This window comes from Pseudomonas sp. Mn2068, from assembly GCF_049319725.1.
GTDB lineage: Bacteria > Pseudomonadota > Gammaproteobacteria > Pseudomonadales > Pseudomonadaceae > Aquipseudomonas > Aquipseudomonas gingeri.
Window position 1 is genome coordinate 333765 of the sequence record NZ_JBMOUG010000001.1, and the last position, 735688, is coordinate 1069452.

597 protein-coding genes, 8 pseudogenes and 3 riboswitches (1 of these 608 running past the window's edge) are annotated in these 735688 nt (G+C 63.6%); of the genes and pseudogenes, 325 read left to right on the top strand and 280 right to left on the bottom strand.

From position 1 onward, the window contains the following. The 4 genes in view from ACL9RJ_RS01610 to yghU are tightly spaced (at most 18 nt apart) and all read left to right on the top strand, a layout consistent with a single transcriptional unit that may run on beyond the window. On the top strand, window positions 1–775 hold the 3' end of the coding sequence (locus ACL9RJ_RS01610; RefSeq protein WP_177108240.1) for an efflux RND transporter permease subunit. The gene continues 2414 nt to the left of window position 1, outside the view; only the last 775 of its 3189 coding nucleotides appear in the window; its start codon lies beyond the left edge, outside the window; it ends in the stop codon at window positions 773–775. 1 nt (window position 776) lies between these two features. After that, the gene (locus ACL9RJ_RS01615) at window positions 777–1964 is read left to right on the top strand and encodes an efflux RND transporter periplasmic adaptor subunit (protein ID WP_177082695.1); all 1188 of its coding nucleotides are present in this window, start codon (window positions 777–779) and stop codon (window positions 1962–1964) included. Further along, window positions 1957–3444 carry an efflux transporter outer membrane subunit gene (locus ACL9RJ_RS01620; protein ID WP_422764788.1) on the top strand — a complete coding sequence of 496 codons (1488 nt, stop codon included), beginning with the start codon at window positions 1957–1959 and terminating at the stop codon, window positions 3442–3444. The genes ACL9RJ_RS01615 and ACL9RJ_RS01620 overlap by 8 nt, the downstream gene beginning before the upstream one ends. Before the next feature lie 18 nt (window positions 3445–3462). Then, on the top strand, window positions 3463–4341 hold the full coding sequence (gene yghU / locus ACL9RJ_RS01625; protein WP_017128519.1) for a glutathione-dependent disulfide-bond oxidoreductase: 879 nt from the start codon (window positions 3463–3465) through the stop codon (window positions 4339–4341). Window positions 4342–4405: 64 nt separating this feature from the next. On the opposite strand, the gene ACL9RJ_RS01630 is transcribed toward yghU, so the two are convergent. The 3 genes from ACL9RJ_RS01630 to ACL9RJ_RS01640 all read right to left on the bottom strand — a co-directional run bounded on the left by ACL9RJ_RS01630 (window position 4406) and on the right by ACL9RJ_RS01640 (window position 6369). Then, window positions 4406–4771 carry a hypothetical protein gene (locus tag ACL9RJ_RS01630; RefSeq protein WP_177082693.1) on the bottom strand — a complete coding sequence of 122 codons (366 nt, stop codon included), beginning with the start codon at window positions 4769–4771 and terminating at the stop codon, window positions 4406–4408. Between the two features lie 160 nt (window positions 4772–4931). Further along, on the bottom strand, window positions 4932–5489 hold the full coding sequence (locus tag ACL9RJ_RS01635) for a hypothetical protein (RefSeq protein WP_177082691.1): 558 nt from the start codon (window positions 5487–5489) through the stop codon (window positions 4932–4934). 316 nt (window positions 5490–5805) lie between these two features. After that, window positions 5806–6369, bottom strand: coding sequence for a TetR/AcrR family transcriptional regulator (locus ACL9RJ_RS01640; protein ID WP_177117940.1), 564 nt, complete (start codon window positions 6367–6369; stop codon window positions 5806–5808). Window positions 6370–6467: 98 nt separating this feature from the next. On the opposite strand from ACL9RJ_RS01640, the gene ACL9RJ_RS01645 reads away from it, so the two are divergent. Next, complete coding sequence (locus tag ACL9RJ_RS01645) at window positions 6468–7112, top strand: glutathione S-transferase family protein (RefSeq protein WP_422764789.1); 645 nt, start codon at window positions 6468–6470, stop codon at window positions 7110–7112. Window positions 7113–7133: 21 nt separating this feature from the next. On the opposite strand, the gene ACL9RJ_RS01650 is transcribed toward ACL9RJ_RS01645, so the two are convergent. Beyond that, a complete protein-coding gene (locus ACL9RJ_RS01650; RefSeq protein WP_083875452.1) occupies window positions 7134–8012 on the bottom strand; it encodes an AraC family transcriptional regulator in 879 nt (292 codons plus the stop codon). Between the two features lie 221 nt (window positions 8013–8233). Here ACL9RJ_RS01650 and ACL9RJ_RS01655 point away from each other — a divergent pair, with 221 nt between their 5' ends. The 5 genes from ACL9RJ_RS01655 to fhuB are packed head-to-tail and all read left to right on the top strand — an operon-like array spanning window position 8234 to window position 15729. Next, on the top strand, window positions 8234–10252 hold the full coding sequence (locus ACL9RJ_RS01655) for a TonB-dependent siderophore receptor (RefSeq protein WP_017128513.1): 2019 nt from the start codon (window positions 8234–8236) through the stop codon (window positions 10250–10252). Between the two features lie 6 nt (window positions 10253–10258). Continuing rightward, on the top strand, window positions 10259–11965 hold the full coding sequence (locus ACL9RJ_RS01660; protein WP_083875451.1) for a cyclic peptide export ABC transporter: 1707 nt from the start codon (window positions 10259–10261) through the stop codon (window positions 11963–11965). Between the two features lie 56 nt (window positions 11966–12021). Continuing rightward, on the top strand, window positions 12022–12789 hold the full coding sequence (locus tag ACL9RJ_RS01665; RefSeq protein ID WP_042936582.1) for an ATP-binding cassette domain-containing protein: 768 nt from the start codon (window positions 12022–12024) through the stop codon (window positions 12787–12789). Continuing rightward, window positions 12786–13733 carry an ABC transporter substrate-binding protein gene (locus ACL9RJ_RS01670; RefSeq protein WP_017128510.1) on the top strand — a complete coding sequence of 316 codons (948 nt, stop codon included), beginning with the start codon at window positions 12786–12788 and terminating at the stop codon, window positions 13731–13733. Before ACL9RJ_RS01665 ends, ACL9RJ_RS01670 begins: the two co-directional genes overlap by 4 nt. Then, window positions 13726–15729, top strand: a complete 2004-nt coding sequence (gene fhuB / locus ACL9RJ_RS01675; RefSeq protein ID WP_422764790.1) for a Fe(3+)-hydroxamate ABC transporter permease FhuB — start codon at window positions 13726–13728, stop codon at window positions 15727–15729. Before ACL9RJ_RS01670 ends, fhuB begins: the two co-directional genes overlap by 8 nt. Before the next feature lie 3 nt (window positions 15730–15732). Here fhuB and ACL9RJ_RS01680 read toward each other — a convergent pair whose 3' ends face one another. Continuing rightward, a complete protein-coding gene (locus ACL9RJ_RS01680) occupies window positions 15733–16716 on the bottom strand; it encodes a DNA-binding protein (RefSeq protein ID WP_103032496.1) in 984 nt (327 codons plus the stop codon). A gap of 178 nt (window positions 16717–16894) precedes the next feature. Between ACL9RJ_RS01680 and ACL9RJ_RS01685 the strand changes: the two genes are divergently transcribed. The 3 genes from ACL9RJ_RS01685 to ahpF all read left to right on the top strand — a co-directional run bounded on the left by ACL9RJ_RS01685 (window position 16895) and on the right by ahpF (window position 20226). Beyond that, entirely contained in the window at window positions 16895–17839 is a 945-nt protein-coding gene (locus ACL9RJ_RS01685) for a site-specific integrase (protein WP_177082682.1), read from the top strand. 132 nt (window positions 17840–17971) lie between these two features. Then, window positions 17972–18535 carry an alkyl hydroperoxide reductase subunit C gene (gene ahpC / locus ACL9RJ_RS01690; protein WP_017128507.1) on the top strand — a complete coding sequence of 188 codons (564 nt, stop codon included), beginning with the start codon at window positions 17972–17974 and terminating at the stop codon, window positions 18533–18535. 125 nt (window positions 18536–18660) lie between these two features. After that, window positions 18661–20226: an alkyl hydroperoxide reductase subunit F gene (ahpF, locus tag ACL9RJ_RS01695; RefSeq protein WP_177117938.1), complete on the top strand. Its 1566-nt coding sequence runs from the start codon at window positions 18661–18663 to the stop codon at window positions 20224–20226. Between the two features lie 185 nt (window positions 20227–20411). Here ahpF and gloA read toward each other — a convergent pair whose 3' ends face one another. The 4 genes from gloA to ACL9RJ_RS01715 form a co-directional block, all read right to left on the bottom strand. After that, window positions 20412–20942 (bottom strand): lactoylglutathione lyase, encoded by a 531-nt coding sequence (gloA, locus tag ACL9RJ_RS01700; protein ID WP_017128505.1) that lies wholly within the window; start codon window positions 20940–20942, stop codon window positions 20412–20414. Window positions 20943–21594: 652 nt separating this feature from the next. Then, the gene (locus tag ACL9RJ_RS01705; RefSeq protein WP_017128504.1) at window positions 21595–21954 is read right to left on the bottom strand and encodes a histone-like nucleoid-structuring protein, MvaT/MvaU family; all 360 of its coding nucleotides are present in this window, start codon (window positions 21952–21954) and stop codon (window positions 21595–21597) included. A 257-nt stretch (window positions 21955–22211) separates the two neighbouring features. Continuing rightward, window positions 22212–23756: an EAL domain-containing protein gene (locus ACL9RJ_RS01710; protein ID WP_422764791.1), complete on the bottom strand. Its 1545-nt coding sequence runs from the start codon at window positions 23754–23756 to the stop codon at window positions 22212–22214. Between the two features lie 66 nt (window positions 23757–23822). Next, the gene (locus ACL9RJ_RS01715) at window positions 23823–24695 is read right to left on the bottom strand and encodes a LysR family transcriptional regulator (protein ID WP_177082676.1); all 873 of its coding nucleotides are present in this window, start codon (window positions 24693–24695) and stop codon (window positions 23823–23825) included. 88 nt (window positions 24696–24783) lie between these two features. Here ACL9RJ_RS01715 and ACL9RJ_RS01720 point away from each other — a divergent pair, with 88 nt between their 5' ends. Both ACL9RJ_RS01720 and hppD read left to right on the top strand, forming a co-directional pair. Beyond that, entirely contained in the window at window positions 24784–25722 is a 939-nt protein-coding gene (locus ACL9RJ_RS01720) for a DMT family transporter (protein ID WP_177082674.1), read from the top strand. Between the two features lie 211 nt (window positions 25723–25933). Next, window positions 25934–27010, top strand: coding sequence for a 4-hydroxyphenylpyruvate dioxygenase (gene hppD / locus ACL9RJ_RS01725; RefSeq protein ID WP_212809387.1), 1077 nt, complete (start codon window positions 25934–25936; stop codon window positions 27008–27010). Between the two features lie 147 nt (window positions 27011–27157). Here the strand turns inward: hppD and ACL9RJ_RS01730 are convergent, their stop codons facing one another. Beyond that, window positions 27158–27799 (bottom strand): DUF1345 domain-containing protein, encoded by a 642-nt coding sequence (locus tag ACL9RJ_RS01730; protein WP_177131449.1) that lies wholly within the window; start codon window positions 27797–27799, stop codon window positions 27158–27160. Window positions 27800–28165: 366 nt separating this feature from the next. Between ACL9RJ_RS01730 and ACL9RJ_RS01735 the strand changes: the two genes are divergently transcribed. From ACL9RJ_RS01735 to ACL9RJ_RS01835, 21 genes are all read left to right on the top strand, one after another. Then, a complete protein-coding gene (locus tag ACL9RJ_RS01735; RefSeq protein WP_422764792.1) occupies window positions 28166–29299 on the top strand; it encodes a substrate-binding domain-containing protein in 1134 nt (377 codons plus the stop codon). 265 nt (window positions 29300–29564) lie between these two features. Then, entirely contained in the window at window positions 29565–42041 is a 12477-nt protein-coding gene (locus ACL9RJ_RS01740; protein WP_422764793.1) for a filamentous haemagglutinin family protein, read from the top strand. A gap of 199 nt (window positions 42042–42240) precedes the next feature. Next, window positions 42241–42843, top strand: coding sequence for a transposase (locus tag ACL9RJ_RS01745; protein ID WP_017128496.1), 603 nt, complete (start codon window positions 42241–42243; stop codon window positions 42841–42843). 74 nt (window positions 42844–42917) lie between these two features. Next, window positions 42918–44528, top strand: coding sequence for a ShlB/FhaC/HecB family hemolysin secretion/activation protein (locus ACL9RJ_RS01750; RefSeq protein ID WP_422764794.1), 1611 nt, complete (start codon window positions 42918–42920; stop codon window positions 44526–44528). A gap of 23 nt (window positions 44529–44551) precedes the next feature. Beyond that, window positions 44552–46396: a DUF2341 domain-containing protein gene (locus ACL9RJ_RS01755; RefSeq protein ID WP_422764795.1), complete on the top strand. Its 1845-nt coding sequence runs from the start codon at window positions 44552–44554 to the stop codon at window positions 46394–46396. Window positions 46397–46407: 11 nt separating this feature from the next. Then, a complete protein-coding gene (locus ACL9RJ_RS01760) occupies window positions 46408–46833 on the top strand; it encodes an ExbD/TolR family protein (RefSeq protein ID WP_017128493.1) in 426 nt (141 codons plus the stop codon). A 2-nt stretch (window positions 46834–46835) separates the two neighbouring features. After that, window positions 46836–47543, top strand: a complete 708-nt coding sequence (locus ACL9RJ_RS01765) for an energy transducer TonB (RefSeq protein ID WP_422764796.1) — start codon at window positions 46836–46838, stop codon at window positions 47541–47543. A 40-nt stretch (window positions 47544–47583) separates the two neighbouring features. Further along, a complete protein-coding gene (locus ACL9RJ_RS01770; protein WP_017128491.1) occupies window positions 47584–49308 on the top strand; it encodes a putative porin in 1725 nt (574 codons plus the stop codon). A 16-nt stretch (window positions 49309–49324) separates the two neighbouring features. Beyond that, entirely contained in the window at window positions 49325–49972 is a 648-nt protein-coding gene (locus tag ACL9RJ_RS01775; RefSeq protein WP_017128490.1) for a hypothetical protein, read from the top strand. Window positions 49973–49992: 20 nt separating this feature from the next. Then, window positions 49993–50481, top strand: a complete 489-nt coding sequence (locus ACL9RJ_RS01780) for a YbjN domain-containing protein (RefSeq protein ID WP_042936570.1) — start codon at window positions 49993–49995, stop codon at window positions 50479–50481. Next, window positions 50478–51431 carry a peptidylprolyl isomerase gene (locus ACL9RJ_RS01785; RefSeq protein ID WP_422764797.1) on the top strand — a complete coding sequence of 318 codons (954 nt, stop codon included), beginning with the start codon at window positions 50478–50480 and terminating at the stop codon, window positions 51429–51431. Before ACL9RJ_RS01780 ends, ACL9RJ_RS01785 begins: the two co-directional genes overlap by 4 nt. A 57-nt stretch (window positions 51432–51488) precedes the next feature. Continuing rightward, on the top strand, window positions 51489–52466 hold the full coding sequence (locus tag ACL9RJ_RS01790; RefSeq protein WP_042936567.1) for a LysR family transcriptional regulator: 978 nt from the start codon (window positions 51489–51491) through the stop codon (window positions 52464–52466). Window positions 52467–52901: 435 nt separating this feature from the next. After that, window positions 52902–53834, top strand: coding sequence for an NAD-dependent epimerase/dehydratase family protein (locus ACL9RJ_RS01795; RefSeq protein WP_042936480.1), 933 nt, complete (start codon window positions 52902–52904; stop codon window positions 53832–53834). Window positions 53835–53914: 80 nt separating this feature from the next. Beyond that, complete coding sequence (locus ACL9RJ_RS01800; RefSeq protein WP_178990779.1) at window positions 53915–56734, top strand: bifunctional glycoside hydrolase 114/ polysaccharide deacetylase family protein; 2820 nt, start codon at window positions 53915–53917, stop codon at window positions 56732–56734. Then, complete coding sequence (locus tag ACL9RJ_RS01805; protein WP_422764798.1) at window positions 56712–60302, top strand: tetratricopeptide repeat protein; 3591 nt, start codon at window positions 56712–56714, stop codon at window positions 60300–60302. The genes ACL9RJ_RS01800 and ACL9RJ_RS01805 overlap by 23 nt, the downstream gene beginning before the upstream one ends. A 28-nt stretch (window positions 60303–60330) precedes the next feature. Then, window positions 60331–60852: a penicillin-binding protein activator LpoB gene (locus tag ACL9RJ_RS01810; protein WP_177082660.1), complete on the top strand. Its 522-nt coding sequence runs from the start codon at window positions 60331–60333 to the stop codon at window positions 60850–60852. A gap of 5 nt (window positions 60853–60857) precedes the next feature. Beyond that, window positions 60858–62228 carry a PelD GGDEF domain-containing protein gene (locus ACL9RJ_RS01815; protein WP_103032588.1) on the top strand — a complete coding sequence of 457 codons (1371 nt, stop codon included), beginning with the start codon at window positions 60858–60860 and terminating at the stop codon, window positions 62226–62228. After that, on the top strand, window positions 62206–63195 hold the full coding sequence (locus ACL9RJ_RS01820) for a HEAT repeat domain-containing protein (RefSeq protein ID WP_017128483.1): 990 nt from the start codon (window positions 62206–62208) through the stop codon (window positions 63193–63195). Before ACL9RJ_RS01815 ends, ACL9RJ_RS01820 begins: the two co-directional genes overlap by 23 nt. Then, window positions 63192–64724: a GT4 family glycosyltransferase PelF gene (gene pelF, locus ACL9RJ_RS01825; RefSeq protein ID WP_177109726.1), complete on the top strand. Its 1533-nt coding sequence runs from the start codon at window positions 63192–63194 to the stop codon at window positions 64722–64724. Before ACL9RJ_RS01820 ends, pelF begins: the two co-directional genes overlap by 4 nt. After that, complete coding sequence (gene pelG / locus ACL9RJ_RS01830; protein WP_017128481.1) at window positions 64725–66095, top strand: exopolysaccharide Pel transporter PelG; 1371 nt, start codon at window positions 64725–64727, stop codon at window positions 66093–66095. It begins immediately after the preceding gene. Window positions 66096–66272: 177 nt separating this feature from the next. Further along, the gene (locus ACL9RJ_RS01835; RefSeq protein ID WP_177109725.1) at window positions 66273–66791 is read left to right on the top strand and encodes a GNAT family N-acetyltransferase; all 519 of its coding nucleotides are present in this window, start codon (window positions 66273–66275) and stop codon (window positions 66789–66791) included. A 260-nt stretch (window positions 66792–67051) separates the two neighbouring features. Here ACL9RJ_RS01835 and ACL9RJ_RS01840 read toward each other — a convergent pair whose 3' ends face one another. Genes ACL9RJ_RS01840 through ACL9RJ_RS01850 form a run of 3 tightly spaced genes read right to left on the bottom strand, consistent with a single transcriptional unit; the run spans window position 67052 to window position 71032 of the window. Continuing rightward, window positions 67052–68473, bottom strand: coding sequence for an efflux transporter outer membrane subunit (locus ACL9RJ_RS01840; protein WP_212809363.1), 1422 nt, complete (start codon window positions 68471–68473; stop codon window positions 67052–67054). A 1-nt stretch (window position 68474) separates the two neighbouring features. Then, the gene (locus ACL9RJ_RS01845; protein WP_042936476.1) at window positions 68475–69503 is read right to left on the bottom strand and encodes an HlyD family secretion protein; all 1029 of its coding nucleotides are present in this window, start codon (window positions 69501–69503) and stop codon (window positions 68475–68477) included. Beyond that, window positions 69500–71032 carry an MFS transporter gene (locus ACL9RJ_RS01850; RefSeq protein ID WP_177107502.1) on the bottom strand — a complete coding sequence of 511 codons (1533 nt, stop codon included), beginning with the start codon at window positions 71030–71032 and terminating at the stop codon, window positions 69500–69502. Before ACL9RJ_RS01850 ends, ACL9RJ_RS01845 begins: the two co-directional genes overlap by 4 nt. A 96-nt stretch (window positions 71033–71128) precedes the next feature. Here ACL9RJ_RS01850 and ACL9RJ_RS01855 point away from each other — a divergent pair, with 96 nt between their 5' ends. Beyond that, window positions 71129–71887: an IclR family transcriptional regulator gene (locus ACL9RJ_RS01855; protein WP_017128475.1), complete on the top strand. Its 759-nt coding sequence runs from the start codon at window positions 71129–71131 to the stop codon at window positions 71885–71887. Window positions 71888–71980: 93 nt separating this feature from the next. Here ACL9RJ_RS01855 and ACL9RJ_RS01860 read toward each other — a convergent pair whose 3' ends face one another. Further along, entirely contained in the window at window positions 71981–72247 is a 267-nt protein-coding gene (locus tag ACL9RJ_RS01860) for a DUF2790 domain-containing protein (protein ID WP_017128474.1), read from the bottom strand. Window positions 72248–73090: 843 nt separating this feature from the next. On the opposite strand from ACL9RJ_RS01860, the gene ACL9RJ_RS01865 reads away from it, so the two are divergent. The 8 genes from ACL9RJ_RS01865 to ACL9RJ_RS01900 all read left to right on the top strand — a co-directional run bounded on the left by ACL9RJ_RS01865 (window position 73091) and on the right by ACL9RJ_RS01900 (window position 79666). Further along, on the top strand, window positions 73091–73939 hold the full coding sequence (locus ACL9RJ_RS01865) for a transporter substrate-binding domain-containing protein (protein WP_017128473.1): 849 nt from the start codon (window positions 73091–73093) through the stop codon (window positions 73937–73939). A gap of 53 nt (window positions 73940–73992) precedes the next feature. Next, window positions 73993–74655 carry an amino acid ABC transporter permease gene (locus ACL9RJ_RS01870; protein WP_177082649.1) on the top strand — a complete coding sequence of 221 codons (663 nt, stop codon included), beginning with the start codon at window positions 73993–73995 and terminating at the stop codon, window positions 74653–74655. 9 nt (window positions 74656–74664) lie between these two features. After that, window positions 74665–75327, top strand: coding sequence for an amino acid ABC transporter permease (locus ACL9RJ_RS01875; RefSeq protein ID WP_017128471.1), 663 nt, complete (start codon window positions 74665–74667; stop codon window positions 75325–75327). Continuing rightward, complete coding sequence (locus ACL9RJ_RS01880; protein ID WP_017128470.1) at window positions 75324–76115, top strand: amino acid ABC transporter ATP-binding protein; 792 nt, start codon at window positions 75324–75326, stop codon at window positions 76113–76115. The genes ACL9RJ_RS01875 and ACL9RJ_RS01880 overlap by 4 nt, the downstream gene beginning before the upstream one ends. Window positions 76116–76136: 21 nt before the next feature. Further along, the gene (locus ACL9RJ_RS01885) at window positions 76137–76523 is read left to right on the top strand and encodes a RidA family protein (RefSeq protein ID WP_017128469.1); all 387 of its coding nucleotides are present in this window, start codon (window positions 76137–76139) and stop codon (window positions 76521–76523) included. A gap of 87 nt (window positions 76524–76610) precedes the next feature. Next, complete coding sequence (locus ACL9RJ_RS01890; protein WP_422764799.1) at window positions 76611–77375, top strand: IclR family transcriptional regulator; 765 nt, start codon at window positions 76611–76613, stop codon at window positions 77373–77375. A gap of 35 nt (window positions 77376–77410) precedes the next feature. Continuing rightward, window positions 77411–78628, top strand: a complete 1218-nt coding sequence (locus ACL9RJ_RS01895) for an amino acid deaminase (RefSeq protein ID WP_422764800.1) — start codon at window positions 77411–77413, stop codon at window positions 78626–78628. A 111-nt stretch (window positions 78629–78739) separates the two neighbouring features. Continuing rightward, complete coding sequence (locus ACL9RJ_RS01900; protein WP_177118289.1) at window positions 78740–79666, top strand: sugar kinase; 927 nt, start codon at window positions 78740–78742, stop codon at window positions 79664–79666. Between the two features lie 119 nt (window positions 79667–79785). On the opposite strand, the gene ACL9RJ_RS01905 is transcribed toward ACL9RJ_RS01900, so the two are convergent. Continuing rightward, a complete protein-coding gene (locus tag ACL9RJ_RS01905) occupies window positions 79786–80061 on the bottom strand; it encodes a peptidylprolyl isomerase (RefSeq protein WP_007932676.1) in 276 nt (91 codons plus the stop codon). A 58-nt stretch (window positions 80062–80119) separates the two neighbouring features. Further along, complete coding sequence (locus ACL9RJ_RS01910; protein ID WP_422764801.1) at window positions 80120–82654, bottom strand: PAS domain-containing protein; 2535 nt, start codon at window positions 82652–82654, stop codon at window positions 80120–80122. A 135-nt stretch (window positions 82655–82789) separates the two neighbouring features. Here ACL9RJ_RS01910 and ACL9RJ_RS01915 point away from each other — a divergent pair, with 135 nt between their 5' ends. Further along, on the top strand, window positions 82790–83959 hold the full coding sequence (locus tag ACL9RJ_RS01915; protein WP_042936475.1) for a PilT/PilU family type 4a pilus ATPase: 1170 nt from the start codon (window positions 82790–82792) through the stop codon (window positions 83957–83959). Between the two features lie 30 nt (window positions 83960–83989). Here the strand turns inward: ACL9RJ_RS01915 and ACL9RJ_RS01920 are convergent, their stop codons facing one another. From ACL9RJ_RS01920 to ACL9RJ_RS01965, 10 genes are all read right to left on the bottom strand, one after another. Continuing rightward, a complete protein-coding gene (locus ACL9RJ_RS01920) occupies window positions 83990–85225 on the bottom strand; it encodes a hypothetical protein (protein WP_422764802.1) in 1236 nt (411 codons plus the stop codon). A gap of 162 nt (window positions 85226–85387) precedes the next feature. Further along, window positions 85388–85825 carry an SRPBCC family protein gene (locus ACL9RJ_RS01925; RefSeq protein ID WP_177082643.1) on the bottom strand — a complete coding sequence of 146 codons (438 nt, stop codon included), beginning with the start codon at window positions 85823–85825 and terminating at the stop codon, window positions 85388–85390. Window positions 85826–85934: 109 nt separating this feature from the next. After that, entirely contained in the window at window positions 85935–86873 is a 939-nt protein-coding gene (locus tag ACL9RJ_RS01930; RefSeq protein WP_422764803.1) for a carbohydrate kinase family protein, read from the bottom strand. A 6-nt stretch (window positions 86874–86879) separates the two neighbouring features. Further along, complete coding sequence (gene xylB, locus ACL9RJ_RS01935; protein WP_422764804.1) at window positions 86880–88370, bottom strand: xylulokinase; 1491 nt, start codon at window positions 88368–88370, stop codon at window positions 86880–86882. A gap of 30 nt (window positions 88371–88400) precedes the next feature. Further along, window positions 88401–89882 carry a mannitol dehydrogenase family protein gene (locus ACL9RJ_RS01940; RefSeq protein ID WP_103032590.1) on the bottom strand — a complete coding sequence of 494 codons (1482 nt, stop codon included), beginning with the start codon at window positions 89880–89882 and terminating at the stop codon, window positions 88401–88403. Window positions 89883–89901: 19 nt separating this feature from the next. Then, window positions 89902–91005 (bottom strand): ABC transporter ATP-binding protein, encoded by a 1104-nt coding sequence (locus ACL9RJ_RS01945; protein ID WP_017128458.1) that lies wholly within the window; start codon window positions 91003–91005, stop codon window positions 89902–89904. A gap of 132 nt (window positions 91006–91137) precedes the next feature. Then, window positions 91138–91974, bottom strand: coding sequence for a carbohydrate ABC transporter permease (locus ACL9RJ_RS01950; protein ID WP_017128457.1), 837 nt, complete (start codon window positions 91972–91974; stop codon window positions 91138–91140). 10 nt (window positions 91975–91984) lie between these two features. Further along, window positions 91985–92911 (bottom strand): carbohydrate ABC transporter permease, encoded by a 927-nt coding sequence (locus ACL9RJ_RS01955; protein ID WP_042936471.1) that lies wholly within the window; start codon window positions 92909–92911, stop codon window positions 91985–91987. A gap of 155 nt (window positions 92912–93066) precedes the next feature. Beyond that, window positions 93067–94377 (bottom strand): ABC transporter substrate-binding protein, encoded by a 1311-nt coding sequence (locus tag ACL9RJ_RS01960; protein ID WP_177118284.1) that lies wholly within the window; start codon window positions 94375–94377, stop codon window positions 93067–93069. Between the two features lie 323 nt (window positions 94378–94700). Beyond that, complete coding sequence (locus ACL9RJ_RS01965; protein ID WP_177056823.1) at window positions 94701–95606, bottom strand: AraC family transcriptional regulator; 906 nt, start codon at window positions 95604–95606, stop codon at window positions 94701–94703. Window positions 95607–95738: 132 nt separating this feature from the next. On the opposite strand from ACL9RJ_RS01965, the gene cobF reads away from it, so the two are divergent. Next, entirely contained in the window at window positions 95739–96497 is a 759-nt protein-coding gene (gene cobF / locus ACL9RJ_RS01970; RefSeq protein WP_017128452.1) for a precorrin-6A synthase (deacetylating), read from the top strand. Window positions 96498–96624: 127 nt separating this feature from the next. Beyond that, window positions 96625–98940, top strand: a complete 2316-nt coding sequence (locus tag ACL9RJ_RS01975) for a glycoside hydrolase (protein ID WP_178991712.1) — start codon at window positions 96625–96627, stop codon at window positions 98938–98940. A gap of 15 nt (window positions 98941–98955) precedes the next feature. Here the strand turns inward: ACL9RJ_RS01975 and ACL9RJ_RS01980 are convergent, their stop codons facing one another. Further along, the gene (locus tag ACL9RJ_RS01980; RefSeq protein ID WP_177146628.1) at window positions 98956–100245 is read right to left on the bottom strand and encodes a glycosyltransferase; all 1290 of its coding nucleotides are present in this window, start codon (window positions 100243–100245) and stop codon (window positions 98956–98958) included. Between the two features lie 90 nt (window positions 100246–100335). Then, window positions 100336–100541: riboswitch (cobalamin riboswitch) on the top strand. A 249-nt stretch (window positions 100542–100790) separates the two neighbouring features. Between ACL9RJ_RS01980 and cobW the strand changes: the two genes are divergently transcribed. From cobW to ACL9RJ_RS02000, 4 genes are read left to right on the top strand one after another with little or no spacing between them, the layout of a single operon-like run. Further along, a complete protein-coding gene (gene cobW, locus ACL9RJ_RS01985) occupies window positions 100791–101858 on the top strand; it encodes a cobalamin biosynthesis protein CobW (protein ID WP_422764805.1) in 1068 nt (355 codons plus the stop codon). A gap of 4 nt (window positions 101859–101862) precedes the next feature. After that, window positions 101863–105636 (top strand): cobaltochelatase subunit CobN, encoded by a 3774-nt coding sequence (gene cobN / locus ACL9RJ_RS01990; RefSeq protein ID WP_422764806.1) that lies wholly within the window; start codon window positions 101863–101865, stop codon window positions 105634–105636. Between the two features lie 12 nt (window positions 105637–105648). Further along, the gene (locus tag ACL9RJ_RS01995; RefSeq protein WP_177131395.1) at window positions 105649–106650 is read left to right on the top strand and encodes an ATP-binding protein; all 1002 of its coding nucleotides are present in this window, start codon (window positions 105649–105651) and stop codon (window positions 106648–106650) included. Next, the gene (locus tag ACL9RJ_RS02000; protein ID WP_422764807.1) at window positions 106575–107324 is read left to right on the top strand and encodes a vWA domain-containing protein; all 750 of its coding nucleotides are present in this window, start codon (window positions 106575–106577) and stop codon (window positions 107322–107324) included. Before ACL9RJ_RS01995 ends, ACL9RJ_RS02000 begins: the two co-directional genes overlap by 76 nt. Before the next feature lie 34 nt (window positions 107325–107358). Here ACL9RJ_RS02000 and nirD read toward each other — a convergent pair whose 3' ends face one another. The 12 genes from nirD to argH form a co-directional block, all read right to left on the bottom strand. Then, on the bottom strand, window positions 107359–107733 hold the full coding sequence (gene nirD / locus ACL9RJ_RS02005; protein WP_017128445.1) for a nitrite reductase small subunit NirD: 375 nt from the start codon (window positions 107731–107733) through the stop codon (window positions 107359–107361). After that, entirely contained in the window at window positions 107733–110291 is a 2559-nt protein-coding gene (nirB, locus tag ACL9RJ_RS02010; protein WP_178992297.1) for a nitrite reductase large subunit NirB, read from the bottom strand. Before nirB ends, nirD begins: the two co-directional genes overlap by 1 nt. 379 nt (window positions 110292–110670) lie before the next feature. After that, window positions 110671–114723, bottom strand: coding sequence for a molybdopterin-dependent oxidoreductase (locus ACL9RJ_RS02015; RefSeq protein WP_422764808.1), 4053 nt, complete (start codon window positions 114721–114723; stop codon window positions 110671–110673). Window positions 114724–115038: 315 nt separating this feature from the next. Beyond that, window positions 115039–115758 carry an HPP family protein gene (locus tag ACL9RJ_RS02020; protein WP_177082615.1) on the bottom strand — a complete coding sequence of 240 codons (720 nt, stop codon included), beginning with the start codon at window positions 115756–115758 and terminating at the stop codon, window positions 115039–115041. Between the two features lie 157 nt (window positions 115759–115915). After that, window positions 115916–117088 (bottom strand): MFS transporter, encoded by a 1173-nt coding sequence (locus tag ACL9RJ_RS02025; protein WP_212809339.1) that lies wholly within the window; start codon window positions 117086–117088, stop codon window positions 115916–115918. 143 nt (window positions 117089–117231) lie between these two features. Further along, the gene (locus tag ACL9RJ_RS02030) at window positions 117232–118587 is read right to left on the bottom strand and encodes an MmgE/PrpD family protein (RefSeq protein ID WP_017128441.1); all 1356 of its coding nucleotides are present in this window, start codon (window positions 118585–118587) and stop codon (window positions 117232–117234) included. Next, complete coding sequence (locus ACL9RJ_RS02035; protein ID WP_422764809.1) at window positions 118580–119518, bottom strand: polysaccharide deacetylase family protein; 939 nt, start codon at window positions 119516–119518, stop codon at window positions 118580–118582. The genes ACL9RJ_RS02030 and ACL9RJ_RS02035 overlap by 8 nt, the downstream gene beginning before the upstream one ends. Continuing rightward, window positions 119511–120353, bottom strand: coding sequence for a polysaccharide deacetylase family protein (locus tag ACL9RJ_RS02040; protein WP_017128439.1), 843 nt, complete (start codon window positions 120351–120353; stop codon window positions 119511–119513). Before ACL9RJ_RS02040 ends, ACL9RJ_RS02035 begins: the two co-directional genes overlap by 8 nt. Window positions 120354–120382: 29 nt before the next feature. Beyond that, the gene (locus tag ACL9RJ_RS02045) at window positions 120383–121201 is read right to left on the bottom strand and encodes an ABC transporter substrate-binding protein (protein WP_422764810.1); all 819 of its coding nucleotides are present in this window, start codon (window positions 121199–121201) and stop codon (window positions 120383–120385) included. 38 nt (window positions 121202–121239) lie between these two features. Beyond that, entirely contained in the window at window positions 121240–122004 is a 765-nt protein-coding gene (locus tag ACL9RJ_RS02050; protein ID WP_017128437.1) for an amino acid ABC transporter ATP-binding protein, read from the bottom strand. Between the two features lie 20 nt (window positions 122005–122024). Beyond that, entirely contained in the window at window positions 122025–122903 is an 879-nt protein-coding gene (locus ACL9RJ_RS02055; RefSeq protein ID WP_017128436.1) for an amino acid ABC transporter permease, read from the bottom strand. 148 nt (window positions 122904–123051) lie between these two features. Continuing rightward, a complete protein-coding gene (gene argH / locus ACL9RJ_RS02060) occupies window positions 123052–124479 on the bottom strand; it encodes an argininosuccinate lyase (protein ID WP_017128435.1) in 1428 nt (475 codons plus the stop codon). Window positions 124480–124774: 295 nt separating this feature from the next. Here argH and ACL9RJ_RS02065 point away from each other — a divergent pair, with 295 nt between their 5' ends. Then, on the top strand, window positions 124775–125740 hold the full coding sequence (locus ACL9RJ_RS02065; RefSeq protein WP_042936453.1) for a LysR family transcriptional regulator: 966 nt from the start codon (window positions 124775–124777) through the stop codon (window positions 125738–125740). Here ACL9RJ_RS02065 and ACL9RJ_RS02070 read toward each other — a convergent pair. Together ACL9RJ_RS02070 and ACL9RJ_RS02075 are read right to left on the bottom strand one after the other, a co-directional pair. Beyond that, window positions 125645–126019, bottom strand: a complete 375-nt coding sequence (locus ACL9RJ_RS02070; RefSeq protein WP_422764811.1) for a hypothetical protein — start codon at window positions 126017–126019, stop codon at window positions 125645–125647. The genes ACL9RJ_RS02065 and ACL9RJ_RS02070 overlap by 96 nt on opposite strands. A gap of 425 nt (window positions 126020–126444) precedes the next feature. Then, a complete protein-coding gene (locus ACL9RJ_RS02075; RefSeq protein ID WP_017128432.1) occupies window positions 126445–127359 on the bottom strand; it encodes a MurR/RpiR family transcriptional regulator in 915 nt (304 codons plus the stop codon). A 312-nt stretch (window positions 127360–127671) separates the two neighbouring features. On the opposite strand from ACL9RJ_RS02075, the gene ACL9RJ_RS02080 reads away from it, so the two are divergent. From ACL9RJ_RS02080 to ACL9RJ_RS02110, 7 genes are all read left to right on the top strand, one after another. Continuing rightward, complete coding sequence (locus ACL9RJ_RS02080; RefSeq protein WP_177082607.1) at window positions 127672–129612, top strand: bifunctional 5-dehydro-2-deoxygluconokinase/5-dehydro-2-deoxyphosphogluconate aldolase; 1941 nt, start codon at window positions 127672–127674, stop codon at window positions 129610–129612. Window positions 129613–129793: 181 nt separating this feature from the next. Beyond that, window positions 129794–130687, top strand: a complete 894-nt coding sequence (gene iolE / locus ACL9RJ_RS02085; RefSeq protein ID WP_017128430.1) for a myo-inosose-2 dehydratase — start codon at window positions 129794–129796, stop codon at window positions 130685–130687. Next, the gene (iolB, locus tag ACL9RJ_RS02090; protein ID WP_177119498.1) at window positions 130684–131493 is read left to right on the top strand and encodes a 5-deoxy-glucuronate isomerase; all 810 of its coding nucleotides are present in this window, start codon (window positions 130684–130686) and stop codon (window positions 131491–131493) included. The genes iolE and iolB overlap by 4 nt, the downstream gene beginning before the upstream one ends. Before the next feature lie 35 nt (window positions 131494–131528). Beyond that, the gene (locus tag ACL9RJ_RS02095) at window positions 131529–132353 is read left to right on the top strand and encodes a TIM barrel protein (RefSeq protein WP_177119499.1); all 825 of its coding nucleotides are present in this window, start codon (window positions 131529–131531) and stop codon (window positions 132351–132353) included. Next, on the top strand, window positions 132350–134287 hold the full coding sequence (iolD, locus tag ACL9RJ_RS02100; RefSeq protein WP_422764812.1) for a 3D-(3,5/4)-trihydroxycyclohexane-1,2-dione acylhydrolase (decyclizing): 1938 nt from the start codon (window positions 132350–132352) through the stop codon (window positions 134285–134287). Before ACL9RJ_RS02095 ends, iolD begins: the two co-directional genes overlap by 4 nt. Window positions 134288–134326: 39 nt before the next feature. Further along, a complete protein-coding gene (locus tag ACL9RJ_RS02105; protein ID WP_177082599.1) occupies window positions 134327–135340 on the top strand; it encodes a Gfo/Idh/MocA family protein in 1014 nt (337 codons plus the stop codon). A 163-nt stretch (window positions 135341–135503) separates the two neighbouring features. Beyond that, complete coding sequence (locus ACL9RJ_RS02110) at window positions 135504–136526, top strand: Gfo/Idh/MocA family protein (RefSeq protein ID WP_103032892.1); 1023 nt, start codon at window positions 135504–135506, stop codon at window positions 136524–136526. 129 nt (window positions 136527–136655) lie between these two features. Here ACL9RJ_RS02110 and ACL9RJ_RS02115 read toward each other — a convergent pair whose 3' ends face one another. The 4 genes from ACL9RJ_RS02115 to ACL9RJ_RS02130 are packed head-to-tail and all read right to left on the bottom strand — an operon-like array spanning window position 136656 to window position 141309. Then, window positions 136656–137936, bottom strand: coding sequence for an efflux RND transporter periplasmic adaptor subunit (locus ACL9RJ_RS02115; RefSeq protein WP_422764813.1), 1281 nt, complete (start codon window positions 137934–137936; stop codon window positions 136656–136658). Continuing rightward, the gene (locus ACL9RJ_RS02120; protein WP_177119501.1) at window positions 137926–139416 is read right to left on the bottom strand and encodes a TolC family protein; all 1491 of its coding nucleotides are present in this window, start codon (window positions 139414–139416) and stop codon (window positions 137926–137928) included. Before ACL9RJ_RS02120 ends, ACL9RJ_RS02115 begins: the two co-directional genes overlap by 11 nt. Further along, window positions 139409–140608, bottom strand: a complete 1200-nt coding sequence (locus ACL9RJ_RS02125; RefSeq protein WP_422764814.1) for an ABC transporter permease — start codon at window positions 140606–140608, stop codon at window positions 139409–139411. The genes ACL9RJ_RS02120 and ACL9RJ_RS02125 overlap by 8 nt, the downstream gene beginning before the upstream one ends. Continuing rightward, window positions 140605–141309, bottom strand: a complete 705-nt coding sequence (locus tag ACL9RJ_RS02130) for an ABC transporter ATP-binding protein (protein WP_103032893.1) — start codon at window positions 141307–141309, stop codon at window positions 140605–140607. Before ACL9RJ_RS02130 ends, ACL9RJ_RS02125 begins: the two co-directional genes overlap by 4 nt. A gap of 384 nt (window positions 141310–141693) precedes the next feature. Here ACL9RJ_RS02130 and ACL9RJ_RS02135 point away from each other — a divergent pair, with 384 nt between their 5' ends. The 8 genes from ACL9RJ_RS02135 to ACL9RJ_RS02170 all read left to right on the top strand — a co-directional run bounded on the left by ACL9RJ_RS02135 (window position 141694) and on the right by ACL9RJ_RS02170 (window position 148782). Beyond that, window positions 141694–142446: a TetR/AcrR family transcriptional regulator gene (locus ACL9RJ_RS02135; RefSeq protein ID WP_177109245.1), complete on the top strand. Its 753-nt coding sequence runs from the start codon at window positions 141694–141696 to the stop codon at window positions 142444–142446. Between the two features lie 427 nt (window positions 142447–142873). Then, window positions 142874–143035 (top strand): hypothetical protein, encoded by a 162-nt coding sequence (locus tag ACL9RJ_RS02140; protein WP_017128419.1) that lies wholly within the window; start codon window positions 142874–142876, stop codon window positions 143033–143035. Window positions 143036–143233: 198 nt separating this feature from the next. Continuing rightward, window positions 143234–144190, top strand: coding sequence for a SctD/MshK family protein (locus ACL9RJ_RS02145; protein WP_422764815.1), 957 nt, complete (start codon window positions 143234–143236; stop codon window positions 144188–144190). A 28-nt stretch (window positions 144191–144218) separates the two neighbouring features. After that, complete coding sequence (locus ACL9RJ_RS02150; RefSeq protein ID WP_177109728.1) at window positions 144219–144578, top strand: hypothetical protein; 360 nt, start codon at window positions 144219–144221, stop codon at window positions 144576–144578. Continuing rightward, window positions 144575–144910 carry a tetratricopeptide repeat protein gene (locus ACL9RJ_RS02155; protein WP_017128417.1) on the top strand — a complete coding sequence of 112 codons (336 nt, stop codon included), beginning with the start codon at window positions 144575–144577 and terminating at the stop codon, window positions 144908–144910. Before ACL9RJ_RS02150 ends, ACL9RJ_RS02155 begins: the two co-directional genes overlap by 4 nt. Continuing rightward, window positions 144907–147048, top strand: a complete 2142-nt coding sequence (gene sctV, locus ACL9RJ_RS02160; RefSeq protein ID WP_422764816.1) for a type III secretion system export apparatus subunit SctV — start codon at window positions 144907–144909, stop codon at window positions 147046–147048. The genes ACL9RJ_RS02155 and sctV overlap by 4 nt, the downstream gene beginning before the upstream one ends. Then, entirely contained in the window at window positions 147045–148352 is a 1308-nt protein-coding gene (locus ACL9RJ_RS02165) for a type II and III secretion system protein family protein (RefSeq protein WP_103032895.1), read from the top strand. Before sctV ends, ACL9RJ_RS02165 begins: the two co-directional genes overlap by 4 nt. A 16-nt stretch (window positions 148353–148368) precedes the next feature. Beyond that, window positions 148369–148782 carry a hypothetical protein gene (locus ACL9RJ_RS02170; RefSeq protein ID WP_017128415.1) on the top strand — a complete coding sequence of 138 codons (414 nt, stop codon included), beginning with the start codon at window positions 148369–148371 and terminating at the stop codon, window positions 148780–148782. A 26-nt stretch (window positions 148783–148808) separates the two neighbouring features. Here the strand turns inward: ACL9RJ_RS02170 and ACL9RJ_RS02175 are convergent, their stop codons facing one another. Continuing rightward, a complete protein-coding gene (locus tag ACL9RJ_RS02175; RefSeq protein WP_103032917.1) occupies window positions 148809–149600 on the bottom strand; it encodes a tetratricopeptide repeat protein in 792 nt (263 codons plus the stop codon). Window positions 149601–149742: 142 nt separating this feature from the next. On the opposite strand from ACL9RJ_RS02175, the gene ACL9RJ_RS02180 reads away from it, so the two are divergent. The 13 genes from ACL9RJ_RS02180 to ACL9RJ_RS02240 are packed head-to-tail and all read left to right on the top strand — an operon-like array spanning window position 149743 to window position 158751. Continuing rightward, window positions 149743–150324, top strand: coding sequence for a hypothetical protein (locus tag ACL9RJ_RS02180; RefSeq protein ID WP_017128414.1), 582 nt, complete (start codon window positions 149743–149745; stop codon window positions 150322–150324). Window positions 150325–150373: 49 nt separating this feature from the next. Next, on the top strand, window positions 150374–150595 hold the full coding sequence (locus tag ACL9RJ_RS02185) for a hypothetical protein (RefSeq protein WP_017128413.1): 222 nt from the start codon (window positions 150374–150376) through the stop codon (window positions 150593–150595). Between the two features lie 37 nt (window positions 150596–150632). Further along, the gene (locus ACL9RJ_RS02190; RefSeq protein ID WP_103032918.1) at window positions 150633–151097 is read left to right on the top strand and encodes a hypothetical protein; all 465 of its coding nucleotides are present in this window, start codon (window positions 150633–150635) and stop codon (window positions 151095–151097) included. Window positions 151098–151101: 4 nt separating this feature from the next. Beyond that, entirely contained in the window at window positions 151102–151884 is a 783-nt protein-coding gene (gene sctJ, locus ACL9RJ_RS02195) for a type III secretion system inner membrane ring lipoprotein SctJ (RefSeq protein ID WP_042936424.1), read from the top strand. Further along, on the top strand, window positions 151881–152525 hold the full coding sequence (locus ACL9RJ_RS02200) for a type III secretion protein (RefSeq protein WP_422764817.1): 645 nt from the start codon (window positions 151881–151883) through the stop codon (window positions 152523–152525). The genes sctJ and ACL9RJ_RS02200 overlap by 4 nt, the downstream gene beginning before the upstream one ends. After that, window positions 152518–153111 carry a FliH/SctL family protein gene (locus tag ACL9RJ_RS02205; RefSeq protein ID WP_017128410.1) on the top strand — a complete coding sequence of 198 codons (594 nt, stop codon included), beginning with the start codon at window positions 152518–152520 and terminating at the stop codon, window positions 153109–153111. Before ACL9RJ_RS02200 ends, ACL9RJ_RS02205 begins: the two co-directional genes overlap by 8 nt. Further along, entirely contained in the window at window positions 153108–154445 is a 1338-nt protein-coding gene (locus tag ACL9RJ_RS02210) for a FliI/YscN family ATPase (RefSeq protein WP_177119508.1), read from the top strand. The genes ACL9RJ_RS02205 and ACL9RJ_RS02210 overlap by 4 nt, the downstream gene beginning before the upstream one ends. Then, a complete protein-coding gene (gene sctO / locus ACL9RJ_RS02215; RefSeq protein WP_422764818.1) occupies window positions 154442–154912 on the top strand; it encodes a type III secretion system stalk subunit SctO in 471 nt (156 codons plus the stop codon). Before ACL9RJ_RS02210 ends, sctO begins: the two co-directional genes overlap by 4 nt. Then, on the top strand, window positions 154909–155961 hold the full coding sequence (sctQ, locus tag ACL9RJ_RS02220) for a type III secretion system cytoplasmic ring protein SctQ (protein WP_017128408.1): 1053 nt from the start codon (window positions 154909–154911) through the stop codon (window positions 155959–155961). Before sctO ends, sctQ begins: the two co-directional genes overlap by 4 nt. Continuing rightward, complete coding sequence (sctR, locus tag ACL9RJ_RS02225) at window positions 155958–156614, top strand: type III secretion system export apparatus subunit SctR (RefSeq protein ID WP_017128407.1); 657 nt, start codon at window positions 155958–155960, stop codon at window positions 156612–156614. Before sctQ ends, sctR begins: the two co-directional genes overlap by 4 nt. Window positions 156615–156617: 3 nt before the next feature. After that, window positions 156618–156887, top strand: coding sequence for a type III secretion system export apparatus subunit SctS (sctS, locus tag ACL9RJ_RS02230; RefSeq protein ID WP_017128406.1), 270 nt, complete (start codon window positions 156618–156620; stop codon window positions 156885–156887). A gap of 5 nt (window positions 156888–156892) precedes the next feature. Further along, window positions 156893–157708 (top strand): type III secretion system export apparatus subunit SctT, encoded by an 816-nt coding sequence (gene sctT / locus ACL9RJ_RS02235; protein WP_017128405.1) that lies wholly within the window; start codon window positions 156893–156895, stop codon window positions 157706–157708. After that, on the top strand, window positions 157705–158751 hold the full coding sequence (locus ACL9RJ_RS02240; protein WP_017128404.1) for an EscU/YscU/HrcU family type III secretion system export apparatus switch protein: 1047 nt from the start codon (window positions 157705–157707) through the stop codon (window positions 158749–158751). The genes sctT and ACL9RJ_RS02240 overlap by 4 nt, the downstream gene beginning before the upstream one ends. A 272-nt stretch (window positions 158752–159023) precedes the next feature. Here the strand turns inward: ACL9RJ_RS02240 and ACL9RJ_RS02245 are convergent, their stop codons facing one another. Together ACL9RJ_RS02245 and ACL9RJ_RS02250 are read right to left on the bottom strand one after the other, a co-directional pair. After that, a complete protein-coding gene (locus tag ACL9RJ_RS02245; RefSeq protein WP_422764819.1) occupies window positions 159024–162590 on the bottom strand; it encodes a hypothetical protein in 3567 nt (1188 codons plus the stop codon). 357 nt (window positions 162591–162947) lie between these two features. After that, window positions 162948–165740, bottom strand: a complete 2793-nt coding sequence (locus ACL9RJ_RS02250) for an ATP-binding protein (RefSeq protein ID WP_422764820.1) — start codon at window positions 165738–165740, stop codon at window positions 162948–162950. Here ACL9RJ_RS02250 and ACL9RJ_RS02255 point away from each other — a divergent pair. Then, a complete protein-coding gene (locus ACL9RJ_RS02255) occupies window positions 165739–165888 on the top strand; it encodes a hypothetical protein (RefSeq protein WP_158683262.1) in 150 nt (49 codons plus the stop codon). The genes ACL9RJ_RS02250 and ACL9RJ_RS02255 overlap by 2 nt on opposite strands. A 702-nt stretch (window positions 165889–166590) precedes the next feature. Here the strand turns inward: ACL9RJ_RS02255 and ACL9RJ_RS02260 are convergent. Then, the gene (locus ACL9RJ_RS02260; RefSeq protein WP_017128402.1) at window positions 166591–167562 is read right to left on the bottom strand and encodes an alpha/beta hydrolase; all 972 of its coding nucleotides are present in this window, start codon (window positions 167560–167562) and stop codon (window positions 166591–166593) included. Window positions 167563–167887: 325 nt separating this feature from the next. Further along, a complete protein-coding gene (locus tag ACL9RJ_RS02265; protein WP_422764935.1) occupies window positions 167888–169672 on the bottom strand; it encodes a M24 family metallopeptidase in 1785 nt (594 codons plus the stop codon). On the opposite strand from ACL9RJ_RS02265, the gene ACL9RJ_RS02270 reads away from it, so the two are divergent. Then, entirely contained in the window at window positions 169673–171160 is a 1488-nt protein-coding gene (locus ACL9RJ_RS02270) for a PLP-dependent aminotransferase family protein (RefSeq protein WP_178992362.1), read from the top strand. 61 nt (window positions 171161–171221) lie between these two features. On the opposite strand, the gene ACL9RJ_RS02275 is transcribed toward ACL9RJ_RS02270, so the two are convergent. After that, the gene (locus ACL9RJ_RS02275; protein ID WP_103032922.1) at window positions 171222–171524 is read right to left on the bottom strand and encodes a DUF2388 domain-containing protein; all 303 of its coding nucleotides are present in this window, start codon (window positions 171522–171524) and stop codon (window positions 171222–171224) included. Window positions 171525–171616: 92 nt separating this feature from the next. Continuing rightward, entirely contained in the window at window positions 171617–172231 is a 615-nt protein-coding gene (locus ACL9RJ_RS02280; protein ID WP_017128398.1) for a TetR/AcrR family transcriptional regulator, read from the bottom strand. 143 nt (window positions 172232–172374) lie between these two features. On the opposite strand from ACL9RJ_RS02280, the gene ACL9RJ_RS02285 reads away from it, so the two are divergent. From ACL9RJ_RS02285 to ACL9RJ_RS02310, 6 genes are all read left to right on the top strand, one after another. Beyond that, entirely contained in the window at window positions 172375–172815 is a 441-nt protein-coding gene (locus ACL9RJ_RS02285; protein WP_017128397.1) for a hotdog fold domain-containing protein, read from the top strand. 103 nt (window positions 172816–172918) lie between these two features. Continuing rightward, complete coding sequence (locus ACL9RJ_RS02290; RefSeq protein WP_177108902.1) at window positions 172919–173338, top strand: DUF2946 domain-containing protein; 420 nt, start codon at window positions 172919–172921, stop codon at window positions 173336–173338. Between the two features lie 119 nt (window positions 173339–173457). Then, window positions 173458–174063, top strand: coding sequence for an SCO family protein (locus ACL9RJ_RS02295; RefSeq protein ID WP_042936414.1), 606 nt, complete (start codon window positions 173458–173460; stop codon window positions 174061–174063). A gap of 29 nt (window positions 174064–174092) precedes the next feature. Next, window positions 174093–174557, top strand: a complete 465-nt coding sequence (locus ACL9RJ_RS02300) for a copper chaperone PCu(A)C (protein ID WP_042936412.1) — start codon at window positions 174093–174095, stop codon at window positions 174555–174557. A gap of 273 nt (window positions 174558–174830) precedes the next feature. Further along, window positions 174831–175031: a YbdD/YjiX family protein gene (locus tag ACL9RJ_RS02305; RefSeq protein WP_017128393.1), complete on the top strand. Its 201-nt coding sequence runs from the start codon at window positions 174831–174833 to the stop codon at window positions 175029–175031. 28 nt (window positions 175032–175059) lie between these two features. After that, window positions 175060–175578 carry a cytochrome P460 family protein gene (locus ACL9RJ_RS02310; RefSeq protein WP_422764821.1) on the top strand — a complete coding sequence of 173 codons (519 nt, stop codon included), beginning with the start codon at window positions 175060–175062 and terminating at the stop codon, window positions 175576–175578. Window positions 175579–176027: 449 nt separating this feature from the next. Here ACL9RJ_RS02310 and ACL9RJ_RS02315 read toward each other — a convergent pair whose 3' ends face one another. Further along, a complete protein-coding gene (locus ACL9RJ_RS02315; protein WP_422764822.1) occupies window positions 176028–176300 on the bottom strand; it encodes a hypothetical protein in 273 nt (90 codons plus the stop codon). On the opposite strand from ACL9RJ_RS02315, the gene ACL9RJ_RS02320 reads away from it, so the two are divergent. The 13 genes and pseudogenes from ACL9RJ_RS02320 (at window position 176299) to ACL9RJ_RS02380 (ending at window position 216367) form a co-directional block, all read left to right on the top strand. Next, entirely contained in the window at window positions 176299–177843 is a 1545-nt protein-coding gene (locus tag ACL9RJ_RS02320; protein WP_042936410.1) for a sugar ABC transporter ATP-binding protein, read from the top strand. The two genes, ACL9RJ_RS02315 and ACL9RJ_RS02320, sit on opposite strands and share 2 nt — an antisense overlap. Before the next feature lie 55 nt (window positions 177844–177898). Continuing rightward, window positions 177899–178885, top strand: a complete 987-nt coding sequence (locus ACL9RJ_RS02325; protein ID WP_017128390.1) for an ABC transporter permease subunit — start codon at window positions 177899–177901, stop codon at window positions 178883–178885. A 57-nt stretch (window positions 178886–178942) separates the two neighbouring features. Beyond that, a complete protein-coding gene (locus ACL9RJ_RS02330) occupies window positions 178943–179884 on the top strand; it encodes an ABC transporter substrate-binding protein (RefSeq protein WP_422764823.1) in 942 nt (313 codons plus the stop codon). Between the two features lie 26 nt (window positions 179885–179910). After that, the gene (locus ACL9RJ_RS02335; protein WP_212811158.1) at window positions 179911–180909 is read left to right on the top strand and encodes a LacI family DNA-binding transcriptional regulator; all 999 of its coding nucleotides are present in this window, start codon (window positions 179911–179913) and stop codon (window positions 180907–180909) included. Window positions 180910–180937: 28 nt separating this feature from the next. Further along, window positions 180938–182428, top strand: a complete 1491-nt coding sequence (xylB, locus tag ACL9RJ_RS02340) for a xylulokinase (RefSeq protein WP_212811157.1) — start codon at window positions 180938–180940, stop codon at window positions 182426–182428. 195 nt (window positions 182429–182623) lie between these two features. Next, window positions 182624–185779, top strand: a pseudogene (locus tag ACL9RJ_RS02345) (amino acid adenylation domain-containing protein); the annotation flags it as partial. 132 nt (window positions 185780–185911) lie between these two features. After that, window positions 185912–187327 (top strand): annotated as a pseudogene (locus ACL9RJ_RS02350) (amino acid adenylation domain-containing protein); the annotation flags it as partial. Between the two features lie 87 nt (window positions 187328–187414). After that, the gene (locus tag ACL9RJ_RS02355) at window positions 187415–190936 is read left to right on the top strand and encodes an amino acid adenylation domain-containing protein (RefSeq protein WP_422764936.1); all 3522 of its coding nucleotides are present in this window, start codon (window positions 187415–187417) and stop codon (window positions 190934–190936) included. Between the two features lie 193 nt (window positions 190937–191129). Further along, complete coding sequence (locus ACL9RJ_RS02360; RefSeq protein ID WP_422764937.1) at window positions 191130–201497, top strand: amino acid adenylation domain-containing protein; 10368 nt, start codon at window positions 191130–191132, stop codon at window positions 201495–201497. Next, window positions 201494–205654 carry an amino acid adenylation domain-containing protein gene (locus ACL9RJ_RS02365; RefSeq protein WP_422764824.1) on the top strand — a complete coding sequence of 1387 codons (4161 nt, stop codon included), beginning with the start codon at window positions 201494–201496 and terminating at the stop codon, window positions 205652–205654. The genes ACL9RJ_RS02360 and ACL9RJ_RS02365 overlap by 4 nt, the downstream gene beginning before the upstream one ends. Continuing rightward, window positions 205654–214812 carry an amino acid adenylation domain-containing protein gene (locus ACL9RJ_RS02370; RefSeq protein ID WP_422764825.1) on the top strand — a complete coding sequence of 3053 codons (9159 nt, stop codon included), beginning with the start codon at window positions 205654–205656 and terminating at the stop codon, window positions 214810–214812. The genes ACL9RJ_RS02365 and ACL9RJ_RS02370 overlap by 1 nt, the downstream gene beginning before the upstream one ends. Then, entirely contained in the window at window positions 214802–215482 is a 681-nt protein-coding gene (locus ACL9RJ_RS02375) for a hypothetical protein (RefSeq protein WP_017128384.1), read from the top strand. The genes ACL9RJ_RS02370 and ACL9RJ_RS02375 overlap by 11 nt, the downstream gene beginning before the upstream one ends. A gap of 15 nt (window positions 215483–215497) precedes the next feature. Then, entirely contained in the window at window positions 215498–216367 is an 870-nt protein-coding gene (locus ACL9RJ_RS02380) for a TauD/TfdA dioxygenase family protein (protein ID WP_103032855.1), read from the top strand. 140 nt (window positions 216368–216507) lie between these two features. On the opposite strand, the gene ACL9RJ_RS02385 is transcribed toward ACL9RJ_RS02380, so the two are convergent. The 6 genes from ACL9RJ_RS02385 to ACL9RJ_RS02410 all read right to left on the bottom strand — a co-directional run bounded on the left by ACL9RJ_RS02385 (window position 216508) and on the right by ACL9RJ_RS02410 (window position 223014). After that, entirely contained in the window at window positions 216508–217200 is a 693-nt protein-coding gene (locus ACL9RJ_RS02385; RefSeq protein ID WP_017128383.1) for a hypothetical protein, read from the bottom strand. Beyond that, on the bottom strand, window positions 217145–218209 hold the full coding sequence (locus ACL9RJ_RS02390; RefSeq protein WP_017128382.1) for a GSCFA domain-containing protein: 1065 nt from the start codon (window positions 218207–218209) through the stop codon (window positions 217145–217147). The genes ACL9RJ_RS02385 and ACL9RJ_RS02390 overlap by 56 nt, the downstream gene beginning before the upstream one ends. Further along, entirely contained in the window at window positions 218206–218922 is a 717-nt protein-coding gene (locus ACL9RJ_RS02395; RefSeq protein WP_017128381.1) for a 4'-phosphopantetheinyl transferase family protein, read from the bottom strand. The genes ACL9RJ_RS02390 and ACL9RJ_RS02395 overlap by 4 nt, the downstream gene beginning before the upstream one ends. After that, window positions 218919–220175 (bottom strand): MFS transporter, encoded by a 1257-nt coding sequence (locus tag ACL9RJ_RS02400; RefSeq protein WP_017128380.1) that lies wholly within the window; start codon window positions 220173–220175, stop codon window positions 218919–218921. Before ACL9RJ_RS02400 ends, ACL9RJ_RS02395 begins: the two co-directional genes overlap by 4 nt. A gap of 161 nt (window positions 220176–220336) precedes the next feature. Next, window positions 220337–222328, bottom strand: a complete 1992-nt coding sequence (locus tag ACL9RJ_RS02405; RefSeq protein ID WP_103032854.1) for a peptidase U32 family protein — start codon at window positions 222326–222328, stop codon at window positions 220337–220339. A 305-nt stretch (window positions 222329–222633) separates the two neighbouring features. Continuing rightward, complete coding sequence (locus tag ACL9RJ_RS02410; RefSeq protein WP_103032853.1) at window positions 222634–223014, bottom strand: RidA family protein; 381 nt, start codon at window positions 223012–223014, stop codon at window positions 222634–222636. Window positions 223015–223184: 170 nt separating this feature from the next. On the opposite strand from ACL9RJ_RS02410, the gene ACL9RJ_RS02415 reads away from it, so the two are divergent. The 3 genes from ACL9RJ_RS02415 to ACL9RJ_RS02425 are packed head-to-tail and all read left to right on the top strand — an operon-like array spanning window position 223185 to window position 226440. Then, window positions 223185–223706 (top strand): winged helix-turn-helix transcriptional regulator, encoded by a 522-nt coding sequence (locus tag ACL9RJ_RS02415; RefSeq protein WP_042936397.1) that lies wholly within the window; start codon window positions 223185–223187, stop codon window positions 223704–223706. A 23-nt stretch (window positions 223707–223729) separates the two neighbouring features. Continuing rightward, the gene (locus tag ACL9RJ_RS02420; RefSeq protein ID WP_177118688.1) at window positions 223730–224878 is read left to right on the top strand and encodes an HlyD family secretion protein; all 1149 of its coding nucleotides are present in this window, start codon (window positions 223730–223732) and stop codon (window positions 224876–224878) included. Beyond that, window positions 224875–226440, top strand: a complete 1566-nt coding sequence (locus ACL9RJ_RS02425) for a DHA2 family efflux MFS transporter permease subunit (RefSeq protein WP_422764826.1) — start codon at window positions 224875–224877, stop codon at window positions 226438–226440. Before ACL9RJ_RS02420 ends, ACL9RJ_RS02425 begins: the two co-directional genes overlap by 4 nt. 25 nt (window positions 226441–226465) lie before the next feature. On the opposite strand, the gene ACL9RJ_RS02430 is transcribed toward ACL9RJ_RS02425, so the two are convergent. Then, the gene (locus ACL9RJ_RS02430; protein ID WP_422764827.1) at window positions 226466–227086 is read right to left on the bottom strand and encodes a class I SAM-dependent methyltransferase; all 621 of its coding nucleotides are present in this window, start codon (window positions 227084–227086) and stop codon (window positions 226466–226468) included. 687 nt (window positions 227087–227773) lie between these two features. Here ACL9RJ_RS02430 and ACL9RJ_RS02435 point away from each other — a divergent pair. The 7 genes from ACL9RJ_RS02435 (at window position 227774) to ACL9RJ_RS02465 (ending at window position 236478) form a co-directional block, all read left to right on the top strand. Next, window positions 227774–230362, top strand: coding sequence for a glycosyltransferase (locus tag ACL9RJ_RS02435; protein WP_256347586.1), 2589 nt, complete (start codon window positions 227774–227776; stop codon window positions 230360–230362). Then, window positions 230362–231801, top strand: a complete 1440-nt coding sequence (locus ACL9RJ_RS02440) for a radical SAM protein (protein WP_177107506.1) — start codon at window positions 230362–230364, stop codon at window positions 231799–231801. Before ACL9RJ_RS02435 ends, ACL9RJ_RS02440 begins: the two co-directional genes overlap by 1 nt. A gap of 12 nt (window positions 231802–231813) precedes the next feature. Next, window positions 231814–232620, top strand: a complete 807-nt coding sequence (locus tag ACL9RJ_RS02445; protein WP_177107507.1) for a hypothetical protein — start codon at window positions 231814–231816, stop codon at window positions 232618–232620. 7 nt (window positions 232621–232627) lie between these two features. Next, window positions 232628–233791: an MFS transporter gene (locus tag ACL9RJ_RS02450; RefSeq protein WP_422764828.1), complete on the top strand. Its 1164-nt coding sequence runs from the start codon at window positions 232628–232630 to the stop codon at window positions 233789–233791. Window positions 233792–233863: 72 nt separating this feature from the next. Then, on the top strand, window positions 233864–234661 hold the full coding sequence (locus tag ACL9RJ_RS02455) for a hypothetical protein (RefSeq protein WP_103032850.1): 798 nt from the start codon (window positions 233864–233866) through the stop codon (window positions 234659–234661). A gap of 80 nt (window positions 234662–234741) precedes the next feature. Then, on the top strand, window positions 234742–235647 hold the full coding sequence (locus ACL9RJ_RS02460; RefSeq protein WP_042936529.1) for a LysR family transcriptional regulator: 906 nt from the start codon (window positions 234742–234744) through the stop codon (window positions 235645–235647). A 120-nt stretch (window positions 235648–235767) separates the two neighbouring features. Then, entirely contained in the window at window positions 235768–236478 is a 711-nt protein-coding gene (locus ACL9RJ_RS02465; RefSeq protein WP_177065544.1) for a type 1 glutamine amidotransferase domain-containing protein, read from the top strand. A gap of 7 nt (window positions 236479–236485) precedes the next feature. Here the strand turns inward: ACL9RJ_RS02465 and ACL9RJ_RS02470 are convergent, their stop codons facing one another. After that, window positions 236486–237352 (bottom strand): AraC family transcriptional regulator, encoded by an 867-nt coding sequence (locus ACL9RJ_RS02470; protein WP_177065542.1) that lies wholly within the window; start codon window positions 237350–237352, stop codon window positions 236486–236488. A 153-nt stretch (window positions 237353–237505) separates the two neighbouring features. Between ACL9RJ_RS02470 and ACL9RJ_RS02475 the strand changes: the two genes are divergently transcribed. Beyond that, entirely contained in the window at window positions 237506–238237 is a 732-nt protein-coding gene (locus ACL9RJ_RS02475) for a cysteine hydrolase family protein (RefSeq protein ID WP_422764829.1), read from the top strand. A gap of 36 nt (window positions 238238–238273) precedes the next feature. Here the strand turns inward: ACL9RJ_RS02475 and ACL9RJ_RS02480 are convergent, their stop codons facing one another. Then, complete coding sequence (locus tag ACL9RJ_RS02480) at window positions 238274–238507, bottom strand: hypothetical protein (RefSeq protein WP_146049187.1); 234 nt, start codon at window positions 238505–238507, stop codon at window positions 238274–238276. Window positions 238508–238706: 199 nt separating this feature from the next. On the opposite strand from ACL9RJ_RS02480, the gene ACL9RJ_RS02485 reads away from it, so the two are divergent. Then, complete coding sequence (locus ACL9RJ_RS02485; RefSeq protein ID WP_178989844.1) at window positions 238707–239561, top strand: alpha/beta fold hydrolase; 855 nt, start codon at window positions 238707–238709, stop codon at window positions 239559–239561. Between the two features lie 53 nt (window positions 239562–239614). On the opposite strand, the gene ACL9RJ_RS02490 is transcribed toward ACL9RJ_RS02485, so the two are convergent. From ACL9RJ_RS02490 to ACL9RJ_RS02500, 3 genes are all read right to left on the bottom strand, one after another. Further along, a complete protein-coding gene (locus ACL9RJ_RS02490) occupies window positions 239615–239824 on the bottom strand; it encodes a hypothetical protein (protein ID WP_017128363.1) in 210 nt (69 codons plus the stop codon). A gap of 97 nt (window positions 239825–239921) precedes the next feature. After that, window positions 239922–240557 (bottom strand): TetR/AcrR family transcriptional regulator, encoded by a 636-nt coding sequence (locus ACL9RJ_RS02495; protein ID WP_017128362.1) that lies wholly within the window; start codon window positions 240555–240557, stop codon window positions 239922–239924. Window positions 240558–240627: 70 nt separating this feature from the next. Further along, on the bottom strand, window positions 240628–241491 hold the full coding sequence (locus ACL9RJ_RS02500; RefSeq protein WP_422764830.1) for an NmrA family NAD(P)-binding protein: 864 nt from the start codon (window positions 241489–241491) through the stop codon (window positions 240628–240630). Window positions 241492–241715: 224 nt separating this feature from the next. Between ACL9RJ_RS02500 and ACL9RJ_RS02505 the strand changes: the two genes are divergently transcribed. Continuing rightward, on the top strand, window positions 241716–242300 hold the full coding sequence (locus ACL9RJ_RS02505) for a TetR/AcrR family transcriptional regulator (RefSeq protein WP_017128360.1): 585 nt from the start codon (window positions 241716–241718) through the stop codon (window positions 242298–242300). A gap of 250 nt (window positions 242301–242550) precedes the next feature. After that, the gene (locus ACL9RJ_RS02510) at window positions 242551–243054 is read left to right on the top strand and encodes a hypothetical protein (protein ID WP_177107511.1); all 504 of its coding nucleotides are present in this window, start codon (window positions 242551–242553) and stop codon (window positions 243052–243054) included. A gap of 465 nt (window positions 243055–243519) precedes the next feature. Here ACL9RJ_RS02510 and ACL9RJ_RS02515 read toward each other — a convergent pair whose 3' ends face one another. Together ACL9RJ_RS02515 and ACL9RJ_RS02520 are read right to left on the bottom strand one after the other, a co-directional pair. Next, window positions 243520–245058 (bottom strand): cryptochrome/photolyase family protein, encoded by a 1539-nt coding sequence (locus ACL9RJ_RS02515; RefSeq protein ID WP_422764831.1) that lies wholly within the window; start codon window positions 245056–245058, stop codon window positions 243520–243522. Between the two features lie 125 nt (window positions 245059–245183). Further along, window positions 245184–245615 (bottom strand): nuclear transport factor 2 family protein, encoded by a 432-nt coding sequence (locus ACL9RJ_RS02520; RefSeq protein WP_017128358.1) that lies wholly within the window; start codon window positions 245613–245615, stop codon window positions 245184–245186. Between the two features lie 287 nt (window positions 245616–245902). Between ACL9RJ_RS02520 and ACL9RJ_RS02525 the strand changes: the two genes are divergently transcribed. Then, window positions 245903–247306: an MFS transporter gene (locus tag ACL9RJ_RS02525; RefSeq protein ID WP_422764832.1), complete on the top strand. Its 1404-nt coding sequence runs from the start codon at window positions 245903–245905 to the stop codon at window positions 247304–247306. A 204-nt stretch (window positions 247307–247510) separates the two neighbouring features. Beyond that, window positions 247511–248824, top strand: a complete 1314-nt coding sequence (locus ACL9RJ_RS02530) for a diguanylate cyclase domain-containing protein (RefSeq protein WP_422764938.1) — start codon at window positions 247511–247513, stop codon at window positions 248822–248824. A 72-nt stretch (window positions 248825–248896) separates the two neighbouring features. Here the strand turns inward: ACL9RJ_RS02530 and ACL9RJ_RS02535 are convergent, their stop codons facing one another. Continuing rightward, entirely contained in the window at window positions 248897–249658 is a 762-nt protein-coding gene (locus ACL9RJ_RS02535; RefSeq protein WP_422764833.1) for a hypothetical protein, read from the bottom strand. A gap of 747 nt (window positions 249659–250405) precedes the next feature. On the opposite strand from ACL9RJ_RS02535, the pseudogene ACL9RJ_RS02540 reads away from it, so the two are divergent. Beyond that, window positions 250406–250528, top strand: a pseudogene (locus ACL9RJ_RS02540) (IS3 family transposase); the annotation flags it as partial. On the opposite strand, the pseudogene ACL9RJ_RS02545 reads toward ACL9RJ_RS02540, so the two are convergent. Beyond that, window positions 250529–251408 (bottom strand): annotated as a pseudogene (locus ACL9RJ_RS02545) (IS3 family transposase); the annotation flags it as partial. Beyond that, window positions 251380–251997: an AAA family ATPase gene (locus ACL9RJ_RS02550; protein ID WP_422764834.1), complete on the bottom strand. Its 618-nt coding sequence runs from the start codon at window positions 251995–251997 to the stop codon at window positions 251380–251382. The gene ACL9RJ_RS02550 and the pseudogene ACL9RJ_RS02545, both read right to left, overlap by 29 nt. A gap of 280 nt (window positions 251998–252277) precedes the next feature. On the opposite strand from ACL9RJ_RS02550, the gene ACL9RJ_RS02555 reads away from it, so the two are divergent. Then, window positions 252278–256072 (top strand): hypothetical protein, encoded by a 3795-nt coding sequence (locus tag ACL9RJ_RS02555; protein ID WP_422764835.1) that lies wholly within the window; start codon window positions 252278–252280, stop codon window positions 256070–256072. Between the two features lie 461 nt (window positions 256073–256533). Then, a complete protein-coding gene (locus ACL9RJ_RS02560; protein WP_422764836.1) occupies window positions 256534–257436 on the top strand; it encodes a hypothetical protein in 903 nt (300 codons plus the stop codon). A gap of 997 nt (window positions 257437–258433) precedes the next feature. On the opposite strand, the gene ACL9RJ_RS02565 is transcribed toward ACL9RJ_RS02560, so the two are convergent. Together ACL9RJ_RS02565 and ACL9RJ_RS02570 are read right to left on the bottom strand one after the other, a co-directional pair. Continuing rightward, on the bottom strand, window positions 258434–259579 hold the full coding sequence (locus ACL9RJ_RS02565; protein WP_177118672.1) for a hypothetical protein: 1146 nt from the start codon (window positions 259577–259579) through the stop codon (window positions 258434–258436). Window positions 259580–259787: 208 nt separating this feature from the next. Then, window positions 259788–260324: a dihydrofolate reductase family protein gene (locus tag ACL9RJ_RS02570; protein WP_017126451.1), complete on the bottom strand. Its 537-nt coding sequence runs from the start codon at window positions 260322–260324 to the stop codon at window positions 259788–259790. Between the two features lie 351 nt (window positions 260325–260675). On the opposite strand from ACL9RJ_RS02570, the gene ACL9RJ_RS02575 reads away from it, so the two are divergent. The 4 genes from ACL9RJ_RS02575 (at window position 260676) to ACL9RJ_RS02590 (ending at window position 264464) form a co-directional block, all read left to right on the top strand. Beyond that, window positions 260676–260930, top strand: a complete 255-nt coding sequence (locus ACL9RJ_RS02575; protein WP_017126450.1) for a DUF2790 domain-containing protein — start codon at window positions 260676–260678, stop codon at window positions 260928–260930. 137 nt (window positions 260931–261067) lie between these two features. Continuing rightward, window positions 261068–261739 (top strand): heavy metal response regulator transcription factor, encoded by a 672-nt coding sequence (locus ACL9RJ_RS02580; RefSeq protein WP_017126449.1) that lies wholly within the window; start codon window positions 261068–261070, stop codon window positions 261737–261739. Then, window positions 261736–263124 carry a heavy metal sensor histidine kinase gene (locus tag ACL9RJ_RS02585; protein WP_017126448.1) on the top strand — a complete coding sequence of 463 codons (1389 nt, stop codon included), beginning with the start codon at window positions 261736–261738 and terminating at the stop codon, window positions 263122–263124. Before ACL9RJ_RS02580 ends, ACL9RJ_RS02585 begins: the two co-directional genes overlap by 4 nt. Window positions 263125–263216: 92 nt before the next feature. After that, window positions 263217–264464 carry an MFS transporter gene (locus tag ACL9RJ_RS02590; RefSeq protein WP_422764837.1) on the top strand — a complete coding sequence of 416 codons (1248 nt, stop codon included), beginning with the start codon at window positions 263217–263219 and terminating at the stop codon, window positions 264462–264464. On the opposite strand, the gene ACL9RJ_RS02595 is transcribed toward ACL9RJ_RS02590, so the two are convergent. Next, window positions 264445–265368, bottom strand: coding sequence for a LysR family transcriptional regulator (locus tag ACL9RJ_RS02595; RefSeq protein WP_042935410.1), 924 nt, complete (start codon window positions 265366–265368; stop codon window positions 264445–264447). The genes ACL9RJ_RS02590 and ACL9RJ_RS02595 overlap by 20 nt on opposite strands. A 146-nt stretch (window positions 265369–265514) precedes the next feature. On the opposite strand from ACL9RJ_RS02595, the gene ACL9RJ_RS02600 reads away from it, so the two are divergent. Together ACL9RJ_RS02600 and ACL9RJ_RS02605 are read left to right on the top strand one after the other, a co-directional pair. Then, window positions 265515–266774: an MFS transporter gene (locus tag ACL9RJ_RS02600; RefSeq protein WP_245223005.1), complete on the top strand. Its 1260-nt coding sequence runs from the start codon at window positions 265515–265517 to the stop codon at window positions 266772–266774. A 9-nt stretch (window positions 266775–266783) separates the two neighbouring features. Continuing rightward, the gene (locus ACL9RJ_RS02605) at window positions 266784–267731 is read left to right on the top strand and encodes a carbon-nitrogen hydrolase family protein (protein WP_017126444.1); all 948 of its coding nucleotides are present in this window, start codon (window positions 266784–266786) and stop codon (window positions 267729–267731) included. A 95-nt stretch (window positions 267732–267826) separates the two neighbouring features. On the opposite strand, the gene ACL9RJ_RS02610 is transcribed toward ACL9RJ_RS02605, so the two are convergent. Both ACL9RJ_RS02610 and ACL9RJ_RS02615 read right to left on the bottom strand, forming a co-directional pair. Beyond that, entirely contained in the window at window positions 267827–268027 is a 201-nt protein-coding gene (locus tag ACL9RJ_RS02610; protein WP_103032847.1) for a YbdD/YjiX family protein, read from the bottom strand. A gap of 27 nt (window positions 268028–268054) precedes the next feature. Then, the gene (locus tag ACL9RJ_RS02615; RefSeq protein WP_422764838.1) at window positions 268055–270115 is read right to left on the bottom strand and encodes a carbon starvation CstA family protein; all 2061 of its coding nucleotides are present in this window, start codon (window positions 270113–270115) and stop codon (window positions 268055–268057) included. A 165-nt stretch (window positions 270116–270280) separates the two neighbouring features. Here ACL9RJ_RS02615 and ACL9RJ_RS02620 point away from each other — a divergent pair, with 165 nt between their 5' ends. Both ACL9RJ_RS02620 and ACL9RJ_RS02625 read left to right on the top strand, forming a co-directional pair. Beyond that, window positions 270281–271645, top strand: coding sequence for a cache domain-containing protein (locus ACL9RJ_RS02620; protein ID WP_017124156.1), 1365 nt, complete (start codon window positions 270281–270283; stop codon window positions 271643–271645). A gap of 31 nt (window positions 271646–271676) precedes the next feature. After that, window positions 271677–272303: a response regulator gene (locus ACL9RJ_RS02625; protein WP_017124155.1), complete on the top strand. Its 627-nt coding sequence runs from the start codon at window positions 271677–271679 to the stop codon at window positions 272301–272303. 24 nt (window positions 272304–272327) lie between these two features. Here ACL9RJ_RS02625 and ACL9RJ_RS02630 read toward each other — a convergent pair whose 3' ends face one another. Next, window positions 272328–272669 (bottom strand): hypothetical protein, encoded by a 342-nt coding sequence (locus ACL9RJ_RS02630; RefSeq protein WP_017124154.1) that lies wholly within the window; start codon window positions 272667–272669, stop codon window positions 272328–272330. Window positions 272670–272902: 233 nt separating this feature from the next. On the opposite strand from ACL9RJ_RS02630, the gene ACL9RJ_RS02635 reads away from it, so the two are divergent. After that, on the top strand, window positions 272903–273529 hold the full coding sequence (locus ACL9RJ_RS02635; RefSeq protein WP_177118670.1) for a TetR/AcrR family transcriptional regulator: 627 nt from the start codon (window positions 272903–272905) through the stop codon (window positions 273527–273529). 6 nt (window positions 273530–273535) lie between these two features. Here ACL9RJ_RS02635 and ACL9RJ_RS02640 read toward each other — a convergent pair whose 3' ends face one another. The 11 genes from ACL9RJ_RS02640 to ACL9RJ_RS02690 all read right to left on the bottom strand — a co-directional run bounded on the left by ACL9RJ_RS02640 (window position 273536) and on the right by ACL9RJ_RS02690 (window position 289885). Then, a complete protein-coding gene (locus ACL9RJ_RS02640) occupies window positions 273536–275161 on the bottom strand; it encodes a (2,3-dihydroxybenzoyl)adenylate synthase (RefSeq protein ID WP_177118669.1) in 1626 nt (541 codons plus the stop codon). A 33-nt stretch (window positions 275162–275194) separates the two neighbouring features. Further along, on the bottom strand, window positions 275195–276613 hold the full coding sequence (locus ACL9RJ_RS02645) for an isochorismate synthase (RefSeq protein WP_422764839.1): 1419 nt from the start codon (window positions 276611–276613) through the stop codon (window positions 275195–275197). Next, window positions 276610–276933: an isochorismate lyase gene (locus tag ACL9RJ_RS02650; RefSeq protein WP_103032844.1), complete on the bottom strand. Its 324-nt coding sequence runs from the start codon at window positions 276931–276933 to the stop codon at window positions 276610–276612. Before ACL9RJ_RS02650 ends, ACL9RJ_RS02645 begins: the two co-directional genes overlap by 4 nt. Before the next feature lie 43 nt (window positions 276934–276976). Continuing rightward, complete coding sequence (locus ACL9RJ_RS02655; protein ID WP_177118666.1) at window positions 276977–277717, bottom strand: thioesterase II family protein; 741 nt, start codon at window positions 277715–277717, stop codon at window positions 276977–276979. 14 nt (window positions 277718–277731) lie between these two features. After that, window positions 277732–283068, bottom strand: a complete 5337-nt coding sequence (locus ACL9RJ_RS02660; protein ID WP_422764840.1) for an amino acid adenylation domain-containing protein — start codon at window positions 283066–283068, stop codon at window positions 277732–277734. A gap of 47 nt (window positions 283069–283115) precedes the next feature. Continuing rightward, window positions 283116–284348: an MFS transporter gene (locus ACL9RJ_RS02665; protein ID WP_422764841.1), complete on the bottom strand. Its 1233-nt coding sequence runs from the start codon at window positions 284346–284348 to the stop codon at window positions 283116–283118. An 11-nt stretch (window positions 284349–284359) separates the two neighbouring features. Continuing rightward, complete coding sequence (locus ACL9RJ_RS02670; protein WP_422764842.1) at window positions 284360–286531, bottom strand: TonB-dependent receptor; 2172 nt, start codon at window positions 286529–286531, stop codon at window positions 284360–284362. A gap of 189 nt (window positions 286532–286720) precedes the next feature. Then, complete coding sequence (locus ACL9RJ_RS02675; protein WP_246356447.1) at window positions 286721–287956, bottom strand: chloride channel protein; 1236 nt, start codon at window positions 287954–287956, stop codon at window positions 286721–286723. Window positions 287957–288238: 282 nt separating this feature from the next. Beyond that, a complete protein-coding gene (gene sodC / locus ACL9RJ_RS02680; protein WP_042934540.1) occupies window positions 288239–288760 on the bottom strand; it encodes a superoxide dismutase family protein in 522 nt (173 codons plus the stop codon). 238 nt (window positions 288761–288998) lie between these two features. Continuing rightward, window positions 288999–289448, bottom strand: coding sequence for a DMT family transporter (locus tag ACL9RJ_RS02685; protein WP_042934545.1), 450 nt, complete (start codon window positions 289446–289448; stop codon window positions 288999–289001). Between the two features lie 2 nt (window positions 289449–289450). After that, a complete protein-coding gene (locus ACL9RJ_RS02690) occupies window positions 289451–289885 on the bottom strand; it encodes a DMT family transporter (RefSeq protein ID WP_042934538.1) in 435 nt (144 codons plus the stop codon). Between the two features lie 142 nt (window positions 289886–290027). Here ACL9RJ_RS02690 and ACL9RJ_RS02695 point away from each other — a divergent pair, with 142 nt between their 5' ends. Beyond that, on the top strand, window positions 290028–290987 hold the full coding sequence (locus ACL9RJ_RS02695; RefSeq protein WP_017124141.1) for a LysR family transcriptional regulator: 960 nt from the start codon (window positions 290028–290030) through the stop codon (window positions 290985–290987). Here ACL9RJ_RS02695 and ACL9RJ_RS02700 read toward each other — a convergent pair. The 12 genes from ACL9RJ_RS02700 to ACL9RJ_RS02755 all read right to left on the bottom strand — a co-directional run bounded on the left by ACL9RJ_RS02700 (window position 290984) and on the right by ACL9RJ_RS02755 (window position 308646). Further along, window positions 290984–291223: a DUF1652 domain-containing protein gene (locus tag ACL9RJ_RS02700; protein WP_017124140.1), complete on the bottom strand. Its 240-nt coding sequence runs from the start codon at window positions 291221–291223 to the stop codon at window positions 290984–290986. The genes ACL9RJ_RS02695 and ACL9RJ_RS02700 overlap by 4 nt on opposite strands. A 144-nt stretch (window positions 291224–291367) precedes the next feature. Then, window positions 291368–292852 carry a helix-turn-helix transcriptional regulator gene (locus ACL9RJ_RS02705; RefSeq protein WP_178990683.1) on the bottom strand — a complete coding sequence of 495 codons (1485 nt, stop codon included), beginning with the start codon at window positions 292850–292852 and terminating at the stop codon, window positions 291368–291370. 240 nt (window positions 292853–293092) lie between these two features. Continuing rightward, entirely contained in the window at window positions 293093–293815 is a 723-nt protein-coding gene (locus ACL9RJ_RS02710; protein WP_422764843.1) for an alpha/beta hydrolase, read from the bottom strand. Between the two features lie 65 nt (window positions 293816–293880). Beyond that, window positions 293881–294828, bottom strand: a complete 948-nt coding sequence (locus ACL9RJ_RS02715) for a site-specific integrase (RefSeq protein WP_422764844.1) — start codon at window positions 294826–294828, stop codon at window positions 293881–293883. A gap of 164 nt (window positions 294829–294992) precedes the next feature. Continuing rightward, the gene (locus ACL9RJ_RS02720; protein ID WP_422764845.1) at window positions 294993–295976 is read right to left on the bottom strand and encodes a purine-nucleoside phosphorylase; all 984 of its coding nucleotides are present in this window, start codon (window positions 295974–295976) and stop codon (window positions 294993–294995) included. Between the two features lie 207 nt (window positions 295977–296183). After that, the gene (locus ACL9RJ_RS02725; RefSeq protein WP_017127230.1) at window positions 296184–296414 is read right to left on the bottom strand and encodes a DUF465 domain-containing protein; all 231 of its coding nucleotides are present in this window, start codon (window positions 296412–296414) and stop codon (window positions 296184–296186) included. A 73-nt stretch (window positions 296415–296487) separates the two neighbouring features. Next, window positions 296488–298635, bottom strand: coding sequence for a hypothetical protein (locus ACL9RJ_RS02730; protein ID WP_422764846.1), 2148 nt, complete (start codon window positions 298633–298635; stop codon window positions 296488–296490). Further along, window positions 298622–299824 carry a DUF3142 domain-containing protein gene (locus ACL9RJ_RS02735; protein WP_422764847.1) on the bottom strand — a complete coding sequence of 401 codons (1203 nt, stop codon included), beginning with the start codon at window positions 299822–299824 and terminating at the stop codon, window positions 298622–298624. The genes ACL9RJ_RS02730 and ACL9RJ_RS02735 overlap by 14 nt, the downstream gene beginning before the upstream one ends. Window positions 299825–299898: 74 nt before the next feature. Then, window positions 299899–301329 carry an efflux transporter outer membrane subunit gene (locus tag ACL9RJ_RS02740; protein WP_422764848.1) on the bottom strand — a complete coding sequence of 477 codons (1431 nt, stop codon included), beginning with the start codon at window positions 301327–301329 and terminating at the stop codon, window positions 299899–299901. Between the two features lie 3 nt (window positions 301330–301332). Further along, the gene (locus tag ACL9RJ_RS02745) at window positions 301333–304443 is read right to left on the bottom strand and encodes an efflux RND transporter permease subunit (RefSeq protein WP_422764849.1); all 3111 of its coding nucleotides are present in this window, start codon (window positions 304441–304443) and stop codon (window positions 301333–301335) included. Between the two features lie 5 nt (window positions 304444–304448). Beyond that, window positions 304449–307514 carry an efflux RND transporter permease subunit gene (locus tag ACL9RJ_RS02750; protein WP_177118657.1) on the bottom strand — a complete coding sequence of 1022 codons (3066 nt, stop codon included), beginning with the start codon at window positions 307512–307514 and terminating at the stop codon, window positions 304449–304451. Between the two features lie 10 nt (window positions 307515–307524). Continuing rightward, window positions 307525–308646 (bottom strand): efflux RND transporter periplasmic adaptor subunit, encoded by a 1122-nt coding sequence (locus tag ACL9RJ_RS02755; RefSeq protein WP_422764850.1) that lies wholly within the window; start codon window positions 308644–308646, stop codon window positions 307525–307527. A gap of 88 nt (window positions 308647–308734) precedes the next feature. Here ACL9RJ_RS02755 and ACL9RJ_RS02760 point away from each other — a divergent pair, with 88 nt between their 5' ends. The 8 genes from ACL9RJ_RS02760 (at window position 308735) to ispC (ending at window position 316936) form a co-directional block, all read left to right on the top strand. After that, on the top strand, window positions 308735–308863 hold the full coding sequence (locus tag ACL9RJ_RS02760; RefSeq protein WP_256260468.1) for a hypothetical protein: 129 nt from the start codon (window positions 308735–308737) through the stop codon (window positions 308861–308863). Between the two features lie 88 nt (window positions 308864–308951). After that, the gene (idi, locus tag ACL9RJ_RS02765; protein ID WP_177118656.1) at window positions 308952–309518 is read left to right on the top strand and encodes an isopentenyl-diphosphate Delta-isomerase; all 567 of its coding nucleotides are present in this window, start codon (window positions 308952–308954) and stop codon (window positions 309516–309518) included. 106 nt (window positions 309519–309624) lie between these two features. Next, window positions 309625–311544, top strand: coding sequence for a 1-deoxy-D-xylulose-5-phosphate synthase (dxs, locus tag ACL9RJ_RS02770; RefSeq protein ID WP_178991880.1), 1920 nt, complete (start codon window positions 309625–309627; stop codon window positions 311542–311544). Next, complete coding sequence (ispH, locus tag ACL9RJ_RS02775) at window positions 311541–312473, top strand: 4-hydroxy-3-methylbut-2-enyl diphosphate reductase (RefSeq protein WP_178991882.1); 933 nt, start codon at window positions 311541–311543, stop codon at window positions 312471–312473. The genes dxs and ispH overlap by 4 nt, the downstream gene beginning before the upstream one ends. Before the next feature lie 23 nt (window positions 312474–312496). Beyond that, window positions 312497–313483, top strand: a complete 987-nt coding sequence (locus ACL9RJ_RS02780; protein WP_422764851.1) for a terpene synthase family protein — start codon at window positions 312497–312499, stop codon at window positions 313481–313483. Beyond that, the gene (gene ispG, locus ACL9RJ_RS02785) at window positions 313483–314766 is read left to right on the top strand and encodes a flavodoxin-dependent (E)-4-hydroxy-3-methylbut-2-enyl-diphosphate synthase (protein ID WP_422764852.1); all 1284 of its coding nucleotides are present in this window, start codon (window positions 313483–313485) and stop codon (window positions 314764–314766) included. Before ACL9RJ_RS02780 ends, ispG begins: the two co-directional genes overlap by 1 nt. A 26-nt stretch (window positions 314767–314792) precedes the next feature. Further along, window positions 314793–315761, top strand: a complete 969-nt coding sequence (locus ACL9RJ_RS02790; protein WP_422764853.1) for a terpene synthase family protein — start codon at window positions 314793–314795, stop codon at window positions 315759–315761. Continuing rightward, on the top strand, window positions 315758–316936 hold the full coding sequence (ispC, locus tag ACL9RJ_RS02795) for a 1-deoxy-D-xylulose-5-phosphate reductoisomerase (protein ID WP_422764939.1): 1179 nt from the start codon (window positions 315758–315760) through the stop codon (window positions 316934–316936). The genes ACL9RJ_RS02790 and ispC overlap by 4 nt, the downstream gene beginning before the upstream one ends. On the opposite strand, the gene ACL9RJ_RS02800 is transcribed toward ispC, so the two are convergent. The 5 genes from ACL9RJ_RS02800 to ACL9RJ_RS02820 all read right to left on the bottom strand — a co-directional run bounded on the left by ACL9RJ_RS02800 (window position 316913) and on the right by ACL9RJ_RS02820 (window position 325507). After that, complete coding sequence (locus ACL9RJ_RS02800; protein WP_017127244.1) at window positions 316913–319162, bottom strand: ATP-dependent DNA helicase; 2250 nt, start codon at window positions 319160–319162, stop codon at window positions 316913–316915. The two genes, ispC and ACL9RJ_RS02800, sit on opposite strands and share 24 nt — an antisense overlap. Continuing rightward, on the bottom strand, window positions 319159–320811 hold the full coding sequence (locus ACL9RJ_RS02805) for a VRR-NUC domain-containing protein (protein WP_422764854.1): 1653 nt from the start codon (window positions 320809–320811) through the stop codon (window positions 319159–319161). Before ACL9RJ_RS02805 ends, ACL9RJ_RS02800 begins: the two co-directional genes overlap by 4 nt. A gap of 105 nt (window positions 320812–320916) precedes the next feature. Continuing rightward, window positions 320917–322383 carry a PLP-dependent aminotransferase family protein gene (locus tag ACL9RJ_RS02810; protein ID WP_422764855.1) on the bottom strand — a complete coding sequence of 489 codons (1467 nt, stop codon included), beginning with the start codon at window positions 322381–322383 and terminating at the stop codon, window positions 320917–320919. Between the two features lie 11 nt (window positions 322384–322394). Then, window positions 322395–323885 (bottom strand): hypothetical protein, encoded by a 1491-nt coding sequence (locus ACL9RJ_RS02815; protein WP_422764856.1) that lies wholly within the window; start codon window positions 323883–323885, stop codon window positions 322395–322397. A gap of 599 nt (window positions 323886–324484) precedes the next feature. Then, complete coding sequence (locus ACL9RJ_RS02820; RefSeq protein WP_017127248.1) at window positions 324485–325507, bottom strand: zinc-dependent alcohol dehydrogenase family protein; 1023 nt, start codon at window positions 325505–325507, stop codon at window positions 324485–324487. Between the two features lie 312 nt (window positions 325508–325819). On the opposite strand from ACL9RJ_RS02820, the gene ACL9RJ_RS02825 reads away from it, so the two are divergent. Next, window positions 325820–326734 carry a LysR family transcriptional regulator gene (locus tag ACL9RJ_RS02825; protein WP_017127249.1) on the top strand — a complete coding sequence of 305 codons (915 nt, stop codon included), beginning with the start codon at window positions 325820–325822 and terminating at the stop codon, window positions 326732–326734. A 34-nt stretch (window positions 326735–326768) separates the two neighbouring features. Beyond that, window positions 326769–327392, top strand: coding sequence for an HAD family hydrolase (locus ACL9RJ_RS02830; RefSeq protein ID WP_177117874.1), 624 nt, complete (start codon window positions 326769–326771; stop codon window positions 327390–327392). A 9-nt stretch (window positions 327393–327401) separates the two neighbouring features. Here ACL9RJ_RS02830 and gltS read toward each other — a convergent pair whose 3' ends face one another. Next, window positions 327402–328619 carry a sodium/glutamate symporter gene (gene gltS / locus ACL9RJ_RS02835; RefSeq protein ID WP_177117875.1) on the bottom strand — a complete coding sequence of 406 codons (1218 nt, stop codon included), beginning with the start codon at window positions 328617–328619 and terminating at the stop codon, window positions 327402–327404. Window positions 328620–329022: 403 nt separating this feature from the next. Between gltS and mexE the strand changes: the two genes are divergently transcribed. The 10 genes from mexE (at window position 329023) to ACL9RJ_RS02885 (ending at window position 344550) form a co-directional block, all read left to right on the top strand. Further along, window positions 329023–330279: a multidrug efflux RND transporter periplasmic adaptor subunit MexE gene (mexE, locus tag ACL9RJ_RS02840; RefSeq protein ID WP_177082375.1), complete on the top strand. Its 1257-nt coding sequence runs from the start codon at window positions 329023–329025 to the stop codon at window positions 330277–330279. A gap of 12 nt (window positions 330280–330291) precedes the next feature. Next, window positions 330292–333471: an efflux RND transporter permease subunit gene (locus ACL9RJ_RS02845; RefSeq protein WP_177082373.1), complete on the top strand. Its 3180-nt coding sequence runs from the start codon at window positions 330292–330294 to the stop codon at window positions 333469–333471. After that, a complete protein-coding gene (locus tag ACL9RJ_RS02850; protein WP_103032951.1) occupies window positions 333468–334892 on the top strand; it encodes an efflux transporter outer membrane subunit in 1425 nt (474 codons plus the stop codon). Before ACL9RJ_RS02845 ends, ACL9RJ_RS02850 begins: the two co-directional genes overlap by 4 nt. Before the next feature lie 237 nt (window positions 334893–335129). Beyond that, window positions 335130–336398, top strand: coding sequence for an HAF family protein (locus ACL9RJ_RS02855; protein ID WP_422764857.1), 1269 nt, complete (start codon window positions 335130–335132; stop codon window positions 336396–336398). 59 nt (window positions 336399–336457) lie between these two features. Continuing rightward, on the top strand, window positions 336458–336826 hold the full coding sequence (locus ACL9RJ_RS02860; protein ID WP_146049211.1) for a hypothetical protein: 369 nt from the start codon (window positions 336458–336460) through the stop codon (window positions 336824–336826). A gap of 186 nt (window positions 336827–337012) precedes the next feature. Then, a complete protein-coding gene (locus ACL9RJ_RS02865; RefSeq protein ID WP_178990148.1) occupies window positions 337013–339118 on the top strand; it encodes an EAL domain-containing protein in 2106 nt (701 codons plus the stop codon). A gap of 115 nt (window positions 339119–339233) precedes the next feature. Beyond that, the gene (locus tag ACL9RJ_RS02870) at window positions 339234–340133 is read left to right on the top strand and encodes a bestrophin family protein (protein WP_422764858.1); all 900 of its coding nucleotides are present in this window, start codon (window positions 339234–339236) and stop codon (window positions 340131–340133) included. A gap of 76 nt (window positions 340134–340209) precedes the next feature. After that, entirely contained in the window at window positions 340210–341265 is a 1056-nt protein-coding gene (locus ACL9RJ_RS02875) for a tetratricopeptide repeat protein (RefSeq protein ID WP_422764859.1), read from the top strand. A gap of 112 nt (window positions 341266–341377) precedes the next feature. Next, window positions 341378–342880 carry an ATPase domain-containing protein gene (locus ACL9RJ_RS02880; RefSeq protein ID WP_017127259.1) on the top strand — a complete coding sequence of 501 codons (1503 nt, stop codon included), beginning with the start codon at window positions 341378–341380 and terminating at the stop codon, window positions 342878–342880. After that, the gene (locus tag ACL9RJ_RS02885; protein WP_103032952.1) at window positions 342877–344550 is read left to right on the top strand and encodes an ATP-binding protein; all 1674 of its coding nucleotides are present in this window, start codon (window positions 342877–342879) and stop codon (window positions 344548–344550) included. Before ACL9RJ_RS02880 ends, ACL9RJ_RS02885 begins: the two co-directional genes overlap by 4 nt. A gap of 21 nt (window positions 344551–344571) precedes the next feature. Here ACL9RJ_RS02885 and ACL9RJ_RS02890 read toward each other — a convergent pair whose 3' ends face one another. The 5 genes from ACL9RJ_RS02890 to ACL9RJ_RS02910 all read right to left on the bottom strand — a co-directional run bounded on the left by ACL9RJ_RS02890 (window position 344572) and on the right by ACL9RJ_RS02910 (window position 351110). Then, complete coding sequence (locus ACL9RJ_RS02890) at window positions 344572–344949, bottom strand: response regulator (RefSeq protein WP_017127260.1); 378 nt, start codon at window positions 344947–344949, stop codon at window positions 344572–344574. A gap of 65 nt (window positions 344950–345014) precedes the next feature. Then, complete coding sequence (locus ACL9RJ_RS02895) at window positions 345015–346208, bottom strand: hybrid sensor histidine kinase/response regulator (RefSeq protein WP_422764860.1); 1194 nt, start codon at window positions 346206–346208, stop codon at window positions 345015–345017. Beyond that, a complete protein-coding gene (locus ACL9RJ_RS02900) occupies window positions 346202–346807 on the bottom strand; it encodes a chemotaxis protein CheB (RefSeq protein ID WP_017127262.1) in 606 nt (201 codons plus the stop codon). Before ACL9RJ_RS02900 ends, ACL9RJ_RS02895 begins: the two co-directional genes overlap by 7 nt. Further along, the gene (locus ACL9RJ_RS02905) at window positions 346804–347619 is read right to left on the bottom strand and encodes a CheR family methyltransferase (RefSeq protein ID WP_017127263.1); all 816 of its coding nucleotides are present in this window, start codon (window positions 347617–347619) and stop codon (window positions 346804–346806) included. Before ACL9RJ_RS02905 ends, ACL9RJ_RS02900 begins: the two co-directional genes overlap by 4 nt. Further along, window positions 347619–351110, bottom strand: coding sequence for a response regulator (locus tag ACL9RJ_RS02910; RefSeq protein WP_422764861.1), 3492 nt, complete (start codon window positions 351108–351110; stop codon window positions 347619–347621). The genes ACL9RJ_RS02905 and ACL9RJ_RS02910 overlap by 1 nt, the downstream gene beginning before the upstream one ends. A gap of 257 nt (window positions 351111–351367) precedes the next feature. Here ACL9RJ_RS02910 and ACL9RJ_RS02915 point away from each other — a divergent pair, with 257 nt between their 5' ends. The 6 genes from ACL9RJ_RS02915 to ACL9RJ_RS02940 all read left to right on the top strand — a co-directional run bounded on the left by ACL9RJ_RS02915 (window position 351368) and on the right by ACL9RJ_RS02940 (window position 354781). Then, complete coding sequence (locus tag ACL9RJ_RS02915) at window positions 351368–351727, top strand: response regulator (protein ID WP_017127265.1); 360 nt, start codon at window positions 351368–351370, stop codon at window positions 351725–351727. A 127-nt stretch (window positions 351728–351854) separates the two neighbouring features. Next, window positions 351855–352077, top strand: a riboswitch (cobalamin riboswitch). Between the two features lie 98 nt (window positions 352078–352175). After that, the gene (locus ACL9RJ_RS02920; RefSeq protein WP_017127266.1) at window positions 352176–352361 is read left to right on the top strand and encodes a CbtB domain-containing protein; all 186 of its coding nucleotides are present in this window, start codon (window positions 352176–352178) and stop codon (window positions 352359–352361) included. 40 nt (window positions 352362–352401) lie between these two features. Further along, window positions 352402–353103: a CbtA family protein gene (locus ACL9RJ_RS02925; protein WP_017127267.1), complete on the top strand. Its 702-nt coding sequence runs from the start codon at window positions 352402–352404 to the stop codon at window positions 353101–353103. Beyond that, the gene (locus tag ACL9RJ_RS02930) at window positions 353100–353525 is read left to right on the top strand and encodes a cobalamin biosynthesis protein (RefSeq protein ID WP_017127268.1); all 426 of its coding nucleotides are present in this window, start codon (window positions 353100–353102) and stop codon (window positions 353523–353525) included. Before ACL9RJ_RS02925 ends, ACL9RJ_RS02930 begins: the two co-directional genes overlap by 4 nt. Window positions 353526–353588: 63 nt before the next feature. Then, window positions 353589–354335 (top strand): precorrin-4 C(11)-methyltransferase, encoded by a 747-nt coding sequence (gene cobM, locus ACL9RJ_RS02935; RefSeq protein WP_017127269.1) that lies wholly within the window; start codon window positions 353589–353591, stop codon window positions 354333–354335. Window positions 354336–354352: 17 nt separating this feature from the next. Beyond that, a complete protein-coding gene (locus ACL9RJ_RS02940) occupies window positions 354353–354781 on the top strand; it encodes an NUDIX hydrolase (protein ID WP_177107863.1) in 429 nt (142 codons plus the stop codon). A 211-nt stretch (window positions 354782–354992) separates the two neighbouring features. Here the strand turns inward: ACL9RJ_RS02940 and nfuA are convergent, their stop codons facing one another. Continuing rightward, a complete protein-coding gene (gene nfuA / locus ACL9RJ_RS02945) occupies window positions 354993–355577 on the bottom strand; it encodes a Fe-S biogenesis protein NfuA (RefSeq protein ID WP_017127271.1) in 585 nt (194 codons plus the stop codon). Between the two features lie 133 nt (window positions 355578–355710). Next, complete coding sequence (locus tag ACL9RJ_RS02950) at window positions 355711–358002, bottom strand: fatty acid cis/trans isomerase (RefSeq protein ID WP_422764862.1); 2292 nt, start codon at window positions 358000–358002, stop codon at window positions 355711–355713. A 152-nt stretch (window positions 358003–358154) separates the two neighbouring features. Between ACL9RJ_RS02950 and metH the strand changes: the two genes are divergently transcribed. After that, window positions 358155–361865, top strand: a complete 3711-nt coding sequence (gene metH, locus ACL9RJ_RS02955; protein ID WP_422764863.1) for a methionine synthase — start codon at window positions 358155–358157, stop codon at window positions 361863–361865. Between the two features lie 53 nt (window positions 361866–361918). Further along, entirely contained in the window at window positions 361919–362137 is a 219-nt protein-coding gene (locus ACL9RJ_RS02960; RefSeq protein WP_017127274.1) for a DUF2970 domain-containing protein, read from the top strand. 48 nt (window positions 362138–362185) lie between these two features. On the opposite strand, the gene ACL9RJ_RS02965 is transcribed toward ACL9RJ_RS02960, so the two are convergent. Beyond that, window positions 362186–363259, bottom strand: coding sequence for an ABC transporter substrate-binding protein (locus ACL9RJ_RS02965; RefSeq protein WP_017127275.1), 1074 nt, complete (start codon window positions 363257–363259; stop codon window positions 362186–362188). Between the two features lie 680 nt (window positions 363260–363939). Between ACL9RJ_RS02965 and ACL9RJ_RS02970 the strand changes: the two genes are divergently transcribed. Next, window positions 363940–365598, top strand: coding sequence for a nitrite/sulfite reductase (locus tag ACL9RJ_RS02970; protein ID WP_177117885.1), 1659 nt, complete (start codon window positions 363940–363942; stop codon window positions 365596–365598). Next, the gene (locus ACL9RJ_RS02975; RefSeq protein ID WP_017127278.1) at window positions 365582–366076 is read left to right on the top strand and encodes a DUF934 domain-containing protein; all 495 of its coding nucleotides are present in this window, start codon (window positions 365582–365584) and stop codon (window positions 366074–366076) included. The genes ACL9RJ_RS02970 and ACL9RJ_RS02975 overlap by 17 nt, the downstream gene beginning before the upstream one ends. A gap of 42 nt (window positions 366077–366118) precedes the next feature. On the opposite strand, the gene ACL9RJ_RS02980 is transcribed toward ACL9RJ_RS02975, so the two are convergent. Both ACL9RJ_RS02980 and sohB read right to left on the bottom strand, forming a co-directional pair. Further along, window positions 366119–370969 carry an NEL-type E3 ubiquitin ligase domain-containing protein gene (locus ACL9RJ_RS02980; RefSeq protein ID WP_422764864.1) on the bottom strand — a complete coding sequence of 1617 codons (4851 nt, stop codon included), beginning with the start codon at window positions 370967–370969 and terminating at the stop codon, window positions 366119–366121. A 124-nt stretch (window positions 370970–371093) separates the two neighbouring features. Beyond that, window positions 371094–372116, bottom strand: a complete 1023-nt coding sequence (gene sohB / locus ACL9RJ_RS02985) for a protease SohB (protein WP_017127280.1) — start codon at window positions 372114–372116, stop codon at window positions 371094–371096. Between the two features lie 206 nt (window positions 372117–372322). Here sohB and ACL9RJ_RS02990 point away from each other — a divergent pair, with 206 nt between their 5' ends. Next, a complete protein-coding gene (locus ACL9RJ_RS02990) occupies window positions 372323–373033 on the top strand; it encodes a histidine phosphatase family protein (protein ID WP_017127281.1) in 711 nt (236 codons plus the stop codon). A gap of 57 nt (window positions 373034–373090) precedes the next feature. Continuing rightward, window positions 373091–373405 (top strand): SCP2 sterol-binding domain-containing protein, encoded by a 315-nt coding sequence (locus tag ACL9RJ_RS02995; RefSeq protein ID WP_019409572.1) that lies wholly within the window; start codon window positions 373091–373093, stop codon window positions 373403–373405. Between the two features lie 121 nt (window positions 373406–373526). Here ACL9RJ_RS02995 and ACL9RJ_RS03000 read toward each other — a convergent pair whose 3' ends face one another. From ACL9RJ_RS03000 to ACL9RJ_RS03025, 6 genes are read right to left on the bottom strand one after another with little or no spacing between them, the layout of a single operon-like run. Next, on the bottom strand, window positions 373527–375062 hold the full coding sequence (locus tag ACL9RJ_RS03000) for an ABC transporter substrate-binding protein (RefSeq protein ID WP_422764865.1): 1536 nt from the start codon (window positions 375060–375062) through the stop codon (window positions 373527–373529). Beyond that, the gene (locus tag ACL9RJ_RS03005; RefSeq protein ID WP_422764866.1) at window positions 375059–376072 is read right to left on the bottom strand and encodes an ABC transporter ATP-binding protein; all 1014 of its coding nucleotides are present in this window, start codon (window positions 376070–376072) and stop codon (window positions 375059–375061) included. Before ACL9RJ_RS03005 ends, ACL9RJ_RS03000 begins: the two co-directional genes overlap by 4 nt. Next, on the bottom strand, window positions 376069–377073 hold the full coding sequence (locus ACL9RJ_RS03010) for an ABC transporter ATP-binding protein (protein WP_422764867.1): 1005 nt from the start codon (window positions 377071–377073) through the stop codon (window positions 376069–376071). Before ACL9RJ_RS03010 ends, ACL9RJ_RS03005 begins: the two co-directional genes overlap by 4 nt. Next, window positions 377070–377927, bottom strand: a complete 858-nt coding sequence (locus ACL9RJ_RS03015) for an ABC transporter permease (protein WP_017127286.1) — start codon at window positions 377925–377927, stop codon at window positions 377070–377072. Before ACL9RJ_RS03015 ends, ACL9RJ_RS03010 begins: the two co-directional genes overlap by 4 nt. Beyond that, window positions 377924–378871, bottom strand: a complete 948-nt coding sequence (locus ACL9RJ_RS03020) for an ABC transporter permease (protein WP_017127287.1) — start codon at window positions 378869–378871, stop codon at window positions 377924–377926. The genes ACL9RJ_RS03015 and ACL9RJ_RS03020 overlap by 4 nt, the downstream gene beginning before the upstream one ends. Then, window positions 378868–379761, bottom strand: a complete 894-nt coding sequence (locus ACL9RJ_RS03025; protein WP_017127288.1) for a proline iminopeptidase-family hydrolase — start codon at window positions 379759–379761, stop codon at window positions 378868–378870. Before ACL9RJ_RS03025 ends, ACL9RJ_RS03020 begins: the two co-directional genes overlap by 4 nt. 170 nt (window positions 379762–379931) lie before the next feature. Between ACL9RJ_RS03025 and ACL9RJ_RS03030 the strand changes: the two genes are divergently transcribed. The 7 genes from ACL9RJ_RS03030 to ACL9RJ_RS03060 all read left to right on the top strand — a co-directional run bounded on the left by ACL9RJ_RS03030 (window position 379932) and on the right by ACL9RJ_RS03060 (window position 387787). Further along, complete coding sequence (locus tag ACL9RJ_RS03030; RefSeq protein ID WP_017127289.1) at window positions 379932–380696, top strand: LuxR family transcriptional regulator; 765 nt, start codon at window positions 379932–379934, stop codon at window positions 380694–380696. 90 nt (window positions 380697–380786) lie between these two features. Further along, window positions 380787–381686: a proline iminopeptidase-family hydrolase gene (locus tag ACL9RJ_RS03035; RefSeq protein WP_017127290.1), complete on the top strand. Its 900-nt coding sequence runs from the start codon at window positions 380787–380789 to the stop codon at window positions 381684–381686. 212 nt (window positions 381687–381898) lie between these two features. Next, window positions 381899–382966 (top strand): phosphotransferase family protein, encoded by a 1068-nt coding sequence (locus ACL9RJ_RS03040; RefSeq protein WP_017127291.1) that lies wholly within the window; start codon window positions 381899–381901, stop codon window positions 382964–382966. A gap of 25 nt (window positions 382967–382991) precedes the next feature. After that, entirely contained in the window at window positions 382992–383759 is a 768-nt protein-coding gene (locus tag ACL9RJ_RS03045; RefSeq protein WP_017127292.1) for an SDR family oxidoreductase, read from the top strand. A gap of 184 nt (window positions 383760–383943) precedes the next feature. Beyond that, window positions 383944–385059 carry a Gfo/Idh/MocA family protein gene (locus tag ACL9RJ_RS03050; protein WP_177082328.1) on the top strand — a complete coding sequence of 372 codons (1116 nt, stop codon included), beginning with the start codon at window positions 383944–383946 and terminating at the stop codon, window positions 385057–385059. Window positions 385060–385172: 113 nt separating this feature from the next. Then, a complete protein-coding gene (locus tag ACL9RJ_RS03055) occupies window positions 385173–385559 on the top strand; it encodes a DUF2946 domain-containing protein (RefSeq protein ID WP_177107268.1) in 387 nt (128 codons plus the stop codon). Window positions 385560–385654: 95 nt separating this feature from the next. Then, on the top strand, window positions 385655–387787 hold the full coding sequence (locus tag ACL9RJ_RS03060; RefSeq protein WP_422764868.1) for a TonB-dependent receptor: 2133 nt from the start codon (window positions 385655–385657) through the stop codon (window positions 387785–387787). Window positions 387788–387881: 94 nt separating this feature from the next. On the opposite strand, the gene ACL9RJ_RS03065 is transcribed toward ACL9RJ_RS03060, so the two are convergent. After that, complete coding sequence (locus ACL9RJ_RS03065; RefSeq protein WP_177131142.1) at window positions 387882–388898, bottom strand: ABC transporter substrate-binding protein; 1017 nt, start codon at window positions 388896–388898, stop codon at window positions 387882–387884. Window positions 388899–389064: 166 nt separating this feature from the next. After that, window positions 389065–389511 carry a hypothetical protein gene (locus ACL9RJ_RS03070; RefSeq protein ID WP_042935967.1) on the bottom strand — a complete coding sequence of 149 codons (447 nt, stop codon included), beginning with the start codon at window positions 389509–389511 and terminating at the stop codon, window positions 389065–389067. A 629-nt stretch (window positions 389512–390140) separates the two neighbouring features. On the opposite strand from ACL9RJ_RS03070, the gene ACL9RJ_RS03075 reads away from it, so the two are divergent. Both ACL9RJ_RS03075 and ACL9RJ_RS03080 read left to right on the top strand, forming a co-directional pair. Continuing rightward, complete coding sequence (locus tag ACL9RJ_RS03075; protein ID WP_422764869.1) at window positions 390141–390371, top strand: hypothetical protein; 231 nt, start codon at window positions 390141–390143, stop codon at window positions 390369–390371. Window positions 390372–390450: 79 nt separating this feature from the next. Further along, complete coding sequence (locus tag ACL9RJ_RS03080) at window positions 390451–390864, top strand: hypothetical protein (RefSeq protein WP_017127299.1); 414 nt, start codon at window positions 390451–390453, stop codon at window positions 390862–390864. A gap of 66 nt (window positions 390865–390930) precedes the next feature. Here ACL9RJ_RS03080 and ACL9RJ_RS03085 read toward each other — a convergent pair whose 3' ends face one another. The 16 genes from ACL9RJ_RS03085 to ACL9RJ_RS03160 form a co-directional block, all read right to left on the bottom strand. Further along, the gene (locus tag ACL9RJ_RS03085; protein ID WP_177107271.1) at window positions 390931–392556 is read right to left on the bottom strand and encodes a methyl-accepting chemotaxis protein; all 1626 of its coding nucleotides are present in this window, start codon (window positions 392554–392556) and stop codon (window positions 390931–390933) included. 189 nt (window positions 392557–392745) lie between these two features. Next, on the bottom strand, window positions 392746–393150 hold the full coding sequence (locus tag ACL9RJ_RS03090; protein WP_017127301.1) for a TraR/DksA family transcriptional regulator: 405 nt from the start codon (window positions 393148–393150) through the stop codon (window positions 392746–392748). A 443-nt stretch (window positions 393151–393593) separates the two neighbouring features. Then, window positions 393594–394631, bottom strand: coding sequence for an ABC transporter permease (locus tag ACL9RJ_RS03095; protein ID WP_017127302.1), 1038 nt, complete (start codon window positions 394629–394631; stop codon window positions 393594–393596). 60 nt (window positions 394632–394691) lie between these two features. Beyond that, window positions 394692–396263 carry a sugar ABC transporter ATP-binding protein gene (locus ACL9RJ_RS03100; RefSeq protein WP_017127303.1) on the bottom strand — a complete coding sequence of 524 codons (1572 nt, stop codon included), beginning with the start codon at window positions 396261–396263 and terminating at the stop codon, window positions 394692–394694. A gap of 75 nt (window positions 396264–396338) precedes the next feature. Then, entirely contained in the window at window positions 396339–397277 is a 939-nt protein-coding gene (locus ACL9RJ_RS03105) for a sugar ABC transporter substrate-binding protein (protein WP_422764870.1), read from the bottom strand. Window positions 397278–397347: 70 nt separating this feature from the next. Continuing rightward, window positions 397348–397530 carry a hypothetical protein gene (locus tag ACL9RJ_RS03110; protein ID WP_017127305.1) on the bottom strand — a complete coding sequence of 61 codons (183 nt, stop codon included), beginning with the start codon at window positions 397528–397530 and terminating at the stop codon, window positions 397348–397350. Window positions 397531–397757: 227 nt separating this feature from the next. Next, window positions 397758–399464 (bottom strand): AMP-binding protein, encoded by a 1707-nt coding sequence (locus ACL9RJ_RS03115; RefSeq protein WP_177082312.1) that lies wholly within the window; start codon window positions 399462–399464, stop codon window positions 397758–397760. 23 nt (window positions 399465–399487) lie between these two features. Then, window positions 399488–400786, bottom strand: coding sequence for an acetyl-CoA C-acetyltransferase (locus ACL9RJ_RS03120; RefSeq protein WP_177131134.1), 1299 nt, complete (start codon window positions 400784–400786; stop codon window positions 399488–399490). Next, the gene (locus ACL9RJ_RS03125; RefSeq protein ID WP_422764872.1) at window positions 400783–401691 is read right to left on the bottom strand and encodes a MaoC family dehydratase; all 909 of its coding nucleotides are present in this window, start codon (window positions 401689–401691) and stop codon (window positions 400783–400785) included. Before ACL9RJ_RS03125 ends, ACL9RJ_RS03120 begins: the two co-directional genes overlap by 4 nt. 3 nt (window positions 401692–401694) lie before the next feature. Beyond that, complete coding sequence (locus tag ACL9RJ_RS03130; RefSeq protein WP_017127309.1) at window positions 401695–403047, bottom strand: 3-oxoacyl-ACP reductase; 1353 nt, start codon at window positions 403045–403047, stop codon at window positions 401695–401697. 30 nt (window positions 403048–403077) lie between these two features. Beyond that, window positions 403078–405627: an acyl-CoA dehydrogenase gene (locus ACL9RJ_RS03135; protein WP_422764873.1), complete on the bottom strand. Its 2550-nt coding sequence runs from the start codon at window positions 405625–405627 to the stop codon at window positions 403078–403080. 317 nt (window positions 405628–405944) lie between these two features. Next, entirely contained in the window at window positions 405945–407402 is a 1458-nt protein-coding gene (locus ACL9RJ_RS03140; RefSeq protein WP_017127311.1) for an outer membrane protein transport protein, read from the bottom strand. A 122-nt stretch (window positions 407403–407524) separates the two neighbouring features. Beyond that, window positions 407525–408049: an alkane oxidation protein activator PraB gene (praB, locus tag ACL9RJ_RS03145; RefSeq protein ID WP_017127312.1), complete on the bottom strand. Its 525-nt coding sequence runs from the start codon at window positions 408047–408049 to the stop codon at window positions 407525–407527. A 143-nt stretch (window positions 408050–408192) separates the two neighbouring features. Further along, window positions 408193–408684, bottom strand: a complete 492-nt coding sequence (gene praA, locus ACL9RJ_RS03150) for an alkane oxidation protein activator PraA (protein ID WP_017127313.1) — start codon at window positions 408682–408684, stop codon at window positions 408193–408195. A gap of 147 nt (window positions 408685–408831) precedes the next feature. After that, entirely contained in the window at window positions 408832–410109 is a 1278-nt protein-coding gene (locus ACL9RJ_RS03155) for an alkane 1-monooxygenase (protein WP_422764874.1), read from the bottom strand. A 274-nt stretch (window positions 410110–410383) separates the two neighbouring features. Continuing rightward, window positions 410384–411376 (bottom strand): alpha/beta fold hydrolase, encoded by a 993-nt coding sequence (locus ACL9RJ_RS03160; RefSeq protein ID WP_422764875.1) that lies wholly within the window; start codon window positions 411374–411376, stop codon window positions 410384–410386. Window positions 411377–411634: 258 nt separating this feature from the next. Here ACL9RJ_RS03160 and ACL9RJ_RS03165 point away from each other — a divergent pair, with 258 nt between their 5' ends. Genes ACL9RJ_RS03165 through ACL9RJ_RS03175 form a run of 3 tightly spaced genes read left to right on the top strand, consistent with a single transcriptional unit; the run spans window position 411635 to window position 414960 of the window. After that, on the top strand, window positions 411635–413197 hold the full coding sequence (locus ACL9RJ_RS03165; protein ID WP_422764876.1) for a flavin-containing monooxygenase: 1563 nt from the start codon (window positions 411635–411637) through the stop codon (window positions 413195–413197). Continuing rightward, the gene (locus ACL9RJ_RS03170; RefSeq protein ID WP_422764877.1) at window positions 413194–414096 is read left to right on the top strand and encodes an SDR family NAD(P)-dependent oxidoreductase; all 903 of its coding nucleotides are present in this window, start codon (window positions 413194–413196) and stop codon (window positions 414094–414096) included. Before ACL9RJ_RS03165 ends, ACL9RJ_RS03170 begins: the two co-directional genes overlap by 4 nt. A gap of 33 nt (window positions 414097–414129) precedes the next feature. After that, window positions 414130–414960 carry a metal-dependent hydrolase gene (locus ACL9RJ_RS03175; protein ID WP_017127319.1) on the top strand — a complete coding sequence of 277 codons (831 nt, stop codon included), beginning with the start codon at window positions 414130–414132 and terminating at the stop codon, window positions 414958–414960. A 22-nt stretch (window positions 414961–414982) separates the two neighbouring features. On the opposite strand, the gene ACL9RJ_RS03180 is transcribed toward ACL9RJ_RS03175, so the two are convergent. Together ACL9RJ_RS03180 and ACL9RJ_RS03185 are read right to left on the bottom strand one after the other, a co-directional pair. Continuing rightward, complete coding sequence (locus ACL9RJ_RS03180; protein ID WP_103032701.1) at window positions 414983–416134, bottom strand: HlyD family secretion protein; 1152 nt, start codon at window positions 416132–416134, stop codon at window positions 414983–414985. Then, window positions 416131–417795: an MFS transporter gene (locus ACL9RJ_RS03185; protein WP_042935970.1), complete on the bottom strand. Its 1665-nt coding sequence runs from the start codon at window positions 417793–417795 to the stop codon at window positions 416131–416133. The genes ACL9RJ_RS03180 and ACL9RJ_RS03185 overlap by 4 nt, the downstream gene beginning before the upstream one ends. A gap of 344 nt (window positions 417796–418139) precedes the next feature. Here ACL9RJ_RS03185 and arnC point away from each other — a divergent pair, with 344 nt between their 5' ends. The 8 genes from arnC (at window position 418140) to ACL9RJ_RS03225 (ending at window position 427570) form a co-directional block, all read left to right on the top strand. Further along, a complete protein-coding gene (gene arnC, locus ACL9RJ_RS03190; RefSeq protein WP_103032700.1) occupies window positions 418140–419153 on the top strand; it encodes an undecaprenyl-phosphate 4-deoxy-4-formamido-L-arabinose transferase in 1014 nt (337 codons plus the stop codon). Then, entirely contained in the window at window positions 419150–421141 is a 1992-nt protein-coding gene (arnA, locus tag ACL9RJ_RS03195; protein ID WP_017127321.1) for a bifunctional UDP-4-amino-4-deoxy-L-arabinose formyltransferase/UDP-glucuronic acid oxidase ArnA, read from the top strand. Before arnC ends, arnA begins: the two co-directional genes overlap by 4 nt. After that, entirely contained in the window at window positions 421141–422025 is an 885-nt protein-coding gene (gene arnD / locus ACL9RJ_RS03200) for a 4-deoxy-4-formamido-L-arabinose-phosphoundecaprenol deformylase (RefSeq protein WP_017127322.1), read from the top strand. The genes arnA and arnD overlap by 1 nt, the downstream gene beginning before the upstream one ends. Next, window positions 422022–423671: a lipid IV(A) 4-amino-4-deoxy-L-arabinosyltransferase gene (gene arnT, locus ACL9RJ_RS03205; RefSeq protein ID WP_103032699.1), complete on the top strand. Its 1650-nt coding sequence runs from the start codon at window positions 422022–422024 to the stop codon at window positions 423669–423671. The genes arnD and arnT overlap by 4 nt, the downstream gene beginning before the upstream one ends. Then, on the top strand, window positions 423668–424012 hold the full coding sequence (gene arnE, locus ACL9RJ_RS03210; protein WP_017127325.1) for a 4-amino-4-deoxy-L-arabinose-phosphoundecaprenol flippase subunit ArnE: 345 nt from the start codon (window positions 423668–423670) through the stop codon (window positions 424010–424012). Before arnT ends, arnE begins: the two co-directional genes overlap by 4 nt. Continuing rightward, on the top strand, window positions 424009–424416 hold the full coding sequence (gene arnF, locus ACL9RJ_RS03215) for a 4-amino-4-deoxy-L-arabinose-phosphoundecaprenol flippase subunit ArnF (RefSeq protein ID WP_017127326.1): 408 nt from the start codon (window positions 424009–424011) through the stop codon (window positions 424414–424416). Before arnE ends, arnF begins: the two co-directional genes overlap by 4 nt. After that, window positions 424413–425774, top strand: coding sequence for a UDP-glucose dehydrogenase family protein (locus ACL9RJ_RS03220; RefSeq protein WP_103032698.1), 1362 nt, complete (start codon window positions 424413–424415; stop codon window positions 425772–425774). The genes arnF and ACL9RJ_RS03220 overlap by 4 nt, the downstream gene beginning before the upstream one ends. A gap of 194 nt (window positions 425775–425968) precedes the next feature. Beyond that, a complete protein-coding gene (locus ACL9RJ_RS03225; RefSeq protein WP_017127327.1) occupies window positions 425969–427570 on the top strand; it encodes an ArnT family glycosyltransferase in 1602 nt (533 codons plus the stop codon). Between the two features lie 189 nt (window positions 427571–427759). On the opposite strand, the gene ACL9RJ_RS03230 is transcribed toward ACL9RJ_RS03225, so the two are convergent. From ACL9RJ_RS03230 to ACL9RJ_RS03270, 9 genes are all read right to left on the bottom strand, one after another. After that, window positions 427760–429598, bottom strand: coding sequence for a polyurethanase A (locus ACL9RJ_RS03230; RefSeq protein WP_017127328.1), 1839 nt, complete (start codon window positions 429596–429598; stop codon window positions 427760–427762). Between the two features lie 101 nt (window positions 429599–429699). Beyond that, window positions 429700–431241, bottom strand: a complete 1542-nt coding sequence (locus ACL9RJ_RS03235; RefSeq protein WP_178990178.1) for a M10 family metallopeptidase C-terminal domain-containing protein — start codon at window positions 431239–431241, stop codon at window positions 429700–429702. 107 nt (window positions 431242–431348) lie between these two features. Next, complete coding sequence (locus ACL9RJ_RS03240; protein WP_017127330.1) at window positions 431349–432704, bottom strand: TolC family outer membrane protein; 1356 nt, start codon at window positions 432702–432704, stop codon at window positions 431349–431351. A gap of 1 nt (window position 432705) precedes the next feature. Continuing rightward, complete coding sequence (locus tag ACL9RJ_RS03245) at window positions 432706–434034, bottom strand: HlyD family type I secretion periplasmic adaptor subunit (protein ID WP_177131111.1); 1329 nt, start codon at window positions 434032–434034, stop codon at window positions 432706–432708. Next, complete coding sequence (locus ACL9RJ_RS03250; protein ID WP_017127332.1) at window positions 434031–435839, bottom strand: type I secretion system permease/ATPase; 1809 nt, start codon at window positions 435837–435839, stop codon at window positions 434031–434033. Before ACL9RJ_RS03250 ends, ACL9RJ_RS03245 begins: the two co-directional genes overlap by 4 nt. A gap of 359 nt (window positions 435840–436198) precedes the next feature. Then, window positions 436199–436510, bottom strand: coding sequence for a protease inhibitor Inh/omp19 family protein (locus tag ACL9RJ_RS03255; RefSeq protein ID WP_103032697.1), 312 nt, complete (start codon window positions 436508–436510; stop codon window positions 436199–436201). A gap of 134 nt (window positions 436511–436644) precedes the next feature. After that, entirely contained in the window at window positions 436645–438093 is a 1449-nt protein-coding gene (locus ACL9RJ_RS03260) for a serralysin family metalloprotease (protein WP_017127334.1), read from the bottom strand. A 319-nt stretch (window positions 438094–438412) separates the two neighbouring features. Then, window positions 438413–439507 (bottom strand): P1 family peptidase, encoded by a 1095-nt coding sequence (locus ACL9RJ_RS03265; protein ID WP_422764878.1) that lies wholly within the window; start codon window positions 439505–439507, stop codon window positions 438413–438415. A gap of 96 nt (window positions 439508–439603) precedes the next feature. After that, window positions 439604–441055 carry a serralysin family metalloprotease gene (locus ACL9RJ_RS03270; RefSeq protein ID WP_212811094.1) on the bottom strand — a complete coding sequence of 484 codons (1452 nt, stop codon included), beginning with the start codon at window positions 441053–441055 and terminating at the stop codon, window positions 439604–439606. A 218-nt stretch (window positions 441056–441273) separates the two neighbouring features. Between ACL9RJ_RS03270 and ACL9RJ_RS03275 the strand changes: the two genes are divergently transcribed. The 4 genes from ACL9RJ_RS03275 (at window position 441274) to ACL9RJ_RS03290 (ending at window position 444970) form a co-directional block, all read left to right on the top strand. Continuing rightward, window positions 441274–442122 carry an AraC family transcriptional regulator gene (locus ACL9RJ_RS03275; RefSeq protein WP_177082279.1) on the top strand — a complete coding sequence of 283 codons (849 nt, stop codon included), beginning with the start codon at window positions 441274–441276 and terminating at the stop codon, window positions 442120–442122. Window positions 442123–442173: 51 nt separating this feature from the next. Further along, window positions 442174–442785, top strand: coding sequence for a LysE family translocator (locus ACL9RJ_RS03280; protein WP_017127337.1), 612 nt, complete (start codon window positions 442174–442176; stop codon window positions 442783–442785). A 148-nt stretch (window positions 442786–442933) separates the two neighbouring features. Continuing rightward, window positions 442934–443875 (top strand): choline ABC transporter substrate-binding protein, encoded by a 942-nt coding sequence (locus ACL9RJ_RS03285; RefSeq protein WP_017127338.1) that lies wholly within the window; start codon window positions 442934–442936, stop codon window positions 443873–443875. Between the two features lie 165 nt (window positions 443876–444040). After that, window positions 444041–444970 (top strand): alpha/beta hydrolase, encoded by a 930-nt coding sequence (locus tag ACL9RJ_RS03290; protein ID WP_422764879.1) that lies wholly within the window; start codon window positions 444041–444043, stop codon window positions 444968–444970. Between the two features lie 108 nt (window positions 444971–445078). Here ACL9RJ_RS03290 and ACL9RJ_RS03295 read toward each other — a convergent pair whose 3' ends face one another. The 6 genes and pseudogenes from ACL9RJ_RS03295 to ACL9RJ_RS03320 all read right to left on the bottom strand — a co-directional run bounded on the left by ACL9RJ_RS03295 (window position 445079) and on the right by ACL9RJ_RS03320 (window position 450867). After that, window positions 445079–445942 carry a methyl-accepting chemotaxis protein gene (locus tag ACL9RJ_RS03295; RefSeq protein ID WP_420902255.1) on the bottom strand — a complete coding sequence of 288 codons (864 nt, stop codon included), beginning with the start codon at window positions 445940–445942 and terminating at the stop codon, window positions 445079–445081. Further along, a pseudogene (locus ACL9RJ_RS03300) lies at window positions 445937–446749 on the bottom strand (MCP four helix bundle domain-containing protein); the annotation flags it as partial. The gene ACL9RJ_RS03295 and the pseudogene ACL9RJ_RS03300, both read right to left, overlap by 6 nt. Window positions 446750–447078: 329 nt before the next feature. Further along, a complete protein-coding gene (locus ACL9RJ_RS03305) occupies window positions 447079–448158 on the bottom strand; it encodes a polyamine ABC transporter substrate-binding protein (protein WP_017127341.1) in 1080 nt (359 codons plus the stop codon). 52 nt (window positions 448159–448210) lie between these two features. Next, on the bottom strand, window positions 448211–448552 hold the full coding sequence (locus ACL9RJ_RS03310; protein WP_017127342.1) for a cupin domain-containing protein: 342 nt from the start codon (window positions 448550–448552) through the stop codon (window positions 448211–448213). A 43-nt stretch (window positions 448553–448595) separates the two neighbouring features. Beyond that, the gene (locus ACL9RJ_RS03315) at window positions 448596–450002 is read right to left on the bottom strand and encodes an NAD(P)/FAD-dependent oxidoreductase (RefSeq protein WP_042935851.1); all 1407 of its coding nucleotides are present in this window, start codon (window positions 450000–450002) and stop codon (window positions 448596–448598) included. A gap of 49 nt (window positions 450003–450051) precedes the next feature. Further along, window positions 450052–450867, bottom strand: coding sequence for a helix-turn-helix domain-containing protein (locus tag ACL9RJ_RS03320; RefSeq protein WP_422764880.1), 816 nt, complete (start codon window positions 450865–450867; stop codon window positions 450052–450054). Window positions 450868–451039: 172 nt separating this feature from the next. Here ACL9RJ_RS03320 and ACL9RJ_RS03325 point away from each other — a divergent pair, with 172 nt between their 5' ends. After that, entirely contained in the window at window positions 451040–451330 is a 291-nt protein-coding gene (locus ACL9RJ_RS03325) for a DUF1652 domain-containing protein (protein WP_017127345.1), read from the top strand. 63 nt (window positions 451331–451393) lie between these two features. On the opposite strand, the gene ACL9RJ_RS03330 is transcribed toward ACL9RJ_RS03325, so the two are convergent. Beyond that, window positions 451394–453859, bottom strand: a complete 2466-nt coding sequence (locus ACL9RJ_RS03330) for a UvrD-helicase domain-containing protein (protein WP_422764881.1) — start codon at window positions 453857–453859, stop codon at window positions 451394–451396. Window positions 453860–454139: 280 nt separating this feature from the next. Here ACL9RJ_RS03330 and ACL9RJ_RS03335 point away from each other — a divergent pair, with 280 nt between their 5' ends. Then, on the top strand, window positions 454140–454838 hold the full coding sequence (locus ACL9RJ_RS03335) for a pirin family protein (RefSeq protein ID WP_103032695.1): 699 nt from the start codon (window positions 454140–454142) through the stop codon (window positions 454836–454838). A gap of 176 nt (window positions 454839–455014) precedes the next feature. On the opposite strand, the gene pgm is transcribed toward ACL9RJ_RS03335, so the two are convergent. Next, window positions 455015–456661, bottom strand: a complete 1647-nt coding sequence (gene pgm / locus ACL9RJ_RS03340; RefSeq protein WP_103032694.1) for a phosphoglucomutase (alpha-D-glucose-1,6-bisphosphate-dependent) — start codon at window positions 456659–456661, stop codon at window positions 455015–455017. 168 nt (window positions 456662–456829) lie between these two features. After that, a complete protein-coding gene (locus ACL9RJ_RS03345; RefSeq protein ID WP_017127350.1) occupies window positions 456830–457099 on the bottom strand; it encodes a DUF1652 domain-containing protein in 270 nt (89 codons plus the stop codon). A gap of 432 nt (window positions 457100–457531) precedes the next feature. Between ACL9RJ_RS03345 and eco the strand changes: the two genes are divergently transcribed. Next, window positions 457532–458014 carry a serine protease inhibitor ecotin gene (eco, locus tag ACL9RJ_RS03350; protein WP_017127351.1) on the top strand — a complete coding sequence of 161 codons (483 nt, stop codon included), beginning with the start codon at window positions 457532–457534 and terminating at the stop codon, window positions 458012–458014. Window positions 458015–458032: 18 nt separating this feature from the next. Continuing rightward, the gene (locus ACL9RJ_RS03355) at window positions 458033–458338 is read left to right on the top strand and encodes an NIPSNAP family protein (RefSeq protein WP_017127352.1); all 306 of its coding nucleotides are present in this window, start codon (window positions 458033–458035) and stop codon (window positions 458336–458338) included. A 10-nt stretch (window positions 458339–458348) separates the two neighbouring features. Here ACL9RJ_RS03355 and ilvA read toward each other — a convergent pair whose 3' ends face one another. Continuing rightward, window positions 458349–459404 (bottom strand): threonine ammonia-lyase, biosynthetic, encoded by a 1056-nt coding sequence (gene ilvA, locus ACL9RJ_RS03360; RefSeq protein ID WP_083875392.1) that lies wholly within the window; start codon window positions 459402–459404, stop codon window positions 458349–458351. Between the two features lie 260 nt (window positions 459405–459664). Between ilvA and ACL9RJ_RS03365 the strand changes: the two genes are divergently transcribed. Then, the gene (locus ACL9RJ_RS03365; protein WP_017127354.1) at window positions 459665–459865 is read left to right on the top strand and encodes a ParD-like family protein; all 201 of its coding nucleotides are present in this window, start codon (window positions 459665–459667) and stop codon (window positions 459863–459865) included. Then, window positions 459865–460644, top strand: coding sequence for a type I methionyl aminopeptidase (gene map, locus ACL9RJ_RS03370; protein ID WP_017127355.1), 780 nt, complete (start codon window positions 459865–459867; stop codon window positions 460642–460644). The genes ACL9RJ_RS03365 and map overlap by 1 nt, the downstream gene beginning before the upstream one ends. A 105-nt stretch (window positions 460645–460749) precedes the next feature. Here the strand turns inward: map and ACL9RJ_RS03375 are convergent, their stop codons facing one another. Together ACL9RJ_RS03375 and ACL9RJ_RS03380 are read right to left on the bottom strand one after the other, a co-directional pair. Next, a complete protein-coding gene (locus ACL9RJ_RS03375; RefSeq protein WP_017127356.1) occupies window positions 460750–461691 on the bottom strand; it encodes a magnesium transporter CorA family protein in 942 nt (313 codons plus the stop codon). 12 nt (window positions 461692–461703) lie between these two features. Further along, entirely contained in the window at window positions 461704–463290 is a 1587-nt protein-coding gene (locus ACL9RJ_RS03380) for a RimK family protein (protein ID WP_244861868.1), read from the bottom strand. 89 nt (window positions 463291–463379) lie between these two features. On the opposite strand from ACL9RJ_RS03380, the gene ACL9RJ_RS03385 reads away from it, so the two are divergent. Then, the gene (locus ACL9RJ_RS03385) at window positions 463380–464486 is read left to right on the top strand and encodes a GNAT family N-acetyltransferase/peptidase C39 family protein (protein WP_103032570.1); all 1107 of its coding nucleotides are present in this window, start codon (window positions 463380–463382) and stop codon (window positions 464484–464486) included. On the opposite strand, the gene ACL9RJ_RS03390 is transcribed toward ACL9RJ_RS03385, so the two are convergent. Together ACL9RJ_RS03390 and ACL9RJ_RS03395 are read right to left on the bottom strand one after the other, a co-directional pair. Beyond that, a complete protein-coding gene (locus ACL9RJ_RS03390; protein WP_370591013.1) occupies window positions 464465–465571 on the bottom strand; it encodes a PQQ-dependent sugar dehydrogenase in 1107 nt (368 codons plus the stop codon). The two genes, ACL9RJ_RS03385 and ACL9RJ_RS03390, sit on opposite strands and share 22 nt — an antisense overlap. Window positions 465572–465663: 92 nt before the next feature. After that, window positions 465664–466020 carry a hypothetical protein gene (locus tag ACL9RJ_RS03395; protein WP_017127359.1) on the bottom strand — a complete coding sequence of 119 codons (357 nt, stop codon included), beginning with the start codon at window positions 466018–466020 and terminating at the stop codon, window positions 465664–465666. A 354-nt stretch (window positions 466021–466374) separates the two neighbouring features. On the opposite strand from ACL9RJ_RS03395, the gene ACL9RJ_RS03400 reads away from it, so the two are divergent. Next, entirely contained in the window at window positions 466375–468795 is a 2421-nt protein-coding gene (locus ACL9RJ_RS03400) for an autotransporter outer membrane beta-barrel domain-containing protein (protein WP_422764882.1), read from the top strand. 84 nt (window positions 468796–468879) lie between these two features. On the opposite strand, the gene ACL9RJ_RS03405 is transcribed toward ACL9RJ_RS03400, so the two are convergent. Further along, window positions 468880–469065: a hypothetical protein gene (locus ACL9RJ_RS03405; RefSeq protein ID WP_017127361.1), complete on the bottom strand. Its 186-nt coding sequence runs from the start codon at window positions 469063–469065 to the stop codon at window positions 468880–468882. Window positions 469066–469466: 401 nt separating this feature from the next. Here ACL9RJ_RS03405 and ACL9RJ_RS03410 point away from each other — a divergent pair, with 401 nt between their 5' ends. Further along, window positions 469467–471056 carry an ABC-F family ATPase gene (locus tag ACL9RJ_RS03410; protein WP_083875394.1) on the top strand — a complete coding sequence of 530 codons (1590 nt, stop codon included), beginning with the start codon at window positions 469467–469469 and terminating at the stop codon, window positions 471054–471056. Between the two features lie 213 nt (window positions 471057–471269). Further along, on the top strand, window positions 471270–472463 hold the full coding sequence (locus ACL9RJ_RS03415; RefSeq protein ID WP_017127363.1) for an MFS transporter: 1194 nt from the start codon (window positions 471270–471272) through the stop codon (window positions 472461–472463). A 1-nt stretch (window position 472464) separates the two neighbouring features. On the opposite strand, the gene ACL9RJ_RS03420 is transcribed toward ACL9RJ_RS03415, so the two are convergent. Together ACL9RJ_RS03420 and ACL9RJ_RS03425 are read right to left on the bottom strand one after the other, a co-directional pair. Beyond that, window positions 472465–473496, bottom strand: a complete 1032-nt coding sequence (locus ACL9RJ_RS03420; RefSeq protein WP_103032569.1) for an alpha/beta hydrolase family protein — start codon at window positions 473494–473496, stop codon at window positions 472465–472467. Window positions 473497–473752: 256 nt separating this feature from the next. Beyond that, window positions 473753–474364 (bottom strand): FMN-dependent NADH-azoreductase, encoded by a 612-nt coding sequence (locus ACL9RJ_RS03425; RefSeq protein WP_017127365.1) that lies wholly within the window; start codon window positions 474362–474364, stop codon window positions 473753–473755. Window positions 474365–474493: 129 nt separating this feature from the next. Between ACL9RJ_RS03425 and ACL9RJ_RS03430 the strand changes: the two genes are divergently transcribed. After that, window positions 474494–475402: a LysR substrate-binding domain-containing protein gene (locus ACL9RJ_RS03430; RefSeq protein ID WP_017127366.1), complete on the top strand. Its 909-nt coding sequence runs from the start codon at window positions 474494–474496 to the stop codon at window positions 475400–475402. A gap of 11 nt (window positions 475403–475413) precedes the next feature. Next, entirely contained in the window at window positions 475414–475758 is a 345-nt protein-coding gene (locus ACL9RJ_RS03435) for an MmcQ/YjbR family DNA-binding protein (protein WP_177082247.1), read from the top strand. 8 nt (window positions 475759–475766) lie between these two features. Here the strand turns inward: ACL9RJ_RS03435 and ACL9RJ_RS03440 are convergent, their stop codons facing one another. Further along, entirely contained in the window at window positions 475767–476201 is a 435-nt protein-coding gene (locus ACL9RJ_RS03440) for a DUF1294 domain-containing protein (RefSeq protein WP_178991744.1), read from the bottom strand. Then, a complete protein-coding gene (locus ACL9RJ_RS03445; RefSeq protein WP_042935980.1) occupies window positions 476198–477025 on the bottom strand; it encodes an undecaprenyl-diphosphate phosphatase in 828 nt (275 codons plus the stop codon). The genes ACL9RJ_RS03440 and ACL9RJ_RS03445 overlap by 4 nt, the downstream gene beginning before the upstream one ends. Window positions 477026–477317: 292 nt before the next feature. On the opposite strand from ACL9RJ_RS03445, the gene ACL9RJ_RS03450 reads away from it, so the two are divergent. From ACL9RJ_RS03450 to ACL9RJ_RS03490, 9 genes are all read left to right on the top strand, one after another. After that, on the top strand, window positions 477318–478952 hold the full coding sequence (locus ACL9RJ_RS03450; protein WP_017127370.1) for a methyl-accepting chemotaxis protein: 1635 nt from the start codon (window positions 477318–477320) through the stop codon (window positions 478950–478952). Window positions 478953–479106: 154 nt separating this feature from the next. After that, window positions 479107–479670 (top strand): nicotinamide riboside transporter PnuC, encoded by a 564-nt coding sequence (gene pnuC, locus ACL9RJ_RS03455; protein WP_017127371.1) that lies wholly within the window; start codon window positions 479107–479109, stop codon window positions 479668–479670. Continuing rightward, window positions 479667–480215, top strand: a complete 549-nt coding sequence (locus ACL9RJ_RS03460; RefSeq protein WP_177083177.1) for an AAA family ATPase — start codon at window positions 479667–479669, stop codon at window positions 480213–480215. The genes pnuC and ACL9RJ_RS03460 overlap by 4 nt, the downstream gene beginning before the upstream one ends. 327 nt (window positions 480216–480542) lie before the next feature. Beyond that, window positions 480543–480989 (top strand): hypothetical protein, encoded by a 447-nt coding sequence (locus ACL9RJ_RS03465; protein WP_422764884.1) that lies wholly within the window; start codon window positions 480543–480545, stop codon window positions 480987–480989. Between the two features lies 1 nt (window position 480990). Further along, window positions 480991–481566, top strand: a complete 576-nt coding sequence (locus ACL9RJ_RS03470) for a hypothetical protein (protein WP_042935866.1) — start codon at window positions 480991–480993, stop codon at window positions 481564–481566. A gap of 61 nt (window positions 481567–481627) precedes the next feature. Next, the gene (locus ACL9RJ_RS03475; RefSeq protein WP_103032568.1) at window positions 481628–482632 is read left to right on the top strand and encodes a heme utilization protein; all 1005 of its coding nucleotides are present in this window, start codon (window positions 481628–481630) and stop codon (window positions 482630–482632) included. 64 nt (window positions 482633–482696) lie between these two features. Then, complete coding sequence (locus tag ACL9RJ_RS03480; RefSeq protein WP_042935873.1) at window positions 482697–483377, top strand: C39 family peptidase; 681 nt, start codon at window positions 482697–482699, stop codon at window positions 483375–483377. 42 nt (window positions 483378–483419) lie between these two features. Beyond that, window positions 483420–484169, top strand: coding sequence for a hypothetical protein (locus tag ACL9RJ_RS03485; protein ID WP_042935875.1), 750 nt, complete (start codon window positions 483420–483422; stop codon window positions 484167–484169). A 49-nt stretch (window positions 484170–484218) separates the two neighbouring features. Further along, window positions 484219–485511: a hypothetical protein gene (locus tag ACL9RJ_RS03490; RefSeq protein WP_422764885.1), complete on the top strand. Its 1293-nt coding sequence runs from the start codon at window positions 484219–484221 to the stop codon at window positions 485509–485511. 61 nt (window positions 485512–485572) lie between these two features. Here ACL9RJ_RS03490 and ACL9RJ_RS03495 read toward each other — a convergent pair whose 3' ends face one another. Continuing rightward, a complete protein-coding gene (locus ACL9RJ_RS03495; protein ID WP_422764887.1) occupies window positions 485573–486898 on the bottom strand; it encodes a sigma 54-interacting transcriptional regulator in 1326 nt (441 codons plus the stop codon). A 335-nt stretch (window positions 486899–487233) separates the two neighbouring features. Between ACL9RJ_RS03495 and ACL9RJ_RS03500 the strand changes: the two genes are divergently transcribed. Continuing rightward, window positions 487234–487497 (top strand): hypothetical protein, encoded by a 264-nt coding sequence (locus tag ACL9RJ_RS03500; RefSeq protein ID WP_017127380.1) that lies wholly within the window; start codon window positions 487234–487236, stop codon window positions 487495–487497. Between the two features lie 65 nt (window positions 487498–487562). On the opposite strand, the gene ACL9RJ_RS03505 is transcribed toward ACL9RJ_RS03500, so the two are convergent. The 6 genes from ACL9RJ_RS03505 to tpx (ACL9RJ_RS03530) all read right to left on the bottom strand — a co-directional run bounded on the left by ACL9RJ_RS03505 (window position 487563) and on the right by tpx (ACL9RJ_RS03530) (window position 497926). Next, window positions 487563–489056, bottom strand: coding sequence for an efflux transporter outer membrane subunit (locus ACL9RJ_RS03505; RefSeq protein ID WP_017127381.1), 1494 nt, complete (start codon window positions 489054–489056; stop codon window positions 487563–487565). After that, a complete protein-coding gene (locus ACL9RJ_RS03510) occupies window positions 489053–492160 on the bottom strand; it encodes an efflux RND transporter permease subunit (RefSeq protein WP_177082223.1) in 3108 nt (1035 codons plus the stop codon). Before ACL9RJ_RS03510 ends, ACL9RJ_RS03505 begins: the two co-directional genes overlap by 4 nt. Further along, a complete protein-coding gene (locus ACL9RJ_RS03515) occupies window positions 492157–495258 on the bottom strand; it encodes an MdtB/MuxB family multidrug efflux RND transporter permease subunit (protein WP_422764889.1) in 3102 nt (1033 codons plus the stop codon). Before ACL9RJ_RS03515 ends, ACL9RJ_RS03510 begins: the two co-directional genes overlap by 4 nt. Then, window positions 495255–496559, bottom strand: a complete 1305-nt coding sequence (locus tag ACL9RJ_RS03520) for an MdtA/MuxA family multidrug efflux RND transporter periplasmic adaptor subunit (RefSeq protein WP_422764890.1) — start codon at window positions 496557–496559, stop codon at window positions 495255–495257. The genes ACL9RJ_RS03515 and ACL9RJ_RS03520 overlap by 4 nt, the downstream gene beginning before the upstream one ends. A 176-nt stretch (window positions 496560–496735) precedes the next feature. Then, window positions 496736–497236 (bottom strand): thiol peroxidase, encoded by a 501-nt coding sequence (gene tpx / locus ACL9RJ_RS03525; RefSeq protein WP_422764892.1) that lies wholly within the window; start codon window positions 497234–497236, stop codon window positions 496736–496738. A 189-nt stretch (window positions 497237–497425) separates the two neighbouring features. After that, window positions 497426–497926, bottom strand: coding sequence for a thiol peroxidase (gene tpx, locus ACL9RJ_RS03530; RefSeq protein ID WP_177082219.1), 501 nt, complete (start codon window positions 497924–497926; stop codon window positions 497426–497428). Between tpx (ACL9RJ_RS03530) and ACL9RJ_RS03535 the strand changes: the two genes are divergently transcribed. Next, window positions 497918–498193 (top strand): hypothetical protein, encoded by a 276-nt coding sequence (locus ACL9RJ_RS03535; protein WP_212811082.1) that lies wholly within the window; start codon window positions 497918–497920, stop codon window positions 498191–498193. The genes tpx (ACL9RJ_RS03530) and ACL9RJ_RS03535 overlap by 9 nt on opposite strands. Before the next feature lie 102 nt (window positions 498194–498295). After that, entirely contained in the window at window positions 498296–499723 is a 1428-nt protein-coding gene (ccoN, locus tag ACL9RJ_RS03540) for a cytochrome-c oxidase, cbb3-type subunit I (protein WP_212811081.1), read from the top strand. Between the two features lie 50 nt (window positions 499724–499773). On the opposite strand, the gene ACL9RJ_RS03545 is transcribed toward ccoN, so the two are convergent. After that, entirely contained in the window at window positions 499774–500268 is a 495-nt protein-coding gene (locus ACL9RJ_RS03545; protein WP_422764894.1) for a hypothetical protein, read from the bottom strand. Window positions 500269–500341: 73 nt separating this feature from the next. Then, a complete protein-coding gene (locus tag ACL9RJ_RS03550) occupies window positions 500342–501142 on the bottom strand; it encodes a helix-turn-helix domain-containing protein (RefSeq protein ID WP_017127387.1) in 801 nt (266 codons plus the stop codon). A gap of 90 nt (window positions 501143–501232) precedes the next feature. On the opposite strand from ACL9RJ_RS03550, the gene ACL9RJ_RS03555 reads away from it, so the two are divergent. From ACL9RJ_RS03555 to efeO (ACL9RJ_RS03575), 5 genes are all read left to right on the top strand, one after another. Then, window positions 501233–501925: an aspartate/glutamate racemase family protein gene (locus ACL9RJ_RS03555; RefSeq protein ID WP_177083175.1), complete on the top strand. Its 693-nt coding sequence runs from the start codon at window positions 501233–501235 to the stop codon at window positions 501923–501925. Between the two features lie 322 nt (window positions 501926–502247). Further along, on the top strand, window positions 502248–503090 hold the full coding sequence (gene efeU, locus ACL9RJ_RS03560) for an iron uptake transporter permease EfeU (protein ID WP_017127389.1): 843 nt from the start codon (window positions 502248–502250) through the stop codon (window positions 503088–503090). Between the two features lie 8 nt (window positions 503091–503098). After that, window positions 503099–504292, top strand: coding sequence for an iron uptake system protein EfeO (gene efeO, locus ACL9RJ_RS03565; protein ID WP_017127390.1), 1194 nt, complete (start codon window positions 503099–503101; stop codon window positions 504290–504292). Window positions 504293–504310: 18 nt separating this feature from the next. Next, window positions 504311–505651, top strand: coding sequence for an iron uptake transporter deferrochelatase/peroxidase subunit (gene efeB, locus ACL9RJ_RS03570; protein ID WP_017127391.1), 1341 nt, complete (start codon window positions 504311–504313; stop codon window positions 505649–505651). Between the two features lie 23 nt (window positions 505652–505674). Next, window positions 505675–506499, top strand: coding sequence for an iron uptake system protein EfeO (efeO, locus tag ACL9RJ_RS03575; protein WP_017127392.1), 825 nt, complete (start codon window positions 505675–505677; stop codon window positions 506497–506499). A gap of 124 nt (window positions 506500–506623) precedes the next feature. Here the strand turns inward: efeO (ACL9RJ_RS03575) and pssA are convergent, their stop codons facing one another. Beyond that, window positions 506624–507967, bottom strand: a complete 1344-nt coding sequence (gene pssA, locus ACL9RJ_RS03580) for a CDP-diacylglycerol--serine O-phosphatidyltransferase (protein ID WP_017127393.1) — start codon at window positions 507965–507967, stop codon at window positions 506624–506626. A gap of 221 nt (window positions 507968–508188) precedes the next feature. Between pssA and ACL9RJ_RS03585 the strand changes: the two genes are divergently transcribed. The 8 genes from ACL9RJ_RS03585 (at window position 508189) to pncA (ending at window position 514663) form a co-directional block, all read left to right on the top strand. Continuing rightward, the gene (locus ACL9RJ_RS03585) at window positions 508189–509826 is read left to right on the top strand and encodes a methyl-accepting chemotaxis protein (protein ID WP_103032566.1); all 1638 of its coding nucleotides are present in this window, start codon (window positions 508189–508191) and stop codon (window positions 509824–509826) included. A 103-nt stretch (window positions 509827–509929) separates the two neighbouring features. After that, complete coding sequence (locus ACL9RJ_RS03590; RefSeq protein ID WP_017127395.1) at window positions 509930–510493, top strand: TetR/AcrR family transcriptional regulator; 564 nt, start codon at window positions 509930–509932, stop codon at window positions 510491–510493. A 118-nt stretch (window positions 510494–510611) separates the two neighbouring features. Continuing rightward, window positions 510612–511091, top strand: coding sequence for a DUF1348 family protein (locus ACL9RJ_RS03595; protein WP_042935887.1), 480 nt, complete (start codon window positions 510612–510614; stop codon window positions 511089–511091). Between the two features lie 195 nt (window positions 511092–511286). Further along, a complete protein-coding gene (locus ACL9RJ_RS03600) occupies window positions 511287–511859 on the top strand; it encodes a cytochrome b (protein WP_177131066.1) in 573 nt (190 codons plus the stop codon). A 69-nt stretch (window positions 511860–511928) separates the two neighbouring features. After that, entirely contained in the window at window positions 511929–512471 is a 543-nt protein-coding gene (locus tag ACL9RJ_RS03605; protein ID WP_017127398.1) for a tetratricopeptide repeat protein, read from the top strand. Between the two features lie 54 nt (window positions 512472–512525). Next, a complete protein-coding gene (locus ACL9RJ_RS03610) occupies window positions 512526–513023 on the top strand; it encodes an RNA polymerase sigma factor (protein ID WP_017127399.1) in 498 nt (165 codons plus the stop codon). Then, window positions 513020–513805 (top strand): anti-sigma factor family protein, encoded by a 786-nt coding sequence (locus ACL9RJ_RS03615; RefSeq protein WP_177109025.1) that lies wholly within the window; start codon window positions 513020–513022, stop codon window positions 513803–513805. The genes ACL9RJ_RS03610 and ACL9RJ_RS03615 overlap by 4 nt, the downstream gene beginning before the upstream one ends. A gap of 189 nt (window positions 513806–513994) precedes the next feature. Then, window positions 513995–514663 carry a bifunctional nicotinamidase/pyrazinamidase gene (pncA, locus tag ACL9RJ_RS03620; RefSeq protein ID WP_177109024.1) on the top strand — a complete coding sequence of 223 codons (669 nt, stop codon included), beginning with the start codon at window positions 513995–513997 and terminating at the stop codon, window positions 514661–514663. Here pncA and ACL9RJ_RS03625 read toward each other — a convergent pair. The 3 genes from ACL9RJ_RS03625 to ACL9RJ_RS03635 form a co-directional block, all read right to left on the bottom strand. Further along, the gene (locus ACL9RJ_RS03625; RefSeq protein ID WP_422764895.1) at window positions 514620–516329 is read right to left on the bottom strand and encodes a SulP family inorganic anion transporter; all 1710 of its coding nucleotides are present in this window, start codon (window positions 516327–516329) and stop codon (window positions 514620–514622) included. The two genes, pncA and ACL9RJ_RS03625, sit on opposite strands and share 44 nt — an antisense overlap. Window positions 516330–516468: 139 nt before the next feature. Beyond that, complete coding sequence (locus ACL9RJ_RS03630) at window positions 516469–517608, bottom strand: glycerate kinase (RefSeq protein WP_103032565.1); 1140 nt, start codon at window positions 517606–517608, stop codon at window positions 516469–516471. Between the two features lie 99 nt (window positions 517609–517707). After that, on the bottom strand, window positions 517708–518817 hold the full coding sequence (locus tag ACL9RJ_RS03635; protein WP_017127405.1) for a sugar diacid recognition domain-containing protein: 1110 nt from the start codon (window positions 518815–518817) through the stop codon (window positions 517708–517710). A 158-nt stretch (window positions 518818–518975) separates the two neighbouring features. Between ACL9RJ_RS03635 and ACL9RJ_RS03640 the strand changes: the two genes are divergently transcribed. Both ACL9RJ_RS03640 and ACL9RJ_RS03645 read left to right on the top strand, forming a co-directional pair. Further along, entirely contained in the window at window positions 518976–520289 is a 1314-nt protein-coding gene (locus ACL9RJ_RS03640) for an MFS transporter (RefSeq protein ID WP_017127406.1), read from the top strand. A 152-nt stretch (window positions 520290–520441) separates the two neighbouring features. After that, complete coding sequence (locus ACL9RJ_RS03645) at window positions 520442–521455, top strand: aldo/keto reductase (protein WP_422764896.1); 1014 nt, start codon at window positions 520442–520444, stop codon at window positions 521453–521455. Between the two features lie 18 nt (window positions 521456–521473). On the opposite strand, the gene ACL9RJ_RS03650 is transcribed toward ACL9RJ_RS03645, so the two are convergent. Continuing rightward, the gene (locus ACL9RJ_RS03650) at window positions 521474–522991 is read right to left on the bottom strand and encodes a CoA-acylating methylmalonate-semialdehyde dehydrogenase (RefSeq protein ID WP_017127408.1); all 1518 of its coding nucleotides are present in this window, start codon (window positions 522989–522991) and stop codon (window positions 521474–521476) included. A gap of 159 nt (window positions 522992–523150) precedes the next feature. Then, the gene (locus tag ACL9RJ_RS03655; protein ID WP_422764897.1) at window positions 523151–523825 is read right to left on the bottom strand and encodes an MOSC domain-containing protein; all 675 of its coding nucleotides are present in this window, start codon (window positions 523823–523825) and stop codon (window positions 523151–523153) included. A 114-nt stretch (window positions 523826–523939) separates the two neighbouring features. On the opposite strand from ACL9RJ_RS03655, the gene ACL9RJ_RS03660 reads away from it, so the two are divergent. After that, window positions 523940–524827 (top strand): LysR family transcriptional regulator, encoded by an 888-nt coding sequence (locus ACL9RJ_RS03660; protein ID WP_042935891.1) that lies wholly within the window; start codon window positions 523940–523942, stop codon window positions 524825–524827. On the opposite strand, the gene ACL9RJ_RS03665 is transcribed toward ACL9RJ_RS03660, so the two are convergent. From ACL9RJ_RS03665 to ACL9RJ_RS03680, 4 genes are all read right to left on the bottom strand, one after another. Beyond that, window positions 524805–525782, bottom strand: a complete 978-nt coding sequence (locus ACL9RJ_RS03665; protein WP_422764898.1) for an NAD(P)H-dependent flavin oxidoreductase — start codon at window positions 525780–525782, stop codon at window positions 524805–524807. The genes ACL9RJ_RS03660 and ACL9RJ_RS03665 overlap by 23 nt on opposite strands. Before the next feature lie 3 nt (window positions 525783–525785). Next, window positions 525786–526340, bottom strand: a complete 555-nt coding sequence (locus tag ACL9RJ_RS03670) for a cytochrome b (RefSeq protein WP_177082201.1) — start codon at window positions 526338–526340, stop codon at window positions 525786–525788. A gap of 77 nt (window positions 526341–526417) precedes the next feature. Further along, entirely contained in the window at window positions 526418–528088 is a 1671-nt protein-coding gene (gene actP / locus ACL9RJ_RS03675; protein WP_177118969.1) for a cation/acetate symporter ActP, read from the bottom strand. Continuing rightward, window positions 528085–528495 (bottom strand): DUF485 domain-containing protein, encoded by a 411-nt coding sequence (locus ACL9RJ_RS03680; RefSeq protein WP_017127414.1) that lies wholly within the window; start codon window positions 528493–528495, stop codon window positions 528085–528087. Before ACL9RJ_RS03680 ends, actP begins: the two co-directional genes overlap by 4 nt. A 212-nt stretch (window positions 528496–528707) precedes the next feature. On the opposite strand from ACL9RJ_RS03680, the gene ACL9RJ_RS03685 reads away from it, so the two are divergent. After that, entirely contained in the window at window positions 528708–529736 is a 1029-nt protein-coding gene (locus tag ACL9RJ_RS03685) for a D-cysteine desulfhydrase family protein (protein WP_422764899.1), read from the top strand. A 131-nt stretch (window positions 529737–529867) separates the two neighbouring features. Beyond that, entirely contained in the window at window positions 529868–530422 is a 555-nt protein-coding gene (locus tag ACL9RJ_RS03690) for a UPF0149 family protein (protein WP_017127415.1), read from the top strand. A gap of 54 nt (window positions 530423–530476) precedes the next feature. Here the strand turns inward: ACL9RJ_RS03690 and ACL9RJ_RS03695 are convergent, their stop codons facing one another. Then, complete coding sequence (locus tag ACL9RJ_RS03695; protein ID WP_017127416.1) at window positions 530477–530659, bottom strand: DUF1289 domain-containing protein; 183 nt, start codon at window positions 530657–530659, stop codon at window positions 530477–530479. 3 nt (window positions 530660–530662) lie between these two features. After that, window positions 530663–530794 (bottom strand): hypothetical protein, encoded by a 132-nt coding sequence (locus tag ACL9RJ_RS03700; RefSeq protein ID WP_017127417.1) that lies wholly within the window; start codon window positions 530792–530794, stop codon window positions 530663–530665. A gap of 247 nt (window positions 530795–531041) precedes the next feature. On the opposite strand from ACL9RJ_RS03700, the gene pstS reads away from it, so the two are divergent. The 5 genes from pstS to yghX all read left to right on the top strand — a co-directional run bounded on the left by pstS (window position 531042) and on the right by yghX (window position 536181). Beyond that, window positions 531042–532061, top strand: coding sequence for a phosphate ABC transporter substrate-binding protein PstS (pstS, locus tag ACL9RJ_RS03705; protein ID WP_103032562.1), 1020 nt, complete (start codon window positions 531042–531044; stop codon window positions 532059–532061). 178 nt (window positions 532062–532239) lie between these two features. After that, window positions 532240–533127: a phosphate ABC transporter permease subunit PstC gene (gene pstC, locus ACL9RJ_RS03710; protein ID WP_370591028.1), complete on the top strand. Its 888-nt coding sequence runs from the start codon at window positions 532240–532242 to the stop codon at window positions 533125–533127. After that, window positions 533124–533996, top strand: a complete 873-nt coding sequence (gene pstA, locus ACL9RJ_RS03715) for a phosphate ABC transporter permease PstA (protein ID WP_017127420.1) — start codon at window positions 533124–533126, stop codon at window positions 533994–533996. The genes pstC and pstA overlap by 4 nt, the downstream gene beginning before the upstream one ends. Next, window positions 533996–534775, top strand: coding sequence for a phosphate ABC transporter ATP-binding protein PstB (gene pstB / locus ACL9RJ_RS03720; protein WP_017127421.1), 780 nt, complete (start codon window positions 533996–533998; stop codon window positions 534773–534775). The genes pstA and pstB overlap by 1 nt, the downstream gene beginning before the upstream one ends. A gap of 518 nt (window positions 534776–535293) precedes the next feature. Further along, window positions 535294–536181, top strand: a complete 888-nt coding sequence (yghX, locus tag ACL9RJ_RS03725) for a YghX family hydrolase (protein WP_103032561.1) — start codon at window positions 535294–535296, stop codon at window positions 536179–536181. 31 nt (window positions 536182–536212) lie between these two features. Here yghX and ACL9RJ_RS03730 read toward each other — a convergent pair whose 3' ends face one another. The 3 genes and pseudogenes from ACL9RJ_RS03730 to ACL9RJ_RS03740 all read right to left on the bottom strand — a co-directional run bounded on the left by ACL9RJ_RS03730 (window position 536213) and on the right by ACL9RJ_RS03740 (window position 538578). Then, the gene (locus tag ACL9RJ_RS03730; RefSeq protein ID WP_420902256.1) at window positions 536213–537076 is read right to left on the bottom strand and encodes a methyl-accepting chemotaxis protein; all 864 of its coding nucleotides are present in this window, start codon (window positions 537074–537076) and stop codon (window positions 536213–536215) included. After that, window positions 537071–537826 (bottom strand): annotated as a pseudogene (locus ACL9RJ_RS03735) (HAMP domain-containing protein); the annotation flags it as partial. The pseudogene ACL9RJ_RS03735 and the gene ACL9RJ_RS03730, both read right to left, overlap by 6 nt. Before the next feature lie 131 nt (window positions 537827–537957). After that, on the bottom strand, window positions 537958–538578 hold the full coding sequence (locus tag ACL9RJ_RS03740) for a cell wall hydrolase (protein ID WP_422764900.1): 621 nt from the start codon (window positions 538576–538578) through the stop codon (window positions 537958–537960). Between the two features lie 193 nt (window positions 538579–538771). On the opposite strand from ACL9RJ_RS03740, the pseudogene ACL9RJ_RS03745 reads away from it, so the two are divergent. Beyond that, a pseudogene (locus ACL9RJ_RS03745) lies at window positions 538772–539646 on the top strand (CAP domain-containing protein). 9 nt (window positions 539647–539655) lie between these two features. Here the strand turns inward: ACL9RJ_RS03745 and ACL9RJ_RS03750 are convergent. Then, window positions 539656–540336: a GNAT family N-acetyltransferase gene (locus ACL9RJ_RS03750; protein WP_017127425.1), complete on the bottom strand. Its 681-nt coding sequence runs from the start codon at window positions 540334–540336 to the stop codon at window positions 539656–539658. A 235-nt stretch (window positions 540337–540571) separates the two neighbouring features. Here ACL9RJ_RS03750 and ACL9RJ_RS03755 point away from each other — a divergent pair, with 235 nt between their 5' ends. From ACL9RJ_RS03755 to ACL9RJ_RS03775, 5 genes are all read left to right on the top strand, one after another. Further along, a complete protein-coding gene (locus tag ACL9RJ_RS03755; protein WP_103032560.1) occupies window positions 540572–541621 on the top strand; it encodes a hypothetical protein in 1050 nt (349 codons plus the stop codon). 85 nt (window positions 541622–541706) lie between these two features. Continuing rightward, window positions 541707–544739, top strand: coding sequence for a ShlB/FhaC/HecB family hemolysin secretion/activation protein (locus tag ACL9RJ_RS03760; protein WP_422764901.1), 3033 nt, complete (start codon window positions 541707–541709; stop codon window positions 544737–544739). A gap of 10 nt (window positions 544740–544749) precedes the next feature. Further along, complete coding sequence (locus ACL9RJ_RS03765) at window positions 544750–548643, top strand: beta strand repeat-containing protein (protein ID WP_422764902.1); 3894 nt, start codon at window positions 544750–544752, stop codon at window positions 548641–548643. Beyond that, the gene (locus ACL9RJ_RS03770; protein ID WP_017127429.1) at window positions 548630–550153 is read left to right on the top strand and encodes an argininosuccinate lyase; all 1524 of its coding nucleotides are present in this window, start codon (window positions 548630–548632) and stop codon (window positions 550151–550153) included. The genes ACL9RJ_RS03765 and ACL9RJ_RS03770 overlap by 14 nt, the downstream gene beginning before the upstream one ends. A 267-nt stretch (window positions 550154–550420) precedes the next feature. Beyond that, a complete protein-coding gene (locus tag ACL9RJ_RS03775) occupies window positions 550421–552268 on the top strand; it encodes a peptide transporter (protein ID WP_177118960.1) in 1848 nt (615 codons plus the stop codon). On the opposite strand, the gene ACL9RJ_RS03780 is transcribed toward ACL9RJ_RS03775, so the two are convergent. Further along, entirely contained in the window at window positions 552228–553577 is a 1350-nt protein-coding gene (locus tag ACL9RJ_RS03780) for a cation:dicarboxylate symporter family transporter (RefSeq protein WP_244861866.1), read from the bottom strand. The two genes, ACL9RJ_RS03775 and ACL9RJ_RS03780, sit on opposite strands and share 41 nt — an antisense overlap. Before the next feature lie 98 nt (window positions 553578–553675). On the opposite strand from ACL9RJ_RS03780, the gene ACL9RJ_RS03785 reads away from it, so the two are divergent. Then, the gene (locus tag ACL9RJ_RS03785; RefSeq protein ID WP_177118959.1) at window positions 553676–554644 is read left to right on the top strand and encodes a LysR family transcriptional regulator; all 969 of its coding nucleotides are present in this window, start codon (window positions 553676–553678) and stop codon (window positions 554642–554644) included. Window positions 554645–554650: 6 nt separating this feature from the next. Here ACL9RJ_RS03785 and ACL9RJ_RS03790 read toward each other — a convergent pair whose 3' ends face one another. The 4 genes from ACL9RJ_RS03790 to ACL9RJ_RS03805 are packed head-to-tail and all read right to left on the bottom strand — an operon-like array spanning window position 554651 to window position 559678. Further along, on the bottom strand, window positions 554651–557020 hold the full coding sequence (locus ACL9RJ_RS03790; protein WP_212811067.1) for a hypothetical protein: 2370 nt from the start codon (window positions 557018–557020) through the stop codon (window positions 554651–554653). Window positions 557021–557071: 51 nt separating this feature from the next. After that, entirely contained in the window at window positions 557072–557821 is a 750-nt protein-coding gene (locus ACL9RJ_RS03795; RefSeq protein WP_212811066.1) for an ABC transporter permease, read from the bottom strand. Between the two features lie 7 nt (window positions 557822–557828). Further along, window positions 557829–558830: an ABC transporter substrate-binding protein gene (locus ACL9RJ_RS03800; RefSeq protein WP_017127433.1), complete on the bottom strand. Its 1002-nt coding sequence runs from the start codon at window positions 558828–558830 to the stop codon at window positions 557829–557831. After that, on the bottom strand, window positions 558827–559678 hold the full coding sequence (locus ACL9RJ_RS03805; RefSeq protein ID WP_017127434.1) for an ABC transporter ATP-binding protein: 852 nt from the start codon (window positions 559676–559678) through the stop codon (window positions 558827–558829). Before ACL9RJ_RS03805 ends, ACL9RJ_RS03800 begins: the two co-directional genes overlap by 4 nt. 135 nt (window positions 559679–559813) lie before the next feature. On the opposite strand from ACL9RJ_RS03805, the gene ACL9RJ_RS03810 reads away from it, so the two are divergent. The 3 genes from ACL9RJ_RS03810 to ACL9RJ_RS03820 all read left to right on the top strand — a co-directional run bounded on the left by ACL9RJ_RS03810 (window position 559814) and on the right by ACL9RJ_RS03820 (window position 561520). Then, window positions 559814–560557, top strand: coding sequence for a UTRA domain-containing protein (locus ACL9RJ_RS03810; RefSeq protein WP_177082184.1), 744 nt, complete (start codon window positions 559814–559816; stop codon window positions 560555–560557). Window positions 560558–560714: 157 nt separating this feature from the next. Further along, the gene (locus ACL9RJ_RS03815; RefSeq protein WP_177082183.1) at window positions 560715–560876 is read left to right on the top strand and encodes a hypothetical protein; all 162 of its coding nucleotides are present in this window, start codon (window positions 560715–560717) and stop codon (window positions 560874–560876) included. A gap of 53 nt (window positions 560877–560929) precedes the next feature. Then, entirely contained in the window at window positions 560930–561520 is a 591-nt protein-coding gene (locus ACL9RJ_RS03820; RefSeq protein WP_167331648.1) for a helix-turn-helix domain-containing protein, read from the top strand. A gap of 69 nt (window positions 561521–561589) precedes the next feature. Here the strand turns inward: ACL9RJ_RS03820 and ACL9RJ_RS03825 are convergent, their stop codons facing one another. The 5 genes from ACL9RJ_RS03825 to ACL9RJ_RS03845 form a co-directional block, all read right to left on the bottom strand. After that, complete coding sequence (locus tag ACL9RJ_RS03825) at window positions 561590–562096, bottom strand: hypothetical protein (RefSeq protein ID WP_083875397.1); 507 nt, start codon at window positions 562094–562096, stop codon at window positions 561590–561592. A 285-nt stretch (window positions 562097–562381) separates the two neighbouring features. Beyond that, a complete protein-coding gene (locus ACL9RJ_RS03830; RefSeq protein WP_177082182.1) occupies window positions 562382–563053 on the bottom strand; it encodes a methionine ABC transporter permease in 672 nt (223 codons plus the stop codon). Continuing rightward, window positions 563050–563829 carry a methionine ABC transporter ATP-binding protein gene (locus ACL9RJ_RS03835; RefSeq protein WP_017127438.1) on the bottom strand — a complete coding sequence of 260 codons (780 nt, stop codon included), beginning with the start codon at window positions 563827–563829 and terminating at the stop codon, window positions 563050–563052. The genes ACL9RJ_RS03830 and ACL9RJ_RS03835 overlap by 4 nt, the downstream gene beginning before the upstream one ends. Beyond that, window positions 563826–564641 (bottom strand): MetQ/NlpA family ABC transporter substrate-binding protein, encoded by an 816-nt coding sequence (locus tag ACL9RJ_RS03840; RefSeq protein ID WP_017127439.1) that lies wholly within the window; start codon window positions 564639–564641, stop codon window positions 563826–563828. Before ACL9RJ_RS03840 ends, ACL9RJ_RS03835 begins: the two co-directional genes overlap by 4 nt. Before the next feature lie 28 nt (window positions 564642–564669). Next, complete coding sequence (locus ACL9RJ_RS03845) at window positions 564670–565722, bottom strand: isopenicillin N synthase family dioxygenase (RefSeq protein WP_017127440.1); 1053 nt, start codon at window positions 565720–565722, stop codon at window positions 564670–564672. A 357-nt stretch (window positions 565723–566079) separates the two neighbouring features. On the opposite strand from ACL9RJ_RS03845, the gene ACL9RJ_RS03850 reads away from it, so the two are divergent. The 3 genes from ACL9RJ_RS03850 (at window position 566080) to ACL9RJ_RS03860 (ending at window position 568384) form a co-directional block, all read left to right on the top strand. Next, complete coding sequence (locus ACL9RJ_RS03850) at window positions 566080–566886, top strand: ABC transporter substrate-binding protein (RefSeq protein ID WP_017127441.1); 807 nt, start codon at window positions 566080–566082, stop codon at window positions 566884–566886. Window positions 566887–566965: 79 nt separating this feature from the next. Further along, the gene (locus ACL9RJ_RS03855; protein ID WP_017127442.1) at window positions 566966–567694 is read left to right on the top strand and encodes an amino acid ABC transporter permease; all 729 of its coding nucleotides are present in this window, start codon (window positions 566966–566968) and stop codon (window positions 567692–567694) included. 3 nt (window positions 567695–567697) lie between these two features. Continuing rightward, the gene (locus tag ACL9RJ_RS03860; RefSeq protein WP_017127443.1) at window positions 567698–568384 is read left to right on the top strand and encodes an amino acid ABC transporter permease; all 687 of its coding nucleotides are present in this window, start codon (window positions 567698–567700) and stop codon (window positions 568382–568384) included. Window positions 568385–568417: 33 nt separating this feature from the next. On the opposite strand, the gene ACL9RJ_RS03865 is transcribed toward ACL9RJ_RS03860, so the two are convergent. After that, window positions 568418–568639 (bottom strand): hypothetical protein, encoded by a 222-nt coding sequence (locus tag ACL9RJ_RS03865; RefSeq protein ID WP_017127444.1) that lies wholly within the window; start codon window positions 568637–568639, stop codon window positions 568418–568420. A gap of 24 nt (window positions 568640–568663) precedes the next feature. After that, complete coding sequence (locus ACL9RJ_RS03870) at window positions 568664–569611, bottom strand: LysR family transcriptional regulator (protein ID WP_017127445.1); 948 nt, start codon at window positions 569609–569611, stop codon at window positions 568664–568666. 141 nt (window positions 569612–569752) lie between these two features. Between ACL9RJ_RS03870 and ACL9RJ_RS03875 the strand changes: the two genes are divergently transcribed. After that, entirely contained in the window at window positions 569753–570187 is a 435-nt protein-coding gene (locus tag ACL9RJ_RS03875; protein WP_212811063.1) for a GFA family protein, read from the top strand. Window positions 570188–570297: 110 nt separating this feature from the next. Here the strand turns inward: ACL9RJ_RS03875 and ACL9RJ_RS03880 are convergent, their stop codons facing one another. From ACL9RJ_RS03880 to ACL9RJ_RS03890, 3 genes are read right to left on the bottom strand one after another with little or no spacing between them, the layout of a single operon-like run. Beyond that, on the bottom strand, window positions 570298–571722 hold the full coding sequence (locus ACL9RJ_RS03880; protein WP_017127447.1) for an efflux transporter outer membrane subunit: 1425 nt from the start codon (window positions 571720–571722) through the stop codon (window positions 570298–570300). Then, window positions 571719–573305, bottom strand: a complete 1587-nt coding sequence (locus ACL9RJ_RS03885; RefSeq protein WP_422764903.1) for an MDR family MFS transporter — start codon at window positions 573303–573305, stop codon at window positions 571719–571721. Before ACL9RJ_RS03885 ends, ACL9RJ_RS03880 begins: the two co-directional genes overlap by 4 nt. Continuing rightward, window positions 573298–574404: an HlyD family secretion protein gene (locus tag ACL9RJ_RS03890; protein ID WP_177107743.1), complete on the bottom strand. Its 1107-nt coding sequence runs from the start codon at window positions 574402–574404 to the stop codon at window positions 573298–573300. Before ACL9RJ_RS03890 ends, ACL9RJ_RS03885 begins: the two co-directional genes overlap by 8 nt. Before the next feature lie 99 nt (window positions 574405–574503). Between ACL9RJ_RS03890 and ACL9RJ_RS03895 the strand changes: the two genes are divergently transcribed. Continuing rightward, the gene (locus ACL9RJ_RS03895) at window positions 574504–575211 is read left to right on the top strand and encodes a CerR family C-terminal domain-containing protein (RefSeq protein WP_017127449.1); all 708 of its coding nucleotides are present in this window, start codon (window positions 574504–574506) and stop codon (window positions 575209–575211) included. A gap of 38 nt (window positions 575212–575249) precedes the next feature. Here ACL9RJ_RS03895 and ACL9RJ_RS03900 read toward each other — a convergent pair whose 3' ends face one another. After that, window positions 575250–575606 carry a DUF1937 family protein gene (locus tag ACL9RJ_RS03900; RefSeq protein ID WP_017127450.1) on the bottom strand — a complete coding sequence of 119 codons (357 nt, stop codon included), beginning with the start codon at window positions 575604–575606 and terminating at the stop codon, window positions 575250–575252. Between the two features lie 327 nt (window positions 575607–575933). On the opposite strand from ACL9RJ_RS03900, the gene ACL9RJ_RS03905 reads away from it, so the two are divergent. Beyond that, window positions 575934–576716, top strand: a complete 783-nt coding sequence (locus ACL9RJ_RS03905) for a DeoR/GlpR family DNA-binding transcription regulator (protein WP_017127451.1) — start codon at window positions 575934–575936, stop codon at window positions 576714–576716. Between the two features lie 179 nt (window positions 576717–576895). Here the strand turns inward: ACL9RJ_RS03905 and ACL9RJ_RS03910 are convergent, their stop codons facing one another. The 4 genes from ACL9RJ_RS03910 to ACL9RJ_RS03925 all read right to left on the bottom strand — a co-directional run bounded on the left by ACL9RJ_RS03910 (window position 576896) and on the right by ACL9RJ_RS03925 (window position 582700). Continuing rightward, window positions 576896–578371, bottom strand: a complete 1476-nt coding sequence (locus tag ACL9RJ_RS03910) for an amino acid permease (RefSeq protein WP_042935913.1) — start codon at window positions 578369–578371, stop codon at window positions 576896–576898. A 250-nt stretch (window positions 578372–578621) separates the two neighbouring features. Further along, window positions 578622–580037, bottom strand: coding sequence for a glycerol kinase (locus tag ACL9RJ_RS03915; protein WP_085983791.1), 1416 nt, complete (start codon window positions 580035–580037; stop codon window positions 578622–578624). A 25-nt stretch (window positions 580038–580062) separates the two neighbouring features. Next, window positions 580063–581301 (bottom strand): NAD(P)/FAD-dependent oxidoreductase, encoded by a 1239-nt coding sequence (locus ACL9RJ_RS03920; protein ID WP_017127454.1) that lies wholly within the window; start codon window positions 581299–581301, stop codon window positions 580063–580065. Beyond that, on the bottom strand, window positions 581291–582700 hold the full coding sequence (locus ACL9RJ_RS03925; protein ID WP_017127455.1) for an NAD(P)/FAD-dependent oxidoreductase: 1410 nt from the start codon (window positions 582698–582700) through the stop codon (window positions 581291–581293). Before ACL9RJ_RS03925 ends, ACL9RJ_RS03920 begins: the two co-directional genes overlap by 11 nt. 619 nt (window positions 582701–583319) lie before the next feature. Between ACL9RJ_RS03925 and ACL9RJ_RS03930 the strand changes: the two genes are divergently transcribed. From ACL9RJ_RS03930 to ACL9RJ_RS03945, 4 genes are all read left to right on the top strand, one after another. Next, a complete protein-coding gene (locus ACL9RJ_RS03930) occupies window positions 583320–584222 on the top strand; it encodes an arginase family protein (RefSeq protein ID WP_017127456.1) in 903 nt (300 codons plus the stop codon). Window positions 584223–584279: 57 nt separating this feature from the next. Next, complete coding sequence (locus ACL9RJ_RS03935; RefSeq protein WP_422764904.1) at window positions 584280–585101, top strand: AraC family ligand binding domain-containing protein; 822 nt, start codon at window positions 584280–584282, stop codon at window positions 585099–585101. 135 nt (window positions 585102–585236) lie between these two features. Beyond that, complete coding sequence (locus ACL9RJ_RS03940) at window positions 585237–586412, top strand: cystathionine beta-lyase (RefSeq protein WP_422764905.1); 1176 nt, start codon at window positions 585237–585239, stop codon at window positions 586410–586412. A 97-nt stretch (window positions 586413–586509) separates the two neighbouring features. Then, a complete protein-coding gene (locus ACL9RJ_RS03945; RefSeq protein WP_103032553.1) occupies window positions 586510–587538 on the top strand; it encodes an amino acid ABC transporter substrate-binding protein in 1029 nt (342 codons plus the stop codon). Window positions 587539–587570: 32 nt separating this feature from the next. Here the strand turns inward: ACL9RJ_RS03945 and ACL9RJ_RS03950 are convergent, their stop codons facing one another. Continuing rightward, window positions 587571–588494, bottom strand: a complete 924-nt coding sequence (locus ACL9RJ_RS03950; protein ID WP_422764906.1) for a hypothetical protein — start codon at window positions 588492–588494, stop codon at window positions 587571–587573. Window positions 588495–588739: 245 nt separating this feature from the next. Between ACL9RJ_RS03950 and ACL9RJ_RS03955 the strand changes: the two genes are divergently transcribed. Beyond that, complete coding sequence (locus ACL9RJ_RS03955; protein ID WP_422764907.1) at window positions 588740–589483, top strand: SDR family oxidoreductase; 744 nt, start codon at window positions 588740–588742, stop codon at window positions 589481–589483. Window positions 589484–589502: 19 nt separating this feature from the next. Here ACL9RJ_RS03955 and gcvA read toward each other — a convergent pair whose 3' ends face one another. After that, window positions 589503–590426: a transcriptional regulator GcvA gene (gcvA, locus tag ACL9RJ_RS03960; protein ID WP_422764908.1), complete on the bottom strand. Its 924-nt coding sequence runs from the start codon at window positions 590424–590426 to the stop codon at window positions 589503–589505. A 155-nt stretch (window positions 590427–590581) separates the two neighbouring features. Here gcvA and ACL9RJ_RS03965 point away from each other — a divergent pair, with 155 nt between their 5' ends. From ACL9RJ_RS03965 to ACL9RJ_RS03975, 3 genes are all read left to right on the top strand, one after another. Then, window positions 590582–591355 (top strand): SDR family NAD(P)-dependent oxidoreductase, encoded by a 774-nt coding sequence (locus tag ACL9RJ_RS03965; protein ID WP_177082161.1) that lies wholly within the window; start codon window positions 590582–590584, stop codon window positions 591353–591355. Between the two features lie 42 nt (window positions 591356–591397). Further along, a complete protein-coding gene (locus ACL9RJ_RS03970; RefSeq protein WP_177107734.1) occupies window positions 591398–591739 on the top strand; it encodes a carboxymuconolactone decarboxylase family protein in 342 nt (113 codons plus the stop codon). Window positions 591740–592022: 283 nt separating this feature from the next. Next, entirely contained in the window at window positions 592023–593021 is a 999-nt protein-coding gene (locus tag ACL9RJ_RS03975; RefSeq protein WP_017127464.1) for a bile acid:sodium symporter family protein, read from the top strand. 58 nt (window positions 593022–593079) lie between these two features. Here ACL9RJ_RS03975 and ACL9RJ_RS03980 read toward each other — a convergent pair whose 3' ends face one another. The 8 genes from ACL9RJ_RS03980 to ACL9RJ_RS04015 form a co-directional block, all read right to left on the bottom strand. Then, window positions 593080–594147 (bottom strand): NAD(P)-dependent alcohol dehydrogenase, encoded by a 1068-nt coding sequence (locus ACL9RJ_RS03980; protein WP_422764909.1) that lies wholly within the window; start codon window positions 594145–594147, stop codon window positions 593080–593082. A 176-nt stretch (window positions 594148–594323) separates the two neighbouring features. Beyond that, entirely contained in the window at window positions 594324–595109 is a 786-nt protein-coding gene (locus tag ACL9RJ_RS03985) for a cyclase family protein (RefSeq protein ID WP_177107732.1), read from the bottom strand. Then, window positions 595106–596104: a fumarylacetoacetate hydrolase family protein gene (locus ACL9RJ_RS03990; RefSeq protein ID WP_212811060.1), complete on the bottom strand. Its 999-nt coding sequence runs from the start codon at window positions 596102–596104 to the stop codon at window positions 595106–595108. Before ACL9RJ_RS03990 ends, ACL9RJ_RS03985 begins: the two co-directional genes overlap by 4 nt. A 76-nt stretch (window positions 596105–596180) precedes the next feature. After that, window positions 596181–597416, bottom strand: coding sequence for an MFS transporter (locus ACL9RJ_RS03995; RefSeq protein WP_422764910.1), 1236 nt, complete (start codon window positions 597414–597416; stop codon window positions 596181–596183). Continuing rightward, the gene (locus tag ACL9RJ_RS04000; protein WP_422764911.1) at window positions 597413–599833 is read right to left on the bottom strand and encodes an efflux RND transporter permease subunit; all 2421 of its coding nucleotides are present in this window, start codon (window positions 599831–599833) and stop codon (window positions 597413–597415) included. The genes ACL9RJ_RS03995 and ACL9RJ_RS04000 overlap by 4 nt, the downstream gene beginning before the upstream one ends. Then, a complete protein-coding gene (locus tag ACL9RJ_RS04005; RefSeq protein WP_422764912.1) occupies window positions 599830–600897 on the bottom strand; it encodes a WD40/YVTN/BNR-like repeat-containing protein in 1068 nt (355 codons plus the stop codon). The genes ACL9RJ_RS04000 and ACL9RJ_RS04005 overlap by 4 nt, the downstream gene beginning before the upstream one ends. After that, complete coding sequence (locus ACL9RJ_RS04010; protein ID WP_422764913.1) at window positions 600897–602255, bottom strand: DUF1329 domain-containing protein; 1359 nt, start codon at window positions 602253–602255, stop codon at window positions 600897–600899. Before ACL9RJ_RS04010 ends, ACL9RJ_RS04005 begins: the two co-directional genes overlap by 1 nt. 39 nt (window positions 602256–602294) lie before the next feature. Continuing rightward, window positions 602295–603971 (bottom strand): DUF1302 domain-containing protein, encoded by a 1677-nt coding sequence (locus tag ACL9RJ_RS04015; RefSeq protein WP_017127473.1) that lies wholly within the window; start codon window positions 603969–603971, stop codon window positions 602295–602297. Window positions 603972–604142: 171 nt separating this feature from the next. Here ACL9RJ_RS04015 and ACL9RJ_RS04020 point away from each other — a divergent pair, with 171 nt between their 5' ends. Then, a complete protein-coding gene (locus ACL9RJ_RS04020) occupies window positions 604143–605090 on the top strand; it encodes a LysR family transcriptional regulator (RefSeq protein ID WP_017127474.1) in 948 nt (315 codons plus the stop codon). 132 nt (window positions 605091–605222) lie between these two features. Here the strand turns inward: ACL9RJ_RS04020 and ACL9RJ_RS04025 are convergent, their stop codons facing one another. From ACL9RJ_RS04025 to ACL9RJ_RS04035, 3 genes are all read right to left on the bottom strand, one after another. Further along, a complete protein-coding gene (locus tag ACL9RJ_RS04025; protein WP_017127475.1) occupies window positions 605223–605996 on the bottom strand; it encodes an SDR family NAD(P)-dependent oxidoreductase in 774 nt (257 codons plus the stop codon). Between the two features lie 135 nt (window positions 605997–606131). Continuing rightward, a complete protein-coding gene (locus ACL9RJ_RS04030; RefSeq protein ID WP_042935927.1) occupies window positions 606132–606995 on the bottom strand; it encodes an NAD(P)-dependent oxidoreductase in 864 nt (287 codons plus the stop codon). Continuing rightward, a complete protein-coding gene (locus tag ACL9RJ_RS04035; RefSeq protein WP_017127477.1) occupies window positions 606995–607693 on the bottom strand; it encodes a GntR family transcriptional regulator in 699 nt (232 codons plus the stop codon). Before ACL9RJ_RS04035 ends, ACL9RJ_RS04030 begins: the two co-directional genes overlap by 1 nt. A gap of 121 nt (window positions 607694–607814) precedes the next feature. On the opposite strand from ACL9RJ_RS04035, the gene ACL9RJ_RS04040 reads away from it, so the two are divergent. Then, window positions 607815–608657 carry a fumarylacetoacetate hydrolase family protein gene (locus ACL9RJ_RS04040; RefSeq protein ID WP_017127478.1) on the top strand — a complete coding sequence of 281 codons (843 nt, stop codon included), beginning with the start codon at window positions 607815–607817 and terminating at the stop codon, window positions 608655–608657. Window positions 608658–608851: 194 nt separating this feature from the next. On the opposite strand, the gene ACL9RJ_RS04045 is transcribed toward ACL9RJ_RS04040, so the two are convergent. After that, window positions 608852–609586, bottom strand: coding sequence for a CPBP family intramembrane glutamic endopeptidase (locus tag ACL9RJ_RS04045; protein WP_017127479.1), 735 nt, complete (start codon window positions 609584–609586; stop codon window positions 608852–608854). Window positions 609587–609746: 160 nt separating this feature from the next. Between ACL9RJ_RS04045 and ACL9RJ_RS04050 the strand changes: the two genes are divergently transcribed. Further along, complete coding sequence (locus ACL9RJ_RS04050) at window positions 609747–610712, top strand: bifunctional helix-turn-helix transcriptional regulator/GNAT family N-acetyltransferase (protein WP_103032914.1); 966 nt, start codon at window positions 609747–609749, stop codon at window positions 610710–610712. Window positions 610713–610790: 78 nt separating this feature from the next. Continuing rightward, window positions 610791–611969, top strand: coding sequence for a GGDEF domain-containing protein (locus ACL9RJ_RS04055; protein WP_177082152.1), 1179 nt, complete (start codon window positions 610791–610793; stop codon window positions 611967–611969). Between the two features lie 51 nt (window positions 611970–612020). Here the strand turns inward: ACL9RJ_RS04055 and ACL9RJ_RS04060 are convergent, their stop codons facing one another. Further along, the gene (locus ACL9RJ_RS04060; protein ID WP_017127483.1) at window positions 612021–612908 is read right to left on the bottom strand and encodes an SDR family oxidoreductase; all 888 of its coding nucleotides are present in this window, start codon (window positions 612906–612908) and stop codon (window positions 612021–612023) included. A gap of 98 nt (window positions 612909–613006) precedes the next feature. Between ACL9RJ_RS04060 and ACL9RJ_RS04065 the strand changes: the two genes are divergently transcribed. The 6 genes from ACL9RJ_RS04065 to ACL9RJ_RS04090 all read left to right on the top strand — a co-directional run bounded on the left by ACL9RJ_RS04065 (window position 613007) and on the right by ACL9RJ_RS04090 (window position 619139). Further along, entirely contained in the window at window positions 613007–613843 is an 837-nt protein-coding gene (locus ACL9RJ_RS04065; protein ID WP_177082151.1) for a helix-turn-helix transcriptional regulator, read from the top strand. Between the two features lie 166 nt (window positions 613844–614009). Further along, window positions 614010–615386, top strand: coding sequence for a pyridoxal-phosphate dependent enzyme (locus ACL9RJ_RS04070; RefSeq protein WP_017127485.1), 1377 nt, complete (start codon window positions 614010–614012; stop codon window positions 615384–615386). Then, window positions 615383–616561, top strand: a complete 1179-nt coding sequence (locus ACL9RJ_RS04075; protein ID WP_017127486.1) for a cystathionine gamma-synthase — start codon at window positions 615383–615385, stop codon at window positions 616559–616561. The genes ACL9RJ_RS04070 and ACL9RJ_RS04075 overlap by 4 nt, the downstream gene beginning before the upstream one ends. A 104-nt stretch (window positions 616562–616665) precedes the next feature. After that, entirely contained in the window at window positions 616666–617145 is a 480-nt protein-coding gene (locus ACL9RJ_RS04080) for a VOC family protein (protein WP_178990278.1), read from the top strand. Between the two features lie 150 nt (window positions 617146–617295). After that, window positions 617296–617841, top strand: a complete 546-nt coding sequence (locus ACL9RJ_RS04085; RefSeq protein ID WP_177130961.1) for an NADAR family protein — start codon at window positions 617296–617298, stop codon at window positions 617839–617841. 230 nt (window positions 617842–618071) lie between these two features. After that, on the top strand, window positions 618072–619139 hold the full coding sequence (locus ACL9RJ_RS04090; RefSeq protein ID WP_422764915.1) for an alpha/beta fold hydrolase: 1068 nt from the start codon (window positions 618072–618074) through the stop codon (window positions 619137–619139). Between the two features lie 27 nt (window positions 619140–619166). Here ACL9RJ_RS04090 and mobH read toward each other — a convergent pair whose 3' ends face one another. Together mobH and ACL9RJ_RS04100 are read right to left on the bottom strand one after the other, a co-directional pair. Then, window positions 619167–620447, bottom strand: a complete 1281-nt coding sequence (gene mobH, locus ACL9RJ_RS04095; RefSeq protein WP_422764916.1) for a MobH family relaxase — start codon at window positions 620445–620447, stop codon at window positions 619167–619169. A gap of 135 nt (window positions 620448–620582) precedes the next feature. Continuing rightward, on the bottom strand, window positions 620583–622538 hold the full coding sequence (locus tag ACL9RJ_RS04100; protein WP_017127491.1) for a hybrid sensor histidine kinase/response regulator: 1956 nt from the start codon (window positions 622536–622538) through the stop codon (window positions 620583–620585). A gap of 201 nt (window positions 622539–622739) precedes the next feature. Between ACL9RJ_RS04100 and ACL9RJ_RS04105 the strand changes: the two genes are divergently transcribed. From ACL9RJ_RS04105 to ACL9RJ_RS04180, 16 genes are all read left to right on the top strand, one after another. Continuing rightward, window positions 622740–623291 carry a hypothetical protein gene (locus tag ACL9RJ_RS04105; RefSeq protein WP_042935932.1) on the top strand — a complete coding sequence of 184 codons (552 nt, stop codon included), beginning with the start codon at window positions 622740–622742 and terminating at the stop codon, window positions 623289–623291. Continuing rightward, the gene (locus ACL9RJ_RS04110) at window positions 623291–623983 is read left to right on the top strand and encodes a hypothetical protein (RefSeq protein WP_017127493.1); all 693 of its coding nucleotides are present in this window, start codon (window positions 623291–623293) and stop codon (window positions 623981–623983) included. Before ACL9RJ_RS04105 ends, ACL9RJ_RS04110 begins: the two co-directional genes overlap by 1 nt. Window positions 623984–623993: 10 nt before the next feature. After that, entirely contained in the window at window positions 623994–624722 is a 729-nt protein-coding gene (locus tag ACL9RJ_RS04115; protein WP_017127494.1) for a TIGR03759 family integrating conjugative element protein, read from the top strand. After that, window positions 624707–625282 (top strand): lytic transglycosylase, encoded by a 576-nt coding sequence (locus ACL9RJ_RS04120; protein ID WP_083875399.1) that lies wholly within the window; start codon window positions 624707–624709, stop codon window positions 625280–625282. Before ACL9RJ_RS04115 ends, ACL9RJ_RS04120 begins: the two co-directional genes overlap by 16 nt. Further along, window positions 625279–625794, top strand: coding sequence for an integrating conjugative element protein (locus tag ACL9RJ_RS04125; RefSeq protein WP_017127496.1), 516 nt, complete (start codon window positions 625279–625281; stop codon window positions 625792–625794). The genes ACL9RJ_RS04120 and ACL9RJ_RS04125 overlap by 4 nt, the downstream gene beginning before the upstream one ends. 2 nt (window positions 625795–625796) lie before the next feature. After that, window positions 625797–627944: a type IV conjugative transfer system coupling protein TraD gene (gene traD, locus ACL9RJ_RS04130; protein WP_017127497.1), complete on the top strand. Its 2148-nt coding sequence runs from the start codon at window positions 625797–625799 to the stop codon at window positions 627942–627944. A gap of 13 nt (window positions 627945–627957) precedes the next feature. Then, window positions 627958–628707, top strand: coding sequence for a TIGR03747 family integrating conjugative element membrane protein (locus tag ACL9RJ_RS04135; RefSeq protein ID WP_103032863.1), 750 nt, complete (start codon window positions 627958–627960; stop codon window positions 628705–628707). Between the two features lie 103 nt (window positions 628708–628810). Beyond that, window positions 628811–629140, top strand: a complete 330-nt coding sequence (locus tag ACL9RJ_RS04140) for an RAQPRD family integrative conjugative element protein (protein WP_017127499.1) — start codon at window positions 628811–628813, stop codon at window positions 629138–629140. Further along, on the top strand, window positions 629137–629376 hold the full coding sequence (locus ACL9RJ_RS04145; protein ID WP_042935940.1) for a TIGR03758 family integrating conjugative element protein: 240 nt from the start codon (window positions 629137–629139) through the stop codon (window positions 629374–629376). Before ACL9RJ_RS04140 ends, ACL9RJ_RS04145 begins: the two co-directional genes overlap by 4 nt. 38 nt (window positions 629377–629414) lie before the next feature. After that, entirely contained in the window at window positions 629415–629777 is a 363-nt protein-coding gene (locus ACL9RJ_RS04150; protein WP_017127501.1) for a TIGR03745 family integrating conjugative element membrane protein, read from the top strand. Between the two features lie 13 nt (window positions 629778–629790). Beyond that, on the top strand, window positions 629791–630195 hold the full coding sequence (locus ACL9RJ_RS04155) for a TIGR03750 family conjugal transfer protein (protein WP_017127502.1): 405 nt from the start codon (window positions 629791–629793) through the stop codon (window positions 630193–630195). Continuing rightward, window positions 630192–630866 carry a PFL_4703 family integrating conjugative element protein gene (locus ACL9RJ_RS04160; protein ID WP_017127503.1) on the top strand — a complete coding sequence of 225 codons (675 nt, stop codon included), beginning with the start codon at window positions 630192–630194 and terminating at the stop codon, window positions 630864–630866. Before ACL9RJ_RS04155 ends, ACL9RJ_RS04160 begins: the two co-directional genes overlap by 4 nt. After that, a complete protein-coding gene (locus ACL9RJ_RS04165) occupies window positions 630866–631771 on the top strand; it encodes a TIGR03749 family integrating conjugative element protein (protein ID WP_218176142.1) in 906 nt (301 codons plus the stop codon). Before ACL9RJ_RS04160 ends, ACL9RJ_RS04165 begins: the two co-directional genes overlap by 1 nt. Then, window positions 631761–633218, top strand: a complete 1458-nt coding sequence (locus ACL9RJ_RS04170; RefSeq protein WP_042936013.1) for a TIGR03752 family integrating conjugative element protein — start codon at window positions 631761–631763, stop codon at window positions 633216–633218. Before ACL9RJ_RS04165 ends, ACL9RJ_RS04170 begins: the two co-directional genes overlap by 11 nt. Next, on the top strand, window positions 633199–633618 hold the full coding sequence (locus ACL9RJ_RS04175) for a TIGR03751 family conjugal transfer lipoprotein (protein WP_017127506.1): 420 nt from the start codon (window positions 633199–633201) through the stop codon (window positions 633616–633618). The genes ACL9RJ_RS04170 and ACL9RJ_RS04175 overlap by 20 nt, the downstream gene beginning before the upstream one ends. After that, window positions 633618–636365 carry a conjugative transfer ATPase gene (locus ACL9RJ_RS04180; RefSeq protein ID WP_103032862.1) on the top strand — a complete coding sequence of 916 codons (2748 nt, stop codon included), beginning with the start codon at window positions 633618–633620 and terminating at the stop codon, window positions 636363–636365. Before ACL9RJ_RS04175 ends, ACL9RJ_RS04180 begins: the two co-directional genes overlap by 1 nt. A 15-nt stretch (window positions 636366–636380) precedes the next feature. Here ACL9RJ_RS04180 and ACL9RJ_RS04185 read toward each other — a convergent pair whose 3' ends face one another. Both ACL9RJ_RS04185 and ACL9RJ_RS04190 read right to left on the bottom strand, forming a co-directional pair. Then, window positions 636381–637700, bottom strand: a complete 1320-nt coding sequence (locus tag ACL9RJ_RS04185; protein ID WP_422764917.1) for a HAMP domain-containing sensor histidine kinase — start codon at window positions 637698–637700, stop codon at window positions 636381–636383. After that, the gene (locus tag ACL9RJ_RS04190; RefSeq protein WP_042935946.1) at window positions 637697–638407 is read right to left on the bottom strand and encodes a response regulator; all 711 of its coding nucleotides are present in this window, start codon (window positions 638405–638407) and stop codon (window positions 637697–637699) included. Before ACL9RJ_RS04190 ends, ACL9RJ_RS04185 begins: the two co-directional genes overlap by 4 nt. Before the next feature lie 169 nt (window positions 638408–638576). On the opposite strand from ACL9RJ_RS04190, the gene ACL9RJ_RS04195 reads away from it, so the two are divergent. The 8 genes from ACL9RJ_RS04195 (at window position 638577) to atzF (ending at window position 649335) form a co-directional block, all read left to right on the top strand. Then, window positions 638577–639359 (top strand): MlaA family lipoprotein, encoded by a 783-nt coding sequence (locus tag ACL9RJ_RS04195; protein WP_017127509.1) that lies wholly within the window; start codon window positions 638577–638579, stop codon window positions 639357–639359. A 227-nt stretch (window positions 639360–639586) separates the two neighbouring features. Continuing rightward, window positions 639587–639689: riboswitch (guanidine-I (ykkC/yxkD leader) on the top strand. Window positions 639690–639754: 65 nt separating this feature from the next. Next, on the top strand, window positions 639755–640822 hold the full coding sequence (locus ACL9RJ_RS04200; RefSeq protein ID WP_017127510.1) for a putative urea ABC transporter substrate-binding protein: 1068 nt from the start codon (window positions 639755–639757) through the stop codon (window positions 640820–640822). A 14-nt stretch (window positions 640823–640836) separates the two neighbouring features. Then, window positions 640837–641652, top strand: coding sequence for an ABC transporter permease (locus ACL9RJ_RS04205; RefSeq protein ID WP_017127511.1), 816 nt, complete (start codon window positions 640837–640839; stop codon window positions 641650–641652). Next, entirely contained in the window at window positions 641649–642437 is a 789-nt protein-coding gene (locus ACL9RJ_RS04210) for an ABC transporter ATP-binding protein (RefSeq protein ID WP_017127512.1), read from the top strand. The genes ACL9RJ_RS04205 and ACL9RJ_RS04210 overlap by 4 nt, the downstream gene beginning before the upstream one ends. Next, window positions 642430–643143, top strand: a complete 714-nt coding sequence (locus tag ACL9RJ_RS04215; protein WP_017127513.1) for an urea amidolyase associated protein UAAP1 — start codon at window positions 642430–642432, stop codon at window positions 643141–643143. Before ACL9RJ_RS04210 ends, ACL9RJ_RS04215 begins: the two co-directional genes overlap by 8 nt. A 10-nt stretch (window positions 643144–643153) precedes the next feature. Continuing rightward, the gene (locus ACL9RJ_RS04220; protein WP_017127514.1) at window positions 643154–643780 is read left to right on the top strand and encodes an urea amidolyase associated protein UAAP2; all 627 of its coding nucleotides are present in this window, start codon (window positions 643154–643156) and stop codon (window positions 643778–643780) included. A gap of 183 nt (window positions 643781–643963) precedes the next feature. Further along, complete coding sequence (uca, locus tag ACL9RJ_RS04225) at window positions 643964–647575, top strand: urea carboxylase (protein ID WP_103032861.1); 3612 nt, start codon at window positions 643964–643966, stop codon at window positions 647573–647575. Then, entirely contained in the window at window positions 647572–649335 is a 1764-nt protein-coding gene (atzF, locus tag ACL9RJ_RS04230; protein ID WP_422764918.1) for an allophanate hydrolase, read from the top strand. Before uca ends, atzF begins: the two co-directional genes overlap by 4 nt. Before the next feature lie 56 nt (window positions 649336–649391). Here atzF and ACL9RJ_RS04235 read toward each other — a convergent pair whose 3' ends face one another. Beyond that, complete coding sequence (locus ACL9RJ_RS04235) at window positions 649392–649676, bottom strand: hypothetical protein (protein ID WP_085983787.1); 285 nt, start codon at window positions 649674–649676, stop codon at window positions 649392–649394. Between ACL9RJ_RS04235 and ACL9RJ_RS04240 the strand changes: the two genes are divergently transcribed. Next, entirely contained in the window at window positions 649675–650856 is a 1182-nt protein-coding gene (locus ACL9RJ_RS04240; protein ID WP_177119048.1) for an alpha/beta hydrolase, read from the top strand. The genes ACL9RJ_RS04235 and ACL9RJ_RS04240 overlap by 2 nt on opposite strands. Before the next feature lie 75 nt (window positions 650857–650931). Here ACL9RJ_RS04240 and ACL9RJ_RS04245 read toward each other — a convergent pair whose 3' ends face one another. The 9 genes from ACL9RJ_RS04245 to ACL9RJ_RS04285 all read right to left on the bottom strand — a co-directional run bounded on the left by ACL9RJ_RS04245 (window position 650932) and on the right by ACL9RJ_RS04285 (window position 661555). Continuing rightward, window positions 650932–652446 (bottom strand): aldehyde dehydrogenase (NADP(+)), encoded by a 1515-nt coding sequence (locus tag ACL9RJ_RS04245; RefSeq protein WP_017127520.1) that lies wholly within the window; start codon window positions 652444–652446, stop codon window positions 650932–650934. A 25-nt stretch (window positions 652447–652471) separates the two neighbouring features. After that, window positions 652472–653470 (bottom strand): ABC transporter permease, encoded by a 999-nt coding sequence (locus ACL9RJ_RS04250; RefSeq protein WP_017127521.1) that lies wholly within the window; start codon window positions 653468–653470, stop codon window positions 652472–652474. A 26-nt stretch (window positions 653471–653496) separates the two neighbouring features. Next, the gene (locus ACL9RJ_RS04255; RefSeq protein ID WP_042935951.1) at window positions 653497–655020 is read right to left on the bottom strand and encodes a sugar ABC transporter ATP-binding protein; all 1524 of its coding nucleotides are present in this window, start codon (window positions 655018–655020) and stop codon (window positions 653497–653499) included. A gap of 73 nt (window positions 655021–655093) precedes the next feature. Further along, window positions 655094–656182 carry a sugar ABC transporter substrate-binding protein gene (locus ACL9RJ_RS04260; protein ID WP_042935953.1) on the bottom strand — a complete coding sequence of 363 codons (1089 nt, stop codon included), beginning with the start codon at window positions 656180–656182 and terminating at the stop codon, window positions 655094–655096. A gap of 84 nt (window positions 656183–656266) precedes the next feature. Then, window positions 656267–656977, bottom strand: coding sequence for a ribose 5-phosphate isomerase A (gene rpiA / locus ACL9RJ_RS04265; protein WP_017127524.1), 711 nt, complete (start codon window positions 656975–656977; stop codon window positions 656267–656269). Between the two features lie 41 nt (window positions 656978–657018). Next, entirely contained in the window at window positions 657019–657858 is an 840-nt protein-coding gene (locus ACL9RJ_RS04270) for a MurR/RpiR family transcriptional regulator (protein WP_017127525.1), read from the bottom strand. Beyond that, complete coding sequence (locus ACL9RJ_RS04275; RefSeq protein ID WP_017127526.1) at window positions 657855–658529, bottom strand: HAD family hydrolase; 675 nt, start codon at window positions 658527–658529, stop codon at window positions 657855–657857. Before ACL9RJ_RS04275 ends, ACL9RJ_RS04270 begins: the two co-directional genes overlap by 4 nt. A 23-nt stretch (window positions 658530–658552) precedes the next feature. Further along, window positions 658553–660067, bottom strand: a complete 1515-nt coding sequence (gene xylB / locus ACL9RJ_RS04280; RefSeq protein ID WP_017127527.1) for a xylulokinase — start codon at window positions 660065–660067, stop codon at window positions 658553–658555. 3 nt (window positions 660068–660070) lie between these two features. Next, window positions 660071–661555, bottom strand: a complete 1485-nt coding sequence (locus ACL9RJ_RS04285) for an aldehyde dehydrogenase family protein (RefSeq protein WP_017127528.1) — start codon at window positions 661553–661555, stop codon at window positions 660071–660073. 286 nt (window positions 661556–661841) lie between these two features. On the opposite strand from ACL9RJ_RS04285, the gene ACL9RJ_RS04290 reads away from it, so the two are divergent. From ACL9RJ_RS04290 to ACL9RJ_RS04305, 4 genes are read left to right on the top strand one after another with little or no spacing between them, the layout of a single operon-like run. Next, the gene (locus ACL9RJ_RS04290) at window positions 661842–662984 is read left to right on the top strand and encodes a fumarylacetoacetate hydrolase family protein (protein WP_017127529.1); all 1143 of its coding nucleotides are present in this window, start codon (window positions 661842–661844) and stop codon (window positions 662982–662984) included. Beyond that, the gene (locus tag ACL9RJ_RS04295) at window positions 662981–663946 is read left to right on the top strand and encodes a C-terminal binding protein (protein ID WP_085983789.1); all 966 of its coding nucleotides are present in this window, start codon (window positions 662981–662983) and stop codon (window positions 663944–663946) included. Before ACL9RJ_RS04290 ends, ACL9RJ_RS04295 begins: the two co-directional genes overlap by 4 nt. Before the next feature lie 23 nt (window positions 663947–663969). Further along, a complete protein-coding gene (locus tag ACL9RJ_RS04300; protein ID WP_017127531.1) occupies window positions 663970–664731 on the top strand; it encodes an SDR family NAD(P)-dependent oxidoreductase in 762 nt (253 codons plus the stop codon). Window positions 664732–664740: 9 nt separating this feature from the next. Next, window positions 664741–665775 (top strand): NAD(P)-dependent alcohol dehydrogenase, encoded by a 1035-nt coding sequence (locus ACL9RJ_RS04305; RefSeq protein ID WP_017127532.1) that lies wholly within the window; start codon window positions 664741–664743, stop codon window positions 665773–665775. 117 nt (window positions 665776–665892) lie between these two features. Here ACL9RJ_RS04305 and ACL9RJ_RS04310 read toward each other — a convergent pair whose 3' ends face one another. From ACL9RJ_RS04310 to ACL9RJ_RS04320, 3 genes and pseudogenes are all read right to left on the bottom strand, one after another. After that, window positions 665893–666177: a hypothetical protein gene (locus ACL9RJ_RS04310; RefSeq protein ID WP_146049235.1), complete on the bottom strand. Its 285-nt coding sequence runs from the start codon at window positions 666175–666177 to the stop codon at window positions 665893–665895. A gap of 7 nt (window positions 666178–666184) precedes the next feature. Beyond that, window positions 666185–666319, bottom strand: a pseudogene (locus ACL9RJ_RS04315) (RES domain-containing protein); the annotation flags it as partial. Between the two features lie 49 nt (window positions 666320–666368). Further along, complete coding sequence (locus ACL9RJ_RS04320; protein ID WP_017127533.1) at window positions 666369–667292, bottom strand: LysR family transcriptional regulator; 924 nt, start codon at window positions 667290–667292, stop codon at window positions 666369–666371. A gap of 128 nt (window positions 667293–667420) precedes the next feature. On the opposite strand from ACL9RJ_RS04320, the gene ACL9RJ_RS04325 reads away from it, so the two are divergent. Beyond that, the gene (locus ACL9RJ_RS04325) at window positions 667421–668170 is read left to right on the top strand and encodes a creatininase family protein (RefSeq protein ID WP_017127534.1); all 750 of its coding nucleotides are present in this window, start codon (window positions 667421–667423) and stop codon (window positions 668168–668170) included. A gap of 79 nt (window positions 668171–668249) precedes the next feature. Here the strand turns inward: ACL9RJ_RS04325 and mdeB are convergent, their stop codons facing one another. After that, window positions 668250–670946, bottom strand: coding sequence for an alpha-ketoglutarate dehydrogenase (mdeB, locus tag ACL9RJ_RS04330; RefSeq protein WP_103033050.1), 2697 nt, complete (start codon window positions 670944–670946; stop codon window positions 668250–668252). 117 nt (window positions 670947–671063) lie between these two features. Between mdeB and ACL9RJ_RS04335 the strand changes: the two genes are divergently transcribed. The 4 genes from ACL9RJ_RS04335 to ACL9RJ_RS04350 all read left to right on the top strand — a co-directional run bounded on the left by ACL9RJ_RS04335 (window position 671064) and on the right by ACL9RJ_RS04350 (window position 674459). Then, complete coding sequence (locus tag ACL9RJ_RS04335; protein ID WP_370591011.1) at window positions 671064–671537, top strand: Lrp/AsnC family transcriptional regulator; 474 nt, start codon at window positions 671064–671066, stop codon at window positions 671535–671537. A gap of 147 nt (window positions 671538–671684) precedes the next feature. Beyond that, the gene (locus ACL9RJ_RS04340) at window positions 671685–672089 is read left to right on the top strand and encodes a TIGR03757 family integrating conjugative element protein (protein WP_103033049.1); all 405 of its coding nucleotides are present in this window, start codon (window positions 671685–671687) and stop codon (window positions 672087–672089) included. Next, window positions 672086–673033, top strand: coding sequence for a TIGR03756 family integrating conjugative element protein (locus ACL9RJ_RS04345; protein WP_042935956.1), 948 nt, complete (start codon window positions 672086–672088; stop codon window positions 673031–673033). Before ACL9RJ_RS04340 ends, ACL9RJ_RS04345 begins: the two co-directional genes overlap by 4 nt. Before the next feature lie 25 nt (window positions 673034–673058). Continuing rightward, window positions 673059–674459, top strand: coding sequence for an integrating conjugative element protein (locus tag ACL9RJ_RS04350; protein ID WP_422764919.1), 1401 nt, complete (start codon window positions 673059–673061; stop codon window positions 674457–674459). Window positions 674460–674512: 53 nt separating this feature from the next. Here the strand turns inward: ACL9RJ_RS04350 and ACL9RJ_RS04355 are convergent, their stop codons facing one another. The 4 genes from ACL9RJ_RS04355 to ACL9RJ_RS04370 all read right to left on the bottom strand — a co-directional run bounded on the left by ACL9RJ_RS04355 (window position 674513) and on the right by ACL9RJ_RS04370 (window position 676609). After that, window positions 674513–675064, bottom strand: a complete 552-nt coding sequence (locus ACL9RJ_RS04355) for an STY4526/YPO1902 family pathogenicity island replication protein (protein ID WP_052328584.1) — start codon at window positions 675062–675064, stop codon at window positions 674513–674515. 63 nt (window positions 675065–675127) lie between these two features. Next, the gene (locus tag ACL9RJ_RS04360) at window positions 675128–675319 is read right to left on the bottom strand and encodes a hypothetical protein (protein ID WP_017127542.1); all 192 of its coding nucleotides are present in this window, start codon (window positions 675317–675319) and stop codon (window positions 675128–675130) included. A 307-nt stretch (window positions 675320–675626) separates the two neighbouring features. Beyond that, window positions 675627–676181, bottom strand: a complete 555-nt coding sequence (locus tag ACL9RJ_RS04365; RefSeq protein WP_017127543.1) for a DUF4123 domain-containing protein — start codon at window positions 676179–676181, stop codon at window positions 675627–675629. Then, entirely contained in the window at window positions 676178–676609 is a 432-nt protein-coding gene (locus tag ACL9RJ_RS04370) for a hypothetical protein (protein WP_146049234.1), read from the bottom strand. The genes ACL9RJ_RS04365 and ACL9RJ_RS04370 overlap by 4 nt, the downstream gene beginning before the upstream one ends. Before the next feature lie 526 nt (window positions 676610–677135). Here ACL9RJ_RS04370 and ACL9RJ_RS04375 point away from each other — a divergent pair. From ACL9RJ_RS04375 to ACL9RJ_RS04390, 4 genes are all read left to right on the top strand, one after another. Continuing rightward, window positions 677136–678530, top strand: coding sequence for an MFS transporter (locus ACL9RJ_RS04375; RefSeq protein WP_042935957.1), 1395 nt, complete (start codon window positions 677136–677138; stop codon window positions 678528–678530). Window positions 678531–678744: 214 nt separating this feature from the next. Next, window positions 678745–680076, top strand: coding sequence for an OprD family outer membrane porin (locus ACL9RJ_RS04380; RefSeq protein WP_017127546.1), 1332 nt, complete (start codon window positions 678745–678747; stop codon window positions 680074–680076). A 255-nt stretch (window positions 680077–680331) separates the two neighbouring features. Continuing rightward, complete coding sequence (locus ACL9RJ_RS04385; protein ID WP_017127547.1) at window positions 680332–681360, top strand: LacI family DNA-binding transcriptional regulator; 1029 nt, start codon at window positions 680332–680334, stop codon at window positions 681358–681360. A gap of 15 nt (window positions 681361–681375) precedes the next feature. Further along, window positions 681376–682383: a nucleoside hydrolase gene (locus tag ACL9RJ_RS04390; RefSeq protein ID WP_017127548.1), complete on the top strand. Its 1008-nt coding sequence runs from the start codon at window positions 681376–681378 to the stop codon at window positions 682381–682383. Between the two features lie 7 nt (window positions 682384–682390). Here the strand turns inward: ACL9RJ_RS04390 and ACL9RJ_RS04395 are convergent, their stop codons facing one another. After that, window positions 682391–683305, bottom strand: a complete 915-nt coding sequence (locus tag ACL9RJ_RS04395; RefSeq protein WP_017127549.1) for a LysR substrate-binding domain-containing protein — start codon at window positions 683303–683305, stop codon at window positions 682391–682393. A 228-nt stretch (window positions 683306–683533) separates the two neighbouring features. Between ACL9RJ_RS04395 and ACL9RJ_RS04400 the strand changes: the two genes are divergently transcribed. Beyond that, window positions 683534–684280 (top strand): SDR family oxidoreductase, encoded by a 747-nt coding sequence (locus ACL9RJ_RS04400; protein WP_017127550.1) that lies wholly within the window; start codon window positions 683534–683536, stop codon window positions 684278–684280. Here ACL9RJ_RS04400 and ACL9RJ_RS04405 read toward each other — a convergent pair. Next, the gene (locus ACL9RJ_RS04405; RefSeq protein ID WP_177116389.1) at window positions 684269–685132 is read right to left on the bottom strand and encodes an SDR family NAD(P)-dependent oxidoreductase; all 864 of its coding nucleotides are present in this window, start codon (window positions 685130–685132) and stop codon (window positions 684269–684271) included. The two genes, ACL9RJ_RS04400 and ACL9RJ_RS04405, sit on opposite strands and share 12 nt — an antisense overlap. After that, a complete protein-coding gene (locus tag ACL9RJ_RS04410; RefSeq protein WP_017127552.1) occupies window positions 685129–685833 on the bottom strand; it encodes a pirin family protein in 705 nt (234 codons plus the stop codon). The genes ACL9RJ_RS04405 and ACL9RJ_RS04410 overlap by 4 nt, the downstream gene beginning before the upstream one ends. Window positions 685834–685980: 147 nt before the next feature. Between ACL9RJ_RS04410 and ACL9RJ_RS04415 the strand changes: the two genes are divergently transcribed. Further along, entirely contained in the window at window positions 685981–686901 is a 921-nt protein-coding gene (locus ACL9RJ_RS04415; RefSeq protein ID WP_177082112.1) for a LysR substrate-binding domain-containing protein, read from the top strand. Here the strand turns inward: ACL9RJ_RS04415 and ACL9RJ_RS04420 are convergent. The 5 genes from ACL9RJ_RS04420 to ACL9RJ_RS04440 form a co-directional block, all read right to left on the bottom strand. Further along, window positions 686883–687668: a sulfite exporter TauE/SafE family protein gene (locus ACL9RJ_RS04420; protein ID WP_422764920.1), complete on the bottom strand. Its 786-nt coding sequence runs from the start codon at window positions 687666–687668 to the stop codon at window positions 686883–686885. The genes ACL9RJ_RS04415 and ACL9RJ_RS04420 overlap by 19 nt on opposite strands. Window positions 687669–687924: 256 nt before the next feature. After that, complete coding sequence (locus ACL9RJ_RS04425) at window positions 687925–688320, bottom strand: GFA family protein (protein WP_042935958.1); 396 nt, start codon at window positions 688318–688320, stop codon at window positions 687925–687927. Between the two features lie 66 nt (window positions 688321–688386). Further along, on the bottom strand, window positions 688387–689157 hold the full coding sequence (locus ACL9RJ_RS04430; protein ID WP_017127556.1) for a class I SAM-dependent methyltransferase: 771 nt from the start codon (window positions 689155–689157) through the stop codon (window positions 688387–688389). Between the two features lie 68 nt (window positions 689158–689225). Then, window positions 689226–689798 carry a DUF4174 domain-containing protein gene (locus ACL9RJ_RS04435; RefSeq protein ID WP_103032987.1) on the bottom strand — a complete coding sequence of 191 codons (573 nt, stop codon included), beginning with the start codon at window positions 689796–689798 and terminating at the stop codon, window positions 689226–689228. 69 nt (window positions 689799–689867) lie between these two features. Beyond that, complete coding sequence (locus ACL9RJ_RS04440) at window positions 689868–690770, bottom strand: LysR family transcriptional regulator (RefSeq protein ID WP_042936020.1); 903 nt, start codon at window positions 690768–690770, stop codon at window positions 689868–689870. Window positions 690771–690912: 142 nt separating this feature from the next. Between ACL9RJ_RS04440 and ACL9RJ_RS04445 the strand changes: the two genes are divergently transcribed. The 4 genes from ACL9RJ_RS04445 (at window position 690913) to ACL9RJ_RS04460 (ending at window position 694341) form a co-directional block, all read left to right on the top strand. After that, window positions 690913–691611 carry a CoA transferase subunit A gene (locus tag ACL9RJ_RS04445; protein ID WP_017127559.1) on the top strand — a complete coding sequence of 233 codons (699 nt, stop codon included), beginning with the start codon at window positions 690913–690915 and terminating at the stop codon, window positions 691609–691611. Between the two features lie 33 nt (window positions 691612–691644). Beyond that, window positions 691645–692304 (top strand): CoA transferase subunit B, encoded by a 660-nt coding sequence (locus tag ACL9RJ_RS04450; RefSeq protein WP_422764921.1) that lies wholly within the window; start codon window positions 691645–691647, stop codon window positions 692302–692304. A gap of 14 nt (window positions 692305–692318) precedes the next feature. Further along, on the top strand, window positions 692319–693497 hold the full coding sequence (locus tag ACL9RJ_RS04455; RefSeq protein WP_103032986.1) for an acetyl-CoA C-acetyltransferase: 1179 nt from the start codon (window positions 692319–692321) through the stop codon (window positions 693495–693497). 85 nt (window positions 693498–693582) lie between these two features. Further along, complete coding sequence (locus ACL9RJ_RS04460) at window positions 693583–694341, top strand: DJ-1/PfpI family protein (protein WP_422764922.1); 759 nt, start codon at window positions 693583–693585, stop codon at window positions 694339–694341. Here the strand turns inward: ACL9RJ_RS04460 and ACL9RJ_RS04465 are convergent. The 4 genes from ACL9RJ_RS04465 to ACL9RJ_RS04480 are packed head-to-tail and all read right to left on the bottom strand — an operon-like array spanning window position 694338 to window position 698833. Further along, window positions 694338–695312 carry an ABC transporter permease gene (locus ACL9RJ_RS04465; protein ID WP_177119229.1) on the bottom strand — a complete coding sequence of 325 codons (975 nt, stop codon included), beginning with the start codon at window positions 695310–695312 and terminating at the stop codon, window positions 694338–694340. The genes ACL9RJ_RS04460 and ACL9RJ_RS04465 overlap by 4 nt on opposite strands. Further along, window positions 695309–696316, bottom strand: coding sequence for an ABC transporter permease (locus tag ACL9RJ_RS04470; protein ID WP_177082109.1), 1008 nt, complete (start codon window positions 696314–696316; stop codon window positions 695309–695311). The genes ACL9RJ_RS04465 and ACL9RJ_RS04470 overlap by 4 nt, the downstream gene beginning before the upstream one ends. After that, the gene (locus ACL9RJ_RS04475; RefSeq protein ID WP_422764923.1) at window positions 696303–697847 is read right to left on the bottom strand and encodes a sugar ABC transporter ATP-binding protein; all 1545 of its coding nucleotides are present in this window, start codon (window positions 697845–697847) and stop codon (window positions 696303–696305) included. Before ACL9RJ_RS04475 ends, ACL9RJ_RS04470 begins: the two co-directional genes overlap by 14 nt. Further along, the gene (locus tag ACL9RJ_RS04480; protein WP_422764924.1) at window positions 697847–698833 is read right to left on the bottom strand and encodes a sugar ABC transporter substrate-binding protein; all 987 of its coding nucleotides are present in this window, start codon (window positions 698831–698833) and stop codon (window positions 697847–697849) included. The genes ACL9RJ_RS04475 and ACL9RJ_RS04480 overlap by 1 nt, the downstream gene beginning before the upstream one ends. Window positions 698834–699200: 367 nt before the next feature. On the opposite strand from ACL9RJ_RS04480, the gene ACL9RJ_RS04485 reads away from it, so the two are divergent. Next, entirely contained in the window at window positions 699201–699407 is a 207-nt protein-coding gene (locus ACL9RJ_RS04485) for a hypothetical protein (RefSeq protein ID WP_177119227.1), read from the top strand. A 7-nt stretch (window positions 699408–699414) separates the two neighbouring features. On the opposite strand, the gene ACL9RJ_RS04490 is transcribed toward ACL9RJ_RS04485, so the two are convergent. Genes ACL9RJ_RS04490 through ACL9RJ_RS04500 form a run of 3 tightly spaced genes read right to left on the bottom strand, consistent with a single transcriptional unit; the run spans window position 699415 to window position 701336 of the window. Beyond that, entirely contained in the window at window positions 699415–699837 is a 423-nt protein-coding gene (locus ACL9RJ_RS04490; protein WP_017127566.1) for a VOC family protein, read from the bottom strand. A 29-nt stretch (window positions 699838–699866) separates the two neighbouring features. Further along, the gene (locus ACL9RJ_RS04495; protein WP_017127567.1) at window positions 699867–700265 is read right to left on the bottom strand and encodes a carboxymuconolactone decarboxylase family protein; all 399 of its coding nucleotides are present in this window, start codon (window positions 700263–700265) and stop codon (window positions 699867–699869) included. A gap of 42 nt (window positions 700266–700307) precedes the next feature. Further along, entirely contained in the window at window positions 700308–701336 is a 1029-nt protein-coding gene (locus ACL9RJ_RS04500) for an AraC family transcriptional regulator (protein WP_422764925.1), read from the bottom strand. A 211-nt stretch (window positions 701337–701547) separates the two neighbouring features. Between ACL9RJ_RS04500 and ACL9RJ_RS04505 the strand changes: the two genes are divergently transcribed. The 3 genes from ACL9RJ_RS04505 to ACL9RJ_RS04515 are packed head-to-tail and all read left to right on the top strand — an operon-like array spanning window position 701548 to window position 704245. Beyond that, the gene (locus ACL9RJ_RS04505; RefSeq protein ID WP_177146717.1) at window positions 701548–702729 is read left to right on the top strand and encodes an acetyl-CoA C-acyltransferase family protein; all 1182 of its coding nucleotides are present in this window, start codon (window positions 701548–701550) and stop codon (window positions 702727–702729) included. A 12-nt stretch (window positions 702730–702741) separates the two neighbouring features. After that, window positions 702742–703596: a 3-hydroxybutyryl-CoA dehydrogenase gene (locus ACL9RJ_RS04510; RefSeq protein WP_422764927.1), complete on the top strand. Its 855-nt coding sequence runs from the start codon at window positions 702742–702744 to the stop codon at window positions 703594–703596. 7 nt (window positions 703597–703603) lie between these two features. Beyond that, window positions 703604–704245, top strand: coding sequence for a TetR/AcrR family transcriptional regulator (locus ACL9RJ_RS04515; protein ID WP_017127571.1), 642 nt, complete (start codon window positions 703604–703606; stop codon window positions 704243–704245). An 81-nt stretch (window positions 704246–704326) separates the two neighbouring features. On the opposite strand, the gene ACL9RJ_RS04520 is transcribed toward ACL9RJ_RS04515, so the two are convergent. Further along, window positions 704327–704677, bottom strand: a complete 351-nt coding sequence (locus tag ACL9RJ_RS04520) for a hypothetical protein (RefSeq protein ID WP_177082102.1) — start codon at window positions 704675–704677, stop codon at window positions 704327–704329. Window positions 704678–704941: 264 nt separating this feature from the next. Between ACL9RJ_RS04520 and ACL9RJ_RS04525 the strand changes: the two genes are divergently transcribed. Further along, entirely contained in the window at window positions 704942–706048 is a 1107-nt protein-coding gene (locus ACL9RJ_RS04525) for an enoyl-CoA hydratase/isomerase family protein (RefSeq protein WP_177082101.1), read from the top strand. Between the two features lie 3 nt (window positions 706049–706051). Then, the gene (locus tag ACL9RJ_RS04530; protein WP_177082100.1) at window positions 706052–707203 is read left to right on the top strand and encodes an acyl-CoA dehydrogenase family protein; all 1152 of its coding nucleotides are present in this window, start codon (window positions 706052–706054) and stop codon (window positions 707201–707203) included. 271 nt (window positions 707204–707474) lie between these two features. Here ACL9RJ_RS04530 and ACL9RJ_RS04535 read toward each other — a convergent pair whose 3' ends face one another. The 6 genes from ACL9RJ_RS04535 to ACL9RJ_RS04560 all read right to left on the bottom strand — a co-directional run bounded on the left by ACL9RJ_RS04535 (window position 707475) and on the right by ACL9RJ_RS04560 (window position 714381). Continuing rightward, on the bottom strand, window positions 707475–708248 hold the full coding sequence (locus tag ACL9RJ_RS04535; protein WP_017129723.1) for an enoyl-CoA hydratase: 774 nt from the start codon (window positions 708246–708248) through the stop codon (window positions 707475–707477). Window positions 708249–708263: 15 nt separating this feature from the next. Then, a complete protein-coding gene (locus tag ACL9RJ_RS04540) occupies window positions 708264–709391 on the bottom strand; it encodes an acyl-CoA dehydrogenase (RefSeq protein ID WP_178991502.1) in 1128 nt (375 codons plus the stop codon). 8 nt (window positions 709392–709399) lie between these two features. Then, window positions 709400–710590, bottom strand: a complete 1191-nt coding sequence (locus ACL9RJ_RS04545; protein ID WP_422764928.1) for an acetyl-CoA C-acyltransferase — start codon at window positions 710588–710590, stop codon at window positions 709400–709402. An 11-nt stretch (window positions 710591–710601) separates the two neighbouring features. Then, a complete protein-coding gene (locus ACL9RJ_RS04550; RefSeq protein ID WP_103032982.1) occupies window positions 710602–711369 on the bottom strand; it encodes an SDR family NAD(P)-dependent oxidoreductase in 768 nt (255 codons plus the stop codon). Between the two features lie 180 nt (window positions 711370–711549). Next, the gene (locus tag ACL9RJ_RS04555) at window positions 711550–713196 is read right to left on the bottom strand and encodes an AMP-binding protein (RefSeq protein ID WP_017129727.1); all 1647 of its coding nucleotides are present in this window, start codon (window positions 713194–713196) and stop codon (window positions 711550–711552) included. A gap of 168 nt (window positions 713197–713364) precedes the next feature. Next, complete coding sequence (locus tag ACL9RJ_RS04560) at window positions 713365–714381, bottom strand: AraC family transcriptional regulator (protein ID WP_422764929.1); 1017 nt, start codon at window positions 714379–714381, stop codon at window positions 713365–713367. A 236-nt stretch (window positions 714382–714617) separates the two neighbouring features. Here ACL9RJ_RS04560 and ACL9RJ_RS04565 point away from each other — a divergent pair, with 236 nt between their 5' ends. The 7 genes from ACL9RJ_RS04565 to ACL9RJ_RS04595 all read left to right on the top strand — a co-directional run bounded on the left by ACL9RJ_RS04565 (window position 714618) and on the right by ACL9RJ_RS04595 (window position 722812). Further along, window positions 714618–716255, top strand: a complete 1638-nt coding sequence (locus ACL9RJ_RS04565) for a J domain-containing protein (protein ID WP_422764930.1) — start codon at window positions 714618–714620, stop codon at window positions 716253–716255. Beyond that, the gene (locus ACL9RJ_RS04570) at window positions 716255–717211 is read left to right on the top strand and encodes a DUF3829 domain-containing protein (RefSeq protein ID WP_017129730.1); all 957 of its coding nucleotides are present in this window, start codon (window positions 716255–716257) and stop codon (window positions 717209–717211) included. The genes ACL9RJ_RS04565 and ACL9RJ_RS04570 overlap by 1 nt, the downstream gene beginning before the upstream one ends. Window positions 717212–717340: 129 nt before the next feature. After that, window positions 717341–717805 (top strand): VOC family protein, encoded by a 465-nt coding sequence (locus ACL9RJ_RS04575; protein ID WP_017129731.1) that lies wholly within the window; start codon window positions 717341–717343, stop codon window positions 717803–717805. A gap of 121 nt (window positions 717806–717926) precedes the next feature. Next, window positions 717927–718802, top strand: a complete 876-nt coding sequence (locus tag ACL9RJ_RS04580) for an alpha/beta fold hydrolase (RefSeq protein ID WP_017129732.1) — start codon at window positions 717927–717929, stop codon at window positions 718800–718802. A 113-nt stretch (window positions 718803–718915) separates the two neighbouring features. Next, a complete protein-coding gene (dctA, locus tag ACL9RJ_RS04585; RefSeq protein WP_017129733.1) occupies window positions 718916–720226 on the top strand; it encodes a C4-dicarboxylate transporter DctA in 1311 nt (436 codons plus the stop codon). A 190-nt stretch (window positions 720227–720416) separates the two neighbouring features. Beyond that, window positions 720417–721346 carry a LysR substrate-binding domain-containing protein gene (locus tag ACL9RJ_RS04590; RefSeq protein ID WP_017129734.1) on the top strand — a complete coding sequence of 310 codons (930 nt, stop codon included), beginning with the start codon at window positions 720417–720419 and terminating at the stop codon, window positions 721344–721346. Between the two features lie 269 nt (window positions 721347–721615). Continuing rightward, the gene (locus tag ACL9RJ_RS04595) at window positions 721616–722812 is read left to right on the top strand and encodes a DUF2599 domain-containing protein (protein WP_017129736.1); all 1197 of its coding nucleotides are present in this window, start codon (window positions 721616–721618) and stop codon (window positions 722810–722812) included. Between the two features lie 171 nt (window positions 722813–722983). Here ACL9RJ_RS04595 and leuD read toward each other — a convergent pair whose 3' ends face one another. From leuD to ACL9RJ_RS04630, 7 genes are all read right to left on the bottom strand, one after another. Further along, complete coding sequence (gene leuD / locus ACL9RJ_RS04600) at window positions 722984–723598, bottom strand: 3-isopropylmalate dehydratase small subunit (RefSeq protein WP_017129737.1); 615 nt, start codon at window positions 723596–723598, stop codon at window positions 722984–722986. Beyond that, a complete protein-coding gene (gene leuC / locus ACL9RJ_RS04605) occupies window positions 723595–725016 on the bottom strand; it encodes a 3-isopropylmalate dehydratase large subunit (protein ID WP_422764931.1) in 1422 nt (473 codons plus the stop codon). Before leuC ends, leuD begins: the two co-directional genes overlap by 4 nt. A gap of 202 nt (window positions 725017–725218) precedes the next feature. Then, window positions 725219–725878 (bottom strand): DUF799 domain-containing protein, encoded by a 660-nt coding sequence (locus ACL9RJ_RS04610; RefSeq protein WP_017129738.1) that lies wholly within the window; start codon window positions 725876–725878, stop codon window positions 725219–725221. Further along, window positions 725875–726225 carry a DUF4810 domain-containing protein gene (locus ACL9RJ_RS04615; RefSeq protein WP_245223117.1) on the bottom strand — a complete coding sequence of 117 codons (351 nt, stop codon included), beginning with the start codon at window positions 726223–726225 and terminating at the stop codon, window positions 725875–725877. Before ACL9RJ_RS04615 ends, ACL9RJ_RS04610 begins: the two co-directional genes overlap by 4 nt. 51 nt (window positions 726226–726276) lie before the next feature. Next, the gene (locus tag ACL9RJ_RS04620) at window positions 726277–726942 is read right to left on the bottom strand and encodes a CsgG/HfaB family protein (RefSeq protein ID WP_042937266.1); all 666 of its coding nucleotides are present in this window, start codon (window positions 726940–726942) and stop codon (window positions 726277–726279) included. A gap of 335 nt (window positions 726943–727277) precedes the next feature. Further along, on the bottom strand, window positions 727278–728045 hold the full coding sequence (locus ACL9RJ_RS04625; protein ID WP_017129741.1) for a hypothetical protein: 768 nt from the start codon (window positions 728043–728045) through the stop codon (window positions 727278–727280). Then, the coding region (locus tag ACL9RJ_RS04630; protein WP_422764932.1) for a hemagglutinin repeat-containing protein at window positions 728042–735688 on the bottom strand (7647 nt) is incomplete at its 5' end. The genes ACL9RJ_RS04625 and ACL9RJ_RS04630, both read right to left, overlap by 4 nt.

Here is a 735688-nt window from a genome sequence, read left to right on the forward strand (position 1 = left end):
CAGCGCCGGCGCGGCGTCCGACCAGACGCTGGGCGCCCTGGCGTCGATCCAGCGCAGTCATGGCAACTCGGTGGTGACCCAGTCGGATATCCAGCCGGTCGTGGAGATCCTCACGTCGATCCAGGGCCGTGACCTCGGTGGGGTGGCCGCCGATATCCAGAAGATCCTCGCGGCGCATGCCGGCGATGTTCCAACCGGTTCCAAGGTGCAGTTGCAGGGACAGGTGCAGACCATGAACGCGGCCTTCGGCGGGCTGCTGTTCGGCCTGCTGGGCGCCGTGGTGCTGATCTACCTGCTGATCGTGGTCAACTTCCAGTCCTGGAGCGACCCGTTCGTGATCATCACCGCGTTGCCGGCGGCCCTGGCCGGGATTGTCTGGATGCTGTTCATCACCCATACGCCCTTGTCGGTGCCGGCCTTGACCGGGGCGATCATGTGCATGGGGGTAGCCACCGCCAACGCGATCCTGGTGGTGAGCTTCTGCCGCGAGCGCCTGGCGGTCCACGGCGATCCGGTGAAGGCCGCCCTGGAGGCCGGCTTTACCCGCCTGCGGCCGGTGATGATGACCGCCATCTCGATGATCATCGGCATGGCGCCCATGGCCCTGAGCCTGGGCGAGGGCGGTGAACAGAACGCCCCCTTGGGCCGCGCGGTGATCGGCGGCCTGGGTTTCGCCACCATTGCCACATTGTTCCTGGTTCCACTGATTTTCAGTCTTGTGCACGGGCGTCGCCAGCACGCCACGCTTGCGACCACCGTCACTCAAGGGGTTTGACATGTCCATCGACACCATCGTATCCAACCAGGGCCCGCGTCGGCGCTCGTCCCGTGGCCTGGTTGCACTCCTGCTGGGGCTGGCCTTGCTGGTCGCCATCGTGGGCTTCGGCATCGCGGTGCGCGCCACCGAATCCCGCGACCTGAAGACCTGGACCAACACCCAGGCGCTGCCCAGCGTCAATCTGGTGACTCCGGGCGTGCAGCCCCAGGGACCGGTGCTGAACCTGCCGGGGCGACTGGAGGCCTATTCGCGGGCCTCGATCTTTGCCCGGGTCAACGGGTACCTGAAGTCCTGGAAAGTGGACATCGGCAGCCACGTCAAGTCCGGGCAACTGCTGGCCGAGATCGACACCCCTGAACTCGACCAGCAATTGCTGCAGGCCCGCGCCGACCTGGCTTCGGCCCAGGCCAATGCCACCCTGGCCGAAACCACGGCCAAGCGCTGGCAGGCGATGCTGGCTTCCGACTCGGTGTCGCGCCAGGATGTCGATGAGCGCACCAGTGACCTGACGGCCAAGCTGGCGAAGGTCAAGGCGGCCCAGGCCAATGTCGATCAACTGGTCGCGACCAGGGGCTTCCAGCGCCTGACCGCGCCGTTCGAGGGGGTGGTCACGGCACGCTCCACCGACGTCGGCGCCCTGATCAGCGCCGGCGGCAGTGCCGGGCGCGAGCTGTTCGCGGTATCGGATGTCAGCCGCCTGCGGGTTTATGTGCAGGTACCGCAGACCTTCTCGCCACAGATCCGCGTCGGTACCACGGCCCGGCTCACGGTGCCCGAGTACCGCCAGGAGGCGTTTACCGCCAAGGTGATCGCCACCGCCGACGCGGTGACGGCGGCGTCCGGCAGTACCCTGGTGCAACTGTTGGTGGACAACCCGGGCGGTCGCCTGCTGCCGGGTGGTTATACCAGCGTGCAGTTCGACCTGCCGGTGCAGGCCGATGTGCTGCGCCTGCCGGCCAGCGCCCTGGTGTTCGACGACCACGGCATGCGCGTGGCGACCCTGGATGCGAACAACCATGTGCTGTTCAAGACCGTCAGCATCGCCCGTGACTTTGGCGACACGGTGGAGATCGGCAGCGGCCTGGTGGCCAGTGACCGGGTGATCGATACGCCGCCCGATGGCCTGGCCGACAACGATGCGGTGCAAGTGGCCTACAACCCGTCGGAGGTCAAACCCCATGGCTAAGTCCCGTGTGCTGTGGTCATCGAGCCTGTGGCTGCTGGCGAGTCTCGGCCTGGGCGCCTGCTCGCTGGCGCCGGAGTTGAAAGTGCCCGCCACTCCGGTGCCCGGACAGTTTCACGATCAGGCGCCCTGGACGCTGGCGACGCCCGACGACCAGGCCAGTCGTGAAGACTGGTGGCGGATCTACAAGGATCCGCAACTGGATGCGATGCAGCAACAACTGCTGAAGAACAACCCCGACCTGAGCGCTGCGCTGGCCCACTACCTCCAGGCCCAGGCGTTTGTCGCCCAGGCCCGCTCCGGACTGTTTCCGACCATCGAGGGCATTGGCAGTGGCCAGCGCCTGCGGCAGTCGGACACGCGGCCGTTGCGTTCGAGCACCTCGCCGGACGTCTACAACTCCGCGACCCTGGGTATCGAGGTGGATTATGAGGTCGATCTCTGGGGCCGCGTGCGCGACACGGTCGCCGCCGGCAACAGCGAGGCGCTGGCCGCCAAGGCCGACCTGGCTTCGGTGCGCCTGAGCCTGCAGGCCCAGTTGGCGGACAGCTGTATCCGCCTGCGCGGGCTCGACTGGCAGGACCAGTTGCTGCATGAAACCAGCGACGCCTATGCCAAGGCCTTGAGCCTGACCGAAGGCCTGCACGGCGGCGGTATCGTCTCCGGCCTGGACGTGGCGAGGGCGCGTACCCAGTTGTCGACGGTGAAGTCGCAGTTGACCCAGAACCTCGCCCAGCGGGCACTGATCGAACATGCCATCGCCGCGATGCTCGGTGAGTCGGCGTCGACCTACGCCATTGCCCCGAGCACCGCGCCTATCGCCCTGCCTGGCATACCGACGGGCGTGCCCTCGACACTGTTGCAGCGCCGCCCGGATATCGCCGCCGCCGAACGCCGGATCGCCGCGGCCAACGCACGGATCGGCGTGGCCCGCGCGGCCTGGTTCCCGGCCATTACCCTGAGTGCCCAAGGCGGCTACCAGAGCGACGAGTTCGCGCGCCTGCTGACCGCGCCGAACCTGTTCTGGGCCATCGGCCCCTCGCTGGTGACGACCCTGTTCGACGGCGGTGCGCGCCAGGCCCAGGTGGATATCGCCAGGGCGGCCACCGACGAGGCCGCCGCCAAGTATCGTGGGGTGGTGCTCGGCGCGTTCGAGCAGGTCGAGAACAATCTCTCGTTGATCGCCGGCCTGGGTAGCGCGCTGGACGACCAGCGCGACGCCGCCGCGGCCGCGCAGTACGCCCAGGACCTGTCCCTGGCACGCTATCGCCAGGGCGCTGTCGGATACCTTGACGTTGTCACCGCACAAGTCGCTTCGCTGCAGGCACAACGTTCGGTGCTCGAGTTGCAGACCCAGCAGTTGAGTGCCAACGTGGGCCTGATCAAGGCGCTGGGCGGCGGTTGGAACATCGCCCGGTTGAACGGTACAGCCGATGTCGCCGCCAATCGGGCCAGCGCAGTCGATACCGCAGTCATCCATTGAAACCAAGGAGTATTGAGCATGACCCACTCATCGGATTACCAGCCACCCAAGGTCTGGACCTGGATTACGGAGAACGGCGGGAAGTTTGCCAATATCAACCGGCCCATCGCCGGGGCAACCCATGACAAGGAGTTGCCGATCGGACGTCATCCGTTGCAACTGTATTCCCTGGCAACGCCCAACGGCCAGAAGATCACCATTCTGCTGGAGGAGCTCCTGGCCCTTGGTCACCAGGGCGCGGAATACGATGCCTGGTTGATCCGTATCGGCGACGGTGATCAGTTCGGCAGCGGTTTCGTGGACGTCAATCCGAACTCCAAGATTCCTGCGCTGATGGACCACAGCGGGCCGAAGCCGATCCGGATCTTCGAGTCGGGGGCGATTCTGCAATACCTGGCCGAGAAATTCGGCGCGTTCCTGCCGACCGAGCCCGCTGCACGCGCCGAATGCCTGTCCTGGCTGTTCTGGCAGATGGGCAGCGCGCCTTATCTGGGCGGGGGCTTCGGGCATTTCTACGCCTATGCGCCGACAAAGATCGAGTACGCGATCGACCGCTTTGCCATGGAAACCAAACGCCAGCTCGATGTGCTCGACAAGCGCCTGGCCGTCAGCGAATACATTGCCGGCGACGAGTACACCATCGCCGACATGGCGATCTGGCCCTGGTACGGTGGCCTGGCGAAGGGGCGGCTCTATGAGGCGGCGGAGTTCCTGTCGGTGCAGGATTACCGGCATGTCCAGCGTTGGGCCGATGCCATCGACGCACGTCCCGCGGTGCAGCGCGGACGGATGGTCAACCGCGTGTCCGGGGAGCCTTCCAGCCAATTGCGTGAGCGTCATGACGCCAGCGATTTCGCGACGCGCACTGAAGACAAGCTGGCTGCCGTGAGTCAGTGACACGATAGGGCGATAAAGAAAACCCCTTGCTCGCCCGGACAGGCGAGCAAGGGGTCGAGCAGCCTCAGTGAAGCTGGGGTATGGGGGTATCAGCGACCAGCGCCTCACGCCTGAGCATGATTTTCAGCGCTATCGGTGTCTCTTCGTCGTGGACGACGAGTAACCGCAGATCCAGCCAGGTGACACCCGACTGGCATGTCCAGGGGGCAAAGTAGTCAAGACTGAAGTCAAAGTACGGGGGTACCTCGACCCAGGTCTTGAACACGATTGCGCTGTAAGCCGCGTGCAGCACCGAACTCAGGCGAAAGCCATGTTTGGCGATGCTCGGCTGTCGATCAATGTCTACAGCTTCACTCCAGACATCGGCAGTGATAACAATCGGCAACTTGAGCAGTTCCAGTTGCTGTTGGGTACAAGCACTTGGTTTCATGGTTCTCTCCTGCAAGATGGAGCGCGGAGAGACACCGCACCCATACGGGGAGTGTTCCCCGCGCGGGTTGAAACGGTTTTGTAGCGAAACGCCTATCCTGTCCGGGCCCTACGGACTGCCGATCGATTGAAGCCGGTCGGCAGGCCAGCGGGGCTTCGGGTCAGAACATGTATTGAGCAAGGATGTGGTCGAAGCCGATCTTGAGGAGCGGAAAGAGCACACTTGCGACAACGATTCCCAGTTGCCAATAGACGAATCTGTTTTTCGACTTCAAGTCCTTGATGGAGGACTCGAGCAACGTGCTTTTTTCGTCGGTCAGGCTCTCCTGTTTCTTCATGGCGGCATGCAGGCTGTTGCCTTTTTTATCGATTGCGGAAAACACCTCGTCGCTCTGTTTTTCCACCAGCAACCGAAGGTCTTCGACCTGGTGGGTGATAGCGCGATTCAAGATGGCTATCTGCTCACTTTGCCGTTCGAGCAGGTTATGGAGTTGTGCGGTCTGTTCTTCGAACTGACTTCGAACCCCCCTGATCGAACCGCGCATCTCGCCGGCCACGTCCGAGATGGATTTTTTCAACTGGTTTTCGGTTCGCGCCAGATCGGGTTTCAGGGCAAGAATCTGCACGTCTTCCCGACAAGCCTCGGTAACGGCCCTGGCTTTCTCCGGTGGAACCCTGAGGGCTATCAGCGCGTCGTACAGCGACATTTTCAGGCTCATGGTGTCTCCTCGATCAAATGATTGACGGAGACACCCCCTGACGGCTGGTCTCCGTCAGGGTTGGCGTGGTGCATTCGGTCGGCGAGGGCGTCGACGACTGTTCGCGCTTGCGAATGCTGGGCGAACTTCGGGCGATCAATGCGCAATAAGCGCACCGTGGCCTTGAAGATCGCGACCACTTGGGCTGGTGCTGTCGATGACAGCTGACCAGATCAGATCATCCCTCCAGAGCAGCTGGACCGGCTAGTCAGCCACTTCCTTTCCTGGCATGGGAAAAGGCGTTCGGGGGCCTTTGCGTTCGATCAGGGCCTGTTTCTCAGGGAATCAGGCCGGCCATCCGATACGAGCCGATCAGCTGGTCATAGATCGCGATGTCGTTGCGTCCCCTCGACACCAGTTGTGCCCCCTGGATCGCGGCAAAGATCGACAGCGCCTGCTGCCTGAGGGCTTCGGGTTGCGCATCCGCGTGTTTCAGGGCCAGCACCCGGGCCAGCCAGGCGATGTTGGCGTCCGTGAAGGCCTTCACTTCGACCTGCACTTCCGGCGGCAGGTCGTGGTGTTCGGCGGCCAGGATGCCGCACAGGCACATGCGGTTGCCGTTCTCCAGGGCGGCACGAAACACCGCCGTGTAGTTCTTCAGGACCGAGGAGGGATCCTGGGACGCCGCCAGGAACTGTTCGAAAAAGCCCAGGGCGTCTTCGGTATAACGCCGGGCCAGTGCGGCGCCCAGGTCGCCCTTGGTGGGGAAGTGGTAGTGGATGCTGGCACTCTTGATGCCGACGTCCTTGGCCAGTTCGCGAAAGCTCAAGGCGTTGTAGCCGCGGGCCTGTACCACCGCGCGCGCAGCTTGCAGGATGGTTTGTCGGGTGTCTGTGCTCATGAAAATTTTGCCTACCTATCGATAGATATACGTTGACAAGGGTATGCCGTTGCTCTCATTGTCTACCTTCCGATAGGTAGATGGCAATGGAGTCAAGAATGAAGATTTACGATATGCCCGGTTTTCCCAGCCCGTTGCGTGTTCGTGTGGCCCTGGCCGAGAAAGGCCTGGCCTCGCGGGTCGAGTTCATCCGCGTCGACGTGCCGGCCGCCGAGCACAAGCAGAAGGCCTTCCTGGAGAAGAACCCCACCGGCACGGTGCCGGTACTGGAGCTGGATGACGGCACCTGCCTGGCCGAATGCACGGCCATTACCGAGTACCTCGACAACCTCGACGGCAAGCCCACGCTCACCGGCACGACGCCGAAGGAGAAGGGCGTGATCCACATGATGCAGAAGCGTGCCGACGACCAGTTGATCGACGCCATCGGTATCTACTTTCACCACGCCACCGAGGGGCTCGGGCCGCAGTTGAAACCCTACAAGAGCCCCGAGTGGCAGGAGCGGGCGGTCTGGGGAGAAAGGAATCGCGAGAAGGCACTCAACGGCATGCGCTATTTCGACCAGGTCCTGCAGACCCGGCCGTACGTGGCTGGCGATCAATTCTCGATGGCGGATATCACCGTCTGGGCGGGCCTGGTCTTTGCCGGTTTTGCCCAGATTGCGATCCCGGAGGAATGCACGGCGCTGGCGGCCTGGAACGCCAGGGTCAGTGAGCGTCCCAGCGTGAAAAACCCGGCCTGATCGCGTCTGCGGTAAAGACGTTTACCCGGCACCGAGCAACTCGGTGCCGGTTTCGGCGCTGGACAGTCCCTGTCCGCCAGCCAGCACCCGCTCGACATACTGCGCCGGTGTGCTTCCGAGCAAACTGCGGAACATGTAGATAAAGGCACTCGAACTGCGATAACCCAGGGCCTGGGCCACTTCGTTGATCGACACGCCTTCCACCAGCCGGCAGATCGCCTCGTCGACCCGCACCTGCAAGCGCCAGTGGTGAAAGGTCACGCCGGTTTCTTCCTTCATCCGCCGCGCCAGGGTTCGTGAACTGGCACCGATGCGCTCACCCCATTCTTCCAGGGTGTCGTTGTTGTCCGGACTTTGCAGGATGGCATCGCAGACCCGCCGCAACCGGCGATCCAGCGGCATCGGCAGGTTGTTGTTCTGTCGAGAGGCCTGGCCCAGCAGATGAATCAGCAATCCTGAAGCCTGTTGGCGGGGTTGTTCGGCCAGGATCGGGTTGTCGTTGAGCATCAGGATCAGTTCGCGCATCAACGGCGTCATGGTCAGCACACAGCATTCATCCCAGCGCCACGGCACTGCGTGGGGTTCCAGATACACCGAGCGCATCGAGATTTCCCCAACCATCCGTACTTCATGGGTCACCCCCGCCGGTATCCACAGCGCCCGCATGGGGGCCAGGGTCCAGGCCCCGGTTTCGGTGGTCACCCGCATCAGTCCCCGTGGCGAATACATCAGTTGGATCCGGGCGTGGGAGTGGGGCTGCTGCCTGGCCCCCGAGGCATAGTCATAGGCCCTGACCACCAGCGGCGGGGCATCCTCGGGAAATTCTCGGTAGGGGGTAATGGCTGCTTTTGGGGCGGGATGGTCGTGAGCGGCAGAAAAGCGCCAATTCTGTCCTTTCATCGATACAAGTTGTCCTGAAGCCAAGTAAACAGACTGGCAAAATTAATGCAAACCAATCGCATTTACAACCATCAGAGCCATTGATTCTCATGAGCAGAAGTATGATTGAACGCTTTGCACACGTTCCCTCGCCTTGCCGGCTGACGTTTAACCACCTTCTGTTTGCTCCCCTGGCGCTGGCTGCGGCAGTGGCGCAGGCTCAATCGTCTTCGGAGACGGTCTTGCCGCAAACCCAGATCGTCGGTGACCAGATTACACAGAATGCCGCCGTGACTGAAGGCACCGACAGCTACAAAGCGTCCCTGGTGACGGTTGGCAAGGTGCCGGTACAGCCCAAGGACCTGCCGGGTTCGGTCTCGGTGATCACCCGCCAGCGCATGGACGACCAGGCTATGACCACGGTGGACGACGCCCTGCGCAATACACCGGGAATCACTGCCGTGACCTATGGTGACGGCACGAGCTATTTCCAATCCCGCGGCTATGCCGCCGAGGTGCAGTTCGATGGTCTGCCGGCCAACAACGGCCTGCAGTATCTGCCACAGTTCGACCTCGCGATGTACGACCGGGTCGAGGTCCTGCGCGGTCCCGCCGGGCTTCTGCAAGGCTTCGGGAACCCGGGTGGCACGGTCAACCTGGTGCGCAAGCGTCCCCAGGATGTGTTCGGCCTGACTGGCGCGGTATCGGCCGGTTCCTGGGATACCTACCGGACCGAATGGGATGTCACCGGCCCGCTGACCGACAGCGGCAACATCAAGGGGCGCCTGGGTTTCAGCGGGCGGGATGAACGGGGCTTTCAGGATGACGGCAAGACCGGCCAGGGTCTGATCTACGGCTCGCTGGCCTTTGACCTGGATCCGGACACCGAGCTGACGGTCGGCATGGCCCAGCAGAAAATCAACCTGAATGGCGTGGACTACGGCTTGTCGACGTTCACCAACGGCCGCTTTGTCGATTCGAAACGTTCGGGTTTCTACGGCACCGACTGGAGTTATGCCGACACCGACATGACCGAAATCTATGCCGATCTGGTGCATCGCTTCGGCAACGGCTGGCAGAACCGCACGGCGATCAACTACCGGACTTCGGAGGTGAGTTCCAAGTACGGCTACATCGATGGCCAGGTCAATCCCGATCGTTCGGCCGACTACTGGTTGCAGCGTCAGCAGGACCGTTATCGCTGGGTTGGCGTCGACTCCTATGTCAACGGGCCATTCGAGCTGTTCGGTCGCACCCATGAACTGATGCTCGGGGTCAATTATGCCCAGAGTCACCAGCACAGCCTGTCGGGCGGCACCAGTGGCGGGGTGGTCGACATCGACAACATCAATGTGCCCAACACTGATATTCCCTACAGCTTTGGTACCACCTCCGACACCAGCCAGTATGGCGTCTATGGACAGGTCACCTTCAAGCCGGTGGACGACTTGTCGCTGATCCTCGGCGGCCGCCAGAACCACTATGAAAGCTCGCGGCAGAACCTGCTACCTTCGAACGGAGCGACGGTCAACGATCCTGACCAGAACAAGTTCACCCCCTATGCCGGGGTGGTCTACGGCGTGAATTCCTGGCTGTCGGCGTACGCCAGCTACTCGGACATCTTCACTCCGTCGCAGGCCTTCCAGACCACCGCCAGCGGCAGCGTGCTCAAGCCGCGCACCGGTCATCAGGCCGAAGTCGGGCTCAAGGGCGATTTCCTCGATGGCCGCCTCGACGCCTCGCTGGCCGTGTTCCAGATCGACGACCAGAACCGTCCGGTGGCCGACGACGCCAACCCCGGTCGTTGGCTGGCCCAGGGCAAGGCCCGCAGCAGCGGCTTCGAGGCGCAAGTCACCGGCAAGATCCTGCCGAACTGGGATGTACAGGCCGGCTATACCTACCTGCAGACCAAGCTGCTGGGATCGGCAGCCAGCGATGGCAGCATCCAGGACCCGGAAGAACCCAAGCACATGCTCAAGCTCTGGAACACCTATCACTTCGAGGGTGACGCCCTGAACAACTGGCGTGTCGGCGGCGGCGTTCGTGCCCAGAGCCGTACCACCCGCAATGAAGTCAGCTACCAGGGCGGTTACGCGGTGGTGGATGGCCTGATCGGCTACAAGATCGACGAGCATCTGGACCTGGCCCTCAACATGAACAACCTGCTGGACCGTACCTACTATGCGCGGGTGCCTTCAAGCTACTACGGGCTGTATGGCGATCCACGCAACGCGACGCTGACCTTGCGAGTGAAGTACTGATCACCGATGACTTCGACCAGACAAACCAACCCCTCGATTCCTGGCCAGGACACCCGGCCAGGAGATTCCAGCACGCCCTTCGCGCTGTTGCTGGGCATGCTCCACGGCGCACGCAGTTGGCTTGTGCTGGCGGCCGTGGCGAGCTTGCTCAGCGGTTTCGGCAGCGCTGCCATGGTAGCGTTGATCAACCAGGCACTGTCGGTCGAGGGCGATGAGCTGGGTGCCCTCGGCCTGCGCTTCATGCTGCTGGGGATCGGCGTGCTGCTGCTGCGCCTGTTGTCGCAGACCCTGTTCCTGTACCTCGGGCAACGGGCCAAGGCCAGCGTGCGCTTGCGCACCATCGGGCATATCGCCAACGCCTCCTATGCCCACCTGGAGCGCTATGGCGGCGGGCGGCCCCTGGCGATCCTGACCGGAGACCTGGATACGCTGGTGGTACTGTTCATTAATCTGCCGACCATCATGATGCAGAGCACGGTGATCATCGGCTGCCTGACCTACCTGGGCTGGCTGTCCTGGCAGATCCTGCTGTTCGCGCTGGTGGCCATCGCCATCGGCGCGGTGGGTTTCCTGTTGGTCAACAGCCGGGCCTTGGAGCATCTGCGCGGTTCGCGGCAGCGCGAGGACGATCTGATCCAGCAATTTCGCGCCCTGTTCGACGGTGCCAAGGAACTCAAGCTGCACCGCTCCCGCCGTCGCACCTTTATCGACGACACGCTGGCGCCGCATATCGAGTCGGTGCGGGTGCAACGTACCCTGGGCTATGTGCTGTTCAGCGCCGCGTCGAGCTGGGGCAACCTGGTCCTGTTCGCCTTTGTCGGCCTGACGCTGTTCGTGCTGTCACGCACCTATGACGTCGACCATCAGGTGATGTCCGGCTACGCGATGATCTTCCTCTACATGATCCTGCCGATCGAGGGCCTGCTGGCGGCCCTGCCGACCCTGGGCTCGGCGCGCATCGCCCTGGAGCGGATCGCCCGCCTGGAGGCGCAACTGCCGGCCGAGATCGCGGGCGAGCAGGGGGAGGACAGCGGCTTTCGGTCCATCGAGTTGCGTGGTCTGAGCCACCGTTACTTTCGAGAGAAGGAAAACAGCTACTTCATGCTCGGTCCCATCGATCTGCGGTTCTCGCCGGGGGAAATCACCTACCTGATCGGAGGTAACGGCAGCGGCAAGACCACCCTGGCCAAGCTGCTGGTGGGCCTGTATGAAGGCGAGGGCGGTAGCGTGCTGCTGGACGGTGAACCGGTTGAGGCGGCGACGCGCGATGCCTACCGACAGCGCTTTTCCACGGTATTCAGCGATTTCTTCCTGTTCGATACCCTGTTGGGGGTGATGCCACCCCATCTGGAGCCCCAGGCCCGGACGCTGCTCAAGGCGCTGCAACTGGAGCACAAGGTGAGCATCGAGGACGGTGCCTTTACCACCCTCAATCTGTCCCAGGGCCAGCGCAAGCGCCTGGCCTTGCTGGTGGCGTTGCTCGAAGACCGAGCCTTCTACGTCTTCGACGAATGGGCGGCCGACCAGGATCCGGCCTTCAAGGAGGTGTTCTACAAGAGCCTGCTGCCGGACCTGAAGGCCCGTGGCAAGGCGGTGTTGGTGATCACCCACGATGATCGTTATTTCTCCCTGGCCGACCGCTGCATCAAGCTCGACACCGGCCAGATCGTTGCCGATGTGCCGGGTGCCGTCAGTGCAGAGGAGCTTCGATGAGTATGCTTGAGTCCAATCCCATCGTCGGGGCCTGCGGGTCGCTCCAGGAGCCCGATCTGTTCCGCCTGGATGGCGTCAGTGTGAAGGTGGGGGCCCGGACCCTGTTGCAGCCCATGGACCTGCGCCTCGGGGAAGGCCGTATCTATGGCCTGATCGGTCATAACGGCTCCGGCAAGTCGACCTTGCTCAAGTTGCTGGCCCGCCAGCAGTCGGCCAGTACCGGTTCGTTGCAACTGGGCGACAAACCGCTGCATGGCTGGTCGTCACGAGCCTTTGCCCGGCAGATCGGCTATCTGCCCCAGCAGCCGCCCGAAGTCGATGGGCTGCTGGTGCGGGAACTGGTGGCGTTGGGGCGGCATCCCTGGCATGGCGCCCTCGGCCGGTTTGGCGCCGAGGATCGGGACCAGGTCGAGCAGGCGATGCTCGCCACCGATGTCGCGCAATATGCCGAGCGTCCCGTCGACAGCCTCTCCGGTGGCGAACGCCAGCGGGCGTGGATTGCCATGCTGGTGGCGCAGAACTGTCGCTGCATGCTGCTCGACGAGCCGACCTCGGCCCTCGATATCGGCCATCAACTGGCGGTGCTCGAACTGCTCCGCAATCTCTGCGGGCAGCGCGGCATGGGCGCGGTGATCATCCTGCACGACGTCAACATGGCCGCACGTTTCTGTGATGAGGTCATCGCCCTGCGTGAAGGTTGTCTGCAATTGCAGATCCAGGCGCGTGAGATGCTCCAGGAGGCGCATCTCGAGCGCGTCTACGGCGTGCCGATGGGGGTGGTGGCCGATCCAGCCAGCGGGCGCCTGATAGGTTTTGCGCGATGAGTGCGCGGCTCAGTCGTCGGCGCATCCTGCAGTGGCTGGCCGGCGCGCCTCCGGCACTGTGGATGAGTCGTTCGTGGACTTCACCATCGACCTTCACGCCTTCAAGGATCATTCCGCTGAGCTGGGAACTGAGCGAAACGTTGCTGGCGCTGGGGCATGCTCCCGTCGCCTTGCCGCTGCCCGACTGGTACACCCGGACCATCGTCGAGCCGCCGTTACCCGCCGGGGTGATCGATATCGGCCTGCTATACCAGCCCAACTTCGAGCTGCTCCAGCAACTGCGGCCCGACCTGCTGATCCTGACACCCGGGCATATCGGCTTGAAACCGATGCTCGAGCGCCTGGCGCCGACGGTCACGTTGGGCGGCTACATGAGCGCCCCGCAACCTTATCCGGCCTTGCAGCAGGAGACTCGGCAGATGGCCCGGGTGCTCGATTGCCCGGTGCGCGCCGAGGCCCTGCTTGCCGAGACCGAGGAGGTCTTCGCAGCGGTGCGTCAGCTCCTAGCCGAGCAGCCTGGCATTAACGCACGGCCGACCCTCGTGGCCGATGCGGTGGATGAGTATCACCTGCGGGTGTACGGCGCCGGCAGTCTGTTCGATGCGGTACTGGCGAGGATTGGCGTAAGCAATGCGGCCCATCCCGTCGATGCCGCGCCAGGTGGCTGGGTCAGCAATTCGGCGGGATATGCCCTGGTGCCCCTGCAACGTCTTGCCGGTGTTCCCGAGGCCAACCTGCTGCTGGTCGGGCCGGTGGCGCCAAACGTACAGGCGGCTCTGCGACGTAGCCCGGTCTGGCAAGCCATGCCTTGTGTTCGCGAGGGTCGTGTGGCGCGCCTGCCAGTGATCGCACCCTATGGCGGCCTGACGTCGCTGCAACGCTTCGCCCGTGCGGTGGAGGCGGCCCTGTCTCGAACGGCCCATCAGGAGCCTGCCAGTGTCTAGTGTTCGTCTACTTTTCGTCCCTCGAGGCTGCCTGTTGCTGGTGGTCGGCCTGTTGGCGGTGGCGGCGATCCTGGCTGTCCTGCAAGCGCAGGCGATGCTGGGGGGCCGGCCGTGGTTGCCGGCGTTGCTGAGCCCGAACCCTGCTGATCTGTCCCAGGTGTTGCTGCATGAGTCGCTGTTGCCCCGTGTGGCAATGGCGCTGCTGTGTGGCGCCGCACTGGGCCTGGCCGGCACGCTGATCCAGCAGGTGCTGCGCAACCCGCTGGCCGAGCCGATGACCTTGGGCATCTTCCCTGGAGCCTATCTGGCCTTGACGCTCTACACCCTCTATGCGCCCGAGAGCTGGGCCGCTGGCCGCGAGCTGGTGGCCCTCGGTGGTGGCGCCCTGGCGGTGCTGGTGGTGTTGGCGCTGGCCTGGCCTCAGCGATTGTCGCCGATGGCGGTGATTCTGTCGGGAATGGTGGTCAATCTCTACTGCGGGGCGGTCAGCCTGGCGATCGCGCTGGTGCACTTCGATTTTCTGCTCGGGCTGCAGATCTGGGGTGGTGGTGCGCTGGAGCAGGCCGGCTGGCAGCCCAGCCGGCACCTGGCGAGCGGCGTGTTGGCTTGCGCGTGGGCGGTGTGGAGCATACGGCGCCCGCTGGCGCTGCTCGACAGCGGGGAAAGCACCGCCCGCAGCCTCGGCGCGAAGGTCGAGCGGACACGACTGATCGCACTGCTGGTGGCGGTGGTCCTGACGGCCCTGGTGGTGGCCCAGGTGGGGGTGATCGGTTTTCTCGGCCTGGCGGCCCCGGCCCTGGCGCGCCTGCTCGGTGCACGCACCCTGTACCAGCGCCTGTGGTGGTCGAGTGCTATTGGCGCGGCTATCTTGTGGGCCACCGACCAGATTGTCCTGCTGCTGTCGACCGCAGACTCGCTCTCGGCCCACCTGATTCCGACCGGCACCGTTACCTCGTTACTGGGCGTGCCACTGCTGCTTGTCATGCTGCCTCGCTTGCGTAGCGGTGGGGCCGCTCACTGGAAACCGGGCTGGCCGACTGGTAGGGGGCTGACGCGGGGGCGCTGCTGGGGCCTGGTGACGCTGTTGCTGGCCGGCCTGTTTCTGTCGTTTGCCGTGTCCCAGGGGCTGGATGGCTGGCATCTCGCAGGCCCGACCCAGGTGCAGGCGCTGCTGTTCTGGCAGTTGCCCCATAGCGTGATCGCAGCCGCGTCCGGGGGGCTGTTGGCGTTGGCCGGCACCTTGCTGCAACGGGCCACGGCCAACCCGATGGCCAGTCCCGATCTGCTCGGGGTCAGCTCCGGCGGAGCCTTGGGGATAGTCGTGGTGGTCTTCATGGTGAGCCAGCCGTCACCGGCCATTCTTTTCGGCGCGTGCCTGGCGGGCTCGCTGCTCGCCCTGGGTGGGTTGCTCTGGCTGGGACGTGGTGCCTTTACTCCACAACGCCTGTTGCTGATCGGTGTCGCGGTGAGTGCCTGGTTCCAGGCGATGGTCAGTGCCACCCTGGCCAGCGGCGATCCTCGTGCGGCCTTGATGCTGCAACTGGTGACGGGTTCGATCTACTACATTCCCTCGGCCCTGGCCTGGGCCGCCGCCATGCTGTTGCTGCTCGGCCTATGCCTGGCGCCGCTGTTCTCGCGCTGGCTCAAGGCGTTTTCGCTGGGAGAGGGCGCGGCAGCGAGTGTCGGCGTGCCGGTGAGCCGTGCGCGTCTGCTGATCCTGCTGTTCGCCGGGGTATTGACCACCATGGCGACCCTGCTGGTCGGACCACTGTCCTTTATCGGCCTGCTGGCCCCGCATATCGCACGGCTGGTCGGCGCTCGTCAGCCGTTGCAACAACTATGGGTGGCAGCGGCATCTGGCGTGATCCTGATGATCGTCGCGGAATGGCTGGGCAGGCAGCTGATCTTCCCCCAGCAAATGCCTGCCGGGCTGACAGCCACTCTGTTGGGTGGGCCGTACCTGGTGCTGCTGATGCTCTATCGGCGCAAGGCCTGACGCTCAGGACTGCGCAGGCAGGGCGGCTCGGGCCTGGTCGAGTGCCGCCTCGACCTCCAGGAGCTTGAGTTCCAGCGCCTTGCTGGCCGTGCGCTGTGCATCGCTCGTCTGCTGAAGCGCGTCCGTGGCCTGTTGCGCCACCCGCAGACGCTCCTGGAGGAGGGTGCGTTCGCTTTCCAGCTGGATCGCACGATCCAGTAGCTGTTCCTCGCGGCTGGCAGCTTTGTGCAGTTGTTCCTGCGACTGCTTCACTTCTTTCATCAGCCCACGGCTTTCCGCCAGCAGACGCTCGTTGTCGCGGTGCAACTGGGTGATTTCATCCTGGCGTACCAGTGCGCTCTGCTGGGCCTGACGCAATTCCATCTGTACCTGTTGCAACTGACCTTCATGGCGACGCTGCTCCTGCTCGCGCTGCTCCCTGGCGGCACTGCGGAAGTGTTCCAGGGCGTCACGGGCATGCTGGTGCTTGTCTTCCAGCGAGCGGATCTGTTCTTCCTTGTCCTTGAGACGCAGCTCGTTGTCGCTGAGGGCCTGGCTCAGGCCGGCATTGCGGGTCTGTTCGGTCTGCAGCATGGAGCGGGTGGTCAGCAGGTCCTGGGATTCCTGCTCCAGGGCCGCCGCCTGGACCTCGAACTGCTGCTGCAACTGCTCCAGCTTCTGTGTCGCCTCCGCCTGTCGCACCTGCCATTGGGCCTGCTGTTCCTGCCACTGCGCCTCGGCCCGTTCCAGCGGTTCCCGGGCCTGTTCCTGCAGGCGCTGGGCGAGGCGGGAGACCAGCGCGGCGAGCTCTTCCTCGAGATCTTCCTGGGGCACCGCCAGGCGCTGGTCGCTTTCGGCCAGCTCCTTCAGATAGCGATGGATGGTGGTTTTCGAGCCCGTATTACCCATTTCGATACGTACCGCATCGATGCTGGGGTTTTCGCCACGGGCGAGGATCGCCAATCGTGCGGTTTGCACCACCGCCTTGTTCACGCCGCCGCGAGCCATGTCTTCTCCTACGATTTCGTACTGTGGTATGTAGCCTGTATTTACATAGCATATCACTAAAAGCAGATAAGCCAATATCGAAGGTTTTTGACATGGGATATACTGGTATTACCCCTTGTGAGAAGCGGTTTTCAGTTTTTCCCCTGCTTTTTGCGTACACCTGTCGGGATATCTGCCCATGAGCGAGCTGGATCGCTATCTGCACGCCGCCACGCGGGACAACACCCGCCGCAGCTACCGGGCGGCCATCGAGCACTTCGAAGTGAGCTGGGGCGGGTTCCTGCCGGCCACCGGCGACAGTGTGGCGCGCTACCTGGTGGCCCACGCCGGGTTGCTTTCGATCAATACCCTCAAGTTGCGCCTTTCGGCCCTGGCCCAATGGCATGACAGCCAGGGTTTTGCCGACCCGACCAAGGCGCCGGTGGTACGCAAGGTGTTCAAGGGCATTCGTGCGCTGCATCCGGTGCAGGAAAAACAGGCCGCCCCCTTGCAGTTGCAACATCTGGAGCAGGTGATCGCTTCACTGGAGGGCGAGGCCCAGGCCGCGCTGGCGCAACAGGATCGGCCACGCCTGCTGCGCGCGCGGCGTGATGCGGCACTGATCCTGCTGGGCTTCTGGCGTGGTTTTCGCAGCGATGAGCTGTGCCGGCTGGAGATCGAGCACGTGCTGGCGCAGTCGGGTACCGGGATTACCCTGTACCTGCCACGCAGCAAGAGCGACCGGGACAACCTCGGACGTACCTACCAGACCCCGGCGCTGCAGCGGCTTTGCCCGGTGCAGGCGTATATCGAGTGGATCAACTGCGCGGCGCTGGTCCGTGGCCCGGTGTTTCGTGGCATTGATCGCTGGGGCAACCTGGGCGAGGAGGGCCTGCACGCCAATAGCGTCATTCCTTTATTGCGCCAGGCGCTGGAGCGCGCGGGTATCGCTGCCGAGCACTACACCAGCCATTCCCTGCGTCGGGGCTTCGCCACCTGGGCTCATCGCAGTGGCTGGGACCTCAAGTCGCTGATGAGTTATGTCGGCTGGAAAGACCTGAAATCCGCCATGCGCTACGTCGAGGCCAGCCCGTTTGCCGGCATGGGCCTGCTCGATGAAAAGCCGGTCCGGCAGGGATCATAAGATTTCTTCTATTAATACAGTGGGCTTATAGCGAAAACCAATCGCGAGCATCAGCTTTGCCAATGAGCCAGAACGCAAAAGAATGGCTAGGATTCTCCCATCAACTTCTTAACCCCTGACGGAGAGTCAACGATGCCTATCATCAACAGCCAAGTTAAACCGTTCAAAGCAACCGCTTACAAAAACGGCAATTTCGTCGAAGTGTCGGACGCTGACCTGAAAGGCAAATGGTCGGTAGTGTTCTTCTACCCAGCCGACTTCACCTTCGTCTGCCCTACCGAACTGGAAGACCTGGCTGACAACTACGATGCGTTCCAGAAACTGGGCGTGGAAATCTACAGCGTGTCGACCGACACCCACTTTGCCCACGCTGCCTGGCACAACACTTCGCCAGCCATCGGCAAGATCCAGTACACCATGATCGGCGACCCGACCCTGACCATCTCTCGCAACTTCGACGTGCTGATCGAAGAAGCTGGCCTGGCCGACCGTGGCACCTTCGTGATCAACCCTGAAGGCCAGATCAAGATCGTTGAACTCAACGATGGCGGCGTAGGCCGTGACGCTTCCGAGCTGCTGCGCAAGATCAAGGCCGCTCAGTACGTTGCTGCCCACCCGGGCGAAGTCTGCCCAGCCAAGTGGCAGGAAGGCGAGGCCACCCTGGCTCCGTCCCTGGACCTGGTCGGCAAAATTTAAGCCTGTGAGTCAGCCAAGGGCGGTCATCCGCACTTCATAAGTCAGCCGCACCGCCCAATAACGCCCGGGTGGTAATCACCTGGGCGTTGTTATTTCTACCGTATTGAAAAAGGGAAATCGCCCGCATGTTGGACGCCAATCTTAAAGCCCAGTTGAAGTCGTACCTGGAACGGGTTACGCAACCGATCGAGATCGTCGCCTCCCTCGATGACGGCGCGAAATCTCAGGAAATGCTCGCGCTGCTCAAAGACGTCGCCAGTCTTTCCACTCAGATCACCTTGCTGGACAACGGCACCGATGCGCGCAAGCCATCGTTCTCGTTGAATCGCCCGGGAGCCGATATCAGCCTGCGTTTCGCCGGCATCCCGATGGGCCATGAATTCACTTCGCTGGTGCTGGCCCTGCTGCAAGTCGGCGGCCACCCATCGAAGGCCAGTGTCGAAGTGGTCGAACAGATCCGCTCGCTCAAGGGCGAGTTCAACTTCGAGACTTATTTCTCGCTGTCCTGCCAGAACTGCCCGGACGTGGTCCAGGCGCTGAACCTGATGGCGGTACTGAACCCGAACATCCGTCACGTCGCCATCGACGGCGCGCTGTTCCAGGACGAAGTCAACGATCGCAAGATCATGGCCGTACCGAGTATCTACCTCAACGGCGTGAACTTCGGCCAGGGCCGCATGGGCCTCGAGGAAATCCTCGGCAAGCTCGACACCGGCGCCATCGAGAAACAGGCGGAAAAACTCAACGCCAAGGACGCCTTTGACGTCTTGGTGGTCGGTGGTGGCCCGGCGGGTGCCGCGGCAGCGATCTATGCCGCCCGCAAAGGCATCCGTACCGGTGTCGCGGCCGAGCGTTTTGGTGGCCAGGTATTGGACACCATGGCCATCGAGAACTTCATCTCGGTCCAGGAAACCGAAGGGCCGAAGCTGGCCAGCGCCCTGGAAGAGCACGTCCGCCAGTACGACGTCGACATCATGAACCTGCAGCGTGCCAGTGCCCTGGTGCCGGCGAAGAATGCCGGCGAGCTGCACGAGGTGCGCTTCGAAAGCGGTGCCAGCCTCAAGGCCAGGACCGTGATCCTCGCCACCGGTGCCCGCTGGCGTGAAATGGGCGTGCCGGGTGAGCAGGAATACAAGGCCAAGGGCGTGTGCTTCTGCCCACACTGTGATGGCCCGCTGTTCAAGGGCAAGCGTGTCGCGGTGATCGGTGGCGGCAACTCCGGTGTCGAGGCGGCCATCGACCTGGCCGGTATCGTCAGCCACGTGACCCTGCTGGAGTTCGACAGCAAGCTGCGCGCCGATGCCGTTCTGCAACGCAAGCTGTACAGCCTGCCGAACGTCAACGTCATCACCAGTGCGCTGACCAGTGAAGTCAAGGGCGATGGTCAGAAGGTCACCGGCCTGGTCTACAAGGACCGCGATTCGGGCGAGTTCAACACCATCGACCTGGAAGGCATCTTCGTGCAGATCGGTCTGCTGCCGAACACCGACTGGCTCAAGGGCAGTGTCGAGTTGTCGCCACGGGGCGAGATCATTGTCGATGCACGCGGTGAAACCTCGCTGCCGGGTATCTTCGCTGCCGGTGACGTCACCACGGTGCCGTACAAGCAGATCGTGATCGCGGTAGGAGAGGGCGCCAAGGCTTCGCTGAGTGCCTTCGATCACCTGATCCGCACCTCCGCTCCAGCTTGATTCATCAGACTTGATCGTTCCCACGCTCTGCGTGGGAATGCCTTCCTGGACGCTCTGCGTCCGCTCTTGTGACGCAGAGCGTCACGGGCTGCATTCCCACGGGGACCGTGGGAACGATCATCAGATCATCAAAAAAGCCCCATGGATCGACGATCCATGGGGCTTTTGCGTTTCAGGAGCGAGAATCAGGCGTCTTGCAGCGGCGCCGGCTGGATGATCTCGACCCAGTAGGCATCCGGATCCTTCACGAAGGCCAGGCTTTTCATGCGGCCGTCGCTCAGGCGTTTCTGGAATTCCACGCCCAGGGTTTCGAAGCGCTCGCAGGCGGCACGGATATCCGGCACCGAGATGCAGATATGGCCGAAGCCCCGTGGATCGGTATTGCCGTTGTGGTAGGCAAAATCAGGGTCATTCTCGGTGCCGTGGTTGTGGGTCAGTTCCAGGATGCCGGGAATCGACTTCATCCATTGCGTGCGCTGCGCCGCATCGGCCGGGATCTGCGACTTGTCCACCAGGGCAAGGAAATACAGGCTGAACTCGGCTTCCGGGAAATCACGTTTCTCCACCAGGGAAAAACCCAGTACGCGGGTGTAGAAGTCCAGGGACTTGGTAGCGTCCTTGACGCGCAGCATGGTGTGGTTGAACACGAAGCCCTGGGTGGCGGTGTCGGGTTGGGCGGTAACGCCGGGGAAGGTGTTCAGGTCGTGCAGGCTCATAGGCCCTCCGCGAAGGTGATGAAGGCGGTCGATCGATGAGGCGCCAGCACAGGCTGGCCGGTCTCTGACCTTGTGGGACACAGGATGATACGGAAAGTGCGATCGCGCTCCAAATCCTGTGGCTCGATTCTAGGCATTCGGGCCGGCGCAGAGGCAATAGCGGGGTACTTCAGAGGGGGGTAATGAGTTATATGAAGTGCGGGCAGATAAACATCGAGGCATAAAGAAGCCCGCCGAAGCGGGCATTGGGGCGCTAATCCTTTAGCAGCCTTCATCCTGTAAGAGTCGATGTGAAAAAAACGTGAAGGCTTCGAACGGGTATCTTTTATCCGACCGGCGTCGTGGCTGGCGGTGAAGGACGGATCTGTGCGGGATTTTTTACAGCGTCTGCTTCGAATGGAAATAACTGACAGCGTGCAAGGAATATGCGGTACTTAATGGCCAGTTGTCATTAGTTACGCGGGAGATGAAAGTAGCAACACGATGGAACTCCGTCGGACGCAACCTGTCCTTGCGCATGTTTACGGTGATGTTGGCGCGGGACACACTTTGAAAGAGTCGCGCGAAGGTATGGCTTGTTAATCCTGTTTCGTTTTGTTCGTCCATAAAAAAACCCTGCGTTTGCAGGGTTTTTAGTGGAGAGGGAAAGAAGTTAACCGCGCAGCCAGGAGTCCACGGTGGCGGCACCGTATTGTTCTTTCCAGGCTTTGAGCCCACGGTGATTACCGCCCTTGGTTTCGATCAGTTCTCCCGTATGAGGGTTCTGATAGACCTTGACCACGCGAGCACGGCGCTGCTTGGGCGCATGGGCGGCCTTGGCGCTGGAGGCCTGTGGGTCGAGGATGGCGTTGACCTCCCGCAGGCTCTTGCCGTAGGTCTTCATCAGGTCTTTGAGTTTTTTCTCGAACTCGATTTCCTTCTTGAGCCCGGCATCGTTTTTCAGGGCTTCCAGCTGAGCGAGTTGTTCTTGAAGGGCTTTTTCTGCGGCGCGAAATTCAGCGAGTCTGGACAAGATTTTTACTCCAATAGTCTATTCGGTTGCCATGAACCTATAACAAAGAGACAAGCCGTCGCTTACAGTCGATCCCACCAGACACTGTCCACAGTGCCCTGAATACGCTGGGTCATTATGTATAAACCCGAGGCTTTCCCGTCAATTTACTGCTGGCAGGAAAAAGTGTAGTAGTTATCGGCTCAGGAGTAAATCATAGAGCGAAAGTAGTACCGCGAAAGTACTGGAGTTACCGTCGCGGTGTTTTGCATGGCCGACTAATCGGCGCGTTGCTGCTTGAGACTGTTGAGAAAGTCGGCGGCCGGCAACGGTTTTCCAAACAGATAGCCCTGCAGGAAGTCGACCCCGCGCGAAGCCAGGTAATCACGTTGCTCCACGGTTTCCACGCCTTCGGCAACGATGCCCAGTTCGAGCTTGCCGCTCAACTCGATAATACTGTCCAGAATATGCCGCGACAGTGCGTCGTGGCCGATCATGGCGACGAAACTCTGGTCGATCTTCAGGTAGTCGACATTGAACTTGCGCAGATAATTCAGGCTGGAGTGCCCGGTGCCGAAGTCATCGATGGCGACCATCACGCCCAACCCGCGCAACTGTTCGAACAGTTGGTGGGTAATGGCGCTGGGTTCGATCAACTCCCGTTCGGTCAGTTCCAGCACCAGCCTGACCTGCCCCGGAGCGAAGGCGGAGAGAAACTGCCGGCAGTCCTCCACCAGTTCCAGGTCATGGCAATGGCTGGCGGTGATGTTCACGCCGACGTGAAAGCCGGGCTCGAAGGTGTCCGAGTGCGGGGCGAGGAGGGCCGCGGTCTGTTGCAGCAGCGAACGGGTCATGGGTACGATCAGGCCGGTATGCTCGGCGAAGGGAATGAACAGATCCGGGCGCACCAGGCCTTCGCGGGGATGATTCCAGCGCATCAACACTTCCAGGCCTGACCATTTCAAGCTGTCGCTGTGCACCACGGGCTGGAAATACGGAATGAACTCCCGGGCTTCGAGTGCCCGCTGCAACTCATGACTCGGCGCGCCGGAGCGTTTCTGCAGCCAGCGTGTGGTGAGACCGGCCAAGACGCCGAATACCAGGAGCAGGGCCAGCAGTTCCGGATATTCCTTGCCGACGTAGCGCCAGGTTTCTCCCTCGGGAAAGCCCGCGCTGACGCTGAACGGAAAGCGCGTGGAGCGCAGGGTGGTAGGGGCAACGGCGAAGGAGGGCGCCTTGCCGGCGAGTACCTGGCCCTGGCCGGAGGTCCAGACATTGCCGACCTGCAGGACCAGGCCGGCCTCGCGGCCGATCAGGCGCAACAGATTGCCCAGGTGGTAACCGTCGATACTGACCATCGCCGCACCGTTGCCTTGCTGCAGGCGAAGGACCAGCAGCGACGACTTGGGCGTGACCGGATTGCCATCCATCAACCAGAGCCGGCCACCGACATAATCGCTCGGATTGACCACCTCCTGGTAAGGGCCGAACAACGAGGTGCAATACAGGTTGTTGTCCCAGGCCAGGTTGGCGGCACGCACGAACGGGCGGCGGGTCACCTGCTCGCGCAGGGCCAGCTCGACCTCGGCGCAGGGCCGCCCCGCCAGCGGCACGATGGCGTGGGCCGACAGCTCGGCATTGTCGAGCATCAGTTCGAACTGTTTCAGGGCTTCGTCGGCGGTTTCCCGGCTATGGGCGTTCAAGGCCCGGTCGGCCTGCCAGTGAAGGATGGCGATGCCCGAGAGGATGGGCAGCAGGCCGATCAACAGGCTCAGCCCGTAACGGGCAGACCAGGAGCGAGAACCCTTGACGGTCAGTGGCATTCGGGAAACCTGTGTGGGCAGGGAGCGGTAGACGGATGATAGTTGGCGGTTGTGGCGTGCGTATGCTCAGCGGTAATCGAAACCGGTCGCCAGATCGATGAATGCCTGGGTCGCGGGCGAAACCTCGCGGCGGTCGAGCACGGCGATACCGATTTTGCGCTTGACCGGCGGTGACAACGGTCGGCTGATATAGCCCGGGGCCGGGTGCTCGGGCAACGATTGTTCGGCGATGACCGTCAGGCCCTCGCCGCGGGCCACGGTCGCCAGGATGCTGAGCAACTGCGCGGTGCGGTAACGCACATCCGGCACCAGGCGCTGGGCCGCGAACAACCTGGAGACCAGTTCACCGGAGCCGGCACCGGTGAGAATGAAGGGTTCCCCGCAGAGATCCTGCAACTCGACCGACGCCTTCTGGCCGAGCGGATGGCCTGTCGGCAGCAGCGCGACCATCTGGTCTTCCACCAGGGCGAAGGTATCGAAGCGTTCCTCGGGCAGGACCACGAAACCGATATCGATGCGTCGATCCTCCAGCCACTCCAGCACTTGCCGGTCCGGCCCCTCGTCGACATGCACCTGGATCCCCGGGTGCTCGCGCCGGTAGCGTTCGAGGAGCGCCGGCAGCAGCTTGCTGGAGGCGGTCGGGCCAAAGGAACCGATGCGCAGGGTGCCGCTTTTCATGCCGCGGGCATCGGCGGCTTCCTGTTTCAGGGTGTCGGCCAGGCCCAGCATGGCGCGGGCCCGTTGCAGCAGGCGGGCGCCGATATCGGTCAGTTCGACCTTGTGCTGATGGCGGCGGATCAGTTCCACCCCCAATTCCTGCTCCAACCCCTTGATCGCGTGGGATACCGCGGACTGGCTGATCCCCAGCCGCTGGGCCGCGGTGGTGAAGCCTTGCAGCTCGGCGACCAGGGAAAACACTTCCAGTTGGGTCAGTGTCATGAGTGTTTACTCATTTTACGATGATCGAGGATAAATAAAATAATAGGCGCAGGTTAGCAACAGGTCGGGCCAACGCCCAGGAGAAAACATGCATACCCAGGCACCTGCCTTCAGCCCCAGTCATGATCTGTGGGTGTATTTCAAGCTCGCCGGGGTCTCGATGATCTGGGGCGGGACTTTTGTCGCCGGGCGTTTCCTTTCCGCCGATATCGCGCCGTTGCTGCTGGCGAGCCTGCGCTTCCTGCTGGCCAGCCTGATCCTGCTGGTGTTTATCGCGGTGGCCCGGATTCCGCTGGTGCTGCCCGACAGAAAGCAGTTCGCCCAACTGGCGGTGCTGGGCCTGTTCGGTATCTTTCTCTACAACCTGTGCTTCTTCTACGGCCTGCACTACATCAATGCCTCGCGGGCATCGCTGATCGTGGTGTTGAACCCGGCGGTGTTCGGGCTGGCCTCGTGGCTGTTCTTCAAGGAGCGCCTGGGCCCCCTGAAAATCCTCGGCATCCTGGTCTGCATGGGCGGAGCGGGGCTGGTGATCGTCAGCGGCAACCGCAACCTGTTCGAAGGCGCGAGCCAGGCCTGGATCGGCGACCTGCTGATCTTCGGTTGCGTGCTGTCCTGGGCGGTCTACTCGCTGTTTTCGCGCCACCTGACGCGGGCCCTCGGACCGCTGACCACCGTGACGTATTCGATCTGGCTCGGCACGGCGATGCTCTGGCTGGCGACCTGGCTGCGCGGGGAGGCGAGCCTTGACGTGATCGACGCCTTGACTGCGCCCCAACTGCTGAGCCTGGTCTACCTCGGCGGCCTGGGTTCGGCCCTGGCCTATATCTGGTATTACGACGGTATCCAGCGTATTGGCGCGACACGCGCCGGTGTATTCATTGGCCTCAATCCGCTGACTGCGGTGATCTGCGGCGCACTCTTGCTGGGGGAGCAGTTGACGTCGATCATGTGCCTGGGCGGTGTGCTGATCATGGCCGGTATCTACCTGTGCAACCGGCCGGCGCGGCTGTTGCCCAAACGGTAATGCAAAAGGGATACGGACAAAATGGTTTACGCCATGTAGAATCAATTTACGCCTATAAGAATAAAGTCTCATGAAGCTACTTGGGTTCCAACTGATCTACGGCGACTTTCTTGCCCGCAGCGTGCGGGGAATTTCCTGTGCGCCACCCGCCAGCGTCCGCATCGACAGCAACTAACCGACCGTTACTTGATTGATATGATGAGGCGCCACCATGGCAGATATCTTCGAAAACCCAATGGGCCTGATGGGCTTTGAATTCATCGAATTCGCATCGCCGACCCCGAACACCCTGGAGCCGATCTTCGAGATCATGGGCTTCACCAAGGTCGCGACCCACCGTTCCAAGAACGTGCACCTGTACCGTCAGGGCGCGATCAACCTGATCCTCAACAACGAACCCCACAGCGTGGCCTCGTACTTCGCAGCCGAGCACGGCCCGTCGGTCTGCGGCATGGCTTTCCGTGTGCAGAACGCCCAGAAAGCCTATGCCCGTGCCCTGGAGCTGGGTGCCCAGCCGATCCATATCGCCACCGGTCCGATGGAACTGAACCTGCCGGCGATCAAGGGTATCGGCGGCGCGCCGCTGTACCTGATCGACCGTTATGGCGAAGGCAGCTCGATCTATGACATCGACTTCGTCTACCTCGAGGGCGTCGACCGTCACCCACAGGGCGCGGGCCTGAAGATCATCGACCACCTGACCCACAACGTCTATCGCGGGCGCATGGCCTACTGGGCGAAGTTCTACGAGACGCTGTTCAACTTCCGCGAGATCCGCTACTTCGACATCAAGGGCGAATACACCGGCCTGACCTCCAAGGCCATGACCGCCCCGGACGGCATGATCCGTATCCCGCTGAACGAGGAATCGTCCAAGGGCGCCGGGCAGATCGAAGAGTTCCTGATGCAGTTCAACGGCGAGGGCATCCAGCACGTGGCGTTCCTCACCGACGACCTGGTCAAGACCTGGGACCAGTTGAAGAAGATCGGCATGCGCTTCATGACTGCGCCGCCCGACACCTACTACGAGATGCTCGAAGGCCGTCTGCCCAACCATGGCGAGCCGGTCGGGGAACTGCAATCGCGCGGTATCCTGCTCGACGGCTCCTCGCAAGAGGGCGACAAGCGACTGCTGCTGCAGATCTTCTCGGAAACCCTGATGGGCCCGGTGTTCTTCGAGTTCATCCAGCGCAAGGGCGACGATGGCTTCGGCGAAGGCAACTTCAAGGCGCTGTTCGAGTCCATCGAGCGTGACCAGGTCCGTCGTGGCGTGCTCGCGACCGAGTGACGTCCGACACGATCCCTGTGGGAGTCGGGCTTGCCCGCGAAGCTTTTAGCGCCTTCAAGGCCCTCTTCGCGGGCAAGCCCGCTCCCACACAAGCCAGGCCCACACACCCGCGCTTTCGCCGGGTCTTGCCGGGTCTTGCAAGCGTTTTCAGCCAAACAACCCCGCCGCGATATTGATCGAAAACCCCAGGATCGCCGTGTTGAACAGGAAACCGATCAGCGACTGCGCCAGCACCACCTTGCGCAACGCCTTGGTCGCGACCCCGACATCCGACGTCTGCACCGCCACGCTGATGGTGAACGAGAAGTACAGGAAGTCCCAGTAGTCCGGATGCTGCTCGCCATCGGCAAAGCGCAGCGGTGGGTCCTTCTCCTCGGACAGATAAAACTGCCGCGCATAGTGCACGCTGAAAATCACCCCGATCAGCAACCATGAACCCAGTACCGTCAATCCGGTAAAGGCGTAGCGCAGGGCCCTGGCATGGCTGTCCAGATCCTTGCTGCCGGCCAGCTCGAAAGTGATCGCCGCCAGGCTGGCAATCGCCGCGATGGACACCATCAACAGCACCAGGCCGGCATTTTCATCCTCGCGTTCGACAAAGCGCTGCACATCCTCGGGCCTGGCCATCACCGTCAACCACATCATCAGTGCCAGGTAAGCCCAGACGCCGGCATTCCAGCCGACCAGGATCTTGTTCAGCAGCGGACTGACCGGGGCGAGTACACCCACGGCGAGGCCGAGGAGGGCGGCGATGGTCAGGCGCGGATGGGTGCGGGCTAAATGGGGCATAAAGGCTCGTGTTCGAAAAATATTCATGCACCTTAGCATGTGGCCCCGGCAGAACTCGGGTTCCTCGTTCTGTCATATCCGCTCAAGGGCCGCCCGTGTCTTGCCGCCTGTAGCGACGGGCTCTTTGCCACTCCCGTAAAACCCCCGCCATTACGGGGTGAAAGTGCTGCGAACACCCGAGAATTTATTTGAAAATCAATGAGATTCACCCGAGGTTTTTTCCCTGATCTGTCACCGGAAATTGAGAACTTCTGTCCCATGGCCTCAGCCCACAAGTCGTCTGGAACCAAGGCGACGCATCGAGTGCCATGGCGTCACGAACGAGCAAACAACTCAACGTACGAACACGACGAAAGGAGATTCTTCATGTTTAAGCGCACTCTGATGGCCGCCTCCCTGGCTGTTGCTGCACTGGCTTCGGCCCAATCGATGGCCGCCGTAGTGGGTGGCGGCGCCACTCTGCCAGAAGGCCTGTACAACGACTCGGCATTCCGTCCTTCGACCTTCGACGTTTACGTCGGTGTGGGTAGCGGCGCGGGCAAGACGGCCTTCCTGAAAAACGACGCCACTCAATTCGGCAAGGCCGCTGGCGTGCCAGTCAGCTACGCCGGTAGCGACTCGATCCTCAGCAGCGGTACTTCCACCGCCGAGCTCGAAACCTACAACACCGCTCACAACACCGCTGGTCTTCCTAACGCCGCCAACTGGGGTCCGCTGATCCAGATTCCATCGGTGGGCACTTCGGTCACCATCCCTTACAACAAGTCGGGTATCACCAACCTTGACCTGACCAGCGCCCAACTGTGCCAGGCTTTCTCCGGCCAGGCCGCTACCTGGGGTGCTCTGCTCGGCACTACCGACACCATGCCAATCGTCGTGGTCTACCGTTCCGGTAGCAGCGGTACTTCCGAAGTACTGTCGCGTCACCTGAACAGCCAGTGCCCAACCCTGTTCACCACCAGCAGCACCTTCACTACCGCTCAGACTGGCGCAGAACCAGCCAACTGGATCGCGGTAGCGACCAGCGGCGACATGGCATCCACCGTAGCCGCCACTCCAGGCGCCATCGGTTATGTCGGTCCGGACAGCGTCGACGCCACCAACAATGCCGTGGTCGCCAAGGTCAACGGCCTGCTGCCAACCGTTGGCAACGTCACCACTGCCCTGAGCGCCATCGCTCCTCCTACCGGTACTGCCCGCAACAACCCTGCCAACTGGGCGCCTGTGTTGGCTAACCCGGCCACTGGCTACAGCCTGGTTGCCTACACCTTCCTGGATATCGGTCAGTGCTACCGTGATGCTGCGGTCACCACTTCGGTGCGTGATTTCATGACCAAGCACTACGGCGCGATCTCGAACAACGACTCGATCATCACCGCCCACAAGTTCATTCCATTGAGCGGTACCTGGAAATCCGCAATTCGCGGTGCCTTCCTGACTTCCAACAGCCTGGCAGTCGGCGACACCAGCGTCTGCAACGGCATCGGCCGTCCGCTGTAACCTTCGGGTTTCATCGGTTTTCACCCGGAACCGGCGGTAGCCCAAGGCTATCGCCGGTTCTTCCATCAGGGGTGTTTTCATTTCCGGACCGGAGCCTGTCAGTGCCGGTCAATCGATCTGGCCCCGCCATTCACGTTTTCGTGAACTTTCCATGACAAGCGTTCGGTCCCGCCCCTCGCCAACCGCCTTCTTCTTATTAGCCGTCCCTGCGTCCCGGGTGCCGGTGTTCAGCAATTTCCGTGCAACAGGAAAAGGAACAGTCGTGATGCGTCTCCTCAAAAACCAATCCGAAGCGTTTTCCGGCAACACGGGCACCGGTCCCTGGCACCTCAAGCCGCTGGCCCAGGCCATTGCGCTGCTGCTGGTCGCCGGTGGCGCCCAGGCGCAGCCGCTGGCATTCAGTTCGAATTGGTTCGCGGCCAAGGGCGCGGCCCAGGCCTCGGGCGCGGCGCGGCCCGGGGTGACGCCAGGCTCGCCACCGCCGCTGGCGCAACAGCAACGGGCCAACCAGGTCCTGCAACGCTCCCTGAGCAACCTCAACAACACCGTGGCGGCCATCGCCGCCCAGCAGGCGGCGCAGGCTGCCGGCCGCTCGGCCGCGCTGATCGCGCCGCAGACCATCCACAACGGCCTGGGCGGCAATGGCCTGAACTTCGTGATCGGGCCGGACGGCAAGCCGCTGTTCGTCAACGCCGAAGCACCGGTGCAGACCGATAGCAACGGCAAGACCAATGTGTCGATCAAGCAGACCGCCGACAAGGCAATCCTCAACTGGGAAACCTTCAACATCGGTCGCGATACCACCCTGGAATTCCAGCAGAACGCCGATTGGGCGGTGCTGAACAAGGTCAACAACGCCACTGCGCCGAGCCAGATCCAGGGCCAGATCAAGGGCGCCGGCACCGTGATGGTACTCAACCAGAATGGCGTCATCTTCAGTGGCAGCAGCCAGGTCAACGTGCGCAACCTGGTGGTGGCGGCCACCACCATGAAGGACGAGGATTTCCGCGACCATGGCCTGTACAACGGCACCCAGCCGGTATTCACCGGCGCCGCGGGCAAGGTCGAGGTGCAAAGCGGGGCTCGGATCGAAACCCATGCCCCGGCATCCTCCACGGCAGGTGGCGGCTATGTGTTGTTGCTGGGTTCGGAAGTCGAGAACGCCGGCACCATCAGCACGCAGAAGGGCCAGACACTGATGGCCGCCGGCGACAGCTTCGTGATCCGCAAGGGCTATTCCACCGACGGCAATCCCAACTCGACCACCCGTGGCAACGAGGTCAGCGTTATCCGCGACAACGCCAGCGCCGCCGGCAAGGTCACCAACAGCGGCATCGTCATGGCTGCCACCGGCGATATCACCCTGGCCGGTCACGAAGTCATGCAGAACGGCGTGCTGCTCGCCAGTACCTCGGTCGACACCCGTGGCACCCTGCACCTCAATGCCACCGGCAACGGCGCCAGCGTGGTCCTCGGTGAGGGCAGCACCAGCGCGATCCTGATCGATAACAGCAGCGCCCTGAACAGCCAGCTCTCCGGACAGACCGGACCGATCACCAACGCTACCGACAACATCGTCGGCGCCGGCAACGACCGTCGGGCACTGTCACGGGTCGAGGTCAACAGCGACGGTACCGTCGATTTTCGCAATGGCTCCATCACCCTCGCCACCGGCGGCCAGGTGATGGTCAATGCCGGCCAGCGCAGCCTCGTGCGCGACGGCGCGACCATCGATGTGTCGGGGGCTGTCGGCGTGCAGGTGGCGATGGAAGCCAACAGCATCAAGGTCAATATCCAGGGTAACGAACAGCGTGATGCCGCGGTCAACCGTGATGGTGGCAAGCTCAACAGCACGGATGTCTGGGTCGATGTCCGCGACCTGGTGTTTGTCCCGGCGGGCACCAACGGCTACCCCACCGACCGCTGGTACACCGCCGGTGGCCTGCTGGAAGTCAGTGGTTACCTCGGCACCCAGGCCCACAGCATCGGCGAGTGGATGGCCCAGGGTGGCGTGGTCAACTTCACCGGCAACGATGTGGTGACCCAGGCCGGCTCGCAGATCAACGTGTCGGGTGGCACCCTGGATGTGCAGGGCGGAATGATCAAGCAAAGCTGGCTCAAGGGCGCCAACGGTCGCCTGTACGAAATCTCCAGCGCCCCCGGCGATATCCTCTACACCGGCATCTACAAGGGGTATGAGTCCACCAGTACCCGCTGGGGCCAGACCGAATACTTCTACAACCCGTTGCTGGCACCTCGCGAGCGTTATGAAAGCGGCTATGTCGTCGGTCGCGATGCCGGCAGCCTGGTGATCGGCACCCGCAATGCGGTGCTCGAGGGCAATGTCGTCGGCGACACCTTCCAGGGCGATCGCCAGACCCGCGCGCCCCAGGCCGGCCTGGATGGCTACAACCAGTCGCAAAAGGCCGCGGCACGCGGCGCGCAGCTGGTCGTCGGCAACTACGTGCCGTATTACGTCAAGTCCAGCGGACTGCTGCAATACGCATTGGGCGCCGATGCCAACACCCTGAAGAATGTGGTGCTGAACCAGAGCAGCGAGCAGATCGCCGCCGGACTGGACCTGAACACCGCCTTGCCCACGGATCGCCAGGGCACGCTGATGCTCAATACCGACCGCCTCAATGGCTTCAACCTGGGCGCCCTGAAGGTCGCGGCCACCGGCAATATCACCGTCGACAGCGCGGTGCAGGTCGGCAATGGCGGGAACATCACCCTGTTCGGTCCTCAGGTCGACGTGAACGCCAACCTCACCGCACGCGCGGGAACCATTCAGGTCGGCAACGTGCTGCAGCAGTTCGGCAGCAACGGGCTGGCTGACAGCACGCTCGGCGGCGCGGGCCGGGTAACGGTAGGGCAGGGAGTGAAACTCGATGCCCGTGGCCTGTGGACCAACCAGATGCTGGAGACCGGCAATAACAGCGGCCTGGCCTATCTGAACGGCGGCACCATCTCGCTGCGTAGCAGCGGTGACCTGACCCTCGGCACTGACAGCGTGGTCGATGTCTCTTCAGGTGGCGCCCTGTTGTTCAAGAACCGGCAGCAGGGCGGCAAGGGCGGTGACGTGACCTTGGCGGCCAATGCCAATGTCTCCACCGGCACCGGCAAGCTGACCCTGGGCGGCGAGATTCGCGGCCAGGGTGTGAACGGTGGCGGGACCCTGTCGATGCAGGCCGGCAAGGTCCTGATCAGTGACTCGGCGACCGGCGCCCCCGCCGATACCCTGCTGCTCAATGGCGGGTTCTTCAACAAGGGCTTCTCCGCCTATGACATCAAGGGTAACCAGGGCTTGATCGTTGCCGATGGCACCCAGGTCGATGTCAGCATGCCGGTGTACCGTTTTGGCGAGCAGGCGCTGGTGACGCCTGGCGGCGGGGATCCGTCCGCGGCGCTGGAAACCTGGACGCCGCCGGTCTATCAGGAAGATGCGATCAAGGGTGTGCTGACCCAGCGCAAGGGGGCCAGCCTGAGCCTGCAAGCCGGTACGTTCCAATCCACCGCGGCGGATATGGCCACGGTCGAGGCCGTGATCGGCAAGGGCGCGGTAATCAATGTCGATCCCGGCCAATCCATTGCCGTGCGCAGCATCGGCCAGTTGACGGTGGACGGCCGGCTCAATGCCTGGGGCGGGAACATCACCCTGGGGCAGGTGGCGCAATCCGGCACGACGACGGAAGTCCCCAATGCCGCCGGCCATGGTCGCTCGATCTGGATCGGCGAACAGGCCGTGCTGGATGTGGCGGCCCGCGCAGTCACCGCCGTCGACGTGAGGGGCAACCGCTACGGGCAGGTACGTCGTGGCGGCAGTATCGTGATCGGAGGTGAAATCGATCATGCAACGGGCCAGGCCAGTGCCGCCGATCTGTTCGTGGTTATCCGCGAAGGCGCGACCCTCGATGCCTCGGGGGCACAGGCCACGCTGGATATTCCGGGGCAGGGCGCCATTCAGGTCGCCAGCGATGGCGGCAGCATCTCCATCGCTTCGCGTAACGGTGTCTATCTGGACGGTGACATGTTTGCCCGGGCAGGGGGTGTAGGGGCCGCGGGCGGCAGTCTCGCCGTGGCGCTGGAGTCGAACAGTTACCTGTTGCCAGCGGCGGATCGGGTCCTGCAATTACGTGAACTGATCATCAGCCAGCATCGCGATGCCAGCCTGTTGCCGCTCGGCAGCGATGCGGGCTCGGTCGCCGACAGCCTGGCGTACGGTCATGGCCGGCTGGCGGCCGATCAGGTCCGCGATGGCGGTTTTGGCAACCTGGCCTTGCTCAGCAACGGCGTGCTTAGCTTTGACGGTGATGTGAACCTGGCCTTGAACCAGAGCCTGTCGCTGTATTCCGGCGCCCTGGGCCTGGCCGAATCCTCGGCGGCGAATGCGCGGATCCAGCTGTCCGCGGCCTATGTCCGCCTGGCCGGGTTGGCGCCCATGGGCAAAGATTTCCATACCTCGCCAACCTTGCGTACTGGTACTTCCACGCAAGCCACCCAGGGCGTATTCGAGGTACAAAGCCAACTGCTGGATGTCCGCGATCAGGTTCGCTTCGGCGCCCGGGGCACCATTGCTCAACAGGCAGGCAGCCTGACCCTGGACCGCCGTGGCTTCGAGCAGGTGAACCTGCGCAGCGAAGGCGATATGCGCTTGCTCGCCAGCACCGGCACCATCCCGACGACCTCCCTGATCACCCCCGCGGCGCTCGGTCTGATCGCTGCGCAGATTTACCCGGATACCAATGCCCAGGCGCTGATTTCCGCCAGGCGCGTGGATATCGGGCGTACCACGGCGACCACGCCACGCGTACCTTATTCGGCATTCGGCCGCTTGAACGTCGAGGCGGACCTGATCAACCAGGGCGGTGTCCTGCGGGCGCCACTGGGGTCGCTGATTCTCGGCCGCAGCGACGCCGGTCCGGGTAATCCTGCCGCCACGGCTGAGGTCAACCTGTTGTCCGGCAGCCTGACCTCGGTCAGCGGCAAGGGCCTGATCATGCCCTATGGCGGTACGGTCGACGGTATCACCTACCTGTACAACGGTGTGCCCCTGGACAAGTCGCTGTTGAGCAATGAAGACGGCAAGGTCCCGCGCGGTATCGAAATGCGCGGCCAATCGGTGGCGGTGGACGAGGGCGCGGTGGTCGATGTCTCCGGCGGCGGCGACCTCACCGGTGCCGGCTTTATCTCCGGGCGCGGCGGTTCCACCGATGCGCGTTTCAACCCGCTGGTGCAGTTCAATGCCGATGGCAGTTTCACCTTGCCGGGCCTATCGACCAATCCGATCTATGCAATTATCCCCGGAGTCCAGGCCGGCTATGCCCCTGGCGGCTCATCGGACCCGGTAGTGGGCCGGCAGATCACCATTGGCGCTGGCGTGCCCGGCCTGCCGGCGGGTATCTACACCTTGCTGCCGTCGTCCTATGCGCTGTTGCCGGGAGCATTCCGGGTCGAGATCAATGGCCTCTCCGGGCAGGGCGGTGCCTTGGGCGCGCAGGCCATGCGCAATGGCTCCTGGTCGACCTCCGGGTCGCTGTCCATCGCCGGCACCGGTATTCGCGACAGCCTCTCCAGCCAGGTGATCGTGACTTCCGCCGATGTGCTGCGACGCTATTCCCAGTACAACGAAACCAGCCTCAGCAGTTTTATCCTGGCCGATGCCGCCAAGCTTGGCGTGCCACCGATTCTGATGGCCCGCGACGCCAAGGCCTTCGACCTCAAGTTGGACCTCAATACTACCGGGCGTCCCAGCTTCAGTTTCTCCGGCCAGTTGCTGGCCGAGCGGGGCGCCGGAGGCAATGGCAGCACGACTGCGATCACGACAACCCAGGGTGGAATCGAGGTGGTGGCCAAAGGCACGGCTGCAACACCGGGGTTCGTTGGCGTTACGCTGGAAGATGCCGACCTGAATGCCATTGGCTCCAAAAGCCTGGCACTGGGCGGGGCGGCGACGGCTGTGTATGGACAGGGTGGCAACTACCTGACCTTCAAGAACGGCAGTAACGTGACTTTACGCAGCGGTGCGGGGCTGGTCGGGCCTGAAGTTTTCCTGCTGGGTAATGTCCTGGTAGAACAGGGAGCCAGCATCAGCACCCTGGGCCAAGGGGCGGCTGCCCGTCAGGGCGCGGGCTACATCTATGCGCCCGGGACCGTCAGCGTGTTGGCCGTATCGAATGATCGTCTGAATGTGCTCGCTCCTGAAGCCGGGGGCAGTGGCAGTATTCGTGTCGGCGGCTGCGACACCACGTGCACCGGCACTACCAGCCTGTATTCCGAAGGCACCATCGTCATGGCGACCAACAACACCTTCGCCCTGGACGAGTCCGTGCGCTACGGAACCCGCCACCTGACCCTGGCGGTGGGCGCGATCAATGCCGGCAGTGCCCAGTCACTGGCCGACATGGCCGCCAACAACGCCTTGCCCAGCGGCCTGACGCTTAACCAGAGCGTGCTCGACCGCCTGTTGCGTGGAGATACCAGCACCGGCGCCCCGGCCCTGGAAACCCTGGAACTGAGTGCCCGCGATGCCTTCAACTTCTACGGCGACGTGGTCCTCGACACCTACGACAGTGTGACCGGCCAATCGCGGCTCAAGGAGCTGGTGCTGACCACGCCGGCCATCTATGGCGCCGGCACCAGTGCCAACAACGCGACCATCCGCACCGCCGACCTGATCTGGAACGGTGCCCAGGGCAAGCCCGGCACGGTGGTCAACGGCGGCGCGGGGACCGGCAGCGGCAATCTGAATATCCAGGCCGAACGCATCGAGTTCGGCTATGGGCCCAACACCCAGCCCGGCACGCTGCCGTCCTACGATCGCCTGGCCCTGGGCTTCGCCAATGTCAACCTGAGTGCCAGCGACCGCATCACCGCCAACCACAAGGGCAGCCTGGCGGTGTACCAGAGCCAGGGCGCCTATGTGGAGGGCAAGGGCTACAGCTACAGCGGCGGCAACCTGAATATGCTGACGCCGCTGCTGACCGGCGAGGCTGGCTCGGTCAACAAGATCACCGCCGGCGGAGCGATCCGGATGTCGGCGCCGGCGGGCTCGACTCCTGGCGATGCCACCCTGGGCTCGGGGACCCTTGGCGCCGAGCTGGCGTTGTCGGGCAAGAGCATCGTGCTCGACACCCGGATCGCCTTGCCCAGCGGCAAGCTGACCCTCGACGCCGAGGGCGACCTGACCCTCACTGACGCGGCGCGGATCGATATGTCCGGGCGCAAGGTCAGCCTCAACGATGTCGACAAGTACAGCTGGGGGGGTGACGCGACCCTGCAAAGCCGTACCGGCAGCATCCGCCAGGCCGCGGGTTCGGTGATCGACCTGCGGGCCGTCAACAACCAGGCCGGCACGCTCAAGGTCGTGGCACTGGATCCTTCGGCCGGCCTGGTGGACCTGCAGGGGCAGATCCTCGGCAGCAGCAGCGGCTACTACGACGCTGGCGGCACCCTGGTGCCTTACAAGTCCGGTGGCGTGGATATCCGCGCCCAGCGCCTGGGCCTCACCGGCACCCTGGACAGCCAGTTCGCCGCCCTAAACCAGCGTCTCAACGACGGCCAGGTGTTCGGCTCGCGCAGCTTCCAGCTCAAGCAGGGCGACCTGAATATCGGCAGCGATATCAAGGCAGGAGATGTCAACGTCTCCGTCGATAACGGCCGCCTCACCGTCAGCGGTACCATCGACGCCAGCGGCGAGCGGGTGGGCAGCATCCGCCTGGCCGGCAAGAATGGCCTGACCCTGGATGGCAACGCGGTGCTCGACGCCCATGGCAGCGTGCTGCGGGTGGACAGTTACGGCAAGATCATCGATTCGCCCAACCGTGCCATTGTCGAGCTGAGCTCCGGCGACGGCACCCTGACCCTCGCCAGTGGGGCGCGCATCGACCTGCGTCACGGCACCGCGGCCAAGCCGGGGCAGGGCGATGGCCAGGCCCGTGGCACCCTGGAACTCAATGCGCCGCGTATCGGCAGCGATGGCCGACCGACCTCGGCCGATGGCAGTCAGGGCCAGGATGCGGCGACCCATGGCGATATCGCCATCGACGCCCGCACCGGGCTGATCATCCAGGGCGCCAAGTCCATCGCCCTCAATGCGGTCCAGCGCTACACCGATGCGAAGGATGGCGTCGATCCGGCGGTCAGCGGTCGTCCTTATCAATACATCGATCAGGACTACCTGGACCAGAAAGACAAGGAGAGCGCCAAGTTCATCGAAAACGCCGTGCACAACAACACCTTGCTCGACGACAAACTGGCGGGCCTGCACAACGCGACCTATGACGATGTCTTCCACCTGCGTCCGGGTGTCGAGGTCGTCGCCAAGGGCGACCTGGTGGTCCAGGGCGACCTCGACCTGTCCGGCTACCGCTACGCCAGCCTGCGCGCCGGTGAAGCAGGAGCACTGGTCATGCGGGCCGGTGGCGACCTGGATATCTACGGCAGCATCAACGACGGCTTTGCCCCACCGCCGAAAACCCAGGACGACACTGGCTGGCTGTTGACCGAAGGCAAGCAGATGTTCGGCGGCGATGTGGTCCTGCCCAAGGGCGGTATCGTGTTGCAGCAGGACACGGCATTCCCGGCGGGCAAGGTGCTCAACTACGACCTGCCGATCCAGGCGCTGACCGTCGCGGCCGGTACCGTGCTGCCGGCCACGGGGACCCTGAGAGCCGACATCAGTCTGCCTGCGGGCACCGTGCTGTCAGGGGCGATCTACAACGCCAACGGCACCCTGGCTTATGCCGCAGGTACACTGCTCGATCAGCCCCTGGTGGTGGTGGCGGGCATGAAACTGGGAGCGGGTACCCGGCTGGCCGGCAATACCGCGCTCGACGCCATGACCTGGCCGGCCGGTGTGCCGCTGCCAAGCCGGCCGCAGGCCTCGATCAACGACAACAACCCCAATGTCGTCCTGCTGGCGGGCTCGATCACCCTGCTCAAGGGCTCGGTGATTCCGTCCATGACCGATCTCAAGCTGGGTGGGAAGTCGATTGACCTGCGTGACGGCGCCCAGGGCAGCAACTGGGCGGTGGCGCAGATGTTGCCGGAAGGTTCGCAGTCCTGGTCGATTCGTCTGGTGGCGGGTGCCGATACCGCAGCGGCGGATACACGATTGACCGATCCGTATGCCGAGCACGGGACTATCCGGCTGGCCGACACCCACTATGGCATGACCGCCGTTCCTGCCGCAGGCGCATTGGTCTGGACCAAGGAAGGCTCGCTGGATATCTACGGTGACGAGAGCATGGTCGGCAAGCCGATCGATTTTGATCTCATCGGTTGGCCGACCATGTGTCAGGACTCGCCGAGTTTTTGTGCCGTCCCCCCGCCTGTCTATCTCTGGACCAGGGAAGGTTCGCTGGATATCTATGGCGACGAAAGCATGGTGGGCCAACCGATCGATTTCGCGCTCATTGGTTGGCCAACCATGTGCGAGGACTCACCGGGCTTCTGTAAGGCGCAGGCATCCGACTATACCCTTGAGCCGAGCAAGGCGAACTTCAGTGTCCTGCGCACTGGCACCGGGGATCTGGAGTTGCTGAGCGCGGGCAACCTGAATATGAACTCTCTGTATGGTGTCTACACGGCGGGCTCATCGACGCCTGTCAGTGCCGAGTTCAATCGACCCAGGGGACGCAATGGCACTCTTCTACCCGACCAGTTGGGCGGTTACGAGTCACTGGTCGACGGCGGTACGGGCAGTCTCTATCGGGCCTGGTATCCAGACCACGGCGGCAATCTGCTGCTGAGTGTGGGGGGGAATCTGACAGGTGATGCCCTGGCCATGCGGGAGAAACAAAGCGGTGATCCCGCACAATTACCGAGCGCGTCGCTGGGTAACTGGCTCTGGCGCCAGGGCAGTGGCACTCCCCTGGCCGGGGGGGACAATATCCCGACGGCCTGGTGGATCAACTTCGGTACCTACACCAGTCTCAACTCGGGCAGTGCGCTGACCGGCTTTACCGGCTTCGGCACGCTCGGCGGTGGTAATGTCGATGTTCGTGTAGGAGGGGACGCCGGCACCCTGGTGCAAATGGGTGACTCCGTTTCCGGTAACCAGAGTGCCGCGCTTCGCAGCCAGGGGTTGATACTGGCCGTTGGGAGTACGGGGCGTGTGGGTGCCAATGGCCAGCTTATGCTGACCGGAGGCGGGGATTTGAATCTCCAGGTCGGTGGTGGTGTGAACCCGACCCTGGCCGCCCGGAACCCGCTGGACAAGAACGGCAATCCCCTGGCGCCGATCCATGACTTGCAGGGGGCCTTGATCAACCTGCGTGGCAACCTTCAGGTACAAGCCGGTGCGCTGGGTGGAATTGATCTGCACTATGGGGCTGTGTCTGTCGATCACGACAAGACCGACACCCGCTCCTTTGATCCTTACACGGCCTCTCTGGCCAGTTCCACCGGCGGTCTGGTGCTGATTCCCGGCGACGCCACGATCAGTCTTTCGACGCGTGGCGATCTGGTCGTGGGCGGCGCCACTGATCCGGGCCGAGTATCACTGCCAAACAGTGTTGCGCTCGACCTGAATCCCGCTGCTGCTACCCCCAATCCATTTTCGGGCATGGGCTACAGCTGGTTCTCGCTCTGGACCGATCACACGGCCATTGACCTGTTCTCGGCAGGTGGCAACCTCACGCCCAGTACCCAACTGGGGGAGATCAAGACCTCCGGCACGGCTGCGCTTGAAGGACGCAACAGCTCAGCCACCGACGGTCGCTTTGTCTATCCCTCGATCCTGCGTGCGGTGGCAGCCAACGGTAGTTTCTACTACGGCCCGTCGGCGCTCTACAGCGCGAGCAACCTGGCGAACGCCAACAATTACTCACTGCTGCTGGCACCATCGGCCAATGGGCAGCTCGAATTCCTCGCGGCTGATTCGTTGTACGGTGGCGGATATGCGATCAACCAGTCCGGTGCGGCAGCCAGCGCCATCGCCACGCCGTTCAAGCCGGCTTTCATTGCTTATGACGCCGGCGGCAACAAGGTGATCGATAATCAGGGCGGCACCGCTATTGTCGCAGATCCCTTGGCCGTGGGTGGGCGCTACCCGTTGTTCGCCTTCGGCGCGGATACCGCCTCGACCCGCAGCAATGTCCTGCCTGCACGGTTCTATGCCCGGGACGGCGATATCGTCGGCTTGCGCACCGGTGAAATCCTTTCCTTCGCCAATGGCAGCACCTGGTACGAAAGCGCGGGTCCGGTACGGATCATGGCCGGGCGCGATATCGTCAGCAGCGGGAAGGCTGCTGGCGGTTCGAGCATACCGACCGATCAGGGACTGGCGGCCGGGGAGACCAGCGGCAACCTGTTCGCCCACAACGACCCGACCGATATCTCCGTGATCCAGGCGGGTCGCGACCTGCTGTACAGCGCATTCAACGTCGCCGGCCCCGGCACCCTGGAGGTCACTGCCGGGCGCAATATCCTGATGGAGGACAAGGTCAGCATCACCAGCCTGGGCGCCGTGGTACCCGGCGATTCACGACCCGGGGCGGACATCGTGCTGCAGGCCGGTGCGGGCAGCAACGGGGCGGACTATGCGCGTTTCATCGCGGCCTACCTGGATCCGGCCAACCTCGCTCAGCCGGGCGAATCCTTGTCCGGTCAGGGAGCCAAGGTGGCCAAGACCTATGAAGCGCAACTGGTTGCCTGGCTGGCCGGGCGCTATGGCTTCAGCGGTGATGTCGGCCAGGCCCGGGCCTACTACGCGGCCCTGGCACCGGAGCAGCAGCGGGTGTTTGCCCGCGAGGTGTATTTCGCTGAGCTCAAGGCCGGCGGCCGCGAATACAACCAGGTCGGCGGGCCGCGTGAGGGCAGTTACCTGCGCGGCCGCGAAGCGATTGCCGCGCTGTTCCCGGAAACCGATGTGGCCGGCAACCCGATTGGTTACCAGGGCGATATCACGCTGTTCGGTGGCTCCGGAGTACACACCAACTTCGGTGGTTCGATCCAGATGCTGACGCCGGGCGGAAAGCAGGTGTTCGGTATCGAGGGGGCCGCGCCACCGTCCACGGCGGGGGTCATCACCCAGGGTTCGGGGGATATCCAGCTGTATTCCCAGGGCAGCATCCTGCTCGGCCAGAGCAGGATCATGACTACCTTCGGCGGTTCGATCATGGGCTGGTCGGCGCAGGGCGATATCAACGCCGGGCGCGGCTCCAAGACCACCGTGGTGTACACGCCGCCCAAGCGCGTCTATGACGACTGGGGCAATGTCAGCCTGTCCCCGGCGGTGCCGAGTACCGGTGCCGGTATCGCCACCCTGAACCCGATTCCTGAAGTGAAGCCAGGCGATATCGACCTGATCGCACCGCTGGGCACCATCGATGCGGGCGAGGCGGGGATCCGGGTTTCGGGCAACGTCAACATCGCCGCCCTGCATGTGGTGAACGCGGCGAACATCCAGGTCCAGGGTAAATCCTCGGGCGTGCCGGTGGTGGCGTCGGTCAATACCGGGGCGATCACCTCGGCCAGCGCGGCGGCAAGCTCGGCGACCCAGGCGGCGGACGACGTGGCGCGGCAGCAGCAGGCCAATGCCCGGCAGAACCAGCCTTCGGTATTCACCGTGCAGGTATTGAGCTTCGGCCAGGAACGCCTGGAACCTTCACGCGAGGGTGCCAGCCGCTCGCCGGCCTACAACCCCGACAGCCCCGTGCAAGTGCTGGGCGCCGGTCCCCTGGACGAGCAGGCGCGCCAGCGTCTGACCGCAGAGGAACGGGGCAACCTGACCTTGTAATCACCTGGTGTTTCACCCCAGGGGCGGCCGTGATGGCCGCCCTTTTTTTTGCCCGGCAGCCCGTCGTGGAATGAAGCTTTTATGACAAAAGTTCGGTAGCACAAGGCCAGCCCCGTCATGGATATGTGAAGTGTGCAAGGTGCCGCAAGGCAACGATTCCTGAGGATGACGGGAAGGCGGGGAGATCGAGGTGGGGACTATGGAACGTTACTCGAAAGTGGGCATGCAGGAGCTGGATCAGCGTTTGTCGAAGATCGTCGAAGCGGCGCGCAAGAAGCCGGTATCGGTCTACCGCTACGGTGCGCCATGGGTCTGGATCGTCTCGCAGGAGGACTGGCAGGGCGCCTTGAAGGAGGTCTCCAGCTACATCCCGCCGGGACATTCGCTGGTGCTGCTGCGCCCGCAGATCGATGACCTGCTGGACGACCACCGTGAGGTCCTGCTGGCGCTCAATGCCGACTCCAGGATGCTTATCGCGCCGCAGACGGTCATGCACATCCTCTTGCTGCAACTGCTGTATTCGGTGCCCAGCGAGCAGCAGTTGTACGAACAGCTCAATTACAACCTGCTGTTCCGCTGGTTCGTCGGCCTGGACCTGAACCAGAAGGTCTGGAACTTCAACATCCTCAGCAAGGACATCGCCACGCTGCTGGACAACCCGCAGGCGGTGACGCTGATCCAGAAAATCATCGGCGAGGTGTTCTGTGGCGCGTTGCTGCAGATGCCGGAGTTCTCCCTGAACTTTGCCCTGTTGCACACCTGGCTGGCCAGGCACGCGGTCACGGCGCTGTCGAGCAATTGATCGAACAAGCGACGGGAAACACCGTCGCGACGGTTTCGAGTTGATTCGAGACCTTTCTGAATTTAGGGGGCGGTGTGAAGCATCTGTTCTTCAAAGAGGCGCGAGCGATAAACGCCGGGCGCTGGCTGCCGGTGTGCGCGGGATTGGCCCTGGCACTGCTGGGACGGCCATTGCTGGCCGAGGAAGCCGCCGCGCGCCTGGTGGATGTCAACGAATACGTCGTGCGTGGCAATACCGTGCTCGATGCCCGGGATATCGAGGAAGCGGTGTACCCGTTTCTCGGCCCGCAGAAGGCACTGAGCGATATCGAAGGCGCGCGGGATGCCCTGCAGAAAATCTATCAGGCCAAGGGCTATCAGTCGGTCTTCGTCGAATTGCCCGAGCAGAAGGTCGAGGAAGGCATCGTCTTCCTGCAGGTCAGCGAGACCAAGGTCGGACGGGTGCGCGTGGTCGGCGCCAGGCACTATTCCCCGGTCGAGATCCGCGATGACGTGCCGGCCCTGAAGGAGGGCGAGGTGCCCAATTTCGCCAACGTCCAGGGCGAGCTGGCGGCGTTGAACAAGACCGCGGGACGGCAGGTCATGCCCCTGGTTCGCGAGGGCCAGCGGCCGGGCACCATGGACGTCGACCTGCAAGTGGAAGACAAGAACCCCTGGCACGCCAGCGTGGGCCTGAACAACGACTACAGCGCCGACACCAAGGAGCTGCGGGCGGTCACTTCGCTGGGCTACGACAATCTCTGGCAACTGGGCCACAGTGTCTCCCTGACCTATTTCACCGCACCGGAAGACCAGGACAACGCCAAGGTCTGGTCAGGGTCCTATACCGCGCCGCTCAGTGATCGCTGGTCGGTGCAGCTCTCCGGCTACCAGTCCGACAGCAACGTCGCGACCATCGGAGGCAGCAACGTCCTCGGCAAGGGCCACTCCTACGGGATTTCCGGGATCTACAGCCTGCCGGCAGCGGACGCCTGGGCCAACTCGTTTTCCCTGGGCGTGGACTTCAAGGACTTCGAGGAGCAACTCAAGTTCGGTGGCAGCAGCGACACCGTGCCGCTCAAGTATGCCCCGATCACCCTGGGCTACAACGGCTATCGCTATACCGAGAGTTCCCAGTTGGGCCTGGGCCTGAGCCTGGTGGCCGGTACCCGGGCGTTCTTCGGCTATGGCAGCGACGGTCAGGAATTCGGCCGCAAACGCTACAAGGCCAGCCCCAGTTTCACCGTGCTCAAGGGCGACCTGAATTACACCTGGAACTTCCTCGGCGACTGGCAGAGCGCTTCGAAAGCCTCGTTCCAACTGACCTCCAGCCCGCTGGTTTCCAACGAGCAGATGTCCGCCGGCGGTGCCACCTCGGTACGCGGTTACCTGGCCGCCGAGCGCATCGGTGACGAAGGCTACCTGCTTTCCCAGGAGCTGCGCACCCCCTCGCTGGCCAAGTTCCTCGGCAGTTATGTCCAGGAGTGGCGCTTCTATGTCTTCGCCGAAGGCGCCCAGCTGTACCTGCGTGAACCGCTGATCGAACAGGAGTCGGACTACAGCCTCGCCAGCGTTGGCCTGGGCACCCGCGCCAGCCTGGTCGACTGGCTGTCCGGCAGCCTCGACTGGGGCTACCCGCTGCTGGACGGACCGAACACCAAGAAACAGGACCCACGTTTGCACTTCAGCCTGCAAGCCACTTTCTGAACCCATAAAAAGGAGCATTTTTCATGCAGCGCCTGATGACTTTCCTGTTGATCTGCCTGGGCTTCGTGCTCCCGGCCACCGCCCAGGCCTGGTGGCAGGATGACTGGCACTACCGCAAGCAGATCACCGTCGACACCACGCCCCAGGGCGCGGCCATCAACGATGCCCTGGGCCGCACCAGCCTGCTGGTGCGCCTGCACACCGGTAACTTTACCTTCGACGGTGTCAAGGAAGACGGTTCGGACCTGCGGTTTGTCGCTGCCGACGACAAGACCGTGCTCAATTACCAGATCGAAAGCTTCGATCCGCTGATGGGCATGGCGCTGATCTGGGTCGATGTCCCGAAGATCGACGGCGGCCAGCGCCAGGATATCTGGATGTACTACGGTAACCAGAAGGCCCCGGCCACCAGCAACGGGCAACTGGCGTTCGAGTCGAACTACACCGCCGTCTACCACTTCGACGGTGCGGTCGCCACGCCGCCCAGGGACGCCACGGCGTTTTCCAACAATGCCCAGAACGCCACCGGCAGCCGTATCGACGGCGTGATCGGCGCGGCGTTGCAGTTCGGCGGCCAGCCGCTGATGCTGCCGGCCAGTCCGTCGCTGCAATATGCCGCGGGCGGGGCCTTCACCCTGAGTGCCTGGGTTCGCCTGGACCAGGCTTCGGGTGAGCAATTGCTGATGGCTCGTCGCGAAGGCGCTCACGCCTTCCTGCTCGGCACCAGCCAGGGCACGCCGTTCGTGGAGGTCAACGGCCAGCGCGCGGTATCGACCCAGGCGCTGAATCCGGGGCAGTGGCAACACCTGGCACTGACCGCTCAAGGCAGCAAGGTCTCGCTGTTCGTCAACGGTCGCGAAACCGCGACCCTGGCCCAGGAAGTGCCGGCCTTCAACTCGCTGATCGCCATCGGTGGCGACGTTCCGCCGGTGGCGGCCGCCGACCCGGCGGCACCGGCTTCGAGCGCTTTCCAGGCCTTCAACGGCGCTATCGACGAGCTGCGCCTGTCCAAGGTCGTGCGTCCCGCCGCCGCGCTGCTGGCCGATGCCTCGGCTCAGGGCGCCGAATCGAAACTGGTGGCCTACGGCGCCGACGAAGAGCAGTCGGGCTTCGGCTTCGGCAGCCTCGGCTTCCTGCTCAAGGCGGTGCCGGTGGACGCCTGGGTGATCATCGCCGTACTGGTGCTGATGATGATCCAGTCGTGGTTCATCATGATCCGCAAGAACCGCGCCCTGGGTCGTGTCAGCCGGGCCAACGAAGCGTTTCGCGAGCAGTTCGGGCAGATCGGCACGCGCCTGGAGATGTTCGCCGACGACCAGGACCTGGCCCGGCGCCTGGAGCACTCGTCGCTGTGGCGCCTGTACCTGGTGGCGGTCAAGGAAATCCGCACCCGTCGCGCCCAGGGCGCCGATACCTCGTCGGTCTCGGCGGCCACCATCGAGGCCATCCGCTGCTCGATGGACGGCGTGCGCACCCGGGAAAACCAGCAACTGAGCTCGAAACTCTCGACCCTGTCCAACGCCATCGCCGGCGGTCCGTACATCGGCCTGCTGGGGACCGTGCTGGGGATCATGGTGGTGTTCCTCGGCACGGCCATGGCCGGTGACGTGAACATCAATGCCATTGCCCCGGGCATGGCGGCAGCCTTGCTGGCCACGGCCATGGGCCTGTTCGTCGCGATCCCGGCGCTGTTTGGCTACAACCGCCTGATCACCCGCAACAAGGAAGTCAGTGCCGACATGCGCGTGTTCGTCGATGAGTTCATCACGCGCCTGGCGGAAATGCATGGCGAGGGCCAGTCCCACGACAACGCTCGCGGGCGCGCCGCGCATGCCGATCATCACGTCGCCGACATGTTGTCGATCTGAGGGGAACTGCCATGGCTTCCGTAAACACCTCCCATGACGACGATGACGATGCCGCCGTCGACAGCATCAACATCACACCCCTGGTGGACGTGCTGATGGTGGTACTGGTGATGTTCATCCTCACCGCCACGGCCCAGGTCTCGGGGATCCAGATCCACCTGCCCAAGGCCAGTGCCTCGGTGTCGTTGTCCGAGGCCAAGACCAAGGCCATCTCGGTCAACGATGGCGGCCAGGTGTTCCTCGACGCCTACCCGGTGACGTTGCCGGAGCTGGAGGAGCGCCTGCGCATCGAGAAGGCGCAGAGCCCGGACTTCCCGATCATCGTGCGTGGCGACGCCACGGTGCAGTACCAGAAAGTGATCGAAGTGCTCGACCTGCTGCGACGCCTGGAGCTGTCCCAGGTCGGGCTGGTCACCGGCAAACCGAACCAGGGCTGACCATGACCGCCAAATTACCGATCAGCCCCGATCCCGTGAAGAAGTCGCCCTTGCGCCTGGTGAAGTGGGGCGCCGGGTTGCTGCTGGGTGCCGTCGCCGCGTGGTTCCTGTGGCAGTGGGCCCACGACATGAGCGGGGTCCGTCGCGAAGCGCCGAAGGTGCCGATGATCATCCCGTTGCCGCCTCCGCCACCACCGCCGCCTCCCGAGCCGGAAAAGCCCAAGGAGCCCGAGACGCCGGTGGAAGAGAAGGTCCCCGAGCCGACACCCGAGCCTGAAGAGGTCAAGCCCCAGGAGGAAGCTCCGCCATCGCCGGTGGACGACCTGGCGAACCCGATGCAGATCGACGGCGATGCCCAGGCCGGCGGCGACGCTTTCAACATCGGCGCGGGCAAGGGCGGTGGCATGGCGGGCGCGGGCGGTGGGCGGCTGGGCAACGGCACCTACAGCCAGTTCCTGGCGTACACCTTCCAGCGCGTGCTCAAGGAGAACCCGGAACTGCGCAACCTGGCGTTTTCGCTGCAGACCGATGTCTGGCTCAGCGCCGCCGGAGATATCACCCGGGTCGAGCTGGTCAAGTCCAGCGGCGATCCCAGGCTCGACACACAGGTGCTGGCCGCGTTGCGCGCCGCTCCTCGATTAAACGAACGGCCGCCGGCCTCGATGACCTTGCCGGTGCGCATTTCCCTGCAAGGCCGCCGTCCCGGCTAGCCCCATACATGTGCAGTCTTGTCTAAGGAGTTCAGTGCAAATGGTTTCCAATGTGAATCGATTGAGCCTGGCGGTCGGCCTGGTCATCGCGACCCTGGTCGGACAGGCGACGGCCCAGACCGCGCCTTCGGAGAACGCCACGATCAATCTGATCCGGCTGCTGGTGCAGCAGGGCGTACTGAAAAAGGAGCAGGCCGACGGCCTGATCGCCCAGGCCGAGAAGGAAGCGGTCCAGGCACGCCAGGCCAACGCCGTCGCAGCCAGCGCACCGGCGGCAACGCCGGGTGAGGTGCGGGTGCAATACGTCCCGGCGATCGTCCGCGACCAGATCCGCGACCAGGTCAAGGCCGAAGTCATGGCCACCGCCAAGCAGGAGAACTGGGCGCAACCGAATACCTTCCCGGACTGGGTGTCGCGGATCAGTTTCGACGGCGATATCCGCCTGCGCGACGAGTCGCGCTATTACGCCGGTGGCAATGACAACGATGCGAACGGCAGCTCGGGCATCAACAGCAAGGAAATCATCGATTTCGCCAAGCTCAACGCCAACGGTCCCTATGACGTCAATCCACAGAGTTCCACCGGCCTGCCGCCATTGCTCAATACCCGTGAAGACCGCGAGAACCTGTTCCGGATCAGGGCCCGGCTGGGCATGAAAGCAGTGATTTCCCCGGAGTGGATGGCCGGCGTGCGGATCGGCACCGGTTCGGACAACAACCCGGTGTCCACCACCCAGACCCTGGGCGGCGGCTTTGCCAAGAAGGATATCTGGCTCGACCAGGGTTACCTGACCTGGAAGCCCTACGACTATGTGAGCATCACCGGCGGGCGGATGGCCAACCCGTTCTTCTCCACCGACATGTTGTACTCCACCGACCTGAACTTCGACGGCATCGCCGCCGTCTTCGACCGCAAGCTGAACGCCGATTGGGGCCTGTTCGGCACGGTCGGCGCGTTCCCGGTGGAATACAGCAACGATACCTTCACCAGCAATGGTTCGGACAAGCAGGCCAGCGACAACAAATGGCTGTATGGCGGCCAGATCGGCGCCAACTGGCAGTTCAGCCAGCACAACCGGCTCAAGGGGGCACTGGCCTACTACCGCTTCGACAATATCGAAGGCAAGCGCTCCAGCCCCTGCGAGCCCTGGAATGGCGATCCTGGCTGCGACACCGACGGCACGCGCTCGGCGTTCATGCAGAAAGGCAACACGGTGTTCCTGCTGCGCAATATCACCCCGGACCCGACGAACCCGGCCAAGACCCCGCAACCGCAATTCGTCGGCCTGGCTTCGGAGTTCAACCTGATCGACCTGAACCTGGTGCTCGACAGCGAACTGCCGGAAGACTTCAAGCTGCGCAGCCACGTCAACTACGTGCATAACCTGGGCTACGACGAAGGCGAGATGACCAAGCGCTCCGAAGGCCAGATCGTCAACAACCTGGACAACGACGGCAAGGTGGAAAGCGGCGCCAACGCAATGATGGTGCAGTTCACCCTCGGCAATGCGCTGGAACTCAAGCGCAAGGGCGACTGGAACGTCTTCGGTGGCTACAAGTACATCCAGCCGGACGCCTTGCCAGACGGTTTCAACGATTCCTCGTTCCACCTCGGCGGCACCAACGCCAAGGGTTTCTTCCTCGGCGCCAACTACGGCCTGGACAAGAACGTGATCGCCACCGCGCGCTGGCTCAATTCGGAGACGGTGTATGGCGCGCCATTCGATATCGATGTCATGCAGCTTGAAATCAACACGCGCTTCTAAGCGCGAGGGAGGTCCCATGAACATGCGAGCCCAGGTGCGCTGGTCGACGTTGTTGCTGGCGGTCGGCGTGGCACTGGCCAACGGCGCCAGTGCCGAAGGCATGGAAGAGCGCCTGCGCACCCAGTTGCGCAGCACCACCCAGCAATTGCAGGCGCTGCAAAGCGAACAGGCCCAGGCCAGCGCCGCGCGGCTGGCCGCGGAAAACCAGGCCAAGGCGGCCCAGGCGCAAATCAAGCAATTGACCGCCGAACTGGCCAAGGCCAAGGGCCTGAGCGAACAGCTGGCCGGCCAGCAACAGGCCCTGCAAAGCCAGGCCCAGGCCTTTTCGGTGGCCGCCAACGAGCAGTTGGGCAAGTTCAAGAAGGCCTATGACGACCTGCTGGTGATGGCCAAGGCCAAGGAGGCCGAGCGCGCCCGATTACAGGGACAACTGAGCGAGCGTGACACACAAGTGCAGCAATGTTCGGCCAAGAATCAACAGATGTACGGGATCGCCAAGGAGATCCTCGCCGCCTACGAAAAAATCGACGTGGCCGAGGTGATGAAAATCCGCCAGCCCTTCGCTGGCAGCGCCCGGGTCAAGTTCGAGGAAATGGCCCAGGCCTTCGGCGATGACCTCTACAAGAACCAGTTCGATGCGAGCCACGCATCTCTCAATCAATGATCGACAAGGAAGCACATTTCATGAGCGAACAACTGATCGAACACGTCACCCCGGACAGCCTGACCGAGTTGCTGCAAGGCGCCGGCTACCGCGTCAACCGCACCGACCAGAACGGTATCGTGCAACTGCTCAGTGCCAGCCAGGGCATCGGCTACGCCGTGCGTTTCGGTAACCTGGCGGCACAAGAGGGCAACTATGTCGACTTCACCTACAGCTGCGCGCTGCGGGTCCAGGGTGAGCTGCCAGCCGGCCTGGCGGAACTGTGGAACGCGTCGCGGCGTTTTGCCCGCTTGTCCGTGCAGGGCGAGTTCCTGGTGATGGAGATGGACGTGGTGGTGGCCGCGGGTGTCAGCGTGAACTACCTGCGTGGCAACCTGGAACTGTGGGATCGCCTGCTGCAGGAGTTCATCGTCTACCTGCGCGAGTACAGCCAGCATGCCGCGCAGTTGCAGGCACAACCGCAAGCTTCGGTTGAACCGGCGGCACATGAGGAGGAGGCGGCCCTGTGAAAAAAAGCAACCTGTTGGCCGGCGCGGGTGCGCTGGCCGTGCTGGTCGGGGCGGTCGCCCTGGCCATGCGCCCGGGTAACGATCCGGTGGCGGCGGTACAGCCGGCGCCCTCCGTCGTGCAGCCGGCGGCGAGTGGCCCGGCCGTCGCGCGCCTGGGTAACCAGCAAGTGGCGCCCGAGGAACTGAAGGCGCTGTTCGCGACCCTGCCGCCGGAATCGCGTGAGCAACTGCGGGGTAATCGTGCAGCGCTGGAGAGCTGGATCCGTAGTCGCCTGGCCGAGAAGGCGGTGCTCGAACAGGCCGATGCCCAGGGCTGGCGCCAGCGTCCGGAGATCGAACGGCAGACCCGCGCCGCTACCGAACAGATCGTCTTTCGCAATTACCTGGCGTCGGTCAGCCAGGTGCCGGCGGACTATCCGAGCGACGAGGAGTTGCAGCAGGCCTACGAGAGCGGCAAATCTGCCTGGCAGACGCCGCCCTTGTATCGGGTCAGCCAGATCTTCCTGGCAGTGCCCGACCCGCAGTCGCTGGAAAGCGTGCGCAAGCAGGCCGTTGACCTGAGTCGTCGCGCCCAGGCCGCACCGGCCGAATTTGCCGCGTTGGCGACCCAGTATTCCCAGGACCGCGATACCGCCAGGCGTGGCGGCGACTCGGGCCTGCAGCCTTTGCAGCAACTGGTGCCGGAAATACGCGGGGCGTTGTCGCGGCTGAAGGTTGGCGCGGTGGCGGACCCGGTGCAGAGCCCGGCGGGTTTTCATATCGTCAAGCTCACCGAGTTGCAGCCGTCGCGTACGGCGACCCTCGACGAACTGCGCGACCGCCTGCGTGATGCCTTGCGCAGCCAGCGCCAGGAACAGATTGCCAAGGCGTACCTGGAGGGCATGTTCAATACCGCGACCCTGAGCATCGACGGCGCGGTCCTCAATCAGGTGCTGGAAGAGAAACGCTGACAAGAAACTGCCAATGGATGGTTGGGCGCCGTCAGGCGCCGACAGGGAGTCTGAATGATGTCATTGAATGAATCCGCCCAGCGCATGGGCGTCATGGAGTACCACGGCGCGACCGAACCTCGCGACTCATGGTTGACGCTGGCCGAACGGATCGAAGCGGAAACCGCGCAGTTCTTCCTGGCCAGCGCCCGTTGCGGCTGCTTCATGCAGGCGGCGCGCAGCCTGAATATCAAATCGACCCAGTTGCGCAAACAGTTGGGGTTGCTCGAAGAGCAGCTCGGTCGTCCGCTGTTCGTGTACCAGGGCAGCGCGCTGATCCTCAGTCGCGAAGGCCAGCAGTTGCAGGCGCAACTGATTGCCCTGGCCCATGAGCGGCGCCTGCCGATCGTGGAACAACCGCTGGTGCGCCTGGCGATTGCCGAATCGATCCTGCACGACATCCTGGGCCGTGACCTGATCGGCCTGCTGCGGCGCAATGCCAGTGTGCGGCTGGAAATCATCCCGGTGGACAGCGCCTTGTCCTTGCAGGCCCTGAGCGCCGACGTGGTGGTCTGGCTGGCGGGCGTCGATTCACCGTGGCCGGGACCGAGCTTCGACATCAGCGAACCACGGCCCCTGGCGCGACTGGACTATCTGCCGCATATCGCCAAGCGTTACTCGCGGGTAGCGGTGCGCCCGGACTCCCTGGACGACCTGAAGGACTACATGCTCGTGCAATGGCAGCACGACCGGCAGATCGAGGGTTTCCAGCCATGGAACAGCCTGGTCGAACAGCGCCTGGCGGGGGTGGTGCAAGTGCATTCCTATGAACTGATGCTGGAGATGATCCGTTGCAGCGCCTGCATCGGCCTGTTGCCGCGCTACATCACCCGCTTCGACCGCGGGCTGGCGGCGCTGCCCGGCTTGTTCGACGAGAGCATGCAGCGCCGCGCCTGGCTGGCCATCCAGCGCGAAGCCGGGGGCCGGGAGGAGGTGCAGATGATTGTCGAGCTGATCCTGCACACCTTCAAGGAACGGCGAGAGTGGTTTGAGTAGCACCCGCCGATCGTTCCCACGTCGAGGCGTCTGAGCGCCCGCGTGGGAACATCTCCCAGGACACTCCGCGTGCGCTTTCGTGACATCGTGCGTCACGGACTGCATCCGTCTTGCCCGCTCATCCTTGCCGATCTAGGCCTCGTCAGCCAAAATATTGGCTTATTCATGAGTCTCGCCGGAAATTTCATAAATCTCGACATATTGTTGACGCTGGCTCCGCAATATCACACTATGTCTTCGTTGATTGCTTGATTTTACTCATGTTTTTTTGACGCCAGCGTTCTGAAGACTCTCCATGAAAAGGCGGTACAGCCTGTGAAGGAGGGTGGGTACTACAGGGAAGGTCAGTGATTGCGGCTTATTGCCATGCCTTATTCCCCGGGAGTGCTAGCTTCAAACGCTGGGATTGCGGTGTTTTTTCTTTTGGGATGATCTATGTCTGCCGAACGGATACTGGTAACTGGGGGCGCTGGCTTCATTGGTTCGCATCTTGTGGATGCGCTGCTGGCCAAGGGGCATGCCGTTCGGGTCCTGGACGATCTCTCCACCGGCAAGGTGAGCAACCTGCCGATGGACAATGCCTCCCTCAAGCTGGTGGTCGGCGATGTCGCCGATGCCGCCACCCTGGCTGAAGCCATGCAGGGTTGCAGCGCGGTGGTGCACCTGGCCGCCGTCGCTTCGGTGCAGGCCTCGGTCGAAGACCCGGTACGCACCCATCAGAGCAATTTCATCGGCACCCTGCGGGTGTGCGAGGCGATGATCGCCGCCGGTATCCGTCGGGTGGTGTTTGCCTCCAGTGCCGCGGTATACGGCAACAACGGGGAGGGCACGGCGATCGGTGAAGACACGGCCAAATCCCCCCTGACACCCTATGCGGCGGATAAGCTCGCCAGCGAGTACTACCTGGATTTCTATCGGCGCCAGCATGGCCTGGAGCCGGTGATCCTGCGCTTCTTCAATATCTTCGGCCCCCGCCAGGACCCGTCGTCGCCGTACTCCGGGGTGATCAGCATTTTCAGCGAGCGGGCAAAAAACGCGCAGCCCATCACCGTCTTCGGCGATGGCGGACAGACCCGCGATTTCGTCTATGTCGAAGACCTGGTGAAGATCCTGGTCCAGGGCCTCGAACGCCCGCAGCCGACTCCGGATGCCACCAACGTCGGCCTCAGTGGGGTAACCACCCTCAATGATCTGATTGCCGCCCTGGAGCAGATCGCCGGCAAGCCGTTGACGGTGAGCCATGCGCCTGCCCGCTCCGGGGACATTCGTCATTCCAGGGCCGACAACCGCCGCCTGTGCGAGCGTTTCGACCTGGGCACGCCGACCGTCATGGCCGAAGGTCTGGCGCGACTTTACCGCAGTCTCTAGTTCTATCGCCTTGCAGGCGCCCCGTTCGCGGGGTGTCGGTAGTCTGATGTTGTGCGGATTGATCTACTGAAGAGTAAGTTATGGAAATCGAGTTTCGCAGGGCGCGTGTCTGCCGTATCTGTAAAGCCGTACGGCGGCTGTTCACCGCGCTGGCATTGTGTGCGACCCATTCGGTCGTACAGGCCGCACCGCCGGCACCTGCCAGCGTCGGGTTCTGGTACGCCGAGCGGCCACCGCTCGAGGAACTGGCGCAGTTCGAATGGGCCGTGGTCGAACCCGGCCATATGAGCAGCGGTGATGTCGCCACCTTGCGTAAACTCGGCAGCCAGCCGTTTGCCTACCTGTCGGTGGGCGAGTTCGACGGCGACCGTGCGGCCCTGGACAAGGAAGCCCTGAGCCAGGGCGCTAGCAGCACCCGCAACAAGGCCTGGGACAGCCAGGTCATGGACATCGCCACGCCAGCCTGGCGCGAGCACCTGTTCAAGCGCGCCAAGGCCTTGCAGGAGCAGGGCTATGCCGGCCTGTTCCTCGATACCCTCGACAGTTTCCAACTGCTCCCTGAAGCCAGCCGCGAACCGCAACGCAAGGCGCTGGCATCCTTTCTGCGGGAGCTGCACAGCCGTCAGCCGGGCCTGAAGCTGTTCTTCAACCGGGGTTTCGAAGTGCTGGGTGAACTGGATGGCGTGGCCGCGGCCGTCGCCGTCGAATCGATCCATGCCGGCTGGGATGCCGCGGCCAAGCGCTATCGGCCGGTGTCCGAATCCGACCGCAACTGGCTGGAAGGCGAACTCAAGCCGCTGCGTGCACGCAATATCCCGCTGGTGGCCATCGACTACCTGCCGCCCAACCGTCGCGAAGAAGCGCGCAAGCTGGTCCGCCAGTTGAGCCAGGAAGGTTTTATCCCGGTGGTCACCACGCCTGAGCTCAATGCCCTGAGCCTGAGTAGCGTGGAAGTACAGCCGCGTCGCATCGCCATGCTCTACGACCCCCGCGAAGGCGAACTCTACGACCACGCCGGGCACCGGATGCTCGGCGGCCTGCTGGAGTACCTCGGCTATCGGGTGGATTACCTGCCGGTCGACGACAGCCTGCCGTCCTACGGCTTCGCCGGCCTGTACGCCGGAGTGGTGGTGTGGATGACCAGCGGTCCGCCCCAGGACAGCCGTGCCTTTTATAGCTGGATCGGCAAGCGCCTGGACGAGCAGGTGCCCCTGGCGATCATGGCCGGCCTGCCGATCGAGGATCGCGCGCTGCTCAAGCGCCTGGGCCTGAACCTGTCGGCGCCGGGGGCTCGCGATGGGCTGCATGTGCTGAGCCAGGACAAGGCGCTGATCGGCGCCTTCGAGGCGCCGGTAGTGGCGCGCAGCCGTGAACTGACCCGGGTGACGCTGCTGCCCGACGGACCGAAACCGGCCTTGCTGCTGGGTGACGACAAGGGCGGCAAGTTCGCTCCGGTGGTCACCGGCAACTGGGGCGGCATGGCCCTGGCGCCTTATGTCGTGGAGGCCAACGTCGAACGTACCCGCTGGATTCTCGATCCGTTCGCCTTTATCCAGAAAGCCCTGCGCCTGCCGGTCCAGCCGCGCCCGGACACCACCACCGAGAACGGCCGGCGGATCGCCACGGTGCATATCGACGGCGACGGTTTCCCGTCCCACGCCGAAGTCCGTGGTACACCGTATTCCGGACGCCAGGTGCTGGACGACTATATTCGTCCCAATCCGTTCCTGACGTCGGTGTCGATCATCGAAGGCGAGGTCGGGCCCAAGGGCATGTCGCCGTTCCTGGCCAAGGAGCTGGAGCCGATCGCCCAGGAGATCTTTGCCGATCCCAAGGTCGAGGTCGCCAGCCACACCTACAGCCATCCGTTCTACATGCAGCCGGACAAGGCCAGGCAGGACGAGGACTTCCACGCCGAATACGGCCTGCGCCTGAATATCCCGGGCTACAAGACCCTCGACTACAAGCGCGAGATCTTCGGCTCACGGGACTACATCAACAGCCGCCTGACCACCGCGAAGAAGCCGGTGAAGATGATCTTCTGGCCGGGCGATGCGTTGCCGAGCGCCGAGACCATCAAGATGGCCTACGACGCCGGGCTGAAGAACGTCAATGGCGGGCAGACCATCCTGACCAAAGCCAATCCGTCGCTGACCGGCCTCTATCCGTTGCTGCGTCCCACCGAAGGCGGCTTGCAGTACTACGCGCCGGTGATCAACGAGAATATGTACACCAACCTGTGGAAGGGCCCGTACTACGGTTTCCGCGATGTGATCGACACCTTCGAGCTGACCGACAGCCCACGGCGCCTGCGCGGTATCCACCTGTACTACCACTTCTATTCGGGCACCAAGCAGGCCTCGATCAAGGCCATGACCGATATCTACCAGTTCATGCGAGGCCAGCAACCGCTGTCGTTGTGGATGAGCGATTACCTGGATCGGGTCCACGGCCTGTACCAGGCCAGCCTGGCCCGCACCGTCAATGGCGACTGGCAGGTTCGTGGCCTGGATGGCTTGCGTACCCTGCGCCTGGATCCTGCACTCGGTTGGCCAGACCTCGCTCGCTCCCAGGGTGTGGCCGGTGTCCGCGATCTGCCACAGGGCCGTTATGTGGCGCTGAGCAGCGACCACCCACTGTTGGCCCTGCGACCTGAGCGTGACCCACGCCCGGCGCTGGAGCTGGCGAATATTCCCTTGCGGGACTGGCGTTATGTCAATGAGCGACAGGTGACGTTCTCCTTCGCCGGTGAGTTCAACCTGGAGTTTTCGGTGCGCTCGGCCAGTACCTGTCGGGTCGAAGTCCAGGGCCAGCGCTACGCCGGCAAGTCCGAACAGGGCCTGTGGCATTTCCAACTTCCAATGAAGCAGGTGAGTGATGCCCAACTCCTCTGCAACTAAGGCCAAAAGCGCGCGGCTGCTCAATCCCTGGGCGCTGCTACTGGTGGCGATCGCTGTCGGCGTGTTGCTGTGGGCGACCTTCCGTAACGAGGACGCATTCCGTCCCAAGGGCGGCCAGCCGGACGAGGTATCGGCCAGCTATGCCGAGGTGCTGTTGGCGGCGCATCCGGAAAACAGCGAATTGCGCACCCAGTTGCTCGACCTGCTGATCCAGCTGGGCGATTACCCGCGGGCGGAAAAACATCTGCTCGACTGGCCGCAGGCCGATCCGACGCTGAAGAACTATTACCGCTTGCAGCTCGATGCCCTGGCCCTGAACAACAGCACCGACAGCGCCGCGTTGCAGGCCCTGGCCGCGCGCTTCAAGGCCTTTGACTACAAGCCATTGCCGACACCGCAACTCGAGCGTCTGCCCGCGCTGGCCCTGAGTGCCCAGGCCCCGGGCCTGGCGGCCGATGCCTATGTCGAACTGGCCCGGCGCGATCCCAGGCAACGCGACAAATGGCTGGCCGAAGCGGGGAAATGGTACCTGGCCAGCGAGCAGCCAGGCCGGGCTGCCGATCTCTATGTGCAATTGCTGGAGGGTAGCCAGAAACCGGAAGAGCGCCGGCAGTTCCTCGAGGAAGCCTTCAGGGGCCTGGTGGCGGCGGACCGTGGCGATCAGGCCGCCGAATTGCTGGGCAAGGAATTGCTGGCGCATCCCGAGAGCGATTTCGATCCGCTCCTGCTTGACCAGGGCGTCGATGTGGCAGTGGCCCACAACCGCGTCGACCTGGCCGAGCAATTCTTTACCGCATGGCGCAAGTTGCAGCCCGACAGCCCGGAAATCCTGGCCAAGGAATTCAAGCAGCGCCTGGCGTTCGGCGACCTCGAGGGCGCCCACACCGTGGGCTTGCAACTGCTCGAACAGCGTCCTGAAGACCCGCTGCTGCTGGAGCAGATGGCGCATATCGCCGAATGGCAGGGCGATTCGGCATCGGCCCTGGGCTACTGGATCAGCCTCAGCAAGCTGCGCGACAACCCGGCCGAGTTCGAACACACCTGGCGCCTGGCGATGCAGACCTACGACTTCGACCGGGGCATCCCGGTCCTGGCGGGGATCATGCACAAGCGCGCCTTGACCGATGTCGAGCTCGATGCCCTGGTCTATGCCGAGGAATCGCGGGGTACGCCCGAGCAGGCGGAAAAGTGGCTGCGCGGCTATGTCGCCAAGTACCCGAAACACCGCCTGGCCTGGGTCCGCCTGTTGCAGAACCTGGAAAACACCGAGCAGTACCCGGAGCGCCTGCAGGTCTGGAACAACTTTGCCAAGCGTTATCCGTTGAGCAGCACCGAGCGCGTGGACTGGGCCAACAACCACCTCAAGCTGTTCGACAGCCAGTCGGCCTGGAAGGTGATCACCGCGGTCGATGGCAACAAGATCAACGATATCAATTATTGGCAGTCCCGCGCCGCGCTGGCCTGGGACCTGGAATTGGACGAAGAACTGCGGGTCGCGCTGGAGAAGATGCTGGCGATCAAAGGCTCGCTCAATCTCGGCGACGAGAGCGAGCTGATTGCCCTCTATCGTACCCGCGATCCACGCAAGGCCCTGCAGTTGACGGTCGACAGCTGGCGCCAGGGTCACAACCCGCAGCGCCTGGTGGCAGCCTTGCAACTGGCCCAGGAGCTGCAGGACTGGCCGCTGGTGATCGACCTGCTCAAGGAGGCCGAAGCGTACCCGGATGCCTCCGATCGTTCCCAGGTGCTGGCCGCCCGTGGCGCGCTGGCGGTGCAGCAGGGGCAGACCGACGAGGCGCTGCGTCTGTATCGCCTGGGGTTGAGCCGTTTCCCGGATGACAACACGTTCCGCGAACGCCTGATGTGGCTGTATGTCGACCTCGGTCGCACCCGTGAGATCAAGCCGCTGCTGCAGCAATGGCGAGCCCTGGCGCGCAGTGACAGCACCCTGTGGCTGCCGTTTGCCGCCGCCAGCCAGTTGGTCGGGCGCAACAGCGAGGCCCTGGCCTGGTACCGCCTGTACCTGCAGGCCAATCCCCAGGACTGGATGGTCCAGGCGGCCTACGCCGATGCCCTGGAAGGTGCCGGCTACGCCGATTCGGCCCAGCGCCTGCGGCTCAAGCTCAATCGAGAGGTGACGCCGGAGCTGATTCGCGCGACGCCGCAGGGCTACTCGACCTGGTTGCGCCTGCTGGCCAGCAGCTATTCGTCGCGCAAGGCGCAGAACAAGGCGATGCAATGGCTGGACGGTTCCAAGCCGATGCTGCAACTGTGGTTCGATCAGTTGCTGGCGCGGCTGGATGATATCAACCAGTCGGCTCAGAAGGACGACTGGTTGGCCTGGGCCCGCAGCCGTGGCCTGAAGATCAACAGTTACGAGCAGATCCAGGAAGCCTTGCGCGGCAGCAATCGCCAGGCCCTGGAACGCCTGGTGGCCAGCGGCGACCTCGATCCGGCGCAGCAGGTCGAGGCTCTCAACAGTCTTGGTCGCGGCGGTGAAGCGCTGGCCGTGGGCTTGTCGGCGCTGGGTGACGAGCAGCCGCCGGCGATCCGCGAGCAACTGCGTCGCCAGGCCATCGAGATGACCGAGCGAACCCCGCAGGGCATGCTGTTCTCGTGGCAGCGGCAGGACTATGGCGGACTGGTGTTCAACGGTCCGCGCCTGACCACCGCGCGCTACCTGAACGACAACTGGTACGCCAAGCTGGTGCTGGAGCAGGGCCAATACAGTGGCGATACCCTGGACTCATCACGCCTGGGCAGCGAGACCAACACCGAGCTGACCTTGCAGCGGCAACTGGAGAATGGCTACTACAAGCTGATCTTCGACAGCAGCCTGCGCAAGGACGATGACCGCAACGGCCTCGGGGTCAGCCGCACCTGGCAGGTGGACAGCGGCAACGAACTGGATGTCGGCGCCGACTGGCACCGCAAGAACGAGGACACCGGGCTGATGCGCGCCTTCGGTCGCCAGGACGACGTCTGGGTGGGCGGGCGGCATCGCTACTCGGCTCGTGACCAGCTGTCGTGGAACCTGGCCCAGCGCTCGTTCTCGACTCGCGGCGGCGATGACCTGGGCAACGGCCAGGCGCTGAAGATCGAGTTCGATCACACCTTGCAGTTCGAGGGGCCGAACTGGGAACTGCGCAGCGGTATCGACTATCAGCAGAACAGCCTGAACAACCGCTCGTTGCCCAACCTGGCCAATACCCTGGGCGGCGCGATCGACCTGGTCGGGGTCGAGCTCGACGACCCGAGCGAGATCACCAGCCAGACCCTGCTGCAGAAACGCTACGGCCAGCTGTTCTTCGGCAGCTCGTGGCGACGGGGCTTCCCGGGGGCACTGAACCGCACACGCGGGCAGTACACCTGGCTGGTGGATGTCAGCTCGGGCTGGCAGTGGACCGACAACACGATCAACTATGCCATCAGTACCGGGGTCGGTACCGAGGTGCTGGGAGATGACGAATTGGCAGTGACCTTCGGCTACCAGTCGGCGCCGGAAGGTGGCACGGGCAAGTCCGGCGGTACCGCAGGTGTCAGTTACAGCGTGCGTTTCGGACGCTGATCATGGAATTCAAAGAGGAGTTAACCTTATGCAATCCATTCGTTGCGTGAGTCTGGCGATGGTCGCGGTATTGATGGCCGGCTGCAGCAGCTTTACCGGTCAAAGCAGCCCGCAATTGTCCAGCAAGGCCCGGTGGGGCGTGTTGCCGCTGGTCAACTATTCGCAGACGCCCCAGGCCGGCGAGCGCAGTGAGCAGATCCTGCTCAGCGTGCTGAGCAGCCGTGGCCTGCAACCGCAGGTCTATGCCGGCGCGCCGGGGCAGGGCGAACAGGCGTTGCTCGACGACAACGAGCGCCTGGCCGGGGCGATGGACTGGGCCCGTGAGCAGAAGCTCGACTATGTGGTCTCCGGCAGCGTCGAGGAGTGGCAGTACAAGAATGGCCTGGATGGCGAACCGGCGGTGGGCATCAGCCTGCGGGTGGTCGAGGCCGGCACCGGCAAGGTGCTCTGGAGCAACAGCGGTGCCCGTGCCGGCTGGTCCCGCGAAAGCCTGGCCGGCGCGGCCCAGAAGGTCCTCGACAAACTTGTCGGCGGCCTGCGGATCGAGTGACTGCGATGAACTCTCCCCACATGGACTACGTACTGGCGCCCCGCGCCAGCGGTCCGGCGTCATGGCTGGAAACGTTCCTGGTGACCGCGCTGGTCATCGGCTTCGGTCTCTGGTTGACGCCGGAGGACCCGCTGCAGGTACAGGGTGAATTTCCCTGGTCGGTGCTGGCACCGCTGTTGCTGGGTGTGCGCTACGGTTTTGTCCGTGGCCTGATCAGCGCCAGCCTGCTGGTGGCGGCATTCTTCGTCCTGCGCCAGGCGGGGCTGGAAGGCTATGCGCAGGTTGCGCCGTCCTACATTGTCGGGGTGCTGGTCTGCGGCATGCTCGTGGGCGAAGTGCGCGACCTGTGGGAACGGCGGCTGCTGCGCTTGCAGATGGCCAACGAGTATCGCCAGTACCGGCTCGACGACTTCACCCGGGCACACCAGATCCTGCGGGTGTCCCACGATCGCCTGGAGCAGCGTCTGGCCGGTAGCGACCAGAGCCTGCGCAGTTCGCTGCTGGGCCTGCGGGACCGCTTGCGCGCGGCGCCCAATGGCGATGACTCGCTGATCCTGCTGGCCGAGCCGGTACTGACCCTGCTCGGCCAGTACGGCTCGCTGCGGGTGGCCGGGCTGTACCGTGTGGAGCAGGCGCGCGGCACCGCGCCGGTGCTGACCCTGCTGGCGGCCACCGGGACCATGGGCCCGCTGGACAACAAGGACCTGCTGGTGCGCCTGTGCCTTGAGCGCGAGGAACTGGTGAGCGTGCGTGAAGAGCTGATCGATGCCGGCGGCCAGGCCGCGGTGTCGTCATTGCAGGCCTGTATACCGCTGGTGGATACCCACGGCCGGATGCTGGCGATTCTCGCCGTGCGCCAGATGCCGTTCTTTGCCTTCCAGGAGCGCACCCTCAGTCTGCTGGCCTTGCTCGCCGGGCATATCGCCGACTTGCTGCATTACGATCCGCAAGTCCTGCAACTGGAGAGTGCCGACGCCCAGCACTTCACCCGCCAGCTCAAGCGCTCGCTGGTGGATGTCGAGCGTCATGGCCTGTCCGGCTGCCTCTATGCGTTCGAGCTGACCCAGCCCAACGATGAACTGGCCCGGTTGTTCGAGCGCAGCCAGCGTGGTCTCGACCTGCACCTGACCCTGGTCAACGACCGCGGGCATGCGCTGTTGCTGGTGCTGCTGCCGCTGACCAGTGCCGAGGGCGCCGAAGGCTATATGGCCCGTCTGGGCAAGCTGATCCACGAGCATTTCGGCATGACCGTCGACCTCGCCGGCCTGGGGGTGAACGTGCTGCCTTACGATCTGGAGTCGGCCCGGCAACGGGACGGCTTGCGCAACTTCCTGCATAACGAGTGTGGCCTGAATGTTCAGCAAGTGGCTGTTTAGCGGGGCGCTGTTTTTCGAGGCGGGGAGCTGGGCCAGTCTGACGGCACAGCTGCCCGACCTGCAGATCGCGCTCCTGTACGCAATGACCCACGGCATCGCCTGCGGCCTGCTGACGGCGGCGGTGTGGCTGTTGTTGCCGGCGCGCTATCGCAGGCCGTTGCCGTGGAGCCCGCTGTTCATTTTCAGCCTGGCGTTCTTTGTGCCGTTGATCGGCGCTGTCGGGGTGATCGCGGCGATCTTTCCGGCGCTGTACCTGCCCCGCAAGCGCGAAACGCAGATGTGGCAGGCAGTGGGGATTCCCGACCTGCCGTTCCGTGCACAGACCCAGTTGCACTCGCCGACCTTTGGCGACAGCGGCCTGCAGGATGTGCTGCGTCATGCCCCTGACCCGGACCAGCGCCTGGCGGCATTGCTCGCCACCCGGCGCATGCCGGGCAAGGAGGCGGTGCCGATTCTCAAGCTGGCCCTGGGCGATCCGAGCGATGACGTGCGCCTGCTGGCGTACTCGATGCTGGACAAGCAGGAAAGCGATATCAACCAGCGGATCCAGTCTTCCCTGGAACAGTTGGCTGGTGCCTCGGCGCAGAAGGCCGGTGCCTTGCACGGCACATTGGCCCGCTGGTACTGGGAACTGGCCTACCTGGGCCTGGCCCAGGGCAGTGTCCAGCAGCACGTGCTCGGCCAGGCGGGGGAGCATGCCGAACTGGCGCTGAAAGCGGGCGAGGGTGGCGAGCTGCTGTTGCTGGCGGGGCGTATCGCCCTGGAGCGCGGCGATATCGGCAAGGCGCGGCTGCATATGCACCAGGCCCAGGAAGCGGGGATGGACCCGGCCAAGGTCATCCCGTTCCGTGCCGAAATCGCCTTTGAGACCGGGCGCTATGCCGAGATTCCCGGACTGCTGAAAAGCCTGCCGCTGGAGATGCAACAACGTCCGCCCTTTGCCGGGCTGGTAAGGACCTGGACATGAAAAAGCCCGTTGAGCCGATCCCCATGGCCGATGTCTGCCTGTTGCTTGAAGGCACCTGGCCCTATGTGCGCGGCGGTGTGTCCGGCTGGATCCACCAGATGATCCTCGGGCTGCCGCAACTGACCTTTTCCGTACTGTTCATCGGCGGCCAGCGCGAGGCCTACGGCCAGCGCCGCTACGAGATTCCGCCCAACGTGGTGCATATCGAAGAGGTGTACCTGGAGGAAGCCTGGCGCAACCCCAGGCACAAGCGTATCGCCCACACCGCTTCCCTCGAGGAACTGAGCAACCTCTACCGCTACCTGCACAATCCGGAGAAGCCCGCGGCCGAGCTGGGTTTTGGCGTGCTCGATGCCCTGGCCCAGGGCAGGATCACCCTGGACGACGTGCTCTACAGTCGCCCCAGTTGGGAGGCGCTGACCGAAGGCTACGAGCAGCATTGCGCCGATCCGTCCTTCGTCAACTACTTCTGGACCCTGCGTACCATGCAGTCGCCGCTGCTGATGCTGGCCGACGCCGCCCGGCGGATGCCGCGGGCGCGGGTGCTGCATTCGATTTCCACCGGCTATGCCGGGCTGGTGGGCTGCATCCTCAAGCAGTTGTGGGGCTGCCAGTTCCTGCTCAGCGAGCATGGTATCTACACCAAGGAGCGCAAGATCGACCTGGCCCAGGCCAGCTGGATCGCCGAGAGCAGCAACCAGGCGCTCAACGACAGCATGGACGCGGGCTCCGGCTATATCCGCATGCTCTGGGTACGTTTCTTCGAACGCATCGGCCATCTGGTGTACGAGAGTGCCGACCAGATCATTGCCCTGTACGACGGCAACCGCCAACGGCAGATCAAGGATGGTGCGCCAGTCGAGCGAACCCAGGTGATTCCCAACGGGATCAACCTGGAACTCTGGACCCAGGCCCTCAATGCGCGAGCCGAGGGGATCGCGCCGGTGGTCGGCCTGATCGGCCGTGTGGTGCCGATCAAGGATGTGAAGACTTTCCTGCGGGCCATGCGCGGAGTGGTCAGCGTCATGCCCCAGGTCGAGGGCTGGATCGTCGGGCCGGAAGAGGAAGACCCCGAGTACGTCGCCGAATGTCGCAGCTTGGTGGCGAGCCTGGGGCTGGAGAAAAAGGTGCTGTTCCTCGGTTTCCAGAAGATCCAGGAGATCCTGCCGCAACTGGGCCTGATGGTGTTGACCTCCATCAGCGAGGCACAGCCCCTGGTGATTCTCGAAGCCTGGGCCGCCGGTACCCCGGTGGTCAGCAGCGACGTCGGTTCCTGCCGCGAGCTGATCGAGGGCGGCGAAGCGGCCGACCGCGATCTCGGCCTGGCCGGGGAGGTGGTTGCCATCGCCGATCCGCAGGCCACATCCCAGGCGATCATCGACCTGCTGCGCAGCCCCGAACGCTGGAAGTCCGCCCAGGCGGCGGGCCTGCTGCGGGTTCATCGTTACTACAGCGAGACCTTGATGATCGACCGTTATCGCACGCTTTATCAGACGGCCATGGGCACTGCACAAAGGGAGAACGGATAAATGGCCGGCATCGGTTTCGAACTGCGCAAGATTCTCTCGCGCGACTCCTACACGGCGACGCTGCACGCCTATGTCTATGCGGGCCTGATCAGTTCCGGGCCCTGGGTCCTGTCGATTCTGAGCGTGATGCTGGTGGGGATCATCAGCCTCGGCCTGGTGGTCCCGGAAGTGCTGATCCGTCAGTTCCTGATCACCGTGACCTATCTGATGGCAACGTCGCTGATCCTCACCGGCGGTTTGCAGCTGTTCTTCACCCGCTTCGTCTCCGACCGCCTGTTCGAACGCAGGTACGAACAGATCCTGCCGAACCTGGTGGGGGTGCTGTTGCTGGTGACCCTGGGTTCCGGGCTGCTGGGCATCATCCTGTTGACCACGCTGTTCGACCAGCCGCTGGTCTACCGGCTGTTGACCCTGGCCAATTTCGTCGTGCTGTGCAACCTCTGGCTGGTGATCATCTTCCTTTCCGGGATGAAGGCCTATAACCGCATCCTGCTGGTGATGCTGGTGGGCTATGCGCTGATGGTCGGCAGTGCGTTCTTCCTGCGCTACATGGGCATGGAAGGGCTGCTGCTGGCACTGTTGCTGGGCCACAGTACGCTGCTGTTCCTGTTTCTCTACGATATCCTGCGCGAATACCGGGCCGAGAAACTGGTGGCCTTCGACTTCCTCGACCGGCGCCAGGTGTTTGTCAGCCTGCTGCTTACCGGGCTCTGCTACAACCTGGGGATCTGGATCGACAAGTTCATCTTCTGGTTCAACCCGGAAACGTCGAGCCAGGTGATCGGGCCGATGCGTGCCTCGATTCTCTACGACTTGCCGATCTTCCTCGCCTACCTGGCGATCATTCCCGGCATGGCGGTGTTCCTGGTCCGGATCGAAACCGACTTTGCCGAATGGTACGACCGCCTGTTCCGTGCGGTACGTGACGGCGAGACCCTGCAGCATATCGGCTCGCTGAAGGCCGAGATGACCTTCTCGATCCGCCAGGGCCTGCTGGAAATCTGCAAGGTCCAGGGCCTGACGGTGGTCCTGCTGTTTCTCTTCGGTCCACGTCTGCTGGAATGGCTGGGGATGTCGAGCTACTACCTGCCGCTGTTCTATATCGACCTGATCGGCGTGAGCATCCAGGTGGTGTTCATGGCGATTCTGAACGTGTTTTTCTACCTCGACAAACGGGCGATCGTGCTGGAACTGTGTCTGTTGTTCGTGGCGCTCAACGCGGCGTTGACCCTGCTCAGCCTGTACCTGGGCCCGAGTTTCTTCGGCTACGGCTTCACCTTTTCGCTGCTGGTTTGCGTACTGCTGGGGCTGGCGCGGTTGTCGACCGCGCTGGATGACCTGGAATACGAGACTTTCATGCTGTCACGCTGATTGCCCTGTCTGATCGTTCCCACGCGCCAGCGTGGGAACGCCTCCCTGGACGCTCTGCGTCCGTTCTTGTGACGCAGAGCGTGGGAACGATCCCGCAATCCTGGGTGCAGGCTTTGTCAGCCTGTCGCCAATCCCTCTACACTGGCTGGCCTTGTTGTTTTTATGGATGAAAAAACGATGCCTGCCGACACCCCCTCCATCGTGATCGAGCGTTTTCGTGAAGCCCATCTCGAAGGCATCACCGCGCTCTACAACGAGCCCGCCGTCTGCCGCCAGGTGCTGCAGATGCCGTTCCAGTCCGTCGAGGTCTGGCGTCAGCGCCTGATCCAGCGTCAGGACAACGAACGCCTGCTTTCGCTGGTGGCGTTGCATGAGGGCGTGGTGATCGGCAGTTGCTCGCTGGAGCAATACGCCCGCGTGCGACGTAGCCATGCCGGCACCGTCGCGATGGGCGTTGCCACCGCCTGGCAGGGCAAGGGCGTCGGTTCGCAACTGCTGGCGGCGGTGCTGGAGGTGGCGGACAACTGGATGAACCTGCAGCGGGTCGAGCTCTGCGTGTATGCCGATAACGCAGCGGCCCAGGGCCTGTACCGCAAGTTCGGCTTCGAGGACGAGGGCGTGATGCGTGACTACGCGATTCGCGACGGCCGACTGGTGGACACACTGAATATGGCGCGCTTGCGCCGACGGGGTTGATAGACAACCTCTGTGGGAGTAGGTGAGGGACATGTTGGATAGGTTTCATGTAGAAGAGGTTTTATGTAGAAGAGGTTTTATGTGGGAGCGGGCTTGCCCGCGAAGCTTTTCAGCGCCCTTGAGGACGCCTTCGCGGGCAAGCCCGCTCCCACAATGATCCAATCCCACAGTAATCCATCGTCACAGTGACCCGCTCCCACACAGGGCCATTCCCATACAAGCGCTCTTTCACACAAACCCGTGCCGACAAAAACCTGCTGTCACAACACCGTCTGCGGCCAGCCACCACCGAGAGCCTTGTACAACTGCACCAGATCGGTCGACACCTTGGTCGAACTGTCGGCCAGGGCGCTCTGGGTGGCGATCAACGCGCGCTGTACCCCGAGCACATTGATAAAGTCGATGGCGCCTTCCTTGTAGCGTTGCCGGGCGCTGTCCAGGGCGATGCGGTTCTGCCTCACGGCTTCCTCCAGCGAGGCATGATGGCGCTGTTCGGCGCTGTAGTCGGTCAGGGCATTGTCCACTTCGTGCCAGGCCCCGAGCACCGTGCGCTGGTAGTTCAGCGCCGCTTCCTGCTGCTGGTGTTCACGCAGTTCGAGGGTCCCGGTCAGGCGACCGCCCTGGAAGATCGGCAGGTAGAGGCTGGGGCCGAAGTTCCACTGTCGTGAGCCCCAACTGCCGATGTCCGAACCTTCCAGGGTCTGGAAGCCGAAACTGCCGCCGAGGCTGACCCGCGGATAGAAGTCGGCCTTTGCCACGCCGATGGCGGCGGTGGCCCGGTGCAGGGTGGCTTCGGCCTGCTGGATGTCCGGGCGGCGTTGCGCCAGTTCCGAGGGTAGGCCGACCGGTACCCGGGTCGGTGGCAGCGGAATCGCTGCCGCCGGCGACAGTCGTGCGCTGAGGCTGCGCGGTTGTTCGCCGAGCAGGTAGCTCAGGGCATTGATCAGCCGGGCCTGTTGCGCTTCCAGCAGGGGCAGGCGGGCTTCGATATCGGCGACCTGGGCGGCGGCGTTGGCGGTGTCGAGCCGGGTGGTGACACCGTTGTCGTAGCGGGTCTGGGTCAGGTCGCGGCTTTGCCGGGCGATATCGAGGTTCTGCCGGGCGACCTCCAGGCGTGCCTGGGTGCCGCGCAGGCGCAGGTAGTCGTCGGCGGTCTCGGCGGCGACGCTGAGCAACACGCCGTTGCGCTGGGCCTGGCTGAGGTCGACCGCCGCATCGGCGCTTTCCAGGCCGCGCCGCACATGGCCCCACAGATCGACTTCCCAACTGGCCTCCAGGCCCAGGGTCCACAGATCGAAGGGCGACCGACCATTGTTGTTCGACGCATCCAGCAGGCCGGTGGCGCTGTTGCGTTCACGCTGGTAACTGCCGGAAGCGGAGACACCGGGCAACTGTTCGCCACCGGCGACTTGCCGGGCCGCGCGGCTTTGCAGCAGGCGCTCATTGGCGGTGCGCACATCGAAGTTGGCGCGCGCAGAGCGTTCGACCAACTCTGACAGCAGCGGGTCGTCGAACTGCCGCCACCAGTTCACGTCGATGGCCTGGGCCGCCGCATTGCTGCGTACGTCCTGCGGCGCGACGCTCCAGGCGTCGGGCAGTTCGGCACGGGGCGTGGTGAAGTCCGGGCCGACACTGCAGGCGCCGAGCCCGGCGAAGGCCAGCAGGCAAAAATAGCCACGCATGCTATCGGCTCCCCTCAGTGATGACCCGGGCGATCACCGACATGCCCACGCGCAAGTCGTCCAGGCCCGACTGGTCGTGGTCGAAGACGATTTTCACCGGGATCCGTTGCACCACCTTGGTGAAGTTGCCGGTGGCGTTGTCCGGGGCAATCGCGGAAAAGCTCAGCCCGGTGGCCGGGGCCAGACTGTCGATATGGCCGCGATAGGTGCGGTCGGGGAAACTGTCGATACTGATGTCCACCGCCTGGTCGGGGCGCATATGGGCCAACTGGGTCTCGCGGAAGTTGGCGACGACATAGGCGTCGCTGACCGGGACCACGGCCATCACCGCCTTGCCCGGGGCGACATAGGCCCCGACCCGGACGCTGCGCTGGCCGATCAGTCCGTCGCGGGGAGCGACCACATGGGTGTAGGAGACATTCAGATCGGCCTGGACCAGTGTCGCATGCGCCTGCTGCACCGCCGCCTCGGCCATTTCCAGGCGAGCCTTGAGCACCTCCCGGTTCTTCTGCTGTTCCAGCGTGGCCGCCGCGTCATGGTCGCGCGCCGCTTGCCAGCGGGCCAGATCGGCGTCGGCCTTTTGCTGTTCTTCACGGGTTCCCGCGCCAGCACTGGAGAGGTTGCGGTAACGCTGCGCATTGGCCTCGGCAAAGCGCAGGGACGCCGCCGTCGAGCGCAGGGTAGCGTCGGCCTGGGTGATCAGCGTGGCCTGGCGCTCCAGTTCCGCGGCGAGGTTCTTCACCTGGGCCTGGGCGGCGTTGACCGCGGCGATGGCGGCAGCCTGCGCGGCCTGGTAATCGCGGGCGTCGATTTCCAGGAGCAACTGGCCGGCCTTGACCGGCTGGTTGTCGGCCACCGCCACTTTGCTCACCACCCCGGCGATTTGCGGGGCGATCAGCACCGAGTCGGCGCTGACACGGGCGTCGTCGGTGCTTTGTGCACCATCGCTGTGGAACAGGTGATAGCCGGTATACACCACGGCCAGGAGCACGGCGCCCCCGACCAGGCTGAGAGAGAGTCTGGGTTTCATGGCATTTTCGGTGGTTGAGGTGGGAAGGGCCGGGTCGGCAGGGTCAGCAGGAGAATCGCCAGGATCGCGATCAGCCCGATGATTGCCAGGAAGGCATCGCTGAAGCTCAAGATGAAGGCTTGTTCACGCAGGCGGCCGGCCATGGCCGCGATCGGTTGTTCTTCCAGCAGCGGGGCCAGGGCCTGCTGGCTGGAGGCCCACTGGTCCACCAGGACATTGGAGTGCCGGTGCTGGCGGGCGGTGATGAAGTTTTCCAGCAGTACCGCGCCGATCACCGAGGCCAGGCCGCGAATCGAATTGACCATGGCCGAGGCGAAGGGACCTTCCATGGGCTGGATCACCCCGGTGGCGGTCATCAGCAGGGGGACGACGATCATCGGTTGGCCGAAGGTCTGCAACAGTTGCAGCCCATAGAAATCCTCGCGCACCCAGGCGCTGGTCAGGTGCGAGCCCCCGAGACAGGCGAGTGTCATCAGGACCAGGCCACAGGCGATCACGTAGCGCGAGTCGACCCAGTTGCGGTTGATCACGGTTGCCACCAGCGGCGCCAGCAGCAGTTGCGGCAGGGCGATCAGCAGCGCCAGGGGCATGGTCTGGGCGGCGCGATAATCCTGGATGTGGCCCAGGTAGTTGGCGGGCAGCGCGACCCCCGACATCGACACCATCACGAACAGGGCCAGGGTGGCGATGCCATAGGCGAAGTTGCGGCGCTCGAGCAGTTGCACCTTGAACAGCGGCAGCGGATGGAACCACTCATTGAGCAGGAACAGCGGCAGGCAGATGGCCGCTCCGCCCAGCAGCAGGCAGATCAGTGGCGACTCCAGCCAGTCCAGGCGTTCACCCTGCATCAGGCCGATCACCAGCATCGTCAGGCCACCGCAGCCAAGCAGCGCGCCACGCCAGTCAGCCTGCCTGAAACGCTCCAGGCGCAGCGGGTCCTGCGGAATGCCGTAGGCGATAAAGGCGGTGGCGAGCAGACCGAAGGGGGCGATCTGCCAGAACACCAGGCGCCAGTCGAGGTTTTCGGTCCAGGCGGCGGCCAGGGGCAGGGAGATATTCGGGCCGAAGGTCGCGGTCAGCGCGTAGGCCGACAGCCCGTACAACTTGTAGTGCCACGGCAGGAATCGCAGGGCCACGGTCATCAGCAGCGGCGGCAGAGCGCCGCCCGCCAGGCCTTGCAACACCCGCAGCAGCAACAGCACGTCGAGGTTGGGCGCCAGCGGGCACAGCACACCGAAGAAGCTGAAGGCCAGGGTCATGGCCATGGCGAAGCGCCGCAGGGAAAAGGTCACTGCCAGCCAGGGCGCGATCAGCATCGCCGAGACCTCCGCGGCTGCATACAATGCGCTGATCCATGTGCCCTCGTCGTGGCCGATGCCGAACACGCCCAGCACATCCGCGAGGGCGAGTTCGGTGACCCGATCGTTGATACCCGAGGTCAAAGCCGCAATCAGTACGCCAACCAGCCCGATGATCAGGCGCCGGTCGAACGGTACTGCCGCGGGTGGCGGGGGAAGGGGGGACACCATGCACGCAAATCCTGTGAGAGGCGGTTGCGTGAAAACGTGACCGCTGCCAATAATTCGGTACACTGTATCAGTCAGTGGTACAGAGGAGCAATATCCATGTCAGTGCCTGAAACTGAACGCGGCAGCATCCAGGTCATCGCCCGAGCGGCGGCGATCCTGCGCTGCCTGGAAAACGAACCGGGTGGCCTGAGCCTGGGAGCGATCGCCAAGCGCATCGACTTGCCGCGCTCGACGGTCCAGCGCCTGGTGGACGCGCTGGCCCTGGAGCAGTTGCTGGAAATCCAGGGACCGGCCGGCGTACGACTGGGGCCGGCCCTGATGCGCCTGGCCTCCCACAGCCATGTCGATGTGACACAAAAGGCCCGGCCTTATCTGGAGCAGCTATCCCGTGAAACCGGAGAGACCGTGGTCCTGTTGCATGCCAGCGGCGCCGAGTTGCTGATCCTGCAGATGGCCGTGTCGAACCAGCCGTTGCGGGTGGTGCCGGATGCCAGCTCGTTCCTGACCATGCATGCGACCTCGGGGGGCAAGGTGCTGCTGGCGCGCATGAGCGACGAGGCGGTGACGCAACTGTTGGGGAAAAATCTCAAGAGTCTGACGCCGAGGACCCAGACCCACCTGCCGGACCTGCTGGCGGAACTGGCGCATGTGCGGCGCACGGGCGTGGCGTTCGACGCCGACGGGCATATGCCGGGCGTCAGTGCGATGGGCGTCGAACTGGTGATCGACCAGACGGCCTACGCCTTGTGCGTGGTGGCGCCGTCGGTGCGTCTTGAAGGCGCGCGCGATGAGGTGCGCGAGTGTCTGCTGGCTACGCAGAAGTCCATGCTGAAGGCTTTTGACAGCGTCAGATAAGTCGCCCCGCAAGGGGCTTCGATCGTTCCCGCGCAGAGCGTGGGAACGATCAGGGAAGCTGCGTGGGCGGGCCCACTCCTGAAATCGGTGGTATCAGTTATTGAAATCGCAGGCTTGCGACATCTTGCGATAGGTAACGTCCTCGATCTTCCCGGCCTTGTCGACAAACTTCATATCGGCGTTGATCACCTTGCAGACCGAAGTGGGCTGTTCGGTCATGGAGATCAGCTTGTCGATGTTCAGTGGCATGCCGTAGTGATAGGGCACTGCCTGGGGCGCGGCGCTGGTGTCGGCCTGGGCCACGCCGGCAACGGCGGTCAGGGCCAGGGCACTGGTCATCAGCAGGGTACGAAGTTTCATGATGTATCTCCGAAGCAGGCTTGAGGTTCCGTTCAACACCCGATGCGTTGAACATGCCGCGGAGGGCGACAGAAGGGCTCTGCGCTGACGCGGTCGATTTCACTTTCCATCGCCGGGATTAACCCTGAATTAAGTGTAGGGCTTTTTATTAGGCAGCTAACGGAATCAGCAAGTGGCCAATCGCCATTGATCGGAATACCAAAGGATTCATACGAAAGTTAATGTCAAAAACATGCCGCTCATTGCTAGAATTCGCCAATGCCTGCCAATAGGGTCAAAAAAACGGCAGACCCCGGCGAAATTCAATTCAGGTGATCAGCGTGGCTAGAGGATTCGTACTGTACATGGCCGGGATGGCAGCGGTTCTGCTGGTGTTTGCCGTGTTGCTGGTGATGGTGCTGCGTTGAAGCACCGGCAATCCGCTCCCTTGCAGAACGTCTTGCCCCAGTGAGTGCTCGATTCGGCTGAGGTTGTTTCGGTGCCTGTGCAATGCCGGCCAGCTTGAGAACGCCTTCAACGCCGGGTGCACGCGCAAAGCGCTTCGAACCCTCCTGTCCCGACCTGTAACCCTCCCTCGCCACCCAGGGGCGCCCGCCCCGAAATCACCCACCTGCGCACTGCTTTGGGGCCTTGGCACCCACTGTCACGTTGCTTTCCGTAGCACTGTGCTTTGCCACCTCCCGTAACAGTGTTTTCCTGGAAAATTCTATCTCTTTGATTCGTATGGCCTTTTTTGTATGGCTAGGTGATGTCAGGTTCCTGTGGCACACTTTCTGCTCTCTATTCCGTTGTTACATACTAAGTTCCGGTATAACGGAACACACATCATCGGAGTGCAACGTCATGCATCGCGTACCTTCCTTGTTCAAAGCGTGTGCTTTTCTTTTTGCCGCCACGGCGGTCGTGGCCGGGGCCGCCCAGGCCGCCGACAGCAAGCTCGACAGCGTGCTCAAGCGCGGTCACCTGATCGTCGGCACCGGCAGCACCAACGCGCCGTGGCACTTCCAGGGTGCGGATGGCAAGTTGCAGGGCTTCGATATCGATATCGGCGCGATGATCGCCAAGGGCCTGTTCAATGATGCGAGCAAGGTCGAGTACGTGGTGCAGTCTTCCGACGCACGGATTCCCAACCTGCTGACCGACAAGGTCGACATCAGTTGCCAGTTCATCACCGTGACCGCCAGCCGCGCCCAGCAGGTGGCGTTCACCCTGCCGTACTACCGCGAGGGCGTTGGCCTGCTGCTGCCCGTCAACAGCAAGTACAAGGAAATCGATGACCTGAAGGCCGCCGGCGACAAGGTCACCGTGGCCGTGCTGCAGAACGTGTATGCCGAAGAACTGGTGCACCAGGCGCTGCCACAGGCCAAGGTCGACCAGTACGACAGCGTCGACCTGATGTACCAGGCCGTGAACTCCGGTCGTGCCGACACCGCCGCCACCGACCAGTCCTCGGTCAAGTACCTGATGGTGCAGAACCCTGGCCGCTACCGCAGCCCGGCCTACGCCTGGAGCCCGCAAACCTACGCCTGCGCGGTCAAGCGCGGCGACCAGGACTGGCTGAACTTCGTCAACACCGCCCTGCATGAGTCCATGACCGGCGTCGAGTTCCCGACCTATGCGGCGTCCTTCAAGAAATGGTTCGGCGTGGACCTGCCGTCCCCGGAGATCGGTTTCCCCGTCGAATTCAAGTGATCCGTCAAGGGCAGGGCGCCGCTGGCGGCGCCTTGTCGAAGGTACTCTGAACCATGAACTATCAGTTGAACTTTGCCGCCGTCTGGCGCGATTTCCCCAGCTTGCTGGCAGGGCTCGGCCTGGGCCTGGAACTGGCCCTGCTGTCGATTGCCATCGGCTGCGTGATCGGCCTGATGATGGCGTTTGCCTTGCTCAGCAGGCATCGCGCATTGCGGGTGGTGGCTTCGGTGTATGTCACGGTGATCCGTAACACGCCGATCCTGGTGCTGATCCTGTTGATCTACTTCGCCATGCCCAGCCTGGGCATCCGGCTGGACAAGATCCCCTCGTTCATCATCACCCTGTCGTTGTACGCCGGTGCCTACCTGACCGAAGTGTTCCGTTCCGGCCTGCTGAGCATTCCCAAGGGCCAGCGCGAGGCCGGGCTGGCGATCGGCCTCGGCGAATGGCAGGTGCGGGCCTACGTGACCGTCCCGGTGATGTTGCGCAACGTGTTGCCCGCGCTGTCCAACAACTTCATCTCGCTGTTCAAGGACACCTCCCTGGCCGCGGCCATCGCCGTGCCGGAGCTGACCTATTACGCCCGCAAGATCAACGTGGAGAGCTACCGGGTGATCGAAACCTGGATGGTCACCACCGCGCTCTACGTGGTTGCCTGTTACCTCATTGCCATGATGCTGCGTTACCTCGAACAGCGTCTGGCGATTCGCCGCTAGGAGTCCCCCATGTACGAATCCCCAAGCTGGCTCCATGAGTTGTGGGTCGCCCGGGACACCCTGTGGCAGGGCTTTCTGACCAGCGTGCAGTGTTCGGCCCTGGCCATTGTCTGCGGCACGCTGATCGGTATCGTCGCCGGGCTGGTGCTGACCTACGGCAGGTTCTGGATGCGCGTGCCGTTCCGCCTGTATGTCGACCTGATCCGCGGCACCCCGGTGTTTGTCCTGGTGCTGGCCTGCTTCTACATGGCCCCGGCACTGGGCTGGCAGATCAGTGCCTTCCAGGCCGGTGCCCTGGGCCTGACGCTGTTCTGCGGCTCCCACGTCGCGGAAATCGTCCGGGGTTCGCTGCAGGCGATCCCCCGTGGCCAGTTGGAAGCGGGCAAGGCCATCGGCCTGACCTTCTACCAGTCCCTCGGCTACGTGCTGTTGCCCCAGGCGCTGCGGCAGATCCTGCCGACCTGGGTCAACTCGTCGACCGAGATCGTCAAGGCCTCGACCCTGCTGTCGGTGATCGGTGTCGCCGAGTTGCTGCTCAGCACCCAGCAGGTGATCGCGCGGACCTTCATGACCCTGGAGTTCTACCTGTTCGCAGGGTTCTTGTTCTTCATCATCAACTACGCCATCGAACTGCTCGGTCGGCATATTGAAAAGCGGGTGGCGTTGCCATGATTCCGACTACCAGTCAAAACGACAAGCAAGCGCTGCTCAGCATTCGCGGCCTGCACAAACAGTACGGCCAGGTCGAAGTGCTCAAGGGCGTCGACCTGGAAATGCAGCGTGGCAACGTGGTCACGCTGATCGGCTCCAGCGGCTCGGGCAAGACCACGCTGTTGCGCTGCGTGAACCTGCTGGAAGAGTTCCAGGGCGGGCAGATCACCCTCGATGGCGAGTCCATCGGCTACAGCGAAGTCAACGGCAAGCGCGTTCGCCACCCGGAAAAAGTCATCGCCCAGCATCGGGCCATGACCGGCATGGCGTTCCAGCAGTTCAACCTGTTCCCGCACCTGACCGCCTTGCAGAACGTCACCCTGGGCCTGCTCAAGGTGAAAAAGCTGCCCAAGGACCAGGCCGTCGCCCTGGCGGAAAAATGGCTGGACCGGGTCGGCCTGCTACAGCGCCGCGATCACTTCCCGGGGCAATTGTCCGGCGGCCAGCAGCAGCGCGTCGCGATTGCCCGGGCCATTGCGATGAACCCGAGCCTGATGCTGTTCGACGAAGTGACCTCGGCCCTCGATCCGGAACTGGTCGGCGAAGTGCTGGCGGTGATCAAGGGCCTGGCCGAGGAGGGCATGACCATGTTGCTGGTCACCCACGAGATGCGCTTTGCCTTCGAAGTCTCGGACAAGATCGTTTTCATGAACCAGGGGCGCATTGAAGAACAGGGACCACCCAAAGAACTGTTCGAGCGCCCGCAATCGCCGCGTCTCGCGGAGTTCCTCAAGAACACGCGTTTTTAACTTTCATTCAAGGAGAACATCATGAGCATTACTCGTTACGGCACCGGCAGCACCGCGGGTGGCGGTCAGCCTCGTCCTTTCGCCCGTGCCGTCGAAGCCGATGGTTGGCTGCATGTGTCCGGCCAGGTACCGGCACTCAATGGTGAAATCATTGTCGGCGGTATCGTCGAGCAGACGCACCAGACCATGAAGAACCTGATCGCGATTCTCGAAGAAGCCGGTTATGGCCTGGAAGACGTGGTGCGCGCCGGCGTCTGGCTGGAAGACCCACGGGATTTCTGGAGTTTCAACAAGGTCTTTTCCGAGTACTTCAAGCCTGAACACGCCCCCGCGCGGGCCTGTGTGCAGGCAAACATGATGGTCGACTGCAAGGTCGAGATCGACTGCATCGCGTACAAGAAGAAGTGATCGCCTGAGGGCCGCGAAAGCGGCCTAACGGTCGGCGCGGGACAATGGGTAAACTCCCCGGCAATTTTTCAATGGGATTGCACTGACATGACCGAAGACACCATCAAGCGCCGGGCAAAAGGTTTGGACCGGGCGTTCGATATCCTCGATTACCTCAAGGAAATCGGCCAGCCATTGCGCCCCAACGATATCGCCAGCGGCATCGGCAGCCCCAAGTCCACGGTCTACGAACTGGTGGCGTCGCTGCTGGAGCGACGGATCCTGGAAACCGTCGGCAAGGAGGGGCATGTCTACCTGGGCCGCCAGCTGTATTTCCTCGGCCAGGCCCACCTGCGTCATTTCGATCTCAGTCGCGAGGCCGATCACGCCCTGCAGGAAATCGTCAGCCAGACCCACGAAACCGCACAGATGTGCCTGCTCAACGGGCGCAAGTACACCGTGGCGCTGATGAAGGAGGGCGAGCGGCATTTCCGTATCTCCTCGGATATCGGTGAAAACGCGCCGATTCCGTGGACCGCGTCCGGGCGCCTGCTGCTGGCGCACCTGAGCGACCAGGAAATCATCGACCTGATCGACCCCGACGACTTTATCCTGCCGGACGGCCAGCGCCTGCCACTGGAGGTGTTCCTCGGGGAAATCCGCCAGGCCGGTATCGACGGGTTCTTTTCCTTCGATAGCGTCGCCGACACCTTTACCCACTGTTTCGCCGCGCCCGTCAAGGACGAGCGCGGCATCTGCATCGCGACCCTGTGTATCGTCGCGCCACGGGCCGATGCGAAGAAAAACTACAACGACTATCGCCGGGTGCTGATCGACAGCGCGAACAACCTGGCCCGTCGTATCAACGAATAGCCGCGGCTGCGGCCGTGCCTGTCAAGGAGTCTGAAATGCCTGTTGCCATGAACATTCCCGCCGTGGAGAAAGGCGCGGCCGCCGTCGGTGCCCAACTGGTCCGTGACGTCAGCCTGCCGGCCCTGGTGCTGCACCGCGAAGCGCTGGAACACAATATCCGCTGGATGCAGGACTTCGTCAGCCGCAGCGGTGCCGAACTGGCGCCCCACGGCAAGACCAGCATGGTCCCGGCACTGTTTCAGCGTCAGTTGGCCCAGGGCGCCTGGGGCCTGACCCTGGCTACGGCGGTACAGACCCGCGCCGCCTATGCCGCCGGTGTGCGGCGGGTGCTGATGGCCAACCAGCTGGTCGGTACGGCGAACATGGCGTTGATCGCCGAGTTGCTGGCCGATCCGCAGTTCGAGTTCCACTGCATGGTCGATCATCCGGACAATGTCGCGGCCCTGGGCGAGTTCTTCGCCGGGCGCGGCCTGCGGCTCAATGTGATGATCGAATATGGCGTGGTCGGCGGGCGTTGCGGCTGCCGCAGCGAACAGGAAGTGCTGGACCTGGCCAAGGCGATCAAGGCCCAGCCGGCCCTGGCGCTGACCGGTATCGAAGGTTATGAGGGGGTGATCCACGGCGACGAGGCCGTCAGCGGCATCCGCGCCTTCGCCGGCTCGCTGGTACGCCTGGCGGTGCATTTGCAGAACAGCGGTTCGTTCGATATCGGCAAGCCGATCATCACGGCCTCGGGTTCGGCCTGGTACGACCTGATCGCCGAAGAGTTCGAGACCCAGGATGCCGACGGGTGTTTCCTCAGCGTGCTGCGCCCCGGCAGCTACGTGGCCCATGATCATGGCATCTACAAGGAGGCCCAGTGCTGTGTGCTGCATCGTCGTGGCGACCTCGGCGAAGGTCTGCGTCCGGCACTGGAGGTCTGGGCCCATGTGCAGTCGATGCCCGAGCCGGGTTTCGCGGTGATCGCCCTGGGCAAGCGCGATGTGGCGTTCGACGCCGGCCTGCCGGTGCCGTTGCTGCGCTACAAGGCTGGCGTGGTACCGGCAGCGGGCGAGGATGTCAGTGCCTGCAAGGTCACGGCGGTGATGGACCAGCATGCCTTCATGACCGTGGCGCCAGGCTGCGAGCTGCGGGTCGGGGATATCGTCTCGTTCGGCACCTCCCACCCGTGCCTGACCTTCGACAAGTGGCGCGTGGGCTGCATTGTCGATGAGCAACTGAGCGTGATCGAGACCTTCGACACCTGTTTCTAAAGAGATAGCGCTTTCGCGGGCAAGCCCGCTTCCACAAGGCTCGACACTTGTGGGGCGGGCTTGCCGGACTGCCGCGAAGAGCCCCGCCCCGATACCGCGAGATTATTCCGAATGACCACCCTGAACCTGCCACCACCGCGCATCGCCCTGATCGGCGAATGCATGATCGAACTGCAACAACACGCCGATGGCAGCCTGCAGCAGAGCTTCGGCGGCGACACCCTGAACACCGCGGTCTATCTCAGTCGTGAACTGGCCGGCCGCGGCTCGGTGGACTACGTCACGGCCCTGGGGGACGACAGCTTCAGCGACGCCATGTGCCGGATCTGGGCCGAAGAGGGGATCGGCCTGGACAAGGTCCAGCGCCTGCCCGGACGGTTGCCCGGCCTCTACTGCATCCAGACCGACGCCCGTGGCGAACGCCGTTTCCTCTACTGGCGCAACGAGGCGGCGGTCCGCGATTGCTTCACCACGCCAGCGGCGGCGCCGATCCTCGCGGCGCTGCCGGACTACGATGTGCTGTATTTCAGCGGCATCACCCTGGCGGTGCTCGGCGAGCTTGGCCGGGAGAAGCTGATTGCGGTGCTGCAGGAGGCTCGTCGTGGCGACACCCGGGTCGTCTTCGACAACAACTATCGGCCGCGTCTCTGGACGGGTGTCGAGCAGGCACGCGCGGCTTATCGTTCGATCCTGCCGTATGTCGACCTGGCCTTGCTGACCCTGGAAGACGAGCAGGCACTGTTCGACCATGCCGACGGCACGGCGGTATTCAGTGCCTACGAGCAGATCGGCACGTCGGAAGTGGTGCTCAAGCGCGGTGCCGAGAGTTGCCTGATCCGCTGTGACGGCGAGGCGTTCGAAGTGCCCGCGCAAAAGGTCGAGACCGTGGTGGACACCACGGCGGCCGGGGACTCGTTCAGTGCCGGCTATCTCGCCAGTCGCCTGACCGGCGGCGATCCGCAGCAAGCCGCGCTGGCCGGGCATCGGCTGGCGAGCCGGGTGATCCAGGTGCGCGGAGCGTTGATTCTCCGAAGTTGAGTGTCGTTCCTGCGGGCCTCTTCGCGGCGATGCGGCGTCCCGACAAGCCCGGCTCCCACACGACTACGATCCGTGGGAGCCGGGCTTGCCCGCGAAGAACGATGACGCGGTTCTGCGCTTCAGTCGCGGTAGAACACTTGCACCAGGTGATAACCGAACTTGCTCTTGATCGGTCCGTGCACGGTACGCAACGGCTTCTTGAAGATCACCTGGTCAATCGCGCCGACCATCTGCCCCGGGCGGACTTCCCCCAGGTCGCCGCCGCGCTTGCCCGAAGGGCAGGTGGAGTATTTCTTGGCCAGGACATCGAACGCTTCGCCCTTGGCGATGCGCTGCTTGAGCTGTTCGGCTTCCTCGGCGGTCTTGACCAGGATATGACGGGCTTGGGCTTTCATTGACGGGTTACCTTGAAACGGTGGGGCGGACGACAGGGCGCGCGATTATGCCTGAAGATCAGTCCGCGTGGCCGATCATGTCGCGCACCCGGTTGGCCAGCAGATCCAGGGTAAAGGGCTTGGCGATCAGGTCCATGCCCTCTTCGAGAAAGCCCTGGCGCTCGGCGGCTTTCTCCGCATAACCGGTCATGAACAGCACCTTGAGTCCCGGCCGATGCTGGCGGGCGATCTCGGCCAGCTGCCGGCCGTTCATCCCCGGCAGGCCGACATCGGTCACCAGCAGGTCGATGCGCAGCGACGACTCCAGCAACGGCAGGGCGGTGCGCGCATCGGCGGCCGGATGGACGGTGTAGCCCAGCTCGTCCAGCACGTTGAGCACCAGCATGCGCACCGCCGGATCGTCCTCCACCACCATCACTGATTCGTCGGCGGCGGCCGTCGGCGACTGCGGGTGGTCGGGCGCGGGTAGCGCTTCGTCGGCCATGGCATGGAAACGCGGCAGGTAAAGACGCACACAGGTGCCGGCACCGGGCTCGCTTTGCAGCGTGACATGGCCGCCGGATTGCTGGGCAAAACCATAGATCATCGACAGCCCCAGGCCGGTGCCCTGGCCGATCGGCTTGGTGGTGAAGAACGGATCGAAGGCCTTGGCCAGGATCAGCGGACTCATGCCGGTGCCGTTGTCGCTGACGCCGATCATCACGTAATCCCCGGCCTTGACCGACTCCAGGGTGCTGATATCACTGCCATCGAGGTAGCTGTTGGCCGTCTCGATCAACAGCGTGCCGCCGTCGGGCATCGCATCGCGGGCATTGATCACCAGGTTGAGCAGGGCGCTTTCCAACTGCCCGGTATCGGTGTTCACTGGCCAGATATCCTGGCCCAGGCGGACCTGCAGTTCGATATGGGCGCCCTTGGTGCGGCTGAACAGTTCTTCCAGCGATTGCACCAGCTGGTTCGGGTCGATGCGCTTGCGGTCCAGCGATTGCCGGCGGGAGAAGGCCAGCAGGCGGTGGGTCAGGGCCGCCGCGCGCTGGGCCGAACTGACCGCGGCATCGGCAAAACGGCCGATCTCGGTACTGCGCCCGGCGGCGATGTAGCGCTGCATCAGGTCAAGGCTACCGATGATCCCGGTCAGCATATTGTTGAAGTCGTGGGCGATGCCGCCGGTCAACTGGCCGACCGCTTCCATCTTCTGGGCATGGCGCAGGGCATCTTCGGCGCGCTCGCGCTCGAACATTTCGTTCTGCAGGCGCTGGTTCGACTCGGCCAGCGCCCGGGTGCGCTGGGCCACGCGCTCTTCGAGGGTTTCATTGAGGTTGCGCAGCGCCTCTTCGGTCTGTTTGCGCTCGGTTTCGTCGCTGACGAAGATATAGAAACCGTTGACCGCACCGTCCAGGCCATAACGTGGCAGGTAGCGCATCGCCGCATGCCGGTCGCGGCCGTCGCGGTGCGGGCTGTCGACGCTGAAACTGCAGGCCTTGCCCGCCAGCGCGCCGGCGATATGCTCGGCGCGCTGGGCGTAGGCGTGCTCGCCGAGCACTTCGCGCAGGGTCTTGCCGTAGAGTTCCTGGGGCGTCTTGCCGAACCAGTCGAGATAGGCGCTGTTGTTCAGGCGAAAGCGTTCCTCGCGGTCGACATAGCCGATCAGCGCGGGCACGGCATTGATCACCAGTTGCAGCTCGGTCTGGCTCTGGCGCAGGGCCTGTTCGCTGTGCTTGCGCTCGGTGATGTCCAGGGCCGCGCCGACAAAGCGCTGGGCCCGGCCGTGGGGGCCCTGGTAGCAACGGCCACGGGCGAACACCCAGCGTATCTGGCCATTGGCCTGGACCCGGTATTCCTCGGCGTGCTCGGTGTTGTTCTCCAGGCAATGCTTGATGCCGCGGGCCACCAAGCCACGGTCTTCCGGGTGAACGCTCTCCATGTACACGCTGAGGGGCGTCTGCGCCGCCAGTGCCGGGTCGACGCCGTGCAGCCGGGCAAATCGCGCATCGGTGACGAAGCGGTCCTGGTCGATATCCCAGTCCCAGGTGCCGAGGGTGCCGGTGGCGGCCATTGCCAGTTGCAGGCGCTCCTCGCTGTCCTGCTGGGCCTTGATGCTGGCTTCGGAGCGCTGTTGCAGTTCGAGGGCCAGGCGCCGGCGTTCGTTGGTTTCGATCGCGGTGACCAGGATGCCGGCAACCTTGCCCTGTTCATCGCGCACCGGGCTGTAGGTCAGGTCCAGCCAGAGGTCGATTCTCACCCCGCCGTGGTGCACGCCGAAATGCTGCTCCGGCAGGCTGCGGGTCTGGCCTTCCAGTACGGCCTGGAAGATCGGCGCGTTGAAATCCTGGTAATCCGGCCAGGTGTCGTCTGCCGGCCGGCCGAATGCCTGGGGATGGCGGTCGCCGATCAGGCGCCCGAAGCCGTCGTTGTAGATCTGTACCAGCCGTGCTCCCCAGAGCAGCAGCATCGGCATGGGCGAATGGGTGACGATATCCGCTGCGGTACGCAGGCTCTGGGGCCAGCCATCGATGGCGCCCAGGGGGCCGTGGGACCAGTCCTGGTGGCCCATGAGAGTGGCGACGTCGTTGTCGGGGATCGATCCGTTCATAAACCTGCCTTGAAGGTGAAGCTTTGAGTTGCGCGGCGGCTTATTATCCCGCCAAGCTGTAGACCATTGCCAATTCGAAATGACACCGGATTAATTGTTCAAACCTCAATTGACTGTATTGCGGACACCTTTGCCATGGAAATCCACGCGTTATTGAAAACCCTGGCCGCCCAGGACGGTTCGGACCTGTACCTGTCGACCGGGGCGCCACCGTGTGCCAAGTTCAACGGCGTGCTCAAGCCATTGGGCACCGAAGCCCTCAAGGCCGGAGAGGTGGCGCTGATCGCCGACGGTATCATGGACGCCGAGCAGCGCCAGCAGTTCGAGCGGGAATTGGAGATGAACCTGGCGATGTCATTGCCGGGTGTCGGGCGTTTCCGGGTCAATATCTTCAAGCAGCGCAACGAGGTCTCGATTGTCGCCCGTAACATCAAGCTGGAGATTCCCCGCTTCGAGGACCTCAAGCTGCCGCCGATACTGCTGGAAACCATCATGGAGAAGCGTGGCCTGGTGCTGTTCGTCGGCGCCACGGGCTCGGGCAAGTCCACCTCCCTGGCGGCCCTGATCGACTACCGCAACCGCCACAGCAGCGGCCATATCATCACCATCGAGGACCCGGTGGAGTATATCCACCGGCACAAGAAGTCGATCATCAACCAGCGTGAAGTGGGGGTCGACACCCGCAGCTTCCATGCGGCGCTGAAGAACACCCTGCGCCAGGCTCCGGATGTGATCCTGATCGGCGAGATCCGTGATCGCGAAACCATGGAGCATGCCCTGGCCTTTGCCGACACCGGGCACCTGGCGATTTCCACCCTGCATGCCAACAACGCCAACCAGGCGCTGGACCGGATCATCAACTTCTTTCCGGAAGACCGTCGCCCGCAACTGCTCAACGACCTGGGCAACAACCTGCAGGCGTTTGTCTCGCAACGACTGGTGCGCACCACCGACGGCAAGCGCCGGGCGGCGGTGGAGGTGATGCTGGGCACGCCGACGATTCGCGATTTCATCAAGCGCAACGAGTTTTCCGAGCTCAAGGGCATCATGGAGAAGTCCGAGATCAGCGGCATGCAGACCTTCGACACGGCCTTGTTCCACCTGGTGGTGGAAGGCGCGATCGACGAAGAGGAAGCGCTGAAGAATGCCGACTCGGTGAACAACCTGCGCCTGCGCCTGAAGTTGCATCAGGACAACGGCGCGCTCGCCCAGCAGAACACACCGCCCGCACCGCCGGTGGCGGCACGGGAGCTGGATGTGAAGGATTGGGGCCTGGTGGACGATGGCGAACGCGGTCCGGGTTGAACCTGGCGACCCAGCGTCCCCGGGCGTGGCTCAGGGGAGTACCGCCCTGAGGGCGACGATTTTCCCCGCGACAGTGGCCGTGGCGGCGGCATAGCTGCCGCTGGTGTCTATATCGATGCCCCTGACAGGCTGCCCCTGGTAGGCCCCCAGGGGTTGCACGCCGTTTTCAATGGTCCAGGTGGCACCGCTGATGACCTGGGCGGTGTTCGTCTGGTCCAGCAGTAGTCGATTGCTGTCGGCCAGGGCGGCGATGGCGAGGGAGGTGATGTTCGCTGCCGGGTTGACGAGGAATATCTGGCTGGTGGCTGGATGCCAGAGCCCGGCGCCGAAGCCGCCCGATGCCAATTGGTAGGTAACCGCCACATAACCCAGGTTGTTGGCGAACTTGGCTTGATTCGCCGGATGACCGGACATGTTCAGCAATTTCGGCACGCTGGACGGGGTTGCCCAATAGGTGGCTGTCGGTTTGGATGTCGCCGGGTCGACGCAGGTGCCGAAGACCTGGCGCACCGAGTTCACCCCCACGGCTTCGCAGTGACTGTTGGCGGGGAGCGGCAAGTTGGCCACGGTAAAGCCGAGCAGTCCGTTGGTGGCAAGCTTTGGCGTCACGGAGCCATCGGGGTTGGGGCAATTGAGCGCGATATCGACGTTGTTGAAGGCCCGGTCGTTGACGGCGACCGGCACGCAGTTGTCGCGCACCAGTGGCACGCCAAGCAGGGCCAGGGCGACGGCGTTGCCCTGGCTCCAGGCGACGGAGGCGGCTTGGCCTGCATTGTTCAGGCTCCTGCCGGCGGTAATACCCGTGACTTTGCTCCGAGCGGTGGCCTGGGCGCTGGTATCGGGCAGCAGGCCGGTGCCGAGCAGCGACAGGGGCTTGTTTTCCGTCGGATTGTTGTTGGCGGATGACCAGGTTGTCACATTCTCCTCGCCGGTGAGGGTTGTGCAAGTGCCGAGTATGCGATTGGCAGCCCCTGTCTGCGGTTCGTTGCTGATGCTGTTGGCCCGGCACGAGTTGCCGGGATTCAGCGGGGTCAGCGCGACCCCCGGATCGACCCAGGCGCGATCCGGCCCGCCCGGGGTATCGGAACCGATGGCACCGACGACCCTGCCGGAACTGTTCACCGATTGCGCGATGCTGCTGGCGGTCGCGCTGACAGGCCCGACGGGTTGAAAGGTGGCGGCTTGCGTGGACGTGGTCGTGAGGCCGGCGAACAAGGCACCGGTGATGACGAGAGCGGCGGTTGGGGGGGGCAGGCGGCTTTCCATGGTTGATCCATCCCTGATGAGCAAAGGTTCTTTGACCCACCTGTGACAGCCTTTCTACAAGTGACCGATCCAGTTAACTCCACTGCTTTCCTTTTGCCACCTGTCAGAAATGACAGTTCGAATGACCGCTGATCGAATTTCCCCGCGCCTGCGGGGGGCTCCTCAAGGGCCGTGCAGCGCGGCCTGGATCTGCTGGTGAAAATAGGCCAGGGCCGGCTCATTGCGCCCGAACACGATGTCCTGGCGGGTGGTTGCGGCGAATCCCCGCTGTATCTGCTCGGCCAGGGGGAAGTCTTCCTCGTCGACGGTGCGTACCAGCAGTTCCATATTGCGGTCCCAGTGGGCCCTGGCCTTGTCCGTCAGGGCTGGTTGCGGGCAATACAGCGAGGCTTGCACCCGGCAACGGTCGGCTCGAACCTCATCGGGAAAGAAGCGGAACATCTCGAAATGATCGCCTTGCCAGATCAGCACGGCGTTGGGGAACAGCACATAGACAATCGCCGAATGCCTGAGGAAGTCCCACTCGGCCTCGGGCTGGTCCCGCAGTTCCAGCAGCGCGAAGGCGCGGTGGACCAGTTCGACCTGGGTTGCATGTTTCATGGAAAAGGCTCCCTGTCCGTGGGGGGAGCCCATACGTTGAGTCAGGGCAGGCGGGTTTGTCTGCTGTCAGAAATGACAGTTCGCAGCGCCGTCTGTCGCTTTTTGCCGGTCAGGCCACCTGATGCCGATACGGCAGGTCCGGGCCGGTGCGGCTGCAGGTGATCGCCGCGGCGCTGACGGCGAAGTCCAGCATGCCGTCGATCTGGGCCTTGTCCAGGCGTTCCAGGCCTTCCACCGAGTCCAGTCGCTGCTCGGTCAACCAGGCGATCAGGGCGGCCTGGAAAGTGTCGCCGGCACCGACGGTATCGGCCGTGACGACTTCGCGCGCCGGTACCGACCAGTGGCCATGGCGGCGGCTGAACACACTGGCGCCCTGGGTACCACGGGTCAGGAAGACCACCTGGCAGCGCTGGGCCAGCCATTCCTCGGCAACGCTGCGCGGGTCGCGATCGGGGTAGAGCAGGCCCAGGTCCTCGTCGCTGACCTTGATCATGTCGGCATGTTCGGCCAGTTCCGCGATGCGCTGGCGCCACAGTTCGATATTCGGCTCAGGGTTGAGGCGCACATTGGGGTCGAGGGTGATCAGCCGGCGACCGCTTTCCCGGCGTACCAGGCTCAGCAGGGTATCGGCGATCGGCTGCACCACCAGCGAGAACGAGCCGACATGCAGGCCACGCACCTCGTCGCCGAGCCTGGGCAGGTGCCCTGGCAGCAACTGGCGGTCGGCACAGCCTTCGCCGCGAAAGCTGTAATGGGGCGAACCGTCGGCACCCACGGCGACCATCGCCAGGGTGGTGGGGGCATCGAAGTCCAGCAGGTAATCGGCGCGTACGCCTTCTTCGTGCAGGACCTGTTGCAGGCGGCGCCCCAGGTAATCGGTGGACAGCCCGGCCAGCAGCGCCGAGTCGACGCCCAGGCGGCGCAGGCCGACCGCGACGTTGAACGGCGAGCCCCCGGCGATCGCCTTGAAGTTCACTTTCGATGTCTGCCCGCTTGCGTCGGGCTCACTGAAAAAATCAAACAGTGCTTCACCACAGACCAGATACATGGATGCTTACTCTTGAATGGCCGCGACCTGTTGGCGGTAGCGGTGATAAATCGGTTGATAGGCGCTGACATTGGCCGGGATCGGCCGGGTTTCGCTGGCGGCATCGAGACTGACGCAACGCTCGCACAGTTCGGCCAGGCTGTGAATCGCCCCGGACTCGCACCAGGCGGCCTGGATCGCTGCACCAAGAGCGGCGGCTTCGCCCTGTTCGGTACAGACCACCGGGGTGTCCATGATATCGGCGACCATCTGTCGCCACACCGCGCTTTTCGCACCGCCGCCGGTCAGGCGGATACCGTGGCTCTGCAGGCCGTTGCCGCGCAGCAGGTCAAGGCCGTAGCGCAGGCCGAACGTGGTGCCTTCGACCACGGCCCGGCACAGGTTGGCCTGGGTCAGGTTGGTCAGGGTCAGGCCGAGCAGGCTGCCGGTGGCCTGGGGCAGGGCGGGCACCCGTTCGCCATTGAGGAACGGCAGCATGCTGACACCGTCGGCGCCGATGGGGGCCTCGCGCACCCGGGCATTGAAGTCATCGAGCCCGAGATCGAACAGTTCGCGCACCGCGCCGGTGGCGTTGGTCAGGTTCATGGTGCAGATCAACGGCAGCCAGCCGCCGCTGGAAGAGCAGAAGGCCGCGACCGAGGCGTCGGGGCTGATCAGCGGTTGTTCGGCGTAGGCGTACACGGTGCCGGAGGAACCCAGGCTCATGGTGATCACGCCCGGTTGGATATTGCCGGTGCCGATGGCGCCCATCATGTTGTCGCCGCCGCCGCTGGACACCAGGGCGTCGGGGTTGATCCCCAGTTGCCGGGCGATTTCGGGCAGTACCCGGCCGACCGGCTGGTGGGCTTCCAGCAGCTCCGGCAAGGCCGCTTGCAGGCGCCCGCTGGGGTCGATGTCGCGCAGCAGTTGCAGGTCCCAGCTGCGCTTGCGCACGTCGAAGTAGCCACTGCCCGAGGCGTCGCCGTATTCCGCGCAGGCACGACCGGTCAGCCAGTAGTTGAGGTAATCGTGGGGCAGCAGGATATGGGCGATCCGGGCAAACAGCTCGGGATGCTGTTCCCGGGTCCAGAGCAGCTTGGACACGGTGTAGCCGGGAGCGATCACCAGGCCCAGGCGTTCGAGCGAACCGGCTTCGCCGCCCAGGTGTTCCAGCAAGCGCTGGTTTTCCGGGGTGGTTTCGGTGTCGCACCAGAGCTTGGCCGGGCGCAGGACCTGGCCAAGCTCGTCGAGCAGCACCAGGCCGTGCTGCTGGCCGGAAACACCGATGCCGAGGATGGCCTGGCCGTCGACCCCGGCGGCCTGCAATGCCTGGCGGGTGGCCAGGACAAAGGCCTCCAGCCATTGGCCGGTGTCCTGTTCGCGGCGGCCATTGGCACCGCTGATCATGTCGTGGGGGGCCGAGCCCTGGCCGAGCACCTGGCCGCTGACGATGTCGAGGACAATCGCCTTGGTGCCCTGGGTGCCGCAATCGATGCCGAGGTAGAGTTTCTGGTTCATGGCAGTACCTGGTGGTTGTGACTCGGTCATTCAATCCCGTTTGGCCAGCATACGCTCCAGTGTCTTGCTCACGCCCACTTCCCGCAAGCTGTTGAAGCAGTTTTCGAAGGCGGCGACAAACGCCGCCGAGCGGGGAATGGCCGTACCGAAGATTTCTTCCACCGCCAGCAGGCGCTGGACGATCAGGCTGTCATCGGCCACCAGCGCCTGGCAGAACTCGGCCCGCGGGTCGGGAATGCGGTAGGTCGTGCCGTTTTCATCGACGCCCTTGAGGTACAGGGCCCAGGCCGCCACCACCAGCGCCGCGCGTTCGGTTTCGCGACCGTCGGCGATCAGCCGGTTGATGGTCGGGATGGTGAATTTGGGAAACTTCGACGAACCGTCGGAACAGACCCGCTCCAGCTGGTCGGCGATCGCCTGGTTGGAGAAACGCTCGACCAGGGTGTTCTTGTAGTCGGTCAGGTCGATTCCCGGTACCGGCGCCAGTTGCGGGGTCACGTCCAGGTCCATGTAGGCCCGCATGTAGGCCACGAACAACGGATCGTTCATGGTTTCGTGGACGAAACGGTAGCCCTTGAGGAAGCCCAGGTAGGTGAGGGCCAGGTGGCTGCCGTTGAGTAGCTTGATCTTCATCTCTTCGTAGGGGGTGACGTCGTCGGTGAACTGGACGCCGACCTTCTCCCAGGCCGGCCGGCCGTTGCCGAACTTGTCTTCCAGGACCCACTGCACAAAGGGTTCGCAGACCACCGGCCAGGCGTCGTCGATACCATGCTCGTCATGCAGTTGCAGGCGATGGGCGGCACTGGTCATCGGGGTGATGCGATCGACCATGGCGTTGGGGAAGCTGACATGCCCGGCGATCCAGTCGTGCAGGTCGGCGTCGCGCAGGGCGGCGAAGGCCAGCAGTGCCTTGCGGGTTACCGCGCCGTTGTGCGGCAGGTTATCGCAGGACATCAGGGTGAAGGCCGGGATGCCGCTGGCGCGGCGCTTGGCCAGGGCCGCGCAGAGGAAGCCGAAGACAGTCTGTGGCGCGTCAGGATGGCGCAGGTCGTGCTGGATCTGCGGCAGGTGGCTCATGAACTCGCCGTTGCTGTCATCGATGCAGTAGCCGCCCTCGGTGATGGTCAGGGACACGATGCGGATCTGCGGCGAGGCCAGTTTGTCGATCAGCGCCTGGGCGTCGTCCTGGGCCAGCAGCATGCCGCTGATGGAGGCGATCACGCGGGTCTCGGTGTCGTTGCCGTCCCCCAGTTCATAGAGCGTGTAGAGATAGTCCTGGGCCGCCAGGGCATCGCGTACGCCCTGGTCTTCCTTGCGCAGGCCGACGCCGCAGATGCTCCAGTCCAGGCCTTCGCCGAGGTTCATCAGGGCATCGGTGTAATAGGCCTGGTGGGCACGGTGAAAGCCGCCGACGCCGATATGGGCGATGCCTTGCCGGGTGTTGGCCGCCGCGTACTGCGGCAGCGCCACTTCAGGAGCCAGGTTGTGCAGGTTCTGTTTGTTCAGGTTCATTGCAAAGTGCTCTCGTCAATCAGGCGGCAGCGCGCAGCGGGCGGGCGACCGCTACACCGTCGGCATCGAATAGGTGGCAGTGGGTGCTGTCCAGGTGCAGGTTGAGCGTTTCGCCGTACTGGCTGGCCAGGTCGCCGCGGATACGCATGGTCAGCGGCTCGCCGGAGCGGGTCACGACGTGGCAGAAGGTGTCGCTGCCCAGGCGCTCGCCGACATCGGCGGTGACTTGCAGGGTGCAGTCCCCGGGTTTGGCGATTTCCAGGTGTTCCGGGCGGATGCCCAGGGTCACCGGGCTGCCGACGCTGAGGCTGGCGCCGCTGTGAGGCAGACTGATACGGGTGCCGGCCTCCAGTTCGACTTCACAGCCCTGGCCGTCGACGCGGCTGACCTTGCCCTTGAGGAAGCCCATCTTCGGTGTGCCGAGGAAGCCGGCGACAAACAGGTTGGCCGGGGAGTGATAGAGCTCCAGGGGCGAGCCGACCTGCTCGACGCGACCGCTGTTGAGGACCACCACCTTGTCGGCCAGGGTCATGGCTTCGACCTGGTCGTGGGTCACGTAGATCATGGTCGCCTGCAGTTCCTTGTGCAGCCGCGCCAGTTCCAGGCGCATCTGCACCCGCAGGGCGGCGTCGAGGTTGGACAGCGGTTCGTCGAACAGGAAGATCTTCGGATTGCGCACGATCGCCCGACCGATGGCGACCCGCTGGCGCTGGCCGCCGGAGAGTTGCTTGGGCTTGCGTTCGAGCAACGGGCCGAGTTCGAGGATGCGTGCGGCCTCGTTGACCTTACGTTCGACCTCGGCCTTGGCCACGCCGGCCAGGTCGAGGGCGAAGGACATGTTCTTGCGCACGCTCATGTGCGGGTACAGGGCGTAGGTCTGGAACACCATCGCCAGGTCGCGTTTGGCCGGGCTGACTTCGGTAATGTCGCGACCGTCCAGTTCGATGGTGCCGGAGGTGACTTCCTCGAGCCCGGCGATCAATCGCAGCAGGGTGGACTTGCCGCAGCCGGACGGACCGACGAAGACCACGAACTCGCGGTCACGGACCTCCAGGTCGATGCCCTTGATGATGGAAAAGCCTTCGAAGCCTTTTTGCAGATTCTTGATTTTCAGGTTGGCCATGGTGAGGCTCCTCTTGAATTGTGGGAGCCGGCTTGCCGGCGATGAGGCCCTTGGGCCTGGCGGCGACCATTCGGTCGTCATCGCTGGCAAGCCAGCTCCTACAGGGGTTCTGTGGTGTTCAAAAATGCCGGTCTATTTCACGGCGCCGAAGGACAGGCCGCGTACCAGTTGTTTCTGGCTGATCCAGCCGAAGATCAGGATCGGTGCGCAGGCCAGGGTCGAGACGGCGGACAGCTTGGCCCAGAACAAGCCCTCGGGGCTGGAGTAGGACGCGATCAACGCCGTCAGCGGCGCGGCACTGGAGGAAGTCAGGTTCAGCGACCAGAACGCCTCGTTCCAGCACAGGATCAACGACAGCAGCATGGTCGAGGCGAGCCCGCCCTTGCTGATGGGCAGCAGCACCCGGACCATTTCCTGCAGCAGCGTGGCGCCATCGAGGCGGGCGGCTTCGAGGATGTCCTTGGGGATGTCCTTGAAGTAGGTGTACACCATCCAGACCACGATCGGCAGGTTGATCAGGGTGTAGATCACGATCAGCGCGATGCGTGTGTCGAGCAGGCCGAAGGACTTGGCCAGCAGGTAGATCGGCATCAGCACGCCCACCGGCGGCAGCATCTTGGTGGAGAGCATCCACAGCAGGGTGCGCTTGGTCCGCTGGGTTTCGTAGAACGCCATGGAGTAGGCCGCCGGTACGGCGATCAGCATGCACAGCAGCGTGGCGCTGAAGGAGATCACCACCGAGTTCCAGGCGAAGTGAAAGTAGTCGCTGCGTTCCTGGATATGCAGGTAGTTCTCCAGCGTCGGGGTGAAGAAGAACTGCGGCGGCGTGGCGAATGCATCGATCTCGGTCTTGAAGCTGGTCAGCACCATCCAGAAGATCGGGAAGAAGATCAGGATCGCGATGGCCCAGGCCAGGATGCCGAGCAACACGCTTTGCAGGCGCCGGGATTGTTTGAGTGTGAGGGTCATGGCGCGGGCCTCAAGGCTTGTCTGTCAGGTTTTTGCCGATCATCCGCACCAGGATGATCGCGGCGATATTGGCGATGATCACGGCGATCAGGCCGCCGGCCGAGGCCATGCCGACATCGAACTGCACCAGGGCCTGGTTGTAGATCAGGTACGCCAGGTTGGTCGAGGCATAACCCGGACCGCCGTTGGTGGTGGTGAAGATTTCGGCGAATACCGAGAGCAGGAAGATGGTTTCGATCATCACCACCACGGCAATCGGCCGGGCCAGGTGCGGCAGGGTCAGGTGCCAGAAGATCGCCACGGGACCGGCACCGTCCAGGCGTGCGGCTTCCTTCTGCTCCTGGTCCAGGGACTGCATGGCGGTCATCAGGATCAGGATGGCGAAGGGCAACCACTGCCAGGAGACAATGATGATGATCGACAGCAGTGGGTAATGGGCCAGCCAGTCCACCGGCTGGGCGCCGAACAGGCGCCAGAGAGCGGCGAGAATCCCCGAGACCGGGTGGAATATCAGGTTTTTCCAGATCAGCGCGCCGACCGTGGGCATGATGAAGAACGGCGAGATCAGCAGGACCCGGACGATGCCGCGACCGAGGAATTCGCTGGCTTCCAGCAGGGCCGAGATCAGTACGCCGAACACCACGCTGATCAGCAGCACGCTACCCACCAGCAACAGGGTGTTGGTGGCGCCGGGCAGGAAGCCCGAGTCGGTGAGGAAGTAGGTGTAGTTCTCCAGGCCGACAAACTGGTTTTCGCCCGGATAGAGCAGGTTGTAGCGGATCAGCGAAAAGTAAACGGTCATGCCCAGGGGCACGATCATCCACAGCAGCAACAGGCCGACTGATGGTGAGACCAGGAACCAGCCGGGATTGCGCAGACGGCTTTTGCGCAACGGCTGGGGTATATCCATATGGGCTTTGGCAGTGGAGGTATTCATGGTGTTCAAAACCGATTAGGTGCAAGGAGCGGGCAATCTGTAGGAGCTGGCTTGTCGGAACGCCGCATCGCAGCGATAGCGACCGAAAGGTTGCCGCAAGGCTCAAGGGCCTCATCGCCGGCAAGCCGGCTCCTACAGGGGACGGTGTGTCCCTGTTACTTCGGATAACCCGCGCGTTTCATTTCACGCTCGGTGAAGGTCTGGGCATCGGCCAGGGCCTTGTCGACCGTGGTCTGGCCGGTCAGTGCGGCGGAGAACTGCTTGCCGACCTGGGTACCGACAGCCTGGAACTCGGGAATGGTCACCAGCTGGATCCCGACATAAGGCACGGGCTTGGCGCTCGGGTCTTTCGGGTTGGCGGCTTTCAGCGATTCCAGGGTGATCCTGGCGAACGGCGCGGCCTTCATGTAGGCCTCGCTGTAGGTCGAGGCCCGGGTGCCCGGCGGTACGTTGGCGATACCGTCTTCCTTGGCGACCAGTGCCCCGTATTCCCTGGAGGTGGCCCAGCTGCTGAACGTCTTCGCCGCGTCCTTGGCCTTGGAACTGGTGGGGATCGCCAGGGCCCAGGAGTAGAGCCAGGCCGAACCCTTCTCGGTGACCTGGTGCGGTGCGTAGGTAAAGCCGACGTGATCGCTGACCTTGCTCTGGGTCTTGTCGGTGACGAAGGAGCCGGCCACGCTGGCATCGACCCACATGGCGCACTTGCCGCTGTTGAAGAGCGCCAGGTTTTCGTTGAAGCCGTTGCTCGAAGCACCGGGCGGGCCGGACTTCTTCATGGTCTCGACGTAGAAGTTCAAGGCGTTCTTCCACTCGGGGCCGTTGAATTCCGGTTGCCATTTCTCATCGAACCAGCGCGCACCATAGGCGTTGGCGACGGTGGTGATCAGCGCCATGTTCTCGCCCCAGCCGGCCTTGCCGCGCAGGCAGATGCCGTACTGCTCCTTCTCGGGATGGTTGAGCTTGGCGGCGAACTCGCCGATCTGTTCCCAGGTCGGCCGCTCGGGCATGGTCAGCCCGGCGTCCTTGAACAGGTCGGTGCGGTAGTAGGTCATGGAGCTTTCGGCGTAGAACGGCAGGGCGAACAGGGTGCCCTTGACCGACAGGCCGTCACGGACCGACGGGAAGACGTCGTCGATATCGTAGGCGGCGGGGAGGTTGGTCATTGGCTCCAGCCAGCCCTTGGCACCCCAGAGCGCGGCTTCGTACATGCCGATGGTCAGCACGTCGAACTGGCCGCCCTGGGTGGCGATATCGGTGGTCAGGCGCTGGCGCAGGACGTTTTCTTCCAGGACCACCCAGTTCAGCTTGATATCCGGATGCTCGGCCTCGAAGGTCTTCGAGAGCTTCTGCATGCGAATCATGTCGCTGTTGTTGACGGTGGCGATGGTCAGGGTCTGGGCGCCGAAACTGACGCCACTGATGGTCAGGCAGGTAGAGACGAGCAGAGCTTTTGCAATGGCTTTCATCGAACACTCCTCTTCTTGCGCGCAGTGGCGGTCGAAGGTCGGTTTATTGTTTTTGTGTCTTCCGGTGTCCAGGAAGAATCTGCAGATGATTACAGCCCTCAATCGCCGTGCTGACAAATCCTTGACGACACTTCAATCGATACTTTTTTGCACTGAGGCGGAATGTCGCAGGCCGGCGAAACAGTGGTTCGGGAGGGGATGGCCCGCAATCGGGGCTCGGAGAAGGGGTAAATCAGTACAGGTTTCACGGCAAAAAAGCGTCAGCCGCGCGCTCCCCGAGCGCCGATCGTTCCCACGCGGAGCGTGGGAACGATGGGGGTTGCCTAGCCGAGGTTCTGCTCGGTCAGGCGCTGCACCACCAGGCGTCGGTAATGCGAGGGGGTCATGCCCTTGAGCTGCTGGAAGCGCCGGTTGAAGTTGGAAATGTTGTTGAAACCGGACTCGAAACACACATCGGTCACCGGTTTGTCGCCGTCGGCCAGCAGTTCGCAGGACTTGCTGATCCGCAGGCGATTGACGAACTCGACGAAACAGCGCCCGGTGGCCTGCTTGAACACCCGGGAAAAATAGGTGGGCTTCATCCCCAGGTACTCGGCGACCTCTTCCAGCGGCAGTTCCCGGGCATAGTGGGCAAAGATGTAGTCCACGGCGCGGTTGGTGCGGTCGATATTGTTCTCGTCGGCCAGTTGCGGGGTGGTGGCACCGGAAAGCAACTGGTAGTCGGTGCAGCCGCTGAGCAGTTCCAGGAGGATCAGGAAGTGCCCCAGGCGCGTCACGCCCTGGGCGTCGGCGATACGCTGCATCAGCTGCGTGGCCTGGCGGATGGTGTCCTTGCAGCGGAATTCGATGCCGTACTGGGCCCGTTCGAGCAACGGCGTCAGGGTTTTCAGTTCGGCAAAGATCTGGTGTCCTTCCTCGAACAGCTCCTCGGTGAAGTTCACCAGCATGTCGCGCTTGGGCACCACTTCGTCCTCGGCCACCTGGCTGATCCAGTTATGAGGGAGGTTGGGGCCGGTCAGGAACAGGCTCTGCGGGTAGAAATTGCCGATATAGTCACCAATGAAGACCTTGCCGGAGCTGGCGACGATCAGGTGCAGTTCGTATTCCTTGTGGAAATGCCAACGCACCAGCGGGCAGGGAAAACCATGCTGGCGATAGATGATGGACAGGCCATTATGGTCGTCCATCAGTTCATAGGAAGGATCGGTGACGCGGGCTGTTCGGGTCATTGGAGGCGCTTTTATTGTTATCGCTGTCCGATAATGCCTCCTTCACGAGCCGGCTGCCAGCCTTGTGCGGACGGTCGCAGCGGAGCGGACCGACGGCCATGGCCTTGCGGCCCTTTATTCAGGAGCAAAACAGTGAAGACCGTTCTATTGATTGGAATCGGTTCCGGTCATCCGGAGCAGATCACCGTGCAGGCCATCAAGGCCCTGAACCGGGCCTCGGTCTTTTTCCTGCTGGACAAGGGCGAGGCCAAGGATGAGCTGGTGCGTCTGCGCAAGGAAATCTGCCAGCGTTATATCGAGCAGCCGGGGTATCGCCTGGTGCAGGTCAGCGATCCGGTCCGCGAAGATGCCGAGGCGTCCTATCGGGCCGGTGTCGAGCGTTGGCATGAACAGCGCGCCGAACTGTTTGCCCGGTTGATCGACGAAGAACTGGCCGAGAACGAGTGCGGCGCCTTTCTGGTCTGGGGCGAGCCGGGCTTGTATGACAGTACCCTGCGCATCCTCGATCGGGTCGTGGCCCTGGGCGGTCCGGCGTTCGACGTCGAGGTGATTCCCGGTATCAGCAGCGTCCAGGCCCTGGCGGCGCGCCATCGGATTCCCCTGAACCGCATCGGCGAACCGATCCGCATCACCACGGGACGACGCCTGGAAGCCGCCGACCTGGACAACGTGGTGGTGATGCTCGATGCGCATTGTGCTTTTGGTCAGTTCGCCGACCAGGCGCTGGAGATCTATTGGGGGGCGTACCTGGGGACCGAGGATGAACTGCTGGTAAGCGGCAAGCTGCATGAGGTGCAGGGGCGGATTCGCGAACTGCGCGAGGCCGCCCGGCTGCGCAAGGGCTGGATCATGGACACTTACCTGCTGCGACGGCCCCTGAATCCGGGCTAGTAAGTACTCCGGCATTGATCGGGCGGTTTTCCTGTATCTCTACGAGACGGTTCTTACAGAGGAAGGCAAGCGGTGTCGTTTAGTGTCCGCTGCATTCGAAAATCGCCCGTGAGACCCCCATAACGCCATGAGCACCGTACCCGGTATTGAACGATTTCAATGGCTGCCCCTGATGCTTGTCCTGGGGTTGGTCAGCTTGCCTGCGCTCGGGCAACCGCTGGTTGCGTTGTCCTACAGCGGCGGGGTGTTCAACATCGACCCGGCCACCCTGGAAACGACCTTGCTCCGGGACAATGGCGAAGTCTCGACCCTCAGTGCCCCGGCATTCCCCGAAACCGCCAGGGCCAGCGACCTGGCGGGCCGGCGCTGGCGTATTCGCAACGGCCGCGAGCGGTTCCAGGTCGAGGTCGGGATCGAGCAGGACGCCTTGCGCCTGTCGATACGGGCCGAGCAGCCGGGCCGGCTGGATTGGCCCAGACCCGTGGAAGCAAAGGCCATCGAGGCCCATGCCATACCGTTCGGCGAAGGCAGCTATATTCCTGGCGACGACCGGCAATGGCTGGACTGGCTGGTACGGCGCTATGAACCCGATGCGCTGAACGGGCGGCTGTCGATGCCGTTCTGGACCGAACTGCGCGCGGATCATTCGGTGACCTGGCTGGTGCAAACCCCGTTCGATACCCGCTTCAGCGTGATCGAGCAGGATGAACGGCCGCTGCCCCGACTCAGCCATCAGTTCAACCGGCTGGCCGAGGGGGCGGCGTATACCGTCAGCGTGGCGATCGGTCCACGGGATCCGTTGTACGGTGCGCGTTTCTATCGCCAGTGGCTGCTGGAGCATGACCGTTTCGTCTCGTTGAAACGGAAAATCGAGCGCCAGCCCCAGGTCGCCAGGCTGGGCGGCGCCCCGCATATCTATCTGTGGGGCGCCGGCCCCTTGAAAGCCGGAGATATCGCCGACTGGCCGGCGTTCCTCAAGTTCTTTGCCGCGCGCCGGGCCGATCCCCGGCATCTGGCCTCGCGGTTGTGGGAAGCCTTCGATCCGCAGGCGCGGGAAAGTTTTGTCGCGGCGCTGCTGGAGGCCGAGGCGGGGGACGCTGGCGTGTCGACCTTCGGCAGGATCGAGGTGACCCGGGCACTGAACAGCGCGTTGCAGCATGCGTTGCCGCCGGTACCGGTCGAGCCGTTGCCGGGCAATCACGATCCGGCGGCCAGCGTCGCCTGGGGGCATACGGTCCGCGAGCAACTGGTCGAAGCCTTCGGCCCGTGGCTGGTGGCGCCGCGCCGCTGGGGTGGCGGTCTGTCGCTCGACACCGTGGCCGCGCTGCAGCAAGCCGGCCTGACCAAGGCCTGGCTCGGCGCGGATGACTGGCGTGACGCCATGTGGCATCCCGAAGCGGTGGAAGCGGCGAAGGCCTCGGGATATCTGGTGGCCGTCTACGACAGCTATGGCAGCGCGCACCCTTCGAACCTGCGAGCGACCTGGGCCACGGCACAAATGGGCGATGAACTGGCGGCAGCCGGTTATCGCGACAGCAAGGGCGACAAGGTGCGCGGTTTCAGTGGCCGGGGCGTCTATGTCAACGCCCGGCTGGTCGAACCCTACGCACAACGGCGGATCTCCGCGGTGGCGCGGGCGGCACGCCTGAACAGCTATTTCCTCGATGTCGATGCGGCCGGCCCCGAACTCAAGGACTACACCCCCGGTCGGGAAACCAGTGAACGCGAAGACGCCGAAGCCCGGACCCGCCGGCTGTTGTATCCAGCCCGGGCGCTGGATCTGGTCACGGGCAGCGAAGGCGGGCTGGCGTCCTACGCGGCGAATATTGCCTACAGCCATGGCATCGCGACCCAGCCGTTTGCCTGGATGGACCCGGATATCGGCAAGAACAAGCAGTCGGCCTATTACCGCGGCGGCTACTGGCCGCCGGAAACGCCGGCCCTCTACTTCAAGCCCGTGCCCCTCAAGCCCTCGCTCGCCCGTTTCGTGACTTCCGCGCAGTTCCGGCTGCCGCTGTATCAACTGGTGCTCCACGACAGCCTGGTCAGCACGCACCACTGGGAATACAGCTCGTTGAAGTTTTCCAGCGAGCGCGAGCACACGGCATTGCTGCAACTGCTGTACATGGTGCCGCCGCTGTATCACCTCAATGATCGGGTGCTGGCGCGCGACCTGCCGTTCATCAGCGCCTATGACCGGGTGTTCCGGCCCTTGCACGAGCGCCTGTTCGTCGAACGCATGAGTGATTTCCAGGTGTTGTCGGCCGATCGCCAGTTGCAACGTTCGGTGTTCGCCGACGGCACCCTGATCACCGTGAACTTCAGCCAGAAAAGCCTGCGCTCGCCGGAAGGACGGCGACTGCCGCCACGTTCGGCGCTGATCCTGGTGCCGGACCAGGAACCGCAATTGATCGAGATCGCCCGGCTCTTCGCCGAGACGTGATGACGGATATGGCCTTCAGATCGTGCGGTTTTTCGCTTCGATCCACTGGGCCATGTACTGGGTGCTCTTGTGGTGATGATGACGCAGCATCGCGCCGGTGAAATTATCGCGGCGATGCCGGACCAGTTGTTGCCGGCACTGTTCGATGCGCGCCACCAGGGCCGGACCGTGGACGCGCCGGTCGTAACGGGCGGCCAGCAGGGCCTTGCCGTCGGCCTGGGCCTGCTGCCATGAAGATGGATCCTGGTACAACCGGACCGCTGCCTGTGCCAGGGCCTCGGCGCTGGTCGCGACAGCGCCTGGCCAGGGCAGGTCACCGTGCATCGCCTCGGCGCCAATCGGCGTGGTGACGTTCGGCGTGCCGCAGAGCATGGCATCGGCGAGCTTGCCCTTGATGCCGGCGCCAAAGCGCAACGGCGCCAGGCAGATGCGCGCGGCACTCATCACCTGCAGGGCATCCTCGGCCCAGTTCATCACATGAAAGCCTTGGGCGGGGTTGTGCAGCGCCGTCGCCTTGGGCGGTGTGTAGGCACCGTAGACATGCAACTGCGCGCCGGGCAATTGCTGGCGGATCAACGGCCAGAGGGTGGTTTTCATCCAGAGCACCGCGTCCCAGTTCGGTGCATGGCGGAAGTTGCCGATGCTGAGAAAATGCGCGCGATCCTCGAAGGGGGTGAACGCCACGGGCTGCTCGACCATCAGCGGGCACCAGTGCAGCAGGGCCGCTGGCAATCTGAACTGCTCGGTCAGCAGCCTGATCTCGACATCGGAAATCATCAGGCTCAGGTCCGAGCGATAGATCGCGGCGATCTCCCGTTGGGCCAGGTCGGTATCGCTCATCTGCCGGAACACTTCGTCCAGGTCGGGGGCGAACAGCGCCGTGAAATCGTTCGGGTCCGGATCGGCCTTCAGGCGTTCCCTGAGTTGCTGCTGGCGGGCATCGCGCAGGCTTTGCAGGTCCGAGGTCTCCAGCACGCGCAGGGCGCTGGGGCAATGTTTCTCGACCCGCCAGCCGAACTGCTCTTCCATCATGAAGCGGTCGAACAGCACCACATCCGGCTGCAACTCGCGGATAAAACCGTCGAAACTGCTGTTGTTGAGTTCGATGGCCTGTTCGGCGATGCCCAGGCCTTGCAGGTCGGCCTTGTGTTCGCCGACGCTGGCGGGGCTGGCGAAGGTGATGCGCCAGCCGGCCTCGAGAAAGCTTTCGAGGATCTGCATCATGTGCCCGCCGGCGGCCGAGGAACGGGGTTCGGGCCAGACATAACCGATAACCAGGACGTGGGTGGTGTCGGTGGCACTCATGGGCAGCAATTCCTTGAAGCGGGCAGGGCAGGAGAAGGGGCGCAATTAAACCACAGCGGCTGCCGAGATTGACCTGTTCCCATGCACTGCGTAGCCTTGCACGTTCGAGGTTCTTCGGCATCCGGCCGAAGCTAAGAAGGGAACGCGGTATGCCGCGGCTGCCCCCGCAACTGTGAACGGCTCGATAATCCTGCAAAGCCACTGCCTAGGGCGGGAAGGCGCGGGAATCGGCGTATCGGATTCATTCCGCCCGCCCGACCGTAAGCCAGGAGACCTGCCTCGTGACAGATTCTGACAGGGACTATACGAAACTGGCCGAGCGGCGATCAGGCAAGGCAGAAACAGGCGAGCAAGCGGAGTGTAGGGGCCTACATGAGGGCCTACATGAGCATTGCGAGCCTGTTTTTAACGCAGCATGATCGTCGCGCAGGCAGTTGCAGATAGTCCCGTAACCGGGCGGGGTGATCCGGAGACGAACTTTCCCGTGCCCTTCAGGGCGGCGGCTTTCGTCCCGTATGCCCGCTACTTTTGCCAAAGGGCATCCGATGAAAACACTGGCCAAACTTCCCGTCACCATCGTTACCGGCTTTCTCGGCTCGGGCAAGACCACCTTGCTGCGCCATATGCTGGACAACGCCCAGGGTCGCCGTATCGCGGTGATCGTCAACGAGTTCGGCGAACTCGGTATCGATGGCGAGATCCTCAAGCAGTGCTCCATCGGCTGCACCGAGGAGGAAGCCAACGGCCGTGTCTATGAACTGGCCAACGGCTGCCTGTGCTGCACCGTGCAGGAAGAGTTCTTCCCGGTGATGCGCGAGTTGGTGGCACGTCGCGGCGACCTCGACCATATCCTCATCGAAACCTCCGGCCTGGCACTGCCCAAGCCGCTGGTCCAGGCGTTCCAGTGGCCGGAAATTCGCAGTGCCTGCACCGTCGACGCGGTGATCACCGTGGTCGACAGCCCGGCCGTGGCCGCCGGTACCTTTGCCGCGTTCCCGGACCAGGTGGATGCCCAGCGCAAGCTTGACCCGAACCTGGACCATGAGTCGCCGCTGCACGAACTGTTCGCCGACCAACTGTCCAGCGCCGACCTGGTGATCCTCAACAAGGCCGACCTGATCAGCCCCGAAGACCTGGCCAAGGTCCGCCTGGAAGTGGCCGAAGAGCTGCCGCCGGCGGTGAAGGTCATCGAAGCCAGTAGCGGTCGCCTGCCACTGCACGTGTTGCTGGGGCTGGGCGCCGGTTCCGAGGAACATATCGACGGCCGCCACAGTCACCACGATCATCACCACGACGGTGACGACCATGATGACCACGACCACGATGCCTTTGACTCGATCTCCATCGAGCTGCCGCAAGCCGACGAAAGCCTGCTGCTCGATGCCCTGACCCAGTTGGTGGTGCAACATGGCATCCTGCGCATCAAGGGCTTCGCCGCGATCCCGAACAAGCCGATGCGCCTGCTGATCCAGGGCGTGGGCACGCGCTTCGACAAACACTTCGATCGCGCCTGGGGCGCCGACGAGCCGCGGGTCACCCGTCTGGTGCTGATCGGCCAGGAACTGGATGCCGCGCTGCTCGAATCGACCCTGCGCGCCGCACTGACGGCCTGACCCCATGCATCTGCTCAGGACCCAGCCCGGCGGCTTCGTGTCGGACGACAATATCGCCGACCTTGGACAAACCCCCGCCGAGCTGGTGATCCTGTGCAGCGGCGATTCCAGCCTGGCGTTGCTCGCCGAAGCGGCGCGGCAATTGCCGGACGACTACCCCAGCCTGCGTCTGGCCAACCCGATGCAGGTGCAGAATCATGCCTCGGTCGACCTTTATGTCGACCAGGTCTTGCAGCACGCCAAGGTCATCCTGCTGTCACTGCACGGCGGCATTGGCTATTGGCGTTATGGCATCGAGCGCCTGGTGCAACTGGCCGAGCGCGGCGTGACGCTGATCTTGGTGCCGGGCGACGACCGTCCCGACCCGGAACTGAGCGACCTGAGCAACGTCCCGGCGGTACAGGGTGAACGCCTCTGGCACTTCCTGCGCCAGGGCGGCCTGGGCAACGCCTTGCAGTTGTACCGTTGCCTGGCCAGCACCTGGCTGGGGCGCGACTACCCCTGGCAGGAACCGCGGACATTGCCGCGCACGGCGATCTACCACCCGCGGGTGGGCGACGCGCAACTGGCGGACTGGCGCGCCGATTGGCAGGCCGGTCTGCCGGTGGCGGCAGTGTTGTTCTATCGCTCGCATCTGCAGGCGGCCAACACCGCCTTTATCGATGTGTTCTGCCAGCGCTTGCAGAACGCCGGCCTGAACCCGTTGCCGATTGCCGTGGCGAGTCTCAAGGAGCCCGCTTGCCTGGCCGTGGTCGAGGACTGGCTGGACGAGGTCGCGGCGGCGGTGATCCTCAATACCACCGGATTCGCCCAGTCGAGCCCCGAAGCTCCGCACCTGCGTCCGTTTCGCCGCGATATCCCGGTGATCCAGGCGATCTGCGCCCAGGACAACGAGCCCGGCTGGCAGGCCAGCGAGCAGGGGCTGGGACCACGGGACCTGGCGATGCATATCGCCTTGCCGGAGCTGGACGGACGGATCATCAGCCGGCCCATCAGCTTCAAGGACCTGGCCTGGCGCAGCGAGCGCAGCCAGAGCGACGTGGTCTGCTACCGACCGCAGCCCGAACGCATGGACTTTGTCGCCGAACTGGCGCGCCGCTGGGTCGAACTGGCGCAAGTCGCCAATGGCGACAAGCGCATCGCGTTGATCCTGGCCAACTATCCGACCCGCGACGGGCGCATCGGTAACGGCGTCGGTCTCGATACGCCGGCGGCGGCGCTGAATATCCTGCGGGCGTTGCAGGCCCAGGGCTATCCGTTGGACGATGAGTTGCCCGTCAGCGGCACCGGGCTGATCCAGGCCCTGCTCGGCGGGGTCAGCAACGACCTCGACAGCCTCGACCTGCGGCCCTGCCACCAGAGCCTGGCGCTGGCGGACTACCAGGCGTTGTTCGAGCGCCTGCCCGAAGCCAATCGCCAGGCCGTGCTGGACCGCTGGGGGGATGCGCAAAACGATCCGATGTTTCGCGGCGGGCGGATGATGGTGGCCGGACTGCGTTTCGGCCTGACCTTTGTCGGCATCCAGCCGGCCCGGGGTTACCAGGTCGATGCCAGTGCGGTGTACCACGACCCCGACCTGGTGCCGCCCCACGGTTACCTGGCGTTCTATTTCTGGTTGCGTCACGTCTACGGTGCCCACGGCGTGATCCATGTCGGCAAGCACGGCAACCTGGAATGGTTGCCGGGCAAGGGCGTCGGCCTGTCGGAAAACTGCTGGCCGGATGCGCTGCTGGGGCCGTTGCCGAATATCTACCCGTTTATCGTCAACGATCCGGGCGAGGGCGCCCAGGCCAAGCGTCGCACCCAGGCAGTGATCATCGACCACCTGATGCCGCCGTTGACCCGGGCCGAAACCTACGGGCCGTTGCGTGACCTGGAACTGCTGGCCGACGAGTACTACGAAGCGCAGTTGCTCGATCCACGCCGCGCCCGGGAGTTGCAGCGGGATATTCTCAGACTGGTCCGCGAGACCCGCATCGACCGCGAACTGCAACTGGATGCCGGGCTCGACAGCGAAGCCGACGCGGCGATCTGGCTGCCGCGCCTGGACACCTACCTCTGCGACTTGAAGGAGTCGCAGATTCGCGATGGCCTGCACGTCTTCGGCGAATCGCCGGACGGGCGCCTGCGCATCGATACCCTGCTGGCGCTGCTGCGGATTCCCCGCGGCGACGGTCGGGGCGCCCAATCGAGCCTGCTGCGAGCCCTGGCCAAGGCCTTCGAGCTGGGCTTCGACCCGCTTGATTGTGCCCTGGCCGAGCCCTGGACCGGCAGCCGCCCCCAAGCCTTGCAGGCGCTCAGCGAGCAAGCCTGGCGTACGGCCGGCGACAGCCGCGAGCGCCTGGAGCTGTATGCCGCGCAACTGATCGAGCAGTCCCTGGAAGGGTCGGCCGCCGTGCCGGATACGCCACCCTGGACCGATGTACGCAGCATTATCGAGGGCTTGTCGAGCACCGTCGCGCCGCGCCTGGATGCCTGCGGTCCGGCCGAGATGCAAGGACTGCTGGCGGCCCTGCAGGGGCGCTTCGTGCCGGCCGGGCCCAGCGGCGCGCCGAGTCGCGGGCGCCTCGACGTACTGCCCACCGGGCGTAATTTCTTTTCCGTGGATGTGCGCAACCTGCCGACCACCACGGCCTGGCGGATCGGCTTCCAATCGGCCAACCTGATTCTCGAACGGCACCTGCAGGACCACGGCGATCACCTGCGCCAGCTCGGCCTGTCGGTCTGGGGCACGGCGACCATGCGCACCGGTGGCGACGATATCGCCCAGGCCATGGCGTTGATGGGCGTGCGTCCGGTCTGGGCCACGGGCAGCCAGCGGGTCGATGACTTCGAGATCCTGCCGCTGAGCCTGCTGGACCGCCCGCGGGTGGACGTCACCCTGCGGGTCTCGGGGTTCTTCCGCGATGCCTTCGCCAATCTGATCCGCCTGTTCGACGCGGCGGTACAGGCCGTGGCGGCACTGGACGAGCCCGCGGACATGAACCCGCTGGCGGCCAAGGTGCGCCACGAACGCGAGCAACTGCAGGCCGAGGGGCTCGATGCGCAGCAGGCTGCGCGCCAGGCCGGCTGGCGGATCTTCGGCGCCAAGCCGGGGGCCTATGGCGCCGGTGTGCAGAACGCCATCGATGGGCGCTTGTGGCAAAGCCGCGACGACCTCGCCGAGGTCTACCTGAACTGGGGGGGCTACGCCTACGGCGGCACCGACGAAGGCACGGCCGCCAGGGACCTGTTTGCCCGCCGCCTGAGCCAGGTGCAGGCGGTGCTGCAGAATCAGGACAACCGCGAGCACGACCTGCTCGATTCCAACGATTACTACCAGTTCCAGGGTGGCATGCTGGCAGCCGTGGAAAGCCTCAGTGGCGAAAGCGCGGCCAGCTACCATGGCGACCACAGCCAGCCGGACCTGCCGAAGGTGCGCACCCTCAAGGAAGAGCTGAACCGGGTGATCCGTTCCCGGGCAGCCAATCCGAAGTGGATTGACGGGGTCAAGCGCCACGGTTACAAGGGCGCCTTCGAGCTGGCGGCGACGGTCGACAACCTGTTTGCCTTCGATGCCACGACGCATTTGATCGACGACCACCAGTACGCCTTGCTGGCCGATGCCTATCTGCTCGATGCCGATACCCGCGAGTTTGTCCGCGAGCACAATCCCCATGCCTTGCGGGATATGACCGAGCGCATGCTGGAGGCCCAGCAGCGTGGCTTGTGGAGTGAGCCGGGGGACTATCGCGAGGCCCTGGAAAACCTGCTGCTGGATATAGAAGAAGATTCCTGAGGTATATGGACAATGAGTGACTCCCCGCATTTCCCGCTGTCGGCGGTGGTCGGTGCCGATGCGCTGAAGCTGGCGCTGTGCCTGACCGCCATCGATCCGAAGATCGGTGGCGTGCTGATCGAGGGGCCGCGCGGCATGGCCAAGTCGACCCTGGCCCGGGGGCTGGCGGATCTGCTCGCCAGCGGACAGTTCGTCACCCTGCCGCTCGGCGCCACCGAGGAGCGCCTGGTCGGCACCCTTGACCTGGATGCGGCCCTGGGCGAAGGCCGGGCGCAGTTTTCCCCGGGCGTGCTGGCCAAGGCCGATGGCGGTGTGTTGTACGTCGACGAGGTCAACCTGCTGGCCGATCATCTGGTGGACCTGCTGCTCGATGTGGCGGCCAGCGGTACCAACCTGGTCGAGCGCGACGGTATTTCCCATCGGCACGCGGCGCGTTTCGTGCTGATCGGCACCATGAACCCGGAAGAGGGCGAGTTGCGTCCACAACTGCTCGATCGCTTCGGCCTGAACGTGGCGCTGAGCGGCCAGCCGCTGCCCGGCGAGCGCGGGCAGATCATTCGGCGCCGGCTGGACTTCGACAACGATCCCGAGGCGTTCTGCGAGCAGTGGGAACAACAGCAGCAGGCGCTGCGCCAGCGTTGCGAACAGGCGCGGGCCTTGTTGCCGGCCATTGCCCTGGATGACCAGGCCCTGGCCGAGATCACCGAGCGCTGTTTTGCCGCCGGGGTCGATGGCCTGCGCGCCGATCTGGTCTGGCTGCGGGCGGCGCGCGCCCACGCCGCCTGGCGCGGTGGGCAACGGATTGCCGAAGAGGATATCGAAGCGGTCGCCGAGTTTGCCCTGCGTCATCGGCGCCGGGAAATCCCACCGTCGGCACCGGCATCGAATCCCGCCGGCGCTGCGCAAGGTGAATCGAGCCCGGCCCAGGGCCAGGGTCAATGGGGCGAGTTGCCCGCCCAGGTACTGCCGGTGGGGGCTCGTCGGGAAATCCCGAGCTGGCCAAAAAAGCCTTAGGCATTCGCCCTCGACCGACGCCGGGGGCGAATGCCAGGGTTGGTGCGGGCCGGGTGCCGAAAGGACGCCAGGGCGCGGCAAGGGCCGGGGAAGACGGGGCGATCAGTTGGGTCGAGACCTTGCTGGGCGGCCGACCACGAGTGCGACGTGACTTGCGTTTCCGTCCGCGCAGCAGTTCGCCCCATGAATTGTGGCTGGTGATTGTCGATGCCTCGGCGTCCATCCGCCGACATCAGGCCCTGAGCGATGCCAAGGGCCTGCTGGCGCAACTGTTCGACGATGCCTATCGCCAGCGCGCGCGCCTGGCGTTATTGACCGCCAGCGGTCAGCGACCGCACTGGCAGATCCAGGGCCTGAAGGCGTCCAGTGGCTTGCGCGGTTGGCTGGAGGCCCTGGGAGCGGGCGGCGGCACACCCTTGCTGGCGGCCTTGCAGGAGGCGGGCGAGTGGTTGGCACTGCGGCAAAAGCGCTTTGCCCTGGAGCAGCAACGGGTGCTGGTGCTGACCGACGGCCGCCTCAAGGCCTGGACGGCCCCGGCGCCGTTCAACTGCCCGACCCTGCTGATCGACCTGGAAAAAGCGCCGATCCGCCTGGGCCGGGCGCGGCAGCTGGCCAGTGAGCTCGCGGCCGACTACCGGCATATCGAGTCCCTGGGCCTGCCATCGAACAGCTGAAACGCCACTTCAGGATGCCCGTCGCCGGGAACGATCAGACTACCGCGATCTCCACCGCATCGCCGACCCAGCGCACCGGCCACACCCGTAGCTGCTGCTCCGGGTACTCCAGGCACATGCCATCCTCGAGATTGAAATGCTGCTTGTACAACGGCGAGGCGATCACCGGCTGGCCCTTGATATTGCCGACGATGCCGCGGCCGATCACATTCGCCCCGGACAGCGGGTCGCGGTTGTCGATGGCATACAGGGTGCGGCCCTGCGCCTCGTCGGGCAGGTAGAACAGGGCCACCTGGGCGCAGTGGAACCAGACCACCACGCCGGAGTTTTCCACCAGGTCCTCGCGGCGGCAGACCGCCTGCCACTGGAAGTCGTTGGCAAAGCTGTGTTGTGCTGTCGGCTGGCCCATCAGACCACCTCCTCATGAGCGGGAATCAGGTTGAGTTCGTGTGCGCGCACCGGCCGGCGCTGCTCGCGCTCCTTGACAAAGTGGATGTCCGGATCGCCGCGCTGGTCGTTGACGAAGGTGCGGAAGCGCTTGAGTTTTTCCGGGTCGCTGACCGCGTTGGCCCACTCGCATTCGTAGCGGTCGACCACCAGTTGCAGCTGGCTTTCCAGCTCGGCGGCCAGGCCCAGGCTGTCGTCGATGATCACCGCCTTGAGGAAATCGAGGCCGCCTTCCAGGTTTTCGCGCCAGACCGAGGTCCGTTGCAGGCGGTCGGCAGTGCGGATGTAGAACATCAGGAAACGGTCGACGTAGCGGATCAGGGTCTCGTCATCGAGGTCGGTGGCGAACAGTTCGGCGTGGCGCGGGCGCATGCCGCCGTTGCCGCAGACGTACAGGTTCCAGCCTTTCTCGGTGGCGATCACGCCGATGTCCTTGCTCTGAGCCTCGGCGCATTCGCGGGTGCAGCCGGACACCGCCAGCTTGAACTTGTGCGGCGCGCGCAGGCCCTTGTAGCGATTTTCCAGGAGCAGGGCCATGGCCACGCTGTCCTGCACGCCATAGCGGCACCAGGTGCTGCCGACGCAGGATTTCACCGTGCGCAGGGATTTGCCGTAGCCGTGGCCGGTTTCGAAGCCGGCGTCGATCAGTTCGCCCCAGATCTGCGGCAGCTCATGCAACTGGGCGCCGAACAGGTCGATGCGCTGGCCGCCGGTAATCTTGGTGTAGAGGTCGTATTTCTTCGCCACGGCGCCGAGGGCGATCAGTTTGTCCGGGGTGATTTCGCCGGCGGCGATGCGCGGGATGATCGAATAGGTGCCGTTCTTCTGCATGTTGGCCATGAAGGTGTCGTTGGTGTCCTGCAGCGGCACCAGCGCCTTGTCCATGATCGGCCGGTTCCAGCACGACGCGAGGATCGAGCCCACCGCCGGCTTGCAGATATCGCAACCGGTGTGGCCCTTGCCATGCTGGGCGAGCAGGGCTTCGAAGGTTTCGATCCGGCCCACCCGCACCAGGGCATAGAGTTCCTGGCGGGTGTAGGCGAAGTGTTCGCAGAGGCTCTTGTCCACCGCCACGCCACGGGCGATCAGCTCATGCTCGAAGACCTGCTTGAGCAAGGCGCTGCAACCGCCGCAGCCGGTAGCCGCCTTGGTCTGCGCCTTGAGGGCCGACAGATCGCTGCAACCGGCGTCCACCGCGCAGCAGATCGCACCCTTGGTGACGTTGTGGCAGGAACAGATGGTCGCGGTCTCGGGCAGTGCGTCGGCACCCAGGGCCGGCGCGCCTTCGCCCACGGGCAGGATCAGGCTGGCGGGGTCCTGGGGCAGGGCAATGGCGTTCTGCACGTACTGCAACAGGGTGTCGTAGTAACTGTTGTCACCCACCAGTACCGCACCGATGACTTTCTTGCCCTCGGCATCGACCACCAGGCGCCGGTAACTGGCATTGGCCTCGTCGATAAAGCGATAGCTGCGTGCACCGGGCGTCGCACCGTGGGCATCGCCGATGGAGCCGACATCGACACCGAGCAGCTTGAGCTTGGTCGACATGTCGGCACCGGTGAAGGTGTCGAAGGCTTCTCCGGCCAGGCGTGCGGCGACATTGCGCGCCATGCTGTAGCCCGGCGCCACGAGGCCGAAAACGCTGCCGTTCCACGAGGCGCATTCACCGATGGCAGAGATGGCCGGATCGCTGGTCTGGCAGTGCGAGTCGATGACGATGCCGCCCCGCGGGGCGATCTCCAGGCCGCTGTTGCGTCCCAGCAGGTCCTGCGGGCGAATCCCCGCGGAGAACACGATCAGATCGGTTTCGAGAAATTCACCACCGTCGAAATTCATCCGATAGCGATAGTCCTCGCCAGCCACGATTTCCTGGGTCGCGCGGGACAGATGGACGCCGACGCCAAGGCCTTCGATCCGGGCCTTGAGCGCGGCGCCGCCGTCATGGTCCAGTTGCACCGGCATCAGCCGGGAGGCGAACTCCACCACATGGGCTTCGAGGCCGAGGGACTTGAGGGCGTTGGCCGCCTCCAGTCCCAGCAGGCCGCCGCCGACCACCACGCCACGACGGGCATCGCTGGCCGCGGCACGGATCGCATCGAGATCGTCGAGGGTCCGGTAGACCAGGCGGGCCGCACCTTCGGAGCCGGGAATCGGCGGCACGAAGGGGTAGGAACCGGTGGCGAGAATCAGTTGGTCGTAGGCCTGGCGTCCGGAGCGAGTGACGATCTCCTGGTGCTCCCGGTCGATTTCGAGGACTTCGGCCCCCAGGTGCAGGTTGACCCCGTGGCGCTCGTACAACCCCGGTTCGCCCAGGGCGAGGGCATGGGCATCCTTGCCGGCAAAATACTCGGAGAGGTGCACGCGGTCATAGGCCGCTTGCCATTCCTCGCCATAGACATGCAGCTCGAAGTGCATCAGGGCACCGCGTTCGATCAGTTGTTCGACGCAGTGATGCCCGACCATGCCATTGCCAACGATCACCAGTTTCTTGCGGCGTTCGACATTCACGATAGCGTTCATGGAAGTTCCTCGGATCACGGCCAATCACGGCTGGCCCAGCAGAAAAAAAAGCAAAAAAAAACGCCTGGAGCCGAAGCTCCAGGCGCCTTTGCCTGGTGTTTGTTCCTGTTCTGTGAGTGATCGCCGTTGACCACCTGAACGGTCTGCCTGGTCATTCATGGCAGAGAGTAACGGGATAAAAGCAGGGAGCGTGCCAAGTGCCGGTTTGCCGGGTTACTTCAGTAGCGGCGCCGGGCTCGGGTTGAAAAGTGAACCTTGTTGGTGCGTATTTCGCTCGGGTCGCCAGTTATGGGGCGTCCTTGCGGCCGCTTTCGCGGGCAAGCCCGCTCCCACAGGGTTGGCGTCGTACACAACATTCAGTTTCAACGCGAGCAAGCATTCAATACACATCCCGCACATAACGCTTGTCCGCCGCCAGGGCGCTGACATAGGCCACGGCCTCGTCGGCATCCAGTCCGCCATGGCTGCGTACCACCTGCTTGAGTGCCGCGTCGACATCCCGCGCCATGCGGCTGGCATCGCCGCAGACATAAAAGCCCGCGCCTTCCTCCAGCCAGGCCCAGAGCTGCGCGCCTTGCTCGATCATGCGTTGCTGCACGTAGATCTTCTGCGCCTGGTCCCGGGAGAACGCGGTATCGAGCCGTTGCAGATGGCCTTGCTCAAGCCATGCTTCCAGTTCCTCGCGGTAATAGAAGTCGCTGGCGGCATGCTGTTCGCCGAAGAACAGCCAGTTCTTGCCCGTGGCGCCGATGGCCTGGCGCTCCTGCAGAAAGGCGCGGAACGGTGCCACGCCAGTGCCCGGACCGACCATGATCATCGGCGCCCGGGGATCGGCGGGCGGGCGGAAGTTGGCCGACTTCTGGACGAAGATCGGCACCTCCAGGCCCTCGGCGCGGTCGGCGAGAAACCCCGAGCAACTGCCGGAACGCGACTGTCCGGCATGTTCGTAGCGTACGGTGGAAACCGTCAGATGGACTTCGCCGGGATGCACCTTGGGGCTCGATGAAATGGAGTACAGCCTGGGTTGCAGGGGTTTCAGGCAATCCACCAGTTCCTGCGGCCCGAGGTCGACCTGCAACTCGCGCAGCAGGTCCGCCGGTTGCCGGCCCCAGAGCCAGTCCTTGAGTTCGGTCTTGTGTTCGTCGGCCAGCAGGCGCTTGAGTTGCGCACTGCCGGAACGCTGAAACACCAGTTGCAGCAGCGCCGGACTGATCCGGCCGATTTCCAGATGGCGACTCAGGGCCTCTTCCAGTGGCATCGGGGTCTGGTCCTTGATGGTCACCACGGCGTCGGCCCGGGCTGCCAGGCAGGTCATCAGCTGTTCCACCTGTCGCGGGCAATGGCTGGGCCAGACGCCCAGGGCATCGCCGGCCTGGTAGTCGAGGCCGCTGTCGCCAAGGTCGAAGATGAACTGGCGGGTCTCCTTGCCGGCCTCGGGGCCGCTGAGCAGGCGGTTGTGTTTCAGGCGTGCGGCCAGGGGTTGCTGGCGACTGTAGCGAGTCGGGGCGGGCACTGCCGCGGGTTTTTCGGACAGCGCCGAGTCGAGCTTCTCCAGCCAGGCGCCGGCCGGCTCCTGGTAGTCCGGCTCGCAATCGACCCGAGGGGCCAGGCGCTGCGCCCCGAGGCTGTGCAGACGTTCATCGAGCTTGCGGCCGAAACCGCAGAACTGGTCATAACTGGAATCACCGAAGGCCAGCACGGCAAAACGCAGGTTCGCCAGGCTCGGGGCGTTGTCCGCCGCCAGGGCCTGCCAGAAGGCATGGGCATTGTCCGGCGGATCGCCGTCGCCAAAGGTGCTGGTCAGCAGCAACGCACGACCGGTCTGGCTCAGCTCCTGGGCCTGGATACTGTCCATCGATGCCAGCCGGACCCGATGACCTTTCTGTTGCAGGCGCTCGGCGGCTGACTTGGCGAAGGCCTCGACCGTACCGGTCTGGGATGACCAGAGCAGCAGCAAGGGTGGCTCTTCGGCTGCTGGAGAACTCGCCGTGACCTGTTCCTGGGGCGGCTCATGACGGGCGAACAGGCCGGCGAGGATGCCTTCGAGGATCAGCCGATTGCCCGGCTGCAACGGCGCATTGGCCGGCAGCGCCGGCACGCCGGCGACGGCCTGACTGCTGCGCAGTCCCAACAGGAAGCCTTGCAGGTAGAGATTCTCGCTGGGAGCCAGTTGAATACTGGGCGGCGTGTCGAGCCCGAGGATCCGGGCCAGGGCTTGGGTCTGCATCGTGTGCGGGGCCTCCGTGCGCGAGGGCAAGGGCAGGGGATCAGGCTGGGATGTCTCGACCCGGCTCAGGGTCACGGCGCTGAACTTGAATTCCGGTTGCAGGGAAATCGGGTCCACGGCATCGCTGGTGACGGCATTGATCGCCAGGTCCTCGCCGTAGACATCGTTCCAGTGGAAGGGCGCGAAGCAGTTGCCGGGCAACACCCGTTCGCTGATCTGTGCCGGCAATACCGCGCGACCACGGGCCGAACGGATTTCGACAGCGTCCTTTGCCGCGATCCCCAGGCGTGCCGCATCGAGCGGGTTGAGCTCGACAAAGGGGCCGGGATTGAGTTTGTTCAGGGTCGCGACCTTGCCGGTCTTGGTCAGGGTGTGCCATTGGTGTTGCAAGCGCCCGGTGTTGAGGACCATCGGGAAGCGGTCGCCGGGCTGATCGGCCGCCGGCTGCCAGGGGCGGGCGAAAAACATCGCCTTGCCGCTCGCGGTGGGGAACAGCAGGCGCGGGAAACTGCCATCGGCGGCCGGCTGGCGGGCTTTGCCGAGGCCGTCGTTCAGATAGCGGATCGGGTTGCGGTCGTGTAGCTGATCCGGTCCGCAGGGCCACTGCAACGGGGTCTGCTCCAGTCGTTCGTAACTGACGCCCCGCAGGTCGTAGCCGGTCTTCGGGTTCCAGGCCCGCTTGATCTCCTCGAACACCTCGGCGGCGCTGGCGTAGCTGAACGCGTCGGCATAACCCATTTCACAGGCTACCCTGGCGATGATCTGCCAATCGGGCAGGGCCTGGCCCGGGGCGTCCACGGCCTTGCGCATCAGGGTCAGGTTGCGCTCGGAATTGATCATCACCCCCTGGGCCTCGGCCCATAAGGCCGCCGGCAACAGGATGTCGGCGTAGCCATTGGTCTCGGTATCGAGAAAGGCATCCTGGGCAATCACCAGCTCGGCGGCCTGGAGTCCGGCGATCACTTTCTGCCGATTGGGCAGCGAGGCCACCGGATTGGTGCAGATGATCCAGCAGGCCTTGACCTTGCCGGCCTGCATGTCCTCGAACAGCGCGACGCTGCCGCCGCCCACCGTCTGGCTCAGGCTGCCACGGGGGATCTGCCAGAGGTCTTCGATGAAATCGCGGTCGGCGGCCACCAGCGCCGAACGCTGGCCGGGCAAGCCGGGGCCCATGTAGCCCATTTCCCGGCCGCCCATGGCGTTCGGCTGGCCGGTCAGGGAGAACGGGCCGCTGCCCGGGCGGCAGATCGCCCCGGTGGCCAGGTGCAGGTTGCACAGCGCATTGGTGTGCCAGGTGCCATGGGTGCTCTGGTTCAGGCCCATGGTCCAGCAACTCATCCACTCGGCGGCTTCGCCGATCCACTGCGCGGCCTGGCGGATCTGCGCCTCGGGCAGGCCGGTCAGCGTCGCGACCCGTGCCGGGCCGTAGTCCTCGAGAAAGTCCGGGAGGGCTTCCCAGCCCTCGGTAAAGGCCTCGATAAACGCCGGGTCGGTGTGGCCGTTTTTCAGCAGCAGGTGCAACAGGCCGTTGAGCAATGCCAGGTCGCTGCCCGGCCTGATCTGCAGGAACAGGTCGGCCTTGTCGGCGGTGGCGTTGCGCCGCGGGTCGACGACGATCAGGCGTGCCCCGGACTTGAGGCGATCCATCAGGCGCAGGAACAGGATCGGATGACAATCGGCCATGTTCGCGCCGATGACGAAGAACAGATTGGCCTTGTCGAAATCCTGGTAGGAGCCCGGCGGGCCATCGGCTCCCAGCGACAGTTTGTAGCCGGCCCCGGCGCTGGCCATGCACAGGCGCGAGTTGGACTCGATCATATTGGTCCGGACAAACCCCTTGGCCAGTTTGTTGGCCAGGTACTGGGCTTCCAGGGACATCTGCCCGGAGACATAGAAGGACAACGCGTCGGGGCCGTGTTCCTCGAGGATGGCCTTGAGCCGGCGGGCGGTTTCGCTGATGGCCTGGTCCATGCCCACCTGGCCCGGGTCGCGTTTGCGTTCGTGGCGGACAAAGGCCTGCTCCATCCGCCCGGAATGGTTCAGCGGCTGGGCGCAGGTGCTGCCCTTGGTGCAAAGACGCCCGAAGTTGGTCGGATGTTGCTTGTCGCCGCTGACCTTGATCACCTGATTGTCGCGGACCTCCATGACGATGCCGCAGCCGACACCGCAATAAGGACACACGCTGCGCACGGTGGTATGGGTCATGGTTTCCCCCAGCAGTTCCCGGAAATGAAAAAGGCGCTGTGTCGCACTCCGTCGAAACGGGGCAACACGGCGCCTTTGTCGTGAAATCAGCCGTCAGCGTTGACGGTGGTTGTTCCGATGACTGCAAGGCTCGCGCCAAGTGGTCGGTGCCCGCGGCGAGCAGGCGGGTTCTTCGCGGGCAAGCCCGCTCCCACAGGGACCTCGCTGCCTTTGTGGGAGCGGGCTTGCCCGCGAATGGCCGCCGCGCCGTCCGGCTCAAGTTGCACCGTGCACGACTGCGCAACCCGGTATCCGCCCCAGCTTGGGGCAGAAAACTCAGCGCCGGGCGGAAAACACCTCGCCGATGCTGCGGCGTTTCGCCTGGGCTTCACAGGTGATGATCAACTGCTCCAGGTCCTCGGGGGTGACATCGATGAACTCTTGCATCTGCGCCAGGGCGTGTTCCAGGTCGGCGCGGGTGATGCCCGGTGGCTCGCCCGGTACATGGCTGGCGATAAAGGTGCCCGGCGGCTCGACATGCACCTTTGGGTAACGCACCCGGGTCAGGTTGTTGTAGCCGATGGCAATCAGCAACAGGCACAGCGCCGAGAGCATCACCGGTTCCAGGACCTGCCAGCCCAGCGCCACGGTGTCCGGGTCGGCGATCACCATCAGCAGGGCCAAAGCCCCGGCCGGCGGATGCAGGCAACGCAGCAGGCACATCGCGAGCAAGGCGAGGCCCACCGCCAGGCTGGCGCTGCCCAGGCCGCGATCGAGGAAATGCACCACCAGTAGCGACACCAGCGTGGCGCAGCCGTAGCTGCCGATGATCGACCAGGGCTGGGCGAGGGCGCCCGAGGACACGGCGAACAACAACACTGCCGAGGCGCCCAGCGGGCCGATCAGGTGCAGGGCCACCGGCAGGCCGAACAGCTGGGCACAGGCCCAGACACTGAACAGCGTGCCGAGGGAGACGCCGATGGCGGCACGGCTCCATTCGCTGGGGCGGGTGTTGAGGGCGGCGGGCAACAGGCGGCGTGACCAGCGGGCAAACATGGCGAGAACGGTCCACTTCAGGTTCGACGGAAAAAAAGAAGGGCTTGTGCGCCTGGCGCAAAGCCCTTTCAAAGTTCCAACATTTGGGGGAGGAACCAGCACAGTGTGCCGCGCCGGCGAACCGCTGGCTAATTCATAATAATGCGCCTTAAGTGCATTATTTTTGCAGTGAAGGGATGCCGCGACCGGCGAGGAAACACAGGCAGCCGCCCAGTGCCGTGAGGCCGCTGAGCACATAGAACATGGTGGTGGCCGGCGTGTTGATCAGCAGATAGCCGCAGATCACCGGGCTCAGGGCACCGCCCAGGGCCGCCAGGTTCTGCGCGCCGAGGTAGCTGCCGCGCAGGTTTTCCGGGGCGATGGTATCGATGAACAGATACTCCGCCGGGTAGATGATCATTTCGCCGAGGGTGAAGATGAACATCGCGATGCACCAGGACACCAGGTTGGTGGCGTAGCTGAAACCGATCAGGCCGACGATGAAGAAGGTGGTGCCGACGCCGATCCAGTAGCGCAGTTGCTCGCGCTTGAGAAAGCGGCCGATCTGGTATTGCAGCAGGATCACGCTGATGGCGTTGCAGGCGAGGATCGCCGACATGGTGGTCAGGGCATCCTGGTTGCTGTGGGTCACCAGCAGGAACTGCGACAGGTACAAGGTGTAGCGCCCGTGGACGATAGTGTTGAGCAGGCTGCCGCAGGTGAACATGATCAGCGTGCGGTCGCCGCGCAGGGTCGACAGGGTGCCGAGAAAGCTCGCCGGCTTGCCGATCAGGGCCTGGGCGTGGGGGGCGATGCCGAACATCAGGAACATGCTGGAGAAGGCGATCCCGGCGGCGATCAGGAACGGTGCCTGCGGCTGGACCCCGGCGATGACCACGCCGAGCATGGGGCCGGTGGCGTAGCCGACATTGGTCAGGGTGTAGCGCAACGAGAACACCTTGGCCCGCTGCCCCATGGGCAGGTTTTCGCTGATGATCGCCTTGGAACCGATCAGGAACAGCGCCGAGGCGGTTTCGGTGATGATCAGGGTCAGGGTGGTCAGGTACAGGTCCTGGGCAAAGGTCAGCAGGGTGAAGCCGATGGCGCTGGAGAGCATGGCCAGGATCAGCAGCCGGCGCTTCTCCAGGCGGTCGATGACATAACCGCCGTAGAGCGACATCAGGGTCGCGATAAAGACCGCGATGCCCAGCAGCAGGCCGACATCCTGCTGGTTCAGGCCCAGCTTGCGGCTGAGGAACAGGGTCAGCAGCGGGCTGGTGATCGCGCGGCTGACGACGATGGTCACGGAGCAGATCATCAGCCGGCGGATAACGAGGGAGTAGTTGGCCACGGTGGTGCTTATGTCCTTGTTCGATTGTGTCGTCTTGCACGGCCCTTGCAGGAGCCGGCGTGCCGGCGATGGCGACCGATCAGGTCGTGCAAGGCTCACGGGCCCATCGCCGGCACGCCGGCTCCCACAATGTCCGCGTTTCCTCAGGCCGCATCGTGCTCCATCAGGAGGCTGACCGACTCCAGTTCTTCCAGTCGCCACACCTGTTCCAGCAGGACTTCGGCCCGCGCCCTGGGCATCGTCCGGGTTGCCAGGCTGAAAAACTTGTCCTGCAAGCCGGCGTCGCTCAGCGGATTGCCCGGCGCGCCCAGGGGCACCTCGACACAGATCCGCGCCTCGCGCCCGTCGGTGGTGCGCAGCCGCACCCAGGGTTCGCCGGCGTCGGACAGTTGCGGGTCGACTTCCAGATGGATCCGCGACATCCAGCGGGCGATGTCCGGCGAGCGGCGGTTTTCCTCGCTATAGGCTTCCAGGCGTACATGCCCGAATGCCAGGCGCGCCGCCAGGGCGTAGGGCAGGCTCATCTGCGCGCCGGCCAGCGAACGGGCGTCGCGTGCGCCGCACATGTTCTCCAGGAAGCCGCACAGCGACACCTCGACGCTTTCGACTTGCCGGGCTTCGACCTGCAATTGATCCAGCAGCAGCCCGACCGCGTCGATGGCCGAATGAGTACCCCGGCAGGAGGCATAAGGCTTGATCGAACAGCGCGCGAGTTTCCAGACCTGGCCCAGGCCGTCCTCCAGCGCGGCGGGCCGAGCCTGTTCCCCGGCCAGGGTCTGCAGGAAACCACCCCAGACATCGTCGAACACCTGGCCGGGGCCGCTGATGCCCTCGCGGGCGAAACGCGCCGCCAGCAACCCGCCTTCGGCGGCGCGTCCGCTGTGCAGGCGCTTGCTTTGCGAGCCGTCGTGGATAAACGCCCAGAGTCCGCCGCTGAAACTGGCGGCGATGCCCAGCGCCGACGTCATCTGTGCGGCATCCAGGCCGAAGAGCCGACCGCAGGCCGCGGCCGCGCCGAACACCCCGCAGGTCGCGGTGGAGTGCCAGCCGGCACCGTTGTGCTGCTCGTAGCCGCCGCAGGCCTCCAGTACCCGGCGGCCGACTTCGTAGCCGATCACCACGGCACAGATCAGTTCCTTGCCGCTGACGGGCTCGCTACAGCCACTGACGGCTGCCATCACCGCCGGCAACACCACGGCGCCGGAATGGTCGCAGCCACCGGTATCGTCCAGTTCCAGGGCATGGGCGGCGATGCCGTTGAGCAGCGCGGCCTGGCTGGCCTGGGTACGCAAGCCGGTGCCCCAGATTGGCGCGGGGCCATCAGGCGCCAGGTCCAGGGCGCGCCGGACGCCGAGCGCGACTTCGCTGTCGGCCCCGGCGAGGGCCGCGCCGAAGGTGTCGAGGATATGCCGTTTGGCTTGTTCGACCAGGGCGGCGGGCAGGTCTTCGAAACGGCTTTCAACACAAAAGCGCACCAGGCGCTGCAAGCGTTCACTCATGGTGGGAAGTCCTGGGCGGGTAGGTTCGGTAGTGCCGCTCGTAGACCGCAGCCGGGTGGTCCTCTGTCATCGGTGCGGCGCTCCCGGCCCACCATTGGGCGACCTCTTCGGCGCTGGCAATCCACACATCCTCGTGCCGTTGGATGCTCTGGAGCAGTTCGCGCAGCACGCCGATACGACCCGGGGTGGCGATGATTTCCGGGTGCAGGCGCAGCACGTAGCACAGGCCGAAACGGTGGAAACCGGCAAAGTCCATCTGCATGTTGCCCAGGGTATGGCTGTAGGAGGCGATCCGTGATTGCGCTGGCGGCACGGCGGGACTGAGGTTGAAGGCGAAGTAGGGTTCGTCTTCCAGCTCATAGTGCAACGGCAGTTCGATCAACCGGGGGGCGGTGGGGTGGGCGAACGGCAGATCGTCGCCGCGCCATGACGACGACCAGCAGATCCCCTGTTCCTGCAGAGCCTCGGTAAAACCCGGGAGCCAGTTGCCGGCGGGAATCCGGAAGCCTCGCGGCCGTTGGCCGGTCAATGTCGCCAGGGTCTCGCAACCCCGGACCAGCGCTGCCTTCTGCTGGTCCAGGCTGAGCAGGTCGTAGTTCTGGTGGCGATAGCCGGCGCAGGCGATCTCATGGCCGCCGGCGAGGATCGCCTGGATATGCGCCGGGTTTTCCTCGGCAACGATACCGGGAATGCACCAGCTGCTGCGTACCTGCAACTCGTCGAACAGCCCGAGCAGACGCTCGACCCCGCGCTGGCTGCCATAGCGCCAGACCGACAGGGTCTTGTCGCGCCCGGCCACCTGCGGGGCCTGGGTGAGGATGCCGTGGATATCGTTGTAGTCGACGGTGATCACCACCGCGCTGCGATACGGCGCGGGCCAGGGGCTCTTGAACACGGGCCTTGGCACTGGCGTGCGTTGGAACTCAGCCATGATGATGCTCCTTGAGCCACCACTGGGCGACCTCGCGGCAGGTGGCGAACCAGACGTCATCGCGCTGGCGCATATGTTCGAACAGCCGCTCGAGCAACAACAGGCGCCCCGGCTTGCCGGTGATCTTGGGGTGGAACAGGGTGGTCAGGCACAGGCCCTCGTCCGCGGCGCCGTCGAACTCGCGGCACCAGTTGTCGAGGGTCAGCTCGTAGCTGGCGGTGCGATCCAGCCCGGACGGGAAGTCCGGCCCGCGGGTGTAGGCGATGGAGGCGTAGTCATCCATCTCCCAGCGACCGGGGATCTCCACCAGCGGCTGGCGGTGGCCGGGGACATTGACCAGGTACGGCCGATCATCCCCGCGCATGCTGCTGGAGTAGGTCACGCCGGCTTCCACCAGCATCGCCGGGGTTTCGGCATGCCAGTCGCCGGACGGCGTGCGAAAGCCCTCGGCGCGGATATTCAGGTGTTGCCAGAACACTTCGCGGCATTTCTTCATCACGTCCTTCTGCTGGTCCAGCGAAAGGGCGTAAAAGGATTCGTGTTTGTAGCCGTGGTAGGCCACCTCATGTCCGCGCTCGATGATCGCCTGGCACTGGCGCGGCCAGTTTTCCACGACCCAGGCCGGGACGAAGAAAGTGGTCGGCAGGCGAAACTCTTCCAGCAGGTCCAGCAGCCGCGGCAGGGCCCGGTACGGGCCGTAGCCGCCAAAGCCGAAGTACTCGGGCTTGTGCCAGATCGAGTCGTCGAGCATGGCATCGCCGGTGGGCCCGTCGAGGTCGAAGGCCAGGGCCAGGCAGGCTTTATGCCCGCCCGGCCAGGTCGGTGTCGGGGACATGGGTGGCTATTCCTTCTCTACACCAGCGGTTACTGGCCTTTGTTGATGGAAACGGTGTCGATCGCGCCCACCGTCAGTTCCCATTTCTTCAGGATGGCCTGGTAGCTGCCGTCGGCGATCATGCTCTGCAGGGCGACCTGGATGGCGTCACGCAGTTCCTGGTTTTCCTTGCTCACGCCGATCCCGGTGAATTGCACGGTCATCGGCGTGCCGATGATCTTGAAGGTGTTCTTTTCCTGGGTGGCCAGGTACGGCAGGGTCTCGCTGCCTTGCACGGCGGCGTTGATACGGCTCTGGCGCAGTTGCGCGCGGGCGTCGGCCGAACCTTCGGTGCCGATGACCTTGATCTGCTTGTCAGCCGGGCAGTGGGCGCTGCTCCAGGCGGCGATTTCCGCCGGGAAGGTGGTACGCCGACTGGTACCGACGGTCTTGCCGCAGATATCGGTCATCTGGTTGATGTCCTTGTTCTTCTCCAGGGTGTAGAACTGCGAACCGCTGGTGAAGTAGTCGACGAAATCCACGGCTTTCTGGCGCTCGGCGGTGTCGGTCATGCCCGACAGCACGATGTCCACGCGCTTGGTGGTCAGGGCGTTGACCATCTGCTCGAAGGAGGTTTCCTGCCATTGCATCTTCACGCCCAGGCGCTCGGCCAGGGCGTTGCCCAGTTCGTAGTCGACGCCGGTGAGTTCGTTGGTGGCCGGGTCCTTGAAGTCCATCGGCGGGTAGTTGGGCATGATCGCCGCGGTGATAAAGCCCTTGGCCTTGATGCTGGCGGGCAACTCGGCGGCCCAGGTGAAGCTGGAAGCCATCAGGCCGGCGAGTACTGCTGGGATTACGTAATTCTTCATGGTCGTTCTCTTATGAGTGTTGTGAGGTCCAGGTGAACCTAGGTTCGAACGGCAGAAATGAAGCTTTGGGTGCGAGGGTTCTGTGGGTTTATTAGTATTTCTTCGGGGCTTCCTTCCTCCACGATCTGTCCGCCGTCCATGAACACCATGCGGTTCGAGACTTCGCGTGCGAAGCCCAGCTCATGGGTGACGACGATCATGGTCATGCCGGTGCGCGCCAGATCGCGCATCACCGACAGCACCTCACCGACCAGTTCCGGGTCGAGTGCCGAAGTGGGTTCATCGAACAGCATCAGCTTGGGCCGCATCGCCAGGGCCCGGGCGATGGCTACCCGTTGCTGCTGGCCGCCGGACAGCTCGATGGGGTAGCTGTTGCGCTTGTCGGCCAGGCCGACCCGGGCCAGCAGCTCCAGGGCTTCCTCGACGGACTCCTTGGGCGAACGCTTGAGGACCTGGACCGGGCCTTCGATGATGTTTTCCAGCACGGTCATGTGCGGGAACAGGTTGAAGCGCTGGAACACCATGCCGGTGGCCAGGCGCTGGCGGGCGATCTGCGCTTCGTTGAGCTCGTGCAGCTTGTTGCCGGCAATGCGGTAGCCGACCAGCTCGCCGTCGACCCAGAGGCCGCCCTTGTCGATCTTCTCCAACTGGTTGACGCAGCGCAGCAGGGTGCTCTTGCCGGAGCCGGACGGGCCGATGATGCACAGCACTTCGCCTTGTTCGACTTCGATGCTGACGTCCTTGAGGGCGTGGAACGAGTCGTAGTATTTGTTCAGGCTCACGGCCTTGACGATGCTTCTCATGTTCGAATTCTCCAGGACGCTTACGAACGCTTGCCGGCGCCGCGGGCGAATCGGCGTTCCAGACGGCTTTGACCAAAGGACAGGACGGTGATGGCGAGCAGGTACCAGATACCGGCGACCATCAGCAGCTCCATCACGCGGGCGTTGGCGTAGTAGATGTTCTGGGCGTTGTAGAGCAGTTCCGAATACTGGATCACGCTCGCCAGGCTGGTCGCCTTGACCATGCTGATGAATTCGTTGCCCACCGGCGGGATGATGATGCGCATGGCCTGGGGCAGGATGATCCGGCGCAGGGCCTGCAGGCGTGGCATGCCGATGGACTTGGCCGCTTCATACTGGCCGGTGTCCACCGACAGCAGGCCGGCACGCACCACTTCGGCGGTATAGGCGCCCTGGTTGATGCTCAGGCCCAGGAGCGCCGCGACGAACGGGGTCATCAGACTCACGGTGTCGAGCTGGAACAGGCCGGGAATCCCGACGGTGGGGAAGATCAGCGCCAGGTTGAACCACAGCAGCAACTGGAGGATCAGCGGGGTGCCGCGGAACAGCCAGGTGTAGGTGATCGCCACGTAGCGCAGGATCGGGTTGCTCGACATGCGCATGATCGCGGTGATCACGCCGAAGACAATGCCCAGGATCATCGCGAGCACGGCCATGATCAGCGTATTCAGCAGGCCGGTCAGGATTGACTTGGCAGTGAAGAACTGACCGATATAGGCCCATTCGATCTGGCCATTGGCAAAGGCGCGGGCCAGTCCGACGAGGGCGATGACGATCACCGTGGCGAAGAATATCCGCCCGTAGTAACGCCGGGGCACGTGCTCGTACTGGGTAATGTCGAACTGGTTCTCGGCCTGCTTGCGCTCGGCGAGGAGGCGTTCTGCCTGGGTCTGGCTCATGGTGTTTCTCCATGTGGGAGCGGGCTTGCCCGTGAAGGCGATCTCGGGATCGCCAGAAGCTTCGCGGGCAAGCCCGCCCCCACAGTGTCATGTGTTTCTACAGTGTTGTCTGTGTTCCCACAGCGTTATAGGGCGCGGCTCAATGCATTCAGAGACGAAAACCGTTGTATTCGGCGGCCCATTGCTGCTGGGCCGCCAGGGCGCTTTTCAACCGGGCGATCTGCTCGCGAACCTGTTGCGGCGCGGTGCCGCCCCAGCCGCTGCGGGCATTGATGGCGGCTTCGAGGGTCAGGCTGTCGCGTACCCCCGCGGTCAGGCGGCTGTCGACCTCGGCCAGCAGGGCCGGGCTGGCATCCCAAAGTTCGATGTCGCGGGCTTCGCAGGCCTTGACCAGCGCCCCGGTGATTTCATGGGCCTCCTTGAACGGTACGCCACGCACCGCCAGCCAGTCGGCGACCTCGGTGGCAAGGGTGAAGCCCAGGGGCGCCTGGCGCCGCAGTTCCTCGACATTGACGGTCATGGTCGCGACCATCCCGGCCATGGCCGGCAGCACCAGCAACAGGGTGTCGACGCTGTCGAGCACGCCGTTCTTGTCCTCGCTGAGGTCACGGTTGTAGGACAGCGGCAGGGACTTGAGGGTCGACAGCAGGCCGGTCAGGTTGCCGATCAGGCGACCGGCCTTGCCCCGCGCCAGCTCGGCGATATCCGGGTTCTTTTTCTGCGGCATGATCGAACTGCCGGTGGCATAGGCGTCGTCCAGGACGACCCAGCGGAACTGGCGCGACGACCACAGGCAGAATTCTTCGGCCAGGCGCGAGATGTTGATCCCGAGCATGCTGGCGACAAACAGGAATTCGGCGACGTGGTCACGGCTGGCGACGGCATCGATGGAGTTCTCGCACACGCCGTTGTAACCCATTTCCAGGGCCGACTGTTGCGGCTGGCGGGCGATGGCGGAGCCGGCCATGGCGGCGGCGCCCAGGGGCGACAGTGCGGTGCGGGCATCCCAGTCCACCAGGCGCTGGACATCGCGCAGCATGGCTTGCGCATGGGCCAGCAGGTGGTGGGCGAACACGATGGGTTGAGCCTGCTGCAGGTGGGTGAAACCCGGGCAGATGCTCTCGACATGCTGTTCGGCCTGTTCCACCAGGGCCTGTTGCAGCGCCAGGACTTCTACCGCCAGGGTGCGCACATGATCACGCAGGAACAGCCGCAGGTCGTTGGCGGTCTGGTCGTTGCGCGAGCGTCCGGCGCGCAGCTTGCCGCCGAGGGCGCCGAGGCGTTCGGTCAGCAGCCGTTCGATAAAGGTATGCACGTCTTCATCGTCGAGGGTCGGCGCGATGCGGCCGGCCTGGAAATCCTCGCCGATGACATTCAGCGCCTCGACCATGGTCCGGGTTTCCTGCTCGTCGAGCAGGCCGGCGCGTTGCAATTCATGGGCGTGGGCCCGGGAGCCGGCAAGGTCGTAGGGCGTCAGGCGGAAGTAGCGCTCCGGGCAACGCGACAGGGCGGCCAGGGCGGCGGACGGACCGCTTTTGAAGCGGGCTCCCCAGAGACGATCGGTGGCTTGGGTCATTGTTGTTTTCCTCACGCAGATTGATGTTCAAGGCAGGACCGCAACAGGCGTTCAGGCGGGGCGAGGCCAGCCGGAAGCGGGATGGGTCGTGCAGTTTTCAGGAGGGCAGTTGCAAGTGAAGGGAACTGATCGAAGTGTCAGTTTTTAAACGCGTACAATCAGCGAGTTGTCGCTGATTTGCAGAAATTGATTGTGGTTGCCAAGCCTTGTTTTCTGTGTTCATTATTATTGACCGGCTATGTTCTTGTTGTGGGACAAATCCTGGTGAATAGGCGGTTTGAGGTCAATAAGCATTATGGAAACCCAACTTTCCACTTCTGGAAACCCATCGGCAAAACCCGGCCAGAGAGCGCCGCTGGCCCTCAGCGGGCTGGATTTCAAATTGCTCAAGGTGTTCAAGGCCGTGGTCGAGGCCGGGGGCTTCAGTGCGGCCCAGAATGAGCTGAATGTGGGGCTCGCGGCCATCAGCAAGCAGATTTCCGACCTGGAGATCCGTATAGGCATGCGCCTCTGCACGCGCGGTCGGGAAGGTTTCTGCCTGACCGAAGAGGGTAGCCTGGTGTATCAGGCATCCATCGAGTTATTTGCGTCGGTGGACAAGTTTCGCGATCGGCTTAGTTCTGCGCAGAATGAACTGGTGGGTGATCTTAGTGTTGGCGTCGTGGATAACACTATTTCCGATCTTAATTCACCCTTAGTTGCCGCGCTGCGGATCATCAATGATGAATCGCCGAAAGTAAGGTTTCGCCTGCATGCGGCACAATTGGATGAAGTAGAGCGGGGCGTGGTTGAAGGGCGATTTGTCGCCGGCATCGTGCCGGTGTATCAGAAAAGAGAGGAGTTCGACTACTTCTCCCTATATGAAGAACTGTCCGAGGCGTACTGCGGTGTCGGCCATCCGTTGTTCGATCTCGACGACGCCTTGATCGACCGGGATGTACTGCGCAACCACGCGTTCGTCAATCATCGTTATGCCATTCACCGGGACAAGCTCGACTTTGTCGGCCACGACAGTTATTCGGCCTCCGCATCCCAGGTCGAAGCCGTGGCGATGTTGATCCAGACCGGGCGTTTTGTCGGCTTCCTGCCACGGCACTACGCCGCTCCACTGGTCAGCCGTGGGCAGTTGCGGGCCCTGCGGCCGGAAACCATCCGTTTCAATACCTCATTCAACCTGATCCTGCGCCACAACACGGCGCGCGGCCCCTTGATCAAGGCTTTCGCCCAGGCCCTGGGCGTTGATCTCAAGGCGCCGGTCTAGCTGGCGCCACGGGCTGAACAGCGAGTTGCCGGGGCTTTCGCGAACCTGTTTGCCAAGGATGCGTTCATGGACTTCATTGTCGAACAGCAGTCCTTCGATGACGCGGCGGTAGCCCGGATCATCGGCCAGGGGACCCTTGAATGCCACCAGCGCATCGCGCAGTTCCATCAGGCCGTTCAATACGGGTGGCGTGATGCCTGCTGAAAGCGGCAATCCGGCCGTTAGTTGCACTGGCGGGGTGGGACAGGTCGAGTCCCGCGGGTGGTTTTTCTTGCACATGGACGGTTCCTTGCCAACTGCGGCGGCATCGGGTCAAAGGGGGCGGGCGTGTCACGACGGAACGGGAAGTGGCGTGCGCCCGGCAGCGCAGACTCACGTTTCAAGTTCGAACAGTCGACGGATTTATTGTAAGTCAGCGGTCCGCCAGGGGTTGGCTGGGCGGGGCTTTTAGTGCCCGTCATATTTACGGGTTTATACGTAGGAACTTTCTAGTTTTTTGCTGGAGTGTAGGTTTAAGCCCGGCTGGAAAGTGGGAAACCGTGTAGTCGAAAAAAGAATGCTCTGTGGCGACGGAGTTTCGAGTCAGTACTCAAAACATGGACTGTCGGAATAATCCTCGATGGGCACTACCAATGCTGATATTTCCAACCGAAAGCCTCGGGTAATGCCTTGTTACCAGAGGCTTTTTTGCCGCTGGCGAGTCGTCAGTCCTCGAACCCGGCCTGTTCATGGATTTCATCCATTTTCAACTCCAGCCGGTAGGCCACGGCGATGAACAGCGCCTGGCACAGGCACAGCGTGGCGCTCAGGGAGCGGAAGGCGAAGGAGCTGCCCTCATTGACCAGCAACACCGTATTGGCCCGCTTGGCCAGGGGCGACAGATTGCTGTCGGTGATGATCAGGGTCTTGGCCTGGTGGTGCTGGGCAATGCGCAGGCAGTGCTGGGTTTCCTTGCCGTAGGGCGTGAAGCTGATGGCGATCACCAGGTCGTTGGCCCGCACGCTGCGCATCTGCTCGCGATAGCTGCCGCCCAGCCCGGATACCAGGTGGATGCGTTTGTTGGTGTGCTGCAGGTTGTAGACCAGGTAGTCGGCCACGGCGAACGAGCGGCGCACGCCGACCACATAGATATTGTCGGCGTTGACCACCAGGTCCACGGCCTTTTCGAAGGCTTCGTCATCGAGCTCCAGGCCCAGCCGCTCGATCCCCGACAGCGTGGCGTTGACGCACTCGCGCGCCAGGTCGCCGCCGCTGGCTTTCTGCGACTTGTTGGCGATCATGCTGCGGATGCGTTGCTGATAGTTCTGTACCGGCGTGGTCTTGTGGGTGTAGGCCTCGCGGAACAGCGTCTGCATCTCGCTGAAACCGCTGAAGCCGAAGCGCTGGGAGAAGCGCACGATGGCCGAGGGATGCACTTCGCATTCGCGGGCGATATCGCTGATCCGATCGACCATGATCCGGTCGCTCTGCTGGCTCATGTAGCTGGCGATGCGCTTGAGCTGGCGGGGCAGGTCCTCGTATTCCTCGGTGATCAGCTGCAACAGGCGTTCGGCATTGATCGGGGGGCTGGGGAGGTCGCCGACAGGCGAGGTCGAAGCCGGCTGATCGGTGCGGGACATAGTGAATCCTTCTGGCTTGTTCTTTTAGGGCGCGGGCGATTGTCCAGCCGGCCCCTGACAATAGGTTGGCTTGCGCAGTCTACAGGGTAGGCGGAAAAAAAAGCGTCGCCATGGGGACCGGCGGCCGGGCTGAATCGATGCACCCTGCCTGGAGAGACTCTATCGGAGTTTATTGGAAAAAATATTCCACGTAAAAAATATATAGAAAAAATATTGATCGGCCTCGCCAGACGTTTTAGTCTGCATCCACCAAGCGTGTGCCTCGCCGCTCGGGCGAGGGGCGCCGACTGAATAAAAATAACAGGAGCCAGCATGGGCCAGACTCGTTTTGCCACTGGGCGTCAATTGGATCTGATCTGCCTCGGACGCCTGGGCGTCGACCTCTACGCCCAGCAGGTCGGTGCGCGACTGGAGGATGTGAGCAGCTTCGCCAAGTACCTCGGTGGCTCTTCCGCCAACATTGCCTTCGGTACCGCCCGCCTGGGACTCAAGTCGGCCATGTTGAGCCGGGTCGGTGACGATCACATGGGGCGCTTCCTCCTGGAATCCCTGGCCCGCGAGGGCTGCGATGTCAGTGGCATCACCGTCGATCCGCAACGCCTGACCGCCATGGTCCTGCTCGGTCTCAAGGACCGCGAAACCTTTCCCCTGGTGTTCTACCGGGAAAACTGCGCCGATATGGCGCTGCGTGCCGAAGACATTGATGAAGGCTTTATCGCTTCGAGCCGATCCCTGCTGATCACCGGCACGCATTTCTCCACCGAAGGCGTCTACCAGGCGAGCATCCGGGCCCTGGACCATGCCGAGAAGCATCAGGTCAGGCGCGTGCTCGATATCGACTACCGGCCGGTGCTCTGGGGCCTGGCCGGCAGGGCCGACGGCGAAACCCGCTTTGTCGCCGACCAGCAGGTCAGTGCCCATGTACAGAAGATCCTGCCGCGCTTCGACCTGATCGTCGGGACCGAAGAGGAGTTCCTCATCGCCGGCGGCTCGACCGACTTGCTCGCGGCCCTGCGCCGGGTGCGCGAACTGACGGCCGCGACCCTGGTGGTCAAGCTCGGCCCGCAGGGTTGCACGGTGATTCACGGGGCGATCCCGCAGCGGTTGGAGGACGGGGCGATCCATCCGGGCGTGCGGGTTGAAGTGCTGAATGTGCTGGGCGCCGGCGATGCCTTCATGGCCGGCTTCCTCAGTGGCTGGCTGGACGGTGCCGACGATGAACACTGCTGCCGCCTGGCCAATGCCTGCGGGGGCCTGGTGGTTTCCCGGCACGCCTGTGCCCCGGCCATGCCGACCCGGGCCGAACTGGACTACCTGTTCAGCAGCCCGGTGCCGATCACCCGGCCCGACCAGGACGTGCTGCTGCAACGCCTGCATCAGGTCAGCGTGCCGCGCAAAGCCTGGAAGCAGTTGTTCATCTTCGCCTTCGATCATCGCGGACAACTGGTGGAACTGGCGCAGCAGGGCGGGCGCGATCCGGCCTGCATCAGCCACCTCAAGCTACTGTTCATCAAGGCTGTGGAACGGGTCGAGGCCGACCTGCAACGCCAGGGCGTGGCCGCGGATATCGGCCTGCTGGCGGACCAGCGCTTCGGCCAGGACGCCCTGAACGCCGCGACCGGCCGCGGCTGGTGGGTCGCGCGCCCGGTGGAAGTCCAGGGTTCGCGGCCGCTGGCGTTCGAACACGGGCGCTCCATTGGCAGCAACCTGATCGGCTGGCCCCAGGAACAGATCATCAAGTGCCTGGTGCAATACCATCCCGATGACGAACCGATGCTGCGCCTGGAACAGGAGGCGCAGATCCTCGGTCTGTACCAGGCGTCCCAGGTCAGTGGGCATGAGCTGCTGCTGGAGATCATTCCGCCCAAGGATCACCCTTCGCCCCATCCCGACGTGCTCTATCGTGCGCTCAAGCGCCTGTACAACCTGGGCATTTTCCCGGCCTGGTGGAAGATCGAGGCACAGAGCGCGCAAGAGTGGCAGCGCCTCGATGCCCTGATCCAGGAGCGTGACCCGTATTGTCGCGGCGTGGTCCTGCTCGGCCTCAATGCGCCGGCTGACGCCCTTGCCGAGGGCTTTCGCCAGGCCGGGCGCAGCAGCACCTGTCGCGGCTTCGCGGTCGGTCGTACGATCCACCATGAACCGAGTCGGGCCTGGTTGGCGGGGGAAATCGACGACGAAGGACTGATTCGCGCGGTGCAGGCAATTTTCGTGCAGTTGATCGATGCCTGGCGTGAGGCCAGGGCCAGTTGACTGCAGGAAAAACAGTCGTGATCGTTCCCACGCTTTGCGTGGCAATGTAGGTCGCGACGCTGGACGCGGAGCGTCCATGGCGGCATTCCCACGCGGAGCGTGGGAACGATCAACCGCCAACAGTTTCTCGGCGACAAGCCCGCTCCCACAGAGTGTTGAACAACAAGAAAAGGTGCAGTCCATGCCCGCTATCCGTATTGGCATCAACCCGATTTCCTGGAGCAATGACGACTTGCCTTCCCTCGGCGGCGAAACGCCCCTGAGCACCGCCTTGAGCGAAGGCCAGGCCATCGGCTACGAGGGCTTCGAACTCAACGGCAAGTTTCCCAAGGATGCCAAGGGGGTCGGCGATGTCCTGCGTCCTTATGGCCTGGCCCTGGTTTCGGGCTGGTACTCCAGCCGTCTGGCCCGGCGTTCCGCCGCCGAGGAAATCGACGCCATCGCCAGCCATGTCGAGTTGCTGGCACAGAACGGCGCCAAGGTGCTGGTCTACGGTGAAGTCGCCGACTCGATCCAGGGCCAGCGCATCCGCCTGGTCGAACGGCCCCGCTTCCATACTGAACAGGCCTGGCAGGTCTACGCCGACAAACTCACCGAACTGGCGCGGTTCACCTTGTCCCGGGGCGTACGCCTGGCCTACCACCATCACATGGGCGCCTATGTCGAGTCGCCGACGGACATCGATACCCTGATGCGCCTGACCGGCCCGGAAGTCGGCCTGCTGTTCGACTCGGGGCACTGCTACATGGGCGGTGGCGAACCGCTGGATGTCCTGCGCAAGCATATCGGGCGCATCTGCCACGTGCATTTCAAGGATGTGCGCAAGCCGGTGGTGCAACTGGCGCGCAACCAACTCTGGAGTTTCCCGGACTGCATCATCAACGGCACCTTCACCGTGCCGGGCGACGGCGATATCGATTTTGCCGCGTTGCTCGATGTGTTGCTGGCCGCCGGTTACGAGGGCTGGCTGGTGGTCGAGGCGGAGCAGGACCCGGCGGTGGCGCCGAGCTACGCCTACGCGAAAAAAGGCTATGACACCCTGCGGGCACTGCTCAACGAGAGGATCGCGCCATGAACCTGCTGGTCAAGAGTTCACCCCGTGGCCAGCAGATGGTCGCATTGCCCGCCGGGACCCTGGAGTACGTGGGGTTTGCCGCCTACCGCCTGAGCCTGGGCGAGAGCCTGCCGGTCAGTGCCGATGACCGCGAGCTGTGCCTGGTGCTGCTGGCCGGCCTGGTCGATATCAAGGGCGAGACGCCGGGGCAGGGCGCCTTTCACTGGGACAATATCGGTGAACGGCACTCGGTCTTCGAGGACAAGTCGCCCTATGCCGTGTACCTGCCGCCCCACAGTCAGGCGCGGGTCACGGCCCTGAGCGATGTGCAGATCGCCGTCTGCGCGGCACCGGGCGCCGCGTCCGCGACACTGCCGGCCCGCCTGATCCGTCCCGAAGGGATGAAGCGCAGCGTGCGCGGCAAGGGCGCCAATACCCGGTATGTCTGCGACATCCTGCCGGACAGCGAGCCGGCCCATTCGCTGCTGGTGGTCGAGGTGCGCACGCCGTCGGGACATTCCTCCAGCTACCCGCCGCACAAGCACGACACCGACGACCTGCCGCACCAGAGTTTCCTGGAGGAAACCTATTACCACCAGATCAACCCGCCCCAGGGTTTTGTCTTCCAGCGGGTCTACACCGACGACCGCAGTCTCGACCAGGCCATGGCCGTGGAAAACAGCGACCTGGTGGTGGTGCCCAAGGGCTATCACCCGGTCAGCGTGCCGTACGGCTACGAGTCCTACTACCTGAACGTGATGGCCGGGCCCAAGCGGGTCTGGCAGTTCCACAACGATCCGCAACACGCCTGGCTGATGGACCTCTGACGAATTCCAGCCCTTGCCCACGGAGAACGACAATAATGCGCCAGCCCCTGCGTTTCGCCCTGAATCGTATGGTTGCCCCACGTCTTGCCCTGGCGGACTTCATTGCCCTGGCGGTGAGCCTCCAGGCGGATGCCATCGAGATCCGCAACGATCTCGCGGGCATCGAGATCGAGGACGGCAGTTCGCCCCGTGACATTCGCCGCCTGTGCGCCGCCGGCGGGCTGCGGGTGCTGTCCATCAATGCCCTGTATCCCTTTGACGTATGGAATGACCAGCGCCGCGAGCAGGCCGTCCGGCTGGCGAGTTATGCCCGCGACTGCGGCGCCGAGGCGCTGGTGATGTGTCCGTTGAACGACCGCGCCGACCCCCGCGGCGGCGCCGAACGCACCGCGGGCTTGCGCACGGCCCTGAGTGAACTGGCGCCGATCCTGCGCGAACACGGCATTCTCGGTTTTATCGAGCCCCTGGGGTTCGAGGAATGCTCGCTGCGGCGCAAACGCCAGGCCGTGGATGCCATCAAGGCCGTTGGCGGGCTGGACATGTTCCGCCTGGTGCACGACACCTTTCATCACCATCTGGCGGGTGAGGAGGAGTTTTTTCCCGAATTGACCGGCCTGGTGCATATCTCTGGCGTGGAAGACGCCCAGGCGCCGCTGGCGACCATTCGCGATGGCCATCGGGTCCTGGTGGGCGAGGCGGATATCCTCGGCAACGCCGCGCAGATCCGCCATCTGCTCGCCCATGGCTACAGCGGGCACCTGTCCTTCGAACCGTTCGCCGAGAGCGTCCACGGCCTGGAGGATATCCGCCAGGCCCTGGGCGCGAGCATGGATCATCTGAACAGCAAGGTGGCTGCATGAGTACGACACGACTGACCATGGCCCAGGCCCTGGTGAAATTCCTCGATAACCAGTATGTCGAGGTCGACGGGGTGCAGAGCAAGTTCGTCGCCGGGGTCTTCACCATTTTCGGCCACGGCAATGTCCTCGGCCTGGGCCAGGCGCTGGAACAGGACAGCGGTGAACTGCTGGTTCACCAGGGCCGCAACGAACAGGGCATGGCCCACGCCGCCATCGGTTTCGCCAAGCAGCATCTGCGGCGCCGGATCTACGCCTGCACATCGTCCGTCGGCCCGGGGGCGGCGAACATGCTGACCGCGGCCGCCACGGCCACCGCCAACCGTATTCCGCTGTTGCTGCTGCCGGGGGACGTCTATGCCAGCCGCCAGCCCGACCCGGTGTTGCAGCAGATCGAACAGTTCCACGACCTGAGCATCAGCACCAACGATGCCTTCAAGGCGGTGAGCAAGTACTGGGACCGCATCAACCGTCCCGAACAACTGATGAGCGCGGCGATCCAGGCCATGCGGGTGCTGACCGATCCGGCCGAAACCGGCGCGGTGACCCTGGCCTTGCCCCAGGATGTACAGGCCGAGGCCTATGACTACCCGGACTATTTCCTGCGCAAGCGCGTGCATCGCATCGATCGTCGGCCTGCCACCGACGCCATGCTCGACGACGCCGTGGCGCTGCTCAAGGGCAAGCGCACACCCTTGATCATCTGCGGCGGTGGGGTTCGTTATTCCGGCGCCGGTGCGGCCTTGCAGGCCTTTGCCGAGCGCTTCGACATTCCCTTCGCCGAAACCCAGGCCGGCAAGAGCGCGATCGTCTCGGCGCATCCGCTGAATGTCGGCGGCATCGGCGAGACCGGTTGCCTGGCGGCCAACCTGCTGGCGCGGGACGCCGATCTGATCATCGGCATCGGGACCCGCTACAGCGACTTCACCACTTCGTCGAAATGGCTGTTCCAGCACCCGCAGGTGGAATTCCTCAACCTCAATATCAGCCCGTGCGATGCCGTGAAACTCGATGGCGTGCAACTGCTGGCCGATGCCCGCTGCGGCTTGCAGGCACTCACCGCGGCCCTGGCCGACTCGGGCTACCGCTCCGCCTGGGACGATCGGCCGCAGCAGGCCAGGGCCCGGCTCGACGAGGAAATCGAACGGGTCTACCAGATCGACTACCAGGCCGCGGACTTTGTCCCGGAAGTCAACGACCACACGGACCCGGCGGTGCTGCGCGAGTTCATCGAGCTGACCGGCTCCTGCCTGACCCAGAGCCGGGTGCTCGGTGTCCTCAACGAAACCCTGGCCGACGACGCGGTGATCGTCGCCGCGGCCGGCAGCCTGCCGGGCGACCTGCAACGGGCGTGGCGCAGCAAGGGGGTCGATACCTACCACGTCGAATACGGCTATTCGTGCATGGGCTACGAGATCAATGCCGCACTGGGGGTGAAGCTCGCCGAGCCGGCACGCGAGGTCTACGCTCTGGTCGGTGACGGCTCCTACCTGATGCTGCATTCGGAGCTGGCGACCTCGATCCAGGAACGACGCAAGATCAATGTGATCCTGCTCGACAACATGAGTTTCGGTTGCATCAACAACCTGCAGATGGGCAACGGCATGGACAGCTTCGGCACCGAGTTCCGCTACCGCAACCCGCAGACCGGACGGCTCGACGGTGGTTTCGTGCCGGTGGACTTCGCCATGAGCGCCGCGGCCTATGGCTGCAAGAGCTACAAGGTCAGCACCCTCGAGCAGTTGCACGCGGCCCTGGCCGATGCACGATTGCAGACGGTATCGACGCTGATCGATATCAAGGTCCTGCCCAAGACCATGATCCATTCGTACTTGTCCTGGTGGCGGGTCGGCGTGGCGCAGGTGTCGACCGGCGAACGCACCGCCGCCGTCGTGGAAAAGCTCAATGCCCAACTGGCGAAAGCCCGGCAGTACTGATTGCAGACCCTCAACAAGACTATAAACGGGAGTACTTCTATGTCGTCCTTGAAGCTTGGCGTGATCGGTACCGGCGCCATCGGCCGTGATCATATCCGTCGCTGCAGCCAGGCCTTGCTGGGCAGCCAGGTGGTGGCGGTCACCGATATCAACCTGGAACAGGCGGCCAGGGTGGTGGCCGAGCTCGACCTGGTCGCCGAGGTCTATCCCGATGGTCACGCACTGATCCAGGCCGCGGAGGTCGAGGCGGTGCTGGTGACTTCCTGGGGGCCGAGCCACGAGGAATTTGTCCTGGCGGCGATTGCCGCCGGCAAGCCGGTGTTCTGCGAAAAACCCCTGGCGGTGACCGCCGCCGGCTGCCGCAGGATCGTCGAAGCCGAGGTGGCCCATGGCAAGCGCCTGGTCCAGGTCGGTTTCATGCGCCCCTACGACCAGGGCTACCAGGCCCTCAAGGCGGTGATCGACAGCGGCCAGATCGGCGAACCGCTGATGCTGCACTGTGCCCACCGCAACCCGACCGTGGGTGAGAACTACAAGACCGACATGGCGATCACCGACACCTTGATCCACGAACTCGATGTGCTGCGCTGGCTGCTGGCCGATGACTATGTCTCGGTGCAGGTGGTGTTCCCGCGCAAGTCGCCCAAGGCCTTTCCTCATCTCAAGGATCCGCAGATCGTACTGCTGGAGACGGCGCGTGGTACGCGGATCGATGTCGAGGTCTTCGTCAACTGCCAGTACGGCTACGACATCCAGTGCGAAGTGGTCGGGGAAACCGGTATCGCCCGGTTGCCGGAGCCGTCCCAGGTGCAGTTGCGCAGCCAGGCCAAGCTGTCCAACGCCATCCTGATGGACTGGAAGGATCGTTTTATCGCCGCCTATGACGTCGAGTTGCAGGCGTTCATCGATGGTGTGCGGGCCGGGCAGGTCGGCGGGCCGTCGGCCTGGGACGGTTTTGCCGCGGCGGTGGCGGCGGATGCCTGTATCGAGGCGCAGAACAGCGGTGCGATCGTGCGGATCGGTTTGCCGCCACGGCCGGCGTTCTATCACTGATTTGCCTCGGCGGGGCCGGCCTCTTCGCGGGCAAGCCCGCTCCCACAAGGTGTGCGTGGATTCGACCAGACCACGGTGGGAGCGGGCTTGCCCGCGAAGAGCTCGTCACAGCCACCCTGGAAACGGGAACCATCCGCGTCCCTTCATGCAAAGGAGCCAGATCATGCGCATAGGATTGGTCGGCTACGGCCATGGCGGCCGTTATTTCCATGGGCCACTGCTGGCCAGCCTGGCGGGGGCGACCTTTGTCGGCGTGGTCAGTCGCGATGCCGGGCGGCGCCGTCAGCTGGCCGCCGATCATCCCGGCCTGCCGGCGTTCGACAGCCTGGCGCAGTTGGTCGAGGCCGGCGTCGACATCGCGGTGATCTGCACGCCACTCGCCGGTCGCCGGGAGCTGATCCTCGAAGCCATCGCGCGCGGCATCGGCGTGGTCAGCGACAAGCCTTTCGCGGTCGATGCCCGCGAGGCCGAGGAACTGATCCGGGCGGCACGGGACAAAGGCGTACTGCTCAGCGTCTACCAGAACCGCCGGTGGGACTCCGATTTCCTGACCGTGCGCAAACTGATCGCCGCCAACGCCCTGGGCCGGATCAGCCGTTTCGAATCGCGCATGGAGCGTTATGCCCCGGCTACCGTGGGCGACCCGGGCGGCGGGGGGATCCTTCGAGATTTCGGCAGCCACCTGGTGGACCAGGCGCTGCAACTGTTCGGCCCGGTGGCGCGGGTCTACGCCGAAGTGGATTTTCTCGCGGCCCACGCAGGACTCGACGATGATTTTTTCCTTTCGCTGACCCATCGCAACGGCGTGGTTTCGCATCTGTGGGGCAATGCCGTGCAGAACCTGCCGGGGCCGCGTTTCCGGGTCACCGGCGAGTCCGGCAGCTACAGCGTCGACGGCCTGGATGTGCAGAGCGAGGCGGTGCTGGGCGGGCGTTCGCCGAAGACCGAGGGCGAACGCTGGGGTGTGGAGGAGCACCGCAACTGGGGCTGGTTCGAGCGGGGCAGTGAGCGCGAGAAGGTGCCGTCGGAGCGGGGCAACTGGCCGCAGTTCTACCGTCAGCTCCAGGAGGCGGTGGCCGGACGCGGGCCGGTGCCGGTGTTGCCGCGGGAGGCGCTGGAAACCACCCGTGTGCTGGATGCCGCGCGACTCAGCGCGCAAGAGGCGAGGGTGGTGCGGTTGGATTAGCGGTGCCTGTACTGGCGTCTTCGCGGGCGAGCCCGCTCCCACAAAGGTGTGTGTGTTCGACAAGCCCCGTGGGAGCGGGCTTGCCCGCGAAGACGCCGGACCTGCCAGCCCTTTACTGCCGGCTTCGACTCACTCCACCAGCCGCACAAACCCCGGCTGCAGGCCAAACACCTCGACACCTTCCTGGGTCGCCTGTCCGGTGGTGATCGGCAGGCGCTTGACCGGCTGGTCCACCGTCTCGCGATAATCCACCAGCAGCCCCTTGTCGGTGCGCTGGATCGCCGCCGCCGGGAGGATGATCGCCTGGTCGTTGCGGTAGGTGATGATGGTCAGGCGCGCACTCATTCCCAGGCGCACCCGCTGCAATTGCTCGCGGGTCAGCTTGGGCACCGACAGGGTCACCGGGAACTGCGCGCTGCCCCCCGGCGAGTCGTTGGGCAGGGCCAGGCTGCTGACGATATCGACCGAACCGTTGAGCCGTTCGCCATCGAAACCGTCACCGAGGATCTCCACGCTCTGGCCCTGGTGCAACTGGTTGATGTCCAGTTCCGAGACCTTGCTGACGATCTTCAGCTGTTCGATATTCGCCAGGCCGAACAGCACCTGCCCCTGGCTGACCCGGCTGCCGGCCTGGACCGGCCCGGCGTTGTTGGCCGTGGAGTTCTGCGTACTGTTGGCACCCGGTGGCGGCACGACGATGCCGGCAAACGGCGCCAGCACGTTCTTGCCTTCGAGGAGCTTCTGCAACGCCTCGTATTTCACCGTGGCATTGGTCAGTTCCATATCGGCGATCTGTCGGTATTCGCCCTTGCCCTGGTCCAGCGCCTGCTGCAGATCGCCTTCGGCGGCCACCAGGTCGAGGCGCTGGGTCTGCAACTGCTGTTGCAGGTCGTCGAGTTCGTTGCGCGGGATGATGCCGCGCTGGAACAGGTTCTGGCTTTCGCGCAGCTTGCGTTCCGAATTGCTCACCGCCATCTGCGAGGTCCGCAGCGAACGACGGGCCCGGGCCACCTGCTGGCCGTTGTTCCAGTCCTGCAGTTCCTGCACCGCGCGCCGGGCCTTGAGCTGGGCCGAGAGGGCATCGCGCAGCTGGATTTCCAGGAGTCCCGGGTCCATCTGCAACAGGCTCTGCCCGGCGTCCACCCGCTGCCCCTGTTCCACCAGGACGGCACGCACATTGCCCTCGAACGGCGCGGTCAGGGTGATGGTCTTCTGTGGTTCGATCTTGCCCACCAGGCCGATCTGGTGCACCAGCGGCGAAGCCTGCACCGCGATCCAGCGGCCATCCTTGGGCTGGTCGGCGGCCGGCGCGCGCAAGGTGGTCACGACGACCCCGGCCACCGCCAGCACGAGCAGCAGCCCGGCGCCTTGCAACCAGCGCTTGCGCCGGACCTGCTTGTCAGTAGTCATTGAGTGCAATGTCCCAGCTCTCCAGAGTCATGCCCAGGGTCAGATCCAGTTGGGTCTGGGCGTTCAGATAGGCGATCAGCGCATTGAGGCGGGCGTTCTCGGCGTTGCGCAAATCGCCCTCGTAGCTCAGCACCTGGAAGTTGCTCGACCGTCCGGCACTGAGTTTTTCACGCTCGATGTCCAGCTTGCGCCTGGACAGTTCCTCGGCGCGCTGAGCGATCTCGTACTGGCGCCAGCGGGTGCCGAGGTCGCGCACCACGTCGCTGACGCTGCGTTCCAGGGCCTGGCGGGCATCGGCGAGGATGATTTCCTGGTTCTCCACATCGACCCGCGCATGCACTTCGGCCTGGCGGGTGCTGAGGTCGCCGATGGGAATCTGTACCTGGACCCCGGCATAACTGTCCCAGCGCCGCGAACCGCCGTTGCTGGTGTCGTTGTCAAAGCGGTCGCGGATCTGGTTGGCCCCGGCCACCAGCGAGACGTCCCAGCGGCCCTGGTCCTTGGCGATCACCAGGTTGAGGTCGGCCTGCTGGCTGCCGAGCAGGGTGGCCAGGTACTCCGGCTGCTGGACCTGGGCCACCCGCAGGGCATCGCGCTTGTCGATATTGACCCGCGAGGCTTCCAGCGCCTCGGTGGCCCGGATCGGTGTCGACAGGTCCAGGGCGAGCAGGCGCAGCAGCGACAGGCGATTGATGTCCACCTGGTTGCGGGCTTCCTCCACCCCCAGTTCCTGGGAGGCGATATCGGCTTCTGTCTGGACGATTTCGAACTCGGCCATGCGTCCGGCCGCGATCAGCGCCTTGTTCACCTCGAGCAGGGCATTGGCGCGCTTGAGGGCTTCCTGGGTAATGGTCAGTTGTTCCTGGGACCGGAGCATTTCCCGGTAGGCCGTGATGATATCGCTGATGGTCTGGGCCACGTTGGTCTTGAGGTTGAGCCGGTTGACCTGCTCCGAGATGCGCGCCAGGCGGAGCGGGGCGGTGGTCACGTCCCAGCCCGCGCCACGCAGCAACGGCTGGATGATCGCCAGGTTGAGGCCGTCGCTGCGGTAGCGCCCGGCGACATCGGCATTGCTCAACTGCTGGGTCCAGGCCATGCTCAGGCGGGTCCCGTACTCGCCCAGCAGGCTGGTGGTCGGTGCCAGGGAGGCATTGCGCGTGTTGTCCTGGGAACCCTTGTTCACCCGGTATTCGCTGGCGAGCAGCAGCTTGGGGTTGAAGGCATCCTCGGAGACCCGCAGGTCGAACTTCTGCGCAACCCGCTGCAGATAGGCGCTGCGGATACCCCGGTTGTTGCGCAGGCCCAGGTAGACCGCATCGCCCAGGGTCAGGTTGGTCATCTGTTCGCTCAGCAGCACGCTGCGCGGCTGCTCATTGCGCAGGGTCGGCGCCGAGGGGCGGCCGACCAGTTCGCCGGCGGCGGCGAACTGGCAACTGAGCAGGCAAAGCAGGGTGGCCATCCATGGCTGCGGTCTATTCATCGCGCAGGGCCTCCACCGGTTGCAGGCGCGAGGCGGAGATGGCGGGGTAGAGGCCGAAGAACAATCCCACCAGCAGGGTACTGCCAACCCCCAGGGGCAGCGAGGCGGCGGACAGCGAGAACTGCCAGTCGGACATCCGCGCATACAGGTACGCGGCACTCACCCCCAGCACCGCGCCGGACACCGCGCCCACCGCCGTCAGGGTCACGGCTTCGAGCAGGAACAGGTTCCGGATATCCCGGCGCCGGGCGCCCAGGGCCATGCGGATACCGATCTCGCGGCGGCGTTCGGAAACGTTCATCAACATGACATTCATCACCCCCACACCCCCTCCCACCAGCGAAATCCCCCCCAGGGCCAGCAGCAGGTAACCGAAGGTGCGGCTCTGTCGGGTCATGCCATCGATCATCTGTTGCGGTATCTGCACTTCGACTTCACGTCCACGCAGGCTGCTTTTCAGCGCCTGGGTCAGGTCCCGGGCGACGGTTTCCATGTCCCGGTCGGGCGCGGCCCGGGCGATCACGCTGCTGATCTGCGGCGAGGCGGTGATCCGGCGCATGCCGGCCAGCGGCACGAACAGCGAGTCATCGGTCTGTACCGGAATCAGGATCGCCGGTGGCTGGCTCTGCAGGATGCCGATCACCTGGAACAGGTAGTCGTTGATGCGGATGCGGTCGCCGGGACGCAATGGCGCGGCGGCGCTGCCCAGGGCACGGGCGATCTTGTCGCCGACCACCACATAGGTTTCGCCCTGGTCGAAGTCGGAGATAAAGCGGCCTTCGCGCAGCTTCAGGCGCATGGCCCCGGCCAACTGCTCGGTACTGCCGACCCAACTGGCATTGGTGTTGCGGCCCTGGAACAGCACCGGGCCGCTGGAGATGGCGATCGGCGCCAGGTACAGCACCGCCGGCAGCAGCTCCTGCAGGCGCGCGGTGTCGAGGGCCGCCGGCATCGGTTCACGCACCGTGGCGTCGCCGGGGAACTGCACGGTCATGGTGTCGGTGCCCATGTCCTTGAAGATCGCTGCGGCTTCCTGCGCGGCGTTGTGGCCGATATTGATCAGCGCGACCACCGACGAACTGCCGATGACGATGCCCAGCAACGCCAGCATCGAACGCTTGCCCAGGGTCCGCAGGCTGACAAAGGCCTCGTGCAGCAACTGGCTGGCACTCTGCTCGACCCGCAGGTTCATGCCGGGCAGGCCTCGTGCACCACACCGTTGTGGACCCGGATCTGGCGGTGCAGGCGTTCGGCGATATGCGGGTCGTGGGTGACGATGATCAGCGTCACCTGGCGGACACGATTGAGCTCCAGCAACAGGTCCATGATCTCCCGGGCGGTGCTGCTGTCGAGGTTGCCGGTGGGTTCGTCGGCGAGGATCACCGAGGGTTCGCCGACCAGCGCCCGGGCAATGGCGACCCGCTGGCGCTGGCCGCCGGAGAGATCGGCGGGACGGTGGTGGGCACGGTCGCCGAGGCCGACCTGGGCAAGCATCTTGCGCGCCCTTTCCAGTGATTCGCCCCGGGGTACGCCGCGATAGCTCAAGGGCAGGGCGACGTTATCGAGGGCGTCCAGGCGTGGCAGCAGGTTGAAGCTCTGGAACACGAAGCCGATCTGCTGGTTGCGGATGGCCGCCAGCTGGTCCGGGCTGGCCTTGAAGATATCGTGTCCGGCGAAATGGTAGTGACCGCTGTTGGGCAGGTCGAGCAGGCCGAGGATATTGAGCAGGGTGCTTTTACCGGAGCCGGAGGCCCCGAGAATGGCGCAGCTTTCGCCGACCTCGATGGACAGCGAGACATCCTTGAGAATGGTCAGCGGTTGCTCGGCGAGGCGATAGCTCTTGCCGATGCCTTGCAGGGAAATGAAACCTTTGTGAACAATCGATTCAGTCATCGCTGATAGCGCCGGCAGGCTCGTCCATGATCCGGCCACGACCCTGGTGCGCTTCAGGCATCCAGGCGTGTTGCGGGGCAGGGGCAGGCACAGGTTTTGTTTTCTTATTTTAAAAAATTGTTTGAATAGTAACCGTGATCCCTATCCTACGCCAGCCGTCTAGCGCAGGGAATACGCAGAGTTTTGCCGGCGATCTTGTGACAAGAAGAAACATATTTGCCTCGCCCCCGATCGGAAAAATCGTGAGTCTTCAACTAGCTTGCGCGAGGGTGACACCGCCTTGAGAGGCTTGCTTTCAGCGGCTTTCGCAGGTATAAAAAATCAAATTTATTTTTAAAACGCTGTTCGTTCGGTCAGATTTCTTCTCGCAAAGGCTCCTCACTTATGGTCGCAAAGAAACTCAGCGCTCCCAATGTCACCAAGACTCGCTTGCTGGATGCCACGGAGGCACTGTTTACCAAGTACGGCTATGACGCCGTGCTCTTGCGCCAGATCACCGAACGAGCCCAGGTCAACCTGGCCGCCGTGAACTACCACTTCGGGGACAAGGACTCCCTGATGACCGCACTGCTGATGCAACGCCTGGGTCCCCTCAACGAACAGCGCCTGGAACTGCTCGCCAAATGCGAGGAGCAGAGCGACGGCCCGCTGGACTGCGAAACCCTGCTCGGCGTGCTGTTCGCCCCGGCCATGGGCCTGGAGCGTGCCGGTTCCGGCGAGGAAGGCCGGTCCTTCGTGCGTTTTCTCGGGCGGGTCTACAGCGACACGTCGCCGTTTATCCAGGAATACCTGAAGGAACATTACCAGCCGGTGTTCGAGCGCTTCTTCAATGCCTTCGCCCTGGCCTTGCCGGATATGCCGCGCAATGAAGTGGGGGTGCGCCTGCAATTTGCCCTCAAGGCCATCTCCGGGGTGATCGCCGGGACCGAGTTGCGTTTCCTGATGCAGGCGATGAGCCTCGGCAGGCCGGCGACCGATGCCGAAGTCATGGCCAAGCTGATCAGTCTGGTGTCGGCCGCAATTCATGCGCCGATGCAGGATCACAAGGCCGCCGGTGCCCTGGAGCGGGTGCTGGAAACCCAGCACGAGATTCGCCAGGGCAATAACCAGGCGAATGCAAAGTTGGCGATCAAGTAACTAACCACTTTCCGGCAAAACCGATGACACAGCCAACAGCTTTGTTGGCTGTGTCACAAAAACCGGAATGTGTGGATTGACATCAAACAAGTCTTTTTCAACCGGTGTTTTCCGGTTTATTCCCTCCGCTGCAAATCAGTCCTGCCTCGAATGATTATTTCCGATAATGAGTAGTCTCGCCGGTTGCATATCGGGATATGCACTTGTGCGCTGTCACTAGTTGTCTGTGAAGTATTGGCTTCCCACAAGTTTTCACAAGCTTTCACAGCCGCTGGCAATTTCACCTGAGTAGTATGCAACGCATGCAGACCAACGGTGCCAGGTTCAGGAGAAGGCCATCCTCGTTCGTGATTACCGGCAGTTTGCATAGCTTTCAGTTTGCAATCGTGCAGCTGAAGAACTTCTGATCGAGACTAGGAGATATCAAATGAGCGACGTCCCACCAGTAAGCTCCGGCAACGCAGACGCAGCAATCGCCAAGATGCAAGCAACTTTCGATATGGCAATCGAGAAGTCTGCAAAGATCACTGAATTGTCCACTGCCAAAAAAGCAGAGCTCGACGCTACCAAACAGCGTCCGTCCAACTGAGTTGGCTCGCGAGCGGCGCCCGGCGCCGCTCGCCTGTTCAAAGCAACAGTCACAACAGTACTTAACTTACACCTTATCTCATGTGAATGGTCCACGGCGCCGACCCCAGGTCGACCGCAGACGGTTCACTGTTCCTGATCGGTGCATTCGCTACATGGCCCGCTGCGGTTGGCGGAGTTGATGGTGGTAAGTCCAGTCATGACAGCCCTGATATCCCGACCTTCGAGCGCTGCCAGCGGTTTGCCGCTTCTGAGCATCACCCAAGGGGTGCATCAGGGGGTATCGCTGGTCCTGGAAGCACCGACCTACCTGATCGGCTGCGCCGTGCCGGCCGACCTGATCCTGCGCGACCCGGGAATTGCCGCCGAGCATCTGCGCCTGCGTTTCGACGGGGTCCATGTCGCCATCGAGGCTCTGGGCGGTGACATAAAGGTCATCGGCGATAGCGCCCGCAGCGTGACGGTCCCCCGCGGAAATGGCCACCGTACGCGGCTGCCGCTGCGAATCTTCCTTGAAACCGTCGAGTTGCGGCTGGCCGTCGATGGCGAGCCCCTGCCGGCGCCGACTGCACGCGCACCGATTGCCGGCGCGGCGACCAGGGGCTGGGGCAGGGGCGGGGGCAGCGGCTGGCGCTGGGCCGCCCTGGGCTTCCTGGCGGCGTGCGCCACCACGGCCTTTGCCCTGCGCAACGAGCCGCAACCCGTTGTCGATTCGATCAGCGTGGTCGATCCCGTGGCTCTCGCCGCCGGCCAGCCCACGGCGACCCTGGCCGAGGCCAGGGGTTATCTCGACAACGGCCTGCGCGCAGCCCGCCTGAACGGTATCACCGTGCAGCTCAAGGATGAGCAGTTGCTGGTCCAGGGATCGTACGACGCTTCGCAGAAAGCGCAATGGATCGCACTGCAGAAGGGCTTCGACAGCCGTTATGGCCGTACCTTCGTCCTGCACCAGAACGTCAGCGTGCGCGACAGCGTGGCGACACCGCGGGTGCGTTTCCAGGCCGTCTGGTTCGGCGCCAATCCCTATGTGGTCAACGATTCCGGAAAACGCCTCTATCCCGGTGCGGCGCTGGCGGACAACTGGGTGATCGAGCGGATTGAAAACAACGAGGTTGTCCTCGCCCGTGGCGAAGAACGCTTCACCTTCACCTTATGACCTGCGCCACCCGAAGGAAGCGTGAACGATGAGAGTTGTCGATCGTCCGTCAGTGCCACTGACCGACAAAACCGCCCCGATCCAGAGCGTCAACGCGGTCAGCCAGCGGCAGGCGGCGAGCTTCGAAGCGGTCCTGCGCAAGCGCGAGGTGCGTGCCCGCCAGGCCCTGCGCGGGCAGGCTAGCGAAGCGGACGCGGCGTCGAGCGTCAGCCCCGAGCTGTTCGGCAACGGTCGCTCGCTGGAAATTCTCGAGCGGGTGCTCGAACAGATTCTCCCGGCCCTGGATTTCGAACCGCAGGTGCGGGAGATGGCCGAGGACTTTATCCGCGAGGAAATCGAAACCCGCCAGCAACTCGAACAACAGCGCGCCGAGGTACAGGTGTCATGAGCCGTGAAGACGAAGACCTGGCCGCGCTGCTCAAGAGCATGGGCGAGTTGTACCGGCGCAACGGCCAGACCCAGCGTGCCCTGGTGATGCTGCTGATCGCGGTGCAGGTCACACCGGGTGACAGCGAATTGCTGCGCAATCTGGCCATGGCCTTCACCGACAGCGGCGATGGCGTGCGGGCCCTGGCAGCGCTGGACCGTCTGCGCGACCTCGAAGGCGAGTCCCGCGGCGAATTGCTGCTGCGCAGCCGGGCGCTCTGGGTGGTCGGCAACGAAGACGATGCGCGCCTGTGTTTCAAACGTTACCTGGCGGCGCGGAGGGCCGAACAATGAACTTCAGCCAGCAACTCAACAACCTGGCCCGGCGCGCTTCCCAGCGCAGCGACGTGATCATTGTCGCGTTCATGCTGATGGCCATTGTGATGATGATCATCCCGCTGCCCACTTACATGGTGGACATGCTGATCGCGCTGAACATCGCCCTGAGCATCCTGATCCTGATCGTCGCGTTCTACATTTCCCATTCGGTGGAATTTTCCGCGTTGCCGCCGCTGATCCTGCTCAGCACGCTGTTCCGCCTGTCGCTGTCGATCACCACCACGCGCCTGATCCTGCTGGACGGCAACGCCGGGCATATCGTCAAGGCTTTCGGCGACTTCGTGATCGCCGGGCAAGTGGTGGTCGGCCTGGTGGTGTTCCTGATCATCACCGTGGCGCAGTTTGTCGTCATCACCAAGGGTGCCGAACGGGTGGCCGAGGTGGCGGCGCGTTTTACCCTGGACGCGATGCCCGGCAAGCAGATGAGCATCGACAACGACCTGCGCAACGGCGATATCGACCAGGCCGAGGCACGCCGCCGGCGCTCGCGCCTGGAGCGGGAAAGCCAGATGTTCGGCGCGATGGACGGCGCGATGAAATTCGTCAAGGGCGATGCCATTGCCGGCCTGGTGATCCTCCTGGTCAACCTGCTGGGCGGGATGCTCATCGGCATGCTCGAACGCGGTATGAGCTTCGCCAGCGCCGTGCACACCTATTCCTTGCTGACCGTGGGCGACGGCCTGATCGCGCAGATCCCGGCGCTGTTGATCTCTGTAGCCGCCGGCACCGTGGTGACCCGGGTCAACAGCGATGGCGTACAGGGCGACCTCGGCACCGAGATTCTCCGGCAACTGGGCGCCAGCCAGCGGGCGCTGATCCTGACCGCGTTGATCCTGGCCGGGGTCAGCCTGTTGCCGGGCTTCCCCTCGGCGATCTTTATCGGCCTGGCGCTGATCATCGGCGGCGTGGTCTTCGGCCTGCATCGCCGTGAACGCGCGGGAGCTGCCCAGCCGGTCGAGGAACCGGTCGAAACCGTCAGCGAGGAACACGTCGAAACGTCACTGGAGCCCGTGTCTGAACGGGTGCCCGACAGCCGCGTCCTGCTGGTGCTGGGATCGGCCCTGGCCGAAGTCTCGTCGCTGCATTCGTTGCGCCAGAAGATCGAAGCCCTGTGCCATGAGATTCGCGCCGACCTGGGTGTGGAGATCCCGCTCCCCGGGGTGTATGTCGACAGAGCCTTGGGCGCCGAGCACTTCCGCATCGAATTCGAAGGCGTCCCGGTCAGCGAGGGCGCGATTCCCGCCGGGCGCTTGCTGCTACAGGACGATTCGGTCCACCTGAACCTCCTGGAAATTCCCGGCCTGGAAGCCGATTCGCCGCTGTCCCAGCGTCCGGCGCAGTGGGTCGAAGCGAGCCACGAAGAGAGCCTGCGCAGCTCCGGCAGCGCTTTCCTGTTTCCCGACGAAATCCTGCGCGCGGTACTCGAACGCAGCCTGCGGCGTTATGCCGGGGATTTCCTCGGCATCCAGGAAACCCGCCAACTGCTCGGGCGCCTGGAATCCGGCTACGGCGAACTGGTCAAGGAGGCCTTGCGCGTGGTGCCGTTACAGCGCATGGCCGAAACCCTGCGCCACGTGGTCGCCGAAGGTGTCTCGATCCGCAACCAGCGGGCGCTGATGGAAGCCATGGTGGAGTGGGGCGCCCGTGAAAACGACGCCGCCCGGCTGGGCGAGCACATGCGCGCGGCCCTGGCCCGGCAGATCTGTCACCAGTACGCCGACCGCAACCGGGTCATCAGTGCCTTTGTCCTCTCGCCGCAGCTGGAAGAACAGCTGCGCGCCGCCCTGCGACGGCCGGAGCCGGCGCGGGAACTGGTGCCGGAAGAGGTCAATCGTGCGCTGATCAGCCAGCTGCGCCAGGCCTGCGACAAGCTCCCGGCCAACAACCGCACGGTGTTGCTGGTCCACGCCGACCTGCGCCGGGGCATGCGCCGCCTGGTTCAGCGGGCGGAAGTCGAACTGCCGGTGCTGTCGTTCCGCGAACTGACCACCGAATACAACCTGCAGGCCCTGGTCACCCTCGGTCTGCCCGATGCCGCTTATCGCCGGACCACCGCCGGCGCCTCGGTCACTTCTTTGGCGAACGCTTCATGAGACGATTCCCCCAGCTCTGGTTTCTCCTTCTGATCCTGCTTGCCCCCGGCCTGCAAGCGGCACAGGACATCGCCACGGGCAGCCGTGGCAACCTCGACCTGGCGGCCGGGGAAGGGCGCATCCTGCATTTCAGCGCGCCGGTGGATTCGGTGATGGTCGCCGACCCGGCGGTGGCCGACGTACAGGTGGTGTCGCCCGGGCAGATCTACGTATTCGGCAAGGCCATCGGCCAGACCAGCCTGATCACCCTGGACGGCGCCGGCAAGGAACTGGCGTCGCTGAACCTGGCGATCAGCGCCGGCAGCCAGGCCGTCGCGCAACCCTTGCGCGAGCTGCACCCCGCCAGTAGCGCGCGGATCAGCGGCAGCGGCAACCGGATGCTGGCCCAGGGCAGTGTCGGCAGCGTTGCCGAGGCCGCCGACCTGAACGCCTTGCTCGATCCCCACGGGCAGAGTTTCCAGAGCAGCGTCAACGGCGCCACCTATCCGGGCTCGGCCCAGGTCAACATCCGCGTGCGTTTCGCCGAGGTCTCGCGCTCCGAACTGCTGAGCTACGGGGTCAACTGGAATGCGCTGTTCAACAACGGCACCTTTTCCTTCGGCCTGATTACCGGCGGTTCGCTGGCGGCCAATGCGGTAGCCGGTTCGAGCAATGTGATCAGCGCCGGCCTGAACTCCGGCAACGTGAACATCGACGCGATGCTCGAAGCCCTGCAAAGCAACGGCATCCTGGAAATCCTCGCCGAACCGAATATCACCGCCATGACCGGCCAGACCGCCAGCTTCCTCGCCGGTGGCGAAGTACCGGTGCCGGTGCCGGTCAGCCGCGACCTGGTGGGGATCGAATACAAATCGTTCGGCGTGTCGCTGCAGTTCAACCCGACGCTGCTGCCCAACGGCCGGATCGCCCTGCAGGTACGTCCCGAGGTCAGCAGCCTGATGGACAGCAACCCGGTCACCATTTCCGGGATCCAGGTGCCGTCCTTCCGGGTTCGCCGTGCCGATACCCGGGTCGAGGTCGGCAGCGGCCAGACCTTCGCCATCGCCGGTCTGTTCCAGCGCGAGACAAGCCAGAACGTCGACAAGCTGCCGATGCTTGGCGAGCTGCCAGTGCTGGGCAACCTGTTCCGTTCCAAGCGTTTCCAGCGCAACGAAACCGAACTGGTGATCCTGATCACCCCGTATCTGGTGGAACCGGTGCGCGGCCGCACTTTGGCGACGCCCCTGGACGGCATGCCGGGCAATACCACCACGGCCTCCGCCGGACCGCGCAGCGGTGGCGCGTTCGGCTTCTACATGAACTGATCCGGGAGCCGAGACCATGAAAAGCCTGTCGTTGATTTCCGCCCTGGCATCACTGGTGCTGCTGAGCGCCTGCAAGACCCATCTCGAACCGGTGGCCTATTCCCCGGATTACCTCAGTGCCCGCGATGCCGGCGGGCGCGCCGGACTGATCCCGGTGGAGTGCCAGAAACCGCCACTGACCAATCGCGAAGTGGTGGGCGACGAGCCGGACCTGAGCTCGACCTTGCCCCTGGGCTGCGCCAATAACCTGAACCTGTTGCAGATGGTCGAGCAGCGCCAGGATCTGGTCCAGGGCCGCGACACCGGCCCGACCATGGCCGCGCCGGTAGGCCGGGCGGCACGGATCTATATCGACGGACAGGACCGGCAGAAGCAGGAACGCCGCGAAGCGGCGCAGGAAGCCCAGACCAGCACGGGGGCCGCTCGATGAGCAAGAGCGTAACCCAGGGGGACGGATCAGTGACTGTCCACCAACCCCAGTTCCCGCGCCTGGGCGGCTGGATCGGCGATGGCCTTGATGCGTCGGGCTTCGACCAGCAGCCGTTGCTGCTCGGCCGGCGCGATATCGTCCAGCGCCAGCGTGCTCAACTGCGCCTCATGCCCGGCCAGTACCAGGATCAGCAGTTCGTTGCGCTGGTGCCGGGGCTGCGCCCGGGGCGACTGGCTGACCTGACGAATACTGCCCAGGGCCTGATCGGCCTTGCCACCCAGGGCATAGGCCAGGGCCAGGTTGCACTGGGTATCCAGATCGGTGGGGGCCAGGCCCAGGCTCTTGCTGAAAGCCGCCTGGGCGTCGCCGGTCTGGCCGCGCAGTACCTGGGCGATACCCAGCCGGTTGTAGGCCTGCGGAGTGTTCAGCGCGCTCGCCGCCTGAGTCAGGGAAACCGCTGCGCGGTCGAGCTTGCCTTCGCGCAGTTGCGCAGTCCCCAGGCCCAGCAGCGCCGTGGGGTCGTCACGCTTGAGCTCCAGGCCCTGCTGGAACGCGCGTTCGGCACCCCGGGCGTCGCCGCTGTCGAGGCGCGCCTGACCGAGCTTCTGCCAGGCCTCGATACCGGCCCCCGGTTGCGCCGCGGCCTTTTCATACAGCGCCGCCGCCGTGCCCGGATCGCCGCGCCCGTTGACGTCGTTGGCCAGGCGCATGAACCGCTGGTAGCTGTCGCTGCCGCTCGCGCCGTCGGGGGCGCCGGCACAGGACACCAGCAACAGACTGCTCAACAGCAACAGGGCGGACGGGAAGGGCTTGGGCAAGACTGGAACTCCTCAGGCAAGGGGGAACACATGACAGCTTGGACAGCGAGTGTGACACCCGAAAGTCATTTTATCGACCCTGAAATGCGGCCCGGCTGCTTTATGTCCAGGCTGCCGGAAAACGTCTTCGGGAGTCCGTGCCATGACTGATTCGCTACGGTTCCTGATGACCGTGCTGGTGCTGCTGGGCAGCTTGTCCTGCGGGCTTGCCCGGGCAGCGGACGAGCCGGCCTGGTACGCCCGGCCCTATGCCTATGTCTTGATCGAGCAGGACGTACGCGGCGCGCTGGAAGAGTTCGGGCACAACCTCGACCTTGTGGTGGTGATGTCCGACAAGGTTCGCGGCAAGGCCCGCAACCATGTGCGGGCCAGGACCGCCGGCGAGTTTCTCGACCTGGTCACCGACGCCAACGGCCTGACCTGGTTCTTCGACGGCAACGTGCTCTCTATCAGCACCGACGAAGAAACCGCCACCCGCCTGTTCAAGACCCGTGGCGTGGGCCGCGAGCAACTGCAGGCCTACCTGGACGATCTCGATGTGTTCGGCGAACACCTGTCGACGCACCCCGGGCCGGTGGACGACGAACTGTTCGTCTCCGGCCCCCCGGCCTATCTCGCCCTGATCCAGCAACACCTTGACCTGCAGCGTCCCGCCGCCGTGCCCGTGGTGGCCCGGGAGCGAGGCGTGCGGGTCTTTCGTGGCAACACGGTCAGCACCGAGTGACCCTGCAATCCTTGAACCCCCAGGCAATCCCACTTGAAGGAGATACACCATGGCAGTCAATCCAATCGAAGGCGGCGGCACCCCTCCAGTCGATGCCAAGAGCAAGTTCGACGCGGCGGTCGACAAGGCCGCCGACAGCAGCAGCGACGACCAGAAGATCACCGACTTCATGGTCCAGGGCGCCATCCAGATCGGCGGGCAATTCATCATCATGCCGCGCCTCAACGAGCTGCTCAACGACGCCATGGCGGACGACGACGGCGACGAATGATCCAGGCTCCGGCTTCCAACCCACCTGAGGTGACACCATGACAGTGAGTCTAGCGGCGACAACAGCGACAGCGGCGGCGCCGCCTGCCGGAGGGCAGGGTGGCCTCGAGGCTTCGCAGAACCTGTTCGAGCATATGGCCAACAGCGCCAGGAGCGGCATGCCCGAAGGGGCGAGCCCGCACCAGATCGGCAGCAACCTGATGGAGCGCCTGAACGGTTTCATCGACCGCTCGCGGACCTTTGCCGAACGGGCCGATGCCCTTGGCAACGGTCCGCCGGCGAGCAACCCGCCGGTGGCCGGCCCCGGTGCCGCCAGTCCCAGCGCCGCCAGCGGCAGTACGGCCAGCGGCGGCGAACCGCCGAAAAAGGTCACCGACCAGCACCTGGATCAGGTCGTGCACTCCCTCAGCCGGATGTTCGACTACTCCATCGAAACCCAAATGGTGGTTCGTGGCGCCACGCAGATCTCCGGCGCCGCCAATACCCTGTTGCGAGGGCAATAAACCGATGTCCAGAGCCCAGCGCATGTCGCGCTTCGTCATCGTCCTGGTCACCGCCTGCCTGCTCCAGGCCTGCGACATGGACCTCTACAGCAATCTCGGCGAGCGCGAGGCCAACGCGATGGTCGCGGTGCTGCTGCGCGACGGCGTCCCGGCCAGCCGCAAGGTCCAGGATGACGGCCGCCTCACCGTGGTGGTGGCCAAGGATCGCTTCGCCCAGGCCATGGCGCTGCTCGATGCCGCCGGCCTGCCGCAGCAGAACTTCTCCAACATGGGCGAGGTGTTCAAGGGCAACGGCCTGGTGTCGTCGCCGGTCCAGGAGCGGGCGCAGATGGTCTATGCCCTGAGCGAGGAACTGTCGCACTCGGTGTCGCAGATCGACGGCATTCTTTCGGCCCGGGTGCATGTGGTGCTGCCGGACAACGACCTGCTCAAACGGGTGATTTCACCTTCATCGGCCTCGGTGCTGGTGCGTTACGACCCCGGCGTGGCTATCGATCCGCTGATTCCGCAGATCAAGACCCTGGTGGCGAACGGCATTTCCGGGCTGAGCTATGACGGTGTCTCGGTAACCGCGATCAAGGCTGCCGCCGTGCCCGGCAAGGGCCAGGGACAGCCGCCACTGGCGCGTTTCATGGGCCTGTGGATCGTCGCCGACAACCTTGCCTGGGCCTGGCTGCTGTTCGGCGGATTGCTGCTGGCGATTGCCGGGCTGGCCGCCGGGCTGTTGTGGCGTCTGCGTCAGCAACGCGGCGCGGTCGCCTTGTACCCGCTGAAGGAAAACCCATGAATTCGTCTTCGGATCTGCTCGAACGCTGGCAGCGATTGACGGCGCGCCCGCTGACCTTCATCGGTCCTGACAGCCTGGCCGAGTGTTTCTCAGGTGCGGTTCCGGCCGGGCAACTGGAGGCCCTGCGCAACCTCTCGCGTTTCGAGGGCCGGCTGCTGCGCCTGCTGCGCGAGCGTTTCGAATTGTCGCCCTGGGCCGAAGTGCCGGAGCCCGACCCTGCGGACCTGCCGGTATTGCTCCTGAGTCCCCTGGCGTTTTCCCGCCTGACCAGGCTCTGCGGGGCGATCTGGCATGGCGCGACCCTGCGCCGGGAAATTCGCGGCGAAGAGCTCGGCGAATTGCACCAGCGCCTCGGCGCCGAAGTGTTCGCCCAGGCCCTGAGCCTGCCGGCCCTGGCCGGTGCCGCCGACCTGCTGCGCGACCCCGCCGAGCTGGTGGCAGCCATCGAGCGTGACGGCCAGACGTGCGTCGCCGCCTGGCTGCACCTGCAACCCGAATCGCTCAAGGGCTGGTTGAGCCTGCGCCTGGACAGCCCGCGGTTCGACCAGGCACGCCTGAGCCGGGATATCGAAATCGTGCGCGGCGCGGCCGCACTGCTGTCCGCCGAAGAAGCCCCAGACAAGGAGAGCCGCGATGAGTGAACTGCCGAGCCGCCCGGGCGGGCGCATCCTGCGAGCCAGCGAAGCCGATGCCTGGCGCGATGGCTTCGCTTTTCTCGAAGCCGCCCGCGAGGAAGCCCTGGCGATCCGCAACGACAGCCAGCAGTGGCTGGCCGAAGCCCGGGCCGAAGGCTTCGCCAGCGCCGAGCGGGAAGGGGCGCAACAGGCGGCGCTCCTGCTTCAGGACACCGCCCGACAGGTCGATGCCTACCTCAACGGGTTGGAAAGCGCATTGGCCGACCTGGCGTTGAACATTGCCCGTGAAGTGATGGACGAAATGGACGCCGGCGAACGCATCCTGCGCTGTACCCGCAAGGCCATGGGCGCCTTTCGCCAGGACCAGGCGCTGACCCTGTACGTGCCGCGCGCCCATCTCGACGGAGTGCGCCAGGCCCTGGCGGCCGACCCGCTGCCGACGCCGGGCGTGACCGTGGAGGCCGATGAGCAACTGGCGGCCCATCAGGCGCGCCTGAGCAGTCCGGTCGGCTCGGTGGAACTGGGCCTTGACGCGCAACTGGCCGGCTTGCGCCGGGGCCTGTTGCCCCAGGCCGAAGAGGTCCGCTCATGAGCAGCCCGGGCGTGGCCCTCGACAACCTGTTGCCGCGCCTGCAATCGCGCCTGTCCGCTGCCCGTCCACGACCGGTCAAGGGCACCATCCGCAGTATTCGCGGGGTGCTGCTGCGGGCCAGTGTCGCCGGGGTGCGCATCGGTGAACTGTGTCGACTGCGCGATCCCGGCAGCGGCCGCAGCCTGGCGGCGGAAGTCATCGGTTTCGACGATGACGAAGCGATCCTGTCGCCGATCGGCTCGATGGAAGGCCTGTCGACCCATACTGAAATCACCGCCACCGGCGAATCCCTCGGCGTGGTGGTCGGCGATGGCCAACTGGGCCGGGTCATCAGTCCCATGGGCGACTTCCTCGATGCCGAAGGCGAGTTGCCCGGCGGCCTGTTCGAGACCTACCCGTTGCACGCCGAGCCGCCGGCGCCGTTTACCCGACAACTGATCGTGCGGCCGATGTTCCTTGGCGTGCGCTCGATCGACGGTTTGCTGACCCTGGCCCAGGGCCAGCGCATCGGCATTTTCGGCGAGCCGGGAGTAGGCAAGTCCTCGCTGCTGGCCAGCATCATTCGCAACAGCGAGGCCGATGTGATCGTGATCGGCCTGATCGGCGAACGCGGTCGCGAGGTCCGCGAGTTGCTCGACGTGCAACTCGATGCCAAGGCCCGGGCGCGGACCGTGGCGGTGGTGGCGACGTCCGACCGGCCGGCGGCCGAACGGGTCCGCGCGGCGTTCGTCGCCACGGCCCTGGCCGAGTATCACCGTGACCAGGGGCGCAATGTCCTGCTGCTGATGGACAGCCTGACCCGTTTTGCCCGGGCCCAGCGCGAAATCGGCCTGGCGGTGGGCGAACCGCCGACCCGCCGGGGCTATCCGCCATCGTTCTTTTCCACCTTGCCGCGCCTGCTCGAGCGCGCCGGACCGGCGCCGCGCGGCAGCATCACGGCGCTGTACACGGTGCTCACCGAAGGCGATGCGGCCACCGACCCGGTGGCCGAAGAGGCCCGCTCGATCCTCGACGGCCACATTGTCCTGAGTGCCGAGCTGGCGCAACGCAACTACTTCCCGGCGGTGGATGTACTGCGTAGCCGCAGCCGCCTGATGGAGCAGGTGGCGAGTGAAGAACACCGTCGCCTGGCGATGCGGGTCCGCGAACTGATGGCCCGTCATGCCGAAATCGAAATGTTGATCCGCATCGGCGAATACGCCAGCGGCAGCGACCCCCTGGCGGATGAAGCGATTGCCCGGCACGCGGACATCGAGGACTTCCTGCGCCAGGGCCCCCACGAACCCAGCAGCCAGGCCGAAACCCTTCATCGCCTGCACCAGGTACTGTCATGAAAACCAAAACCTTGCAGAGTCTGCAGAGCCTTCGGGTCCTGCGTGAACAACGCGCCGCCACCGCCCTGGTGGCCCAGCAGCAACGGGTCCGGGAAACCGGCAGCGAACGCGACCAGGCCAGGGAACGCTTGCGCGAGCACCGCGAATCCATCGCCCGCGAAGCCGAAGCGATCTATGCCTCGCTCGAAGGTGGCCTGTCGGTGGCCAGCTGGCAGGCCGCCCAGGCCCGCCTGCAGGATCTGGCCGAGGGCCAGGAGGTGCTGGAAGAGCAGGTCGGAGAGGTGTCGCAGAAACTGCAGGTCGAAGAACTGCAGCGCGATGCCTGCCAGCGCGAGCGCCTGATGCGCCAGCGTCAGTCCGAGGCCTGGCAGAGCCTGGTGGAACGTCGCGAACGGGTCGAGCGCGGTACCCGCGAAACCCGTGAAGAGTCGGATCTGGCGCGGCCTGCCGTGGGCTCCGGTTCATGACTTGCAAGGAGCCCGGACCCTGGCCCGAGGCCCGTCCGGTCAAACCCCTGGTCGACAGCCTGGAAGCGGTCGACCCGGTGCTGGTCAAGCTCAATAATCGCCTGCATCAGCGGCGTCAGCCCTGGGTCGGTGAGCTGGCCGGCCAGGCGCTGGCGGTGGAGTGGGCCAGCCCCGGCGGCGCCCTGCAAGGCAGCAGGGAAGTGTTGCTGACCCTGGGGCAGGAGCCGCTGCGCCTGCTGGTGCCGGCCCAGCCCCTCGACAGCCTGCTCGGCGATCTGCTGGGCCAGGCCCCGACCAGCAGCCTCGATCCGCTGGCCCTGACCCTGTTGACGGAAATGGCCCTGCTGGAGCTGATCGAGCCGCTCGAGGCACGGCTGCGCAAGACGCTTCAGGTCGCCGTGCGCTCGCGTTTGCCGCAGCACCCGAATTTTGTCGTGAGCCTGACGGTCAGCATTCGCCTGGGCGCTGCCCCGGCTTTTCCGGTGGTCCTGGAAATGACCCCGATTTCCGCGCACTGGGTCGCCTCGCTGCTGGAGGAACACCTGGCGAAGCAGGCCGACCCGCTGCCCCAACTGCGCCTGGACGGCCGTATCGAAGCCGGCCATGCGCCCTTGAGCCTGAGTGACCTGCGCAGCCTGCGTCCGGGCGACGTGGTGATGCTCGACTACCTCCCGGCCGACCAGTTGCGCCTGACCCTGGCCGAACGCCTGCAAGCCCGTGGCCGCAGTGACGGCAGCCATTTCTGTTTGATCGAAGCGCCGCAACCGGTGCCCCCTGACATGGAGAATGCAATGAGTGATGTCGACAGCAATGCCAGCCTGGACAGTCAACTGGACGACCTGCCCCTGAAACTGGTGTGCCAGGCCGGCAGCGTCGAGGTGTCGCTGGCGCAGTTGCGTGAACTGGGTGCCGGCAGCCTGCTGTTGCTGACCCCGCAATTGCAGGACGGCGTCGAACTGCTGGTCAACGGCCGCAAGCTGGGCCAGGGGCAACTGGTGCGCATCGGCGACGGCCTGGGCGTGCGGGTCCTGAGTTTTGCCACGCCATGACCGGCTACCAGCCCAATCTGATCGAGATCATCCTGGTCGTCGCCACCATCGGGCTGATCCCGCTGGCGGTGGTGACCCTGACCGGCTTCATGAAGATCTCGGTGGTACTGTTCCTGATCCGCAACGCCCTCGGTGTGCAGCAGACGCCGCCGAACCTGGTGCTGTACGGCATCGCCCTGATTCTCTCGGTGTACGTCACCACGCCGCTGATCGGCGACATGTACCGCCAGGTCGAAGGGCACAGCATCAACCTGGAGCACGTCGAGGACGTCAAGGCCCTCGGCGATGCCCTGCGGCCGCCGCTACAGGCGCACCTGGCGCGGTTCGCCAATGTCCAGGAACGCGGTTTCTTCGTCCAGGCCACCGAGACCATCTGGTCGCCGGAGGCCCGTGAGCAATTGCGCGACGACGACCTGGTGGTGCTGATTCCGGCCTTTGTCAGCTCCGAGCTGACCCGCGCCTTCGAGATCGGCTTCCTGTTGTATATCCCGTTCCTGGTGGTGGACCTGCTGGTGGCCAATGTGCTGATGGCCATGGGCATGTCGATGGTTTCTCCGACGCTGATCTCGATTCCGCTGAAAATCTTCCTGTTCGTCGCATTGAGCGGTTGGTCACGCCTGATGCACGGCCTGATCCTCAGTTACGGGAGCTGACCCATGGGCCAGGACGTATTTCTCGGCCTGATGAAACAGGCATTGATGACCGTGCTGCTGCTGTCGGCACCGGCACTCGGGGTGGCGATCATCATCGGCCTGAGTGTCGGGCTGTTCCAGGCACTGACCCAGATCCAGGACCAGACCTTGCCCCAGGTGGTCAAGCTGGTGGCGGTGTTGCTGGTGATCGTGTTTGTCGGGCCGTTGCTGGCCGGGCAGGTGATGGAGCTGGGCAACCAGGTGCTGGACAACTTCCCGCTCTGGACCCGGTGAGCGGCATGGAAGCCAACCTTGCCAGCGCCTTTGTCGAAGTCGCTTACCCGGTGATCACCTCGGCGGCCCTGGCGGTATGCCGGGCCACCGGACTGGTGCTGATCACCCCGGCGTTCAACCGCCTGGGCCTGACGGGCATGATCCGTGGCTGTGTCGCCGTGGCGATCTCGATCCCGATGTTCCTGCCGGCGTTCGAGGCCCTGACCTCCATGGGCGAACATGGCAGCCTGTTCCTGGTGGGCCTGATGCTCAAGGAATTGCTGATCGGCCTGACCATCGGCCTGCTGTTCGGTATCCCGTTCTGGGCCGCCGAGGTCGCCGGCGAGCTGATCGACCTGCAGCGCGGCTCGACCATGGCCCAGTTGGTGGACCCGCTCTCGGTGGGCGAGGCCAGCGTGATGGCGACCTTGCTGACGGTGATGATGATCACCCTGTTCTTCATGTCCGGCGGCTTTATCCTGATGGTCGACGGTTACTACCACAGCTATCAGTTGTGGCCGGTGACCGCCTTCACGCCGCTGTTCGCCAGTCAGGCGCTGCTGGCGGTGCTGTCGATCCTCGACCAGGTGATGCGGATCGGCGTGATGATGATCTCGCCGCTGGTGATTTCCCTGCTGGTGGCCGACATGATGCTGGCGTTCCTTTCGCGGATGGCGCCGAACCTGCATATCTTCGACCTGGCGTTGTCGGTGAAGAACCTGGTGTTCTCGGTGCTGATGGTCATCTACATCAGCTTCCTGATTCCGCTGATGCTCGATCAACTGGCGGAGTTCCGGGGGGCTTTCGAGGTACTCAAGACCTTGAGCGGAGTGACGCCATGAGCGAGACCAGCGAGGAGAAGTCGCAACCGGCCTCGGACAAGAAACTCCAGGACGCGCGCAAGAAAGGCCAGGTCGCCAAGAGCCAGGACCTGGTCTCGGCGATGGTGATTCTCTGCGCCTCGCTGTATATCTCGGCGACCATTGCCCGGGTCCAGGGCCAGGTCACCGCGTTGATCGACCTGACCACCCAGGTCTACATCGAACCGTTCAATACCGTCTGGCCGCGCCTGCTCGATACCGCGCAACAGCTGTGGCTGTCGGTGACCCTGCCGCTGGTGGCGGTGACGGTGGGGGCGGTGGTGCTGACCAACGTGGTGACCATGCGCGGCTTTATCTTCTCGGTCGAGCCGTTGAAGCCGGATTTCAAGCGCATCAACCCGGCGGAGGGTTTCAAGCGGGTGTTCGCGGTGCGCAACCTGGTGGAGTTCCTCAAGGCGCTGGTCAAGGTCGGCCTGCTGGGGCTGGCGTTCTACGTGGTCGGGCGGCATGCCTTGCAGGCGCTGATGGATTCCTCGCGCTGTGGCGCCGGCTGTATCGAGGCCACGTTCTACCTGATGCTCAAGCCGCTGGTGTTCACCGTGGTCGCCACCTACCTGGTGATGGGCGCGGTGGACGTGATGATGCAGCGCTGGTTGTTCGGTCGCGACATGAAGATGACCAAGAGCGAAAGCAAGCGCGAGCGCAAGGATGTCGACGGCGACCCGCTGATCAAGGGCGAGCGGCGGCGCCAGCGCCAGGAAATGCAGGCCATGGCCGGCAAGCTGGGGCTGGGGCAGGCGTCATTGATGATCGGCACCGGCGATGGCTGGCTGGTGGGCGTGCGTTATGTCCGCGGCGAGACGCCGGTACCGGTGGTGGTGGCACGGGCCGCGCCGGAGGAGGCGGCACAGATGCTGGAGGAGGCGAGCCTGTTGAATATTCCCCAGGCCGTGGATGTGGAGTTGGCCGCAGCGATTGCCCGGCGCTCGGTGGTCGGCGAGCCGATTCCGGAGAACACCTTCCAGGCCGTGGCGCTGTTGCTGGTGAATGCACGCCTGATCTGAGAGGTCGATGGGGTGGCTGATGCCGCCTTCGCTGGCAAGCCAGCTCCCACAAGGTGTGTGTCGTACGCAAAAATCCTGTTCGACACGGCTCCTGTAGGAGCTGGCTCGCCAGCGAAGAGGCCATCAGCCTCGCTACACATCACGCCTACACATGATTGCTGCAAACCCACAAGGTGTGTGTCGTACGCAGAAATCCTGTTCGACACGGCCTCTGTGGGAGCTGGCTTGCCAGCGAAGAGGCCATCAGCCTCGCTACACATCACTGACCTGAATCAGCTCCCCAGCGGCTTGTCGACATCGTGATAGGTACCATAGCCGTCGGTGGTCCGCCAGATCACCTTGTGATCGTCATCGATCCACTCCGAGTCGCGGGTCGAGTACTTGAAGTCCTCCGAGCGCCGGTTGTTGCCATCGCCGATATAGTCCGGGTGATAGGGCTTGTCCTTGATCGTCGAGTGATGGGCCCATTCTTCCCCACGGAAATCGAACACGCTCTGGTTGGTCGGCGCATCGCGCTGGCCCCAGTCCGACAGGTAGGTCTGCAACCAGACATAGGCATCGTCGCCGCCAGGCTTGAGCAGGCCGTCATCCTTGAAGTCCTTGATCTGGTCCCAGTTCTGCATCGACAGCTTGTGCAACTTGTGTTCCTTGATCGAACCGAGGATCACCCCCACCAGCGACAGCGCGCCGCTGAACAGGAAACCGGCCGGCCCGAGCCCGCCGATCACCCGCCCGACCGTGCCGAACAGACCGGTCACCCCGGCAATCGAACCCACCAGGCCACTGACACCGCCGGCCACGCCGAGGGCGCCCTGGGCGATCTTGATATCGTCCTTCTCGCGCACGCCGTCGCGAATGGTCAGGGCCCCGCTGGTAATGCCGAGCACGCTGCCGACCACGTCCGCCGTGGCCCCGATGATCTTGATCGCGCTGCCGGCGATACGCTGCCAGCGTGCCGGCTCCTTGATATTGATGCCGCGCTTCTCCACGCCGCTGATAATGCCGTCCCTGACCTTGTCGATATTGTCGTCGCTGAACAGCCCAGCCCCCTTGTTCAGCGCCTTGCCGGCATTCTTGGCGTCGCCATCGAGCATCGAATTGTCGATGGTGTCGAAGATCTTCGACTGGATGTCCTCGCGCTTGAGGTGATCCTTGAGCTTCTCGGCCGCCGCGGCCTTCTGTTCCGGGGTCAGGGCACTGGTGGTGCCGTCGATGCCCGGAACATCGCTGGTCTTGGGTTTCCAGATATCCGGCAGGGACTTGTCCAGGCCGAGCATCTGGCTGGCTTCGGTGCCCGTTAGCTTGTCGTAGATGTTGCCGCCGAGCTTGGCGAAATGGCTGCCGGTACCGAGGAAGCCGATGAAGTCACCGGCTATCGCCAGCCGCTGTTGCGGCGTGGCGCCCAGGGTATCGCCCTTGATCAGTTGGTAGACTGCGCGGGCGCCGCTGATAGTGCCGCCGATGGAGCCGAGGATACCGGCACTGTTGAGGGTGCCCAGGTGTTCGCGAAAGGCCGACTTCTTCGTCGCATCCATCGGCGAGTTGTCGACCACCTTGCTGATGTCCTCGGTGGTGATCTTGCCGTTCTTCTGCCAGATGTCCCCCAGCTCGGTGGCCGCCTTGCCGAAATCACGGGCCGAGTCCTTGTCCTTGAGCAGGACTTCCTGGACGAACTTCTCGTAGGTGTTGAGGCCGTTGCGCGGGATATCCACGCCGGTGGTCTTGAGCACGCTGATGGTGGTCAGCGCGACGTCGCGGGTCGCCTGTGCCGTGGCCTCGTCGGAAATCAGGCTGGGGTCCTTCATCAGCTTGTCGATTTCCAGGGTATAACTGTCGACCTGCAGGTCCTTGAGGAACTGATCGGCCCTGGCCGGATCGGTGTCCGCCAGGCCCTGGTAGGCCGAACGGATTTCCTCGCCGGCCAGTTCCGTCTTGCCGTCCTTCTGCAGGTCGGAGATGTAGTTGATGAAGTTCTCCGACGAGGTGCTGTCGATCAGCTTCTGACGGGTTTCGTCGACCTTGGCCTGGCCACCGTCGACCTTGCCCAGGGCCGCGTCGTGATGGGACTTGAGGTCGGCCTGGATGCCCTGATCGGTGAGCAGGGTGGCGATCTGTTCGTCGATGGCCTTGACGTCGAAAATATTCTCGCGCACGTCGCGCGAGGTGACACCGATGGCGTCCTGGGCATTGCCGAAGTTGCCGAAGCCATGTTCGGGAATGATCGACATGCCGTTGTCGGCCATGTTCTTGGCATCCAGCGCACGGATGAACTTGGCGCGAGGGTCGTCCTTGCCGATGCTGCCGTCTTTCATGCCGGCCCGGTAATCGTCCACCAGGCTCTTCATGGTCAGGTCCTGCACCGACAGCGGGTTGCCGTCGTCGCCTTTCTCGGTGGTTGCCAGGCCGTCGACGGTGACGTCCTTGAGCGGCGGCAGGCCATGGTCGGTGCGCAACTTGTCGATATCGGTGGTCTGTGCGGCGATATCGTCGCGATAGCCCGAGATCTGGTCAAACATCTGCGGGTTGCTTTCCTGGGATACGACGATCTTCTGCTCGTCGGCGCCGGGCTTGTGGTAGGTGAAGGCGATCAGCCCGGGACCGTAATCACCGGCACCGCCGACGCTCATGATGTCCTCGGTGGACGGCAGGTAGTCGTCGGGGCCGGCGAGGGTGTAGCCGTCGCCCCTGGCCTTCTCGATACCCGCCAGGGTCTGGCCCTTCTCGCTGTACTGGGTAAAGCGGCTGGGGGTGATGTCCTTGCTGACGGTGACGACCTTGTCATCGTTGAGGGTGACCTTGAGCACGCCGTCCGCCGGACTTTCCACTGTCTTGATATCGGTGAGCTTCGCGGCGTCGCCGTCTTCACGCACCAGCCCCTGGTTCGGATCGGCCAGCGCGCCCTTGATCAGGTCGCCGGCCGGCGTGCCTTCGGTGGCGGCCAGGCCGTGCAGCAGGTTGTAGTCGGCCGGGTTCGCCGCGCCGCTCATCATGTACTTGTGCCCGGCATCCTCGAAGAAGATCACGCCGGTCTCGGGGTCCTGGGAGTCGACCTTCAAGTGGTCGCCCTTGAAGTCGCCCGGCAGGCTGCTGATTTCCTCGTAGCCCTTGGCCTTGCCTTCGGCCAGGGTGTCCTTGACCTTGCCGATGGCCGTGTAGGTCTCGAAGGCATCGGGGGTGATGCCTTCGGCCACCACCTGCACCCGGCCGTCCTTGAGAGTGACCTCCAGGACGCCCTCGGCAGCGGGCTCCACCGCTTCGATCGCGTCGAAGCCGATCCCGGCCTCGTCCTTGCGCAGCAGTTGCTTGTCGGGATCGGAGAAGCTTTCGGCGATGGCCTTGTAGGCCGGTGTGCCCTGGGCGGCGTTGACGGTGTGCAGGAAGTCGTAGAGCTGGGTGCCGTGGTCCGGGCCCTGGCCGGGGCGTTCGGTGACGGCATGGCCGAAACGCAGGTTGTCGGTGATGTCGTAGCCGCCCTGGGCCTCTGCCGCGGCGGACTGGCTGATCCTGTACTTGTTGCCCTCATGTTCGAAGTAGATCACCCCGGCCGTGGCGTCCTCGGAAACGATCTTCAGTTTGCTGAAATCCAGGGGCTCGGGCAGGGCGGTAATGTCCGTGTACTGTTTGGCCTGTTCGTCACTGAGCTTTTCCGTGGCCGGTTTGCCCGGCGCCGGCTTGTGCTCGGCGGCGAGGACTTTGAAGTGCTTCTGCGGACCTTCGTCCGGGGCCTCGCCGGCGTTGCGTGCCAGGTTCTTGACCTTGTCGACCAGGCTGTCGAAGACACTGGGGGTTCTTGAGGAGGATTCGGCGGGAACCGTCGAGGGCTTGTCGAGTTTGATCATGGCGAAGTCCGTGCTAGAGAGGTCCGAGGCAGTTGGCGTTCCAGAAGGGGGCTTCTGGTCGGGGGCGCACAGTCGGCCCACGGCAAGGCCTGGCGGTAGTCCGCGGGGTTGCTGCTCCTGGGCGCAGGCGTGCTGCTTCGGCGATGGTAGGTGCTGGAGGGGCCGGCGGGCGGGTTTCTTGGCAACTTCTCACAACGTTTCACGGCTGTGAAATACGTCTGTCAAGAAACCCTGGGCGCAGGGCGGATGAAGGGAGATCCGTGGTGGCTTCTTCGCGGGCAAGCCCGCTCCCACAGGCCGTCCGCGATTAACTTGTGGGAGCGGGCTTACCCGCGAAAGGGCCCTTGAGGTCAGGCCTCAGTAATTGGCCAGGCGCAGACGCGGTTCGTCGAGTTGCGCCAGGTCGAGATTGATCCGCGCGATCCAGAACCGCGCGCCCTGCCGGGTCGCCTCGGCGAGCGCCTGGTACAGCAACGAATGGGCCAGGGCGTTGGCGGTGGCGCTGTTCTGCGCCGCGCACAGGCGGGCCTTGAGCCGTAGCAGTTCCGGTAAATACCAGCGCTCGTGACGCCCCTGGGTCAATTGCAGGGTTTCCTCCAGCACTTCGAGCCCGGCGTTGCCCAGGCCGATGGCTGCCAGGCCAAGGGCGTATTCGCCCTGGAAAAAGCTGAACAACGGGCTGTCCGCCTGCAGGCGCAGCAAGCGCAGTGCTTCGCCGAGCTGGCGCACACCGCGTTCCGGGTGGTCCTGGCGAATCAGCAGGACGCTTTCGAAACAGTCGCCGAACAGCCGCCAGATATGCAGGTCGTGCTGGGTCGTGCTGTCCTGCAGCAGGCTCAGGTAGCAGGCGGCGCTGGGCAGGTTGTCGGTCAGCAGGGCAATCGGCAGGGTGCTCATGCAGAGGGTGTACCAGAGCGTCGCCGGATGATTGAGTTTCAAGGCCTTTTCGACATTGCTGTCGATGGTGAACAACGCCTCGTCGACCTGGCCCTCGAGCAGCGAGACGTTGGCCTTCAGGCAATAAGCGGCGATGCGCTGGTCGAAGTGCGCTTCGATGACGTCCGAATGCGAGGCGCAGGGCGCACTGATCGCCTCGTCGATATTCTGCCGCGCACCGGGCAGGTCGGCCATGTAGAACAACGCCGTGGCGCGCATGCGCTTGCCCAGCAACGGATAGTCGACGACCCGCTCCTGTTCCGCCAGCAGGTTGTAGCGTTCCGCCAGCTCCAGCGCCTCGCGGTACTGGTTGGCGGCGCAGCGATCGGACCACAATCCCCACAGGGCCTTGAGCTTGTGCTCGGTGTCGCCGAGGACCAGGGCGTCCTCGCGCACCCGCCGCCAGGCCTCGCGCACCGGTTCGCCGGCGCCGTAGGTGAGCATCAGCACAGTGGCCAGCGCGGTCATCAGTTGCATCCGGCGACGAATCGCCAGGTCGTCGGCCCCGGCGTTTTCTGCCAGGCCGCGCTCAACCTGGCCCCGACACTCATTGAGCAGGCCCAGGCGCAACCACAGGGGCACCGCCACCAGCGTGATTTCAACGGCCAGCAGGTGCTCGGCGGCGCCGTGGGCCCAGTCGAGGGCACTGCGCAACGCGTTGATTTCCGGACCGTACAGGGCAATCCAGGCGGCGGGCGAAAGGCTATCGAGCTTCTGCCCGGCCTCGGCCAGCAGTTGCCGGGTAAAGAGCGCGTGGCGCTTGTGCACCTGCCCGGCCTCGTCATGTTCGGCAAGCTTCTCCAACGCGTAGACCCGCGTGGTTTCCAGCAGGCGGTAACGCTTGACGGCTTCATCTTCGCGGGCGCTGAGCAGGGATTTGTCCATCAGGCTTTCCAGCAGCGGCAGGGCGTTGTGCGCTTCCAGTCCTTGCTGGCCGATCACCGCCCGCACCGCCGCGAGGGTGAAGGCGCCGGTAAACACGGCCAGTTGCCGCAACATGCCTTGTTCGGCCGCGCTGAGAATCGAATAGGTCCAGTCCAGCGCGGCACTGAGGCTGCGGTGGCGGGGCATGGCGGTGCGGCGGCCGGTCATCAGCAGGCGGAAACTGCCGTCGAGCAGGTTCACCAGGTCCGGGATGCCAAAGGCCCGGACCCGCGCGGCGGCGATCTCGATCGCCAGCGGGCTGCTGTCGAGTTTGCGGCAGATGGCGCACACCGCCGCGACGTCGGCATCGTTGAGGACGAAGCCGGGATCGTGGGCCTGGACCCGCTCGACAAACAGTTGGATCGCCGGGTAGGCCAGGGCCTGCGCGGCATTCAGGTCGCTGTCCGGCGCCGGCAGCGGCAGCGAGTCGAGAACCTGCACCGATTCCCCGGTAGCCCGCAGGGGCTCGCGGCTGGTGGTCAGCACGCAGCAGTGGGGCGCCTGGCGCAACAGTAGTTCGATCAGCCCGGCAACGGTTTCCAGGACGTGCTCGCAGTTGTCGAAGACCAGCAACAGGCGACTGCTGTTCAGGGCACTGACCACGCCCTGCAGCGGGTCCTCGGCCATCGCGTTGAGGTGCAGGGCCGAGGCCAGCATGCCGGGAATCAGGTGCGGCGCGGTCACCGGCGCCAGGTCGATGAAGCAGCTGCCCTGGGGGAACTCGTCGGCCAGGGCATTGGCTACGGCCAGGGCGACGGTGGTCTTGCCGATGCCGCCGGGGCCGGTCAGGGTCACGAAACGCCGGCTGACCACCTGGGCGCAGAGCTCGCGGATCATCTCGTCGCGACCGATGACCGGCGTCATCAACCCGGGCAGTTCGGATTTCACTTCCGATTTCGCTTCGACCACTGTGGGACTGTCGTCGACGCCGGTGTGCCGGCTGCCGCCATACTGGGTAATGGGCGCGACAAACCGATACCCGCGACCCGGCACCGTCGAGATATAGCCGAAGTTGCCGTCATCGCCGAGGGCGCGCCGCAGGGCGACGATCTGTGCTCGCAGGTTGCATTCCTCGACGACCATCTTCGGCCAGGCGAACGCGATCAGCTCGGTCTTCTCCAGCAACTCTCCCGCTCGCTCGACCATGGCGATCAGCAAGGCCAGGGCCCGGCTGCCCAGGGTGACCGGCTCGCCATCTTTCAACAGCAGATGCTGTCGCGCCAGCAAGGTGAAGGGACCGAAACAGATCGCTCCTTGCTGTTGCACGTGGCTGAGGGGAATGACGTCCATGTTTACAGGGCTGCTGTTGCTCAACTTCATGTGGGCACCGTTTATTGAGTTTTTCGGCAATCAGGCGCTTGCCTTTGTTGGTACTTGGCATGGTGTACAGGGCGCAGGACACGCCCAAGAGTCAGCTCAGCAGGCTTCATTTATATGAATGTGTTCATGCTACGCAGGCGCATGGAGCCGCTGAGGCGGATCGATCGGCTAGACGGGCGGACGGCCCGACGAAGGCGAATCGTTGCCGCAGGATCGGCGCGGCAGGCGGGGTGGAGAGGCCACAAACCTGCGAGAGGCGGGCGGCTGCAACAAGGAAACGGACAGGTGGCGTATTACTGGAATCAGTGTGCTCATCGTCTTACCCTCCATGGGCGGATCCAGTTCGTCGAGGCCGGTTTTCGACCTTTGCCGGGGCAGTGCCAGGGTGGCAACAACGGGATCGCCGTGAGATGTTGGACCATTAGGAGTCATGATCAACACCTTCGTTCCGCACAATCAATCGGCTTTTCCAGTTCTGCTGAAGCAGTCGGCCGAGGGCTTGCAACGGAGTTTTTTGTTTGGGTTGGAAGAAAGCAGGTTGTGTGCCATTGCGTAAAAACATGTATCAAAAAAGTAACAATATGAAATTTAAAGTAATAGTTTCACGGGTGTGAAGCGTTGAATATTTTTTCGTTCGGGAGTCCGAATCGAACAAATGATTCGTGTTCGGAAAACCGACTGCCTGATGGACAACAACCTTCGAAAACGGTTGCCAGGCCGACCGGCGGCCCGCGGAACAAGATGTCGGGTTTGTGAGCCGTGTCTCATTCGGATTCGCGGGTCGCAGGCAGCAACCGATCAGGCGAGCGGTTTTTTCAGCTCAGGGGAACACCTTCAATTCCTGGAAATTGCGTCCGACAAAGGTCAGCATATTTTCCGAACCACTGGTCCAGAAGTCGTAGTTGTGCTCACCGGGACGGGTCGAGAAGCGATTGGGCACCCCCAGCTTGTTCATTTCCGCATGCAGGACGCTGTTGCCGGTGAAGAACCGGTCGTCGGTGCCGCAGTCCAGGTAGTAGCGGGTCTTCCTGATGTCCTCGACCGGCAGGGTCTTGAGCAGGTTCAGCGCGTTGTAGGCCAGGTAGTGCGGGTTGATGCGTGCCTGGCCTTGCAGACCGACGCCCCAGCCATGGCCGTAGCGCCGTTCGTAACCGGCGGTGTCCATGTCGATGATCTGCTCGTCGGTGCGTAGCGCCGCACTCATCACGGCGACGGCACCAAAGCTGTCGGGATGCTTGAAGGCATAGATCAGCGAGCCGAAGCCACCCATGGACAGGCCGCCGATGGCGCGGAAGCGTTTCTCCTTGAGCACCCGGTATTTCTTCTCGATATCGGGCATGAACTCGTTGAAGAACATGTCCTCCCAGCGAAACTGCCCGTCGGCGTCGTTCATGTAGAAGGTGGCGTACTGGTTGGCCTCGTTGCGCAAGGCATCCGGGGTGACCACGATCATTGCCGGGATCTTGCCCGCGCGGATCAGCCGATCCAGCAGGTTGCCCAGGTTGTCCTGCATGAACCAGTCGTTGTAGCGCCCGTCATCGCCGCCGTGCAGCAGGTAGAGGATCGGGTAGGAACGCGTCGACTGCTGGTAGTCCGGTGGCAGGTAGACGGTGTATTTGACGTCCTTGGAAAGGATCTTGCTCTTGATCGATGAGGTGTCATCGATGGTGCCCATGTCCGCTCGGGCCGGTGCGATACCGCACAGCAGCAACAGGCTCAGGAGCAGGCCGGCCAGTACGGCCTTGGCCGGTGTCCGGGGGCGGGAGTTTTCGTCGAACCACGCAAGTTGCATAACACGCTCTCCGTTCAAGGGGATGATGGCAACGATGGGTTTCGTGCCGCTGGCAGGGGTCGCAGGTTCCACGCCAGTGTCGGATCGCGCTGTGGGGATAAACGATGTCGGTGCCGCGTTCGGTCAATCAGCGAAGCCCCCGGGCGGCCAGCGGGCGGCAGGGAGTGGGCGAAGGCTTGCCGGGCCGTTCCGGCATTCGGTCAGGTCGCCGGCCACGACAGGCCGGGCAGGGCACCGGCAATACGCCGGCGTTGCCCGGAGCTGCGCCATTGTGTAGCAAGGTAGCAGCCCTTGGCTTCGACGGCTCCGGGCCGCATCCCGTCGCTCAAGCCACGGCACGACCTGTGGCGGCGTCCCTGGCCGCACCGGGCTGGCCGATCAGCAGGTCTTCGAAGAAGCCGCCAACCGGTTCGGTGGGATGGCTCAGCTGGATTTCCAGGACCCAGACCATTTCGCTGGGGACGATCTCGATATCCGCCAGGTTGGCCGGGCCGTGCAAGGCATGGGGAAAGTCGGACAACCGATGGCCGGCGATATTGCGTTCCAGCACCCAGCCCCTGGCGGCCGCGCTGGCTTCGGCGAAGTCATACAGGCCGCGACCGCTGAGGCCATTGCACCAGGCCTCGCGGCTCTCCTCGAAGACCTCGTGCAAGGCTTGCACGCAGGCCTGGTGCAACGGGTGCTCACCGAAGACAAAGGTGTCGCCGTAGTCGCCTTCGTAACCGTCCCAGACCGGACCGAGGTCGACCACGGCGATATCGCTCGCTTGCAGGCGGCGTTGCAGGTCGACGCCCTTGCGCGGGACATGCACGGTGTCCGGACCAAAACGCACGTAGGTCGGGTGCCAGGTATGGGAGGCGCCCATGGCCTGCAGGTGCTGGTTGGCCATTTCCAGGGCTTCGGCGGTGGTCATGCCGACCCTGAGCTTGCTGGCGATCTGCGCCAGGGCCCGCATCGACTGTGCACGGGCGGCGAGCATACCGTCCAGCGAGTAACGCGGGCCGACCTTTTCCCAGACCGGGTCCAGCGGCTTGAGCAGGCGGACATTGCCCAGGCTGCCGCTGGTCACGAAGGCCTCGGCGACAAAACGCTGCTCCGGCAAGCCGGCGGCCAGGCACTGTCCGCGCACGTCGGCGATCATCCGGCTGTTGCCGCAGGCGTAGACCTGGGCGTCCGCCCAGCGATGGGGGTGCTGCAGGGCCACTTCCTGCAAGCGGGCCTGCGTCGACAGTACCGGGAACCAGCGCAGCCGCGGCTGGGCGGCACAGGCGGCATCGAGGAATTCCCGATCATAGAAGTCCGCCACTTGGGCACCGCCCCAGTACAGGCTGACGTCGGCACCTTCGGCCAGGGCCATCAGCAGCAGTGGCTTGATCCCGGCGTAGCCTGTGCCGGTGGCGAACAGCAGCACCGGGCGTGCACCGTCGGGTTGCCAGGTACAGGCGCCGAACGGGCCTTCCAGGTTCAAGCGCTGGCCGCCTTGCAAGGCCTCGAGGATACCCTCGGAAAACACCCCGCCGGGCACCCGGCGAATATGGAAGACCAGTCGGCCCTGATCCAGTTGCGGCAGGTTGGCCACGGAAAAGCAGCGGCTGTCGCCGTCGGCCAGGCGGAACTTGAAATACTGGCCGGCCCGCACCTGCAGATCGTCGGTTTCGGGCTGCAGCACCAATTCGACGATATCGTCGCTCAGTGCCCGCTTGCCGGCGACCACGGCACTGATTTCCAGGGTCGGCGTGTCCAGCGACCAGCCAGGGATCGCCAGGCGCATATCGGCACAGGCATGGCTCTGGCACAGCAGCATTTCATCCGCGGCCAGCGGGTAGGAGGGCGCCGGGTCGTTCGCACCGAGCACCTTGCCCCGGTGCTGGCCGTCGAGCACCTTGACCTTGCAGGAGCCGCAGGCACCACGGCGGCAGGAGAACGGCACCGGCAAGCCGCTGGCGAGCATGGCATCGAGCAGCAACTCGTCGCCGGCACTGAAGGTTTTGCCCGAAGGCGACAGCTCGATGACATGGCGATGTTCGTTCATAAGGACCTCGACGCGGATAAGGTCCTCATTGTTGCGATAGACTAGGACCATGAGAACCTCCAGTTTTGGATAATTCAGATGGTCCAGCTACGCAAATGGCGCCCCTTGCTCAACCTCGATGCCAGCCAGGGCCAGGCGTCCTACCGCAAGATTGTCGAAGGCCTGGTCACGGCGATCCGCGAGGGGCGGCTGGCCCCCGGCAGCCTGTTGCCGGGCACCCGGGAAATGGCGCAACTGCTCGACGTCAACCGCAAGACAGTGATCCTCGCCTATGAGGAGGCCATCACCAAGGGCTGGCTGGTCAGCGAGACGCGCCGGGGCACTTTCGTCAACACGCAGCTGGAAACCCCGCCGTCGAGTCGCGACGTGCCGCAGGATTTCGTCCCGCGCCTGCTCTCGGAGCCGACGGTGCCGTACCTGACCCCGGGCCCGCGGGACAGGGCGATGCAACGGTTGCCCGAGGCCCTGTTCTTCGACAATGGCGCCTCCGATCATCGATTGCTGCCCCAGGCGGTGCTGCATCGCTATTATCGCAATGCGCTACGCGACACCTTTACCTCCAACACCGTACGCCATGGCAGCGAGGGCACCGGTTACCTGTTGCGCGCGGCATTGGCCGATATGCTGCGCAACAATCGCGGCCTGTCGGTGACGGCGGAGAATATCTGCCTGACCCAGGGTGTGCAGATGTCGCTGTACCTGGCGGCCAGTGCATTGATCAAGCCGGGTGACGTGGTAGTGGTGGAGCGCCTGAGTTATCCGCCGGCCTGGGCGATCTTCCGGGCCCTGGGGGCACGACTGGTCACCGTCGATATCGACGACGAAGGCTGCCAGGTCGAGCAGCTCGACGGCCTGTGCCAACTGCACCGGGTCCGGATGATCTACCTGACACCCCATCACCAGTTCCCGACCACGGTCAGCCTGCGCGCCGAGCGTCGACAGAAGCTGCTGGCCCTGGCCCAGCGCCACGATTTCTGTGTGATCGAGGAAGACTACGATCATGAGTACCATTTCGAGGGCCGGCCCTACCTGCCGCTCGCCAGCGATACCCGGCAACGCCATGTGATCTATATCGGTTCGCTGTCCAAGCCCCTGGGCTCGACCTTTCGCTGCAGCTACGTGGTGGCGCCGGTCAATGTGATCGAGGTGCTCAACCGCAGCGCCACCCTGATCCTGTCCCAGGGCGATGCGGTGATGCAGAAGATGCTCGCCGACCTGATCAATGACGGCGAACTGAAGAAGCACCTGCGACGGGTCTCGAAGACCTATCGTCAGCGCCGCGAAACCTTGCAGGAATGCCTGGTGGCAGCGTTTGGCGAGCGTATCGCCATCCGTAAACCGGAAGGCGGGCTGGCGCTGTGGGTCGGTTTTGACAAGAGCCTTGATGTCGACCGGCTGGTGGTGGATGCCCTGGAACACAACCTGGTGGTGCGCAGCGGTCGCCTGTTTTCACCGATGGACCAGCCGGAGAATGCCTTGCGCCTGGGGTTCGCCTCGTTGGACCAGGATGAAATCCACCGGGCCGTGCAACGCCTGGCGCAGGCTGGCAGGGGGGCGTCGGGATGACCGCGCCGAAACCAGGCCCTGGCCGCCGCTCCACAGGAAGGGCGGCCAGATCACCTCAAGGTCAAGGTTGCAGCAGGATCGCTTCGGCCAGGTCCTGGTCACTGGCCCGCAGGCCCGGATGTTCCTGGCGGATCTGCTTCAGGGCCGCTTCCAGGTAGGCACCGCGAATCGCGCCGCCGCTGGCAATGAAGCTGGAGGCGTCATCGTGGGAAGGCGCCACCATCTTCTTGTCCTTCTTGAAGGTGGAATAGAGCGAGGCGGACACCCCGGCCGAGGTCGCCACATCGCCCGCATCGACCCCGGCCACGGCATAGCCGGCGGGGAGCAAGAGGGCAACGGAAAGAACCAGCACTGCGCTACGCATGATCCTGCACTCCTGAAAAGAGGGAGGTTTCCCTCAGTAGAGCGTAGTTGCTGGCCACTGGCGGGGGTTGCCCGCTTATCGGACACGGCCCGTCAGGGTTGCAGGGATTTCCAGGCGGCCTCGGCCAGTTCACTGCGGTAGGTTCGCGGGGAGCTCTGCACGCGCCCGGCCAGCCAGGCCCGACAGTAGTTCTCCGCCGGGCCGACAATCAGCGACAGCAGCAGCTCCCTCGGCACGCCGCTGACCTCATCCGCGTCGCGGGTGGCGCCCAGCCAGTCGCGCAATTGCCGGTTGCGGGCCTTGTTGCGGGTAGCCAGCTCCTCGGCGAAAGGGCCCTTGCTCACGACAAAGCGTGCCTGGAACTGAAAACGCGCCCACTGCGGCTGTTCGTCGACCCAGTCCACATAGCTGTAGACCAGTCCCTGCAGCACTTCCTTCAGTGTCCGGGCCTCGGCCAGGAAGGTTTCGCGCAGCCGCGCCTGGTCTTCCAGCGCGGTGAAGAACAGCGCGGCCACCAGTCCTTCCTTGTTGCCGAAATGGTGGTAGATCGCACCCACGCTGGTATCGCAGGCGGCACGGATGGTTTCGATGGTGCTGGCTTCGATGCCCTGTTCGTTGAAGCACGACAGGGCCTGGCGCAGGATCGCCCGTTTCAGTTCGGCCCTGCGGCCCGGGTAGCAGCGTTCCAGCAGATCGGGGTTTTCCATGGGCAATAACCTGACCGTTCGCAAAGGGGCCCCTGGGCCCGGTTCAAGAATGGCCTAGCTTGACAGTTTTTCCGCTAACAGAATATTGTTCTTTTACAGAATATTATTCTGTAAAGCCATTCGCCCACCAAGAAGGTCACAAAATGAGCCAGTTCCTGAGCATGTTCACCGCTGCCGGTCCGGAAAAATTCAGCCAGATGGCCTGTCAGATGGCACCGTACTTCAGCACCATCAATCCCCTGATCAGCGAGTTGCGTGCCGGACATTCGGTGGTGCAGGTGCCGTTCCGCCGGGAAATCACCAACCACCTGGGCACGGTCCACGCCATTGCCCTGTGCAACGCCGCCGAACTGGCGGCTGGGGTGATGACCGATGTGTCGATTCCCGAAGGCGCGCGCTGGATTCCCAAGGGCATGAGCGTCGAATACCTGGCCAAGGCCAAGACTGACGTGCGCACTGTCGCCGACGGCAGCGCGGTGGACTGGCAAACGCCGGGGGACAAGGTGGTGGCCGTCGAGACGTTCGACGAGGCGGGCGTGAAGGTGTTTGCCGCGCAGATCACCATGAACGTCAAGCTGGCCTGAGCCTGTCGCGGTGTCGAAGGGCACATGGGCACTGCCCGTGCTCATGTGCCATTTTGTCGCACCAACCGACGCAGGCCGGGTGACAGTGTTAAATTGCCTGCCCATGACCTCCTTTCTTCCCCATCGAACCTTCAGGCGCCACGCCGGAGCCTGGCTGAGCCTGCTCGCCATGCTGCTGGTGTTCGCCGGGCCGTTGATCGGGCAGGGGGCGGGCCAGGCCCATGGCCCGCAGGCGGACCTGAGCGATATCTGCGGCGATCTGCCAGAGGGCTACGTCGCCGGCGCCGACCTGGCGTCCCAACGCAGTACCGATCCGGCCCCCCACCATATCCAGCTCTGGGAAAAGTGCGGCTACTGCTCGCTGCTGTTCCAGCATCCGGCGCTGGCTGACTCCCATGCCGCCCTGGGTTACCTGGGCATCCGACCGATCAGCTTCCCGGCCCTGACATTCACTGCGCAACAGGCCGCCGCGCCGATCTTTCCAGGCTCCCGCTCCCGGGCGCCACCGCAGTTGCGCGCCTGACCTTCATTGCCAATCGCTGTCGGCGCCCGACCTCGAACGCTCCTCGCCGGAGTTCCCGGGTCACGACAGCTTGCGTTGCATACCTGCGTTACAAAAAGGCTACCTAGAGGGCCCTTTACATGAATGAGTTACTGACTCGCCGCCAGGTCGTTGCCGGCCTCGGGCTCCTGAGTCTCGGATTGCTGGCCGGTTGCGACAGCTCGCCCAAACTGTCGTACAAGTACGGCAAGGACCTGAGCGACGAAATCCTCGGGCGCAAGTTCAAGCTCAAGGACACCCAGGGCAACGTCACCATGCTCGGCAGCTTCGGCGGGATGATGCCGATGATCTTCTTCGGCTTCACCCAGTGTCCCGCCGTGTGTCCCACGGCACTGGCCCGTGCCGCCCGCGCCAAGAAACTGATGGGCCCCGATGGCGACCGCTTGCAGGTGGTGTTCATCACCGTCGATCCGGAGCGCGACACCCCCCAGGTGCTCGACGCCTACGTCAAGGCCTTCGACCCGAGCTTCGTCGCCCTGTACGGCACCCTGGAGGAAACCGCGCAGACGGCCAAGGAGTTCAAGGTGTTCTACGAGAAGATCCCTGCGGGCTCGACCTACACCATGTCCCATACCGCTACCAGCTTTGTCTACGACACCCGCGGCCAACTGCGCCTGGGGCTGTCGCCGTCGTTGTCGGCCCAGCAATGCGCGGACGATCTGCTCACGGTCATGTCAGTCTGCTGACCGACTCTAGAATCATTCGAGATATTGAAATGAACTCTTTGAAATATATTGCTTTTTCCATTCTTGGAACGCTCAGCCTGCACGCTTCCGCGCAGACCCTGGTGGAAGATGCCTGGGTCCGTGCCACGGTGCCGGGACAACCTTCCACCGGTGCGTTCATGCGCATTACCTCGACCGAGGGCGGCAAGTTGCTCGAGGCCAGGTCGCCAGTGGCCAAGACCGTGCAGATCCATGAATCCAAGATGCAGAACGACATCATGAGCATGGAGCCGGTGGACTCGGTAGCGCTGCCGGCCGGCAAGGCGGTCAGCATCGACCCCGAGGGCTATCACGTGATGTTGATCGACCTGGTCGGGCAGGTGAAGGAGGGCGACAGTGTCCCGCTGACCCTGGTGGTGGAGAACGCCAAGGGGGTCAAGGAGTCGGTCGAGGTCAAGGCCACCGCCCGTGCGCTCAACGAAATGCCCATGCATGATCATGGTGATATGCACTGAGGCTTTCTGCCCTGTGGGAGCCGGCTTGCCGGCGAAGAGGCCCTAGGGTCTTGCGGCGTCTATCCCGGCGCTTTCGCCGGCAAGCCGGCTCCCACAACTGAATCGCCCCTCGTCGCGTTCATGTTGTATCACAGTGTGTACAGATAACCCTTTGATACACCATGCAACTTATCGGGCGATCCGGGACACTTCCCGGATACATTCCCGCGCTTAACTGCTCCCGTTCAAGGCCCCGAGTTTCCTCGGGCTTTCCCGTCATGCGGAGTGCAGTCCATGTTCAAACAAGCCCAAGCCAGCCTGCGGACCCTGCGCCAGATCGCGCGCTCGATGGTCGGCGTGCCGGATTACGATGCCTATGTCGCCCTGATGGCGAGCCGACACCCGGAACAGCCGGTGATGAGCTACGAGGTGTTTTTCCGCGAGCGCCAGGAAGCGCGCTACAACAGCCGCAAGTGCACGACACGTTGCTGCTGAAACGGCCGGGCAAACGGGAAACGATGATATGAAATGGCTTTATGCAGGTTTGTTGGGCGCTGGCATGGCGTTGTCGGTGGGTATCGTGCTGGCGACGCCGGGTTCGTCCGGTGAGGCCGCCCAGAAAAATGCCTCGCCCATCTATGGCGTGACCATCCCTGACGGCTATCGCCAGTGGGAGCTGGTGGCACCGTCGCTGCAAGGTCCGCCGCTGAACGAACTGCGCGTGATACTCGGCAACCCCACGGCGCTCAAGGCCTACCGGGCGAACGATACCTTGCCGTTTCCGGACGGCACCGTGCTCGCCAAGCTGGCCTGGAAGCATATGCAATCGGCGGAAGCCGCGGCTGCCCTGGTGCCGGGAGAGGCGACCACGGTGCAATTCATGGTCAAGGACTCGAAGAAATATGCCAGCACCGGCGGCTGGGGTTTTGGCCGTTTCATCAACGGCAAGCCGGCGGACGTGACCCAGCATGAAACCTGCTTTGCCTGCCATCAGGCGCTGGTAAAGGACCGGGACTACGTCTTCACCCGACTGGCCCGGTAACGCTTCCGATCTTGTGACGCGGAGCGTCACTGGCTGCATTCCCACGCAGAGCGTGGGAACGATCGGCGCCTGCTCTCCATCGATCGCTCCCACGCTCCGCGTCCGCCTCCCTGACGAGGAGCCCCAGCCCGTCCAACGCCCCTCAGCAAAAAAAACCTGATCGATCGTTCCCACGCTCCGCATGGGAATGCCTCCCCGGACGCTCCGCGTCCGCCCCCTGACACGGAGCCCCAGCCCCTGCGCAACGGCCTTCAGCAAAAAATCCCTGACCGATCGTTCCCACGCTCCGCGTGTGAATGCCTCCCCGGACGCTCCGCGTCCGCCTCCCTGACGCCAAGCCCCAGCCCCTGCGCAACGGCCTTCAGCAAAAAATCCCTGATCGATCGTTCCCACGCTCCGCGTGGGAATGCCGCCCAGGACGCTCCGCGTCCGCTTCCCTGACACGGAGCTCAAGCCTGTACGTAACGGTCTTCAGCAAAAAATCCCATGATGAAACGTTTAACCTTTGATGAAATCGCCTGCGCAAGCGCTTGCGTAAACAATTTTATCTGATTACATTTTATTTCAATCAGGTCAGCCAGGGCACGTTCCCCGGTATGGCTCAGGTATAAAAATAAAAATTCCGGGTGTAAAAATGGATCTCTTGCTGGGTCAGGTATTACGCTTTTTTTGCCGTTCTCCTCAGCCGCCCGCGCTGACCGCTGCCGCGAGGGCCTGTCCATGAGCCCCGCCGCAATCCCTGTTCCGCTGCTCGAAATGCATGGTATCTCCAAGACCTTCAACGGCCTGCGCGTACTGAAAAACGTCGGCCTGAAAGTCTATGCCGGGGAAATCCACGCGCTGATGGGGGAGAACGGTGCCGGCAAGTCGACGCTGATGAAGATCCTCTCCGGCGCCTACCAGGCCGATGCCGGCGGTGAAATCCGCATCGGCGGCCAGGTCATCGCCAGCTTCGACCCGAGCACGGCCAAGATCCATGGCATTGCCGTGATCTACCAGGAACTGAGCCTGTGCCCGAACCTGAGCGTGGCCGAGAACATCTATCTCGGCCGCGAGCTGCGCCACGGCTGGACCATCGACCGCAAGGCAATGGAAGCCGGTTGCGTCGAAGTGCTGGCGCGCCTCGGGGCCGAGTTCAAGGCCGCGACCCTGGTCAGCAGCTTGTCCATCGCCGAACGCCAACTGGTGGAAATCGCCCGGGCCCTGCATGCCCACGCCCGGATCCTGGTGATGGACGAACCGACCACGCCGCTGTCCTCCCGGGAAACCGACCGCCTGTTCGCGCTGATCAAGCAATTGCGCGAACAGGGCCTCGCAATCATCTATATCAGCCATCGCATGGCCGAAATCTACGAACTGTCGGACCGCGTCTCGGTGCTGCGTGACGGCGAGTACGTCGGCATGCTGGAGCGCGACGGGCTGTCGGCGGAAACCCTGGTCAAGATGATGGTCGGTCGCGACCTGTCGGGTTTCTACAAGAAGGAGCACGCGGCCTACGCCCCCGGAGACGTGGTCATGCGGGTGCGCGACATGGCGGACGGCAAGCGCGTGCAGCCATGCAGCTTCGACCTGCATGCCGGCGAGGTGCTGGGGATTGCCGGACTGGTGGGGGCAGGGCGCACCGAACTGGCCCGGCTGATCTTCGCCGCCGATCCACGCCTTACCGGCACCCTCGAAGTCGCGGGACGGCCGGTAACGCCCTTGCGCCACCCGACGGATGCGATCCGTGCCGGCGTGGTCTACCTCACCGAGGACCGCAAGGCCCAGGGCCTGTTCCTCGACATGAGCGTGAACGACAACATCAATGTCTGTGCCTGCGTCCCCGATGCCCATGCCGGTGGCGTGCTCGACCGCGCCAGCGCGGCACGGCGCGCGGTGGCCGCGATCAAGTCGCTGTCGATCCGGGTCGCCTCGGGCAAGGTCAGTGTCGGCGCCCTGTCCGGCGGCAACCAGCAGAAGGTACTGCTGGCGCGCCTGCTGGAGGTCAAGCCCCATGTGCTGATCCTCGACGAGCCCACCCGTGGCGTGGATATCGGCTCGAAATCGGAGATCTACCGGATCATCAACGAACTGGCCAAGGCCGGCGTCGGCATCCTGGTGATCTCCAGCGAACTGCCGGAAATCATCGGCACCTGTGACCGCGTGATGATCATGCGTGAAGGCCGGCTGGTGGCCGAAGTGGGCGGCACGTCGGGTCGGGAAATATCCCAGGAAGCCATTATCGAACTGGCCACCGGTGGCGAGCAGGTGGCCGCCCATGGCTGACTCCGGCAATCCGCAACGGCCCATCCCTCAACAGAAACCCGTGGAGACGAACACTATGGCGCTGACCGTAGGCAATCCGCTGCAAACGATCGGCAAGGGGGAGCGCATGCGTGAACTGATGCGCACGGTGGGCATGCTGCCGGTACTGATCCTGCTGCTGGTGGGTTTCGCCCTGGCCAGCGAAAACTTCATGACCGTGCAGAACCTGTCGATCATCACCCAGCAGGCCTCGGTCAATGTGGTGCTGGCCGCCGGCATGACCTTTGTCATCCTGACCGCCGGCATCGACCTGTCGGTGGGCTCGATTCTCGCCGCTTCGGCGGTGGTGGCCCTGCAGGCCTCGTTGTCGCCGCAGTTCGGCATGCTCGGGATCCTCGCCGGGGTCGGCTGCGGCCTGTTGCTGGGGCTGGTCAACGGCGGGTTGATCGCCTTCATGCGCCTGCCGCCATTCATCGTCACCCTCGGTGCCCTGACCGCCATGCGTGGCCTGGCCCGGCTGCTGGCCGACGACAAGACCGTGTTCAACCCCGACCTGCCATTCGCCTTTATCGGCAACGACTCGATCCTCGGCGTGCCCTGGCTGGTGGTGATCGCGGTTTGCGTGGTCGGGCTGTCGTGGTTCATCCTGCGCCGCACCGTGATCGGCGTGCAGATCTATTCAGTCGGCGGCAACCCCGAAGCGGCCCGGCTATCCGGGATCAAGGTGTGGAAAGTGCTGCTGTTCGTCTATGCACTCTCCGGCGCCCTGGCGGGACTGGGCGCGGTGATGAGCGCCTCGCGCCTGTTCGCCGCCAACGGCCTGCAACTGGGGCAATCCTACGAACTCGATGCGATTGCCGCGGTGATCCTCGGCGGCACCAGCTTTACCGGCGGCGTCGGCACCATCGGCGGCACCCTGATCGGTGCGCTGATCATCGCCGTGCTGACCAATGGCCTGGTGCTGCTCGGCGTCTCCGATATCTGGCAGTACATCATCAAGGGCATCGTCATCATCGGCGCGGTGGCCCTGGATCGCTATCGCCAGTCCGGGGCCCGTACCTGACCTGCCTCACGAATATCGACGTACAGACGCTTCAACAATAATCACAAGAGAGCAATCATGAACTTCAAACGCATGTTTCCCGCTGTCCTGTCCCTGAGCCTGGCCGCGTTGCTGTCCCAGGGCGCCTGTGCCCGTGAACTGAAATCGGTGGGCATCAGCCTGGGTTCGCTCGGCAATCCATACTTCGTGACCCTGGCCGACGGTGCCAAGGCCCGGGCGCTGGAGCTGAACCCGAATGTCAAGGTCACCTCGGTCTCGGCCGACTATGACCTGAGCAAGCAATTCACCCAGATCGACAACTTCATCTCCGCCGGCGTCGACCTGATCCTGCTGAACGCGGTCGATCCGGCGGCCATCGAGTCGGCCATCAAGAAAGCCCGCAAGGCCGGGATAGTCGTGGTCGCCGTGGACGTCAACGCCCGGGGTGTGAATGCCACGGTGCAGACCGACAACGTCGAGGCCGGCAAGCTGGCCTGCCAGTTCATCGTCGACAAGCTGGCCGGCAAGGGCAATGTGATCATCCAGAACGGCCCGCAGGTAACGGCGGTCACCGACCGCGTCAGTGGCTGCAAGGCCGCGCTGGCCGCGGCACCGGGGATCAAGGTGCTGTCCGATGACCAGGACGGCAAGGGCTCCCGTGAAGGCGGCCTGAACGCCATGCAGGGCTACCTGACGCGCTTCCCGAAAATCGACGGTCTGTTCGCCATCAATGACCCGCAGGCCATCGGCAGCGACCTGGCCGCCAGGCAACTGAAGCGCAGCGGCATCATCATCACCTCGGTGGACGGCGCGCCGGATATCGAGAACGCGCTGAAGACCGAGACCTCGATCCAGGCCTCCGCCAGCCAGGATCCCTGGGCCATGGCCCAGACCGCGGTGACTATCGGCAACGATCTGCTCAATGACAAGCCACCGGCCCAGGAAGTGACCCAACTGACGCCGAAGCTGATCACCCGCGAGAATGTAGGTTCCTACACCGGCTGGTCCAGCAAGCATTGAGTCGATAAGGGGAGGGAGGCAGCAACGTGGTGACCATGGATGACGTGGCGAAGATCGCCAGGGTCTCGACCTCGACCGTCTCGCATGTGCTCAACGGCACACGCAAGGTCAGCCCGGCGACGGTGCGGGCGGTCGAACTGGCGATCGAGCAACTGGGCTATATCCCGAACACGCTGGCCCGCTCGCTGGCGCGTTCGCGAACCCATACCATCGGCGTGGCGATCTCGGCGCTGTCCAACCATTACTTCAGCGAAACGGTGCACGCGATTGAAACCGAGTGCGCCAAGCACGGCATCATGATGCTGTTCGTCGATACCCATGACGATCCCGAACAGGAACTGCGGGTGGTCAAGGCGCTGCATCATCGACGGGTCGATGGCATCCTGCTGGCGCCGTCGAGCGGTTCACGGGAACTGGCTCTCAACTACCTGCTGGAAAACGAGATTCCGGCGGTCCTGGTCGACCGCCTGGTCACCGCGGGCTTCGACCAGGTCGGCGTGGAAAACCGGCGCTCGACCGAGGAACTGGTGAGGCACCTGATCGACCATGGACATCGACGCATCGGCTTCATTGCCGGTCGCCCGGGCTTCAGCACCACGGACGAGCGGGTCGAAGGCTACCAGGCGGCGCTGGACAAGGCCGGACTGCCCTTTGATCGCGCCTTGCTGGTCAACGGCGGTTCGGACAGCGAACCGGCGCGCCTGGCCACCGCGCAACTGCTGGCCCTGCAATCGCCACCGACGGCGATCATGGCCGCCAACAACCTGATGACCCTGGGTGCCATGCACGCCTTGCGTGATGCCCAGGTCGAAGTACCCGGACAGATGGCCCTGGTCGGCTTCGACGATTTCGACTGGGCGGACTTCTTCGTCCCGCGCCTGACCCTGATCGCCCAACCGGTCAAGGCCCTCGGGGCCGAGGCCGTCAACCTGTTGCTCAAGCGCATTGAAGCCCCCGAGGCGCAACGGCAGACCGTACACCTGGCCCCGACCCTGCGGATTCGCAACTCATGTGGCTGCCCATAGGCGGCCCGCTGGATGGAAGTGAATGTAGATGAGCAGTCCCGTCTCCCTCGGCATCGACCTCGGCACCTCGGAACTCAAGGCCATCCTGCTGGATGGCGACGGCAGCGTACTGGGCCATGCCGGTGTCCGCCTGACGGTGGCGCGCCGGCAGGGCGGCTGGTCCGAGCAGGACCCGCGGGACTGGTGGCAGGCCTGCCTGGCGGCCCTGGCACAACTGCGCCAGGCCCAGCCCGACGCCTATGGCCGCGTCCGCTGCATCGGCCTGTCGGGACAGATGCATGGCGCGGTGCTGCTGGGCGACGACGACCGCGTGCTGTACCCGGCGATCCTCTGGGATGACTCGCGGGCCATGGCCCAGGCCGAAAGCCTGGGCCGCGACTACCCGGAGTTTGCCGAAGTCACCGGCAGCCTGCCGATGGCCGGCCTGACGGCGCCGAAACTGCTCTGGCTGCAACAACACGAGCCGCGGGTATTCCAGGCGATCGATTGTGTCCTGTCGCCCAAGGACTACCTGCGCCTGTGCCTGAGCGGCGAACGCATCAGCGATGTCTCGGATGCCGCCGGCACCTTGTGGCTGGATGTCGCCCGCCGCGACTGGTACGCGCCGATGCTCCGCGCCACCGGGCTTGAACCGGGGCAGATGCCGCGACTGGTCGAGGGGCCGGCGGCCTGCACCGTACTGAACGCACCGGCGGCGTTGCAGATCGGCTTGCCGGCCGGGTTGGTGATCGCCGGAGGCGGCGGCGACAACCCGGTCTCGGCGGTCGGCATCGGCGCAGTCAACGCGGGCGATGCCTTTGTCACCCTCGGCACCAGCGCCGCCATCGTCGCGATCACCGACCACGCGGCGGGCAATCCCGCCAGTGCGGTCCACAGTTTCTGCCATGCCTTGCCGCAACGCTGGTACACCATGGGCGCGATGCTCGCCGGGGCCAGTTGCCTGCGCTGGGTCACGCGCCTGCTGGGCTTTGCCGATGAGGCCGCGCTGTTGCAGCAGATCCAGGCAACCCTGCCCATGGATCGGCCGGTGCCGCCCGACAACCCGCTGTTCCTGCCTTACCTGGCCGGCGAACGCACGCCCCATGACGACCCGTTGCTGCGCGGCGGCTTCATGGGCCTGGGCCATGACTGCGTGCCGGCGATGCTCGGCTATGCAGTGCTCGAAGGGGTCGGCTTTGGCCTGCTGGATGCGATGAACGCCGTGCTGTCGGCCGGTGCGACCGTGGAGCGTTGCGCGCTGGTCGGGGGTGGGGCACGAAGCGAGTACTGGGCCCAGTTGCTGGCCAATATCCTCGAACGGGAAATATTCACCCTGCAGGGCAGTGAACTCAGCGCCTGCATCGGGGCCGCCAAACTCGGTTTCCTGGCCATAGGGCAGGGCGCCGAACTGTCGCAGGCGGGACTGCCGGTCAAGGCCCGCTACTTCCCCGACGCAGGCCAACGATCGGTCCTGCAGAGCCGTTATCGAAAATTCCGGGGGTTGCTCCCGGCGGCCAAAACACTGCACGGGCAAATGTAACTTTATATTCCCAGGCAGTGAAAATCATGGTTATTATCCACCCGCGCCGAGGGCCACAATCCCTGCCGGCGTAAAGGACTGCCACAGGTCGCCACAGACCGGGCAGTCGCAGCCGATCGGGTCGACCCTAGCGCTGTCATCCCCGCGCAGGTTCGTCGCCAATCGTTGATCCTCCAATGGAATGAGAGGCTTGAATTGGTCAGAGAACCGGACACCGCGCTTATCCAGCAACTGTTCGAATCCCAGGTACTGCGTGATCCCTCGGCCCCGGCGCTGGGTTTCATGGGCCAGGTCCTGAGCTACGACCAACTCAATACCCGGGCCAACCGCCTGGCGCACCATCTGCGCTCACTCGGCGTCGGGCTCGACACACGGGTCGCCGTGTGCCTGGAGCGCTCGCCGCAGATGCTGGTCGGCGTGCTGGCAGTGCTCAAGGCCGGCGGCGCCTACGTCCCCCTCGATCCCGCTTATCCCGCGCAACGCCTGGCGCACATGCTCGCCGATTGCGCGCCGCGACTGCTCTTGACCCACGCGACGGCCCTGGAGTCCCTGGCGGCAGCACCCACGGCCCTGGAGCTGGCAGTGCTGGATCTGCGGGACGAATCCGCCTGGGCCGATTGCCCGACGGACAACCCACTTGCCGAAACCCTCGGCCTGCATGATCGCCACCTGGCTTATGTGATCTACACCTCCGGTTCCACCGGCACGCCCAAGGGCGTGATGGTCGAGCATCGCGGGCTGGTCAACCTGGCCCGGGTCCAGGGCCCGCTCTTCGCGGTCGGCCCCGGATCCCGCGTGCTGCAATTCGCCTCGTTCAGTTTCGATGCCTCTGTGTTCGAATGGGTCATGGCCCTGACCCACGGCGCCTGCCTGGAAATCGCCGAACCCGGCACCTTGCTGCTGGGCGACAGCCTGGCGAGCCTGCTGCGCGAGCGCCATATCAGCCACGCGACCCTGCCACCGCTGGTACTCGCCGGGCTGGGCGAACCGGGCGCATTGCCGGCGCTGACCACGCTGGTATTGGCCGGCGAATCGCCGAACCCGGCACTGGCGGCGAGCTGGGCGGCGGGGCGGCGCCTGTTCAATGCCTACGGGCCGACCGAAACAACCATCTGGGCCACGGTGTATCGTTGCGATGAACAGCACGACCCTGATTGCCCGGTGCCCATCGGCGAACCAATCGACCGGGCCAGTGTTGTCCTGCTGGACGAGTCGGGCGTTCCGGTGCGCATGGGCGAAGTCGGCGAGCTGTTTATCGGCGGCATCGGCGTGGCGCGGGGCTACCTGAACCGCGCCGAATTGAGCGCCGAGCGATTTGTCGACAGCCCCTTCGTGGCGGGCGAACGCCTGTACCGCACCGGCGATCTCGCCCGCTTCGACGCCGACGGCCAATTGCTGTTTCTCGGGCGCTGCGATTTCCAGGTCAAGGTCCGCGGATTCCGCATCGAGCCCGGTGAGATCGAAGCCTGCCTGGAGCGTCTGCCGGGAGTCGAAGAAGCCCTGGTGATCGCCCGCGAGGACACGCCCGGTGAACGCCGGCTGGTGGCCTACTACCTGGCGGACAGCGAGATCAGCCCACGCCGGTTGCGTGAGCACGCCCGCCGGACATTGCCCGCACATATGTTGCCGGCGGCCTGCGTGCGCCTGCCGCGGTGGCCGCTGAACAGCAACGGCAAGCTGGATCGCCAGGCTCTGCCGGTGCCGGATGCCGCGGCGTTGATCAGCAGCGCATACGTGCCACCGCAGAGCGAGCTGGAACAATGGCTGGCCGATATCTGGGCCGAGGTGCTGAAGGTCGAGCGGGTCGGGCGCGAGGACAATTTCCTCGCCCTCGGCGGTGACTCCCTCAGCGCCCTGCAGATCAGCGTGCGGGTTCGCGAGCAGGGCGGGCGCATCCTGCCGCTCAAGAGCCTGTTTCTCGAAAGCACGCTGCACCAGGTGGCACAGCGGCTGAGTGAGCCGATGACGGAGAGTGCGCCGCAAGCGCCGGCCACTGTCGGGGCCTCGCCGATCGCACCGTTGTCCTACCAGCAGAGTGGCGTCTGGTGGTTGAACAAGGTGTCCGATGCCCGTGCCTATCACGCCCAGAGCGTGATCAGTATCCAGGGCCATATCGAGGTGGCGCTGCTGCAGCGCTGCCTGGACGAGATCGTCGCCCGCCACGAGATTTTCCGCACCACCTTTCACGCCGATGGTGAAGGCGTGCCGTACCAGCGCATCCATGAGCAGGCGCGTGCCGCGCTGACCTGCATCGATATTCCCGCGGACAACGAGCCGGCCTTCAACGCCCGGGTCAGCGCAGAGGTACAGCGCGACATCGACGTGGCGAGCCTGCCGCTGGTGCGCTGGCTGTTGGTCAGGCGTGGCGTCGATTCCTACGCGCTGGTGCATATCGAACACCATTTCGTCCACGACGGCTGGAGCGCGAACCTTTTTCTCGAAGAACTGCTACACCTCTATCAGTTTCATCACGGCGAGCGCCAGGACCCGTTGCCCCCGCCGGGCGCGCAATACGGCGACTATGCCCGCTGGCAACAGAGCGCGGCGGCCGAAGCCGAGTACGACCGGCAGTTGCTGTTCTGGAAGGAGCAACTGCGCGACGCCCCCTTTACCTTGCCGTTGCCGACCGACTTTCCCCGGCCGGCCCAACGCAGCGGCCGCGGCCGGCAACTGCGCTGCGAGCTGCCCGCCGCCCTGGCCGCGAAACTGCGCCAGTTCAGCGAGGCCGAAGGGGTCACGGTCTTCACCACCTTGTTCACAGTGTTCCAACTCTGGCTGGGACGGCGCTGCGGCATCGAGGACTTCCTGGTCGGCTCGGCGGTGGCCAACCGCAAATCGGTGGCCCATGAACGCTGCCTGGGGATGTTCGTCAACAGCGTGGTGATTCGCGCCGATCTCAGCGGCGCGCCGAGCTTTCGCCAACTGCTGCGGCGCACCGCCGAGCGTGCGCTGGATGTCTACGACCACGAAAGCCTGCCCTTCGAAAGGCTGGTGCGCGAGTTCCAGCCCAGCCGCTCGCTGTCGCGCAACCCGCTGTTCCAGGTGGCCTTCAGTTTCCACAACTCGCAGACCCCAGCGCTCAAGGGACCGGGATTCGATCTCTCGCTGTTCGAGGCCTACAGCAACCAGACCGCGAAGTTCGACCTGGAGGTGGTGCTGATTCCCCGGGGTACCCGGACCGGCAACTCCGACAATCCGGACACGCTGTCACTGCTGTGGAACTACTCGGTCGATCTGTTCAAGGAAGACACCATGACCCGTCTGCGCGACAACTACCTCGATCTGCTCGGACAGTGCCTGGAAGCACCCGAGCGTCATCTCGACAGTGACTCGGTGATCGGTGCCGAGGAACGCCATCGCCTGTTGGAAGAATGGAACAGGGTGACCCCGCCGGGTGAACCGCCGCGTTGCCTGCAGCAGTTGTTCGAAGAACAGGTGGCGCGCGATCCCTGGGCCCCGGCGGTCAGTTGCGAAGGGCAAACCCTCGGCTACCGCGAGTTGAATGCCCGGGCCAACCGACTGGCGCGGCATCTGCGCACCCTCGGCGTCGGTCCCGATGTGCTGGTGGGCCTGTGTGTCGAACGTTCCCTGGACATGCTGGTGGGACTGCTGGCGATCCTCAAGGCCGGCGGCGCCTATGTGCCGCTGGACCCGGTCTACCCGAGCGAGCGCCTGCACCTGTTGCTCGCCGACAGCACGCCGGCGGTGGTCCTGACCCATGCGCCGGCCCGGCCCAGCCTGACGGCCGCCTGCAAGGGGCTGGCGAACAAGCCACGGCTGCTGGACCTGGAGGCCGACGCCACGCGTTGGGCCGAGCGTCCCGACGACAATCTCGACCCGCGGGAAACGGGCGTGACCGCGAACCACCTGGCCTATGTCATCTACACTTCCGGCTCCACCGGCACGCCCAAGGGCGTGATGATCGAGCATGCCCAGGTGGCCCGCCTGTTCACCAGCACTGCCGCGCAGTTCCATTTCGACAGCGACGATGTCTGGACCCTGTTCCATTCCTTCGCCTTCGACTTCTCGGTCTGGGAAATCTGGGGGGCGCTGCTCCATGGCGGACGCCTGGTAATTGTCCCGAGCCTGACCAGCCGGACCCCGGCGGACTTCTACCAACTGCTCTGCGAGCAAGGTGTGACGGTCCTCAACCAGACTCCGAGTGCCTTCCGCAGCCTGCTCGGCGCCCAGGCCCGCAGCACGGCGGCTCATAGCCTGCGCTGTGTGGTGTTCGGCGGCGAGGCGCTGGAAACCAGCGCGCTCAAGCCGTGGTTCGCCGACCCGCGCAACAGCGACACGCAACTGGTCAACATGTACGGCATCACCGAAATCACCGTGCACGCGACCTATCTGGCCCTGCGCGCCGAAGATGCCGAGCAGCCCGGTGCCAGCCCCATCGGCCGGCCGCTGGCAGACCTGCGTTGCTACCTGCTCGATCCTGCCGGGCAGTTGCTGCCGGTCGGTGCCGAAGGCGAGATCCATATCGGCGGGGCCGGGGTCGCCCGGGGCTATCTGAACCGCGAAGCCCTGACGGCCGAACGCTTTGTCGACAATCCCTTTGTCGCCGGCGATCGCCTGTACCGCACCGGCGACCTGGCCCGCTATCGACCCGACGGCAGCCTGGAATTCCTCGGACGCAACGACTTCCAGGTGAAGATCCGCGGTTTCCGTATCGAACTGGGGGAAATCGAGTCCTGCCTGGGCCGTTGCGCCGGCGTGCGCGAAGCGGTGGTCATCGCCCGCGAGGACCAGCCGGGAGAGCCGCGCCTGGTGGCCTACTACACGGCCGCCGAAGGGGCCGTGCCCAGCGTCCGCGAACTGCGCGCGCAACTGGCGGCGGCGCTGCCGGAGCACATGGTGCCGGCCGCCTATGTCGGTCTGGAGGCATTGCCGCTGACCGCCAACGGCAAGCTCGATCGCCGGGCGTTGCCGGCACCTGATGACAGCGCCTTCGGCACCCGGCCGTTCAGCCCCGCGCAGGGGCCGGTGGAAATCGCCCTGGCCGAAGCCTGGGCCCATGTGCTCGGGCGCGAACGGATCGGCCGCGACGACAACTTCTTTGCCCTCGGCGGCCATTCGCTGTCGGCCCTGCGGGTGCTCGAACGCCTGCGCCGCCAGGGCATCGAACTGGATGCGCGGCTTATGTTCAGTGCGCCGGTGCTGCGCGAGCTGGCCGCCGGGGTCGAAGTGGCCGAAGTCGCGGCGCCGATCCCGGCCAACGGCATTGTCCAGGGCCTGCCGATCACGCCCGAGCGCTTGCCGCTGGCGACACTGGACCAGGCGCAGATCGATGCCATTGTCGCCACGGTGCCCGGTGGTTCCGACAATGTGCAGGATATCTACCCGCTGTCGCCGTTGCAGGAGGGCATGCTGTTCCACCACCTGATGGCGCGCAATGGCGATCCCTATCTGCTCTGGAGCCTGATGAGCTTCAGCGACCGGGCGACCCTGGAGCGTTATGTCCAGGCCCTGGAAACGGTGATCGGGCGCCATGACATCCTGCGCACCTCGATCTTCTGGGACGACCTGGAACAGCCAGTACAGGTGGTCTGGCGCCAGGTCGGCACGCTGGTCGAGGAGCTGCGGCTGGATCCGGCCGGCGGCGATATCGCCGGACAACTGCGTCAGCGCTTCGACCCCCGGCATTATCGCCTGCCCCTGGACCGGGCACCGCTGATGCGCATGATGATCGCCCGGGACGACGCCAACGACCGCTGGCTGGGCCTGCGCCTGTTCCATCACATCATCGACGACAACACGTCGCTGAAACAGCTGAATGCCGAGGTCGAGGCGGTCCTGGGCGGTAACGCCGACAGCCTGTTGCCAGCCTTGCCTTATCGCAACTTCATTGCGCAACGGGTGAAGGGTGGCGACCAGGAGGCCCAGGAGCAGTTTTTCCGCGGCATGCTGGCCGGCGTCAGCGAGCCTTCCGCCCCCTTCGGCCTGCTCGATATCCAGGGTGACGGCAGCGGCATCGGCGAAGCCCGGCTGCAGTTGGCCGGCGATCTCGGCCAGCGCCTGCGCCAGGCCGCCCAGGCCTTGGGCGTGAGCCCGGCCAGCCTGTTCCATGTCGCCTGGGGGCAGGTGGTGGCCCATACCTCCGGACGCCACGACGTGGTGTTCGGCACGGTGCTGTTCGGGCGCCTGTACGGCGGCGAGGGGGCCGAACGCATTCTCGGCCCATTCATCAATACCTTGCCGATCCGCATCGATCTCGCCGCCGAAGGTGTGACGGCCTGTGTCCGGCGCACCCATCGGCTGCTGACCCGACTGTTCGAGCACGAACACGCCTCGCTGGCGCTGGCCCAGCGCTGCAGTGGCATCGCCTCGCCAACACCGTTGTTCACCACCTTGCTCAACTACCGGCACAGCGAGCGGGCCACCGAAGGCGGCGACTCGACCTCCGGCGCCTGGAAGGGCATCGAGGTACTGGGCGGCGAAGAGCGCACCAACTATCCCCTGGTGCTGGCCGTGGACGACAGCGGCGAGGGCTTCCGGATCGGCGCCCAGGTCTGTGCGGCCCTGGATGCACAACGCACCTGCGCGATGATGCAGCGTGCCCTGGAAAGCCTGGTCGCCGCCCTGGAACAGGCACCGCAGGGCGCGGTCGAGCGCCTGGATATCCTGCCGGCGAACGAGCGCCGGTTGTTGCTGGAGGAGTGGAATCCACCAAGCCGCGTGGTCGCTGACCACCGCTGCCTGCACCAGGGTTTCGAGCGTCAGGCCGCCGCCCAGCCCGAGGCCCCGGCGGTCAGCTTCGAGGGCGCGACCCTCGGCTATGGCGAGCTCAATGCCCGGGCCAACCGCCTGGCCCATTATCTGCGCGGGCGCGGCGTCGGGCCCGAGGTGCGGGTCGGCCTGTGTGTCGAACGTTCGCTGGAAATGCTCGTGGGCCTGCTGGCGATCCTCAAGGCCGGCGGTGCCTATGTGCCGCTGGACCCGGCGTACCCCGGCGAACGGCTCAAGCACTTGCTGGCCGACAGCGGCGTGCCGCTGGTGCTGCGGCACGGGGCGACCCTCGGCGTGCTGGAGGACGCCGTGCAAGGACTGGCGGCGGTTCCCGAGTGCATCGACCTGGACAACGCGCAGGCCTGGGCCGGGTGCCCGACGGACAACCTCGAGGCCCAACAGATGGGCCTCAGTGCGAGCAACCTGGCCTATGTCATCTATACCTCGGGTTCCACCGGCACACCGAAGGGGGTGATGATCGAGCACAGGCATGTCGCCCGCCTGTTTGCCAGCACCGCCGGGGCATTCGCCTTCAATCGCAACGATGTCTGGACATTGTTCCATTCCTTTGCCTTCGACTTCTCGGTCTGGGAAATCTGGGGCGCGTTGCTCCACGGTGGGCGCCTGGTGATCGTGCCGGGCCTGACCAGTCGCAATCCGCAGGACTTCTACCAGTTGCTCTGCGAACAGCGGGTGACCGTGCTCAACCAGACGCCCAGCGCCTTCCGTGGCCTGATCGATGCCCAGGCCCGCAGCCCGGCCACCCACAGCCTGCGCTGCGTGGTGTTCGGCGGCGAAGCACTGGAACCGACATCACTCAAGCCCTGGTATGCCGACCCGCGCAACAGCGATACGCAACTGGTCAACATGTACGGCATCACCGAAATCACCGTGCACGCCACCTACCTGGCGCTACGCCCCGAAGATGCCGAACGCTCCGGCGCCAGCCCCATCGGCCGACCGCTGGCGGACCTGCGCTGCTATCTGCTCGACACCCTGGGCCAACTGGTGCCGGTCGGCGTCGCCGGTGAAATTCATATCGGCGGGGCCGGGGTCGCCCGTGGCTACCTGAATCGCGCCGCCCTGACCGCCGAGCGCTTTATCGACAATCCCTTTGTCGCCGGCGAGCGCCTGTACCGTACCGGCGACCTGGCCCGCTACCGGGCCGATGGCAGCCTGGAGTTCCTCGGGCGCAACGACTTCCAGGTGAAGATCCGTGGCTTTCGCATCGAACCGGGTGAAATCGAAGCCTGCCTGCGACATTGCGCCGGCGTGCGCGAGGCCGTGGTCATCGCCCGCGAAGACCAGCCGGGTGAGGTACGCCTGGTGGCTTACTACAGAGAGGCGGAAAACACGGCGGTCGACGTCACCACGCTGCGTGAACATGTGGTGGCGCGCTTGCCCGGCCATCTGGTGCCGGCCGCCTACGTCCGCCTGGACATGCTGCCGCTGACCGCCAACGGCAAGCTCGACCGCCAGGCCTTGCCGGTGCCGGGCGCAGGCGCGTTCGCCGGGCAGGGGTTCGTCGCCCCGAGCACACCGATCGAAGCGGCGCTGGCCCGGATCTGGTGCGAGGTGCTGCGCTGCGAGCGGGTCGGCCTGACCGACAACTTCTTCCATCTCGGCGGCCATTCGCTGCTGGCGACCCGCATCGTGGCGCGGATCGAAGACCTGCTGGGCATCGACTTGCCGATGCGGGTGCTGTTCGACCATCCGACGATCGAAGCGGTGCTCGACCACCTCTTCACCCAGGCGCAGGAAACCCGCGCCTCACCCTGAAAGCCGGCGACCGGCCCGGCCCTGGTGGCCGGGCACCGATGCCCGGGGCAGACGCCCCGCAGCCCTACAAAAATAATGCAGTCATGGACGGTAGCCCTCAATGTTCGACAAGACCTCGTTGCGTGAAATGACGCCGGCGCAGTTCGCCGCCTTGCACAAACGTCCGAAAATCACCCCGATGGAGCGCTCGGGCGTGCCGCCGGCGGCGTCCTTCGCGCAACGCCGGCTGTGGTTTCTCGCCCAGTTGGCCGGTGGCGGCGACGCCTATCACATCCCCCTCGGCCTGCAACTGCGGGGCCCCCTGGACCGCACGGCACTGAAGCGGGCGCTGGATCGGCTGGTGGCCCGTCACGAATCGCTGCGCACCACCTTCGCCGCCCACGATGACGAGGTGGTGCAGGTGATCGCCGGGGCCGGACGGGGTTTCGACTGGCAGGTCCACGAACTCGCCGGCCATCCCGAGACCGGGGCCCGGGTCGCGGCATTGGCTCGTGAAGAGGCGGATGCGCCTTTCGATCTGAAGCAGGGGCCGTTGTTTCGCGGGCGCCTGCTGGTGGTTGGCGAGCAGGAACACGTATTGCTGCTGACCTTGCACCACATCATTTGCGATGGCTGGTCGATGGCAGTCCTGACCCGGGAACTGGGCGCACTGTACGACGCCTTCCGCCAGGACCTCGACGATCCGCTGCCGGCCCCGGCCCTGCAATATGCCGACTACGCCGAATGGCAGCGCCGCTGGCTCGCCGAGAGCCCCCAGGCCGACCACGGCGCCTACTGGCGCGACACCCTGGCCGGGGCACCCACCTTGCTGGAACTGCCCGCCGACCGGCCACGCCCGGCATTGCAGGCGTATCAGGGCGGTTTCGAACCGCTGGTGCTGGACGCCACCCTGACCACACAACTCAAGGCCCTGAGCCTGCACCATGGCAGCACGTTGTTCATGACTCTGCTGGCCGGCTGGGCCGTGGTGCTGGCACGTCTCTCCGGACAGGACGAGGTGCTGATCGGCACGCCGACCGCCAACCGCACGCGCCGGGAGACCGAGGACCTGATCGGCTTCTTCGTCAATACCCTGGTGTTGCGCCTGTCGGTGGCCGATTCTCCGACGGTGAGCCAGTTGCTGGAACGCAGTCGCGCGGTGACCCTCGGCGCCCAGGAACATCAGGAACTGCCGTTCGAACAGGTGGTGGAGCAGCTCAACCCGACCCGCAGCCAGGCCTACAGTCCGTTGTTCCAGGTGATGTTCGCCTGGGAAAACACCGAGCCGGGCGCGCTGCGACTGGGCGGGCTGGAAACCCGGCCACTGCGCAGCGGTCATCAGGCGGCCAAGTTCGACCTGACCCTGGTCCTGGCCGAGCAGGATGGCGTGATCAGCGGCGGCCTGGAATATGCCAGCGCGCTGTTCGATGCGGCGACCGTGACGCGTTTCGCCGGTTACCTGCGCCGGGTACTGGTCGGCATGGTGGTGAACCCGCAGCGGCCGGTGGCGGAGCTGGAGTTGCTGGATGGCCAGGAGCGCGACAGCCTGGTGCTGGACTGGAACCGTACCGAACGGGCATTCGACGGCAATCGTTGCGTGCATGAGCTGTTCGAGGCCCAGGTGCGCCGCGACCCCCGAGCCGTGGCCGTGCGTTGCGGCGACGACAGCCTCGATTATGGCGAACTGAATGCCCGGGCCAATCGCCTGGCCCATGAACTGCGTGCCCTGGGCGTCGGCCCGGACGTGCGGGTCGGCCTGTGCCTGGAGCGCACCCTAGACATGCCGCTCGCCGTGCTGGCGGTACTCAAGGCCGGGGGTGCCTATGTGCCGCTGGACCCGGGCTACCCGCTGCCGCGCCTGGCGCATATGTTGAGCGACAGCGCACCTGCCGTGGTCCTGACCCATGGCCCGGCCCGCACAGCGTTGCTCGCCGCCCTCGACGGGATGGCGAGCAAGCCGGCGCTGCTCGATCTGCAACAGGACGCGCCGCGCTGGGCCGGTCGCCCGGAACACGATCCCGAGCCGCGGGCGCTGCAACTGACTTCGCGACACCTGGCCTACGTGATCTACACCTCGGGCTCCACCGGCCAGCCCAAGGGCGTGATGGTCGAACACCGCGGCCTGCTGGCGGTCAGTGCAGCCTGGGAAGGCCTGTACCGGCTGCGGCCGGGGCTGCGACACCTGCAGATGGCGGGGTTTTCCTTCGACGTGTTCAGTGCCGACCTGATCCGCGCCCTGGGTTTCGGCGGCGAACTGGTGCTGTGCCCGCGCCAGGCATTGATGGACCCGCCGGCCCTGTACCGGCTGCTGCGGGACAGCCAGATCGATTTCGCCGACTTCGTCCCGGCGGTGCTCAATCCATTGCTGGCCTGGGCCGAGGACAGCGGCCAGGGTTTGTCCTTCCTCGACACCGTGGTCTGCGGCTCGGATACCTGGACCGCCCATAGCGCCCGCCAACTGCGCCAGTGCTGCGGCGAGCGGGTGCGGATCGTCCATGCCTACGGCGTGACCGAAGCCAGCATCGACAGTACCTGCTTCGAACTGGCGGCCCAGCCGTCGCTCGACAGCAGCCTGCCGATCGGCCGGCCGCTGGCCAATACCCGCGTCTACCTGCTGGACGCCGCCGGCGCCCCGGTACCGATCGGTGTTGCCGGCGAACTGTATATCGGTGGCACCGGCATTGCCCGTGGCTACCTGAACCAGGCGCAACTGAGCGCCGAACGTTTTGTCGACAACCCCTTCGTTGCCGGCGAACGTCTGTACCGTACCGGCGACCTGGCCCGCTATCGGGCCGATGGCAACCTGGAATTTATCGGCCGCAACGACTCCCAGGCCAAGCTGCGCGGCCTGCGCCTGGAACTGGGCGAAATCGAAGCGCGCCTGGCCCAGGTCGCGGGCGTGCGCGACAGCCTGGTCCTGCTGCGCAGGGACAGCCCTGGCGAGCCGCGGCTGGTGGCCTATTACCGCGAGGTCGGCGAACGGCGCCTCGGCCCTGGCGAGTTGCGCGCGCAATTGGCCCTGAGCCTGCCGGACTACATGGTGCCGAGCGCCTTCGTACGCCTCGAAGCCTTGCCCTTGACCGCCAACGGCAAACTGGACCGCAGCGCGTTGCCAGCACCGGATGCCATGGCCTTCGACCAGCAACACTATGCAGCGCCGCAAGGAGCGCTGGAAACCGAGCTGGCGCGGATCTGGAGCGAAGTCCTGGGTATCGAGCGGGTAGGGCGTGACGACGGCTTCTTTGCCCTGGGCGGTCATTCCCTGCTGGTCATCCAGGTCATTGCGCGGATCCGCCGCAACCTCGACCTGGAAATCGCCGCCTCGGTCCTGTTCGCCACCCCGCAACTGAAACACTTCGCCCTGCGCCTGGGCGATGCCCGGGAGGCTGCGCACACGCCGATCGAGCGGGTCGAGCGCGGCGCCACGCAAACGTTGTCGTTCGCCCAGCAGCGCCTGTGGTTCCTGGCGCAGATGGACGGCGGCAGCGCCGCCTACCATATGCCGCTGAACCTGCGCCTGCGCGGCCGCCTGCAGGTGCCGGCGCTGGAACGCAGCCTCAATCAACTGGTAGCGCGCCATGAAGCGCTGCGCACCACTTTTATCAGCGTCGAGGGCGAGCCACGCCAGGTGATTGCCCCTCCCGGACAGGGCCTGAAGCTTGAGCGACTGACGCTCGACGGCGCCGATCCTGCCGGGGAGCGCCTGGCCCGCCTGGTGGACGAGGAGGGTGCCCGGGCGTTCGACCTGGAGCGCGGGCCGCTGATGCGCGCCTGCCTGGTGCGCCTGGACGAGGACGACCAGCTGTTGCTGCTGACCTTGCACCATATCGTCTCGGACGGCTGGTCGATGGGTGTGCTGACCCGCGAGCTGGAGCAGTTGTACACGGCGGCACTGCAGGACCGCGACGACCCGTTGCCGGAACTGGCCCTGCAATACGCCGATTACTCGGCCTGGCAACGTCGCTGGCTGACCGGCGAGGTGCTGGAGCGGCAGAGCCGCTACTGGCGTGAAACCCTGGCGGGTGCCCCGGTGCTGCTGGAGCTGCCGGCGGATCACCCGCGTCCGGCGGTGCAGGATTATCGTGGCGGCGTGGTGCCGCTGGTACTAGACGAGGAACTGACCCGGGGCCTCAAGGCCCTGAGCCGGCAGCAGGGCACGACCCTGTTCATGACCCTGCTGGCCGGCTGGGCGCTGGTGCTGGCACGCCTGTCGGGACAGGCCGAAGTGGTGATCGGCGTGCCTTCGGCGAACCGCCCGAACAGCGAGCTGGAGGCGTTGATCGGTTTCTTCGTCAACACCCTGGCCCTGCGCCTGAACGTGTCCGACAACCCCAGCGTCGGCCAGTGGCTGCAGCAGGCGCGCACGGTGGCGTTGCAGGCCCAGGAACATCAGGACCTGCCGTTCGAGCAGGTGGTCGAATTGCTCAATCCGCCGCGCAGCCTGGCCCACAGCCCGCTGTTCCAGGTGCTGTTCGCCTGGGAGCAGGTGCAGCATGCGCAATGGGCACTGCCGGGGCTTGAAATCGAGCCGGTGGCGAGCCGACAGACTGTCGCCAAGTTCGACCTGCAACTGGCCCTGAGCGAACGTGACGGACAGATCGTCGGTGGCCTGGAGTACGCCTCGGGGCTGTTCGACGCGGCCACGGTCGCCGGTTTTGGCGAATACCTGCGTCGGATCCTGGAGCAGATGGTCGCCGACAGCGCACAAGCGGTCGCCAGCCTCGATCTGCTGAGCCCGGAGCAACACCGGCAACTGCGCGAACAATGGCAGCGCAGCGACTCCGTGCGGGTTCCTCAAAGTGGTTTCCTCGCCCGTTTCGAGGCCAAGGTGGCGGCGACGCCGCAGGCCGCTGCGCTGTATTGGAACGCGGCGGAGCAGAGCTACGCCGAGCTGAACGCGGCGGCCAACCGCCTGGCGCATTTCCTGCGCGGGCAGGGCATCGGTCCCGAGGATCGGGTCGGCCTGAGCCTGGAGCGCTCGCCACAGATGATCATCGGCCTGCTGGCGATCCTCAAGGCAGGGGCCGCCTATGTGCCGTTCGACCCGGCCTATCCGGTCGAACGCCTGGCCTATATGTTCAGCGACGCGGCGCCCAGCCTGCTGCTGACCAGCGCGCAACAGCGGGACAAGCTACCGGCCAGCGTCGCGGCTTTGCCGTTGTATTGCCTGGACAGCGACCAGGCACGCTGGGCGAGCCAGCCGAGCGACAACCCCGTCGTCGCGATCACTCCGGCCCACCTGGCCTATGTGCTCTACACCTCCGGTTCCAGCGGTCGGCCCAAGGGCGTGGCGCATACCCTCCAGGCCCTGGATAACCTGATCGACTGGCAACTGACCGAGGCCACGGGCGAAGCGCCGGTCCCGCAACGGGTACTGCAATTCGCCTCGCTGAACTTCGATGTGTCGTTCCAGGAAATCTTCAGCACCCTGTGCCAGGGCGGTTGCCTGGTGCTGCTGAGCGAAGAGCAGCGCAAGGACCTCGCCACCCTGCGTCCGACCCTGGTGGCAGCCGGCGTGCAACGGGCCTTCCTGCCGTTCGCGGTGTTGCAGCAGGTCGCCAGCCTGACGCCGGCCGACGCGCCGATGCCGCCGGGCGGCTGCGATATCATCACCGCCGGCGAAGCCCTGCGCATCAACGACGAGTTGCGCGCCTTTGTCCTGGGCCTTGGCGGCACGCACCTGTACAACCAGTACGGGCCGACCGAGACCCATGTGGTCAGCCAGTTCCGCCTGGCCTGCGCCGAGGCCGACGACTGGCCCGAGGCGCCGCCCATCGGCCGGCCGATCAACAATGCCCGGCTGTACGTCCTGGACGAGGCGCTGAACCCGGTGCCGGTCGGCGTGGCGGGCGAGCTGTACATTGCCGGTGCCTGCCTGGCGCGGGGCTACCTGAACCAGCCGGGACTGACTGCCGAACGCTTCCTGCCCGATCCGTTCAGCCGTGAGCCGGGGGCGCGCATGTACCGCAGCGGCGACCAGGCGCGACTGCTGGCCGATGGCAATGTGCAGTACCTGGGACGCATCGACCAGCAGGTCAAGCTGCGCGGTTTCCGCGTCGAACTCGGGGAAATCGACAGCCTGCTGCACCAGCAGCCGGGCGTGCTGGAAGCCGCGGTGCTGCTGCGCGAGGATGCACCGGGAGACCCACGCCTGGTAGCCTACATCGTCGGCCCGGCGAGTGTCGAGACAGTGCGCGACGCACTGCGCCGGCATTTGCCCGAGTATATGATCCCGAGCGCCTGGGTGACCTTGGCGCAACTGCCGCTGACCGGCAACGGCAAGCTCGACCGCCGTGCCTTGCCGGCGCCGGAACGGCTGTCCGGCAGCGACTATATGGCACCGCTGGCGGAGGATGAAATCCAGCTGACGGCGATCTGGGCCGAAGTCCTGCGCTGCGAGCGGGTCGGCCTGCGGGACAACTTCTTCGACCTCGGCGGGCATTCGCTGCTGGCCACCCGGCTGGTCTACGCGATCAACCAGCGGATGGCGGCGCAACTGTCCCTGAGCAGCCTGTTCAAGACACCGACGCCGGGTGAGCTGATCGCCGCGGTCCGCGCCAGCCGTGACGAGCGCATAGAGGCCGAGCCGGCCTTCAGCGTGATCGAGCCGGACCTCGCTGGCCGCCATCAGCCGTTTCCCCTCACCGATATCCAGCAGGCCTACTGGTTCGGCCGCGAGGCCACGGTCAGCCTCGGCGGCGTCAGCGCCCACGGCTACGAGGAACTGCGCATCCGCGATTTCGATAGCGCCCGCTTCGAGCAGGCGCTGAACCGGATGATCGAACGCCATGACATGTTGCGTGCGGTGTTTCTCAGCGACGGCACCCAGCAGGTACTGGCGCAGGTGCCGGTCTACCGCCTGCCCAGCCTCGACCTGCGCGGCCTGGAGGCCGATGTGGCGCTCCGGGCCCTGGCGGACAACCGCCAGCGCCTGTCCCACCAGGTGCTGGACGCCAGTCGCTGGCCGCTGTTCGAGTTCAGCCTGACCTTGCTCGACGATGGCATCAGCCACCTGCATATCAGCCTCGATGCGCTGATCGTCGATGCCGCCAGCAGCCAGATCCTCGCCCGCGAACTGATGGCCTGCTACATCGAGCCGCAACGGGCGCTGCCGGTGCCGGGCCTGGGCTTTCGCGACTATGTGCTGGCCGAATACCAACTGCGTGGCGGCGTGCGTTATGAACGGGCGCTGGCGTACTGGCGCGAACGCGTCGGCGACCTCGCGCCGGCCCCGGACCTGCCGCTGGTGCGCCAGCCGGAAAGCCTTGCGGCGCCGCACTTCACCCGGCGTGACCGGCAATTGCCGGCCGAGCACTGGGCAGGACTGAAGGCCCTGGCCAAGCAGTTTGCCGTGACGCCTTCGGTGGTATTGCTGACCGCCTTCTGCGAGGTCCTGGCGCTGTGGAGTCGCCAGCCGCGCTTCACCCTCAGCCTGCCGTTGTTCAATCGCCTGCCGCTGCACCCGGATGTCGACGGCATCATCGGCGACTTCACCTCGCTGGTGCTGCTGGAAGTACGCATCGACGGCAACCAGGGCTTCACCGACAAGGCCCGGGCGATCCAGCAACAACTCTGGCAGGACATCGACCACGCGGTGGTCAGTGGCGTGCGGGTCCTGCGCGAACTGTCCCAGGCCCGCGGGGTCCAGCAGACGGCGATTCCCATCGTGTTCAACAGCACCCTGTCGGAAGCTGCCGCGCAACAGGCCGAATACAACCTGGCGGATGCCCTGCAAGCCGAGAACGTGCACAGCATCACCCAGACCCCGCAAGTGTGGATCGACCATACCTTGCTGGAGCTGGAGGGGCGCCTGCTGTTCAACTGGGACAGCATCGACGAACTGTTTCCCGAAGGCCTGATCGGACAGATGTTCGACGCCTACAACGAACTGCTCGATCGCCTGCTCGACCCCCAGGCCTGGAACGCGAGCACCCCGCAGTTGCTGCCTCGGGCCTGCCTGCCGGCACCGCTGCCGGCCCCGGCCGCGGCGCCGTTGATGCATGAGCTGTTCGAGCGCCAGGCGCTGGCGACACCGATCGCGACGGCGCTGATCGCGCCAGGGCGGCAGATGAGCTACGGACAGTTGCGGCAACAGGCGCGCCAGCTCGGTGCCCGTTTGCAGGCGCGCGGAGTGGTGCCCAACCAACTGGTCGCGGTGATGACGGAGCGGGGCTGGGAGCAGGTGGTGGCGACCCTGGCGATTCTGTATGCCGGCGGCGCCTACCTGCCCATCGACCCGGCGCTGCCGAAACAGCGGGTGCGGCATATCCTCGAACGGGCCGAAGCCCGCTGGGTGCTGACCCAGCCCGGCCTGGACGTGGGCGGCGAATGGTCGTCGCAAGTGGCGATCATCACCGTGAGCGACATCGACGAAAGCAACACTGACGAGAGCGACACTGACAAGAACATCGGCCCCGAGCTGCAAGCGGTGGCGACGGGGCCCGGTGACCTGGCCTATGTCATCTACACCTCGGGCTCCACCGGCCTGCCCAAGGGCGTGGTCATCGATCACGCCGGGGCGGTGAACACCCTGCTGGATATCAACCGGCGCTTTGCCGTGGGCCCGCGGGACCGGGTCCTGGCGGTCTCGTCACTGAGTTTCGACCTGTCGGTGTATGACTTCTTCGGCACCCTGGCGGCGGGCGCGGCGGTGGTGCTGCTGGATCACCGCCAGGCCCTCGATCCGCTGCATTGGCGCGAACTGATCGAACGCCACCGGGTCAGCCTGTGGAACTCGGTGCCGGCCTTGCTCGGGCTGTTGCTGGAATCGGTGGAAAACCAGGGCGGCACGCTGCCGGCCAGCCTGCGCCTGGCGATGCTGTCCGGCGACTGGATTGCCCTGAACCTGGCCGACCGGGCGCGGGCGTTGCAGCCGGCCATCGAAGTGATCAGCCTGGGCGGCGCCACCGAGGCGTCAATCTGGTCGATCTGCTACCCGATCGGCGAGGTCGACCCCGACTGGCGCAGCATTCCCTATGGCAAGGCCCTGGATCACCAGCGTTTCCATGTCCTCGACGAGGCGCTGCAACAGCGCCCGACCTGGGTGCCCGGGCAGTTGTATATCGGTGGTGTCGGCCTGGCGAAAGGCTACTGGCGCGACGAGGTACAGAGCGCCGCCAGCTTCTTCGCCCATCCGCTGACCGGCGAACGCCTGTATCGCACCGGCGACCTCGGGCGCCTGCTGCCGGACGGCAATATCGAATTCCTCGGGCGCGAGGACAATCAGGTCAAGGTCCAGGGCTATCGCATCGAACTGGGCGAAATCGAAGCCGTGCTCAACCGCCATCCCGGCGTGCACAGCGCGGTGGTGCGCATCCTCGGCCAGCAGCACGGCGAAAAGCGCCTGGCGGCCTATCTGATCAAGAGCGATACCCAGCTGCAGGCCGGGGATTTCTCCCTCTACCTGGCGGACAAGCTGCCGGCCTACATGGTGCCGACATCCTTTACTTTCCTGGAAAACTGGCCGCTTTCGGCCAACGGCAAGGTGGACAAGAGCCGCCTGCCGGAACCCCGGATAAACGAGGACAGCGGCCCCGTGCTGGAGCCGCGAGGCCCGCGGGAAGAGCGCCTGGTAGCGATCGTCGAGGCACTGCTCAAGCGCGACGGGATTGGAGGCCACGCCAATCTGCTGAGCCTGGGCGCCACCTCCATCGATATCGTCAGGATCAGCAACGCCTTGTCCGCCGAGTTGCAGTTCCGCCCGCACCTGGCGCAACTGCTGGCCCAGCCGACCCTGGCCAACCTGCTGGAACTGTACCGGCGCAGCCTGGAGCACCAGGCACTGGTCAGCCGTATCCAGCCACCGCTCGCGCAGACCGTCGAGGTGATCGAAGACCCGCAACTGCGCCAGCAGTTCAAGGCCGACGAGCATGGCCGGCGGCGCTTTTCCCGGCCGTTGCCGGCGGTGGCCCTGGCGTTGCCCGAGGACAGCGGATTCAGCCGACGCTTCAGCGACTGCCGTTCGGTGCGCCGCTACGACCCGCAACCGATCCCGACCGCGGCATTCGCCCACTGGCTGGCCGGACTGTCGCGTGGGCAGCTGGACGGCGAAGTGAAGTACCAGTTCCCCTCGGCCGGCGGGCTCTATCCGCTGCAGGCCTATCTGTATATCAAGCCGACGCGGATCCACGGTGTGCCCGGCGGCGCCTTCTACTACGACCCGGTACGGCACCAGTTGCAAGCGCTCGGCGAAGCTTCGCGGCTGGACCCCGACACCTACGACTACTTCGTCAACCGCCCGGTGTATGAAGACGCCGCGTTCGCACTGTTCCTGATCGCCGACCTGGCGGCCATCCGCCCGCTCTACGGCGAGCGCAGCCGGGATTTCTGCCATATCGAGGCCGGTGCCATGGCGCAGTTGCTGACCATGACGGCGGCAGAGCAGGGCCTGGGCCTGTGCGGCATGGGCTCGATCGACGAACAGTCGCTGCCGGCGCTGTTCGACCTGGGGCCGAGTCATCAGTTGGTCTATTCGATGGTCGGCGGCCTGCGCGCTGCCGGCGAGCAACGCAACAGCCGGGTGGAGGCCTTCGCCACGACCCGCACGGATGACGACAGCGACATGGAGGAGATCGAAGTATGAATGCCCATCAGTTGCTGGACCTGTTCAGTCGTCATGGCGTGAGCCTGGAGGTCGATGGCGACAAGCTGCGCTGCAAGGCGCCCAAGGGGTTCCTCGGCGAGGACCTGCTGCTGGCACTCAAGCAGCACAAGCAGGCGCTGATCGCGTTGCTGGGCGCAGGCGACGGCATTGCCCCGCGGGCAGAGGGCCTGACGCCGCTGCCGCTGTCATTTTCCCAGCGACAGTTGTGGTTTCTCGACCAACTGGAGCCGGGCAATCCGTTCTACAACATCCCCAACGCGGTGATGCTCCGGGGCCGGCTCGAGGTCGCCGTGCTGGAACGGGCGCTGAACGAGCTGGTACGGCGCCACGAGGTCTTGCGTACAACCTTCGCCCATGTCGATGGCGAGCCGTGCCAGGTGGTGCATCCGCACCAGCCCGTGGCGCTGCCGGTCAGCGACCTGCGCGGCCTGTCGCCCGAGGAGCGCGAAGCGCAGGTGCGGGAACGGCTGGCCGGGGATGCCCGTGGCGCCTTCGACCTGGCCCGCGGGCCGCTGCTGCGGGCCTCGCTGCTGCAACTGGCGGACGAGGAATACCTGTGGCTGTACAACCTGCACCACATCATCGCCGATGGCTGGTCGATGGCTATCGTGCTGCGCGAAGTGGTGACCCTCTACGGCGATTACCTCAAGGGCCGGTCGTCGAGCCTGGCGCCCTTGCCGGTGCAGTACGCCGATTACGCCTGCTGGCAACAACGGCAACTCGGTGGCGAGGCCTTGCAGGAGCAACTGGACTACTGGCGCCGGACCCTGGCCGATGCGCCGCCGTTGCTGACCCTGCCCACCGATCGGCCGCGGCCACGGGTGCAGGGCTATGCCGGCGCGACCTGCCACAGCCGCCTCGACGGCGCCACCCTGCGCGGATTGCAGGACCTGGCGCGACAGACCCAGGGCTCGCTGTTCAACGTCTTGATGGCGACCCTGGCGGTGTTGCTGTGGCGCCACAGCGGCCAGCAGGACGTGTCCATCGGTACGCCGTTCGCCAACCGCGGGCGGGCGGAAATCGAGCCGCTGATCGGCCATTTCGTCAATACCCTGGTGATCCGCAACCGCCTGGAACCGGGGCAGACCTTCGCCGAACTGCTGCGCGAAACCCGTGTGCGCATGCTTGAAGTCCATGCCCATCAGGACGTGCCATTCGAGCGGGTGGTCGAGGCGGTCAACCCGCAACGCGATACCGCCTATTCGCCGCTGTTCCAGGTGATGCTGGTGTTGCAGAACACGCCGGGCGCGGCCGTCGAGATGCCGGGATTGAGCCTGGCGCCCCATGGCACCAGCAGCGCCACGGCCAAGTTCGACCTGGCGTTCGAGCTGGTGGAGCAGGGCAACGGCCTGCAACTGACGGTGGAGTACAACACCGACCTGTTCGATGCCGCCACCGTGGAGCGCCTGGCGGGTCACTACCGGCGCCTGCTCGAACAGGTCGCCGAGGATGCCAAGCAACCGATTGGCGCCCTGGACCTGCTGAGCGAGGCCGAGCGCGAGCAGATCGTCGTCGACTGGAACCACAGCGCGCCCCTGGCCCAGGTCCCCGGTTGCGTCCATCACCTGATCGAGGCCCGGGCGGCGAGTGCGCCACGGGATGGCGCGGTGCTGTTCGAGTCCGCCACCCTCGACCATGGCGAACTCAACCGCCGCGCCAACCGCCTGGCCCATCATCTGCGCGGCCTCGGCGTGGGGCCGGACGTGCGTGTCGCGGTCTGCCTGGAACGCTCGCTGGAACTGCCGGTGGCGATTCTCGCCGTGTTCAAGGCCGGGGGCGCCTATGTACCGCTGGATCCGACCTATCCGGTCGGGCGCCTGGGCCACATGCTGGCGGACAGCGCGCCGCTGGTGGCGCTGGTCCACGGCTCGACCCGTGACCTGCTGGGTGCCGCCTTCGCCGAGGCGGGTCGCGAAGTACCGGTGTTCGACCTCGACAGCGACGCGCCGATCTGGGCCGGGCAGCCCGCGCACAATCCCGATCCAGGCGCGGTCGGCCTGACCCCCGAGCACCTGGCCTACGTGATCTACACCTCCGGCACCACCGGCCTGCCCAAGGGCGCCATGGTTGCCCATCGCGGCTTGAGCAACCTGTTGCTGTGGTGTTCGCAGGTCTGTGGCGAGGGGGCGGATTCGGCGATGCTGCAGAAGATCCCGTTCGGTTTCGACGCCTCGGCCTGGGAACTGCTCTGGCCGCTGGCCGCGGGCGGACGGCTGGTGCTGGCGCGCCCCGGCGGGCATCTCGAGCCGGCCTACCTGGTCCGGCTGGCGCGGGAGCAGCGGATCAGCGCGCTGGTGTTCGTGCCGGCGATGCTGCAACTGTTCCTCGATGTCGATGAGGTCGGCGATTGTGTCGACCTGCGCGATGTGTTCTGCGGCGGCGGCGAGCTGACCCCGTCGATTGCCCGGCGTTTCCAGCAGGTCTTGCCCCACGCGCGGCTGCACAATGTCTACGGTCCCACCGAAACCACGGTGATCAACAGCCTCTGGACCCTGGAGCCCGGTGCCGAGGTGCCGGCACGGCAACTGCCCATCGGGCGGCCCATTGCCCAGGCCCGCCTGTATGTGCTCGACGACCACGATACACCGGTGCCGGTGGGCGTCAGCGGCCACCTGCACATTGGCGGGGTAGGCGTGGCGCGGGGTTACCTGGGACTGGAGTCGTTGACGAAGGAGCGTTTTATCGCCAGCCCGTTCGTGCCCGGCGAGCGCCTGTACCGCAGCGGCGACCTGGCGCGTTATCGCCCGGACGGCCAGCTGGAATTCCTCGGCCGTAATGATTTCCAGGTCAAACTGCGTGGCGTGAGGCTGGAACTTGGCGAGATCGAGGCACGACTCGAAGCCTTTCCCGGCGTGCGCCGCGCGGTGGTGCTGATGGTCGGCGACACCGCGCAGAACCAGCGACTGGTGGCCTGTTGCAGCGTGTCGATGAGCGCGCGGCCTGAAGAGGCGGCGGTGCATGCGCACCTGGCCGGCACCTTGCCGAGCCAGGTCCTGCCTGCCGCCTACCTGTGGCTGGAAGAACTGCCGTTGACCGCCAATGCCAAGATCGACCGCGACGCGCTGCGGGCCCTGGCCGACCAGGACCTGGCCAGCCGCCAGGTCAACCTGTCCAGCCCGCGCGACCATATCGAACTCAAGCTCTATCAGATCTGGAAGGGCCTGCTGCTGGCCCCGCAGATCGGCATCCGCGACAACTTCTTCAATGTCGGCGGCACCTCCATCGCGGCGATCAAGATGGCCCACCAGGTCGGCCAGGCCTTCGGCATCGAGTTGCCGATCCGCGTGGTGATCGGCCATCCGAGCATCGAGGCGCTGGGTGGCTGGATCCGCTCGGGGGCCAACCCGGCAGCGGCCCGGAGCAACCTGATCGAGTTCCGTCGGGGTGACGGCCAACGCAATGTGGTGTGCATCCATCCCGCCGGCGGCACGGCGTTCTGCTACCTGTCGCTGGCCAAGGTCCTCGCGGAGTCGGTGGGGGTCTATGGCGTGCAGTCGCCGGGGCTCAATCCCGGCGAGGCCGCCGAACCGACGGTCGAGGCCATGGCCGCGGCCTATCTGCGCCTGATCGAACCGCTGGTCACGCAACCCCTGGTTCTCACCGGGCTGTCGTTCGGCGGGCTGGTGGCCTACGAAATGGCCCGGCGCCTGACAGCGGCGGGACATCGGCAGGTCACCGTGGTGCTGCTCGATACCCAGGGCTCGGACAATGCCGCCTACCGGCAGCACATGGCCCCGGTGAACATGGCCGAGTTCCGCGACAAGCTGGTGCGCTTCAACGGCATGTACCCCGGCATCGAAGACGCCCAGGTCGAACGCTATTTCCATATCTACAACCACAACCGCATGGCCGTGGCGGACTACGTCTGCCAACCCAGGGCCGGGCGGGTGGTGCTGATCCAGGCACGCGAGGGTTTCAGCCGTGCCCAGCTCCATGGACTGCGCGGTTTCTGGCGCCGCCGGGCTGGCGATGGCTACCTGGCGAAGCTGGTCAACGGCGGTCACTGGGACATGCTGGAGACCGTGGAAATGCGCCGTGTCGCCAGGACCCTCGAACAGGAACTGAAGCGGTTCGATGGCCCGGGGCGGGCATCCGCGGCGACCTTGCCGGCTGAATCTTTGACGCAGGAGGCGTAATGGACATTCTTCAGCAAGAGAGTGCTCGGCCAGGCAGGGTGCAGCACACCGCCCCGGCGACCCTGCTCGGGCGTTTTGCCCAACAGGTGGCGGCATCGCCCCAGGCCCTGGCGGTGATCGACCGGCAGATACAATTAAGCTACAGCGAACTGGCAGCCGCCAGCGAACGGATCGCCCAGGGCTTGCTGGCGCGTGGCGTGCGCCCCGGACAGACCCTGGCGCTGTGCATGCCGAGGTCCTGGCGCTGGCTGGCGGCGCTGCTCGGTGCCTTGAAGGCCGGGGCCGTGGTGGTGCCGCTGGACCGTGCCAGTCCAGCGCCACGGCGGGTACGGATGCTGGAGGACGGCGCCTGCGTCGGGCTCCTGGTGGACGAGCCTTTCGCCGATCTGCCGGCCAGCCCGTGGCAAGCCGAAGTGGCGGCCTTGCTGGACACTCCGGCGCTGGGCGCACTGCCACTCGCCAGGACGCCTGCCGAGGTGAGTTTCCTGTTCTACACCTCGGGCTCCACCGGGACGCCCAAGGCGGTGGAAGTCGGTGAGCGCGGGATCTTGCGCCTGGTGCAGCCCGGCGGCTACATCGAGATCGGACCTGGCGAGCGCTTTGCCTGCCTGTCCAACCCGGCCTTCGATGCCATCAGCTTCGAACTCTGGGCACCGCTGCTCAATGGCGGCACCTGCGTGATGATCGCCGATGACGAACTGCTCGATGCGCGGCGCCTGGCCCAGGTGCTGGAGACGCAGGCGGTGGCGACACTGTTCATGACGGTGTCGTTGTTCAACACCCTGAGCCAGGAATATCCGCGCTGTTTTGCCAGCCTGCGCCAGGTGTTGATCGGTGGCGAGCAGATCAGCGCCGTGGCGGTTCGCGACTGGTACCGGGCCAACCCGCACAGCGCCTGCCGCATCTTCAATGTCTATGGGCCGACCGAGTGCACCACGTTCGCCTTGTGCCAGCCGATCGCCCGCGACTTCGAAGGGACCTCGGTGCCGATCGGTCGCCCCTTGCCCGACACCGGGGTACGGATTCTCGACGAGCAGCAACGGCCGGTCGCCCTGGGAACGGTGGGCGAGCTGTACCTGACGGGGAGCGGCGTGGCCCGCGGCTACCGCCAGCGGCCCGAGGAGACGGCGCGCTGTTTTGTCACCTTGCCCGGCGCCGATGGCCAGCCATTGCTGCATTACCGCAGCGGCGACCGGGTCCGCGAGAACGAAGCGGGCCTGATCGAGTACATCGGCCGCGTCGACCGTCAGGTCAAGGTGCGTGGTTTCCGTATCGAACCCGGTGAGGTCGAACAACGCATCCTCGAATATCCCGGCGTGGCCCAGGCCTATGTCTGCACCCGTCGCCAGGCCGCCGAGGACCACCAGTTGCTGGCCTTTATCGTGCCCCGCGACGAGCTGGACCCTGCCGGGTTCGACGCCCACCTGCGGGCGCAACTGCCGACCTACATGCGTCCGCAGCAGCTGTTTCTGCTCGAACGCCTGCCGCTGACCGCCAATGGCAAGGTCGACCGTGCGCGTTTGCTGGAGCAGGGTGGTCAGCCATGGCGGGCGTCACAGGCCACGGCGGGCGAGGAAACACCAGCGTTGTCATGGTTGCTGGAGCAGGCGCGGGCACTGTTGGGCCAGCCACGATTGGGCGGCGAGGACGATTGGTTGCGCAGCGGCGGCGACTCGCTCAAGGCCCTGCGCCTGCGTTCGGCGGTACGCCGCCGGTGGCAGGTGGAACTGAGCATGGCGCAGTTGCTGGAGGAAAACTTCACCGGCCTGGCCGAGCTCCTGGTCAGTTCGCGGGCGCATCCCGCGCTGTATCCGCCGGCACCAGCGCCGAGCACCTCGCGACGCCTGCCGGCGACCGCCGAACAACGCCGGTTGTGGTTGTTGCAGCAGCGCGAGCCGACGTCCACCGCCTATAACGTGCCACTGGTACTGTGGCTGCCGGCCGGCATCGAACTGGCGGCCCTGGGCACGGCCCTGGAGCAACTGGTGGCACGCCACCCGGCATTGCGCACGGCATTCGAGTCCGGGCCGGACGGGCTCGACCAGGTGGTCGCCGCACAGGGAGCGAACTGCCGGACCTTTGCCCGCGGCCAGTTCACCGAAGACAACTGGCAGGCGTTCGCCGCGCTGGTATTTGCCACGCCGTTCGACCTGGGCAGCCCCACGCTGTTCCAGTCCTGGCTGTTGCCATTCGCCGATGGCAGCGCGCGACTGCTTCTGCACCTGCACCACAGCGTGGTCGATGGCTGGTCGCTGAACCTGCTGTTCGACGATCTGCAGATGCTCTACACCGACATTCTCCAGGGGCGCACCACGGGCGACCGGGGCAATCGCCTGACACCGCTGGAATTCGGCCAGTGGCAGGGCCAATGGAGCGTTGCGCCGCACTACCGCCAGCAACGTCGCACCCTGGCACAGTTCCATCGCGAACAGCCGGAACCATCGCCTGGGTTGCTGCCACAGCGCAACGGCGGCGGGGCCGGGGCCCGGCAATATCGCCAGGCGCTGGAAGCGGCGCAATGCCTGGCGCTCGAACGCTTCTGCGGGCAACAACGACTGACACGCTTCGAAGTGTTGTTCAGTGTATTCGCCTGGACCCTGCACGCCCTGACCGGTCTGTCGCGTCCACGCATCGCCAGCCCGGTGTCCAACCGGCCGCTGGCCGAGTTCGAAGAAGCGGTGGGCATGTTCGCCAACACCGTGCTGATCCCGACGGCCGTCGACGGCACTCGCGCCCTGGACGAACTGTTGCGTGAACAGACCGATATCGTGCGCCAGGTGCTGGCGTATCAGGATGTGGCGCTGGCGGATGTGGTGGAAGACCTGCGCCTCTCGGGCAGCCAGACGCTGTTCGACTTCATGTTCGTGCTGGAGAACACCGATTTTTCGAAACTCGAGGGTTTCCAGGCCCGCCTGGAATTCACCGGGCCGTTGCAGGCCAAGTGCCCGCTGACCCTGTCGCTGGTGGACAGTGCAGAAGGCCTGGCGGGCTGGTGGGAATACCAGTGCGATTATTTCACCGAGGCGCAGATGCAGACGGCCGCCGGGCTGTTCCGTGGCGCACTGGATCGGCTGTTGCAGGCACCGACCGAGCCCCTCGATTCGCTGCTGTTGCCCTATCGCCGCAGTTTGCCGGCGGCCAGCCAGGGTGGAGCGGGGCAGCCGCCTTTCGCCACCCTGGCGGACTGGTTCGAGTACCAGGTGCAATGCACGCCCGACGCCACGGCACTGGTGGCGGGTGAACAGCGGCTGAGCTATGGCCACCTGAACGAACGGGCCGACACCCTGGCGGCCACCCTGCGCGAGGATCCGGCACTGCCTGCGCTGGGCCTCGCGCCCGGGCCGGTGGTGCTGTTCCTCGATACTTCGGTGGAACATATCGTTGCCTTGCTGGCCCTGGCCAAGCTCAACCTCACCGCGGTGCCGCTCGACCCCGGCTACCCCCAGGCGGTGTTGCGCCAGGTGCTGGGGCAGTGTGGCGCCCACTGCCTGTTGTTCAGCCGTGCGACCGAAGCGGCCCTCGAGCGCCTCGGCGAACACGGCATCGCTCGCCACCGGGTGCGGCTCGATGCCCCGACACGTCCCTTTGCCCGCACGCCACATCGGGGCGAACGGCCGTTGTACATGCTGTTCACTTCCGGTTCGACCGGCACGCCGAAGGGCGTCCAGGTCGCGGACCGTACGCTGTGCAACCTCTTGCAGTGGCAACGCGACGAGGGCGGGCTGGCGGCCCGGGCACGGACCCTGCAATTCTCCATGCTGTCGTTCGACGTCTCGTTCCAGGAGATTTTCAGCACCCTGTGCGGTGGTGGTTGCTACCACCTGATCAGCCCCGGCTGGCGCCAGGATGCACCGGCATTGCTGGACTACCTGCTGGACGCCGGCATCGAGCGCCTGTTCCTGCCCTGCGTGGCCCTGCAGCACCTGGCCGAAACCGCCGTGAGCCGGGGGCTCTATCCGAGCCGCCTGCGCGAAGTGGTCACGGCGGGGGAACAACTGCTGTGCACCGAGGCGCTGCGACAATGGTTCGCCGGCATGCCCCAGGCGAGCCTGTTCAATCACTACGGACCGACCGAGACTCATGTGGTGAGCGGCCTGCGCCTGGCGGGAGCACCACGGGAGTGGCCGCTGCGCGCGCCCATTGGCCGGGCGGTGAGCAATGCCTGCCTGCTGCTGGTGGATGAACACGACCGGCCGTTGCCAGCGGGCGCGACGGGCCACCTGCTGGTGGCGGGGCCGATGGTTGCCCGCTGCTACCTGGGCGATCCGCGGTTGAACGCCAGCCGTTTCGTCGAACTGCCCGATGCCACGGGAGCCCCGCGCCTGTTCTACCGCACCGGTGACCTGGCCCGGGTCGATGCCTCGGGGTGCCTGCATTACCTGGGGCGCGACGACCATCAGATCAAATTGAGCGGTCATCGCCTGGAGCTCGGGCAGATCGAAGCGACGCTGATGCAGGTCCCCGAGGTGACGGGCGCCATCGTCACCCTCGAAGCCGAACCGCCGCGCCTGGTCGCCTACCTGCAAGTGGACGGGATGGCACCCGCTGCCGAGGCGCTGGACCGTCGGCTGGCCCGTGAACTGCCGGCCCATGTGCGTATCGACAGCTATCGACGCCTCGACCAATGGCCGCGCACGCCCAGCGGCAAGATCGACCGCAAGGCCCTGCAAGGCCTCGGCGAGCGGCTGGAACGCCAGGCCATGGTCGCAGCCGAAGCCTCGTCGAACCCGCTGGAGCAGCGTCTCGGCGAGCTGTTCGAAGCGGTGATCGGCCGGCCGATCAGCCCGGACCAGACATTCTTCGAGGCCGGTGCCACCAGCCTCGGGCTGATGCGCCTGCATGCCCGCTATAACCAGGAACCGGAGCTGCAAGTGACCATGGCCGAGCTGTTCGAGCAGGTCACCCCGCGTCGACTGGCGGCCCATCTGGCGACAGCACCGGCCAGCAGGGTCGAACCCCTGCGCGGGCGCGACAACGGCCATTCGCCCATGGCGGTGATCGGCATGGCGGTCAATGTCGCCGGGGCCGTGGATCTGCGGGCCTTCTGGTCGATGGTCGAGACGGGCGCCTCGGGCATCGAGCGCTTCGACGCCGAAGCCGGACGGGTCGGCGCCCGCAGCCAACTGGCGGGGATGTTCGATTTCGATCCCGAGTACTTCGGCATCAGCCGCCAGGAAGCACGGCTGATGGACCCGCAACAGCGCCACCTGCTGATGGCCTGCGTACAGGCCCTGGAGCATGCGGCGATCGTTCCGGCGGCGGACGGCCCACGGATCGGCCTGATCGCCAGTTGTGGCGAAACCACCTACTTCCAGCAACTGCTGCGCCAGGCCGATGCGAGCGAACTGCCGGATACCTTCCAGATGGCCCTGCATCACGACAAGGATTTCCTCGCGACCAAGGCCGCCTATCACCTGGATCTCGGCGGCCCGGCCATGAGTGTGCAGGCCGCCTGCGGCAGTTCGCTGATCGCCGTGCACCTGGCGGCGGCGCTGCTCAGGCAGGGCGACGCCGATGTGATGCTGGCCGCCGGGGTGCTGGTGGACCCGACCCTGACGCAAGGCTATCGCTACCGACCGCAACATATCTTCTCCCGCGATGGCCTGTGCCGTCCCTTCAGCGACGATGCCAGCGGCACCCTCGGCGCCAGTGGCTACGGCGTGGTGGTACTCAAGCCCCTGGACCGGGCACAACGGGACGGCGACCGGATCTACGGGGTCATCGAGGCTTCGGCGCTGAACAACGATGGGCACGACAAGATGAGCTATACCGCGCCATCGGTGGCGGGCCAGAGCGCGGTGATTCGCGAAGCGCTGGACAAGGCCGGGCTGCGCGGCGCCGATATCGGCTATGTCGAGGCCCATGGCACCGGCACGCTGCTGGGCGATCCGATCGAGGTCGCGGCGCTGGGCAAGGCCTTCGGCGAGGCACCGGCGAACAGTTGCGCCCTGGCCTCGGTGAAAAGCCAGATCGGCCACCTGGGCGCCGCGGCCGGCGTGGTAGGTCTGATCCGCGCGACACTGGCGGTGTACCACGGCGTGTTGCCGGCGAACCTGGGGTTCAACCGGATCAACCCGCAGATCGACCTGCAACACACGCCGTTCCATATTCCCACCGAGCCGCGGCCCTGGCCCGAGGGCCGACGCCGCCTGGCGGGAGTCAGCAGCTTCGGCATCGGTGGCACCAATGCCCATGTGATTGTCGGCGCGGCGCCCGTGGCCGAGCCGGCGGCGGCGCCCGGCATCCCGTGCCTGCTGCTCAGCGCCCGGAGTCGCAGCGCACTGCTGCGCAACATGGCGACGATCAAGGCGTACCTGGACCAGTTCCCACATCGCCTTGAGGCGGTGTTGCGCTACCTGCAATCGGGGCGCCGCCAGCACCGTTGGCGCTACGGCGTGGCGTGTCGAGCGGGGGAACCGTGGGTGGCGGACGAAACGTCGATCCGCGAAGTGCCGCTGTCGACCCGGCGCTGGCCGGCCCATGGCGCGACGCCCGGGGAGATCCTGCAAGCCTGGTACGACGGCGCCCGGATCGACTGGCCGAAACGTTCGGCGCCACCGCCCTGGGACCTCGGGCCATCGGCATTCGATCTGGAAACCTGCCGATTCCCGCTGTCGGCACAGGGTCCGGCCCCGATCCCTGATACCCCGCCGGAGCCAGCCCGCACCCCCTTGCCGGAGTGGTTCCACCAGCGCCAGTGGCTGCGGGTGCGCCGCTTGGGCAGCACGCCGGCCGATAGGCGCCGCGAGACCCTGGTGGTCTGTGCCAACGAGGCCCTGGACAACACCTTGCTCGATGCACTGGGCAGCGTTTATCGGCGAGTGGTCCAGGTGCGTGCCGGCAATGGCTCGCGGCGCCTGGGGCCGGACCGTTTTGAACTGGACCCGAGTGATCCGCAGGCGCTGCTGCCGCTGCTGGCGGATGTCGTCGAGCCGCAAGTGACCGAACTGGATTGGCTGCACGCCTTGCCGTTGTCGGTCGGCGGCGCGGTGAACGAACAGAGCCTGGCGGCGGCCCAGTGGGCCTGTCTGGACACCCTGGCGGCCTTGATGCAGGCCTGGGGCGACTCACGCCCGACAAGATTGCGCCTGTGGCTGCTGTCCTGGCAGGCCTGCGCGGTCGAAGGCGAGGTACAGCGACCGGAACTCGGCGCCCTGGCCGGGGCCTGCGAAGTGCTGCCGCAGGAATATCCGCTGCGCTGCCACTGGCTGGACCTGCCCTCGGCACACTGGGCGAGCCAGGCCGACCGGCTGGCGGCGCTACTCAGCGATCCGGCGGCATTGCCCCGGCGCCTGGCGATTCGCGGCGACTACCTGTGGCAACCGCGGCTGATCGCCAGCCCGGCACCGTCGGCCCCGGAAACTTCGGCCTTGCTGCCCTTGACCGGGACCTTCCTGGTCCTTGGCGGGAGCGGTGGAATCGGCAGCAGCCTCTGCGAACACCTGCTGCAAGCGCCAGGGCGGCGGATGGTGCTGATCTCGCGCCGGGGCGAACTGCCAGCGAACCTGCTGGCCTACCGTGAGCGTATCGACAACCTGCAGGCCGATATCGCCGATCTGGCCCGCTGGCCGGCGGTACTCGAACAGCTCGCCGAGCGTCATGGCGAACTGGCCGGGGTCATTCATGCGGCGGGCGTCGGTGCCGGCGGCCTGGTCCGCCATCGCGATGCGCGGCAGATGGATTCGGCCATGGCCGCCAAGACCCTGGGCATGCTGGCGGTGGAAGCGCTGATCGCGCGGCTCGCTCCGGGCTTTGTCCTGTACTGCTCGTCGATGTCGGCGGTGTTCGGCGGTGCGGGGCATCTGGACTATGCCGCCGCCAGTGGCGTGCTGGATGGCTTTGCCCATTACCGTGCGCAGGCGGGACGCTGCGTGCGCCTGGGCCTCAACTGGGATATCTGGCGCGACCGCGGCATGGCCACGGCCGTCACCTCCAGCGACGAAGCCCATCAACGTCACCTGGCGCTCGGCCTGTCGGTCGAAGAGGGCGCCCGGGTGTTCGACCTGGCCCTGGCGATGCAACTGCCGCAGTGCCTGGTGTCGACCACCTCGATCGTGGCGTCGCGGGCCTTTTACCCGCGTCGCCACGGCGCTGGCGCGACCGTGGCCAAGAGTGCCGCCGCCGGCGTCGACCCGGCCGGGCACCTGCGCGCTTGCCTGTGCCAATGGCTCGGCCTGGAAACCTTGCCCGACGATGCCTCGCTGTACGAACTGGGCGCGGACTCGCTGACCTTGCTCGACCTGATCGACGAGGTGCAGTCGGGACTGGGCGTCGGCCTGCAACTGTCGCAGTTCAGCCACAAGGTCAGCCTGCGGGAAGTCCTGGCGCTGATCGATGCCGCCGGGGCTGGGGCTGGGGCCAGCGTCAGCGACTGGGCCGGCGCGGTGCAACTGGATATCTGGAGTCCCGGTGCCGGCCGGGAATGGCTGTGCCTGGTGCATCCGGTCGGGGGCGACGTGCAGGCCTATCGCGAACTGGTGGCGGCATTGCCCGAGACCCTGGGGGTCTGCGTGATCGCCGACCCGGCGTTGCAGCATCTGGGGCTGCCGCCGATCAGTCTCGCGCAACGGGCCGCCTGCTACCTGGAGTCCTTGCAGGCGCGTTTCCCGCGCCAGTCCTTTGGCTGGCGGCTGGCCGGCTGGTCCTTCGGTGCGTGGGTCGCCCAGGCCATGTGCGCGGCGGCGGGGCAGATGGGCCTGGCGCCACCCCGGCTGTATCTGATAGACCCGCCGGCACCGGACGCGGGCGTCGAACTGGCGCGAATGGATGAGCGGCAGATCGAGGCGGTGTTCCAGCGCGAATTCGCCCAACGCTGGCCCGAGGCGGACGCACGGGGGTTGTCCGAGGAAATGCAGGGTTACCTGCAACGGCTGACCACCTGCTGCAAACACAACATGAGCAGCATGGCGACGTTCACGCCGCCGGCCTTGGCGGACACCCCGGCCCGGCTGTTTATCGCCAGCCAGGCCAATCCCTACGGCGTCGGCCGGGGCTGGCAGGCCGACGAGTTACAGCGGGCCTGGCAAGGGTTGCTGCCTCATCTGCTGGAATGGCGGGTGCTGGACACCGATCACTACGGCATCGTCGGCGGACGCTGGGCCCGGCTGATTGCCGAGGTCATCGGCAGCGACGGGCAAGGAGAACGGCATGCACCTTGAAGCACAACCCGACTGGCTGCGGGTGCTGGTCCCGGTGCTGCTCGCCGGACAACCCGCGGACTGGGTGCAACGCTGGCGCAACGACTTGCAGGCGGCGCTGACCCACCTTGGCGGCCCGGTACCGTTTGCGCGGGTCCATGCCTGGCAGGCCGAGGTGGTACTGCCACGGTTGCCTGAATGCATCGAGGATAGCGATCACGCGAGCGTGGCGGCCCTGCAGCAATTGCATCGGCGCGCCGCCCTCGGAGTCAACGGTCGTCGCGGGGAATGGCTGGCGGCGCTCAAGCCGCTGCTGCCGGCCCTGTATCGGCGGGCTTTTCCCTATGCCACGGGTTATGCCCGGGCCCATGCGTTGGCCCTGGAGTACGCCACGGCGCCGGCCAACACCGCCATGATCGCCGAGCATTTCGGCGATGCCCGGGGCTACGCCGACTACTACGCCGAACTCAGCACCGAAGCCAACGCGGCGGCTTTCGCCGATGCCAACAGCCGGGCCTACGCCCACATGGCCGCGGGCATCTTCGCCGATAACGATGCCGCCGGTTATGCCGGGATCTGCGTCGGCGCCACCCGTGTCTGGGCCCTGGCCTGTGCCGGCAGTGGCGAGCAGGACCGCGAGTGCCGGCGGCGGATGTTGCGGGACCTGGCAGAAGGTTTGATAAATTCTTAAAAAAGGTGAGGGAACATGGATCATTGGGCATTGAAGGCAGTCGAGAAAATCGCCGGCGAACCTCGGGCGCCGTACCAGCACATCACGGTTGATCGCCTGACGCCGATCATCGGTGCGCATATCGGTGGCGTGGATCTGTCCCGGGAGCTGACGCCCGGGCAACTGGCGGAGATTCGCCGGGCCTTTCTGGAGAACCATGTGCTGGTGTTTCGCGACCAGCACCTGAGCGTCGAGCAGCACAAGGCCTTTGGCCGGTTGTTCGGGGAATTGCGGGCCTTGCCGCTGGAAGATATCGATGGCGACGACCCGGAACTGGTGGTGATCCGCGCCACCGCGCAGTCGCGCTTCGTCGCCGGGGAAGCCTGGCATACCGACGGCACCGCCGACCTGGCGCCGTCGCTGGGCTCGATGCTGTATATCAAGGAAACCCCGGCGATCGGCACCGGTGGCGATACCCTGTTCGCCAATATGCACCTGGCCCTGGAAATGCTGTCACCGGCCCTGCAGGATTTTCTGCAAGGCCTGACGGCGGTCCATGACGGGGCGATTCCCTGGAAGGGCTACCAGGCGCCCGCCGACCTGCCCAAAAGCGAGCATCCGGTGGTGGTGCGGCATCCGCAGACCGGGCGCAAGACCCTGTTCGTCAATTCCGGCTTCACCTCGCATATCACCCAGTTGTCCGAGGCTGAAAGCCAGGCGCTGCTGAAGCTGCTGTTCGACCTGGTGGCACGGGAGCCGATCCTGACCTGCCGGGTACGCTGGGAGCCCAATACCCTGGTGTTCTGGGACAACCGCTGCACCCAGCACCACGCGGTCTGGGATTATTTCCCGCACTCGCGTTATGGCGAGCGGGTGACCATTCTTGGCGAGCAGCCCCAGGCGTGAGGCTCTCTACGAAAACTACCTGCGCGACGATCATGCTGCGTTAAAAACAGGCTCGCAATGCTCATGTAGGTCCCTACACTCCGCTTGCTCGCCTGTTTTTGCCTTGCCTGATCGCCGCTCGGCGAGTTTTCGTACGGAGCCTAGAGGCGTTCGAGCAGCGCGTCGACGATCAGCCCGCCAAAGGCGAGGTTGCCATGCAGGGGGTCGTCGATTTCGCAGTAGCGCGGGTGTTGCCAGCCGTCCTCGCCGGTCGCGATGCTGCGCACGTCGATCAGCTCGATGCCCAGCGCCTGGAGCCGGCGAATCAACACCGCCTGCGCCGCCGGGAACACCCGCGCATCGGAAAACTCCGGGACGCGCTGTGGCGGCAGGACGACCAGCACCCTGAGCCCCAGGGCCAGAGCCCGTTCGTAGAACGCCAGGGCATGGCGACTCATGGCGTCGATGATCGACTCGAACAACGCCCCGGACAGAAAGCCCGGATCGAATTCGCCGTGTTCATCCTGGTAGCAGTGCCAGTTCGGGCGACTGGCGAGGAAATGCACACTCATGCCCAGCGTGCTCACCAGCGGCACCGACAGTTGGCCCAGGTGCGCAACACCCGCCAGTGCCAGGGCCTGGCGATAGCGCTGGTCCATCTCCGGATCGCGAAACCCCAGGTCATCCGCCGAGGCCACGAAGAAGTCGACATTGAAATCCCGCCCGGCCCCCAGCGGTCCGCCGCTGAACGGCAGTGCGCGGGCCTGCGCGGCCTTGCCGATCGGACCGCTGTTGGAGTCACCCAGCAGCAGGAACCTGGGGCTGGGCGTAGTAGTCGAGTACGGCGTCTTCACAAACAAGGTCCTCGCTGGGCAAGTGGGCAATGGCCGTGCCGGGCGCCGCGGCAGACGCCGGTTTCGGCTCGAGCGCGGCAAAAAACTGCTGCATGACGAAGGCCACGCCCTCGGGCGTGACCTCGCGCTGGTTGTCCTGGTAGAAGGCGGCCTTGAACGGCGTGCCGGTGATGATCTCGTAGGACGGGAAATAGTCGACATCGCGCTGCTCTTCACAGAGCTGGCCGGCGACGGCGCGCAGCACCGACTTGGAATAGGTGGTGGCCGTCAGCACGTGCTGGCCGGTGGCCGTGGCGGTCAGCGGCACCGGCGAGACCGTCAGCAGCAGACGGATACCCGGATTCACCGAGCGCAGCAGTTCAAGCGCCGTGGTCATTTCGCGGTAGCTGTCGAGAAAGCCGAAATTGCGCAAGGCATGGGTTTGCGGATCGAAGGTGCCGTGCAAGGTGCCGGGGCAGAGCGGGTATACCAGCGAAGTGTGCCGATCGACCCAGGCCTCGGTCAGGCCCAGGGTGAAGACAAACACTTTGGCCCGCCGGATCGCCGCCTTGATGGCCGCCAGTGTGGTCCGGCGGGCGTCCCGCAAGGCTTCCAGGCTCGCATAGCCGGCAGGCTCGACGGCGGGGCGCATGGGGTCGAAGAAGCGCCCGTCGCGGCTCCAGACCTGCTCGGGCATCACCCGGTCCAGCAAGGCCCACTCCAGCCACTGGCGTAACATCGCCGGGGTATAGAGGTTGCCGGTGCGCAGGGAGAACACGCCATAGTGGCGGGCCTTGCACTCGGCCTCCGACAGGCCCGCCGGCGCCGGTTCGCTATCGATCCAGTTCATGGCGCGGGCGACCATTGCCCGGCCGATATGCTGGGCGAAGCAGGAGCCGGCGGTGACGATGGCGTCGTCGCGCTCGATGGCGAATTCCGGCAGCCACAGCTCGCTCATCGACAAGGCCGTCCGTTGTGCGACGGCGCTGCGCCAGAACGAACGTGGCGCCAGCAGTTGGTAAGGATTCATCCCTGGATCACTCCGAGTTCGACCTGACAAAGGGTGAAGACCCGCGAGTCCTGCACGGCATAGGCCACGCGCAGGGGCAGGTCGCGAGGCAGCACGCTGTGCAGCGTGTCGCGGCTGGCGAACAGCAGGTGGCCGGGCCCCGCGGCGACACAGGCCACCTCATGGAAATCGATAAAACGCCGGACCCTGGGATACAGCGCCTTGTAGATCGCTTCCTTGGCGGAAAACATCAGGGTAAAGGCCCCGGCCGCGTCGAGGAGAGATTCGAGCACGGCCATTTCCTCGCGACTGGCAATCTGTCGCTGGACATCCTCGGGTTCCGGCTCGCCCGCCAGGTGCTCGACATCGATGCCGGGCAGGTAGCCCGACTGGCTGTCGCCGACGATCGCCAGGGCATAACCGCCGGCATGGGACAGACTGCCGACCAGCCCTGACGGCCAGATCGGCGCACGGTCGGCGCCGCTGGGAATATCGCTGTAGCGGCCGTGCAGGGCGTGCTCCGCGCGGCGTGCGCAGTAACGCCCGGCCAGATATTCCGCCTGGCGGACGGGCACCGCACTGACCAGGGCCTGCGGCAGTTCGAGGCGACCGAACCGGCCGGCGTCGTAGGCCGACACGGCGCCCTGGCCGTATTCGAAGCGGCAGGCGTGCAGTTGCGCGCCCGCGATCACCGGTAGCGGCGGCGCGGCGACATCGATGCACACCAGGCTCATACCGCGGGCTCCGGCACCGCGACCGGCTGGCCCACCGCCAGCGCCCGATAACCCAGCAGGCCGATGGGCAGGCAGGCCAGGGCCAGCGCGGAAAACAGCACGACGCCGCCAAAGTGGTTGATCACCAGCGCGCCGAGCAGTGGGGCCAGCGCCGAACCGAGGCCGGCCAGCATGGAGATGCCGATAAAGCTGCCGCGCATGCCCGGTGGCGCGAGGCGGTCGATCAGGGTGGCGAACAGCGGCATCACGATGATCTCGGCCAGGGTCGCGAAACCGATGGCCAACACCCAGCCGTACCACAGGGCGGCGCTGTTGAGGGCGATGATGGCGTGGCCGACCATCAGGCAGGCAAGGGCGAGGACATAGGCGCGCTTGTCCGCCAGGTCGATCAGCCAGCCCATCAGGAACAGGTGGAACACCAGCACCACCGAGGCGTTGGTCACGTTCATCATGGCGATCAGGCCGTTGATGTCCTCGACCTTGAGTTCCAGCAGGTAGAAGGTCAGCGATTCATCGATCTGGGCATAGACCAGCACCAGGAAGAAGTTGGCGACGATGATCGTCAGGAACAGCCGGCTGCCGAGGATCGCCCGCAGGACTTGCCGCAAGGGCGGCGACACCGATTCGGCAGCGGCCAGGTGCGGCGACTGCAGCCGATAGCGCGCCGCGCCGGCGATGGTCAGCGCCAGCAGGCCGTAGGCACAGGCGGCGATGGGAAACACTGCGTCGCTCTCGCGATTGGCGAACCACATGCCGATCAGCGGCCCGCTGGCGGCCGCGCAATTGACCACGTAATAACGGATATGGAAGAGAAAGGTGCGCTCGTCGTCGGTGGCCACGGTGTCGCTCAGCAGCACTCGCAGCAGCGGTTCGAGAATGCTGTGGGCCACCGCCATGCCGATGATCGCGGCAAAGTAGCTGGTCTGTCCGGGCAGCAGTCCCATCAGCAGGAAGCAGGTGGCGCCGAGAACGCAGCCGAAGACCATCAGGTTGCGGGCGTTGAAGGTATCGCCGAGAAAACCGGCCAGGGGCGACAGGGCGATGGAGACCAGGGCACCCAGGGCCAGTTGTGCGCCGATATCGGTGATCGGCGTACCGAAGCGCTTGTTCATCGCCACGACGATAAAGGGCCAGATCATGAACGAAGCGATGCGCGATACGCCGATGCCGAGCAGCAGCCAGCGGGTCGGAACGGGGAGAGCCCACAAGGCCTTCCATGGGGCGGGTCGCTGGCGCAGATCCATCTGGCTCATATCGAAGCTTGCTCATCCATGAACAGGTACCCGACACCGGGGAATCGGGTCGGGTGGGGCCTGCTCATTGAAGAGGGCTACGAGTCGATATGCAAGCCTTGCGGGCGTTGCCGACGACTTTATTTATGCCCGGGACGAGAACGGCCGTCCTGGCCGTTCGCTCAGTGTGGCGCGCGAGGGATGGTCTTGAGCAGATCGGCGGGGCTGATATGGCCGACCACCGCGCTGCCCGGTTGCGGCAGGTCGAGGATATGCCCCTTGATCTTGCCGACCACATGCATTTCGCAAGGCTTGCAGTCGAACTTCAACGTCAGCACTTCGTCCCCGTGGATCAACTGCATCGGCGCGACCTTGGTGCGCACGCCGGTGACGCCCTTGGCCTGTTTCGGACACAGGTTGAAGGAGAAACGCAGGCAGTGCTTGGTGATCATCACCGGTACTTCGCCGGTTTCCTCGTGGGCCTCGAAGGCCGCGTCGATCAGCTTGACGCCGTGACGGTGGTAGAAGTCGCGGGCCTTCTGGTTGTAGACGTTGGCCAGGAACGACAGGTGCGATTCCGGGTACACCGGCGGCGGACTGGTCTCGGCCTTGCGCCCGCCACGGGGGTGAGCGGCGATACGCGCGGTGGTCAGGGCTTCGATCACTTCGCGGCGCAAGGTCTTGAGCTGCGAGTTGGGAATGAAGAACGCCTGGGGTGCATCCAGTTCGATGGCCGTGGCGTGGTACTGGGTGGTGCCCAGTTGGCCGAGCAGGTCGTGCAGTTGCTCCAGGGCCTGTTCCGGCTTGTTGGCCACGCCGAACGGACCGTCCAGGGCGACGCTGGCGCTGATGCCTTCCTCGCTGGTGGCGGTCAGCTCCAGGCGGTCCTCGCGCAGGCGGGCCAGCCAGGAAAGACCGACGCGACGCTCGGCGGAGTTCTTCAGCAGGGCCTGCTGCCAGTTGTGGTCGAGGTTGCGGTTCAACGGATGGTTCGGCCGCAGGCTGTGCAGGCCGGCCGGCATTTCGTTGGGTTCGACGCGGTAGCGATAGCGTTTCTCGCCATCCTCTTCGAATTCGCCCCTGGGTTCGGCGATATTGGCGCGGAAACCCACCACTTCGCGCTTGACCAGCACGTTGAGGCCGTCACCGTTGGACAGCGGCTCGAAGGTCACCACCTGCAGGTCACGCTTGCCGGCTTTCTCCACCACGCCGACCGGCAGGCCGGTGAAAGTCGGGGTGTCGAAGGCGCCGATATCGATCTTGCGGTCGCTGACGAAGTAGTCGGTGCTGCCGCGGTGGAAGGTCTTTTCCGGATCCGGCAGGAAGAAATGCGCGGTACGTCCGCTGGAAGCACGGGCCAGGTCCGGGCGGTCCTCGAGGATTTCGTCGAGGCGCTGGCGGTAGTAGGCGGTGATGTTCTTCACATAGCCCATGTCCTTGTAGCGGCCCTCGATCTTGAACGAGCGCACACCGGCATCGACCAGGGCGCGCAGGTTGGCGCTCTGGTTGTTGTCCTTCATCGACAGCAGGTGTTTTTCAAAGGCGACCACGCGACCCTGGTCGTCCTTGAGGGTATAGGGCAGGCGGCAGGCCTGGGAGCAGTCGCCACGGTTGGCGCTGCGGCCATTCTGCGCATGGGAGATATTGCACTGGCCGGAAAACGCCACGCACAACGCGCCGTGGATGAAGAACTCGATGGCCGCGTCGGTCTCGTCGGCAATCGCGCGGATCTCCTGCAGGTTCAGCTCGCGGGCCAGCACCAGTTGGGAAAAGCCGGCCTGGTCGAGAAATTTGGCCCGGGCCAGGGTGCGGATATCGGTCTGGGTGCTGGCATGCAGCTCGATAGGCGGGATATCCAGCTCCATCACCCCCAGGTCCTGGACGATCAGCGCATCGACGCCGGCATCGTGGAGCTGGTGGATCAGCTTGCGGGCCGGCTCCAGCTCGTTGTCGTGCAGGATGGTGTTGATGGTGGTGAAGACCCGGGCGTGGTAACGCCGGGCGAACTCCACCAACTGGGCGATATCGCTCACTTCGTTGCAGGCGTTGTGGCGGGCGCCGAAGCTCGGGCCGCCGATGTACACGGCATCGGCGCCGTGCAGGATGGCCTCGCGGGCAATCGCCACATCGCGGGCAGGGCTGAGCAATTCCAGGTGATGCTTGGGTAGGGACATGTTTTTTTAGTCAGGCTTCACGGTCAAGGCGGGCATTGTAGCGGCGAAACGGCCTGGCGGCACTTATTGCTGCCGGGTGGCGGCTGGGAGCGAGCGGACTTGTGGGAGCGGGGGTGTCGGGGCGCCGCGAAGCCGCGAGGCTTTTTGGCGCTCTCAAGGGCCTCTTCGCGGGCAAGCCCGCTCCCACAGAAGCCTCTTTCACACACAGGCCTGCTCACACACAGGCCGGGTCCCACACAAGCCACTTCACACACGGGCCCATTTTCGTGCAGGCCTGCTCCCACATATTTGGGTCCAGGTTGTTTCTAGGCCTTTGCGGCCATCGCGGTGACTTCCACTTTCATGCCTTCGACGCCGAGCGCCGCCACGCCAACGGCGGCGCGCACCGGCCAGGGCTTGGCGAAAAAGCGCTTGTAGACCTCGTTGAAAGCCGGCCGGTCAGCGATATCGGTGAGGTAGATGGTCAGGTGCAAGACCCGATCCAGCGAACTGCCGGCCTTTTCCAGCGCGACCTTGAGCGCCTGCAGGGTGCATTCGCTCTGCCGGCTGATATCGCCCAGCTCCAGGCTGCCATCGGCGCGGGTGGGGATCTGGGTGGAGACCAGCAGGCCGCCGAAACCGGCGACGTCGGATGAGATGGAGTCCGCGTCGGGATCGGGAATGAAGGTGATGTCTTGGTTTGCCATGGGGATCTCTTGTTCGACGGAGTATTCAGCAAGGCCGGCAGTATAAGCCCACGGCGAAATATCGCATCCCCGACGAGCGGCTTTGCACACTGGAAAATAGCGACTTGCATAATGCAAGTCGCTATGAAATATTATGAGTGTAATTTTTATCGCCCGCAGCGGAGGCGATCATGAAAAGAGCCAGCTTTCACCCGATGCCTTGTCCTGTTGCCCGAGCCCTGGAGCAGTTGGGGGATGGCTGGAGCCTGTTGATCCTGCGCGACGCCTTTTATGGGCTGCGCCGTTTCGATGATTTCCTCAACAGCCTGGGCATTGCCACCAACACCCTGACCCGGCGCCTGAACGACCTGGTACTCGGCGGCCTGCTGGAACGGCGCCCTTACCAGGACAAGCCGCCACGCTACGAATACCACCTCACCGAGGCCGGTCGCGATCTGCGGCCGGTGATCCTGACCCTCATGGCCTGGGGGGCGAAGCATGCCAAAGGTTCGCGCAGGGTCTACCTGGCCGATGAGGCCACCGGCCAACCGGTGGACCTGGCACTGATGGATGCCAATACCGGCAAGCGCATCACCCGCGAAGGTCACCGGGTCCATGTCACCGCGGACGCCGACGAGCTGAGCCAGTGGCGCGTGCGAACCGGCCAGGCCCAACCGCTGGACGACACCCTGGTCAGTCCGTTCCCCAATTAATCTGTTTGCAGAGGTCACTCACCATGGACGCTCAAGTCCGCGTTGCACCCGGCCAAGTTACACCCGCTCAAGAAGCGGCCGCCGTCGCTCCAGCCGCCCCGGCCAGCAGGAAAAAGCTCGTGCGCCTGGCCGTGCTCGCCCTGGCCGTCGCCGGCGCGGCGGCCTACGGCAGTCACTGGTGGTTGGCCGGGCGGTTTATCGAAGACACCGACGATGCCTATATCGGTGCCGAGGTCACGGTGATCAGCGCCAAGGTGCCGGGCTATATCACCGAGGTGGCGGTGGTCGACAACCAGTTCGTCAAGGCCGGCGACCTGCTGGCGCGGATCGATGTCCGTGACTATCGCACCGCGCTGGCCAAGGCCGAGGGTGCCGTGGCCGCACAACGGGCGAGCCTGGCCAACCTGGCGGCCACCGAGCAATTGCAGCAGGCGCTGATCAGCCAGGCCGGCTCGCAGATCGATGCCAGCGAGGCCGAAGCCCAGCGGGCCCATGACGATCATGCGCGCTACCAGACCCTGGTGCGCAGCCAGGCGGTTTCCGTCGAAAGCGCCCAGCGCGCCGACGCCACCTGGAAGACCGCCCAGGCCGAACGGTCCCACGCCCAGGCGGGGTTGCTGGCGGCCCGTCGGCAACTGGCGGTGATCGATACCCAGCGGCAACAGGCCCAGGCCATGCTCGAACAGGCCCAGGCCGAACGCGACCAGGCGCGATTGAACCTGGGCTACACCGAGTTGCGCGCCCCGGTGGACGGTTATGTCGGCAACCGCCGGGCCAAGGTCGGGGCCTATGCCGCCGCCGGCAGCCAGTTGATCTCGGTGGTCCCGGCCCATGGCCTGTGGGTCGACGCCAACTTCAAGGAAGACCAGTTGGCCCGCATGCAGGTCGGCCAGGCGGTCAGCGTCAAGGCCGATATCCTGCCGGGCCGGGAATTCCACGGCCATATCGACAGCCTGGCGCCGGCCACCGGCGCACAATTCAGCGTGCTGCCGCCGGAGAACGCCACCGGCAACTTCACCAAGATCGTCCAGCGCGTGCCGGTGCGGATTCGTCTGGATGGCGAGGATGCCGACTTCGGCGCCTTGCGCCCCGGCCTGTCGGTCATGACCGAAGTGAATACCCGCGACAAGCCCGAGCCGATGGCCGCCGTTGCCCAGGCCGGCCGGCCATGAGCAGCGAGCTGCCGACGCTGACCACCCGGCAGAAGGTCGCGGCCTTCGCCTGCATGTGTGTCGGCATGTTCATCGCGCTGATCGACATCCAGATCGTTTCCGCCTCGTTGAAGGACATCGGCGGCGGCCTTTCGGCCGGCGCGGACGACACCGCCTGGGTGCAGACAGCCTACCTGATCGCGGAGATCATCGTCATCCCGCTGTCGGGCTGGCTGTCGCGGGTCATGAGCACCCGCTGGCTGTTCGCCGCGTCCGCCGCGGGCTTCACCCTGACCAGCCTGTTGTGTGCCATGGCCTGGAATATCCAGAGCATGATCGCCTTTCGGGCATTGCAGGGTTTCCTGGGCGGTTCGATGATTCCGCTGGTGTTCACCACGGCCTTTATCTACTTCAGCGGCAAGCAGCGGATCATCGCCGCCTCGACCATCGGCGCGATCGCCTCGCTGGCCCCGACCCTCGGCCCGGCGGTGGGCGGCCTGATCACCGATATATCCTCCTGGCACTGGCTGTTCTACATCAACCTGGTGCCCGGCCTGTTCGTCACCCTGGCCGTGCCGATGCTGGTCAAGGTCGACAAGCCGAATCCGGCGCTGCTCAAGGGCGCCGACTACATCGGCATCGTGCTGATGGCGGTGTTCCTCGGCTGCCTGGAATACACCCTGGAGGAGGGACCGCGCTGGAACTGGTTCAGTGACAGCACCATCACCACCACCGCCTGGGTGGCCGCGGTGAGCGGGGCGCTGTTCATCTGGCGCTGCCTGGAGATCGAGGAACCGATTGTCGACCTGCGTGCCCTGGGCGATCGCAACTTCGCCCTGGGTTGCCTGTTCTCGTTCATTACCGGCATCGGCATCTTCGCCACCATCTACCTGACGCCGCTGTTTCTCGGCCGGGTGCGCGGCTACGGCGCGTTCGACATCGGCCTGGCGGTGTTTTCCACGGGCATCTTCCAACTGCTGGCAATTCCGGTGTACGCCTTCCTGGCCAACCGCATCGACCTGCGCTGGATCCTGATGATCGGCTTGGCCCTGTTCGGCCTGTCGATGTGGAACTTTGCGCCGATCACCCATGACTGGGGCGCCAAGGAGCTGTTGCTGCCGCAGGCGATACGCGGGTTTGCCCAACAGCTGACGGTGGCCCCGACCGTGACCCTGACCCTGGGCGCCCTGGCGCCGGCCCGGCTGAAACTCGCCTCGGGGCTGTTCAACCTGATGCGCAACCTGGGCGGGGCCATTGGTATCGCGGCCTGTGCCACGGTACTCAACGACCGCACCAACCTGCATTTCCTGCGCCTGGCGGAACACCTGAACATTCGCAATGAAAGCATGAACCTCTGGCTCGAACAGTTGAGCGACAACGCCCAGGTGCTGGGCCAGAACAGCCTCGATGCCAGCCAGATCGCCTTGCGCCAACTGTGGGCGCTGACCTGGCGCGAAGCGCAGACGCTGACCTACGCCGATGCCTTCCTGGTGATCATGGTCTGCTTTGTCTTCGCGACGGCGCTGGTGCCGCTGATGCGCAAGGTCCAGCCACCGAAACAGCCATCGGCGGACGCCCATTGAGCCTGGAGGAGGGCGACGGGCCGGCTCAGTCGCCCTTGCGGCAGGTCACATGGATAAACGGCAGGCTGCCAGCGCCTGCCGGCTCGTCGATTTCGCCGAACCCTGCCAGCCCGTAGGCACCGAACTCGCGCTCGACCGACGCGGCGTCGTAGAAAAACATCGGCAGTCCGGGCGCTCTTTCGTAGCAGTCCTCTGCCAACAGCCGGCCCTGGCCGTACATCGGCGCCTTCTTCGAGATCACGGTGAAAATCATCTGTCCGCCCGCTGCCAGTTGTCGGTAGCAGTCCCGCAGCAGCTTGGCGCGCCCGGCGACATCGAGCAGATAGATCAATCCGTAACAGAAGATGCCGTCGTACTGCCGACTGTCGTACGGCATGTCGGTGACCGAGCCCTGGTGAATGGGAATCCGCAGGCCCAGTTGCGAACGGGCGAGGGCGATGGCCGTATCGGAGATCTCGATGCCGGTGACGGACATGCCCCGGTCAAGAAACACCCCGGCGTTCCGGCCGTAGCCGATGCCGGGGATCAACACATCCCTGACGCCGGCGCGCACGAAGCTGTCCCTGGCGAGGAGGGCCGAGGCGGTCGGCTCGAAGCCCCACATCAGCTGGTTTTCGGTAAAGGCGTTTTCCCAGAATTCGGTCATGGCGGTTCGGCAACCTGGCATTTGACGTAACTTAAACTATTACGTGAGTTTGCGAGCGTCAATCATCTTGCGCTGAGCGGGCCGGCTCTGATGTCGATCAGCCAGGGAACCGGAATCTTGAAAACGCCACGTAACCTGTAGGGGGCAGGGTTTGCCAAGCCCACTCACCCCATAGGTCACCAGGCTCAATATCGGGGTTAAACAAAGGGCATTTTGCCATGATTAAAAAATTTCAAAATATGTCGACTGGACGGTTGATTTAACTCGTACAGACGAGTAGTTTTATTACGAAATGTTGCCTACAAAGCTCTTCAAAACAAGATCCCGCAAAGGATAAAGAGCATGAGCCCTGACGAACTATCCGTACGTTTGCGCCTGAGCCGAAAAGACCCGACTGTCGAGCGATGTTGTCACATCTGCTGAGTTGAGTTTCTCCCTGTATTAATGCCAATGCCCGAGGCGGGCAGGTATCTGCCTGCGATAAACGTCTGGAGAAAGCCGATGGCATTTAGATGTCATTGAGTGAACAACTTGATGCGTCTCCACGTCCGTACCTGATTTGAAGCTAGCCGTTCTGAGTGCGTGAGAATCAACAAATCAATATTGGTTGAGGGATCTGCCATGCCTGCTGGAGCCATATTTATATCATTTGATGCTGTTGCGGTATCCGGTATTACAGTCGAAGCCTTGAAACTCGCCAAAACCCTGCTGCGTAACGAAGTGACTTCCTATCTTGATCTTGGTTATGACATCAAGATCGACAAAGGCAACTTCAACAAGCCATACGATTATGAAAAAGGCATCTACCAGGATATCTTCACCCTGGTTCGTGTCGACGCCATCGATAGCGTTCCCCATTACACGGTCGATTTCATAGAACACTCCCACGCCGTGCTGATCGGACAAAAGACCGCGGCTTCCCCGGAGGAAAAACAACGCCTGCTGAGCGCCATTCGCGAGTCGTCACAGGTGCTGGCCCGACGGATTGTCGAGCTCTGGGAGAAGCTGGATATCCGTTATGTGATCGTTGAAAACGCCACCCTCCCGGAAAACATCATCTACACCCAGGCCCTGTACCTGGCCATCGAGGCCTATGGCGACAAGCACGACATGGGCAGTTTTGTCATCTGGCGCGATCATGACCTGATGTGGAGCAGCGAAAAGACCGTGATGAAATACGGTCCGGAGCCTTATCCCCACGCCATCAAGCCGGTGCAGTCGCGCTATATCAGCTACGTCACCCTCAACAACCATCTCAAGCGCAAGCTCGAGGCATGGTGTGACCATGAGGTCGAAGTCCAGGTGCGCAAGAACACCTACGACTTCAGCGGCCAAGGCCGCTACACCAACATCAAGGAGAGCCTGGATATCCGCGACAGCGATATCCTGATTGCCCGCACCACCCGCATCATTCCGCAAAAGCGCCAGGACCGGGACATCTACCTGGTTTACCGGCTGAACCAGTTGTTTGCGCAAAACGGCAGCCGCCGAAAAGTCTATCTCGCGGTGGCGGGCGATCCCGACGAGCACCCCGACTACTTTTCAGCCTTGAATGCAATGGTTCAGGAATTGCAAATCGAGCCGTTTATCAAGTTTGTCGGTTCGTTGTCCCATGACTATATGCCGTCGAATGACAACACCACGACCATTGAAGACCTGTATTACTCCTGCGACCTGGTTTCCTTTCTCACTTCCTGGGGTTACGACAGTTACGGAAATCCGGTAGGGGAAGCGATCAGCAGCCAGCGCTGCTATATCGCCAGCAACTATGAATATTATCAGGAGGTGTACGGCCAGCATGGATTTGAAGCGCCGATCATGGCGATCTCGGAAGATCGCGATGGGTTGCCCGATGACGAATTCATCAATGAAGTCTACCGACTGTTAAACAACAAGGCGCTGATGGAGCAAGTGGCTCGCAAAAACTTCTCCATTGGCCAGCGGGTGCTCTCCAACAATGTAATGGGCATGCTTGACTTGAGTTCTTCCGGAGGAATTATGCGTGATGCCGTTTTTGTTTCGGTGGTACTGCCGCTGTATAACGAAAGTGACCGTATCGACAGTGTGCTGGACTCCCTGTTCAATCAGAAAACACAGGGTGAGCTGATTACCCATTCCACTTACGAGCTGATTATTGTCGATAACAACTCGACAGATGACTCCGTGGAAAAGATCAATCGTTTCAAGGCCGACAATCCGTCCCTGGATATCCACGTTATCCAGGAACGCATCCAGGGCGTTTCGTCCGCCAGGAAGCGCGGCATGGATTACGCCTCCGTGCGCTCGAAACAACGCGACATCCGCCTGGGTGTCGACAGCAGGCACTACATCGCTTCCGCCGATGCCGACTGCACCGTGGACCCGTATTGGCTGCACGCCCTGATTACCCGGATGCTGGAGGAAAACGGCGATCTGGGCACCTGCAATTACTATTACAACGAAGCCTCCTTCGACAAACGCCCGAACCTGCTCAACGAAATCCAGAAGACCCTGCGCTGTCGCGAGGTGTCGTTTTCACTGTTTGGCGGTTTCCCGGACGGCAAGGGCTTTGCCGTCGAGCGCACGCTCTACGACAGGGTCGGCGGCATCGAGATCTTCTACCAGCTGGACAATGACCGCTTTGTCGAGCACCTCTCCGACGACTGGGATTTCGGCATCCGGGTGATCGCCTGGGGTGGCAAGCCGGTCTACGCCCACGAATCGCGGATCGAGATCAACAGCCGGCGGGTGGATACCATCCTCGACGAAGTGATCACCGGCAACGCCTACGGCCAGGACGGGATCATCATCATGAAGGATGTGCGTCCGGACGTGGAGGAACAGATCCCGACGCTGCGCGACACCACGCCCGAGCAGTCACGGCAGGCCTGGGAGTATTCGATCAAGGACTACGTGCCCAAGAACATCGTGCTGCCGGCGCTGCTCAATCCGCAGATCCTCATGGAAAACCCGGCGGTCCGCGAGTTCTTCGGCGGTCCGGTGGCGGATCGCATGTACCAGCGCATCCATGAGATCAAGCATCAGTCGCGGGTGATCGACTTCAAGCCGATCCACGCCTACAAGACCCCGTCCTATCGCCTGTATTTCGAATTCCGCGAGGAAATCTTCAGTGCCCTGCGGCGCGCCGTTGGCGAGGACATCGGCTTCCCGCCGCCCTTGCCGAAGTGCTTCGACACGGTCAAGCCCGAGGATTTCGAGCGCTTTGTCTACTACTTCGCCGAGGACCGAGAGTCCGGTGCCGCCCACAACTACTTTGCCAATGGAGGGGTATTCTGATGAACAACGAAGCCTTGGGTTCACTCAACGATATCGACCCGAACTATCCGGTACCACGGGTCTACGACTTCCTCGCGCGCCCGGACAACAGCGCCTTCCTGGACTATGTGTTCAACGACCCGTTCGGCTGCCATGTGTTTCCCGGCGATATCGCCGATTATCCGCTGCCGTCCTTTTTCGCCGACATGGACCGTGAAATCGCCGAGGCCAGGCAGATCCACCTGTGGGCCTATATTCCCACCTGTCGCTACCGCTGCCACTTCTGCCAGTACCCGACGGTGATCCTTAATCCCAAGGCCGCCTCGTCCCAGGTGGTGTTCCGCGAACTGGTGGACTACAACATCAAGGAAGCCACGATGTGGCTGCAGAAAGTCCCCAGCCTGGCCCAGGCCGAGGTCGGTGAATTCAATATCTTCGGCGGCACGCCGTCGCTGCTGCCGGAGCCGGAACTGCGCCGCCTGATGGCGTTCTATCACAGCCACTTCAACTTCTCGGCGGCCACCATGCGCTTCGAAGGGGAGCCGGGCACCCTCAACAAACCCTACCTGCACCTGTTGAAGGAGCTGGGTTTCACCAAGATCAGCTTCGGCACCCAGTCCTTCAACGACCGCATCATCTCGGCCTGCGGGCGCATGCATTCGGCCGACGAGTGCGAGGAAACCATCCATCACGCCCGGGAAATCGGCCTCGACTGGGTCAGCGTCGACCTGATCTACGGCATGCTCGGCCAGACTGTCGACGATGTGAAATACGACATGGAAAAGACCCTGGAGCTGGAGCTTTCCCATGTGGTCATCGCCAAGCTGCACATGGAAGAGTTCATGAAAAGCCGCACCGGGGTTTCCGGGGAGAAACAGAGCCATTGGCAGCGCAAGGGCCTGATCAGTATCAACGACATGACCTTCCCCGGGCTGGGCAAGCAGTACCAGATGCGCGAACTGGTCGAGCAGTACCTGTCGGCCGGCTACGGCGAACATCCGACCATGTATTTCCACCAGAACCATCGCCAGCCGGAGAAATGGAAGGGGCTGATCACCGACCTCGACAAGCAGTACCCGGAAGTCGCGATCGGCCTCGGCGGCAGCTCGAAATGCACCCGCGCCGAAGCCATCAATATCACCGGTTACAACAAGTACAAGCAGGCCCTCGACGAGGACCGCCTGCCCATCGACGCCAGCCGTGGCGTCTCGCCGCTGCAGCGGGAAGTCAACGCGTTCAAGATGGCGCTGTCGACGCTGGTCCCGGTGGATGACCAGGTGTTCCGCCAGCGTTTCGAGGGCCGCAGCCTGTTCGAGAACCCGATCATCAGCCGCACGCTCGACACCCTGGTGGAAAAAGGGCTGGTCACCGTCGACGGCGAGCGGGTCAGCCTGACGCCCAACGGCGTGACGCTGGTCGAAGCCGTGATCAATACCCAGTTCGTCACGCCGCAAGCCTGAGGAGGGCCACCGATGGAACAGCAAGCCACTTCATCCGCGCCGGTCTTCAGCCTGTACTACATCGCGATCGATACCGAAGCCGGGGTAACGGCGCAGCAGTTCGAAACCTTCGTGCGTCACAAAGGCGTGCACATTCCCAGCTATCCAGGCTGGAGCTGGACCCTGCTGCGCGGCTTGCGGGGCGAGCGGGCAGGGCAGTACCTGATGCTCTTCGAGATCGCCAGCGCCGAGCAGCGCGATCGCTACCAGGCCGCGGACGGCAACAAGACCGAACTGGCCCGGCAATTCTGGCGCGAACATCCCGAGGCGGCGGACATCCTTGGCGAATGGAAGCGCTACGGCACCTTCAGTGAACTGCCGACCCTGTACACCGACTACCGGCTCCTGGCGCAGAACAGCAAGAGCACCGTGCCCCATGGCCCGCGTTACCAGGAGCGAGAGGGCGGGGAGCTGGTGGCGCGGGTGATCGGCATCCACAATCTCGCGCTACGCCCGGATGTCCGCGCCGAAACCTTCGAGACATTCATTGCCCGCAACCACCATCGCATCGAGGATTACCCCGACTGGAAATTCCACCTGCTCAAGGGCGAGCGCGGCAATCGCCTGGACCAGTACGTGGTGATGATGGAGATCGCCAGCCTGGCGGCGCTCGATGTGTTCTACCCGGAACCGGATATCGCCACCGATGAAGCGGCGAAATTCGCCCTGGCCCACCGCGACACCAAGCAGATGTACGAGGAATGGAAGCAACTGGCCTCGTTCTCCGGTTCGCCGCAGATCTACACCGACTATCTGTCGGTGGCGCAAAGCCAGAGGTGACCGGCCTGTGAATACCCATGTACTGCACCCGCAGCGCGTTGCGAACCTGCGTCAGCAACAGGCCACGCGCGGCATCTTTTTCGTGGCCGGGCTGGGCATGGCGTCCTGGGCGCCGCTGATTCCATTCGTCAAATCCCGCCTGGACATCGATGACGGCACCCTGGGTCTGCTGCTGTTCTGCATTGCCGCGGGCTCGATGCTGGTGATGCCGTTTGCCGGCCGGGCCATCGCCAGGCTCGGTTGTCGCACGCTGATCCTGGCCTGCGCGGCCGTGTTCTGCCTGATCCTGCCGTTCATGATGTACGCCACGTCCGCCGTGGCGATTGGCGGCGCCTTGCTGGTCTTTGGCGCGGTGAATGGCCTGCTGGACGTGTCGATGAACGCCCAGGCGGTGATTGTCGAGCGCGACAGCGGGCAGGCGCGAATGTCGGGGTTTCACGGTTTCTACAGCATCGGCAGTGTCGCTGGGGCAGGGGGCGTCAGCCTGTTGTTATGGGCGGGGCTTGGGCCGTTGCAGGCGATTTCGCTGGTCGCGGTGCTGATCGCGCTGGTGGTGACGCAGGCTTCGGCTCATCTGCTGGCCAGGCGCCCCCAGGAAAGCGCCGAGTCCGGCGGCCCGCTGCAGGCGCTCGCGCATCCCGCAATCCTGTTGATTGCGCTGCTGTGCTTTTTCATCTTCATGGTCGAGGGCGCGATGCTGGACTGGTCGGCCGTGTTCCTGCACACCGAACGCAGCATGGAAAAGAGTCATGCCGGTTTTGGCTACACCCTTTACTCCATCGCCGTCGCACTGGGCCGCTTGTACGGCGACCGCCTGGTCAACGCCTGCGGTCGCCAGCGCATGCTGATGCTCGGCAGCGCGTGCGCGGCGGCCGGGTTGCTGCTGATCGTCCTGGTCGACCTGCCGGGCATCGCCCTTGCCGGATTCATCCTGACCGGTATCGGCCTGTCCAATATCGTCCCGATCCTGTTCACCGCGGCCGGTAACCGGCCCGAGGTGCCATCGAGCTTCGCGCTGTCGGCAGTCACCCTGGTCGGCTACACGGGCCTGTTGAGCGGCCCGGCGCTGATCGGCTTTGTCGCCCACCACTCGAGCCTGAGCACGGCGTTCAGCGCGGCGGTGGTGATCATGCTGCTGGTCTGTTGCAGCGCCCGGCGCCTTACCCGCTAAGGCCCTGACGGGGTCGGCCCCCGGGCCAGCCCCCTTTGTTCCGTCCCGACGTTATCATTCAATGGAGTGCTTATGAGTCAATTATCCGGTCCGGTTTTCAGCCTGCACTACATCGGCCTGAACCTGAAGAAAGGCGTCACGGCCGCACACTTCGAAAACTTCGTACGCGAACGCGGCGTGGGCATCCCGGCCTATCCGGGTTGGCGCTGGACCTTGCTCAAAGGCTTGCGCGGCGAGAGGGAAAACCAGTACCTGATGCTGTTCGAAGCTCCCAGCGCGCAGCAGTACGCCCACTACATCGACCGCAACGGCGACCAGACCGCCCATGCACGGGACTTCTGGCAGGAACATCCGCAGGTGCAGGCCCTGATTGCCGAGTGGAAGACCTTTTCCACCTTCGCCGAGCTGCCGACCATTTTCTCCACCTATTCACTGCTGGCCGAGAATACCAACAGCTCGCTGGCGGAGGGTCCGAACTACCAGGCCGGCGCGGGCCGCAAGCCCGTGGCGCGCGTGGTGGGCATCCACAACCTGGCCCTGCGTTCCGGCGTGAGCGCGCAAACCTTCGAGGACTTCATCACCCGCAATATCCATCGCGTGGAAGATTATCCGGGCTGGAAGTTTCATATGCTCAAGGGGCAGGGCGGCAACCGTCTCGACCAGTATGCGGTGATGCTGGAAATCGAAAGCCTGGAGTCGCTGAACTCCTTCCACCCCGAACTGGATGTGTCGACGGACAAGGCCCTGACATTTGTCCGCGAGCACCCGGAGAGCGAGCGCATGTACGAGGAGTGGCGGCAGTTGGCGTCTTTCTCCGGAGCGCCGCAGGTCTATACCGATTACATTACTATCGCCGGCAGTGGCAGCTGACCCAAGCGTATGGCCACATCCGCCAAGCCCTGGATGTGGCCTTGTCGAAAACGCTGGCGTCGAATTTTCTGGAGCGGCGTTTGAAAAACAGATTGGAAGGCTTGCGTATTTTTGTGGTCGCGGCGGATTCGGCCAACTTTCGCGAGGCCGCGACAAAACTGGGGGTATCGCCCCAGGTGGTCACCCGGGTCATTCGCGAATTCGAGGACGAATTGGGCGAACTGCTGTTTCATCGCAGCACGCGCGGTGTTCAACTCAGTACCTTTGGCGTGCAGTTGGTCGAGCGTGCGCGAATGGCGGTGAGCGGGGTGGATGCCCTGTATCACCGTTCGGATCTGCGGGCCGCTTCCGATCACCACGGAGTGGTGCGCCTGGCGGCCCCCGGCTCCCTGGGCCGCCAGTTCGTGGTCGATGCACTGGCCCCGCTGCTGCGCGAACATCCCGGCCTGGTCCTTGATTTGCGGCTGTCCGACGTGATCGCCGACGTGGTCGAGGAACAGATCGATGTAGGTATTCGCATAGGCCCGATGCGCGATAGCCGCTTTGTCGCGCGCGAAGTGGCCAAGGCCTTTCTGTATGTGGTCGGCTCCCCCGAACTGGTGTCTCGCGTCGGTTTGCCGAAGGCGGTCGACGACCTCCAGCACAAACCGCTCACCCTGATGATCGACGGCAATACCGGGCGCCCGTGGCCCTGGAAGTTCAGCGAAAACCGCCAGTTCATTGCCCCGGCGCCGGCGTTTATCACCAACGATCCGGAAAGCGAATGCCAGGCCGTGCTCTCGGGACTGGGCTTCGGCCAGATCGCCGGCCACCTGGCATTGCCTCATATCCGCGCCGGGCGGCTGGTCACGGCCCTGGAGTCCGACGCACCGAAGCCGATCAGCCTGTATGTCTACCGCTCGCAGCAATCTCCGGTTCCGGCCAGGGTCAGGCTGGTCTACAACAGGCTCCTTGAGGCTCTGGGGAGCGAAGCTGATCTGATGTAGGGGCCGCGACGGCATTCCTGAAAGTGGAATTCTCAACTCGGGAGGCGTTCATTGTTACCCCTGGGCGGCGATTCCATACTCGTTGACGTCGATAACTGACGTTCAACCCAAGGAATATCCATGCCTTCCGTACTCATGATTCTTTCCAGCGCAACCACCTGGAGCCAGTTGAATGGCCTCCAGCGTCCCACCGGTTTCTGGGGCGAGGAATTCATCACGCCTCATCGCCTGCTCAGCGCGGCCGGGGCCAACATCAGCCTCGCCACGCCGGGCGGTGCCCCAGCCGTGGCGGACGAGCTGAGTCTCTCCCTCGACGTGAACGGCGGTGATGCGGCCAAGGTCGCCGAACTGACGGACTATCTGCACAGGCACGCCCAGCTTCTGCGTGCGCCGAAACGCCTGGAAGACATCGACCTTGCCGACTACGACGCCATTCTCGTGCCTGGCGGCCACGGTCCCATGCAGGACCTGGCAGTGAATGAGGCGGCAGGTCGCCTGCTGACCGCGGCACTTGCCGATCCGCGCAAGGTTGTCGGGGCGCTGTGCCATGGCTGCGCGGCATTCCTGGCCGCCGGCGACGCCCGGTCCTGGCCATTCAAGGGGCGCAAGCTCACCGGCTTCAGCAATACCGAGGAAACCCAGACCGGCCTGGCCGCCAATGCTCCCTGGCTGCTGGAAGATCGCCTGGTAGCCGCCGGCGCGCAGTACCAGGCCGGCGCGCCCTGGACTTCCTACGTTGTCGTCGATGGCAACCTGGTCACCGGCCAGAACCCGGCCTCTGCGCAAGGCACGACCCAGGCCTTCCTGGAAGAGATTGCCAAGCGCCGGTAATCATCGGCTACTCATGCGGTTGCACCTGCACTGACAGCAGCGGGTCCTCCCCGCTGTTGTCGCGCTTGAGCCATTCGGCGGGTGGCGCGCCGACCACGCTGACAAAGGTCCTGGAGAACGAGGCTTGCGAGCTGTAGCCGACCGACGCGGCGATCACCTTGATCTGCACCCCTTCGCGCAGCAGTTCCTGGGCGACCTTCATCCGCCAGGCGGTGACATAACCCATTGGCGAGACGCCCATGATCCGGGTGAAGCACGCCGAGAATTTCGACCGCGACATATTCGCCAGCGCCGCCAGTTGCCCGACGGTCCAGGGCGCTTCGGGTTCCTGGTGAATCCGATTGAACACCGCGCCAAGACGCCCATCCTGCAGGGCATAGAGCAAGCCGCTGGAAATCTTCTGCTCCTTGACCGCTCGCCGCACCAACAACACGAAAATGAATTCGAGCAACAGATTGAGGGCCTTGGTCCTGCCAGGGGCCTGTTCCTCGAATTCGCCGAGCAGCGTAGCGATCACCGGAGCCAGGTTTTCCAGGCCGCTGATGGGAAATACCAGCGTTTCCTTGAGCCCGAGCGGGAAGGGCTGCAACGAATTGCGCCCGAACCGGAACGAGGCGCAGATCAACTCCGCCCCCTGCGCCGAGCTTGAGCGCAACTGGTAACGGCAACTGCTCGGACAGAACAGCACGCTGGGCTCGGTAATCGATAGCTTCGGCAGCCCGGGCTGCACCAGGTCGATATGGCCCTTGCTGATGACATGGATAAACGCCATGCCCGGCGGCTTGTCGAGCACCAGGGTGCCATCCACCTGTCCGGAAAAGAACAGCCGGCCCTGGAGGTGCGTGCGCTCGAAGAACTCGGAGAGGATATCCATGATGGAGACGACCGGGTAAAGACTCTGCACGTCCTGGCAAAAGCCCGGGCATGCGCGGCCATAGGATGAAGTTCTCGCCGCTGGCAGACAGCCACCCTAACGGATGCCACGGCGCGACGAGTAAATCCCTATAGTCGAACGGAGTCCAGCGCCATGAACAACCCTTCACCCCAGAGCACCTCACCGTATGCCGACCCGACCGACCCGGCCTTGCCCGATCCCGGCATGCGGCTCGACCTTCGCCGCGCGGCCCTGGTGGTCATCGATCCGCAGATCGATTTCCTCAGCCCCGAAGGCGTCAGCTGGCCGGTGTTCGGCAAGAGCATTGTCGAGCACGACACCGTCAAGCATATCGGCCAGTTGTTCGGCGCGGCCAAGGCTGCCGGCATCACCGTTGCCGTATCCCCGCACTATTACTATCCGTGCGACCACGACTGGCATTTCGGCGGGCCGCTGGAAAAGGTCATGCACAGCATCGGCATGTTCGACCGCAAGGGACCGCTGACACTCGACGGCTTCGAGAACTCCGGTGCCGACTTCATGCCCGAGTACAAGTCCTACATTCTCGACGGCAAGACCCTTATCGCTTCACCGCATAAAGTCTACGGCCCGGAAACCAACGACCTGGCACTGCAACTGCGCAAGCATGGCGTCTCGCAGGTCATCCTGGCCGGCATGGCGGCGAACCTGTGCGTTGAATCGCACCTGCGGGAACTGCTCGAACTCGGTTTCGAAGTGGCCGTGGTCCGTGACGCCACCGCCGGACCGACCACACCGGAAGGCGATGGCTACCTGGCGGCATTGATCAACTACCGGTATATCGCCAATGCCCTGTGGAGCACGGAGCAGGCGCTTGGGTATCTGCGGGGAAGCCGTTTGGAGTGAGGTAGGCGAAACGGTGGGTTCGACGCCATCAGCCCGTCATCTGACGGGATGCTGCGCGGCATTGCATACGCTCAGAAAGGCACTGCCCATCGCCGTCATTCGCACATCGCTGTAGGCCAACTGCTGAGTTCCCACATGGGCTACGGCTTGTGCGTAGTCGAAGCTGATCAACTGTTCCAGCGTATCGACTTCGGCGGGTTCCCTGATCTCGTTTTTGCCCTGGGCGATTTCATTCAGGAGACTGCAGAAAGCGGTGTCTTGTTTGCTCACGGTCAAGCCTCTTCCCGGTTGTATTACGCTGAGCCACGCCTGCGCGCCGGCTTCCCTGGAGAGAGGTTAGACAGGCTCCCGCGAACGTGCCAGCAGGGTCCTGGAAAGCATCACTCCTGGTGATAGCGCCCGATAACGCCGCCCTCGGCCAGACGGGTATAGGCTGAGCCTCCAATGACCGTCCATTGATGAGCACTCTATGCCACTGATTGCGTATGAAGATCTTCAGGCTCAAGACATCCCCACCTGCCTCGGTCGCTTGCGGGTACGCAGTGTCGGGCAGGGCGAGGCGATCGTGTTCTGGTCCAGCCTGCTGATGAGCGGCCGTATGTGGATGGCCCAGGTGCACCACTTCAGCCAGAGCCATCAGGTCATCCTGATCGACCCGCCGGGCCACGGTGACAGTGAAAAGCTGACGCGGGCCTTCACCTTCGCCGAATGCGCGCAGAGCGTTGTCCAGGTGCTCGACGGCCTGGGCATCGCGAAAGCCCATTTCGTCGGCAACTCGTGGGGCGGCATGATCGGGGGCACGCTTGCGGCAATGCACCCCGGCAGAGTCGGTGCCGTTATATTGATGAACTGCACCGCATCAGCGGCGGGCTGGCGGCATCGCCTGGAGTTTCCGTTGCTGGCTCGGGTGATCCGGCTGCTGGGCGGATTTCGCGGCGTCATGGTCGGCGTTGCAACGCGGGCGTTTGTCGGCCCTACCAGTGAGAAGCAACGGCCGCAGGTCATCAGCCAGATCCACCAGGCATTGAGTCAATGCGATGTCGACTCGATCGCCTGGGCAGTCGCCAGCGTGGTTCCCGATCGACCGGATCAGCGCACACTCATGGCAGCCGTCACATCGCCGGTTCTGGTGGTGGCGGGGAGAGAAGATCGTACATTCGCCGTCAGCGAAACCCGAGCCATGGCACAAGCCATTCCGGGCGCTGAATTTGTCGTGATTGAACGAACCGCGCACCTGGCGGCGCTGGAGAATCCGACCGAGGTCAATCCGCTGATCGATCGATTCCTGAAGGGCGCCAAACTGGCGGCAGGGATGCCCGGCTGACGAACAGGAAGCGGACCGGCGATAGCGCAGCCGTGTCCGCCGGGTGCAATGCTTTAGACGACTTCGTCGATCAGCGAGGTTTTTTTCGGGGTTTCCACTACCGGTGGAGTCACCGGATTCTTCAATTGGTCCCGCAGCTTTTGCAGTGCTTCTTTCTGGGCATCGGTCAAAGGTGGCGGCGGGGTGCTGGAAGGGGGGAGCGTAATCGGCGACCGATTGCCGTCAGTGTTCAGGATGGGCAGGGGGCTGTTGGTGATTTGCATGTCACTGCTTCCATGAGTGAGGGTTGAATCCAGGCTATCGACTGTTTTCCGACGAGCTTTAGAGCTTATGCTCCAATCCGTTGAAAACAGCGCCCAATCAACTGAGCGCCGTGCGGACCTCACGCAGGATTTCTTCGGCCAGCTCCGGATCGTCTACCGCGCGGGCCAGGATGATGGCCCCCACCATGCTGGAAACCTGGTGAATGGCCTGGCGACGGGCATGGCGCTTTTTCGCCTTGGCGAAGGGCAGCGTCATACTCTCGAGAACACGCTTGATATGGCGAGTGAAGGTAGGACGAACCAACGGCTCTTTGGCAATTTCCGATCCCAGAGCGGCCATCAGGCAACCATTGCCCATGTCGTCGCGATGCGCCTCGCTCAGATACTCCTGGATGTAATGCTGCATCAGCTCAGTCGACTCTTGCGCGGCTTGCAGCGGGGCAAGGGTTCTGGCTGAGGCGTCACACAAACTCTTCGCGATCAGGTCGTCCTTTGACTCGAAGTGGTTATAGAACGCGCCATGGGTCAGCCCCGTGGCCTTCATGATTTCACTGAGGCTGACACCAGAAAACCCCCGTTCGCGAAACAGGATCGATGCCTGCTGCAAAATCCTCCGGTGCTTTTCTGCTGTTTCTTCAGCGGGGTAGCGCATGGTGGTCCCGTAGATCCAATAAAGACTGAAGGGAAGAGTGTACCCATCGGGATGAGTCAGCGGAAGCATGACGACCATCATGCCAGAGTCCATGAGCGTGTCGGGCTGGAACAGCCGGATGGCCGTCCCAGCCCGATTTCCGGTGTCGGTGTCAGCTCAACACATCACGATGTTCCGCGATGAATTCAGCAGGGGTCTGCAGCGGACCACCGATGATCTGCGTGCCGATGTCATCCAGGCCTTCCAGACGCTTTTCCTGCTGGTCGACTTTCACCGCGGTAAAGTGGGTCACGTAGGCCGGATCGGCGTCCAGGCCCAGGGTTTTGACAAACTCTTGCGGTGAAACCTGCTGGAAACGTACCTCTTTACCCAGGGTGTCCGCCAGGACGCCGACCAGTTCCTTATGGCTGTACTCGATGGGCCCGTTCAGCACGTAGGCCTTGTTCGCATGAGGCTCGGGATTGGTCAGGACGCCGGCAATGATTTTTGCGATATCGCGAGTGGCGATAGGCGCAAAGCGGCTGTCCGCGTCGAACGGGGTCAGGTACACGCCGGCGCGGATCAGTGGCGCAATGTAGAGCATCCACTGGGCAAAAAAGGTGACACGCAAGTGGGTGGTCGGCACGCCGGACCAACTGAAGACCTGCTCCGACAGCCAGTGATTGAGGGTCGTCTGGCTGCGGGCATCAGGGCGCGATTGCTTGTGGGACATGTTGGCGATGATCTTCACGCCTTCTTCCTTCGCGGCTTGGGCGAAGATCGCAGCCGCTTCCACCAGGCCATTGCCCAGGGGGTAGACGAAGTAGGCACCGTCGACACCTTTCATGGCCGGGCGCAGGTCCTTCAGTTTCAGCGCATCGCCAACAAAGATGGTTGCCCCCAGATCCCTCAGTTTCTGCGAGCGCTCATCTTCACGATGAACAAAGGCATTCACGCGATGGCCGTTTTCAAGCAGATATTTGACCGTGGGAGCACCGGTGGCGCCGGTGGCACCTGTTACCAGATAGGTGTTCATGAGTTTCTCCTGAAGCATCAGACAAAAAAGGGGAGAGCGAAAATCTGTCAACGCATCCATGATGGCCATCATGTTATGTAGCGATGAAGCATGACGATCATCATGCTTCGAGACAAAGCATGATGACCATCATGTTTGATGTCAATCCCTCGATGCGAACAGTCCTGAGTCAGGACCAACTGCACAGGGTTGACTGCCAGCCTACTAGAAGGTAGGTTTGCTGAATGAACAATCGATCCAGCACCTATCATGAAATCCTCCACTGCGCCCGTACGCTGATCATTACCGGCGGCTACAGTGGTTTCAGCTACGCGGACATCTCCGAATCCGTGGGGATCCGCAAGGCCAGCATCCACCATCATTTCGCCACGAAAGTGGACCTGGTCCTCGCGCTGGTGGCGCAGTATCGCGAAGAGGCCGAAGCCGGCATCGCCGCGCTGGAACGGCATTTCCCCAATCCCGTGGACCAGTTGCGTGCCTATAACGATTACTGGCTGGGCTGCATCGACGATGCGGCGAAGGGCTTTTGTGTGTGCGCCTTGCTGGCAAGCCAGATGCCTGTCCTGCCCCAGGAAGTGGCGCTGGCGGTGAGGGCTCATTTTCGCTCGCTTTCTGCCTGGCTGACGTCCGTCATGGAGCGCGGAGCAAAGCAGGGCACCCTGGCGCTGTCCTGCGACGCCCGCGCCGAAGCCGAGACCTTCATGGCCACGGTGCATGGCGCCATGCTGTCCGCTCGCGCCTATGGCGATCCCAAGATGTTCGGGGCAATCACCCGGCCACTTATCGAAAGGCTTGTCATCACGCAGTAAAGAGGAGGGCGCCGGGCACCGTCCGTTCGTCCACTGGCGGCTTGCAAAACAACCTACCAACTAGTAGGTTGTTTTAGGTGAAGAGGCACAGCGACCAACAGGCCGGCGTCTCCGAACCGACCGCTCCAGGAGGAGAGCCGTACGCGGCAAAAATTTTTCACCGAAGAACCTACCAACTAGTTGGTAGTCAACTTAAGCGACGGATTTCGCCATCAGCGCGGTCCGAGTATTCAGAAGGAGTCAATGTCCCATGCCTCATCCCATTTCTGTCCTGGGCGCCTGCCATACCGCCATCAGTCTGGTGCCATTGGTCGCAGGGCTCTACAGCTATGTCCGCTACCAGAAAATCGAACCCTCCACCCGCTCCGCCAAGGTGTACCTCATTGGCCTGGCCGTGTCGGTAGTGACATCGTTCGGCCTATCCAGCACCGGCGGCTTCAATGCCGGCCATGCCCTGGGCATCCTGGCGTTGCTGGCGATATCCGGTGCCCTGGTGATTCCACGGATACGCCTGCTGGGACGTGCGCGGCCCTATCTGTCGCAGTTTGGGTTCACGTTCAGCTTCTTTCTGCTGTTGGTCCCGGGGATCAATGAGACGCTGACCCGCTTGCCTGCCGCTCACCCGCTGGCGGATGGCCCTCAATCCCCCCTGGTGCAGGGCGCATTGGCGGCGTGGCTGGGCATTTTTGTCGTGGGTGCCGCGCTGCAGTTCTGGTGGATTCGTTCCCAGCGCGGGAAGATGCAGACGGCCTGAGGTGGGCGAGGGCGGCGGTGTTCGTCACACCGCCGCCGTTTCACGCGCCTGATGGGGCGATTGAGCTAAGGCTCATCGAACACCCGTCGCCTTGACGAACGTCCCCGTGACGTATGTAACCGTTGAAAGCTCGACCGAGCACTCCCTGGAATTCATGTCCTTGTAGTTGAGTCTTCCGGCAAAAACCGACCTGAAATAAACCGAAGCCGTCGTACTCGGATCATCATTAAGCGTGATCTGCATTTTATCGTCGGGTAAAGTTCTATGGAGTTGTTAATAGGGCGCTCGAAACAAGCGATGGTTGTTACACTCGAAAATCATGCCTGACGGATCACTATTACCGTTGGATCAGTGCTGGGTCGACTGTTAGAAATGACAGTTTTTTATATTAAATTGAAATACCGTAGATAATAAAAACGCTTAGGACAGCTGGGCCTCTCAGCTTGCAGGCCTGACAGCGCATTTTCAAATTGACTGGCCTTCATCCAGCCTGGCCAGCAACGCCTGACCACGTTGCAAAAGAGCCCGCTGTTTGGATTCCGGCATCCGATCGAGGTTTTTATAGACCATGCCCAGGCGCTGATTAGCGCGCAACCGATCACTATGGCGCATCAGGAAGTGCCAATACAGCGAGTTGAAGGGGCAGGCATCTTCGGTGGTGCTTTCACTTACCTTATAGGCACAGCCACGACAGTAATCGGACATGCGCTTGATGTACTGGCCGCTGGCGCAATAGGGCTTGGAACCCAGGTAGCCGCCATCGGCGTGCATGACCATGCCCAGGGTATTGGGCAGTTCCACCCAATCGAAGGCGTCCATGTAGATCGCCAGGTACCAGGCGCATATTTCAGTGGGCGCAATACCCGCCAGCAGGGCGAAGTTGCCGGTCACCATCAGCCGTTGGATATGGTGGGCATAGGCATGCTCCAGGCTTTGGCCGATCGCCTGGCGCATGCAGTTCATTTGCGTTTCGCCGGTCCAGTAGAACTCCGGCAGCGACCGGGTATTCCCGAACACGTTTCCATCGGCGTAATCCGGCATCTTCAGCCAGTAGACACCCCGCACATACTCGCGCCAGCCGATCAGTTGCCGGATAAAGCCTTCGGCGGCATTCAGCGCGATGCTACCCGACCAGTAGGCTGACTCCACATCGCTGCACAGCTGACGAAGGTCCAGCAGTCCGATATTGAGCGCGGCGCTTATGCGGGCATGAAACAGAAATGGTTCATCGCTGGCCATGGCGTCCTGATAGTCGCCAAACGCCGCCAGTCCCCAGTCGAGGAAGTAACGCCACAAGGACTGGGCGTCATCGTGGGTGACCGGATAGTCGAACGTGTCGAGGGTTCCATAGTGACTGGAGAAGTGTTTGGCCACCAGCGCCAGCACCTCCCGAGTGATTGCATCCGGCGTGAAGCGCGCGGGCGCGGGAGGCCTCAACCCCCTGGGCAAGGGCTTGCGGTTTTGCGCATCGAAGTTCCAGGCGCCACCGACCGGGCTGCCGTCACCATTGAGCAATACACCATTGCTGCGGCGCATCTCGCGGTAGAAGAACTCCATGCGCAACTGCTTCTTGCCTTGCGCCCAGCGGGAGAAATCGGCGCGGGAACAGAGAAAGCGCGAGTCGACATGCCAATCGATGGTCAGGCCACAGGCCTTGAGCGATTGCTCCAGACGCCAGTCGCCACACTCGGTCAGGTGCACTTCACGTGGCTTGAGCAACGAATGCCAGCGACTCAACTCGCCGGGCACCGACCCTGTATTGAGCGGGTCATCGAGCTCGACGTAGTGCACACGCACGCCGCGCTCCCGCAATGCCTTGGCGAAATGGCGCATGGCACTGAAGATCAGCGCGATTTTTTGCGGGTGATGAGGCACATGGCTGGCTTCCTCCATCACTTCGACCATCAGCACGGCATCGTGCCCCGTGTCCAGGCCCTGCAGGGAGGCGAGGTCAAAAGACAACTGGTCGCCCAGAACGAGGCAGAGCCGGTGCGTGGTGCTCATCAATGAGGATCCAGGCCGAATAGGCATGTACAGCGGTTTCAGGGCATCGCAGGCGACAGGGCGGCGAAGTCAGTCGGATAATTGTACATAAATAAATTTATGTACAATTATTGTGAGCCCTGGATTCAGAAACGGAAAGCCTGTCGACCAATCAGCTTCCACTCACCGTGCTGTTTTTTCCAGATCTGGAAGTTTTCGATTTCGGTGGGCACCAGCACACCGCTGTTGATGGCCTGAGCCGAGAAATGGTTGCGCACCAGGGCCACGTCACCATTCATGGTGATGGTCTGGTTGAGCATCTTCAGTTCCTTGAAACCGCTTCTGCCGGTCTCGATGTCGGCGATAAATTCCTGCTTATCCTGGATCTTTCCGCTGGAGTGTCCATAGGTCAGTTTGTCATCCGCCAGCGCTTGCAGCTTGGGAATGTCCTTGTGCCACATGGCCTGGGTCAACTGGTCCACGGCTGCCGCCACATCTTTTTCGCCTGGCGCCGATGCGGCCGCTGCGTAACCGCTCAAGAGACACAAAAAACCAATAACCAGCTTGACGTTCTTCATCATGTTTCCTTGTTGTTGTGGGTGTTCGGATAGGAGGAAGGGCTGGACACCGAAGCGTTATAGGTTGTCGTACAACAATTTGGCGATTATCAAAACATCCTCCGACCCTTGTCAACACTCGGAAACGCAAAGGCCTGTAAAGGCGATTCGGAGTCTTAAGAAGCTTGAGCCGAGGGCCGAACGAGGACGGCATTTTTTGTAGGTCATCACAAATGCAGCCTCTTTTGATTTGTTGTACGATGACGTATAAGTAATGATTCCAAACCCAAAAATAATAAAGTGACGCCATGAATCTGAACGAACCCATCAACGCGCAACGCGTCAGCCAGACCGTCGGCAGATACCGCTGGACCATCTGCGCCCTGTTGTTCTTTGCCACTACCATCAATTACCTCGACCGCCAGGTGCTGAGCCTGCTGGCACCGGACCTGTCCAGGCAATTCGGCTGGAGCAATACCGACTACGCCAATATCGCCGCTGTCTTCCAGTTCGTGTACGCGATTTCCATGCTGTTCGCCGGTCGTGTGGTCGACAAGATCGGCTCCAAGGCAGGTTTCATCGTGGCGATTTGCATCTGGTCGAGCGGGGCGGTGATGCATGCCGTTTCCGTACCGGTGGGTGAGGGGATCGCCGCTGTCTGTACCGCGTTCGGTGTGGCCGCCATCCCGGTCTCGATCGCCGGCTTCATGCTGGCGCGCGCTGTACTGGCGATCGGCGAGTCGGGCAATTTCCCGACCGCGATCAAGGTCACCGCCGAATACTTCCCGAAGAAAGAGCGTTCCCTGGCCACCGGGATTTTCAACTCCGGCGCCAATATCGGCGCGATCCTGGCGCCAATCTGCGTGCCCTTGATCGCCGGCCTGTGGGGTTGGGAAGCCGCCTTTATCGTGATCGGCATGCTGGGCTTCATCTGGATGGCCTTCTGGATCGCGCTGTACAAGAAACCGGAGCTGCAAAAACGCCTGTCCGCACAGGAGCTGAGCTACATCCGCATGGATCAGGAGGTGCCGCTGGTTGCCAGCGCACAACCATTGGCGCCCGTCGGCAAGGTCTCGTGGTTCCAGTTGCTGAAGTACCGCCAGACCTGGGCGTTCGCCTTTGGCAAATTCATGACCGATGGCGTGTGGTGGTTTTTCCTATTCTGGCTGCCGACCTACCTGTCGGAGCAATACGGCATGAAGGGCGCGGCGATTGTGATGCCGTTGACGGTGCTGTACAGCATGACCATGGTGGGCAGTATTGGCGGTGGCTGGTTCCCCAGCTATTTCATGGCGCGGGGCGATGCGCCTTATGACGGGCGCATGAAAGCCATGCTGGTGATCGCGCTCTTTCCGTTGGTGGTGCTGCTGGCGCAGCCGTTCGGCCACATCAGTTTCTGGGTGCCGGTGGTGCTGATCGGCATCGGCGCCTCGGCGCATCAGGCCTGGTCGGCGAATATCTTCACCACTGTCTCGGACATGTTTCCGAAAAAAGCCGTTGGCTCCGTGGTTGGCATCGGCGGCATGGCGGGTGGCTTTGGCGGGGTCGTGCTGACCAAGATCGGCGGCTGGGTGTTCGACCACTACAAACTGGTTGGCGATATCCGCACCGGCTACATGATCATGTTTGCCGCCTGTGCACTGGCCTACCTGGTGGCCTGGAGCGTGATGAAGACACTGGTGCCGCGACACAAGGAAATCACCGACTTGTAGGTGACCGCCTCATCCCTCGGGCAGCAGTCGGACCCGCGATGAAAAAGCGCTGCCCGCCTGCTGCAAAGGTGGGCGGGGCCTGAACCGGTCACGCCTGCAATTGGCATACGTGGCGGCAGCGAGCTACAGTGGCATTTCCTGGCTAGCGTGGTATGCCCTGCCTGATGGAAGCGGGTATTACAGACATGGAGGTGCGTATTGCAAGTGCAAGCTGAGCGGCTGGAAATCCTCGTCGTGGATGACCAGGAGGAAAACCTGGCGGAGATGCAGGAGCTGCTGGAAGAGCTCGACCGGACAGTGCACTGCGCCGACTCCGGGGCCAAGGCGCTGGCGTGCATGACCACCGGCAAAATCGGCCTGGTGCTGATGGATGTGCAGATGCCCGGCATGGATGGTTTCGCGGTTGCACGCAGAATGCGTGACGATCCCACTACCCGATTCACGCCGATCATCTTCATCTCGGGCCTGCGCCAGACCGATGATGTGCTCAACCAGGGTTACGCTGCCGGCGCCGTGGACTTCATGACCAAGCCGGTGCACCCGACGATGCTGCTACACAAGGCTCGGGTGCTGCTCGAACACGATCACTACCGACGCGGGCTGTTGCAGACCACGCAACAACTGGAACAGGAGCGTTCTTTCAACGCGTCGATCCTGAACAATACCGCCGAAGGCATCCTGGTGGTGGGCAGCGATGGCCGCATCCGCTTTGCCAATCCGGCGATCACCCGCATGCTCGGTTGTTCCGAGAGTGAATTGCAGGGCAGCGAGTTGATCGCCTGGGTTGAGTCGCCCCATGAGGACACCTGGCAAGACTCGGTATGGCTGGAGTACTTTCACAGTGGCGAAACCCTTCGCCTGCATGACGCCAACCTGCGCAACCGCGAAGGCCAGACGATCCCGGTGGCCTTGTCCTGCTCGCCACTGCTTGAAGAGCAGGACGCCATGACGCTGCTGGCCCTGGACATGTCATCGGTGCGCGAGCTGCATCGCCAGCTCGAAATCATGACGATCACCGATGCCCTGACCGGGCAGCTCAACCGTAGGGGATTCCTGCAGGCGCTGCAGGCCGCCATCGCCCGCAACCAGCGCACCGGCAGGATGAGCGCGTTGCTGTACCTGGACCTGGACGGCTTCAAGCAGATCAATGACAAGTTCGGCCATGACCGCGGCGATGAGGCGCTGCGCTGGGTCAGCGGCCAGTTGAAAGGGTGTCTGAGGCCTTACGACCGACTGGCCAGGATTGGTGGCGATGAGTTCACCATCATTATCGAAGGCATCGACAGCCCGGATGACGCGGCCGCGGTGGCCGACAAGTTGATAGCGCAGGTGGGCGCCGACCATGAGAACTTCCTCCTGGGAGCCAGTATCGGTATCGCCTGCTTGCCCACCAGTGGGACGACGGTGGAAGAGCTGATGCGTGCGGCTGATGGGGCGATGTATGAGGCCAAGCATGGAGGGAAGGGGCAGTATCGGTTTGCGGCGGGTCAGCAGGGTGTTGCCGCAGGTTGTAATTGACTAAACCTTGGTGGTGCCGCGCAGTCACTCTTGCAAGGAGAGCGACAAGGTGAGGGCGCCCATGTTCGGCGCTCACTGCGCCGGGTCTGAAGCAGACTTGTTTTCCTCCGCAACCAATACCTCGATGCTGTAATCCTTCAATGGAATGACCTTGGGCCGACCATTTTCATAAATGGCCAGCCTGGTGCCTGAAGCCGTGATCAGAAAACCTGACGCGATCACTTTTTCACCCTCCTTGACCACATAACAATGCGTTTTCGCCTGTTCTGAAAGGTCGCATCCCTTGGCAAATATCTCCCGCTCACGCTTCAGGGTTTGATCGGCACCGTAATTGCCGATGATCGCGGGCAAGATAATGATAGGAAGGATGATGAGCGGTATCAGCATCAATACCGTCGTGACTGCCGTGGAAAGCACAACAAGGCCACTGGTAAGGGCCACATAACGGTTCCGAGTATATCGCTCGACCGCCAGCTGTACCCGAGTACTGGACTGGAGTTTTTTGATGATTACCAGCTCAAGACTGAACCCCAGGATAATGCCAATGATAGTGAGCCAGACCCACGGATTGCGCACGAACCCGCCCCAACTCCTGAGCGTCTCGATCAGAGCCACATAGGCATAAACGAAATAGTCCCGGGCTTCAGCCTCGAACAGTCCAGGAGGCACGTTCAGGCCACGCAGGTAATCCTGCCAGTAGATCAGTCCGGTGACGTAGGGCGCTGCATAGCCGATGAAGCCAAGAAAAGGCAAAGCGAGTACCCAGGGAAATCGCGCAGCGGTTTTGGCGGCAAAGGCAGGTGCAGTTGCGTCGATCTTTTCTTCAGCGCTCATTGGAGTCCTTTCGCTACGGTCCATGTGTTCATGGGGGTTCCTTGGCAGTGGAGCAATCATATTCGAGCACGGCTGCCGAGTTAAATGGCTTTTTGATATCACTCGCGCTTAGGGTCACAGTTCGGTTGCACCGACTGCATTCCCATGCCTATCATTCACTGTCGTTGCAAATTCAACGACCGGGCTTGGTCGCCCGATCACCTCAATGCGCACAAGCGCCACCATCCGAATGCGGGCGTTTTTTTTCGCCTCGAATTTCGTGTTATGGCGGCTGTGCGCGGGACACCTTCGGGTGTGCTGGGAGTCATTGAGGCCCGGTCGACCAACCTGCGTACAGCTGCCACCCCCTTTGCTTGGTCGCAGAACGTGGCAGCTCCAGACCTCAATGGAGTTTCACATGACCTACCAGCCTCTTACCCCGACCTGCACCAATCACCATATCCTGCTGATCAACTCCCGTGCGTCCGTGCTGGATCTGCATGCCTACGGCAGTGAGCGACTGCGGGCAGGCAAGGACATGATCGACAGCTTGTCCTGCATGAACCTGAGCAAGATTGATGACGAAGACCTGACCCACTTTATCCAGGGCGCGGCGCTGTTGCTGCGTGATGGGTACGATATTTGGAAGGTGATTGAGGTTAGGGCGTTGGAGGCGGATCGGGAGGGGGACTTGCCGGTTGGTATAGCCTGAAGAAACGAGCGCTTGACATTTTCAAGCGCTAACCCGTCCGCTAAACAGCTCGCCCTCATGCATCGAAGCTTTACGGCTGGCGAAGCAAAAAGCATCAGACCCAGGGCAGCAGCAAGCGTGAGCAATCGCTGACCGACGAAAATGCCGGGCTCAACCGCTTGTTGCGCCGACCGATTGAATCCGCCTTGCGACCCCTGATCTGAGTGAAACAGCAGTCCTTGAGGCCTGCTACGCTGTTCATAAGCCATGTCCAACGCCTTGATCACCACGTCAGCGTTTGGTTTATTCGACAGCGCCCAGCCCACAACTCGGCGCGCGTAGAGATCCAGAACAACAGCCAAGTAATGCCATTTCCCTTGCGCCCAGACGTAGGTGATATCACCACACCAGACCTGATTGGGTAGCGGCACTTCAAACTCTCGATTCAAAATGTTCGGAATATCAGGCCGCTCGACCGTCGATTGTTTATACACATGTGATCCAGGTTGTTTGCTGACTAACTTCAGTTCCCGTATCAGACCACGCACCTTGAACCACAAAATTTGCTCGCCGTCTTCCTGCATCATCGACACGATGCTGCGGCTACCGGCGGCTCTTCGGCTTTGCGTAAACAGTTCATTGACCCGACTCCGCAAGCGAAACCGCTCAACGTCCGGAGTTCGGCGTCTGAGGCTGTGGGCGTAGTAACACGAGCGAGTGATGTCAAAGACTGCGCAAAGCCAATCGACTGGCTCCTGGGCGCTTAACTGATCAATCAGCGTGTGCGCTCGTGCTCTTCCGACATCAAGAGCGCGGTAGTTTTTTTAAAATGGATTTCTCCCGCTCAAGGCGAGCAATGCGCGCTTCCAGTTCTTGGATTTTCTGCTGCTCAGGCGTCAGCGCTTTGCTCTGCGGAGTCAAGCCGTTGCGCTCCTGCTGGAGTTGGCTAACCCAGCGACGCAACACGGACTCGACCACCCCAAGCGAGCGGCTGGCTTCGATATGGCTATAGCCTTGATCGAGCACGAGGCCTGCGGCCTCGCGTTTGAACTCAGGGGAAAAGGAACGACGTTCGAGCATTCTCGCCTAAATGGGTGTCCGGTTTCATTAGACCACTACACAAGCGCCGGTTTAAATAGTCATGAAGACTCTGCGGCCATAGCTGTAGGGTAGGGCGCTGCTGTCCTTGCTCAGCCTGATTCTGGATCTCCTGAAGGAGAGTGGCCACACGAGCACGCTCTTTTCGATAATCGGCGTAGAGCGTGGATAGATCGTCCGGTTCCAATCGAAACCGCATCCCGACCATTCCACCAGACCAGGAAAAATTGGGAATCAGATCGCGAATGTGATGGAGCTCACCCTGAGCTGCCTGTATCCACACGTCGAGCGTTGGCAGCCAGTCAGCCCAAGTATTAGTCTCTGGAATTGCAAAGCCATCGGCTGCCTGCTCCCACTCGCGCCCAATAGCGTCAAGCGTGGCTATGTGGCATAGCGTCAAATCCTGCAGTCTGAATGTGGTGGGTTTCACCAAGAATTTGCGTAGAGCCAGTATCGCTGAGGACTTGCCGCTGTTGTTGGCGCCCACCAGGAGTGTTGTCTCGGCGGCCAGGTCAATTCTGACGGACTTCAGCTTGCGAAAATTCGCGATTTCCAGGTGCTGGATACGCATAGATTCATCCTTGAAAAATGGCAGGGCGCGAGAGTACGCCTGCCCGCATCGTTGAACCTTACCTGAGCCGCTGCCAGACGTCCCTTAATCGATACGCCAAGTGATCATACAGCTGCCACCTCATGCGATCTGCTTTATATTCCTGCCCATGCATCTGAAATTGTGGCATATAGCCGCTACAGATATTTCTAGTATGGGGGCGCTGAGCCCACTTACACATGCGTGACGGATGACATCGTCATTGTGCGGTTTGGAAGGCTTGTAATCAGGATCAGGGTAGATGTTTCAATTGATCAGTAGTATCAAACGTAATGGATTGGCGTTGTATTTTGGGTTCATGGCAGGGCGCAAGGTTTTCAACGCGTCGCGGTCAACCGATTTGCCAGGATCTTCCTTCGAGCCGTTGACTCCTGTGTTATTGGAAGATGCCCGTTTCACTCGTTATGAACAGGAACTGCTGGGTGCGCTCCACAACCCGGAGGTACTGAACATCGCGTTGACCGGCAGCTACGGAGCAGGGAAAAGTAGCGTGGTGAAGACCTTCTTCGAACGCAACCCGAAATTCCCACACGCGCTCGTTTCGCTGGCAACATTCAGCCAAGACCCTCCGGCCTTAGCCTCCGAGACTGAGTCGAGGAATGAATCGGGAGCTAGTCCCGCTGCCATCGCCGCTGATGCAGGGCAGCCTAAGACAACACCAACCTCCGAACTGATCAATCGGATCGAAGAAACCATTGTTCAGCAGCTGCTGTACGCAGTCCCTGCTGATCGTGTACCGAAAACACGGCTCAAACGGATTATTCAGGCATCTAGTGGAAGTGTTTATGCCAACACGGTGCTGTTCGCTCTGTTGCTCACCAGCCTTTTGCGCCTGAACATACCGAGACTAGAAAAACAGAAAAATTTAGATCTCGTCTGGTTGATCCAGAAACTTCAAATTGTGCCCGATTGGGTTGCAGCACTGTTTGCGGTTGGTAGCGCCGTGTACCTAGCGTACCGGGGGCTCAGGTTTCTTTCCATGTTCAGCATCGATGGGCTCACGCTCAAAGGAGGAAAGCTTGAGGCTACCCACCACGGGTCGGTGCTCCACAAGAACGTCGACGAAATTATTTACTGCTTCGAACGCAGCAACGTCAGAGTGGTTGTCATTGAGGACTTGGATCGATTCGACATCCAGGACATTTTCTTCCGGCTGCGGGAAATCAATTTCATCATCCAGCAATCCCCTCAAATCAAACGCCCTGTGCATTTCATCTATGCCATCCGCGACGAGCTCTTCACCGTCACAGATAAGACCAAATTCTTCGATCTGATCATCCCTGTGATCCCGGTAGTGAACTCGGAAAACTCCCGAGAAAAGCTCACGCAACTGATGGGTGAGAGGAAGCTGGGTGGCGCATCTTTGGGCGCACGTTTAGAGCCTGCTCTTGTGGAAACCGTCTGCTACTACATTGACGAAATGAGGTTGATCAAGAACATCGTCAATGAGTTCGACATCTATTCCAATCTCTTGGCCAGAGATGGCCTGCTGCTCAATCCGAACAAGCTTTTCGCTATCGTCGTGCTGAGAAACCTGCACCCTGACGCATACATTCATCTGATCAAGCGCAGGGGCGCTATCTACGGTGTGCTCACTGGATTCCCAGACTGGGTCAGGCGGGAGGTGCATGTCCTGCAGGAGCAAGCAAATGTGTTACGTAAGCAAGTGGAACAGTGCGAGAGTGAGGTCGCTACGAGCATGGAGCACTTGCGTGCCTGTGTCTGGTACGAGACTTTGCGGCATGGGGAGATCCCGAACGCCAACGTGATCGATATTGGAGGCTCGAAAAGATTCACGCTTCTCCAGTTCGTCACAGATAGCGTCTTTGAGCAGTACTCACAGTCTGTTCGAGTGACACCTCAGCTCAGGTCTCAATACGAGCATGCGTCGGGGAAGGCAGTGGATACAGCGAAAGTGTTGAAGGCGGTTGGATATGAGGTGCGTTCTGAACGTTTGGACACTTGGGTCGAAGCTGTTGAAACCGAACACGTTGGCTTGTACAAGCAGATTACTCGTCTTGAGAAAATGACATTTAGAGACGCTGCCCGTAATTCCTACGGAGCAGAAATCGCGAAAGCGTTGGTGGGCTTGGAGGTTGTCACCTACCTCATGCGTCGGGGATACCTCGACACAGATTATGTGGATTACCTCGGGTATTTCTACGAAGGCTCCCTAACACAAGCCGATAAGAATTTTATCCTTGCTCTCGGTCGTGGCGAAACGCTAGATGTCGCCACATCCTTGAACAACCCAGACCGAGTTGTGAGCAAGCTTGACCGTGACTCTCTCGATGAGGGAAGGGGCATTGTCGCGGAGCTGATCTCAGCCTTGGTTAACCATAGTGATAATGAAACCGCTGAGCTGGCCGCGAGCAAGCTGGAGCTTGTTCTGAAAAGTGGCCACCAACACATAGATCGTATGGCAGAAGCGATTCTGTTGTTGCTCCATGGGCGCTTTGTCTCTCAAGTCATTCAGGCCATTTACTCCACCGACCATAACCTTCTCCTTAAACTGCTCAATGCTGATCGGTTCAAGCTCCACGACGCCAAGCACCGGTATATCTGCGCCATCCTGGAACACTTGACGTTTGAGCAGTTAGACGGAATGAGGGATCGTAAAGGCATCCTTCTGAAGGCTATCAATGGGCTGACTGACGTTTCGACGGTTATGCCGGCATTGGCTGCCAATCACGGTGGTTGGGAGTGGCTTCGCAAGAAGCCAGCTCAATTTGATAGCCTTGATAAGGCGACTTCAGCGCAGGATCTAAAGGCCCTCGTGGCATGGGGGTGCCTGAAGCTGTCGCTGCCAATGCTACGCTTGCTCTGGGAAGCGTCTCAACCCGACGCCCAGCCGGATGACTTGCTTAGTTATGAGCGCCTCACCGCTCTAGATATCCCGTGGTTTGAAGATAACCTGGCTGATCCAAAAGCCCTGGTTACTGAGCTTCTTAGTCAAGATGGTGCTATCCCCGAGAGCAGTGAATCGCTGACTAAACTGGTAGGGTTGGTTGGTTCGGATCCAGAGTTGACCGAGAAACTGTTGGATCGAACCGAGTGCTACATCGCAGACATCAATGACTTTCCCCGATCCCTTTGGCAGCGGATTTTGGCGGATGATCGGGTAAGGCCTGTTGGGCGTGCAGTGTGGACTGTCTTCTCCATAATCCTCAATGCTCCTTCCACTGATGCTGATTCGGACGAAGTAAAGGAGCTTTTCGGTGAAGCCTTCTGTTCGTTCGTAACGACGCATGCGGGCGTCCTTTCTCAAGAACTATGGGCTGTCGAGTCTAAGCATCACCAAGACCTGCAGGTTTATCTTCTTCGTTCGGATATAAGCAAGGAGACGATCTGTGCGCTTTTTGCGGGGATTGTTCTCAATCCCGCCGTGGTGCTGGGCACCGACGTCATGCAAAAACGTTCATCGATGTTTGCCCTCGAAGACTTCGTGCCCTATACGCCTGAAATTCGAGAAGCATTCAGAGCTCAAGCTCCAGGCATGGAGCCTTCGTATGTCAGTAGGCGATGGGATGTTGCGCGCAAAGACCTCGACCTCAGTGCCTTGCCAATTAACCTGGTTTGCGGCCTCACACGTTTAGGGAAGGGCTCTGTCCAAGACGACCTGAGGATGTGGCAGGCCATATCAGTCGAGGTGCTGACGGGCGCGAAGGGGGCAGTGGTCGAGCTCGCAAGGGTATGCCGCCGCGCCAACGCAGCGGGCGCGAGTTTCCCTGACGCCTATCTACCGGTCATCCAAAAGGCTGTTCAAGATGGAGCGCTAACAAGGGAGCACCGAATTGAGATGTGCATCCAGGCGCTGACGCTCAATTGCACGCGTGACGATATAGCAGGTGGCCTATGGTTGTTGGGCGATGAGTATGTGAAGCTGACCCAGAAGACTCGTGCCGATCTGCCCGTATCGGACGGAGACCGGCGCCTTATTGATTCGCTCGCTCGCCGAGGGTTTGTTGGCAAAATCAAGCCTGAGGACAAACGTATCGTTGCCTATCGCAAGGGGATGTTTCCAAAGCAGGTATAGGCCGCAATATGAGGCCTCTTAGCTGCAGACCCGATTCGTCCTATATAGGAATTCGTCCCCGGGGATAGCTTTAAACCGGTAATTCTCAGATAGTCTTGTTGGCTTTGTAGCTTAAAACACACTAGGGAAATGGCCGTCTTTGAGCGGTCATTAACAGATTGGAGCTCACCGAAGCCCAGCGAAATGGATTCATCAGCGGCGAAATCTAGATCGTCAAGTGCCGTAGGCATGTTGTTGCGTTTGCGGATGACGCCAAACAGGTCGCGGTCGCGCTTCAGGAAATTGTCGAGTGAGTCTCGGTAACTGGCAGTCGGCGCTCATGGCGAATAAAGCTTATCGGAGATTATGCCGTCGGCCAGGCATTGTGGGAAAAACATGGGCTAATGATCGTTTTCAAATAGCCGTCGCACCGCAGACACCAAGTTTTAACGGGCCTAAGAGATAGGCCAGAAGGAAAGATTTTGACGATAAAAAATAGCGATGATGAGCCGAGAAAAGATGTGAAAACAGTTGAGGGAGTTCACGGAACCTGTGCGCTTTGCGATGAAAAAAATGTCTCACTTAAGGAGTCACACAGCATCCCTAAATTTGCATATGACTGGCTTAAAAAGACTTCAGCCACTCAGTTCATAAGGGACACTAGAGACGTTAATATCCGACATCAAGACGGGCCAAAAACACATCTTTTGTGCGGAGAGTGCGAAGGAAAACTTTCAGCCTGGGAGAAAAAACTTGCTGAGGGTGTATTTAAAAAAATTGCAAATTACCAGAAACAAAGCCAAGTCGTGGTGATTAGTGATGAAATAAAGCTAGCGGTACTGTCTATTTTCTGGCGGGCACTGCTCACTACTAATGGCGATGACAATGATCGGACTTATGAAGACAAAGTTGTAGTGAGTGAATTCCTGAAAACAGCTAAAAAGGAAATTTTGAATAGTCAGTGCGGTGCGACGATTTACTTTTCCCCCTTCTACGGAGAGCCTCCATATTACGGCCTCCCAATAGAATACTCTTACGAGCTTGAACGCTCAATTGGATCTCAGGACATCCGATTTGGCGACAATCCTCATCGGTATTTCGCAGTTTTTAAACTCCCTTTCATGTACTTTTATATCTTGAGCCCTGGATGGGCGCATAAAGAAACTAGCAAAGCGACAAAACTTGAGGTCGGTGAGATGCAGGTCGACAAGATTAAAGACATTCCAGATGTATTAAAGCTCTACATCAAACGTGGGCATGAGGAATTTCTAAAATCAAAAGCCTCAATGGACGCGATAAGCCAGGAGCAAATTCGACGGGATGTCCAAAAAAACAGCGGGAAAATCACAGGGTCGGAAAAATCACTGCGCCGATCTGGGCAATAGCATCCGCCGATACCCTTACCATGCCGTCAGGGACGCGGGTCATGCACGACCAGGCGTGGGGCGATCTACGACGCGTGGCAAGACGTACTAGTCCCGTTGCTCGATTGTATAGGATTGCCCAAATCAATAAAAACAGGCCGCTGTAACAACGCAAGGCGGTTTGGTGATCTGCGTATGGGGCTCTGGGCTGTTCAGATTTTGTTTTGGCTGGCGTTCCGGTCTTCACGCGACGTCTGCCTTATCCTCTGTCGCGCATCCCTACGCCACGAACAGACAGACTACGTTCCTGATCATGTGAGTGATAGTAGACGGTCTGCGTAGTACTGAGGCTGCTATGACGTAAGTCCATCTGCAGATCCTTGGGGTTACGGGGGGGGGCGGGGATATCGGAGGATCTCAGCAGCTTCGGTTTACGTGTCTCTATCGATATTGGCTTAGGCGTCGAGCAGTGCGCAGGAGGCCTCTGTTTTCGTGGATTTTCCACTGGTTTCGTCTTGGGCAACGGCAGTGCGGAATGTCCACTTAACTCCTCAAAAGCCCTGGAGCCCTTGTACTGCAAGGGTTTCGAGGTGGCCAATGACGCACCCACTGAAAAATCATTCCACTGATTTCTCCTTGGGTGCGAGAGCTATTCCATTTAAACGGAACTTTATAAAAACCATATAAATCAAATACTTGCGTAATTTTGCGTCACAGAGATTCCCACTCGTTTCGTCAAAAAGTCGCGTCTAACCAGCATGTCGAACGAGCTGAAGCCCAGCAGAATCAAGGGTTAGTATGAAAAGAGGGGGTTTTCCACTCAAATCGCGACTGGCGCAGCGGCTTTGTCGAATCAGTGGCTTAGACAGCTCATGAACATCTATGACATGATCTGTAATTTAACATAATATACATTATGCGTAGTCACAGATACCCACACACCAGCCACCCCAGGCAGGATTTCAAGCCTGGTCACCCCTTATGGACAACCATGCTGCGCCCAGCCTCAATGTGCTGTTCATTCGCCCGAGCTTGAACTGGATGCATCTTCATCCGACCCCGAGTCATCGTCATCGAAATCCTGCTCGATCGCATTGTCTGGTTTTTCCCACACCGGGAGTCGGCACTGCACGGTGCTACGGTTGGTACAAGACGAACCCAGGTCGGTCAGCGTCCAGCGCAACCGTCCGTTCTTTCCCTGGTTCCCGGTCATGACGCTGAGCGTGTCATTCACGGCCTGATCCACAGGAACTACCGTGATCTCAACCTTGCCAGCCCATCTCCAGTTGATCTGACCGATGGCGACCCAGATTCCACCTTTGGGGCGATACATCAGGAACATCGAGTAAAGTTCGTCCGCGCTGGCTGTGGTGAAATATGGCTCCCTCGTTATCCCGCCAGCATGAAACTGCCCACGACGCCCCAGCTTCGACCCTGGGGAGTCTTCGGTCTGCAGATTGATCTGGCCGGCGACTGCCGGCTGTTCGCCATAATCCGTACCACCGCATGTGTGCCTGTAACAAAGCGCCTGGTCCAACGCGGGCTTGTCGTATTCGTAGATTTCGCTTTCACCGGTCGCTGCATTGTTCTTCCGCCGGTTGGCTTCGAATGTCTGCAACATTTTGATTTCCCCATCGAAAGCAACCGGGGCGCCACCAAAGTTAATCCTGGCTTTGAACGCTATGCCGGGTTTCCCGATGCCGTTTCCAAGTTCGAACTGAAGCGTATCCTCGTCTCTGTCGTCAGCTCTTCCTCCCACTGAACTCACGCTCAGCGTGGTTGAGCCGATGACGGCACGCATTCTCACATCAGGTTCATGAACCCAGTAGACCAGAGACACCGTCTCGTTTTGGCCGGCGATGCGAACATACAAGGTAACGGCCACGCGCCCGCTGTTACTCCAGAAGAACGACAATACCTGCTCGCCTTCTTGTGGCGCGCTTTCATGGTCGGCCTGGACGATGGTGGCGTCGTCCCTTGTCTGTCTATAGTCCTTTACGCATACCGCCGAACCCGCTCGGTCCTGGGGCGAAAAGACAACCTGTACCCTGGATACGGTTCCTGCCGTCGAAGAAAACGTCAGGCGTTCGCGAGCACCGATCTTTGCATGCTGAACTTCACCGATATCAATTACCTGAGAGTCACGCATAATCGATATAGTCATGGATACGTCCCTATAGCCGCCAGCAAGTTGAAAATATCGCTTGTGGGATATGAGGTTAGTATCGAAGCAATGCCACTTAAAACTCACTCGCAAAATAACTCAACTAAATGTCTATTTAGTTGAGTTAATATATTAGATAAAGCTCAGGCCAAGAGCCCTCACTATCACGTGCTACTCCATGAGCTGGCGCCCGCTTTCGCATTGTGGGTCAGGTTGCCAGTCGATAGGTCGACTGCACCAGGCCCGAGGCAAAATAGCGACTGGAGACCAACTGCAGGTCGATATCCTGCCGAAGGCTACCGAACAATGGCCTCCCCGCGCCGATCAGGACAGGAACGGTGGTGATCACCATATCCGTAACCAACCCCTCGCGCAGGAACGATTGCACCACTTGTCCGCCATCGACATAGACCCGGCGCACGCCTTGACTCGCCAGTTCCTTCATCGCGGCCCTGGGGGACAGGTTGGAAAAACGCAGCTTGCCCCTGAGCGATTCAGGCACTGGCGAACCGGCCAGCTGTCCAGACAGCACCACCACTGGCCGGTCGTAGAACCATGTGTCTAAGGTCATTACCTTCTCGTAGCTTCCCCGCCCCATCACGATCACGTCCTTGTCGGCGATGAAGTCCGAGTAGCCATGGTCCTCGGTCTGATCATCGCGCGACAAAAGCCAGTCGATATCTCCGTCGGGCCGAGCAATGAAACCATCCAGGCTGGTGGCGATGAAAACATGTGCGGTGATCATCAGGTTCTCCTTGGGAAAGCGTCGTGGTTCGACACGTGATGATAAACGGAACAAGGCCCGCAAAAGACTTTCTTCGATGACATAAACCCTCCCGCCAGGCAGTTTTCCGCTGATCCAAACCTGTAGAAATGCTCTGTCCCAGCCCTCTTCCCCCCCCTCACAAACAAATCACAACCAGCTGATTTCAAAGGATTTACAAGAAACTCCAGGACATCGCCAGGGGATCAATACGCGAGTCCGCATGGATTACAACTTTGTCATTGTTCTGTTCGTCGTCTGTTTGAGTTGCCTTGTTACCTTGAACCCACTGCCAGACAACAGGCAGCCCACTTCAGACAGAGAGATATCGCCATGAAACTGTTCCTGCTCGGATTCGCCGCCCTCCTCGCCACCGGTTCGGCCTTCGCCGGTACCACCGACGCTGCCCCGGTCATTCATGACAAGACCGGCTTCTATGTCGACCTGGACGTGGCGAAAGTCATCTCCACCACGGACCTCTCGGACCAGTGCGGCGTGATTCCGGCGCGTCTCGATTACCTCGATCATCAAGGTCGGGAACATGTGCTGGACTATCAGGTGCAAGGTCACTGCTCGAACGAAAACTGATTGGCCGCCTGATGAACATCAGAGAGCAGTTGAGACGCAATCGAGCCGATGATCGGGCTACACTTGCGCCACCTGCTCAAGGCCATCCGGTCCGCCTTTCACGGATCGGGCACCCGCAAAGAACCTAGGTAATCCCCATGAACATCCTTGTAGTGGAAGACGAGCCCAAGGCGGGCAACTACTTGCTCAATGGCCTGCAAGAGCAAGGGTATTCCGTCAGCCTGGCCCGCGATGGCGTCGATGGGCTGCACCAGGCCCTGGAAACGTCCTTCGATGTCATCGTGCTGGATGTGATGATGCCGAAGATGGACGGCTGGGAAGTCCTGCGCCGCCTGCGCAAGGAAGCCGACACGCCGGTGCTGTTCCTGACCGCGCGGGATGATATCGCCGACCGTATCAAGGGCCTGGAACTGGGGGCCGATGACTATCTGATCAAGCCGTTTTCCTTCGCCGAACTGGTCGCACGCCTGCGTACCCTGACCCGTCGGGGGCCGACTCGCGAAGAAGAGCAACTGCAGATCGACGACCTGCAGATCGATGTGATCAAGCGCCGCGTCACCCGCGCCGGCGTGCGGGTGACACTGACCAACAAGGAATTTGCCCTGCTGCATCTCTTCGCCACGCATGAAGGTCAGGTGCTGTCGCGTTCGTTGATCGCCTCCAGGGTCTGGGACATGAACTTCGACAGCGACACCAACGTGGTGGACGTGGCCGTGCGCCGCCTGCGCCTGAAAATCGACGACCCTTTCCAGGTCAAGCTGATCCACAGTGTGCGTGGCATCGGCTACCGCTTTGATACGCAACCATGAGCCGACGCCATTACTCCCTGACGCTGCGCCTGGCCCTGGTGTTTGTCCTGCTGGCCTTTGCCGTGCTGGCAACCACCGGCGTAGCCCTGTACCGCGAACTCGAGCGCGAACTGATACGCCGCGACGACTCGACCCTGGTCTATCGCATCGACCAGTTGCGCAACTTTCTCAACGACAGCAACACGCTGGAGCTGATCAGGACCAAGCCCGTGCTGTTCCAGAACATGCTGGGCAACCGCGAGTCCGTGCTGATGATCGGCGAATCGGGGCAAGAACCCCTGCTGGAGGTCAACCCCGCGGATATCGAGATTCCCGATCTCGCGCCAGTGACCATCAACCATTCCCTGGCGTTGACCGATGTCCAGCATCTGCCCGGCGTGAACGGCGCACCCTTCTCCGCCATCTCCGCGAACATTGATTCGGGCAAGCTGAAGGTGACCATTGGCCGGCTGATGACCGAACGCACGGCCGTGCTCGCCAGCTATCGCCTGAGCGTCTACGTGCTGGCCAGCCTCGCGGCGATCGTCCTGGCACTGATCGGCTATGTGGTGGTGCACCGTGGCCTCTTGCCCCTCAGGCGCCTGGCGCATCATGCCCATGGTATCGGCATCGGCAACCTGACCGAACGCCTGGACGGCCAGGGTGCGCCCAAGGAGTTGCTGCCGATGATCGACTCTTTCAACACCATGCTCGAGCGCCTGGCCACGGGCTTTGCACAACTGAGCCAGGTTTCCACCGACATGGCCCACGAACTGCGCACGCCGATCAACAACCTGCTGGGGGAAACCCAGGTCGCCATGCAGCAGAACCGCAGCGTCGAACACTACCAGCAGTTGCTCGCCTCCAATGTCGAAGAGCTCGAACGCCTGGCACGCATGCTCGACAACATGCTGTTCCTCGCGCGTACCGACCCGGGCAGCGCCCGTGACCAGCGCCAGGAACTGAATGCCGCCGACGAGCTGGAGCGCGTGGCCGATTACTTTGAAGGGCTGGCGGCGGATGCCGATATCAGCATCCGCGCCGAGGGCGAAGGCCTGATCTGGGCCGAGCCGATGCTGTTGCGCCGGGCCCTGGCCAACCTGTGCGCCAATGCGATCAAGTACGGCGCTGCCGATTCCGAGCTGTTGATCCAGGCCGTACCGTCCGCGGACGGCATCAAGCTGCGTGTGCGCAACCAGGGGCCGACCATCCCGGCGGAACACCTGCCGAGACTGTTCGAACGCTTCTACCGGGTGGATCAGTCACGCGAACGCTCGGCCCAGTCCAACGGCCTGGGGCTTTCGATCGTGGCGACCATCATGCAGTTGCACAGCGGTCGCTACAGCGTCACCAGCGAAAACGGCGTGACCTGCTTCGAGCTGTTTTTCCCCCGGCGGGAACAGTGAGCACTCATGAAACTAAAACCACGGGCGACAAGTCATTAGCACTGCCGAGGTTGATGCCATTCCGGTGACCTCCAGTAGTGAGATAGCTGCCCGTGGTCACTCGACGTCATGATTTTTCCCTGGACGGCCTGAACTTCTTTCTCGCCGATGTCCGCGACGGGCTCGGCCCCTACCTGGCGATCTACCTGCTAGCGGTTCACCATTGGGAGCCCGCCAGCATCGGCCTGGTCATGACCCTCGCAGGGATCGCCGCACTCGTCACCCAGACACCCGCCGGGGCGCTGATCGACAGGACACGCCGCAAACGGGCGATTATCGCGATGGCGGCGTTACTGGTGACGGGCAGTTGCCTGCTGCTGCCGTTCGTGACTTCATTCGCGCTCGTGGCCCTGACCCAGATCATCAGCGCCGTCGCCGCGTCGGTCTTCGCCCCCGCCATAGCCGCCATCTCGCTGGGTATCACCGGTCCCCGGGCCTTCACCCGTCGAACCGGGCGCAATGAAACCTTCAACCACGCCGGCAATGCCTGCGCTGCGCTGCTGGCCGGCGGATTTGCCTATCTGTTCGGCCCGGTCGCGGTGTTCTACCTGATGGCGACCATGGCCCTCGGCAGTGTGATCGCCATCGCTTGCGTCCCGGAAAAGGCGATTGACCACGATCTCGCACGGGGCTTCGACCCGGGCGACGCCGTGCAGGGCAAGGTCCCCTCGGGCTGGTCGGTGTTGCTCACCAACCAGCCGCTGCTGGTATTCGCCGTATGCTGCGCGTTGTTCCATCTGGCGAATGCCGCGATGCTGACGCTGGTGAGCCAGCAACTGGCCCAGGTCAACCTGCAGATGGCGACGCCACTGACCTCCGCCTGCATTGTCGCGGCACAGGTGGTGATGATTCCCGCCGCGCTGCTGGTCGGGGCCAAGGCCGACCTGTGGGGGCGCAAACCCTTGCTCCTGGCGGGTTTCCTGATCCTGCCGCTGCGGGGGGTACTCTATACCCTGTCCAGCGATCCCTATTGGCTGGTCGCCGTGCAGATGCTCGACGGTGTCGGCGCGGGCATTTTCGGCGCGCTGTTCCCCGTGGTGGTCAAGGACCTCACCCACGGCACCGGACACTTCAATATCAGTCTCGGCGCCCTCTCCACCGTGTTCGGCCTGGGGGCGGCATTGAGCAATGGCCTGGCGGGGCTGGTGGTTCAGCAGGCCGGCTACAGCGCGGCGTTTCTGACCCTTGCAGGCATTGCCGCCGCGGCTTTGGTCCTGCTACTGGTGGCCATGCCCGAGACCCTGGCGCCTGCCGGTGGCAACCCGACGCCAGGCGTCGCCGTCACTCCAAGCCCTGGGTGATCTGGGAAATAAAGCGGCGAATCCACTCATGTTGCGGTTTTTCCTGCTTGGCGATATCCCAGACCATGAAGCATCTGAACGAGGGCACCGCCAGGGGAACCGGGCACAGGGTCAACGCCATGTGCTGGGAAAAGGTCCGGGCCGCGAAGGTCGGGATCGTCGCCACCACGTCGCTGCTCAACAGGGTGGTGAGTGCCCCCGCGAAATGGGTAAAGGACGCGGTCACTTTGCGCGTATGCCCCGCTTTCTCGAAAAGATCATCGATAAAACCACGCCGCCCATCGAAGCAGATCCGCACATGCTCGGCGGCAAAGTAGTCCTCCAGGCTCAACGGCTCCGCTTCTCCGGCTCCCGGCCGGTACAGGCAGGAATAGGACGACGAGAACAATACCTGTGAGGAGTAGTTCGTACTGAAATCCTTCGGCTCGCTGCAAATGACCAGGTCCATCGCCGGATCATGCAGGGCGTTTTTCCAGAGCGAGCTGTTGGTCTGGTGAAACGCAAAGCGGATGCCCAGGCGCTCACGGGACACCGCCTCCACCAGCCTGGGCGCCAGAAATGCCTCCAGGTCGTCGGACATGGCCAGGTTGAAAACGTAGTGCGACTCCTGGGGCGAGAACGCTGCGTCCGCCCCCAGCAGCGCCGACACCGTTGACAGGGCCTCCGCAATCATCGGTGCGATTTCCAACGCCCTGCGGGTCGGCTGCATGCCGGAGCTTGTCCTTACGAACAATTCGTCCCCGAACTGCTCGCGAAGTCGGCGCAAGGCCGAGCTGACCGCGCCCTGCGTCACGTGAAGCACCGCCGAGGCCCGCGTCGCGCTGCGCTCCGTCATCAGACAATGGAATGTCAGCAGCAGATTCAGATCGGTGCGCGAGATATTACGTACGTTAATCCTGCTCATATTTTCTAATCGTTTGCCCCAGGTACCGAGCCATTTCTAGGATGCCGCCACAAGAACACAAAACCAACCCAAGGGGCAGCCTTATGAGCGTGGCACAGGATTCACCAAAAAGGGGATTTACCCCTTCCCGGACAGCGCATGTCGACATGCGTAAACGAGCCGTCGCGGTGGGCATCGGCAACTTCATGGAATGGTTCGACTTCGCGATCTACGGTTATTTCGCCGCGGTGATCGGCGCGCTGTTTTTTCCGTCCGCCGTTGCCGGGGTCTCCCTGCTGTCATCGCTGGCAGTATTTGCCGTCGGTTTTCTCTCTCGTCCCCTCGGCGCCCTGGTCCTGGGGCCCCTGGGCGACAGGCTCGGTCGCCGGGCGGTGCTGATCGTGACCGTTTTCGGAATGGGTGTCTGCACCACGCTGATCGGCTTGCTGCCGACCTATGACGCCATCGGCATAGCCGCCCCTATCTTGCTGATCGTCCTGCGCTTCATCCAGGGGATGATGGTTGGCGGCGAATGGTCAAGCGCGGGGATCTACATCGTCGAGAGCGCCGCGCCCAATCGCCGGGCCACTGCGGCCAGCGTCATCACCGGAACCGCCGGACTCGCCTTTCTGTTCGGCACCTTCACCGCCGCCCTGTTGTCATCGGGCCTGAGCGACGATCAATTGACCGCCTGGGGCTGGCGAATTCCCTTTGTCGCCTCCATCGTCATGACGGGCGTGGCCGTCTTCATTCGGCGCAAGCTCGGGGATACTCCCGTTTACGAAGAACTGGTGAAGCAGCGGGAGTCCATGACCCTGGCCGAGCCACTTCCCGCCGCCAAACGCCGGGCATTCATCACCACCTTCGCGTTCTCGGCGCTGTTTGGCGTGTCGCTCTACTACTTCATCACCTACGCAAACAATCACCTGGTCACCGCGGTGGGCTTGCCCAAGAGCAAGGCCCTGTGGCTGTGCAGCATTGCACTGGTGGTCTACTGCATCGTCAATCCGCTGATCGGACGCCTGAGCGATGCGATTGGTCGCCGCCCATTGTTGCTGTTCGCGGCAGCCGCGCTGACCGTCATGGCCTATCCGATCTTCTGGATGCTCAACAGCGGCAACACCACCCTGATTATCGCCGCCCTGCTCATCTTCGGCGTGCTGGTCGCCATTACCGCGGTCATGGACGTTGTGCTGCTGGTGGAAGTATTCCCGGCGTCGATTCGCTCCACCGGCGCAGCACTGGGCCATAACCTCGCCCTGGCCACGCTGGCAGGCCCCGGGCCGTTTATTGCCGCCGCACTGATCAAGGCCACCGGCGACACCAATATCCCGGCACTGTACCTGGCAGGGGTGTCTGCAATCTGCTTCGTGGTGCTGCTGAGCATTCTTCCGGAAACCAAAGACAACAACATTTCCCAATACTAAGGAGAGCATATGACTCGTGTAGCGGTAATTCAGGCCTCTTCCATTCCTTTCGCCCCGGTGGCCAGCGTTGAGAAGGCCTGTGACATATTGCATCGCGTGGCCCGAGAGGGCGCGCAACTGGCGGTGTTTCCCGAGGCGTTTATCGGTGGCTACCCCAAGGGGCAGAGCTTTGGCAGCGTCGTAGGCAACCGCAGTTCCGAAGGGCGGGATCTGTATAACGAGTACTTCGAAGGCGCGGTGGCGCTGGACGGGCCGGAACTGGCGGTACTGTCGAACTGTGCCGATGAATTGAACATCATCGTGGTCATGGGAATCATCGAGCGTCATGGACGAACGCTCTATTGCACCGCGGTCACGTTCGTCCCCGGCAAAGGCATCGCCGGTTATCACCGCAAGCTGATGCCCACGGGCCAGGAAAGAATCATCTGGGGCTTTGGCGACGGTTCGACAATCGAGGCGGTCCCCACCGACATCGGCGTCATCGGCAGTGTGATCTGCTGGGAAAACTACATGCCCGCCTTCCGCCAGGCCATGTACGCCCAGGGCGTGCAACTCTACTGCGCGCCGACCGCCGACGATCGCAAGAGCTGGGCCAGTTCGATGATCCATATCGCGCTCGAAGGCAGGACCTTTGTCCTGTCCGCCTGCCAGGCCATCAAGCTGGAAGACTACCCGCAAAGCTACCAACAGGCTTTCGACCTGGACGTCCATCCCGGCGACTACATCATGCATGGCGGCAGCATGATCATCAGTCCCATGGGTGAGGTACTGGCCGGCCCCGTGCATGATTGCGAAACGGAAATCTATGCCGACCTCGACCTGGCGGCGCTCAACAGGTCCAACCTGGACTTCGATGCCTGCGGACACTATTCGCGCCCGGACATCTTTGAAGTGAACGTGAACACCCGGGCAATGAACCCCGTGAACTTCAACCAGGGTCGCGGGACACGCCCTTGATCGGTGGCCCCTGACGTTTTCCCAGGCAATAAAAAACCGGCTTCATCCGCCGGTTTTTTACGGGTTGGTTGCCCGGTGAATATCGTCGACGAGCGTCAACAACAGCGGGTCTGTCCCTTCCCTCCCCCGTACCGCGCCTCCTGGCGCTCGCGGAAAAACGCCTCGTAGCTCATCAGCGGCTTGTCCGGGTGCCTGCTCTGCATGTGCTCGACGTAGGTGTCGTAGTCCGGCATGCCGACCATCAGCCGCGCGGCCTGGCCGAGGTATTTGCCGAGACGGCTCAGGTCATTGAACATGGCCGTACTCCTCTATCAAGCCTGCCATTACAGAGCATCAGGCAGCGCCTGGAACGGAGCTTCCTTGTCCGTACGTTCCTTGGTGCCCCAGGCGGCGATGCCGACCTTGAGGGCAAAGAACAGGATGCTGAACACCACCAGCAGGAACAGCGCGGTCAGCGTGGCGTTGGTGTAGGCGTTGTAGATCACGTGCTGCATCTGTGTGATGTCCTTGGCCGGGGCAATCACTTGTCCGGCGTCCAGCGCGACACTGTATTTCTTCGCCAGGGCGAGGAAACCGATGGCCGGGCTCGGGTCGAACAGCTTGATAAAGCCCGCGGTGGTGGTGCAGATCAGCAGCCATACCGCCGGCAGCAAGGTCACCCAGATGTAGCGCTGGCGCTTCATCTTGATCAGTACGACGGTCGCCAGCATCAGCGCAATCCCGGCCAGCATCTGGTTGGAGATGCCGAACAGCGGCCACAGGGTGTTGATGCCGCCCAGCGGATCGATTACGCCCTGGTACAGCAGGTAGCCCCACATGGCCACGCAACCGGCGGTGGCGATCAGGTTGGCGGTCCAGGATTCGGTGCGCTTGAGCGATGGCACGAAGGAACCCAGCAGGTCCTGCAGCATGAAGCGACCGGCACGGGTGCCCGCATCGACGGCCGTCAGGATGAACAGGGCTTCGAACAGGATCGCGAAGTGGTACCAGAACGCCATGGTGTTTTCACCCGGCAGGACATGGTGGAGGATCTGCGCGATACCCACAGCCAGGGTTGGCGCGCCGCCGGCACGGGCGAGGATGGTGGTTTCACCGATGTCCTTGGCCACCGCCTGGAGCGCGTCCGGGGTAATGGCAAAGCCCCAGCTGCTGACGGTCTGGGCCACCGAGACCGCGTCGCTGCCGACCAGGGCGGCCGGGCTGTTCATGGCGAAATAGACACCCGGTTCGATCACCGAGGCGGCAACGATCGCCATGATCGCCACGAAGGACTCGGTCAGCATGCCGCCGTAGCCGATATAACGGGCATGGCCTTCACTGGCCAGCAGCTTGGGGGTGGTGCCGGAGGCAATCAGGGCGTGGAAACCGGACACCGCGCCACAGGCGATGGTGATGAACAGGAACGGGAACAGGCCGCCTTTCCAGACCGGGCCGGTGCCGTCGGTGAACTGGGTCAGCGCGGGCATTTTCAGCTCGGGCATGGTGATCAGGATGCCGATCGCCAGGGCCACGATGGTGCCGATCTTGAGGAACGTCGACAGGTAGTCCCGTGGCGCCAGGATCAGCCACACCGGCAGCACCGCGGCGACGAAACCGTAGCCGATGAGCATCCAGGTGATCTGGATACCGGTGAAGGTAAACACCTTGGCCCAGGCCGGATCGGCCGCGATCAGCCCGCCGACCCAGATCGAACCCAGCAACAGGGCCACGCCCACCAGGGAAATTTCGCCGATGCGCCCCGGACGGATATAGCGCATGTAGACGCCCATGAACATCGCGATCGGGATGGTCGCCATCACCGTGAAGGTGCCCCACGGACTCTCGGCCAGGGCCTTGACCACGATCAGCGCCAGCACCGCGAGGATGATGATCATGATCAGGAAGCAGCCGAACAGGGCGATGGTCCCGGGAATGCGGCCCATTTCCTCACGGACCATATCGCCCAGGGAGCGGCCGTTGCGCCGCGTGGACATGAACAGCACCATGAAGTCCTGGACCGCGCCGGCCAGCACCACCCCGGCAATCAGCCAGAGCGTACCGGGCAGGTAGCCCATCTGCGCCGCCAGTACCGGGCCGACCAGCGGGCCTGCACCAGCAATCGCGGCGAAGTGGTGACCGAAGAGTACGTGCTTGTTGGTCGGCACGAAGTCCAGACCATCATTGTTGAGCACGGCAGGCGTGGCCCGATGAACATCGAGCTGCATCACCTTGTCGGCGATGAACAGGCTGTAGTAACGGTATGCGACGAGGTAGATAGCGACTGCGGCGACTACGATCCAGAGGGCGTTGATGGCTTCGCCGCGGCGCAGGGCCACGACACTCAGCGCAAACGCTCCCAGGACAGCCACGGCAAACCAGGCGAGGTGTTTAGCCAGACGGGTCATTGCGTGTCTCCTGCCGACAGTCGGTGACTGCGGCGGTAATTTTTTATAATTGTGTCCGCGGTGCGGAGCTGGCCCAATATCCGCGTGTGCCGTCCACAAATAAATCCGCAGGACTACGTACGCACGCTCTACGTAGTACTACTTAGGTTGACTCCAGGAGCAGAAATGCAGCTCAAGCACAAAATCGTCGCCCTCGGGATCCTGCCGCTGGTGCTGGCGATCGCCGTTATCTGCGGGCTGGTGATTTCCCTGAACCGGCAACTGGGCGACCAGCAGGCGCAACTGATCGAAGACAGCATCCTGGCCAGCAAGCGCGCCGAGTTGAAGAACTACGTGGCCATGGCGCAGAGCCTGATCGCGCCGATGTACGACAACGGCAAGGGCGACGCCAAGGCGCAGCAGCAGGTACTCGAAGAGCTGCGCAAGCTCAGCTTCGGCATCAATGGCTACTTCTTCGTCTACGACCACGAGGGCCGCAGCCTGATGCATGCGCGGCAATCGGAACTGGTGGGCCAGTACCTCTGGGACATGAAGGACCCCCACGGCCTGCCGGTGATCCAGGCCCTGCTCAAGAGCGCGGAATCCGGAGAAGGTTTCCAGCGCTATGCCTGGAACAAGCCCTCCTCCGGCCAGGTCACCGACAAACTGGCCTATGTGGTCATGCTCGATCGCTGGGGCTGGATGCTCGGCACCGGTATCTATCTGGAAGATGTCGAGCGCGCGACCCAGCAGGCCCGCGACGAGGTGGCGCAGGGCATTCGCACCACCATGCTGGCGATCGCCGCCGTGGCCCTGGTGGCGGTGCTGATTGTCTTCGCCGGTGGCATGACCCTGAATGTCAGCGAACATCGCCTGGCCGATAAGAAACTGCAGCGCCTGACCCAGCGTATCGTCAGCCTGCAGGAGGAAGAGCGCTCGCGGGTGTCCCGCGAACTCCACGACGGTATCAGTCAGTTGCTGGTGTCGATCAAGTTCAAGTTCGAGCTGGCCAGCCATGTGCTCGACCGGCAGGAGCACGCCAAGGGCCTGGGTATCCTGAAAGAAGCCACCGAGCGCCTGGGTGAAGCCATTGGCGAGGTGCGCAGCCTGTCCCATGACCTGCGTTCGTCGCTGCTCGACACCCTCGGCCTGTCGGCGGCCATCGGCCAGCTCGCGGCGGAATTCGAGCAGCGCAGCGGGCTGCGGGTGAACTACAACGACAATGAATTCGACTGCCACCTGGTCGATGGCGCGGCCGTTTCGCTGTTTCGCATCGTGCAGGAAGGCCTGACCAATATCGAACGACATGCCCAGGCGAGGAACGTTTCGATTACCCTGCACGGGTCCGAGGAGTCCATACGCCTGACCATGGTCGATGACGGCGTCGGTTTCAACGTCGCCCAGGTCGAGCGCAGCCAGGCCGGTATCGGCTTGCGTAATATGCGTGAACGCGTCGAACATTTCGGCGGCCGCTTCGATCTGGTCTCGGTGCCCGGACGCAGCGAGCTGGATGTGCTGCTGCCGATGAAGATGCCGGGCACGGAACGCTGAGCCCCCATAACAACGAGAGTGAATAGCTGCGATGAACCTGCCCTGCCCGATCCGCGTCGCCCTGGTCGACGATCACTCACTGGTGCGCGACGGCATCAAGGCGCTACTGTCGGTCATGGAGCCGCTGGAAGTGGTGGGCGAAGCCGAGAGTGGCGCCGATGCCCTGGAGATGGTCGGGCGTTGCCAGCCGGACCTGTTGCTGGTGGACATCGGCCTGAGGGATATGAACGGGCTGGAACTGACCCGCGTCCTGCGCAGCCGCTATCCGCTGCTCAAGGTGCTGATCCTGAGCATGTACGACAATTACGAGTATGTGAGCGAGTCCGTGCGCGCGGGCGCCAGCGGCTATGTCCTGAAGAACTCGCCGTCGCGGGAAATCATTGCCGCCATCGAAGCGATCACCAGTGGCGGCACCTTCTACAGCGCGCAAATCGCCCAGCGGCTGATTGCCGACAAAGGCACGGACAACGAACTGACGCCACGGGAGAGCCAGGTCCTGCAGAAAATGGCCCAGGGCCTGAACAACAAGGAAATGGCCCGGCAACTGGATATCAGCGTGCGGACGGTGGAAACCCACCGCCTGAGCATCCGCCGCAAGCTCAACATCGACAAGCCCGCGGCCCTGGTCAAGTACGCCATCGATCACGGGATCATCTGAAGTCCCGCGGCCCCGGCGCAACCGTTACAGGCACTCCTGCGCGGCGCGTTCGAACCTTGAAGGCTCGAAGGTCGACGCCAGCAGCTGGCGCTCATAGATGAATACCTTGCCGCCGCTCGGGGCCTTGTAGGCTTCGAGTACGTTGTCTGCCGCGAACTTGCTGGCGACAACGATCTTGTAGTGCCGCTGGGTCTGCGACACGGTGGTATTGAAGGCGTTTTTCTGCAGCTTCGGCACGACGCACTCCGTGTACTGCTCCGGCGTCTTGCTGGTCTGCAGGGTCAGGGTCGGGTCGTTGGGTGCCGAAGCACACGCCGAGAGCAGCAACGAGGCCAGGGCCAGGACAGGGAGAGATAGAAAGCGCATGGGCGGATCCTGAAAAAAGACAATGTTTCGTTTTGATGAAGGCGATTGTCCGGATTTCCAGGAAAAACAGAACTTGCGATGTTCGATGGTGACTATCACCGGAACCGATAGTGTCGATGCCCTGCCGCCATCGGCCCCTGCGCAGTATTCGGTCGACGGTTTTTTCATGATGTTCAGCAAGTTGAACAAACGATCAGTGGTGACTACACTCGGGGGCTTGCCTGGAGACTCATATGTCCGAACTGCCTGTATCCGAGCTACGCCCCCACTACTCGAGCCCCGATGCCCGCGACCTGATCCTCGATGCGGCCTTGAAGATCTTTTCGGTCTCGGGTTTCGAAGGCGCCTCGATTCGCCAGGTAGCCCTGGCCGCCAAGGTTTCCCCGCCGCTGATCCATCATCACTTCAAGGACAAGGAAACCCTCTGGGAGCAGGTCGGCGAACGCGTCACCGCGGACTTCCAGGCCTGGTTCAAGGATTTGTCGCTGACGGACTGCGTGGTCGATAAACAGACGATCCCGACCCTGGTCGGTGCCTACATGGCCTACTGGAAATCCCACCCCAGCGCCCTGCGCTTCCAGTTGTGGCGGGTCATGGGCACGCAGGACCAGGAGCGTAAAAGACGCTCCGAGCAACTCAACAGCCTGTTCGTGCCGATTTTCGCCAGGGCTCGCGAGGCCGGCCATATCCGCGACGACATCCCGCCCGGCCAGGCGATGATCACCGTGGGCGGACTGATCCAGTACTGGCTGCACAGCCAGATCGAAGCCCAGGACGCCATTGCCGTGGGTGGACACAGCGTGCCGGATGACCAAGCCTTCCTGGCCTATGTCCTGAGCCTGATCATCCGTCCTGCGTGAGTCTCTTCAACCCGTCAGGTACTGCTCACGCAAGCGCTCCCTGAGCCCGCGCTTGCTGATCTTGCCCACCGCGGTGGCCGGAAACACATCGATAAAGCAGTATTGATCCGGCCATTTGAAGCTCGCCAGTCCCTGTTGCCGCAGGAAGTCGCTGATGCCCCGAGGCTCCAGCGGCTGGCGCAGGATGACAAACGCGCAGCTCTTTTCCCCGAGGAATTCGTCCGGCAGGCCGACCACCGCCGCGTCGTAGATCATCGGGTGGCTGAGCAACAGCCCCTCGACCTCGTCCACCGCAATCTTCTCCCCGCCCCGATTGATCTGCTCCTTTTCCCGCCCGCACAGGCTCAGGTAACCCTCGGCGTCATAGCGGGCCAGATCGCCGGTGCGATAGAAACCGTCGGCCCGGAACGCATGGCGATTATGTTCGGGCGCCCCATAGTAACCACGCAACGTATAGGGCCCGCGCACCAGCAGATGGCCCTTTTCACCGGCCGGCAGCGGTCGATCCTCGTCATCGACGATCAGCACTTCATCGGCCGGCGATAAAGGCCGCCCCTGGGTAGTGCAGATGCGATGCGGGGAATCATCGAGACCGGTAAAGCTCAGCAGTCCCTCGGCCATGCCAAAGACCTGCTGCAGGCGACAGCCGAATATTGGTTCGACGCGTCGGGCGACGTCCTCGGCAAAGGATGCCCCGCCGACTTGCAGCACGCGCAGGGAGTCGAGCGCGGGGGCCAGAGCCTGGGCCGCTTCGAGCCACAGCAGCACCAGGGTCGGCACCAGGGAAACGTGGGTCACGGCGTGTTCTTCGATCAGGTCGAAACAGTCGAGCGGGCCCGGATCCCGGGCAATCACCACACAGCCACCGACACTCAGGGTGCCGATAAATCCCGGTGACGCCATGGGGAAGTTGTGGGCCATGGGCAATACCGCGAGATGGCGCGAATCCGCGTCCAGGCCGCTGACCTGGGCACTGGCCCGGGCGTTGTACAGGTAGTCGTTATGCCGCCGTGGAATCAGCTTGGGGATACCCGTGGTGCCGCCGGACAGCTGGAAGCAGGCAATATCATCCGGACTCGGCTGGGGAATGTTCGCCGCGCCCTGCCCGGCCTGGATGTCCTGCCAGGATTCCTCGGGGGCTACCGCGACCACCAGTCGCAGAGAGGGCGAGCCGGTCCGGATGCGCTCGACGATCGCGAGGTTGTCGCTGTCGAGGGGATACTGCGGATGAAACCAGGCCACGGCATCGGTCAGGCCGACGAACTGGCTGATTTCCCGCTCGCCGTGGGCCGGCAAAGCCATCACCGGGACCACCCCCAGCCGGAACAGGGCAAAGACCAGCTCGACAAAGGCGGCCTGGTTGTTCAACTGGACAATCGCCACCTGTCCCGGGCGCAGGCCACGGCCCCAGAGCGCTGTCGCCAGGCGCTCCACGCCCTCGTGCAGTTGCCGGTAGCTGAGGCGGCGTTCGCCATCGATCAGGGCCAGGCGCGAGCCATGGCGGTCGGCCTGGAGTTGCAGCATCTGCCCCAGGCTCAATTCCTGCCAGTACGGCAGGCGCCGGTATTCACTGGCCAGGCCAGCAGGAGGCGCGACGCAATGCGCGCTCAGGTCACTCAGGTTGTGGTGCATGCTTGAAATCCCTTTCGATGGATTGATGTCCTGTCAGGCCTGCAGCAACGATGCCTCGACCAGGTTCTCGCTCAGGCCCGGCGCCAGGGCGTCGAGCATGGTCTTCAATTTGACGCAGGTTTCGCGGTACTCCAGCTCCGGCTCGGAACCGGCCACCAGGCCACAGCCGGCAAAGGCCCAGGCTTGCTCACCGCAGACCAGCGCCGAACGCAGGGCCACGGCAAACTCGCCATCGCCCTCGCTGTCCAGCCACCCCACCGGCGCGGCGTACCAGCCGCGATGCAGACTCTCGTGCCGACGTATCCAGCGGATCGCCGCCTGGCGGTCCAACCCGCCCACTGCCGGCGTCGGATGCAGGGCCTCGACCAGCGCGAGCAGCGGCACGCCGGGCAGCAAGCGGCCACGGATCGGTGTCATCAGGTGCTGGATGTGCGCCAGCCGATGGACAGCAGGTACCGCCGGGACGTCCAGGCTGGCGGTGAACCGGCCCAGATCGCTGCGCAGGGTTTCCACCACCAGGGCATGTTCGTGACGATCCTTGGCACTGGCCAGCAGGCGATCGTGATTGGCCCGGTCGCTTTGCGCGCAGGTTCCCCGGGGAATGCTTCCCGCCAGGGCCGTGGTGCGCAATTGCCCGGCCTGCTGGAGAACCAGGCGCTCCGGCGTGGCGCCGAGGAAACAGCTGTCGCCCCGGCGCAACGCGAACAGATAGGCCGTCGGATTGCCCTGGGCCAGTGCCTGCAACACCGCCGGCAAGCTGAATGGCGTATCGGCCTCAACCTTCACCTCCCGCGCCAGGACCACTTTGCGCAGTTCACCGGCTTCGATGGCCGCCACCGCGTCGGCAACCCGGGCTTTCCAGTGTTCGGCGGGCAGGCTTTCCTCGACGCGCGGACGTCGCCCCGGCTGCAACGGCGTGACCGTGCCGCCCTCCTCGGACTCGCGCCAATGACTCACGTCGTCCAGCAGTTGCTGGCACAGCGCCGGGCAATCGGTCTGCGCGGTGACCAGGGTGCAGAGCGTCAGGTGCTCTCCCTGCCGGCTCAGGCGCGGCAGGACAAAGGCACCTTCGGCAAATGCCTGCCATTGCTGGGAACACGGGTTTTCCCGGTCGAAGGTACGCCCGCCGAACAGCCGTGGTCGTTGCGTTCCAACCATCACCGCCCCGGCGATCCAGTGTTGCCAGGTCTCTTGCAGTTCCACCAGCGACTGGCCGGAGTGCAGCTCCAGTTCCAGGGCGCTGCCGACGCCAACGGTCGCCGGCCCCGACTCGGCAAACTGCCAGAGCACGACCTGATCGAAGCCCTGGGCCGCGGCGAACGCGCGCAGGCCGTCGCACGGCAGCCAGGCGCAACTGAAACAGGCCAGCACCGCTGGCTCGCCATGAATCGCGCGTTGCCGGGCCAGTTCCAGGCAATCGAGCAACGCGCCACGATCGATGAGCGGGTTCATGCTTGCACCCGTTCAGGGTAAGTGGCGCGCCAGTGCTGGATCTGCTGCTGGATATTCCAGTGAATCACCTGCTCGTAGAGTTTTTCGATAAAGGCCACTTCCAGGCCCGCCGCCGCCGCCCATTCACGACGCTCGGCGAGCATCGCCGTGACCCGCTCCGGGGCCGGGATACTCTGTTCATCCGGCTTGAAACGCGCTGCCGCCTTCACGTAGCGCAGCCGTTGCTGGAGGATTTCGAGGAGCTGGCGGTCGAGCGAGTCGATACCGCCGCGGATGTCATTCAGGTTCTGGCAGGCTTCAGGTGCTTTAACAGTCGGCATGATGTTGATCTCTGTTGAAGATGAGCGTTGCATGAAGTGGGGTTCAGGCGCTGATCGGGCCGACCGGCCCGGCCAGGAGCGGCGCCAGGCTGGCGGCAAATGCGCCAGGCTGTTGCAGCAGGTGGAAATGCCCGCCGGGCTGTTGCCGGAGTTCGTCGATGCTCGTCCAGTCCTGCCATCGCTGCAGGTCGGCCAGCGGCACGTGCTGGTCGTCCTGTCCGTGCCACAGGCTGACGGCACACGTCAGGGGGGTCGCCGGGCGGGCGTGGTAGGTCTCGGCCAGGGCGAAGTCGGCGCGCAGGATCGGCAGGAACAGCTCCCGTGCCTCGACATCACGCAGCAGTCGCGGGTCAATGCCGCCCAGCTCCAGCAGTGCCGAGACAAAATCCTCGTCCGAACAACCGGCCAGCGGTCGATGGGCGGCCCGGTGCGGTGCGCGCACCGACGACAGCAGCAAGCGTGCCGGCGGACGGCCCTGCGCACAGAGCAGTCCAGCCAGCGCATGGGCGACGAAGCCACCCATGCTGTGCCCCAGCAATACCAGTGCCTGGTCACGGGGAATGGCCGTCAGCGCCTCTTCGGCCAGGTCGGCGATCGCCGTCGGCAGAGGCTCGGACATCCGTCGCCCACGCCCGGGATAAAGCATCGCGCAGACCTGCACACGCGGCCCCAGATGCTCGGCCAATGGCCGGTAGGCCGCCGGCTGTCCACCGGCGTGGGGAAAAATCAGCAGATGCACGGGGCTGAGCGACTGGCCGCCCAGCGCTTCGAAAGTCAGACTCATGAGGTTTCTCCGGATCAGTCGCGTGACAGTGCGAGCAACGTCTCACCGATGACGGCCAGTGACTCCGGGTCGCTCAACAACTCCCAGTGCAATGTCCACAGCACCTGTGGCCTCGGCGCCTGGTCCAGCAGCACCTGCCAGTCCCGCAGCGGTTCCGCCCAGCACTGCGGACTGGCCGCGCTTTGCAGGATGTGCACGGGGGCGGCCAGACGCGGAGCCTGATAACGCCCCAGGCCGGCGTGCAGCGTGCGACAGCGCTGCACCAGGCTGTCGAATGCTGGCGGCTCGAGGCCCGGGGGAATCCGCCCGGCCTGGCGCGCCTGCTGGTACAACGCCTGCTCGGGCATCGGTGCCAGGCCGAAGAAACGCGCCGGCTGCACCTCGCCATCCTCCTCGAAACAGCTTCCGGACAGTGGATCGAGCAACATCAGCCCGGCCACCGGTTGACCGCCGCGCTCCATCTCCGCCGCCAGCGCCGTGGCCAGCTTCGCCGCCACCGACCAACCCAGCAGCAGGAACGGCCCGGGCAGTGCCTTGAGCGTCTCGATGAAATCGCGCAGCGCCATGGGCAAGTCACTGCCGCAACGGCCGCCAGGGTCCCGCAGGCCGACCAGGGTCAGTTGCCCGTCCAGGCGCCCGGCCAGTTGGCGGTAGGCCTCGCACTCGCCATCGGCGGTGGGCAGGCAGACCACATTGACGCCACCCACCGGGCGATTGAGCATCACCAGCGGCTGTTCACCCCGGGGCTGCCCCAGCACGGCGACAAAATCCTGCAGTTGCGGGTGCTGGAACAGATCCCGCAGATGAACCGCACAGCCCAGTTGCTGACGCAAGGACGCCATCAGGCGCGTGGCCAGCAGGCTGTCGCCGCCCAGGGCAAAGAAATCGCAGCGACGCCCCACCCGCTCGCGCTTGAGCAACTGCGCCCAAAGATCGGCCACCTGGGTTTCCAGTCCGGGCCGGGGCGGCTCGTAGTCGCGGGCATCGCTCTTCTCTCCGAGCATCAGGCCGGGCAAGCGTCCACGGTCGACCTTGCCATTGCCGCTCAACGGCAGGCGCCGCAGGGTGACCCAGTGCCCCGGCAACATGTAGTCGGGCAAGTGTCGCGCCAGTTGCCGGCGCAGCCGCTCGCTATCGAGCTGGCCGCTCGGCTCGAGGTTCTGGGCCAGCAACACATGCTGGGCAATCACGGCCGCCGCGCTGCCCGCCTCGGGGAACACCTGCCGGCGGGCGAACCCGCTGCCCTGCAACTCGGCGTCCCATTGCGGCAATGACAGGAACGGCAGATTGTTTTCGACACGCCAGTCGTCGTAGTCACTCATGCCTTCGATAAAACCGATGCTGACCATCTGCAGGCGACAGTTACGCGTCGCTTCGATCACCAGCAACTGCCCGCCGGGCCGCAGGATCTGGCGCAACGACGCCAGGGTGTTGGCCAGGTTGCGCGCATCGTGCAAGACATTGACCGCGACGATCAGGTCCTGGGAGCCCAGGCGCACGCCCTGGGGCTCGGGCTCGTCGTTGATATCGAAGTGGGCGTAATCGATGAAATCCCACCGTGCGAAGCGTTGCCGGGCACGTTCGAGGAAGAAGTCCGACAGATCGGTAAAGCGGTAACGCACATCGTGACCTTCCAGGGCCGCGAACAACGACTCGCTGGTGCCGCCGGTACCGGCGCCGACTTCGAGGATATTCAGGGTGCAAGTGCTGTTGGCCGCCAGGTGCGCCACCAGTTGCGCGGCAATCCGGTTGAGGAAGGCATTGACCGGATTGAATCGGTAGATACCTTCAGCGACCTGGGTGGAGCCGTCCGGGAAGTAGATTTCCAGCGGATCGAGGGTCCCGCGAAACAGCGCCAGGTGGCCGTCGATGCTGCGGCGGATGTAGGCCAGTACCTGCTCCGCATGGTCGCCGAGCATGGCGATATCGGCGAGGTCGGCCCAGGCTGACTCGAACGCTTGCGCGCCCAACGCCCGCCGCGCGGTGTAGGCCCCCTCTCCAGCCGGTTGCAGAAAACCGTCGGCGGCCAGGGTTTCCAACCATTGCCCCAGCAGCTTGGCATAACGCGGCAAGGCCTGCAGGCGTTCCTGGATGACCGCACGACTGTGGGTCATGCCTTCTTCGGTGAACAGTCCGGCTTCGGCCAGGGTCCTGGCCATGCCAAGCGCGGCCAGTTGTTCGATGTCATGCCAGAAGGCATTGAAGCGTTGCAGGTCAAGCTCGGCCAACGCCTCGACGACTTCGCCCTGACCGGCCTCGACAGTGGCGTGCCAACGGCTGTCGATATCCGCGGGCACTTCCCGCAGGCAGCCGACAGAATCCTGGCCCTCCCGCAGCAACGCCTGGTCCAGGGTCACGTAAGCCACCAGCTGACGACTGCCGGCGCTGTCTTCCTGGACATCCACCGCGCTGCCACGAATACCGGGCTGGCGGGCGAGTACCGACTCGATCTCGCCCAACTCGATACGGTGACCCTTGATCTTGACCTGGAAGTCCTTGCGCCCGAGAAACTCCAGGCGGGCACCCGCGGTGTAACGCGCCAGGTCACCGGTGCGATAGAAACGCGCACCGCCCTGCGGGTCGCGACTGAATTGCAGTGCCGTGCGCTCGGGGTTGTTCCAGTAGCCCTGGGCCACGCCGACACCGCCGATATACAGGTCGCCCTTGACGCCCTCCGGGCAGTCACGCCCCTGGCTGTCGAGCACCCGGTAATACTGATTGGTCAGGGGATAGCCGTAGGGGATCGAGGCCCAGCACGGGTCCACCTGTCGAACTTCAAACCAGTTGGACCAGATCGACGCCTCGGTGGCACCGCCCAGCGCCACCAGGGTCAGTTGCGGGCCGCAGGCACTGGCCCGGGCCGGCAGATCCAGGGGCACCCAGTCGCCGGACAGCAAGGCCAGGCGCAGAGCGGCCGGCAAGCGCTCGCCCTGCCCCTGCAATTCGGTCAGCAGCATGTCGAACAAGGCCGGCACCGAGTTCCACAGGGTCACGCCATGGCGTTGCAGGCTGGCGATCCAGTGGCGGGGTTCGCGCAGGCTGTCGGCCGCGGGCAGCACCAGGGCGGCCCCCGCCGCCAGGGCCCCGAAAATGTCGTAGACCGACAGGTCGAAGCTCAGGGAGGACAGGCAGAAGATCCGATCACGGGACTCGACCTGCCAGCGGCGGTTGATGTCCAGCACGGTATTCAAGGCCCCGCGATGATCGATCATCACCCCCTTGGGCTGGCCGGTGGAACCCGAGGTATAGATGATATAGGCCAGTTCTTCGTCGCGGCCCAGGCCCACCTCGGGCGACAACCCGGCGGCTGCGCGGGTCGACAGGTCCACCGCGAGGGTCGGGAACGGCCAGTCGCGCTCAGGGCCATTGCGCTCGATCAGCACGGCACGGGCGGAACAGTCCTGGTAGATCAGGCGTAGCCGCTCCAGCGGGCCATCGGCCGCCACTGGCACATACACGCCACCGGCCAGCAGGACCGCCAGGGTCGCGGCGATCTGTGCCGGCCCCTTGTCCAGGCAGACCATGACCCGGTCCCCGGCCACCACCCCGGCCGCCACCAGATGACTGGCGATGTGCGAGGCCACTTCGAACAGTTCAGCGTGGCTCAGGCACACCGAATCGCCGAGCAGCGCCGGCGCTTCTGGCGTATCCCTCACCCAGTGCAGCCAGGGCTGGTACAGCACGCCCCGCGGTACTTCGGCGGTGGTGGCGTTGACCTGCTCGCGCTCGAGCAACTGGCGCGGCGGCAACGGCAAGGGCAACGGTTGCTCCCAGTCCTGCGCGCACAGCCATTCGATGGCCTGGCGATAACAGGCGAACATCTCGTCCAGCAGCCCTTCGGGAAACAGTTCGTCGACCGCGTCCCAGTTCAGCATCAGGCCGTCCGCCAGCGGGTAGGTCTGGTGATCGAGCCACACTTGCGGCGTCTGCGAGACCGACCAGCCGAGGTCGCCCAGTTCCTCGCGAAACAGCGGCGCCGGCATCGGTTTGTCCAGGTTGCAGGCGAAGACCACGGGAGCACTGCGCCGGGTTTCATGGGCCATTTCCCGCAGGACTTCCAGCCCGGACCAGGCGTTGTGCTGCAAGTCGCTGTGCAGTTGCCGTTGCAGGCGGCGAGCCTGTTCGACAAAACCCAGTGGCTGGCTGACATCCACTTCCAGCAGGGTCAGGTTGGTGAAGTCGGCGATCATGTGCGCCACATCCGGCGCCTGCTCCTGGCGATCGAACAACGGCAGGTTCAGGACAAAATGGCCGTCGCCGCTCCAGCGACCCAGGACCTGGGCGAAAGCACTGGCCAGGACGCTGGCAACGGTGAGGCCGGCCTCGCGGCTTTGCCGTTGCAGCTTGGCCAGGGAGGCGTTATCCAGGGTAAAGGCGCGACGCACGAAGCGCGTCCGCGTCAACTGTTCCGGCTGGCGGGCCAGGGGCAGCGCGGGACCGCCCGGCAGATCGGCGATGCGCTGGCGCCAGTAGTCCCGTGACGAAGCCAGGGCCGCGGCACGCTGTTGCTCATCGACCTTCAGGTAGTCGGCAAAACCGGTATGCAGCGTCGGCAGTGCCTCGCCGCGACCGACGTAGAACATCGCCAGGTCGTGGAGGAAAATCTCGAAACTCAGGACATCGGCGACCAGCAGGTCGAGGTTCAGGTGAATACGACTGCGCCCTTCGCCCCACAGGCTCAGTTGCAGGTCACAGACCTCGCCCTCCTCGACTCGCAACCGACGGTGCGACAGGCGCTCACGCAGGGCGTGCAGGCCTTGCGCGGTGGTTGCCTGATCAGCGTCACGCCAATCATGCCGGACCAACCCGGCCCAGGGACTGCGAGGCAAGACCTGCTGTTCGCCGCTGGCCAGGAAGCGGGCCCGCAGCATCGGGTGGCGCTGCAACAGCTGGAACATCGCTTGTTCCAGGCGCTGGGCATCGACTCCGCAACCGTCGAACTCCGCATACAGGTGGCAACCCACGCCGCCGAGGCTCTGGTCATCCTGGCGACCGATCCAGTACGCCTGTTGTACCGGCGTCAGGCCAAAGGCCGCGCCAGGCTCTGCCTTTGCCACCGAAGCCAAGGGTGCGCGTGGCTTGCCCGGTTTTGCTTGCGCGGCCCAGGCCTCAAGGGTCGGTTGTTCGAGCAGGCGGCCCAATCCCGGCAACTTGATGCCCCTGGAGGCCATCCGGGTCTGCAGGCGCATCAGCTTGATCGACTCGAGACCGTATTCGATCAGCGAGCGTTGCGGGTCCAGGTCCTCGACACCGAGGTCGAGCAGCCCGGCCACTTCCTGGCTCAGTTGCTCGAATAATGACGTCGCGCCATCGGCATCGACGGATGGGAACTCTCGCTTGGCATATGTCACTTTGAAACCTCCTGTTATCAAGTCAGTCAAGTGCCGTTGAATAGCGTTCAGCTGCCGTCGGGGGGCTCCCGCAAGGTGCGACCCAGCACGCTCACGGCCAGCGGCAATGCCAGCAGGCCGAGGCCATAGAACACCGGCCAGCCCAGGCGGGTCAGGCCTTGCATCAGTGTCATCAGGACGATCAGCGCGATCAGGCGGCTGATGCCGTAGAGCGCGGCATAGTCGGTGGCGGCCTGGCGGCTGTTGGCCCAGCCGAGGATCACCGCGCAGATCACCACGTACAGGCCGCTGACCCCGAGGTTGATGCTGATGGCTCCCAGCAAGGCGACTTCATGCCAGCCTTGCCAGGACCCCAGCAACAGCAGGACCACGGCCAGCATGCCGAGGACGCAGAACGTCGCGAGGCTGGTACGGGTGCCCAATTGCCGCAGCATCCACGGCGCCAGCACGGCGGCGAGCAGGCCGCACAGCGGCGCCAGCAACCCGACCACCGAGCCTACGGTTTCCAGGGGCACGCCCAGGTCGATCAGCATCACGCGGTTGAGGCTGAACAGGCTGATCAATACGCTCGACACCAGCGACAGCAGCAACAGGCGTCGGCGCATCATCGGCTGCGCAAGGGCGCGCAGCAGGCTGGCGGAAGGTTCGGACTGATGCCCCTGGCTGGCGGTGGGACGCCAGCGCAGTATCGGCAAGGTGGTCAGCACCAGCAGTCCGGCCACGGCGAGAAAAATGCTCTGCCAGCCCAGACGCTCGAAGAGCATCACGAATACCCCGCCGCCGGTCATCGCACCGATGCTCAACGCACCGACCTTCATCGCCCCGGCCAGGGCCCGGCTATGGGCCGGCGTGGTTTCGGTCACCAGGGCGTCGAGGGCCAGGTCCATGGTCGCGGCGGCAAAGGCCACCACCAGGCCAACGGCGAGCAACGCCACCGGCGGCAGATGTTCGCCGACGCCGATCACCACCACGGCGATGATCGCCAGCCCCTGCATGGTCAGGATCCAGCCGGTACGGTGCTCATGCCAGGGCCAGCGCCAGCGATCCACCCAGGGGGCCCAGAGAAAGGTCATGCCAAAGGGCAACAGCAGCAGGAACAGCCAGCCCATCCGTCCCAGGTCCAGCCCCTGGGCCCGCAGCAAGGGAGGCAGGCCGCCCTGGACGAGGCCGAAGAGAATGCCGAAGGCCAGGTACAACAAGCCGATTCGCGGCAGCAGGCGCCAGTACTCGCGATGACCAGCCAGCTTGCCGACCACCACGGGGGTGAGTTCTTCAGACATCGTCATTGCCCTCAGAAATTCGCCGTCAGGCCGACGCCGACGGTTCGTCCGGTGCCGATCTTCACCGCCTGGACGGTCGGGCTGTAGTAGGCCCCCATGGCTTCGTAGCGGCGGTCGAACAGGTTGTTGCCGAACAGATAGACGCCGTAGTCCTTGTTCTGCCAGCCGACGCGGGCATTGGTCAGGTCGTAGGAGCCGAGGTAGAAGGAGTTGGCGACGTCCGCCGCGCGCTTGTCGAGGTAGTGATAGTCCACGCTGCCATAGAGTTCGCCGCTCAGCGGTACACCCCATTGTTCGGCCGGCACCCGGTAGTCGAGACCCAGGTTGGCCGAATATTCCGGCACATTGGGCACCTGGTTGCCGCTCGTGGCGCCACGGGTCAATGCCGTGACCGAGGCCTGGACGTCCTTCAGTTCGGCGTGGGTATAACCGGCGCCGGCATTCACGCTCAGACGCTCGGTCAGCTTGAGCCTGGCCTCCAGTTCGGCACCCGCCGAGTCATAGTCCACGGTCACCGGTTGGTAGTTGACGCCGTTGTAGACGTACAGATGGCCGTCCTTGACGTCGTTGTAGAACAACGCGCCGTTGACCGACAGCCGATCCTCCCACCACAGGCTCTTGAACCCCAGCTCGTAGGTCCAGCTTTTCGATGCCTCGAAGGACTGCTCGTCGCGGCCAAAGGGGATGTTCGAGGAATTCCAGGAATAATCCGCGCCCACCACGCCGCGACCGACGCTGACATAGGTCATGAAACTGTCGGACCAGTCGTAACTGAGGCTGCCACGGCCGGTCAGGAAGTTATCCGACATCGAGGCATTCTGGCGGTACTGGCTGACGGTACCCAGGTCGCCGCCGCTGTAGCGATAGGAGGCCTCTTTGCCCTCGTGGGTGCCGCGCAGGCCGAGGGTCGCCTTGAGACGCTCGGTCAGCGGCACCGTCGCCTCGCCGAACAGCGAATAGCTGTCGGTGCTGAAGTCGTTTTTCTGCTGGCCGCTGAACACGGCGAAACGCGGCTGGGTAAAGGCTTCGCCGTCGGTATGGGCGGTGAATTGCGAATGCCAGAGGTTGACCCCGGTCACCCACTGCACATAGCTGTCTTCCAGCGAAGCGAGGCGGAATTCCTGCAGGTAGGCGATATCGCGCAAGGTGCCGCGGTAACGATCGGTGTCGCCGTTGAAGGCCGCTTGCGGGAGACCGGTCAGCGCCGAATACAGCACGCTGTCGACCATGTCCATGCGCTGGCGGAAAGTCGAATACTGGATGCTCGACAATGACGTCAACTGTGCCCAGTCCAGATCGTGGGTCACCCGCAGATTGACCGCCGAGCTTTCCCGGCTGAAGTCATTGCGCGGATTCAGGCCGCTGTCCGGCGTACGTCCGCTGCGCAGGATGAAACGCGGGGCGTCATCGTCGTTCTGATTGTAGGAAAAGGTCAGCAATGCGCGCGTGTCGTCGTTGGGCACGAACAGCAGCGAACCACGCAGGGCACTGATCTGGCTCGCCCCATCCTTGCCGCCGGACGCGCGATTGGCGATGTCGCCGCCCTGCTCGCTGTAGCGCATCGCCAGGCGGCCGGCAACGTTATCGCTCAAGGCCTCGTTACTGATCAGTTCGCCCAGGGTGTACCCGCGACTGCCACCTTCGACCCGAACCGACCCCTCGTGCTCGAAGGACGGGCGATTGGGTACCACGTTGATCGCGCCACCCTGGGTATTGCGCCCGTACAGGGTGCCTTGCGGACCGCGCAATACCTCGACCCGTTCGATATCGAGCAGGGCCGGCGGCACGCCATAGGCGGATACTGGCACTTCGTCGACGTTGAACACGATGGAGGTGTCATCGGCCGACAACGGCGAAAACGAGCCGACCCCACGGATATTGCCGGAGTTGCTGTACTGGCCGCCGGACTCCATGTAGTTGAAGTTGGGCACCTGCCGCGCCAGATCGGCATTGCTCGACGCCGGGGCGATGCTCCTGGCCTGTTCCGGCGTGATCACGCTCATGCTGACCGGGACCTGCTGCTCGGTTTCCTCGCGCTTGCGGGCGGTCACGGTGATGCTTTGCAATTCCAGGGTGGCTTGCGGGGTCTCCTCGGCCATCGCCGACGACCCGCCCAGGCCCGGGCTCAAGATGGCGCCATAGACCAGGCCCAGAGCGGTTCTACCCTTTAACGACTGCCACATTGCACCGCTTCCTCCCTGAATCGTTGATCGTGATTTTTACGAATAAGATGCAATACTATTTACAGGCTGAACGAATAGTCAATACGCTGAACATATAAATAATACCGATTGCAAACAACACCCGTGCAGCACGAGGTGTGCACGTCCGTCAGGTCGTGGCCGGGAATAAAGGGGCGGGATGAAGGCCTGTCAGCGTTTCGGCTGGCCGAGGAGCTCGCACAGGCGGCTCATGCACACCGAGCCGACCACCGCGAGAATGATCGGCACCAGGAAGTCATGGTCGATGCGGGTGAATTCGGCCACCAGCACAATGGCGGTGAGCGGCATGCTCATGGACGCGGCAAGGAACGCCGCTGCCCCGACGATGGCGAAGGCCCCCAGCGGAATTCCGGGCCAGGCCAGGCTCCACAAGCCGCCGAGAATGATCGCCAGCAGTGCGCCGATAGCCAGTCCGGGGGTGAGCAGGCCGCCTTCGGCACCGGCCCGCAGGCTGCTGCTGGTGATCAGCACCTTGACCACCAGCAACAGCGCAGCCAGCCCTATCGTCAACTCACTGTCGAAGCCCAGCTGTGCCGGACCCTTGCCGTTACCGAGCACCTGGGGCAGATAGATCGCGATACAGCCGATCAGGGTGAAGTTGATCAACGACAGTACCGGCAAGCGCCAACCACGGGCCGCCGTCGCCCGTGCCCGCCCGGTCAGGCGCACGAAACCGTGGGCGGCGAGGCCGAGCAACGGCCCGGCGATCAGCGACCAGGCCAGCAATCCCGGGGTCAGCGGCAACGCCGGTACCACGTACTGCGCCTGTGCGCCGAGGCCGATCCAGGCGACACCGGCGCCGATCGCCGAGGTCGCCAGGGCCATGATCGCCGCCGGCCAGCTGAAGCTTGCGAGCAGCACTTCAAGAACGAAGACCGCCCCACCCAGCGGCACGTTGTACACCGCTGCCAGCCCGGCTCCGGCACCACAGGCGATCATCAGCCGGTGGCTATCGGCCGGCAGCCGGGCCTTGCGCGATAGCCAGGCCCCCACCAGCGCACCAACTTCCCGGGGCGCGACCTCCCGCCCCAGGGGCGAGCCCAGGGCCACGGTGATGATTTGCAGAAGCGCGTGGGCCAGCGTGGTTTTTACCGGCATGTCCGGTGCGGCCGGTGCAACCGCCCGCTTGATGCTCACCAGGGGGCGACCGAAACGATAGACCGCCCACCAGCCCAGGCCGGCGACCAGCCCGCAAAGCGCCAGTACCAGCACCCGTCGCTCGGGGGAGGCGCTGCTCACGCCGATCAGGAAGGTTTCATGGCTGGTCAGGCTGTCCTGGCCATAGCCATACGCCATGTGCTGGATCCCGTGCAGCAACATCGCCAGCAGCATGCCGCCCAGGCCGGCGCCGATCCCCGTGAGGACCACCACGCAACCGAGGGTCATGAGCTGGCGTGTTCTTGAGAGCGGTTGCAGCGCCAGGGTGTGGTCCGGCAAGGCCATTCGAAACTCCGCGTAGTCAGGCGCGCAAGAGCCGGATGGCCGCAAGACGCTCGCCCGTGAGTATGTAACCTGGGCGCTGGTCTGCAAATCCCGCGCACCTTTTGCGTCAGGCGCGGTTCAGGAAAGAGGAAAAACGTCACTGCAAACGGACAATGGAGGGCTCTGTCGAGATTGTTTCCGCAAAAGATCGATCGTTCCCACGCAGAGCATGGGAACGATCAGCCGTCAGATGACACCGCAAGCCATGCGCGCACCGCCACCGCCCAGGGGCATCGGCATATCCATGTGGTTGTCGCCGCCTTCATGGAACATCAGGGCGTGGCCCTTGATCTGCGAGATCTTCTGCAGGCGCGGCGCCAGGACCGGATAGTTCGCGACCCCCTCGGCAGTCACGTACAACGCCGGCAGATCGCCCAGGTGCCCCTTGCCGTACGGCCCCAGGTGCTTGCCGGTCTTTTCCGGATCGAAATGACCGCCGGCAGCCAGCCCGGCGACCTTGACGCCGTCCTTCACTCCGGCCTCGCAACTGCCGTTTTCATGCACGTGGAAGCCATGGATACCGGCCGGCAGGCCCTTGAGGTTGGGGGTGAACAGCAGGCCGTATTCGGTCTCGCTGATGGTGACACTGCCAATGGCCACCGGGGCCTTGTCGGCACTCACCAGGTTCATCGGTACTTCAAGGGTAGCGGCCTGGGCATAGTTGAACGCAAGTGCACCTGCAAGGGCCAACCAACGATATGACTTCATACATGCTCCGAATTATCCAGGGGACAGTATCTATATACTGGGGCGGTAACTTGCCTGTCGTGCGCCAATTGCGCCCGACACCAAGGGTTACTGCGCTGGCATACTAATACGGCGAAACTATCGGAGTGATTGAAAATAGCCATGAAACTCATAGTTATTTTCCGTCGAATAAAAGTCAGGCGACAGGTGTTATATATCTCCAGGGGTATTATCAGGCACTCGGAAAGTTGCTGATTATCTAGGCCGCCCGATTACTTCGATACATGAAGAACAATGCCAGTGCCAGGCACAACATCGCCAGGATCCGTCCGCTGGACAACTCGATGGCCGGGTTGCCCAGCCAGCCGAAGTTGTCGATCAGCATGCCCATGCCCAACTGCCCGACAATCACCGCCACGGTGGCCACCGCCGTACCGACCCGGGGCACCGCACCGACCATCACCATCATGTACACCACTCCGAACAGCGCGCCGGCCAGTTGCCACTTGGGCACTTGCAACAGGCTCATGGGTTGTTCCGGCTCGAAGAACAGAATCAACAGCCCGGTGACGACCGCCCCGACCACAAAGGTCAGCAAGCTGCTGCGCAAGACTCCGACCGCCTGCCCCAGGCGCCCGTTGATCGCCGCCTGGATACTCAACACCGCGCCGGCCACCACGACCAGCACCAACAGAAATACCTGACTCATCATCAACCTCGCGCAATCAGTACAAGAGCCGCCACGATCAGCAGCAGGGCCATCCAGCGTTCGATATTGACCCGCTTGCGCGGGGTGCCGAACCAGCCGAAATGGTCGATCAGCACGCTTTTGCCGACCTGGCCGGAAAGAATCGCGATCATCGTCATGGCAATGCCGATATAGGGAGTGGCCAGGGTCAGCACCACCACGTACAGCGGGCCGAGAAAGCCGCCGAGCAGTTGCCAGCGCGGCAGATGCGCCAGCGCCGGGCCCTGTTGCGGGCCGCTGAACAGCAACAGCAGGAACAGGATCGCGCTGCCGACACCGAAAATGCTCAGGGTCGCCCAGAGATGGCCGACCTGCTGCCCGAGGGGACCAAGCAACCCGGCCTCCACCGACAAGCCCATGCCGGCGAGGATCACCAGCGGAAGAAGTAACAGTCTCATGTGGATCTACACCTTTCGTTCATAAACACGGCGCCAGGCGACATGCCGGTCCGATGCGGTGCAGTATGGGTTGATCATTCGTTGCGTAAAATGGGAGCATGAACAAAGTACTTTTGCGAAAACCGCACAGCACGGAGTGACTATGCAAGGCTTCAACGAATTGGGTTTCAAGGCCCTGCGCCTGTTCGTGGCGGTACTCGACCAGGGCAGTTTTTCCGAGGTCGCCCGGCGCGAGGGCATCGCCCCCTCCTCCGTCTCCCGGCAGATCCAGCTGATGGAGCAGGCGCTGCACCAGCAACTGCTCTACCGCCATACCCGCGCCGTGACGGCCACCGACGCCGGGCGGCTGCTGGCCCATCACGCCCGGCGGGTACTAGACCAGCTGGAGGAAGCCGAGCAAGCCCTGCAGGAGCAGGACAGCGAGCCCAGCGGACTGGTACGGATCAATGCCCCGGTGGTGTTCGGCCAACGTCATCTGTCGCCCTGGCTCGGGCAGTTGTGCGAGCGTTATCCGAAACTGGAACTCGACCTGCAGCAGACCGACAGCTATGTCGATCCCTTGCAGGCCGGTGCCGACCTGTTGTTTCGCGTCGGTGTGATGAACGATTCGAGCATGCAGGCGCGGATCCTGGCCCCCCAACACTACCGCCTGGCCGCGAGCCCGGCGTACCTGGCGCGGCACGGCACGCCCCGGCATCCCGATGAGCTCGCCGGTCATCATTGCCTGGTCTACAAGGGCGACCATGGCCTGCAGCGCTGGTTCTTCCGCCAGGGGACGGACAACTGGACGCCCTATTCGGTCAAGGGCCGCCTCACCGGCAACCACGCCGAGACCCTGACCGAAGCCGCCGAACTGGGCATGGGCCTGGTGATGTTCCCTTCCTGGCTGATCGGCGAAGCCCTGCACAAGGGCACGCTGCTGCAGGTCATGGGCGACTTCCAGGTGGCCACCAGCCTTGAACAGCAACAGATCGCGGCGCTCTGGCCGGGCAGCCGGCGCCTGTCATTGAAGGTACGGACGGTGATCGATTTCTTTGTCGAGCGATTCGGACCAACGCCCTATTGGGATCAGCCACCTGTTGCCACGGGCCAGCGGTCCTAGCCGGGATTTGCCGCAGAGCGGGACAAGGCGTTGCACGCCAGTTCATCGCGCAGCTCGTCAATCAGGCGCAATACGTCTTCGCGCTGTTGCAGATCGCTGAGGGCAATGCCCGCCACCATCAGGTCGACCCGACCGGTTTCGCGGTCATAGACCCGGACGCTCAGCGAGGCGTCATCCAGCACGCACTCACAGGCCAGGGGCGCAAAGCCCCTTTCGATCAGAGCGCGTAGATCCATCAGAGAAAACACCGGCGATGTCCTGTACCAGGGTTGGCTGCGAAGCGGGCGACCCGCGCACTTCGTCAGGACACCATGCTAGGAACACCGGGGCGCCGGAATAAACCCGAATATGCACTGGTGGCACTGGTGCATTTGCACCCCTCAGCCCTTCGACCGGTTGACGAACAGTCCACGCTCGCGAGCCCAGACAATCGCCTCGCTGCGGCTGTGCACGGCAAGCTTGGAATACACCGTCGCCACATGATTGCGCACGGTATTGGGCGCCAGTTTCAGGCGCGCGGCGATTTCCTTGTCGGCCAGGCCTTCGCAGATCAGTTCCAGCACATCGCGCTCGCGGGGCGTGAGGTCGGTAAAGGCAACACCCGGCAGGTTCGGCAGGCTGACGTTCTTGACCGTCGCCAGCTTCTCGATCAGTTTCTGGCTGAACCAGGACGCATCCTGCATCGCCGCCTCGATGGCCGCCACCAGCTCCAGTTCGGAGCGCTTGCGCTCGGTGATATTCATCAGCACCAGCAGATAGCACGGCACGTCCTGGATCAGCACGCTGTCGGCAGACAGGGCGCAATCGATCAGTTCATGGTCCTTGCGGCGGATCTTCAGGTCGAGGTTCTCCAGGGTGCCGGCTGACGCCAGGGCGGCAAATACCCGCTCACAGACCTTGTCGTCCTCGAAAAACCCGGCCTCTTCGACTGTCTGCCCCAACAGCTCCGGGGCCAGGTAGCCACAGGTGTTGAGGAAGGCCTCGTTGACGTCCAGCAGTTGCCGGCTGGCGGCGACACAGACCAGGGTCGGCACCGGTGTCAGGCGAAACGCCTTGGCAAAGCGCTCTTCGCTCTGGCGCAGGGCGATTTCGATCTTGCGCCGCGGCTCCAGGTCCATGAAGGAGAACAGCATGCAGTCCTGCTCGTTGATATCCAGCGGCTGGCCGGCGACGATCACCAGCTTGCTGCCGCCCTCCGCCAGCTTCAATTCGGCCTGCATCTGCGGGATGGTCGCGCCCTCCCCCAGCCGCTGGATCGCCAGTTCGCGGCGCTCGGCATTCTCGAGAACATCCAGCTCGTAGACCGAACGCCCGATCACCTGTTCGCGGGTATAGCCGGTCATCTCGAGGAAACCCTGGTTGACCTTGATATAGCGCAGGTCGCTGAGACGGCAGATCACCGCCGGCGCCGGGTTGGCGCCGAAAGCCTTTTCGAAGCGCTGCTCGGCGCTGGCCAGTTCGGTCGCGTCACTGATGATCAGCACCAGGGATTCCGGTTCGCCATTGCGATCGGTGAGGATCATGCTGCGGATGTCATGGACCCAGGTGCGCTCCGGATCGGCCTTGGGCGTCACTTCGACCAGCACATCGCTGAAGGTCTCGCCGTTGGCAACCCGGGCAATGGGATAGCTGTCGGCGTCCAGGGAATGGTGGTTGCGGTAACGCAGGGCGAAGCGTTCGCGGTACTGCGCGGCATTCGCCCCCAGCTCGCCGACTTCATTGACGCCGTGCATGGCCAGGGCGGCCTCATTGGCCCAGAGAATGCTCTGGTCGACCTCGATCAGGATCACCCCGTCGGACAGCCCGGCGATGATCTGCTGCAGTTGGCGGCGGTTGGTTTCGGTGGCGAGGACAGCCTGGCTCATCGTTTCTCCCGAGGTCTTTGACGGCGTGGCGGCCGGAGGTTTATCCGGCCAATGCGACATCTGACCCCGGGCGTTTGCGCAAGTGCAGTCGAAGGCCGATCGTTCCCGCGCTGAGTTGATCGTTCCCACGCTCCGGCGTGGGAATGCCTCACGGGACGCTCCGCGTCCGCTTTGTGACGCAGAGCGTCACGGGCTGCATGCCCACGCAGGGCGTGGGAACGATCGGCGGTCCTCTCCAGCTCAGGGTTTCAGCGAGGCACTGATCCAGTTCGCCAGGTCCTTGACCTCGGGGCCGCTGATGGTATGCCCGACGCCCGGATAGGAATGAAACTGCGGCTCGGTGGACAGGCCCTTGAGGAAGGCCAGGGCGTCGGTCGCGCCGGCGTAGGGAACCTGAGGATCGGCGGTGCCGTGGCCGATAAACACGCTCAGGGGCCGGTAGCTCGACGCCGACCCGACCTGGGTCCTGACCACCGGCAACACCCGCCCGCTCAACGCGGCGATACCGCGCAGCACTTCGGGATGCCGCAGTGCGACCTCGTAGGTCATCATCGCGCCCTGGCTGAAGCCCACCAGGAATACCTTGTCCGGCTGCGTGTGATACTTCTCGGTGACCCGCCGGATAAAGTCGGTCACGGCCTCGGCACTGAGTTTCAGATCTTCGCTGTTGCCGTCGTACTGCGCCACGTCGGTACGCTTGTGAAACCACTGGTAGCTGCCCAGGTCCAGCTCCAGGCGGCCGCGCACCGACAGCACGGTGTAGTTGGCCGGCAGGTCGTCCTTGATACTGAACAGGTCTTCTTCGTTGCTGCCGTAGCCATGGAGGAAAATCACCAGCGGCTGGTCGTGGGTATCAGGGCTGGCCTGTTCGAGGTAGGTCAGCGGCATATCCGCGAGCAGCGCGGGTTGCGCCTGTGCCAGGGAGCAGGTCAGCAGCAATGCAAGGGCCAGGGGTCTGAACATGTTCCGTCCTTTCGGCTAATCGGTCTGCGGGAGCGCCGGAGCTTAACACTGCTGCCGGAGGTTCTTCACAGCAGGAAGCGGTCGGTGACATTGCGCCGTTCGTTGTCGTCACGCATGTCGTAGCCCGCCGTGGTGGCGATATTGGCGTGATGCGCCAGTTTCTGGGCAATCGACACGTCATGCTCCTCGATCACCCGGGTGATGAAGGAACGCCGGAAGTCATGGGGCATGATCTCGACGCCCACCTGCCGCCCGCGCTGTTTGGCAATGAAATAGATTGCATGTTTGCTCAGGCGTTCACGGGTGATGTGATGGCCGCGGCGGATGCGGTTGAACAGGAAGCCATCGTCGGCGACCCCGTCAGGCAATTGCTCGCGGCGAAACTTCAGCCAGGTGTCGAGCTTGTCGAAAGCCCAGGCCGGGGCGAACTTGATCAGTTCCCGGTTGCCCTTGCCCATGACCCGCAGGCTGCGCTCGGCCATATCGACCTGGTGCAGTTCGATATTCACCGATTCGGATTTGCGCATGCCGGTGCCATAGAGGATCGCGATGATCGCCGCGTCGCGCAGGCCCTGGGGTCGTGGATCGGCGGCGCAGACCTCCATCAGGTCGCGGATCAGTGTGCGTCGCAGATTACGCCCCGGGCTCAGGCGCGAACCACCAGCCGCCTTGACCGCACGGATTTTCATCAGTTGCTCGGGGGTGATCAGGTCCTGCTGCCAGGCCTGGTTCATCACCCCGCGGATGGCGTTGACGTACAGCGACGAGGTATTGGGAGCAAAGCCGTCTTCGCGCAAGGCCGCCACCAGCGCGGTGATATGCGCCGGTTGCAGTTGATGCCAGGGAATCTCGTCGATCGGCGTATCGTCCAGGCCCAGGCGATCCGCCGCATCCTGCAGCACATAACGCATGGTCTGCCGACTGGAAGGCGCCAGCCGTGCCAGGTACAGCGTGACCGGAGGGCTGACCTCGGCCAGCGGGCCGGCGGGCGCAATCGGTGGTGGAGAAGACAAGACCTTCGCTCAGGCGGAACAGGAAGTCATCACTATAACGCACTGTATGGTTATACAGGAAACCTGCATCGATATTGACGACGCCTTCGCGGGCAAGCTCACTCCTACAGGGTGGGAGCAGGCTTGCCCGCGAAGAGGGACTTCCAAACGCAACAAAAGGTGATTCAGGATTCGGGAACACCCTTCTCCCACTCCGGCCAGTTGCCGAGGATCGCCTGCACCAGCGGGTTGCCCGCGCGGTAGAGGTTTTCCAGGGCCGGGGCAAAACCGCCCTGCTCGGCGTACTTGAGCAGGTTGTCGACGTCGCTGTAACCCGGGTAGCCCCGGTCGAAGTTCGACCCCGCCCGCACCACCGCCAGGCGGTTGATATCCACCCGTCCGGCTCGGGACGCCCGCAGCAGGGCTTCGTAGGTGGAGTTGTCTTCCTGCTGGGTGGTGAAGTAGCTGCCCTGGTTGTCGGTCAGCAACCGGGTCCAGGTTTCCGCCCGCTCGCCCAGGCGTGTCCCGGAGAACCAGGTGCTGCTCGACGCGGTATCGCCACGGGTCACCACCGGTGGCTGGTTGGCCGGCGCCCATGGGTACTTCGCCCGCCATGCCGCCGATTCCTGGCTCTCGCTCAGGACCACATGCCGGGACAAGGCGAACGCCCTGGCCTGCAACGCCGGATTGAGTTCGAAGATTTCGGTCTGGTAGTCCAGCGGCGGTTTCTCGTCCGGCCCCTGGGTGTTGATGCCGATATAGCCGGTCGGCCAATGCTCCGGCGCATCCCGCGAATCGAGCCCCCACTGGGTGCCGAACTCCACCAGGTAGCGCGCCCAGGCTGCTGTGCCGAGGGTGCCGCCGTGCGGATTGATCCCGGCGATGCCGGCGACCAGGAAATAGGTCTGGCGCAGGTCGAACCGGGTCGACAGCGCCAGGGCCAGCACCGACGCCGCGGCATTCGTCTGGCCCATGCCGGTCACCAGCAGGCAGGTATCCCGGTCGTTGCAGAGGATGTTCGGGTATTGCGCGCTGAGCCCCGGTACCGGGATTTCACGATCCAGCGCCAGGCGCTCGATCCAGGTCTGGGCCTCGGGCGCGAACATGGTGATCAGCATGACCTTGGGCTTGATCGGCGCCTCGGCAGTGGACGACATCATCGAGCGCATTGAGCCTCCGTTGAAAGGATTACGAGTTTCATGCGCAACATGATACCTGCCACACCGTCGGCGCCGATAACCGATGTCGAAGGTTTTGATCGTTCCCACGTTCGGCGTGGGAATGCAGCCCGTGACGCTCCGCGTCACCTGTAGAGCGGACGCGGAGCGTCCATTGAGGCGTTCCCACGCGGGAGCGTGGGAACGATCATTCGAGGGTTATTGAGGGGCTAGTTGCCGCACGATCTTGTCCTTCACCAGCAGGCGCTTCTCCTTGAGTTTCTTCAGTTCATCATCCGCCGCCAGGGCCGATTCGGCTGCCAGTACCCGTTTGTCGATGTCTTCATAGTCGTTGAGCAGCTGATTGAGCTTGTTGTCCTGCGCCCTGCGCTCCTTGACCTGCTCCCGGGTCAATTTCAGGTCTGCGAACAAATCGTGCTTAACCGGCATATCGTCACCTCTGCGGCTGATGGCTGTTCGGGGCGTTACCTTTAAGCAATAGCACGCCCCGGAGCCGATTGCCTCACCGCGCGGCCTTGCGGCGACGAATCCACAGCCACGCCACACCGCCCAGCGCCACCAGGGCGGCCACCAGCAACGCCGCCTTGTAGGGGCGCAGGGCCGAACGCACGCTGTTCAATGGCTGGGTCAGGTAGCGCTTGTTGGCCTTGTCGAACTTCGGTTCCTGGCACTGCTGGCCGAAATTCGCCGCCCAGCTGACATACGGTCCCTGCTCGACATAACGCTGGTAGTAGCGGATTTCCTCGTCGCTACCGGCGACCCAGCCGGCGGCCTTGCAGAGCACCGCGGCAAAGGCCTGGCTGCTGCGGGGCAACTGGTCGGCGGCCTGGTTCGCCAGGTCGGCGGCGATCCAGCGATAGTGATAACGCTGGTTGGGCCTGGCCTCACTGCCCTGCTGGCGCTGCACCTCGGCCGCTTCCAGGAACGGTCCCGGCTTCACCTCCACGGTGCCCAGGCTGTAGCCACCGCCCAGCCAGCGATAGTCCGGCGACATCTCGTAACCGAGGATTTCCATCCCCGACTTGCGCGCCAGGGTTGCCGCGGCGAACAGCGACTCGGCCCTCCCGGTGGCGGTCCAGCGCGATGCGGCGTCCTGGCGGTCCTTGCCATAGGCCTGGGCAGCGGCCTGCAGTTCCGGACTGTCGAAATAGGCCGGCGCCTCGGCGTAGCGACCTTCACGCAACAGCCGCCGTCCCAGCAGTTCACGCAACTGCGCCGCCACCGGACGACGGACATAATTGTCCTTGTCTTCGGCCTTGGCCGGCGGCGGTGCCGGTACATGGGCATCGACATAGCCCTTGAGCTCATCGAGGGTCAAGACCCGCTCGGCCACGGTGGCCGCATCGGGCCAGTAGATGTCCTGGCTACGGTAGAGCTGGTCGAAGGCCTGCAGGTAGTCACCGCGATCCAGGGCCAGGATCGCGCTTTCACCCTCGACCCGGCAGCCGGGCTGGACGCTTTCGAAGGACCAGTCGGCGTTGCGCCGTGGCCCCCAGACCTCGTCCTTGGGAAAGGCCGCCGCGGCCTTGGCATAGGCGGCCGCTGCCTGGACCTTGTCACCCTCGCGCAAGGCCAGCTTGGCCCTTACCCACCAGGCCAGGCCGCCATCACCGGCATGCTCCAGGTAGGCCTTGGCGGCGACGAAGTCGCCCTTCTGGTAACTCAGGGCCGCCAGGCGATCGGCGTTGTCGAAACTGTCGCCGACACTCGCCAGCAGCAACTGGGTCAGGCGTTGCTCCTGCGCCGGCTGTTCGTCGAAGAACCAGCCGACGCGACTCAACAAGTAGGCAGTGAACAGCTTCTGCACCGTCGGGTGCTTCAATTGCGCCTGCAACTGCTCGTCCGGCAGCGCGACCAGTTCCGCGGCCACCTGCTTGAGCGAGGTGTAGCCCGAGCCGGAACCCAGGCGGCTCTGGCTGGCGTACAGCTGCACGGCGCTGTCCCAGTCACCGTTGAGCTTGGCCAGCCGGGCTTCCTCGCCGAGGCTGGCGACACCCAGTTCCAGGGGATCGCTGAAATCCCCGGCACTCAATTGCCGCGCCTGCTGGAAAGCCAGTCGCGCCTGGGCCTGCAGCACGGAAGCGCTCGCCTCGGGGTCGGCACTGGCCTCGGTACCGAGGGCCACCAGGGCGCGGCCCAGGGAATAGGCCGCCCAGGTGCTGCGCAGTTTGCGCTGCTCGGCCGGCAGCGCGAGGACCTTGCGGAAATACTCCGCCGCCAGGGCCTGGTTGCCGGCGTCGAAGGCCACCGCGCCGGCGATGTACAGGCGCAACTCGTCAGGCAGGTCCGCCCCCTGAGCCTCCACCTGCTGCGGATCCTGCAAGGTGCGCAGTTGCGCCACCTTGGCCCGCAGGTTCTCCGGCAGCTCGCCGGCCTCGACCTTGTCGCGCTGCTCGCGGTAGGGCCGGGTATTGTCGTCACTGTCCCAGTAGGGGCTCAGCGTGGCATCGGTGACGGTCTTGAGACCGGCAATGGCCTGGCCGAGGCGGTTCACTTCAAAGGCGAAGTTGGTTTCCGGCAGTTCCGCCAGGGATTGCGCGCGGTCGTCGAGCAGACGCAACGGGAAGTCCGGACCGCAGGCCAGCGCCGATCCGAGCGGCAGGCTGAGGGACAGGCACAGCAGGTGCCGGGGCCAGTTACGGGTAGACATTCCAAGCTCCTTGATCGATTCGGGTACAGCGCGCCCAACCGAGCACGCGTTGGCCGCCAGCGGCAATGCGCGCGCTGGACCGGCGGGTAAAAACCAGATGTCGTGGCGTTTGCTGCAAGGTATAGCCGTTGAGCCCGTCGGCGCCATCACATTGCTCGGCCGTCAGTTCGACGCGCTCGGGTAGCGCCCGGTCGAGATTGCCGACGTTGTCCAGGCGTATGTCGTAGAGGCCGTCACGGGCCGACAGTTCAACCCGCCACTGACTTTCCAGGGCCTCACCGCGCGCCACCGCCCGCAAGGTGCCGAGGCTCCAGGCGCGACGATCGCCGGGCAACGGCAGGCGAAACCAGATCAACCCGGCCAGGTGCACGGGTGGCTTTTCCCGCAATTGCCCGGCCAGGGTCGCCAGTTGCCGTGGATCGGCCAATAGCTCGCGGCGCTCGCCGCCACGGTTCAGCGGCGCTTCGCTTTCCACCACGGGCGCGCCTCCGGTATCCGGCAACAGGGCCACGCCATAGGCCGGCAGCGCCAGGTAGAAGGGCTTGTCGCTGATCCGCCCCCAACGCTCGGCCCAGTCCCTGGCCTGCCCGGCATTGAACAGGCCCAGGCGTGGGTTACTGACGGCGTGAACCTGCAACACACTGCTGTCGACCGCCTGCAACAAGGCCGGCAGTTGCGGACTGTCGAGCCAGGCCGGCAAGGCGGTGATGCTCAGTTTCAACGAAGGCGGCAGCTGGCCGCGCAGCTTCAGCAGGAAGTCGGTATATCCCGGCAGGCGCGCACTGCCGCTGTCGTGGTCGATTTCCAGACCCGCCGGCAGCACGCCGGCGGCCTGCCAGTCAGCCAGCAGTTGCGCGATCTGCGTGCGCGCCATGTCCGCATCGAGGCTCGGTAACTGGCCGTCAAGGCGCACCACCGCGATCACCGGACGGCCATCGGCCTTGAGCTGCGCGAGGTTGACCCGTGCCCTGCTCCACCCGGCCTGGGGCTGGGCCTGCAACGCCAGCACCCGCAGGGTCGAGAAGTCCGCCCGGCTCTGGGCCAGGGCTTGCTCGTGGGCAGGCCGCCACTGGCGTTGCCAGACATACAGTTGCTGGTCGAGGGGCGCTGGCGGCTCGGGCTGGCAGCCGACCAGCAGTCCCGGCACCAGGCAGACAATCAGCCAGCGAAAATACGACGTGACAGGCATACAGTCCTTTGTCGGGCGCATTCGGGCGCCGTTTCGAGGCGCGATATTACCTCAACGCCGCCCACCCCGGCCGCTCATTTCTCCTGCCAGCCACCGCCCAGGCTCTGGATCAGCGCGACGCTGCCCTGGGTCAACTGGCCCTGGGTATCGCGCCAGGTCTGTTCGGTCTGCAACAGGATCAACTGCTGGGTCAGCACGCCTTGCAGGCTGACGGTGCCGGCCTTCTGTTGCGCCTGCTGGCTGCCGAACAGTTGCCGGTTGCGCTGGTAGATCTGCTGGTAGGCCTCGGCCTGGGTCTGCAGGTGGTTGAGCGTCGAGAGGTTGTCCTCGACATTCTGCAGGGCACCCAGCACCGTGCCGCGATAGTTGGCGACTTCCTGGTCGTAGCCGGCCTCGGCCTCGCTCACGGCGGCCTGGCGCGCACCGCCGTCGAACAGGGTTTCGGCCAGGGCCGGGCCGACGCTCCAGATCCGGTTCGGCACGGAAAACAGACCGCCCAGGGCGCTGCCGCGGAAGCCGACCTGGGCCGTCAGGTCGAGATTGGGATAGAACGCCGCCTCGGCGACACCGATCTTCGCGTTGGCCGCGGCCGCCGCGCGCTCGGCGGCCACCACATCCGGACGCCGCTGCAATAGCCCGGAGGGCAGGCTCAGGGGCGTTGCCGGCAGTGCAAAGGCAAAGCGGTCGAGCGGCGCCAGGCTGAACTGCGCCGGCGCCACGCCCACCAGAACCGCCAGGGCGTGTTCGAACTGTTCGCGGGAGCGCTGCGCGGTCTGCAAGGCGGCCACCACGCTGGTCAGTTGGTCCTGGGCCACCAGCAACTGGTCGTTGGAGGCGGTGCCCTGGGTGTATTCGGTCTGGATCATCGCCAGCAACTGCTGGTTGATCCGTTGCTGCTGCTCCAGCAAGCCGATATCGATATCCAGTTGGCGGATACCGAAGTAGTTGCTGGCGACATTGCCACCGATGGACAGGCGCACCCCGGCCAGTTGCGCATCGGACGCCTGGGCCGAAGCCTGGCTCGATTCGATGCCGCGTCGTACCTGGCCCCACAGGTCCGGCTCCCAGCTGGCACCGAGGGTGGCGCTGACACTCTGCTCGACGGCACCACTGGAAACGCTCGACGTACCGCCGCCGTTGCCTGAACTGCCGCCCACCCCACGGGAACCGGACAACCCGGCACTGAGGGTCGGCCACAATCCCGCCCGGCTGGAAGCGACCTGGGCCTGGGCCAGGCGATAGGCCGCCTCGGCGGCGACAATCGACTGGTTGGCCTTGGCCGCGCGACTCATCAGGTCATTGAGCATCGGGTCGTGATAGTCCAGCCACCACTGGCTGTCCAGCGCGCCCTGGGGATTGGCAGCCGCCCGTTGCCATTGCGTGCCTTCCTTGAAAGCCTGCGGCAGTTCGATCGGCGGTTGCCGGTAATCCGGCCCGACCATGCAACCACCCAGGCCCAGGGTGAGCAACAGGACCAGCCAGGGCGCGCGTTGACCCGTCATCATGATTCAAGACTCCTTGCCGCGCCGGCGCAGCCGCTCGGAAGCGTTGTCCAGCCACAGGTAGATGACCGGCGTGGTGTACAGCGTCAGCAACTGGCTGAGCAGCAACCCGCCGATAATGGAAATCCCCAGGGGCCGGCGCAGTTCCGAGCCGTAGCCGCTGCCCAGCACCAGCGGCAAGGCGCCGAGGATGGCCGCCAGGGTGGTCATCATGATCGGCCGGAAACGGATCAGGCATGCCCGGTGAATCGCCTCGCGGGCACTGAGGCCGTGCCGGACCCGCTCGGTAATGGCGAAGTCGATCATCATGATCGCGTTCTTCTTGACGATGCCGATCAGCAGGATCACCCCCACCAGGGCGATGATCGACAGCTCGGTGCCGGTCAGCAGCAAGGCGATCAGCGCACCGACGCCGGCCGAAGGCAGGGTCGAGAGAATGGTCAGCGGATGCATCAGGTTCTCGTAGAGGATGCCCAGCACGATGTACACCGACAGCAACGCCGCGACGATCAGCAACGGCTCGCTGGCCACCGACGACTGGAACACCTGGGCCGTGCCGGCGAACTGGCCGACCACGCTGGCGGGCATGCGCAGTTGCGCCACGGCGTTCTCCACCAGGGCGGTGGCCTCGCCGATGGAAACGCCGGGAGCCAGGTTGAACGAGGCCGTCACCGCTGGGAAAGTGCCCTGGTGGGCAATGGAAATCGCCGTGCGCTGGATAGCGGTATCCGCCAGCGCCGACAGCGGCACCAAGGTCGGGCTGACGCTGGCCAGCGGTGTCGCCGTGACGTTCTTGCCGCTGCTCGCCGGCCCGGTCGGTACATAGATCGACTTGAGTGCCTGTGGATCGGTCCAGTACGGCGGCGCCACTTCCATCACCACATGATACTGGTTGGCTGCCTTGTAGATGGTCGAGACCTGGCGCTGGCCGAAGGCGTCGTAAAGGGTCTGGTCGATATTGCCGATATTGACCCCCAGCCGCGCCGCGGTATCGCGGTTGATATGGATATTCGCCAGCAGGCTGTTGTCCTGCTGGTCGGTGTTGATATCGGTCAGTTGCGGCAAGGTGTGCAGCACCGCGACGACCTTGGGCACCCACTCGTCGAGGCTGTCCTGGTCATCGGCGGTCAGGGTGTACTGGTACTGCGCCCCGCTCTGCCGTCCGCCGACGGTGATGTCCTGGGCCGATTGCAGGTACAGGCGGGTGCCCGGCAGGTCGCCGAGGGCCTTGCGAATCTGCGCGATGACCTGGTCGGCGCGGTCCTGGCGCTCGCCGACCGGCTTGAGCGCGATAAACAGCTGGCCGCTGTTGATCGCCCCGCCGCCACCACCGATAAAACCGCCGACGGTCTGCACATTCGGGTTGTGCGAGGCAGTCTGGTTGATCTTGCTGAAGGCAGCCTGCATCGCATCGTAGGAAATGCTCTGGGGAGCAATGATGCTGCCCTGCAGGCGTCCGGTGTCTTCCTGGGGAAAGAAGCCCTTGGGCACCAGCACGTAGAGCACGCCCGCGAGGACGATCACCAGCACCGTCAGCGCGCCCATCAGGGCCGAATGCCCGACCACCCAGCCCAGGGTCCGGCTGTAGAAGCGATGGAAACCCGAATCCGGGTAGTCATGTCCGGCGTCCGAGGCCTGTTTCGGTCGCAGCAGCACGCTGGACAGCATCGGCGTCACGGTCAGGGAGATCAGCATGGAAATCAGGATCGCCACCGACAGCGTGATGGAAAACTCGCGGAACAGGCGACCGACAATCCCGCCCATCATCAGCAACGGGATGAACACCGCGATCAGCGAGACGCTGATGCTCAGTACCGTGAAACTGACCTCCCGGGCGCCGGTCAGCGCCGCCTGCAGGCGGCTTTCACCGCGTTCCAGGTGACGCATGATGTTTTCCACGATGACGATCGCGTCGTCGACCACGAAACCGGTGGAAATGGTCAGCGCCATCAGCGACAGGTTGTTCAGGCTGTAGCCGAGGAAATACATGGCGCCGAAGGTGCCGAGCAACGACAGCGGCACGACAATGGCCGGCACCAGGGTGCTGCGCCAGTCGCGAAAGAAACCGAAGGTCACCAAAGTCACCAGGAAGATCGAGGCCAGCAGGCTGATTTCCACATCGTGCAATGAAGCGCGGATGGTGGTGGTTCGATCCAGCAGGATGTTCAGCCGGATTGAGGCCGGGATCGAGTCCTGCAGGAACGGCAGCGCGGCCTTGACCGCATCCACCGTCTCGATGACGTTGGCCCCCGGCTGCTTGAACACCACCAGCAATACCGCCGGCCGGCCGTTGGACAGGCCGAAGTTGCGCAGGTCCTCGACGTCCTCGTGGACATAACCGAGGTCGGCGATATGCACCACGTCGCCGTTGTTCTGCCTGACCACCAGCGGCGCGTAGTCCTCGGGCATGAACAGCATGTCGTTGGCGCCGATGCCATAGGACTGGTTGCCGATGGCCAGCGCGCCCTTGGGCAGGTTCGAGTTTGACGCCGTGATCGCCCCGCGCACCTGCTCCAGGCTGACGCCGTAATGGTTGAGGCGGTCCGGGTTGAGTTCGATGCGCACCGCCGGCAGCGCACCGCCACCGACGGTGACGTCGCCGACGCCGCTGGTCTGCAGCAGTTTCTGCTCCAGCAGGGTCGAGGCCACGTCATACATCTGGCCCGGCGTCGCACTGTCGGAGGTCAGGCTGATGATCATGATCGGCGAGTCGGCCGGATTGACCTTGCGATAGGTCGGATTCCCCGACAGATCGCTGGGCAGGCTGCTGCGCGCGGCATTGATGGCGGCCTGGACGTCGCGGGCGGCCCCGTCGATATCGCGGCTCAGGTCGAATTGCAGGTTGATGCGGGTCGAGCCGAGGTTGCTCGACGAGGTCATCTGGGTCACCCCGGCGATCTGCCCGAACTGCCGTTCCAGCGGGGTCGCCACCGAAGTGGCCACGGTGTTCGGATCGGCCCCGGGCAGCGAGGCACGGACGCTGATGGTCGGGAAGTCGACTTCCGGCAACGGCGCCACCGGCAGCAACAGGAAGGCCAACCCGCCGAACAACGCCAGGCCGACCGCCAGCAAGGTGGTGGCAATCGGTCGCTGGATAAAGGGCGCGCTGATATTCATGGCGGTCAGCCCTCGACTACAGGCCGGCGCTTGCCGAAACGCCGTTCCAGCTGGTTCATCGCCAGGAAAATCACCGGCGTCGAAAACAGCGTCAGCAACTGGCTGAGCAGCAGCCCGCCGATGATCGCGATGCCCAGCGGATGGCGCAGTTCCGAACCGATGCCGCTACCCAGGGCCAGCGGCACCGCGCCGAACAGCGATGCCATGGAGGTCATCAGGATCGGCCGGAAGCGCAGTTCCGCCGCCTGGCGAATCGCCGCCACCGGGTCCAGTCCGTCCTTGCGCTGCAACTCCAGGGCGAAGTCGACCATCATGATGCCGTTCTTCATGACGATACCGATCAGCAGGACGATGCCGATCAGGCCGATGATGTCGAACTGGGTGCCCGTCACCAGCAGGGCCAGCAAGGCACCCAGGGCCGCCGAAAGCAGGGTCGAGAGGATGGTCACCGGGTGCACGAAGCTTTCGTAGAGTATGCCCAGCATCAGGTAGACCACGACAATCGCCGCCAGCACCAGGAACACCTGGTTCGACAGCGAGGACTGGAAGGTCGCCGCCGCGCCTTCGAGATTGGCCTGGACCGTCACGGGCAGGCCGACATCCTGTTCGATCCGCGCCAGGCGCGTCACCGCCGCGCCCAGGGTCTGTCCGGGAGCCAGGTTGAACGAAATGTCGGCATAGGGGAACTGGCCCAGCCGGTTGATGGTGATCGGCGTGCGGATCACCTGCTGGGTGGCCATGCTCGCCAGGGGAGCGACCGCACCGCTGCTGGTGGTGACGTACAGCCCGGTCAGCAGGTCGGCGAGATTGCGCGGCGGCCGGTCGCTGGCCATCACCACATGGTACTGGTTGAGCTGGGTGTAGATGGTCGAGACCTGGCGTTGGCCGAAGGCGTCATACAGCACATCGTCGATGGCCTGCGGTGTCACCCCCAGCCGCGAGGCCGTGGCGCGGTCGATGGTGATCTGGATCTGGTTGCCGAACTGCAGCGCCTGGCTTTGCACATCGCTGAACAGCGGATCCTTGCCGATGGCCGCCAGCAGCCTGGCGGTCCACTCCTCCAGCACCTGCGGGTCGGTGGCCTGCAGGCCAAGGCGATAGCTGGTGGTCGATACCGTCGCATCGAGGGTCAGGTCCTGCACGCTGTGCAGGTACAGGCGTACCCCGGAATCGTCGGCATTGGCGTCGGACAGTCGGCGGATCACCGCCGCCGCGCTGTCGCGCTGGTCGCGGTCCTTGAGATTGATCAGCAGGTTGCCCTGGTTGATGGTCGGGTTGGTCTGGTCGATGCCGACAAAGGACGACAGGCTCGCCACCGCCGGGTCCTTGAGGATGCGCGCGGCCAGCTTCTGCTGCTGCGCCTGCATCTGCTGGAACGACACGGTCGGCGAACCCTGGGAAATCCCCTGGATCAGCCCGGTGTCCTGCTCGGGGAAAAAGCCCTTGGGCATGATCACGATGATCAGCAGGGTCAGCAACGCGGTAAACACGATGGACAGCAGGGCCAGGGTGCGGTGCAGCAATACCCAGTCCAGGCCGCGGACGTAATAGCCGTTGATCCGGTCGAAAAAGTCCGGGCGGCGTTCCCCCGGGTGGTTGCGCAGCATGCGCGAACACATCATCGGCGTCAGGGTCAGGGAAATCACCGCGGAGATCACGATGGTCACCGCCACCGTCATGGCGAATTCGCGAAACAGCCGGCCGACCACATCGCCCATGAACAGCAGCGGGATCATCACCGCGATCAGCGCCACCGACAGCGAGACGATGGTGAAGCCGATCTGCGCCGAGCCCTTGAGCGCCGCCTGCAACGGCGTGTCGCCCGCCTCCAGGTAACGGGTGATGTTCTCGATCATGACGATGGCGTCGTCGACCACGAAGCCGATGGCGATGGTCAGCGCCATCAGCGTCAGGTTGTTCAGGGAAAAGCCCAGCGCGTAGGCCACCGCCAGGGTGCCGACCAGGGTCAGGGGCACGGTGACGGCGGGAATCACCGTGGCCGGGACATTGCGCAGGAACAGGAAGATCACCAGCACCACCAGGACCACCGCGACCGCCAGCTCGTACTGGACATCGGTGACCGAGGCGCGAATGGTCTGGGTACGGTCGGTCAGCACGCTGACTTTCAACGTGCCCGGCAGGCTGGCACGCAGCTTGGGCAGCAGTTGCTGGACCCGGTCGACCACCTGGATCACGTTGGCCCCCGGCTGGCGCTGGATGTTCAGCACGATCGACGGTGTGGCGTCGGTCCAGGCCGCCTGCCGGGGATTTTCCGCGCCCTGGACCGAACGAGCGATCTGTGCCAGGCGGATCGGCGCACCGTTCTTGTAGCCGATCACCAGGTCGCGGTACTCGTCGGCTGACTGTAGCTGGTCGTTGGCACCGATGGAGTACGCCTGGAACTTGCCGTCGATATTGCCCTTGGCCTGGTTGACGTTGGCCGTGCCGAGGGAACTGCGCAGGTCCTCCAGCGACAGGCCGAGGCTATTGAGCGCCGAGGTATTGGCCTCGATCCGCACCGCCGGGCGCTGGCCGCCGCTGATGGTGACCAGGCCGACGCCGGAGATCTGCGAAATCTTCTGGGCCAGGCGGGTATCGGCCAGGTCCTCGATCCTGGTCAGCGGCAGCACGTCGGAGGTCAGCGACAGTGTCAGGACCGGGGCATCGGCCGGATTGACCTTGCTGTACACCGGTGGATACGGCAGGTTGGCCGGCAGGAAGGTGCCGGCAGCGTTGATCGAGGCCTGCACTTCCTGCTCGGCGATATCCAGCGACAGCGCCAGGTCGAATTGCAGGGTAATCACCGAAGCGCCGTCGGAGCTGGTGGAGCTCATCGACTTGAGGCCGGGCATTTCGCCGAACTGGCGCTCCAGCGGTGCGGTGATCGAGGAACTGATCACGTCCGGGCTGGCGCCCGGGTACTGGGTGAATACCTGGATGGTCGGGTAGTCGACTTCCGGCAGCGCCGAGACCGACAGGAAGTGGTAGCCGAGCAGTCCGATGAGGAAAACGGCGACCATCAGCAGCGTGGTCGCGATGGGGCGTTCGATAAAGGGACGTGAGATGTTCATGGGCAACCCCTCACTGGCCGACCACCTTCACCATGGAGCCGTTGTCCAGTTTGTCCGCGCCTTCGGTAATCACCTGCTCGCCGGCTTTCACGCCGTTTTCCAGGACCGCCGTGAGGTCGCCACTGATCGGCCCGCTCTTGATCGTGCGCAGGCTGGCCTTGTTGCCCTGCACCACAAAGACGAAATCGCCCTTGCTGCCGTGCTGGATCGCCAGGGTCGGCACCACCGCCACCTGTCGCAGGGTGTCGGCCTTGAGCCGGGCATTGACGAACTGGTTGGGAAACAGCGCGTGCCCCGCATCGTCGAACTGCGCCTTGACCCTGACGGTACCGGTGCTGGTATCGACCTGGTTGTCCAGGGCCAGCAAGGTGCCGCTGGCCAGCAGGTCGTGCTTGTTGCGGTCGTAGGCCAGTACCTGGACCGTGCCCTTGGCCATGGCCTGGTCGATGGCGCCAAGATCGTCCTCGGGCACCGCGAAGACCACCGTCGCCGGGTTCATCTGGGTGATCACGGCAATACCCGTGGTGCTGCCGGCGGTGACGAAGTTGCCGGGGTCCACCAGGCGCAGGCCGACGATGCCGTCGACCGGCGAGGTGATGGTGCAGTAGCCCAGTTGCACTTGCAGGTTCTGCACCGCGCCGTCATCCGCGGCCACCGTGCCCTGCTGCTCCCGGACCGTGGCGACCTGGGTATCGAGGGTCTGCTGGCTGACCGAGCCGACCTTGATCAGCTCGCGAAAACGCGCCAGGTCACGCTGGGCGTTGACCAGTACCGCCTGATCGTGGTCCAGGACACCCCTGGCCTGCGCCAACTGGGCCTTGAACGCGCGATCGTCGATGCGGGCCACGACCTGGCCCCTGGTCACTCGCTGGCCCTCCTTGAAGTCCGCCGAGGCGAGGATGCCGGATACCTGGCTGACCACCGTCACACTGCGCGTCGGCGTCACCGTGCCCAGGGCGTCGATATACACCGGGACGTCCATCAGCTTGACGGCGACGGCCGTCACCGGATCGCCCAGCGACGGAGGTTTGCCCCTGGGCGTGTGCAAACCGTGATAAAGCGCCCAACCGCCAGCCAGGAGCGCGAGCGCCACGACGACCAGCAAAATCCAGGTTCCCTTGCTGCTCTTCACTCTTGTCTCCCCGGGGGCCTCGCTGGCGCGTGCGCAGCGGACACCGCCCCGATGCACTGAAGGTTAGTCTGCTATCGAGGTTGCACCCATGAACCTGAACGGCAGCTTTCTGCCGGCGATGGGGATCGTGAAACTCTTGTCAGTCAAGGAAGTGACGAACGGCCAGGCCGAATGTCCGTCTCCCCTTGCGCTTGGGCAGGCGCGATCTACTGTCTAAGGGTACGGTTACAAGACAACCCAAATTCCCCCCACGTATTCTGGTCTGCAGTTCCGTCCAGTGACAAAGACATCATGGAGTCCGCGTCATGGAAGAAACCCTCATTCTGGTCGATGAGGATGATTGCGAAACCGGCAGTGCGCACAAGCTGTTCATCCACCAACAAGGCTTGCGACATCGGGCCTTCTCGATCTTCATCTTCGACGGCTACGACCGCTTGCTGCTGCAGCAACGGGCCCTCGGCAAATACCATTCGCAAGGCCTGTGGACCAACACCTGCTGCGGCCATCCGCGCCTCGGCGAACAGACCCATGCCGCCGCGCAGCGACGCCTGTTCGAGGAAATGGGCCTGGCCTGCCCGCTGAAGAAAGTGGCGTCCCTGCTCTATCGGGAACAGGTCTCTAACGATCTGATCGAACATGAATTCGACCATCTGTTCGTCGGCATCAGCGATGCCCTGCCCGTAGCCAATCCCGATGAAGCCCTGTCCTGGGAGTGGATGACCCTCTCCGAGATTCCGCATTGCATTGCCGCCGCCCCGGAGCGGTACACGGTCTGGTTCCGCAGGATCTTCGACACCTACACCCTCGCGAGTCTGCGCACCTGGCAAAAGCTGGCGGTCACGCTCCCCTCGACCAGTCATCTGGCACTCTAGAGATCCCGTTCATGAAACGTTACGCGCACGACGCGTGGGCGACCTTGTTGCCGATCGCGCCCACCCCGGGTATTGCCGGGGCGCCCCAGGGACGGAGGAACACGACATGTTCGAGCTACTGAACACCATCGACAGCCCGGACGATTTGCGGGCACTGCATCCCAGGGCGCTGTCGACAGTCGCCGATGAGCTGCGAGCCTTTATCCTGCACAGCGTTTCACGAACCGGCGGGCATCTGTCGGCCAACCTGGGCACCGTGGAACTGGCCATTGCCCTGCACTATGTGTTCGACACCCCCCATGACCGGGTCGTCTGGGATGTCGGGCACCAGTCCTACCCGCACAAGATCCTCACCGGGCGCCGCGAGGCCATGGCCGGCATTCGCCAACTGGGCGGGATATCCGGTTTTCCCCGACGCCAGGAGTCCGAGTACGACACCTTCGGCACCGCTCACTCCAGCACTTCGATTTCCGCGGCCCTGGGCATGGCCCTGGGGGCGCGCAACAAAGGCGAGCACCGGCATGGCATCGCGGTCATCGGCGACGGCGCCCTGAGCGGCGGCATGGCCTACGAGGCCATGAACAACGCCGGCCTGCATCAGGACCTGCCGTTCCTGGTGATCCTCAACGACAACGATATGTCGATCTCCCCCGCCGTCGGCGCGTTGCGCCACTACCTGGGAAGACTCACCGCCCATCGCTGCACGCCTTCGGCCAGGGCCGCCATCAAGCGCATCCTGCGCGAGGAAACGGCGGCAGGCGAAGGCTCCGTCCCCGCATGCGCAGCACAGCTCACCGGGCAGAAATTGTCGGCGACGCTGTTCGAAGCCCTGGGCTTCCATTACACCGGTCCCGTCGACGGGCATGATCTGGGCGAGCTAATTCCGGCGTTGCAGGCCCTGAAAAGCCGGCGCGGCCCGCAGTTGCTGCATATCGTCACCGAGAAGGGCCATGGCTACAGCCCGGCGGCCCTCGATCCGGTGCTGTATCACGGGCCCGGGAAATTCAATCCGGAACAGGGTATCCAGCCCGTGGCAGCCGGCCGGCAGAGCTACACCCAGGTCTTTGGCAACTGGCTGTGCGATGAGGCCGCGCTCGACCCGCGCGTCGTCGCGATTACCCCGGCCATGCGTGAAGGTTCGGGCCTGGTGGAGTTCGAACGGCGTTTCCCCGACCGCTACTTCGATGTCGGGATCGCCGAGCAGCACGCCCTGACCTTTGCCGCGGGCCTTGCCACCGAGGGCCTGAAGCCGGTGGTCGCCATCTACTCGACCTTCCTCCAGCGCGCCTATGACCAGTTGATCCACGATATCGCCATCCAGAACCTGCCGGTGCTGCTCGCCATCGACCGTGCCGGCATTGTCGGGGCGGACGGTGCCACCCACACCGGGGCGTTCGATATCGCCTACCTGCGCTGCGTGCCCAACCTGGTCATCATGGCGCCGGCGGACGAAAACGAATGCCGGCAGATGCTGCACACCGCCCTGCTGCAGAACGGCCCGGTGGCGGTGCGTTATCCTCGCGGCGCCGGCAGCGGCACCCCGCCGCAGGTCGAGTTGCTCACGCTGCCCCTGGGTCGTGGGGAAATCCGTCGCCAGTCTGCGCAAACCCAGGGCCTGCGAATCGCCATCCTCGCCTTCGGCTCCATGCTGCTGCCCAGTCTCGAGGCCGCCGAGGTCCTGGATGCGACGGTGGCGAACATGCGTTACGTCAAACCCCTGGATGTCGACCTGATAGAAGCCCTGGCCTGCAACCACGATGTGCTGGTGACGGTTGAAGAAGGCTGCGTGAAGGGCGGCGCCGGTGCCGCGTGCCTGGAACATCTGGCCGTTTCGATGTTTTCCAACCAGGTCCTGCAACTGGGGTTCGACGATCAGTTCATCGAGCATGGCGCACCGGAGCAACTGCTGAGTGCCTGCGGCCTGGACGCCGGAGGAATTGTCGCGGCTATCCGGGTTTTCTCCGGGCAGGTGGCCCTGGTGCGCGGCGAGTCCCGTCGACAGCTGATGACAGGAGGTCGCCGGTGAAAGTCATCCTGGCCCAACCCCGGGGCTTTTGCGCCGGCGTGGTACGGGCGATCGAGATCGTCGAGCTGGCGCTGGAACAGTACGGCGCCCCGGTCTACGTGCGACATGAGATCGTCCACAACCGTCATGTGGTCGACAACCTCAAGGCCAGGGGAGCGATCTTCGTCGACGAGCTGGATGAAATACCGGTCGACGCCATCACCGTGTTCAGCGCCCATGGCGTGGCCAGGGTCGTCGAAGATACCGCGCGCCAGCGTCAGTTGCGGGTCCTCGACGCCACCTGCCCGCTGGTCAGCAAGGTGCATCACCAGGGCCGCCAGTATGCCGCCAGAGGCTATCAGGTGATCCTGGTCGGTGAAGCCGGGCATCCCGAGGTGGTCGGCATTCTCGGGCAGATTCCCGCGCCGGTGGTGGTCGTGCGTGATGTGGCGCAGGTGCGGGACCTGGACTTTCCGGCACAGACGCCGATGGCCTATATCACCCAGACCACCCTCAGCGTCGATGACACCCGCGCCGTGGTCCAGGCCCTACAGCGGCGCTACCCGGGAATCGTCGGCCCGGATACCCGCGATATCTGCTACGCCGTGCAGAACCGCCAGAACGCCTTGCGCAGCCTCAGTCAGTGTGTCGACCTGGTGCTGGTGGTGGGCGCGGCGAACAGCGCCAATACCGTGACCTTGCACACGCTTGCCGATGAAACCGGCGTGCCGGCCTACCGGGTGGCCGATGGCAGCGAACTGGACCGGCAGTGGTTTCGCGATATCGAGACCGTCGGAATCACCGCAGGGGCCTCGACGCCCGAGGCGCTGGTCGAGGATGTGATCGCCGCCCTTGGCAAGCTGGCACCGCTGACGATCGCTACCCTGCCCGGTCGCGAGGAACGGGTGCAATTCACTCTGCCGGACGGGCTGATCGCCCGCAGCCGCTAAACCATCGGGGCATAGGAGCCGACATGATCCCTGCATTCGATCGACCACCGATTCACCTGCCCTTTGCCTCGCGGATCAACCCGCATCTGGAGCGTGCCAGCCGAACCTCCGATGCCTGGCTGGAGTCGATGGGCCTGATCGACCCCGCGACACGCCAGGTACTGGACAGCGGGCGCTTCGGCGAACTGAACGCCAGGGTTTTCCCTGATGTGGATGCCACCGGGCTGGAACACATGATCAGTCTGATGAGCTGGCTTTTCCTGCTGGACGATGCCCTCGACCAGGGGGAACTGAACCATCATGTGATCGCGACCGAGGCCCTGCTGGAACGCCTGTTTTCGCAGCTGGCGCAAGACCCGCTGGCGCCCGCCGCCAAACCGGGCCCGGAGCTGGCCGGGTGCGCCCTGATCGGCTCGATCCGGCGCGGCCTGAGTACCGCCGGACAGCGACGTTTCCTCGGCGAGATCCGGGCCTACTTCGATGCGGTCCTGAAAGAAGTCGAGATCCGCGCCGCTGGCGAGGTGCCAGACCTGCTGGACTTCGCCCTGGTCCGGCGCTATACCGGCGCCAGCCAGTTGATGTTCAGCGCCGGCGAATATGCCAACCATGCCGAATTGCCCGAGGCCTTCTGCCGTACCCGGCCTTTCCAGGCCTTGCAACAGAGCACCAGCGACGTGCTGGTCCTGGTCAATGATATTTTTTCCTACGCCAAGGAAAGCCGTTCCGATGAAATCAACAATTATGTGGTGGTCTGCCGGCATCACCTGGGCCTGTCGGTCCGCGAGGCCATGGCGTTCGTCAATGGCCTGGTGAATTCCCGTGTCCGGACGTTCGAGCAGGCGCGGGAACGGCTGCCGGCGTTTCTCGATCAGCAGCGCTATACCGATCTCGAACGCCAGGCGATCGAGCGTTATGCCGACGCACTGGAAAGCTGGATGAGCGGCAATCTCGACTGGTCACTGGAGGTTCCCCGCTACAACGCCCCGTGTCTCACTGAGGAGGCTCGTTGATGAATCCCCTGATCACCCGCCGCCAGACCCGCCAGGTCGCCATCGGGCCGGTCAGCCTGGGCAGCGCCAGCCCGATCGTGGTCCAGGCCATGACCAATACCGATACCGCCGATGCCCGGGCCACCGCCGCCCAGGTCGAACAGTTGGCCCTGGCCGGCGCCGAACTGGTGCGGATCACGGTCAACGGCCATGAAGCGGCGTCCCAGGTGGCGAAGATCCGCGATTTGCTCGATGCCCGGCAGATCGGGGTGCCGCTGGTGGGTGACTTTCACTTCAACGGCCACCGCCTTCTGGCGACCTATCCCGAATGCGCGCAAGCCCTGGACAAGTACCGGATCAACCCCGGCAATGTCGGCAAGGGCGCCCGTCGCGACGAGCAGTTCTGCGAGATGATCGAAATCGCCTGCCGCTACGACAAACCGGTGCGCATCGGGGTCAACTGGGGCAGTCTCGATCCGGACCTGCTGGCGCGCATGATGGACAGCAATGCGGCACTGGCCCAACCGCTGGCCGCCGACGCGGTGATGCGCGAAGCGCTGGTGGTGTCGGCGCTGGAGAATGCGCAACGGGCCATTGCCGTCGGCCTGCCGGCGGAGCGGATCGTGCTATCGGCCAAGGTCAGCCATGTCCAGGACCTGATTGCCGTGTACCGCGACCTCGCCGCCCGTTGCGACTTCCCCCTGCACCTGGGCCTGACCGAAGCCGGCATGGGCTCGAAGGGGATCGTCGCCTCCTCCACCGCCCTGGCAGTGCTGCTCCAGGAAGGCATCGGCGACACGCTGCGGATTTCCCTCACCCCCGAACCCGGCGGGGACCGCACCCGCGAGGTGCAGGTCGCCCAGCAGATCCTGCAGACCATGGGCTTGCGGGCGTTCACCCCGACCGTAGTCGCCTGTCCCGGCTGTGGGCGTACCACCAGTGATTTCTTCCAGCGGCTGGCTCAACAGATCGAACATCATCTGGTAACGCAGATGCCCCTCTGGAAATCCCGATTCCACGGGGTCGAGCAGATGCATGTCACCGTCATGGGCTGCGTAGTGAACGGTCCGGGCGAAAGCCGCCTGGCGGATATCGGCGTCTCGCTGCCCGGTGCCGGAGAACACCCTTCGGCTCCCGTCTACATTGACGGCGAACGCGTGTTGACACTCAAGGGGCCAGGTATCGCCCAGGACTTCATCCAACTGCTTGAGGCCTATGTCGCTGCTCGCTATGGCCGGCAGGAGTCTGCACGGCGACAGCTGGACGAACTCCTGGCGCATCTGGGCAGAGTACGTGTGCTGTGAATCACCGCACGACCGGGACCCTCACCATGCCAGGCTCACGCTCGACATTACCGCGGCACCTGCAGCAGGTGATCGAAACCCTTCCCCACGACGAAGTGCGGGTCAATCCCCATGCGCCTTTGGCTGAGGTCGAGGCCATGCGCTGGGTGCAGCGTTTCCGCCTGGCCAGGGGGGATGAAGCACTCGAGCGCTTCAAACGGATCAAGTGCGGCGCATTCGCCGGGCATACCTATCCCCACGCTCCGCCAGAAAAGGTAATCCTGGGGGCGGAATTGATCGGCTGGTTATTTCTCTTCGACGACCAATATGGCGAGGGCCAGGAGGCCATCACGATGGCACGGGTTTTCGACAGTTGCATGGAAACCCTCAGGACCGGGCAACCGCCTCTCCTTGAGCCTTTGCCATTCCACGGCGCATTGGCTGACCTGAACGCACGTTTTTCAACACTGGGCCAACCTCTTTGGCAAAGGCTGTTCGCGCAGAGCATGGGGGCCTATTTCAGCGGTTGTCTGTTCGAACTGCCCTACCGCCAATCGGGGCTCTGCCCGACCCTGGACGCTTATATCCGACTACGCACCTGGTCCATCGGCGCACTGCCGGTGTTTGATCTGATCCTGCTGGAAATGAACCCTCTGCCCTTGCCGCTTCGCGCGCCGCTGATCGCGTTCCGCGAACACTGCGCACAACTGACCGCTTGGGTCAACGATCTGCACTCGTACACCAAGGAGACCGCCAGTCACGACCCGCTGAATCTGGTGGCGGTGCTCCAGCAGGAACGGCAACTGCTCCTGGAGGATGCGTTACTCGCCGCGGTCGATCTGTATCGACAAGGCCTGGCGACCATGTCCGACCTGGCTTGGAGCATCCAGGCTTCGCCTCATTGCACCCCGCAGGAAAAGGCCCTGGTCCAAGGCACCATCGACTGGGTTCATGGCAATACCGCCTGGACCCGCCTATCCGGCCGTTACTATCCCCAAGGCCATCAGGAGTCCTGATCATGCCGCAACGTCTTGCACTCCTGGGGGCCACCGGCTCCATCGGCGACAGCACCCTGGATCTGGTGGCGCGGCATCCCGAGCACTTTTCCGTGTTCGCCCTGACCGCGCACCACAATATCGACAAGCTGTGCCGGCTGTGCCTGGCCTTCAGGCCCGAAGTCGCCGTCGTTGCCGATGAAGCCGCGGCCGCGCGCCTGTCGGCGTGGCTGCTGGCGCTGGGACAGGACACCGAGGTGCTGCATGGGCCGCAGGCGCTGGTCGACGTGGCCCGGGCCAGCCAATGCGACACCGTGGTCGCGGCCATTGTCGGTGGCGCCGGGTTGGCCCCGACGCTGGCCGCCGCCAAGGCCGGCAAGCGCATCCTCCTGGCCAACAAGGAAGCGCTGGTGATGTCCGGCGCGCTGTTGATGGCGAGTGTTGCCGCGTCGACAGCGCAACTGCTGCCGGTCGACAGCGAACACAATGCCATCTTCCAATGCCTGTCGAGCCACCCCGAAGTCCGTCCCGAACGCCTGATCCTCACCGCTTCCGGCGGGCCTTTCCTGACCCGGCCGCTGGAAACCCTGGGCAGCGTCACCCCCGACCAGGCCTGCGCCCATCCGAAGTGGCGCATGGGGCGCAAGATCTCGGTGGACTGCGCGACCATGATGAACAAGGGCCTGGAGGTGATCGAGGCGCGCTGGCTGTTCGCCATGCCCGCCGAGCGGATCGAGGTGCTGATTCATCCGCAAAGCATCGTGCACTCGATGGTGGTGTATGCCGACCAGTCGGTACTGGCGCAACTGGGCAATCCCGATATGCGCACGCCTATCGCCCAGGCCCTGGCCTATCCACGGCGTATCGACTCCGGCGTCGACCCGCTGGACCTGACGCGTTGCGAGCCGCTGGTCTTTGCCGGCCCGGACCTGGTGCGATTCCCCTGCCTGCGCCTGGCCCTGGAGGTGGCGCGGGACGGTTGTGCACTCAGCGTGGTGCTCAATGCCGCCAATGAAGTGGCGGTGGCGGCTTTTCTCGCGGGTGCGCTGACCTTCAACGATATCACCCGCGTGGTCTCGCAAACCCTGGAACAGACCGCCTCGGTGGCCTGCGACAGCCTCGAGGCCATCGAGGACACCGACCGTCAGGCACGTGCCCGCGCGACGCAGCTGTCAGGCCTGCCACCAGCGCGGTAACAACTGGCGGACCCCGGCCTCGGCGAAACGGTCGTCGATCAGCATCACCACGCCGCGATCCTGCTGGCTGCGGATCACCCGCCCCGCCGCCTGCACGACTTTCTGCAGCCCGGGGTACAGGTAGGTGTAGTCATACCCGGAGCCGAACAGCGCCGCCATGCGTTGCTTGATCTGTTCATTGACCGGATTCAGTTGCGGCAGGCCCAGGGTCGCGATAAAGGCGCCGATCAGGCGCTGTCCGGGCAAGTCGATGCCCTCGCCGAAGGCCCCGCCCAGTACCGCGAAGCCGATGCCCTGGCTGTGCTCGGTGAATTGTTCGAGAAAGGCCTGGCGCTGGCCCTCCTCCATGCGCCGTTCCTGTTGCCAGAGCGGAATTCGCGGGTGCCGCTCGGCCAGCAACTGCACCACCTGCTGCAGGTAGTCGAAGCTGCTGAAGAACGCCAGGTAGTTACCGGGGCGCTGCGCGAACTGCCCGGCCAGCAACTCGACGATGGGCGCCAGGGAGGCCTGGCGATGGACGAAGCGCGTGGATATCTCGCTGACGACCCGCAGTTCAAGCTGGTCGCGCCGGAACGGTGACTCGACATCGATCCATGCGGTATCGGCCGGCAGCCCCAGCAGGTCGGCGTAATAATGCCTGGGGCTCAGGGTCGCGGAAAACAGCACGCTGCTGCGGGCGGCAGTCAGCCGTGGGCGGATGAAGGCGGCCGGCACGACATTGCGCAGGCACAGCTGCGACAGGCGTCGCCGGCCGTGCTCACGCAGGCTGATATCGAAAATGAAATGCTCGTCGAACAGCTCCCCGACCCGGGTGAATTGCAGGAGGTCGAAGTAGAACGCCTGGAGTTCGGCATCCACCCCTTGCGGGTGTTCGTTGAGGTAGTCGCCCATGGCCGAGATACACAGGGACATCGCCTGCAGCAGCCGGGTCGGAGCCTGGGCACTGGCCTGGTAGGTCGCGACCTGCTCCTTGTGCAGGGCATTCCACTCGCGGTTGAGCCGTTGCAGCGATTTCTTCAGGGGCTCCGGCGCGTTCTGACGCAACTGGCCGAGGTGGTACTGGTCCAGGCTGGCGCTGTACATCTGACGCCCGCGCTCCACCAGGTTGTGCGCCTCGTCCACCAGCGTCGCCACCCGCCACTGGTTGGCCTGGGCCAGGCCGAACAGCAGTGCGCTGAAGTCGAAGTAGTAGTTGTAGTCGGCGACCACCCAGTCGGCCCAGCGCGCCATTTCCTGGCTCAGGTAATACGGGCAGATGCCGTGGGCCAGGGCGATCTCCCGCAGGGCCTGGCGATCGAGCAGCGCCACGGCGGCCGCGGCCTGGCGCGCGGCCGGCAAACGATCGTAGAAACCCCGCGCCAGTGGGCAGGCATCACCATGACAGGCCTTGTCCGGATGTTCGCAGGCCTTGTCCCGGGCCACCAGTTCCAGCACCCGCAGCGGCAGGCCGGGACTGCTGTCGTGCAGGACCCGCGCCGCATCGAGGGCAAGCTGGCGCCCCGGGGTCTTGGCCGTCAGGAAAAACACCTTGTCCAGTTGCTGTGGCGCCAGGGCCTTGAGCATGGGAAACAGCGTGCCGATGGTCTTGCCGATACCGGTCGGGGCCTGGGCCATCAGGCAGCGACCGGTGCTCACCGCCTTGTAGACCGTTTCCGCCAGGCTGCGCTGGCCGGGGCGGAAATCGCCATGGGGGAACGCCAGCGCCTGCGCCGCCTGGTCACGGGCACTGCGATGGGCCGTTTCCTGGTCGGCCCAGTGCAGGAACAGCGAGCACTGTCGCTCGAAAAAGACCTTGAGGTCGGCCGCCGTCCAGGTTTCGCGCAGCAGGGTCTCCTTTTCGCTGAGAATGTCGAAATACACCAGCGCCAGGTTGATTTCGGCCAACTGCAGGTGCTCGCAGGCCAGCCAGCCGTAGATCCGCGCCTGCGCCCAGTGCAACTGGCGATGGTTGGCCGGCTGGCTGGCGAGATCGCCGCGATAGGTCTTGATTTCCTCCAGCTGGTTTTGCGCCGGGTCATAGCCATCGGCCCGGCCCCTGACCCGCAGACCCAGGTAATGCCCTTCCAGCGCCAGTTCGGCCCGATAGCCCTCGCTACGGCGCGCAGCCACGGTGCGATGCCCGACGATGCCCTCCAGGGCGGTGGGCGACGGGGTGAAGCGCAGGTCCAGGTCGCCGGTCTTGGCGGTGAATTCGCACAGGGCGCGCACGGCAACGCTGTAGCTCAAGTGACCGGCTCCGACCATTGCACATGGCACACGGCGACCGGCATCTGGTGCTGGTGACAGAATTCCAGCCAGCGCAGCTGGTTGTCCTGCAGGCGATCGCCCGGCCCTTTCACCTCGATCATCCGATAGGTCTTCTGCGCCGGCCAGAACTGGATCAGGTCGGGCATGCCGGCACGGTTGGCCCTGATATCCAGCAGCAGGCGTTCGAACCAGTGTTTCAGGTGAATCGCCGGCAGGCATTCCAGGGCCTGCTCCAGCAACTCCCCGGTCAGCACGTTCCAGAAGACAAAGGGCGATTGCAGCCCCCATTTAGCGACAAAGGTGCTGCGAATGGTCTGTTTGTAGCGCTGGTCCGTCAGTTGCTCCAGGCATTGGGCAAACAGCTCGGCCCGGCGCTGGTGGAAATCTTCGCTGTGCAGGTCGGCCGGCCCGCTCTGGAACGGATGGAAAAACGCGCCCGGCAGCGGCGCGAAGATCGCCGGCCAGCACAGCAGGCCGAACAATGAGTTGATCAGGGTATTTTCCACGAAGTATACCGGTGCCTGCGCTTCGTGCAGGTGCCGGGCCACCCGTTGCTCGACCGACTCATCCGGTTCATGGACCAGGCTGAAATCCAGCCGTGTCACCGGCGTCGGCGCCTGGCGCGCCAGCGCCGGCAACCCGAGCCGGCGTCGCAGCCGTGGCAGGATCCGTTGCAGGTGCTGTTGTTCCTCGGCACTTTCCGGCGCCGCCTCGGCCGCGCCGGCCAGCGCCATGGCCTGCTCATGCTCGCCGAGGCGTTCCAGGACCCGGATGCTGCGCAGGCGCGCGCCGGGGTACTGGCACCCGCCGTAGATCGCCAGGGCGCCGGACAGGTCCTCCAGGCGCTCGCTGTATTGTCCCAGCTGAAACAGCAGCTTGCCCCGCCGCCGCTCCAGCCAGGGGTTGTCGGTCTGCAACTGCCGGATATGCGCCAGCACCCGGGTAATCTCCACTCCCGCCTCCAGGGCTTCGCGGGCCGTATGCAGGTGCAGGTAGCCGTCCACGTCGGCACGGCTGCGCAAGCCACGGGACTCGGCGCAGAACTCGACCTTTTCATAGCTGAAGATGCCCAGGTCGGCCAGCACGAACTCCGACCAGTCCTGATAGAGATTGCCGAAGAACATCAGCCGCAGGCGGTCGCACAGCGCCATGACCTGCAGGCTGTAGAGCCGGTCGGGGAGTTGCGGGCACCACTGGGCAAACGACCGTTGCTCGTCGGCGAACCGCGCGGCAAGGGCATCCCGCAGGTCACCCTTCCTGGCCCTGGGTTGCGTGATGACGGTCGCGAAGGCCTGCACGACCTCGGCCTTCTGCAATACCGCGAACAAGGCGTCCAACGTCAACGGGCTATCGTCGCGGACCCAACCCAGGGCCAGCAGGGGCAACACCGCCGCGTCGCTGCCGCCGATTTCCCCATAATTCAACTTGCTGGCGCGAAAGTGCTCGCCCTTGCGCATCACCATGCGCACCAACAGCGCCCGGGAAACCTTGGGCAAGCGTGAGAACTCGTCGATGAACGCCTGCTCCTGCTCGCTCAGCAGGTCGGCATAACGCTGGGCCAGCCAGTCGAGCACGCGCTGGAAGTTGTTCAGGTAATAAAACGGATCGTCGAGGGGCTGAGTTGTCACGGGCGGGAAGGACCACGGTTATCGAATGCTGGTTATGCATACAGATAACAGCCCTCCCCGCGCCTGGCAAACACAATTGGACAAAAGGCCTGTCGGGCGCCGAGGTCAGGGGCTCGACTCCAGGCGCAAGGCATCGGCCAACGTCCCCAGGGCCTGCTCCAGATGGCGATGACCGTTGGAGGTGGTGCTCAGGCGCAGGCAATCGCGGTGCAGCCCGTGCAGGCTGAACAATTCGCCGGGGGCCATGACGATCTTCTGCTCCAGCAAGCGCTCGAATACCTTGCGCATGTCCGTCGAGCGCGTGGCCCGGGCCCAGACGGTCGCACCGCCCTGGGGCGGGATGAAATCCAGGCTGTCGGCCAGGCGCTCGCGCAACAGCTGGCTGACCTGCAGCACGCGTTCGTTGAGCAACCGCCGCAGCGTGGCCAGGTGCTGGTCGATACGCCCGCTGCTGTACAGGCGGGCAATCGCCTTCTGCCGCGTCGGCGACATACGGAACGAGCGCAGCAGGAAATGCCGCTGCAACTCCACGCCGAGATGCCGGGACAACAGGTAGCCGAATGGCGCTTCGCACCCCATGAAGCGCTCGAAACTAGCGAACACCAGCAGGCGATCCGGGTCGACCAGATCACGCATGCACACGCCCCCGGCCTGGAAGGCCAGTTCGCCATGGCTGTCGTTCTCCAGCAGCCAGACACCGAAATGCTCCAGCAACCGGGCGATCTGCTGGCGCTGCTCCAGGGGCATCAGGCTGCCGTGGGGCATATTGATCCGCGAAGACATCAGCAGCAGCTTGACCGACTGCGTGCGCAGCAGGTGTTCAAGTCCCGCCAGGTCAAAGGCGCCCTGCCCATCCAGGGGCAATTCGATCACATTCACCCCGCCGGCCTGCAACAACCGCAGGATCACCCAGTCGCAAGGCGATTCCACCAGGACCGTCGCCTGCTTCAGGGACAGCGCCGCCATCAGGGTTTCCAGCACACTGCGCAGGTCGGCGCCGATATAGACGTCGTCGGCATGCCAGTAGCGCTGCGCCGAGGTGGTGTAGCGCACCGCCAGTGCCGTGCGCAGCTCCAGTTCGCCAAACGGCTGGAACTGCGGCTGCTGCTGTCGGGGATACTGGCGCACCAGTTCCCGTTCCAGCAGCAACAGCGGATTGTCCAGCGACAGCAGCAAGGCCGGTTCATCGCTGCCCAGCACCAGCGTGCCGGGGCGGCGCGAATGCACATACATCTGCTCCAGCAGGTCGGCACCGCCGCTGACGAACGCGTTGCTGGAAACCGGCAGCGCGTAATAGCCCGACTTGGCCTGGGAATAGACCCGGCCCTCCTTCTCCAGCAGGGAGTAGGCGTACTGGATGGTCGAAATCGACACGTTCAGCCGTTCGGCCAGGTGCCGCAACGAGGGCAGCTTGACCCGCGCATCGGTTTCCACCTCGTTGATCAGGCTGACCAGGTAGCGGTAGACCGACTGATAGGCGAAGTCCGAGTGCTTGCGTCCTCTGACCGTTCGTGGAACCGCGCCGGGCTCGGTGGGGGTCGAACCGGGTTCGGAAGTTTCTGAAGCTATCAATACCAATCCTTTTAACGTCCCGACAGGACTTCTTTGCAGACTTCACCGTTGTCGGGATTGATGATGTCAACCCGGTGTTTATCCGGATCGCTGGCCCGCACCCGGGCAATCAGCGAGACAGCGGTGCTGAAATCGACCCGGGTCTTCTGATAGAGGTCCTGCAACAGTTCGAGTGTCAGGCCGCTGACGTCCGTCAGCCACTGCTCGATCTGTTCGTTGCCCGGTTGCGCCGACAAGACCCGGTGCAGGTCCGGCAAGGCCACCAGCATGCCCGGATGACACTGGCGCAGGAAAAGCTCCAGGCCACGCCCCTGGTTGACGAACGGCGCGAACAGCAGGCAGATCAGTTGTTCTTCGCGCAGGCCATAGGCTTCCTGGGCGTAAACCCCGGCCAGGGCCCTGCGGTTGAGGAGTTTTTCCGGGGTGTCGTAGGCGGCCACGGCCTGCTCGATCAGGCGCGTCGACATGAGTTTCTTGCGCATCATCACCACGGCCAGTTGCAGGTACTCGGTGATGCCCGCCTGGTAGCTCAGGCCCCGGACGTATTGCGCCTGCAAGCCGCGCATATGCGCCATGAGCAAGGGGTTGGCGCAATCCGACTCGCTGAAGTGGAAGGCCAGGTCGTCGAAGCGGAAACCGAGGAATTCGGTCAGCAACGGCCAGCGCTGCTCGATGTTGCTGCCCACCAGGTCATAGACGCTCAACAGCATCGGCGTGCTGGCGTGGCCGATGGCCGGTCCCGGCGGTTGCGCCGGGGTATCGCCATAAAGCTCGCGATAATAGTCCAGGCTCAGCTCGTTGCAGGTCCGCACGGCTTCATCGAACTCCAGTGGACCTGCGCCCTGGCGGTTGCGGTCGGGACGTTCGGTCGAGCGCAGCAGCCAGGTCAGGTACTGCTTCTGCTCCCGGGGCGGGTCGCCGATGACCAGCGCACTGATGCCCTTGTCCCAGGCACTGGCACGCTCATGGAAATCCGCCATCGACAGGTAGCAGCTGTTGCAGAACGTCGCCCGGCCATCCCCTGCCGTCAGGTGGCCGTTCATCAGCAGGTTGCGCCGGTTGAGGTCGCGGTTGAGGTCGGACATCGGCGTGCGATGGTGAAACGGGCGGACATGTTTATTGTCCACCATCAGCAGTTCCACGCGCGGGTCGTCATAGACGAACAGCGCGCAGTAGCCGCGATGGATATTGTTCATGACGGTGGCGGTCACGCCGGCGTGACGCAGGGTGGCGATACGCAGGTTGAACGTGGCCGGCGAACGCCCGGCGATGCTCAACTGGGCGGCACGCAGGAAAGCCAGCGTATAACTGCTGTCCTTGCCGCCACCATGGGGCACCATGACCTTGAACTCACCGATACGCTCGATGCCGCCCGCGGCCACGATCAAGCGCTGGATCAACAACTGCAGTGCGATACGTTCGGCACGGCTGAAGTAACTCATCAACCGCTGTAGAACCTGTTGATATACATAGTTCATTGCCTGCTCGTGAATAGAGCTCATAGCCTTTACACCTGGATTGGGTTCAGTGTCGGGCAACCGGCGCTCGTCATTATCAACGCGTGCTATGTTCAGGAGCGTATTCGCCGTCCGCTATCGAACAGGTCGAACCACAACAAGAGTATTACCCCAGACCTGTAACATCCACAGCAAGGATAGGTGAGTGTGACCTGAGTCACTGATTGCCGGTCAACTTTGGGAGATCCTTGCGGCGATAAGAACTTCCTAGGAATGTTCTTACACTTACCTACAACTATTGATCACACAAACAAATTCAATGAGAAAGAGCCCCTCACCGTGAGCCCCCTTGTTTGCGCCAACTCCCCGCGAACGCCCTGACTGAAGCTTGTGCAACTGCATCGCACCGGTACAACAACTGAAACTCGACCATGACTCATTCCTTGAGCTGAAAGTTACCCGTTAATTATCAGTGCTTACAGGGCGATTAACAGATACAGAATTTGGAAAAAAACCGGTTCAGTTGGTGAAAGACTCAATTTCCACCGGCAACTTTCGTACAAAAAGTTCAATAATTTGTTGGACAAAATAAAAAGCCCCGTATCAGTCGACTGATACGGGGCTTGATGATTGCGCGGGTTGAATCAGGCGGGATCGACCTGCAATGCCACCCGTCCACGGCATGGACAAGCGTCCATGTAACGATGCGCCTCGACAAACTCGTCGAAAGGAAATGCGCGGATTTCCAGCGGCGGCAGGACACGGTCCGCCGTCAATTGGTTGATGTCCCGCAGTGCCCGTTGCACCGCTGCCTCGTCCTGGACAATGCCCAGTTCCGGCTTGCCGGTGAAGTTGCCGATGCAGTGCACGAAGAACTGGATGTTCTTCTGGAACGCCGCACAAGCCGGGAATGGCGTCTGGTTGCCACCCTGCAGGCCATAGAGCACCAGGCTGCCACGCGGCGCCAGGACATCGCCGAGCATCGACATCTGCGGCCCGCCGAGGCCGTCGAAGACCATGTCGACGCCACGACCGTCGGTGTACTTGTTGATCTGCATGAGCAGGTCCTGCTCTTCGGTGACGATGACTTTCTCGGCACCCAGGGCAATCAGGAAATCACGCTCTTCGGCAGTCTTGGTCGCGGCGATCACTTTCACGCCCAGGGCCTTGCCCAGTTGCACGAAGGACGGCCCGGCGCAATGGCTGGCGTCGGTGATCAGGGCAAACTGCCCCGGCTTGACCCGCGCCAGGTCGACATAGGCAAAATAGGCGATCAGCAACGGCGTGTAGTGGACACTGGCCTGGACCGGCGTCAGGACATCCGGGTAGCGGGTCAGAGCCGAACGCGGCAGGACGATCAGTTCACCGTATACCGGGTAGTCGTTGGGGCTCTGTGCCGGGAAGCTGGCGACCTTGTCACCGATCGACAGATCGTCCACGCCATCACCGACGGCCGTGACCACACCGGCCATTTCATGACCGATACCGGCCGGCAGGCGGGCATGGGACGACGCCAGGTTCTGCCGCCAGAGGACGTCATACCAGCTGATGCCAATCGCTTCGACACGCACCTGCACTTCGCCCGGTGCAGGCAGAGTGGCCGTATGCTCTTCGCATTTGAGCACCTCGGCCGGACCAAACTTGTGAAAACGGATCGTGCGTGACATCGCAAACCTCGCCAAATGAACCTCTAATGACACGAACTCTATCCGGGCTTTCCCCTGAAGACTATCCGTGCCCATTAATAGTCGACATGCCTGTCATTGATTGGGGGGGCATTGTACACAATGTCGGCAAGCGGGGCTGAAGACGGCAGGAAAGGCGGTTTTTTCCCGCAGGAAAAAAACCGGACCCCGGGTTTCAGCGGCTGCCATGGCCCTGACTCATAAAAGGAAAGTTCATTTTTCCAGTGCGAATCAGGCGCCTTTGCCCGTAAGATTCACCTCATTCGTTATTGACCGACCTGTGAAGCGAGCCCGATGAACCGTAACGACCTGCGCCGCGTCGATCTGAACCTGCTGATTGTCTTCGAAACCCTGATGCACGAACGGAGCGTAACCCGGGCGGCGGAAAAGCTGTTTCTCGGTCAGCCGGCCATCAGTGCGGCCTTGTCGCGCCTGCGCAGCCTGTTCGATGACCCGCTGTTCGTGCGCACCGGCCGCAGCATGGAGCCTTCGGCCCGTGCCGTGGAGATCTTCGCCCTGCTCTCGCCGGCACTGGATTCGATTTCCACCGCGGTAAGCCGCGCCTCCGAGTTCGACCCGGCGACCAGTACCTCGGTGTTTCGCATCGGCCTGTCCGACGACGTCGAGTTCGCCCTGCTGCCGCAGTTGCTCAAGCGCCTGCGGGCCGAGGCCCCGGGCATCGTGCTGGTGATCCGTCGCGTCAACTACCTGCTGATCCCGGCCAAGCTGGGTTCCGGCGAGATCTCCATCGGGGTCTGCTACACCACCGACCTGCCGGCCAACGCCAAGCGCAAGGTGCTGCGGCGCAGCTCGCCGAAACTGCTGCGCGCCGACAGCATGCCCGGCCCGCTGTCGCTGGACGACTTCTGTGCGCGGCCCCATGCGCTGGTATCCTTTGCCGGCGACCTGAGCGGCTTTATCGATACCGAACTGGAAAAACTCGGTCGCAAGCGGCATGTGGTGCTCGCGGTCCCGCAATTCAACGGCCTGAGCACCCTGATCAGCGGCACCGATATCGTCGCCACCGTGCCGGACTACACCGCCGACGCCCTGACTGCCGCTGGCGGGGTGCGCGCCGAGGACCCGCCGTTGCCGGTGCAGAGTTTCGAACTGCACATGGCCTGGCGCGGTTCCCAGGACAACGACCCGGGCGAACGCTGGTTGCGCTCGCGGATCCAGATGTTCTGCGGGGATCCGGACAGTCTCTGACGCTAAGGTGCTCGCCCACCCATGGAGGATACGCATGACGATTCGCGCAGTGGTTTTCGATTTCGGCGGTGTCTTGTTCGACTGGAGTCCGCAGCACCTGTACCGCCAGCTGATCGCCGATGAACAGGAAAGGCAGTGGTTCCTGGACAATATCTGCACCCAGGAATGGAATACCGAGCAGGACGCCGGCCGCACGCTGGCCGAAGCCACCCGCACCCTGATTGCCCGACACCCGCGACACGAACCCCTGATCCGGGCCTATTACGACCGCTGGCACGAGATGTTGCGCGGGCCGCTGCCCGGCGGCGTGGCTATCCTGGAAGCCTTGCATGAAGCGCGCATGCCGTTGTTCGGCCTGACCAACTGGTCGGCGGAAACCTTTCCCTATGCCCGCGCCAACTATCCCTTCCTGCAGTGCTTCCGTGACATCGTGGTGTCGGGCGAAGTGAAGCAGATCAAGCCCGACGCGCAGATCTACCAGTTGAGCCTGGGCCAGGTTCGCGCGCACCTGCCGGATATCCAGCCGCGAGAGCTGGTGTTTATCGACGATGTCGCGACCAACGTCGAGGCCGCCATCGCCCTCGGCTGGCAAGGTATTCACCACGTGTCCGCAGACGCCACGCAACAGCGCCTGCGTGAACTGGGCGTGCAGTTCTGAAGCGATCCGTCAGGCGACACTGCCGATAAACGGCAATGCCAGATACAGCTTGATCACGATGGCATTGGCGATATCGATAAAAAACGCCCCGACCATGGGCACCACCAGGAAGGCGATCCGCGACGGGCCGTAGCGCTGGGTCACCGCTTGCATGTTGGCGATCGCCGTGGGCGTTGCTCCCAGGCCGAAGCCGCAGTGCCCGGCGGCCAGGGCCACGGCATCGTAGTTGCGGCCCATCACGCGGAAAGTGACGAAGATGGCGAACAGCGCCATCAGTACCGCCTGGGCCGTCAGCAGGATAAAGATCGGCAAGGCCAGCGCCGCCAGGTCCCAGAGTTTCAGCGACATCAGCGCAATGGCCAGGAACAGCGACAGGCTGACATTGCCCAGCACCGATACCTCGCGCTCGAAGACCTCATGCCAGCCCAGCGCCGACAGACCGTTGCGCAAGACCACGCCGACAAACAGCACACAGACGAACGTCGGCAATTCCAGGGCCGTGCCCTTGATCAGATCGCTGAGGAAGGTGCCGGCCAACAGGCTGATGGCAATCAACGCCAGTGTCTCTATAAAGGAGCCCGGCGTGATCATGCGCTCGCGCTCGGGCTGCTCGAAGCCCTTCGGCACGCCCAGGACCACGTTTTCCTGGGCCACCCCCTGGGTCTTTACGCGCTTGAGCAGCAACCTGGCCACCGGTCCCCCGATCAGGCCACCCAAGACCAGGCCGAAGGTCGCCGAGGCCATGGCCAGCTCCGCGGCGGACATCACGCGGTATTGCTCGGCGAACACCGAGCTCCAGGCCGCGCCGGTGCCGTGACCACCCGACAAGGTGATGGAACCGGCCAGCAAGCCCATCAGCGGATCCAGGCCGAGCGCGGCGGCCAGTGACACGCCCAGGGCGTTCTGCACCACCAGCAAGCCGACGACCACCAACAGGAAAGTCCCGAGCACCCGCCCGCCTTTCTTCAGGCTGGTGAAGTCGGCGTTCAACCCGATAGTAGCGAAGAAAGCCAGCATCAACGGAGCCTGCATCGAGGTCTCGAAGCCTACCTTGAAGTCGAACGCTACCCGCAGGAGCAACAGCAACAGCGCCACCACCAGGCCGCCGGCAACGGGTTCGGGAATGTTGTAGGTGCGCAGAAAACCGACGCGGCTACAGAGTCCACGGCCCAGCAGCAACACCAGGGAAGCGGCCACCAGCGTGCCGTAGAAGTCGAGTTGAACCATTATGGAGAATCCTCGGTAATTATTTTTGTCTGCCCCTGCCGCGGGCAAAGTCGGGCCCTCCCGACAAATCGCGTGTCGGGGTCTGAATCAGCATTTCCGTGTGGCTGAATTGTACTGAGCCGTATTGCCAGCGATGTAGGCCGTGTTCCCATCCATCATCGGATAATTCTGAATATTCGGATCGGCCGGCGTAGGATCAGCGCCGTGACGCGCTGTTGCATTCCCGGCAACAGTGATTTGCGCTTTCTGTAATGGATAGGCTGCTAACGGAAGGCGCATGCTAGTGGGCTGGATTCGGTTTGATATCATTCCGGATGATAGTTACCTTCGCTTCATTCGATTCGTGTGCGATCAACGCCCACAGCATGATCCGCCCATCTCAATAGATTGGCGGACTCCCCCCATGGAACAGTCACTTAAACTTTTGCGCTTCCCCCTGGCTGCCCTGGCAGTCGTCGTGATGAGTGCCTGCGGCAAAGCGCCCGTGGCGGCAGGTGGTGCGATGCCGGCAACCAAGGTCAGCGTGGCCAAGGTCATCGAACAGCCCGTCAATGAATGGGACGAGTTCACCGGGCGCCTCGAAGCCCCGGAAACCGTGGAAATCCGCCCGCGGGTTTCCGGCCAGATCGATCAGGTGGCCTTCACCGAAGGTGCGCTGGTCAAGAAAGGCGACCTGCTGTTCCAGATCGACCCCCGCCCCTACCAGGCTGAAGTCCATCGCCTGGAAGCCCAACTGCAGCAGACCCGCGCCACTGCCAGCCGTACCGCCAACGAGGCCGAGCGTGGCAAGCGCCTGCTGACCAGCAACGCGATTTCCGCCGAACTGGCCGACACCCGCACCAGCACCGCCCAGGAATCCAAGGCCGCGGTCGATGCGACCCAGGCGCAACTGGACCTGGCTCGCCTGAACCTGAGCTTCACCCGCGTCACCGCGCCCATCAGCGGCCGTGTCAGCCGTGCCGAAATCACCGCCGGCAACATCGTCACCGCCGATGTCACGCCGTTGACCAGCGTGGTTTCCACCGACAAGGTCTACGCCTACTTCGACGCCGACGAGCGGGTCTACCTCAAGTACACCCAGCTCGCTCGCCAGGGCAAGCGCGGCGCCACCACCCCGGTCTACCTCGGTCTGTCCAACGAAACCGGCAACCCGCACCTGGGCCAGATGAACTTCGTCGACAACCAGGTCAACCCGCGCACCGGCACCATCCGCGGTCGCGCCGTGTTCGACAACACCGACGGCAGCTTCACCCCCGGCCTGTACGCCCGCCTGAAGCTGGTCGGCAGCGGCACCTACGCCGCCGTGCTGATCAACGACGAAGCGGTCGGTACCGACCTGGGCAAGAAGTTCGTGCTGGTGATGGACGCCGACAAGAAGACCGCCTACCGCTCGGTCGAGCTGGGCCCGAAAATCGAAGGTCTGCGGATCGTGCGCAGCGGCCTGAACAAGGATGACACCGTCATCGTCAAAGGCCTGCAACGCGTGCGTCCGGGCTCGCCGGTGGATCCTGAAGTGATCCCGATGGCCAGCAAGGAAACCCTCGCCGCTCTGGCAGAACAACGACAAGCCCTGGAAGCCAGCAACCTGCAGCAGGTTGCGCCGGCCAAAGGCGCTCCGGCCCAGGCTAACAAGCTGGCCGCAGCGACTCCACGCGGTTAAGGGATACACACGATGAATTTTTCCCAGTTCTTCATATCAAGACCGATCTTCGCGGCGGTACTCTCGCTGCTGATCCTGATCGCCGGTGCGATCTCGCTGTTCCAGTTGCCGATCAGCGAATACCCGGAAGTGGTTCCGCCGACCGTGGTGGTACGCGCCAACTTCCCCGGCGCCAACCCCAAGGTCATCGGTGAAACCGTGGCCGCGCCCCTGGAACAGGCCATCACCGGTGTCGAGAACATGCTCTACATGTCCTCGCAGTCCACCGCCGACGGCAAGCTGACCCTGACCATCACCTTCGCCCTGGGCACCGACCTGGACAACGCGCAGGTGCAGGTGCAGAACCGCGTGACCCGGACCGAGCCGAAACTGCCGGTCGAAGTGACCCGTATCGGTATCACCGTCGACAAGGCCTCGCCCGACCTGACCATGGTTGTGCACTTGACCTCGCCGGACAAGCGCTACGACATGCTCTACCTGTCCAACTACGCCTTGCTCAATATCAAGGATGAGCTGGCCCGCCTGGGCGGTGTCGGTGACGTGCAGCTGTTCGGCATGGGCGACTACTCCCTGCGGGTATGGCTCGATCCGAACAAGACCGCCTCGCGCAACCTGACCGCCACCGATGTGGTCAACGCCATTCGCGAGCAGAACCGCCAGGTCGCGGCCGGTCAACTGGGCGCGCCTCCGGCGCCTACCGCCACCAGCTTCCAGATGTCGATCAACGCCCAGGGCCGCCTGGTCTCCGAGGAAGAGTTCGAGAACATCGTGATCCGTGTCGGCGACGACGGCGAAATCACCCGTCTCAAGGACATCGCCCGGGTCGAGCTCGGCTCCAGCCAGTACGCCCTGCGCTCGCTGCTGAACAACCAGCCGGCGGTGGCGATCCCGATCTTCCAGCGTCCAGGCTCCAACGCCATCGAGATTTCCAACGAAGTGCGCGCCAAGATGGCCGAGCTGAAGAAGGACTTCCCCGAAGGCATGGACTTTAGCATCGTCTACGACCCGACCATCTTCGTGCGCGGCTCCATCGAAGCGGTGGTGCACACCCTGTTCGAAGCCCTGATCCTCGTGGTCCTGGTGGTGATCCTGTTCCTGCAGACCTGGCGTGCCTCGATCATTCCGCTGGTCGCCGTACCGGTATCGTTGATCGGTACCTTCGCCATCATGCACATGTTCGGCTTCTCGCTTAACGCGCTGTCGCTGTTCGGCCTGGTACTGGCGATCGGTATCGTGGTGGACGACGCCATCGTGGTGGTGGAAAACGTCGAGCGGAACATCGGCCTGGGCCTCAGCCCGATCGAAGCCACCAAGCGTGCCATGCGCGAAGTGACCGGTCCCATCATCGCCACGGCGCTGGTGCTCTGCGCAGTGTTTATCCCGGCGGCCTTCATCTCCGGCCTGACCGGCCAGTTCTACAAGCAGTTCGCCCTGACCATCGCCATCTCGACCGTGATCTCGGCGTTCAACTCCCTGACCCTGTCGCCGGCCCTGGCCGCGGTATTGCTCAAGGACCACCACGCCCCGAAAGACCGCTTCTCGAAGGTTCTCGACGCGCTGCTGGGTGGCTGGTTGTTCCGTCCGTTCAACCGCTTCTTCGACAAGGCCAGCCATGGTTATGTCGGCACCGTGACCCGTGTCATCCGGGTCAGCGGCGTCGCCCTGGTGCTGTATGCGGGCCTGATGGTCCTGACCTGGCTCGGCTTCTCCAGCACCCCGACCGGCTTCGTGCCAGGCCAGGACAAGCAGTACCTGGTGGCCTTCGCCCAACTGCCGGACGCGGCCAGCCTGGATCGTACCGAAGACGTGATCAAGCGCATGTCCGACCTGGCCCTGAAACAGCCTGGCGTGGAAAGCGCGGTGGCCTTCCCCGGCCTGTCGATCAACGGGTTCACCAACAGCCCGAACGCCGGCATCGTGTTCGTCACCCTCAAGCCGTTCGACGAGCGCAAGGACCCGAGTGAATCGGCCGGCGCCATCGCCGGTGCCTTGAACGGCAAGTTCGCCGGGATCCAGGAAGCCTACATGGCGATCTTCCCGCCACCGCCGGTACAAGGCCTGGGCACCATCGGCGGGTTCCGACTGCAGATCGAAGACCGGGGCAACCTGGGCTATGAAGAGCTGTACAAGGAAACGATGAACATCATCACCAAGAGCCGCAGCGTGCCGGAGCTGGCCGGGTTGTTCACCAGCTACACCGTCAACGTGCCGCAGGTGGATGCCGCCATCGACCGCGAGAAGGCCAAGACCCACGGCGTGGCCGTCAGTGACATCTTCGACACCCTGCAGGTCTACCTGGGTTCGCTGTATGCCAACGACTTCAACCGCTTCGGTCGCACCTATCAGGTCAACGTCCAGGCCGAACAGCAGTTCCGCCTCGAGTCCGACCAGATCGGCCAGCTGAAAGTGCGCAACAACAAGGGCGAGATGATCCCGCTGGCGACCTTCATCAAGGTCAGCGACACCTCCGGGCCGGACCGCGTGATGCACTACAACGGCTTCATCACCGCCGAAATCAACGGCGCCGCGGCACCGGGCTACAGCTCCGGCCAGGCCCAGGCGGCCATCGAGAAACTGCTGAAGGACGAACTGCCCAACGGCATGACCTACGAGTGGACCGACCTGACCTACCAGCAGATCCTCTCGGGCAATACCGCACTGCTGGTGTTCCCGCTCTGCGTCCTGCTGGCGTTCCTGGTACTGGCGGCACTGTATGAAAGCTGGAGCCTGCCGCTGGCGGTCATCCTGATCGTACCGATGACCCTGCTGTCGGCGATTGCCGGGGTGATTGCCTCCGGTGGCGACAACAACATCTTCACCCAGATCGGCTTGATCGTACTGGTGGGCCTGGCGTGCAAGAACGCGATCCTGATCGTCGAGTTCGCCAAGGACAAGCAGGAAGAAGGCCTCGATCCGCTGAGCGCGGTACTGGAAGCCTGCCGCCTGCGTCTGCGGCCGATCCTGATGACCTCCGTCGCGTTCATCATGGGTGTGGTCCCCCTGGTGTTCTCCAGCGGTGCCGGTGCCGAGATGCGTCATGCCATGGGTGTGGCGGTGTTCTCCGGGATGCTCGGCGTGACCTTCTTCGGTCTGCTGCTGACCCCTGTGTTCTATGTATTGATCCGCCGCTCTGTCGAGCGTAGTGAAGCTCGCAAGGCAGCCCGGGCCCTCAAGCTGGAGGCGCAACAATGAGCAGTATGAAGGCCTTTCTCCCGAGCCTGCTGGTACTGGCGCTGAGCGCCTGTGCCGTCGGCCCGGACTACAAGACTCCTGACACGGCGGCGGCGAACATCACCGCCGCCACCGATGGCAGCGCCGGCCAGAAGAATTTCGACCGCGCCCGCTTCGAAGGTATCTGGTGGCAGCAGTTCGACGATCCGACCCTCAACAAGCTGGTGACCCAGTCCCTGGCCGGCAACCGTGAGTTGCGCGTCGCCTTCGCCCGCCTGAAAGCGGCACGGGCGATCCGCGATGACGTCAGCGATGACGCCATGCCGACCATCACCAGCCGTGCCAGTGCCGATCTGGGCAAGGGCCAGGTACCGGGCCAGACCGAGAGCCGGGTCAATAGCGAACGCTATGACCTGGGCCTGGACATGGCCTGGGAGGTCGACCTGTTCGGCCGTATCCAGCGCAGCCTGGAAGCCGCCGACGCCGACCAGCAGTCGGCCGAAGCCGATCTGTACCAGTTGCAGGTGACCATGATTGCCGAGCTGGTGGATGCCTACGGGCAACTGCGCGGTGCGCAATTGCGGGAAAAGATCGCCCTGGCCAACCTGAGGAACCAGCAGGAATCCAAGGGCATCACCGAAAGCCTGCGTGACGCCGGGGTCGGCGACCAGCTCGATGTGGTCCGTGCCGATGCCCGCCTCGCGGCGGTCGAAGCCAGCGTGCCGCAACTGCAGGCCGAACAGGTCCGCGAGCGCAATCGCATCGCTACCCTGCTCGGCGAGCGCCCGGATACGCTGTCGGTGGACTTGAGTCCGAAGGACCTGCCGGCGATCTCAAAGGCCCTGGCCATCGGCAATCCGGGTGAGCTGCTGCAACGCCGTCCGGATATCCTCAGTGCCGAGCGCAAGCTGGCCGCCGCCACCGCGCGGATCGGCGTGGCCAAGGCCGACCTGTTCCCACGGGTCAGCCTCAGCGGCTTCCTCGGTTTTACCGCCGGACGGGGTTCGCAGATCGGCTCGTCGGCCGCCAATGCCTGGGCCCTTGGCCCGAGCATCACCTGGCCGGCGTTCAACCTGGGCAGCGTGCGGGCCCGCCTGCGCGGCGCCAATGCCGAAGCCGAAGGCGCCCTGGCTACCTACGAGCAGCAAGTGCTGCTGGCCCTGGAAGAATCGCAGAACGCCTTCAGTGACTACGGCAAGCGTCAGCAACGCCTGATCTCGCTGATCCGCCAGAGCGAGTCGAGCCGCACCGCCGCCGACCTGGCCGCGATCCGCTACCGCGAAGGCACCGTGGACTTCCTGGTACTGCTCGATGCCCAGCGCGAACGCCTGGCCGCCGAAGACAGCCAGGCCCAGGCCGAGACCGACCTGTATCGCGGCATCGTCGCGATCTACAAGGCCCTGGGTGGCGGCTACGCGCCGCAGACCGTCGCCAGCAACTGATTCAAACTCTCCTGGTTGGATGCCCCTCCAACCGCTTCGGCCCCGCGCCCCTTCGGTCGCGGGGCTTTTTTTCGTCCACGAATAACACCCGGCGATAGTGTTACAAGATATTTCATCAGCTTCGAAATGCTCTAACGAACTGTCATTTCTGACAGTTACCGGCGCAATGAACCGAGGGGTACGGTAAGGGCGCGCATAGATCGTGCGCGCACACTCATCATCGCAAGGAGAAGCGTTATGAAACTCCCCTCTCGTCTTGTTACCTCACTCGGCTTGGTGGTCGCGAGTGTCAACCTCGCGACAGTGGTCCAGGCTGCCACCTGGAACGATAACGCCAGCAATTCCACTGTTCTCAGCAGCCGCTTCACCGCGGGCAACGATTATCATTATTTTGTGGGCAAATCCATGTCGGTGGGTTTTTTCGAGTCAGCGCTGGTGGACACTCTGTCTGGCGGGGCAACGGCTCTCCCGCCCTTGTTCACCTCCGCCAGTGGAGACCCGGGAGCCTGTGCCGCCGGTGCAATCAGCAATGCCCCAGCAAGCACGGCCGTGATCGTCGGTACCTGTGAAGACAGTCTCGAAGTGAACCAGGCGGTCAAATGGCCGGTCAACAATCTCACCGCGCCCCCTCAGCAACTGCAACCGCTGCCCCTGCTCGCCGGCCTGCGCCTGGTACCCGACGTGCAGACCGAGGCGGCTGCCGTCAACCTCGCGGGTGTCGTGACGGGCATCAGCATCAGCCCCACCGGTGAAGCCACGCCGGTGGTGTGGAGTTCCACCGGGGCCGCGAACAGCCTGCTGCCACCGCTGCTCGGCTCGGTCAGCAACTGCAGTCCGGCGGACATCAGTGATGCGGCAACGCCAGCGATTATTGGCAATTGTCCGGCCGGTACTGGTGGTTCGGGGAAAAACCGCGCCGTGCTCTGGGCCAATGCCAGCTCCGGTTATACCGTGCTGCCTGTGCCCAGTGGGGCCAGCTACTGCGTCGCCAGTGAAATCAATCTGAGCGGAAAAATCCTCGGTACCTGTTATTACGTACCCGATACCTATAAAACCGTGCAGTGGCCGGCCGGCGGTGCCAGCGCGCCGACGGTGATGCTGACCATCAACGGCAACACCTCGCTGCGTAACTCCGGGGTCGCCATGAATGCGTCAGGGCAGATCGCCGGCAATCGGCTGAAATCCGGCGGCTTTACCACCGGGTTCTTCTGGGATCCCGCCACCGGTACCAACGGGGTTCCGGTCCCACTCCTGGCCGGTAGCGCCAGAGCCACCGCCAAGGCCATCTCCGACAACGGCATCATCGTCGGTTGCGGTGAAGTGGCGGGCGTCAGCGAAGCCTTCACTTACCACAGCTCCGGCGGCACCCTCCTGGCAATCAGCCCCCTGGGAGCCGGTGGCAACGACTGTGCCGACGCCATTTCTCCCAATGGCGCCTATACCGCCGGCGTCAGTGAAGACGCCAGCGTCAGCGAGCAGGACGATGGGGTTATTTTCAACAACTAGCACAAAGGCCGTTCTGGCTTCCATTGAAGCGCATCGGCTTGATCCGGAGGAATACTGAAATGACTGCTATCGCTCTTTGCCCATCGGACTGTTCCCGTCACACCAGGGCGTTGCGTACCCGGCCCCGCAAAAGGGGATTTGCCGTGGCCATGCTGATCGCGATGGGTGTAGCCTGCCCGTTGATCGCCACCTCCAGCCACGCCGCGCCCCTTTGCCGGTACACCTGTAGCACCAACGTTGCCGTCAGGCCCACCGGTTATTCCGCGGGCTTCCATGCCGGCTACACCGCGGGACAGGTGGACGGCTATGCAGCCGGGCGCAATACCTATGCCGCCGGCTACGCGGCGGGCTACAACTACGGCTTCGCCGTCGGTTACAACCGCGGCCAGAACGCCAACACGCCACCTTACGGCCAGATGCGTTACTGAAACCGATCAGGTGGTCGCGACATCCTTGCCGGACTCCCACCGAGCAGCCCCGAGCGCCTTTGGCCTCGGGGCTTTTTCCATCGGCGGCTTGGCCTTTTCGGGGCATCTCGGGATATGCTCGCGTCCAGGGGACCAGCCTGATGGCCATATGCCCCATCAAGACTGAAGGTCTAAAGGGGTTGGGCAATGTCACAGTCAGTCTTCAAGTTGTTCCTGACCAATCGCCTGGCGGCGCTGGCCGGCGCCGACTCGTTGCGGGCCATTCGCGAAGGGCTGCTCTGGCTGTTGCCGTGCCTGCTGGTTTCGGCCGCCTTCCTCGTGCTGTCGGTGTGTGCCCGGCTGCTGGGCGCGCCGGATGAGCTGGTGGACTTCCTCGCCGGGCTGCACGAGAAGATCAGCGGCACCCTGCCCTTGCTGGTCGCCGCCTCGATCGGCTACATGCTCGCGATCCGCTACCGCTTGCCGCAGGTGCCGGTGGCGTTCCTGTGCCTGACCCATGTGGTGATCGCGATCTACCTGCTGCAGGATTATCCCCGCGCCGCCGCGACGCTGGTGCTGTTTATCGCCATCGCCTCGCCGCTGGTCAACGTGCCGATCATTGCCCGGCTCTACCGCCAGCCCTGGCTGCGGCTGGTACGGGAAAACGTGGTCGGCTACAACGTGCGCGACAGCATCAATGTGGTGATTCCGGGCCTGTTGACCGCGGCGATGCTGGTGATGGTGCTGTCGCTGCTGCTGGAGATCCCCAGCGTCGCCCAGATGCAGGTGCCTTTCGACCTGACGGCACTCGACCATCCCTATGCCTATGGGCTGCTGATCAGCGCGACCAACTCGATGCTGTGGTTCTTCGGCATCCACGGCGCCCATGCCATGCAGCCGCTGTTCGACGTCCTTGACCTGGCGGTGACGGTCAACCAGCTCAACGTCGCCGCCGCCGAGCCGGCCCGCTATGCGCTCAACAGCGGCCTGCTGGGTTGCTTCGCCTTCACCGGCGGCTCCGGCGCCTCGCTGTCGCTGATCGTTGCCATCCTGCTGTTTTCCCGCGACCGCTCCCTGCGCCTGCTGGCCCTGGCGGCGACGCCGTTGTCGCTGTTCAATGTCAACGAGATCCTGCTGTTCGGGCTGCCGATCATCCTCAACCCAAGGCTGTTCCTGCCCTTTCTCATCGCGCCCATGCTCAATACCGTGCTGGCGGTGGCGGCCGTGCAGGCCGGCTGGGTCGCGCCGGTGGTGACTGGCATGCCGCTGACTTCGCCGGTGCTGCTCAATGCCTACCTGAGCACCAACGGCGACTGGGCGGCCGTGGTCCTGCAACTGGTACTCGTCGCCGTCAGCTGCCTGGTGTACGCGCCGTATGTGATTGCCCTGCATCGCCAGCAGGACGAAGAGCAGAAGATCTACATCAGGTCCTTCGACACTACCTTTCGCAGCCTCGAGGAAAAGGGTCGGCTGTTCGAGCTCGACCCGGTGGTCGCCGCGCACCGCAACGAGGCCCGGCGCACCGAGGAATTGGAACGTATCCGGCTCATCAGCGAATACGAATTCCACCTGGAATTCCAGCCGCAGATCTCCAAGGTGAGCGGCCTGTGCATCGGTTGCGAGGCCTTGATGCGTGCCCGTGACAAGGACGGCCGCGCCCAGCAGCCCTGGGAGTTTCTCAGATGGCTGGCCCAGGCCAACCTGATGGCCGATGTCGACCTGTGGGTCGCCTCCCAGGCGCTGGAGCAATATCGGCGCTGGCAGAAGATCGGCTTCGAACTGCCGATGACCATCAACGTCACGGCCGCGACCCTGAGCACGCCCGAGCACGGCGAACGCCTGCTGGAGATTCTCGCCCAGGCCCACGGGCGGATTTCCGTCGAGTTGACCGAGGATGCGCTGGTCGGCGACGTGCAGTTGATCCACCGCCTGATCGAAGGCCTGCACGGCTTCGGCGCCAAACTGTATATCGACGATTTCGGCACCGGCTATTCGGCCCTGAGCTACCTGCACCAGTTCAGGATCGATGGCATCAAGATCGACCGCAGCTTTGTCGTCGCCCACCGTCATGCCAATGGCGCACGGGTCCTGAGCGGCATGCTGCGGCTGTGCGAAACCCTCGACCTCGACATCATCGTCGAAGGCGTGGAAACCCGGGAGCAGTACGACGCCTTGCAGTCCTCCCGCGAACTGGTGATCCAGGGCTGGTATTTCAGCAAGGCGATCAACGCGACACAGATGCCGGAATTTGTTCTGCAGCGCCAGGAACTGGCTGCCGGCGAACGGCTGTTGATATTGCCGAACAACGCATGAGCGCCTCGATGATAGACAGCCTCGATCAAGCTGTCGGGCAGAGCGATTGGACAAGCAGGCCGGCGGCTTCTAGTCTGGCTCGGCGTAACCCCCGCGCTGCTGCCAGTCCCTTCCCATGATCGTGCGTCCCAAGCCGAACCTGATCGGCATCCTGTTTTCCCTGAAAGGCTCGATTGCCAAGCGGATTGCCCTGCGCAGCCTGCTGGTGACATTGCTGGCCTCGGTCATCGTGCTGGTGGAAACCTGGCACCCGGCCTACTTTTCCAAGGTCAACGCCACGCCCTTCACCCTGCTCGGACTGTCGCTGTCGATCTTCATGAGCTTTCGCAACAATGCCTGCTACGACCGCTGGTGGGAAGGCCGCAAGCAACTGGGGCAGATGATCATCGAGGTGCGCTCGCTGATCCGCGAAAGCCAGGTGTTCACCGACACCGCCGAGCGCCAGGGCCTGCTGCGCGACCTCTGCGGCTTTGCCCATGGCCTGATCGCCCGCCTGCGCCTGGAAGACGAGCACGCCGCCGTGCGCGAGTGGGCCACGCAGCCGCCGCCGCAGAACCATCCGAATGTCACCGACCACCTCTTGCAGCAAATCGGGGCGCGCTGCTCGCGCCTGGCGCAACAGGGCCAGCTCGGCGAATGGCGCTATACGGTGTTTGCCGCCCGGCTGGCCAGCCTGAGCCAGGTCCAGGCCAGTTGCGAGCGGATCAAGCACACCCCGCTGCCCTTCCCCTATACCCTGCTGCTGCACCGCACCATCTATCTGTTCTGCATCCTGCTGCCGTTCGCCATGGCCGAACCCCTGGGCTGGTTGACGCCGGTGTTTACCGCGATTGTCAGCTACACCTTTTTCGGCCTCGACGAGATCGGCGACGACCTCGAGGACCCGTTCGGTTTCGACGAGAACGACTTGCCGTGCAATGCGCTGCTGCGCACGGTCGAGCGGGAGATTCTCGCCAGCCTCGGCGAAACCGAGCTGCCGCCGCCCCTGGAACCCATCGAGTACGTGCTCAACTGATCGCGGGTTTGACTCCGAAGCGCTCCTGACCGAAGCTGGCGGCTCTGGGAAAAGCCTGCCAGCTCACGGACACTGCATGACCAAGCCCCGCCGTTACCTGATCATCAGCCTGCTTGCCTTCCTGATCCTGGGCCTTGCCTGGCACTGGATGCGCAGCCCGACCGCGGTGCCCGCGAAAACCCCGCATGTCAATTACGGCCGCGCCCTGGAACAGGCGCACAACGGCCAGCCGGGCGCCGCGCGGGTGCTCTACCAGCAACTGGCGCGCACCGACCTGTCGGATATCCGCCGGGCCGCGCTGCATGCCGAACTGCCCAACTATCCCAGTCCCCAGGCATTGAAACTGGCCGACGCGGATTTGCAGAGCCCTTCGGCGCTGGTCCGCGAGGCGGCGATCCAGAGCATTGTCGGCCTGGTGCCGGGGGCACAGCGCAGCCTGTTACTCGGGCCGGTGCTGGAGGACAGCGAGCAGGAGGTACGCTTTGCCGCGGCCAATGCCATGCTCGGTTTGTCACCGGACGACCAGGGCCTGTATTTCGGCCCGCTGCAACAGGTGGTCGACGAATATGAACGCACCCTCAAGGCCCAGCCGGAGAGTGCCGATGCCCAGTTCCAACTGGCCCGCCTGTACCTGCACGAAGGGCAACTGGACGAGGCCCAGCAATCGCTCGAACGCATGTCGCAGCTGGAGCCGAACAACCTCAGGGCAGTGGTCGCCCGTGTCGAACTGCTGGACAAGCGCGGCCAGCCGGACCAGGCCCGGCAACTGCTGGCCCGGCAACTGGAGGTGCAACCACAGTCGGCCTATCTGCAACATGCCCTGGGTATCTGGCTGCTGCACCATGGCCAGACCGAGTATGCCCTGCTGGGCCTGGCCAAGGCCGTGGAGCTGGAACCGGACAACACCGAATTCCGCTACAAGCTCGCCACCACCCTGCACGACCTGCACCAGCTCGAAGCGGCCCAGCGCCAGCTCGAAGAGCTGGTCCAGCGCCATCCGGCGAACCGCAAGGCCCGCGTGCTGCTGATCAGCTACTGGAAGGAAAGCGGCCAGTTGCAGAACGTGCAGATCCTGCTGGCGCAGCTGGAACAGCAGAATCCCGACGATCCCGCCCTGCAACAGGGCTTGTGAAGCGCCCGCAAAAAGACTGAACACCTCGTGAATCCGGAGGTCAAGTGAACAGGCGGCGTCAAAAGGTCACGCGCCCGGACACCGCCACCTCCCAGTCACATGAGGCGATTCCTTGACTACATCAGTAGCGTCGATCACGACCAAAGCCGCCACTGGCATCGAAGGGCTGGACGATATCCTGTCCGGCGGCCTGTCCCGCGGGCATGTCTTCCTGCTCGAAGGCGAACCCGGCACCGGCAAGACCACCGTGGCCCTGCACTTTCTCCTGGCCGGTGCCAAGGCCGACGAGCGCTCGTTGTATATCACCCTGTCGGAAACCGAGCGCGAACTGCGCCAGGGCGCGCACTCCCATGGCTGGACACTGGACGAAAACATCGAGATTTTCGAGCTGACACCGCCGGAAAGCCTGCTCAACGCCGACCATCAGCAAAGCCTGCTGTATTCCTCTGACCTGGAACTGGGCGAGGCCACCCGGCAGATATTCGAAGTGGTCGAACGGGTCAAGCCGACCCGCGTGGTCCTCGACAGCCTCTCCGAAATCCGCCTGCTGGCGCAGAGTTCGCTGCGTTACCGCCGGCAGATCCTGGCGATCAAGCATTACTTCGTGCGGTATGACGCCACGGTCCTGCTGCTCGACGACCTGACCACCGAGTCCCTCGACAAGACCGTGCACAGCGTCGCCCACGGCGTTATCCGTCTGGAGGAACTGACCCCCAACTACGGTGCCGAGCGGCGCCGGGTCCGGGTGGTCAAGTACCGGGGCCAGAAGTACCGCGGCGGCTATCACGACTTCACCATCAGCGGCGATGGCGTGCATGTGTTTCCCCGCCTGGTGGCGGCCGAACATCGCGGCCAGTACGTGCGCCGGCAACTCACCAGCGGTATCGCCGAGATGGATGCATTGCTCGGCGGCGGCATCGAAACCGGTTCCAGCACCCTGATCCTCGGCCCCGCCGGTACCGGCAAGTCGCTGATCGCCATGCTCTTCGCCGCCGCGGCGGTGGCCCGCGGGGAAAAGGCCGCGCTGTTCATTTTCGACGAGGAACTGGGCCTGCTGTTCGAGCGCATGAAGAATATCGGCATCGACCTCCAGGCCCTGCGCGAGACCGGCAACCTGTGGATCGACCAGGTCGATGCCGCCGAGCTGTCTCCCGGCGAGTTCTCCCACCGGGTGCGGCGCTGCGTGGATGAGCGCGGCATCAAGACCGTGGTGATCGACAGTATCAACGGCTACCAGGCCGCCATGCCGGAAGAGAACGCGCTGATCCTGCACATGCATGAACTGCTGCTGTACCTCAACCGCCAGGGCGCAGCGACCTTCATGACCGTCGCCCAGCACGGACTGGTCGGCGACATGCAGGCACCAGTGGACATCACCTACCTGGCCGATACCGTGATCCTGCTGCGTTACTTCGAGGCCCTGGGCAAGGTTCGCCGAGCCATCTCGATCATCAAGAAGCGTACCGGGGCCCATGAATCGACCATCCGCGAGTACCGCATCAGTGGCCGTGGCATGACCATCGGCGAGCCCCTGGAAGCCTTCCAGGGCGTGTTGCGCGGCGTGCCCACCTATCTGGGTGAGGGCCTGCCGTTGCTCAAGGACGGAGGCTTGTGACCCTGCCGGACGCAGTTTCCGAGCGAGCGATCATCCTGGCACCCTGGGGTCGCGACGGCCAGATCGCGCGGATGATTCTCGCCGAGGCCGGCTTCCCCGGCGTGATCGCCACGAGCCTGGCGACCTTGTGTGGCGAGCTGGAGCGTGGCGCCGGCCTGTTGATCGTGGCGGCCGAGGCCCTGCACGAGACGGACCTGGAGCCACTGTTGCAGCACCTGCAGGAACAACCGGCGTGGTCGGACCTGCCCATTGTGCTGATGACCCATCACGGCGGCCCTGATCGGTCGCCCTCTTCCCGTCTCGGCGCGCAACTGGGCAATGTCAGCTTCCTGGAACGCCCCTTTCACCCGGTGACGCTGATCAGCCTGGTGACCTCGGCCATTCGTGGGCGCCGCCGACAGTACGAGGCCCGTGACCGGCTGATCGACCTGAGCCAGAGCGAACGGCGCCTCAAGGACACCCTGGAGACCCTGGAACAGCAGGTCGAGGAGCGCACCGCCCAACTGCGCCATAACGAAGAAGCGTTGCGCCAGTCGCAGAAGATGGAGGCGGTCGGCCAGTTGACCGGCGGCATCGCCCACGACTTCAACAATATGCTGACCGGCATCATCGGCAGCCTCGAACTGCTCAAGCGGCGCCTGGCCCGCGGGCGCCTGGAAGATCTCGACAGCCTGATCGACCTCGGCGTGACCTCGGCCAACCGCGCCGCCGGCCTGACCCACCGCTTGCTGGCGTTCTCCCGACGCCAGTCACTGGATTCCAAGCCGGTGAACATGAACGAACTGGTCAGGTCCATGGGCGAGCTGCTGCATCGCAGCCTCAATGAAAGCATCGACCTGCAGATGGTCCTCGGCGAACCGCTGTGGACCGCCGAGGCGGACCCCAATCAACTGGAAAGCGCCCTGCTCAACCTGGTGCTCAATGCCCGCGACGCCATGCCCGATGGCGGGCACCTGCAGGTGGTCACCTTCAACCAGACACTGGACCCGGTCTTCACTGAAACCGAGGGCCACCTGGCGCCGGGGGACTATGTCGTGCTGCAGGTCCGCGACAGCGGCTGCGGCATGCCGGAGAGCGTGATCAGCCGGGCATTCGACCCGTTCTTCACGACCAAGCCCATCGGCCAGGGGACCGGTCTCGGCCTGTCGATGATCTACGGGTTCAGCAAGCAATCCCACGGCCATGTGTCCATCGACAGCACGCCGGGCCAGGGCACTTCGGTCAACCTCTACCTGCCCCGCTACCAGGGCAGCGCGGCGGCCCAGGACGACGCGGTGCACCTGTTGCAGGCAGCGCACGCCGAAGACGGCGAAACCGTGCTGATCGTCGAGGACGACCCGGCGGTACGGGTATTGGTCTGCGAGGTGCTGAGCGAACTGGGCTATGCCTTCGTCGAAGCCGCGAGTGCCGACAGCGCCATGCCGATTCTCGACTCCGGCCAGCGCATCGACCTGCTGATCAGCGACGTCGGCCTGCCAGGCATGAACGGCCGGCAACTGGCGGAGATCGGCCGGCAATTGCGGCCCGGGCTCAAGGTGCTGTTCATCACCGGTTATGCCGAACATGCAGCGGTGCGGGGCGGTTTTCTCGACCCCGGCATGCAGATGATCACCAAGCCCTTCACCTTCGATCTGCTGACCGCCCGGGTGCGGGAGATGATCAATGCCTGACGGCCTCTGCGGGAGCGGATTTCAGGCCAGCAGGCGCTGGATCTGCTCCTGTAGCTTGTCGAGGTCGAAGGGCTTGGCCAGGATCGGCGCGGTCCGGGTGATCGGGCTGTCCGTCTCGAGAATCTCCGCCGGATAGCCGCTGATGAAAATCACCTTCAGGTCCGGGCGCAGCTTGACCGCCGGCTCCGCGATATCGACCCCGGAAACCCCGCCGGGCAGGCGGAAGTCCGTCACCATCAGGTCCAGGTTGGGCTTGGTCGCGAGGATCTTGAACGCTTCCTCGCCGTTCGCCGCCTGCAGGACCCGATAGCCCTCGCCGGCCAGATAGTGCGACAACACCAGCAGGATCGAGGGCTCGTCCTCGACGATCAGGACGACGTCTTGTGCATCTTCACTCATGGAAAGCCTTCATTCTCAAGATTGCTGCCAATACGACCATCCCCCCGCCGAGAGGTTGCGTCGTTCTACGGGTTTTCCTGCAACGGCAGACAAACACAGAAGGTGGCGCCTTCGCCAAGAGCGCTCTGCAGCTTGATGGTACCGCCATGGGCGCTGACGATCTGTTCGGAAATGAACAGGCCCAGCCCGAGACCGGCGGCCACATGGCTGGCCGAAACCCGCTCGAACTGCTGGAAGATGCGTTTCTGGTTGTCCTCGCTGATACCGATGCCACGGTCGCGCACTTCAACCCGCGCCTCGCCATCCTGCGCGTAGACCCGTACATCGATCGGGCTTTTCGCACCGTAGCGCAAGGCATTGGTCAACAGGTTGGAGATCACCTGCTCGATACGGAACTCGTCCCAGCAGCCTACTATCGGCTCCGCAGCCTGGAAGTTGAGGGTCGACTCGGCGGCCTCCACCTGGGGTGCGAAGCCTTCGAGCAACTTGGCGACCAGTTGGGAAAGATCGAAGCGGCTGGGACGGATCGACAGCTTGCCGGTGCGGATGCGTGACACATCGAGCATGTCCTCGATCAGCCGGATCAGGCTCTTGATCTGTCGCTCGTCGCGCTCGACCATGGCGTGCATCTTGTCCAGGCTGAAGGCGGCCGCGTTGTCCTTGGCCAGGTGCATCTTGCGCAACTGGGTTTCGAGGATCAGCCCGTTGAGCGGCGTGCGCACCTCATGGGACACGATCGACATGAAGTCATCGCGCATGCGGATCGCGTGCCGCAGCTCTTCCTGGGTCGCCCGCAGCTCCTTGAGCAGCGCCTCCTGTTCGTGGCGGCTCTGCTCCAGGGCCTCGACCTGCTGCTTCATGGCCTTGCTCTGGCGATACAGCTCGACGAAGACATTGACCTTGCTCTTCACCGCATGGGTGTCGAGGGGCTTGTAGAGGAAATCCACCGCACCGCTTTCATAGCCCTTGAAGGCATAGTTGAGCTCACGCCCGGCGGCACTGACAAAAACGATGGGAATGCTCCGGGTCTTCTCGGTGCCGCGCATCAGTTCGGCCAGCTCGAAGCCGTTCATGCCCGGCATCTGCACGTCGAGAATGGCCATGGCGAACTCGTGCTGCAACAGCAGCGACAGCGCCTCATCGGCCGACAGGGCCTTGTAGACGATGCGGTCCTCACGCTTGATCAGCGCTTCCAGCGCCAGCAGATTTTCCGGCAGATCGTCGACGATCAGCAGTTTGGCCTGGATAGTAGTTAGCATGCGATTCGTTCCAGCTCGACAAGCAGACGGCCGATGCCGCGCAAAGGGAGAATATAGTCAGGTTCGTGCAAGGCCAAGGCGGCTTCGGGCATGGTCGCCACCCGCGCTTCGTGCGGGTCCTGCACCACGGTCAGGCCACCCCGGGCCTTGACCAGGGCCAACCCACGGGCGCCGTCATGGTTGGCGCCGGTCAGCAGCACCGCCATCAGGCGCGCTTCATAGGCATCGGCGCAGGACTCGAACAGGTAATCGATGGAGGGGCGCGAGTGGTGCACGCGCTCCTCGCGACTGAAGGAAAAACTGCGGTCGCGCTCCACCGACAGATGATAACCGGGCGCGGCGAAATACAGGGTGCCCGGACTCACCGGCTCCTTGTCGTCAGCCTCCTTGACCGGCAGCCGCAGGCGCCGGGAGAAAACCTCGGCCAGTTGGCTGCGACGCTGCTCGGGCATATGCAGCACGACAATGATCGGCAGGCCGAAACCGGCCGGCAGCTCACCGAACACGGTCAGCAGGGCCTCGACGCCGCCGGCCGAAGCGCCGACCGCGATGGCGTCGACACGCTGTCGCTGGGTGAACTCAAGGGCCAGTTCGCTCATAGCTTGCGATAGATCCGCTCTTGCTTGATCAGGGGTTCGAACTGCTTGCCAAAGGGCGAGAAATCCAGGGTTTCCTTGCTGCCAAGCACCAGGAAACCACGATGGCAGAGCGATTCATGGAACAAACCAAAGGCACGATCCTGAAGCTTTTTATTGAAATAAATCAATACGTTGCGACATGAAATTAATTGAGTTTCAGAGAATACGCTATCGGTGGCCAGGCTGTGATCGGCAAAGGTCACGTTCTCACGCAGGGTCTTGTCGAAAATCGCATAGCCATAGGCTGCCGTGTAGTACTCGGAAAACTCCCGCTGGCCGCCGGCCTGCAGGTAGTTCTGGGTATAGGCACGCACGTTGTCCAGGGAAAAGATGCCTTGCTTGGCCTTTTCCAGGGAGCTGGGGTTGATATCGGTGGCGTAGATGATCGTGCGCTCCAGCAAGCCCTCTTCCCGCAGCAGGATCGCCATGGAGTAGACCTCCTCGCCCGTGCTGCAACCGGCGATCCAGATCTTGATCGATGGATAGGTCTTGAGCAGCGGCACCACTTCCTGGCGAATGGCCAGGAAGTGGCTGGGATCGCGGAACATCTCGCTGACCGGTATGGTCAGGAACTGCAGCAGTTGCATGAACGCCGTCGGATCGTGCAGCACCCGTTCCTGCAGGGCGGAGATGGTCGCGCAGTCGAACTGGCGCAGGGCATGGTTGACCCGGCGCTTGATCGATGCGCCGGAATAGTCGCGAAAGTCATAGCTGTATTTGAGGTAGATAGCCTCGATCAACAGACGCAGTTCGATATCGAAGTTTTGCTCCACTAGATCCTTTCCATTTTCGGCAGCCACACGCGAATCAGCGAGAACAGGCGATCCAGGTCGATGGGCTTGGCCAGGTAATCGTTGGAGCCGGCCTGCAGGCAGCGTTCCTGATCGTCCTTCATGGCCTTGGCCGTGATCGCGATGATCGGCAGCTTGCGCCAGCGCGGTTCCTTGCGGATCTCCACAGTCGCTTCGTAGCCATCCATTTCCGGCATCATCACATCCATCAGTACCAGGTCGATGTCATCGACTTCGTTGAGTTTTTCAATCGCCTCGCGGCCATTACGGCCGATCTCGACGATCGCGCCCTTGTGCTCCAGGGCACTGGTCAGGGCGAAGATATTGCGCACGTCATCGTCCACCAGCAGGATCTTGCGACCCTCGAAGACCTTGTCGCGGCTGCGGGCGGTCTTGAGCATGCGCTGACGTTCATGGGACAACTGCGATTCGACTTTGTGCAGAAACAATGTCACTTCATCGAGCAGGCGCTCGGGCGAACGGGCGCCCTTGATGATGATCGAACGCGAATACTTGCGCAGGTCGGCCTCTTCGTCGCGGGTCAGGTTGCGCCCGGTATAGACGATCACCGGCGGGAACGAACGGATGTCTTCGGTGGACATGCGCTTGAGCAACTCGTTGCCGAGCATGTCCGGCAGCTTGAGGTCGATGATCATGCAGTCGTAGACGTTCTCGCGCAGCAGCTCCAGCGCATCCTGGGCCAGGCCTACCGCGGTGATCTCGATATCCTCGTCACCGATCAGCCGCGCGATGCTGTCGCGTTGCAGGTCATCGTCTTCGACCAGCAGCACACGCTTGACCTTCTGGGTCAGCTTGGCTTCGAGCCGGGAGAAAATCTCCTTGAGTTCGTCGCGGGTGGTCGGCTTGACCGCGTACCCCATGGCCCCCATGTGCATGGCGGCTTCGACGCGGTCCTCGACGGAGATCACGTGCACCGGGATATGCCGGGTCGCCGCCTGTTCCTTGAGGCGTTGCAGCACGGTCAGGCCGGAATGATCGGGCAGGCGCATGTCCAGCAGGATCGCGTCCGGGATGAACTGGGCCGCCAGGGCGAAACCTTCATCGGCGCCATGGGCGACCAGGCACTGGTAGCCCAGCTCATGGGCCAGGTCGTAGAGAATCTGGGCAAAGCTCGGCTCATCCTCGATCACCAGGATGCAGCGCGTGCCGAACGGCGCCTTGTCACGATCGTCGGCAAACCGCGCAACCGGGACCTCAATCGCCACGGGAGGCTCGCTGCGCACGCTGGCGACCATGACCGACGGCACATGTACCGGGGCCTGGACCACCGGGGTGCCCTCATCGGCTTCGACATAACGTTCCGGCAGTGCCAGCGTGAATACACTGCCCTGCCCCGGCTCGCTGGCGACGCTGATGGAGCCGCCGAGCAAGGCGGCCAGGTCGCGGGAAATCGACAAGCCCAGGCCGGTGCCGCCATAACGGCGATTGGTGGTGCCATCGGCCTGGCGGAACGCTTCGAAGATGCTTTCATGCTGCTCGGGGGCAATGCCGATTCCGGAGTCGCGCACGGTAAAGGCAACCCCCACGCCCGGTTGGCGCGAGACACTGAGGCTGACCAGGCCTTTTTCGGTGAACTTCACCGCATTCGACAGCAGGTTCTTCAGCACCTGTTCCAGGCGCTGGCGGTCGGTGAACAACATCACCGGGGCGCCATCCTGGATCTCCACGGTGAAATCCAGTTGCTTTTCACCGGCCAACGGCTGGAACAGGTCGCGCAGCCCCTCCACCAGGCGCGCCACACTGGTGTTCTCCGGGCGCACTTCAAGCTTGCCGGCCTCGACCTTGGAAATGTCGAGAATGTCGTTGATCAGGTTCAACAGATCGTTGCCGGCGGAATAGATCGACTCGGCGAACTTGACCTGTTCGTCGGTGAGATTGTCCTGGGGGTTCTCCGCCAGCAGCTTGGCCAGGATCAACGAGCTGTTGAGCGGCGTACGCAACTCATGGGACATGTTGGCGAGGAATTCGGACTTGTACTTGCTCGACCGCTGCAACTCCTCGGCACGCTCTTCCAGCTGAGCCTGGGCCTGGTTCAGCTCGCCGTTCTTGCGGTCCATGGCGTCGCGCTGCTCGGCCAGGGCCAGGGCCTGCTCGGCCAGTTGCTCGTTGGTCTGCTCCAGTTCGGTCTGCTGGGTCTCCAGGTGAACCTGGGACTCCTTGAGCACCCGTGACTGTTCTTCCAGTTCTTCGTTGGCGGTCTTCAGTTCTTCCTGCTGGACCTGCAACTCTTCGTTGAGCTGCTGGGTCTCGGCCAGGACTTCCTGCAGGCGCTGGCGGTAGCGGGCCGCTTCGATGGAGGTGCCGATATTGTCGGCGATCAGGTCTAGCAGCTCGATGTCACGCTCGTTGAGCCCCCGCAGGAAACCCAGCTCGATCACGCCGTTGACCCGTTCGTCGTTGGTGGTCGGCACCACCAGTACGCTGCGCGGCGAGCCTTCGCCGAGTCCGGAGCTGACCTTGAAGTAATCGCCCGGCACTTCGTCAAGGCGGATCAGCTGCCCCTGGGTCGCGGCCTGGCCGACAATCCCCTCGTCAGTGAAGATTTCCTGTTCCTGTTGTTCCTGTTCGCGAGAGAAACCATAACTGGCCACGCGCCGCAGGCCACCATGGTCTTCGCGCACATAGAGCGCGGCCACGGCGGTCCCCAGGTACTGCGCGCAGAACTGCAGGATATTGCGTCCCAGCAGGTTGAGGCTCAGTTGGCCGAGCACCTGCTCGGCCAGTTCGGTCTGGCCGCTGCGCAGCCATGCCTGTTTCTCCAGGCGCTCGGCACTCCTTAGTTGTGACGCGAGGTTTTTGCTGTAACTATCTGAAAGGCTTAATAAATCTTTTCGACCGACATAAGCCAGCAAGGCACTCAAGCCCAGCACGAAGACCAGGTAGAGGCCAATGGTCCAGAGGGTGGTGCGACTGACATCCTCGTTGCGCGTAAGACGCAACTGCTGCTCGGTAGCGACGGCACTGTCATATTCGTTGCGAATCTCGTCGCTCAGGCGCTTGCCGCGCCCGGCCTGTACCGCGCCCCGATAGTCACCGTTGGAACGCTGCAGGTCGATCATCGACTGCGCGTATTCGGTCCAGGCCCCTTGCAGCGCCTCGATGCGCCGGAACCGGTCGACCTGCTGGGGGTTGTCCGCCACCAACTGCTGCAGTCCGCGCAGCTCGGCGATGATCTTCGGCTTGGCGACCTCATAGGGATCGAGGAAATGCTCATCGCCGGTGATCAGGAACCCGCGCATGCCGGTTTCCAGGTCGACGGACAGCTTCATCGCTTCGTTGGTGGTGTTGATCACCCGATCGGTGTGTTCGACCCACTGGATCACCGAGAGCAGATAGGTGATCAATGAGATGAAAAACACCGCACTGAGTACACCGACACCCAGCGGCAGGCTGACGTTGCGACTCAGGAGTTTGCGAAAGCTCTGCTCATCAACCGAAGACGGTGAATTCATTTCGGGCCTCGGACGAAGTGTTGAAAACAAAGGAGTTTGCCGTAATTCCGCGGAAAAGATCTATTTTTCTCACAGCGTAGAAGGCAATTTCAGACCTCGCACTGCCCTCTACCAAGGAGAACCGCTATCCTGGCTACTTTGTACAGCCCCCTTTTTTTGTACAACGGCGGGAACTTGTGCGGATCGGCGGCTTACTGATGCAAGAGGCGAGCATTTTTCACCCTCCTGCCCGCCTTCATTTTTTTGGGAAGCCCACTATGTGCGCAGCAAACTCCACCATCCTCGTTGTCGAGGACGACACCATTGTCCGCATGCTGATTGTCGATGTGCTGGAGGAACTGGAGTTCAAGGTGCTGGAAGCCAGCAGCAGCGACCTCGCGCTGCAGATCATCAACGACACCGCCTTGCCGATCGACCTGCTGATGACGGATGTCGGGCTGCCCGGCATGGATGGCCGTGAACTGGCGGCAGCGGCGCGCGAGGTCCGGCCGGGGTTGCCCGTCCTGTTTGCCAGCGGCTACGCCGAAAGCATCGAGGTGCCGGCCGGCATGTACCTGATCGGCAAGCCGTTCTCCATCGACCAATTGAGAAATAAAATTAAAAATATTATCCAATAAATTGATTTTATTAGATTTTTTATTCTATAAATCACTTTAAGTTCCGTTTTCCACATCACTCGGCCTGCACCGGCGCACCCCGTGGCCGCATCGGGTTTTATTGACGTACCGGGTAATCGCATGCTTTCCTACCCGCCTTGTTCTGGGTGCCCTTCAGGGTGAAACGGGAAACCGGTGCGTCGGCCGATCTTTATCGAGCCTGGCAAATCCGGTGCTGCCCCCGCAACGGTAAGCGAGAGAAGCGTCAGATCCACTGTGCCGCCAGCGGCATGGGAAGGCGACGCTTGAAGGTCCGAGCCCTGCTCGAATCCCTCGCAAGCCCGGAGACCGGCCCGGAAATATCGAATAACAAACCTGCGGTGGGCAGGCGCTGTTGAAACCTCCGGGCACCCGCTCGCCGAGGTTTTTTCGCGCTTGGCCGCCTGCTGACATTTCAGAGGGAAGGGCCATGTCGATCACCACCACCAGCCACTCGAGCGCTGCCACAACCACCCAGAGCCAACGTATCGTCGCCGCCATCGGCGCCAGCATACTCGGCGCACTGCTGGTCTATTTCGCCGGTTTCTCGCATATCGAAGCGGTCCACAACGCCGCCCACGATACCCGTCACAGCTCTGCCTTCCCGTGCCACTGAGCCCTGGCCCGACCATAGTCCGACTATAGAGAGTACCGACATGATCAAGCGTATCGCCCAGACCGCCGGCTTCACCGGCCTGCTGGCGGCGTTGCTGCTGACCCTGCTGCAAAGCTTCTGGGTCGCCCCGCTGATTCTCCAGGCCGAGACCTACGAGAAAGCACCCGCCAGCGAAGCCCATGAACATACCGACGCCGCCATGGCCGGTCATACCCATGATGAGGAAGCCTGGGAGCCGGAAGACGGCTGGCAGCGCGTGCTCTCCACCACCGGCGGCAACCTGGTGGTCGCCGTCGGCTTCGCCCTGATGCTGGCGGGCCTCTATACCCTGCGCGCACCGAACCGCACTTCCCAGGGCCTGCTCTGGGGCCTGGCCGGTTACGCGACCTTCTGCCTGGCGCCCACCCTCGGCCTGCCGCCGGAACTGCCCGGCACCGCCGCGGCGGACCTGCTGCAGCGGCAGATCTGGTGGGTCGGCACCGCCGCTTCCACTGCTGTCGCCATTGCCCTGGTGGTTTTCGGCAAGCACTGGGCACTCAAACTGCTGGGCGTAGCGATTGTCGTGGTGCCCCATGTGATCGGCGCCCCGCAGCCGGAAGTCCACTCCAGCCTCGCGCCCGAAGAACTAGAAGCGCAGTTCAAAATCGCCTCGCAACTGACCAACGCGGCGTTCTGGCTGGCCCTGGGCCTGATCAGCGCCTGGTTGTTCCGCCGCAAGACCGACGACCATTACCCGGCATGAGTGCAACCGGGACGACGCCAACCCTCGCGGTTGGTTTCGGCTGCCGGCAAGGCTGCAGCGCCGCGACCTTGCTGGCATTGCTCGAACAATCGCTGCTGGCCCACCAGATCAACCTCAAGGCGATCAAGGGGTTGGCAAGCATCGATGGCAAGCGGCATGAGCCGGGGCTGCGCGAACTGGCGCAACGCCTCAACCTGCCGTTGCTGTTCTTCAGCGCCGATGAACTGGCACCTTATGAACCACGACTGAGCCATCGCTCCAGCCTGGCCTTCGAACGGACCGGCTGCCATGGCGTCGCCGAAAGCGCCGCGCTGGCCCTTGCCGAGCAACTGGGACAAGCCACCGCGAGCCTGCTGATTTCCCGCCGGAAACATCCGCTGGCGACCTTTGCACTGGCCTGGACCGGGCAAAACCCTCGATAATCCCCTTCTCCTGCATGAACGCTGTTCATGTGAAGCCTTGCGCAGCCCCGTTCAGAGAGTGTCATGACCGTCTATTTCATCGGTGCCGGCCCCGGCGATCCGGAACTCATTACCGTCAAGGGCCAACGCCTGATCCATCGCTGCCCGGTGATCATCTACGCCGGCTCGCTGGTGCCCGAAGCCGTGCTGGAAGGCCATAGCGCCACGCAGGTGGTCAACAGCGCCGAACTGCACCTGGAACAGATCATCGACCTGATCAAGGCGGCCGACGCCCTGGGCCAGGATGTCGCCCGGGTGCACTCGGGCGACCCCTCGCTGTATGGCGCCATCGGCGAGCAGATCCGTCACCTGCGCGAGCTGGGCATTGCCTATGAAATCATTCCCGGGGTGACCGCGACGGCCGCCTGCGCGGCGCTGCTCGGTGTCGAACTGACGCTGCCGGATGTTTCCCAGAGCGTGATCCTTACCCGTTATGCCGACAAGACCGCCATGCCGGCCGGCGAAGAACTGGGCAGCCTGGCCCGGCATGGGGCAACCATGGCGATTCACCTGGGGGTCAATCACCTGGCCAGGATCATCGAGGAACTGCTCCCGCATTACGGCGCGGACTGTCCGATCGCGGTGATCCATCGCGCCACCTGGCCCGACCAGGATTGGGTTCAGGGCACGCTGGCGGATATCCTGGCCAAGGTCGAGGCCAAGGGCTTTCGCCGCACGGCGCTGATCCTGGTGGGACGCGTGCTGGCCAGCGACCACTTCAGCGAGTCTTCGCTGTATCGTGCCGGTCATGCCCATCTTTACCGGCCTTGATGACCAGGAGGAAACCGATGTCCGAACAGCTGTTTTCCGGTGCCAAGCTGGCGCTGATCTGTGGCGACCAGTTGCTGACCTATCTGCGCGACATGAAGGACAGCATCCCCTACCCCGGTCACTGGGATTTTGCCGGCGGCGGTCGCGAAGGCGATGAAACCCCGAGCGAATGCGCCCTGCGAGAGCTGGACGAAGAGTTTTCCCTGCGTATCGGCGCCGAGCGCATCGAATGGGCGCGACGCTATCCCAGCGTCACCCAGCCCGATACCCAGTCGTGGTTTCTGGTCGGACAACTGCAACGGGCGGAAATCGAGGCGATCCGCTTTGGTGACGAAGGCCAGTACTGGCGGATGATGTCGATCGCCGAATACCTGGAGCACCCGCTGGGCGTGCCTTATCTGCAGGAGCGGCTGCGCCATTATCTGCAGAGCCGTGTGGTGGCTTGACAGTTTTGGCGGCAGGACGGGCCTCTTCGCGGGCAAGCCCGCTCCCACAGTGCTGTGGTGTACGGCAGATTGATGAGCGACCACTGATTGTGGGAGCCGAGCTTGCCCGCGAAGGCGCCGGAGCGGTCGCAATCGATCACGCAAAAAAAAACGGTGCTCACGGGCACCGTTTTCTGTTCAACCGGACGCAGCGAACGCCCTGCTACCGGACTCAGTAGTAGGCGTTTTCTTTCTGCGTATGGTCGGTCACGTCGCGTACGCCCTTGAGCTCGGGAATACGTTCGAGCAAGGTCCGCTCGATGCCTTCCTTCAGGGTCACGTCGGCCTGGCCGCAGCCCTGGCAACCACCACCGAACTGCAGCACAGCGATACCGTCCTCGACCACGTCGATCAGGCTGACCTGGCCGCCATGGCTGGCCAGACCCGGATTGATCTCGGTCTGCAGGTAGTAATTGATACGCTCGTTGACCGGGCTGTCGGCGTTGACCATCGGCACCTTGGCGTTCGGCGCCTTGATGGTCAGCTGGCCGCCCATGCGGTCGGTGGCATAGTCGACCACTGCATCATCGAGGAAGGCTTCGCTGAAGGAATCGATCCAGGCGGTGAAGCTTTTCAGCCCCAGCGCGGTGTCTTCAGGCTTTTCCTCGCCCGGCTTGCAGTAGGCAATGCAGGTTTCGGCGTACTGGGTACCCGGCTGGGTAATGAAAACGCGGATGCCGATCCCCGGGGTGTTCTGCTTCGACAGCAGATCAGCCAGATAATCGTGGGCGGCATCGGTAATGGTTATGGCGCTCATGGAATCTCCTCACAGACTTGCCGCCAGTTTACGCCAATCGGGCCGCCGGACAAAGTCCTAGTATTTTTGTCGGGAAAGAAGCCGCCACCACGGGCGCAGCCACGCCCTTGCGGTGCGCGGCGATCCCCGCCCCTCAGAGATTCTCGTAGCGATTCATGTCCAGCACCCCGGCATTGATCGGGTCGGTTTCCTGCAGGTAGGTGGTCAGGTCATGGAAATACTGCCAGAACTGCGGATGGCTGCGGCGAATCCCCCAGCGCTGGACGATCTGCTCGAACCCGGCGGCATCCTTGACCTGCTCCATCGCAGCGACAAACGCCGGCACCTGCTCGGCGGGGATATTGAACATGAAATTGGGATAACTGCTGAGGATCCCGGGGTAGAGGGTCACGGTGTCCAGGCCCGGCTGATAGCGGTAGGCCTCGCCGAGCATGAAGGCCACGTTGCTGTGGGCACGGTTGCGCAGCAGGCTGTAGACCTCGCGCTTGCCGTCGCGGGTCTCGATACGCAGCATCGTCGCTTCCGGCAACTGGTCGATGACCTTGAGCCCGGCCGCCGGGCGCGAGGTCAGGCGGCTCAGGGACTGTTCGGCCTCTTGCAATGCCGGGGCGATATTGGGCCGCGAACAATAGGCGCCGTCACAGCGGTTGATCGGGTCGGGATGGGCATTGAGATCACCGTAGCGGGCCAGCAACTGCCTGGCGAAATCGAGTTTCGGGTCCTTTTCATCGAGTTTCAGGGCGCTAGGCTTGTCGTCGTCGATGTTCTCGTAGTCCAGCCACATCTTGAGCTTGCCGCTGTTCTGGTACCAGTCGTCGAGATAGGCATCGCGAGAGTCCGCCGGCATCAGGCGCAGGAAGTTCTGCTCGGCGCCATTGCGGATCAGGTCGAAGTACAGCCGGGTCTGCGCCTGGTGCGAGACATTGCCGAACACGTCGAAGTTGACCGCCAACTGGTAATAGGTGCGCTCCAGCAACGGATAGTCGAACAGCCACATCGTCTGCGGCACCTCGCCGATCAGCCCCTTGCTGACGGTGGCGCTGTCGAAGTGGCGGAAGATGCTCAGCAAGGCGTTGTCATTGCCGGCCCACAGGCTCGACCAGCTGGGCGCCGGCGCGGCGGCGTAGGCCTCGGTACGCAGGGCTTCGTATTCGTTGCGCTTGTCGCGATAGGCCAGCCACAGGCTCAGCACGCTGCCGACATCGTCGTTCTGTCCGGGCATCGCCAGCAGTGGCGTGGCCGCGCCACGATAGCTCGGGTCGGTGATATAGAGGTCGTGCTCGGGCGCCTGGAACAACGCCCAGAAGTTGTCGCGAATCACATCGGTCGCGATCTGCCCGCGACAGACCGGCCCACGGATAAAGGTATCGACGAAGTACTCGGCGTTATCGAGCATGAACTGGTAGCGCGCCGCCGCCGGAATCGCCTCGAAGGTCTCGAACGGGTTGGCCCGACGCTGCGGGCCGTAGCCCGGCAAGGCCGTGACCTGCCAGTTGCCGCTGTAGAACAGCGTCTTGATCCGGGCCATCTTCGCCGCGCTCAGGCCGTAGGTGATATGGGTCTTGTAGACGATCACCCCCTGCACCGGCCATAACCGGTAATACACCTGGGTGCCCGGATCATCGTTGGGTCGCCGGGTATTGATCAGGTCGATCGGCTGGCCGCTCGGCGTGCGTGAACGCACCCACTGGAAAAAGTGCCCCGGCTCGCCGCCTTCGAAATAGATATGGGCCAGGAACCAGTGCTCATAGAGCCAGCGCGCCACCAGGCTTTCCCGGGCACCCGGCGCATTGAGCAGGTTTTCCCATTGGGCGATCTGCAGCGACTCCCTGGCACTCGGCGCCAAGGCCTGGGCATCCATCGGCGCACCGGCGGCCAGCCAGCGTTGCAGGGTCTGGTACTGCTGGTCGGTCAGGCCGGTCACGGCCAGGGGCATGCCTTCTTTCGGATGGGCACCGGCGTACGCGTCGAACTCAGCGGGCAACGGGCACATATTCTCGCGATTGAGGCCCAGTACGATATCTTCCGGCAGCTTGGCGTTGGGTTGCAACGGTGTCCGGTGGCCCAGCTCGAGCATGCGCGCCATCAGGGCCGCCTGGCTGCCCTGGGCATCCAGCACCGAATAGAACTTCTTCTGTCGCCAGGCAAGCGGGGTCTGGGCGTCGATGTACAGGCGGGTCGGATGCGAGGCCTTGCTGCGGTCGCCGTTGTAGACCGGGATCTTCGACGCGCCGCGTGCCGCTCCCTCGGCACTGCCCAGGTTGAGCTGGCAGGCCGCGTCGTAGCAGGCATGGCAGGCCACGCACTTCTCGGTAAAGATCGGCTGGATGTCGCGAGTATAGGAAAGGGCCGGGGCCGGGCTCTGCGCCTGAGTGACACTGCTGAGCAACAGCAGTAGGAAAGCGCTGATAAAGCGGTACGACATGGCCCTGATCCTGAAAATAAAAACGCACTGATTCTACAGGGTCATCGCCGTTTAAACATGAGCGATATTCATGCAAAACCCTGTCATGCTCTAAAAGCGCACAGGTTTGCTATTATCGCGCCTCTTCTGTGTCCGTCTTTCCAGGTAGTCCCATGTCCGATCGCAGTGTTCGCCTACACGCTCTCCAGCAAGCCCTCAAAGAACGCATCCTGATTCTTGACGGCGGCATGGGCACGATGATCCAGAGCTACAAGCTCGAAGAGCAGGATTATCGCGGCAAACGCTTCGCTGACTGGCCCAGCGACGTCAAGGGCAACAACGACCTGCTGGTCATCACCCGTCCGGATGTGATCGGCGGCATCGAAAAGGCCTACCTGGACGCCGGCGCCGACATTCTGGAAACCAACACCTTCAACGCCACGCGCATTTCCATGGCCGACTACGGCATGGAAGACCTGGCCTACGAATTGAACGTCGAAGGCGCACGGCTGGCGCGCAAGATCGCCGACGCCAAGACCCTGGAAAACCCGGCCAAGCCGCGCTTCGTCGCCGGTGTACTCGGCCCGACCAGCCGCACCTGCTCGTTGTCGCCGGACGTGAACAACCCCGGCTACCGCAACGTGACCTTCGATGAACTGGTGGAAAACTACACCGAGGCCGCCCGCGGCCTGATCGAAGGCGGCGTCGACCTGATCCTGATCGAGACCATCTTCGACACCCTCAACGCCAAGGCGGCGATCTTCGCCGTGCAAGGCGTTTTCGAGGAACAGGGCTTCGAACTGCCGATCATGATTTCCGGGACCATCACCGACGCCTCCGGCCGTACCCTGTCGGGGCAGACCACCGAAGCCTTCTGGAACTCCGTGGCCCATGCCAAGCCGATCTCGGTCGGCCTGAACTGCGCCCTGGGTGCCAGCGAATTGCGGCCGTACCTGGAAGAACTGTCGAACAAGGCCAGCACCCACGTCTCCGCGCACCCCAATGCCGGCCTGCCGAACGAATTCGGCGAGTACGACGAGTTGCCGGAACAAACCGCCAAGGTCATCGAGGAATTCGCCCAGAGCGGCTTCCTGAACATCGTCGGCGGCTGCTGCGGGACCACCCCCGGGCATATCGCGGCCATCGCCAAGGCCGTTGCCGGCTACGCACCGCGGGTCATCCCGGACATCCCCAAGGCCTGCCGCCTGTCCGGCCTGGAACCGTTCACCATCGACCGCCAGTCGTTGTTCGTCAACGTCGGCGAGCGGACCAACATCACCGGTTCCGCGCGCTTCGCCCGGCTGATCCGCGAGGACAACTACACCGAAGCCCTGGAAGTCGCCCTGCAGCAGGTGGAAGCCGGCGCCCAGGTGATCGACATCAACATGGACGAAGGGATGCTCGATTCGAAGAAGGCCATGGTGACCTTCCTCAATCTGATCGCCGGTGAACCGGATATCTCCCGCGTACCGATCATGATCGACTCCTCCAAGTGGGAAGTGATCGAAGCCGGCCTCAAGTGCATCCAGGGCAAGGGCATCGTCAACTCCATCAGCATGAAGGAAGGCGTCGAGCAGTTCATCCACCATGCCAGGCTGTGCAAGCGCTACGGCGCCGCCGTGGTGGTGATGGCCTTCGACGAAGCCGGCCAGGCCGATACCGAGGCGCGCAAGAAGGAAATCTGCAAGCGCTCCTACGACATCCTGGTCAACGAAGTCGGCTTCCCGCCGGAAGACATCATCTTCGACCCGAACATCTTCGCGGTTGCCACCGGTATCGAAGAGCACAACAACTACGCCGTCGATTTCATCAATGCCTGCGCCTATATCCGTGACGAGCTGCCCTATGCGCTGACCAGCGGCGGCGTGTCCAACGTGTCCTTCTCGTTCCGCGGCAACAACCCGGTGCGCGAGGCGATCCACTCGGTGTTCCTGCTGTATGCGATCCGCAACGGCCTGACCATGGGGATCGTCAACGCCGGCCAGCTGGAGATCTACGACCAGATCCCGGTGGAACTGCGTGATGCCGTCGAGGACGTGATCCTCAACCGCACCCCGGAAGGCACCGACGCCCTCCTCGCCATCGCCGACAAGTACAAGGGCGACGGCAGCGTCAAGGAAGCCGAGACCGAGGAATGGCGCGGCTGGCCCGTCAACAAGCGCCTGGAACACGCGCTGGTCAAGGGCATCACCACCCATATCGTCGAAGACACCGAAGAATCGCGCCAGTCCTTCGCCCGCCCGATCGAAGTGATCGAAGGTCCGCTGATGTCCGGCATGAACATCGTCGGCGACCTGTTCGGCGCCGGGAAAATGTTCCTGCCCCAGGTGGTGAAGTCCGCCCGGGTGATGAAACAGGCCGTGGCCCACCTGATTCCGTTCATCGAACTGGAAAAAGGCGACAAGCCGGAAGCCAAGGGCAAGATCCTCATGGCCACGGTCAAGGGCGACGTCCACGACATCGGCAAGAACATCGTCGGCGTGGTGCTGGGCTGCAACGGCTACGATATCGTCGACCTCGGCGTGATGGTGCCGGCAGAAAAGATCCTGCAGGTGGCCAAGGAGCAGAAATGCGACATCATCGGCCTCTCCGGGCTGATCACCCCGTCGCTGGATGAAATGGTCCACGTCGCCCGGGAAATGCAGCGCCAGGACTTCCACCTGCCGCTGATGATCGGCGGCGCGACGACCTCCAAGGCCCACACGGCGGTGAAGATCGAACCGCGCTACAGCAACGATGCGGTGGTCTATGTCACCGACGCCTCCCGCGCCGTGGGCGTGGCGACGCAGTTGCTGTCCAAGGAACTCAAGGCCGGCTTCGTGCAGAAGACCCGCGAGGAATACATCGAGGTCCGCGAGCGCACCGCCAACCGCAGCGCCCGCACCGAGCGCCTGAGCTACGCCGCGTCGATCGCCAAGAAACCGCAGTTCGACTGGAGCAGCTACCAGCCGGTGAAACCGACCTTCACCGGCGCCCGGGTGCTGGACAATATCGACCTCAAGGTCCTCGCCGAATACATCGACTGGACACCGTTCTTCATCTCCTGGGACCTGGCCGGCAAGTTCCCGCGCATTCTCGAGGACGAAGTGGTCGGCGAAGCCGCCACCGCGCTCTATGCCGATGCCCGGGAAATGCTCGACAAGCTGATCAACGAGAAACTGATCAGTGCCCGCGCGGTGTTCGGCTTCTGGCCCGCCAACCAGGTGCAGGACGATGACCTGGAACTCTATGGCGAAGACGGCCAGCCCATTGCCAGGCTGCATCACCTGCGCCAGCAGATCATCAAGACCGACGGCAAGCCGAACTTCTCCCTGGCCGACTTCGTCGCGCCGAAAGACAGCGGCATCACCGACTACGTGGGGGGCTTCATCACCACCGCCGGGATCGGCGCCGAGGAAGTCGCCAAGGCCTACCAGGACAAGGGCGACGACTACAACTCGATCATGGTCAAGGCCCTGGCCGACCGCCTGGCCGAGGCCTGCGCCGAATGGCTGCACCAGCAGGTCCGCAAGCAATACTGGGGTTATGCCAGGGACGAAGCGCTGGACAACGAGGCGCTGATCAAGGAGCAGTACAGCGGTATCCGCCCGGCTCCCGGCTATCCGGCCTGCCCGGATCACACCGAGAAAAGCACGTTGTTCACCCTGCTGGACCCGGACGCCAGCGAAGGCAGGGCCGGCAAGAGCGGCGTGTTCCTCACCGAGCACTATGCGATGTTCCCGGCGGCGGCGGTCAGCGGCTGGTATTTCGCCCATCCGCAGGCGCAGTATTTCGCCGTGGGCAAGGTCGACAAGGACCAGGTGGAAAGCTACACCGCGCGCAAGGGCCAGGACCTGAGCGTTAGTGAGCGCTGGTTGGCGCCCAACCTCGGCTACGACAACTGAGTCCACCGGGGATCGTCTATGCTCTCCACACACAGACCTGTGTGGAGGGCTTTATGGACGACCCGATCGACAACAAACCCCCGACCTTCTGGCAGATGCTGCACAGCGTGATGGCGGCTGCCTTCGGCGTGCAAAGCGGGAGAAACCGCGCCCGCGACTTCACCCACGGCAAGCCGAGTCATTTCGTCATCCTGGGCATCCTGTTCACCGCCGTGTTCGCGCTGGCGCTGTTCGGCATCGTCAAACTGGTGCTGCTCTTCGCCGGCGTCTGACAACGTGCTCCCTGGCAACCGCCGGACTACAGCCAGCATAGGATATTTTCAGGGCAGCACGGTCTTCAGCGAAAAGGGATAACGGTAGTTGTCCGCCTGGCCGCGGGCGCTCAGTTTCCTGAAATTGACGTGGTAGTCATCGGCGGCGCCAAGGTTCAGCAGGCGCTTGGCCTGTGCCTTGTCGATCAGTTCAAAGACCTGTATCTGACGCTCCCGCCCACCGTGACGGGCGAAGTCGATGCCGTCGGCATCGTCGCGCAGCAGCACCATCGCCCAGCCACCCAGGGTGAAATGCCCGGCCAGCAGCACGCTCAGGCGTCCGTCGATGCGTGCCTGGAGAATCTGCGGCGAACTGTTGACCGCACTGAACAGGACATCCCGCCCCGGCTGGCGCCCGGCCTTTTCAAAGGCCTCCATGGCACCCAGGGCCATCTCGTCATTGGCGGACCAGACCAGCGAGGCCTGCGGATAGCGGCGAATCATCTGCCCGGCCTGATCGAAGGCCCGCTGGCGGCTCCACTCGCCATACACCAGTTGCCGCAAGCGGACCTCGGGATGCTCGGCCAAGGCCCGGCGCATGCCTTTCTCGCGCAGTTGCGAAGCCGGGGTCAGCTTCATCCCGGCAAAGGCCAGCAACTCGATGGGTTGGCCGGGGGCCTGCAAGGTGCGCAGGCGGATCAGTTCCTGGAGCATCAGGTAACCGCCCTCCTCGTCGTTCTGCACCATGCTGCCCAGCAATTCCGGAGCGGCGCCCAGGTGCTGGCTCTGCTCGCGCGTCAATGCATTGTTGACCAGGAACAGCTTCACCCCACTGCCCTGGGCCATGCGCATGATCTGCGGCGCGATGTACTGTTCGTTGACGAACAGCAGGTAATCGGGCCGCTGCGCGGCTTGCAGGATGTCGTGGGCCTGGGCGATGCTGGTCTGCGGGTCGCGCTCGGCATAGCGCACCTCCAGCTGCAGGCCGAGATTGCGCGCCGCCGCCTGCATGAAGTCGCTGTAGCTGCGCCAGAAGGGCTCGGAGGAGTAGCCGGGGTTGAGAAATACCACGGTGGTGGCCTGGGCCACGGCCCAGAACGGCAGGCTCAGGATCAACAGCCCCTTGCAGAGAGTCTTCAGCATGTCACCGCGCCCCGGAAATAAGCGGCGCATGATAGCAAGCAAAGTACCTGGAGACCGAGACAGATCGTCGAAACTGTCCGACGATTCGTGCCAGAAAGGGAGGTCGCGCAGACACGAATGCCCTCCCCTGTGGAAGCGGGCTTGCTCAAGACAGGCGTCAACGATAACCCAGGCCCCCAGCAGACAGACGGCACCCTTGTGTTTATCGCCGGAACGCCACCGGAAACAAGCTCGCTTCCACAGTGACGGCTGATTGCGTTTCAGTGCGGCGGCAGGGAATGCCGCGCTATTTGTGGCTGACCCAGAACACCGCGGTGCCTACCACCAGGATGATCAGAAACAGGATCGCCCAGGCATCGACCGTACTGTCGCTTTTCCTTGCTTTGGTTGAATTGCCCATCGCATCGCCTCTTGTCGGTTTTATCGGTGATTGCTCGAAGACTCATCGATAGTTAAGACGACAATTGCCCCTATCACAACCAAGGTCTTTGCCGAACAACGCTGCTTATCGATTCTGGTTATGTTCATATTCAAAAACATCACTTTTGCGCATAAATGCAAACTGCTATCTTGCGCCGGCTCCTTGCAGGAGTGCGCGGCCGTGCGCGCGGAATTGTTCAGGTAACGTGACTGCGCTTGTGCTTTCGCGGGACCTATAAAAGCCTGAAAACAGGATCAATATGTACGTATACGACGAGTACGATCAGCGGATCATCGAGGACCGCGTCAAGCAGTTCCGTGATCAGACCCGACGCTATCTGGCAGGTGAACTGAGCGAAGAAGAGTTCCGCCCTCTGCGCCTGCAAAATGGCCTTTATATCCAGCGTTTCGCCCCGATGCTGCGGGTAGCCGTGCCCTACGGCCAGCTGACATCGCGCCAGACGCGAATGATGGCCAAGATCGCCCGCGACTATGACAAGGGCTATGCCCATATCAGCACCCGGCAGAACGTCCAGTTCAACTGGCCGGCGCTGGAAGACATCCCCGATATCCTCGCCGAGCTGGCCACCGTGCAGATGCACGCGATCCAGACCAGCGGCAACTGCCTGCGCAACGTCACCACCGACCAGTTTGCCGGGGTCGCCGCCGATGAGCTGGTCGATCCGCGCCCGTGGTGCGAGATCGTTCGCCAGTGGACCACCTTCCACCCGGAATTCGCCTACCTGCCGCGCAAGTTCAAGATTGCGATCAACGGTTCGACCTCCGACCGTGCCGCCATCGAAGTCCACGACATCGGCCTGGAGCCGCTGTACAACGCCGCCGGCGAGCTGGGTTTCCGCGTGCTGGTCGGCGGTGGCCTGGGCCGTACCCCGGTGGTCGGCGCCTTTATCAACGAGTTCCTGCCGTGGCAGGACCTGTTGAGCTATCTCGATGCCATCCTGCGGGTCTACAACCGCTACGGTCGTCGTGACAACAAGTACAAGGCGCGCATCAAGATCCTGGTCAAGGCCCTGACCCCCGAGGTCTTCGCCGAGAAGGTCGAGGCCGAGATGGCCCACTTGCGCGGCGGCCAGACCACCCTGACCGAAGCCGAAGTGCAGCGCGTCGCCAGGCACTTCGTCGATCCGGACTACAAGGCGCTGGACGACCAGGCGGCACAACTCGCCGAGCTGGACCGCCTGCACCCCGGCTTCGCCCGCTGGCGCACCCGCAATACCCTGGCCCACAAGAAGCCCGGTTATGTCGCCGTGACCCTGTCGCTCAAGCCCACCGGCGTTGCCCCGGGCGATGTCACCGACAAGCAGTTCGAGGCCATTTCCGACCTCGCCGACCGCTACAGCTTCGGCCAGCTGCGGACGTCCCACGAGCAGAACATCATTCTTGCCGATGTCGAGCAGAGCCAGCTGTTCACCCTCTGGGGCGAACTGCGCGAGCACGGTTTCGCCACGCCGAACATCGGCCTGCTGACCGATATCATCTGCTGCCCGGGCGGCGACTTCTGCTCCCTGGCCAACGCCAAGTCGATTCCGATCGCCGAAGCCATCCAGCGTCGTTTCGACGACCTGGACTACCTGTTCGACATCGGCGAGCTGGACCTGAACATCTCCGGTTGCATGAACGCCTGCGGCCACCACCACGTGGGCCATATCGGCATTCTCGGGGTGGACAAGAAAGGCGAAGAGTTCTACCAGGTGTCCCTGGGCGGCAGCGCCAGCCGCGACGCCAGCCTGGGCAAGATCCTCGGCCCGTCCTTCGCCCAGGACGACATGCCCGACGTGATCTCGAAGCTGATCGACGTGTACGTGGAACAACGTACCGAAGACGAGCGCTTCATCGACACCTATCAACGTATCGGCATCGACCTCTTCAAGGAACGCGTCTATGCAGCGAATCATTAAGAACAACGAGGTCATCGACGAAACCTGGCACCTGCTGCCCAAGGACGCGACCCTCGACGGCATTACCAACTGCGACGACCTGATCGTGCCGCTGGCCCTGTGGCGCGAGCACGCCCACGCCCTCAAGGCCCGCGACGGCGGCCTGGGCGTGTGGCTGGACGCCGATGAGGAAGCCGAGGAAATCGGCGATGACCTGCAGCATTTCCAGGTGATTGCGCTGAACTTCCCGGCCTTCACCGACGGCCGCAACTACTCCAATGCCCGCCTGCTGCGTGACCGCTACGGTTACAAGGGCGAATTGCGGGCCATTGGCGATGTGCTGCGCGACCAGTTGTTCTACCTGCGCCGCTGCGGCTTTGATGCCTATGCCCTGCGAGCCGACAAGGACCCCTACGAAGCCCTCGAAAGCCTCAAGGACTTCTCGGTGACCTACCAGGCCGCCACCGACGAACCGCTGCCGCTGTTCCGTCGTCGCTGAACCCGCTCGACCCGGGCGTCCATCCGGCGCCCGGGCCGGTGCTCATGAGTCCAGTTCCTCTTCTGGAATCCTCTCCAGCGTTTCCCGGGTCAGCGCCAGCGCCTCGCTGGCCTGCGCCTCTCGCCAGGCCTTGAGCTCATCGCCCATCTGCGCCTCCAGTTCGATATCGATGAACTCATGCCATTGCGGGCTGCTTCGGCTGGTACGCCGGGCGTCCAGCGCGGAGACAACGGCCTGGTACTGCTCATCGATGTCCTTGAACCGCGCGGGGTTATGCTCCTTCAGGTAGTCGACCCAGAACTCGCGATCCGCCAGGGCCTTTGCATACGCCGGGCTTTCTTCCCGAGCCAGTACCCTGGAACAGGCCGCGTCCAGGTTCTGCTTCGTCACCCGGGCCAATTCGGTAAAGGTCATGTGCCCGGGCTGGCCCGGCAAATCCAGTCGCTCCCTCAAGCCAATGCGATAGGCCAGCCTCACCTCCGCCGGATCGACCTGGGCCGCGCTCGAGACCTTCAGCCGTGCCTCGATATCCGCCTGGGCCAGGGCCTCGACCTCGTCCAGGCGCCACAAGCCCCGGGCCAGCTTCAGCAGATTCCGCTCGGTCACGGCCGGAGTGCCCGCGGCCATTGCCCTCGCCTGATGCACCAGGACCCTGACCTCCATGTCGCTGAACACCAGCTCCGCGCCATCGGAGCAGGTCTGCGGGTGGGAGGCCGAGACAAACAGCTCTTCGCGCAGTTCGCTGTATTGACTGGCCGCATCCACCACCTGCCAGACACGCAGGCTCAGATCCTCGCGGGCCTCGCGGTATTCGGCGGTGACACTCAGGTCCGCCAGCAGCTTGAAGAAGTCTTCGGAGCCTTGCTGGCGGTGCAGCAACTGCCATTGCTGCTCCTTGAGGTTTTTCTGCTCAACCGATACCGCCTCCAGCCAGTGGTCGCACTCGCGCAGCGACGGCGTGCGGCGCACGGCATGAGGGCGCGGCCGGCCCGGGATATCGATACCGAAGTTGATGCCGGTTTCACGCTGGTAACGTTGCAATCGCTGCATGCCCTCGGCCGAAAGCGCCGGATTTTCGTGCAGATGGGTAATCCGGTTGATGGCGGCGGGCCAGGAGTAAACCTCCTCGGGGATCGTCGAGATACGATTGTTGCGCAGGTCCAGGCGTTGCAGGTTACGCAGCGCCGCTGCCCCGGATGGCCAGCGATCCAGTTCGGCATGACGCAGCAACAGGGTCTCCAGCTCGCTCATCCGGCTGATATCGGGCGGCAGGAGCAACGGGTTGTCCGAGAGGTTGAGGAACTTCAGCCGGGTCAGGCCCGCCAGCACCGCGGATGCCTGGGCGTTCAGCACGATCTGGTTGCCTGGCAGGTGCAGGTGGGCCAACTCGGACATGTTCTCCAGTTCCACCGGCAGGCTGCTCAGATGGTTGAAGCCCATGGACAGCCAGCGCAACTGCCGGAAGCGCGACAGGAACGAAACCTCAGTGCTGGCAAGGGCCATGTCGTTCATGAACAGAAAGCCCACATGACTGAAGTCGGCAGTGATCGCCGGCAAGTCGCCGACACGCATGCCCAACAGGTCCAGCTCGTAGAAGTTCTGCCCGCCCAACAGGTGGCGGTTGGACTGTTTCCTCCAGCAGGCCAGGATCGCGTCGGCTACCCGCTGTTTGTTGTCGAGGGCCACGGGAGCGACTTGCAAGGTGCCCCGGACACGCCTCCAGGTCTGGCGCTGCACCCATTTATCCAGCGTGGTGAACAGCGTTTCATACTCCTCGCGCAGGCGTTCGAGCTCCACCAGGCAGGCCGATTCGGGCAGGTGCAGAGAAGTGAGAAAACTCCCCACCTCTTGCGAGGAAAACCCCGGATACAGGTCACGCACACGCCCGATCAATCGCTCGGAATAGCCGAGGATCCTGCTGCCATCGCTCATCGGGTAGCCGATACGCCCCGAGGCCAGGCGCATCGGTGGCCTGAACCAGCGACTGGAAGGGGCCAGACCAAGCGTACCCTGGGCGGTATAAGGGTCTCGGGCAATCTGGCCGACAATCTGTTCTTTCAGCCAGGCACCTCGCCGCGCACCGCCGAATCCGAGGGCAATGCGATCAGGCTCCGGTAAGGCGCGAACCAATGCGTCGAAAATATTATTCGCTCTCCCCAGAAACGTCCCCGAGTAATCGAAGGCGCTGTACTCTCCACCGACCTTGAGAATCACCCGGGGCGTGGTGACATCCGGGTCCCCTACCGTTTCAAGTGCCTCGCTGATAAAGCGCTGTTTGCGCAACTCAATCCGCAGCCCCTTGGCCGGCCAGCCTGGCAAGCGCTCAAGCGTGTGTAGCGCGAGGCGGTCAGCCTGGGCGTACTGCGGAGCCAGCAGATACCAGCTCTCGCATATGCGGTTAAGCTTCAACTGCTTGAGATACCAGCGGATCTCCTCCGAAAACCGTAGCGGCACCCGCTCGTTCAAGAGATCGAGTTCGGCGCTGCTGCCATGCGCGATCAGTTCCCGGGCGACACTTCCCGGCAAGCCGGGGAACACCCCGAGAATACGATTGACCCTGGCGTCGTCGGTTTTCTCGCTCGCTACATACAACTCGTCGAACAACCCTTGCCTTCGCTGCCCGGCCCAATACCTGAGGCGTTGACTCAATACTCGGACACGCGCTCCATTTTCCGTCAGGTTGGCACCGAGCAGCGTGTGGCGCTCAGACTCACTCAACATGTTCAGCGTCGACTTGAGCAGGTCGCCATTCTTGAGCTGTGACTCGATGATCTGCAGCGAGGAGAACTGTTCGGACGTACGCCGACCGTATTCCTCGATAACTTCACCCTCGCCATTGAACACCTGGACAACGCGGTTTTCCGGCCACTCCGGCAACGATGTCAACAACCGCAGGCGCAGATCGCCCTGCTCCAGTGTGCGCGAGATAGCGTCGGGCACCTCGCCGATAAAATCGTTGATGGCCTGGTCGATCCTGAAACGCTTGATGGTATCGAGCAGCAGCGCGGGGGCCGGCTGATTTTCCGTCAGCGCTTTGCGCAACACCCTCTCCTGGGGCGAGCACAACTGACGGATCTGTGAACGCAGCTTGTCGCCCAATCCGACCATGGGCTCGCCCAGGCGGCGGAACAACTGCTCCACGGGCCATTCCGCCACTCGTTCGTAAACCGTTCGCCAGGCCCCTGTGCGGTTGAACCTGAGCGGCACGGCGTGGAACTGTCCGTCACCAGGATGCTCTATCTGCCATTGCAGGCGAGCCCTGTCATACCTCACGGCATACAGCTTTCCCGCCAGCGGTAGATAGAGGTTGTCCTGGAACGGATAAAGCCCCATCCCATTGGCCTGGATGTCCTCCGGCAGATGGATGTCACGCTCATAGGGGGCAAGATCGGCCTTCCACAATCGGCGCCCGCCTTCCGGCGCGTCCACGGGGATCAAAGCGTCGACCGAAGCCGGGGCCCGCGTCTTGAACAGGGCCTTGCCGCCTTTCACGACCACGGCCCCGGCCGCCAGCAGGGCAATGTCTTCAACCACGCCCAGCAGGTAGTCGAGGGCCTCGCGCTTCTCCCCGAGTTGCCAGGCCGCGAATCCGTCATAGACTTCCACGACCATCTTCACCACGGACGTAGCCAGGATGATCTGACCGATCACTGGCGCGAACGACAAGGCCAGTGCCAGTAGACTGAGACCGGCTTCGCGATAGGCATCCAGACGCGCCTGGCGCACCCGTGCATCGACATCGGCCGTAGGCACCGCCAGTAGACGTGCATGCGCCTTGATCCGGTTATAGCGCTGCTCCTGAAAGTTTTCGAACAGATCGCCCTCGATGGGTATTTCGCTTAACGGGATATATTGGTAGATCACCGGTACGGGCGGCCATTTGCGGTCCCGGGAAAGCAAACTGGCTTTCAGCGTCCGGAAAAATCGCAGCCGGTGCTCCTCGGGAACGAAGCGGGCGAAAAACTGCTGGTAGGACGGATCCCTGAGTTTCAGGGTCAGATCGTGCTCAAAGAGGACAAAGTGACTGTAGCGCTTCAATGGCCCGCGCGGATCATCCGGGATATAGGCAATGCAGGGCAACGTCGAGCCCTCGATCAGTTGCGCGCCGATGACCACCCAGCCGCTCAACTCGATATCGAACATCTTCATCCGACTGCAATGAATCAGTTCGCCTCCCAGCTTCAGGCCCGTCTGCCCCTTGACCAGTCCCCCGAGCAAACCGTAGGTCGACGCGGTGATCTCTCCCTTCATGTAGGCGATATCGGCAGTCACCGCCAGTGTCTGCTTGTCATACTCGGCAAAATGCTGCTTTACCGAAGAAGCACCGTTGGCCGACGACTCGGGAGGGTTGAACACACTGTCGATATGCGTCTGATACAAGGCGCCCAGGTCCAGGTTCCGACAAAGCCAGGCAAAATCCTCGGGCGCCAGGGACCGTTTTCTGCCAGCAGCCTGCCCCGGGAACTGGATAATGGCCTTGCCTTCCAGCGCCCCCCGCTCGGCCTCACCGGCCTCGAAGTTCTGCAAGGCCGCCTCCAGCAGGGTCTGGCTATGGGCGAAGGTAAAGAGCTTGTCTTCGAAGATACTGGACAGGTAGGTCGCATCGACCCTGACAAACCGCACGTCCTGCAAGTCGTGGTCGCCGTTGACCTGTCGCTCCAGCGCCTGGGCCAGACGGGGCATGCAGAACGCGTCGATCTTCTGCAACTGCGCCATGATCCGCCGGATTTCATGTCGCGACGTCTCCAGGGCCAGCAGGTGCTCGCGAAACAACAGGCGTATTTCCGGAGCCGCCTGATAGAGCCAGCGGGGAATCTTCTCCTTGATCATATCGAAATGAATGCCCGCCGCGGCAGGGGCCGGGTCGGGCTCGATGACATCTGTTTCTTCCATGGCAATCAACCTGGATATCCATTAGAGGTTCCAGCGTATTGATCGCCTGGCGGGAAAGGGGGTACTTATAGCTGGTGCGACGGCTTCCATCGGTGCGTACCGCTGGAAGCCGACAAGCAGGGTTCTACCAGAAACGCTGTTGGGTCAGTCGATTCCAGGCGTTGAGCAGCACACGGTCGATCGAGCCGCTGGCGGCCAGCCCGACACGCTCCTGCAGGCTCTTGCGTTCGGCGTAGTGCAGGTGGAACAGCTCGGCGGCCTTGGCGCGCTCGGCCAGGTACTCGTCGCTGGTGCGCAGTTCGTCGACCAGTTGCTTGTCCAGCGCGGCAATACCCAGCCAGACCTCACCGGTGGCCACGTCATCGATGGCCAGTTGCGGACGGTAACGGGAGACGAAGTTCTTGAACAGCTGGTGGGTGATATCCAGGTCTTCCTGGAACTTCTCCCGGCCCTTGTCGGTGTTCTCGCCGAACACTGTCAAGGTGCGCTTGTATTCACCGGCGGTCAGCACTTCGAAGTCGATATCGTGCTTCTTCAGCAGCTTGTTGACGTTGGGCAGCTGTGCCACCACGCCGATGGAGCCCAGCACGGCAAAGGGCGCGCTGATGATCTTCTCGCCGATGCAGGCCATCATGTAGCCGCCGCTGGCCGCGACCTTGTCGATGCACACCGTCAGGGGCACCCCGGCCTGGCGGATGCGCGCCAGTTGCGAGGATGCCAGCCCGTAGCTGTGGACCATGCCGCCGCCGCTTTCCAGGCGCAGCACCACTTCGTCCCGTGGCGTGGCCAGGGTCAGCAGGGCCGTGATTTCGTGGCGCAGGCTTTCGGTCGCCGAAGCCTTGATATCGCCGTCGAAGTCCAGCACGAACACCCGCGGCCTGGCCTCCGGCTGTTTCTTCTGTTTCTTGTCGTCCTTGCCCTGCTGCTTGCGCAGTGCCTTGAGCTGGTCCTTGTCGAGCAGGGTCTGCTCCAGGCGCTCGCGCAGGCCCTTGTAGAAATCGTTGAGCTTGCTGACCTGCAACTGGCCGGCGGACTTGCGCCGCCCCTTGCTGCGCAATGAAGCCGCGACGACCAGCACCACGACTATGGCGATGACCAGGGTGACGGTTTTAGCCAGAAAACTTGCGTACTCTGCAAGAAACTCCACGGTGACTCCTTAAAAACGAGGCGACCCCCGGCTTTGGGGGCATGACACTTCAAGCATACCGTCGGGACCGCCCTGCGGCCAGCCGCCGTCATGCCGGGAAACAAGTCTCTAACAAACATTTCAAACGAGCGTATGTTTTTTCATTGACAGGCTTCCGGCATCCTCATAACCTCGCCAGAACTTCAACGTACCGGGACGACGCGGACGTGGGCAGTATCTACCTGATTCGACATGGCCAGGCCTCCTTTGGTGCCGACGACTACGATGTGCTGTCGCCGATCGGCGTGCGCCAGGCACAGGTCCTCGGCCAGCACCTGGCCGAACTGGGCCTGAGCTTCGACCGCTGCCTGGCCGGCGACCTGCGTCGCCAGCAGGACACCGCGACCCTGGCCCTGGAACAGTTCGCCACTGTCGGCGTGCCGGTACCGCCGCTGGAGATCGATCCGGCCTTCAACGAATTCGATGCCGACGCGGTGATCCGCGCCCTGCTCCCCGGCCTGCTGCCGGACGAACCCGAAGCCCTGCATATCCTGCGCAACGCGGCGCAGAACCGTGGCGAATTCCAACGTATCTTCGCCCTGATCATCGAGCGCTGGCTCGACGGCAGCCACGACCCTTCCGGCCTGGAAAGCTGGCTGGAGTTCGTCGACCGTGTCCAGGGTGGCCTGCAGCGGATCCTCGACAGCGCCGACAATACCCGCAAGATCGCCGTATTCACCTCGGGCGGCACCATCACCGCCCTGCTCCACCTGATCACCCGGATGCCCGCGCGACAGGCGTTCGAGCTGAACTGGCAAATCGTCAACACCTCGCTCAACCAACTCAAGTTCCGTGGTCGCGAGGTGGCCCTGGCTTCCTTCAACAGTCAAACCCACTTGCAACTGCTGAAGGCGCCGGAACTCATCACCTTCCGTTGAGAACCGGCCAACCGTGACCCTTGGGGTCGCTGTAATCACCCATAAAAGGATCGAACCATGACTTCTGTAGCCGATGCCGTACAAGCAATGAAAGCCAAATTCAACCCAGCCGCCGCTGCCGGCCTGGACCTGGTGTTCGGTTTCCGTATCGACGACACCAAGAACTTCTCGCTGGTGGTCAAGGACAGCACCTGCGAACTGCTGGAAGGCGAAAACCCGGACGCGCAAGTGACCCTGGTGATGGACGGCGAGACCCTCGAAGGCATCGTCAGCGGCGAAACCGACGGCATGCAGGCCTTCATGGGCGGCAAGCTGCGCGCCGAAGGCGACATGATGCTGGCCATGAAACTGAGCGAGCTGTTCCCCTCCTGATAGGCCCATTGCAGGAGCGGGCTTGCCAGCGATAGCGACCTGACAGCCGACATCTTCGTCGCCTGAAACACCGCCATCGCCGGCAAGCCGGCTCCTACAGGGTATTCGACTCAGCCAGCCCTCACTTGCTGGCGACCTTGTCATCCTTCTTCACGGTCTCTTCCAGCGAGAAACGGCCCAGCGGGTTCTGCTGGAAGTTCTCGATGTTCTTGCGCGAGATGTTGATGTACGGGCTGTAATACAGGTCGATCCAGTTGACATCGGTCTTGGCCATCTTCTGCAGGTCGATGTACATCTGCTTGCGCTTGACCGGATCGCTCTCGACACGGGCCGCCGCCACCAGTTCCTTGACCTTCTCGTTCCGGTAGCCGGTCATGTAGTTGTTGTTGGTGTCGTGACCGAGGACGAAGGTGGTCTTCTGGTCGGCGTCGAGAATGTCGTTGGTCCAGTACATCACCGACAGGTCGTAGGCGCCGTCGATCAGCATCTGCCAGCTCTGCGTCGGGTCGACTTTCTGCAGGTTGGCGGTGACCCCGACCTTGGCCAGTTGCTGCTGGACCATCACGGCGATCTGCTCGTCCGCCTCGTTACCGGCATTGACCACATAGTTCAGCTTGAGGTTCGAGGCCCCGGCTTCGTTCAGCAGCTTTTTGGCTTTCTCCGGATCGTAGGGGCGTTGCAGGTTGTCCGCGTAGTGGTACTGGCCGCCCTTGGGAATGTAGGAGTAGGCCACGACGCCCTTGCCGAAGGTGACGGTGTCCACCAGCGACTTCTTGTCGATCGCATAGTCCAGGGCCTCGCGCACCTGCGGCTTGGCCAGTTCGCCATGGGCGTGGTTGATCAGCAGGTGGTCTTCGCGGGTCGAAGGGTCGAGGTGCACCACCAGGTTCTTGTCTTTCTGCAAGGTATCGACCCGCGAGAACGGCACGAAGATCGCCGAGTCCAGCTCGCCGGCCTGGACCTTGAGCATCCGCGTGTTGTCATCCGGGATGGAAATCCACTCCACGCCATCCAGGCTGACGCTGCCGGCCTGCCAGAAGTCCGGGTTCTTCTCCAGGACCACGCGATCGCCGCGAATCCACTCCTTGACGGTAAAGGCTCCGGACACCACCGGTTTCTCGGCGTAGGCATCCTCGCCCATCTTCTCGATGGCCTTTTGCGACAGCACCGAGGCGGTCGGCGAGGCCAGTTGCGAAACGAACGGCACCGACGGGGTCTTGAGGGTCACCACCAGGGTCTGCGGGTCCCTGGCTTCGGCCTTGTCGATCAGCTTGTAGGAGTCGCTCCACAGCGACGCCTTGTTGTCGCGGATGCGTAACAGGCTGAAGGCCGCGTCGCTGGCGGTGATCGCCGAACCGTCGGAGAACTTCGCCGGGCGCAGCTTGAAGGTGTAGGTCAGGCCGTCGGGCGAGGTCGTCCAGCTTTCAGCCAGGCCGGGCTCCAGCTGGGTGCCGGCCTTGTCGACGCGCACCAGGGTGTCGTAGACGTTGGCGAACACCCAGGTATCGCGGTTCTGCGCACTCTTGATCGGGTCGAAGGTGGTGCTGTCTTCCCGGCAACCAATGGTCAGCACGCCCGCGGCTTGCGCCACGCCCGCCGCCAACGAGCAGACGGCCAGGGCGGCCGCGCTCAACAGTTTCAAATGCCTGGATCTCATGCGTATAACTCCCTGTTAATCGATGGTGGGTTTGGGGTTTGCGACAGCGGTTCTTCGAGCACGCAGCTGTAGCGCTGGTGCGCGAGGTAATGGGTCGGCGGCGGTGCCTCGGCACAGCCGGGCCGGGCGAGACGGCAACGCGGGTGAAAGGCGCAGCCGCTCGGTGCGTTCAGCGGGCTCGGCGGCTCGCCGGGCAAGGGTTCGGCCGGCAGCCGACGGTCCGGGTCGATATCCGGGATCGAACTGATCAGGGCCGCCGTATAGGGATGGCGCGGTGCGCTGAAGACCGCCTCGACGCTGCCTTCTTCGACGATCTGCCCCAGGTACATCACCGCCACCCGGTCGCACAGGCGCCGGACGATGGCCAGGTCATGGGCGATGAACAGGATCGACAGGTTCAGGCGCTGGCGCAGTTCCAGCAGCAGGTTGATGATCTGGCCCTGGATCGACACATCGAGCGCCGCCACGCATTCGTCGGCAACGATCAGCCGCGGTTCCACCGCCAGCGCCCGGGCGATGCCCACCCGCTGGCACTGGCCGCCACTGAGGCTGCCCGGCTTGCGTGCGGCCAGTTCCGGGCGCAGCCCGACCAGGGTCAGCAATTCCTCGACCCGTGCCGGAATCTTCCCGGCACTCACCTTGCGTTGCACCCGTAGCACTTCGGCAAGGGTTTCGCCGATGCTCAGGCGTGGATTGAGCGCGGCGTAGGGATCCTGGAAGATCATCGCGGTCTCGCGGCGCAGGCGCTCCAGCTCGACTCCATGCCCCTGGGCGACATCCACGCCATCGAACAGGACCTGGCCGGCGGCGATATCGTTGAGCCGCAGGATGGCCCGGCCAAAGCTGCTCTTGCCGCTGCCGGATTCGCCGACCAGGCCCAGGGTCTCCCCGGCGCCCAGGCTCAGGGAAACGCCGTTGACCGCCCTCACCCATTGCCGGTTCATCCCCAGGAAACCGCTGCCTTGTGCGGCGAAGCGCACCTGCAGGTCCTTGACTTCAAGCAGGTTCATGACTGGCCTCCCAGCGCCAAGGGGTAATGACAGGCCACCCGCTGTCCCTGTCCCTGCCTCTGCCCCTGCTCGATGGCCCGCAACTCAGGCAACACATCGGCGCACTGCGGGCCCAGATGCTGGCAACGCGGGTTGAAACGACAGCCGGTCGGCAAGGCGTTGAGCAGGGGCGGCTGGCCGCCGATGGTCCGCAGCGGCTCCTGGCCGGCGCCGCCAGCCGGCTGGCACGCCACCAGGCCGGCGGTATAGGGATGACGCGGCCGCGCCAGCAGATCGCGCTTGCTGCCGTGCTCGCACAGGCGACCGGCATACATCACGGCAATCGAATCGCAGGTCTGCGCGACGACGCCCAGGTCATGGGTGATCATGATCAATGACAGCCCGCGCTGGTCCCGCAGGTCGAGCAACAGCCGCAGGATCTGCGCCTGTACCGTCACGTCGAGGGCGGTGGTCGGCTCGTCGGCGATCAGCACCCTGGGCTCGCAGCCCAGGGCCACGGCGATCATCGCCCGCTGACGCATGCCACCGGAGAATTCGTGGGGATAGTTGTCGACGCGACGCTGCGGGTCGGGAATACCGACCTGGCGCAGGACCTCGATCGCCTGTGCGCGCGCCTCACGGCGCGAGCACTGCTGATGCTGGCGGATACCCTCGCCGATCTGCTCGCCGATGCGCATCAGCGGGTCAAGGTGACTGCTGGGGTTCTGGAACACCATGCCGATCTGGCGTCCGCGCATCGCCCGCATGCCGGTCTCGTCCAGCGCCAGCAGGTTCTGCCCAGCCAGGTGCACGGCGCCGCCCTCGACACTGAGCCCGGTGGACGGCAGCAGGCGCATCAGGCCCCGGCAGGCCAGGGTCTTGCCCGAACCGCTTTCCCCGACCAGGCCGAGGATTTCCCCTTCCATCAGGTCGAAGGACAGGCGATCGACCAGGGTCAGCGGGGTCGGGCCATTATGGGCCAGCACACTCAGGTCGCGGACCTGCAACACCGGCGAGCTCATGTGCGCTCTCCCATGGCTTCGGCGACACCGTCGGCCAGCAGGCTGAAACCCATGGCCAGGGTGACGATGGCGATGCCCGGGAAGGTGCAGATCCACCAGGCGCTGGTAATCAGGCTCTGCCCTTCGGCGACCATGGTGCCCCATTCCGCCGTCGGCGGTTGCACGCCCAACCCCAGGTAGCTCACGGCGGCGCCATTGAGCAGCACCAGTACCGCATCGGACATGGCGAAAACCACCGAGCTGAACAACGCGTTGGGCAGCAGGTGCCGGAACAGGATGCGCCCATGGCCGAAGCCGAGGCTTTTCGCCGCCAGGGCGAAGTCGCTTTCCTTGAGGATCAGGATCTGCGAGCGGATCAACCGCGCGTAGGACACCCAGCCGACCAGGGCCATGGCGATATAGAAGCTGGTCAGCCCCGGGCCGAGAATCGCCATGATCGCCAGCATCAGCACCAGGAACGGAAAGGCCAGGACAATATCGATCAGGCGCATGCAGAGGGTATCGAAACGTCCGCCGATATAACCGGACAAGGCACCGACCACGGTGCCGATGAGGAACGGGAAAATCACCCCCAGTACCGACAACTGCAAGTCGACCCGGGCCCCCCAGATCACCCGCGACAGCACGTCCCGGCCAAAGTGATCGGTGCCGAAGGGATGGGCCGCGCTCGGCGCCAGCAAGCGCACATCAGTGTTTTGCAGGATCGGGTCGTAGGGCGCGATCCACGGGGCGAAGAGCGCCAGCACCAGCCAGCCGCCGAGAATCGCCAGGCCGAGATACATCGCCAGCCGACCGTTGCCCAGTCGCAGGCTGAGGGCATTGCGCCGCACCACCAGGGTCCCTGCGCTGCTCATCGGACTTTCACCCGCGGATCGATCGCCACGGTGGCCACATCGGCGAGGAAGTTCACCGCCACCGTCGCCAGGGCCAGGACCATCGCCACGCCCTGCACCACCATGTAGTCACGACCGAAGATCCCGCGCACCAGCAACTGGCCGATGCCCGGAATGGCGAACAGGCTTTCGATCACCACCGTGCTGCTGATCAGCCAACCGATATTCACGGCCAGCAGGTTGACCGTGGGCACCAGGGAATTGGGCAGCACATGCCGGCGCAGGATCGCTCCGTCGGACAGGCCCCGCGCCCGGGCGGCGGTGACATGATCGGCCTGCAACTCCACCAGCATGCTCGCCCGCAGGTTGCGGATCAGCACCGAGGACAGCGCCAGGGCTATGGTCAGGCACGGCAGCGCCAGGTGGTGCAGTTTGTCCAGCCAGTCACGGCCGTAGCCGGTCACCGGAAACCAGCCCAGTTGCACGCTGAATACCAGGATCAGCATGATGCCCAGCCAGAATGCCGGGACGCCGAGGCCACTGGTGGTGAACACCCGCACCAGGTTGTCGATCCAGCCGCCCTTGTGCCGGGCGGCCAGGGTAGCCAGCGGGATCGCGATCAGCAGTGCCAGCACGACGCTGCCCAGGACCAGGGTCAGCGTCGGCTCGATACGGGTGACGATCAGCTTCAGGGTATCGACCCGGTACTGGATCGACTGGCCCAGGTCGCCTTGCAGCAGGTTCTTGAGGAAATAGAAGTACTGCATCGGCAGCGGCTGGTCGAGGCCGAACTGGGCACGGATATTGGCCAGCGCCTCCGGCGTGGTGCGCGAGCCCAGCAGCGCCCGCGCCGGATCGCCCGGAATCGAGCGGATCAGGACGAAGGTCACCAGGCTGATGCCGAACAGCACCGGCAGCAATTGCAGCGGCCGGGTCAGGATAAAGCGGTAGCGCTGCAGGTTCATGCAGCGCCCCGATGACGCTGGAGGAAGTCGAGCAGCACCGGGAAGTAGGCCTCGGGTTCCTCGTAGAACGGCATATGGCTGCTGTTGGGGAACACATGCAACTCGACATCCTGGAGCGCGCGTTTCATCCGATAGGCACAGGCCGGGGTCAGTTCGTCGTGCTGGCCGGTGGTGATCAGCACCGGCATCGTGAAGTCGGCCATCTGCTCGATGCGGTTCCAGTCCTTGAGATTGCCGACATAGAGGAACTCGTTGGGGCCCTGCATGGCCTCGTACGGCCCCATGTTCCAGTCGTCCAGCGAACGCCTGACCGGTGCCGGCCATTCGTCGAGGCGGCACACATGCCGATAGTTGAGCAAGGTGATCGCCGCCTGGTACTGCGGGTGATCCAGGGTGCCCATGGCCTCATGGCGCTGCATCATCGCCACGGTCTCGCTGCCCAGGGCCCCACGCAGACGCTCGAGTTCCCCGGTCAGGTGCGGGATATCGCCGACGGTGTTTTCCAGTACCAGGGTCTTGAGGTGCTGCGGATGATGGATCGCGTACTCGATGGCCAGCCAGCCACCCCAGGAATGGCCGAGCATATGCACCCGTCCCAGTTCCAGGGCCTGGCGTACATGCTCGACTTCGGCGACGTAACGGGTGATATCCCACAATGCCGGGTCGCTGGGGCGGTCGGACGCGCCGGTACCCAACTGGTCGAACGCCACCACCCGCAAGCCCTTTTCCTTCAGCCAGCCATGGGCATCGCGCAGGTAGTCGCATGGCAGACCAGGGCCGCCGTTGAGGCACAAGAGCACCTCATCGCCACTGCCGTAGCTATAGACCACTATGCTGTGGCCATCGACTTCAAGGGTGTAACGCTGATCCGGTTGCAGTTCGTACCACATTGCCACTCTCCCTGTTGCAGACTCTTGTAGCCTGTCGGCTTCACCCTAGCGGGGAATTTCCGAGCCCATAAGCTAGCAATTCTTATAGGTTTGGTCTGGCTGTCCCTCGCCGCGGCGTGGCATTCTACTTGCTTGATTTCAGGATTGAAATTTATTCAGGAGAGGAAAGGATGCAGGTCAAATTCTCTGAGGTCGATACCCGCCGCTTGTCCGGGAACAACATGGACGAGCTGATGGACAACGCGCTGATACTCGCGGGTCACCTGGGATTCGATGCCCTGGTGTACGACTACACACCGGTGCCGCTGGACCATGACGGCAGCATGATCACCCCATCCGTGCTCAAGGTCCGCAACACCCCGGCGGACTGGCACTCGCTCTGGTGCGAACACGGCTTCTACCAGATAGACCCCGTGCAATACCTGGCGCTGGGCACCGTCGCGCCCTTTGTCTGGTCCTATCAGCCCAAGGCCGAAACCGCCCTGCAAAAGGTCATCGACCAGCGCCATTCCCCCGTGACCAGCTACCTGCACGACCGGCAGATGACCTGCGGCGTCAGCGTGCCGATCCACCTGCCGAAGGGTGGCTTCGCCTCGTTGACCGGGCTGCGTACGGGCAACGGTAAATATGTCCTAAAGGATGCGCGACAAACCCTTACGGATTTCAGCGTCATTTCCCACGCACTACAGGAAGCCGCCTACCCTTTATTCAGCCCTGAAATGCGCGTATATCCGCATATTCGCCTGACCCGGCGTGAGCGCGAATGCCTGCAATGGGCAGCCGAGGGCCTCACCGCCAAGGAAATCGCCGAGCACCTGCACCGTTCCCTGGCTACGGTGACCCTGCACCTGGCCTCCGCCATGCACAAGTTGGGGGCAAAAAACCGCGTGCAGGCGGTATTGCGGGCGGTGCACTACCGGTTGCTCGACAGCTGACCCGGCAAAAACCTATCAATTCACCTAGTTATGCCGGCGGAAAAGTTTCGCTATCGTGCCCTGAATCGTGCATTCAGGGAGTCTGAAGAAATGGAATTCAACGAAATACGCGAAGGCTTTGCGCACTTCGGCCCGTACCAGACCTGGTACCGTGTCACCGGCGACCTGGCCAACGGTCGTACGCCCCTGGTGATCCTCCACGGCGGCCCGGGCTGTACCCATGACTATGTCGACGCCTTCAAGGACATCGCCGCCAGCGGCCACGCAGTGGTCCACTACGACCAGCTGGGCAACGGCAAGTCGACCCACCTGCCCCACCAGGATCCGTCCTTCTGGACCGTCCAGCTGTTCCTCGATGAACTGGACAACCTGCTCGACCACCTGGGCATCCGCCAGCACTACGTACTGCTCGGCCAGTCCTGGGGCGGCATGCTCGCCAGCGAACACGCGGTGCGTCAACCGGCGGGACTCAAGGCGATGATCCTCGCCAACTCGCCCTCGTGCATGCGCACCTGGGTCAGCGAAGCCAATCGCCTGCGCGAGCAGTTGCCCGCGGCCGTCCAGCAGGCCCTGCTCAAGCACGAGCAGGCCGGCACCTACAACGACCCGGAATACGTCGAAGCGTCACGGGCGTTCTATGATCGCCATGTCTGCCGCATCACTCCCTGGCCGGATGAAGTGGCCCGCACCTTCGCCCAGGTCGATGCCGACCCCACCGTCTATCACACCATGAGCGGCCCGACCGAGTTCCACGTCATCGGCTCGCTGAAGGACTGGACCATCATCGACCGCCTGCACCTGGTGAAAGTCCCGACCCTGGTGATCTCCGGGCGCCATGACGAAGCCACCGAAGCGGTGGTCCGGCCCTATGTCGAGAAGATCGCCGGCGCGCGCTGGGCGCTGTTCGAAGACTCCAGCCACATGCCCCACGTCGAAGAACGCCAGGCCTGCATGGGCACGGTTGTGCAATTCCTCGACGAAAGCCTCTAGAGCGTACCTTCCCGCCCTGCCGCCGACAGAACTGCCCGGTCTGATCCAGACCGGGCTTTTTCGGCTACCCTGGATTTCTGCTCGCGCATCAGGAACGCTGATTATCCTGCAACACGCAGACCTATAAGGCCGGGTCTTGCTTGTGACCCTGCCGGGCGAGCATTAGATTAGCCAATAATCTCTGGCCTCCAGAATAAGCAGAAGGGATAAGCATGGCGCTTACTGACCAGTCCACCCGTATCCGGGCAGGCGAAGAACTCGATGCCGGCCTGATCGATCCGTACCTCAAGGCGCATATTCCAGGCCTCAGCGGCCTGCCGAGCATCAGCCAGTTCCCCGGCGGTGCCTCGAACCTGACCTACCTGATCCAGTACCCCGAGCAGGAGTTCGTCCTGCGGCGTCCGCCGTTCGGCCACAAGGCCAAGTCGGCCCACGACATGGGGCGCGAATTCCGCATTCTCAACCAGCTCAAGGACGGCTTTCCGTACTGTCCGAAAGCCTATGCCCATTGCACCGACGAGAGCGTGATCGGCGCCGAGTTCTATGTGATGGAACGGGTCAAGGGCATCATCCTGCGTTCCGACCTGCCGCCGGAACTGGGCCTCGATGCCGCCCAGACCGAGACCCTGTGCAAGAGCTTTATCGATCGCCTGGTGGAACTGCACCGCGTCGACTACAACGCCTGCGGCCTGGCCGACCTGGGCAAGCCCGAGGGTTATGTCGCCCGGCAGATCCGCGGCTGGAGCGAACGTTATGAAAAGGCCCTGACCCCGGACGCCCCGAGCTGGGAAACGGTCAAGGCCTGGCTGAACGACAAGATGCCCGCCGACCATCCGACCTCGAGCATCGTTCACAACGACTATCGTTTCGACAACGTGATCCTCGACCCGCAGAACCCGATGCAGATCATCGGCGTGCTCGACTGGGAACTGACCACCCTCGGCAACCCGCTGATGGACCTGGGCAATACCCTCGCCTACTGGATCGAGGCCGGCGACCCGGCACCGGTGCAACTGATGCGCCGTCAGCCCAGCCATGCACCGGGCATGCTCAGCCGCCGCCAGTTCGTCGACTACTACGCCGAGCGCTCGGGCCTGTCGATCGACAACTTCGACTTCTACTACACCTACGGCCTGTTCCGCCTGGCCGGTATCGTGCAGCAGATCTACTACCGTTTCTTCCACGGCCAGACCCAGGACAAACGCTTTGCGCAGTTCATTCACATGAACAAGCTGCTGGAGCAGATGAGCCTGCAAGTCATCCATAAATCCAGCCTCTGACCGCGACCACAACAAGGGAAAAACCATGTCCAAGACTCAGTTGTTCGACCTCGACGGCAAGATTGCCTTTGTCTCCGGCGCCAGCCGTGGCATCGGTGAAGCCATCGCCCGGCTGCTGGCCCAGCAAGGCGCCCATGTGATTGTCTCGAGCCGCAAGCTCGACGGCTGCCAGCACGTCGCCGACGCGATCGTCGCCGAAGGGGGCAAGGCCACCGCCATTGCCTGCCATATCGGCGAAATGGAGCAGATCACCCAGGTCTTCGCCGCCATCCGCGAGCAGTTCGGACGCCTGGACATCCTGGTCAACAACGCCGCCACCAACCCGCAGTTCTGCAACGTGCTGGACACCGACCTGAGCGCCTTCCAGAAGACCGTCGACGTGAATATCCGCGGTTATTTCTTCATGTCGGTGGAGGCCGGCAAGCTGATGCGCGACAACGGCGGCGGCAGCATCATCAACGTGGCCTCGATCAACGGCATTTCCCCCGGGGTGTTCCAGGGCATCTATTCGGTGACCAAGGCCGCCGTGATCAACATGACCAAGGTCTTCGCCAAGGAATGCGCGCAGTTCGGCATTCGTTGCAACGCCCTGCTGCCGGGCCTGACCGACACCAAGTTCGCCTCGGCCCTGGTCAAGAACGACGCGATCCTCAAGACCGCGTTGCAACAGATCCCGCTCAAGCGCGTGGCCGAGCCGAGCGAGATGGCCGGTGCGGTGCTGTACCTGGCCAGCGACGCATCGAGCTACACCACTGGCGTTTCGCTGAATGTGGACGGTGGTTTCCTGTCCTGAACCTTCCTGTCCTGAATCAGGCACATGCACATCGAGGCAGCCCACGGGCTGCCTTTTTTATTGGCGGGCCGACCCATGCGAATTGAGGTTTTTCTGAGGTATAAATGAGGTTTTATCGTTTGAGTCGCGTGAATTTTTATTCCATAAATAGCCCTCCAGACAATAACCATCAAAGGGCTTGGCAATGCGCGAACTCGGCGTAGGACTGATCGGTACCGGATTCATGGGACGCGCCCACGCGCTGGCCTTTCGGAATGTCAGCGCGGCCTTCGAACTGCCGGTGCGCCTGCGCCTGAGCACCCTCGCCGACGCCGATGCCCAGCGGGCCGTGTCCTGTGCCAGGGCCTGGGGTTTCGAACGCGGTCACGGCGACTGGCAGCGCCTGATCGACGATCCCGAGGTGCAACTGGTGGCGATCACCACCCCCAACCACCTGCACTTCCCGATGGCCATGGCCGCGCTGGCCGCGGGCAAACCGGTGTACTGCGAAAAGCCCCTGGCGGTCAGCCTCGACCAGGCCAGCCAGATGCGCCAGGCCGCCCGCGATGCCGGTGTGGTGACGCGGGTCGGCTACAACTACCAGCACAACCCCATGATTGTCCTCGCACGGGAGATGATCCGCAGCGGTGAGCTGGGCGAGATCATCAGCCTCCAGGGCGAGTTCAGCGAAGACTTCATGGCCGATCCGGCCGCGCCCTGGTCCTGGCGCTGCGACCCGCAACACGCCGGTGGCGCACTGGCCGACCTCGGCAGCCACCTGTTGGCGCTGTCGCGCTATCTGTTGGGAGATATCACTGCCGTCTGTGCCGACAGCCAGACCGTCCACGCCCGGCGTCCGGCCAGTGCCGGTAGCGGCGAACAGCGCCTGATCGCCGTCGATGACCAGACCCACGCCCTGCTGCGCTTCGCCAATGGCGCCCGCGGCACCTTCAGCAGCAGCTGGCTCAAGCACGGCTACAAGAATCACCTGAGTGTCGAGATCAGCGGCACTCGCGGCACCCTGGCATTCGATCAGGAACGCCTGAACGAACTGCGCCTGTGTCGCGCCGGCCAGGACGGTTTCCAGCGCCTGCTGGCCGGACCGAACCTGCCGGGCTATGCCGCGTTCAGCCCGGCGGCCGGGCATCAGCTGGGCTACAACGAGCTGAAGACCCTGGAAGTCCATGCCCTGGTCCAGGCGCTGGCGGGACAAGGTCAGGAAGGCCCCGACTTCGAAGAGGCCTGGCAGGTGGAAAGGCTGGCTGCGGCAATTCGTCTCGCCGCCCATGAAAGGCGCTGGGTGAATATCGACGAATTGTAGCCGGCCCGCCTGTGCCAGGCGGGTTTCAGCGGCTGCCGAAAGGGGAACAGGGGAACGGGCAAGTGCAGGCGTGGCTTTGTCACCGTTCGGCGGGCCTGATAGAGTCCGCCGCCATGAAACTCGCCCGTACCGATCGCTCACTCATTGCCTGGATGCTTTATTGCTGCGTCCTGTTCAATGTGTTCGCCTGCAGCATCGGTCACGGACAGATGGTCGGCCAGCAGCTCAATGGCATCGGCGGCCAGTTCTGCTCCATCGACCCGCGCACCCAGGCGCCGCTCTCAGGCAGTTCCACCGATGAGCAGTTGCCGACCCTGGCCAAGGCCTTCGGCTGCCCGCTGTGCTCCAGCGGCGGCATGGGACCGGCGCTCAACTCCAGCCTCACCCTGGCGATTCTCCCGGAACAGCACAGCCCGCCCCTGACCCGGGTCGCCAACGAGCAGGTTCCCACCCGTTTCACCTGGCCTTCGGCCAATCCGCGCGCGCCACCGCTCGCCTGAGTCATTCCGCCTGTCCCGATCAGCCCACCCGCCCGACGCCCAACCGTGTCGTGTCGGCGTGCGCTGGATATTCGCCATGACTTCAGGATTGCACCATGAACCATCTCTCCCTGCTCGCAGGCCTGCTCGGCTGCCTGTCCGCCACTGCCTCGGCGCAAGATACCCTTGAGCTCGCTCCCGTCACCATCGAAGGCGAACACCTCACCGACCCCGGCCTGGACCTCGATGCCCCACTCGGCACCGGCTCGCGCCTGGGCCTGAGCCTGCGGGAAACCCCGGCCTCGGTCAGCGTCGCCAACCGCGACAGCATCGAACTCCACGGCGCCCGTCACTTCCAGGACGCGGCCAACAGCCTGCCGGGGGTCAACGCCAGTGCCCCGCTCGGCTTCGGCGGCTTTGTTTCCTACCGGGGTTTTACCAGCGGCCAGGTCAGCCAGATGTTCAACGGCATCGTGGTCCCGACCGGCCTGGCGCGGCCGGTGGATGCCTGGATCTATGACCGGGTGGAACTGGTCGGCGGCCCCTCTTCGTTGCTCAATGGCGCAGGCTCCGTCGGCGGCTCGCTGAACTACATCACCAAGCTGGCCGACCGCCAGGAGCAGGCCGCCGAGGGGCGGATCAGCTATGGCAGCAACGACACGAGTGAAACGTCCTTCGGCTTCAACCATGCCCTGAACGCTCCGGGCGCGGACGTGCAGCACTATGCCCGGCTGGATGTCAGCCACAACGCCAGCAACGGCTATATCGACCGCAACCAGCGCGATGCCTGGAGCGCGGCGTTTTCCCTGCTCAGCGACCTCACGCCGGACCTGTCCCATACCCTCGCCCTGGAGTACCAGGACGAAGTGGTCGACAGCCCGTACTGGGGCACGCCCGTGCTCAATCCCAAGGTCGGCGAGCTGAAGATCGACAACCACAACCGCTTCAACAATTACAACGTCGCCGACGGCCAGTACGTGCAGCGCACGCGCTGGCTGCGTTCGATCATCGACTACCGCATCAATGACAGCACCAGCCTGCACAACACCCTCTATCACCTGGATACCGAGCGCGATTACCGCGATCTGGAAACCTACCAGTACAACGCCGGCAATACCGCAGTGAACCGCTCCACCGCCTACCTGGTACGCCATTCCGGCACGCAGGATGGCAACCAGTTCGAGGTGCGTCACCAGTCCACCCTGCTGGGCCTGGACAGCCGCTGGGCCGGCGGCTTCGAGTACCGGATCAACAGCACCACCAACCACCCGCTCAACGTCAAGGGAGCGAGCACGGTGGACCCGGACAACTTCGATCCCGGGCATTTCTATGACATCCCCGGTACCCGCCCGGGCTTTGTCAGCGACAAGACCAACGAAGTCACCACCCGCGCCCTGTTCGTCGAAAACCAGCTGATGCTGACCGACAAGCTGGCCCTGCTGACGGGGCTGCGCTACGACGCGATCGACCTGGACGTGACCAATCATCGCCAGGTGACCGCGAGCAACCCTCGCCACCTCAAGCGCAGCTGGGAGCCGATCACCGGGCGGGCAGGCCTGACCTGGCAGTTCATCCCCTCGGCCAATGTCTACGCGCAGTACAGCACCGCCGCCGAGCAGCCAAGCGGCACGCAGAACTTCGAGGTGTCCACTGGCAAGCAATGGGAGGTGGGCAGCAAGTTCAATTATCTGCAGGGGCACGGCTCGGCCACCGTCGCCGCCTACCGGATCGAGCGCAAGGACTTCGCCATCACCGACCCGCTGGACCCGACCAACACCCTGCCAGTGGGACAGCAATCCTCGAAGGGCATCGAGTTGGCCAGTTCGCTGAAGATCACGTCGAAGCTGCTGGCCGAAGGCAACTTCGCCTGGGTCGATGCGCAATACGATGAATTCAACGAGAAGAACGCCGCCGGGGTCGTGGTCTCACGCAAGGGCAATACGCCCACCAACGTGCCGGCGCGGGTCGCCAACCTGTGGCTGACCTATGATTTCGATCCGCGCTGGCAAGGTGGCGTCGATGCCCGTTACGTCGCCTCGGTGTATGCCGACAGCGCCAACACCCAGTGGGTCCCGGCGTACACCCTGTATGGCACGTTCCTGAGCTACAAGGTCGATAGCCACACCTCGGTGAGCGGCCGGGTACGCAACCTGACCAACCAGACCTACGCCGAGTTCGCCCATGTTTCCCCGGCGTATTACCTGGGGGCGCCAAGGACTTTCGAGCTGGCGGTGCAGACGCGGTTCTGAATCACGGATGCTGATCGTTCCCCAGCTCTGCGTCACAAGACTGGACGCGGAGCGTCCCGGGAGGCGTTCCCACGCAGAGCATGGGAACGCTCGCTTACTGCAAACTGCTACTGACCTTGTCGGCCACATCCTTGGGCACCCAGGCCTGCCAGACCTGCGGATGCTCCTTGAGAAAGGTCCGGGCCACCTGGGCGGGCGGTTGGCGCTCGTCACTCATCTTCGCCAGCGCCTGGTTGAGGAGATCGATCGGCAGGTCGACCTTGGCAAAGAATGCCACCACTTGCGGATGCTGCGCCTTGAACGGCGTCGACACGCCAATACTCAGCTTCGAAGCCAGGGAACGGGTCGGCTGGGGATTGGGGTTGTCGGCATCGGTCAGGGTCTTCCAGGCCTCGGCGTCAAACGCCGGCTCCTGCAACTGCACCAGCTTGAACTTGCCCAGCAACGGCGTCGGCGACCAGTAATAGAACAGGATCGGCTTGCCACGACGAATCGACGAGGTGATCTCGGCATCCAGCGCCGCGCCGGAACCGCTGCGAAAGTTCACATAGCTGTCGCTCAGGCCATAGGCCTTGAGCTTCTGCTTGTTGACGATCTCGGAGGTCCAGCCGATCGGGCTGTTGAGGAAACGCCCCTTGTCAGGCGACTCGGGATCCTGGAACACGTCCTTGTAGCGCTTGAGGTCTGCGACACTGCGCAGGTCCGGCGCCAGGGGCTTGATCCCCCGCGCGGGATCGCCCTTGATCACATACTCCGGCACCCACCAGCCCTCGGTGGCGCCCTTGACGGTATCGCCCACCGCCATCACTTCCCCTGCCGCCTCGGCCTTGACCCAGACAGGGCTGCGCCCGGCCCACTCCTCGCCGATCACCTGGATGTCGTTTTTCGCCAGGGCGGTCTCCAGGGTCACGGTAGTGCCCGGCAGCATATCCGTCGGCAACCCGTAGCCGTTCTCGACGATATAGCGCAGCAGCTCGGTAATCAGGCTGCCGCTTTCCCAGTTCAAGTCGGCAAAATGGATCGGCGGCGGCGCGGCCTGGGCCGGCAGCGGCGCGATAGTGACGCAGAATACAGCCAGGGCGCCGGCCAGCCGCGCGCGAAATCCTTTCATGGGTCTACCTCAGTCGCTGGATACCTTTCGACGGAGAGCCGAAAGTCTCTGAATAATCAGTCAACAGACTTTAGTAGAGGTTCCAGGCTCGGCGAGTGATGATTTATTCCACGCCCCGCGTATGAAGTTACTGCAACTCTTGCAGGACCCTGCCGACACTCATGACTTACTCGCTGGCCTTGAAGGTCAACTCGCCCTTGCGCCACTTCGCGGCCTTCTTGGTCACATCCTTGAGGGTCTTGGTCAGGCCTTCCTGCAACTGTTCGTGGGCGGCGAAGACCATGACAACGGTATGGCCTTCCTTGAACAGGATCGCGTGCCCCAGTTCCGTGGTGACATAGGCATAGTCGCCCAGGCCATAGACCGTCAGCTTGATTTCACGAAACTTGATATCGAACTTCCCGCCTTCGCGGCTGGGCAATACCGCCGCCCGGAAGTGGTCGCCGACTTTCAGTTCAAGACGCTGCTTGTCATCGACGACCAATGCGGCTTCGGTGTCGATTTCGGCGATATAGATGCCTTCGGCGGTTTGTTCGGTGATGTAGACAAAACGTGATTGGAACTGCTTGACCAGTTTGGCCCGCAGATCGCCCAGTACAAACAACGCATGCATATCGAGATTGCTGACTGCCAACGAAAAACCCTCAAACCCAAAAATGAAGCCGCCCCGCCAGGGACCGGGCAGCACAAGACATTCGGCGACTGCCGACGATGACTCACTGAAAACCCTGATGACTGCAAGCCGGCCTCGCGCAGACGCCTCGGGGGAACACAGGAAGACTAAAGGATCCAAAACCCCATGACTTCTGCGAACAATCACCAGAGCGTGAAGGAAAACACCGTGTATCACTGACTCCAGGAAGTGAGACAGGGAAGTTACGGGGAACCCCTTCCTGAAAAAGCGTAGTTTCCGACGTGCAAGTTGAAAAAACACCCCGAATGAAACAAATGCCGGGGCACTGGCCGATTCTAGAACACGTCGGCCCGTCACGGCTAATCAAACCACCGCCATCGGGTATCAGACAAGACAAAAAGTACTGATCGCTGTCGGGTTTGACCTTTACCCGCCCAAGTTGCGGGGAAGAAACCCGGCCTTGCCGGCCCTTCACGGCGTGAGCTGTCGATGACAGCCCGTCCGGCGGCAACAACTGCCATACTGCGCGCACAACACGAACGACTTCCGTTCACGCGCGCGCACCGCACGTTTTTAGCAGCAGAACCACCTCCAAGGGAAGGCCATACGTGACGGAATTTGATATCGGCGAGTTTTTCATCCGGGGCGAAGCCAGAGAGATCGAAGGCGAGTTCCAGGCAGTCATCGTCATGCGGGCCAAGCCGCCACTGAACACCCTCACCCACCATCAGGTCGAAAAGGATCGCTGGTTCAAGACCTCCGAACTGGCCGCCAGCGCTGCCAGGGAGGCCGCCAGGGCGTTGAAGGCCGCTGTCGATGGCGGCGCGCTGAACAACTGAGCATTGCGCCAGGGACACGGCTCAAGGATAAGGTAACGGCGCCGATACACTGGCAAGAATTCATTCAAGGCCATCGACCATGATCAACCTGAATTCACTCTCGGTGCCAATGCCCGCGCTGACCAGCCGAAGTGATGAGACCGATGCTTCGGATAGCGCCCTTTCCATCCGCACCCTGCTGGGTGAGGATCCGGACAGCGACTCCAGCCCATCGCTGGTCGGCCAGAGCATGGCCGGCAACGAACTGGCGGCGAAGAACCGCATCAAGCAGCTCAAGAGACAACTCGAGCAATTGCAGCAGAAACTGCGCATGGCCAATGCCCGCCTGGCCGCGATCAAGAATGGTCGTTATCGCAGCGAGGCGGCACGCAATGCGGCAGCCTTGCCGGCCCGTGCCGAGGTCATGGCCCTCAACAGCGCATTGAGCAGCACCAGCACCGCCCTGTTCATGGCGGAAAAAATCCTTTCCGGGATCGTCAACATTACCGCCTGAAGCCCACCCGAGGCACTGCGCCTGGTCCGTAACGCCGGCGCCTGGTCAATGCCCGGACACCGCCCATCAGCGCCGGCGTGCTCCCTGGGGTGCGCTTTCCGGCTTGTAGCCCAGGCGCAGGCCACCCCAGTGCCGACCCTTGACCATGATCGGCACCGACAGGTCATGCATCAGTTCGCCGGTATCACGGGTATAGGTCTGCAACAGCACCGGTTGCTGGTGGCTGCCACAGCGAATGCCGGTGCGGTCATCGAACTTGCGCTTGGTGCGGTTCTGCAGGGTGTCCTTCGCCACATCACCGGTCAACGGCTGGGAAAACGCCTGGTTGTGGGTGGGCACGTACCCCTGGGGCGTGCAGGCAATGGCAAACACCAGGCCCTCGTGACGGCTCAGCAGCGGCTCCTGGATCGCCGGCAGCACCTGGTCGGTGTAGCGGTCGAAGCGGGTCTGGAATTTCGGCGGCGAGGTGTTGGCGATCGCCTGATAGTTGCGGTCGAACAGATCGTCGAGACTGACCCGGTTCTGTTCGATATCCGCCTCGAAGCGCGCGGCGATCTGCTCGGCGCCTTCGCGAGCCAGGTCATAGACACGCTGGTGATAGTCGTCCAGGCCGACTTCGGCCAGGCGCTCGCTGATGGTTTCCGCCTGCCCTTCCATCTGCACGGCCGCTTCGGCGAGGCTGCGGGTCTGCTGGTCGCTGACCGCCAGGTCGCTGCGCATCTGCTCCACCGCGGTAAACAGGCTGCCCAGTTGCTCGCGATTGTTCTGCGCGCCACGGGCGATTTCGCTGACCTGGCTTTCGACACCGGCCGCCAGGCGGGCAATATTTTCCAGGTGCTGGCCGGTATGTTCGACCTGCTCGACGCCGCCGTCGAGGTCCATGGACAGTTGCCGGATCTGTTCCACCACCTGGGCGGTGCGTTGCTGGATATCGGCGACCATCACCCCGACTTCGTCGGTGGCGGTCGCGGTACGGCCGGCCAGGCCACGGACCTCATCGGCGACCACGGCGAAGCCACGGCCATGTTCCCCGGCGCGCGCGGCCTCGATGGCGGCATTGAGTGCCAGCAGGTTGGTCTGGCTGGCGATCGCCTGGATCACCAGGGTCACCCGCTGGATTTCCTCGCTGCGCAGGCTCAGGGCTTCGATCAGCTCCCGGCTGGCGCTGGCGCGCTGGCTGAGCTGGTGCATGCGGCTGATCGATTCCGACAGCACCGCGTGACCTTCGGCACTGCTCTGGCGCGCTTCGCTGGCGGAGCCGAGCGCTTGCTGGCTGAGCAGCGAAGTGGCTTGTTCGGTGTCGATCATCACTTCGGCGCTGCTGACGATCTGCGCCGCGGCGCCAAGTTGCGACTGCAGCTTGCCGGCCAGTTGCTTGACCGCAAAGGCCACCCCGGCGGCGGACAAGGCGTTATGACTGGTCGCGTAGGACAGATCCCGGGTCAGCTCGTTCAACGCGCTGTTGTCGGGACCGGCGGCAACCGGCGCCTGGCGCACCCTGAACCGTGGCAGCCAGACCAGCAGCAGCGCCAGCGGCAGGCAGGCGACCAGGGGCCAGCCGGCATAGCTCATGGCCGCCAGCAGCAACGCCAGCCCGACACTTTGTATCAGCGGTATCAACCAACGCGAGAGGGTCTGCGACTGCGCTTCCGATTGCGCCGAGACCCCGGACAGAATTCCTTCTCCAGACATGTGCGTTACCCACTTTCAGCTTCTAGTTGTTTTCCTGCATTAAACGCCACTACAAGGCCATTAGCCATGGTCCGTTAGTTGTAATCGGCAGGAGATCGAGAAGACCGGGGGCACACGGGGGGATATCAGGAGAGGTTCAACGATCGGCCCCACGCGGGGCATGGGACCGATCCATCGACAAGGGCAGGATCAGGCCTGGCGCTGGTGCTTGTCGATCTGCTCGTGGCGCTCTTGGGCTTCGATGCAGTACTTGGTGGTCGGGCTGATCAACAGGCGCTTGAGGCCGATCGGATCGCCACTGTCGTCACACCAGCCGAAGGAGTCTTCGCGAATGCGGTCCAGGGCCTGTTCCAGTTGCGGCAGCATGCGCTGGTCGCGGTCAATCGCATTCACCAGCCAGGTGCGCTCTTCTTCAACGGACGCGGCGTCGGCCGGGTCTGCCGGAGTATCGAGGCTTTCGATGGCAATACGGTTCTGCTCGATACGCTCGTGGGTTTCGACTTTCATTGCCTGCAGCAGCTCGGTGAAGAAAGCCAGTTGCTCGGCGTTCATGTAGTCGTCCGCCGGCATGGCCAGCAACTTTTCCTTTGTCATTGATTTCTCTATAGAAAATACGTGCATTAAGGCGAATTAGGGAGCGTCCTGCACACCTGAGGGGATGCACAGAAAGGCGCCGTCCATTCCAAGCGCCACCCGGCACTCAATTTACGAGGGGCGGCAGTCTAAGGCCGAGTTATCGAGTCAGCAACTGAAATGACAGCAAAATCGTCCGATAGCCCCGGGCAAGCGCCCTGGCGCCCTTCCCATGGGCGCGTATCGGAGTGTGTTTATAACAAGAAATTCCGTTCCGTGCCCGCATTCAGGGGACAAACGGCAAAACCGGAGGGAATGGGACCGTCCGCAACGTCATATTGAGCCTTGTGGGAGGGGGCTTGCCCCCGAAGCTTTCGGAGGCCTCTCGGGCCCCTTCGTGGGCAAGCCCACTCCCACAAGGTCGCCTCTCCCGCCCCCTCTCCCCCCAAGCTCTCCTTGAGGACTCAGCGCTTGAGCTTGCGCTTGTTGCGGTATTGGTCGATGACCACCGCGATGACGATGATCAGGCCCTTGATGATGTCCTGGATATAGGCATCGACCCCGACAAAGGTAAAACCGCTGGCCATGACCCCGAGGATCAGTGCACCGATCACCGTGCCGGTAATGCGCCCGACCCCGCCGGCCAGGCTGGTGCCGCCGATGACCGCCGCCGCGATCGCGTCCAGCTCATAGGACATTCCCATCCCCGCCTGCCCGGTCGCCGCCCGCGCCGAAGCCACCACTCCGGCCAGCCCGGCGAGCAGCCCGGCAATGCTGTAGACGATCACCAGGTGACGTTTGACGTTGATCCCCGAGGTACGGGCCGCCTGCATGTTGCCACCGATGGCGTAGGTGTACTTGCCGTACTTGGTGTAGCGCAGGGCGATATGGAAGATCACCGCCACCACCAGGAAGATGATCACCGGCATCGCCCCGTGACCGATCGCCGTGTAGGAGTCCGAGAGCATGCTCACCGGCTGCCCTTCGGTGTAGTAGCGGGCCAGGCCACGGGCCGAGACCATCATGCCGAGGGTCGCGATAAAGGGCGGGATCCCGGTCACGGCGATGATGCTGCCGTTGATCGCCCCCGCCAGCAGCCCGACCCCCAGCCCGGCCACCACCGGTATCCACACCGGCAGGTCGGTCAGCGAAGGAAACACCGCCCGGGAAAAGTCCGAGGTCTGCGCCAGGCTGGCGGCAATCATCGCCGACAACGCCAGCACCGAGCCGGACGACAGGTCGATCCCGGTGGTGATGATGACCTGGGTCACGCCGATGGCCAGCAGGCCGATCACCGACACTTGCAGGATCATCAGCACCAGGCGCTGGGAATTCATCAGGAAGCTCTGGTCGCGAACGATCCAGCCGAATAGCTCGAAGACCAGGCCGATACCGATCAGCACCAGGAAGATGCTCAATTCGGTCGGCAACCGTCGACGATGCTTGATCGGTGCCAGGGCGGGCTTGTTGTCCGCCGGTTTGTTTTCCAGGACTGCACTCATGACCGCTTATCCTCTCTTGCCACCGACAAGCGCCGGCACGCGGCGCCCGCCTTGATATAGTCAGTGAACCGCCGGGATCCCCGACGCCAGTTGCATCACGCGCTCCGACGTGGCCTCGCCGCGGTCCAGGGTGCCCATCAGGTCGCCTTCGTGCATGACCATCACCCGGTCGCTCATGCCCAGCACTTCCGGCAGTTCCGAAGAAATCATGATCACCGCCATGCCTTCACTGGCGAGGTAGGCGATCAGGCGATAGATCTCGGCCTTGGCCCCGACATCGATGCCACGGGTCGGCTCATCGAGGATCAGCAGCCGCGGGTTGGTCATCAGCCAGCGGGCGAGCAAGGCCTTCTGCTGGTTGCCGCCGGACAGGGTATCGATGCACTGCTCCAGGGACGGGGTCTTGACCCGCAGCTTCTTGCACATGTCCTCGCACAGGGCGCGCAGGGCCTTCTGCTGGATGAAACCATTGCCGACGTAGTGCGGCAGCACGGCCATTTCCATGTTCTCCAGTACCGACAGGCAGGGAAACAGGCCGCTGAGCTTGCGGTCCTCGGTCAACAACGCAAAGCCCTTCTCGATCGCCAGGTGCGGATCGCTGACCCGCAGCGGCTTGCCGTCCAGGCGGATCTCGCCGCCGCTGGCCGGGGTGATGCCGAACAGGGTTTCCGCGACATTGGTCCGTCCCGAGCCCATGAGCCCGGCGATCCCGAGGATTTCCCCGGCATGCAGGTCGAACGACACGCCCTGGAAGACCCCGTCCAGGCGCAGGTCCCGGACCGACAGCAGCAAGTCGCCGATGGGCTTCTCGCGCACCGGGAACAGCTGGTTCAACTCACGCCCGACCATCATCGAGATCAGGCTGTCGCCGTCCATGCTGTCGGCCCGTTGCAGGCCGATGTACTGGCCGTCGCGAAACACCGCGACTTCATCGGCGATGCTGAAGACTTCGTTCATCTTGTGGGTGATATAGACGATGCCCTTACCCTGGGCCTTGAGGTCGGCGATGATCGAGAACAGGTGCGCGACCTCCTTCTCGGTGATGGCCGAGGTGGGCTCGTCCATGATCAGCACATCCGAATCGTAGGACACCGCCTTGGCGATCTCGACCATCTGCCGTTCGGCGATACTCAGGTTGCCCACCAGTTCCTCGGGGTGGAGGTTGATTCGCAGGCGTTCGAGCAGCCGCGCGGTGCAACGGTGCATCTCGCGGTGATCAATCATGTGGAAACCGTTGAGCTGCTCGCGACCGATCCAGATGTTCTCGGCGATGCTCATGTGCGGCATCAGGTTGAGTTCCTGGTGGATCATCGCAATTCCCGACTGCAGCGCCGCCAGGGGGCTGTCGAAGGTCACCGGCTTGCCCCGCAGGCGCAGCTCGCCGGCGTCCGGCTGGTAGATGCCGGCGATGATCTTCATCAGGGTCGACTTGCCGGCACCGTTCTCGCCCATCAGCGCCAGGACCGAGCCCGGACGGACCCGCAGTTGTACATTGGACAGGGCAATCACACCGGGAAAGCCCTTGCTGACGTTGACCACTTCCAGCAGGTAGGGCGAGTCGGCAAGGCGCGTGTCGACGGAGGACGCAAGGGACGCCTGTGGCGTGGACGCAGCAGTCGCGCTGGCGAGCATGGTCGGGTACTCCTCGGCTCGGGGTGGGCAAGGCGCCATCGGCACCCTGCCGGCTTGTTGTTATTGAAGCGCAGCCTATTTGAAATCCTTGACGTTCTGCGGGGTGATCAACTTGTACGGCACCCAGACCGCGGCTTCGACCGGCTCCTTCTTGATCATCTTCACCGCGGTGCCGATGGAACCATCGGCCTGGCCCTTGGCATCCTGGAATACCGAGACGGTCATATCGCCTTTCTCCACGGCCCGCAAGCCATCCGGCGTGCCATCGACCCCGGCGATCAGCACACTGCCCTTCTTCACCCCGGCCTGGTTCAACGCCATGGACGCGCCGATGGCCATTTCATCGTTGTTGGCGACCACCGCATCGAACTTGCGGCCCTGGGTCAGCCAGTCATTGGTCAGGGTCATGCCCTTGTCGCGCAACCAGGTGCCGGTCTGCTCCTGGTCGATCTTGATGTTCGGGTACTTGGCCAGGACCTCCTTGACGCCCTTGGTGCGGTTGGTGGTGGAGTTGTTGGCCAGGTCGCCCAGCAGGATCACGATATCGCCCTTGCCGCCCAGCTTGTCGGCCAGGTACTGCATCTGCATCTGGCCGGCCTCGAGGTCGTTGGAAGCGACGGTGACCACGCCCTTGGGCAGGTTCAGGTCATCGGGACGGCGGTTGACGTAGACCAGCGGGATACCGGCCTTGACCGCGGCCTCGGTGATTTTCTTCGTGGCGGCGGTATCCACCGGGTTGACGACAATGGCGTCGACCTTCTGGCTGATGAAGCTTTCCACCTGGCTCAACTGCTTGACCACGTCGCTGCGGGCGTCTTCGAACTGCAACTTGACGCCATCGGGCATCGACTTGGCCTTCTTGTCCATGTTCTCGCGCAGGTAGGTCAGCCAGGTGTCGTCGAACTGCGACATGCTGACACCGATCTTCAGGTCGGCCATGGCCGCGCCACTGGCGAACATCAGGGGCAATGACAGCGAGAGCGCCAGCGAAGCGAAACGGATCTTGGTGTTCATGAATATTCTGTCTCCACAATTCTTGTTGGTTTTATGGGCGAAGCCTTTCAGAGCACTCTATTGCAGGGCATCAGGCCGCCGGCAGGCGCACGATCGGCGCACCGCCGATGCAGCACACGACGACGCCCTTGCGTTCAACGCACAGCAGCTTGAAGATCGAGAGAAGGAAAACGGGAATGCGGGCGCGAGGCAGGTCGCGTTGCGGGTGAAGCGATGCACGTGAAACACGGAGCGCAGGAGTGAAGGTTTTCATCGACGGCACCTGTTGTTTTTGTTGGTCCGTGCGCGCTGTATTCAAGGAACCGAATCGTCGCGGCACGGTAAGTCGGCAACCTGGAAACGACTTTATTGGAAAATAATTTCCATATCAACAGATTTTAGAATTATTTATTCTGCAAGAGCCGGGAGGGATAAACGAAAAAACAAAGGCGCCGGTCCAGGGCGCCTTGATCAAGAACGAGGGACTGTGCGAAAACCTGCCTACTCCCGCAAGGCCCGGCGCAATACCTTGCCCACGGTGGTCTTGGGCAGTTCCTCGACGCGGAACTCGACAATCCTCGGCACCTTGTACCCGGTCAGGTACTCCCGGCAATGCGCCAGCAGCTGCATCTCCGTCAGCCCCGGATCCTTGCGCACGACAAAGATCTTCACCCGCTCCCCGGTCACCTGGTCCGGCACGCCGATCGCCGCCACTTCCGCCACGCCGGGATGCAGCGCCACCACATCCTCGATCTCGTTCGGGTAAACGTTGAAACCGGACACCAGGATCATGTCCTTCTTGCGATCCACCAGGCGGATAAACCCCTGCTCGTTCATTACCCCGATATCCCCGGTCGACAACCAGCCCGCGGCATCCAGCACCTTCGCGGTCTCTTCCGGGCGCTTCCAGTAGCCTTTCATGACCTGCGGCCCGCGCACCTGCAACTCGCCCTCCTCGCCGATTGCCGCCAGCGAACCGTCCTCACGGGCGAACCGCACCCAGGTCGAAGGCAGCGGTACGCCGATGGTCCCGCTGAAATCGCCCTCGCGCATGCGCTTGATATCGATGGGGCTGATGCTCACCACTGGTGAGCACTCCGTCAGCCCGTAGCCCTCGATGATCGGCACCCCGGTCACTTCCTTCCAGCGCCGCGCCACCGCCGTATGGGTGGCCATCCCGCCGGCGATCGCCAGCTTCAGGTCGGAAAAGTCCCGCCCACGGAATGCCTCGTTTTCCAGCAGCCCGTTGAACAAGGTGTTGACCCCGACGATCCCGCTGAACTTCTCCTTGCGCAGGATCATCTGCACGCGCTTCACGTCCCGCGGGTTGGCGATCAGGATATTGCGCCCGCCCAGGCACATGAACATCAGGCAGTTCACCGTCAGCGACAGCACGTGGTACAGCGGCAACAGGGTCACGTTGGTTTCCTGCTGGTTCTCGTCCAGCTGGTCGCCCACCCAGGCCTTGGCCTGCATCAGGTTGGCGAGGATGTTGCGGTGGGTCAGCATCGCCCCCTTGGCATCGCCCGTGGTGCCGCCGGTGTATTGCAGGAAGGCGATATCGTCGTGGGCCAGCGCGACATCCCTGGCCTTCAGGTTCCTCGCCTGTTTCATCATCGCCGGGAAACGGATCGAGCCCGGCAGGTGGAAGCGCGGCACCTGCTTCTGCACATGACGCAAGACGAAATTCAGCGCCGCGCCCTTGAGTGTCCCCACCAGGTCGCCGATCGCCGCCACCACGATGTTCTTCAGCGCGCTGCCCGCCATGGCCTGTTCCAGGGTATGGGCAAAGTTCTCGAAGATGACCACGGTCTCGGCACCGCTGTCCTTGAGCAAGTGCTTGAGTTCATGGGCGGTGTACAGCGGGTTGACGTTGACCACCACCGCGCCGACCAGCAGGGTACCGAACAGGCAGATCGGGTATTGCAGGCAGTTGGGCATCATCAGCGCCACGCGGTCGCCCTTCTGCACACCCCGCGATTGCAGCCAGCCGGCAAAGGCAAAGACCTGTCGCTCCCACTCGTCATAGCCCATTTCGGTGCCGATACTGACGTAGGCCACCCGTTGGCGGTACTTCTCCACGTGTTCGAGAAACACCTCGCGCAGCGACGGGTAGCGGTCGATCTCGGCCTCGACATCCGCCGGCACGCCGGGATGGTAGGCGCTCAACCAGACACGTTCGATGGCAGGCAGGCTCGCGACACTCATGGCAGTCTCTCCTTGTTGTTGTTTTATTTTTCGACAATGGCGGTCACGCCCAACCCGCCGGCGGCACACACGGAAATCAGCCCGCGGCCCCCGCCCTTTTCGGCGATGGCCTTGGCCAGGCTGGCCAGCAGCCGTGCGCCAGTGGCGGCGAATGGATGCCCGCAACCCAGCGAGCCGCCATTGACATTGAGCCTGTTGCGCTCGATGGTCCCCAGCGGCGCGTCCAGCCCGAGGCGCTCGCGGCAATAGTCCGGGTCTTCCCAGGCCTTGAGCGTGCACAGCACCTGCGCGGCAAAGGCCTCGTGGATTTCATAGAAATCGAAGTCCTGCAGGCCCAGCCCTTCGCGGGCCAGCATCCTGGGCACGGCGTAGGCCGGCGCCATCAGCAGCCCTTCGCTGCCATCGACAAAATTCACCGCCGCCGTTTCACCGGTGCGCAGATAGGCCAGCACCGGCAGATTGTGCGCCGCCGCCCATTCCTCGCTGGCCAGCAGCACCACCGAGGCGCCATCGGTCAACGGTGTCGAGTTGCCGGCGGTCAGGGTGCCATTGCGCCGGTCATACGCTGGCCCCAGCCCCGCCAGCTTTTCCAGGCTGGCATCGGCCCGCAGGTTGTTGTCGCGCCGGAGTCCGCGATAGGGAGTGATGAGGTCGTCGAAAAAACCGCGCTGGTAGGCCGCGTGCAACAACTGGTGACTGTTGAGGGCCAGTTCATCCTGGGCCAGACGCCTGATCTGCCAGCGCTTGGCCATTTCCTCGCAGTGCTCGCCCATGGACAAGCCCGTGCGCGGTTCGCCATTGCGTGGCAGCAGTGGCTTGAAGAACATGGAAGGACGCACGCCGAGCAGGCTGCGCAGCTTGCCCGCGACGCCCTTGTGGCGATTGGCCTCGAGGAGGATCCGACGCAGCGACTCGTTGATCCCGATGGGCGCGTCCGAGGTGGTGTCGGCGCCCCCGGCGATCCCTACTTCGATCTGCCCCAGGGCAATCTTGTTGGCCACCAGCAGCGCCGCTTCGAGGCCGGTGCCACAGGCCTGCTGGATGTCATAGGCAGGCGTCTGCGGCGACAAGGTGGTGGACAGCAGGGTCTCGCGGGCCAGGTTGAAGTCGCGTGAATGCTTGATCACCGCACCGGCGGCGAACTCCCCCAGGCGCTGGTCATGCAGGCCATAGCGGTCCACCAGGCCCTGCAGGGCGGCCACCAGCAGGTCCTGGTTGCTGTCATGGGCGTAGACCGTATTGGAGCGGGCGAAGGGAATGCGGTTTCCGCCAAGAATGGCCACCCGGCGTACCGGGGCCGGATTGAAGCTGTACTCACTCATGAACAGGTTCCTTCGGTTCGAGCGCCGTGGATCAGCACGCCGCGCATATGCGGCTTGTCCCCCGCCGCCGTGCGCACTTCGAATGTGTGGCGGGCACCCGCGGCTGGCGCCTGCCACAGGCTCGCACTGCCGGGCAGGAAAATCGGCAGCTTGAACTCGCAATCGAGCTCCGCCGCCGCCAGTGCGTAGGGTGGCTGCTGTGCCGCCAGGGCCCGGCCCAGGGTCCACATGCCATGGGCAATCGGTCGTTTGAAACCAAACAGGCGCGCCCCCGGCCAGGACGTATGGATCGGGTTGTGATCCCCCGAGACCCGCGCGAACCGTCGCCCCAGGTCCGCCGGCAAGGACCAGCGCTGGGTACGCAGCAGCGCCGGTTCGAGCAGCTCCGGCGTGCCTTGCCAGGGCTCGCCGACCGGTGCGGCCACCCCACGGCGCAGATACAGGCTCTCGCTTTCCCAGACCAGGCTGCCGCCGCCATGGGCCTGGGTCACGATCAGCAGCGCCTGGCCCTTGGGATGCGCCACCCAACGTTCACAGTGCACCTGCAGGCGCAAGGCCTGGCCCTCTTCCAGCCGGCGGTATTGGCGGATCCGGTTGGCCAGGTGCACCATGCCGCTGGCCGGCCAGGGAAAGGCCGGGCTGGTCAGCAACAACAGGTGCAGGGGAAACGCCAGGGTATGCACGAACGACAGCGGCACCCCGTGCTCACGGCGAAAGCCACAGGCCCGGGCATAACGCTCGATGTCCGCAGCCCGCAGTTCCACCGCGGGACGCACCAGCCGCTCCGTCGGCAAGCGTGGCAGTGCCTCGGCCTTGGGCTTGCGCAAGCTGCGCAGCCCACGCCACAGAAGCCGGGTGGTGGAAGGCGGCGGCTCGATGATACGAATAGTCGAATCCGGGTTCATCGCTCAGGCCCCCAACAGACTTTGCCCGCAGACACGGACCACCTGGGCGTTGATCCCCCCGGACGCCGGATGGGCCAGCCAGGCGATGGTCTGTGCCACGTCCTCGGCCTGCCCGCCCTGGGCCAGCGAATTCATCCGCCGGCCCGCCTCGCGAATCAGCAAGGGGATCTTCGCGGTCATCTGGGTTTCGATAAACCCCGGCGCCACGCCGTTGACCGTTACCTGCTGGCGCGCCGCCAACGGCGCCAGGCTCTGCACCAGGCCGATGACCCCGGCCTTGGACGTCGCATAGTTGCTTTGTCCCAGGTTGCCGGCGATCCCGGAAATCGACGAGACGCAGACGATCCGCCCGCCGGGATTGAGCCCCTGGCCTTCGAGCAACGCCGTGCTCAGCCGCAACGGCGCCTCCAGGTTGACCGCCATGACCTTGCGCCAGGCGGCTTCGGTCATCTTGGCCAGGGTCTTGTCCTGGGTGATGCCGGCGTTATGCACGACGATATCGAACGCACCCTGCTCGCCGACAAAGGCCAGCAAGCGCTCGGCGGCCTGGGGTGCGGTGATATCCAGCGGCAGTGCACTGCCCTGAAGCGAACCGGCGACTTGCTGCAACTCGGCTTCCACCGCGGGGATATCCAGGCAGATCACCTCGGCCCCGTCGGCGGCCAGTACCTGGGCGATGGCCAGGCCGATGCCACGGCAGGCGCCGGTGACCAGCGCCCGGCGCCCCGTCAGCGGCCGATCCCAGTCGATGGCCCTGGGCACATCCACCGGCTCGACAATCCGCACCACCTGCCCGGAGACATAAGCGGAGCGCCGTGACAGGAAGAAGCGCAGGCTGCTGTCCATTTCCGTTTCGGCACCGGGCTCCACGTACAGCAACTGGGCCGTGATCGCCCGCCGCAGTTCCTTGCCGAGGGAGCGCACAAAGCCCTCCAGCGCCCGCTGGGCCACGGCCTGGGCCAGCTCCTTGCAGTGTTCCGGCGCGGTTCCCAGCACCAGCACCCGCCCGTGGTGGCTCAGGCGCCGTACGTTGGCATGGAAGAACCGGTACAACTCGTCCAGTTGCGCGATATCGGCGAGACCGCTGGCATCGAACACCAGGCCCTGGACCTTGACCGTGGACGGCGCATCGATACTCGCCGCCGCGGCCACCACGGTCTCGGTGGCGGCGAAGATCCGCTGCAACTCGCCGAGCAGCCGCCCCTGGGGCGCGGCAGCCAGCACCAGCGGATTGAGGCTGTTGCCCGCCTGCCCCTGACGGTAGCGCTGCAGCGGCAGTGGTTGCGGCAAGCCGACCGACTGGGCCAGGCGTCGGCCCCAGGATGAATTGACAAAGGAAAGGTAACCGTCAGACATGAAAGAATTCCGCTAGAGGCCAGAGAAGGATCAATACGCACTGTCGTCGGCGACAACGGTGTCCACGCTGACTGGCGGACGCCGCCTGGTCGCGGGCTTGCCGGCTTGGTCGAGGTGCGCGTGGCGCCGCTGCAAGGCTTCCAGCAGGCCGAAGTCCTGCGGAAAATCGTCGACCTGGATCGCGTGGTCGCCGTACTCGACATAACGCCCGAGCAACTGGTCCTCTTCCGCGCTGATCAATTGCAGCTCCAGGGCCTTGGCCCGCCAGGCCACAAAGGCTTCGCGGGAAATCGGCAGCGGCGCGATCTCGCCCTGGCGGATCGCCGGCTTGAGCCGCGCCTCGATCAGCTCCACTTGCGGCAGCAGCCGGAACGCCAGCTCGCCATAGGCCAGCTTGTCGATGTCCGGGTGCGGGATATAGGAGTCGGCCAGCAGCCGGTCGCGGGTTGCGCCGGGGACCTGGACCAGGTCGGCGACTTCCCCGAGCAGGCGGTCGGACGGCTTGCGCAACGCGATGCCAAAGGGAAAGCCCAGGCCCCGAATCACCCGCGCGGCGACTTTCGACGGGTAGTTGTCGAGGACTTCGTCGAGAGCTTCATGGGCCCGCAGCAAGGCGTCCTGGGCCGCCCAGTGCACCAGCGGCAGATCCGCCTGGGGACGCCCGTCATCTTCGAAACGCTTGAGCACGCAGGACAGGATATACAGTTGCGAGAGGATGTCGCCGAGCCGACCGGTGATGCTTTCCTTGCGTTTCAGGGCACCGCCGAGCACGCCCATGGAAATGTCGGAAGCCAGGGCCAGCACCACCGACAGCCGGTTGATCTGCCGGTAGTAGGACGCCAGGGCCTTGTCGGTGCCGACGGGAGCCTTGAGCAGGCGTCCGCCGGTCAGGCCATGCACCGCCGCGCGCACGGTGTTGGCCACGACAAAGCCGATATGTCCGAACATCGCCCTGTCGAAGGCTTCCAGTCCGGCGCGCCCAGGCTCGCGCGCGGCTTCCATTTCGCGGAACACATAGGGATGGCAACGAATCAGTCCCTGCCCGAAGATGATCAGGCAGCGGGTCATGATATTCGCCCCTTCCACGGTGATGGCGATCGGGCTTTGCTGATAGGCCCGCGCGAGGAAATTGTTCGGACCCATGCAGATGCCCTTGCCGGCGACGATATCCATGCCGTCGTTGACCACCGCCCGAGCCCGCTCGGTGACATGGTACTTGGCGATGGCCGAGATCACCGAGGGCTTTTCCCCGGCGTCCAGGGACGCCACGGAAACCTTGCGCACCGCATCACAGGCATAGAGGTGCCCGGCCATGCGGGCCAGGGGCGCCTGGACGCCTTCGAACTTGCCGATGGGCAGGCCGAACTGCTTGCGCATCGCCGCATAGGCCGTGGTGCCGCGCACGGCGACCTTGGCCAGGCCGACGTTGGCCGATGGCAACGAGATCGCCCGTCCGGCCGCCAGGCACTCCATCAGCATGCGCCAGCCGTTGCCGACCTGGTCGCGCCCGCCGATTACCCAGTCCAGGGGGATGAACACATCCTTGCCCTGGGTCGGGCCGTTCTGGAACACCGCGTTGAGCGGCCAGTGCCGGCGTCCGGTCTGCACGCCTTCATGGCGGGTGGGAATCAAGGCACAGGTGATGCCCAGGCTGCCCTTGCGGCCCAGCAGGCCCTCGGGGTCTTCGGCGCGGAACGCCAGGCCGAGCACGGTGGCGATCGGGCCCAGGGTGATATAGCGCTTGTCCCAGGTGACGCGGAACCCCAGCACTTCCTCGCCTTCGAACAGCCCCTTGCAGACCACGCCGACATCGGGAATGGCCCCGGCGTCGGAGCCGGCATAAGGGCTGGTCAGGGCGAAACAGGGAATGTCCTCGCCCCGCGCCAGGCGCGGCAGGTAGTGCTCGCGCTGGGCCTCGGTGCCGTAGTGCAGCAAGAGTTCGGCCGGCCCCAGGGAGTTGGGCACCATCACCGAAATCGCCGCGGCCGAGCAGCGGGTCGACAGCTTCATCACCACCTGGGAATGGGCATAGTGGGAGAACCCCTTGCCGCCGTATTGCCGGGGAATGATCATGCCGAGGAAACCGGCCTCCCGGGTGTATTGCCAGGCCTGGGGCGACAGGTCCTGCCAGACCTGGGTGGTTTCCCAGTCGTTGGCCATGTCGCAGAGGGTTTCGACTTCGTTATCGAGGAACGCCTGTTCCTCCTGGCTCAGGCTGGCCGGAGCGGCCTGCAACAGACGCTCCCAGCGCGGCTTGCCGCTGAACAGTTCGGCATCCCACCAGACGGTGCCCGACTCGATGGCCGCGCGCTCGGTGTCGGACATCGCCGGCATGATCCGACGGAACAGCACCAGGGCCCTGCGGGTCAGCAAGGATCGGCGCAAGGGCTTGATGGCCAGGAGCAACGCCGGCAACAGCACCAGGATCGCAATCACCAGCGACCCCTGCGGCCCGACCACGTTGAACAGATAACCGCCCGCCAGCCACACCAACCCGGCTCCGAGCCACAAGCTCGCCGGAGACTGTCGATACGCAAGGACCAATGCCCCTGCAACTGCAATCAATAACCAGGAAATCATGCGCACACCCCTTGTGTAATACGAGACAAACCGCCGATGCCGCTTATGCCCGACATCCTTGATCAGCCGCCCGAAGCGGCTCGCAGGCTTTACCTTACAAAGAATAGAGACGTTTTAAAATTATTTTTTAAATTAATATTTATCAAAAACACAAAACGAAAAAACCGACCCGGTCGGTTCTTGGAAGGCAGGAAATCGGGAGTCGCGGGTACTACGACGACAATGTCGAGAAAGGCGGCTCCGGACGGACTTCAGCCCCCGGCCCTCTCCACATCGTCGTCGTACACAGCACCTTGTCGTTGCGTTGAAGACGCGGATCAGAACTTGTAGGTTGCCGACACGCTGACCACATCACCGGAGGCTTCTGCGTCTCCATCCAGGCGTCCACCGCCAAGACGAGGCTGGTTCTGCGTCTTGACATTGACCTTTTCCACGAACTGATGAGAGTACGCGGCATCAACGCTCAAGCCAGGAATGGCTTTTACGTCGTAGCCGGCACCCAATGCCAGAAAGTAGCGATCACCATCTGGAATCCTCGGATCGCGGGTGGTGTTGCGGGTCGGCGTCTGGTCATAGGCAACCCCCGAACGCAGCGTCCACTGATCGGTCAACTTGTAGTCGCCGCCCAGCGAGAACATCCAGGCATCACGATAGTTGTAGGGAATGGAAACAATGACATTGCCGTTGGATTTCAGCGTCAGATCCTTGAACGAAGACCACTGGGTCCACATGGCACTGGCGCCCAGGGTGAAGCGATCGTTGAACTGATGGACCCAATCGAATGCGGCTGTTGCCGGAATATCCAGTTGGGTGCTGGCTTTCGCTCCATCCGGGAACAGCTTGAGACCCGGATAAGCCTGCTCAGGCAAGGTGACGTTGCCACCAAAGGGGCTTGGCTGAGTCATTGCCAGATAGGAAAATGCGTCGGATCGGATGTTGTAGTCACCCGTCATCTTGTTTTTGATCTTGGCGTGATAATTCAGGCCAAGGGAGTCACGGTCCGTGGGTTTCCAGACAATCCCCGTAAACCAGCCCGCCGACACGTTATCGACCTTTACCCGCATCAATGCTTCACCGATGCCCGATGGCAGGTTGGCACCCGCGAACGTCGGCGAGCCCGACACGGACGCTGCGGCCAGCAAGTCGATATTCTGGCTCACAAAACCCTGGCTGCGCTGCACGATAACGCCGCCACCGATGGAGAAGTCATCCCTGACCTTGAACGACAGGGAGCCGGTCAAGCCAACGGTTTCAATCTTGGTATCCACGGCGAAGTCACGCAGTTTCGAGTCTTCATTCCAGGTAGTACGCATCCCCTGGGGAACAACCTGGCTCAAACCAAAGGCGAACCGATCGCCAATTGGAATGACCATGAAGCCCGTGGGCACCCAGGCGGTAAAACCACCCTGCCCGCCATCATCGGTCACGAGGTTGCGCACACCGGGGTCAAAACTGCCGTCAGCGGCAACCGGCGTATGGGTAACTTCATTACCCTGATAGTCGTAGGCCTTGCCGCTGTATTTGATCTTGATCCGTGCGTAGTCCACGGTCATTTGTGCAACAGAATGGTCAACGAAGGCCATGGCTGCCGGGTTGTTGTAAGCCGAACTCGGGTCGTTCTTGAACAACGAGCCACCGCCAAATGCGCGCCCCCAACCGGGTGCGCCGAATGTCGGAGTCGAGAAGCCGCCAGCCTGAACCGGTCCCGTCACCATCAGGCCGCCCAGCAATGCGAGCCCGATGAAGGCCTGCACCTGTTGTTTCTTATTATTCATGCCCCACTCCTTATTATTATCTGCTGCTATCGGCACTGCCGATCCGCCTTGTTGCAACAGGCGCCTCTTTCGAGGCGCTTGTCTTGCTACGGGGTGATCAACCCTTTACGGAGAGACTGCTATCAAGGTGTAACGGTGATGCTGCCGGCAGTGACACTCAGAGCGTCGACATAGCAGTTCTGATCGCCGGTACCAGTGGTGTGGCCAGTGAGCGTCTGACCGGCAGTGGCCAGTGACAACACGTGACTCGTGGCGTTCCAGTTCAGGCTGAGAGGGCTCGGGCCACACTGAGTCGCTGGATACAGGAAGGTTTTGGCGATGTTGTAACCCACATTGGTCACCGACGCAGTCGTACCGCTGGTGGCGGTCAGGGTCCAAGGCAGACCGGTCAGAACCGGCACGCCGCACAGGCCACCACCGGTCAGGCTTGCTCCGGTAATACTGGCGACGCCGCCGGTGACCGTACCGGTGAAGGTGATGCCGCAGGTAATCGCACCACCAAAGGACGATGGCGACCGAACGGTGATGGACCCCGCCGTGGTAGAGAACGGGCCATCCGGATTGATAGTTGAAGCAGTTGCCATGGATGCAGCGCCCAAGCAAGCAGCGATGGCAGTTACAGACACGAGAGTTTTGATGCCTTTCATTGTTGTTTTTCCTCACATGTATGGCGATTCATTTCGCCGGGGTTAATGGCCTTTTGAGACGACACGGAGTACCTCAACTGCGACCGAGCTTCCCTTTCCAGCCAAACTTTCATGATTCCTTGTCCTGCTTGAACAGCCGCGACTCAGGGCACGACCCGGAAGGTCGGCGGCATCTGGATCGAAACCGTCTTGATGGTGCAGCCACCGTCCAGCGCGACATTGGCCGCCTGGAGTTTCCCGGTGCTGTTGCTCCAGGTGCCTTCGGCCGTGGTCGGCCCGCAATCGCCGCCCACCAGGGGCGCGTGCACCGTGACCTGGATGCCCGACATCGCCCCGCTGGTTTCATCCTTGGCGATCAGCTTCCAGGGCAGATGAGTGGCCTCGACCTGACCACACTTCAGGCCGCCGTCGAATCCCACCTTCTCGACACTGACATAGCTGCCGTCGGCGCTGATCCGGCCACTGACCTCGATAGTGCAATCGGCATTGATGATGCTCTTGGCAAAACTGATGGGGCCCTTGGCGGTGAACTCGCTATTGGCCGGTTCGATACGCGCCGCGGCAAACGCCGGCGCCACCTGGGACAAACCCAGGAGCGCGGCAACTATCCGAACGGTTAACAGAACTTTCTGCATGGTTGACGTCCTTCTCGTTACTTATTGTTTTTATGGGTCAACTTTCCATTTCAACGACTCTTGGCAAGACCGGCATCGGCAAAAATCGGCGTGCCGGTCCCCGTCATGCGCACTTTTATTCGTGGGCATGCGGTGCAACGGTGCAACTCAATCGGTGTGACGACTACCGTACTGCTGGAGCAATTGCTTGCGTTTCGACGGTTGCAGGTTGGCCAGGCGAACATCTCCCGAGTAATGCTTCAGCACCCGATGATCCATCAGCCGCCGCCACAGGAATGGCACGTAGGCCCAGACAATCATGCTGGCGTAGCCGTAAGGCAGTTGCGGCGACTCATCGAAATGGCGCAGCGCCTGATAACTGCGGGTCGGATAAGCATGGTGATCGGAGTGTCGCTGCAACTGGAACAGGAAGATGTTGGTGACGATACGGTTACTGTTCCAGGAGTGCCGTGGCGAACAGCGTTCGTAACGGCCGTTGGGCAACTTCTGGCGCAACAGGCCGTAATGTTCGACATAGTTCACCACTTCAAGTAACGAGAACCCGTAGATGCCCTGGATCACCAGGAACGGAATCACCGTCGCACCCAGCCAGAGAATCAACCCGCCCCACAGCACCACACTGAACAACCAGGCCGTCAGCACGGTGTTTTTCCAATGCAGGGTCGGCAGGCCCTGCTTGTGCAGGCGCTCGCGTTCCAGATGCCAGGCCGAACGCAGGCTGAACCAGACCGAGCGCGGCAGGAAGCTCCAGAAGCTCTCGCCCAGGCGCGAGCTGGCAGGATCCTCCGGCGTTGCCACCCGCACGTGGTGACCACGGTTGTGTTCGACGAAGAAGTGCCCGTAGAAAGTCGGCGCCAGGGCCAGCTTCGCCAGGAACTGCTCCAGGGGCTTGGTCTTGTGTCCCAGCTCATGGGCGATATTGATCGCGATGCCGGTCGCCGCGCCGGTGGACATGGCCATGCCCAGGTAGGTGAACCAGCCGACACTGCCATGCAGCTGGGCCCGCTCGGTGATAAAGCCCGCCAGGCCGGCGAGACCGCCTTGCAGGTGCCAGGCCTCGCTCAGTCGCAGCAGGCCGCCGCCGATGATCCAGTCGATGCCGCCGACCGCCATCCAGGCCGTGCTGATCACCGACAGGCACATCAGGGCGACGCAGGCGTAGATGATCCAGCGGTAATAGGTCTGCTTTTCAAGATCCGGAACGATGGTTTCCGGTGGATTGCTGCGGTCCTCGCCGAGCAGGCCGTCGATCATCGGGATCAGCCCGAAGATCACCAGCACCCCGCTCCACCACAAGGACTGCACGCCGGTGATGATGGCGAAGATCCCGGACAGCAGTGGCGTGGCCATGGGCAAGGTGCCCAGCCACCACAGATGGCGCTTGCCGTCGGTCCAGATACCCGGTGCCGCCAGCGTGGAGTTCATGGCAGCCTCCGCAGGGCCGTTATGGACAGGGCCGCGAAGAACGGCGCCATTACGGAAGTCGAACGCTGCCCGGAGCAGCGGGCAGGGGCAAAGAGATAAAATGCTTCAAAAGGCGTTATTTTCATTATTCTAATCGCTCAATTGCATTTTTAAAAAAAACATTCAAAACATTTTTTTAAATAAATAGCCCGAATTCGATAGCTCGTCAACTATTTTTTTGGATCCATTCTGAATGTCGTTCGTGAAGCCGTCCGGCGCTACTGCAGAACCACCTTCAGGAAGGCGTTGCCGCCGCGATTGCGGGCTGTGGGGCGCTGTCTGGTTGCGCGCCTGCCCGGGCGGCGATGGTGCGAATCATGGCGACCAACAGCTCGACCGCCGTAATCGGCAGCATGTGCCCTCGCCCCTCGAGAATTTCCAGCTGGATGCCTGGCACCAGCGCCGCCATCGACTCACCATGCCGGCGATAATCCAGCACCTCATCCCGGGAGCCGTAGATCAGGCCTACCGGTAGCCTGAGTTGCCCGTAGCGCTTGAGCATCTTCGGCAGATCGTCATTGACCGTGGCGATTTCGCTGGAGGCGCAATAGAAGTTGCCGGAGCGCATGCCGAGCAGCCCGCCGCCGCGCTCGGCGAAGTCATCCGGCGGCGGATCAGGGGCGAATACCGCCTTCAACAGGCTGCCACGCCCCAGCATGGCCATCGGTGCGGCCAGGGTCAGGGCGACCCAGCGCCTGATGAAGTCGGGCCTGACCCCAAGGGACAGGAACACCAGGGGCAACATGCGCTGCGGATGTGTCAGGGGCGCCACCAGGACCAGTCCGGACACCTGCTGCGGATGATCGAGGGCCAGCGACAGGGCCAGCGCGCCCCCCAGGGAATGCCCGACGATCAATGGCCGTTCCAGGTGCAGGGTACGAATCAGCTCGGCGATCAGGCTGGCCTGCGCCGCGATGCCCACCCCCGCGCCCTTCGAACGGGTCGAATAACCGGAACCGGGACGATCCAGGGTGATCACCCGGAACTGCTCGCGCAATCGCGGCGACAGTGAATGGGTCAGGTTGCGCCCGCACCCGGACAAACCGTGGATCAGTACCAGCACCGGCCCCCTGCCCTCATCCACGTAATGAATGAGTTCGCCGCCGACTTCGAGAAAGCGACCGTTGGCCGGCACCGCGCTCTCGATCCGGCGATTGATCCGGGCACTGATGGCCCAGAGCCCGGCACTGACCAGTAAAAAAGCAACAAGCGCTACGGCCCATCCCATCACGTCAGCCCTCTGCATCCCTGCGGCCCGGCATGAAGCCGGAATTGGCTCCTGTCGTGGCGATATCTCCCGACGCCGGATAACGCCTCCCATCGGTCCGATGGGTCAGCCAATCCGTACAGACCACTAGCGTAGGCGATATTTTCAGGTAGATTATTTAAATTAATTTTTAAAACAATTAATTTAATTATGCAATGCTGAGGTTTCATCCAGCGACGAAACTGAATGCCAGGCGTCGCCACAATCGAGGTACACACCATGAATGCGTACTCGTCACCCCCCGCAGGCTGCGAATCCGTGGATATCGCCATCATCGGCTCCGGTTTTGCCGGGCTCTGCATGGCCATCAAGCTCAAACAGGCCGGAATGGCCGACTTCTTTATCGCCGAGCGGGCCGGTTCGCTCGGCGGCACCTGGCGCGACAATCATTACCCCGGCTGCGCCTGCGACGTGCAGTCCCACGTCTACTCCTTTTCCTTCGCGCCCAATCCGGACTGGAGTCGGCAATTCGCGCCCCAGGCGGAGATACGTGCCTATCTGGAGCGCTGCGCCCGGGATTTCGGGCTCGAACCGCACTTGCGCTATAACATGGGGCTGGACAAAGCCGTGTTCGACGAGGCGCGGCAGCGCTGGCACCTGCGCTTCTGCGACGGCCGCGAAGTCAGCGCCCGGGTGCTCGTCTCCGGCATGGGCGGGCTGTCGCGTCCGGCACTTCCGGACATCCCGGGACTGGAGCAGTTCGCCGGCAAAAGCTTTCACTCCCAGCACTGGGATCATCAGTATCCCCTCGAAGGCAAGCGTGTCGCGGTGATCGGCACCGGCGCCAGCGCCATCCAGTTCGTGCCGCAGATCGCCCCGCGGGTGGCGCACCTCACGCTGTTCCAGCGCACGCCGCCGTGGATCCTGCCCAAGCCCGACCGCGAGCTGTCGCGCGCCGAGCGCTGGCTGTTCAAGCACCTGCCCTTCACCCAGCGCCTGGCCCGCTCGGCCATCTACTGGATGCTCGAAAGCCGGGTCATCGCCTTTGCCCACCAGCCGAAACTGATGAAGGTGGTGCAGAAAATCGCCCTGCGGCATCTGCACAAGCAGGTCGCGGCGCCGACCCTGCGCGCCACCCTGACCCCCGACTACACCATCGGCTGCAAGCGCATCCTGATCTCCAATGACTATTACCCGTCGCTGACCCGCAGCCATGTGAAAGTGGTGAGCCAGGACGTGCTGCGGGTCGAAGCCGATGCCGTGGTGACCGCCGACGGCGTGCACCATCCCGTGGACTGCCTGATCTACGGTACCGGCTTCCAGGCCACCGAGCCCCTGCCCCGTGGCCTGCTGATCGGTCGCCAGGGCGTCGATATCCTGGATACCTGGGCCGATGGCGCCCATGCGTACCTGGGGACCTGCCTGCCCGGCTACCCGAACTTCTTCATGATCATCGGCCCGAATACCGGCCTGGGCCACAACTCGATGATCCTGATGATCGAAGCCCAGGTCGACTACATCCTCCAGGCCCTGAAACAGATGCGCGACCGGCGGATCGACGCGCTGGAGGTCAAGCCGCAGGTCGAAAGCCAGTACAACGGCCGCCTGCAGCAGCAGCTCAAGCGGGCGATCTGGTCCACCGGCGGCTGCCGCAGCTGGTACCTGGACCCGCGTACCGGCAAGAACACCACGCTGTGGCCGGGCTCCACCTGGCGCTTCCGGCAAGTCACCCGGAGTTTCGAACTCAGGGACTACCTCACCTCGGGAGCACTCCACCCGCACGCCGCCGCGGCCACCTCGACCGCAACCGCCATCGAACCCGCACGAGGCAGTCACTCATGAAGACATTCGACGCCAAGGTCGCTGCCATCACCGGCGCCGGTTCCGGTATGGGCCGCGCCCTGGCCATTGCCCTGGCCCGCGAGGGCTGTCACCTGGCGCTGGCGGACAAGAACGCCCAGGGACTGGAGCAGACCCAGGCCCTCGCCCGGGCCGCCGCGCTATTGCCGCTGCGCATCACCTCGCAGGTCCTGGATGTGGCCGATCGCGTGGCCATGTTCGACTGGGCCGCCGCGACCGCTGCCGAACACGGCGGCATCAACCTGATCTTCAACAACGCCGGCGTGGCGCTGTCGAGCACCATCGAAGGCATGAGCCTGGAAGACCTGGAGTGGATCATCGGCATCAACTTCTGGGGCGTGGTCCACGGCACCCAGGCGTTCCTGCCCTACCTCAAGCAGTCCGGCGACGGGCACATCATCAATACCTCGAGCGTGTTCGGGCTGTTCGCCCAACCAGGCATGAGCGGCTACAACGCGAGCAAATTCGCGGTTCGCGGCTTTACCGAGGCGTTGCGCCAGGAACTCGACCTGATGGGGTACGGGGTCTCGGCCACCAGCGTCCATCCGGGCGGTATCCGCACGGACATCGCCCGCTCGACGCGGATCAGCGACAACGTCAAGGGTCTGCTGATCGACAACGAGCAACAGGCCCGGGCGGATTTCGAGAAGCTGTTCATCACCAGCCCCGAACAGGCGGCCCGGGTGATCCTGCAAGGCGTGCGCAAGAACCGCCGGCGCGTGCTGATCGGACGTGACGCCCACGCGCTGGATCTGTTCGTGCGCCTGCTGCCCGGCGCCTACCAGGCCCTGGTGGTGTGGATCACCCGGCGCCTGTCGCCCCTGGGCAAGCACAAGAACAAGACCGCGGCCTACGACGCCAAGGACTCGGGCGGGATCTGAACGCCCCCAACCGCAATTCCAGGAGTGCCAGCCATGCTGCCGATCCGTCGCGACATCCACCCCGAACTGCCTGCCGAACGCATCAAGGACTGGCATGCCGAGGGGCCCTGGGTCACCCATTTCTTCAATGCCCTGTCCCTGCTGTTTCCCTCTGGCGAACTGTTCTTCATGGACAGCGTGCGCCATTACCGTGACCAGGTGCACGACCCCGAATTACGCCAGGCGATCCAGGGTTTCATTGGTCAGGAAGCCATGCACAGCCGCGAACATGTGCGCTACAACGACCTGCTGCAAGCCGCCGGCCTGCCCGCGCACAAGCTGGACCGGCGCCTGCGGTTCATCCTCGACTTCCAGAAAAAACACTTTGCGCCGTCCTTCAACCTGGCGATCACCATTGCCCTGGAACACTACACGGCGATGCTGGCCGACCTGCTGTTACGCGATCCCAGCCGCTTCGGCGATTCCGTCGAGGGTTATCGGCAGATGTGGACCTGGCACGCCCTGGAGGAAACCGAGCACAAATCGGTGGCCTTCGATGTCTGGAACAGCGTGATCAAACCAGGGCCGAAACGCTACCTGTTGCGCACCGGGGCCATGCTCTCGACCACGCTGCTGTTCTGGCTGGTGGTGTTCGACTTCCATGTGCGCCTGCTGATCGCCGACCGCAAGGCCGGTCATCACTGGCAAGGGCTGTGGCGCATGGTCAAGTACCTGTTCGGCTGGCGCGGAGTGTTTCCACGAATCGCCCTGCCGTGGCTGGATTACTTCAAGCCCGGCTTCCATCCCTGGGACCATGACAACCGGGCCCAGCTGGAGCGGATCGACGGCCTGATGGAGGCGATCAACCGAACGGCCGCGAAATAACCCGCCCGCCACGGCAGAGCGCTCAGAACGCGTCGTCCTCGACCGCCTTCAACTCGCTGCGGGTATCGATGCTCACCACCACCGACATGCCCGGCCTCAACCGCCGGGCTTCTTCCTGGCCGGGATCGACGGTGATCCGTACCGGCACCCGCTGGGCGATCTTGACGAAGTTGCCGGTGGCGTTGTCCGCCTGCAACAGGCTGAACTCGGAACCGGTGGCCGGCGCGATGCGCTGGACCCGCCCGGTAAAGCGGCGGTGATTGAGCGAATCGACGGTAAAGCTCGCGGCCTGCCCCTCGCGCACATCGGCCATCTGCGTCTCTTTCATATTGGCGATGATCCACTGCCGGTCCGGCACCAGGGCCATCAGTTGCGCACCGGAGTTGACATAGGCCCCCAGCCGCACGCCGATCTGCCCCAGTTGCCCGTCGCGTGGGGCAATAATGCGCGTGTTGGACAGGTCGATGCGCGCCAGCTCGACCGCTGCCTCGGCACTGGCCACCGCCGCCTCCAGGGAACCTCGATTGACGATCACCGTCTGCAGGTCCTGCCGGGAAATCTCCAGCGCGGCCTGGGCCTGGGCGATTGCCGCCTGGGTCTGGGCATTGTCGGCGCGGGTCACATCGAGTTCGCGGCGGGAAACCGAGCCATCGGCGATCAACGCCTGGTTGCGCTCCAGGTCCGCGGCACTCTTGCGGGCCTGGGCCTTGCTGTTGTCGAGCGCGGCCTGGCGCTGGGCGATGGTCGCCTCGGCACTGCGCCGTTGCTGCTGGTTGTTCGCCAGGGCGGCTTTCTGCACCGCCAACTGGGCCTGCGCCTGATCCAGGTGCTGCTTGTAGATCCGGTCATCCAGGCGCACCAGCAGGTCACCGGCCTTGACGAACTGGAAGTCCTGCACCGGCACTTCGAACACATAACCGCTCAATTGTGGCCCGATCAGCGTGACCTGCCCGCGTACCAGGGCGTTCTCGGTGCTTTCGATGGCGCTGCTGAACGGCGGCAACTGCCAGGCATAGAGCACGATCAGCACGCCGACGATGGCAATCGCGGCAAACCCCAGTGACGAGATGATCCGCACCCGCAGCGAACGCGGTTCGGTCGATGAAGCCCCTGGCGGCGTGACGCCTTCGGGAGTGGCAGCAATGGCGTTGGTGGTGGTTGCAGGTTCAGTCATTGTGAGGTGGCACCGCTGCTGGAGGTGGAAGGTGGGACGTTATTACGGGCGATCCGCCGCGTGGTGCTCATCAACCACAGGCTGCGGGCAAAGATCCACAGCATGGTGAGCACGGCGATCACGGCAATCAACATGAACACATCGTTATAGGCCAGGACGTTGGCCTCACGGGTCGCCGCCGTGGCCAGGGCGCGCATGCCCTGGGTGGTGCGCAGGGACGGATCGAAGATAGTCGAGGCATAGCCGGCGGCGGAGCCCTGCACCCGCGCGGCGACCAGCGGGTCAAGCAGGGTCAGGTGCTCGACGATGTTGCTGGAATGGATTTTCTCGCGCACCACCTGGAAAGTCCCGAGCAATGCCGAGCCGATCAGGCCGCCAAGGTTGTTGCAGATCCCGAAGAGCACCGAGAAACTCACCAGGTTGCGTGGATTGGTGATGACGTTGCGGGTGCCCAGGGCCATGGTCGGCCCGAGGAAGAAGGTCCCGCCGAACGCCAGCAGGAACTGGCTGAAATACATGTTGGCCGGGCGGGTCAGGTTGTTCGAGAAGCTGTCCATGGAGGAACCGACCGCCATCAGCGCCAGGGAAATGATCAACGGCATGAACAGATGATCGGGATGGATGGTCAGCGCGCTGACCGCCAGTCCGGCGATGCTCCCCACCAGCATCACCAGATACAGGCTGCGCATCTGCTCGCTGCCCATGTTCAACGCCTGCAGGAACCCCACCGCGCCGGTGGACTGCTCCGACAACACCATGCGGATCAGGATCACCGCCAGCCCCAGGCGAATCATCGCCCCGCTGCCGAGCCAGCGGGTCATCAGCATCGGGTTGCTGCGGTTATGCTCGATGGCCAGCCCGGCCAGGATCAGGATGATCGAACCGGCCGAGGCGATGCCGATCCAGGGCGCCTCCAGCCACCAGTCGATGCGTCCGAGGGACAGCACCGCACACAGCAGGGCCACACCGCTGGCGAGCACCGCGAAGGTGAGGAAATCCAGCTTTTCAAAGGTCTTGAAGCGATCTCCCGGCGGCAGCTTGAGCAGAAACACGCACCCCAGCGCCGCCAGCGCCAGGCCCAGTTCGAACAGATAGAGCCCGCGCCACTCGGCGATCTGCAGCAGGTCCTCGGAAAACAGCCGTGCCAGGGGCAAGGCCAGTTGCGAGGTGCCCAGGCCCAGCACCAGGGCCTTGAGCCGCCACTTCGCCGGAAACGCCTGGATCATGTAGTACAGGCCGAGCGAGCTGAGCGCCGCGCCGACCATGCCGTGGGCCGCCCGCACGGCAATCGCCGAACTGAGGTCGTTGACGAACAGGTGGCCGAAGGTCACCAGGGCATAGAGCACCAGGAACACCTCGGTAAACGCCCGCAGGCCGAACTGCTGGCGAAACTTCACCAGCAGCAGGTTCATCGAGACATTGGTCATCACGTAGGCCGCCGGTAGCCAGGCCATTTCCGCGGTGGTGGCCCCCAGCGCCCCCTGCAGATAAGGCAGGTTGGCAATCACCAGGGAGTTGCCCAGCCCACCGGTCAACGCCACCAGCAGCCCGACCAGCGCATAGGCCCAGCGCTTGCGGGTCGAATGCAACGGGGTCGACGGCGAGCCGGGCAGGCTGGGGCGCTCGTGGGGCTGCCAGTTACGCGGCGTGTACTGGTTCACCATTTCCTGAATAAACCCTGTCTATATGTCAAAAAGGACACGTTGTTGATCCATCTTTCATAGGCTTTTCACATTTCTACGTTTAACGTAGACGCTGTCCACGCCCCTACATCAGGGATTTGATGAAAAATCATGCACATAACGCTGCTACAGACCTTTACCTTTGACGATTTTAGGCTTTAATCGCCGTATGTCAGTTCATGTATTCGGTATTCTCCCACGGGTTTGTCCCGTGTCGGCCGCCGTGACTGGCACAGGTCGATTTGCGCGTATACAAATCCGACCTGCCACACGATGACACAGATCATCGTCTGCACTACTGAAACCATTCTGGAAAGAAGCCTTTGAAACCTTATCCAATCCAGCGCGTCTCGATCGTCATACCGGTCTACAACGAAGAGCAGAGCCTGCCCGAGCTGTTGCGTCGTACCGAAGCGGCGTGTGCACAACTGAGCCAGGACGTCGAAATCATCCTGGTCGACGATGGCAGCCGCGATCGTTCCGCCGACATTCTCCAGGAAGCCGCCGAACGCGAAGGCAGCCCGGTGGTTGCCGTGATCCTGAATCGCAACTATGGCCAGCATGCCGCGATCATGGCCGGTTTCGAACAATCCACCGGCGACGTGGTGATCACCCTGGACGCCGACCTGCAGAACCCGCCGGAAGAGATTCCGCGCCTGGTGGAACAGGCCGCGCTGGGTTACGACGTCGTCGGTACCGTGCGCAACAACCGCCAGGACTCGGCCCTGCGCCGCTGGCCGTCGCGCCTGATCAACCTGGCCGTGCAGCGCTCCACCGGCGTGGCCATGAGCGACTACGGCTGCATGCTGCGCGCCTACCGCCGCAGCATCGTCGACGCCATGCTCGCCTGCCGCGAGCGCAGTACCTTTATCCCGATCCTGGCCAACAGTTTCGCCCGCCACACCACCGAGGTGCTGGTGCAGCACGCCGAGCGCGAGCACGGCGACTCGAAATACAGCCCGATGCGCCTGATCAACCTGATGTTCGACCTGGTCACCTGCATGACCACCACGCCCCTGCGGCTGTTGAGCATCATCGGCTTCAGCATGGCCGGTCTCGGTGCGCTGTTCGCGCTGATGCTGATCGTCCTGCGCCTGATCTTCGGCGCCGCCTGGGCCGGCGACGGTACCTTCGTCCTGTTCGCCGTGCTGTTCGTGTTCACCGGTGGCCAGTTCATCGGCATGGGCCTGCTGGGCGAGTACCTGGGCCGCATGTACAGCGATGTCCGCGCCCGCCCACGCTTCTTCATCGAAAAAGTAGTGCGCAGCCAGCCCTCTTCCAGCAGCGCCCCTACTGAAACCTCTTCTACTACTACCTCCAATCAGGTCGCATCATGAATCCGAAAGCTGTCGTCTTCGCCTATCACGATATCGGTTGCGCAGGCATCGAAGCCCTGCTGAACGCAGGCTATGAAATTGCCGCTGTGTTTACCCATGCCGACGACCCGAAGGAAAACGCCTTCTACGGTTCCGTTGCCCAACTGTGCGCACTCAAGGGTATCCCGGTCCACGCACCGGAAGACGCCAACCACCCGCTGTGGATCGAGCGCATCGCCAAACTGAGCCCGGACTTCATCTTCTCCTTCTACTATCGCAACCTGCTCAGCGAAGAGCTGCTGGCCACCGCCCGGAACGGTGCGTTCAACCTGCACGGCTCGTTGCTGCCACGTTATCGCGGCCGCGCTCCGGCCAACTGGGTGCTGGTCAACGGCGAAACCGAAACCGGCGTGACCCTGCACCGCATGGTCAAGCGTGCCGATGCCGGTGGCATCCTGGCGCAGAACCGTGTCGCCATCGAGCGTTCCGATACCGCCCTGAGCCTGCACGCCAAGCTGCGTGACAGCGCCGCCAACCTGCTGCGCGATGCCCTGCCACAACTGGCCCAGGGCAAGCTGAGCGAAACCGCCCAGGACGAATCCAAGGCCACCTACTTCGGTCGTCGTACCCCGGCCGACGGCAAACTGGTCTGGAGCAAGCCTGCCGAAGAGCTGTTCAACCTCGTTCGCGCGGTCACCAAGCCGTATCCGGGCGCGTTCTGCGCCGTGGGCGAGCACAAGCTGATCGTCTGGGGCGCCGATGTCGTCAAGGGCAACGAAGGCCTGGCGCCAGGTCGCGTGATCAGCGTCGACCCGCTGCGTATCGCCTGTGGTGAAGACTCGCTGGTGATCAACGCCGGCCAGCGCAACGAAAACGGCCTGTTCCTCAGCGGCCCGCAACTGGCCAACGAACTGGGCCTGGTCGACGGTTCCGTGCTGCGTGGTGCCGAATCGGGCCGCAAGCCACGTCGTACCCGCGTACTGATCCTGGGCGTCAACGGCTTTATCGGCAACCACCTGTCCGAGCGCCTGCTGCGTGACGACAAGTACGATGTCTACGGCCTGGACATCGGTTCCGATGCCATCGAACGCCTGCGCAGCCATCCGAACTTCCACTTCGTCGAAGGCGATATCAGCATCCACTCCGAGTGGATCGAATATCACATCAAGAAGTGCGACGTAGTCCTGCCGCTGGTGGCCATCGCCACGCCGATCGAATACACCCGCAACCCGCTGCGCGTATTCGAACTGGACTTCGAGGAAAACCTCAAGCTGGTCCGCTACTGCGTCAAGTACAACAAGCGCGTGATCTTCCCGTCGACCTCCGAAGTCTATGGCATGTGCCAGGACAAGAACTTCGACGAAGACACCTCGAACCTGATCGTCGGCCCGATCAACAAGCAACGCTGGATCTACTCGGTTTCCAAGCAACTGCTGGACCGCGTGATCTGGGCCTACGGTGCCAAGGGCCTGAACTTCACCCTGTTCCGTCCGTTCAACTGGATGGGCCCGCGCCTGGACCGCCTGGACTCGGCGCGTATCGGCAGCTCCCGTGCCATCACCCAGCTGATCCTGAACCTGGTGGAAGGCACGCCGATCCGCCTGTTCGACGGCGGCGAGCAGAAACGCTGCTTCACCGACATCGCCGACGGCATCGAGGCCCTGGCCCGCATCGTCGACAACGAGAACGACAGCTGCAACGGCCAGGTCATCAACATCGGTAACCCGGACAACGAAGCCAGCATCCGCCAACTGGGCGAAGAGCTGCTGCGCCAGTTCGAAGCCCACCCGCTGCGCGGCAACTTCCCTCCGTTCGCCGGTTTCCGCGACGTGGAGAGCAAGGCGTTCTACGGCGCCGGCTACCAGGACGTCGAACACCGCAAGCCAAGCATCGAAAACGCCAAGCGCCTGCTGAACTGGGTGCCGACCGTCGAGATGAGCGAAACCATCGGCAACACCCTGGATTTCTTCCTGCGTGAAGCCATGCTCGAAATCGCGGACAAGCGCTGATGCAGGCTGGACTTCGCATCGATGTGGACACCTATCGCGGCACCCGTGAAGGTGTGCCGCGGTTGCTGGAACTGCTCGACGAGGCCCAGGTCAAGGCGACCTTCTTCTTCAGTGTCGGACCGGACAACATGGGGCGCCACTTGTGGCGCCTGATCAAGCCGCAGTTCTTCCTGAAGATGATGCGCTCCAAGGCTGCCAGCCTCTACGGCTGGGACATCTTGCTGGCCGGCACCGCCTGGCCGGGCAAGCCGATCGGTCGGGATCTGGGGCATCTGATGCGCCAGACCCTGGCCGCCGGCCATGAAGTCGGCCTGCACGCCTGGGATCACCATGGCTGGCAGGCCAATGCCGGACGCTGGAGCGAGGCCGAACTGATCGAACAGATCCGTCGCGGCGTCGATTGCCTGAGCGATATCACCGGGCAAGCCGTCGAATGTTCGGCCACCGCCGGTTGGCGGGCGGACGAGCGCGTCGTGCAAGCCAAGGAGCATTTCGGCTTTCGCTACAACAGCGATTGCCGGGGGCACGGTCTGTTTCTGCCAAGGTTGGCGGATGGCAGCCCGGGCACTCCACAGATACCCGTGGACCTGCCGACCTTCGACGAAGTCGTGGGCGCGGACCTGGCCGCGAAAGATTTCAACGCGTTCATTCTCGACCGGTTCAGCCCGGCACGACTGAACGTCTACACCATTCACGCAGAAGTAGAAGGGATTCTGATGGCAAACGATTTCCGTCAGCTACTGGCTCAAGCCAGCGCACGTAATATTGAGTTCCAACCCCTGGTCAACCTGCTGCCGGCACAGCTGGACAGATTGCCCGAGGGCCAACTGGTGCGTGGCACCCTCAGTGGCCGTGAAGGCTGGCTGGGGGTACAGCAGGGATGACCAGACGCTGGGCTTTGCCACTGCTGTTCCTCGCTTTCCTGTTGTTTTATCTGGCGCCGCTGGCCACCAACGGCATGTGGATCCCGGATGAAACCCGCTACGCCCAGATCGGCCAGGAAATGCTCCTGCGTGGTCACTGGGCCGCGCCGCACTTCATGGAACTGCGCTACTTCGAGAAACCGATCGCCGGCTACTGGATGATCGCTCTCGGCCAGGCGATCTTCGGCCATAACTTCTTCGGCGTGCGCTTCGCCTCGGCGTTGAGCACCGGCCTGAGCGTGCTGCTGGTCTATCTGCTGGCCGGACGGCTGTGGAACGATCCGCGCAAGAGCTTCGCCGCTGCCGCGCTGTTCATGAGCTTCGGCCTGATCGCCGGACAGGCCGGCTACGCCAACCTCGATCCGCAGTTCACCTTCTGGGTCAACCTGAGCTTCGTCGCCCTGTGGTTCGCCATCGACAGCACCACAAAAAAAGCCCGCCTGCTGTCCTGGGCCGCGCTGGGCTTCGCCTGTGGCTGGGGCTTCATGACCAAGGGTTTCCTGGCGTTGCTGCTGCCGGTGCTGATCGCCCTGCCCTACATGATCTGGCAAAAGCGCTTTCGCGAGCTGGTGGGCTACGGCCTGGTCGCGGTGCTCGTGGCGGCGGTGGTCAGCCTGCCCTGGGTAATTGCCGTGCACCTGCAGGAACCGGACTACTGGCGGTTCTTCTTCTGGCACGAGCATATCCGTCGCTTTGCCGCCGAGGATGCCCAGCACGACCGTCCCTGGTGGTTCTATCTGCCACTGATCGTGGTCTCCAGCCTGCCTTGGGCGGCCTATTTCCCGGTCGCCCTCAAGGACGCCTGGAAAGCCCGCGGCCAGCGGATCACCGTGTTCCTGTTGCTGTGGCTGTTCCTGCCGCTGGCGTTCTTCAGCCTGAGCCGCGGCAAGCTGCCGACCTACATCATGCCGTGCCTGATGCCCCTGGCGCTGCTCATGGGTCACTCGTTGATGGAGCGCGTCAGCCGCGCCGAAACCTCGGTCCCACGCTTCAACAGCCTGCTCAACCTGGTCCTGGGCCTGCTCGCCGCCGCCGCGCTGGTGTTCTTCCAGTTGAAGAAGCCGTTCTACGACAACGAGCCCTTCCACCTGGGCCTGCTGTGCCTGATGATCGTCGGCTGGATCGTGCTCAACGCCCTGTCGCTGCTCAAGCCGCTGCGGTGGTGGGCCCTGCCGGCACTGGGCATGGGACTGCTGGTGGCCCTGGTCCCGGCGGCCATGCCTAAAGTGGTCGTGCACAACAAGATGCCGGACCAGTTCATCGCCGAGCATGTGCAGGAACTGAGCAAGAGCAAGCGCCTGCTGAGCAACGACCTGGGGGCCGCTTCCGCCCTCGCCTGGCGCCTGAAGCGTAGCGATATCACCCTCTACAACACCCAGGGCGAATTGAAGTACGGCCTCGGTTACCCGGAAGCCGCCGAGCGCACCCGGGACATGACCCAGATCCAGTCCTGGATGGATGACGCCCGCCGTGAAGGCCAGGTCGGCGTGGTGATGCGCGTCAAGGACGAGGAAGAACTGCGTGAAATCGATATGTTGCCCAAGGATTACACCCGTTACGAGGAAGGCAATATCGTGATCCTGATTTTCCCGCAGAGCGCCCCATGACCCTGATCCTTCTCCTCGGCGCCTGCCTGCTGACGTGCCTGGGCCAGGTGGCCCAGAAGTTCGCCGTCGAAGGCTGGCGCGAGACCTCCATGGGCATGCTCGAAAAGCTGCGTTCGCCCTGGTTGTGGCTGGCCCTGGCCAGCCTCGGCCTCGGCCTGCTGGTGTGGTTGCTGGTGCTGCAGCGGCTGGAGGTCGGGATTGCCTATCCGATGCTCAGCCTGAATTTCGTCCTGATCACCCTGGTGGCGCACTACCTGTTCAAGGAATCGATCGACCGCCGTCACTGGCTCGGCGTGGTCCTGATCATTGCCGGCGTGGTACTGCTGGGGCTGCATCTATGAACCTGTTCCGTGGCTTCACTTTCGCCGGCGCCAGCGTCCTGCTGGTCAGCAGTGCCCAACTGGGCATGCGCTGGAGCATGACCCGCCTGCCCGAGCCCAGCCAGTGGCTGGATGCGTTGACCACCGGCGACGTCTCCCTGGTGGCGCTGGCCGTGGTCGGCGCGGCGATCCTCGCCTACGCCCTGTCGATGCTCTGCTGGCTCGCCGCCTTGCGCGACCTGCCGCTGGGCCGCGCCTACTCGCTGCTCAGTGTCAGCTATGCGCTGGTCTACCTGCTGGCGGCCAGCCTGCCGTTCTTCCACGAAAGCTTCAGCCTTTCCAAGACACTGGGGGTGGCACTGGTCATCCTGGGTGTTCTCACGATCAATTCTCCACGTATACCCCGTCCTAGGGACTCCGTATGAAAATCAGCGTAATTGGTAGCGGTTATGTAGGCCTGGTACAGGCGACTGTCCTGGCCGAAGTCGGTCACGATGTCGTGTGCATGGACGTTGACCAGAACAAGATCGACTTGCTGCGCAAGGGCCATATTCCGATCTTCGAACCAGGGCTGGAGACCATGGTCAAGAGCAACCTGGAAAGTGGCCGCCTGCACTTCACCAGCGATGAGAAACTGGCCATCGAGCACGGCCAGGTACTGTTTATCGCCGTCGGCACGCCCTCGGACGAGGACGGTTCGGCCGACCTCAAGTACGTCCTGTCGGTGGGTGACGCCGTGGTCCGCCATCGCTTCGAACCGCTGATTCTCGTGGAAAAATCCACCGTGCCGGTGGGCACCGGCGACACCCTGCGCGCGCATATCGAAACTGCCTTGCACAAAGCCGGCCGCGCGCTGGAGTTCGATATCGTCTCCAACCCGGAATTCCTCAAGGAAGGTTCGGCGGTGGAAGACTGCCGGCGTCCGGACCGCATCATCATCGGCTGCGAGCGTGAAGAAGTCCGTGAAGTGATGCGCGACCTCTACGCGCCCTTCAACCGCAACCATGACCGCATCATGTTCATGGACCTGCGCAGCGCCGAACTGACCAAGTACGCCGCCAACTGCATGCTGGCGACCAAGATCAGCTTTATCAACCAGATCGCCGAACTGGCCGAACACCTGGGCGCGGACATCGAAGCCGTGCGCATGGGCATCGGTGCCGACCAGCGGATCGGCTACCACTTCATTTATCCGGGCTGTGGCTACGGTGGCTCGTGCTTCCCCAAGGACATGCGCGCCCTGATCCACAGTGCCCAGGCGGCCAACTGCTCCAGCGACCTGCTGCAGGCGGTGGAAGCCATCAACGAACGGCAGAAACACAAGCTGTTCGACCGCATCAATGCGTTCTACAAGGGCGACCTCAAGGGCAAGACCTTCGCGCTCTGGGGCCTGGCCTTCAAGCCCAACACCGACGACATGCGCGACGCGCCGAGCCGTGTGCTGATGGAGGCCCTATGGGCGGCCGGCGCCCAGGTACGGGCCTTCGACCCGGAAGCCATGCAGGAAACCCAGCGCCTGTACCCGGATGAGCCGGGCCTGTCGCTGATGGGCACGCCGGAAGCGGCCCTGGTCGGTGCCGATGCCTTGATCGTCTGCACCGAATGGCAGCAGTTCAAGGCCCCGGACTTCGAACGGATCCAGCAGCGCCTCAAGGCCCCGGTGATCTTCGACGGCCGCAACCTGTATGACGCCAATCGCATGCAGCGCAAGGGCTTTACCTACTTCGCCATCGGTCGCGGCGCGTCCCTCGATCTGCCGGTGACCCGCCACGGCCAGGGCTGATTCATTGATCAAGGCAATTTGATCACTCCCACGCTCTGCGTGGGAATGCCCCTCGGGACGCCCCGCGTTGATCGTTCCCACGCTCCGCGTGGGAATGCCTATCGGGACGCTCTGCGTCCGCTTTGTGACGCAAGGCGTCACGGACTGCATGCCCACGCAGGGTGTGGGAACAATCCTTGGACAAGGACCTCACTGTGACATTGCTCCCCGCCTCTCGCCACACCCTGAATCGCCACTCCCTCGGCCTGGGCCTGATCGCCCTGCTGCTGTTCCTCGCCGGAGTCCACCAGCAGGCCGCCATCGGTTTCGATTCGCGCTTCGTGCTGTTCGCCCAGGAAATGCTCCGTCACGGTCCGGGATTCTTTCCCACCACCTACGGCGAACCCTATCCCGACTACTCGGCCTTCTCGACTTTCCTGGTCTGGCTGTTCGCCCTGCCCTTCGGTACGGTCAACGCCCTCGCGGCCTGGCTGCCCAGTGCCTTGGCGGCGGCCTGGATCGTGGTGCTGATGTACCGGCTGGTCGCACCCTATTCACCACGCTGGGCGCTGCTGAGCATCGCCCTGCTGTTGCTGAGCAACACCTTTATCACCGAAACCCGTGCTGTCTCGCTGGACCTGATGTTGGCCGCGGTCGGCTTCTCGGTGTTCTATCTGGGCTACGCCGCCGAGCATTTCGCCGCGCCGAAACGGACTGCCTGGATCCTCGCGCTGCTGGTGCTGGGCTTCGCCATTCGCGGCCCCATCGGCCTGGTGATCCCCACCGGCATGCTGTGCAGCTTCTATCTGCTGGGCGGCCACTGGCGGCGTTTCCTGGTCTTCGGCCTGCAAGCCCTGGCCCTGCTGGTCGCCTGCATCGGCCTGCTGCTCTGGCTGGCCTGGCTCGACGGCGGCAGCGTCTTCCTCGCGGAAGTGATCCGCATGCAGTTCACCGGACGCATGGACGGCAGTGAAGGTTCCAGCGATGTCCTGTATTACTTCAGCAGCTCGTTCGGCAATTACGCGCTGGCCTATCCGCTGGCGGTACTGGTGGTCGCCGCCTTGCTGGCAAACTGTCGCCAGCCGCGCGGCGCGGCCCTGCAACTGGTGCTGTACTGCCTGGCCGCCGGGCTGATCGTGATGCTCGGCCTGTCCGTGCCGCAGGCGAAGAAGGCCCGATACATCCTGCCGATGCTGCCGATGATCGCCATTGTCGCGGCGTTCCCCTTCCAGGTGACCCAGGGCCGGCTGTTCGCCTGGTTGCGGGGCCTGACCCAGGGAATCTGGCTGATCCTGCCGGGCCTGCTGATCGCCGGGATGATCATGCTGCACCGACGTTTTCCCGAGGAGCTGCCGACACTGGGGGCCGCCCCCTGGCTGCTGGGCGTCTTGCAGGCGGTCGCCGTGGCCTTGCTGTTCAAGGCCCGCTGGCGCGCCCTGGGCCTGGCCGGTTGTGCGGTACTGGCCATGTGGATCGGCTACATTCTGATTGTCGAGCCGGTGCAACGCACCGCCTACGACACCCGCACCTTCACCCGTGCCGCCCAGCAGTTGATCCATCAGGATCCGGCCCCCGTGGTCCTGCACGCCATGGGCAAGGATGCGAAGGCGATCAAGTTCATGGTCAATCTCGACGAAGACCTCCAGCCAGTGTTCACCGGCACCGCCGAACAGCTCCAGGCCGTGACCGGCCCGGCATGGCTGGTGATGGACAAGCAGGATTTCCAGAAGCTGCAGGGTTCGCCGATCGGCGCCCTGGTGCCAGTACTCGGCGGGCGCTTCGACAAGAACGATTTCGTGCTGTTGAAACGGCCCTAGGTGGGCCGCTCCCAAGACCTCCCCGCTCCCCGTGGGAGCCGGCTTGCCCGCGAACCGCCAGCGGCGGCCATTCACCGACATGGGCGGCGCGCAGGCCGACGCCTTCGCGAGCAAGCTCGCTCCCACAGGGTGATCGCTCACACCCAACTCCCAATGGGCGCCACGGACCGTGGGAGCACCCGGGCTTCTCTAGGCGATCACCACGCTCGCGCCTTTGAGCGTATCCAGACCGACCCCGACCAGGGTCACCGAATCCGCGCCGAAGCTCAACACCGTGTCCTGCCCGACCACCCTGGCATGATCAAGGATGTTGTGCCCCTGTGAGTCGGCATAACCCATGAACACCAGCTTGTCGGACGCCTGGAAGCCGGTCACGCGATCCTGGCCGAAGGCGCCGTTGAAGAGGAAGGTGTTACCGCCGCCCCTGGCATCCATCAGGTCATTGCCGGCGCCACCGATAAACAGGTTCCCGCCCTTCACCGCGCCGATCAGGTGATCGTTGCCGTCGTTGCCCAGCAACCATTCGCCCGGGGCCTTCGCCGTCAGGGTGTCCGCCCCGCTGCCGCCGACCTGCGAACTGACATACGCGCCATCGGACAGGCTCTGGTTGCCGACCTTGTGGGCCACGTCCCGGGTCAGGAACACCAGGTGCGGTTCACTGCTGATCAGGGTGCCGATATCCTTGGCGATGGTGATCCCGCCCTGGGCATCACGAATATACAAGGTCCCCTGGCCGTCATTGGCGATATCGACGCTGCCCAGCGACTTTTGCAAATCGAGGGTGTTGTTGCCCTGGCCGCCAAGAATGATGTTGTAGCCGCCCTCATCGCGGAAGGTATCGTTGCCGCCACCGCCCTCCAGATAGTCGTTGCCCCGTCCGCCCTTGAGCAGGTCGCTGGCCTCGCTGCCGATGATAAAGGTCGCCCCGCTGTGGGTTTCGGCATTACGGTTGAGGTCCTGGACCCAGGTCTTCTCACGCGCCGGATCGGACAGGTTGGCGACGATGATGGTCGAATCCTTGCTGGTCAGGTCATAGAACTTCGAGTGGAGGATGCGGTTCATGCCGTCGCCATAGGCAGTCGGCAGATGGGATATCCAGGTGGCGACATTGCCAATGGAAAACGGCAGGACGTTCCAGGCATCGGAGGCATAGTGGTCGTTGAAGCTGACGATATTGTTGGTGGCCGACGCCTTGTTGGCATCGTGTACCCCGAGGGTCGCCGGAGTCAGGCTGGAGCCGTTGAGGGCACGGAACACCGGATCGTTTTCATAGCCGATATTCAGCACCTGGGTGCCCGCGCCGCTCTGGGTCGGCGAGGCGAAGGCGATGTAGTTGGCCTCCTTGTAGAAACCGCCCCAGTGGTCCTTGCTCAGGTCCGCCATGCTGTTGACCGCCAGGCCGCCGAGGCTGTGGCCGCTGACCAGCACATCCTTGCCGGCCAGGCCGTTGGCCACGGCGAAGGCGGCGACGCTCTTGAGCAGGCCCTCGAAGGCATTGGCGCTGTAGTTCCTGGCGTAATCCTTGGGACCGATGGCCGCCAGCAGGTCATTGATCGCGTCGCCGATGGTGTCGCTGATCACCGTCTCCCGCGGCCCGCTGGTACCGCGGAAGGAGATGCCGATGGAGGTCAGGTGGCCGCTGGCGTCGTATTTGCCGAGGACTTCCGCCTGGCCGGTGGTGTAGCCGGCTTTTTCACCGAAGAAGGTACCCCGGCCATCGGTCTTGCCGTCGTAGCCCAGTTGCGTGGCGCTGATCGGCGTCCAGCCGGCCGCCTTCACCGCCGCCAGCGCGGCCTTTTCCGAATCGGGGTTCCAGGGAACCCCGGGGATGACCCCCTGCGCATCGGTGCCGCCGATCAGCGCCTTGACCAGGGTCGCCGGCAGTCCGAGGCCGAAGCCATTCTGCTGGTAACCCACGGCAAAGCCGTTGTCGAGGTTGTGATAGGAGTACAAGGTGATCGCCATCGCGTCGGAATACAGCGCTTTGGAGACCTCGGAACCCGCGTTTTTATAGTCAAAAACACCCATGGTATTGCCTCTCTGTTGTTGAAATTGTCGAGAAAGCGTTGTCGGCGGCGCATCCTGCAACCGCGGGAGCAGCACCCGAAGTGCTGCTCCTGTGCATCAGGTCAGACCACGATATCCGTGACCGCGGCGCGGCCCACCGTCGTGATCAGGAAATCCGCCTTTCCGGTTCCGCCGAAATCGATCGCCAGGCTTCCCAGGCCGGTGTCCGTGGCGAAAGCCAACAGTGCCTCGCCCGCCTTGCCGGTGAACGCATCGACGAAATTCAGTGCCTTTCCCCCGGTGATCGCGGACAGGTCGATCATGTCTTCGCCACTGGTAAAGTCCATGATCCGGGCGCTCGCATCAGGCGCGGAATCCGCCACCTGGATAAACATGAAGGTGTCCTCGCCGGCCCCGCCCCAGAACCGATCGCCGCCCCCGCCACCGTGGAGGATGTCGTCGCCGGCACCACCCTTGAGGTCGTTGGCCACCGCGTTACCGATCAGCAGGTCATCGCCGGAACCGCCAATGGCGTTCTCCACGGTGACGCCCCTGACAATGGAAACGTTGCCCACCAGGCCCGCGACATCGGAGAAAGACAGCTCGTTGAGATTGATCTTCTGGTCCTGGTAGAAACCGGAAAAATCCAGCGTATCGTTGCCGCCGGCATCCCAGACCGCGAACAACGGCCTGTCCGCGGCAGAGGCAAGACTCAGGAAGTCACGACCGGTATTGGAATTGAACCCATAGGTCGTGTCATCGACCCGGGTAGTCATATTGGCCCCGTAGAGCATCTGGATAGCGGTGATATCGTCCAGCAGGGGCCCGGACGAATGCGTGCGCAGGTGATCCTCGGGATAAAAATAGTTCAGATAGGCCTCGCGGACAGCCGCGATGGGTGCCCCCAACAGCAAGCCGAGCGGTAAATAGTTCTCCAGCAGGTACGCCGAATGATCTTCGCTGAAATCATGTCCGGAGTAATCTTCGCCCCAGTAGCTCATGACACTATGAGCAGCGGTATCCTGCACATAGCCCGCATCGTCCTGATAAGTCGGCGATGCAGAGGTACTGGCCTGATAATCACCGGGATGTTCAAGCCCGAGTGCATGCCCTGTTTCGTGAGTCAATGTCAGCCGGGCATAATTATTGAGATCGGGTGCCTTGTTGATACCGTACGTGGCGTTGATTTTTGTCCAGACATAGGCCGACTGATTGCCATACCCAAAGAAGTTCTGATTGAAGGCAGCTTCACCGTCGTCGTCATGGTTGACCCGATAGTTGCCAAAATACAGAAGACCGTCGTAGCTGCCCGAATAACCTTCCTGAAAGCTCACATTCGCCACGTCCGACCAGGATTGCAGGGCTGACCTGGTTTGCTCCTGCTGTTGCGCGTTGAAGGGGGTAAACCCGTCAAGATCGAACAGGCTGGCGAATCTCGGTCCGTATACAGGCCCCAGGAATTCATAGTTGATGTTGACCTTGCCATCGCCATCCAGATCCTGAAAGGCTTTTGCCCCAGCCGTCAGCGCCACTGCCGCCTGGTCGTTCGAATAGGAGGGCTTTTGCTGATGGAACAGCTCCATATTACGATCGGACACCTTCTTGAAATGGTTGGCATACTTGTAGGCAAAGCTTGTTTGAGCAGGCGTGTTAGTTGTCAGCATGATGAAATCCTTTTTCACAAAGCAAACCGATAGAGCACTTGGGCCGCGTAAAAGCGGCGCGCATATTCAATGATTTGCACCGTGAAAAGTCCTGTCGAAAGCGCTCATCAAGACCCTCGTCCCACAAAAGCCTCATCGACCCTGGCCAGGTCGGTTTCGCGCAAGGTGCCGGCGTAGTAATGCAGCCTGGTCCACGCCATCAGGTAGTCGTAACGCGCCTGCGCCAGGTCCCGCCGGGTGCTGTAGAGCTGCTGTTCGGCATTCAGCGCGTCGAGGTTGACCCGCTCGCCGCCGAGGATGCTCTGCCGGGTCGAGACCACCAGGGCCTCGGCCGAGGCCAGCGCCTTCTGGTAGGCGCGCAGCTTGCTCACCCCCGACAGGCACGCGCTGTACTGCCGGCGCAGCTCGATCAGGGTCTCGCGGGTCTTGCCGTCGAGTTCGTATTCGGCCTGCTCCAGGTTGGCGCTGGCCTGGCGTACCGACGCCGACACCCCGCCACCGGCAAACAACGGCACGTTCACCTCGATGCCGATGGTGTTGGTGTCGTAACGCTGGTTGTAGGTGTTGCCGCTGTCGGACTCGCTCTTGCGCACGCTGGCGTAGGCGTTGACCTTGGGCAGGTGCCCGGCGCGATTGCGCTCGACTTCATAACGCGCCACCTCCAGGGCCTGGCGCTGGGACGCCAGGGTCGGATTGTTGCTCAACGCCAGTTCGTGCCAGCTGTCGAAATTCGCCGGTTCCAGGGGGAAAGACTGGAATACCGGGCTCAGGGGCGCCAGTTCGGTCACATTGACCGCCGGCACGCCGATCAGCGCACCCAGCTCACGCAGGGCCGCATCCTGGACGTCGCGCGCCTCTATTTCCTCGGCGGTGGCCAGCTCGTACCGCGACTCGGCCTCAAGGATATCGGTGCGGGTGCCCTCGCCCTGGCGAAACAGATGCTCGTTCTGCTGGAACTGCTGCTCGAAGGCTTTCTTCTTGGCCCGGGCGATCTCGATCTGGTCCTCGGCAAACAACGCCTGGGTGTAATAGGTCAGCACGCGTACCAGCAACTCCTGGCTCTTGCCGCGAAAGGTCTCGTCGGCAAACAAGGCCTGGGCGACACCCTTGCGGTAGTTGGCGTAGGCCTCGTAGTCGATCAGGGGCTGTTGCAGCATCAGCGTCGAACCGGAGCTGGTGTAGCGCCGGTCGTCATGACTGTTGCCGCGCTCGTTGAGGTAGGTCGCCCGGGAGTCGTTGCGGCCCTGATTGTAGTTGTAGGACAGCCGCGGCAGCAGGCCCGCGCGGCCGATATCGCGGTTCTCCTGGCCGGCATCGCGCTCCTTCAGCGCTCCGAGAAACACCGGATCATTACGTAACGCCTGCTCGTAGACCTGGAACGGCCCCATGGCCTGACAATCGAGGGAAACGGACAACAGCAGGGCCACGGCCACGCACAGCGGTTTTTTCATCAGGCGGAACATCCTATTCCTCGGTCAACGCAGAACCCGCGCGGTCCAGCAGGGGTTTGAACAGATAGTTGAGCAGCGAGCGCTCACCGGTACGCACGAACATTTCGGCGGGCATGCCCGGCTTGATCACCAGCCCGTTGAGTTTCTCCAGGGCCTGGTCGCTGACCGAACTGCGCAGCACGTAGTACGGCGCCCCGGTCTTCTCGTCGAGCAACTGGTCGGCGGAGATCAGGCTGACGGCCCCGGCGACCCGTGGCGTGCGGTTCTGGTTGAAGGCGGTGAAGAGAATGTCCACCGGCAATGCGCTACCCACCTTGTCCACCAGGTGCACCGGCAGATGCCCTTCCACTTCCAGGCGCTCGCCCTGCGGCACGATTTCCAGCAGGGTCTCGCCGGCCCGGACCACCGCGCCCTCGGTGTGCACACCGAGGTTGACCGCGATGCCCTCTGCCGGCGCGCTGATTTCACTGTGCTGCAGGTCGAAGCGGGCTGAAGTCAGTTGCTGCTCCAGGGTCAGGGTTTTCAGCTGAGCATCGGCCAACTGGCTGCGCACCTCCTTCTGGTACTCCTCGGCGTGCTGCGCCAGCTTGAGTCGCGACTCGAGGATCCCCTGCTCGACCCGACCGCTTTCGCCGGTGTTCTGCGCCAGGTCCTGTTGCACCTGGGATAGCTGGCGCTCGTACTCCATCAACCGGTTGCTGGGGATATAACCGTTGTCCGCGAGGGGCTTGAGGTTTTCCAACTGACGACGCAGGGAATCGGCACGGGCAGTCATGTCGGCACGGGCCCGGCGCATGCCGGCCAGTTGCGCGGTGGCCCCCTCGATCCCGGCGCGGATACCGGCCTGCTCGCGGGCAAAGGCTTCGCGACGGCTACTGAACAACTGCCGCTGGCCTTCGAGCACCAGGCTCAGCTGCGGATCGGGATCGCCGCTCAGTTCCACCGGGAAATGCACCTGCGCCAGATTGTCCCGTTCGCTCTGCCAGCGCGCCTGACTGGCCCAGGCCATGCGGTACTGCGCCCGCAGGGACTGGACATCGGCCGAGCGCTGGGTCTGGTCGAGGCGAAACAGCGGCTGCCCCTGGTGCACCCGTTGTCCTTCACGCACCAGGATCCGCTCGACCACGCCGCCGCCCAGGGACTGCACGGCCTTGCGCTTGCCGGAAACCACCACGGTGCCCTGCACCGCGATGCCCTGGTCCAGCGGCGCGAGGGCCGCCCAGGCAAAAAAGCCGCCGGCGCCCAGCAGCGCCAGCCACCAGCCGGCCCGGGCAAAAAACCGTGCGTCCCGCTCGGGACGCTCCAGGGTGTCGTCGTGCTGCATCAGGCTGTCCGGGCTCATGCTCCGCTACTCCGTGTCGGCGCGCTGTATTGTCGGCTCAGGGTCAGCCCGGCCGGTGCCGGGGACACTTCACGAACCGGTTGCGGAGCTGTTTGAGGAGCTTGAGGGGTAGCGGCCTGCGCGGTGGCGGACAGTGCCTTGAGCACCTCGGCACCGGGTCCGAAGGCCTGCATCCGCCCCTCGTTGAGCACCAGCAGCTTGTCCGCCTGGACCAGCGAAGTGGAACGGTGGGTCACCAGGATCACGCTGCTGCCCTGGGCCTTCAATTGCGCGATGGCGGCGGTCAGGGCTGCCTCGCCCACGGCATCGAGGTTGGAGTTCGGTTCATCGAGGACCACCAGCCGCGGGCCGCCATACAGTGCCCGGGCCAGGGCCACCCGCTGTTTCTGCCCGCCGGACAGACCGCTGCCATCGTCGCCGAGCACGGTGTCATAGCCCTGGGGCAGGCGCAGGATCAGGTCGTGCACCCCGGCCTGGACCGCCGCCGCGACCACCTTCTGCGGATCGGCATCGCTGAAGCGGGCGATATTCTCGGCGACCGTGCCACTGAACAGTTCGATCGACTGCGGCAGATAACCGATATGCGGGCCGAGTTCGTTGCGGTCCCAGCGATGGATATCCGCCCCGTCCAGGCGCACCACTCCGCCCAGGGTCGGCCAGACGCCGACCAGCACCCGTACCAGGGTCGACTTGCCGGAGCCCGAGGAACCGAGGACGCCGAGCACTTCACCGGCCTCCAGGCGGAAACTCACCTGGTGCAAGGTCGCCCCGCGCCTGCCCGGCGGCCCGGCGCTGACCTGCTCGAACGCCACCTGCCCCCGAGGCTCGGGCAGGCTCATGGGCGATGCACCTTCGGGAAACTCGCGCAGCAGATCGTCCAGGCGCCGATAGGCCAGCTTGGCCGCACTCCACTGCTTCCATACGGCGATCAACTGATCGATCGGGCTCAGTACCCGGCCCATCAGGATCGAACCGGCGATCATCATCCCGGCACTCATATCGCCCTTGATCACCAGCAGCGCCCCGAGACCCAGCACCAGCGATTGCAGGCACAGGCGCAGGGACTTGCTCAACGAAGCGACGATTGCCCCGGTGTCGCTGGCCTGGTTCTGCCGGGCGAGAAAGCGCGAATGGATCTGGAACCAGCGCTTGCGCAGGGCGCCGAGCATGCCCATGGCCTGGATGGTCTCGGCGTTGTGCAGGTGGCTGGTGGCCAACTGGCTGGATTTCTGCGAGTAGCCGCTGGCTTCGCCCAATGGCTTTTTGGTCAGCGACTCGTTGAGACAGGCCAGTGCGATCAACAGCAGCGCGCCAACGCTGGCGAAGACCCCGAGCCAGGGGTTGAACAGGAAGATCACCAGCAGGTAGATCGGAAACCAGGGGGCATCGAAGAACGCGAACAACGCCGGTCCCGTGAGAAACTGGCGGATATGGGTCAGGTCGCCCAGCGCCTGGCCGGCGTGGCCTTCGCCACGAAACAGGTTGCGCTCGAACGCCGCCTGGTAGACCCGCAGGTTGAAGCGGCGCTCCAGCGCGCTGCCGATGCGGATCACGATAAAGCTGCGGATCGTTTCCAGCAGCCCGATAAAGGCAAAGAACCCGACCACCATCAGCGTCAGCATCACCAGGGTGGTTTCATTCTGCGAGGTCAGCACCCGGTCATAGACCTGGAGCATGTAGATCGAAGGAACCAGCATCAGCAGGTTGATCAGGGCGGTGAAACAACCGACGCTGACCAGAATGCCCTTGTAGTCACCGAGCACTCGGACCAGTGGGGTGCCGGGCGTCATTTTCAACACTTTCATTTATCTTCCCTGATGTATTTACAGTTACCAACGGCCTGATCGGCCGTGCACCACGGTATTTCCGAAGAGCATCTTCAGAAGCCATGAGGGCGAAACAATTTGAAATAGAGCAACGGATAGCGGCGCGAATTAAACAGGTCGCGTCGAAGAGCGACTATAAGATTGCGCCCATCTTCCGGACCGTCCGACAGGGGTTCATGGTCATTGCACCTGAACATCGCCGATGAATAATCCGATGATTCTTTTCTTATATTGACTGACATGACTTCACAGCAGAACAGTTCCTTGTTCCCGCCTTGTTTGCCGACAACTTCCCTCTATCCCGGCGCAGTACGCAAGATCGTCGGTACTCGGACCGATCAGGGTTGCAGTCGCTCCAGCACCAGGACAACGCCACTCGCCAGGCGCGCCTGGTACAGGTCGTTCCCCTGCCGGTTCAGGTGCACGATACCGCTGCCCTCGACGCCATACAGCCAGAGACCATCGGGGGTCGGTTCCCAGCGCGCGGGACGCTCGCCAAGCCAGCCGGCCACGCACTCGAGGTCACCACCCAGGCTCGGCGCCTGGACCGCCAGCACCAGCTCGCAGGCCTGGGCGCGATCGTCCTCGCGATACAACCGCCAGCTCCCGGCCAGGGTTTCGGGACTGGGAAGAATCAAGCTTCGTGCCATGCAAAGTGCTCCAGATGCCATCAGCAATGCGGCCATCAGCCACGTCATGAATACACGGGGGAAAAGTCTGTCGATCATGGGCCCTCGCAACAAGACCGGGAAGCAGCGCTTGCGCGCTGCTCGTGAACATCGACTCAGGCGACGATATCCGTGACTGCCGCCTGCCCCACCGTGGTGACCAGGAAATCAGCCACGCCATGCCCGGAGAAGTCGATCGCCAGGGTGCCCAGGTTGGTGCCCGAGGCATAGGTCAGCACCGCATCGCCGGCATGCCCGGTGAAGGCATTGACGAAGTTCAGCGCCGAACCGTGGGTGATCCCCGACAGATCGATCTTGTCCTGGCCGCTGACAAAATCCATGATCCGGTCGGCAGCCTGCGGTTTCGAATCGGAAACGGCCGCGAACACAAAGGTGTCGTTGCCCGCACCACCCCACAGTTTGTCCGCACCACCGGCGCCGTAGAGGATGTCGTTGCCGGCACCGCCACGCAGCTCGTTCGCCCCGTCGTTGCCGATCAGCAGGTCGTTGCCCGAACCGCCGATGGCATTCTCCACCGTGACGCCTTGGGCAATGGAAACGTTGCCGACCATGCCACCCACGTCGGAGAACGAGCCGGCATGCAGGTTGATCTTCTGGTTCTGGGTGAAACCGGAGAAGTCCAGGGTGTCGTTGCCGCCCCCGTCCCAGACCGAGAACACCAGCTTGTCCGAGGACGAAGTGGCGCTCAGGTAGTCGCGACCGGCATTGGCGTTGAAACCGTAGGTGGTATCACCGGCACGGGTGCTGTAGTTGGCGCCGTAGAGCTTCTGGATCGCCGCGATATCGTCCATCAGCGGGCCGGATGAGTAGGCCTCGACACCGCCCTTGCTGAAGTTCTGGCTGGTGTTGCTTTCGCTCCAGTAGCTCATGACGCTGTAGCCGCGGGTGTCCTGCCCGTAGGAGGCGTCATTGTAGGTCGGGTTGCCTTCGCCGGCGTTGTAGTCACCGGGATGGGACAGGCCCAGGGTATGGCCGATCTCGTGGGTCAGGGTCTGGCGCCCGTAGTTGTTCAGGCCCGGTGTCTTGTTGACGTTGTAGCCGCTACCGGTCAGATACCAGGACTGGCCGTCGTAGCCAGGCTCGGTGCCCGGCAGGAAGGCGAACGCTGCCGCGCCTTCCTGGCCGCCGCTGTAGTTACCGAAGGTCATGTGACCATCGCCGCCCCTCGCTGCCTCGGTGAAGGTCACGTTGGCGACGTCTGCCCAGGATTGCATGGCAAGGACCGCCTGTGACTTCTGCAACGCACTGAACTGGCTGAAACCGGTAACCCCCAGACCGCTGAAGTTCGAGGTCGGCGATGTCAGGAAGGTATAGGTCAGTTCGATCTTGCCGCTGCCGTTCAGATCGTGCCAGGCGGCACCGTCACGCAGCAATTGCGTGGCGGCCTGATCGACGGAGTAGGAGGGTTTGCCATTGACCGTGAGGTTGCCGCCACGATCATATTGATGGCTGAAGCTATCGATCTGGTTAAAGGCGGAACTTGTCCCGTTGGCCGCCAGTGCCGATTCCGAAGAAACAATAGCTTTCGCTTTGACTTTCGACATAAACACACTTCCTTGTTTGCAAGTGAAACAGTTTTTGTCCGATAGCGACAATCCCTTGGCGAGATCATCCTATCACTCGCCCTTTTTGAAGGCAGCGAGAAACTGACACATTTTGAAATCAATCGTCCAGCGCTTTTTTTGATATCAAAGTGCTGTTTTTCGGAAAGATCCCGCAAACATTGCTTATGCACCTGAAAGTTTTTTCTGACAGTTTTATTCCTCGCCAACAAGCAGACTTTCAGGAATATTCAAGCTGGAAAAACGCATAAGCGAAGTGCATCAATAAATGACCGACCAGTCATCCATGACTGCCTGGTTTTTATTGTCGCCCGCTCGTTCTTAGTGCATCCAGGGCAACTTCGCCCGTCAGAGCCGGAACCCGCACGCCGTCCGCGGTGGTCATGTCTTCGCCGGCGAGCAAGGCGTTGATGATCGCCTCCTCCACCGCTTCGGCCGCCGCGAGGAACAAGGGCGAGATATGGTCGTTGTTGACCATCGTCAGCGGGCTGCTGAACGGCAGGTCCTTGCGACCGTAGTCCGCCGGCGCGATCTGCTCGTTGCCGGTGGCGAAGGCAAGGAAGATATCGCCGCTGGAATCCTCGGTCCCGCCCCCAGTGCGAGCGATCCCGATCGACGCCCGTTGCGCCAGACGCTGGCATTGATGCGGCAGCAACGGTGCGTCGGTGGCGATGACCACCACGATCGAGCCCATGCCCGGAGTGCCACGCCGGGCGAAAGGCGAAGGGATGCCGGTCAACTGGCGCCCCACGGGATAACCGTCGATGCGCAGTTCCTGGCGTTTGCCATGATTGGCCTGGACCAGCGCGCCGACGGTCCAGCCCCCCTGTTCCGCCGGCAAGCGCCGTGACGAGGTGCCGATACCGCCCTTGAACTCATGGCAGATCATCCCGGTACCGCCGCCCACCGCGCCTTCGCGAACCGCCCCGGAGCGGGCATCCGCCAGGGCTTCCTCGACCTGGGCGGGACCGACGTGCTGGCCCCAGATATCGTTGAGCACCCCGTCATAGGTTTCCATCACCACCGGCATGCACCAGTACACCGCGGGGTCCTTGAGTCTGTCGCGCTCCTGCGCCACCAGGGCATCGCGAACCACCCCGACGCTGTGGGTGTTGGTGATCGCGATCGGCGTGGTCAGCAACCCGGCTTCGCGAACCCACTCCAGGCCCGTGGCATCGCCATTGCCATTGAGCACATGGCAGCCGGCGAAACAGGGCTGCTGACGCGCGGCAACGGCGCGTGGCTGGATCACCGTCACCCCGGTGCGCACCTGCTTGCCATCGATTTCGGCCTTGAGGGTACTGTGGCCGACCCGGACTCCGGGGACATCGGTAATGGCATTGAGTGGGCCGGGGGTACCCAGGCCCAGAGTGATACCCCATTCACGTGCGCGCATAACAACTCCAGATAAGCAAAATCGGTTACAGACAGGATTCGACGCCAGGTCGACCACAGTGGCACAGAAACGTCGCCCTATCTGCCTATAGTGCTATCAGACCACGATGTCGCCCAGGGTGATCTGGCCTACCGCCGTGATCAGGACATCGGCACGACCATTGCCGCTGATGTCGATGGCAAGGTGGCTGTCGCCAGTGGCTTGGGCATAATTCAGGAGCGCTTCGCCCGCGACACCCGTGAAGCTCTCGACGATGTTCAGCCCGACGCCACGGGTGATGCCGGAGAGATCGATCTTGTCCTCGCCGCTGACAAAATCCATGATCCGGTCGGCAGCCTCCGGCGCCGAGTCGGAAGCGACCATGAATACGAAGGTGTCGTTGCCCGCATCGCCCCACAGCCTGTCCGCACCGCCCGCGCCATACAGGACGTCGTTGCCGGCACCGCCCCGCAGTTCGTTGGCCACGGCGTTGCCGATCAGCAGGTCGTTACCCGAACCGCCGATGGCATTCTCCACCGTGACGCCCTGGGCAATGGAGACGTTACCGACCATGCCGCCCACATCGGAGAACGCGCCCGTGTGCAGGTTGATCTTCTGGTTCTGGGTGAAGCCGGAAAAATCTAGGGTGTCATTGCCGCCACCGTCCCAGACGCAGAACACCAGGGCATCCCACGATTGAAAGGCACTGAGGAAGTCCCGCCCGGTGTTGGAGTTGAAGCCATAGGTCGTATCGTCGGAACGGGTGCTCCAGTTGGCGCCATAGAGCTTCTGGATGGCCGCGATATCGTCCATCAACGGGGCGGAGGCGTAGAAGGCCGCGTCATTGCGGGTGAAGTCCTGGCCGCTGGCGGTTTCGCTCCAGTAGCTCATCACGCTGTAACCCAGGGTGTCCTGCGCATAGGTGGCATTGCTCGCGTAGCTCGCCCCCGCACCGTTGTAGTTGCCGGGATGTGGCAAGCCGAGGACATGCCCGATTTCATGGGTCAGGGTCTGCCGGCCATTGTTGTTGAGCCCCGGACTCTTGTTGTCCTCGTAACCGTCGGCGATGCTGTACCAGGACTGCCCGCCCAATCCCGATATGTCTCCTGGCCGGATGGTCTGGGCCGCTCCGCCTCCCACCTTGTAGTCGCCAAAGGTGATATGGCCATCGCCGCCGTGCGGCGCTTCGGAAAACGAGATATGGGCGGCGTCCGCCCAGGATTGCATGGCCAGCACCGCCTGGGCTTTCTGCAAGGGACTGAACGCCTGGAGCCCGGCGAGCCCCAGCGCATAGTAATCATCATTGGACAACAGCTGCGAGGCGTTGGGGAAGCTGTAGGTCAGCTCTATCTTCCCGTTCCCGTCGGTATCTGCCCAGGGCGTCGAGCCGTTCGACAGATTTGTCGCGGCCTGTTCCACCGAGTAGGACGGCTTTCCATTGGCTGTCACGCCCCCGGCGCGCTCGGACTTTGCACTGAACTCACGAACGAGCGGAAGCAGAAGCTGATGGCTGCTTTCAACATGACCTACCTGCGGATTGACGACTTCAATGACTTTCGACACTTTCATACCCTATCAATGGAGGAATCCGGGAACTTGAAACGTTTCCTCAGACACCCCATTGAACGCCGCCACGGGTCCGCGGGCTTTTAAATACCGCCCGACACCCTCCTCCTTCCCGGCCCGCGAGCGGATTACCCCTTCGTTGCACAGATCTTCTAGACTTGGTCCTGGAAACCGGCGCTAACTGTCACCCTGCACTAATGCCCAACACCCCCAGGTACAGCATGTCCAGCAACGCCGACAACTGGATCGACCTGACTCAGGATCAGGACACCGGTATCGAAACCCTCCGCGCCCATTTCAAGGGGCACGCCTACGACGCCCATTGGCATGACAGCTACCTGGTGGGGGTCACCGAACAGGGCGTGCAGCAATTCAACTGCCAACGTACCCGCTACCACAGCGTGCCGGGCAATGTGTTCCTGCTCGAACCGGGCGAGATCCACGACGGCGATGCCCCCACCGAAGGCGGCTTCACCTACCGCACGCTCTACCTCGATCCCCACTGGCTGGAGCGGGAGCTGAGCGCGCTGTTCGAAGAAGCGCCGGCCAACAGCCAACTGTCCTTTGCCACGCCACTGGCAACCGGCGACAGCCGCCTGGCCCAGGCCACCAGCGCCGCCTTCGAGGCGATCCACAGCCAGGAACTGCGCATCGTCCGGCAAAGTGCCCTGGACCAGATGTTCGACGCTCTCACCCGCCATCTGCACTGGCGTACCCGCTATCGCGAAGACCCGCGCCTGCCGCGGGTGGCGCAGCTCGCCCGGGAATACCTGCATGCCCACCTGCAGCATGACCTGAGCCTCGACGACCTGGCGGCGGTGACCGGGGTCGATCGTTTTCGCCTGACCCGTGCCTTCAAATCGGCCTATGGCCTGCCGCCGCACGCCTATCTGGTGCAACTGCGCCTGGCCAAGGCGCGGCAGATGCTGGCTCGCGGCGAACAACCGGCAACGGTGGCCATGGCCCTCGGTTTCGCCGACCAGAGCCACCTCGGGCGCTGGTTCCTGCGGGCCTATGGCCTGACCCCGGCAGCCTACCGCAAGCGTTGCTCAAATCTTCCAGACGCCTGAAGCGGCAGCCGCGAAGATCGTCCCATCGATCTCTACGCGGAGCCCCTGCCCATGTTGTCCACCTTTCCGAGCCTGCTGCCCTTCCTGCTCTTTGCCTTTGTCGCCTCCATCACCCCGGGACCGACCAATATCCTCGTGCTGAGCAACAGTGCCCGCTACGGCCTGGTCGCGGCGCTGCCGATCATTCTCGGTGCCTGCGCCGCAGCCGCGCTGATCGTGCTGCTGGTGGGCAGCGGCGTCGGCCAGTCGCTGACCGGCATGCCCCTGGTGCAGGTCGCCATGCAATGGCTGGGCATCGCCTGGCTGAGCTACCTCGCCTGGCAGATTTTCAGCGCCCCGGCGAGCGTCATCGACGGTGGAGCGGAACCGGCAAGGCGCCTCGGACTGCTGGGTGCGGCCAGCCTGCAACTGATCAACCCCAAGGTGTGGATGATGGCCCTGGCGGTGGTCGGGGTGTTCGCCGGCAGCGGCGCCGAACGCCAGGCCCATGTGCTGTCGCTGTCCCTGGTGTTCTTCCTGGTGTCGCTGCCCTGCATGGGCCTGTGGGCCGTGCTGGGGGTCGGCTCGGCCCGGCTGTTTCGCTCGCCCCTGGCGATGCGGCGTTTCAACCGCTGCATGGCGTTGCTGTTGCTGGTTTCAGCCTGGCTGAGCCTGTGGGTATGACTTGCTGATATAACGGCAGGGAGTCGCTGCAGTGCAAAAGCCGGTCGCCCTGGTGCGCTTTTGCCAGCTAACGGCTGCGTAACGTGGCCGGACGGTGCATGAAGACACCGGCCTCGACAATAAACGACCTGCCGCGAGACCTTCCAACATGAAAAGACTGTTCACCAGCTGTCTGTTCCTCTGCGGTACCGCACTCCTGAGCAACCCGGCATTCGCCAGCGACGACGCCTCCTGCAAGAGCGTGCGCATGGGTGTCGTCAACTGGACCGACGTCATCGCCACCAGCGGCATGGCGGACGTACTGCTCAACGGCCTGGGCTATGAAAGCAAGCAGACCAGTGCCGTGCAGCAGATCATCTTTGCCGGTATCCGCGACAAGCGCCTGGATATCTTCCTCGGCTACTGGAAGCCGGCGATGGACAAGAATATCGAGCCGTTCGTGGCCGCCAACCAGGTCAAGGTCATGGCCAAGCCGAGTCTGGCCGACGCCCAGGCGACCCTGGCCGTCCCGCAATATGTCGCCGACGCCGGACTGAAGACCTTTGCCGATATCGCCAAGTTCAAGGACCAGCTCAAGGGCACCATCTACGGGATCGAACCGGGCAGCGGCGCCAACACCACCATCAAGACTATGATCGACACCGATCACTTCGGCCTCAAGGGATTCAAGCTGGTCGAGTCCGGTGAAGCCGGGATGCTCGCGGCGGTACAGCGGGCCGTCAATCGCAAGGAGTTCGTGGTCTTCGTCGGCTGGACGCCGCACCCGATGAACATCAACATGAAGATCGCCTACCTGACCGGCAGCGAAGATGTCTATGGTCCCAACGAAGGCGCCGCGACAGTCTCCACCGTCACGGCCCCGGACTACGCCGAGCGTTGCCCGAACGTGAACAAGCTGCTGGAAAACCTGACCTTCACCGCCGCCCAGGAAAGCCAGTTGATGGTGCCGATCATGGAGCGCCAGACACCCCAGGACGTGGCGAAGAAATGGTTGCGTGATCACCCCGAGGATCTGCAGCGCTGGCTGGCCGGTGTCACCAGCATCGACGGCAAGGATGGCGTGGCGACCGTGCAGGCCAGCTTGAAGTAAAGATCAGTGCAGAGCTTGTGAGAGCGGGCTTGTGTGGGAGCTGACATTGTGGGAGCGGGCTCGCCCGCGAAGAGGACCTTGAGGTTGCTGGAGCTTCGCGGGCCAGCCCGCTCCTGCATGAACCGCACGCCTACAGGCTTCGCGCCCTGTAACCATGGAACCCCAATGAGCAACTACCCTCTTTCTCCCGAACTGAGCGCCTTTGTCGACAAGACCCTCGGCTTCGGTTACCCGGACAGCAGCATCCAGGGCCTGCGCATCGGCTACAGCGAGATGTGCAAGGCCTTTACCCCTCCACGCCCGGCCAATATCGCGGTCAGCGAGCAGCGGATCGCCGGGGTGCCCGTGCGCCAGTACCGGCCCACCTCCCCTCGTCCAGCAGACGGCTGGCCTTGCGTGGTCTATCTGCACGGTGGTGGCTGGGTGGTGGGCGATCTCGACTCCCATGATTTCATCACCGCCGAACTGGCATCGCTGCTCAAGGCCGTGGTGGTCGCGGTCGACTACCGGCTGGCACCGGAACAGCCCTTTCCGGCAGCCTTCGACGATTGCCTGGCCGTCTGGCGCAGCTTGCGCAACGACGCCGAAGACTGGCAACTGGACCGCAACCGCCTGGCGATTGCCGGCGACAGCGCCGGCGGCAACCTCGCCGCAGCCGTGTGCTTGGCCTTGCGCGATGCCGGGGAGCCCCAGCCGCTGGTACAGGCCCTGATCTACCCGGGGCTGGGCGGTGATGACGGACTGCCTTCACGCAGCGAGTGCGCGGATGCGCCGTTGCTCAGCGCCAGCGACGTGCATTGCTACCACACGCTGTACCTGCCGGGCCCGGGCAAACCCTCGGCCTATGCCATGCCCTTGCAGGCCACGGATTTCCACGGCCTGGCCCCGGCCTTTATTGCCGTGGCGCAATACGATCCGCTGCGGGATGACGGGGTGTGTTATTTCGAGCGGTTGAAGCAGGCCGGCGGCACCGCCAGCCTGCATCTGGGCCTGGGACTGGTCCATGGCTGCCTGCGGGCACGGGGAATGGCCCAGGAAGTGGATCTGCTGTACGAGAAGCTGCTGGCGCAGTTGCGGCGCTATCTGAGCCTTTAGCGCACGCAGGGCGAGGATGGGATCATTCCTACGCCCTGCTTCACGGATCAACGCTGCACGGGCAAGCCCGCTCCCACAAGAGCGTGGGAACGGTCCATCATCCGGCGCTTAGATAACGAAACGCGCCACCATCGCATTCAGGTCCACCGCCAGGCGTGACAGCTCATGGCTGGCCGCACTGGTCTGGTTGGCCCCGGCAGCCGACTGGGTCGCCAGGTCGCGGATATTCACCAGGTTGCGATCGACTTCCCGGGAGACTTGCGCCTGCTCTTCCGAAGCACTGGCGATCACCAGGTTGCGCTCGTTGATCAGGTTGATCGAGTGGGTGATCTGTTCCAGGGCGACACCGGCGGCGCGGGCCATTTCCAGAGTGGTCTGGGTCCGCTGGTTGCTCTGCTGCATCGATTGCACCGCCTCGCCGGTGCCGTTCTGGATCCCCGCCACCATCTGTTCGATTTCCCGGGTCGACTGCTGTGTACGATGGGCCAGGGCCCGGACTTCGTCGGCGACCACGGCGAAGCCACGACCGGCCTCACCGGCACGGGCCGCTTCGATGGCGGCGTTGAGCGCCAGCAGGTTGGTCTGCTCGGCAATCGCCCGAATCACGTCCAGTACCTGGCCGATATCCCGCCCCTGCGTCGCCAGGCCTTCGATCAGCACGGAAGTGTTCTGCACGTCCTGGGTCATGGCCTGGATCGCGCCGACGGTTTCCACCACCCGGTCGCGGCCTTCGCGCGCCGCCAGGTTGGATTGCTGGGACGCCTCGGACGTCGAGACCGCATTGCGCGCCACTTCCTCAACGGCACTGGTCATCTCGTTGACCGCGGTGGCCGCCTGTTCGATTTCGTTGTTCTGCTGCTGCAAGCCCCTGGAAGCCTCTTCAGTCACCGCGCTGAGTTCTTCCGCCGCGGAGGCAAGCTGGGTGGCCGAGCCGGAAATCTGTTCGATGGTCTTGCGCAGGCTGCCCTGCATGGCCGCCAACGCCGTGAGCAAACGCGCCGGTTCGTCCTTGCCGTCCACCTCGATCGGCTTGGTCAGGTTGCCGCCGGCAATGCTCTCGGCCGCGGCCAATGCCTTGTTCAACGGAGTGACGATACTGCGGGTCAGCAGCCAGGCGAGCAGCACGGTCATCAATGCCGCGACGACCGAGACACTGATAATGCCCAGGCTTGCGTTGTCATACTGCCGGCCGGCTTCTGCCGAGGCAGCCTTGGCCCCGGCCTTGTTGATGTCCATCAACTGGTTGAGCTGCGCGCCCATCAGGTCGGTGCCGGCCTTGATCTGGTTGTTGATCAGGTTGCGCATGTCATCGATCCTGTTCTGGCGCGACAGTTCGAGCATCTGCCCCTGGTCCCTGAGATAGGTATCGAGCGTGGCGGCGAACTCCTTGTACTTGGCCAGCTCCTCGCCCGCGGAAGGCAAATCGGCATAACTCTTCTGATCCTTGCGGATCTTGTCCGTGAGGAAGGCGATACGGGTGTCGGCTTCCTGCAAGGCCGCGGGCTCGCGATTGATCAGCACGCGAAACGACAGGATGCGCAAGCGCAGGACCCCTTCGATCACATTGCTCAGATAGCCGACGCTCGGCAACTGGTTGCTGTCCATATCGACCGAGGCCTGACGGATGACCGTCATGCGCGTTTGTGCAAACACCCCCAACACCACCACCAGCAATGCGATAAAGGCAAAACCGAGAAAGGCCCGAGGGGCGATATTCATATTACGTAGGGACATGGGAAGCTCTCTCTGAACATTGGGGGCCGCTAGCGTCCATGCCATCTGTCCACCAGGTGGGAACACGACGATGCTCCGCCCGGCGGTTAACGCCACGTCTGTGAAAAGCGCGCGGGCTTATACCAGTATCGGCAGGACTTTATGTTTTATTCAGGCAGAGAGGTAAAAATAATTCAAATAATTACAAGTAGTTGAGAAGTTATCTCTATGACGCCAAAAAGATGGCTATTTAATATTAGTCAACCGTTTCAGCAATGTAACTCTATAACGCATCAAACACTATTATGGATCCAATAAATGCACCGCCAATAAAAAAGCGGGAACGGATCCAGTCCGCTCCCGCCCTTTTAGGCAATGACCCGATACCGCGATAATTATTCGCCGGTCTTGATCTTGTTCCACAACCGGGTACGGATCCGGTCGATATTCAGCGGCATGGCCTCCAGCGCAAACAGCTTGCCCATCATCTCCGGGCTCGGATACACCTTGGTATCCGCCTTGAGCGCCGGGTCCACCAGGCTGTCGGCCGCCGAGTTGCCGTTGGCGTACTTCACATAGTTGCTGATACCGGCCATGACCTCCGGACGCAGCAGGTAGTTCATGAAGGCATAACCGGCCTTTTCATCCGGTGCATCGGCGGGCATGGCCACCATGTCGAACCAGATGGCCGCGCCTTCCCTGGGAATCGAATAACCGATATTCACGCCATTCCTGGCCTCCGTGGCACGACTGGCGGCCTGCAGGATATCGCCGGAGAAACCCACGGCGACGCAGATATCGCCATTGGCCAGGTCCGAGGTGTATTTGGATGAATGGAAGTACGCCACGTAGGGTCGCACTTTCATCAACAGATCCTCGGCCTTCTTGTAGTCCGCCGCATTCTTGCTGTGGTGCGGCAAGCCCAGGTAATTAAGCGCCGCCGGCAGCAACTCGGGACCATTGTCGAGAATCGCCACGCCACACTTCTGCAACTTCTTCATGTTCTCCGGCTTGAAGATCAGGTCCCAGGAGTCCACCGGTGCATTGTCCCCCAGCACCGCCTTGACCTTGTCGATGTTGTAGCCGATGCCGGTGCTGCCCCACAGGTAAGGGAAACCATGTTCGTTGCCAGGGTCGTTGACCTGCAGCGCCTTGAGCAAGGCCGGATTGAGATTCTTCCAGTTCGGCAACTGGCTCTTGTCGAGCTTCTTCAGCGCACCGCCCTGGATCTGCCGGGCCATGAAGTGGTTGGAAGGAAACACCACGTCGTAACCCGATTTGCCGGTCATCAACTTGCCGTCCAGGGTCTCGTTGCTGTCATAGACGTCATAGCTGAAACCAATCCCGGTTTCAGTCTGGAAGTTCTTGGTGGTGTCCGGGGCGATATAGTCCGACCAGTTGTAGATCTTGACGGTTTCGCCCGCCTGGGCGAGGGACGCCACCAGCATCAAGGGAGCAATGGACATGCGGATCATGAGTGGATTCCTGTGTATGGTTTTTTTGTTGGCAGGCTCAAGTGATCAGGGATCAGAAAATCAGGACGTAAGTCTTGCGCACGGTTTCCTGGATATCCCAGATTCCGGTGCTGTTTGCCGGCAACATCAGTGCATCGCCGGCTTCTATGTGCAGGGTTTCGCCGTTGTCCGGGGTGAAGGTGCAGCGGCCCTGGATAAAGTGACAGAACTCCTGGGCGACGATCTGCCGCCGCCAGCGCCCCGGGGTGCACTCCCAGATGCCGGTCTCGACACCGTCGTTGCGTTCGACACAGGTCACCGACGCCACGGAAACCTGCTCGCTGAGGGGCACCGCGACCGGGTTGGAGACTTCGAGGGTGGCCGTGGCGGTGTTCTTGAATTGCGTAATGCTCATGGGATCAGTCCTGCGGGTGGATGACCCGGCGCAGCCGCGCCGGTTATTTCATGAAACCTTCCATGAACCCGGCCACGCCGCTGGCCAGCTTGCGGCGCCACGGCGGGGTGTTGGGATTGGCCAGGGTCTGGTCTTCATGGACAAAGCTGCGAATGATCGCGTTGTAGCCCAGCCAGCGGCAGGGCTCGGGTTCCCAGGCCTTCAGCGCCGCCAGGCCGCCCTGCGGGATCACCCAGGGCTGGTGGACCCGCTGGGTATCCCGCTGCAGGATCAGGTCGGCCAGGGTGCGCCCGCCCAGGTGACTGGCGCCGACGCCCTCGCCGCCGTAACCGCCGGCAAGGGCGATAGCGTTGGCGCGGTCGCAGAGCATGTGCGGCTGGAAACGCCGCGACATACCGAGGTTGCCGCCCCAGGCGTGGGTAATACGGACTTTCTTCAACTGCGGGAACAGTTCGCCGAACAGATAGCGACGCAGTTCGATTTCCTGCTCGGTCAGGTTGAAGTCATGCCGTAGCTGGCCGGCGAAGCGATACCCGCCACGGGCACCGAACACCAGGCGATTATCGGCGGAGCGCTGGCCGTAGGTGACCTGGCGACTGCTTTCGCTGAACGCCTGGCCCTGGCTCAGGCCGATTTCGTCCCAGGTCGCCGCCGACAGGGGCTCGGTCGCCACCAGCAGGCTCTGTACCGGCAACTGGTAGCGCCCCAGGGGGGGCAAGGTCACCGAGTAGCCTTCGACCGCCGGCACCACCCAGTGGCTGCGGACCTGGGCCCTGGCCGTGCGCAGGCCGCCGGAACGCCAATCGGTCACCGGGCTGTTTTCATAGATCGGCACGCCAAGGCGCTCCACCGCCCGGGCCAGCCCGCGCACCAGCCTGGCCGGCTGCACGGTGGCGATATGCGGCGCGAAGATCCCGCCGTAAGGTCGGGCAACACGGATCTGCCGGGCCAGTTGCTCGGGGCTCAGCCAGGCATAGTCGGACTCGTTGAGGCCCTGCTTGTACAGCTTGTCCAGATAGGCGCGCAGGCTGTGTTCCTGCTCGGGGTAACGCGCGGCGCAGTACAGCACTCCGCCCTTGCGATAATCGCAGTCGATGCCCTCCTGATCGAGGACACTCTTCACCTCGTCGGGAATGCCGTGCAGCAGATCGAAGGAAGCCCGGCGCTGTTCCGGTGACAGGCCGGCGAGCAGTCGATCCTCGCCCAGCAGGTTGCCCATCACCCAGCCACCGTTGCGCCCGGAAGCACCAAAGCCGGCGGTCTGCGCCTCGACAATCACCACTTTCAGCTCAGGCGCCTGGCGCTTGAGGTAATAGGCGGTCCACAGCCCCGTGTAACCGGCGCCGATAATCGCCACGTCGACGTCCAGGTCCTGTTCCAGGCTGGCCCGCGGCGTCAGCGGCTCATCGAGCTGATCCATCCATAAACTGATATTTCGCCACACCGGCATTCCAGACTCCACAACCTGTAACAGATGGTGGTGATCCTAGTACCGCTGCTCAGAAGGTGTCTTGCGCGCGTGCACGCAGAGAAATTTGCCGGGCATAGGCTTTGGGCGACAGGCCCGTGTGCTCGCGAAAGCACTTGTAGAAGGCCGAGAGAGAATTGAACCCGGCGGCAAAGGCCAGTTCGTCGATACGCGCCGGCTGCTCCGCCTTGTCCAGCGCCGCCAGCAGATGTTGCAGTCGCGCCTGGTTCACATAGCGATAGAAACTCTGGCCGAGCACCTGGTTGAGCAGGTAGGAAATCTGGTTGCGGCTGTAGCCGCACTCCTTCGCCACCCGTTGCAGGTCCAGTTCGGGATCGAGGTAGGCTTGCTGGCGCTCGAAGTACTGCTGCAGATCGTCGGCCATGAAGCTCAGTTGCCGTGGCGACAGCCCCAGGCGGCTGACCGCCGGACGCAGCACGCCGGTCGCCGAACGGGCCGGCTGCTCATGCACCAGGGAAGCGTATTCGTTGACCCGCCAGATCAGCCCGTCACGCACGGTGATCGCCTCGCTGGAGCGAAACGACACCAGTCCCTCGCCGCCGCGCAGGGTGATCTTGTATTGAATGAAGGCCGTGTTGCCGTCCAGGCGGATACGGTCGCTGTGTTCCAGTGCCTCGTCGGACTCCCGGGGCATGCTGACCCACACGTATTCACGCAGGTCCGCCAGGCCCAGCAGGCGGTTCTGGAAGAAGTCGTGGTACTGGATGTCCGGATGATAGAGGGCCATGACCCCGTCCAGGTCACGGTGTTTCCAGCACAGGTGGTAACGCAGGACAGTTTCGCCGGTGGCCCGGGTCTGGGCGGGGCCGTCATCGTCTTCGGACATGGAGCGCTCAAATGAGGGTGAGTTATGACACAGATCAAATTACACGAAAACAATCGCCGAACGGCCTGAAAAAACTCTCCTGTCCGTTGCGAACGAGTGCTATTTTTAGCACTCGGCCAGGTCGGACCATGAGGTCCTTCCGTTCCTACCCGCGAGCAAAAGGAAGCGCTCAATGAAACAGGTGGGCACCATGAGCAAAATCTTCAGCAAGGTCACCTTCCCCAATGCCTGCCAATTGATGCGCTGGCATTTTCACCCCTTGGGTTTCGAAGCCACCATGGACGCACCGGGCAGCCTGATCGCCCGTCTGTTCGACCGGGCCAGTGGCGAAACCCTGATCGCCATTGCCGGGATCCCCTGCGCCACGGTGATGAATGCCGCCGATGTGGAACGCATCATCGAGGCGGTCGAGGCCGAACTCGAGTCCTTTGTGCCCCCGCAGAGCCTGAAGGCGCTGGCCTGAAGCCATGATCTGCGAGCGGGACCATGGGGACTGGCGTGGGAACTGGTGACAACCCTTCCCCATTCATGACCTGACGCGCAAATCGGCAAAGAACGCCTTGCCTCCGGCAATCCGATCGGATGCCTTGGGCGCGTTCGCCGCCTGGGCATCCTGCCCATCCAGATACCAATAGCAGTGCTTCACCGCCCGGGTGATCCCGACATAGGCCAGGCGCAGGATCTCGTCTTTCTGCGCGTTGTCGTACGGCTCGGCATCGCCATCCCTGCCCAGTCCCGCCATCCGGTAGACCTGGTTCTTGTAGGGTGAGCGGGTCAGGTGCAGGCAATCGCCGAGCAGGAACACCGCATCGGCTTGCAGGCCCTTGGAGCTGTGATAGGTCAACTGCTTGAGCCGGCGCTGCTCGAAAGGCAAGCTAGAATCAACATTAACTATTGATTGAATATGCTCTTCAATCAATAACTTATCGCTACTTTTTCGAAATAGCATCAAGATACTGTCGCCATTCCGATAGTGCTCTGCCAGGCGCCGGCCCAGCGCCGCATCGTCCCGATCGAGGATATTCACCGGCAACACGTCCTTCGGCGCTCCCGCAGCCCTGGCCTTTTTCCCGGCGATGGCCGGGGCCGCCCGCACGATATGTTCGGCCGCGTCGATGATGTGCTGGTGACTGCGGTAGTTGTCGCTGAGCATCACCCGGGTGGTCGCCGGCGACGGGAATTCCTTGCCGAACTCCATGAAATATTTGGGCGAGCTGCCCCGCCAGCCATAGATCGACTGCCAGTCATCGCCCACGCACAGCAGGGATGAATGCTGCACCCCACGCCCGACATGCAGGGCCGGGCCGCGTCGACGGACCTCCCGCAGGCTGGCCCGTAGCCAGGAGACGATCTGCGGTGAAACATCCTGGAACTCGTCGATCATCAGGTGCGACAACGGTCGCAGCAGCTCGTCGCTGAGCAAGGCCTGGTTTTCCGGACTGTTCTCGCCGAACAGCGAGAACATCCGGTTATAGGTCATGATCGGCGGCGATTGCGCAAGCAGATGCGCCTCCAGGGCCTTCCAGAACAGACTCAGGGCTTCGAAGAAGAACCGGTCCGGGTCATCCTGGGCAAAACTCATCTGCCCCACGGCAACATTGACGTCCAGGCCAAGGTTCTCGATAAACCCGGCTGCCATGACAAAACAATCGAGCAGAGGCGCCGAGGCAAGCTCACCCTTGACCTTGTAATCGAAGCCGGGACCGGCCGTGGCATCGCCAGCCAGGGAGGACAAAACCCGCTTGGCCGATTCGTAACTATCAAGCCATATCAAAGGCTTACGACAGAAAGCTTGAAACAGGGTGCGCTTCACCGCCCACTCCGCGCGCACCGTCAGGCGTGAGCCCGGACGCGTGATCTGCGGACTTTCCCGCGGGTCGAAACCCAGGACCACCCAGGCATCCAGCTCCGGGATATAGCCATGGCAATGAAAGGGCGAGCCATTGATATCGAACGTCTCGCGATTCGGCTCGATCCCTTCGATCGGCCAGGCACCGGCGCGAAACCACAGGTCCTCGACGGTATCGCACAGCTCCTCGTCGCGCCTGGAGGCGAGCTCGGTCACCGCCATGCGCTTCTGTACGTCCGGGTGATCCTGCTCCAACTCCTTGAGTTGCAATGCTTGCTTGTACAGCGGCACCAGGATTTCGCGGAAACGGGGTTCATCGCGATACAACCGGTGGTAGCAGGCATTGAGCTGCTGGCGCTGGGCGTCATTGATCCGCAGGTCGAAGGGATTGCTGTCGGCACCCTCGTCCTCGAACAGCGTGCGCGCACTGAGGTTCTCGAACGCCTGCAACTGGGCAAAACCCGGCAGGCTGCGGACCATCGGCAGGATCCGCGAATGAAAGGTGCGCACCACGTCCCGGGCTTCCCTGAGACTGAGGGAACGCCCCCATAACGCAAAGACCTCGATCAGCTTGGCAATGAAGTCCTTGCGTGACTCACGGGTAAAGGTCACCACGGTCAGCGAATCGAGTTCGAAACCCAGGTAATGGGTCAGCAAGAGAATACGCAGGACCAGTGACGTCGATTTCCCCGCGCCGGCCCCGGCGATCACCGAAGTTGACGGCGTGTCGCTGAAGATCATCTTCCATTGCGCCGTGCTCGGCTGCGCATGGGCCGGCAACAGGCGGGCAACGTCCGCCTTGATGAGCTTCTTCAGCTCGGCCCCCAGCGGCAGGCGCCAGTCGTCGAACAGGTTGCCGTCGACCCCGGGCGCGCGGTGTTCCGCAGGACGCGTATCGCGGATCAACAGCACCTGCCGCCCCTCTTCCAGGCCGTCGGCGCGCCCTTCCTGGTAACCGTATTCCACACCGGCACTGTGGCCGCTACGGAAGCCATCCGCCTGCCCCTGCAACCAGGACGCCACGTGCTGCGCCCGCAGCCGGCTCAGGCCACTGCCCAGCAGGCGGGCCATCAGGCGCTTGAGCAGCGGCAACTGGGCCAGGGAGGAAAGTTCGGCGGGCGGTTCGGGGGTGTATGACGACACGCTGACTCCAGGTCTGAGGCTGTCCGGACGGGAGGCCTATGGTCGCTCCATTACGCCTGGAGTTCTAGTCAATTGCTTGTCTATCAGCTGTTTAGGCGACGAATTGAAAGTGGAGACATCATTGGAGGCACGGAAACACATCAACTATATCGATTATTTTGAAGCATTATTTACGCTTTTTATCGATATTGGTTTGATCGATCATAGGACCATCATCAACCGGTCACCGTCCTGCCCTGGCCCGCGCCAGCCCACGACGAACCTGAACAGGAGAAGACTCATGCTGCAACTCAGGCCCTTCAACACCCTGGGCGGCGCTCACCACGGCTGGCTGGATGCGCACCACCACTTTTCGTTCGCCGAATACCATGATCCGCAGCGCATGAACTGGGGCAACCTGCGGGTCTGGAACGACGACGTGATCGCCCCTGGCACCGGTTTTCCGCAACACCCGCACCGGGACATGGAAATCATCACCTATGTCCGCGAAGGTGCCATCAGCCACGAGGACAACCTTGGCAACAAGGGTCGCACCGAAGCCGGCGATGTCCAGGTGATGAGCGCCGGCACCGGGATCGCTCACAGCGAGTACAACCTGGAATCGACGCCCACCAGGATCTTCCAGATCTGGATCATCCCCAACGAAGCCGGCTCGGCTCCCTCCTGGGGTGCCAAGCCGTTTCCCAAGGGCGAGCGTGGCGAAGGTTTCGTCACCCTCGCCAGTGGCAAGGCTGGCGATGACCAGAGCCTGCGGATTCGTGCCGATGCCCGCCTGGTCGCCGCCAACCTGAAGGCCGGTGAAAGCACCGAATACCGCCTGGACGGCAAGCGCCGCGCCTACCTGGTGCCGGCCACCGGGGTGATCGAGGTCAATGGCCTGCGCGCCGAAGCACGTGACGGCGTGGCCGTGGCCGAGGAAGAGGTGCTGCGGATCACCGCCGTGCAGGACAGCGAGATCATTCTGGTGGACCTGGCGTAGAAGCCCTGATCGTTCCCACGCTCCAGCGTGGGAATGCTTCACCGGATGCTCTGTGTCCGCTTTGTGACGCAGAGCGTCACGGGCTGCATGCCCACGCAGAGCGTGGGAACGATCAAAAAAAAAGGGGTGGGCGACGCAGGTCACTCACCCCTTTTACATGGCCGATCAAGCCTGGATCAGTTGGCGGAAATAGCTCCATCCACCAGCACCTGGGCCTCTGCCACCAGGCGCTTGAGGTGATCGTCGCCGATAAAGCTCTCGGCGTAGATCTTGTAGATATCCTCGGTACCCGAAGGCCGCGCGGCGAACCAGCCGTTCTCGGTCATGACCTTCAGCCCGCCGATCGCCTGATCGTTACCCGGCGCATGGCTGAGAATCTGTTGAATCGCTTCGCCGGCCAGTTGCGTCGAGGTCACCTGCTCCGGCGACAGCTTGCTCAGCAGCGCCTTCTGCGCCGGCGTCGCCTTGGCATCGACGCGCACGGAGAACGGTTCGCCCAGTTCGTCGGTCAGGCCACGGTAGATCTGGCTCGGGTCGCGCCCGGTACGCGAGGTCATTTCCGCCGCCAGCAGCGCCGGGATCAGGCCGTCCTTGTCGGTGGACCAGACGCTGCCATCCTTGCGCAGGAACGACGCCCCGGCACTCTCCTCGCCACCAAAGCCGAGGGAGCCGTCGAACAGGCCGTCGGCAAACCACTTGAAGCCCACCGGCACTTCGTACAGGCGCCGCCCCAGGCGTGCCGCCACGCGGTCGATCAGGCCGCTGCTGACCACGGTCTTGCCGACCGCGGCATCGCTGCGCCACTGCGGACGATTCTGGAACAGGTAGTCGATGGACACCGCCAGGTAGCTGTTCGGCGCCAGCAGGCCACCGGACGGAGTAACGATACCGTGGCGGTCATGGTCGGGATCGCAGGCGAAGGCCACGTCGAAACGCTCCTTCAGGCCGATCAGGCCCTGCATCGCATGGCTGGAGGACGGGTCCATGCGGATCTTGCCGTCCCAGTCGACGCACATGAAACGGAAGGTCGGGTCGACCTCGGTATTCACCACCTCCAGGTTCAACCGGTAGTGATCGGCGATCGCCGACCAGTAGCGCACGCCGGCACCCCCCAGGGGATCGACGCCCAGGCGCAGGTTGGCGCCACGGATGACGTCCATGTCGATGACATTGACCAGGTCGGCGACATAGCTGTTGAGGTAGTCATGACGGTGCGTGGTGTCGGCCTTGAGCGCCTTCTCGTAGCTGATGCGCTGCACGCCGGCCAACTGGTTGCCCAGCAGTTCGTTGGCCTTGGCTTCGATCCACTTGGTGATGTGGGTATCGGCGGGACCGCCATTGGGCGGGTTGTACTTGAAGCCACCGCTTTCCGGCGGGTTGTGGGACGGGGTGATCACCACGCCATCCGCCAGGCCGGAAGTACGGCCACGGTTGTAGCAGATGATGGCATGGGACACCGCCGGCGTCGGCGTGTATTCATCCCCCTGGGCAATCATGGTGTGCACGCCGTTGGCGGCAAAGACTTCCAGGGCACTGGCACCGGCCGGGGTGGACAGCGCATGGGTGTCGATACCGACGAACAACGGACCATCGATCCCCTGGGACTGGCGGTACAGGCAGATGGCCTGGCTGATGGCCAGGACGTGCCATTCATTGAAACTCAGCTCGAACGAACTGCCCCGATGCCCGGAGGTGCCGAAGGCGACACGCTGGGTGGAGATCGCTGCATCGGGCTGGCCGGTGTAATAGGCCGATACCAGTCGCGGGATATCTACCAGCAGCTGTGCCGGTGCCGGTTTGCCCGCAAAAGGACTGAGTGTCATGCAAAACCTCTGGAAATCAAGAGTACGAGGGGAAAGCGCGCAGTTTACTGGCAGTTCGACACTGGCGTTAAGGTATCTATCCCATGGCGGGAAAGATTTTCTGCAGGCGACGCCCCCTGCCTGCAGGGGGGCGTCGGCAAAGAAGAAGATGAAGTCAGCCGGGGTGTTTCAACGAGCCCGCGCCCGTGCCTCGCCGTAATGACCGTCCTGGCCATGTTCAAGGTCGTAGCGCAGTTCGGCGATCAGTTCGGAAATGGCCCGATTGCTGTCCAGCTTCGAGGCGCAGATCCCGGTCACCACCAGATCCACCCGTTCGGATTTCTTGTCGAACACTTTCACGGTCAGGGACTCATCGGCCCCCAGGGTGCATTGGCAGCGCATCGGCAGGAAACTGCTTTCAATGATGTTGCGTAACTCCAGCGTTGATAGCGATAGCATGGCGACTCTCTCCGTTCTATGAGGCTGCCAGATTTTATTGTGGCAACGGCCAGTGGCCGTCTTACAACCCACGATTGGCCCGCTCCGCCCTATCCTGGACAACGAAACCACCTTCAAGACTAGGCCGTTTTTTTCCGGCTGTTAAGGTTATTCGTCCGACAATCGGGCCGGTGGGTGTCTTTCCAATACAGCAGGAAACATGCCCGTCGAGATGAATAATTGTTTGCTGGAAAAACAATGACTTTGACCCACTAATAGCAAAGTGACGCTATGCAGAATGCAAGAAAAGTGCTTTGGCATAGTGCAATTTGCCCTTATCTTGGCAACTTGATCGGGGCACCCGGACAGAAACCACCGCAGCCCTCCGGCATACCGCCCGGACTGCGCCACTCACACGAGGGATAGCTCCCTCCTGACAGGGCAAGAGAGCTCATGAATTCGACGACTATCGCCGCCACATTCCTGCTGGCCTTGACCACTGCCGCCAGCGCGGTCGCCGCCGACAAATCGGACCTGGCCCCCTTCCCGAAAGCGGAAGACGGCTTCACCCGCACGGTCATCCGGGTACCGAAGATGACCAAGGACTCCGATCACCGGGTGGAAATCATCGCCGGCAAGACCCTGCCCGTCGACTGCAACCAGAAACGCCTGGGCGGCAATCTCGACGAGAAGAACCTGGAAGGCTGGAGCTACTCCTACTACCGCCTGGAAAGCGTCAGCGGACCGGTATCCACGCTGATGGCCTGCCCGCCCGGCGCCAAGGCCAAGAAAGACTTTGTCCCGGTGATCGGCACCGGCTACATGCTGCGCTACAACAGCAAGCTGCCGCTGGTGATCTACGCCCCGGACGACGTGGAAATCCGCTACCGCATCTGGACCCCGTCCAAGCTGACCAAGAAAGCCGTCAGTGAATAACCGCCAGGGAATGCCTGCATGATCACCTGCCACGTCAAGTACGTCATTGATCCATATCAACTGGCCGACTTCGAAGCCTACTCCAGGGCCTGGATCCGTATCGTCGAACGCCTGGGCGGTACTCATCACGGCTACTTCCTGCCCTCGGAGGGCGCAAGCAATATCGCCTACTGCCTGTTCAGCTTCGCCTCCCTGGCCGACTACGAAAGCTACCGCCATATCGCCCTGACCGATCCCGAAAGCGCCGCGCTGGTGGCTTCGGTGATGGAGAAGAAGTTCATCCTCAGCTACGAGCGCAGCTTCATGCGCCCGTTGCTGCCCTGACCGGCACCGCTCAGCTCAGCGCTACCCGCGGCTCGCAATGGGCCGCGCGTTCCGCGACATGACGCAGGCTGTCGAAGTTGATATTGGCGCCGGAGTTGATCGCCACCAGCGTCTGGCCCGTGAGCCGATTGAGCGTCACATACTTCCTGATACCCGCCACCGCCAATGCCCCCGAAGGCTCGGTGATGGACCGGGTATCGTCGTAGATATCGCGGATGGCACCGCACAGCTCGTCGTTGCTGACGGTGATGACTTCATCGACATGCCGGCGACAGACCTCGAACCCATGCGCACCGATCTGCGCGACCGCCACGCCATCGGCGAAAGTCCCGACCCGGGGCAGGACCACCCGCTCCCCTGCCTGCAACGCCAGTTGAAGGCAGTTGGAATGTTCCGACTCGACGCCGATGATCCGCACCTGCGGGCGCAGGTATTTGACGTAGGCGGCGATCCCGGCGATCAGGCCGCCACCGCCGACCGGAACGAAGATCGCATCCAGCGCCCCCTGGTGCTGGTTGAGCAACTCCATCGCCACCGTACCCTGGCCGGCAATCACCTCGGGATCGTCGAACGGCGAGACAAAGGTGCAGCCGCGCTCCTGTGCCAGGTTCAAGGCATGGGCCAGGGCGAAAGGAAAGCTCTCGCCGTGCAGGACCGCGATGGCATCGCGGCTGCGTACACCCTTCACCTTGAGTTCGGGAGTACTGGTGGGCATGACGATGGTTGCCTGGATACCCAGTGTCCGCGCCGCCAGCGCCACACCCTGGGCATGGTTGCCCGCCGAGGCGGTGATCACGCCACAACGGCGCTGGGCTTCGTCGAGCTGCACCAGTTTGTTGTAGGCACCGCGGATCTTGAAGGAAAAGGTCGGTTGCAGGTCTTCGCGCTTGAGCAGGATCTGGTTGCCCAGCGCCAGGGACAGCGCCGGGGCCGGCTGCAACGGCGTACGGATCGCCAGGTCGTAGACCGGGGCAGCAAGAATCTTGCGCACATAGCTGCCCAGCAACAGGGATTCGCTACTCGGTGATTCTCTACTCGATAGTTGACTGGCGGTGTCGGTACTCATGGGACTCTCCGGGTGATCGCTTGGCCTCGGAGACAGAAACAACAAACCCGCCTCGGAGGCGGGTTTGGGTAACAGATACAGGTCAGCCCGCCAGATAAGGAATGGCGGTAATAATGCTTGGCTGAGGAAGAACGTGGGTGCAGGTCATGGGTCGAAATTAGCCGGGAGCGCCGGGCAAGTCAATGGGGAGCGCCGACGCCTGCTTGCCTGGAATATATGAAACATATACGATTCATATATTACCAATCCGAGAGAAGCCCATGGGTATCGTCAAGATCTCCGATGAACTGCACGAACAACTGCGCATGGCCAGTGCCGCCATGGATCGCTCGATCAACGCCCAGGCCGAGTTCTGGATCAAGCTGGGCCTGCTGGCCGAGCTCAATCCACAGCTGGGCTACAACGATCTGGTCAACCGCCTGCTGCTGAACCGGGACGACCTGATCCGAGGGCGCAGCTGATGGCGGTCGGCCTGATCAAGACACCCGCCGAACTGGCGCTGATGCGTGAGGCCGGGCGCCTGCTGGCCCAGGTGTTCAACATGCTCGACGGGCTGGTGGCTCCGGGCCTGTCGACCCTGGAGCTGGATCGCCGGGTCGAGGCCTTTATCCGCCAGGAACTGCTGGCCCGTCCGGCCAGCAAGGGCCAGTACGACTATCCCTACTCCATCAATACGTCGATCAACGAGGTGGTCTGCCATGGCATGCCCGATGCCCGGGCAATCCTGGCGCAAGGCGATATCGTCAATATCGACATCACCCTGGAAAAGAACGGTTTTATCGCCGACTCCAGCAAGATGTACCTGATCGGTGAAGTCAGCGCCAAGGCCCGGCGCCTGGTGGACAAGACGTTCGAGGCGCTCTGGGCAGGTATCGGCGTGGTCAGGCCAGGGGCCCGGCTGGGGGATATCGGCCACGCGATCCAGAACCACGCCGAAGCCAATGGCTACAGCGTGGTCCGCGAGTATTGCGGGCATGGTATCGGCCGGCAGATGCACGAGGAACCGCAGGTCCTGCATTTCGGCAGGCCGGGCACGGGGCTGGTGTTGCGCGAAGGCATGGTCTTCACCATCGAGCCGATGCTCAACCAGGGCAGTGCCCGGGTGCGCGACCTGAAGGACGGCTGGACCGTGGTGACCCGTGACGGCAGCCTTTCTGCGCAATGGGAACACACCGTGGCCGTCACCGCCGAAGGCTTCGAAGTCCTGACCCTGCAACCCGCTCCCACCCTACCCTTGTAGGAGCCGAGCTTGCTCGCGAACCGGCGAAGACGGCCATTCACTTCCATCTTGCGGCGCGTGCAGCGGTATTCGCGAGCAAGCGCGGCTCCTGCGAGGATCGACGGCTCAGGTGGCCCGGTCGGTGTTCCCGGCCATCCGCTTGAGCCCGAGCACCATCAGCCCGGCTCCGGCAAGCATCGCCGCCAGGAACAACGGATAGGACACCCACCACGGCGTACCGGCGGTCATCATGCTGTATTCGGACATGCCGCCGATGCTGGCAATCAGGTTGAGCGGCAGGAACACCACGTTGATCAGCGTCAGCTTGCGCAACAGGCCGTTGGTGCTGTTGTTCATGAGGTTGCCACGGGCATCGATCAGCGCGGAGAACACGTTGGAATAGATCTCCGCCTGCTTGTAGCACTGGTTGTTCTCGATGATCAGGTCGTCGATCAGGCCGATCGCCTGCTCGCTGAAGGCTTCCTTCTGGGCGTGGTTGCGCAGCCGCGTCAACACCGCGCCATTGCTGTGCAGGGCGTTGATGTAATAGATCAGGCTTTCGCTGAGGTTGAACATCTGGATCAGATGACGGTTTTCCATCGACGCATAGAATTTCTGCTGCAGCTCGCGGGCGACCATCTTGATCACCTTCAGGTGCCCGAGGTAGTGATGGATATTGTTGAAGAGCATCTCCAGCAGCACATCGAGCGGTGTGTGCAGGGCCTTGCGGGTACCGAGGCTGTCGAGTTGGGCATCGTCGGTGGCGATCACCAGCAGGCGGTCGGCGCAGAACAGCAGGCCGCAGGACGACACCTCGAAGGACAGGCTGCCGGCCCCCGAGTAATTCAGCGGCCGCTTCCAGATCAGAAACAGGTTGTCGGGGTGGAACTCGATGCGCGACACCTCGTCCGGATCGAGGGCCGAGGCCAGGGCGTGTTCGTCGAGCTTGAAATGGCTGTGCAACAGATCCCGTTCCGCCGCGTCGGGATTGCTGAACAGCATCACCCCGGCATCCAGGCGCTCGACCGCGCGTAGCGCGCCATGCTGCAACTCGAAACTCTTGATCATCGCCGCCCCCCTCTACCAGGCCTGGCCGCGACGCTTGAGCTCCAGGCGCCGGACAAACTCCTCGAGCACCAGCCCATACAGGTCGTCCTGCAGGTAGGCGTCCTCGATCCCGGCATCCATGTTCGGGTTGTCGTTGACTTCAATCACCACCACCTTGTCGCCGGACTGCTTGAGATCCACCCCATAGAGCCCGTCGCCGATCAGGTTGGCGGTCTTCACGGCCAGTTCGACCACCGCGCGCGGTGCTTCGTGAACCGCCAGGGTCCGGCATTCACCGTTGACATCCTGGCCCTTGGCCTTGTGGTTGTAGATCTGCCAGTGGCCCTTGGACATGAAGTACTGGCAGGCGAAGATCGGCTTGCGGTTGAGCACCCCGATGCGCCAGTCGTATTCGGTGTAGAAGAACTCCTGGGCCAGCAACAGTACCGAGTGCTCGAACAGTTCGGCGGTGGCTTCCAGCAGCGCCTGCTGGCTTTCGACCTTGATCACGCCACGGGAAAAACAGCCGTCGGGGATCTTCAGCACCAGCGGGAAGCCCAGGCGGTCGCCGACCCGCTCGAAGTCTTCCGGTCGTTCCTTGTAGAGAATCTCGGTGGCCGGCATGCCCAGCTTGTGACTCTTGAGCAGGTCGGTCAGGTAGACCTTGTTGGTGCAGCGCAGGATCGATGCCGGATCGTCCATCACCACCAGCCCCTCGCTCTCGGCCTTCTTGGCGAAACGGTAGGTGTGGTTGTCGACGCTGGTGGTCTCGCGGATCAGCAGCGCATCGTATTCGGCGATCCGTCCATAGTCCTTCTTCTCGATCAGCTCGACGTCGATGCCCAAGCCCTTGCCGACCCGGATAAAACTCTCCAGCGCCTTGGCATTCGAAGGGGGCAGCGCTTCCTGGGGGTCGTGCAGGATCGCCAGGTCATAACGGGCCAGGCGACGCGAACGTGGCACCCGCCAGATCTTGCGACTGAAACTGTCGAGGGACTGGGCGAAGTGATCTTCCTGGTCTTCGCGCAACTTGTGCAAAGTTCCAGCCTTGACCCCTTCGATATGCCAACTGTTACTCTTCTTGAACTCCACCAGCAATATCGGGCAGGGAAACACTTCAAACAGCTGCCGGGCAAGTTCCTGCAATGGCTCGATAACAGTAGTGCCAAAGTAAAGGGTCAGGGTAAACCCCTCGGTGTCCCGATAAAGATGATCGCCAAGAGCCTTGCCCAGGGTCTTGTCGAGGTCATCCAGGGCCAGCCCGTACAGCGCCTTGCGCGTCAGTTCGCTGATGGTCCGGACCGAGGGAATGACCTTGTGCCCACGGGCCTCGGCCAGCAGTGAACAGTAGTAGCCATGCCCCAGGTACTTGTAGCTGCGGCACAGGTTGATCACCTGCACGCGCTTGCCCGGCTCATTGACACGGGACTGCTCCAGGTACTCCTGCGCGGTGACGATATCCTCGCTGGGAAAGTACGACGCCCAGTCTTCCTTGCGCTCGACAATAATAACCAACTGACTGCCTGGATTGCTCGTCGGAGATAAATAAGTTGCCGTGGATATTGCTGTCGGCAAACTTTGCCCGGATACTTCGCGCCAATGACCTTGTACCGCTGACATAGAGATCGATCCGTTGAACAAGATGCTTTCTATTAAGCACGAAGTTTTCAGAAAGTCCCGTTCCGTTACGCAACTTTTACGGTGGTTATATGGATCTCGTCTTTCGCCTTGCGACAACCGATGACCTGGCTGCACTGCTGCAGCTGGAAGAGCATTGTTTCACCACCGATCGCCTGACCGCCCGCAGCTTCCACTGGATGGTCAGTCGGGCCCACGCCCGGCTGATCGTCGCCCAGCAGGTCGACGGGCAACTGGCCGGCTATGCCCTGGTGCTGTTTCACCGCGGCACTTCGCTGGCACGCCTGTATTCGATTGCCATCGCGCCCCACGCACGTGGCATCGGCCTCGGTAAACAGCTGCTGCAACGCAGCGAAGCCTGTGCCCTGGAACATGACTGCGCGTACCTGCGCCTGGAGGTACGCACCGACAACCACGCGGCCATCGCCCTCTACGAACACAACGGCTATCGCCGCTTCGGCCTGATCAACGACTACTACGAAGACCATGCCGATGCCCTGCGCCTGGAAAAACGCATCCTGCAGCATCACGCCAATCGTGAGGCGCAGGTGCCCTACTACGCCCAGACCACCGAGTTCACCTGCGGCCCGGCCTGCCTGCTGATGGCCATGGGCGCGTTGCAGGCGAAACGCCAGGCCTCGCGACGGGAAGAAGTACAGATCTGGCGCGAAGCAACCACCGTGTTCATGACCTCCGGGCACGGTGGCTGCAGCCCCCAGGGCCTGGCGCTGGCCGCCTGGCGACGGGGCTTCGGGGTGCGCCTGCAAGTGAGTATCAGCGGTCCGCTGCTGCTCAATGGTGTCCGTAACGAGCATAAAAAAGCCGTCATGCGCCTGGTGCATGACGGCTTCGAAGAAGAGTTGCGCCAGACCGATGTCGAGCAGGTGCTCGGAGGCGCCCTGGATCTGCCGCGCCTGCTGGCGGCCGGCGGCCAGCCGCTGGTGCTGATCAGCAGCTACCGCCTGACTCGCTCCAAGGCGCCGCACTGGGTGATCGTGACCGATTGCGACGAGGAATTCGTCTACCTGCACGACCCGGATGTCGACCACAGCCAGCACCGGCAGCCGCTGGACTGCCAGCATCTGCCGGTCAGCCACGGCGAATTCGACAAGATGAGCGCCTTCGGCAACAGCAAGCTGCGGGCGGCGGTGATCCTCTACTCCAGGCCCACCTTGTAGAGCGCGCCGTTCTCGGCATCGGTCAGCACATACAGGTAGCCGTCCGGTCCCTGGCGGACATCGCGAATCCGCGATTTCAGTTCGCCCAGCAGGCGCTCTTCATGGATGACCTTGTCGCCATCGAATTGCAGGCGGATCAGCTCCTGGGCCACCAGTGCACCGATAAACAGGTTGTGCCGCCATTTCGGAAAGCGATCGGCATCATAGAACGCCATGCCGCTGAGACCGGGGGATTTTTCCCAGACATGATGGGGCGGCACGGTGCCTTTCACCGTCTTGCCCTGGGCCTCGGGGATCGGTTGCAGCGAATAGTTGATGCCATGGGTTGCCAGCGGCCAACCGTAGTTCTTGCCGCGCTCGATGATATTGATCTCGTCACCGCCCCGCGGCCCATGCTCGTGGGTCCACAAGGTCCCGGTCCAGGGATTGAGCGCCGCTCCCTGCTGGTTGCGATGGCCGTAGGACCAGATCTCCGGGCGCACGCCCTGCTGGCCGACAAAGGGATTGTCGTCGGGCACCCGGCCGTCAGGAAAGATCCGCACCACCTTGCCTTGCAGCTTGTCGAGATCCTGGGCGGTCGGCCGTTCGTTGTTCTCGCCCAGGGCGATGAACAGGTAGCCGTCGCGGTCGAACACCAGGCGCGAGCCGAAGTGATTGCCCACCGACAGCTTCGGCTCCTGGCGAAAGATCACCTTGAAATCGGTCAATTGCCCGAGGTCGGCCGACAGCTGCCCGCGCCCCACCGCCGTACCGGCCTTGCCGCCCTCGCCCCCGCCTTCCGCATAGGAGAGGTAGACCAGGCGATCTTCCTTGAACGATGGCGACAGCACCACATCGAGCAAGCCGCCCTGGCCCTTGGCCCAGACCTGGGGCACACCGCCCAGCGGTGCCGACAGCTTGCCGTCGGGGCTCACCACCCGCAGGTTGCCCGGACGCTCGGTCACCAGCATGCCCTGCCTGTCGGGCAGGAACGCCAGGGCCCAGGGGTGCTTGAGCCCGTCGACGATTTCGCTGACGGCCACCGGCCCCGATTCGGATTGGAAGGTCTGCACAGCCGTATTGGCCGCCAGCGCGGGGAGGCTCATCAATGAGCCGGTGCACAAAGTCGCCAGGAGTGTTTTCAGCAACATGGGCATTTCCTTATGGAGGGAGAAAAAAACACTGCCGCCCACCCGCCTCAGCGACGCTGGTTCGGATCGGCACGGGTCCCGGGCTGGATCGGCACCGCCATCGGCGCCTGCTGGTCACGCGGGTAACCATTGCGGATCGCCCCGTTCTCGATCGTCGAAGGGCGCGGCGTCGGTTGGGTACCGGGGCCGCGTACAGGCGGCGTGGCTGACTCGGAGCCTTGCCGGCTGTTGGGATTGGCGCGGCGAATCGGGCTGTTATAGGGGTTGTCGCTGTTGGGCAGGTTCTGCGCCAGCAGCAAGGTGGCAGGCGGTGCCGGATCCGCCACCGCGCCGTCGGCGGGGATGGCGACGACCAGCAGGCCGATGACCAGCAAGGGGGTCAGACCGAAGACAAGTCTGTTCATGACGCCTCTCTCGAAGGATGAATTCATTATTGGCTGCAAACAGCCCATCAAGAATTGGATAACACCCTACGCCCGAGGTTCGCGCCACGGAAAAATTTCATATGACAGAATGCTTCAACAAATCGGCGGCAACATCGCGAAAAAGCAGGCCTGGCGGTGTCCCGACGAAAAAAGCACTGGACCAAACCTCTCACATTACGCCTGTTTTGCCACGGGCATAACCTGTCAACTTTGACAGTTATGCGCAGGTCTTTTTTACGTTATAACCCCCCACAAACAGCCATGTTGAGCGCGTAGGGCCCTCAACATGCGCCGTGGTGGCTACGCCCTATCCTTGAAAAAAGGATAAATGCGATGCCTTATTTCCTGTTTCGCCCTCTCTGCGTTGTATTTCTCTTCCTCCTGACCCTGCAAGGCGCTCGCGCCGCCTGCACCTTCGCTCCTCCCACCGCCGGCAACGATGACTACACCTGCGACAGCGGAACAGCCACGACACTCGTCGACAACGCCGGCAACAATAGCCTGACGATGCCCACCGGCGGCACCGGCAGCATCACCGGCCCCGTGGTCTTCGGCACGGGCGACGATCGGGTCGTCATCGGTGGTGGCACGATCCACGGTGATGTCGATGAAGGCAGTGGAACCGACAATTTCACCATGACCGGCGGACAGATCCAGTCGCTGCACCAGGGGGACGGCCTGGACACCTTCGAGATGAGCGGCGGGGTCATCGTCGATGAGTTCGAGGATGGCGACAGGGCTCACATGACGGGCGGGTCCATCGGGCGCGTCGACATGAAACTGGACGACAACCTGTTCGACATGGAAGGCGGCACTATCGTCGGCAACCTGGTGACCGGCTTCGGCAAGGACACCATCCTCGTCAAGGGCGGAACCATCGGCGGCAACATCAGTGTCAGCGGTGGCGACGATCAGATCCTGGTCAGCGACGGGACAATAAACGGTGAAATCCGCATGAGCGCCGGCGCGGACTTCTTCAACTGGCGCAACGCCGGCATCATCCGCGGGGCCATCCTGATGGGGCTCGACAATGACCGGGCGCTGCTCGACGGTCTCTCGGATGCGACCCTCTCCTCCACCCCCTCGGTGGATGGCGGAGAAGGCACCGACCAGTTGACGTTCCAGGCCAGTACGCCGATCAATGGCGCGCGCTACGTCAACTGGGAAACGGTGAGCCTTACCCAGGGCAGCCAGATGACCCTCAATGACAGCCTGGTCCTGGGAGACACCGGCACCGGCACGGGCACCCTGGATATCGATGCCAGCAGCAGCCTCAGCTCCCACAGCGGCGTGCTCAGGGCCTTCACCGCCGGGCAGAATGTCACCCTGACCAACGCCGGTACGATCAACCTCACCAGCGGCGGCGCGCAGGCCGACGACCGTTTCACGGTGGTCGGCAACTATGTCGGCAACAGCGGCCACCTGAAGCTGCACAGTATCCTTGCCGGCGATGACTCACCCTCCGACCGGCTGGTAGTGTCCCAGGGTACGCTGTCCGGCACGACCGCCATCGAGGTCAGCAACCTCGGCGGCGGCGGTGCCGAGACCCTGCAGAACGGTATCCAGGTGGTCGAGGCCAACCAGGGCGCCACCAGCAGCGCCAATGCCTTCAGCATGGCAAGCCCGGCATCCGCCGGTGCCTTCGACTACTACCTGTTCAAGGGCGGGGTCACCGCCGGCACGGAAAACAACTGGTACCTGCGCTCCGCCGTGACCGGACCGAGCCCGGAAGGACCGGTCACGCCGCTGCCGACCCCGGTCTTCCCCGGCCTGCCGACGCCCGAACCCGGAGAAACCATTCCCTTCTACCGTCCCGAGGTGCCGATCGACGCAGTCGTCACCCCGGCCGCCGCGCTGCTCGCGCAGACCACGCTGGGCACTTTCCATGAGCGCCAGGGCGAGCAGGACCTGTTGCGCGAAAACGGCGACCTGCCGGCCGGCTGGGCGCGCACCTTCGCCAGCCGTTCGCGGCAGAGCTGGTCGGGGGATGTGAACCCGAGCCTCGACAGCACCATCTGGGGCTTCCAGGCCGGTCACGACCTCTTCGGGTCGACCAGCGCGGACGGCTACCGGCAACATGCCGGGCTGTTCGTCAGCCATGCCCGCCTGGACGGTGACGTACGGGGTTTCACCGGGGGATTCCAGGATCGCGAAGCCGGCGACCTGCGCCTCAACGGCGACAGCCTGGGCGCCTACTGGACCTTGACCGGCCCCACCGACTGGTATGTCGACACCGTCGCCATGGGCACGCGCTACAACGGCAAGGCCCGCTCCGACCGCGGCGTCAAACTCGACCTCAAGGGGCATGCCGTGACGCTCTCCGTGGAAAGCGGCTATCCGCTGCCGGTATCCGAGCGCTGGGTCATCGAGCCCCAGGTCCAACTGATCGGCCAGAAGGTCTCGATGGACAACGATGACGACGGCATCTCGCGGGTCGGCTTCGACACCCAGGAATATCTGAAAGGTCGCGTTGGCGTGCGCGCCAAAGGCTCGTACGTCGCCGGCGAGGTGCCCCTCGAACCCTATGTACGCGGCAATCTCTGGCACGACTTCAAGGGACGCGATACCGCCACCTTCGACGGTTACCCGATCAAGACCGACCATACCGGCAGCACCCTGGACTTCGGTGCCGGCGTGGTGGCGAAACTGAGCCGCGATGTCCGCCTCTACGCCAGCCTCGACTACGGCAGCAATATCGATGCCCGCCAGCAGGAAGCCGTCTCCGCGACTATCGGTGTGCGCATGAGCTGGTAACCCGCGTGCCTCACCGCACGCAGGCGCTGTCACCAACGCAGAAAACCCCGGCGGTGCCGGGGTTCAAGCGCGTCAACGCATCGGTTATCGGCTGTTTTTCGCCGGCCGCACCTTGTGCATCGGCAGCGACACCACATAGGCCATGGCTTCTTCCCGGGTGCCGAACGAACTCAACCGATCCGCCTGGGTGCGCACCTTCCAGGGGCCGCCGCTGGCGTGGATTACTTCATAGCCGTTGACATGCATCTTCGAGAGCAGAGAAACGCTCATAGCCACCTCCCTTCACGTAGAGATATCCGAGGATTGCCGCCCCACCATACACCCGGTCGAGGCCGATTGACCGGCCGTACGTCGCCGGACGCCCCGCTGGCTACCCACCACCAGACCCGAAAACCGCGTGCCCAGCCGCGCCATCGCGCACAAAAGCGCCGAATCAACGATCAGCCGCCATATAACTGTCGTCTCGCGTATGCGACAATAGGCGAAATGTCTGGCACCCACCCCGCATTCACATCACGGCAACTCGGCCCTCACGTGCGTAGCTTGCTGTCGACTTATGCCCGCTGGATAACCTCACGCTCCGGTTGGAGCGAGCTGGAAACGTTGCAAACGGGTATCGAACGGGTATCTGCAGCCTCCGGCCACAGTTCAGTTATTGATAGGTAAGCTCCTTGATCTCCACAGCTAACATCACCATGCAGTTCGGCGCCAAGCCGCTCTTCGAGAACGTTTCGGTCAAATTCGGCAGTGGTAACCGCTACGGCCTGATCGGCGCCAACGGGTGCGGCAAGTCCACGTTCATGAAAATCCTCGGCGGCGACCTCGAGCCGTCCGGCGGCCAGGTCATGCTGGAGCCGAACGTGCGCCTGGGTAAACTGCGCCAGGATCAGTTCGCCTACGAAGAATTCAGCGTGATCGACACCGTGATCATGGGTCACGAAGAGCTGTGGAAGGTCAAGGCCGAGCGCGACCGCATCTACTCGCTGCCGGAAATGACCGAAGAAGACGGCATGGCCGTGGCCGAGCTGGAAACCGAGTTCGCCGAGATGGACGGCTACACCGCCGAATCCCGTGCCGGCGAACTGCTGCTGGGCCTGGGCATCGGCATCGAGCAGCACTTCGGCCCGATGAGCGAAGTGTCCCCGGGCTGGAAGCTGCGGGTACTGCTGGCCCAGGCGCTGTTCTCTGATCCGGAAGTTCTGCTCCTCGACGAGCCGACCAACCACCTGGACATCAACACCATCCGCTGGCTGGAAAACATCCTGACCCAGCGCTCCAGCCTGATGATCATCATCTCTCACGACCGTCACTTCCTGAACAGCGTGTGCACCCACATGGCTGACCTGGATTACGGCGAGCTGCGCCTGTTCCCGGGCAACTACGACGAGTACATGACCGTGGCGACCCAGTCGCGCGAGCAACTGCTGTCGGACAACGCCAAGAAGAAGGCGCAGATTTCCGAGCTGCAATCGTTCGTCAGCCGCTTCTCGGCCAACGCCTCGAAAGCCAAGCAGGCCACTTCCCGCGCCAAGCAGATCGACAAGATCCAGCTGGCCGAGGTCAAGCCATCGAGCCGCGTCAGCCCGTTCATCCGCTTCGAACAGACCAAGAAGCTGCATCGCCAGGCGGTCATCGTCGAGCATATGGCCAAGGGCTTTGACGGCGTCACGCTGTTCAAGGACTTCAGCTTCACCGTCGAAGCCGGCGAGCGCGTGGCGATCATCGGCCCGAACGGCATCGGCAAGACCACTCTGCTGCGCACCCTGGTCAACGAACTGACCCCGGATGCCGGCACGGTGAAATGGACCGACGCCGCCGAGCTGGGCTACTACGCCCAGGACCACGCCCATGACTTCGAAGACGACGTCAACCTGTTCGACTGGATGGGCCAGTGGACCCAGGGTGGCGAGCAACTGGTACGCGGCACCCTCGGCCGCATGCTGTTCTCCAACGACGAGATCCTCAAGTCGGTCAAGGTGATTTCCGGTGGCGAGCAAGGCCGCATGCTGTTCGGCAAGCTGATCCTGCAAAAACCCAACGTGCTGGTGATGGACGAACCGACCAACCACCTGGACATGGAATCCATCGAGGCGCTCAACCTGGCGCTGGAAAACTACCCGGGCACGCTGATCTTCGTCAGCCACGACCGCGAGTTCGTCTCGTCCCTGGCCACCCGCATCATCGAGCTGAGCCCGAGCGGCGTGATCGACTTCAGCGGCACCTATGACGACTACCTGCGTAGCCAGGGCGTGGTCTTCTAACCCCGCCTCCCTGTAGGAGCCGGCTTGCTGGCGATGGCGTCCGGACGGACGATGCAAGGCATTGAGGCCTCATCGCTGGCAAGCCAGCTCCTACAGGGATCGTGCTGAACCTCCAGCTTCGCAGATCCAGAAAAATTAGTTAGCCTGCTTTCTTTTATCCCGCCACCCCGCCATGATGAAGCTCTCCAACCGCCCGCCCGCGAACGAGCCCTCATGTCCGCCCAGCAACCTCCCCGCCAGCCCGGCAACCTGACTGTCACCCTGCAAATCGTTTCCATCGTCTTCTACACGTTTGTCGCCTTTCTCTGCATCGGCCTGCCGATCGCGGTCTTGCCCGGCTATGTGCATGAACAACTGGGCTTCAGCGCGGTGATCGCCGGACTGACCATCGGCTCGCAGTACCTGGCCACGCTCCTCAGCCGCCCCATGGCCGGGCGCATGGCCGATAGCATCGGCACCAAGCGTTCGATCATCTATGGCCTGTCGGGGATTTTCCTCAGCGGCGGACTGACCCTGCTGTCGACCCTGGTGCAACACCTGCCCCTGCTGAGCCTGGGCATCCTGATTGCCGGACGCCTGCTGCTGGGGGTCGCCCAGGGCCTGATCGGCGTGGGCACCATCAGCTGGGGGATCGGCCAGGTCGGCGCCGACCAGACCGCCCGGGTGATTTCCTGGAACGGTATCGCCTCCTATGGCGCCATCGCCATCGGTGCGCCACTGGGTGTACTGATGGTCGCCGAACATGGCTTCGCCAGCCTTGGTATCGCCCTGTCGACGCTGGCCGCCGGCGCCCTGCTGCTGATCCGCAACAAACCCTCGGTGCCGGTGGTGCGCGGCGAGCGCCTGCCCTTCTGGGCGGTGTTCGGACGCATTGCGCCCTATGGCGCGAGCCTGACCCTGGCGTCCATCGGCTACGGCACCCTGACCACCTTTATTACCCTGTTCTACATCAGTCGCGGCTGGACCGGCGCGGCCTATTGCCTGACGGTCTTCGGCACCTGCTTCATCCTCGCGCGGTTGTTCTTCATCGGCAGCATCAACCGCTTCGGCGGCTTCAAGGTGGCGATCGCCTGCATGAGCATCGAAACCCTGGGCCTGGCCCTGCTCTGGCTGTCGCCGTCCACCGCGGTGGCCCTGACCGGGGCCGGGCTGGCCGGATTCGGCCTGTCGCTGGTCTACCCGGCCATTGGCGTGGAAGCCATCCGCCAGGTGCCGAACTCCAGTCGTGGTGCGGGATTGAGCGCCTATGCGGTGTTTTTCGACCTGGCGCTGGCCATCGCCGGCCCGGTGATGGGGGCGGTGGCGCTGAACCTGGGCTATGCGTGGATTTTCTTCACCGCGGCGCTGCTGTCGATCACCGGCCTGTCCGTCACCGTGCTGCTGGCGCGTCGCCCGACAGCGCGCTGAGTCACTGGTCGGCGGTCTGCATACCGCCGCGGTTCGGCACGCTGAGGGTCTTGCTGAAGAAGCGTCCGGCCTCGGAGATCAGGTCGCGATGGATATCCACGCGGTTGACCCCTTCCGGATCGGTGCACAGGCCCGGCGTGGCCTTGAGCTGCTCTTCGCTGCAGGGTGCCATGAACACGAAGTGCCCGGCCCCGGCGATCATCTTGAACTGCGGTGCCACCGGCAGCTTGCGCGCCAGGGCCGCGGCATTCTTGTCGGGGAACACCAGCTTGTCGCCGTCGCCGCTGTACATCAGCACCGGCACATGCACATCGGCCAGGGTGTGGCGCCCGAACATCAGCCCCAGGGGCGCCATCAGCATCAATGCATGGACGCGCGGATCGGAAACCGGCTGCAGGTCGTCGCGATCGACGATCAGCTCACCCTTGGTGTTGCAGGCGTCCTTGTCCTCCGGACGCTCCTGGCAATAGCGCCGCAGGCGATCCAGGTTCGGTTGCGCACCGGAAAGAATCAGCGCGGTCTCGCCGCCGGCGGAATAACCGATCACCCCGACCTGCTCCGCCTCGACGTAAGGCGACAGCATCGGGTCGCCGAGGGTGGCGGTGATGGCTTCGGAAATCTGCATCGGCCGACCATAGAGGTTGCTCAAGGTCCCCAGGCGGCTGTGATCCTTGTAGTTGTCGCCCGGATGCAGCACTGCCACGACGATAAAGCCCTTGCGCGCCAGCGAGGTCGCCAGGTCATGCAGGGCCAGCGGCGTACCGGTATTGCCATGGGACAGCATCAGCAGCGGATAGCGGCCGATGGCGATGCGCGAGTCTTCGCTGGCCTGGATGGTGTAGCCGCCGATCTTGCTCGGCTGTTCGCGCCCGGTGGACGGATAGAAGGCAATCGCCTTCATCGGCTGCAGATCCAGCGGATCAAGAAACGTCAGGCGATGGAAACCCACGCTCCAATGAGCCGGGGGGGCTGCCTGCACCGTCATGAGGCTGCCGGACAAACAGATCAGTAACACTGCACAAAGACGCATCATGGGGATGCCCACCTTTGCTGCGTAATTAGCACACCAATTTCTCTGCCATTCCCTGAAACTGAAGCTCCACTTGAGACTTCGACTGACTGTTCGAGGTTTTTCAGAGCGCCTATGCCGAAGAGCAATCATCAGATTGCATAAGTCGCGCCAAACCATGATCACCAGACGCAAAAAACTCCGTACCTGATCATTCACATGATCAGAGTACAGAGTTTAGTGTTTGTTACCGGAAGTTTCTTGCCCGTTTACAAAAGCTTTACGCGGCGGCGAACAACGTGTCGTTGATCAGTGCCTGGGCGTCGCTCATGGCCTTGGCGCGAACCTCTTCACCGTAGCCCAGGCCGTGGGCGCGGACGAATTCGATGTCGGTGATGCCGAGGAAACCGAACAGCACCTTCAGGTAGTCTTCGTGAGCCACACCGGTCGGCTGGCCGACGTGCAGGCCACCGGAAGTCGACACGATCACCAGCTTCTTGCCACCGGCCAGGCCTTCAGGGCCGTTTTCGGTGTAGCGGAAGGTCTTGCCGGCGACGGCGATGCGATCGATCCAGGCCTTGAGCTGGGTCGGGATGGTGAAGTTGTACATCGGCGCGGCGATCACGATGGCGTCGGCGGCGAGGAATTCCTCGATGGTCGAAACGCTGAGCTCGGCTTCATGGCGCTGGGCCGCGTCACGCAGCTCGGCGGCGGTGCCACCAGCGACCAGGGTCAGGCTGGAAAAGTGGCTGATGGCGTCGTTGGCCAGGTCACGGTAAGTCACCACGCTCGAAGGCTCGGCGGCCTGCCACGCTTCAACCACGCGACGGCTCAGCTGGCGCGAGGCCGAGTTGTCACCGAGGATGCTGGAATCGATATGCAAGAGTTTCATGTGGGATCTCCAAGTGAGGATCGCCACCCGGCGATCAAGTTGAGATAATCCTACTTGTGAAACCAATGGCTGATTAGTCGGCTAAAATGCGATAGTTTGTCCCACTCATAGAACAACCGAGTAACGATCATGCAGGACCTCAACGATCTCTACTACTTCGCCAAGGTGGTGGAAGCCGGTGGCTTCGCCGCCGCCGGGCGTTTGCTGGGGATTCCCAAGTCGCGCCTGTCGCGACGCATCGCCGAACTCGAGGACCGTCTCGGCGCACGCCTGCTGCAACGCACCACGCGGCAATTGAAACTGACCGCCGTCGGCGAACGCTACCTGCGCCATTGCCAGGCGATGCTGCTGGAGGCGGAAATGGCCGACGAGGCCGTGGCCAGCATGTCCAGCGAACCCCGCGGGCGGCTGCGGGTATCGTGCCCGGTGGGACTGGCCCAGGAATTCATGCCGTGGGTGATTTCCAGCTTCCTCGCGGCGCACCCGCTGGTCCAGCTGGAAGTGTTGATGGTCAACCGCCGCGTCGACCTGGTCACCGAAGGTATCGATGTGGCCCTGCGGGTCCGCGAACACGGCGACGAAGACCCGTTGCTGGTGACCCGGCGGCTGCGCCAGGCACAGACCTTCATGCTGGCGACACCGGCCTTCCTCCAGGAACACCCGGTCAACAGCCTGGAGGATCTCAAGGACGCGCCGATTCTCGGCGCCCTCGAGGCGGACCGGCTGGTCCACCTGAGCCTGCTGGACGAAGATGGGCACAAACGCGAGTTGAGCCTCGAGGCCCGTCTGGGGGTAGACGACTTTGTCGTGCGCAAGGCCTGCGCACTCGCCGGCCTGGGCTTTACCGTGCTGCCCATGTTGTACTGCGAGGAAGAGCTGGCCAATGGTACGTTTGTGCGGATCCTGCCCCAGTGGTCGTTGCCCGGCGGCTGGTTGCAGGCGGTCTACCCCCATCGACGCGGGGTATTGCCGGCCGTGCGGGCCTGGATCGATCACCTGGCCGAAGTATTCAAAGGATGCGGAGACAAGACCCTGTGAAAGAAGCAACGATGAACGCGGAGGCAGTGGCGCGTTTCTGCCTTGACCTGCCCGGAGCCCGGGAGGACTACAAATGGGGCGGCGTACGGGTGTTTTCCATTGCCGGGACCAAGATGTTCGCGCTGCTCAACCTGAGCGGCGACACCCTGTCATTCAAGGTCGACAAGGATCTGTTCCTCGGCCATATCGACCGTCCGGGCATCCGCCCCGCACCTTATCTGGCCCGTGCCTACTGGATCACCATGACGGCGCCCTACCCCCTGGGCACCGGGGAACTGCAGGAACTGCTCAAGCGCTCCCATCAACTGGTGGTCGGCAAGCTGCCCAAACGCACCCAGGTCGGCCTGCTGCTCTAGGCCTGGCGCTATAGAAAGGACAAGTGGGCCAGGCTGGCGCCAAGAAACAGCTGGTCGATCCAGAACACCTGGTGCAGCAGCACGATGGCCCAGAACACCAGTTGGAAGGACAGCTTGCGGGTCTTGTGCCGGAAAGCCTGCTGGGCGATCAGCGCTCCCGGCCACCCCCCCAGCAACTCGACACCGTGCAGGACCTTCTCCGGCGTGCGCCAGGTGTCGTTGCGCGCCTTGCGCTTATCGCTCCAGTAGAGGAAGAACGCCATCAGGCTCGCGACGCCATAGCCCCACAACGGCCAGGAAACACCACCGGACAGCCACATCTTCAGCGCGCCGAAGCCCGGCAGCACGCAGAGCACCAGCCAGATCGCCCATTTGAGCCTGAGGTGCTGCAGGCGGCCAGCGGACGCCGGGCGGTTGCGTTCCGGGGTCTGCGGGCCGTTCATCCCTTGGTCGACCAGTCGACCCAGCCGAACTGCCAGGTGGCCAGGATCACCAGGCCGAACACGATCCGATACCAGGCGAACGCCGCGTAGCTGTGGCTGGCGATGAATTTCAGCAGGCCACGCACGGCGATCATCGCGAACACGAAGGACGTCACGAAGCCCACGGCGAATACCGGCAGGTCGGCCATCTGGAACTGGTGGCGGAAGCCATAGCCGGAATACACCGCGGCGGCGACCATGGTCGGCATCGCCAGGAAGAACGAGAACTCGGTGGCGGTCTTGCGCGACAGGCCGAACAACAGGCCGCCGATAATCGTCGCACCCGAGCGCGAAGTACCGGGAATCATCGCCAGGCACTGGGCGAAACCGACTTTCAAGGCATCTTTCCAGGTGATTTCATCGACGGTCTCGGCACGCACCACATGCTCCCGGCGCTCGGCCCAGAGAATGACCAGGCCGCCGACCACCAGCGCCGTGGCGACGGTAATCGGGTTGAACAGATAGGTGGCGATGACCTCCTTGAACAGCACCCCGAGAACCACCGCCGGCATGAATGCCACCAGCAGGTTGACGGTGAAGCGTTGTGCCGTGCGCTGGCTCGGCAGATCGCGCACCACGGTGAAAATCTTCTGGCGAAACTCCCAGACCACCGCCAGGATCGCCGCGAGCTGAATAATGATATTGAAGGCAATCGCCCGCTCACCGCCAAAACCGAGCAGATCCGCCACGATGATCTGGTGTCCGGTGCTGGAAATCGGCAGGAATTCGGTCAAGCCCTCGACAATACCCAGTATCAACGCCTGTGCGGCGGTCCAAAGATCCATCATTCCCCCTCAAGGCCCGCCCCTGCGGGTCCTTACAAAAATCGAAAGCCGCGGATCGGCCACTGGCGTCATTCCGCGTCGAGCCTGTCTCACCACCTGTCGCCAAACCGTGAAAAATGCCTGAAAAATCAGACATGAACTCAGGTTTGGCGGTTTCGGGCCGAAATCCTATCAGACATGCCTGTTTGTCGCTGCCCCGATAGTAGCCATAAGCAGGCTGGGCACCGCGGGGAAAACCTGCTGGTATGGACCCCGCGATGACACAACAACAAGAAAAGGGAATGGTGGTCTTATGAAAAGCTTGCGCAGTGTGTCGATCAGTCGACGCTTGTGGCTCATCCTGATTGTGGCGGTGGTGATGCTGCTGACCCTGGGCCTGTTGATGCTCAAGCAGATCCACGACGACCTTTATCACGCCAAGGCGCAGAAGACCCAGCATGTGGTCCAGACCGCCAGCGGGATCCTCGATTATTTCCACGGCCTGGAAACGGCCGGCACCCTGACCCGCGAGGCGGCGCAGAAACAGGCGCTGAGCGCGGTACGGGGGCTGCGTTATGACCAGAATGACTATTTCTGGATCAATGACCTGCGGCCGGTGATGGTCATGCACCCGGCCAATCCCAAGCTCGAAGGCCAGGACCTGTCCGGGATCAAGGACCCCGACGGTTATGCGCTGTTCAACGAGATGGTCATCCTCGCCAAGGCCAAGGGCGCCGGCATGATCGACTATCGCTGGCCGAAACCGGGGGCCAGTGCCCCGGTGGAGAAGACCTCCTACGTGCAGTTGTTCCAGCCCTGGGGCTGGATCATCGGCTCCGGCGTCTATATCGATGACATGCAGGCCGAATTCTACGGCCAGGTCCGCAACGCCTCGCTGATCGGCATCGCTATTGCCGCACTCATGGCCCTGCTGGTGCTGTTGATCGGTCGCAGTATCGTGCGCCCGTTGCAGGAAACCGTGGATGCCATGGCCAATATCGCCAGCGGCGAAAGCGACCTGACCCGCAGCCTCGATACCCACGGCCAGGACGAAGTGACCCAGCTGGCCCGACACTTCAATGCCTTTACCAGCAAGTTGCGCGGCGTCGTCAGCCAGTTGCAGGACTCGGCCGGCGCCCTCGGGCAGTCCTCCAGCGACTTGGGCAACAATGCGGTCCAGGCCCAGGCGCGCAGCCAGCAGCAATCGCAGCAGATGGAGATGGTCGCGACAGCGATCAACGAAGTCACCTATGGCGTCCAGGATGTCGCCAAGAACGCCGAACAGGCCGCCAGCGAAATGCGTGACGCCGAGGCCCAGGCCCGCCAGGGCCAGTTGAATATCGATAACAGCCTGCAACAGATCGATCACCTGTCCGTCACCATCGACCAGGCGGTCGAGGTGATCCGGACCCTCGCCGCCGAGAGCACGCAGATCGGCAGCGTCCTGGAAGTGATCCGCTCCATCGCCGAGCAGACCAATCTGCTGGCGCTGAACGCCGCCATCGAAGCGGCCCGCGCCGGTGAGCAGGGCCGCGGTTTCGCCGTGGTGGCCGACGAAGTACGCCTGCTGGCCCAGCGGACACAGAAGTCCACGGCGGAGATCCAGTCGATGATCGAGCGCCTGCAGAACCACTCCGAAGCGGCGGTCAAGGTGATCGGCGACAGCAGTCGCGCCTCGCAACTGACCATCGAGCAAGCCGGGCTGGCGGGAGAAAGCCTGAACGCCATCGGCCAGGCCCTGCGCAACCTCAACGGCCTCAATGCCTCGATTGCCAGTGCCACCCTGCAGCAGGCCCATGTGGTCGAGGACATCAACCAGAACGTCACCGAGGCCGCGGGACTGTCCCACAGCACAGCGCTGGCCGCCGAACAGTCGAGTGTCGACAGCAGCCAGCTCAAGGCCCTGAGCGAACAGCTCAACGGCCTGCTGAGGCAGTTCCGGATCTGATTCCTCTCGGGCAAGTCCCTGATGGCTTCCGTGCACCTGTACGGAAGCCATCAATCCACTCCCCACTCCCCACTCCCCACGCCACTTCCCACTCCCTTCCCCACGACAGTCTGGTTACAATCCGCCCCCTCTTTTTCGATTCAAAGGAATCCCCATGTCCGGGCTTGAACTGTTTGCCGCCGCGCTCGGCGTGATCGCCGTCTGGCTGACGGTCAAGCAGAACCCCTGGTGCTGGCCGATCGGCCTGGTCATGGTGTTGCTCTACAGCTGGATCTTCTTCGACGTGAAGCTGTATTCGGACATGCTGCTGCAAGTGGTCTACGCGGTGCTGCAGCTCTACGGCTGGTGGCAATGGACCCGTGGTGGCGCGGTCCGCCATGGCCGCCAGGTCAGCACTCTGGGCGTGCAGCCCCTGCTCGCGGGGCTCGCCGCCGGTGCCCTGGGCAGCCTGCTGCTGGGCGCCGCCATGGCCCACTGGACCGACGCCGCGCAACCCTGGCTGGATGCCGCGCTGACCGCCTTCAGCCTGGTGGCACAGCTCTGGATGGCGCAGAAGCGTATCCAGTGCTGGCCACTGTGGATCGCGGTCGATGTGATCTTCGTCGGCCTGTTCATCTATAAGGACCTGTACCTGACCGCCGCGCTCTATGCCCTGTTCACCCTGCTGGCCGTGCAGGGCTGGCGTGAATGGCGGACCGACCCGGCGCTGCGGGCATGAAGGTGGTGGTCCTGGCCGGCCCCGAGTCCAGCGGCAAAAGCTGGCTGTCGGGCGAGTTGCAGGCACGCTTTGGCGGCCTGCTGGTGGGCGAGTACGTGCGTCACTTCATCGACCTGCACCAGCGCGACACCTGCCTGGCCGATATCCCCGAGATCGCTCGCGGACAACTGGACTGGGAAGATGCAGCGCGTGCCCGGCAGCCAGCGCTGCTGATTCTCGACACCCACCTGCTGAGCAATATCCTCTGGAGCCGGGCCTTGTTCGGCGATTGCCCGGCGTGGCTGGAACCGGCCCTGCTGGCCCGGCAGTATGACCTTCATCTGCTGCTCAGCCCCGATGGCGTGGCCTGGACCGACGACGGCCAGCGCTGCCAACCGCGGCTGGACGAACGTCGCGACTTCTTCGCCGCCAGCCTGGCGTGGCTGACAGAACACCAGCAGGCGGTCCGGGTGATCGATGGCGATTGGCAACAGCGACGCCAGCAGGCAATGGCCGCGGTCGAACAGCTCCTGGGAAGCCACGGAAAAACCACGCCGGAAAGCTGAAAAGCCCCTGTTCAGGTAGCCGGGTGTCCGCTCATGTAACACCTCGCCGCGCCGCAAGCGACCAGAATCAACACTTGCGGGCCGGCACCGGATGAACTGTAAAGCGGCTGATACACCTCTCCCCCGGCCCCGGAATACGGGGCTGCGCCCACCTTCCTCGCTCACCCGGCCCTCGACCTGTCTCACCCTTGAAACAGGTCAAGCCATGCCTCGTTCAAGAAACTGCCCAATCCGTTGTTTTATAAATAAAAATAAAAAGCGGCACAGCTTCTGCTCTTTCCTTCACAACGCTGAACAGGGCCAGCGCACTGAAGAAGGAAAGCCACCGTGGGGACTCTTACAACAACAGGTTTTACCCGCACCTTGCTGATCGGCTGCGCTCTCGGTTCGCTGCTCAGCTTCACGGTCCAGGCCGACGGTAATGGCGTGATCGTACTCAACCGTACCGTTCAGCCTCAAAGCTATGGCCGCCCCGCTCTTCAGCCTGATCCCAACCCGACCACCGTCAACGCCAATCCTTCCGGGCGCATCAACTCACTGACCAACAACATGGAACTGAGCGACGGCGATATCGCCGGCATCAGCACCGGCTCCACGGTCACCCGGGTGATCACCATTCATACCAACAACATGCCAGGCCTGAGCAATCCCAACGGCCTGCCCGGCATGACCGCCGGACATGGTGGCGGTAGCGGCGCCAGCATCGCCAATACCGTCAACCGCGGCCTGTCAGCCGGCATGGGCGCACTCAACGCCATCGGCAAGGGGCAATGACATGAATCGTTCAGTACTTTTCCTCGCCATGTTCAGCAGCTTCGCAGCCTTCGCCGACACCAGCATGGCCACCAGCGACAACGCCGTGATCGACAACTCCGGCCAGCAGTACAAGGGCAGCATCATGGTCAACCAGGCCGCCGGCGACCAGCAGCAACAGATCAACAGCCGCGCCATCGCCATTGGCACCAACGCCAGTGCCTCGACCTCCCTGACCCAGAAGATCAACACCGGGGCCAGCACGGCGATCAACGCCAAGGCGGCCATCCAGGGCAACTCTTTCAGCAATGGCACCGGCATGGTGGGCGTCAACCAGTCCGCCGGGGCCAACAACCAGATGATCAACGCCGTGCGCCTCAGCATCAGTGCTGCGCCGCAAAGCGTCGATGACAGCGCTCTGTCGCAACAGAACGTGGCGCTGTTACCAAACTCGGGCTCACCCTCCACCCAAGGCAGTCGCCAGGTCGTTACCAGCGACCAGGCCTTCACCGGCAGCCGGGGTGTGATTCAGGTGAACCAGAGCGCAGGGGTGGGGAACCGCATGGCTAACACCCTCAGTATCCGGGTCGCTGACTGACCCGAGCAGTGCAATTAGAAAGTACCAACACTTAACCAACTAATAAGCACGGAGATACACCATGAAACCTACAATGGCTCTTAAACCACTGGTGTTTGCACTGGCCGCCGTCATGGCAATGGCTGCACAGGCAGGCGGGAACGATAACCACGGCAATGGCCATGGCAACGGTCACGGCAATGGCCATGACCCTAAAGGCCCTGACCTCAGCACCCTGCTGCAAATCACCGCCGGCGCCGGCGCCGCAGTGATCGATACCCAGTACAGCCACAACAACACCGTGAGCAACCAGGGTACCGTCAATAACGGCAGCGTGAACGGCTCGCTGAACAATGACAGCGGCAACATGGGCGCCAACGTTGCAGCCGGCGACGGCAACCAACAAGACAACGCCGCCGCACTGGCCACCGCCGACGAAAGCTTCATCTTCGGCACCGCCGTATCCGCCACCAGCGCGACTCAGACCAACCAGTACAACACTGTTCACAACTACTCCACGCAAAACAATGCGTCGATGAACGGCTCCGGCAACGACGGCTCCGGCAACATCGGGGTCAACGTCGCCGCCGGCAACTTCAACCAACAGAAAAACAACCTGGCCATTGCCGTATCCGGCGGGCGCGTAGCCACCGCCGCCGCCGCGGCCAACCAGACCTCCAACAACCTGAACGTCGACAACAACGGCTTCGTGACCTACAAAAAAGACACCCTTACCGGCACCTTTACCGCAGCTGGTGTCTTCGTTGCCTCGGGTACCGCAACCACCAAAGACGACGACCACCACGGTGGCAACGGCGGTGGCTATGGCCATGACAACAAAGGTGGCAAAGGCGACAAAGGTGACAAGTCCAAATTCGAAGCCGTGGGTGTCTTCGGTCTGGCCGGCGTCACCACCCAGCAAGTGCTGACTCCAGATGGCTGGAAAAACCCAGTGGTCAACAATGCCAGCATGAACAACTCGATGAACCACTTCTCCGGCAACGGCGGCGTGAACATCTCGGCTGGTGTGGGCAACCAACAAAGCAACTCCCTGTCCATTGCTGCCGGTTGCAAAGCCTGCATGTAATCGCGACAGAACTGAGAGCCCCGGAAACGGGGCTCTTTTTTCCGCATCAGAAGGCCTATCGACCATGCGTATTCTTACTCTTGCTCTGATGTTGTGCCTCTGCGGCCTGACCGAAGCCGCCACCATGGCGGTCCCCGGCCTTCCCGGCGCAGGCGTTTTCTACAAGCATGTGCAAAGCATTCGCGAACGGCGCTTTGCCGACCTGGTCGAGCAGAAAACCGATTTCAGCTGCGGCGCCGCCGCACTGGCAACGATCCTGCGTCAGGCCTACTGGATGGACGTCAACGAAGAACAGATCATCAAAGGCATGCTGACCACCTCCGACCAGGAACTGGTCAAGAAGCAAGGGTTCTCCATGCTGGACATGAAGCGCTACGTCGAAAGCATCGGCATGCGCGCCCGCGGCTACCGGATTCCGGCTGACAGCCTGCCGAGCGTGACCATTCCGGTGGTGGTGCTGATGGATATTCGTGGCTACAAGCATTTCGTCGTGATGCAACGCGCGGACAAGGACTGGGTGTACATCGGTGACCCGGTACTCGGCCACAAGCGCTACGCCGCGGCAGACTTCGAAAAGGGCTGGAATGGCATTGTCTTCGCCATCGTCGGCCCGGGTTATGACAAGACCAACGCCTTGTTGGACCCGCCGGCCCCGCTCACGGCGAAAAACAAGCTGGACACCTTCAACCCGGTCAAAGATGCGGAGTTGATGGACTTCGGCTTTATCCAGAGCGATTTCTTCTGAGGTGCAATAACGATAAGGAGCAGGAAGCTCCGGGAGCAACAGATGAAAACTCCACAATGGCTGGTAGTGAGTTGTCTGGCAGTCGCCTGTTTGCCCGCGCACGCGGCGTTACCCTTCAAGCCTGTCGAAATAAAAGATCAGGAACTGTCCGAACTGCGTGGCCGTTATGTCATGCCCGGACGCATCATCAGCTTCGGTATCGTGATGGAAAGCAGTTGGAAGAACGCCAGCGGCGATGTCATTGGCGCAACCACTTCACTGCAGATCCAGCAATCAACGGTCAAACCGCAGTTCTACGTGTCCACCTACAGTATTCAGGGCAATGGCAACGCGCCTACCCAGGGCTCCGGCACGGTGATCGGTGGCGCCGGCCTTAACGCATCCGCCGGTGTAACCCAGGTGGTGCGGGCCGCCGGCGACGGCAACAGTGCCTACAACAACGTGGCAATAAATGTCACGGAGGCCAACCAGGCGCCTGGGAGTAGCCAGCAGTTGGGGCAAGTGTTGACGAGCGGTGGCAGTATCACCGGGACCGGCGCCGCTGGCAGCGTCACCATCTCAGCGCTTTCCACAGGTATCAAGATGGCCATATCAGCCAACAACAACCAGGGCAACTCTTTGCAACAGATCGCCCAGGGCGGTGTGCTGCAATCCACAGCCCTGCTGGGCGGAGGCAACCTGGTCAACAGCATGACCCAGCTCAATGTGGTGCTGCAAAACAACCTGGCGACCGTAGGTGCACTCGACTGCAATCTGACTCAGCTTAAAGGACTACGCAATATGGGATTCTGAACTACGCTCACCCTCGACCATTGGAAGTTAGTAAGGGACGGCTTATTTCATGCGATCGTTTTCTCTGCGCGCAGCAATATGTGTGGGCACATTATTTCCGGCAGCGATGTTGCAAGCAGCGCCCGATGCCGAAGTAGAGGCCTTAAAACAAGAACTTCTGGAGCTGAAACAACGTTACGTTCAACAGCAACAGGCTCTCTCGGTGCTGGAGCAGCGGGTTCGACAGGTTGAAGACCAACCTCCGGCGCCGCAACCCAAGCGTCTGGTCAAGTCCCCGGCGGACTTGAGAAAGGGTCAGGCGGTGGCGGGGGCCAGCGCAAATGCTACGGGAGCAGCAACAGGGGCGTCTTATGGCCAGTCGCTCAAGGATGATTCGGCGCCGGCCCAGAGTGTTTCCGACCTCTATAACGAAGCCAGCGGCTTCTTCGGTAATGGCAAGTTCAGCGTTGAAACCGGTATCACCTATTCACGTTATGACACTCGGCAACTGTTCCTCAACGGCTTCCTGGCCCTCGACTCGATCCTGCTTGGCACCATCAATCTGGATCGGATCAAGGCCGATACCTGGACCATGGATCTGACAGCACGCTACAACCTCGATAACCGTTGGCAGTTTGATATAAACGCCCCATTTGTCTATCGCGAGTCCACTTACCAATCAGGTGGGGGTAATGGCGGCGCGGCGGCCACGACCGTCGAGAAAACAGTAACCCGGGATCCGACGCTGGGCGACGTCAACTTTGGCGTGGCCTACAAGTTCCTCGATGAGTCGGAGAACTGGCCGGACGCTGTCTTTAGCTTGCGGGTCAAGGCTCCGACAGGCAAGGAACCCTATGGCATCAAGTTTCTCACTTCCTCGCAAAGTAACGGCAACCTGACATATCCCGAAAGTCTGCCGACCGGTAACGGCGTCTGGTCGATCACTCCGGGCATATCCCTGGTCAAGACCTTCGATCCGGCCGTGTTGTTCACCACTCTCGCCTATACCCATAACTTCGAAGAGTCGTTCAGCGATATCAGCCCGCAGCAAGGTTCGACGATTCCCGGCAAAGTGTCCTTGGGTGACAGCTACCAGATCGGTGCAGGCATAGCCTTCGCCTTGAACGAAAAAATGAGTATGTCCTTCTCTGTCTCCGACCTGATACAGCGCGAGAGCAAGCTCAAGCAAAGCGGCCAGGGCTGGCAGACCGTTGTCGGCAGCGACGCCAACGCCGGCTACTTCAACGTCGGCATGACCATCGCCGCCACACCGAACCTGACCATCGTGCCGCAACTGTCCCTGGGGATGACGCCCGATGCCCCGGACTTCTCCTTCAGCCTGAAATTCCCCTACTACTTCTAACCTCTCGTCCCATGGAAAAGGCCCCTGTGGGAGGGGGCTTGCCCCCGAAGTTTCTGGAGTTCTACCGGATCTGGTGCTTGTGCAGCAACCGGTAGAAAGTCGGCCGGGAAACCCCCAGCACCCGTGCGGCAACGCTCATATTGTCGCTGTGGCGATTGAGCACATCGCACAAGGCCTGGCGTTCGGCCTGGTAGACATAATCCTCGAGGGTCCCCATCGGCGCGGTCGCGGAAGGCTCGCTGACCAGCCCGAGGTCACGGGCCTCGATCTGCCGTCCCTCGGCCAGCACCAGCCCACGGCGAACCCGGTTGGCCAGTTCACGGACATTGCCCGGCCAGCCGTGACTGCCCATGGCAACCAGGGCTTCCTCGCTGAAACTGCGCGGGCGCCGTCCGGTTTCCTGGCTGTAGAAATGGGAAAAATGGTTGGCCAGCATTCCCACGTCGCCGTGCCGGTCACGCAACGGTGCCGTGACCACCTGTAGCACGTTCAGTCGATAATAGAGGTCTTCGCGAAAACGCCCGGTGCAGATCGCTGCCTCGAGGTCGACGTGGGTGGCCGCCAAGACCCGCACATCCACCGGGATCACCTGGCTGCCACCGACCCGCTCGATATGTTTCTCCTGGAGGAAACGCAGCAGATTGGCCTGCAACTCCAGCGGCAGGTCGCCGATCTCATCAAGAAACAGGGTACCGCCATGGGCCTGCTCGATCCGCCCGACCTTGCGCTGGTGGGCACCGGTAAACGCGCCCTTCTCATGCCCGAACAGCTCGGACTGGATCAGATGCTCGGGAATCGCCCCGCAATTGATCGCCACGAAGGGCTTGGCATGGCGCTGGGACTGGCGGTGCAAGGTGCGGGCGACCAGTTCCTTGCCGGTGCCGCTTTCGCCGCGGATCAATACTGGCGACTCGGTCGGCGCCAGTTTGCCGAGCAACTTTCGCAGTTCGCGGATCGAACGGCTGTCACCCAGCAATTCGTGTTCCGGCTGGTCGACATGAATGGAGCCTTGTCCACGCAGGCGCGCCATGCCGAAGGCGCGACCCAATGTCACCTGTACGCGGGAAACATCGAAGGGCAAAGTATGAAAGTCGAAGAACCACTCGCAGACAAAGTCACCGACATTCTGCAAACGCAGCACTTCCTGGCTGAGTACCGCGATCCATTCGGTGCCGCTGCGACTGATCAGCTCCTTGACCGCCTCGGGGCGTTCCAGGTGAAACGGTTGCAGGCGCAACAGGCCGACATCGCAGGAACGATCGGCGGCAGCCTCGAGATTGCAGCTGTCGACGTCCCAACCGACGCTGCGCAGGCCGGGAAGCAACTGGTGACAGTCGTCACAGGGATCGACGACAAGGAGACGTCTGAGCGGTGCGGCTTCTTGCATGACTGTTCCCTGGCGCCGGAATTATAAAATTTTATTAGAAACAGTAATTTGGCAAACCTGGCTGTAACACTAGCAAGAACTTGACGCAGACTTGTACCGTTTGTTTATAAGGTCGATAACCAACTGCCCATGGCGTACATAACCGGGACAGCGGTTTTGTATCCCCGGCCGCGCAATAGAGCGTTATCGAATTATATGAACAAAAATGAAAAAAACTTTATTTCTTGTGTGACCTGATGCCCCTCAACGGACATCAGTACAAGTAACCAGCCGCGACGGTGCGCCCAACCGACGGCTTACAACATCATTATCGGGCAACCTTGAGAGAAGACCCCATGAACGCCCCGCTCCGTTTCAACGAAGCACTCCTGATGGCCGGCAACGCATTCAAACCTTTCCAGTGCGTGGCCTGGACGGCACAAGACAAAGGCGACCTGAGCCTGACGGTGATCGATCGCACCAACAACAGCATCGGTCGCCAGCAGATCTCCTGCAGCGACTATTCGGACCCGGCGCAGCTGAAATCCCTGCTGGAGCAGGCCCGTGCCGAACTGAGCGAAAAAGGCTACGACCTGCAGCCGTGGACCATGTCCGCCTGAGCAACCCGTCGTTCAGGGTGATCGTTCCCGCACTCGCGCCGGGAACGATCAGCACCTGATCCGGATTATTTGCTGGCGCTCAGATCGGTATTGCCGTCCCAGCCACCACCCAGCGCGGCAATCAGCTGCACGCTGGCGATCAGGCGGCTTTGCAACAGGCTCAGTACGCTGCGCTCGTTGCTCAGGGCGGTGGTCTGCACCGTGACCACATCCAGGTAGGCAATCAGCCCGGCCTTGTACTGGTTGTCGGTCAGGCGCAACGATTCGCGGGCCGCATCCAGAGCCTGCTGGCGGACCGCCGCCTCGTCCTCCATGACCTTGAGCTGTACCAGGTAGTTTTCCACCTCGCGGAAACCATCGAGCACGGTCTGGCGATACTTGGCGACGGTCTGGTCATACACCGCCTCGGTGCGTTCGACTTCCGCCGAGCGCTGCCCGCCATCGAACAGGGTCATCGCCAGTTTCGGCCCCACCGACCAGAAACGGTTCGGCAGGCTGATCCAGTCGGCATAGGTACTGCTGCTGTAGCCACCGGACAGGCTCAGGCTCAGGTCCGGGTAGTACGCTGCCTTTGCCACGCCGATCTTGGCGTTGGCGGCAATCACCGAGCGTTCCGCCGAGGCGATATCGGGGCGTCGCTCCAGCAGTTGCGAAGGCAGGCTCAACGGAATCTGTGGCAACCCCGGTATGTCGTTGGTGGCCGCCAGCTTGAACTCGGCCGGCGGCTGGCCCGTCAGGACGGCAATCGCATTTTCGAACTGGGCGCGCTGCCAGATCAGATCGATCAGGTCGCCCTGGGTACTTTTCAGCTGGGTCTGCGCCTGGGCGATCGCCGCCTTGCCGGAAACCCCGAAACGGTACTGGCTCTCCGTGTTTTTCAGCGAGCGCTCGTAGGCCTGGACCGTGGCTTCGAGCAAGCGTTTCTGCTCATCGATTACCCGCAATTGCAGGTAGTTCTGCACCAGCTCCGACTGCTGGCTCAAGCGCATGGCCGCGAGGTCGGCGAAACTCGCCTGGGCGCTGGCCTGGTCAGCTTCCAGGCCGCGGCGCAGCTTGCCCCAGACATCCGCCTCCCAACTGACTCCGAGCTGGGCGTTGTAGGTATCGCGAATCCCGCTCGCCGAACTGCTCAGGCTCGAGTTGCTGCTGCCGGTGCCCTGGCTGGAGCGGGTCTTGCCGGCGCTCAGGTCGACACTCGGAAAGAACGCCCCGCGCGAACTGCGCACCAGGGCCTGGGCCTGACGAAATTGCGCCTCGGACTGGGCCACGGTCTGGTTGCTGCTGTTGAGCTTCTCCACCAGTTCGTTGAGGGTGCGGTCGCCATACAACTCCCACCAGGCACCACGGGCCAGCGAATCGCTGGGCTGGGCCTGGCGCCAGCCGGCGGCTTCCTTGTACTGCGCCGGGGTCTCGGCGTCCGGGCGTTTGTAGTCCGGGCCGACGGCGCAGGCGCTGAGCAGCAGCCCGCACAAGGCCAGGCTCAGCAGGCGCGAGCCGCGCGCCGTCTCCAGACGTTGGGCAGCCAGTACGGGCGCATTGCAGTGTGAACGGTCTGTCATAGCGGAGTTTCCAGAGCACCATCGGTACGTACGCCGCGCCAGGCGTTGAAGCGATGGCGCAGGCGGTCGAGATAAAGGTAAACCACCGGAGTGGTGTAGAGCGTCAGGATCTGGCTGAAGATCAACCCGCCGATGATGGTCAGGCCCAGCGGCTGGCGCATTTCCGCGCCTTCGGCGCTGCTGAGCAGCAACGGCAGCGCACCGAGGATCGCCGCCAGGGTGGTCATCAGGATCGGCCGCAGGCGCAACAGGCAGGCAGCGCGGATCGAAGCCAGCGGTTCCAGGCCGGAATGGCGCTCCAGTTGCAGGGCCAGGTCGATCATCAGGATCGCGTTTTTCTTCACCACCCCGATCAGCAGGAACAGCCCGAGCAGGGAAATCAGGCTGAACTCGCCCCCCAGCAGGTAGATGCTGAGCAAGGCGCCGACACCTGCCGAAGGCAAGGTCGAGAGAATGGTCAGGGGATGGATGTAGCTCTCGTAGAGAATCCCCAGCACCAGGTAGACCGCCACCAGCGCCCCGAGAATCATGAACGGCTGGCTTTTCTGGGTCGCGGCGAAGGCGTCGCTGGTCCCGGCCATCTTGGCGATCACCGATTCCGGCAGGCCGACCTTGGCGACCGCCCGCTCGATCGCGGCGGTGCCCTGCTCCACTGTCACCCCGGGCGCCATGTCGAACGACAGGCTTTCCGAGGCGAACTGGCCTTCATGGTCGACCCGGTCGTCCTGCAGGCTGTTCTCGTAATGGGCGATGGCCGAGAGCGGTATGCGCTGCCCGTCGCTGCCGATCACCTTGACCTGGTTCAGGGTTTCCGGGTCCTGGGCATATTTCGGGTTGACCTCCATCACCACCTGGTACTGGTTCAGGCTGTCATAGATGGTGGAGATCTGCCGCTGGCTATAGGCGTTGTTCAGCACCGCCGTGACCATGTCCATATCCACCCCCAGGCGCTTGGCGGTGTCGCGGTCGACCACCAGGGTGGTCTGCTGGGCGCCACGGCCCTCCCGGGCATCGATGGCGGTGAGTTCCGGCAGGGCCTTGAACGCGGCGACCACCTTCGGATACCACTCGCGCAAGGCCGCCAGGTCGTCGCTCTGCAGGATGTAGGAATACTGCGAGGTGGTCTGTTCACGACCACCGCCGAACTGCAGGTCCTGGTCGGCCATCAGCATCAGCCGCGCACCGGGGACCTTGGGCATTTCGGTGCGCAGGCGCTCGATGACCTTCTGCGCCGAGACATCGCGTTCCTTGATCGGCTTGAGCCGCACCAGCATGAAGGCGTTGTTGGTGCCGTTGTTGCCGCCGATGAAGCCGGCAACGCTCTCCACCGCCGGATCGGCCAGGACCGCCTTGCGGAAGATTTCCATCTTCGGCTGCATGATGCCGAACGACAGCCCGTCGTCGCCACGCACGAAACCGATCAGTTGTCCGGTGTCCTGCTGCGGCATGAAGGTTTTCGGCACCACCACGTACAGGGCGACATTGACCCCGATGGTGACGAACAGGCTGAGCAGGGTCAGGCGCCGGTGACGCAGCACCCAGTCGAGGCTGACGGCATAGCCGGCGACCATCCGTTCGTTGACCTTCTCGCTCCAGCGCTGCAGGCGGGTCTGCCGGCCCTGGGCATGGGGCTTGAGCCAGCGGGCACAGAGCATCGGGGTCAGGGTCAGGGAAACCACCAGCGACACCACGATGGACGCCGCCAGGGTGATGGAAAACTCGCGGAACAGGCTCTCGATGATCCCGCCCATGAACAGGATCGACAGGAACACCGCCACCAGCGACACGTTCATCGACAGCAGGGTGAAACCGACTTCCCTGGCCCCCAGGTACGCCGCCTTCATCGGCGCGACACCCTCGTCGATATGCCGGGAGATGTTCTCCAGCACCACGATCGCATCGTCCACCACCAACCCGGTGGCGAGGATCAGCGCCATCAGCGACAGATTGTTCAGGGAGAACCCGTAGAGGTACATGACGGCGAACGTGCCCACCAGCGACACCGGCACCGCCAGGGTCGGGATCAGCGAGGCGCGGAAGTTGCCGAGGAACAGATAGACCACCAGTACCACCAGGGCCACGGCGATCAGCAGGGTCATCTCGGCTTCATGCAGGGTCGCCTTGATCACCGGCGAGCGGTCCATGGCCAGGTTCAGCTTGACGCTGGCCGGCAACACCGCCTGCAGGGCCGGCAACTGGGCCTTGATCTCGTTGACCGTCTGGATGATGTTGGCCCCCGCCTGGCGGTTGATCACCAGCAGCACGGCCGCGTCATTGTTGAAGAAACCGCTGTTGTAGCGGTCCTCGACACTGTCGTTGATCTTCGCCACGTCGCCCAGGCGCAGTGCCGCGCCGTTCTGGTAGTGGATGATCAGCGGTTCGTAGTCCTTGGCCTTCTCCAACTGGTCGTTGGCCTGCACCTGCCAGTTGCGCTGGTCGTCCTCCAGCGAGCCCTTGGGCCGGCGCACGTTGGCGTTGGCGATGGTGGTGCGCACATCGTCCAGGGCCACGCCGTACTGGTTCAGGGCCTGGGGTTCGAGCTCGATGCGCACCGCCGGCAGCGAGCTGCCGCCGATCTGCACTTCGCCCACACCCGGCACCTGGGACAGGCTCTGGGACAGGATGGTCGAGGCCAGGTCGTAGAGCTGGCCCTTCTGCAACACATCGGAGGTCAGCGACAGCACCATGATCGGCGCCTGGGACGGGTTGACCTTCTTGTAGGTCGGCATGCTGCGCATGCCGCTGGGCAACAGGTTGCGCGAGGCGTTGATGGCCGCCTGCACCTCCCGTGCCGCGCCGTTGATATCGCGATCGAGATCGAACTGCAGGATCACCCGGGTCGAACCCTGGCTGGACCGGCTGCTCATGGTGTTGACCCCGGGGATCACCCCGAACGAGCGCTCCAGCGGCGTGGCGACGGTCGAAGCCATGACTTCCGGGCTCGCCCCGGGCAGGCTGGCCTGGACCACGATCACCGGGAAGTCCATCTGCGGCAGCGGCGACACCGGCAACAGACCGAAGCTCACGCCACCGAGCAGGACAATGGCCAGGCTCAGCAGCATGGTCGCTACCGGCCGGCGGATAAAAGGGCCGGAGAGGTTCATGTGTCCGCCTGCTCCAGGCGGCTGGGGTGCCGGCCCCAACGCCGTCCGAGACGGTCGAAGAACAGGTAGATCACTGGCGTGGTGAACAAGGTCAGTACCTGGCTGACCAGCAGGCCGCCGACCATCACCAGGCCCAGGGGCTGGCGCAGCTCGGCGCCGGAACCGGTCGCCAGCATCAGCGGCACGGCGCCGAACAGGGCCGCCAGGGTGGTCATCAGGATCGGCCGGAAGCGCAGCTGCGCCGCCTGGTAGATCGCCTGCTCGGGCGGCATGCCCTGGTTGCGTTCGGCGTCGAGGGCGAAGTCGATCATCATGATCGCGTTCTTCTTGACGATGCCGATCAGCAGGATGATCCCGATGATCGCGATCATGCCCAGGTCATTGCCCGTGAGGATCAGCGCCAGCAAGGCACCGACCGCGGCCGATGGCAAGGTCGAGAGAATGGTGACCGGATGGATATAGCTCTCGTAGAGCACCCCGAGCACGATGTACATGGTCACCACCGCCGCCAGGATCAGCAGCAAGGTACTCGACAGCGACGCCTGGAAAGCCTCGGCGGCGCCCTGGAACTGGGTCTGCACGCCCACCGGCATGCCGATTTCCTGCTTCACCTGGTCGATGATCTCGACCCCCTTGCCCAGGGCGATGCCCGGCGCCAGGTTGAACGACATCATCACCGCCGGGAACTGGCCGATATGGGTGATTGCCAGCTGTGCCTGGCGTTCCTCGACACGGGCCAGGCTCGACAGGCGTACCTGGCCGCCACTGGTGGTCTTCACGTGGATCTGGTCCAGGGCCGCCGGGCCGATCTTTTCCCCGGCCTGGGCCTGCAGCACGACGCGGTACTGGCTGGCCTGGGTGTAGATGGTGGAAATCTGCCGCTGGCCGAACCCGTCATACAGTGCATCGGTGATATCGGCGACCGATACCCCGAGTCGCGAAGCGGCGTCCCGGTCGATCACCAGGTACACCTGCAGCCCCTTGTCCTGCAGGTCGCTGGCGACATCGGTGAGCTCGGGACGCTGGGCCAGGGCCTCGACCAGCTTGCCGCTCCATTCGGCCAGCAACTCGGCATCCGGGGACGACATGCTGAACTGGTACTGGGTACGACTGACCCGGTCCTCGATGGTCAGGTCCTGCACCGGCTGCATGTACAGGCGGATGCCCGCCAGCTTGTCCAGGTCGGGCTGCAGGCGGGCGATCACCTGCGTGGCACTCAGGTCGCGCTCGCGATGGGGCTTGAGGTTGATCAGCAGGCGTCCGCTGTTCAGCGTGGCGTTGTCGCCGTCGACACCGATATAGGACGACAGGCTTTCCACCGCCGGATCGGCGAGGATCACCTTGGCCAGTTCCTGCTGGCGCTGGCTCATGGCCGCGAACGATACCGACTGCGGCGCCTCGGAAATGCCCTGGATCACCCCGGTATCCTGCACCGGGAAAAAGCCCTTGGGCACCGCCAGGTAGAGGAACACGGTCAGCGCCAGGGTGCCGACGGCCACCAGCAGGGTCAGCGGCTGGTGCTTGAGTACCCATTGCAACTTGCGCCCGTAGGACTCGATCAGCCAGTCGATCCAGGCGCCGCTGGCACGGTAGAACCGCCCCTGCTCCGCTTCCTTGGGTTCGCGCTTGAGCAAGCGCGCGCACATCATCGGGGTCAGGGTCAGGGACACCACCAGGGAAATCAGGATCGCCACCGCCAGGGTGATGGCGAATTCGCGGAACAGCCGCCCCACCACATCGGCCATGAACAGCAGCGGGATCAGCACCGCGATCAGCGACAGCGTCAGCGACACCAGGGTGAAGCCGATCTGTCTGGCGCCCTTGAGCGCCGCCTGCATCGGACTGTCGCCTTCCTCGATGAAGCGCGAGATGTTTTCCAGCATGACGATGGCATCGTCGACCACGAAACCGGTGGCGATGGTCAGGGCCATCAGGGTCAGGTTATTGACCGAAAAGCCCGCCAGGTACATCACGCCGAAGGTCCCGATCAGCGACAACGGCACGGCCACCGAAGGAATGATGGTGGCGCTGGCCCGGCGCAGGAACAGGAACGTCACCATTACCACCAGGGCGATGGCGATCAGCAGTTCGTGCTGCACATCGGTGACCGAGGCCCGGATGGTCTGGGTACGGTCGGTGAGCACGGTGACATCGATACCGGCCGGCAGGTTGTCGGTGATGCTCGGCAGCAGCGCCTTGATGCGGTCGACCACCTCGATCACGTTGGCCCCCGGCTGGCGCTGGATATTCAGCAGCACCGCCTGGTTTTCATTGGCCCAGGCCGCCAGGCGTTCGTTTTCCGCACCGTCGACGATCTGCGCCACATCCTTCAGGCGCAGTGGCGCGCCATTCTTGTAGGCGAGGATCAGCTCGGCGTATTCCTTGGGCGAACGCAACTGGTCGTTGGCATCGAGCATCGACACCCGGGTCGGGCCGTCGAAGTTGCCCTTGGGCTGGTTGACGTTGGAGGCGCCGATCAGGGTACGCACATCGGACAGGTTCAGGCTGTTGGCCGCCAGGGCCTCGGGGTTGACCTTGATCCGCACCGCCTGGCGCTGGCCGCCGGCGATGCTGACCATGCCGACACCGCTGATCTGGGCGATCTTCTGCGCCATGCGGGTGTCGACCAGGTCATTGAGCTTGGGCAGCAACATGGTCTTGGAGGTGATCGCCAGGGTCAGCACCGGGGTGTCCGCCGGGTTGACCTTGTTGTACACCGGCGGTGCCGGCAAGTCCTTGGGCAGCAGGTTGGTCGCGGCATTGATCGCCGCCTGGACCTGCTGCTCGGCGACATCCATGTTGATGTCGAGATTGAAGCGCAGGGTCAGCACGGACGCGCCGCCGGAGCTGGTGGACGCCATCTGCGTCAGCCCCGGCATCTGCCCGAACTGGCGCTCCAGCGGCGCGGTCACCGCACTGGTCATCACATCCGGGCTGGCGCCCGGGTACAGGGTCATGACGCGAATCGTCGGGTAGTCGACCTGCGGCAGCGCCGAGACCGGCAACAGGCGGTAGGCGATCACCCCGGCCAGGACGATCGCCAGCATGCTCAGGGTGGTCGCTACCGGGCGGAGGATAAACAGCCGCGAGAGATTCATGCGCCGACCTTTTTCGCCTTGCCGGCGCCAGCCGAAGCGTCATCGCCCTTGGATTTCGAGCCGTGCAGGTGTTCGGCAGGCGTGCCCGGCACCTCCTGGCTGTCGTTGACCACCTCCACTTCGCCGCCGTCCTTGAGGCGATCGGTGCCTTCGAGGACCACGCGGTCGCCGGCAGCCAGGCCTTCGGTGACCACCGTGACGTTGCCGTCGCTGGCGCCGACTTTCAGCGGCCGGATCTTGACCTTCTTGTCACCGTCCATGGCGTAGACGAAGGTACCGTCGTTGCCGAACTGGATTGCCGCGCTCGGCGCCAGCACCACGTTCTTCAGGGTGTCGGCGAGCAGGCGCACATTGACGAACTGGTTGGGGAACAGCGTCTGCTCCTTGTTCTCGTAGAGCGCCTTGAACTTCAGGGTGCCGGTGGTGATGTCGATCTGGTTGTCCAGGCTCTGCAACACGCCGGTGGCCTGCAGCTTCACGTCGCCGCGATCCCAGGCTTCGGCGGGCAGGTGCGCGCCGCTGCGAAAACGCGGCAAGACGACTGCCAGGTTGTTTTCCGGCAGGGTGAACGCCACGCTGATCGGCTGGGTCTGGGTGATCACCGCCAGCGCCTGGCTGTCATTGGCCGCCAGCAGGTTGCCGACATCCAGTTGGCGCAGGCCCAGGCGCCCGGCGATCGGGGCGCGGATCTTGGTGAACTCCAGGTTCAGCTTGGCCGCGTCGACCGCCCCCTGGTTGTTCTTGACCGTGCCCTGGTACTGCAGCACCGTCGCCTCGGCGGTGTCCAGGGTCTGCTTGGCGATGCTGTCCTCGGCATACAGGCCGCGATAGCGTTGCAGGTCGACCTGGGCATTCTTCAGTTGCGCCTGGCTCTGCAACAAGGTGCCCTGGGCCTGCAGCAAGGCGCTTTCGTAGTTGCGCGGGTCGATCTCGGCCAATACATCGCCGGCCTTGACCATCTGCCCTTCCTGGAAGTTGATCTTGACCAGTTGCCCTGCCACCTGCGTGCGCACATTGACCGTATTGAGCGCGGTCACCGTGCCCAGCGCCTTGTAGTAGAGCGGGAAGTCGCCGACGGTGGCCGGGGCCACGCGCACGGGTACCGGCCCGGCCGCGGCGCCGAAACCGGGGCGCATCATGCCGCTCTTGCCGGTACGCCCGGCGGGCTTGTGTTCGGTCTTGTGGTCACCGGTCGGCCAGAAATGCCAGCACAGCGCTGCGATGATCAGCAGGGTCAGCAGGCCGAACAGCCAGCGACGGGATTTGCGAGGAGCAGAGGATTGCATGGAATGATCAACCATTATGTGCGAGAGCTTCTTCCCTAGGAGGCTGAAAGATAAGCACTCAAGTGTTTCAAGCAAAGCGCCTTTACCGGCAATTTACCTTCGCATGACGTTCTTCAGCCTTCGACTAAGGCACTGAAGCACAAATAAAAACGGCCTGGACAGAGGCAGGCCGTCAATAATTGTAAAGGCGCTTACCGCAATGCCGCGAGAGCCGCGGCGTAGTCGGGTTCCTGGCCGATATCGGCGACCAGTTCGCTGTGCAGCACCTGGTCCTGTTCGTCGAGGACCAGCACTGCCCTGGCGGTCAGGCCGGCGAGCGGACCATCGGCGATGGCCACGCCGTAATTTTCCCTGAATTCACCGCCACGCAGGGTCGACAGGTTGAGCACCTGGTCCAGGCCTTCCGCGCCGCAGAAACGCGTCTGGGCAAACGGCAGATCGGCGGAGATGCACAGCACCACGGTATTGGCCAGTTCATTGGCCCGGGCATTGAAGGCCCGCACCGATCTGGCACAGGTGGGGGTATCGACGCTCGGGAAGATATTCAGCACTTTGCGCTTGCCGGCGAAGTTGCCCAGGGTGACATCCGCCAGGTCCTTGTCCACCAGGGAAAATGCCGGCGCCCGGGTCCCGGGAAGTGGCAGTTCACCGTCGACCCGGACCACCACGCCCCTGCGCGTCACTTGTGCCATGAACTGAATCCCCCTGAACGGTGTATGAAATAAAGTCGAAGTTAACCACGATACGGTGCGGCGACCTATGTGCAAACACAATTTGTCACACCAGCAGCCGGGCGGACTTGCCCGAAAAGCCCGAGACAGAGCGCCGCACAACGAAAAACGGCCTGGACAAAGCCAGGCCGTCGGGCATCACCGCCGCCGTTACTTCAGAACAGCCAGGGCTGCTTCGTAGTTGGGCTCTTCGGCGATTTCCTTGACCAGTTCGCTGTGCAGGACGTTGTCGTTTTCATCCAGGACCACGACAGCACGAGCGGTCAGGCCGGCCAGCGGACCTTCAGCGATAGCCACGCCGTAGTTCTCGATGAACTCGCGACCACGCAGGGTCGACAGGTTCTGTACGTTTTCCAGGCCTTCGGCGCCGCAGAAACGTGCCTGGGCGAACGGCAGGTCAGCCGAGATGCACAGCACCACGGTGTTGGCCAGGTCGTTGGCCTGGGCGTTGAACTTGCGCACGGAAGTGGCGCAGGTCGGGGTATCGACGCTCGGGAAAATGTTCAGCACTTTGCGCTTGCCGGCAAAGCTGCTCAGGGTGACGTCGGCCAGGCCGCCGCTGACCAGGGAAAAGGCTGGCGCCTTGGAGCCGACTTGTGGCAGTTGACCGTTGACTTGAACCGGATTGCCTTTGAGGGTGACTTGAGCCATGAACGAAATCCTTCCAGACGTTTTTTTGAAGAGGCCGAAGTTAAACACGAAAGTGCCGGGCGACCTATGGGGACGCACAAATTGTCATACGATGCCTTGTTCGGCAAACCTGAAAAACAGCTTTTCAGTGTAGGAACGGGCGCGAAACACCGCCACCCTTCTCTGCGCCGGCAAAACTCGATACAGATCGACCTCTGCTCTGAAAAAACCTATCAGAATCCAGCTCATTCAATGCCAATCGGCGAAATATCTGATCCGTATGAATGAGCTTTTTCTGAGTCTGTTTTGTCCCGTCCTCCATTCCTACAGTTCACGGCATGCCAGGCCAGGGTGGCCTGGCGCGATTTTGCAACCGTGGAAGACTTGACCATGAGCACAGCACCAAACGGACAGGCCTACAACTACAAGGTGGTCCGGCAATTCGTCGTGGCAACGGTATTCTGGGGCGTGATCGGCATGGCAATGGGCGTGCTGATCGCCTCGCAACTGGTCTGGCCGGAAATGAACCTGGACCTGCCCTGGACCACCTTCGGCCGCCTGCGACCGTTGCACACCAGCCTGGTGATCTTCGGTTTCGCCGGCAGCGCCCAGTTCGCCGCCAGCTACTACACCGTGCAACGTACCTGTCAGGTGCGGCTGTACAGCGACGCCCTGGCGGCGTTCACGTTCTGGGGCTGGCAATCGGTGATCGTGGTGATGTTCATCAGCCTGCCGCTGGGCTATACCACTACCAAGGAATATGCCGAAATCGAATTCAGCGGCGCGGTGTGGATGACCGTGGTCTGGATCGCCTACGCCATCGTGTTCTTCACCACCGTGGTACGACGCAAGACCCGGCATATCTATGTCGGCAACTGGTTCTTCGGAGCCTTTATCCTGGTGATCGCCATGCTGCACGTGGTCAATCACCTGTCGATCCCGGTGAGCTGGCTCAAGTCCTATCCGGTCTACTCCGGCGCGACGGATGCCATGGTGCAGTGGTGGTACGGGCACAACGCGGTGGGTTTCTTCCTGACCACCGGTTTCCTCGGGATGATGTACTACTTCGTGCCCAAGCAGGTCGGGCGTCCGGTGTATTCCTATCGGCTGTCCATCGTCCACTTCTGGGCGCTGATCACCCTGTATATCTGGGCCGGCCCCCACCACCTGCACTACACCGCCCTGCCGGACTGGGCGCAGTCGCTGGGCATGGCCATGTCGCTGATCCTGCTGGCGCCGAGCTGGGGCGGCATGATCAACGGCATGATGACCCTCTCGGGCGCCTGGCATAAGCTGCGCACCGATCCGATCCTGCGTTTCCTGGTGCTGTCCCTGGCGTTCTACGGCATGTCGACCTTCGAAGGACCGATGATGGCGATCAAGACCGTCAACGCCCTGTCCCACTACACCGACTGGACCATCGGCCATGTGCACGCCGGCGCCCTCGGCTGGGTGGCGATGATTACCTTCGGCTCGCTGTATCACATGATCCCCAAGGTCTTCGGGCGCGAGCAGATGTACAGCGTCGGCCTGATGAACCTGCATTTCTGGCTGGCGACCATCGGCACCGTCCTCTATATCGCCTCGATGTGGGTCAACGGCATCACCCAGGGACTGATGTGGCGCGCGGTCAACGAGGACGGCACCCTCACCTACTCCTTCGTCGAGGCGCTGCAGGCCAGCCATCCCGGCTTTATCGTGCGATTTGCCGGAGGGGTATTCTTTCTCAGCGGCATGCTGCTGATGGCCTACAACACCTGGCGCACCGTGCGGGTGGCGGATGCCGCCGTGGCCCGGCAAGCAGCGCAGATCGCCTGAACGCACCGGCCATGGAACGCAGGGTGGCCTGTAGCCGGCCACCCGCCTGCTCACACGCGTTCGCGGGGGATCAGGCTCTGCAATTGCACGGCGAGGAAATCGGCATCGAATGCGAAGATGTCCGGGTCTTTCAGGCCATTGGTCTTGCGCCACTGCCAGTCCCCGGTACCCGGCACGCCCACCAGTGAAACGCTGCCATGGCGTGCCGCTGTCAAGCCCACCACCGCCAGGGAAATCGCACCACCGGCGCCCATCACTTCCGGGACGAACTCCACCGGTTTGCCGGCGATATGAATGCTCAGTTTCTGCGTCTTGAAGGTCGAGGTTTCCACCGCGACGCCAGGGCCGAAGGCCACGTAATCCTCGCGCCGCACTTCCAGCAGGCCCGGTGCCTTGACCGGCTCCAGCCAGCGCTCGATATGATCGAACAGCTCGACGATCCGCGCCGTCCAGTGGGCCGACTGGCTGTCGAACAGTTGCTGCTTGTGCGCTTCGCTCTCGGCGTAGTGCCGAAGCATTTCCCTCAGTTGCCGTACATCGTCCATTGAACTGCTCCTCGGGTGAACCTGAATCGAAGCCACGATCATGGCAGATCGCATCCAGGGGCGTACGACTAACTCATGGAGAGCTTTTGCAAGAGAGTCGCCTGCGGTACTCGCCGGGTGTCACCCCCAGCACCTTGCGAAAGGCGCTACCCAGGTGCGACTGATGGGCGAAGCCGCAGTCCAGGGCGATCTCCGCCAGTGCCAGGTCGGAGTTCTCGATCAGTCGTCGCGCGGCCTGAACCCGGACCTCGAGCAGGTAGGCATGGGGAGTCATGCCGATGGCACGGGTGAAATCCCGCAGGAAACGCAGTTCCGACTGCCCTTGTTCGGCCGCCAGCCGCGTCAGGCTCAAGGGCTGCGCAAAGGCTTCGGCAAAGCGTTGCAGGATCGGCCCGAAATCACCTGATCGACGGACCGAAACCGGAGCCGTGTCACACAGCCCGACAAAGTCCAGTGCAGCGGCTTCCAGGGCCAGTGGATCGGTGTGCGGATCCAGCAGCAACCGGCGCAGTTGCCGTCCGCAGGACAGGCCCCGGGCATGACCGGGAATCTCCAGGCGGCGCTGCGTCGGGGCCTGTTCATCCTCGAGCCGCCAACGCGCCAGTAGGTATTCGCCGCCCCTGGCCGACTCGGAAAACACCTCGACGCCGGGCGGCGTCAGTGCCAGGGTGCCAGGCCAGGTGTCGAAATCCATACGCCGGTCGGAATCGATCGCGTGCACGCCCTGCTGGTGTTCCAGGGCAATGCCCAGGGTCTGCCATTGCACCGGGTCGCGGCCGCTGTAGGCCGAGCGCGGCAGCAATTGCAGGCACAGCCGCCCGTCCAGCAGATGCCGGGGAGGAACTGGAAGCACTGCAGGCCGTTGCCCCGGCATATGAAATTTCCTGATAGATGGGAGCTGATGCCGCCGCGCAGACTGCGCAAGGCACCCTTTATCGACACCTTTTATCGACAGGAGCACCACATGCGTACCATCGGCCTTATCGGCGGCATGAGCTGGGAATCCAGCGCCGAGTACTACCGGATCATCAACCAGCAGGTCCGCGCGCGGCTCGGCCCGTTGCGCTCGGCGTCGCTGCTAATGTACAGCGTCGACTTCGGACCTGTCGAACAGGCCCAGCACGCCGGGCGCTGGGACGATGCCGGGCTGATCCTGCAGGACGCCGCGCGGCGCCTGCAGGCCGGTGGCGCCGAGTGCGTGGTGCTCTGCACCAACACCATGCATCGGGTCGCGGAGCAGATCCAGGCCGCGGTAGACATCCCCTTCCTGCATATCGCCGAGCCGGCCGGACACGCCGCCCTCGCGGCCGGGGCACGGACCGTGGGGCTGCTCGGCACCGCGTTCACCATGGAGCAGGACTTTCTCAAGCAGCGCCTGGTCGCCCAGGGCCTGGAGGTGCTGGTGCCTGAAGCCGACGAACGCCAGGCCGTGCACCGGATCATCTACGACGAACTCTGCGTCGGCATCATCAGCGAACATTCGCGCCAGGTTTACCGGCAAGTGATCGCCGGACTGGCCGCCCGCGGCGCCCAGGCGGTGATTCTCGGATGCACGGAAATCAGCCTGCTGATCAAGCCGGAGCACAGCGACCTGCCGTTGCTCGACACCACCGAGTTGCATGCACTCGCGGCGGTCGATTTCGCCCTGAGCACCTGATATCGCCCCATGGCGGATGCACCTTGCCAGAGCCGGCTTGCTGGCGATCGCGAGGCATCCGTCAGCACGGATGTCGACCAGCAGATCGCTATCGCCAGCAAGCCGGCTCCCACGGTGACCCTGCCAGACGTCTGTCTTGCGCAGACCGGAATCCCGCTGATCGTTCCCCCGCTCTGCGTGGGAACGCCCTTCTGGACGCTCTGCGTCCGGGCAGCCCCCTGCCGTTCAGCCCAGGTTCAGCTATTGTCAATGAAAGCTGTTTAGTAATGAGTATCATTATGTTACAAATTACCATCCACTTTGTAACGGACGCGATTGCCGAATGCTGGTTCCCTTTCTGATCATGTTGCGCGAAGGCATCGAAGCCGCGCTCATCGTTGGCATCATTGCCAGCTACCTCAAGCAGACCGGCCGCGGCCAGTGGATGCCCGCCGTCTGGATCGGGGTCTTTCTCGCCGCCGCCCTCGCCCTGCTGGTCGGTGGCGGCCTGGAACTGATGAGCGCCGAGTTCCCGCAGAAACAACAGGAACTCTTCGAAGGCATCGTCGGCCTGATCGCCGTCGGCATCCTCAGCTCTATGGTGTTCTGGATGCGCAAGGTCGCCCGGTCCATCAAGCATTCCCTGCATGTTTCCCTCGATCACGCCCTGGCCGGTTCCAGGCACCAGGTCTGGGCGCTGATTGCCATGGTGTTCTTCGCCGTGGCCCGCGAAGGCCTGGAAACCGTGTTTTTCCTGCTGGCGGTGTTCCAGCAGAGCGAAGGCCCGGGCGCGCCGATCGGTGCCCTGCTCGGCCTGATCCTGGCGATTTTCGTCGGCTTCGCCATCTACACCGGCAGCATGCGCCTGAACCTGAGCCTGTTCTTCCGCTGGACCGGCCTGTTCATCCTCGTGGTCGCCGCCGGCATCCTGGCCAATTCGGTACAGGCACTGCATGAAGCCGGGCTGTGGAACCACCTGCAAGCCGTGGTCTTCGATATCAGTGCCACGCTGCCGATGGACGGCCCGACCGGTTCGGTGCTGGCCGGCATGTTCGGCTACCAGGATGCCCCGACCGTCAGTGTCGTAGGCGCCTACCTGCTGTACCTGGTGATCGCGCTGGTGATGTTTTTCATCCCCGCCGCACCACCGGCAACCAAGCAAACCTCTTCCGTTCCCAACCAGTAAGGTTACCCATGTCCAACCCTGCAACTGGCAAACCGCCCCAGGCCTTGCGCTGGGCGGTAGCCGGCTCGGTGATCGTGATGATCGCGGCCGGTGGACTGTTCTACTACGCCTCGCAACTGGCAGCGAGCAAACGCCAGGGTCATCACAACGAAATCACCGTCAGCATCCTGGCCCATAGCTGTGAACCGAATGCACTGACCGTTCCAGCCGGGCTGAACAGCTTCCGTATCCTCAACAAGTCGGATCGCGCGGTGGAGTGGGAAATCCTCGACGGCGTGCTGGTGGTCGAAGAACGCGAGAACATCGCCCCCGGCTTGAGCCAGGTGATCAACGCCAACCTCGCCCCTGGCGACTACGCGATTACCTGCGGCCTGCTGAGCAATCCCCGTGGCACGCTGCACGTGACCCCGACCGCTGCCTCTGATGCGGCCGCCCAGGCGCGTCCGTCGATGACCGCCTTTATCGGACCGCTGTCGGAGTTCCGCGTCTACCTGAGCACCCAGGGCAGCGCCCTGATCAAGGCGGTCGACGCCCTGCAACAGGCCATCGCCGCCGGCGACCTGAGCCAGGCCCAGGCGCTGTATGTGCCGGCCCGCGCCGCCTATCAGCGCCTGGCACCGGCCGCCCAGCGCTTTTCCGAACTGGACAACGGTATCAACGCCCGCGCCGACTACTACGAAAAGCGCGAGCAGGACCCTGGCTTCGGCGGCTTCCACCGCATCGAATACGGCCTGTTCCAGCAACGCAACCTCGATGGTCTGATGCCCACCGTGCAGCGTCTGCAGGCCGATGTGATCAGCCTCAAGCAACAGTTGCTGGCCCAGTCGCTGCCCCCGGAACAGTTGGTCAGTATCGTCGCCCGCAGCATGCACAGCATCGCCGAGACCCGCGGCAGCAGCGGCGAGGAAGAACGCTACAGCCATATCGACCTGAATGGTTTCGCCGCCAACCTGCAAGCCACGCGCAAGGTCATCGACCTGCTGCGGCCATTGCTGGCGAAGTCGGCCGCCGACCTGCTGCCCAAGCTCGACAACGCCGCCGTTGCCCTGGATGCCGAATTCAACGGCCTGCGCACCGCCGACGGCTATGTCGCCTATGACACCGTCAGCGCCGAACAGCGCAAGCAGCTTGCCGACAAGGCCAAGGTCCTGGCCGATGCACTCGATGGAATCGATCCCGCCCTTGGCCTTTCCGGCCTGTAATCAGCAGACGACCCGAACATGAGCGATTCATCACAGCGTAACAACGAGTTTTCCGCCGACCGCCGCCGCGTTCTGCTGGGCATGGGCGTAGCCGGCGCGGCCATTGCCGGCAGCGCCCTGAGTTGTCCGGCCATGGCGGCGTCACAGGGCCAGGCCGGTCAAGCCCAAGTAGCTCAAGCCCAGGTAACCCAGGCTCCGAGCAGCGACAAGACCCAGGACCGCCACGATTTCCATGGTCAGCACCAGACCGGCATCGTCACGCCGCGTCCGGCAGCCGGCATGATCGTCACCTTCGACGTCCTCGCCAGCGACCGCAAGGACCTCGAGCGCCTGTTCCGCACCCTCAACCAGCGCATCGCCTTCCTGATGACCGGCGGCGCGGTGAAGCAGGTCGACCCGAAGCTGCCACCGGTGGACTCCGGGATCCTCGGCCCGGTCGTCACCCCGGACAACCTGACCATCACCGTCTCCGTCGGCGACTCGCTGTTTGATGAGCGTTTCGGCCTGGAGGCCGCCAAACCCAAGCGCCTGAGCCGGATGGTCGGTTTCTCCAACGACGCCCTGCAGCCGGACCTGTGCCACGGCGACCTGAGCATCCAGTTCTGCTCCAACACCCCGGACACCAACATCCACGCCCTGCGCGATATCGTCAAGAACACCCCCGACCTGCTGCTGGTGCGCTGGAAGCAGGAAGGTTCGGTACCACCCCAGGCCCCGGCCAAGCCCGGCGAACCGGCCCAGAGCGCGCGCAACTTCCTCGGTTTCCGTGATGGTTCGGCCAACCCGGACTCCAACGACGGCAGCGCCATGGACCGTATCGTCTGGGTCCAGCCCGGCAGCGACGAACCGGCCTGGGCCGCCCATGGCAGCTACCAGGCGGTGCGGATCATCCGCAACCTGGTGGAGCGCTGGGACCGCACCCCGCTGCAGGAGCAGGAAAGCATCATCGGCCGGGTCAAGAGCTCGGGCGCGCCCATGGACGGCCAGAAAGAAACCCAGGTACCCGACTATGCCAAGGATCCCGAAGGCAAGCTGACCAAGCTCGATGCCCATATCCGCCTGGCCAACCCGCGTACTGCCGAGACCCAGCGCAACCTGATCCTGCGCCGGCCGTTCAACTACTCCAACGGCGTGAGCAAGAACGGCCAGCTGGAAATGGGCTTGCTGTTCATCTGCTACCAGGCCGACCTGGAGCAAGGTTTTATCGCGGTCCAGACACGACTCAACGGTGAGCCCCTGGAGGAATACCTCAAGCCGATCGGCGGCGGTTATTTCTTCACCTTGCCGGGAGTCACCGGCGATCAGGATTTCATCGGTCGCTCGCTGCTATCTGCAACACCACAAAAAACCACTGCTTAACCCTTAACTCACGGAAACGTCCCATGAAGAAGTCGCCTCTTGCTTTGTTGTTGGCCGTCGGCCTGCTGCACACTCCGCTCTCGGCTTTTGCGGCCACCGCGCCCCTGGACCTGGTGGGGCCGGTTTCGGACTACAAGATTTACGTGACTGAACAGCTCGACGAGCTGGCCAGCAAGACCCAGCAGTTCACCGACGCCGTGAAGAAAGGCGACCTGGCCACCGCCAGGAAGCTCTACGCACCGACCCGCGTCCACTACGAGTCGATAGAGCCGATCGCCGAGCTGTTCAGCGACCTCGACGCCGCCATCGACTCCCGTGTCGACGACCATGAGAAAGGTGTCAAGGCCGAAGACTTCACCGGTTTCCACCGCCTGGAGTACAGCCTGTTCTCCGAAAACTCCACCCAGGGCCTGGGTGACCTGGCCGATGGCCTGGACAAGAACGTCAAGGACCTGCAGGCCCGCGTCGCCGGCCTGACCTTCCCGCCGGAGAAAGTCGTCGGTGGCGCCGCCGCCCTGCTCGAAGAAGTGGCCGCGACCAAGATTTCCGGTGAAGAAGACCGCTACAGTCACACCGACCTGTACGACTTCCAGGGCAACATCGACGGCGCGAAGAAAATCGTCGACCTGTTCCGTCCGCAGATCGAGAAGCAGGACAAGGCCTTCGCCGCCAAAGTCGACAAGAACTTTGCCGCTGTGAACAAGATCCTGGCCAAGTACAAGACCAAGGACGGCGGTTTCGAGACCTATGACAAGGTCAAGGACGCTGACCGCAAGGCCCTGGTGGGTCCGGTCAACACCCTGGCCGAAGACCTGTCGACCCTGCGCGGCAAGCTGGGCCTGAACTAAGGCTCATGTGACCTCCAGGCGATGCAATGTCGCCTGGAAGGCCACGCTGTGCAGAAACTGGCTTCCAGCGACAACGGCCTCGAGCCTTGCATCGCCGGCAAGCCGGCTCCTACAAGGAGCCGCCTCAAAGCATCCGATACAACAACCGCTCGATTTTCACCCGACTGACCCGCCGCAGGAACTTGCTCACCGCCTCCGGGTATTCCACCAGGGTATCCAGCTCCTTGAAGCTGTCGATACGCCGCGTGTTCTCGAAAATCAGCTCCAGCTCCCGGGCCCTTGGCTCCAGCAGTTCGCTGCGCGGATCGTCGATCAGCAAGGCGTTTTCCAGGTCCAGGCGGAAGGCCCGGGGATTGAGATTGTTGCCGGTCAGCAAGGTATAGCGCTGGTCGATCCACATGCCCTTGAGGTGGTAGGTATTGTCACCGTCACGCCACAGGTGCAGGTTCAGCAGGCCACTGTCGATGGCCGCCTGATGACGCTTGGCGAAGCGCCGCAGGCTGATCTCGTACAGGTACGGCAGAGCGGCGATGACCTTGAACGGTTGGCTCGGCGGGATATAGAAGTCGTTGGCGGTCTTGTCGCCGACGATGATATCGATCTTCACCCCTCGCTCCAGGGCCCGGTTGATCTCCCGGGTCACCGCCAGCGGCAGGTTGAAGTACGGCGTGCAGATGGTCAGTTGCTGCTGGCTGGCGGCGATCAGTTCGCAGATCACCCGGCTCAGCGGGTTGTTCTTGCCCAGGCCCAGCAGCGGGCTGACCGACAGGCTGAAACTCGGTTCGGCGCCGGCCTGAGTGTCGTACTGGGCCTTTTTCAGGCGGCTGCGCAGATCGCCGATACCGCCGCGCAGGCTGCGGGTGCTCGGCAGGCTCGGCAGGTCCAGGCGGCAGACCGCATGGGAAGCCAGCAGCTCCTTGCGAATCAGCCCCTGCATCGAATCGGCCAGGGCGCGGTTTTGCAGCAGGTGATAGCGGTCGAAGCGGTACTTGTCGAACTTGTGCAGGTAGACGTTGTTCAGGCTCGCGCCGCTATAGATCACGCAATCATCGATCACGAAACCCTTGAGGTGGAGCACGCCGAACAACTCGCGGGTCTGCACCGGCACGCCGTAGATCGGCACTTCGGTGGTGTGGTCGCGGGTCTGCGCCTGGTACCAGGCGCTGTTGCCCGGCTGCTTGCCCGCGCCGATCAGGCCACGCTGGGCGCGCAGCCAGTCGACCACGACGACGATCTCCAGCGCCGGATGGGCCGATTTGGCCGCATGCAGTGCATCGAGAATCTCCTGCCCCGCCTCGTCTTCCTGCAGATACAACGCCACCAGGGTGATGCGTTGCCGTGCCCCGGCGATCTTCTCCAGCAGGCAGCGACGGAACTCGGCGGCCGACGGCAGGATGGTCAAGGCATCGGCAGTCAACGGGAAACTGCGCAGTTTGGGCAACAGGGAGCGTTTGAAGAGCGACGGCATAGGGCTCGCTAAGGGTCGAATGCGAAGGACTCGAGAGCTTACACCATGCATCGCTTTTTGCGCTCGCCTTCCAGGAGGGCGTTGCTGCCAACCTCGAGATATTCGGCCCATTGCCCTGATAGGCAAAAACAAATTCCGACTGGCCCTTGTAACGGGCTACAAGTTGGCCCATCTAATGGCTCTCTGATATCAATCCTGCGTTTACGCTAAGGAAACCTGAAATGACCCGCTCTCTGACAATCGCCAAACGCCTTGGATTGGGGTTTGGGCTGGTACTTTCGCTGTTGATTCTGGTGACCCTCATCGGGGTCAATCGCGTGGGGTTGATCGACTCGACCCTGACCAACGTCAGTGACGACAGCGCGGTCAAGCAACGCTACGCCATCAACTTCCGCGGCAGTGTGCATGATCGCGCCATCGCCATTCGCGATGCGGTGCTGGTCCGCGACGGCGCCGGTCTGGACACCCACCTGCGCAACATCGAACGGCTGAACGCCGATTACCAGGCCTCGGCCCAGCCGATGGATGCGATCTTCTCCCACATGGGGGCCTCCGATGCCGAACGGCGCCTGCTCGATGACATCAAGAGCAGCGAGCGCGCTACCCAGGCCCTGACCGCCCGCCTGATCGAGCTGCGCAAGCAGGGCGACATGGACAAGGCCCAGGCTTTCCTGCTGTCCGATATTTCCCCGGCCTACAAGGAATGGCTCAAACGCATCAATGCGCTGATCGACTGGGAGGAAGCCTCGATCGGCACGCAACTGGCCGACGTGCGCGCCACCGCCAGCCACTTCGCCACCCTGATGCTGCTGGCTACTTCCATCGCCGTGCTGCTCAGCGTACTGGTCTCGGTGCTGATCATCCGCAACCTCAAGTCGACCCTCGGCGCGGAACCGGAAGCGGTCGCCGACTCGATCCGCCAGCTGGCCAACGGCCAACTCGACGGGGTGATCGATACCCGCTACCCGGACAGCGTCATGGGCGCCCTGAAGACCAGCAACCGCCACCTGGCCGAAACCATCACCCAGGTACGAGCGGTGGCCCACGACCTGATGGGCTCGTCCACGCAACTGCTGGCCAGTTCCGACAGCAACAGCGAGCAGATGCGCGTACAGACCGGGGAAACCCAGCGCATGGCCACCGCCATCAACCAGATGGCGGCCACGGTCCACGAAATCGCCGGCTACGCGCAGAAAGCCGCGCTGGCCAGCAACGCCGCCGACCAGGCGGTGGAAAGCGGCAAGCAGATGGTGCAGACCACCTCCAGCGAGATGCAGCGCCTGTCCCTGGTGCTCGACGGCGCAGCCGAGTCGGTGGACCAGGTGTCCCACGACAGCCAGGCCATCGAAAACGTGGTGGCGGTGATCAATTCGATTGCCGAACGCACCAACCTGCTGGCCCTCAACGCCGCCATCGAGGCCGCCCGCGCCGGCGAGGCAGGACGCGGCTTTGCCGTGGTGGCGGACGAAGTGCGCTCCCTGGCGACCCGTACCCAGGATTCGACCCGGGAAATCCGCGAAATGGTCGCCCAGTTGCAGTCCGGTGCCGGCAAGACCGCCGAGATCATGCGCAACAGCCGCGAAATGGCCCAGCAAACCGTCGAACGCACCCGTGTCGCCGAAGGCGCGTTGATCCGGATCCGCGAGGAAGTCGGCGCGATCAATGACATGAACGCACAGATCGCCAGCGCCTCCACCCAGCAAGGCGTCGCGGCCCAGGAAGTGAACCAGAACATCAACCGCATCCACGATGCGGCCATGGAGACTTCGGTCGGCTCCAACCAGGTGGCCCTCTCCAGCCGCGAACTCTCGGTACTGGCCGACAGCCTGACGCAGAAAGTCAGCTTCTTCAAAGTCTGATCTCCCCGCCATCACGGTTGCCAGGGACGGCAACACAGCTCCCGACGGTTTATTTCGAGAACAGGGATTGACCATGGAGAACGATCGTTCTACCATCTCTCCCATGAACGAAAATATTCCGAATCAAACCCGCGACACCCTTCTGGATACCGCCGAGCGGTTGATCTACCAAAGTGGCATCCATGCCACCGGGATCGACCTGTTGGTGAAGACTTCCGGCGTGGCGCGCAAAAGTATCTACAAGTACTTCGGCACCAAGGATCACCTGACCGTCGAGGCCTTGCGCCGGCGGGACGTGCGCTGGATGCAGTGGTACCGCCGCGAAGTCGACAAGGCCGCCACCAGCGGTGAACGTCTGCTCAACCTGTTCAGTGTCCTGACGGGCTGGTTCACCTCCGAAGGCTTCCGTGGCTGCGCCTTTATCAATACCGCGGGCGAGACCGGCGATCCACAGGATCCGGTGCGTCTGCTGGCCAAGGAACATAAACAGAAACTGCTCGACTATCTCGTCGAGCTCTGTGAAGCACATGGCATCGACGACAAAGAAGCAGTTGCCCGGCAATTGCTGATATTGATCGACGGAGCCATTACCGTTGCACTGGTCATGGGCGACCACGGTGCAGCCGATAATGCGCAATGCATGGCGCGGAAGTTATTGGCGCTCTGACGGCGTCATGCCCCGGGAATAACCGCTCAATCTGGATGACGACTTCCCGGGCGTGACACCTTTCGCTTGAACACAGCGCGACAACTGGTCTGAACTCAACCTCATTGGAGACATTGAAATGTCATCTAACGCAGACGCTCGCCCGCCACTTCCGCCTTTCACCCGTGAATCGGCGATTCAGAAAGTTCGCCTCGCCGAAGACGGCTGGAACTCCCGCGACCCGGAACGGGTGTCCCTGGCCTATACCCTGGACACCAAATGGCGCAACCGCGCCGAGTTCGCCAACAACCGCGAAGAAGCCAAGGCCTTCCTCAGCCGCAAATGGGCCAAGGAGCTCGATTACCGGCTGATCAAGGAGCTCTGGGCCTTTACCGACAACCGTATCGCGGTGCGTTACGCCTATGAATGGCATGACGACTCGGGCAACTGGTTCCGGTCCTATGGCAACGAAAACTGGGAGTTCGACGAGAACGGCCTGATGGCCCATCGTTTTGCCTGCGTCAACGACCTGCCGATCAAGGCCGAGGAGCGCAAGTTCCACTGGCCGCTGGGACGTCGTCCCGATGATCATCCGAGCCTGTCGGACCTGGGCCTGTAACCGCCTTTCCCACGGCTATCACCGATCGTTCCCACGCTCCGCGTGGGAATGTCTCCGTGGACGCTCTGCGTCCGCTTTGTGACGCAGAGCGTCGCCGAACGGGGTAAGGACCTCAGGGCTTGAAATTATTTCGCCCACGAATGAATAAACTCCAGATATCGCGTGTTCAATCCACAACGCCACCGAGGATTGTCCATGCACACCGTCTCCCTGCCCCCGGGCAACACGCCCACGCACCGCCATGACCGCCTGACCATCGGCCTGCACTGGCTGACCGCGGTACTGGTGATCTATCTCTTCGCCAGCTCGCAGATCTGGGCCCAGCTGGAGCGCGGCACGCCATGGCGCAAAGGCCTGCAGTCGTTGCATATCTCCTGCGGGATCCTGCTGGCGCTGATCGTCATCGCCCGGATCCTCTGGCGTCTGTTCGCCGCACGCCGCCTGCCGGCATTGCATCGCGGCGCCATGAATACCCTGGCCAAACTCGCCCATCTGGCGCTTTATGGATTGCTGCTGGCACAGATCGGCCTGGGTTTCGCCTTTCGCTGGGCCCAGGGCGAGCCCTTCAGTTTCTTCGGCCTGGTGGACATTCCGACGCTGGTCAGCCTCGACCGTTCGCTGCGCCCGGTACTGGCCGGCCTGCACGAACAGGTGGCCTGGGTTATCGTGATCCTCGCCGGCCTGCACGCGATCATGGCCCTGGTGCATCACTACGGCCTGGGCGACGACACCCTGCGGCGCATGCTGCCGGGCGGCCGCCTGAAATAATTTTCAGAACCACCGAATAAAACCCGACGCCCAGGCGTTCTCCTTGTTGCCGACCCCGGAGCAGTACCCATGAGCCTTCGTAAAAGCACTTTCGCCGTTCCCTTCCTGATTGCCAGTTGCCTGGCGGCTTCGCTGTCGAGCAGCCTGGCGTTCGCCTCCGGTGACGATCCCGCGCCCCCCAAGCCGAAATGCACCGAGCAGCAAATCTGGAACCCGAGAGAAAACAAGTGCGAGCCCAAGGTGAGCAGCACCACCACCGACGACGAACGCGCCGACTACGCCTACGTCCTGGCCAAGGACAAGCAGTACCAGGCAGCGCTGGACGTGCTCGACACCCTGAAGGACCAGAATACCGCCAAGGCCCTGAACTATCGCGGCTACGCCACCCGCAAGCTGGGTCGCACCGACGAGGGCATCGGCTATTACTTGCAAGCCGTGGAACTCGATCCAAACTATGCCCAGGTCCGTGAATACCTGGGCGAAGCCTACGTGATCAAGGGCCGCCTGGACCTCGCCCAGGAGCAGTTGCAGACCATCAAGTCGCTCTGCGGCACCCAGTGCGAAGAATATGAAGACCTGGCAGACGCCATCGCCCATCCTACCCAGAGCTGATAATCGATAGACGCGGAGGTTGCCATCGCCAGCGACAAGGAAATACGAGCCGAGTTGGGCCAGCACCTGGCACGCCTGTGGCGTTATGCCCTGGTGTTGTCCCGACAACGACATATCGCCGAAGACCTGGTGCAGGCCACCTGTGTCCGGGCGCTGGAGCGTGGCGACCAGTTCGTCGCGGGCACCCGCATGGATCGCTGGCTGTTGAGCATCCTGCATTCGATCTGGCTCAACGAGGTCCGCTCCCAGCGCGTGCGCCGGGGCCAGGGACAGGTCGATGCCGACGAGGTGCTGTCCTTCGACGGCGAGCAGGTGGTGCAGACCCATGTGCTCGCCTCGCAGGTCATCAAACGCGTCGACGCCCTGCCCGAAGCGCAACGCGAAACCGTGTTCCTGGCCTATGTCGAAGGCCTGTCATACAAGGAAGTGGCCCATGTTCTTGAGGTGCCGATCGGCACGGTCATGAGCCGGCTCGCCGCCGCGCGCATGAAACTGGCGGAGCACCCGCCCCTGCGTGCCGTGCCCACCTCAACCAGCGGAGAACGGCGATGACTGATCAGCTTTCTCACTACACGCCTTCCGATGAACTTCTGGTGGCCTTTCTCGATGACGAACTGGATATCGAGGAACGCACGCGCGTGGAAATCGCCATCGCCGAAAACGAGGCCGTCGCCGAGCGCATCGAATGGCTGATCCGCAGTGACCTGCCGTTCCAGGACGCCTATGGCGAACTGCTCGAACAGGCTCCCCTGGCCAGGCTCGAAGCCATGCTCGACTCACTGCCGTCGGAACGCGCCAGGCCGCCCATGAGCCGACGCAGCTTCCTCGCGGTCGCCGCCAGCTTCATGGTTGCCGGGATCGCCGCCGACCGGCTGTTCCAGGTCTGGCAGGCGCCGGCACCACAGAGCGAAGTCAGCTGGCGCAGCGTGGTGGCCGACTATATGACGCTCTATACCACGCAGACCCTGGACAACCTGCCGGGCGACGAAGCCTCGCAGCGGGCGCAGTTGCAGAACCTCGACAAAGGCCTGGGACTGGTCCTGGAGCCTAGCCAGGTAGCCTTGCCCGGACCGCAGCTCAAGCGCGTGCAGATGCTGGAATACGAGCATGTGCCGATTGCCCAGATGGCCTACCTCGATCCGCAGCACGGGCCCCTGGCGCTGTGCATCACCCGTTCGAAGAACGGCGTGAAGCCGGTGACCGAGGAAGTCCGGCACGGTATGAACGTAGTGTTCTGGGCTGGAAAGACCCATGCCTACATGCTGATCGGACGCAACTCCGCCGCCGAGCTGCAAGCCATGGCGAATGTGCTGCGCGAGCGTTTCGCCACCTAGCCTGCGCCAGGTCGGGCAGCAGCCGTTTCACCCGGGAACAGCTACCCGGGGGAAACGGCGACCGGTCAATCACCTACCCTGTCCGGCGCCGAGTGCTGACAACACGGCGCACCTCCTGCGCAAGCCGGAAGAACTAGAGTCATCCTTGTATGCTTTACCCCGTGAAATTCAGCATCCGAGGACATTTGAATGCCCCACACTGACAGCCTGTTGCCCCTGAACGACCCACGTTGCGCGCTGATCGTGATCGACGTGCAGAACGACTTTATCCCCGGCGGCCAGCTGGCCGTTGCCGGTGGCGACGAGATCGTGCCGCTGATCAGCCGCCTGGCGAGCCGTTTTCGCAATGTCATCATCGCCCAGGACTGGCACCCCGCCGGTCATGCCTCGTTCGCCAGCAGCCATCCGGGGCGCGTGCCGTTCGACACCGTGCAATTGGCCTATGGCACCCAGGTGCTGTGGCCCGACCATTGCCTGCAAGGCAGCCGTGGCGCCGAACTGCATGCCGACCTGCACCTGCCCCATGCCCGGCTGGTGATACGCAAGGGCTGCAACCCGGGCATCGACAGCTACTCGGCGTTTGTCGAGGCCGACCGCAAGACCCCTACCGGCCTGGCCGGATACCTCAAGGAATGCGGGATCGAGACGGTGTACCTGACCGGCCTGGCCCTGGACTACTGCGTCGCCTGGTCCGCGCTGGACGCCAGGGCGGCGGGCTTCACCACCTTCCTGATTCCCGACGCCTGCCGTGCCATCGACATGGACGGCTCATTGCAACGGGCCATGGAGGAGATGGAAGTGGCTGGCGTCCGGTTCATCGACTCACTGAGCCTGGTGGCACTGAATCAGCAGTGCTGAGCCCACTGTCGACTGCCTGCGCCTGCTGCACCACGGCATAGACGCTCAACTCACTGAGAGTGACCCTGGACAGGACCTCCTGCGGTAACGCCAGCAAGGCCTGATGGGCCTCGTGCTTCAGGCGGGCAAACAGCAGGTCCTGGTCCCCGGCCCGGAAACGCCGGATAAAGTCCTGCAGCGCCTCGAGGCTGGTGCCATCCAGGTCAGGGGACTCTTCCAGGCTGAGGATCACCGCCTTTACCCCCGGCCCCTGCTGTCGGGCCAGGCGCTGGACACTGCCGAGAATGCGCTCGGCATTGGCGAAGAACAGCGGCTCCCCCGGCCGCAGGATCAGCAGCCCCGGCACTTCACGGGCCTGCGGGTGCAACTGGCAATCGACAAAGTCATGGCCGTCAGCCAGGTGCCCCAGTACCTGGACCGCCGCCGAGGACATCTGCCGCAGCATCAGCAGCAGGCTGATCGCCACCGCCGCCAGCAGGCCGTCCAGTACCCCGAGTAACAGGACCGCGCCTACCGCGCAGATCGCCAGGAATCGATCGCGACGCCAGGCGAAGTAACGCTGCAAGGGTTCCAGGCTGACCGCCCGGGTCAAGGCATGAATGACAATCGCCGCCAGCACCGGCTCCGGGGTCAACGCGATCAACGGCAGCAGCGTCGAGACAATAAGCAGCACCACCAGCGCGGCGACCACTCCGGCACAGCGTGACGCCGCCCCCGCGGCCTCATTGGCCGAAGTCGCCGAATACCCGGCACCGGCCGGCATGCCATGAAACAGCCCGGACAACAGGTTGGCACCGCCCAGCACCAGCAGGTCGCGATTGGAACTCACCCGGTCGCCATGCTTGAGGGCGAAGGCGCTGATGGAGCCATAGGATTCGGCATACAGGATCATCACCAGGGCAAAGCCCAGCTCTACCAGCTTCAACCAGTCGGAGAAGCCCAGGCGTGGTAGCGACGGCACTGCCAATTGCAGGTCGATGACACCGATCAGGCCGACCCCATGACTCGGCAGATCCAGCCATTCGCCCGCGGCGACCCCCAGCATCACCACCAGCAGGCCCCCCGGCAGACGTCGGAAACGCCCGAAAATCCACAGCAGCACCAACGCCACGCCGGCCACTACCGCGCCGGCCCAGTTCCATCGGGGCAATTGCCCGAGCAGTTCGGGAATAAAGCGGATCAGGTCACTGTGCTCCGGATGGACATCGACGATGCTCGCAACCTGCTTGAGGATGATGGTCACCGCAAGGCCGAAGGCAAAGCCGCGCAACACCGGCTTGGCGATAAACGAGGTCACGCTGCCCAGCTTGAACAGCCCGGCAAGCAGGAACATCAGGCCGGTGATCAGCACCAGGCCGATGGCCATGGTCAGGCGCAGGGCGATGTCCGTTCCGGCCACCGACAGCGTCGCCGCGGCCAGTACCGCGGCGGACGACGAGGTGGCCGAGACGATCGCAAAGCGACTGGTACCGAACAGTCCGTAGCAGAGCAGCCCGGCGAACAGCGCGATCACCCCGGCCTGGGGCGGCAGATTGGCGATGGTCGAATAGGCCACCGCCTCGGGCAGCAGCAGGCCGGCGATCGACAGGCCGGCGATCAGGTCAGCCCCGCTACGACGAGGCTGGGCGGAAGGTGCAGCGGTATTGCAGGGTGAAGGTTCACGCATCGATGGGCCGGTCCGTCCTGGCAGGTAGCGGGCATCCTGGCTTCGCGCCAGTTGCAGGGCGGTCTCACGCTCCTTGTGCGCAAGCTTAGCGCTGAATCGTCCGGCAGACACTATCTCGCCACAAGGAAGAGGGTGTCGCTCAGCGCGCTGCCGCCAGCTTCCACACCCGGGCGATATCCCGCGCCCGCGCCGACAGCAGGGGCGCGGCCTCGGCACACGCCTGTTCCAGGCTCATCGGTCCGGATGCCAGGGCAAACGCCGCATCGACACCGTGCTGGTACATCTGCTCATAACCTTCGCCCAAGGTGCCGGCCAGCACGATCACCGGCACGCCATACTGCCGGGCAATCCGCGCCACGCCAAAGGGCGTCTTGCCACGCAGCGTCTGGGCATCGAAGCGCCCTTCGCCGGTGATCACCAGATCAGCACCTTGCACCGCCTGCGCCAGGCCCACCAGTTCGGCGACCACTTCCACCCCCGGGCGGAACTGCGCGGCGAGGAAGGCCTTGGCGGCGAAGCCCAGGCCCCCTGCCGCACCGCTGCCGGGCTCGTCGCGGACATCACCGGGCAGTATCTCGGCGCACAGGTCGGCAAAATGCCCGAGGGCGGCATCCAGCTCGCGGACCTGGGCCGGTGTCGCGCCTTTCTGCGGACCGAAGATCGCCGAAGCCCCGTGCTCGCCGCACAGCGGGTTATTCACGTCGGCGGCGATTTCGAAACGCACTTCGGCCAGGCGCGGGTCCAGCCCGGCCTGCTCGATACGCTGCAGTTGCGCCAGGGCCCGGCCGCCTCGCGCCAGCGCCTGTCCCCGGGCGTCGAACAAGCCCAGGCCCAATGCCTGCAAGGCACCGGCACCGGCGTCGTTGGTAGCGCTGCCGCCGATGGCCAGAATAATCCGCCGGGCCCCGGCATCGAGGGCCGCGCCAATCAGCTGGCCGGTGCCGAAGGTACTGCTGATACAGGCATCTCGTTGGCCGGGCGGCACCAGTTGCAGGCCGCTGGCCTCGGCCATCTCGATAATCGCGGTGTGGCTGTCCGGCAACCAGCCCCAATGGGCCTGCACCGGCGTGCCCAGGGGCCCCTGGACCGTCGCGTCACGCCGCTCGCCATTGCAGGCCGCCAGCACCGACGCCACCGTCCCCTCGCCACCATCGGCCATCGGGCACTGGATCAGTTGTGCCTGCGGCAGGACTTCGGCCAGCCCTTCGGCAATGGCCTTGGCCACAGCGTCGGCACTCAGGCTGTCCTTGAAGGAGTCAGGGGCGATGATGATTTTCATGGGGGCGTTCTCCGGTTCTTATGGCGTCCATGCTGCCAGTTGAAACTGGGAATGACGCCTGTCTGCTGCACAAGCATTGGCGGGCTTTATTGTTCATTTCTACAAACCCGGCTCGTCGTGCGGCAGCAACTGCACGCCCAGGTACAACGCCAGCATCCCGTCCAGGCGCAACGGATCGACGCCGCTGAGTTCGGCGATACGCTCCATGCGATAGCGCAGGCTGTTGCGATGGATGCCCAGGGCTTCGGCGCAGGCATGACTCTGGCCATCGTGCTCGCACCAACTGCGCAAGGTCGAGAGCAACTGGCCGTTGCCATCCTTGGCGATCACCCTGCGCAAGGGCTTGAGCAGTTCCTCCAGGGCATCGTCATCACGATGCCGCCAGAGCATCACCGGCAGCCGATAGCGGTTGAGCTGCAACACGCGGGTCAGAGGCACCACATCGCGACCGTAGGCCAGCAGGTCGCTGACCCGCCGGTAACAACGGCGCAACCCCGCCAGGCCATCGGCCTGTCCGCCCTGGGCGAGTCGCAGGACTTTCCAGCCCTGGCCGTCGAGCTTCTCCAGCAACCGCAGCTCATCCAGTGCCACCGTCGCCGGACGGCACCAGAGCAATGACGACTCCGAGGCACTGACACACCAACTGTCGGGGTATCGCGACTGCAGCCAGGTAATCAACGCGTCGACGTTCTGCCCCGGCTCCAGTTCGAACAGGCACGGAATGCGCGGCAACTGCGGCTTGAGCCCCATCTGCCGGGCTTCGTCGACCAGCCGCGGCGAATCCCCGGCATCGCCCAGGAGCAGGGCCAGCAGGTCATCGCTGCGCTGGCGCCGCCATTGCTGCTCGGCCTGCTGATGGCGCTGGCCCACCAGCATTTCGGCGGTCATGCGTACCAGCTCGGCGTAGGTGCGCAACTGATCCGGGTCGCCGGTGATACCCAGCACGCCGATCAGCCGCTGATCGTGCAGCAGCGGCAGATTGATCCCCGGTTGCACGCCCTTGAGGTGCTTGGCCGTCTGTACATCGATCTCCACTACCCGCCCATTGGCCAGTACCAGCTGTGCCCCTTCGTGCCGGGTGTTGACCCGCTCCTTCTCGCCACTGCCGAGAATCAGGCCCTGGCTGTCCATGACATTCACGTTGTAAGGCAGGATCGCCATCGTGCGGTCGACGATATCCTGCGCGAGGTCATGGTCCAGTTCGAACATGGGGAGCGGGTCCTTGGTCTAGATTGTTCAGTGGCACAGGGTACACCGGCAAACCCTGTGCATCGGCACAAAGACAGCAGGCCCCGGGGTGGCCGAGACTCACAGGGCGATCAACGTTACCCTTGCATCGCAAAAAATCATAATAAAGAGAGACCGCCATGTCACAGAGCGCCGCGTTGCCCCAGGCCACCGCTGACTTGAAAAATGCCGTATACAAGCGCATCACCCTGCGCCTGATCCCCTTCATCTTCATCTGCTACCTGTTCAACTACCTCGACCGGGTCAACGTTGGATTCGCCAAGCTGCAGATGCTCGACGCCCTCAAATTCAGTGAAACCATCTACGGCCTCGGGGCCGGGATCTTCTTTATCGGCTACGTGCTGTGCGGCGTACCGAGCAACCTGGCCCTGAACCGTTTCGGTCCACGGCGCTGGATCGCACTGATGATGATCACCTGGGGCCTGTTGTCGACCTGCCTGCTGTTCGTCACCACACCGACCCAGTTCTACACCCTGCGACTGTTCACCGGCGCCGCGGAAGCCGGGTTCTTCCCGGGCGTGGTGCTGTACCTCTCGCAGTGGTTCCCGAGCTTCCGGCGCGGTCGCATCATGGCCCTGTTCATGTCGGCGATCCCGGTTTCCGGCCTGCTCGGCAGCCCGTTTTCCGGCTGGATCCTCAACCACTTCGCCGCCGGCCAGGGCGGACTCGCCGGCTGGCAGTGGATGTTCCTGCTGCAGGGCATCCCCACCGTACTGCTGGGTGTCGCGGCGTTCTTCCTGCTGGCGGACAAGTTCGCCAACGCCAGGTGGCTGACCGCCGAAGAGCGCGCGGTGCTCGAAGCCGACCAGGCGATCGATGCCGCCAACAAGCCGAAAACCGTCAGCGACTCCCTCGGCGAGGTGTTCAAGAACCCGGCCATCTGGGCGTTCGGCCTGATCTATTTCTGCATCCAGAGCGGCGTCTACGCCATCAACTTCTGGCTGCCGTCGATCATCAAGAACCTCGGTTTCAGCGACAACCTGGTGATCGGCTGGCTCAGCGCGATTCCTTATCTTTTGGCGGCGGTGTTCATGCTGCTGGTGGGACGCTCCGCCGACCTGCGCAAGGAGCGTCGCTGGCACCTGGTGGTACCGATGCTGATGGGCGCCATCGGCCTGCTGATCGCGGTCAACTTCGCCACCCACCCGGCCATCGCCATTCTTGGCCTGACCATCGCCACCATGGGCGCCCTCACCGGCCTGCCGATGTTCTGGCCGGTGCCGACCGCCCTGCTCAGTGCCGGTGCCGCCGCCGGCGGGCTGGCCTTGATCAACTCGATGGGCCAGATGGCCGGTTTCCTCAGCCCGTACCTGGTCGGCTGGGTCAAGGATGCCAGCGGTTCCACCGACGCCGCACTGTATGTGCTGGCGGCCGTGATCGTCGGCGGCAGCCTGCTGGCCCTGCGCATGACCCGCGGCCTGCGCGCCCAGTAATCCCCACGCCATGAAAAGGATCTGGTAACCGGCATCGCCCGTTATCAGGTCCACACACCGTCAGATATTGGCAAGATAATTGAGGGATTGCCCGGCGACGGGCTTCTGGTATCTGATTGAGACTTTTCCGTCAGCGCAAAAGGACGACAATCATGAGTTATCGCACCCTCGGCCAGTCCGGGCTCAAGGTTTCCACGCTGACCCTGGGCAGCATGATGTTCGGCGAACAGACCGATACCGAAACCTCCCTGCGGATCATCGACAAGGCCTGGGACCAGGGCGTCAATTTCATCGACACCGCCGACGTCTACAACGCCGGGCGTTCGGAGGAAATCGTCGGTGAAGGGGTGGCCCGCCACCGGCACGACTGGATCATCGCCTCCAAGGTCGCCATCGGCCCGGCGGATGGCGTACCGAACCGCAGCGGCCTGAGCCGCAAGCACATCTTCAATGCCATCGAGGCCAGCCTCACGCGCCTCGGCACCGATTACCTGGATATCTACTACCTGCACCGCGAGGACCACAATACCCCGCTGGAGGTCACCGTATCGACCATCGGCGACCTGCTGCGCCAGGGCAAGATCCGCCATTGGGGGCTGTCGAACTATCGCGGCTGGCGCATCGCCGAAGTGATCCGCGTGGCCGAACGGCTCGGGGTCGACCGGCCGGTGATCAGCCAGCCGCTGTACAACATCGTCAACCGCCAGGCCGAGACCGAGCAGATCACCGCCGCCGCGGCCTACGGTCTCGGCGTGGTGCCCTACAGCCCGCTGGCCCGTGGCGTGCTCAGCGGCAAGTACGCGCCGGATGTCGCGCCGGACGCCAACAGCCGCGCCGGCCGCCAGGACAAGCGGATCCTGGAGACCGAATGGCGACCGGAGTCCCTGCGCATCGCCCAGCAGATCCAGCAATACACCCAGGACCGCGGCGTGGGCATTGTCGAATTCACCATCGCCTGGGTCCTGAACAACGCGGCGGTCAGCTCGGCGATTGTCGGTCCGCGCACCGAAGCACAGTGGGACAGCTACACCAAGGCGCTGGCGGTACAGATCAGCGCCGAGGATGAAGCCTTTATCGATTCGCTGGTGACGCCGGGGCATGCCTCGACGCCGGGCTTCAACGATGTCAGCCACTTCGTTTCCGGACGCAAGCCGCTGAATCAGTAGCCTGTCCGGGCGAGCCGGCTACTGGGAAGTCGGCATCGCGAATTCGGCCCCCTTGGCGATGCTGTTCGGCCAGCGCTGCATGATCGATTTCTGCCTGGTGTAGAAGCGCACGCCTTCTTCACCATAGGCATGCATGTCACCGAACAGCGAACGCTTCCAGCCACCGAACCCGTGCCAGGCCATGGGCACCGGAATCGGCACGTTGATGCCGACCATGCCGACCTGGATCCGCCGGGCGAACTCGCGGGCGACATGACCGTCGCGGGTATAGCAGGCCGTGCCGTTGCCAAACTCGTGGGCATTGATCAGTTCCACCGCGTCGGCAAAGTCCTTCACCCGTACACAGGCGAGCACCGGGCCGAAGATTTCCTCCCGGTAGATCTTCATCTCGGGTGTGACGTGATCGAACACGGTGCCGCCGAGCCAGAAACCGTTTTCACAGTTGTCGCCGGCTTGCCGGCCATCAAAGCCACGACCGTCGACCAGCAACTGCGCACCTTCCCGGATGCCCTGCTCGATGTAGCCGGTGATACGCTCGCGCGCCACCTGCGAGACGATCGGCCCCATTTCGGCGGCCAGGTTCATGCCATCGAGGATCTTCAGCGTCTCCGTGCGCTCGACCAGTCGCGGCATCAGCCTGTCGGCAACATCTCCCACCAGCACGGCGACCGAGATGGCCATGCAGCGCTCCCCTGCCGAACCGAACGCCGCACCCATGAGCGCATCGATGACCTGGTCGATATCGGCGTCGGGCATGACCACCATGTGGTTTTTCGCTCCGCCCAGGGCCTGGACACGCTTGCCGTGGCGCGCGCCGGTCTCGTAGATATGGTTGGCGATCGGCGTCGAGCCGACGAAGCTCAAGGCCTTGACTTCCGGATGCTCCAGCAGCGCGTCCACCGCTTCCTTGTCGCCCTGCACCACGTTGAACACGCCGTCCGGCAGCCCGGCCTCCTTGAACAGCTCGGCGATCAGCAAGGCCGGTGTGGGATCGATGGGGCTGGGCTTGAGGACAAAGGTATTGCCGCAGGCAATGGCCACCGGGAACATCCACATGGGCACCATCACCGGGAAGTTGAAGGGCGTTATGCCAGCAACCACGCCCAGGGGCTGGCGCACGGTCCAGTTATCGATGTTGGTGGAGACCTGCTCGGAGTAATCGCCCTTGAGCAGTTGAGGGATGCCACAGGCGAACTCGACCACTTCGATACCGCGGGTGACTTCACCCTGGGCATCGGTGAAAACCTTGCCGTGTTCGGCGGTGATCATCCGGGCCAGCGTGTCGCGGTTCTTGTTGAGCAGGTCGAGAAACTTGAACATGATCCGCGAACGACGCAGGGCCGGCAGGTTCGACCAGGCCGCAAACGCAGCGGACGCGGACCGTACCGCGGCATCGACCTCTTGCGACGAGGCCAGGGCCACCCTGCCGGTCACCGATCCGGTGGCGGGGTTGGTGACGTTTTGCGTGCGCCCGGAAGTACCTGGCATCACGCGACCATGAATGTAATGGGCGATATCGGCTGGCTGATTGCTCATGACGGGAGTCCCCTGTGTGGTGGTTTCTTGTTGGAAACAGCGAGGCGGTCTTCCGGCGAAACGCCCGGTCAATGGCGACCCGGTTCGTCGGAGTGCCCCGCGGAGACAACATAGGAGCCACGCCAGATCATGTAAAATGATGATTAATGATCCATTCGATCACTTATCATGAAGTCTCTGGCCCAGCCATTTCGCCCTCTCAGCCAACCGTCGCTGCCAGTCCGCGGCCAGCCCGGGAATCGCGGCCAACGCCAGCAACTCCTCTATCAGCGGCCGATGAGACAGTTGCACTTCCCAGAACCTGTCGATGGAAAACCGATCCGTTTGCCGCTGCACAAGTTCGATCACGTCGCCTTCGCGGATAACCCCGGGTTCGAGTACCCGGTAATACCAGCCGGTAATTCGCTCATGGGCCACAAACATCGACATCTGTTCGACGCCAAAACGATGATTGATCTTCCAGCACGGACTGCGCGGTTGCGACACCTGCAAGACTGCACCGCCCATCTGGAAAACATCGCCGATATGCACATTTCGTTCGCTCAGTTCCACCGCACAGATGTTTTCTCCCAGACTGCCGGGATTCAACTCCTCCACACTTTGCGGATAAGCCAGTGCCAATCGTGCGTAGTTTTCCATCGCATATTGATGAACGGCCTTTTCCGGCCCGCCATGCACCCGGGTATCCGCATGCTCGTCACCCACGATGCCCTGGATATCCACGCGGACCGGGCCCGTCACTCTTCGTTTGAAGATTCCGCTGCGCTGCCCTTCGGGCTGTAAAGTCCCTGTTCCGCCGGCAAAGATACTTTCGATTTTCGAAGTCAGTTTCATCTTTTAACTGCCCGCCTCGCCCCTGTTTTCCGGCACTTTACTAATCACCATCAATCTAGTAAATTGATGGATAGTGATGACATCCATCACTTCTAATAATAGGTGACATTACTTATGGAAATGCGCCAGCTGAAGATTTTCTGTGCGGTTGCGGAGCTTGGCAGTTTTACCGCGGCGGCAATCAACGTGAATACCGTCCAGTCCAATGTCACCATGCGGGTGAAAGAACTTGAAACCGAACTTAATCGGGATCTGTTCATTCGCAAGAAAAGTGGTGTAGTCCTGACTTCAGCCGGTGAAACATTCCTCGGTTATGCCCGACGCATATTGCAACTCACGGATGAAAGTCGCAGCGCCCTGATGGATACCGGCGTGCCGAGCGGAATGCTGCGACTGGGATCGATGGAGACCACCGCGGCGATCCGCCTGCCGCAAGTCCTGACCCGCTACCGCGAGCGTTTTCCCGAGGTACGGCTTTCCCTGCTGACCGGCACAACCGCCGAGCTGATCAAGGCCATCGAGACCCATCGGCTCGACGGCGCTTTCGTTGGCGGGTTCCACCAGAATTCGGCCCTGGCACAGGACGTCGCATTCGAAGAGGAACTGGTGCTGGTCAGTAGCAGCCACTTCGACTCGCTGGCAACGCTGATCGAACAGATGCCCCAGCAAACCGTGCTGGTTTTCCGCACCGGCTGTTTCTATCGCTCGACCCTGGAGAACTGGTTCTATCAGGTCGGCCTGGTGCCCAACCAGATCATGGAGCTGGGCACACTCGACGGCATCCTCTCATGCGTGGCGGCGGGCATGGGCGTGACCCTCCTGCCCAGGGCCATCGCCGAGAGCTGCAGCGTGCGGCATGCCATTCACTGCCACACGCTGCCGGCCGAATTCGCCAACGTCTCGACGGTCTTCATCCGTCGCAGCGATACCATGCTCACCTCTGCCCTGAGCGCCTTTATCGAACTGGCGCAGGAGCACATCAACCGGCCAACGATTCAGTAAGCCTGACCGGCGCCTGATCAGCGGGCGCCAGCCCCTCGACCAGCACGGCCATGCGATCCGCCGCGGGCCCGACACGATGGATTTTCCCCACCCCCTGGCCGGCATACAGCGATAGCTTCCTGGCCATGCGTGGCGGATCGATCTTGCGGGCGCCCCCGCCCATCAGGCGCAACGGATTCCATTTGTCACGATTGGCAATGACCCGGTGCGGTGTCCCGTACGTCCAGCCAAAGGAATAGCCGGTGCGGTACTCGGTATCATCCGCGGTCGCCTCGACAATCTTCTGCTTGTAGAGCTCATGGGCATTGGACTCGTTACAGGCGACAAAAGCCGTGCCGACGACAACCCCCGCCGCGCCCAGCGAGAGCATGGCGCGGACATCCTCGCCGGTGACGATCCCCCCGGCGGCCAGTACCGGCCGCCCCTGCGCGACGGCAACCAGCGCCGGCAACAGCGACATGATCCCGATCGTGCCCCGATTCAGGTGCCCGCCGCTTTCGCTGCCCTGTGCCACGATGATGTCAGCCCCTTGCTCGATGGCCTGCCTGGCCAGCGCTATCGAGCCCACCTGCACCATCACCCGCATCCCGGCGGCCTTCGCCCGGGGGATCATATCGGCGGCGTAATCCTCGGCATAAAACAGCGACAGCAGCCGGGGCCTTTCCTGCAGGAGCACCTGGAACTGCGCTTCGAATACGTCGGGGCCACCAAACTGCGGGACGAGATTGACGCCAAAAGGCCGGTCGGTCAGTGCGCGTGTCTCGTGGATCCAGCGACGCAGGACCGATGGCGCCAGCCTGAGCCCGCCAAGAACCCCCATCCCGCCGGCGTTCGCCACCGAGGCAACCAGTTCGGGGCCGGAAATGGCCGCCATGCCACCGAGAAAGATCGGATAACGAACGCCGCAGAGTTGGGTGATTGCATTGCCGGAAAAATCAAAGTCGACTTTATTCATGATTCACAACTCCACCTTTTTTCCAAGCATCCGCTTCAGCGTATTGTTTTTCAGCTGGATGTGATTCTTGACCGCGCCGAAGACATGCAATGCCAGGCCCGCAAGAAACGCCGACGCGCCGATATTGAAGAGCACATCGATGACATGCCTGACTTCTTCATTGACGGGAATAAGTGCGGGAATCGAGAAGCCTCCAGGCAAACCGACAACTTCTCCCGCCGCTGATCGACTTGCCCAGACGGCGATCGGCAACAACACCATCGCCAGGGCCAGCGCGACGGCCACCGATCGACTGATGATCAACTCGATGGGATTGGGTGTACCCGTGGGCAGAGGATGATAGGAAGTGATTCTGGCCCAGAAGCGATAGAGCGATACCAGGAAAAGAACCAGGCCCAGCAGGTTCTGAACCCGGACAAGTTCCACTTGCAGCGCACTGTCGGATACCCGGGAAATGGTCAGGCCCAGGCACAGGATCAACAGCAGCGCTACCGCCACCACCCAGTGCAGAACGATTGTAATGGGCGAAAACCTCAAGCCATTGTCGCGCAATTGCATGACCGACTCCTTATTGTCAGTTGTATGGATAACCCACAGGCGGTCCGGATAACGGCCCAAACCGCCTGGTCCGTGCCTTAGTGGCTGACTGCCCTGGTTGCGCCGATGCCGGTCTGGGCGCGAACCACCTGATCGTCGAACAGCCCGCGCTCGATGACGGCCCCGGCACTGCGATCGGTGACCGAGCCGAGCCAGGTGAAGAAGAACGCGACGTTCATGGAAATGATCGCGGGATAGTCGAAAGGGAAGATCGCCGTGGGATTGCCCAGCACCTTGACCCAGACCGCCGGAGACAGGATCACCAGCCCGACCGCGCTCACCAGGCCGGCCAATCCGCCCATCAGCGCACCACGCGTCGTCAGGCCCCGCCAATACATCGAAAGCACCAGGATCGGGAAGTTGACCGATGCCGCCACCCCAAAGGTCAGGGCGACCAGGAAGGCGATATTCTGGTCCTTGAACACGATGCCCAGCACCACCGCAACGATGCCGATGCACACGGAGGCGATCCGCGAAACGCGTCGTTCATCGACGGCATCCGCGCGGTTGTTCTTGAACACCATGACATACAGGTCGTGGGAGATCGCCGAGGTGCCGGCCATCGTGAGCCCGGACACCACCGCCAGGATCGTGGCGAAGGCCACGGCAGAGATGAAACCGAGCAGCAGGTCGCCCCCCACCGCCCTGGCCAGGTGCATCACCGGCATGTTTCCGCCGCCGATGAGTTTCCCGGCCAGGTTGCCGTTCTCGAAGAAAGCCGGATCCTGGCCGACGATCACGATGGCAGACAACCCCAGCAACGCCACGATCACGTAGAAGAAACCGATGAAACCCGTGGCGACAAACACCGACTTGCGCGCCTCCTTGGCATCCGGAACGGTGAAGAAACGCATGAGGATATGCGGCAGGCCGGCGGTGCCGAAGACCAGTCCGACCGCCAGGGAAACAAGCGCGAGGGGATCCGCGACCAGTTTGCTGGGCAACAGGATGTGCTCCCCCTCGCGATGAGCGGCAACAGCTTGCTGGAACAGCGTTTCCAGGGAAAATCCGAACCGGCTCAACGCCAGGCCCGCCAGCACGACCCCGCCCAACAGCAGCAGCCCGGCCTTGACGATCTGCACCCAGGTGGTGGCGACCATGCCGCCAAAGGTGACGTACACCGCCATCAGCAAGCCGACGGCGATGACCGCATAGTGATAGGGAAGACCGAAGAGCAACTGGATCAGTTGCCCGGCCCCGACCATCTGCACCACCAGGTAAAAGCACACCACGGTCAGCGAACCAAAGGCCGTCAACGTGCGGATGCGTCGCTGATCCAGCCGGAAGGAGGCAATGTCGGCAATGGTGATGCGCCCCAGGTTCCTGATGCGCTCGGCAAACAGAAACAGCAGCAACGGCCAGGCCACGAAGAAACTGATGGAGTAGATCAGGCCATCAAAGCCGTTGAAGTAGATCATGCTGGTGACCCCCAGCAACGCCGCCGCCGACATGTAGTCACCGGCCAGCGCCAGGCCGTTCTGGAACCCGGTGATTCCGCCTCCGGCGTTATAGAAGTCATCCATGGACCGGGTCTTGGTTGACGCCCAGTAGGTGATCCCCAGCGTCGCGACGACGAAGACCAGGAACATCGCAATGGCGGTAAAGTTGACCGGCTGCCTGTCGACGCCCTGCAACGCGTCCGCCGCATGGGCACTGCCCGCCGCGCACAGAAAGCTCATCAGGCCCAGAGACTGCAAGAGGCGGCTCATTGCTCGGCTCCCTGGCGAATCTCGGCGGTCAGCTCGTCGAACTCGCCATTGGCCCGCAGGATATAGAGGCCCGTCAGCAACCAGGCCCCCACGATAAACGCCAATCCGAGCGGCCAACCAATGTTGATGATGCTGGTAGCGGAAATCTTCCTTGCGAGAAGTTGTGGCATAAAAGCCGCCACGAGGATGAACAGACAAAAGGGGACGAGCGTGGCCGTCGTGAGAGAAACCAGGAACTTTCGCCGCCGTGATACCAAATCCTTGTAACGAGGGTGGTTCCGAATTCTTATTGATTCAGTCTGGATATTCACGTTGACTCCGGGGTGCTGTGGGAAGTTATTGTTCCGCAGCCTCGGACTCGATGACTCGATCCGCCACTGGCTACGGTTTATCTGCCCGCTCAACATAGGACTCGGCGGCAAATCATGTAAAATGATTATTCATGATGGCTTTGATCGTTTTCAGTGAAACAGAACTTGAAAATTCCATGATTGCTTACACCAAGTATCAACTCATGTTTCAGCGCCAACATTTATCCAGATTCCAGCCATCAATATAATTTGCCCATGAAAACGCCTGCGCTGTTGCGGTGACCGTTTTATTCATGAGGTAGATCTGCATGGCGCGTACCCTCGATATTCTGCAATCGGCCTTGTCCGCCTTCCCCCGCGTGACGCTGCTCGATGGCCCCACGCCGATTCAGAAGCTTTCACGGCTGAGTGCGATGCCGGCGCTCAAGGGCTGCAATCTCTATGTAAAACGCGATGACCTGATGGGCCTCGGCGGTGGCGGCAACAAGCTGCGCAAACTCGAATTCCTGCTGGGACAGGCGCTTGCGCAAGACGCGGACACGCTGATCACCTGGGGCGGGCCGCAATCCAATAACGCCAGGCTCACCGCAGCGGTCGCCGCCCGCCATGGACTGCATTGCGTATTGATCCTGAGCCCCTCCCAGGTTCGCGGGGACGACGATTACCAACTCAATGGAAACGTGCTGCTGAACGATCTCTTCGGCGCGACTGTCCAGCGCCTGCCCGCAGGCGCGACACCTGCAGCCCATGCCCGGGAACTCGCCGAACAACTCCGGCGCCAAGGCAGAAAGCCCTTCCTCATGCCCCTCGGCGGCTCCAGCCCCGTGGGCTGTCTCGGCTACGCCGCAGGCGCGGCCGAACTGCTCGCGCAGAGCCATGCATTCGGGGTGGAGTTTGACCAGATCGTTGTCCCCAACGGCAGCAGCGGCACCCATGCCGGTCTGCTGGCGGGTCTTGTCGTCGCCGCTTCGCCGATCCGCGTGAAGGGATACTCGGTGCTGGGTACCGCAGAACAATCGCGCGAGGCGACCCTGGAGAAGACCCGCCAGGTGCTCGAACTGCTCGACAGCGATGCCGACCTGCCCCGCGACGCGATTCATATCGATGACTCGCAAAGAGGTGCCTCATACGGCGCCCCGACCCAGGCGATGCAGGCGGCAACCCGGACCCTGGCGACCCGGGAAGGCTTGCTGGTCGATCCGGTTTATGGCGGCAAGGCATTGGCCGGACTGCTGCAATCGGTCGCCGACGGCGAGCATTCGCCGGGCAGCAATATCCTGTTCATCATGACCGGCGGCATACCGGGCATTTTCGCCTACCGCACAGCCTACGGCTGACCCGCGGCGCTCCTCGGCGGTAAAGTCCCGGGCTGCGGTGCTGGATAAATTCTGCCGAAAGCGCCATCCTGCGCGCCTTTTTCCAGCGCGGCGCCGGCTTTACCGCGCCCGACACGCCAAGGACACGCCCCATGCACGACCTGCCACTGAACGACGCCGACTTCGAATTTATCGAGGACACCCTGCTCAAGTACGGCGACGATCACAGCGTACTCAATCCTTCCGAGCTCGACGGCTACCTCACCGCGCTGGTCTCCGGCCCGACCCGGGTGGATATCGCCGAATGGTTCCCGGCCATCTGGGGTGGGCAGAACCCGGCCTGGGAGAGTCCACAGGAGTGCAAGCAGTTCATCGACCTGAGCGTGCGCCACATGAATGCCCGGGCCACCCAACTGGCGACAGATGCCGCAGCCTTCAAGGCCCGCTTCGAAGAAACCGAACACCAGGGGCAACCACTGGTCCTGGCCGAAGAATGGTGCTTCGGCTACCTGCGCGGCATCGGGGTCAGCCAATGGCCTGAATTGCCGGCCGCCCAGGCACAGTGGCTGGACGCGATCAGCTTCTGCGCGGAACAGGATAATTTCGAACTGCCGGCCAACTTCGATGTGCCGCTGCACCGCCAGCGCGTTGCCGCGATCGAACCGGCAGCACGCGGACTGCATGACTACTGGGCCGGGCGGCGCTGAGCAGATTTCTTCACCCATACTGGCCGCCGGCCAGCGAACAGCCTGCAGGTGCCCTCAGGCATTCTTTTTCTGCAGGCTTCTCATTTGCAGTTTCGCCCTCTGAACGGCGGCCATCTTCTCCGGCCGCTTCATGCGCTTCCATTTGCGGATGTCGTCCTTGGTGCGGCCACAGCTGACGCACAGCTCGCCGCTGAGCTGGCACACTGAAATACAGGGATTATCGATCTCCTTGGCCATGCCTTAGCCTCGCCCGGGACGCTTGCGCGCCAGGCGCGGCCGCCAGTTTCCGGGATTGTCGCGCGGGCAGGCTTCAGTCAGGGTGGCGACCATCAGCCCCTCGGTACGGGCCTGGTCGCGTTTACTCGGCAGCATCGATGAATCCTTGTGGCGAACGACATCAAAACGCCCATCATACGCTACCGACAATCGTCATGGCGCCACGCCACCTGTGGAATGCCTCGCTACGCCATTTCCAAATATCAAAACCACGTAGATCGCAACAATCCCACCATTACTAAATATTTCTTCATGTCATCAGAAAGAAATATTTCAGGCATTAAATCGCTATCAGTCTGACTTATGAACCCTTTCACCCAACCCTGTGCATCGAGGTATTGCCGTGATTTTGCTGACAAAAAAACGCCTGTCGGTCCTGCTGGCTTCTCTCTGCCTGAGCGGCGTTGCTCATGCCACCGACGTGACCGGTGCCGGCTCCAGCTTCGTCTTTCCGGTGCTCTCCAAATGGTCCCAGGACTACAGCAAGACCTCCAGCAACCGCATCAACTACCAGTCCATCGGCTCCGGTGGCGGTATCGCCCAGATCAAGGCCGCGACCGTGGACTTCGGCGCTTCCGACGCCCCACTGTCGGCTGACGAACTCAAGGCCGGTGGCCTGGGCCAGTTCCCCAGCGTGATCGGCGGCATCGTGCCGGTAATGAACATCGAAGGCGTCGCTGCCGGTCAACTCAAGCTCGACGGCGAAACCCTGGCGAAGATCTTCCTGGGCACCATCAGTTCCTGGAACGACCCGGCCATCGTCGCCCTCAACCCGGGCCTGAAGCTGCCTGACGCGAAGATCACCGTCGTGCACCGCTCCGATGGCTCGGGCACTTCGTTCAACTTCACCAACTACCTGGACAAAGCCAGCGCCGACTGGAAAGCCAAGATCGGCTTCGGCACCACCGTGCCTTGGCCGGTCGGTGTGGGTGGCAAGGGCAACGAGGGTGTCTCGGCCTACGTGAAGCAGATCAAGAACTCGATCGGCTACGTCGAATACGCCTACGCCCTGCAGAACAAGATGACCCACGCGCAGTTGAAGAACGCCTCCGGCAAGTTCGTCCAGCCTAACGCCAAGGCCTTCCAGGCCGCCGCCGATACCGCCGACTGGTCCAGCGCCAAGGACTTCAACCTGATCATGACCAACGCTCCGGGCGACGCCGCATGGCCGATCACCGCGACCACCTGGATCATCATGTACAAGCAGCCGAAGAATGCCGAGCAGAGCGCGGCAGCCTTCAACTTCTTCAAGTGGTCCCTGGAAAACGGCCAGCAACAAGCGGCCTCGCTGGACTACGTAGCCCTGCCCGATTCGCTGGTCAAGCGCATCGAAGGCTACTGGAAATCCGACTTCACCCATTGATCCAGCCCGCCTGAAACCTCTCGTCGTCCGGCCGCCAGCGGTCGGATGACGGGACTTGAGCAGAGTAATAATGAACGACACCGTCCAGCCCCTGGCCCTGTCCACCTACAGCAGCGATACGGCCAGTGATGGCCGGGCCGCCCGCGACCAGCGTCATGACCTGTGGTTCAAGCGAACCATGTTCGGCGCCGCCATGCTGGTGCTGGTACTCCTGGCAAGCATCGCGGCTTCTACCCTGTGGGGCGGCAGCCTCGCCTTCAAGACCTTTGGTCTCGACTTCCTGACCAGCACCGAATGGGATGCGGTCAACAATCACTTTGGCGCGCTGGTCCCGATCTACGGCACCCTCGTGACCTCTTTCCTGGCCTTGCTGATCGCGGTGCCCGTCAGCTTCGGCATCGCGATATTCCTCACCGAAGTCGCGCCGCCCTGGCTGCGCATGCCCGTGGCCTCCGCCGTCGAGCTGCTGGCCGGGATTCCCTCGATCATCTACGGCATGTGGGGTCTGTTCGTGTTCGGCCCGTTCATGGCCGATCACCTGTCGCCGTGGATCAACGACTACCTCGGCGCCTTGCCGGGCATCGGCCCGCTGTTCCAGGGCCCGCCCCTGGGCATCGGCATGCTGACCGCCGGCATCGTCCTGGCGATCATGATCATGCCCTTCATCACCTCGGTGATGCATGAGGTGTTTCGCAGCGTTCCCACCACCCTCAAGGAGTCCGCTTATGCCTTGGGCGGCACCACCTGGGAAGTGGTCTGGGACATCGTCCTGCCGTACACCCGCTCGGCGGTGGTCGGCGGGGTGTTCCTCGGCCTCGGCCGGGCCCTGGGCGAAACCATGGCGGTGACCTTCGTACTGGGCAATGCCCAGCAGTTCTCGGCCTCGCTGCTGATGCCGAGCAGTTCCATCGCCTCGATCATCGCCAACGAATTCAGCGAAGCCTATACCGACCTGCATCGCTCGGCGCTGATCGCCCTGGGCTTCCTGCTGTTCATCGTCACTTTTATCGTCCTGGCATTAGCGCGACTGATGCTCATGCGACTCTCACGCAAGGAAGGTCTATGACGGGCAATGAGCGTCTTTACCGGGCCCGCGCCTTCAAGAACCGTCTGGCGATGGTCCTCAGCTGCGGCGCCACGCTGTTCGGCCTGACCTGGCTGGTGTGGATCCTGCTGACCACCATCATCAACGGCTTCCAGGCCCTCAACCTGCGTCTGTTCACCGATATGACACCCCCGCCGGGCAGCGAAGGCGGCCTGGCAAATGCCTTCTACGGCAGTGCCCTGATGTCGGCGATCGCCCTGCTGATCGGCACCCCGATCGGCCTGATGGCCGGGGTCTGGCTGGCCGAGTTCGCCCGGCACTCGCGCCTGGGCAGCATCGTGCGTTTCATCAACGACATCCTGCTCTCGGCGCCGTCGATCGTACTCGGCCTGTTCGTCTACACCGCGGTGATTCTGCCGTTGAACCTGTTGACCAACCACCAGGTCGGTTTCTCCGCCATTGCCGGGGCCCTGACCCTCGCCCTGCTGGTGATTCCGGTCGTGGTGCGGACCACCGACGAAATGCTCCAGCTGCAACCCTCGACCATGCGCGAGGCGGCCCTGGCCCTGGGCGTACCGCAGTGGAAACTGACCCTGCAGATCGTCCTGCGCGCGGCCAAGGCCGGCGTCGTCACCGGGGTGCTGCTGGCCCTGGCGCGCATCACCGGCGAAACCGCCCCGCTGCTGTTCACCGCCTTCGGCAACCAGTTCTGGAGCAGCAACCTGCTCAAGCCGATCGCCAGCGTGCCGGTGGTGATTTTCCAGTACGCCATGAGCCCGTTCGAAGACTGGCACTCCCTCGCCTGGGCCGGCGCCCTGGTGCTGACCCTGTTCGTACTGCTGCTCAGTTTGCTTTCCCGATTGATCCTTTTGCGCAATAGGCTGACCTGATGAAGACCCGTGACCTTGCCAGCGAGAACACCAAGATCCGTGTTCGTGGCCTGGAGTTTTTCTACAACAACCAGCGGTCGCTGAAGTCCATCGACATGGATATCCCGGAGAAACGCATCACGGCGATCATCGGGCCTTCCGGTTGTGGCAAATCGACCCTGCTGCGGGTGTTCAACCGTATCTACGCGATGTACCCGAAGCAGGAAGCGCGTGGCGAAGTGTTGCTCAACGGCGAAAACATCCTCGCCCCCGGTTATTCGATGAACCGCCTGCGCAGCCATGTCGGCATGGTGTTCCAGAAGCCGGTGCCGTTTCCGATGTCGATCTACGAAAACATCGCCTACGCCGTGCGCCACCACGAAAAGCTGTCGCGCCACGAAATGGATGAGCGGGTCGAACAGGCCCTGCACGGCGCGGCGCTGTGGAACGAGGTCAAGGACAAGCTCAAGCAGAGCGCGCAAGGCCTCTCCGGCGGCCAGCAACAGCGCCTGTGCATCGCCCGCACCATCGCCCTGCGCCCGCAGGTGCTGCTGCTGGACGAACCGACCTCGGCCCTCGACCCGATTTCCACCGGGCGCATCGAGCAACTGATCACCGAGTTGAAAGAGCAGTACACGGTGATCATCGTCACCCACAACATGCAGCAGGCAGCCCGGGTATCGGACTACACGGCGTTCATGTTCATGGGCGAACTGATCGAGCATGACGAGACCGATTCGATCTTCACCCACCCGAAAATGAAACAGACCGAAGACTACATCACCGGACGGTTCGGATAATCGGTCGTTCTCACATTCGAGATAAAAATGGCACATGGATAAAGAATAATTCGGCCACCGACAACTCCAGACCATTGCCCCCTGAGGGCAATGGTTGCATCTGAGTAAAATGAAACATATGAATAATCTATGTAACCATCAGATTGGCAATTGGGGTTGTTGACTCGAACACAGCCAGGACCAGAAAGCCTCCGGCGTACTGAGGCGCTGTAAACTCATATTCGCCGTTGCCTAGAGGGACAACGGGTACAGTTTCATACTTGTCGTTCACTTGGAACCTCAATCCAGTCAGGCCGCGAAGATGCGGACTGCTCACTTTGGCTCGACTGCCGGCGCCAGGTCTTGGTGGATCAAAGGTTAGTGTTGGAGCGTTTTGTTCTGATTGAATAAAGTTGCTCAACACTCGCGTGTTCGCAACGGCCAAAGGCTGCTTTAATGAGTCCATTCCAGGCCCAGTCGATTCGCGCCGCGAGGCGGCGCGGATCGGTTCCTCGATCCACTCGAAAGGTAGCGCACCGATGGCACGTCTCACCGCGAAGGACTTTGCCCCTGAACTGCTCGAACTCTACGATTACTACGTCCACGGCAGGATCAATCGCCGGGAGTTTCTCGACCGCGCGGCAAAATTCACCCTCGGCGGCATGGCGGCCGCCAGTGTGCTGGCGGCGCTGAGCCCGGACTACGCGCTGGCCGAGCAGGTGCCGTTTACCGATCCGGATATCGTCGCCGAATACATCACCTACCCGTCGCCCAGGGGCCATCAGCAGGTCCGCGCCTATATGGTCCGGCCGGCCAAGGCCACGGGCAAGGTACCGGCGGTGGTCGTGGTGCATGAGAATCGCGGACTCAACCCCTATATCGAGGACGTCGCCCGGCGTGTCGCCAAGGCCGGCTTCGTCGCCCTGGCGCCCGATGGCCTGTCATCGGTCGGTGGCTATCCCGGCAACGACGAGAAAGGCGTGGCCCTGCAAAAGAGCGTCGACCCCGAGAAACTCATGAACGACTTCTTCGCCGCCATCGAGTGGTTGATGAGCCATGGAGCGACCACCGGGAAAGTCGGGATCACCGGGTTCTGCTACGGCGGCGGGGTTGCCAATGCGGCGGCCGTGGCCTATCCCGAGCTGAGTGCGGCGGTGCCCTTCTATGGCCGTCAGCCCAAGGCCGAGGACGTGCCCAGGATCAAGGCGCCGCTGTTGCTGCACTACGCCGAACTGGACAAGGGCATCACCGACGGCTGGCCGGCCTACGAACAGGCCCTGAAGGCCGCCGGCAAGACCTATGAAGTGCATATCTACCAGGGAGTCAATCACGGTTTCCACAACGACTCGACGCCCCGCTACGACGAAGCGGCGGCCAAGCTCGCGTGGGACAGGACAGTGGCGTGGTTCCGTCGCTACCTGGCTTGAGGCGCCGGCCGCTCAGCCGGCGCGCGCCTGATCAAAGACGAAAGCGATCCACCGATTGCGAAAGCTGCCCGGCCAGTGCGGACAGCTGATCGGTGGTCGCGGCGGTCTCGCCGATCACCCGGCTGTTGCCCACCGACATATCGGCAATCATTTCCACCTGATGGGCAATTTCATTGCTGGCCAGGCTCTGCTCGCCAATCGTGCGGGAGATATCGTTGACCAGTTGGCTGGTATTGAGCGTGGCGTCGAGGATCTCGCGGATGGCGCGTTCGACATCGGCGGTCACGGCCATGCCCCGGTCGACCTGGGCAACGCCCGCCTCCATGCTGGTGACCGCCTCGCGCGTGCTTTGCTGGATGCGTGCGACCATGCTGGCGATTTCCTGGGTTGAAGCGCTGGTGCGCCCGGCCAGGCTGCGCACCTCGTCGGCGACCACGGCGAAGCCGCGACCCTGTTCACCGGCCCGGGCGGCCTCGATGGCGGCGTTGAGCGCCAGCAGGTTGGTCTGGTCGGCAATGCCCTTGATCACCTGGATAATGCTGAAAATCCCCTCGGACTCCTTGTCCAGCGTACGGATCACCTGGGCCGACTGCTGCGCCGAACGGGCAATCTCGTCCATGTCGCTGACCACCTGGTGAATCACCCGGCCACCGTCCTTGGCCAGCGCCTCGGCCTGGTTGGCCATACCCAGGGCCCGCTCCGCATGGCGGGTAATCTCCTCGATACTCGCGGTCATTTCACTGGCCGCCGCCGCCATGGTGCTGGCCGCATCGCTTTGCTGCTGGCTGCTGCCCGCCACCTGGTGGCAGCCATTACTCAGTTGCTGGCTCATGCCGCTGACGCCATGGGCGTTGCCGCGGACCACCTCGATCATGCTGCGCAGGTCCCGCTGCATGGTCGCCAGGCTGCGAATCAGCAGGCTGGCTTCGTCCCGTTGCCGGGGTTCGACAATGGCTTCGCTGAGGTCGCCATGGGCAATCCGCTCGGCAATCCGGCTGGCGGACTGCAACGGCCCCATGATGCTGCGAATGACCCAATAACCCTGGACAAGCAGCAACAGCAAACCGGCGACCAGGACACCGGCGAGGGTGAGGTTGGCGTGGCTGATCGTCCGCTGGGTGCCCTCCCCGGTCGATTGCGCATTCGACTCGATCAGGCTGCTGAGGCTGGACATCTCGTCCTCCAGCTGGCTGAACACCGCGTTGAACGAAGCCAGTTGCTGCTGGGCGCTCTCCGGGTTGTCGAGCGCCAGCCCGACGATATGCTCGGCGGCATTGATATAGGTTTCAAGGCTCGGCTTGATCTTGTTCAGGGCCGCCTTCAGGCTGTCGTTGACCGGCAGCTTGAGGTTTTCGTCGAGCACTTCGCGAAAATGCGTGGCGTGCTCGGCGATGGAGCTACGCACCTCGGCCTTGCTACTGGTGCTTTTTTCCAATCCGACGAGCATCGCCGACAGGACATCGGCACGCAGGGCGTCATGCATCATGTCGCCTTCGAGGTGATTGCGCAGGGCCGTCATGCTGACCTGGCTATCATCCGTCGCGCTCGCCATCCGCACATTGCCCAGGTAGCTGGCCAGGCTCATGACCAGCACGGTGAGCAGGCTGGTGCCGATCAGCAGGAACAAGCGCAACTTTATGGACATGGTAAAACTCTCCGTGAGGCAACCCAGCAGCGACGGTCGCCGACTACCTGCGTGAAAAGGTTATCGGCCCCGCCTGTCGCTTATTTAAGCCTATTTCCACGGATTGGCCGCCGTTATCGAGGCAGCGGAAGTTATTTCGCCTTGTCGTCCCGGGGTTTGTAGAACAGGAACTTGTCGGTCTCGGCGGTCTTGATGTACTGCTTGACCCAGTCCGGGGTCACGCTGCGGTCATGAAAGTACATGGCGCCGTGGGTGCGATCCTTGAGTTGCTGGTTGAGGGCCTTGCGCGCGATTTCCTTGGCGACCGTGTAGCGGTCCTCCTCCTGCACCTCGTCCGAACGCCCGTCGCACCACCAGGAAAACTGGCAGGCTTTTTTCTCGGAACCCTGCTTGACCACCTCGCAGATCGTCCCGGGAAAGCCTTCATGGCCCAGGCGGTTCAACACCACGCTGGCGACCGCTTCCATATCGGCCGGCTGACCGCCCTTGGCTTCCCAGTAGATGGTCCGCGACAGGCAGGTAATGGTGTCGGCCACCGCCGCGTCGCCCGCCGGGTCCACTACTTGCGCCTCGACCTTGGTCAGGGTCGGCGTCTTGGGCTCCGCCGACGGGCTCTCCTTGTCGGCAGCTTTCTGCTCCAGGACCTGCGCCTTGTCGATGGCGACTTCCGGTTTCGGTTCCGGCTCGGCCGCGATGACCGATCCCGTGGCAAGAGCCGTCGCGAGACAGCCGGCAATCCAGATAGGGCGCATGGTCCGATCCTGTTGAATGAACCCTGCCCAAGGAGTGTCGCCGCGCCGCGGCCGGGCAGATTATCCGAGGCTGGCTGGCCGATTTGACCTCGGCACGGACAAATCATTCCCCGCTCCGCCCGAGATAAAAGACCTTGCCTGCCATGGGGCACTATCGCGCATCATGTGCGCAGTCCGTTCGAGGGAAATATCCATGCGCGTCCTGTTTTCCACCCTGCGTTCTGCCGTACCGCTTCCCGGCCTGGTGCTTGGCCTGACCCTGGGCCTGACGCTGAGCAACAGCGCCCTGGCCAGCGAAGAAACGCAACTGCTGCAGTCGATCAACAGCTACCGTGGCCAGGTGCAACGCTGCGGCAACCAGGCCTCCCTGGAGTTGCCCCGCTGGCCGCCGACCCGCGGCTGATCCTGCCGCCCGACAACGCAGGCGACCTGCAACAGGCGCTGGCGCGGGCCGCGTACCCGATGGTCAATGTGCAGGCAATCAGCCTGTCCGGGCCCCGCGATGCCAGCGCAGCCATGAAGGCGGTGCAGGAAAGCTTCTGCCGGGTGGTACTGGACCCGCAATTCGTCGATATCGGTGTCAGTCGCCAGGGGAACGAGTGGCGGATCGTCCTCGCCCGCCCGCTGCTGACCGCCCGCCTCGGCGATACCCAGGCCGAAGGCCAGAAGCTGCTGGAGCTGATCAACAGTGCCCGCGCCCAACCGCGCCAATGTGGCGCCCAGGCCTTCGCCGCGACCACGCCGCTGGTGTGGAATGCGCTGCTGGCGACGGCCGCCGAAAGCCATAGCCGCAACATGGCCAACAACAACTTCTTCGATCACCAGGATCGCGACGGCCATACCCCGGGCGACCGGGCTGAACTGGCGGGCTATATCGCCCAGCGGATCGGCGAGAACATCGCCGCCGGACAGGACAGCGGGCGCAAGGTGGTCGACGGCTGGCTCGCCAGTCCCGGCCACTGCGCCAACCTGATGAATCCGCAATTCCACGACCTGGGCGCCGCCTACGCGGTCGACCCGAAGAGTGACTCGGGGATCTACTGGACCAGCCTGTTCGGCAGCCAGTAGGCCCACGGCCTAGCCAAGACGCTCCAGCACCAGGGCGCTGGCCTGGCGTGTCATCTGGTCGAGGTGGCGGTCGCGCTTTTTCTCCGCCTCCGCCATCGCTTTCCGGCCGTGCTGCTGCAACAGGTAGGCATGGATCTGCCGCACCTCCAGGGTGTTGTAGATCGGTGCCACATCAAGCACCGCCACCAGCCCGTCGGTGCCGTGGTCGCGGGTGTTCATCACCACCTGCGGCCCGCGCGCGGCCAGGACCTGGAAACCCATCGCCTCGAAATACGGCACCTTGCCCGCGGCGCAGGCCAGTTCGGCATGGGGGTAATGGCCGACCATCCGCCGCAACATCGCCCGGGCGATACCGCGTCGACGCCGGTCGGCCTGCACCGCCATATAGGCCACGGCACAGGCCTCGGCATCGTCCCTGACCGGCAGGTACAGCAGGAAACCGAGCACCCGCGACGGGTCCTCGTCATCCAGCGCCACGATCAACTCCGCCGGAATCCCCTTCGACCCGTCCATCGCCTCCAGATAGAGATGCACTTCGTAGCCGACCCCGTATTGATACAGGTTGTACAGCGGGTTGCTCGGCGTCAGGGCGACCATGCTGATATCGGTGAAGTAATCCACCACCATCTGCAGGATCTGGCTCTTGATCGATTCGGGCGGCGGGGTTTGCAGGCGGGTAAGCGTGTACATCGACAATCGGGCTCCGGACAAAGGCGTGTCCGGACGGAAGGGTCGAGGTCCGGACGCGGGCATTGTAGCGCGTCCTGAGCCAGGGCATTGACGCCGCGGCAAACCGCCTGGAAAACAGCATATCCAGAAAGTATCAGGATTGGCTTTTCAGGATATTTTTATTATGGAAACCCGCCTGCTAGCATCGGTTCCACAACAACAAAGAACCGCTGCATTGCGAAGGTTTGCCAGACTTATGCCCACTCGCCTCACGACCCTGCTACGCGTCCTCGTGCCCGCTGTCGCCATTGCCGGCACCTTGATGACCGGTGGTTGCGCCTCCCCGGAGACCGGGCAGAGCAACCGCTCCCAGCAAACGATCCAGATCGGCCCCCAGGGCGCCCGTTATCCGTTCGTGGTCTTTGCCAATCACGACCTGCAGGCATCCGAAGCGCAGATCGAACAGGCGGTGGTGATCCTTCACGGGGTCAAGCGCAACGCCGATACCTACTTCGCCACCGGCCGCAAGCTGCTCAAGCTGGCGCAACTGCCGAACCAGCGGACCTTGCTGCTGGCCCCCAACTTCCTCACCGAAGCCGATCGCCGCGCCAGCAATGACCTGCCCCTGTGGCGCAAGGACAACTGGATGCAGGGGGAACCCTCGGGCTTCGGCCTCGGCGGGGTCAGCTCGTTCCAGGCGCTGGACGATGTGGTGCGCTACCTGGCCGATCGCCAACGCTTCCCGGCCCTCAAGCGCATCACCCTGATCGGCCACTCCGCCGGTGCCCAGTTGATGCAGCGCTATGCCGTGCTCAATCCCCAGGACGAAGGCCTGCGCCAATCCGGCATTGCCATCCGTTACGTGATTTCCAGCCCGTCCACCTATGTCTATTTCGACGCCAACCGGCCCCAGGCCCAGGGCTTCGCCCCGGTCGTGTCGATCATGTGCCCCAGCTACAACCGCTATCGCTACGGGATCGACGCCGCCCCCGCCTACCTGCAGGTCCAGCACCTGAGCGCCGAGCAGCTGTTCCGCCGCTACGCCGGTCGCGACGTCACCTATCTGGTGGGCTCGAAGGACAATGACCCGGCCAACCGGATCATGGACAAATCCTGCGGCGCCGGCATGCAGGGCGCGACCCGGGTCGAGCGGCAACTCAACTACCTGGCCTACGAACGCTTTCTCGGCCAGCACTGGAATATCGCAGTGCAGCATCCGCAATTCCAGGTGCCGGGCATCGGTCACAGCGCCAACGGCCTGTACACCTCGCCCCTGACCGCCGAGCGACTGTTTCCGGCGCGCTAGGGAACGGGCGGCAGGGCCGCCCCCGTTCCCCTGAACATCCCGTTATCTCCCAAAACAATTAAAAAATCCGGGAACCATCCTCATCATGAAACGGATACGTGCTTCTGCCCCTGCGCAGCCGATCTGCCGTGGTCGTCATCTGACGCTGCTGGCCGCCACCCTGCTCACGCTCCATGCCCAGGCCGAGACGCTGCCCTCGTCCGGCACCCTGTTCGATGCCAACCGCTCACAGCTCAGCCCTTCCGAACGCGTTCCCGCGCCGGCACGACAGCGTGTGCAGATCGAGGCGCCGGCCACGGAGCCGAATCGCCCCGCCGCGGCGGCCTCCAGCCTGAAGGTCAAGGTCAGCCATTTCACCCTGAGCGGCAACCAGGCATTCAGCGATGCGCAGTTGCAGGCGCAACTGAAACCCTTCCTGAACCGGGAACTGGACCTCGACGGCCTGCGCGACGCTGCCGCCAGCATCACCGCCCTGTACCGCGAAAACGGTTACCTGGTGGCCCGCGCCTACCTGCCGCCACAGAATATCCAGGCCGGCAGCGTAGCCCTCGCCGTGCGCGAAGGCGTGATCGGCCGGGTCCGCGCCGAACCGGCACCCGATGTCCGCCTGAGCGCCGGCATGCAGCAACGCTTTGTCGACGACCTGATACCCGGCACCGTGATCCGTGAAGCCGATCTGGAACGGGTGCTGTTGCGCCTGTCGGATATCGCCGGGGGCTCGGTGCGGGCGGTCCTCGCCCCATCGGCCCAACCGGGGGCCGCCGACATCGTGCTGAAGATCACCGAGATGACCGCCTGGACCACCCGTGCCAGCATCGACAACTACGGCAACTACTACACCGGCGCGAACCGGATCTCGACCAGCGTCAGCCTCAACGATGCCCTCGGCCTGGGCGAAAGCCTGTCCCTCAATACCCAGAACTCCCTGGAAGGCCTGAGCATCCGCAGCATCGGCTATCTGCAACCGCTGGGGGCCAGTGGCGTCTCCCTCGGGCTCAACCATGCCACCCTGGACTACCAGATCGGCAAGGAACTCAAGGACGCCCAGGCCAGCGGCTCGGCGGATATCGACACGATCTACCTGACCAGCTCGTTGCTGCGTAGCCGCAACAGCAATATCAACCTGTCCCTGGCGGACGAATGGCGGCGCTTCGAAGACCGCACGGCGGCGACCCAGGTCAGCAAATCAGCCAATTTCCGCAGCATCACCCTCTACGGCGACTGGCGCGACGGCTGGCTGGGCAGCAACCTGTGGAGCCTGCGCTACGGCCGCGGCACCCTGGACAAGGACACCGCCGCCGACGCCGCCCTCGACCGGGTCACGGCCCGTGCCGCCGGCGACTACACCAAGGCCAATGTGTCCTTCAGCCGCCTGCAGCAACTGGGCAACGGCTTCTCCCTGCTCGGCTCGATCACCGGGCAATACGCCGACAAGAACCTCGACGCGTCGGAAAAGCTCAGCCTCGGCGGTCCCGACGGCGTACGCGCGTACCCGGTGGGCGAAGCCGCCGGTGACGAAGGCGTGCTCGGCCGCCTGGAACTGCGCAAGTACCTGGGTCGCTTCGCCGATTCGCAGGTCGAAGCCGCGCTGTTCGCCGACGCCGGCCGGGTCACGGTGAACAAGCAGCCCTGGGACAACAGCGAAAACCAGCTCAGTCGCTATGGCTACGGTGTCGGCCTGAACGTCTACCACAAGGACCTGGTGATGAACGCCAGCCTGGCGTTTTCCCCCGGTGCCACGCCCACCGCCGACCCGCATGAGGCACGACGTTTCTGGCTGTCGATTTCCGGTTCGCCCCAGGCCTTTGTCGGCCTGGCCAGCGATATCGGCGGCAAGGGCGAGGATTTCGAAGAACCCTCGACCGACTTCATCCTCTACGGCTCCGTCGGCCTCGTGCCCGAATACGTCGACCGCCATGGCGCCACCCCGGCGGCTGCGGCCGACCAGAACAAACTGGCGACCGCCAACGGTCGCAACATGGCGAGCTTCACCCGCGTGCGCGACAACGTCTCCTATATCGGCGCCCACAGCGGGATTCCCCTGGCCTACGACTGGGACTTCCTCTGGCAACTGGAATACGGCCTGTCGCTGAACTATGCCGACCACAGCGACGTGTCCGTGCCGGACGACAGTTCTTCCCACAACCAGTTGCGCAATACCGGCGTGGCCCTGGCCAACCCGGACAGCGGCACCTTCCTCTACGGCATCTGGGACATGCCGATGAAGGAAAGCATGACCGGCCTCGACCCCTTTCACGGCCGGACCAGTGCCGCTCACTACAACATCATCGGTTCACCCGGCTTCAGCACCAGCATCACCCGCAACAGCGGCCCGGTGGGCACCGCCTCGGAATCGAACAACGACGACGCCGCGTTCAACCGTCGCCAGTCCGGCGTATTCGCCTACTGGACACCCCAGTGGCACGGCCTGCAGATGAAACTGGCGTATTCCAACAACGGTGAAAAAGCCGCGCCGGACGTGGACGAAGGCTACATCTACGGCGGCAGCCTGACCTACGAGAACGCCGGTTTCACGGCCATCGCCGCCTATGAAAAACACGTCAACTACTTCGGTATCGCCAGCATCGGACGCAATGCCCGGGGCGTGGGCAGCAATACCCATGTGACCGCCAACACCTCGTCCGACGACTTCAGCCTGCGCTATGGCCTGGCCTACGACTTCGGGGCGACCAAGGTCTCGCTGATCGCCGACGACCTGTCCTACTCCGAGGATGGCGTGGTCAATACCAGCAACACCTCCAGCGATGTGTCGCGCTATCGCCGCCAGGCCTGGATGGTGGGCCTGACCCACGACGTGACCCGGCAACTGCAGTTGCGCGCCAGCTACGCCAAGGCCCTGCCGGGCGAGTGCACGATGATTTCCGGGAATAACCGCGAATGCTCCACCGCCGGCATGGGCGCCACCCAGTACGCCGTCGGTTTCTCCTACAAGCTGAACAAGCAGACCGAGCTGTTCAGCCAGTACGTGCTGCTGCAGAACAACTCGCTGGCCAACTACAACTTCGCGATTTCCGGAGTCTATGCGGCCAGCGGTTATTCCCCGGGTACCGGGACCACGATCAGTGCCCTGGGCACCGGCATCAACTATTCATTCTGAGGAGGCGACCATGAAGACGCACAAGACCCCAGGAATGACCCGCCCGGTGCTCAACCCACTGAGCTGGGCGATCTTTGCCGCCGTCTACAGCCTGGTGCCCCTGTCGGCCTGGGCGCTGGACCCCAACGCGCTGCCGAGCAACGGTCATATCACCGCCGGCAGTGGCAGTATCAGCAGCAGCGGCAATGTGCTCAACGTCAACCAGAGCAGCGATCGCCTGTCCACCACCTGGGACACCTTCAATATCGGCAGCGCCGCCCAGGTCAATTTCTACCAGCCCGGCGCGTCGTCGGTGGCGTTGAACCGCGTGCTGTCCAGCGACGCCTCGCAGATCTTCGGCAAGCTCAACGCCAATGGCCAGGTGTTCCTGATCAACCCCTCCGGCGTGTTGTTCGGCGCCGGCTCGGCGGTGAATGTCGGGGGCCTGGTGGCCAGTACCCTGAACCTGTCCGACGCCAACTTCATGGCCGGCAAGAACCTCTTCGAAGGTAACGCCGGCAGTGGCACGGTGATCAACCAGGGCCAGATCAAGGCCGCCGACGGTGGCTACGTCGCCCTGCTCGGGGCCCAGGTACGCAACGAAGGCACGGTGGTCGCCAGGCTCGGTTCGGTGATGCTCGGCGCCGGGGAAAAAGTCACCCTGGACTTCAACGGCGACGGCCTGATCAACATGGCCGTGGACAACCCGGCGCTCAACGCCAGCGTGATCAACAGCGGCGCACTGCAAGCCAACGGCGGCCGGGTGATGCTCTCGGCCAGGGCCAGCAACTCGATGCTCAACGAGGTGGTGAACAACAGCGGCGTCATCGAAGCCACCAGCCTGCAGCAGCGCAATGGCACGATCATCCTCGACGGCGGCGACAGTGGCGTCGTGGCCAACAGCGGCAGCCTCGACGTGTCCGGGCGCAACCCGGGGCAAACCGGCGGCAACGTGACCCTGACCGGCCAGTATGTCGGCCTGTACGACGGCGCCCGTATCGACGCCTCGGGGGCTGCCGGCGGCGGCCAGGTGCTGGTCGGTGGTGATTTCCAGGGCACCGGCCCGCTGCACCAGGCCGACGCCACCTACATGGATGGCAATGCCAGCATTCATGCCGATGCCTTGAACAGCGGCGACGGCGGCAAGGTGATCCTCTGGTCGAAGGACAGCACCCGCTTCTACGGCAATATCAGTGTCACCGGCGCCGGCCAGGCCGGCAAAGGTGGCCTGGCGGAAACCTCGGGGCATGCCCTGGACGCCTTTGGCGTGGTCAACCTCAGCGCCGCATCCGGCATCGGCGGCACCTGGCTGATCGATCCGTTCAATATCAATATCACCAGCGGCGCCAGCTCCGGAGCCACCAGCAGCAACCCGTTCACCTCCAGCGGCTCGGCCAGCTCCAACCTGAGCTCGGCCACTCTCAATGCATCGCTCTCGGAAGGCGCGAACATCCTCGTCTACACCACGTCGGTGGGCGGCACGTCCGGCGATATCAACGTGCTGGACAACGTCAAGGCGGTCGGCAACGCGAGCCTGACCCTGCAGGCCCATCGCAATATCGTGATGACCAACACCAGCATCAGCAACGCCAGCGGCAAGACGCTGAACGTCTCGCTGCTGTCGAACTTCAACAACAGCGGCAACGGCTCGGTGCAACTGAGCAACGCCAGCATCCGCACCAACGGTGGCAACCTGACCATCAGCGGCGCGGCCTCGCCCACCGGGTCCTTTGCCAGCACCAACGTCAGCAACGGCTTCGGTGTGTCGCTGAACAACAGCCAACTGCTCACCAGCGGCGGCGACATCCTGATCCGCGGCGCCACCTCCTCGACCCTGGCCAGCGGTTCCACCGCCGGTGCGGTACAGATCGGCGGCGCCAGCCTGCTGGACGCGGGCGGCGGCAGCATCGCCATCGTCGCCAACCAGGCCAGCACCAGCGGCACCGGCGATGCCTTCGTGCTCACCGGCGGCAGCCAGATCGTCACCAGCGGCGCCGGCTCGATCCGTATCGACAGCAGCAACCTGGGCAGCGGCAACGGCACACGGATCTTCAGCACCAGCAACACCATCGCCGCCACCGGCTCGGGCAATATCACCCTCAACGGCAGCGCGACATCCGGCCAGGGCGTGCTGATCTGCTCGACAGCCGCTGGCTCCACCCAGAACGTCCGGGTCGGCAGCGGCACCCTGACGGTCAATGGCAGCAGCACCAGCGGGCGCGGGGTCAACCTGTCGGCCTCCGGCAATGGCGTGGTGAACCTCCAGGCCACGGCCGGCGGCAAGCTGCTGGTCAGCGGTGACAGCGGCGGCTCCTATGGCACGATCCTCAACGCCACGGGGATCGGCTCTTCGATCAACCTGCTGAGCGACGGCGATATCAGCCTGTCGGGCAACACTTCCGGCGGCACCACGCCGGCATTGGCCCTGGTCAGCTCCGGCAGCGGCAGTGCCGCCACGCCGGGCTCGCGGATCAATATCGGCAGCAGCGCCGGCAACGTCACGCTGTCGGCCAACAGCACGGTGATCAACAACACCAGTGGCTCGTTCCGGGCGATCTTCTTCGATGCCAGCGGTGCCTATGGGGCGATCAACGTCAGCACGCAAAGCGGCCGGTTGACCCTGGACGGCACCAGCGCCTCGGGACGCGGCATCGATCTCGCCCCCTCAGGCAGTAACGCCAGCGTCAACCTCTCGACCACCACTGGCGATCTGCTGCTCAGCGGCAACAGCACCAACAGCTTTGGCGGCTACGGGATCTTCTTCAACTCCACGGGCGCTTCCCAGGGCGTCAACGTCTCCACCACCACGGGCAATATCACCCTGCGCGGCGACTCGGTGGGCACCTCGGACGCCATCGCGCTGGGCGGCAGCGGGATCGCCTCGACCAACAGCATCACCTCGCAGAGCGGCAACATCAGCCTGCTCGGCAACTTCCACTCACCCAACAGCGGCGAGCTGGATCACGGCATCGCCATCCTCAGCGTGACCAACATCATCCAGACCCACGGCAACGGTAATATCACCCTCGACGGCCGTGCCGCCGACCAGGGCAACGGCATCGATTTCTACGGCAACGGCCGGGCGCTGGTCAGCGTCGACGACGGCCAACTGACCCTGCGCGGCAGCAGCGGCTACGCCGACGGCATCGGCATGGCCACCGGCATCAACCGGATCCAGGCCACCGGCAGCGGCTCGGTGGCGCTGACCGGCAGTTCCACCTACGGCAACGGCATCAGCCTCTATCCCTCCGGCAACGCCAGCTCGGCGACCCTGTCGACCGTCAGCGGCGACCTGACCCTGACCGGCACCAGCGGCGCCGCGGGCAAGGCCGGGATCCTCATCCGCGCCGCATCGGCGGGTCCGGCCAACGGCGTGAGCCTGCTCTCGGGCAGCGGCAACCTGCGCCTCAACGGGCGTACCGACGGCAGCAACTCGGGCATTGCCATCGTCGGCAATAGCAACAGTGCCTACACCCTGATGCAGACCGGCGGCAGCGGCCAACTGAGCCTCGACGGCTACAGCGCCGGCGGCTACGCCCTGAGCTTCGATGGCGGCAACAACAGCCTGCTGGCCGCCGACGGCGGCGTGCTGGTCAGCACCGAATCACCCGCCGGACGCTTTATCAGCCATACCACCGACGTCACCACCTTTGCCGCCAGCGGCAGCGGCGCCGTGGTGTTCCGCCAGGGCGGCACGATCAGCAACCGCCTGACCGACCCGACGACCGCCTCCGCCAGCGATGCCATGCAAAGAACCATGAACGATGGCTTCTGGGCCCGTCCGCTACAGGACAACAGCCGCCTGACACCCCTCGATAGCCTGCGTGACCGCCCCGGCATCGACCTGGCCAGCTTCGACCAGACCTCTGTTTCCAATCCATTCGACAACCGTGTAGAGAGACCCCACGACCATGAAGAACCTTAAGCCGACCTGCCCTCCGTTTCGTCTCAGCCGGCTGGCCCTCGGACCGTTGCTGATGCTGGCCATGGGCGCGGCGAATGCCGCCGACGCCAAGGAGCCCCATGACTATTTCTATTTCCTGGGGGAAATGAACAAGGCTTCGACCGTGATGGTGATCGACAACAAGATCGTCCCGCCCGACCTGGGCAAGAAGATCGTCTCGGCCGTCGAGCAGGTCATCAATGAAGGCAACCGGCCGGGGGCCGAGCGGCCGGCCGACTACCTGAAGTACGAGCCGCTGATCCTCGCCATCGCCGGTCCCGACGGTTCGCGCATGCACTCCGGACGCAGCCGCCAGGATATCCTGTCCACCACCCGGCGCCTGATGCAGCGCGAGCGTGTGTTAAGCCTGCTGGACTCGATGAACAAGTCCAAGGCCGTGTTCCTCAAGCTGGCCGCGGAGAACCGCGATACCCTGGTCCCGGCCTACACCAATGGCGTCCAGGCCCAGCCGACCACCTACGCCCACTACCTGCTGGCCTTCAGCGCCGTGTTCGACCGCGATGCCGAGCGCCTGCGCCAGGCCTATGCCCGTCTCAACCTCAGCCCACTGGGCTCGGGAGCCCTGGGCACATCGAGCTTCCCGGTCGACCGCAAGCAACTGGCCGAACTGCTGGGCTTCGACGGTCCCGTGGAAAACTCCTATGACGCCGCGCAACTGGGCGCCCTGGACACCGGCATGGAGCTGACCGGCATCTGCAGCAATGCCGCGACCACCATCGGCAGCCTGGTGCAGGACATGCACACCCAGTACCACCAGCCCTACCCGTGGATCATGATCACCGAAGGCCGCCTGACCGGCACCAGCAGCATCATGCCGCAGAAGCGCAACCCCTACGGCCTGAACCTGCTGCGCCTGCAGGCCAGCGACGTGGTCGGCGGCGCCATGACCTACCAGTTCGAAGCGCACAACGTGACCCCGGGCATGCCGGACTACAAGCGCGACCAGGTGGAAAAGACCCTGGACCTCACCGCCAGCTCGTTCCAGATGCTCGCCGACCTGATGAGCAACCTGCAGATCGACAAGGATCGGGCCCTCCAGGAAATCGACGCCGACTACTCCACCACCACGGAACTGGCGGACGTCCTGCAGCGCGACTCCAATGTGCCGTTCCGCGTCGGCCATCACTTCGCCTCGGACCTGGTGACCTACGGGCGCACCAACAAGATGAAACCGGCGGACATCCCCTTCGCCGAGGTCCAGAAGATCTACGGCGAAGCGCTGAAGGCCTTCGATATGCAGAATGTGCAGTTCCCGCTGACCCAGGCGCAGTTCCGCAAATCCCTGACCGCGCAGAACATGATCGAGTCGAGCAAGGGACTCGGCGGCCCGCAGCGTGCCGAAGTGGATCGGATGCTGGCGGCGGAACAGGCCAGCCTCGGCGTCGACGAAAACTGGGTCAAGGAGCAGAAGCAGAAACTGGCGACGGCTTCGGCTAATCTGGACAAGGCGTTTTTTGCGCTGGGGCGTTAAGAGTGGATCGCGGCGCGGGCAGGTTCGGGGGGATGATCCTCGAACTTGCCGGCGCCCTTGAGGCCGCCTTCGCGGGCAAGCCCGCTCCCACAGGATTGTTGCGTACCTCTGTGGGAGCGGGCTTGCCCGCGAAGGGCCCCAAGGAGTCCTGGACCATGCAACAGGTGCCTCCACATAAATCCCGTGGGAGCGGGCTTGCCCGCGAAGAGGCCCCGGCAGCCACCACAGCACTGGCAAATACACGCTCTTTCACCAAAGGCCCATTCGATGCCCGAAGACAACTATTCGCTGGAGCACTTCGAGTTCCTCTGCTACTCCCGCAACCATGAAGCCGCGGCGCGCGAGCTGGTGCGCCTGCTGCTGTTGATCGACCGCCACTACGGCAAACTTTCCAATACCTTTTCCCTGGCGGTATCGCCGGCCCTGCCCGCCGCGGAACTGGAGGCCCACGCCCTGACCCGACTGACCAGCGCCATCTCCGCGCTGTTCTCCGACCCCGGCTTTCGCATCAGCCCGGATGGCTTCGGCCAGTTGATCCATTTCCAGCGCTGGCTGTCGTCACTGTTCGCCGCCAGCGCCTTCGTCAACGCCGACCACCTGCTGCAATCGTTGAATACCCTGGGGCCGACGGCCGAGGACTTCCAGGTCAGCAGCACCGACCTGGTGAAGTTCTGCGTGCTCTACTCGGCGGAATCGGAAGTGCCGCTGGATGTCGAACTGCTCTGGCAGCAGAACCGCGATATCGCCGCGGCGTTGTTCATGGCCTTGCTCTCCCCCCGACTGATCGGCACCCAGGCCGCCCACTCCAAGCGCGAGGCGCTGCTGGCCTGGCTGCCCCGCCGGCTGGAGGAAATCGACAGCCTGGACACCCTGCCCGTGGGCATCCTGCACGATGCCTACATGCACTGCAGCTACGCCGACCTGCCCCAGCGCCATGACATCAAGGCCTCGATCAATCGCCTGGTGGAACGCAAGCTCGCCGCCGCGGATATCCTCGACCTGCCGACCGCGGCGCCACGTCCCGCCACCGCCGGCAAACCGGTGATGCTGGTCCTGCTCGAATGGTTTTCCGCCGGACACTCGATCTATCGCACCCACTCCAGGACCCTGGAAGCCGCCCGCGCGGATTTCCAGCTGGTCGCCATCGGCTACCAGGCCAATGTCGACGATGCCGGCCGCGAGGTCTTCGAGCACTTTGTTGCCTTCGACGAGCCTGACGACCTCTATGCCTGCCTGCGCCAGCTCAGGAACGTCGCGCAGGCATGGGCGCCGCAGGTGTTCTACATGCCCAGCGTCGGCATGTTCCCGATCACCCTGTTCGCCAGCAACCTGCGCCTGGCGCCATTGCAGGTCGCCGCCCTCGGGCATCCGGCGACCACTCGCTCGCGGCATATCGACTACATCAGTGTCGAAGAAGATTTCATCGGCGACCCGGCCTGCTTCAGCGAACGGCTGTTGCGCCTGCCCGCCGACGGCCAGCCGTATCGCCCCTCGGCCCATGCGGTGCCGCTGCCCAAGCGTCAACGCCAGGACTCGCCGCTGGTGCATATCGCCATCGCGGCGACCACGATGAAGCTCAACCCGCGCTTTCTCCTGGCCTGCCAGAAGATCGTCGAGCTGACGCCGCGGCTCCATGGCCGCGAAGTGCGCCTGCACTTCCTGATCGGCCAGGCCCAGGGCCTGCTCTATCCGCAGGTGCTCCGACTGATCCAGCGCTACGTGCCGCAGGCGGTGGTGTATGCCCACCAGCCGTACCAGGACTACCTGGCGATCTTCAACCAGTGCGACCTGTTCCTCAGCCCCCTGCCCTTCGGCAATACCAACGGCATCATCGACGCCCTGACCGTGGGTCTGCCCGGGATCTGCAAGACCGGGCCGGAAGTGTTCGAGCATATCGACGAGGGCTTGTTCCGCCGGATCGGCCTGCCGGACTGGACCATCACCCATACCCTGGAAGAGTACATCCGCGCCGCCTGCCGCCTGGCCGGCAACTTTGCCGAGCGCGAGGCGCTCTATCGCCAGCTGGAGCGCCCCGAAGCGCTGCAGAGGCTGTTCAGCGGTCGCCCGCAGGCGCTCAGTCAGGCGCTGTCGGCCCTGCTGAAAACGGCGCCTTGAGTTCACGCCGCAGCACCTCGCGGTCAAGGGCGTTATCCCAGCGGGCAATGGCCACGCAGGCCACGCAGTTGCCGATGGCGTTGGTCAGCGAGCGGCATTTCATCAGCCGCTCGACGCCCAGCAGCAGGACCACGCCTTCGGTGGGCAGGAACGGCAGCGCACCGAGGGTGGCGGTCAGGGCGACAAAGGCCGAACCGGTCACGCTGGTGGCGCCCTTGGAAGTCAGCGAGGCCACCAGCACCAGCATCACCAGTTGGGCCAGGCTCAAGGGAATCTCCTGGACCTGGGCCAGGAAGATCACCGCCACCGCCAGGTACAGGTTGGTGCCGTTGAGGTTGAACGAATACCCCGCCGGCATGACCAGTCGCACCACCGCCGGCGAACAGCCCAGACGCTCCATCCTGGCGATCAGGCCCGGCAGCGCGGCAATCGACGAGGTGGTGAACAGCACCAGTGCCAGCTCGTCCTTCACATACAGCAGCAGACGCCAGAGACTGACGCCCGCGAGCTGGCTGACCAGTCCCAGGACCAGCACGATAAAGACCACGCTGGCCAGGTACAGGGTGGCGACGAACTTGAGCAACGGCACCATCGAGCCGACCCCGTACCGGCCGATGGTGAAAGCGATGGCGCCGAAGGCCGCCAGGGGCGCCAGCTTGAGAATCAGGTTCATCAGGCCGAACAACAGTTCGAGCAACAGCTCGATCATCTGCCGTACCGGTGCCCCGCGCTCGCCGCTCCAGGCCAGGGCGATGCCGAACATCAGGGCGAGCAACAGCACCTGCTGGATATTGCCCTGGGCGAAGGCGCCGAAAAAACTGCCCGGGATGGTTGCCAGCGTGGCCTCGGAGAACTGCCACTGCCGCCACTGGGCGAGGAAATACTCGCTCGACGAGGTCAGGCTCGACAGTTCGTCCAGGGGAAATCCCGGCCCCAGATCGTTGCCCGGATGCAGCAACAACGCCGCCGCGACGCCGATCAGCAGCGACAACAGGGTCATCAGGGCAAAAAACAGCAAGGCCTTGCCGCCGATCTTGGCCGCTTCGGCCTGGCTGCGCATGCCGGCGATACCCGAGACCACCAGGGCGAACACCAGCAGGCTGATGGGCATGCCGATCAATCGGACGAAACCGTCGCTGAGGGGTTTCATTTCCACCGCCAGCGCCGGATGCCAACGCCCGAGGGCGATGCCGCAGGCGACCGCGATCAGAATCTGTACCACGCCCCGCTTGAAGAACCCCAACCCCATCCGCCGCACCGTCGCCTGTCGATCCTCGCCCATGGTACTGGCATACGGGCCAGCACTCACGCCCGATTTAGCACATGGCCGCACGACAGGCCTGCCGCTACAATCGAGGCGGTTCGAAGGTACTGGCAACAACAGCCCCTCACACTAAAAGAAGCCCCATGGAACTCCGACACCTGCGTTACTTCCTGATGGTCGCCGAAGAACTGCATTTCACCCGTGCCGCCGCACGCCTGAACATGCAGCAGCCGCCCCTGAGCAACCAGATCCGCCTGCTGGAAAAGGAACTGGGCTTCGACCTGTTCAAGCGGCATCCCAAGGGCGTCGACCTGACCGCCGGCGGGCAGGTCTTCCTGCAAGAAGCCCGGGCCATTCTCAATCGGGTCGACGAGGGTTCGAAACGCGCGGCACGGGCAGCCCAGGGCCTGGAGGGCAAGCTGTCGATCGGCTTCACCAGCTCGGCGGCCGCCCACCCGCTGATTCCCGGGATGATCCGCGCCTATCGCGGGCTCTACCCCAACGTCGAGCTGCTGCTCAGCGAGGGCAATGCCGGGGAACTGACCGACGAAGTGAACCTGGGGCGCATGGACCTGGGCATCCTGCGCGCACCGGTGAGCCGCCCCCGGGGCGTGACCCTGTACCGGTTGCTCAACGAAGAAATGCTGCTGGTACTGCCGGTGGGACACCGCCTGCTGCCGGCGGACGTCCTGGTCAACGGCCTGAGCCCGGACGAAATCGACGCCATGCCGGTGATTGCCATCGGCGACCTGGCCGACGAGTCGTTTATCCTGGTGCGTCGCCACGGCGCGCCGGGCATGTACGCCAAACTGGTGGAGGCTTGCGAGCGCGCCGGCTTCACCCCGAAGATCGCCTTCGAAATCGAGCGCATGCTGACCAACATCAACCTGGTGGCCGCCGGTGCCGGAATCTCGGTGGTACCGGCGTCCATGCGCAGTTTTCATCGCCACAGCGTCGTCTACTGCCGGATCGGCGAAGCCAGTCCACGGCTGGTGGCACCGATCACCCTGATCGTGCGGACGGAGGACCAGGACCCGACCCGGCAGAACTTCATCGAGCTGGCCCAGGACCTGGGGCGACAGTTCCGCCGCGAACAGCTCCCCCGCCCCTGAGTCGCCCTACAGCGTCAGGAACAACGCCGACGTCCAGACCCGCGACTGATCGCGCTGCCGCGCACAGATGAACAAGGGATGCTCGCGGCCCGGTTCCAGTTGCAGCCCCGCCAGATCGATACGCCCTTGCAATTCGCGGGGCAGCGGCGCGGCGGTGGTCCGCTCCAGGGAAACCTTCAGTTCGGCCCCCGGCAACTCCTCGATCACCTGCGACTGGGCCAGCAGCGTTTCCCCGGACACCTGGATCAGTACCGAAGGCGCGTGCACATAAGGCTGCGGCTCGGACGGGTCGCCGACCTTGATGTAGTTGTCGATGCGACTGCGGATCTCCAGTGTCGCACCGGCCAGTTGCGACAAGTCGATTTCCAGGCTGTCGGTATCGCCGTTGGTATCGGTGCGAAAGGCCAGGACCGTCGCGTCCTTGCGCCACACCGTCTGCTCCGGATGATCGAGCCCCAGGGCGCGAAAGCCGTTGATGACCGCCCCGGTGATGCGGATTTCGCCGCTCCAGTAGGCACCCCGGTAGCGATCCTTGATCCGCGCGCCGCCCAGGCGCAGGCGAATGCGCTGGTCGGAAAAGCCCAGTTCCTGGTGCAGGTTGCGTGACCAGATCAACTGCTCGCCATCGAACAGGTCGACCTGCTCCCAGCCCGCCTCACCCAGCAGGCGGTAGTCGAGCAGCGCATCGGCCGGAGCCTTGAACACCTCGCCCATGAAGTTCTCGCCCTGGCGCAGGCTGGCAAACGAGCGCTCGCCGGTGGTGGCAAAGGTCCGCCGGGCGCGCAGCGCCTTGCCGACACTGGCACGGTCGAAACGCTCGGCGAGCACGCCGGTCAGGCCACCGCGGGAACCGAACACCGCGGTGGCCGGGACCCCGCCACCGCAGCGCCCCTGATGCTCGTCGCTGTTGGCCGCCGCACCGACCCGATAACCCCGCTGCAACGCCTCGGCATATACCCAGTGGAATTGCCCCCAGGCCGAGCCGACTTCGATCAGCCGCTCCAGCTCCGGATGGTGCCAGTCGAGGTTGCAGCGGCGCCCCCCGACATGGGGCATCATCAGGTGGCCTTCGGGGTCCTTGGCATAGGCGGCGTAGAGTTCGTCCACCGGCCAGGCGCCCGGCTTGATGGTGCCGGCGGTGAACTCGTTCCATTCGAAGGAGCGCACCAGCCGCCCCTGGTTGTCGAAGGGGAATTCAGGCTTGCGGTCGTGCAGGAACACCACGTTGCGGTCGCCTCCGGCGCAGGAGTTGCCGCACCATTCGGTCCCCGGATAGCAGACAAAGCGACCCGTTTCGTTGAGTTCGTGAATCAGCCTCACTGCCTGGTCCCAGCGCTGCTCGGTGATATTGAAGTCATTGGCGGTGTAGCCGAGCACGTCGAGCCCGGCGACATCGCGGCCGTAGCTGAGGTTGTAGAGCGTGTCATTGGTGCCCACGGTGTCATCGGAATGCACATGCAGGTCGGCATACAGCGGACGCAATGCGCTGCCGGCCGGATCGACCGTGACAAAGGCCTGGGCCCCACGAACAAAAGGGGCATGCACCGCGGCCGACAATCGCCACTCACCCACCGCCTCGAACGCCACGCCCTGCAACCGGGCAATCGCCCAGCCTTCGCTCGCCAGGCGGAACGCTTGCTGGCGCTGCTCGCCGTCCGGACCGCTCAGGGTCAGCAGGCCATCGAGCGGCAAGCCACGGCAGGTATTGCCCCAGGCATCGTCGACCCGCAGCAACACGTCGAACGCCTCACCGGCGCCGACCAGCCGCGGCACGATCAGTTGTACGCCATGGGCCGGCCCCGGGACGATATCCAGCAACGGGTCGCCCGGCACCTCGGCAAACTTCGAACTGCCCAGCGGGTCGATGAACAGGCGAAAACGGAAGTCCTTCTCGACGAAGCTCTGCACCCGCGTGCCGGCCCCGCCCTGGCGGCGATCGCCGAGGCGGATGATGACCCGGTCGCCGGGGTTCAGGTAGCCGTCGACGATATCGATGATGATCGCCTTCTGGAACGGCCGCTCGTGGCCCTTCTGGTCGAAGCGCACCTTCAGGTGCTGCACCGTGGCCCGGCTCTGGCCCGGCACCAGCTCGCCGGCCTGGTACTCGGCGCTGACGTAGTTGGGGCCGGCCGGATTCGAGGTCTGGAACAAGGCCCAGTCGGAGTAGAACTTGAAGGCCAGCTTCAGCCAGGCGCCGTCGGCCAGGCCGCTGCCGCCGACCTCGTAGACCAGGGTGATCTCGTCCCACTGGCCGGCCATCAGGGTGTTGCGGTCACAGCTGACATGACCCAGGAACGGGCGCTGCTTATTGCGTTCATACAGGCCTTGCGGGGCAATGTAATGCCCGGCTTCGCGGGGATCGAAAACGTTGTTCACATGACACCTCGTACGGGTCTTCGCGGAATCTTCAATAGGGACTGGCACGCTCTATTGCACGCGCCATTTCTGGTAGTGACGCTCGATGCGCCGGAACACGAAACTCTCCATCAGCCAGGCGATCAGGCCGATCAGCACGATGCCCAGCAGCACCTGGCTGCTGTTGCCGATCTGCCCGCCGGTGGCAACCATCCAGCCGATCCCCTGGGAGGTGCCGATCATTTCCGCCGCCACCAGCGCCCGCCAGCCCTGGCTGAAACCGATACGCAGGGCGGCCGTGACAAACGGCAGCGACGCCGGCAGGTAGACATGGGCGAGCAGTTGCCAGGGATTGGCCCCCAGGGTGCGTGCCGCGCGGACTTCGCCGCCGCGAATGCTCTGCACGCCCTCCTGGATGGTCACGGCCATGGGAAACACCGCGGCGATAAAGATCACCAGGACGATGGACACATAGCCCAGGCCGAAAATGATCATGATCAGCGGTGCCCAGGCGATGGGCGGGATCGCCATGAACAGGCTGTTGAGCGGCGATATGAAGTCGCGAAAACGCGAAGACAGACCGCCCGCCGTACCCAGCAGGACCGCGACCAGCACCGCGGCACAGAACCCGCCCAACTCTTCGAGCACACTGGCCCGCAGGTGCTGCCACAACGAACCGTCGCCCAGCCAGCGCAACGTTTCGCGGGCCACGTCCCAGGGCTGCGGCAGGATGTAGGTGGGAAAACGGCTGGCCAGGGCCACCCAGATCAACAGCAGGACGGGCAGCGAAGCCCAGCCCCAATTCGGTTTTGGCAAGGACATGACAGACTCAGCGCGAGGCTTTTTCCAGGTAGGTGGTGTCGACGATCTGCTCGGTCTTGAGCGGTGCATCGATAAAGCCCAGGTCAAGGGAGTAGTTCATCAGGCGCTGGATAAAGCGGATATCGGCGTCCTGCAGATCCGCCGACCAGCCGAGCCGGCTGCGGGCCTGGGCAACGATGGTTTCCGGGGCGATGGTGCTGCCGTCCGGGCCCTGCACCGCTTCGAGCTTGAACGCCTCGGCGATGATCCGGTTCGACTCGGCCGGATGCTCGTTGAGAAAGGCAATTGCCTTGCGATGGGCCCGTAGCAGCCTGACCACATCGTCAGGGCGTTCCTGCAGGGTTTTCGGCAAGGCGATCACCACGTACCAGGGGTATTCGGGCAAGGCCTGGTTGACATCGAACAGCACCCGGCTCGAACCGCGCAGCAGCGACTGGCTGACGAAGGGCTCCCAGGAAAAGGCCGCGTCGACGATGCCACGCTCAAGGGCGGCATTCATGTTGCCCGGCGGCATGTCGATGATGTTCAGGTCGGCATCGGGATTCAGGCCGGCCTTTTCCTTGAGCACATAGCCCCTGAGCAGCACGTCCATGCCGCTGCCCTTCTTGACCCCGGCGAGCTTCTTGCCCTTGAGTCCGGCCAGGGAGGTGATCGGGCTCTTGCTGTCGACGATCACCGCCGCCTGGCCGTAGTTGACCTTGGCCAGGATGCGGCTCTGCAAGCCGCGGGAGAACCACTGGTACACCGGGGGCGTGCCGACGTAGGCGACATCCAGCTCACCGGCCGCCAGGGCCTGCTGGATCACCGGCCCGTCACCGAGGGCCCTGAGGTCCACCGTCAGGCCTTCCTCGCGGTAGTAACCCTGCCTGTCCGCGATCAGCGCCGGCGCATTGGCCATGGCAAACACATAGCCCACCCGCAACGGCCGGCTCTCATCGGCAACGGCCGACAGACTGCCGGCCACGGCGACCACGGACAATGAAAGGGCAAGCAGGGTACGTTTGATCATTGGATCGACTCGATTTCAGGGGAGAGGGAAACAGCGGGGCAAACACGGGCCTCGGACAGCGCCATGACCTGGGAAATACGCTCCATCAGCTCATTGCGGTAATCGAGGAAAGCCGGCAGCCGACGAGTGTTGCGATTGGAGCGCGGGCGCGGCAGGTCGATCCGCAGTTCGCTGTGGATGCCGCCGGGGGCGATATTCAGGACAATCACCCGGTCCGCGAGGAACACCGCCTCGTCGATATCATGGGTAATGAACAACACCGTCTGGCCCAGTTCGGCCCAGATCCGCAGGGTTTCCTCGTTCATGCTGTTGCGACTGATCGCATCCAGCGCGGCGAAGGGTTCGTCCATCAGCAGGACCTCCGGCTCCAGCGCCAGGGTGCGGGCCAGCGAAACGCGCTGCTGCATGCCGCCGGACAACTGATGGGGCAAGCGCTGGGCGGCCTGCTCCAGGCCGACCAGGCGCAGGTACTGCATGGCCTGTTCGCGCTGCCGCGCCTCGCTGGTATCACCGGCCATGCGCAAGCCGAAGCGGACATTCTCCAGGGCGGTCAGCCAGGGAAACAGTTGCGGCGCCTGGAACACATAGCCGAGTTCCGAACGCTCCGGGTGCACCGTGGTCTGGTTCAGGCTGATCTGCCCCGCCTGCGGCCGGACAAAACCCGACAACAGGTTGAGCAAGGTGGTCTTGCCGCAGCCGGAAGGCCCGAGGATCGCGACGAACTCGCCAGGGGCGGCACTCAGGCTGAAGGAGGAAAACACCCGATGACCGTTGGGATAGCTGAAACTGATGTCATCGACCATCAGCGCCGCGGCCGACCGCGGGGCACAAGGAAAGAGTTCTGGCATGGCAAGTGTCGTCAGGTCGTTTACAATGGGAATGCCTGACATAATACGTATTAATACAAGTCATCCCAATAACCTGTTTTTATAACCTTAGAAGCGAAGTCTCGGTCCTCGCTTCTCCGGCCATGGAATCACTCAGTGTCTACGTCCATTCTTCGCGACAGCACGACCTCGCTCTACGAACAGATCGCCCACCAGCTACTCGGGGAGATCCAGCGCGGCGACTACGAACCCAGCGGCAAGCTGCCCTCGGAGGCCGAACTGGGCCAGCGCTTCGCGGTGAGTCGCGTGACCATCCGCCTGGCCGTGGGCAAACTCAGCGACGATGGCGTGGTGGAACGCAAACAGGGCAAGGGCACTTTCGTCGCGGCCAAGCAGGTGCGACATGGCCTCGATGCCCTGCGCAGCTTTCATGAAGCCCTGCTGCTGCAAGGACTGAAGCCGAGCATGCGGGTCCTCGACCATCACCTGCAGGCGGTTCCCGAGGCGTTGCGCGGGCTGTTCGGCGCGGCACAGGATTGCCTGCTGCTGGAGCGCCTGCACTTTGTCGACGACGAACCCATTGCCCTGGGTCGCAGCCACCTGCCCGCCGAACTGGCAAGCGTGGTCTGGAGCGAGGTCGAGCACCGGCCGATCTACTCGATCCTCGAGTCGATCACCGGCTCGCCGGTGACCCGTGCCGACATGGCGATCCGCGCCCAGGAGGCCGACAGGCACCTGGCCAATGCGCTGCACGTCAAACGCGGCGCGGCACTGCTGGTGATGGAGCGCACCTCGTATTTCGCCGATGGTCGCTGCTGTGACCGCACGACCTTTTTCATTCGTCCGGAGCGCTACGCGTTTGTCCTCAGCGGCGTGTTCAAGTCCAGCCCGGGCGCCTGATCACGACCACCCGCCAGGTCCGCTCCCGGGCCTGGCGACAGGCTTTCGACGGAGCCGCGCACTAAGACCCAAAAAGAATTAATAAATAAAAAATCAGTATTTATCGTTATTAAAACAACCACGTACTCTCTCCTCATACCGACACTGGAGAGTCCCCATGCATCCGACCGATACCGTTATCGACCTCGCCCGCTATCGCAAACGCAAGCAGGCGCAGCAACTGGCCCGGACCCTGTGGGAAATGTATGCACGCAATGCCGGCTACCAGGCGTTCCAGTGGGTGCAGAGCGCCCGTGCCACCGAGCCCCGTCACGCGTGAATGCGCAGGAGCCCTCGCGGTTTCTGGCGAGCGCCGACGAACCGCCGCTGGACCTGAACAACCTGCAGGCGCTTGAAGAAGATCCGATCTGCGCACGGGTCGCCCAGAACCTGCAACGCCTGCGCGGCAAGCATCATCTGTCCCTCGATGCCCTCGCCCGTCAATGCGGGGTCAGCCGGGCGATGCTGGCGCAGATCGAGTCCGGCCGCAGCGTGCCGTCGATCAAGGTACTGTGCAAGATTGCCAAGGGCCTGAAGGTATCCGTCGCGGCCTTTCTCGAACATCGTGCCTTCGAGGGCGTGGCGGTCCTGTCGGCGAACAAGAGCAAGCGCCTGGTCAGTGCCAACGGCGCCTTTGTCAGCCGCGCCCTGTTCCCGTTCGATGTCGCCCGCCAATCGGAATTCTACGAACTGCGCCTGAGCCCGCTGGGCGAGGACGAGTCCGAGGGACATGGCCCCGGAGTCCAGGAAAACCTGGTGGTGGCCCAGGGTGTACTGGAGATCAGTGTCAATGACCAACGCTACCTGCTGTCCACCGGCGACTCGATTCTGTTCTACGCCGACCAGCCGCACCGCTATCGCAACCCCGCCGACAGCGAAGCCGTGGCGTACCTGGTGGTGACCTACCCCGAACGCCTCGACTGACCCACCGGCAGCCACGAAAAAGCCCGGCGAGGATCACTCCAGCCGGGCTTTTTTTACTGCCGCGATCGATCAGCAGGTGCAGCACATCATCGGCATGCCGTTGCAGCTCATCATCATCGGCATGCTGCAGTCGTTCATCAGCTTCATCATCAGGGCGCAGCAGCTTTTCATCATGTCCATGTTCATGCCGGCCATCGGCATGATCTTGCACTGCATGCCGTCGGCCAGCATCGAGCATTCCATCACGCATTTCATCGACGGCATCGGCATGCCCATCATCGGCATCGGCATCATGCTGCCCATCATCGGCATGGCCATGGCCGCCTGGGACATGCACATCATGCTCATGTTGGCGCAATGCATCATCATCGGCATGCCGCAGTCCATCATCATCTGCATCATTTGCGCGCTGTTCTTGAACATGGCCATGTCCATGCCCGCCGCCGGCATCATCTTGCACAGCATGCCGTCGCCCATCATTTCGCAGCTCATGGTCGCCATCATCATCGGCATCCCCATGGCCGGCATCATCGGCATGGTGTTCATCGGCATTTGCATCTGCATGGCATTCATCATGGTGAAACTCCCTGATAGTTCGATAGTTGGACGAAGCTGATGGGGCGGATTCTAGGGAATGCCAGGCGCACGGCAAGACGGCGATCCAGCAGCCGGAACGGATGTCGGAGCGAGTTTTATGCTGCCCTTTGCGGGCCGATATCCGTCCTGGCGGTCATATCGCTTTCAAAGCAGACAGACAGGCAGTTTCAACGGCGGATTACCCGCTTTGGATATGCCCGTACGAGCTATTCAAATAGCCGAAGGAAATAATCAATCTAAACAGCTCGAACTTTTCCGGTTTCCTCAGCGCCGATGGGCCAGGGAACGCACCAGTCGATCCCCGAGGCTTTGCACACCCTGCACCAGAATCACCAGGACGATCACCGTGGCGACCATCACCTCGTTGTTGAAACGCTGATAGCCATAGCGGATGGCCAGGTCCCCCAGGCCGCCCCCGCCGATCACTCCGGCCATGGAGGAGAAGCCGATCAGCATCACCAGGGTCAGGGTAACGCCCGCCAGCAAGGCCGGCAGCGACTCGGGCAACAGGACCTTGAAAATCACATGGCGGATATCGCCGCCCATGGACAGGATGGCCTCGATCCGCCCCTTGTCGACCTCATCCAGGGCGTTTTCCACGATACGGGCGAAGAATGGAAAGGCGCCGATGGTGATCGGCACCACGGCGGCGGTGCTACCCAGGGTGGTGCCGACAATCAGTCGGGTCAGCGGGATCAGGGCGATCAGCATCACCACGAATGGCAACGACCGCCCGAGGTTGACCAGCGCGCTCAGGCCGCCATGCAGGCGCGGCAGCGGGTACAGGCCATGGCGACGGCTGATGAACAGCAGGACCCCGAGGGGCAGGCCGATCAACAAGGTGAAGAGCCCCGCCAGCAGCACCATGTACAGGGTCTCGCCGGTGGCGTTGAGCAACAGCTGGAAAATCTCGTTCCAATCGATGGTCCGGGTCATAACTGGGCCAACCTCAAGCGTGGGATGCGCACCTCATCGTCGAAGCGCGGCTGCGGGGCCGGTAGCAGCGAGCGCCCCAGGGCCGAGTCCGGATCGGCCAGCAAACGCGCCAGCGTACCGGACTCCAGCAGCCGTCCCTGGGCCAGGGAAGCGGCGTGGTCGCAGATCGATCGGATGACATCCAGCTCATGGGTGATCAGCACGATGGTCAGCCCCAACCGGCGATTGATATCGCGCAGCAATTCGAGAATCGACGCCGTGGTTTCCGGATCGAGGGCACTGGTGGCCTCATCCGAAAGCAGATAGGCCGGGCGTGCCGCCAGGGCCCGGGCAATGCCGACCCGCTGTTTCTGCCCGCCGGACAGTTGCGAGGGAAAGGCCTCGGCCTTGTCCGCCAGGCCCACCAGTTCCAGCAGCTCGCAAACCCGAGCCTGCCGTTCAGCCTTGCCGGTGCCGGCGATTTCCAGCGGCACGGCGATATTGTCGAAGACATTGCGCGAGTGCAGCAGGTTGAAGCCCTGGAAAATCATGCCGATACGTTGGCGCTGGCTGCGCAGGTCCCGATCGGACAGGGTCGTCAGGTCCTGGCCGTCGACCACCACGCGCCCGGCGCTGGGGCGTTCGAGCAGATTGAGGCAACGCAGCAAGGTCGACTTGCCGGCACCGCTGCGACCGACGATGCCGTAGATCGCCCCGTCGGGGATGTCCAGGGACACCCGGTCCAGTACCGGCGCCCCTTCGCCATAGCGCTTGCTCAACTGCTCGACGCGGATCATGGCTTGCGGTCCGCGACGGTCACCGGAATCACCGAGCCCGAATAGGTATCGGTGATGAATTTCGCCACCTGGGGTGAGTTGAGGTCCTTGGCCAGTTGCCTGATCCGTGGGTCATCCTGCAACTTCGGCGTCGTCACCAGGATATTCGCGTAGGGATTGTCGACGGCCTTTTCCAGGCCAAGGGCGTCCCTGGCTGGCGACAGGCCTGCCTCCAGCGCGTAGTTGCCGTTGATCACCGCCAGGTCGACATCGTCCAGGGCGCGGGGCAATTGCGGCGATTCAATCTCGAGAATCTTCAGCTGTTTCGGGTTCTCGGCAATGTCCCTGGGCGTTGCCTGGTCGGTGGCCGGGTTGTTGAAGCCGGGCTTGAGCTTGATCAGGCCGTTATCCTGCAGCAGGTACAGGGCACGACTGAGATTGGTGACATTGTTCGGCAGCGCGACGGTGCCCTTTTGCGGCACCTGGTCGAAGCTTTTATGTCGGTGCGAGTAGATTCCCAGCGGCTCGATATGCACGGTCGCCGCCACCGCGAACTTCTGGCCGAGGGCCTGTTCCTGGGAATTGAGGTACGGCAGGTGCTGGAAGTAGTTGGCGTCGACGTCGCCATGGGCCAGCAGTTCGTTGGAGTTCACGCCGTTGGGAATCTCGATGACCTTGAGGTTCAGTTGCGGATCGATTTTCTGTACATAAGCGAGGATCTGCGCGTGGGGGACCGGGTCCGCCGCCACTCGCAACGGTTCCGTGGCCAGGGCGCCGAAGGAAGCGAACAGGCCCGCCACGACCGCCAGGGTCAATCCGGTTTTTTTCGACATGCTGGTAATCCTTGAGCTGATGACAGGGTCAGGCGCTGACGGCCCTGGGGGCCAACACCTTGGGCGTGGGGGCATCGGCGTAGAAACGCCGGGCGACATCGGGGTGCGAACGCAGGCGACCCTTGAGGTAGTTCCAGCCGACATCACGCAACAACGGGTTGTCGGGATCGCTGGCCGGGCCCCGTGCCTCGCGCAGCAGCGCGGTCGGCAAGGGATACAGCGGCACCACCGCATCCAGTTGCGCACCGAGGAAGAAGGCAATCGACAGGCGCTCGCTTCCGGCCGGCGGTGACTGCACGCGATGCACCGTGGCCCGCAGATAACCGTTGGTGGCCAGTTCGAGCAATTCGCCGATATTCACCACCAGCGTGTTTTCCCGGGGCAGCGCATCGATCCAGCGGCCCTCCTCGATCTCCACTTGCAGGCCAGCCTGCCGGTCCTGCAGGAGGAAACTGAGGAACCCGGAATCCTTGTGGGCACCGACGCCCTGGTTGCTTTCGTGCGCGGTACGACCGGGGTAGCGGATCAGCTTGATATGTTCATTGGGCTTGTCGCCGTAAAGCGGATCGAACGCCCCTTCCGGCAATGACAGCGCCTGGGCAAAGGCCCGCAACAGGCGCAGCGACATCCGGGTCATGGCCTGCTGCCAGTCGAGCAACAGCGGCTTGAGCTGGGGCAGCGCCGCCGGCCACAGGTTCGGCCCTTGCAGGCGGGCCCAGGTCGGCGTGTGTTCATCCAATGCCAGGGCTTCGCGTTCGGCGCCGATATCGAACTGTTCGCGCAGATCCGGTTGACCGCGGGTGATCTCCGAGGCCGCGCGGTTGTAGCCGCGAAAGTGCGGTGAATGGATCATGCCGACGGCCTGTTTGTCCGCGTCGGGCAAGGCAAAGAACTGCCGGGCATGCTCCTGGACCTGCTTGAGCAGATCGCTGTCGATGCCGTGTCCGGTCAGGTAGAAAAATCCGACATCGCGTGCGGCGTGACGCAGTGCGTCGAGAAAGTCCTGGCGCTGCCCGGCGCTGCCATCGAGCGCTGAAAGGTCCAGGAGCGGCAACGCGGTGATATCCAGCGGCTGCGGCATGGTTCACTCCCTGTGGTCTGCAAACATTCGTCCTGATATCCGACACCCCGCCGCGAAGACTTGGGCAAGGCGTTGAAATCCCGTTGCCGACAAAACTATCCGATCTTAAAAAACCGCAATAAATATCTTTTTCGCATTAGCTTAGGTTCACCCGACTTGCCCGTTGCCGGCACGGAAACGGCCTGCCGCTACCGCCCCCACCGCGTCCAAAGGTTCTGGAATGCCGGTTGTAGAGAGCGCCCGAAAAAACCACTTATTCACAAAAAGAATAAAATCATTCTTTTATATTCTTTTGTCGTTTATTCATCGTGCTGCAAGACTCGGCGCCAGAATCATCCATCAAGTGTTGAGATCACCATGAAAAAATTGACTGCCCTCACTGCCCTCACTCTCGCCGTTCTCTCGGGCCTGGCCCATGCCGACCGCCTGGAAGACATCAAGAAATCCGGCGTCCTGCGCGTCGCCTCGTTCGACAGCAACCCGCCTTTCGGCTTCATCGATGCCAAGAGCAAACAGATCGAAGGCCTGGATGTCGACTACGCCAAGGCCATTGCCGACAAGCTCGGGGTCAAGCTCCAGTTGCAACCGACCAACCCGGCCAACCGGGTGCCACTGCTGGTGGCCAACAAGGTCGACCTGGTCCTGGCCAACTTCACCATCACTCCGGAGCGCGCCCAGCAGGTCAACTTCAGCATTCCCTACTTCAGCTCCGGCCAGCAGTTCCTCATCAAGAAAGGCACCCTCAAGTCCCAGGACGAGCTGAACAAATGGCGCGTGGGCGTGGACAAGGGCACCGTCAACGAAGGCGTGCTGCGCGAGAAATTCCCGGGAGCCAAGGTGGTCGCTTATGACGACACCCCTTTCGCTTTCACCGCCCTGCGCAACGGTAACGTCCAGGCGATCACCCAGGACGGTCCGAAGCTGATCGGCCTGCTGGCCAACGTACCGGACAAGGACAAGTACGAAGTTCCACCCTTCACCATCTCCAATGACCTGATCGGCGTCGGCCTGCCCAAGGGCGAGACCGCCTTGACCGAGCTGGTCAACCAGACGCTGGTGGAGCTGGAAAGCAAGGGCCAGGCCCAGAAGATCTACGACGCCTGGTTCGGCCCGGATACCAAGACCCCGCTGGCCCGCCTGTACAAGATCGGCGACAAGAGCTGATCGCCCTCCCCGCCGTACACCCACAGCCCGCGCGGTTCTCCGCGCGGGCTCTTTGTATTCTGGATGGACACCGTGATCGATGTTTGGTGAATTGCTCGGCCCGCAATACCTGAAATGGCTGTTCGATGGATTTGTCCTGACCGTGGCGTTGTCGGCCGTGGTCTGCCTGGTCGCCACCGGGCTGGGTTTCCTGGTCTGTCTGGCGCGTCTCGGCCGCTCGCGGCTGATCGCCTGGCCGGCGCGCGCCTACCTGGCGTTGTTTCGCAATACGCCGCTGCTGGTGCAATTGTTCTTCTGGTATTTCGGCGTCAGCGCCCTGTTGCCCGAAGACCTGATGAGCTGGCTGAACCTGCCCCACGAAGCGACCGTGGCCGGCGTGGACATCAGCTGGCCGTCGTTTGAATTCATCGCCGGTTTCTGGGGACTGACCCTGTATACCTCGGCATTCATCGCCGAAGAGTTTCGGGCCGGCGTCGCTTCGGTACGCCCGCAGCAGCGCGAAGCGGGTATTGCCCTGGGCCTGCGGCCGGCCCAGGTGTGGCGTTATGTGGTACTGCCGCAAGCCTTGCGCACGGCGCTCGGTCCCTTGCTGGGGCAGTACATGAACGCACTGAAGAACTCCTCGCTGACCATGGCCATCGGCCTCGCCGAGCTGTCCTATGCCTCGCGCCAGGTGGAGACCGAGACCTTCAAGACCTTCCAGGCCTTTGGTTTCGCCACCCTGTTGTACATCCTCGGCATCGCGCTGATCGAAACGGCCGGACAATGGATCCGCCAGACCAGGCGCTATCGTCAGGGAGCGGCATGAGCCATGGACTTTTCCGTTATCAGCGACAACCTCGACTACTTCCTGATCGGCGCCTACCCGGAAGGCCCCCTCGGCGGCGCGGCGCTGACCCTGCTGCTGAGCGTGCTGTCCGGCACCGCCGCCGCGATCTTCGGCCTGGTGCTGGGCATCGCCCTGAGCACCCTCAAGGGCTGGCCGCGGGGGATACTGATCACCGTGCTGGGTTTCCTGCGGGCGATCCCGGTACTGATGCTGATCTTCTGGAGTTACTTCCTGCTGCCGATCGTCTTCCATGTGGACATACCGGCGCTGTTCACCGTGGTCTGCGCCCTGTCGCTGATCGGCGGTGCGTACCTGGCGTACTCGGTCCACGCCGGTATCCAGAGCCTGCCGGTCGGCCAGTGGGCGGCAGCCCGTGCCCTGGGCATGCGTCCCGTCCAGGTCATGCGGCTGATCATCCTGCCCCAGGCCCTGCCGATCATGCTGCCATCGTTCCTCAACCAGTGGATCTCACTGATCAAGGACACCTCGCTGGCTTATGTGATCGGCGTGGGGGAACTGTCCTTCGTGGCCACCCAGGTCAGCAACCGGGTGATGGTCCATCCCACGGAGATTTTCCTGTTCGTGGCGCTGGTCTACTTCCTGATCTGCTCCAGTCTCGATCTGCTGGCCGGTTTCGCCACCCGCAAACAGCAGGTGAAACGCAGCTGACTCGAGTGTTCCCGGAGCGCAGCCCGGGAACGATCACCCCTTGCCCTGTTGTGTAGCCGGCGACTCCCGGGCCGGCTCCTTGGGACCGATCAAGCACCAGAGCAACAGGCCCAGCAGCGGCACATAGATGATCACGACGATCCAGAGTCCCTTGGTGCCTGCCCCCTGCCCACTTCTCCAGACACTCCTGATGGCCCACAACTCGACCAGCAGCAACACCACCGCCAGGGCGATCCAGACATATTCGATTTGCATGGTTTTCCTCCCGTATGTCCTGCGTTAGGTAGGAGGCGCTGGCGAGGGTTCATTAGTTTTTTGTCCGATATCGGGCGCGTCCTGGGTATTCAGGAACTGCGTCAGCGACGCTCCCAGCTCGTCGAACACCCGTGCGATGCGCTGGACCCGCCGCATGTCCTGGTGCATGGCGATCCACACATCCACCAAAAAATCCACCTGTGCGGGCAGTACACGCACCAGGCCATGACGCCGCGCCAGCTGGCTGGAACAGACGCCGATCCCCAGTCCCGCACGCAATGCCGCCAGTTGCGCAAGGTGGTCGTCGGTGCGAATCAGCGTGCGCGCCGGCATGCAGTCGAAACCACGTTCACGCAGAAACTGCAGCTCCACCAGATTGCGATCCGGTCCGATCAGCGGGTAGTGATCCAGCTGCGCGATGCTCTGCGGAGTGCCCTGCTCGGCCAGCAGTTCGGCGGTGGCATACAGGCCGACCCGCAGGTCGCCGACCTTGCGCGTGACCACGGCGGCCTCGGTCGGACGGCGGATACGCACCGCCACATCGGCCTCCTGCCGGGACAGAGCCTGCAAGCGGTTCGACACGCTGAGCTCAACGGCCAGTTGCGGATGGGCCTGCCGCAGCGTGCGCAACATCGGCGGCAGGACCTCGACGCCCAGCAGCTTGCTGCTGGTCAGGCGCACCGTGCCACCCGTCACGTCGGCATCCGCCGACGCCGCGCGGTTGAAGGCGTTGGCCGCCATGGCCATCGCCTCGACATGGCCGATCAGGTCCTTGGCCATGTCCGTCGGCAACAGCCCGGCCGGCGAGCGGATAAACAGGCTGACACCGACGCTCTGCTCCAGCGCCTCGATCCGCCGCCGGGCGGTGGCCTGCGCGATCCCCAGCAAACGAGCCGCTCCCGACAGACTGCCGGTTCGCAATACCGCCAGAAAGGCCCGCTGGGTTTCCCACTGTAGTTGAGGCGTGTTCATACATTTCCTGTGAGCCGCTGGGCAATTTTGGCTGATTTTCTTTCGTGAGGCGCGGCCTCATGCTGGTCAAGCATATCCCACGGGGCTTATACCCCGGCGCTGATGCCTCGTCTGCAACCTGAATACTGAAGGAGTTTCCCCATGTCCCTCGCTGGCCATTGCCGCTGTCGCGCCGTGAGCTATACCCTGGCTGCCGATACTCCACTGGCGGTCTACGCCTGTCATTGCCGTGATTGCCAGACCTGGAGCGGCAGTGCCTTTGCCCTGCACGCGCTGCTGCCGGGAGATGCCCTGCACTTCAGCGGCCCGCTCGACGAATATGCCTATGACAGCAACGACGTGCACTCGCGCCACTACCTCTGCGGCGTGTGCCATACCCGCCTCTACAACACCACCAGCGCTGCACCGGGCCTGCACGTATTGCGCGCCGGCACACTGGACAACAGCCCCGCCCTGCAGCCCGTGGCGCATATCTGGGTGCAGCACAAGCAAGCCTGGCTGACGCTACCCGAGGGCATTCCGAGTTGGCCCGACAGCCCCACGCCAGAGGCATTTGCAGCAGCGCTGAGCCAGTAACGGGCATGCCCGCCTTGTGTGGTTGAACGATCCGCAACGGGAAAGGGTGATCGAGCGGGAATAAATGGGCTGGGCCGCGTATTTCCTTGTCCAGGCAGCACGCCGCCCTTTCAGCCCTGCCAGCCCAATCCCAGCGCCTTGTGCAACGAGGCAAAGTCCTTGAGCAGTTCGCTGTCGCCACTGACGCGGTTCTGCTCGGCATCGAAGCGCGTGCGCTCGGCATTCAGCCAGTCCAGGGTACTGGCGGTGCCGGCGTCGTAGCGTTCGCGGGTCAGGCTGGCCGCACGGGCGGAGGATGCTTCGATGTCCCGGAGCAGCACCACGTTTTCACGCTGATGACCGTAACGGGCCAAAGCCACATCGGCGTCCCGCAGCGCACCGAGGACCACGCCACGGTAATGCGCGCGGGCTTCGTCGAGGCCACCTTCGGCACTGTCCACATTGGCCGCCACGCGACCGAAGTCCAGGGCATTCCAGGTCAATCGCGGGACCAGCAGCCAGGTGGCGCTGTCCTTGCGCATCAGGTGCGAAGGCTCGGCGGCGCTGAAGCTCAGATCGCCGGTCAGCGACAGCTTGGGAAACCAGTCGGCCTTTTTCTCGCCGACCTGGGCGCTGCTGGACGCCAGTTGCCGCTCGGCGACGCGGATGTCCGGGCGGGACTTGATCAGCGCCGCCGGATCGGCCACCGGCACGCTCGCGGGGATACTGGGAAGCCCGCGCGGCTGGCCGAGGCGGCTGTCCAGCTCGCCCGGCTCGAGGTCACAGAGCACCGCCAGTTGATCCAGCGACTCGATGATCTGCGCCTGCAACGGCAGGCGCTGGGCTCGTGTGGTCTGCCACTGGGTGGTGACTTGTTCCAGTTGCAACTGCGAAGCGACGCCACGGCTGCGGCGCTGCTGGGTCAAGTCGACCACTTGCGCCTCCAGGCTGGCCGAGGCGTCGACCAGGGCCAGGCGGGTTTGCTGGTCGCGCAGGCCGACATAGGCCTGCACGACTTCCGCAGCCAGTTGCACCTGGGCATCGGCCAGGGACTCGGCCGACGCGTCGGCGCTGGCCGAGGCCGCCTCGATGGCGCGACGCGTACCGCCGAACATGTCCACTTCCCAGCTGGCATCGAAGTCCGTCAGGTACAACGACAGCGGCCCACGCCCGCCCCCACTCTCCTGCCCCGTCAGGCCGGACAGATCGGGGGAACGCAAGCGGACCGCGGTGGCATTGGCACTCAGCTTCGGTTGCCCGGCCGCCTGCTGGCCGTGCAACCCGGCCCGAGCCTGGCGCAGACGTGCCTGGGCGACGTGGATATCCGAACTGTCGTTGAGCGCGGTTTCCACCAGGCTGTCCAACTGCGCATCCCCCAGGGTCCGCCACCAGTGGGCGACAGCCGGAGCCGTGGCGGCACCTGGGTCCGCATGGGCGAAACGGCCGGCCGCCTGGGTCTTTTCCGCCACCGCGGGCGCACCGTGGTAATCGGGGCCGACGGTGCAACCGGCAAGCAGGCCCATGACCAGGGCCGAAATCAGGGTTCTGTCGATCATCGTGCGGGGCTCACCGGAAGAGGTGGTTTCTTGAGGAAAAGGGCCAGGGGAATACACAGCGCCAAGGCGATACCCAGCAGGTAGAAACAGTCGCTGAAGGTGATCACCGAGGCTTGCAGGGCAATATCGCGACTCAACTGGCCGACCGTCTGCACTTGCGCCAGGGCCTGGTCACCGGTCTGGCCCATGAACGCCGCGGCCTGTGCCGCCATATGGTCCTGGCCCAGGGTGCTGTTGGCCGTCAGCGATTCGCGGATCATCGCGTCGTGATAGCTGTTGCGCCGATCGATCAGCACACCGGTCAGGGCCAGGCCGATGGAGCCGCCGATATTGCGCGACATGTTGTAGAGCCCGGCCGCCTCGCCCTTTTCGTGGACCTGCACCGCCGCCATGCTGAGCTGGTTGAGCGGCATCATCGCCAGTATCTGGGCGAAACCGCGTACCAGTTGCGACGCATCGAAATCATGACCGACGCTGTCGGCCGTCAGGTTCAGGCTCATCATGCAACTGATCACGAACAGCACCAGGCCGGTGCCGACCAGCCAGCGACTGTCATACCGCTGCATCAGCCGGGGCAGGAACGGCATCAGCAGAAAGGCCGGTATGCCGGACAGCAGCATGATCGAGCCGGACTGCTGGGCGTTGTAGCCGGAGATGCTGCCGAGAAACTGCGGCAACAGATAGGAAACGCCATAGACCGCCGCCCCCACCGTCGACACGATCAGGATCACGCTGGCATAACGCGGGTTGCGCATCAGCTCGAGCTTGACGATCGGCTTGGCCGCACTGAACTGGCCGAAGGCGACCAGGACAAAGCCCAGCAGCATCAGCAGGCTCAGGCCGACGATCAACGAGGACTCGAACCAGTGTTCACGCTGGCCCTCCTCGAGGATCACCGTCAGCGCGCTCAAGCCCAGGGCCAGGCCGAGAATACCCAGCCAGTCGGCCTTGATGAACTGCTGGAAGTCGGCTTTTTCCGGGCGGATGCCGGTCCACAGCAAGGTGACCAGGGCCAGGCTGATGGGCAGGTTGAGAAAAAAGCACCAGCGCCAGCTGGCGTTCTCGGTCAGCCAGCCACCGAGCACCGGCCCCAGCAACGGTCCCAGCAGTACGATCAGGCCGAACATGGACATGCCGATCGCCATCTGGTGCCTGGGCAGGCGCGTACCGATGATGGTCTGTGCCGTGGGAATCATCGCGCCACCGGCAAAGCCCTGGCCGACGCGCGCGAGAATCATGCCCATGAGGCTGGTGGACATGCCGCAGAAAAATGAAAACAGCGTGAAGGTCATCGCCGTGCCCATCAGGAACCGGCGCAGGCCAAAGACCCGGGTCAACCAGGCCGCCAGCGGGATCATGACGATCTCCGACATCAGGTAGCCGGTGGAGATCCAGGTGCCCTCCGTGCCCGAGGCGCCGATCTGGCCCTGGATCTGCGGCAGGGCCGAGTTGGTGATGGAAATATCCAGCGTGGCCAGCAAGGCGCCCAGGGCACCGGCTGCGACCGCGATCCAGTCGGTCACCGAGGCATTGGCCTCCAGGGCCGGCTCGGGCGTAGCCGCGACCGTCGCGCTGTCAGCCATGGTGGCGGGTGTCCACGTCGACGGTCACCGACAGGCCCGGCATCAGCACGGCACGCGCCGAATCCGGGACATCCAGCTGGATCCGCACCGGGACCCGCTGCACGATCTTGGTGAAGTTGCCCGTGGCGTTCTGTGCCGGCAACAGCGCGAACTGCGAACCGGTGCCGGGCGAAAGACTGTCGATATGACCGCTCAGGTCTTCGCCACCCAGGGCGTCAACGTGAACCGTGACCGCCTGGCCGGGTTGCATATGGTGAATCTGGGTTTCCTTGAAATTGGCCGTCAGGTACAGCGCCTGCACCGGCACCACGGTCAGCAGGCGTGTACCGGGCTGGGTGAACTGACCGACCCGCACACTGCGATCGGCCACCCGGCCGGACAGGGTGCTGACGACGGTGGTGTCATCCAGGTCCAGCTGCGATTGCCGGGCACTGGCCTGGGCCACCGCCAGCTGGGCGCGGGTCTGCTGCAACTGCGCCTTGAGTGTGCCGATGCGGGTTTCGGCCGCCTGCAACGAGGCCTGGTGCGCGACCAGGCCGGTGCTGGCCTGGGCCAGTTGATTGTTGAGATCGGCCAGGTGCTCTTCGGTCTCGGCCCCGGAGCGGGCCAATGGCGCATAGCGCTTGACCTGGGTCTGGGCGTGCCGCAGGTCGGCGTTGGCACCCTCGAGCTGGGCACGGACCTGGGCAATGCTCGCCGCCTGCTCCACCAGTTCGGCCTCGGCCCTGGCCACATCGGCCTGGCGCGAGGCCACGGTGGCCTGGGCCTCGTCCAGCGCCGCCTGATACTTGCGGTTGTCCAGGCGTACCAGCGGCTGGCCGACGCTGACGGTTTCGTTGTCGCTGACCAGTACCTGGGCGACATAACCGCCGACCTTGGGCGCCACGGCCATGCTGTCGGCCTGCAGGTAAGCGTCATCGGTGGTTTCGACAAAACGCCCGCTGAACCACCAGTGCGCGCCCCAGCCGAGCAGCGCCGCCACCGCGAGCACAGCGAGTCCGGTCAAGGCCCGTGGTGGCTTGGCCCGGCGCCCGGGAGGATTGTTTTCAGACACGGGTTCGAGGCGGTCAAGCTGACCGATAGGTTGATCGACGGACATGCCGCGCTCCAAAATATTCCAGTTGGTAAAAAATGCGGCGATGGCGAATTTATGTCAAGTGATATAATTTGTCCGGGCATTCTTTTTTCAGGCTTACCCATGGCACGACATCGACCAGCAAAGGAAGGCGGCTACCAGCGCGGGGAAGACACCCGCCTGCGGATTATCGAGGCCGCCGTGGACCAGTTCGCCACCCACGGCTTCGAAAGCGCATCGACGCGCCAGATCGCAGCGGCCGCGGGGGTCAACGCGCCGGCGTTGCAATACTATTTCGACAACAAGGAAGGGGTTTACCTGGCGTGCGTCGAGCACATCCTCGCGCAGCTCTGGGCACAACTGACGGACGAGGTTTCGGCCGCCGAGGAAGCGCTGGAAGATCCCCACGCCGATGACCGCACCTTGATCGAGCGTTACCTGGATGTTCTCGGCGTCTTCCTGTCGTTCATTCTCGAGACCCCGGAATCCGCCGACTGGCGTCGCTTCATGGCCTGCGAGCAGGCCGGCATGGGCCCGCCGTCGGCCGCCACGCTGATGGAGCAAGGCCTCAACCAGCGCCTCTCGCACGTTACCCGCTCCATCGTCGCCCGCCTGACCGGGCGACCCGTCGATGACGAAATCACGATAATCCGGACGATGGCCTTCAACAGCCAGAGCATCGTCTTTCGTGTGAAGCGGGCGCCCATTCTGCGGGCCCTGGGTTGGGACACCATCGACCAGCAACGCATGGAAACCGTGCGCGAGGTGATGCTTTCACAGAATCGCCTGACGCTGCTGGCGCTGGTCCACGAGCGCGACGCGCTGGAGTGATCTTCACTTCACCCACCGTGGCCCATTGCTGGTGGTGTTCAAGCGAACTCGACAGACACCTCCGACCAGAGGCTGACCAGGCGCCCACGCTGCCTGAAGAACTCGATCTCGCGCTGAATCCCCGAACTGAGTTCCCAGCCCGGCAGGTCGAGGACGATCAATTCCCCCATCATCTCCATGAACAGCGCATCCACCGGAGCCCACAGCTTGCCGATCGCCTGGCTGTCCTTGCCGACAAACGCCAGGTTGATCGGATGGGACATGGACACCTGGCTGAATACCGCGTGCCCGGCTTCGATGATCTGGGCGGCGACCCGGTTGCACTGGATAAAACGTTCATGAACCACGGTGGCCTCGGCATGGCTGTACGGACAGGCCAGGAAAATCTTGCGCATGAAAAATCTCTCGTCTGATGGATGAATGGCTGAAGCAAGGTGTCGGTAGAACAGGCTTCAGCGACCGGATATCCATCACATCCCATGCCATTTCTTGGTTTTCATGTTGATTTGAAAGACACTCCCACTTAAATTGGTCACTTTCATCAACACACCCGTCGGCGCGAACCCGCAGGTCGGAGCCAGCGTCGCGTGGAGACGATTGTGCATTTCCCCGTTCCCGTGCCGCCGCTCGGCGCCCCTTGCCACAGGCCTTTCCGGAGGCTGGCCGGCAACGTGTGCAGCGGTAACGACCCGCGCCCATCCAGGTAGCAACCGGAGCCCGCCATGCGCCCCAACGAAAGACGACAACACATCCTCGAACTGCTGCGCCAGCGCGAACGGATTTCCGTGGATGAGCTGGCCAGGACGCTGCACACCTCCCAGGAAACCATTCGCCGTGACCTCACCGAACTGGCGGAAAATGGCCAGGTCACCAAGTTCCATGGCGGCGCTTCCCTGCCCCCCAGCGGTGAACACGAAAACGCCTTCCAGACCCGCATGAACGAGTTCTCCCAGGAGAAGCGCGCGGTAGCCCGCTACGCCGCCGGGCTCTATGCCCCGGGCGACAGCATCCTGATCGATACCGGCACCACCACGCTGTTCTTCGCCAGGGAGCTGGCCCGCCTGAACCGCATCACCGTGATCACCAACTCGTTGCTGATCGCCGAGGCCATGGGCGTCAGTGGCAATCGGGTATTCATGATCGGCGGCGAATTCCGTCCCGAATCCAACCAGAACAGCGGCTCCCTGGCGCTGGAACAGATCGCCCGCTTCAACGCCGAACATGCGGTAGTGACCATCGGCGCCCTGAGTGCCGACGGTGCCTTTGACTTTTCCATCGAGGAAGCCGAGATCGCCCGCGCCATGATTGCCCGGGCGCGCTACCTCACGGTGATTGCCGACTCGTCGAAACTGGGCCGTCGCGCCCTGTTCCAGGTGTTCCCGCTGGAGCGCATCGACCGGTTGATCATTGACCGCAAGCCGGTCGGCGAATTGGGCGAAGCCCTGGCCAGGGCCCAGGTGGAAGTTCACGAAGCACCGCTGTTGCAGCGCACGGAATGGATCTGAAAGTCTGCATCGATCCCTCTTGTCCCCTGTCCTGTATATGGGCACAAGAGGGATCGGGCAGCTTTATCGCGGTCAGCCGAATCCGTGGGTCTGACAATGCCAGTCCCGGAATGACAACTTCACGTATTGACGGTTTCAACTAACCTGGGGCGAGAAACAGCAAGTCCGACTGGTCTCGTTCAATGCAGGGGCGGCATCCGCTCCAACTGTCTGCGACGGGTCATCCATACAATCGCAAAGATCACCGCGCCCACCGCCATCGACGCCAGCACATACATCTGTGCCACGCGGAAGTCGCTCGGAATGATGAACACGCACAACTCCACAGCGAGCCAGACGCAGGCCCCGATCACCACCGGCCATTCCCACTTGCCCAGGGTGAAATCATCGGCGTGATGGACATGCTTGTGCCGTGTGGCGATATACAGGATCACTGTCCCGCTGTAGAGCAAGGCCGGGAACAGGGTGGCGGCGCCCAGCATCTCGGTCAGGGCATCGGGGCTGTTGTAGAAGCTCAGGACCACCAGCACGCTGACCAGCGTGACAAACACCGTCGCCCACGACGGCCCGCCCGTGGCGCGCGGCACCCGGCTCAACTGCTCGGAAAACGGCAGGCGGCCATCGCGGGCCATGGAGTGCACCAGACGGCTGTTGCTGGTCATGATCACCAGGCCGCAGGCGAAGATGGCCACGCAGACCACCACCAGGATCAGCTTGCTCATGGTCTCGCCAAGGGTGACACGGATCACGTCCGCCACCGGTGCCGAGCTCTTGGTCAGCTCGGCGACCTGGTCACCCAGGCCCATGCTGATCACGATCAGGAAGAAGGTGCCCATCACGCCACTGATCAGCACCGCGTTGGCCATGGCCCGCGGCACCACCTGCTTGGGATTGTGGGTCTCCTCGGCCATGTTCGCCGCCGCTTCCCAACCCACCAGGGTAAAGGCACCGAGCAGCCCGGAAAGCATGAACGGACCCAGCCAGCCGTAATAGTGGTCGCTATGGACGATACCGGTGGAGAACAGATTCGACAGGTTGCCCTTGCCGAAAAAGCTCACCGCCACGCCGATGCCGACGATCAGGCCGATCACCGCGATCACCTCGGCGGCCACCGCCATGTTGTTGATCCTGGTCAGCAGCGGTGTCGACCAGATGATCAGCGCGCCCTGGATCAGGAACACCACCGCCGCCGTCAAGGCTCCGGCCTGTGGCGTGTAATCGAGCCCCAGCAAGGGGAACAGCGCCACCTGCGCCAGCCCATAGTCCACCGCCACGGCCACCATCATGGTGAACGCAAAACTGGCCCAACCGAACCACCAGCCCACCACCGGATTGACCAGGCGACTGGCCCACTGGTAACTGAACCCCGACAACGGGATCTTGCTCGCCAGCAGGCCGAATACCAGCGCCACCAGCAAGGTGCCCAGGGTCACGATGGGCCAGGTCCAGATGCCGATGGGCCCGCTGGAAACCAGGACCGAGCCATAGGTTGAAAACAACCCGGTGGTGATCGAGATAAACGAGAACGCCACGGCAAAGGATTCAAACTTGCCCAGCGAACGTTCGAACTGCGCCTGATAGCCGGCGCCTGATTCCAGTGAATGGGTCGCCCCAGCGGCCACAGCTTCCTGTGACCTTGATATAAAGTCAGACATTGGAGTGTCTCCTCAAAGTGTCTTATTGATGTACTCCGCCCTGTTCGACAGGCCGTTCGTATAACGCGGCAGTTGCTCGACAGGAGCTGAAACAGACGACGCACTTCGCATGCCATTATCTTTTTTGTTGTGGTTTTGCCTCTTTCAAAACAACGATGTGGTCACTTACTTGTGGGAGATCTCCATGAGTACGGGCAGCACTTTCCTGGGCAACCTGCCTGCGCAGGTCGCCAGGGGGCTTGTGGTTCACTCAGCGCCAGTTACGACAGCGACTGACCGCGTCGGCAAAGGTCTCGCGCCAGGCCAGCGCGGTGTCGACGCCAACCCTGGGGTGAAACTCGGTACAGGTGTTGCGCGGCGCAACCAGTTCGCGGCCGAGGCCACGGGCCGCCAATGCCGCGCAGCCGAACGCGGTCAGCTCATCGAAGCGCTGGGTAACGATGCACCGCTGCAGGGCATCGGCGAGGAACTGGGCAAAATAGGGGCTGCGGGCCAGGCCGCCGTCGATGGACAGGCGATCGGTGACATTGAGGAAGCCGTCCATCGCACTGATCACCTCGACACTGCGCAAGGCCACGCCTTCCAGCAGCGCCTGGCACATATCCTGGCGTGACGTCCCGGCGTTCATGCCGATCCATTGCGCCGCGGCACTGCGATCCCAATGCGGGCAGGCCAGGCCGGACAATGCCGGAACAAACGCCAGTTGCCGGGAAATCGCCGGCGGCCGGTCAAAGCCCGCCAGCTCGGAAAAGTCCTCGAACAGACCCAGGCGCCCTGCCCACTCGACCGCCGCGCTGGCGTCATAGACGCCACCGTCCATGGCATACACCGGCTTGCCGTCGATCTGCCAGGCAATGGTCGCCAGCAGGCCTTTTTCCGGCGCGCGAATGATCTGTTCACCGGTCACGGTCAGGGCGAACGCCCCGGTGCCGAAGGTGATTTTCGCGTCGCCCGATTGCCGGCAGCCGTGCCCGTACAACGAGGCCTGCTGGTCCACCACCGAAGCGGTCACCGGCGTGTTGCCGATCTCGCCGAACGAGCCGACCGTGTCGCGGATCGGCGGCAGGGTTTCCATCGGCACGCCGAACAAGGCACAGAGCTGCGGGTCCCATTGCCCGCTCGCCAGGTTCATCAACGAGGTGCGCGACGCGGTGGTGACATCCGTGGCGAAGACCCCGGTCAGACGGTCGAGAAAATAGGCGTCCGTGGTGCCCAGGCGCAAACGCCCGGCCGCCAGCGCCTGCTGGGCGGCCGGCAGGTGCGTGAGGATCCAGCCCAGCTTGCTCGCGGAAAAATACGGATCCAGCGGCAACCCGGCACGCTCCAGGGTCAACGCCTCGCCCCCCTCGCGGCGCAACTGCTCGATCTGCGCCGAGGTGCGGTTGTCCTGCCAGACGATCACCGGTGACAGCGGCTGTCCACTGAGGGCATCCCAGGCCAGGCAGCTTTCGCCCTGGTTCGCCAGGCCGATGGCGTCCACCGGACCGGTGGCCTCCAGGCAGCGTTCGATATTGGCCAGCAACTCCAGCGGGTCATGTTCGACCCAACCCGGTTGCGGATGATGTTGCTGGTGGCGCAGCGACAGGAGGATGTCGGCGGCACCATTCTGGTTGACCACCAGCACGCGGGTGCTGGTGGTTCCCTGGTCCAGGGCGGCAATTCGCATTGTCATGCTTTCCTCGGTAATGCGTTCAATCATGATCGACGACATCGACGTCCAGGTGCTGGACGCCCGTCGGCCACTTCAAGTGAGCAATCGGAATCAGTACCCGACGCTCGGGCAAACTGGTCAATGAACGGGCCCAGATTTCCTTGCCATCGGCCAGCACCCGCAAGCGCCCCTGCGCCGCCTGGCTGACCCGCAACTGCAAATACTTGAGCCCGCGGGTGGTGCCGGTCGCCAGGCGTTGCGGCACGCAGAGCTTGAGCGGGCCATGCACGACAATCGCCACCGAACCGCCGGGAGCCGGTAGCTCGCCCCGCAGATCCCTGGCCAGCAGTTCGGCAACCCGTCGGCCTTCTCGGTATGACCAGCCGGCGGTTTCAATCGGACGCAGCAGGTTGCCGGCGGCGAAATAGGCCGGGTCGGAACAGCGGGCAAACTGGTCGATCACCGGGCCGCCGCTGCTACGATCGAGCTTGAGATGACTCAGGCGCACCAGGCTCGCTTCCGGCACAAAGGCACCGGTCAGCAGGACACCGTCACAGGCAAAGGTCCGAACGCTGCCGTCGGCCAGTTCCACCCGCGCCGACTCCACGCGCCCGGTGCCCTGGATATCCAGCAGCCGCGCGCCGAAATGCATCGGTACAGCGCACAGCAGAGGGAACAACGACAGCGGCCAGCGTGCCGTCGCCCGGCTATTGGCCTCGATCATCGCCACTGGCCGGATCCCGGCGCGGCGACAACTGAGCACCGCCGACAGGCTGACCAGTTCGGTACCGATGATCAGCGGACGTTCGAACGGCTTGAGCTGCTCCAGGTAGAGGTAGGACTGTAGGGCGCCGGTGTTGATCACCCCCAACGGCCGGTCACCACCGAGCAGACGGGCCGAGCGCGGCGTCTCCCGGGCGCCGGTGGCCAGCAGCACGCGGCGGGCCTGGAGGCGCAGGGAACCCTGCGGGCTGACGATCTCCAGCAAACCACCGTGTCCCAACCGCGTCACCGTGTGCTTGAGACGGATCTCGACACCGGCCGCCAGTGCCTCGCGGATATTGCGCCGGGCGTAATCCGGTCCGGACAGGATCCGGCCGTACTCCTGCAGACCGAAGGGCGGATGCCCGCAGTGTCGCGGAATGCCCCCGGCCTCGGCTTCGCGCTCGATGATCACCACGCGCTGGACACCGCGGCGCTTCAAGGCCACCGCCGCCGCAAGCCCCGACGGCCCGCTGCCGATGATCGCGACATCGACCGTTTCAGTCTCACTGAACATGAATGCAACTCCCCGTGGACAGTGGCACGGCGAGTCGCCCCTCGCTCAATTGCGCCACCCGTGCCGAACAATAGAATCCCTGGCAACGCCCCATGCAGGCTCGTGTGCGGCGCTTCAACCCACCCAGGTCGCCAGGCGGCAGGAGGCTGTTCAGGGCCGTGGTGATTTCCCGGGCGGTGACCAGTTCGCAATGACAGACCATCTCGCCATAGCCGGGGCTCTGGTAGTCCCGCGGCAGGTGTTCCGCCAGGTTCGGCAGCCGCGGCCAAAGCACGGTCGCCGGTGGGCGATGGGAATGTGTGCTGCCATACAGTTCGAAGACATGCCGGGCTATACCCAGCGCGGCGGTCAGGCCGGTGGAACGGATCCCGCCGACAGTAATCCAGTTGCGTTCGGCCACCTGGCGAATGCGGTATTCCTTCTTGTCGCTGGCCGGGCGCAGGCCGGCATAAGTAGCGGTCACCGGCATGCCGGCCAGCGCCGGAATCCGCTCGACCGCCGCCGCGACCAGTTCCGCCAGCATCAGCCCGTCGAGGCCGGCATGGATGCGGTCGTCCTGCTCCTCGGCGGTCGGCCCCACCAGCAGGTTGCCGAAGACCGTGCGGGTCAGCACGATGCCCTTGGTCCGTTCGTTGGGGACCGGCAGGACGATGGTCTGCAGCAAGCGCGCGGCGGCCTTGTCGAAGACCACGAACTGGCCCTTGCGCGGATGGATGCTGAAATGACTCTCCCCCAGCAGGCGCTCTTCCAGGCAGTCGCCGAACAGGCCCGCGCAATTGATGACAGACGTTGCCCGCACAGGCCCGCGACTGGTCTGCAGTTGCCAGGCCAGGCCGTCGAAGTCGCCACCTTGGACCTCGGTCCCCAGAACCACCTTGGCGCCGTGCAACAGGGCCTGTTGCAGGTAACCCAAGGGGGCCGACCAGGGATCGATGAGGAACTCCCCCGGCACCTGCACGGCACCGAGCGCCTTGTGCGACAGCTCGGGCTCCAGTTGGCGGATCCGGGCCGGCTCCAGCAACGCCACATCATCGACGCCATTGTCCCGCGCCTGCCGGGCAATGCCGTCGAGTTTGCCCAGGTCATCCGCGGTCCAGGCCACGACCATGGCGCCGGTCCTGAGCACAGGCAGGTTTATCTGCTGGTGGATATCGAGGTACTCGCGGTAACCGGCCTGCATGCAGGCCAGTTCGAGGCTGTCGCGGGGGGCGTCGAACCCGGTGTGCAGGATCGCGCTGTTACCTTTGCTGGCCCCCGACAGAATATCGCTGGCCTTTTCCAGCAACAGTACCCGGGCCCCCTCCAGGGCGAATCGGCGAGCCATGGCACACCCCACCACGCCGCCACCGATCACCGCGACGTCGTAGGTATCTGCCTTGCTCGGGAATGCATCAATCATTGTCTTGACCTGTCTCGTAATGCGGCATCTTCAATGAGCAAAACAGGTGCAGTGACTATGCCACCCTCCGTTTTTTTGTGGTTTTGTGGAAAGCAGGCGGTTTTATTCGGGCATCCCTATGCCGCTGTAGAGGCCGGTTCCTCATGCATTGAAAAAATCGGGGGCGATAACAATCGGTCAAAACCACTTGTTTCGGCTATTTCTTCCTCTATAGGCAGGATGACCTGAACTCATCGAACGCCCTTTCTGTGGCTGTTTCGCTCGATGAAAGCTATTCGGGCAGTTCTTTTTATGGTCAATCATTTCAACAACCCAGTCACTTATCAGTCACCTGCTACGTTGTTACCCAAAAATGCACAGCGTTGTTACGAGCGCACCCATCCAGTGCGATTTCGTCTGCATACCCTCGAACGGCAAAGGTTTGTCGGTATCCAAGCTGCGGTTTCAGGACGGCGGCATCCACACACCTTCGAGCATGGCCTGTTCGGTTGATCGGTCATATCACAGCCAATCAATGACCGAATCAGGCAAAAGATAGCGGCAATTCAACGCCGTAAAAAAACACTGGCACAGTCCCTGCGATTTCCCCCTCCGCGAACAACAAACAGGAGGAACCACCATGCGCAACTTTGCAATCATCGAAGCCCCCTCGGTCCTGGGGCATATCTCGACCCACCTGGGCGTCGCCCATATGCCCGAGGCACTGCTCAATGCCGGTCTGGCCAAGCGCCTGAATGCCCGCCTCGCCGGCCGGGTCGAGTCGCCGCCGTGGCGGATCGAGCGTGATCCGCAAACCCAGATCATGAACCCCCATGCCATCAACGAGTATTCGATCACCCTGGCCGATGCGGTTGGCAAGGTGATGGACAATGGCGAGTTCCCGGTGGTGATCGGTGGCGACTGTTCGATCCTGCTCGGCACCATGCTCGCACTCAAGCGTCGCGGTCGTTATGGCGTGCTGTACCTGGACGGCCATGCCGACTTCTACGAAGCGGACAACAACCCGATCGCCGGTGCGGCCTCGGCCAGCGACCTGGGTTATGCCACCGGTCGCGGCCCGGCGGTGGTTGCCGATATCGAAGGCCAGCGGCCTTTGCTGCGCGACGAGGATGTCGTACTGTTCGGTTATCGTGACGGAGCGATCCAGGCGCGCAATCGCGGCCAGCAGTTGCCCAGGGACCTGATGGCGCTGAACCGCCAGGAAGTACGCATCCTCGGCACCGAGAACGCCGCCGAGGAAGCCGTGGCCCACCTGACCCGCGAAGACGGACCGGAAGGCTTCTGGATTCACGTCGACGTCGATGTGCTGGACCAGGGCATCATGTGGGCCGTGGACCATCCGCAGCCGGACGGTTTCTCCTGGGAGGACCTGGGCACCACCCTGCGCACGGCCATGAGTTCACCCAGGGCCATCGGCATCCAGTTCACCATCTACAACCCCGAGATGGACCCGGGTGGCTTGAGCGGTCGCGGGCTGGCCGCGACCATTGGCAAGGCCCTCGGCCAGTTCGCCAACCGCTGACGGCCTGTACGGCAGAGGCGGTGGCATGGGCCGGGTTGCAGATCACAGGACAACACCATGACCACCGCCGACCGCAGCAATACCGTGCACTACTGGCGCTCGCCGATCCTGCCGGGCGCCGACATGCTCACGGCCCAGTACCATGACCAGCGCTTCGCCCCCCATTGGCACGATGCCTATACCCTGTCGGTGATCGAAGACGGTGCCCAGCGCTATGACTATCGCGGCAGTCGATGCGTGGCCGAGGCCGGCGCCGTGCCGGTACTCAATCCTGGCGAGGTGCACACCGGTTCCGCTGCCACCGAATCCGGCTGGCGTTATCGGGTGTTCTACCTGCCCGTCCCCTTCGTGCAATCGGTCATGGACGCCGTGGCCGGGTGTACGACGCCTCTCCCCTGGTTTCGCGAAGACATCATTCGCGATCCCGACCTCACCCTGCTGATGGGCGCGGCACACCGCGCCCTGCAGGCCAACGTCGATCCGCTGCAGGCCGAGCACCAGTTGCTCCAGGCGATCTCCACCCTGCTGCTGCGCCATGCCGGACAACGCCCGGCGCTACCGCACCTGCCGCGCGACGGGCAGCGCGTGGCCGCCATGCAGCAGCGTCTGCTGCAAGACCTGACCGAATCGGTGTCCTTGAGCGAGCTGGCCCGGGAAGTCGGCTTGTCGACCTTCCATGCCGCCCGCCTGTTCACCCGGGCAACCGGTCTGGCCCCCCATGCCTGGCGCAATCAGATCCGCCTCAACCGGGCGCTGGAAGGCTTGCGCAAGGGCATCGCCGCCACCGACGTGGCGACCGACAGCGGCTTTGCCGACCTGAGCCATTTCACCCGGCATTTCAAGAAAGCCTTTGGTGTGCCGCCCGGGCGCTGGCGCTGAAGTATTTTTTTCATAATCGCAAGAACGTTCAATCCCACGGCTCGCCCGCTCCCTAGCATTTCGTCAAGACAGGCCATCACGCACAGCCTTCGTGCATGACCTCGATCCCTCACACGAAAGCTTGGAGAACGCGGCGTGAACAGCCCCCGAACAGCCCATTGGCAAACCACCTTGCTGGACCCGGCCCCCCAGGCCCCGAGCGGCTTCAAGTCCCTGAGCACACCGACGTACCGCGGCTCGACCACGCTCTTTGACCGCGCCCGCGATGTCCGCGACGACTGGTGCCCCGAGCGCGTGCCCTATGCCTACGGCTTGCACGGCACCCCGACCACACTGGAACTGGCCAGACGCATTGCCGCACTCGAAGGTGCCAACCACTGCTTCATCACGCCTGGCGGCCAGGCCGCGCTGGCCCTGATCTACTTCGCCTTCTGCAAGAGCGGCGATCATGTCCTGGTGCCGGAAAGCGCCTATGGCCCGAACAACGACCTGGCCCGCGACCTGCTCGCCCGCCTCGGCATCGAAGTACAGCCCTACGATCCGCTGATCGGCGCCGATATCGCCGGCCTGCTGCGCGCCAATACCGCCCTGGTGTGGTGCGAAAGCCCGGGCTCGGCAACCATGGAAGTCCAGGACATCCCGGCCATCGTCGCCGCGGCCCGGCAAGTGGGGGCCGTGGTCGCGCTGGACAACACCTACTCGGCCGGGGTGCTGTTCGACGCATTCGGGCACGGCGTGGATGTCTCCACCCAGGCCCTGACCAAATACATCGGCGGTCACAGCGACCTGTTGCTGGGCTCCGTCAGCACTTGCAGCCCCGAGCACTACCAGGCCCTCGGCGATGCCCGTTCGCTGCTCGGCCTCGCCGCCTCCCCCGACGACTGCAGCCTGGCCCTGCGTGGCCTGCAGACCCTGGCCGTGCGCCTGACCCATCTGGAGCAGGCCACCCTCGCCGTCGCCCGTTGGCTGGGCACCCGCCCGGAAGTCGAGCGGGTCCTGCACCCGGCCCTTCCCGACTGCCCGGGACATGAACTCTGGAAACGCGACTTCAGCGGCTCCAGCAGCGTGTTCTCGGTGGTCTTCAGCGAAGCCTTCAGCGGTGAACGCCTGCTGGATTTCATCGACCAATTGCGCCTGTTCCACATCGGCTACAGCTGGGGCGGCGTGACCAGCCTGGTGGCACCGCACTTCAACCTGCGACGCGAACACCGCACCTACGGCGAACGACTCGTCCGTTTCAACATCGGCCTGGAAGCCATTGACGACCTGATCGCAGACCTGGAACAGGCATTCGCGACGCTGCACCTCTGATAGCTGCCATTTGACCCGACCCCAAGGCGCTTTCCGGCCCGCATTCGCTGGCCGGGCCTATGGCGCCCGTACAAGAAAAACACCTCAGGAGGTTTGAATGAACACGTTGAAATCCACCCTCGGCGCCCTGGTCGCCGCCTCGATACTCGGCACCTGCGGACTGGCCCAGGCGGGGGCGACCCTCGATGCGATCCAGAAGAAAGGTTTCCTGCAATGCGGCGTCTCCGACGGCATTCCCGGATTCTCGGTGCCCGACAAGAACGGCAAGCAGACCGGCCTCGATGTCGACTTCTGCCATGCCCTCGCCGCCGCCGTGTTCGGCGACGCGGCGAAAGTGAAGTTCACCCAGCTCAACGGCAAGGAACGCCTGGCCGCCCTGCAATCGGGCGAGATCGACGTGCTGTCGCGCAGCACCACCTGGACCAGTTCCCGTGACAGCGCCATGGGCCTGGTGTTTACCGGCGTGTCCTATTACGACGGCGCGGGCTTCATGGTGAACAAGAAGCTCGGCGTCACCAGCGCCAGCCAGCTCGACGGTGCGGCCCTGTGCATCCAGGCCGGGACCACCACCGAGCTGAACGCCTCGGACTTCTTTCGCAGCCATGGCCTGAAATACACCCCGATCACCTTCGACACCTCCGACGAAACCGCCAAGGCCCTGGAGGCCGGGCGCTGCGATGTGATCACCGCCGACAAATCCCAGCTCAACGCCCAGCGCAGCCAACTGACCACGCCGGCCGACTACGTGATCCTGCCGGAAACCATCTCCAAGGAGCCCCTCGGCCCGTCGGTGCGCAAGGGCGATGAAGACTGGTTCAGCATCGTGCGCTGGACCCTGTTCGCGATGCTCAATGCCGAGGAAGCCGGTGTCACCTCGAAGAATGTCGAACAGGAAGCCAGGTCCACTAAAAATCCGGATGTGGCCCGCCTGCTCGGTGCCGATGGCGAGTACGGCAAGGACCTCAAGCTGCGCAAGGACTGGGTGGTACAGATCGTCAAGCAGGTGGGCAACTACGGCGAGGTCTTCGAACGCAATTTCGGCAAGGCTACGCCGCTGGCCATCGACCGCGGCTTGAATGCCCTGTGGAACAACGGCGGCATCCAATACGCCCCGCCAGTGCGCTGATCGAAGCAGCGCCTGGCGAGCCGGGAAACCGCTTATGTCTCTTCGTGTCGAGGGGCCTGGAGCTGGTTTTCCGGAGAGTGGTGGGTCAGGAGACCGCTCTTGGAAAGCACTTTGATGTTCATGAGTTTCGTCGGACTCCGTTCATCGAGAAAATGATCCAGGTCCTGCAGGCGAGCGATATATACCGGCTTGATTGCATCAGGGATGAAAGCAAAGCCACCCTTGGCATAGTCGCGAAGTATTTCTATTCCGACATCCTTGTGGAGTTGCTCGACACCGTCCTTCGGGAAAACAAGGCCGAAGTCCACAGGAACGATGTCTCCCTTCTCGGTCTTGATAAAGTTCGAAGGGTGGGCATCACCCATCATGAGGCCCCTGTCGTACAGGCTTTTCACCCCTTGGCGCGTTTCCGATGAGTCGGGCAGTGTTCCTTGCACAAATGGCATTCTTATACAGTTGCCAACACGCGTGGCTGCCGCGGACTCATTCGCTGTCTGCCAGTACCTGTTGCACATATCGACTTCATGCCGCGCCGCCTGCGGGTCGAACGGTGTTACCTCCTTGATGACCCTGTCGCCGCTGCGGTAGACCCGTCCCCTTGATCCCTGCCCTATCAATTGAAGCTGGCTATTGTCATGCCCATCCAGGGGCGCTGATGCCGGGAGCTGCTGCTCCAAGGCCTGTTGCTGGCCGTGCAGGGGCATCTGGTTCTGAGCGATCCTGAGCTCGCCGAGGCGGCTGGGCCGAGCCTGGATACCAGTAGCGCCGACAGGACTTGAGTCGGCTTGCTTGCCAGGAACAAGCTCTGTCTTGTGCAGCGTGCAAGTCCGTGGATCATTTTTCACCCTTGAGACATTGGCGATCCCCTTTCGCGGGTCATGGTGCTTCTCCTGTTTTTCCGCGGTGCGTTGCAGAGAGGTGGCATAGCCGATTGTTTTCTTGAGGGCGCTGAACATGCAGTACTCACAATTGAAAGAGGTTGTATCGGCGCCATGAAAATACAAAGTCCGATATCCCTCTTGCAGAAAGCGCCAATGGCCTGGCCCGTTTCCCGCACAGGCAAGTGACTTTTCGTGAACGTGGTCCAGCCCGTCACGGGCAATATTTTCTTTGGGGAAAGAAAGGAATATCTGCCTCGCCAGCCGCCCGCGTCGGCGTCACCCTTTGTGCCGCAAGCCCACTTATTGCAGAGGTTATCGGCATGCTCAACGGTAAAACCGCATTGATCACCGGCGGCTCGTCAGGCATCGGCCTGGCGACCGCACGCCTGATGCTCGCCCATGGCGCCCGCGTCGCCATCACCGGCCAGGACCCCGAACGCTTGCAGGCAGCGCTCGGGTCGCTGGGCCCAGGCACCCTGGCGATCCGCGCCGATGTTCGGCGCAAGGCCGACATGCAGTCGGTGGGTACACAGATCGAGCAGGCGTTCGGCAGCCTCGACATCCTGTTCGCCAATGCCGGCGTTGCCTATGGCACACCGCTGGCGAGCACCGACGAGGCAATGATCGACCAGTTGCTGGCGGTCAATGTGAAGGGGGTCTATTTCACCGTGCAGTCCCTGGTACCGCTGATGCCCAAGGGCAGCTCGATCATTCTCAACACCTCCTGGCTCAACCAGATCGGCGCCCCCGGACGCTCGCTGCTGTCAGCTTCCAAGGCCGCGGTCCGCTCTTTTGCCCGCACCCTGTCCGCCGAACTGCTGGACCGGCAGATCCGCGTCAATGCCGTCAGCCCCGGTTCCATAGCGACCCCGCTGCATCGCCAGGCCGGGCAGACGGAACAGGAATTCGAGGCCTATGCGACAAAGGTCGGCGGCCAGGTGCCCGTCGGCCGCATGGGGCTGCCGGAGGAAATCGCCGAGGCGGTCTGTTTCCTCGCCAGCGACCGTTCGCGCTACATGCTCGGTGCCGAGATCGTCGTCGACGGCGGCCGGGCGGAGTTGTAGTCCATGGGGCAAGCCAGGCTCAAGCGTCGATACCTGGGGATACCTGCCCGAGTAGCCAGTCGCGAAACGCCTGGATCTTCGCCAACCCCTCCACTTCCGGGCGATAGACGATGTAATAGGCGAACGCCAGCGGATGGCTGGCCTCGCCAAAGGGACGGATCAACCGCCCCGCCGCCAGGTCCTCGCGCAACATCACGCTGCGCCCCAGGGCCAGTCCCTGTCCATCGATGGCGGCCTGCAGGACCGCCGCCGAATTGTTGATGCGCAGCCCGTGCTCGGCATTGATATCGCCGTATCCCGACGCATCGAGCCAGGTGCGCCATGTCGGATAGGCCGGGTCGCCGGCCATCGACAGGTCGTGGATCAGCGTCGCCTCGGCCAGGCGTCGCGACGGTAACAGTCCGGCTTCCAGCAACGGATAGCCGGGCGCGCACACCGGGTACATCTCTTCGTCCATCAGTTTGATCGCGGTCAGCCCGGGCCAGCGCCCGGCGCCATAACGAACGCCGATATCCATGCCTTCGGCGATGAAGTCCACGGGGCGCAGGTTCGTGTCCAGCAGCACATCGGTCTGCGGGTAGGCCAGCTGGAAACCCTCGATACGCGGCAACAGCCACTTGGCGGCAAACGCCGGGCTCACCGTCACCGTAAGGCAGGCGCTGAGGGAGCCCTCTTTCAAACGCGCCAGGCCGACGCCCAGGCGCTCGAAGCCCTCGCGAATATCCGGCAACGCCTTGCGCGCGACATCGGTCAGCACCAGGCGTGCCGAACCGCTCGAGGCGCGATTGAACAGCGCCACGCCCAGCCAGGACTCCAGGGTTCGTACCTGCTGTCCCACCGCGGCGGAGGTGACATGCAGTTCGGCGGCGGCCGCCGAAAAGCTCTGGTGCCGGGCCGCCGCTTCAAAGGCCCGGAGTGCGTTGAGGTAGGCAGGAGCGCTCATAGGCTAAAGATTTTCTTTAATGACTGAAAAAAACTTCTGGTTTGTGAGTGCTGTCGGCAGAGCGAAGAATAGCCACCAGGCCAAGGCACCTCAGCAACCAGGTGCAAGAGTAGAACGGTCAAGGCTATTCCACCAACCCAGCACGGGGCAACAACATGAAAAGATTTTCTTCCAAAGTAGCCATTATCACCGGCGGCGGTTCAGGCATCGGGAAAGAAGTCGCCCGACGCCTGGTGGCCGAAGGCGCCAGCGTGGTGATCGGCGGCCGTGACGCGGCGAAACTGGAACAGGCCGCGGCACAGATCGATCCTACCGGCAAACAAGTACGCTTCCTCGCCGGCGATATCGCCAGGCCCGCCACCGCCAGGGACCTGGTCGAGCTGGCGAGCGCCGAGTTCGGCGGCGTCGATATCCTGATCAACAACGCCGGCGTGTTCAATCCCAAGCCCTTCCTGGAACTGGACGAGCAGGAATACGACGGTTTCGTCGACATCATCCTCAAGGGCAAATTCTTCATGGCCCAGGCCGCGGCCAAGGCGATGCAGCAGCGTGGCGGTGGCGCCATCGTGCAGACCGGTTCGCTGTGGGCCCTGCAAGCCATCGGCGCAACCCCCTCGGCCGCCTATTCGGCAGCCAATGCGGGTGTCCATGCCCTGACCCGCAACCTGGCCATCGAGCTGGCGTCGTCGAACATCCGTATCAACACCGTGGCCCCTGCCGTGGTAGAGACGCCGGTGTACAACACCTTCATGGACAACGAGCAGGTCAAGGCCGTGCTCCCGACCTTCAACGCCTTCCACCCGCTGGGCCGCAACGGCCAACCAGGGGATGTCGCCGAGGCGATCCTGTTCATGGCCTCCGAGCAGGCGTCGTGGATTACCGGCACCGTACTGCCAGTCGATGGCGGCGTCACTGCCGGCCGTATCTGAGCCAGGCACCTGAGCCAACGACCAGAACAACGGGAGAACACCATGCTCGACTGGAATGAATACCGCGAAACCCTGCTGGGCCGCGTGGGCGACCTGGCGAAACTGTCCCCCGATACCGTGCGCGGCCTGCAGGTGCTGGATGGCGCCGGCGCGAAGACCGGTCACCTGGACGCCAAGACCCACGAACTGATCGCCCTGGCCGTGGCCGTGACCACCCGCTGCGACGGCTGCATCGCCGTGCATACCAGGGCGGCGGTCAAGCACGGCGCTTCCCGCGAGGAGATCGCCGAAGCCCTGGGCGTAGCCATCGCGCTCAATGCCGGCGCGGCGGTGACCTACTCCGCCCGGGTGCTCGACGCCTACGCGGCCCTGGAAAACGGCTGACGGCAGCCTGCCGACACCCGCCCGTATCGCCCCGGCATCATGGGGTCATGCGGGCTTTCTGGTTCTTGACCCGGAGCATCGCAATGAACAGCGGCAAGGTGGCGATTATCGGCGGTGGCCTGGGCGGCCTGTATACGGCTTATCGATTAGCGCGAATGAAGGGGACGACTCGGCATTGCGCCATGTCCTTTAGGCGATACTCATGGACTTATTGGCGTTAGTCGGCAATCGTCAGACAGGTTAAAGTCCGTGTCATGTTTCTTGCTCCCGGACAACCCAGCCGATGACCCGCCCTCGTTTCCTCCCCGACAACTTCACCCTGACCCTGGTCAGCGTGGTGATTCTCGCCAGCCTCCTGCCCGCCAGCGGCCAGGTCGCCGTCGGTTTCGGCTGGCTGACCAATATCGCCATCGCCCTGCTGTTCTTCCTGCACGGTGCCAAGCTGTCGCGCGAATCGATCATCGCCGGTGCCGGCCACTGGCGCCTGCACCTGCTGGTGTTCGGCCTGACCTTTGTCCTGTTCCCGCTGCTGGGCCTGGCGCTCAAGCCGCTGCTGTCGCCGCTGATCGGCGACAAGCTGTACATGGGCATGCTCTACCTCTGCGCCCTGCCGGCCACGGTGCAGTCGGCAATCGCCTTTACCTCCCTGGCCCGGGGCAACGTACCGGCGGCGATCTGCAGCGCGGCGGCGTCGAGCCTGTTCGGCATCTTCCTCACGCCGTTGCTGGTGACCCTGCTGCTGAATGTCCATGGCGACGGCGGCTCGACCCTCGATGCGATCCTGAAGATCAGCGTGCAACTGCTGCTGCCGTTCATTGCCGGACAGATCGCCCGGCGCTGGATCGGCGCCTGGGTGGGACGCAACAAGAGCTGGCTGAAATTCGTTGACCAGGGTTCGATCCTGCTGGTGGTCTACAGCGCCTTCAGCGAGGCGGTGAACGAAGGCATCTGGCATCAGATCCCGCTCTGGGACCTGGGCGGTCTGGTGGTGGTCTGCGGTGTGATACTGGCCCTGGTGCTGCTGGCGTCCACCGTGCTGGGCAAGGCCTTCGGCTTCGACCAGGAAGACCGTATCACCATCCTCTTCTGCGGTTCGAAGAAAAGCCTGGCCACCGGCGTGCCGATGGCCCAGGTGCTGTTCGCCGGCAGCACCATCGGCGTGCTGATCCTGCCACTGATGCTGTTCCACCAGATCCAACTGATGGTCTGTGCGGTGCTGGCGCAGCGCTATGCCAAGCGTCCGGAGTCGGTCAGCGAACTGATGGGCCAGGTCGATCCCTGACGCCTGGCAACCGCCATAAAGCCCGACCGAATGGCCGGGCCCGGGTGGAACGGCGCGATCAGGCCGCCCCGGCCTCTTGCCTGAGGCTGTTCATGTCGATCACGAAGCGGTATTTCACATCGCCCTTGAGCATGCGCTCGTAGGCCTGGTTGATGTCCTGGATAGCGATCATCTCGATATCCGAGACAATCCCGTGGCGGGCACAGAAGTCCAGCATGTCCTGGGTTTCACGGACCCCGCCGATCAGCGAGCCGGCCAGGCTGCGGCGCTTGAAGATCAGGTTGAAGACCGTCGGTGACGGATGCGGGCTGTCCGGGGCGCCGACCAGGGTCATGGTGCCGTCACGCTTGAGCAGCGCGAGAAAGGCGTCCAGGTTGTGCGGCGCGGCCACGGTATTGAGGATGAAGTCCAGGGAATTGGCGACCTTGGCCATCTCGTCCGGGTTCTTCGATACCACCACTTCATCGGCGCCCAGGCGCAGGCCGTCTTCGCGCTTGTTCGGCGATGTGGTGAACAGCACCACGTAGGCGCCCATGGCGTGGGCGATCTTCACCGTCATATGTCCCAGGCCGCCCAGCCCTACCACCCCGACCCTCTTGCCGGGCCCGACTTTCCAGTGGTGCAGCGGCGAATAGGTGGTGATACCGGCACACAGCAGCGGTGCGACAGCGGCCAGACTGGCATCGCCATGGGAGATGCGCAGGACGAACTTCTCCTTCACCACGATGTTGTCCGAGTAGCCACCAAAGGTGTTTTCCCCACCGAACACCGGGCCGTTGTAGGTGCCGGTAAAGCCGTTCTCGCAGTATTGCTCCTCGCCTTCCGCGCAGGACGCACAGTGCTGGCAACTGTCGACCATGCAGCCGACACCCGCCAGGTCGCCGACCTTGAACCCGCGCACGTTGGCGCCCACGGCCGTTACGCGGCCGACGATTTCATGCCCCGGCACCGAGGGGTACAGGGTGTTGTTCCACTCGTTGCGCACCGTGTGCAGGTCGGAATGGCAAACGCCGCAATAGAGGATATCGATCTGTACGTCATCCGCGCCCGGCGCGCGACGTTCGAAGGTGAATGGCTTGAGCGAATCCTTCGGGTCCTGAGCGGCGTAGCTGTAAGTCTTGACCATCGCGATCACCTCTTGATTCAGACGTTGAACAGGAGTTGACCAGCATAGACGCTGGACCGTTCAGGTGAATTTGCCGCGCGCCAAGGCCACGACCAATCGGACCGTCGGTCGCCCTGGCGCGCGGCAGGTAAGCCCGCGATGGCCGCTTTCCAGCAGCTCTCCCGGGACATACCGGCCTATTCCTCGAAGATCGCCACCGCCCGCACGAAGCCGGCCGAGGCATGCCTGATCTTGTACGGGAAGCAGGACACTTCGAAACCGTGGGCCGGCAGAGATTCCAGGTTGGCCAGCTTCTCCATCTGCCCGTAACCGATCTCGCGTCCGGCCTTGTGCCCTTCCCAGATGATCGAGCTGTCGCCGCTGGCGGCAAAGCGTGCACGGGTATGGCTGAAAGGTGCATCCCAGCTCCAGGCATCGGTGCCCACCACGCGGACACCGCGTTCGAGCAGGTACAAGGTCCCCTCGCGCCCGATGCCGACGCCCGCCTCCAGGTAACCGGGCTGGCCGAACAACGCCCCGGCCCGGGTATTCACCAGGACGATATCCAGCGGCTGCAGGACGTAATCGATACGCGCCAGTTCCGCCTCTATCTGCGCGGCGCTGACCACATCGCCGTCCGGCAGGTGCCGGAAGTCCAGTTTCACCCCGGGACGCAGGCACCATTCCAGTGGCAGCTCATCGATACCGTACGCGGGTTTGCCGCCATCGGTGGTCGAGGCGTAGTGCCAGGGCGCGTCCATATGCGTGCCACTGTGGGTGGTGATGGTCAGGCGCTCGGCGGCCCAGGCTTCCTGTCCCGGTAGCTCTTCGAGACGCAGGCCGGGAAACATCGCCAGCAGTTCCGGGGCGCCGGCCTGGTGATCGGTGTATTCGATCTTCGGCAACAACGGCGGCGGATCCGTATAGGGATTGTTTTCCAGGGTCACCGAGAGGTCGACCAGACGTCGTTTACGCGGTGTCATGGCCGCACCTCCCCGGCCGGCAAGGTGGCGTCGACGATACGCTGGTCGATGGCACCGAACACCGAGTCGCCGGCACGGTCGTAAGCCTCAATGCGGATACGCTCGCCAAAGCGCATGAAACCTGTCTGCGCCTGCCCCTGTTCGATCATCTCGATGGCGCGGCGCTCCGAGATACAGGCCGAACCGACCGCCCGGTCGACGTTGGATACCGTACCGGAACCGATGATGGTGCCGGCTCGCAGACGCCGGGTCCGCGCCGCATGGGCGATCAGATCGGCGAAGCTGAAACTCATCTCGGCACCGTCCGGCTGGCCGAACCATTTCTGGTTCCAGGTCACCGTCAGCGGCAGGCACACCCGCCCGTCGCGCCAGGCACTGCCCAGTTCCTGCGGGGTCACGGCCACCGGCGAAAAACTCGAGGAAGGCTTGGCCTGGAAAAAGCCGAAACCGGTGCTGACTTCGTGCTGGAGAAAGCCGCGCAGACTGACATCGTTGACCAGCATAATCAGTCGTACATGTTGCAAGGCCTCATCGACCGGGCAGCCCATGGGGACCTCGTCGACAATGACCGCGAACTCTCCCTCGAAATCGATGCCGTGGGCCATGTCCGGCAGCGGGACATCGTCGCAAGGGCCGAGAAAATCGTCACTGGCGCCCTGGTACATCAGGGGAATGCGTTCGTCGGCCAACGGTGGCAGGTTGAAAGCCTTCTGCAGCAGATGGGCATGATTGAGAAACGCCGAGCCATCACACCACTGATAGGCACGAGGCAAGGGCGCGCTGACCTGCCTGGGGTCGAACGCAAGGCACTCGGGCGCCTCGCCCCGGTTCAGCGCCTGATATTGCCGGCCCAGGACCGGCGCTGCCTCGTCCCAGTTTTCCAGCGCCTGCTGCAAGGTGCCGAAGCCTTGGGCAAGCACCGCCTGGCGCAGATCCCTGGAGACGACCAGCAACTGGCCGTCCCGACTACCATTGTTCAAGGTAGCGAGTTTCATGGAGCAATCCTCGATGGAGTGAAAAGGCTGGATGCAACAGCCCGCCTCCGGTCCGCCGGACGCGGGCGACAAAAACTCAGTGCAGGGCCATGTCGTCCGGCACCTGGATCGGGTCCAGCAGCCGCAGGCCGGCCAGGAAGGGCGCGATCAAGGCAAAGGCCGCCGCCAGCAACAGCCCCCAGCCGATCATCGCCACCGCACCCACCCGCCCATCGGCCAGGCCGGTCAGGGACATGACCAGCAAGGGACTGACAAACTGCCCGCCGAAAAACCCCGCATTGAACAGGCCGGTGCCCTTGCCCCGGTGTTCGAAACTCAAGGTCGACAGCGCCCAGCTGAGTACCGTGGGCAGCGCCAGGCCACCGCCCAGGCCGTTGATCAGTACGGCAATCACCACGGTGCGGTAGTCCACGGCATTGACCAGCAGCAACAGGCCGACCGCGGAAATCAGGAAGGCCAGGGCCAACAGCATGCCCGGTCCGAAACGGCTCAGACGGCGAAAGCACAGGGCACCGACAAACACCGCCGAATGGCCAAGGCCGATCGCCATGCCGATGCGTTGCGGCGAGTCGATCCCGATATGCTCCAGGAGAAACCCGGTCTGGACCGGTACGATGAAGAAGCCCAGCGAGGCCAGCAGGGTCATCAGGCAGATCACCGACAGCGAACGCCACGGGAAACCCTCGCCTTGTGGCCCGGGCCGGACCTGTGCGGCCTCGGCCCGAGCCTGCAGAGGCGCCCTCAACGCCAGGTGCATCAGGGGCGCCAGCAGCAGGCCGACGATGTACACCGCAAAGGGCACGCGCCAGCCGTGCTCGCCGATAAGGCCGCCGAGCATGAAAAAGGCGGTGGCCGACAAGGACGTGACAATGGTCTGCCAGGAGAGCAGTTGCACCCGCTCACGGCCGTCGTAGTAGTCACCGATCAGCGCCGTGCAGCAGGTCATGATCGCTGCCTCTGCCAGTCCCAGTCCGGCCCGGCTGAGCAGGATCGCATCGAGGTCGTCGAGCAGCATGGGCAACGGACCGCAGATGCCATACAGCAGCATCGCCAGTACCAGCAGGCGCTTGCGTCCGAGGCGGTCGGAAACCCACCCGGCGAACGGTGAAAACAGCGCGATCATCAGGGCCGGCAAGGTCAGCACGATCGGCACCAGCACGCCGACATTGGCGTTACCGGCAAAATGCCCGGCGATACGCGGCAACACCGGCGCGATCAGCACGCCACCCAGCACCGGCAGGCAACTGCCGAGCAGCAGCAATACGCCCGATCCGGTCCGGCGTGGAACGGCTTGTGACGAGAGCAGACTCATAGGTTTTTTCCTGTTGTTGTTATCGATGAATCGGACAAAGGCCGTGGTAACAGAAAGTGCGCCAGCGCCGGCAGCAGCACCAGCGCACCGATCATGTTCAGCAGGAACATGAAGGCCAGCAGAATGCCCATGTCCGCCTGGAACTTGATCGGGGAAAAGGCCCAGGTCGCCACGCCGACCGCCAGGGTCACGCCCGTCAGCATCACCACTTTGCCGGTGAACAGCAGTGCGTGGTAGTAGGCCAGGGACAGGCTCTCGCCGGCCCGCTGGCGCGCCAGCAGGATGCTCATGACATACAACGCGTAATCCACGCCGATGCCCACGCCGAGGGCGATCACGGGCAAGGTGGCGACCTTGACACCGATACCCAGCCAGACCATCAGGGCCTCGCAGAGAATCGACGTGAGGGCCAGCGGCAGGATCACGCAGACCACCGCCCGCAGCGAACGGAAGGTCAGCAGGCAGAGCAGGATCACCGCGCCATAGACCCAGAACAGCATATCGTGGTTGGCCTGCCTGACGACGATATTGGTGGCCGCCTCGATACCGGCGTTGCCGGCAGCCAGCAGGAAGCGGACCTGCGCGTCGTTGTTGGCCTGGGCGAAGGCCTCTACCTCGTTCACCAGCCGGGTCAGCGTCACGGCCTTGTGATCGCTCAGGTAGGTGTACAGCGTGAGGGTATTGCAGCTCTGGTTGAACAGTTCCCGCGGCGCTCGCCCGGTGATGGAGTTGAGCAGTGCCTGGTTGCGAGCCAGGTCATACCATTTCGGATTGCCCTCGCTCATGCCCACCAGCAGGCTGCGATTGAGACTGGCCAGCGAAGCCGTCGACTCCACGCCGGGCAACTGGCGCAGGCGCCACTCCAGGGCGTCGAGGCGCATCAGGGCCGCGTAGTCGGAACAGGTGCCGTCGGGCGTGCGCACGATCACCGCGAACACATCGCTGCTGGCGCCGTAATGGGCGACCATGAAGCCGTTGTCGCGGTTATAGCGCGAATCCGCTCGCAGTTCGGGGGCCCCGGCATCGAGGTCGCCGACCTGCAGTTGCAGGCTGACCCAGTAGCCGCCAACGGCCAGCAGCCCGCCGACCAGCAGTGTCGCCGTCGCCCAGCGACGCCGGGTAAAGCGATCGAGGAACGCCCATAGCGGCTGCTTGCGCCCCTGCTCCGCCAGCGCTTCACTGCGCAGGCTGCGGGCCGCGGCGCGGGGACTGACACCGCAGTAGCTGAGCAAGATCGGTAACAGGATCAGGTTGGTGAACACCAGCACCGCGACACCGATGCTGGCGATCAGCGCCAGGTCCTGGATGACCTTGATATCGATCAGCATCAACACCGCGAAGCCCACGGCATCGCACAGCAGCGCCGTGAGTCCGGCCAGGAACAGCCGGCGAAAGGTGAACCGCGCCGCCACCTGCCGATGCATGCCGCGCCCGATATCCTGCATGATGCCGTTCATCTTCTGCGCGCCGTGGCTCATGCCGATGGCCAGGACCAGGAACGGCACCAGCACCGAGTAGGGATCAAGCTCGAATCCCAGCAAGGCCACCAATCCCAGTTGCCAGGCCACCGCCACCAGCGAACAGCTCATCACCAGCAACGTGCTGCGCAGGCAGCGGGTAAACCCGTAGAGCATCGCCGTGGCGATCAGGATGGCAATGGCGAAGTACAACAGGACCTGTTGCAACCCCTCCATCAGGTCGCCCACCACCTTGACGAAACCGGTGATGTGAATCTGCAGGCCCTGGGCCTGGAACTCGCCGCGCAATTGCTCCAACTGCCGGGAGAGCGCGGCATAGTCCAGGGCCTTGCCGGTGTTCGGATCGATCTCCATCAGCGGCACGAAGATCAGGCTGGAGCGTGCATCCAGGGCGATGGTCTGGCCGATCTCCCCGGAGCGCGCGGCATTGCGGCGTACGTTTTCCAGGCTGGCCGCCGAACCGTCGTAGTCGTCGGGAATCACCCGTCCGCCTTCCACGCCCTCCTCGGTCACGGCCATCCAGCGCATATTGGGGGTCCACAAGGATTTCATGAAGGGCCGGTCGACGCCGGGCAACAGGAACACTTTGTCGTTGAGGCGGGCCAGCAGATCCAGGTAATGCGCGTCGTAGATGGAATCGCCCGGGGCTTCGACGGCGATGCGCACAGCGTTGCCCAGTCCGGTGAGTTCCTGCTGATTGGCGAGGTAATTGGCAATATAGGGGTGACCCGTGGGAATCATCTTGTCGAAACTGGCGTTGAGCCCGAGCCGGCTGCTGGCGGCTCCCAGCCCCAGGGTCAGCAGCAGGCACAACCACAGCACCAGGCCACGGTGATTGAACAGAGCACGCTCGATCAGCGAGCCGGAGCGGCTGTCGAAGGTCGCCAGATCATGCTCTGCGGCGCTGAGGCCTGCGACGGGTTTGGAAAGACACGTCATTGCAATTTCACCTGTTCCAGTCGTTTGATACCCCGGGCCCCGACCACGACCCAACGACCGTCCGGCGCACGGGTCAAGGACGCGACAGCCATGCCCGCCGACGGCGACTGCTCATGCAGCGGCCCGCCTTCTGTAGCGGACAGCAGGCGTCCGGACTGATCGGCCAGCACCACGCCGCCGCTCTCCAGCGACCGCGCCGCCACCAGGCTGCTGCCGAAAGGGTTATCCAACGGCGTCCAGTGCTGTCCCTGGTCTCTGCTGCGCCAGGCGTTGCCGCGCAGGCCGGCCACCAGCACATCGCCGTCGGCGGCCAGGTTCAAGGTGAAAAAGCTGCCCTCATAGGGGCTGGGCAAGCGCACGAAATGCGCCCCGGCGTCTTCCGACATCAGCACCAGGCCTTGCTCACCGGCGAGATAGATACGCCGGCCCTGGCCGGCAATCGCATACAGATGATTACCCGCCGGGTTATCCAGGCGATCGACCCAGGACTGCCAGGTGACGCCGCCATCCACGGTATGCAGGATCAACCCGAAGGCACCGACCACAGTGCCCTGCCGTTCATCACTGAAATGCACCGCCAGCAACGGCTTGTCGGCACCCTCGGCGACAAGACCCCGGGCCACCTTGAGTTGCCGCTGGTACTGCGGGGTGTCGCCCGACGGGTCCGTCACGGCATCGAGCACCCGTTGCGCAGCCGCATTGCCGTCCAGTTGCACGCTCCAGCTTTCGCCGCCATCGGCGCTATGCAGCACCATCCCCGCATGCCCCACCGCCCAGCCCTGCTCTGCCGTCGGAAAACTCACCGCGGTCAGGCTGACGCTCGTCGGGACGGTCACCTGGCGCCAATGCTGGCCGCTGTCATCGGAGAGCAGGATCAGACCGTGCTCGCCCACGGCCACCAGGCGTTGTCCGGCCCGGGCGATATCGATCAGCACCGCCCGGGTCGGCGCACTCACCAGCAGGGCCGGGCGCAGCAGCACATCACTGACCGGTGCTTCGCCGGCCCGGGCGGCCAGGCTGATGCCCAACATCCCCAGCGCCAGCCAATGGAAAGGCCCGGTCATCAGCGCACACCGTCGGCCGCCAGGCCGTCCGGGCTGAAGTCGCTGTCGGGAAACGGCTTGACCACTTCGTTATGCACGCGCTTTTCCGTGACCACGTTGTGCGCCATCCAGGCTCCGGTCTGCAGGTCGTACTGACCGTAGAGACCGCGCACCAGCCCCGGCAATTCCGGCATCAGGTAAGGCAGTTGAAAGTAGGTGCGCCAGAGCTTCTGGTTGGCATCCCAGCTGTCGCCCAGCACTGCCATCCAGGTGTCTTCGTCCACATAGAAACGCCGCTTGGGCATGCTGTGGCGCTTGCCGGCCACCAGGTTGCCCTCCACCACCCAGACGCGGTGCAGCTCCCAGCGCATGTAGTCGGGATTGAGAAAACGCTCGCCGAGAATCGCCTCGTCCCGGGTCGGTTGCAGGATCATGTTGCTGTTGTAGGGAATCAGCATTTCCTGCTTGCCGACGATCTTCCAGTCGTAGCGATCCAGCGGTCCGGTGAACACCGAGACCTCGTCGAAGTTGGCCACGCCGGAACTGGTCGGGGTCGGCGTGTCATAGGACGACACCGGCAATTTGCGCACCCGCCGCTGGCCGGCCAGGTAGACCCAGGATTGCGGTCCGCCACTGGCATAATCCAGCGGTTCGCGCCCCAGCAACGCCTCGCCCGCCCGCTGCGGTGGCCCGAGGTTGACCAGCCGGGTCATCCAGTAGACGCCCTTGTATTCGGATTTGCCGTTCTCGAAGTAATACGGCATTTCCCGTTGCGCCTGGACGGTGCTGGACAGGATGCGCTGGCCGCTGGCGGTGATGACGTAGACGTTGTAGTCGTTCTTCCAGGCGATTCCGCGCCAGCTCAGGTGATGGTTCCAGATCACCTCGGCGCCGGACTTGGGAATCGGGAACGGGATCCCGCCGCTGGCACCTTCCAGGGTATTGCCCTCATGGGTCAGATGGGCGCTGGTGGCATTCTTCAGGGTATTGTCGTAGACCCACTGCGGCGCCGCTGCCGTGCGCCGGGAAGGATAGACGTCGATCCGGTAGTTGGGGTACTTGGCGAACAGGGCTTTCTGCCCATCGCTGAGCTTGTCGGCGTACTGTGCCAGGTTCTGCGCGGTCACCGAATACAGGCGCTTGTCGCTGGCGAAATAGTCCGGGATCCGCGGCCCCGGGCTGATACCGGCCGGGATCTGGTTGAAGCCGTGGTCCCAGGCCGGAATGCTGCCATCGGCATTGCCGGCACGCTCACCGCCCAGGGGCGTCAGGCTGGACCTGAGCAACTGGGCCTCGGTATCGCCGGCCGCCCAGGACGCGGGCGCGACGGCCAGCAGCAGGCCCGACAGCAGCCACGGATGCAAGGAATCGAGTTTCATGAAACGCACCTCTGGTTATTGTTGTTCTGGAGCAGTCGTTCAAAACGAACGCTGGACGGTGAACGCGAGAAAGTCCCGGTCCTTGAGCGGCTGTCCATAGGTGTTGGCGTTGTTCGCGTCGAGAAAGTTGTCGCTGCCGCCGATGTAGTGCGTGTAGTTGAGGCCGGCCTTCCAGGTCTGCAGGTATTCCAGTTGCAGACCGATGCTCAGGTCGCCGCCCTTGTCGCCCACGCCGTTGTTGAACTTGCTGATCACCGACGAACGCCCCTTGGGGTTGTAGCCCAGGCCCAGCGGCACACTCAGGTCGACACCGGGATAGACCTGGAAGAAGTTCGGCGTGAAGCTCATGCGCAGGCCCCAGGCATCGCGCTCGCTGTTGGGGTCCAGCGCGGCGGCATTCCTGGTGATGCTGGTGCGCCGGTGCCAGGCCACTTCGCCGGCCAGGCTGGCCGAGTCCCAGAAGCCGTTGCTGGTGAACGAGTAGAGGCTCGAGAGTTGCGCATGCAGCGAGTTGCCCACGGCATACAGGGCGTGGCTGTCGTTGTCGCCAAGGCCGCCCGGGTTGGCCTGCGACAGGCTGACCAGCGGTGTATTGCGGCGCACCGAGACCTCGCCGGCGACGTTGGCATCGCCGACCGAGGTGCTGAAGCTGGCGCCAAAGGCACTGATCCCTTCGGCGTATACCAGTTGGTATTCACCCAACTGGCCGGTCAGCACGTTCGGTCCGCCACTGTTGGCGCGGGTATAGAGCATCGGGTCCTTGGCGTGATAGCGGATCGCGTACAGGCCGAAATCGGTGTTCCAGTCCTCGGGCGAAAAACGCAGTGACAGCCCGTACTGGCCGCGATCGCTGGCCTTGATGTCCTTGCCGTGGAAGAACGCCAGGGGCTGCCGGTTGGGACCGATGGGCCCGCCGACGATCAGCCGCTCGCCACCTTCGCCGACCACGTCCGAGGTCGAGAAGTAACTGCCCACGGCGGGGATACGGTTCTCTTCCCATTCGAACTGGTAGTAGGCCGCCACGGAAACATTGGGCCGCAACTGGATCTGCCCGGAGAACTGGTTGACCGGGCGGATCAGTTCCTTGAAGGGGGTATTGGGCACCGACGTGGCCTTGATGATGTCCACCGGTGCCTGCCCGCCGGCGATGCCATTGGCGCCGAAGAACAGGCTCTCGCCCCACAGCACCGTGTGTCGTCCGAGCCGGAAGCTGCCGGGCAGTTCGCCCAGGTTGCCCTTGCCGAAGACAAAGGCATCGAGAATCTCGGCGTCGCTGCCATGCAAGGTGCGGGTGTCATCGGTAAAACGGTCGTAGGCGACCGAGCGCTGGTTGGCGGTGGCCGGCGAATCGTTGTCGTTGCGCCCTTCGTAGACGCTGTCATACCAACCGGCACCGCTGATCCGCGCACCGAAATTGTTGTAGCGCGCATCGAATTCGGACAGCACGTTCAGGCGATTGGAAATCAGGCCCTTGTTGAAGTTGCGGTCGCTGTCGTCCTGGTTGACCGACCCGACCAGCTTGCTGTCACGCTCCTTCAGGCGCCAGGCGGCGTTGTACTTGAGGGTGTTGTCCCAGCGCAGATGCAGGTCGGAATCACCGGTATCGATCTCAAACGCCGTCGCATGGGGCGCGACACTGATGGCGGCGAACGCCGCAGCCATGGCAGCCAGCTGCCGGGGCGGCCGAGCGCCCGTCAAACTCTTGCGGTTCATCATGCCAACCTCTGACTTGTTATTTTTGTCGTGAAAGGTCTTTGCGAACCTGCATTCCCTGCAGTTCTCGAGGCGATGATAGGGAGCGCGGAGGAATCCGAACAATCGATTATCGGGATGCCATCCATCTAAAAAAAGTGATACAAAGCGGCGTGCTCAAGCGGAGGAATACCGATGCGCTTTCATCACCTGGACCTGAACCTGCTGGTGGTTCTCGATACCCTGCTCACCGAACAGAACATCACCCGCGCGGCCTCGCGCCTGAATGTCAGCCAGTCGGCCGCCAGCGGCCTGCTGGCACGGCTGCGGGAGTATTTCGACGATGAGTTGCTGGTCCAGGTGGGACGCAAGATGCTGCCGACGCCCCTGGCCCAGGGACTGGCCGAACCGGTGCGGCGGGTGCTGCTGGATATCCAGTCGAGCATCGTCAACAAACCCGAATTCGATCCGTTGACCTGCAAGCGGCATTTCAAGCTCATCGCCACCGACTTTGTCACCACGGTGATCCTCAGCCCGCTGGCGCAGCGCCTGCAACAACGCGCGCCGCACATCTCCATCGACATCCAGCCGGCCGCCGACAACTACAACCAGATGCTGACCCAGGGCGAAGTCGACTTCGTGATCATGCCGGACCTCTATCTGTCGGACCTGCACGCCAAGGAACTGCTGTTCGAAGATGACTACCAGTGCGTGGTCTGGCGCGACAACCCGCTGGTGGGCGAGACATTGAGCCTGGAGCAGTACCTGCAGTTGGGCCATGTCGCCGTCAACTTCGGCAACAACCGCGAGCCGAGCCTGGGAGAACGGACCCTGCTGCGCTACGGCAAGGCCCGCCGGGTGGAACTGACCACCAGCAGTTTCAATACCGTGCCGCACCTGTTGGTGGGGACCCACCGCATTGCCGTGATGCACCGGAGCCTGGCGACCCTGTACGCCGGTTTCCTGCCCCTGAAAATACTGCCGCTGCCCTTCGAATTCCCGTCCCTGCGCGAATTCACCTTGTGGAACAAGATCCTCGACAACGATCCGGCCCACCGCTGGATGCGCTACCTGCTCCAGGAAGTGGCCGCGCAATATTTCCAGTCCGTGACACCGGTGCCGGGCGAGAGCCGCCCAGTGTAAAGATTGCCTCGATATCCCGGGCGATGACTCAGCGCAGACTCACCTGACGCACGAGAAGACAACCCTGCGGCAAACGGCTCGCGAAAGGAAGTTGCCGGTCACGATCAGCGCCCTGGCGCCAAGGTGGACCTGCTACTGCGGCAGCGTGACACCTGACAATTCAGAGCAGGCCGAGAGAAAGCGCTCCTGCACCTTGAAATCCTGGGCCGCTTTCATCGCCGTGGCGGGTCGCTGGTGGTAGAAATAGCCGCCGGTCACCTGGGTCTCGGGTTCAATGCCGGCGGCCAGCCAGGCTTGCGTGCGCGGCGCCAGGTCGAGGTCATCCGGGGCATCGGGCCCGCCCATCTTCGTCGGGACCCAGCCGGGCTCAAGGCTGTTGGACAGCACATCGGGCCAGCGGCGGGCCACCGCGAGGGCCAGCAACACGTTGTGCAGCTTGGAGTCGGAATACGCCTGGGTGCCGTTCCACGGGCGCTTCTTCCAGGTCAGGTCCTTCAGCGACGGGTCGCCACAGCAATGCAGCCGCGAACTGACATAGACCAGTCGCTCCGGGCGATTCACCAGTGCCGTCAGGATGTAGGGGGCCAGTGCGTTGATCGCGAAGACATGCGGCAGACCGTCGACGGTGGCAAGGCGCCTGGGCTCCTGGTAGCCGACCGCGGCGTTATGGATGATGGCGTCGAAGTCTCCGAGTGCATTGATACGCCCGGCCAATGCCTTGGTTTCGGCGATGCTCGACAGGTCGGCACAGAGCACCGTTTCGGCACCCGGCACCTGTGCCAGGGCATGTGTCCCACGCGCCTCGTTGCGAGCGTGCAGCACGACCCTGTGGCCCTGCTCCACAAGCAATCGTGCGGCCATCTGGCCGAGTCCGTCGGAAGAACCGGTGATCAGGATGCGTGCCATGTTCATTACTCCTCTGTGTACGAATTCAGCAGTGTTCCGGTGCGGGGCAGCGGTACAGGAGCAATTCTGGAGTTCCGGTCATGGACTTGCGATAGCATGAAAGACATATTACTGATGCTGGCGAGTCACCAATGATTACCGGGCAAACAGCTTGACCACGCTGGTCATGTTGAGCTCACCCAGGCCTTGTTGACTGGCCGAGCTGAACACCTGACGCGCCGCCTCGATGGTCGGCGCAGCCGCCGCACCGCCCGCCGCGCTCACCGCGTAGCCAAAATCCTTTTCGATCAGGGCCACCGGGAACTGCGGCGCGAAATTGCCGGCCGTCATCGACGCCGCGCTGCGTTGGGACGCGACGCTGGAGACAGACGTGGCGCCGACCGCCTCGAACGCCTTGCCCAGGTCCACGCCATGGGCGCCAAGGATGCCGAAGAGCTCGGCCAGGGTGGTCACCTGCACGCCGAGCAGCGCATTGGTCGCCAGCTTGACCAGCGCGCCGGCACCCAGTGCACCGACATGATGAATCGAAGAACCCATGGCCTGCAGGACTTCCCGGGCAGCCTCAACCGCGGCGGCTTCGCCACCGACCAGAAACACCAGTTGCCCGGCCTCGGCCTGGGGACGCGAACCGGAGACCGGCGCATCGATCAGCGACAACCCCCTGTCCCGTGCCGCCTGCCCCAGGTCCAGCACCCACTCGTGGGAAACCGTGGAGCTTTCAATGGCGATGCTCGAAGCGTTCATCCCGGCAAACGCCCCATGTTGCGGGTGCAGCCAGACATCACCCGATGCCGCGTCATCGCGCACCATGCTCAGGACGATGGCGGCGCCCGTCGCGGCCTCTTTCGGCGTCGCGGCAAAAGAGGCGCCGGCCGCGACCAGTTCTTCGGCCGCCTTCTCGGTGCGGTTCCAGACGGTGACGGTGTGCCCGGCCCGCAGGAGGTTCAACGCCATGCGCGAGCCCATGGCCCCAAGGCCCAATACAGCGATAGTGGTCATTACCTGATCTCCGATGTTTGCTGGACGCCAGTTCCCTGGAGCCTCTGCATCAGTACGGTTGAAGTTTCCCGGATATGGTGGGTGATCAACTCGACGGCGGCGTTCGCATCCTTGGCCAACGCGGCATCGCGCAGCGCCTGGTGTTCACCGTCGAGGTTCCTGGAGGCGGCCGTCATGGCCACCGACAACGCCCGATAACGCGAATATTGCTCGAACAGCATGGTGCGCATGCGCAGCAGCCAGATGTTGGGACAGGCGCTGACCAGGGCCTCATGAAACGTCTTGTGGACGTCGTGCCAGGCCCTGGCGTCGTAGTGACTGCCGGAGTCGGGACCGGCCGCCCTGGAGAGTCCGTGGTAAGCCGACACCAACCGTGTCTCCCAGGCGACATCGCCGTTTTCGATGGAGTGACGCAGGCAACTGCCCTCCATCTCGATGCGCGCCTGTGTCAGGTCGGCCAGGTCGTCAAGGGAGACCGGCGCAATGCGAAAGCCCTTTTGTGGCTCCGCGATCACCAGTTCCTCGGCGGTCAACCGCGACAGCGCCTCGCGCACCGCGCCACCGCTGGCCTGGTAGTGCTCGGCCAGTTCCTTGACGTTTACCCGGTTGCCCGGCTGCAGCACGCAGGACAAGACGTCCTTGCGCAGCTGTTCGTAAGTCGCCTGGGTCAGGCTTTTCGCTGGGTTTTCTACAGACATGGAACCTGGGCTCTCGACGAGTGGGCAATCTTCTTTATTGCATAAAATATATTTTTATACATAAACTGGATTTTAGCAAGCGCCCGTCACCCCACCCTGCAACTGACAGTCGAGGTAATTCATGAAGCTTTGCCGTTTTGGCCTGCCCGGCCAGGAGCGTCCTGGCCTGATAGACGCCGAGGGACGCATCCGCGATCTCTCGGCGCATGTCGTCGATATCGACCCCGCGGTACTTTCCCCGCAATCACTGGAGGCCCTCGCCAGGCTGGATATCAGCGCGTTGCCACTGGTGGAGCCGGGTGTCCGTTATGCAACCCCCGTGGCCCAGGTGCGCAAATTCATCGCCATCGGGCTGAACTACCGCGATCACGCCGAGGAAGCGGGCATGGCGATCCCCGCCGAACCGATCATCTTTCACAAGGCCATCAGTTGCCTCAGCGGGCCGAATGACGACATCGTCCAGCCGCCCCACTCCACCCAACTGGACTGGGAACTCGAATTGGGCGTGGTCATCGGCAGCGAAGCCCGCTATGTATCCGAGACCGAGGCGCTGGACCATGTGGCCGGCTACTGCGTGGTCAATGACGTTTCCGAGCGGGCCTTCCAGCTGCAATCCACGCAGTGGGACAAGGGCAAGGGTTGCGATACCTTCGGCCCGGTCGGTCCCTGGCTGGTGACCCGCGATGAAATTGCCGATCCCCAGGATCTGCGCATGGGGCTTGAGCTCAACGGCGAGCGACGCCAGACCGGTCATTCGAAAACCATGATCTTCAGCGTCGCGCAGATCGTCTCCTACTGCAGCCGCTACATGACCTTGCAGCCCGGCGACGTGATCTGCACCGGCACACCGCCCGGCGTGGCCATGGGCATGAAACCCGAGCCCCGCTGGCTGCAACCCGGTGATGAACTGCACCTCTGGATCGAAGGACTGGGCGAGCAACGTCAGCGCGTGGTTCGCGCCTGATCCGGCAGTCGCCCGCCGGCCCCGGTAACGCTGGACAGCTTTTCTCTGAAATGGCTGTATTGCACAACCATTTCAGAGAAGGCCGTCAGATGAGCAGCGATCCATCCCTGGTCACAACGATCCGGCCCACCGCTGGATGCGCTACCCGCGCCAGGAAGTGGTCGCGCGATATTTCCAGTCCGTGACACCGACGCCTACCCCATCGGCACCGCAATGAGCAGGATCGCGCTGCCGTGGGTCGCCGTCGAGGCCACGACCCCGTAACGCATGCGCACCAGCGCGCAGGCCAGCCCTTCGAGCAGGGTAAAGAGCAGTACCGGCCAGCCGAGCCGGGTGACGGTCAGGGCGAGGAACGAATGGCAGGCCGAGAACGCCACGGCACTGATCAGCGCCGCTCGCAACGCCGTCACATGCTGTTCGAGATAGCCCTGCAGAAAACCGCGAAACAGCACTTCTTCCAGGGCGTTGGCCCCATAGGCCAGCACCGCCATGCCGATCAGCCAGTGCCAGTAACCCGGGATCGCCACGGCTTCGATCTCCTGGTAGAAGCGCAGCGGCAAGCCGATCAGGCAGCCGGCAGCGATCCCCACAGCCAGGCCTGCGGCTCGATTGCCCTTGAAGACCACCAGCAGTCGCCACAGCTCGGGCGCCAGACGCGCGAGCAGGCCAACCAGCCCCAGCGACAAGGCCCCCAGCACCGCCAGTACCCACGGATTGGCGATAAATCCGATCTGCAAGCCGGCGCTGAGCGACCACAGGCCCAGCGGCGTCATCGCATCGCGCATCAACACGAAGGCCAGCAGCAGGACCACGATACGCAGGCCCGGCAGGCTCCCGGGTATCAGGCCGAACCAGAGGCCACAGAGAACCAGGCCCGGAATCAGGTAGATCCCATAGTCGAGCAGTACGGCAAGACCCTCGTAGAACATTCGGCTATCCCTGGCGTCGGTGTTGGGCGAGAGCCCGCCAGTGTAAACGATTGCCTCGATGCGCGACGCTGCCGCCACTCCCCCCGCCTGCCCCGGTAACGCTGGACAGCTTTTCTCTTAAATGGTTGTATTGCACAACCATTTAAGAGGAGGCCGTCAGATGAGCAGCGATCCATCCCTGGTCGAAGCGATTCGCTCCGCCTCGCGGACCATGGTCCGCGAGTTGGGCTTCATGCGGGCCACCTTGGCCGGCACCGACTATTCGGCATCGGCGGTCCATGCTCTGCTGGAGATCGAGGCTGCCGGCGCGATGACCGCGGCCCGGCTGGTCCAGGTGCTGGGCCTGGAGAAATCCAGTGTCAGTCGGATGATAGGCAAGCTCATCGACGCCGGCGAACTGCGGGAAGCCGTCAGTGACGAAGATGCCCGCGCCAAGCAACTGCTGCTGACCGGGCAAGGCCGGCAGACCGTCGCCCATATCCACCGCCATGGTCGCCAGCAGGTCATGTCGGCACTGGAACACCTGAACCCGTCAGAGCAGCAAGCCGTCGCCCAGGGCCTGGCGGCCTACGCCCGGGCGCTCGGCGCATTCCGCCTGGACAACGGCGGGGCCGCGCCCCGTCCAATCACCCTCAGCTCGGGCTACAGGCCGGGCCTGCTGGGACGCGTGGCTGAAATGCATGCGGCCTTCTACTCCCGACATTCCGGCTTCGGGCAGTTCTTCGAAAGCCAGGTCGCCCAGGGCGTTGCCGAGTTTGCCGGGCGCCTGGAGCAGCCCTGCAACGAAGTGTGGGTGGCCCTGCACAACGAACGTATCGTCGGCTCGATCGCCATTGACGGGCAGGACCTCGGCAACAACGAAGCCCACCTGCGCTGGTTTATCCTGGACGACGGCTGCCGGGGCAGCGGGATCGGCCGACAGTTGCTCGGTGAAGCCCTGGCCTTCTGCGACCGCTTCGGTTTCGCCGCCACCCGCCTCTGGACGTTCAAGGGCCTCGATGCCGCACGACGGCTCTACGAAGCCCATGGCTTCCAACTGACCCAGGAAGAACCGGGTAGCCAGTGGGGAAGCACGGTCACCGAACAGCAGTTCACCCGCTACCCGATCCCGGTAGCATCCCGATAGCGCCCGGCCCTGCGAAAATTCCGCTCCAGGGCTTACAATCGAGGGACTTCACCGCACACCAGACAGGCTAGTCCGTATATGGCGCTCGACCCTCCCACGTTGTTGACCCTCTCGATCGCCCTGGCCGCCGCCGCCGCGCTGTACCTGGCCATCGAATGGCGCAGCATTCGTGAACCCTCGCTGTTGTTCTGGAGTGCCGGGTTTGCAACGATCACCGTGGGATCGACCCTCGCCCTGCTGCGCGGCAGCGGCCTCCTGCTGATCGGCATCTGGTTCGCCAACGGCCTGCTGGTGATCGCCCACGGGCTCTTCCTGATGGGGGTCGCACGTTTTACGCAGGCACGCCTGTCCCGTGCCTGGTACCTGGTCTTCGCTGTCTGGCTGGCCCTGCTGTTGTTGCCGGAAGAGCCGTCCTGGTCGAAAGTCATGTTGCTGGTCAACTCGCTGCTGGTCGCGCTGTTGACGCTCAGGGCCAGCTTCCTGCTGCGCCCCCATGGCCGATCCCTGAGCGTGGGGGCGGTCCAACTGCGTTATGTCCTGCTGGTTCATGGGCTGTTCTATCTCGCCAAGGCGATCTCGGCGGTCATTCCGGGCACCCTGATCGATCTGGCCGCCTTCCGGGGCGAGATCATCCAGATTTCGCTGGTCGAGGGGGCGATGGCGATCATGCTGATTGCGCTGTCGATGACCGGCACCGAGCGTTACCGGCGGGAGAAGCGCATCGCGCGACTGGCGGCCCGTGACCCGTTGACCGCGCTGTACAACCGCCGCGCCCTCGAAGTGCGCGCACCGCGCCTGCTGGATGAGGTCTCCGGGGCTCGGCCGGGCGCCTTGCTGCTGATCGATATCGACAACTTCAAGCTGGTCAACGACCTGTATGGCCATACCGCGGGCGACCGACTGCTGGTCACGCTGAGCGAGATGATTCTTTCGGCGTTGCCCGACGGTGCGCTGGCGGCGCGCCTGGGCGGTGACGAATTCGTCATCCTGCTGGGCAACGCCTCGAATGAACGCATCGTCGAACTGGGCAGCAGGCTGCGGGAGCAGTTCCACCAGACAGCCTCACAGACCTTCGCCACGCCCGCGGCGGTCACCCTGAGCATCGGCGCCAACCTGTTCGACCAGGCGCCCGCCAGCCTGACGGCCCTGATCGAGCAAAGCGACGCCGCGCTCTATGAATCCAAGCGTGGCGGCCGTGACCGCATTCGCCTGGTCGACCAGACGCTGGCGAGCAGCGGATTGCTGCGCACGCTCTGACTCGCTGCCTGCGGGAAGGGCTGCGCCGGCTCTGCGTCCTGCGAATGCGCGTCAGGCAAAACGCGCCTGGTCAAGGTCCGCGATCAGCCCGGGGCCCGTCGGGTGCCAGTCCAGGCGGCTTTGTGTCAGGACGCTGGACGCTGGCATATCCAGGCCGACGAACATCTCCAGCCAGCCAAAATGCGTCACCGCCTCCAGGGCCGTGATCGACACCACCGGCACCTTCAGACCCCGGCCAATCGACTCGGCTATTTCGCGGCTGCTGACCCCTTCTTCGCCGACAGCGTGATAACGCGCGCCCGGCTCGCCTTTCTCCAGGGCCAGTCGGTACAGACGCGCCACATCCAGGAGATGACAGGCCGCCCAGCGGTTGCGCCCCGCTTCCACGTAGGCCGAGACGCCCTTTTCGCGAGCGACGGCAACAAGGGGGGTGATCAACCCCTGCCGGAATGGATTGTGGACCTGCGGCAAGCGCACCACCGAGATATTGAGACCGGCGTCCAACAGCACATTTACAGTCAGTTCGGACCCGGTGCGCGGATTGGCGTGGCGGGTATTGCAAACGTCCTCGGTCGCCAGTTGACCGGGCGCAGCACTGCCCAGCGATGCCACGGAGGTGATGATCAGGGGACGGTCGGAGCCGGACAGGGCCGAGCCCAGGGCCTCGATCGCTCGCCGGTCCTTGGCGCAATTGGCGGCAAACCTCGAAAAATCGTGATCGAACGCCGCATGTATCACGCCATCGGCTTCAGCGGCACCGGCACGCAGGCTCTCGGGGTCCTCCAGATCACCACGGTGCACCTGGGCCCCCGCCTCGATAAGCGCTTGTGCTCCGACTTCCGAACGGGCCATGCCCGTGACCTCGTGCCCGGCCCGGATCAACTCGGGGACAAGGGCCGAACCGATAAAGCCGGTCGCACCGGTGAGAAATATTCGCATGACAGCTCTCCTGGGTGGTTTCCCATTCACTATCGGAGCATTCTTTATCCCGTTAAAGTAGTGACATTATCCTATTAAAATGATTAACAGGTTCCCCTATGCCCGTCAGTGCAAGCAGTTCTCTCGGCGAGTTCCTGAGAAACCGGCGAACCCGCCTCGATCCGGCAAGCCTGGGGTACTCCGGACGCAGGCGCACTCCCGGACTGCGCAGGGAAGAAGTTGCCCAGCGCGCCAACATCAGCCCGACCTGGTACACCTGGCTGGAGCAAGGCCGTGGTGGCGCGCCATCCGCCGCGGTGCTGAACCGGATATCCGGGGCCCTGATGCTGACGGATTCGGAACGCGAGCACCTGTTCATGCTGGCGCTGGGACGACTGCCCGAAGTTCGCTATACGCCCGTCGAGGGTATCAATCCCAGGCTTCAGCGCCTGCTCGATGCATTTCCCGTCAGCCCGGCGATCATAAAGAGCGCCACCTGGGATGTGATCGCCTGGAACCGTGCCGCCGCCGTCGTGCTGACCGACTACGGCACGCTACCCGTCGGCCAGCGCAATATCCTGCGGTTCCTGTTTTGCAATCCGGCAGTGCGCGCCAAACAGCATGACTGGGCGAGCGTCGCCCGTTTCGTAGTGGGTGCGTTCAGGGCGGATGTGGCGCGAGCCGGGCTGGCCTCCGAGGCCGGTGAACTGGTGGACGAGCTTTGCAGTATCAGTGCGGAGTTCGCCGACCTGTGGCATCACCACGAGGTGCATGGTCACGGCGACGCAGAAACCGTCAAGCGCCTGCTGCACCCTGAGTTGGGACCGATCGAGCTGGAGTACTCGGCGTTTTCCATCGATGGCCGGCCGGACCTGGGAATGATCGTCTACACCCCAGTCGATCGCACGACGGCCGAAAAGATCATGGGGCTGGTCGACCGGGCCCTGGCAAACTGAAACAGCATCGTCACGACCGTGACCTTGAGTGTCGCAGGCACTGATTGCCCGCATCCGGTTGCGGCCGGGGCGATACCGACCTATGTTCCAAGCGACAGGTTTTCTGCAACCTGCTCCCCTCATCCGCTGTCCATCCACTACGAACTTCCCGTAATGAGGTGACCCCATGCCGAACAACTCCCGCCCCGCCGTCCTCGAACTGATCGGCAATACGCCGCTGGTACGCGTCAGCCGTTTCGATACCGGTCCGTGCACGTTGTTCCTCAAGCTCGAATCCCAGAATCCCGGCGGCTCGATCAAGGATCGTATCGGCCTGGCGATGATCGACGCCGCCGAACGCGATGGCCGCCTGCGCCCCGGCGCGACCATTGTCGAAGCCACCGCCGGCAACACCGGCCTGGGCCTGGCGCTGGTCGGCCGGGCCAAGGGCTACCGGGTGGTGCTGGTGGTCCCGGACAAGATGTCCACCGAGAAAGTCCTGCACCTCAAGGCCATGGGCGCCGAGGTGCATATCACCCGCTCCGATGTCGGCAAGGGCCATCCCGAGTACTACCAGGATGTCGCCGCCCGCCTGGCCAGGGAGATTCCCGATGCGTTCTTCGCCGACCAGTTCAACAACCCGGCCAACCCCCTGGCCCACGAAACCAGTACAGGCCCCGAAATCTGGGCACAGACCCAGCACGATGTCGACGCCATCGTCGTCGGGGTCGGCTCGGCCGGCACCCTGACCGGGTTGACCCGCTTCTTCAAGCGCGTACAGCCCGACCTGGCCATGGTCCTGGCCGATCCGCTCGGCTCGGTGATGGCCGAATACAGCCGCAGCGGCGTCATCGGTAGCGCGGGTTCCTGGGCCGTGGAAGGCATCGGCGAGGACTTCATTCCATCGATCGCCGACCTGTCCAGCGTGCGCCAGGCCTATTCGATCAGCGATGAAGAAAGCTTCGATCATGCCCGCCAGTTGCTGCGCGCCGAAGGCATCCTCGGCGGCTCGTCCACCGGCACCCTGCTGGCCGCGGCGCTGCGCTACTGTCGCGAGCAGACCGAGCCCAAGCGCGTCGTGACCTTTGTCTGCGACACCGGCACCCGTTATCTGTCCAAGGTCTACAACGACCAGTGGATGAACGATCAGGGACTGCTGCAGTACAAACGCTACGGCGACCTGCGCGACCTGATCGCCCGACGCTTCGAGGACGGCCGGGTGATCAGCGTGGGACCGGACGATACCCTGCTCACCGCCTTCCAGCGCATGCGCCTGGCGGATGTCTCGCAACTGCCAGTGCTGGTGGATGGCCAACAACTGGTGGGCGTGATCGACGAATCGGATATCCTGCTGGGCATGCATGACGATGCGACACACTTTCGTCTGAGCGTGTCCAGCGTCATGACCAACAAACTGCAAACCCTGGCCCCCGCCGCCAGCCTCGCCGAACTGCAGGCCGAGCTGGCCCGCGGGCTGGTGGCGATCATTGCCGACGCGTCGGGCTTCCATGGCCTGATCACCCGCGTCGACCTGCTCAATCACTTACGGAGATCCCTTGCATGAGTCAGCACGACAAGTCCGCCGCACCCCACGCCTTCGCTACCCGGGTCATCCACGCCGGGCAGTCGCCGGACCCGACCACCGGGGCGCTGATGCCGCCGATCTATGCCAACTCCACCTATCTGCAAGACAGCCCTGGCGTGCACAAGGGCTTCGACTACGGGCGCTCCCACAACCCGACGCGCTTCGCCCTGGAGCGCTGCGTGGCCGACCTCGAAGGCGGCAGCCAGGCCTTCGCCTTCGCCTCCGGCCTCGCAGCGATTTCCACGGTGCTCGAACTGCTCGACGCGGGTGCCCATGTGGTCTCCGGCAACGACCTCTACGGCGGCACCTTCCGCCTGTTCGACAAGGTGCGCCAGCGTAGCGCCGGGCATCGTTTCAGCTTCGTCGACCTGACCGACCTGGCTGCCTTCGAGGCGGCGCTGCGGGACGATACGCGGATGGTCTGGGTCGAAACGCCGAGCAACCCCCTGCTGAGCCTCACCGACCTGGCCGCCATCGCCCGCCTCTGTCGCGACCGCGGCATCATCTGTGTCGCCGACAATACCTTTGCCAGCCCCTGGATCCAGCGCCCGCTGGAGTTGGGTTTCGATATCGTGGTGCATTCGACGACCAAGTACCTGAACGGCCACTCGGACGTGATCGGCGGCATCGCGGTGGTCGGGCACAATGCCGAACTCGCCGAGCGCCTGGGGTTCCTGCAGAACTCGGTGGGCGCCATTGCAGGGCCATTCGATGCCTTCCTTACCCTGCGCGGCGTGAAGACCCTGTCATTGCGCATGGAACGCCATTGCAGCAACGCCCTGGAGCTGGCGACCTGGCTGGAGCGCCAGCCACAGGTGGCGCGGGTCTATTACCCCGGCCTGGCGTCGCACCCGCAGCATGAACTGGCACGCCGGCAGATGCGTGGCTTCGGCGGGATGATTTCCGTCGACCTGAAGAGCGACCTGGCCGGCGCCAGGCGCTTCCTCGAAAGCGTGCAGATCTTCGCCCTGGCCGAGAGCCTGGGCGGCGTGGAAAGCCTGATCGAACACCCGGCGATCATGACCCACGCCACCATTCCGGCGCAGACCCGCGCGCAACTCGGTATCGGCGATGCCCTGGTGCGCCTGTCGGTGGGTGTCGAGGATGTCGAGGACCTGCGGGCCGACCTGGCACAGGCGCTGGCCCGGATCTGAGCCCCGCCAGGCCGCCCTGCCGGCAGGGCGGCCGTCGCAAAAACGGGACGGCCAGGCGTCGTCGGCTAGACTCCACGTGTCCCCCCCTCTCGTGGAGAACCCGGATGATCAGCAAAAACACGATTTGTCTCTGGTACGACGGCGCTGCCCTGGAGGCCGCGACGTTCTACGCCGGAACCTTCCCGGACAGCGCGGTGAAAGCCGTCCACCGTGCCCCCGGCGACTACCCCGCCGGCAAACAGGGCGATGTCCTGACCGTCGAGTTCACGGTGCTGGGTATCCCGTGCCTCGGCCTGAACGGCGGGCCGGCGTTCAAGCACAGCGAAGCGTTCTCGTTCCAGGTGGCCACCGACGACCAGGCCGAAACGGACCGCTTGTGGAACGCCATTGTCGGCAACGGCGGCCAGGAAAGCGCCTGTGGCTGGTGCAAGGACAAGTGGGGGCTGTCATGGCAGATCACCCCTCGCGTGCTGACGGCGGCGGTCACCCACCCCGACCCGGCGACCGCCAAGCGTGCCTTCGACGCCATGATGGGCATGGGCAAGATCGATATCGCGAAGATCGAAGCGGCGCTCAAGGAATGACCGTCGTGGCCTGGGGCCGGGTGCCAGGGCAATAACGGCAGCATCCGGACGCCGGGTTCTCACCTGCATATGACAACAACCCGATCCGTACCCATACTATGCCGGGACCAGGTCCCCTTACCTCAAAAGCCAGCCGCCAAGGAAGCTCAATTGCACGACTCAAGCTATCTGGAAACTCTGCGCGCCCGCTTCAATTGCGCAGAGAAACTCGACTATGTCTTTTTCTGGGGACACCAACGAAGCAAGAGTGGCATCACCGCTTCCTGCTTCAGCCAGTGGTATCCGGCCGAGTTCATCGTCGACGGGCAACGCTACCTGACGGCCGAACATTTCATGATGGCCGAAAAGGCGGCCCTGTTCGGCGATGAGGAGATCCGTGCCCAGGTCCTCCTGGCGCCCACCCCCAATGCCGCCAAGGCGCTGGGCCGCAACGTTCGCGGCTTCAACGAGGAAGTCTGGCTGCAACAGCGCTATGCAATCGTCGTCCGCGCCAACCAGGCCAAGTTCACCCAGAACCCGGAGCTGGGGGCGTTTCTCGAGCAGACCGGCTCCGCGATCATTGTCGAGGCCAGTCCGGTCGATCGCATCTGGGGGATCGGGCTCGCCCAGGACGACGAAAACGTGAACAACCCCAATCTGTGGCAAGGCCTGAATCTGCTGGGGTTCGCGTTGATGCAGGTGCGCGACGCACGCTGACGGTGTCCATGGGCAGTCGGAGACGACAAAGCCCGGCCATACCCCGAGCATCGGCACCAGACGAGTCACCGGCTCTGTATCACAGTGTGTCTGAACCACCTTGCGATACCGGGGCTTTCATCCGGCCCCGGATTGGACACAGGCCAGATACTTCACGGCGTTCAAATGCAGGCAAGGTTTGAAGGGGTCGATCCGAACCCCTGGCCGAGACTTGCAACGGAGACGTCACCATGAAGATGGCACTGCACAACCACCCGACCGATAAATCCCGCCGCCGTCTGGCCGGTTCGTCGATCCTTGCCCTCGCCCTGCTCGGCACGTTCGGCGTGGCCCACGCACAAACGAGCGACGCCGTCCAGCCAACCGCCCCCCGTGCTGGCACCACCCATGCCGCCCCCTCTCCATTCGGCCCGCTGAAACACGTCAACGCCGGGCTGCTGGACGTGGCCTACGCCGAGACGGGTCCGGCCAACGGCCCGGTGGTGATCCTCCTGCACGGCTGGCCCTATGACATCCACAGCTATGACGAAGTCGCGCCCCTGCTGGCGGCAAAGGGTTATCGGGTGCTGATGCCGTATGCCCGTGGTTATGGCGATACCCACTTCCTCTCCGACAAGACCCTGCGCAACGGCCAGCCGGCCGCGCTGGCCAGTGACGTCATCGATTTCATGGACGCCTTGAAAATCAAGCAGGCCGTGCTCGGTGGTTATGACTGGGGCGCACGCTCGGCCGACATCGTCTCGGCACTGTGGCCTGAACGGGTCAAGGCACTGGTCTCGGTCAGCGGCTACCTGATCGGCAACCAGGCGGCCGGCAAGAACCCGCTGCCGCCCAAGGCCGAGTTGCAATGGTGGTATCAGTTCTACTTCGCCACCGACCGCGGCCGTGCCGGGTACGAAAAGAACACCCACGACTTCGCCAAGCTGATCTGGCAACTGGCTTCGCCGAAATGGGCGTTCGATGACGCAACCTACGACCGCAGCGCCAAGGCCCTGGACAACCCCGACCACGTCGATATCACGGTCTTCAACTACCGCTGGCGCCTGGGCCTGGTCCAGGGCGAGAGCCGCTACGATGTCCTGGAGCAGAAACTGGCGACGGCACCGTCCATCGGCGTGCCGACCATCACCCTCGAAGGCGATGCCAACGGTGCACCGCACCCGGCCCCCGAGGACTACGCCAAGCGTTTCACCGGCAAATACGAGTTCCGCCTGATCAGCGGCGGCATCGGCCACAACCTGCCGCAGGAAGCACCGCAGGCGTTTGCCAAGGCCGTGATCGACGCGGATCATCTCTGACACCCATGTGATCCGCTGCGTGATCCCTCAGCTTGCGGCATCGCAAGACCGGACGGCACACCCGCCGTCCGGTGTCGTTGCAGCTTGCGGGGTTGCCGGGTCACAGGTGGATGGCCGGACCTCTTTGAGCCGCAGGCAGGGATTGTCCTGCGGCAACTCGCTGAACAGCCATGAGGGGTCGATCAGCAGATAACCGTTGAGACGCCTGGTCCTGCGCGGCTCCTGCATCTCGCAGGCCCAGATATTCAGGCCATCCGCTCGCTTGCGGTGCAGCTCCAGCCTTTCGAAACAACGCTGGATCCACTGCCAGTCCCCTACGCCCTGCTCCTTGGCTATTCGCCCGACGTCGGGATGCTCCCGGGCATAGCGCTGAAAGATCTTCGGTGTCACCAGCAAGGCCGTGCCGGCCACGCCGTGGACCTTGGCGTTGGCCTCGTTGACGGCAATCGCCCCGCTCTGCACGCCTTGGCGGAGCCACGTCATGAAGACCTGCCCCAGGTCCTCGTCGCTCACTCCCTCATCGGTCGATTCCAGGCGAGGCAAGCGCTCGGGAGGCGCCGACGGCCTCGGCCCCCCCGGCTCCCGGGCAGGCGTCACGGCCTGCTCCAGGGCGCGCGAGGCCTGGTCGGCCTGGACGAGTATCTCCGAGAGAATGCCCGCCTGTTCGCAATGCCCGCTCAGGGCATGGATCAGCGCGGCCAGGGGTTCGGGGTAGGCGCTCAACCAGTCGAGGATCGTGACGGGCAGCACCTGCGCATACAGCAGCGCCGTCGCCGCACCGTGGAGCATCTGCGAGTGCGCCTTCGAATACCTGAAACGATACTCACGCCGGATGGGACCATTCCAGGGATGCCACACCGCCCCATCCGCCAGATGCACGTCCATGTCGACGACGATCCTGCCGACGTCGTGCAGCAGCGCCACATACGCGATGCTGGCGCTCCAGGCTTCGGCTTGCAGCGCCTGGGTTTGCGGATCGGCCCCCACCGGCAACAGATGCGACTGGCGGATCTTCAGGGCATAGGCCATGGTTTCCAGGCCGTGATCGAGCATCCCACCGAGGTAGGCATGGTGGCGGCTTTGCGAGGCCGGTAATTGCTGGACCAGCTCGGCATAGCGCTCGATGGGGCGCAGGTAGAGATCGGCAAACTGATTGCGCGACAACGAGGTGCGCTGCCAGATGTGCTCCAGCAACTGGCGTCGGCGAGGCGTTGACAACAACTCGGCGGCCGGCTTCGGCACAAGATGGCCAGGCGTGGAGATGGCCCCGGAAGTGGCCGCCTTTTTCGACTTCGATCGCCAGAACATTCGGCGCGTTATCCCTGTTGGAGAACCAACCCGTCTTTTGCCCCTCAGCAGGGCCGGGTTCCAGGGCAAAACAGATCTGCGCCGGCGTGGTTTATCAGCGCAGGGCAAGCGAACGGCACCACGCCAGGGTCTGCCTCAAGCCACCGGGGCCGATAGATCGGCAGTTGGCGGCGTGTCCTTGGGCATGACCTGCGCCAGGGCCTCGCACAATTGCAACTGGTTATAGGGCTTGAGGATCCGTGGCAGTTGCAGGGCCATGCCCTCCAGGTGCTGGGCATATCCGGTGACCAGGATGATCGGCAGCGCGGGATACAACTGGCGCACCGCCTCGGCCAACTGCGCCCCATCCATCTGCGGCATGGCCACGTCGGTGATCATCAGGTCGATATCCGGGTGTTGCCCGAAGCACTGCAGTGCCTGGACACCGGAAACCGCACAGATCACCCGGTGCCCCAGATCCTCAAGCAGCAGCATGGTGCTGTTGAGGACCAGACTGTCATCGTCGACCACCAGGACCGTCAGGGGCTTGAACACAGGGCCGTGCGGTTTCTCGGGCAGCAATGGCAGCCGCGTGATGCCATCGGTCGCCATCGGCAACCAGAGTTCGGCAGTGGTGCCCTGGCCCTTGCTGCTCTTGAGCACCAGCCGCCCGCCCAGTTGCTCCGCCAGGCCGTGGACCATCGACAGTCCCAGGCCGGTCCCCTTGCCCACCCCCTTGGTGGTGAAGAACGGATCGGCCGCGTAGGCCAGGGTCTGCTCATCCATGCCTTCGCCATCATCGATCACCGACAGGCACACGTAGTCATCGTGGGGCAGCGTACCGGTCCTGCCGCGCACCTCGGCGTTGATCCGGATAGTGCCGCCCGCCGGCATCGCATCGCGGGAATTGCTCACCAGGTTGAGCAATGCCAGCTCCAGCTGGTTGACATCGACATCCACCGCCGGCAGTTGCTCGGGCAGTCGGGCCTGAACCACCACCTGCGGCCCCACCGAACTGCATAACAGTTCGAGGAGATTGGCCACCAGTTGCGGCAGGTGCACGGCCTCGGTCTTGAGTTCCTGGCGCCGGGCGAAGGCCAGCATGCGCTGGGTCAATGAGACGCCACGGGCAGTGCCGAGCAACGCGTTGTCCACCAGCCGCGAGAGTTTCGGATCGCCGTCGACACGCTTGTGCAACAGTTCGAGGTTGCCCTGGATGACGGTCAGCAAGTTGTTGAAATCATGGGCGATACCGCCGCTGAGTTGGCCGATGGCCTGGAGCTTTTGCGACTGGAACAGCGCCTCGCGCGCCAGTTCCAGCTTTTTCTGCGCCTCGACCGACTCACTGATATCGCGGGTGATTTTGGCAAAGCCGATGATCTCGCCGGTATCGGCGCGGATCGGGTCGAGTATCACATGGGCCAGGAACCGCGAACCGTCCTTGCGGACCCGCCAGCCCTGCTTCTCGAACCGCCCTTCGCTCGCGGCGATATCCAGGGCCCGCCGGGGCTCGCCGTTGGCGCGATCCTGCTCGGTGTAGAACAGCGAGAAATTCTGGCCGATGACTTCCTGCGGCGTATACCCCTTGATGCGCTGCGCGCCGAGATTCCAACTGCTGACCCGCCCTTCGCGGTCAAGCATGTAGATGGCGTAGTCGGTAACGCTTTGCACCAGCAGGCGAAATTGCTGCTCGCTCTGTTTCAGGCTTTGCTCGGCGAGCTTGTGGTCGGTCAGGTCGCGGGTGATTTTCGCGAAGCCCAGCAGGCCGCCCCGTGGATCGCGAATCGGATCGATCACCACATGGCACCAGAAGCGTGTGCCGTCCTTGCGGACCCGCCAGCCCTCGCCTTCGAATCGCCCCTCACGCAGGGCAGTGTCCAGGGCCCGCGCGGGAAGTCCGTCGCGGCGGTCTTCAGGGGTGTAGAAGCAGGAGAAATGCGCACCGAGGATTTCCGTCTCCTGATACCCCTTGAAGCGCCTGGCCCCACTGTTCCAACTGACGATAATGCCCTGGGGATCGATCATGTAGATCGCATAGTCGATCACCGCATCGACCAGCAGACGGAAACGATTATCATCGAACTCGTTTCGAAACGCAGGTTGATCGGACATGGGGGGCTCCGCCGTTATTTTCCGATACATTACACCGGCCCCGCCGACCTGGCCTAAAAAACCACATCGGCCTCACAGCCGGACAAGATGGCACCGCGCCGACCGGCTCCTGAAAATGCCGCCCTCTGCGATCCAGTTTCCTTGCGGCACCCACCGCCCTGATTTGCCACCGTGTCCTTATCACTGCGTGAGGACACCTGGATGTTTTGCTTTCCTACCCGGCCATTGGTCGTCGCTGTAACACTCGCTTTTCCGTTGACCGCCGTGCTGTCGGGCTGCGCATCGCCCGAGATCCCGGATGCGCGGCCCGCGCCGGAGGTGTCCGAGGAGCGGGCGTTGCGCGCCGAGAGTGCGGGCTTGTTGCGTATCGATCGCTATACCCTGGCCGACACCAGGCCACGCAGCGATCAGCTGGATCTGCTGAGCCAGGTCATCGATATCCGCATCCCCGAGGGAGCGAAGCCGACGGTCCAGGAAGCCATGGGCCATGTGCTGCGCCAGTCGGGATATGGGTTGTGCCCGGCACCCGCGGGGGGCGCCGGCGATATCCGGGTGTTGTATGCCCATCCGCTGCCCGCCGCGCATTACCGGCTGGGGCCGGTCACGGTGCGCAATGCCCTGCTGACATTGGCGGGCCAGGCCTGGCGACTGGAGGTGGACGAGTACGCCCGCCGGATCTGCTTTGTACGCCTGACACGCTTGCCGACAAGCGCGATGCCCTTGTCCGCGGCGTTACCGGCGGGAGATCGATAATGGCGCGCCCTTGCCGAAACGCACTTGTTCAAGGCGCGACCCTGGCCCTGCTGGCGGGCATCGCGCTGTATCTGGGCGGCAAGCTCTCGACACTGTCGACAGAGGTGCATTCGCGCCCCTCGGCCGATCATCTGGAAAGCCTGCAGCAGCAGTTGCAAACGGTCGACGCCGAGCTGGAGGCCTTGCGGCAATCGAGCGCTGCGTTGCAGGCCGAGTCCCGACGCGCTGAACAGGTTCTCCTCAAGCGCCTCGGCGCACTGGAGACGGGCAACCGCTCCGTCGATACCCTGGCCTCGGGCCTGGCCGCGCTGGGCGCCCGGGTGGAAAACAGCGAAGGCACCCTGCTGACGCTCAAGGCCCGCCTGGAAAGCCACCCGGTGGCTTCCGTTCCCGCCCTCGCCACGGCGTCAGTGACATCGGCCGGTGGCGAACCCGTAGCCCGCTCGAAGGCCAGGCCACGCGCAAGGAAAACCACCGCTGCCGTACAACCGCCCTTCACCATCGTGGGCCTCGAGTCGCGTGGGGGCGAATCCTTCCTGGCGGTGGCGCCCAGCGGGCAGCCGCAGCTTGCCGCCATCGAGCTGCTGCGACCGGGCATGGCGTTTTCGGGCTGGCGCCTGAATACCCTGGAGTCGGGCAAAGCCCTATGGCGCCGGCCTGACGGCAGCGCCCTGAGCGTCTCGATTCAATGAGGGCCACAGCATGAACGTGAACACTTTCGTGGCTGTATTGAGCGCAGCCTATCTATTGCTACTGCCCGTGGCACAGGCCGAGACACGGGAACGGCAGGCCGTCGAAAGCGACCGTCACCAGGCAAGCGAGGTACGCCAGCTGGAACTGGAACGGGCTGCCGACTGGGGACTCAAGCAGGAGGAATGGCAGCGTTTCCGCCGCGTGATGGAGGGCCCCCTGGGCATCTACTCGCCCAACCTCGACCCGCTGACCGCGCTGGGCATCGAAGCGCGGGACAGCACCGAACAGCAGCGCTATGCCGAGTTGCAGGTACAGGCCGAGGTGACGCGACTGCAAAAGCTGATGGCCTACCAGAACGCCTACGATCAGGCCTACAAGCGTCTTTACCCCGACCAGTTGCCGGTCAACCTGATCGCTGCCAACCCGCCGCCACTGATGTCGCCCGTCGTGCCGGCGGGACGACTGGCGGTGTTCGTCACCACGGACTGTCGGGGCTGTGTCGAGCGCGTCCGCCAGCTTCAGCACGACCGGCAGGCTTTCGATCTGTACCTGGTCGACAGTCGAGGCAATGACGCGCTCATCCGCGAATGGGCGAGAACGGCCGGGATTGAACCACACAAGGTGCGCCTGCGGGAGATCACCCTCAACCACGATGCCGGACACTGGCAGCGCCAGGGCGACAACGGGACATTTCCGGCCGTCATGCAGGCCGTCAATGGCCGATGGCAGCGGCGATGAACCCTGGTCGCCTGGTCTTGCTCGGCGCCCTGGCGGGCGGCTGCCTGCTGGCGTTGCCGGTGACCGCCGCGTCGTTGCCCCCCCTGGCCTACCGGTGGGCCACCCAGGGCACGCCGGTACCACCGCAAGTGCTGTACGCATTGGCCCTGCAGGAAAGCGGCGCCTCGCTGCGGGGTCGCTTGCGACCCTGGCCCTGGACCCTGAATGTGGCCGGCCTGCCCTATCGCTATGCCGACCGGCAATCGGCCTGCCACGCCCTGCTCCGGGCCATCGACCAGGTCGGGGCGAAGCGGATCGATGCCGGCCTGGGGCAGATCAACCTGGGCTGGAATGGCGAGCATTTCGCTCATCCCTGCGAGGCACTGGACCCCTACCGCAACCTGAGCGTCGCCACCGCACTGCTGCTTGAGCACAAGACCGCGGAGATCGACTGGGTAACGGCGGCCGGCCGTTATCACCGTCCTGCTGGCGGCGCACCCGCCGAACGCTATCGCAAAACCTTTGCCCGTCATCTGGCCCGAGTCACCCTCGGCGCCGTTCAAGGAAGATATACACCATGAAATCCCCCCATCTGGTGAGCGCCATGGCGCTGCTGCTGGCCCATGGCACACAGGCCGGGCTGAAGGTTGTCGAAGACCTGGGCGCAGACTCTGCCCTGCCCTATTACCGCTCGCTCAATCCGTCGCCGTCCGCTCTGTCGGCAAAGGCGATGGCGCTACCGCCCGTTCGCCTGGCGGCCTATGGCGAGGCGGACATGCTGCCGGTGCAGTCCGAATCCCTGGTCCCCGGGCACATCGATCCTCGCGTGCACCACGTACCCGGATTGCAGCCGGTTTTCCTGGTGGGCGATGACGAGCTGTCACGACGCTGGTTGCAGCAGCGGGCAGCGGTACTGCGTGATCTCGGCGCCGTCGGCCTGGTCGTCAGCGTGCAGCGGCTACAGGCACTCGCCGAGCTGCGCCAGTTGGGCGCGGGCCTGACGATGGTGCCGGCCGCGGCGGATGACCTGGCACGCCGGCTGGGGCTCGAACACTACCCCGTGCTGGTGACCGCCACCGGTATCGAGCAATAGCCATGACCCACTCCCATACCATCGAAGCGCTGCTGCGTCCGGCCGTGGAGCTGTACACCGTGGCAGTCTGCGTGGCCGGCGCCGGCCTGGGCCTGCTCGCGCCCTGGTCGCTGGCGTTGACACCCCTGTTCGGGGCGGTGGCGTCCCTGTTCTTTCTCCTGTTCGGCTGGATTCGCCTGCGCCAGGCATTGCTGGTGTTGCGCTATCGCCGCAATATCCGCCGGCTGCCACGCTATGTGATGACCAGCAGGAAGGTGCCCGTCAGCAACCGGCGACTGTTTATCGGCAGCGGTTTCAAGTGGGAACAGCGGCACACCCAGCGTCTGCTGCAGACCTACCGGCCGGAGTTCCGTCGCTACGTGGAACCGCCTGCCTTGTTCCAGCAGGTCCGCAGGCTCGAAGAACGCCTGGAAAAAGCCCCCTTCCCGCTGAGCCTGATCCCCGCCGTCAGCGCCTGGGACAGCCCGCTCAACCCGTTCCGCCCATTGCCGCCGGTAGGCGGTTCGCCCCGGCTGCATGGGGTCGAGCCCAATGAAGTCGAGGTCTCGCTGCCACTCGGCGAGCGCGTGGGTCACAGCCTTGTGCTCGGCACGACCCGGGTCGGCAAAACCCGGCTGGCAGAGCTGTTCATCACCCAGGACATCCGTCGCAGGAGGGACGCCGGCGATCGCTGTCACTTCGAACCGGTGATCGTCTTCGACCCCAAGGGCGACGCCGACCTGCTCAAGCGCATGTATGTCGAAGCCCAGCGGGCCGGGCGTGGCGACGAGTTTTATGTGTTCCACCTGGGGTGGCCGGACTTTTCCGCACGCTACAACGCCGTTGGGCGTTTCGGGCGTATCTCCGAAGTCGCCAGCCGGATCTCCGGGCAGCTCTCGGGTGAAGGCAGCAGCGCCGCCTTTCGCGAGTTCGCCTGGCGCTTCGTCAACATCATCGCGCGGGCGCTGGTGGCCCTGGGGGTGCGCCCGGACTACCTGAAGATCCAGCGACACGTGATCAATATCGACGCCCTGTTCATCGAGTACAGCGGGCACTACTTTGCCCAGCGTGATCCCGGGGCCTGGGACATCATCGCGACCCTCGAAGCCAGCCTCAACGACAAGAACACGCCCCACAACATGCGCGGCCGACAGAAACGGGTGACGGCGATTGACCAGTACCTTTCCCGCACACGGGTGGCCGATCCGGTGCTGGACGGGCTGCGTTCGGCCGTGCGCTACGACAAGACCTACTTCGACAAGATCGTCGCCTCGCTCCTGCCCCTGCTGGAAAAACTCACCACCGGGCGCATGGCGGAACTGATCTCGCCCGACTACAGCGACCTTGACGATCCCAGGCCGATTTTCGACTGGATGCAGGTCATTCGGAAGCGGGCGATCGTCTATGTCGGGCTCGATGCCCTGTCCGACCCGGAAGTGGCGGCGGCAGTGGGCAATTCGATGTTTTCCGACCTGGTGTCCGTGGCCGGCCATCTCTACAAGTTCGGCCTCGACGATGGCCTGCCGGACAACGCCCGGGAACAGAAAACCCCGATCAACCTGCATGCCGACGAATTCAACGAACTGATGGGCGACGAGTTCATCCCGCTGATCAACAAGGGCGGTGGCGCGGGCATCCAGGTCACCGCCTACACCCAGACCATCAGCGACATCGAGGCCAGGATCGGCAACCGGGCCAAGGCCGGCCAGGTGGTGGGCAACTTCAACAACCTCTTCATGTTGCGGGTGCGGGAAACCGCCACCGCCGAGTTGCTGACCCGCCAGTTGCCCAAGGTCGACGTGTACTCGACCACGCTGGTCAGCGGCGCCACCGACAGCTCCGACCCGGCGGGCGGCACCGACTTCACCAGCAACACCCAGGACCGGGTCAGTTCCACCAGTGTCCCCCTGATCGAGCCCGCCCACATTGTCAGCCTGCCCAAGGGACAAGCCTTCGCCCTGATCGAAGGTGGCAACCTGTGGAAGATTCGCATGCCCCTGCCGGCCCCGGACCCCGATGAAGACATGCCCGGAGATCTGCAAGCCCTCGCTGCGAACATGCGCCAGCGTTATGTCGATGGCGGTGGCGAATGGTGGACCACCACCGGCACACAGGACGTGGGAGCGCCATTGCCGGTGGATCTGCCGGACGATTTCCTCACGGTCCATTGAAGGGAACGACAACATGGCGACCACCGGCGAAACCGCAAAAAACCAGCAGGTCTATCGAGAAAAAGGCCTGTTCGGCACACTCCTCGGGCTCCCCTTCAGCCTGCTCGGCATCCTGCTGGCGGCGCTGTTTTTCAGCGTGGCGAGCGAGTGGCTCGGCCTGTTCTTTTTCTGGCCGGACGAGGGCTGGCACCACTCGCGGGACATGTTGAACAGTGAGCTGGCCTGGATCTCGACCGGCTTCAACCAGAGCTGGCTGCTCGATCAGCCGGAACAGAACGCCCGCCGGATCATCGCCCTGGCTTACGAGTGGGGCTTCGAGAAGACCGGCCTGATCAACGGGATCAACCTGCCGGCAAAGCCCCCGCGGATGAACGAACACCGCGGTACGGGACTGCAGTACTACCTGGAACAGGCCCGGGTACGCACGCAGGACTATGGATTGGCGGCGGTCTATGCCGTGCTGACCTTTCTCGCGCGGATACTGATCCTGCTGCTGACCCTTCCGCTGATGCTGATGGCGATCTTCACTGGCGTGGTGGATGGCCTGGTGCGCAGGGATCTGCGCCGGTTCGGTGCCGGCCGGGAATCGGGGTTCATCTACCACCGGGCGAAGATGTTGATCACCCCCCTGGCGGTCGCGCCCTGGATCCTCTATCCGGCGCTACCCATGAGCGTAAACCCGTTATTGATCCTGTTGCCCGCCGCGGCCGCCCTGGGCCTGGTGGTAAGCATTTCGGTCGGCAGCTTCAAGAAATACCTGTGATGGGCCTGAGCGTAAAACCCACCGCGTCCAATCCTGTTTTCCGGCTGCCATCGCCCTCTTCCTGCGGCACGCTCGTTGAACTTTCTTCGAGCGGATCGCCTTTATGCCTATTGCCTTGAGACCCCTTCGATATACCGCGCTGGCAGCGAGCCTCGGCATTCCCCTGGCACTGGCCGAGCCAACGGCCCATGAACGCACGCACCTGGCCGGACTGCTGCGCCAGCTCGACGTCGCCAGCCGGCAGGCGAACGCCAGCGCCGCGCTGCCGACGGATGAACAGGCGCGCTTCAGCTTCGACTACCGCCGTCTCTCTTCCGACCTGGAACTGGTACGCCAAGGCATCGAAGGCTATCTCAGCCCGTCCCGGGCCCAGCCCCGCGTCCTGCCCGAGCTGACCGGTCACTACACCCGTTCCGGCGGGGTTGCGCCATGAGCATGAGTGCATCGCAGCTCTCGGCTTTTCAGGCCATGGGCGGCTTTACCCCCCAGCAGAGCACCGGATTGCTGACTGGCCTGGTGCTGGCCATCGCGCTGATCTTCGCCGCCTGGGCCCTGGTCAGCGGCTACCGCGGCTGGGCCGGCGGACAACTGTCCCAGGGCAAGTTCGCCGGCCTGGCGACCAAGGTGGCGCTGATCTACATCCTGCTCACCCTGCTCTTGCTGCACTGATTATTTCCCGTTTCACACACCGCCATTGGAGGCACCCGATGAACATCCTTTCCCTCTTCAAACAGCTCGTCCGCCCGCTTTCGCGAGTGGTGCCCGCCGCCGGCGCATGGTCGGCAATGCCGGTGTCCGCCGCCCTGCCCGAGATGGAGGCGCCCAGCCGCGGCGAAGGCAACGGCATCATCCAGACCCTGCAGAATCACGGCTACGACATCGTCGCCCTGATCGCCCTGGCCATCGCCGCCGCCGCGTTCTGCGGCGTCGCCTATCACGCCTACTGCTGTTACTCCGAGGTGCAGAACGGCAAGAAGACCTGGGGGCAGTTCGGCCTGACCTGCGGCGTGGGTGCCCTGTTGCTGGTGATCATCATCTGGTTGTTGACCAAGGGCACGGAAGTACTGTGAGGATGATCCAGCGATGAATCACGACCCGGATCACTTCCTGGCCGACGGCACCATCCGCTTCCTGCCGTCGCGTCTCAATCACCAGCCGGTCATCGTGCTGGGCCTCACCGCCGATGAAATGTGGCTCACCGTCACCGTGGCGGCGCTGGCGGGCACCTGCCTGGGCAGCGCGGCAGCGGCGCTGTCGCAGAGCATTGCCCTGGTCCCCTCGGGGATCGTGCTCTGCATCGGCCTGGGCCTGTTCGTAGGCGGCAACCTGCTGCGTCGTCACAAGCGCGGCAAGCCCCAGACCTGGTTGTATCGGCACCTGCAATGGCAACTGGCGAGCCACTGGCCGCTGCTGGGCTCCTGGATCGGCGCGGCCGGCCTGGTGACGCGCGACGGTCTCTGGAGCACACGCCGGAGCCTGCGCCCATGAGCCGCTTCAAGAATGAAATCGCCCGGCTGGAGTCCCATGTCAAGACGCTGCGCGCCGGCTGCGGGCTGCTGTTCGGCACCGCCCTGCTCATGGGGCTGGGATGGTGGGAGGCGCCACGGAACCTGACCATCAATATTCCGCCCGACCTGCGCTCGGGCAGCACCCGCAAGTGGTGGGAGGTCCCGCCGGAGTCGGTCTATACCTTCGGTTTCTACATCTTTCAACAGCTCAACCGCTGGCCCGTCGATGGCGAAAAGGACTACCCCCGGGCCATTCACAAACTCTCCGCGTACCTGACACCCGCCTGCAAGTCCCAACTGGAAAGCGACTTCCAGCAACGCCAGATCGCCGGCGAACTGCGCAGTCGCACCCGGGGCGTCTTCGAGATCCCCGAAAGGGACTACACCCAAGCGCCCGAGCTGCGGGTCAAGGTCCAGGGCCGGGACCAATGGCTGCTGAACCTCGACCTCGCCACCGAGGAGTTCTACGGATCGGAGCGGGTCAAGCAGGCCTTCGTGCGTTATCCCCTCAAGGTGGTGCGCCGGGACGTCGACCCGGAGAAAAACCCCTTCGGCATGGCCCTGGACTGCTACGACGGTGCGCCGCAACGCATTGCCACCTCCTCGCGGCCCGCCGGCGACCCCGCTTCTCCCGCGCAAGGAGATGACTGATGCCCCGGTTGAAAACCATGCTCGCCCTCATGCCGGCCTTCTGGCTGGGCTGCGGCGCGGTCCAGGCCGTCGAATTGATGACCTGGGAACGCCTGCCACTGGCTGTCCCGTTGCAGGTCGGCCAGGAACGGATCCTGTTCATCGACCAGAATGTCAGGGTCGGTGTCCCGCGTTCACTGGGCGACAAGCTGCGTATCCAGAGTACCGGCGGTACCCTCTACCTGCGCGCCAATGCGCCGATCGAACCCACCCGCCTGCAACTGCAGGACGTGCAGACCGGTGAAATCATACTGATCGACGTCGCGGCAAGGGCTGCCCAGGCCGCTACCGCCCTCGAACCCATCCGGATCGTCAAGGGTCCCGGCAGGCCCAGACGCTACGCCGACACTGTGGCAACGACTTCATCGAACAACAATGTGCCGACAGCGCCGGGCGACCCCGCCGCACAGCCACGCGGCTCAAGGGAAACACCGATACCGGTGGTCCTGACCCGCTACGCCGCACAAAGCCTTTATGCCCCGCTGCGCACCATCGAGCCTTTGCCCGACGTGATCGCGCTGAAGGTGACGCGTGACCTGGATCTCTCGGACCTGATGCCCGGCCAGCCGCTGACAGCCCGTCTGCTGGGCGCCTGGCAACTGGACGACTACATCGTCAGTGCGGTCGGCTTGCAGAACCTCTCGCAGCGGATACTCAACCTCGATCCACGCGAGTTGCAGGGCGACTTCACCAGCGCCGCCTTCCAGCACCCTTACCTGGGCCCGGCACACCAGGCCAGCGACACCACCGTGGCTTACCTGGTCACCCGCGGTCGCGGCCTGGCGCAGTCACTGTTGCCCAACCTGAGCCCGGTGGATGCCGGTCGTCCTCTTTCCCTCGCGGATGGGGGTGACCATGCACAGTAGCGGCCTGCTCAAATGGCTGATCCTGCCGTTGGTGCTGTTGGTGTTCTTCGCAGTGATCAAGGCCTGCTCCAGCAAGGACGCCTCCGGCGCGAACCCCGAGCACGGCGGCCATCGCCTGACCGCGGAGGAAATGAAGCAACTGGGCATCGACGGTGATACCCCCCATGACACGGTTGCCACGCTGGTGGCCCAGACCAAGGCCATGCGCGAGGAATTGAAAGCCCTGCTCTCTGAAAACAAGGATCAACAGCAGGAAAACACCCGCCTGCGACGTCGTGACAGCGAGATCGACCAGCGTATCCAGCAAATTATCGGCGCCGAACTGGAGAAGGCGCAGCACAAGGCCCCAACCGGGCTGAGCGCCCAGGAGACGCAAAGCCTGCTGGACGATCTCCAGCAGAAACTGTCGATGCAATTCACCGCCAGCCGCGGGGCGGACCTGCCCATTGGCCTGGGACTCGAGCCCGGCGACGAGGGGCAGTTCGCCGGCGGCGACGATGAGCTGGTCTGGACCGAACCCCAGGACGCGACCGCCGTCGATGCCCGGGGCAAACCCCTGCCCGCCGGTTCCGGCAAACCGGCACAGGGCCTGAGCTTCCCTACGGCTTTCAGTGAAGGGGCAGCCCAGCGCAAGCTCGACGCCAGCGCGGTGGACAGTCGACCGAAGACTGAAGACAAGGCCCCCGCCAGGCCCGTCTATACCCTGCCGGAGAACAGCACCCTGACCGGTTCCATCGCCATGACCGCGCTGATCGGTCGGGTGCCGGTGGACGGCGTGGTCAACGATCCCTACCCGTTCAAGGTGCTGATCGGCCCGGACAACCTCACCGCCAATGGCATCGACCTGCCGGATGTCGCGGGAGCGGTGATCAGCGGCACTGCCGCCGGAGACTGGACCCTCTCCTGTGTGCGCGGGCAGATCGTCAGCCTGACCTTTGTCTTCAACGACGGACGCATCCGTACACTGCCCGCGCCGAAGAAACTCACCGGTCGCCAGGGCAACAGTCAGACAGCCAGCACCTCGACCGGCAGGATCCAGGGCGGCATCGGCTGGCTCAGCGACCCGTACGGCGTGCCCTGCATCGCCGGCGAGCGGCGCTCGAACGCCCAGCAATACCTGGGCACCAAAAGCCTGATCACCGCCGCGGGGGCCGGCGTGGCCAAGCTGCTCGAGGCCGACAAGGCCGACGCCAGTACCGTGCTCACGCCCGGCGGAGCGACCGTGGGCGCCGGGCCCTCGGCGCTCAACAGCATCCTCTCGGGAGGCGTGAAAGATATCGGTGACTGGGTCAACAAGCTCTATGGACAGGCCTTTGCCGCCGTCTACGTGCAACCCGGCGCCCAGGTGGCCGTGCATCTGGACCGGCAACTGGAGATCGATTACGAAACCCTCGGCCGCCAGGTGCGGCATGTCGCTGGAGGAACCCATGCGTCTACCCTCGATTGACCCACTGCCCTGCCTGCTGTCGGGCGCCCTGCTGATCGCCGGCTGCAGTACCGACAAGGACCACCTGCTGCCCCATGGCCCGCAGACCATGGCGGATATCTGGAACCGGCAATCCGCCCAGGGCGCCCGCGGCCCCGGCAATAATCCGCTGCAAGAGGTGCGTCTGGCCCTGCGCCGGCCTCTCGCCGACGGCGCCTCCGAGCAACCGGCCTACACCCGCACCGCCCGCAACGAGATACACAGTCAGTTCAGGCGCCTGCCCAACCCGGACCTGGTGATGTACGTCTTTCCCCACCTGGCAGGCTCCGATCCGGTACCGGTGCCCGGCTACAGCACGGTCTTTCCGTTCTACCAGCGGGTGCAATACGCCCTGCCCGGCGAGCGGACGGAGGATTACTGATGAAACCCCACGAGAACCCACGCAAGCGTCCCGCCACCGTGGCCGATGAACAGGCGCTCTATGCAGCGACACCCAGCTTCGTCGATTTGCTGCCATGGGTGGAGTTCCTGCCCGACTCGCAATGCCTGTTGCTGGAGGACGGCGAGTCGGTGGCAGCGTTCTTCGAGCTGACGCCCATCGGCACCGAGGGTCGCGAGGCGAGCTGGCTACGCACGGTCCGCGACGCCCTGGAAAATGCCTTGCAGGACAGTTTCGACGAGCTGGAGGAACAACCCTGGGTGCTGCAGCTCTATGCCCAGGACGAGACCGACTGGGGCGGCTATCTGCACAGCCTCGGCGACTATGTGCAACCCCGCGCCCGGGGTTCGGCGTTCACCGAGTGCTACCTGCGGATGTTTCAACAGCACCTCGAGGCCCTGTCGCAACCCGGCGGGCTCTTTGAAGACACCGTGGTGACCCAGCTGCCCTGGCGCGGGCAAAGCCGCAAAGTGCGGCTGGTGGTGTACCGCCACGGCAAAGGCACGCCGCCCCAGCGTGGCCAGACCAGCGAAGAGGCCCTCAACAGCCTCTGTGAGCGCCTGAGCGGTGGGTTGGGCAACGCCGGCGTGAAGACACGGCGCCTGGACGGTGCGCAGATCCACCGCTGGCTGCTGCGCTGGTTCAACCCCGCCCCGAAACTGCTGGGCAATAGCCCGCAGCAGCGCCAGGACTTCTACCGGCTGGCGGACTATCCCCCGGACGCCGCCGACGAGGAACTGCCACTGGCCAGCGGCAGCGACTTCGCCCAGCGCCTGTTCTTCGAGCAGCCGCGCTCGGATGTGCAACAGGGACTCTGGTACCTCGACGACATGCCCCATCGCGTGGTGGTGCTCGATCGCCTGCGCTCCCCGCCCATGACCGGTCACCTGACCGGCGAAACCACCAAGGGCGGCGATGCCATCAATGCCCTCTTCGACCAGATGCCCGAAGACACGGTGCTCTGCATCACCCTGGTGATCACCCCGCAGGACACCCTGGAGGCGCACCTCAACCACCTGGCGAAAAAGTCCGTCGGCGACACCCTGGCGTCCGAGCAGACCCGCGACGATGTGCAGCAGGCCCGCGCGCATCTTGGCAGCGCGCACAAGCTGTACCGGGGCGCGGTGGCCTTCTACCTGCGCGGTCGCGACATCAGGGAACTCGACAGCCGTACCTTGCAGCTCAACAACGTGATGCTCAATGCCGGATTGCAGCCGGTGCGCGACGAGCATGAAGTCGCCCCGCTCAACAGCTACCTGCGCTGGCTGCCCTGCGTGTTCAACCCGGGCATGCGCCAGAGCGAGTGGTACACCCAGCTGATGTTCGCCCAGCACGTGGCCAACCTGGCGCCGATCTGGGGGCGCAGCGAAGGCACCGGGCATCCCGGCTTTACCTTCTTCAATCGCGGTGGCGGCCCGCTGACCTTCGATCCCCTCAACCGCCTGGACCGCCAGATGAACGCCCACCTGTTTCTCTTCGGGCCGACCGGTGCCGGCAAGTCGGCCACCCTCAACAACCTGCTCAACCAGGTCGTGGCGATGTACCGCCCCCGGCTGTTCATCGCCGAGGCCGGCAACAGCTTCGGCCTGTTTGCCGACTTTGCCCGGCGCCTGGGCCTGACAGTCAACCGGGTCAAGCTCGCGCCCGGCTCCGGTGTCAGCCTGGCGCCCTTCGCCGATGCCTGTCGCCTGGTGAACAGCCCCGCGCAGGTCCTGACCCTGGATGCCGACGACCTCGATGACAACGACAGCCCGCAAGAGGACGAACGCGATGTACTGGGAGAGCTGGAGATCACCGCGCGCCTGATGATCACCGGTGGCGAGGAAAAGGAAGAACAGCGCCTGACCCGCGCCGACCGCAGCCTGATCCGCCAGAGCATCATCAACGCCGCGCACGACTGCGTGAACCGGGACAGGACCGTCCTCACCCAGGACGTTCGCGACGCCCTTCGTGCCATGGGCCATGACACCGGCCTGCCGGAGCAACGACGCCTGCGCCTGCTGGAAATGGCCGACGCCATGGACATGTTCTGCCAGGGCGCCGACGGCGACCTGTTCAACAGCGACGGCACGCCCTGGCCGGAGGCCGATATCACCCTGGTGGACCTGGCGACCTACGCCCGCGAGGGCTACAACGCGCAGCTCTCCATCGCCTACATCTCGCTGATCAATACCGTGAACAACATCGCCGAGCGAGACCAGATGCTCGGTCGGCCGATCATCAACGTCACCGACGAGGGGCACATCATCACCAAGAATCCGTTGCTGTCGCCCTACGTGGTGAAGATCACCAAGATGTGGCGCAAGCTCGGTGCCTGGTTCTGGCTCGCCACCCAGAACGTCGACGACCTGCCCAGGGCCGCGGAGCCGATGCTGAACATGATCGAATGGTGGATCTGCCTGAACATGCCGCCGGACGAAGTCAACAAGATCGCGCGGTTCCGCGCGCTCACCGATGCCCAGAAGACGCTGATGCTGTCCGCCCGGAAGGAGTCCGGGAAATTCACCGAGGGGGTGATTCTGTCCAAGTCCATGGAGGTGCTGTTTCGCGCGGTACCGCCCAGTCTCTACCTGACCATGGCCATGACCGAGCCGGAGGAAAAGGCCGAGCGGTTCGAATTGATGAAGGCCCGGGGCATCAGTGAACTGGAGGCGGCGATGGAGGTGGCGCGGCGGATCGATGGCAAACGCGGGATTTCCACTGCCACGCTCGACAGTACCCGCGAATGACGGCCGCGATCCGTGCTAGACCGGCAACACCACCACGGCCGCCAACCCACCGCCCTGGCGATTGGTCAGCGTCAGCGTGCCGCCATGCTCCAACACGATCGCCCGCGCGGTCGAGAGTCCCAGGCCAACCCCTCCGGTGCTTTTGTTGCGCGAGCCTTCCAGGCGGAAAAACGGCAGGAACACCTGCTCATGCAAGTCGACGGGAATCCCCGGGCCGCGGTCGAGCACGCGGATGATCACGTCGTGCGGGTGTTGCTGCAACTCGATCAGCGGCTCGCGGCCGTAGTGAATGGCGTTGTCCATCAGGTTGGTCATCACCCGCTTGAGCCCCAGCGGACGACCGAAGTACACCAGTCGCGGCGGGCCGTTGAAGTGGATGTCGATGGACTGGTCGCGGTAGTCATCCACCAGCGTCTGCAGCAGTTCCGCCAGGTCCAGCTGGGTCCCCTGCTCCAGGCGCGCATCATCGCGGAAGAACGCCAGGGCCGTGTTGATCATCGCCTGCATCTCGTCGACATCGCGGAACAGGCGCTGCTGCTGCTCGACATCCTCGATGAATTCCCCCCGCAGGCGCAGGCGGGTCAAGGGTGCGCGCAGGTCATGGGAAATCGCCGCGAGCATCTGGGTGCGATCCTGGATGAAGTGTCGCAGTTGCGCCTGCATGCCATTGAAGGCCAGGATCGCCTGGCGGATTTCATGGGGGCCGACCGGCTCGATGGCCGGGGCCCGGAAATCCGCGCCAAAACGCCGGACACCCTGGGCAAAATCTTCCAGGGGCCGGGCCAGGCGCCGCGTGGCGATCAGGGTGACCAGGGCGGTGGACACCAGCACCAGGAGCAGGATGACCAGGCTGCGCGGCCCCTCCGCCATGCCCCAGCTGCGCGACGGTGCGGTGAACAGCAGCCAGGAGTGATCGACCAATTCCACCAACAGCGCATAGTGCCCACCAGGGCCCGACCAGTCGGAGGGCTCGTAGGCCTCCATGTGCCGTGGCGGCCCCTTGAGCGTACGTTTGAAAATCTTCTCGGAAGTGAAGCCGGCATCGGCGAGCACCGGCACATCAATCGTCTTGCGATCAGGCAACCAGACGACCTTGAAGTCGGCATCGTCCACCGCCTGGGTCAGGCGCAGCCGCTGGTCCGCGGCGGTCGCCTCGGTCACCTGGACAACCACGGCCACCTTGTCCAGCAAGCCGGTTTCGCTCAACGGCGGGCGCGCCCAGACGCCCGCCAGCTGGACAAACAGCGCGTTGAAGGCCAGCGCGGTGAACATGGCGATCAGAATGGTCAGGGCAATCCAGCGGGCCACGGTATCGCGGCGATGACGGCCGCTCATGAGCGGGTCACGCTGACAGTGAACTGGTAGCCGCCATTGCGCACGGTGCGAATCATCTCCGGACGCTTGGTGTCGAACTCCAGCTTGCGCCGCAGGCGGCTGACCTGGACGTCGATGCTGCGATCGAACGCGTCATGGCTATGGCCGCGCGCCAGGTTCAGCAACTGCTCGCGGGTCAGGACGCGCTGGGGGTGTTCGACGAAGACCAGCAGCAGATCGAACTCCCCGGACGACAACGGGATCATCACCTGGTCCGGCGAGCGCAATTCGCGGCGCGTCAGGTCCAGCTGCCAGCCGGCGAAACGAATCAACGGCCGCGAAGCATCGCCAATGGGCGGCCGGCTTTCCCTGGCCCGGCGCAACACCGCCCGTACCCGGGCCAGCAACTCGCGGGCATCGAAGGGTTTGCTCAGGTAGTCATCGGCGCCCATTTCCAGGCCCACCACGCGATCGCTGAGTTCGCCCATGGCGGTCAGCATGATCACCGGCGTCGCGTACTGCTGGCGCAGGCGTTGGCAGAGCAACAGGCCGTTGTCCCCGGGCAGCATCAGGTCGAGGATGATCAGGTCAGCGGGGTTCAGCGCCATGGCCGCCCACAGCTGCGCTCCGTTGGCCGCGGTCTCGACCGCATAGCCATGTTGCAGAAAGAATTTCTTCAGCAGCGCGAGGACTTCAAGGTCATCGTCCACGATTAAAAGATGGCTCACCGGCGGGTATCACTTGGTTTTGTCGATGCGCCATCTAAAACCATTCGAAGCGGCCCGTCATATATTTCAATCATGCAATAAAGCGTCAATGGCGCAATAAAGCAGACATCTTCGGGCAAGGGAGCAATGCCAGCATCGGCCTCCCTTTTCCGGAGACTGGACTGTACCTATGCGCTCGCTGACGTATTCCCCGACCCTGGCTCGCCATGCCGCGCTGCTGTTGACCCTATCCTACCTGGCCGGCTGCACGAGCCCCCCGGCCAGGCCCGGCGAGACACAGTGCGCACCGGCTTCCGCCGCGGTGTACGACCCGGCCGAACCGCTCAATCGTGGCGTGTTCGCGTTCAACCGTGCCGTCGACGACTACGCCCTGGCCCCCGTGGCACGCGGTTATCGGCGCCTGCCGGAGTTCTTCCAGCAGGGCGTGCACAACTTCGCCAGCAACTTCAGCGAGCCCAAGGTGTTTATCAACGATCTGCTGCAGGGCAATCCCCGCCGCTCCATCAACACCCTGGGGCGCTTCGCGGTGAACACCACGGTGGGCATCGTCGGCCTGATCGACGTGTCCGATCCAATCGGTATCCCCCGGCACACCGCCGACTTCGGCCAGACCTTTGGCGTGTGGGGGATCGGTAACGGCCCCATCGTCGAGCTGCCGTTGCTGGGCACGGGCAACAGCCGCGATGCCGCCGGGAAAGTACTGAGCTTCCTGGTCGCACCACTGGGGGACAGCGATACCGTGCAGACTCTCGGCACCATCAACCTGGTGGGCGGCACCGTGGATACCCGCGCCTCGCTGTTGCCGCTCACCGACAGCCTGCAGCGCCTGCCGGACTACTACAGCGCCCTGCGTAATGTGGTGGCCGAACACCGCGCGGCGTTTGTGCAGGAAGGCAAGGAAGGCGCCACCACGCCTCAGGCGAGCCATTGCCCGGGAACCGATGAATTCTGAGTCCGCCTGCCAACGGGGCTGTCGCACCAGTCGAGTGCGACCCGCCCCAACTCGGAGCGAACGCCGGGAATGGCGCCAGGGCAAAACGGCAGGGGCCCTCCCCGACAGACCCGTTCTATCCCCGCTCCAGCCGCGAATGAAACAAAAGATACCGATCTGGCACGCCTCTGGCATTACTCCGGATGTGCAGGAGTAGCGCGAGCCAAGTGCACCACAATTTGCGCAACACAATAGTTGGCTAGGGTTCCGGCTCGCTACAAGGCGAGTGACTGGTCCGAGAGCCAACGACCTCCAGTTGAGGTTACACGGCGGGATAAAAGCCCGGGAGACAGACCACCCATCGATACGGGTGTCGCGCTGCTCCCTGTCCGTCCACCCTCAACTGGAGTCCTACCATGCGAAAGCCCCGTCTATCCGCTTTCCTCGCCGCAGGCGTCGCCCTGTTGTTCAGCCTGTCTTCCCACGCCGCCGCCAAGACCGATTTCAATGTCTGCTGGACCATCTATGCGGGCTGGATGCCCTGGGAGTATGCCGCGGCCCAGGGCATCGTCGACAAGTGGGCCAGCAAGTACGGCATCCACATCAAGGTCACCCAGATCAACGACTACGTCGAGTCGATCAACCAGTACACCGCCGGCCAGTTCGATGGCTGCACCATGACCAACATGGATGCCCTGACCATCCCCGCCGCCGGTGGCGTGGACAGCACGGCGCTGCTGCTCAGCGATTTCTCCAACGGCAACGACGGTATCGTCATCAAGGGCAGCGGCAAGACCGTCGCCGACCTCAAGGGCATGAACGTCAACCTGGTCGAGCTATCGGTTTCCCACTACCTGCTGGCGCGCGCCCTCGATAGCGTCGACCTCGTGGAAAAGGACCTGAAAGTCGTCAATACCTCCGACGCCGACATCTCCGCCGCGTTCAACACCGACGCGGTCCAGGCCGTCACCACCTGGAACCCGATGCTGGCCGACATCAGGGCCAGGCCAGGAGTCACCCAGGTGTTCGACTCCAGCAAGATCCCCGGCGAGATCATCGACATGATGGTGGTCAACACCCAGACCCTCAAGGACAACCCCGCCCTGGGCAAGGCCCTGACCGGCGCCTGGTTCGAGGTCGTGGCCCTGATGAACGGCAAGTCCGCCGCCAGCGACGCGGCCCTGGAACACATGGCCAAGGCTTCCGGTACCGACCTGGCCGGTTTCAAGGCGCAATTGGCGACCACCCAGTTGTTCCATACCCCGCAACAGATGCTGGACTTCGTCGGCAGCGCGCAGTTGCCCAAGACCATGGACAAGGTCGCCGGATTCTCCTTCGAGCACGGCCTGCTCGGCGAAGGGGCCAAGGACAGCAGCGCGGTCGGCATGAGCTTCGCCCACGATGTGACTCGCGGGGACAAGGGCAATCTCAAGCTGCGCTTTGATCCGAGCTATGTGCAGATGGCTGTCGACGGCAAGCTGTAAGCGGAGGACGCGCCATGCGCCTGATCAATCGTCATCCCGACCGTCCCACGCGGCTGTTGCTGGTGATCCTGCCGTTCGTGCTGTTGTTGTGCGCCTACTTCCTGGGCTCGGCGCAACGACTGACGGACAATCCCAACGACAAGCTGCTGCCCAGCGCCGTGCAGATGGGCGATGCGGTCAAGCGCATGGCCTTCACCGAGGACAAGCGCAGCGGCGGCTACGTGCTCTGGCAGGACAGCGCGTCGAGCCTGCGGCGCCTGGCCATCGGCCTGGGCATCAGCGCCGTGGCGGGCTTGTGCCTGGGCATCGCCGCGGGTGTGCTGCCGTTGTTCGGTGCACCGCTGTCACCGTTGCTGGTGGTGCTGTCCATGGTGCCGCCGCTGGCGATCCTGCCGATCCTGTTCATCGTCCTTGGCCTGGGCGAGTTGTCCAAGGTGATGCTGATCGTCATCGGCATCACCCCGATCCTGGCCCGTGACCTGGAACAGCGGGCACGGGAGATTCCCGTCGAACTGCTGATCAAGGCCCAGACCCTCGGCGCCTCGACCTGGACCCTGATCCTGCGGGTGGTCCTGCCGCAACTGCTGCCACGCCTGCTGATTGCCCTGCGGCTGGTGCTCGGGTCGGCCTGGCTGTTCCTGATCGCGGCCGAGGCCATTGCTTCCGAGGATGGCCTGGGCTATCGGATCTTCCTGGTCCGGCGCTACCTGGCCATGGACGTGATCCTGCCCTATGTGGTGTGGATCACCCTGCTCGCCTGGCTGATGGACTGGGGCTTGCAGCACCTGACCCGGCGAGCCTTTCCCTGGTACGAAGGGGCGCGGCCATGAGCTTTATCCAGGTCAACAACCTGTGGCAGCAATACGGTGACCATGTGGTGCTCGAGGGCCTCAACCTGAGCATCGCCGAAGGCGAGTTCTGCACCCTGGTCGGTACGTCGGGCTGCGGAAAATCGACCTTCCTGCGCCTGCTGCTGGGCCAGGAACGGGCCAGCCGCGGCGAAATCCTGCTCGACGGCCAACCGCTGTCCAGCGAACCGGACCCGAGCCGTGGCGTGGTGTTCCAGCGTTATTCGGTGTTTCCCCACCTGAGTGTGCTGGACAACGTCGCCCTGGGCCTGGAGTTGCCCCGGGCACCGCTGCTGGGGCGGCTGTTCGGCCCACGTAAACGCGCCTCACGCGAACAGGCGGCGGTGCTGCTGCACAGGGTCGGCCTCGGCCACGCCCTGGACAAATACCCCGCACAGCTTTCCGGCGGCATGCAACAACGCCTGGCCATCGCCCAGGCGCTGATCATGAAGCCACGGGTGCTGTTGCTGGACGAACCCTTCGGCGCCCTCGATCCCGGCATCCGCAAGGACATGCACGTCCTGCTGCTGGAGCTGTGGAGGGAAACCCGATTGACCGTGTTCATGGTCACCCATGACCTCAGCGAAGGCTTCAGCCTGGGCACCCGCCTGATGGTCTTCGACAAGGTCCGCATCGATCCCCATGCGCCCAATGCCTATGGCGCGCGCATCACCTACGACTTGCCGCTCAACAGCCGGCGTGGCGAGGCCCGCGCGACGCCGCTGCCGGACGCACTCCAACCGAACAAGGAACTTCCCCATGAATGACCTGCCTGTCTTTGCCGATGAACGCCTGCCAGGTGGCGGCCACCTGTCCTTCGTGCTCAAGCGCGGCCAACTGCTGCGCCTGAGCGATGTCCAGGGCGGCGCCAACGTCAGCCTGATGCTGTTCAACGCCCATGAGAAAACCGAGCGCCTGAACCTGCCTGACAGCCTCAAGTGCCAACACACCGCCAACCTCACCGCCGGCCATTGCCTGTACTCGGACATGGGCCGGGTACTGGCCGCCATCACCCGCGATACCCGTGGCTGGAACGACAGCATCGGTGGCGTGCTCTGCGCCGGGGAAGTCGAGGAAAAATATGGCCGGGGCCGCTACCAGGAGCTGCGCAACGGTTTCTATCGCAACGGTGCCGACAACCTCCTGGTGGAAATGGGCAAGTGGGGGCTGGGGCTGTCCGACCTGTCCATGACCCTCAACCTGTTCAGCCGGGTCGATGTCGATGACCACGGCGGACTGCACTTTGCCCAGGGCCACTCCAGGGCCGGCGATTGCATCGAGCTCTACGCGCCGATGGACACCCTCTTCATCATCACCGCCCTGCAACACCCCATGGATCCCGCGCCGGAGTACGCCCCCAAACCGGTGCACCTGACCTTCATGAATGCCGACGCCGGCGTTGCCGAGCACTGCCGCACCTCGCGCCCCGAGAACGTGCGCGGCTTCATCAATACCGATCGCCTGTTCGCCTGAGGAAGACGCCATGACCACGCACCTGCACCCTGAATCGGCCCGCTATCGCGCCACCGTCCCGGCGGGCGAACCCTGGCTCACCGAAGTGAAGGCCGGGCAGACCCTGCGCATTCTCGACCTCGAAGGCAACCAGGCCGTCGATACCCTGTTCTACAGCGCCGCCAACCCGCGCGAACGCTACGACGTGCAACGCACCCTGCGCCGCCAGAACAACGTCTACCTGGGCACCGGCAGCGTGTTGTACTCGAACCTCGGCCGCCCGCTGCTGACCATCGTCGAAGACAACTGCGGTCGCCACGACACCCTCGGCGGCGCCTGCGCCCAGGAAAGCAACACCGTGCGTTATGCCCTGGACAAGGGCCATATGCACAGCTGTCGCGACAACTACCTGCGCGCCTGTGCCCACGATGGCCGACTGGGCAAGCGCGATATCGGCCCGAACATCAACTTCTTCATGAACGTGCCGGTGACGCCCGCAGGCGCCCTGACCTTCGAGGACGGTATTTCCGCCCCCGGCAAGTACGTGCAGTTGCGGGCCGAGATGGACGTGATCGTGCTGATTTCCAACTGTCCGCAACTGAACAACCCGTGCAATGGCTACAACCCCACTCCGGCGGAGTTGCTGATATGGGACTGAAGACCTGGTGCAAGCCCCTGCGGCAGTGGCTGTTCATCCTCTGCCAGAGCCGTTCGGGCCAGACCCTGCCGCGCAAGCGGGCCTGATCGCGGTCTGGGGACGACCCCGAGACCCTTTCGAAAAACTGCGGGACGACCCGCACCCCAGCCGAGGCGGACTCCTGCCGCCTCCAGGGAACCTGTCATGTTCGACACACTGCTGATTGCCAATCGCGGCGCCATCGCCTGCCGCCTCCTGCGTACCTTGCGCGAACTCGAGGTCAAGGGGATCGCGGTCTATTCCGAAGCGGATATCACCAGCCGCCACATCCTTGAAGCCGACCTGGCCCTGAGCCTGGGTGAAGGCGCCGCCGCCGACACCTACCTGGCGACGGACAAGATCCTCGCCGCCGCCAGGGCCAGCGGCGCCCAGGCCATCCATCCGGGTTATGGTTTCCTCTCGGAAAACGCCGACTTCGCCGAAGCCTGCGAGGCGGCCGGGATCGCCTTCGTCGGCCCGACGCCGGAGCAACTGCGGCTGTTCGGCCTCAAGCACACCGCCCGCGCCCTCGCCCGCCAGCACGGTGTGCCGCTGCTGGAAGGCAGCGACCTGCTGGACAGCCTCGACGATGCCCTGCACGCCGCCGCACACGTGGGCTACCCGATCATGCTCAAGAGCACCGCCGGCGGTGGCGGCATCGGCATGCGCGTCTGCCGCTCCGCCGAGGCGCTGCGGGAGGCCTTCGAGACCGTCAAGCGCCTGGGCCAGAACAATTTCAGCAACGCCGGGGTATTTATCGAGAAATACATCCAGCGCGCCCGCCACCTGGAAGTCCAGGTATTCGGTGACGGTGCCGGCGAAGTCCTGGCCCTGGGCGTGCGCGATTGCTCGGTGCAACGGCGCAACCAGAAGGTGCTGGAAGAAACCCCCGCGCCCAACCTGCCCGAAGGCATGGCCGAAGCGCTCTGCGCCGCTGCCGTGCAATTGGCGAAAGCGGTCCGTTACCGCAGCGCCGGCACCGTCGAATTCGTCTTCGACAGCGACGAGCGACGCTTCTACTTCCTGGAAGTGAACACCCGCCTGCAGGTCGAGCACGGCGTTACCGAACAGGTCTGGAACGTCGACCTGGTACGCTGGATGGTGCAACTGGCCGCCGGTGACCTGCCGCCGCTCGCCGAACTGCGCGCCGGCCTGCAACCGCGCGGCCACGCGGTGCAGGCCCGTCTGTATGCCGAGGATCCGGGCAAGGACTTCCAGCCGAGCCCCGGTCTGTTGACGGCGGTCCAATTCCCGCCGGCCGATGGCAAGGCACTGCGTATCGATACCTGGGTCGAGGCCGGTTGCGAGATACCGCCCTACTTCGACCCGATGATCGCCAAGGTCATCACCTGGGCCGAAAACCGTGAACAGGCGCGCCTGCGCCTGCACCAGGCCCTGGGTGCCAGCCAGCTGTACGGCGTCGAGACCAATCGCGACTACTTGCGGCAGATCCTCCTCGATGCCCCGTTCGCCAGCGGTCAACCCTGGACCCGCTGCCTGGAAGGCCTGGCTTATCATGCGCAGACCTTCGAAGTGCTCGCTGGCGGCACCCAGACCAGCGTCCAGGATTATCCCGGACGCCAGGGCTACTGGGCCGTGGGCGTTCCCCCTTCAGGCCCCATGGACAGCCGCGCGCTGCGCCTGGGCAACCGCCTGCTGGGCAACCCCGAAGGTTGCGCGGGCCTGGAAATCACCATGAGCGGGCCGAGTCTGCGCTTCAATGCCGATGCCGTGGTGGCGGTGACCGGCGCAGTGTTGCCGGTGCTGCTCGATGGCGTGGTGATGGCGATGAACACCGCGCTGGCGGTCAAGGCCGGTTCGCTGCTGAGCCTGGGCACCATCGCCGGGGCCGGTGCCCGCAGCTATCTCTGCCTGCGGGGGGGCGTGCAGGTGCCGGACTATCTCGGCAGCAAGAGCACCTTCACCCTCGGCCAGTTCGGCGGTCATGGCGGCCGGGCCCTGCGGGCCGGCGATGTGCTGCACCTGGCCGCGCTGACGGATACCAGCGTCGGCGCGGTGCTCCCCGCGCAACCCGCCCTGGAGGCGTTACGCACGATCCGGGTGATCTACGGTCCCCATGGCGCGCCGGAATACTTCACCGAAAACTACATCCGCACCTTCTTTGCCACCGACTGGGAAGTGCATTTCAACTCCAGCCGTACCGGCGTGCGCCTGATCGGCCCCAAACCCGAATGGGTGCGGGCCGACGGGGGCGAGGCCGGGCTGCATCCGTCGAATATCCACGACAATCCCTACGCCATCGGCGCGGTGGACTTCACCGGTGACATGCCGGTGATTCTCGGCCCTGACGGCCCGAGCCTGGGCGGATTCGTCTGCCCGGTGACCGTCATCGAGGCCGATCTGTGGCAACTGGGGCAACTCAAGGCCGGCGACAAGGTGCGCTTCGTGCCATGCGACCTCGTTCAAGCACGCCAACTTGCCACGGCCGCGCTGAATGCCGAAGCCGTCGCAGCCCCCCGGCCCGCGCCTGACCTGACCCGGCTGCCATCGCCGATGGTGCTGGACCTGGGCCGGGACGACACGCGCCTGGTGGCACGCCTGGCCGGCGATACCCACCTGCTGCTGGAAATCGGCGCCGCCGAACTCGACCTGGTGTTGCGCTTCCGTGGTCACGCCCTGATGCAGGCGCTCGAAGCCAGGCAATTGCCCGGAGTCATCGATCTCACACCGGGGATCCGCTCGCTGCAGGTGCACTACCAGCCTGAGCAACTGCCCCTGGAGCAACTGCTGGAGATCGTCACGGGCGAGTGGGACGCGGTCTGTGCCGCTCGCGACCTGCAGGTGCCCTCGCGCATCGTGCACCTGCCACTGTCCTGGGATGACCCGGCCTGTCAGCTGGCTATCGAGAAATACCAGACCACCGTGCGCAAGGACGCGCCCTGGTGCCCCAGCAACCTGGAGTTCATTCGCCGCATCAACGACCTGCCCGACCTGGATGAAGTGCAGCGCACGGTATTCGACGCCAGCTACCTGGTGATGGGCCTGGGCGACGTCTACCTGGGCGCCCCGGTGGCGACGCCGCTGGATCCCCGGCATCGGCTGGTGACGACCAAATACAACCCGGCACGGACCTGGACCGCCGAGAACTCGGTGGGTATCGGTGGCGCCTACCTGTGCGTGTATGGCATGGAGGGCCCTGGCGGCTACCAGTTCGTCGGCCGCACGCTGCAGATGTGGAACCGTTATCGCGAAGTGGCGGCATTCGACGGCAAACCCTGGCTGTTGCGCTTCTTCGACCAGATCCGCTTCTACCCGGTCAGCGCCGGGGAGTTGCTGCGCATCCGCCGCGATTTCCCCCTGGGGCGCTTCGACCTGAACATCGAGCACAGTCAATTGCGCCTCGCCGACTACCAGGCTTTCCTCGCCAACGAGGCGGACAGCATCCAGGCGTTCCGCGACCACCAGCAAACAGCCTTCTCCGCCGAACGCCAGCGCTGGATCGATAGCGGCCAGGCGCATTTCGAAAGCAGCGAAGCAGTCGTCGAGGCCAGTGAAGAAGCCGCCCTGCCGGCTCATCAGACCGGCGTGGAAAGCCCCATCGCCGGCAATCTCTGGCAGGTCCGGGTGGCGGTCGGCGACTGGGTCGCGGCAGACACCGCACTGGTCGTGCTGGAGTCGATGAAGATGGAAATTCCGCTGCTGGCACCCTGTGCCGGCATCGTTCGTGAAGTACGCGTGCAGCCCGGCTCGGCGGTGCGTGCCGGGCAACGGGTGGTGGTGATCGAGCCCGCCGCCATGACAGGAGAAAAGCCATGAAAAACGATCTGCAACTGGATGTTCTGCGTGCCCGCTACGCGAGCGGCGAATGCTCGCCACGCTGCCTGATCCTGGCCCTGCGGGAACAAGCCGAAGCGTTGAACCCCGAGTTCAACCTGTTTATCCATCTGCTCAGTGTCGAAGAGCTGGAGCCTTACCTGGCCGCCCTCGAGTCCGCCTCGCTGGATAACCTGCCGCTATATGGCGTGCCCTTTGCCATCAAGGACAACATCGATCTGGCCGGGATCCCCACGACCGCGGCCTGCCCGGCGTTCGCCTATACCCCGTCGCGGTCGGCAACCCTGGTCCGGCAGTTGATCGACCTCGGTGCGGTGCCGCTGGGCAAGACCAATCTCGACCAGTTCGCCACCGGCCTCAACGGCACGCGTTCCCCCTATGGCGCCTGCCGCAACAGCGTGCTCGCCGACTATCCTTCCGGCGGCTCCAGTGCGGGATCGCCGCTGACCGTGGCCCTGGGCCTGACCAGCTTTGCCCTGGGCACCGACACCGCCGGCTCGGGCCGGGTGCCGGCGGCGTTGAACAATCTGGTGGGGCTCAAGGCAACCAGGGGCCTGCTGTCCACGGCGGGCGTGGTTCCGGCCTGTCGTACCCTTGATTGCGTGACCACGTTCACCGCCACGGCCGCCGAGGCCAGCCGCTTGCTGGCGCTGACCGCGCAAGCGGACCCCGAGGACGACTACAGCCGCGCCAATCCGGCCTGGAACGATGGTCTGGCATTCGGTGCCGTGCGGCCCTTCCGCTTTGGCCTGCCCCGTCCCCAGGACCTGGAGTTCTTCGGCTGCGACGAGGGGCCCGGGCTGTTTGCCGCGGCGGTCGAACGTTTGCAGGCGCTGGGTGGTGAAGCGGTCAGCCTCGATCTGTCGCCGTTTCTCGAAGCCGCGCGACTGCTCTATGAAGGCCCATGGGTGGCCGAGCGCTACAGCGTCGTCGGCGAACTGGCGCAGACCCGCCCGGAAGCGATGCTGCCGGTGATCCACGCCGTGCTGGCGAAAGCCCCGCAGGTCAGCGGCGTGCAGACCTTTCGCGCGCAGTACCGGCTGCAGGCACTCAAGGCCGAATGCGACCGCCTGATGGCCGGGCTCGATTGCGTCCTGACGCCCACCATCGGCCGTCCGGTGACCCTGGCCGAGCTGGCCGAGGAACCGGTCCTGCGCAATGCCGAACTGGGCTACTACACCAACTTCATGAACCTGCTGGATTATGCCGCCGTGGCCGTACCCAGCGGCTTCATGGACAACGGCCTGCCCTGGGGCGTGACGTTGTTCGGCCGCGCCTTCACCGATCAGTACCTGTTGAGCCTCGCCAATGCCTGCCAGGACGGCAAGGCACCCGCGCAGCCGGCCCGCAATGACCAGGCCCGCCTGGTGGTGTGCGGTGCCCACCTGGATGGCCTGGCGCTCAACGGGCAGTTGCGCCAGCGCGGTGCACGGCTGCTGGAAAGCACCCACAGCTCGGCGGACTACCGGTTGTACGCATTGGCCGGCGGCCCGGTGAGACGCCCCGGCATGATCCGGGTCGCCGAGGGCGGCGTGGCCATCGCGGTCGAGGTCTGGCAATTGCCCAGCAGCGAACTCGGTTCATTCCTGACCGGCATCCCGGCCCCGCTCGGGCTGGGCAAGGTGCAACTGGAGGATGGCCGCTGGGAGACCGGCTTCATCTGCGAGGGCCATGGCCTTGCGGGCGCCACGGACATCAGCGCCTGGGGCGGCTGGCGAGCCTGGTTGTCCGCTCAGGCCTGAGGCAAGCCACCACCGGCGCCCCGATACGACTTGAGCGGATACGCAAAGCCAACCGCTCAGGGTGTCAGGATGATCGACCCGGTAATCCGCCGCGCCGCGATATCCGCGTGGGCGCGGCTGGCCTGCTCCGGAAGGCAGCGGGTGTTCATCACCTGGCCGGTGACGGGCTGGACATAATGCGTCGACGAGGTGTTGATCGGCGTACGCCCCGAGCGAGAACCAATAGCCGAGCGGATGGTGGAGATATTCAGGGCGCTGTCGGAGGAACCGGAAACCCCGTGATCGAGCCGGAAAAGATCACCTATACTCGCCTCGCCCCTACCCTCCAGGCGAAAAAACATGGACATTTTTCCCAATATAAAATCGGTAAAATTACTCTCTCTGACTCTCATATCAGTTTTACTCAGTAGTTGCGCATCGGTAAATCCTGCACCTGCCCCTACGCCTGTTGTGGAACCTGTCGCCCCTGTCACAATCGACCAGACACCACTCCACTACAGCCTTGAAGAATACACTGCCGTCAAAGTCAAATATGCAACGAACCGAAGAGGCAATGGAAACGGAGATTTCCTGCCTGAAATCAATCTATCCAAAGACGCCCTATCCTATGGCCAGGAAGTCGTGTTGATCCCCTTCAACAGAGAGCGAGGAAGCTTTAAGGATTCCCACAGCGCTTTTTTCAAGATCCTGATGAAAATGGGATTCAAAGATGAAAAAGACGACCCGATCATTTCAATCGCAAAGAATCAGTCCCAGGTACTATCCGAGAAAGAGTTCTTCGAAAGCCTCAAGACCGAAAACATGTTTTCCAAAGGCGATATTTTTCTATTCGTACATGGCTTCAACGTCAACTTTGAGAGTTCTATCAAGCGCGCCGCGCAAGTATCCTACGATATTGACTTGAATCTTCAGCCCATCGTATTCAGCTGGCCATCCATTGGAGAGATGCTGAAATATGAGCGTGACTCTGGCAGAGCCAATGATTCAGCCATTGACTTCAAGGAGTTCGTTTCAAAACTGGTAGCGTCAAACAGCGGCAAGAAAATACATATCCTGGCTCACAGCATGGGATCAAAAGTTGTCATACCTGCCCTTGCGAGTCTTTACTCTGAAAATCCAAGACTTTTCAGAAAGCGCTTTGGAAACATAATACTGGCAGCACCTGACTTCCCACGGGAAACGTTTTTCAAGACCTACAAGGATTCATTTGCAAATTTTGGTCGCACAACCATCTACATGTCGTCAGATGATGAGGCGCTCAAACTCTCATCAAGCTCCTACCTGGCAGACCGAGAAATGCTCGGTTTCAGCGGTTCCAAGGGATTTTTTTATCCTGGCATCGACTCCATCGATATCACCCGGGCCGTGGCCATAGATGACATCCTCGGGCATTCGAGATACGGAAACTCAAGCAAAGTGCTCGGCGATATGCATCATATGATCGGAAAGAACCTGAGAGCCAACAAGCGCAATGGCTTCAGCGTTATTCCGCCAACCGAGTACTGGGTTCTTCAGCCGTAAACTGCAAAAGCCGCCTCGGTCGAGCCAGTCGTCATTCTGGCTCGGCCGAGGCAGCAGGGCTCAATCTCTTTTCAACTAGCGCAGATCCCCGGGCAACAGCCCCTGCGGGATATTCTGATAGCTGACCATGCGCAGGAAACGGCGGATCGCCATGGTGCCGACGGACGTTGCACCGAAGTTGGTTGACGCAGGATAAGGGCCGCCATGGACCATGGCGTCACACACCTCGACACCGGTCGGGAAGCCGTTGGCAAGGAGACGTCCGGCCTTGCGTTCGAGCACCGGCAGCAGGCGCGACGCGACCTCGGTATCGGCTTCGTCCATATGGATCGTGCAGGTCAGTTGCCCCTCGAGCGAGCGCGCCACCAGCAACAGCTCGTCCGTATCCGCCACTGTCACCACCAAGCCCAACGGGCCGAAGACTTCGTGCCCCAGCGTGGCGTTGGCCAGCCATTCCCGGCCTGTCGTCACGAAGAGACAAGGCGTCGCGTTACGCCGGTCACAGGATGAACCGAGGACTTCACGCACGCCCGCCGTGCCCGCCACCCGCTCACGTCCCGCACGATAGGCGACTGCCATGGCATCGCTCAGCATCACCTGCGCGCCCACCGGTTCAAGGGCCCGGACCGTCGCGTCGACAAACCCATTGGCCTCGGCACCTTCGAGCACGACACTGATGCCGGGATTGGTGCAGAACTGGCCCGCCCCCAGGGTGAGTGAGGCCGCCCAGCCATTGCCGATCTCGGTACCGCGCGCGGCAACCGCATGGGGCAACAGGAACATCGGGTTCACCGAGCCCAGCTCACCGAAAAATGGAATGGGTTCGAAACGCCTCGCGCACAGGTCGAACAGCGCCCTGCCCGCTCCCAGCGAGCCGGTGAAGCCGACCGCCTTGATCAACGGATGCTGGACCAGGTGCTGCCCGACGATCCGGGAGCCACCATGGACCAGGCTGAACACCCCGGGATGAACGGCGCATTTTTCGATGGCGGCACGGATCGCCTCGGCAACGATCTCACTGGTCCCCGGATGAGCCTCATGGCCTTTGACCACAACCGGGCAACCCGCTGCCAGGGCGGACGCCACATCGCCACCGGCCGTGGAGAAAGCCAGGGGGAAATTAGAGGCGCCGAACACCGCCACCGGTCCGATCGGACGTTGCATCAGGCGGATGTCGGGGCGCGGCACGGGCTGGCGCTCCGGCAGCGCCTGGTCATGCCGGCGATCAAGGTAGTCGCCCGCCAGGATATGCGCGGCAAACGACCGTAGCTGTCCCACGGTACGCCCGCGTTCGCCCTGCAACCGCGCCTCGGGCAGACCGGTTTCCAGCGAGCCGATGCTGGTGATGATCGCCGCTCGGGCCTCGATTTCATCGGCGATGGCTTCCAGGAACGTCGCACGCGACTCCCGGCTGGCCTGGCCGTAACTGCAGAAGGCCTCCTCCGCCGCTTCGCACGCACGGTTCACCAGGTCGACATCGCCTGCCGAAAAGCGCTGGGCCGGCCCGCGGATCGGGGTGTTGGAAAAGCTGCTGTCGCTTGCCACCCATCGGCCGGCGATAAGGTGTTTGCCATGCGGAGTAAAAGACATTGCACTGTCCTGAAGTTGGGATAAGTCAGCCGAAGTAGCGCACGCGAATGGCGTCGATAGCGACCGCGATAAAGATCATCACCCCGCCGATCATGCCGACATAGAATGACGGCACATTGACGATGGCCAGGCCGACCTGGATCACGGTCAGCAGCAACACCCCGCCCAGCACGCCCTTCACATTGCCGCGCCCGCCGAACACGCTGACGCCACCAATGATCGGCGCGGCGATGGCATACAGCAGGTAGCTCGAACCCTGGCTGGAGGTGATCGCCATCTGCCAGGAAGCCAGGAGAAAACCGGCCAGCGCCGCCAGGAAGCCGGAGATCGTGTAGGTGATGATCTTGACCCGGTTGACCCGTATACCGGCGGAATTCGACGCGATCGCATTCCCCCCCACGGCATAGATCGAACGCCCCAGCACCGTGCGCTTGAGCACCACGCCGATCACCGTCAGGGCCACCAGGAACACCACCGGCATCAGCGGCCAGCCGTCGATCGTCACCTGGCCGATCCAGATATAGCCGTCGGCCATGTTGGTCAGGGTCGTGCCCTGGGTCAGCGCCAGCAAGGCGCCCTGCAGAATGATCATCATCGCCAGGGTTTCGATCAGCGAGACCATTTTCAGGCGGGTGATGCACAGCCCGTTGAAGAAGCCGATCAGCGTGCCGACCGCCAGGCCGATGGCCACCGCGACGAACCAGGGTAGGCCCCAACTGGAGTACGCGAGCGCCCCCACCGCCGAGGAAAAACCGGCATTGGCCGGAATCGACAGGTCGATCTCGGCCACCAGCAGCGGCAACGCCACCGCCAGTCCCAGGGTTCCCAGCACCGTCGCCTGAACCATCACGTTCTGCAGGTTGAACAAGGTGAAGAAAAACTCGTTGAACGCACCGAACAGGACCACCAGGGCGATGAGCCAGATCCAGACGACATTGTGTAATACCCAGCCCAATACGGCCGGGCCGTTGATTCTGGTCGCGGCAGGCGCCACCTCGTTGCCGGGACTGGCCAGAGTTCTCATACCCGTGTCTCCACTCTTTTTATTGTTCAACTGCCTGATCCCTGTACGGATGCGCGGATGCGCTCGACGGTGATGTCCTCTCCCGTCAATGTTTCCTTGATCGTGCCCTGGTCGAAAATGCACACCCGATCCACCGCGCGAACCAGTTCGTCGGTATCGCTGGACACGATGATCACCGCTACGCCAGCATCGCTGAGTTCGTCGATGATGCGCAGCACGTCCTGCTTGACGCCCATGTCGATGCCACGGGTCGGCTCGTCGACCATCAGCAAGCGTGGTCGGGTGGCGAGCACGCGCCCCAGGCACACCTTCTGCTGGTTACCGCCACTGAGGGTATTGACCGGATAGTCGGGGTTGGGCGCCTTGACCCCCATCGCGGCAAAGTAGTGCCCGATCACCGACGCTTCGGCCCGGGTATCGATAAAACCGAGCCGGGTCCGAGCGCCCAGGGACGACATGGCGATATTGCTGCCGATCGACATCGGTCCCACCGCGCCATCGCGCCGGCGATCGTCGGAGAGATAGGCGATACCGGCATCGAACGCCGCACGCGGGGAGCGTGGCAACACCCGCTCGGCTTCACCGGCGATGGAAAGCGTACCCAGTGCCGGATGCAGGCCGAAGATCGCGCGGGCCATTTCCTTCGCGCCAGCCCCCGGCAGACCGGTGAACCCCACCACTTCCCCCGGACCGATGTCGAGGCGCTCCAGGGACAGCCACTTGCCCCGTACGCCGCGCAGCGAAATCGCCGGCGGCTTGCCGGAATGGTCGCGACGCTTGCGCTGGAACAGCTCGACGCCATGACCGATCACCAGTTCAGTCAGTTGCTCGGAGGTCATCGAGGCGATGTCCTCGCAAGTCCCGGCGAGGCTGCCGTCGCGTAACACGGTGACCGCGTCGCAGATCTCGAGGATCTCGTCGTTGTAGTGGGAGATGAAGATGAAGGTCACTCCTTCGCCCTTCAGGCGCAGCATGAAGTCGAACAGCTGGCGGCGGTCGACCACGGTCAGCGACGCCGTCGGCTCATCGAGGATGATCACCTTGCCCCCCGAAAACATGGCCCGGAGGATGTTCAGCTTGCGCCGCGCCACTGCATCCAGCTGGCCAGCCAGGACTGTCGGGTCGATGCCGGAGCCATCGAGCATCCGCGCGGCATCGGCGCCCAGCTGTTTCCAGTCGACAAAACCGTTGCGGGTCGGCCAGATCCCCAGCATCAGGTTTTCCGCGGCCGTCAGGTTGCCGATGATCATCGGTTCCTGCGTCACCAGGAATACCCCGGCCTGCTCCATGGCCTTGACGTCCACCTGTTTGAGCGGCCGACCGTCCATGAGAATCTGTCCGGAGCTGGGGATCACCTGGCCGGAGATGATCCCCACCAGCGTGGACTTGCCGGCGCCGTTCTCCCCCAGCAGGCCATGGATCGAACCCCGGCGGATCTGCGTGGTGACACCGCGCAGGGCGTGCACGGGACCGTAGCTCTTGGCGATGTTGTCGATCCGCAGGATCGTGTCGTCCATCGCTGCCCCGGCCTGGGTGTCGTGTAGGGTCATGTTGTTTTCTCACCATCAGCTTGTCGGATGAACATCGCGGCAGAGCCTCGCTCTGCTGCGACAACCGCAACCGTCACTTGGAGGGAACGCCCCAGACTTTTTCCGCGACATAACCCCAATGGCGCTTGTCGTCGATGTTGTCGGAGTTGATCACAAAGGCCGGGATGATCAGGGTCGGACCGGTCTTGCCCTGGACAATCTCTCCCGATTCCCAGAAGTAGTCCTTGTTCTGGTAGGTGCCCAGCGGCACCGCCTGGCCATTGAGGGAATACCTGGTGATCATCTCCACGGCAATGCCCCCATAGGCCACAGGGTCCTGGGACACACAGGCGTCCATGTAGCCGTCCTTGATCCAGTCAAGGGCCACCGGCTCACCGTCGATGTTGATGAAAATGACATGGCCTTTCTCGCCGACCTTCTTCCAGCGATCCTTCTGCTTGAGCGCCGCCGCGATACCGCGCGAGGGAGAATCCGAAGGGGCATGTACCGCATCGAGGTCGGGGAACTCCGACAGGGTCGACAGCGTGACCGCCTGCATCTTGTCCAGCAGTCCTTCGGTAGGACGGGCCAGGTATTTGATCTGCGGGTACTTGGCGAACACCGAGTCCATACCCTCCTTGCGCAGGCGCCAGGCCACCGAGGCCAGGGCGCCGAAGCAATTGAGCACGGTGCCCTTGGGGCTGCCGTACTTCGCGACCAGGCGCTTGACGATTTCCTCGGCGGCCATCACCCCACCCTTGAAGTTGTCGAAACTCACGGTAATCGCGACATCGCCGCCATCGGCCGGAGTGTCGATGATGCCCACCGGAATCTTGCGCTGGTTGTAACGCTTGATGGCCGAGACAATGGCCTGGCTGTCGATCGGGTCGGAGATGATCGCCGACGGCTGGGACAACATGAGGCTTTGCCATTGGCCGAGCTGGGTGGTGGTGTCGAAGCTGGCGTTGGTTGCCTGGAACTTGCCCGATTGTGCCTGGACGGCGCGCTTGACCGACTCTTCCTGAATGACGAAGAAGTAGTAGTCCAGGCTCTTGTTGGAGTAGGCGACCGACAGCGGGGTCTGCGCGAAGGCACTGCGTCCCAGCATCGCGCCCAGTCCTAGGACCACACCGCCGGCCAACACGCTACGACGACTCACGCTAGATAGATTGACTTTTTTCATGGGATTAACTCCGACTTATTATTGTAGGTTTAATACTATCTTCAGCCTTGTTTCACGCAGGTGCGGCCTTGCCTGGAGCACCGGTTATCGCAAACGAACGTAGGAAGAGCCGTCGAAACAACCTACGACCATGCCCACGGCTTCGCGGGTGAACAGGCCGTTCTCGACCACGCCCGGAATACGGTTGAGCTCGATTTCCAGCGGCGCCGGATCGCGGATAACCGGTCCGCAATGGCAGTCGAGAATGAAGTTGCCGCTGTCGGTAACCACCGGCTGCCCATCGCGCAGCCGGCGAATGATCGTCACCTCGTTGATGCCCTGCCCGGCCAGGATCCGCTTGACCAGGCGCTCGGTCTGCTTCCAGCCGAACTGCACCACTTCCACCGGCAGCGGGAACTGGCCCAGGCAGTCGACGATCTTGGTCTCGTCACACACACAGATCATGCGTTTGGAAGCATGGGCGATGATCTTCTCCCAGAGCAGGCAGGCACCGCCGCCCTTGATCATGTTGAACTGGCGGTCGATCTCGTCCGGGCCGTCGACGGTCAGGTCGAGCTCGCCGATCTCGTTCGGATCAATGATCTCGATGCCCACTTCCCGCGCCACATCGTTGGTCGAACGGGAAGTGGTGGTGCAGGTCAGTTGCAGGCCATTGGCGACATGCTTGCCCAGTTCGCGAACGAAGAAATGCGAGGTGGTGCCGGACCCCAGGCCCAGCTTCATGCCATCGCGCACGAATTCCTCGATCACCCGGCGGGCGGCGACCTTCTTCGCTTCGTTCTGTTGGTTGCTCATCTGCTACTCCTATCGGGCAGTTCCCCCACAGGTCATGGGGGTCAAATCTTGTCGGTCCGCCATGAGTCGAGGGCGGTCAGTTGATCGGGGAACTGGCTGCCACTGGCAACGGCGATGGCGGCTACCAGCATGTTGGTGACCAGGTGATGGTTCAGCCGCGACGCCAGGGGTGTCATCAGTTCGGTATGTTCATAGGGTTTGACCGCGATCAGCACATCGGAAACCCGCGCCAGGGGACTGTCATCGGCGGCGATGGACACCACCCTGGCCCCGGCCTTGCGGGCAGCCACGGCGACATCGACCATCTGCCGGGTGTGGCCGGACTGGGAAAAGATCAGCGCCACTTCGCCTTCCCGAGCGCCTTCGGCGTGCATCTCCTGGCGCTTGCTGCCCAGCAGTGCCTGGCACCGCAGGCCCAGGCGCTGGAACTTGTGCTCGGCATCCAGGGCGTTGACCACGGAAATCCCCGTGGCGTAGATGCCGATCCAGCTTGCCGCCTGCAACAGTCGGGCACCTTCGCCCACCCGCTCGGGCGCCAGGTCCTCGGCCAGGCGCTGGATCGCATTCAGCGAGTTGCGGCAGGTCTTGCGGACGATGTTGTCGATACTGTCATCGGGAATGATCTGCTCGTAGGCAAACGGCGCCGACGGCACCAGGCTTTGAACCAGGTGCAGCTTCAATTCCTGGTAACTCTCGAAGCCGAAGCGCCGGCAGAAACGCATCACGGTAGGGTCGCTGACCGAACAGGTTTCCGAGAGCTTGGCCATGCTCATCTGCAGGACCTTCGAAGGCGAAGTGGAAACAAAGTTGGCGACCCGACGCTCGGCCCGGTGCATGTCTTTGCTTTCAAGAATGATGCGTTGCAGCAAACTGACGGTCATATCCGCTCCTTGGCGATTAGTGGGCTGCGTTGTAACAGATCGGCCAGACGGTTCAAGCGCTGCTCCGCTGAAATGTCCACATGAGGACCGCCGCCCCAGGGCACCACGAAGAATGGCACGCCCGCGGCATACGCAGTCATCTGGTCGACACGGGTGTCACCGACATAGGCCCACTCGTCCGATGCCAGGTCCATCGCCTGCGCCACGGCCAGCAAATGCCCGGGGTCCGGCTTGCACGCCGGCACCGCATCGGCGCCCAGGGCGACCTCGAACAAGTCCGCCAGCCCCAGCTGCTCCAGGACCTTGCCGGTGACGGCGTGGTTCTTGTTGGTACAGATACCCAGGCGGATACCGGCCTGGCGCAGAGCCGCGAGGTCTTCGCGCACATGAGGGAAAAACCGCGTGCACCCCGCAGGATCTTCCATATAGGCATGCAGGTAGCCATCGAAGGCCCGCTGTACCTGGGCATCGTCATAAGGGATCGCGAGGTCCTCGAGGATGTCGACGATCAGGCGCCGCGGTCCGTTGCCGAGAAACGTCTCGACATGCGCGGGATCGAGTTCAGGCCAGTCGTTCAGCGCGAAACCGACATTCAGGGCCTTCGCGATATCGGATGCGCTGTCGATAAGCGTCCCGTCAAGATCGAAAATAAGCGCGGAATAGACGGACATGAATCAGACTCCAGAAAAAATGACTAATCGAAAATGGGGGCACCGAGCGCTACGAAGGTTTCCCGGAGCGTCGGATAAAGGCTGTGGTAGATACGATGGGCACGGGCGAAGACCTCGGCCGTCGCGCCATCGGGCGCCTGGCGGGTAATGGCGCGACAGCTCGCCGCCGCACTCGCCGGATCGGCCCAGACACCCATCGCCAGCCCGGCCACCAGGGCCGCGCCGAACGCCGCACCCTCGGCGGCCCCTTCGGTGGTCAGCACGTCGCAACCGAAGATGTCCGCCTGGAGCTGGCGCCACAGCGCTGAGCGTGCACCACCGCCGGAAGCCTTGATCACGTGTCCGTCGATGCCCAGGGGCTTCATCAGGGCATGCATGTCGGCCAGCGCATGCACCGCCCCCTCCATGACGGCCCGGGCCATGTCGCCGCGGTCGTGGCGCGCGGTCAGGCCGACGAAGGCAGCACGCAAGAGCGGATCGGGATGCGGGCAACGCTCACCGTTCAGATAGGGAAGAAACAGCAGGCCATGGGCACCGGCCGGGCTCTTCTCCGCTTCGGCGACGATCTGCTCGAATGACGGCACCACGCCGTTGGCCCCTGCGCAGAAGGTGTCGCGAAACCAGTTCATCGAGCCGCCGGCGTTCAACGACACCCCCATGCAATGCCATTTGTCCGCGGCCACGTTGCAGAAAATCTGCAGGCGACCGTCCGGATTGTCCCGGGGCTCGTCCAGGGCGGCGGCGAGAATGCCCGCCGTACCGATGGTGGTCTGCAGTTCGCCGGGCGCGATCACGCCGGAACCGAGGGTCTGGATAACCGAATCGCCACCGCCGCCGGCCACCGGCGTGCCCACGGGCAGGCCGAACAACGCGGCGCCCCGGGCACTGACCCGACCCGAAACGACCTGGGACTCGAACACCGGTGGCAACAACCCGGGGTCGATGCCCAGTTGCTCGATCAACCCGCTCGCCCATTGCCGCGAACGCACATTGAACAGGCCCGTGCCCGAGGCGTCGGAGACTTCGCTGGCAATTTCGCCGGTCAGGCGCAGGCGCAGATAGTCCTTGGGATTGAGCACAGTGCTCAAGCGCGCGAAAAGCTCGGGCTCATGCCGCTGCATCCAGACGATCTTGCCGCCGGTATACCCCACCAGCATCCGGTTGTCGGTGGCCTTCAGCAAACCGTCCAGGCCACCGGCGGTGGCGGTGATCCACTCGCACTCCGCGGCATTGCGCTGGTCGTTCCACAGGATCGCCGGGCGCAGCACCTGCTGCGCCGCATCGAGCGGCACCAGCCCGTGCATCTGACCGGAGAGCCCGACGCCGAGCAGCTCCACGCCTGGGGCCTTGGCCAACACACCGGCGATGGCGCGCCGGGCGCCGTCGATCCACAGTTCAGGGTCCTGCTCGGTCCAACCGGGTCGAGGTTGCGAGAGCGGATAAGTCGCCGTATCGGCGGCAATCACCGCGCCATGGACGTCGAGCAGCAATGCCTTGCAGCCCGAGGTGCCGATGTCGATGCCAATGAGCGCCTGCATGGCTCAATTCCCGACGCCATGGTGCAGGCGGACATGCTTGAAGTTGAAGTACTCCAGCAACCCTTCGCGACCGTGTTCGTAACCCACGCCACTCTGTTTGCGCCCACCGTAGGGGGCATTCATGATCCCGGCATCGACGTTATTGATGGCAACGTTGCCATAGTCCAGTTGCGCCGACAGGGTATGGATGTCGGTCAGGTCCCGAGCATAGACATAGGAGGCAAGGCCGTAAGGCGTGTCATTGGCCAGTTGAATAGCTTCGGCGAGATCGTCGAAGGCGGCGACCCCCACCAGCGGACCGAAGGTTTCCTCGGTCATCACCAGCATCCGGTGCGTGCAATCGGCGATCACCGTCGGCCGGAAGAAATGCCCATGGGCAAATTCGGCGCCTTGTGGTGCCTGGCCGCCGGCGACCAGTCGAGCGCCCTTGGCCAGGGCATCCTCGAGGTGCGCACGGGTCTTGGCCAGCGGCTCGGCGGAAGCCATGGCGCCCAGGTCGGCAGCAGGCTCTTCCAGGCCGTTGCGCACCGTCAGCGCATCAGCGGCCGCGCCCAGCTTGCTGACGAACGCCTCATACAGGGAACGATGGACATAGATGCGATTGATGGCAATGCAGATCTGTCCGCAGTTACGGAAACTGCGCCGTGTCGCTCCCTTCACCGCCGCTTCCACGTCGGCGCTGGCGGTCACCACCATGGGGCAATTACCACCCAGTTCGAGGGACAGGCGCTTGACCTGCGGGCAACTGCGCTGGATATGCAAACCCACTGCGCTAGACCCGGTAAAGGCCACCTTGCTCACCTGCGGGTGTTCGACCAGGGCCTGCCCGACCTGCGAGCCCTTGCCGGTCAATACATTCACCACACCGGCCGGAATACCGGCCTCGGCGCATTTGCCGGCGATCATCAGGGCGGTGTACGGCGTCAGTTCGGCGGGCTTGATCACGATAGTGCAGCCCGCAGCCAGGCTGGCGCACAGCTTCCAGCCCACCAGCTCGGCCGGGTAGTTCCATGGGGTGATCGCCGCGACGACGCCGATCGGCTCGCGTACCACCAGGCTCTGGAAGCCGGGCTGATCGTTGGGCACGATCTCGCCATGCACGCGGCTCGCTTCTTCAGCATAAAAGTGGCAGGCCTCGGCAAGCTTGAGCACCTCGCCCTTGGCTTCATTGACCGGCTTGCCCTGTTCCAGGGTCATGATCCGCGCCATGTTCAGTGCATCGGCGGCGATCAGGTCGCCCAGGCGGTGCAAGGCAATGGCTCGGGTCTTCGGTAACTCGCGGGACCAGGAAGCAAAGGCGCGATGGGCGCCAGACACCGCCGCTTCAATCTCTTGTGCAGTCGCGGCGGCGATATGACCGATCAGTTCCCCGGTCGCCGGATTCTCCACCGGCAAGCGAGCCCCTGCGCCCTTGTGCCACTCACCATTGATAAACAAGGCGCCTTCCAGGGCGGCAATCGACTCGTAGAGAGAATTATTGTTATGCATGGGACTTCTCCGTCGCCTTTCTCTGCGGTGGAACCACTGACTTGATTCAAAAATATAGTATTGCTAGCTTTTTGCAATAGCCCTTTCGAAAATCACCTGGACAAGTGACGCACCGCCATCGCTGGCGAATGCCTGAAACACTTAATATTCGCCTTATTATTCAGAATATTAGCTATAAAAAAGGGAAAAAACCGAGAAAATGCCGATTTCTTTCATGCAAGACTGCTTGACCGTGCTCAAAATCGAAACGTAGCATTACTAGATATCAACAATAAGGAAACCGCTCATGCTGCCCACCTCACTCAAACACGCCAAACTGGTCGGTCGGGTCTGGCTACCAGGCAAAGGTCCTTCGGTAGTCATCCTGCGGGACAACCTGCTGGTCGACATTACCGAGTCGGTCGTGTCGATGGCCGACTTCCTCGACAACAACCCGGCAGAACGTTTCGACTCATTGGCCGGCGAAGCGGTTGGCGATCTGGCCGACCTGATCCTCGACCCCTCCGAGATGGGCTATCACTCCGACCGCCCCTGCCTGCTGGCGCCCTGTGACTTCCAGGCACTCAAGGCCTGTGGCGTGACGTTTGCCCGCAGCATGGTCGAGCGCGTGATCGACGAACGCACCGCTGGCGATCCGGCCCGCGCCGATGAGCTGCGGGCACGGATCGGCTCGCTGATCGGCGACAGCCTTTCCAACGTCCAGGCCGGTTCGCCCAAGGCCGCCGAGATCAAGGCTGCGCTGATCGCCGAAGGCCTCTGGTCGCAGTACCTGGAAGTCGGTATCGGTCCGGACGCCGAAGTCTTCACCAAATCCCAGCCCATGGCGGCGGTCGGCTATGGCGCCCAGGTCGGTATCAACCGGATCTCGGAATGGAACAACCCCGAGCCCGAAGTCGTGCTGGCGGTGGACAGCCAGGGCAATATCCGTGGCGCCACCCTCGGCAACGACGTCAACCTGCGCGATGTCGAAGGGCGTTCGGCCCTGCTGCTGGGCAAGGCCAAGGACAACAATGCCTCCTGCTCGATCGGTCCGTTCATCCGTCTCTTCGACGAACACTTCACCCTCGACGATATCGAGAACGCCACCCTGACCCTGTCCGTCAGCGGCCTGGACGGTTTTGAAATGTCGGGTGGCTCGAACATGGCCGAGATCAGCCGCAAGCCGGCCAACCTGGTGGCGCAGACCCGCAACACCTCGCACCAGTACCCCGATGGTTTCATGCTGTTTCTCGGCACCATGTTCGCGCCGACCCAGGATCGTGAACAAAAGGGTTCGGGTTTCACCCACAAGGCCGGTGACCTGGTGGAAATCTCGACGCCGCTGTTGGGCACCCTGCGTAATACCGTCGTCTACTCCGACCAAGCCGCGCCCTGGACCTACGGCACCCGCGCACTGATGCGCAACCTGGCAAAGCGGGGGCTGCTATGAGCCGCACAACGATGAAACTGGTGGTCACCGACCAGGCCTTCGGCAACACCCGCCATGAAAAAGCCGCGGCGGAGGCTGCCGGCGCCGGGTTCTTCGAGCATCAGTGCCGCACCGAAGAAGAAACCCTGGAAGCGGTACGGGATGCGCATGCCGTACTGAACAACTTTGCGCCGATGACCCGCCGTGTGATGCAGGCGATGGCGCCGGGCGCGGTGATCGTGCGCTACGGCGTCGGTGTCGACAACGTCGACCTCGCCGCGGCCAGGGAAGTGGGAGTGCGTGTGTGCAACGTGCCGGACTACGGCATCGAAGAAGTGGCCGATCATGCTGCCGCCATGACCCTGGCCCTGGCGCGCAAACTCGACCACTACGGCACGGGCATCCGTGAGGGCGAATGGAAGATCGCGCAAATGGTCGATGGCGTGCGCTCATTGCGCGACACCACGGTCGGCCTGATCGGCCTCGGGCGGATTGCCCGTGCCTACGCGACCCGCATGGCGGTGTTCGGTTGCCGCATCATTGGCTTCGATCCCTATGTCACCCACCAGCAGGCCCGTGCCGCCGGGATCGAGCCGATGTCCCGCGAAGAGGTCATCAGCATGGCCAACGTGCTGTCGCTGCATGTGCCACTGACGCCCGAAACCCGCCATGTCATCGATGCCGCCGCCATCGCGCGCATGCCTCGTGGGACGATCCTGATCAACTGCTCCCGGGGTGGCCTGATCGACGAAACAGCCCTGAGCGCGGCGCTGGTCGGCGGCCACCTCTCCGGTGCCGGACTGGATGTCTTCGAGCAGGAGCCCCTGCCCACCGGTTCGCCACTGCGTACCGCGCCCCATGTGCTGATGTCGCCCCACGCGGCGTTCTTCTCGGACGCCTCGGTAGACACCCTGCAGCGCCTGGCCAGCGAAGAAGCGTTGCGCGGCCTGCGCGGCGAAGCGTTGCGTTGTGCGCTGACCTGAGAGCAGACCTGGAGGGACGGACGATGAACTACCGTGAAAAACAATCGCTGACCGGCAAGCTCGCACTGGTGACCGGCGCGGGCCAAGGCATCGGCGCGGCGATCGCCGAGGCGCTGGCCGCAACGGGTGCCGAGGTGATCTGCACCGATATCCTGCGCGAACGCGCCGAGGCCACCGCGCAGGCACTCAACGCCAAGGGCTACCAGGCCCGGGCCGAGGCCCTCGACGTGACCGACAGCACGGCGGTCAATGCCCTGGCCGCCGCGCTGCCGGCGCTGGACATCCTCGTCTGCAATGCCGGCATCGTGACCAATACCCCGGCAGAAGACATGAGCGACGCCGAATGGGACAAGGTCATCGGCGTCAACCTGGGCGGCGTGTTCCGCACATGCCGCGGCTTCGGCCGGCGGATGCTCGAGGCCGGGCGCGGCTCGATCATCAATATCGGCTCGATGTCCGGGCAGATCGTCAATGTTCCGCAGCCCCAGTGTCACTACAACGCCTCCAAGGCGGGGGTGCACCATCTGACCCGGTCCCTGGCGGTGGAATGGGCCGCACGCGGTGTCCGGGTCAATGCCGTTGCGCCCACCTATATAGAGACGCCCCTGCTGCAAGGGCTGGAAAGCCAGCCCGGGCTGATCGAGAGGTGGCTCGAAATGACGCCCGCCGGGCGCATGGGCCAGCCCCACGAAATAGCATCCCTGGTGCAGTTCCTGGCATCGGATGCAGCCAGCCTGCTGACGGGCTCCATCATCACGGCCGATGCCGGCTATACATGCATATGAGGTGTCACCATGGCACAGGCTCTTGTTCTCGAAAGTCCGCGTCAACTCGCCCTGCGCGAGATCGAACTGCCCGCCGTGCTGGGCACCAGGGACGTGCGCATACGCATGGATGTAGTCGGTATCTGTGGCAGCGACATTCACTACTATCGCCATGGCCGTATCGGCCCCTTTGTGGTCGATGCACCGATGGTCCTGGGTCATGAGGCCGCCGGCACGGTGCTGGAGTGTGGCGCGGAGGTGGTCGACCTGAGTCCGGGCGATCGGGTCTGCATCGAGCCCGGCATCCCGGATTTTTCCAGCCGCCCCAGCCGTATCGGCCAGTACAACCTCGATCCGTCGCTGACCTTCTGGGCAACGCCGCCAATCCATGGCTGCCTGACCTCGGAGGTGATACACCCGGCGACGCTGGTCTATCGCTTGCCCGCCACCATCAGCCAGGCCGAAGGGGCCATGGTCGAGCCCCTGGCCGTGGGTATGCAGGCTGCCACCAAGGCCGGCGTGCAACCGGGCGACGTGGCGCTGGTGCTGGGCGCCGGGACCATCGGCATTCTCACCGCACTCTGTGCATTGGCCGCCGGCTGTGCCCGTGTGCTGATCTTCGACCCGGCCGCCGAAAAGCTGCAGAACGTCGCACACTACCCGGGAATCGAGGCACTGACCGGCCCCGACCTGAGCGGCCAGGTGGCCGCATTGACGCAAAAGCGCGGTGTCGACCTGGTCTTCGAGTGCTCCGGCGCCGCCGCGGCCTTTGTCGATCTGGCGAGTCACCTGCGTCCCGGCGGCACCGTGATCTGTGTCGGCATGCCGGCATCCACGGTGGCCCTGGATATCGTCGCGCTGATGGTCAAGGAAATCCGCCTGGTGACGGTGTTCCGTTACGCCAACGTCTATGAACGCGCGATCGCCCTGCTGGCGAGCGGCAAGATCGACGTGAAGCCGCTGATCACCGCCAGCTACCCGTTCGACCGCTCGATCGAAGCCTTCGAGCGCGCCGACCAGGCGCTGCCACGGGACGTCAAGTTGCAGATCACCCTGCCCGCATGAGCGGCATTTGAACCTCACTTTCGGGCCACGCCTGCATGGGCATGGCCCGATTGCAAGGACTGATCACTTATAATGATGCGTATACAAACGCTTCGAAGGCTGCCGCTCTAGTCGGGTTCATATTTTTTTTGCTTCGGCAATAATGTCATTCGGGTCAGCAAAACTGCTTTTGCCCTTCGCAGATACAAGCGTGACAGGACTGCCCGCTGCAAAAGTGATTGTGCCACCGGAATCAACCATATTAATGGTCACATTTGAAGCGGAGGTGAGTACGTCAATCTGACGAGCTTCTCTTTCGCTGCAGGGCCAAACATACTCAATATTGGTATCTATCTCTGTGTATCGAAGACGCCCCATAAACACCTCAATTCCCTTTCCATAAGTAAATGCAGCCTTGAACAAACACGGCTTATTTGAACAACCGAGTATCTAGTCCAAACCCTTCCTGCGAGACAAGCCTGAACTGCCCTGCCGCCAGATCGCAACTCACCAGCAGATTCCACAAGTGCAGAGTCACTGCCGAAGGAGTCAGTACAAAAGGATACGACATTTGACCCAATCAAAACGCCAAATGTCGCCAACTGACCAACAATCTATATCGCCTCGCCGCCAGCAAACATCGGCAAACGCTGCAGCATCCAGCGCAACAACTCCTGGGGCGCTGCGGCCAGTGGCCGGCCAGACTTCACCAGCAGTTTCGCCTCGATGCCGAGGAACAATGGGTGATCGATCGGGACCGCTGCCAGCTCTCCCCGGGCGATTTCCCGGTAGGCGGCGAACTCGCCGAGCAACGAGGCAAAATCCCCGGATGCCACCAGGCGCTTGAGGGCGACCAGGGAGTTGCTCAGCAGGGCCGGCCGCACCTCGATCCCTTCGGCGAACTCCAGCATCTTCAGCGCATGACCGATGCCAAATGTGCTGGGCGTCAATACCAGCGGACAGGCCAGCATGTCCGCGACGGTGGCCGACCCTCCGCGTAAAGCCAGCGGATGATCGGGGCGCACCAGCAGAATCAGCGGTTGCGGCGACGTGGCCCGGTACTGGATATGCGGATGCGCGGGAGGATTGTAGGCCAGCCCGATGTGCGCACGATTCTCGGCGACCTCGCCCAGCACGTCGTCGACCGGCAGGATATCCAGGCTGATATCGAGTTTCGGATACTGCTTGCAGAACGGCGCCAGAACGCTGTCTGCCAGGGTCTCGACATAGCCCTCGCTGGTGACCACCCGCACATGCCCCTGCTGCAGGCCCTTGATGGCCTGCAACTGGTCTTCGAGCCGCTCCTGGTGCGATCGATAGCCACGCCAGAACTCCAGCAGGTGCGCGGCGGCCTCGGTTGGCCGGACACCACGGGCCTGGCGTTCGAACAGCCTGGCGCCGAGTTCTTCTTCCAGCAGCTTGATCTGGCGCGTGATGACCGAAGGCGAGGTATTGATGTTGTCCGCCGCCCCACGAATCGAACCGTGGACCAGCACCTCATGAAAATACCGCAGCCGTTGTTGATTGATCTCGCGCACGACGGGGCACTCCTCCGGACATGACTGTTGCTTGCAGGGCAACGATACATGAACTTGGTTGCTCTTGCTGATACCGACAGGCCGGAGCACCATGACTGGCAACAAACACAGACCCACGAGGAACCCACATGCTTTTACACCTGTCGACCTGGGCCGAGATCGGACAATTTCTCCAACGCAGCCGGACCATCGTGGTTCCCATCGGGTCCAACGAGCAGCATGGACCGACCGGCCTGCTGGGCACCGACTGGATGTGCCCGCAGATCATTGCCCATGAGGCGCAGAAAAACGCCGATATCCTCATCGCACCGACCTTCAATATCGGTATGGCCCAACACCATCTCGGCTTCGCCGGAACCATTTCCCTGCGGCCTTCGACTTTTATCGCCGCCATCGGCGACTGGACACGCTCGCTGGCCGGCCATGGCTTCGAGAAAATCCTTTTCCTCAATGGCCACGGCGGCAATATCGCCTCGATTGAAGCGGCGTTCTCGGAGCTTTACGCCGAAGCCAGTTTCGCCCGGCGCCCGGCAGGATTCGCCCTGAAGCTGTGCAACTGGTGGGATCTGGAGGGAGTCGGTGAACTGGCCCGCCAACAGTTTCCGACCGGGCATGGCTCCCATGCCACGCCATCGGAGATTGCGATCACGCAATGGGCCTATCCGGAAGCCATCAAGTCCGCCGAGTACTCACCGCAGATCGCACCCTCGGGCCCCATCCGCGAAGCCCTCGACTTCCGTGCCCGTCACCCGGACGGCCGCATGGGTTCGGACCCGGCCCTGGCGACACCGGAAAAAGGTCGCGAACTGGTGATGCTGGCGGCACAGAGCCTGGTGCGCGAACTCGATGCCTTCAGCCGGGAACCGATGCCCGGTTGATTCGGCGCCCGAGACACGAGCGCACTCCCGCGGCGGACCGTCCAAAGCCCGCCCCGGGAAGGACATGCCGTCCGGGCGCTCAGCAGGTCCAGGCACTGTCGCTGTCGACCGCCAGGGCGTAGCGCTCGATAGCCTGGGCACACAGGCTGCGATCGAGATGCCCTTCGTCGGCCAGTGCCGACAAGGCGGCCAGGACGATGTGATGACGGTCCACCTCGAAAAAGTCGCGCAACGCCGCCCGGGTATCGCTGCGCCCGAAGCCGTCGGTCCCCAGCACGCAGTAGCGCGACTCGATGTATGAGCCGATCAGCTGCGGCAAGGCGCGGACATAGTCCGACACCGCAATCACCGGCGCGCCCTTGGGCAGGCAGTCGGCCAGATGGCTTTGCCTGGCGTGTTCCAGCGGGTGCAAACGGTTCCAGCGTTCGACCTCACGGGCCTCCCGGGCCAGTTCGCTGAAACTGGTGACGCTCCAGACTTCACTGTCGATCTGCCAGTCGCTGGCCAACAGTTCGGCGGCCGCCTGGGCTTCGCGCAGGATCGTGCCCGAGCCCAGCAGCCGCACCTGGCCTTTCGGCGTCGGTTCCCCCGGCTCGCTCAAACGGTACATGCCACGAATGATGGATGACTCTACCCCCTCAGGCAGCGAGGGTTGCGCGTAGTTTTCATTCATCAGGGTGACGTAGTAGAACTCGTCGACCTCATGTTCCATCATCTGGCGCATACCGTGATCGAGGATGACCGCGAACTCGCTGGCAAAGGCCGGATCGTAGGCGCGACAGTTCGGGATGGTGGAGGCGATCAGGTGGCTGGAGCCGTCCTGGTGCTGCAGCCCCTCGCCACCCAGGGTGGTACGCCCTGCGGTCGCGCCCAGCAGGAAACCTCGCGCCCGCTGGTCGGCAGCGGCCCAGATCAGGTCACCGACACGCTGGAAACCGAACATCGAGTAGTAGATGTAGAACGGCAGCATGCGCAAGCCGTGGACCGAATAGCTGGTGGCCGCCGCCACCCAGGAGCTGATGGCGCTGGCCTCGCTGATCCCTTCTTCGAGTATCTGGCCGTCGGTAGCTTCGCGATAGCTGAGAATCGAACCGATGTCCTCCGGCTCGTAGCGCTGCCCGACGCTGGAGTAGATGCCGATCTGTCGGAACAGGTTGGCCATGCCGAAGGTACGGGCCTCGTCGGCGACGATGGGAACGATCCTCGGTCCCAGTTGCCTGTCCTTGAGCAGGTTGCCGAGCATCCGCACAAAGGCCATCGTGGTGGACATCTCCTTGCCCTCGGCCCGGGTGGAGAACCCCGCATACCCGTCGATGGCCGGGACAGTCACCGGCGCGGCTTCGCGGTTGCGCGACGGTACGCTGCCGCCGAGCAGTTCGCGGCGATGGCGCAGATAACGCATTTCCGCACTGTCTTCAGCCGGTTTATAGAAGCTCAGGGTTTCCACTTGTTCATCCGACAGCGGCAGGCGGAAACGGTCGCGAAAGGCCAGCAGCGCTTCCCGATCGAGTTTCTTCTGCTGGTGCGTGGTCATCTTGCCCTGCCCGGCCTCCCCCATGCCGAAGCCTTTCTTGGTCTGGGCCAGGATCACCGTCGGCCGGCCTTCGTGCAGGCTCGCCGCCCGGTAGGCGGCATGGATCTTGAGCATGTCATGGCCGCCGCGCTTGAGACGGTCGATCTGTTCATCGCTCATGCCTCGAACCAGCCGGGCCAGGGCTTCGTCCTGTCCAAAGAAGTGTTCGCGGTTATAGGCGCCGTCCTTGGCGGCAAAGGTCTGGAACTGGCCATCGACGGTTTGCGACAGCGTACGCACCAGCAGGCCGTCATCGTCCCGCGCCAGCAGCGCGTCCCAGTCCGAGCCCCAGACCAGCTTGATCACGTTCCAGCCAGCTCCCTGGAACAACGCTTCCAGTTCATCGATGATCCGCCCGTTGCCGCGCACCGGACCGTCCAGGCGCTGCAGGTTGCAGTTGACCACCCAAGTCAGGTTGTCCAGCCCTTCCCGGGCCGCCAGGGTCAGGGCCGACATGCTTTCCGGCTCATCCATCTCGCCATCGCCGAAGACGCCCCACACATGGCGGTCGGTGGTGTCCTGCAGGCCGCGATGGTACAGGTAGCGCATGAACCGCGCCTGGAAAATCGAGCTGATGGGACCGATGCCCATCGAGCCGGTGGGGAACTGCCAGAAGTCCGGCATCAGCCAGGGATGCGGGTAACTGGACAAGCCCTGGACACCGGCCTTGCGCGCGCTGATCTCCTGGCGATAGTGCTCCAGTTCGCGCTCGCCCAGGCGCCCTTCGAGAAAGGCGCGGGCATAGATGCCCGGTGCCGAGTGCGGCTGGTAGAACACCAGGTCGCCGTCGAAGCGATCGCCACGGGCCCGGAAGAAATGGTTGAAGCCGACCTCGAACAGGTCCGCCGCACTGGCATAACTGGCGATATGTCCGCCCAGTTCGCCATAGGCGCGATTGGCGCGGACCACCATGGCCAGGGCATTCCAGCGGGTAATCGATGCCAGGCGTTCCTCGGTGGCGAGGTCGCCGGGAAAGCGCGGTTGTTGCTCGACCGCAATGCTGTTCACGTAGGGACTGTTGGAGGGCGGCTGCCAGGCGACTGCCGGGGTCCGCGCGATCTCGGCCAGCATGTCGAGCACCTGCCTGGTTCTCTGCGGGCCGCTGTTGGCCAACAGCGACTGCAAGGCGTCACGCCACTCCTGCAGTTCATCGCTGTCTGCCGTGGCTTGTGCAATGGAATCGATAGAGTCAAAACGGTTCATTGGCGCCTCCTCTTTTTCTTATTAGTCTATGCCGGGCCAGGCAATTTTTTTGACCGTTATGAAGCAAAAACCGCATGCTTTGCGGCATAAAAGTCCGCCAACAATAAAACTGGAAGCATAATGAACTTCGATAATATCGACTTGAAGATCCTCCGGGAGCTGCAAAGGGACAGCAGCCTGTCCAACGTGGAATTGGCCAGGCGCGTGCATCTCTCGCCCTCGCCCTGCCTGACTCGCGTCAAGGCCCTGGAGGCCTCCGGCTGCATCCGCGAATACGTGGCCCTGCTGGCGCCCGAGCACCTGGGCCTGCGTTTGAACGTGTTTATCTCCATCAGCCTGAAACAGCAGGGACGCGAGGCGCTGCAGAATTTCGAACGGCAGATCTGCGAATGCGACGAAGTGATGGAGTGCTACCTGATGACGGGCGACGCCGATTATCTGATCCGCGTGGTCATGGCGGACATGCAGGCGCTGGAGCATTTCATCATCGAACGGCTGTCGCCGATGCCGGAAGTCGAAAAAATCCGCTCCAGCCTGTCGTTGAAACAGGTGCGCTACAAGACAGCCCTGCCGTTGAGCAAGGAGCACTGAGCCGCTTCGCCCCAGCCGCCTCGTTTGCGGAACGGGGCGAGGGTCTTCCCGTGCCGGCAGGAAACTCCCGGGCACAAATCAGTTTTCCTGCTGTGACCATGGCCCGTTTTGCAGAGGATCCAGGCTTCTGCCACTCGGATCTTGCCCATGAATCTCTCACCTTCCCTGCCGCAGGTTGGCGCCGTCGCCCTGCTGGCTCTTGCTCCAGCCTGCTTCGCCAGCACCTGGGTCATCACCGACTCGGCCCATCCCGTTGAAGTACCGGCGGACGTCCGCCTGATCCATCTCGATCGCCTCGATCACCTGGAGGTGATGCTTTCCAAGGGCCTTCCCGCCGACCCTGAAGAGGCACAGGCGGTATTCCAGGAAAACATGACCGCCGAATCCAGCGCGGACATCAGTCGTGCCCACCAGGACATCGTGGACGCCTGGAGCCTGGGGATCACCCGGATCCCGGCCGTTGTCGTCGATCACCGCTATGTCGTCTATGGCGATCCGAATCTGGAGCGGGCACTGGCGAAGATCGAACGGTTCCGGAGGGGCAAGCCATGAGTCATCGTTTACCGCGATGGGTTGCCAGGTCATGGCTTCCGGCATGGCTGGCGCTGTCCTATTGCGCCATGAGCCCGGCCCTGGACACCGCAGCCATCGTTCCCAGCGTCGCGTCGTCGAGCTGCCTGGAATACCAGGTCGTGGGGGTGTGCTACTGGTTGCGTTGCACCACCTTCGGCTGCGAGGTCAAAACTTCTTCGAAGGTTCGCCATTACGTACCGGATGCCGTGGTCTCCAGCTACTCTTCGACAGGACGCAATCCCTGGGTCGAAGTCCGGGCCCTGAGCGCGGCCACCCCGGGGGCACAGGGTGGCGGCAGCGGCACCAGCGGCGCCCCGCACGAAAACAATCTCTCGGTGTTCAAGAACGTCGACGTGATCGGTCATCCCGGAATCGCCGCGTTCAATGCCTTTGCCAGCGGCTCGGGCTACACCTGCGAAGGTGCCGGCACGCCCTATGTGCCCAATCTGCTCAGCACCCTGGACACGCTCGGCTGGCGCCACGGCATTCCGGAAAGCGTCTTCCCGCAGTCACTGATCCCGGGACTGCGGGAAATCGGCAGCCGGCTCGCGTCGAACCTGTGGGGAAGTGTCTACCCGCGCAGCGGCTTTGTGCACCAGCCCGACGACTACAAGGCTTCCGCCGTGACGGCCCAGCGCGCGGGCGACATCGTGACCCGCCCCGGACAGGCACATGTCTATCGACCACTTCTGGCGCCGGCCGGTCCGGGCTACTGGCCTGCCGGGGAGCTGCGCGAGTCCGATGCGCAGACCGGCAAATGGCAGGCGTTGACGCCCACCGCCAGTACCACCTGTTCGGTCTTCCCCGAACCGGGGCCCCACCTCCAGGCCATCGATGGCGGCTACGCCTGGTCGCTGTGGCGCCCCTACACCTGCTGCAAGCGAGAAGGACAGACCTTTCTCGGCAGCACCGGCCCTCACTGATTGTCTTTCATCACGGAGCACTGCCATGACTCGGATATCCCTTTTTCCACGCCCTTGCCCCAGCCCCTGGCCGGTCCTGATCGTCGCCCTGGCCAGCCTGCCCCTCCTCGCCGCCCCGCCCGGTTTCAGCGGTGCCGGCAGTGTCATCGGTGACGACGTGTTGTACCGCATCGGCGGCGGCAATGCGGTGAACATGGGACGTGCCGGCAGCATGCAAAGCATCGGCGTCGGCGTGGGCTGGAACAACAATCTCATGTGCGGAAACATGGACCTGTCCACCACCCTGCATAACCAGCTCAACGGCATCACCGACGGTTTCCAGAGCATCATGGGCAGCCTCATCCAGAACGCCACCGGTGCCGTCGCCTCGCTGCCGGCACTGATCATCCAGCGAGCAGACCCGGGCCTGTACAACCTGCTCACCAACGGCATCCTGCAGGCCCGGCTGGACTTCGACCGGTCCAAGGCCAGTTGCCGTGCCATCGCCGAACGCATGGTCAACGTCGCCGGCAACCAGAGCAGTTGGGGCGCCCTCGCCGAAGGCCAGGCGATCAAGGAGGCCATTGTCCAGAACCAGGACGCCGTGGCCGTGACCGCCCAGGCCGAATCAGACAAGGGCAACACCGGCATTCCCTGGGTGGGTGGCGACAAGGCCGGCGGCAAGCAGCAGCCACCGATCCAGGTGATCGGGGAGGTGACCCGGGCCGGCTACAATCTGCTCAATGGCCGCAGCGCCACGGATACCGCGAGCATCGCGCCCGCCGCCTGCAACAGCGGCCTGCTGTGCGATACCTGGCAGTCCCCGGATGAGGCAGCGGCGTTTGCCAACCGCGTTCTCGGGGAAGTCCAGCAGCAGACCTGCGAAGGCTGCACCCCGAGCACGGCCACCGCCGGGGTCGGCCTGACCCCGCTGATCCAGGAAGAGTACGAGAGCAAGCTGCAGGCGCTGCAAGCGCTGATTGCCGGCAGCAAGCCGACCAGCCTGGAGAATCTGGCCGAGGCCGGCAGCCATTCGATGCCCATCACTCGCGGCATCATCACTGCCTTGCGCGACGAACCCGATCAGGAACTGCTGGCGCAACGCCTGGCTTCGGAAATCGCCGTCACCAGCGTGCTGGAAAAGGCCCTGCTGCTGCAACGCGCCCTGCTGGCCGGCAACAAGGAACCCAATGTCGCCGCCAACGAGATCGCCACGCAGACCATCGACGGCGAGCGCGACGCCTTGCAGCAGGAAATCACCAACTTGCGGACCGAGCTTGAACTGCGGCGTTCGCTCACCAGCAACTCCCCCGCCGCCATCATTGCCCGTCATCAGGAACGCAAGGACAACTCGCGCACCATCTACGAAGGCGACCCGGACACCAACCGCCTCGAATCGATGGAAAAAAACCTCAACGGCAACGGCCACGGCAGTCCACGCCCCTGATCAGGCGCGCCCTCGCCGCCATCTTGCCGCGGGGCGCGTCCATCAACCGGCCGTCACACCAGCCCTTGTTCGATCCAGCTCTGGACAAGGCTCCAGACCATGGTCAGGTTCAATTCCGGCTCACATTCGGTCATCCCCATGGCGACGAGCAGCACCGCTCGCGGGTCCCCCGGGTCCGTCGCCTGTTCCTTGGTCAGGCGCACCCAGTGCTCCCAGAGGCAGAGTTCCTCCTCGGCACCGACCTGGGGCCAGCGGCCCTTGCGATGGGGGATGCCCAACATCGTGCGGCGGATGGCGACTTCCTTGGCCGACAGGCCGAAAAGCTCGAGGATCATCGGAGAACTGGCACCCAGGGTGATCGCGCGGCTGATCAGATCCTCCTCCTCGCTGTCCTTGACGTGGCTCAGCAGCCGGTGGACGACCGGACCATTCACCACCACCTTGAACCAGGGCACCGGCGAGTTCACCAGGGCCCCCATGCAATGGGGATCGATCAGGGTCTGCAGGTCTTTCTCTTCAAGGCCCATGGCCAGGCAATTGCGCAACTGGCCGTTCTTGATGTTGTTCATGATCTGAAAGGCGACTGCCAGATTCAAGGCGTGCACATAAACCTCCACTACTCCATGTGTCAGATAACGGCCCCGCTCTCGGGCCGGTCATTGTCAGTTTCAGCAATCCTTCGGCTCGGCGACATCCCGGCAATAGTCCCCACGCTCGACACTCAGTATCTCGACACCCGCCCAGCCCTCCATGCGACAGGCCAGCTCATAGACAAAGCGCCGGTTCCTCGATTGCTCAGTGCTGAGCTTGAGTTGGACGGTGCAGACGTCTTCGCCAGTGGTATCAGGACTCAAATCCATTTGTTGTTCTCCCTGTGATCGCTATCGCATCAGGCGCGATAGACGCTGATGGCTGAGCGGCCGAAGTGAACTTTCCTCGGCTGGCCTGCGAAATCATTCCACAGGTTCACAGCCACATCCGTCTCCACAACCGCCCAGGTTTGTGATGTCCTAATTATGTAGTTTTCCGACATGGAACTTTCTGTCAGACAAAGCGCTTGATTGGAGGGAAAAGGCAGGCATCGCTTGTGAGGCGTGCTTTCACCTTCGTCGATCCGGCAAAAGGATCGCACCGGGCCGGCGTTGCTTTCTGTTCGCAAGCCTTCCGCTACAGGCCGGATAACCGTCCTGAAGTGATGCGCAGGGTCTGATCCGCCCGGTCGAACAGTCGATATGCCGTGCCCTGCTCCGATTCGACGAACAGGCTCGTCATGGGCCCGAGGAACTGCGTGAATTCAGCGTCGGTACAGGTGGGCAGGAAGATCGACAGCACCCGCGGATCGTAGAAGCGAAACAGCAGGCGCCTGCCGTCTTCCGTCCGTACCCGCAGAAACTTCTTGAAGTGCAGGCGGACCCGCGACATCGCCAGCGAGGCCGGGGCTACGATGAAGATTCCCCAGGCATTGCCCCAGCCCCTTTCCAGCAGTTCCAGGGTGGCCGGCGACCCACGTGTCAGTTGCACAAGGTAAGGCGCAGCGGCCCGCAGGCGCGGAGTCAACTGCCCGGAGTACAGGCACCAGAATCTCAGCGAGCCGTAGCGCACCGCTCTGGATATTCCCGGATCGCGCGCGCCGTCGAGCAGCCAGTACACCTGATGATCGGCGCCCTCCTGAGAATCGGGCCATAACAGTGCGGTCAGTTGCTCGAGTTCGCCGGCGTTCATCCCTGCCCCTGTTCCAGGCGTTGCAACCGCGCGCGCTCGCACTCCTCACAGAACGGCGTCGCACTTCTGGCCGCCTCCTCCAGCATCGCAGCCTCGACATCCTGTGCGGCGTCGACACTCTCCCGCGATACCGGCACCACCGTCGCCAGTTCGATCTGGGTCCTGGGGACGGGGGCAGGTCCTGTCGGGCGCGGTGCCGGTGGCCTGGCGGCAGCCCCGGCGGCGGATCCCGGCTGCCGGATCGGCGCCGTCGGTTGCCGGGCAAGCAGATACGCACACAAGGTGCCGGACTGCAGCCTGCGCGATAGCTGCCGCAGGACTTCTTCGTCGGCCATGAAGTGGGTCACGGGCAACTGGCCCGAGAGCAAGGTGCGCACGCGATGGACCTCGCCAGGGCCCTGGAAATAGCGCCGGACAAAGCTTTCCACCTGCCATGTCTCGCGCAGGTCTATTTTCGTCGCCGGCGCGTCACCGCCGTCGGCCCCATTCCTTGACCCGGATCGAGCGGGGCCCGTCTCGGTTCGATCGCGGATTTCGATCCGGTCCAACCCGCTGAAAAAACATAACCGCATCGGCCGAGGGTCCCCCAGGGAAGAAACAATGCGCGGACATCGGCTGCCGCCTTGCAGGGGCCGTCAACGCACACGCCAGGCCCTGACTACCATAGCAGCTCAATCCATTTGCGCTGGCGCGCCGATGGTCCTGTACGCGCCGCGTCGGCCCATCGGGCAACCTGTCATTCGACTGCAATACAACCCTGCCTAAGATCGCCCCGCGTTCAGGTCAATTGATTACCCGTATCGGCCTTCGAGGTGTATCCCGAGGCCGATTTTCAAGGATAGGAATCTACGCGCGTAGATAACCGTGAAAACACGGCAACAGCGCGGTTATCGACACCAGGACAGAGCCTTTCGACAGGCCTGTGCGGGCCATCCTCAGATCAGGAGTTTTTTGATGTCCACAGTTGAAAGTGCCGCTCGATCCACCGCCTTCGGGGTGCGTGGTGCAGCGGATGAAAGTTTGATGACCCCGCAGGGACGCCGGGAGTTGTATCGCGCCACCCTCGCCTGCTGGCTGGGCACGGCCATGGAGTATGCGGACTTCGCCCTCTATGGCCTGGCCGCCGGACTTATCTTCGGCGACGTGTTTTTCCCCAATGTCAGCCCGGCCATGGCCCTGCTTTCCACGTTCGCGACCTGGTCCGTGGGCTTTGTCGCACGGCCGATCGGGGCGCTGTTCTTCGGCTGGCTGGGCGATCGCAAGGGGCGCAAGGTGGTGATGATCGCCACCGTGGTGCTGATGGGCGCTTCCACCACCCTGATCGGCCTGATCCCCGGTTATGCATCGATCGGTATCTGGGCCCCCATCTGCCTGGTGGTACTGCGCTTCACCCAGGGTTTTGGTGCCGGGGCCGAACTGGCTGCGGGTACGGTGATGCTGGGCGAATTCGCCCCGGCCAGACGCCGGGGCCTGGTCTCGTCGGTAATTGCCCTCGGCTCGAACAGCGGCACCCTGCTGGCTTCGATGGTCTGGCTGGCCGTGGTGCAAATGGATCAACAGCAATTGCAGGAATGGGGATGGCGCATTCCCTTCCTGTGCAGCTCGCTGATTGCCCTGGCCGCCCTGTGGATCCGCCGCAATCTGCGGGAAACGCCGGTGTTCGAACTCAGGAAGGCCGAGTTGCAAGCCCAGCGTGACAACAGCATCGCCTCCCTCGCCAGCCTTGAACAGCCTGCCGGGTTCTGGAAAGGCAGCCGCTCCTTTTTCACCATGATCGGCCTGCGTATCGGCGAGAACGGCCCGTCCTATCTGGCCCAGGGGTTTATCGTCGGCTATGTGGTGAAGGTGCTCGCGGTGAACAAATCGGTCGCGACCCAGGCCGTGTTGATCGCCTCGATCCTGGGTTTCCTGATCATCCCGCTGGCCGGCTGGCTTTCCGATCGCTTTGGCCGACGCATCATCTACCGCTGGTTCTGCCTGCTGCTGATGCTCTATGCCTTCCCCGCCTTCATGTTGCTCGACTCCCGCGACCCGACCATCGTCACCGCCACCATCGTGCTCGGCATGGGCCTGGCGTCCCTGGGGATCTTCGGCGTGCAGGCGGCCTGGGGGGTTGAAATGTTCGGCGTGAGAAACCGCTACACCAAGCTGGCCATGGCCAAGGAACTGGGTTCGATTCTCTCAGGCGGCACCGCGCCACTGATCGCCGCCGCGCTGCTGTCCTGGACCGGTCACTGGTGGCCGATTGCGACGTACTTTGTCGCGATGGCGGGGATTGGCTTGCTGACGACCTTTGTCGCACCGGAAACCCGGGGCCGCGATCTCAACGCACTGGAAGATGCCATCTGACCGGCCAACAGTTGGCCCCCGTTCATCCGACTGCGCCGCCCCGGTTGCATGAACCCGGGCAATGACACTGCGCATCAACAGCACGGCACTGAAACAACCCGCTGCATCACCGAGAACTTCCAACGCCTCATAGAAGGCGCAAACCCGCACGGCCGTTATTGACTGGCCGGGCAAAACCACGCCTGTCCATCGGCAAACTCATAGGAGCAACGTAATGAAAAGAGCCACTCTCGCACTGGCGGTAACCAGTAGCATCCTGGCCCAACAGGCAACGGCCGCAGGCTTTATCGAAGACAGTACCGCCGCGGTCAGCTCGCGCACTTACTACCTGCGCAGTGACAATCCCAACGCCCCGGGTGTCGACCAGGACGAAGTGACACAGGGTTTCAAACTGGACTATCTCTCGGGTTTCACCCAGGGAACGGTCGGCTTCGGCCTCGATGTCCAGGCCATGCAGGCCTACAACCTCTCCGGGGGTATCCAGCACCCGAACGCCAATACGCAGAACTCATTCGCCCCCGTGGATTCCGACGGCAGCCCGGTCGACAGCTGGAGCCGGCTGGCGGGCAATGCCAAGGTGCGGGTGTCGAAGACCGAGTTCCACGCCGGCGGCGCACTGTCGCCCAACCTGCCGATCCTGGTGGCCAACGATGGCCGGCTGCTGCCGCAAACCTTCGAAGGGGTGACGGTGACATCGAAAGACATCGACAACCTGACCATCAACGCCGGGCAACTGAGTCGCTCGACGGGACGCGCGTCCTCCAATGCCACGGGACTGGCGATCGCCGGCGGCACCCGCGCCAGCAACCATTTCACTTATGCCGGCGCGGACTGGAAAGTGACGCCGGATACCACCCTGCAGTACTACCACGCCGATCTGAGCGATTATTACAAACAGGACTTCTTCGGTCTCTTGAATACGACCCGAATCAGTGACAACTCCAGATTCAAGACCGACCTGCGCTACTTCAACAGTACTTCCCAAGGCAAGAATGGCACGACCGGCTATCTCTTCAATAACAACGGCGGTTATGCCAGCGAACCCGGGAAAGTCGACAACAGCACCTGGAGTGCCGCTTTTACCTACTACCTGGGCGGCAGCGCGTTCATGCTGGGGCGCCAGCAAGTGTCCGACTCGGGCGGCGTGGTCTATCTGAACCAGGGCAGCGTGCTCGGCGGTGCCGGCAACAACGAAGGCAACGGCGGCGCCAGTGTCTATCTGATTACCGACGTGATGGATAACTCTTTCATCCGCGCGGGAGAAAACACCAACTTTGCCCAGTACTCCTATGACTTCGCGGCACTTGGCGTACCCGGCCTCTCGGCATCGGCCCTCTATCTCCATGGCGACCACATCCGTGGCAACGACGGTTCCCGCTACTCGGAATGGGAACGTGACATGCGCATCGACTACGTGGTGCAGAGCGGTTTCCTCAAAGGTTTCGGCACCTCGCTGCGCGAAGGCAGCTTCCGCAGCGGTATTCCGAACGTCGCCGCGGTCGATCAGGCCCGGCTGATCTTCAGTTACACCTACACCTTCTTCTGATCAGTCGACACAAGGCCGGGAAAAGGGGCTGCAGGCGGCTCAAGGGAACCCTCCAGGGGTCATCAAACTGAAATAAAACAGCAGTGATAATGTCCTATGTCATACATCGGTAATGGTCTGCTCATGAAGTGCCGCTTCCCTTCATCCACCCCAGCCCCCTTTTCCGTTTTTTTTCGGCGCGGGAATCTACGCGAGTAGACCCGCTACCCAGAAGCCTTTGGATGTCTGTCCGCTCACAAGAAATGGAAGGTAATCTTGACGAAACAGAATGCAAGCCGCGTGACCCGGGACGATGTCGCCCGCGAGGCCGGAACCTCGGTGGCGGTGGTCAGCTACGTGATCAACAACGGCCCCCGGCCGGTCGCCAAGGCTACCCGCCAGCGCGTGCTGGACGCCATCAAAAGCACCGGTTACCGACCCAATGGTGTGGCCCAGGCACTGGCCTCCGGCAAGACCAGGACCTATGGACTGGTCGTTCCCAACATCTCCAATACCTTCATCGCCTCCTTTGCCCATGCCCTGCAACAGGAGGCCCTGGACAACGGCCTGGTCATCCTGCTGGGTGACTCGGGCGACTGCCGCAAGCGCGAGTTGAACCTGATCAACAGCCTGCTGAGCCAGCGCGTCGATGGCCTGTTCTACACCAGCGTCGACCGTCATCCGCATATCGACCTGATCCAGGCCAGCGGCACGCCGTTCGTCATGCTCGACCGGGTCGACCCCAGGCTCGCCGTCAATATGCTGCGGGTCGACGAGCGCGCCGCGGCCCGCCAGGTCACCGCGCACCTGCTGGGCCATGGATACCGCGAGGTCGGCATCATCGCCGGGCCGCTGGACATGCTCAACGCCCAGGATCGTCTGAATGGCTGGCGTGACGCATTGACCGAGAACGGGATCGAGGAGCGTCCCGAATGGATATTCCCCACGAGCTACACACGCCAGGGTGGCTATGACGCGACCCGGCGCATGCTGGCCGAAGGTCGCCCTCCCCGTGCCTTGTTCTGCTCCAACGAGGCCCAGGCCATAGGCTGCATCCGCGCCCTGTCGGAGCACGGCCTGAAAGTCCCCGGGCAGGTAGCGCTGGTCTGCTTCAACGGCACCGAGGAATCGGCGTTCTACGCCCCGTCACTGACCACCGTCTGCCAACCCGTCAGGGAAATGGCCAAGGCCGCCATTGCGATGCTGCTGGCCTGGGATGGCGAGGTGAAACTGCAAGAGTTTTCCCATCGCCTGGTGATTGGTGAGTCCTGTGGATGCCATGTCGTGAAAACACCGCAAGCCTGAAAAAAAGAAGGTGGAATGAAACGTTTAATCATTGATTGCGATCCGGGGAATGGGATCGCAGGTGCGAATGTCGACGATGGTCTGGCATTGGCGCTGGCACTGGCCGCTCCGCAAATCTCCCTTGAACTGGTAACCACTGTCGCGGGCAATACGCCCAGCGCCGTGGGCTACAACGTCGCCCGGGACCTGATGGCCAGGGTCGGTCGCGCCTTGCCGGTGGTCCGCGGCAGCACCCAGGCCTTGCAGGAGCCCGGCGCGCCCTGGCGCGATGCACTGGACAATACCGTGCACAGGCGTCAGTTGGCCCATCTGTGGCAGGACGTACGCCCGCCCCTCGCGTTCGACGCACCGGAGCAGGAAGCGGCTGACGCCATCGGCCAGTTGATCTGCGCCAACCCCGGGGAAATCACCCTGGTGGCGATCGGACCGCTGACCAACGTGGCGCTGGCCGTCGAACGTTATCCGCAGATGGTCACGGCGGTCCGGGAAATCGTGATCATGGGCGGCGTGTTTGCCCTGGATGACTACATCAAGGACACCAACTTCGGCTTCGATCCCGAGGCCGCGCAGCGGGTCCTGAATTGCGGCGCACCGATCACCCTGGTGCCCCTGGATGTCACCACGCAGACCCTGATGACCCACGACGACCTGAACCGTATCGAACGCCTCGACACGCCCCTGGCGGATTTTGTCTGCGAGACCTTCCGGCCCTGGATCGATTATTCGATCGCCACCCGCAGCCTGACCGGCTGCTGGATACATGACGCCCTGGTCATCGCCTGGCTGCTTGATCCCGGTGTCGCCACCTCGACCCCGTACTACACGGAAGTGGAGTTGCGTGCCGGTCGCACGCGCGGCAAGAGCTGGCGCTACAAGCAACCGCTGCGACTGGATGTGGCCATCGCGCCATCCACCAGTGGCCTGGTGAACATCCTGCAGACCGTGGACAACCCATTGTTGCTGGAGATCATCGAAAGGTATCTGTCGATCAGGCCCGGCCCGACTGCGGCAGCTCCGGCGTGAGCCGGCGCTATCGATCGCACGCCACTTGCGCCAGCAACCACTGCTTGAACGCCTCGGCCGCCGGCGAACCCTCGGTCCCCTCCCGCTGCACGATGTAGTACGCCAGATCACACGACAGTGCATCACCGAACGGCCTGACCAGGCGGCCCGCCGCCAAGTCAGCCGCCACCAGGCTGCGCCTGCCCAGCGCCACGCCATTCCCGGAAATAGCGGTCTGCATCACCGCCGCCGAGTCGTTGATCTGCAAGCCGCGCCGGGCATCGTCGTATTCGAAGCCTGACCGGCGCAGCCAGGTTTCCCAGGTGGGGAACGCCGTGACACCGCGCATGGAAACGTCGTGCAGCAGCGGATGATGCTGAAGATCCGCGGCGCTCGCCAATGGATGCGCGCCGCTCAACAGCGCCGGACTGCACACCGGAAAGAACTCTTCAGCCATCAGGTAGGTGACTGTCAGGCCCGGCCAGTGTCCCGCGCCGAAGCGGATGCCCAGGTCCATGCGGTCCGTGGCGAAGTCCACCAGTCTGCCGTTGGTATCGAGCCGCAGCTCGTACTGCGGATACAACGTCTGGAAACCTTCCACCCGCGCCAGCAGCCACTTGTCCGCGAAGGCCGGTGGTACGGTCACGGTGATGCCGGGGCTGTGTTCGCCGGCCTTGAACCGGGCTACCGCCGAACTCAGCAGATCGAAGCCGGCCTGCAGATCCGCCAGCGCGGATACCGCCACCTCGGTGAGTTCCAGTCTCGCCGGTCCGCTGCGCGAGCGATGAAACAGCACCACCCCATGGGTGTCCTCCAGTCCCCTGACCAACTGCCCGATAGCCGCGGGCGACACGTTCAGTTCTTCGGCGGCACGGACGTAGCTCAGATGCCTGGCGGCGGCTTCAAAGGCGCGCAGGGCATTCAGATGATGGGGGGCTCTCATGAGGTGGACCTGATCGTTCAAACCAGTCCCATTGTGTCCGTCCGCCGGGAAAACAGGAATGAAAATTTTCAGCCCCAGGGGCCCGGCCCGGACCTGGATTCAGGCAGCACAGTTTTTCTATCCCGGGTGCACAGATCTTCTGATTTGGCGACCAGTTCACCGGCGACGATAGTGGTCCCCAGGCCAGAACAGCCTCACAGACTCTCAACCCCTCGATGGAGAACGACCATGAAACTGACCGACAAAGTTGCCCTGATCACTGGCGGCACTTCCGGTATCGGCCTGGAAACCGCCCGCCAATTTCGTGCCGAAGGTGCCCAGGTCATCGTCACCGGCATCCATCCAGGCCGCCTTGAAGAAGCCCGCCGCGAACTCGGCCCCGAGGCCCTGGTGATCAGCGCGGACCTGCGCAAGCCAGCCGACCTGGCCCGTGTCATCGATACCATCCGCAGCCGCCATGCACAGATCGACGTGCTGTTTGCCAACGCCGGTGCCGGCACCGCCGCGCCCCTGGAAGCCGTGACCGAAGAGCAGATCGATGAACAGTTCGCGCTGAATTTCAAAGGCCTGTTCTTCACTGTCCAGAAAGCCTCGCCCCTGCTGGTAACAGGCAGCAGCGTGATCCTGACCACCTCGTTCCTGAACCGTGTCGGTGCGCCGGGCCTGTCGATCCTCTCGGCCAGCAAAGCCGCCGTGCGCTCCCTGGCGCTGACCCTGGGCGCGGAGCTGGCGCCACGGGGTATCCGTGTCAACGCGGTCAGCCCCGGCCCGATCAGCACTCCGTTCCACAGCAAGCTGGGACTGTCGGAGTCCGAGCTCAGCGCGGTCGCCGCCAGCATCGAGTCCCAGGTACCGCTGGGGCGTTTTGGCGAGGCGGAGGAAATTGCCCGCACGGTGGTGTTCCTCGCCAGTGACGACTCGTCGTTCATGACCGGTTCGGAAATCATTGTCGACGGCGGTCTTTCACACTTCTAGGGCACACAACCGCGCACTGTCTTGCCACAGTTGCCGGGCCACCTCATCACGGCGAGCGAGCTCGGACGGTTCCGGCCAGGTCAGCTCGCCTCTCACCAGGGACGCGTACAGACGCCCTTTCGGCGGGACAATCCGCCCCAATGCCAGGTCGGCCAGAAGCTCGCCGGCCTGCAGGCGCATGCCCTCGGCGAAGTACGGGCTCAATGCCGAAGGCGGCGCCGGCAGTGCCCCCGAAGGCAGGTTGCGCCCCAGGCCGGTGCCGGGGACATAACCCGGGTTGTAGGCGATCACCCGCATCCGGCGCGAGCGGGTCTCGGGCAACGCCTCGAAGGCACGCGCTGTCAGCAGGTTGCACAGCTTCGAGGTGGCATAGGCCCGGAATCCCGATTCGAAAGGGACGCTGCCCCGCACCGCCTTGCCCAGGTCAAGATGGGCCAGTTGTTGCGCATCGACGGAGGAAAACGGCGCCACCGGACTGAACTGCGGGTCATGGGTATTGCTGGTCGTCAGCACCACGATGGCCTCACGGGCCAGCGCCGGCGCCAGCAGGCGCAGCAGCAGGTAGTGGCCCAGGTGATTGACCGCAAAGGTGCTCTCGTAGCCGTCCACCGTGCGCGCCGCGGTCGGAAAGCCCAGCCCGGCGTTGAGCACCAGGGCATTGATCTTCGTGCTGCCCAGCGACTCGATCACTTGCCGGGCGAACTGCCGGACGCTGTCCAGGCTCGCCAGTTCCAGCGGCAGGCGGGTCGTGCGCCCGCCGATGATCAATCGTGTGCCAGGGACCTCAGCCAGTCGCTGTGCCGTCACTTGCCCCAGGCCGAACGTCCCGCCGGTCATGATGATCGTATTCATGCGCCAGGCACCTCGACCAGCACTACTTCGGTGTCTTCGATCGCCTCGACCAGCAACTCGGCCTCCTCGCTCACGGCAAGACCGTCCCCCGCCTCGACCCGCTCGCCGTTGACCGTCAGCGCCCCGAACGCCGGTACCAGGTAGCCTTGGGATGCCGGCGACCAGCGATAATCCAGGCGCTGCCCGGCCTTGAGCGTCGCGCCGAGAACCCGGGCATCGGCGCGGATCGGCAAGGCGCTTTCATCACCCGGCAACCCGCTGGCCAGCACCACCCATTGACCGGCCCGATCAGACTTGGGAAAAGGCCGCGTGCCCCAGGCGGGAAGCCCGCCTTTTTCCCGCGGCCGCAACCAGATCTGGAAAAGCCGCAACGGGACACCATCGGCATTGCGCTCTTCATGCCGGATGCCCGTGCCGGCACTCATCACCTGCACGTCACCGGACTCGGTACGACCTTCCCCGCCAAGACTGTCGCGATGGCTCACCGCGCCTTCCAGCACATAGGAAACGATCTCCATGCTTTCATGGCCATGCATGGGAAAACCGGTGCCGGGCGCAATCCGGTCATCGTTCCAGACCACCAGCGCCCCCAGCGGCCGATGGGCGGGATTGCCATCGGCGCTGACCCTGAAGTGATGGTGGGCCTTGAGCCAACCAAAGTCGCCGCCGCCGAGATCGGCCTTGAATCGATGCTCCAACATATCGGTGCCTGCACAGTAGATGAACGGCCAAAGGCGGCCGGTTGCCCTATGTGAAGAGGATAAATTTGAAATGAACCCGGAAGAACAGCTTCAAAAACAACGATAGGTTGTAGAAAATAGAACGATGCGCACCCCACGAGATTGGCCATGGATCATCTGACCGACCTGAACAACATGTACCTCTTCGCCAAAGTGGTGGACCACGGCGGATTCACCGCGGCGGCGCAGGTCCTCGGATTGCAGACCTCGAAGCTCAGTCGGCGCGTCGCCGCTCTCGAAGCGGAGCTGGGAGTGCGCCTGCTCAATCGCAACTCGCGACGGATCTCGTTGACCGATGCCGGCCGGCTGTTTTACCAGCACTGCGTGGCGCTGGTGGAGGAAGCCCGGGCGGCGAAGACCGCCATTGACCAGACGCGCGCCTCGCCTCAGGGCGTGGTACGCATCAGTTCCCCATTGGGCGTGCTGCAGATGGGCGCCAGGGAGATTCTGACGCAGTATATGGTGGACAATCCGGCGGTACGGATCATGCTCGATGCCACCAACCGGCGCGTGGATATCATCGAGGAAGGGTTGGATATCGCCCTGCGGGTACGCTTGTTGCCGCTCGAAGATTCGGACCTGACATTGCTGCCCCTGCTCGACTCCCGGCGCATCCTGGTGGCGAGCCCGGCCTTGCTGGCGCAGCACCCTGCCCTCACTGACCTGGACGATCTGGCGGGCATGCCGACCTTGGCCATGGCCAACACCAACGACAAATACCAGTGGCATTTCCTGGCACCGCATCCGGTTGTCTTCAGCCACCAGCCAAGGCTGGCCACCGACGATCTGGAGACACTCCGTGCCGCCGCCCTGAGGGGAATCGGTATCGCCCAGCTACCGGCCAACCTGGTACAGGACGATCTGGCGCGGGGCCGCCTGTTGCCGGTCCTGCCCGAGCGTCCATCGCCCGCCGGCAGCCTGCATGCCATCTTCCCTTCCCGGCGAGGCATGGTCCCCGCCGTACGCGGCGTGCTGGACGCCCTGCTGGCCGGATTCAACCCGCAGCGATCTCAGAACACCAGCTTGTAGCCGATCGAGAACAGCATCACCGCCAGGAACGGTCGCAACAACCCGTCCGATACCCGCCCGGTCAGATGGCTGCCGATATAGATCCCCGGCAGCGAACCCATCAGCAAAAAGCCCAGCAGTTCCCAGTTCATGTTGCCCATGCTGGCATGCCCGAGACCTGCTACCAGGGTCAGCGGCACCGCGTGGGCGATCTCCGTACCCACCAGGCGCCGGGTCGGCAGAAACGGATAGAGGATAAACAGCGCCACCGTCCCCAGGGCACCGGCGCCGATGGAGGTCAAGGCGACCATGGTGCCGAGGATGAGGCCGGTCAGCACCGTCAGCCCGTTCAACTTCGGCGCACTGATCAGCGAATGATCGACACCCCGCCGATGGGCAAACGCCAGCAGCTTGTTCTTGAACAGCACCGCCAGCGCCGTCAGCAGCAGCACAAAGCCCAGCGACCGCTTGATCACGCTGTTCAGGGCTTCGGGCGCGGTGTGCAGGCTGCTCAGGAACCACAGGGTCAAGAGCACCGCCGGCACGCTGCCAAGGGTCAGCCAGCCGGTGATCTTCCAGTCGATATTGTCGTTCTTCTTGTGAACCAGCACGCCGCCGGACTTGGTAATCGCCGCGTACAGCAGATCGGTGCCCACGGCGGTCGCCGGGTTGATACCGAACCACAGCAGGATCGGTGTCATCAGGGAACCGCCACCGACACCCGTCAACCCAACGATAAAGCCGACCACCAAGCCTGCCACGACAAAACCGAAATTACCGACATCCATTAGCAAACCCTGGAGAATCTAGCGAGACGACAAAAAAACTGGCGGGCAGCATAGCGGCTAATGTTATGACCGTTTATAAGAATATAATCTAACATTATAACCAGAAGTACTCACCTGCCCCGCTGCAATCATCGCGACCAGCACCACGCCTCCAGCTCGCATCGTCCTCCCGCATAACCAGGGACCAACGGTTTCCGGATCTTTCTCACTGAAAATGGCGGGTGGCAGGCCGAAGACAGGGGCGACAAGCTTGCGCTCACCGCCCCGGCTGCCACTCCGGATAACGGGCACCCTCTTCGTACGCCAGCCACGGCAGGTCGTGGGACACCCAGATATGGTGTTGGCCAATGAGTCCCGGGTCATCATCCAGCGTGGCGATCCGCAGGATCACCAGTGGCAGGTGTGGCCGCTCGGCCATCAGGTGCGAACCGCATCGCGAACAGAAATGCCGCAGCTTGCCAGGTGAGGACTCGAAGACCGTCAATGCCTCCTCGCCCTTGACCCAGCGAAAATGCTCGCGCCGCACCCCAGCCGTGGGGGCAAACACAGCCGCATGGGTTTTACGGCAGGTATGACAGTGACAATGCCCTATGGGCATATCGAGACTATCGACCTCGTATTCAACGGTTCCACATGCACAACTGCCTTTCATGCCTGCCTCGATCACCCTCAGTACTGGGGCGCCATCCTAGCGTGGCGCCATCGGGACTGACAGCCGCTATTCCACGCGCATGCAGCGATAGGCCTCGGTCCGATAAGGGAAGGCAATGCTCTCGCGCCCCCTCAGGGCCGGATGGGTGTCGATCAGTTCCTGGAGTTGCCCGCCAACCTGGGCCTTTTCGGCGGGCGGCAGCGCGGCAATGAAACTGACCGACATGAAGCGGTCGATGATCACTTCCCGGGCCGTGCCCACATGGGTATAACCAAGGCAACTCAGTTCGGGCGCCGAGAAGTAGCGACCGGTGAAAGGCTTGCGCCAGGCACCAGTATGGAAACGTGGTGTGTCGCCTTCGTAGGGGGTGATGATCCGGGTAATCGCCGCGACCCAGTCAACCGACTCGTCCCGGACATTCCACACCAGCCCGAGCCGACCACCGGGCTTGAGCACACGGTGGATCTCGGCCAGCGCCGCCTCGTGGGCGAACCAGTGAAACGCCTGGGCACAGAGCAAGGTGTCGGCAAACCCTGACTCCAGTGGCATGGCCTCGGCGGTGCCCGGCAAGGCCCGCACTGCCGGCAGGCGGGCGGCCAGTTCGGCACGCATCGCCTCGACCGGCTCGATGGCGGTGACCGTGGCGCCGGTCGCCACCAGCAGGCGGGTGAACTTGCCGGTGCCAGCACCGAGGTCGATCGCCTGCCCTTGCGCGTCGACACCCAGGGTGTCGCGCAGCCAGGACTGCAGCTCGACGGGATAGTCAGGGCGCCCCTGGGCATAGGTTTTTGCTTCAGCGCTGAAACCGATTTGTGCAGCCTTGTGAACGCCCGACATGCTCAGCCCCTGGTAGATTGATCCGCTGGGTATTACCCGGTTCATATTACCCGGTTCATGTTACAGGCTCAGTCATCCAGCGCCTTGGGGGCAGGCGGCGTTTTACCCGGTTTTTCCGCCTTGCCAGGCTTGGCGCCTTTCGCCGGCTTGGCCTCGGCGGCCGCCGCCGGTGGTGGCGGTGGCGTCGGGGCCACGGTTTCCTTCTCCGAGGCCGGCAACGCATCGACCGCGCTGAACACGTCCTTCAACGGCAACGGCCCGTCATGCTCGAGGGTTTTCTGCTGGCCATCCTTGCCCACCAGGATCACCGTGGACTTGCCCTCCGGCGTGACCCCCAGCTTGAGCCCGCGAATCAGGGCCATGGTGGTCGGTTGTTCCATGTATTTGTTGGCACGCTTGCCCACGGTCTGCGCCACTTCGTAGAGCACCAGTTGACGTTCGTCGAAGGCCTTCTGGTTGGCCGGGTCGTCGAGGGCCTTTTTCAGGCTGACCAGGGTCGGGTCCGCCGTACTCGGCGCGATCACGATCAACGCCCGGCTTCTCCCGTAGTCCTGGGTCAGCGGAGAATCGATATCGGCCGCCCACGAGGGGCCGGACACGAGCAGCGACAGCGCAGCGAAGGTCAGAGACCGGATGAACATACACACCTCCTTTGAATATTCATGGGGTAATGATTGCGCATCGTAGGAAAAGATCCATGCCAGACCGACTTATTTCTCAAAATTCAGGTAACGGGATCTTTCTTCCAACAAGATATCGAACAGCGCCTGGGCCGCGGCGGACAGTTCATGGCCCGGTTTGGTCAGCACGCCGATGGCCCGCTCCACCACCGGATCATGCAAGGTGATGCAACGGGCGCCCAGCTCGCGCATCTGCCCGACGCACAATGCCGGTACCGCGCTCACGCCCAGGCCGCTGGCAACCATCCGCCCCACCGTCGCCAACTGATGGCTCTCGAACTCCACCGGCAGGGTCATATCCCGCGCCCGCAGGTGCTCCTCCAGCATCACCCGCACATTGGAGGGGCGCTGCAGGGTGATAAAGGGCTCCTTGAGCAACGAGTTCCAGTCGATCTCCTCGCGCTCGGCCAACGGCGAATCCGCGGGGACCACGGCCACGAAACGGTCGACATACAACGGCGTGAAGGTCAGCGACGAGTTCTGCAACGGTTCGAACGCCACCCCCAACTCCACCTGGCGATCGCCGACCATCTCCAGTACCTGCTCGTTGACCACGTCGTTCACCGCGACATTGACCTGCGGATAACGGGCACGGAAGGTCTTGAGGATCGGCGGCAGCAGGTTGCCGGCAAACGACGGCATCGCCGCCAGGGTCACCCGGCCACGCTGCAGGGTGAAGCGCTGGCGCAGCTCGTCCTCGGCATTGTCCCAGTCGGCGATCAGTCGCCGGGCCAGGGGCACCAGGGCTTCGCCTTCCGGAGTCAGCGCGACATTGCGGGTGTTGCGACTGAACAGGCGGCCGCCCAGTCCTTCCTCCAGCGCCTTGATGGTCAGGCTCAGGGCCGATTGCGACAAGTAAAGACGTTCGCCCGCCACCGCGAAGCTTAAACTCTGGGCAACGGCGAGAAAGGCCCTAAGCTGTTTGACGGTCATCGGCATCGTCTCGGCATGAATAGCTATTATTGAGCTTTATCAATCAATCAAACCTAAAAATCAACTTAACAAATATATTTCCCGGAGCAACACTCTACTCAAAGGCCGCTCGGGCCACGAACAACAAAAGAGGATCGTGCATATGGCAGGTTTCGATAAACGCGTGGCGTCCTACGAGGAAGCCCTCGCCGGCCTGGAAGACGGCATGACCGTGCTGTCCGGCGGCTTCGGTCTGTGCGGCATTCCGGAAAACCTGATCGCCGAGATCAAGCGCAAGGGCACCCGCAACCTGACCGTGGTCTCCAACAACTGCGGCGTCGACGGTTTCGGCCTCGGCGTACTGCTGGAAGACCGGCAGATCAGCAAGGTCGTGGCCTCCTATGTGGGCGAAAACGCCCTGTTCGAGAAGCAACTGCTCAGCGGCGAGATCGAAGTGGTCCTGACGCCCCAGGGCACCCTGGCCGAGAAAATGCGCGCCGGCGGCGCCGGGATCCCGGCCTTCTTCACCGCCACCGGCTACGGCACCCCCGTCGCCGAAGGCAAGGAAACCCGCGAATTCAATGGCCGTCCGTACCTGATGGAAGAGTCCATCACCGGTGACTTCGCCATTGTCAAAGGCTGGAAGGCCGACCATTTCGGCAACGTGATCTATCGCCACACCGCCCAGAACTTCAACCCGCTGGCCGCCACCGCGGGCAGGATCACCGTGGTCGAAGTAGAGGAGATCGTCGAACCGGGCGAACTGGACCCGGCGCAGATCCACACCCCTGGTATCTACGTCGACCGGATCATCTGCGGCACGTTCGAGAAGCGCATCGAACAGCGCACCGTGCGCAAGTAAGCCCCGGCCCCCTCGACTAACGGAGAACAATAAATGGCACTTTCCCGCGAACAAATGGCCCAGCGCGTCGCCCGCGAACTGCAGGACGGCTTCTACGTGAACCTCGGCATCGGCATCCCGACCCTGGTCGCCAACTACATCCCGGCCGGCATGGAAGTCATGCTGCAATCGGAAAACGGCCTGCTCGGCATGGGTTCCTTCCCCAGCGAAGATGAAGTCGATGCCGACATGATCAACGCCGGCAAGCAGACCGTGACGGCCCGTATCGGCGCTTCGATCTTCTCCTCCGCCGAATCCTTCGCGATGATCCGCGGCGGCCATATCGACCTGACGGTGCTCGGCGCCTTCGAAGTCGACGTGCAGGGCAACATCGCCTCGTGGATGATCCCCGGCAAGCTGGTCAAGGGCATGGGCGGCGCCATGGACCTGGTGGCCGGTGCCGAGAACATCATCGTCACCATGACCCACGCCTCCAAGGACGGCGAGTCGAAGCTGCTGCCACGCTGCAGCCTGCCGCTGACCGGCGCCAACTGCATCAAGCGCGTACTGACCGACCTGGCCTACCTGGAAATCGAAAATGGCGCTTTTGTCCTCAAGGAACGCGCACCTGGCGTCAGCGTCGAAGAGATTGTCAGCAAGACCGCGGGTAAACTGATCATTCCCGACCACGTGCCTGAAATGCAGTTTTCCTGATGAGGAATGAAGCGATGCAAGATGTAGTGATTGTCGCCGCCACCCGTACCGCGGTGGGCAGCTTCCAGGGTTCGCTGGCCAGCATCAGCGCCGTCGACCTCGGTGCCGCGGTGATCCGCCAGTTGCTGAGCCAGACCGGCCTCGACGGTGCCCTGGTCGATGAAGTGATCATGGGCCAGGTGCTGACCGCCGGCGCCGGCCAGAACCCCGCGCGCCAGGCCGCGATCAAGGCCGGCCTGCCCCACGCGGTACCGGCCATGACCCTGAACAAGGTCTGCGGCTCGGGCCTCAAGGCCCTGCACCTGGCGGCCCAGGCCATACGCTGCGGCGATGCCGAGGTGATCATCGCCGGTGGCCAGGAAAACATGAGCCTGTCCAACTACGTGATGCCCGGCGCCCGCACCGGCCTGCGCATGGGCCATGGCCAGCTGGTCGACACCATGATCAGCGATGGCCTGTGGGATGCGTTCAACGACTACCACATGGGCATCACCGCCGAGAACCTGGTGGACAAGTACGGGATCAGCCGCGAAGCCCAGGATGCCTTCGCCGCCGCGTCGCAGCAGAAAGCCGTGGCCGCCATCGAGGCCGGGCGTTTTGTCGACGAAATCACGCCGATCCTGATTCCCCAGCGCAAGGGCGATCCGCTGGCGTTCGCCACCGATGAACAGCCACGCGCCGGTACCACCGCCGAGTCCCTGGGCAAGCTCAAGCCGGCCTTCAAGAAAGACGGCACGGTCACCGCCGGCAACGCCTCGTCGCTGAACGACGGCGCCGCCGCGGTGATCCTGATGAGCGCCGCCAAGGCCAAGGCCCTCGGCCTGCCGGTCCTGGCGAAGATCGCGGCCTACGCCAATGCCGGCGTCGACCCGGCGATCATGGGCATCGGTCCGGTCAGCGCAACCCGCCGCTGCCTGGACAAGGCCGGCTGGTCCCTGGAACAGCTGGACCTGATCGAGGCCAACGAGGCTTTCGCGGCCCAGGCGCTGTCGGTGGGCAAGGAACTGGGTTGGGACGCGGCCAAGGTCAACGTCAACGGCGGCGCCATCGCCCTCGGCCACCCGATTGGCGCCTCGGGCTGTCGGGTGCTGGTGACCCTGCTGCACGAGATGATCAAGCGCGATGCGAAAAAAGGCTTGGCGACCTTGTGCATCGGCGGCGGTCAAGGCGTGGCCCTGGCCATCGAGCGCTAGACCTGGTGTACGGGCAGAGTGGGCTTGCCCACTCTGCTGCTATCCTCGATCGATGCCCCTTTGCGCATCGAGCGAGTCCAACCGCATGATTCTTGTCCTGCTGCCCCACTCCGATTACGACCCCACCGAAAGCAGCGTGCCTTGGCAATACCTGCATCGCGCCGGTATCGACGTTCGCTTCGCCACTCCGCAAGGCACCCCGGCCCATGCCGATCCACGCCTGGTGGAACAGGGTTTCGGCCTGCTGAACCCGTTGCTGATGACCCGCAAGGCCGATCTGCAAAGCTACCAGGCGATGCTTGCCGACCCGCATTTCCAGCAGCCGCTGGCCTACGCCGAGGTCGACCCCGCTCAGTTCGACGGCCTGCTGGTTCCCGGCGGCCATGCCGAGGGCATGCGCAGCCTGCTCGAGTCGGACGCGGCACAACGCATCGTGCTGCATTTCTTCAAGACCGACAAACCGCTCGCTTCGGTCTGCCACGGTCCCCTGCTGCTGGCCCGCACCCTCGACCCGGATACCGGGCGCTCGGTGCTGTACGGGCGCAAGGTCACCGGCCTGCTGGCGGCCAGCATGGAACTGGCGGCCTGGCTGATCACCGCGCCCTGGCTCGGTCGCTACTATCGCACCTACCCGCAAACCGTCGAGGCAGAGATCAAGGCCGCACTGGCCAGCCCGAAGGACTTTGTCCCCGGGCCACCGGCGCTGCTGCGCGATTCGGCGAGCAAACCCGGGCGAGGCTTCGTGGTCCGCGACGGCAACCTGCTGACCGCCCGCTGGCCGGGTGACTGCCATCGCCTTGCCGCTGAATGGCTGCAGATGCTCAAGCAGCCGCGCACCACTTAGGCCTGCCGTTCCAGCAATCGGCGGCTGACAAAGCTGAAGCCCAGGACGATGAAGATCAGCACGCCGGTAGCGACCTGCTGCCAGTAGAAATTCCAGCCGATCAACAGCAGGCCATTGGCGATGACATTGATGAACAGCACACCCAGCAACGTTCCCGGAATATTCGCCCGGCCCTGGCGATTCAAGGTAGTACCGATGAACACCGCGCCAATGGCGTTGAGCAGGAACGCATTGCCGGACAGCGGCACGTAGGCGCCGACCGTGGAACTGAGCAGGATCCCTGCCAACCCGCAGGCCAGGGCAGCGGCCAGGACCACACTGGTGATGATGCGTCGCACCGACAATCCCGAGTAATACGCCAGCAACGGCTGGGTCCCCTGGGCCAGCAGTTCACGGCCCAGGCGACCACGGGCCAGAACCAGGCCATAGACCAGGGCCAGGCCGATCACGATCAGCAACGGCAAGGGCAGGCCCAACGGACTCAGGCTCGCCAGTTCCGGCTTGAAGGCCTGGGCGATATAGATGGGCTGACCGCCGTCCGACAGCAACTGCTGGGCGCTGGTGCCGATAAACAAGGTGCCCAGGGTTGCCAGGAACGGACTGATCCGCAGCCCGGCAATCAAGCCCGCGTTCACCGCTCCCACCAGCAAACCCGCCACCAGCGCGGCTGGCACGGCTACGGCGAGCCCGTGACCGGCATTGAGCAGCACGACAAAAGCGAAGCTGGCGAAATCCAGCGCCGTGCCGACCGACAGGTCGATGCCACCCGCCGCCACCGCGTAGGTCATGCCGATGGAGACAATGGCCAGCAGGACAAAATTGTTCAGCACCAGGCTCTTCAGGTTGCCACTGCTGAGAAAGCCCGGCGCCAGCCAGGCAAAGAGCAGGACAATCCCCAGGAATACCAGGGGCAAGGTGAAGGGCAGCAACGAGCGCACGTTCGCCACCGGGTATGCAGGCACGGCCCTCATGAAGGTTCACCTCGATTCAGTGCACTGGAAGCAGCGACTACCAGCAGGATCAGCACACCCTGCACCCCGTTGACCCAGAAACTGGACAGGTTCAGCAGCTGAAAGCCGTTGATGAGAAAGCCGATCAACAGGGTCGCCAGCAAGGTGCCGGGGATACTCGCCACCAGCCGCCGGGAAAACACCACGCCGAGAAAGGCAATCGCCACCACCGACAGCAGCATGTCACCGGAGCCGGTGGTACTGCCGCTGAAGAAGGCTGCCGAACACAACGCCGCCACGGCCGCACACAGCCCCGACAGCAGATAGCTGGAAAACACGTAGGCCGTCACCGCAATCCCAGCCGCCTGCGCAGCCTGGGGGTACTCGCCGACGGCATGCAGGCGCAGTCCATAAGCGCTGTGCTGAATCAACAGGGTCAGCAATCCGGCCATCGCCAGCAGCACCCAGGCCAACGCCGGCACCGCCAGCCAGGTCCCGCCACTGAGCAGGTCGAGCAACGGCGAATCAGTGGGCACCACGGTATTTTCGGTGAGGACCAGTTCCAGCCCGGCCAGCACATTCATGCTCGCCAGCGTCGCCAGCAACGGTGGCAAGCGCAGCACCACCACGGCCAGGCCATTGAGCAGACCCACCGCGAGGCCGCAGCCCAGGGTCAGTGGCAGGCTTGCCAAGAGGTCCAGGCCGGCATTGTTGAGTCGGCTGAACACCGCCGCGCACAGCCCCAGGTTGGCCGCCAGCGACAGGTCGAGCCCGCCGGCCAGCACATTCGAGCCACCGCCGATGATCACGCAGGTCAGGCCGAAGGCCAGTACCCCGAGGATCGCCGACTGGCTGAAGACATTGGCGATATTGCCCACGGACAGGAAGTTCGGCGCCGCCAGCGCAAACCCCAGCAGAATGACCAGGAACACGCCCAGGGAACCCCGCCGCAACAGCAGCACCCACAAACGCCGGGACAGACCCGGCGCAGTGCTCGCAAGGGACAGCTCATCAGGCCGGGACATGCGCCACCTCCCTGCTCGCCGAGCCGATGCTCCGGGCTCGCACCGCGCCCGTGGCACAGGCCAGCAACTGGTCGCTGTCAGTCTCGGCGGCGCGGAACTCGCCAGCGATCTCGCCCCGATGCAGCACCAGGATCCGGTCGCTGATACCGAGCAGTTCCGGCAGGTCCGAAGACAGCACCAGCACCGCGGCCCCCTCTGCCACCAGGCGCCCGATCAAGCGGTAGATCTCCACCTTCGCCCCGACATCCACGCCGACACAGGGCTCGTCCAGCAGGTACACCGCCGAACGTCGGCTCAGCCATTTGCCCAGGGCGACCTTCTGCTGGTTGCCACCGCTGAGCTGACTGACCGCGGCCTGGGGCCCCGGCGTCTTGATTGCCAACTCATCGATCAGCCGCAGGCTTTCCGCCTGTTCCTCGCGCCGGCTCAGCCAACCCCAACGGCTGAAACGTCGGAGTCCGGCCAGGGTCAGGTTCTCCAGTACCGAGAGGACCGGGGCGACCCCCTGGCTGCGCCGCTCTTCCGGCACCAGGGCAATCCCCGCGGCGATGGCCTGGCCCGGCGACCGCAGACGCAACAGACGGCCCTCCAGGTGAATACTGCCGCTGTCGGCCCGGACTACGCCAAACAGGGTCTTGAGCAAGTCCTTGGCGCCCGAGCCGACCAACCCGGTCAGGCCGACGATCTCGCCACGCCGCAGTTCCAGGTCGATCTGCCGATAGCGCCGGGCCAGGCTCAGCGAGCGCACCCGCAGCAGCACCTCGCCGGGCTCTACCGGCACCTTGGGGTACATCTCGCGGACCTCGCGATTGACCATCAACCGAGCGATCTGCGCGCTGGAGGTCTGGCGCGGTTCGACCACCGCCACATCCCGACCATTGCGCAACACCGTGACCTGATCGCACAGGCTGTCGATCTCCTGCAGGTAATGGGAGATGTACAGGATCGACAAACCCTGGTCGCGCAAGCGCTTGACGATCCGCAGCAACTGGTCGACCTCGCGCTTGACCAGGGCCACGCTCGGCTCGTCGAACACCAGGATCTTCGGCTTGCGGATCAGCGCCCGGGTGATCTGCAGCACCTGGCGTTCGGCACTGTTCAACTCGCCCACCAGCGCCCCCGCCGGCAGTTGCAGGTCGAAATATTCCGCCAGCAGGCGCTCGGCCTCGCGCTGTTGCCGGCGCCGGTCGACAAAGGGGCCACGGCGCAGCTCATGGCCAAAAAACAGCGCTTCGCCCACGGTGAAACGGGTCGGCAACAGTCGCTCCTGATGGATGAACTGCACACCGAGGGCTTCCACCTGGCGTGGTGACAACGCGGCATAGGACTGGCCGTCGATGCGCAACTGCCCGGAGTCCGCCTTGTGGATACCGGCCAGGATCTTGATCAGGGTCGACTTGCCCGCCCCGTTCTCGCCCACCAGGCCGTGGATGGTGCCGCGCTCGACTTTCAGGCTCGCATCGTCCAGCGCCAGGGTCGCGCCGAAGCGCTTGTGCAGATGTTCCAGGTGCAATGCCGGGGCCGCCGTCATCAGTCACCCCGCAATTGCTGGACCTGCGCCAGGTTACTGGCGGTGGTCAGCAATGTCGGTACGTGGGTTTCCCTGGGCAGGTCATGCTGCCCGGCCAGATAGCGGGCGACGTTCTGCACCGCGGTCTTGCCGATCAGTGCCGGCTGCTGCGCGACGACCGCGCCCACCGGTGAATCCGCCTGGCCCAGCAACTCCAGCACCTCCGGAGTGCCATCCACGCCGTAGGTCTTGATCTCGGTGCGCCTGGCGTCGATCAGCGCCTTGCTGGCGCCCAGCTGCGGGATGTCCCACGCGGCCCAGATCGCCGAAATGCTGCCTGCCGGGTACTTGTTGAGCAAGGCGGAAACCTGGGAGTAGGCATCCTGCACGGTGTTGGGAATCACATCGCGCAGTTCCGGCTCGATGATCTCCAGTTGCGGGTGGTCCTTGAGCGCCAGCTTCAACTGGTCGTAGCGGATCGCGCAGACCGGCACTCCGTAGAAACCGTTGAATACCAGGATCCGGCCCTTGCCACCGGCATCCTTGATCAATTGATCGGCCAGGGCGCGGCCGGTGGCGACGTTGTCCGAGGTGGTGTTGTTGAGGCTGTACTGCGAAGGCGCATCGATGGTGAACAGCGGGATACCGGCCTTGCTGATGCGCTTGAGCCAGGGATCGATGACGCTGAGCGTGCCGAGGGTCTGGATGACCGCGTCGGGCTTCTGGGTGACCACCGTCTGCAACTGGGTCACCAGGTTCTTGTCATTGCGCCCGGCATCCAGGGTGATCGGCGTGCCACCGAGACGCTTGATCTCGTCGATCTGGGCCTGGAACGCCTTGATATCGAAATAATGACTGGTGCCGGTCATGCTCACGGCAATGCGCTTGCCGGCCAGGGACGGTACGGTGTCGTCCCCTTCGGCGGCCAGGGAGACGCCGGCATGGCCCAGCAACAACGCTGCGCCGAGCCAGACAAGAGGTGAAAACAGGGAACGGGTGCAAGGCATACGGGGCTCCGCTGAGCGACGGGTGAAAGGGTTCACCCGATCGTATTGCAGAGCCCATGCCATTATTTTAAACGAATAAAATCAATAAGTTGTGATGCGTTCAATTGTCAGGCCCTGTGCATCCGGGGAACAAATGTCGAATCACTGTTGCCCTGGCAACAGTTCGATGCGGCAATGACTGGCATTAACCGACCAATGGCGCCCAGAACTGTCATTTTTGACAGTAGCTGCGAGGGCGCTTTTGTCTGACAGTAAAACTTCCTGCAAGGAGGTCGAACTCCATCCGTGCCGTTGCGTTCGACGCGCCCCCACTGCCCGCCGGGCAGTCTGGGAGGCCTGATACCAACCAATGATCGGAGAACAAGAAATGGAACTGGAAAACCTGGATCAGAACAGCGCGATTGATTACCGGGGACACAAGGTCTACAGCGATGGCAAACAACCGCCCACCTTCTACATCTGGCTGACGGACCAGGAAATGATCACCTTCGACAGCTACACCTCGGTAGCCAAGGCAGAGGTCGGCATCGACGAGTACATAAAAGCCCTGGAGGATGAAAGCAACGCCAACTGACGAGCGCCTATATGCCGCCGGACAGAAGCGTTTCCAGGGCCGGCGTATGCACAAAGCACAACTTGTTGCCTTCCGGGTCGCGGCAATAGGCGCCGTAATAATCGGCCGAGTAATCGGGGCGCAGGCCCGGCGCCCCTTCATCCCTGGCACCCAGCGCCAGGGCCCGGTTCCAGGCGGCCCGCACCGCCGCCTGGGACGGTGCGGCAAAGCTCACCTGCACCCCGTTGCCCCAGGTCGCCGGCAGGCCGTTGAACGGCTCCTGGACAAAGAACTGCGGCCAGCCGCGCCCCGGCAACTGCCAGCCGGCGCCGGGGGGGCCGTTGTCCTGGTCATCGTCCATGCGCACCAGGCCCAGTTCGGCCAGCACCGCTTCGTAGAACGCAATCATGCGCGGCAGGTCCCGCGCTCCAAGCTGGATATGGCTGAACATGGCAGTCGTCCTGGGGTGGGTTGGCGGTCTCAGTCGAGCTTGAACGCATCATCCAGCGGAATACGGTAACCGTTGGCCAGCCGATTGGTCTCGTTGGCCATGCCGACCACCGCCTGCAACTCGCCGAACATCGCCTCGGTCATCCCCGCCTTGCGTGCCGCCGCCGTATGGGAAGCGATGCAGTACGGACAATTGTTGGTGACGCTGACGGCGACGTAGATCAGTTCCTTGGTCAACGGATCCAGCGCACCGGGGGCCATGATTTCCTTGAGGCTTTCCCAGGTCCGGCGCAGGGTCGGCGGATGGGCCGCCAGGCATTTCCAGAAGTTGTTGACCTGCTCGACCTTGCGGGTCTGCATGATGTCGTCGTACACCGCCCGCACTTCGGGGCTGGCTTCTTCGTATTCGATCAGATGCTTGGATGACATGAACGGTCCTCGGGGGAATGGATACCGGTGAATGATCAAGGTCTACAGCGAGGGATCAGATGTACCGCATCGCCCGCGCGAACGAAAGCTCCCGGGACTCTCCCCGGTCCACTGCTTGAAGGCCCGATGGAAAGCGCTGGGCTCGCGGAAGCCGACTTCCTGGGCAATCTCGGCAATGCTCAGGCTGCTGCCGCGCAGCCGTTCGAAGGCCATGGCCCGGCGGACTTCGTCCTTGATCTCCTGATAGGAAAAACCTTCGCGCTGCAAGGCCCGGCGCAGGCTGGAGAGGTGGATGCCGAACTCGCCGGCCAGTTGTTCCAGGGTCGGCCAGTGGTCGTAGCCACAAGCCCGCAAGCGCTGGTGGACACGGGCACTGAAGCCTTCGCGATTGCGGAAACGGATGAACACCGACTGCGGCGCGTCCCGCAGGAAGGTATAGAGCGACTTGCGGTCTTGCAACACCGGCAGGCGCAGGTACTCCCGGTCGAACTCGATCTCGGTGATGGCCGCATCGAATTCCACGTAGGCGCCCCAGAGCAGGTGTTCGTCGCCGTGGGGCGGCCGGGCATGGGCAAACCGCGCGCGGCTGATGGGAATCCGCCGCCCGGCCAGCCAGCACATCAGCCCGACGATCAGGATCAGGAAGGTTTCGGTGATCACCGCCTGCAAGTAGGGATCCCCGGTAGCGGTTTTCATCACCACGACCACCCGCTTGCCCCGTACCTGCACCTGGGCCTGGATATCGCGCAGGAACAGCGCGAAATACTCCAGGGACAGCCCCAGCGCCTTGCCCACCGTCGGCGCCTGGATCAGGCCACGGCAGATCAGGGCAAAGCTGCCGATGGGCATGCCGTGGGAATCGAAGCCGAAAAACTCATCGCCCAGTTCGCGGATCACCGTCAGCCAGAGTTGCGCCAGCAGCCTGGGCGCGACCCTTTCGCCCAGTTCGTCCACGGAACGCTCGCTGAAACCCGCCGCCTGCAACAGCTCGGCGACCCGCTGTGGACGGTCGAGAAAGCGCACCAGCAGGGCCTTGACGAAATACGACGACACCGAATGTTTTTCTTTCATGAATCCCAGGCTGCATATGGCAAAAAATAACAATTTTACTGAGCAGTTTCGGCATAGGCCGGACCGACACCCGGCCCTAGACTTATCGGCCAGGTGAACCTTACTTCAGATCGGGTGACAGGTGCGGATTGCCGAACCCCGTGGGAGCCGGCTTCTGCAAGGTCGCGACCTGCTCCGCCTGTCGATCACAACAACAAACCAGGAGTGCCCCATGTCCAAGCCCGAAGTGTATATCGTCAGCGCCGCCCGGACCGCCATCGGCACCTTCGGCGGCGCCCTGAAGGATGTCGCCCTGAGCGAACTGGCCACCACCGCCGTCAAGGCCGCCCTGCAACACAGTGACCTCGACCCGGCCCTGGTCGGCCATGTGGTGATGGGCAATGTGATCCCCACCGACACCCAGGACGCCTACCTGTCCCGCGTCGCCGCCATGAACGCCGGCATTCCCAAGGAAACCCCCGCCTACAACGTCAACCGCCTCTGCGGTTCGGGCCTGCAGGCGATTGTCTCGGCGGCCCAGACCCTGCTGCTCGGCGATGCCGAAGTGGCCATCGGTGCCGGTGCCGAATCCATGAGCCGCGGTCCTTACCTGCTGCCATCGGCACGCTGGGGCGCGCGCATGGGCAATGTCCAGGCGATCGACTACATGCTCGGCATTCTCCATGACCCGTTCCATGGCATCCACATGGGGATCACCGCGGAAAACATCGCCGAACGCAACGGTATTACCCGTCAGATGCAGGATGACCTGGCTCTGGAAGAACAGCTGCGGGCCCGGCGCGCCATCGACGAGGGTCGCTTCGTCTCGCAGATCGTCCCGGTGGAAGTGCGCAGCCGCAAGGGCACCGAGCTGTTCAGTGTCGACGAACACCCGCGCGCCACCTCGCTGGAGCAACTGGCGCAGATGCGCACCGCCTTCAAGAAAGACGGCACGGTCACGGCCGGCAACGCCTCGGGCCTGAATGACGGCGCGGCCGCCCTGCTGCTGGCGACCGGTACGGCGGTCCAGGCCAACGGCCTCAAACCCCTGGCCCGCCTGGTGGCCTACGCCCACGCCGGGGTCGAACCCGAGCTGATGGGCCTCGGCCCGATCCCGGCCACCCGCCTGGCCCTCAAGCGCGCCGGCCTGACCGTCGCCGACCTCGACGTGATCGAGGCCAACGTCGCCTTCGCGGCCCAGGCCTGCGCGGTCAGCCAGGAACTGGACCTCGACCCGGCCCGGGTCAACCCCAACGGCTCGGGGATTGCCCTCGGCCACCCGGTGGGTGCCACCGGCGCGATCATCGCCACCAAGCTGATCCATGAATTGCACCGTACCGGCGGGCGTTATGGCCTGGCGACCATGTGCATCGGCGGCGGGCAAGGCATCGCGGTCATCTTCGAACGAATCTGAAGGACAACACCTATGACTATTCAACGTATCGCCGTAATCGGCGCCGGCATCATGGGCAACGGCATCGCCCAGGTCTGCGCGGTCGCGGGCCTGCAGGTCAGCCTCATCGACGTGTCCCAGGCCGCCCTGGACAAGGGCCTGGCAACCCTCACCGGCAATCTGGACCGCCAGGTGCGCAAGGCCGTGATCAGCGCCGAGGACAAACAGGCCGCGCTGGGCCGCATCCGCCTGAGCAGCGACTACGCGGTGCTGGCCGATGCCGAGCTGGTGATCGAGGCCGCCACGGAAAACCTCGAGCTGAAAAAGCGCATCCTCAAGCAGATCGCCGAAGTCGTGGACGACACATGCATCATCGCCACCAACACCTCGTCACTGTCGATCACCGAGCTGGCGGCGGCCATCGCCCTGCCCGAGCGCTTCATCGGCCTGCACTTCTTCAACCCGGTGCCGATGATGGGCCTGCTGGAAGTCATTCGCGGCCTGCAGACCAGCGATGCCACCCACGCCAGCGCCCTGGCCCTGGCCACGCAGATCGGCAAGACGGCGATCACCGCGCGCAACCGCCCGGGCTTCGTGGTCAACCGCATCCTCTGCCCGATGATCAACGAGGCGATCTTCGTGCTCCAGGAAGACCTGGCCAGCGCCGCGGATATCGACGCCGGCATGCAACTGGGCTGCAACCAGCCGATCGGCCCGCTGGCCCTGGCCGACCTGATCGGCCTGGACACCCTGCTGGCGATCATGGAGAGCCTGCACTCGGGCTTCGATGAACCGAAATACCGGCCGGCGCAGTTGCTCAAGGAAATGGTCGCGGCCGGTTACCTGGGTCGCAAGAGCGGCCGCGGTTTCTACTCGTACGAGCGCTGAGACGGCCATGGCCCGGGCCGCTCTCGCCACCCCGCCGCTGCCGGGAGAAGTCATCCCGGCCAGGGCCTCGCGCCACCTGGAGACCCGGGCAAAAGCCGTGGCGCTGTTTGCCCGGCGCGGGTTCGCCCAGGTCGGCCTGCGGGAACTGGCGGGACACCTGGGCATCCAGGCGGGCTCGATCTACAACCATATCGAGAGCAAGGAAACCCTGCTGTTCGAGCTGATCGAAAGCCTCTACCTGGACCTGCTGGACATCGTCACCCCACCGGTGCGGGCCTCGCGCTCGGCGCAAAGGCGCCTGGACGAACTGATCGCCGCCCATCTGGACCTGCATCGCGACAAGGGTGATTTCTTCCGGGTCGCGGAGCACGAGTTCCACTGCCTGGAGGCCTCGCACCAGGCCGTGGTGCTGGTGCTGCGTCGACGTTATGAAAGCCACCTGATCAAGCTGCTGAAGCCCCTGGGCCTGTCAGCCGACGAGACCCTGGCGCTGACCACCGTGCGCACCTTCTTCTGCCTGCTGAACAACCTGCCGGCCTGGACCGATGAAGCGGGGCTGGAACCGGGCACCTATCGCGCACTGATGCATGACATCGCGCTGGGGGCGGTAAAGGGCGCGCTCGCACACAAAGGCTCCGGTCCCCGCTAGCCTTCAGGCACAGCCCGTCAGATCTTCCTCGAACGACGGCCAACCGCTTCGACGAAGCGGGCTGCCGGTCGGATCAGGCCATCACAGGCAGGTCGCGACGGCCGCCAGTCGCCGGGCACCGATCGGCTTGCTGGTGGTGGCGTAGTAGTCGACCACCGTGCCTTCGGCGTCGCGGCGGACATCGACGAAATATTCCGAACCGCGGGTATAGACGGTCGAACCGCCCTTGTAGCCCGGTTGCAGGTAGGCCGCGGCATCCACGTCGAAGACTGCCTCGTCCTGCCAGGAGAACTGGATGCACTGGGCGACGACATTGTCGGCCTTGGCCGAGGTAAAGGTCTTGGTCGGCCCGGTGGTGCGGGTCTGATTCATGCCGGGACTCATGCACCCCGCCAACGCTACTGTCGCCAACGCCCCGATTAACATCCGCATGACCGTTCCCTGCTCCGAAAAAAAGAAGCGACTTTAGCATTGAGTCCGCGCAATACGAATCTGATTTCCACCCCGCCTGGTTCAGATACGGGTTGCAACCGCGGCATGTTGGTCCAGACTATCCATGGCCTCACTCGAACAGGCATAAATGCAGACAAGACCTGCACTTATCCCGGTTGTATCGGGCAAATTTGCACTGTTACGATCGACCATCGTTCGTCCGCCGAACGCACTCAAAAAGACAATAAAAGCAGGGAGTTAGTAATGACTGCTCGGGTTTCATCCTCCGCTGCCACGGATTTCGACAACACCTCGGCCGACGTCCTGGCCGACGTGCGCAATCATATCGGCCACCTGACCCTCAACCGCCCCGCCGGCCTCAACGCCCTGACCCTGGACATGATCCGCCTGCTGCAACGCCAGCTCGATGCCTGGGCCGAGGATCCGCATGTCCACGCCGTCACCCTGCGCGGAGCCGGCGACCGTGCATTCTGCGCCGGCGGCGATATCCGCTCGCTCCATGACAGCTACCAGAGTGGCGGGCGCCTGCACGAAGATTTCTTCGTCGAGGAATACGCCCTCGACCTGAGCATCCACCACTACCGCAAGCCGGTGCTGGCGCTGATGGACGGTTTTGTCCTCGGCGGCGGCATGGGCCTGGTACAGGGCGCCGACCTGCGGGTAGTCACCGAGCGCAGCCGGCTGGCCATGCCGGAAGTCGGCATCGGGTATTTCCCGGATGTCGGCGGCAGCTATTTCCTGCCGCGCATTCCCGGCGAAATCGGTCTCTACCTGGGAGTCAGCGGCAGCCAGATCCGTGCCGCCGATGCGCTGTATTGCGGCCTCGCCGACTGGTATCTGAGCAGCGACAAACTCAACGAACTGGACCAGCGCCTCGACCAGCTGGAGTGGCACGACACGCCCCTCAAGGACCTGCAGGGCCTGCTGGCCAGGCTCGGCGTGCAGACTTTGCCCGATGCCCCGTTGGACAAGCTGCGCCCGGCCATCGACCACTTCTTCGCCCTGCCCGACGTGCCCAGCATGGTCGAGCAGTTGCGGGAAGTGACCGTCGCCGACAGCCATGAGTGGGCCCGGGAAACCGCCGACCTGCTGGAGACCCGTTCACCGCTGGCCATGGGTGTGACCCTGGAGATGCTCCGTCGTGGCCGGCACCTGAGCCTGGAGGAATGCTTCGCCCTGGAACTGCACCTGGACCGCCAGTGGTTCGAGCACGGGGACCTGATGGAAGGCGTGCGCGCCCTGCTGATCGACAAGGACAAGAAGCCCCGGTGGAACCCACCGATCCTGCAGGCACTGCGGCCCGAGCAGGTCGCCCGCTTTTTCCACGGCCTCGACACGGGCAGGAACTGAACCATGCACGATATCGAACTGAGCGAAGAACAAGTGATGATCCGCGACATGGCCCGGGACTTCGCCCGTGGCGAGATCGCGCCGCATGCCCAGGCCTGGGAAAAGGCCGGCTGGATCGACGACGCCCTCGTCAACAAGATGGGCGAACTGGGCCTGCTGGGCATGGTGGTGCCCGAGGAATGGGGCGGCACCTATGTCGACTATGTGGCCTACGCCCTGGCCGTGGAAGAAATCGCCGCCGGTGACGGCGCCACCGGCGCGCTGATGAGCATCCACAACTCGGTCGGCTGCGGACCGATCCTCAACTACGGCAGCCAGGCCCAGAAGGAAACCTGGCTGGAAGAGCTGGCCACCGGCCGGGCCATCGGCTGCTTCTGCCTTACCGAACCCCAGGCCGGCTCAGAAGCCCACAACCTGCGCACCCGTGCCGAACTCAAGGACGGCCAGTGGGTGATCAACGGCGCCAAGCAGTTTGTCAGCAATGGCAAACGGGCCAGGTTGGCGATCGTCTTTGCCGTGACCGACCCGGAACTGGGCAAGAAAGGCATTTCCGCCTTCCTCGTCCCCACCGACACCCCCGGCTTTATCGTCGACCGCACCGAACACAAGATGGGCATCCGTGCCTCGGACACCTGCGCCGTCACGCTGAACCAGTGCAGCGTGCCCGAAGCCAACCTGCTGGGTGAGCGTGGCAAGGGCCTGGCGATTGCCCTGTCGAACCTGGAAGGCGGCCGCATCGGCATCGCCGCCCAGGCCCTGGGCATCGCTCGCGCCGCCTTCGAGGCCGCGCTGGCCTACGCCCGGGACCGCGTGCAGTTCGGCAAGCCGATCATCGAGCACCAGAGCATCGCCAATATGCTGGCCGACATGCATACCCGGATCAACGCCTCGCGCCTGCTGATCCTGCACGCGGCGCGCCTGCGCAGCGCGGGCCAGCCGTGCCTGTCGGAGGCTTCGCAAGCCAAGCTGTTCGCTTCGGAAATGGCCGAGAAGGTCTGCTCGTCAGCGATGCAGATCCATGGCGGCTACGGGTACCTGGAGGATTATCCGGTGGAGCGCTACTACCGCGATGCGCGGATCACGCAGATCTACGAAGGGTCGAGCGAGATCCAGCGGATGCTGATCGCCCGGGAACTCAGGCACTATCTGGTGTAACGCCAGAAAACATCGCCGGCAAGCCGGTTCCCACAGGTTTTTTGGTTGATCACCTATTTGCGGTTGACCGGGCCGGTGTGGGAGCGGGCTTGCCCGCGAAGACGGCAGCAAGAGCGCTGCAAGCCTCAGGGGCCCCTTCGTGGGCAAGCCCACTCCCACAGGTTTTTTGGTTGGCCACCTATTTGCGGTTGGCCCGGTCAGTGTGTGGCCGGGCGCTGTGTTCCGCTTGCTGGCAAGGGTGGCCTAGCGGCCAACGCGGGACCTGGCGGACCTACTGGTCCTTGAACTGCGCCTCGCGCTTGGCGATAAAGGCAGCCATCCCTTCTTTCTGATCCTCGGTGGCAAATGCCGCATGGAACACCCGGCGCTCGAAGCGCACCCCCTCCGACAGGCTGACCTCGAAAGCGCGGTTGACGCTTTCCTTGACCATCATGCTGATGGGGATCGACTTGCCGGCGATCAGGCTGGCGACTTTCAACGCCTCGTCCAGCAACTCGTCGACCGGCACGATCCGCGCGACGATGCCGCACCGTTCGGCTTCCACCGCATCGATGAAGCGCCCGGTCAGGCACATTTCCATGGCCTTGGCCTTGCCCACCGCACGGGTCAGGCGCTGGGTACCGCCCATGCCCGGCAGCACGCCCAGGTTGATTTCCGGCTGGCCGAACTTGGCATTGTCAGCGGCCAGGATAAAGTCGCACATCAACGCCAGCTCGCAGCCGCCACCCAGGGCAAAGCCCGCCACCGCGGCGATGATCGGCTTGCGTCGATTAGCCACCCGGTCGCTGTCGCTGAACAGGTCATCGAGGTAGATCTTCGGGTAGGTCAGCTCGGCCATTTCCTTGATATCGGCGCCGGCGGCAAAGGCCTTCTTCGAGCCGGTCAGGACAACGCAGCCGATCTGCGGGTCGGCTTCCAGGGCGTCCAGCGCGTGGTTCAGTTCGCTGACGATCTGCGCGTTCAGGGCATTGAGCGCCTGCGGGCGGTTCAGGGTAATCAGGCCGACACGGCCCTTGATGTCCAGCAGAATGGTTTCATAGCTCATCGATAGAGTCCTTGATCACAGGTTGCGCGAAATGACCATGCGCTGAATGTCACTGGTGCCTTCGTAGATCTGGCAGACCCGCACGTCACGGTAGATCCGCTCCAGCGGGAAATCGTTCAAATAGCCATAACCGCCGAGGGTTTGCAATGCCGAGGAGCAGACCTTCTCGGCCATTTCCGAAGCGAACAGCTTGGCCATCGAAGCCTCCACCAGGGCCGGCTTGCCACTGTCGCGCAGGGCGGCGGCGTAGTGCACCATCTGGCGTGCCACGGCGATCTGGGTCGCCATGTCCGCCAGGCGGAAGGCTACGGCCTGATGCTCAACCAGGGCCTTGCCGAAGCTTTGCCGCTCACGGGCATAATCACGCGCCGCCTCGAACGCCGCCCGGGCCATGCCCACCGCCTGCGCGGCAATGCCGACACGCCCGCCTTCCAGGTTCGCCAGGGCGATGCGATAACCCTCGTCCTCCTCGCCCAAGCGATTGGCCAGCGGCACCTTCACGTCCTCGAAGAGGATCTGGCAGGTGTCCGAGGCGTGCTGGCCGAGCTTGTCCTCGACCCGCGCGACCTTGTAGCCCGGCGAGTCGGTGGGCACGATAAAGGCGCTGATGCCGCGCTTGCCGGCACTAGGGTCGGTCACCGCGAAGACGATCACCACTCCGGCGTTCTGCCCGGAGGTGATGAATTGCTTGCAGCCGTTGAGCACGTAGTGATCGCCCTCCAGCCGCGCACGGGTCTTCAGGCCGCTGGCATCGGAGCCGGCCTGGGGTTCGGTCAGGGCAAAGGCCCCGAGCATCGCACCACTGGCCAGGGGTGGCAGGAACCGGGCTTTCTGCTCCTCGCTGCCAAAGTTGAGGATCGGCACGCAACCCACCGAGTTGTGTACGCTCATGATGGTCGAGCAGGCGCCGTCGCCGGCGGCGATTTCCTCCAGGGCCATGGCATAGGCCAGGTAACCGGTGTCGCAGCCACCCCAGGCTTCCGGCACCAGCATGCCGAAAAAGCCCAGCCCGGCCATCTCGCCGATGGCCTCCCGGGGAAAACGGTGTTCGCGGTCCCATTCGGCGGCGAACGGTTTCAGCCGTTCCTGGGCAAAGGCCCGTGCCGCGTCGCTGATCTGTTGTTGCTCTTCGCTCGGTAACATGAGGCCTCCTAGTACAGACACTCGACGGCCATGGCCGTGGCTTCGCCGCCGCCGATGCAGATGGCCGCGATCCCGTGCTTGAGGCCTTGCTGGCGCAGGGCCGAGAGCAGGGTCACCAGGATCCGGGCGCCGGACGCACCGATCGGATGGCCCAGGGCGCAGGCACCGCCATGGACGTTGACCTTGTCATGGGGGATTTCCAGCTTGCCCATGGTCACCAGGGTGACCACGGCGAAGGCCTCGTTGATTTCAAAGCGGTCGACCTGATCCAGGGACCAGCCGGTCTTTTTCAGCAGCTTGTCGATCGCCCCCACCGGTGCCACCGGGAACAGACCCGGGGTATCGGCAAACGCCGCATGCCCATGGATCACCGCCAGCGGTTTGAGACCGCGTTTCTCGGCTTCGGAACGGCGCATCAACACCAGCGCCGCGGCGCCATCGGAGATCGAACTGGAGTTCGCCGCCGTGACCGTACCGCCCGCGCGGAATGCCGGTTTCAGCGTGGCGATCTTGTCCAGCCTGGCCTTCGGCGGCTGTTCGTCATCGCTGATCAGCCGCTGCTCCTTGCCGACCGTGACCTGCAACGGGACGATTTCATCCTTGAAATGGCCTTCGCTGATGGCCTGCTGCGCGCGGGTCAGGGACGCCACGGCAAAGGCGTCCTGGGCCTCGCGGCTGAAGCCGTTGGTCTCGGCGCAGTCCTCGGCAAAGGTGCCCATCAGGCGGCCCTTGTCGTAGGCGTCCTCCAGGCCGTCGAGGAACATGTGGTCGAGCACCTGGCCGTGGCCCATGCGGTAGCCGCTGCGGGCGCGGTCCAGCAGATACGGAGCGTTGGACATGCTTTCCATGCCGCCGGCCACCACCACTTCGGCACTGCCGGCCAGCAGCATGTCGTGGGCGAGGATGGTCGCCTCCATGCCGGAACCGCACATCTTGTTGAGGGTGGTACAGCGGGTCGACTTGTCCAGTCCGGCGCCCAATGCCGCCTGACGGGCCGGTGCCTGGCCGAGGCCGGCCGAGAGCACGCAGCCGAACAGCACTTCCTCGACGGCGTCGGCGGCCACGCCGGCACGCTCGACAGCCGCGCGAATGGCGGCAGCCCCCAGTTGCGGCGCGCTGAGACTCTTCAGGTCGCCCTGGAAGCCACCCATGGGGGTGCGCACGGCGCTGACGATAACAATCGGGTCTTGAGTGTTCATGTGCGATTCTCCTATTTCGCAGCCATGCGCAAGGCACCGTCGAGACGGATCACCTCGCCATTGAGCATGCTGTTTTCAATGATGTGCCGGACCAGCGCCGCGTACTCGGACGGCTTGCCCAGGCGTGGCGGGAACGGCACGCCGGCTGCCAGGGAGGCACGGACTTCCGGGGTCATGCCGGCCATCATCGGGGTTTCGAAGATGCCTGGCGCAATGGTCATCACGCGGATGCCGAAGCGGGCCAGCTCGCGGGCGGCCGGCAGGGTCAGGCTGACGATCGCGCCCTTGGACGCGGCATAGGCAGCCTGGCCGATCTGGCCGTCATAGGCGGCAGCCGAGGCCGTGTTGATGATCACCCCGCGCTCGCCGTCCGCGTCGGCCTCGGTTTCGGCCATGGCCGCGGCGGCCAGGCGCAGCAGGTTGAAACTGCCGATCAGGTTGACGTTGATCACCTGACTGAAACTCTCCAGCAGGTGCGGGCCGTTCCTGCCGAGGATCTTCTCGCCACGAACGATACCGGCGCAGTTGACCAGACCGTGCAGGCCACCGAAAGCCGTGACCGCCGCCTGTACCGCGACCTGGGCCTGGGCTTCCTGGGTGATATCCGCGACCACGCTGTGGGCCCGGGCCCCGAGCTTTTGTGCCTGGGCCGCGACGGCCTCGGCATTGAGGTCCACCAGCATGACCCTGGCACCGGCGGCCACCAGCATTTCGGCGGTGGCCGCACCGAGACCGGAAGCCCCGCCGCTGACCAGGAAAACCTTGTCTTGAATATGCATCACAAATGTCCTTCGTTAAAACCGCAAGTGATTCTGATGTTGCCCCCAGCGGCGTTCCCACCCAACCTGTGTCGTACCCGACCTTGTGGGAGCTGGCTTGCCAGCGATGAGGCCCATAGGACCGACACCGCCTGTAAGGCCGCCATCGCCGGCAAGCCGGCCCCCACCAGGTTCCCGTCTTCAGGTCGCGGCCTGGGCCTTGGCGATTTCCTGATTACGCAGGATGAAGCGTTGCAACTTGCCGCTCGGCGTCTTCGGCAGTTCCTCGACGAATTCGATTTCCCGTGGATAGGCATGTGCCGCCAGGCGCTTGCGCACATGCTGGCGCAGCTCTTCGGCAAGTTGCGGGTCGGCGCGGTACTGTGCACCGAGCACCACGAAAGCCTTCACCAGTTCGGTACGCTCGGGGTCGGGCTTGCCCACCACCGCCGCTTCGACCACCGCCGGGTGCTCGACCAGCGCGCTTTCCACATCGAACGGCCCGACCCGGTAGCCCGAGGTGGTAATCACGTCGTCACTGCGACCGACAAAGCTGATACTGCCATCGGCATTCAGTTCGACCGTGTCGCCGCTGAGGTAATAGCGGCCGACAAAGGCCCTGGTTTCGAAACCCTTGTAGCCGTTGAACCAGCACATCGGCGACTGGGAGCGATCCAGGGCGAGAATCCCCGGCTGGCCGACACCCAGTTCCTGATAATCGTCATCCAGCACCACGATGCGATGGCCGGGCGAGGCAAAGCCCGCCGAACCGACATGCACCGGGTGCCGCAGGCCGTGGTGGTTGCACAGCACCATGCCCACCTCGGTCTGGCCGTAGTGGTCGAGGATGGTCACGTCGAGGTGTTCCGCGAACCAGCGGATCACTTCCGGGTTCAACGGCTCGCCGGCACTGCTGACGGCCCGCAGCCGGCCCCTGACCCTGCCGGAGAAGGCCTCTCCCGCCGCGATCAGCAGACGGTAGGCGGTGGGCGACCCGGTGAGGTTGGTGATGCCGTATTTCTCGATCACCCGGCAGGTGCTTTCCACGGTGAACGGACCGTCGTAGAAGGTGATCGGATGACCCAGTCCCAGCGGCCCGGTGATACCGAAATAGAGTCCATAGGCCCAGCCCGGATCGGCGACATTCCAGAACGCATCCTCCGCACGCAGGTCGACCGCATCGCGGGTGTAGTTCTGGAAGGCGATGATCGCCTTGAGCGGCACTTCCAGGGGCTTGGCCGGGCCGGTGGTGCCCGAGGTGAACATCAGCAGGAACGGATCCTCACTGTCCAGCATCACCGGTTCGCAATGGGCCGGATAGTTGTCCAGTTCGGCCCAGAAGCTGAAGTCACCGCGTACGATGCCCTGCCCGCGCGGGCCGGCAACGGTGACGATGGTCGGGCAATCGCCGACTTCGCTGAGTTTGGCGCGGTTGGCCGCGTCGGTGACCACCACCCGGGCGCCGGAACTGCCCAGGCGGTGCTCGATGGCCTTGGGACCGAACGCGGTGAACAGCGGCTGATAGACGGCGCCGATGCGCCAGGTGGCGAACAGGGTCACCAGCAACTCGACATTGCGCGGCAACAGGCCGGCAACCTTGTCGCCACGGCGCACGCCCTGGGCCAGCAGGAAGTTGGCGAAACGCCCGGCCCTGTCCTGCAGGTCCGTAAAGGTATAGGTCGCGCTGCTGCCGTCGCGGCCCTCCCAGAACAACGCGATCCGTCCCGGCAAGGCATGCCGGTCACAGCATTCGACGCTGGCATTGAGCGCCGTCAAAGTCCCTTTCAAGGCCGCATCGGCCGTTTGCTGATAATTGAAGTTCTCGGTGGCGGTCAGGTAGTCGCGCATAACAGGAATCTCTCGGTCTTATCTTGTTATTAGAAGGAAGAGGAACCGTAGAAAAATCCTGGAAATAGTCGCCCCGTCAGGGACTTGGGACAATGGTCAAAGCCTTCAACCTGCTTGACTGGTTTGGCCAATGACGCTGCTGGAACGATCACTGGATCGAAAGGCGGGTTATTGCGCGTCGTTGAGGATCAGGCTGCGGTAGTGCCCCGGATTGGACCCGGACCATTTGCGGAAGGCCTTGTAGAACGAGCTGGCATCGGCGAAGCCCAGCCGCGTGGCGATTTCGGCGAAGCTGATGGACGGCTCGGCCAGCCAGACGATCGCCAACTCCTTGCGCACGCTGTCCTTGAGGCCCTGGTACGTCTGCCCCTCCTCCGCCAGCCGGCGCCGCAGGGTCGAGGCCGACATGCACAACTGCAGCGCCAGGCCCTCGGTTTCCGGCCACTGCTCGGCGGGCAACTGCCGCAAGTCGTGCTTGATCCGGCTCGCCAGGCTTTGGGCGTCGCGGTACTTGACCAGGATATTGGCCGGTGCCTGGCCGAGAAAGCGCTGCAACTCCTGGGGACTGCGCTTGATCGGCAGGTCCAGGCAATCGGCGGCGAAGATCATCCGCGTCCGTGGCCGGGCAAAGCGCAGGTTCTCGGAAAACATCACCCGATAGTCCTCGCAATAGTCCGGTTCGGCACAGCGCAATTCGATGGCCAGGATCGGAATGCGTCGCCCAGCCAGCCAGCAGGCAACGCCATGGACGATCATCCAGTAGGCGAAGTAGGTGAACGGCCGGCGCGCCTCGCCCTCGGGCTCGAGCAGGACGATTTCCGCCAGGCTCTGCTGGGTGACCCGCTGGGCCGGCAGGCGCTCGAACATCAGCGACAGAAAGCCCAGCACCGCCTCCAGTCCAGCGGACAGCGTGGGCTGGGCCATGCCGGCCCGACACAGGTAGGCGAAGCTGCCGGAACGCAGCTTGCGCGGGTCCATGCCGAAGAACTCGTCATCGTTGCGTCGCGCCAGCAAGCGCCACAGCCGGGCATAGTCGCTGGCCGGCACACGGGCATCGGGCTGTTCCAGCAAGTGCGGGGCAATTCCGACCTTGTCGAGGACCTCTTCGGTGGCCGCTCCCGGGGCGCAGCTCTGCAACAGCGCCTCGCGCACCAGATGGATGGAGATGGTGTCTTTTGCCGACATTGGCCGTCACTCAAGCCTTGTGCTGATCCTTGTGACGGCCATCTTAGGCAGCGCCGAGCAAAAAGCCAGCGTGATCCCTTCATAAAATCCGTGGCGGCGCCGATAGCTTCGGCATTGTTATGATCCGTCGCCTGCGCGCAGTCGTCTTTTCAGGGAGTTTTATCGGGTATGGTCGTGGTAACAGCGTTGAACAGCGGCAATGCTCCTGCGCCGGCGGTGCGGCCGGGGACCGGCCGATGAGTTGCTGGGAAATTCTCGGATTGTCGGCGGATGCCGATACCCGCAGCATCAAGCGCCAATACGCGATCCTGCTCAAACAGACCCGCCCGGACGACGACCCGGAGGGTTTCCAGCGGCTGCGCGAAGCCTACGAGCAGGCCCTGGACTGGACCGCGCCGCCATGGCAACCGGGGCCTGTCGTAGAGCCGGTGGTGCATGCCACCGAAACCGGCCTGTCTCCCGCTCCCGCTGGCCCCACGGCCGCGCAACGGATGGCCGGCGAATTGCTCGAAGGCCTCACCCCGGCCTTGCTCGACGAGCGCTGGGCCCGGGCGAGCGTCTATTACTGCCAGCGCGAGTTCGAAGAGCAACTGCTGCTGCGCTGCCTCGAACCCGGGCAGGACTTCTGGGCCCTGGCCCATTGGGGGCTGGAGCATTTCGAATGGCTGAGCCCCTGGCAGCGCAACGACTTGTCGCCACATGCGTTGCTCGAACTCTATCAGCGGCTGTTCAAGGCCCTGGAAGAGACCCTGGCGGGCTTGCTCGGGCGTGGGGATGTCGAAGGTTTCTGGCGCGAATACTACAACCTGGAACAGCTCGGCTGGCTCAAGGGCCTGGAGCGCCGCGAGCGCCTCAATGAACTGCTGGCGAAGTTGCTGCTGGAAAGCCCGTTCTGGTCAGCCAAGCTGTTCAACTCCATCTGCAAGCTCAATCACTGGAACAGCAACAGCCTCACGCCGAATTGCCCGGAGCCCTACTGGACACACCTGCTGGAGCGCAGCCGCAGCGAAACCTTCCTGGCCAACCAGCGGCATCGCCTCGACCTGCCGCCGGACACCCCCGACAACCGGGTCGCGCACCTGTTGTTCGCCGACATGACCCTGGCCCAGCGCCGCAGCTTCTCCCGCCGTTTCCAGAAGGAAGACTGGCAGGCCTGCCATCAACTGGCCCGGGCGATACTGATAAGCCACACGCGGCTGCAAAGCCTGCTGCCCGACGGCGACGCCTTTTTCTGGCGCGAATGGGAATCCCATGACACCGGCTGGCTCGGCTTCGCCGCGGTGATGCTGGCCTGTAGCGTGGCGGCGGTGCAGCACCACCTGCTGCCGGGTAACGGGCTGAACGAAACCGCCACCGCCATTGCCCTCTGGTCCTTGTTGCTCTGCGGGCTGCATGGCGTCCTGCTGTGGTTCTGGCCCGGCATGGCCGACACCCTCTGGACGCTCGACCAGCGCCTGAGCCAACGCCTGTCGGCCCGGCTCAGCCCGCGCCGGCCGCCACCGCTGGTATTGCGTGAGCTGCTGCCCTGCTGGCTGCTGGCCGGGGTCATCGGTGCCTGGCTCGGCATCGTCCCGCTGCTGGCCTACGGCGGCGCGATGCTGGCAATGGCCTGGGTCGACCGCCCGGCGAAAAACCGTACCAAGCCGAAGAAAACATCGGCCCATCCGACTTCCTGGTGGCTGGCCTGGGGCCTGATCCTGATCGTTTCACTGGCCACCCTGGCCCTGTATGTCGCTCACGGCCTGACCGTCGCCGGTCGCAACCAGGGCCTGCAACCCTGGCCCGAACGCCTGTGCAGCCGAATGCCGGCCAGCGTCGAAGACTGCCGGCCGCCGGCAACCCGGGAACAGTGGTACGGCAAGGAGGCCCACTGATGGATAAGCGCTGGTTTCTCACCTTCGGCGTGGTGCTGATCTGCCTGATCTATGTGGCTGTCGGCACCGAACAGCAGCAAAGCCGCTTCGGCCTCTGGCTCGACCGCCACAGCAGCGAGGAAATCGCCGAGGCCAGCGCCCTGCGGCCCTTGATCAGGTGCATCAACGTGGCCGATGTGCCCTGGCGGCTCGACCGCGCAGCCACGACCAGCACCGCTGCCGCCAGCGACGCCCATGACGACTTCCCCTACCTGCAACGTCAGGATGCCGACGCCATACGGCGCGACTTCTGCAAGCCGGGCATCGTCTTCAAGGCCAGCATGTTCCCGGGTACGCGGCAGATGGAGCCGGTGGTGAATCGTTATACCTCGGCATTCAATGACGTGCTCATGCGTCACCAGGCACTGCAACGCTACTCCCCGGCCAGCGCCCTGTTGGCGATGAAGTTTCACGACAAGTATTACGACGGCAAGATCGAAGCGTTTCTGGCGGCCTCGAATACACTGCGCCCCGAACTCGAAGCCCTCGACCTCGACTTGCGCCCCAGGCAGCTGGAGCAGTTGGAGCAGCGACTGGGCCGCGACCAGCACTGGTACCTGCTGAACTACATGATCCAGGCCCGCCAGACCGTCAACCGCCTGGACGAGGCCGCGGCCAGTCGGCAACTGGACCTGCCGTTGCTCGGCGCCGCCAGCGAAGCCCTGCGCCAGGCCCGACAGGCAGGCGAGACCTATCGCGACAGCCTCCCCGCCAATCGCCGCCGAGGTCCGGTTCACGATCTGTGGGCCTTGCTGGAGCAGCCTGCGCAACACTACCAGTCCGCCCTGGAGCAACTGGCGGCGGACTGGCGCAATCACGCCGAACCGCGGGTACTGAGTGACGACTTCTGGAACGTGACCCACCGCTACGACGTCCTGCTGGCCCTCTACAACAAACAGGCGGACCTCGACTTCTAGTGCCCTGGCACCTTGCTGACAGCCGCTGGCAGCACACTCGTCAGGCCGATCCGGGCCCTGCCGGCCATGACCTATAGTCAAATGGACGGCAACACCGCACGGTCACTGCCACTGAAAAGGAGCATCACGATGAGCGTCAAAGCGATACCGCAAGGCTTCCACAGCATCACGCCGTACCTGGGTGTCAAACAGGCGGCCGAAGCCATCGAGTTCTACAAGAAGGCCTTCGGCGCCAGCGAAATCATGCGCCTGGAAATGCCTGACGGCAGCATCGGCCATGCCGAACTGCGGATCGGCGATTCTCCGCTGATGCTCGGTACGCCGTGCGACGAAGGTCCTTTCGTCAGCCCCGAAGCCCATACGTCGGTCGGGATTCACCTGTATGTCGCCGATGTCGACAAGCAGTTTGAAACCGCCACCGCGGCCGGAGCCAAGGTTATCCGGGAAGTCCAGGATCAGTTCTATGGGGATCGCAGCTGTACCCTGAAAGATCCTTTCGGCCATGTCTGGTTCCTGGCCACCCACAAGGAAGACCTGACGCAGGCCGAGATCGAAACGCGGGCGGCGGATCTGTTCCGGCAAATGAAAGGCTGAAGCCACGCGCCACACCCGCCACGCCCACAACACACTTCATGAACAGGCGCACCACGTTTTGCGCCTTGCCCCTGGCGCTGTGAGTTTTAGGATGTCGGCAACAATCATAAGGAGTCACTCCATGTTCGCCGGATTCCAGAAAGACCAGCGCCACGTCAACGGTGTGGACATTGCCTACCGCATCGGCGGCAGCGGGCCAGGCCTGTTACTGCTGCACGGCCACCCGCAGACGCACGTCATCTGGCACAAGGTCGCCGACGAGCTGGCCAGGCACTTCACCGTGGTCGCCGCCGACCTGCGTGGCTACGGCGACAGCAGCCGCCCGCCCGCCGACGAGCAGCACCTCAACTATTCCAAGCGCGAGATGGGCCGCGACGGCGTCGAACTGATGCAGGCCCTGGGCTTCAGCCAGTTCTCGGTCCTGGCCCACGACCGTGGCGCCCGGGTCGCCCACCGCCTGGCCCTCGACCATTCACAGGCGGTGCAGCGCATGGTGTTGCTGGATATCGCGCCGACGTTGTCGATGTACGCCCAGACCGACGAAGCCTTCGCCCGCGCCTACTGGCACTGGTTTTTCCTGATCCGCCCGGCGCCGTTGCCGGAAAGCCTGATCGAAGCCAACCCGGAACAATACCTGCGCAGTGTCATGGGCAGCCGCAGTGCCGGGCTCAAGCCGTTCACCGACGCGGCCTTCAACGAATACATCCGCTGCATCAGCCTGCCCGGCAGCGCCCGGGGTATCTGCGAGGATTATCGCGCCAGCGCCGGCATCGACCTGGAGCACGATCGTGCCGACCTCGAGGCCGGGCGCAAACTGAACATGCCGCTGCTGGCGCTCTGGGGCGCCGAAGGAACCGTCGGCCGTTGCTTCAACCCGCTGCACGAGTGGCAGCAGGTCGCCACCGACGTGCGCGGCAAGGCCCTGCCGGGTGGCCATTACCTGGCCGAGGAAATCCCGCGGGTGCTGCTCGACGAGGTCCTGCCGTTCCTGCGCTGAACCGCCGGGCCCGAGCGACCTGAACCACTGACGTGAAATACCCCTTCCCCGTGGGCCGCCGCAATGGCCCACGGCGGGATCGGCTTGCCTGAAACTCTCTCGAGATAATAAAAATGACAATCAGAAAACTGCTGGGAACCCTGTATGTGCAGGTCATCATCGCCATTGTCCTGGGGGTGCTGATCGGCAATCACTGGCCACAGACCGGTATCGACCTCAAGCCCCTGGGCGATGGTTTCATCAAGCTGATCAAGATGATCATCGGTCCGATCATCTTCTGCACCGTGGTCTCCGGCATCACCAATATGCACGACGTGAAACAGGTCGGGCGGGTCGGCGGCAAGGCCCTGCTGTACTTCGAAATCGTCTCCACCCTGGCCCTGGCGATCGGCTTGCTGGCGGCCCACGCGCTGCACCCGGGTTCGGGCTTCAACGTCGACGTGAAGACCCTCGACACCTCGGCCATCGCCAACTTTGTCGGCCAGGCCCAGCACGGCGAAGGGGTGATCGGCTTCCTGCTGCATGTGATCCCCACCACCTTCTTCGACGCCTTCACCCAGGGCGAGATCCTGCCGGTGCTGTTCGTCTCGATCCTGTTCGGCCTGGCGCTGGTGATGGTCGGTGAGAAGGGTCGCCCACTGGTGGCCGTGATCCACCAGGCCAGCGAGGTGTTCTTCCGGATCGTCGGCATGATCGCCCGCGTGGCCCCGATCGGTGCCTTCGGCGCGATTGCCTTCACCATCGGCAAATACGGCCTCGGTTCGCTGCTGCCGCTGATGAAGCTGGTCGGCACCTTCTACCTGACCGCGTTCATCTTCATCACCTGCGTCCTGGGCAGCATCGCCCGCTACGCCGGTTTCAGCATTTTCCGCCTGCTGGGCTACATCAAGTCGGAACTGCTGATCGTGCTCGGCACCAGTTCCTCGGAATCGGCCCTGCCGCAATTGATCCAGAAACTGGAAAGCCTGGGCTGCTCCAAGGGGGTGGTGGGCATCGTGGTGCCCACCGGCTACACCTTCAACCTCGACGGCACCAATATCTACATGACCCTGGCGGTGCTGTTCCTGGCCCAGGCGACCAACATCGACCTGACGCTGGAGCAGCAACTGACCCTGCTGGCGGTGACCATGCTGACCTCCAAGGGGGCCGGCGCGGTGGTCGGTGCCGGCTTTGTCGCCCTCGCCGCCAGCCTGGCGGTGGTGCCGACCGTGCCCGTCGCCGCCATGGTGCTCATCCTGGGCGTGGACCGCTTCATGGCCGAGTGCCGTTCCCTGACCAACATCATCGGCAACGCCGTGGCAACGTTGGTGGTGGCAGCCTGGGAAGGCGAACTGGATCGCAGCAAGATGGCGCCGATTGCCCTCAAGCGCGGGCGCAAGGCCCTGGCCGCCCAGGCCGAAGCCGATGCCAAGGTAACCCCTTGACCCTGCAGGAGCCGGCTTGCCGGCGATGAGGCCCGCAAACCCGGCATCGCTTGCCAGGCTGTCGTCGCCGGCAGGCCTGGCAACTACGGAATGTCTGCCGCGCCACCGATCGCGATGGCGCGACATCCTCCGTTGCGCCCAGCCAGTGCTATTCTGGCGGCTCCTGCCGCCAGTGTTCGTTGCTTCGCCCATGAGCCAAAAGAAAGATACCGTGCCCCTGCCCGAAGACCTTCGTGTATTCCTGACCGTCATCCGCAAGGCCGGCTTTGCCGCGGCCGCCGATGAACTGGGCTTGTCGCCCGCCTACGTCAGCAAGCGTATCCAGATTCTCGAGACCACCCTCGCCACCCGCCTGCTGCACCGCACCAGCCGGCGCATCGCCCTGACCGAGGACGGCGAGCGGGTGCAACGCTGGGCCGTGCGCATCCTGGAGGACTTCCAGCAACTCAACGACGAACTGTCCGAAGCCCATGACAGCCCCAGCGGCCGCCTGCACCTGTGCAGCAGCTTCGGTTTCGGCCGCAATCACGTGGCCCCGGCGCTGTCCTTGCTGGCCGAGCGCTATCCGGACCTGGAGATCCGCCTGGACCTGTTCGACCGCGTGGTCGACATCGTCAGCGAAGGGTTCGACCTGGAGATCCGCGTCGGCGACGACATTCCCGGCCAGCACATCGGTCGGCGCCTGGTGAGCAATCGCCGGGTGCTCTGTGCCGCACCCGCCTACCTGGAACGGCGTGGTACGCCGCTGCAACTGGCGGACCTCGAACAACACGACTGCCTGGTGCTCAAGGAACGCGACAACGCCTTCGGCATCTGGAACCTGGAGCGCAATGACCGGCAGAGCAATGACAGCCAGGACAGCGTGCGGGTCAGCGGCCCGCTGTCGTCCAACAGCGGCGAAATCGTCCTGCAGTGGGCCCTGGACGGCCGCGGCATCCTGCTGCGCTCGTTGTGGGACGTCAAGCCGCTGCTGGAACAGGGTCGGCTGGTGCAGGTGCTGCACGACTATACCCAGAGCGCGAATGTCTGGGCGGTGTATCCGACACGACTGGCTTACTCGGGGAAACTGAGGGTGTGCGTGGAGTTTTTGCAGGAGCATTTCCGCCAGTTGTCGATCTGAGGCCCGCCACACGAATCAGGATCGTTCCCATGCTCCGCGCGGGAACGCCCTGTTGGACGCTCTGCGTCCGCGCTGTATGAAGCAGAGCGTCAGGAGTTGCATGCCCACGCGGAGCGTGGGAACGATCACAACTCTTTCAAAAAGTCCCCCGCGCTTCGTGCTCCCTTCTATTCTCAAGCCATTGCCAGAGAGGCAGGCCGACACCGGCCAACGTTTTCACACCACAGGGAAGTAGCATGATGAAAAGCACCAGAGCGCCCATCGCCTGCATGGCGGCTGTCCTTGGCCTGTCTTTTTATTCCGGCGCCCACGCCGACCAGGGCAGCGACACCGTCGCCCGCCTCAACCAGCTCTACAACGACACCCGCCAGGATTGCGGCGGTCCGTCCAAGCCGGCCTTCCTCTGCTCCGGCGTACTGTTCCGGGCAACCTGGCCGTCCACCGACTACCAGTTCTACAGCATCAGTCCGAAGAGCCAGGCCAGCGGCGGGGTCTCGGCCTCGTACCTGCGCAAGGACTCGAAATTCCGCAAACTGGCCTATGGACTCACTAGCGGCTTTATCTTCGATACCATCTTCGGCAATCCCAAGGACCACCAGGATTACGCCGTGCTCTGCTCGTTCCCCATCGACGCCGCCACCGACGATCGCCAGCAGGCCGGCTGCACCGACTCGCGACGCACTCCCGGTAGCGTGGAGAAATTCTGCAACGAGATCGGCGTGACCACCGCCGAACAATGGGGCGCCAACTATCGGCAGAACGGCGGTGACCATTCGCGCCAGTGCTCCTTCGACGTCAGGGACGAACGCAACAGCGCCGCCGGCCCGGCGTTCTACCAGAGCATCCGCGCCATGGGGCAGATCGCCGCCGAATCCTTCGGTACCCAGAACGAACTGCGCCTGGCCAAATGGGAAGAGAAGCCACCCCTCTCGCCGTCGATCCTGGCCCTGTTCTACGTCGAGGACAGCGGCCTGGAAGGCGCGCGCCTGAACCAGATCCAGTGGTACCAGGCAACCCAGCGCTACCTGCCGATGATCAACATGAGATTGCCGCAGACGCCGCAGCAGGATGCGAGCTTCGTCTACGACAGCAAGAAACAGGTCATCTACCCCACTACCGAACGCAACGGCTGCGACCGCTATGTGCAGAGCGCGGTGTGGGTGGAGCGCGATGATCCGGGATTCGGCAAGAAAGTCATGACCCTGGAGATCACCCCGACCGATTGCGGACGCAAGATCCAGGACAACCAGACCAACAACTTCTTCAATGAACTGGCGTCGGACCATTACCTCGACGCGAACTGGAAGAACAATCCGGACAACCGTGACAGCACGGTCGGCAGCATGCGCCGGCAACTGGTCTGCCACTTCAACATTGCCCGTAACAAACCACAGTGGAACCTGGAACCGTCGCGCCCCTATACCTCCAACGAGGACTCCATCGCCAAGGGTTGCAACAACACCTGACTGCGAATAGGTAGCCTGTTCGCGGGCAAGCCCGGCTCCTGCAAGATCGTGCCATGCGCAGAATCTGCGATCGACGCGGTACTGTAGGAGCGGGCTTGCCCGCGAAGACGTCGGAACAAACGCCACAAGCCCCAGGCAGACAGACGCTTCATCTACCGCCACAAGCAGTATTCAGCTCAGCCAGGGATTGGCCTCCAGGTGCGCCCGCTCGAACGCCTTGATCTCGTCGCGTCGTTGCAAGGTACTGCCGATCGCATCCAGCCCGAGCATCAGCGCGGTCTTGCGCAGGGTATCGATCTGGAACCCGATCACGCTACCGTCCTGCAAGCGAATCTGCTGGCTCTCCAGGTCAATGGCGATCTCGGCGCCTTGCGGCTGGCTCACCACCTGCCCCAGGCGCTGTGCCGTGGCCTCGTCGAGGGTGATCAGCAGCACACCATTGCGCTGGCAGTTGTCGTAGAAGATCCCGGCGAAACTGCTACCGATCAAGGCGCGGATCCCCATCTGCTTCAAGCCCCACACCGCATGTTCACGGCTGGAACCGCAGCCGAAGTTCGGCCCTACCACCATGAAGCTCGCGCCTTTCCAGGCGGGCTGGTTGAGCACGAAGCCGGGATCGGGTTCGCCCGAGGGCAGGAAGCGCAGGTCGAAGAACAACCCACGGTCCAGGCCGTTGCGGTCAATCCCCTTGAGAAACTGCTTGGGCATGATCACATCGGTGTCGATATTGGCCGCCAGCATCGGCGCCGCCTTGCCGGTGACCTGGGAAAATGGCTGCAGGGTCATGGGTGTCGCTCCAGGGTACGGATATCGGTCAGGTGTCCGGCAATCGCCGCCGCCGCCACCATCGCCGGGCTCATCAGGTGCGTACGGGCACCCGCGCCCTGGCGGCCTTCGAAATTGCGGTTGGTACTGGAGGCACAGCGATCGCCGGGCTCCAGGACATCGTCGTTCATCGCCAGGCACATCGAGCACCCCGACTGCCGCCATTCGAAGCCGGCCTCGATGAACACCGCCGCCAGCCCTTCGGCTTCGGCCTGGTCGCGCACCTGGGTGGAACCCGGCACGATCATCGCCCGCACATGCCTGGCCACCTGCTGGCCGCGCACTACACGAGCCGCGTCACGCAGATCCTCGATACGGGCGTTGGTGCAGGAGCCGATAAAGGCGTGGCTGATGACGATCTCGCTCAGCGGCATGCCGGCTTCCAGCCCCATGTAGTTGAGGGCGCGGCGCATATCCTGGCGCAGGATCAGGTCGCTGATGGCTTCCGGGTCCGGCACGTTCGCGCCGATGGGCGAGGCCTGGTCCGGACTGGTGCCCCAGGTGACCATGGGTTCGAGTATCCCGGCATCAAGGTGCACTTCACGGTCGAACCGGGCACCGACATCACTCTTCAGTTCACGCCAGCGGGCCACTGCCTGCTCCCACAGCTCACCCTTGGGCGCCCGTGGCTTGTCCTTGAGGTAGGCGAAGACTTTCTCGTCCGGTGCCATGAAGGCTCCGCGCGCGCCCGCCTCCACGGCCATGTTGCAGATGGTCATGCGGGCCTCGACGCTCAGGGCATCGATGGTCGAACCGCAGAACTCGATGGCATAGCCAGTGGCCCCGGAGGCGCCGATCTTGCCGATCAGCGCCATGATCACGTCCTTGGACGTCAGCCCCGGTGCCAGCTCGCCATCGACGGTGACCCGCAGGGTTTTCAGGCGCTTGTACACCAGCGTCTGGGACGCCAGCAGATGCTCGATTTCCGACGTGCCGATACCGAACCCGAAGGCCCCGAGAGCACCATAGGTCGTGGTATGGCTGTCGCCGGCGGCGACCACCATGCCCGGCAGGATGAAGCCCTGCTCCGGGGCGATCACATGCTCGATGCCCTGGCGCTTGTCGAGCACATCGAACAACTCGATACCGAAGTCGGCACAGTTCTCGGCCAGGTACGACACCTGGCGGGCGCCGCCGGCATCGGGCATGGCGGCAACGCGCTTGGGCGCGGTGGGATTCACATGATCGACCACCGCCAGCGCGGTTTCCGCGCGCCAGACACCGCGCCCGGCTTCACGCAGGCCGCTGAAGGCTTGCGGACTGGTGTATTCGTTGATGACCTGGCGGTCGATGTACAGCAGGACATGCCCCTGATCGTCGAGGCGACACACCGTATGGGAATCGATGTGCTTGTCGTAGAGGGTTCTTGTTGGAGTCATGGTGGCGCTCGCAGAAATGAAAGTACGCGAGGCTGTCGGATCACGGCAATCAGCCGACAGGCGTCACGGCAATCATAGGCGGCAGGCGCAACGCATCAATGGCGGGACGGTGATGGCGAGGAACATGGATCGTGTTTGATTGGCGCTTGCGTTGCGCAAGCGCCGGAGGGTTGCCGGGCTCAGGGCGAAAACATGCCCGGTTTCAATCGGAGCCGTACCGAGGCGAACGCGGACCGTACAGCAGGCCCGTACCGCGCCGGACAGCCAGCATGTTCCGACTGACGCCGCCCGCGACCGGGTAGCTGGCATCGGTACTGGTATCGATGGCCTGGCTGACCGCCGCCGAGATCAGCGTCGCGGCGATGCTGCCGCCGACGCTGACATTCTGCGCTTTCGTCGCGGTGGAACTGCCGGTCCACAGCGTGGTGCCGGTCTTGAGGTCGACAAGGCGGGCACTGGCCGTCACGGTGGTGGTGCTGCGAATCACCTGGAACTGGGTTCCGTATTGCGTGACGTTGATGTACAGCACGGCATCCGCACCGAAGATCTCACGCAGTTTGGCCGGCGAGGTGTTGTGAATGTCGTTGGCCGTGGTCAGGCCGTTCTGCTGGAAAGTCTCGCTGACCAGTGCCACCGGCATCACGTAGTAACCGGCCTCGGCCAGGGGATAGGTGACCTGGGACAGCATGCCATAGGACGCCTTGATATCAGACGACTCGTTCAGTGGCGGCAATACCAGGATCGTCCGCGGGCGCGCCTCTTTATAGGCGGCATAATCGAGACTCGTGGTGTGCCGCGCGCAGCCCCCCAACACGCTGACCATGAGCAGTCCGACGACAATGCTCAGCAGACGCAGGTTCATTGCTTGCTTCCTCGTTGTGCATTACTCAGCAGAAAGTCCATATAGGTACTCGACTCCGGAAACAGTGCCTTCTCGGTCTGCAACTGCTGGACCATCTGGTCATCCTTGCCCAGGCTGCCGTACAGCATGCCCAGATGGGCGTGATAACCCGGCGGTGCGGGACGGTTGGCGGCCTTCATCTTCTGCAGGTCGGCTTCCAGTGCCTGTACCTGCGCCTCCTTGGCCTGCCCTTCGAAGTACTGATGCACCTGGGGCTCGTAGCCTTCCCAGTCATAAAGGGTGGTGGGCCGGTGATTACATCCCGCCAATACCGCACCGCTGATCGCGACGACGGCAATGAATCGCATTGAACTGAACACTTTGCCCATGAGGCCTGGCACTCCCTGTTATCGAATGAATTAGTGCTGGCCCGGTTTCCAGGCGCCGCTGTCGATGGCATCGACCATTTTGTTCACCGCCTCGCGCATCGCCAGGTCGAGGACCTTGCCGTTGAGGGTCGAGTCATAGCTGGCGGTACCGCCGAAACCGACGATCTCGCGGTTCGACAGCGCGTACTCGCCAGCACCCTGGCTGGAATAGACCACTTCGGAGGTGGAGATATTGACGATGTTCAAGGCGACCTTGGCGTAGGCCACCTGGGTCTTGGCGCGCCCCAGGATGCCGAACAGCTGCTGGTCGCCGGTCTCCTTGCGACCGAACTCGGTGACATCGCCAGTCACCACATAGTCGGCACCCTTGAGCTTCTGCACCTGGGACTTGATGGCCGCTTCCTGCTGGATCTCCGCCATGTTGTCGCGGTCCAGCACGCTGAAGCGATTGGTCTGCTGCAAGTGGGTAATCAGGATGGTCTTGGCCTGGCTGCCGAGACGGTCGACACCATCGGAAAAAATCCCGCGCATATAGCTGGAGCGGTTATCGAACTTGCCGACGGCAATGGGCGTGCGTACACCGGCATAAGGCCGGTTGACGCTTTCGACCTGCTGCACCGGCAGCGCCCGGGAAGTCTCCTGGGTGGTACAACCGGCGATGGATGTCAGCACGATTGCCGCCATCCCTGACACCATCACCTGCGACAATTTGTTCACGCAGCACACTCCTGGAAAATCGGGCTTGGGGAATTACGAAACGGGTGAGTCGATTGGCTGGTCACGCGCATGGCACGGCTTGTCTGCGCGGGCGCAGTCAAGGACAGGGCCTGGATTCAGCGGGGGTCAATGCGTTATTGCCCGGGCGATTGCGAATGCTCCGGGTATTTGAAAGAGGTATTTCGAAGGGGGCGAACACAGCACGGCAAGGCCGCGAGAAACCTCATCCCGAGGGTGACAACCCACATGCACAATCCCTCGATACATTTGATATCAATTTAATAGCATTATCATAAGGTGGCGGGATTTGGGCGTCAAGAATCACGCCGACGCTTGCCGAGCCAGTGGGCGACTGTGTACAGCCCTCCCGCGACCAGGCCAATAGCGACGAAAATCGCCATCCCCGCCCAGAACAGCGGTGGCCTGGCCGCTGGCGTACGGATCTCCAGAACCGACGGCATGGCGGTTATGATCCAGATCAGCAGACCGGCGGCACCACCGCCGATGACGTAACGCCAGCCCGTGGTGAGAAACCGCTCCACCAGCCAGAGCAGCGGCCAGCACACCAGCATGCTGAGCAGTGCTCCGATCAGGAAAAACAGGACAAAGCCCGGTAGGACCTCTCCCTGGCCAAAGAACAGCACGACAGCCACCGTGCCCAGGGTCAAGCCTCCCGCGACCGGCACGGCAATGATCGACCGCCACCCGCGCCGCGCAGGCGAGCCGTTCCTCGACGGCCAGTTCTCCACCCAGTAGATGGCCAGGCTGTACGCCATGCCCAATACCAGCCCGCCCACCACCGCCACTTTCAACAAGGAGCCGGAAAAACCGCCGAAGAAGAGGTAGATCACCAGACCCTGGATCAGGCCGCTCACCCAATGGCGCCAGCGCAGGCTCGGGCAATAACGGTCACCCAGCAGCAACAACGGAATGCCCACGACAGCAGAGGCGAGAACGCCGAAAAGCACCATGGCGAACGCAATGGTCTGGCTCAGGGCGTCGACACTCGACATCACCAGGGCCTGGACCAGGCCGCCGCATACCAGCACGGCGCACAGGCGCAGTTCGCCGTTGGGTCTCATTTCCCCCCCGCGGGCTGAGGACTACCGCCCCAGTTGAAAAACGGCGTGTCCTTGAGGTATTTGATGACCGGGCTGTTATTCATGAACTCCTGCTTTTCAATGAACTTGGTATTACCGCCCCAGACCATGCCCGCCATCCAGCTGTTGGAGTTGAACAACGGGCTGCTGCCCGTGCCCCAGCCATGGGTTTCGATATCGAAGCCACCCGACGCCGTGGGCACCACCGTGCGCACCACGAAACCGGGATCCAGGGCATGCATTCCAGGCAGGGTCACGTTGATCACGCTCTTGCTGTCTTTATCCGTCAAGTGTGCAACATACCCGAGCTTGAGCCCCATCAGGTACAACTCACTCACGTCGCCACTGCCGACCACCTTCGTACCGTCGCCACCAGGCCCGGCGTTGCGCTTGAGGGCTTCATATTCCTGGTCCAATGTGCCGCACCCGCCGAGCGAAACCAGGCAGCCACTCGAAACATCACCATACTCATGGGGCTGCTTGGTACTGCCCAGCACGGTCTCATAGCCCGCGAATGCGGCGGGTATCCCGCCGCCCGTCTGGCCTTTCGAGTTGATGAACTGCCCGCTTTTCACCGCATCGGTGAACTTGCCCTGGCAGGCCGATGCGCCTATCGACTCGCAGTTGCTCACGGCCCACTCCTTGTAGCCAGATAGCCCCGCCGCCACATTGGCCGCGATCAGCAGGCTGTTGGTCTCGATATCGCTGATCGCGCCAAAGGCCGTTTTGTCCTTGGCATCCAGAGCCTGGTCGGCGGCATACAGCTGACCAAAATTCTTGGCACCCTCAACGATCTGTTTGATGTGTGCGTTCAGGCAATCCTGATCCTGACAAGCCATGAGGGCGGCATCATTGAGGTCACTTCGCCGCTTGGCCTCAAGTTGCACGCGCATGCGACAAGCGGTGTTATCGGCGGCACAGACAGCCAACTGCCGGGACAGCACCTCGATATCCTCGTGGGTGAGATAGTTGTTCTGGACTTCCTGCATGCCGGCGCTGGCACCGTTGATACCGCCGACGCCCGCGGAGACCAGGCCGGAAGTCCCCAGGATCAGCGACTTCTTCACATCCACCGGCAGATCCATCTGGGCTACCTTCTCGGCAATCAGGGGGGCGGTCAGCGCCGCCGCGCCAGCACCCAGTGCGTTGCCGCCGACCGTCCCGCCGGCAAGCCCCTGGACACCGCCGGCCAGGGCATGGAGCATCACCCGCGCCGCGCCGCCTTCGTCCCACGCCGCTCGGGTGGCACTGTCGGTAGCCTTGTCACGCTGCTGGCTCGCATAGTCGCCGATCAGCTTGTAGGTATCGGCTGCCGTGGTATTGGCCACGATACCCAGGGTCGTGGCACCGCCCGCCCCGCCCAGCGCCGCACCGATCAGGCCGCTGACGATATCGACGAGCACACGCTTGTCGCCGCCGGTCGCCCAGCTCTCGTTGACGTTTTTCAGATTGTCCTTGGCCGCCGCGAGTTCCTGCGCGTTGGTGGCTTTTTTCACGCGATCCTCGGCACTCTTCTTCTCGGCTTCGGCGACCTTGCCAATCACGGACTGGGTCAACGCGACCGAGCTGCGGATCAGTTCCATGCGTGTCTGCAGGGCGCCTACATCCGGCTTGTCGAGTTTTTCATTGGCGTTGGCCGTGTCCCGATTGAGGCCGGTCAGGTCATTCGCGCCCGCGGCATTGCGCACGATGATCGTCCCTTCGCTGACCGCGCTGCGGGTCTTGCTCTGATCCGACTCACTGAGTGCCAACGGTATCGTACCGCCGAAACCGAGACCATCACCGCCGCTGCTGTAGGAAAGCGAAATGCCCGCCGACTGGCTACTGGCCTCGCTCTTGTTCTTGATGTCGCTGACGATCAGGCGATCGGTGCTGAGCCGGTTCTTGTCGGCCGTGGCATCACTGGCGATGACCGCGCCCTGCAGGGTGGTGTTCTGCCCGACATAGATGTTGTAGCCACCGCTGCCGGCAAACAGGCCGCTCTGATCCGTCACGGCCTTGTAGTCACTGTTCGTGTTACCGGCGGACAGGTTGGCCGAACCCGTGACCGTCGCCCCGTAGCAGAACGGCGGAATACAGATACTGGCCCCCATCCCGCCGCTGCTCTGCTTGCTGGTCTGGCTCTCGGTGTCCTGCCGCGAGCTGATATCGAGATTGCCACCAATCACCGCGTTGATGCTGTCAGCCTTGACCTGGGCCCCTGCCAGCGTGGTGTCCTTGCCGCTGCGCAGCACCAGGGAACCGGTGTCCAGGGTGGTATTGACCTGGGTGACCGAATGACCGTCCCCCATGTTCTTGCCCACCTGCGCGCCGAGGTCGAGGGTGAAGCCGTTCTGGGCGCCGAGGTTGAAACTGGCGCCGATCGCGGTACGGCTGTTGCTGCCATGGCTGGAACTGTCCGTGGTGTTCTGGGCACTTTCCAGCGTGATGTCGTTCTTGGCGTCCAGCACCGTGCTGGTGGCTTTCAGGGTACTGCCGACCACATGGATATCACCAGCCGTTCCGGCCGCATTGCCCGTGGCGATAATGGTCAGGCCTCCGCCGGCATTGATCGAACTCTGCCTGGCGGTCTGGCTGTCCTGCTGGCTGCTGTTTCTGCTGTGGGTGTTCGCCAGCTCCGTGCCGATCTTGATCAGCGAACCACTGCCGCCTTTCTTGTCACCATAGTTGGAGAGCGCATCCTTGACGTCCGAAGCCATGCCGGCCGGATCGATATCGTTGAGCTGCATCGCCAACTGCGCCTGTTTCACCGCCCGAAGCCGCGGGTCATCGATCTTCTTGGTGGCTTCGATGGACTCACGCAGGTTGTAGATCGTGTTCAGCGTGCCGATCACCGAACCACCCATCACTCGACCGACGCCCAGGCTGGAGGACTTGTCCTGGCTGCTCTGGCTGGAGCTTTCCATGCCGGCGACGATGCTCACGTTGGAACCGGTCAGGCTCATGTTGCGGGTGCTGACCAGGTCACTGGCCACCACGCCGAGGTTACGCCCGGCACTCAGGCTGACATTCCCGGCACTGGAGCCGATGGTGCTGCCGGTCAGGGTCGTTTGCGTGGCCTGGCCGTTATGGCTGCCGCTGCTCATGTTCAAGTGCTGGTTGCCGGTGATGTCGTCGATCCCCAGTTTGTTGGCCGTCAGGATACCGGTGAAATCATGTCCCTTTTCCTTGTGCATCTCATCGCGGGTAAAGGTGTTTTCCGCCGCGTTGATGGTCAGGTCGCGACCCGCCTGCACGGTCAGGTCCTTGGTGCTGACCAGGGCCGAGCCGGTGATGGTCGCATCCCGCTTGGCACTCACCTCGACGGTATTGCCCGAGATGAGGCTGCCCACCGCGGTGGTCTGGGTTTCCGAGACCTTGTCAGCAACCTTGCTCGACTTGAGGCCGCCCCAACCGCTTTTGCTGTTGCTGCTCTCATGACGAACGCTGGTGGAATCGGTGACTGCGAGAATCTGTACATCGTTGCCAGCGGTCAGTTGGGCGCGCCCTTTTTCAGCCGCGACCTCACTGCCCTTGACGACCAGGTCATTGCCCGCAACCAGCGTGACATTGGTCCCGCCAGTGACGGAGCTGGCAATATTGGTCGTACTCTCCAGCTCATCCAGGCGGCTCTTCTTGCCCGAAGAACTTTTCTTGGTCTTGCTGTAGAAGCTGTAGTCCTCATCTGCCGCGCTCTGCAGTATCAGGTTGGCGCCAGCGCTCAGATAGGCCTCGCCCCCCGCGGCGACCTTGCTCGCAACGAGCTCCAGGTCCTTGCCGGCCGTCATCAGCACGTTACCGCCGGCCGTCACGCTGGAGCCCACCTGGTGTTCATGATCCTCCTGGCTGGTGACCTTCTTGGTCTTGCCATATGAATGCTGCTCGTCTGCGGCGGAAGACAAGGTCAGGTCGCCCACGGCCGAAAACGCCACGTCACGCTTGGCGTCGATCTGGCTGGCGACCACGCTCAAGTCACGCCCGGCACTGATCATCAGGTCGCGTCCGGCGGAAACGCTTGAGCCGTTCTGCGTAATCGTTTCGTCGCGATGATGGTCACCCAGGCTGTTGCCGTGCACTTGCTCGGCGGCGCTGATATTGACGTCGCGTCCGGCCCTGAGCAGGGTATCCCCGGCACTTTTCAGCACTCCGCCGCTGTTGTTGATATCACGGCCGGCACTCACTGTGAGGCTGTTGGCCGCTTCGATGCGGGCGGCGTTGTCGACGAAATCCCGTTGCTCGGTCCGGTAGCCGTTGCTGCTCTGGTGACTGGTCACGGTACGTTCGTTGATCACGTCGCCGTTGACGGCGGTGATACTGACGTCACGCCCGGCGATGATGCCACCGGCCTTGTTGGTCAGGTTGTTGCCCGCCAGGGCGGCGAGGCGATCGCCGGCCTCCAGCAAACCGCTGTTGACCTGGTCGTTGCCGGCGGCCGCCAGCAGGCTGTTACTGGCCCGCAGGGTCCCGGCGTTGTTGAGGTCCTTGCCGGCAATCACGGTCACATCACTGCCCTGGATCAATGCACCGTTGGCGGCCAGGCGGTTGTTGGCATTGGCCAGGTACAGCACCGGCACAAGCACCTGCTCGCCATTGACCGTGGCATTCTCCATCCACACGATGTCATGGGTCAGCGCCGCGACCTGCTCGGAAGTCAGCGTCACGCCCAACTGCAGGTTCAGTTCCTGCTTGCTGGCCACGGCATTGTTCATCAGGTACTTGAACATGCCTTCGTCCGAGGTCTGCCCGTCGATAAAGCGCTGCCCGGTGCGGGCCACGACCGCCTGCTGGATCAGCTTCTGCTCGTAGTAACCATCCCCCAGGCGCTTGGCGCTGGTGTCCGGGTCATAGCCCAGATTCGACAACAGGTAGTCCGAGCTCATGAACTGCTTGAGGTCGGTCAGTACCGGGTTGGTTTCGATCAGGTACTTCTGCGGATTGGATTTACCCGAGGTATCCGGCAAGCCCTGCACTCGCGTGATGCTGGTGCTCTGGCTGCCCTGGGCACGGTCCGCCGCGCCCACGTCGATCGTGCTCGGTGCCGCCAGGTCACCCGGGGCGGGCTGGCGTTGGGCGGAGCCGAGACTGGCTCCGCCGAGGGTCCAGCTTTGCGGTCCGGTGGCTGTCGGCGTGCTACTGCCCTGCCCGCTCAGGCGGAACAGGCCATTCTGGCCGGTGGGCAGGGTGAATCCGGGCAAAGCCACCGGGTTGACCTGCTGCTGTGCCAGGTTCGGCGGCAGTTGCTGGTTGACCGTGACGTGGGTGGAGAAATTGCTGCCCGAGGAACCGGTGTTGGTGCGCGGACCGCTGCCCACATAGTTGAACCCCGGTCGCACGACAGAGCTGTCGAAGTTGTTCAGGGTAGCGATGTTCACCGCACCACCGGCCTGCATGATACCGGCATAGGACTGATTGCCCACCGCCAGTTGCGTCGTGCTATGTAGCGCGCCGACCTCGCTTTCGATCGTCCCCAGGAAGTGCGCCAGCGCCTCTTCAAGCCCCGTGGGATTGTAGCCGGGGTTTTCATACCAGTACTGTTGGGTGAAAGTCGCCGCTTCCTGCTGGCGCCCGCCCAACGCGTGACGGGCGGTGACATAGGTACGGCGGTCCTCGGTATCCCCCGTTTCAACCCCCTGGTTGACCAGGTTGTTGAGCTGGGCCGTCAGGCTGCCGGTGGCCGCGACCGTACTGCTGGCGTTCAGGAAATCGCCACCGCGCAGTACCAGGTTGGCGCCGGAAGTCATGCTCGCCGCGGCACTCGCCCCGGGCATCACCTCCAGCTTGCTGCGCTGGACCACCTCGAACAGGCCGTTGCGGTTACCGCCACTGCAGTCGCCGACATAGAGACGGTTGCACGGCAGCTCGGTGATGCTCGCGGTATACAACCCGGCGTTGTTCACCACCAGCACATCACGGATATTCTGAATCGAGCCTGCCACCAGGCTCATGCTGGCATCGCTCTGGATCGAGCCGGAACGGTTGACGATGCTGCCTGCCCAGTTGCCCAGACCATCGCGGTCAACGGCAAGATTGCCGAGGCTGTTGATGTTACCGTAGAAGTTGTTCAACGAATCGACGCGCAGCCCCATGTCACCGCCACTGAAGACCAGCCCGTGGTCGTTGAGCAATGCGCCCGTGGTGGTGGTCAGTCGCTGGGCGCTGCCCAGTGTCCCGTAGTTGTTGATACCGCCGGCGCTGAGGTTCATGTTCGCGGCGGAAGTCAGGCGACCGAAGTTGTTCAAGACGCCGGCGACATTGATCGTGGTATCGCCACCGCCAGCGATACTGGTGTTGCCACCCAGGTTCAACTGCGCCGCGCGCAGACCCAGGGTACCGAGGCTGGAAAGGCGGCCACTGCCGGCATAACTGCCCCCCAGGTTCAGGCCGACGGTGCCGTCACTGGCGATCAGGCCATCGTTGGTCCAGTTGCCACCGTTGCCGGTCAGGCTGTTGGACGCCAGCAATTGCCCGCTGCCGGTCTGATACAGGTTGTTGATATTGATTGTCAGGCGCCCGGCCTGGATCACGCTGCTGTTGGTCCAGCTGTCGGCACCGAGGGTCAGGCCGCCACGGGTCACCAGCGTGCCACCGGCGCTGCTGAGGTTGGCCATGGAGATATCGAAGGTGCCAAGGCCGGCGTGCAGCAGGCTGCCACCCTGGTTGAGGAAACTGCCGGCATCCAGGCCAAGGTCGAAGTTGCGGGTTTCCAGCGTACCGTTGCGGTTATCGAGCAGGCCGCCGATCCGGAACGCTGTCTTGCCATTGCTGCCCAGGGCACGCAACTGGCCGGTCTGGTTGTCGAGACCGGTAGCGCTGATCGACAAGGTGTTGTCGCTCTCGATGATGCCCTTGCGGTTGTTGAGGCTGCCGCCCAGGCCCAGATCGATCTGGCCCCCGGCAATCTGCCCGCCCAGGTCGCCACTGTTGTCGACGTTGTTGGCACTGACCTTGACCAGGCCGCTGGCGTAGAGACCGCCATTGCGGTTGTCGAGGTTGGTGGTGGTGAGCATCGCCTCCCCGGCGCGAGCGGCAATACGCCCACCATAGTTGTCGATACCAACGAGCGCGTTGAGATTCAGGCCCTGGGCCTGGATACTGCCGTTCTGGCGATTGTTGGTCAGGTCATAGCCGTTTTTCAGGACACCGACAACGCGGGTTTCCAGTGCACTCCTGACGCTGGAAAGCACACCGCCACGGTTATCGAGATTGGCCGCCTTGATGAACAGCCGACCCTCCTGGGCGATCACCTTGCCGCTCTGATTGTCGATATCGCCGCTGACGTCGAGATTGACCGCGCCTTTGCCCTGCAACAATCCCCTGGCATTGCCAAGGCTCGCCGCCTGCACTTGCAGATCGCCATTACCGCTGGCGATCAGGCCGGCATTGCCGTTCTGCACGGCGCCGGTGGCCGTGAGGGTAAGCGTATCAGTGGCACCGAGCGTGCCGTGGTTGCTGTTATCCAGGCCACCGGTCAGCACCGTCAAAAGTCCCTGGCTGGACAGCTCGCCGCCCTGGTTGTTGATCTGCGCGCTGCGCTGGATCAGCAGCGGGCCAACGCCGGACAGCTTGCCGTTGGTATTGGTCAACGTCCCCAGCAGATCCAGGGTCACGCCAGCGGCGCCGGTGAGGACGCCATTGCTGTTATCGAG

Excerpts from the sequence above, each read along its gene's own strand:
- ACL9RJ_RS04460 (WP_422764922.1), top strand. The coding sequence starts at position 693,583 with ATGATTCTTGTCCTGCTGCCCCACTCCGATTACGACCCCACCGAAAGC.
- ACL9RJ_RS03600 (WP_177131066.1), top strand. The coding sequence starts at position 511,287 with ATGCACACCGTCTCCCTGCCCCCGGGCAACACGCCCACGCACCGCCAT.
- ACL9RJ_RS04565 (WP_422764930.1), top strand. The coding sequence starts at position 714,618 with ATGAGTTGCTGGGAAATTCTCGGATTGTCGGCGGATGCCGATACCCGC.
- argH (WP_017128435.1), bottom strand. The coding sequence starts at position 124,479 with ATGACCCAAGCCACCGATCGTCTCTGGGGAGCCCGCTTCAAAAGCGGT.
- xylB (WP_017127527.1), bottom strand. The coding sequence starts at position 660,067 with ATGCAGGCGCTCATTGGCATCGACATCGGCACCTCGGGCTGCAAGGCA.
- ACL9RJ_RS01680 (WP_103032496.1), bottom strand. The coding sequence starts at position 16,716 with ATGGCTCGCGGCGGCGTGAACAAGGCGGTGGTGCAAACCGCACGATTG.
- ACL9RJ_RS04395 (WP_017127549.1), bottom strand. The coding sequence starts at position 683,305 with ATGAGAGCCCCCCATCATCTGAATGCCCTGCGCGCCTTTGAAGCCGCC.
- ACL9RJ_RS04435 (WP_103032987.1), bottom strand. The coding sequence starts at position 689,798 with ATGTTCATCCGGTCTCTGACCTTCGCTGCGCTGTCGCTGCTCGTGTCC.
- arnF (WP_017127326.1), top strand. The coding sequence starts at position 424,009 with ATGAACCTGTTCCGTGGCTTCACTTTCGCCGGCGCCAGCGTCCTGCTG.
- ACL9RJ_RS02720 (WP_422764845.1), bottom strand. The coding sequence starts at position 295,976 with ATGCGCTCGATGATGTCGTCCACTGCCGAGGCGCCGATCAAGCCCAAG.
- ACL9RJ_RS03865 (WP_017127444.1), bottom strand. The coding sequence starts at position 568,639 with ATGCAAATCGAATATGTCTGGATCGCCCTGGCGGTGGTGTTGCTGCTG.
- ACL9RJ_RS04175 (WP_017127506.1), top strand. The coding sequence starts at position 633,199 with ATGCGTCTACCCTCGATTGACCCACTGCCCTGCCTGCTGTCGGGCGCC.
- ACL9RJ_RS02185 (WP_017128413.1), top strand. The coding sequence starts at position 150,374 with ATGGCAGTCAATCCAATCGAAGGCGGCGGCACCCCTCCAGTCGATGCC.
- sctR (WP_017128407.1), top strand. The coding sequence starts at position 155,958 with ATGACCGGCTACCAGCCCAATCTGATCGAGATCATCCTGGTCGTCGCC.
- ACL9RJ_RS03050 (WP_177082328.1), top strand. The coding sequence starts at position 383,944 with ATGCGCGAACTCGGCGTAGGACTGATCGGTACCGGATTCATGGGACGC.
- ACL9RJ_RS03365 (WP_017127354.1), top strand. The coding sequence starts at position 459,665 with ATGGGTATCGTCAAGATCTCCGATGAACTGCACGAACAACTGCGCATG.
- ACL9RJ_RS03945 (WP_103032553.1), top strand. The coding sequence starts at position 586,510 with ATGAACACGTTGAAATCCACCCTCGGCGCCCTGGTCGCCGCCTCGATA.
- ACL9RJ_RS02115 (WP_422764813.1), bottom strand. The coding sequence starts at position 137,936 with ATGACTACTGACAAGCAGGTCCGGCGCAAGCGCTGGTTGCAAGGCGCC.
- ACL9RJ_RS02595 (WP_042935410.1), bottom strand. The coding sequence starts at position 265,368 with ATGAGCAGGATTAACGTACGTAATATCTCGCGCACCGATCTGAATCTG.
- ACL9RJ_RS01900 (WP_177118289.1), top strand. The coding sequence starts at position 78,740 with ATGACCACCCTGAACCTGCCACCACCGCGCATCGCCCTGATCGGCGAA.
- ACL9RJ_RS02395 (WP_017128381.1), bottom strand. The coding sequence starts at position 218,922 with ATGAGCCTGGTGTGCATCGATGTCGCCGCGCCGCCGCTACCGGTGATC.
- ACL9RJ_RS04615 (WP_245223117.1), bottom strand. The coding sequence starts at position 726,225 with ATGCGATTCATTGCCGTCGTCGCGATCAGCGGTGCGGTATTGGCGGGA.
- ACL9RJ_RS04270 (WP_017127525.1), bottom strand. The coding sequence starts at position 657,858 with ATGACCGTCAGTTTGCTGCAACGCATCATTCTTGAAAGCAAAGACATG.
- ACL9RJ_RS04485 (WP_177119227.1), top strand. The coding sequence starts at position 699,201 with ATGGAACTGGAAAACCTGGATCAGAACAGCGCGATTGATTACCGGGGA.
- ACL9RJ_RS03700 (WP_017127417.1), bottom strand. The coding sequence starts at position 530,794 with ATGCTGCCGAGTAAACGCGACCAGGCCCGTACCGAGGGGCTGATGGTC.
- ACL9RJ_RS02625 (WP_017124155.1), top strand. The coding sequence starts at position 271,677 with ATGAACCTGCCCTGCCCGATCCGCGTCGCCCTGGTCGACGATCACTCA.
- ACL9RJ_RS04415 (WP_177082112.1), top strand. The coding sequence starts at position 685,981 with ATGGATCATCTGACCGACCTGAACAACATGTACCTCTTCGCCAAAGTG.
- ACL9RJ_RS02620 (WP_017124156.1), top strand. The coding sequence starts at position 270,281 with ATGCAGCTCAAGCACAAAATCGTCGCCCTCGGGATCCTGCCGCTGGTG.
- ACL9RJ_RS01670 (WP_017128510.1), top strand. The coding sequence starts at position 12,786 with ATGAGTGCGCGGCTCAGTCGTCGGCGCATCCTGCAGTGGCTGGCCGGC.
- ACL9RJ_RS03375 (WP_017127356.1), bottom strand. The coding sequence starts at position 461,691 with ATGATCAAGAGTTTCGAGTTGCAGCATGGCGCGCTACGCGCGGTCGAG.
- ACL9RJ_RS04075 (WP_017127486.1), top strand. The coding sequence starts at position 615,383 with ATGAGTCAGCACGACAAGTCCGCCGCACCCCACGCCTTCGCTACCCGG.
- ACL9RJ_RS01745 (WP_017128496.1), top strand. The coding sequence starts at position 42,241 with ATGGAACGTTACTCGAAAGTGGGCATGCAGGAGCTGGATCAGCGTTTG.
- ACL9RJ_RS01910 (WP_422764801.1), bottom strand. The coding sequence starts at position 82,654 with ATGAACGGATCGATCCCCGACAACGACGTCGCCACTCTCATGGGCCAC.
- ACL9RJ_RS03390 (WP_370591013.1), bottom strand. The coding sequence starts at position 465,571 with ATGAGCCTCCCCGCGCTGGCGGCCAATACGGCTGTGCAGACCTTCCAA.
- ACL9RJ_RS02895 (WP_422764860.1), bottom strand. The coding sequence starts at position 346,208 with ATGCTAACTACTATCCAGGCCAAACTGCTGATCGTCGACGATCTGCCG.
- ACL9RJ_RS02190 (WP_103032918.1), top strand. The coding sequence starts at position 150,633 with ATGACAGTGAGTCTAGCGGCGACAACAGCGACAGCGGCGGCGCCGCCT.
- ACL9RJ_RS02725 (WP_017127230.1), bottom strand. The coding sequence starts at position 296,414 with ATGCCGGTTAAGCACGATTTGTTCGCAGACCTGAAATTGACCCGGGAG.
- ACL9RJ_RS01870 (WP_177082649.1), top strand. The coding sequence starts at position 73,993 with ATGAACTATCAGTTGAACTTTGCCGCCGTCTGGCGCGATTTCCCCAGC.
- ACL9RJ_RS04325 (WP_017127534.1), top strand. The coding sequence starts at position 667,421 with ATGCTTTTACACCTGTCGACCTGGGCCGAGATCGGACAATTTCTCCAA.
- ACL9RJ_RS01800 (WP_178990779.1), top strand. The coding sequence starts at position 53,915 with ATGGAAATCGAGTTTCGCAGGGCGCGTGTCTGCCGTATCTGTAAAGCC.
- mdeB (WP_103033050.1), bottom strand. The coding sequence starts at position 670,946 with ATGAACCGTTTTGACTCTATCGATTCCATTGCACAAGCCACGGCAGAC.
- ACL9RJ_RS03870 (WP_017127445.1), bottom strand. The coding sequence starts at position 569,611 with ATGAACACGCCTCAACTACAGTGGGAAACCCAGCGGGCCTTTCTGGCG.
- ACL9RJ_RS03985 (WP_177107732.1), bottom strand. The coding sequence starts at position 595,109 with ATGACACCGCGTAAACGACGTCTGGTCGACCTCTCGGTGACCCTGGAA.
- ACL9RJ_RS03030 (WP_017127289.1), top strand. The coding sequence starts at position 379,932 with ATGCAGGTCAAATTCTCTGAGGTCGATACCCGCCGCTTGTCCGGGAAC.
- ACL9RJ_RS03450 (WP_017127370.1), top strand. The coding sequence starts at position 477,318 with ATGAAAAGCTTGCGCAGTGTGTCGATCAGTCGACGCTTGTGGCTCATC.
- ACL9RJ_RS03760 (WP_422764901.1), top strand. The coding sequence starts at position 541,707 with ATGAAACGGATACGTGCTTCTGCCCCTGCGCAGCCGATCTGCCGTGGT.
- ACL9RJ_RS04340 (WP_103033049.1), top strand. The coding sequence starts at position 671,685 with ATGAATCTCTCACCTTCCCTGCCGCAGGTTGGCGCCGTCGCCCTGCTG.
- ACL9RJ_RS01965 (WP_177056823.1), bottom strand. The coding sequence starts at position 95,606 with ATGACCCGAACAGCCCGCGTCACCGATCCTTCCTATGAACTGATGGAC.
- ACL9RJ_RS03740 (WP_422764900.1), bottom strand. The coding sequence starts at position 538,578 with ATGCGCCCTATCTGGATTGCCGGCTGTCTCGCGACGGCTCTTGCCACG.
- ACL9RJ_RS01710 (WP_422764791.1), bottom strand. The coding sequence starts at position 23,756 with ATGCCACTGACCGTCAAGGGTTCTCGCTCCTGGTCTGCCCGTTACGGG.
- ACL9RJ_RS03035 (WP_017127290.1), top strand. The coding sequence starts at position 380,787 with ATGGAATTCAACGAAATACGCGAAGGCTTTGCGCACTTCGGCCCGTAC.
- ACL9RJ_RS02070 (WP_422764811.1), bottom strand. The coding sequence starts at position 126,019 with ATGTGCAAGAAAAACCACCCGCGGGACTCGACCTGTCCCACCCCGCCA.
- ACL9RJ_RS03480 (WP_042935873.1), top strand. The coding sequence starts at position 482,697 with ATGCGTATTCTTACTCTTGCTCTGATGTTGTGCCTCTGCGGCCTGACC.
- ACL9RJ_RS02035 (WP_422764809.1), bottom strand. The coding sequence starts at position 119,518 with ATGGCTGAGTTCCAACGCACGCCAGTGCCAAGGCCCGTGTTCAAGAGC.
- ACL9RJ_RS04590 (WP_017129734.1), top strand. The coding sequence starts at position 720,417 with ATGAGCCAAAAGAAAGATACCGTGCCCCTGCCCGAAGACCTTCGTGTA.
- ACL9RJ_RS01885 (WP_017128469.1), top strand. The coding sequence starts at position 76,137 with ATGAGCATTACTCGTTACGGCACCGGCAGCACCGCGGGTGGCGGTCAG.
- arnA (WP_017127321.1), top strand. The coding sequence starts at position 419,150 with ATGAATCCGAAAGCTGTCGTCTTCGCCTATCACGATATCGGTTGCGCA.
- ACL9RJ_RS02445 (WP_177107507.1), top strand. The coding sequence starts at position 231,814 with ATGGAACAGCAAGCCACTTCATCCGCGCCGGTCTTCAGCCTGTACTAC.
- ACL9RJ_RS03400 (WP_422764882.1), top strand. The coding sequence starts at position 466,375 with ATGCCTTATTTCCTGTTTCGCCCTCTCTGCGTTGTATTTCTCTTCCTC.
- ACL9RJ_RS02910 (WP_422764861.1), bottom strand. The coding sequence starts at position 351,110 with ATGAATTCACCGTCTTCGGTTGATGAGCAGAGCTTTCGCAAACTCCTG.
- ACL9RJ_RS03275 (WP_177082279.1), top strand. The coding sequence starts at position 441,274 with ATGTCCAGCAACGCCGACAACTGGATCGACCTGACTCAGGATCAGGAC.
- ACL9RJ_RS02000 (WP_422764807.1), top strand. The coding sequence starts at position 106,575 with ATGGGGCGAGTTGCCCGCCCAGGTACTGCCGGTGGGGGCTCGTCGGGA.
- ACL9RJ_RS03140 (WP_017127311.1), bottom strand. The coding sequence starts at position 407,402 with ATGAATAATAAGAAACAACAGGTGCAGGCCTTCATCGGGCTCGCATTG.
- ACL9RJ_RS03635 (WP_017127405.1), bottom strand. The coding sequence starts at position 518,817 with ATGTTCGAACTGGACCATGACCTCGCGCAGGATATCGTCGACCGCACG.
- ispG (WP_422764852.1), top strand. The coding sequence starts at position 313,483 with ATGAATCCCCTGATCACCCGCCGCCAGACCCGCCAGGTCGCCATCGGG.
- ACL9RJ_RS04595 (WP_017129736.1), top strand. The coding sequence starts at position 721,616 with ATGGCGGCTGTCCTTGGCCTGTCTTTTTATTCCGGCGCCCACGCCGAC.
- ACL9RJ_RS03385 (WP_103032570.1), top strand. The coding sequence starts at position 463,380 with ATGGATCTCGTCTTTCGCCTTGCGACAACCGATGACCTGGCTGCACTG.
- ACL9RJ_RS04305 (WP_017127532.1), top strand. The coding sequence starts at position 664,741 with ATGGCACAGGCTCTTGTTCTCGAAAGTCCGCGTCAACTCGCCCTGCGC.
- efeB (WP_017127391.1), top strand. The coding sequence starts at position 504,311 with ATGAGCGATTCATCACAGCGTAACAACGAGTTTTCCGCCGACCGCCGC.
- ACL9RJ_RS02130 (WP_103032893.1), bottom strand. The coding sequence starts at position 141,309 with ATGACTGAATCGATTGTTCACAAAGGTTTCATTTCCCTGCAAGGCATC.
- ACL9RJ_RS02690 (WP_042934538.1), bottom strand. The coding sequence starts at position 289,885 with ATGAGACTGTTACTTCTTCCGCTGGTGATCCTCGCCGGCATGGGCTTG.
- ACL9RJ_RS04560 (WP_422764929.1), bottom strand. The coding sequence starts at position 714,381 with ATGTCGGCAAAAGACACCATCTCCATCCATCTGGTGCGCGAGGCGCTG.
- ACL9RJ_RS04530 (WP_177082100.1), top strand. The coding sequence starts at position 706,052 with ATGCACGATATCGAACTGAGCGAAGAACAAGTGATGATCCGCGACATG.
- ACL9RJ_RS03325 (WP_017127345.1), top strand. The coding sequence starts at position 451,040 with ATGAAACAGGTGGGCACCATGAGCAAAATCTTCAGCAAGGTCACCTTC.
- ACL9RJ_RS01955 (WP_042936471.1), bottom strand. The coding sequence starts at position 92,911 with ATGAATACCTCCACTGCCAAAGCCCATATGGATATACCCCAGCCGTTG.
- ACL9RJ_RS03235 (WP_178990178.1), bottom strand. The coding sequence starts at position 431,241 with ATGCTGACAACTAACACGCCTGCTCAAACAAGCTTTGCCTACAAGTAT.
- ACL9RJ_RS03925 (WP_017127455.1), bottom strand. The coding sequence starts at position 582,700 with ATGATTGATGCATTCCCGAGCAAGGCAGATACCTACGACGTCGCGGTG.
- ACL9RJ_RS04030 (WP_042935927.1), bottom strand. The coding sequence starts at position 606,995 with ATGACCACTATCGCTGTATTGGGCCTTGGGGCCATGGGCTCGCGCATG.
- ACL9RJ_RS04610 (WP_017129738.1), bottom strand. The coding sequence starts at position 725,878 with ATGAACCTGCGTCTGCTGAGCATTGTCGTCGGACTGCTCATGGTCAGC.
- ACL9RJ_RS04515 (WP_017127571.1), top strand. The coding sequence starts at position 703,604 with ATGGCCCGGGCCGCTCTCGCCACCCCGCCGCTGCCGGGAGAAGTCATC.
- ACL9RJ_RS03025 (WP_017127288.1), bottom strand. The coding sequence starts at position 379,761 with ATGTGGTACGAACTGCAACCGGATCAGCGTTACACCCTTGAAGTCGAT.
- ACL9RJ_RS03305 (WP_017127341.1), bottom strand. The coding sequence starts at position 448,158 with ATGATCCGCATGTCCATTGCTCCCTTGATGCTGGTGGCGTCCCTCGCC.
- ACL9RJ_RS04000 (WP_422764911.1), bottom strand. The coding sequence starts at position 599,833 with ATGACGTGTCTTTCCAAACCCGTCGCAGGCCTCAGCGCCGCAGAGCAT.
- ACL9RJ_RS01760 (WP_017128493.1), top strand. The coding sequence starts at position 46,408 with ATGGCTTCCGTAAACACCTCCCATGACGACGATGACGATGCCGCCGTC.
- ACL9RJ_RS02920 (WP_017127266.1), top strand. The coding sequence starts at position 352,176 with ATGTCGATCACCACCACCAGCCACTCGAGCGCTGCCACAACCACCCAG.
- ACL9RJ_RS01930 (WP_422764803.1), bottom strand. The coding sequence starts at position 86,873 with ATGTATCTGGTCTGTGGTGAAGCACTGTTTGATTTTTTCAGTGAGCCC.
- ACL9RJ_RS03120 (WP_177131134.1), bottom strand. The coding sequence starts at position 400,786 with ATGAGTGAGTACAGCTTCAATCCGGCCCCGGTACGCCGGGTGGCCATT.
- ACL9RJ_RS03125 (WP_422764872.1), bottom strand. The coding sequence starts at position 401,691 with ATGAACCCGGATTCGACTATTCGTATCATCGAGCCGCCGCCTTCCACC.
- ACL9RJ_RS02065 (WP_042936453.1), top strand. The coding sequence starts at position 124,775 with ATGGAAACCCAACTTTCCACTTCTGGAAACCCATCGGCAAAACCCGGC.
- ACL9RJ_RS01770 (WP_017128491.1), top strand. The coding sequence starts at position 47,584 with ATGGTTTCCAATGTGAATCGATTGAGCCTGGCGGTCGGCCTGGTCATC.
- ACL9RJ_RS04545 (WP_422764928.1), bottom strand. The coding sequence starts at position 710,590 with ATGAACACTCAAGACCCGATTGTTATCGTCAGCGCCGTGCGCACCCCC.
- uca (WP_103032861.1), top strand. The coding sequence starts at position 643,964 with ATGTTCGACACACTGCTGATTGCCAATCGCGGCGCCATCGCCTGCCGC.
- ACL9RJ_RS02095 (WP_177119499.1), top strand. The coding sequence starts at position 131,529 with ATGCGCCAGCCCCTGCGTTTCGCCCTGAATCGTATGGTTGCCCCACGT.
- ACL9RJ_RS03770 (WP_017127429.1), top strand. The coding sequence starts at position 548,630 with ATGAAGAACCTTAAGCCGACCTGCCCTCCGTTTCGTCTCAGCCGGCTG.
- ACL9RJ_RS01820 (WP_017128483.1), top strand. The coding sequence starts at position 62,206 with ATGTTCAGCAAGTGGCTGTTTAGCGGGGCGCTGTTTTTCGAGGCGGGG.
- ACL9RJ_RS03660 (WP_042935891.1), top strand. The coding sequence starts at position 523,940 with ATGGAAATGCGCCAGCTGAAGATTTTCTGTGCGGTTGCGGAGCTTGGC.
- ACL9RJ_RS04145 (WP_042935940.1), top strand. The coding sequence starts at position 629,137 with ATGAGCATGAGTGCATCGCAGCTCTCGGCTTTTCAGGCCATGGGCGGC.
- ACL9RJ_RS04470 (WP_177082109.1), bottom strand. The coding sequence starts at position 696,316 with ATGTCCCGGCCTGATGAGCTGTCCCTTGCGAGCACTGCGCCGGGTCTG.
- ACL9RJ_RS03055 (WP_177107268.1), top strand. The coding sequence starts at position 385,173 with ATGAAACTCGCCCGTACCGATCGCTCACTCATTGCCTGGATGCTTTAT.
- pssA (WP_017127393.1), bottom strand. The coding sequence starts at position 507,967 with ATGCCGTCGCTCTTCAAACGCTCCCTGTTGCCCAAACTGCGCAGTTTC.
- ACL9RJ_RS02870 (WP_422764858.1), top strand. The coding sequence starts at position 339,234 with ATGATCGTGCGTCCCAAGCCGAACCTGATCGGCATCCTGTTTTCCCTG.
- ACL9RJ_RS02040 (WP_017128439.1), bottom strand. The coding sequence starts at position 120,353 with ATGTCCCCGACACCGACCTGGCCGGGCGGGCATAAAGCCTGCCTGGCC.
- ACL9RJ_RS02280 (WP_017128398.1), bottom strand. The coding sequence starts at position 172,231 with ATGGAAAACCCCGATCTGCTGGAACGCTGCTACCCGGGCCGCAGGGCC.
- ACL9RJ_RS03260 (WP_017127334.1), bottom strand. The coding sequence starts at position 438,093 with ATGTCGAAAGTCAAAGCGAAAGCTATTGTTTCTTCGGAATCGGCACTG.
- ACL9RJ_RS01840 (WP_212809363.1), bottom strand. The coding sequence starts at position 68,473 with ATGCGTGGCTATTTTTGCCTGCTGGCCTTCGCCGGGCTCGGCGCCTGC.
- ACL9RJ_RS01850 (WP_177107502.1), bottom strand. The coding sequence starts at position 71,032 with ATGGTGTCCCCCCTTCCCCCGCCACCCGCGGCAGTACCGTTCGACCGG.
- ACL9RJ_RS03520 (WP_422764890.1), bottom strand. The coding sequence starts at position 496,559 with ATGGTTGATCATTCCATGCAATCCTCTGCTCCTCGCAAATCCCGTCGC.
- ACL9RJ_RS04350 (WP_422764919.1), top strand. The coding sequence starts at position 673,059 with ATGACTCGGATATCCCTTTTTCCACGCCCTTGCCCCAGCCCCTGGCCG.
- ACL9RJ_RS04060 (WP_017127483.1), bottom strand. The coding sequence starts at position 612,908 with ATGCGAATATTTCTCACCGGTGCGACCGGCTTTATCGGTTCGGCCCTT.
- ACL9RJ_RS02075 (WP_017128432.1), bottom strand. The coding sequence starts at position 127,359 with ATGTCCCGCACCGATCAGCCGGCTTCGACCTCGCCTGTCGGCGACCTC.
- ACL9RJ_RS02080 (WP_177082607.1), top strand. The coding sequence starts at position 127,672 with ATGGGCCAGACTCGTTTTGCCACTGGGCGTCAATTGGATCTGATCTGC.
- ACL9RJ_RS02890 (WP_017127260.1), bottom strand. The coding sequence starts at position 344,949 with ATGAGTGAAGATGCACAAGACGTCGTCCTGATCGTCGAGGACGAGCCC.
- ACL9RJ_RS04045 (WP_017127479.1), bottom strand. The coding sequence starts at position 609,586 with ATGTTCTACGAGGGTCTTGCCGTACTGCTCGACTATGGGATCTACCTG.
- efeO (WP_017127392.1), top strand. The coding sequence starts at position 505,675 with ATGAAGAAGTCGCCTCTTGCTTTGTTGTTGGCCGTCGGCCTGCTGCAC.
- ACL9RJ_RS02710 (WP_422764843.1), bottom strand. The coding sequence starts at position 293,815 with ATGTTCAGACCCCTGGCCCTTGCATTGCTGCTGACCTGCTCCCTGGCA.
- ACL9RJ_RS03910 (WP_042935913.1), bottom strand. The coding sequence starts at position 578,371 with ATGTCTGACTTTATATCAAGGTCACAGGAAGCTGTGGCCGCTGGGGCG.
- ACL9RJ_RS02430 (WP_422764827.1), bottom strand. The coding sequence starts at position 227,086 with ATGACCGAATTCTGGGAAAACGCCTTTACCGAAAACCAGCTGATGTGG.
- gloA (WP_017128505.1), bottom strand. The coding sequence starts at position 20,942 with ATGAGCCTGCACGACCTGAACACCTTCCCCGGCGTTACCGCCCAACCC.
- ACL9RJ_RS02420 (WP_177118688.1), top strand. The coding sequence starts at position 223,730 with ATGGACGCTCAAGTCCGCGTTGCACCCGGCCAAGTTACACCCGCTCAA.
- ACL9RJ_RS02685 (WP_042934545.1), bottom strand. The coding sequence starts at position 289,448 with ATGAGTCAGGTATTTCTGTTGGTGCTGGTCGTGGTGGCCGGCGCGGTG.
- ACL9RJ_RS02495 (WP_017128362.1), bottom strand. The coding sequence starts at position 240,557 with ATGATGGTCGTCATGCTTCCGCTGACTCATCCCGATGGGTACACTCTT.
- ACL9RJ_RS02365 (WP_422764824.1), top strand. The coding sequence starts at position 201,494 with ATGAATGCCCATCAGTTGCTGGACCTGTTCAGTCGTCATGGCGTGAGC.
- dctA (WP_017129733.1), top strand. The coding sequence starts at position 718,916 with ATGACAATCAGAAAACTGCTGGGAACCCTGTATGTGCAGGTCATCATC.
- ACL9RJ_RS02930 (WP_017127268.1), top strand. The coding sequence starts at position 353,100 with ATGAGTGCAACCGGGACGACGCCAACCCTCGCGGTTGGTTTCGGCTGC.
- ACL9RJ_RS02205 (WP_017128410.1), top strand. The coding sequence starts at position 152,518 with ATGAGTGAACTGCCGAGCCGCCCGGGCGGGCGCATCCTGCGAGCCAGC.
- ACL9RJ_RS03995 (WP_422764910.1), bottom strand. The coding sequence starts at position 597,416 with ATGAGTCTGCTCTCGTCACAAGCCGTTCCACGCCGGACCGGATCGGGC.
- ACL9RJ_RS02760 (WP_256260468.1), top strand. The coding sequence starts at position 308,735 with ATGAACCTGAACGGCAGCTTTCTGCCGGCGATGGGGATCGTGAAACTC.
- ACL9RJ_RS03245 (WP_177131111.1), bottom strand. The coding sequence starts at position 434,034 with ATGAGCCCGGACAGCCTGATGCAGCACGACGACACCCTGGAGCGTCCC.
- ACL9RJ_RS02470 (WP_177065542.1), bottom strand. The coding sequence starts at position 237,352 with ATGGATATCCTCTCCGAGTTCTTCGAGCGCACGCACCTCCAGGGCCGG.
- ACL9RJ_RS01660 (WP_083875451.1), top strand. The coding sequence starts at position 10,259 with ATGACTTCGACCAGACAAACCAACCCCTCGATTCCTGGCCAGGACACC.
- ACL9RJ_RS01720 (WP_177082674.1), top strand. The coding sequence starts at position 24,784 with ATGCATACCCAGGCACCTGCCTTCAGCCCCAGTCATGATCTGTGGGTG.
- ACL9RJ_RS03920 (WP_017127454.1), bottom strand. The coding sequence starts at position 581,301 with ATGTTCAGTGAGACTGAAACGGTCGATGTCGCGATCATCGGCAGCGGG.
- ACL9RJ_RS02650 (WP_103032844.1), bottom strand. The coding sequence starts at position 276,933 with ATGCCGACTGTTAAAGCACCTGAAGCCTGCCAGAACCTGAATGACATC.
- ACL9RJ_RS02825 (WP_017127249.1), top strand. The coding sequence starts at position 325,820 with ATGAACCGTAACGACCTGCGCCGCGTCGATCTGAACCTGCTGATTGTC.
- ACL9RJ_RS03880 (WP_017127447.1), bottom strand. The coding sequence starts at position 571,722 with ATGATCGACAGAACCCTGATTTCGGCCCTGGTCATGGGCCTGCTTGCC.
- ACL9RJ_RS04295 (WP_085983789.1), top strand. The coding sequence starts at position 662,981 with ATGAGCCGCACAACGATGAAACTGGTGGTCACCGACCAGGCCTTCGGC.
- ACL9RJ_RS03965 (WP_177082161.1), top strand. The coding sequence starts at position 590,582 with ATGAAAAGATTTTCTTCCAAAGTAGCCATTATCACCGGCGGCGGTTCA.
- ACL9RJ_RS01915 (WP_042936475.1), top strand. The coding sequence starts at position 82,790 with ATGGAAATCCACGCGTTATTGAAAACCCTGGCCGCCCAGGACGGTTCG.
- ACL9RJ_RS02695 (WP_017124141.1), top strand. The coding sequence starts at position 290,028 with ATGCAAGGCTTCAACGAATTGGGTTTCAAGGCCCTGCGCCTGTTCGTG.
- ACL9RJ_RS04100 (WP_017127491.1), bottom strand. The coding sequence starts at position 622,538 with ATGTCCGATCAACCTGCGTTTCGAAACGAGTTCGATGATAATCGTTTC.
- ACL9RJ_RS02405 (WP_103032854.1), bottom strand. The coding sequence starts at position 222,328 with ATGTCCCTACCCAAGCATCACCTGGAATTGCTCAGCCCTGCCCGCGAT.
- ACL9RJ_RS02330 (WP_422764823.1), top strand. The coding sequence starts at position 178,943 with ATGAACTTCAAACGCATGTTTCCCGCTGTCCTGTCCCTGAGCCTGGCC.
- ACL9RJ_RS04040 (WP_017127478.1), top strand. The coding sequence starts at position 607,815 with ATGAAGCTTTGCCGTTTTGGCCTGCCCGGCCAGGAGCGTCCTGGCCTG.
- ACL9RJ_RS04550 (WP_103032982.1), bottom strand. The coding sequence starts at position 711,369 with ATGCATATTCAAGACAAGGTTTTCCTGGTCAGCGGCGGGGCTTCCGGT.
- ACL9RJ_RS02705 (WP_178990683.1), bottom strand. The coding sequence starts at position 292,852 with ATGAGCCAGGCTGTCCTCGCCACCGAAACCAACCGCCGCCAACTGCAG.
- eco (WP_017127351.1), top strand. The coding sequence starts at position 457,532 with ATGAATTCGACGACTATCGCCGCCACATTCCTGCTGGCCTTGACCACT.
- ACL9RJ_RS02150 (WP_177109728.1), top strand. The coding sequence starts at position 144,219 with ATGAGAGTTGTCGATCGTCCGTCAGTGCCACTGACCGACAAAACCGCC.
- ACL9RJ_RS02135 (WP_177109245.1), top strand. The coding sequence starts at position 141,694 with ATGGTCGCAAAGAAACTCAGCGCTCCCAATGTCACCAAGACTCGCTTG.
- ACL9RJ_RS02830 (WP_177117874.1), top strand. The coding sequence starts at position 326,769 with ATGACGATTCGCGCAGTGGTTTTCGATTTCGGCGGTGTCTTGTTCGAC.
- pelF (WP_177109726.1), top strand. The coding sequence starts at position 63,192 with ATGAAAAAGCCCGTTGAGCCGATCCCCATGGCCGATGTCTGCCTGTTG.
- ACL9RJ_RS03800 (WP_017127433.1), bottom strand. The coding sequence starts at position 558,830 with ATGATCAAACGTACCCTGCTTGCCCTTTCATTGTCCGTGGTCGCCGTG.
- leuD (WP_017129737.1), bottom strand. The coding sequence starts at position 723,598 with ATGACCCTGCAGCCATTTTCCCAGGTCACCGGCAAGGCGGCGCCGATG.
- ACL9RJ_RS04475 (WP_422764923.1), bottom strand. The coding sequence starts at position 697,847 with ATGACGGCGGCCCCGGCATTGCACCTGGAACATCTGCACAAGCGCTTC.
- pncA (WP_177109024.1), top strand. The coding sequence starts at position 513,995 with ATGCCCCACACTGACAGCCTGTTGCCCCTGAACGACCCACGTTGCGCG.
- ACL9RJ_RS02155 (WP_017128417.1), top strand. The coding sequence starts at position 144,575 with ATGAGCCGTGAAGACGAAGACCTGGCCGCGCTGCTCAAGAGCATGGGC.
- ACL9RJ_RS03295 (WP_420902255.1), bottom strand. The coding sequence starts at position 445,942 with ATGCAGGGCAGCCTGCGCAAGACCATCGAACAGATTTCCGGCTCGGCC.
- arnD (WP_017127322.1), top strand. The coding sequence starts at position 421,141 with ATGCAGGCTGGACTTCGCATCGATGTGGACACCTATCGCGGCACCCGT.
- ACL9RJ_RS03490 (WP_422764885.1), top strand. The coding sequence starts at position 484,219 with ATGCGATCGTTTTCTCTGCGCGCAGCAATATGTGTGGGCACATTATTT.
- ACL9RJ_RS03950 (WP_422764906.1), bottom strand. The coding sequence starts at position 588,494 with ATGTTCAGCGCCCTCAAGAAAACAATCGGCTATGCCACCTCTCTGCAA.
- ACL9RJ_RS03005 (WP_422764866.1), bottom strand. The coding sequence starts at position 376,072 with ATGAACCTGCTTGAAGTCAAGGACCTGCAGGTGCGCTTCGCCGCACAA.
- ACL9RJ_RS03815 (WP_177082183.1), top strand. The coding sequence starts at position 560,715 with ATGCATCCGACCGATACCGTTATCGACCTCGCCCGCTATCGCAAACGC.
- ACL9RJ_RS02735 (WP_422764847.1), bottom strand. The coding sequence starts at position 299,824 with ATGCCTGTCACGTCGTATTTTCGCTGGCTGATTGTCTGCCTGGTGCCG.
- ACL9RJ_RS02315 (WP_422764822.1), bottom strand. The coding sequence starts at position 176,300 with ATGGACAGGCCCTCGCGGCAGCGGTCAGCGCGGGCGGCTGAGGAGAAC.
- ACL9RJ_RS02615 (WP_422764838.1), bottom strand. The coding sequence starts at position 270,115 with ATGACCCGTCTGGCTAAACACCTCGCCTGGTTTGCCGTGGCTGTCCTG.
- pstA (WP_017127420.1), top strand. The coding sequence starts at position 533,124 with ATGACGGGCAATGAGCGTCTTTACCGGGCCCGCGCCTTCAAGAACCGT.
- ACL9RJ_RS02120 (WP_177119501.1), bottom strand. The coding sequence starts at position 139,416 with ATGAATAGACCGCAGCCATGGATGGCCACCCTGCTTTGCCTGCTCAGT.
- ACL9RJ_RS03895 (WP_017127449.1), top strand. The coding sequence starts at position 574,504 with ATGGCACGACATCGACCAGCAAAGGAAGGCGGCTACCAGCGCGGGGAA.
- ACL9RJ_RS03935 (WP_422764904.1), top strand. The coding sequence starts at position 584,280 with ATGACCACCGCCGACCGCAGCAATACCGTGCACTACTGGCGCTCGCCG.
- ACL9RJ_RS02240 (WP_017128404.1), top strand. The coding sequence starts at position 157,705 with ATGAGCGAGACCAGCGAGGAGAAGTCGCAACCGGCCTCGGACAAGAAA.
- ACL9RJ_RS01940 (WP_103032590.1), bottom strand. The coding sequence starts at position 89,882 with ATGAACCTGAACAAACAGAACCTGCACAACCTGGCTCCTGAAGTGGCG.
- ACL9RJ_RS01890 (WP_422764799.1), top strand. The coding sequence starts at position 76,611 with ATGACCGAAGACACCATCAAGCGCCGGGCAAAAGGTTTGGACCGGGCG.
- ACL9RJ_RS04275 (WP_017127526.1), bottom strand. The coding sequence starts at position 658,529 with ATGTCCGTCTATTCCGCGCTTATTTTCGATCTTGACGGGACGCTTATC.
- ACL9RJ_RS02950 (WP_422764862.1), bottom strand. The coding sequence starts at position 358,002 with ATGTCGTACCGCTTTATCAGCGCTTTCCTACTGCTGTTGCTCAGCAGT.
- ACL9RJ_RS04105 (WP_042935932.1), top strand. The coding sequence starts at position 622,740 with ATGTTTTGCTTTCCTACCCGGCCATTGGTCGTCGCTGTAACACTCGCT.
- ACL9RJ_RS01630 (WP_177082693.1), bottom strand. The coding sequence starts at position 4,771 with ATGAAACCAAGTGCTTGTACCCAACAGCAACTGGAACTGCTCAAGTTG.
- ACL9RJ_RS02515 (WP_422764831.1), bottom strand. The coding sequence starts at position 245,058 with ATGAGCACCACGCACCGGCTCTGCCTCGTTCTGGGCGACCAGTTGTCT.
- ACL9RJ_RS02610 (WP_103032847.1), bottom strand. The coding sequence starts at position 268,027 with ATGTTCAATGACCTGAGCCGTCTCGGCAAATACCTCGGCCAGGCCGCG.
- ACL9RJ_RS04155 (WP_017127502.1), top strand. The coding sequence starts at position 629,791 with ATGAATCACGACCCGGATCACTTCCTGGCCGACGGCACCATCCGCTTC.
- ACL9RJ_RS03320 (WP_422764880.1), bottom strand. The coding sequence starts at position 450,867 with ATGTCCGAAGACGATGACGGCCCCGCCCAGACCCGGGCCACCGGCGAA.
- efeO (WP_017127390.1), top strand. The coding sequence starts at position 503,099 with ATGTCCAACCCTGCAACTGGCAAACCGCCCCAGGCCTTGCGCTGGGCG.
- gltS (WP_177117875.1), bottom strand. The coding sequence starts at position 328,619 with ATGGTTCAACTCGACTTCTACGGCACGCTGGTGGCCGCTTCCCTGGTG.
- ACL9RJ_RS02565 (WP_177118672.1), bottom strand. The coding sequence starts at position 259,579 with ATGACTATATCGATTATGCGTGACTCTCAGGTAATTGATATCGGTGAA.
- ACL9RJ_RS02845 (WP_177082373.1), top strand. The coding sequence starts at position 330,292 with ATGAATTTTTCCCAGTTCTTCATATCAAGACCGATCTTCGCGGCGGTA.
- pelG (WP_017128481.1), top strand. The coding sequence starts at position 64,725 with ATGGCCGGCATCGGTTTCGAACTGCGCAAGATTCTCTCGCGCGACTCC.
- cobN (WP_422764806.1), top strand. The coding sequence starts at position 101,863 with ATGCATCTGCTCAGGACCCAGCCCGGCGGCTTCGTGTCGGACGACAAT.
- ACL9RJ_RS03420 (WP_103032569.1), bottom strand. The coding sequence starts at position 473,496 with ATGATGCGTCTTTGTGCAGTGTTACTGATCTGTTTGTCCGGCAGCCTC.
- ACL9RJ_RS04405 (WP_177116389.1), bottom strand. The coding sequence starts at position 685,132 with ATGAATACGATCATCATGACCGGCGGGACGTTCGGCCTGGGGCAAGTG.
- ACL9RJ_RS03115 (WP_177082312.1), bottom strand. The coding sequence starts at position 399,464 with ATGAGTGTCGCGAGCCTGCCTGCCATCGAACGTGTCTGGTTGAGCGCC.
- arnE (WP_017127325.1), top strand. The coding sequence starts at position 423,668 with ATGACCCTGATCCTTCTCCTCGGCGCCTGCCTGCTGACGTGCCTGGGC.
- pnuC (WP_017127371.1), top strand. The coding sequence starts at position 479,107 with ATGTCCGGGCTTGAACTGTTTGCCGCCGCGCTCGGCGTGATCGCCGTC.
- ACL9RJ_RS03545 (WP_422764894.1), bottom strand. The coding sequence starts at position 500,268 with ATGGACGATGTACGGCAACTGAGGGAAATGCTTCGGCACTACGCCGAG.
- ccoN (WP_212811081.1), top strand. The coding sequence starts at position 498,296 with ATGAGCACAGCACCAAACGGACAGGCCTACAACTACAAGGTGGTCCGG.
- ACL9RJ_RS03085 (WP_177107271.1), bottom strand. The coding sequence starts at position 392,556 with ATGTCTGGAGAAGGAATTCTGTCCGGGGTCTCGGCGCAATCGGAAGCG.
- ACL9RJ_RS01685 (WP_177082682.1), top strand. The coding sequence starts at position 16,895 with ATGAGCGAGCTGGATCGCTATCTGCACGCCGCCACGCGGGACAACACC.
- ACL9RJ_RS04555 (WP_017129727.1), bottom strand. The coding sequence starts at position 713,196 with ATGCGCGACTACCTGACCGCCACCGAGAACTTCAATTATCAGCAAACG.
- ACL9RJ_RS03335 (WP_103032695.1), top strand. The coding sequence starts at position 454,140 with ATGCTGCAACTCAGGCCCTTCAACACCCTGGGCGGCGCTCACCACGGC.
- ACL9RJ_RS04005 (WP_422764912.1), bottom strand. The coding sequence starts at position 600,897 with ATGACCGGGCCTTTCCATTGGCTGGCGCTGGGGATGTTGGGCATCAGC.
- ACL9RJ_RS03470 (WP_042935866.1), top strand. The coding sequence starts at position 480,991 with ATGAATCGTTCAGTACTTTTCCTCGCCATGTTCAGCAGCTTCGCAGCC.
- ACL9RJ_RS04115 (WP_017127494.1), top strand. The coding sequence starts at position 623,994 with ATGAACGTGAACACTTTCGTGGCTGTATTGAGCGCAGCCTATCTATTG.
- ACL9RJ_RS01645 (WP_422764789.1), top strand. The coding sequence starts at position 6,468 with ATGAAGATTTACGATATGCCCGGTTTTCCCAGCCCGTTGCGTGTTCGT.
- ACL9RJ_RS04570 (WP_017129730.1), top strand. The coding sequence starts at position 716,255 with ATGGATAAGCGCTGGTTTCTCACCTTCGGCGTGGTGCTGATCTGCCTG.
- ACL9RJ_RS03855 (WP_017127442.1), top strand. The coding sequence starts at position 566,966 with ATGTTTGGTGAATTGCTCGGCCCGCAATACCTGAAATGGCTGTTCGAT.
- ACL9RJ_RS01810 (WP_177082660.1), top strand. The coding sequence starts at position 60,331 with ATGCAATCCATTCGTTGCGTGAGTCTGGCGATGGTCGCGGTATTGATG.
- ACL9RJ_RS02665 (WP_422764841.1), bottom strand. The coding sequence starts at position 284,348 with ATGTCTGAAGAACTCACCCCCGTGGTGGTCGGCAAGCTGGCTGGTCAT.
- ACL9RJ_RS02270 (WP_178992362.1), top strand. The coding sequence starts at position 169,673 with ATGGTCCAGCTACGCAAATGGCGCCCCTTGCTCAACCTCGATGCCAGC.
- pstC (WP_370591028.1), top strand. The coding sequence starts at position 532,240 with ATGTTCGGCGCCGCCATGCTGGTGCTGGTACTCCTGGCAAGCATCGCG.
- ACL9RJ_RS02555 (WP_422764835.1), top strand. The coding sequence starts at position 252,278 with ATGTTTCAATTGATCAGTAGTATCAAACGTAATGGATTGGCGTTGTAT.
- sodC (WP_042934540.1), bottom strand. The coding sequence starts at position 288,760 with ATGAAGTCATATCGTTGGTTGGCCCTTGCAGGTGCACTTGCGTTCAAC.
- ACL9RJ_RS02020 (WP_177082615.1), bottom strand. The coding sequence starts at position 115,758 with ATGTTTGCCCGCTGGTCACGCCGCCTGTTGCCCGCCGCCCTCAACACC.
- ACL9RJ_RS04165 (WP_218176142.1), top strand. The coding sequence starts at position 630,866 with ATGCCCCGGTTGAAAACCATGCTCGCCCTCATGCCGGCCTTCTGGCTG.
- ACL9RJ_RS01895 (WP_422764800.1), top strand. The coding sequence starts at position 77,411 with ATGCCTGTTGCCATGAACATTCCCGCCGTGGAGAAAGGCGCGGCCGCC.
- ACL9RJ_RS03955 (WP_422764907.1), top strand. The coding sequence starts at position 588,740 with ATGCTCAACGGTAAAACCGCATTGATCACCGGCGGCTCGTCAGGCATC.
- ACL9RJ_RS01735 (WP_422764792.1), top strand. The coding sequence starts at position 28,166 with ATGTTTAAGCGCACTCTGATGGCCGCCTCCCTGGCTGTTGCTGCACTG.
- ACL9RJ_RS03730 (WP_420902256.1), bottom strand. The coding sequence starts at position 537,076 with ATGCAGCGGGACCTGCGCAGCATGATCGAGGTGGTCCGCGGCAACGCC.
- nirD (WP_017128445.1), bottom strand. The coding sequence starts at position 107,733 with ATGGGCCAGCCGACAGCACAACACAGCTTTGCCAACGACTTCCAGTGG.
- ACL9RJ_RS03680 (WP_017127414.1), bottom strand. The coding sequence starts at position 528,495 with ATGTTGAGCGGGCAGATAAACCGTAGCCAGTGGCGGATCGAGTCATCG.
- ACL9RJ_RS02740 (WP_422764848.1), bottom strand. The coding sequence starts at position 301,329 with ATGATGACGGGTCAACGCGCGCCCTGGCTGGTCCTGTTGCTCACCCTG.
- ACL9RJ_RS04620 (WP_042937266.1), bottom strand. The coding sequence starts at position 726,942 with ATGGTGTCAGGGATGGCGGCAATCGTGCTGACATCCATCGCCGGTTGT.
- ACL9RJ_RS04540 (WP_178991502.1), bottom strand. The coding sequence starts at position 709,391 with ATGTTACCGAGCGAAGAGCAACAACAGATCAGCGACGCGGCACGGGCC.
- iolB (WP_177119498.1), top strand. The coding sequence starts at position 130,684 with ATGAACCTGCTGGTCAAGAGTTCACCCCGTGGCCAGCAGATGGTCGCA.
- ACL9RJ_RS03080 (WP_017127299.1), top strand. The coding sequence starts at position 390,451 with ATGATCAACCTGAATTCACTCTCGGTGCCAATGCCCGCGCTGACCAGC.
- ahpC (WP_017128507.1), top strand. The coding sequence starts at position 17,972 with ATGCCTATCATCAACAGCCAAGTTAAACCGTTCAAAGCAACCGCTTAC.
- ACL9RJ_RS01945 (WP_017128458.1), bottom strand. The coding sequence starts at position 91,005 with ATGGCCAACCTGAAAATCAAGAATCTGCAAAAAGGCTTCGAAGGCTTT.
- ACL9RJ_RS03930 (WP_017127456.1), top strand. The coding sequence starts at position 583,320 with ATGCGCAACTTTGCAATCATCGAAGCCCCCTCGGTCCTGGGGCATATC.
- ACL9RJ_RS01975 (WP_178991712.1), top strand. The coding sequence starts at position 96,625 with ATGAGCACCGTACCCGGTATTGAACGATTTCAATGGCTGCCCCTGATG.
- ACL9RJ_RS04195 (WP_017127509.1), top strand. The coding sequence starts at position 638,577 with ATGCGCTCGCTGACGTATTCCCCGACCCTGGCTCGCCATGCCGCGCTG.
- ACL9RJ_RS01715 (WP_177082676.1), bottom strand. The coding sequence starts at position 24,695 with ATGACACTGACCCAACTGGAAGTGTTTTCCCTGGTCGCCGAGCTGCAA.
- ACL9RJ_RS02110 (WP_103032892.1), top strand. The coding sequence starts at position 135,504 with ATGCGCATAGGATTGGTCGGCTACGGCCATGGCGGCCGTTATTTCCAT.
- ACL9RJ_RS03270 (WP_212811094.1), bottom strand. The coding sequence starts at position 441,055 with ATGAAAGTGTCGAAAGTCATTGAAGTCGTCAATCCGCAGGTAGGTCAT.
- ACL9RJ_RS03495 (WP_422764887.1), bottom strand. The coding sequence starts at position 486,898 with ATGCAAGAAGCCGCACCGCTCAGACGTCTCCTTGTCGTCGATCCCTGT.
- ACL9RJ_RS03405 (WP_017127361.1), bottom strand. The coding sequence starts at position 469,065 with ATGAGCGTTTCTCTGCTCTCGAAGATGCATGTCAACGGCTATGAAGTA.
- ACL9RJ_RS02050 (WP_017128437.1), bottom strand. The coding sequence starts at position 122,004 with ATGAGAAGCATCGTCAAGGCCGTGAGCCTGAACAAATACTACGACTCG.
- ACL9RJ_RS04020 (WP_017127474.1), top strand. The coding sequence starts at position 604,143 with ATGCGCTTTCATCACCTGGACCTGAACCTGCTGGTGGTTCTCGATACC.
- ACL9RJ_RS02295 (WP_042936414.1), top strand. The coding sequence starts at position 173,458 with ATGAATGAGTTACTGACTCGCCGCCAGGTCGTTGCCGGCCTCGGGCTC.
- ACL9RJ_RS02490 (WP_017128363.1), bottom strand. The coding sequence starts at position 239,824 with ATGCAAATCACCAACAGCCCCCTGCCCATCCTGAACACTGACGGCAAT.
- ACL9RJ_RS03110 (WP_017127305.1), bottom strand. The coding sequence starts at position 397,530 with ATGAAAACCTTCACTCCTGCGCTCCGTGTTTCACGTGCATCGCTTCAC.
- ACL9RJ_RS04235 (WP_085983787.1), bottom strand. The coding sequence starts at position 649,676 with ATGTTTTTTCGCCTGGAGGGTAGGGGCGAGGCGAGTATAGGTGATCTT.
- ACL9RJ_RS03755 (WP_103032560.1), top strand. The coding sequence starts at position 540,572 with ATGCCCACTCGCCTCACGACCCTGCTACGCGTCCTCGTGCCCGCTGTC.
- sctV (WP_422764816.1), top strand. The coding sequence starts at position 144,907 with ATGAACTTCAGCCAGCAACTCAACAACCTGGCCCGGCGCGCTTCCCAG.
- ACL9RJ_RS02550 (WP_422764834.1), bottom strand. The coding sequence starts at position 251,997 with ATGCGTATCCAGCACCTGGAAATCGCGAATTTTCGCAAGCTGAAGTCC.
- ACL9RJ_RS03550 (WP_017127387.1), bottom strand. The coding sequence starts at position 501,142 with ATGCCGGGGCAACGGCCTGCAGTGCTTCCAGTTCCTCCCCGGCATCTG.
- ACL9RJ_RS04065 (WP_177082151.1), top strand. The coding sequence starts at position 613,007 with ATGCCCGTCAGTGCAAGCAGTTCTCTCGGCGAGTTCCTGAGAAACCGG.
- ACL9RJ_RS03475 (WP_103032568.1), top strand. The coding sequence starts at position 481,628 with ATGAAACCTACAATGGCTCTTAAACCACTGGTGTTTGCACTGGCCGCC.
- ACL9RJ_RS01730 (WP_177131449.1), bottom strand. The coding sequence starts at position 27,799 with ATGCCCCATTTAGCCCGCACCCATCCGCGCCTGACCATCGCCGCCCTC.
- cobM (WP_017127269.1), top strand. The coding sequence starts at position 353,589 with ATGACCGTCTATTTCATCGGTGCCGGCCCCGGCGATCCGGAACTCATT.
- ACL9RJ_RS04490 (WP_017127566.1), bottom strand. The coding sequence starts at position 699,837 with ATGTTCAGCCATATCCAGCTTGGAGCGCGGGACCTGCCGCGCATGATT.
- ACL9RJ_RS03265 (WP_422764878.1), bottom strand. The coding sequence starts at position 439,507 with ATGCGCGCACGTGAATGGGGTATCACTCTGGGCCTGGGTACCCCCGGC.
- ACL9RJ_RS03285 (WP_017127338.1), top strand. The coding sequence starts at position 442,934 with ATGAAAAGACTGTTCACCAGCTGTCTGTTCCTCTGCGGTACCGCACTC.
- iolD (WP_422764812.1), top strand. The coding sequence starts at position 132,350 with ATGAGTACGACACGACTGACCATGGCCCAGGCCCTGGTGAAATTCCTC.
- ACL9RJ_RS03485 (WP_042935875.1), top strand. The coding sequence starts at position 483,420 with ATGAAAACTCCACAATGGCTGGTAGTGAGTTGTCTGGCAGTCGCCTGT.
- ACL9RJ_RS04120 (WP_083875399.1), top strand. The coding sequence starts at position 624,707 with ATGGCAGCGGCGATGAACCCTGGTCGCCTGGTCTTGCTCGGCGCCCTG.
- ACL9RJ_RS04290 (WP_017127529.1), top strand. The coding sequence starts at position 661,842 with ATGCTGCCCACCTCACTCAAACACGCCAAACTGGTCGGTCGGGTCTGG.
- ACL9RJ_RS03835 (WP_017127438.1), bottom strand. The coding sequence starts at position 563,829 with ATGATCCGCGTCGAGCAGTTGAGCAAGCGCTATGGCGAAGGGGCGCCG.
- ACL9RJ_RS02505 (WP_017128360.1), top strand. The coding sequence starts at position 241,716 with ATGAACAATCGATCCAGCACCTATCATGAAATCCTCCACTGCGCCCGT.
- ACL9RJ_RS03435 (WP_177082247.1), top strand. The coding sequence starts at position 475,414 with ATGAACGCGGAGGCAGTGGCGCGTTTCTGCCTTGACCTGCCCGGAGCC.
- ACL9RJ_RS02900 (WP_017127262.1), bottom strand. The coding sequence starts at position 346,807 with ATGAGCGAACTGGCCCTTGAGTTCACCCAGCGACAGCGTGTCGACGCC.
- nirB (WP_178992297.1), bottom strand. The coding sequence starts at position 110,291 with ATGAACGCTATCGTGAATGTCGAACGCCGCAAGAAACTGGTGATCGTT.
- ACL9RJ_RS04140 (WP_017127499.1), top strand. The coding sequence starts at position 628,811 with ATGCCTATTGCCTTGAGACCCCTTCGATATACCGCGCTGGCAGCGAGC.
- ilvA (WP_083875392.1), bottom strand. The coding sequence starts at position 459,404 with ATGAGTACCGACACCGCCAGTCAACTATCGAGTAGAGAATCACCGAGT.
- actP (WP_177118969.1), bottom strand. The coding sequence starts at position 528,088 with ATGAGCCGCCTCTTGCAGTCTCTGGGCCTGATGAGCTTTCTGTGCGCG.
- ACL9RJ_RS02995 (WP_019409572.1), top strand. The coding sequence starts at position 373,091 with ATGACTTCTGTAGCCGATGCCGTACAAGCAATGAAAGCCAAATTCAAC.
- ACL9RJ_RS04425 (WP_042935958.1), bottom strand. The coding sequence starts at position 688,320 with ATGAAAGGCAGTTGTGCATGTGGAACCGTTGAATACGAGGTCGATAGT.
- ACL9RJ_RS03315 (WP_042935851.1), bottom strand. The coding sequence starts at position 450,002 with ATGCCGGTGTGGCGAAATATCAGTTTATGGATGGATCAGCTCGATGAG.
- ACL9RJ_RS04050 (WP_103032914.1), top strand. The coding sequence starts at position 609,747 with ATGAGCAGCGATCCATCCCTGGTCGAAGCGATTCGCTCCGCCTCGCGG.
- ACL9RJ_RS03625 (WP_422764895.1), bottom strand. The coding sequence starts at position 516,329 with ATGCGTGAACCTTCACCCTGCAATACCGCTGCACCTTCCGCCCAGCCT.
- ACL9RJ_RS04500 (WP_422764925.1), bottom strand. The coding sequence starts at position 701,336 with ATGAAAGAAAAACATTCGGTGTCGTCGTATTTCGTCAAGGCCCTGCTG.
- ACL9RJ_RS03175 (WP_017127319.1), top strand. The coding sequence starts at position 414,130 with ATGCTGCCGATCCGTCGCGACATCCACCCCGAACTGCCTGCCGAACGC.
- ACL9RJ_RS02925 (WP_017127267.1), top strand. The coding sequence starts at position 352,402 with ATGATCAAGCGTATCGCCCAGACCGCCGGCTTCACCGGCCTGCTGGCG.
- ACL9RJ_RS02570 (WP_017126451.1), bottom strand. The coding sequence starts at position 260,324 with ATGATCACCGCACATGTTTTCATCGCCACCAGCCTGGATGGTTTCATT.
- pstB (WP_017127421.1), top strand. The coding sequence starts at position 533,996 with ATGAAGACCCGTGACCTTGCCAGCGAGAACACCAAGATCCGTGTTCGT.
- ACL9RJ_RS04345 (WP_042935956.1), top strand. The coding sequence starts at position 672,086 with ATGAGTCATCGTTTACCGCGATGGGTTGCCAGGTCATGGCTTCCGGCA.
- ACL9RJ_RS04010 (WP_422764913.1), bottom strand. The coding sequence starts at position 602,255 with ATGAAACTCGATTCCTTGCATCCGTGGCTGCTGTCGGGCCTGCTGCTG.
- sctT (WP_017128405.1), top strand. The coding sequence starts at position 156,893 with ATGGAAGCCAACCTTGCCAGCGCCTTTGTCGAAGTCGCTTACCCGGTG.
- metH (WP_422764863.1), top strand. The coding sequence starts at position 358,155 with ATGTCCGATCGCAGTGTTCGCCTACACGCTCTCCAGCAAGCCCTCAAA.
- ACL9RJ_RS01775 (WP_017128490.1), top strand. The coding sequence starts at position 49,325 with ATGAACATGCGAGCCCAGGTGCGCTGGTCGACGTTGTTGCTGGCGGTC.
- ACL9RJ_RS04125 (WP_017127496.1), top strand. The coding sequence starts at position 625,279 with ATGAAATCCCCCCATCTGGTGAGCGCCATGGCGCTGCTGCTGGCCCAT.
- ACL9RJ_RS01790 (WP_042936567.1), top strand. The coding sequence starts at position 51,489 with ATGTCATTGAATGAATCCGCCCAGCGCATGGGCGTCATGGAGTACCAC.
- ACL9RJ_RS02390 (WP_017128382.1), bottom strand. The coding sequence starts at position 218,209 with ATGAATCCTTACCAACTGCTGGCGCCACGTTCGTTCTGGCGCAGCGCC.
- ACL9RJ_RS02630 (WP_017124154.1), bottom strand. The coding sequence starts at position 272,669 with ATGCGCTTTCTATCTCTCCCTGTCCTGGCCCTGGCCTCGTTGCTGCTC.
- ACL9RJ_RS03170 (WP_422764877.1), top strand. The coding sequence starts at position 413,194 with ATGAAGACATTCGACGCCAAGGTCGCTGCCATCACCGGCGCCGGTTCC.
- ACL9RJ_RS04285 (WP_017127528.1), bottom strand. The coding sequence starts at position 661,555 with ATGCATAACAATAATTCTCTCTACGAGTCGATTGCCGCCCTGGAAGGC.
- ACL9RJ_RS03045 (WP_017127292.1), top strand. The coding sequence starts at position 382,992 with ATGTCCAAGACTCAGTTGTTCGACCTCGACGGCAAGATTGCCTTTGTC.
- ACL9RJ_RS04580 (WP_017129732.1), top strand. The coding sequence starts at position 717,927 with ATGTTCGCCGGATTCCAGAAAGACCAGCGCCACGTCAACGGTGTGGAC.
- ACL9RJ_RS03645 (WP_422764896.1), top strand. The coding sequence starts at position 520,442 with ATGAGTTATCGCACCCTCGGCCAGTCCGGGCTCAAGGTTTCCACGCTG.
- ACL9RJ_RS02325 (WP_017128390.1), top strand. The coding sequence starts at position 177,899 with ATGGCGCTGACCGTAGGCAATCCGCTGCAAACGATCGGCAAGGGGGAG.
- ACL9RJ_RS02260 (WP_017128402.1), bottom strand. The coding sequence starts at position 167,562 with ATGCAACTTGCGTGGTTCGACGAAAACTCCCGCCCCCGGACACCGGCC.
- ACL9RJ_RS03685 (WP_422764899.1), top strand. The coding sequence starts at position 528,708 with ATGGCGCGTACCCTCGATATTCTGCAATCGGCCTTGTCCGCCTTCCCC.
- ACL9RJ_RS02960 (WP_017127274.1), top strand. The coding sequence starts at position 361,919 with ATGGACGACCCGATCGACAACAAACCCCCGACCTTCTGGCAGATGCTG.
- ACL9RJ_RS03000 (WP_422764865.1), bottom strand. The coding sequence starts at position 375,062 with ATGAGATCCAGGCATTTGAAACTGTTGAGCGCGGCCGCCCTGGCCGTC.
- sctO (WP_422764818.1), top strand. The coding sequence starts at position 154,442 with ATGAAAACCAAAACCTTGCAGAGTCTGCAGAGCCTTCGGGTCCTGCGT.
- ACL9RJ_RS03650 (WP_017127408.1), bottom strand. The coding sequence starts at position 522,991 with ATGAGCAATCAGCCAGCCGATATCGCCCATTACATTCATGGTCGCGTG.
- ACL9RJ_RS02300 (WP_042936412.1), top strand. The coding sequence starts at position 174,093 with ATGAACTCTTTGAAATATATTGCTTTTTCCATTCTTGGAACGCTCAGC.
- ACL9RJ_RS04625 (WP_017129741.1), bottom strand. The coding sequence starts at position 728,045 with ATGAGACCCAACGGCGAACTGCGCCTGTGCGCCGTGCTGGTATGCGGC.
- ACL9RJ_RS01740 (WP_422764793.1), top strand. The coding sequence starts at position 29,565 with ATGCGTCTCCTCAAAAACCAATCCGAAGCGTTTTCCGGCAACACGGGC.
- ACL9RJ_RS01635 (WP_177082691.1), bottom strand. The coding sequence starts at position 5,489 with ATGAGCCTGAAAATGTCGCTGTACGACGCGCTGATAGCCCTCAGGGTT.
- ACL9RJ_RS02305 (WP_017128393.1), top strand. The coding sequence starts at position 174,831 with ATGTTCAAACAAGCCCAAGCCAGCCTGCGGACCCTGCGCCAGATCGCG.
- ACL9RJ_RS03615 (WP_177109025.1), top strand. The coding sequence starts at position 513,020 with ATGACTGATCAGCTTTCTCACTACACGCCTTCCGATGAACTTCTGGTG.
- ACL9RJ_RS03860 (WP_017127443.1), top strand. The coding sequence starts at position 567,698 with ATGGACTTTTCCGTTATCAGCGACAACCTCGACTACTTCCTGATCGGC.
- ACL9RJ_RS03180 (WP_103032701.1), bottom strand. The coding sequence starts at position 416,134 with ATGACTGAACCTGCAACCACCACCAACGCCATTGCTGCCACTCCCGAA.
- arnT (WP_103032699.1), top strand. The coding sequence starts at position 422,022 with ATGACCAGACGCTGGGCTTTGCCACTGCTGTTCCTCGCTTTCCTGTTG.
- ACL9RJ_RS02635 (WP_177118670.1), top strand. The coding sequence starts at position 272,903 with ATGTCCGAACTGCCTGTATCCGAGCTACGCCCCCACTACTCGAGCCCC.
- ACL9RJ_RS02255 (WP_158683262.1), top strand. The coding sequence starts at position 165,739 with ATGTTTACAGGGCTGCTGTTGCTCAACTTCATGTGGGCACCGTTTATT.
- ACL9RJ_RS03100 (WP_017127303.1), bottom strand. The coding sequence starts at position 396,263 with ATGCTCGCCAGCGCGACTGCTGCGTCCACGCCACAGGCGTCCCTTGCG.
- ACL9RJ_RS02675 (WP_246356447.1), bottom strand. The coding sequence starts at position 287,956 with ATGACCCTCGGTTGCGTGGTGGTCCTCACGGGGATCGGCGCCGGCCTG.
- ACL9RJ_RS03460 (WP_177083177.1), top strand. The coding sequence starts at position 479,667 with ATGAAGGTGGTGGTCCTGGCCGGCCCCGAGTCCAGCGGCAAAAGCTGG.
- xylB (WP_422764804.1), bottom strand. The coding sequence starts at position 88,370 with ATGAACCAGAAACTCTACCTCGGCATCGATTGCGGCACCCAGGGCACC.
- ACL9RJ_RS02015 (WP_422764808.1), bottom strand. The coding sequence starts at position 114,723 with ATGACCCATACCACCGTGCGCAGCGTGTGTCCTTATTGCGGTGTCGGC.
- ACL9RJ_RS03130 (WP_017127309.1), bottom strand. The coding sequence starts at position 403,047 with ATGTCTGACGGTTACCTTTCCTTTGTCAATTCATCCTGGGGCCGACGC.
- ACL9RJ_RS03290 (WP_422764879.1), top strand. The coding sequence starts at position 444,041 with ATGAGCAACTACCCTCTTTCTCCCGAACTGAGCGCCTTTGTCGACAAG.
- ACL9RJ_RS03240 (WP_017127330.1), bottom strand. The coding sequence starts at position 432,704 with ATGTTCCGCCTGATGAAAAAACCGCTGTGCGTGGCCGTGGCCCTGCTG.
- ACL9RJ_RS03970 (WP_177107734.1), top strand. The coding sequence starts at position 591,398 with ATGCTCGACTGGAATGAATACCGCGAAACCCTGCTGGGCCGCGTGGGC.
- ACL9RJ_RS01905 (WP_007932676.1), bottom strand. The coding sequence starts at position 80,061 with ATGAAAGCCCAAGCCCGTCATATCCTGGTCAAGACCGCCGAGGAAGCC.
- ACL9RJ_RS03355 (WP_017127352.1), top strand. The coding sequence starts at position 458,033 with ATGATCACCTGCCACGTCAAGTACGTCATTGATCCATATCAACTGGCC.
- ACL9RJ_RS03230 (WP_017127328.1), bottom strand. The coding sequence starts at position 429,598 with ATGGGTGTTTTTGACTATAAAAACGCGGGTTCCGAGGTCTCCAAAGCG.
- ACL9RJ_RS04465 (WP_177119229.1), bottom strand. The coding sequence starts at position 695,312 with ATGAGGGCCGTGCCTGCATACCCGGTGGCGAACGTGCGCTCGTTGCTG.
- ACL9RJ_RS02410 (WP_103032853.1), bottom strand. The coding sequence starts at position 223,014 with ATGGCAAACCAAGACATCACCTTCATTCCCGATCCCGACGCGGACTCC.
- ACL9RJ_RS02055 (WP_017128436.1), bottom strand. The coding sequence starts at position 122,903 with ATGAGCCAGACCCAGGCAGAACGCCTCCTCGCCGAGCGCAAGCAGGCC.
- ACL9RJ_RS01780 (WP_042936570.1), top strand. The coding sequence starts at position 49,993 with ATGAGCGAACAACTGATCGAACACGTCACCCCGGACAGCCTGACCGAG.
- ACL9RJ_RS03515 (WP_422764889.1), bottom strand. The coding sequence starts at position 495,258 with ATGAATCTCTCGCGGCTGTTTATCCTCCGCCCGGTAGCGACCACCCTG.
- ACL9RJ_RS03510 (WP_177082223.1), bottom strand. The coding sequence starts at position 492,160 with ATGAACCTCTCCGGCCCTTTTATCCGCCGGCCGGTAGCGACCATGCTG.
- sctJ (WP_042936424.1), top strand. The coding sequence starts at position 151,102 with ATGTCCAGAGCCCAGCGCATGTCGCGCTTCGTCATCGTCCTGGTCACC.
- ACL9RJ_RS01620 (WP_422764788.1), top strand. The coding sequence starts at position 1,957 with ATGGCTAAGTCCCGTGTGCTGTGGTCATCGAGCCTGTGGCTGCTGGCG.
- ACL9RJ_RS02045 (WP_422764810.1), bottom strand. The coding sequence starts at position 121,201 with ATGAAGAATTACGTAATCCCAGCAGTACTCGCCGGCCTGATGGCTTCC.
- ACL9RJ_RS03915 (WP_085983791.1), bottom strand. The coding sequence starts at position 580,037 with ATGCGAATTGCCGCCCTGGACCAGGGAACCACCAGCACCCGCGTGCTG.
- ACL9RJ_RS02535 (WP_422764833.1), bottom strand. The coding sequence starts at position 249,658 with ATGAGCGCTGAAGAAAAGATCGACGCAACTGCACCTGCCTTTGCCGCC.
- ACL9RJ_RS04205 (WP_017127511.1), top strand. The coding sequence starts at position 640,837 with ATGCGCCTGATCAATCGTCATCCCGACCGTCCCACGCGGCTGTTGCTG.
- ACL9RJ_RS03595 (WP_042935887.1), top strand. The coding sequence starts at position 510,612 with ATGTCATCTAACGCAGACGCTCGCCCGCCACTTCCGCCTTTCACCCGT.
- ACL9RJ_RS04410 (WP_017127552.1), bottom strand. The coding sequence starts at position 685,833 with ATGTTGGAGCATCGATTCAAGGCCGATCTCGGCGGCGGCGACTTTGGT.
- ACL9RJ_RS03505 (WP_017127381.1), bottom strand. The coding sequence starts at position 489,056 with ATGACAGACCGTTCACACTGCAATGCGCCCGTACTGGCTGCCCAACGT.
- ACL9RJ_RS02655 (WP_177118666.1), bottom strand. The coding sequence starts at position 277,717 with ATGAGTCTGACTTTCGAAGCGCTGGGCGGCCAGTCGCTCAGCCCCGTG.
- efeU (WP_017127389.1), top strand. The coding sequence starts at position 502,248 with ATGCTGGTTCCCTTTCTGATCATGTTGCGCGAAGGCATCGAAGCCGCG.
- ACL9RJ_RS03845 (WP_017127440.1), bottom strand. The coding sequence starts at position 565,722 with ATGCCGCAGCCGCTGGATATCACCGCGTTGCCGCTCCTGGACCTTTCA.
- ACL9RJ_RS03905 (WP_017127451.1), top strand. The coding sequence starts at position 575,934 with ATGCGCCCCAACGAAAGACGACAACACATCCTCGAACTGCTGCGCCAG.
- ACL9RJ_RS03795 (WP_212811066.1), bottom strand. The coding sequence starts at position 557,821 with ATGTCCTTGCCAAAACCGAATTGGGGCTGGGCTTCGCTGCCCGTCCTG.
- atzF (WP_422764918.1), top strand. The coding sequence starts at position 647,572 with ATGAAAAACGATCTGCAACTGGATGTTCTGCGTGCCCGCTACGCGAGC.
- ACL9RJ_RS03395 (WP_017127359.1), bottom strand. The coding sequence starts at position 466,020 with ATGAACAGACTTGTCTTCGGTCTGACCCCCTTGCTGGTCATCGGCCTG.
- ACL9RJ_RS03695 (WP_017127416.1), bottom strand. The coding sequence starts at position 530,659 with ATGGCCAAGGAGATCGATAATCCCTGTATTTCAGTGTGCCAGCTCAGC.
- ACL9RJ_RS04185 (WP_422764917.1), bottom strand. The coding sequence starts at position 637,700 with ATGAGCGGCCGTCATCGCCGCGATACCGTGGCCCGCTGGATTGCCCTG.
- ACL9RJ_RS04480 (WP_422764924.1), bottom strand. The coding sequence starts at position 698,833 with ATGCCTTGCACCCGTTCCCTGTTTTCACCTCTTGTCTGGCTCGGCGCA.
- ACL9RJ_RS01920 (WP_422764802.1), bottom strand. The coding sequence starts at position 85,225 with ATGGAAAGCCGCCTGCCCCCCCCAACCGCCGCTCTCGTCATCACCGGT.
- ACL9RJ_RS02170 (WP_017128415.1), top strand. The coding sequence starts at position 148,369 with ATGAAAAGCCTGTCGTTGATTTCCGCCCTGGCATCACTGGTGCTGCTG.
- ACL9RJ_RS01995 (WP_177131395.1), top strand. The coding sequence starts at position 105,649 with ATGAGTGACTCCCCGCATTTCCCGCTGTCGGCGGTGGTCGGTGCCGAT.
- ACL9RJ_RS03250 (WP_017127332.1), bottom strand. The coding sequence starts at position 435,839 with ATGAAAGTGTTGAAAATGACGCCCGGCACCCCACTGGTCCGAGTGCTC.
- ACL9RJ_RS04575 (WP_017129731.1), top strand. The coding sequence starts at position 717,341 with ATGAGCGTCAAAGCGATACCGCAAGGCTTCCACAGCATCACGCCGTAC.
- ACL9RJ_RS04375 (WP_042935957.1), top strand. The coding sequence starts at position 677,136 with ATGTCCACAGTTGAAAGTGCCGCTCGATCCACCGCCTTCGGGGTGCGT.
- ACL9RJ_RS03040 (WP_017127291.1), top strand. The coding sequence starts at position 381,899 with ATGGCGCTTACTGACCAGTCCACCCGTATCCGGGCAGGCGAAGAACTC.
- sctQ (WP_017128408.1), top strand. The coding sequence starts at position 154,909 with ATGACTTGCAAGGAGCCCGGACCCTGGCCCGAGGCCCGTCCGGTCAAA.
- ACL9RJ_RS04495 (WP_017127567.1), bottom strand. The coding sequence starts at position 700,265 with ATGTCATCCAAGCATCTGATCGAATACGAAGAAGCCAGCCCCGAAGTG.
- ACL9RJ_RS03415 (WP_017127363.1), top strand. The coding sequence starts at position 471,270 with ATGTCCGCCCAGCAACCTCCCCGCCAGCCCGGCAACCTGACTGTCACC.
- mexE (WP_177082375.1), top strand. The coding sequence starts at position 329,023 with ATGGAACAGTCACTTAAACTTTTGCGCTTCCCCCTGGCTGCCCTGGCA.
- ACL9RJ_RS02165 (WP_103032895.1), top strand. The coding sequence starts at position 147,045 with ATGAGACGATTCCCCCAGCTCTGGTTTCTCCTTCTGATCCTGCTTGCC.
- ACL9RJ_RS01795 (WP_042936480.1), top strand. The coding sequence starts at position 52,902 with ATGTCTGCCGAACGGATACTGGTAACTGGGGGCGCTGGCTTCATTGGT.
- ACL9RJ_RS02310 (WP_422764821.1), top strand. The coding sequence starts at position 175,060 with ATGAAATGGCTTTATGCAGGTTTGTTGGGCGCTGGCATGGCGTTGTCG.
- ACL9RJ_RS04055 (WP_177082152.1), top strand. The coding sequence starts at position 610,791 with ATGGCGCTCGACCCTCCCACGTTGTTGACCCTCTCGATCGCCCTGGCC.
- ACL9RJ_RS03165 (WP_422764876.1), top strand. The coding sequence starts at position 411,635 with ATGAATGCGTACTCGTCACCCCCCGCAGGCTGCGAATCCGTGGATATC.
- ACL9RJ_RS02975 (WP_017127278.1), top strand. The coding sequence starts at position 365,582 with ATGCAGCGAATCATTAAGAACAACGAGGTCATCGACGAAACCTGGCAC.
- ACL9RJ_RS02500 (WP_422764830.1), bottom strand. The coding sequence starts at position 241,491 with ATGAACACCTATCTGGTAACAGGTGCCACCGGCGCCACCGGTGCTCCC.
- ACL9RJ_RS03445 (WP_042935980.1), bottom strand. The coding sequence starts at position 477,025 with ATGGATCTTTGGACCGCCGCACAGGCGTTGATACTGGGTATTGTCGAG.
- ACL9RJ_RS03060 (WP_422764868.1), top strand. The coding sequence starts at position 385,655 with ATGAACCATCTCTCCCTGCTCGCAGGCCTGCTCGGCTGCCTGTCCGCC.
- ACL9RJ_RS03155 (WP_422764874.1), bottom strand. The coding sequence starts at position 410,109 with ATGAACTCCACGCTGGCGGCACCGGGTATCTGGACCGACGGCAAGCGC.
- ACL9RJ_RS02440 (WP_177107506.1), top strand. The coding sequence starts at position 230,362 with ATGAACAACGAAGCCTTGGGTTCACTCAACGATATCGACCCGAACTAT.
- yghU (WP_017128519.1), top strand. The coding sequence starts at position 3,463 with ATGACCCACTCATCGGATTACCAGCCACCCAAGGTCTGGACCTGGATT.
- ACL9RJ_RS01755 (WP_422764795.1), top strand. The coding sequence starts at position 44,552 with ATGCAGCGCCTGATGACTTTCCTGTTGATCTGCCTGGGCTTCGTGCTC.
- ACL9RJ_RS02465 (WP_177065544.1), top strand. The coding sequence starts at position 235,768 with ATGCCTTCCGTACTCATGATTCTTTCCAGCGCAACCACCTGGAGCCAG.
- ACL9RJ_RS04015 (WP_017127473.1), bottom strand. The coding sequence starts at position 603,971 with ATGATGAACCGCAAGAGTTTGACGGGCGCTCGGCCGCCCCGGCAGCTG.
- map (WP_017127355.1), top strand. The coding sequence starts at position 459,865 with ATGGCGGTCGGCCTGATCAAGACACCCGCCGAACTGGCGCTGATGCGT.
- ACL9RJ_RS03015 (WP_017127286.1), bottom strand. The coding sequence starts at position 377,927 with ATGAGCAGCGCAGGGACCCTGGTGGTGCGGCGCAATGCCCTCAGCCTG.
- sctS (WP_017128406.1), top strand. The coding sequence starts at position 156,618 with ATGGGCCAGGACGTATTTCTCGGCCTGATGAAACAGGCATTGATGACC.
- ACL9RJ_RS03775 (WP_177118960.1), top strand. The coding sequence starts at position 550,421 with ATGCCCGAAGACAACTATTCGCTGGAGCACTTCGAGTTCCTCTGCTAC.
- ACL9RJ_RS03975 (WP_017127464.1), top strand. The coding sequence starts at position 592,023 with ATGACCCGCCCTCGTTTCCTCCCCGACAACTTCACCCTGACCCTGGTC.
- ACL9RJ_RS04400 (WP_017127550.1), top strand. The coding sequence starts at position 683,534 with ATGAAACTGACCGACAAAGTTGCCCTGATCACTGGCGGCACTTCCGGT.
- ACL9RJ_RS02575 (WP_017126450.1), top strand. The coding sequence starts at position 260,676 with ATGAAACTGTTCCTGCTCGGATTCGCCGCCCTCCTCGCCACCGGTTCG.
- ACL9RJ_RS02250 (WP_422764820.1), bottom strand. The coding sequence starts at position 165,740 with ATGGACGTCATTCCCCTCAGCCACGTGCAACAGCAAGGAGCGATCTGT.
- ACL9RJ_RS03500 (WP_017127380.1), top strand. The coding sequence starts at position 487,234 with ATGAACGCCCCGCTCCGTTTCAACGAAGCACTCCTGATGGCCGGCAAC.
- ACL9RJ_RS02790 (WP_422764853.1), top strand. The coding sequence starts at position 314,793 with ATGCCAGGCTCACGCTCGACATTACCGCGGCACCTGCAGCAGGTGATC.
- ACL9RJ_RS04365 (WP_017127543.1), bottom strand. The coding sequence starts at position 676,181 with ATGAACGCCGGCGAACTCGAGCAACTGACCGCACTGTTATGGCCCGAT.
- ACL9RJ_RS02180 (WP_017128414.1), top strand. The coding sequence starts at position 149,743 with ATGACTGATTCGCTACGGTTCCTGATGACCGTGCTGGTGCTGCTGGGC.
- ACL9RJ_RS03990 (WP_212811060.1), bottom strand. The coding sequence starts at position 596,104 with ATGAAACTCGCTACCTTGAACAATGGTAGTCGGGACGGCCAGTTGCTG.
- ACL9RJ_RS03220 (WP_103032698.1), top strand. The coding sequence starts at position 424,413 with ATGAAAATCAGCGTAATTGGTAGCGGTTATGTAGGCCTGGTACAGGCG.
- ACL9RJ_RS02915 (WP_017127265.1), top strand. The coding sequence starts at position 351,368 with ATGTGCGCAGCAAACTCCACCATCCTCGTTGTCGAGGACGACACCATT.
- ACL9RJ_RS02640 (WP_177118669.1), bottom strand. The coding sequence starts at position 275,161 with ATGCACCACAACCTGAGTGACCTGAGCGCGCATTGCGTCGCGCCTCCT.
- praB (WP_017127312.1), bottom strand. The coding sequence starts at position 408,049 with ATGAAAGGCATCAAAACTCTCGTGTCTGTAACTGCCATCGCTGCTTGC.
- ACL9RJ_RS03095 (WP_017127302.1), bottom strand. The coding sequence starts at position 394,631 with ATGAGTGCAGTCCTGGAAAACAAACCGGCGGACAACAAGCCCGCCCTG.
- ACL9RJ_RS03825 (WP_083875397.1), bottom strand. The coding sequence starts at position 562,096 with ATGATGAATGCCATGCAGATGCAAATGCCGATGAACACCATGCCGATG.
- ACL9RJ_RS04450 (WP_422764921.1), top strand. The coding sequence starts at position 691,645 with ATGGCACTTTCCCGCGAACAAATGGCCCAGCGCGTCGCCCGCGAACTG.
- ACL9RJ_RS04250 (WP_017127521.1), bottom strand. The coding sequence starts at position 653,470 with ATGAGAACTCTGGCCAGTCCCGGCAACGAGGTGGCGCCTGCCGCGACC.
- ACL9RJ_RS02375 (WP_017128384.1), top strand. The coding sequence starts at position 214,802 with ATGCACCTTGAAGCACAACCCGACTGGCTGCGGGTGCTGGTCCCGGTG.
- pgm (WP_103032694.1), bottom strand. The coding sequence starts at position 456,661 with ATGACACTCAGTCCTTTTGCGGGCAAACCGGCACCGGCACAGCTGCTG.
- ACL9RJ_RS04380 (WP_017127546.1), top strand. The coding sequence starts at position 678,745 with ATGAAAAGAGCCACTCTCGCACTGGCGGTAACCAGTAGCATCCTGGCC.
- ACL9RJ_RS03020 (WP_017127287.1), bottom strand. The coding sequence starts at position 378,871 with ATGAACCTGCAGCGCTACCGCTTTATCCTGACCCGGCCGCTGCAATTG.
- ACL9RJ_RS03555 (WP_177083175.1), top strand. The coding sequence starts at position 501,233 with ATGCGTACCATCGGCCTTATCGGCGGCATGAGCTGGGAATCCAGCGCC.
- ACL9RJ_RS02030 (WP_017128441.1), bottom strand. The coding sequence starts at position 118,587 with ATGAGTGAACGCTTGCAGCGCCTGGTGCGCTTTTGTGTTGAAAGCCGT.
- ACL9RJ_RS02750 (WP_177118657.1), bottom strand. The coding sequence starts at position 307,514 with ATGAACATCTCACGTCCCTTTATCGAACGCCCCATCGCGACCACGCTG.
- ACL9RJ_RS02730 (WP_422764846.1), bottom strand. The coding sequence starts at position 298,635 with ATGTCTACCCGTAACTGGCCCCGGCACCTGCTGTGCCTGTCCCTCAGC.
- ACL9RJ_RS02210 (WP_177119508.1), top strand. The coding sequence starts at position 153,108 with ATGAGCAGCCCGGGCGTGGCCCTCGACAACCTGTTGCCGCGCCTGCAA.
- ACL9RJ_RS02980 (WP_422764864.1), bottom strand. The coding sequence starts at position 370,969 with ATGGAAGAAACAGATGTCATCGAGCCCGACCCGGCCCCTGCCGCGGCG.
- ACL9RJ_RS03840 (WP_017127439.1), bottom strand. The coding sequence starts at position 564,641 with ATGTCGAAAAAAACCGGATTGACCCTGGCGGTCGTGGCGGGCCTGTTC.
- ACL9RJ_RS04510 (WP_422764927.1), top strand. The coding sequence starts at position 702,742 with ATGACTATTCAACGTATCGCCGTAATCGGCGCCGGCATCATGGGCAAC.
- ACL9RJ_RS02285 (WP_017128397.1), top strand. The coding sequence starts at position 172,375 with ATGAGCCAGTTCCTGAGCATGTTCACCGCTGCCGGTCCGGAAAAATTC.
- ACL9RJ_RS03160 (WP_422764875.1), bottom strand. The coding sequence starts at position 411,376 with ATGGGATGGGCCGTAGCGCTTGTTGCTTTTTTACTGGTCAGTGCCGGG.
- ACL9RJ_RS02105 (WP_177082599.1), top strand. The coding sequence starts at position 134,327 with ATGTCGTCCTTGAAGCTTGGCGTGATCGGTACCGGCGCCATCGGCCGT.
- ACL9RJ_RS04160 (WP_017127503.1), top strand. The coding sequence starts at position 630,192 with ATGAGCCGCTTCAAGAATGAAATCGCCCGGCTGGAGTCCCATGTCAAG.
- ACL9RJ_RS01875 (WP_017128471.1), top strand. The coding sequence starts at position 74,665 with ATGTACGAATCCCCAAGCTGGCTCCATGAGTTGTGGGTCGCCCGGGAC.
- xylB (WP_212811157.1), top strand. The coding sequence starts at position 180,938 with ATGAGCAGTCCCGTCTCCCTCGGCATCGACCTCGGCACCTCGGAACTC.
- traD (WP_017127497.1), top strand. The coding sequence starts at position 625,797 with ATGACCCACTCCCATACCATCGAAGCGCTGCTGCGTCCGGCCGTGGAG.
- ACL9RJ_RS04300 (WP_017127531.1), top strand. The coding sequence starts at position 663,970 with ATGAACTACCGTGAAAAACAATCGCTGACCGGCAAGCTCGCACTGGTG.
- ACL9RJ_RS04135 (WP_103032863.1), top strand. The coding sequence starts at position 627,958 with ATGGCGACCACCGGCGAAACCGCAAAAAACCAGCAGGTCTATCGAGAA.
- ACL9RJ_RS03690 (WP_017127415.1), top strand. The coding sequence starts at position 529,868 with ATGCACGACCTGCCACTGAACGACGCCGACTTCGAATTTATCGAGGAC.
- ACL9RJ_RS04455 (WP_103032986.1), top strand. The coding sequence starts at position 692,319 with ATGCAAGATGTAGTGATTGTCGCCGCCACCCGTACCGCGGTGGGCAGC.
- ACL9RJ_RS02425 (WP_422764826.1), top strand. The coding sequence starts at position 224,875 with ATGAGCAGCGAGCTGCCGACGCTGACCACCCGGCAGAAGGTCGCGGCC.
- ACL9RJ_RS01805 (WP_422764798.1), top strand. The coding sequence starts at position 56,712 with ATGCCCAACTCCTCTGCAACTAAGGCCAAAAGCGCGCGGCTGCTCAAT.
- ACL9RJ_RS03440 (WP_178991744.1), bottom strand. The coding sequence starts at position 476,201 with ATGAACGGCCCGCAGACCCCGGAACGCAACCGCCCGGCGTCCGCTGGC.
- yghX (WP_103032561.1), top strand. The coding sequence starts at position 535,294 with ATGGCACGTCTCACCGCGAAGGACTTTGCCCCTGAACTGCTCGAACTC.
- ACL9RJ_RS02670 (WP_422764842.1), bottom strand. The coding sequence starts at position 286,531 with ATGTGGCAGTCGTTAAAGGGTAGAACCGCTCTGGGCCTGGTCTATGGC.
- cobW (WP_422764805.1), top strand. The coding sequence starts at position 100,791 with ATGAAAACACTGGCCAAACTTCCCGTCACCATCGTTACCGGCTTTCTC.
- ACL9RJ_RS03310 (WP_017127342.1), bottom strand. The coding sequence starts at position 448,552 with ATGAGCATTACGCAATTCAAGAACACCGCCACGGCCACCCTCGAAGTC.
- tpx (WP_422764892.1), bottom strand. The coding sequence starts at position 497,236 with ATGGCACAAGTGACGCGCAGGGGCGTGGTGGTCCGGGTCGACGGTGAA.
- ACL9RJ_RS03430 (WP_017127366.1), top strand. The coding sequence starts at position 474,494 with ATGCAGGACCTCAACGATCTCTACTACTTCGCCAAGGTGGTGGAAGCC.
- ACL9RJ_RS03010 (WP_422764867.1), bottom strand. The coding sequence starts at position 377,073 with ATGAGCTCGCCGGTGTTGCAGGTCCGCGACCTGAGTGTGCTGGCCCAT.
- ACL9RJ_RS01815 (WP_103032588.1), top strand. The coding sequence starts at position 60,858 with ATGAACTCTCCCCACATGGACTACGTACTGGCGCCCCGCGCCAGCGGT.
- ACL9RJ_RS02585 (WP_017126448.1), top strand. The coding sequence starts at position 261,736 with ATGAGCCGACGCCATTACTCCCTGACGCTGCGCCTGGCCCTGGTGTTT.
- ACL9RJ_RS04260 (WP_042935953.1), bottom strand. The coding sequence starts at position 656,182 with ATGAAAAAAGTCAATCTATCTAGCGTGAGTCGTCGTAGCGTGTTGGCC.
- ACL9RJ_RS02605 (WP_017126444.1), top strand. The coding sequence starts at position 266,784 with ATGACTCGTGTAGCGGTAATTCAGGCCTCTTCCATTCCTTTCGCCCCG.
- ACL9RJ_RS03380 (WP_244861868.1), bottom strand. The coding sequence starts at position 463,290 with ATGTCAGCGGTACAAGGTCATTGGCGCGAAGTATCCGGGCAAAGTTTG.
- ahpF (WP_177117938.1), top strand. The coding sequence starts at position 18,661 with ATGTTGGACGCCAATCTTAAAGCCCAGTTGAAGTCGTACCTGGAACGG.
- ACL9RJ_RS01650 (WP_083875452.1), bottom strand. The coding sequence starts at position 8,012 with ATGAAAGGACAGAATTGGCGCTTTTCTGCCGCTCACGACCATCCCGCC.
- ACL9RJ_RS03980 (WP_422764909.1), bottom strand. The coding sequence starts at position 594,147 with ATGGTCAAGACTTACAGCTACGCCGCTCAGGACCCGAAGGATTCGCTC.
- ACL9RJ_RS01980 (WP_177146628.1), bottom strand. The coding sequence starts at position 100,245 with ATGAGTGCCACCGACACCACCCACGTCCTGGTTATCGGTTATGTCTGG.
- ACL9RJ_RS04360 (WP_017127542.1), bottom strand. The coding sequence starts at position 675,319 with ATGGATTTGAGTCCTGATACCACTGGCGAAGACGTCTGCACCGTCCAA.
- ACL9RJ_RS02245 (WP_422764819.1), bottom strand. The coding sequence starts at position 162,590 with ATGATCAAACTCGACAAGCCCTCGACGGTTCCCGCCGAATCCTCCTCA.
- ACL9RJ_RS02370 (WP_422764825.1), top strand. The coding sequence starts at position 205,654 with ATGGACATTCTTCAGCAAGAGAGTGCTCGGCCAGGCAGGGTGCAGCAC.
- ACL9RJ_RS02820 (WP_017127248.1), bottom strand. The coding sequence starts at position 325,507 with ATGTCACGCACGATCCGTTTTCACAAGTTTGGTCCGGCCGAGGTGCTC.
- ACL9RJ_RS01855 (WP_017128475.1), top strand. The coding sequence starts at position 71,129 with ATGTCAGTGCCTGAAACTGAACGCGGCAGCATCCAGGTCATCGCCCGA.
- ACL9RJ_RS03885 (WP_422764903.1), bottom strand. The coding sequence starts at position 573,305 with ATGGCTGACAGCGCGACGGTCGCGGCTACGCCCGAGCCGGCCCTGGAG.
- ACL9RJ_RS03765 (WP_422764902.1), top strand. The coding sequence starts at position 544,750 with ATGAAGACGCACAAGACCCCAGGAATGACCCGCCCGGTGCTCAACCCA.
- ACL9RJ_RS04035 (WP_017127477.1), bottom strand. The coding sequence starts at position 607,693 with ATGTCTGTAGAAAACCCAGCGAAAAGCCTGACCCAGGCGACTTACGAA.
- ACL9RJ_RS03065 (WP_177131142.1), bottom strand. The coding sequence starts at position 388,898 with ATGAAAGGATTTCGCGCGCGGCTGGCCGGCGCCCTGGCTGTATTCTGC.
- ACL9RJ_RS01615 (WP_177082695.1), top strand. The coding sequence starts at position 777 with ATGTCCATCGACACCATCGTATCCAACCAGGGCCCGCGTCGGCGCTCG.
- ACL9RJ_RS03850 (WP_017127441.1), top strand. The coding sequence starts at position 566,080 with ATGAAAAAATTGACTGCCCTCACTGCCCTCACTCTCGCCGTTCTCTCG.
- ACL9RJ_RS04070 (WP_017127485.1), top strand. The coding sequence starts at position 614,010 with ATGCCGAACAACTCCCGCCCCGCCGTCCTCGAACTGATCGGCAATACG.
- ACL9RJ_RS02645 (WP_422764839.1), bottom strand. The coding sequence starts at position 276,613 with ATGAACCCGCTCATCGATCGTGGCGCGTTGCTCGATTGCCTGGAACTG.
- ACL9RJ_RS04520 (WP_177082102.1), bottom strand. The coding sequence starts at position 704,677 with ATGCGGATGTTAATCGGGGCGTTGGCGACAGTAGCGTTGGCGGGGTGC.
- ACL9RJ_RS02200 (WP_422764817.1), top strand. The coding sequence starts at position 151,881 with ATGAATTCGTCTTCGGATCTGCTCGAACGCTGGCAGCGATTGACGGCG.
- ACL9RJ_RS03750 (WP_017127425.1), bottom strand. The coding sequence starts at position 540,336 with ATGTACACGCTTACCCGCCTGCAAACCCCGCCGCCCGAATCGATCAAG.
- ACL9RJ_RS03585 (WP_103032566.1), top strand. The coding sequence starts at position 508,189 with ATGACCCGCTCTCTGACAATCGCCAAACGCCTTGGATTGGGGTTTGGG.
- ACL9RJ_RS03280 (WP_017127337.1), top strand. The coding sequence starts at position 442,174 with ATGTTGTCCACCTTTCCGAGCCTGCTGCCCTTCCTGCTCTTTGCCTTT.
- ACL9RJ_RS04080 (WP_178990278.1), top strand. The coding sequence starts at position 616,666 with ATGATCAGCAAAAACACGATTTGTCTCTGGTACGACGGCGCTGCCCTG.
- ACL9RJ_RS03890 (WP_177107743.1), bottom strand. The coding sequence starts at position 574,404 with ATGTCCGTCGATCAACCTATCGGTCAGCTTGACCGCCTCGAACCCGTG.
- ACL9RJ_RS02815 (WP_422764856.1), bottom strand. The coding sequence starts at position 323,885 with ATGAGCTCTATTCACGAGCAGGCAATGAACTATGTATATCAACAGGTT.
- ACL9RJ_RS03135 (WP_422764873.1), bottom strand. The coding sequence starts at position 405,627 with ATGATTTCCTGGTTATTGATTGCAGTTGCAGGGGCATTGGTCCTTGCG.
- ACL9RJ_RS02940 (WP_177107863.1), top strand. The coding sequence starts at position 354,353 with ATGTCCGAACAGCTGTTTTCCGGTGCCAAGCTGGCGCTGATCTGTGGC.
- ACL9RJ_RS02275 (WP_103032922.1), bottom strand. The coding sequence starts at position 171,524 with ATGCGTAGCGCAGTGCTGGTTCTTTCCGTTGCCCTCTTGCTCCCCGCC.
- ACL9RJ_RS04090 (WP_422764915.1), top strand. The coding sequence starts at position 618,072 with ATGAAGATGGCACTGCACAACCACCCGACCGATAAATCCCGCCGCCGT.
- ACL9RJ_RS02580 (WP_017126449.1), top strand. The coding sequence starts at position 261,068 with ATGAACATCCTTGTAGTGGAAGACGAGCCCAAGGCGGGCAACTACTTG.
- ACL9RJ_RS04240 (WP_177119048.1), top strand. The coding sequence starts at position 649,675 with ATGGACATTTTTCCCAATATAAAATCGGTAAAATTACTCTCTCTGACT.
- hppD (WP_212809387.1), top strand. The coding sequence starts at position 25,934 with ATGGCAGATATCTTCGAAAACCCAATGGGCCTGATGGGCTTTGAATTC.
- ACL9RJ_RS03070 (WP_042935967.1), bottom strand. The coding sequence starts at position 389,511 with ATGCATGCGTTGTTTGTACTGGGCGATCTGCGGGCCAAACTGGTCAAG.
- ACL9RJ_RS04420 (WP_422764920.1), bottom strand. The coding sequence starts at position 687,668 with ATGGATGTCGGTAATTTCGGTTTTGTCGTGGCAGGCTTGGTGGTCGGC.
- ACL9RJ_RS04215 (WP_017127513.1), top strand. The coding sequence starts at position 642,430 with ATGAATGACCTGCCTGTCTTTGCCGATGAACGCCTGCCAGGTGGCGGC.
- ACL9RJ_RS02125 (WP_422764814.1), bottom strand. The coding sequence starts at position 140,608 with ATGAACCTGCGGGTCGAGCAGAGTGCCAGCCAGTTGCTGCACGAGGCC.
- ACL9RJ_RS01640 (WP_177117940.1), bottom strand. The coding sequence starts at position 6,369 with ATGAGCACAGACACCCGACAAACCATCCTGCAAGCTGCGCGCGCGGTG.
- ACL9RJ_RS02970 (WP_177117885.1), top strand. The coding sequence starts at position 363,940 with ATGTACGTATACGACGAGTACGATCAGCGGATCATCGAGGACCGCGTC.
- ACL9RJ_RS02520 (WP_017128358.1), bottom strand. The coding sequence starts at position 245,615 with ATGAAGAACGTCAAGCTGGTTATTGGTTTTTTGTGTCTCTTGAGCGGT.
- ACL9RJ_RS03090 (WP_017127301.1), bottom strand. The coding sequence starts at position 393,150 with ATGACAAAGGAAAAGTTGCTGGCCATGCCGGCGGACGACTACATGAAC.
- ACL9RJ_RS02485 (WP_178989844.1), top strand. The coding sequence starts at position 238,707 with ATGCCACTGATTGCGTATGAAGATCTTCAGGCTCAAGACATCCCCACC.
- ACL9RJ_RS02320 (WP_042936410.1), top strand. The coding sequence starts at position 176,299 with ATGAGCCCCGCCGCAATCCCTGTTCCGCTGCTCGAAATGCATGGTATC.
- ACL9RJ_RS04025 (WP_017127475.1), bottom strand. The coding sequence starts at position 605,996 with ATGGCACGCATCCTGATCACCGGTTCTTCCGACGGACTCGGCCAGATG.
- ACL9RJ_RS04505 (WP_177146717.1), top strand. The coding sequence starts at position 701,548 with ATGTCCAAGCCCGAAGTGTATATCGTCAGCGCCGCCCGGACCGCCATC.
- ACL9RJ_RS03875 (WP_212811063.1), top strand. The coding sequence starts at position 569,753 with ATGTCCCTCGCTGGCCATTGCCGCTGTCGCGCCGTGAGCTATACCCTG.
- ACL9RJ_RS04110 (WP_017127493.1), top strand. The coding sequence starts at position 623,291 with ATGGCGCGCCCTTGCCGAAACGCACTTGTTCAAGGCGCGACCCTGGCC.
- ACL9RJ_RS03425 (WP_017127365.1), bottom strand. The coding sequence starts at position 474,364 with ATGAAACTCTTGCATATCGATTCCAGCATCCTCGGTGACAACTCGGCC.
- ACL9RJ_RS02860 (WP_146049211.1), top strand. The coding sequence starts at position 336,458 with ATGACTGCTATCGCTCTTTGCCCATCGGACTGTTCCCGTCACACCAGG.
- ACL9RJ_RS01835 (WP_177109725.1), top strand. The coding sequence starts at position 66,273 with ATGCCTGCCGACACCCCCTCCATCGTGATCGAGCGTTTTCGTGAAGCC.
- ACL9RJ_RS04245 (WP_017127520.1), bottom strand. The coding sequence starts at position 652,446 with ATGTCTTTTACTCCGCATGGCAAACACCTTATCGCCGGCCGATGGGTG.
- ACL9RJ_RS03670 (WP_177082201.1), bottom strand. The coding sequence starts at position 526,340 with ATGCAATTGCGCGACAATGGCTTGAGGTTTTCGCCCATTACAATCGTT.
- ACL9RJ_RS04180 (WP_103032862.1), top strand. The coding sequence starts at position 633,618 with ATGAAACCCCACGAGAACCCACGCAAGCGTCCCGCCACCGTGGCCGAT.
- ACL9RJ_RS03630 (WP_103032565.1), bottom strand. The coding sequence starts at position 517,608 with ATGAAAATCATCATCGCCCCTGACTCCTTCAAGGACAGCCTGAGTGCC.
- ACL9RJ_RS03105 (WP_422764870.1), bottom strand. The coding sequence starts at position 397,277 with ATGAACACCAAGATCCGTTTCGCTTCGCTGGCGCTCTCGCTGTCATTG.
- ACL9RJ_RS04200 (WP_017127510.1), top strand. The coding sequence starts at position 639,755 with ATGCGAAAGCCCCGTCTATCCGCTTTCCTCGCCGCAGGCGTCGCCCTG.
- ACL9RJ_RS02380 (WP_103032855.1), top strand. The coding sequence starts at position 215,498 with ATGGATCATTGGGCATTGAAGGCAGTCGAGAAAATCGCCGGCGAACCT.
- ACL9RJ_RS02455 (WP_103032850.1), top strand. The coding sequence starts at position 233,864 with ATGAGTCAATTATCCGGTCCGGTTTTCAGCCTGCACTACATCGGCCTG.
- rpiA (WP_017127524.1), bottom strand. The coding sequence starts at position 656,977 with ATGAGCAACCAACAGAACGAAGCGAAGAAGGTCGCCGCCCGCCGGGTG.
- ACL9RJ_RS03605 (WP_017127398.1), top strand. The coding sequence starts at position 511,929 with ATGAGCCTTCGTAAAAGCACTTTCGCCGTTCCCTTCCTGATTGCCAGT.
- ACL9RJ_RS02510 (WP_177107511.1), top strand. The coding sequence starts at position 242,551 with ATGCCTCATCCCATTTCTGTCCTGGGCGCCTGCCATACCGCCATCAGT.
- tpx (WP_177082219.1), bottom strand. The coding sequence starts at position 497,926 with ATGGCTCAAGTCACCCTCAAAGGCAATCCGGTTCAAGTCAACGGTCAA.
- idi (WP_177118656.1), top strand. The coding sequence starts at position 308,952 with ATGGAAGAAACCCTCATTCTGGTCGATGAGGATGATTGCGAAACCGGC.
- ACL9RJ_RS03255 (WP_103032697.1), bottom strand. The coding sequence starts at position 436,510 with ATGGCACGAAGCTTGATTCTTCCCAGTCCCGAAACCCTGGCCGGGAGC.
- ACL9RJ_RS03830 (WP_177082182.1), bottom strand. The coding sequence starts at position 563,053 with ATGACCCGGACCATCGATTGGAACGAGATTTTCCAGCTGTTGCTCAAC.
- ACL9RJ_RS02400 (WP_017128380.1), bottom strand. The coding sequence starts at position 220,175 with ATGAGCCAGATGGATCTGCGCCAGCGACCCGCCCCATGGAAGGCCTTG.
- leuC (WP_422764931.1), bottom strand. The coding sequence starts at position 725,016 with ATGACTCCAACAAGAACCCTCTACGACAAGCACATCGATTCCCATACG.
- ACL9RJ_RS04150 (WP_017127501.1), top strand. The coding sequence starts at position 629,415 with ATGAACATCCTTTCCCTCTTCAAACAGCTCGTCCGCCCGCTTTCGCGA.
- nfuA (WP_017127271.1), bottom strand. The coding sequence starts at position 355,577 with ATGAGCGCCATAACCATTACCGATGCCGCCCACGATTATCTGGCTGAT.
- ACL9RJ_RS02140 (WP_017128419.1), top strand. The coding sequence starts at position 142,874 with ATGAGCGACGTCCCACCAGTAAGCTCCGGCAACGCAGACGCAGCAATC.
- ACL9RJ_RS02855 (WP_422764857.1), top strand. The coding sequence starts at position 335,130 with ATGAAACTCCCCTCTCGTCTTGTTACCTCACTCGGCTTGGTGGTCGCG.
- ACL9RJ_RS04445 (WP_017127559.1), top strand. The coding sequence starts at position 690,913 with ATGGCAGGTTTCGATAAACGCGTGGCGTCCTACGAGGAAGCCCTCGCC.
- ACL9RJ_RS01845 (WP_042936476.1), bottom strand. The coding sequence starts at position 69,503 with ATGAAACCCAGACTCTCTCTCAGCCTGGTCGGGGGCGCCGTGCTCCTG.
- ACL9RJ_RS04440 (WP_042936020.1), bottom strand. The coding sequence starts at position 690,770 with ATGACCGTCAAACAGCTTAGGGCCTTTCTCGCCGTTGCCCAGAGTTTA.
- ACL9RJ_RS02700 (WP_017124140.1), bottom strand. The coding sequence starts at position 291,223 with ATGGATCTACGCGCTCTGATCGAAAGGGGCTTTGCGCCCCTGGCCTGT.
- ACL9RJ_RS04390 (WP_017127548.1), top strand. The coding sequence starts at position 681,376 with ATGAAACGTTTAATCATTGATTGCGATCCGGGGAATGGGATCGCAGGT.
- ACL9RJ_RS04430 (WP_017127556.1), bottom strand. The coding sequence starts at position 689,157 with ATGTCGGGCGTTCACAAGGCTGCACAAATCGGTTTCAGCGCTGAAGCA.
- ACL9RJ_RS02145 (WP_422764815.1), top strand. The coding sequence starts at position 143,234 with ATGACAGCCCTGATATCCCGACCTTCGAGCGCTGCCAGCGGTTTGCCG.
- ACL9RJ_RS04170 (WP_042936013.1), top strand. The coding sequence starts at position 631,761 with ATGCACAGTAGCGGCCTGCTCAAATGGCTGATCCTGCCGTTGGTGCTG.
- ACL9RJ_RS03655 (WP_422764897.1), bottom strand. The coding sequence starts at position 523,825 with ATGAAACTGACTTCGAAAATCGAAAGTATCTTTGCCGGCGGAACAGGG.
- ACL9RJ_RS01865 (WP_017128473.1), top strand. The coding sequence starts at position 73,091 with ATGCATCGCGTACCTTCCTTGTTCAAAGCGTGTGCTTTTCTTTTTGCC.
- ACL9RJ_RS03805 (WP_017127434.1), bottom strand. The coding sequence starts at position 559,678 with ATGCCAGAACTCTTTCCTTGTGCCCCGCGGTCGGCCGCGGCGCTGATG.
- gcvA (WP_422764908.1), bottom strand. The coding sequence starts at position 590,426 with ATGAGCGCTCCTGCCTACCTCAACGCACTCCGGGCCTTTGAAGCGGCG.
- ACL9RJ_RS02865 (WP_178990148.1), top strand. The coding sequence starts at position 337,013 with ATGTCACAGTCAGTCTTCAAGTTGTTCCTGACCAATCGCCTGGCGGCG.
- ACL9RJ_RS01765 (WP_422764796.1), top strand. The coding sequence starts at position 46,836 with ATGACCGCCAAATTACCGATCAGCCCCGATCCCGTGAAGAAGTCGCCC.
- ACL9RJ_RS03665 (WP_422764898.1), bottom strand. The coding sequence starts at position 525,782 with ATGAATAAAGTCGACTTTGATTTTTCCGGCAATGCAATCACCCAACTC.
- ACL9RJ_RS01950 (WP_017128457.1), bottom strand. The coding sequence starts at position 91,974 with ATGACCCTCACACTCAAACAATCCCGGCGCCTGCAAAGCGTGTTGCTC.
- ACL9RJ_RS01880 (WP_017128470.1), top strand. The coding sequence starts at position 75,324 with ATGATTCCGACTACCAGTCAAAACGACAAGCAAGCGCTGCTCAGCATT.
- ACL9RJ_RS04535 (WP_017129723.1), bottom strand. The coding sequence starts at position 708,248 with ATGAGCTATGAAACCATTCTGCTGGACATCAAGGGCCGTGTCGGCCTG.
- ACL9RJ_RS03640 (WP_017127406.1), top strand. The coding sequence starts at position 518,976 with ATGTCACAGAGCGCCGCGTTGCCCCAGGCCACCGCTGACTTGAAAAAT.
- ACL9RJ_RS02600 (WP_245223005.1), top strand. The coding sequence starts at position 265,515 with ATGCGTAAACGAGCCGTCGCGGTGGGCATCGGCAACTTCATGGAATGG.
- ACL9RJ_RS03590 (WP_017127395.1), top strand. The coding sequence starts at position 509,930 with ATGAACGAAAATATTCCGAATCAAACCCGCGACACCCTTCTGGATACC.
- ACL9RJ_RS02415 (WP_042936397.1), top strand. The coding sequence starts at position 223,185 with ATGAAAAGAGCCAGCTTTCACCCGATGCCTTGTCCTGTTGCCCGAGCC.
- iolE (WP_017128430.1), top strand. The coding sequence starts at position 129,794 with ATGCCCGCTATCCGTATTGGCATCAACCCGATTTCCTGGAGCAATGAC.
- ACL9RJ_RS02850 (WP_103032951.1), top strand. The coding sequence starts at position 333,468 with ATGAGCAGTATGAAGGCCTTTCTCCCGAGCCTGCTGGTACTGGCGCTG.
- praA (WP_017127313.1), bottom strand. The coding sequence starts at position 408,684 with ATGCAGAAAGTTCTGTTAACCGTTCGGATAGTTGCCGCGCTCCTGGGT.
- ACL9RJ_RS01925 (WP_177082643.1), bottom strand. The coding sequence starts at position 85,825 with ATGAAACATGCAACCCAGGTCGAACTGGTCCACCGCGCCTTCGCGCTG.
- ACL9RJ_RS02290 (WP_177108902.1), top strand. The coding sequence starts at position 172,919 with ATGACCTCCTTTCTTCCCCATCGAACCTTCAGGCGCCACGCCGGAGCC.
- ACL9RJ_RS02965 (WP_017127275.1), bottom strand. The coding sequence starts at position 363,259 with ATGCTGAAGACTCTCTGCAAGGGGCTGTTGATCCTGAGCCTGCCGTTC.
- ACL9RJ_RS01960 (WP_177118284.1), bottom strand. The coding sequence starts at position 94,377 with ATGAAAGCCATTGCAAAAGCTCTGCTCGTCTCTACCTGCCTGACCATC.
- ACL9RJ_RS03785 (WP_177118959.1), top strand. The coding sequence starts at position 553,676 with ATGGAACTCCGACACCTGCGTTACTTCCTGATGGTCGCCGAAGAACTG.
- ACL9RJ_RS02875 (WP_422764859.1), top strand. The coding sequence starts at position 340,210 with ATGACCAAGCCCCGCCGTTACCTGATCATCAGCCTGCTTGCCTTCCTG.
- ACL9RJ_RS02525 (WP_422764832.1), top strand. The coding sequence starts at position 245,903 with ATGAATCTGAACGAACCCATCAACGCGCAACGCGTCAGCCAGACCGTC.
- ACL9RJ_RS03345 (WP_017127350.1), bottom strand. The coding sequence starts at position 457,099 with ATGCTATCGCTATCAACGCTGGAGTTACGCAACATCATTGAAAGCAGT.
- ACL9RJ_RS04210 (WP_017127512.1), top strand. The coding sequence starts at position 641,649 with ATGAGCTTTATCCAGGTCAACAACCTGTGGCAGCAATACGGTGACCAT.
- mobH (WP_422764916.1), bottom strand. The coding sequence starts at position 620,447 with ATGTTCTGGCGATCGAAGTCGAAAAAGGCGGCCACTTCCGGGGCCATC.
- ACL9RJ_RS04255 (WP_042935951.1), bottom strand. The coding sequence starts at position 655,020 with ATGACCCTACACGACACCCAGGCCGGGGCAGCGATGGACGACACGATC.
- ACL9RJ_RS02780 (WP_422764851.1), top strand. The coding sequence starts at position 312,497 with ATGATCCCTGCATTCGATCGACCACCGATTCACCTGCCCTTTGCCTCG.
- ACL9RJ_RS02745 (WP_422764849.1), bottom strand. The coding sequence starts at position 304,443 with ATGAATATCAGCGCGCCCTTTATCCAGCGACCGATTGCCACCACCTTG.
- ACL9RJ_RS04525 (WP_177082101.1), top strand. The coding sequence starts at position 704,942 with ATGACTGCTCGGGTTTCATCCTCCGCTGCCACGGATTTCGACAACACC.
- ACL9RJ_RS02475 (WP_422764829.1), top strand. The coding sequence starts at position 237,506 with ATGAACAACCCTTCACCCCAGAGCACCTCACCGTATGCCGACCCGACC.
- ACL9RJ_RS03900 (WP_017127450.1), bottom strand. The coding sequence starts at position 575,606 with ATGCGCAAGATTTTCCTGGCCTGTCCGTACAGCCATGCCGAGGCCACC.
- ACL9RJ_RS01860 (WP_017128474.1), bottom strand. The coding sequence starts at position 72,247 with ATGAAACTTCGTACCCTGCTGATGACCAGTGCCCTGGCCCTGACCGCC.
- dxs (WP_178991880.1), top strand. The coding sequence starts at position 309,625 with ATGTTCGAGCTACTGAACACCATCGACAGCCCGGACGATTTGCGGGCA.
- ACL9RJ_RS04220 (WP_017127514.1), top strand. The coding sequence starts at position 643,154 with ATGACCACGCACCTGCACCCTGAATCGGCCCGCTATCGCGCCACCGTC.